Annotated in this window: 795 protein-coding genes, 11 tRNA genes, 9 pseudogenes and 1 riboswitch (2 of these 816 cut by a window edge); of the genes and pseudogenes, 418 read left to right on the top strand and 397 right to left on the bottom strand. The window is 66.0% G+C overall.

Features of this window, described 5'->3' with window-relative positions:
- Nucleotides 1-836, bottom strand: partial view of a transcription-repair coupling factor gene (gene mfd, locus LGR64_RS15555; RefSeq protein WP_034391890.1) — the start only. The gene continues 2,659 nt to the left of window position 1, outside the view; only the first 836 of its 3,495 coding nucleotides appear in the window; its start codon is at nucleotides 834-836; the stop codon falls past the left edge of the window.
- 161 nt (nucleotides 837-997) lie between these two features.
- On the opposite strand from mfd, the gene ispD reads away from it, so the two are divergent.
- Together ispD and ispF are read left to right on the top strand one after the other, a co-directional pair.
- Nucleotides 998-1,828 (top strand): 2-C-methyl-D-erythritol 4-phosphate cytidylyltransferase, encoded by an 831-nt coding sequence (gene ispD, locus LGR64_RS15550; RefSeq protein ID WP_230355999.1) that lies wholly within the window; start codon nucleotides 998-1,000, stop codon nucleotides 1,826-1,828.
- A 16-nt stretch (nucleotides 1,829-1,844) separates the two neighbouring features.
- On the top strand, nucleotides 1,845-2,324 hold the full coding sequence (gene ispF, locus LGR64_RS15545; RefSeq protein WP_013803157.1) for a 2-C-methyl-D-erythritol 2,4-cyclodiphosphate synthase: 480 nt from the start codon (nucleotides 1,845-1,847) through the stop codon (nucleotides 2,322-2,324).
- A gap of 102 nt (nucleotides 2,325-2,426) precedes the next feature.
- On the opposite strand, the gene LGR64_RS15540 is transcribed toward ispF, so the two are convergent.
- Nucleotides 2,427-3,929 carry an ATP-binding protein gene (locus LGR64_RS15540; RefSeq protein ID WP_012204699.1) on the bottom strand — a complete coding sequence of 501 codons (1,503 nt, stop codon included), beginning with the start codon at nucleotides 3,927-3,929 and terminating at the stop codon, nucleotides 2,427-2,429.
- 243 nt (nucleotides 3,930-4,172) lie between these two features.
- The gene (ompR, locus tag LGR64_RS15535; protein WP_017404718.1) at nucleotides 4,173-4,910 is read right to left on the bottom strand and encodes an osmolarity response regulator transcription factor OmpR; all 738 of its coding nucleotides are present in this window, start codon (nucleotides 4,908-4,910) and stop codon (nucleotides 4,173-4,175) included.
- Between the two features lie 305 nt (nucleotides 4,911-5,215).
- Here ompR and LGR64_RS15530 point away from each other — a divergent pair, with 305 nt between their 5' ends.
- A complete protein-coding gene (locus tag LGR64_RS15530; protein WP_043781482.1) occupies nucleotides 5,216-5,962 on the top strand; it encodes an SIMPL domain-containing protein in 747 nt (248 codons plus the stop codon).
- Nucleotides 5,963-6,034: 72 nt separating this feature from the next.
- On the opposite strand, the gene LGR64_RS15525 is transcribed toward LGR64_RS15530, so the two are convergent.
- The gene (locus LGR64_RS15525) at nucleotides 6,035-6,829 is read right to left on the bottom strand and encodes a 3-hydroxybutyrate dehydrogenase (RefSeq protein WP_012204702.1); all 795 of its coding nucleotides are present in this window, start codon (nucleotides 6,827-6,829) and stop codon (nucleotides 6,035-6,037) included.
- Nucleotides 6,830-6,898: 69 nt separating this feature from the next.
- On the opposite strand from LGR64_RS15525, the gene LGR64_RS15520 reads away from it, so the two are divergent.
- The 4 genes from LGR64_RS15520 to LGR64_RS15505 all read left to right on the top strand — a co-directional run bounded on the left by LGR64_RS15520 (nucleotide 6,899) and on the right by LGR64_RS15505 (nucleotide 10,839).
- Nucleotides 6,899-7,906 (top strand): alpha/beta fold hydrolase, encoded by a 1,008-nt coding sequence (locus LGR64_RS15520; RefSeq protein ID WP_230355997.1) that lies wholly within the window; start codon nucleotides 6,899-6,901, stop codon nucleotides 7,904-7,906.
- Nucleotides 7,903-10,152: a RelA/SpoT family protein gene (locus LGR64_RS15515; protein ID WP_141833787.1), complete on the top strand. Its 2,250-nt coding sequence runs from the start codon at nucleotides 7,903-7,905 to the stop codon at nucleotides 10,150-10,152. Before LGR64_RS15520 ends, LGR64_RS15515 begins: the two co-directional genes overlap by 4 nt.
- Before the next feature lie 66 nt (nucleotides 10,153-10,218).
- Nucleotides 10,219-10,295: transfer RNA gene (locus LGR64_RS15510), tRNA-Val, on the top strand.
- A gap of 130 nt (nucleotides 10,296-10,425) precedes the next feature.
- Nucleotides 10,426-10,839 (top strand): DUF1801 domain-containing protein, encoded by a 414-nt coding sequence (locus tag LGR64_RS15505; RefSeq protein ID WP_141833785.1) that lies wholly within the window; start codon nucleotides 10,426-10,428, stop codon nucleotides 10,837-10,839.
- A gap of 10 nt (nucleotides 10,840-10,849) precedes the next feature.
- On the opposite strand, the gene speG is transcribed toward LGR64_RS15505, so the two are convergent.
- Both speG and LGR64_RS15495 read right to left on the bottom strand, forming a co-directional pair.
- A complete protein-coding gene (gene speG, locus LGR64_RS15500) occupies nucleotides 10,850-11,380 on the bottom strand; it encodes a spermidine N1-acetyltransferase (protein WP_012204707.1) in 531 nt (176 codons plus the stop codon).
- Nucleotides 11,381-11,384: 4 nt separating this feature from the next.
- Nucleotides 11,385-12,065 (bottom strand): TetR/AcrR family transcriptional regulator, encoded by a 681-nt coding sequence (locus tag LGR64_RS15495; RefSeq protein WP_013803152.1) that lies wholly within the window; start codon nucleotides 12,063-12,065, stop codon nucleotides 11,385-11,387.
- A 324-nt stretch (nucleotides 12,066-12,389) separates the two neighbouring features.
- On the opposite strand from LGR64_RS15495, the gene LGR64_RS15490 reads away from it, so the two are divergent.
- From LGR64_RS15490 to adhP, 9 genes are all read left to right on the top strand, one after another.
- Nucleotides 12,390-13,757: an NAD(P)-dependent oxidoreductase gene (locus tag LGR64_RS15490; RefSeq protein ID WP_230355995.1), complete on the top strand. Its 1,368-nt coding sequence runs from the start codon at nucleotides 12,390-12,392 to the stop codon at nucleotides 13,755-13,757.
- A 34-nt stretch (nucleotides 13,758-13,791) separates the two neighbouring features.
- Entirely contained in the window at nucleotides 13,792-15,111 is a 1,320-nt protein-coding gene (preA, locus tag LGR64_RS15485; protein ID WP_013803150.1) for an NAD-dependent dihydropyrimidine dehydrogenase subunit PreA, read from the top strand.
- 132 nt (nucleotides 15,112-15,243) lie between these two features.
- A complete protein-coding gene (locus LGR64_RS15480; RefSeq protein WP_013803149.1) occupies nucleotides 15,244-16,737 on the top strand; it encodes an NCS1 family nucleobase:cation symporter-1 in 1,494 nt (497 codons plus the stop codon).
- 30 nt (nucleotides 16,738-16,767) lie between these two features.
- Nucleotides 16,768-18,228 carry a dihydropyrimidinase gene (hydA, locus tag LGR64_RS15475; protein WP_141833781.1) on the top strand — a complete coding sequence of 487 codons (1,461 nt, stop codon included), beginning with the start codon at nucleotides 16,768-16,770 and terminating at the stop codon, nucleotides 18,226-18,228.
- A 24-nt stretch (nucleotides 18,229-18,252) separates the two neighbouring features.
- Nucleotides 18,253-19,518, top strand: coding sequence for a Zn-dependent hydrolase (locus tag LGR64_RS15470; RefSeq protein ID WP_230355993.1), 1,266 nt, complete (start codon nucleotides 18,253-18,255; stop codon nucleotides 19,516-19,518).
- Nucleotides 19,519-19,588: 70 nt separating this feature from the next.
- Nucleotides 19,589-19,665: transfer RNA gene (locus tag LGR64_RS15465), tRNA-Val, on the top strand.
- Between the two features lie 220 nt (nucleotides 19,666-19,885).
- Nucleotides 19,886-20,425 carry a polyhydroxyalkanoate synthesis repressor PhaR gene (gene phaR / locus LGR64_RS15460; protein WP_043819348.1) on the top strand — a complete coding sequence of 180 codons (540 nt, stop codon included), beginning with the start codon at nucleotides 19,886-19,888 and terminating at the stop codon, nucleotides 20,423-20,425.
- A gap of 92 nt (nucleotides 20,426-20,517) precedes the next feature.
- A complete protein-coding gene (gene rimO, locus LGR64_RS15455; RefSeq protein ID WP_016453016.1) occupies nucleotides 20,518-21,906 on the top strand; it encodes a 30S ribosomal protein S12 methylthiotransferase RimO in 1,389 nt (462 codons plus the stop codon).
- Between the two features lie 150 nt (nucleotides 21,907-22,056).
- A complete protein-coding gene (adhP, locus tag LGR64_RS15450) occupies nucleotides 22,057-23,085 on the top strand; it encodes an alcohol dehydrogenase AdhP (protein WP_012204716.1) in 1,029 nt (342 codons plus the stop codon).
- Nucleotides 23,086-23,147: 62 nt separating this feature from the next.
- On the opposite strand, the gene LGR64_RS15445 is transcribed toward adhP, so the two are convergent.
- The 5 genes from LGR64_RS15445 to LGR64_RS15425 form a co-directional block, all read right to left on the bottom strand.
- On the bottom strand, nucleotides 23,148-24,566 hold the full coding sequence (locus LGR64_RS15445) for an MATE family efflux transporter (RefSeq protein ID WP_141833755.1): 1,419 nt from the start codon (nucleotides 24,564-24,566) through the stop codon (nucleotides 23,148-23,150).
- 54 nt (nucleotides 24,567-24,620) lie between these two features.
- Nucleotides 24,621-25,223: a DUF2239 family protein gene (locus LGR64_RS15440; RefSeq protein WP_034391944.1), complete on the bottom strand. Its 603-nt coding sequence runs from the start codon at nucleotides 25,221-25,223 to the stop codon at nucleotides 24,621-24,623.
- A gap of 153 nt (nucleotides 25,224-25,376) precedes the next feature.
- Entirely contained in the window at nucleotides 25,377-25,931 is a 555-nt protein-coding gene (gene efp / locus LGR64_RS15435; protein ID WP_012204719.1) for an elongation factor P, read from the bottom strand.
- Nucleotides 25,932-26,093: 162 nt separating this feature from the next.
- Nucleotides 26,094-27,227 carry an elongation factor P maturation arginine rhamnosyltransferase EarP gene (earP, locus tag LGR64_RS15430; RefSeq protein WP_141833753.1) on the bottom strand — a complete coding sequence of 378 codons (1,134 nt, stop codon included), beginning with the start codon at nucleotides 27,225-27,227 and terminating at the stop codon, nucleotides 26,094-26,096.
- Between the two features lie 5 nt (nucleotides 27,228-27,232).
- Nucleotides 27,233-28,117, bottom strand: coding sequence for a LysR family transcriptional regulator (locus LGR64_RS15425; RefSeq protein WP_012204721.1), 885 nt, complete (start codon nucleotides 28,115-28,117; stop codon nucleotides 27,233-27,235).
- 168 nt (nucleotides 28,118-28,285) lie between these two features.
- On the opposite strand from LGR64_RS15425, the gene LGR64_RS15420 reads away from it, so the two are divergent.
- From LGR64_RS15420 to LGR64_RS15345, 16 genes are all read left to right on the top strand, one after another.
- On the top strand, nucleotides 28,286-29,503 hold the full coding sequence (locus tag LGR64_RS15420; RefSeq protein WP_043823498.1) for a CaiB/BaiF CoA transferase family protein: 1,218 nt from the start codon (nucleotides 28,286-28,288) through the stop codon (nucleotides 29,501-29,503).
- Nucleotides 29,500-30,489: a hydroxymethylglutaryl-CoA lyase gene (locus LGR64_RS15415; protein ID WP_141833750.1), complete on the top strand. Its 990-nt coding sequence runs from the start codon at nucleotides 29,500-29,502 to the stop codon at nucleotides 30,487-30,489. The genes LGR64_RS15420 and LGR64_RS15415 overlap by 4 nt, the downstream gene beginning before the upstream one ends.
- Before the next feature lie 51 nt (nucleotides 30,490-30,540).
- A complete protein-coding gene (locus LGR64_RS15410) occupies nucleotides 30,541-31,527 on the top strand; it encodes a Bug family tripartite tricarboxylate transporter substrate binding protein (protein ID WP_141833748.1) in 987 nt (328 codons plus the stop codon).
- A 58-nt stretch (nucleotides 31,528-31,585) separates the two neighbouring features.
- Complete coding sequence (gene uvrC / locus LGR64_RS15405; protein WP_013803124.1) at nucleotides 31,586-33,538, top strand: excinuclease ABC subunit UvrC; 1,953 nt, start codon at nucleotides 31,586-31,588, stop codon at nucleotides 33,536-33,538.
- A 77-nt stretch (nucleotides 33,539-33,615) separates the two neighbouring features.
- Entirely contained in the window at nucleotides 33,616-34,185 is a 570-nt protein-coding gene (gene pgsA, locus LGR64_RS15400; protein ID WP_026062576.1) for a CDP-diacylglycerol--glycerol-3-phosphate 3-phosphatidyltransferase, read from the top strand.
- A 452-nt stretch (nucleotides 34,186-34,637) separates the two neighbouring features.
- A complete protein-coding gene (locus LGR64_RS15395; protein ID WP_012204727.1) occupies nucleotides 34,638-34,910 on the top strand; it encodes an HU family DNA-binding protein in 273 nt (90 codons plus the stop codon).
- 14 nt (nucleotides 34,911-34,924) lie between these two features.
- Nucleotides 34,925-35,000 (top strand) — tRNA-Val (locus LGR64_RS15390).
- Between the two features lie 60 nt (nucleotides 35,001-35,060).
- On the top strand, nucleotides 35,061-36,956 hold the full coding sequence (locus tag LGR64_RS15385; protein ID WP_141833745.1) for a SurA N-terminal domain-containing protein: 1,896 nt from the start codon (nucleotides 35,061-35,063) through the stop codon (nucleotides 36,954-36,956).
- A gap of 74 nt (nucleotides 36,957-37,030) precedes the next feature.
- A tRNA-His gene (locus tag LGR64_RS15380) sits at nucleotides 37,031-37,106 on the top strand.
- A 255-nt stretch (nucleotides 37,107-37,361) separates the two neighbouring features.
- Nucleotides 37,362-37,437: transfer RNA gene (locus tag LGR64_RS15375), tRNA-His, on the top strand.
- A gap of 450 nt (nucleotides 37,438-37,887) precedes the next feature.
- Nucleotides 37,888-38,400: a GspH/FimT family pseudopilin gene (locus tag LGR64_RS15370; protein ID WP_141833742.1), complete on the top strand. Its 513-nt coding sequence runs from the start codon at nucleotides 37,888-37,890 to the stop codon at nucleotides 38,398-38,400.
- Nucleotides 38,401-38,423: 23 nt separating this feature from the next.
- The gene (gene pilV, locus LGR64_RS15365; RefSeq protein ID WP_230355991.1) at nucleotides 38,424-38,945 is read left to right on the top strand and encodes a type IV pilus modification protein PilV; all 522 of its coding nucleotides are present in this window, start codon (nucleotides 38,424-38,426) and stop codon (nucleotides 38,943-38,945) included.
- A gap of 28 nt (nucleotides 38,946-38,973) precedes the next feature.
- Nucleotides 38,974-39,768: a prepilin-type N-terminal cleavage/methylation domain-containing protein gene (locus LGR64_RS15360; protein WP_047468784.1), complete on the top strand. Its 795-nt coding sequence runs from the start codon at nucleotides 38,974-38,976 to the stop codon at nucleotides 39,766-39,768.
- Nucleotides 39,765-40,358 (top strand): pilus assembly PilX family protein, encoded by a 594-nt coding sequence (locus tag LGR64_RS15355; protein ID WP_034392036.1) that lies wholly within the window; start codon nucleotides 39,765-39,767, stop codon nucleotides 40,356-40,358. The genes LGR64_RS15360 and LGR64_RS15355 overlap by 4 nt, the downstream gene beginning before the upstream one ends.
- A 46-nt stretch (nucleotides 40,359-40,404) precedes the next feature.
- Nucleotides 40,405-44,883, top strand: a complete 4,479-nt coding sequence (locus LGR64_RS15350; RefSeq protein WP_230355989.1) for a pilus assembly protein — start codon at nucleotides 40,405-40,407, stop codon at nucleotides 44,881-44,883.
- A gap of 95 nt (nucleotides 44,884-44,978) precedes the next feature.
- Nucleotides 44,979-45,392 carry a type IV pilin protein gene (locus tag LGR64_RS15345; protein WP_185070527.1) on the top strand — a complete coding sequence of 138 codons (414 nt, stop codon included), beginning with the start codon at nucleotides 44,979-44,981 and terminating at the stop codon, nucleotides 45,390-45,392.
- A 20-nt stretch (nucleotides 45,393-45,412) separates the two neighbouring features.
- Here LGR64_RS15345 and LGR64_RS15340 read toward each other — a convergent pair whose 3' ends face one another.
- The 3 genes from LGR64_RS15340 to ycaC form a co-directional block, all read right to left on the bottom strand.
- Nucleotides 45,413-45,751, bottom strand: a complete 339-nt coding sequence (locus LGR64_RS15340) for a hypothetical protein (RefSeq protein WP_141833733.1) — start codon at nucleotides 45,749-45,751, stop codon at nucleotides 45,413-45,415.
- A 486-nt stretch (nucleotides 45,752-46,237) separates the two neighbouring features.
- The gene (locus tag LGR64_RS15335) at nucleotides 46,238-46,927 is read right to left on the bottom strand and encodes a hydrolase (RefSeq protein ID WP_141833730.1); all 690 of its coding nucleotides are present in this window, start codon (nucleotides 46,925-46,927) and stop codon (nucleotides 46,238-46,240) included.
- A gap of 10 nt (nucleotides 46,928-46,937) precedes the next feature.
- Nucleotides 46,938-47,564: an isochorismate family cysteine hydrolase YcaC gene (gene ycaC / locus LGR64_RS15330; RefSeq protein ID WP_034392043.1), complete on the bottom strand. Its 627-nt coding sequence runs from the start codon at nucleotides 47,562-47,564 to the stop codon at nucleotides 46,938-46,940.
- Nucleotides 47,565-47,696: 132 nt separating this feature from the next.
- On the opposite strand from ycaC, the gene LGR64_RS15325 reads away from it, so the two are divergent.
- Entirely contained in the window at nucleotides 47,697-48,599 is a 903-nt protein-coding gene (locus LGR64_RS15325; protein ID WP_012204737.1) for a LysR family transcriptional regulator, read from the top strand.
- Between the two features lie 416 nt (nucleotides 48,600-49,015).
- On the opposite strand, the gene LGR64_RS15320 is transcribed toward LGR64_RS15325, so the two are convergent.
- The 3 genes from LGR64_RS15320 to LGR64_RS15310 form a co-directional block, all read right to left on the bottom strand.
- Nucleotides 49,016-49,092, bottom strand: a tRNA-Arg gene (locus LGR64_RS15320).
- 85 nt (nucleotides 49,093-49,177) lie between these two features.
- On the bottom strand, nucleotides 49,178-50,935 hold the full coding sequence (locus LGR64_RS15315) for a M14 family metallopeptidase (RefSeq protein ID WP_141833727.1): 1,758 nt from the start codon (nucleotides 50,933-50,935) through the stop codon (nucleotides 49,178-49,180).
- Nucleotides 50,936-51,176: 241 nt separating this feature from the next.
- Complete coding sequence (locus LGR64_RS15310; RefSeq protein WP_141833724.1) at nucleotides 51,177-52,964, bottom strand: DEAD/DEAH box helicase; 1,788 nt, start codon at nucleotides 52,962-52,964, stop codon at nucleotides 51,177-51,179.
- A gap of 267 nt (nucleotides 52,965-53,231) precedes the next feature.
- Here LGR64_RS15310 and ettA point away from each other — a divergent pair, with 267 nt between their 5' ends.
- The 3 genes from ettA to LGR64_RS15295 all read left to right on the top strand — a co-directional run bounded on the left by ettA (nucleotide 53,232) and on the right by LGR64_RS15295 (nucleotide 58,897).
- Nucleotides 53,232-54,893 (top strand): energy-dependent translational throttle protein EttA, encoded by a 1,662-nt coding sequence (gene ettA, locus LGR64_RS15305; protein WP_013803101.1) that lies wholly within the window; start codon nucleotides 53,232-53,234, stop codon nucleotides 54,891-54,893.
- Nucleotides 54,894-54,953: 60 nt separating this feature from the next.
- Nucleotides 54,954-57,584 (top strand): DUF1631 family protein, encoded by a 2,631-nt coding sequence (locus LGR64_RS15300; RefSeq protein ID WP_141833721.1) that lies wholly within the window; start codon nucleotides 54,954-54,956, stop codon nucleotides 57,582-57,584.
- A gap of 167 nt (nucleotides 57,585-57,751) precedes the next feature.
- Nucleotides 57,752-58,897 (top strand): FAD-dependent monooxygenase, encoded by a 1,146-nt coding sequence (locus LGR64_RS15295; RefSeq protein WP_141833718.1) that lies wholly within the window; start codon nucleotides 57,752-57,754, stop codon nucleotides 58,895-58,897.
- Nucleotides 58,898-58,903: 6 nt separating this feature from the next.
- On the opposite strand, the gene LGR64_RS15290 is transcribed toward LGR64_RS15295, so the two are convergent.
- From LGR64_RS15290 to LGR64_RS15245, 10 genes are all read right to left on the bottom strand, one after another.
- On the bottom strand, nucleotides 58,904-59,914 hold the full coding sequence (locus tag LGR64_RS15290; RefSeq protein WP_034392050.1) for a P1 family peptidase: 1,011 nt from the start codon (nucleotides 59,912-59,914) through the stop codon (nucleotides 58,904-58,906).
- Nucleotides 59,915-59,980: 66 nt separating this feature from the next.
- Nucleotides 59,981-60,373 carry a copper-binding protein gene (locus LGR64_RS15285; protein WP_047474281.1) on the bottom strand — a complete coding sequence of 131 codons (393 nt, stop codon included), beginning with the start codon at nucleotides 60,371-60,373 and terminating at the stop codon, nucleotides 59,981-59,983.
- A 15-nt stretch (nucleotides 60,374-60,388) separates the two neighbouring features.
- Entirely contained in the window at nucleotides 60,389-60,898 is a 510-nt protein-coding gene (locus LGR64_RS15280; RefSeq protein WP_141833715.1) for a DUF411 domain-containing protein, read from the bottom strand.
- Nucleotides 60,899-60,932: 34 nt separating this feature from the next.
- The gene (locus tag LGR64_RS15275) at nucleotides 60,933-61,424 is read right to left on the bottom strand and encodes a cupredoxin domain-containing protein (protein WP_230355987.1); all 492 of its coding nucleotides are present in this window, start codon (nucleotides 61,422-61,424) and stop codon (nucleotides 60,933-60,935) included.
- Nucleotides 61,425-61,444: 20 nt separating this feature from the next.
- Nucleotides 61,445-62,827, bottom strand: a complete 1,383-nt coding sequence (locus LGR64_RS15270; protein ID WP_034392056.1) for a multicopper oxidase family protein — start codon at nucleotides 62,825-62,827, stop codon at nucleotides 61,445-61,447.
- A gap of 1 nt (nucleotide 62,828) precedes the next feature.
- Nucleotides 62,829-64,277, bottom strand: a complete 1,449-nt coding sequence (locus LGR64_RS15265) for a TolC family protein (protein ID WP_141833710.1) — start codon at nucleotides 64,275-64,277, stop codon at nucleotides 62,829-62,831.
- Nucleotides 64,274-64,642: a hypothetical protein gene (locus LGR64_RS15260; RefSeq protein WP_141833707.1), complete on the bottom strand. Its 369-nt coding sequence runs from the start codon at nucleotides 64,640-64,642 to the stop codon at nucleotides 64,274-64,276. The genes LGR64_RS15265 and LGR64_RS15260 overlap by 4 nt, the downstream gene beginning before the upstream one ends.
- 121 nt (nucleotides 64,643-64,763) lie before the next feature.
- A complete protein-coding gene (locus LGR64_RS15255) occupies nucleotides 64,764-65,231 on the bottom strand; it encodes a hypothetical protein (RefSeq protein WP_141833704.1) in 468 nt (155 codons plus the stop codon).
- 30 nt (nucleotides 65,232-65,261) lie between these two features.
- On the bottom strand, nucleotides 65,262-65,648 hold the full coding sequence (locus tag LGR64_RS15250; protein WP_230355985.1) for a DUF3703 domain-containing protein: 387 nt from the start codon (nucleotides 65,646-65,648) through the stop codon (nucleotides 65,262-65,264).
- Entirely contained in the window at nucleotides 65,645-67,855 is a 2,211-nt protein-coding gene (locus LGR64_RS15245; RefSeq protein WP_141833701.1) for a heavy metal translocating P-type ATPase, read from the bottom strand. The genes LGR64_RS15250 and LGR64_RS15245 overlap by 4 nt, the downstream gene beginning before the upstream one ends.
- 39 nt (nucleotides 67,856-67,894) lie before the next feature.
- On the opposite strand from LGR64_RS15245, the gene LGR64_RS15240 reads away from it, so the two are divergent.
- From LGR64_RS15240 to LGR64_RS15225, 4 genes are all read left to right on the top strand, one after another.
- Entirely contained in the window at nucleotides 67,895-68,359 is a 465-nt protein-coding gene (locus LGR64_RS15240) for a Cd(II)/Pb(II)-responsive transcriptional regulator (RefSeq protein WP_012204764.1), read from the top strand.
- A gap of 72 nt (nucleotides 68,360-68,431) precedes the next feature.
- Nucleotides 68,432-69,235, top strand: coding sequence for an MlaE family ABC transporter permease (locus LGR64_RS15235; protein WP_012204765.1), 804 nt, complete (start codon nucleotides 68,432-68,434; stop codon nucleotides 69,233-69,235).
- Between the two features lie 65 nt (nucleotides 69,236-69,300).
- Complete coding sequence (locus LGR64_RS15230; protein WP_141833698.1) at nucleotides 69,301-70,293, top strand: MlaD family protein; 993 nt, start codon at nucleotides 69,301-69,303, stop codon at nucleotides 70,291-70,293.
- Nucleotides 70,290-71,024, top strand: coding sequence for a hypothetical protein (locus LGR64_RS15225; RefSeq protein WP_141833695.1), 735 nt, complete (start codon nucleotides 70,290-70,292; stop codon nucleotides 71,022-71,024). Before LGR64_RS15230 ends, LGR64_RS15225 begins: the two co-directional genes overlap by 4 nt.
- A 59-nt stretch (nucleotides 71,025-71,083) precedes the next feature.
- Here the strand turns inward: LGR64_RS15225 and LGR64_RS15220 are convergent, their stop codons facing one another.
- Together LGR64_RS15220 and LGR64_RS15215 are read right to left on the bottom strand one after the other, a co-directional pair.
- Nucleotides 71,084-71,248 carry a hypothetical protein gene (locus LGR64_RS15220; RefSeq protein ID WP_169807218.1) on the bottom strand — a complete coding sequence of 55 codons (165 nt, stop codon included), beginning with the start codon at nucleotides 71,246-71,248 and terminating at the stop codon, nucleotides 71,084-71,086.
- 235 nt (nucleotides 71,249-71,483) lie between these two features.
- Entirely contained in the window at nucleotides 71,484-72,512 is a 1,029-nt protein-coding gene (locus LGR64_RS15215; RefSeq protein ID WP_096915884.1) for a porin, read from the bottom strand.
- 529 nt (nucleotides 72,513-73,041) lie between these two features.
- On the opposite strand from LGR64_RS15215, the gene LGR64_RS15210 reads away from it, so the two are divergent.
- Nucleotides 73,042-73,680, top strand: a complete 639-nt coding sequence (locus LGR64_RS15210; protein ID WP_034392075.1) for a LuxR C-terminal-related transcriptional regulator — start codon at nucleotides 73,042-73,044, stop codon at nucleotides 73,678-73,680.
- Nucleotides 73,681-73,704: 24 nt separating this feature from the next.
- On the opposite strand, the gene LGR64_RS15205 is transcribed toward LGR64_RS15210, so the two are convergent.
- A complete protein-coding gene (locus tag LGR64_RS15205) occupies nucleotides 73,705-76,356 on the bottom strand; it encodes a hybrid sensor histidine kinase/response regulator (protein ID WP_141833692.1) in 2,652 nt (883 codons plus the stop codon).
- A 213-nt stretch (nucleotides 76,357-76,569) separates the two neighbouring features.
- Here LGR64_RS15205 and LGR64_RS15200 point away from each other — a divergent pair, with 213 nt between their 5' ends.
- The gene (locus LGR64_RS15200; RefSeq protein WP_096915886.1) at nucleotides 76,570-77,898 is read left to right on the top strand and encodes a dicarboxylate/amino acid:cation symporter; all 1,329 of its coding nucleotides are present in this window, start codon (nucleotides 76,570-76,572) and stop codon (nucleotides 77,896-77,898) included.
- Nucleotides 77,899-78,195: 297 nt separating this feature from the next.
- On the top strand, nucleotides 78,196-79,170 hold the full coding sequence (locus LGR64_RS15195; RefSeq protein ID WP_034392079.1) for a DUF4434 domain-containing protein: 975 nt from the start codon (nucleotides 78,196-78,198) through the stop codon (nucleotides 79,168-79,170).
- Between the two features lie 17 nt (nucleotides 79,171-79,187).
- Here LGR64_RS15195 and LGR64_RS15190 read toward each other — a convergent pair whose 3' ends face one another.
- From LGR64_RS15190 to LGR64_RS15135, 12 genes are all read right to left on the bottom strand, one after another.
- Nucleotides 79,188-80,333, bottom strand: a complete 1,146-nt coding sequence (locus LGR64_RS15190) for an acyl-CoA dehydrogenase family protein (protein WP_141833689.1) — start codon at nucleotides 80,331-80,333, stop codon at nucleotides 79,188-79,190.
- A gap of 26 nt (nucleotides 80,334-80,359) precedes the next feature.
- Nucleotides 80,360-81,061 (bottom strand): alginate O-acetyltransferase AlgF, encoded by a 702-nt coding sequence (locus tag LGR64_RS15185; RefSeq protein ID WP_230355983.1) that lies wholly within the window; start codon nucleotides 81,059-81,061, stop codon nucleotides 80,360-80,362.
- On the bottom strand, nucleotides 81,058-82,542 hold the full coding sequence (locus tag LGR64_RS15180; RefSeq protein WP_141833684.1) for an AMP-binding protein: 1,485 nt from the start codon (nucleotides 82,540-82,542) through the stop codon (nucleotides 81,058-81,060). The genes LGR64_RS15185 and LGR64_RS15180 overlap by 4 nt, the downstream gene beginning before the upstream one ends.
- Nucleotides 82,543-82,599: 57 nt before the next feature.
- Nucleotides 82,600-82,839: an acyl carrier protein gene (locus tag LGR64_RS15175; protein WP_012204786.1), complete on the bottom strand. Its 240-nt coding sequence runs from the start codon at nucleotides 82,837-82,839 to the stop codon at nucleotides 82,600-82,602.
- A gap of 21 nt (nucleotides 82,840-82,860) precedes the next feature.
- Complete coding sequence (locus tag LGR64_RS15170; RefSeq protein WP_230355981.1) at nucleotides 82,861-84,441, bottom strand: MBOAT family O-acyltransferase; 1,581 nt, start codon at nucleotides 84,439-84,441, stop codon at nucleotides 82,861-82,863.
- Between the two features lie 13 nt (nucleotides 84,442-84,454).
- The gene (locus LGR64_RS15165; protein WP_141833679.1) at nucleotides 84,455-85,588 is read right to left on the bottom strand and encodes an alginate O-acetyltransferase AlgX-related protein; all 1,134 of its coding nucleotides are present in this window, start codon (nucleotides 85,586-85,588) and stop codon (nucleotides 84,455-84,457) included.
- 4 nt (nucleotides 85,589-85,592) lie between these two features.
- Nucleotides 85,593-86,639: an alginate O-acetyltransferase AlgX-related protein gene (locus LGR64_RS15160; RefSeq protein ID WP_141833676.1), complete on the bottom strand. Its 1,047-nt coding sequence runs from the start codon at nucleotides 86,637-86,639 to the stop codon at nucleotides 85,593-85,595.
- A gap of 57 nt (nucleotides 86,640-86,696) precedes the next feature.
- Nucleotides 86,697-89,564: an NfrA family protein gene (locus tag LGR64_RS15155; RefSeq protein ID WP_141833673.1), complete on the bottom strand. Its 2,868-nt coding sequence runs from the start codon at nucleotides 89,562-89,564 to the stop codon at nucleotides 86,697-86,699.
- Nucleotides 89,561-91,282, bottom strand: a complete 1,722-nt coding sequence (locus LGR64_RS15150) for a glycosyl transferase family protein (protein WP_096915893.1) — start codon at nucleotides 91,280-91,282, stop codon at nucleotides 89,561-89,563. Before LGR64_RS15150 ends, LGR64_RS15155 begins: the two co-directional genes overlap by 4 nt.
- A 42-nt stretch (nucleotides 91,283-91,324) precedes the next feature.
- Nucleotides 91,325-93,550, bottom strand: coding sequence for a cellulose biosynthesis cyclic di-GMP-binding regulatory protein BcsB (locus LGR64_RS15145; RefSeq protein ID WP_141833670.1), 2,226 nt, complete (start codon nucleotides 93,548-93,550; stop codon nucleotides 91,325-91,327).
- 78 nt (nucleotides 93,551-93,628) lie between these two features.
- The gene (gene wecB, locus LGR64_RS15140) at nucleotides 93,629-94,831 is read right to left on the bottom strand and encodes a non-hydrolyzing UDP-N-acetylglucosamine 2-epimerase (protein WP_230355979.1); all 1,203 of its coding nucleotides are present in this window, start codon (nucleotides 94,829-94,831) and stop codon (nucleotides 93,629-93,631) included.
- A gap of 621 nt (nucleotides 94,832-95,452) precedes the next feature.
- A tRNA-Ser gene (locus LGR64_RS15135) sits at nucleotides 95,453-95,542 on the bottom strand.
- A 634-nt stretch (nucleotides 95,543-96,176) separates the two neighbouring features.
- On the opposite strand from LGR64_RS15135, the gene LGR64_RS15130 reads away from it, so the two are divergent.
- From LGR64_RS15130 to LGR64_RS15120, 3 genes are all read left to right on the top strand, one after another.
- Nucleotides 96,177-97,232 carry a hypothetical protein gene (locus LGR64_RS15130; protein WP_141833664.1) on the top strand — a complete coding sequence of 352 codons (1,056 nt, stop codon included), beginning with the start codon at nucleotides 96,177-96,179 and terminating at the stop codon, nucleotides 97,230-97,232.
- A gap of 45 nt (nucleotides 97,233-97,277) precedes the next feature.
- Nucleotides 97,278-98,378, top strand: a complete 1,101-nt coding sequence (locus tag LGR64_RS15125) for a peptidoglycan-binding protein (protein ID WP_141833661.1) — start codon at nucleotides 97,278-97,280, stop codon at nucleotides 98,376-98,378.
- A gap of 64 nt (nucleotides 98,379-98,442) precedes the next feature.
- A complete protein-coding gene (locus tag LGR64_RS15120; RefSeq protein ID WP_230355977.1) occupies nucleotides 98,443-100,269 on the top strand; it encodes a tetratricopeptide repeat protein in 1,827 nt (608 codons plus the stop codon).
- Between the two features lie 23 nt (nucleotides 100,270-100,292).
- On the opposite strand, the gene LGR64_RS15115 is transcribed toward LGR64_RS15120, so the two are convergent.
- On the bottom strand, nucleotides 100,293-101,510 hold the full coding sequence (locus LGR64_RS15115) for an MFS transporter (protein WP_230355975.1): 1,218 nt from the start codon (nucleotides 101,508-101,510) through the stop codon (nucleotides 100,293-100,295).
- A 106-nt stretch (nucleotides 101,511-101,616) separates the two neighbouring features.
- Here LGR64_RS15115 and LGR64_RS15110 point away from each other — a divergent pair, with 106 nt between their 5' ends.
- From LGR64_RS15110 to LGR64_RS15095, 4 genes are all read left to right on the top strand, one after another.
- Nucleotides 101,617-102,573 (top strand): LysR family transcriptional regulator, encoded by a 957-nt coding sequence (locus LGR64_RS15110; protein WP_230355973.1) that lies wholly within the window; start codon nucleotides 101,617-101,619, stop codon nucleotides 102,571-102,573.
- A 120-nt stretch (nucleotides 102,574-102,693) separates the two neighbouring features.
- Nucleotides 102,694-103,242: an RNA polymerase sigma factor gene (locus LGR64_RS15105; RefSeq protein WP_013803066.1), complete on the top strand. Its 549-nt coding sequence runs from the start codon at nucleotides 102,694-102,696 to the stop codon at nucleotides 103,240-103,242.
- The gene (locus tag LGR64_RS15100) at nucleotides 103,232-104,182 is read left to right on the top strand and encodes a FecR family protein (protein ID WP_230355971.1); all 951 of its coding nucleotides are present in this window, start codon (nucleotides 103,232-103,234) and stop codon (nucleotides 104,180-104,182) included. Before LGR64_RS15105 ends, LGR64_RS15100 begins: the two co-directional genes overlap by 11 nt.
- A gap of 202 nt (nucleotides 104,183-104,384) precedes the next feature.
- Nucleotides 104,385-106,763: a TonB-dependent siderophore receptor gene (locus tag LGR64_RS15095; protein WP_099734070.1), complete on the top strand. Its 2,379-nt coding sequence runs from the start codon at nucleotides 104,385-104,387 to the stop codon at nucleotides 106,761-106,763.
- A 78-nt stretch (nucleotides 106,764-106,841) separates the two neighbouring features.
- Here the strand turns inward: LGR64_RS15095 and LGR64_RS15090 are convergent, their stop codons facing one another.
- Nucleotides 106,842-107,105 (bottom strand): hypothetical protein, encoded by a 264-nt coding sequence (locus tag LGR64_RS15090; RefSeq protein ID WP_034398349.1) that lies wholly within the window; start codon nucleotides 107,103-107,105, stop codon nucleotides 106,842-106,844.
- Between the two features lie 205 nt (nucleotides 107,106-107,310).
- Here LGR64_RS15090 and LGR64_RS15085 point away from each other — a divergent pair, with 205 nt between their 5' ends.
- Both LGR64_RS15085 and LGR64_RS15080 read left to right on the top strand, forming a co-directional pair.
- Nucleotides 107,311-107,604, top strand: a complete 294-nt coding sequence (locus LGR64_RS15085) for a DUF2789 domain-containing protein (RefSeq protein ID WP_012204803.1) — start codon at nucleotides 107,311-107,313, stop codon at nucleotides 107,602-107,604.
- An 86-nt stretch (nucleotides 107,605-107,690) separates the two neighbouring features.
- Complete coding sequence (locus LGR64_RS15080; RefSeq protein WP_230355969.1) at nucleotides 107,691-109,631, top strand: hybrid sensor histidine kinase/response regulator; 1,941 nt, start codon at nucleotides 107,691-107,693, stop codon at nucleotides 109,629-109,631.
- Nucleotides 109,632-109,676: 45 nt separating this feature from the next.
- Here the strand turns inward: LGR64_RS15080 and LGR64_RS15075 are convergent, their stop codons facing one another.
- The 3 genes from LGR64_RS15075 to LGR64_RS15070 all read right to left on the bottom strand — a co-directional run bounded on the left by LGR64_RS15075 (nucleotide 109,677) and on the right by LGR64_RS15070 (nucleotide 112,628).
- Nucleotides 109,677-110,291, bottom strand: coding sequence for a hypothetical protein (locus tag LGR64_RS15075; protein WP_198819491.1), 615 nt, complete (start codon nucleotides 110,289-110,291; stop codon nucleotides 109,677-109,679).
- Nucleotides 110,292-110,426: 135 nt separating this feature from the next.
- Entirely contained in the window at nucleotides 110,427-110,549 is a 123-nt protein-coding gene (locus LGR64_RS28560) for a hypothetical protein (protein ID WP_013803059.1), read from the bottom strand.
- A 129-nt stretch (nucleotides 110,550-110,678) separates the two neighbouring features.
- Nucleotides 110,679-112,628, bottom strand: a complete 1,950-nt coding sequence (locus LGR64_RS15070; RefSeq protein ID WP_230355967.1) for a sigma-54-dependent Fis family transcriptional regulator — start codon at nucleotides 112,626-112,628, stop codon at nucleotides 110,679-110,681.
- Between the two features lie 320 nt (nucleotides 112,629-112,948).
- Here LGR64_RS15070 and LGR64_RS15065 point away from each other — a divergent pair, with 320 nt between their 5' ends.
- Nucleotides 112,949-114,751, top strand: coding sequence for an NAD(P)/FAD-dependent oxidoreductase (locus LGR64_RS15065; RefSeq protein WP_230355965.1), 1,803 nt, complete (start codon nucleotides 112,949-112,951; stop codon nucleotides 114,749-114,751).
- Between the two features lie 69 nt (nucleotides 114,752-114,820).
- Nucleotides 114,821-115,888 (top strand): 2,3-butanediol dehydrogenase, encoded by a 1,068-nt coding sequence (locus LGR64_RS15060; protein ID WP_013803056.1) that lies wholly within the window; start codon nucleotides 114,821-114,823, stop codon nucleotides 115,886-115,888.
- A gap of 127 nt (nucleotides 115,889-116,015) precedes the next feature.
- On the opposite strand, the gene LGR64_RS15055 is transcribed toward LGR64_RS15060, so the two are convergent.
- Both LGR64_RS15055 and LGR64_RS15050 read right to left on the bottom strand, forming a co-directional pair.
- Nucleotides 116,016-116,105: transfer RNA gene (locus tag LGR64_RS15055), tRNA-Ser, on the bottom strand.
- A 13-nt stretch (nucleotides 116,106-116,118) separates the two neighbouring features.
- Nucleotides 116,119-117,096, bottom strand: coding sequence for a LysR substrate-binding domain-containing protein (locus tag LGR64_RS15050; protein WP_230355962.1), 978 nt, complete (start codon nucleotides 117,094-117,096; stop codon nucleotides 116,119-116,121).
- A 186-nt stretch (nucleotides 117,097-117,282) separates the two neighbouring features.
- Here LGR64_RS15050 and LGR64_RS15045 point away from each other — a divergent pair, with 186 nt between their 5' ends.
- Nucleotides 117,283-117,687 (top strand): tautomerase family protein, encoded by a 405-nt coding sequence (locus tag LGR64_RS15045; protein WP_230355960.1) that lies wholly within the window; start codon nucleotides 117,283-117,285, stop codon nucleotides 117,685-117,687.
- 45 nt (nucleotides 117,688-117,732) lie between these two features.
- Here the strand turns inward: LGR64_RS15045 and LGR64_RS15040 are convergent, their stop codons facing one another.
- On the bottom strand, nucleotides 117,733-118,650 hold the full coding sequence (locus tag LGR64_RS15040; protein WP_013803054.1) for an SPFH domain-containing protein: 918 nt from the start codon (nucleotides 118,648-118,650) through the stop codon (nucleotides 117,733-117,735).
- Nucleotides 118,651-118,750: 100 nt separating this feature from the next.
- On the bottom strand, nucleotides 118,751-119,176 hold the full coding sequence (locus tag LGR64_RS15035; protein WP_013803053.1) for an NfeD family protein: 426 nt from the start codon (nucleotides 119,174-119,176) through the stop codon (nucleotides 118,751-118,753).
- A 149-nt stretch (nucleotides 119,177-119,325) separates the two neighbouring features.
- Here LGR64_RS15035 and LGR64_RS15030 point away from each other — a divergent pair, with 149 nt between their 5' ends.
- Nucleotides 119,326-121,929, top strand: coding sequence for an arginine/lysine/ornithine decarboxylase (locus tag LGR64_RS15030; protein WP_141833631.1), 2,604 nt, complete (start codon nucleotides 119,326-119,328; stop codon nucleotides 121,927-121,929).
- Between the two features lie 96 nt (nucleotides 121,930-122,025).
- Here LGR64_RS15030 and LGR64_RS15025 read toward each other — a convergent pair whose 3' ends face one another.
- The 3 genes from LGR64_RS15025 to LGR64_RS15015 all read right to left on the bottom strand — a co-directional run bounded on the left by LGR64_RS15025 (nucleotide 122,026) and on the right by LGR64_RS15015 (nucleotide 125,467).
- The gene (locus LGR64_RS15025) at nucleotides 122,026-123,081 is read right to left on the bottom strand and encodes a Bug family tripartite tricarboxylate transporter substrate binding protein (protein ID WP_198819359.1); all 1,056 of its coding nucleotides are present in this window, start codon (nucleotides 123,079-123,081) and stop codon (nucleotides 122,026-122,028) included.
- Nucleotides 123,082-123,226: 145 nt separating this feature from the next.
- Complete coding sequence (locus LGR64_RS15020; RefSeq protein ID WP_141833625.1) at nucleotides 123,227-124,474, bottom strand: CaiB/BaiF CoA transferase family protein; 1,248 nt, start codon at nucleotides 124,472-124,474, stop codon at nucleotides 123,227-123,229.
- Nucleotides 124,475-124,513: 39 nt separating this feature from the next.
- A complete protein-coding gene (locus tag LGR64_RS15015; protein ID WP_141834098.1) occupies nucleotides 124,514-125,467 on the bottom strand; it encodes a hydroxymethylglutaryl-CoA lyase in 954 nt (317 codons plus the stop codon).
- A 157-nt stretch (nucleotides 125,468-125,624) separates the two neighbouring features.
- Between LGR64_RS15015 and LGR64_RS15010 the strand changes: the two genes are divergently transcribed.
- Nucleotides 125,625-126,356: an IclR family transcriptional regulator gene (locus LGR64_RS15010; RefSeq protein ID WP_012204816.1), complete on the top strand. Its 732-nt coding sequence runs from the start codon at nucleotides 125,625-125,627 to the stop codon at nucleotides 126,354-126,356.
- 24 nt (nucleotides 126,357-126,380) lie between these two features.
- On the opposite strand, the gene LGR64_RS15005 is transcribed toward LGR64_RS15010, so the two are convergent.
- The 4 genes from LGR64_RS15005 to fabI form a co-directional block, all read right to left on the bottom strand.
- Nucleotides 126,381-127,301, bottom strand: a complete 921-nt coding sequence (locus LGR64_RS15005; protein WP_012204817.1) for a ZIP family metal transporter — start codon at nucleotides 127,299-127,301, stop codon at nucleotides 126,381-126,383.
- A gap of 35 nt (nucleotides 127,302-127,336) precedes the next feature.
- On the bottom strand, nucleotides 127,337-127,972 hold the full coding sequence (locus tag LGR64_RS15000) for a superoxide dismutase (protein ID WP_012204818.1): 636 nt from the start codon (nucleotides 127,970-127,972) through the stop codon (nucleotides 127,337-127,339).
- Nucleotides 127,973-128,034: 62 nt separating this feature from the next.
- Nucleotides 128,035-128,487, bottom strand: a complete 453-nt coding sequence (locus tag LGR64_RS14995) for a hypothetical protein (protein ID WP_225614194.1) — start codon at nucleotides 128,485-128,487, stop codon at nucleotides 128,035-128,037.
- 274 nt (nucleotides 128,488-128,761) lie between these two features.
- Nucleotides 128,762-129,562 (bottom strand): enoyl-ACP reductase FabI, encoded by an 801-nt coding sequence (gene fabI, locus LGR64_RS14990; RefSeq protein ID WP_141833622.1) that lies wholly within the window; start codon nucleotides 129,560-129,562, stop codon nucleotides 128,762-128,764.
- A 112-nt stretch (nucleotides 129,563-129,674) separates the two neighbouring features.
- Here fabI and LGR64_RS14985 point away from each other — a divergent pair, with 112 nt between their 5' ends.
- From LGR64_RS14985 to LGR64_RS14970, 4 genes are all read left to right on the top strand, one after another.
- A complete protein-coding gene (locus tag LGR64_RS14985) occupies nucleotides 129,675-131,504 on the top strand; it encodes an extracellular solute-binding protein (RefSeq protein WP_230355958.1) in 1,830 nt (609 codons plus the stop codon).
- Nucleotides 131,505-131,600: 96 nt separating this feature from the next.
- Nucleotides 131,601-132,629 (top strand): microcin C ABC transporter permease YejB, encoded by a 1,029-nt coding sequence (locus tag LGR64_RS14980; protein WP_013803046.1) that lies wholly within the window; start codon nucleotides 131,601-131,603, stop codon nucleotides 132,627-132,629.
- A gap of 143 nt (nucleotides 132,630-132,772) precedes the next feature.
- Nucleotides 132,773-133,900 (top strand): ABC transporter permease, encoded by a 1,128-nt coding sequence (locus tag LGR64_RS14975; RefSeq protein ID WP_225614193.1) that lies wholly within the window; start codon nucleotides 132,773-132,775, stop codon nucleotides 133,898-133,900.
- On the top strand, nucleotides 133,897-135,585 hold the full coding sequence (locus LGR64_RS14970; protein WP_141833616.1) for an ABC transporter ATP-binding protein: 1,689 nt from the start codon (nucleotides 133,897-133,899) through the stop codon (nucleotides 135,583-135,585). The genes LGR64_RS14975 and LGR64_RS14970 overlap by 4 nt, the downstream gene beginning before the upstream one ends.
- An 18-nt stretch (nucleotides 135,586-135,603) precedes the next feature.
- On the opposite strand, the gene LGR64_RS14965 is transcribed toward LGR64_RS14970, so the two are convergent.
- Nucleotides 135,604-136,230, bottom strand: coding sequence for a lipocalin family protein (locus tag LGR64_RS14965; RefSeq protein WP_034398350.1), 627 nt, complete (start codon nucleotides 136,228-136,230; stop codon nucleotides 135,604-135,606).
- Between the two features lie 244 nt (nucleotides 136,231-136,474).
- On the opposite strand from LGR64_RS14965, the gene LGR64_RS14960 reads away from it, so the two are divergent.
- Entirely contained in the window at nucleotides 136,475-136,636 is a 162-nt protein-coding gene (locus LGR64_RS14960; RefSeq protein ID WP_012204826.1) for a hypothetical protein, read from the top strand.
- Nucleotides 136,637-136,724: 88 nt separating this feature from the next.
- Here LGR64_RS14960 and LGR64_RS14955 read toward each other — a convergent pair whose 3' ends face one another.
- Both LGR64_RS14955 and LGR64_RS14950 read right to left on the bottom strand, forming a co-directional pair.
- Entirely contained in the window at nucleotides 136,725-137,060 is a 336-nt protein-coding gene (locus LGR64_RS14955) for a chaperone modulator CbpM (RefSeq protein ID WP_043823548.1), read from the bottom strand.
- The gene (locus tag LGR64_RS14950) at nucleotides 137,057-138,052 is read right to left on the bottom strand and encodes a DnaJ C-terminal domain-containing protein (protein WP_141833613.1); all 996 of its coding nucleotides are present in this window, start codon (nucleotides 138,050-138,052) and stop codon (nucleotides 137,057-137,059) included. Before LGR64_RS14950 ends, LGR64_RS14955 begins: the two co-directional genes overlap by 4 nt.
- Before the next feature lie 168 nt (nucleotides 138,053-138,220).
- Here LGR64_RS14950 and LGR64_RS14945 point away from each other — a divergent pair, with 168 nt between their 5' ends.
- From LGR64_RS14945 to typA, 9 genes are all read left to right on the top strand, one after another.
- On the top strand, nucleotides 138,221-139,066 hold the full coding sequence (locus LGR64_RS14945; RefSeq protein ID WP_141833609.1) for a c-type cytochrome: 846 nt from the start codon (nucleotides 138,221-138,223) through the stop codon (nucleotides 139,064-139,066).
- A complete protein-coding gene (locus LGR64_RS14940; protein WP_141833605.1) occupies nucleotides 139,063-140,406 on the top strand; it encodes a c-type cytochrome in 1,344 nt (447 codons plus the stop codon). The genes LGR64_RS14945 and LGR64_RS14940 overlap by 4 nt, the downstream gene beginning before the upstream one ends.
- Nucleotides 140,407-140,415: 9 nt before the next feature.
- Nucleotides 140,416-140,817: a thioredoxin family protein gene (locus LGR64_RS14935; protein ID WP_141833602.1), complete on the top strand. Its 402-nt coding sequence runs from the start codon at nucleotides 140,416-140,418 to the stop codon at nucleotides 140,815-140,817.
- Between the two features lie 265 nt (nucleotides 140,818-141,082).
- On the top strand, nucleotides 141,083-141,661 hold the full coding sequence (rimP, locus tag LGR64_RS14930) for a ribosome maturation factor RimP (protein WP_141833599.1): 579 nt from the start codon (nucleotides 141,083-141,085) through the stop codon (nucleotides 141,659-141,661).
- An 87-nt stretch (nucleotides 141,662-141,748) separates the two neighbouring features.
- Nucleotides 141,749-143,236 carry a transcription termination factor NusA gene (gene nusA / locus LGR64_RS14925; protein ID WP_012204833.1) on the top strand — a complete coding sequence of 496 codons (1,488 nt, stop codon included), beginning with the start codon at nucleotides 141,749-141,751 and terminating at the stop codon, nucleotides 143,234-143,236.
- Between the two features lie 23 nt (nucleotides 143,237-143,259).
- Nucleotides 143,260-146,121, top strand: a complete 2,862-nt coding sequence (gene infB, locus LGR64_RS14920; protein ID WP_034392162.1) for a translation initiation factor IF-2 — start codon at nucleotides 143,260-143,262, stop codon at nucleotides 146,119-146,121.
- A gap of 6 nt (nucleotides 146,122-146,127) precedes the next feature.
- Entirely contained in the window at nucleotides 146,128-146,499 is a 372-nt protein-coding gene (rbfA, locus tag LGR64_RS14915) for a 30S ribosome-binding factor RbfA (protein WP_012204835.1), read from the top strand.
- A 4-nt stretch (nucleotides 146,500-146,503) separates the two neighbouring features.
- The gene (truB, locus tag LGR64_RS14910) at nucleotides 146,504-147,469 is read left to right on the top strand and encodes a tRNA pseudouridine(55) synthase TruB (protein ID WP_012204836.1); all 966 of its coding nucleotides are present in this window, start codon (nucleotides 146,504-146,506) and stop codon (nucleotides 147,467-147,469) included.
- 23 nt (nucleotides 147,470-147,492) lie between these two features.
- Complete coding sequence (gene typA, locus LGR64_RS14905) at nucleotides 147,493-149,319, top strand: translational GTPase TypA (protein WP_034398352.1); 1,827 nt, start codon at nucleotides 147,493-147,495, stop codon at nucleotides 149,317-149,319.
- Nucleotides 149,320-149,473: 154 nt separating this feature from the next.
- Here typA and LGR64_RS14900 read toward each other — a convergent pair whose 3' ends face one another.
- Entirely contained in the window at nucleotides 149,474-150,361 is an 888-nt protein-coding gene (locus LGR64_RS14900; protein WP_034392165.1) for a LysR family transcriptional regulator, read from the bottom strand.
- An 83-nt stretch (nucleotides 150,362-150,444) separates the two neighbouring features.
- On the opposite strand from LGR64_RS14900, the gene LGR64_RS14895 reads away from it, so the two are divergent.
- From LGR64_RS14895 to LGR64_RS14880, 4 genes are all read left to right on the top strand, one after another.
- A complete protein-coding gene (locus LGR64_RS14895) occupies nucleotides 150,445-151,641 on the top strand; it encodes a CaiB/BaiF CoA transferase family protein (protein WP_141833596.1) in 1,197 nt (398 codons plus the stop codon).
- Nucleotide 151,642: 1 nt separating this feature from the next.
- Entirely contained in the window at nucleotides 151,643-152,140 is a 498-nt protein-coding gene (locus LGR64_RS14890; RefSeq protein ID WP_034392170.1) for a MaoC family dehydratase, read from the top strand.
- Between the two features lie 42 nt (nucleotides 152,141-152,182).
- Complete coding sequence (locus tag LGR64_RS14885; protein WP_099734055.1) at nucleotides 152,183-153,214, top strand: Bug family tripartite tricarboxylate transporter substrate binding protein; 1,032 nt, start codon at nucleotides 152,183-152,185, stop codon at nucleotides 153,212-153,214.
- A 142-nt stretch (nucleotides 153,215-153,356) separates the two neighbouring features.
- Nucleotides 153,357-154,448 (top strand): enoyl-CoA hydratase/isomerase family protein, encoded by a 1,092-nt coding sequence (locus LGR64_RS14880; protein WP_141833593.1) that lies wholly within the window; start codon nucleotides 153,357-153,359, stop codon nucleotides 154,446-154,448.
- A gap of 73 nt (nucleotides 154,449-154,521) precedes the next feature.
- Here the strand turns inward: LGR64_RS14880 and LGR64_RS14875 are convergent, their stop codons facing one another.
- Complete coding sequence (locus tag LGR64_RS14875; RefSeq protein ID WP_141833590.1) at nucleotides 154,522-155,187, bottom strand: TetR/AcrR family transcriptional regulator; 666 nt, start codon at nucleotides 155,185-155,187, stop codon at nucleotides 154,522-154,524.
- Nucleotides 155,188-155,343: 156 nt separating this feature from the next.
- Between LGR64_RS14875 and LGR64_RS14870 the strand changes: the two genes are divergently transcribed.
- Entirely contained in the window at nucleotides 155,344-156,039 is a 696-nt protein-coding gene (locus tag LGR64_RS14870; protein WP_141833587.1) for a DAPG hydrolase family protein, read from the top strand.
- 15 nt (nucleotides 156,040-156,054) lie between these two features.
- Here the strand turns inward: LGR64_RS14870 and LGR64_RS14865 are convergent, their stop codons facing one another.
- The 4 genes from LGR64_RS14865 to smpB form a co-directional block, all read right to left on the bottom strand.
- A complete protein-coding gene (locus LGR64_RS14865; protein ID WP_065347246.1) occupies nucleotides 156,055-156,894 on the bottom strand; it encodes an anti-sigma factor family protein in 840 nt (279 codons plus the stop codon).
- 10 nt (nucleotides 156,895-156,904) lie between these two features.
- Entirely contained in the window at nucleotides 156,905-157,471 is a 567-nt protein-coding gene (locus LGR64_RS14860; protein ID WP_141833584.1) for an RNA polymerase sigma factor, read from the bottom strand.
- Nucleotides 157,472-157,501: 30 nt separating this feature from the next.
- Nucleotides 157,502-157,918, bottom strand: a complete 417-nt coding sequence (locus tag LGR64_RS14855; RefSeq protein ID WP_141833581.1) for a COG4315 family predicted lipoprotein — start codon at nucleotides 157,916-157,918, stop codon at nucleotides 157,502-157,504.
- Nucleotides 157,919-158,027: 109 nt separating this feature from the next.
- Nucleotides 158,028-158,501 (bottom strand): SsrA-binding protein SmpB, encoded by a 474-nt coding sequence (gene smpB / locus LGR64_RS14850; RefSeq protein ID WP_013803027.1) that lies wholly within the window; start codon nucleotides 158,499-158,501, stop codon nucleotides 158,028-158,030.
- A gap of 168 nt (nucleotides 158,502-158,669) precedes the next feature.
- On the opposite strand from smpB, the gene LGR64_RS14845 reads away from it, so the two are divergent.
- Both LGR64_RS14845 and LGR64_RS14840 read left to right on the top strand, forming a co-directional pair.
- Complete coding sequence (locus tag LGR64_RS14845; RefSeq protein ID WP_034398355.1) at nucleotides 158,670-159,122, top strand: type II toxin-antitoxin system RatA family toxin; 453 nt, start codon at nucleotides 158,670-158,672, stop codon at nucleotides 159,120-159,122.
- On the top strand, nucleotides 159,115-159,459 hold the full coding sequence (locus LGR64_RS14840; protein ID WP_141833578.1) for an RnfH family protein: 345 nt from the start codon (nucleotides 159,115-159,117) through the stop codon (nucleotides 159,457-159,459). The genes LGR64_RS14845 and LGR64_RS14840 overlap by 8 nt, the downstream gene beginning before the upstream one ends.
- 13 nt (nucleotides 159,460-159,472) lie before the next feature.
- Here LGR64_RS14840 and LGR64_RS14835 read toward each other — a convergent pair whose 3' ends face one another.
- Nucleotides 159,473-160,027 carry a DUF4124 domain-containing protein gene (locus LGR64_RS14835; RefSeq protein ID WP_141833575.1) on the bottom strand — a complete coding sequence of 185 codons (555 nt, stop codon included), beginning with the start codon at nucleotides 160,025-160,027 and terminating at the stop codon, nucleotides 159,473-159,475.
- 136 nt (nucleotides 160,028-160,163) lie between these two features.
- Between LGR64_RS14835 and guaB the strand changes: the two genes are divergently transcribed.
- Nucleotides 160,164-161,639 carry an IMP dehydrogenase gene (guaB, locus tag LGR64_RS14830; protein WP_013803023.1) on the top strand — a complete coding sequence of 492 codons (1,476 nt, stop codon included), beginning with the start codon at nucleotides 160,164-160,166 and terminating at the stop codon, nucleotides 161,637-161,639.
- Between the two features lie 104 nt (nucleotides 161,640-161,743).
- Here the strand turns inward: guaB and ilvD are convergent, their stop codons facing one another.
- Entirely contained in the window at nucleotides 161,744-163,438 is a 1,695-nt protein-coding gene (gene ilvD, locus LGR64_RS14825) for a dihydroxy-acid dehydratase (RefSeq protein ID WP_141833572.1), read from the bottom strand.
- A gap of 93 nt (nucleotides 163,439-163,531) precedes the next feature.
- On the opposite strand from ilvD, the gene LGR64_RS14820 reads away from it, so the two are divergent.
- The 4 genes from LGR64_RS14820 (at nucleotide 163,532) to guaA (ending at nucleotide 166,951) form a co-directional block, all read left to right on the top strand.
- Nucleotides 163,532-164,461: a LysR family transcriptional regulator gene (locus LGR64_RS14820; RefSeq protein ID WP_141833569.1), complete on the top strand. Its 930-nt coding sequence runs from the start codon at nucleotides 163,532-163,534 to the stop codon at nucleotides 164,459-164,461.
- 141 nt (nucleotides 164,462-164,602) lie between these two features.
- Nucleotides 164,603-164,872 carry a type II toxin-antitoxin system Phd/YefM family antitoxin gene (locus LGR64_RS14815; RefSeq protein WP_017403813.1) on the top strand — a complete coding sequence of 90 codons (270 nt, stop codon included), beginning with the start codon at nucleotides 164,603-164,605 and terminating at the stop codon, nucleotides 164,870-164,872.
- On the top strand, nucleotides 164,869-165,303 hold the full coding sequence (locus LGR64_RS14810) for a type II toxin-antitoxin system VapC family toxin (RefSeq protein WP_012204856.1): 435 nt from the start codon (nucleotides 164,869-164,871) through the stop codon (nucleotides 165,301-165,303). The genes LGR64_RS14815 and LGR64_RS14810 overlap by 4 nt, the downstream gene beginning before the upstream one ends.
- A 31-nt stretch (nucleotides 165,304-165,334) precedes the next feature.
- Nucleotides 165,335-166,951 (top strand): glutamine-hydrolyzing GMP synthase, encoded by a 1,617-nt coding sequence (gene guaA / locus LGR64_RS14805; protein WP_141833566.1) that lies wholly within the window; start codon nucleotides 165,335-165,337, stop codon nucleotides 166,949-166,951.
- Nucleotides 166,952-167,117: 166 nt separating this feature from the next.
- Here guaA and LGR64_RS14800 read toward each other — a convergent pair whose 3' ends face one another.
- Nucleotides 167,118-167,582: a WapI family immunity protein gene (locus LGR64_RS14800; protein ID WP_442873818.1), complete on the bottom strand. Its 465-nt coding sequence runs from the start codon at nucleotides 167,580-167,582 to the stop codon at nucleotides 167,118-167,120.
- Between the two features lie 236 nt (nucleotides 167,583-167,818).
- On the opposite strand from LGR64_RS14800, the gene LGR64_RS14795 reads away from it, so the two are divergent.
- The gene (locus LGR64_RS14795) at nucleotides 167,819-169,105 is read left to right on the top strand and encodes a M16 family metallopeptidase (protein WP_141834095.1); all 1,287 of its coding nucleotides are present in this window, start codon (nucleotides 167,819-167,821) and stop codon (nucleotides 169,103-169,105) included.
- A 60-nt stretch (nucleotides 169,106-169,165) separates the two neighbouring features.
- On the opposite strand, the gene LGR64_RS14790 is transcribed toward LGR64_RS14795, so the two are convergent.
- Nucleotides 169,166-169,585: a 5-carboxymethyl-2-hydroxymuconate Delta-isomerase gene (locus LGR64_RS14790; protein WP_141833560.1), complete on the bottom strand. Its 420-nt coding sequence runs from the start codon at nucleotides 169,583-169,585 to the stop codon at nucleotides 169,166-169,168.
- Nucleotides 169,586-169,597: 12 nt separating this feature from the next.
- The gene (locus LGR64_RS14785) at nucleotides 169,598-170,578 is read right to left on the bottom strand and encodes a Bug family tripartite tricarboxylate transporter substrate binding protein (RefSeq protein WP_141833557.1); all 981 of its coding nucleotides are present in this window, start codon (nucleotides 170,576-170,578) and stop codon (nucleotides 169,598-169,600) included.
- A gap of 99 nt (nucleotides 170,579-170,677) precedes the next feature.
- Here LGR64_RS14785 and LGR64_RS14780 point away from each other — a divergent pair, with 99 nt between their 5' ends.
- Nucleotides 170,678-171,628, top strand: a complete 951-nt coding sequence (locus tag LGR64_RS14780; protein WP_141833554.1) for a LysR family transcriptional regulator — start codon at nucleotides 170,678-170,680, stop codon at nucleotides 171,626-171,628.
- A 40-nt stretch (nucleotides 171,629-171,668) separates the two neighbouring features.
- Here the strand turns inward: LGR64_RS14780 and LGR64_RS14775 are convergent, their stop codons facing one another.
- The 3 genes from LGR64_RS14775 to LGR64_RS14765 form a co-directional block, all read right to left on the bottom strand.
- A complete protein-coding gene (locus LGR64_RS14775) occupies nucleotides 171,669-171,968 on the bottom strand; it encodes a putative quinol monooxygenase (RefSeq protein WP_141833551.1) in 300 nt (99 codons plus the stop codon).
- Between the two features lie 3 nt (nucleotides 171,969-171,971).
- Entirely contained in the window at nucleotides 171,972-172,991 is a 1,020-nt protein-coding gene (locus tag LGR64_RS14770; protein WP_012204864.1) for a zinc-binding alcohol dehydrogenase family protein, read from the bottom strand.
- A 72-nt stretch (nucleotides 172,992-173,063) separates the two neighbouring features.
- Nucleotides 173,064-174,170, bottom strand: a complete 1,107-nt coding sequence (locus LGR64_RS14765) for an alkene reductase (RefSeq protein WP_230355956.1) — start codon at nucleotides 174,168-174,170, stop codon at nucleotides 173,064-173,066.
- Nucleotides 174,171-174,394: 224 nt separating this feature from the next.
- Between LGR64_RS14765 and LGR64_RS14760 the strand changes: the two genes are divergently transcribed.
- Nucleotides 174,395-174,955 (top strand): dihydrofolate reductase family protein, encoded by a 561-nt coding sequence (locus LGR64_RS14760; protein WP_099751409.1) that lies wholly within the window; start codon nucleotides 174,395-174,397, stop codon nucleotides 174,953-174,955.
- A gap of 29 nt (nucleotides 174,956-174,984) precedes the next feature.
- Here LGR64_RS14760 and LGR64_RS14755 read toward each other — a convergent pair whose 3' ends face one another.
- The 3 genes from LGR64_RS14755 to LGR64_RS14745 form a co-directional block, all read right to left on the bottom strand.
- Nucleotides 174,985-175,935, bottom strand: coding sequence for a LysR family transcriptional regulator (locus tag LGR64_RS14755; RefSeq protein ID WP_034398359.1), 951 nt, complete (start codon nucleotides 175,933-175,935; stop codon nucleotides 174,985-174,987).
- 133 nt (nucleotides 175,936-176,068) lie between these two features.
- The gene (locus tag LGR64_RS14750; RefSeq protein WP_230355954.1) at nucleotides 176,069-177,583 is read right to left on the bottom strand and encodes a 4-hydroxyphenylacetate 3-hydroxylase family protein; all 1,515 of its coding nucleotides are present in this window, start codon (nucleotides 177,581-177,583) and stop codon (nucleotides 176,069-176,071) included.
- Nucleotides 177,583-178,731 (bottom strand): branched-chain amino acid ABC transporter substrate-binding protein, encoded by a 1,149-nt coding sequence (locus LGR64_RS14745; RefSeq protein WP_230355952.1) that lies wholly within the window; start codon nucleotides 178,729-178,731, stop codon nucleotides 177,583-177,585. The genes LGR64_RS14750 and LGR64_RS14745 overlap by 1 nt, the downstream gene beginning before the upstream one ends.
- Before the next feature lie 295 nt (nucleotides 178,732-179,026).
- Here LGR64_RS14745 and LGR64_RS14740 point away from each other — a divergent pair, with 295 nt between their 5' ends.
- The 7 genes from LGR64_RS14740 to LGR64_RS14710 all read left to right on the top strand — a co-directional run bounded on the left by LGR64_RS14740 (nucleotide 179,027) and on the right by LGR64_RS14710 (nucleotide 185,251).
- Entirely contained in the window at nucleotides 179,027-179,944 is a 918-nt protein-coding gene (locus tag LGR64_RS14740; RefSeq protein ID WP_063326506.1) for a branched-chain amino acid ABC transporter permease, read from the top strand.
- On the top strand, nucleotides 179,944-181,125 hold the full coding sequence (locus tag LGR64_RS14735) for a branched-chain amino acid ABC transporter permease (RefSeq protein ID WP_096915939.1): 1,182 nt from the start codon (nucleotides 179,944-179,946) through the stop codon (nucleotides 181,123-181,125). Before LGR64_RS14740 ends, LGR64_RS14735 begins: the two co-directional genes overlap by 1 nt.
- On the top strand, nucleotides 181,115-181,942 hold the full coding sequence (locus LGR64_RS14730) for an ABC transporter ATP-binding protein (RefSeq protein ID WP_141833536.1): 828 nt from the start codon (nucleotides 181,115-181,117) through the stop codon (nucleotides 181,940-181,942). Before LGR64_RS14735 ends, LGR64_RS14730 begins: the two co-directional genes overlap by 11 nt.
- Nucleotides 181,935-182,633 (top strand): ABC transporter ATP-binding protein, encoded by a 699-nt coding sequence (locus LGR64_RS14725; RefSeq protein ID WP_016448200.1) that lies wholly within the window; start codon nucleotides 181,935-181,937, stop codon nucleotides 182,631-182,633. The genes LGR64_RS14730 and LGR64_RS14725 overlap by 8 nt, the downstream gene beginning before the upstream one ends.
- Before the next feature lie 115 nt (nucleotides 182,634-182,748).
- Nucleotides 182,749-184,032 carry a flavin-containing monooxygenase gene (locus LGR64_RS14720; protein ID WP_141833533.1) on the top strand — a complete coding sequence of 428 codons (1,284 nt, stop codon included), beginning with the start codon at nucleotides 182,749-182,751 and terminating at the stop codon, nucleotides 184,030-184,032.
- Between the two features lie 53 nt (nucleotides 184,033-184,085).
- Nucleotides 184,086-184,520 (top strand): RidA family protein, encoded by a 435-nt coding sequence (locus tag LGR64_RS14715; protein WP_013802988.1) that lies wholly within the window; start codon nucleotides 184,086-184,088, stop codon nucleotides 184,518-184,520.
- 53 nt (nucleotides 184,521-184,573) lie between these two features.
- Nucleotides 184,574-185,251, top strand: a complete 678-nt coding sequence (locus tag LGR64_RS14710; RefSeq protein ID WP_141833530.1) for a DUF1028 domain-containing protein — start codon at nucleotides 184,574-184,576, stop codon at nucleotides 185,249-185,251.
- Nucleotides 185,252-185,318: 67 nt separating this feature from the next.
- Here LGR64_RS14710 and LGR64_RS14705 read toward each other — a convergent pair whose 3' ends face one another.
- Complete coding sequence (locus tag LGR64_RS14705; RefSeq protein ID WP_230355950.1) at nucleotides 185,319-188,288, bottom strand: diguanylate cyclase; 2,970 nt, start codon at nucleotides 188,286-188,288, stop codon at nucleotides 185,319-185,321.
- A gap of 318 nt (nucleotides 188,289-188,606) precedes the next feature.
- Entirely contained in the window at nucleotides 188,607-189,578 is a 972-nt protein-coding gene (locus LGR64_RS14700; protein WP_230355948.1) for a LysR family transcriptional regulator, read from the bottom strand.
- 118 nt (nucleotides 189,579-189,696) lie between these two features.
- Here LGR64_RS14700 and LGR64_RS14695 point away from each other — a divergent pair, with 118 nt between their 5' ends.
- Entirely contained in the window at nucleotides 189,697-190,947 is a 1,251-nt protein-coding gene (locus LGR64_RS14695) for a serine hydrolase domain-containing protein (protein WP_230355946.1), read from the top strand.
- Entirely contained in the window at nucleotides 190,944-192,116 is a 1,173-nt protein-coding gene (locus LGR64_RS14690) for an MFS transporter (protein ID WP_230355943.1), read from the top strand. The genes LGR64_RS14695 and LGR64_RS14690 overlap by 4 nt, the downstream gene beginning before the upstream one ends.
- Before the next feature lie 10 nt (nucleotides 192,117-192,126).
- Here LGR64_RS14690 and aspA read toward each other — a convergent pair whose 3' ends face one another.
- The 8 genes from aspA to LGR64_RS14650 form a co-directional block, all read right to left on the bottom strand.
- On the bottom strand, nucleotides 192,127-193,545 hold the full coding sequence (aspA, locus tag LGR64_RS14685) for an aspartate ammonia-lyase (protein WP_043820781.1): 1,419 nt from the start codon (nucleotides 193,543-193,545) through the stop codon (nucleotides 192,127-192,129).
- Between the two features lie 14 nt (nucleotides 193,546-193,559).
- Nucleotides 193,560-194,990 carry an amino acid permease gene (locus LGR64_RS14680; RefSeq protein WP_230355942.1) on the bottom strand — a complete coding sequence of 477 codons (1,431 nt, stop codon included), beginning with the start codon at nucleotides 194,988-194,990 and terminating at the stop codon, nucleotides 193,560-193,562.
- A gap of 120 nt (nucleotides 194,991-195,110) precedes the next feature.
- The gene (locus LGR64_RS14675; RefSeq protein WP_230355940.1) at nucleotides 195,111-196,130 is read right to left on the bottom strand and encodes an amino acid ABC transporter substrate-binding protein; all 1,020 of its coding nucleotides are present in this window, start codon (nucleotides 196,128-196,130) and stop codon (nucleotides 195,111-195,113) included.
- A gap of 21 nt (nucleotides 196,131-196,151) precedes the next feature.
- On the bottom strand, nucleotides 196,152-197,468 hold the full coding sequence (locus LGR64_RS14670; RefSeq protein WP_180317419.1) for a dicarboxylate/amino acid:cation symporter: 1,317 nt from the start codon (nucleotides 197,466-197,468) through the stop codon (nucleotides 196,152-196,154).
- Between the two features lie 104 nt (nucleotides 197,469-197,572).
- On the bottom strand, nucleotides 197,573-198,583 hold the full coding sequence (locus LGR64_RS14665) for a C45 family autoproteolytic acyltransferase/hydolase (protein ID WP_096915947.1): 1,011 nt from the start codon (nucleotides 198,581-198,583) through the stop codon (nucleotides 197,573-197,575).
- A gap of 10 nt (nucleotides 198,584-198,593) precedes the next feature.
- Nucleotides 198,594-200,051 (bottom strand): biotin carboxylase, encoded by a 1,458-nt coding sequence (locus LGR64_RS14660; protein ID WP_013802977.1) that lies wholly within the window; start codon nucleotides 200,049-200,051, stop codon nucleotides 198,594-198,596.
- On the bottom strand, nucleotides 200,048-202,951 hold the full coding sequence (locus LGR64_RS14655; RefSeq protein ID WP_141833508.1) for an aminotransferase class I/II-fold pyridoxal phosphate-dependent enzyme: 2,904 nt from the start codon (nucleotides 202,949-202,951) through the stop codon (nucleotides 200,048-200,050). The genes LGR64_RS14660 and LGR64_RS14655 overlap by 4 nt, the downstream gene beginning before the upstream one ends.
- A gap of 91 nt (nucleotides 202,952-203,042) precedes the next feature.
- Nucleotides 203,043-203,915, bottom strand: a complete 873-nt coding sequence (locus LGR64_RS14650) for a carbon-nitrogen hydrolase family protein (RefSeq protein ID WP_013802975.1) — start codon at nucleotides 203,913-203,915, stop codon at nucleotides 203,043-203,045.
- Nucleotides 203,916-204,147: 232 nt separating this feature from the next.
- Here LGR64_RS14650 and pdxR point away from each other — a divergent pair, with 232 nt between their 5' ends.
- Nucleotides 204,148-205,635 carry a MocR-like pyridoxine biosynthesis transcription factor PdxR gene (pdxR, locus tag LGR64_RS14645; protein WP_353175103.1) on the top strand — a complete coding sequence of 496 codons (1,488 nt, stop codon included), beginning with the start codon at nucleotides 204,148-204,150 and terminating at the stop codon, nucleotides 205,633-205,635.
- Between the two features lie 18 nt (nucleotides 205,636-205,653).
- Here the strand turns inward: pdxR and LGR64_RS14640 are convergent, their stop codons facing one another.
- The 5 genes from LGR64_RS14640 to LGR64_RS14620 form a co-directional block, all read right to left on the bottom strand.
- Complete coding sequence (locus tag LGR64_RS14640; protein ID WP_230355938.1) at nucleotides 205,654-207,912, bottom strand: putative bifunctional diguanylate cyclase/phosphodiesterase; 2,259 nt, start codon at nucleotides 207,910-207,912, stop codon at nucleotides 205,654-205,656.
- A gap of 28 nt (nucleotides 207,913-207,940) precedes the next feature.
- Nucleotides 207,941-208,681, bottom strand: a complete 741-nt coding sequence (locus tag LGR64_RS14635; protein WP_034392248.1) for a GGDEF domain-containing protein — start codon at nucleotides 208,679-208,681, stop codon at nucleotides 207,941-207,943.
- Nucleotides 208,681-209,082, bottom strand: a complete 402-nt coding sequence (locus LGR64_RS14630; protein ID WP_012204882.1) for a DUF1987 domain-containing protein — start codon at nucleotides 209,080-209,082, stop codon at nucleotides 208,681-208,683. Before LGR64_RS14630 ends, LGR64_RS14635 begins: the two co-directional genes overlap by 1 nt.
- 68 nt (nucleotides 209,083-209,150) lie before the next feature.
- Complete coding sequence (locus tag LGR64_RS14625) at nucleotides 209,151-209,723, bottom strand: SiaB family protein kinase (RefSeq protein ID WP_013802972.1); 573 nt, start codon at nucleotides 209,721-209,723, stop codon at nucleotides 209,151-209,153.
- A 9-nt stretch (nucleotides 209,724-209,732) separates the two neighbouring features.
- Nucleotides 209,733-210,965, bottom strand: coding sequence for a SpoIIE family protein phosphatase (locus LGR64_RS14620; protein ID WP_230355936.1), 1,233 nt, complete (start codon nucleotides 210,963-210,965; stop codon nucleotides 209,733-209,735).
- A 186-nt stretch (nucleotides 210,966-211,151) separates the two neighbouring features.
- On the opposite strand from LGR64_RS14620, the gene LGR64_RS14615 reads away from it, so the two are divergent.
- Nucleotides 211,152-212,114 carry a TauD/TfdA dioxygenase family protein gene (locus LGR64_RS14615; RefSeq protein WP_230355934.1) on the top strand — a complete coding sequence of 321 codons (963 nt, stop codon included), beginning with the start codon at nucleotides 211,152-211,154 and terminating at the stop codon, nucleotides 212,112-212,114.
- Between the two features lie 9 nt (nucleotides 212,115-212,123).
- Here the strand turns inward: LGR64_RS14615 and LGR64_RS14610 are convergent, their stop codons facing one another.
- Nucleotides 212,124-212,381, bottom strand: a complete 258-nt coding sequence (locus LGR64_RS14610; RefSeq protein WP_012204886.1) for a DUF2789 domain-containing protein — start codon at nucleotides 212,379-212,381, stop codon at nucleotides 212,124-212,126.
- 222 nt (nucleotides 212,382-212,603) lie between these two features.
- Between LGR64_RS14610 and LGR64_RS14605 the strand changes: the two genes are divergently transcribed.
- From LGR64_RS14605 to LGR64_RS14580, 6 genes are all read left to right on the top strand, one after another.
- A complete protein-coding gene (locus LGR64_RS14605) occupies nucleotides 212,604-213,644 on the top strand; it encodes a ligase-associated DNA damage response exonuclease (protein WP_230355932.1) in 1,041 nt (346 codons plus the stop codon).
- Nucleotides 213,641-215,332, top strand: coding sequence for an ATP-dependent DNA ligase (locus LGR64_RS14600; RefSeq protein ID WP_230355930.1), 1,692 nt, complete (start codon nucleotides 213,641-213,643; stop codon nucleotides 215,330-215,332). The genes LGR64_RS14605 and LGR64_RS14600 overlap by 4 nt, the downstream gene beginning before the upstream one ends.
- A gap of 55 nt (nucleotides 215,333-215,387) precedes the next feature.
- A complete protein-coding gene (locus tag LGR64_RS14595) occupies nucleotides 215,388-218,288 on the top strand; it encodes a ligase-associated DNA damage response DEXH box helicase (protein ID WP_230355927.1) in 2,901 nt (966 codons plus the stop codon).
- Nucleotides 218,289-218,304: 16 nt separating this feature from the next.
- Nucleotides 218,305-219,024, top strand: coding sequence for a ligase-associated DNA damage response endonuclease PdeM (gene pdeM / locus LGR64_RS14590; protein WP_442873816.1), 720 nt, complete (start codon nucleotides 218,305-218,307; stop codon nucleotides 219,022-219,024).
- Between the two features lie 108 nt (nucleotides 219,025-219,132).
- Nucleotides 219,133-219,750: a hypothetical protein gene (locus LGR64_RS14585; RefSeq protein ID WP_063326487.1), complete on the top strand. Its 618-nt coding sequence runs from the start codon at nucleotides 219,133-219,135 to the stop codon at nucleotides 219,748-219,750.
- Between the two features lie 145 nt (nucleotides 219,751-219,895).
- Entirely contained in the window at nucleotides 219,896-220,939 is a 1,044-nt protein-coding gene (locus tag LGR64_RS14580; protein ID WP_012204892.1) for a transporter, read from the top strand.
- A gap of 3 nt (nucleotides 220,940-220,942) precedes the next feature.
- On the opposite strand, the gene LGR64_RS14575 is transcribed toward LGR64_RS14580, so the two are convergent.
- The 4 genes from LGR64_RS14575 to LGR64_RS14560 all read right to left on the bottom strand — a co-directional run bounded on the left by LGR64_RS14575 (nucleotide 220,943) and on the right by LGR64_RS14560 (nucleotide 225,477).
- On the bottom strand, nucleotides 220,943-222,457 hold the full coding sequence (locus LGR64_RS14575) for a tripartite tricarboxylate transporter permease (protein ID WP_126311947.1): 1,515 nt from the start codon (nucleotides 222,455-222,457) through the stop codon (nucleotides 220,943-220,945).
- Between the two features lie 27 nt (nucleotides 222,458-222,484).
- Nucleotides 222,485-223,072, bottom strand: coding sequence for a tripartite tricarboxylate transporter TctB family protein (locus LGR64_RS14570; RefSeq protein ID WP_230355923.1), 588 nt, complete (start codon nucleotides 223,070-223,072; stop codon nucleotides 222,485-222,487).
- An 11-nt stretch (nucleotides 223,073-223,083) separates the two neighbouring features.
- The gene (locus LGR64_RS14565; protein ID WP_230355921.1) at nucleotides 223,084-224,130 is read right to left on the bottom strand and encodes a Bug family tripartite tricarboxylate transporter substrate binding protein; all 1,047 of its coding nucleotides are present in this window, start codon (nucleotides 224,128-224,130) and stop codon (nucleotides 223,084-223,086) included.
- Between the two features lie 105 nt (nucleotides 224,131-224,235).
- Entirely contained in the window at nucleotides 224,236-225,477 is a 1,242-nt protein-coding gene (locus LGR64_RS14560; RefSeq protein ID WP_012204896.1) for a pyridoxal-phosphate-dependent aminotransferase family protein, read from the bottom strand.
- Between the two features lie 158 nt (nucleotides 225,478-225,635).
- Here LGR64_RS14560 and LGR64_RS14555 point away from each other — a divergent pair, with 158 nt between their 5' ends.
- Genes LGR64_RS14555 through LGR64_RS14545 form a run of 3 tightly spaced genes read left to right on the top strand, consistent with a single transcriptional unit; the run spans nucleotide 225,636 to nucleotide 229,877 of the window.
- Nucleotides 225,636-226,325 carry a GntR family transcriptional regulator gene (locus LGR64_RS14555; protein WP_012204897.1) on the top strand — a complete coding sequence of 230 codons (690 nt, stop codon included), beginning with the start codon at nucleotides 225,636-225,638 and terminating at the stop codon, nucleotides 226,323-226,325.
- 8 nt (nucleotides 226,326-226,333) lie between these two features.
- Entirely contained in the window at nucleotides 226,334-229,420 is a 3,087-nt protein-coding gene (locus tag LGR64_RS14550; RefSeq protein ID WP_230355919.1) for an FAD-binding and (Fe-S)-binding domain-containing protein, read from the top strand.
- Between the two features lie 37 nt (nucleotides 229,421-229,457).
- Complete coding sequence (locus LGR64_RS14545; protein ID WP_096915961.1) at nucleotides 229,458-229,877, top strand: heme-binding protein; 420 nt, start codon at nucleotides 229,458-229,460, stop codon at nucleotides 229,875-229,877.
- Nucleotides 229,878-229,889: 12 nt separating this feature from the next.
- Here the strand turns inward: LGR64_RS14545 and LGR64_RS14540 are convergent, their stop codons facing one another.
- Nucleotides 229,890-230,576: a GntR family transcriptional regulator gene (locus LGR64_RS14540; RefSeq protein ID WP_013802958.1), complete on the bottom strand. Its 687-nt coding sequence runs from the start codon at nucleotides 230,574-230,576 to the stop codon at nucleotides 229,890-229,892.
- A 227-nt stretch (nucleotides 230,577-230,803) separates the two neighbouring features.
- On the opposite strand from LGR64_RS14540, the gene LGR64_RS14535 reads away from it, so the two are divergent.
- On the top strand, nucleotides 230,804-231,754 hold the full coding sequence (locus tag LGR64_RS14535) for a transglutaminase-like domain-containing protein (RefSeq protein ID WP_230355917.1): 951 nt from the start codon (nucleotides 230,804-230,806) through the stop codon (nucleotides 231,752-231,754).
- 36 nt (nucleotides 231,755-231,790) lie between these two features.
- On the opposite strand, the gene LGR64_RS14530 is transcribed toward LGR64_RS14535, so the two are convergent.
- From LGR64_RS14530 to msrB (LGR64_RS14500), 7 genes are all read right to left on the bottom strand, one after another.
- Entirely contained in the window at nucleotides 231,791-233,950 is a 2,160-nt protein-coding gene (locus LGR64_RS14530) for a TonB-dependent siderophore receptor (RefSeq protein WP_230355916.1), read from the bottom strand.
- A gap of 320 nt (nucleotides 233,951-234,270) precedes the next feature.
- Nucleotides 234,271-234,957, bottom strand: a complete 687-nt coding sequence (locus LGR64_RS14525) for a B3/B4 domain-containing protein (RefSeq protein ID WP_230355915.1) — start codon at nucleotides 234,955-234,957, stop codon at nucleotides 234,271-234,273.
- Between the two features lie 84 nt (nucleotides 234,958-235,041).
- A complete protein-coding gene (locus LGR64_RS14520) occupies nucleotides 235,042-235,869 on the bottom strand; it encodes an AraC family transcriptional regulator (protein WP_230355913.1) in 828 nt (275 codons plus the stop codon).
- A gap of 12 nt (nucleotides 235,870-235,881) precedes the next feature.
- Nucleotides 235,882-237,249 carry a chromate efflux transporter gene (gene chrA / locus LGR64_RS14515; RefSeq protein WP_230355910.1) on the bottom strand — a complete coding sequence of 456 codons (1,368 nt, stop codon included), beginning with the start codon at nucleotides 237,247-237,249 and terminating at the stop codon, nucleotides 235,882-235,884.
- A gap of 73 nt (nucleotides 237,250-237,322) precedes the next feature.
- Nucleotides 237,323-238,072, bottom strand: a complete 750-nt coding sequence (gene msrA, locus LGR64_RS14510) for a peptide-methionine (S)-S-oxide reductase MsrA (protein WP_230355908.1) — start codon at nucleotides 238,070-238,072, stop codon at nucleotides 237,323-237,325.
- Nucleotides 238,073-238,106: 34 nt separating this feature from the next.
- The gene (locus LGR64_RS14505; RefSeq protein ID WP_230355906.1) at nucleotides 238,107-239,942 is read right to left on the bottom strand and encodes a cytochrome c biogenesis protein DipZ; all 1,836 of its coding nucleotides are present in this window, start codon (nucleotides 239,940-239,942) and stop codon (nucleotides 238,107-238,109) included.
- 16 nt (nucleotides 239,943-239,958) lie between these two features.
- Complete coding sequence (gene msrB, locus LGR64_RS14500) at nucleotides 239,959-240,459, bottom strand: peptide-methionine (R)-S-oxide reductase MsrB (RefSeq protein ID WP_088165142.1); 501 nt, start codon at nucleotides 240,457-240,459, stop codon at nucleotides 239,959-239,961.
- 168 nt (nucleotides 240,460-240,627) lie between these two features.
- On the opposite strand from msrB (LGR64_RS14500), the gene LGR64_RS14495 reads away from it, so the two are divergent.
- From LGR64_RS14495 to LGR64_RS14470, 6 genes are all read left to right on the top strand, one after another.
- A complete protein-coding gene (locus tag LGR64_RS14495) occupies nucleotides 240,628-241,344 on the top strand; it encodes a response regulator transcription factor (RefSeq protein ID WP_012204915.1) in 717 nt (238 codons plus the stop codon).
- Between the two features lies 1 nt (nucleotide 241,345).
- Nucleotides 241,346-242,851, top strand: a complete 1,506-nt coding sequence (locus LGR64_RS14490) for a sensor histidine kinase (RefSeq protein ID WP_230355905.1) — start codon at nucleotides 241,346-241,348, stop codon at nucleotides 242,849-242,851.
- Between the two features lie 88 nt (nucleotides 242,852-242,939).
- On the top strand, nucleotides 242,940-244,658 hold the full coding sequence (locus LGR64_RS14485; protein WP_230355902.1) for an FMN-binding glutamate synthase family protein: 1,719 nt from the start codon (nucleotides 242,940-242,942) through the stop codon (nucleotides 244,656-244,658).
- A gap of 114 nt (nucleotides 244,659-244,772) precedes the next feature.
- The gene (locus LGR64_RS14480; protein ID WP_013802944.1) at nucleotides 244,773-245,051 is read left to right on the top strand and encodes a hypothetical protein; all 279 of its coding nucleotides are present in this window, start codon (nucleotides 244,773-244,775) and stop codon (nucleotides 245,049-245,051) included.
- Nucleotides 245,052-245,068: 17 nt separating this feature from the next.
- The gene (locus LGR64_RS14475; RefSeq protein WP_013802943.1) at nucleotides 245,069-246,742 is read left to right on the top strand and encodes a PepSY-associated TM helix domain-containing protein; all 1,674 of its coding nucleotides are present in this window, start codon (nucleotides 245,069-245,071) and stop codon (nucleotides 246,740-246,742) included.
- Nucleotides 246,735-247,052 (top strand): DUF3325 domain-containing protein, encoded by a 318-nt coding sequence (locus LGR64_RS14470; protein ID WP_230355901.1) that lies wholly within the window; start codon nucleotides 246,735-246,737, stop codon nucleotides 247,050-247,052. Before LGR64_RS14475 ends, LGR64_RS14470 begins: the two co-directional genes overlap by 8 nt.
- Before the next feature lie 34 nt (nucleotides 247,053-247,086).
- Here LGR64_RS14470 and LGR64_RS14465 read toward each other — a convergent pair whose 3' ends face one another.
- A complete protein-coding gene (locus tag LGR64_RS14465; protein WP_230355899.1) occupies nucleotides 247,087-249,444 on the bottom strand; it encodes an Ig-like domain-containing protein in 2,358 nt (785 codons plus the stop codon).
- A gap of 353 nt (nucleotides 249,445-249,797) precedes the next feature.
- On the opposite strand from LGR64_RS14465, the gene LGR64_RS14460 reads away from it, so the two are divergent.
- The 4 genes from LGR64_RS14460 to LGR64_RS14445 are packed head-to-tail and all read left to right on the top strand — an operon-like array spanning nucleotide 249,798 to nucleotide 257,279.
- Nucleotides 249,798-252,110 carry an ATP-binding protein gene (locus LGR64_RS14460; protein ID WP_230355897.1) on the top strand — a complete coding sequence of 771 codons (2,313 nt, stop codon included), beginning with the start codon at nucleotides 249,798-249,800 and terminating at the stop codon, nucleotides 252,108-252,110.
- Between the two features lie 4 nt (nucleotides 252,111-252,114).
- Nucleotides 252,115-253,326 (top strand): EAL domain-containing response regulator, encoded by a 1,212-nt coding sequence (locus LGR64_RS14455; protein WP_230355895.1) that lies wholly within the window; start codon nucleotides 252,115-252,117, stop codon nucleotides 253,324-253,326.
- Between the two features lie 20 nt (nucleotides 253,327-253,346).
- The gene (locus LGR64_RS14450) at nucleotides 253,347-256,607 is read left to right on the top strand and encodes a hybrid sensor histidine kinase/response regulator (protein ID WP_230355892.1); all 3,261 of its coding nucleotides are present in this window, start codon (nucleotides 253,347-253,349) and stop codon (nucleotides 256,605-256,607) included.
- Nucleotides 256,608-256,625: 18 nt separating this feature from the next.
- On the top strand, nucleotides 256,626-257,279 hold the full coding sequence (locus LGR64_RS14445; protein ID WP_034392317.1) for a response regulator transcription factor: 654 nt from the start codon (nucleotides 256,626-256,628) through the stop codon (nucleotides 257,277-257,279).
- A 412-nt stretch (nucleotides 257,280-257,691) separates the two neighbouring features.
- On the opposite strand, the gene LGR64_RS14440 is transcribed toward LGR64_RS14445, so the two are convergent.
- Complete coding sequence (locus LGR64_RS14440) at nucleotides 257,692-257,796, bottom strand: agmatine deiminase family protein (RefSeq protein WP_221632757.1); 105 nt, start codon at nucleotides 257,794-257,796, stop codon at nucleotides 257,692-257,694.
- A 263-nt stretch (nucleotides 257,797-258,059) separates the two neighbouring features.
- Here LGR64_RS14440 and LGR64_RS14435 point away from each other — a divergent pair, with 263 nt between their 5' ends.
- Entirely contained in the window at nucleotides 258,060-260,261 is a 2,202-nt protein-coding gene (locus LGR64_RS14435) for a methyl-accepting chemotaxis protein (RefSeq protein WP_230355890.1), read from the top strand.
- A gap of 366 nt (nucleotides 260,262-260,627) precedes the next feature.
- Complete coding sequence (locus tag LGR64_RS14430; RefSeq protein ID WP_141833450.1) at nucleotides 260,628-261,554, top strand: alpha/beta hydrolase; 927 nt, start codon at nucleotides 260,628-260,630, stop codon at nucleotides 261,552-261,554.
- 117 nt (nucleotides 261,555-261,671) lie between these two features.
- Here the strand turns inward: LGR64_RS14430 and LGR64_RS14425 are convergent, their stop codons facing one another.
- A complete protein-coding gene (locus LGR64_RS14425) occupies nucleotides 261,672-261,995 on the bottom strand; it encodes a winged helix-turn-helix transcriptional regulator (protein WP_141833448.1) in 324 nt (107 codons plus the stop codon).
- A 661-nt stretch (nucleotides 261,996-262,656) separates the two neighbouring features.
- Nucleotides 262,657-262,872: a hypothetical protein gene (locus LGR64_RS14420; RefSeq protein ID WP_141833446.1), complete on the bottom strand. Its 216-nt coding sequence runs from the start codon at nucleotides 262,870-262,872 to the stop codon at nucleotides 262,657-262,659.
- Between the two features lie 323 nt (nucleotides 262,873-263,195).
- Between LGR64_RS14420 and LGR64_RS14415 the strand changes: the two genes are divergently transcribed.
- The 3 genes and pseudogenes from LGR64_RS14415 to LGR64_RS14405 all read left to right on the top strand — a co-directional run bounded on the left by LGR64_RS14415 (nucleotide 263,196) and on the right by LGR64_RS14405 (nucleotide 266,095).
- Nucleotides 263,196-264,167 (top strand): glycosyl hydrolase family 18 protein, encoded by a 972-nt coding sequence (locus tag LGR64_RS14415; RefSeq protein ID WP_230355888.1) that lies wholly within the window; start codon nucleotides 263,196-263,198, stop codon nucleotides 264,165-264,167.
- Between the two features lie 87 nt (nucleotides 264,168-264,254).
- Complete coding sequence (locus LGR64_RS14410) at nucleotides 264,255-265,229, top strand: hypothetical protein (RefSeq protein WP_230355886.1); 975 nt, start codon at nucleotides 264,255-264,257, stop codon at nucleotides 265,227-265,229.
- Between the two features lie 85 nt (nucleotides 265,230-265,314).
- A pseudogene (locus LGR64_RS14405) lies at nucleotides 265,315-266,095 on the top strand (IS5 family transposase).
- Here the strand turns inward: LGR64_RS14405 and LGR64_RS14400 are convergent.
- A complete protein-coding gene (locus LGR64_RS14400) occupies nucleotides 266,092-266,424 on the bottom strand; it encodes a winged helix-turn-helix transcriptional regulator (RefSeq protein ID WP_141833440.1) in 333 nt (110 codons plus the stop codon). The pseudogene LGR64_RS14405 and the gene LGR64_RS14400 sit on opposite strands and share 4 nt — an antisense overlap.
- Nucleotides 266,425-266,574: 150 nt before the next feature.
- Here LGR64_RS14400 and gstA point away from each other — a divergent pair, with 150 nt between their 5' ends.
- Entirely contained in the window at nucleotides 266,575-267,207 is a 633-nt protein-coding gene (gstA, locus tag LGR64_RS14395; RefSeq protein WP_141833438.1) for a glutathione transferase GstA, read from the top strand.
- Between the two features lie 126 nt (nucleotides 267,208-267,333).
- On the opposite strand, the gene LGR64_RS14390 is transcribed toward gstA, so the two are convergent.
- The 4 genes from LGR64_RS14390 to LGR64_RS14375 all read right to left on the bottom strand — a co-directional run bounded on the left by LGR64_RS14390 (nucleotide 267,334) and on the right by LGR64_RS14375 (nucleotide 271,987).
- Nucleotides 267,334-268,344 carry a hypothetical protein gene (locus LGR64_RS14390; RefSeq protein ID WP_230355885.1) on the bottom strand — a complete coding sequence of 337 codons (1,011 nt, stop codon included), beginning with the start codon at nucleotides 268,342-268,344 and terminating at the stop codon, nucleotides 267,334-267,336.
- An 80-nt stretch (nucleotides 268,345-268,424) separates the two neighbouring features.
- A complete protein-coding gene (locus LGR64_RS14385; protein WP_141833434.1) occupies nucleotides 268,425-269,738 on the bottom strand; it encodes a hypothetical protein in 1,314 nt (437 codons plus the stop codon).
- Nucleotides 269,739-270,261: 523 nt separating this feature from the next.
- Nucleotides 270,262-270,753, bottom strand: coding sequence for a response regulator transcription factor (locus LGR64_RS14380; RefSeq protein WP_141833432.1), 492 nt, complete (start codon nucleotides 270,751-270,753; stop codon nucleotides 270,262-270,264).
- A gap of 691 nt (nucleotides 270,754-271,444) precedes the next feature.
- Nucleotides 271,445-271,987: a MarR family winged helix-turn-helix transcriptional regulator gene (locus LGR64_RS14375; protein WP_141833428.1), complete on the bottom strand. Its 543-nt coding sequence runs from the start codon at nucleotides 271,985-271,987 to the stop codon at nucleotides 271,445-271,447.
- Between the two features lie 61 nt (nucleotides 271,988-272,048).
- Between LGR64_RS14375 and LGR64_RS14370 the strand changes: the two genes are divergently transcribed.
- The 4 genes from LGR64_RS14370 (at nucleotide 272,049) to LGR64_RS14355 (ending at nucleotide 274,887) form a co-directional block, all read left to right on the top strand.
- Entirely contained in the window at nucleotides 272,049-272,948 is a 900-nt protein-coding gene (locus LGR64_RS14370; protein WP_230355882.1) for an EamA family transporter, read from the top strand.
- Nucleotides 272,949-272,993: 45 nt separating this feature from the next.
- Nucleotides 272,994-273,629: a nitroreductase family protein gene (locus tag LGR64_RS14365; protein WP_012204946.1), complete on the top strand. Its 636-nt coding sequence runs from the start codon at nucleotides 272,994-272,996 to the stop codon at nucleotides 273,627-273,629.
- Between the two features lie 75 nt (nucleotides 273,630-273,704).
- Nucleotides 273,705-274,316, top strand: a complete 612-nt coding sequence (locus LGR64_RS14360) for a dihydrofolate reductase family protein (RefSeq protein ID WP_141833426.1) — start codon at nucleotides 273,705-273,707, stop codon at nucleotides 274,314-274,316.
- Complete coding sequence (locus LGR64_RS14355; protein ID WP_230355881.1) at nucleotides 274,309-274,887, top strand: TetR/AcrR family transcriptional regulator; 579 nt, start codon at nucleotides 274,309-274,311, stop codon at nucleotides 274,885-274,887. Before LGR64_RS14360 ends, LGR64_RS14355 begins: the two co-directional genes overlap by 8 nt.
- Here the strand turns inward: LGR64_RS14355 and LGR64_RS14350 are convergent.
- Nucleotides 274,884-275,555 carry an ArsR/SmtB family transcription factor gene (locus LGR64_RS14350; RefSeq protein WP_230355879.1) on the bottom strand — a complete coding sequence of 224 codons (672 nt, stop codon included), beginning with the start codon at nucleotides 275,553-275,555 and terminating at the stop codon, nucleotides 274,884-274,886. The genes LGR64_RS14355 and LGR64_RS14350 overlap by 4 nt on opposite strands.
- 114 nt (nucleotides 275,556-275,669) lie before the next feature.
- Between LGR64_RS14350 and LGR64_RS14345 the strand changes: the two genes are divergently transcribed.
- Nucleotides 275,670-276,170: a DUF2938 domain-containing protein gene (locus LGR64_RS14345; protein ID WP_013802911.1), complete on the top strand. Its 501-nt coding sequence runs from the start codon at nucleotides 275,670-275,672 to the stop codon at nucleotides 276,168-276,170.
- 19 nt (nucleotides 276,171-276,189) lie between these two features.
- Here the strand turns inward: LGR64_RS14345 and LGR64_RS14340 are convergent, their stop codons facing one another.
- Nucleotides 276,190-277,077, bottom strand: coding sequence for a LysR family transcriptional regulator (locus LGR64_RS14340; protein ID WP_043825601.1), 888 nt, complete (start codon nucleotides 277,075-277,077; stop codon nucleotides 276,190-276,192).
- 139 nt (nucleotides 277,078-277,216) lie between these two features.
- On the opposite strand from LGR64_RS14340, the gene LGR64_RS14335 reads away from it, so the two are divergent.
- The gene (locus tag LGR64_RS14335; protein ID WP_230355878.1) at nucleotides 277,217-278,770 is read left to right on the top strand and encodes an MFS transporter; all 1,554 of its coding nucleotides are present in this window, start codon (nucleotides 277,217-277,219) and stop codon (nucleotides 278,768-278,770) included.
- On the opposite strand, the gene LGR64_RS14330 is transcribed toward LGR64_RS14335, so the two are convergent.
- Nucleotides 278,763-279,122, bottom strand: a complete 360-nt coding sequence (locus LGR64_RS14330; RefSeq protein WP_088165118.1) for a hypothetical protein — start codon at nucleotides 279,120-279,122, stop codon at nucleotides 278,763-278,765. The two genes, LGR64_RS14335 and LGR64_RS14330, sit on opposite strands and share 8 nt — an antisense overlap.
- Nucleotides 279,123-279,367: 245 nt before the next feature.
- Here LGR64_RS14330 and nikR point away from each other — a divergent pair, with 245 nt between their 5' ends.
- The 3 genes from nikR to LGR64_RS14315 all read left to right on the top strand — a co-directional run bounded on the left by nikR (nucleotide 279,368) and on the right by LGR64_RS14315 (nucleotide 282,698).
- Complete coding sequence (gene nikR, locus LGR64_RS14325) at nucleotides 279,368-279,826, top strand: nickel-responsive transcriptional regulator NikR (RefSeq protein ID WP_034392370.1); 459 nt, start codon at nucleotides 279,368-279,370, stop codon at nucleotides 279,824-279,826.
- Nucleotides 279,827-279,915: 89 nt separating this feature from the next.
- Complete coding sequence (locus LGR64_RS14320; protein ID WP_230355876.1) at nucleotides 279,916-281,979, top strand: TonB-dependent receptor; 2,064 nt, start codon at nucleotides 279,916-279,918, stop codon at nucleotides 281,977-281,979.
- A gap of 11 nt (nucleotides 281,980-281,990) precedes the next feature.
- Nucleotides 281,991-282,698: a DUF4198 domain-containing protein gene (locus LGR64_RS14315; RefSeq protein WP_230355875.1), complete on the top strand. Its 708-nt coding sequence runs from the start codon at nucleotides 281,991-281,993 to the stop codon at nucleotides 282,696-282,698.
- Between the two features lie 33 nt (nucleotides 282,699-282,731).
- Here LGR64_RS14315 and LGR64_RS14310 read toward each other — a convergent pair whose 3' ends face one another.
- Complete coding sequence (locus LGR64_RS14310) at nucleotides 282,732-284,030, bottom strand: D-amino acid dehydrogenase (protein ID WP_230355873.1); 1,299 nt, start codon at nucleotides 284,028-284,030, stop codon at nucleotides 282,732-282,734.
- Nucleotides 284,031-284,144: 114 nt separating this feature from the next.
- On the opposite strand from LGR64_RS14310, the gene LGR64_RS14305 reads away from it, so the two are divergent.
- Together LGR64_RS14305 and LGR64_RS14300 are read left to right on the top strand one after the other, a co-directional pair.
- On the top strand, nucleotides 284,145-284,630 hold the full coding sequence (locus LGR64_RS14305) for a winged helix-turn-helix transcriptional regulator (protein ID WP_012204957.1): 486 nt from the start codon (nucleotides 284,145-284,147) through the stop codon (nucleotides 284,628-284,630).
- A 331-nt stretch (nucleotides 284,631-284,961) separates the two neighbouring features.
- On the top strand, nucleotides 284,962-286,191 hold the full coding sequence (locus LGR64_RS14300; protein WP_230355871.1) for an IPTL-CTERM sorting domain-containing protein: 1,230 nt from the start codon (nucleotides 284,962-284,964) through the stop codon (nucleotides 286,189-286,191).
- Nucleotides 286,192-286,217: 26 nt separating this feature from the next.
- Here LGR64_RS14300 and LGR64_RS14295 read toward each other — a convergent pair whose 3' ends face one another.
- The 8 genes from LGR64_RS14295 to LGR64_RS14260 all read right to left on the bottom strand — a co-directional run bounded on the left by LGR64_RS14295 (nucleotide 286,218) and on the right by LGR64_RS14260 (nucleotide 293,456).
- Nucleotides 286,218-287,078, bottom strand: a complete 861-nt coding sequence (locus LGR64_RS14295; RefSeq protein ID WP_141833409.1) for a phosphodiesterase — start codon at nucleotides 287,076-287,078, stop codon at nucleotides 286,218-286,220.
- Entirely contained in the window at nucleotides 287,065-288,126 is a 1,062-nt protein-coding gene (locus LGR64_RS14290; RefSeq protein WP_230355869.1) for an ABC transporter ATP-binding protein, read from the bottom strand. Before LGR64_RS14290 ends, LGR64_RS14295 begins: the two co-directional genes overlap by 14 nt.
- Complete coding sequence (locus LGR64_RS14285) at nucleotides 288,116-288,883, bottom strand: ABC transporter permease (protein WP_230356195.1); 768 nt, start codon at nucleotides 288,881-288,883, stop codon at nucleotides 288,116-288,118. The genes LGR64_RS14290 and LGR64_RS14285 overlap by 11 nt, the downstream gene beginning before the upstream one ends.
- A gap of 119 nt (nucleotides 288,884-289,002) precedes the next feature.
- Nucleotides 289,003-289,860, bottom strand: a complete 858-nt coding sequence (locus LGR64_RS14280) for an ABC transporter permease (RefSeq protein WP_230355865.1) — start codon at nucleotides 289,858-289,860, stop codon at nucleotides 289,003-289,005.
- Nucleotides 289,857-290,906: an ABC transporter substrate-binding protein gene (locus tag LGR64_RS14275; RefSeq protein ID WP_230355863.1), complete on the bottom strand. Its 1,050-nt coding sequence runs from the start codon at nucleotides 290,904-290,906 to the stop codon at nucleotides 289,857-289,859. The genes LGR64_RS14280 and LGR64_RS14275 overlap by 4 nt, the downstream gene beginning before the upstream one ends.
- A 79-nt stretch (nucleotides 290,907-290,985) precedes the next feature.
- Nucleotides 290,986-291,975, bottom strand: coding sequence for a LacI family DNA-binding transcriptional regulator (locus LGR64_RS14270; RefSeq protein ID WP_141833403.1), 990 nt, complete (start codon nucleotides 291,973-291,975; stop codon nucleotides 290,986-290,988).
- A 127-nt stretch (nucleotides 291,976-292,102) separates the two neighbouring features.
- Entirely contained in the window at nucleotides 292,103-292,891 is a 789-nt protein-coding gene (locus LGR64_RS14265; protein WP_141833402.1) for a nucleotidyltransferase domain-containing protein, read from the bottom strand.
- 25 nt (nucleotides 292,892-292,916) lie between these two features.
- Complete coding sequence (locus LGR64_RS14260) at nucleotides 292,917-293,456, bottom strand: GNAT family N-acetyltransferase (RefSeq protein ID WP_141833400.1); 540 nt, start codon at nucleotides 293,454-293,456, stop codon at nucleotides 292,917-292,919.
- 214 nt (nucleotides 293,457-293,670) lie between these two features.
- On the opposite strand from LGR64_RS14260, the gene LGR64_RS14255 reads away from it, so the two are divergent.
- Nucleotides 293,671-295,059: a GntP family permease gene (locus LGR64_RS14255; RefSeq protein WP_016453662.1), complete on the top strand. Its 1,389-nt coding sequence runs from the start codon at nucleotides 293,671-293,673 to the stop codon at nucleotides 295,057-295,059.
- 500 nt (nucleotides 295,060-295,559) lie between these two features.
- Nucleotides 295,560-295,823, top strand: a complete 264-nt coding sequence (gene infA, locus LGR64_RS14250) for a translation initiation factor IF-1 (protein ID WP_012204971.1) — start codon at nucleotides 295,560-295,562, stop codon at nucleotides 295,821-295,823.
- 161 nt (nucleotides 295,824-295,984) lie between these two features.
- Here the strand turns inward: infA and LGR64_RS14245 are convergent, their stop codons facing one another.
- The 4 genes from LGR64_RS14245 to LGR64_RS14230 all read right to left on the bottom strand — a co-directional run bounded on the left by LGR64_RS14245 (nucleotide 295,985) and on the right by LGR64_RS14230 (nucleotide 298,839).
- Nucleotides 295,985-296,299, bottom strand: a complete 315-nt coding sequence (locus LGR64_RS14245; RefSeq protein WP_141833394.1) for a pentapeptide MXKDX repeat protein — start codon at nucleotides 296,297-296,299, stop codon at nucleotides 295,985-295,987.
- A 105-nt stretch (nucleotides 296,300-296,404) separates the two neighbouring features.
- Nucleotides 296,405-297,196 carry a molybdopterin-dependent oxidoreductase gene (locus LGR64_RS14240; protein WP_141833392.1) on the bottom strand — a complete coding sequence of 264 codons (792 nt, stop codon included), beginning with the start codon at nucleotides 297,194-297,196 and terminating at the stop codon, nucleotides 296,405-296,407.
- Entirely contained in the window at nucleotides 297,193-297,846 is a 654-nt protein-coding gene (locus LGR64_RS14235; RefSeq protein WP_141833390.1) for a cytochrome b/b6 domain-containing protein, read from the bottom strand. The genes LGR64_RS14240 and LGR64_RS14235 overlap by 4 nt, the downstream gene beginning before the upstream one ends.
- A 69-nt stretch (nucleotides 297,847-297,915) precedes the next feature.
- Complete coding sequence (locus tag LGR64_RS14230; protein WP_013802887.1) at nucleotides 297,916-298,839, bottom strand: LysR family transcriptional regulator; 924 nt, start codon at nucleotides 298,837-298,839, stop codon at nucleotides 297,916-297,918.
- Nucleotides 298,840-298,953: 114 nt separating this feature from the next.
- Between LGR64_RS14230 and LGR64_RS14225 the strand changes: the two genes are divergently transcribed.
- The 9 genes from LGR64_RS14225 (at nucleotide 298,954) to LGR64_RS14185 (ending at nucleotide 307,571) form a co-directional block, all read left to right on the top strand.
- The gene (locus tag LGR64_RS14225; RefSeq protein WP_141833300.1) at nucleotides 298,954-299,907 is read left to right on the top strand and encodes a hydroxymethylglutaryl-CoA lyase; all 954 of its coding nucleotides are present in this window, start codon (nucleotides 298,954-298,956) and stop codon (nucleotides 299,905-299,907) included.
- A gap of 29 nt (nucleotides 299,908-299,936) precedes the next feature.
- Entirely contained in the window at nucleotides 299,937-301,082 is a 1,146-nt protein-coding gene (locus LGR64_RS14220) for a CaiB/BaiF CoA transferase family protein (RefSeq protein WP_328511974.1), read from the top strand.
- 77 nt (nucleotides 301,083-301,159) lie between these two features.
- On the top strand, nucleotides 301,160-302,143 hold the full coding sequence (locus tag LGR64_RS14215) for a tripartite tricarboxylate transporter substrate binding protein (RefSeq protein WP_202759848.1): 984 nt from the start codon (nucleotides 301,160-301,162) through the stop codon (nucleotides 302,141-302,143).
- A 4-nt stretch (nucleotides 302,144-302,147) separates the two neighbouring features.
- Nucleotides 302,148-302,672: a gamma carbonic anhydrase family protein gene (locus LGR64_RS14210; RefSeq protein ID WP_198819442.1), complete on the top strand. Its 525-nt coding sequence runs from the start codon at nucleotides 302,148-302,150 to the stop codon at nucleotides 302,670-302,672.
- Nucleotides 302,665-303,723 (top strand): Ldh family oxidoreductase, encoded by a 1,059-nt coding sequence (locus LGR64_RS14205; RefSeq protein WP_230355861.1) that lies wholly within the window; start codon nucleotides 302,665-302,667, stop codon nucleotides 303,721-303,723. Before LGR64_RS14210 ends, LGR64_RS14205 begins: the two co-directional genes overlap by 8 nt.
- 173 nt (nucleotides 303,724-303,896) lie before the next feature.
- A complete protein-coding gene (locus tag LGR64_RS14200) occupies nucleotides 303,897-304,196 on the top strand; it encodes a hypothetical protein (RefSeq protein ID WP_016448111.1) in 300 nt (99 codons plus the stop codon).
- An 82-nt stretch (nucleotides 304,197-304,278) separates the two neighbouring features.
- Nucleotides 304,279-305,202: a dioxygenase family protein gene (locus LGR64_RS14195; RefSeq protein ID WP_230355860.1), complete on the top strand. Its 924-nt coding sequence runs from the start codon at nucleotides 304,279-304,281 to the stop codon at nucleotides 305,200-305,202.
- Between the two features lie 12 nt (nucleotides 305,203-305,214).
- Entirely contained in the window at nucleotides 305,215-306,879 is a 1,665-nt protein-coding gene (locus LGR64_RS14190) for an ATP-binding protein (protein ID WP_230355858.1), read from the top strand.
- A complete protein-coding gene (locus LGR64_RS14185) occupies nucleotides 306,876-307,571 on the top strand; it encodes a response regulator (RefSeq protein WP_230355856.1) in 696 nt (231 codons plus the stop codon). Before LGR64_RS14190 ends, LGR64_RS14185 begins: the two co-directional genes overlap by 4 nt.
- A gap of 27 nt (nucleotides 307,572-307,598) precedes the next feature.
- Here LGR64_RS14185 and LGR64_RS14180 read toward each other — a convergent pair whose 3' ends face one another.
- Together LGR64_RS14180 and LGR64_RS14175 are read right to left on the bottom strand one after the other, a co-directional pair.
- Nucleotides 307,599-308,909, bottom strand: coding sequence for an NtaA/DmoA family FMN-dependent monooxygenase (locus LGR64_RS14180; protein WP_230355854.1), 1,311 nt, complete (start codon nucleotides 308,907-308,909; stop codon nucleotides 307,599-307,601).
- Between the two features lie 19 nt (nucleotides 308,910-308,928).
- Nucleotides 308,929-310,878, bottom strand: coding sequence for a TonB-dependent receptor (locus LGR64_RS14175; protein WP_230355852.1), 1,950 nt, complete (start codon nucleotides 310,876-310,878; stop codon nucleotides 308,929-308,931).
- Between the two features lie 358 nt (nucleotides 310,879-311,236).
- On the opposite strand from LGR64_RS14175, the gene LGR64_RS14170 reads away from it, so the two are divergent.
- On the top strand, nucleotides 311,237-312,028 hold the full coding sequence (locus LGR64_RS14170; RefSeq protein WP_230355850.1) for an IclR family transcriptional regulator: 792 nt from the start codon (nucleotides 311,237-311,239) through the stop codon (nucleotides 312,026-312,028).
- A 30-nt stretch (nucleotides 312,029-312,058) separates the two neighbouring features.
- Here LGR64_RS14170 and LGR64_RS14165 read toward each other — a convergent pair whose 3' ends face one another.
- On the bottom strand, nucleotides 312,059-312,874 hold the full coding sequence (locus tag LGR64_RS14165; RefSeq protein ID WP_074923959.1) for an ABC transporter ATP-binding protein: 816 nt from the start codon (nucleotides 312,872-312,874) through the stop codon (nucleotides 312,059-312,061).
- 119 nt (nucleotides 312,875-312,993) lie between these two features.
- On the opposite strand from LGR64_RS14165, the gene fepB reads away from it, so the two are divergent.
- Genes fepB through LGR64_RS14150 form a run of 3 tightly spaced genes read left to right on the top strand, consistent with a single transcriptional unit; the run spans nucleotide 312,994 to nucleotide 316,121 of the window.
- Nucleotides 312,994-314,004 carry a Fe2+-enterobactin ABC transporter substrate-binding protein gene (gene fepB / locus LGR64_RS14160; protein WP_230355847.1) on the top strand — a complete coding sequence of 337 codons (1,011 nt, stop codon included), beginning with the start codon at nucleotides 312,994-312,996 and terminating at the stop codon, nucleotides 314,002-314,004.
- 3 nt (nucleotides 314,005-314,007) lie between these two features.
- Nucleotides 314,008-315,084, top strand: coding sequence for a FecCD family ABC transporter permease (locus LGR64_RS14155; protein ID WP_230355845.1), 1,077 nt, complete (start codon nucleotides 314,008-314,010; stop codon nucleotides 315,082-315,084).
- Entirely contained in the window at nucleotides 315,081-316,121 is a 1,041-nt protein-coding gene (locus tag LGR64_RS14150; RefSeq protein WP_268868953.1) for a FecCD family ABC transporter permease, read from the top strand. Before LGR64_RS14155 ends, LGR64_RS14150 begins: the two co-directional genes overlap by 4 nt.
- A 46-nt stretch (nucleotides 316,122-316,167) precedes the next feature.
- On the opposite strand, the gene LGR64_RS14145 is transcribed toward LGR64_RS14150, so the two are convergent.
- The 4 genes from LGR64_RS14145 to LGR64_RS14130 all read right to left on the bottom strand — a co-directional run bounded on the left by LGR64_RS14145 (nucleotide 316,168) and on the right by LGR64_RS14130 (nucleotide 318,487).
- The gene (locus LGR64_RS14145) at nucleotides 316,168-316,539 is read right to left on the bottom strand and encodes a hypothetical protein (RefSeq protein ID WP_046240848.1); all 372 of its coding nucleotides are present in this window, start codon (nucleotides 316,537-316,539) and stop codon (nucleotides 316,168-316,170) included.
- A 370-nt stretch (nucleotides 316,540-316,909) separates the two neighbouring features.
- A complete protein-coding gene (locus LGR64_RS14140; protein WP_230355842.1) occupies nucleotides 316,910-317,290 on the bottom strand; it encodes a hypothetical protein in 381 nt (126 codons plus the stop codon).
- Between the two features lie 130 nt (nucleotides 317,291-317,420).
- Nucleotides 317,421-318,002, bottom strand: a complete 582-nt coding sequence (locus LGR64_RS14135) for a hypothetical protein (RefSeq protein WP_155294211.1) — start codon at nucleotides 318,000-318,002, stop codon at nucleotides 317,421-317,423.
- A gap of 137 nt (nucleotides 318,003-318,139) precedes the next feature.
- The gene (locus tag LGR64_RS14130; protein ID WP_230355840.1) at nucleotides 318,140-318,487 is read right to left on the bottom strand and encodes a hypothetical protein; all 348 of its coding nucleotides are present in this window, start codon (nucleotides 318,485-318,487) and stop codon (nucleotides 318,140-318,142) included.
- Between the two features lie 748 nt (nucleotides 318,488-319,235).
- Between LGR64_RS14130 and LGR64_RS14125 the strand changes: the two genes are divergently transcribed.
- Nucleotides 319,236-319,712, top strand: a complete 477-nt coding sequence (locus LGR64_RS14125; protein WP_082848173.1) for a hypothetical protein — start codon at nucleotides 319,236-319,238, stop codon at nucleotides 319,710-319,712.
- Between the two features lie 80 nt (nucleotides 319,713-319,792).
- Here LGR64_RS14125 and LGR64_RS14120 read toward each other — a convergent pair whose 3' ends face one another.
- Together LGR64_RS14120 and LGR64_RS14115 are read right to left on the bottom strand one after the other, a co-directional pair.
- Nucleotides 319,793-320,239 (bottom strand): hypothetical protein, encoded by a 447-nt coding sequence (locus LGR64_RS14120; protein ID WP_442873814.1) that lies wholly within the window; start codon nucleotides 320,237-320,239, stop codon nucleotides 319,793-319,795.
- Between the two features lie 325 nt (nucleotides 320,240-320,564).
- A complete protein-coding gene (locus tag LGR64_RS14115) occupies nucleotides 320,565-321,500 on the bottom strand; it encodes a LysR family transcriptional regulator (RefSeq protein WP_012205000.1) in 936 nt (311 codons plus the stop codon).
- Between the two features lie 132 nt (nucleotides 321,501-321,632).
- Here LGR64_RS14115 and LGR64_RS14110 point away from each other — a divergent pair, with 132 nt between their 5' ends.
- The 3 genes from LGR64_RS14110 to LGR64_RS14100 all read left to right on the top strand — a co-directional run bounded on the left by LGR64_RS14110 (nucleotide 321,633) and on the right by LGR64_RS14100 (nucleotide 324,732).
- Nucleotides 321,633-322,592 carry an alpha/beta fold hydrolase gene (locus LGR64_RS14110; protein WP_230355838.1) on the top strand — a complete coding sequence of 320 codons (960 nt, stop codon included), beginning with the start codon at nucleotides 321,633-321,635 and terminating at the stop codon, nucleotides 322,590-322,592.
- Between the two features lie 57 nt (nucleotides 322,593-322,649).
- Nucleotides 322,650-323,654 (top strand): tripartite tricarboxylate transporter substrate binding protein BugE, encoded by a 1,005-nt coding sequence (locus tag LGR64_RS14105; RefSeq protein ID WP_141833273.1) that lies wholly within the window; start codon nucleotides 322,650-322,652, stop codon nucleotides 323,652-323,654.
- Between the two features lie 163 nt (nucleotides 323,655-323,817).
- Entirely contained in the window at nucleotides 323,818-324,732 is a 915-nt protein-coding gene (locus LGR64_RS14100; protein WP_034392446.1) for a LysR family transcriptional regulator, read from the top strand.
- Nucleotides 324,733-324,752: 20 nt separating this feature from the next.
- Here the strand turns inward: LGR64_RS14100 and LGR64_RS14095 are convergent, their stop codons facing one another.
- From LGR64_RS14095 to LGR64_RS14070, 6 genes are all read right to left on the bottom strand, one after another.
- A complete protein-coding gene (locus LGR64_RS14095; RefSeq protein WP_012205004.1) occupies nucleotides 324,753-325,730 on the bottom strand; it encodes a Bug family tripartite tricarboxylate transporter substrate binding protein in 978 nt (325 codons plus the stop codon).
- A 33-nt stretch (nucleotides 325,731-325,763) separates the two neighbouring features.
- Nucleotides 325,764-327,269 (bottom strand): acyl-CoA synthetase, encoded by a 1,506-nt coding sequence (locus tag LGR64_RS14090; protein WP_230355836.1) that lies wholly within the window; start codon nucleotides 327,267-327,269, stop codon nucleotides 325,764-325,766.
- Nucleotides 327,266-328,171, bottom strand: a complete 906-nt coding sequence (locus tag LGR64_RS14085; RefSeq protein ID WP_141833269.1) for an SDR family oxidoreductase — start codon at nucleotides 328,169-328,171, stop codon at nucleotides 327,266-327,268. Before LGR64_RS14085 ends, LGR64_RS14090 begins: the two co-directional genes overlap by 4 nt.
- Before the next feature lie 229 nt (nucleotides 328,172-328,400).
- Complete coding sequence (locus LGR64_RS14080) at nucleotides 328,401-329,837, bottom strand: cytochrome c (protein WP_230355834.1); 1,437 nt, start codon at nucleotides 329,835-329,837, stop codon at nucleotides 328,401-328,403.
- A 5-nt stretch (nucleotides 329,838-329,842) separates the two neighbouring features.
- Nucleotides 329,843-330,430 (bottom strand): (2Fe-2S)-binding protein, encoded by a 588-nt coding sequence (locus LGR64_RS14075; protein WP_063326416.1) that lies wholly within the window; start codon nucleotides 330,428-330,430, stop codon nucleotides 329,843-329,845.
- Nucleotides 330,427-333,348 carry a xanthine dehydrogenase family protein molybdopterin-binding subunit gene (locus LGR64_RS14070; protein WP_230355832.1) on the bottom strand — a complete coding sequence of 974 codons (2,922 nt, stop codon included), beginning with the start codon at nucleotides 333,346-333,348 and terminating at the stop codon, nucleotides 330,427-330,429. The genes LGR64_RS14075 and LGR64_RS14070 overlap by 4 nt, the downstream gene beginning before the upstream one ends.
- 433 nt (nucleotides 333,349-333,781) lie before the next feature.
- On the opposite strand from LGR64_RS14070, the gene LGR64_RS14065 reads away from it, so the two are divergent.
- From LGR64_RS14065 to LGR64_RS14045, 5 genes are all read left to right on the top strand, one after another.
- Nucleotides 333,782-334,828 (top strand): methionine ABC transporter ATP-binding protein, encoded by a 1,047-nt coding sequence (locus tag LGR64_RS14065; protein WP_012205010.1) that lies wholly within the window; start codon nucleotides 333,782-333,784, stop codon nucleotides 334,826-334,828.
- A gap of 3 nt (nucleotides 334,829-334,831) precedes the next feature.
- Nucleotides 334,832-335,497: a methionine ABC transporter permease gene (locus tag LGR64_RS14060; RefSeq protein ID WP_012205011.1), complete on the top strand. Its 666-nt coding sequence runs from the start codon at nucleotides 334,832-334,834 to the stop codon at nucleotides 335,495-335,497.
- Nucleotides 335,498-335,567: 70 nt separating this feature from the next.
- Nucleotides 335,568-336,377 (top strand): MetQ/NlpA family ABC transporter substrate-binding protein, encoded by an 810-nt coding sequence (locus LGR64_RS14055; RefSeq protein ID WP_012205012.1) that lies wholly within the window; start codon nucleotides 335,568-335,570, stop codon nucleotides 336,375-336,377.
- 4 nt (nucleotides 336,378-336,381) lie between these two features.
- Nucleotides 336,382-336,912 carry a cupin domain-containing protein gene (locus LGR64_RS14050; protein WP_230355830.1) on the top strand — a complete coding sequence of 177 codons (531 nt, stop codon included), beginning with the start codon at nucleotides 336,382-336,384 and terminating at the stop codon, nucleotides 336,910-336,912.
- A complete protein-coding gene (locus tag LGR64_RS14045; RefSeq protein ID WP_016448086.1) occupies nucleotides 336,909-338,009 on the top strand; it encodes a DUF6817 domain-containing protein in 1,101 nt (366 codons plus the stop codon). Before LGR64_RS14050 ends, LGR64_RS14045 begins: the two co-directional genes overlap by 4 nt.
- 59 nt (nucleotides 338,010-338,068) lie before the next feature.
- Here LGR64_RS14045 and LGR64_RS14040 read toward each other — a convergent pair whose 3' ends face one another.
- On the bottom strand, nucleotides 338,069-339,112 hold the full coding sequence (locus LGR64_RS14040) for a bile acid:sodium symporter family protein (RefSeq protein ID WP_230355828.1): 1,044 nt from the start codon (nucleotides 339,110-339,112) through the stop codon (nucleotides 338,069-338,071).
- 118 nt (nucleotides 339,113-339,230) lie between these two features.
- On the opposite strand from LGR64_RS14040, the gene LGR64_RS14035 reads away from it, so the two are divergent.
- Complete coding sequence (locus tag LGR64_RS14035; protein WP_016448084.1) at nucleotides 339,231-340,145, top strand: LysR family transcriptional regulator; 915 nt, start codon at nucleotides 339,231-339,233, stop codon at nucleotides 340,143-340,145.
- On the opposite strand, the gene LGR64_RS14030 is transcribed toward LGR64_RS14035, so the two are convergent.
- The 8 genes from LGR64_RS14030 to LGR64_RS13995 all read right to left on the bottom strand — a co-directional run bounded on the left by LGR64_RS14030 (nucleotide 340,120) and on the right by LGR64_RS13995 (nucleotide 349,369).
- Entirely contained in the window at nucleotides 340,120-341,475 is a 1,356-nt protein-coding gene (locus LGR64_RS14030) for a D-tagatose-bisphosphate aldolase, class II, non-catalytic subunit (RefSeq protein ID WP_230355825.1), read from the bottom strand. The two genes, LGR64_RS14035 and LGR64_RS14030, sit on opposite strands and share 26 nt — an antisense overlap.
- A gap of 4 nt (nucleotides 341,476-341,479) precedes the next feature.
- On the bottom strand, nucleotides 341,480-342,448 hold the full coding sequence (locus LGR64_RS14025; RefSeq protein WP_230355823.1) for a tagatose kinase: 969 nt from the start codon (nucleotides 342,446-342,448) through the stop codon (nucleotides 341,480-341,482).
- A 60-nt stretch (nucleotides 342,449-342,508) separates the two neighbouring features.
- A complete protein-coding gene (locus LGR64_RS14020) occupies nucleotides 342,509-343,537 on the bottom strand; it encodes an ABC transporter permease (RefSeq protein ID WP_230355822.1) in 1,029 nt (342 codons plus the stop codon).
- Nucleotides 343,534-345,036 (bottom strand): sugar ABC transporter ATP-binding protein, encoded by a 1,503-nt coding sequence (locus LGR64_RS14015; protein WP_230355820.1) that lies wholly within the window; start codon nucleotides 345,034-345,036, stop codon nucleotides 343,534-343,536. Before LGR64_RS14015 ends, LGR64_RS14020 begins: the two co-directional genes overlap by 4 nt.
- A gap of 80 nt (nucleotides 345,037-345,116) precedes the next feature.
- The gene (locus LGR64_RS14010; protein ID WP_141833244.1) at nucleotides 345,117-346,043 is read right to left on the bottom strand and encodes a substrate-binding domain-containing protein; all 927 of its coding nucleotides are present in this window, start codon (nucleotides 346,041-346,043) and stop codon (nucleotides 345,117-345,119) included.
- A 34-nt stretch (nucleotides 346,044-346,077) separates the two neighbouring features.
- Nucleotides 346,078-346,887, bottom strand: coding sequence for a DeoR family transcriptional regulator (locus LGR64_RS14005; protein WP_141833242.1), 810 nt, complete (start codon nucleotides 346,885-346,887; stop codon nucleotides 346,078-346,080).
- 110 nt (nucleotides 346,888-346,997) lie between these two features.
- The gene (locus LGR64_RS14000) at nucleotides 346,998-347,729 is read right to left on the bottom strand and encodes a type 1 glutamine amidotransferase (protein ID WP_141833240.1); all 732 of its coding nucleotides are present in this window, start codon (nucleotides 347,727-347,729) and stop codon (nucleotides 346,998-347,000) included.
- A gap of 182 nt (nucleotides 347,730-347,911) precedes the next feature.
- On the bottom strand, nucleotides 347,912-349,369 hold the full coding sequence (locus LGR64_RS13995; RefSeq protein WP_268868952.1) for a hypothetical protein: 1,458 nt from the start codon (nucleotides 349,367-349,369) through the stop codon (nucleotides 347,912-347,914).
- On the opposite strand from LGR64_RS13995, the gene LGR64_RS13990 reads away from it, so the two are divergent.
- Nucleotides 349,298-349,690, top strand: a complete 393-nt coding sequence (locus LGR64_RS13990) for a hypothetical protein (RefSeq protein WP_225970930.1) — start codon at nucleotides 349,298-349,300, stop codon at nucleotides 349,688-349,690. The genes LGR64_RS13995 and LGR64_RS13990 overlap by 72 nt on opposite strands.
- Before the next feature lie 655 nt (nucleotides 349,691-350,345).
- Here the strand turns inward: LGR64_RS13990 and LGR64_RS13985 are convergent.
- The gene (locus LGR64_RS13985) at nucleotides 350,346-351,248 is read right to left on the bottom strand and encodes a DMT family transporter (protein WP_230355817.1); all 903 of its coding nucleotides are present in this window, start codon (nucleotides 351,246-351,248) and stop codon (nucleotides 350,346-350,348) included.
- 14 nt (nucleotides 351,249-351,262) lie between these two features.
- Between LGR64_RS13985 and LGR64_RS13980 the strand changes: the two genes are divergently transcribed.
- Nucleotides 351,263-351,832: a helix-turn-helix domain-containing protein gene (locus LGR64_RS13980; RefSeq protein WP_026062195.1), complete on the top strand. Its 570-nt coding sequence runs from the start codon at nucleotides 351,263-351,265 to the stop codon at nucleotides 351,830-351,832.
- Between the two features lie 45 nt (nucleotides 351,833-351,877).
- Here the strand turns inward: LGR64_RS13980 and LGR64_RS13975 are convergent, their stop codons facing one another.
- The 4 genes from LGR64_RS13975 to cysC form a co-directional block, all read right to left on the bottom strand.
- A complete protein-coding gene (locus tag LGR64_RS13975; protein WP_230355815.1) occupies nucleotides 351,878-352,222 on the bottom strand; it encodes a hypothetical protein in 345 nt (114 codons plus the stop codon).
- Nucleotides 352,223-352,300: 78 nt separating this feature from the next.
- Nucleotides 352,301-353,461: a sulfotransferase family protein gene (locus tag LGR64_RS13970; protein WP_230355812.1), complete on the bottom strand. Its 1,161-nt coding sequence runs from the start codon at nucleotides 353,459-353,461 to the stop codon at nucleotides 352,301-352,303.
- Nucleotides 353,454-354,089 (bottom strand): aspartyl/asparaginyl beta-hydroxylase domain-containing protein, encoded by a 636-nt coding sequence (locus LGR64_RS13965; RefSeq protein ID WP_099733941.1) that lies wholly within the window; start codon nucleotides 354,087-354,089, stop codon nucleotides 353,454-353,456. Before LGR64_RS13965 ends, LGR64_RS13970 begins: the two co-directional genes overlap by 8 nt.
- A complete protein-coding gene (gene cysC, locus LGR64_RS13960; protein ID WP_328511973.1) occupies nucleotides 354,086-354,772 on the bottom strand; it encodes an adenylyl-sulfate kinase in 687 nt (228 codons plus the stop codon). Before cysC ends, LGR64_RS13965 begins: the two co-directional genes overlap by 4 nt.
- Nucleotides 354,773-355,492: 720 nt before the next feature.
- Here cysC and LGR64_RS13955 point away from each other — a divergent pair.
- The 24 genes and pseudogenes from LGR64_RS13955 to LGR64_RS13840 all read left to right on the top strand — a co-directional run bounded on the left by LGR64_RS13955 (nucleotide 355,493) and on the right by LGR64_RS13840 (nucleotide 374,346).
- Entirely contained in the window at nucleotides 355,493-356,314 is an 822-nt protein-coding gene (locus LGR64_RS13955; protein WP_328511972.1) for a beta-ketoacyl synthase chain length factor, read from the top strand.
- Nucleotides 356,307-357,077, top strand: coding sequence for a lysophospholipid acyltransferase family protein (locus LGR64_RS13950; RefSeq protein ID WP_088165511.1), 771 nt, complete (start codon nucleotides 356,307-356,309; stop codon nucleotides 357,075-357,077). Before LGR64_RS13955 ends, LGR64_RS13950 begins: the two co-directional genes overlap by 8 nt.
- Nucleotides 357,070-357,330, top strand: a complete 261-nt coding sequence (locus tag LGR64_RS13945; RefSeq protein WP_128422704.1) for a phosphopantetheine-binding protein — start codon at nucleotides 357,070-357,072, stop codon at nucleotides 357,328-357,330. The genes LGR64_RS13950 and LGR64_RS13945 overlap by 8 nt, the downstream gene beginning before the upstream one ends.
- A 38-nt stretch (nucleotides 357,331-357,368) precedes the next feature.
- Nucleotides 357,369-357,629 carry an acyl carrier protein gene (locus LGR64_RS13940; protein ID WP_230355811.1) on the top strand — a complete coding sequence of 87 codons (261 nt, stop codon included), beginning with the start codon at nucleotides 357,369-357,371 and terminating at the stop codon, nucleotides 357,627-357,629.
- A gap of 14 nt (nucleotides 357,630-357,643) precedes the next feature.
- Nucleotides 357,644-358,195, top strand: coding sequence for a hypothetical protein (locus tag LGR64_RS13935; RefSeq protein WP_088165058.1), 552 nt, complete (start codon nucleotides 357,644-357,646; stop codon nucleotides 358,193-358,195).
- 7 nt (nucleotides 358,196-358,202) lie between these two features.
- Nucleotides 358,203-359,969: an AMP-binding protein gene (locus tag LGR64_RS13930; RefSeq protein ID WP_230355809.1), complete on the top strand. Its 1,767-nt coding sequence runs from the start codon at nucleotides 358,203-358,205 to the stop codon at nucleotides 359,967-359,969.
- A complete protein-coding gene (locus LGR64_RS13925) occupies nucleotides 359,966-360,730 on the top strand; it encodes a glycosyltransferase family 2 protein (RefSeq protein WP_198819474.1) in 765 nt (254 codons plus the stop codon). The genes LGR64_RS13930 and LGR64_RS13925 overlap by 4 nt, the downstream gene beginning before the upstream one ends.
- A complete protein-coding gene (locus tag LGR64_RS13920; RefSeq protein WP_088165055.1) occupies nucleotides 360,727-361,704 on the top strand; it encodes an LpxL/LpxP family acyltransferase in 978 nt (325 codons plus the stop codon). The genes LGR64_RS13925 and LGR64_RS13920 overlap by 4 nt, the downstream gene beginning before the upstream one ends.
- A gap of 23 nt (nucleotides 361,705-361,727) precedes the next feature.
- On the top strand, nucleotides 361,728-362,168 hold the full coding sequence (locus LGR64_RS13915; protein ID WP_017406826.1) for an acyl-CoA thioesterase: 441 nt from the start codon (nucleotides 361,728-361,730) through the stop codon (nucleotides 362,166-362,168).
- Complete coding sequence (locus LGR64_RS13910; protein WP_230355807.1) at nucleotides 362,165-362,869, top strand: outer membrane lipoprotein carrier protein LolA; 705 nt, start codon at nucleotides 362,165-362,167, stop codon at nucleotides 362,867-362,869. The genes LGR64_RS13915 and LGR64_RS13910 overlap by 4 nt, the downstream gene beginning before the upstream one ends.
- A 9-nt stretch (nucleotides 362,870-362,878) precedes the next feature.
- The gene (locus LGR64_RS13905) at nucleotides 362,879-365,254 is read left to right on the top strand and encodes an MMPL family transporter (RefSeq protein ID WP_230355805.1); all 2,376 of its coding nucleotides are present in this window, start codon (nucleotides 362,879-362,881) and stop codon (nucleotides 365,252-365,254) included.
- A 14-nt stretch (nucleotides 365,255-365,268) separates the two neighbouring features.
- A pseudogene (locus LGR64_RS13900) lies at nucleotides 365,269-366,518 on the top strand (NAD(P)/FAD-dependent oxidoreductase).
- Entirely contained in the window at nucleotides 366,515-367,159 is a 645-nt protein-coding gene (locus LGR64_RS13895; RefSeq protein ID WP_230355803.1) for a DUF3261 domain-containing protein, read from the top strand. The pseudogene LGR64_RS13900 and the gene LGR64_RS13895 overlap by 4 nt, the downstream one beginning before the upstream one ends.
- On the top strand, nucleotides 367,156-368,367 hold the full coding sequence (locus LGR64_RS13890) for a beta-ketoacyl-ACP synthase (protein ID WP_230355801.1): 1,212 nt from the start codon (nucleotides 367,156-367,158) through the stop codon (nucleotides 368,365-368,367). Before LGR64_RS13895 ends, LGR64_RS13890 begins: the two co-directional genes overlap by 4 nt.
- Nucleotides 368,368-368,379: 12 nt before the next feature.
- Entirely contained in the window at nucleotides 368,380-368,859 is a 480-nt protein-coding gene (locus tag LGR64_RS13885) for a hotdog family protein (protein WP_230355799.1), read from the top strand.
- Nucleotides 368,856-369,599, top strand: coding sequence for a 3-ketoacyl-ACP reductase FabG2 (locus tag LGR64_RS13880; RefSeq protein WP_097202601.1), 744 nt, complete (start codon nucleotides 368,856-368,858; stop codon nucleotides 369,597-369,599). Before LGR64_RS13885 ends, LGR64_RS13880 begins: the two co-directional genes overlap by 4 nt.
- The gene (locus LGR64_RS13875; protein WP_230355797.1) at nucleotides 369,596-370,855 is read left to right on the top strand and encodes a beta-ketoacyl-ACP synthase; all 1,260 of its coding nucleotides are present in this window, start codon (nucleotides 369,596-369,598) and stop codon (nucleotides 370,853-370,855) included. Before LGR64_RS13880 ends, LGR64_RS13875 begins: the two co-directional genes overlap by 4 nt.
- The gene (locus LGR64_RS13870) at nucleotides 370,852-371,247 is read left to right on the top strand and encodes a hypothetical protein (protein WP_071955351.1); all 396 of its coding nucleotides are present in this window, start codon (nucleotides 370,852-370,854) and stop codon (nucleotides 371,245-371,247) included. Before LGR64_RS13875 ends, LGR64_RS13870 begins: the two co-directional genes overlap by 4 nt.
- A 47-nt stretch (nucleotides 371,248-371,294) precedes the next feature.
- Nucleotides 371,295-371,729 (top strand): hypothetical protein, encoded by a 435-nt coding sequence (locus LGR64_RS13865; RefSeq protein ID WP_026062752.1) that lies wholly within the window; start codon nucleotides 371,295-371,297, stop codon nucleotides 371,727-371,729.
- Nucleotide 371,730: 1 nt separating this feature from the next.
- Nucleotides 371,731-372,483 carry a 4'-phosphopantetheinyl transferase family protein gene (locus LGR64_RS13860; protein WP_230355796.1) on the top strand — a complete coding sequence of 251 codons (753 nt, stop codon included), beginning with the start codon at nucleotides 371,731-371,733 and terminating at the stop codon, nucleotides 372,481-372,483.
- A gap of 85 nt (nucleotides 372,484-372,568) precedes the next feature.
- Nucleotides 372,569-372,871, top strand: coding sequence for a type II toxin-antitoxin system RelE/ParE family toxin (locus LGR64_RS13855; RefSeq protein ID WP_198819482.1), 303 nt, complete (start codon nucleotides 372,569-372,571; stop codon nucleotides 372,869-372,871).
- A gap of 2 nt (nucleotides 372,872-372,873) precedes the next feature.
- Nucleotides 372,874-373,170: an addiction module antidote protein gene (locus LGR64_RS13850; protein ID WP_017406814.1), complete on the top strand. Its 297-nt coding sequence runs from the start codon at nucleotides 372,874-372,876 to the stop codon at nucleotides 373,168-373,170.
- Nucleotides 373,171-373,462: 292 nt separating this feature from the next.
- Complete coding sequence (locus LGR64_RS13845) at nucleotides 373,463-373,804, top strand: hypothetical protein (RefSeq protein ID WP_230355794.1); 342 nt, start codon at nucleotides 373,463-373,465, stop codon at nucleotides 373,802-373,804.
- Between the two features lie 218 nt (nucleotides 373,805-374,022).
- A complete protein-coding gene (locus tag LGR64_RS13840) occupies nucleotides 374,023-374,346 on the top strand; it encodes a bacteriocin (protein WP_141833224.1) in 324 nt (107 codons plus the stop codon).
- Between the two features lie 130 nt (nucleotides 374,347-374,476).
- On the opposite strand, the gene LGR64_RS13835 is transcribed toward LGR64_RS13840, so the two are convergent.
- Both LGR64_RS13835 and LGR64_RS13830 read right to left on the bottom strand, forming a co-directional pair.
- Nucleotides 374,477-374,845 (bottom strand): hypothetical protein, encoded by a 369-nt coding sequence (locus LGR64_RS13835; protein ID WP_088165045.1) that lies wholly within the window; start codon nucleotides 374,843-374,845, stop codon nucleotides 374,477-374,479.
- Between the two features lie 190 nt (nucleotides 374,846-375,035).
- A complete protein-coding gene (locus LGR64_RS13830; RefSeq protein ID WP_141441621.1) occupies nucleotides 375,036-375,275 on the bottom strand; it encodes a hypothetical protein in 240 nt (79 codons plus the stop codon).
- A gap of 141 nt (nucleotides 375,276-375,416) precedes the next feature.
- On the opposite strand from LGR64_RS13830, the pseudogene LGR64_RS13825 reads away from it, so the two are divergent.
- Nucleotides 375,417-375,665: pseudogene (locus LGR64_RS13825) on the top strand (hypothetical protein); the annotation flags it as partial.
- Nucleotides 375,666-375,710: 45 nt separating this feature from the next.
- Here LGR64_RS13825 and LGR64_RS13820 read toward each other — a convergent pair.
- Together LGR64_RS13820 and LGR64_RS13815 are read right to left on the bottom strand one after the other, a co-directional pair.
- Nucleotides 375,711-375,875: a hypothetical protein gene (locus LGR64_RS13820; protein ID WP_157760081.1), complete on the bottom strand. Its 165-nt coding sequence runs from the start codon at nucleotides 375,873-375,875 to the stop codon at nucleotides 375,711-375,713.
- A 56-nt stretch (nucleotides 375,876-375,931) separates the two neighbouring features.
- Complete coding sequence (locus LGR64_RS13815) at nucleotides 375,932-376,915, bottom strand: hypothetical protein (protein WP_141833218.1); 984 nt, start codon at nucleotides 376,913-376,915, stop codon at nucleotides 375,932-375,934.
- 462 nt (nucleotides 376,916-377,377) lie between these two features.
- On the opposite strand from LGR64_RS13815, the gene LGR64_RS28635 reads away from it, so the two are divergent.
- Complete coding sequence (locus tag LGR64_RS28635) at nucleotides 377,378-377,503, top strand: hypothetical protein (RefSeq protein WP_311770687.1); 126 nt, start codon at nucleotides 377,378-377,380, stop codon at nucleotides 377,501-377,503.
- A gap of 92 nt (nucleotides 377,504-377,595) precedes the next feature.
- On the opposite strand, the gene LGR64_RS13805 is transcribed toward LGR64_RS28635, so the two are convergent.
- A complete protein-coding gene (locus LGR64_RS13805) occupies nucleotides 377,596-378,705 on the bottom strand; it encodes an Ig-like domain-containing protein (RefSeq protein WP_230355792.1) in 1,110 nt (369 codons plus the stop codon).
- A gap of 551 nt (nucleotides 378,706-379,256) precedes the next feature.
- On the opposite strand from LGR64_RS13805, the gene LGR64_RS13800 reads away from it, so the two are divergent.
- From LGR64_RS13800 to LGR64_RS13790, 3 genes are all read left to right on the top strand, one after another.
- Nucleotides 379,257-379,955 carry an SOS response-associated peptidase family protein gene (locus LGR64_RS13800; protein ID WP_230355789.1) on the top strand — a complete coding sequence of 233 codons (699 nt, stop codon included), beginning with the start codon at nucleotides 379,257-379,259 and terminating at the stop codon, nucleotides 379,953-379,955.
- A 424-nt stretch (nucleotides 379,956-380,379) separates the two neighbouring features.
- The gene (locus LGR64_RS13795; RefSeq protein ID WP_034398421.1) at nucleotides 380,380-380,652 is read left to right on the top strand and encodes a hypothetical protein; all 273 of its coding nucleotides are present in this window, start codon (nucleotides 380,380-380,382) and stop codon (nucleotides 380,650-380,652) included.
- 510 nt (nucleotides 380,653-381,162) lie between these two features.
- Entirely contained in the window at nucleotides 381,163-382,128 is a 966-nt protein-coding gene (locus LGR64_RS13790) for a tyrosine-type recombinase/integrase (protein WP_230355787.1), read from the top strand.
- Nucleotides 382,129-382,826: 698 nt separating this feature from the next.
- Here LGR64_RS13790 and LGR64_RS13785 read toward each other — a convergent pair.
- Entirely contained in the window at nucleotides 382,827-384,386 is a 1,560-nt protein-coding gene (locus LGR64_RS13785) for a GmrSD restriction endonuclease domain-containing protein (protein WP_230355785.1), read from the bottom strand.
- Between the two features lie 467 nt (nucleotides 384,387-384,853).
- Between LGR64_RS13785 and LGR64_RS13780 the strand changes: the two genes are divergently transcribed.
- Entirely contained in the window at nucleotides 384,854-385,108 is a 255-nt protein-coding gene (locus LGR64_RS13780) for a hypothetical protein (protein WP_230355783.1), read from the top strand.
- 28 nt (nucleotides 385,109-385,136) lie between these two features.
- Here the strand turns inward: LGR64_RS13780 and LGR64_RS13775 are convergent, their stop codons facing one another.
- The 9 genes from LGR64_RS13775 to LGR64_RS13735 all read right to left on the bottom strand — a co-directional run bounded on the left by LGR64_RS13775 (nucleotide 385,137) and on the right by LGR64_RS13735 (nucleotide 391,447).
- Nucleotides 385,137-386,438, bottom strand: a complete 1,302-nt coding sequence (locus LGR64_RS13775; RefSeq protein ID WP_230355781.1) for a type II secretion system protein GspD — start codon at nucleotides 386,436-386,438, stop codon at nucleotides 385,137-385,139.
- Nucleotides 386,435-387,481, bottom strand: coding sequence for a zonular occludens toxin family protein (locus LGR64_RS13770; RefSeq protein ID WP_230355779.1), 1,047 nt, complete (start codon nucleotides 387,479-387,481; stop codon nucleotides 386,435-386,437). The genes LGR64_RS13775 and LGR64_RS13770 overlap by 4 nt, the downstream gene beginning before the upstream one ends.
- A 3-nt stretch (nucleotides 387,482-387,484) precedes the next feature.
- Nucleotides 387,485-387,772: a DUF2523 family protein gene (locus LGR64_RS13765; protein WP_230355777.1), complete on the bottom strand. Its 288-nt coding sequence runs from the start codon at nucleotides 387,770-387,772 to the stop codon at nucleotides 387,485-387,487.
- A gap of 11 nt (nucleotides 387,773-387,783) precedes the next feature.
- The gene (locus LGR64_RS13760) at nucleotides 387,784-389,109 is read right to left on the bottom strand and encodes a hypothetical protein (protein ID WP_230355775.1); all 1,326 of its coding nucleotides are present in this window, start codon (nucleotides 389,107-389,109) and stop codon (nucleotides 387,784-387,786) included.
- Between the two features lie 150 nt (nucleotides 389,110-389,259).
- Nucleotides 389,260-389,496, bottom strand: a complete 237-nt coding sequence (locus LGR64_RS13755) for a hypothetical protein (protein WP_230355773.1) — start codon at nucleotides 389,494-389,496, stop codon at nucleotides 389,260-389,262.
- Nucleotides 389,497-389,551: 55 nt separating this feature from the next.
- Nucleotides 389,552-389,809: a hypothetical protein gene (locus tag LGR64_RS13750; RefSeq protein ID WP_230355772.1), complete on the bottom strand. Its 258-nt coding sequence runs from the start codon at nucleotides 389,807-389,809 to the stop codon at nucleotides 389,552-389,554.
- Nucleotides 389,806-390,024 carry a hypothetical protein gene (locus LGR64_RS13745; protein ID WP_230355770.1) on the bottom strand — a complete coding sequence of 73 codons (219 nt, stop codon included), beginning with the start codon at nucleotides 390,022-390,024 and terminating at the stop codon, nucleotides 389,806-389,808. The genes LGR64_RS13750 and LGR64_RS13745 overlap by 4 nt, the downstream gene beginning before the upstream one ends.
- 1 nt (nucleotide 390,025) lies before the next feature.
- Nucleotides 390,026-390,337, bottom strand: a complete 312-nt coding sequence (locus LGR64_RS13740; protein WP_027015531.1) for a hypothetical protein — start codon at nucleotides 390,335-390,337, stop codon at nucleotides 390,026-390,028.
- A gap of 21 nt (nucleotides 390,338-390,358) precedes the next feature.
- A complete protein-coding gene (locus tag LGR64_RS13735; RefSeq protein WP_230355768.1) occupies nucleotides 390,359-391,447 on the bottom strand; it encodes a replication initiation factor domain-containing protein in 1,089 nt (362 codons plus the stop codon).
- 853 nt (nucleotides 391,448-392,300) lie between these two features.
- Between LGR64_RS13735 and LGR64_RS13730 the strand changes: the two genes are divergently transcribed.
- Nucleotides 392,301-392,804 (top strand): hypothetical protein, encoded by a 504-nt coding sequence (locus LGR64_RS13730; protein WP_230355766.1) that lies wholly within the window; start codon nucleotides 392,301-392,303, stop codon nucleotides 392,802-392,804.
- A 104-nt stretch (nucleotides 392,805-392,908) separates the two neighbouring features.
- Here the strand turns inward: LGR64_RS13730 and LGR64_RS13725 are convergent.
- The 6 genes from LGR64_RS13725 to LGR64_RS13700 form a co-directional block, all read right to left on the bottom strand.
- A tRNA-Thr gene (locus tag LGR64_RS13725) sits at nucleotides 392,909-392,984 on the bottom strand.
- 26 nt (nucleotides 392,985-393,010) lie between these two features.
- Nucleotides 393,011-394,018 (bottom strand): class 1 fructose-bisphosphatase, encoded by a 1,008-nt coding sequence (locus LGR64_RS13720; protein WP_183019219.1) that lies wholly within the window; start codon nucleotides 394,016-394,018, stop codon nucleotides 393,011-393,013.
- A 198-nt stretch (nucleotides 394,019-394,216) separates the two neighbouring features.
- Nucleotides 394,217-396,943 (bottom strand): aminopeptidase N, encoded by a 2,727-nt coding sequence (gene pepN / locus LGR64_RS13715; protein ID WP_230355764.1) that lies wholly within the window; start codon nucleotides 396,941-396,943, stop codon nucleotides 394,217-394,219.
- A 77-nt stretch (nucleotides 396,944-397,020) separates the two neighbouring features.
- Nucleotides 397,021-398,125 (bottom strand): peptide chain release factor 2 gene (gene prfB, locus LGR64_RS13710; protein WP_013802816.1). Its coding sequence is split into 2 segments (ribosomal slippage): nucleotides 397,021-398,043 and nucleotides 398,045-398,125, totalling 1,104 coding nucleotides; the frame shifts between segments, so codons are not numbered across the junction.
- A 315-nt stretch (nucleotides 398,126-398,440) separates the two neighbouring features.
- Complete coding sequence (locus LGR64_RS13705) at nucleotides 398,441-400,291, bottom strand: methyl-accepting chemotaxis protein (protein WP_230355761.1); 1,851 nt, start codon at nucleotides 400,289-400,291, stop codon at nucleotides 398,441-398,443.
- Nucleotides 400,292-400,534: 243 nt separating this feature from the next.
- Nucleotides 400,535-403,135: a sensor domain-containing protein gene (locus LGR64_RS13700; RefSeq protein ID WP_230355759.1), complete on the bottom strand. Its 2,601-nt coding sequence runs from the start codon at nucleotides 403,133-403,135 to the stop codon at nucleotides 400,535-400,537.
- Nucleotides 403,136-403,363: 228 nt separating this feature from the next.
- Between LGR64_RS13700 and LGR64_RS13695 the strand changes: the two genes are divergently transcribed.
- From LGR64_RS13695 to LGR64_RS13630, 14 genes and pseudogenes are all read left to right on the top strand, one after another.
- A complete protein-coding gene (locus LGR64_RS13695; protein WP_230355756.1) occupies nucleotides 403,364-403,906 on the top strand; it encodes a sigma-70 family RNA polymerase sigma factor in 543 nt (180 codons plus the stop codon).
- On the top strand, nucleotides 403,903-404,913 hold the full coding sequence (locus tag LGR64_RS13690; protein ID WP_230355754.1) for a FecR domain-containing protein: 1,011 nt from the start codon (nucleotides 403,903-403,905) through the stop codon (nucleotides 404,911-404,913). Before LGR64_RS13695 ends, LGR64_RS13690 begins: the two co-directional genes overlap by 4 nt.
- A 95-nt stretch (nucleotides 404,914-405,008) precedes the next feature.
- On the top strand, nucleotides 405,009-407,504 hold the full coding sequence (locus tag LGR64_RS13685) for a TonB-dependent siderophore receptor (protein ID WP_230355752.1): 2,496 nt from the start codon (nucleotides 405,009-405,011) through the stop codon (nucleotides 407,502-407,504).
- Nucleotides 407,505-407,623: 119 nt separating this feature from the next.
- The gene (locus LGR64_RS13680) at nucleotides 407,624-408,130 is read left to right on the top strand and encodes a sigma-70 family RNA polymerase sigma factor (RefSeq protein WP_012205109.1); all 507 of its coding nucleotides are present in this window, start codon (nucleotides 407,624-407,626) and stop codon (nucleotides 408,128-408,130) included.
- Nucleotides 408,109-409,122 carry a FecR domain-containing protein gene (locus LGR64_RS13675; protein ID WP_230355751.1) on the top strand — a complete coding sequence of 338 codons (1,014 nt, stop codon included), beginning with the start codon at nucleotides 408,109-408,111 and terminating at the stop codon, nucleotides 409,120-409,122. The genes LGR64_RS13680 and LGR64_RS13675 overlap by 22 nt, the downstream gene beginning before the upstream one ends.
- A gap of 89 nt (nucleotides 409,123-409,211) precedes the next feature.
- Nucleotides 409,212-411,698 carry a TonB-dependent siderophore receptor gene (locus LGR64_RS13670; RefSeq protein WP_199136273.1) on the top strand — a complete coding sequence of 829 codons (2,487 nt, stop codon included), beginning with the start codon at nucleotides 409,212-409,214 and terminating at the stop codon, nucleotides 411,696-411,698.
- Between the two features lie 126 nt (nucleotides 411,699-411,824).
- Complete coding sequence (locus LGR64_RS13665) at nucleotides 411,825-412,307, top strand: sigma-70 family RNA polymerase sigma factor (protein WP_016450750.1); 483 nt, start codon at nucleotides 411,825-411,827, stop codon at nucleotides 412,305-412,307.
- Nucleotides 412,308-412,312: 5 nt separating this feature from the next.
- The gene (locus tag LGR64_RS13660; protein WP_141833192.1) at nucleotides 412,313-413,296 is read left to right on the top strand and encodes a FecR domain-containing protein; all 984 of its coding nucleotides are present in this window, start codon (nucleotides 412,313-412,315) and stop codon (nucleotides 413,294-413,296) included.
- Between the two features lie 123 nt (nucleotides 413,297-413,419).
- The gene (fhuE, locus tag LGR64_RS13655) at nucleotides 413,420-415,954 is read left to right on the top strand and encodes a ferric-rhodotorulic acid/ferric-coprogen receptor FhuE (RefSeq protein WP_230355749.1); all 2,535 of its coding nucleotides are present in this window, start codon (nucleotides 413,420-413,422) and stop codon (nucleotides 415,952-415,954) included.
- 232 nt (nucleotides 415,955-416,186) lie between these two features.
- A complete protein-coding gene (locus LGR64_RS13650; protein WP_268868951.1) occupies nucleotides 416,187-421,259 on the top strand; it encodes a DUF6765 family protein in 5,073 nt (1,690 codons plus the stop codon).
- A pseudogene (locus LGR64_RS13645) lies at nucleotides 421,223-422,161 on the top strand (hypothetical protein); the annotation flags it as partial. The gene LGR64_RS13650 and the pseudogene LGR64_RS13645, both read left to right, overlap by 37 nt.
- A 243-nt stretch (nucleotides 422,162-422,404) precedes the next feature.
- Nucleotides 422,405-422,914 carry a sigma-70 family RNA polymerase sigma factor gene (locus LGR64_RS13640; RefSeq protein WP_047470604.1) on the top strand — a complete coding sequence of 170 codons (510 nt, stop codon included), beginning with the start codon at nucleotides 422,405-422,407 and terminating at the stop codon, nucleotides 422,912-422,914.
- The gene (locus LGR64_RS13635; protein WP_230355744.1) at nucleotides 422,911-423,921 is read left to right on the top strand and encodes a FecR domain-containing protein; all 1,011 of its coding nucleotides are present in this window, start codon (nucleotides 422,911-422,913) and stop codon (nucleotides 423,919-423,921) included. Before LGR64_RS13640 ends, LGR64_RS13635 begins: the two co-directional genes overlap by 4 nt.
- A 163-nt stretch (nucleotides 423,922-424,084) precedes the next feature.
- A complete protein-coding gene (locus LGR64_RS13630; RefSeq protein WP_230355742.1) occupies nucleotides 424,085-426,631 on the top strand; it encodes a TonB-dependent siderophore receptor in 2,547 nt (848 codons plus the stop codon).
- Nucleotides 426,632-426,687: 56 nt separating this feature from the next.
- On the opposite strand, the gene LGR64_RS13625 is transcribed toward LGR64_RS13630, so the two are convergent.
- Together LGR64_RS13625 and LGR64_RS13620 are read right to left on the bottom strand one after the other, a co-directional pair.
- Nucleotides 426,688-426,945 (bottom strand): hypothetical protein, encoded by a 258-nt coding sequence (locus LGR64_RS13625; protein WP_328511971.1) that lies wholly within the window; start codon nucleotides 426,943-426,945, stop codon nucleotides 426,688-426,690.
- A gap of 3 nt (nucleotides 426,946-426,948) precedes the next feature.
- On the bottom strand, nucleotides 426,949-427,320 hold the full coding sequence (locus LGR64_RS13620) for a hypothetical protein (RefSeq protein WP_230355739.1): 372 nt from the start codon (nucleotides 427,318-427,320) through the stop codon (nucleotides 426,949-426,951).
- 714 nt (nucleotides 427,321-428,034) lie between these two features.
- Here LGR64_RS13620 and LGR64_RS13615 point away from each other — a divergent pair.
- The 6 genes from LGR64_RS13615 to LGR64_RS13590 are packed head-to-tail and all read left to right on the top strand — an operon-like array spanning nucleotide 428,035 to nucleotide 435,187.
- On the top strand, nucleotides 428,035-428,370 hold the full coding sequence (locus LGR64_RS13615; protein ID WP_141835828.1) for a DUF3649 domain-containing protein: 336 nt from the start codon (nucleotides 428,035-428,037) through the stop codon (nucleotides 428,368-428,370).
- 1 nt (nucleotide 428,371) lies between these two features.
- The gene (locus LGR64_RS13610) at nucleotides 428,372-430,087 is read left to right on the top strand and encodes a PepSY-associated TM helix domain-containing protein (protein WP_141836192.1); all 1,716 of its coding nucleotides are present in this window, start codon (nucleotides 428,372-428,374) and stop codon (nucleotides 430,085-430,087) included.
- Nucleotides 430,084-430,461: a DUF3325 domain-containing protein gene (locus tag LGR64_RS13605; protein ID WP_141835830.1), complete on the top strand. Its 378-nt coding sequence runs from the start codon at nucleotides 430,084-430,086 to the stop codon at nucleotides 430,459-430,461. Before LGR64_RS13610 ends, LGR64_RS13605 begins: the two co-directional genes overlap by 4 nt.
- 49 nt (nucleotides 430,462-430,510) lie before the next feature.
- On the top strand, nucleotides 430,511-431,734 hold the full coding sequence (locus tag LGR64_RS13600; protein WP_230355737.1) for an efflux RND transporter periplasmic adaptor subunit: 1,224 nt from the start codon (nucleotides 430,511-430,513) through the stop codon (nucleotides 431,732-431,734).
- Complete coding sequence (locus tag LGR64_RS13595; RefSeq protein WP_141836196.1) at nucleotides 431,734-433,728, top strand: ABC transporter permease; 1,995 nt, start codon at nucleotides 431,734-431,736, stop codon at nucleotides 433,726-433,728. The genes LGR64_RS13600 and LGR64_RS13595 overlap by 1 nt, the downstream gene beginning before the upstream one ends.
- Nucleotide 433,729: 1 nt before the next feature.
- On the top strand, nucleotides 433,730-435,187 hold the full coding sequence (locus LGR64_RS13590; protein WP_141835833.1) for an efflux transporter outer membrane subunit: 1,458 nt from the start codon (nucleotides 433,730-433,732) through the stop codon (nucleotides 435,185-435,187).
- A 70-nt stretch (nucleotides 435,188-435,257) separates the two neighbouring features.
- Here LGR64_RS13590 and LGR64_RS13585 read toward each other — a convergent pair whose 3' ends face one another.
- The 4 genes from LGR64_RS13585 to LGR64_RS13570 form a co-directional block, all read right to left on the bottom strand.
- Nucleotides 435,258-436,532: an acyl-CoA dehydrogenase family protein gene (locus LGR64_RS13585; protein ID WP_012205123.1), complete on the bottom strand. Its 1,275-nt coding sequence runs from the start codon at nucleotides 436,530-436,532 to the stop codon at nucleotides 435,258-435,260.
- Nucleotides 436,533-436,610: 78 nt separating this feature from the next.
- Nucleotides 436,611-437,696: a phosphotransferase gene (locus tag LGR64_RS13580; protein ID WP_013802790.1), complete on the bottom strand. Its 1,086-nt coding sequence runs from the start codon at nucleotides 437,694-437,696 to the stop codon at nucleotides 436,611-436,613.
- 151 nt (nucleotides 437,697-437,847) lie between these two features.
- The gene (locus LGR64_RS13575) at nucleotides 437,848-438,567 is read right to left on the bottom strand and encodes a Crp/Fnr family transcriptional regulator (protein ID WP_012205125.1); all 720 of its coding nucleotides are present in this window, start codon (nucleotides 438,565-438,567) and stop codon (nucleotides 437,848-437,850) included.
- A gap of 170 nt (nucleotides 438,568-438,737) precedes the next feature.
- On the bottom strand, nucleotides 438,738-440,276 hold the full coding sequence (locus LGR64_RS13570) for a 3-hydroxyacyl-CoA dehydrogenase (protein WP_141835836.1): 1,539 nt from the start codon (nucleotides 440,274-440,276) through the stop codon (nucleotides 438,738-438,740).
- A 127-nt stretch (nucleotides 440,277-440,403) separates the two neighbouring features.
- Here LGR64_RS13570 and LGR64_RS13565 point away from each other — a divergent pair, with 127 nt between their 5' ends.
- Nucleotides 440,404-443,088: a hypothetical protein gene (locus LGR64_RS13565; RefSeq protein ID WP_230355735.1), complete on the top strand. Its 2,685-nt coding sequence runs from the start codon at nucleotides 440,404-440,406 to the stop codon at nucleotides 443,086-443,088.
- Nucleotides 443,089-443,146: 58 nt separating this feature from the next.
- Here LGR64_RS13565 and thiE read toward each other — a convergent pair whose 3' ends face one another.
- The 4 genes from thiE to LGR64_RS13545 form a co-directional block, all read right to left on the bottom strand.
- Entirely contained in the window at nucleotides 443,147-444,070 is a 924-nt protein-coding gene (gene thiE / locus LGR64_RS13560; protein WP_047219566.1) for a thiamine phosphate synthase, read from the bottom strand.
- Between the two features lie 11 nt (nucleotides 444,071-444,081).
- Complete coding sequence (locus LGR64_RS13555; protein ID WP_013802786.1) at nucleotides 444,082-444,891, bottom strand: thiazole synthase; 810 nt, start codon at nucleotides 444,889-444,891, stop codon at nucleotides 444,082-444,084.
- Between the two features lie 32 nt (nucleotides 444,892-444,923).
- Nucleotides 444,924-445,121 (bottom strand): sulfur carrier protein ThiS, encoded by a 198-nt coding sequence (thiS, locus tag LGR64_RS13550; protein WP_012205130.1) that lies wholly within the window; start codon nucleotides 445,119-445,121, stop codon nucleotides 444,924-444,926.
- Nucleotides 445,122-445,240: 119 nt separating this feature from the next.
- Complete coding sequence (locus tag LGR64_RS13545) at nucleotides 445,241-446,359, bottom strand: FAD-dependent oxidoreductase (RefSeq protein WP_141835841.1); 1,119 nt, start codon at nucleotides 446,357-446,359, stop codon at nucleotides 445,241-445,243.
- Nucleotides 446,360-446,713: 354 nt separating this feature from the next.
- Here LGR64_RS13545 and thiD point away from each other — a divergent pair, with 354 nt between their 5' ends.
- Complete coding sequence (gene thiD, locus LGR64_RS13540; protein WP_034392653.1) at nucleotides 446,714-447,595, top strand: bifunctional hydroxymethylpyrimidine kinase/phosphomethylpyrimidine kinase; 882 nt, start codon at nucleotides 446,714-446,716, stop codon at nucleotides 447,593-447,595.
- A 34-nt stretch (nucleotides 447,596-447,629) separates the two neighbouring features.
- Here the strand turns inward: thiD and LGR64_RS13535 are convergent, their stop codons facing one another.
- The gene (locus LGR64_RS13535; protein ID WP_034392657.1) at nucleotides 447,630-448,106 is read right to left on the bottom strand and encodes an SH3 domain-containing protein; all 477 of its coding nucleotides are present in this window, start codon (nucleotides 448,104-448,106) and stop codon (nucleotides 447,630-447,632) included.
- 201 nt (nucleotides 448,107-448,307) lie between these two features.
- On the opposite strand from LGR64_RS13535, the gene LGR64_RS13530 reads away from it, so the two are divergent.
- Together LGR64_RS13530 and LGR64_RS13525 are read left to right on the top strand one after the other, a co-directional pair.
- Nucleotides 448,308-449,072: an ankyrin repeat domain-containing protein gene (locus LGR64_RS13530; RefSeq protein WP_141835844.1), complete on the top strand. Its 765-nt coding sequence runs from the start codon at nucleotides 448,308-448,310 to the stop codon at nucleotides 449,070-449,072.
- Nucleotides 449,073-449,187: 115 nt separating this feature from the next.
- A complete protein-coding gene (locus tag LGR64_RS13525) occupies nucleotides 449,188-451,389 on the top strand; it encodes a TonB-dependent receptor (protein WP_141835847.1) in 2,202 nt (733 codons plus the stop codon).
- Nucleotides 451,390-451,567: 178 nt separating this feature from the next.
- Here the strand turns inward: LGR64_RS13525 and LGR64_RS13520 are convergent, their stop codons facing one another.
- The 6 genes from LGR64_RS13520 to LGR64_RS13495 all read right to left on the bottom strand — a co-directional run bounded on the left by LGR64_RS13520 (nucleotide 451,568) and on the right by LGR64_RS13495 (nucleotide 456,473).
- The gene (locus LGR64_RS13520) at nucleotides 451,568-452,353 is read right to left on the bottom strand and encodes a foldase protein PrsA (RefSeq protein ID WP_012205136.1); all 786 of its coding nucleotides are present in this window, start codon (nucleotides 452,351-452,353) and stop codon (nucleotides 451,568-451,570) included.
- 81 nt (nucleotides 452,354-452,434) lie between these two features.
- Complete coding sequence (locus LGR64_RS13515) at nucleotides 452,435-452,716, bottom strand: BolA family protein (RefSeq protein ID WP_013802780.1); 282 nt, start codon at nucleotides 452,714-452,716, stop codon at nucleotides 452,435-452,437.
- Nucleotides 452,713-453,312 (bottom strand): septation protein A, encoded by a 600-nt coding sequence (locus tag LGR64_RS13510; RefSeq protein WP_141835850.1) that lies wholly within the window; start codon nucleotides 453,310-453,312, stop codon nucleotides 452,713-452,715. Before LGR64_RS13510 ends, LGR64_RS13515 begins: the two co-directional genes overlap by 4 nt.
- Nucleotides 453,313-453,438: 126 nt before the next feature.
- Nucleotides 453,439-453,852 carry a peptide-methionine (R)-S-oxide reductase MsrB gene (gene msrB / locus LGR64_RS13505; RefSeq protein WP_012205139.1) on the bottom strand — a complete coding sequence of 138 codons (414 nt, stop codon included), beginning with the start codon at nucleotides 453,850-453,852 and terminating at the stop codon, nucleotides 453,439-453,441.
- On the bottom strand, nucleotides 453,849-455,387 hold the full coding sequence (locus tag LGR64_RS13500) for a protein adenylyltransferase SelO (protein ID WP_141835852.1): 1,539 nt from the start codon (nucleotides 455,385-455,387) through the stop codon (nucleotides 453,849-453,851). The genes msrB (LGR64_RS13505) and LGR64_RS13500 overlap by 4 nt, the downstream gene beginning before the upstream one ends.
- A 69-nt stretch (nucleotides 455,388-455,456) precedes the next feature.
- Nucleotides 455,457-456,473, bottom strand: coding sequence for an AraC family transcriptional regulator (locus tag LGR64_RS13495; protein ID WP_141835854.1), 1,017 nt, complete (start codon nucleotides 456,471-456,473; stop codon nucleotides 455,457-455,459).
- Nucleotides 456,474-456,663: 190 nt separating this feature from the next.
- Here LGR64_RS13495 and LGR64_RS13490 point away from each other — a divergent pair, with 190 nt between their 5' ends.
- The 9 genes from LGR64_RS13490 (at nucleotide 456,664) to LGR64_RS13450 (ending at nucleotide 468,987) form a co-directional block, all read left to right on the top strand.
- On the top strand, nucleotides 456,664-458,376 hold the full coding sequence (locus LGR64_RS13490; protein ID WP_013802777.1) for a carboxylesterase/lipase family protein: 1,713 nt from the start codon (nucleotides 456,664-456,666) through the stop codon (nucleotides 458,374-458,376).
- A 66-nt stretch (nucleotides 458,377-458,442) separates the two neighbouring features.
- Nucleotides 458,443-460,278, top strand: a complete 1,836-nt coding sequence (locus tag LGR64_RS13485; RefSeq protein ID WP_099733913.1) for a CocE/NonD family hydrolase — start codon at nucleotides 458,443-458,445, stop codon at nucleotides 460,276-460,278.
- Between the two features lie 112 nt (nucleotides 460,279-460,390).
- Nucleotides 460,391-462,028 (top strand): 3-(methylthio)propionyl-CoA ligase, encoded by a 1,638-nt coding sequence (locus LGR64_RS13480; protein ID WP_043822739.1) that lies wholly within the window; start codon nucleotides 460,391-460,393, stop codon nucleotides 462,026-462,028.
- 169 nt (nucleotides 462,029-462,197) lie between these two features.
- Nucleotides 462,198-463,433 carry a branched-chain amino acid ABC transporter substrate-binding protein gene (locus LGR64_RS13475; RefSeq protein ID WP_013802774.1) on the top strand — a complete coding sequence of 412 codons (1,236 nt, stop codon included), beginning with the start codon at nucleotides 462,198-462,200 and terminating at the stop codon, nucleotides 463,431-463,433.
- Between the two features lie 241 nt (nucleotides 463,434-463,674).
- Nucleotides 463,675-464,910 (top strand): branched-chain amino acid ABC transporter substrate-binding protein, encoded by a 1,236-nt coding sequence (locus LGR64_RS13470; protein ID WP_065346707.1) that lies wholly within the window; start codon nucleotides 463,675-463,677, stop codon nucleotides 464,908-464,910.
- 52 nt (nucleotides 464,911-464,962) lie between these two features.
- Complete coding sequence (locus LGR64_RS13465; RefSeq protein ID WP_013802772.1) at nucleotides 464,963-465,916, top strand: branched-chain amino acid ABC transporter permease; 954 nt, start codon at nucleotides 464,963-464,965, stop codon at nucleotides 465,914-465,916.
- 4 nt (nucleotides 465,917-465,920) lie between these two features.
- Nucleotides 465,921-467,285, top strand: coding sequence for a branched-chain amino acid ABC transporter permease (locus LGR64_RS13460; protein ID WP_013802771.1), 1,365 nt, complete (start codon nucleotides 465,921-465,923; stop codon nucleotides 467,283-467,285).
- Nucleotides 467,286-467,288: 3 nt separating this feature from the next.
- Complete coding sequence (locus LGR64_RS13455) at nucleotides 467,289-468,116, top strand: ABC transporter ATP-binding protein (protein ID WP_051940671.1); 828 nt, start codon at nucleotides 467,289-467,291, stop codon at nucleotides 468,114-468,116.
- Between the two features lie 175 nt (nucleotides 468,117-468,291).
- Nucleotides 468,292-468,987, top strand: coding sequence for an ABC transporter ATP-binding protein (locus LGR64_RS13450; RefSeq protein WP_012205150.1), 696 nt, complete (start codon nucleotides 468,292-468,294; stop codon nucleotides 468,985-468,987).
- Between the two features lie 18 nt (nucleotides 468,988-469,005).
- On the opposite strand, the gene LGR64_RS13445 is transcribed toward LGR64_RS13450, so the two are convergent.
- From LGR64_RS13445 to LGR64_RS13435, 3 genes are read right to left on the bottom strand one after another with little or no spacing between them, the layout of a single operon-like run.
- Nucleotides 469,006-470,472, bottom strand: a complete 1,467-nt coding sequence (locus LGR64_RS13445; RefSeq protein WP_141835862.1) for an efflux transporter outer membrane subunit — start codon at nucleotides 470,470-470,472, stop codon at nucleotides 469,006-469,008.
- Entirely contained in the window at nucleotides 470,462-473,659 is a 3,198-nt protein-coding gene (locus tag LGR64_RS13440; protein ID WP_141835867.1) for an efflux RND transporter permease subunit, read from the bottom strand. The genes LGR64_RS13445 and LGR64_RS13440 overlap by 11 nt, the downstream gene beginning before the upstream one ends.
- A complete protein-coding gene (locus LGR64_RS13435; protein ID WP_141835871.1) occupies nucleotides 473,656-474,882 on the bottom strand; it encodes an efflux RND transporter periplasmic adaptor subunit in 1,227 nt (408 codons plus the stop codon). Before LGR64_RS13435 ends, LGR64_RS13440 begins: the two co-directional genes overlap by 4 nt.
- A gap of 230 nt (nucleotides 474,883-475,112) precedes the next feature.
- Here LGR64_RS13435 and cueR point away from each other — a divergent pair.
- Together cueR and fdx are read left to right on the top strand one after the other, a co-directional pair.
- Nucleotides 475,113-475,496: pseudogene (cueR, locus tag LGR64_RS13430) on the top strand (Cu(I)-responsive transcriptional regulator); the annotation flags it as partial.
- Between the two features lie 133 nt (nucleotides 475,497-475,629).
- Nucleotides 475,630-475,968 (top strand): ISC system 2Fe-2S type ferredoxin, encoded by a 339-nt coding sequence (gene fdx, locus LGR64_RS13425; RefSeq protein WP_034392695.1) that lies wholly within the window; start codon nucleotides 475,630-475,632, stop codon nucleotides 475,966-475,968.
- 82 nt (nucleotides 475,969-476,050) lie between these two features.
- Here fdx and LGR64_RS13420 read toward each other — a convergent pair whose 3' ends face one another.
- Nucleotides 476,051-476,245: a heavy-metal-associated domain-containing protein gene (locus LGR64_RS13420; RefSeq protein WP_034392696.1), complete on the bottom strand. Its 195-nt coding sequence runs from the start codon at nucleotides 476,243-476,245 to the stop codon at nucleotides 476,051-476,053.
- A gap of 312 nt (nucleotides 476,246-476,557) precedes the next feature.
- Here LGR64_RS13420 and LGR64_RS13415 point away from each other — a divergent pair, with 312 nt between their 5' ends.
- The 3 genes from LGR64_RS13415 to LGR64_RS13405 all read left to right on the top strand — a co-directional run bounded on the left by LGR64_RS13415 (nucleotide 476,558) and on the right by LGR64_RS13405 (nucleotide 481,845).
- Nucleotides 476,558-478,657 (top strand): 3-hydroxyacyl-CoA dehydrogenase NAD-binding domain-containing protein, encoded by a 2,100-nt coding sequence (locus tag LGR64_RS13415; RefSeq protein ID WP_230355733.1) that lies wholly within the window; start codon nucleotides 476,558-476,560, stop codon nucleotides 478,655-478,657.
- 59 nt (nucleotides 478,658-478,716) lie between these two features.
- The gene (locus tag LGR64_RS13410) at nucleotides 478,717-479,892 is read left to right on the top strand and encodes an acetyl-CoA C-acyltransferase (RefSeq protein WP_230355730.1); all 1,176 of its coding nucleotides are present in this window, start codon (nucleotides 478,717-478,719) and stop codon (nucleotides 479,890-479,892) included.
- A 108-nt stretch (nucleotides 479,893-480,000) separates the two neighbouring features.
- Nucleotides 480,001-481,845 carry an acyl-CoA dehydrogenase gene (locus tag LGR64_RS13405; RefSeq protein ID WP_230355728.1) on the top strand — a complete coding sequence of 615 codons (1,845 nt, stop codon included), beginning with the start codon at nucleotides 480,001-480,003 and terminating at the stop codon, nucleotides 481,843-481,845.
- A 69-nt stretch (nucleotides 481,846-481,914) separates the two neighbouring features.
- Here LGR64_RS13405 and LGR64_RS13400 read toward each other — a convergent pair whose 3' ends face one another.
- Nucleotides 481,915-482,418: a hypothetical protein gene (locus LGR64_RS13400; RefSeq protein ID WP_230355727.1), complete on the bottom strand. Its 504-nt coding sequence runs from the start codon at nucleotides 482,416-482,418 to the stop codon at nucleotides 481,915-481,917.
- 30 nt (nucleotides 482,419-482,448) lie between these two features.
- Nucleotides 482,449-482,838, bottom strand: a pseudogene (locus tag LGR64_RS13395) (hypothetical protein); the annotation flags it as partial.
- A gap of 290 nt (nucleotides 482,839-483,128) precedes the next feature.
- On the opposite strand from LGR64_RS13395, the gene LGR64_RS13390 reads away from it, so the two are divergent.
- Entirely contained in the window at nucleotides 483,129-483,464 is a 336-nt protein-coding gene (locus LGR64_RS13390) for a hypothetical protein (RefSeq protein ID WP_143343463.1), read from the top strand.
- Here the strand turns inward: LGR64_RS13390 and LGR64_RS13385 are convergent.
- The 6 genes from LGR64_RS13385 to LGR64_RS13360 all read right to left on the bottom strand — a co-directional run bounded on the left by LGR64_RS13385 (nucleotide 483,436) and on the right by LGR64_RS13360 (nucleotide 489,291).
- Complete coding sequence (locus LGR64_RS13385) at nucleotides 483,436-484,365, bottom strand: hypothetical protein (RefSeq protein WP_088165013.1); 930 nt, start codon at nucleotides 484,363-484,365, stop codon at nucleotides 483,436-483,438. The genes LGR64_RS13390 and LGR64_RS13385 overlap by 29 nt on opposite strands.
- A gap of 555 nt (nucleotides 484,366-484,920) precedes the next feature.
- The gene (locus LGR64_RS13380) at nucleotides 484,921-485,385 is read right to left on the bottom strand and encodes a GNAT family N-acetyltransferase (RefSeq protein WP_141835886.1); all 465 of its coding nucleotides are present in this window, start codon (nucleotides 485,383-485,385) and stop codon (nucleotides 484,921-484,923) included.
- A gap of 167 nt (nucleotides 485,386-485,552) precedes the next feature.
- Complete coding sequence (locus LGR64_RS13375; RefSeq protein ID WP_230355722.1) at nucleotides 485,553-485,723, bottom strand: hypothetical protein; 171 nt, start codon at nucleotides 485,721-485,723, stop codon at nucleotides 485,553-485,555.
- A 78-nt stretch (nucleotides 485,724-485,801) separates the two neighbouring features.
- Entirely contained in the window at nucleotides 485,802-486,500 is a 699-nt protein-coding gene (locus LGR64_RS13370) for a hypothetical protein (RefSeq protein ID WP_141835890.1), read from the bottom strand.
- A 57-nt stretch (nucleotides 486,501-486,557) separates the two neighbouring features.
- Nucleotides 486,558-488,633 carry a 2Fe-2S iron-sulfur cluster-binding protein gene (locus LGR64_RS13365; RefSeq protein ID WP_230355720.1) on the bottom strand — a complete coding sequence of 692 codons (2,076 nt, stop codon included), beginning with the start codon at nucleotides 488,631-488,633 and terminating at the stop codon, nucleotides 486,558-486,560.
- 46 nt (nucleotides 488,634-488,679) lie between these two features.
- Entirely contained in the window at nucleotides 488,680-489,291 is a 612-nt protein-coding gene (locus tag LGR64_RS13360; RefSeq protein ID WP_230355718.1) for a glutathione S-transferase family protein, read from the bottom strand.
- Between the two features lie 201 nt (nucleotides 489,292-489,492).
- On the opposite strand from LGR64_RS13360, the gene LGR64_RS13355 reads away from it, so the two are divergent.
- Nucleotides 489,493-490,392, top strand: a complete 900-nt coding sequence (locus tag LGR64_RS13355) for a LysR family transcriptional regulator (RefSeq protein WP_099751217.1) — start codon at nucleotides 489,493-489,495, stop codon at nucleotides 490,390-490,392.
- Between the two features lie 304 nt (nucleotides 490,393-490,696).
- Nucleotides 490,697-491,035 carry a hypothetical protein gene (locus LGR64_RS13350; protein WP_230355716.1) on the top strand — a complete coding sequence of 113 codons (339 nt, stop codon included), beginning with the start codon at nucleotides 490,697-490,699 and terminating at the stop codon, nucleotides 491,033-491,035.
- Nucleotides 491,036-491,050: 15 nt separating this feature from the next.
- On the opposite strand, the gene LGR64_RS13345 is transcribed toward LGR64_RS13350, so the two are convergent.
- Together LGR64_RS13345 and LGR64_RS13340 are read right to left on the bottom strand one after the other, a co-directional pair.
- Complete coding sequence (locus tag LGR64_RS13345; RefSeq protein WP_230355714.1) at nucleotides 491,051-491,800, bottom strand: META domain-containing protein; 750 nt, start codon at nucleotides 491,798-491,800, stop codon at nucleotides 491,051-491,053.
- 90 nt (nucleotides 491,801-491,890) lie between these two features.
- On the bottom strand, nucleotides 491,891-492,232 hold the full coding sequence (locus tag LGR64_RS13340; RefSeq protein ID WP_230355712.1) for a hypothetical protein: 342 nt from the start codon (nucleotides 492,230-492,232) through the stop codon (nucleotides 491,891-491,893).
- A 32-nt stretch (nucleotides 492,233-492,264) separates the two neighbouring features.
- Between LGR64_RS13340 and LGR64_RS13335 the strand changes: the two genes are divergently transcribed.
- Both LGR64_RS13335 and LGR64_RS13330 read left to right on the top strand, forming a co-directional pair.
- The gene (locus tag LGR64_RS13335; protein WP_230355710.1) at nucleotides 492,265-493,599 is read left to right on the top strand and encodes a sigma-70 family RNA polymerase sigma factor; all 1,335 of its coding nucleotides are present in this window, start codon (nucleotides 492,265-492,267) and stop codon (nucleotides 493,597-493,599) included.
- 186 nt (nucleotides 493,600-493,785) lie between these two features.
- A complete protein-coding gene (locus LGR64_RS13330; RefSeq protein ID WP_230355708.1) occupies nucleotides 493,786-496,131 on the top strand; it encodes a TonB-dependent siderophore receptor in 2,346 nt (781 codons plus the stop codon).
- 13 nt (nucleotides 496,132-496,144) lie between these two features.
- Here LGR64_RS13330 and LGR64_RS13325 read toward each other — a convergent pair whose 3' ends face one another.
- Nucleotides 496,145-497,677 (bottom strand): MFS transporter, encoded by a 1,533-nt coding sequence (locus tag LGR64_RS13325; RefSeq protein WP_268868949.1) that lies wholly within the window; start codon nucleotides 497,675-497,677, stop codon nucleotides 496,145-496,147.
- A gap of 108 nt (nucleotides 497,678-497,785) precedes the next feature.
- On the opposite strand from LGR64_RS13325, the gene LGR64_RS13320 reads away from it, so the two are divergent.
- Both LGR64_RS13320 and LGR64_RS13315 read left to right on the top strand, forming a co-directional pair.
- Entirely contained in the window at nucleotides 497,786-498,757 is a 972-nt protein-coding gene (locus tag LGR64_RS13320) for a LysR family transcriptional regulator (protein WP_230355704.1), read from the top strand.
- A 55-nt stretch (nucleotides 498,758-498,812) separates the two neighbouring features.
- On the top strand, nucleotides 498,813-499,316 hold the full coding sequence (locus LGR64_RS13315) for a flavodoxin family protein (RefSeq protein ID WP_230355702.1): 504 nt from the start codon (nucleotides 498,813-498,815) through the stop codon (nucleotides 499,314-499,316).
- Between the two features lie 58 nt (nucleotides 499,317-499,374).
- Here LGR64_RS13315 and LGR64_RS13310 read toward each other — a convergent pair whose 3' ends face one another.
- The 5 genes from LGR64_RS13310 to LGR64_RS13290 all read right to left on the bottom strand — a co-directional run bounded on the left by LGR64_RS13310 (nucleotide 499,375) and on the right by LGR64_RS13290 (nucleotide 503,545).
- Nucleotides 499,375-500,607: a hypothetical protein gene (locus tag LGR64_RS13310; RefSeq protein ID WP_230355700.1), complete on the bottom strand. Its 1,233-nt coding sequence runs from the start codon at nucleotides 500,605-500,607 to the stop codon at nucleotides 499,375-499,377.
- Nucleotides 500,608-500,723: 116 nt separating this feature from the next.
- Complete coding sequence (locus tag LGR64_RS13305; protein WP_230355698.1) at nucleotides 500,724-501,185, bottom strand: hypothetical protein; 462 nt, start codon at nucleotides 501,183-501,185, stop codon at nucleotides 500,724-500,726.
- 3 nt (nucleotides 501,186-501,188) lie between these two features.
- A complete protein-coding gene (locus LGR64_RS13300; protein WP_016446773.1) occupies nucleotides 501,189-501,797 on the bottom strand; it encodes a peptidoglycan recognition protein family protein in 609 nt (202 codons plus the stop codon).
- A 245-nt stretch (nucleotides 501,798-502,042) separates the two neighbouring features.
- Nucleotides 502,043-502,510 (bottom strand): hypothetical protein, encoded by a 468-nt coding sequence (locus tag LGR64_RS13295; RefSeq protein WP_230355697.1) that lies wholly within the window; start codon nucleotides 502,508-502,510, stop codon nucleotides 502,043-502,045.
- A 96-nt stretch (nucleotides 502,511-502,606) separates the two neighbouring features.
- Nucleotides 502,607-503,545 carry a DMT family transporter gene (locus LGR64_RS13290; protein WP_230355694.1) on the bottom strand — a complete coding sequence of 313 codons (939 nt, stop codon included), beginning with the start codon at nucleotides 503,543-503,545 and terminating at the stop codon, nucleotides 502,607-502,609.
- 145 nt (nucleotides 503,546-503,690) lie between these two features.
- On the opposite strand from LGR64_RS13290, the gene LGR64_RS13285 reads away from it, so the two are divergent.
- Complete coding sequence (locus LGR64_RS13285; protein WP_141836202.1) at nucleotides 503,691-504,623, top strand: LysR family transcriptional regulator; 933 nt, start codon at nucleotides 503,691-503,693, stop codon at nucleotides 504,621-504,623.
- Here LGR64_RS13285 and LGR64_RS13280 read toward each other — a convergent pair.
- The 8 genes from LGR64_RS13280 to LGR64_RS13245 all read right to left on the bottom strand — a co-directional run bounded on the left by LGR64_RS13280 (nucleotide 504,620) and on the right by LGR64_RS13245 (nucleotide 513,749).
- Nucleotides 504,620-506,185 (bottom strand): PhnE/PtxC family ABC transporter permease, encoded by a 1,566-nt coding sequence (locus tag LGR64_RS13280; RefSeq protein ID WP_141835926.1) that lies wholly within the window; start codon nucleotides 506,183-506,185, stop codon nucleotides 504,620-504,622. The genes LGR64_RS13285 and LGR64_RS13280 overlap by 4 nt on opposite strands.
- Entirely contained in the window at nucleotides 506,176-507,000 is an 825-nt protein-coding gene (locus LGR64_RS13275) for a phosphonate ABC transporter ATP-binding protein (RefSeq protein ID WP_141835929.1), read from the bottom strand. The genes LGR64_RS13280 and LGR64_RS13275 overlap by 10 nt, the downstream gene beginning before the upstream one ends.
- A 19-nt stretch (nucleotides 507,001-507,019) precedes the next feature.
- Nucleotides 507,020-507,904 carry a putative selenate ABC transporter substrate-binding protein gene (locus LGR64_RS13270; RefSeq protein WP_141835932.1) on the bottom strand — a complete coding sequence of 295 codons (885 nt, stop codon included), beginning with the start codon at nucleotides 507,902-507,904 and terminating at the stop codon, nucleotides 507,020-507,022.
- Between the two features lie 192 nt (nucleotides 507,905-508,096).
- Nucleotides 508,097-509,710 (bottom strand): hypothetical protein, encoded by a 1,614-nt coding sequence (locus LGR64_RS13265; protein WP_185751017.1) that lies wholly within the window; start codon nucleotides 509,708-509,710, stop codon nucleotides 508,097-508,099.
- A 97-nt stretch (nucleotides 509,711-509,807) separates the two neighbouring features.
- On the bottom strand, nucleotides 509,808-510,974 hold the full coding sequence (locus LGR64_RS13260; protein ID WP_141835938.1) for a mandelate racemase/muconate lactonizing enzyme family protein: 1,167 nt from the start codon (nucleotides 510,972-510,974) through the stop codon (nucleotides 509,808-509,810).
- Between the two features lie 36 nt (nucleotides 510,975-511,010).
- Nucleotides 511,011-511,718 carry an SDR family NAD(P)-dependent oxidoreductase gene (locus LGR64_RS13255; RefSeq protein WP_141835941.1) on the bottom strand — a complete coding sequence of 236 codons (708 nt, stop codon included), beginning with the start codon at nucleotides 511,716-511,718 and terminating at the stop codon, nucleotides 511,011-511,013.
- Entirely contained in the window at nucleotides 511,708-512,685 is a 978-nt protein-coding gene (locus tag LGR64_RS13250) for a Bug family tripartite tricarboxylate transporter substrate binding protein (RefSeq protein ID WP_230355692.1), read from the bottom strand. Before LGR64_RS13250 ends, LGR64_RS13255 begins: the two co-directional genes overlap by 11 nt.
- 125 nt (nucleotides 512,686-512,810) lie before the next feature.
- Nucleotides 512,811-513,749, bottom strand: coding sequence for a dihydrodipicolinate synthase family protein (locus LGR64_RS13245; RefSeq protein ID WP_063326346.1), 939 nt, complete (start codon nucleotides 513,747-513,749; stop codon nucleotides 512,811-512,813).
- A 123-nt stretch (nucleotides 513,750-513,872) separates the two neighbouring features.
- Here LGR64_RS13245 and LGR64_RS13240 point away from each other — a divergent pair, with 123 nt between their 5' ends.
- The 5 genes from LGR64_RS13240 (at nucleotide 513,873) to dld (ending at nucleotide 520,861) form a co-directional block, all read left to right on the top strand.
- On the top strand, nucleotides 513,873-514,895 hold the full coding sequence (locus tag LGR64_RS13240; protein ID WP_141835944.1) for a LysR family transcriptional regulator: 1,023 nt from the start codon (nucleotides 513,873-513,875) through the stop codon (nucleotides 514,893-514,895).
- Between the two features lie 428 nt (nucleotides 514,896-515,323).
- Entirely contained in the window at nucleotides 515,324-517,006 is a 1,683-nt protein-coding gene (lldP, locus tag LGR64_RS13235) for an L-lactate permease (protein WP_034392749.1), read from the top strand.
- Between the two features lie 19 nt (nucleotides 517,007-517,025).
- On the top strand, nucleotides 517,026-517,787 hold the full coding sequence (gene lldR, locus LGR64_RS13230; RefSeq protein ID WP_141835950.1) for a transcriptional regulator LldR: 762 nt from the start codon (nucleotides 517,026-517,028) through the stop codon (nucleotides 517,785-517,787).
- Between the two features lie 183 nt (nucleotides 517,788-517,970).
- A complete protein-coding gene (gene lldD, locus LGR64_RS13225; RefSeq protein WP_012205184.1) occupies nucleotides 517,971-519,110 on the top strand; it encodes an FMN-dependent L-lactate dehydrogenase LldD in 1,140 nt (379 codons plus the stop codon).
- Nucleotides 519,107-520,861, top strand: coding sequence for a D-lactate dehydrogenase (gene dld / locus LGR64_RS13220; protein ID WP_230355690.1), 1,755 nt, complete (start codon nucleotides 519,107-519,109; stop codon nucleotides 520,859-520,861). Before lldD ends, dld begins: the two co-directional genes overlap by 4 nt.
- Nucleotides 520,862-521,053: 192 nt before the next feature.
- Here dld and LGR64_RS13210 read toward each other — a convergent pair whose 3' ends face one another.
- From LGR64_RS13210 to LGR64_RS13190, 5 genes are all read right to left on the bottom strand, one after another.
- Nucleotides 521,054-522,607: a S41 family peptidase gene (locus LGR64_RS13210; RefSeq protein WP_230355688.1), complete on the bottom strand. Its 1,554-nt coding sequence runs from the start codon at nucleotides 522,605-522,607 to the stop codon at nucleotides 521,054-521,056.
- A gap of 162 nt (nucleotides 522,608-522,769) precedes the next feature.
- On the bottom strand, nucleotides 522,770-524,278 hold the full coding sequence (locus LGR64_RS13205; RefSeq protein ID WP_034392754.1) for an aldehyde dehydrogenase family protein: 1,509 nt from the start codon (nucleotides 524,276-524,278) through the stop codon (nucleotides 522,770-522,772).
- 42 nt (nucleotides 524,279-524,320) lie between these two features.
- Nucleotides 524,321-525,202: a transporter gene (locus LGR64_RS13200; RefSeq protein WP_230355686.1), complete on the bottom strand. Its 882-nt coding sequence runs from the start codon at nucleotides 525,200-525,202 to the stop codon at nucleotides 524,321-524,323.
- Nucleotides 525,203-525,315: 113 nt separating this feature from the next.
- Nucleotides 525,316-527,439, bottom strand: a complete 2,124-nt coding sequence (locus tag LGR64_RS13195; RefSeq protein ID WP_198820863.1) for a PQQ-dependent dehydrogenase, methanol/ethanol family — start codon at nucleotides 527,437-527,439, stop codon at nucleotides 525,316-525,318.
- A 142-nt stretch (nucleotides 527,440-527,581) separates the two neighbouring features.
- Nucleotides 527,582-529,792, bottom strand: coding sequence for a TonB-dependent receptor domain-containing protein (locus LGR64_RS13190; RefSeq protein ID WP_230355684.1), 2,211 nt, complete (start codon nucleotides 529,790-529,792; stop codon nucleotides 527,582-527,584).
- A gap of 116 nt (nucleotides 529,793-529,908) precedes the next feature.
- Here LGR64_RS13190 and LGR64_RS13185 point away from each other — a divergent pair, with 116 nt between their 5' ends.
- Nucleotides 529,909-531,084 carry a helix-turn-helix domain-containing protein gene (locus LGR64_RS13185; RefSeq protein WP_442873813.1) on the top strand — a complete coding sequence of 392 codons (1,176 nt, stop codon included), beginning with the start codon at nucleotides 529,909-529,911 and terminating at the stop codon, nucleotides 531,082-531,084.
- Nucleotides 531,085-531,094: 10 nt separating this feature from the next.
- Here the strand turns inward: LGR64_RS13185 and LGR64_RS13180 are convergent, their stop codons facing one another.
- Entirely contained in the window at nucleotides 531,095-532,012 is a 918-nt protein-coding gene (locus LGR64_RS13180) for a LysR substrate-binding domain-containing protein (protein WP_230355680.1), read from the bottom strand.
- A 105-nt stretch (nucleotides 532,013-532,117) separates the two neighbouring features.
- Here LGR64_RS13180 and eno point away from each other — a divergent pair, with 105 nt between their 5' ends.
- Complete coding sequence (eno, locus tag LGR64_RS13175; protein ID WP_230355678.1) at nucleotides 532,118-533,443, top strand: phosphopyruvate hydratase; 1,326 nt, start codon at nucleotides 532,118-532,120, stop codon at nucleotides 533,441-533,443.
- Here the strand turns inward: eno and LGR64_RS13170 are convergent.
- Together LGR64_RS13170 and LGR64_RS13165 are read right to left on the bottom strand one after the other, a co-directional pair.
- Nucleotides 533,398-534,357, bottom strand: coding sequence for a class I SAM-dependent methyltransferase (locus tag LGR64_RS13170; protein WP_071955499.1), 960 nt, complete (start codon nucleotides 534,355-534,357; stop codon nucleotides 533,398-533,400). The two genes, eno and LGR64_RS13170, sit on opposite strands and share 46 nt — an antisense overlap.
- Nucleotides 534,358-534,523: 166 nt before the next feature.
- Nucleotides 534,524-534,838: a hypothetical protein gene (locus tag LGR64_RS13165; RefSeq protein WP_013802728.1), complete on the bottom strand. Its 315-nt coding sequence runs from the start codon at nucleotides 534,836-534,838 to the stop codon at nucleotides 534,524-534,526.
- A gap of 164 nt (nucleotides 534,839-535,002) precedes the next feature.
- On the opposite strand from LGR64_RS13165, the gene LGR64_RS13160 reads away from it, so the two are divergent.
- The 5 genes from LGR64_RS13160 to LGR64_RS13140 all read left to right on the top strand — a co-directional run bounded on the left by LGR64_RS13160 (nucleotide 535,003) and on the right by LGR64_RS13140 (nucleotide 539,241).
- Nucleotides 535,003-535,722, top strand: coding sequence for a methylated-DNA--[protein]-cysteine S-methyltransferase (locus LGR64_RS13160; protein ID WP_230355676.1), 720 nt, complete (start codon nucleotides 535,003-535,005; stop codon nucleotides 535,720-535,722).
- A gap of 137 nt (nucleotides 535,723-535,859) precedes the next feature.
- On the top strand, nucleotides 535,860-536,651 hold the full coding sequence (locus LGR64_RS13155) for an SDR family oxidoreductase (RefSeq protein ID WP_230355675.1): 792 nt from the start codon (nucleotides 535,860-535,862) through the stop codon (nucleotides 536,649-536,651).
- 118 nt (nucleotides 536,652-536,769) lie between these two features.
- Complete coding sequence (locus tag LGR64_RS13150; protein ID WP_016446794.1) at nucleotides 536,770-537,192, top strand: PaaI family thioesterase; 423 nt, start codon at nucleotides 536,770-536,772, stop codon at nucleotides 537,190-537,192.
- A gap of 98 nt (nucleotides 537,193-537,290) precedes the next feature.
- A complete protein-coding gene (locus LGR64_RS13145; protein WP_141835981.1) occupies nucleotides 537,291-538,307 on the top strand; it encodes an NADP-dependent oxidoreductase in 1,017 nt (338 codons plus the stop codon).
- Nucleotides 538,308-538,335: 28 nt separating this feature from the next.
- Entirely contained in the window at nucleotides 538,336-539,241 is a 906-nt protein-coding gene (locus tag LGR64_RS13140) for an SDR family oxidoreductase (protein ID WP_141835984.1), read from the top strand.
- Between the two features lie 3 nt (nucleotides 539,242-539,244).
- Here LGR64_RS13140 and LGR64_RS13135 read toward each other — a convergent pair whose 3' ends face one another.
- The gene (locus LGR64_RS13135; RefSeq protein WP_141835986.1) at nucleotides 539,245-539,943 is read right to left on the bottom strand and encodes an Lcl C-terminal domain-containing protein; all 699 of its coding nucleotides are present in this window, start codon (nucleotides 539,941-539,943) and stop codon (nucleotides 539,245-539,247) included.
- A 171-nt stretch (nucleotides 539,944-540,114) separates the two neighbouring features.
- On the opposite strand from LGR64_RS13135, the gene LGR64_RS13130 reads away from it, so the two are divergent.
- From LGR64_RS13130 to LGR64_RS13105, 6 genes are all read left to right on the top strand, one after another.
- Nucleotides 540,115-541,356: a multidrug effflux MFS transporter gene (locus LGR64_RS13130; protein WP_141835989.1), complete on the top strand. Its 1,242-nt coding sequence runs from the start codon at nucleotides 540,115-540,117 to the stop codon at nucleotides 541,354-541,356.
- The gene (locus LGR64_RS13125) at nucleotides 541,353-542,777 is read left to right on the top strand and encodes an MFS transporter (RefSeq protein ID WP_034392786.1); all 1,425 of its coding nucleotides are present in this window, start codon (nucleotides 541,353-541,355) and stop codon (nucleotides 542,775-542,777) included. The genes LGR64_RS13130 and LGR64_RS13125 overlap by 4 nt, the downstream gene beginning before the upstream one ends.
- A 166-nt stretch (nucleotides 542,778-542,943) precedes the next feature.
- The gene (locus LGR64_RS13120; RefSeq protein WP_099735132.1) at nucleotides 542,944-544,305 is read left to right on the top strand and encodes an efflux RND transporter periplasmic adaptor subunit; all 1,362 of its coding nucleotides are present in this window, start codon (nucleotides 542,944-542,946) and stop codon (nucleotides 544,303-544,305) included.
- 18 nt (nucleotides 544,306-544,323) lie between these two features.
- Complete coding sequence (locus tag LGR64_RS13115) at nucleotides 544,324-547,521, top strand: efflux RND transporter permease subunit (RefSeq protein ID WP_230355673.1); 3,198 nt, start codon at nucleotides 544,324-544,326, stop codon at nucleotides 547,519-547,521.
- On the top strand, nucleotides 547,518-548,987 hold the full coding sequence (locus tag LGR64_RS13110; protein ID WP_230355671.1) for an efflux transporter outer membrane subunit: 1,470 nt from the start codon (nucleotides 547,518-547,520) through the stop codon (nucleotides 548,985-548,987). Before LGR64_RS13115 ends, LGR64_RS13110 begins: the two co-directional genes overlap by 4 nt.
- A gap of 50 nt (nucleotides 548,988-549,037) precedes the next feature.
- Nucleotides 549,038-549,367, top strand: coding sequence for an antibiotic biosynthesis monooxygenase family protein (locus LGR64_RS13105; RefSeq protein ID WP_016446802.1), 330 nt, complete (start codon nucleotides 549,038-549,040; stop codon nucleotides 549,365-549,367).
- Here the strand turns inward: LGR64_RS13105 and LGR64_RS13100 are convergent.
- Nucleotides 549,352-550,464: a DUF72 domain-containing protein gene (locus LGR64_RS13100; RefSeq protein WP_230355669.1), complete on the bottom strand. Its 1,113-nt coding sequence runs from the start codon at nucleotides 550,462-550,464 to the stop codon at nucleotides 549,352-549,354. The genes LGR64_RS13105 and LGR64_RS13100 overlap by 16 nt on opposite strands.
- Before the next feature lie 279 nt (nucleotides 550,465-550,743).
- Between LGR64_RS13100 and LGR64_RS13095 the strand changes: the two genes are divergently transcribed.
- From LGR64_RS13095 to LGR64_RS13080, 4 genes are all read left to right on the top strand, one after another.
- On the top strand, nucleotides 550,744-551,871 hold the full coding sequence (locus LGR64_RS13095; protein ID WP_230355667.1) for an RCC1 domain-containing protein: 1,128 nt from the start codon (nucleotides 550,744-550,746) through the stop codon (nucleotides 551,869-551,871).
- A gap of 23 nt (nucleotides 551,872-551,894) precedes the next feature.
- Nucleotides 551,895-553,631, top strand: a complete 1,737-nt coding sequence (locus tag LGR64_RS13090) for a multicopper oxidase family protein (protein ID WP_230355665.1) — start codon at nucleotides 551,895-551,897, stop codon at nucleotides 553,629-553,631.
- A gap of 179 nt (nucleotides 553,632-553,810) precedes the next feature.
- Nucleotides 553,811-556,171: a Tex family protein gene (locus LGR64_RS13085; RefSeq protein ID WP_043820880.1), complete on the top strand. Its 2,361-nt coding sequence runs from the start codon at nucleotides 553,811-553,813 to the stop codon at nucleotides 556,169-556,171.
- A gap of 28 nt (nucleotides 556,172-556,199) precedes the next feature.
- Nucleotides 556,200-557,039, top strand: coding sequence for an HDOD domain-containing protein (locus LGR64_RS13080; protein WP_043820881.1), 840 nt, complete (start codon nucleotides 556,200-556,202; stop codon nucleotides 557,037-557,039).
- Nucleotides 557,040-557,059: 20 nt separating this feature from the next.
- Here the strand turns inward: LGR64_RS13080 and LGR64_RS13075 are convergent, their stop codons facing one another.
- The 4 genes from LGR64_RS13075 to LGR64_RS13060 all read right to left on the bottom strand — a co-directional run bounded on the left by LGR64_RS13075 (nucleotide 557,060) and on the right by LGR64_RS13060 (nucleotide 561,220).
- A complete protein-coding gene (locus tag LGR64_RS13075; protein WP_198820822.1) occupies nucleotides 557,060-558,307 on the bottom strand; it encodes an SEL1-like repeat protein in 1,248 nt (415 codons plus the stop codon).
- Nucleotides 558,308-558,354: 47 nt separating this feature from the next.
- Nucleotides 558,355-559,992 (bottom strand): DUF4384 domain-containing protein, encoded by a 1,638-nt coding sequence (locus tag LGR64_RS13070; protein WP_096916093.1) that lies wholly within the window; start codon nucleotides 559,990-559,992, stop codon nucleotides 558,355-558,357.
- Between the two features lie 242 nt (nucleotides 559,993-560,234).
- On the bottom strand, nucleotides 560,235-560,660 hold the full coding sequence (locus LGR64_RS13065) for a hypothetical protein (RefSeq protein ID WP_096916094.1): 426 nt from the start codon (nucleotides 560,658-560,660) through the stop codon (nucleotides 560,235-560,237).
- 98 nt (nucleotides 560,661-560,758) lie between these two features.
- Entirely contained in the window at nucleotides 560,759-561,220 is a 462-nt protein-coding gene (locus LGR64_RS13060) for a hypothetical protein (RefSeq protein WP_096916095.1), read from the bottom strand.
- Nucleotides 561,221-561,875: 655 nt separating this feature from the next.
- Between LGR64_RS13060 and LGR64_RS13055 the strand changes: the two genes are divergently transcribed.
- From LGR64_RS13055 to LGR64_RS13045, 3 genes are all read left to right on the top strand, one after another.
- Complete coding sequence (locus LGR64_RS13055; RefSeq protein ID WP_012205218.1) at nucleotides 561,876-562,655, top strand: LuxR C-terminal-related transcriptional regulator; 780 nt, start codon at nucleotides 561,876-561,878, stop codon at nucleotides 562,653-562,655.
- Nucleotides 562,656-562,730: 75 nt separating this feature from the next.
- A complete protein-coding gene (locus LGR64_RS13050; RefSeq protein ID WP_230355663.1) occupies nucleotides 562,731-563,642 on the top strand; it encodes a sensor histidine kinase in 912 nt (303 codons plus the stop codon).
- A gap of 145 nt (nucleotides 563,643-563,787) precedes the next feature.
- The gene (locus tag LGR64_RS13045; protein WP_230355661.1) at nucleotides 563,788-566,403 is read left to right on the top strand and encodes an AI-2E family transporter; all 2,616 of its coding nucleotides are present in this window, start codon (nucleotides 563,788-563,790) and stop codon (nucleotides 566,401-566,403) included.
- 7 nt (nucleotides 566,404-566,410) lie between these two features.
- Here the strand turns inward: LGR64_RS13045 and LGR64_RS13040 are convergent, their stop codons facing one another.
- Complete coding sequence (locus LGR64_RS13040; protein WP_012205221.1) at nucleotides 566,411-567,547, bottom strand: iron-containing alcohol dehydrogenase; 1,137 nt, start codon at nucleotides 567,545-567,547, stop codon at nucleotides 566,411-566,413.
- Nucleotides 567,548-567,847: 300 nt separating this feature from the next.
- Here LGR64_RS13040 and LGR64_RS13035 point away from each other — a divergent pair, with 300 nt between their 5' ends.
- Together LGR64_RS13035 and LGR64_RS13030 are read left to right on the top strand one after the other, a co-directional pair.
- On the top strand, nucleotides 567,848-568,852 hold the full coding sequence (locus LGR64_RS13035) for an alpha/beta hydrolase (RefSeq protein WP_141836023.1): 1,005 nt from the start codon (nucleotides 567,848-567,850) through the stop codon (nucleotides 568,850-568,852).
- Nucleotides 568,853-568,913: 61 nt separating this feature from the next.
- Nucleotides 568,914-569,777, top strand: coding sequence for a YbgC/FadM family acyl-CoA thioesterase (locus LGR64_RS13030; protein WP_141836026.1), 864 nt, complete (start codon nucleotides 568,914-568,916; stop codon nucleotides 569,775-569,777).
- 35 nt (nucleotides 569,778-569,812) lie between these two features.
- Here LGR64_RS13030 and ygfZ read toward each other — a convergent pair whose 3' ends face one another.
- Complete coding sequence (ygfZ, locus tag LGR64_RS13025) at nucleotides 569,813-570,760, bottom strand: CAF17-like 4Fe-4S cluster assembly/insertion protein YgfZ (protein WP_141836029.1); 948 nt, start codon at nucleotides 570,758-570,760, stop codon at nucleotides 569,813-569,815.
- Between the two features lie 46 nt (nucleotides 570,761-570,806).
- On the opposite strand from ygfZ, the gene mltG reads away from it, so the two are divergent.
- The 6 genes from mltG to LGR64_RS12995 all read left to right on the top strand — a co-directional run bounded on the left by mltG (nucleotide 570,807) and on the right by LGR64_RS12995 (nucleotide 575,731).
- Nucleotides 570,807-571,820, top strand: coding sequence for an endolytic transglycosylase MltG (gene mltG / locus LGR64_RS13020; protein ID WP_141836032.1), 1,014 nt, complete (start codon nucleotides 570,807-570,809; stop codon nucleotides 571,818-571,820).
- A gap of 57 nt (nucleotides 571,821-571,877) precedes the next feature.
- Nucleotides 571,878-572,564: a dTMP kinase gene (tmk, locus tag LGR64_RS13015; RefSeq protein ID WP_012205226.1), complete on the top strand. Its 687-nt coding sequence runs from the start codon at nucleotides 571,878-571,880 to the stop codon at nucleotides 572,562-572,564.
- A complete protein-coding gene (locus tag LGR64_RS13010; RefSeq protein ID WP_230355659.1) occupies nucleotides 572,561-573,610 on the top strand; it encodes a DNA polymerase III subunit delta' in 1,050 nt (349 codons plus the stop codon). Before tmk ends, LGR64_RS13010 begins: the two co-directional genes overlap by 4 nt.
- A gap of 143 nt (nucleotides 573,611-573,753) precedes the next feature.
- Nucleotides 573,754-574,113, top strand: coding sequence for a PilZ domain-containing protein (locus LGR64_RS13005; protein WP_012205228.1), 360 nt, complete (start codon nucleotides 573,754-573,756; stop codon nucleotides 574,111-574,113).
- A gap of 83 nt (nucleotides 574,114-574,196) precedes the next feature.
- Complete coding sequence (locus tag LGR64_RS13000) at nucleotides 574,197-575,009, top strand: TatD family hydrolase (protein ID WP_034392844.1); 813 nt, start codon at nucleotides 574,197-574,199, stop codon at nucleotides 575,007-575,009.
- Nucleotides 575,000-575,731: an ankyrin repeat domain-containing protein gene (locus LGR64_RS12995; protein ID WP_141836039.1), complete on the top strand. Its 732-nt coding sequence runs from the start codon at nucleotides 575,000-575,002 to the stop codon at nucleotides 575,729-575,731. The genes LGR64_RS13000 and LGR64_RS12995 overlap by 10 nt, the downstream gene beginning before the upstream one ends.
- Nucleotides 575,732-575,776: 45 nt before the next feature.
- Here LGR64_RS12995 and msbA read toward each other — a convergent pair whose 3' ends face one another.
- Nucleotides 575,777-577,594 carry a lipid A export permease/ATP-binding protein MsbA gene (gene msbA / locus LGR64_RS12990; RefSeq protein WP_013802698.1) on the bottom strand — a complete coding sequence of 606 codons (1,818 nt, stop codon included), beginning with the start codon at nucleotides 577,592-577,594 and terminating at the stop codon, nucleotides 575,777-575,779.
- 189 nt (nucleotides 577,595-577,783) lie between these two features.
- Here msbA and tolB point away from each other — a divergent pair, with 189 nt between their 5' ends.
- The 5 genes from tolB (at nucleotide 577,784) to LGR64_RS12965 (ending at nucleotide 581,476) form a co-directional block, all read left to right on the top strand.
- On the top strand, nucleotides 577,784-579,103 hold the full coding sequence (tolB, locus tag LGR64_RS12985) for a Tol-Pal system beta propeller repeat protein TolB (protein ID WP_013802697.1): 1,320 nt from the start codon (nucleotides 577,784-577,786) through the stop codon (nucleotides 579,101-579,103).
- A 77-nt stretch (nucleotides 579,104-579,180) separates the two neighbouring features.
- Nucleotides 579,181-579,723, top strand: a complete 543-nt coding sequence (pal, locus tag LGR64_RS12980; RefSeq protein WP_013802696.1) for a peptidoglycan-associated lipoprotein Pal — start codon at nucleotides 579,181-579,183, stop codon at nucleotides 579,721-579,723.
- Nucleotides 579,723-580,505, top strand: a complete 783-nt coding sequence (gene ybgF / locus LGR64_RS12975) for a tol-pal system protein YbgF (protein ID WP_012205234.1) — start codon at nucleotides 579,723-579,725, stop codon at nucleotides 580,503-580,505. Before pal ends, ybgF begins: the two co-directional genes overlap by 1 nt.
- A complete protein-coding gene (locus LGR64_RS12970) occupies nucleotides 580,505-581,332 on the top strand; it encodes a tRNA threonylcarbamoyladenosine dehydratase (RefSeq protein ID WP_141836045.1) in 828 nt (275 codons plus the stop codon). Before ybgF ends, LGR64_RS12970 begins: the two co-directional genes overlap by 1 nt.
- A gap of 68 nt (nucleotides 581,333-581,400) precedes the next feature.
- A tRNA-Lys gene (locus tag LGR64_RS12965) sits at nucleotides 581,401-581,476 on the top strand.
- A gap of 115 nt (nucleotides 581,477-581,591) precedes the next feature.
- On the opposite strand, the gene LGR64_RS12960 is transcribed toward LGR64_RS12965, so the two are convergent.
- The 4 genes and pseudogenes from LGR64_RS12960 to LGR64_RS12945 form a co-directional block, all read right to left on the bottom strand.
- Complete coding sequence (locus LGR64_RS12960) at nucleotides 581,592-582,083, bottom strand: tyrosine-type recombinase/integrase (protein ID WP_141836047.1); 492 nt, start codon at nucleotides 582,081-582,083, stop codon at nucleotides 581,592-581,594.
- 553 nt (nucleotides 582,084-582,636) lie between these two features.
- A complete protein-coding gene (locus LGR64_RS12955) occupies nucleotides 582,637-582,849 on the bottom strand; it encodes a hypothetical protein (protein WP_141836051.1) in 213 nt (70 codons plus the stop codon).
- Nucleotides 582,850-585,117: 2,268 nt separating this feature from the next.
- Nucleotides 585,118-585,236, bottom strand: a pseudogene (locus LGR64_RS12950) (VIT1/CCC1 transporter family protein); the annotation flags it as partial.
- Nucleotides 585,237-585,355: 119 nt separating this feature from the next.
- Nucleotides 585,356-586,042 carry a PRC-barrel domain-containing protein gene (locus LGR64_RS12945; protein WP_141836054.1) on the bottom strand — a complete coding sequence of 229 codons (687 nt, stop codon included), beginning with the start codon at nucleotides 586,040-586,042 and terminating at the stop codon, nucleotides 585,356-585,358.
- Nucleotides 586,043-586,275: 233 nt separating this feature from the next.
- On the opposite strand from LGR64_RS12945, the gene LGR64_RS12940 reads away from it, so the two are divergent.
- Entirely contained in the window at nucleotides 586,276-586,926 is a 651-nt protein-coding gene (locus LGR64_RS12940) for a BON domain-containing protein (RefSeq protein WP_141836057.1), read from the top strand.
- Nucleotides 586,927-587,014: 88 nt separating this feature from the next.
- On the opposite strand, the gene LGR64_RS12935 is transcribed toward LGR64_RS12940, so the two are convergent.
- The gene (locus LGR64_RS12935) at nucleotides 587,015-587,296 is read right to left on the bottom strand and encodes a hypothetical protein (RefSeq protein WP_230355657.1); all 282 of its coding nucleotides are present in this window, start codon (nucleotides 587,294-587,296) and stop codon (nucleotides 587,015-587,017) included.
- A gap of 77 nt (nucleotides 587,297-587,373) precedes the next feature.
- Here LGR64_RS12935 and LGR64_RS12930 point away from each other — a divergent pair, with 77 nt between their 5' ends.
- On the top strand, nucleotides 587,374-587,670 hold the full coding sequence (locus LGR64_RS12930; protein ID WP_225614168.1) for a hypothetical protein: 297 nt from the start codon (nucleotides 587,374-587,376) through the stop codon (nucleotides 587,668-587,670).
- Nucleotides 587,671-588,050: 380 nt separating this feature from the next.
- Here LGR64_RS12930 and LGR64_RS12925 read toward each other — a convergent pair whose 3' ends face one another.
- The gene (locus LGR64_RS12925; RefSeq protein WP_155737659.1) at nucleotides 588,051-588,203 is read right to left on the bottom strand and encodes a hypothetical protein; all 153 of its coding nucleotides are present in this window, start codon (nucleotides 588,201-588,203) and stop codon (nucleotides 588,051-588,053) included.
- 188 nt (nucleotides 588,204-588,391) lie between these two features.
- Here LGR64_RS12925 and LGR64_RS12920 point away from each other — a divergent pair, with 188 nt between their 5' ends.
- The gene (locus tag LGR64_RS12920) at nucleotides 588,392-588,670 is read left to right on the top strand and encodes a hypothetical protein (RefSeq protein ID WP_141836063.1); all 279 of its coding nucleotides are present in this window, start codon (nucleotides 588,392-588,394) and stop codon (nucleotides 588,668-588,670) included.
- 345 nt (nucleotides 588,671-589,015) lie between these two features.
- Here the strand turns inward: LGR64_RS12920 and LGR64_RS12915 are convergent, their stop codons facing one another.
- From LGR64_RS12915 to LGR64_RS12905, 3 genes are read right to left on the bottom strand one after another with little or no spacing between them, the layout of a single operon-like run.
- On the bottom strand, nucleotides 589,016-589,213 hold the full coding sequence (locus LGR64_RS12915; RefSeq protein ID WP_311770761.1) for a tyrosine-type recombinase/integrase: 198 nt from the start codon (nucleotides 589,211-589,213) through the stop codon (nucleotides 589,016-589,018).
- Nucleotides 589,177-589,494 carry a phospholipase D-like domain-containing protein gene (locus LGR64_RS12910; RefSeq protein ID WP_230355655.1) on the bottom strand — a complete coding sequence of 106 codons (318 nt, stop codon included), beginning with the start codon at nucleotides 589,492-589,494 and terminating at the stop codon, nucleotides 589,177-589,179. The genes LGR64_RS12915 and LGR64_RS12910 overlap by 37 nt, the downstream gene beginning before the upstream one ends.
- A gap of 46 nt (nucleotides 589,495-589,540) precedes the next feature.
- Complete coding sequence (locus LGR64_RS12905) at nucleotides 589,541-589,960, bottom strand: hypothetical protein (protein ID WP_034398464.1); 420 nt, start codon at nucleotides 589,958-589,960, stop codon at nucleotides 589,541-589,543.
- A gap of 311 nt (nucleotides 589,961-590,271) precedes the next feature.
- Here LGR64_RS12905 and LGR64_RS12900 point away from each other — a divergent pair, with 311 nt between their 5' ends.
- Nucleotides 590,272-590,550 carry a hypothetical protein gene (locus tag LGR64_RS12900; protein ID WP_034392940.1) on the top strand — a complete coding sequence of 93 codons (279 nt, stop codon included), beginning with the start codon at nucleotides 590,272-590,274 and terminating at the stop codon, nucleotides 590,548-590,550.
- Between the two features lie 58 nt (nucleotides 590,551-590,608).
- On the opposite strand, the gene LGR64_RS28630 is transcribed toward LGR64_RS12900, so the two are convergent.
- Nucleotides 590,609-592,075, bottom strand: coding sequence for an IPTL-CTERM sorting domain-containing protein (locus tag LGR64_RS28630; RefSeq protein WP_230355653.1), 1,467 nt, complete (start codon nucleotides 592,073-592,075; stop codon nucleotides 590,609-590,611).
- Nucleotides 592,076-592,135: 60 nt separating this feature from the next.
- A pseudogene (locus tag LGR64_RS28670) lies at nucleotides 592,136-592,549 on the bottom strand (hypothetical protein); the annotation flags it as partial.
- Between the two features lie 881 nt (nucleotides 592,550-593,430).
- On the opposite strand from LGR64_RS28670, the gene LGR64_RS12890 reads away from it, so the two are divergent.
- On the top strand, nucleotides 593,431-594,372 hold the full coding sequence (locus tag LGR64_RS12890) for a hypothetical protein (RefSeq protein ID WP_230355651.1): 942 nt from the start codon (nucleotides 593,431-593,433) through the stop codon (nucleotides 594,370-594,372).
- Between the two features lie 74 nt (nucleotides 594,373-594,446).
- Here the strand turns inward: LGR64_RS12890 and LGR64_RS28625 are convergent, their stop codons facing one another.
- The 3 genes from LGR64_RS28625 to LGR64_RS12865 form a co-directional block, all read right to left on the bottom strand.
- Nucleotides 594,447-595,241: an IPTL-CTERM sorting domain-containing protein gene (locus LGR64_RS28625; RefSeq protein WP_328511970.1), complete on the bottom strand. Its 795-nt coding sequence runs from the start codon at nucleotides 595,239-595,241 to the stop codon at nucleotides 594,447-594,449.
- A 675-nt stretch (nucleotides 595,242-595,916) separates the two neighbouring features.
- A complete protein-coding gene (locus LGR64_RS12870; protein ID WP_230355649.1) occupies nucleotides 595,917-597,047 on the bottom strand; it encodes a linear amide C-N hydrolase in 1,131 nt (376 codons plus the stop codon).
- Nucleotides 597,048-597,241: 194 nt separating this feature from the next.
- Nucleotides 597,242-597,445: a hypothetical protein gene (locus LGR64_RS12865; RefSeq protein WP_088164929.1), complete on the bottom strand. Its 204-nt coding sequence runs from the start codon at nucleotides 597,443-597,445 to the stop codon at nucleotides 597,242-597,244.
- Nucleotides 597,446-597,716: 271 nt separating this feature from the next.
- On the opposite strand from LGR64_RS12865, the gene LGR64_RS12860 reads away from it, so the two are divergent.
- Together LGR64_RS12860 and LGR64_RS12855 are read left to right on the top strand one after the other, a co-directional pair.
- Nucleotides 597,717-598,193, top strand: a complete 477-nt coding sequence (locus LGR64_RS12860; RefSeq protein WP_012205305.1) for a GNAT family N-acetyltransferase — start codon at nucleotides 597,717-597,719, stop codon at nucleotides 598,191-598,193.
- A 141-nt stretch (nucleotides 598,194-598,334) separates the two neighbouring features.
- Nucleotides 598,335-599,636 (top strand): UDP-N-acetylglucosamine 1-carboxyvinyltransferase, encoded by a 1,302-nt coding sequence (locus tag LGR64_RS12855; protein ID WP_043820918.1) that lies wholly within the window; start codon nucleotides 598,335-598,337, stop codon nucleotides 599,634-599,636.
- A 24-nt stretch (nucleotides 599,637-599,660) separates the two neighbouring features.
- On the opposite strand, the gene LGR64_RS12850 is transcribed toward LGR64_RS12855, so the two are convergent.
- Entirely contained in the window at nucleotides 599,661-600,053 is a 393-nt protein-coding gene (locus LGR64_RS12850; protein WP_034392958.1) for a hypothetical protein, read from the bottom strand.
- A gap of 181 nt (nucleotides 600,054-600,234) precedes the next feature.
- Between LGR64_RS12850 and LGR64_RS12845 the strand changes: the two genes are divergently transcribed.
- The gene (locus LGR64_RS12845; RefSeq protein WP_013802676.1) at nucleotides 600,235-600,636 is read left to right on the top strand and encodes an Arc family DNA-binding protein; all 402 of its coding nucleotides are present in this window, start codon (nucleotides 600,235-600,237) and stop codon (nucleotides 600,634-600,636) included.
- Between the two features lie 131 nt (nucleotides 600,637-600,767).
- Nucleotides 600,768-600,947, top strand: a complete 180-nt coding sequence (locus tag LGR64_RS12840) for a CsbD family protein (protein WP_012205309.1) — start codon at nucleotides 600,768-600,770, stop codon at nucleotides 600,945-600,947.
- Nucleotides 600,948-601,056: 109 nt separating this feature from the next.
- On the opposite strand, the gene LGR64_RS12835 is transcribed toward LGR64_RS12840, so the two are convergent.
- Nucleotides 601,057-602,232 (bottom strand): GGDEF domain-containing protein, encoded by a 1,176-nt coding sequence (locus LGR64_RS12835; protein ID WP_230355647.1) that lies wholly within the window; start codon nucleotides 602,230-602,232, stop codon nucleotides 601,057-601,059.
- A 62-nt stretch (nucleotides 602,233-602,294) separates the two neighbouring features.
- Here LGR64_RS12835 and LGR64_RS12830 point away from each other — a divergent pair, with 62 nt between their 5' ends.
- Together LGR64_RS12830 and LGR64_RS12825 are read left to right on the top strand one after the other, a co-directional pair.
- A complete protein-coding gene (locus LGR64_RS12830; protein WP_141836078.1) occupies nucleotides 602,295-602,597 on the top strand; it encodes a hypothetical protein in 303 nt (100 codons plus the stop codon).
- Nucleotides 602,587-604,149, top strand: a complete 1,563-nt coding sequence (locus LGR64_RS12825; protein ID WP_065345697.1) for a methyl-accepting chemotaxis protein — start codon at nucleotides 602,587-602,589, stop codon at nucleotides 604,147-604,149. Before LGR64_RS12830 ends, LGR64_RS12825 begins: the two co-directional genes overlap by 11 nt.
- Nucleotides 604,150-604,636: 487 nt before the next feature.
- Here LGR64_RS12825 and LGR64_RS12820 read toward each other — a convergent pair whose 3' ends face one another.
- A complete protein-coding gene (locus LGR64_RS12820; protein ID WP_012205312.1) occupies nucleotides 604,637-604,930 on the bottom strand; it encodes an H-NS histone family protein in 294 nt (97 codons plus the stop codon).
- Between the two features lie 800 nt (nucleotides 604,931-605,730).
- Here LGR64_RS12820 and LGR64_RS12815 point away from each other — a divergent pair.
- Nucleotides 605,731-607,551: a methyl-accepting chemotaxis protein gene (locus LGR64_RS12815; protein ID WP_141836081.1), complete on the top strand. Its 1,821-nt coding sequence runs from the start codon at nucleotides 605,731-605,733 to the stop codon at nucleotides 607,549-607,551.
- Nucleotides 607,552-607,583: 32 nt separating this feature from the next.
- Here LGR64_RS12815 and LGR64_RS12810 read toward each other — a convergent pair whose 3' ends face one another.
- Nucleotides 607,584-609,074, bottom strand: coding sequence for a GGDEF domain-containing protein (locus tag LGR64_RS12810; protein WP_141836083.1), 1,491 nt, complete (start codon nucleotides 609,072-609,074; stop codon nucleotides 607,584-607,586).
- 661 nt (nucleotides 609,075-609,735) lie between these two features.
- On the opposite strand from LGR64_RS12810, the gene LGR64_RS12805 reads away from it, so the two are divergent.
- Nucleotides 609,736-610,215, top strand: coding sequence for an Lrp/AsnC family transcriptional regulator (locus LGR64_RS12805; protein WP_012205315.1), 480 nt, complete (start codon nucleotides 609,736-609,738; stop codon nucleotides 610,213-610,215).
- Nucleotides 610,216-610,371: 156 nt separating this feature from the next.
- On the top strand, nucleotides 610,372-612,822 hold the full coding sequence (locus tag LGR64_RS12800) for a penicillin acylase family protein (RefSeq protein WP_141836086.1): 2,451 nt from the start codon (nucleotides 610,372-610,374) through the stop codon (nucleotides 612,820-612,822).
- A 106-nt stretch (nucleotides 612,823-612,928) separates the two neighbouring features.
- On the opposite strand, the gene selD is transcribed toward LGR64_RS12800, so the two are convergent.
- The gene (gene selD, locus LGR64_RS12795; RefSeq protein WP_141836089.1) at nucleotides 612,929-613,987 is read right to left on the bottom strand and encodes a selenide, water dikinase SelD; all 1,059 of its coding nucleotides are present in this window, start codon (nucleotides 613,985-613,987) and stop codon (nucleotides 612,929-612,931) included.
- A gap of 99 nt (nucleotides 613,988-614,086) precedes the next feature.
- Here selD and LGR64_RS12790 point away from each other — a divergent pair, with 99 nt between their 5' ends.
- The 4 genes from LGR64_RS12790 (at nucleotide 614,087) to LGR64_RS12775 (ending at nucleotide 617,385) form a co-directional block, all read left to right on the top strand.
- Nucleotides 614,087-614,911: a GNAT family N-acetyltransferase gene (locus LGR64_RS12790; protein ID WP_141836092.1), complete on the top strand. Its 825-nt coding sequence runs from the start codon at nucleotides 614,087-614,089 to the stop codon at nucleotides 614,909-614,911.
- 182 nt (nucleotides 614,912-615,093) lie between these two features.
- Nucleotides 615,094-615,651 (top strand): YfiR family protein, encoded by a 558-nt coding sequence (locus LGR64_RS12785; RefSeq protein WP_043820934.1) that lies wholly within the window; start codon nucleotides 615,094-615,096, stop codon nucleotides 615,649-615,651.
- A complete protein-coding gene (locus tag LGR64_RS12780) occupies nucleotides 615,648-616,877 on the top strand; it encodes a sensor domain-containing diguanylate cyclase (RefSeq protein WP_013802667.1) in 1,230 nt (409 codons plus the stop codon). Before LGR64_RS12785 ends, LGR64_RS12780 begins: the two co-directional genes overlap by 4 nt.
- Nucleotide 616,878: 1 nt before the next feature.
- Entirely contained in the window at nucleotides 616,879-617,385 is a 507-nt protein-coding gene (locus LGR64_RS12775; RefSeq protein WP_141836095.1) for an OmpA family protein, read from the top strand.
- Nucleotides 617,386-617,418: 33 nt separating this feature from the next.
- On the opposite strand, the gene LGR64_RS12770 is transcribed toward LGR64_RS12775, so the two are convergent.
- From LGR64_RS12770 to LGR64_RS12735, 8 genes are all read right to left on the bottom strand, one after another.
- Nucleotides 617,419-617,514 (bottom strand) — tRNA-Sec (locus tag LGR64_RS12770).
- Nucleotides 617,515-617,693: 179 nt separating this feature from the next.
- Nucleotides 617,694-619,637: a selenocysteine-specific translation elongation factor gene (selB, locus tag LGR64_RS12765; RefSeq protein WP_230355646.1), complete on the bottom strand. Its 1,944-nt coding sequence runs from the start codon at nucleotides 619,635-619,637 to the stop codon at nucleotides 617,694-617,696.
- A gap of 10 nt (nucleotides 619,638-619,647) precedes the next feature.
- On the bottom strand, nucleotides 619,648-621,114 hold the full coding sequence (gene selA / locus LGR64_RS12760; RefSeq protein ID WP_141836101.1) for an L-seryl-tRNA(Sec) selenium transferase: 1,467 nt from the start codon (nucleotides 621,112-621,114) through the stop codon (nucleotides 619,648-619,650).
- Between the two features lie 14 nt (nucleotides 621,115-621,128).
- Nucleotides 621,129-622,103, bottom strand: a complete 975-nt coding sequence (gene fdhE / locus LGR64_RS12755) for a formate dehydrogenase accessory protein FdhE (protein WP_141836105.1) — start codon at nucleotides 622,101-622,103, stop codon at nucleotides 621,129-621,131.
- 212 nt (nucleotides 622,104-622,315) lie between these two features.
- Nucleotides 622,316-622,942 (bottom strand): formate dehydrogenase subunit gamma, encoded by a 627-nt coding sequence (locus LGR64_RS12750; protein ID WP_012205324.1) that lies wholly within the window; start codon nucleotides 622,940-622,942, stop codon nucleotides 622,316-622,318.
- A complete protein-coding gene (gene fdxH / locus LGR64_RS12745; protein WP_012205325.1) occupies nucleotides 622,939-623,868 on the bottom strand; it encodes a formate dehydrogenase subunit beta in 930 nt (309 codons plus the stop codon). The genes LGR64_RS12750 and fdxH overlap by 4 nt, the downstream gene beginning before the upstream one ends.
- A 10-nt stretch (nucleotides 623,869-623,878) precedes the next feature.
- Nucleotides 623,879-626,944: a formate dehydrogenase-N subunit alpha gene (gene fdnG / locus LGR64_RS12740; protein WP_080518199.1), complete on the bottom strand. Its 3,066-nt coding sequence runs from the start codon at nucleotides 626,942-626,944 to the stop codon at nucleotides 623,879-623,881.
- A 358-nt stretch (nucleotides 626,945-627,302) separates the two neighbouring features.
- A complete protein-coding gene (locus tag LGR64_RS12735) occupies nucleotides 627,303-628,466 on the bottom strand; it encodes an AI-2E family transporter (RefSeq protein ID WP_088164917.1) in 1,164 nt (387 codons plus the stop codon).
- A gap of 231 nt (nucleotides 628,467-628,697) precedes the next feature.
- On the opposite strand from LGR64_RS12735, the gene LGR64_RS12730 reads away from it, so the two are divergent.
- The 5 genes from LGR64_RS12730 to LGR64_RS12710 all read left to right on the top strand — a co-directional run bounded on the left by LGR64_RS12730 (nucleotide 628,698) and on the right by LGR64_RS12710 (nucleotide 636,379).
- Nucleotides 628,698-631,577 (top strand): 2-oxoglutarate dehydrogenase E1 component, encoded by a 2,880-nt coding sequence (locus tag LGR64_RS12730; protein WP_034393004.1) that lies wholly within the window; start codon nucleotides 628,698-628,700, stop codon nucleotides 631,575-631,577.
- A 54-nt stretch (nucleotides 631,578-631,631) separates the two neighbouring features.
- Complete coding sequence (gene odhB, locus LGR64_RS12725; RefSeq protein WP_013802659.1) at nucleotides 631,632-632,897, top strand: 2-oxoglutarate dehydrogenase complex dihydrolipoyllysine-residue succinyltransferase; 1,266 nt, start codon at nucleotides 631,632-631,634, stop codon at nucleotides 632,895-632,897.
- 90 nt (nucleotides 632,898-632,987) lie between these two features.
- On the top strand, nucleotides 632,988-634,415 hold the full coding sequence (gene lpdA, locus LGR64_RS12720; RefSeq protein WP_013802658.1) for a dihydrolipoyl dehydrogenase: 1,428 nt from the start codon (nucleotides 632,988-632,990) through the stop codon (nucleotides 634,413-634,415).
- 97 nt (nucleotides 634,416-634,512) lie between these two features.
- Nucleotides 634,513-635,616 carry a cell division protein ZapE gene (zapE, locus tag LGR64_RS12715; RefSeq protein WP_012205332.1) on the top strand — a complete coding sequence of 368 codons (1,104 nt, stop codon included), beginning with the start codon at nucleotides 634,513-634,515 and terminating at the stop codon, nucleotides 635,614-635,616.
- Between the two features lie 40 nt (nucleotides 635,617-635,656).
- On the top strand, nucleotides 635,657-636,379 hold the full coding sequence (locus LGR64_RS12710; RefSeq protein WP_141836108.1) for a hypothetical protein: 723 nt from the start codon (nucleotides 635,657-635,659) through the stop codon (nucleotides 636,377-636,379).
- 9 nt (nucleotides 636,380-636,388) lie between these two features.
- On the opposite strand, the gene LGR64_RS12705 is transcribed toward LGR64_RS12710, so the two are convergent.
- The gene (locus tag LGR64_RS12705; protein ID WP_012205334.1) at nucleotides 636,389-637,159 is read right to left on the bottom strand and encodes a PP2C family protein-serine/threonine phosphatase; all 771 of its coding nucleotides are present in this window, start codon (nucleotides 637,157-637,159) and stop codon (nucleotides 636,389-636,391) included.
- Nucleotides 637,160-637,295: 136 nt separating this feature from the next.
- Here LGR64_RS12705 and LGR64_RS12700 point away from each other — a divergent pair, with 136 nt between their 5' ends.
- Nucleotides 637,296-639,488 carry an ATP-dependent DNA helicase gene (locus LGR64_RS12700; protein WP_141836111.1) on the top strand — a complete coding sequence of 731 codons (2,193 nt, stop codon included), beginning with the start codon at nucleotides 637,296-637,298 and terminating at the stop codon, nucleotides 639,486-639,488.
- Here the strand turns inward: LGR64_RS12700 and LGR64_RS12695 are convergent.
- On the bottom strand, nucleotides 639,451-640,242 hold the full coding sequence (locus tag LGR64_RS12695; protein ID WP_012205336.1) for an outer membrane protein assembly factor BamD: 792 nt from the start codon (nucleotides 640,240-640,242) through the stop codon (nucleotides 639,451-639,453). The genes LGR64_RS12700 and LGR64_RS12695 overlap by 38 nt on opposite strands.
- Before the next feature lie 212 nt (nucleotides 640,243-640,454).
- On the opposite strand from LGR64_RS12695, the gene dnaE reads away from it, so the two are divergent.
- From dnaE to sbcB, 5 genes are all read left to right on the top strand, one after another.
- A complete protein-coding gene (gene dnaE / locus LGR64_RS12690; RefSeq protein ID WP_230355641.1) occupies nucleotides 640,455-643,988 on the top strand; it encodes a DNA polymerase III subunit alpha in 3,534 nt (1,177 codons plus the stop codon).
- A 133-nt stretch (nucleotides 643,989-644,121) separates the two neighbouring features.
- On the top strand, nucleotides 644,122-644,499 hold the full coding sequence (gene clpS, locus LGR64_RS12685) for an ATP-dependent Clp protease adapter ClpS (protein ID WP_012205338.1): 378 nt from the start codon (nucleotides 644,122-644,124) through the stop codon (nucleotides 644,497-644,499).
- Between the two features lie 63 nt (nucleotides 644,500-644,562).
- The gene (gene clpA / locus LGR64_RS12680) at nucleotides 644,563-646,899 is read left to right on the top strand and encodes an ATP-dependent Clp protease ATP-binding subunit ClpA (RefSeq protein ID WP_012205339.1); all 2,337 of its coding nucleotides are present in this window, start codon (nucleotides 644,563-644,565) and stop codon (nucleotides 646,897-646,899) included.
- An 83-nt stretch (nucleotides 646,900-646,982) separates the two neighbouring features.
- A complete protein-coding gene (gene cls, locus LGR64_RS12675) occupies nucleotides 646,983-648,437 on the top strand; it encodes a cardiolipin synthase (RefSeq protein WP_012205340.1) in 1,455 nt (484 codons plus the stop codon).
- Nucleotides 648,438-648,474: 37 nt separating this feature from the next.
- On the top strand, nucleotides 648,475-649,914 hold the full coding sequence (gene sbcB, locus LGR64_RS12670) for an exodeoxyribonuclease I (protein WP_141836117.1): 1,440 nt from the start codon (nucleotides 648,475-648,477) through the stop codon (nucleotides 649,912-649,914).
- A 75-nt stretch (nucleotides 649,915-649,989) separates the two neighbouring features.
- Here sbcB and LGR64_RS12665 read toward each other — a convergent pair whose 3' ends face one another.
- Genes LGR64_RS12665 through LGR64_RS12655 form a run of 3 tightly spaced genes read right to left on the bottom strand, consistent with a single transcriptional unit; the run spans nucleotide 649,990 to nucleotide 651,949 of the window.
- Nucleotides 649,990-650,379, bottom strand: coding sequence for a HepT-like ribonuclease domain-containing protein (locus LGR64_RS12665; RefSeq protein ID WP_141836120.1), 390 nt, complete (start codon nucleotides 650,377-650,379; stop codon nucleotides 649,990-649,992).
- A complete protein-coding gene (locus LGR64_RS12660) occupies nucleotides 650,376-650,666 on the bottom strand; it encodes a nucleotidyltransferase family protein (protein WP_013802651.1) in 291 nt (96 codons plus the stop codon). Before LGR64_RS12660 ends, LGR64_RS12665 begins: the two co-directional genes overlap by 4 nt.
- A gap of 53 nt (nucleotides 650,667-650,719) precedes the next feature.
- The gene (locus tag LGR64_RS12655; RefSeq protein ID WP_141836123.1) at nucleotides 650,720-651,949 is read right to left on the bottom strand and encodes a nucleoside recognition domain-containing protein; all 1,230 of its coding nucleotides are present in this window, start codon (nucleotides 651,947-651,949) and stop codon (nucleotides 650,720-650,722) included.
- 148 nt (nucleotides 651,950-652,097) lie between these two features.
- Between LGR64_RS12655 and LGR64_RS12650 the strand changes: the two genes are divergently transcribed.
- Entirely contained in the window at nucleotides 652,098-652,493 is a 396-nt protein-coding gene (locus tag LGR64_RS12650; RefSeq protein WP_141836126.1) for a VOC family protein, read from the top strand.
- A 19-nt stretch (nucleotides 652,494-652,512) separates the two neighbouring features.
- Here LGR64_RS12650 and tam read toward each other — a convergent pair whose 3' ends face one another.
- Nucleotides 652,513-653,286 carry a trans-aconitate 2-methyltransferase gene (tam, locus tag LGR64_RS12645; RefSeq protein ID WP_185751020.1) on the bottom strand — a complete coding sequence of 258 codons (774 nt, stop codon included), beginning with the start codon at nucleotides 653,284-653,286 and terminating at the stop codon, nucleotides 652,513-652,515.
- Nucleotides 653,287-653,393: 107 nt separating this feature from the next.
- On the opposite strand from tam, the gene LGR64_RS12640 reads away from it, so the two are divergent.
- On the top strand, nucleotides 653,394-654,302 hold the full coding sequence (locus LGR64_RS12640) for a LysR family transcriptional regulator (protein WP_230355639.1): 909 nt from the start codon (nucleotides 653,394-653,396) through the stop codon (nucleotides 654,300-654,302).
- Nucleotides 654,303-654,311: 9 nt separating this feature from the next.
- On the opposite strand, the gene LGR64_RS12635 is transcribed toward LGR64_RS12640, so the two are convergent.
- Nucleotides 654,312-655,229 carry a LysR family transcriptional regulator gene (locus LGR64_RS12635; protein ID WP_013802646.1) on the bottom strand — a complete coding sequence of 306 codons (918 nt, stop codon included), beginning with the start codon at nucleotides 655,227-655,229 and terminating at the stop codon, nucleotides 654,312-654,314.
- A gap of 75 nt (nucleotides 655,230-655,304) precedes the next feature.
- On the opposite strand from LGR64_RS12635, the gene LGR64_RS12630 reads away from it, so the two are divergent.
- The 5 genes from LGR64_RS12630 to LGR64_RS12610 all read left to right on the top strand — a co-directional run bounded on the left by LGR64_RS12630 (nucleotide 655,305) and on the right by LGR64_RS12610 (nucleotide 660,370).
- The gene (locus LGR64_RS12630; protein ID WP_141836135.1) at nucleotides 655,305-656,174 is read left to right on the top strand and encodes an HpcH/HpaI aldolase/citrate lyase family protein; all 870 of its coding nucleotides are present in this window, start codon (nucleotides 655,305-655,307) and stop codon (nucleotides 656,172-656,174) included.
- Between the two features lie 80 nt (nucleotides 656,175-656,254).
- A complete protein-coding gene (locus LGR64_RS12625; RefSeq protein ID WP_034393042.1) occupies nucleotides 656,255-657,259 on the top strand; it encodes a tripartite tricarboxylate transporter substrate binding protein in 1,005 nt (334 codons plus the stop codon).
- Between the two features lie 58 nt (nucleotides 657,260-657,317).
- Nucleotides 657,318-658,481 (top strand): CoA transferase, encoded by a 1,164-nt coding sequence (locus tag LGR64_RS12620; protein ID WP_141836138.1) that lies wholly within the window; start codon nucleotides 657,318-657,320, stop codon nucleotides 658,479-658,481.
- On the top strand, nucleotides 658,481-659,314 hold the full coding sequence (locus LGR64_RS12615; RefSeq protein ID WP_141836141.1) for an amidohydrolase family protein: 834 nt from the start codon (nucleotides 658,481-658,483) through the stop codon (nucleotides 659,312-659,314). The genes LGR64_RS12620 and LGR64_RS12615 overlap by 1 nt, the downstream gene beginning before the upstream one ends.
- 63 nt (nucleotides 659,315-659,377) lie before the next feature.
- Nucleotides 659,378-660,370 carry a tripartite tricarboxylate transporter substrate binding protein gene (locus LGR64_RS12610; RefSeq protein WP_097202503.1) on the top strand — a complete coding sequence of 331 codons (993 nt, stop codon included), beginning with the start codon at nucleotides 659,378-659,380 and terminating at the stop codon, nucleotides 660,368-660,370.
- Between the two features lie 20 nt (nucleotides 660,371-660,390).
- On the opposite strand, the pseudogene LGR64_RS12605 reads toward LGR64_RS12610, so the two are convergent.
- Nucleotides 660,391-660,530, bottom strand: a pseudogene (locus LGR64_RS12605) (PQQ-dependent sugar dehydrogenase); the annotation flags it as partial.
- A 263-nt stretch (nucleotides 660,531-660,793) separates the two neighbouring features.
- Here LGR64_RS12605 and LGR64_RS12600 point away from each other — a divergent pair.
- The gene (locus LGR64_RS12600; RefSeq protein ID WP_141836144.1) at nucleotides 660,794-661,495 is read left to right on the top strand and encodes a YebC/PmpR family DNA-binding transcriptional regulator; all 702 of its coding nucleotides are present in this window, start codon (nucleotides 660,794-660,796) and stop codon (nucleotides 661,493-661,495) included.
- 72 nt (nucleotides 661,496-661,567) lie between these two features.
- On the opposite strand, the gene upp is transcribed toward LGR64_RS12600, so the two are convergent.
- The 3 genes from upp to LGR64_RS12585 form a co-directional block, all read right to left on the bottom strand.
- Nucleotides 661,568-662,197 (bottom strand): uracil phosphoribosyltransferase, encoded by a 630-nt coding sequence (gene upp / locus LGR64_RS12595; RefSeq protein WP_012205354.1) that lies wholly within the window; start codon nucleotides 662,195-662,197, stop codon nucleotides 661,568-661,570.
- A 56-nt stretch (nucleotides 662,198-662,253) separates the two neighbouring features.
- On the bottom strand, nucleotides 662,254-663,231 hold the full coding sequence (locus tag LGR64_RS12590) for a threo-3-hydroxy-L-aspartate ammonia-lyase (protein WP_034398468.1): 978 nt from the start codon (nucleotides 663,229-663,231) through the stop codon (nucleotides 662,254-662,256).
- Between the two features lie 147 nt (nucleotides 663,232-663,378).
- Nucleotides 663,379-664,905, bottom strand: a complete 1,527-nt coding sequence (locus LGR64_RS12585; protein ID WP_141836148.1) for a helicase HerA-like domain-containing protein — start codon at nucleotides 664,903-664,905, stop codon at nucleotides 663,379-663,381.
- Between the two features lie 78 nt (nucleotides 664,906-664,983).
- Between LGR64_RS12585 and LGR64_RS12580 the strand changes: the two genes are divergently transcribed.
- The 9 genes from LGR64_RS12580 (at nucleotide 664,984) to LGR64_RS12540 (ending at nucleotide 675,181) form a co-directional block, all read left to right on the top strand.
- Entirely contained in the window at nucleotides 664,984-665,703 is a 720-nt protein-coding gene (locus LGR64_RS12580) for a YebC/PmpR family DNA-binding transcriptional regulator (RefSeq protein WP_012205357.1), read from the top strand.
- Nucleotides 665,700-666,983, top strand: coding sequence for a phosphoribosylamine--glycine ligase (gene purD, locus LGR64_RS12575; RefSeq protein ID WP_012205358.1), 1,284 nt, complete (start codon nucleotides 665,700-665,702; stop codon nucleotides 666,981-666,983). The genes LGR64_RS12580 and purD overlap by 4 nt, the downstream gene beginning before the upstream one ends.
- Nucleotides 666,984-666,987: 4 nt before the next feature.
- A complete protein-coding gene (gene hemF / locus LGR64_RS12570) occupies nucleotides 666,988-667,947 on the top strand; it encodes an oxygen-dependent coproporphyrinogen oxidase (RefSeq protein ID WP_141836151.1) in 960 nt (319 codons plus the stop codon).
- A gap of 249 nt (nucleotides 667,948-668,196) precedes the next feature.
- A complete protein-coding gene (rsfS, locus tag LGR64_RS12565) occupies nucleotides 668,197-668,982 on the top strand; it encodes a ribosome silencing factor (protein ID WP_013802637.1) in 786 nt (261 codons plus the stop codon).
- A gap of 21 nt (nucleotides 668,983-669,003) precedes the next feature.
- Nucleotides 669,004-669,471: a 23S rRNA (pseudouridine(1915)-N(3))-methyltransferase RlmH gene (gene rlmH / locus LGR64_RS12560; protein WP_012205361.1), complete on the top strand. Its 468-nt coding sequence runs from the start codon at nucleotides 669,004-669,006 to the stop codon at nucleotides 669,469-669,471.
- Between the two features lie 127 nt (nucleotides 669,472-669,598).
- On the top strand, nucleotides 669,599-670,213 hold the full coding sequence (locus LGR64_RS12555; RefSeq protein WP_034393057.1) for a Maf family protein: 615 nt from the start codon (nucleotides 669,599-669,601) through the stop codon (nucleotides 670,211-670,213).
- Nucleotides 670,214-670,374: 161 nt separating this feature from the next.
- Complete coding sequence (gene rng / locus LGR64_RS12550) at nucleotides 670,375-671,862, top strand: ribonuclease G (protein ID WP_013802635.1); 1,488 nt, start codon at nucleotides 670,375-670,377, stop codon at nucleotides 671,860-671,862.
- A 178-nt stretch (nucleotides 671,863-672,040) separates the two neighbouring features.
- Nucleotides 672,041-673,942: a LodA/GoxA family CTQ-dependent oxidase gene (locus tag LGR64_RS12545; RefSeq protein WP_230355638.1), complete on the top strand. Its 1,902-nt coding sequence runs from the start codon at nucleotides 672,041-672,043 to the stop codon at nucleotides 673,940-673,942.
- Nucleotides 673,943-673,951: 9 nt separating this feature from the next.
- Entirely contained in the window at nucleotides 673,952-675,181 is a 1,230-nt protein-coding gene (locus LGR64_RS12540; protein WP_141836157.1) for an FAD-dependent monooxygenase, read from the top strand.
- On the opposite strand, the gene LGR64_RS12535 is transcribed toward LGR64_RS12540, so the two are convergent.
- Nucleotides 675,117-676,109, bottom strand: a complete 993-nt coding sequence (locus LGR64_RS12535; RefSeq protein WP_141836160.1) for a Bug family tripartite tricarboxylate transporter substrate binding protein — start codon at nucleotides 676,107-676,109, stop codon at nucleotides 675,117-675,119. The genes LGR64_RS12540 and LGR64_RS12535 overlap by 65 nt on opposite strands.
- Between LGR64_RS12535 and LGR64_RS12530 the strand changes: the two genes are divergently transcribed.
- Nucleotides 676,108-676,275: a hypothetical protein gene (locus tag LGR64_RS12530; protein WP_185751021.1), complete on the top strand. Its 168-nt coding sequence runs from the start codon at nucleotides 676,108-676,110 to the stop codon at nucleotides 676,273-676,275. The genes LGR64_RS12535 and LGR64_RS12530 overlap by 2 nt on opposite strands.
- Before the next feature lie 236 nt (nucleotides 676,276-676,511).
- Here the strand turns inward: LGR64_RS12530 and fauA are convergent, their stop codons facing one another.
- From fauA to lptF, 8 genes are all read right to left on the bottom strand, one after another.
- Complete coding sequence (fauA, locus tag LGR64_RS12525) at nucleotides 676,512-678,734, bottom strand: TonB-dependent alcaligin siderophore receptor FauA (protein WP_141836164.1); 2,223 nt, start codon at nucleotides 678,732-678,734, stop codon at nucleotides 676,512-676,514.
- 74 nt (nucleotides 678,735-678,808) lie between these two features.
- Nucleotides 678,809-679,771 (bottom strand): helix-turn-helix transcriptional regulator, encoded by a 963-nt coding sequence (locus tag LGR64_RS12520; RefSeq protein WP_141836167.1) that lies wholly within the window; start codon nucleotides 679,769-679,771, stop codon nucleotides 678,809-678,811.
- Between the two features lie 126 nt (nucleotides 679,772-679,897).
- On the bottom strand, nucleotides 679,898-681,592 hold the full coding sequence (locus tag LGR64_RS12515) for a tannase/feruloyl esterase family alpha/beta hydrolase (RefSeq protein WP_141836170.1): 1,695 nt from the start codon (nucleotides 681,590-681,592) through the stop codon (nucleotides 679,898-679,900).
- 109 nt (nucleotides 681,593-681,701) lie between these two features.
- Entirely contained in the window at nucleotides 681,702-682,868 is a 1,167-nt protein-coding gene (locus LGR64_RS12510) for a pyridoxal phosphate-dependent aminotransferase (protein ID WP_034393073.1), read from the bottom strand.
- 58 nt (nucleotides 682,869-682,926) lie between these two features.
- The gene (locus LGR64_RS12505; protein ID WP_034398475.1) at nucleotides 682,927-683,868 is read right to left on the bottom strand and encodes a CysB family HTH-type transcriptional regulator; all 942 of its coding nucleotides are present in this window, start codon (nucleotides 683,866-683,868) and stop codon (nucleotides 682,927-682,929) included.
- Between the two features lie 64 nt (nucleotides 683,869-683,932).
- The gene (locus tag LGR64_RS12500) at nucleotides 683,933-684,346 is read right to left on the bottom strand and encodes a sirohydrochlorin chelatase (protein WP_088164892.1); all 414 of its coding nucleotides are present in this window, start codon (nucleotides 684,344-684,346) and stop codon (nucleotides 683,933-683,935) included.
- A gap of 10 nt (nucleotides 684,347-684,356) precedes the next feature.
- Entirely contained in the window at nucleotides 684,357-685,466 is a 1,110-nt protein-coding gene (lptG, locus tag LGR64_RS12495) for an LPS export ABC transporter permease LptG (protein WP_141836173.1), read from the bottom strand.
- On the bottom strand, nucleotides 685,466-686,593 hold the full coding sequence (gene lptF / locus LGR64_RS12490; RefSeq protein WP_034393085.1) for an LPS export ABC transporter permease LptF: 1,128 nt from the start codon (nucleotides 686,591-686,593) through the stop codon (nucleotides 685,466-685,468). The genes lptG and lptF overlap by 1 nt, the downstream gene beginning before the upstream one ends.
- 23 nt (nucleotides 686,594-686,616) lie before the next feature.
- On the opposite strand from lptF, the gene LGR64_RS12485 reads away from it, so the two are divergent.
- From LGR64_RS12485 to LGR64_RS12475, 3 genes are read left to right on the top strand one after another with little or no spacing between them, the layout of a single operon-like run.
- On the top strand, nucleotides 686,617-688,194 hold the full coding sequence (locus LGR64_RS12485; protein ID WP_141836176.1) for a leucyl aminopeptidase: 1,578 nt from the start codon (nucleotides 686,617-686,619) through the stop codon (nucleotides 688,192-688,194).
- Between the two features lie 45 nt (nucleotides 688,195-688,239).
- The gene (locus tag LGR64_RS12480) at nucleotides 688,240-688,671 is read left to right on the top strand and encodes a DNA polymerase III subunit chi (RefSeq protein WP_012205376.1); all 432 of its coding nucleotides are present in this window, start codon (nucleotides 688,240-688,242) and stop codon (nucleotides 688,669-688,671) included.
- 3 nt (nucleotides 688,672-688,674) lie between these two features.
- A complete protein-coding gene (locus tag LGR64_RS12475) occupies nucleotides 688,675-689,508 on the top strand; it encodes a hypothetical protein (protein WP_141836180.1) in 834 nt (277 codons plus the stop codon).
- Nucleotides 689,509-689,554: 46 nt separating this feature from the next.
- Here LGR64_RS12475 and LGR64_RS12470 read toward each other — a convergent pair whose 3' ends face one another.
- Nucleotides 689,555-690,571, bottom strand: a complete 1,017-nt coding sequence (locus LGR64_RS12470; protein ID WP_063326267.1) for a D-2-hydroxyacid dehydrogenase family protein — start codon at nucleotides 690,569-690,571, stop codon at nucleotides 689,555-689,557.
- Nucleotides 690,572-690,759: 188 nt separating this feature from the next.
- On the opposite strand from LGR64_RS12470, the gene LGR64_RS12465 reads away from it, so the two are divergent.
- Entirely contained in the window at nucleotides 690,760-692,034 is a 1,275-nt protein-coding gene (locus tag LGR64_RS12465) for a tyrosine-type recombinase/integrase (RefSeq protein ID WP_230355634.1), read from the top strand.
- Here the strand turns inward: LGR64_RS12465 and LGR64_RS12460 are convergent.
- On the bottom strand, nucleotides 692,021-692,266 hold the full coding sequence (locus tag LGR64_RS12460) for a helix-turn-helix transcriptional regulator (protein WP_012205378.1): 246 nt from the start codon (nucleotides 692,264-692,266) through the stop codon (nucleotides 692,021-692,023). The two genes, LGR64_RS12465 and LGR64_RS12460, sit on opposite strands and share 14 nt — an antisense overlap.
- Nucleotides 692,267-692,643: 377 nt before the next feature.
- Between LGR64_RS12460 and LGR64_RS12455 the strand changes: the two genes are divergently transcribed.
- A complete protein-coding gene (locus tag LGR64_RS12455; protein ID WP_230355632.1) occupies nucleotides 692,644-692,904 on the top strand; it encodes a hypothetical protein in 261 nt (86 codons plus the stop codon).
- A gap of 198 nt (nucleotides 692,905-693,102) precedes the next feature.
- Here the strand turns inward: LGR64_RS12455 and LGR64_RS12450 are convergent, their stop codons facing one another.
- The 10 genes from LGR64_RS12450 to LGR64_RS12405 all read right to left on the bottom strand — a co-directional run bounded on the left by LGR64_RS12450 (nucleotide 693,103) and on the right by LGR64_RS12405 (nucleotide 701,490).
- Nucleotides 693,103-694,941 carry a DNA cytosine methyltransferase gene (locus LGR64_RS12450; protein ID WP_230355630.1) on the bottom strand — a complete coding sequence of 613 codons (1,839 nt, stop codon included), beginning with the start codon at nucleotides 694,939-694,941 and terminating at the stop codon, nucleotides 693,103-693,105.
- Between the two features lie 106 nt (nucleotides 694,942-695,047).
- On the bottom strand, nucleotides 695,048-695,656 hold the full coding sequence (locus LGR64_RS12445) for a hypothetical protein (RefSeq protein ID WP_141836184.1): 609 nt from the start codon (nucleotides 695,654-695,656) through the stop codon (nucleotides 695,048-695,050).
- Nucleotides 695,657-696,026: 370 nt separating this feature from the next.
- Nucleotides 696,027-696,323, bottom strand: coding sequence for an H-NS histone family protein (locus LGR64_RS12440; RefSeq protein ID WP_141836187.1), 297 nt, complete (start codon nucleotides 696,321-696,323; stop codon nucleotides 696,027-696,029).
- Between the two features lie 52 nt (nucleotides 696,324-696,375).
- Nucleotides 696,376-697,074 carry a hypothetical protein gene (locus LGR64_RS12435; RefSeq protein WP_198820379.1) on the bottom strand — a complete coding sequence of 233 codons (699 nt, stop codon included), beginning with the start codon at nucleotides 697,072-697,074 and terminating at the stop codon, nucleotides 696,376-696,378.
- 29 nt (nucleotides 697,075-697,103) lie between these two features.
- Nucleotides 697,104-697,736, bottom strand: coding sequence for a 3'-5' exonuclease (locus LGR64_RS12430; protein WP_230355629.1), 633 nt, complete (start codon nucleotides 697,734-697,736; stop codon nucleotides 697,104-697,106).
- An 86-nt stretch (nucleotides 697,737-697,822) separates the two neighbouring features.
- A complete protein-coding gene (locus tag LGR64_RS12425) occupies nucleotides 697,823-699,619 on the bottom strand; it encodes a YqaJ viral recombinase family protein (RefSeq protein WP_230355627.1) in 1,797 nt (598 codons plus the stop codon).
- A gap of 1 nt (nucleotide 699,620) precedes the next feature.
- Nucleotides 699,621-700,610, bottom strand: coding sequence for a recombinase RecT (locus LGR64_RS12420; RefSeq protein WP_230355625.1), 990 nt, complete (start codon nucleotides 700,608-700,610; stop codon nucleotides 699,621-699,623).
- A gap of 115 nt (nucleotides 700,611-700,725) precedes the next feature.
- The gene (locus LGR64_RS12415; protein WP_185750866.1) at nucleotides 700,726-700,890 is read right to left on the bottom strand and encodes a hypothetical protein; all 165 of its coding nucleotides are present in this window, start codon (nucleotides 700,888-700,890) and stop codon (nucleotides 700,726-700,728) included.
- Nucleotides 700,887-701,159 carry a hypothetical protein gene (locus tag LGR64_RS12410; RefSeq protein ID WP_230355622.1) on the bottom strand — a complete coding sequence of 91 codons (273 nt, stop codon included), beginning with the start codon at nucleotides 701,157-701,159 and terminating at the stop codon, nucleotides 700,887-700,889. Before LGR64_RS12410 ends, LGR64_RS12415 begins: the two co-directional genes overlap by 4 nt.
- Nucleotides 701,149-701,490: a hypothetical protein gene (locus LGR64_RS12405; RefSeq protein WP_097201801.1), complete on the bottom strand. Its 342-nt coding sequence runs from the start codon at nucleotides 701,488-701,490 to the stop codon at nucleotides 701,149-701,151. The genes LGR64_RS12410 and LGR64_RS12405 overlap by 11 nt, the downstream gene beginning before the upstream one ends.
- A 111-nt stretch (nucleotides 701,491-701,601) precedes the next feature.
- Here LGR64_RS12405 and LGR64_RS12400 point away from each other — a divergent pair, with 111 nt between their 5' ends.
- Nucleotides 701,602-701,739: a hypothetical protein gene (locus LGR64_RS12400; protein ID WP_180288413.1), complete on the top strand. Its 138-nt coding sequence runs from the start codon at nucleotides 701,602-701,604 to the stop codon at nucleotides 701,737-701,739.
- Nucleotides 701,740-702,254: 515 nt separating this feature from the next.
- Here the strand turns inward: LGR64_RS12400 and LGR64_RS12395 are convergent.
- The 3 genes from LGR64_RS12395 to LGR64_RS12385 all read right to left on the bottom strand — a co-directional run bounded on the left by LGR64_RS12395 (nucleotide 702,255) and on the right by LGR64_RS12385 (nucleotide 703,484).
- On the bottom strand, nucleotides 702,255-702,473 hold the full coding sequence (locus LGR64_RS12395; protein ID WP_230355620.1) for a hypothetical protein: 219 nt from the start codon (nucleotides 702,471-702,473) through the stop codon (nucleotides 702,255-702,257).
- A gap of 319 nt (nucleotides 702,474-702,792) precedes the next feature.
- Nucleotides 702,793-703,059 (bottom strand): hypothetical protein, encoded by a 267-nt coding sequence (locus LGR64_RS12390; protein ID WP_230355618.1) that lies wholly within the window; start codon nucleotides 703,057-703,059, stop codon nucleotides 702,793-702,795.
- Between the two features lie 83 nt (nucleotides 703,060-703,142).
- The gene (locus tag LGR64_RS12385; RefSeq protein ID WP_043821342.1) at nucleotides 703,143-703,484 is read right to left on the bottom strand and encodes a hypothetical protein; all 342 of its coding nucleotides are present in this window, start codon (nucleotides 703,482-703,484) and stop codon (nucleotides 703,143-703,145) included.
- A gap of 93 nt (nucleotides 703,485-703,577) precedes the next feature.
- On the opposite strand from LGR64_RS12385, the gene LGR64_RS12380 reads away from it, so the two are divergent.
- A complete protein-coding gene (locus LGR64_RS12380) occupies nucleotides 703,578-703,880 on the top strand; it encodes a hypothetical protein (protein WP_230355617.1) in 303 nt (100 codons plus the stop codon).
- Between the two features lie 130 nt (nucleotides 703,881-704,010).
- On the opposite strand, the gene LGR64_RS12375 is transcribed toward LGR64_RS12380, so the two are convergent.
- Entirely contained in the window at nucleotides 704,011-704,439 is a 429-nt protein-coding gene (locus tag LGR64_RS12375; protein WP_230355615.1) for a hypothetical protein, read from the bottom strand.
- Between LGR64_RS12375 and LGR64_RS12370 the strand changes: the two genes are divergently transcribed.
- From LGR64_RS12370 to LGR64_RS12325, 10 genes are all read left to right on the top strand, one after another.
- Complete coding sequence (locus tag LGR64_RS12370) at nucleotides 704,438-704,830, top strand: hypothetical protein (RefSeq protein ID WP_230355613.1); 393 nt, start codon at nucleotides 704,438-704,440, stop codon at nucleotides 704,828-704,830. The genes LGR64_RS12375 and LGR64_RS12370 overlap by 2 nt on opposite strands.
- Nucleotides 704,830-705,012, top strand: coding sequence for a hypothetical protein (locus LGR64_RS12365; RefSeq protein WP_043821329.1), 183 nt, complete (start codon nucleotides 704,830-704,832; stop codon nucleotides 705,010-705,012). The genes LGR64_RS12370 and LGR64_RS12365 overlap by 1 nt, the downstream gene beginning before the upstream one ends.
- A gap of 114 nt (nucleotides 705,013-705,126) precedes the next feature.
- Nucleotides 705,127-705,657 carry a hypothetical protein gene (locus tag LGR64_RS12360; RefSeq protein WP_230355611.1) on the top strand — a complete coding sequence of 177 codons (531 nt, stop codon included), beginning with the start codon at nucleotides 705,127-705,129 and terminating at the stop codon, nucleotides 705,655-705,657.
- The gene (locus tag LGR64_RS12355; RefSeq protein ID WP_185750867.1) at nucleotides 705,650-705,802 is read left to right on the top strand and encodes a hypothetical protein; all 153 of its coding nucleotides are present in this window, start codon (nucleotides 705,650-705,652) and stop codon (nucleotides 705,800-705,802) included. Before LGR64_RS12360 ends, LGR64_RS12355 begins: the two co-directional genes overlap by 8 nt.
- Nucleotides 705,799-706,116 carry a hypothetical protein gene (locus LGR64_RS12350; RefSeq protein ID WP_230355609.1) on the top strand — a complete coding sequence of 106 codons (318 nt, stop codon included), beginning with the start codon at nucleotides 705,799-705,801 and terminating at the stop codon, nucleotides 706,114-706,116. The genes LGR64_RS12355 and LGR64_RS12350 overlap by 4 nt, the downstream gene beginning before the upstream one ends.
- On the top strand, nucleotides 706,109-707,014 hold the full coding sequence (locus tag LGR64_RS12345; protein WP_230355607.1) for a hypothetical protein: 906 nt from the start codon (nucleotides 706,109-706,111) through the stop codon (nucleotides 707,012-707,014). Before LGR64_RS12350 ends, LGR64_RS12345 begins: the two co-directional genes overlap by 8 nt.
- Nucleotides 707,011-708,402, top strand: coding sequence for a replicative DNA helicase (locus LGR64_RS12340; protein WP_230355605.1), 1,392 nt, complete (start codon nucleotides 707,011-707,013; stop codon nucleotides 708,400-708,402). The genes LGR64_RS12345 and LGR64_RS12340 overlap by 4 nt, the downstream gene beginning before the upstream one ends.
- An 11-nt stretch (nucleotides 708,403-708,413) precedes the next feature.
- Complete coding sequence (locus LGR64_RS12335) at nucleotides 708,414-708,878, top strand: RusA family crossover junction endodeoxyribonuclease (protein ID WP_043821403.1); 465 nt, start codon at nucleotides 708,414-708,416, stop codon at nucleotides 708,876-708,878.
- Complete coding sequence (locus LGR64_RS12330) at nucleotides 708,875-709,336, top strand: recombination protein NinB (RefSeq protein WP_230355603.1); 462 nt, start codon at nucleotides 708,875-708,877, stop codon at nucleotides 709,334-709,336. Before LGR64_RS12335 ends, LGR64_RS12330 begins: the two co-directional genes overlap by 4 nt.
- A gap of 90 nt (nucleotides 709,337-709,426) precedes the next feature.
- A complete protein-coding gene (locus LGR64_RS12325; protein WP_097201813.1) occupies nucleotides 709,427-709,954 on the top strand; it encodes a hypothetical protein in 528 nt (175 codons plus the stop codon).
- A 52-nt stretch (nucleotides 709,955-710,006) separates the two neighbouring features.
- On the opposite strand, the gene LGR64_RS12320 is transcribed toward LGR64_RS12325, so the two are convergent.
- Nucleotides 710,007-710,789: a TIR domain-containing protein gene (locus LGR64_RS12320; protein WP_230355600.1), complete on the bottom strand. Its 783-nt coding sequence runs from the start codon at nucleotides 710,787-710,789 to the stop codon at nucleotides 710,007-710,009.
- Nucleotides 710,790-710,901: 112 nt separating this feature from the next.
- On the opposite strand from LGR64_RS12320, the gene LGR64_RS12315 reads away from it, so the two are divergent.
- The 9 genes from LGR64_RS12315 (at nucleotide 710,902) to LGR64_RS12275 (ending at nucleotide 719,069) form a co-directional block, all read left to right on the top strand.
- On the top strand, nucleotides 710,902-711,600 hold the full coding sequence (locus tag LGR64_RS12315) for a hypothetical protein (protein ID WP_230355598.1): 699 nt from the start codon (nucleotides 710,902-710,904) through the stop codon (nucleotides 711,598-711,600).
- Nucleotides 711,597-712,901: a PBSX family phage terminase large subunit gene (locus LGR64_RS12310; RefSeq protein WP_216293276.1), complete on the top strand. Its 1,305-nt coding sequence runs from the start codon at nucleotides 711,597-711,599 to the stop codon at nucleotides 712,899-712,901. The genes LGR64_RS12315 and LGR64_RS12310 overlap by 4 nt, the downstream gene beginning before the upstream one ends.
- A gap of 1 nt (nucleotide 712,902) precedes the next feature.
- The gene (locus LGR64_RS12305) at nucleotides 712,903-715,137 is read left to right on the top strand and encodes a portal protein (RefSeq protein WP_230355596.1); all 2,235 of its coding nucleotides are present in this window, start codon (nucleotides 712,903-712,905) and stop codon (nucleotides 715,135-715,137) included.
- 50 nt (nucleotides 715,138-715,187) lie between these two features.
- Entirely contained in the window at nucleotides 715,188-715,409 is a 222-nt protein-coding gene (locus tag LGR64_RS12300) for a hypothetical protein (protein ID WP_230355594.1), read from the top strand.
- A 31-nt stretch (nucleotides 715,410-715,440) separates the two neighbouring features.
- Nucleotides 715,441-716,394, top strand: coding sequence for a hypothetical protein (locus LGR64_RS12295; protein WP_230355593.1), 954 nt, complete (start codon nucleotides 715,441-715,443; stop codon nucleotides 716,392-716,394).
- A gap of 26 nt (nucleotides 716,395-716,420) precedes the next feature.
- The gene (locus tag LGR64_RS12290) at nucleotides 716,421-717,458 is read left to right on the top strand and encodes a N4-gp56 family major capsid protein (protein ID WP_230355591.1); all 1,038 of its coding nucleotides are present in this window, start codon (nucleotides 716,421-716,423) and stop codon (nucleotides 717,456-717,458) included.
- Between the two features lie 61 nt (nucleotides 717,459-717,519).
- Nucleotides 717,520-717,879 (top strand): hypothetical protein, encoded by a 360-nt coding sequence (locus LGR64_RS12285; protein ID WP_230355589.1) that lies wholly within the window; start codon nucleotides 717,520-717,522, stop codon nucleotides 717,877-717,879.
- Nucleotides 717,880-717,942: 63 nt separating this feature from the next.
- On the top strand, nucleotides 717,943-718,398 hold the full coding sequence (locus LGR64_RS12280) for a hypothetical protein (RefSeq protein ID WP_230355587.1): 456 nt from the start codon (nucleotides 717,943-717,945) through the stop codon (nucleotides 718,396-718,398).
- Nucleotides 718,399-718,412: 14 nt separating this feature from the next.
- Nucleotides 718,413-719,069 carry a phage adaptor protein gene (locus tag LGR64_RS12275; protein WP_216293270.1) on the top strand — a complete coding sequence of 219 codons (657 nt, stop codon included), beginning with the start codon at nucleotides 718,413-718,415 and terminating at the stop codon, nucleotides 719,067-719,069.
- On the opposite strand, the gene LGR64_RS12270 is transcribed toward LGR64_RS12275, so the two are convergent.
- Nucleotides 719,066-719,533 (bottom strand): trypco2 family protein, encoded by a 468-nt coding sequence (locus tag LGR64_RS12270; RefSeq protein ID WP_212645482.1) that lies wholly within the window; start codon nucleotides 719,531-719,533, stop codon nucleotides 719,066-719,068. The genes LGR64_RS12275 and LGR64_RS12270 overlap by 4 nt on opposite strands.
- A gap of 121 nt (nucleotides 719,534-719,654) precedes the next feature.
- Here LGR64_RS12270 and LGR64_RS12265 point away from each other — a divergent pair, with 121 nt between their 5' ends.
- On the top strand, nucleotides 719,655-720,038 hold the full coding sequence (locus LGR64_RS12265) for a hypothetical protein (protein ID WP_230355585.1): 384 nt from the start codon (nucleotides 719,655-719,657) through the stop codon (nucleotides 720,036-720,038).
- Here the strand turns inward: LGR64_RS12265 and LGR64_RS12260 are convergent.
- Both LGR64_RS12260 and LGR64_RS12255 read right to left on the bottom strand, forming a co-directional pair.
- A complete protein-coding gene (locus tag LGR64_RS12260; protein ID WP_046988181.1) occupies nucleotides 719,998-720,195 on the bottom strand; it encodes a hypothetical protein in 198 nt (65 codons plus the stop codon). The two genes, LGR64_RS12265 and LGR64_RS12260, sit on opposite strands and share 41 nt — an antisense overlap.
- A 46-nt stretch (nucleotides 720,196-720,241) precedes the next feature.
- A complete protein-coding gene (locus LGR64_RS12255; protein WP_230355583.1) occupies nucleotides 720,242-720,772 on the bottom strand; it encodes a hypothetical protein in 531 nt (176 codons plus the stop codon).
- Between the two features lie 92 nt (nucleotides 720,773-720,864).
- On the opposite strand from LGR64_RS12255, the gene LGR64_RS12250 reads away from it, so the two are divergent.
- Complete coding sequence (locus LGR64_RS12250; RefSeq protein WP_230355581.1) at nucleotides 720,865-722,274, top strand: hypothetical protein; 1,410 nt, start codon at nucleotides 720,865-720,867, stop codon at nucleotides 722,272-722,274.
- A 6-nt stretch (nucleotides 722,275-722,280) separates the two neighbouring features.
- Here the strand turns inward: LGR64_RS12250 and LGR64_RS12245 are convergent, their stop codons facing one another.
- Together LGR64_RS12245 and LGR64_RS12240 are read right to left on the bottom strand one after the other, a co-directional pair.
- Nucleotides 722,281-722,628 carry a hypothetical protein gene (locus LGR64_RS12245; protein WP_230355580.1) on the bottom strand — a complete coding sequence of 116 codons (348 nt, stop codon included), beginning with the start codon at nucleotides 722,626-722,628 and terminating at the stop codon, nucleotides 722,281-722,283.
- Complete coding sequence (locus tag LGR64_RS12240; RefSeq protein ID WP_230355578.1) at nucleotides 722,625-722,819, bottom strand: hypothetical protein; 195 nt, start codon at nucleotides 722,817-722,819, stop codon at nucleotides 722,625-722,627. Before LGR64_RS12240 ends, LGR64_RS12245 begins: the two co-directional genes overlap by 4 nt.
- Before the next feature lie 502 nt (nucleotides 722,820-723,321).
- Here LGR64_RS12240 and LGR64_RS12235 point away from each other — a divergent pair.
- Nucleotides 723,322-725,019 carry an AAA family ATPase gene (locus LGR64_RS12235; RefSeq protein WP_230355576.1) on the top strand — a complete coding sequence of 566 codons (1,698 nt, stop codon included), beginning with the start codon at nucleotides 723,322-723,324 and terminating at the stop codon, nucleotides 725,017-725,019.
- Nucleotides 725,020-725,061: 42 nt separating this feature from the next.
- A complete protein-coding gene (locus tag LGR64_RS12230; protein WP_230355574.1) occupies nucleotides 725,062-725,931 on the top strand; it encodes a DNA adenine methylase in 870 nt (289 codons plus the stop codon).
- Here the strand turns inward: LGR64_RS12230 and LGR64_RS12225 are convergent.
- The gene (locus LGR64_RS12225) at nucleotides 725,911-726,060 is read right to left on the bottom strand and encodes a hypothetical protein (protein ID WP_230355572.1); all 150 of its coding nucleotides are present in this window, start codon (nucleotides 726,058-726,060) and stop codon (nucleotides 725,911-725,913) included. The genes LGR64_RS12230 and LGR64_RS12225 overlap by 21 nt on opposite strands.
- A 102-nt stretch (nucleotides 726,061-726,162) precedes the next feature.
- On the opposite strand from LGR64_RS12225, the gene LGR64_RS12220 reads away from it, so the two are divergent.
- Complete coding sequence (locus LGR64_RS12220; RefSeq protein WP_230355570.1) at nucleotides 726,163-726,924, top strand: hypothetical protein; 762 nt, start codon at nucleotides 726,163-726,165, stop codon at nucleotides 726,922-726,924.
- Nucleotides 726,925-727,001: 77 nt separating this feature from the next.
- On the opposite strand, the gene LGR64_RS12215 is transcribed toward LGR64_RS12220, so the two are convergent.
- Nucleotides 727,002-727,208 (bottom strand): putative hemolysin, encoded by a 207-nt coding sequence (locus LGR64_RS12215; RefSeq protein WP_230355569.1) that lies wholly within the window; start codon nucleotides 727,206-727,208, stop codon nucleotides 727,002-727,004.
- Nucleotides 727,209-727,500: 292 nt separating this feature from the next.
- On the opposite strand from LGR64_RS12215, the gene LGR64_RS12210 reads away from it, so the two are divergent.
- From LGR64_RS12210 to LGR64_RS12200, 3 genes are all read left to right on the top strand, one after another.
- Complete coding sequence (locus tag LGR64_RS12210) at nucleotides 727,501-727,719, top strand: hypothetical protein (protein ID WP_230355567.1); 219 nt, start codon at nucleotides 727,501-727,503, stop codon at nucleotides 727,717-727,719.
- A gap of 42 nt (nucleotides 727,720-727,761) precedes the next feature.
- Nucleotides 727,762-727,962: a hypothetical protein gene (locus tag LGR64_RS12205; protein ID WP_230355565.1), complete on the top strand. Its 201-nt coding sequence runs from the start codon at nucleotides 727,762-727,764 to the stop codon at nucleotides 727,960-727,962.
- A 101-nt stretch (nucleotides 727,963-728,063) separates the two neighbouring features.
- A complete protein-coding gene (locus tag LGR64_RS12200) occupies nucleotides 728,064-734,579 on the top strand; it encodes an LPD38 domain-containing protein (protein WP_230355564.1) in 6,516 nt (2,171 codons plus the stop codon).
- Here the strand turns inward: LGR64_RS12200 and LGR64_RS12195 are convergent.
- From LGR64_RS12195 to LGR64_RS12185, 3 genes are all read right to left on the bottom strand, one after another.
- Nucleotides 734,569-734,757: a hypothetical protein gene (locus LGR64_RS12195; RefSeq protein ID WP_230355562.1), complete on the bottom strand. Its 189-nt coding sequence runs from the start codon at nucleotides 734,755-734,757 to the stop codon at nucleotides 734,569-734,571. The genes LGR64_RS12200 and LGR64_RS12195 overlap by 11 nt on opposite strands.
- Before the next feature lie 110 nt (nucleotides 734,758-734,867).
- A complete protein-coding gene (locus tag LGR64_RS12190; protein WP_230355561.1) occupies nucleotides 734,868-735,623 on the bottom strand; it encodes a discoidin domain-containing protein in 756 nt (251 codons plus the stop codon).
- A 55-nt stretch (nucleotides 735,624-735,678) separates the two neighbouring features.
- Complete coding sequence (locus LGR64_RS12185) at nucleotides 735,679-736,404, bottom strand: discoidin domain-containing protein (RefSeq protein WP_230355559.1); 726 nt, start codon at nucleotides 736,402-736,404, stop codon at nucleotides 735,679-735,681.
- A 260-nt stretch (nucleotides 736,405-736,664) separates the two neighbouring features.
- On the opposite strand from LGR64_RS12185, the gene LGR64_RS12180 reads away from it, so the two are divergent.
- The 13 genes from LGR64_RS12180 to LGR64_RS12120 all read left to right on the top strand — a co-directional run bounded on the left by LGR64_RS12180 (nucleotide 736,665) and on the right by LGR64_RS12120 (nucleotide 748,333).
- Complete coding sequence (locus LGR64_RS12180; protein WP_230355557.1) at nucleotides 736,665-737,816, top strand: hypothetical protein; 1,152 nt, start codon at nucleotides 736,665-736,667, stop codon at nucleotides 737,814-737,816.
- The gene (locus tag LGR64_RS12175) at nucleotides 737,813-738,274 is read left to right on the top strand and encodes a hypothetical protein (protein ID WP_230355554.1); all 462 of its coding nucleotides are present in this window, start codon (nucleotides 737,813-737,815) and stop codon (nucleotides 738,272-738,274) included. Before LGR64_RS12180 ends, LGR64_RS12175 begins: the two co-directional genes overlap by 4 nt.
- A 14-nt stretch (nucleotides 738,275-738,288) precedes the next feature.
- Complete coding sequence (locus tag LGR64_RS12170) at nucleotides 738,289-740,217, top strand: hypothetical protein (RefSeq protein ID WP_230355552.1); 1,929 nt, start codon at nucleotides 738,289-738,291, stop codon at nucleotides 740,215-740,217.
- Nucleotides 740,218-740,225: 8 nt separating this feature from the next.
- The gene (locus tag LGR64_RS12165; protein WP_230355550.1) at nucleotides 740,226-741,890 is read left to right on the top strand and encodes a hypothetical protein; all 1,665 of its coding nucleotides are present in this window, start codon (nucleotides 740,226-740,228) and stop codon (nucleotides 741,888-741,890) included.
- Nucleotides 741,891-741,892: 2 nt separating this feature from the next.
- Nucleotides 741,893-743,791, top strand: coding sequence for a hypothetical protein (locus tag LGR64_RS12160; RefSeq protein WP_230355548.1), 1,899 nt, complete (start codon nucleotides 741,893-741,895; stop codon nucleotides 743,789-743,791).
- Nucleotides 743,792-743,845: 54 nt separating this feature from the next.
- On the top strand, nucleotides 743,846-744,283 hold the full coding sequence (locus tag LGR64_RS12155; protein WP_230355546.1) for a hypothetical protein: 438 nt from the start codon (nucleotides 743,846-743,848) through the stop codon (nucleotides 744,281-744,283).
- Complete coding sequence (locus tag LGR64_RS12150) at nucleotides 744,280-744,654, top strand: hypothetical protein (protein WP_230355543.1); 375 nt, start codon at nucleotides 744,280-744,282, stop codon at nucleotides 744,652-744,654. The genes LGR64_RS12155 and LGR64_RS12150 overlap by 4 nt, the downstream gene beginning before the upstream one ends.
- A 10-nt stretch (nucleotides 744,655-744,664) precedes the next feature.
- Complete coding sequence (locus LGR64_RS12145) at nucleotides 744,665-745,387, top strand: head decoration protein (RefSeq protein ID WP_230355541.1); 723 nt, start codon at nucleotides 744,665-744,667, stop codon at nucleotides 745,385-745,387.
- Between the two features lie 4 nt (nucleotides 745,388-745,391).
- Nucleotides 745,392-746,213 carry a hypothetical protein gene (locus tag LGR64_RS12140; RefSeq protein WP_230355539.1) on the top strand — a complete coding sequence of 274 codons (822 nt, stop codon included), beginning with the start codon at nucleotides 745,392-745,394 and terminating at the stop codon, nucleotides 746,211-746,213.
- Entirely contained in the window at nucleotides 746,210-746,752 is a 543-nt protein-coding gene (locus LGR64_RS12135) for a hypothetical protein (RefSeq protein ID WP_230355537.1), read from the top strand. The genes LGR64_RS12140 and LGR64_RS12135 overlap by 4 nt, the downstream gene beginning before the upstream one ends.
- Before the next feature lie 39 nt (nucleotides 746,753-746,791).
- Entirely contained in the window at nucleotides 746,792-747,103 is a 312-nt protein-coding gene (locus LGR64_RS12130) for a hypothetical protein (RefSeq protein ID WP_230355535.1), read from the top strand.
- Nucleotides 747,100-747,732 carry a lysozyme gene (locus LGR64_RS12125; protein ID WP_230355533.1) on the top strand — a complete coding sequence of 211 codons (633 nt, stop codon included), beginning with the start codon at nucleotides 747,100-747,102 and terminating at the stop codon, nucleotides 747,730-747,732. The genes LGR64_RS12130 and LGR64_RS12125 overlap by 4 nt, the downstream gene beginning before the upstream one ends.
- A gap of 103 nt (nucleotides 747,733-747,835) precedes the next feature.
- Nucleotides 747,836-748,333, top strand: a complete 498-nt coding sequence (locus LGR64_RS12120; RefSeq protein ID WP_230355531.1) for a hypothetical protein — start codon at nucleotides 747,836-747,838, stop codon at nucleotides 748,331-748,333.
- Between the two features lie 15 nt (nucleotides 748,334-748,348).
- Here LGR64_RS12120 and LGR64_RS12115 read toward each other — a convergent pair whose 3' ends face one another.
- The 5 genes from LGR64_RS12115 to LGR64_RS12095 all read right to left on the bottom strand — a co-directional run bounded on the left by LGR64_RS12115 (nucleotide 748,349) and on the right by LGR64_RS12095 (nucleotide 751,949).
- On the bottom strand, nucleotides 748,349-748,798 hold the full coding sequence (locus LGR64_RS12115) for a hypothetical protein (RefSeq protein ID WP_230355529.1): 450 nt from the start codon (nucleotides 748,796-748,798) through the stop codon (nucleotides 748,349-748,351).
- 612 nt (nucleotides 748,799-749,410) lie between these two features.
- Nucleotides 749,411-749,851 carry a hypothetical protein gene (locus LGR64_RS12110; protein WP_216293240.1) on the bottom strand — a complete coding sequence of 147 codons (441 nt, stop codon included), beginning with the start codon at nucleotides 749,849-749,851 and terminating at the stop codon, nucleotides 749,411-749,413.
- Nucleotides 749,852-750,440: 589 nt separating this feature from the next.
- Nucleotides 750,441-750,671 carry a hypothetical protein gene (locus LGR64_RS12105; protein ID WP_141832467.1) on the bottom strand — a complete coding sequence of 77 codons (231 nt, stop codon included), beginning with the start codon at nucleotides 750,669-750,671 and terminating at the stop codon, nucleotides 750,441-750,443.
- A 436-nt stretch (nucleotides 750,672-751,107) separates the two neighbouring features.
- Nucleotides 751,108-751,638, bottom strand: coding sequence for a DUF4124 domain-containing protein (locus tag LGR64_RS12100; protein ID WP_141832559.1), 531 nt, complete (start codon nucleotides 751,636-751,638; stop codon nucleotides 751,108-751,110).
- Between the two features lie 107 nt (nucleotides 751,639-751,745).
- Nucleotides 751,746-751,949 (bottom strand): hypothetical protein, encoded by a 204-nt coding sequence (locus tag LGR64_RS12095; protein WP_141832464.1) that lies wholly within the window; start codon nucleotides 751,947-751,949, stop codon nucleotides 751,746-751,748.
- A gap of 113 nt (nucleotides 751,950-752,062) precedes the next feature.
- Nucleotides 752,063-752,126, top strand: a riboswitch (Fluoride riboswitch).
- 81 nt (nucleotides 752,127-752,207) lie between these two features.
- Between LGR64_RS12095 and crcB the strand changes: the two genes are divergently transcribed.
- Both crcB and LGR64_RS12085 read left to right on the top strand, forming a co-directional pair.
- Nucleotides 752,208-752,594 carry a fluoride efflux transporter CrcB gene (crcB, locus tag LGR64_RS12090; protein WP_013802592.1) on the top strand — a complete coding sequence of 129 codons (387 nt, stop codon included), beginning with the start codon at nucleotides 752,208-752,210 and terminating at the stop codon, nucleotides 752,592-752,594.
- A 177-nt stretch (nucleotides 752,595-752,771) separates the two neighbouring features.
- A complete protein-coding gene (locus tag LGR64_RS12085) occupies nucleotides 752,772-753,329 on the top strand; it encodes an AAA family ATPase (RefSeq protein WP_141832462.1) in 558 nt (185 codons plus the stop codon).
- A 47-nt stretch (nucleotides 753,330-753,376) separates the two neighbouring features.
- Here LGR64_RS12085 and LGR64_RS12080 read toward each other — a convergent pair whose 3' ends face one another.
- The 5 genes from LGR64_RS12080 to lexA form a co-directional block, all read right to left on the bottom strand.
- The gene (locus tag LGR64_RS12080) at nucleotides 753,377-754,348 is read right to left on the bottom strand and encodes a FecR domain-containing protein (protein ID WP_141832460.1); all 972 of its coding nucleotides are present in this window, start codon (nucleotides 754,346-754,348) and stop codon (nucleotides 753,377-753,379) included.
- A gap of 4 nt (nucleotides 754,349-754,352) precedes the next feature.
- Complete coding sequence (locus LGR64_RS12075; protein ID WP_043781909.1) at nucleotides 754,353-754,829, bottom strand: sigma-70 family RNA polymerase sigma factor; 477 nt, start codon at nucleotides 754,827-754,829, stop codon at nucleotides 754,353-754,355.
- Between the two features lie 80 nt (nucleotides 754,830-754,909).
- Nucleotides 754,910-755,056, bottom strand: coding sequence for a hypothetical protein (locus tag LGR64_RS12070; protein WP_185750947.1), 147 nt, complete (start codon nucleotides 755,054-755,056; stop codon nucleotides 754,910-754,912).
- Nucleotides 755,057-755,083: 27 nt separating this feature from the next.
- The gene (locus LGR64_RS12065) at nucleotides 755,084-755,506 is read right to left on the bottom strand and encodes a hypothetical protein (RefSeq protein ID WP_088164885.1); all 423 of its coding nucleotides are present in this window, start codon (nucleotides 755,504-755,506) and stop codon (nucleotides 755,084-755,086) included.
- Nucleotides 755,507-755,668: 162 nt separating this feature from the next.
- On the bottom strand, nucleotides 755,669-756,343 hold the full coding sequence (gene lexA, locus LGR64_RS12060) for a transcriptional repressor LexA (RefSeq protein ID WP_141832458.1): 675 nt from the start codon (nucleotides 756,341-756,343) through the stop codon (nucleotides 755,669-755,671).
- 98 nt (nucleotides 756,344-756,441) lie between these two features.
- Between lexA and LGR64_RS12055 the strand changes: the two genes are divergently transcribed.
- Entirely contained in the window at nucleotides 756,442-757,431 is a 990-nt protein-coding gene (locus LGR64_RS12055; protein ID WP_141832456.1) for an asparaginase, read from the top strand.
- A gap of 92 nt (nucleotides 757,432-757,523) precedes the next feature.
- Here LGR64_RS12055 and adk read toward each other — a convergent pair whose 3' ends face one another.
- The 6 genes from adk to LGR64_RS12025 all read right to left on the bottom strand — a co-directional run bounded on the left by adk (nucleotide 757,524) and on the right by LGR64_RS12025 (nucleotide 761,670).
- Nucleotides 757,524-758,180: an adenylate kinase gene (gene adk / locus LGR64_RS12050; protein ID WP_141832454.1), complete on the bottom strand. Its 657-nt coding sequence runs from the start codon at nucleotides 758,178-758,180 to the stop codon at nucleotides 757,524-757,526.
- A gap of 264 nt (nucleotides 758,181-758,444) precedes the next feature.
- Nucleotides 758,445-759,236: a 3-deoxy-manno-octulosonate cytidylyltransferase gene (gene kdsB / locus LGR64_RS12045; protein ID WP_097202482.1), complete on the bottom strand. Its 792-nt coding sequence runs from the start codon at nucleotides 759,234-759,236 to the stop codon at nucleotides 758,445-758,447.
- 67 nt (nucleotides 759,237-759,303) lie between these two features.
- Nucleotides 759,304-759,486, bottom strand: coding sequence for a Trm112 family protein (locus LGR64_RS12040; protein WP_012205403.1), 183 nt, complete (start codon nucleotides 759,484-759,486; stop codon nucleotides 759,304-759,306).
- A 64-nt stretch (nucleotides 759,487-759,550) separates the two neighbouring features.
- A complete protein-coding gene (gene lpxK / locus LGR64_RS12035; RefSeq protein WP_230355524.1) occupies nucleotides 759,551-760,567 on the bottom strand; it encodes a tetraacyldisaccharide 4'-kinase in 1,017 nt (338 codons plus the stop codon).
- Nucleotides 760,568-760,580: 13 nt separating this feature from the next.
- Nucleotides 760,581-761,006, bottom strand: coding sequence for an ExbD/TolR family protein (locus LGR64_RS12030; RefSeq protein ID WP_012205405.1), 426 nt, complete (start codon nucleotides 761,004-761,006; stop codon nucleotides 760,581-760,583).
- Nucleotides 761,007-761,037: 31 nt separating this feature from the next.
- A complete protein-coding gene (locus LGR64_RS12025) occupies nucleotides 761,038-761,670 on the bottom strand; it encodes a MotA/TolQ/ExbB proton channel family protein (protein ID WP_012205406.1) in 633 nt (210 codons plus the stop codon).
- A 93-nt stretch (nucleotides 761,671-761,763) separates the two neighbouring features.
- Between LGR64_RS12025 and LGR64_RS12020 the strand changes: the two genes are divergently transcribed.
- The 3 genes from LGR64_RS12020 (at nucleotide 761,764) to LGR64_RS12010 (ending at nucleotide 764,303) form a co-directional block, all read left to right on the top strand.
- Nucleotides 761,764-762,069 carry a hypothetical protein gene (locus LGR64_RS12020; protein ID WP_148078961.1) on the top strand — a complete coding sequence of 102 codons (306 nt, stop codon included), beginning with the start codon at nucleotides 761,764-761,766 and terminating at the stop codon, nucleotides 762,067-762,069.
- Nucleotides 762,066-763,403 carry an exodeoxyribonuclease VII large subunit gene (xseA, locus tag LGR64_RS12015; RefSeq protein WP_141832450.1) on the top strand — a complete coding sequence of 446 codons (1,338 nt, stop codon included), beginning with the start codon at nucleotides 762,066-762,068 and terminating at the stop codon, nucleotides 763,401-763,403. Before LGR64_RS12020 ends, xseA begins: the two co-directional genes overlap by 4 nt.
- A gap of 318 nt (nucleotides 763,404-763,721) precedes the next feature.
- Nucleotides 763,722-764,303, top strand: coding sequence for a Fe-Mn family superoxide dismutase (locus LGR64_RS12010; RefSeq protein ID WP_012205408.1), 582 nt, complete (start codon nucleotides 763,722-763,724; stop codon nucleotides 764,301-764,303).
- Between the two features lie 92 nt (nucleotides 764,304-764,395).
- On the opposite strand, the gene LGR64_RS12005 is transcribed toward LGR64_RS12010, so the two are convergent.
- A complete protein-coding gene (locus tag LGR64_RS12005; protein ID WP_230355522.1) occupies nucleotides 764,396-765,946 on the bottom strand; it encodes an MFS transporter in 1,551 nt (516 codons plus the stop codon).
- A 114-nt stretch (nucleotides 765,947-766,060) separates the two neighbouring features.
- Between LGR64_RS12005 and LGR64_RS12000 the strand changes: the two genes are divergently transcribed.
- Nucleotides 766,061-766,942 carry a LysR family transcriptional regulator gene (locus LGR64_RS12000; RefSeq protein WP_141832446.1) on the top strand — a complete coding sequence of 294 codons (882 nt, stop codon included), beginning with the start codon at nucleotides 766,061-766,063 and terminating at the stop codon, nucleotides 766,940-766,942.
- Nucleotides 766,943-766,985: 43 nt separating this feature from the next.
- Here the strand turns inward: LGR64_RS12000 and LGR64_RS11995 are convergent, their stop codons facing one another.
- The gene (locus tag LGR64_RS11995) at nucleotides 766,986-768,206 is read right to left on the bottom strand and encodes an MFS transporter (RefSeq protein ID WP_141832444.1); all 1,221 of its coding nucleotides are present in this window, start codon (nucleotides 768,204-768,206) and stop codon (nucleotides 766,986-766,988) included.
- A 120-nt stretch (nucleotides 768,207-768,326) separates the two neighbouring features.
- On the opposite strand from LGR64_RS11995, the gene LGR64_RS11990 reads away from it, so the two are divergent.
- A complete protein-coding gene (locus tag LGR64_RS11990) occupies nucleotides 768,327-768,923 on the top strand; it encodes a TetR/AcrR family transcriptional regulator (protein ID WP_230355520.1) in 597 nt (198 codons plus the stop codon).
- A gap of 41 nt (nucleotides 768,924-768,964) precedes the next feature.
- On the opposite strand, the gene LGR64_RS11985 is transcribed toward LGR64_RS11990, so the two are convergent.
- From LGR64_RS11985 to LGR64_RS11975, 3 genes are read right to left on the bottom strand one after another with little or no spacing between them, the layout of a single operon-like run.
- Nucleotides 768,965-769,825: an isocitrate lyase/PEP mutase family protein gene (locus LGR64_RS11985; RefSeq protein ID WP_013802578.1), complete on the bottom strand. Its 861-nt coding sequence runs from the start codon at nucleotides 769,823-769,825 to the stop codon at nucleotides 768,965-768,967.
- Nucleotides 769,826-769,869: 44 nt separating this feature from the next.
- A complete protein-coding gene (locus tag LGR64_RS11980; RefSeq protein WP_012205414.1) occupies nucleotides 769,870-770,880 on the bottom strand; it encodes a Bug family tripartite tricarboxylate transporter substrate binding protein in 1,011 nt (336 codons plus the stop codon).
- Nucleotides 770,881-770,924: 44 nt separating this feature from the next.
- Complete coding sequence (locus LGR64_RS11975) at nucleotides 770,925-771,920, bottom strand: tripartite tricarboxylate transporter substrate binding protein (RefSeq protein ID WP_141832442.1); 996 nt, start codon at nucleotides 771,918-771,920, stop codon at nucleotides 770,925-770,927.
- A 176-nt stretch (nucleotides 771,921-772,096) separates the two neighbouring features.
- On the opposite strand from LGR64_RS11975, the gene prpR reads away from it, so the two are divergent.
- The gene (prpR, locus tag LGR64_RS11970) at nucleotides 772,097-774,139 is read left to right on the top strand and encodes a propionate catabolism operon regulatory protein PrpR (protein ID WP_442873812.1); all 2,043 of its coding nucleotides are present in this window, start codon (nucleotides 772,097-772,099) and stop codon (nucleotides 774,137-774,139) included.
- A 21-nt stretch (nucleotides 774,140-774,160) separates the two neighbouring features.
- On the opposite strand, the gene LGR64_RS11965 is transcribed toward prpR, so the two are convergent.
- Nucleotides 774,161-775,015 (bottom strand): hypothetical protein, encoded by an 855-nt coding sequence (locus LGR64_RS11965; protein WP_230355516.1) that lies wholly within the window; start codon nucleotides 775,013-775,015, stop codon nucleotides 774,161-774,163.
- A gap of 166 nt (nucleotides 775,016-775,181) precedes the next feature.
- Nucleotides 775,182-776,114, bottom strand: coding sequence for a LysR family transcriptional regulator (locus LGR64_RS11960; RefSeq protein ID WP_230355514.1), 933 nt, complete (start codon nucleotides 776,112-776,114; stop codon nucleotides 775,182-775,184).
- 67 nt (nucleotides 776,115-776,181) lie between these two features.
- Between LGR64_RS11960 and LGR64_RS11955 the strand changes: the two genes are divergently transcribed.
- On the top strand, nucleotides 776,182-777,114 hold the full coding sequence (locus LGR64_RS11955; RefSeq protein ID WP_230355512.1) for a pyridoxal-phosphate dependent enzyme: 933 nt from the start codon (nucleotides 776,182-776,184) through the stop codon (nucleotides 777,112-777,114).
- Nucleotides 777,115-777,148: 34 nt separating this feature from the next.
- On the opposite strand, the gene prpF is transcribed toward LGR64_RS11955, so the two are convergent.
- Genes prpF through LGR64_RS11940 form a run of 3 tightly spaced genes read right to left on the bottom strand, consistent with a single transcriptional unit; the run spans nucleotide 777,149 to nucleotide 781,891 of the window.
- Entirely contained in the window at nucleotides 777,149-778,345 is a 1,197-nt protein-coding gene (gene prpF / locus LGR64_RS11950) for a 2-methylaconitate cis-trans isomerase PrpF (protein WP_230355510.1), read from the bottom strand.
- Nucleotides 778,345-780,861, bottom strand: coding sequence for an aconitate hydratase AcnA (gene acnA, locus LGR64_RS11945; protein ID WP_230355508.1), 2,517 nt, complete (start codon nucleotides 780,859-780,861; stop codon nucleotides 778,345-778,347). Before acnA ends, prpF begins: the two co-directional genes overlap by 1 nt.
- A gap of 49 nt (nucleotides 780,862-780,910) precedes the next feature.
- Nucleotides 780,911-781,891, bottom strand: coding sequence for a tripartite tricarboxylate transporter substrate binding protein (locus LGR64_RS11940; protein ID WP_230355507.1), 981 nt, complete (start codon nucleotides 781,889-781,891; stop codon nucleotides 780,911-780,913).
- A 540-nt stretch (nucleotides 781,892-782,431) separates the two neighbouring features.
- On the opposite strand from LGR64_RS11940, the gene LGR64_RS11935 reads away from it, so the two are divergent.
- The 5 genes from LGR64_RS11935 to LGR64_RS11915 all read left to right on the top strand — a co-directional run bounded on the left by LGR64_RS11935 (nucleotide 782,432) and on the right by LGR64_RS11915 (nucleotide 793,969).
- Entirely contained in the window at nucleotides 782,432-785,737 is a 3,306-nt protein-coding gene (locus LGR64_RS11935; protein ID WP_230355505.1) for a bifunctional diguanylate cyclase/phosphodiesterase, read from the top strand.
- A 134-nt stretch (nucleotides 785,738-785,871) separates the two neighbouring features.
- A complete protein-coding gene (gene smc, locus LGR64_RS11930) occupies nucleotides 785,872-789,399 on the top strand; it encodes a chromosome segregation protein SMC (RefSeq protein ID WP_230355503.1) in 3,528 nt (1,175 codons plus the stop codon).
- Nucleotides 789,400-789,456: 57 nt separating this feature from the next.
- Nucleotides 789,457-790,803, top strand: coding sequence for a cell division protein ZipA C-terminal FtsZ-binding domain-containing protein (locus LGR64_RS11925; protein ID WP_123693119.1), 1,347 nt, complete (start codon nucleotides 789,457-789,459; stop codon nucleotides 790,801-790,803).
- 47 nt (nucleotides 790,804-790,850) lie between these two features.
- Nucleotides 790,851-792,962: an NAD-dependent DNA ligase LigA gene (ligA, locus tag LGR64_RS11920; protein WP_230355502.1), complete on the top strand. Its 2,112-nt coding sequence runs from the start codon at nucleotides 790,851-790,853 to the stop codon at nucleotides 792,960-792,962.
- Nucleotides 792,962-793,969 (top strand): patatin-like phospholipase family protein, encoded by a 1,008-nt coding sequence (locus LGR64_RS11915; protein ID WP_012205427.1) that lies wholly within the window; start codon nucleotides 792,962-792,964, stop codon nucleotides 793,967-793,969. The genes ligA and LGR64_RS11915 overlap by 1 nt, the downstream gene beginning before the upstream one ends.
- Before the next feature lie 70 nt (nucleotides 793,970-794,039).
- On the opposite strand, the gene LGR64_RS11910 is transcribed toward LGR64_RS11915, so the two are convergent.
- From LGR64_RS11910 to LGR64_RS11900, 3 genes are all read right to left on the bottom strand, one after another.
- Nucleotides 794,040-796,904 carry a chemotaxis protein CheW gene (locus LGR64_RS11910; RefSeq protein ID WP_230355501.1) on the bottom strand — a complete coding sequence of 955 codons (2,865 nt, stop codon included), beginning with the start codon at nucleotides 796,902-796,904 and terminating at the stop codon, nucleotides 794,040-794,042.
- A 252-nt stretch (nucleotides 796,905-797,156) separates the two neighbouring features.
- Complete coding sequence (locus LGR64_RS11905; protein WP_096916160.1) at nucleotides 797,157-797,720, bottom strand: NUDIX hydrolase; 564 nt, start codon at nucleotides 797,718-797,720, stop codon at nucleotides 797,157-797,159.
- Between the two features lie 147 nt (nucleotides 797,721-797,867).
- On the bottom strand, nucleotides 797,868-798,563 hold the full coding sequence (locus LGR64_RS11900) for a fumarylacetoacetate hydrolase family protein (RefSeq protein ID WP_034393172.1): 696 nt from the start codon (nucleotides 798,561-798,563) through the stop codon (nucleotides 797,868-797,870).
- A 133-nt stretch (nucleotides 798,564-798,696) separates the two neighbouring features.
- Between LGR64_RS11900 and maiA the strand changes: the two genes are divergently transcribed.
- The gene (gene maiA, locus LGR64_RS11895) at nucleotides 798,697-799,362 is read left to right on the top strand and encodes a maleylacetoacetate isomerase (protein ID WP_141832418.1); all 666 of its coding nucleotides are present in this window, start codon (nucleotides 798,697-798,699) and stop codon (nucleotides 799,360-799,362) included.
- Nucleotides 799,359-800,204 carry a peptidoglycan editing factor PgeF gene (gene pgeF / locus LGR64_RS11890; protein WP_141832416.1) on the top strand — a complete coding sequence of 282 codons (846 nt, stop codon included), beginning with the start codon at nucleotides 799,359-799,361 and terminating at the stop codon, nucleotides 800,202-800,204. The genes maiA and pgeF overlap by 4 nt, the downstream gene beginning before the upstream one ends.
- On the opposite strand, the gene LGR64_RS11885 is transcribed toward pgeF, so the two are convergent.
- Nucleotides 800,124-800,459 carry a hypothetical protein gene (locus tag LGR64_RS11885; RefSeq protein WP_141832557.1) on the bottom strand — a complete coding sequence of 112 codons (336 nt, stop codon included), beginning with the start codon at nucleotides 800,457-800,459 and terminating at the stop codon, nucleotides 800,124-800,126. The two genes, pgeF and LGR64_RS11885, sit on opposite strands and share 81 nt — an antisense overlap.
- Nucleotides 800,460-800,600: 141 nt before the next feature.
- Here LGR64_RS11885 and LGR64_RS11880 point away from each other — a divergent pair, with 141 nt between their 5' ends.
- The 3 genes from LGR64_RS11880 to phbB all read left to right on the top strand — a co-directional run bounded on the left by LGR64_RS11880 (nucleotide 800,601) and on the right by phbB (nucleotide 804,748).
- Complete coding sequence (locus LGR64_RS11880; RefSeq protein ID WP_141832414.1) at nucleotides 800,601-802,493, top strand: PHA/PHB synthase family protein; 1,893 nt, start codon at nucleotides 800,601-800,603, stop codon at nucleotides 802,491-802,493.
- Between the two features lie 123 nt (nucleotides 802,494-802,616).
- A complete protein-coding gene (locus LGR64_RS11875) occupies nucleotides 802,617-803,798 on the top strand; it encodes an acetyl-CoA C-acetyltransferase (RefSeq protein ID WP_013802555.1) in 1,182 nt (393 codons plus the stop codon).
- A 212-nt stretch (nucleotides 803,799-804,010) separates the two neighbouring features.
- Nucleotides 804,011-804,748: an acetoacetyl-CoA reductase gene (gene phbB / locus LGR64_RS11870; RefSeq protein WP_012205436.1), complete on the top strand. Its 738-nt coding sequence runs from the start codon at nucleotides 804,011-804,013 to the stop codon at nucleotides 804,746-804,748.
- 717 nt (nucleotides 804,749-805,465) lie between these two features.
- On the opposite strand, the gene LGR64_RS11865 is transcribed toward phbB, so the two are convergent.
- From LGR64_RS11865 to dapC, 15 genes are all read right to left on the bottom strand, one after another.
- Nucleotides 805,466-806,440: an isoaspartyl peptidase/L-asparaginase family protein gene (locus LGR64_RS11865; protein ID WP_141832412.1), complete on the bottom strand. Its 975-nt coding sequence runs from the start codon at nucleotides 806,438-806,440 to the stop codon at nucleotides 805,466-805,468.
- Nucleotides 806,437-807,519 carry an amino acid ABC transporter permease gene (locus LGR64_RS11860; protein ID WP_230355500.1) on the bottom strand — a complete coding sequence of 361 codons (1,083 nt, stop codon included), beginning with the start codon at nucleotides 807,517-807,519 and terminating at the stop codon, nucleotides 806,437-806,439. The genes LGR64_RS11865 and LGR64_RS11860 overlap by 4 nt, the downstream gene beginning before the upstream one ends.
- A 17-nt stretch (nucleotides 807,520-807,536) precedes the next feature.
- Complete coding sequence (locus LGR64_RS11855) at nucleotides 807,537-808,586, bottom strand: amino acid ABC transporter permease (protein ID WP_230355499.1); 1,050 nt, start codon at nucleotides 808,584-808,586, stop codon at nucleotides 807,537-807,539.
- Between the two features lie 20 nt (nucleotides 808,587-808,606).
- Nucleotides 808,607-809,644, bottom strand: a complete 1,038-nt coding sequence (locus LGR64_RS11850; protein ID WP_230355498.1) for an amino acid ABC transporter substrate-binding protein — start codon at nucleotides 809,642-809,644, stop codon at nucleotides 808,607-808,609.
- Entirely contained in the window at nucleotides 809,641-810,597 is a 957-nt protein-coding gene (locus LGR64_RS11845; RefSeq protein ID WP_230355497.1) for a MurR/RpiR family transcriptional regulator, read from the bottom strand. The genes LGR64_RS11850 and LGR64_RS11845 overlap by 4 nt, the downstream gene beginning before the upstream one ends.
- Nucleotides 810,598-810,868: 271 nt before the next feature.
- A complete protein-coding gene (locus tag LGR64_RS11840) occupies nucleotides 810,869-812,932 on the bottom strand; it encodes an ABC-F family ATP-binding cassette domain-containing protein (RefSeq protein WP_230355496.1) in 2,064 nt (687 codons plus the stop codon).
- Nucleotides 812,933-813,026: 94 nt separating this feature from the next.
- Nucleotides 813,027-814,046 (bottom strand): tripartite tricarboxylate transporter substrate binding protein, encoded by a 1,020-nt coding sequence (locus LGR64_RS11835; RefSeq protein WP_230355495.1) that lies wholly within the window; start codon nucleotides 814,044-814,046, stop codon nucleotides 813,027-813,029.
- Nucleotides 814,047-814,087: 41 nt separating this feature from the next.
- Nucleotides 814,088-815,311, bottom strand: a complete 1,224-nt coding sequence (locus LGR64_RS11830; RefSeq protein WP_071955718.1) for an acyl-CoA dehydrogenase family protein — start codon at nucleotides 815,309-815,311, stop codon at nucleotides 814,088-814,090.
- 1 nt (nucleotide 815,312) lies between these two features.
- Nucleotides 815,313-816,911: a class I adenylate-forming enzyme family protein gene (locus LGR64_RS11825; protein WP_230355494.1), complete on the bottom strand. Its 1,599-nt coding sequence runs from the start codon at nucleotides 816,909-816,911 to the stop codon at nucleotides 815,313-815,315.
- Between the two features lie 175 nt (nucleotides 816,912-817,086).
- Nucleotides 817,087-818,085, bottom strand: a complete 999-nt coding sequence (locus LGR64_RS11820; protein WP_012205446.1) for a LysR family transcriptional regulator — start codon at nucleotides 818,083-818,085, stop codon at nucleotides 817,087-817,089.
- 1 nt (nucleotide 818,086) lies between these two features.
- Nucleotides 818,087-819,064 (bottom strand): 50S ribosomal protein L3 N(5)-glutamine methyltransferase, encoded by a 978-nt coding sequence (gene prmB / locus LGR64_RS11815; RefSeq protein WP_230355493.1) that lies wholly within the window; start codon nucleotides 819,062-819,064, stop codon nucleotides 818,087-818,089.
- A gap of 20 nt (nucleotides 819,065-819,084) precedes the next feature.
- Nucleotides 819,085-820,245, bottom strand: a complete 1,161-nt coding sequence (gene dapE, locus LGR64_RS11810) for a succinyl-diaminopimelate desuccinylase (RefSeq protein WP_034393204.1) — start codon at nucleotides 820,243-820,245, stop codon at nucleotides 819,085-819,087.
- Nucleotides 820,246-820,331: 86 nt separating this feature from the next.
- Nucleotides 820,332-821,501 carry a PilT/PilU family type 4a pilus ATPase gene (locus LGR64_RS11805; protein ID WP_034393206.1) on the bottom strand — a complete coding sequence of 390 codons (1,170 nt, stop codon included), beginning with the start codon at nucleotides 821,499-821,501 and terminating at the stop codon, nucleotides 820,332-820,334.
- 180 nt (nucleotides 821,502-821,681) lie between these two features.
- Entirely contained in the window at nucleotides 821,682-822,506 is an 825-nt protein-coding gene (gene dapD, locus LGR64_RS11800; RefSeq protein ID WP_012205450.1) for a 2,3,4,5-tetrahydropyridine-2,6-dicarboxylate N-succinyltransferase, read from the bottom strand.
- A gap of 51 nt (nucleotides 822,507-822,557) precedes the next feature.
- On the bottom strand, nucleotides 822,558-823,763 hold the full coding sequence (gene dapC, locus LGR64_RS11795; RefSeq protein ID WP_034393209.1) for a succinyldiaminopimelate transaminase: 1,206 nt from the start codon (nucleotides 823,761-823,763) through the stop codon (nucleotides 822,558-822,560).
- A gap of 188 nt (nucleotides 823,764-823,951) precedes the next feature.
- Here dapC and LGR64_RS11790 point away from each other — a divergent pair, with 188 nt between their 5' ends.
- Complete coding sequence (locus tag LGR64_RS11790) at nucleotides 823,952-825,490, top strand: methyl-accepting chemotaxis protein (RefSeq protein WP_230355492.1); 1,539 nt, start codon at nucleotides 823,952-823,954, stop codon at nucleotides 825,488-825,490.
- 108 nt (nucleotides 825,491-825,598) lie between these two features.
- Here LGR64_RS11790 and rsxB read toward each other — a convergent pair whose 3' ends face one another.
- The 3 genes from rsxB to dusA form a co-directional block, all read right to left on the bottom strand.
- On the bottom strand, nucleotides 825,599-826,315 hold the full coding sequence (gene rsxB, locus LGR64_RS11785) for an electron transport complex subunit RsxB (protein ID WP_199139520.1): 717 nt from the start codon (nucleotides 826,313-826,315) through the stop codon (nucleotides 825,599-825,601).
- Between the two features lie 23 nt (nucleotides 826,316-826,338).
- Nucleotides 826,339-827,712, bottom strand: a complete 1,374-nt coding sequence (locus LGR64_RS11780) for a polyhydroxyalkanoate depolymerase (RefSeq protein ID WP_034393218.1) — start codon at nucleotides 827,710-827,712, stop codon at nucleotides 826,339-826,341.
- A gap of 168 nt (nucleotides 827,713-827,880) precedes the next feature.
- The gene (gene dusA, locus LGR64_RS11775) at nucleotides 827,881-828,891 is read right to left on the bottom strand and encodes a tRNA dihydrouridine(20/20a) synthase DusA (RefSeq protein WP_141832389.1); all 1,011 of its coding nucleotides are present in this window, start codon (nucleotides 828,889-828,891) and stop codon (nucleotides 827,881-827,883) included.
- Between the two features lie 852 nt (nucleotides 828,892-829,743).
- Here dusA and LGR64_RS11770 point away from each other — a divergent pair.
- Nucleotides 829,744-831,042, top strand: a complete 1,299-nt coding sequence (locus LGR64_RS11770) for an HD domain-containing phosphohydrolase (protein WP_230355491.1) — start codon at nucleotides 829,744-829,746, stop codon at nucleotides 831,040-831,042.
- A gap of 137 nt (nucleotides 831,043-831,179) precedes the next feature.
- On the opposite strand, the gene LGR64_RS11765 is transcribed toward LGR64_RS11770, so the two are convergent.
- Nucleotides 831,180-831,410 carry a hypothetical protein gene (locus tag LGR64_RS11765; protein WP_141832385.1) on the bottom strand — a complete coding sequence of 77 codons (231 nt, stop codon included), beginning with the start codon at nucleotides 831,408-831,410 and terminating at the stop codon, nucleotides 831,180-831,182.
- Between the two features lie 632 nt (nucleotides 831,411-832,042).
- Here LGR64_RS11765 and LGR64_RS11760 point away from each other — a divergent pair.
- The 3 genes from LGR64_RS11760 to LGR64_RS28620 all read left to right on the top strand — a co-directional run bounded on the left by LGR64_RS11760 (nucleotide 832,043) and on the right by LGR64_RS28620 (nucleotide 834,898).
- Entirely contained in the window at nucleotides 832,043-832,615 is a 573-nt protein-coding gene (locus LGR64_RS11760) for an IPTL-CTERM sorting domain-containing protein (protein WP_230355490.1), read from the top strand.
- Between the two features lie 774 nt (nucleotides 832,616-833,389).
- Nucleotides 833,390-833,791 carry a hypothetical protein gene (locus tag LGR64_RS11755; protein ID WP_216293195.1) on the top strand — a complete coding sequence of 134 codons (402 nt, stop codon included), beginning with the start codon at nucleotides 833,390-833,392 and terminating at the stop codon, nucleotides 833,789-833,791.
- A gap of 69 nt (nucleotides 833,792-833,860) precedes the next feature.
- On the top strand, nucleotides 833,861-834,898 hold the full coding sequence (locus LGR64_RS28620) for a BclA C-terminal domain-containing protein (protein WP_096916180.1): 1,038 nt from the start codon (nucleotides 833,861-833,863) through the stop codon (nucleotides 834,896-834,898).
- A 596-nt stretch (nucleotides 834,899-835,494) separates the two neighbouring features.
- Here the strand turns inward: LGR64_RS28620 and LGR64_RS11740 are convergent.
- The 8 genes from LGR64_RS11740 to LGR64_RS11705 all read right to left on the bottom strand — a co-directional run bounded on the left by LGR64_RS11740 (nucleotide 835,495) and on the right by LGR64_RS11705 (nucleotide 845,733).
- Nucleotides 835,495-836,523, bottom strand: coding sequence for a hypothetical protein (locus tag LGR64_RS11740; protein WP_141832379.1), 1,029 nt, complete (start codon nucleotides 836,521-836,523; stop codon nucleotides 835,495-835,497).
- Between the two features lie 231 nt (nucleotides 836,524-836,754).
- Entirely contained in the window at nucleotides 836,755-837,444 is a 690-nt protein-coding gene (locus tag LGR64_RS11735) for an ANTAR domain-containing response regulator (protein ID WP_141832377.1), read from the bottom strand.
- Nucleotides 837,445-837,446: 2 nt separating this feature from the next.
- Entirely contained in the window at nucleotides 837,447-838,595 is a 1,149-nt protein-coding gene (locus LGR64_RS11730) for a transporter substrate-binding domain-containing protein (protein WP_013802527.1), read from the bottom strand.
- Between the two features lie 81 nt (nucleotides 838,596-838,676).
- Entirely contained in the window at nucleotides 838,677-840,413 is a 1,737-nt protein-coding gene (locus LGR64_RS11725; protein ID WP_230355489.1) for a nitric oxide reductase activation protein NorD, read from the bottom strand.
- 12 nt (nucleotides 840,414-840,425) lie between these two features.
- The gene (locus tag LGR64_RS11720; protein WP_230355488.1) at nucleotides 840,426-841,283 is read right to left on the bottom strand and encodes a CbbQ/NirQ/NorQ/GpvN family protein; all 858 of its coding nucleotides are present in this window, start codon (nucleotides 841,281-841,283) and stop codon (nucleotides 840,426-840,428) included.
- 72 nt (nucleotides 841,284-841,355) lie between these two features.
- Nucleotides 841,356-842,393, bottom strand: a complete 1,038-nt coding sequence (locus LGR64_RS11715; RefSeq protein ID WP_230355487.1) for an aliphatic amidase — start codon at nucleotides 842,391-842,393, stop codon at nucleotides 841,356-841,358.
- A 307-nt stretch (nucleotides 842,394-842,700) separates the two neighbouring features.
- Nucleotides 842,701-844,110 (bottom strand): GntP family permease, encoded by a 1,410-nt coding sequence (locus LGR64_RS11710; protein WP_099750582.1) that lies wholly within the window; start codon nucleotides 844,108-844,110, stop codon nucleotides 842,701-842,703.
- Between the two features lie 123 nt (nucleotides 844,111-844,233).
- Nucleotides 844,234-845,733, bottom strand: coding sequence for a cytochrome P450 (locus LGR64_RS11705; RefSeq protein ID WP_268869008.1), 1,500 nt, complete (start codon nucleotides 845,731-845,733; stop codon nucleotides 844,234-844,236).
- A 332-nt stretch (nucleotides 845,734-846,065) separates the two neighbouring features.
- Here LGR64_RS11705 and LGR64_RS11700 point away from each other — a divergent pair, with 332 nt between their 5' ends.
- Together LGR64_RS11700 and LGR64_RS11695 are read left to right on the top strand one after the other, a co-directional pair.
- Nucleotides 846,066-846,785, top strand: coding sequence for a helix-turn-helix domain-containing protein (locus LGR64_RS11700; protein ID WP_230355486.1), 720 nt, complete (start codon nucleotides 846,066-846,068; stop codon nucleotides 846,783-846,785).
- Between the two features lie 338 nt (nucleotides 846,786-847,123).
- A complete protein-coding gene (locus LGR64_RS11695) occupies nucleotides 847,124-849,358 on the top strand; it encodes an NADP-dependent isocitrate dehydrogenase (RefSeq protein ID WP_013802520.1) in 2,235 nt (744 codons plus the stop codon).
- Nucleotides 849,359-849,512: 154 nt separating this feature from the next.
- On the opposite strand, the gene LGR64_RS11690 is transcribed toward LGR64_RS11695, so the two are convergent.
- Nucleotides 849,513-849,860, bottom strand: coding sequence for an RNA recognition motif domain-containing protein (locus LGR64_RS11690; protein WP_012205474.1), 348 nt, complete (start codon nucleotides 849,858-849,860; stop codon nucleotides 849,513-849,515).
- A gap of 121 nt (nucleotides 849,861-849,981) precedes the next feature.
- A complete protein-coding gene (locus LGR64_RS11685) occupies nucleotides 849,982-850,191 on the bottom strand; it encodes a hypothetical protein (protein WP_012205475.1) in 210 nt (69 codons plus the stop codon).
- Between the two features lie 353 nt (nucleotides 850,192-850,544).
- Here LGR64_RS11685 and LGR64_RS11680 point away from each other — a divergent pair, with 353 nt between their 5' ends.
- From LGR64_RS11680 to fur, 6 genes are all read left to right on the top strand, one after another.
- A complete protein-coding gene (locus LGR64_RS11680) occupies nucleotides 850,545-850,943 on the top strand; it encodes a Fur family transcriptional regulator (protein ID WP_051940745.1) in 399 nt (132 codons plus the stop codon).
- A 66-nt stretch (nucleotides 850,944-851,009) separates the two neighbouring features.
- Nucleotides 851,010-852,230, top strand: coding sequence for a zinc metallochaperone GTPase ZigA (gene zigA / locus LGR64_RS11675; protein WP_034393333.1), 1,221 nt, complete (start codon nucleotides 851,010-851,012; stop codon nucleotides 852,228-852,230).
- A 46-nt stretch (nucleotides 852,231-852,276) separates the two neighbouring features.
- Complete coding sequence (folE2, locus tag LGR64_RS11670) at nucleotides 852,277-853,167, top strand: GTP cyclohydrolase FolE2 (RefSeq protein ID WP_230355485.1); 891 nt, start codon at nucleotides 852,277-852,279, stop codon at nucleotides 853,165-853,167.
- Nucleotides 853,168-853,211: 44 nt separating this feature from the next.
- Nucleotides 853,212-853,361 carry a type B 50S ribosomal protein L36 gene (gene ykgO, locus LGR64_RS11665; RefSeq protein WP_013802515.1) on the top strand — a complete coding sequence of 50 codons (150 nt, stop codon included), beginning with the start codon at nucleotides 853,212-853,214 and terminating at the stop codon, nucleotides 853,359-853,361.
- Nucleotides 853,358-853,918 (top strand): gamma carbonic anhydrase family protein, encoded by a 561-nt coding sequence (locus LGR64_RS11660; protein WP_013802514.1) that lies wholly within the window; start codon nucleotides 853,358-853,360, stop codon nucleotides 853,916-853,918. The genes ykgO and LGR64_RS11660 overlap by 4 nt, the downstream gene beginning before the upstream one ends.
- Nucleotides 853,919-854,115: 197 nt before the next feature.
- Nucleotides 854,116-854,565 carry a ferric iron uptake transcriptional regulator gene (gene fur / locus LGR64_RS11655; RefSeq protein WP_013802513.1) on the top strand — a complete coding sequence of 150 codons (450 nt, stop codon included), beginning with the start codon at nucleotides 854,116-854,118 and terminating at the stop codon, nucleotides 854,563-854,565.
- On the opposite strand, the gene LGR64_RS11650 is transcribed toward fur, so the two are convergent.
- The 7 genes from LGR64_RS11650 to LGR64_RS11620 all read right to left on the bottom strand — a co-directional run bounded on the left by LGR64_RS11650 (nucleotide 854,552) and on the right by LGR64_RS11620 (nucleotide 860,996).
- A complete protein-coding gene (locus tag LGR64_RS11650; protein ID WP_230355484.1) occupies nucleotides 854,552-855,337 on the bottom strand; it encodes a DNA alkylation repair protein in 786 nt (261 codons plus the stop codon). The genes fur and LGR64_RS11650 overlap by 14 nt on opposite strands.
- Complete coding sequence (locus LGR64_RS11645; RefSeq protein WP_012205483.1) at nucleotides 855,334-855,825, bottom strand: MarR family winged helix-turn-helix transcriptional regulator; 492 nt, start codon at nucleotides 855,823-855,825, stop codon at nucleotides 855,334-855,336. The genes LGR64_RS11650 and LGR64_RS11645 overlap by 4 nt, the downstream gene beginning before the upstream one ends.
- A 23-nt stretch (nucleotides 855,826-855,848) precedes the next feature.
- Nucleotides 855,849-857,381 carry a PepSY domain-containing protein gene (locus LGR64_RS11640; RefSeq protein ID WP_230355483.1) on the bottom strand — a complete coding sequence of 511 codons (1,533 nt, stop codon included), beginning with the start codon at nucleotides 857,379-857,381 and terminating at the stop codon, nucleotides 855,849-855,851.
- Between the two features lie 14 nt (nucleotides 857,382-857,395).
- Nucleotides 857,396-859,603 (bottom strand): TonB-dependent receptor, encoded by a 2,208-nt coding sequence (locus tag LGR64_RS11635; protein WP_141832551.1) that lies wholly within the window; start codon nucleotides 859,601-859,603, stop codon nucleotides 857,396-857,398.
- A 122-nt stretch (nucleotides 859,604-859,725) separates the two neighbouring features.
- On the bottom strand, nucleotides 859,726-860,097 hold the full coding sequence (locus LGR64_RS11630) for a DUF2946 family protein (RefSeq protein ID WP_141832361.1): 372 nt from the start codon (nucleotides 860,095-860,097) through the stop codon (nucleotides 859,726-859,728).
- Between the two features lie 9 nt (nucleotides 860,098-860,106).
- Nucleotides 860,107-860,559, bottom strand: coding sequence for a DUF192 domain-containing protein (locus LGR64_RS11625; protein ID WP_141832549.1), 453 nt, complete (start codon nucleotides 860,557-860,559; stop codon nucleotides 860,107-860,109).
- A 215-nt stretch (nucleotides 860,560-860,774) separates the two neighbouring features.
- Complete coding sequence (locus tag LGR64_RS11620) at nucleotides 860,775-860,996, bottom strand: hypothetical protein (RefSeq protein WP_012205488.1); 222 nt, start codon at nucleotides 860,994-860,996, stop codon at nucleotides 860,775-860,777.
- Between the two features lie 209 nt (nucleotides 860,997-861,205).
- On the opposite strand from LGR64_RS11620, the gene icd reads away from it, so the two are divergent.
- Nucleotides 861,206-862,468, top strand: a complete 1,263-nt coding sequence (gene icd, locus LGR64_RS11615; RefSeq protein WP_012205489.1) for an NADP-dependent isocitrate dehydrogenase — start codon at nucleotides 861,206-861,208, stop codon at nucleotides 862,466-862,468.
- 66 nt (nucleotides 862,469-862,534) lie between these two features.
- Here the strand turns inward: icd and LGR64_RS11610 are convergent, their stop codons facing one another.
- Nucleotides 862,535-863,302 (bottom strand): DsbA family protein, encoded by a 768-nt coding sequence (locus LGR64_RS11610; protein ID WP_141832359.1) that lies wholly within the window; start codon nucleotides 863,300-863,302, stop codon nucleotides 862,535-862,537.
- A 136-nt stretch (nucleotides 863,303-863,438) separates the two neighbouring features.
- Here LGR64_RS11610 and LGR64_RS11605 point away from each other — a divergent pair, with 136 nt between their 5' ends.
- The 3 genes from LGR64_RS11605 to mnmH all read left to right on the top strand — a co-directional run bounded on the left by LGR64_RS11605 (nucleotide 863,439) and on the right by mnmH (nucleotide 866,491).
- The gene (locus tag LGR64_RS11605; RefSeq protein ID WP_141832357.1) at nucleotides 863,439-864,026 is read left to right on the top strand and encodes a retropepsin-like aspartic protease family protein; all 588 of its coding nucleotides are present in this window, start codon (nucleotides 863,439-863,441) and stop codon (nucleotides 864,024-864,026) included.
- A 35-nt stretch (nucleotides 864,027-864,061) separates the two neighbouring features.
- Nucleotides 864,062-865,186: a serine hydrolase domain-containing protein gene (locus tag LGR64_RS11600; RefSeq protein ID WP_230355482.1), complete on the top strand. Its 1,125-nt coding sequence runs from the start codon at nucleotides 864,062-864,064 to the stop codon at nucleotides 865,184-865,186.
- A gap of 240 nt (nucleotides 865,187-865,426) precedes the next feature.
- A complete protein-coding gene (gene mnmH, locus LGR64_RS11595; RefSeq protein ID WP_185750945.1) occupies nucleotides 865,427-866,491 on the top strand; it encodes a tRNA 2-selenouridine(34) synthase MnmH in 1,065 nt (354 codons plus the stop codon).
- A 14-nt stretch (nucleotides 866,492-866,505) separates the two neighbouring features.
- Here the strand turns inward: mnmH and LGR64_RS11590 are convergent, their stop codons facing one another.
- Nucleotides 866,506-867,126, bottom strand: a complete 621-nt coding sequence (locus LGR64_RS11590; RefSeq protein ID WP_185750944.1) for a LysE family translocator — start codon at nucleotides 867,124-867,126, stop codon at nucleotides 866,506-866,508.
- 160 nt (nucleotides 867,127-867,286) lie between these two features.
- On the opposite strand from LGR64_RS11590, the gene LGR64_RS11585 reads away from it, so the two are divergent.
- Both LGR64_RS11585 and LGR64_RS11580 read left to right on the top strand, forming a co-directional pair.
- Nucleotides 867,287-868,795 carry an aminotransferase-like domain-containing protein gene (locus LGR64_RS11585; RefSeq protein ID WP_230355481.1) on the top strand — a complete coding sequence of 503 codons (1,509 nt, stop codon included), beginning with the start codon at nucleotides 867,287-867,289 and terminating at the stop codon, nucleotides 868,793-868,795.
- Nucleotides 868,796-868,907: 112 nt separating this feature from the next.
- Nucleotides 868,908-869,705 (top strand): hypothetical protein, encoded by a 798-nt coding sequence (locus tag LGR64_RS11580; RefSeq protein ID WP_416046443.1) that lies wholly within the window; start codon nucleotides 868,908-868,910, stop codon nucleotides 869,703-869,705.
- Between the two features lie 9 nt (nucleotides 869,706-869,714).
- Here the strand turns inward: LGR64_RS11580 and LGR64_RS11575 are convergent, their stop codons facing one another.
- The 5 genes from LGR64_RS11575 to LGR64_RS11555 all read right to left on the bottom strand — a co-directional run bounded on the left by LGR64_RS11575 (nucleotide 869,715) and on the right by LGR64_RS11555 (nucleotide 874,943).
- Complete coding sequence (locus tag LGR64_RS11575) at nucleotides 869,715-872,240, bottom strand: TonB-dependent siderophore receptor (protein WP_230355480.1); 2,526 nt, start codon at nucleotides 872,238-872,240, stop codon at nucleotides 869,715-869,717.
- A 100-nt stretch (nucleotides 872,241-872,340) separates the two neighbouring features.
- Entirely contained in the window at nucleotides 872,341-873,333 is a 993-nt protein-coding gene (locus tag LGR64_RS11570) for a FecR domain-containing protein (protein ID WP_141832345.1), read from the bottom strand.
- Complete coding sequence (locus LGR64_RS11565) at nucleotides 873,330-873,860, bottom strand: sigma-70 family RNA polymerase sigma factor (RefSeq protein ID WP_088164822.1); 531 nt, start codon at nucleotides 873,858-873,860, stop codon at nucleotides 873,330-873,332. The genes LGR64_RS11570 and LGR64_RS11565 overlap by 4 nt, the downstream gene beginning before the upstream one ends.
- Nucleotides 873,861-874,060: 200 nt before the next feature.
- On the bottom strand, nucleotides 874,061-874,390 hold the full coding sequence (locus tag LGR64_RS11560; protein WP_013802496.1) for a cupin domain-containing protein: 330 nt from the start codon (nucleotides 874,388-874,390) through the stop codon (nucleotides 874,061-874,063).
- Nucleotides 874,391-874,490: 100 nt separating this feature from the next.
- Entirely contained in the window at nucleotides 874,491-874,943 is a 453-nt protein-coding gene (locus LGR64_RS11555; protein ID WP_012205499.1) for an SRPBCC family protein, read from the bottom strand.
- Between the two features lie 229 nt (nucleotides 874,944-875,172).
- On the opposite strand from LGR64_RS11555, the gene LGR64_RS11550 reads away from it, so the two are divergent.
- The 5 genes from LGR64_RS11550 to LGR64_RS11530 all read left to right on the top strand — a co-directional run bounded on the left by LGR64_RS11550 (nucleotide 875,173) and on the right by LGR64_RS11530 (nucleotide 880,209).
- Entirely contained in the window at nucleotides 875,173-876,156 is a 984-nt protein-coding gene (locus LGR64_RS11550; protein ID WP_230355479.1) for a Bug family tripartite tricarboxylate transporter substrate binding protein, read from the top strand.
- Between the two features lie 86 nt (nucleotides 876,157-876,242).
- Nucleotides 876,243-877,487 carry a CaiB/BaiF CoA transferase family protein gene (locus tag LGR64_RS11545; RefSeq protein WP_230356181.1) on the top strand — a complete coding sequence of 415 codons (1,245 nt, stop codon included), beginning with the start codon at nucleotides 876,243-876,245 and terminating at the stop codon, nucleotides 877,485-877,487.
- On the top strand, nucleotides 877,472-877,867 hold the full coding sequence (locus tag LGR64_RS11540; protein ID WP_034393376.1) for a cupin domain-containing protein: 396 nt from the start codon (nucleotides 877,472-877,474) through the stop codon (nucleotides 877,865-877,867). The genes LGR64_RS11545 and LGR64_RS11540 overlap by 16 nt, the downstream gene beginning before the upstream one ends.
- 57 nt (nucleotides 877,868-877,924) lie before the next feature.
- Nucleotides 877,925-879,088, top strand: coding sequence for an acyl-CoA dehydrogenase family protein (locus LGR64_RS11535; RefSeq protein WP_230355478.1), 1,164 nt, complete (start codon nucleotides 877,925-877,927; stop codon nucleotides 879,086-879,088).
- A 167-nt stretch (nucleotides 879,089-879,255) separates the two neighbouring features.
- Nucleotides 879,256-880,209 (top strand): LysR substrate-binding domain-containing protein, encoded by a 954-nt coding sequence (locus tag LGR64_RS11530; protein ID WP_034393379.1) that lies wholly within the window; start codon nucleotides 879,256-879,258, stop codon nucleotides 880,207-880,209.
- Between the two features lie 497 nt (nucleotides 880,210-880,706).
- Here the strand turns inward: LGR64_RS11530 and LGR64_RS11525 are convergent, their stop codons facing one another.
- Both LGR64_RS11525 and LGR64_RS11520 read right to left on the bottom strand, forming a co-directional pair.
- Nucleotides 880,707-881,384 carry a hypothetical protein gene (locus tag LGR64_RS11525; protein ID WP_230355477.1) on the bottom strand — a complete coding sequence of 226 codons (678 nt, stop codon included), beginning with the start codon at nucleotides 881,382-881,384 and terminating at the stop codon, nucleotides 880,707-880,709.
- Between the two features lie 473 nt (nucleotides 881,385-881,857).
- Nucleotides 881,858-884,350 carry a hybrid sensor histidine kinase/response regulator gene (locus LGR64_RS11520; RefSeq protein ID WP_141832338.1) on the bottom strand — a complete coding sequence of 831 codons (2,493 nt, stop codon included), beginning with the start codon at nucleotides 884,348-884,350 and terminating at the stop codon, nucleotides 881,858-881,860.
- Nucleotides 884,351-884,948: 598 nt separating this feature from the next.
- Here LGR64_RS11520 and LGR64_RS11515 point away from each other — a divergent pair.
- The 3 genes from LGR64_RS11515 to LGR64_RS11505 all read left to right on the top strand — a co-directional run bounded on the left by LGR64_RS11515 (nucleotide 884,949) and on the right by LGR64_RS11505 (nucleotide 890,027).
- Nucleotides 884,949-886,049, top strand: a complete 1,101-nt coding sequence (locus LGR64_RS11515; protein WP_043824728.1) for a porin — start codon at nucleotides 884,949-884,951, stop codon at nucleotides 886,047-886,049.
- Between the two features lie 122 nt (nucleotides 886,050-886,171).
- Complete coding sequence (locus tag LGR64_RS11510; protein ID WP_230355475.1) at nucleotides 886,172-887,752, top strand: esterase-like activity of phytase family protein; 1,581 nt, start codon at nucleotides 886,172-886,174, stop codon at nucleotides 887,750-887,752.
- Nucleotides 887,753-888,263: 511 nt separating this feature from the next.
- Nucleotides 888,264-890,027: a DEAD/DEAH box helicase gene (locus LGR64_RS11505; RefSeq protein ID WP_230356179.1), complete on the top strand. Its 1,764-nt coding sequence runs from the start codon at nucleotides 888,264-888,266 to the stop codon at nucleotides 890,025-890,027.
- 116 nt (nucleotides 890,028-890,143) lie between these two features.
- On the opposite strand, the gene LGR64_RS11500 is transcribed toward LGR64_RS11505, so the two are convergent.
- From LGR64_RS11500 to LGR64_RS11485, 4 genes are all read right to left on the bottom strand, one after another.
- Entirely contained in the window at nucleotides 890,144-890,590 is a 447-nt protein-coding gene (locus LGR64_RS11500; RefSeq protein WP_230355474.1) for a sel1 repeat family protein, read from the bottom strand.
- Nucleotides 890,591-891,046: 456 nt separating this feature from the next.
- The gene (locus tag LGR64_RS11495) at nucleotides 891,047-891,349 is read right to left on the bottom strand and encodes a hypothetical protein (protein ID WP_230355473.1); all 303 of its coding nucleotides are present in this window, start codon (nucleotides 891,347-891,349) and stop codon (nucleotides 891,047-891,049) included.
- Between the two features lie 1,028 nt (nucleotides 891,350-892,377).
- On the bottom strand, nucleotides 892,378-893,070 hold the full coding sequence (locus LGR64_RS11490) for a pentapeptide repeat-containing protein (RefSeq protein ID WP_230355472.1): 693 nt from the start codon (nucleotides 893,068-893,070) through the stop codon (nucleotides 892,378-892,380).
- Between the two features lie 45 nt (nucleotides 893,071-893,115).
- A complete protein-coding gene (locus tag LGR64_RS11485; protein WP_268868948.1) occupies nucleotides 893,116-893,802 on the bottom strand; it encodes a M15 family metallopeptidase in 687 nt (228 codons plus the stop codon).
- A 355-nt stretch (nucleotides 893,803-894,157) separates the two neighbouring features.
- Here LGR64_RS11485 and LGR64_RS11480 point away from each other — a divergent pair, with 355 nt between their 5' ends.
- On the top strand, nucleotides 894,158-894,535 hold the full coding sequence (locus tag LGR64_RS11480; protein ID WP_230355470.1) for a hypothetical protein: 378 nt from the start codon (nucleotides 894,158-894,160) through the stop codon (nucleotides 894,533-894,535).
- 110 nt (nucleotides 894,536-894,645) lie between these two features.
- Here LGR64_RS11480 and LGR64_RS11475 read toward each other — a convergent pair whose 3' ends face one another.
- Nucleotides 894,646-894,913, bottom strand: partial view of a PepSY domain-containing protein gene (locus tag LGR64_RS11475; RefSeq protein WP_230355469.1) — the 3' portion only. The gene runs 278 nt beyond the window's last position; the window shows 268 of its 546 coding nt (coding positions 279-546); its start codon lies off the right edge, out of view; the stop codon is at nucleotides 894,646-894,648.

Raw genomic sequence — 894,913 nt, 5'->3', positions numbered from 1 at the left:
CCCAGGTAGTCGAACACGGTGGCCGTTTCGTCGAAGAACAGCGGCAGGTAGTACTCGATGCCGGCCGTGGCAATGCCTTGGCCCATGTCCTTGTAGATGCGGCTGCGCGTGGGATCGCCCTCCAGCAGCTCGCGCCAGCGCTGGCGGAACTTGGCGCGTGCGTCCTCGTCCATGGGGAACTCGCGGCCGGGCAGCAGGCGCACCTCGGGCACGGGGTAGAGGCTGCGCTGGGTGTCGGGATCGAAGGTGCGGATGGAGTCGATCTCGTCGTCGAACAGATCCACGCGGTAGGGCTGCAGCGAGCCCATCGGGAACAGGTCGATCAGGCCGCCGCGCACCGCGTACTCGCCGTGGCTGACCACCTGGGAGACATGCTGGTAGCCGGCCAGCGTCAGCTGGGCCTTGAGTTTGGCCTCGTCCAGCTTCTGGCCGCTCTTGAACTCGAAGGTGTAGCCGGCCAGGAAGGAGGGCGGCGCCAGCCGGTACAGCGCCGTGGTGGCGGGCACCAGCACCACGTCGGCACCATGCTCCTTGTCGCGCTGGTTGATGCGCCACAGCGTGGCCAGGCGCTCGCTGATCAGGTCCTGGTGGGGAGAGAAGCTGTCGTAGGGCAGGGTCTCCCAGTCGGGGAAGAGCGCGCAGCGCAGGCCCGGGGCGAAGAAGGCCATCTCGTCGATCAGCCGCTGGGCATCCGAGGCGTCGGCCGTGACGATGGCCGTCACCCGGCCTGCAGCCTTCTCGCGCTCGCCCAGGCGGGCCAGCAGCAGGGCGTCGGCGCTGCCCACAGGGCGGGGCAGGGTGAAGCGTTTTCCGGGAGTGAGCTTGGGCAGTTCCATGGTGCTTGGACGTGGGCGCCGCAGCGCCTGGGCGAAGTAACGACAAAACCCCTCGGCACGCGCAGAGGGGTATCGAACCATTTTAGCCAGCACGCATGACGGCCATGCAGGCATGCCCGCATGTCCATGGTGGCGCATGGCCGTCACTACAATGCGCCACCATGACAGATCTGCTTGCGGCGGCTGCGCCCGCGTCCCTGGAGCCGGCCCGCCTGTGGGCCTTGATCCCCTGCGCGGGCACGGGCTCGCGCGCCATCGCACCCGATGCGCCTGCGCCTGAACTGCCCAAGCAATACCACCTGGTGGCCGGTGCGCCCATGGTGGCGCACACGCTGGCCGCCTTTGCGGGCACAGCGCGCGTGCACCACACCCTGGTGGTGATCGCGCCTGGCGATGATTTCTGGCGCCAGGGCCTGCCGGGCCCGTCGCCCACGCGCTACTCCACGGCGGCTTGCGGCGGCGCCACGCGGGCCGAATCCGTGACCAACGGCCTGAAGGAGCTGCTGGCGCGCGGTGCGAGTGAGCATGACTGGGTGCTGGTGCACGACGCCGCACGCTGCCTGGTGACGCCCGAACTGATCGATGCCCTGATCGACGCCTGCGAGCACGATGCCGTGGGCGGCCTTCTGGCGCACAAGCTGCCCGACACGCTCAAGACAGCCGTGACCGGGCCCGGCGGCGTGCGCGTGGCGGGCACGGTGGACCGCAGCGACAAATGGCTGGCGCAGACGCCGCAGATGTTTCGCATTGCGCCGCTGCTCGACGCCCTGGAACACGCGGGATCGGCCGTGACCGACGAGGCCAGCGCCATGGAGGCCGTGGGCCAGCGCCCGCGCCTGGTGCCCGGCGGTGCGCAGAACTTCAAGGTCACCTATCCCGACGACTTTGCGCTGGCTGCCGCCGTGCTGTCGCAGCGCGCGCATGGCGCGACGCTGGAACGCTACCGGGGCAAGCGCGACCAGCCGCAGGCGTCGGGCAATCCGTTTTTCTGAACCTGGAATGTTTCACATGAATTTTCGTATTGGCGAGGGCTGGGACGTGCATGCCCTGGTGCCCGGGCGCAAGCTGATCCTGGGCGGCATCGAGGTGCCGCATGAACTGGGGCTGCTGGGCCATTCCGATGCCGACGTGCTGCTGCACGCCATCACCGACGCGCTGCTGGGCGGGGCGGCGCTGGGCGACATCGGCCGGCATTTCCCCGACACCGACCCAGAATTCCGTGGCGCCGATTCGCTGGTGCTGCTGGTGGAGGCGGCGCGCCGCGTGCGCGCCACGGGCCTGGAGATTGGCAACATCGACAGCACCATCATTGCCCAGGCCCCCAAGCTGGCGCCGCACATTCCTGCCATGCGCGAGCGCATCGCCACGGCGCTGGGCCTGGCGCTGGACCAGGTCAACGTCAAGGCCAAGACGGCCGAGAAGCTCGGACCCGTGGGCCAGCAACAGGCCATGGAGGCGCGCGCCGCCGCCTTGCTGTTCCGCGCCTGAACAGCGGGGTGCCATCCCCATGCAAAAGGCCCCGGCGATCGGTCAACGATCGCCGGGGCCTTTGTGTCTGCCGAACGTATCTGCCGAACGCGCGCTGCGGGCTCAGTCTTCTCCGTCCAGGGCGCCGTCCTGCGCACGCGGAGGCAGCTGGCGCTTGATCTGCGGGCGCTGCAGACGCTGCTCGGGCTCGGCACCCTTGGCCACGCCTGAGGCACGCTGCAACTGCACATGGGCGACCAGCCCGCCCGTGGAGGAGTTGGACAGCGCAAACACGCCGCCCATGCGCTGCACCGTCTTGTCCACGATGGACAGGCCCAGGCCCGCGCCCGCTGCGGCCGTGCGCGCGGAGTCGCCACGGAAGAAGGGCTGGGTCAGGCTGGCCAGCTGCTCGGGCGGCACGCCACGGCCATGGTCGCGGATGCGAATCACGACCCAGCTTTCGCGCTCAGATGCGGTCACATCCACGTGCGTGGTTTCGGTCTCGGGCGTCTTGCCGTAGCGGCGAGCGTTCTCGAACAGGTTGGAGATCACGCGCGCCAGTTCCACCTCGTCGGCCAGCACGTAGACGCCTTCGGGCACGGCCATGCTGATCTGCAGCTCGCGGTGGTCCTGCACCGCATAGACGCAGGACGACACCACGGCATGCAGGTTGACCGGGTTGAGGGTCACATGGTCGGGGCGGGCGTAGTCCAGGAATTTGTCGATGGTGGCGTCGAGCTGCACGATGTCGGCCACCATGTGCTCGCGCGCCACGTCGTCCACCACGCTCATCTCGGTCTCCAGCCGCAGGCGGGCCAGCGGCGTGCGCAGGTCGTGGGAGATGCCGGCCAGCATCACCGCGCGGTCCTGCTCCAGCTGGGCGAGTTTCTGCGCCATGCGGTTGAAGCCGATGTTGACCTCGCGGATCTCGCTGGTGACGGCTTCCTCATCGAGCTGGCTGGCGTCAAAGTCGCCATCTCGCACGCGGTTGGCCGCATAGCTCAACTGCTTGAGCGGCCGGTTGATCAGGCGCGCGATAGCTGCCGCCCCCGCCAGGGACAGCAGGCCGGCCGTGATCAGCCAGATCAGCCAGGTGCGTCCGCTGGCCGGCGTGAAGCGCGAGCGGTCCATCAGCAGCCAGGTGCGGTCGCCATTGATGGTGAAGCCCACCCACAGCCCCGGTTCGCCATTGACGCTGCGCGCCACGATGGTGCCGTAGCCCAGGCGGCGCGTGAGCTCCTCGGTCAGGCGCTTGCCCAGCGTGCTCTGGTCCAGCAGCTCGAAGCTGTCGCCAGGCTCGCGCGGCAGAATGCGCACGCCTTCCTGGTCGGCCATGGTCTTGATCAGCGAGACACGGTTGATGGCATCCGAATGCACCAGGGCCGCGCGGCTGAGGTTGACCAGCGAGGCGATCTGCTGGGCGGTGTGCAGCGTGCGCGGCTCGAACTCGAAGGCGCGCAGCGTCTGCAGCCACGCCAGGATGCTGCCCACCAGCAGCAGGGCCAGCAGGCAGAAGGTACGCCAGAAAAGATTGAGTCCCAGCGGAGAGCGCGCAGTCATGCGCCGCTCGTAGTCGAGCGGCGCAGGGCTGGTGGCGTCGTGGGGCGGGACGGTGAAGGAACTCATGGAATGCGGTTCGTCATTCTAGGGGCCGGCTGCGAGATTACGCCTGTGCCGGCCAGCCTGCGTTACCGGTTGTCTCGGTCGACAGGGTGAGGTTTTGGCGCTGCGCATTGTCAACGGCACATAAAACGTTACGGCCCCAACCCAGGGACGCCGAGCAAGAGCCGCCTCGCGGCGAGGGCGTCGTCCCCCTCCCGCGGAGCGAGAGAGGGGGAAGGCGCGCAGCGCCTCAGGGGGTGATGCATTTCAGTTCGCGCCGTCCGGTACGAACACGTAGCCCACACCCCAGACCGTCTGGATATAGCGCGGTGCGGCGGCATCTTCCTCGATCAGCTTGCGCAGGCGCGAGACCTGCACGTCCAGGCTGCGGTCGAAGGGCTCGAACTCGCGGCCGCGCGCCAGCAGGGCCAGCTTCTCGCGCGACAGCGGCTGGCGCGGGTGGCGCACCAGGGCCTTGAGCATGGCGAATTCGCCCGTGGTCAGCGGCAGTTCCTCGCCGTTCTTTTGCAGCACGCGCGTGCCCAGGTCGAAGGTGAAGGGGCCGAAGCTCACCACCTCGTTGTCGCCGGAGGGCGCGCCCGGCGCTTCCTGCGGCGGGCGGCGGCGCAGCACGGCATGGATGCGCGCCAGCAGCTCGCGCGGGTTGAAGGGCTTGCCCAGGTAGTCGTCGGCGCCCACTTCCAGGCCCACGATGCGGTCCACGTCCTCGCCCTTGGCGGTCAGCATGATGATGGGCGTGCGGTCATTGGCCGAGCGCAGGCGGCGGCAGATGGACAGGCCATCCTCGCCGGGCATCATCAGGTCAAGCACGATCAGGTCCACGGTCTCGCGCAGCAGGATGCGGTTCAGCGCCTTGCCATCTTCGGCAATCATGATCTCGAAGCCTTCCTGCGTCAGGTAGCGGCGCAGCAGGTCGCGGATGCGCGCATCGTCATCCACCACCAGGATCTTGTCGGTGCGGTTGGTCGTAGTGGCCATGTTCATCCTCGGTCGGTCATTTGTAACAGCCGCCATTGTTACCAGCTTGCGCTGAAAAGTCTGGTCAAAACCCCGAACTTTTGCCGTGTGTTACAGATGTTGCGTTTAAATTTAGAACGGAAAATGTGTCTTTAGAATATTTAACTATGGGTTCATCGCGTTGATGCATTTATCGTTGCAATAATGTTGTGAATGACGGGGCGAATAGGCCTGAACGGCTCCATACCTGTCACCATCTGGCGGCATGCCGTAGCGAAAGGGCGGCATGCAGTTGTATCCCTGAACTACCTTTCATTTCAAAGGGTGAACGCATGAGCAAGCTTTCCAAACAGCTGTCCCGCCCCTGGGTCAAGTCCGTGGTCGCGGCCACTGCGCTGGCCTGTGCCAGCGGTGCCTGGGCGCAGAACGCCGCCTCGGCGCAGGCACAGCCGGCCAATGTGGTGCAGTTGTCTGCAGAAGGCTCGGTGGATGTGGTGCAGGACCTGCTGACCGCTACCTTGTCGGCCACGCGCGAAGGGCGCGATGCGGCCACGGTCCAGTCCCAACTGCAGAAAGTGGTCGAGGCCGCCATGGCAGTGACCAAGCGCAGCGCCCAGTCGGGCCAGATGGATGTGAGCACCGGCAGCTTCGGCATCTATCCGCGCTATGGCAAGGACAACAAGGTGGAAGGCTGGCAAGGCCGCGCCGAGATTCTTCTGCAGGGCCGCGACTTCGCGCGCATCACGCAGACGGCGGCCCAGGTGCAGGACATGACGCTGTCGCAAGTGGGCTTCGGCCTGTCGCGCGAGGCCCGTGAAAAGGTCGAGGGCGAGGCCCAGGCCAAGGCCATCGAACAGTTCAAGCAGCGCGCCTCCACGCTGTCCAAGAGCTTCGGCTTTGCCAACTACAGCCTGCGCGAGGTCAACGTGAGCAGCAGCGATACCTCGGTGCCCATGCCGCGTCCGCGCATGATGGCCATGTCCGCCAAGGCTGCCGGCGCGGAAATGGATGCCGTGTCCGTGGAAGCGGGCAAGGCGCAGGTGATGGTCCACGTGTCGGGCTCGGTGCAGATGTACTGACCGGGTGACCCGTCCATGAAAAAAGGAGCGCCGTGGCGCTCCTTTTTTGGCAGTGGTTCTGTCTGGCCGCGATTACTGCGCAGCCCAGCCGCCATCCATGTTCCAGGCCACGCCGCGCACGTTGGCGGCAGCGGGCGAGCAGAAGAACACGGCCAGTTCGCCAAGCTCCTCGGGCGTGGTGAACTGCATGGAGGGTTCCTTTTCGCCCAGCAGCAGCTTCTTGGCTTCTTCATTGCTGATGCCGTGCTGCTCGGCCTTGGCGTCCACCTGCTTTTGCACCAGCGGCGTCAGCACCCAGCCGGGGCAGATGGCATTGCAGGTGATGCCGGAGGTGGCATTCTCCAGGGCCGTGACCTTGGTCAGCCCGACAATGCCGTGCTTGGCCGCCACATAGGCGGACTTCTGCGCAGAGCCCACCAGGCCGTGCACCGAAGCCACATTGATGATGCGGCCCCAGCCCTTGCCGCCATCGGCCGCCTGCATCATGGGCAGGACCAGGCGCGAGGTGTGGAAGGCGCTGGACAGGTTGATGGCGATGATGGAATCCCAGCGCTCGGGCGGGAAGTCTTCCACGCGTGCCACGTGCTGGATGCCGGCATTGTTCACGAGGATGTCGATCTGGCCGAAGTTGCGCACGCTGTACTGGACCATGTCCTCGATGTCTGCCACGCGGCTCATGTCGGCACCGTGGTAGGCGACCTGGGCGCCGGCGGCCTGGCCTGCGGCCAGCACTTCGGCACGGGGGCCGTCCACATCGCCGAAACCATTGAGCACGATATTGGCGCCCTGGCGGGCCAGCGCCTTCGCGATCCCGAGGCCGATTCCGCTGGTCGAACCGGTCACGAGGGCGGTCTTGCCTTTCAACATAGAGAGTCTCCGAATGAATGTACGATGCAACACAGCCATTATCGGCGCCGGCTCCGCGAATGCGTTTCCATGAATCATCCTACGCTGAACTACGTATCCTGCCCGGCAGTTGCCGGGCGTGCCTCACCCTGGAGCCGTACTGCCAGCTCGGCTGCTCAAGATAATGCGTCGCACCGCATGGCCTATTGGGAATGGAATCGCACCGGCGATCCGCACCATCCCCATGTCGTGGTCTGCGTGCACGGCCTGTCGCGCCAGGGGCGTGACTTCGACGTGCTGGCCGAGCGGCTCAGCGAACGCGCCCGCGTGATCTGCCCCGACGTGGTCGGGCGTGGCGAAAGCGACTGGCTGCAGGATCCGGCCGCCTACCAGGTGCCTCTTTACGCAGCTGACATGCTGGCCTTGCTGGCCCAGGTGCATGCGCAGGCGCCTGTCGAACAATTGGATTGGGTGGGCACCAGCATGGGCGGGCTGATCGGCATGGCGCTTGCAGGCCAGCCGGGGCTGCCGCTGCCGGCGCCCATCCGCAGGCTGGTGCTCAACGATGTGGGGCCTGTCATCGAGTGGTCTGCCCTGGAGCGCATAGGTCAGTACCTGGGCAAGGGCGTGCATTTTGAAAATCTTGAACAGGCAGCCCATGCGCTGCTCTTGATTTCCGAAGGCTTCGGCCCACATAGCGAAGGGCAATGGTTGCGATTGACGCGACCTATGATGCGGCCGGCCGCCGATGGCGGTCTTGTCTTGCACTATGACCCTCAGATTGCAGTGTCCCTGCAGCAGATGACGCCCGAGATGGCCCAGGCCGGCGAAGCGCTGCTGTGGCAGCTGTATGACCAGATCAAGGCACGCGTCTTGCTAGTTCGTGGTGCGCAGTCCGATCTGCTGACTGCGGCCACGGCGCAGGCCATGGCGCAGCGCGGCCCGAAGGCGCATTGCGTGGAATTTGAAGGGGTGGGGCATGCGCCCACCTTCGTCGCAGCAGGGCAGGTGGCCTTGCTGTGCCGGTTCTTATGGGGAGAAGAGCGCTTGCCAAGCACCATGAATCTTGCCGAGCAGGCCAGGGAGAGTGACGAATGAAGACCGCCAGCAGCGAGGCCGCCGTGCAGGCGCCTTCGCCCGCCGCAGCCGCGCCGGGCCAGGTGCCGGCGGTTCTGCCGCACCTGATCACGGCCACGTCGCAGACCCTGCCCGAACAGGTCAATGCGCTGGCCCGCGCGCGCACCTTTGCCGAGCCGCTGATCGCCACCGAGACCATGGAGTCCGGCGAGAACACGATGGCCCATGCCGATGCGGTGGCCGCCATCCTCAAGACCATCGGTGGCTCCGAAACGATGCAGGCGGCGATTTATCTGGTGCATGCCAGCGTGCACCTGAATCGTCCGCAGGAAGTGATCGCCAAGGCCTTTGGCGAGAATTTCGCCACCCTGGCCGTGGAAACCAACAAGCTCATGCGCGTGCAGCAGCAGGCGCGCGGCGCCGAGCTGGGCGGCCAGTATCTGGACGATGAGGCCACGCAGACCGAGAACGTGCGCAAGATGCTGCTGGGCTTCTCGCGCGATCTGCGTGTCGTGCTGCTGCGGCTGGCCTCGCGCCTGCAGACGCTGCGCTACTACGCGGCCAGCAAGCGCCCGGTCTCTCCCGGTATTGCGCGCGAGGCGCTGACGGTGTTCGCGCCGCTGGCCAACCGGCTGGGCATCTGGCAGATCAAGTGGGAACTGGAAGATCTGTCCCTGCGCTTCCTGGAGCCCGAGACCTACCGTGAAGTGGCCCGCCTGCTCGATGAAAAGCGCGTGGAGCGCGAGGCCTACATGGAGCAGATGCGGGCGCGGCTGGAGGCCGATCTGCGTGCGCACAGCATCAGCGCCACCGTGCAGGGCCGGCCCAAGCACATCTACAGCATCGTCAAGAAGATGCGCGGCAAGTCGCTGAACTTCGACCAGGTCTTCGACATCCGCGCCATGCGTGTCGTCGTGCCCACGATCAAGGACTGCTACGCCACCCTGTCCTGGGTGCATGAGCAGTTCACGCCCATCGAGGCGGAGTTCGACGACTACATCGCCAAGCCCAAGCCCAACGGCTACCAGTCGCTGCACACCGTAGTGCGCGACGAGACGGGCCGTGCCATCGAGATCCAGATCCGCACCCAGGCCATGCACGACCATGCCGAGCACGGCGTGGCCGCCCACTGGGCCTACAAGGAGGCGGGCACCAAGGGATACGCGGGCGTCACCGCCAGCAGCGAGTACGACGCCAAGATCGCCGTGCTGCGCCAGCTGCTGGCCTGGGGCAGCGACCTGGCGGGCGCGCACCATCGCGGCCTGTTCGAGGACCGCATCTACGTGCTCACCCCCGACGCGGCCGTCATCGAGCTGCCGCAGGGCGCAACGCCCGTGGACTTTGCCTACTCCGTGCACACCAGCCTGGGCCACCGCTGCCGTGGCGCGCGGGTGGACGGCGCCATGGTGCCGCTGAACACGCCGCTGCAAAACGGCCAGACCGTGGAAATCACCACGGTCAAGGAAGGCCGCCCCTCGCGCGACTGGCTCAATGCCGACCTGGGCTATCTGACCAGCAACCGTGCCAAGGCCAAGGTGCGCGCCTGGTTCAATGCCCAGGCCACGCACGAGACCGTGGCGCGCGGCCGCGAGGCGGTCGAGAAACTGCTGCAGCGCGAGGGCAAGACGGCCGTCAAGCTGGAGGAGCTGGCCGTTCAGCTCGGCTTCAAATCGGCCGATGCCTTGTTCGAAGTCGTCGGCAAGGATGAATACTCGCTGCGCAACATCGAGACCGTTCTGCGTCCGGCCGAGGCGGAGGAAGAAGTCGAGGAATTCTCCCCGGTGCGCAAGGCGCGCGGCACGGACTCGCCCAAGGGCGGCGTGCTGGTGGTTGGCGTGGACTCGCTGATGACCCAGCTGGCAAAGTGCTGCAAGCCTGCGCCGCCGGACGACATCCGGGGCTTTGTCACGCGCGGCAAGGGCGTGAGCGTGCACCGCTCCGACTGCTCCAACTTCCGCGAGATGGCGGCGCGCAATTCCGAGCGCGTGATCGATGTGGCCTGGGGCCAGCCCAAGGCGGCCACCGTGGCCTCAGCCGTCTACCCGGTCGATGTGTCCGTGGAGGCCGCCGACCGGCAGGGCCTGCTGCGCGATATCTCGGAAGTCTTTGCGCGCGAAAAGACCAATGTCATTGGCGTGCAGACCCAGTCCGTCAAGGGAACGGCCTGGATGACCTTCACCGTGGAGGTGGCCGATTCGGGCCGCTTGAGCAAGGTGCTGGGCATCGTGGCCGCCGTGGCGGGCGTGCGTTCGGCGCGGCGGCGTTGAGCATGTTCAGGCATTTTTGCCTGGACGCTGAAAAGCCGTGCTAGAATCGCTTTCTCGAACAAACACAGGCGCGTAGCTCAGCTGGTTAGAGCACCACCTTGACATGGTGGGGGTCGTTGGTTCGAGTCCAATCGCGCCTACCAATTTTCCATTGCCAGATGGAATGCAAAAAGCCTTCTGATCACTCAGAAGGCTTTTTTGTTTGTGCGTTCTCCCCGTGGTCTTGCCTTGGCCTGTCTTGTGATCGAACATGCATCACTTTGGGAGACATGGATGATCAAGACAGTTTCGCCCGAGGCGGCCGCGTCGGCCAGCGTATTGATCAACCAGCGCATTGCCGAGCTGGGCGGCTGGCGCGGCGAGGTGCTGGCGCATGTGCGCCGGCTCATCGTGCAAACGCTTCCGGACGCGGTGGAAGAGTGGAAATGGTCGGTGCCGGTCTGGTCGTGCAGTGGCATTCTGTGCACGGGCGAGGCCTACCAATCGGCCGTGAAGCTCACCTTTCCCAAAGGCGCATCGCTGGCCGACCCGCAGCACCTGTTCAACGCCAGCCTTGAAGGCAAGGTGCGCCGTGCCATTGATATCCGCGAGGGCGAGGAGATCGATGCGCAAGCGTTCAAGGACTTGGTGCGCGAGGCGGCCGCCCTCAACGAGGCGGCTGCCAGGAAGAGGCCGCCGAAAGGATGAAGGTCCGCGCTCAGGTGCCGATGCCGGCCTGTGCCTGCAGGTAGTCGTTTTGCAGCAGGTACATGCGGATGGCGTTGCGGTACTGGCCGTTGGCGAAGAACTCGTCGATCAGCACGCCTTCCTGCACGAAGCCTATGCGCGCGTAGATGTGGATGGCCTTCTCGTTCTCCTGGTCCACATGGAGAAAGATCTTGTGCAGGTTGAGCGTCTTGAAGCCATAGTCCAGCGCCAGCCGCGTTGCCTGGGCTGCGATGCCCTGGCCTTGCTGCTCGGGGGCGATGATGATCTGGAATTCGGCGCGCCGATGGATCAGGTCGATCTCCACCAGCTCGACGAGACCGGCGCGATCGCCCTGGTGCTCGACGATGAAGCGGCGCTCGGTCTGGTCGTGCACGTGGGCGTCATAGAGCGCGGAAAGCTCGTCGAAGGTCTCGTAAGGCTCCTCGAACCAGTAGCGCATGATGGCGGCGTTGTTGTTGAGCAGATGCACGGAGCGCAGATCTTCGCGCTCCAGGGGTCTCAGGCGGATGCTGTGATTCATGCGCTCATTGTGCGAGAGCCGCGGTATCCGGCTGCAGGCCACGGATTACCAGCCGGTAGATCAGGTCGGCCGCCGTGTCGTAGTCGTCGGCGGTCAGTTCCGGCCGGCCCAGCAGCAGTGCGAACTGGGCCTGCTGGTCGGCATAGGCCTGGGTCACGGACCAGAGGATGAACATCAGGTGGGTAAAATCCACGCGGGCAATCTTGCCCTGCGCCACCCAGCGCTCGAAGGCCTGCACGTCTGCCGCCAGCGCCGGGCCCACCTGGCTCGCTATGGCCTGTCCGAAGCGGGGCGCGCCAGCCATCACCTCGCGCGTGAAGACACGGGAGCCATGGGGCCGCTCGCGCGAGGACTGCAGCTTGGCCCGGATGTAGATGCGCAAGGCCTCCGCAGGGTCGTCGCCGCGCAGCAGGTCGGACATGCCGGCCAGCCACTGCGTCAGCACGTCGCCCAGTACGCGCAGGTACAGCTCCTCCTTGCTGGCGAAGTAGTACAGCAGGTTGTGGCGGCTCAGGCCGGCGTCGTGCGCGATCAGTTCCAGCGATGCGCCTTCGAAGCCGTATTGCGCAAAGTGAAGTTCGGCCGTCTGCAGGATGTTCAGTTCCTTGCGCAGGCGTGCCGCCGTGGGTTTGCGCGTGGCCGATCGCGCCAGGGAAGGGGGCGCATTGTCAGAAAGGGTTGCCATTGCGCAGATGGTAAGTCGGGATAAGTGGCGCCATTTTGGTGCGATTGTCTGGCATCTTTCTTGCTGACGACTTTCTGGGTGATTTTACTGATTGGTAAATTTTTTCACCCGCGTAAATTCCGTTCCACCCCCAGTGCGCCCGACAAGAGGCGTCACTTACACATGCGAGGACCACGATGAAACCTCCGAAGACTGTGTTGTTGGATCCGGGGCCGTTCAGGAGTCCTTCCTGCGGCCCGCCTTGCGTTGTCCGAGATGGCCCGGCGTGCACCTGCATGCCGCGGCCCCTTTCACGCCCTCAATCCTGACTCTGGAGGATGCACCATGGATAGCCCCGCGCAACGCGCCTGCGGCATTGCCGCCGGCCGACTGAACCTGGCCGATTACGCGGCCAATTTCTCCGACGCCCATCCCGCTCTGAACCGTTCCCAGGCCTTGATCGAGGCCGAGCGCTGCTACTACTGCTATGACGCGCCGTGTACCACGGCCTGCCCCACCAGCATCGATGTACCGGCCTTCATCGCCCGCATTGCCCAGGACAACGTCCGTGGCGCGGCGCGCGAGATCCTGACGGCCAATCCGCTGGGCGGCATGTGCTCCCGCGTCTGCCCCACGGAGCAGCTGTGCGAGCAGGCCTGCGTGCGCAATACCCAGGAAGACAAGCCGGTCGAAATTGGTGCATTGCAACGCTATGCGACCGATGCCTTCATGGCCTCCGATGGTGCACCGCTGTTCCAGCGTGCCGCCGCCACGGGCAGGAAGGTGGCCGTGGTCGGGGCAGGGCCTGCCGGCCTGACCTGCGCCCATCAGCTGGCGCTGCAGGGCCACGAGGTGGTGCTGTTCGATGCCCGGCCCAAGCTGGGCGGGCTCAATGAATACGGCCTGGCCAGCTACAAGACCCCCGGTGATTTTGCGCAAAAGGAAATCGACTGGCTGCTGTCCGTGGGCGGGATCACGCCGCGCAACAACCAGCGGCTGGGGCGAGATTTCACGCTGGATTCGCTGCTGGCAGAGCATGACGCCGTGTTCCTCGGCCTGGGTCTGGCGGGCGTCAACGCGCTGGGCGCGGCCGAGCCGCAGGCCGAAGGCTTGCGCAATGCGGTGGACTTCATTGCCGACATCCGCCAGGCGGCCGACAAATCCACGGTGCCGGTGGGCCGGCGCGTAGTGGTGATCGGCGGCGGCATGACGGCGGTGGATGCATCCGTGCAGGCCAGGCTGCTGGGCGCCGACGAGGTCACCATGTTCTATCGCCGGGGCAAGGATGCGCTGTCTGCCTCCTGGGTGGAGCAGGAATGGGCGCAGACCCATGGCGTCAACCTGCGGCTGTGGGCCGCGCCCCAGGAGATCCTGGTGCAGGACGGCAAGGTCTGCGGCGTGCGCATGGCCAGCACCCGCATGGAGGGCGACAGGCTGCAGGTGACGCAGGAGGTGTTCGACGTGCCGGCCGACATGGTGCTCAAGGCCATTGGCCAGACCTATGTGGCCACGCCGGCGGGCGCGGCCATTGCCCTGCGTGACGGCCGCATCGACACCGACGACGAAGGCCGCACCAGCGTGCCGCGCGTTTGGGCCGGCGGCGACTGCCGCGCCGGTGGCCAGGACCTGACCGTGCAGGCGGTGGAGCACGGCAAGGTCGCCGCGCGAGCCATGCACCAGGCGCTGACCAGCGCCGTGGCGGCCGGGGTTTGAGCGGCTGTGCCCGCGCTTTTCAAGGAGCATTGACATGGCAGACATCAGCAGCCGCTTTCTGGGCATTTCCAGCCCCAATCCGTTCTGGCTGGCCTCGGCCCCGCCCACGGACAAGGAGATCAACGTCACCCGCGCATTCGAGGCCGGCTGGGGCGGCGTGGTGTGGAAGACGCTGGGCGAGGACCCGCATGTGGTCAACGTGAACGGGCCGCGCTACTCCACCCTCATGGCGCAGGACCGGCGCGTGATGGGCCTGAACAACATCGAGCTGATCACCGACCGGCCGCTGCGCACCAACCTGGAGGAGATGACCCGCGTGAAAAAGGCCTGGCCTGACCGCGCGCTGATCGCCTCGCTGATGGTGCCCTGCGTGGAGGAAAGCTGGAAGCGCATCCTGCCCATGGTGGAGGACACCGGCGCCGACGGGCTGGAGCTGAACTTCGGCTGCCCGCACGGCATGAGCGAGCGCGGCATGGGCGCGGCCGTGGGCCAGGTGCCCGAGTACATCCAGATGGTCACGCAGTGGTGCAAGCAGTACAGCCGGCTGCCCGTGATCGTGAAGCTCACGCCCAACATCACCGACGTGCGCTTTCCCGCGCGTGCGGCCAAGGCCGGCGGCGCGGATGCGGTGTCCCTGATCAACACCATCAACTCGCTGATGGGCGTGAATCTGGACACCCTGGTCATGCACCCCAGCACCGACGGCCAGGGCTCGCACGGCGGCTACTGCGGCCCGGCCGTCAAGCCCATCGCCCAGAACATGGTGGCCGAGATCGCGCGCGATCCGCAGACTGCGGGCCTGCCCATCTCGGGGATCGGGGGCATCACCACCTGGAAGGACGCGGCCGAATACATTGCGCTGGGATGCGGCAATGTCCAGGTGTGCACGGCGGCCATGGTCTACGGCTTTCGCATCGTGCAGGACATGTGCGACGGGCTGTCCAACTACATGGACGCGCACGGCTTTGCGCGCATCGAGGACTTCCAGGGCCGGGCCGTGCCCACGGTCAGGGACTGGAAGGACCTCAACCTCAACCACATCGACAAGGCCGTCATCAATCAGGACAGCTGCATCCAGTGCGGGCGCTGCCACGTGGCCTGCGAGGACACCTCCCACCAGGCCATCACCTTCAGCAAGGAGGGCGGTGTGCGCCGGTTCGAGGTGGATGACACCGAATGCGTGGGCTGCAACCTGTGCGTGTCCATCTGCCCCGTGCCCGAGTGCATCACCATGCGCAGCCTGCAGCCGGGCGAGGTGGACCCCCGCACCGGCCAGACGGTCACCGGGGAGTATGCGAACTGGACCACGCATCCGAACAACCCCATGCGCCAGGCCGTGACGGCGCAGGGCTAGAGGGGGCATTGCGGCAGGTCGGCGCACGGCCCGCATCCGGGCCGACCTGGCACGAAATGCGCTTGATGGAAAAGGTCAGACCCTGGATCAGCAATGGATTGGTGATTTCTCTCTTCGAGAAGGAGCTTCGCAATGTCGCATGCCCCGCATTCCGGTGAGTCCACAGGCAGCCTGTGGAACCACGACCTCGCACCCACGCTGCCTAGCCAGCGCACCTGGACCTGGTACCACTTCGCCGCCCTGTGGATAGGCATGGTGATGTGCATTCCGGCATACACCTTGGCCGCCAGCATGATCACGAACGGAATGTCGTGGTCGCAGGCGGTGATGACGGTGTTCCTGGGCAATCTCATCGTGCTGATTCCCATGCTGCTCATCGGCCATGCCGGGGCCAGGTACGGCATTCCCTTTGCCGTGCTGGCCCGTGCCTCGTTCGGCACCCATGGCGCCAAGCTGCCGGCCTTGCTGCGGGCCCTGGTGGCCTGTGGCTGGTACGGCATCCAGACCTGGTTCGGCGGCATGATGATCTACACCCTGCTGGGCGTGCTGCTGGGCCATCCGCTGGAAGGCGAGAAGATCGCGGGCCTGGGCATCAATGTGGGGCAGCTGGTGTGCTTTCTGGTGTTCTGGGCGATCCAGTTCTACTTTGTGGTGCATGGCATCGAGTCCATCCGCAAGCTGGAGACCTGGACAGCGCCGCTCAAGATCCTGATCTGCTTCGTGCTGCTGGGATGGGTCTACCAGAAGGCCGGCGGCTTCGGCCCCATCATGGAGCAGCCTTCGCAGTACGCGCCGGGCGGCCCCAAGGCGGGCCAGTTCATGTCGGTGTTCTGGCCGTCGCTGACGGCCATGGTGGGCTTCTGGGCCACGCTGGCCTTGAACATTCCGGACTTCACGCGCTTTGCCAAGTCGCAGAAGGACCAGGTGGTGGGCCAGGCCATCGGCCTGCCGGTGCCCATGGGGCTGCTGGCCATGCTGGCGGTGGTGGTGACCTCGGGCACCGTGGTGATCTACGGCAAGGCCCTGTGGGACCCCGTCGATGTTGCCAGCCGCATGACGGGGGCGGCCGTGCTGATCGCGCTGATCGTGCTGCTGATCGACACCGTGAGCGTGAACCTGGCGGCCAACCTGGTCGGGCCGGCCTATGACTTCTCCGCCCTGGCGCCCAAGAAGATCAGCTACCGCGTGGGTGGCTACATGACGGTGGCCATTGCCATCGTGATGATGCCCTGGAAGATCCTGGAATCGACCGAGGGCTACATCTTCACTTGGCTGATCGGCTACTCGGCCCTGCTGGGGCCGATCGCGGGCATTCTGATGGTGGACTACTTCCTGGTGCGCAAAAAGCAGCTGGTGGTGGAAGACCTGTACAGGGAAGAGGGCGTCTACCGCTACTCCAACGGCTGGAACTGGGTGGCCGTGGCGGCCTTCGCCCTGGGCGTGGCGCCCAACCTGCCCGGCTTCCTGCACGCGGCGTTCCCCGCTGCATTCCCGAACGTGGGTGATTTCTTCAAGCATGCCTATGACTACGCATGGTTCATCGGCCTGTTCATTGCCGGCGTGGTCTACCGCATCGGCATGGCGGGCCAGGTGACCAAGGGCGCACCCGCGCTGAGCAAGGCATAGGCCGGACCAACCAACAGGAGGCATGACGCTATGGGTCAATCACAGGGTTCGGTATGGGTGCGTGGCGGCACGGTGGTGAATGCAGACCGGCAGGAGAAGGCCGATGTGCTGTGTGTGGATGGGGCGATTGCGGCCGTGGGGCCGGATGTGGCGGCCCTGGTGCCGGCCGGGGCGCAGGTGATCGATGCCTCGGGGCAGTTCGTCATGCCCGGCGGCATCGATCCTCACACCCACATGCAACTGCCCTTCATGGGCACGGTCACGGCCGATGACTTCTACACCGGCACGGCGGCGGCGCTGGCCGGTGGCACCACCAGCATCATCGACTTCGTCATTCCCGATCCGCAGGAGCCGCTGCTGGACGCCTACCGCAAATGGCGCGGCTGGGCCGAGAAGGCTGCGGCCGACTACTCCTTCCACGTGGCCGTCACCTGGTGGAGCGACAGCGTCCATGCCGACATGGGTACGCTGGTGCGCGAGGAGGGCATCAACAGCTTCAAGCACTTCATGGCCTACAAGAACGCCATCATGTGCGACGACGAAACCCTGGTGAACAGCTTCAAGCGCGCGCTGGAGCTGGGCGCCATGCCCACGGTGCATGCCGAAAACGGCGAGCTGGTCTACCTGCTGCAGCAGGAAGTGGCCAAGATGGGCATCACCGGGCCCGAAGGCCACCCGCTGGCCCGCCCGCCCATGGTGGAGGCCGAGGCGGCCAACCGCGCCATCGCCATCGCCGGCGTGCTGGGCGTGCCCATCTACGTGGTGCACGTCAGCTGCACCGAGGCGGCGCAGGCCATTGCCGCTGCCCGTGCGCGCGGCCAGCGTGTGTATGGCGAGGTGCTGGCCGGCCATCTGGTGATCGACGAAAGCGTGTACCGCGACCCCGACTTCGCCAAGGCGGCGGCCCACGTGATGAGCCCGCCCTTCCGGGCCAAGGGCCACCAGGAGGCCTTGTGGCAGGGCCTGCAGTCGGGCCAGCTGCACACCACGGCCACCGACCATTGCACCTTCTGCGCCGCGCAGAAAGCCATGGGCCGGGGCAACTTCGCCAAGATCCCCAACGGCACCGGCGGCGTGGAAGAGCGCCTGGCCGTGATCTGGGATGCGGGTGTGAACACCGGCCGGCTGACGCCCAGCGAATTCGTGGCCATCACCTCGGCCAACACCGCCAGGCTGTTCAACATCTATCCGCGCAAGGGCTTGGTCGGCGTGGGGGCCGACGCCGATCTGGTCGTCTGGGACCCTGCCGCCACCCACACCCTGTCGGTCAAGACCCAGCATTCCAAGGGCGACTACAACATCTTCGAGGGGCGCACCGTGCAAGGCATGCCCAGCCACACCATCAGCCAGGGCGTGGTGGCCTATGCGCAGGGCGATCTGCGTGCCGAGATGGGCAAGGGGCGCTATATCAAGCGCCCGGCCTTCGGCCCCAACTTCGACGCGGTGCAGCGCCGCGCCGCCACGCTGCAGCCCACGGCCGTGGCGCGCTGAAGCCCGCATGACAAGGAGACCGCAATGGATGCAGATACCCAAGTGAAGCAGGACATCGCGCAGCTGCGCGTCAACGGAAGCCGGCTGTGGGATTCACTCATGGAGCTGGCGCAGATCGGCGCCACGCCCAAGGGCGGCGTCTGCCGCCTGACGCTGACCGACCTGGACCGCCAGGGCCGTGATCTGGTGACCCGCTGGGCGCGCGAAGCGGGCATGACGGTGACCATCGACAAGATCGGCAACGGCTTCATGCGCCGGCCCGGGCGCGACAACAGCCTGCCGCCCATCATGACGGGCAGCCACATCGATACCCAGCCCACGGGCGGCAAGTTCGACGGCAACTACGGCGTGCTGGCGGGGCTGGAGGTGGTGCGCACGCTCAACGACCACGGCATCGAGACCGAAGCGCCCATCGAGGTGGCCTTCTGGACGAACGAGGAGGGCTCGCGCTTCGTGCCGGTGATGATGGGCTCGGGCGTGTTCGCCAATGCCTTCACGCTGGAGCATGCCTATGCGGCCACCGACTCCGAAGGCAAGACCGTCAAGGGCGAACTCGAGCGCATCGGCTATGTGGGCAGCCAGGAGCCGGGCGACCACCCGATCGGCGCCTACTTCGAATCCCACATCGAACAGGGCCCGGTGCTGGAGGACAACGCCAGGACCATTGGCGTGGTCACCGGCGTGCTGGGCATTCGCTGGTATGACTGCGTGGTCACGGGCATGGAAGCCCATGCCGGCCCCACGCCCATGGCACTGCGCAAGGATGCGCTGCAGGCCGCCGCGCAGCTCATGCAGGAAGTGGTGGCCTGCGCCCACCGCCATCCGCCCCACGGGCGCGGCACGGTGGGCATGGTGCAGGTCCATCCCAACAGCCGCAACGTGATCCCGGGGCAGGTCAAATTCAGCATCGACCTGCGCAACGCCACCGATGCCGACTGCGAAGCCATGGACGCCGACATCCGCGCCGTGGCCGACCGCATCAGCCGGGAAACGGGCCTGCCCATAGCGATCAACCTGGTGTCCAGCTACCCCGCCCAACCCTTCCATGCCGACTGCGTGGATGCGGTGGCGCGCGCCGCCAAGGCCCTGGGCTACTCGCGCATGCCCGTCGTCTCGGGCGCCGGGCATGATGCGGTCTACATGGCGCGGCTGGCACCGGCCGGCATGGTATTCATCCCCTGCAAGGACGGCATCAGCCACAACGAGATCGAGGACGCCACGCCGGCCGACATCACCGCAGGCTGCAATGTGCTGATGCACGCCATGCTGGAACGCGCCAGGGTGCTGTGATCGGAAAAACTGCGCAACTTGCCCGGAAGCCCTGTTTTGCACTGCTATACTTGCGGCTTCAACAAACGACAGGCGCGTAGCTCAGCTGGTTAGAGCACCACCTTGACATGGTGGGGGTCGTTGGTTCGAGTCCAATCGCGCCTACCAAACAAAGCAGTCTCACCAGGGGCTGCAAAAAATCCCGCTTCAAGCGGGATTTTTTTTGCCCTGACGGCGGCGAGGCGGCAAGGCAGCCATTCGCTCTGTCGCATGCGTTGATCACCATCAGGGTTACTGCTGCGCCAGGTGCTGTGTGCGCTGCCTAGAATCTGTTGCAGTGCAATAGATCAATTGCCCGTACAGCACGTACAAGAGGAGAAGCATTGCAATGCAAGAGACGACAACAGCCGCCGCCCCCAGCGCCCAGCGCGTGATCAAGAAATACCCCAACCGCCGTCTCTATGACACCAACACGTCCTCCTACATCACGCTGACGGAAGTCAAGCAGCTGGTAATGAGCAACGAGCCCGTGGTGGTCAAGGACGCCAAGAGCGGCGAAGACCTCACGCGCAGCATCCTGCTGCAGATCATTCTGGAAGAAGAGGCCGGCGGCGCGCCCATGTTCTCCGAGACCGTGCTGGCCAACATCATCCGTTTCTACGGCCATGCCATGCAGGGCTACATGGGCTCCTACCTGGAAAAGAACGTGCAGATGTTCACCGACTTCCAGAACAAGCTGGCCGAGCAGGCCCAGGGCACCTCGCCCGAGGCCTGGAGCCAGTTCATGCGCATGCAGCCGCCCGCCATGCAGAACATGATGAGCAGCTACATGGAGCAGTCGCAGAACATGTTCACCCAGATGCAGGACCAGATGCAAAAGCAGACCGAGCAGATGCTGGGCGCGCTCGGGATCAAGCGCAATAGCTGAGCTTGCAGGGATAAGTTCAGGGGCGGTTTACCAAGTTCTCGCAGAACTGGGACAATATCGCCCCTATGACCCCCACGAGCGACGCAACAACCATGACAACCCCTGCAGGCGCGGCCGCTCCGCGCGTGGGCTTCGTGTCTCTTGGGTGCCCCAAGGCACTCACGGACTCCGAACTCATCCTTACCCAGCTCAGCGCCGAGGGCTACCAGACCTCCAAGACCTTCGAGGGCGCTGACCTGGTGATCGTCAACACCTGCGGCTTCATCGATGACGCCGTGCGCGAGAGCCTGGACACCATTGGCGAGGCGCTGGCCGAGAACGGCAAGGTCATCGTCACGGGCTGCCTGGGTGCCAAGGCGGGCAAGGATGGCGGCAACCTGATCCAGGAAGTGCACCCCAGCGTGCTGGCCGTGACTGGTCCGCACGCCACGCAGGAGGTGATGAATGCCGTCCACACCCATCTGCCCAAGCCGCACGATCCCTTCATCGACTTGGTGCCGGGCGCCTTTGGCGAGGCGGGCATCAAGCTCACGCCCAGGCACTACGCCTACCTGAAGATTTCCGAGGGCTGCAACCACCGCTGCACCTTCTGCATCATTCCCTCCATGCGCGGCGACCTGGTTTCGCGTCCGGTAGGCGATGTGCTCAAGGAGGCGCGTGCGCTGTTCGAGGGCGGCGTCAAGGAGCTGCTGGTGATCAGCCAGGACACCTCGGCCTATGGCGTGGACGTGAAGTACCGCACGGGCTTCTGGGACGGCAAGCCGGTCAAGACGCGCATGCTCGAACTGGTGCAGACGCTGGCCGAGATCGCCGAGCCCTATGGCGCCTGGGTGCGCCTGCACTATGTCTATCCGTACCCTAGCGTGGACGAGATCATTCCGTTCATGGCCACGGGCCGCGTGCTGCCCTATCTGGACGTGCCTTTCCAGCACAGCCATCCCGATGTCTTGAAGCGCATGAAGCGCCCCGCCAACGGCGAGAGGAACCTGGAGCGCCTGCAGCGCTGGCGCGAAATCTGCCCGGATCTGGTGATCCGTTCCACCTTCATCGCGGGATTCCCCGGCGAGACCGAGCAGGAGTTCGAGCACCTGCTGCAGTTCCTGCGCGAGGCGCAGATCGACCGCGCGGGCTGCTTTGCCTACAGCCCGGTCGAAGGCGCTGCCGCCAACGAGATTCCCGGCATGCTGCCCCTGGAAGTGCGCGAGGAGCGCCGCGCGCGCTTCATGGCCGTGGCCGAAGAGGTTTCCACTGCGCGCCTGCAAAAGCGCGTGGGCCAGACCATGCAGGTGCTGGTGGACAAGTCCGTGGGCCTGGGCAAGAAGGGTGGCGTGGGCCGCAGCTATGCCGATGCGCCCGAGATCGATGGTCTGGTGCACCTGCTGCCGCCCGAGAAGGCCAGCAAGACCTACAAGGTGGGCGACTTCGTGAAGGCGCGCATCGTGGGCACGCAGGGCCACGACCTGGTGGGCCAGCCTGTGTAAGGCCTGCATTCGCATCCCTGAAAAGCGGGCAAGGTTTTCCTTGCCCGCTTTTTTTGTCCTTGATGGTCCAAGGCCTGATTTTGATCAAGGCATCCGGGTCGCTTCGCTGATATGCTGTACCTACTTTGACGCAAAGAAAGGATGGCGCGAATGAACAGGACCATGAAGGCCGCCGTGGTGCGGGAGTTTGGCAAGCCGCTCACCATCGAGGAAGTCCCGGTGCCCAGGCCCGATCCCGGCCATGTGCTGGTGAAGATCGAGGCCTGCGGCGTCTGCCATACCGACCTGCATGCGGCGCAGGGCGACTGGCCCGTCAAGCCCAATCCGCCTTTCATCCCAGGCCATGAAGGCGTGGGCTATGTGGCCGCCGTGGGCGCGGGCGTCACCCATGTGAAGGAGGGCGACCGCGTCGGCATTCCCTGGCTGTACACGGCCTGCGGCCATTGCGAGCATTGCCTGGGTGGCTGGGAGACGCTGTGCGAGCAGCAAAAGAACACCGGCTACTCCGTCAACGGCGGCTTTGCGCAGTACGCGCTGGCCGATGCCAACTTCGTGGGCCTGCTGCCCGGCAGCGTGGACCTCATCGAGATCGCACCCGTGCTGTGCGCGGGCGTCACCGTCTACAAGGGCCTGAAGGTCACGGACACCAAGCCCGGCAACTGGGTGGTGATCTCGGGCATCGGCGGCCTGGGTCACATGGCCGTGCAATATGCCAAGGCCATGGGCCTGAACGTGGCGGCGGTGGATGTGGATGACGACAAGCTGGCGCTGGCCAGGCGCCTGGGCGCACAGGTCACGGTCAATGCCATGACCACCGACCCTGCGGCCTACCTGAAGAAGGAGATCGGCGGCGCACACGGCGCCCTGGTGACGGCGGTATCGCCCAAGGCCTTCGAGCAGGCGCTGGGCATGGTGCGGCGCGGCGGCACGGTGTCGCTCAACGGCCTGCCGCCCGGCAGCTTTCCGCTGCCCATCTTCAACATGGTGCTCAGCGGCGTGACCGTGCGCGGCTCCATCGTGGGCACGCGGCTGGACCTGCAGGAGTCGCTGGACTTCGCGGCCATGGGCAAGGTCAAGGCCACCGTGTCCACAGACCGGCTGGAGAACATCAACGACATCTTTGCGCGCATGCATGAAGGCAAGATCGAAGGGCGCGTGGTGCTGGACCTGAACGCCTGACGCCTTGCCCGCCCCAAAAAAACAGGCTTCCCTCGGGAAGCCTGTTTTGCATGGCGCACGCCCTACACCATGCGGCGGATCGGGCGCTTCTTCCAGACCAGCTTGTAGTAGGCGGTCTGAAGGCACAGCGTCAGGGTGTAGGACAGCGGAAGCGCCATCCAGATCCCCATCAGCCCGAAGCTGCGGCTCAGCCACCAGGCCATGGGCAGCTCCAGCACGGCGAGCACCATGATGGTGATGGCCGTGGGAATGACCACATCGCCGCTGGCGCGCATGATGGACGACAGGGCGATGAAACAGCCCAGCAGCAGGCCGCTCCACAGCACGATGTACAGCAGCTCGATGGCCAGCACCAGCACCTGCTCGTCGGTGATGAACATGCCCAGCAGCGGCCGTGCGAACAGGCTGCCGATCAGGGCCAGGGCGGCGCCCAATGCCAGGTTCATGCGGATGGCCGTGGCCGTGATGGCTCCCAGCCGCTCGCTGCGGCCCGCGCCGATGGCCTGGGCTCCGAGGATGGAGGCCGTGATGGCGACCGAGATCACGGGAAACTGCGCAAATGAGTTGATCTGGTTGACTGCGCCATAGGCGGCCGTGGCGCTGGAGCCGAAGCCGTTGACCAGCGACACGACGACCAGCCCGGCCATGGACGAGGCAATCATCTGCACGCCCGTGGGAATGCCCACGCGCAGGATGCTCTTGAGCAGGGTCCTGTCAATGCGCATGGCCTTCCACAGCGCGGCATTGGGCGCCAGCGGGCTGCCGATGCGGCGCAGCCGCCAGCCCAGCCAGGCCAGCGCCAGGGTGAAGCCCAGGATCATGGATACACCTGCGCTGGCCACGCCCAGGCGCGGCAGGCCGGCCCAGCCCGCGATCAGCGCCGGGGTGCAGGCCAGGCCCGTGCCCGTGGAGATCAGCAGGGCCAGCATGGGCGAGACCGTGTCGCCCACGCCGCGCAGCAGCGAGGTGGCCAGCAGAAACACGAACAGCCCCGGCATGCCCAGCAGCACGATGCGCGAGTACAGCGTGGCCTGCTCCATGATGTCGGGCGGCGTGCCCAGCAATCGCATCAGCGGCTCGGTGAACAGCCCGCCGAACAGGGCCACGATGGCGCCAAACAGCAGGCCTATGCACATGGCTGTGCCTGCAATCGCGCGCAGCTTGTCGTGCATGCGCGCGCCGTAGGCCTGGCCGATCAGCACCGAGGAGCCCGCGCCCAGGCCGATCACGAAGGCGATGAAGAGGAACATCACCGGAAAGAAGGCCGCGACGGCGGCCAGCGCCTGCACGCCCAGCATCTGGCCGATGAAGACGCTGTTGATGGTGCCCGACAGCGATTGCAGGATGTTGGCCAGCACCATGGGGCCCAGGAACACCAGAAAGGTGCGCCACAGCGGCTGGCTGCCGGCAATGGGCGGCCCGCCAGGGCTGGATGCGGCAGGCGCGGCGGCCTGGGGCAGGGGTTCGGTTGGTTTCGTCATGTTGTGTCTGGTAATGCGACGAGAAAAGCAGTGAGGTCGGGCCGGTTCAGGTTTTCAGTCCTGGGCTGGTGCCGCAGGTGAGCCCGCCCACACGGGGCCGCCCAGTTGCTGCAGGTAGCTTCGCACATCCTCGGGCCAGGCGGCGGTGTGCTGTGCAAAGGCTTCGGCCTGGCGTGCAAACAGGGCGCGGCTGGCGTCCTCGAAATGGGGCAGGTCGCCCGCCATCTCGCTCATGAAACGGTAGACGGCTTCGGTGGCGGCGCGCACGGCATCCTGTGCGGCGTGCTTGCCGCGCGCCTCGTCCACCAGCCTGCGCAGTGCGCCGGAGGCGCCGCCGGGCTGGCGGTTGAGCCATTCCCAGTGCCGTGGCAGCAAGGTGACTTCGCGTGCCACCACGCCCAGCTTGGGGCGGCCCACGCTGCGGGGCGCGGCGGCTTGACCGGGTACGGGCGATGCGGCCAGCTCGCTGCGCCAGTCCAGGTCCAGCCGCATGCCGCTGTGGTCGTCGAAAACCCACAACGGCGGTGCCGATCCACTGCCCTGCGCCTGTTGTTCATGGCTTTGCAGGAACTGCAGGACGGCAGGCCTGTCCCCCTGGAGCAGACGGCCATGGCCCTGGAAGATGGTGTAGCTGGGTGCGGGCTCGGCGCCCGCCATGCAAGAGTCGGTAGTCATGCGGTGGATATTAGCCGGGTAAAATTTGCAAGTCAATTAAATCCGGGTAAATATCTGCATGGATACCGCGCGCCCAAAGAAAAAGCCCCTGGCAGAGACTGCCAGGGGCTTCGCAGAGGGAACTGCAAGCGTTGTTTAGACGCGCTTGCGGTATTCGCCCGTGCGGGTGTCGATTTCGATCTTGTCGCCCTGGCTCACGAACAGGGGCACGGGCACTTCGAAGCCGGTGGCAATCTTGGCGGGCTTGAGCACCTTGCCCGATGTGTCGCCCTTGACGGCGGGTTCGGTCCAGGTGATTTCGCGTTCCACGGAAGTGGGCAGTTCGCAGGAGATGGCCTTGCCGTCGTAGAACACGACTTCGGCTTCCATGCCGTCTTCCAGGTAGTTGATGGCGTCACCCATGTTGGTGGCTTCCACTTCGTACTGGTTGAAGTCTGCATCCATCCACACGTACATCGGATCGGCGAAGTAGGAGTAGGTGCACTCCTTCTTGTCCAGGATCACGTTGTCGATCTTGTCGTCGGCCTTGAAGACGACTTCGGTGCCCATGTTGCCCAGCAGGGACTTGAGCTTCATGCGGACGGTGGCGGCGCCGCGGCCACCGCGAGCGTATTCGGTCTTCAGGACGATCATCGGGTCCTTGCCGTGCATGATCACGTTGCCGGCGCGGATTTCTTGAGCGATTTTCATAGCTTGCTTGGCTGAGGTTGAGCCGCTCAACAGGGCAGGCAAGCGAAGTCGCTGGGACGGTGCGCCTGCCGCAGTTCCGCGGCGGGTGCAACCCTGGTTGGTCGATGGCGGCCGGCTGGCGGTCGCCCGCAGCGGCGCCTCCAGGGAGGCAAAACGTGCATTCTAGCTTTTTTCGGTCACGAAAGCTTGTAGCTGCTCAATCAATGGGGTCTGTTGCAGCAGCCGCAAGCGTGCCGCCTGCACGCATTCCTGCCATTGCTGCAGCAGCGCAGGCGTGATTGCGGGCAAGGTGCTTGCCGGTGCCATGCCGTTCCAGGCATGGTGGAGGGCGCGCAGGCTGGCTGGTGCCTGCAGCCAGTCAAGAAAGGCGTCGAGCTTGTCGTGATGGGCATCGTCGTGCTGGGGATAGATGTGCCAGACCAGCGGTTGGCCCGCCCACAGCGCGCGTACCAGCGAATCCTCGCCACGCACCAGGTTCAGGTCGCAGGCCCAGAGCATTTCATCGAACTGAGGTTGGGGGCAGGGCTGCAGCGCATGCCGGGTCACCGCGCCTTGTTTCGTGGCGGGCACGCTGGCCATGGCCTGTTGCACGGCGGCGGTTGCGCGCCCCGGGGTCACCAGCAAATGCGTGGCCTGCGGCGCAGGAGGCGCTGCATGCAGTTGGGCCAGCCATTGAGGCAGGGCAGGGGGCTCGTAGCAGAACAGCGAGATGGCGCAATCGCCGGTGCCTATGCCGTGGCGTGTGCGCCAGGCCTGCCGGCCCTCGGAAGCAAAAGCTGCCTGGCGCGCGGCCAGGTCCGGCTCGCGCAGCAGGCCGCCCGTGGCGGCCGTGAAGCCCGGGTAGAAGAACCAGCGCGTCAACCCCGCAGCCGGCCCCGACATCAGCGGCGAGGGCAGGCGGTGGCAGTGCTCCACATAGTCCTCTGCCGACAGGTATTCGAGGTTGATCCACAGCGGTGCCCGGCGCGCGATGGCCGCCAGAAAGGGCGGCGGGATCTCGCAGCCGAAGGCCTCGATGACCACATCACCCATGGACTGCGGGACATCCTGCGCCTGCGTGGGCCAGCCGTGCACGCTGAGCCCGGCCGGGTGCGGCCGGGGAGCCATCCAGGCCAGGGCGCTGGCGTCGTCCATCCACAGCCGCACGCGCTGGCCGCGTGAGGCCAGGTCGGCCGCCGCGCGCCAGCACACGCCGATGTCGCCAAAGTTGTCTATGACCTGGCAGAAGATGTCCCAGGTCCGTGCGGCGGCCTGCTCTGGCAGAGGGGCCGGGGGGATGGGGTTGAAGGCAAGCATGGGAATCAGGGTTCGCACAGGTGTTCGACCAGCAACTGCGCCACGGGCGGCAGTGCCTCTTGCGAGCGCACGCACAGCATCAGCTGGCGCTCGGCCCAGGGCTCGTCCAGCGCAATGCAGCGCAGCGGCAGGGCGCCCAGGTACAGGCGTGCGCTGCCTTCGGGCAGGATGCCGACGCCCAGGCCCGAGGCCACCATCAGGCACAGCGCGTCATAGCCCGTGACCTTCATGCGCAGCCGGGGCTGCAGGCCCAGGTCAGCGGCCGCGCGCGTGATCTGGTGGTTGAGCGCGCTGCCGGCGTGCATGCCCACCAGGTCATGGTCCAGCACCTGGGCCAGCCGCAGCGAGCGCCGCCGTACCAGCGCATGGCCCTGGGGCACGATGACGATGAGGCGATCGCGCCGGTACGGGCGCAGGCGGATCTTCTCTCCATAGCTGCCCTGGTTGAGGATGCCGATGTCGGCCTCGTTGTCGGCCACGGCGCGTGCGATGTCGCTGCTCACGCGCTCCTGCAGGCGCACGTCCACATGCGGATGCTGGTCCAGGAAGCGCTGCAGCTGGGAGGGCAGGAACTGGGTGATGGCCGAGATGTTGGCCATCACACGCACATGGCCGCGCAGGCCACTGCCGTACTCGCGCATCTGCTCGCCGATGCCGTCCAGGTCGTTGAGCACGCCGCGCGCCATGTTCAGCAGTGCATAGGCTGCGGCCGTGGGCACGCTGCCGCGGTTGCTGCGGGTGAACAGCTCCACCTGCAGCTGGCTTTCCAGCTCGGCCAGCCGCCGGCTGGCGGCCGAGGGGGCGATGTGTTCGCGTGCGGCGGCGCGTGCGATGGCGCTTTCCTCCATCACGGCCACGAACAGGCGCAGCGAAATCGGGTCAAGTTTCATGGGGTGGCGATTATCTCCCGGCCCCGCCCGGCTGGGTTCTGCCATGCCGGTTTGCGATGGCAGCGTCGCGCTTGAGCGTTTTGCGGCCGGCGCGGACGGCGGCAAGATCGGCGCCGCGGCAATGCCATCGGAGGCTGGCCGCAGGAGACAAAGAGGAAGCGCTAACCCATGACACAACAGACAAGGCTGGTTCCCACCCCCGGCGCACTCAACGGCGTGCGCGTGGTCGAGATGGGGCAATTGATCGCAGGGCCGTTCTGCGGCAAGACGCTGGGCGAGTTCGGCGCCGACGTGGTCAAGATCGAGGCGCCGGGCGCGGGCGATCCGCTGCGCAACTGGCGCCTGATCAAGAACGGCACCTCGGTCTGGTGGCAGGTGCAGTCGCGCAACAAGCGCTCGGTGGCGCTGGACCTGCGCCAGCAGGAAGGCCAGGACATCGCACGGCGCCTGATCGCCGAGGCCGATGTGCTGGTCGAGAACTTCCGCCCCGGCACGCTGGAAGGCTGGGGCATGTCGCCCGAAGAGCTGCATGCGCTCAACCCTGGCCTGGTCATCCTGCGCATCTCGGGCTACGGCCAGACCGGCCCCTACCGCGACCTGCCGGGCTTTGGCGTGATCGGCGAGGCCATGGGCGGCCTGCGCCACCTGACGGCCGAGCCCGGCCGCGTGCCGGTGCGCGTTGGCGTCTCGATAGGCGACACGCTGGCCGCGCTGCATGGCGTGATCGGCGTGATGATGGCCCTGTACCACCGCAAGGTGAACGGCGGTGCCGGCCAGGTCATCGACGTGGCGCTGCACGAGGCCGTCTTCAACGTCATGGAAAGTCTGCTGCCCGAATACAGCGCCTTCGGTGCCGTGCGCGAGGCGGCGGGCAGCGCGCTGCCGGGCATTGCGCCGTCCAACGCCTATCCCTGCCAAGACGGGTGGGTGCTGGTGGCCGGCAATGGCGACTCGATATTCAAGCGCCTGATGGCCACCATCGGCCGCCAGGACCTGGCCGACGACCCGCAGCTGGCCGACAACGCGGGCCGCGTGGCGCGCATCGCCGAGATCGACGCCGTCATCGGCGGCTGGACGCGCTCGCAGAGCGTGCAGGCCGTGATGGACCAGCTGGCCGCCGCGCGCGTGCCGGCCGGCAAGGTCTACACGGCCAAGGACATTGCCGAGGACCCGCACTACCGCGCCCGCGACATGATCCTCAGCCAGCACACGCGCGATGGCGACGACATCGAGGTGCCGGGCATCGTCCCCAAGCTCTCGCTCACGCCCGGCACGGTGCGCAGCAGTGCGCCCCATGTGGGCGATGACACCGATGCCGTGCTGGCCGAGGCCGGCCTCACGGCCCAACAGATTGCGCTGCTGCGCAGCAAGGGAGTGATCCAATGAATGCCGTCCACCCCACGGATGTCTGGCAGGGCGCGGGCCGCCGCGTTTTCTTCAACGAGGTCGGCACGCGCGACGGGCTGCAGATGGAGCAGGCCTTTGTCCCCACCGAGGACAAGATCGCCCTGGTCAATGCGCTGTCGCAGGCCGGCCTGTCCAAGATCGAGGTCACGGCCTTTGTCTCGCCCACCGCCATTCCCGCGCTGCGCGATGGCGAGATCGTCATGCGTGAGATAGAGCGCCGCCCCGGCACCGTCTACACCGCCCTGGTGCCCAATGCCCGCGGCGCCGAGCGCGCCATCGAGGCGCGCACGGACGAGCTCAACCTCGTCATGTCGGTCAGCGAAACCCACAACCTGTGCAACCTGCGCATGCAGCGCAGCCAGTCGTTCGCGGCGCTGGCCCAGGTCGTGGCCACTGCGCAGCAGGCGGGCGTGCCGGTCAACGTCTCGCTGTCGTGCTGCTTTGGCTGCCCCATGGAGGGCGATGTGCCGCAGCAGGAAGTCTTCGACTGGGTGCAGCGCTTTGCCGACCTGGGCGTGCAGGGCATCACGCTGTGCGACACCACGGGCATGGCCTTCCCGACCCAGGTGCGTGCCATGGTGGCCGCCTTCCGGCAGCGCTGGCCGCAGCTGGGACTGACCCTGCACTTCCACAACACACGCGGCATGGCCCTGGGCAATGTGCTGGCCTCGATCGAGGCGGGCGGCGACCGCTTCGACGCCTCCATCGGCGGCCTGGGCGGCTGCCCCTACGCGCCCGGCGCATCGGGCAATGCCTGCACCGAGGACATCGTCCACGCGCTGCAGCTCATGGGCTACTACACCGGCGTGGACCTGGCGCAGATCGTCGCGGCCGCGCGCAGCCTGCCCGCGCTGATCGGCCATGACACGGCCAGCCAGATCGCCAAGGCCGGTGCCCGGCTGGACCTGCACCAGCCGCCAGCCGACTTTGCAGCCATCCGCGAACGGGCTTTGGCCAAGGGCTGAGGCCGGCGCGCATTCTCATTCACAAGAACCGAGCAAACCAAGGAGACAAAGATGAAGAAGATTCAACGCAGACAGATCGCAGCCGTGGCCATGGCCATCGCAGGACTGGGCCTGGGCGGCACAGCCGCGCTGGCCCAGGGCGGCTACCCCGCCAAGACCATCACCATGATCGTGCCGGCCGCAGCCGGCGGCACCACCGACCTGGCGGCGCGCATGGCGGCCCAGGCGCTGGCGCCCGTCATCGGCCAGTCGGTGGTGGTGGACAACAAGGGCGGCGGCAACGGCTCCATCGCAGCCAGCCTGGTCAAGCGTGCCGAGGCCGATGGCTACACCCTGCTCATGCAGTACTCGGGCTACCACGTCATCTCGCCCCACCTGACCAAGGCCCGCATCTGGGAGCAGGGCGACTTCCAGCCCGTGGCCAATGTGCTGTCGGCGCCGCAGATCATCGTGGTGCGCTCCGAGCTGCCCGTGAAGACGCTGGCCGAACTCGTGGCCTATGCCAAGGCCAACCCCGGCAAGCTGAACTACGCCTCGTCGGGCAATGGCTCGCTGCAGCACGTGACGGGCGCCATGCTGGAGCAGCAGGCCGGCATCAAGATGGTCCACGTCCCCTACAAGGGCACCGGCCCCGCGCTGCAGGACCTGCTGGGCGGCCAGGTGGACCTGACCTTCGGCACGGCGCCGCCCTTCATGCCCCATGTGCAAAGCGGCAAGCTGCGCGTGCTGGCCGTCACCGGCACGCAGCGCCTGCCCAGCCTGCCTGATGCGCCCACCACGGCCGAGGCCGGCTATGCGGGCGTCAACGCCACCTCCTGGTTTGCCGTGTTTGCGCCCGCCGCCACGCCCAAGCCCGTGATCGACAAGCTCACGGCCGACCTCAAGAAGGTGGTGGAGAACCCGGCCTTCAAGCAAAAGGCACAGGAGCAGGGCGCCACGGCGGACTACATGAACCCGCAGCAACTGGGCACCATGGTCAAGACCGAGTGGTCCAACTGGGCCCAGGTGGTCAAGTCCTCGAAGATCGAGGCCGAGTAAGAGCCCGGGGGCCCGCAGGCCCGCTGCGGCGGGCCCGGGCAGCGGCCACAATAGGCGCATGTCCGAATCCCATTCCGATGAACTGCTGGCCCAGGTGGCAGCGCTGCCGGGCCTGCCCGGCGTCTACCGCTATTTCGACGCGGCAGGCGGCCTGCTGTACGTGGGCAAGGCCATCAACCTCAAGCGCCGCGTCTCCAGCTACTTCACCAAGAACCATGGCGGCACGCGCATAGGCCACATGGTGGGCAAGATCGCCCGCATGGAGACCACGGTGGTGCGCTCCGAGGCCGAGGCCCTGCTGCTCGAAAACAACCTGATCAAGACGCAGCACCCCAAGTACAACATCCTGTTTAGGGACGACAAGAGCTATCCCTACCTGAAGATCACCGGCGTGGCCGCGCGCGACGGCCAGGCTGGCGAGCCTGCCCACCAGCGCTTCGCGCGCATGGCCTACTACCGTGGTGCCGTGGACAAGCGCCACCGCTACTTCGGTCCCTATCCCAACGCCTGGGCCGTCAAGGAAAGCATCCAGTTGCTGCAGAAGGTCTTCCGGCTGCGCACCTGCGAGGACACGGTCTTTGCCAACCGCTCGCGCCCCTGCCTGCTCTACCAGATCAAGCGCTGCAGCGGCCCTTGCGTGGATCTGATCTCGCCCGAAGCCTATGCGCTGGATGTGCGCAATGCCGAGGCCATGCTGCGCGGCGAAACCCAGGAACTGCTGCGCCAGCTGGAGGCCCGCATGATGGAGCACGCCGGGCGCATGGAGTACGAGCAGGCCGCCGAGGTGCGCAACCAGATGACGGCACTGTCGCGCGTGTTGCACCAGCAGGTCATAGAAACCGCCGACGACCGCGACGTGGACATCCTCGCCGTGAAGGTGCAGGGCGGCCGCGCCTGCGTCAACCTGGCCATGGTGCGCGGTGGCCGCCATCTGGGCGACCGGCCGTACTTTCCCGCCAATCTGGGCGATGCCGCCTCGGTCTACGCCGGCGAGGAAGAGGCCAATCTTGCCGAATCCGCGCGCCCGGTCGAGGACATCGTGCTGGAGGCCTTCATCGCCCAGCACTACACCGGCGTGGCCGTGCCGCCCGTGCTCATCGTCAGCCACCCGGTGGACAAGAAGCTGCTGGCCCTGCTGAGCGAGCAAGGCGGCGTGCGCATCACCGCCGTGCAGCAGCCGCGCGAGCAGCGGCGTATCTGGCTGGAGATGGCGCAAAAGAACGCCGACATCCAGATGGCCCGCCTGCTGGCCGAAGAAGGCTCGCAGCAGGCGCGCACGCGCGCGCTGGTCGAGGCGCTGGACCTGGCCTGCGAGAACCTGGACGAACTCACCATCGAATGCTTCGACATCTCGCACACGGCGGGCGAGGCCACGCAGGCCTCCTGCGTGGTCTTCCATCACCACAAGATGCAAAGCAGCGAATACCGGCGCTTCAACATCGAGGGCATCACGGGCGGCGACGACTATGCCGCCATGCGTCAGGTGCTGACGCGCCGCTACAGCCGCGTGGCCGAAGCGCAAAGAGAGGCGGGCGGTGCCGAGCTAACGGGCAAGCAGCCGCAACTGCCGGACCTGGTGCTGGTCGACGGCGGCAAGGGCCAGGTCAGCATGGCGCGCGAAGTCTTCGAGCAACTGGGCCTCGATGTCTCGCGCATCGTGGGCGTGGAAAAGGGCGAGGGGCGCAAGGTCGGCCTGGAAGAACTGGTCTTTGCCGACGGGCGCGAGAAGATCTACCTGGGCTACGACTCGGCCGCGCTGATGCTGGTGGCCCAGATCCGCGACGAGGCCCACCGCTTCGCCATCACCGGCATGCGCGCGGCGCGTGCCAAGGTGCGCGTGGGCGGCGGCAAGCTCGAAGAGATTCCGGGCGTCGGCCCCAAGAAGCGAGCGCGCCTGCTGCAGCGCTTTGGCGGCGTGCGCGGCGTGTCCGAAGCCACCGTCGAGGACCTGTGCAGCGTGGACGGCATCTCGGCCGCGCTGGCTGAAGATATCTACCGTGCATTGCATTGAAATGACCGTCCCGCAGGCTGCACCGCGGGCCTTGAAACAGAACCTCAAACACCAAGGTACGTGACACAATGGCGGCCATGTTTCTCACAATCCCCACCTTGATGACCTGTACGCGGATCGTCGCGATTCCGCTGATCGTCGGGGTGTTCTACGCGCCGTTCGATGTGGCGACCCGCAACCTGGTCGCCACGGTCATGTTCATCGTCTTCGCGGCCACCGACTGGCTCGACGGCTACCTGGCGCGCAAGCTCAACCAGACATCGGCCTTCGGCGCCTTCCTCGACCCGGTGGCCGACAAGTTCCTGGTCTGCGCGTCGCTGCTGGTGCTGGTGCACCTGCAGCGCACCGATGTGTTCGTGGCCCTGATCATCATCGGCCGCGAGATCGCCATCTCGGCCCTGCGCGAGTGGATGGCGCACCTGGGCGCGGGCAAGAGCGTGGCCGTCCACATGCTGGGCAAGCTCAAGACCACGGCGCAGATGGTGGCCATTCCCTTCCTGCTGTACGACGGCCGTGTGTTCGGCATGATCGACACCGGCGTCTGGGGCCAGGTGCTGATCTGGGTGGCGGCGGTGCTCACCGTCTGGTCGATGGTGTACTACCTGCAAAAAGCCCTGCCCGAGATCCGCGCGCGGGTCACGCACTGAGGGCCTTTCCGGCCGTTCCCGGGATCCTGCGCCAGACACGTCAAACTGTCTGGCGTTGCTATTTTTTTGGAAGCATTTGAATCAGGCAGGGCAGCCGCTGCGGCGTCGTGGATGCGAAGCGGTGAGGCGCATTGCAGCACTGGCAAGGCCTGCAGCGGACAAGTCCATTGTCAACCCTTGTCAATTCGTGAAGCCGCTAGCCTGCGCCGGGCGCAAAAAACCGGCCGCAAAGCCAAAGCTGGCGCCAAAACCGCATAGAATCGTCCCCTGTCGCTGCGATGCGCAGCGTGCATTGACACCTGGAAGGTCGATGGCTTTAATTCACCGATGTCTGCCCCGAGGCAGGCGTCGAACGGCAAGCCAGATTCCGTATCCGTCGCGCCGGGTTTCTGGTCGAGCCAAGTTGGTGGCCGCAGAGACATCCCATTCACTTATTTCTCCAGAGGCATCTTGTGAATAAAACCGAACTGATTGAGCACATCGCTAACAACGCCGACATCTCCAAGGCTGCGGCTGCTCGTGCACTGGATTCCACGATTGAGGCTGTGAAGAAAACCCTCAAAAAGGGTGGTACAGTGTCGCTCGTTGGTTTTGGCACATTCGCCGTTGGTAAGCGCGCTGCTCGTACGGGCCGCAACCCCCGCACCGGCGAAACCATCAAGATCAAGGCCGCCAAGGTTCCAAAGTTCCGTCCGGGCAAGGCATTGAAAGATGCCCTGAACTGACACCAGTCAAGGTGGGGTGCTTAGCTCAGTTGGTAGAGCGGCGCCCTTACAAGGCGTAGGTCGGCGGTTCGACCCCGTCAGCACCCACCAAGAACAAAAGGCGAACGAAAGTTCGCCTTTTCTATTTCTGCCATTGAAAGACGACAGACCATGTTCGAATCCATCCGCAAGCATTCCAAGTTCGTGATGATCTTGTTGTTCTTGCTGATCATTCCCTCGTTCATCTTCGTGGGTGTGAACCAGAACTACTTCACAGAGTCCAGCGTCATCGTCGCACGTGTCGATGGTCATGAGATCAAGCAGGCCGACTGGGAGAACGCGCACCGCATGGAGAGTGATCGCCTGCGCGCCGAGAACCCCAACATCGACCCCAAGCTGCTGGACTCGCCGCAGGCGCGCTACGCCACGCTGGAGAAGATGGTGCGTGACCAGGTGCTGGCCGCTGCCGTGCAGAAGATGCACCTGGCAGCGTCCGATGCGCAACTGGTGCGCACGCTGCAGGAGATTCCCGCGATTGCCGCGCTCAAGAAGCCTGATGGCTCGATGGATGCCGAGGCCTACCGCGCCCTGGTCGGATCGCAGGGCCTGACGCCCGAAGGCTTCGAGGCCAACCTGCGCCGCGAGCTGTCCATGAACCAGGTGATGGGTGGTGTGACGGGTACGGCCTTTGCGACCGACACCCAGGTCAAGCAGGCCATCGATGCGCTGTACCAGCGCCGCGAAGTGCAGGTGGCCCGCTTTGAAGCCAGCGCCTACGCCAGCAAGGTCCAGCCCACCGAGGCCGACCTCAAGGCCTACTACGATGCCCACACCAGCCAGTTCCAGCAATCGGAGCAGGCCAAGGTGGAATACCTGCTGCTGGACGTTCCCAGCATCGAGGCCGGCATCACGCTGAGCGAAGACGATGTGCGTTCCTACTACAACCAGAACGCCGAGCGCCTGGCCGGCCCCGAAGAGCGCCGTGCCAGCCACATCCTGATCAATGCAAGCAAGGATGCGCCTGCTGCCGAGCAGGAAAAAGCCAAGGCCAAGGCCGAGGAGCTGCTGGCCGAGCTGCGCAAGGACCCCAAGCGCTTCGCCGAACTGGCCAAGGCCAATTCGCAAGACGGTGGCTCCGCTGCATCGGGCGGCGATCTGGGCTACTTTGGCCGCAGTGCCATGGTCAAGCCGTTCGAGGACGCAGCCTTCGGCATGAAAGTGGGCGACATCAGCGACGTGGTGCACAGCGACTTCGGCTACCACATCATCTCGCTGGTGGACATCAAGAAGCCCAAGGCTCCGAGCTTCGAGCAGATGCGTCCCAAGCTGGAAGCCGAACTCAAGCAGCAGCAGGCCCAGCGCAAGTTCGCCGAACTGGCGGAAGGTTTCTCCAATGCCGTCTACGAACAGTCGGACAGCCTGCAGCCCGTGGCCGAGAAGTTCAAGCTCACCGTGCAAAAGGCAGACCATGTGACGCGCCAGCCCGGCCCCAACGTCAAGGGCCCCCTGGCCAATCCCCGCTTCCTGGAAGCGCTGTTCTCCAGCGACTCGCTGAACAACAAGCGCAACACCGATGCGGTGGAGCTGGGTTCCAGCCAACTGGTGGCCGGCCGCGTGGTGGAGTACACACCTGCCCGCACGCTGCCCATGGCCGAGGTCGGCGACAAGCTGCGCACCCTGTACGTGGCGCAAAAGTCCGCCGAACTGGCCAAGGCCGATGGCGAGGCCAAGCTTGCAGCATGGAAGGCCAAGCCTGATGCGGCGCAACTGCCTGCCGCCAAGGTGATCAGCCGTGACCAGCCCGAAGGCCTGTCGCGCGAAGTGGTGGATGCCGCCCTGCGCGCACCGACCGCTCAGCTGCCTGCCTGGACGGGTGTCGACATGGGTGCCCAAGGCTATGCCGTGGTCAAGATCAACCGCATCGTCGAGCGCCCGGCCGATGATGCACAGGCTGCTGCCGCGCAGAAGCAGGACTTCCTGCGAAGCTCTGCGGTCGCAGAAGCTATGGCATACTACGAGCTTCTCAAGAAACAGCTCAAGGTGCAGATCAAGGTCCCGCGCCCCTGATGAGAGAAATTTCTAGCAAAACAGAAATTTCAGAAATCAAGCAGTTTTTTGGAATAGAATAGCGTTCTTCTACGGTGGCTGTAGCTCAGTTGGTAGAGTCCAGGATTGTGATTCCTGTTGTCGTGGGTTCGAGCCCCATCAGCCACCCCAAATAAAAAAATCCCCAAAGCAGAAATGCTCTGGGGATTTTTGCTTTGGGCGGCAGGGGGACTGGTTGTCCCCGAAAGCTCCAGGGACGCCGCGCAAGGCCCCTGCCGGCTGCGGCTGCATGGAGGATGGCGGCATCCTGCACGTTGCCCGCGTCCCCCGATGCGCCTTTGTTCCTGCTGCTCCCGATCCGTCACGCAACGCCTGTTCCAAAGCATTTGCCTGCTGGTTTTTGGCATATAATCGAATGCTTCAACGGTGGCTGTAGCTCAGTTGGTAGAGTCCAGGATTGTGATTCCTGTTGTCGTGGGTTCGAGCCCCATCAGCCACCCCAAACAAGAAAATCCCCAGTGCAGAAATGCACTGGGGATTTTTGCTTTGGGCGAAAACTTTATCTTCCTCGGGTTGGAAGCAGGCGGGATATTCGCATGGCCAATCGCGCTGCGGCTGGATTGCAGCCGCTCATGCTGCCGTGGATTTTCAGGCGCTTGATGCGAGGCCTGCCTGCCTGACTTCGCGATCTGCCGTACCGCCACCGTGGCCATGCCCGTTGCGCGGGCCGTTCCGCCGAGCTTGCGTGCGCGGACGGCGGGCCGGGCTTGCTGGATGGGGTATTGCGCTCTGCGCAGGTTTTTATAAGACAAGTCCTATATTTGTCCCATGACCTGTGTCAATAGGTGTTTTGCATTGCTATTGAATTACGATTGCAAGCATCAATCAAGAGCAATGGCGCAGGGCTTGCAGGCCTGTCGCATGGTCCCCCGCCAACGAGAAGCACGCTTGCATGAAAAATCCCGGTTACACACGCAACGGCTGTCCAGGCGGCAGGTGGCAACGGCCCCGTGGCTTCACCCTCATCGAGATGATGGTTGTGGTGGCGCTGGTCGCGATTCTGGCCGCTCTGGCCGCTCCTTCCTTCATTGCTCAAATAGCCAACCAGCGCGTCAGCTCGGCTGCGCTCGAGTTGCAGTCGTTGCTGCAGCTGGCTCGCTCCGAAGCGGTCTACAAACGGGTGGAAAGCAGCTTCGTGGGCGCGGGGCAGACATGGTCCGCCAAGTCGGGAGGGCAACTGGTGCGCGAGGCCCGGGTGCCTGATGCCGTGACCGTGTCGCCCTCCGGTGATTCTTCCCAGGGCGTCCTGTTCGAAACCACGGGGACCGCCAAGCAGTTCTCCGGCGCCAGCACGCTGTACACGCTGACCGTCACGGCTCGCCATGCCACGCGCATGCACTGCCTGAGAGTGACTCGCGCCGGGCTTGTGCGCCAGCAGCGGCTGCCTGCCGGCGGCAGTTGCTGATGCGCGTGCAACGGGTCTGCAACATGTCCATTCCTTTTTCTTCTCGCAGGCAACGCGGCGCAGGCCTTATCGAGGTACTCGTCGCCGTGCTGCTGGTGGCCGTGGGGCTGCTGGGCGCCGTGCGCATCCATGTGCGTGCCATTGAATACACCGTGGATACCGAGCGGCGCCAGATGGCATCCATGCTGGCTTCCGAACTGCTGGAGACCCTGCGGGGGGATACGGCCACGGTCCTGGACGCGAAGGGCGCGCCCGTGGCGGAACTGGGCGGCTACCAGAAGCTGGAGGGTGCCGCGATGCCCTCGGCCCCGGCGGCCTGCCAGCCTTTGCCGCAGCCGCGGGAGCAGCGCCTGGCCTGCTGGGGCGATCGGGCCCGCAAGCTGGTGCCCGATCTCACCGCGGACCGCATCGACAGCTCCTTCGCCGTGAGCGCCGATGCCGATGGCCTGGTGTCCGTGACGGTGGCCTGGCCGGTCAAGAAAGGCCAATGTCTGGATGGAAGCGACAATGAATTTTGCACATTCACGCTGCGGTCGCGGCTTTGAGCGCGGGCCGGGCGCATGGGCGTGCCGCATGCGCATGCCGTCCCAGGCGGGCCTGTCCCTGGTGGAGATTCTGGTGGCGCTGGCCATCGGCCTGTTCCTCGTGCTGATTGCCACCACCATCTACATGCAGGGGCTGTCGAGCTTCGGTTTTCGCGTGGGGCAGAGCGAGAATCTCGGCAACAGCCGGCTGGCGCTGGCCGTGCTGGACTCCGAGTTTTCCAAGGCAGGCTACAGAAGAGACCCTTCGCAGGCGATGTTCGACGCATTTCCTGCCGATTCCTCGCCCCATCCCAACGGCTGCCAGTTCGCCCAGGGACAGGCGCTCTACGCGGCTGACGCGCAGAGCATCTGCCTTCGCTTCCAGCCCCGGGACGCTGCGGAAACCGATTGTGCGGGCACGCCCGCGAACCTGGGAGCCGCCGGCCCCTATGACGCTCCGGCGCCGGCGACCGGCATGTTCGCGGAGAAATACACCGTTGAAAGTGGTGTGCTGGTCTGCCGGGCAGCGCAGGAGGTTGTGCCGCTTGCCGATGGCGTGCGGGCGGTGCATTTCGAGTTCGGCATCGATCGGCAGACAGCGCCCGGCGCGATACGCCGGGTCGATGCCTTCGCGGCCACGTTGCCCGGGCAGCAGGAAGCCATCCGTTCCCTGCGCCTTGCCCTCTTGCTGGAAAGTTCCGGCAAGGTGACGCAGGGCATGGCCTCCACCGTCTGCGAGCGTTGGGCGCAACTGGGCGGCGCCGCGGCCCGATGCGATGCGAATGCCGGCGCCCTGCTGCAACTGGCCACCGGCACGCTCACCCTGAGGAATCTGATGCCATGACCGCGCTGATCGGAGCCCGGAGCCGCCGCTGCATGTCCTGTGTCCTGCACGGGCGCCAGCGCGGCAATGCCTTGCTGGTGTCCATGATCATGCTGCTGCTGGTGTTGTTGCTGGCGGTGGTCGGCATGCGCGTGGCCACGCTGGAGGCGCGCATCGCCGCCAACATGGTGGATAGCCAGCGGCTGTATGAAACCGCGGATGGCACGCTGCGAGAAGGCGAGCGCAAGCTGCTGGAGCATGCCGTCGCACTCAAGCCCTGCAATGGCGCCGGCACTCCGGTGGCCGAGGGCAGCGGCATTCCCTGCTCGGTGTCCGACGTGCGTACGGACTCCATCGGGCTCGGTACGGATTTTCGGACGACCAAGGCCAAGGCGGCCGGGTTTCAGAAGCCCGATGGGTACTGGTATCCCCGATACATCACGACCGCCTGTCCCAAGTCGGGTAGTGCGACGTCCGCGCTGGATGCACCCGCCACCGGCTGCACGGACTTCTATGAGGTCAATGCCCAGGCCACGGAAAAGTCGCAGGCCCAGGCCTGCGGAGCGGATGCGCTGTGCCTGCGGTCCAGCGTCAACATGTTCATAAAGTAAGCAGGGGGAGGGAGCTTCAATGGCTCGCATTGCAAGTTGGAAAATCATGCATGGCCCGAGGGCGCGCCAGGGCCGGGCACGCGCGTGGCCGGCCCTGGCGCTGTGGACGTGCGCACTGGCACTGACCAGTACGCCGGCGCATGCCCAGGGGCGTGCGGACACCGTGCTGTCCCAGATGCCGCTGTTCGTGAACCAGGCGTTGGCGCCCTTGAACATGCTGGTGATGGGGCGTGACCACAAGCTGTACTACGAGGCCTACAACGATGCCTCCGACCTCAACGGCGACGGTGTGATCGATGTCGGGTACAAGCCGAACCAGATCGACTACTACGGCTACTTCAACAACAACGTCTGCTACAGCTATTCCAAGGGTGTTTTCGTGCCCTCGCAGGCAGCGACCGGAAGCAACAGGAAAAAGTGCTCGAACAACTGGAGCGGCGACTTCCTGAACTATCTGGGCACATCGCGCATGGACGCCATACGCCGCGTGCTCTATGGCGGCATGCGTGCGGAGGACACGGCTTCGCGCACCGTTTTGCAGACCGCCTACATTCCCAGGGATGCGCACAGCTGGGGCAAGGCCTATGACCCTGCGCGGGATGCCAAGGTCTACAGCATTTCGGACTATGCGCCGCTGCGCCCGCCGGCGGTCGGCACGCGCCATCTGTTTGCCGTCACCACGCTGAAGGAGACCACTGACGCCGTCACCCAGTTGCGCGTGCTCAATGACTCCTCGTTCCAGATCTGGGATTGGGTGTCCCAGGAGGGCTTTGCAGGGCAGAGCAACTGTGCAGGCGGCAATTCGTGCGCGCGAGGCAGCAGCAGGATCACCGACTACAACCTGCTTGTGGAGGCCTGCTCCAGCAGCAATGTCCAGTTGCTCGAGGCCAGCTGCAAGGCCTATCCCAACGGCGGCAAGACCATCTACAAGCCCACGGGGCTGCTGCACGACTTCGGAGAGAACGGGAAGATGTACTTCGGCCTGCTCACAGGCTCGTACGAGAAAAACATCGCCGGCGGCGTGCTGCGTCGCAATATCAGCAATTTCGCAGAGGAAGTCGACCCTCAGACGGGCCAGTTCAAGACGGGTGTCAATGGCGTGGTCGCCAACATAGACCGCCAGCGCCTGATCGGCTACACCGGCGGCAAATACGTGGAATGCGGCTGGATCACGTCCGGCCCCATCAGTTCGCTGGACAAGCCTTCGAAGTGCGCCATGTGGGGCAATCCCATCAGCGAGATGATGTTCGAGACCATGCGCTATTTCGGCGGCGCATCCCAGGCCCTCGGCATCTATGACTACGCCGGCGGCTCCTCCAAGGATGCGTCCCTGGGCCTGTCCAAGCCCGCCTGGGAAACGCCCTACAGGGCCAAGGCCGAAGGCGGGGGCGGCTACCAGTACTGCTCCCGTCCCGTCATGACGGTGCTCAGCGACATCAATCCCTCCTACGACGGCAAGCTGCCCGGCAGCCGCTACGCGAGCGTCGGCGCCAGCGCCCTCAATGGCTTCAATGTCTCAGACGAGGTGGCGGCCATCGGCTCGGCCGAGCGCATAGACGGGAAGAACTTCTTCATCGGCCAGTCAACGTCGGCCAATGCCGACCAGGCTCCTTCGGTCAAGACCATTGCAGACCTGTCCTGGGCGCGCGGCCTGTCTCCCGAGGAGCCCAGCAAGGAAGGCACCTACTATGCCGCAGGCGTGGCCCGTTTCGGCGCCAGGAATGCCATCTTCGGCAACAGCCAGGGCAAGAATGCGCTGAGGACCTACTCCGTGGCCATTGCGTCACCGCTGCCGGAAATACGCTTTCCGATCGGCGGCAAGCGCTTTGTGACCATTGCGCCGTTTGCCAAGACCGTCTCCGGCAGTGCCGGTGGCAGCACCGTGAACAATGCGGTCTTCACGCCGACCAACCAGATCGTCGACTACTACGTGGTCAACATTGCCAACACGGGCAAGGCGGACATCGATGCCTCGGTCAATGGCGGGCGGCCCTATGCGGAGTTCCGCATCAACTACGAGGACGTGGAGCAGGGCGCCGACCATGACATGGACGCCATCGCGCGCTACACGATCGCGCTGCAGGCCGATGGCACGGTGAAGATCGACATGGTGTCCGAGTACGCCGCTGGCGGCCTGGGGCAGCACATGGGCTATGTGATCTCGGGTACCACCAAGGACGGCATGTACCTGGAGGTGCGTGACAAGGACACCGCCTCGGCCTACTACGCCTACAACACGCCCCCCAATCGCGATCCGGGCTACTGCCGGGGCAGCATCTCGGCCCAGCAGCGCACGGAATGCTCGAACCTGGGGCTCACGGCCACCCGCAGCTTCACTCCCGGCAATGCGACCGACGCGGGCAGCTTCCTGAAGGGGCCGCTGTGGTATGCCGCCAAGTACGGTGTGCCGGACCGCGACCCCTCCAAGATCACGGGAGATCCGGACAACTATTTTCTGGTGACCAATGCCGGCACGCTCAAGGACCAATTGACCAAGGCGTTCAACGACATCCTGCAGAGCATCAGTTCCGTGACGGCGGTCAGCGTGGACATGCCCACTGCGACACTGGGCGAAGGCGCCGACCTGTACCGGACCACGTTCGAGGTCCAGTACTGGAGCGGCGACGTCATCCGCGAGAAGCTCACCACCAGCGACAGAACGCTGGTCTGGAGCGCGGCGGAACTCCTGTCCGAGCGGTCCGCCGATGACCGCAAGATCTACTATCCCAGCAGGACCGGCAGTGCCGTGTCGCTGAGCCCTTTCACGTACTCCAGTCTCAGCGGGCAGCGTTCCGATGCATCCTGGCTGGCCGTGCTCAACACGGACCCGGCCACGAACTCCGCCGATGGCCAGGCAAAAAAGCGCATCGAGTTCCTGCGTGGCGAGGTGCGCGATGACTTGCGCGTGCGCAAGCCCCTGGCCAGCGGAAAGCTCAATGTGCTGGGCGATATCGTCAATTCCTCGCTGGTGCGGGTCAAGGGCGGCCTGTACCGTGCCTCCGCCGCGGACAAGCTGGAGGGCAGCACCACCTATGCCGCCTTTGCCGCGAAACAGGCTGCCAAGGAGATGCTGTATGTGGGCGCCAACGACGGCATGCTGCATGCCTTCGACGCGGCATCGGGCAAGGAGGAGTTCGCCTTCATTCCATCGGGCGTGAAGAATTCGCTCAATGTCCTGACGTCCCGGTATGGCGCGGGCGGCGCTCCCCACCGCTACTTCGTGGACGGGACGCCCGTGGTCTCCGATGTCTACTTCGGCAACGCCTGGCACAGGGTGCTGGTCGGCAGCCTGGGCGCGGGCGGGCGACAGGTCTTCGCGCTGGACGTCACGGACCCCACCTCCCCCCGGTTGCTGTGGGAGTTCGGGGTTGAACAGGACGAACGCATGGGTTACTCGATGCCCGCGCCTGTCGTGGCGCGGCTCAACGACGCCGGCCGGTCCATGGGCAAGTGGGTGGTGTTCCTCTCCAATGGCTACCAGGCGTCGAACAGCGCCTCCGGCGAGTCCAGCCTGTTTGTGCTGGATGTTTCCAGTGGCGAGGTCATCCGGCGCTTTGACTTCGCGGCAGGCATGACGGCCGCGGAGTTGAGCGCGCTGCCTGCGCCGAAAAACGGCCTGTCGCGCGCCGCCGTGGTGGACAACAACGGCGATGGCAAGGTGGACATGGCTTATGCCGGTGATCTTGCGGGCAATGTATGGCGCGTGGACCTGGCCAGCGGTGCCAGCGGCTCATGGAATGCGCAACTGTTCTTTGTGGCACGCGAGTCCGAACGCAGCGGCGGCAAGCGGCTGTCCATCACCACCGCACCCTACGTGGTGCGGCACTCCAGCGGCAAGGGCGATGTGGTGGCCTTCGGCACGGGCCGCTTCATGACGGATGACGACAAGCTGGACATGCGCCGGCAATCGGTGTTCGGTATCTGGGATCGCTACGGCACACCCGCCACGACTGCGCCGCAGCCGCTGCCTACCGCCGGCAAGGGGCGCGGGGATCTGCAGGCCCAGCAGTTCACCCAGGTGAGCGGCTTTCCGGGCAAGTTCGCCCTGTCGGCCAACCCGGTCACCTGGTACAAGGACGCCACCAGCACCGCCGACTCCAATGTGCACAGCTGGGGCTGGTACGTCGATCTGCCGCGCGACGGAGAAAGACTGGTCTACGACATGAGCCTGTACGGGCGGGGACTGGTGTTCACCTCCATCCGGCCACCGCTGGGCGACCCTTGCTCCGCAGGCCTGGCTAGCACGATCTACGCCATCGATCCCGACACCGGGGGCAAGACCGACTATGTCGCCTTCGATGTGAACGGCGACGGCATCTTCAACGCCTCCGACAACCTGGCAGGCCAGCAGGTCAACGGCTACGAGGTGGGGCCGGGCAAACCCACCATCAGCGGCGCGAAGATCTTCGACTCCAGCGGAAAGCAAAGCGGGGCAGGAGGCGCAGGCAAGAGCGGGGGCGACGATATCAACAGCGGAGTGGACCGGGGGCGACAGAGCTGGCGCCGCCAGCCCGCGAACCCGTGACCGCCATCCCATCCACTACACACCCATCCACTACACACAGGGGCCTGCCGGCCCCGGCCGTCTGGCTGGCCCTGCGGGCCCCCAAGGAGAAATGCGTGCGCAGCAAGCTACATGGATTCACGCTGATCGAGCTGATGATCACGGTGGCGGTGGTCGCCATTCTTTCGGCGATCGCCTACCCCTCCTACCAGGAATACGTGCTGCGATCGCGGCGCGTGGAAGCGCAAAGCCTGCTGGGCGAGGCCGCCGCCCGGCAGGAGCGCTGGCGGGCGCAGAACGGCGGATACACAAGTTCCGTCGCCAACCTCAGGCTGCCCTGGGGAGACAAGTCCGAGAACGGCCACTACACCCTGACGATGGCCACGGCCGCCAATGACGGCGGCTACACGCTCAAGGCCACGCGCACCGGCCGCCAGGCATCGGACAGGCGCTGCGGCGACTACACCCTGAACGCCCTGGGCGTGAAGGGCATCTCGCCCTTGGGAACGGTGGGAGACTGCTGGCGCTGAGCGCCACCGGGGCCGGGGCCTCAGTCCTGTGCCTCATCCACAAATTCCACCATGGCCGCCGACACCTCGAACTGCTGCTGCACAAAGCCCAGCATGCGGTAGTAGGTGCTGTCGGTTCGGCCGTAGGCAAGCGTCCCCAGCCGAATGGCGGCCGCCGCCATGTTCCAGTGTTGGGCGAAGGCCTCGCGCTCCATGGGCCCCGCTGCGCGCAGGCGCCTGATGTGCTCCAGCGCCAGTTCCACGGCCAGCTCCACATCGGCATCGGTGCCGTCGTCGTCGTAGTTGGCGTTGTCGTGTTCGCCTGCCACGCGCACCAGGAATTCCAGGGATCGCTGCATGAAGGCCAGCGCGGTCCGCATGGTGCAGTGGGTCCTGCGATGCCTGCGGCAAGCCTTGGCTTTTCCCGCTTGGCGAGTGGTGAGGGAAGGGGGTGGTCGGGAAGCGGGTGAAGATGCGGTCATGGTTCTTGCTCCGGGCTCATTGAGCACCACACGCTGCCTTACGAAGGGCGACGGGTGGACGAGATGTTCGTAACACGTCCGGAGCCGTGCGGCCATCCTCGCGGGTAGGCCCATCTCGCCCGAAACCATGCAGGCTGGCGCGCACGGGCGCACCAGCCTCTTAAATTTGGGCATGACAAAACCCCGCTTGAAGGTGGGGGCTGCAACCTCTCCAGATAGGTGTTACGACACACCGGGCCTTTCGGCTTGGCGACAAGTGTAATGACTTCTGCCCCTGGCCTGGGAGACGCCGCAAGCCTGCAGTCCGGCTGACAAACTCGCGGGGCGCTGGCGCGCCATCCTGCCCTGGGCAAGCGGCCTCTTACCCGTGCCGTGCTACTGCAGTCAGGTGCGTTGCGAATCCAGCTGCTCACCGTTCCTGGCCACTTCCTGCGCCTTGGAGTAGCTTTCGATCAGCAATTGGTACGGCGGAAAGATGGCGCTGTAGGCCTGCGCCCACTGCAACGCGTCCTCACGGTTCCAGGTCTTTTGCACCTCCGAGCACACCGCCGCCGTGTCCATCGGCACGACACCAGCCTGCACGATGCGCGCCAGCGTGATCTCCTGCGCCATTTTCGAGTAGGTCCCCGAGGCGTCGATCACCGCGAAGACCTGGTAGCCCTCGTGCACTGCGGCGATGCTGGGGAAGGCCATGCAGACGCTGGTGATCGTCCCCGCGATGATGAGCTGCCTGCGCCCAGTGGCCTTGACGGCAGCGACGAACTCCGGGTTGTCCCAGGCGTTGATTTCGCCCTTGCGCGCAACGTACCGGGCATGCGGGGCGTACTGGTGGATCTCGGGGATCAAGGGGCCGTTCGGACCCTGCGGCACCGATGCGGTGGTGATGACCGGGATCTTCGCCAGTGTCGCTACCTTGGCGAGTGTGGTGGCATTGGCACGCACCTCGGTGAAGGGCATGTCCTTGATGGTCTGGAACAGGCCGCTTTGATGGTCGATCAGCAGCATCGCCACATTGTCGGGATCGATGACCGGGCGGGCGCCGTTGAAGTTGGCGATGGTTTGGGGTGTGCTCACGGTCTTCTCCTCAATTGCCCTGGGTGAGCATGGTGTGGCTCGTGATCAGGTTGCGGTAGTCGGGGATGTGGTTGGAAAACAGAGTGCCCAGCCCCTGCACGTCGTTGCGCCAGTCGCGGTGCAGTTCGCAGGCAGCGCCGAACCAGCTCATCAGTTGCACGCCGGCCTGCGACATGCGATTCCACGCCGCATCGCGGGTGATGGGGTTGAAGGTGCCGGAGGCGTCAGTGATCACGAAGACGTCGAAGCCCTCCTCGATGGCCGACAGTGCGGGGAAGGCCACGCACACCTCGGTCACCACGCCGGCGATGATGAGTTGCTTCTTGCCCGTGGCCTTCACGGCCTTGACGAAGTCCTCGTTGTCCCAGGCGTTGATGTTGCCGGGCCGGGCGATGTAGGGCGCCTGGGGAAACTGGCTCTTGAGCTCCGGCACCAGCGGTCCGTTGGGGCCGTTCTCGAAGCTGGTCGTCAGGATGGTGGGCAGCTTGAAATAGCTGGCGATGTCGGCCAGCGCCAGCACGTTGTTCTTGAACTTGTCCGGGTCGATGTCGCGTACAAGGGATAGCAGGCCGGTCTGGTGGTCTACCAGCAGCACGGCGGCGTTGTCCTTGTCCAGGCGGACGTAGGGCTTGGTCATGGTGAATCTCCTTGGGTCGCCGAGACAAAGGTCTTGGCTGACGGATAGAGAATAGGATTTGAACGATGAACGCGGTAGTCGTTAATATTTGCCATCAGAGTCCTATCTGAGGAACGATGAAGGCGGTGTGCAATGAAAGACCTGAACGACCTCTACTACTACGTGCAGGTGGTGGACCACGGCGGCTTTGCGCCCGCGGGCCGCGCGCTGGGGATGCCCAAATCCAAGCTGAGCCGGCGCATCGCGCAGCTGGAGGAGCGTCTCGGCACGCGCCTGATCCAGCGCTCCACGCGGCGATTTGCCGTCACCGAGACCGGCCAGACCTACTATGGCCACTGCAAGGCGATGCTGGTGGAGGCCGACGCCGCCGACGAGGCCATCGCGCTGACCCACGCCGAGCCGCGCGGCATCGTGCGCATGACCTGCCCGGTGGCACTGCTCGATGCGCGCATCGCCGACATGCTGGCGGCCTTCATGGCCGCGTACCCGCGCGTGGAGATCCACCTCGAGGAAACCAACCGCCGCGTGGACGTGGTGGGCGAAGGAATCGACGTTGCCATCCGCGTGCGCCCGCCGCCGCTGGAAGACAGCGACCTGGTGATGCGCATGCTCGCCGAGCGCGGGCAATGCCTGGTGGCCTGCCCGCGGTTGTTGACAGGCGGCATCCCCCAGGTGCCCGCCGACCTGGCAGGCCTGCCGAGCATGGACCTGGGCCTGCCGCAGCACGAGCATGTGTGGCACCTGATCGGCCCGGACGGCACGCAGGCGGCCATCCGCCACCGGCCGCGCCTGGTCACGCGCGGCATGCTGGCGCTGCGCGCGGCGGCCTTGGCGGGGGTGGGCGTGGTGCAACTGCCCTCGATGATGGTGCGCGAGCAGATCGCGCGCGGTGAGCTGGTCCACGTCATCCCGGGCTGGGCGCCACGGCGCGAGATCATCCATGCGGTGTTCGCCTCACGGCGCGGGCTGCTGCCGGCCGTGCGGGCGCTGCTGGATTTTCTGGCAGAGCGGTTTGAGGCGCTGGACGAAGACTGAGCTGCCGGGAAGCCGACTGGCTACCACCCGGAGCTCCATCTTCATCGCTGACAGATGAACGATCCGGCCGGGTACCTGGATGCCTTCCACCTCCGGAAGCTGCTTTTCCAGAGCGACCAGATTGTCAATCAGTCGGGACCGTGCGATCACGCGGCTGTCGTGTTGCATCTGCGCCGAGCGGACGCCAGGAGACAGCTCTTGTGCGCCATCGATCCTGCCCGTAGAGCACGGCAATGTCCCGGTGCTTGCCGTTAGTCAGGCACGTCGAACCCACGCCGGATGGCATCACGTCACGCGTGTATCGCGCCACCGGGGCGCCGTTGGACGACATCGGAAGCTAGATGTACCTGAAGTCCGAGACCAGTGCGGGCCCTTGGACTTCTTTGGACGTATTGGGATTTCTTGGGATGCCAGGATGGCCTGCCCGGAGGGACTCGAACCCCCGACCTATTGCTTAGAAGGCAATTGCTCTATCCGGTTGAGCTACGGGCAGGTATGGCCGCTGACGGGCCAGCGCGGATCATACCCGCAATGGGCGGGCGCTCAGGGCTTGGCGGCGTGCCCTGGCGCCCTGGCCGTCATTCGGCGTCGTCTTCTTCCTCGAAAACCACCGAAGGAGGCGCCATCACGCGCGCCATGTCGGTCATCGTGGGCACCAGGCCGCGTGCAAGGTAGCTGTAGGGCGTGTCGGGCTCCAGCGCTGCAGCGGCAAGATTGGCCATGGGCTGGTTCATCGTCAGGTAGTAGCTGCCCACTGGCGCTTCGACGGCGCCGCGCGTGAGCGCATAGGCGCCGCTGGCGGGCGTGGCCGAGCGGGCTTCGTTATACGAGTCGGCCAGCAGCTGGCCGGGCTCGGCCACCTTGAGCACCTGCAGGCCCAGCAGGCGCAGCCTGTCCACGGCGGGCTGGGCGCTGGCGGACAGCCAGTAGCCGCAGGAGCGCGGGCGCGACAGCGTGGTGCGCGGCTGCAGTGAAGCGTTCCAGTCCACGCGCACCTGCTGGTCGGTGCCCGTATCGGGCTGGATCATGGTGAGGGTGCGCTGCTCGGGGGTCTGCTCGGCCAGTACGGCCAGTTGCTGGTGGCAGGCAAGGGAGGCGGTCTCGCGGGCCACGAAGGCCTGCACCTGGGTGAGGTCCTTGGCGCGCTCGGCGCTGGAATGCAGCATGCGTGTGGACGCGGTGACCAGGGTGTGCACGCGCCGCTGGATGTGGGCGCGGCCCAGGTCCGAGCCACGGCTGCTGACCAGGTAGCCCACCGAGTTCTTGAGCCCGCTGACGTTGCGCAGCGAATCGGGCGCGAGGCTGCCCATGGAGATGGACTTGTCCTGCAGATCCTGGCTGGTGGTGTAGTACCAGTCGCTGCTCAGCCCGGCCTGCGACAGCGCGGTGCGCAGCGGCGCCGTGTACCACTCGCGCGCAGCCTTGGTCACGAATTCATTCTGGTTGGCCGCGGCCGAGTACTGCAGCAGGGCGTCGTAGCGCTGTATGGCCTGGTACTTCTGCAGGAAGATGCTGGCGGCGGGGAATTCCTGCAGGTCCACCACGGCGACGGGGCGGTAGTCGCGCGCCAGCGTGGCCAGGGCCTTGGCCTCCGGCGTGTTCAGGAGCAGGTGGTCATGGGCGATGTCGGTGCCATCGGCTGCATTGCGCGTGCCGGCTTCCACGGCGTCGGGGTTGGCGCGCGGCACGAGGATCACGTTGATCTGCTGCAGCAGCGGCTCCAGCAGGCCGCCGGGAGCGAGCTCGCGGGCGATGATGAGCAAGGCCTCCGTACCCGCAGGTTCGTCGCCGTGCTGGCCGGCCACGAGCATGACCGTGGGGCGGCGGCTGTCATAGAGCGCCGACGGCTGAATGCCGGGTGCGCGCGTGGCCACCAGTGCCTGGATGGGGCTGCCGCGCTGCGAGCTGCCGGGCTGCACGATACCCAGGCGCGTGTCGCGGCCCAGGGATTTGCTGGCCTGGCTGTTCAGCCAGGAAGACAGTTCGCTGGCCGTGGTGAACTGGTTGCGCTGCGGTGCCAGGCCCGGTGTGTCGTAGCGGGTGGCTGGATCGGGAAAGCGCGCAGCCACGGCCGCGTTGTAGGGCAGGGGGACCAGGTTGTTGGCCGGCGCGATGGGCTGCGTGGTCGCCTGGGGCACCACCGGGGTGGCCGGGGCCGGCCGGGTGGGGGCGGGCGCCTGGGGCTTGGAGGTGGTGGGCCATGGCGGCAGCGGGGTGCTGGCGCAGGCGGAAAGCAGGGCTGCGCACGCCAGGGCCGACCACCGCAACCTGTCCTGTGGCAGCTCCGAATCGGGGCGCTGGCTGGAGGGGGTGGCGTGTGGGGTCTGCAGTGTCATGGAGTGGCCTTGAGGAACCAGTCGGGGGAGTCTTTGGAAATCCGGGAAAAGGGCGCGGCCTTCAATCGCCGCAGGCCGCAATGCTATCGGGATGATAGCCATGCAGGCTTGCGGCGCGCTGTCGGCTGAATGCGCAATCTGCGCCATGTGAAAAGGGCTGCAGCCCCGGGGAGATGCAGCCCTTTTTTGTTGGCGGATTCCTCGGCTTGCCGCAGGGCATGCCAAGGAGCCGTGGTGCAGGTCAGCGACCGTAGCCGCCGCGCGAGGGGCCGCCACGGCCACCGCCGCCGAAGCCGCCACCACCGCCGCCGCCGCGGTTGAAGCCGCCACGGCGGCCGCGTTCGGCCATGGTGTCCACGCTGGTGCGCATCGGATCGGGCTGGCCGCCACCTGCGCTGCCACGGGGGCCGCTGCTGCGTGCATGGCCCAGCTGCGTGCCCAGGTGGGCATCAGCGCGCGGGGGTTGGTCATCGAAGCGACGGACACCGCCGCCGCCTTCGCCGTCAGGGCGCGGGCCGCGCCTGGGGGCGTTCTGGGGGGCTGCCTTGGGACGGTGGGCGGCGCCGGAGCCATTGCCCGGACCATCGAAGCGATCGCGGCGCGGCTTGTTGTTGGCGCTTGCACCGGCGTGGTTGCGGCCACGGCCCTGGCCGCCGGCGTTGCCTTCGGATCGGCCTTCGTCCGAGCCGGCCTTGGGAGCCTGACCACGGCCACCTGCGCGGCCGCCACGGTCGGGCTGGGTGGCCTTGGTGGTGCGGATGCGGTCCATCATTTCCTGGCGCGCAGCCTTGGCGGCGGCCTGCATGACGTCACGGCTGGGCGGCTTGCCCGCACCGCCCCAGATGGTCTGGCGGCCCATGGCGATGGGTTCGGCCACTTCGTCCTCTTCAGGGCCGAAGCCTTCGAGCACCTGCACAGGGATTTCCTGCTTGGTGAAGCGCTCGATGTCCATCATGAAGCCTTCTTCGTCCATGCAGACCAGGCTGACGGCGTGGCCTTCGCGACCGGCACGGCCCGTGCGGCCGATGCGGTGCACGTAGTCCTCGGACACGTTGGGGATCTCGTAGTTCACGACGTGCGGCAGCTCGTCGATATCGATGCCGCGTGCAGCGATGTCGGTGGCGACCAGGGCGCGCAGCTCGCCGGTCTTGAAGCCGGCCAGGGCCTGGGTGCGGGCGCTCTGGCTCTTGTTGCCGTGCAGCGCCATGGCGCTGATGTTGTTCTTGGTCAGGAATTCGGCAACGTTGTTGGCGCCGAACTTGGTGCGCGTGAACACCAGAACCTGGCTCCAGTTGTTCTCGTTGATGATGTGCAGCAGCACCTGCTTTTTCTTGCCGCGGCCCACGGGGTGGATCACCTGGGTGATGCGCTGGACCGTGGTGTTGCTGGGCGTGACCTGGATGGACTGCGGGTTGCGCAGCAGGCCGTTGGCCAGGTCGCGGATCTCGTCGCTGAAGGTGGCCGAGAACAGCAGGCTTTGCTTGTCCTTGGGCACCAGGGCCAGCACCTTCTTGACGTCATGGATGAAGCCCATGTCCAGCATGCGGTCGGCTTCGTCGAGCACCAGGACTTCGACGGTGGACAGGTCCATGAAGCCTTGCTGCTGCAGATCCAGCAGGCGGCCCGGCGTGGCGACCAGGATGTCCACGCCCTTCTTGATGCGGTCGATCTGGGGCTTCATGCCCACGCCGCCGAAGATGACGGTGGAGTTGATGTCCAGGTACTTGGCGTAGCTGCGCACCGATTCCTCGACCTGTGCGGCGAGTTCACGCGTGGGCGTCAGCACCAGGGCGCGGATGCCCTTGCCGCCGAACTTGTTGCGCGGCACCTGGCCTTGCGAGAGGCGTTGCAGCATGGGCAGGGTGAAGGCAGCGGTCTTGCCAGTGCCGGTCTGGGCACCTGCCAGCAGGTCGTGGCCGGCGAGTACCGCAGGGATGGCCTGTGCCTGGATGGGAGTCGGGTTCTCGTAACCCTCCTCAAGCACGGCCTTCAGAATGGCGGGAGCCAGATTCAGTTCTTCAAATGTCATGTGATCAAAGATGCGCCCGTCCGGGGCGCTGGGTATCTGCCTGTCGAGGCAACCAGGGCGGTTGCCGGACCAGTCGTAGGCGGATGTAGTTCAATGTCGGGAGCCTGGAAAACAGCGTCCATCGTCCCCAGCTGGAATGCTGATGTCACGGGCAACTGGAACCCATGACGCAGGGTATTGTCGCATGCGCCGATAATCACGGCTGGCGTGCAACCGATTTGTTGCCCGGTTTTTGCAGAAATCAACGATTCAAGTACTCGGACCAGAATGGCTCAATACGTTTTCTCGATGAACCACCTCACCAAGACCGTGCCGCCCAAGCGGCAGATCTTGAAGGACATCTCTCTCAGCTTTTTCCCGGGCGCCAAGATCGGCGTGCTGGGTCTGAACGGCTCGGGCAAGTCCTCGCTGCTCAAGATCATGGCTGGGGTGGACAAGGAATTCGAAGGCGAGGCGCTGCCCATGCAGGGCCTGTCCATCGGCTACCTGCCGCAGGAGCCGCAGCTCAATGCGGAGCACACCGTGCGCCAGGCCGTGGAAGAGGCCATGGCCGAAGTCAACGCGGCCCGCTCGCGCCTCGATGAAATCTACGCCGCCTATGCCGAACCCGACGCCGACTTCGACGCGCTGGCCGCCGAGCAAGGCGAGCTCGAAGCCAAGATCGCCGCTGCCGGCACCGACTCCGAGCACCAGTTGGAGATCGCTGCCGACGCCCTGCGCCTGCCGGCCTGGGATGCCGTGATCGGCAAGCTGTCCGGTGGCGAAAAGCGCCGTGTAGCCCTGTGCAAGCTGCTGCTGTCCAAGCCCGACATGCTGTTGCTTGACGAACCCACCAACCACTTGGACGCCGAGTCCGTGGAATGGCTGGAGCAATTCCTGCACCGCTTCACCGGCACCGTGGTGGCCATCACCCACGATCGCTACTTCCTGGACAACGCTGCCGAGTGGATTCTGGAACTGGACCGTGGCCACGGCATTCCCTACAAGGGCAACTACTCCGAATGGCTGTTCCAGAAGCAAAGCCGCCTGGAGTCCGAGCAAAAGGGCGAGGAAGCCCGCGCCAAGGCCCTGAAGAAGGAACTGGAGTGGGTTCGCCAGAACGCCAAGGGCCGCCAGACCAAGTCCAAGGCCCGTATCGCGCGCTTCGAGGAACTGAGCGATTTCGAATACCAAAAGCGCAACGAAACCCAGGAAATCTTCATTCCTGTGGCCGAGCGCCTGGGCACCCAGGTCATCGAGTTCAACAACGTCACCAAGAGCTTTGGCGACCGCGTGCTCATCGACAACCTGACCATGAACATCCCCGCTGGCGCCATCGTCGGCATCATCGGCCCCAACGGTGCCGGCAAGTCCACGCTGTTCAAGCTGATCGCGGGGCGCGAGCAGGCCGACTCCGGCGAAGTCATCGTGGGCCAGACGGTCAAGATGGCCTATGTGGAGCAGACGCGTGACGCGCTGGCCAACGACAAGACGGTGTGGGAAGACATCTCGGGCGGGCTGGACATCATCAACGTCGGCAAGTTCCAGATGGCCTCGCGCGCCTACGCTGGCCGCTTCAACTTCAACGGCCAGGACCAGCAAAAGAAGGTCGGCAACCTCTCCGGCGGCGAGCGCGGCCGCCTGCACCTGGCCAAGACGCTGATCCAGGGCGGCAACGTGCTGCTGCTGGACGAGCCCTCCAACGACCTGGACGTGGAAACCCTGCGCGCGCTGGAAGATGCGCTGCTGGAGTACGCGGGCACGGTGCTGGTGATCTCCCACGATCGCTGGTTCCTCGACCGTATCGCCACGCACATCCTGGCCGCCGAAGGCGATTCGCAATGGGTGTACTTCGACGGCAACTACCAGGAGTACGAAGCCGACAAGAAGAAGCGCCTGGGCGAAGAGGGCGCCAAGCCCAAGCGCATGCGCTACAAGGCACTGAAGTAAGCATCAAAGGCAAGCCTCAAAGCGCCTCCGGCACGGGCTGGAGCCTGTATTCTTCGGGCCATGAATCCTCCACCCGTTTCTGTTGCCGCGTTGCAAGCCTGCTTGGTGCAGGCCGTGCGTGGCTCGGAGGCGCTGATCCTGCGGCTGCTGCAGCGCACGGCGCATGCCATGGAGCAGGCCGACCAGCCGGGCTCCGGCCTGCCGCGCCGCGCTGAAATTCCCGAGGCGCTGGAGCTGCTGGCCCGCCACCGGGCGCCCATGCTCAAGGGCTATGGGCGGGCGCTGCTGGAATGCTTTGGTCAATCCGGCGGCGCTGCTGCCTGGCCCCCTGTGCCTGGCATGTCCGGTGCGTCAGGTGTGCCCGGCACCACCGATTTCGCCTCCCTCTCCCTCCTGGACGATTCCGTGCTGCAGTCGCAGCTGGCCCACCAGCGCCTGCTGCAGCATGTGGCGCCGCAGGTGGAGATCGCGCTGGCCGAGCTCGACGCCCTGGTCAGCGCCGTCCAGGGCCTGGACCGTGTCCAGCCCGAACGCAATCCGCTGCGGCCCCACAGCTATGTGCAGGCGCTGCAGCGCGTGATCGACGACACCGGGGTGGACCCCGGCTCCGCCGCCTGCTGGCTGGGTTTCATGCGCGAGCACCTGGGTGCGCTGCTGGTGTCCGAGTACGGCCATATCGCCCAATCCCTGCGTGACAAGGGGGTGCAGCCTGCGGCCTATGGCCTGGCGCCGGCACAGGCCCCTTTGCCCGAGGCGGGGCGCCGCCATTCCGACCTGCCGGGGCAAAGCCGCTGGCGGGCGCCTTCCCACTATGGCGATGCCGTGGCCCAGAGCCGCGCTTATGGCTCCTTTGGCCAGCAGGCCCAGGAAGATGAGCTGACGCGGCGCCTGGTGGCGGCCCTGCTGTCCGATCCACGCTGGATGGATTCGCACCGCGAGGCGCCCACTTCGGCGCCTTCTTCCATGTTGGCGCTGGCCCACACATCCTCCTATTCCGTGCCCGGGCAGGTTGCGCCGGCCATGGACGGCGCAAGCCGCCTGCAGACCACCGCCTGGCAGGGCAGCGAGACGGCACCCACCGTGCTGGCGGCGCTGCCCGAAGGCTGGACTTCGCTGAGCTGCATGGCGCTGGAGTCCGTGCAGCACCACTCGGCCCAGCTGGAGCAACTGATGCAGGCGCTGCAGCCGCCCGAGCAGCAGGAGCCCGCACCCGGCGTGCGCGCCGACGACGGCGCCGCGCTGCACACCCTGCAGCGCATGATGCGTTTCATGGCGGCCGACACGCGCCTGCTGCCTTCCGTGCAGCGCACCGTGGGCCGTCTGGAGCCGCTGCTGCAGCAGCTGGTGGTCCAGGACGCGCGCTTTTTTGAAGACCGCAGCCACCCCGCGCGCCAACTGCTTGATGAGCTGACGGCACGCAGCCTGTGGTTCGACAGTGAATCCGCGCCCGGCTACGGTCAATTCCTGCAGGTGGCCGATTCCGCCGCCATGCGGCTGGCGGCCCTGCAGCGTGCCGATGCGTCGGCCTTTGCCACGGTGCTGCAGCAACTGCGCGACGGTTGGGGCGGCAGCGGCATGCAGCCCGTGGGCCCTGGCGAAATGCCGGAAGGCGGCACGGTGACCGGACCTGTCTCGGCTGCGCTCAGGCATGTGGAAAGGCGGGGCGTGGACCCGCGCTGGCCCGAAACCGCCATGCCCAGGGCCGAGCAGATTGCAGCCGCCATCCGGCGCCTGCCCAGCGCCCAGGGCGTGCCCGATGACATTCTGGAATTCGCCACGGGACCCTGGGCCGAAGTGATCGCCAGCGTTCAGGAACCCGTGGACGGCAGCGAGGCCCGGGACCCCGGCGGCTATCTGGCCCTGGTGCCCAGCCTGCTGTGGAGCGTGTCGGCCCATGCGGGCCGCGATACCGACCGCCTGGTGGCGCTGGCCCCCCGGCTGCAGGCCCGGCTGCGCGCCGGCCTGCGCAGCGTGGGGCGTACGGAAGAGGAAATCCAGGCCTTTGCCGCGCGCCTGGCCGGCCTGCACCAGGATGCGCTGGATGCCGGTGTGGTCCGCCAGCCCATAGAGAGCGTGGACATTTATCTGGACTCCGTACCGCCGACCATCTACGGGTCGGACTCGGTGCTGGCGTCCCTGTCTTCCTCCACTGGTGCGGCAACGCTTGGCCAGACAACGCCAGGCTCCCTGGCGGCCCGTTTGCCGCAGTCGTTGTTTGGCGTGGCGGCCTCCCTGCCGGTGCCGCTCGATGTGCGGCAGCCGATGGCGGACGATATCGGCGCGCTGACCGAGCAGGATCTGGAACTGCCCGAGGCGCTGCAGGATGAGCTGCCGGCCACCCCGGCCACCCCGGCTGCACAAGCGCCGCAGGCCTTTGCGGGGCTTACGGGGCTTGCTGGGCTTGCCGCGCAGGCTGCGTTGGCCGGTGGCGAAGCCGCCCCGATGCCTGCCGAGCCCGCGCTGCCCCTGGAACCACCGCCGCCAGTGGCTCCCGTGGTGTCCGAAGACTGGGCGCTGGGCACCTGGGTGGAACTGTCCAACGCCCGGCAGTGCATTCGCACCCAGCTGACCTGGGTTAGTCCGCAGCAGACGCTGTTCCTGTTCACGGCCACCGATGGCAGCACCCAGTCCATGACGCGCCGCATGCGCGACAAGCTGCTGGCACAAGGGCAACTGCGGCGCGTGGACTGAGGCGCCTGCCGGACATGCGCCGGCGCCGATGGGGACGAATCGTGCCCAATTCGGGCCTTGCGGAGGTTGAGGCCTGAGGCCTGTCAAAAAGACAATGTCCTGCATCGGTGCGCTCCGGATCACGGGGCGCATCACCGAATAGACCCCACCAGCAGGAGACAGGAACCATGGCGCGTTTGAGGATAGGCATCGTCGGAGCAGGCATTGGCGGACTGGCGGCAGCCAATGCGCTGCACCAGGCAGGGCATGAAGTATTGGTGTTCGAGCAAAGCCGGCAGTTTCTGCGCGTGGGCGCGGACATCAACCTCACGCCCAATGCCGTGCGCGCCCTCGATGGCCTGGGCGCCGACATTGCCGCCGCCGTGCGCGCCAGCGCCGCCCGGCCCACGCACCGCATCAGCCGCAACTGGGACACGGGCGAGGAAACCTCGCGCCTGACCATGGGTGACGAGGCCGAGCGCAAGTACGGCGCCCCGCAGTTGACCATCCACCGCGCCGATCTGCTGGCCGCGCTGGCCGATGCCTTTCCGCTGGACCAGGTGCAGTTGGGCAAGCGTGCCAGCCAGATCACGCAGACGGGGCAAGGCGTGGACATCGCCTTCACCGATGGCAGCGAAGTGGCCGGGCTGGACGCACTCATTGGCGCGGACGGCATCCACTCCGTGGTGCGCGCGGCCCTGTTCGGTGCCGAGAGCCCGCGCTTCACGGGTGTGGTGGCCTTCCGCGCGGTGGTGCCCACCGAGCGCGTGCGCCATGTGCCCGACATCCAGGCCTTCACCAAATGGTGGGGCGCCACGCCGCAAAGCCAGATCGTGACCTTTCCGCTGAACCAGGGGCGCGACACCTTCATCTTCGCCACCACGGCCCAGGATTCCTGGCACGAGGAATCGTGGACCACGTCCGGCAGCGTCGAGGAGTTGCGCGGCTTCTACGCCGATTTCCATCCCGACGCCCGGGCTCTGCTCGACGCCTGCGATGGCGTGCTCAAGACCGCGCTGTACGAGCGCGATCCCCTGCCGGCCTGGTCGCAGGACCGCATCACGCTGCTGGGCGATGCCTGCCACCCGATGATGCCCTTCATGGCCCAGGGCGCAGGCATGGCCATCGAAGACGCCGTGGTGCTGGCCCGCAACCTGGATGCCGCCCCGGGTCCGCAGCAGGTGCCCGAGGTCCTGGCGCGCTACCAGGCCATGCGCATGCAGCGCACCAGCGAGATCCAGATCGGCTCGCGTGGCAACAACTGGCTGCGCGCCGGTGGCAATGCCGATGGCGTCTACGGCTACGACGCCTGGGCGGTTGCGCTGCAGGTCTGAACCCGGTCAGGGCCGGCAGGCGGCCAGCTCCCTGGCGCAGGGCAGCTCCAGCCCTTCTGCCGTGGTCAGCGACTGCGCTGCCAGCACGGCGCGCACCGTGGCCAGGGCCACGGCCTCGGCGGCCATGGCGGACAGGGTCAGCATGCCCAGCGAGTGCTCGGCCAGGCCCGTGCCCAGGGCGAACAGCGTGTCGCCATCGCTCATGGTGTGCACGGGGCGTATGGCGCGTGCCAGGCCGTCATGGGACACCACGGCCAGGCGCTGGGCCTGGACCTTGGTGATGCGCGCATCGGTGGCAATCACGCCGATGGTGGTGTTGGTGCCTGCCAGCAGCGGCCGGGGCTCTTCGCCGCGCAACAGGGCACGGCAGGTGTCGTGCAGCTGGCGGCCATCGGGGCTGCGCGCGCCGGCCAGCAGCGCGCCGCTGTGGGGGTCGACCACATCGCCCACGGCATTGCAGGCGATCAGGGCGCCCACGGTGACGCCATGCACGGTCAGCGAGGCCGTGCCAATGCCACCCTTCATGGCGCGATCCATGCCGAAGACCTTGCCCACGCAGGCGCCCATGCCGGCGCCCACATTGCCCTCGGCAGGCCGCGCGGCGCTGGCGGCCTGGCAGGCCGCATGGCCGGCATCGGCACCCGGGCGGATGCGGCTGTCGCCCACCGCCAGGTCGAACAGCACGGCGGCCGGCACGATGGGCACGCGGCCCACGCCCACATCCAGCCCTATGCCCTGCTCATCGAGCCAGCGCATGGCGCCGCTGGCCGCGTCCAGCCCCCATGCGCTGCCGCCTGAGAGCATGACGGCATGCACCTGCTGCACCAGGTTGGAAGGATGCAGCAGGTCGGTCTCGCGCGTGCCGGGGGCGGCGCCACGCACATCGCAGCCCCCCACGGCGCCGCCGCGCGCCAGCACGACGGTGCAGCCCGTGGGGCGGCGGGCATCGGTGTGGTGGCCTACCTCGATGCCCTGTACGCGGGTGATGGAGCCGGGGTCTGAGTCGGTGCTTGGCATGCGCTGCTCTGCTCGGTGATGGACAGGCCTTCACCTTAGCCGAAACGGCAGCCCTGCACCCGGTCTTCAGCGCAGCACTTCCAGCTGCGTGACCACGAAGGCGCCCTGGTCCTGCTCGGCGCGAAAGCGCACCTTGTCGCCGGCCTTGAGGGCGGGCTCGGGTGCAGCCACGCGCAGCTGGAAGACCATGGTCATGGGCGGCATGCCCAGGTTCTTGAGTTCGCCGTGGCGCAGCGTGACCTTGCTGGTGCGAGCATCCCAGCGCGTGACCTCGCCTTCGCTGAGGTCCTGGCTGGCGGCGGCAGGTTCGGTTTCGGCAGATTGCGCGCCATGCGCCGCATGGTCGTGGGCCGTGGCCTGGGCACCGGCCCAGGCCGGGATCAGCGCGGCGGCAAGGGCCAGGCGCACGGCAAGGGCGGTACGGGACGTACGGGAAACAAGGAGGGCTGTGTTGTGCATGGTGTGCTCCGGGGTTCAGCGGTAGCTGGTGAAGGTGCGGGTGGAAACGTCGCTGTTCATGAGGTTCTTGGTGATCAGCAGCACCTCGTAGGGGTCCTTGCGGCCGCCGTACTCGGGGCCGTCCATGCCAGGGCTGCCCACGGGCATGCCGGGCACGGCAATGCCCACCGCCTTGGGCTTTTGCTTGAGCAGCTTGTGCACGTCGGCCGCAGGCACATGGCCTTCGAGCGCATAGCCTTCGACCAGGGCCGTGTGGCAGGAGCCCAGGCGCGCCGGAATGCCCAGCTTGGCGCGCACGGCGCTGTTGCCGGTGTCGTGCACGGTGACGGCAAAGCCGTTTTGCTCCATGTGCACCACCCAGTCCTGGCAGCAGCCGCAGTTGGGGTCCTTCCAGACCTCGACCGGGATGCGGGCCGTGGGGGCAGCCGCCCACAGCGAAGGGGCGGCGAATGCCGCGCAGGCCAGTGCCATGCGGCGCAGCGCACTGCGGCGCGGGTGGGCGGATGCCATGCGTTCATGTTTCATGGGGTGCTCCTGAAGGGGGGAAGAAGCGGCGCGCTCATTGCGTCACCGTGATGGTTCCGCGCATGCCGGCCTGGTAGTGGCCGGGGATGAGGCAGGCAAAGTCGAAATTGCCTTCGCGGTTGAAATTCCAGACCAGGTCGCCGGATTTGCCGGGCGAGACATGGGCCATGTAGGGCTCGCCGTGCTCCATGGTGGGGAACTTGAGCATCATCTGCGCGTGCTCGTCCAGCGAGGCTGGCGTGCCCAGCACGATCTCGTGCATGACCTGGCCCTTGTTGGCCACGCGCAGGCGCACCGTCTCGCCGCGCTTGACGCTGATGCGCTCTGGCGTGAAGCGCATGTTGTCGCTCATGTGCAGGGTGATGGTGCGCCGGGCGGCCGAGGCATCGCCGGCAATGCCCCAGGGCTTTTGCTCCTTGATCGCGGCGGCCTTGGGAGCGTCATCGTGGGTTTCGCTGCCATGGGCGAAGACGGCAGCGGGGCCGGCGAGCAGTGCGGTGGCGAGGAGGAGGGCAAAGGTGTTCATGAGGTACTCCTTGGATGGCATCAGTGGTGCTCATGGCCCGCACCGGGCTTGCGCACGCTGGGTGCGCCGGGGGACTGGCCGGGCGTGGTCTGGCGCGGTGCGGAGGCTTCGGCCGCGGGCCCCTTCCACTCATAGGCCACGCTGCCCTTGGGGTGGGTGAACCAGCCCGGGTCGCCGTAGTCGTTGGCGCCCAACTGCTCGCGCACCTTGAGGGTGGTGAACATGCCGCCCATCTCGATGGGGCCGAAGGGGCCCGTGCCGGTCATCATCGGGAAGGTGTTGTCGGGCAGGGGCATTTCCATGGAGGCCATGTCGCCCATGCCGCGCTCGCCCATGACCATGTAGTCGGGCACGATCTTCTGGATCTTGCCGACCAGGCCCCGGTGGTCCACGCCGATCATGGTCGGCGTGTCATGCCCCATGGCGCCCATGGTGTGGTGGCTCTTGTGGCAGTGCAGGGCCCAGTCGCCCAGCTCGTCGGCGATGAACTCCACCTGGCGCATCTGGCCCACGGCCACGTCGGTGGTCACCTCGGGCCAGCGCGCGGACCGGGGCACGGGGCCGCCGTCGGTGCCCGTGACCTCGAATTCGTGGCCATGCACGTGGATGGGATGGTTGGTCATGGTCAGGTTGCCCACGCGCAGGCGCACCCGGTCGCCGCGCCTGGCGACGACGGGGCTGATGGCGGGGAACACCCGGCTGTTGAAGGTCCAGATGTTGAAGTCCGTCATCTCGGCCACGCGCGGCGTCATGGAGCCGGGCTCCACGTCGTAGGCCGACAGCAGGAAGGCGTAGTCGCGCTGGACCTCGGCGATCTGCGGGTGGGCCGCCTTCGGATGCGTGATCCACAGGCCCATCATGCCCATGGCCATCTGCACCATCTCGTCGGCATGCGGGTGGTACATGAAGGTGCCGGGACGGCGCGCCGTGAACTCGTAGACGAAGGTCTTGCCGGGCGGGATGTGCGGCTGGGTCACGCCGCCCACGCCGTCCATGCCGTTGGGCAGGCGCTGGCCGTGCCAGTGCACGGTGGTGTGCTCGGGCAGGCGGTTGGTCACGAAGATGCGGACCTTGTCGCCTTCCACGACCTCGATGGTCGGTCCCGGGCTCTGGCCGTTGTAGCCCCACATGTTGACGAAGAAGCCCGGAGCCACCTCGCGTACCACGGGCTCGGCCACCAGGTGGAATTCCTTGACGCCTGCGTTCATGCGCCAGGGCGTGGTCCAGCCGTTGAGCGTGACCACGGGGCGGTAGGGGCGGCCGTTGGGCGGTGCCAGCGGGGCGGCGGTTTCGGCCGAGGACTGGGTCGCTGCCTCGGGCAGGGCGGCCAGGGCCACGCGGCTGACGGCGGCGCTGGAGACAGCGGCCACGGCCGCGCCGGTGAAGAAGTTGCGGCGGTTCATGTCAGTGGCTCGCTGTGTTCGTGGGAGTGGGTGCGGCGGCGCTGGATGCGGCCTCGACCGTGCCTGGCGAGGTTCCGGCCAGAGCCAGCTGCAGGTCGGTGTCGGCCAGCCAGAAGTCGCGCTGGGCGTCGGTGGCGGTGGCCACGGCCTGGGCGCTGTTGCGGGCCTCGGCCAGCAACTCCCAGACGCTGACGAACATGCCGTTGTAGCGAAGCATGGTTTCGTCCTGGATGAAGCGGCGCAGCGGCAGCACCTCGGTCTGCTGCTGGTGGGCCAGGTCCCAGGCCGTGCGGTAGCGCATCCAGCTGCTGCGCGCCTCGGCCCGCGCCTGGATGGCGCCTTGCTGCAGTTGGGCCGCGCTGCGCTGGACCTCGGCACGTGCGCGGCCGCTGGCGGCGCCACCCCAGTCGAACAGCGGCAGGGGCAGGTCGATCTCCCAGCCGCGTGTCACATCGCTGTGGCCGGTGGCCCGGTCCGTGGCGGTGTTGCGGTTGTAGCCCAGGCCGATGTCGCCGAACATGGCGCCCAGGCGTGCCCAGCCACGGCGCTCGGCCAACTGGTCCAGGTCGCGGCGCAGTGCGCGCAGGTCCAGGCGCTCGCGCAGCGCGGTGGCTTCGGCATCGTCCCCGGCGCGCAACTGCGTGGCGGCCTGCGGGATGGCGGGCAGCTGGTCGGGCAGCTTGAAATCGATGCGCCGTCCCCACAGGCCCATCAGGCGGGCCAGTTGCTCATGCTCGGCCGTGGCGGCAAGGCGCGCACGCGCCAGCTGGGCTGCGGTGTCCTGCTGGATGCTGAGCTCGCGTGCCTGCTGCAGCCGGCTGAAGTTGCCCACGCGGGCCATGCGGCGCGCCAGCTCGGCCCCGGCCTCGGCCGCTTCGTGCATGCGCTCGCTGGACGCCAGTTGCTGGCGTGCGGCCACGGCGCGCAGCCAGGCGCGGCGAGTGTCGGCGGCCAGCCGCAGCACATCCTGCGCGGCGGTCAGGGTGGCCTGTTCCATCTGCATGCCCTGCCAGCGGCTGCGCCAGGGCAGGGTGATCAGGCTGACCAGGCCAAAGCTCAGCTGGCGCTCGATCTCGCGCTCGTCGCTGTTGACCATGCGGCCCAGAGCCAGCGTGGGGTTGGGCAGGGTCAGGGCCTGAACGCGTTCGGCATCCTGCACGCCCAGTTGCGCCAGGCGCGCTTGCAGGCCGGGGTTGTTGAGTAGTGCGATGCGCACGGACTGGTCCATGTCCAGCGGCTGGCGCAGCCACTCGTCGATGCGCTGCTGCGCCGCGTCGCGGGCCTGCAGATCGGTTGGCGGCAGTTCGGCGCCGTCCGGCAGGCGGCTGGCGGTATGGGATTGGACCGCGCCGCGCAGGCCGTCGGGCGAGATGCTGGCGCAGCCGGCCAGGGCCAGCACGGCAGCCATGGCGCCGACCAGCCGGGTGGGGGCGAAGAGGGTGCGCTTCATGGCCGGCCTCCGTGCTGCATGTGAGAGCCGTGCGGGGACGGCGCAGGCGTGGATCGACCGCCCTGGGCGGCTTCCCAGCGCAGGATGTCCATATGGCCGTTGGAAAACTCGGCCACGGCCGCATTGGCCTGGCGCCAGTCGGTCAGCTCGGTTTCCACGGCGCCACTGGCCGGCAGCGCGGCATGGCGCAGCGGCAGGCTGGCCGCAGCCGGATCGATGGCGCCTGTCAGGCCTGCGGAGGAAGAGGCCGGGGGGAGGCTGCCGTCATGGACCTGGGCCCATGCAGCGGGGCTGGAGACGGCAAGGGCTGCCAGCCCGAAATGGATGAGGGGGATGAGGGGGGCGAGAAAATGCGCACGGCGCATGGTGATCTCCTGAATGCGAAACGGACAACGCATCCGCGGCCGAGTGCCCTGCCATGCCCGTAAGCGGGCTGCCCATGGAGGGGCGGCAGGGATGGCGCGGACGCACTTCGGGCGTCAGGCTTCAGGAAATGGGTGGCTTGATGGCCTGCAGCTTGGCCGCGCTGGCAAAGCGCGTGCTGCCTTGGGGGCGCAGTGCGGCGGACGGCGCTGCGCCGTCCGAACCGATCTGGCCAGGAGTGAAAAGGGCCGAATGGCAGATGCCGCACAGGGTGCAGCTGGGACCGTGTTCATGTTCGCCGCAGCTGCCGCCCGCAGGGCCGCCGGCCTGGGAGGAGCAGTCTGCACTGTGCTCGGCGTGTGACGTATGCGAGGGCTGCTCCGTGGCGTGTGCCGGATGCCGTTCATGGCTGTCCGGCGACTGCGCGATCTCCGGCGCATGGTGGTGGAGTGCCGAGTCCGACGCCGATGCGACGGCCGGAGCCGGGACGCCCATCACCGGAGCCGCCCCCATGGCCATGGCGTCGCCCAGCAGGCCACGAAGGACCAGCAGCAGGACCAGGACAATGGACAGGGGGCGACGCATAGGCATGGATGATACCGGACGGTGCTGCGAAGTTCCTCAGGTGCGGGCCCTTCGCCCGGGCGGGCGGCGTGTGGCGCGCAGGGCCTCGGCGATCAGGGCCGATACGGCGGGCGGCATGTCCATGGGCAGGGTGGCAGGCACCGTGGCGCGGCCTGTGTTGCCGCGCGGCAGCCGGTCCATCAGGTGGCCTGCAGGCACCAGGGCCAGGCGCAGCAACTGGCCTGCCACCTCCCCGCCATCGCGCAGCTGCAGCGCATGGCGCAGCATCCAGCAGTGGGATCGCCAGTGCAGGCCCAGCAGTTGCTGGCCCAGCACATGGCTGGCCTCCAGCAGCAGCCAGCGCTGTGCGGGCGCCTGGTCCTGGCTTGAACGGAAGCTGTGCAGCAGGTGGGTGAAGGCGGCGCGGCGCTGGGCGTCGGTCATGCCGCCTCCCTGTCGCTGCCCCAGCGGCGCAGCCGCAGGCCGTTGGCGACCACCAGCAGGCTCACACCCATGTCCGCCAGCACAGCCAGCCACATGCTGGCGTTGCCGGCCAGGGCCAGTGCGAAGAACACCAGCTTGACGCCCAACGACAGGGCAATGTTCTGCCAGAGCACGGCGTGGGCGCTGCGTGACAGCTCCACCACTTCGGGCAGGCGGCGCAGGTCGTCGTTCATCAGCACCACATCGGCGGTTTCCATGGCCATGCCCGTGCTGTGCATGCCGCCCATGGCAAAGCCGATATCGGCCTGGGCCAGCGCCGGTGCGTCGTTGATGCCGTCGCCCGTCATGGCGGTGGGGCCGCGTGTGCGTTGCAGCTCGGCCAGTGCGTCGAGCTTGTCCTGGGGCAGCAGGCCGCCGCGCGCATCCTGGATGCCGGCTTCGGCAGCGATGGAGCGCACGGTGGCCGTGTTGTCGCCGCTGAGGACCACGGGCTGCACGCCCAGCGCCTGCAGGCGCGCCACGGCCTCGCGGGCCTGGGGTCGCAACGGGTCGGCTACGGCGAACAGGGCCCGCACGCCGCTGCTGTCGGCCAGCAGGGTCACGGTGCGGCCCTGGGCTTCGTGCATGGCCAGGCCGGCGCGCAGGGCGGCGCTGTCCCAGCCTTGCTCCTGCACCCAGCGCAGGTTGGCCAGGGTCCAGGGCTGACCATCGATCTCGGCCTGCACGCCACGGCCGGGCAGGGCCAGCAGCTTGCTGACCGAGGCCCGTGCGGCATCGGCGGCCACGCCGGCATCGGCCTGGAGGCCGGAAGCAATGGCGCGCGAGACCGGGTGGTCCGAGCGGCCGGCCAGGGCCAGGGCGCGCGCGGCGGGCAGGGCGGGGCCCGGGGTGGCGTCCTGGGGGGCATCCTCTTCGCTCCAGGACTTCCATTCGACGAGCTTGGGGCTGCCCGTGGTCAGCGTGCCGGTCTTGTCCAGGGCAATGGCGCGCAGCTTGCGGGCCGATTCCAGCGCCTGGCCGCCCTTGATCAGCAGGCCGCGGCGTGCCGCGGCCGTGAGCGCGCTGACCACGGTGACGGGGGTGGACAGCACCAGGGCGCAGGGGCAGGCGATGACCAGCAGGGCCAGGGCCTGGTAGGCCGCGTCATGCCAGCTCCAGTCCATGACCAGCGGTGCCAGCACCGCCAGCGCAATGGCCAGCACCAGCACGATGGGCGTGTAGACGGCGGCAAAGCGATCGACGAAGCGCTGGGTGGGCGCCTTGGAGGCCTGGGCCTGCTCCACGGCGTGGACGATGCGCGCAATCAGGCTGTCATTGGCCGCCGAGGTGACGCGCATCTGCAGCTCGCCATCCTGGTTGATGCTGCCGGCGTAGAGCTCGTCGCCCGGGGCCTTGTCGGCCAGGGCGCTTTCTCCGGTGATGGGCGCCTGGTTGACCGAGCTTTGGCCTCGCAGGACCACGCCGTCCAGCGGCACGCGCGCGCCGGGGGCCACGCGCACGGTGGCGTCCAGCGCCACGTCGGCGGCGGCCACGCGCTGCACGCTGCCATCGGGCTGGAGCACGTCGGCCGTCTCGGGCGCCATCTGCAGCAGGCTGCGGATGGCATTGCGCGCCCGGTCCATGGCCTGGTCCTCGATGCGCTCGGCCGCGGCGTACAGGGCCATGACCATGGCGGCCTCGGGCCACTGGCCGATGGCGAAGGCACCCGTGACGGCAATGGCCATCAGCGCGTGGATGCCCAGCTTCAGGCGCAGCACGTCGCGGATGCCGGCCTTGTAGACGCCCAGGCCCGACAGGGCAATGGCCAGCACGGCCACGGCCATGCCGCCGTATTGCAGGGCCGGCACGCCCCCCTGGGAGCCGCTGAACCAGTGGGCGGCTTCGGCCAGCACGGCTGCAATCAGCGCGGCCGTGATGCGCGGCCAGCCGGGCAGCACGCTGTGGTCGTGGCCGGCATGGGGATCGCTCTCGTCGTGACCGTGGTCATGGTCATGGGCGTGGGCGTGATCGTGGCCATGGTCCTCGCCATGCGCATGCGAGTGGCCTTGGGCCTTCTTGCGGGCCGGCGTGGGCTGGGTGATGGTGAAGGGCGCGCAGCAATCGGTGCCGCAGGCGGAAGACGGCGAAGTCGAGGCGGGCTTGGAAAGGGCAGGGGAGGCTTTCAGGGCCTCGTTGCCCTGAGGGCTTGGCAGGCGATTGGAGTTCATGCGAGCATTGGAAACGGTGAAGTCACTTCAAGGTCAAGCATGTCACAGCATGAATCTGCGCGCTGGCGCATCGGCGAGGCGGCCAAGCGTTCCGGCGTGGCCGCCGCCAACATCCGCTACTACGAGAAGGAAAGGCTGCTCAGTGCAGGCGTGCGCGAGGACAACCAGTACCGGCTGTACAGCGACAGCGATGTGCACCGGCTGCGCTTCATCCGCCTGTGCCGTGCCATGGACATGTCGCTGGACGAGGTCCGCACCCTGCTGGCGCTGGACGGCGCCAGCAAGGCCGACTGCGTGGCTGCCAACGAAACCCTGGATGCCCACTTGGGCCATGTGCGCGAGCGCCTGGCCGAGCTGCGCGCGCTGGAGCATGAGCTGATGCAGCTGCGCAGCCAGTGCGACGGGTCGGCCAGCTACTGCCATCTGATCGAGGCCCTGCATGCCCAGGCTGACGAGCCGCTGGCGCCTGCCCTGGGCAGCTCCGGCGCCAAGCGCCATGTGTAGCGCCGTCCGCAGCTGCCTGTCTTGCGCCGGCGTCCGACGGACCGTCCCGGTACGGCTCGCTATCATCGCCCGATGAGCCTCAGCCACGCAGCCCTGTCCCTTCCCGACCGCATCTGGGCGGCGCTGCGCGACCATGCGCTGGCCTGGTGGCGCAGCGTCTACCTGGGCGCCGTGCTGCTGGTGCTGGCCATGTCCCCTTCCAGCTACCGGCGCGGCGCACGGCGTGCCATGGCGCACCAGATCTATGTGCAGACCGGCCCCATCCTGCTGGGATTCACGGCGCTGGCGGCGCTGTTGTGCGCGGTGATCACGCGCATCGTCATCGTCACGGCGCTGAGCTATGGGCTGTCGCGCTATGCGCTGGAGATGGTGGTGCGCGTGCTGGTGATCGAGCTGATCCCGCTGACGGCCGCGCTGTTCGTGGCCATGCGCTGCACCATTCCCAATGGCACGCTGATTGCGCAACTGCGCGCGCGGGGCCAGCTCCAGGCCTGGCAGGAGCGCGGCTCCGACCCGCTGCGCATGGCCCTGGTGCCGCGCGCGGCCGGTGGCGTGTTTGCCTCGGTCACGCTGGCCGTGCTCAGCTGCGTGGTGGCCCTGGTCACCGTCTACCTGAGCGTCTATGGCTTCACGCTGGCGGGCCTGCCCGGCTATACGCGCATCTTCGGCCAGATCTTCACGCCGGCCGTGACCCTGGTCTTCGTGCTCAAGACCTGGTTCTTCAGCCTCACCGTGGCCATCATGCCCATGGCCTCGGGCCTGTATGCGCCGCTGCGGCGCCACCGGCTGGGCGGCGCGGCGCTGGGCGGCTTTGCGCGCATGTTTGCCGTGCTGCTGGTGATCGAGGTGATCTCGCTCATGGGCAACTATTACTGAGCACGCCCGCTGAACTCCACGAACCCCACATGCACGGCAAGGCCCGTGCCAGAACAAGGAATGCCATGACCGATACGCGGCGCACGCCGCCAGACCCCTGGGACGGCGAGGAAATCGAGGCCCTCAAGCCCGTGGCGCACCTGCGCGCCAAGGCCGCGGGCCTGCTGCTGTTCACGCTGGTGCTGATTCTTGGATCGGCCCTGTACCTGCTGTACTCGCGCGGCGTGTTCGACGCCACGCAGCGCCTGGTGCTCACGGCCGACGACTCCGAGGGCGTGAGCGTGGGCATGGACATGACCTTCTCGGGCTTTCCGATCGGGCGCGTGCGCCGCATCGAGCTGGCCGAGGACGGCAATGTGCGCATCCTCATCGACGTGCCGCGAAAGGACGCGCACTGGCTGCGCGAGTCCAGCGTCTTCACCCTGGTCAAGGGGCTGGTGGGGGGCACCACCATCAAGGCCTACAGCGGCATCCTCAGCGATCCACTGCTGCCCGACGAGGCCGTGCGCCCCGTGCTGCGCGGCGATGCCACGGCCGAGCTGCCGCAGATCATGTCCACGGCCAAGGAAGTGCTGGGCAACATCGCCCAGCTCACCGCGCCGGACTCGGCCCTGGGCGGGTCGCTGACCGAGCTGCGCGGCCTGGCCGGCCGGGCCCAGGGGCCGGGCGGCGTGCTCGGCGTGGTCATGGGCAGCGAGCAGGAGGCGCGCAAGGTCACGGCCCTGCTGGACCGCGCCAATGCCACGCTGGCCCGCATGGAGCGCATGGTGGCGCGGGCCGACAGCCAGGTGTTCGATGCCGGCGGCGTCATGCCCGAGGTGCGTTCCACCGTGGTGCAGCTCAACGGCTTGCTGGCCGACACCCGCCGCACGCTGGGCAAGGTCGACGCCGTGCTGGCCGAGGCCCAGGCCGTGGGCTCCAATGCGCGCGAGGCCACGGCCGACCTGGGCGCCCTGCGCGCCGAGGTGGAGGGCAACCTGCGCCGCCTGGAAGGCGTGCTGGCCGACCTGCAGCGCAAGTGGCCGTTTGCCCATCAACCGGAGTTGAAGCTGCCATGAGTGCTGCCGCCAAGAAACTTTCTGCCGCAACCCTCCTGGCGCGCCATGCCGTCGCCGGCGCCGTGCTGACCCTGGTGCTGGCCGGCTGCAGCAGCCGCCCGCCCGCGCCGGACTGGGCGCTCAATGCCGAATCTGCGTCCCAGCGCGCATCCACCGCCTACCTGGAAGGCCGCCAGCGCGTGCAGGCCATGGAATGGGACAAGGCCCGCACCGAGGTGGCCGCCACGGGCCGCACCGACCTGGCCGCGCGTCTGGAGCTGATGCGCTGCGCGGCCCAGGTGGCCAGTCTGGAATGGGATGACTGTCCCGGCTACCAGGCGCTGGCGCTTGACGCGGCGCCGGCCGAGGCAGCCTATGCGCGCTATTTGCAAGGCAGGCCCCGGCCCGAAGACGTTGCGCTATTGCCAGAATTACAGCGCCCCGTGGCGCAGGCGCTGCTGGGTGCACCTGCCTCCGCGCTGGCTGCCGTGGGCGCCATCAAGGAGCCGCTGCCGCAGCTGGTGGCGGCCGGCGCGGCCTTACGGGCGGGTGCGGCACAGCCGCAGTTGCTGGAGCTGGGTGCCGAAACCGCCTCGGCCCAAGGCTGGCGCCGTGCGGTGATGGCCTGGCTGCTGCTGCAGGCCAGGGCCCATGAGCAGGCGGGCGAGGTGGACAAGGCCCAGGCCGTCAGGCGCAGGCTGTCGCTGCTGGAGAAGACGGCCAGCAGTGGGGGCACATCGGCCGGCAAATGAAAACAGCGCCAGTCCGAAAGGGATGGCGCTGGGCAGGCATTTGCAGGCGTTTGCAGGGCTTACATCGACGACAGCAGGGCGCCCGGGTCTTTTTGCAGCAAGGTGTCTGCGGCCGGGGCGGCGCTGTCCAGCCAGAAGGTGGCAACGCTGGCGGCCAGGGCAAGCACGACCGTGGCGGTGAAGGCGATGAAGGGATGACGTCCGAAGGGGCTGGGTCTGCGCATGGTGGACCTCCTGTCTGGCAGCGCAGGCAGAGCATTGGGCTGGGCCTGGACTCCATTGCACACCGGATTGCGCAGCGCGGCTGTCGGACAATCGCTTTCTCTCTTGACGTTTGTAAAAAACTGCTGAGAGAAAATTTCTATCGATTTTCAAGAGGCCGAAAAAAAAGCGAGGCAGAGCCTCGCTGAAAGTTCGGGACGTAAGTCCCTGGCCCGTGCTGGCAGGCCAGGCGTCGCCTTAGAAACGGTGGCGGATACCCGCGATCAGGCTGGTGCCCGACTTCAGGTCCGTGATGCGGTCGTGCATCAGCACGGTGTACACATCGGTGCGCTTGGACAGGTAGTGGTCGTAGCCCAGGCTGGCCGTGGTGCGCGTGGAGTCCACGGCGCCGATTTCGGCCTTGGTGCGGGCCAGGGCTGCCTTGATGGTGCCGGCGCTGGTCACGGGCACGTCCAGGCCCAGCGAGTAGGTGCTGTTCTTGCGGTCCAGATCCTTGACCTTGGCCTGGCCGTAGGTTGCGTACAGCTTGGCCACTTCGAAGTTGTAGGTGCCGCCCAGCATCCAGTCGGTCTTGGTGGGCATCACGGCCAGGCTCACGGGATTGCTGATCTGGGCGCGCTCGTAGAAGGCCACCAGGCTCAGGGGGCCGCCGAAGTACATGGCGTTCACGCCGATGTTCTTCTTGCCGGAATCGCCGCCCTTTTCACCGAACTGGTAGTGGACGTTGGCCTGCAGGCCGCCGAACTTGGGCGTGGTGTAGACGACCTGGTTGCTCCAGCCGGTGTCGGACGGCGTGGTCAGGTTGGCCGAGCCCCAGGCTGCCGTGCCCACGTTGGCGTGCAGCACCAGCGGGGAGATGGTGAAGGAGTCGCCGAAGGGGTTGGTCAGGATGGTGGGCAGGAAGTTGGGCGACATGCCGCGGCCCAGACGCACCGTGCCGAAGCCGCCGGACAGGCCGACGTTGGCATCGCGCGAGAAGTACGGGTCACCATCGAAACGGCCGGGGCTGCCAGTGTCCACACGCATGAAGGCCGTCAGCTGGAAATCGACCTTCAGGCCGCCGCCCAGGTCTTCCTGGCCCTTCATGCCCCACCAGGAGGTGGTCATGCCGCCCGAACCCACGACACCCTTGCCGCTGGCATCGCCAGCCATGCGCATGGAGCCGGCATAGGCGTCCACCAGGCCAGTCAGCTGGACCGAGCTTTGGGCGTGTGCAGCGCCGGCGCAGGCCAGTGCAGCGGCCAGTGCGATGAAGGAACGTTTCATGTTGAGGAGTCTTTCATTGTTAGAGAGTGGAAACGGGTGGCCAGTGCTGTGACCGGGGCAGACGATGAACCAATCGCCCGGGCTGGGCTACGTGGCAAACCTGGGACAGTGGCGTTTTCGCATCAGGGGCGGGCTGGCGTCGGCACGTCTTTGCGGCCTGTGTGCAAGGCGGTCTTGACTGGCTAAGCCGCGTATTACAACGCATCCGAGCCATCGCGCCAGCCAGGAAGTGGTGTCTTTGACACAGTTATGACGAAACTTAATTTGTGTTTTGCACTCTCGCGGCTTGAACACTGCCGTGCACTGGGATGGGGCCGGGGCACCAGGCCTGTGCAGCAGGTCGTTGCAAGAGGGCTCAAAGGTCAATTCAGGGCTCCTTGTTCGTCGGTTGGGCGGTGGATTTGTGCCTGTTGCCAGGCCTTTGGCTGCAACTGATTGCAAACAGCGTGCCAGCTTGCAACCCGGCCATGGGCCAGGCATGGGCCCCATGAGCCGGGCATGTGCTTCCAGACGTGTCAGACTCGCGCCCATGTCCGAATCCACCCTGCTCGTTGCCGATGACCACCCGCTGTTCCGCGCCGCGGTGATCCATGTGCTGCGCGAGGCCTTGCCGCAGTTCGCCGTGCTGGAGGCCGCAAGCGCCGCCACGCTGGGCGCGGCGCTGCAGCAGCACCCCGAGATCGAGCTGGTGCTGCTGGACCTGGCCATGCCGGGGGCGCGCGGCTTTTCGGCGCTGCTGCATGTGCGCGGCGAGTACCCCGATGTTCCGGTGGTGGTGATTTCTTCCAATGACCACCCGCGTGTGATCCGCCGTGCGCAGCAGTTCGGTGCTGCGGGCTTCATTCCGAAATCGGCGCCGGCCGAGGCCATAGGCACGGCCCTGCAGGAGGTGCTGGACGGCGGCAGCTGGTTCCCGCCCATGGCCGCCGAGCGCTCCGAGGCCGACGCCGCGCTGGCCGCGCGGCTGGCCCAGCTCACGCCCCAGCAGTTCCGCGTGCTGCTGTGCCTGGCCGACGGCCTGCTCAACAAACAGATCGCCCACGAGCTGGGGCTGGCCGAGAACACCGTCAAGGTGCATGTGACGGCCATTCTCAAGAAGCTGGAGTGCTACAGCCGCACGCAGGCGGCCGTGCTGGTCAAGAGCCTGGAGAACGACGGCACGGTCTGAACGCCAGTCCCTGCCGTGCCACGTCTATCGGTGGCGCAGCAGCATCTGGCTCATGAGCGCGCGCAGCGCGGGCGGGCGCACGGGCTTGGCCAGAAAGCCCCAGCCGCGCTCGGCCGCCTGGCGGCGCACCATGCCGTCGCGCTCGGCCGTGACCAGTATCACGGGCGGCGACTGGCCCCAGCGCTGGCACAGCTGCGCGTAAACATCGGGGCCGTGCAACTGGCCCAGGCGCACATCGAGCAGCACCAGCTGCGGCGCTTCGCCGGGCGCGGCCAGCGCCAGCGCCTCGGCCGGGCCACCGGCCAGCGGCACGTTGCAGCCCCAGCGCTGCAGCAGGGCGCGCATGGCGGTGCAGGACTGGGCATCGTCTTCCACGTACCAGGCGCTCATGCCCTGCAGCGGTGCGTCCTGGCCTGCCTCGCCGGAATGCGTGGCCGCGGCGATCTGCGGCACGGCTGCGGGATCGCCCAGCGGCACGCAGACCCAGAACACGCTGCCCCGGCCCAGGTGCGAGCGCAGGCCGATCTCGTGGCCCAGCAGGCGGCCCAGGCGCTCGACGATGGCCAGTCCCAGCCCGGCGCCACGGTCGTCGCCATGGCCTTCGTCCAGGCGGCGGAATTCCTCGAAGATCTCGTGCTGCAGGCTTTCGGGAATGCCCGGTCCCTGGTCGTGCACCTCGATGCGCAATTGCTGGCCCTGGCGCCTGCAGCCGATGACGATGCGGCCCTGGCGCGTGTAGCGTATGGCGTTGGACAGGAAGTTCTGCAGGATGCGGCGCAGCAGGGCCTCGTCGCTGCGCACCACGCAGCGCGTGTCCACCGCGCTCAGGCGCAGGCCCCGGCTTTCGGCCAGGATGCCGAAGTTGTGGCGCATGACCTGCAGCAGCGGGCCCAGCGCGAAGTCACGCACGCGCACCTCCAGCTGGCCCGATTCCATGCGCGAGATGTCCAGCAGGCTGCCCAGGATGGCGTCCTGCGCGGCCAGGGCGCCGTCGATGCTGTCGGCCACATGGCGGCCCGCGTCGTCATGCAGATGGCTGCGCAGCAGGGAGCTGAACATGCGCGCGGCGTTCAGCGGCTGCAGCAGGTCGTGCACGGCGGCGGCCACGAAGCGGGTCTTGTAGCGGTTGGCCTGCTCGGCCTCGCGCTTGGCTTCGGCCAGGTCGCGCGTGCGCTCGGCAATGCGCTGCTCCAGCGCATCGGCCAGCGAGCGCAGTTCGCGCGCGGCGTTCTTGTAGCTGGTGATGTCGGCGTAGCTGGTGACGAAGCCGCCATCGGGCAGCGGGTTGCCGCGGATCTCCAGCACCGTGCCGTCGTCCTTGGTGCTTTCGCGCAGATGCGGGCTGCCGCTGCGCAGATGCTGCAGCCGCCGGTGGATGGCCTCCTCGATGGGGCCGGGCCCCAGCAGGCCGCGCCGGGCGTTGTAGCGGAACAGGTTCTCGATGGGCTGGCCCGTGCGCAGCAGTTCGGAGGGAAACCGGAACAGCTCCACGTAGCGCGAGTTCCAGGCCACCAGGTTGAGGTCGGCATCGATCACCACCACGCCCTGGGGCAGGTGCTCCAGGCTGCGGCTCAGGCCCGTGTCGGCCTGGCGCGCGGCCTGGACGATGCCGTCCTGGGCCGTGCGCAGCTCCTGGGCATGCTGGCGCAACACGGTCTCCAGCTCCAGGCGGCTGCGCAGGCGCAGCGCGGCCAGCCGCCTGCGCTGGCGCACGAACAGCACCAGCAGGCCCAGGGCCAGCCAGCCGCCCGCAGCGGCCGCCGCCGCCCAGCGGCTGGCCACGGTGCTGGCCTGCGTGTCGTGCAGCAGGTGCAACTGCCAGTCGCTGCCGGGCAGGGGCAGGGTCTGCCACAGCGTGGTGCCGGGCAGGGCGGGCTCCTGCATCTGCACCAGGCGGCTGCCTTGCTCCAGGCCCTGTCGCACCCGGTAGCGCATGGGGTGCAACTCCTGGTCGATGTACTGGCGCGTGGCGGCCAGGTCCGCCTCGTCGATGGGGCTCAGGGGGGACAGCAGGCGGTAGCGCCAGTCGGGCTGGCTGGCCAGGAAGACCACGCCGTGCTCGTCCGAGGCCATGACCACGTCGGGCGTCTGCAGCCATTCGCGCTCCAGCTCCAGCAGCGCGATCTTGATCACCACCAGGCCCGCGACGGCGTTCTGTTCGTCCAGGATGGCCTGCGACAGGAAGTAGCCCGGCAGGCCCGTGGTCAGGCCGATGCCGTAGAAACGCCCGCTGCCGCGCGACAGCGCCTGCTGAACATAGGGCCTGAAGCTGTAGTCCACGCCCACGTTGCTGCGCGTCTCGCGCCAGTTGCTGGCGGCCAGGGCCGTGCCGTGGCGGTCGATCAGGGTCAGCGTGGACGACTGGCTGGCGCCGTTGGCCTGCTCCAGCTTGCGGTTGAGGGCATCGACCTCGGCGGCGGACAGCGGATGGGTGAGGGCGGCGCGCAATTGCGCGTCCAGCGCCAGCACCTCGGGCAGGGTGCGGTAGCGGTCTATGCGCTGGCCCAGGGCCTGGGCGTAGAGGCTGAGCTGGCGCTGCACGCTTTCGGCCTCGCCGCGCAGGGCGCGGTGGTAGACCAGCTCACCGGCCAGCAGCATGCAGGCGAGCATGCCGCCGAACAGCAGCAGCAGGGTCCAGAAGGAACGGCGTGAAGGGCGTCGAACGGGTTGGGGCATGGTGGTCTGGACCCGATTGGGCGCCAGCTTGGTGCCTTCCAGGGGCGGGAAGGGGTTGGGGATTACCCTGATTCTGCGTGCATTCTCCCTGGGAGAGCACCTGCGCCTAATACCAATAGGTTATCGGCGCCGGAGCACGCCAGCGGTACAACCTGGACCTCGCCGCACCTTGGTGGTGCGTCCACCCCCACACAGTCCCGCCGGAGCCGCACCATGCATGCCGTCCCCACCCACGCCGCCAGCCCCGAGCGGCTGCCTTTCTACCGCCAGCTGTATTTCCAGGTGGTGGTCGCCATCGTGGCAGGCGTGCTGCTCGGCCACTTCGAGCCCCAGTACGCCGAGCAGTTCAAGCCGCTGGGCGATGCCTTCATCAAGCTGGTGAAGATGATCATCGCGCCGGTGATCTTCCTGACCATCGTCACCGGCATTGCGGGCATGACGCACCTGCGCACCGTGGGCCGCGTGTTCCTCAAGGCCATGGCCTACTTCCTGTTCTTCTCCACGCTGGCCCTGGTGGTCGGCATGGTGGTGGCGCACGTGGTGCAGCCCGGCGCGGGCATGAACATCAACCCGGCCGACCTGGACCAGGCCGCCGTCAAGGGCTATGTGGCCAAGTCGCACGAGCTGACGCTCACCGGCTTTGCCATGGACATCATTCCCAAGACGCTGGTCAGCCCCTTCGTGGGCGACAACATCCTGCAGGTGCTGTTCGTGGCCGTGCTGTTCGGCATCTCGCTGGCCATGGTCGGTGATGCGGGCAAGCCCGTGCTCAACTTCCTGGAGGCGCTGACGGCCCCCGTGTTCAAGCTGGTCGGCATCCTGATGAAGGCTGCGCCGCTGGGAGCCTTTGGCGCCATCGCCTTCACCATCGGCAAGTTCGGCCTGGGTTCGCTGGTGAACCTGGCCTGGCTGGTGGGCTCGTTCTACATCACCTCGCTGCTCTTCGTGGTCGTGGTGCTGGGCTTCGTGGCGCGGCTGTGCGGCTTTTCGGTGCTCAAGCTGGCGCGTTACCTGAAGGCGGAACTGCTGCTGGTGCTGGGCACTTCGTCCTCGGAATCGGCCCTGCCTTCGCTGATGCAGAAGATGGAGCGCGCCGGCTGCGGCAAGTCCGTCGTGGGCCTGGTCGTGCCCACGGGCTACTCCTTCAACCTGGACGGCACCAACATCTACATGACGCTGGCCGCGCTGTTCATCGCCCAGGCCACCAACACCCACCTGACGCTGGGCCATGAGATCGCGCTGCTGCTGGTGGCCATGCTCAGCTCCAAGGGCGCTGCCGGCGTGACCGGCGCTGGCTTCATCACCCTGGCCGCCACGCTGGCCGTTGTGCCCGAAGTGCCTGTGGCCGGCATGGCCCTGATCCTGGGCGTGGACCGCTTCATGAGCGAGTGCCGCTCGCTCACCAACTTCATGGGCAACGCCGTGGCCACCGTGGTGGTCTCGCGCTGGGAAAACGAGCTGGACTACAGCAAGCTCAATGCGGCCCTGGACGGAGAGCCTGAGAAGGCCCTGCCTTCCGAGGCCGCCGTGGCCAAGGCCTGAGAACGCCCTGGCCAGGGCAAGGGCCGGTAAAGGCCCACCCGACGATGCCTCGCGCCGCCCAAGGGTGGCGCGAGGCATTTCTACTCGATCTAATGGCAGCAAGTCCTTGCCTGGTTCGGGCCGGCAGGACATCTGCACGGGCGTTGTCCCCTTGGCTCCAATTCATCGTCGGTTCTGATTCAACCCTCAGCCCGGCCGGGTCAAGTCCGGGTGGGCCGGCTCTTGCGGGGCGGCTGCCGCGCCGCTTGGCTGTATTCTTGGTGCTTCGCTTCACGCAGCCTTGCGGCCGTTCCCACCATGCATTTGTCCAGACGCGAATTCCTCGGCGCCGGCGCGGCCGCCGCCTGTGCCTCGCTGGTCGGTTGCGCGGCCTCGGCGCCCGTGTCGGGCAGTTTCCTGCAGCCGTGGCGTAGCCATCTGGAGATGCCGCGCGACCAATGGCGCCAGCGCCTGGCCGCCACCCAGGCGCTGGGCTGCCGGGAGCTGTTCGTGCAATGGAGCGGCCTGCAAGGCGATTCCGAGGCGGACAGCTGGATGCTGGCCGACGCGCAGATCGCCGACTTGCTGGACATCTGCACCGAACTGGGCATGGGCGTGCACCTGGGCCTGCCTTATGACGAGCGCTGGTGGAAGCAGATCAGCCTTTCCAACGCAGCAGGCCCCGCGCCCTACCTGGCGCATATCGCCGAGCAGGGCGCCAGCCACATGTACACCAGCACCTGGCCGCGCCATGCGGCCTTTCGCGGCTGGTACATCCCCTACGAGCTGGAGCAATACCACTGGGCCGCGCCCGAGCGCATCGAGCTGCTGGTGAGCGCACTGCAGCCACTGGCGCAGGCGGCAGCGGCCACGTCCGGCCAGGTGCCCGGCATCTCCACCTATTTCAGCCAGCTGCAGACGCTGGGCAGCCTGCCCACGCTGTGGAGCATCCTGCTGGACCGGGTGTCCCTGCGCCCCATGGTGCAGGACGGCGTGGGCGTGGCGGGACTGCGCAACTACGAGGCGCTGGCACCGCTGCAGCAGATGCTGCTGGAGCGCAGGGCGCCGTTCGACCTCATCGTGGAACTGTTCGAGCAACTGCCGCCCACGCGGCCCGATGGCTCGGACTTCCAGGCGCGCACGGCCAGCTTCGAGCGCGTGCGCCGCCAGTGGGACGTGGCCCGCGACTACGGCGCCCAGCGCGTCGTCGCCTTCGCCATCGACCCCTGGGTGCTGAACGACACGCCAGAGGCCCGGCAACTGCTGCGCGAGTGGAAGGCCGCCGCCCGCTGAGCGCGGTGGCTGCCGGGTCAGAAGCGCTTGCCGATGATCTCTCGCAGGATCTCGCTGCTTCCGCCGAAGATGCGCAGCGCCCGTGCATCGGCCCAGGCGCGGCCAATGCCGTATTCGGCCATGTAGCCGTAGCCCCCGTGCAGCTGCAGCAGCTCGTCCAGCACCTGGCCCTGCAGCTCGGTGGCGTTGAGCTTGGCCATGGCGGCGGTGACGGAGTCCAGTGAGCCTTCCATGTGCTGGGCCAGGCAGTCGTTCAGGAAGACGCGCAGCATGGTGGTCTTGGCCAGGGCGTCGGCGAACTTGAAGCGGGTGTTCTGGTAGTCAAGCACGCGGCGCCCGAAGACCTTGCGGTTGCGCACGAACTCGGCAGCCTCATCCAGCATGCCTTCGGTGGAGGCCGCCGCACGCAGCGCGATCGCCAGCCGCTCCTGCGCCAGCTCCTGCGTCACATGCTCGAAGGCGGCGTTTTCGCGGCCCAGCAGGTGGTCGGCCGGCAGGTGCAGTTCGTCGAAGAACAGCTCGCAGGTGTCCTGGCTGTGCTGGCCTATCTTGCGCAGGGCGGGACCCTTGCCCAGGCCCTTCATGCCTTCTTCCACCACGAACAGCGACAGGCCGCGCGCGCCCAGGTCGGGCTCGGTGCTGGCCAGAACCACCATCAGGCCGGCGTTGACGCCGTTGGTGATGAAGGTTTTCTGGCCATTGAGCACGTAGCCGTCACCTTCACTGTCGCTCTTGCGGCGGGCGCGCGTGCGTACGGCCTTGAGGTCGCTGCCCGCGCCGGGCTCGGTCAGGGCGATGGCGCCGATCAGCTCGCCAGTGGCCATGCGCGGCAGCCAGCGGTCCTTCTGCACCTGCGTGCCGAAGTTCCAGAGATAGGGCGCCACCATGTCGGAATGGATGGAAAAGCCGATGCCCAGGCAGTTGGCGCGCGCCAGCGCCTCGATGACCACGGCCGCGTGGCCGAAGTCGCCGCCCTGGCCGTAGGGCGGGGGCAGGTCGCAGTTGAGCAGGCCGCTGTCGCCGGCCTTGCGCCACAGGGCGCGCGGCGTGATGCCCTCTGCCTCCCAGTCATTGATGTGGGGCAGGATCTCGGTGGCCACGAATCGGTCCACCTGTTCCTTGAACAGCAGGTGGTCTTCACGCAATACGGAGCGGGTGCGCATGTCTGTGTCGGTCTCCTTGGGCTGGGTCAGGGACGATAGGTGTCGGTGGCGCTGGCCTGGCCGCGGAGCACGGGTGCGGCGGCCGTACCTGTCATGAACAGGCTGTAGTGGTCGCCCGGCTGCAGCTGGGGCAGTGCCAGCGGCGCGCTGGCCGCAGTGGAGCAGGTGGCGGCGAGCTGGGCGCTGACCGGGTTGATGGAGCGGCTGGCCGACTTGGCGGGCGCCACGCCCGTGAACAGCGGCGTGCCCGTCCCGGCGATCTTGAGCCCGCCTTCGGTGCAATCGTCGATCAGGTTGTAGAAGCGCAGCTCGGCCTTGAGCGCGTCCTGGCTGCCTCCGGAGTCGTCGATGGACGTGAAGCGCGTGGCCGCGTTCTTGCCCTGGCGCTGTGGCACCAGGGTGGTGAAGCTGCCCGGCGCCACCTTCATGCTGCCGGCGCTCTTGCCGTCCAGCTGGATGGCAAAGGGCGTGTCGCCCTTGACGATGGCGTAGCTGCTGGCCGGCTTGCTGCCGGACAGCGTCTGCTCGGGGCCGTCGCCTATCTTCACGCGCAGGCTGCCCGCGTCGGGGTGGACCACGCGCACGAAGGACGAGCCTGCGGGCGGGCGCGCCGCATAGAGCTGGGCCAGCGTGCCTTCGGCATGCGCGGCAGGCAGGCAGGAGAGCCCGGCCAGGCCGGCCAGGGCGAGCGCGACGGTACGCATCACGGGGGAAAAAGCGGAGGTCATGCCTGCGGGTCCTTGGTTTCCTTGGCGGGGCGCATGCGTGCATCAAGGTACATGCGCTCCAGTTGCTTGCGGTCGGCCTTGTCAGTCTGCGTCAGCGGGAAGCCGTGGCAGGCCAGCAGTTCCGACGGAATCATGTAGGGCGGCACGCGCTGGGCCAGCAGTTCGCGCCATCCGGCCAGGTCTTCGGGCAGGGGCTGCATGCCGGGCGGGCCGCTGCGGTCCAGGTCCACGAAACCGATCATGCGCACGATGAAGCCATCGGACCGCTTGAGTGCCACCGCCGCGCCTGCGCGCACGCCGGGCAGGGTGGCCAGCACGGCATCGACCTCGGCCAGCTCGATGCGGTAGCCGTGCATCTTGATCTGGTCGTCGCGCCGGCCGTGGAAGGTGACCAGGCCCTCGCCGTCGATCTCGCCCAGGTCGCCCGTGCGGTAGCCGCGCTTGCCGTTGCGCATGAACATGCGTGTGGCGTGCAGGTCGGGGCGGTTGAGGTAGCCGCGCATCACGTGGTCGCCGGCCACGCAGATCTCGCCTTCGTCCAGGAACACATCGGCATAGGGCTTGGCCCGGCCGATGGGAAAGGGCAGCGGCGCGCGCTGGCGCAGCGCGGGGTCGATCTCCACCCAGGTGGTGGAGCAGGTGGCCTCGGTGGGGCCGTAGGAGTTGATGATGCGCGCCTGGGGAAAGCGGCTCCACAGCGCCTCGGCCACGGTGGGCGTGAGCGATTCGGCGCCGAAGACGAAGACGCGCAGGTCGGGCAGGTGCTGCTGGTCGAAGTCGGCATCCAGCAGCTGCTGGCGCACGAAGGAGGGCGTGGATGCCCAGACGTTCACATGGGTGCCCGCCAGGTAGGCGGCAAAGGCCTGGCGGTCGGCAATGGTCTCGCGCGCGCACAGCACGCAGGCGCCGCCCGTGACCAGGGCGCCCATCCAGTTGAACAGCGAAAAGTCGAAGCTGAACAGCATCTGGTCCATGAAGACCGGCGCCTCGCCCAGGGCCAGGCAGTCGCGTATCCAGCCGGCGAACAGGCCCAGGCTCTCCCGCCCGATCTGCACGCCCTTGGGATCGCCCGTGCTGCCCGAGGTGAACATGATGTAGGCCAGCGATTTTTCCTGCAGCGGCTGCGCGGCGATGCCGGTGTCCAGGAAGCTGCGGGCCTGCGCGTCGTAGTGCAGGCCGGCCTGCACCAGCGTGGCGATGCGCGCCATGCGCTCGGGCGGGTTGATCACGTCCACCGGCACGAAGGGCACGCCCAGGCGCAGGCAGCCGAGGATGGCCACGAGGAACGCGGTCTCCTTGTGCCCCGTGATCAGCAGCGGCTCGTCACGCCGCGCGCCGCGCGCCAGCGCCTGCTGCTCCCATTGCGCCACGGCCTGGGCCAGTTGCTGCCAGTCCAGCGTGCCGGCGGCATCGATCACGGCGGGCCGCGCGGTGTCGGCGCCAGGCTCGGTGAAGTCGAAGCGGTCAAAACTGAATCGCATGCGGGCTCCTTGTTGCGCAGGGACAAAGGGACAGTGCGGCGGCGTGCAGGCGCTGCATCAGGCCTTGCGCTGCTCGGCCACGTACTGCGCCAGCGTGTGCACGGATTCCAGGTGCAGGTCGATCTCCGATGGCGGTATCTTGACGCCGAATTCCTTTTCGATGGCCAGTGCCACGTCCACGGCGGACAGCGAGTCCACCAGGCCCGATTCGAGCAGCAGCGTATCGGGCTCGACCGAGGTCAGGATGATGGCGCCGATGATCTGGGCAATCTTGGTTTCGATGTCATTCAGGGACATGGTTTTTCTCCAACAGGTGTTTCAGAACTGGAAATACAGGAAGCGGGTTTCCTTGTGCAGGTTGACCAGGCACAGGAAGAGCAGGACCAGGGTCACGGCCGTCCAGCTCGCGCTGGGGCGCCAGCGCATCCAGGCGCGGGGCGCTTCCTGCACCTTGAACATGGCGGGCGAGAAGCGGCCCAGGATCTGGTGGGCATTGGGCGTGAACCAGGCAATGGCCAGCAGCAGCAGCACCAGGGCCAACTGCATATGGTGGCCTATGGCCAGGCGGATGGCATCGCCCAGTGACAGGCCCTGGACGTGGGATAGCGACTCCAGCGCCTCCACGCCGCGCAGGCCGGCCATGCCCTTGAGCAGCAGCATGGCGTCGCCCACGCCGTGGGCGCGGAAGAAGGTCTGGGCGATGAGCACGGCGATGAAGGTGATGACAACGCACAGCGCCTGCACGCCCCGGCCCGACTTGCGTGCGGCGGCCGGCTTGCGGCTGACCACGAAGATGCGCCAGGCATGGTTGACCGACAGGTAGAAGGCATGCAGCAGGCCGAAGATCACGTACTGCAGGCCCGCACCGTGCCAGATGCCCGCCAACCCCATGGTGAACAGCGTGGGCACGACGATGGTGGCCGCAAAGCCGCCGGGCGTGCGCGCGGCGCTGGAGCCCACGGACAGGCCGCGCTTTTCGCGTGCGCGCGAGATGGCCATGGCCACGGGGTAGTACAGGTAGGCCGTGAGGTAGCGCGTCAGCGTCATGTGCCAGCGCGCCCAGAAGTCGATGATGCTGCCGGCCTTGTAGGGCGAGTTGAAGTTCAGCGGGAAGCGGATGCCGAACATGCGCGCCAGGCCCAGCGCCATGTCCGAATAGCCCGAGAAGTCGAAGTACAGCTGCAGCGCGTAGCTGAGGCTGGCGCCCCAGGCGGCCCAGAACTGCAGCTCGCCGGGCGCGGCGAATCCCGCGTCTGCATAGGGCGCGATCTCGTCGGCCAGCAGCACCTTCTTGGCCAGGCCGATCACGAACAGCGTGCCGCCGATGGACAGGTTGTCCGCGCGGAACCGGTAGTTATCCGGCTGCGCGAACTGCGGCATCATTTCCTTGTGGTGCAGGATGGGCCCCGCGATCAGGTGCGGGAAGAAGGTCACGAACAGCACGTAGCTGAGCAGGCTGCGTTCCTTGACGATGCCCGAGCGGCAGTCCAGCAGATAGCCGATCTGGGTGAAGGTGAAGAACGAGATGCCCAGGGGCAGGATCAGCTCGTGCATGCCGCCCTGCGTCAGCCCCCATTCGCCCAGGAAGTTGAACAGGGTGGCGAAGTACTTGTAGTGGAACAGTGCCGCCAGGTCCGCGCCCACGCCCAGGGCGGTGACCAGCCCCTGCAGCCGCGCGCGGCCCGCAAAGCGCAGGATCAGCAGGCTCACCACGTAGTTGAAGGCGATGGACAGCGCCAGCAGGGCGACGAACTGCGGGTTCCACCAGCCGTAGAAGACAAAGGACGTCAGGCACAGCCAGAACGCGGCCAGCCGCAGGCTGATGGCCCCGGCCAGGTAGTGGCCCGCCAGCGCGATGGGCAGGAACAGCAGCAGGAAAAGATAGGAATTGAACAGCATGTAGCGGGCGGGGTCACGCAGGCGGGGAGGCGGCGTCCATCTCCTTGAGCGCCGCTTTTTCATCGTCCGTCAGGGGCAGGGACAAGGTGTTTTCCGAGAACTCCCAGATCACCAGCCGCAGGCTGGCCGGCCAGGAGGCGCGGCGCTTGAGCGCGGCCACCATGGCGCCGCTGAACTGGCCGCCGTCCATGCTGAGGTTCCAGACTTCCTGGCCCAGCGCGCGGCCGAGCTGCGGCGCGAAATTGCTGCGCAGCCCGTTGGAGCTGCCGGCTAGCAGCACCTGCACGGGCGGCGTCTCGTCCAGCAGGCCGCCGCCGCGCACGGGGGTGATGGCCTGCGGGCGTATTTCGTCGCGCTGCGGGCGCCAGCCTGCCGGTGCGTCGGCCAGGCCGGCCAGGGCCAGCAGGTCACCGGGCAGCGGCTGCAGCGGCCCGGGCGCGGATTCCTCGAAGGCCTGGGCGCCGCGCTGCCCGCCCAGCAGCGGCAGCGCGGCCTGGGCCACGGCCAGGGCGGCGGTGCGCGCGCCCTCGGCATTCATGTGCACGTCTGTGCGAAAGAAAACGGGTTGCGCCTGCTCCTGTGTCTGCAGGGCAGGGCGCAGATCGGCGAAGGCAATGCCGTCGGCCTGCAGGCGCTGCTGCCACAGGTCCAGGCGCTGGAGCATCACGGGAGCCACGGGCAGGCCGCACAGATGGGCGGCCTCGATGCGCGACTTGTCGGGCACGGCCACCACCAGGGTGGCAATGCCTTTGTCCCGCAACTGCCGCGTCCAGTGGCGCAGCAGGCGCTGGCGCGCCTCGAAGGGCGCGGCGCCCGTGCCGGGCTGGGGCCGCAGGCCGTCGCGGTAGAACATCCATTGCGGGCAGCCCAGGGCCACCTGCGCTCCCGTGTCGCCCAGCAGGCGGTAGCGCAGCGCAGCCTGGCCGGTTTCCAGCGAGGACTGCGCAGGCAGGCGCAGGCCCTTGTTCAGCGCCGCGCCCGCGCGGCCATCCAGCCAGGCGGCCAGTTGCAGCTCGCCGGCCTTCGGTCCCCCGCTGGCCAGCGTCCAGCCGCCCCAGGCCAGGCCCGACAGCAGCAGGGCGCCCCAGATCCAGGCGTTGCGCCGGTGTCCTTTGTCGGTTTGCAGTTCTTGCGCGGTGGGGTCCACGGTGTCAGCCCTTGAGCGCGGCCCGCAGCCGCTCCAGCCAGGTGGCGTTGGGCATGAGCGAGGCGTTGTCCCACTGGCCGGCCGCGTTGGGGCCGTAGCTGTAGGTGGGCTCGAACATCTGCCACACCAGCACCTGGGGCTTGTGGGACTTGAAGGCCGGCGACTCCAGGTACTCCAGCAGCATGGTCCACTGGCCCACGTTGCCGGGCTTCCAGTTCAGCGAGACCGGGCGGTCCAGCAGGTTGGAGAGCTTTTGCGGAAAGCCGAAGTAGGGCTGGACCATGCTGTGGCCCGTCACGTGGACGGGCGCGGGCTCATCGTCGAGCAGGCCCTTGGCCGGAGCCTGGCGGCGCACGGTATAGACCTCGCGGCCGATCTGCTTGCGCTCCTCGGCGGTCAGAAACAGCTCGGCCAGGTCGCCATAGCGGCGCTCGGTGACGGTGTCGCCCAGGGCCAGGCCGCTGCCGGCGCTGCCTGCCAGCTGGGGCACCTCGCCTTGGACCATGCGGGCGGTGGCCTCGGCCGTGGCGTCGGCTGCCGCCTGGGTCCAGTGCTGGTCGGTGCGGTAGAACACATCCTTGCCGCTGTCGCGCACGGTGCGCAGCACGGCCTCGTCGTCAAAGCTGGGAATGCCGGCGGCCTGCAGCGCCTGCAGCACCTGCTTGTAGCGGCCCTGGACATCGGCGCTCATGGCCTTGCCGTCGGGCATCTTGTCGGCATAGAAGCGCACCTTGTCGGGCAGCAGCAGCACCTGCAGCTTCACGCCGCGCGCGGCCAGCAGGTTGCGCGCCTCGGTGATCAGCCGCGTGGATTCGGTGATGCCGGCGCGGTCCACCTGGGTCAGGCTGCCCCAGCCCGGAAACAGCCAGCCATCCTTGCCCCTGAGGACGATGGAGGAGCTGTCCTGTGCCTGTGCCTGTGCCTGTGCCGTACCCTGCGCTGCCAGCGCGCCCAGCACCAGTGCGCAGCCGGCCAGCCCGCGTGCGGCGCGCGCCATGCCCGAGCGCAGTCCGTGCAGGGCGGGGCGGGGTGCTTGCTTGGTCGAATCCATGGGAGCTTTCTCCTTTTCTCTTGTCTGTGTGGTGGTGGCGGCGGCGGGGCAGGGCTTTCAATAGGACAGCGTCAGCGTCATGAAGAGGCCCTTGGCCCGGTCGGCCTGGCCGCCGCCGATGTTGAAGCGGTATTGCATGGACCAGTCCACATAGGACTGGGCCGTGCTGTAGTGGCTTTCGCGGAACCATTGGCGCAGGCTGACGCCCACGCCGGCGCTGGCCGACCAACTGCTGCCATTGCCTTGCAGGGCCAGGGTCTGTCCCTGCTGGGCGGCCAATTGGGCTGCGGTGGGCGTGGCGCCAGGGGCGGCCTGCAGGGAACGCACTTGCACGCGGTTCCTCTGTTTGATCCAGTCGGCCGCGACCACGCCGAACGGGAAGATCACCAGGCCCTGGTTGATGCCGTCGGCGCGGAAGCTGCGGCCGATGCGGGCCTCGGTGGAGAAGAACCATTGCTCGCGCTTGTAGCGGCCCGAGCCGTCGCCCACCAGGGCCCCATTGGTCTGGTCTGTCAGCGTGAAGCGCGAGGCCATGCTCTGGTTGGCATAGCCGGCCTGGCTGTAGCCTTCCATGGTGAACCAGCTGGAGCGGTCCGTGCGCCGGCCCGTGCCCTCGTAGAAGCCATGGGTGACATAGGCCAGCCAGCCGCCCTGGCCCGCGCCCGCGCTGTACTTGGCCGATATCGGGTTGCCCAGCGCAGGGCCCGTGGGGTTGAGCGGATCGCGCCCGCTCATCAGGCAGCGCAGCTGGGGCGATTCAGGCGTGATGAAGCCCGAGCGCGTGGCGGAGCCGATGTTGAACTGGCGCTCTATGCCAAAGGTCAGCGCGTACTTGGTGGACGGCGTGAAGCGCATGCCCAGCGAGCCCGTGGTGGTGGGCAGGCCAGAGATGCCGCGGTTGTCGCCCGCCTGCACATTGATGGGCAGGCCCGTGCAGGGGTCGATGGCGCTTTGGCCCAGCGTGGTGCCGCCGCCGTCATGCAAGGTGCTGCCCAGCCGCCCGTAGACATCGAAGATGCGCGTCGATGAGTTCAGGAAGTTGGACGGGCGCCAGTAGGCCTCGGCCGTGCCGAAGACCGCATCGCCGGCCTGCGTGAGGATGCCGTCCGAGAACGCACGCCCCGCAGGCCGCGCACCCCGGTAGCCCATGGAGACGATGGCACCCCACTCGCGTGCGTAGCCGGAGACGGCGCTGCGTGCGTTTTCGCGCTGGCCGGGCGTGAGCTTGGCGGTGCCGGCGTCGTCCAGGTCGATGGCTTCCTTGAAGGTGCGCACGGCGCCCCGGTTGTCGCCGGTGCCGGCCAGCGCATAGCCTTCGTCCAGCATGGCGCCCGCTGGCGCCTCGCCCGTGGCGCGCGCCGCGCGAAAGTCCTGCAGCGCCTTGGCCGGCTCTTCCTGGCGCGAGTACAGGTAGCCGCGCTGCATCAGCAGCTGGGGGTCGTTGGGGGTGAGGGACAGGGACTTGTCCAGCCGCAGCAGGGCCTGGCCCTGCTGGTCGCGGTCGCCTGCGGCCAGCGTGGTGGTCAGCAGCTTTTGCAACTGCTCGTTGTCGGGGTCCTGCTCCACGGCCGTTTGCGCATGTTCGATGGCGGCCTTGTAGTCCTGGCGCGCGTAGGCCGCATAGGCCTGAGCGCTGGGGCCGCCCGTGCCCTGGGCATCGGAAGGCTGCAGCTCGCAGACCGTGCCATAGGGCGTGTCGCGGCAGTCCTGCAGGGGCGGCGGATAGTCGGCCATGGCCAGGGTCTGCGAAGCGCCGCGCGTATCGGCCACCATGGGCGTGTCGCGGCCGGGGCGCAGGTCATCGGCTTGCTTGAGGCGGCGGGCCACGGATTCATCCTGTGCCGGCATGGGCGCCAGCAGCGCGCGGGCGCGTGCCGCGTCGCCAGCGGCCAGGGCCGCGTCGGCCGCGATCAGGCGCAGGTTGGCCGATTGCTTTTCGTCCAGCCAGTCCTGCTTGAGCACGGCATCGAAGTCCTCGTTGGCTTGCGTGGTCTTGCCCTGGCGCTGGCGTATGTAGCCGCGCATGCCCAGCGCGGCCGTGTCCTCGTTGTCCTGCGCCAGGGCCTCGTCTGCGGCCTTTTCCGCGTCGGGCAACTGCTCGGCCAGCAGCAGCGAGGTGATCAGCAGCAAGCGGTGCGATGCCGTTCCCGGCGCCAGCGCCACTGCTTCGCGCGCAAAGGGCACGGCCTGCGCCGGGTTGTTGGCGATCAGCGCCTGGTAGGCCTTTTGCGCGGGCAGCACGGCCTGGCTGCGGCGCAGGGTCTGGCGCTTGGCCACCAGGTCGCTTTTGTTGGGGGGCTCCAGGGCCAGGGCGGCATCTGCGGCCTCGATGGCGGCGCCCAACTGGTCCTGGGCCTCCAGCGCGCCTATCCACAGCAGCGCCCACTGGCCCTGGCTGGGGTCCAGGCGAAAGGCCTGCTCGGCTTTGCGCGCGCTGTCTGCGTAGTTCCTGGCGTTGTAGTCGGCGTAGGCCTCGGTGGCGATGGGAAAGGCCTTGTTGTAGGCCTCGGAGGCCGTGGCCGCGCCGCCACCTGCGGCGGCCCCGCCTGCCGCAGCCATGCGCACATTCGTCTCGGCCTGCTGCAGCGTGGCCTCGTCCAGCCCGGCGGCGCGGGCCGAGGCGATGGCCTTGAGCGCTTCCTCGTTCTTGCCCTGCTTTTGCAGCGAGTAGATCAGCAGCATGCGCAGGCGCAGCAGGTCGGGGCGCAGCTGTACGGCCGATGCGGCGGCGCTGGCGGCCCGTGCAAAGCGGCCGGCCTGATAGTGGGCATAGGCCTGGTTGGCAAGCTGCCATGCGCGGCCCCTGAGCGGCGCCTCGGCCTTGACGGCTGCTGCGGCCTGCGGCCAGGCCGGCGGCGCGTTCCAGCCGGCGCCCAGCAGCGCGGCCAGCGTGAGAGGGCGAACGAGGGGAGCGAGATGCTTCATATGCCGGCCCTTGGAGTGCTTGGAATGCCTTGTGCGGGAATGTCGGGATGCACCGTGGGGTCGGTGGGCTCCCCCTGCTGGAAGCTGATGGCCTCGCGCAGCGTGGCCTCGTCCAGCCAGCCCTGCTCCATGAGGATGGCGCCCAGCGGACGGCGTTCGCGCTGCTGTATCTCCAGCGCGGTGGCCAGCCGGGTTTCGTCGATGGCCTGCCATGACAGCAGCAGCTCGCCCAGGCGCTGGCGCTGGTGGCTCAACTGGTCGGGGGACGGGAAGTCGTGCATGGTCTTGTCCCAGGCCAGCCGCTTGCCCGTGACCAGGTGGACGATGAACAGCTTCCAGGCGCGCGCCGCTGCCATGGCATTGATGAAGTTGCCGATCACCATGCGCGGGATGGACAGCATGGCGTGCTCCCAGCCGTACAGGCGCGAGACGAACCAGGCGCGCTGCACCACGCGCAGCAGCAGGGCGATGACGTTGACGCTCATCAGCGTCACCAGCCAGCCATTGGGAGCGAACAGGGACGGGTAGTACACCGTCCACCAGCCCATGTGATCGGCCAGCAGGAACAGCAGGAAGTTCAGCAGCAGCAGATAGGCCAGGATGGCCACGAAGGAGGTCACCAGCCCCTTGCGGTCGCGGAACAGCAGGTACTTGGTGGACAGCGGCCCGGCCCAGCCGACCTGGCTCCAGCCCTGCAGGCCGATGCCCAGTGTCCAGCGCGCCTTTTGCCGGTAGGCGGTCTTGAAGGTGTTGGGAAAGAACTCGCGTATGCCCAGCGGCATGGTCAGCGTGGACACCTTTTCCTTGCCCAGGCCGAACAGCGGCTTGCGCCGTATCACGTAGTCCACGGGGAACTTGCCGAAGATCTGCTTCATGCCCCGGCGTGCCAGCCGCGCGCCGATGTCGTAGTCCTCGGTCAGCGTGTCGGTGTTGAAAGGCTGGTTGTGGGTCTCGGCCGCCAGCTCCTCCATCGCCTTGCGCGAAAAGCAGGTGCCCACGCCGGCCGAGGGCACCATGTGCGACATGCTCTCGCGCACCACCAGGTCCTTGGTGTGCCATTCGGCGAATTCGTCCATGTAGGTGCCGGCCACCAGCTCGTACCACTCGCGCTCCAGGGAGGTCACGGGCAGCTGGATGAAGTCCATGCGCGGCAGCAGGTAGTTGTAGTACTTGAGCTCCAGCGGGTGCAGCACGTCTTCGCTGTCGTGCAGGATCAGGCCGGCAAAGGGCTCGGGCTGCAGCGTGTTCTGCTGAAAGATGGCCTGCACGATCCAGTTGAGGCAGTCGGCCTTGCAGGTGGGGCCGTCGTGGGGCACCTCCACGCGGACCAGCTGGCGGTAGCGCCGGCGCATGCGCTCGACCTCGTTCTTGGTGCGCTCGTCGTTGCGGTAGGTGCCCACGAAGATCATGTAGTTCTTGTAGTCCAGCGTACCCACCATGCTCTCCAGCATGGGCGCGATCACGTCGTACTCCAGCCAGGCCGGCACCATGATGGCCAGCGGCTTTTCCTCGACCTCCTGCAACTGCTGTGCCTTGAGCGGCTGATAGCGGCGCTTGATGGTCAACGCGCGCCAGGCCTCGCGCACCCAGTACCAGGCGTCGATGAACAGGTCGTCAATGCTGGACAGCAGGATGACGACGGCCACCACGGCGCTGACGATCTCCAGCGCATGGTAGTAGTCGGCCACCAGGTAGGGCCAGTAGAGGGAAGAGATCATGGCGATCGCCTCATGCCGTCGTCATCGTTGCCCGGGCCGGGCTCAGTGCTTGGACTGCTTGCTGCGCGCCACCGCCCAGGCCAGCACCACCAGCAGCAGCACCACGAACAGCGCGATGGCGATGCCCGGAACGCTCCAGGACAGGAAGTTGCGCCATTCGTGGAAGGCGCTTTCGTGCGGGCCCGACGGAATGCCGGTTTCGGGATTGCTGCTGTCCACCCAGGCCAGCGGGCCGTCGCCACCGATCACGGCGATGTTGCCGCGATTGAGCAGGAAGGGCTCGCCCAGGCCGCCCGTCCACTCGCCGATGGCATGCCACAGCACGCCCTGCTGGCCGCCTGCCGTGACCACTTCGGCCGAGGACAGTTGCTTGAGTCCCTTGATGTCCAGCCAGTCCGCCGACTTGCCGCGGATGCGCAGCTGCTGCCGGTCCGTCACCGTCACCAGGGGCTTGGCGCCGTCCACCGGCACTTCCATGGCGACAAAGGGCATGGAGGGCTTGGCCGTTGCATCGGCCTGGGCCACGACCAGCTCGGCCTGCGAAGCCGACAGGCCGCTGGCGGCCGCCAGGTTGGCCATGCGCTCCAGCGCGGCAGGCGCCGCCGACAGATAGCTGGCGGGCACCAGGAACTGCGACTTGGCGCCCAGCAGCGGCAGCAGGCCGATGAAGCTGCCGTTGGCCTCGGCCTTGCCGGGCGTCACGTAGCTGATGGCCGGCAGCACGCTGGCGGGGTAGGGCTGGGGAATCTCGTTGCAGTCGGCCGAGTAGGGCTGGCGCTGCACGGACACCCGCAAGGTGTTGTTGATGCCCAGCGCATAGCCGGGCACACGGGCGCGCAGGCGTTCGGGCTGGCCGTTGGCCTCCAGCTGGCGGGCCGACAGCAGCATGCCGTTCCAGAACAGCGTGGCCACGGGGCGCGTGGCCGAGGCGCCGGGGGCGGCGGCCACGTACAGCGTGATCTCGCCCGGCATCTGGCCCTGCGAGGCCACGGCGCTCAGCGGGAAATTCATCGTCCAGTCGCCGCGCGACAGCACGTCGAAGCTGTCGGGACTGCCGCCCAGGCTGGACAGGCGTATGCCCTTGGCCTCGTCCCATTGCGGGGGCTGGGCCGCGGCCACGGTCACGTTGTCGCTGACCAGCAGGCGCTGCAGGGCGGCCTCTTGCAGGCCGGCCACGCGCGCACCCGCGTCGGCGGCCACGGCCAGCACCATCTGGCGGCCCATGGGCAGGGCGCGCAACTGCTGCGAGGCCAGCGCCTCGTTGGCCAGCGGCGCGCGCCGGGCGCGCCATTGCTGCAGGGCCTGGCCCGCATCGGGGTCGGCCGCCAACTGGGCCTGCAGGGCCGCGAAGGCGGCGGTCAGGCGCTGCTGCAGTGCCTTGTCGGCCACCACGATGTCTCCGCTGACCTGGGCGGCCCCCAGCATGAGCAGCGCGCCCAGTTCGGCGTCACTGGCCAGCTTGTGCTGGGGCTCGGCGCCGCGCAGTGCGGCAAAGGCGGGCACGCCGGCCAGGGCGGCGGGAACCTCCAGGCCGCGCAGGTCCAGCGTCTCCCCCACGGCGGGCAATGCGTTCACCGTCATGCGCCTGTTGTTGCGCTGCAGGCTGGCGCCAATGCGCCAGGCACTGTCGAACGAGGCCTGCTCCAACTGCCTGCCTGCCACCAGCACGGTGGTGCGCACGGGCAGGGTGTTCCAGACATCTTCGATGCTGCGCACATCGCGCGGGTCCACGCGGTAGCTCAGCCGTGTCTGCGGCGAGATGGTCAGGGAGTTGGCCAGGGAATGGTTGTCATCGCATCGCACCTGGCCGTTGCGGCTGCGCCAGTTCACGCCCAGCCGCACGAAATCGCTGGCGCGGGCCTGCTGGGCGACGGGCAGCGTGCGCTGCAGCATGCCGTCACCATCGGGCACGGTCTGCGACACGGCGGGCGTGCCGTTGAGCGAGATCACCACGGTCGAGACGCCGGGCTCGCCCTTGAGGTAGCGGCTGTCGAAGGCAATGCTGGCATCGCCCAGCGGCAGGCCGCGCGGCACGGGCAGGTAGAAGTCCTGGGTGGCCGTGCCGGCCAGCACCACGGGATCGACGATGCCCAGCTCCTTGAGCGTGACGCTGCGCTGCAGCCCGTCGCTGGCGCCCAGCTGGCGTATGGCGTCACCCAGCGCCGAGGCCGAGGCCGTCTGCGCGAACAGGGCGCCCAGGCCCAGCAGCGAACCCAGCGCCCAGCGGGCACCGGTGCGGGAAAGCGATTGGCGGATGGTCGGTTGCATGGGGGCCTCTTTTCTCACTTCGGTGCTCGATTCGTAATGCGCTTCGTGGACGTGGTGCGCGGGTGGTGCGTGCGTGGTTCAGGCCGGCGCCATGCCCTTGGTCACGGCGGCCGTGATGCCCGGGACGGCCGCGCCGCCTGTGTGTCCGGCGGCAAACTCGTCGAAGGGCTGTCCCAGCAGGGCGCGCACGATGCGCTGCGAGGCCTGGCCATCGCCATAGGGATTGATGCGGCGCGCAAACGAGGCGTGGTGCCCCTCGTCGGCCAGCAGCCGGTTGACCTCGGCCACGATGCGCGCGCGCTGCGTGCCCACCAGCAGCACGGTGCCGGCCGATACGGCCTCGGGCCGCTCGGTCACCTCGCGCATCACCAGCACGGGCTTGCCCAGGTAGGGCGCCTCTTCCTGCACGCCGCCGGAGTCGGTCAGGATGATGTGGGCGCGCTGCATGAACCAGACGAAGTCCACATAGTCCAGCGGATCGATGAGGCGGATGTTGTCCATGCCGCCCAGCGTGCGCATGACCACTTCGCGCACGGCGGGGTTGAAGTGCACGGGGTAGACGATGAGCAGGTCCGGATGGCGCTGCGCCAGCTCGGCCAGCGCAGCGCAGATGTTCTGGAAGCCTTCGCCGAAATTCTCGCGCCGGTGTCCCGTGACCAGCAGCAGAGGGCGCTGCGCATCCACCCAGGGATAGCGCTGGGCAATGGCACGGGCCAGCTCGGGCTGGGCATCGAGCCGGTCGCACAGCGTGGCCAGCGCATCGATGACGGTGTTGCCCGTCACGGCGATGCGGCCCTGCAGGTTCTCGCCCAGAAGGTTGGCGCGCGACGTGGGCGTGGGCGCAAACATCCACTGGCTGACCACATCGACCACGCGGCGGTTCATCTCTTCGGGAAAGGGCTGGGTCAGATCGCCGGTGCGCAGGCCGGCTTCCACGTGGCCCACCGGAATGCGGCGGTGAAACGCCGCCAGCGCGCAGGCCGTGGCCGTGCTGGTGTCGCCGTGCACCAGCACGTAGTCCGGTTTTTCCTGCTCCAGCACGCCATCGGCACCTGCCACCACGCGGGAGAACAGGCCGTTGAGCGTCTGGTTGGGTTGCATGACGGCGAGATCGTGCTGCGCCTGCAGGCCGAACAGATCCATCACCTGGTCCAGCATCTGCCGGTGCTGGCCGGTGACGCACACCACGCTCTCGATGCCCCGCGTCTGCGACAGGGCCGTGACCAGTGGCGCCATCTTGATGGCCTCGGGACGGGTCCCGAAAAACGAAAGAATCTTCATGCCAACCCCTTTTGCGTTTTCCTGTGCTCTTCGCTTGTGCGTTCTTGTGCTGCGCTGTACCCGGCAGGGGCAGGACCCGTCTCAGCCCGAAGACGGGCCGGGCAGGCCGCAAAGCGGTGTGGAATATACGGCGGGTTTTTGGAATTTTCGATCGATTGCTCCGATTCGATTGAAAACTATCGTCAATTGAGAGAAATTGACGGAAGTTAAGAGGACTTGAGGGAGCTTGATGACCTTGCTTTCCATTGGGGAACCTCCGTCGAATCTCAAGCGCCGCAATCCATGCGCGCCATGGGGCTGGATGCACGTTCGCGCCAGGGGTGCTGTTGCACAAAGCTGCGCGCCTGGGGGCTTTGTTGCAGCTAGTACATCACCGAAACAAGGATGTGCTTGTCAGACGCTTGCCTATTGCTGCCAGCTGCTGCCTATTGCAAGCCCTGGGGCGCGTCTGCGCAAGGCTTGGAGGGGGTGTCCGTGCTGTCGCTTTCCCTGATGTGCGGCCGGTGCGCTTGGCCGGGGCAGGGGCGGGCGCGGCGGGCGCAAACCTGGGCATGAACCTTGCCACAAGCCGGCCCGGAAACGAAAACGGGCCCCGTGTAGGGGCCCGTTTTGCTGGGTGTATGGCGGAGAGGGCGGGATTCGAACCCGCGGTGGGGATTAGCCCACACACGCTTTCCAGGCGTGCGACTTAAACCGCTCATCCACCTCTCCGAAGCCAGCGATTGTAGCAGTGATTTCGGGTGGTCACGGTAAGAAGCTGGAACCGGCAGCGATGCGGGTGTGCCCCGGTGCACCTTGCAGGTACAACCGGCAAGGCAGCCCCGGTCGTTCAGCCGCAAGCCATTTGGGATGGTGAATGGTTGCAGTATCGTGAAATCCAGCGAACTTGTGATGCGGGTTCATCCAGGGAATCCTCGGTGCGCACTATTTGCAGTGGGCAACCCATGGCGTATCCGCATTGATTCAGGTTTTCCTCATCCCTTGCATTCGATGGAGGCAGATGTTGGGCGCTGTCATGTATACAAGAAGGTATTTTCTTTGCTTTGTGAAATTGTGGTGAATTTCATGTAAGTTATTGATATTGTTGATTTTTGTGCAAATGAAATTTATCTGGCTTAAAAGGTTCCAGAATGCATCCTGGATGAATTGCAAATGTTGAATGCAATTCTCAAGCGCCGGATGCATCTTGCAACAGACGCCGCATGCCAGCTTGTAGACAATGCCTGCGGCGCCGGGCCTTGAAATGCCTGTTTCAAGCCCATTGCGGCAGATTCCTCCTGTATTGCGGCGTATCGACAGCCCAGGCCAATCATAGAAACCCGCTATCACCATGGCTCACCATTCAATGCGCTCCGATTTTTACTGTGGCGGGGCGCTGCCATGGCGGGCACTGGCCTTGAGCCTTGTGGCGGTGCTGGGCGCTGGGGCGGCGCTCGCTGCCGGGCCGCAGCGGCAGGTGCTGGAAAGCCTGCCGTCCGGCACGGCCAAGGGGGCGCCTGCCTATGAGTTGTCGCTGCCTGCCTGCACGGCGGCGCCTTGTCCCTTTGAGCTGAGGCTGGTGCGCGCCGGTGTGCAGCAGGGCCAGCCAGTGGCGCTGTCCTGGCCTGCGTCCAGGGGGCCGGCGCAATTGGCGCAGCCCGATCCGCTGTACGGCGTGGGTGATCCGCTGTCTGCGACAACAGGGCTCCAGCAGCTTGAGCGCGTGTGGACGACTGGCGAGGAAGAAGAGACCGTCACCGCTGCCGTGCGCAGCTTGCGCCTGCCCGGCGTGCAGGGCGGCTCGCGTGCACTGCTGGTCACGCAGATGGGGGGCTTTGAGCATCCCAAGCGCCGCCATGCGCTGTATGTCGCCACCGCCCAGGGCCCGCACCTGGCCTGGCAGTACGACGAGCCCCAGGGCAACTACCAAAGCTGGGTGCTGGCGCCCACGGGCCGGATTCCGGTGCTGCTGGTGCGCTATGCATCACCGCAGGACGATGCGCCCGACCAGATCGAGACCCGCAGCCTGCGCTGGAACAAGGGCCGGCAGGCGTTTGCCGAGCAGGCCTCGGCACCACCGGCCGCCGTGCAGGCCGTGGTGGCGGCGCGCTATGCCAGCGTGGCGGCAGCGCGTGCCGCGCGCGCGCAGCAGGCCGAATGCCTGGGCGCCTATTCCGTCGTGCGCACACGCCCCGCAGGCGCCGCGCCCCATCACGCCCTGGTGCAGGTGGCGGCGGACATGGCGCAGGCGCATGCCGAATCGCTGCGGCTGCGTGCCTGCTCGGCCAGCCTGCAGCCGCGCACCGTGCCATTGGTGCACCTGCTGCCGGATGCCGGCCTGAATCCCGGCAAAAAAACCGGCAACAAACCCGACCGCAAACCCGACCGCAAACCCGACCGCAAACCCGAGCCCGCCCGCTGAGCCGGTGCTGCGGGCCATATCGACAACCACAAAGAGGGGAGAAACATGCCTGACATCAATGACAGCGTAGGCGAGGGCGGCAGCAACCAGGTGCATGACGTGGCCCTGCTGCAGGCCATGCTGCGCGTGGTCAAGGACGCCAAGAACGCGCCGTATCTGGGCGTGGACTACGACGGCAGCTACGGCGCGCAGACGCGCGCCGCGCTGGAGCGTTTCCAGAACGACCACAAGCTGGCCGCCGCCAAGGCCGCGCCGGGCCAGCCGCAGGCCGGGGGTGCCAAGGAGGCGCTGGGCCTGGCGGCAGCCGGGGGTGCCACGGTGGCCAAGCTCAGCGGCATGCTGCCTGCCTCGCACCAGGGCATGCGCGCCGCGCAGAACTCCAAGACGGTGTACCTGGAGGCCAAGGCCCAGGACGTGGCCACCAGCAAGGCCGCCATTGCCAACGATGCGGAGTACGAGCCCACCTTCCGCGCCAAGCTGGCCAGCCTGGTGCAGCAGATGTATGACACGCACAAGATCGCGCTGTGGATCACGCCCACGGGGCGCCGGCGCACCTTTGCCCAGCAGGCCGCCGAGACCCAGACCAAGGCCGGCCCGGGCGAGAGCAACCACAACTTCGGCCGCGCGGCCGACATCGGCTTCAAGCGCTTCCAGTGGGTCAAGGGCGACGGCAGCATCGTCACCGATGCCGACTGGCTCAACCAGCTGGAGGCCGTCAAGTCCGCCGATGCATCGCGCTGGTGGGACGAGCGCGACAGCCTGGCGGCCAAGCAGGGCCTGCTGCCGCTGAAGTTCGAGCGCGTTCACCTGCAGGCATTCGCCCAGCAGGGGGTGAGCAACCAGCGCTCGCTGGCCAAGCTGCTCAACGCCGTGTCGCAGAACAACATGGGCTGGAAATCCGCCTACCAGGCCGACCTGCAGTCCCAGGGCAAGCATTGGGTGAATGTGGGGTCCGCCAAGTCCATCTGGGCTGGAACAGCCTCCGTGACCAAGGCCGATCTTGCCAAGGCCCGCACGGCGGCCACCGGCAAGCAGGTCAAGGAAGCGCAGATCACCCAGAACGAGGTGGACGCCATGCGCCGCATGCTCAAGGCCGATTTCGAGCAGGCCGACCTGAACTGGTCCAAGTGGGCGCCCGTGCCCTGAGCCTGGCCGGACGCCTGCCGTGCAGGCAGGCGTCACTCCCATCGCATCTTCCGGAGAGAGCATCTTGAGAATCGACCCTTCGACGGGCGAGGCCGCCCTGCGCGCGCCACTGTCCCTTTCGCTGCCCCTGCCTGTATCCCTGTCCGCGTCCCTTTCGGCGTCCCTTCCCGCCATGGACGCTGACGCAGCGCCGTGCGGGCCGCCTGCCATCCGCGCCCCGCAGGACGTTCTTTCGGGCGTGCGCGTTGCCTCGCAGCTGCTGCAGGACTTCCGCCCCATCACCGAAAGCATCGAGTGGGAGCTGGGTCACCTGCACTGGGCGCAGGCCGGCCTGCTGACCTTTGCCGAGAACGAAGTGCCCTACGTGGTCAACAACAGCGGCCGCCTCTCGGAGGATGCGGCGGCCCTGCTGTTCCACCACTGCGCGGACACCGCGCCGCAAGGCGCTATTGCCGTGCTGGAATTGGGTGCCGGCTGCGGCCTGTTTGCGCGCATGTTCCTGCAGGCCTTCCGGCACCTGTGCCAGCAGGAAGGGCGTGATTTCGACCAGCGGCTGGTCTACTACGTCACCGATGGCTCTACCCGCACGGTCGCGCAATGGCAGGAGCGCGCGCTGTTTGCCGAGTTCGGCGGCCAGGTCGTGGCCGGCTGCTGCGACGCCATGCGGCCCGAGGCCGTGCAGCTGCCGGACGGCAGCACGGTGCCCCTGCCGCCGCTGCACGCCGTGTTCTGCAACTACGTGCTGGACGTGCTGCCTGCCACCGTCGTGCGGCGGCAAGGCGACGGGCCGGTGCAGGAATTGCGCATACGCACCCGCCTCACCGATGACGCCCAGCTCGTGCGCCAGTACACCGCGCTGTCGCCGGGCGAGATCCGTGCCCTGGTGGACCATGCGGATGCGGCCCAGCGTGCGCGCCTGCTGCCCCTGGTGGGCCTGTTCGAGCAGGAGGTGGGCTTCTTCGACTGCGACCAGGCAGCGCTGTCGCCCTGGGTGGATGCCGCCTTGTCCGTCAGCGAGGCGGCACCGCGCCTGCTGGTCAACCACGGCGCCTTTGGCGCGCTGCAGACGCTGCAGCAGCGGCTGGCGCCCAAGGGGCTGGTGCTCATCAACGACTACGGCGCCTGCACGCCCGAGGCGGCGGCCCAAGCGGGCGCCTCCCAGCGCTTTGGCCGCACCAGCGCCATCGGCCTGAACTTTCCGCTGCTGGCGCAATTGTTCGGGCGCGAGGGCTGGCAGGTGCTGGCGCCTTCGGGCGATGCGCAAAGGGCCATCCATGCGCGGCTGCTGATCGGCGAGGGATGCGAGCGCACGGCGGCAGCCTTTCTCAACCGCTTCAGCGCCGATGCGCAGCAGTTCTTCGAGGCCCCGGCCCAGGAGGCCCGCACGCACCTGGAGTCGGGCCGCCAGGACGCCGCCCTGGAAAGCTACCGCCAGGCCATCACCCGCAGCCCGCGCGACTGGCGGCTGCTGGGCGAGGTGGCCGAATTCGTGGGCCTGCAGCTGCGGGACTTTGCCGCCGGCATCGAGCTGGCGCGCAGCGCGCTGGACCTCAATCCCTGGCTCAGTACCTGGCTGTGGAATGTGCTGGGCGACTGCCTGTTCTGCCAGGAGCAGTTCGCGGCCGCGCATGACGCCTACCTGCAGGCCGAAGGCATAGACCCGCGCGATGCGCGCACCCAGCTCAACCTGGCCTACACCTGGCAACAGCGCGGCGACCCGGCACGCGCGCTGGCCTGCATCGCCCAGGGCCTGGCGGGGGATGCGCATGGAGTGCACACGCAGCGCCTGATGGAAAAGCAGCAGCAGATCCTGGCGCAGATCGCTGCCCTGCGCGCGTCGGAGCAGCAGCGGCTGGCCCAGCGCGCGGCACGGCTGCAGGGCGGGGCATAAGCCTGCCGGCAGCCTGCAGAAGTTCAGCGGTTGCGGCCCTCCAGCCGCACGGCCAATGCCGCCGCCGATGCCGCGCAGGCCAGGGCCACCACGCCGCTCCAGCCCCACTGCGCCAGGGCCAGTGCGCCCAGCGCCGAGCCCGAGGCCATGCCGATGAACACGCCCGTGAACAGCAGCGCATTGAGCCGGCTGCGTGCAGCGGGGTCCAGTCCATACACCAGGGTCTGGTGCGCCACCAGCGTCGCCTGGATGCCGAAGTCGAAACCGATGGCGCTGGCCACCAGCAGCGGCAGCTGTGCGCCGGCTGGCAGCCAGGGCGACAGTGCCAGCACGGCAAACGACGCCAGGGCCAGGCCCGCACCCAGGCAGGTCACGCGCTGCGGGCCGCTGCGGTCGGCCAGCCGGCCTGCCAGCGGCGCGGCCAGCGCACCGGCGGCGCCCGCCAGGCCCAGGGCGCCGGCTGCGGCGCTGCCCATGTGGAACTGCTGGTGCAGCATCACGGCCAGTGTGGACCAGAAGGCACTGAAGGCCACCGACAGCAGGCCCTGGGCCAGGGCCGCACGGCGCAGCGCGGGCTGGCCGCGCCACAGCTGCACCATGGAGCCCAGCAGCGCGCCATAGCCCAGTTGCGTGGTGGGCCTGAAACTGGGCAGCCCGCGCCACAGGGCCACCCCCAGCAGTGCCATGGCAGCTGCGGCCAGCAGGTAGACGCTGCGCCAGCCGCCATGCTCGGCCAGCAGCCCGCTGACCACGCGCGACAGCAAAATGCCCAGCAGCAGCCCCGTCATCACCGTGCCCACCACCTTGCCACGCTGGTGCTCGGGCGCCAGCGTGGCGGCGGCCGGCACCACATCCTGCGCCAGGGTGGCGGCCAGGCCCACGGCCAGGCTGGCGGCCAGCAGCGGCGCCAGGCCCGGGGCCAGCCCGCTGGCCAGCAGGGCCAGCATCAGCGCGGCGGTCTTGGCCAGGATGATGCGCCGGCGGTCCATGCGGTCGCCCAGCGGGGCCAGCAGCAAAATGCCCAGCGCATAGCCCAGCTGGGTCAGCGTGGGCACAAAGCCCACGGCGCGCTCGCCCGCGCCCAGGTCGGGGCCGAGTACGCCCAGCATGGGCTGGCTGTAGTAGAGCGAGGCCACGCCCACGCCCGCCGTGGTCGCCATCAGGAGCACCAGCGACCGGGGCACGCCGGACGCCTTTTCGCTGGTGGCCGCTTGGTTATGCGTAGATTGAATGCAAGACATGTTGATCCGCCGATACGGCGTGTTTGAGAAACGATGGCCGTAGTGTGGTGCGATGCAGCAACCCACGGTAGTGGCTGCATCCGCAGAATCGATATACGCTTGGCGTATGACCATCGCCGACCTCTCCCTGCCTTCGGGCGCAGACCGCATCGAACTGCTGCAGACCTTTGTGCGCATCGTCGAAAGCGGCAGCCTCTCGGCCGCCGCGCAGCAGATGTCCACCACCCAGCCCACGGTCAGCCGGCGTCTGCAGACGCTGGAGCGCGCGCTGGGCCTGCGCCTGCTGCGGCGCTCCACCCACGCCATGGCGCTGACCGACGACGGAGAGCGCTGCCTGGCCCATGCGCGCGAACTGCTCGATACATGGCGGGCGCTGGAGTCCGACCTGCGCGGCGCCCAGGACACGCCGCGCGGCCTGCTGCGCGTGGTCGCGCCCCACGCCTTTGGCCAGGACCAGCTCATGGCGCCGCTGCTGCAGTTCCTGGGCCGCCATCCGGCCGTCAAGGTCGAGTGGCTGCTGCATGACCGCCAGCCGGACTTCATTGCCGAGGGCATCGACTGCGCCGTGCAGGTGGGCGCCGTGGTCGATCCATCGGTGATCGCGCTGCGCGTGGCCGAGGTGCCGCGCATTGCCGTGGCCGCGCCTGCCTTGCTGGGGCTGGGCAGCGTGCCCCAGCACCCGCGCGAGTTGCAGGGGCTGCCCTGGATTGCGCTGCGCACTTTCTACCAGCGCGAGCTGGAACTGCACCGCGTGGGCGATGAGCGGGTGTGCAAATCCTGGCGTCTGCAGTTCGAGCCCAGGCTCAGCACCGACAGCCTTTATGCGCTGCGCAACGCCGCCCTGGGCGGGCTGGGTGCGGCCCTGGCCTCGGCCTGGATCGTGCGCGACGATCTGGAGGCGGGCCGCCTGGTGCACCTGGCCCCGGACTGGCAGGCCGCGCCGCTGCCCGTGCACCTGGTGTATCCGCCGGCGCGCCACCAGCCGGCGCGGCTGCGTGCCTTCATCGCGGCCATGCGGGAGGTCATGCCGGGACTCACGGGAATGCGCGCGCCGCTGCCCTGAGCCCTTCGCCCGCCGCTGTTGCGGCGGCGCGTCACCGCCCGGTTTGCCAACGGTAAGCATGGCAACTGCATAGGATAATAAGAATCATTTGCGATCTTCTTCGCGATTGGCTTTTCCTCCATGCCGTCCCCCTCCACGCTACAACCGCCCGCCGAGCCCCTGCTGGCCCAGCTGGTGCAGCACTATGACGAACTGGTCGGTTTCCTGCGCCACCGCTTCGGCGATGAATGCCAGCCCCGCGAAATCGTCAACGAGCTGTGCCTGCGGTTGATGGAGCGGCCCGTTCCCCAGGGCATTGCCAACCCGCTGGCCTTTCTGCGGCATCTGGCGCGCGACCTGGCCATAGACCGCCACCGGGCCCAGGCGCGCCGGCCCGAAACGCCCTTCGATGGCGCTGAGCTGGAAGAGCGCCTTGCCCCCGCCGCAGCCATGCCGCTGTCCCCGCCCGAGCTGGCCGTGGCCGCCGCCCAGCGCCAGCGCGCGCTGCTGGTGGCGATAGAGCAGCTGCCCCAGGCCAGCCGCGAGGCCTTCATCCTCACCAAGCTCTACGGCATGCCGCAGGAAGAGGCCGCGCAGCGCATGGGCATCTCGCGCGGCATGGTGGCCCGCCATCTGGCGCGTGCACTGCGCGATGTGCAGCCCGTGCTCACGGCCGACCATGCCGCCTGAGATCACGCGCAGCACAGGCGGCACGCGCAGCGCGCGCCAGGGTGCTTCTGCGCAGTCTTCGGGGCGCAGCGCCCATCTGCCCGTCGATGACGCCCTGGCCCCCTTTGCCGACATGCTGCGTCGGCACCTGCCCACGCCCGAGGAAATCGAGCAGGCCGCCGCCCAGCGCCAGAAACTGCGCCAGCGCAGGGCGCTGCGCGCAGGCACGGCTGCGGCCCTGGCGGCGCTGCTCTGGGCCGACCCCGCGCTGCAGCGCCAGACCCTGGCGACGGCCGTGGGCCAGCGCCAGAGCTGGCAACTGGCCGATGGCAGCGAAGTGCGGCTGAACACCGGCTCGCGCGTGCAAGTGGCGCAGCACCTGCGCTCGCGCCGCCTGGTGCTGGACCAGGGGGAGGCGTCCTTCGAGGTATCCCATGCCTTCTGGCACGGCTGGGTGCCCTGGCTGCAGCGGCCCTTCACCGTGCAGGCCGGCGGCGTGGTGGTGCAGGACATCGGCACCGTGTTCGGCGTGCACCGCCATGAGGATGGTGCCGACATCACCGTGCTGCAGGGCAGGGTGCGCGTTCATTCCATGGACGGTGGCGGCGCACCCGTGGAGCTGTCCACCGGCCAGCAACTGCGCACGCGCGCCGGCCGGCCGCTGCCGCAGCTCGTGCCGGCAGAGGCGGGCGACGGCGCCGCTGTCCTGGCCGCCCTGGCCTGGCGGGAGGGCCGCCTGGTGCTGGACGGCACGCCGCTGTCCGAGGCCGTGGCGCAGATGCAGCGCTACCGCAGCGCCCCCATCGTGCTGGCCGACCGGCATGCGGCGCAGCTGCGCATCTCGGGGCAGTTCGACCTGGACCGCATCGACCAGCTGCTGGACTTGCTGCCTCGCCTTGCCCCCGTGCAGGTGCGGCATGAGGACGGCGGCCGCGTGCTGATCTCCACGCGCCACAGGTAGGCGCAGGTAGGTCGCCCGGCAGTTGTCCCTGCAGCCGCTGGCCTGATCCAGAAATTTTCCGCGGCCATGTGTACAAACCTGCGCGCTGCAGCGGCTTACAGGCAGACCGGCATCGCGCCCGGGGCCGAACAGGCCCTGGAGGGGCCTGCCGCCACCGCCGTACCCCGTATTCCGTATCCAACGCCTCAGGAGAGATGTCGCCATGAACCCTTCCCCTACCGTCACCGGCCTGCCGCGCCTTCGCATCGCGGCCCTGGCCGCCGCACTGTGCATTGCCGGCCTGGCCCATGCCCAGCCCCTGGCCGTGGACCTGCCTGCCCAGCCGCTGGCCCAGTCGCTGAACGCGCTGGCGCGCCAAAGCGGCGCCCAGATCATCTTCCTCACCGATGTGGCCCAGGGCCTGCAGGCGCCCGCGCTGCGCGGCACGCTGGAAGTGCGCGAGGCCCTGCAGCGCCTGCTGGCCGGCAGCGGCCTGCAGGTGCGTGCGCAGGATGAGCGCACCTTCACCGTCGAGCGCAGCGGCGGCCCGGCTGCCAGCTCCGGCGCGGCGGGCGCCGTCATGGCAGAAGTGCGCGTGTTGGCCTCGCGCGCGGAGGACACGGCCTACTACGCCCCCTCGGCCGCCAGCGGCACCAAGACCGAGGCGCCGCTGCGCGACGTGCCCCAGACCATCAATGTGATCCCCCAGCAGGTCATGCGCGACCAGGCCGCCACCTCGCTGCAGGACACGCTGCGCAACGTGGCCGGCATCGGCCTGTCGCACGGCGACGGCCAGCGCGACCAGGTCAGCATCCGCGGCTTCACCAGCATCGGCGACCAGTTCGTGGATGGCTTCCGCGACGACGCGCTGTATTTTCGTGACCTCTCCAACATCGAGCGCGTGGAAGTCGTCAAGGGCCCGGCCGCCGTGCTCTATGGCCGGGGCTCCTCGGGCGGCCTGGTCAACCGCGTGACCAAGAAGCCGGGCGTCAATGTCTCCGACGTGGCCGTCAGCGTGGGAAGCTGGGCCGACAAGCGTGCCGAGTTCGACGTGGGCCGCGCGCCAGAGGGCAGCGACTGGTCCTGGCGCGTCACCGGCGCCGCCGAAGACGCCAACAGCTACCGCAGCCAGCAGTTCCTCAAGCGCGAGACCATCGCCCCCTCCGTCATGTGGAAGCCGGACGGCAATACCTCGCTGACGCTGCAGGCCGAGCTGCTGCGCGACAAGCGCGTCACCGACTTCGGCATTCCCGCCTATCGCGGCCGCCCCGTGGATGTGGCGCCCGGCACCTACTACGGCTCGGCCAATGCGCGTGATGCGGACACCTCCGAATCCACCGTGGGCTCCTTCACCGCCACCTTCAACCACCGCTTCTCGGACACGCTGCGCGTGCGCAACGCGCTGCGCTACTACCACTACGAGCTGGACCGCCAGAACACCTTGCCGGCCGGCACCACCAACGAGGCGGCCGGCACCGTGGCGCTGACCCGCTCGGGCGTGGACCGCAACGAGCACGGCATCTTCAACCAGACCGAGCTGATCCAGAACTTGCGCACCGGCAGCGTGCAGCATGAAGTGCTCTACGGCCTGGAGCTGGGCCAGCAGAACAAGGATGCGCTGTCCTACAGCGGCGGCACCCTGGCCAACGTGAACCTCTGGAACCCCGTGCTGCCCGTGGCCCCGCTCAACGGCGGCGGCACCCTGAGCGGCAGCACGCTCAACCGCTACCTCACGCGGGCCCTGTACCTGCAGGACCAGGTCACGCTGTCGCCGCAGTGGAAGCTGCTGGTGGGCCTGCGCTATGACCGCTTCGGCCAGGAAACCGACAACCGCCTGGCCGGCCAGAGCGACTTCAGCCGCACGGACTCCACCTGGAGCCCGCGCGCCGGCCTGGTGTGGCAGCCCGATGCCGTGCAGTCCTATTACCTGTCGGTCAGCCGCTCCTACCAGCCTTCGGCCGAGATGTTTGCGCTGTCGGCCACCAATGCCGCCATCAAGCCGGAAAGCACCACCAACTATGAAGTGGGCGGCAAATGGGACCTGATGGACGGCAAGGCCATGGCGACGGCATCGCTGTTCCAGCTGGAACGCACCGACATCAAGACCACCAACCCGGCCCAGCCCACCCAGCTGATCCCCATCGGCACGCAGCGCACGCGCGGCCTGGAGCTGTCGCTGTCCGGCGAACTGCGCCCCGGCACCCAGGCTACCTTCAGCTACGCCTACCTGGATGCCGTGGTCACCGAATCCACCACCGTGGACGCTGGCCAGCCCGTGCAGGGCAAGCGCGCCACCATCACGCCCAGGAACTCCCTGTCTGTCTGGCTCACCCAGCGCCTGGGCGATGCCTGGACCGTGGGCGGCGGCCTCAACTACGTGGGCGACCGCTTTGCCAACCCCGGCAACACCGTCACGCTGCCCGCCTACACGGTGGTGGATGCCATGGCCCAGTACCGCATCGGCCGTGCCACCACGGTGCAACTGAACCTGCGCAACCTGTTCGACCGCCGCTACATCGTCTCGGCCCACGGCACCAGCCCCAACCTGAACCTGCCCGGTGCGCCGCGCAATGTGATGGTGACGCTGCGGCACAGCTTCTGAGGCCGCGCCGGCAGCGCCGGCCTCTCCAAAAGACAAAGGCCCACGCAAGTGGGCCTTTGTCCATCCGGGCCGTGCCGTTTACTCGGTCGCCTTCTTCAGCGATTCCTTGGCGTTGTCTGCCGACTGCTTGGAGCGCTTCTTGTGGTAGTCCGACTTGACGTTGTTCACGGCCTTGCCGACCGGCCCGCTGTCCTTGGCCTTGGCGTCGGCCTGCTTTTCCTTCACCTTGTGGTCTGCGGCGTCGGCGGCCTCGGAGGCGGCCTTGCCCACCTGGGCGTGGGCGGTCGACAGGCCTGCGGCGAAGGCAAGGGAAATGGCGGTGGCAAGCAGCAGTTTTTTCATGGAATAGGTGTCCTGTGATGAGGTGGCTGCATGGTGCGCCAGTGCGCTGGTGCTGCCTTGTAGGAGCAGGGCTGTGCTGTGCGCGGGCACTGCGGCCCAAGCGCAGAAGGGCTTCCGACGGTAGCTTGCTTCGGTGTCCGACATGGGGCTGCCGGCCAAGCTTCTAGCCTTGGACCACCCCCCGCCACACCCAGAAGGACACACCATGATCACAGCCGAACCCACCATGACCAACCTCTTCGATCAGCTGGGACTGGACTCCAGCCCGGAGGGCATCCGTCAGTTCATTCTTTCGCACCGCCTGGAGAAAAACACGCTGCTGGTGGACGCGCCGTTCTGGACCGACGCGCAACGCGCCCTGTTCTCGCAGCAGTGGCATGCCGATGCAACATGGGCGCTGGTGGTGGACCAGCTCAGCGAGGCCTTGCATTCCGAGCCCGACCTGGACGCCGTGCCTGCCCCAGCGGCTTCCGAGCATGAGCAGGAAGCGCGTCCCTGATCCTGTGATGCAACCGCTTGCGATGAATCCGTGCTGCTTACAATTTTCGCGGCGCATTCAACCCATTTGCCTACGGAGTCGCTCACATGCTGACCTCGAATGGTCTGGCGTCGGCCTCTCCAGGCTCCGACGCTCTCTTGCCCCTTGACCCGGGCCACGCCGTTCTGGATGCGTTTCCCGACGCCGTCTTTGTCGTTGGACTCGACGGCCGTCTGGCCCACTGCAACCGCCAGGCCCGCAGCCTGCTGGACCACTCCGGAGATGCGCTGGAGGGCAGCGTTTTCGAAGAGCGTTTCGTGGCCCAGGCTGCGCGTTCAGGCTGGGCAAGCCGCCAATGGGAGCCTGCCCAGGCCGCACAGCCCCGTCAGGCCAGCTGCTGGCCGCTGCTGACCTGTTCAGGGCGCGAGCGGCCCGTGGCTTCGAGCACATCGCGCATACGGCTGCTGGACGGCAGCCCGGCGTTGCTGCTGTGCGTGCGCGAGGCCGATGCGCACTCGCCTGCAGCGCCGCCGGCCGCGCCCCCGCCCCTGTCCAGCCCGCTTTCCAGCGCCGAGCGCAGCTTTGCCTTGCTGGTGCAAAGCGTGACCGACTATGCGATCTACATGCTCGACCCCGAAGGCCGCATCGTGAGCTGGAACCTGGGCGCCAAGCGCATCAAGGGCTATGAGGAGGAGGAGGTCCTCAACACCCATTTCTCGCGCTTTTACACGCCGGAAGACCAGCAGGCGGGGCTGCCGCAGGCGGGGCTGCGCACGGCGGTCAGCACGGGCCGCATGGAGGCCGAAGGCCTGCGCGTGCGCAAGGATGGCTCGCGCTTTTGGGCCTCGGTGGTCATCGATGCCATCTACGATGACGGCCGGCTGATCGGCTTTGCCAAGGTCACCCGCGATGTGACCGAGCGCAAGGCCGCCGAATCCCAGCTGCGCCAGGCCTTGAAGATGGAGGCCATCGGCCGCTTCACGGGCGGCGTGGCCCATGACTTCAACAACCTGCTGATGGCCGTGCTCAGTAGCCTGGAGCTGCTGCGCAAGCGCATGCCGCCCGACGAGCGGCTGCGCGCGCTGGTGGAGACCGCCACGCGAGGCGCCCAGCGTGGCGCCTCGCTGACCCAGCGCATGATGGCCTTTGCGCGGCAGCAGGAATTGAAGACGCAGGCGGTGGACGTGGCGGTGCTGCTGTCGGGCCTGCAAGGCCTGCTGCAGCAGGCGGCTGGCCCGCATATCTTTCTCAAGATGGCCCTGGCTGCCAACCTGCCGCGCATTCTCACCGACCCCAGCCAGTTCGAGAGCAGCATGCTCAACCTCGTTGCCAACTCGCGCGACGCCATGCCGGGCGGCGGCGTCATCAAGATCTCGGCGGCCGTGGAAACGACGCTGCCGCGCCAGCTTGCAGGCCTTGCCGCAGGCTCGTATGTCTGCGTGCGCGTGGAGGACACCGGCGAGGGCATGGACGAGCAGACGCTGTCCCGCGTGGTCGAGCCCTTCTTCACCACCAAGGGCGTGGGCAAGGGCACCGGCCTGGGCCTGGCCATGGTGGACGGGCTGGTGGCCCAATCCGGTGGCAAGCTCGTGCTGCACAGCACACCGGGCAACGGCACCACGGTGGAGATGTGGATGCCCATCTCCAAGGACGAGAGCACGGCCTGCCACCTGGGCGCCCAGCGCACGCAGGACGTGGGACCCATGGACGTGCTGCTGGTGGACGACGACCCGCTGGTGCTGGCCAACGCCTCGGCCCTGCTGGAGGACCTGGGCCACCGTGTCACGGCCCTCAGCGCCGGGCAGGAGGCCATCGACCTGCTGGCGCGCCAGGCACGCTTTGACGTGGTCATCTCCGACTACGCCATGCCGGGCATGAACGGTGTCGAGCTGGCCGAACATATTGCGCAGCGGTATCCGGGCTTGAATTTCATCCTGGCCAGCGGCTTTGCAGACATCCCGGCGCTGCCGCCTGGAATGACGCGGCTGGCCAAGCCGTATTCGCAGGAGGATCTGAGCCAGTTGCTGCATCAGTTGGTGAGGGCGTGAGCACCCATGGAGATGGCCTGCGAAGCGTTTTCGCAAGCCATCACATCAAGATGGCAGGGTGGAAACAATGGCGCGATTGGCCTGCAGGTGGGCTTCAATCGACGCCAATTGCGCGTCGTAATCACTGATGACTTGCTGCGCGGAGGTACTCCGCGGCATCCTTGTTTTTAGAAAAACAAGAACGGGTATGACGATCAAGGAAAGCATCCACGCCAACGTGAGCGCAGTGTTGATGGCAGTCATCTTGATCTGGTTTATCGCCGTAGGACCCGCAAGAAGCAGGACGAGGAAGCTGATGCCGGTCAGCTTCAACCTTCGGCCGCGTGCGTGTGCACGCTTCTTTTGATGGGCTTCCAACGCTTGTGCACGCAGCGCAAGAATCTGCTGCTTTTCTTGCGTCAGCCTTGGAATGGCCAGTTCTGCCGCTGTGCGATCCGTGCCCCGTTGGATGGCGTGAAGGGAGTGTTCCACCTTTTTCAGTGAAATGATTCCGCCTTGACGTTCAAGAATTTGGGCGCTTCCGCAATGCGCGCAGATGAAGCGTTCCGTATCACTTCCAATCTCCAGTGGAGCGGAGCAATTGGCACAAGACAAGCTGTATATCGGCAAGCCACTCTCCCGTTTTTCTGGGGCAATCCAAAGCCAAAGCTGCCCATACATGCCAAGTCACCCGGCCGTATTCATTGCTTCGCCCATGGGCAGCGAGCCGGGCAGTGTAGCGCTGAATGCGGCGGGTTGGACGAGGCTGCATGCGCAGCCAGACCTATTCCAGTTGTGGCGGCCGTGGGGGAGGGCTCAGACACCTGCCTTCTCGAACAGCCGGCGCAATACCTGCATGGGCAGGAACCTGACCTTTCGCCGTTTCAGTTCCCGCCGGAACAGGCGCTCGCGTTCAATGAAGTTGATCTTGGGTTTCATCTTTTTTTGGGGCTGCAATGGACGAAACGCGCCAATCTACTGGTGAACGCCGCAGCTCCTGTAACACCGTGTCAGCGATGCTTCGGGATTGCCGGTTGCCGGTTGCCGGTTGCCCGTTGCCGCTTGGCCCTATGGCCCGCGCCATTGGGCATGCCGCACGCCAAGCTGCAGCTGCTGGATGCGGCGGTGGATGGTGGAGCGGCTGACGCCGAGCTGGCGCGCCGCCTCGGAGACGTTGCCCTGGCATTGGGCAAGCAGTTGCTCCAGTGCCTGTGCGGCGGGCTCGCTGGTGTTGCTGGCCAGGGCGGCGGTGCAGGGCGGGGTGCAGTGCAGCGCGTCGGGCAGGTGGTCGGGCTCGATGCTGCCGTCGCCATCGTTCCCGCACAGGGCTGCGGCGTAGCGCAGCGCGTTGTGCAGCTCGCGCAGGTTGCCGGGCCAGGCGTGCGCGGTGAGCAGCGCGCGGGCCGCGTCGCCCAGGTGCAGATGGCTGCCCAGCGTGGCCAGCATCTGGTCGGCAATCGCCTGCAGGTCGCTGCGCTGGCGCAGCGCGGGCAGTTGCAGCTCGGCGGCATTGAGGCGGTAAAGCAGGTCTTCGCGGAAGCTGCCGCGCCGCACCAATTCGGCCAGCGGCCGGTGTGAGGCCGAGATGACGCGAACGGACACCGCCCGTGGCGCGCGGGCGCCCAGCGGGGTGATTTCGGATTCGGACAGGACACGCAGCAGCTTGGCTTGCAGGGCCAGTGGCATATCGCCGATCTCGTCGAGGAACAGCGTGCCTTCGTGCGCCGCGGCGATCAGGCCCTCGCGGCCTTTGCTGGCGCCACCGGTCCAGGTGCCGGGCAGGTAGCCGAACAGCTCGCTTTCCAGCAGCGCCTCGGGAATGGCCGCGCAGTTGATGGCGACGAAGGCGCCGCTGCGGCCGCTGCTGGCATGCAGCGCGCGGGCCAGGTATTCCTTGCCTGCGCCGGTCTCCCCCTGCACCAGGATGGGCAGCGTTTGCGGCGCGAGCCGTGCGGCCTTGCGCAGCAGCGTCTGCAGCTTGGCATCGCCCGTGTCCAGCGCCTGCAGCGCTGCCGGCAGCGGGGGCTGCGCCGGCGTTGCCTGCGCGCGCAGGCGGCGTGTCGGGCGCTGTGGCTCCATGGCATGGGCGAAGAGGATGCTGCCGTCGCGGGCGCGGATGATGCGCTCCTGCGCCGGGCGATGGCGGCGCAGCTCGGGCAGGTGGCGCAGGTCCACGTCGAAGAAGCGCTCCAGCGGCTGGCCGATGAGCTTGTGGCGCTGGCGCCAGTCCAGCTGCGCGGCGGCCACCAGCAGGCGGGCGCCCGCGTGGGTCATGGCGCGGATGCGGCCCCGTGCGTCCACGCTGATGGAGGCGTCGGGATCGACGTCGAGGAAATCGGGCGACTGCGCCAGGCGCACCACCCAGTCCTGGCCGGACTGGGCCATCAGGTTGGCCTGCTCCACGCGCCGCGCGGCGGCCACGACGAGGTTGAGCGCCAGGTTCTGGCTGGCCCGCTCGGCGGGCGAGCGCAGCAGCGACAGGTCCAGCACCGCAGCGAGTTCGCCGTGCATGTCGTAGATGGGCGCGGCCGTGCAGGACAGGCCGGTGTGGGTGAAGTCGAAATGGTCGCTCTGGTGCACGGTCAGCGCCTCGCCCGTTTCCAGGCAGGCGCCCACGGCCGAGGTGCCCGAGTGGTCCTCGCGCCATTGCGCGCCCAGGTACAGGCCTGCGCGGCGCAGGTCGCCAGCGTCGGCCTCATGCCCGAGGAAGTCCACGGCCACGCCGTGCCGGTCTGCCAGCAGCAGCACGTAGTCCAGGCCCTTGAGCTGCTGGTACAGCCGCTCCAGCGCATGGCGGGCGATGTGGATCAGCGGCTCGGACTCCTCGCGGTGCGCGCGCAGCTGGCCGTCGGTCACGATGTGGGCTTCGCTGGTATGCGCCGGGTCAAGCCGGTGGGAGTCGATGCACCGGCGCCAGCTGCGCAGCACGGCGCGGTCGCGCTCTTGGCCGCGGTTGGAGTAGCCGAGGCCAAAGGCTTCGATTTCCTGGATGTGCGAGGCGTAGGACTGCAGGGGCATGGCGTGGAGTCGATGCGGGCTTTGAACGTGCCGCAGACGATTCTGTGCCCCGCACCTGGCTACGCCAATGGAGATTTACCCACTGCTCCTGCTGCGCTGCAGCACGCCTGGTGCGACAGGTGTCGCAGGGCTGCCCCACCTGTCGCGGGCGGCAACTCCGGGCAGCGGGGTGCAATGCGCAGGGTTTGTACCGGAGGCGCGCAGGCAACCCCTTGATTTGCCTGGCGCATCCTGCCGCCGGGCCTGCCTGGCATGGTGATTGCGTAAGAGCGCCTGCCCGAAGAAAAACCAGCGGGCATGACCGCATCAAGGAGACAACCATGACCGATACGACGCCCAACGCCCGCGCCAAGGCGCTGCTTGACCAACTCAACCATGCCCTGGGAGACCGCGACTTCGCGGCCGCCAGCCGCCTGTTCGCCGATGAATGCTATTGGCGCGACCTGGTGCTGCTGACCTGGAACATCAAGACCATGGAAGGGCGCAGCCAGATCGCCGACATGCTGGCTGCGCAGCTGGACGCCGCGGCGCCCGTGCGCTTTTCGCTGGACGAGCGCGAGGCGGTGGAGGAGGCCGATGGTGTGGTGTCCGCCTGGATCGTGATCGATACGCGCCATACGCGCGGCGGCGGCCATGTCCGCATCAGGGACGGGCTCATCTGGACGCTGCTGACGGCCGCCCAGGAGCTCAAGGGCCATGAGGAACCCATGGGCACGCGCCGCCCGATGGGGGCCGAGCACGGCATCCGGCGTGGCCGCCAGACCTGGCTGGAACGCCGCCAGCAGGAGGCCCAGGAGCTGGGCCGTGACAAGCAGCCTTTCGTGCTCGTCATTGGCGGCGGCCAGGGCGGCATTGCGCTGGGAGCGCGGCTGCGCCAGCTGGAGGTATCGCACATCGTCATCGACCGCCAGGCGCGCCCCGGCGACCAGTGGCGCAACCGCTATAAATCGCTGTGCCTGCACGACCCGGTCTGGTACGACCACCTGCCGTACATGCCGTTCCCGGACAACTGGCCCGTGTTCGCGCCCAAGGACAAGATCGGCGACTGGCTGGAGATGTACACCAAGGTGATGGAGGTCAACTACTGGCCGTCCACCGATTGCCTGAACGCCCGCTTCGACGAGGACAGGCAGGAATGGGAAGTCACCGTGGAGCGCAACGGCGAGACGCAGGTGCTGCGCCCCAGGCATGTGGTGTTCGCCACCGGCATGTCGGGCAAGGCGAATGTGCCCAAGATCAAGGGCCAGGACGTCTTCAAGGGCGAGCAGCAGCACTCGTCCCAGCACCATGGACCGGACGCCTACGCCGGCAAGAAGGTGGTGGTGATCGGCGCCAACAATTCAGCGCACGACATCTGCGCGGCCCTGTGGGAGCACGGCGCCGATGTGACCATGGTGCAGCGCTCGTCCACGCACATCGTGCGCTCCGATTCGCTGATGGACATCGGCCTGGGCGACCTGTATTCGGAGCGCGCCGTGGCCAGCGGCGTGACGACCAGGAAGGCGGACCTGATCTTCGCCTCGCTGCCCTACCGCATCATGGCCGACTTCCAGGTGCCGGTGTACGACCGCATCCGCGAGCGCGACGCGGACTTCTACCGCCAGCTGGAGGCGACCGGCTTCATGCTGGACTTCGGGGATGACGACTCGGGCCTTTTCATGAAGTACCTGCGCCGCGCCTCGGGCTACTACATCGACGTGGGGGCCTGCGATCTGGTGATCGACGGCAGCATCAAGCTGCAGGCGGGCAAGCAGATCAGCCACCTGTCGGAAAACGCGGTGGTACTGGCCGATGGCACCGAGCTGCCGGCGGACCTGGTGGTCTACGCGACCGGCTATGGTTCCATGAACGGCTGGGTGGCCGACCTGATCAGCCAGGAGGTGGCAGACAAGGTGGGCAAGGTCTGGGGCCTGGGCTCGGACACCACCAAGGACCCGGGACCGTGGGAGGGTGAGCAGCGCAACATGTGGAAGCCCACGCAGCAAGAGGCGCTGTGGTTCCACGGCGGCAACCTGCACCAGTCGCGCCACTACTCGCTGTACCTGGCGCTGCAGCTCAAGGCGCGGCAGGAAGGCCTGCCAGTGCGTGTCTATGACCTGCAGCAAGTTCATCACCTGCGGTAAGGCCGAATAATCGCCATGGGGCGGCTGTGCCGCCCGCCAACCCAGCCTTGCAAAACAGAAAGTTCAATCATGAAAGCAGCACGTTTCTACGACCGGGGCGACATCCGCATCGAAGACATCCCCGAACCCGTGGTGGAGCCCGGCACCGTGGGCATCGAGGTGGCCTGGTGCGGCATCTGCGGCACGGATTTGCATGAGTTCATGGAAGGGCCGATCTTCATTCCGCCCTGCGGCCATCCGCACCCCATCTCGGGCGAGTCCGCACCCATCACCATGGGGCACGAGTTCTCCGGAGTGGTGTACGCCGTGGGCGCGGGCGTCGACGATATCAAGGTCGGTCAGCACGTCGTGGTGGAGCCCTACATCGTGGCCGACGACGTGCCCACGGGGCCGGGCGACCACTACCACCTGTCCAAGGACATGAATTTCATCGGCCTGGGCGGGCGCGGCGGCGGGCTGTCCGAGCGGATTGCGGTCAAGCGCCGCTGGGTGCACCCGATCTCCAATGCCATTCCACTGGACCAGGCCGCGCTGATCGAGCCGCTGTCCGTGGGCCACCATGCCTATACCCGCAGCGGAGCGAAGGCGGGTGATGTGGCGCTGGTCGGCGGCGCAGGCCCCATCGGCCTGCTGCTGTCCGCCATCCTGAAGGCCAAGGGCCTGACGGTGGTCATCACCGAACTGAGCGCCAAGCGCAAGCAGAAGGCGCGTGAATCGGGCGTGGCCGATCACATCCTGGACCCCTCCGAAGTGGACGTGGTGGCCGAGGTGATGAAGCTCACCGGTGGCAAGGGCGTGGATGTGTCGTTCGAGTGCTCCAGCGTGAACAAGGTGCTGGACACGCTGGTGGCCGTGACGAAGGCCACGGGCGTGGTGGTGATCGTGTCCATCTGGAGCCATCCGGCCACCATCAACGTGCACAGCGTGGTCATGAAGGAGCTGGACGTGCGCGGCACCATTGCCTACTGCAACGACCACCAGGAAACCATCAAGCTGGTCGAGGAGGGCAAGATCAACCTCGAGCCCTTCATCACCCAGCGCATCCAGCTCGATGACCTGGTGGCGCAGGGCTTTGACACGCTGATTCACAACAACGAATCGGCGGTGAAGATCATCGTGCAGCCACGGCTCAGGTAGGCCGGGCGGCAGGCCTGAATCGAACCCGCTGCGATCAGGAGCGGGTTCGCCCGATTCCTGTCGTGCGGTCACACGCTGCACAAAGAAAAAAGCCCTTGATTGAATCAATCAAGGGCTTAGATCATTTTGGCGGAGAGGGCGGGATTCGAACCCGCGGTGGGGATTAACCCACACACGCTTTCCAGGCGTGCGACTTAAACCGCTCATCCACCTCTCCGAAGACCGCGATTCTAGCATCGATTTTTGGGGGCTGCGGCGAAGTTGCCTGCCTGCGTGATCGGCATGCCTTGGACGGCTGGCACTTGCGGCATGGCCCGCACCTGCGCCTGCAGCCACTTGCACAGGGTGTCGAGCCGAGCAGGCGCGGCGGTGCTGCGGCGCAGTGCCAGGTAGCGGTAGCCGGAGGCCGTGAAGCCGAAGGGTGCCAGCAGGCGGCCGGCCTGCACGTCGTCCATCACCAGGTGCCAGGGAGCAACGGCTGCACCCAGGCCGCGCAGCGCCGCTTCCAGCGTGAAGTAGTAGTGCTCGTAGACGGGGCCTGCCGCTGCGGGTGGGGCCATGTCCATGGAGGCGGCCCACATGTCCCAGGCATCGCGCCGGCCGCGCGTGTGCAGCAAGGGGAGGCTGGCCAGGTCCTGGGGCCGCGTGACAGGCCCGGCCATTGCGGGGGACATCACGGGGCCCAGGTATTCGTCGAAAAGCGGCAGGGCCATCTCGTCGTCTGCAATGGGCTGGCTGCTGTTGCCGCTGCTGTCGCGGTCGGTGGGGATGGCCGTGATGAGCAGGTCGCAGCCTTCGCGTGCAGCGTCGGTGCCGGCGTCCGTGGTGCGCAGGCGCACCTCGATGCCGGGATGGTGCGCGTGGAAGTCGAACAGCCGGGGGATCAGCCATTTGACGGTGAAGGTGCTGAAGCAGGCCACGTCCAGCGGGCCTTCGTGGGCGTCGCCCAGGCTGCGCACCGCCTCCTGGATCTGCTGGAAGGCCTGGGTGAGCGCGGGCTGCAGGGTGCGCGCCGCTGCGGTGAGCGTGGGGCGGGCCTTGGTGCCCGCGAACAGCGCCAGGCCCAGGTGCTGCTCCAGCTGCCGTACCTGGCGGCTGACGGCGCCAGGCGAGACGCACAGCTCGTCTGCCGCCGCCGTCATGCGGCCCAGGCGTGCGGCGGCTTCAAAGGCTCGCAGTGCGGCCAGTGGGGGCAGGCGGCGGGTCATGGGTCGGGTCATGAGTCGTGTCACGGGGCGGGTGGAGGCTATGTGAGTTCCAGGTACATAGAACCGGCCGAATCATCGCTTTTCAGGCAATGGGCCGGTGGATAGATTTGCCGCTTCGGCCGGCAATTCCTGCGTGGATTCTGGCCGGACTCTCCCTCTCCATTCGATCCCAAAGCACATAGCACCATGCCCTTCGTCCACACCTATCTGCCCCAGTCCACCTCCACTTCCCAGCGCGATGCCGTCGTGCAGGGCATCCACCAGGCGCTGGTGCAAGGCATTGGCATGCCCGAGGACGAGCTGTTCAACATGGTGCACCCGTACGCTCCCGGGCAGTTCGCGTTCAGCCGCAGTTTCAACGGGGTGGTGCGTTCGGATGCGGTGGTGGTGGTCGAGATCACCATGCGGCGCGGACGCAGCGATGCGATGAAGAAGGCCTTGTATGCGGCCATTGCGCGCAACCTGCACGAGGGGGCCGGGGTTGCGCCGGCCGATGTGTTCATCTTCATGCATGAGAACGACTACTCGGACTGGTCCGTGGGCCATGGGCGCTTCGCCATGGCACTGGTGCAGCAGACCGGCGCGCAATGAAAAACGGGCCGCGATGGCCCGTTCTTCGTGGGGTTCCGGCGGATCTCAGCTGGTGCGCTGCCCGGTCTGGATCATCTTCATGGCCGAGGTGATCAGGCTCGATACCTCGGTCATGTTGCTGGGAACGATCAAGGTGGTGGTGGCGTCCGATGCCACCTGGCTGTAGGCCTCGACGGCCTTTTCGGCCACCTTGAGCTGCACGGCCTGTTCGCCGCCGGGCTGGCGGATGGCGGTGGCCACGCGTTCGATGGCCTGGGCCGTGGCGTCAGCCACGGCCTTGATGGATTCGGCCTCGCCCTGGGCCTTGTTGATGACGGCCTGCTTCTCGCCTTCGGAGCGTGCGATGAAGGCTTCGCGCTCGCCGGTGGCGATGTTGATCTGTTCCTGGCGGCGGCCTTCGGAGGCAGCGATCAGGGCGCGCTTTTCGCGTTCGGCCGTGATCTGGGCCTGCATGGAGCGCAGGATTTCGGCGGGCGGCGTCAGGTCCTTGATTTCATAGCGCAGCACCTTCACGCCCCAGTTGAGCGCGGCCTCGTCGATGGCCGAGACGATCTGGGCGTTGATCATGTCGCGCTCCTCGAAGGTCTTGTCCAGTTCGAGCTTGCCGATCACGCTGCGCAGCGAGGTCTGGGCCAGCTGGGTGACGGCCATGATGTAGTTGGACGAGCCGTAGCTGGCGCGCATGGGATCGGTGACCTGGAAGTAGAGGATGCCGTCCACCTGCAGCTGGGTGTTGTCGCGCGTGATGCAGACCTGGCTGGGCACATCCAGCGGGATTTCCTTGAGGCTGTGCTTGTAGGCCACGCGGTCCACGAAGGGCACGAGGAAGTTCAGGCCCGGCGTGAGCGTGCCGGCGTACTTGCCAAGGCGTTCCTTGACCCAGGCGTGCTGCTGGGGCACGACCTTGACGGAGCGTGCGATGAAGATGGCCGCGATGACGGCGATGACGATGGCGATTTCCATGGTGTCTCCAAGCCCGGAGGGCATTCAGTGAAACAAGAGGGTGAGGCGAAGGGGCGCGAGGACTGCATCCCCAGGTGTGCGCAAGAGGTGCAGCGGTGGCTCAGAGCTTGTCCACGAGCAGCCGGTTGCCGACGACCTCGGCCACGCGGTGCATGCCGGCCGAGGGCAGGTTGCCCGGGCGGCCGATCACGGTCCATTGGGCGCCACGGTAGCGGACCTGGGCCGTGCCGTCGGAATTCCATTGCTCGACCATGACGGACTCGCCTATGTCGAGGTTGACATCGCGGTTGCTCGATGCCGGCTGGCGGCTGGGCTGGCGGCGGCGCACCAGATAGCAGGCCAGCACGAAGGCGCTGCCCAGCGCGGCGGCGATGATGATCTGTGCAATGGGCGCCAGGCCCGCATGCGCGCACAGCGCGCCGATGATGGCGCCCAGCGCCAGCATCAGCAGATAGAAGCTGCCGGTCAGCAGCTCGGCGATGACCAAGGCGCCGGCGACTAGCCACCAGATGGTGGAATATTCCATGCGTGAGACTCCCTTTGTGACAGTTGCTTGTGTTTAGTGCAGCACATTCTGGGTGAAAATCCGCACGCTTCAAAGGCGCAATAAGGATATTCCTTACACTTCGCGCCTGTTTCGTTTTTTGGCCCGCTCAGGTTACGGAGGCTGCCCCCATGAAGTTTCGCTTTCCCATCGTCATCATCGACGAGGACTACCGCTCCGAGAACACCTCGGGCCTGGGCATCCGCGCCCTGGCCCAGGCCATCGAGGAAGAAGGTTTCGAGGTGCTGGGCGTGACCAGCTACGGCGACCTGTCGCAATTCGCGCAGCAGCAAAGCCGGGCCAGTGCCTTCATTCTGTCCATCGATGACGAGGAGTTCTCGCTGGGCGATGGCGGAACCGATCCCGTGATCCACAGCCTGCGCAGCTTCATCGGCGAAGTGCGCCGCAAGAACGCCGATGTGCCGATCTACATCTACGGCGAGACCAAGACCAGCCGCCACCTGCCCAACGACATCCTGCGCGAGCTGCATGGTTTCATCCACATGTTCGAGGATACGCCGGAGTTCGTGGCCAAGCACATCATCCGCGAAGCCAAGAGCTACCTGGAAGGCGTGCAGCCACCGTTCTTCAAGGCGCTGCTGGACTATGCGGAAGACGGCTCCTACAGCTGGCACTGCCCCGGTCACTCGGGCGGCGTGGCCTTCCTGAAAAGCCCCGTGGGCCAGATGTACCACCAGTTCTACGGCGAGAACATGCTGCGCGCCGACGTGTGCAACGCGGTGGAGGAGCTGGGCCAGCTGCTGGACCACAACGGCGCCATCGGCGAGAGCGAGCGCAATGCCGCCCGCATCTTCAATGCCGACCATTGCTACTTCGTGACCAACGGCACGTCCACGTCGAACAAGATCGTGTGGCACCACGCCGTGGCGCCCGGCGACGTGGTGGTGGTGGACCGCAACTGCCACAAGTCCATCCTGCACTCCATCATCATGACGGGTGCGATTCCGGTGTTCCTCAAGCCCACGCGCAACCACTTCGGCATCATCGGCCCGATCCCGCAAAGCGAGTTCTCGGTGGAGTCCATCCAGGCCAAGATCGCGGCCAATCCGCTGCTCAAGGGCGTGGATGCCAAGACGGTCAAGCCGCGCGTGCTGACGCTGACGCAGTCCACCTACGACGGCGTGCTCTACAACACCGAGACCATCAAGAGCATGCTGGACGGCTATGTGGCCAACCTGCACTTCGATGAGGCCTGGCTGCCGCACGCGGCCTTCCACCCGTTCTATGGCAGCTACCACGCCATGGGCAAGAAGCGCGCGCGCCCCAAGCACTCGGTGGTATATGCCACGCAGTCCATCCACAAGCTGCTGGCCGGCATCAGCCAGGCCTCGCATGTGCTGGTGCAGGACAGCCAGACCGAAAAGCTGGACCACCACCTGTTCAACGAGGCGTACCTGATGCACACCTCGACCAGCCCGCAGTACAGCATCATCGCCAGCTGCGACGTGGCCGCCGCGATGATGGAGCCGCCCGGCGGCACGGCCCTGGTGGAGGAGTCCATTCTGGAAGCGCTGGACTTCCGCCGCGCCATGCGCAAGGTGGAGGACGAGTTCGGCGGCGACGACTGGTGGTTCGAAGTCTGGGGTCCCGAGAAGCTGGCCGATGAAGGCGTGGGCTCGGCCCAGGACTGGATCATCCGCGGCCATGACGCGGCGCCCAAGCGCTCCAAGGCCAAGAACGGCAAGGAGTTCGACAACTGGCACGGCTTCGGCGAGCTGGCCGACGGCTTCAACATGCTGGACCCGATCAAGTCCACCATCGTGACGCCGGGCCTGGACCTGGACGGCGATTTCTCGGACACGGGCATCCCTGCCTCCATCGTGACCAAGTACCTGGCCGAGCACGGCGTGGTGGTGGAGAAGACAGGCCTGTACTCGTTCTTCATCATGTTCACCATCGGCATCACCAAGGGCCGCTGGAACACCATGCTGACGGCGCTGCAGCAGTTCAAGGACGACTACGACCGCAACCAGCCGCTGGCGCGCATCCTGCCCGAGTTCTGCCAGCAGCACCGCCGCTACGAGCGCATGGGCCTGCGCGACCTGTGCCAGCACGTGCACCAGCTGTACGCCAAGTACGACATCGCCCGCCTGACGACCGAGATGTACCTGTCGGACCTGCAGCCCGCCATGAAGCCCACCGATGCCTACGCCCACATCGCGCAGCGCAAGACCGAGCGCGTGGAGATCGACCACCTGGAAGGCCGCATCACCGTGGGCCTGGTCACGCCGTACCCGCCCGGCATTCCGCTGCTGATTCCCGGCGAAGTGTTCAACCGCAAGATCGTGGATTACCTGCTGTTTGCGCGCGAGTTCGCCAAGGAGTGCCCGGGCTTCGAGACCGACATCCACGGCCTGGTGGAACTGCAAAGCGAAGATGGCGAAGTGCGCTACTACGCCGACTGCGTGGCCGGGACCGCGCCGGCGCGCAAGACGCCGGCAGGTGGCAAGCCTGCTGCGAAGAAGGCCGTGAAGACTGCAGCCAAGCCTGCGGCCAAGGCAGTCGCCAAGACAGTTGCCAAGGCAGCCGCGAAACGGGCAGCCAAGCCGGCCGCCAAGGTTGCCAAGGTTGCCGCGGTCAAGGCGCCTGCCAAGCGCCCCGCAGCGCGCAAGGCGCAGCCGGCCACACCTGAAGTCGGCACCGCAGCCAAGCCTGCGCGCGGCCGCAAGATGGTGCAGGTGGGGGACGATGGTCCCTTCGGCCGCACGATCTGATCGCCGGGCCGGCTGACGGCCCATAAAAAAGGCGCGGGTCCCGAAAGGGGCTCCGCGCCTTTTTCATTGCGCCGCTGCGGCGTTGTTATTCCGTGGTCACTCCAGGCGTATCTTTGCGTCGCGGATCAGCGCGGCCCAGTCCGTCTGTTCCTTGAGCAGGTATTGGGCCGCGTCCTGGATGCTGCCGCCCAGGGCCGTGCTGCCCTCGGCCTGCAGTTGCTGCTGCACGGCGGGCTGCTGCAGGGCCGCGTTCACGGCGGTGTTCATCTTCTGCACGATGGCAGCCGGCGTGCCCTTGGGCGCGACGATGAGCTTCCAGTCCACGGCCTCGAAGCCTGCATAGCCCGACTCGGCCACGGTGGGTACCTCGGGCAGGATGGGCAGGCGCTTGGCCGAGGTCACGGCCAGGGCGCGCAGCTTGCCGCCCTTGAGCAGCGGATAGACGGCCTGGGGCGTGCCGAACATGTAGTGCGTCTGCTTGCCCAGCAGGTCGGTCACGGCCGGCGCTGCGCCCTTGTAGGGCACGTTCAGCACCTGGATGCCGGCCTTGAAGGCCAGCATCTCGCCGGCCAGGTGGCCTACCGTGCCCGTCGATGCCAGTCCCTGGCGGATGCCGCCCGGGTCGGCCTTGGCGGCCTTGACCAGGTCCTGCACCGACTTCCATGGCGAGTCCTGCGGCACGACCAGCACCGTGGGCTGGGCAGCGACCAGGGCCACGGGGACCAGGTCGGTGCGCGGGTTGAAGGGCATGCTGGGCAGCAGGGCGGGGTTGATGGCGAGGTTGGCGGTCTGGCCCATGCCGAAGGTATAGCCATCCGGCGCGGACTTGGCCACTGCATCCAGGCCGATGTTGCCGCCCGCGCCGGGCTTGTTGTCCACGACCACGGTCCATTTGTTCAGCGTGCCCACGCGCTCGCTGATCTGGCGCGCGACCGCGTCCGTGCCGCCGCCCGGTGTGTAGGGAACGACCATGCGCACGGCGCGTGAGGGCCAGTGGTCAGGCTGGGCCTGGGCCGCCAGCGGGAGCAGGGCGGCAGCCAATGCGGGCAGGGCGCACAGCAGCAACTGGCGGCGCGGGGTGGAACAAGGGCGGGCCTGGGTCTGTGCCTGTGTCCGGTTTTGGGCGGCCGGGTTGCGGTGGATGGCGGGCATGGTGTCGTCTCCGGGAATTTTTGGGAAAAGGCCTCCCCGCCGGGCGCGCGGCAAGCGTCGTCCGGTGTGGGGTGGATGGGGTGCAAGGTTGCAGGGGCGCCGCGCGCCGGGTGGACGGCGGCGCCTTCAGTGGCTCAGCCTGGCTTCAGTGGGAAGCCTTGGCGTGGCTGTCGGTGGCGTCGCCCCGGGCCAGGGCCAGGGCCTGCTCGCCGCTGTAGCCCAGGGCGGTGAGGATCTCCAGGCTGTGCTCGCCCAGGCGCGGCGGCGACAGGCGCACGTCCAGGCGCTTGCCGTCCAGCGTGAAGGGCAGCAGCACGGTCTTGGTCTCGCGGCCATCGGGCAGGGTGATGGGGGCCAGCGCGCCCGTGGCGTTCAGGTGCGGGTCTTCCAGCAGGTCCTGCGGGCGTGCGATGGGCGCGAAGGGCAGGCCGTTCTTCTCGAAGATCTCCGCAATGTGGGCGGCGCTGTGCGGGGCCATCTTCTCGCGCAGCAGCGGCATCAGCCAGCTGCGCGCCAGCACGCGGTCGTTGTTGCTGCCAAGGCGCGGATCGTCGCGCAGCTCGCCAAGGCCGAAGGCGTCGCAGAACAGGCGCCAGGCGCCATCGCTGACCACGGCCAGGAAGATCTGCTCGCCGTCCCGGACTTCGAACACGTCGTAGATGGCCCAGGCCGAGATGCGTGCCGGCATGGGCGCGGCCGGCTTGCCGGTGACGGCGAACTGCATCATGTGCTGGGCGACCAGGAAGATGTTGTTCTCGAACAGCGCGCTTTGCACTTCCTGGCCGCGCCCGGTCTTCTCGCGCTGGGCCAGGGCGGCCATCGCGCCCATGGCGCCGAACATGCCGCCCATGATGTCGTTGACGCTGGCGCCTGCGCGCAGCGGGTCGCCGGGGCGGCCTGTCATGTAGGCCAGGCCGCCCATCATCTGCACCACTTCGTCCAGCGCCGTGCGGTGCTCGTAGGGGCCGGGCAGAAAGCCCTTGTGGCTCACGTAGATGAGGCGCTCGAAGCGGTCCTTGAGGCTGTCGTAGTCCAGGCCCAGCTTGCGCATGGTGCCGGGCTTGAAGTTCTCGCAGACCACGTCGGCCGTGGCGATCAGGCGTAGCGCGGCCTGCTTGCCTTCCTCGGTCTGCAGGTCCAGCGTCAGGCTTTTCTTGTTGCGGTTGAACAGCGGGAAAAAGCCCGAGCCCGAGCCCAGCAGCTTGCGCGTGGCATCGCCGTCGCGGCCGTGGCCCACGGGCTCGATCTTGATGACTTCGGCGCCCAGGTCGGCCAGCATCATGCCGCAGGACGGGCCCATGACCATGTGGGTGAACTCGACCACGCGGATGCCTGCGTAGGGCAGTGGCGTGGCCTGGCCTGCGGCCGTGTCGGGGGAGTTGGGTTGGCTCATGGAAAAACGGTGAATGAATATGTGGGTTGTCGCTGCGGCTCAGGCCGGTGCGTAGATGCGGGGCACAAAGCCCTTGGGCAGTCCGGCCAGCGGCGTCATGCCGTGCAGCTCCTCGCCGGGCAGGCCTGCGGCCAGCGGCTGGCGGGCGGCGATCAGGCGTTCGATGTCCACGCCGGTGCGGATGCCCATGGCCTCGAACATGAAGACCAGGTCTTCGGTGACCACGTTGCCCGAGGCGCCGGGTGCATAGGGGCAGCCGCCCAGGCCGGCCAGCGAGGCGTCAAAGGTGCGCACGCCTGCCTCGTAGGCGGCCAGGCAGTTGGCCAGGCCCAGGCCGCGCGTATTGTGCATGTGGGCCGCGCCTGCATGTTCGCCCAGCTCGGCGCGCAGCCGTGTGAACAGGCGCCGCACCTGGGCCGGGTTGGCCATGCCCGTGGTGTCGGACAGGCCCGATTCATCGGCGCCCGCCGCCACGCAGGCCAGGGCCAGCGCAATCACTTCGTCCTCCGGCACCAGCCCCTGCAGGGTGCAGCCGAATGCCGTGGAGATGCCCGCCTCGATCAGGGCCTGCGGCGCGATCTCGTCGCGCAGCGCGGCAATCGCCCGCACCTCGTCCACCATCTGCATGGGCGTCTTGCGCACATTGGCCATGGAGTGCGCGGGGCTGGCTGAGACGGGCAGCGTGACCTTGTGGGCGCCGGCGCGCAGCGCGGCCTCGGCGCCGCGCAGATTGGGGGCCAGGGCCATCACGGTGACGCCGGGCAGGGTGATGGCCTGGGCGACCACCTCGGCCGCGTCGGCCATCTGCGGCAGCAGCTTGGGCGAGACGAAGGATCCGACCTCGATCTCCTGCAGGCCTGCATGGGCCAGCGCGGCGATCCAGGCCAGCTTGTGCGCCGTGGACATGGTGGAGGCCACGGACTGCAGGCCATCGCGCGGGCCGACTTCGCTGATGAGTACGTCAAAACGGTGGGAGGACATGGGCAATTGCATCCGGTGGTGGGTGTCGATGGTGGCGGATTCACCTGTTGACATCGGGGTTCTGTGTGGTTCTAATAGATAGAACTATATTCTCTCTATTGAAATATTCCCTGCTGCACGCGCCATCGTCAAGACTGCGTGCCTGGGGTTTTCCCTTGGGTGCCTTTTTATGCCTCGCAAATCAGTGACGGAATCGGTGGCCGACGAGAACGCCGCGCCGGGCGGCGTGGCGGCCGTGGACAGGGCCTTGAGCCTGCTGGCAGCGTTTCGCGACGGCGACGACGGGCTGACGCTGGCCCAGTTGTCGGAGCGCACGCGCCTGTACAAGAGCACCGTGCTGCGGCTGCTGGCCTCGCTGGAGCATGGCGGCTGGGTGCTGCGCATGGATGACGGCCGCTACGCCGTGGGCCCGGCCGTGGCGCGGCTGAACACCGTCTATGCCCGGCATTTCTCGCTGGACAGCGTGGTCATGCCCGTGCTGCGCACCCTGGTGCAGGCCACGGGCGAAAGTGCGGCCTACCACGTGCGCCAGGGCCAGGACCGGCTGTGCCTGTACCGCGTGGATTCGCCCCATCCCGTGCGCGACCATGCACGCACGGGCGATCTGCTGCCTCTGGGCCAGGGCGCAGGCGGGCGCGTGCTGTCGGCTTTCGATGCCGAGCTGTACGCCGCATCGCGCGGCGGCAGCCGAACGCAGCTGGCCCGTGTGCGCGCCGATGGCTACTGCGCCATGGTGGGGGACAGGCACCGCGAGATCGCCGGGATTTCTGCCCCCGTGTTCAAGCGCGATGGGGAATTGGCAGCGGCGCTGACACTGACCATGCCAGCCCACCGCTATGAAGAGCGGCACGCCCGCCATGTGCTGGCGGCGGCGCGGGAACTGGGGCTTTTGCTGCCCTGAGCCAGGCGTGCGCGGTGCGCGGACTCAGCCCAGGGCCGTGTCCAGCACCATCATCAGCACGAAGCCCAGCATGAGGCCGCCCGTGGCAAAGGCTTCATGGCCCTTGCGGTGCGACTCGGGAATGATTTCGTGGCTGATCACGAACAGCATGGCGCCCGCTGCAAAGCCCAGTCCCCAGGGCAGCATGGCTGCCGAGCCGCTCACGATGGCTGCCCCCAGCACGGCGCCCACGGGCTCCACCAGGCCGGAGGCCATGCCCAGCAACACGGCAAAGCTGCGCTTGTAGCCTGCGGCCAGCAGGGCCACGGCCACCACCAGGCCTTCGGGCACATCCTGTATGGCAATGCCCGTGGCCAGCGCATTGGCGCGCAATCCGTCGTTGCCCGCATAGCCCACGCCGATGGCCAGGCCTTCGGGCAGGTTGTGCAAGGTGATGGCGAAGACGAACAGCCAGGTGCGCTGCAGCTTGCGCGCGCCTTGCGGGTCCAGGCCTTCGCGGCCCTTGATGAAGTGCTCATGGGGCAGGAGCCTGTCCATGAGCATGAGGGCGGCACCGCCCATCAGGATGGCCGAACCTATGACCCCGCCAGCCGCCCAGCTGCCGCCACCGAACAGTTCCTGGGTGCGCACGGCCTCCAGCCCCGGCAGGATCAGCGAGAAGGCGCAGGCGGCCAGCATGACCCCGGCGCCAAAGCCGAACAGGGTGTCCTGCGTGCGTTCGGACAGGCGCTGGGACAGCATCACGGGCACGGTGCCCAGTGCGGTCGCCAGCGCGGCGGCCGAGCCTCCGGCCAGGGCCTGGAAGACCACCGGATGGTTCTGGGCGTAGGCCCAGAACTGGCTGGTGAGCGCCCAGGCGCCGGCCATCATGATGGCCAGGCCTATCCACAGGCGGATGTTGGACCGTACGCTGGTCTTGGAGCGGAAGCGTTGTGGCAGATCCATGCTGGTCGAGGTCAAAGGTTGGCGTTGCGGACCGTTCAGCCGCGTGCGGCGGCGTAGCGGCGGGCCACTTCGGCCCAGTTGACTACGTTGTAGAACGCCGCGATGTATTCAGGGCGGCGGTTCTGGTACTTGAGGTAGTAGGCGTGTTCCCACACGTCCAGGCCCAGGATGGGAGTGGCGCCGGAGCCGATGCCGGCCATCAGCGGGCTGTCCTGGTTGCCGCTGCTTTCCACGGCCAGCTTGCCGTCCTTGCCCACCACCAGCCAGGCCCAGCCGCTGCCAAAGCGCGTGAGCGCGGCCTGGGTGAAGGCGGCCTTGAAGGCATCGAAGCCGCCCAGTTCACGGTCAATGGCCTGTGCCAGTTCGCCCGAGGGAGCACCGCCGCCGCCCTGGTCCACCGGGGCCATCACGGTCCAGAACAGGCTGTGGTTGGCGTGCCCGCCGCCGTTGTTGCGCACGGCGCCGCGAACGCCTTCGGGCAGCAGGGACAGGTCGGCGATCAGCTGCTCCACGGGCTGGCTGCCGTGCGGCGTGTCCTTGAGCGCGGCATTCAGGTTGTTCACGTAGGCCTGATGGTGCTTGGTGTAGTGGATCTCCATGGTCTGCGCATCGATATGGGGCTCCAGCGCGTCGTAGGCGTAGTTCAGGGGAGGCAGGGTGTAGTTGCTCATGTGGTTTCTTTCAGGGACTACGGGGAAAAAATCGGTGCGTTGCGATGTCTGTGCGGCTGCAATCAATGCGCCAGCCGGGGCGGCAGGGCCGTGGCTGTGCAGTCGAAGACGCGGGCCGAGGCCTGAAGCGCCGCATCGATGCGGGGCTGGCTGCCGTGCTGGCGCTGCCACTGCAGCAGGGCTGAATGGGTTTCGCGCATATGGCGCCAGGCGGCGCTGCACACGGCGGCCGCATGGTGGCGCGCATCACCCAGGGCCAGCAGGCCCTGGTGCGCCTCGCACAGGTATTCGATGGCCAGTGCGGGCTGCTGGCGCAATGCCAGCAACTCGGCAAGGTTGTGGTGGGAGACCACCCAGGCGGCCATGCAGTGATCGGCGTGTTCCGCCAGCAGCGGGCCGGCGATGAGGCGCTGCGCCACATGCAGGGCCTTCATCTGCATGGCAAGCGCGCTTTCGATCTGGCCTGCATGGAAATGCCCATGGGCGCGGCGCGCCAGCTGTTCCCATTGATTCAAGGATGCTTCGGAGGGTGCCGGGACGGGAGAGGGCAGACTGAGGTCAGAGGTTGCTTGCATATCTGCTGGCTCCGAGGTTTTCAGAGGTTCTTTGATATTGATCTGAGAATTGTATTATTCATGAGAATCATTCTCATTCAAAACAAAAATGACCGTATGCAATCCGATGTGTATTTCCTTTCGCGCATCGGCAGGATGCGGATGCCTGGATTCCAGGCAAAAAAAGCCCCGCAGGCGGCAATGCCTGCGGGGCGGGTCCGAGTCTGGCGGTGACTTAGACCTGGTCGGCCGACAGGCCTGCGGTCTGGCTGAAGCCGCCGTCCACGTAGGTGATCTCGGCCGTCACGCCCGAGGCGAGGTCCGACAGCAGGAAGGCGGCCACATTGCCCACGTCCTCGATGGTCACGTTGCGGCGCAGCGGCGATGCATCGGCCACGCGGCCCAGCAGCTTGCCGAAGTCCTTGATGCCCGAGGCGGCCAGTGTCTTGATGGGACCGGCCGAGATGCCGTTGGCGCGGATGGCGCGGCCGTCTGCCGTGCGGCCCACGGCCTCGGCCAGGTAGCGCACCGAGGCTTCCAGCGATGCCTTGGCCAGGCCCATGGTGTTGTAGTTGGGGATGGAACGCAGGGCGCCCAGGTACGACAGCGTCAGCAGCGAGGACTTGTCGTTGAGGTAGGGCAGGGCCGCCTTGGCCATCGCGGGGAAGCTGTAGGCGCTGATGTCGTGCGCGATCTTGAAGCCTTCGCGCGACAGGCCGTCCAGGAAGTTGCCGGCGATGGCCTCGCGCGGCGCAAAGCCGATGCTGTGCACGAAGCCGTCGAATTGGCCCCAGGTCGCGCCAAGGTCCGCGAACAGTTTGTCGATCTGGGCATCGTCTGCCACGTCGCAGTCAAAGATCAGCTTGGAGTCGAATTCGGCGGCGAACTCGGTGATGCGGTCCTTGAAGCGCTCGCCCACATAGCTGAAGGCCAGCTCCGCGCCCTGTGCATGGCAGGCCTTGGCGATGCCGTAGGCGATGGAGCGGTTGGACAGAACGCCCGTGATCAGCAGTTTTTTACCGGCGAGAAAGCCCATTGTTGTTCTCCAGAGAAAGTGAGTGGAAGTGCGCACCAGCTGGCGGCGACGGCCGGGGCCCGCGTCAGCGTTTGCCAGCGGAAGGGCTGGCTGCGTGGTGCAGAATTGTCGCATGCGCCATTGGATGATTTCTTCGCTGCTGCTGGCCTCGGCGTGTGTGCCGGCCTGGGGCTCGCATGCCTATGCCCTGTGGGGCGAGCCCCGCTACGCCGAGGGCTTCAGCCATTTCGACTATGTCAACGCCAAGGCCCCCAAGGGCGGCGAGCTGCGCCTGGTGAGCAATCTGCGCATCTCCACCTTTGACAAATACAACCCGTTCACCATCAAGGGGTCGTCGCCCGCCTATCTGGCGGAGCTGATGTTCGACACCTTGCTGTGGCCCTCGCTGGACGAGACCGCCACCGGCTACGGATTGCTGGCCGAGGATGTGCAGGCCGCGGCCGACGGCCTGTCCGCCACATTCCGGTTGCGGCCCCAGGCACGCTTTCACAACGGAAAGCCCGTGCTGGCCGCCGATGTCAAGTTCAGCTATGACACGCTGGTGGGCCCGCATGCACTGCCCGGCTACAGAACGCTGTTCTTCGATGTGGCGGGCGTCGATGTGCTGGACGAACGCACCGTGCGCTTTCGCTTCAAGCAGCCGAACCGGGAATTGCCGCTGACCGTGGGGGCCATTCCAGTGTTCAGCCGCGACTGGGGCGTGGAAAACGGCAAGGCCAAGCCCTTCGACCAGGTGGTAACGGACACGCCCATCGGCAGCGGGCCCTACAAGATAGGTCCCGTGCGATTCGGCAAGGACATCACCTATGTGCGTGACCCGGACTACTGGGGCCGCGATCTGCCTGTGCGTGTGGGCACGGCTAATTTCGATCGCATCTCCGTCAAGATCTACCGCGACAACACGGCGAGGCTGGAGGCGCTGAAGGCCGGGGAGTTCGACCTCATGCGCTTTTACAGCGCCGGTGACTGGGCGCGGCGCCTGTACGGCAAGCGCTTCGACCGGGGCGAGCTGGTCAAGGGCGAGTTCAGCAACAAGCTGCCATCGGGATTCCAGAGCTATGTGCTCAACGTGCGCCGGCCTGTGCTGCAGGACGTTCGGGTGCGCCGCGCCCTGGGCCTGGCCATGGACTACGAGTGGATGAACCGGCAGATGTTCTACGGTTCCTACCAGCGCGTGCGCGGGCTGTTCGGCAACACGGCCTGCGAGACCCATGGCGAGCCCTCGCCAGAGGAGCTGGCGCTGATGGAGCCCTTGCGCAAGAGCATCCCGCCGGAGGCCTTCGGCCCCATGGCCGAGCCGCCGCGCACCGATGGCGACAGCTCGTTGCGCGGAAATCTGCGCCAGGCGCGGCAACTGCTGGCCGATGCCGGCTGGACCATTCAGGATGGCGTGCTGCGCAACGCGCGGGGCCAGGCCATGGAGCTGGAGTACCTGGACAGCAGCGACTCGGGCATACGCCAGGTCTCGCCCTGGATACGCAATCTGGAAAAGCTGGGCATCCGGCTGCGCTTTCGCTCGGCGGACTATGCGCTGTACCAGCAGCGCGTGGAGAAGTTCGACTACGACATCATCTCCATCGCCTACCAGGGCACGAACAATCCGGGTCAGGAATTCGCCGACCTGTTCGGCAGCCAGGCGGCGGCAACCGAGGGTTCCGGCAATTTCCCCGGCGTGAAGAACCCGGCGGTCGACGCCATGATCCGCCGCATGACCGAGGCCAAGACAGAGGCCCAACTGTTGCCTGCCTGCCACGCACTCGAACGCATCATCACGCACGGCCACTATCTGATTCCGCAGTGGAGCGCGGGCACGCACCGCATGGTCTACGACTCCTGGCGCCTGGTGCGGCCGGCCGTGGTTCCGGCCTATGCGAAGGGCGAGAGCTGGGCCATGGACACCTGGTGGGCCCGCATGCCGGTGCTGACCGCGCCGCCTCCATGAGCCGGCGTTGCGGCTGTGTCGTTGCGATCCGTTGCATGATGAGGGCGTCCCCCGGCCGGGGCCCCTCCCCGCAATGGACATAATGCAAGACTTCTTATGTGGGCCTACATATTCAAACGCTTGCTGCTGATGGTGCCGACCCTGCTGGGCGTACTGCTGCTGACCTTCGTGGTCGTGCAGTTCGTGCCCGGTGGCCCGGTCGAGCAGTATCTGGCTGAGGCCAAGGCCAGCGTGGGCCGTGGCGGCGAAGGCGGTGGCCTGGCCTACCGTGGCAACCAGGGGGTGGACCCCCAGCGCATTGAGCAGATCAAGGCCCTCTACGGCTTTGACAAGCCGGCCCATGAGCGCTTCTTCCAGATGCTCGGGCAGTTCGCGCGGTTCGACCTGGGGCGCAGTTTCTTTCAGAACAAGGATGTCTGGCAGCTGATCAAGGAGAAGCTGCCGGTCTCGGCCAGCCTGGGACTGTGGACCTTTTTCATCAGCTACCTCGTTGCCGTGCCGCTGGGCATTGCCAAGGCCGTGCGGGCCGGCTCGCGGTTCGACTTCGCCACCACGCTGCTGATCCTGGTCGGCTATGCGATTCCGGGTTTCGTGCTGGGCGTGGCACTGTTGGTGATCTTTGGCGGCCAGTTGCAGTGGTTTCCGCTGCGCGGGCTGACTTCCTCCAACTGGGACGAGTTGTCCTGGGGCGCGCGCATTGTGGACTATCTCTGGCATATCGCGCTGCCGGTGACGGCCATGGTGGCGGGCAGCTTCGCCATCACGGCCATGCTGACCAAGAATGCCTTCCTGGAGGAGATTCGCAAGCAGTACGTGCTGACTGCGCGTGCCAAGGGCCTGTCCGAGCGGCAGGTGCTCTACCGCCATGTGCTGCGCAATGCGCTGATCCCCATCGTCACCGGATTTCCGGCAGCCTTCATCGGGGCCTTCTTCACGGGCTCGCTGCTGATAGAGACACTGTTCTCGCTGGACGGCCTGGGCCTGCTCAGCTATGACAGCGTGATTCGGCGCGACTATCCCGTGGTGCTGGGCACGCTGTATCTGTTCACGCTGATCGGCTTGGTGACCAAGCTGGTCAGTGACCTTTGTTATGTGTGGGTGGATCCGCGTGTACGGTTTGATTGAGCGCCCCCTGAACGGCTGCGCCGCTTCCCCCTCTCGCTTTGCTGGGGGAGCGTTCGGGCCATTGGCGGCTGGCGCGGGCCCTTGCCTGGTGTCCCTGACTTTGGGCGGTCGCGCCACTGTGATGCAGCAACATGGAAACTGAGATGCACTCCCTTGCCGCTCCAGGCGCAGGGCTGCCCGGGGCAGCGCCTGTACCGCTGGCTGTGGTGGCAGTGTCGCCGGCGCGGCGGGCCTGGATGCGGTTCAGGCGCAATCGGCTGGGGTATTGGAGTCTGGTGGCGTTTTGCGTGATGGTGGTATTGAGCCTGGGCGCCGAGCTGATCAGCAACGACCGGCCCCTGGTGGTGCGCTACGAGGGCCAGACCTACTGGCCGCTGTGGAACGATTATTCCGAGAAGACTTTCGGCGGCGACTTCGAGACGGCCACCGACTACCTGGACCCCTTCATCCGCGACCGCCTGCGCCAGGGCGACAACTGGGCGCTGTATACGCTCAATCCCTATGGGCCACAGGCGCTGAACTACTTTGCGACCTCGCCCAATCCGGCGCCGCCCTCGCGCGACAACCTGCTGGGTACCGATGACCGGGGGCGCGATCTGCTGGCCCAGCTGATCTACGGGTTTCGCGTCAGCGTGCTGTTTGCGCTGGCGCTGACGGCGTCGGGCGTGGTGCTGGGCGTGGTGACGGGGGCCGTCCAGGGTTTTTTCGGCGGCAGGACCGATCTGGCATTCCAGCGCTTCATCGAGATCTGGGGCTCCATGCCCGAGCTGTATCTGCTGATCATCTTCAGCGCGGTGCTGGCGCCCAGCGTCTCACTGCTGCTGGTGCTGCTGTCGCTGTTCGGCTGGATGGGCCTGTCGGACTACGTGCGTGCCGAGTTCCTGCGCAACCGCCAGCTGGACTATGTGAAGTCGGCTCGGGCGCTGGGCGTGGGCAATGGCGCGCTGATCTGGCGCCATCTGCTGCCCAACAGCATGACGCCCGTGGTGACCTTTTTGCCGTTTCGCATGAGTGCGGCCATCCTGGCCCTGACCTCGCTGGACTTCCTGGGGCTGGGCGTGCCGCCTGACACCCCCAGCCTGGGTGAGCTGCTGAACCAGGGCAAGAACAGCATCGATGCCTGGTGGATCTCGCTGTCCACCTTTGCCGTGCTGGTGGTGACGCTGCTGCTGCTGACCTTCATGGGCGATGCGCTGCGCGATGCGCTGGACCCGCGCAAGGCCGCTGCCAGCGATGCCGCCCCCGGTGTCGATGCAAAGGACGCCGCATGAACGCAGAGCAGCCGGCAATGGAGCTACCTTCGCCCCCGGGCCGTGGCCGGACATTGCTGTCCGTGCGCAACCTGCGCGTGCGCTTCGGCAGCAAGGATGTGGTGCACGGCGTGAGCTTCGACCTGGCGGCAGGCGAGAAGCTGGCGCTGGTGGGCGAGTCCGGCTCGGGCAAGACCATCACCGCGCTGTCGCTGCTGCGGCTGGCTGGAGACGCTCAGCTGGGCGGCCAGGCCCTGTTCGACGGCCGCGACCTGCTGCGCCTGCCCGAGCGCGAGATGCGCGCCGTGCGCGGCGGCGACGTGGCCATGATTTTCCAGGAGCCCATGACGGCGCTCAACCCGCTGATGACCGTGGGCGAGCAGGTGGGCGAGGTGCTTCGCCTCAAGCAGGGGCTGACGCGAGCGCAATCCCTGGTCCAGGCCACCGAATTGCTGGCGACCACCGGCATTGCCGAGCCTGTGCGCCGCGCCCGCGCCTTTCCCCACCAGCTCAGTGGCGGGCAGCGCCAGCGCGCCATGATCGCCATGGCGCTGGCCAGCAGCCCGCGCCTGCTCCTGGCCGACGAGCCGACGACGGCACTCGATGTCACGCTGCGCGGCCAGATCCTGCAGTTGCTCGATGACCTGCAGCGCCAGACCGGCATGGCCGTGCTGATGATCACGCACGACCTGCACCTGGTGCGGCGCTTTGCCGACCGCGTGGCGGTGATGGAGCGCGGGCAACTGGTGGAGCAGGGCGGGGTGTCGGCGGTCATGGCGGCTCCGCGCCATGCCTATACGCGCAAGCTGCTGGCCAGCGTGCCGCGCCGCGACCTGATCGAGGTGGAGGCAGGCGCCGAGGCCACGGCTGGCGAGCCGCTGGTGCAGGCACAGGGCCTCAAGGTCAGCTATCCGGTGCCGCTGGCAGGCGTGCGCGGATGGTTCGGCCAGGGGCGCTTCGTCGCCGTGCAGTCCGCAGACCTGGCGCTGTTGCCCGGGCGCACCGTGGGTGTGGTCGGTGAATCGGGATCTGGCAAATCCACGCTGGCCCAGGCCGTGCTGGGGCTGCTGCCCCATGAAGGCCGGCTGCGCATTGCAGGCCATGCCTGGCAACAGCCAGCCACGCGCAACTCGCCCGCCAACCGTGCGCTGCGGCGCAAGGTGCAGGTGGTGTTCCAGGACCCGTATTCATCGCTGTCGCCCCGGCTGACGCTGGAGCAGATCGTTGGCGAGGGCCTGCGCGTGCATGCGCCGTCGCTGACGGCGCCGCAGCAACGCGACCGCATCGTGGAGATGCTGTCGGCCGTGGGCCTGACGCAGGAACAGTTTCCCGGCCTGCTTGACCGCTATCCCCACGAATTCTCGGGAGGCCAGCGCCAGCGCATCGCCATTGCACGCGCCCTGGTGCTGGAGCCCGAGGTGCTGGTGCTCGACGAGCCCACCAGCGCGCTGGATGTGACCATTCAGCAGCAGGTGTTGGGCCTGCTGCAGCGGCTGCAGCGCGAGCGGGGCCTGGCCTATCTGCTGATCACGCATGACGTGGACGTGATCCGCGCCATGGCCCATGACGTGTTGGTCATGAAGGATGGCGCCATCGTCGAATGCGGCCCCGTCGCCCAGGTGCTGGGCGCGCCGCGCCAGGCGTACACGCAGCGGCTGGTGGAGGCCGCCGGCTTCTCGGGCGACGGCATGCCCGAGGGGTTCTGAGGCAGTTGCCGGACCGCGCTACCAGCTGCCCGTGGGATTGACTCCGTCCTGCAGGATCCACTGGACCTTGTCCACGGGCACGCCCAGCAGCCGGGCCTGCGCCAGCAGGCGTGCCGCCACGCCGTCGGCCAGTTCGGGCGTGCGCGAAAGAATCCAGAAATAGCGCAGGTCCGATCCCACCACCATGGCCCAGCGGTACTCGGCATCAAGAGCCACCACGTTGTAGCCGCCGTAGAACGGGCCGAAGAAAGAGACCTTGAGCGCCGCAACGTCCGGGCCGTGCACCGTGCGGGCCTTGCCCTCGGAGGATTTCCAGCGCCGGTGGCGGGCGTCGTAGCCCCGGTTCAGCACATGCACCGTGCCGTCGGGAAGCTGTGTGTACTCGGCCTGGGTGCGCTCCAGGCCTTTTTCGAAACTGTGGTCGATGCGGGCCACTTCATACCAGCGGCCCATGTAGCGCTGGATGTCCCAGCCGCGCACCGGCTCCACGGTAGGGGGGATGGGTGGGTTGCGCAGGCCCTTCCACAGCAACGCTGCTGCGGCGGCGCCTACGGCAAGCCCTGCCAGGCCGGCCGTGGGCAGCACCCAGGCGGGGCGGGAAGTGGATGGGGTGGTTGACTCTGTATTGGGGTGGCGGGGTGACATGGTGCGGAACTCCGTGTTCAGGCAGACGTGCATGCCAGGGTCTTGCGCGCTTGGCAGCGTGCTCCTACTTTAGGACAGAAAACCGGGCCGCAGTGTAGGCCGGCGCTGCCTGCGCCGGTGCTGTGCGGGCCGCGCAACGCTGGAACTTTCCCTATGCCAGAGCAGGCCATGTGTTTTTTTGTGCGCGGTCATGCAGGTCTATGGCCTAATTGCGCGTTCTCATTTTTTTGAAGAAGGAAATGCCATGGGCAACAAGATCGTTACCGAAGCCGACCGCAAGTTCACTCCCCAGCCCCCCCTGCCCAACGGCGTCACCCTGCCGACGCCCGGCCGTGGCCAGCGCGTGAGCCGCGCCCGTGGCGCCCACACCCATACCAAGAAGAACCCCGGCAAGCGTCACCGCTGAGCACGGCGGGCCGCATGCATGCCTGCTGCGGCCACGTTCTGAAAGCAAAAGCCCTCTTACGAGGGCTTTTGCTTTTGAGGCGGCGTTCTCAATGCTGCAGTGCCTGAAGCTTGCGGCGCAGCATCTGCACTTCCTCGATCAGGTCCGCCGTCAGCGCGGCCAGTTGAGGGTCGGCATCGAAGCTGTGCTCCAGATGGGCTATGCGGCGCGCGCGCACCAGGGTCTGGCTGCTGAAGCGCCACTGTGCCTGCGGCGCGGCCGCTTCGCCGGACGGCTCGTTTTCGCAGTACAGCACGCCGGTCTGCACACGCTCCACCACCCAGGCGGTGTTGCGCTGGCAGTGGCGGGCCAGATCCTGCAGGTCCAGAGCGCCTTCGCCCAGCAGTTCTGCAGGCTCGTAGAAGGGGTACAGCGGCGTGCTCATCGCGTGGCTCCTTGGCCCGCTGCGTGCTGGCGGGCATCGAACGAGGGAAAGGCCTGGGCCAGTGCTGCATAGGCCTGGCGCTGGGCGTCGGTCTTGGGCTCGGGCAGGGCGATGCCCAGCACCAGGTACAGGTCGCCCGGCGTGGCGGCGGGCAAGCCCTTGCCCTTGATGCGCAGCTTGCGGCCAGCGCGGCTGCCTGCGGGCACGCTGACCTCGAATTCACCGGCAATGGTGGCCACGCGGACCGGGCCGCCCAGTGCGGCTTCCCAGGGGGCCAGGGACACGGGCTGGTAGACATCCTTGCCTTCGGCCCACCAGCGCGGGTCGTGGCGCAGGTGCACTTCCAGCAGCAGATCGCCTGCCGGGCCGTTGCCCAGGCCCGGGCCGCCCTGTCCGGCCAGGCGGATCATCTGGCCTTCGCGCACGCCCTTGGGAATGCTGACCTGCAATTCCTTGTCGCGCGCCACGGGGTGTCCGTCCTCATCCAGCACCGTGGTGCGCAGGTGCAGGCTGCGCTGCGCGCCCTGGTAGCTGTCCAGCAGGTCCAGCTCGATGCTGGCGTGCTGGTCCTGCCCGCGCATGTCGGGTGGGGCGCGATGCTGGCCGCCTCCGCCCGCATGGCGGGCACGCGCGCCCTGGCCGAACATCTGTGAGAAGAACTCGCTGAAGTCCGCGTCGCCCTCCGGCATGGCGCCGTCGCTGCTGCGAAAGTGAAAGTCCTGCCCTTCCCAGCCAGGAGGTGGCTGGAAGCCGCCGGCGCCGGGCCCGCTGCGGCGCGGCGCATCGGCCAGGGCGTCATAGGCTGCGCGCTTTTCGGGATCCGACAGCACGGCATTGGCTTCGTTGACTTCGGCCATGCGCTCGGAGGCGTCCGCCTCCTTGCTGACATCGGGGTGGTACTTGCGCGCCAGCTTGCGGTAGGCCTTCTTGATGTCATCGGCACTGGCCTGCCTGTCCACGGCCAGGATGCGGTAGTAGTCCTTGTAATCCATGAATTTCCGTCCTCCGGCCCTTGCGGGCGATGTTCTGGACAAACCCGAAGGCAGCATAGCCCGGTCATGGCAGGGTCTCAACCGATGGGCCTTTTCCTGCTTGACTGGCATCTTGTGACGGGTTCATTACATTCGCGCGTCGGCAGGACGGAACAGGAGGCGTCGGACATGGCACATGGCAGTCGGTGGCGGGCTGGGCGGGGGCGCACAGGCTCCAGGGGATGGAGGGCCCTGCTGGGCGCATGGCTGGTGGCCGGCGCGTGTGGAACCTGCGGGGTGATGGCGCAGACCGCGCAGACCATGCAGCCAGCACCGGGCGTGCCCATGGCAGACCTGCCGCCTGCCGTGGTCAGCGCCCCGCTGCCCGATGTGGGCTCCATGGCCTCCAGGGTGCTGGCCTGCACGGCCTGCCATGGACCCGAGGGCCGGGCCACCCCCAGCGGCTACTTTCCGCGCATTGCGGGCAAGCCCGCAGGCTATCTGTACCGCCAACTCAAGAACTTCCAGCAAGGGCACCGCAGCTATCCCGCCATGAACCGGCTGATCGAATTCATGTCGGACGACTATCTGCGCCAGATCGCCACGCATTTCGCAAGCCTGGAGCTCCCCTATGCCCCGCCTGTACCGGTACAACTGCCGCCCGCTGAACTCGCCCGTGGCGAGCAACTGGTCTTGCGGGGCGACGCGCGGCGCGGCCTGCCCGCCTGCGCTGCATGCCATGGTGAGCGGCTCATGGGTGCGGGTGACGATATTCCGGGCCTGCTGGGCCTGTCGCGCGACTATCTGAACAGCCAGATCGGTGCCTGGCGCTCCGGCCAGCGCAAGGCGGCAGCGCCCGACTGCATGGACCAGGTGGCCAAGGCGCTGACGGCGCAGGAGGTCGTAGCCGTCACGGCCTGGCTGTCATCGCGCCCCGCACTGGCGGCGCCGGGCGGACATGAAGCCCTGGCCCTGCCCATGCCGCTGCGCTGCGGCGCTGTAGCCGCCATTGCTGGCCAGGAGGGTAAGCCATGAACACCCTGGCAGAAAACGCGGCAAGCGGGAACACACACGGGCGACGGCGGCTGGCCAGGGTGGCAGGGCTGGCGTTGCTGATCATCGCCTTGCTGGGCGCGCTCCTGGTCTGGCTCAACCTGCGCGGTGAGCAGGGCGTGCACGCCTACGGCCATGGCGGCTGGTCAGGCGCGCGCGAAACGCCAACTGCCTTGATAGAGCGCGGTGCCTACCTGGCCCGCGTGGGCAACTGCGCAGGCTGCCATACGGCGGCTGGCGGCGCCGAGTATGCGGGCGGGCGGGGCCTGCCCACCTCGTTCGGCACGCTGTACTCCAGTAATCTCACGCCTGACAAGGAAAGTGGCCTGGGGCTGTGGACGGCCCATGACTTCTGGCGTGCAATGCATAACGGGCGGTCACGGGAAGGGCGCCTGCTGTATCCGGCCTTTCCATATGACAGCTACACCCATGTGACGCGCGCCGACTCGGACGCATTGTTCGCCTATCTGCAAAGCCTGCCCGCCGTGCGCGCGCAGGTGCCCCGGCATGCGCTGGACTTTCCCTATGGCTGGCAGGGCTCGCTGGCTGTCTGGCGCGCGCTGTTCTTCACCCCGCAGGATTGGCAGGACCGGCCGCAGAAGGCGGCTGCCTGGAATCGCGGTGCCTATCTTGCCCAGGGCCTGGGGCACTGCGCGGCGTGCCATGCACCGCGCAACGGCATGGGTGCCTCGTCCCAGGCCATGTCCGGTGGCTTTGTGGCAGGGCAGGCCTGGTACGCGCCGTCGCTGCTTGATCCGGGAGAAGCCGGCGTGCGCGCGGGCCAGGAGTCCGCCTGGGTGCAGTTGCTGCAGACAGGTTCGGGTCCTTCGGGATCGGCGCTGGGCCCCATGGCCGAAGTCGTGGCGCGCAGCACCCAGCACTGGCAGCCGCAGGATCTGCAGGCCCTCGCTTCCTACCTGCAGGAGCAGGGCGCGGCAGCAGGCCCGCCCAGGAGCAGGCCTGCTGCCGCGCCCGTGCCATCCGGGCAAATGGCCCTGGGGCGGGCCATCTACGAGCGGCAATGCGCGGTATGCCACGGTGCCGAGGGCCAGGGAACGCCGGGCGCGTTTCCCGCGCTTGCGGGCAATGCCTCCGTGACCCTGGCCGAGCCGCGCAACCTGTTGCTGGTGTTGCTGGAGGGGGGCTACCCACCCTCCACCCGGCAGCAGCCGCAGCCGCACGGCATGCCGCCTTTCGGTCATGTGCTGTCCGACGCACAGGTGGCCGCCGTGGCCAGCTATGTGCGCAACGCCTGGGGCAACAAGGCGGCGGAAATCGGTAACATGGAGGTTTATCGCGCCCGGGAAGGGCGTGGTTTCTGAGAGGCTTTCATGGATTCAATGGCCGGCAAGCTGCCGGACGACAGCGACGCCACCCGCCCCTGGTGGGTGGTTTGCCTGTGCGCGCAATGGTGTGGCGTTTGCAACCAATACCGAAGCACGTTTTCGGAACTGGCAAGCCAATTCCCGCAGATGCGCTTTGTCTGGCTTGATGTGGAGGACCGCGAGGACGTGGCCGGAGACCTGGACATCGAAACCTTCCCCTCGCTGCTGGTGGCCGATGGCGAGCGCGCACGTTTTCTGGGGCCGGTGCTGCCCCAGGCGGGGGTTGTGGCGCGCATGCTGCAGTCACTGGCCCAGGACCCGGGCGCGGCCCCTGCCGACCCTGCCGAGGCGCAGGCCCTCTTGCGGCGGCTCCAGTCGGCGCAGGCGCTGGAGCGCGTTGGCGTCTGAGCCTAGGGCAAGGGTGTGCGGGCGGGCCTGAGGTCCCTCGTCCTGTCCCGCTTTTGTGCGGGGCGGGCTTGGCCTGAAGGTCGTTTGCGGATACAATGGCATATTCACGACCAAACGGGCGGGTACCAACCGCCCTTTTTTTTGGGCGATCTTCGGGCGACCTTCGGGATTGCCATGGGGCTCGGCGCTGTTGGGACATGGCTGCTGCCAATGTTTCAGGGGCGTTCCGGGTCTTTTGTGTTTGCAGGACTGAATTTAAATACACGTGGCACTACAGCAAATCGTTGAACAAACCGTGACAGGTCTGGGCTATGACCTGGTGGAAATAGAACGCTCGGCGGGCGGGCTGTTGCGCGTCACAATTGATTTGCCTTGGCAGCCCCCGGTGGAGGGTGAGCCGGTGGTGCCGGAGCAGTTCGTGACAGTCGAGGACTGCGAGAAGATCACGCGCCAGCTGCAGTTCGCGCTTGAGGTTGATGGCGCAGATTACACGCGCCTTGAGGTCTCCTCCCCTGGTATCGACCGCCCCCTGCGGCACGAGCAGGACTTCACCCGCTTTGTCGGTGAAGTCATCGACCTGACCCTCAAGGAGCCCATCGGCGCCGCCGCTGAAGGGCAGGTCAGCGCCAATCGCAAGAAATTCCGCGGCACGCTGGAGCGTGCCGAAGATGGTGGCTGGCAGATCGTCTGGAGCGACGAGCCACCCGTCAAGCCTGGCCAGAAGGTCAGCAAAAAGCGTGCTCCCGCGCCCCTGCAGGCGCTGGGCTTCACTCTGGAGGAGCTGCGCGAGGCGCGTCTGGCTCCCATCGTGGATTTCAAGGGGCGTTCTGCCAAGCCGGTCTGATCGGAGCAGGCAGGGTACGTCGAATCATTGGGGCAGGAAGGGCACTGCCATCCCCTTCCTGTGTGATTGAAATAGGAGAGTCGTCGCATGAATCGCGAATTGTTGATGTTGGTAGAAGCCATTTCGCGCGAAAAGAACGTGGAGCGCGATCTGGTGTTCGGTGCAGTGGAATCGGCCCTGGCCCAGGCCACCAAGAAGCTGTACCAAGGTGAGGTGGACATCCGCGTGGCCATCGATCGCGATAGCGGTAACTACGACACCTTCCGCCGCTGGCTGGTGGTGCCCGATGATGCGGGCCTGCAAAACCCCGATGCCGAAGAAATGCTGATGGACGCACAGGACCGCGTCCCCGGTATCTCCGAAGGCGAGTACATCGAGGAAGAGATCGAGTCGGTGCCCATCGGCCGCATCGGCGCCATGGCGGCCAAGCAGGTCATCCTGCAGAAGATCCGTGACGCCGAGCGCGAAATGCTGCTCAACGAGTTCCTGTCGCGCGGCGACCGGATCTTCACGGGCACCGTCAAGCGCATGGACAAGGGCGACATCATCGTCGAGGCCGGCCGTGTCGAAGGACGCCTGCGCCGCAACGAGATGATCCCCAAGGAAAACCTGCGCAACGGCGACCGCGTGCGGGCCATGATCATGGAAGTGGACGCCACGCTGCGCGGCGCGCCCATCATCCTGTCGCGCTCGGCGCCCGAGTTCATGGTCGAGTTGTTCCGCAACGAAGTGCCCGAGATCGAGCAGGGCCTGCTGGAGATCAAGAGCTGCGCTCGCGATTCCGGCAGCCGCGCCAAGATCGCCGTGCTCAGCCATGACAAGCGTGTCGATCCCATCGGCACCTGCGTCGGCGTGCGAGGCACCCGTGTCAACGCCGTCACCAATGAACTGGCTGGCGAGCGCGTGGACATCGTGCTGTGGTCCGAAGACCCTGCACAGTTCGTGATCGGCGCGCTGGCTCCGGCCAATGTGTCGTCCATCGTTGTGGACGAGGAAAAGCATGCCATGGACGTGGTGGTTGACGAGGAAAACCTCGCCATCGCCATCGGCCGTGGCGGTCAGAATGTTCGCCTGGCTTCCGAGCTCACCGGCTGGAAGATCAACATCATGGACGCGGCTGAGTCTGCGCAAAAGCAGGCGGACGAGTCCGCTGTTGCGCGCCAGCTGTTCATGGAAAAGCTCGATGTGGACGAGGAAATCGCCAACATCCTCATCGAGGAAGGTTTCGAGACCCTGGAAGAAGTGGCCTATGTGCCGCTGCAGGAAATGCTCGAAATCGAGGCGTTCGACGAAGAGACGGTGAACGAGTTGCGCACCCGGGCGAAAGATGCACTGCTGACGCAGGAAATCGCGCACGAGGAAAACGTGGGCAAAGTGTCGCAGGATCTGCTGACGCTCGAGGGAATGACTCCGGAGATCGTGGACAAGCTGGCCGAGGCCGATGTGCACACCCGAGACGATCTGGCCGATCTGGCCATCGACGAGTTGACCGAGCTGACCGGGCAGACCGAGGAAGAAGCGAAGGCTTTGATCATGAAGGCGCGTGAACACTGGTTCACCGAAGGGCAAGAGTAAGGTCAGGGAGGTTCAGAGCATATATGTCCAGTAATACGGTTGCCGAGTTTGCAAGAGAGCTCAACAAGACCCCTGACACGTTGCTGCAGCAGCTCAAGGCTGCAGGCGTCGCCAAGGACAACGCATCGGATGCGTTGACCGACGGCGACAAGCAGCAACTGCTCAGCCATCTGCAGGCCAGCCACGGAAGTGGCGCCAAGAAGATCACGCTGACCAAACGGTCCACAAGCGAGATCAAGCAGGCCGATTCGTCGGGCCGCGCCCGCACCATCCAGGTGGAAGTGCGCAAGAAGCGCACCTTCGTCAAGCGTGACGAGGTCGCCGAGGGCGCCTCCGATCCCGCTGTCGTTGCCGCTGCCCAGGAGCAGCGCGCGGCATCGGAGCGCGAGTCCCAGGATCTGGTGCGCCGCGAAGGGGAAGCACGTCGCCAGGCCGAAATGATCGGCCGCGAGGAGGAAGAATTGGCACAGCAACGCCGTGAGCGCGAAGAGCGCGAACTAGTTCAACAACGCGAACGAGAAGCCGAAGAGCGCGCAAGCGCCTATGCGGCTGCAGAAGCCGCAAAGATCCTCGAGGCCAACCGCGCGAAGCAGGAAGCTTCGCGTGAGCAGGCTGCAGGCCAGGCCGCGCGCGCCGAAGCCCAGGTTGCGGCTCGCGTCAAGGCCGAGGAAGAATCCAAGGCCCGCGCGGCCGAGGAGGCCGAACGCGCCAAGGATCTGGAAGACCGCCGCCGCAAGGCGCTGGCCGAGGCTGAAGCCATTCGCGCCATGATGGCTGCGCCCAAGAAGGTGCTCGTGGCCAAGAAGCCTGAAGAGCCCAAGCCCGTGGCCAAGCCTGCAGCGCCCGCTGCCGGCGATGCCAAGAAGACCACGCTGCACAAGCCCGCTGGCACGACTACCGGTGGAGCCGGTGCGCGTGCGGGTGCGCCTGCCGGTGCCGGCAAGGAAGTCAAGTCCGCCAAGCTCTCCTCGAGCTGGGCTGGCGATGGCAAGAAGAAGGAAATCAAGACCCGTGGCGACAGCTCCGGTGGCGTGGGTGGCCGTTCCAACTGGCGCGGCGGCCCGCGTGGCGGCCGTCGTGGGAATGACCGTCATGACGGTCAGCACCAGAGCGCGGCAGCGGAATTCCGCGCCATCGAAGTGCACGTGCCCGAGACCATCACCGTGGCCGAACTGGCGCACAAGATGTCGGTCAAGGCGTCCGAGCTGATCAAGGTGCTGATGAAGATGGGCCAGATGGTCACCATCAACCAGCCTCTGGACCAGGACACGGCCATGATCGTGGTCGAGGAAATGGGCCACACGGCCAAGGTCGCCGCGCTGGACGATCCCGAAGCCTTCACGGCCGAGGAAGTGTCCCAGCAGGAAGCTGCCCAGGAGTCGCGTGCTCCCGTGGTCACCGTCATGGGCCACGTGGACCACGGCAAGACCTCGCTGCTGGACTACATCCGCCGCACCAAGGTGGCGTCGGGCGAAGCCGGTGGCATTACCCAGCACATCGGTGCCTACCATGTGACGACGCCCCGCGGCATCGTCACCTTCCTGGATACCCCGGGCCACGAGGCCTTCACGGCCATGCGTGCCCGTGGTGCCCAGGCCACCGACATCGTCATCCTGGTGTGCGCGGCCGACGACGGCGTGATGCCCCAGACCAAGGAAGCCATCAAGCACGCGAAGGCGGCTGGTGTGCCCATCGTGGTTGCCATCACCAAGGCCGACAAGCCCGATGCCAACCTCGACCGCGTCAAGCAAGGCCTGGTGGCCGAGCAGGTGGTGCCAGAAGAGTACGGCGGCGAGTCCCCGTTCATCGCCGTGTCCTCCAAGACCGGCCAGGGCATCGACGAGCTGCTGGAGCAGGTTCTGCTGCAGGCCGAAGTGCTGGAGCTGACCGCTCCCGTGGAAGCCGCTGCCAAGGGCCTGGTCATCGAAGCCCAGCTGGACAAGGGCCGCGGCCCTGTGGCCACGGTGCTGGTGCAGTCCGGTACGCTGAAGGTGGGCGATGTGGTGCTGGCAGGCCAGACCTACGGCCGCGTGCGCGCCATGCTGGACGAAGACGGCAAGCAGACCAAGTCTGCCGGCCCCTCCATCCCGGTGGAAATCCAGGGTCTGTCCGACGTGCCCCAGGCCGGCGACGACTTCATGGTGCTGCAGGACGAGCGTCGTGCCCGCGAAATCGCGACCTACCGCGCCGGCAAGTTCCGCCACACCAAGCTGGCCCGCCAGCAGGCTGCCAAGCTCGAGAACATGTTTGCCGAAATGGGTGCAGGCGAGGTCCAGACCCTGCCCATCATCATCAAGGCCGACATGCAGGGCTCGCAGGAAGCGCTGGGCACATCGCTGCTCAAGCTCTCGACCGACGAGATCCGCGTTCAGCTGGTCTACTCGGGCGTGGGCGGCATCAGCGAGTCCGACGTGAACCTGGCGCTGGCCTCCAAGGCCATCATCATCGGCTTCAACGTCCGGGCCGATGCCCAGGCGCGCAAGACGGCCGAGAGCAACGATGTGGACCTGCGCTACTACAACATCATCTACGACGCAGTCGAAGAGGTGAAGGCGGCCATGTCCGGCATGCTGGCTCCCGAGCGCAAGGAAGAGATCATCGGCATGGCCGAGATCCGCACCGTGTTCGTGGCTTCGAAGATCGGCACTGTGGCCGGCTCGTACATCACGCAAGGCCAGGTCACGCGCAATGCGCATTTCCGCCTGCTGCGCGAGAACGTGGTCATCTACACGGGCGAGATCGAATCGCTCAAGCGCCTGAAGGACGACGTCAAGGAAGTCAAGGAAGGCTTCGAGTGCGGTATCAAGCTCAAGAACTACAACGACATTCGCGAAGGCGACGTGCTCGAAGTGTTCGAGATCAAGGAAATCGCGCGCTCGCTGTAATTCGCCATGGCAACACGCAAGTCCGCTGCGCCGAATCGCAGCTTCAAAGTCTCTGACCAGATCCAGCGTGATCTGGCAGAGCTGATCGCGCGCGAGTTGAAGGACCCGCGCGTGGGCATGGTCACGCTGCAAAGCGTGGAGGTGACTCCGGACTATGCCCACGCCAAGGTCTACTTCAGCCTGCTCGTGGGCGATCCACAGGCGACGCAGGAAGCGTTGAACCAGGCCGCAGGCTTCCTGCGCAATGGCCTGTTCAAGCGCCTGCATATCCACACAGTGCCCACGCTGCACTTCATCTACGACCGCACCTCCGAGCGTGCGGCCGACATGAACGCCTTGATCGCCAAGGCCGTTTCTTCGCGCGGAAAGGAAGAGTAGCCCCATGAACGCGCCACGCACAAGGGTGCAGCGGCGCCCTGTGCATGGGGTGTTGCTACTCGACAAACCGCTGGAGCTGTCCAGCAACGACGCCTTGCAAAAGGTCAAGTGGTTGCTGCGCGCCGAAAAGGCCGGACACACCGGCACGCTGGACCCGTTGGCCACCGGCGTGCTGCCGCTGTGCTTCGGTGCGGCGACCAAGTTCAGCCAGTTGCAGCTTGAAGCTGCCAAGACCTACGAGGCGATTGCGCGCCTGGGCCAGACCACGACCACGGCCGATGCCGAGGGCGAGGTGCTGCGCGAGCGCGCCGTTGACCTCGCCGCCCTCACGGCCGAGCGATTGGCCGCCGTGCAGGCGCAGTTCACGGGTGCGATCCGCCAGGTGCCACCCATGTACAGCGCCCTCAAGAAGGACGGCAAGGCTCTCTATGAATATGCGCGTGCCGGCATCGAAGTCGAGCGCCCGGCGCGCGAAGTGACAATCCACGCACTGGAGCTTTCGCTGACGCAAGACAGCGAAGGCCTGCCTGCGATCCGGATGCTGGTGACCTGCAGCAAGGGCACCTACATCCGCACGCTGGCCGAGGACGTGGGCGAGGCCCTGGGCTGCGGCGCGCACCTGCGCGCGCTGCGCCGTATCGACACCGGGGGGCTGGGTGTCGAGCGCTGTATCTCGCTGGAGGCGCTGGCCGCCATGGGCGAGGGCGAGCGTCTGCAGCAGTTGCAGCCTGTCGACGCCTTGCTGGCCAGCCACACGGCTGTCACGCTGGGCGAGCAAGATGCGGCCCGTTTTCTCACGGGCCTGCCCCGCAAGGGCGCTTGGGCCGATGCCGAGGCGGTGGCTGTGTATGGCGAGAACCCACAGGCTCTGCTGGGAGTGGGGCGCGTGGTGCGTGGGGAACTGATCCCCGGGCGCCTGCTCAGTTCACTGGAAATTCAACAGATTTTGGAAGACACGCCGCGCCCATGACGCAGCGGCAATGGGAAAACACTATGAGCAAACAAATCCGCAATATCGCGATCATCGCCCACGTGGACCACGGCAAAACCACCATGGTGGACCAGCTGCTGCGCCAATCCGGAACCTTCGCCGAGCACGAGAAAGTCGTGGACACGGTGATGGACAACAACGCCATCGAACGCGAGCGTGGCATCACCATCCTGGCCAAGAACTGCGCCGTGAGCTGGAACGAGACGCACATCAACATCCTCGACACACCCGGCCACGCGGACTTCGGCGGTGAAGTGGAGCGTGCCCTGTCCATGGTGGACGGCGTGGTGCTGCTGATTGACGCGCAGGAAGGCCCCATGCCCCAGACGCGCTTCGTGACCAAGAAGGCACTGGCCCTGGGCCTGAAGCCCATCCTCGTGGTCAACAAGGTGGACAAGCCCGGTGCGCGTCCCGACTACGTGGTCAACGCCGCCTTCGACCTGTTCGACAAGCTGGGTGCCACCGACGAGCAGCTGGACTTCCCCGTGGTGTACGCCTCGGGCATCAACGGCTGGACCTCGCTGGAAGAAGGCGCTCCTGGCGAACAGTGGGGCCCCGACATGTCGGCCCTGTTCGACACCATCCTGAAGCACGTTCCCGCCGTCAAGGGCGATCCTGCCGCTCCGCTGCAAATGCAGATCTCGGCGCTGGACTACTCCACCTTCGTGGGCCGTATCGGCGTGGGCCGCATCACCTCCGGCACGCTCAAGCCTTCGACCGACGTGCTGGTCATGGAAGGTCCTGACGGCAAGAGCTACAAGGGCCGCATCAACCAGGTTCTGAAGTTCCAGGGCATTGACCGCGTGCAGGTGACCGAAGCCGGTCCCAGCGACATCGTGCTGGTCAACGGCATTGCCGACCTGGGCATGGGCGTCACGCTGACCGACCCGCTGAACCCCCAGCCGCTGCCGATGCTCAAGATCGACGAGCCCACGCTGACCATGAACTTCTGCGTCAACACCTCGCCGCTGGCAGGTCGTGAAGGCAAGTTCGTGACCAGCCGCCAGATCTGGGACCGCCTGCAAAAGGAACTGCGTTCCAACGTGGCCCTGCGCGTCAAGGAAACCGACGAAGACGGCATCTTCGAAGTGTCGGGCCGCGGCGAACTGCACCTGACCATCCTGCTGGAAGAAATGCGCCGTGAAGGCTACGAGCTGGCCGTGTCCAAGCCCCGCGTGGTCTACCGCGACGTGGACGGCGTGCGCCACGAGCCTATCGAGCTGGTGACGGCCGACATCGAAGAAGGCCACCAGGGTGGCGTGATGCAGGCCCTGGGCGAGCGCAAGGGCGAGCTGGTCAACATGGAACCCGATGGCCGCGGCCGCGTGCGCCTGGAGTACCGCATTCCTGCGCGCGGCCTGATCGGCTTCACCAACGAATTCCTGAACCTGACCCGTGGTTCCGGCCTGATCTCCAACATCTTCGACAGCTACGAGCCGCACAAGGGCGAAATCGGCGGCCGCAAGAACGGTGTGCTGATCTCCATGGACGAAGGCGAAATCTTCACCTACGCCCTGGGCAAGCTGGACGACCGTGGCCGCATGTTCGTCAAGGCCAACGATCCCGTGTACGAAGGCATGATCATCGGCATCCACAGCCGTGACAACGACTTGGTGGTCAACGCCACGCGTACCAAGCAGCTGACCAACTTCCGCGTGTCCGGCAAGGAAGATGCCATCAAGATCACGCCCCCGATCGACCTGTCGCTGGAATACGCGGTGGAATTCATCGAGGACGACGAGCTGGTGGAAATCACCCCCAAGAGCATCCGCGTTCGCAAGCGCCACCTGTCCGAGAACGAGCGCAAGCGCGCTTCGCGCGGCGCATAAGCGCTGTTGCGCCAAGGGCGCACGCAAGCCGCATGGCTTCACCGCCCTGACTGTCAAAGGCCGCATCTGCGGCCTTTGTCTTTTGTGGCGCGCCTTTCAGGCGTGCGTGCGCAACGGCAAAGTAACTGCTGCTGCTATTGCTTGCTACTGCTTGCTATTGCAGCTGCAGCAGCAACTCGCGCAGGCGCTGCCCGGCCGCTGCGCTTTGCTGCGGATTGAGCGCCAGGGCCAGGCCGATGGAGGGCAGGTTCTCGGTATCTGCCAGTGCGCGGAACACCACCCCCGGCGTGCTGCCCTTGGCCACCACAGCTGGCACCAGCGCCACGCCCAGGCCCGCACCCACCAGGCTGACCAGGGTCTGCGCCTGCACGGCATGCTGCTTGACCTGGGGCATGAAGCCTGCGTTCTGGCAGGCCAGCACCACCAGCGCATGCAGGCCTGGCACCTCGCTGGGGCGGTAGTTGATGAAGGGCTGGTCCGCCAGATCCCGCAGCCGCAAGGCGGGCCGCTGCAGCAGCGGGTTGCCTTCGGGCAGCACGGCCACCAGCTCGTCCTTTTCCACGGGCGTGATGGACAGGTCGGTGGCCTGCGTCACCGGGTAGCGCAGCAGGCCGGCATCGAAATCGCCGCTGGCCACCTGCGCGCAGATCTCGCGCGTGGTCGATTCGGTCAGCACCAGGTCGATCAGCGGATATTCGCTGCGAAAGGCCTGCACCAGCCGCGGTATCAGCGAGAACGTGGCCGAGCCTATGAAGCCTATGTGCAGGCGCCCGCGCTCGCCGCCGGCCGTGGCGCGCGAGACCTCCTGCATCTGGCGCGCATGGTGCAGGGCCAGTTCGGCACTTTCCAGGGCCGCCTGGCCTGCCTCGGTCAGCGCCGTGCCCCGGCGGTCGCGCTGGAACAGCTGCACGCCCAGGCTGTCTTCCAGCCGACGTATGGATTGGGACAGCGGCGGCTGCGACATGTGAAGCTGCTCGGCCGCCTGCCGGTAGTTGAGCGTGCGGGCCAGGGTGACGAAGTGACGCAGTTGGCGCAGGTCCATTGATATCTACCGTGTATCAGAGATGCTGAATTAAGTCTTAGACGCAGCTTTGAAGATATCAAATACTGGCTCCCTGAAGCAACATGGAGACCACAGTGCAGGCTGCGTTGACAGGGATTCGGGTGCTGGATCTGTCCAGCGTGGTGTTCGGGCCGCTGGCCAGCCAGGTGCTGGCCGACTACGGCGCCGAAGTCATCAAGATCGAGCCGCCGGCCGGCGACTCCACGCGCCATACCGGCCCGGCCGTGGAGCCCGGCATGGCAGCCATGTTCATGGGCACCAACCGCAGCAAGAAGAGCGTGGTGCTGGACCTCAAGCAGGACGAGGCGCGCCAGGCTCTGCATGCGCTGCTGGCCACGGCCGATGTGTTCATGCACAGCATGCGCCCGCAAAAGCTGGCTCCGCTGGGCCTGGACCCCGCAACGCTGCGCGAGCGCTATCCGCGCCTGGTCTATGCAGGCCTGCATGGCTTTGGCGAAGACGGCCCCTATGCAGGCATGCCCGCCTATGACGATGTCATCCAGGGCATGAGCGGCCTGGCCGACCTGATGGAGCGCCAGACGGGCGAGGCGCGCTACCTGCCCACCATCGCGGCCGACAAGACCTGCGCCCTGGTGGCCGCGCATGCCGTGCTGGCGGCGCTGTTCCAGCGCGAGCGCAGCGGCCATGGCTGCTTTGTGGAAGTGCCCATGTACGAGACCATGGTGGGCTTCAACCTGGTCGAGCATTTCTACGGCATGCACTTCAGCCCGGCGCTCAGCGGCGCAGGCTACCCGCGCGTGATGGCGCCCTGGCGCAAGCCCTACAGAACGCTGGACGGCCACGTCTGCATGATGCCGTACACCGATGCGCACTGGCAGCGCTTCTTCGCCGCCGTGGGCCAGCCGCAGCTGGCCCTGGACGCGCGCTTTGCCAGCCAGGCCAGCCGCACGGCCCACATTGCCCAGCTGCTGGAGACCGCAGGCGAGCATGTGGCGCTGCACGGCACCCAGCACTGGCTCGATACCTGCCAGCGCCTGGAGATTCCCGCCGCCCCCGTGGCGCGCATGGACGATCTGCCCGCCGATCCACACCTGCAGGCCACGGAGTTCTTCGTGCCGCTGCAGGACCCCGCCATGGGCACCGTGCACCTGCCGCGTTCATCCGTGCGCATGGATGGCCGGCAGGCCCCCATGGGCATGCCGCCGCGCCTGGGCGAGCACACGGCGGCGCTGCTGGCCCAGGCGGGCTGGAGCGCCGAGCGCATCGCCGGCCTGCAGATCACGCAACAGGAGACATGAGATGACAGTGAACACCCCGCAGCCCCACCCTGGCGCCGCCTGGAACGCCGTGCCCCGCATGGGCCAGGGCTTTTTCTGGCAGGACCTGCAGATCGGCCAGCAGCTGCGCACCTTCCGCCGCACCGTGACCGAATCGGACCTGGTCGCCTTCATCAATGCCACGGGCATGCTGGAGGCCATCTTCATCGAGGAGGGCTACGACGGCGGCGCCATTGCCGGCCGCCCCGTGCCGGGCGCCATGACCTATGCGCTGATCGAAGGCTTCATCCTGCAAAGCATGATCCAGGGCACGGGCCTGGCCATGCTGGAGCTGCACCAGAAGATCCTCGGCCCCGTGCTGGTGGGCGACACCATCGAGGCCCTGGTCGAAGTCACTGCCATCAAGCCCACCTCCAAGGGCAACCGCGCCGTCGTCACCTCGCGCATCGAGGTCTTCAACCAGGGCCACCAGAAGGTCATGGAATACACGGCCGTGCGCCTGCTGGCCGGGCGCAGCTAGGCGGCCACAAGCATTCCCATAACGACATCAGGAGACAAAAGCATGGACAAGCAGATCGACAAGGCGGCCCGCAATAGAAGGCGCCGCATGGCGCTGGTCACCCTGGCGGCCCCCATTGCGGCGGCTGCGGCGGTGGCAGTGGGTGCGGCACTGCCCGGCGCCGCGTTGGCGCAGCAGCCCTGGCCCAGCAAGCCCATCACGATGGTCGTGCCCTTCCCGCCGGGCGGGCCCACCGACCTGGTGGCGCGCGTGCTGGCCCAGCAGGTCGGCCAGCAACTGGGCCAGACCGTGATCGTGGACAACCGGCCCGGAGCCAATGGCAACATCGGCAATGCCCTGGTGGCCAAGGCCGCGCCCGATGGCTATACCGTGCTCTACAACACCTCGTCCATTGCGCTGAGCCCGTCGCTGTACAAGAAGATGAGCTACGACGTGGGCAAGGACCTGATGCCTGTGGCGCTGACGGCCGTGGTGCCGCTGGGCCTGGTGGTCAACCCCAAGCTGCCGGTGAAGAACGTGCAGGAATTCGTGCGCCATGCCAGGGACAAGACCGGCCAGCTGTCCTATGGCTCGGCCGGCAACGGCAACGTCACCCACCTGGCGGCCTTCCAGGTCGTGCAGCACTACCAGATCGAGGCCAGCCACGTGCCCTACAAGGGCAGCGCGCCGGCCGATGTGGATCTGGTGGCCGGGCAGATCGACTTCATGACCGACACCATCAATTCCGTCGCACCCTTCATCAAGGAGGGGCGGCTCAAGCTGCTGGCCGTCAGTTCCTCCAAACGCCTGCCCAACTTCCCCGATGCACCCACGCTGGCCGAAAGCGGCATGTCCGGCTTCGAGGCCGGTGCCTGGCAGGGCGTGATGGTGCCGGCCAAAACGCCGGCCGCCATCATCCAGCGGCTCAACCAGGAGCTGATGCGCGCGCTCAAGGACCCGGGCGTGGTCGAGAAGCTGCAGCTGCAGGGCGCCGAAGGCCTGGGCTCCACGCCCGAGGAATACGGCGCCTACATCCGCAGCGAGATCAAGCGCTGGGCCGGCGTGGTCAAGAGCACGGGCGTCTCTCTGGACTGAGTGCGGGGCGTTGCGGCGCCTGTCGCGCAGTTGCGCAAATTGGCACCTGTTTGTCAGGGGTGGGCGCGGTTTTTCAGCTATGGTTGCGGCTCATTGCCCCGGGCTGCCGGGGCAGGGCATGCATAGCAACAAGGAGCAAGATATGACGGGAGCTGCCGGCGAAGTCCTCAGCGAAGTGCGGGGCCGCATGGGCATGATCACCTTGAACCGGGCCAAGGCGCTGAATGCGCTGTCGCTGGGCATGGTGCGCGATCTGCTGGCCACCCTGCTGGCCTGGCAAAAGGATGAGCAGGTGCTGGCCGTGGCCATCCGAGGCATGGGCAAGGAAGGGGTCTTCGGCGCCTTCTGCGCGGGCGGGGACATCCGCTTCCTGCATGGCGCGGGCAGCACGGGCAATCCGCAGCTGGAGGACTTCTTTACCGAGGAGTACGCGCTCAACCACCTGATCCATACCTTTGGCAAGCCCTACATCGCCTTCATGGACGGCATCGTCATGGGCGGCGGCATGGGCATCAGCCAGGGCGGCACGCTGCGCATCGTCACCGAACGCACCAAGATGGCCATGCCCGAGACGGCCATCGGCCTGTTCCCCGATGTGGGTGGCGGCTACTTCCTCTCGCGCTGCCCGGGTCACGCGGGTGAGTGGCTGGCGCTGACGGGCGATGTGATCGGCGCGGCCGATGCGCTGGACTTCGGCCTGGCCGATGGCTACCTGCCCTCGGACCAGCAGCCTGCGCTGTGGGACGCGCTGGCCGCCGGCAGCTTTGCCGATGCAGCGGCCGTCGAGGCCCTGGTGAAGTCGAAGTTCACGGCCCCGGCCAAGCCAGCGGCCCAGCCCCGCGCCGAGATTGACCGCGTGTTTGCCCTGCCTACGGTGGCTGCCATGGTGCAGGCGCTGGAAGCTGCAGATGGCGAGTGGGCCCGGCACACGGCAGCCACGCTGCGCAAGCGCTCGCCCCTGATGCTGCACGTGGTGCTGGAGCAGATCCGCCGCGCGCGCGGCATGACGCTGGCCCAGGACCTGCGCATGGAGCGCGACATGGTGCGCCACTGCTTCTACCTGCGCCCCGGCCAGAGCGAGACCATCGAAGGCATACGCGCACTGGCCGTGGACAAGGACCACCACCCGCGCTGGAACCCCGCGCGCATCGAAGACGTGCAGGACGCGCAATGGCGCGCCTTCTTCGACAGCCCTTGGCCTGCGCATTCGCATCCGCTGGCGGCGCTGGACTGATCGCGCGGCGGTTGCTCAAACCTCCAAGGGTTCAAAAGGCCATCCGGCGCCATGCCGGGTGGCCTTTTTTCATTCAACGATCCGCAGGCTCCATACGGCAGGAATGACCTGCCAGCAGCCGTACCGCGTCGTCAATGCGCGGGCCCGGATCCCATTCGGGCACGGGCGGCGTCAGGCCCAGGGCCATCTGCCGCAGCGGCTCGGCAATGGCCATGGACAGCAGCAGGTCGCAGACGACTTCGGGCTGTTCGGCCCGCAGCAACCCCTTCGCGCACTGGCGCCGCAGCCAGTCCACCAGCATGCCGCGGCCGCGCTCTATGCCGTTGCGCTGGTATACCTCCAGCAACTCGGGCTTGGCGGGGAAATCGGTGGTGAGCAGGCGGAACATGCCCACCGCCTCGGCCGACAGCACGCGCGCGGCAATCACGCGCAGGATCTCGGCCAGCGCTGGCGCCACCTCTGAGGCCGACTGCGCATCGGCCGACAGGGCAGGGCGGAAACCGTCGGTCCAGCCGCGCACCACCAAGGCCACCAGATCCTCGCGGTTGGCGGCAAAGCGGTAGAGCGTCTTCTTGGCCAGCCCTGCGCGCCTGGCCACGGCTTCCATGGTGGTGGCGGCATAGCCTTCGTTGAGCAAGAGCCAGGTGGCGGCGGCCAGGGCGGCATCGTTGGCCTCGTGCTCGGGCCGGGCCGGCCGCCCGCGCGGCCTGGGGGCCGCAGGAGTGATTTCGGATTCCATTGGATTTCTTGTCGTTCCGTTCGGTGTTGTGCAGGGTCGTGACTGGTTGTGCAGCATTTTGTTACCCGGCGGGGATTATCCGATTGTTTGGAAACGTTGTTCGTTTCTTTAATATAAGATGGCTTTTCCTCATCAACCCAGGAACGGAAAACAACCATGAACTCCCATGCCTTCGAGCCCGACATTTCCCGCATCGACGAGCTGCTGCACATCACGCCGCTGAGGCTGGAGACGGGAATCCAGCGCCTGCCCAGCGGCTGCCTGGTGGTGGCCTGCCGCACCGACCTGCATGGCTGCAGCGGCCGCATGCTGGACTGGTGGTTCAAGTTCTTCGAGACCACGCAGCACATCAAGTGGTGGCATCCGCACGACCACATCGCGCATCGCGGCTGGGATGCGCAATGGAAGAAGGGCGAGAGCTACATCGGCGCGTCCATCGAGGCCGTGGAGTCCCTGGCCGACATTCCGCCCGTGGCGGCCAGGCTCAAGTTCCACGACCCGCGCGAGCTGTTCGACCCTGCGCAGCTGGAGCTGGCCTTTGCCGAAAAACGCGCATCGGCCGCCGTGTATGCGCGCATCGGTTTTGGTGAGCATGTGCAGCTGGACGCCAGCGGGGACCCCATGGACGGGCAGATGGTGCACCTGGCGCGTGACACGCCTTTTGGCTGCGTGCTGCGCAGCCGCTTTTTGCTGGGCCAGTCCTGCGCCGACCCGGCGAACGAGCTGCCTGACGCGCTGGGCCTGGGCCTGCTGCGCCACTGCTACACGGAGTTCACCTATCTGTCGCGCTTCCTGCCCTCGCTGTACTACGGCGAGCATGGCAACGGCGAGGCGGCGCCGCTGCCCTGGTAGCCGTGGCCCCAGGCTTCAAAGCTGCTGGTGCACGGCCGTGGCCAGCTGCAGCAGCCGGTTGCGCGGCAGGGCGCCGCTGAGCGCATAGCCAAAGCCCTGGTCCACCCAGTAGAAGCTGGGCACGGGGCCATCGCTGCTGAAGTGAAAGGCGGTCTCGCCGTGCGTGGCCGGGTCCTGCAGCGCGCCCAGGTAGAGGGTGATGCGCTCGCCCGCCGCGTCCTGGTACATGAACTGGGCGCGTGCGCCGCTGTCGCCGGGCAGCAATCGGCCGCCCACCAGCTCATAGCCCAGGTCCGTGAGTGCCGGCAGCTTCAGCGGCCGGCCCAGGCGCTTGGACAGCCACTGCAGCAGATGGGCCTGCTGTGCGGCCTCCACCTCGACTGGGTGGCGTTGCTCGGGCTGGTAGACCGCATGGGCAACGGCCGCCTGGTGGGCGAAGCGGGCCGGGGTGGCGGCGGCCAGCGTGGCCGCCGTGGATGGCGCGGCGGCGGGCACCGCCTGCTGCCCATGCACCAGCCAGCCCAGGCCGAAGGCCAGCATCCAGCCCGCGGCCATGCCACCCCAGCGCCACCACTGCTGCTGGCGCTGGTGCAGGCCCTGCAACTGTTCGGCGGCGGCGCGCATTTCGTCGGGCATGCCGGGTTCATCCCGGGCGGCATGCAGGGCGCGCAGCAACTGGCGCTGGCGTTGCCATTGCTCCACGCGCGCGGCACTGTCTTCGTCCAGCTGGTCGCGCAGTGCCTGCGCCTGCTGCGCGGGCAGGCGGCCATCGACCAGGGCGTGCAACTGCTCGTCGGAAATGGGCGGGGGCAAGGGCGAGGAAGATGAAAGAGGGGTGGGGGCGGATGCGGTCATGGCGGCCTCGTCATTTGAGCCGGCGCAGCGCGGGGGCTGCGGCTTGGGGTGTTGCGGCCTTGGCAGTCGGTGCTGACTGTGCAGGCGCTGCAGAGGTGGCCGAGGTGGTCGATGGGGCCTCCATCAATTCGCGCAGCCGGGACCGTGCGCGCGACAGCCGCGACATCACGGTGCCCAGGGGCAGCTGCAGCACGCGCGCCGTGTCGGCGTAGCTCATGTCCTCCACGCTGACCAGCAGCAGCACGGCCCGCTGCTCGGCGGGCAGGCGCTGCAGGCAGCGCTCCAGGTCCAGGGCCGCATCGCTGCTGTCCTCGGGTGCGGCCAGGGTCTCGGACAGGCTGTCTATGTCCAGCCACTGCCCGCGCGCGGCAGAGCGCCGCTGGTTCAGGTAGAGGTTGTGCATCAGCGTGAACAGCCAGGCGCGCAGATCGCCGTCGGGGCGCCACAGCAGCCATTTGCGGCAGGCACGCTCCAGCGTGTCCTGCACCAGGTCGTCGGCGGCCCAGGCATCGCCTGCCAGCAGCCGCGCATAGCGGCGCAGGCCGGGCAGGTGCTCCAGGATCTGGCTGCGGTCCATGGGCAGGTCCGAAGGCGGATGCGGCCGGAATCAGGGGCGTGCGGTATGCCAGACGCCCATGACGCCGTCGCCCGTGGTGTCACCGGCCTTGCCGTCCTTCACCCAGTAGTACAGCGGCTTGCCCTTGTAGGCGATCTGGCTGCTGCCATCGTCGCGCTGGACCACGCTGTAGTTGCCGCCGGACGGCGCCTGCTTGCCCATCAGCGGCGGCCAGTTGGTCGCGCAGGGGCCGTTGCAGACGGACTTGCCGCTGCCAGCCGTGTCCTTGTCGAAGGTGTAGAGCGTCATGCCGTTGGCGCCGACCAGGATGCCGTTTTGCACGCTGACCGCGCTGGGCGGGGTCTGGCCAGAGGCGTTGGCCGCAGGCGCGGAATAGCAGCCTGCCAGGGTCAATGTCAGGGCTGCCGTGAAGGCACAGGTACCAAGTTTCATGCCGAGCTTCTTCATCGCTGTCTCCGGTGCTTGCCGGCGCGCGAAATTGCGGCCGGACACTGCAATGAACACTGGGCCGTGCCGGTTTATTCCGCAGCAGTGCAAAAAAAGCTGCGGATGCCCGTCAACGGTTGAAGCTCTTCATGGCGCGCTCGACCTCGCGCTTGCCTTCGCGGTCCTTGATCACGTCGCGCTTGTCGTGCTCGGCCTTGCCCTTGGCAAGGGCGATGTCGCACTTGACGAAGCCGTTCTTCCAGTGAAGGTTGATGGGCACCAGCGTGAAGCCCTTTTGCTCGACCTTGCCGATCAGGCGCAGGATGTCGTCCTTCTTGAGCAACAGCTTCTTGATGCGCGCCGCGTCGGGGTTGACGTGGGTGGAGGCGGTCTTGAGCGGGTTGATCTGGCAGCCGAGCAGGAACAGCTCGCCGTCCTTGACGATGACGTAGCCGTCGGTCAACTGCACCTTGCCGCTGCGCAGCGCCTTCACTTCCCAGCCGTGCAGCACGATGCCGGCCTCGAAGCGTTCCTCGAAGAAGTAGTTGAACGCGGCTTTTTTGTTGTCGGCGATGCGCGACTGTGTTTCAGGTTTCTTGGCCATGGAGTAATAGATGCGGCGAAAACCTGGAGATGAAAGCTCTCCATACAATACTGGATTGCCGTCTCGCCTCCGTGCGGGATTTTAGTTTCGCCTTGCCGTCATTGTGACAGCCGTATGCGCCATGACCGCGCAGCCGGTGTTTTGCATGCCGTGCAGCTCGCCCCATTCATGAAAAAAGTCAACAAGTCCGTCCTGATCTGGTACAGCCCCCAAGAAATGTTTGCCCTGGTGACGGACGTGGCCCACTATGCCGACTTCCTCCCCTGGTGCGACCAGGCCAGGGTGCTGGAGCAGGACGAGCAGGGCATGACGGCCGAGGTGGGCATTGCATTCGGCGGCATGCGCAAATCCTTTGTCACGCGCAACACGCACAGCGTGCTCGACGATGGCGGGCGCCAGGTCAGCATCCGCCTGATCAAGGGGCCGTTCTCGCGGCTGGAGGGCAACTGGATGTTCCGCCCCGTGGGCGACGGCTCGCAGCGCGCCTGCCGCGTGGAGCTGCAGCTGGACTATGGCTTTGACAACATGGCGCTGGCCGCCGTGGTCGGCCCGGTGTTCGACCGCATCGCGGGCTCCATGGTCGATGCCTTCGTCAAGCGCGCCGAGCAGGTCTATGGCTGAACCCCGGCTGTTTCTGTGCATCACGCTGGCATGCAGCCAGCGCGCCGGTGAAGTCGTTGAGCTGACCCTGCAATTGCCGGCCGGTGCCTCGATTGCCGACGCAGTCGAGGCCGCTGGTGGCTGGCAGGCGCTGGGCTTTGCACAGGAGGGGCCCGCTGGCCTTTGGGGCCGCAGCGCACCATTGACGCAAGGCTTGCGCGATGGCGATCGCGTGGAGCTGTACCGGCCCTTGACCGTGGACCCCAAGGTGGCGCGCCGAGAGCGCTTTGCGCGCCAGGGAGCCCGCGCCACGGGCCTGTTCCAGCGCCAAAGGCCCGGGGCCAAGGCCGGTTACTGAAGGAGGGAGGCGCTCAGCGCACCGGGCCGCAGTCCGAGGCGATGGTGGCGTCGGCGCGCTTGAGTTCGCTGTTGCGCGTGGCTTCGTCCATGAAGCCGCGTTCGCCCTGGGCATTGGTGTGTGCCAGCAGGCCGCCCGATGACAGTGCCGTCTTGGCCTGTTTCGCCCGCGCACAGTTTTCCTGGCGATCCTTGGCAACGCGGTCCTTTTCTGCCTTGGCCTTGGCGGCCTCCTGGGCCTCGGCCTTGCGCTTTTGCTCTTCCAGGGCCTTGTCGGTGCCTGCGGGCTTGGCGTCCTTGGCGGCGGCAGGCGCCGCCTGTGCCGTTGCATCTGCAGCGGGCTGCGTGGCCGCATCTGTAGCCGCCGGTGCAGTGGATGGCGCCGCCGCTGCTGGAGCGGGCGCGCTGCCGCCAGGCTGGCGCAGGATGTTCTTGGCCGGAATGTCAGGGGGTGGCGCGCGGTCGCTGAAGACCTTGCGGCCTGTGGCGTCGACCCATTGCCACTGGGCGGCTGCGGGCAGCGAACAGGCGGCAAGCGTGACTAGCAAAACAAGCTTGATGGCATGCATGGTGATTGGGGTGATCGGGCCGGTTGCAGGTAGCAATAGCAGGAAATGATGGCGGGCAGCGATAGCGGGGAACAATGGCCTACAGCATACATTGTGATCCGGCGCACGGGTACAATCCTTCTTTTGGAGCTCTCACATGCGCCTTCTCGGTAAAGCCCTGACCTTCGACGACGTCCTCCTGGTCCCCGCTTTCTCCCAGGTCCTGCCCAAGGACACCTCGCTCAAGACGCGCTTTTCGCGCAACATCTCCCTGAACATCCCCCTTGTGTCCGCCGCCATGGACACCGTGACCGAAGCGCGTCTGGCCATTGCCATCGCGCAAGAGGGCGGTATCGGCGTCATCCACAAGAACATGACGGCAGAGCAACAGGCTGCCGAAGTGTCCAAGGTCAAGCGCCACGAATCCGGCGTGGTGCACGACCCCGTGGTCATCACCCCCGAGCACACCGTGCTGCAGGTGCTGCAGCTGTCCGAGAACCTCGGCATCTCCGGCTTTCCCGTGTGCGACGGCGGCAAGGTGGTCGGCATCGTCACCAGCCGCGACCTGCGCTTCGAGACCCGCTACGACGTCAAGGTCAGCCAGATCATGACGCCGCGCGAGCGCCTGATCACCGTCAACGAGAAGGACGGCACCACGCCCGTGGAAGCCAAGGCCCTGCTCAACAAGCACAAGCTCGAGCGCATCCTGGTCGTGAACGACGCCTTTGAACTCAAGGGCCTGATCACCGTCAAGGACATCACCAAGCAGACCACCTTCCCCAACGCAGCGCGTGACAGCGCAGGCCGCCTGCGCGTGGCCGCCGCCGTGGGCGTGGGCGAGGGCACCGAGCAGCGCGTGGAACTGCTGGTCAAGGCCGGCGTCGATGCGCTGGTGGTGGACACGGCCCACGGCCACAGCAAGGGCGTGATCGACCGCGTGCGCTGGGTCAAGCAGAACTACCCGCAGGTCGATGTCATCGGCGGCAACATCGCCACCGGCGCCGCTGCGCTGGCACTGGCCGAGGCAGGCGCCGACGCCGTCAAGGTCGGCATCGGCCCCGGCTCCATCTGCACCACGCGCATCGTCGCCGGTGTGGGCGTGCCCCAGATCATGGCCATCGACAGCGTGGCCCAGGCCCTGCAGGGCACGGGCGTGCCGCTGATCGCCGACGGCGGCATCCGCTTCTCGGGCGACATCGCCAAGGCCCTGGCCGCTGGCGCCTCGACCATCATGATGGGCGGCATGTTCGCTGGCACCGAAGAGGCGCCGGGCGAAGTCATCCTGTACCAGGGCCGTTCGTACAAGAGTTATCGCGGCATGGGCTCCATCGGCGCCATGCAGCAGGGCTCGGCCGACCGCTACTTCCAGGAATCGAGCACCGGCAACCCCAATGCCGACAAGCTCGTGCCCGAAGGCATCGAAGGCCGCGTGCCCTACAAGGGCTCCATGGTCTCCATCGTCTACCAGATGGCCGGCGGCGTGCGCGCTGCCATGGGCTACTGCGGCTGCGCCACCATCGAAGAGATGAACAACACGGCCGAGTTCGTGGAGATCACCGCTGCAGGCATCCGTGAATCGCACGTGCATGACGTGCAGATCACCAAGGAAGCGCCCAACTACCGCGCCGACTGATCCAGATCCAGCGCCTTGGCGCGAGATGGAAAAGAGGTCCGGGCAGCCGCTGCCCGGGCCTCTTTTTTTCGTGCGCTCAGATGACGAAGCTCAGATGGCGATGCTCAGATGGCGAAGTTGTCCAGCACCGCGCCCGAGCTGGCGCTCGATGCGTTGAACGCGAACTTGGCCTGCACGCCCCGCGTGTAGCGGGGCGCGGGAGCCTTCCATGCCGCGCGGCGCTGGGCGAGCACGTCTTCGGGCACGTTCAGCTGCAGCTGCAATGCGTGCGCGTCGATGGTGATCGAGTCGCCCTCATGCACCAGCGCGATGGTGCCGCCCACGGCCGCTTCCGGCGCCACGTGGCCGACCACCATGCCCCAGGTGCCGCCGGAGAAGCGGCCATCGGTGATCAGGCCCACGCTCTCGCCCAGGCCGGCGCCGATCAGGGCGCCCGTGGGTGCCAGCATTTCCGGCATGCCGGGGCCGCCCTTGGGGCCCAGGTAGCGCAGCACCATCACGTCGCCGGCCTGTATCTTGCCGTCGAGGATGGCCGCCAGTGCCGATTGCTCATCGTCGAACACGCGTGCCGGGCCGGTGATGACCGGGTTCTTCAGGCCCGTGATCTTGGCTACCGCACCTTCCGGGCTCAGGTTGCCCTTGAGGATGGCCAGATGGCCCTGCGGATAGAGCGCCTCCGAGAGGGGGCGGATGACCTGGGGGTTGGTCGGTTCGTCAGGCACGCCAGCCAGGGTCTCGGCGATGGTCTGGCCCGAGATGGTGATGCAGTCGCCGTGCAGCAGGCCCGCATTCAGCAGGATCTTCATGACCTGCGGGATGCCGCCCGCCTGGTGCAGGTCCACCGCCAGGTATCTGCCGCTGGGCTTGAGATCGCACAGCACCGGCACCCGCTGGCGGATGCGCTCGAAGTCGTCGATGGACCAGGGCACGCCGGCCGCATGGGCGATCGCGAGAAAGTGCAGCACGGCATTGGTGGAGCCCCCGGTCGCCATGATCACCGAGACCGCGTTCTCGATGGACTTGCGGGTCACGATGTCGCGCGGCTTGAGGTCCATCTTGATGGCCTCGATCAGCACCCTGGCGGATTCCTTGGCCGAGTTCTCCTTTTCATCATGGGGATTGGCCATGGTGGAGGAGTAGGGCAGGCTCATGCCCAGCGCCTCGAACGCGCTCGACATGGTGTTGGCGGTGTACATGCCGCCGCATGAGCCCGTGCCGGGGATGGCGTGCTGCTCGATGTCCTTGAGCTCCTGGTCGCTGATCTTTCCCGCGGCGTTTTCGCCAACGGCCTCGAACACGCTGACGATGTTCAGGTCCCGGCCTTTCCACCTGCCGGGCAGGATGGTGCCTCCGTAGACATAGATGGCCGGCACATTGGCGCGCAGCATGCCCATCATGCCGCCGGGCATGTTCTTGTCGCAGCCGCCGACCACCAGCACGCCATCCATCCACTGGCCGCCCACGCAGGTCTCTATGCAGTCGGCGATCACCTCGCGGCTGACCAGCGAGTACTTCATGCCTTCCGTGCCCATGGACATGCCGTCCGAGATGGTCGGCGTGCCGAACACCTGCGCGTTGCCGCCGGCCTCCTCGATGCCTGCGATGGCCGCGTCCGCCAGCCTTTGCAGGCCGGAGTTGCACGGCGTGATCGTGCTGTGGCCGTTAGCCACGCCGACCATGGGCTTCTTGAAATCCTCTTCCTTGTAGCCCATGCCGTAGAACATGGAGCGGTTGGCAGCGCGCGCCTTGCCTTCGGTGATGTGGGAGCTTCGGCGGTTGATCTGGTTCGGCGGGGTCATGGCATGTCTCTCGTTGTGGGGGTTGGATGAGTATGGGCCGACTGATTCATCTGATCCAATCCTATTCGTCGGCATGATTGATATGCTGCACATATGAATGAGCCCCCCATTGATCTGCGCGTCTGGCGGCAATTCCTGGCCGTGGCGGACGAGCTGCACTTCGGCCGCGCCGCGTCGCGCCTGCACATGACGCAGCCGCCGCTCACCCAGGCCATCGCCCAGCTGGAGCGCAGCCTGGACGTGGCGCTGTTCGAGCGCTCGAGCCGCCATGTCGCGCTGACGCCCGCCGGCGAGGCGCTTGTGCCGCAGGTGCGTGAGCTTCTGGCGCAGGCGGCAGCGCTGCCCGGGATTGCGCGGGCTGCGGCAGCGGGGGAAGTGGGGCGCGTGCGGCTGGCCTTTGTCTCCACCATCGGCTTCACCCGGCTGCCGCTGTGGGTGCGGGACTTCGTTGCAGGCACGCCCGGTGTGGCGCTGGAGCTGGTCGAGGCCACCAGCGATGTGCAGATGGAAGCCTTCGAGCGCGGGCAGATCGATGCCGGGCTGATGCTGCATGCCCCCGGGCATGCGCCGGCCGGCCTGGAGCGCCTGGCCGTGGGACGGGAAGCCATGGTGCTGGCCCTGCCTCAGCAGCATGCGCTTGCCGGCGCGGACCGGCTGATGCTCGACGAAGTGCTGGAGCAGCCGCTGGTGATCTTTCCGCGCCGCATCATGCCCTCGCTCCATGACGCGGTGACGGATCTGTACCGACAGCACGGACATGTGCCGCGCATCGCGCAGCAGGCGATACAGATGCAGACCATCGTGAACCTGGTCTGGGGCGGCATCGGCCTGGCCTGGGTGCCCGCCAGCGTGATGCAGTTCTGCAGGCCCGGCGTGGTCTACCGCGAGGCGGTTTTCGCCAGCGCCCGTGCGGGCAGCAAGCCCGTTGCCCTGCCGGTCTGCGAGACCAGTCTGGCCTGGCCTGCCGGGGCCATGTCGCCCGCGCTGGCGCGGTTTGTCGACTTCGTGCGCGAACAGCGCTGAGTGGCGTTCACCGACAGCCCCCCCGAGGCAAGGCCCGCGAATATCCGCAAGGTTCTGGTCTGAATTTTTGGAAATTCTGGCCAGAATGATAGAATTCGGTCCAGTCCGGACAACAGGCCTGTTTTTGTTTTCAGCCCCGCCATGCAATCTGTCGGCATCTACGAAGCCAAGACCCGTTTCTCCGCCCTGATCGAACTTGTCGAGCAGGGCGAGGAAGTGCGCATCACCCGCCACGGCAAGGAAGTGGTGCGCATGCTGCCGGTGCGCCGCCGCCCCGTGATCACCGACGAGCAGATCGCCCGCGAGCTGGAGCAGATGCAGGCGCTGCAGGCCACGGTGCGGCCGGCCCAGTCGGCACAGGCGCCGGACTCCACCACCCGACTGCGCCACGCAGGCCGGAGCCAGGCATGACCTCCTTCGTGCTCGATGCCTCCGTCACCGCCGCCTGGCTGCTGCCCGATGCCGCCAGCGTGCACACCCAGCGCCTGTACACCCGAATCCGCCGTCACGAAGTGGACCCGCAGGCGCCCAACCTCTGGCAGTGGGAGTGCGGCAACCTGATCGCCTCGGGCGTGCACGGCGGCCGCATTCCGCACAGCTCGGTCGAAGGCCTGTGGGGCGTGCTCGAGGCCATCCGCCACCGCGTGGAGCTGCACGAGCTGGCGCCCGCCCAGCACAAGGCCGTGCTCGACGTGGCGCTGGACACCCGCCTGCCGGTCTATGACGCGGCCTACCTGTGGCTGGCGCAGTCGCTGCGCCTGCCGCTGGCCACCTTTGACGCAGCCCAGGCCGCCGCCGCCCGCAAGCGCGGGCTGGCGCTGCTGGCCCCTGAAGATTTCTGACCCCCTCCCATCACCTTTGCCTGAGATGACCATGCAACACGACAAGATCCTCATTCTTGACTTCGGCTCCCAAGTCACCCAGCTGATCGCCCGCCGCGTGCGCGAAGCCCATGTCTACTGCGAAGTCCACCCCTGCGACGTCAGCAGCGACTGGGTGCGCGAATTCGCCGCCGACGGCCGCCTCAAGGGCGTGATCCTGTCGGGCAGCCACGCCAGCGTCTACGAAGTGGACGACCGCGCCCCCGACGCCGTGTTCGAGCTGGGCATTCCCGTGCTGGGCATCTGCTACGGCATGCAGACCATGGCTACCCAGCTGGGCGGCAAGGTCGAAGGCTCGCACACCCGCGAATTCGGCTACGCCGAAGTGCGCGCCCATGGCCACACCGAACTGCTCAAGGGCATCGAGGACTTCGCCACGGCCGATGGCCACGGCATGCTCAAGGTCTGGATGAGCCACGGCGACAAGGTCACCGAGCTGCCCCCGGGCTTCAAGGTCATGGCCTCCACGCCATCCTGCCCCATCGCCGGCATGGCCGACGAGGCGCGCCGCTTCTACGCCGTCCAGTTCCACCCCGAAGTCACGCACACCGTGCAGGGCGCGGCCCTGCTCAACCGCTTCGTGCGCGAGATCTGCGTGGCGAATGCCGACTGGATCATGGGCGACTACATCGAGGAAGCCGTCGCCAAGATCCGCGAGCAGGTGGGCGACGAGGAAGTCATCCTCGGCCTGTCGGGCGGCGTGGACTCCTCCGTGGCCGCGGCCCTGATCCACCGCGCCATCGGCGACCAGCTGACCTGCGTCTTCGTGGACCACGGCCTGCTGCGCCTGAACGAAGGCGACATGGTCATGGAAATGTTCGAGGGCAAGCTGCACGCCAAGGTCATCCGCGTGGACGCCAGCGATCTGTTCCTGGGCAAGCTGGCCGGCGTCAGCGAACCCGAGGCCAAGCGCAAGATCATCGGCGGCCTGTTCGTGGACGTCTTCAAGGCCGAAGCCGCCAAGCTGAAAGCCGGTGATGGCGGCCACAAGGGAGCCACCTTCCTGGCCCAGGGCACCATCTACCCCGACGTCATCGAGTCGGGCGGCGCCAAGAGCAAGAAGGCCGTCACCATCAAGAGCCACCACAACGTCGGCGGCCTGCCCGAGCAGCTCGGCCTGAAGCTGCTTGAGCCCCTGCGCGACCTGTTCAAGGACGAAGTGCGCGAACTCGGCGTGGCTCTGGGCCTGCCGCGTGAAATGGTCTACCGCCACCCCTTCCCCGGCCCGGGCCTGGGCGTTCGCATCCTGGGTGAAGTCAAGAAGGAATACGCCGACCTGCTGCGCCGCGCCGACGCCATCTTCATCGAGGAGCTGCGCAACTGGACCGACGAAGCCACCGGCAAGAACTGGTACGACCTCACCAGCCAGGCCTTCACCGTCTTCCTGCCCGTCAAGAGCGTGGGCGTCATGGGCGACGGCCGCACCTACGACTACGTCGTGGCCCTGCGCGCCGTGCAGACCAGCGACTTCATGACCGCCGACTGGGCCGAGCTGCCTTACGGCCTGCTCAAGAAGGTGTCTGGCCGGATCATCAATGAAGTGCGCGGCATCAACCGCGTGACCTACGACGTTTCGACGAAGCCGCCGGCGACGATTGAGTGGGAGTGATTGGGCAATAGGAAACTGCTGGAACTGTCTGGCAGTGTTTCCACCTCAAGCCCGCATCAATGCGGGCTTTTTTGTTTCTGACTTTGGCAAGGCTGGAATTATCTGGGCCCAAATGCATGAAATTTTTGAGCTTGTGCTGAGCTCTGGGTAATTGTGCTATCGGCTCTTAATGGCCGCGGAATTCCAGCAATTCATCCAGGTCACGAATCCATTCGGGAAGAAAGCTCTGATCCAATCCGAACGAGCCTTTGAGCTCGGGGCCGTCCGGGGAGTCCTTCATGGTGTATTGCGCGAACAGGTGGCCCCATGCGTTCGCCACCCCGATGACAAGCAGAAATTGAGGCTCGATCCCCGAGAGTTGGACAGGTTCAATATCAAAATTGCCCGCTATCAATGATTGATAGGCCTGTGAAAGGTCTTGCTGGAATTTTTTGATTTCTGCTGGCATTGTCAACCATTGAACACTGCCCGAAAAATTACCGTCCGTTATTTTTACATTGAGGGTCAACCAGTCCCTATAAGGGACGCCATCTTCCTCGATGGAACGAGAAGTCGGCACGATATCGAATTTGAAATTATCGAAATCAATGGTCAGCATGTTTGTTTGTATGGAAATGAGAAATGCTCCCATCGTGCCTCGCGACAGAGATCCAGCTAGTTTGAGGGGTAACGCGCAGGGTCCCAGACCTTGTCCGCCTTGCTGTCTGCTGGTGGCGCATGGGCTGCGGCCGAGCTCCCCGCAGCTTTGATCACAGGCACATGAAAGAGGGCTGAAGAGGGCTGCCCTGCGCATCCGCTGGAGCGCGACGACAATAGCCCATGATTCAAGAAAAGCCCCTGGCGGCAACCGAACTGGAGCGGCCTGCCATGGCCTTGCGTACTCTCGCGAACGGAGTGCGGCTGTTGGCGCTGCCCATGCCGCACCTGCAGAGCGTCAGCGTGGGTGTGTTCCTGCGCGTGGGCTCCCGCGACGAGACCTCCACCAGCAACGGCATCAGCCATGTGCTTGAGCACATGGCGTTCAAGGGCACGCACACGCGTTCCGTGCAGGAGATCAATCTGGATGCGGAGCGGCTGGGCGCGGAGGTCAACGCCTTCACCGGCAAGGACATCACCGGCTATTTCATGACCGGCCTGGGCTGGCATGCGCAGGCCTTGCTGGGAATGATTGCGGACATCGTGCTGAACAGCGTGTTTCCCGAGCATGAGTTGCAAAGGGAGCTGCAGGTGATCCGGCAGGAGGCCATCGAGTACGAAGAGGACCCGGAGGACAGCGCCGGCGATCTGCTGGACCGCGCCATCTGGGGCGACGACCCGATGGGCATGCCTGTGATCGGCACGGTGGCCAATATCGAAGGCTTCACGCGGCAGGATCTGGTGCGCCATGTGCAGTCCCATTACGTGGGAGAAAAGACCGTCGTCGTCGCGGCCGGAAACTTCGATGTGCCGGCCTGGCTGGAGCAGGCGGCGCAGCTGTTCGCCGGCATGCCTGCGTCGGCCGATCCGGCTGAGGCGTTGCCCCCTCAGCCCGCAAAGTATGTGGGGCAGGCCCTGGCGCAACGCTTCACGCAGGTGTCCCAGGTGTTCGTGAACCTGGCCTATCCGCTGGTGTTCGAGCAGTTGCAGGGCGAGCACCCGCAGCGTGCGCGTCTCGTGGCCTCGCTGGCGGCCCATCTGCTGGGCGAGGGGATGTCGTCGCCCCTGGTCGATACCGTGCGTGAACGGCTCGGACTGGCTTATACGGCCTATGCGGCGATGGAAGGCGGTGACGTCTGGGCCAACTTCATCGTGCATGCCGTCACGACGCCGGACAAGCTCGAAGCGCTGGTGGCCGCGACAGGCAGCCTGCTGCGCGCCCAGGCGGCCGGCATCGACCCGGTGCATCTGGAACGGGCCAAGAACCAGCTGGCGGTCTCGCGGGTGCGTGCGGGCGAGCGGACCTACGCCACCATGGAGCGGGCTGTCGAGGACCTCTTTGCCCATGGCAGCGTGACATCCGTGGCCGAAACGCTGGCGATGATCGATGGCATCGGGGCCGAGGAAGTGCGCAAGGTCTTCGAGCGCATGCTGGCCCACCCTCCGGCGGTGGCCATTACCGGCAAGGGCGCCAGTGCCCGGACTGTGCGGCAACTGGCCGCAGGCCTGGCGGGCTGAGCCGGCAGCGCGCGATCAGCGGCCAGCGGCCAACCGCAACACTTGGCGCTTTTCCCGTTGTCATGGAATTGGGGGAGCGGGCGGCGGCGCGTTCCATTGCCGCTTGAGGTAGTGCGACTTCGGGTGCTCCTGCAGGAACACGCAGCACTGCACCCACGCTGCTGGCTCCGGGTGCGCGTCGATCGGGCCGATCGGGCCTGTCGCACCGATCGCGCGCGAGAGATGCTCGAGCACGACCTCGGCCATGGCCGAGCACATCTGCGGCGGGCGCGGGTTGGTCAGCGTCAGGGTGGCGATCAGTTGCTGCGCGTGGGGATCCCCGCCGCACAGTCCGACGGCGATGGGTGCCACGCGCGACTTCAGGTCCGCGAGCCGTGCCCATCCGCGCTCGGCCAGCGCAAGGTGCATGGCGTGCAGGACCGGCTCCCACTGGATCGACGGGAGCAAGGATGGCGATACCTCGATGGCGATGTGCGGCATGGGGCGGCGCCTTCAGTCGAGCTTGATGCCGACTTCGCGGATCAGCGTCTGCCAGCGTGCCCGCTCGCTGTCCAGCAGGCGTGCGAATGCCTGGGGCGAGTTGTCGATGGGCACCGAGCCGAGTTCGGCCAGCCTGTCCTGCGTGGCCTTGGCCGCCAGCGCCGCGCCCATGTGCTTGATCAGCCAGGCCTTGCGGTCGGCCGGGGTCGCGGCGGGCGCGAGGAAGCCGTACCAGCCGCTGATCTCGGCGTCCACGCCCGATTCCTTGAGCGTGGGCACGCCGGGCAGCGCGGGAATGCGCCTGGCGGACGTCACCGCCAGCGCCTTCAGGCGCCCGCTTTGCACATGCTGCAGGATGGCCGGCGTGGCTTCGAACACCATCTGCACCGTGCCGCCCAGCACGTCGTTGAGTGCAGGCGCGGAGCCGCGGTAGGGAATGTGCAGGATCGAGGTGCCGGTCTGGCGCTTGACGAGCTCTCCCGCCAGGTGCTGCGGCGTGCCGTTGCCGGCGGATGCGTAGGAGAACTTGCCCGGGTTCTTGCGCAGCCATTCGAGCGCCTCCTTGGCCGTGGCCGCCGAGAAGGAGGGATGCACGGCCCAGATCAAGGGCACCGAGGCGGCCAATGCCAGCGGTGTGAAGTCCTTGGCTGGATCGAAGTTGAGCCTGGAGTACAGCGCCGGGTTCGCGGCCATGGGGCCGAGTGCGCCCAGCAGCAGCGTGTAGCCGTCGGCCTCGGCGCGGGCTGCCGCCTCCGTGCCGATGTTGCCGCCCGCACCGCTGCGGTTGTCCACGATCACCGTGCTGCCGCTGTCCGTCTGCAAGGCGTTCGCCATCAGGCGGGAGACGGCATCGGTGGTCGCACCTGCCGGATAGGGGCAGATGATGCGGATGGGCTTGGAAGGGAATGCCTGCGCGCGCGCCGAGGGGCTTGCGCCCAAGGCTGAAATGGCCGTCGCCGTGCTGGCGTACTGAAGGAAGTTGCGTCGTTTCATCGGTGCTCTCGTGACCAGAGTTGTCTCGTGGCCGTAGTGTCGGCAGGCCCTTGTTTCTTCGCAATTCGCATTTTCTGGCCGCGCCTATCGGATAATCCGATGGCCATGTCCGCACGCAGCCGCGACCCCCTCGATCTTGTCTCATTGCGCCAGTTGCGCTACTTCGTGTCGGCGATGCGGGCGCACAGCTTCAGTGCGGCATCGCGCGATGCCTCGATCTCGCAGGCGGCGCTGTCGGAGCAGATCGCCTTGCTGGAATCGACCCTGGACGTGCATCTGTTCGACCGTGCGAGCGGGCGCGCCGTTGCCACGGCCTCCGGACATGAGCTCGACCGCCGGGTGTCGGCCTGCCTCAGTGAGCTGCAGGCGGCGCTGCGCGACGTGCAGGCGCGTGCGAGCACCGTGGCGGGCCTGGTGCGCATCGGCCTGGTGCAGTCTTACGCGGGATGCTGGGTGCTGCCCGTCGTGCGCAGGGCCCAGGCGCAGTGGCCGCAGCTGGCGATCGCACTGCGCAGACGCACCGCACAGGCCTTGGTGGAGGGCGTGTTGCGTGGCGATTTCGATCTCGCCGTCAGCTTCGACCCGGAGCCGCATGCCGATCTGGAGATCCTGGCCTGCTTCGACGAGCCGGTGGTGGCCGTGGGATTGAAGCCCCGCCGGCGGCGACGCCTGCTGGAGCTCAGCGAGGTCGCGAACCACCCCCTGGCCTTGCTGCCAAGCGAATACGCAATGCGGCGCCAGCTCGACAACGCCTTTGCGGCGCAGGGGCTGAAGCCGGGCGTGCATCTGGAGTCCGATACGCTGGAGGACCTGGTGCATGCCGCCCGTGAAAACGGCATGGTTGCGCTGCTCAACGGTGCTGCGGCAATGAGCCTGGACGTGCAGGACGCAGTCCCCTTGGCCGAAAGAAATCTGGGCCGGCAAGCCTGCCTGGTGCGCTCACGCAGCCGTCACCACGGCTTTGCCGCCCAGTACGTATGGGACGAGCTGTCGGCGGCAACCCCCACGCTGCCGCCAGCGTGGGGGCGGCGCTCTGCAGCCGCGCGCTAGTCGTCGGCCGGATCCGTGCCGCCCGGATCCGTACCGCCCGTCAGGGCACTTCCTTCAGGCCCACCAGCTGCAGGGGGCTTGCCAGCAGTTCGTCGAAGCGTTTCTCGAACGCCTTGAAGTACGGCATGCGGAAGTGCGCATCCAGCGCTGCCTGGTCCCTGAATGACTCCCGCATGTAGAAGGTGCCGGGTTTGTCCGCCAGCTCGAACAGCGTGTAGTCCAGGCATCCGGCCTCTTGCCGGGTGAATGGCACCAGCGCGCGCAGGGCGTCGCGCAGCTGGTCGTGCTGGCCGGCCTTCGCTTCAAGGATGGCCAGGTTGAAAATGGTCTCTGTCTTCATGGCTCAGCCCCAGTTCTCCAGCACCACCTTGCCGCGCGCCTTGCCCGACTCGATCAGGGCATGGGCGCGCTTGAGGTTGTCTGCGTTGATGCTGCCGAAGCGCTCGGCCAGCGTGGTGCGGATCAGGCCGGCATCGACCAGTGCGGCAACCTCGTTGAGCAGGCGGTGCTGGCCGATCATGTCGTCGGTGCCGAACAGGGCGCGGGTGAACATCAATTCCCAGTGCACCGACACCGACTTGCGCTTGAGCTTGGTGATGTCCAGCGACGCGGGATCGTCGATCAGGCCGAATTTTCCCTGGGGCGCGATCGCCTCGACGATCTGTGCGAAGTGCAGGTCGGTCTGCGTGAGGCTCACGATGTGGTCCACCGTGGGAAAGCCGATGCGCTTGAGTTCGTCGGCAATCGGCTGGCTGTGATCGATCACGTGGTGGGCGCCGAGCTCCTTGACCCAGGCCTGCGTCTCGGGCCGCGATGCGGTGCCGATGACGGTAAGGCTGGTCAGCCGCGTGGCCAGCTGCGTGAGGATGGAGCCCACACCGCCGGAGGCGCCGATGATGAGCAGCGTCTTGTGGCTAGGGTGCTTGCCCGGCGCGATGCCCAGGCGGTCGAACAGCATCTCCCACGCGGTGATGGCGGTCAGGGGCAGGGCCGCAGCCTGTGCAAAGTCCAGCGACTTGGGCGCGTGGCCCACGATGCGCTCGTCCACCAGGTGCAGTTCGCTGTTCGTGCCAGGGCGCGCAATGGAGCCGGCGTACCAGACGCGGTCGCCCGGCTTGAACAGCGTGACTTCGGGGCCCACGGCCTTGACGATGCCGCTGGCATCCCAGCCCAGCACCTTGTGCGTTTGCCCCTCGGCGGGCGCGCCGCTGGCGCGCACCTTGGTGTCCACCGGATTGACGGACACGGCCCTGACTTCGACCAGCAGGTCGCGGCCGGTGGCCACGGGATCGGGCAGGGTGATGTCGATCAGCGATTCGGGTTGGCTGATGGCCTGGGGTTTCTGGTATCCAACGGCTTTCATGGTCGTGCTTTCAAAGGTTGAGGAAGAGGGGAGAGCAAGGAGGGAGAGCAAGGAGGGCGAGCAAGGAGGGCTTCAGGCAGTGGCGAGGGCTGCGTAGTCCGAGTAGCCGCGCTCGTCGCCGCCAAACAGGGCCTTCGGATCGAATGCGGCCAGCGGCGCCTGGGCGGCGTAGCGCGCCGGCAGGTCCGGGTTGGCAATGAAGGGGCGGCCGAAGGCGACGAGGTCTGCCAGGCCCTCGTGCAGGATGGCTTGGGCGCGCTCCGCGTCGTACTTGCCCGCAACGATCACCTTGCCCTGGTAGGCGCGGCGCAGCGCGTGGCGGAAGTCCTGCGGAATCTCGGGCGCATCGTCCCAATCGGCTTCGGACAGGTGGATGTAGGCCAGGCCGATCTCGTCGAGCCTGCTGGCCAGATGCAGGATGGTCTCAATGATCTGCGGGCAGTTCATGTTGCGCTGCGTGATGAAGGGCGCCAGGCGGATGCCGGTGCGCTCGGCCCCGACCTCGCCCGCCACGGCGGCCGTGACCTCTTCGGCGAAGCGCGTGCGCTGGGCGATGCCGCCGCCGTAGGCGTCGGTGCGGTGGTTGGAGGTGGTGCGCAGGAACTGATCGATCAGGTAGCCGTTGCCGCCGTGGATTTCCACGCCATCGAAACCGGCACGCATCGCATTGGCCGCGCCCCTGCGGAAGTCACCGATCACGTCCTGGATGTCCTGTGCGCTCAGTGCGCGCGGTACGGGGCAGTCGACCATGCGGCCGACACCGTCGTCGCCGACCACCCAGACCTGGGCTTCGGGCGACAGCGCCGAAGGCGCGACCGGCAGGCCATCGGCGTGAAAGCTGGCATGCGACATGCGGCCAACGTGCCACAGCTGCAGCACCATGCGCCCGCCGGCGGCGTGCACCGCGTCCGTGACGCGGCGCCAACCGTCCACCTGCGCCTCTGAATAGATGCCGGGCGTGAAGCTGTAGCCTTGGCCCTGGCGGGAGATCTGGGTGGCTTCCGAGACGATCAGGCCGGCGCTGGCGCGTTGTGCGTAGTAGGTGGCCATCAATGCATTGGGCACGTCGCCTGGCTGGCTGGTGCGGCTGCGCGTCATGGGGGCCATCACCATGCGGTTGGGCAGGCTGAGCGGGCCGAGCTGCAGGGGGCGAAACAGGGGCGTGGAGGCGGTGGTCATGCGGTTTCTTGGCGGAGCTGTAGAGGTGTTGGGGCAGTGGCGGAAACCCGGTTCGCAAGTCGTCTGGGCATGGAGCGATGTTGACCTGGGTGTTTCAATTGAAAAAGACCCGCAAGACTGAAGGCGGCTTCAAAAGAAATTTGACGATGAGGTCCAGGCGCGGCCCGCACAACCCCCGGGCGGATGGCCTTGCCCTGCCTGCCTGCCTGGCTACCATCTCCCCCATGAAGACCCAATACTTCGCCGCCACCTCACTCGACGGATTCCTGGCCACCGAGGACGATTCCCTGGACTGGCTGTTCCCGTTGGGCGACATGCAGGCCACGGGCTACCCGGAGTTCATTGCCGGCGTGGGCGCGCTGGCCATGGGTTCCGCCACCTACGAATGGATGCTGCGCCACGCGGAAACGGTGGCGCAGGAGACCGGGGCGGCGTGGCCCTATACGCAGCCCGCCTGGGTGTTTTCCAGCCGCACGCTGCCTGGTATCCCGGGTGCCGATATCCGGTTTGTCAGCGGTGATGTGCGTGCCGTGCATGCGCAGATGCAGGCGGCGGCCGGTGGGCGAAATCTCTGGATCATGGGGGGCGGAGACTTGGCAGGCCAGTTTTATGACGCGGACCTTCTGGACGAGATGATCCTGAGCGTGGGCTCGGCCACGCTGGGCCGCGGCAAGCCGCTGTTTCCGCGCCGGGTGCTGCATCCGGTGCTGCGCCTGCTGTCGGTTCGGCAGATTGGCGAGGGCATGGCGGTGCTGCATTACGAGGTGCGCAAGAGCACGGCCTGACAGGCTCCCTGATTCGGTCTGCGCGCCGCTCAGTTCGCCTCCCCGCGCCCAGGCGCCGTCATCCCCGGAATGTATTCATTGGAGATGAAGCTGCGGCAGCGGTGCATGAAGGCTTCCACCACGTGGCGTGGCTTTTGTTCGCGGGCCCAGGCCAGGCCCAGTTTCATGGGGCGGTGGTTGCCGTTCAGGTGCAGGTTGACGATCTTCTTGCCGTCCAGCGCGTGGGAGTTGCGCGGGCGCACGTTGACCAGGGAGTAGCCCACGTCGTTGGCGACCAGGGAGCGCACCACGTCGGGGCTGGCGCTGCGGGCCGCGATCAGGGGCGAGACGCCGGCTTCGCGGAACAGCGACATGAAGTATTCACGGCTCAGGGGCAGGTCCAGCAGGACCATGGGCAGCTGGGCCAGCGCCTCCAGCGTGGTGGAGCGGTGGTTGGCCAGCGGATTGAGTTCGCTGACGATGACCATGGGCGGCAGCTGGGCCAGGGGCTCGAAGCAGATGTCCGATTCGGCCACCAGCAGGTCGTAGGTGATGGCGACATCGATCTGCGCGGTGCGCAGCTTGTGGATCAGGCCTTCCTGGTGGTCCTCGATCTGGGTGACCGTGGCCTTGGGGTGGGCGCGCGCGAATCCCTGGCACAGCTCGGGGGCGACCATGGCCGCCAGCGTGGTGAAGCAGCCCACGCGCACGGGGCCGCGCACCTGGCTTTGCGCGCTGCTGGCCACGTCGTACAAGGCCATGGCCTGGTCGAGCAGGCCGCGGATTTCCCGCAGGACTTCGGCGCCTGCGGGCGTGACGGACAGGCCTTGCGCATGGTGGCGCACGAACAGCGGCACCTGCAGCTCCGCCTCCACCTGGGTGATGGCCGATGAGATGGACGAGGGCGAGACGTGGATGCGGTTGGCGGCCTCGGCAATGCTGCCGAACTCGCCCGCTGCCACGCAGTATTCCAATTGTCTGAAGGTCAGTCGTGTCAGCACGGTGTGCAAGAGGTGGAGAGGGGGAGGGCGGCCAGGGTGACCTGCCGCGTAGTTGACCAAGCGGCGGACCGCGCTGCAATAGGCCCTTCCCGCAAGGCGCCTGCATTGTGCGGCGGTCGGGCCCCGGCAGCCTTCAGTCGCTGGCGTTGTGATTGCGAAACCATTGCGCCACCGCACCGTCGCCCTGGGCCGGCGCCTGCGTGGCCTTCACGCGGTCCTTCAGGCCGGCGGACTTGCCGACGAAGTCCAGCGGCGCATCCCAGTTGAAGTGCCGGTACACGGCCGCCGTCTGGGCGTAGGGCGGGCATTGCGCAAACAGCTGGAAGCTGAGCCGGTGGCCGGCGTGGTCCGAGTCGAGCAGGTCGCGCGCATAGGCCAGCAGCTTGCGGCGGTCGTCGGCCTGCCATTGCGGGCCGAGGGTGTAGAACTTGCGCAGCCAGGGGCCGGTTTCCTCGTTCTCGAAGCTGGCGTGGTCCGGCGTCAGGCAGACCTGGCCGCCGCACAGCTCGCGCACGGTGTTCATCATGTGGTGCAGCTGGCTGGTGGCCAGCGACCTTCCTGTGAACAGCAGCGACTGGTTGGGCATCATCAGGCCGGCCGGGCTGCGCTCGGCCAGCGCGATGGCGGCCGTGAGGTGGGCGTTGATGCCTTCGCGGTAGCAGGCCAGGCCGGCCAGCCTGTCCTGCACAGCCTGCAGCTTCTCCACGCCGGTCTGGCGCGCGTTGTGCAGGGCCGTGCCTATCAGCATGTCGGCCAGCTTCAGGCTGCGCTGCAGGAAGGTGAAGGCCGAGTAGCGGTGCAGTGTCTCGCGCAGGAAATGGGCGGCCCGGGTGTGGCGGTAGAACAGCACGTTCTCCCAGGGAACCAGCACGTCGTCGAAGACCACGATGGCATCCACTTCGTCGAAGCGATGGCTCAACGGATGGTCCTGGGCCGATGCGCGGGCGGCAAGACCCGGGCGGCAGATGAAGCGCAGGCCGGGCGCGCCCAGGTCGCAGATGAAGCCTATGGCGTATTCGGACTGCGCCGCGTCGCCCCAGTGCGCCAGCCCCGGCTTGGTGAAGGCCTGGTTGGCATAGGCGGCGGCGGTCTCGTACTTGGCGCCGCGCACGATGACGCCTGCATCGGTCTCCTTGACCACGTGCAGCAGCACGTCGGGGTCCTGGTCCTGCGGCAGGCGCGAGCGGTCGCCCTTGGGGTCGGTGTTGGCCGATACGTGGAACAGGTCGCCACGCACCACGCGGCGGATGTGGGTGCGGATGTTGGCGCAAAAGCGCGGGTCCAGCTCGTTGAGCACGTCCTGGCCATCGAACAGCGACCACATCTCGCCCACGCTCTCGTCGCCCACGCGCATGACCACGCCGCCCATGTCCTCCAGCAGCAGGTCGGTGGCGCGGCGCTTGTCCCACCAGTCCTGGCGCGTCAGCGGCAGCTTGTGGGCGATGGGGTGGCGCTCGCCGTCGCCTTCGTCGTAGGTGAGCGCGTCGCGCAGCGCGGCCTCGTGCTGCAGGTCGTAGATGCGTGCGCGGATGTCCACCAGCGGCTTGAACATGGGGTGGGTGGTCACATCGTTGACGCGCTCGCCGTTCATCCAGACCCGCCGGCCATCGCGGATGGAGTCGCGGTACTGGCTGCCTGTCCTGATCATCAGCGGCTGGCCCACTTGCCGTCTTTGACCTCGTGCAGCTGCAGCTCCACGGGCACCTGCGTCTGGCCGTTGGCATCAAAGGTCACGGTACCGGTCACGCCGTCGTAGCGTATGGCGCGGATGGCCTTGGCCACGGCCTGCCGGTCCTTGGTGCCTGCCGTCTTGAGCGATTGCAGGAGGATGCCGGTGGCGTCGTAGGCGTACTTGGTGTACGGGCTCTCGGAGTCGGCATAGCCCTTGGCGGCATAGGCGCGGCTCATGGCGTCCAGCCGGGGGTTGGTCTGCGATTTGGGCGTGCCGACGATGGTGCCGTCCGCGGCCGGGCCGGCGATCTGGATGAGCTGCGGATCGAAGATGCCGCTGATGCCCAGCATGGGCTGCTTCATGCCCAGCTCGGCCATCTGCTTGCGCACGATGCCGGCCTCGGTGATCACGCCGCCGAAGTAGACCGCGTCGGGGTTCAGGCTCTTGATCTTGGTGAGGATGGAGCGGAAATCCGTGGTGCCCACGGGGTAGCTTTCCTCGGCCACCACGCTGCCTTTTTCTGCCTTGTAGAAGCTGCCGAACGAGGCCAGGTTGGCGCGCCCGTAGTCGCTGGTGTCGGCAATGATGGCGATCTTTCTTGCGCCCAGGCCCGTGGCGGCCCAGGCGGCCAGGGGCTTGTTCTCGTTGACCAGGGTGGGCGTCACGCGCGTGGTGTTGGCGAAGTTCTGGTCGGTGATCTTGGGGCCGATGGCGCCCCAGACGATGAAGGGCATCTGCACGCGGTTGAACACCGGCAGCGTGGCCAGGGCCACGGGGCTGTTCCAGTGGCCTATGGCGCCCACCACGTCGCGGTCGTTGACCAGCTTGAGCGCGGCGGACACGCCGGTCTGCGGGTCGGAGGCATCGTCCAGCACCACGCCCTCCACCTTGAACGGCACGCCGGCCGTGGCATTCCACTGGTCGATGGCCAGCAGGAAGCCGTTCTTCGCCCCCAGGCCCTGCTGTGCGTTGCCGCCGCTGACGGGGCCGATGAAGCCCAGCTTCACGGTGGACTGGGACCAGGCCGCGCCGCAGGCCAGCGTGGCGGCGGCCAGCGCCAGGGCGGATGCGGCAAGGCGCCGGCGCGATGGCAGGAGGGCGGTGGATGTCGTAGGGGCTTGCATGGTCGGTCGGTCCTGTTCAGGTGAAGACGAGGGGCAGCCATGGCGGCCCGGGGAGGCCGTGGGGGCCGGGCGGCGGGGCGCCACGGTGCATGGCGGGCTGGCCGGCGCTGTCTGGCAACGCCGCCGGATCAATGTATCGCCGCACCTGCCCGGGACTGGATCGCGTTTTCCGAAGCAGCGCCTCGGCAAAAGCGACGCAGGTTTTGCGCGGTTTCTTGCTTCAATGGCTGCGTGACATGGAGACAAGCGAAGCCCCGCCAAACCGGCCGAACCCGACACAAGAGGAACCCTATCGATGCATGACGCGCTGTTCCAGCAACTCATCAACTGGCTGACCCTGGGCTGCATCTACAGCCTGCTTGCCCTGGGTTTCAGCCTGTTGTTTGGCGTGCTGCAGGTGATTCACTTTTCCCATGGCGACGTGGCCATGGTCGCCCCCTTCATCGCCCTGGCGGCCGTGCAGGCCCTGGCTGCCGCGCTGGGCGGCTCGGCCCCCTGGCTGGTGCTGGGTCTGGCCTGCCTGGTGGCCATTGCGGCGGTGGGAGGGCTGGGCGTTGCCCTGGACCGGCTGGTGATCAGCCGCTTTCGCAATGCGCCGGCCATGATGCCGCTGGTGGCCACGGTGGCTCTGGGCATCGTGATCCGCGAGCTGATCCGCCACCTGTACCCCCAGGGCAGCAATCCGCACGCGTTCCCGGCGATTGCGCAGGGGGCCGTTCCCACCCCGTTCGGGCCGCTGCCCCTGATCAGCGTGGTCTCGGTGCTGGTGGCGGTGGCGCTGGTGGGCGTGCTGCTGTACGTGCTGCACCACACGCCCATGGGCATGCGCATACGCGCCGTGTCGCAGGACCGCGAAACCGCGCGGCTGTTCTCCATTGCGCCGGGGCCGGTGTTTCGCAACACCTTCTTCATTGCCTCGGCCACCGGCGCGGTGGGCGGCATTTTCCTGGCCAGCTATGCGGGCGTGGTGCGCTTTGACTTCGGCGTGCAGGCGGGGCTGATCGGCTTTTCCGCCGCAGTGGTCGGCGGCCTGGGCCGGCTGGGAGGCGCCATTGTCGGCAGCCTGCTGATTGCGGCCATCGAGACCATCGTGCAGGGCTATGTGCCCAACGGCACCTCGTACCGGCTGGTGTTCGTGTTCGCCCTGGTGATCCTGGTGCTGATCTTTCGCCCCGCCGGCCTGTTCGGCGTTCAGAAAATGGAGAAGGTGTGATGCAGACAACGACGATACAGGCGCCGCCGCGGGCGGCGCCACGGAGTGCGGGCTCTGCCGCCATCGTGCTGGGCGTGGCCCTGGCGGGCGCCGTGCTGCTGCGCCAGTTCCTGCTGGCCGAAAGCTGGATCACGGTGCTGGCGCTGCTGGCCTGCTTTGCCGTGGCCCTGGTCGCGGTGCAGAAACGCCCGGTGGTGGAGGACCGCATCGTGGCCGCCTTCGGCCAGTGCAGGCCGCTGGCCGTGGGCACGGGCGTGGTGCTGGCCCTGGTGTTTCCGTGGGTGCTGGGCGGTGACAGCTACGCCATGCACCTGATGATCATCGCCTGCCTGTACGCGGTGCTGGCGCTGGCGCTGAACTTCCAGCTGGGCAGCGCCAACATACCGAACTTCGCCACCGGCGCGTCCTACGGCATCGGCGCCTATGCATCGGCCCTGCTGGCCATCCACTTCGGCGTGAGCTTCTGGATCTGCCTGCTGGTGGCCGCCGCCGTGGCCACGGTCTTCGGTTTTTTGCTGGGCCTGCCGTCCATGCGCACCCGCGACAGCTACCAGGCGCTGGTGACGATCGCCTTCGGCATCGTCGTGCACCAGCTGCTGATGAACCTGGAGTGGACGGGCGGCGCCAACGGCCTGGTGGGCATTCCTTCGCCCACATTGTTCGGCCATTCGTTCAACGACCCCATCACGCTGTGGGGCCACAGCCTGCCGGGCCAGGCCAACTTCTACTACGTGGCCGTCGCCCTGCTGGGGCTGGCCATCGTCTCGGCGCAGCGCCTGCACAGCTCGCGCGTGGGACTGGCCTGGAATGCCCTGCGCGACGACGAGATCGCCGCACGTGCCTGCGGCATCAACGTCACCTGGTTCAAGGTCAAGGCCTTTGCGGTGGACGCCTTCCTGGCGGGCTTCGCGGGCACGGTGTATGCGTTCTATGTGAGCTTCATCTCGCCGGACAACTTCACCTTCCTGGTGTCGGTGACCATCATGACGCTGGTGATCGCCGGCGGCATGGACAACACGCTGGGCGTGATCGTCGGCGCCTTCCTGCTGACCATGCTGCCGGAGAAGCTGCGGGCGTTTTCCGACTACCGCATCCTGTTCTACGGCCTGGTGGTGATCGCCTTCCTCATCATCCGCCCGCGCGGCATCTTCCCCCAACGGGTGCGCAACCATGAGCATTGATTCCCATCCCACCCACCATGCCGCGCCCGCAGGCCCGCGGGTTTTGGAGGGGCGTGGCCTGACCATGCGCTTCGGCGGCCTGACGGCGGTGCAGGACGTGGACATCCACCTGGCGGCGGGCGAGGTGCTGGGCATCATCGGGCCCAACGGCGCGGGCAAGTCCACGTTGCTGAACCTGCTGACCGGCATCTACCAGCCCACCGAGGGCGAGGTGCTGCTGCAAGGCCGCTCGCTCAAGGGCATGGCCGCGCACGACATCGCGGGCGCCGGCATTGCGCGCACCTTCCAGACCAGCCGGCTGTTCGGCTCGCTGAGCGTGCTGGACAACGTGATCATCGGCATGCACGCGCGCACCCGCTGCGGCGTGCTCACCGCGCTGCTGCGCCCGGCTGTCTCGCGCGCCGAGATGAAGCGCTGCGCCGAGCGCGCCTGCGCGCTGCTGCAAAGCGTGTCCAGCGACCTGCACCAGCGCCGCAACGTGCTGGCCAGCAGCCTGCCGCAGGCCGACCGCCGCCGCCTGGAGATCGCGCGCGCCCTGGCCGCCGAGCCCCGCATCGTGCTGCTGGACGAGCCCTCCAGCGGCATGGACGACCGCGACACCGATGCGCTGATCGCCGACATCCAGCGCCTGCGCGAAGGCAATCCGGCGCTGGGCTTCATCATCATCGAGCATGACATGCGGCTCATCGCCACCTTGCCGCATCGCGTGATGGTGCTGGACTACGGACGCAAGATCGGCGACGACAGCTTCGAGGCGGTGCGCCGGCTGCCGCGCGTGCAGGAAGCCTATCTGGGCAGAAAGGCCAGCCATGCTTGAACTGGACTCCATCAGCACGCGCTATGGCGTGGTGAACATGCTCAACCAGGTCTCGCTGCAGGTGCCCGAGCACAGCATCGTCTGCCTGCTGGGCCCCAATGGCGCGGGCAAGACCACCACCTTCAAGGCGATTGCGGGCCTGCTGCCCGTGCACCACGGCGCCATCCGCGTCATGGGCCAGCCGCTGGCGCGCATGCGCACCGAGGACCTGGCCGGGCTGGGCGTGGGCTTCGTGCCCGAAGGCCGGCGCCTGTTTGCCGAGCTGACCGTGCAGGAGAACCTGAAGATCGGCCACGACGCGCTGCGCCCGCAGCAGGGCTTTGCCCAGGCGCTGGAGCGCGTGGTGGCCCTGTTCCCCCGGGTGGGCGAGCGCCTGTCGCAGGCGGCCGGAACCCTGTCCGGCGGCGAGCAGGCCATGGTGGCGCTGGGCCGCGTGCTCATGGGCGAGCCGCGCCTGGTGGTGATGGACGAGCCCACGCTGGGGCTATCGCCCAAGCTCATCGAGGAGTACTTCGAGACAGTGCAGCGCATCCACAGCCAAGGCATTACCGTGCTGCTCATCGAGCAGAACGCCGAGGCGGCGCTGTCCATCGCCCACACCGGCTATCTGCTGCTCAAGGGCCAGCTGGTGGCCTCGGGCACGGCCAGCGAACTGCTGGCCAACGACGTGGTGAAGCACCTGTACCTGTAGCGCCGCACGGGCGGCCTTCACCTCCTTCCCTTTTTTGTTGCGGACCACACCAAGGCAATCGGCACCGCGCCGATGCGGGACGGCCTGCGCCTTTTTTTCCTGAGAGACCCACACCATGACAGCTGACATCCAAACCATCAACACGCTCGTGGTCGGTGCCGGGCAGGCCGGCATTGCGGCCAGCGAACACCTGAGCCAGCTTGGCGTAGAGCACCTGGTGCTGGAGCGCCAGCGCGTCGCCCAGGCCTGGCGCACGGGGCGCTGGGACTCGCTGGTGGCCAACGGGCCGGCCTGGCATGACCGCTTTCCAGGCCTGGAGTTCAAGGGCGACCGCGACGGCTTTCCCGGCAAGGACGAGGTGGCCGACTACTTCGAGGACTATGTCCGCCAGATCAAGGCGCCTGTGCGCACCGGCGTGGAGGTCAGGCGGGTCACGCGCAACCAGGGCCGGCCGGGCTTCACGGTGGAAACGTCCGAGGGCGTGATCGAGGCCCGCAACGTGATCGCGGCCACGGGGCCGTTCCAGGTGCCGGTGATCCCGCCGATAGCGCCGGCTGCGCCCGCTGCGCCCGCCGATGGCAGCCTGCTGCAGATCCATTCCGCGCACTACCACCGCCCCGCGCAGTTGCCCGAAGGCGCCGTGCTGGTGGTGGGCGCAGGCTCCTCGGGCGTTCAGATCGCCGATGAACTGCAGCGCGCGGGCCGCAAGGTGTTCCTGTCGGTGGGCGCCCATGACCGGCCGCCGCGCGCCTATCGCGGCCGTGATTTCTGCTGGTGGCTGGGCGTGCTGGGCGAATGGGATGCGGCCATTGCCAAGCCCGGCCGCGAGCATGTGACCATTGCCGTCAGCGGCGCGCGCGGCGGCCACACCGTGGACTTTCGCGCGCTGGGCCACCAGGGCATCACCCTGGTGGGGCTGACCGAGTCCTTCGCCGATGGCCGGGTGCGCTTCAGGGACGACCTGGCCGAGAACATCGCCAACGGCGACGCCAACTACCTGGCCATGCTCGATGCGGCCGACGACTACATCCGCCGCAACGGCCTGGACCTGCCCGAGGAGCCCGAGGCGCGCAGGCGCCTGCTCGATCCGGAGTGCGTGACCCATCCGCTGCGCGAACTCGACCTGGCTGCCGCAGGCATCACCTCCATCATCTGGGCCACGGGCTACAGGGTGGACTTCAGCTGGCTGCAGGTGGACAGCTTCGAGCCCGGCGGCAAGCCGCGCCACCACCGCGGCGTGGGCCATGAGCCGGGCATCTACTTCCTGGGCCTGCCCTGGCTGTCGCGCCGTGGCTCGTCCTTCATCTGGGGCGTGTGGCATGACGCCAAGTTCGTGGCCGACCACATCGCCAAGCAGCGCCGCTACAGCGACTACGACGCCGCTGCCCGCAGCAGGTAGCAGGTAGCGCGCTCTGAGACACCTTCCCATCCACCCCCTGCAGGAGCCAGACCATGCCCACCCATACCCGCATCCGCATGTTCAACACCAAGGACACCTATCCCAACCAGTCGCTGGACAACGACCTGTGCCAGGCCGTGCGCGCCGGCAACACCGTCTATGTGCGCGGCCAGATCGGCACCGATTTCGAGGGCAATCTGGTCGGCCTGGGCGATCCGCAAAAGCAGGCCGAGCAGGCGATGAAGAACGTCAAGCAGCTGCTGGAGGAAGCGGGCAGCGACCTGTCGCACATCGTCAAGACCACCACCTACATCATCGACCCGCGATACCGCGAGCCCGTCTACCAGGAAGTGGGCAAGTGGCTCAAGGGCGTGTTTCCCATCTCCACGGGGCTGTGCATCTCGGCCCTGGGGCAGCCGCAGTGGCTGATGGAGATTGACGTGATCGCGGTCATCCCCGATGACTGGCAGCCGCCGGCCAGCGCCTGAACGTAGACCACAGCAATCACCTGGTACAGCCGCATAGGCAGGAGGCAGAAACCATGACTTTTTCGATTGTGGGGCGCTGCGAGCGCACCGGGCAGCTGGGCGTGGCCATCAGCTCGTCCAGCATTGCGGTGGGCGCGCGCTGCCCCTGGGTGCGCGCGGGCGTGGGCGTGGTGTCCACGCAGAACATCACGCTGCCCGCACTGGGCCCGCGCGTGCTGGACCTGCTGGAGCAGGGCGCCGACCCCCAGGCCGCGCTGCGCCAAGCGCTGGACGGCGGCAGCTGGCCCCAGTACCGCCAGGTCACCGTGGTGGACGCGCAGGGCCGCACCGGCGTCTTCAGCGGCAGCCAGGCCCTGGGCATCTTCACCAGCGCCGTGGGGCGGCAGTGCGTGGCGGCCGGCAACCTGCTGGCCAGCGAACGCACCATCGAGGCCATGGTGCCGGCCTTCGAGCGCAGCGCCGACCTGCCGCTGGCCGAGCGCCTGCTGGCCGCCATGCAGGCCGCCATGGCCGCGGGCGGCGAGGCCGGGCCCGTGCATTCGGCCGCGCTCAAGGTGGCGGGCGAGCACAGCTGGCCCATGGCGGACCTGCGCGTGGACTGGTCTGAGCACGATCCCATCGGCGCGCTGCAAAGCCTCTGGGCCGCCTACGCGCCGCAGATGCAGGACTACCAGACGCGCGCCATCGATCCCACGGCCGCGCCCAGCTACGGAGTGCCCGGCGATGAGTGAGGCGGCCGGGTAGCTGACACATCGCCTTGCCCGGGCGCACGGGCGTGTTGCGGCACTGGCATGGCGCTCACTTGGCGTCCGAAATCACGGGGGTATCGGGCGTCCAGCACGTGGTGCGATTGCGGCCATTGCGCTTGGAGAAGTACATGGCGGCGTCGGCCCGCTCCAGGCAGCGCTCGACCGATGCCTCGCCCTCGTCCATGAGGCATACGCCCAGGCTCACGGTGAAGCGGATCGGGCTGTCCTGGCCCTGTACGGACACGGCCAGCGCCGCCACGGCCTCACGCAGGTTCTCCGCGCGCCGCAGTGCGGTGGGGGCGTCCACGTCCGTCAGCAAGACGGCGAATTCCTCGCCGCCCAGGCGGCCCAGCATGTCGCCCTGGCGCAGCTCCTTGGACACCGCGATCACCAGATGCCTGAGCACCTCGTCGCCCACGCCATGGCCGAAGCTATCGTTGACGCGCTTGAAATGGTCGATATCCAGCATGATCAGTGCCGACGAATGGCTCAGTCCCAGGCGCAGGTGCTCCAGCTCCGACTCCATGCGCGTGATGAAGGCCCGCCGGTTGCTGGCACCCGTGAGCGCATCGGTCAATGCCAGGGCTTCAAGCTGCGTTTCGCGCCTCTTGTAGTCCGTCACGTCGTGGAATACCCAGCAGTAGCCAAGCAGCCGCTCCTGCCTGCGAAGCGGCAGCAGCTCCGTTTCTATATGGCGGCCGTTGGACAAGGCAAAGATCGTTCGTTGCGACAGGGCGCCTGCTCCCGGTTGCGGTGCAGGCTGCAAGGCACTTGCCATGGCCGGGGGCAAATAGGACAGCAATGTCTGCAGGCTTTTCCCCACAAGGTCCGCGGCGGACAGCGGCAGCTCGAACAGGTCCACCAGCATTGCGTTGCTTGCCCTGATGCACTGCCCCGCATCGTCGGTCACCAGGATGCCCGCCGGAAATTTCTCGATGATGGCCTCCAGCCGCTGCTGTACCTCGTGCAAGGCGCTCTCTGCCTGATGGCGGGCATCTACGTCGAACAGTGTCCAGATTACGTTGCCCTGGGGATCTTCGGGGTCCAGCAGTGCGCCCTGCATGTCGAACCAGCGCATGTGTCCGCCCTTGACCTTCAATGCCCACTCGGTACGCACCGTGCCCTTCAGGCTCAGGCGCTCGTACAGCGATGCGAAGCTGCGGAAGCTGTCGCTGGACGGATGCAGTTGCTGGAATGAGCACTGCGGCTCCAGTGCGCCCGCCGCAAGGCCAAAGCACTCGGCTGCCTGGGCATTGGCGTAGACGATGCTGCGGCGATGGCTGGCGACAAGCACCAGGGCGCTTCCGCGCTCCAGCAGGGCGCCCACCATGTGGGTCTGCTCCACCCGTTCCTGGATATCGGTGTGCATTCCCAGCATGCGCAGTGCCTTGTTGTCGGCATCGCGCAGGGTGACTTCCCCGCGCGATTCGATCCATCGCCAGGAGCCATCGGCCTGCCTTATGCGCATCTCGACACGGAATGGGTCGCCGTGTTCGAGGTGGCGCCTGAGCCGTTCCTGGACGCGAGGCTGGTCCAGTGGGTGCAGCAGATGCATGAAGCCGGCCACGGTGAACGAACCGAGTGCCTGATCCGGCATGCCCAGCATCTGGTAGCAGCGGGCATCCCACAGCACCTGGTCCTGTTCGCGGTCCCACTGCCAAAGTCCGTCACGCACGGCGCCGATGGTCAGCCGCAGACGCTCCTCGCTCTCGTGAAGCGCCTTGCGCAGGCTTTCGTCCTGGGTGACATCGAGGATGTAGCCATGCCAGAGCACGGTTGCGTCTTCGGTGCGTTGCGGGCGTGCATGGCCCTGCAGCCAGCGCACGGAGCCATCGGCGGACTGCACGCGGTACTTGCAGGCCCAGTCCCCCTGGCTGCGCATCGCTTCGTCGATGGACTGCCGGAGCGCGGAGATATCTTCCGGATGAACCCGCTGTGCCAGGTCCTGCAAGGCAGTGCCTGCCGTATCCGCATCGATGCAGTGCATTGCATAAAAGCCGGGGTTGGCAAACGACAGAGCGTAGTGACCGGCAGGGTCCCAGCTGTACTGGAACAGGCCGCCCGGGACTTCCTCGGACAGGAGATGAAAGCGCTCTTCGGACTGGACCCGCTGGTCTTCCTCCCGCCAGCGCTGGAACGCCAGCCAGGCCGTCAGCATCCCGCCCAGAAAAATCAGCAGCGTGCCTATGCCGTTGCGCCACAGGCTCTGCCGTATGGTCTCGTTGAGCGGGCCGAACACGGCCTCGTGGTCCAGCCCCGTGCTCACCAGGATCGGAAAGCCGCTCACGCGGCTCCAGGCATACATGCGCTGTATGCCGTCGGTGCTCGCCAGCGCCTCGTAGGTGCCATGCGTGACGTCGGGGGCAAACAGCGCCACCCGCTTCGCGGGCAGCTGGCGCCCGAGTACCCGATCCTGGTTCTGCGAGCGTGCAAGATAGGTGCCGTCCTCGCGCAGCAGCAAGATCACGTCGCGCGGGCTGTCGAAGATGGCCTGCAGCTGCCGCGACAGGTACTGCGGCGACAGCGACACCACCAGCACGCCCGCAAACGCGCCTCGGTGGTGCAGGGCGCGGCTCAGCTGGATACCCCATTGCCCGGAAACCCGTCCCTGCACCGGACGGCCAATGAAGGTTCCCTGCGTCAGGCCCTTCAGATGCGCCTGGAAATGTTCGCGGTCGAAAATGGACACGCCCTGCGCAGGCGGCTCCGAGGCTGCCAGGCTCGAATACACCACCTGGCCGTTCGCATCGGCCACGGCCACCTGGACGATGGTGCCGGGCGGATAGGCCTCCTGGACGCTGGCGACGGCCCGCCCGAACGCCTCGGAGTCACCCGACTCGTAGTCCTGGGCCAGGTCCCGCAGGGAATAGTTCAGGCCCGACAGCATGGTCCCGGCCTGCGCGGAAACCGCCTGGGACATCTGCGAGACGCGCAGCCATGCCTGATCCCGTGTGTAGCGCTGCATGTACTGGTGGCTGGCCAGCAACGCGGCCCAGTACAGCCCCGCTGCGAGCACCATCAAGCAGACGCCTGCAATGACGGCCAACGATGTTCTTGCGTGCGAGCGCGAGGAAAGGGCGGGACGATGGATAGCGGTGGAACGAGAAGACATGCAACGCAGCGAGACAAGAAAAAAGATCTGCAACGCCAGCTGTCAACCGCAATGGCCCACCGATATAGCGCCCCTGCACGCCACAGCGCTCGAGACGCAGGTCCTGCCTGCCGGTGGGCCAGAGCAACCGATATGACTCTGTGAATACGTCGCTCTATAAGCATGCTAACTCAGATAAGGGCCCGCGCGATAGCCAGCAAGTCAGGGCAGCAGCCGGCGGGCAGCCTATCTGCGCGTCTCGGATGTCTGGGGTGTCTTGGGTGTCTTGGGCGCGCCGGTCCTGGCAGCGTCCTGGGCCTGCCCGGGTTGCGCCTGCGGAAACACCCGCGCGCACAGGAAGTCCACCAGCGCCCGCAGCTTGGGCGAGGGGTGCTTGCTGGCGGGCCACAGCACATGGAAGACATTGGTGTGCTCCATGCAGTCCGCCAGCACGGGTTGCAGCCGGCCGTCGGCCAGCGGCTCGCGGATGGAGAAGTCCGGCAGGTAGGCGATGCCCAGGCCCTGCAGTGCAAAGCACAGCCGGGTTTCGATGTTGTTGCAGATCATGGAGGTGGGCAGTTGCAGCTCGGGCGCGCCCGCTGCGCGCCGCAGCACCCAGGGCTCCAGCTTGCCGCTGTGGGGGTAGCGGTAGTGCAGGCAGCTGTGCTCCAGCAGATCCTCGGGCACCCGGGGCGTGCCGCGCTGCGCCAGGTAGCCGGGCGAGGCCACCAGCAGGTAGCCGAAGTCGCCCAGCCGGCGCGCGGACAGGCGTGAGTCGGCGGGCGCGCCCGTGCGCACCACGGCGTCGAAGCCGTCCTCGATCACATCGACCAGCTGGTCGGTGAAGTCCAGGTCCAGTTCGATCTCGGGATAGGCGCGCATGAACTCGCCCAGCACCGGCAGCACCAGCGAACTGACCAGGGGCAGGCTGACCCGCAGCCGGCCGCGCGGCGCGGTGCTGGCCTGCGACAGCTCCAGCTGCGCGGCCTCGATCTCGGCCAGGATGCGCCGGCTGCGCTCCAGGAACAGCGCGCCCTCGGCCGTGAGCGTGATGCTGCGCGTGCTGCGGTGGAACAGGCGCACGCCCAGCCGGTCCTCCAGCCGCGCCACGCTCTTGCCGATGGCCGATGCCGAGACTCCCAGCAGCCGGCCGGCCGCCACGAAACTGCGGGTCTCGGCGACCTGCACGAACACCACGAAACCGTTCAGGCTGTCCAAACACCGCTCCTTCATTGCGGACATCCAGTTCCGCACAAACCGGAAATCTACCCCACTTTTTCTTTAATCGCGGGCTTTCTATCGTCGGAACCCTGTTCATTTGATCCCGGGAATTCCCATGACGATTGCCCTTTCTGCAGCGCCTTCAGCACCTGCGGCGCCCGCTGCGCTGCCTGCAGCCCCGTTGAACTCGCCCCTGTCCGACCGCGTCCAGGCCGTGGTCCGGCAGGCGATTGAGGCGCAGCGCCTGGTCGGCGCCGTGGTGCTGGTGGCGCGTGGCGGCGCGCTGGTCCACCGCCAGGCCGCGGGCTGGGCCGACCGCGAGCGCGGGCTGCCCATGGCCGTGGATGCGGTGTTTCGCCTGGCCTCGGCGAGCAAGCCCATTGTTTCGGCGGCGGCTCTGGTGCTGGTGGCGCGGGGACTGCTGGCGCTGGACGAGGGGGTGGAGCGCTGGCTGCCCCGGTTCCGCCCCCGGCTGGCCGATGGCCGGCCCGCCCGCATCACCGTGCGGCAGCTTCTCAGCCACACGGCGGGGCTGGGCTACCGCTTCTTCGAGGCCGATGCACAAGGCCCCTATGCGCGCGCTGGCGTATCGGACGGCATGGACCGTCAGGCCATCGACCTGGCAGAGAACCTGGAGCGCATCGCCGGCGTGCCGCTGCTGTACGCGCCGGGCACGGCCTGGGGCTACTCGCTGGCCACCGATGTGCTGGGCGCCCTCATTGAACAGGTGCACGGCAGGCCGCTGGACCAGGCCGTGCGCGAGCTGGTGACCGGGCCGCTGGGCATGACCGATACCGGCTTTGCCGTCACCGATGCGCTGGCCGCGCAGCGCGTGGCCACGGCCTATGTCAGCGATGTGCCGCAGCCCCATCCGCTGGCCGAGGGCGAGACCGTGTCGCCCTTCGAGGGGAGCATCGGCATTGCCTTCAGCCCTTCGCGCATCTTTGACACGCAGGCCTTTGCCTCCGGCGGCGCCGGCATGGCGGGGACTGCAGGCGATTTCCTGCGGCTGCTGGAAGCCCTGCGCCAGGGCGGCAACACCCTGCTGCCCGACGCCCTGATCGCCGAGATGGCGCGGGACCAGACCGGCGGGCTGGCCCTGCCCAATGCGCCGGGCTTCGGCTTTGGCCTGGGCTTTTCCGTGCTGCGCGATGCGTCGCAGGCGGCATCGCCGGAGTCGGTGGGCACCTGGCGCTGGGGCGGGGCCTACGGGCATTCCTGGTTCGTGGACCGGGCGCAGGAGCTCAGTGTCGTGGCCTTCACCAACACCTTGTACGAGGGCATGTCGGGGCGCTTCGTCAACGATTTGCGCGACGCGGTCTACGGGGTTTGTGAGGTCCACGGGGCTTCGGGAGAGCCGCAATGACCGGAACACGCCAGGACCGCCTGCCCGTTGCCTCCCTGCTGGCGTTGGCCATGGCAGCCTTCATCACCATATTGACCGAGGCGCTGCCGGCTGGCCTGCTGCCGCAGATGGCCCAGGGCCTGGCCGTGACCGAGGCCTGGGTGGGCCAGACCGTCACCCTCTACGCCATAGGTTCCCTGGTGGCCGCCATACCGCTGACGGCCGCCACGCAGGGCATGCGCCGCCGCCCCCTGCTGCTGGCGGCGATCGCGGGCTTTGTCGTCGCCAACACGGTCACGGCCTTGTCCACGCACTTTGCGCTGACCCTGGTGGCGCGCTTTCTGGCGGGGGTCTCGGCCGGGCTGCTTTGGGCGCTGCTGGCCGGCTACGCGGCACGCATGGTGCCCGGCCATCTCAAGGGCCGCGCCATCGCCATTGCCATGGTGGGCACGCCGCTGGCGCTGTCGCTGGGTGTGCCGGCCGGCACCGTGCTGGGCCAGTGGGTGGGCTGGCGGCTGTGCTTCGGCCTCATGAGCGTGCTGGCGCTGGCGCTCATGGTCTGGGTGCGCGCCCGCCTGCCCGACTTTGCGGGGCAAGCGGCAGGCAGCCACCTGCCGCTGCGGCGCGTGTTCACCCTGGCGGGCGTGCGCCCCGTGCTGTTCGTGGTGCTGGCCTTCGTGCTGGCGCACAACATTCTCTACACCTACATCGCGCCCTTCCTGGCGGTGGCGGGCATGGCCGCGCGCACGGACCTGGTGCTGCTGGTGTTCGGCGCCACCTCCGTGCTGGGCATCTGGATCACCGGCGTGCTGATCGACCGCCACCTGCGTGCGCTCACGCTGGCCAGCATTGCGCTGTTCGCCTTGTCCACGCTGATGCTGGGCGTGGCCGCAGATGCGCCGGCCCTGGTGTATGCGGCGGTGGCCGTCTGGGGCCTGGCCTTTGGCGGTGCCGCCACGCTGCTGCAGACCGCCATTGCCCACACGGCGGGCGAGGCCGCCGACGTGGCGCAGTCCATGCTGGTCACGGCCTGGAACATGGCGATTGCCGGCGGCGGCATCGTGGGCGGCCTGCTGCTGGCGCGCATGGGCGTGGGCGCCTTCACGCCCGTGCTGCTGGCGCTGCTGGGCGCATCGCTGGCCGTGGTGTGGGCGGCCAGGCGGCATGGGTTTCCTGCGGTGTGCAGGTAGGGCAGACCGGTCATCCGAGTTTCAGTGCCGAGGGCCGCGTGAGGATCTCGGGCCGCAGGATGGTGTCCAGCTGCGTTTTGCTCAGCAGGCCCCGGGCCAGCACGATGTCGTAGACGCTGCCGCCGCTGGCATGGGCTTGCTGGGCCACGGAAGTGGCGTTGGCGTAGCCGATGTAGGGGTTGAGCGCGGTCACGATGCCGATGGAGTTCTCCACCGCCGCGCGCAGGTGTTCGCGGTTGGCGGTGATGCCCTGCACGCAGCGCTCGGCCAGCGTCAGGCAGCCGTTGCGCAGGTGGCTCACGCTTTTGAAGATGCTGTGGGCGATGATGGGCTCGAAGGCATTGAGCTGCAGCTGCCCGGCCTCGGCCGCGAAGCTGACGGTGATGTCGTTGCCTATGACCTCGAAGGCGATCTGGTTCACCACCTCGGGGATCACGGGGTTGACCTTGCCCGGCATGATGCTCGATCCCGCCTGCATGGCCGGCAGGTTGATCTCGCCCAGGCCTGCACGCGGGCCGCTGGACAGCAGCCGCAGGTCGTTGCAGGTCTTGGACAGCTTGACGGCCACGCGCTTGAGCACGCCCGACAGTTGGACGAAAGAGCCGCAGTCCTGGGTGGCCTCGATCAGGTTGGGCGCGGTCTGCAGCGCAATGCCGGTGATCTCCTGCAGGTGCTTGAGCACCAGGGGCGCGTAGTCGGGATGGGCGGTGATGCCCGTGCCTATGGCGGTGGCGCCCATGTTGATCTCGCAGATCAGCAGCACGGCCTCGCGCAGCCGCGCCTGGTCCTCTTCGATCATCACGGCATAGGTGCTGAATTCCTGGCCCAGCGTCATGGGCACGGCATCCTGCAGCTGGGTGCGGCCCATTTTCAGCACATCCCGGAACTCCTCGGCCTTTTGCGCGAAGGCCAGGCGCAGCGTGTCCATGGCGTCGATCAGCCCGTGGATGCCGAACCAGGTGGCGATCTTGAGCGCGGTGGGGTAGACGTCGTTGGTGCTCTGGCCGATGTTCACCTGCTCGTTGGGATGCAGGTACCGGTACTCGCCCTTGTGGTGGCCCAGCAGCTCCAGCGCGCGGTTGGCGATGACCTCGTTGGCGTTCATGTTGGTCGAGGTGCCTGCACCGCCCTGGATCACGTCCACCACGAACTGCTCGTGCAGCCGCCCGCTCTGCAGCTCCTGGCAGGCGCTCACGATGGCATCGCAGCGCCGCTGGTCCAGCAGGCCCAGCTCATGGTTGGTCAGGGCCGCCGCCTGCTTGATGCTGGCCAGGGCGCGGATCAGTTCGGGGTAGATGGAGATGGGCGTGCCGGTGATGCCGAAGTTCTCCCGGGCGCGCAGGGTGTGCACGCCGTAGTAGGCGTCGGCGGGAACCTCGCGGTCCCCGAGCAGGTCGTGTTCGATGCGGACGGATGGATCGGTGCTCATGCTTGTGTCTCCATTTATTCGGACTTGACGATCAACGGACCCAGGCCTTCCTGAACGGCCTGCTCCTGTTCCACGCGGCCGGGTTTCGGGCGGCCCCAGTGGAGCTTTTGCGCCAGCATGCCCAGGGCGACCAATGCACCGCCCAGCACGCTGGTGTAGAGCACTTCCTTGCGGTAGGTGCCCTCGGCCACCATGACCACCATGGAGGCGACGATGAAGAAGATGGTGGCGTAGGTCAGCGCCGGGAAGCACCACATCTTCAGGCGGATGGGCGTGCCGCTGGCTTCGAGCTTGCGGCGCATGTGCAACTGCGACACGGCGATGCACAGGTACACCAGCAGCGCGATGGAGCCGGTCGCGGCCATGAGCACATCGAACACGTCCATCTGGCCGGTGGCGGTAAGGGCGACCGTCAGCAGGGCCAGGGCGCTGGAGGCGATGACGGCCATGTAGGGCGCGCTGGTGCTGCGGCCCAGGGTCGTGAACATTCGGGGGGCGTCGCCGCGGCGCGCCAGCGAGAAAAGCATGCGGCTGGAGGTGTAGAGCGCCGAGTTGAAGCAACTGCACACGGAAGTCAGCACCACGAAGTTGACGATCTGGCCGGCGAAGGGAATGCCCAGGTGCTTGAGCGCGACGGCATAGGTGCCTTCGGTGGAGAGGATCAGGCCCGGGGTGTCGTACGGAATCAGGCAGACCACGATGAAGATGGAGCCCACGTAGAACAGCGAAATGCGCCAGACCACGGACCGGGTGGTCCGCACGATTTCCTTGCCCGGGTCCTGGGATTCGGCCGCCGCCACGGTGACGATCTCGGCCCCGATGAAGGCGAACATAGCGCCCAGCAGCGCCACCACCACGGCGCCGGGCCCGTTGGGCATGAATCCCTTGCTGGTCAGGTGCGCCATGCCTGCGACATCGCCCGCAGGCCAGAGCCTGGCGATGGCCAGCGCTCCGATGGCGATGAACAGCACAATGGCCACGACCTTGATCAGAGCGAACCAGAACTCGAACTCGCCATAGTTGTGCACCGGCAGGAAGTTGACGGCCATCAGGCCGAAGACCACCACCAGCATGTAGCCCCAGATGGGAACGGCCGGCATCCAGGCGTTGAGGATGGCCCCGGCCACATAGGCCTCCCAGCCCATCAGCAGTGTCCAGAAGCACCAGTACAGCCAGCCGATCGTGAAGCCGGCCCAGCGCCCGATGGCGCGGTCTGCGTAGGTGGAGAACGAGCCGCTGTCAGGCTGCGCCACGGCCATCTCGCCCAGCATGCGCATGACCAGCACCACCAGGATGCCCCCGCCCATGTACGCCAGGATGGCTGCGGGGCCGGCACTGGCAATCACCTTGCCGGAGCCGACGAACAGCGCACCGCCGATCACCCCCGCAATGGATAGCATGGTGAGGTGCCGCGGCTTCAGCCCACCTTCGAGTTGCTGACTCATTTCATGTCTCCTTGTGTTTGCTGTTGCAAAGTGGGCGCGACCCGCGTGCTGCATGCCGTGCGCAGAGCGAGGCCAGGCGAGGCGCCATCCGGCGGGCAATGGGTGCAGGCAGCAACCGCCTCAACGGGGCTGGGCGGCCATGGTCTCGATGAGGGTCTGCAACTGGGCGCTCATTGGCAGGTCCAGGCTGGTGCCCGAGGGCAGGCGGCGCAGGAACCAGCGCCTGTACTGGCGCTCGATCTCGCCGTCCTCGGCCAGCGCCTGGAAGCTGCTCCTCACCACCTGGGCCAGCTGGGGGTCGTCCTTGCGGAACATGATGGCGTAGGGGTCGTAGGAGAGGTAATCGCCCACCACCTGGAGCCTGGCGCCCTGGCTCGCGCCCGTGCCGCCGTTGCCCTCCGCCTTGCCGGCGTTCTCCGCGATCAGGCCGTACAGCAGCACGTCGTCGGTGGCGAAGGCGTCGGACTGGCCGCCGGCCACCTGGGCAAAGCCCTGGGAGTGGTCGGGCACCACCTGCAGCTGCATGCCCAGGTGAAATTTCCTGTCCAGGTCGCGCATGGCTTTTTCATTGGTGGTGCCGGCCGTCACCGCCACCTTCTTGCTGGCCAGGTCGCGCAAGGAGCGGATCTGCGTGTCCTGCCGGACCATGACCTTGGTGCCGGCCACGAACATGATGGGCGAGAAGGCCACGCGCTTTTGGCGCTCCAGGTTGTTGGTGGTGGAGCCGCACTCCAGGTCCACCTGGCCGCTGGCCACCGCGTCCACGCGGTTGTCGGCCGTGACGGGCACCCAGCGGATGGCCAGGCTCCTGTTGACCGCATCCTCGATGCTGGTCACCAGCGCCTTGCACAGCTCGATGGAGTAGCCGATGGGCTCGTTGCGCGCGTTCAGGTAGGAAAACGGCACCGAGGCCTGGCGGTAGCCCAGCGCAATGGAGCCGCTGGCGCGCACCTTGGCCAGCGTGCCGCTGAGCGTGGCGGGCGCGCGGCTGGCGGCGGTGCGCTCTGGCGTGTCGGCTTCCTGCGCGCCGGCCGTGGCGGCCAGCAGCGCAAGGGCCGCCACGCCCGCTGCCGCTGCCACCCGCGCCGGCCCCCGCAGCGCCCATGGCTGCCCGGGCCGTGATCTGGGTTCGGGTTTCATGGCGTTTCCTTGTGCGGGTTGTCAGGAATGGGCCGGGGAGGCGGGATGGGCCAGCGTGGCCTTGACCTCCGAATCCAGCCGTGCGGCGTTGGCGGCGGCTTCGGTCTCGGGCAGCAGGTCGCCCTCCCACTTGGCGACGACGGCGGTGGCGATGGAGTTGCCCACGGCGTTGGTGGCCGATCGGCCCATGTCCAGGAAGGTGTCCACGCCCAGGATGAGCAGCAGGCCGGCCTCGGGGATGTTGAACTGGTTGAGCGTGGCGGCGATCACCACCAGCGAGGCGCGCGGCACGCCGGCCATGCCCTTGGAGGTCAGCATCAGGATCAGCAGCATGGTGATCTGCGTGCCCAGCGACAGGTGGATGTCGTAGGCCTGGGCGATGAACAGCACGGCGAAGGTGCAGTACATCATGGAGCCGTCGAGGTTGAACGAGTAGCCCATGGGCATCACGAAGCTGGAGATCTTGCGCTTGACGCCGAAGCGGTCCAGCGCGTCCAGGATCTTGGGGTAGGCGGCCTCGGAGCTGGCGGTGGCGAACGAGAGCATGAAGGCTTCCTTGATCAGCACCAGCAGCCTGAAGATGCGCGGGCCCAGGAACAGGAAACCGGCGATCACCAGCACTCCCCACAGCAAAAACAGGCCCAGGTAGAAGTCCCCCATGAAGACGGCGAACTTCAGCAGGATCTCCAGGCCGTTGACCGACACGGTGGCGGCCATGGCCGCCAGCACGGCCAGCGGCGCGAGCTTCATCACATAGCCGGTGATCTTGAGCATGACGTGGGACAGCTCGTCGATGGCGGCCACCAGCGTCCTGCCCTTTTCACCGAGCGCGGCCAGGGCCACGCCGAAGAACATGGAGAACACGACGATCTGCAGGATCTCGTTGTTGGCCATGGCCTCGGCAAAGGACTTGGGCACCAGGTGGCTGACGAAGTCCTTGAGCGTGAACTTGGCGGTGGCGAGGTTGGCCGAAGCGCCGATGTCCGGCAGCGGCAGCCCCAGGTTGTGGCCCGGCTGCAGCACGTTGGCCAGGACCAGGCCCATGACCAGCGACACCAGCGAGGCGGTGACGAACCAGCCCATGGCCTTGAGGAACACCCGGCCCACCGAGGCCGCATCGCCCATGTGCGCGATGCCCACCACCAGCGTGGAGAACACCAGCGGGCCGATCAGCATCTTGATCAGCCGCAGGAACACGTCCGACATGATGGAGATGTAGCCCGCGATCTGCGCGGCCGCCTTCTTGTCGGGGAAGTTGATGAACACCATGTAGCCGATCACGATGCCCAGCACCATGGCAACCAGAATCCAGATGGCGGGTGGAAGTCTTCTTGTCATTTCCATGTCTCCTTTGGTAGTCGTCGTGTATGTGTGGCAAGAGGCAAGAGGCAAGAGGCTGGACCTGCGCCGGCGCATGCAGGGGCCTGGCGCGCGGGGTCCGCTCACGGCGGGCGCTGGCCCGGGTAGGCGATTTCGCGCTGGCCTTCCTCGAAGGCGTGCAGGCTCTGGAGCCAGGTCTGGCCCGGCCACGACAGCTCGATGCGGCCTGCTCCTGGCGCATAGGCGGCCGTGTACAGCGTTCCGTATCCGCGCCGCCAGGCGGGCTGGTACAGGGGCTCGCGCAGCAGCGCGGCCTGGGCGTCACGGGCCGGCGTGCCGGCGTCGATCTGCTGCTGCAGGGCGGCCAGCCGCTCGCAGGCGCTGGTGGCGCGTGCATGCTCGGGCCACTCCACCGTGTGCTGGAAGTTGGTCACGGCCCGGCGCCGGGTCACTTCCACGGGGCGGTCGGGATTCAGGAACACCGTGGCCCATTCGCCCCGGGCATCGAGCAGCGTGACGCTGTAGCACATGTGCACGGGCACGCGCTGCAGGATGGCAACGGCGGATGCGGTGTCGCGAGCGATCTCCAGCACATAGCGCAGCACCAGCGGAATGCCGAAGCCGTCGCCATGGGCCGTGCGGCCGCCGAAGGACAGCGAGGCGGCCAGGCCCGACTCGTTCATGCCGTCCAGCGCGCCCCACAGGCAGTCGCCCATGGCGGCCACGCGCTGCCCGCTCCAGCGCGTGGCCAGCCAGTGGCCCTCCAGCAGCGCGGGCGCGAAGTCGTAGTTGCGCAGCAGCATGGGTTCCTGCTGGCCCACCGCATCGAGCCAGACGGCCTGGGAGCAGCCGGTGATGTAGGGCGGCGGGCACCACAGCGACAGGAAGCGCGCCTCGATGTCACCGCCGCCGGCCAGCTCCACCAGCCGCTCCCAGGTGGGCACCAGTTCCGGCATGTGCTGGCGCAGGGCGCGGCGGCACTCCAGGAAGCCGGCGCGCGCCACCGCGCCCTGGCGCAGGAACCAGGCCCGGTAGTAGGGCCAGGCCTGCTCGCACAGGGCCTGCCATTTCCGGCCGGGCTGGTCTTCGGCGATGGCCTGGAAGCGGATGCGGGAAGGCATGGACAAGGGCATGGGAGTGCCTTCAGAGGATCTTGAACGAGCCCGGCGCCGGTGCTGCGCCAGGCTGGGTGGCCAGGATGGGCTTGCCCGCGTAGTAGTTCTTGATGCCGCGTATCCAGTCGCGCGCCCGGATGTTGAGCTTGAAGTTGTCGTCCATCGAGCGGCCGCGCGTGATCAGGATGCCCAGGTCGGCGCCTTCGTAGCGGTAGTCGCCGGGGCCGGTGATGCGCAGGAAGAAGGCCTCGCGCTCGGTGTCTATGGCCTTGCGGTTGTAGTCGAAGCGCTGGTAGGCGACGCTGCCGTCCTCGCCCATGCGGTAGATGCCGGTGGCCGGAGCATGCGTGACCTGGTCGATGCGGTCCTCGTTGAACTTGAGCACCACCTGAGACCAGGAATCGATGAAATGTGGCTGCGCCCAGCGCTCGTTGATCTCCTTGACGTTCAGGTCGAACGGCACGCCCGAGAATTCGAGCAGGTGGAACAGGAACAGCGGCGCATCGGCGTAGGCGAAGGCGGCATGGTTGGTCATGGGGCTGGCGCCGCAGATGCGCGGGTTCAGCTCGCCCAGGTAGACCTCGCCGGTGTCGGTGTCGATCAGGAAGTCCAGGTCGAAGTAGCCGCGGTAGCCCTCGGCCAGCAACTGGTTGCCGAAGCGCTCGGCCATGTCGCGCGCCCTGGCGCGCACCTCCTCGGAGAAGGCGCCCGGGAACACTTCGTTGCCGCACCAGCCGCCCTTGTAGGGCGTGAGTTCGCGCGCGCCCACCACCTCGGTCAGCAGCGGCCCGACCAGGGTGCCCGACTGGGTGGCGCAGGCCTCCAGCGTGGCGCCGCGGCAGTTGATGCGCTTCATGATCTTGACCTCGGGGTCGTTGACGATCTCGTCCTTGTGCTTGTCGAAGTCCTCGCGCGAGGCGATGAAGAAGGTGGTGTGGCCCGAGTCGCCGAAGGCCGACTGCACCACCAGGTCCTTGCCCAGGCCGTGGCGTTCGGCGATCTGCATCAGGTGCTCGTAGCTGTCCACCTTCTCCAGCGCGTTGGGCACCGAGTAGACGCCGGCCTTGTTGCCTATGCGCACGGTCTCCATCTTGTTGTCGCAGCGCTGGCGCAGCGCGGCTGGCGGAAACCAGACCTCCATGCCCAGCTCCCGAGCCAGGGCCTCGGTCTTCTCGTCGAACATCAGGAAGGTGGCGACCGGCTTGCCGCCGCGCCGCTCGATCAGGTCCACCACGTCCTTGTGCTGCAGCAGGTAGTTGTTGATGTCCTCGATGGACTCGAAGGGCTCGTGCGGCAGCTCCTGCGGCACGAAGGCGTTGGGGTGGCGGCCGTCGAAGCAGTCGATGTAGTTGATGTAGCGGAAGCGGTTGACCCAGCGGTCCATGCCCAGCAGGTTGAAGTTGGTGGCGCTGATGAAGTAGATGGGCCGCTCGTTGCGGTGGAACATCAGCAGCAGGTCGGCAACGCTTTTGACTTTGTTGTTCACTTCTTGCTCCTCGTCGTGGTCTTCTTCGGGGTGGGGGAAAGCGTGATCAGTTCAGGTTCGGGCTCGGGTCGGACCAGGCCCAGGCCTTCGTCGCCCGCCTGCGGCTGCGCCGCGCGGCCCGACAGTGCCAGCGCGGCGCGCGCGGCCGTGGCCTGGGCGGCGCGGTCCAGCGCGGCCCGGCTGAAGATGCGAAAGCCCAGCTCAGGCCGGAAGCCGTGGATCTCGCGCACATCTAGCGCGGCCATGAACTGCAGGATCTCGGCGCTGATCACCTGCCCGGGCACGAGGATGGGAAAGCCCGGCGGGTAGGGGATCACGAAGAGCGCGGACACCAGCTCGCGCCCCTCGGCAATGGCGCGCGCGGCCTCTGCCATGTCGATGTATTCGCAGTTGGTGTCGTCGTACGAGAGGAAGAAGGCGCTGCGGATGTCGCCGTCGCGCGTGCCTGCGCGGCCTTCGACGCTGCGGCCCCGGAAGGCGAAGTGAAAGCTGGAGAAATTGGGCAGCGGCGGCTGCTCCAGCGTGAGCGAGCGCACGCGCCTTTCATGGATGCGCCGCTCGATGGCGCTCAGGTCGGCCACGCGGGCGTCCACGTCGCGGGCAATCTTGATCAGCACCTCGATCAGGTAGGCGATGGCCGAGCGCGTGCTGCCGATGTTGGTCATGAACAGCACGGTGTTGCGCGAGGTCTTGTTGATCTGGATGCCGTACCTGTCCATCAACTCCTTGTTCTTGAAGGTGTCGCCGTCCATGCCCGTGGTGCCGATGACCAGGGTGGCGCGGCTGGGGTCGAGCACGAACTCGTCGCTGCGCCATGCCACCTCCAGGTTGTCCCAGCCCGTCTCGTCGTTGTAGTAGTTGTCCACGCCCGACTCGCGGTAGGCCAGCGGCACCAGGTCGCCGATGCGCAGGAAGCGGAAGTAGCGCCTGAGCAGGGGGTGGTGCAGCACCTGCTCGCGCAGGCTCATGGCCAGCTCCAGCTGGCGCTGGATCAGCTCGTAGCCCTCCAGTTCCACCTGGCGGCGGCCCACGTCCAGCGAGGCGAGGATCTGGTAGTTGGGCGAGGTCGAGGTGTGCGTCATGTACGCCTCGTGGAAGGACTCCTCGGCCTTGTCCTTGAAGTCCTGGTCCCAGATATGGATCATCGAGCCCTGGCGCAGCGCCGTCAGCGTCTTGTGCGTGGAATGCGTGGCGTAGACCCGGATGCGGGCCTTGGCGGGGTCGGGGATCAGCCGGGTCTCCAGCAACTGCTGGTCGTCCTCCCAGTCGATGCTGGCGGCGAACTCGGCGTGGCGCCTGGCGTAGGCCGGGTCCTTGAAGGTCTCGCACAGCCTGGCGGCGCTGGCCATGGCCGTGCGCGGGCGGTAGATGGGATGGCAGCGCGCGAAGGCGAACCAGGCCTCGTCCCAGAGGAAGACCAGGTCGGGCTTGATGGCCAGGCATTCCGTCATCACGCGCTCCACGTCGTAGACGATGCCGTCGAAGGTGCAGTTGGTCAGCAGCACCATGCGCACGCGCTCCAGCGTGCCCGCGCGCCGAAAGCCCAGCAGGGTCTCCTTGATGTGGCGCAGCGGCACGGCGCCGTACATGGAGTACTGGTCCAGCGGATAGGAGTCCAGGTAGGCCACCTGGGCGCCGGCCAGCACCAGGCCGTAGTGGTGGGACTTGTGGCAGTTGCGGTCCACCAGCACGATGTCGTCGGGCCGCACCAGGGCCTGGACCACGATCTTGTTGCAGGTGGAGGTGCCGTTGGTGGCGAAGTAGGTGCGCCTGGCACCGAAGGCGCGGGCCGCGTACTCCTGGGCCAGCTTGAGCGGGCCCACGGGGTCCAGCAGCGAGTCCAGCCCGCCCGAGGTGGCCGAGGTCTCGGCCATGAACAGGTTCATGCCGTAGAACTGGGCCAGGTCCCCGATCCAGTTGCTGTTCATGATGGACTTGCCGCGCGCCAGCGGCAGCGCGTGGAACACGCCCGTGGGCTGCTTGGCGTAGTCGCGCAGCGCGTGGAAGAAGGGCGTCCTGTGGCGCTCGCCCACGCCTTTCATGATGGCGCTGTACAGCTCGATGTGGTCTTCCTCGCCGAAGAAGATGCGCTTGAAGACCTCGCCCACGCGCGCGGCGATCTCCTCGACGCTGACATCGGTGACCAGGTACAGGTCCAGCTCGGGGCGCAGCTGCGCGATCTGGCGGCCCAGCAGCGGGCCGCGCTCGAACTCGGGCATGGCCTCGCTGTTGTCGTCCATGCCTTCCAGGAAGCGGCGCAGCATGCCGTTCCTGTTGACCGAGCGGAATGGAAAGCCATGGCGTATCACCACGGCCTGCAGGTTGAAGTTGACCAGGGTGGCGATCAGCGCGTCCTCGAAGCTGGGCACCACCACGATGTCGAACACGAAATCATCGTCGGCGCTGCGCTTGCGCTGCACGCGGCGGCGCAGCGCGTCTTCCTCGCTGGCCGACATCTCGTCGACGATCAGCACCTCGAAGTAAGGCCGCGTCAGCTGTGCCTGGCGCTCGCTGTCGGTCTCTATCTGCGAGGGCAGTTCGTTGTCGTTGTCCAGCGTGTTGGCGTCATGGCGGTAGGTGCGAGCAGCCAGCACGCGGTGGATGCGCCGCGCCGCCTGGTGGGCGCGTGCCAGCTCCTCGCGCTCTATCCACTGGCACAGCTCACCGAAGACCCGGCCCCCGGGAAAGGCCCAGTAGCTTTCGACCGGAGCCAGCGCGTCGATGATGTTCTGCACATGGGCCAGGCGGCTGGCACGCTCGGGGTGCTCGGGCGCCAGGATGGCCAGCCGGCTGAGATCGTCCACCAGGCTGATCCAGCCATCGGCACGCATTTCCCAGACGCTGCGGTGGCGGCTGAGGGAGGCACGGGCGCGCGTTTCGCTCGGGGGGCGGGATGTCATCGTTGTCTCCTGGTTTTTTGCCGCATCGCCCGGTGGCTTGCGGCTTTGTGGTGCTCGTGATGTCGATCGCTGGGAAAAGGGGCGTGTCAGGTCATTGGGGCTTGTCCAGTGCTCCCAGGCTGTGCAGGTAGGGGAAGTCGGTGCCGTCCTTGCGGTAGACGGTGAAATCGCAGTCGCGGTCGCGGAAGCTCTTGAGCGGCTGGCCCAGGTTGCTGCGCAGGCCGTGTTCGCGCTCGTGCCGCAGCCGGGCGAAGTCGACCTCGATGGGCATGATCTGGGCGCCGCTGTCGGCCTGGTGGAGCACGTAGCCCGAGGGGTCCACGATGATGGAGCGGCCCACGCCGCCGTCGCCCACGCCGTTCACATCGAAGAAATAGACCTGGTTGGTGACGGCCGAGGCGCGTGCGATGCACAGCTCCACGTCGCGGTCGATGGTGTCCGTCATGGTGGGGTGCAGGATCACCTCGGCGCCCATGGCCACCAGCGTGCGCGTGGTTTCCGGAAACCACATGTCGTAGCAGATGGACACGCCGAAACGGCCCGCGCCAGGCACGTCGAACACGCAAAAGCCGGTGCCGCCGGCCACATCGCGCTCATAAGGCCTGAAGGGGAAGAGCTTGCGAAAACGCGTGACGACCTCGCCCTGCGGGTTGATGACGGGCGTGGTGTTGTAGACCACCGTGCCATCGGGGCCGGCCACGCTCTCGAACAGCGAGCCGGGAATCAGCCACAGGCCGGTTTCCCGGGCCAGCCCGCACAGCCGGTCCTCGGTGGGGCCGGGCAGCGGCTCGGCCCTGTCGTGCTTGGGGCCCAGCGCCGCCAGCTCGGAGAACAGCACCATGCGGACCCAGGGAAAACGCGAGCGGATGTGGCGCAGGTAGCCGGCCATGCGCTCCAGGTTGCTGTCGAAGGCGCAAACCTCCATCTGGACGCCGGCAATGCCGAAGGTGGTGGCCGTACTCATGGCTGCACCTCCTGGCAGGCGGCTTGCCGGGCCGGCGGGGTGCCGCAACGAAAAGCTTTCAACTTCAAGGACATAGGCTGACTGAGGGGCGAATGGAACCGGGCGGAAGGCACAGGTCTTTGAAGTGTCTGGAGGCGGGTCATTGAAAAAATATTCGGCTTTCACGCCTTCGATAGCTATACATGGGGGCGAGTCTATGTTCACATTGATCCCAACAAAAGAACCAAATACCGTGAACAAAAGAGAACCAATTTCCCGCGTTGGAAGTGCCACGCTGCCGGACTTTGTCAATCGGCATTTCCAACGTAGCGATGCCGAGTACAACCACCGCCAGCTCTACCGCATCGTCAAGGAAGGCATCCTGCGCAAGGCCCTGCCGGCGGGCTCGCGGCTGCCCACCAGCCGCGAGCTGGCGCAGACGCTGGGCATTGCGCGCAACACCATCGTCCAGGTCTATGAGCAACTGGCGCTTGAGGGCCTGGTGCAGGCCGGCGTGGGGCGGGGCACCTATGTGGCCGAGGTGGCGCCGGCCTTCGTGAGCCAGCCGCCGTTGCCGCGCCGCCGGGGCACGCCGCTGTCGCGGCGCGGCAGCGCCATCGTGGGCGGGGCGCGGGCCAGCCACCTGCAGTGGGGCGCCTTCGCGCCGGGCGTGCCCGAGCTGCGGCAGTTTCCGGCCGCGCTATGGAGCCGCCTGCACGCCCAGGCCTGGCGCGATCACAACCCGCTGCAGCTGAGCTATGCCACGGGCGCAGGCCATCCCGCGCTGCGCGAAGCCATTGCCGAGCACTTGCAGGGCACGCGCGGCGTGGCCTGCAGCGCGGACCAGATCCTGGTGACCAGCGGCGCCCAGCAGGCGCTGCACCTGATTTCCCAGCTGCTGGCCGATCCCGGCGACACCGTCTGGCTGGAGGACCCCGGCTACTGGGGCGCACGCAGTGTGTTCCGCATGGCCGGCCTGCAACTGCAGCCCATCGCGCTGGACGGCGAGGGCCTGGCGCCCACGCCGCAGCAACTGAAGACACCGCCGCGGCTGATGTTCATCTCGCCCTCGCACCAGTACCCCAGCGGCGTGCTCATGGGCCATGGCCGAAGGCGCCAGCTGCTGGACTACGCGGTGGCCCAGCGGGTCTGGATCGTCGAGGACGACTACGACAGCGAGTTCCGCTTCACCTCGCGCCCGCTTCCTGCGCTGCAGGGCCTGGACGAGCATGGCCGCGTGATCTACCTGGGCACCTTCTCCAAGACCATGTTCCCCTCGCTGCGTCTGGCCTACCTCGTGCTGCCCAGCGACCTGGCCGACAGCTTTGCGCGCGCGCTGAGCGAGCTGTTCCGGGAGGGGCAGATCATGCAGCAGATCGTGCTGGCGCAGTTCATGCGGCAGGGCCACTACGTCAACCACATCCGCCGCATGCGCCAAGTCTACGGCGAGCGCCGGCGCGTGCTCATCGACGAGATAGGCCAGCGCCTGGGCACGGCGGTGACCGTGCAGGGCGGAGACGCGGGGCTGCACCTGGTGCTGGGCCTGCCGCCCGGCTCGGACGATGACGCCATTGCGCGGCAGGCACGCAAGCTGGGCGTTCTCACGCGGCCGCTGTCCCTGTACTCGCTCAGGCCCGATCCGGCCCGGGGCCTGGTGCTGGGCTACGGTGCTGTGACGGAGCAGGAGATCCGCCACAGCTTCGGCCTGCTGGCCGAGGTGATCGCGCCCCATCTGCCGTGAATGGGCGACAGGGCGTCTTCACTCCGGCGCGCCATTCACTCCGGTGCGCCGGTGCAGCCAGCCCAGCAACTGCGCCTTGTCCATGGGCCGGGCAACGTGATAGCCCTGTCCCTCCTGGCAGCCCATGGCGCGCAGGGCCTGCCAGGCGCTGGCGTCCTCTATGCCTTCGGCCAGGACCTGCAGGCCGAGCTTGCGGCCCAGCTGGGCGATCATTTCGGCGATGCGCGCTTCCTGTGATTCGCCAAGCTGGCGCACGAAGCTGCGGTCGATCTTGATGCGGTCCAGCGGCAGGCGCTCCAGGTAGCTCAGCGAGGAGTAGCCGGTGCCGAAGTCGTCGATGGCAATGGTCACGCCCAGGGAGCGCAGGGCGCTGAGCGTGGCCTGCAGCAGCTGGGTGGGCAGGACCGCGACGGATTCGGTGATCTCCAGTTCCAGCTGCGCGCCCTGCAGGCCGTGCTCTGCCAGGGCGTTGCTCACGGTCTGCAGAAAGCCCGGGTCCTGCAGCTGCACGGTGGAGACATTGACGGCCATGCGCCTGGGGGCGCGGCCGGCGTCCAGCAGTTCGCGCATGGTGCGGCAGGCCGTGGCCAGCACCCATTGGCCCAGCGGCACGATGAGGCCCGAATGTTCGGCCACCGGAATGAAGCGGTCGGGCGGCACGAAGCTGCCGTCCTGCCGGCGCCAGCGCAGCAGGGCCTCCAGGCCGACCAGGGCATGGGTTTCCAGGTCCACCTGGGGCTGGTAGACCAGGAAAAGCTGGGCGCCGTCGATGGCGGCGCGCAGGTCGGACAGCAGCAGGGCGCGGTCGCGCGCCTCCATGCCCATCTGCTCGGAGTACTCCAGCAACTGGCCGCGGTGATCGCGCTTGGCGCGCTTGAGGGCGATGGTGGCGTCCTTGACCAGGTCGGTGCCGGCCTGGCGCTCATGGGGCAGGTACACGTAGCCGCAGGTCAGCGAGACCTTGTGCGGCACGCCGTCCACGGCCAGCGGCTGGCGGGCGCAGTCCAGCAACTGGGCCAGGGCCACCTCGTCGGTGGGGCCCAGGATGCCGAAGGTGTCCGATCCCACGCGCGCCAGCAGCACGCCTGCGGGCAGGGCGCTGGCCAGGCGGCGGGCCATGGCTTCGAGCAGGCGGTCGCCGAAGCGGTGGCCCATCACGTCGTTGGTGGCGCTGAAGTCGTCGATGTCCACCAGGGCCAGCACATGGTCACGCGTGCCGCGCCACACGCATTCGTCCACTTTTTCCACGAAGTGGGCGCGGTTGGGCAGGCAGACCAGGGGGTCGAAGTAGGCGGACTGGTGCAGGCGCTCCAGCAGGCCGCGGTTGTGCAGCAGCGTGCGCAGGTTGGCGCAGAAGACTTCGAGCAGCTGGCGGTCCAGTGCGCTGTGCGAGGCCGGCGCGTCGATGAAGACGGCCATGTCCTGCTCGTCGCCCCGGCCGATGTACAGGGCCACGCCGCGCTGCACGCCGTAGATGTTGCGACGGGTCTGCAGCGCCTGGCGCAGCAGGCGCAGCCCGCGCGAGGCCAGCACGGTGGCGATGGGCTGGTCGATGAGCCGGGCGAATGGCCCCGTGGCCGCGAGCACGCGGTAGGGCTCGGCCGGGTGCGTGCCCTCCGAGCAGACCAGGCCTTCGCTGGCCACGCCCAGCAAGGTGGCCAGCTGGGTGATCACGCCCCGCGCGAAGGCGTGCAGATTGGTTTCCTCCAGCAGCGAGGCGCTGGAGCGCACCATCAGCTCCAGGCTGCGGCGGTTGGCCTCGATGGCGCACAGCTGCTCGTAGGAGCGCACGGCGGTCACCACGATGGCCAGCAGCCGGTCGGGCGTGAGTTCGGTCTTGGTGCGGCAGTCGTTGATGTCGTAGCGCAGCAGGGTTTCCAGATCGGGCGCCTGGCCCGGGCGGCCGGTGCGCAGCACGATGCGGCTGTTGCGCAGGCCGGCCGTGTAGCGGATGAAATCCACCAGGTCCAGCCCGGCGCCCGTGCCATCGGTCACGGCGTCGAGCACCACCACGGCCAGGTCCTGCTCGCTGCGCAGCAGGTTGCGCGCCTGCGTGCCGGAGCGGGCGTAGAGGAACACCAGCGGCCGGCCGAACAGGCTGTGGCCTTCCAGCGCCAGGCGGAAGGCGGCGTGTACGTCGGGGTCGCTGTCCACGATCAGCACCCGCCATTCAGGCCCGGGCACGGGCGATGGCGGGGGCGGCTGCAGAGCCGGCTGCAGGAGGGCGGAAGCAGGGGCGGGCGCCCTGGGCGCCCGTGCGCGCATCACGAAACTCATGCCTCAGCCCTGTCTGTGTCCGCGCCGCTCAGGCCGTGGCATGGTCTGCCGCGCGCACGACCTGGTTGCGCCCGCTGCGCTTGGCGGCGTACAGCGCCTCGTCGGCCAGGCTGTAGGCGTCGTCGAAGCGGCCGCCGCTCGGGCGCCAGCTCACGCCGAAGCTGGCCGTGATGCAGCTGGCGTCGGGCAGGCCAAAGGGATGGGCCTCGATGGCGGCGCGCACCTGCTCGGCCACGCACACGGCGCCATCGCTGTCGTGCTGGGGCAGCAGCACGGTGAATTCCTCGCCGCCCACGCGGCCGATGTGGGCCGTGGCCGGCACGGCGGCCTTGAGGCAGCGCACCACGCCCAGGATCACGCTGTCGCCCACGGGGTGGCCGAAGCTGTCGTTCACGCGCTTGAAGTGGTCTATGTCCAGCACGATCAGGGCCAGCCCCTGCTGGGTGAAGTGGCGGTTCACGCGCTCGATGATGGCCGCCCGGTTGAGCACGCCGGTCAGCGGGTCGTGCGTGGCGCGGTATTCCAGCTCGCCGGCCAGGTCCTGCAGGCGCTGGTTGAGCTGGGTCATCTCCAGCTCGGCCCGGTCGCTGCGGCGCACCAGCCGGCGCGTTTCGCGCAGCAGGCGCTCATAGGCGGTCAGCAGCACGCCCAGGGCCTGGTGGCAGGCCTGGGCGCCGGCTTCTTCGCCCCGGTCGTGGGCGGCGCGGGCCGCCAAAAGGGCCTGGTGCTCGGCATCGAAGAGGTCCGCGGGAGCGGCCACGGTGTCCATCACGCCGCCTTCACGGGGTGGCCGGTGAAGGCGATGGCGGGAAAGTCGTCGCGCAGCTCCTCGCCAAACTCGCAGATGGTGTCGTCTTCCTCGTCGTGGTACCAGTGCAGGGCCACGGGCCGGCCGGCCTCGGCGGCGCCGCTCAGTGCCTCGATCAGGTTGAACAGCATCTTGGTGCTGGAGCTGTTGAAGTAGGCCAGCGCGATGTGTACCTCGATGCGCGCCTGCTGCTGCGCCGGCTGCGGCTGGGCCAGGTAGTCCTTGAGGCGGGCCAGGATGCCGCCGTAGAAGGCGGCGGCGTTCTCGGGATAGGACTCGCCACGCAGGTGCAGCGTGTGCGTGTCGAACTGGAAGTCCACTTCCGGGGAACTGGGAGTCGGTGCGATGTAGAGGTTGTCCATGCGTGATCTCGGTGCGTTGTCCGTGCCTGCGGGCCGGGCCTGTCCAGGCCTGGTGCCGGAGCGACGGCTCAGAGCGTGGCTTTCAGGTAGAAGACGGGCCGGCCGTCCACGGTCTGGGCGGGATCGAAGTCGAACTGCAGCGGCTCGCGCGCATCGCGTGCCAGGGTCAGGAAACCCATGCCCGCGCCCTTGCTGCCTTCGGGCGCGTCATCGCGCAGCGACTGGCGGCAGGCCTTCTTGATCTCGTCCAGCGTCATGCTGCGCAGGGCGTCGAGCTTGGCGCGCAGCGCCTCGCCCATGCCAGGCTCGATGGGGTTGGCGCACAGCAGCACGAAGCTGCCGTCGTCCTCGCGGCGGATGCAGACCGCGCCGTGGCGCAGCTCGCCATCGTCCTGGTGGGGCGGGGTCAGGGCATCGGCCGAGTAATGGATGATGTTCTGCGCCATCTCGACAAAGGACGAGAACAGCTTGCGCCGCGTGGGGCCCGGCACGCCGGCCACTTCCAGCTGCAGCCGCACGGCCTCGGCCATGGCCGCGACGATGTTCTGCGAGAAGTAGCCCACGTAGTAGAAGATCACCTGGTGCTGGCGCGCCAGGTGGAAGAAGCTGCCGTACTTGTCGGCGATCTGTGCGGAGGGCATGGGAGACATTCAGGTTCTGAAGCAGAAAAAGGTCAGGTCGTCGCGGCGGTGGTGTTCGCCCTGCCAGGTCTGCAGGGCGGCCAGCAGGGCGCGGTTGATCTCGGCGGGCGTGCGGCCGGCCTGCTCCAGCAGCAGCTCGCGCAGGCGCTTCTTGCCGAAGGTGATGCCGCGCGGGCCGCCGACCTGGTCGATCAGGCCGTCGGTGGTGATGAAGACCAGGGTGGCGGCGGGCAGCTCCAGGTCGATGTTGTTCCAGGCGAAGTCGAACTCGCTGTCCACATAGCCCACGCCCTTGCGCTGGCCATCGAGCACCTCCACCGCCTCGGCGCCGGGGCGCAGCACGAACAGCGCAAGGCGCGCGCCTGCAAAGCGCAGGCGCCGGTGCGCGGGCTCGAACCAGAAGCAGGCCGCGTCCAGCCCGTCGTCGGAGCCGGGCGTGCCATCCTTGCCATCGAGCTGGCCCAGCATCTGCTTGACGCTGCGGTTCACATGGCCCAGCAGCGCGGCCGGGTCGCGCGGGCCGTGCTCCTTGATGGCCTGGCTCAGGCTGCTGGTGGCGATCAGCGTCATGAAGGCGCCGGGCACGCCGTGGCCCGTGCAATCGGCCACGGTGGCAAACCAGCCATCACCGTCCTGGCTGAACTGGTAGAAGTCGCCGCCGACCACATCGCGCGGCTCCCAGACCAGGTCGGCCCCGGGGCAGGCGCGGGCCAGGGAGTCGCGCGAGCTGCGCAGCAGCGACTGCTGGATCACGCTGGCGTACTCGATGCTGTGCATGATCTGGCGGTTGCGCGCCACCTGCATGTCCGCCACCGCGCGCATCAGCTGCAGACCGTTGCCCACGCCCGCGAACAGGCCGTCGCGCGTGATGATGAAGCCATCGGTCAGCGCCTTTTCGCCGTACTCCACGGTCTTCACGGTCAGTGTGTCTATGTCGGTGGAGGCATCGACCACCAGCGGCTCCTTGTCCATGAAGGCGATGCAGCTCTTCTTGCCGTACAGCTCCATGCGAAACGGCTTGCTGAACTGGGACAGGAAGATGCTGCGGTTGATCAGGCCGATGGGGCGGTTGCCCTCCACCACGGGCAGGCTGATCAGGTCCCGGTGGCGCGTGAAGACCTCGAGCACCTTCTCGTTGGTCTCGTCGGCGGTCATGCAGGGAACGGGGGTACACAGGTCCGCAGCGCTGGGTGGGCGGAAACGTGGCCTGGAATCGCTCAGGTAGGCGCGGGACTCATCCATGGAAGGCACATCGCAAAATTGTTAAGGAATGTTACGTTTTCCTTGTTGCAGTTTTGTGACGCGCACGGCCCTGGTTGGCATGCACTTCTCTTGCGCATAACCATGCGCCAAAAGCTTCGTTGTGGCGTGGCAGGGCGGTTCCTAGCATGGGGGCTTCCACCCATGCAAGCACTGAGGAGAGACGCCGTGAACGCTGTCATCGAAGCCAGCCACCTGAGCACCGTGGCCCAAGACCTGGAGCAGGACCCGCAACAGCCGCTGCAGATCCAGCCGCTGTCCGGCCGCATAGGCGCCGTGGTCCACGGCGCCAGGCTGTCGGGCGAGCTGGCGGCCGAACAGTTCACGCAGATCCATGCGGCCCTGCTGCGCCACCGCGTGCTGTTCTTCCGGGGCCAGCACCATCTGACGGATGCATCGCACCAGGCCTTCGGGCGGCTGTTCGGCGAGATCGAATCGCACCCCACCGTGCCTGCCCCGGACGGCACGGCCTTTCTGGAGCTCAATTCCCAGCATGGCGGCCGCGCCGATTCCTGGCATACCGACGTCACCTTCAAGGCGGCCTTTCCCAAGGTCTGCGTGCTGCGCGCCGTCACGCTGCCCGGCCATGGCGGCGACACCGTCTGGGCCAATACCGTGGCCGCCTATGAGGGCCTGCCCGAGCCGCTCAGGCAACTGGCCGAGCAGCTGTGGGCCGTGCATGGCAACGACTACGACTACGCCGAGAACTTCCGCCAGAACGCGGCCAGCCAGACCGAGACCGCAGGCCGCGCCAGCTACCGCAAGGTCTTCACTCGCAAGACCATCGAGTCGGAGCAGCCGCTGGTGCATGTGCACCCCGAGACCGGAGAGAAGGCGCTGCTGCTGGGCCACTTCGCCAAGCGCATCAAGGGTCTGCGCGCCAATGAATCGACGGCGCTGCTGCAGCTGTTCAACGAACGCATCATCCGGCTGGAGAACACCGTGCGCTGGCAGTGGGCGCAGGGCGACGTTGCCATCTGGGACAACCGCGCCACGCAGCACTACGCCGTCAACGACTACGGCGATGCCCACCGCGTGGTGCGCCGCGTCACCGTGACCGGCACCGTGGCCACCAGCGTGGACGGCCGCCACAGCGTGGACATCACGGTGCCCGAGCCGCTGGCGGCCTGACTGCCCGTGCTATCGGGCAGCGCGCTGCCTGACCGCGTCTTCGTGCAGCGACTCGCTGAGCTGGTCCACGACGATGGACCACGACGCATCGGCCTTGAGCTGCTCGGCCAGGAACTGGCGCTGCGCATCGCTCCAGTAGGGCGCATCCACCACATCCACATCGGCGGCCAGCTGGTGCGCGCGGATGAAATCGGCAATGGCCTGGTCACTGGCATCCAGGCCCAGTTGCAGGAAGAGATTGGACATGCGTACGACGGAGTTGTTCATGAAGGCGTGTGGATGTGTGTGGGATGAGAGGGCGCTATCTTCCCCGATTTGACCGGCCCTGCGGACCGGTTGTGTCGCGGTTGTCCCGCGGTTGCAGCCCGGTTGCGGTCGTTTGTTGCACGGGTAGGTGCAGGCTGACAGCCTGCCGCGCTCCGGGCCAGCGTGCGCGCGGCGACCGCCCCACTAGCATGGGGCCATGAGCATTCCCGCCCCTGATCCCGCATGGCCGCCGACCTGATCGTGGCCCGCCCCGAAGGCCTGTACTGCGCGGCCGGCGACTTCTACATCGACCCCTGGCGGCCCGTGGACCGGGCCGTGATCACGCATGGCCACTCCGACCACGCGCGCGCCGGCCATGCCCATTACCTGGCCCATGACGACAGCGAGGGCGTGCTGCGCGCCCGGCTGGGGGCGGACATCACGCTGCAGACCCTGCCGTATGGCGAAGCCATCGATCACCACGGCGTGCGCATCTCCCTGCACCCGGCCGGCCATGTGCTCGGATCGGCCCAGGTGCGGCTGGAGCATGGCGGCCAGGTCTGGGTGGCCTCGGGCGACTACAAGACCGAGGCCGATGGCACCTGCACCCCCTTCGAGCCCGTGCGCTGCGACACCTTCATCACCGAATCCACCTTCGGCCTGCCCATCTACCGCTGGCCCCGCCAGCCCGAGCTCATGGCCGACATCAACGCCTGGTGGCAGGCCAATGCCGCCCAGGGCCGGCCCTCGGTGCTGCTGTGCTATGCCTTCGGCAAGGCCCAGCGCATCCTGCACGGGGTGGACAGCCGCATCGGCCCCATCGTCGTGCACGGCGCGGTGGAGCCGCTCAATGCCGTATACCGCGCAGCGGGCGTGGACCTGCCGCCCACGCTGCGCGTGACCGACCCCGGCGTGGATGCACAACTGCTCAAGACCGCCCTGGTGCTGGCGCCGCCTTCGGCGCAGGGCACGCCGTGGATGCGCCGGTTTCCCGGCCATGCCGATGCCTTTGCCAGCGGCTGGATGCAGCTGCGCGGCACGCGCCGCCGCCGTGGCGTGGACCGGGGCTTTGTCATGTCCGACCACGCCGACTGGCCCGGCCTGCAGTACGCCATAGGCGCCACGGGCGCCGAGCGTGTCTTCGTCACGCACGGCAGCGTGGCGGTGCTGGTGCGCTGGCTGTGCGAGCAGGGGCTGGATGCGCAAGCCTTCCAGACCGAATACGGCGATGAGGACGAGGCTGCCGCCGCCCAGGCTGCACCGGATGAGGCGCCCGCGCCATGAAGGATTTCGCCGCCCTCTACCGCGCGCTGGACGCCAGCACCGCCAGCCGCGACAAGCAGGCCGCGCTGCAGGCCTATCTGCGCGCCGCCGCGCCTGCCGATGCGGCCTGGGCCGTCTATTTCCTGGCCGGCGGCAAGCCGCGCCAGCTGGTGCCCACCAAGGTCTTGAAGGAGCTGGCGCGCGAGGCTGCCGGCCTGCCCGAATGGCTGTTCGACGAAAGCTACGAGGCCGTGGGCGACCTGGCCGAAACCATTGCGCTGCTGCTGCCGCCACCCGGTGACGCGCACGACCTGGGCCTGGCCGCCTGGGTCACGGACCACCTGCTGCCGCTGCGCGGCATGGCGCCCGAGGCGCTGGCGGACACGCTGCGCATGCAATGGGCGCGGCTGGCGGCCGATGAGCGGCTGGTCTACTTCAAGCTGATCACCGGCGCCTTCCGGGTCGGCGTGTCGCGGCTGCAGGTCACGCAGGCGCTGGCGGCCGTCAGCGGCGTGGATGCCAAGCGCATCGCCCAGCGGCTCATGGGCTACACCCACATCGGCGCGCGGCCCGGGGCGGCCGACTACCTGCGGCTGGTGGCGGGAGAGGAAGAGGGCGATGACGCGCATTCGGGCGAAGCACGCGGCCACCCCTATCCCTTCTTCCTGGCCCATCCGCTGCAGTTGCCGCTGGAGCAGTTCGACGCCGTGCTCGGCCCGCCGTCCCAATGGGTGGTGGAGTGGAAATGGGACGGCATACGCGCCCAGATCGTGCGGCGCGGCAGCGGTGACGCGCTGGGCACCTGGATCTGGTCGCGCGGCGAGGAACTGGTGAGCGAGCGCTTCCCCGAGCTGCAGGCCATGGGCGATGCCTTGCCTGCGGGCACCGTGATCGACGGCGAGATCGTCGTCTGGGCCGCGCAGCAGGGTGAGGCGCCCGCCCATGTGCGCCCCTTTGCCCACCTGCAAAAGCGCATAGGCCGCAAGACCCTGGGCCCCAAGCTGCTGCGCGAGCTGCCCGTGGTGCTGCTGGCCTATGACCTGCTGGAGGAGGGCGGCCAGGACCTGCGCGCGCTGCCCCAGCATGAACGGCGCGCGCGGCTGGAGCGGTTGGTTGCCCTGGTGGCGCACCCGGCGCTGCTGCCCAGCCCCGTGCTGGCAGGCGATAGCTGGCAGGCCCTGGCCGAACTTCGCGAGCAGGCCCGCTCCCTGGGTGTGGAGGGCATGATGCTCAAGGCCCGCGATGCCGCCTACGGCGTGGGCCGCACCAAGGACAGCGGCGTGTGGTGGAAGTGGAAGATCGATCCGCTGAGCGTGGATGCCGTGCTCATCTATGCACAGCGTGGCCATGGCCGTCGCGCCAGCCTCTACAGCGATTACACCTTTGCCGTCTGGAACGCTCCGCCTGGCACCGAGGGCCGCGCCCTCGTGCCCTTCGCCAAGGCCTATTCGGGCCTGACCGATGCAGAAATGGCGCGCGTGGACGCCGTCATCCGCAAGACCACGGTGGAGAGCTTCGGCCCCGTGCGCAGCGTGCGGCCCACCCTGGTGTTCGAGCTGGGCTTCGAGGGCATTGCGCGCAGCGCACGCCACAAGAGCGGCATTGCCGTGCGCTTTCCGCGCATGCTGCGCTGGCGCGAGGACAAGCCTGTGCAGGAGGCCGACTCCATCGACACGCTGGCCGCCCTGCTGCCGCATTCCGACCCTTGATCAACCCTTGACCGACCCGCGACCCACCCGCGACCCACCCTTGACGCACCGCGCCATGGCCACCCGTTCCGCCCACCCCCTCGCCACCGCCTGGCTTGCCGCACGGGGCTGGAAGCCCTTTGCCTTCCAGCGCGCCGTGTGGAAGGCGCTGGCCCAGGGCCACAGCGGCCTGCTGCACGCCACCACGGGCGCAGGCAAGACCTATGCGGTCTGGCTGGGCGCGCTGCAGGCCTTTGCGCAGGCCTCCAACGCGCCTGCACAGGCCCCTCTCCAGGTCCCTGCCCAGGCCCCACCCAGCAGGAGAAAACCCGCCGCCGCACCCCTGACCGTGCTCTGGATCACGCCCATGCGCGCCCTGGCGGCCGACACGCTCAAGGCGCTGCAGACGCCCTTGCAGGCGCTGGCCCAGGGCCATCCCGCGCTGGCGCGCTGGACCGTGGGCGCACGCACGGGCGATACGGGAAGCGCCGAGCGCAGCGCGCAGTCGCGCCAGCTGCCCACCGTGCTGGTCACCACGCCCGAGAGCCTGTCCCTGCTGCTGGCGCGGGCCGATGCGCGCGAGCTGCTGGGCTCCGTGCGCCTGGTGGTGGCCGATGAATGGCATGAGCTGCTGGGCAACAAGCGCGGCGTGCAACTGCAGCTGGCCCTGGCGCGGCTGCGCGGCTGGAGCCCGCAACTGAGCGTCTGGGGCATGTCGGCCACGCTGGGCAATCTGGACGAAGCCATGCAGACCCTCCTGGGCCTGGACGACCATGGCCAGCCGCGGCCCGGCGTATTGGTCCAGGGCCAGGTGGACAAGCGCCTGGTGGTGGACACCTTGCTGCCCGACCGGCCCGAGCGCTTTTCCTGGGCCGGCCACCTGGGCCTGGCCATGCTGCCGGCCGTGGTGCGCGAGCTGGAGGCCACGGCAGGCTCCACTTTGGTCTTTGTGAATGTGCGCTCGCAGGCGGAGCTCTGGTACAAGGCGCTGCTGGAGGCCCGGCCCGACTGGGCCGGGCTGCTGGCCATACACCATGGCTCTCTGGACCGGGGTGTGCGCGAATGGGTGGAGGCCGGGCTCAAGGCCGGCACGCTCAAGGCCGTGGTCTGCACCAGCAGCCTGGACCTGGGCGTGGACTTCCTGCCCGTGGAGCGCGTGCTGCAGATCGGCTCGGCCAAGGGCATTGCGCGGCTGCTGCAGCGCGCGGGCCGCTCGGGCCATGCGCCGGGCCGGCCCTCGCGCATCACCCTGGTGCCCACGCACAGCCTGGAGCTGGTGGAGGCCGCCGCCGCCCGCGCCGCCGTGCGCGCGCAGCAGGTGGAAATGCGCGCCAGCCCCCGCCAGCCCGTGGACGTGCTGGTGCAGCACCTGGCCACCGTGGCCCTGGGCGGCGGCTTCGTGCCCGATGAGCTGTATGCCGAAGTGCGCCGCACCGTCGCCTACGCCGGGCTGGCGCCTGCGGTCTGGCAGTGGTGCCTGGACTTCGTGCACCGGGGTGGCCCCTCGCTGGCCGCCTATCCCGACTACCAGCGCGTGCGGCCCGACGCGGAGGGCATCTGGCGCATGCCCGACGCGCGGCTGGCGCGCAGGCACCGCGCCAACATCGGCACCATCGTCAGCGACGCCAGCATGAGCGTGCAGATCCTGCACGGCGCGCGGCTGGGCAGCATGGAAGAGAGCTTTCTGTCGCGCCTGTCGCCCGGCGATGCCTTTGTCTTCGCGGGGCAGGTGCTGGAGCTGGTGCGCATCGAGGACATGACCGCCTACGTGCGCCGCGCCGCCAGAACGCGGCCCACCGTGCCGCGCTGGGCGGGCGCGCGCATGCCGCTGTCCACCGTGCTGGCCGACTTCGTGGTGCAGCAATTGGCGCTGGCGGCAGCGGGCGACTACCACTCGCCCGAGCTGCGCTGCGTGCGCCCCCTGCTGGAGGTGCAGCAGCGCTGGTCGGCCCTGCCCACGCCCGGCACGCTGCTGGCCGAAACCCTGCGCACGCGCGAAGGCTGGCATCTCTTCCTCTACCCCTTTGCGGGCCGCCATGCCCATACGGGGCTGGCCAGCCTGCTGGCCTGGCGTGCCGCGCAGGGCGAGACGGGCACCTTCTCCATCGCCGTCAACGACTACGGGCTGGAACTGCTGAGCGCCACCGAGCGTGACTGGGCCGCCATGCTGCCCGAACTGCTGCGCGCCGAGCCTGCCCAGGCCGTGGCAGTGCCCGGGCGCGTGTCCGCCAGCCAGGCGGTCGCCACGCGCAACACCGCCAATGCGGACCGTCACTGGGACCAGGCCGCCGAGGATGCCCACCTGGCGGGCGATGACGCGCGCCACGCCCTGCTGCACGAAGTGCTGGCCAGCCTCAACGCCACCGAGATGGCGCGGCGGCGCTTCCGCGAGATCGCCCGCGTCTCGGGCCTGATCTTCCAGAGCCACCCGGGCGAGCGCCGCAGCGCGCGCCAGCTGCAGGCCTCGGCCCAGCTGTTCTTCGAGGTGTTTCGCAAATACGACGACATGAACCTGCTGCTGCGCCAGGCCGATGAGGAAGTGCTGAGCCAGGAACTGGACGTGGCCCAGCTGCTGGCCGCGCTGCGCCGCATGCAGGCCCAGCAGCTGGTGGTGAGCGCGCTGCGCCGGCCCAGCCCGTTTGCCTTTCCGCTGATGGTGGAGCGCTTTCGCGAAAAGCTCACCAACGAGCACCTGGCCGACCGCATCGCGCGCATGCTGGCCCAGCTGCACGAGGCGGCAGACGCCGGCGGTGCAGCCAGCGAGCCGCGCACGCAGGACCTGGTCCCGCCCGATCCGCCGCTGCGTCCACGGAAAAAGCCCAAGGCAGACCAGCCCCCCGCCGTGGACGAGGATACGGCCGCCGTGCGCCGCACGCTGGATTTCTCGCTGCAGGCCACCGATGGCCCCGAGGCCGATGCCGCCAGCCGCCGCCCGCGCCGCGTGCGCAAGCCCTCGCGGCCCTTGCCGCTGCTGTAGAACCATTGCACCGCTGATGAAAGGCCACGCACCGTTGCCAAGTCCTTTTTCCCCCGACGCCCTGGCCGGCAGCCTGGGCATCCTCCTGGCGGGCGAGCCCGTCCACCTGCTGGCCCAGCACGCCCTGTGGTGGCCCGCCCAGGGCACGCTGTTCATTGCCGACCTGCACCTTGGCAAGGCCGCCACCTTCCGCGCGCGCGGTATTCCCGTGCCGGCCGGCACCACCCAGGGCAACCTGGACAGGCTGTCGGCGCTGCTGCAGGGCCTGCCGGTGCGCCGGCTGGTCGTTCTGGGCGACTTCCTGCATGCCGCGCAGGCCCGCACGCCGTCCGTGCTGGCCGCCCTGGCCGACTGGCGACGCCGCCACGCGGCGCTGGAGGTGGTCCTGGTGCGTGGCAACCACGACAGCCATGCGGGCGACCCGCCGTCCGCGCTGGGCATCGGCGTGGTGGACGAACCCTGGCGCCTGGGGCCATTCGCGGGCTGCCATTACCCGCAGGAGGCTCCTGCCTGCCATGTGCTGGCCGGCCATGTCCACCCCGCCGTCGTGCTGCGCGGCCCGGGGCGAGATGCGCTGCGCCTGCCGTGCTTTGCCGTCCATGCCGGCTTCACCCTGCTGCCGGCCTTCGGTCTGTTCACGGGCATGGCCAGCCTGCCGGCCGGTCCTGGCCACCAGTGCTTTGCCGTGGGCGGCGGGCGGGTCTGGGCCGTTCCCGGTGGAGGGGGCGGGATGTAATCAGGCGTAATTTTCTGAAGGATCGTTGTTCCCTACAGTGCGCTTGCGCCCGCACGGCGGGGCAGCAGAAAGCGCCGCAGCGCTTTTTTGATCCATCAGGAGAGATGCATGGGCGTTCAACTCAACTTCGTCAATCAATCGAACGACGCAAACAACTCGCAGATCGTCATCTTCCAGAAGAACGTGGCCAGCGATTTCGAGGAACTGGCCGTGGCCTGGCGGGTCATCAAGTACTGCGGCCAGGGCGACAACCACCCGTTCACCTTCCCGCTGGGCCTGCAGGTCGGTGCCAGCGACAGCTATGGCAACCACACGCCCCAGCTGGAGGCGCAGTTCGGCCAGCAGTTCCAGCTGTCCCTGAGCAGCAGCGGCGATCGCCTGGCGCCCGCAGGCTATGGCGCAAGCTCCAACGAAGTGCAGGTGCTCAACTCGCTGCCCCGGGGCGCCATCAATGCCAGTTGCTACAAGGACGGCCGGCTGCTGGCCGTCAAGACCGCGATTGCCCCCCAGCAAAAGGCCGTCTTCGAATTCAAGCCCACCATCTGGATCGGGGTGGTCTCGCAGATCGAACAGGGCCAGGTCATGAACTCGGCCATCCTGAGCGACATCAACACCGAGATCTCCCTGCTGGGCATCTCGCGCGCCGACATCGTGATGCGAGGCGGCGGTGCGGGCGCCGGGTCCACGCCGTTCTCGTTCACGCTGGAGAACGTCGTGATGTGCTGAGGCCTGCCCCGCACCCCCGACTGGGGGTCAGGCACATCGGATGACGACTCCGTGACAGTTGTCACACCTTTGTCATGGAGGCGGCCAAGAATCCCGCACTTGTCCGGCCCGCGCAGGCCACTCCCCGCAGGTGCCCCACCCATCCATGACTGACGCAGCCTCCCCCCTGGCCCAGGCCAATGAAGACGCAGGCCTGATCTGCGGCTGGCGGTTTTTCTGCGACACGCAGCGGCGTGTGGAGGCCATGACGGCGCAGTCGGCCGCGCAGTGGCTGGGCGCAGAGCGTCCGCTCACCGAGCCGGGCCGGCGCGACTTCCTGTGGCTGCACTTCAACCTGGCCAATACCCAGTCCCTGCGCTGGCTGCAGCGCCACGCCGCGCTGCCCGAAGTCTTCTACACCACGCTGCGCGAGGGCCTGGCCTCCACGCGCATCGAGCGCTCCGATGACTCCCTGGTCGCCGTGCTCAACGATGTGAATTTCGAGTTCAACTTCGAGTCGGCCGACATCGCCACGCTGTGGATCTGCCTGGACGAGCGCCTGGTCGTCACCGCGCGCACCCAGCCGCTGCGCTCGGTCGATGCGCTGCGTGCCGGCGTGCGCCAGGGCGACAGCCCCGCCAGCACCGCCGAGCTGCTGGAACACCTGATGCGCACCCAGGCCGACGTGCTGGTCAAGGTGGTGCGCGAGACCACGGCGCGCGTGGACGACATCGAAGACGCCATCATCGCGCAGCGCTACCACCATCCGCGCGCCCACCTGGGCCGGCTGCGCCGGCTGCTGGTGCGCCTGCAGCGCCTGCTGGCGCCCGAGCCGGCCGCGCTGTTCCGCCTGCTGCAGCAGCCCCCCGCCTGGATGGGCGAGGACGACCGCCGCGGCCTGGCCGCCGCCAGCGAGGAGTTCTCGCTCATGCTGCGCGACATGCAGACCCTGCAGGACCGCATCAAGCTGCTGCAGGAAGAAGTGGCCGCTGCCGTGAACGAGGACAACAGCAACAGCCTCTTCGTGCTGACCGTGGTCACCGTGCTGGCCCTGCCCATCAACATCCTGGCCGGCCTGTTCGGCATGAACGTGGGCGGCATACCCCTGGCAGAGCACGAGCACGGCTTCTGGATCGTGGTGTCCATCGTGATCGCCTTCACCGTCATCGCCGCTTGGCTGGCGTTTCGCAAGAAGCGGTACAGGGATTAGGGCTCAGGCCGCCACAGCCCTTGCCTTCGCCCCGAACGCCATCGCCCGCAGCCTGCCCAGCAGCGGCCAGACCAGCATCAGCAGGGCCAGCGTGGTGATGGTGCCCGACAGGCCGTTGTGCCAGAAGATGCCCAGCTCGCCCTGGCTGGAGAGCATGCTCTGGCGGAAGGCGTCTTCCATGCGGTCGCCCAGCACGATGGCCAGCACCATGGGCGCCAGCGGATAGTCCAGCTTCTTGAAGACATAGCCGACCACGCCGAAGACCAGCATGAGCCAGATGTCCGTGGCGTTGCCGTGCACGGTGAAGGCGCCGATGGCGCAGACCATGAGGATCATGGGCGCGACGATGGAAAACGGCACGCGCAGGATGGCGGCGAACAGCGGCACGGTGGCCATGACGATGACCAGCCCGGCGATGTTGCCCAGGTACATGCTGGCGATCAGGCCCCAGACGAAGTCCTTTTGCTCGGTGAACAGCAGCGGGCCGGGCTGCAGGCCCCAGATCATCAGCCCGCCCAGCAGCACGGCCGCCGTGGCCGAGCCCGGAATGCCCAGGGCCAGCATGGGCAGCAGGGCGGAGGTGCCGGCCGCGTGGGCGGCGGTCTCGGGGGCGAGGACGCCTTCGGGGTTGCCCTTGCCGAAGCTGTCGGGGTCGCGCGAGAACTTCTTGGCCAGCCCGTAGCCCATGAAGCTGGCCGCCACGGCGCCGCCCGGCGTCACGCCCATCCAGCAGCCCACCAGGGCCGAGCGCAGCATGGTCAGCCAGTAGCGCGGCAGCTGGGCCCAGGTCCTGAACACCACCTTGAGGTCGATGGAGGCCTTCTTGCCCTTGAAGGCCAGGCCTTCCTCGATGGTCATCAGGATCTCGCTGATGCCGAACAGGCCGATCACCACCACCAGGAAGTCAAAGCCGCGCAGCAGCTCCGTGGAGCCGAAGGTCATGCGCAGGTCGCCCGAGATGGTGTCCATGCCCACGGCTGCCAGCAGCAGGCCCACGGCCATGGCGGCCACGATCTTGGCCTTGGGCTCCTTGCCCATGCCGATGAAGGAGCAGAACGTCAGGAAGAAGACCGCAAAGAACTCCGGCGGCCCGAACTGCAGCGCGAACGAGGCCACGACCGGCGCCAGGAAGGTGATCAGCATCACGCCCGAGATGGCGCCGATGAACGAGCCCGTGAAGGCCGTGGTCAGCGCCGCCCCCGCGTGGCCCTGCTGGGCCATGGGATAGCCGTCGAAGGTGGTGGCCACCGACCAGGCCTCGCCCGGGATGTTGAACAGTACCGAGGTGATGGCGCCGCCGAACAGCGCCCCCCAGTAGATGCACGACAGCAGGATGATGGCCGAGGTGGGCGACATGCCGAAGGTCAGCGGCAGCAGGATGGCTACGCCGTTGGGGCCGCCCAGGCCCGGCAGCACGCCGACCACGATGCCCAGCAGGATGCCCGTGAGCATCAGCCCCGTGTTCTGCCAGGTGGTGACGGCCGCGAAGCCGTGCGCGAGGTATTGGAGTTCGTCCATGGTGTTGCTCCGTGGCGGCGACAGGGGTCAATAGCCGAGCCAGGCTTCAAGCGGACCCTTGGGCAGGGGCACCTTGAACTGGATCTCGAAGACGTAGAACAGCAGCACGCTGGTGAAGCCCGACAGCGCCACGGCCTTCCACCAGGAATAGCGGCCCGCAAACACCATGAAGCCCGTGATGAACAGCACCGAGGCCGCGTAGATGCCCAGCGGCGCGATCACGGCGATGTAGGCCGTCAGCGGCAGCAGCACCTGGGCCACGCGCCTGAGCTGCAGCCAGCTGGCGAACTGCTCCTGGCTGCGGCTGCGCAGCGCCTGCACGAAGACGGCGATGGCGCAGATGCCCAGCACGGCGCCCACGCGCAGCGGGAAGTAGCCGGCCTGCGGGCCGGTGTCGCTCCAGCCCGCGCCAATGCGCTGGTTGTCCCAGACCACGAGCACGGCCAGCGCCAGCAGCACGGCGGCCACGCCGTACTCCACATGGCGGCGGGACAGGCCCGGGGCCTGGGCTTCGGTGGCGGGGATGGATTCGGTGGCCGCGCTGGCGGGCTGGGCCGGGGCTGCTGCTGCCGCTGCATTGGAGGAGGGCGGGGCAAGGTGGATGGCGGTGTCCATGGCACGGCTCCTCACTTGGCGGCGGCGGCCACGCTGGCCGACAGGAAGCCGGCCTTCTTCATGATGTCGAGGTGGCGCGTCTCGTCCTTGGCCAGGAAGTCCACGAAGGCCTGCCCCGTCATGTACTCGGGCTTGAGCGCGTTTTTCTCCAGGTACTCCTTCCACTCGGGCGTGGCCACCACCTTGTGCATCACGCCCGCATAGAACTGCGCCTGCTCGGGCGTGGTGCCGGGCGGCAGGAAGAAGCCGCGCAGCATGGTGTATTGCACGTCCAGGCCCTGCTCCCTGCAGGTGGGGATGTCCGACAGCGCCTGGCTGCCCGTGACCTTGGCCGTGTACTCGATGCGCTGCGTGTCGAACACGCACAGCGCCCGCACCTGGCCCGCGCGCCACTGCGCCATGGACTCGCTGGGGTTGTTGACGTTGGAGTCGATGTGCTTGCCCACCAGCTGCGTGCTGGCCTCGCCGCCGCCCTTGTAGGGGATGTAGGTGAACTTCACGCCGGCGGCCTGTTCCATGTTGGCCGTGATGATCTGGTCCTCGCGCTTGGAACTGGTGCCGCCCATCTTGAACTTGCCGCCGGCCTGCCGCGCGGCGGCCAGGTAGTCGGCGGGCGTCTGGTAGCCGGTCTCGGCATTGACCCAGAGCACGAACTGGTCCTGGGCAATCATGGCCACGGGATTCAGGTCGCGCCACTGGAAGGGCAGGGCCGTGGCCATGGGCAGGGTGAAGATGGCCGTGGAGGCCACCAGCAGCTTGTGCGGGTCGCGCGCCGAGGCCTTGACATCCAGGATGCCCTCGGCGCCGGAGGCACCCGCCTTGTTGAGGATGACCACGGGCTGCTCGATCAGCTTGTGTTTGGTGACGATGGCCTGGATCACGCGCGCCATCTGGTCCGAGGCGCCACCGGCCGAGAACGGCACGACGAGTTCGACGGACTTGGCGGGCTTCCACTGCGCCCAGGCGGCAGGGGCTGAGAGGGCGGTGGCGGCGGTGACGGCGGTGGCGGCGAGGGTGGCGACGGCAGCTGCCGCCAGGCGGTTGCGGGGCGATGTCATGTCTCTTGTCTCCTGTTATTTCCTGGTATTGGTGCAATCCACGATCAAGGGGGCGAGCCATGTGCTCCGGCTCTGCCAAGGGTTTTCGGCGCGGGGCCGATGGGTTCAGGCGGCCTTGCGCAGCGCCCCGGCTGCGGCGTGGGCAGCGAAGTAGTCCATGGACGCCTGCACGCCGCTGCCGGCCAGCCGGATGCCGGACAGCTTCAGCCCCATCTCCACGCCCGCCACCATGGCCAGCAGCGTGAGGTCGTTGCTGTCGCCCAGGTGGCCCATGCGGAACATGCGGCCCTTGAGCTTGCCCAGGCCCGCGCCCAGCGACAGGTCGAAGCGCGTGTGGATCAGGCGGCGCAGGGCGTCGGCATCCACGCCTTCGGGCGTGATCACGCCGGTGAGCACGGGCGAGTAGACCTGCGGATCGGCGCACTGGATGGGCAGGCCCCAGGCCTGGACGGCGGCGCGCACGCCGGCCGCCCAGCGCTGGTGGCGCGCAAACACCGTATCCAGCCCTTCGGCCAGCAGCATGTCCAGCGATTCGGACAGGGCGTACAGCAGGTTGGTGTTGGGCGTGTAGGGCCAGTAGCCGGTCTGGTTCATCTCCACGATCTCGTCCCAGGCCCAGAACGACTTGGGCAGCTTGGCGCTTTTGGCGGCCTCCAGCGCGCGTGGCGACAGCGCGTTGAAGCTGATGCCGGGCGGCAGCATCAGGCCCTTTTGCGAGCCGCTGATGGTCACGTCCACGCCCCATTCGTCATGGCGGTAGTCGGCACTGGCCAGGCCCGAGATGGTGTCCACCAGCAGCAGGGCCGGGTGGCCCGCCGCGTCGATGGCCCGGCGCACGGCGGCGATGTCGGAGGTCACGCCCGTGGAGGTCTCGTTGTGCACCACGCACACGGCGCGGATCCGGCGCTCCGTGTCCTTGCGCAGCCGCGCCTCGATCAGGCCGGCCTGCACGCCATGGCGCCAGCCCGGCGCCTGGGGCAGGTGCTCATCGGAGCCGCCGTAGGACAGGAACTCGGTGGACAGGCCCAGGCGCGTGGCCATCTTCTGCCACAGCGAGGCGAAGTGGCCGGTCTCGAACATCAGCACATGGTCGCCAGGGCTGAGCGTGTTGATCAGGGCCGCCTCCCAGGCGCCCGTGCCGGAGGCCGGATAGATCACCACCGGATGCCGGGTCTTGAAGACCTGCTGGATGCCGGCCAGCACCTTGAGGCCGAGCTGGCCGAACTCCGGCCCCCGGTGGTCGATGGTGGGCAGGCTCATGGCCCGCAGGATGCGGTCGGGAACCGGGCTGGGGCCCGGGATCTGGAGGAAGTGGCGGCCCGTGGGATGGTTGTCGAGCGTGAGCATGGTGCGTCCCTTTCAAGGAAATGCCAGGTCGGTCTGCGGGGGAGGGTGTTTGCGAATTTTTGCATTCAAAATTCATAAATGCCTTGGTGATAACCATGAATGCCTTGAGAAATGCTTGCGTAAAAATGAATGCAAAATTCATTCGACCAGGAGAATCCATGGCGGAGATCATCGAGATTTCGCGGCTTGCCCTGCATGACCAGGTGGCGGCGCGGCTGCGCACCTGGCTGGTGGAGGGGCGCATACCGCCCGGCGCCAAGCTCAACGAGCGCGCGCTGTGCGAGCAGCTGCGCGTTTCGCGCACGCCGCTGCGCGAGGCCATCAAGCTGCTGGCCTCCGAAGGGCTGGTGGACTTGGTGCCCAACCGCGGCGCCGTGGCCGTGCGCCTGGGCGAGGCCGATGTGCTGCAGACCTTCGAGGTGCTGGCGGGGCTGGAGGGCATGTCGGGCGAGCTGGCCGCGCAGCGCATCAGCGAGCAGCAACTGGCCGAGGTGCGGGCCCTGCACTTCGAGATGCTGGCCAGCCATGCGCGCCAGGACCTGTCCGGCTACTACCGGCTCAATGCGCTGATCCACTCGGCCATCAACCGCGCCGCCGCCAACCCCGTGCTGGCCGAGACCTATGGCCGCATCAACGCCCGCGTGCAGTCGCTGCGCTTTCGCACCAATCAGGACGCGGCCAAGTGGAAGCGCGCCGTCCAGGAGCACGAACGCATGCTGGAGGCGCTGCAGGCGCGCGACGCCGCCGCGCTGCGCCAGGTGCTGGTCGCCCACCTGGAGCACAAGCGCGACACCGTCATCGCCCTGCTCAAGGCAGGCCAGATCTACCCACGAACCATGAACGAATGAGAGCCGCCATGCTGATGGAATCCACGCACCGCCTTGCCGCTTCCCCCGACGACACCGTGCCCGCCCCCGGCACCGTGCTGCCACCCGACGAGGTCAGCCAGATGCTGGCGCGCCGCCTGCGCTCGGACACGCGCGGCCAGGTCCTGTTCGACGCCGCCTCGCGCGGGCGCTATGCCACCGATGCCTCCATCTACCAGATCATGCCGGTGGGCGTCTTCGTGCCCACCTGCGAAGAAGACATCGCCACGGCCCTGCAGATCGCCCGCGAACTGAAGGTGCCCGTGCTGCCGCGCGGCGGCGGCACCAGCCAGTGCGGGCAGACCACGGGCGCGGCCCTGGTGATCGACAACAGCAAGCATTTGCGCAACATCCTCTCGGTGGACCCTGATGCAGGCACGGCCGAGGTCGAGCCCGGCCTGGTGCTGGACCACCTCAACGCCCGGCTCAAGAAGCTCGGCCTGTGGTATCCGGTGGACGTATCGACCAGCGCCCAGGCCACGCTGGGCGGCATGGCGGGCAACAACTCCTGCGGATCGCGCTCCATTGCCTACGGCAACATGGTGCACAACGTGCGCGGCGCCCGCGCCTGGATGGCCGATGGCGAGCTGCTGGACTTCGGCCCCGTCGTCCAGGCCACGGGCCGCGCGGCGCGCATTGCGCAGTTCGTGCACGGGCTGGCGCAACAGCACCGCGAGGACATTCATGCCCACTGGCCCAAGGTCATGCGCCGCGTGGCCGGCTACAACCTCGACATCTTCGACAACCAGAGCGAGCGGCCCTACACGGCCGACGGCAGCGTCAACCTGGCCCATCTGCTGATAGGCGCCGAGGGCACGCTGGCCTACACGCGCTCGCTCACCCTGCAGCTCAGCGCGCTGCCGCGCGCCAAGGTGCTGGGCGTGGTCAACTTCCCCACCTTCCACGCGGCCATGGACTCGGCCCAGCACATCGTGAAGCTGGGCCCCACGGCCGTGGAGCTGGTGGACCGCACCATGATCGAGCTGGGCCTGGCCAACCCGGCCTTCAAGCCCACCATAGAGACCGCCCTCATCGGCCGCCCGGCCGCCATCTTGCTGGTGGAATTCGCCGGCGACGACCGCGCCGCGCTGCTGGCGCGGCTGCGCCAGCTGGTGGAGCTGATGGGCGAGCTGGGCCTGCCCGGCAGCGTGGTGGAAATGCCCGAGGAAGCGGCCCAGAAAAACCTCTGGGAAGTGCGCAAGGCGGGGCTGAACATCATGATGAGCCTCAAGGGCGACGGCAAGCCCGTGAGCTTCATCGAGGACTGCGCCGTGCCGCTGCAGCACCTGGCCGAGTACACCGACGCGCTCACCGAAGTGTTCGCGCGCCATGGCAGCCGGGGCACCTGGTACGCCCATGCCTCCGTGGGCACGCTGCATGTGCGGCCCATCCTGGACATGCGCACCGACGGCGCGGCGCGCATGCGCGCCATTGCCGAGGAAGCGGCCGAACTGGTGCGCAAGTACAAGGGCGCCTTCAGCGGCGAGCACGGCGACGGGCTGTGCCGCGGCGAGTGGATTGCCTGGCAGTTCGGGCCCGCCATCACCGAGGCCCTGCGCGCCATCAAGCAGCACTTCGACCCGGACAGCCTCTTCAACCCCGGCAAGATCATCGATACGCCCAGGATGGACGATGGCCGGCTGTTCCGCTTCGCGCCCGCCGATGCGCCCCGGCCCTACCGGCGCATTCCCATCACGCCCGTGCTCGACTGGTCGGCCTGGAACGTGCAGGCCGACCCGGTCACCGAGGTCACCACGGCGCCCGGCACGGGCGGCGACGTCACGGGCGGCTTTGCCAAGGCCGTGGAGATGTGCAACAACAACGGCCACTGCCGCAAGTTCGACGCCGGCACCATGTGCCCCAGCTACCGCGTCACGCGCGACGAGCAGCACCTGACGCGCGGCCGCGCCAACACCCTGCGCCTGGCCATCTCGGGCCAGCTGGGGCCGGACGCCTTCACCAGCGAGGCCATGCACGACACCATGGACCTGTGCGTGGGCTGCAAGGGCTGCAGGCGCGACTGCCCCACGGGCGTGGACATGGCCCGCATGAAGGTGGAATTCCTGGCCCACTACAAGGCCCGCCATGGCCACACGCTCAAGGACCGGCTGGTCGCCCATCTGCCGCGCTACGCGGCCACGGCCAGCCGCATGCCCTGGCTGCTGAACCTGCGCAACCGCCTGCCCGTGCTGCGCCAACTGGGCGAAAAACTGCTGGGCCTGTCCGCCAGGCGCTCGCTGCCGGCCTGGCGCAGCGACACCTTCTGGCGCGCGCCCGAAGCACATACCTTTCTTGACCGCGACCAGGCCCTGGCCCGCGCGGCGGCCGGCGAGCGCGTGGCCGTGCTCTTCGTGGACACCTTCAACGGCACCTTCGAGAGCGAAAACGCCCTGGCCGCCGCGCGCGTGCTGCAGGCGGCCGGATATGCGCTGCACACCGCCAGCAAGTCCGCCAAAGAGGGCGGCGGCCACCACTGCTGCGGCCGCACCTACCTGGCCACCGGCATGGTCGAGCAGGCCAAGGCCAGCGCCGGTGCGCTGATCAACGCCCTGGCGCCCCTGGCCCGCGCCGGCATCCCCATCGTCGGCCTGGAGCCCTCCTGCCTGCTGACCCTGCGCGACGAAGCCCTGGTCATGGGCCTGGGCGAGCCTGCGCAGGCCGTTGCCGCCCAGGCCCTGCTGTTCGAGGAATTCATTGCCCGTGAAGTCAAGGCCGGCCGCTTCGCGCTGCCGCTGCGCGCCGCCGAGGCGCCCATCCTCGTGCACGGCCATTGCCACCAGAAGGCCTTTGGCGCCGTCAGCCCCATCCTCGACGTGCTGCGGCTGATTCCCGGCGCCCAGCCCGAGCTCATCGAAAGCTCCTGCTGCGGCATGGCCGGCAGCTTCGGCTACGAGGCCAGCCACCACCAGGTGTCCATGGACATGGCCGAGGCGGCCCTGCTGCCGGCCATACGCCAGCGCCCCGAAGCCATCGTCGTGGCCGACGGCACCAGCTGCCGCCACCAGATCGCCGACGGCGCGGCGCGCGAAGCCGTGCATGTGGCGCGGCTGCTGGAAAGCCTGCTGGACGCCCGCTGACCGCCATCCTCCATCCTTCAAAGGACAAGGCACTCCCATGAAGCACAAGCCCTGCCTGGACCTCCAGGACATCAAGGCCATCGCCCAGGCCGCCGAGGCGCATGCCGCGGCGCGCGGCTGGGCCGTCAGCATCGCCATCGCCGATGACGGCGGCCACCTGCTGTGGCTGCAGCGCCTGGACGGTGCGGCACCGGCCTCGGCCCACATCGCGCCGGCCAAGGCCCACGCCGCAGCACTGGGCCGCAAGGAAAGCCGGCTCTATGAGGAAATGATCAATGGTGGCCGTACCTCCTACCTGAGCGTGCCCGCGCTGCAGGGCCTGCTGGAAGGCGGCGTGCCCATCACCAGGGAGGGCCACTGCCTGGGCGCCGTGGGCGTCAGCGGGGTGAAGCCGGCCGAGGATGCGGAGGTGGCGCGGGCCGGCGTTGCGGCGCTGGGGGCCGCGCCGCAGCGGTAGCGGCCCTGGGCTTCAGCGCGACTTGCGCGGCTGCAGGGCCTCGGCACGCAGCATGGCCAGCACGGCATCGCGCTTGTGGTGCAGGTGGGTGACCAGCAGCTCGCGCAGGGCCGTGGCGTCGCGTGCGCCCAGGGCCTCGATCATGGCCTCGTGCTCCTTGACGGCCTGCTTCCACTTGGCCGTGTCCAGGTTGGTGCGAAAGCGCAGCGACTGCACGCGGTTGTTGATGCGCTGGAAGGTTTCCGTCAGCACGGGGTTCTTGGCGGCGCTGTTCAGCGCCGCGTGGATGGCGGCGTTGAGCCGGTAGTAGGCAGACACGTCGGCGCGCGCTACGCTGGCCATCATCTCGTAGTGCAGGGCGCGGATTTCGGCGAATTCCTGGTCGGTGATGCGCTGCGCGGCCAGTTCGCCCGACAGGCCCTCGATGCCGGCCAGCACCTCGAACGCGTGCATGACATCGGCCTCGCTCAGCTTGACGGCGATGGCGCCGCGGTTGGGCAGCAGGTCGGCCAGGCCTTCGGCGGCCAGCAGCTTGATGGCCTCGCGCAGCGGCGTGCGCGAGACGCCGAGCTGCTCGCACAGCTCGCGCTCGTTGAGCTTGGCGCCCGGGGCGATGCGCCCCTCGATGAGCATGGACCGCAAACGGTCCGCCACCTGCTCGTGCAGCGCCGCCCGCGATATCTCGATGATCTCCGCCATCTAGCGGTCTCCTTGGCTGTTCCTGGCTGGTGGATGCCCCCGCCACAGGCATTGCGCCATGCGGGGCGGCGCCGATGTTAGCCGAGTTTGCATCCCCGGCGCGCCTCCTGCCCGGCGCACGCGCTGTCCCTGCCAAGCACTACAGGCTTTTCAGCAGGGGCCTACGGCCTGCGGGCGTGGCTGCCCGCACCATGGTGCCGATCAGACACACCAACCAGGGACAACCAATGGCCAACGCAGCGATCAGGCTGCAGATCCAGGTGGATCTTGCTTATGACATCCGCGATCCGGCCGGGGCCGATTTCGTGTTCAACATCCATGCAGCCCACACCTCGCACCAGACGGTGGAGAACGAGCGTTTGGTGCTCAGCCAGCCCGTGGAGCCCGACATTGCCACCGAGCCCGCCACCTCCACCCGCTTCATGCGCCTGCATGCCAACCCAGGCCCCCTGCACCTGAGCTACACGGCCACCGTCTGCATCGCGCACCACCGCGAGGATCCGGCGGCGCTGGGCGAGGTTCCGGTGCGCTGCATCCCGCTGGAGGTCCTGCCGTACATCTACCCCAGCCGCTACTGCCAGTCCGACCGGCTGATGCAGCTGGCCTTCCGCAATTTCGGCCAACTGGCGCCCGGCTATTCGCGCGTGCTGGCCATACAGCAGTGGGTGCAGGAGCTGGTGACCTTTGCTTCGGCCACCAGCAACTCGTCCACCTCGGCCGTCGATACCCTGGTGGAGCAGGTGGGCGTGTGCCGCGATTTCACGCACCTGATGATCGCCCTGTGCCGTGCGCTGAACATTCCTGCCCGCATCGCCACCGGCACGGACTACGGCGCCGATCCTGCACTGGGCCCGCCCGATTTCCATGCCTACGTGGAAGCCTACCTGGGCGACAGGTGGTATCTGTTCGACGCATCGGGCACGGCCATTCCCATGGGCTTCATGCGCTTTGGCACGGGCCGGGATGCAGCCGACGTGGCCTTTGCCACCATCTTCGGCAACGTGGTGGCCGAGGCGCCCGTCCTGCACACGCAGGCGCTGGAAGACGCAAACAGCCAGCTGCCACGGCGGTGCAGCGAGGCGCTATCGACCACGCCACCTTCGCCCGCAGTGCTGTCGGGCTGCGCATCGTTTGGCAGCACGGCGGACCGAAGGAGCTTCAGGCAGCTGCCTGCCTGAGCTGCCTGCGCTGTGAAAGGCGCGCGGCGGCGGTCCTCAGAAGCGGTGCGTTCCCGTCACCGCAAAGGTGCGCCGCTGGCCGTAGAAGCAGTCGCCGCGTGCCAGGCACTGCGTGATCTGCACCTTGTCGGTCAGGTTGACCACGTTGAAGGCCAGGCGCCAGGGACCGGCGTCATAGGACACCATGGCGTCCAGCAGGGTGGCCGAAGGCGTGTCCACCAAGCTGGTGCCCGTCCACTGCGAACCCGTGTAGCGCACGCCCGCGCCCAGGCTCCAGCCGCCGCGCCCTTCGCTGGCAAAGCGGTGCGTCAGCCAGGCCGATGCCGTGTGGCGCGGCACGCTGGTCACGCGCTGGCCCTGGTCGCCGCCATTGCTGCGGGAGATGACGGCGTCGGTGTACGCATAGGCCAGGGTGGCGTCCCAGTGGCGCGCCAGGCTGGCGGTGAGCTCGGCCTCGAAGCCGTTGACCTTGACCTCGCCGATCTGCAGGCTGTTGAGCGGGTTGGCCGGGTCGGTGGTCTTGCGGTTCTTCTCGCGCAGCGTGTAGACGGCGGCAAAGGCCGACAGGCCCTGGCCCGGTGGCTGCCACTTCACGCCGGCTTCCCATTGCTCGCCACGCTGGGCCTTGTAGGGCGTGCCGTAGACATCCACGCCGCCCAGCGGCTGGAAGGACTCGGAGTAGCCCAGGTAGGGCGCCCAACCACCGTCCATCTGGTAGGTGGCGCCTGCGCGCTTGGTCCAGGCCTTCTCGTCCACGGCGGAGGCGGGCCGGCCTTCGGTATCGGTCTGGGCGCTGTCGTGGCGCAGGCCCAGGGTGGCGGTCCAGCGGCCCCACTTGATCTGGTCCTGGGCGTAGAAGCCCAATTGCTTTTGCGACACGCCCGGCTGGCGCACCAACTGCGAGGCCGTGGGCGGCGTGAAATTGCCGTAGACGGGGTTGTAGACGTCAAACGGCGCGGTCAGGCCGCGCCAGGTGGACTGGCTGGTGCTGTTGCGCTGTGCGTCCATGCCGGCCAGCACGGTGTGCTCGGCCGTGCCCCAGCGCAGCCGGCCTTCGAGCTGCGTGTCGATCACCAGCATGCGCCCGCCGTTGACCTGCCAGGAGGCATCGCGGTAGACGCTGCGGTTGTCGGGGTTGAAGACCGGGCGCGCAGGGCGGCCCTGGCCGGGGATGGCGGTGAAGCTGGTGTAGATGGAGCGGTAGTCCACGTCGCTGATGGTGCGCCGCAGGTTCTGGCGCACGGTCCAGTCCGCGTTCAGGCGGTGGCTGAACAGGTAGCCCCAGGATTTGTTCTCTGTGTCGAACGAGTCCCAGCCGGGCTCGCCGATGAAGGTGCTGGTGGGAATCTGGCCGTAGGGGCTGGGCAGGCGCGTGCCCTGCCAGGGGAAGAAGCCGATCAGCGAGCCGCTCTTGTCCTTCTGGTAGAGCGCCTGCAGCGTCAGCGAGGTATCGGCGCTGGGCCGCCAGGTCAGGCTGGGCGCGATGACCAGGCGGTCGTCGTTCACATGGTCCACCTGGGTGCCGCTTTCCCGGCCCACGGCCACCAGCCGATACAGCCACTGGCCGTCTTCGGTGACGGCGCCGGTCAGGTCGGTGGCGATCTGCTTGCGTCCGTAGCTGCCCATCTGCACCTGCACCTCGCGCAGCGCCTCGGCCTGCGGGCGCTTGCTGGTCAGGTTGAGCACGCCGCCCACGCTGCCCTGGCCGTAGAGCACGGAAGAGGGTCCGCGCAGGAATTCCACGCGTTCCAGCGTGTAGGGGTCGGCTCGGCTGGTGTTGTAGGTGCCGTAGGTGCGCAGCAGACCGTCCTGGTACTGGCTCACGTTGCCGCCGCGTGCCGAGAAGCTGTCCACCCGGCTGTCGAAATAGTTGGACACCACGCCGGCGCTGTAGGCGGTGGTCTGGCGCAGCGTCTGCACGCCCTGGGCCTCGAACTGGTCGCGCGTGACCACGCTGATGGCCTGGGGCGTCTCTATCAGCGGCGTGTCGGTCTTGGTGGCCGAGATGGCGCGCTTGGCGGTGAAGCCCACCACGGCTCCGGTGGGATTTTCCTTCTCGGTGCCTGCGTTCACGGTGACCGGGGCGAGCGTGGCCTCGGGAACATTTTCAGGCTGGGCCTGCGCGTGGGCTGCGCCGCACAGGGCAAGCAGGGCGGCATGCGCAACTGCCGTGCGCGAGAGTCTTTGGATAAGCATGGTCAATGGTCGAGAGCTGGGAAACCTGTGCCGTGGGGCGTGCTCTGGGTGCGTCGGCGCTGCTGCCGGCCTGGGGCCAGCGGCGCAGCCTGTCATGGCGGGTGCGGATTCTAGAATGACAATAGGAATGATTTCTTTTTCTTTTCATTTGTATGTAGCATGCAACGCATTGTTATCATTTTGATAGCGTAGAAGTTTGTTTTGAAGGGACCTGCGGGTCGATGTGCAGGGCGGTGCGATACGCGTACGGTCTTGCTTGCGGGAAGTCCGCGCAGCGTGTTAGCCCCTTTCACGCCGGGGCGCCAACGGCCCCGGTCGCCTCAGGCCAGGGCGGCCTGCGAGGGGTCGCTTCGGTGTGAAACGGCCTCGGGCCACAGCCGCCCGGCCGCCGACTGCAATGCTTCCACCAGCTGCCGCGTATCCGCCTTGCCCGTGGCGTGCAGCGCTTCGGTCACGATCAGCGCGTTGACTGTGGATTCGCGCACTGCCGAGTGGCCGCTTTGGCGGTTGCACCAGCGCCGGGCGTGGGCGCGGCCAGCGGTGTCGGCGAAGATGATTTCGCCGGGCTCGGGATATTCGATCTCGCCCGAGAAGGTCTCGTAGACCTCGCTGCCGGTTGCGGGGCGCACCTGCAGGCAGCCGCTGATGCGGTCCAGGTCGAAGACGGCCACGGGAATGGCAAAGGCCACCGAGGCCGCATTGCACAGGTCCACCAGCGGATGCAGGCCCGGCAGATCTCCTTCCTTGCGCAAGCGGCGCAGCAGGGCCTCGGCGGCGCAGCGGTATTGCGTGGGCTTGAGGCCCATCCTGGCAAAGCCGCGCCGCCAGGCCTGAATGGATGGCATCTCGCTTTCCGGGGTGCAGGCCAGGTTCTGCCTGGCCTGTGCCATGAAGGGGGCGATCACGGCGTGTGCGGGCACGTCGGGTGACAGGCCGCGCAGCAGCAAGGTCTGCGAGGCCAGTTCAGGAAAGTCGCGGGGGATGGAGGGTGAGTAGGAGAACTGCAAGATCAGGCCTTGTGAGTGGAGAGGGGATGTGATCTCCATCCTCGCCAAGCCGGTTTGCGTGGTCTTGAAGGAAATTGCAGCGCGTCACGCAGCGCAGGCCTTGGCTGCCCTGGCGTAGAAGCCGGGCGCCATGCCGAAGCTGCGCACGAACAGGCGCGTCATATGGCTCTGGTCGGCAAAGCCGCTGTGCGCGGCGGCCTCGGCCAGCGGCATGCCGCCGGCGATGAACCTGCGCGCCTGGTGCAGGCGCCGCTGCAGCAGATAGGCATGGGGCGTCATTCCCGTGGCGCGCGCAAAGGCACGCAGGAACTGGTAGCGGCTCAGGCCCGCCTCGTGGGCCAGGGCGCCCAGGGTCAGCGGTGCACCGGGATCGTCGTCCATCCGGGCGCGGGCCAGTGTGATGGGGGCCGGTGCGCGGGGCGCCGGGGCAGGGGGCTGCAGCATGCCGCCCAGCAGCTGCAGCAGGGCTTCGTCCAGGTCCAGGGCGTCCGTTGCCTCGCCGCTGCCGGTCATCCTGCGGTACAGAGCCTGAAAACACGCGGCCAGGCGCGGGTCGCGCACGGCGGGCTGGCGGAACTCGAAGCCGGTCGCTGGCCCTGCGCCATCCATGTCCGCCATGAGCCCGGCCACGACCGATGGTTCCAGGTAAAGCATGCGCCAGGCGCGACCGCCATCGCCCAGGGGCATGCCGTCATGCAACTCGCCGGGGTTGACCATGATGAGGTCGCCGGCCCCGGCCTCGTACAGACCTCGCCCGCTGGCGGATTTCTGCGCGCCACGCTCGATCAGGCCGATCCCGTACTGCTCGTGGGCGTGCCGCCCAAAGTGCCTCGCCGTGTCTGCGGCCACGGCCTCCACGCCTGCGGTGCGGCAGCGCAGCCAGCTGAAATGCCCATCCGTGGTCGAAACCATGCCGCAGCCTTTCTACCCACCCTGGCGCGCCAGCGTGATCGCCAGGCCGGCCAGCCCCGCGCCGACCACCACGGGGATCACGCCCACCTTCCAGCGCAGCAGCGCGGCCGCCGCAGCCAGGCCCAGCAGTGCGGACGGCCAGTCGAAGGGACCCGCCCAGCCCTGGGGCCACAGCACATGCCAGGCAAAGAACACGGCCAGGTTGGCGATGACGCCCACCACGGCGGCCGTGATGCCCGTCAGCGGCGCGGTGAAGCCCAGCCTGCCATGGGTGGACTCGATGAAGGGGCCGCCCAGCAGGATGAAGGCAAAGGACGGCAAAAAGGTGAAGAAGGTCACGACCAGGGCGGCGGCGGCGCCGGCCGGCAGCAGCGCATCGGGGCCGAACACCTGCGTGCTCCAGCCGCCCAGGAAGCCCACGAAGGACACCACCATGATCAGCGGCCCCGGCGTGGTCTCGCCCAGGGCCAGCCCGTCCATCATCTGCGTGGCCGTGAGCCAGTGGTAGTGGTCCACCGCGCCCTGGTAGAGGTAGGGCAGCACGGCGTAGGCGCCGCCAAAGGTCAGCAGCGCCGCCTTGGTGAAGAACCAGCCCATCTGGGTGAGCGCGCCCTGCCAGCCGAAGGCGGCGGCCAGCAGGCCCAGCGACAGCGCCCACAGCCCCAGGCTGGCCGCCAGCACCTGGCTGAAAAAGCGCCAGCTGAACCGTGCATGGGCCGGTGTGGGCGTGTCATCGTCGATGACGGCCGGGCCGTGGCTGCCGCCGCGCGGGCCGTGCCCGCCCGCAGGGGAGAAGTGGCGCGGCGCCAGCCTGCCCCCCAGGTAGCCCAGTGCGCCGGCCGCCAGCACGATCAGCGGAAACGGCAGCTTCAGCGCGAAGATGGCCACGAAGGCCGCCGCGGCAATACCCCACAGCCAGCCGTTGCGCAAGGTGCGCGAGCCCACGCGCCAGGCCGCATGCACCACCAGCGCCGTCACGGCCGGCTTGATGCCATAGAAGATGCCGGCAATGGCCGGCACATGGCCGAAGGCCACATAGATCCAGGACAGGGCGATGAGCAGCAGCAGCGAAGGCAGCACGAACAGCCCGCCGGCCACGATGCCGCCCCAGGTGCGGTGCAGCAGCCAGCCGATGTAGGTGGCCAGCTGCTGCGCCTCGGGGCCGGGCAGCAGCATGCAGTAGTTGAGCGCATGCAGGAAGCGCCCCTCCGAGATCCAGCGCCGCCGCTCCACCAGGTCCTCATGCATGATGGCGATCTGCCCGGCCGGCCCGCCAAAGCTGATGCAGCCCAGCTTCAGCCAGTAGCGCAGGGCTTCGGCGCGGGTGGGCGGGAGGGGTGCAGCGGGTGCAGCGGGTGCATCAAGCGAACTGGGAGGCATGCCGCAAATGTCTCATACGGCAGCCGCCGCTGACGCCTGCAGGCACCCGCACCGCACCCGCGCTGCGCAGACGCTACATCTGCCGGGCGGCCTGCTTGACCAGCACCGGCTCGGCGCGGTAGCTGCCCGGGAACAGCTGCTTGAGCTGCTCCACCTTGGGCAGGTCGTTGATGACGATGTAGGGATGGCGCGGGTTCTCGGTCATGAAGTCCTGGTGGTAGTTCTCGGCCGGGAAGAAGCTGGGCTTGTCCTCCAGCCGGGTCACGATGGGCTTGCCGAAGACCTTGGCCGCGTCCAGCTGGGCCACGTAGGCCTGGGCGGTCTTGAACTGGGCGGCGTCGGTGGCGAATATGGCCGAGCGGTACTGCGTGCCCGTGTCCGGCCCCTGGCGGTTGAGCTGGGTCGGGTCATGGGCCACGGAAAAGTAGATCTGCAGCAGCTGCCCGTAGCTGACCTGGGCCGGGTCATAGGTGACCTCGACCGACTCCGCATGCCCGGTGCGTCCGCTGCTCACCGCCGAATACGAGGCCTGGGCCGCCGTGCCGCCGCTGTAGCCCGAGACGGCGCGCTGCACGCCCTTGACATGCTGGAACACGCCTTGCACGCCCCAGAAGCAGCCGCCCGCAAAGATGGCTTTCTGCGGCCCCTGGCCCGTGGCGGGCGCATCCTGCGCGGGTGGTGGAATGCGCACGGCCTGCTCGGCCGCCTGCAGGTTGCTGCCCTGCCACAGCAGGGCGCCGCCCAGCAGCACGGCGCTGCCGGTCAGCAGTTGGAGAAGGCCGCGGCGGCGGGGTGCGGTGGCGAGGGTGGAATCGTTGGTCATGGTGTCTCTCCGGTGAAAGTGAAGTGGCCAGGGATCAGCCAAAGGTGAAGGCATAGGCGGAGATGCCGGGATCCAGGAATTCGATGCTGAAGGTGCGCTCGGCTGCGCCGCCGTCCTGGCGCACCAGTTGGTACAGGCGCTGCTCGGTCACGCTGCCGCTGCCGTCGGCGGCCACGTCCATACCGCGCGAGGCGCCGGGCGCCTTGCCGTCGATCAGCACCTTGAAGCGCACGGGCTTGCCATCGCTGCCGGGGCCCAGCACTAGGTGCAGGTCGCGTGCCTGGAAGCGGTAGGTGATGCGGCCGGTGGCGCCGTCCAGCGTGGCGCTTTCCGGGCCCACCGTCCATTGGCCGCTCAGGCCCCAGGCGTTGAGCGGCAGACGCTCGGGCGTGGCATAGACGGTGGCCTGGTTGTGCACGGCGGCAGGCGTGGCGGCAAATTGCTCGGCGCGCTCATAGCCCAGATAGGTCTCGTGCGAGCGCACGGCTGCCATGTCGGCTGCCTGCTGCACGCCCTTGGCCTGCACGTCGATCAGGCCCTGGTCCACCTGCTTCGATCCGGCTTCCTGCAGCAGTTGCTGGATCACGCGCTCGGACTCGGCATAGCCGCCTTCGCCAAAGTGGTGGTGCCGGATGCGGCCCTGGGCATCGATGAAGTAATGCGCCGGCCAGTACTGGTTGTTGAAGGCGCGCCAGATCTTGTAGCCGTTGTCCACGGCCACGGGGTAGCCGATGCCCAGGTCCTTGATGGCCTTTTCCACGTTGGACAGCTTGCGCTCGAAGGCGAACTCCGGCGCATGCACGCCCACCACCACCAGGCCCTGGTCGCGGTACTTCTCGGCCCAGGCCTTCACATAGGGCAGGGTGCGCAGGCAGTTGATACAGGAATAGGTCCAGAAATCCACCAGCACCACCTTGCCGCGCAGTTGTTCGGCCGTCAGCGGGGTGGAGTTGAGCCAGTCGGTGGCACCGTCCAGCGCAGGGGCCAGCCCTTCGTCCGGCAGGGCGGCGCGGGACGGGCCACCGGCCATGCGCATGGCGCCGCCTGCGGCCATCATGGCCGGGCCAGCACCGGAGCCCTCACCCCTGTCCACGGCGGCCACCATGGCGGGACCGGCCTGCATGGCCATGGCGCCACCCTCGGGCCTGCCGCTCAGGCGGTCCACCAGCCTTTGCTCCAGGCCGCCGGTGGAGGCCGTGGACACTTGCGCCAGCACGCCCGTGTCCAGCCCCAGCGCAATCGCGCCCACACCGGCCAGCATGGCTGCGCCCAGCCCGCGCCGCACCCATTCGCCCGCGCCCAGCATGCGCTTGAGCGCCGCAAACACCTTGCCGCCCAGCAGCAGGGCCGCCGCCATGGAGGTGGCCGCACCGGCCGCATAGGCCAGCAGCAGCAGGCTGGAGGTGGTGTTGGCGCCCTGCAGTGCGGCGCCCGTGAGGATCAGGCCCAGGATGGGGCCCGCGCAGGGCGCCCACAGCAGGCCCGTGGCCACGCCCAGCAGCAGCGAGGCGCCGGGGCGGGCGCCGCCGTCCGTGCCCTGGGCACGCTCGGAAAGGCGCGAGCCCGCCGCCACCAGCGGCCGCGTCAGCCGCTCGGACAGGCCGGGCCACAGCAGGGTCAGCGCAAACACGGCGACCAGGCCCAGGGCCAGCCAGCGGCCGTACTCATTGGCGGCCACCACCCAGCCGCCGCCCACGGCGGCCAGCGAGGCCACCAGGGCGAAGGTCAGCGCCATGCCCGCCAGCAGCGGCAGGCCGCTTTTGGCGAAGGGCTGGTCGGCGCGTGCAAAGACGAAGGGCAGCACCGGCAGGATGCAGGGGCTGACGATGGTCAGCACCCCGCCCAGATAGGCCAGGACGATCAGCAGCATGGCGTGGCTCCCGGGTTCAGGCAGGCTGGGGCGTGAACGTCAGCGACAGGCCGTTCATGCAGTAGCGCAGGCCCGTGGGCTTGGGGCCGTCGTCGAAGACATGGCCCAGGTGGCCGCCGCAGCGGCGGCAATGCACCTCGGTGCGCAGCATGCCGTAGGCGCGGTCCTGGCGCGTGGCCACGGCCTTGTCCAGCGGCTGCCAGAAGCTGGGCCAGCCGGTGCCGCTGTCGAACTTGGTCTTGGACGAGAACAGCGGCAGCGCGCAGCCTGCGCAGGCAAAGGTGCCGGCGCGGTGCTCCTTGTTCAGGGGGCTGGTGCCGGCGCGCTCCGTGCCTTCCTTGCGCAGGATCTGGTACTGCTCGGGCGTGAGCCGGGCACGCCACTCGGCGTCGCTGTAGCTCACCTCGAAGATTTCGCTGGAGGCGGCGGCCGGTGCGCGGCGCGGGAACAGGCTGGCCGCCAGCACGGCGGTGGTGCCGGCGCCTGCAGTCCACAGAAGATGGCGTCTGGTGGTCATGGTGTGCTCCTGAAGGTTCTTTGCGTCTGAAAACGATGCGATGCCAGTCAGGTTAGGGCGGCGGCCTCCCGAAGTCTTCACGCAGAGTTCAAAGATTCGTGATAACTCCCGGCCCCGGTATTGCGCACAATGGCAGCCACTCCCGCCACTTCCAGGAAACCGCATCCGATGACCGCCACGCGCCGCGTACTTCTCGTCGAGGACGACGCCCATATCGCCGACCTGCTCACGCTGCACCTGCGCGACGAAGGCCTGGAAGTCATGCACTGCGCGCGTGGCGACGACGGCCTGCGCCAACTGGAGCGCGGCGGCTGGGACGCGCTGGTGCTGGACATCATGCTCCCCGGCGTGGACGGCCTGGAGATCTGCCGCCGCGCCCGCGCCATGGCGCGCTACACGCCCATCATCATCATCAGCGCGCGCTCCAGCGAGGTGCAGCGCATCCTGGGCCTGGAGATCGGCGCCGACGACTACCTGGCCAAGCCGTTTTCCGTGCTGGAACTGGTGGCGCGCGTCAAGGCGCTGCTGCGCCGCGTGGAGGCGCTGGCCCAGAATGCCCGGCTGGAGTCCGGCAGCCTGACCATCGCCGGCCTGGCCATGGACCCCGTGGCGCGCGATGCCCGGCTTCATGGTGCCCGGCTGGACCTGACCCCGCGCGAGTTCGATCTGCTGTACTTCTTTGCGCGCCAGCCCGGCAAGGTGTTCTCGCGCATGGACCTGCTCAACGCCGTCTGGGGCTACCAGCACGAAGGCTACGAGCACACCGTCAACACCCACATCAACCGCCTGCGCGCCAAGATCGAGGCCGACCCGGCCCAGCCCGCGCGCATCCTCACCGTCTGGGGGCGCGGCTACAAGTTCGCCGAGGCGGGGGAGGGCGCCTGACATGAAGCTGCGCCTGACACTGACCCAGCGCCTGTCCCTGGTCTTTGCCGTGCTGCTGCTGGTGTGCAGCGGCACCTCGGCCTGGATGCAGTTGCGCGCCAGCCGCATGCACGAGCTGGAAGTGGTGCAGGGCCTGTCGCGCGACGTGGCCGAAAGCATTGCGCGCGACGCCCAGCTGACCGACGCCAACGGCCTCATGCCCGGCGCCGTGCGCAGCTTCTTCAACCAGCTCATGCTGGTCAACCCCAGCGTGGAGGTCTACCTGCTGGACGCCGACGGCCGCATTGCCGGCCATGCCGCCCCCGACGGCCGCGTGCGCCGCGAGCGCGTGGACTTGGCGCCCGTGCACCGGCTGCTGGAAGGCGGCACGCTGCCCATCCTGGGCGACGACCCGCGCAGCATCGAAGGCCGCAAGGTCTTCAGCGCGGCGCCGCTGCGCGTCAACGGCAAGGACGTGGGCTTCATCTACGTGGTGCTGCAGGGCGAGGCGCATGACCAGCTGGTGGCGCAGGGCTCGGCCAACTCGGTGCTCAGCACGGCGCTGTGGTCCATCGGCATGGTGGCGCTGCTGTGCCTGGTGGCGGGCCTGGTGGCCTTTGCGCTGATCACGCGGCCGCTGCGCCGTCTCACCGAAGAGGTGGCCGGCTTCGACATCCATGGCGCGCCCCCGGACCTGCCGGCCCCCCAGCCCGGCGCCGCACAGGACAGCCGTGACGAGATCGCCGTGCTGGACTCGGCCTACCGCCGCATGGTGGCGCGCATCGGCGAGCAGTGGCGGGCGCTCACGCGCCAGGACCAGGAGCGGCGCGAACTCATCGCCAACGTCTCGCACGACCTGCGCACGCCGCTGTCGTCCCTGCACGGCTACCTGGAAACGCTGCTGCTCAAGGACGCCGTGCTCGACGCCACCGAGCGCCGCCGCTACCTGGGCATTGCCCTGGCCCAGAGCCAGAAGGTGGGCGAGCTGGCGCAAAGCCTGTTCGAGCTGGCGCGCCTGGAATACGGCTTTGTCCAGCCCGAGCCGGAGCCGTTTTCCATGCCCGACCTGGTGCAGGACGTGTTCCAGAAATTCGAGCTGCGTGCCGAGGCGCGCCAGGTGGCGCTGCGGGCCGACTTCCCGCCCCGCCTGCCCGTCGTCCAGGCCGACCTGGGCATGATCGAGCGCGTGCTGGGCAACCTGCTGGACAACGCGCTGCGCCACACGCCCGGCGGCGGCAGCATCCAGGTGGCGCTGGCGGCAGCGGGCAACGCGGTCGAAGTCACCGTGGCCGACACCGGCCCCGGCATCTCGGCCGATCTGCGCGAAGGCCTGTTCGAGCGCCCCTTCACCGTGGGCGGCGCCCGCCGCGGCGGCGGCCTGGGCCTGCGCATCGTCCACCGCATGCTGGAGCTGCACGGCTGCCGCATCGAACTGGTGGACCAGCCGGGGCAGGGGGCGAGCTTCCGGTTCGTGCTGCCGGCGGCCGCGCAGGCAACGGGCGCCGGCGCCCGGCCGCGCCAGGGCTGACGCGGATCGTGGGTTACCCTTGTGCACAGCGCGCCCTCGACGGCGCGGCATGCACAAGATCGTCAACACGCCCCCAAGGACCCACGCCATGTCAACGTCTGCCTCCCCGGTTCATCGCCTGCCCGCATGGGTGCCGCTGCGCTACACCACGTTCTGCCTGAGCCTGGTCGGCAGCGCGGGGCTGCTGGTGGCGGCGCTGGTGTGGGGAGGGATGTGGTGGTGGCTGGGCTTTGGCGTGTGCGCCGCGCTGGCGCTGCTGGGCGTGCGCGATATGACCCAGGTGCGCCATTCGGTGCTGCGCAACTACCCCATCATCGGCCACCTGCGGTTTCTGCTGGAGTTCATCCGGCCCGAGATGCGCCAGTACTTCATCGAGTCCGACCATGAGGCGCTGCCGTTCTCGCGCGCCCAGCGCTCCCTGGTCTACCAGCGCGCCAAGGGCGACCCGGACAGCCGCCCATTGGGCACGCAGCTCAATGTCACGGCCCAGGGCTATGAATGGGTGAACCATTCCATGCAGCCCACCAGGCTGGCCTCGCATGACTTCCGCATCACCATCGGCTGCGCCGATGAAGGCACCTCGCCCTGCACCCAGCCCTACAGCGCCAGCATCTTCAACATCTCGGCCATGAGCTTCGGCGCGCTGTCGGCCAATGCCATCCTGGCGCTGAACAAGGGCGCGAAGATGGGCGGCTTTGCGCACGACACGGGCGAGGGATCCATCAGCCAGCACCACCGCGTGCACGGCGGCGACCTGATCTGGGAAGTGGCCTCGGGCTACTTCGGCTGCCGCAACGACGATGGCAGCTTCAACGAAGAAAAATTCATCGCCAACGCCACCGACCCGCAGGTCAAGCTCATCGAGATCAAGCTCAGCCAGGGCGCCAAGCCCGGCCACGGCGGCATGCTGCTGGGCGCCAAGGTCACCCCAGAGATCGCCGCCGCGCGCGGCGTGCCAGTGGGCGTGGACTGCATCAGCCCGTCCAGCCACAGCGCCTTCAAGACACCGGTGGAGATGATGCATTTCATCGCCCGGCTGCGCGAGAAGTCGGGCGGCAAGCCCACGGGCTTCAAGTTCTGCGTGGGCCATCCCTGGGAGTGGTTCGCCATCGTCAAGGCCATGCAGGAGACGGACATCACGCCGGACTTCATCGTGGTCGATGGCGCCGAGGGCGGCACGGGCGCGGCGCCCGTGGAGTTCACCGACCACGTGGGCGTGCCGCTGCAGGAAGGGCTGCTGCTGGTGCACAACACGCTGATCGGCGTGGGCCTGCGCCACCGCATCAAGATCGGCGCGGCCGGCAAGGTGATCACGGCCTTCGACATCGCGCGCATGATGGCGCTGGGCGCCGACTGGTGCAACGCCGGGCGCGGCTTCATGATGGCCCTGGGCTGCATCCAGGCGCAGAACTGCCACACCGGCCACTGCCCCACGGGCGTGGCCACGCAGGACGCGGCGCGCCAGAAGGCCCTGGTCGTGCCCGACAAGGCCACGCGCGTGGCCAACTTCCATGACAAGACCCTGCATGCGCTGCAGGAGCTGGTGCAGGCGGCGGGCCTGGAGCACCCCTGCGACATCACGGCCCACCACATCGTGCGGCGCATCTCCGACACCGAGGTGCGCCAGCTCGCCAACCTGGTCCTGCGCGTGGAGCCCGGCGCGCTGCTGGGGCCGCTGGACAAGCAGCACAACGTGTTCAAGCTCTACTGGCCGGGCGCCAGCGCCCACACCTTCCAGTTCGCGCCGCCCACGCTCAAGCCTTCTGCGCCGCAGGCCAAGGCGCAGGCTGCAGGCCAGGCTGCCTAGAGACGCCACGCAGAGAAGACAGGCGCCACAGACCACAGCCGATTACAGGTTTTAACAACCCTCGGGGATAATGCGCCCCGAGAACTTGGTGCACAACTGTATTTTTCTGTGTAAATGAAAACTATTTTGGTTCGCATTGCGGCTGCCGTCTTCGGCGGCTATGCCTTCACCTGGGGCTTCATCGCCCTGGGCGTGGTGCTGATGTTTGCCGCCGGAATGGAGTTCCACGATGCCGAGCATCTGGGCTACATCCTCGGCTTCCTGGTGTTTCTGACGGTGTTCCTCTGGGCCTTTGCCGCCCAGAGCCTCCCGCGCGTCTGGGCCGTGCTGGCCGGTGGCGGCATTGTCATGACCGGCTGCGCATCGCTGCTCCAGCAGATGCTGCTGCCCTGATCCGGAGATCGCTTCCCATGTTCCAGAATTTCCGCCTTTCCATGGCCTGGCTGCACACCTGGTTCGGGCTGGTGCTCGGCTTCGTGCTCATGGCCGCCTTCTTCTTTGGCGCGCTGTCGGTGTTCGACCGCGAGATCGACCGCTGGGCCATTCCGGCCTCGCGCTTCGAGCCCACGCCCATGCCCTCGTACGACCAGATCCTCAAGCCGGTCTTCGAGTCCATGCAGCCCAACGCCCAGGCGCGCGAGGCCATGCGCGGCGAGGTCAACGGCCCGCTGCCCGAGCGCTTCGACACGCCCCAGCGCTGGGGTGCCTACACCACCCACCGCGACCCGGTGCTGGGCCTGTTCGCTGGCTACGAGGTGGCCAACGCCAAGAAGCCCGAGACCCTGATCTGGGCCATGCGCACCATCGACCCGCGCAATGGCGAGTCCCTGCCGGACGACCACCTCAAGATCGGCAGCCAGTTCTTCTACCCGCTGCACTACAGCCTGACGCTCAACTGGATGGGCCTTGGCTACTGGATCGTGGGCTTTGCCGCACTCATCATGCTGGTGGCCCTGGTCAGCGGCGTGGTCATGCACCGCAAGATCTTCCGCGAGCTGTTCACCTTCCGTCCGAAGAAGGCCACCCAGCGCAGCGTGCTGGACCTGCACAACATGACGGGCGTGGTGGCGCTGCCCTTCCACTTCTTCTTCGCCTTCACGGGGCTGGTGATCTTTGCGGGCATCTACTTCCCCATCACCCACACCCAGCTGGAGCCCCTGCACGAGCTGCACGAAAAAATGGAGGCCGAGGAAACCGGCCTGCCGCACGACCGCGCCGGAGTGGCCGCGCCCGTGGCCTCGGTGGACGCCATGGTGGCCGAGGCGCAGCGCCGCTGGGCCGCCAAGGGCATGGCCGGCGACGTGGGCTTCCTGTCCGTCACCCATGTGGGCGATGCCAATGGCTACGTCAGCGTCTACCGCGCCGGCACCGACCGCATCGCGCTCACGGGCGAGGGCATCCACTTCAAGGCCAGCACCGGCGCGCTGCTGCGCGAAGATCCGCCGCGCACTGCCGTGGACAGCCTCAACACCTTCCTCACCGGCCTGCACCTGCAGCACTTCCGCCACTGGCTGCTGCGCTGGCTGTACGTGCTCGGTGGCCTGGCCGGCTGCGCCTGCATTGCCACCGGCTTTGTCTTCTTCGTGGAAAAGCGCAAGAAGCAGCACGCCAAGCAGGGCGTGCAGGGCGCGCGCGTGGTCGATGCCCTGGCCGTCACCACCGTCACCGGCATGCTGGTGGCCGCCCTGGGCATGCTGATTTCCAACCGTCTGCTGCCCGAGGCCATGCCCCAGGGCTGGCCGGGCCGGGGCGACATGGAGCGCTATTTCTTCTGGGCCGCCTGGCTGCTGGCCATGGCGCATGCCTTTGTGCGCAGTGCCCCCGTGGCCCGGGGCCTGCCCAACCCCGCATGGCGCGAGCAGTGCTGGGCCGTGGCCGCCATGGCCGTCACGGCCGTGCTGCTGAACTGGCTGACCACGGGCGACCACCTGTTCAAGACCCTGGGCGCGGGCTACTGGCCCGTGGCCGGCGTGGACCTGTTCATGCTGGCCAGTGCCGTGCTGGCCGTGGTGGTGGCGCGCAAGCTCAAGACGCGCGCCGTGCCCGCCATGCCCTCGCGCGCCGCGGAGGTGGCCCATGTCTGAGGGACTGATGGACGCACTGCTGCTGGCCGCCGCCTTTGCCGCCTCGCTGGCAGGCATGGGCTGGTTTGCGCTGGCCAAGGACGTGCACTGGGAGCAGGTGCACGGCGACACGCCCCAGCCCGATGGCAAGGTCAGGCTGCTGCGCTGGCTGGGAGCCCTGGGCCTGGCCGCCTCGCTGGGACTGTGCCTGGCGGTGGACCATGCCTCCATGGCATCCCTGGTCTGGATCATGACGCTGGCCGCTGCCGCCCTGGCCATTGCATTCACCCTGACCTGGCGGCCGAGCTGGCTGCGCTGGCTGCCGGCCTGACGTTTGCGCGGGGACCTCTGCGCCCGCCGCAGGCTCAGGCCTGCCTTTTCCTCATCCTGCGGCTGGCCAGATAGGCCATGCCGCACAGCAGCGCCAGCATGCCGCCCTTGCCCAGGCCGGGAACGGCCTGGACATTTCCGGGGCCGGGACCGGGTCCTGGGTCCGTGCCCGGACCGGGGTCGGGATCGGTGCCCGGGCCCGGGTCGGGAGGATCGGCAGCGATCACCTCGATGGACACGGATGCCGGTGCGGCAGCGCTCTGGTGCCCGTCGGATACCGTGAAGGCGAAGGTATCGGGCCCGGAGTAGCCGGCCGCCGGCGTGTAGACCAGCGTGCCCGTCTGGGGATCGAAGCCGCTGATGCCGCCATGGGCGGGGCCGGCGGTGATCTCGAAGCGCAACGGGTCCGACTCGAAGTCCGTGCCAGCGAGGGTGATGGACAGCGCCGTATCCTGCGGCGTCGTGACGGCTTGCGGCAGCGCCACGGGGGCGGCGTTGGCCGCCATCGCGTTGGAAAAGCGCGAGGTGTCACCGGTGGAAATCCGGGTGGCGGTCGCCGTGACAGCGGCCTGGTCACCCGGAGGCATGGCGCCCTTGAACGCCAAAGGCGCATGGCCGGAGGCATCGGTGGTCACGGTCTGCGAGCCCAGCAGAACCTTGCCGGCGGCGCGCTCCACCAGCCCGTCGGGCAGCCTGGGCGTCGAGAAATACTCGATGCGCATGCTCTCGTTGGCGACGCTGTCCAGCGTGCCGGACAGGCCGTCGGGCGTCACCGTGAGCAGCACCGGATCGGCAGGATCTCCGTTGGCCAGGCTGGTTCGTGCGATGCCTCCCTCGGTATTGCCGTAGATGGCATTGCCGAGCATGGAGACGCCCTTGACTTCGTCCCCCCGCAGTCCCACGCCGAACAGCCTGTTGTGCGCAATCACGTTGGCATGTGCCGCGTCGTCACCGCCGACCAGGGTGTCATGGGCCTTCTGGAAAAAGGAAACGCCTTCCCCATTGGGCAGGGCGGTTCCCTGGGGACTGACGCCCACGTAGTTGCCCTGCACGAGGTTGTTCTTGCCGGCGCCCTGGAACTGTATGCCGGACGCCTTGCTGCCACCGACGATGTTTCCGCGCACGGTCACCTCGTCCGAATCCTTGATGACGATGCCCCATTGATTGGGCAGCATGGTGCTGGCATCCAGGCTGGTTCCCACGATATTCCCGGCAATCAGGGTATTTGAGTTGCGTGCGGCGTAGTTTCCATTCAATTCAATGGCCGTTTCCTTGTTTCCGGCAACCAGGTTGCCGTCTTCAGGGCCTGTGCCAATGCGATGTCCGCCTTCCGGCGAAAAGAATACGGCAATGCCTGGCCCATTGTTGGCAATCATGGCCGTGCCGGCTGCATTGGTCCCGACACGGTTGCGGGTCACCAGCGTGTGCGAGCCGGAAATGGAAATCCCGGATGAACCACCGGTTTCCCTGACATTGCCGGAGACGAGGTTGCTGTCGATCAGCGTGCCGGTAAAGTCGGACGCCACGCTGATGCCGTTTCCCTGGTTTCCCAGCGCCACGTTGCCGGTGATATCGGTGCCTATGTAATTTCCCTGAATGATGTTTTCTGTACCGACGCCCGGCCAGGAAAGCCATATTCCGGAATTTTCCGCCGCGGAAATGACATTTCGCCCGCCAATATCCAGATTCCCGATGCGGTTGCGGTTGCCGGAGTTGACAAGGATGTTGCTGCGATTGCCCATGGCAACCGTTCCCGATGCGTCAACGCCTATATGGCAGCCCAGCACGGTGTTGCCGTCGCCTGTCACCGCCAGGGCCGTGTTGAAGCCGCCTATCGCCAGACCGCGCACCGTGATGGCGCCTGCCAGCTCGAGCCCTGTACCGAACTCGGAGCTGCCTGCCTGCAGCGTGATCAGGGGGCGGCGTGGCAAGTGGTCCTCATAGCCGGGTTGCGTGCTGGCGTCCACCGTCAGCGATGTGGCCGGTGCAATGGGCTGCATGAGGCTGCCATTCCAGTTGCTTTGGGTGACGATGGTCTGCTCTCCCCCCGCACCGATGCTGAACTCGATGCGGTTGTCGCCCCCTTTGTTGCGGTTGGCGTTGGCGTAGGTGATGGCGTCGCGCAGGGAGCAGGGTCCCAGGCCGGTGCTGGCGCACGGGCCGCTTGCGTCGGCGGCGCTGTCCACCACGACGGTCCATGCATGGGCCGTGGCGACACAGCCTTGCAAGAGCAACGCCAGGGCGAGCAGGCGCAGCGGCCTGCTTGCCGGCCTGGTAGTGAATCGTCGCCTGTATATCCTCATTGCCATTTTTACTTCCCCTGAAATGGGCTGCCGAAACGCATTCTGGATATTGCGCAATACAGGACGTGAAATAGCGCTGGCATTCTGCATGCGCGACGTCTGTGTGCAATATCACAGGGGTGGTCAGAAACGGAGCAGCCTTTGTCGATGAATCAATCCGGCAATGATCTCCAGGGCATCGGAATATTGGTTTAAGAATTTTCTTAAAGTGACAGGAATAATGGCATCTTCAAAGAGAGTTGACGATTTTCCGATGGCGGATCGATGCTTGAAATCGCTCTTTGGCGAGGCGGCGTGCAAGAGGTTTCAGTATTAAGAAAATTCTTAGACCAAATTCTCCTTTTGATTCCTAAGATTTGGCAATGCGCCAGTTTCAAGCTCTCTTGTTTTCTTCCAGATCGATACAACACAGGCTGTGCCTGCCCCTGGCACGGCGTGATTTGATGGCATTTGCACTGGCGATCATGGCCATGCTGGCCTGTGCCGGTCACGGCGGCAGGGACGACACCGCCCCGGCGACGCCATCGCGCAGCCTGGGCCATGTGCCCGTGCGAGACATTCAGTTGTTTTTCATGGACCGATGTTTCCTGCTGCTGGACGCTGCGGTGGGGGCCACGCACGCAGCCATCCACACGCAAGCCGGTTATGCCTGGCCGTGGCGCGCCAGCGCAGCGCAGGGCCAGCCCGGGCCGCTCCATTCACTGATGCAGGCAGGCCGGGCGCTTCCCGAATCCCTGTTGCTGCGCAAATCCGCGAACAACGCCGGATGGCTTGCAGACCGCTGGGAGCCCGCGCGGCAGCTGGTCAGGGCCCATGTCTGGCTGCTGCTGGGGTCCGTGTCGCTGGGACTTGCCTTCATGGCTGCACTTGCATGGTGCGTGCGCCGGCTGCGCCGCGGCGTGCCGGCTTCGGCCTGGAGCCGGGCAGGCACCTGCGCCGCCGGTGATGCGCTCTGCCGAAAGCTGCTGGACACGGCCCCCGTGGGCCTGGCGCTGGTGCGGTGCAGCGATCGCAGCCTGCTGCTGTCCAACGGACTGGCCCGGCAGTGGGTGTGCAGTGATGCTTCCTGGTTCGAGCAGGCCGTGGCCGGGGGCACGCAGCAGGGCCCGCGTGAGCTGGCGCTGGGGGACGGGCGATGGGTGGAGGTCCGCACCACGCCCACGACCCACGGGGGCGAACCGGTGGTTTTCTGCCTGGTCAGCGATGTGACGGCGCTCAGGCAGGCGCAGGCAGCGCTGGTCGATGCCAAGCAGCGCGCCGAATCGGCGAGCCAGGCCAAGACGCAGTTTCTGGCGACCATGAGCCACGAAATACGCACACCGCTCTTTGGCATCCTGGGAACGCTGGAGCTGCTGGCGCTGTCCAGGGCTCCTTCCGAACAGACCCGCTACCTGGGGGCCATGCAGCAGGCGTCGGCCTCCTTGCTGCGCATCGTCAACGACAGCCTGGACCTGTCGGCCATCGAGGCTGGCCGGCTGCAACTGGAGGCCCATGCGTTCTCGGCCACCGAACTGCTCGACAGCGTGGCCGCGGGCCTGCTGTCGCGTGCCGAGCAAAAGGGGCTGCAGCTGTATGCCGTCTCCGATGTGAAAACGCCGCCCCTGCTGGTGGGCGATGCCTTGCGGCTGCGGCAGATCCTGGACAACCTGGTGGGCAATGCCATCAAGTTCACGTTCTCCGGCCACGTGGCCATCCGCCTGCAGGTCATGGGCGACAGCGAGGAAGGTACCGACCTGCGGTTCCAGGTGCAGGACACCGGCATCGGCATCGAGCCGGAGCAGCAGCCCTTCCTGTTCGACCCGTACTTCCGTGCCCATGCGGCCACGCAGCAGCAGGTCCAGGGCGCGGGCCTGGGACTGTCCATCTGCCTGCGCCTCAGCCAGGAGATGGGCGGGCGGCTGACGGCCGCCAGCCAGCCGGGACTGGGGACCTGCGTGTCATTCGAGCTGCGCCTGCCGCGCGAGAGCGCGGCAGGCTATGAGGCAGTGCCCAGCCTGTTGCCGCACACCGTCTACGTGGATGGCGCCATTCCGGAAGTCGTGCACAACCTGTGCGCCTGGCTGCGGCATTGGGGCGCCATGGCCCAGCCGTACCGGGAGCAGGTGCAGGGCCCCAATGAACAGGCGGTGCTGGTGCAAGCCTGGCCACGGTCGGTGCGCCGCCCGCAATGGACGGGCAAATGCGTTCTGGCGCTGGCGCCGGGCGAGGTCCCCCGCGAAACCCTGCAGGCCCGTGTGTGGGAAACCAGCATGCCTGGCGTGCTGGCCGTGGGCCAGGCGCTGGGCATGGCCCAGCAGGGCATTGCGCCGGGCGCGCGCCCTGACCTGTACGCCGCCGTTCCCCAGGTCCACGAGCCGATGGGGCTGAGTGTGCTCATCGTCGAGGACAACCCCATCAACAGAATCATCCTGCGAGAGCAACTGCAGGTGCTGGGCTGCGAGGTCCAGCAGGCCAGCAATGGACAGGACGCGCTGTCCATGCCCGGCCTGCTCGAATTCGACGCCGTTCTCACCGACCTGCACATGCCGCTGCTGGACGGCCTGGCCCTGGCGCGTGCGCTCAGAAAGCGTGGCTACGGCCGCCCGATCGTCGGGCTGACGGCCAATGCGCAGCCGCAGACGCAAACGCAGGCGCAAGGGCAGGCGCAAGGGCAGGGCGACGGACTGCCGGCCGGCTTCGACAGCCTGCTGTGCAAGCCATTCACGTTGGCGGTGCTGCGCACCACCCTGAACCACATCAAGCAATGCAGGACCTGATCCCATGCTGTCGACATTCAAAGTACTCATTCTTGACGACCACGCCCTGTGCTGCGAGCACACGCGCAGCCTGCTCATGGAGGCGGGAATCGTGGACACGCACATTGCCTGCAACGCACGAGATGCCCTACAAATGCTGCGCGATGGCGGATTCCACCTCGTCATCACCGACCTGAAAATGCCCGACATGGACGGCCTGCAGTTCATCAATGAATTGAGCCAGCGCGGCCTGCATCCCATGCTCGTCATATCCAGCTCCTGCTCGCGTCGGTTGATGAACAGTGTCAGTCTCATGGCCAAGGAGTCCGGCTTTTCCGTCGTCGGGATGTTTCAAAAGCCGTTCGGTGCGGACCATGTCCAGGTCCTGGCCAGCCAACTCAGGTCCTTGCGTGCCTACGAGAGGAAAAGCGCTCCAGGCATCAAGGAACGGCCGATTTTCGCCAAGGCACACCTGATCCAGGCGCTGGAGGAGAAAACCATACAGGCCTGGTTCCAGCCCAAGAAATCCCTGCTTACGGGGCACACCGTCGGTGTGGAAGCGCTGGCACGCTGGAACGATCGGCAGTTCGGCTTCATGATGCCGGGCTCGTTCATGTCCGCCATCCGGTTCCATGGCCTGGACCATGCCTTGCTGGTGCGGATGATGGAAGACGCCATGGCAGCGCACCTGGCCTGGCGCAGTGCCGGACATGTCGTGCCTGTGTCCGTCAACCTGCCGATACCGCTGCTGGACGATATCGGCCTGCCGGATGAGTTGCACGGCATGGCGGCCCGGTGCGGCATCGCTGCGGAGAACATCACGTTCGAGCTGCTGGAGGACCAGGCCGTCGGCATACCCGCCAACTACTACATGTGCGCGAGCCGCTTGCGGCTCAAAGGCTTTGGCCTGGCCCAGGATGACTACGGGCGGGGTTACAGCTCGATGTACAGCCTCATCTCCACGCCCTTCACCGAATTGAAGATCGACCGGGCCTTCGTGGCCGGCGCCGCAGGTGACGAGGTGCGCACTGCGGCCCTGACGTCGTCGGTGCAGCTGGGGCGGCAACTGGGCCTGACGGTGACGGCGGAAGGGGTGGAGACCACCCAGGACCTGGAGTTGCTGCGCAGCATCGGTTGCGATTGCGTGCAGGGATATCTGCTGTCCGCCGCGGTGCCCGCCAGCGAATTTGCCCTTATGCTGGCATCCGAACCCCGACACCAAGGCAACCCCACCTGACCCAAGCACGCAAGGCGTCCATGCCCGACTCCCCGTTCAGCAAGATCACACGCACCACACGCTGGCAGAACCGGGTACTGTTTGGAGTGCTTCCCCTTGCGATCTTCCTCATCGCCGTGCTGCTGTGGGGCTCTGAGAGGATCTTCGAGCAGGAGCAGGGCCGCCTGGCCTTGAACTTCTCCGCCATCGTCGGCTCGCTCGACGAGCAGGAAATCTTCCTTCGGCGGCTCAAGGGCCGCAACGAGTCCTGGAAAGCGCTGCCGGACCAGAGGATAGCCACCATCGTCGACGTGCCCGCTCCTGCGCAGGCGGACTACCGCATGTTCCGTGGCCGCGAGGCCATCGGCGGCATTCCCTTTTCACTGCAATGCTCTGCGCGCGCGGCCTGCGATACGCTCCCGGACCGGCTTTTCTCGCTGGGCAGCTCCCTGGCCGCGGGCTATTCCTCCTTCTGGGCAGGCTCCTACTTCCCTGCAGCCGCTGCCTTCTTCACCAAGGAGGACGGGGCGATCAGCATCGGCGTGCCGGCCATCGACGTGCCCATCGGCAACGAGAGCGTCACGCAGGAAATGTTCGACAGCACGATTGCCGCCGTCAAGGCGCATCTGCGGGCCAGGGCCGCCGATGCCCGGCCTGGCGCCGGCTCCACGGCGCCGGCGCAGGAGATCGTCTGGTTCCGGTCGCCCCAGTTCCCGGAAAAGATGATCGGCATGGTCGCAGCCGGCTTTTCAAGCCATATCGATGCCGGCGACGAAGCCGCCGCAAGCCCGATCTACGCCGCCATCCTTTTCAGCCGCCAGCGCATCAGCGCCATAGAAAGATCCATCCATACGCTGCCCAGGCATCTTTTCTGGCTGGAGCACCGGGATTTCGGCGTGCTCATGGGCACCGGCCCGGTGCCGCAGGTGGACGAGGCGGGGATGCAGTACACGCGCAACGGCCTGATCCTCAAGACCGAGGATGCCTCCGGCCGGTGGACCGGCTACTACCAGGTGGACTACGCCACCTTTTTCCAGGGCCGGCTGTTCGCGCCCTCTGCCGGCCTGGTGCTGGCCCTGCTGCTGAGCCTGCTGGCCGGTATTGCCTATACCCGCTGGTTCAACCGCAAGGTGATTGCGCCTGCCCAGGAAGCGCAGCGGGTCATCGTCGAGAGCAATCAATTCAACAGGACGCTGATCGAAACCGCCCCCGTGGCTGTCTGCCTTGTCGCCTACGGCAGTGGAAAGATCATCTTCAGCAACTCGCTGGTGCAGGAGTGGCTGCACTCGGCCGATGGCTACCTGCGCCCCGGCTCGCCGGAAAACAGGGCAGCGCTGGATGAAATTGTCCACGCCAGGGCCGCAGGAACCATGGAGCAGCTGGTCACCGCGCAGGGCCGAACGCTTTACGTGGCCTACGCGCCCACCCGCTACCTGGGCCAGGATGTGACGCTGTGCGTGTTTGCCGACGTCAGTGCGCGCGCAGAAATCGAGAGCAATCTGGAGCGGGCAAGAATCGCGGCGGACGAGGCCAACGAGGCAAAGTCCACCTTTCTGGCGACCATGAGCCACGAGATCCGCACGCCGCTGTATGGCGCGCTGGGCACGCTGGAACTGCTGGGCCTGACCGAGCTCACGCAGTTGCAGCGCAAGTATGTGGACCGTATCGAAGCCTCCTCGTCCATCTTGCTGCAGATCATCAGCGACATCCTGGACACCAGCAAGATCGAGGCAGGCCAGTTGCAACTGGAAAAGGCCCCGTTCAATCCCCGGGAGCTGGTGCAAAACTGCACCAGCTCCTATGCCGCCATGGCGCAGCAAAACGGCCTGCTGCTGTTTTCCTGCGTGGACGCGCAGGTGCCCGAGTTTGTGCTGGGCGACGCGGTGCGCATCCGCCAGATCCTGGGCAATCTCATCAGCAATGCCATCAAGTTCACGGAGGCCGGCCATGTGATCGTCCGCCTGCGCAGCGTGCCGGGCACGGCCTCCCAGGTCCGGCTGGTGTTCGAGGTCTGCGACACGGGCGTGGGCATAGAAAAATCCCTGCATGGCGAGCTTTTCACGCCCTTTTATCTCGTCAAGAACAGCAGCCGCACCGCCCGTGGAGCGGGCCTGGGTCTGTCCATCTGCTGGAGCCTGGCCCGGATGATGTCCAGCTCCATCGAGGTCTGGAGCGAGCCCGGCCTGGGCAGCCGGTTCTGGTTCGAGCTGGGGCTGGAGACCGTCGCGCAGGAGGAGGAGGAGGCGCCCGAGCTCAAGGGTGCCCGGATCGCGGTGCGCACTCCCCACCCCGAGCTGACGGACAACATCTGTGCCTGGCTGCGGCGCTGGGGCGGCCAGGCCCGCGCGGCGGCAGCCGCCCCGGTGGCGGCCCATGACGATGAGCTGCTGCTGGACGCCCTGTTGCCGGCGGACAGCCCCGCGCCCGGATGGACGGGGCCGCACCTGAACCTTTCCTCGCCGGACAACCGGGGCATTGACGGGCACAACGTTCTGAGCATCGGTTTGGGCATTGCGCAGGTGCTTGGCGGTGCGCAGCGCTCGGCCGGCTTCGGCTCCGATCTGCCCCTGTTCGACCTGCGCGTGCTGGTCGCCGAGGACAATCCCGTCAACCAGGTGACGCTGCGCGGCCAGCTCGAGAGCCTGGGCTGCGAGGTCACGGTCGCCGACGACGGGGAGGAGGCGCTGGCGCTGTGGGACATCAGCCCGCACGATCTGGTGCTGACGGACGTAAACATGCCCTACCTCAACGGCTACGAACTGGCGGAGCGGCTGCGTGCGGAGGGCGTTGCCTGCCCCATCGTCGGCGTGACCGCCAATGCCATGCTGGACGAGGAAAACCGCTGCCTGAATGCCGGCATGAATGCCTGGCTGGTCAAGCCCATCCAGTTGCGCACGCTGGTCCGCACCCTGGAGAAGTTCGCGCCGAAAAAGCGGCTCCGTCCGGCGCCTGCCCAGGCCGGTACCCCGGTGGGGGACACCCCGCAGCCTGCGGCCCTGTCGGAGCCCAACGTGCTGCAGACGCACCGGCAGGTCTTCGTGCAGTGTATGAACGACGACATCGCAATGCTGGCCCGTGGCCTGGATGAGCGCCGGCCCGACCTGGCCGCGCAGGCGCTGCATCGCATGCGCGGCGCCTTGCTGCTGGCCAGGATGCAGGAGCTTGCCGCGCGCACCCAGTCGCTGGAGGACCAGCTCCCGAACGGCACCCGGGAGCCCGGCCTGCAGGCCGCGCTGTCAGTCCTGCTGGACGACCTCTTGGCCGACCTTCGCGTCATGATGGCGCAATTGCCCCAGCCCTAACCCTTTGCTTGCGATCCCATGAAACTGAAACTGCGCATTGCTGTCGTGGACGACCACGCCGTGGTCCTGCTTGGCGTCAAGGACTTCCTGGAGCAGGACCCCAATCTCCAGGTCGTGGCCACATTCAGCACGCCATCGTCCTTGATGCAATACGCCAGATCGAACCCGCTGGACGTGGTTCTGACCGACTACTCCATGCCGGGCGACGATGTCTATGGCGATGGCCTGCGCTACGTGGACTATCTGATACGCCACTTCCCGGACATCAAGGTGCTGGTGCTGACGACCGTCTCCAACCCCATGATCATCTCGGCCCTGTATGACGCCGGCGTCGCCGGTGTGCTGCTCAAGGAAGAGCCGCTCACCCAGATCATGGCGGCGCTGCAGTGTGTCCGCCTCAATGCCCGCTACTATTCGCCCTCATTCCAGGCCGACACGCCCAGGCAGGAGCGGTCCGTTTTCCTGGCCGAGCGCGCCAACAGCCTCTCGCCGCGCGAGTTCGAAGTCCTCAGGCATTTCGCCAATGGTGAGTCCATCACCGAAATCGCCGCACGGCTGCGGCGCAGCGTCAAGACCGTCAGCCTCCAGAAGAACTCCGCCATGCGCAAGCTGAACGTGGACAGCAACCAGGACCTGGCGGCCTTCTGCGCCGAGCACCATCTTTTCGACTGACCGGCCTGCGGGCTGCACAAGCTGGTCACCCTTCCAGCGCCTGGCCTTGCGCCGGGCCGCCGTCCTCGATGTCCCCCTCACCCAGGGGATAGTACGGTTCGGACGACATCAGGCGAAACCCCAGAAGTGCCCCGCGCCGGCTTGTCTTCATCGCCAGGGGCGCCTGGCAATGCACGCAGCCATAGTTCACGAAATTGGCGTCCTGCTCCAGTGAATAAAAGCGGAACCTCAGTCCGGGGTGGGGCGTTGACAGGCTTGTATTGCTCAGCAATTCGTAGCATGGGTCGCACAGTTTCTGGGACGTTCTCTTTGGCTGCATTTCTGGAAAAAACGGATCGATATACCGCTCTCCAGTCTTGCCCGGCCTTGCGCAGCCAAGGTTAAGACGATTCTTATTGCCGTACTGAGCGCATCAACGCGGCTGCTGCTGCGTGGTGCAGTGGATGCCACCACCCTCCAACGCCAGCTCGGTCTCCAGGTAGCGCACGTTGGCGGCTTCGGTGACAAAGCCCGCCACCTCGGCATCGTTGTCATGCGCCTGTTTGTGCCCCAGCCGTTCTGGCGGGCGTTGGCCGAAGCCTGGGGCGATGGGCCGGACGCTGTCGTTGCAACACTTGGTTACTTCCTTGACCCATCTCAAATCCCGTATGCGGCAGCGTCGATACGCTTCGGCCCATGAATCACCAGGGCTTGACTTTGGTCAGCATGGCTTGGCACGCAGGCATTCCCCGCCTGTGCGCGCACAACAGCGGCGCACAACGCCGCACAGGAGATGCATCAATGCACATCGGTCAACGTTTCTGGCGCCGCCAAGGATTGGGCGCAAAGCTGTCACTCACCAATTTTGTCTGGGTCGCCGCCATCCTGGCGCTGCTGGTGCTGGGCATTGCCTGGGATGTGAGCAAGTCCCTGCAGAAAAAAATGCACAACGAGATGCAGCAGGGCGTCCAGATGCTGCACAACTTCGTCGAGTCCACCGACAAGGAGCTGCGCCAGCGCACCCAGTTCCTGGCCGACAGCCTGGCGCGCAGCCTGCAGGGATCGCTCAGCCTGGACACCAGTGGCGGCGAACCCGTGCTGAGCCTGGACGGCCAGCCGCTCAACGGCAACGATGCGCACCTGCAGGCCTTCACGCGCAGCACCGGCGCCGTGGCCACCGTGTTTGCGGCCCAGGGGCAGGGCGACTTCGTGCGCATTGCCACCACGCTCAAAAACGAGAAAGGCGACCAGAGCGCGGCCGTGCTGGGCAGCCGGCTGGACCGCGCCCATCCCGCCTATGCCGCCATCCAGGCCGGCCAAAGCTACATGGGCCTGGCCCACCTGTTCGGCCGCCAGTACATGACGCAATACCGCCCGCTCAAGGACGCCTCCGGCGCCACCGTGGGCATCGCCTTCGTGGGCCAGGACTTCTCGCAACTGCTGGAGCACTTCAAGGACTCCATCCGCGCGCTCAAGGTGGGCCAGACCGGCTACTACTACGTGCTCAATGCCGAAGACGGCCCCCAGCGCGGCCAACTGGTCGTGCATCCCGCCCTGGAAGGCCAGAACATGAGCGATTCCAAGGACGGCGATGGCCGCTTCTTCATCCGCGACATGCTGGACCGCAAGCAGGGCAGCATGGCCTATCCCTGGACCAATCCGGGCGAAACCCAGGCCCGGGACAAGCTGGTCGTCTTCAGCCAATACGCACCCTGGAACTGGGTCATTGCCACCAGCGCCTACGCGGACGAAGCCGTGTCCGAGACCCGCAGCCTGATCCTGCAGTTCGCCCTCATGGGCCTGGGCGCCGTGCTGCTGCTGTCGGCGGCATGGTTCTGGCTCATCCGCCGCATGATCGTGCGCCCCTTGAAGCAGGCCAGCCACATGGCCTACGCCATTGCCGATGGCGACCTGACCGTGCGCATCGCCAGCGACCGCCAGGATGAAATCGGCCACCTGCTGGAAGCCATGAACACCACCAGCACGGGCCTGACGCGCGTGGTCGGCAGCGTGAACGAACAGGCCCACAGCGTGGCCCTGGCCAGCGCGGAAATCGCCCAGGGCAACCAGGACCTGGCCGCCCGCACCGAAAGCGAAGCCAGCGCGCTGGAGCAGACCACCGCCGCCATGGAAGAGCTGGGCTCCACCGTGGCCCACAACGCAGACCACGCGCAATCGGCCGACCGCATCACGCGCGAGGCCCAGCGCGTCGTCACCGAAGGCGGGCAGGCCGTGCGCAAGGTCGTGCAGACCATGCAGGGCATAGACGCCAGCAGCAAGAAGATCGCCGACATCATCGGCGTCATTGACGGCATTGCCTTCCAGACCAACATCCTCGCCCTCAACGCCGCCGTGGAAGCGGCCCGAGCGGGCGAGCATGGCCGGGGCTTTGCCGTGGTGGCCGAGGAAGTGCGCGCCCTGGCAGGCCGCAGCGCCGAGGCCGCCAAGGAAATCAAGCAGCTCATCAGCCACAGCGTCGCCGAAATCCACACCGGCAACCAGGAGGCCGCGTTTGCCGGGGAAACCATGGAGCAGGCCATGGAGGAAATCCGCAAGGTCACCCAGCTCATCTCGGACATCAGCCACGCCAGCGCCGAGCAAAACAGCGGCGTCGCCCAGGTGGCCGAGGCCATCACCCACATCGACCAGACCACGCAGAAAAACGCGGCCCTGGTCGAGGAAATGGCCGGCGCCGCCGCAGGCCTGCGCCACCAGTCCGATCAATTGGTGCGCGTGGTCTCGGTCTTCAGGCTGCCGGGTGGCAATGGTGCGCCGCTGCAGGCCCCCGCACGCGCAGCCAATAGCGCGCCCAGTCCCGATGACAGTGCCAGCGGGAACGCCAGGCCGGCCGGTGTTGCATCGCCCCGTGCACCGTCCATGGCGCCCGGAGCCGCCCTGTCTGCCACGGCCAAGCCGGCAACCCCCGCAGCTTCGGCAAGAACGCCCACCGCCAAGTCCGTTGCCATGGCCTCCACGGCCGATGACGACTGGGACAGCTTCTGAGCGCCGCGCCCGCTGGGGAAGCCCAGGCCCGGAGCCGGGCAGGGCGCCCGGGGCGGCGCAGCGATTGCCAGCATGGTCTCCATGCCCTCCAGCGGCGCAAAGCCCGGGCAGGGCAATTCAAACGGATAGATTGACGCCAAAAGTAACCTGTCCTGCTGGAACGCGATCAATATCTGCCGATATTCCCGACATCGGCTGAACCCGATATATCAGGACAACACACACACGAACAGCACTATCGCGGCCAATGCCTGTACGAGCACGCTAGCATGTCGAGTTCGGTAAGTACTGCTGCGCAAGCACGCCAGTCATCATCGACCGAGTCATCCCCGTGCGCAAGGCGGCGCTCATCGACGAAGAACCCACATGCATCGACGTTTTCGGCATGCCGTATTGATCTCTCTATTGACCAGCCTCGGCGCCTTTGTCGCTCCTGTGCGCGCACAGGCTCCATCGACGCCAAAAGTGCAGTCTGGTGGCGGACACCCCTATGAGATCGCCGACAGCGAAGTATGGGACGTGCCCGATCCCATTTCCCAACGCGGCTACCAGGTCTTCGTTGCATTGCCACCGTCCTACGCCACCCAGCCACAGCGACGCTACCCCGTGCTGTATGTGACGGACGCCGACTACGCTTTCCCCATCATTCGGCAGCTGGCGCGCCGCCTGAATGTGGAAGGCCCACAGATCGAGGAATTCATTCTCGTGGGCTTGTCCTATGGAAAGGGCGAGGACGGCGGTGTCAGCCGCCAGCGTGATTACACGCCGACACCCAACGGCCCAAGCACTGCATCACCGAATTCGATACATGGTCAGGCGCGTGCCTATCAAAAATATCTGCGCGATCAGGTAAAGCCCTTCATCACCGATCGGTATCGCGCAGACTCTGCCAGAGCAATCTTTCTGGGCCACTCCTACGGCGCGCTGCTTGGAATACAGGTGCTTTTCACCGACCCTGGCATGTTCAGCAGCTATATCCTCGGCAGTCCCTCTCTCTGGTACGACAAGCGGCATGCCTTGAAGCTCGAGGCGAGTTACGCCAAACAGAATCAGGACCTGAGGGCGAACGTATACCTGTATGTCGGTGCCTATGAGGCCTTGCGAAAAGGTGATCGACGCTACAACCAGACGGTGGACATGGTTGCCGACAATCGCGCATTGGAAGCGGCTCTGCTGAGCAGGAAGTACCCGAGCTTGAAACTAAAGTCAGCGATCTTGAACGATGAGGACCATCTCACCGTCGCACCACGTGGCTTCACGCAGGGGTTGAAGTACCTGTTGCCAGTGCGCTGAGCCCACATATGGCGCTGACCCATTTCAGCAAGGCTTTGCTGGCCACGGGCGCCGGCTGCGCGCAATCGGGTGGCCGCTTCGGGTCGAACTGACACAACCAGTCTGTACCAGTCCTCTTCAACCCGGCGCTTTTCCCTTCACCCACAACCCAAACTCCTTCATCACTTCCACCACGGGCTTGAGCCGCTCTCCATCGGGCGTCAGCTCGTACTCCACCTTGACCGGCGCCGTGGGGTAGACCGTGCGCTTGACCAGGCCCGCTTCCTCCAGCGCGCGAAGGTCCAGGGTGAGGGAGCGTTGGGAGATGCCGGGCATGTCGCGGCGCAGGTCGTTGAAGCGCCGGGGGCCGTCGATGAGGTAGGAGGCGATGAGCAGCCTCCAGCGGCCGCCCAGCAGGCGCATGGCTTCTTCCACGGAGCAGCCGGAGATGTTGGATTTCATAGCACATCCATCATAGGCAGGCGGCAGGTATTTTTTTAACCCATGGGCAGTTTTAGATGTACGGTCCCAGGAAGCCCGTAGCGAGATTCTTCGCCTGCGCGCCAGATACGGAGAGTGGGAGAGGCGCATGACATGAGCAGGTTCTGCTGGGTCAACACACCGTCTCAGTAGACAAAAAAAACCGGATGGCCTACACAGACTTGGCTGGACTGTGGCCTTCAGCTTTTTGGACTCATTCATCCTCATCAAAAATGTGGTCCTTGTGGATCTTTGAGGCTCAGCTGTGGTGGCGCTGCCTGAGACACCGGTCCGCGTATTGCCGCTTGGGCACATTGCCATCTCTTATTTCGTTTCTCCGTACTCCCGAAGTTTTCAACTTCTTGCTATATGTGAAACAGAGGCATGCTCAAAGGATTTAGTGCACGCAATCGCTTGCTTCTGCGCCGAGGCCACGTCGAGCGCATAGTCCTGCTTGGTCAACACGCCAGCCCTTGATCCATTGTGCAGTTTTACGTGTTGACGGGCGTGGGATGTGCAAGGTATGGTGTGGCGTCAGTCTGCTTTATTGCAATCTTCACCGAGAAATCCAATGGGGCCCAAGCCTTCGCAGCCGCAAGTGAGGAGTTGTTTTTTTGCGGCAGGACGGATAGATCATCATGGTTCAAGGAACGGGATCAAGCACATGGTTTATCGATAATGAAAAATCAGTAGGTTGACCAAGATACCCCAGGGATACCTTTTTTGCCTTTGGCTTGAGCAAGAGCCTCCTGACCAGCATTTGCTCGCTGGAGGGGAGTGCATCACCCTGCATGACCCGAATTGCTACAAGGACGGCATTGATGAAGCTGCGATTGACGGCGGTGTTGCTTCCTTCCAAGTTTCGCATCTTCTATCGTGATACTGGAAAAGCCATCTGATCATAATAAAATCACATGTGATTGGAAAATTTAATCCAAATGACTGGAAAGGGGTATTAACTTATTAATCACGCCAAAACTAATAACCTGCGCCATCTACCTGAGAGACGTAAACTGCGAGGAATATGTAGCAGCCGTCTCATTTGAGCTGCAATGCTCCGAGGTCTATTCCGAATTGTCCAAATTTACCCTATCCCATGAGTTCAAATTTGCTATCACTTCGGAGTATACCATCCATCCAGTAGCACATTCAGCCACCTTTCTAACTTGAAGGAAACTAGATATGAAAAAGAAAACATTGAGCAAGCCGCTCAAGACAATTTATGTTTTTTCATCCTCCACTGAGAACCAGGTGCCCGATGAAAGTAATGTTGTCCTAGTCAACATGGCTGTATTTGAGAAAGATGGTGCCGTTTTTCTGCATGAGCCGTCAGCTCAACTGAAAAATATAATTAATGGTTGGCAGAAAGATGGCAAATGTGTGCTCGTGTCTCTCGGTGGTGAAGCGGAACCAATTCAGGATTGGCACCATTTTTATGGCAAAGAATTCTCTGAGGCATTTGAGAAATTTACTAAAAATTTGTCAACGCTTCAAAACGAGTATGGGTTCGACGGATTCGATCTTGATGTGGAGGGTCAGAGCGTCTTGACCATGGACGATGCAAAGAAATTTGCGGAATTTGGAACGCGGCTTCGCAACAAATTTCCTGATGCCATCATCGCATTAACGGTTCCTGCCGATAATGCACTGACCTCCGGGGCATATTGGGCGGACTTTATTGGGGGGATGAGTGCTCCACATAACCTAGGATGGAATGTCATGACGGTCATTGCACATGATCAAGCTGAGTTTGATCGAATCTACGACTTTGTGCAAATCATGGCTTATGACTCGCCCTCCGATAAGCGTGGCGATCATACACAGGGTTCCGCAGTGTGGCTTGCTCATGTTTATAGGGATTTTGCGCAACCATGTACCTACAAATTTAACAAGGGAATCCCACAATCGGGTGCAGATGATTACAACAATTACCCAGGCATTTCAACGTCCAAGCTGGTCTTAGGCGTCACCGCTGACACTGCCAATCAAGGGTATGCGACGCCAAGTGAGATTGGCCAGGTGCAGACTGAGCTCGAAACCTTGACTAAGCCAGAGTCTCTGAAACTTGGTGGAGGCATGATCTGGCGGGCGGACAGCGATAAACGGAATCAGGACCATGCGGTTTCCACTGCACTGTACGCTTTACTGAAGTAGTGCCGTACTAATCCAGGTATTGGTATAAAGGACGATCCCAGACATAAGCCCGGGGGTCAATGTTTAATACACACAGTCGGGGGTATGATGAGCATCACCAAGCTAAAGGATGGTTTAAAAATCACATTCGCCGATGCACTAGCCAAGGCGGGTACAACGCTGACCTTCAATGCGGCGGGCGTCGGGCTTTGCGAGTGCAATGCGACTACGCCGGAGCACTACTTCCCGGGCACTGATGTGAACATTGCTGGCGACACAATCAACTGCGCAACGTATGTTAAAGATGACGAAACGAAGCAATGGCTATTCAACGGCGCAATCTATTTGAAGGAAAACGGCGATGATGCTGGCTTGCTTGAGCTCGACCATATCGAAATTGGTGAGAAAGATGCTGCCGACGCGCCGGATCTAGTTGTTACGCAGCAAAAAGGCTCGAACCATTTTATTTTTGCCCTTCGCAGTTCCAGCCGAGTGAATGAGTCGGAGGTGCCAAAAACTCCGCCCGAGGAATCGCCTTCCGCCAAAGGAAAAACCTATCAGGTTGGAGATAGATTTGGCGGTTACTTTCGCTTCATTTATCAAGACCGGACTAGCCAACACGACTTCGGTCCGGGCGATGAATTAATCGTTCGCCACGTCGAGACAGGGCAATCGCTGGTCTTAAACATAGATCAGCGGGAGAGCGGTTCATTTCGTATCGTTCAGACCGACATCAACGGGTTTGCCCATTTTCTATTTGATATGAAGCGAAGGAATGGTCAAACAGCGTTCGCGGGTAAACTGAACATCCTCGTTGCTCCTCCCCCGTACAAGCAGAATGCGTTTTACGTGGACTCGGTCGAACTTATCTCGTTCAACGAGCAGAGCAAAACAGACCTCAAGCACGATATCACGGTGCAAACAGACTTCGACCAAAGAGGACCGGTCGAAGTCTATGGAACCCTGATACGCATCGAAAAAGACGTGCTTGGAGAGAAGCCTTGGTATACCGCCCAGAGCGGTGGAAAGTGGTCATTGGTGACAGGAAAAAGAATCCTGTTGCCCGAGCAGATCAAGGTCTAAGAGTGGCTAACATCACTTTCCCAGAGTGCCCGTCAAAGCGGTTGTGCTCGTTGCCCTCATGGCATGACGTCCCGTAAGCAAAGAACTGTGGCGACAGCTACAACCCCTCGTCCCAGCCGTCGTGCCTTCTGCCAAAGGCAGTGCGCGCAAGCTCGCACTCAGCGATAACGCCGCCCTCAACGGCATCTTGTTCGTGCTGCAAACAGGCATTCCATGGAAAGACCTTCCCCAATCTCTTGGGTACGGCAGCGGCATGACTTGCTGGCGGCGCCTGCACGACTGGAATGCCGCTGGTGTCTGTGAGCAGTTGCACCAGGCCATGCTGACTCGCTTGCGTGAACATGACCAGATCGCTTGGAGCCGAGCCAGCATTGATGGCTCCTCGATACCAAGCCCCTGGGAGCCAGGGAACAGGCCCAAACCCCACGGACAGAGGCAGGCCCGGCTCCAAACGACACATCGTCGTAGACGCCAGGGGCATTCCTCTGGTGATCTTGGTCAGCGGTGCGAACAGGCATGACTCCAAGATGTTCGAGAAGTGCGTGGACGCGATTCCTGCGATTGCACGCTTGCCAGGGCGTCCCCGTAAAAGACCAGCCTAGCTGCACGCCGACAAAGGCGACGACTTCAAGCGTTGCCGAGCCCACCTGAGGCCGCGGGGCATCATTGGTCGGATTGCAAGACGAGGCATTGAGAGCAGTGAGCGGCTGGGCATGCACCGGTGGGTGGTGGAGAGGACGCACAGCTGGTTTGCAGGCTTTGGCAAACTGCGAACCCGCTTTGAAGGACGACTGGATATCCACGAAGCGCTGTTGAAAATGGCAGCGGAGATCATCTGTGCGCGCTTCGTGGATCGGTGGTGTTAGCAAGTCCAAACCAGCGCCTTCCCCTTCACCCACAACCCAAACTCCTTCATCACCCCCACCACCGGCTTGAGCCGCTCCCCATCCTGGGTCAGCTCGTACTCCACCTTGATCGGCGCAGTAGGGTAGACCGTGCGCTTGACCAGGCCCGCTTCCTCCAGCGCGCGAAGGTCCAGGGTGAGGGAGCGTTGGGAGATGCCGGGCATGTCGCGGCGCAGGTCGTTGAAGCGCCGGGGGCCGTCGATGAGGTAGGAGGCGATGAGCAGCCTCCAGCGGCCGCCCAGCAGGCGCATGGCTTCTTCCACGGAGCAGCCGGAGATGTTGGATTTCATAGCACATTCATCATAGGCAGGCGGCAGGTATATTTTTTTAACCTATGGGCAGTTTTATTGCCTTCTTCCAGATTTATCCCTGGTGCATGACATTGGCCAGGGGCTGTGCCTGAACGCGCAGGCCCCTTGTTCCATCACCAGAGAAATTCCATGAAGCTGTATTACCTGCCGGGCGCCTGTTCGCTGGCGCCGCACATTGTCCTGAACGAGCTGGGGCTTGATTTCCAACTGGTCCGGGTGGACCACAAGACCCACCAGACGGAAGACGGCAGGGACTTCCGTGCGCTCAGCCCGTTCGGCTATGTCCCCTTGCTGGAGTTGGACGACGGCAGCCTGCTGCGGGAAGGGCCCGCCGTCCTGCAGTACCTGGCGGACCTGCGGCCTGCAGCGCTTCTGGCGCCGGCCCAGGGCAGCCTGGAGCGCTATCGGCTGCTGGAGTGGCTGGCCTTTCTGAACTCGGAAATCCACAAGGGCTTCATCCCGCTGCTGTATGCGGTGGCGGCGGGAAAGTACGGCGTGGAGACGGCCAGGCCCAAGCTGGAGCAGCGGTATGCCTGGGTGAACGCGCAACTGGCCGGCAAGCGCTACCTGATGGGCTATGGCTTCACCGTGGCCGATGCGTATCTGTACGCGCTCACGCAGTGGGGCCAGGCGCCGTGGCTGGAGTCGGTCTACAAGACGAGCATTCGCTTCGATGGCCTGGAGCATCTTGCAGGCTGGTATGCGCGGATGCGTGAGCGGCCTGCCGTGCGCCAGTCGCTGCAGGCGGAAGGTCTGCGATAGGGCAGAGGGCCGCCACGCATTCGGCCACCACGCACTTTGCTGCGTCATGGCAAGCAGCCCGCGCCTTACGGCCTTGAGGGTGCCCAACGCCAATCGTCGGACGTGACCGGACGTGGACGTGACGAATCACGCCAAGGTTTCGAGGCTCACGGCCACGATGACGGGGGCAGGCTCCGTGTTCACGAGGCGCAAGGCCTGGTTTGGCTGCCCGTCTCCGCGTGCGCGCTGAACCGTCACACCCATGGCCTGCACGGTGTCAGCCTCGTCCAGCGTCTGGCGCAGCGAGGCGGGTATCGGCGCTGCGGCAGTGAAGTCGAAGCGGGGTTTCAACGCGACGTAGAAAGTTGACACACGGCACGCCATCAGGCCGCCAGGCCCGAAGAACACGCCCGCATCCGGCACCAGGCCGCGACCCAGCGCCACCATTGAGGCGTCGTACCAGCTGCCGGGGTAGATCGGCACTTGGTCCCAGCATTCAGCGGTGATCGTCACCGTCTCCAGCGAAGCGGCGGGTAGCGCAAGGACGCGGCCGGAAGCGTCCAGGGCCTGCAGGGAAGCCGGAGCCTGCGGCCCTGCGCCAGATGTGTCGTTGAGATTCAAGCGCAAGGTGCCGGGGTTTGCGATCGTGCCGACAGCCACTGCTGCGCTCCACTCCGACGAACTCTTGGGCAGTGTCCAGATCGGTTTCCACTGGAGGAAGCCGGTCTCGTACACCTTGGTCCATCCCACCGGAGTGGGCGAGTATGCAGGTTCGCCTGGAGGCGTTGCCATCTTCTGCATGGCGCCTGCAAGCATCGACTGATAGGGGAATTTGCAGGCTTCGAGTACCTGCAGAAAGGTCTTGTATCCCTGCGAAAAGCTGCGCCCCGACGCTTGGTACAGCGCGCCATTGGCAGCGGACTGGGGCACCGTATCTGCAAAGAGAAACTGCGCATCGGCCATGGTGCCAGTCACTGGATCCGGCCAGTTCCACGCGGTCACTGGCATCAGCATCTGCCCCCGCACCAGCGGCGCCGAAATGGATGCCGAGCGCTTGAACACCATGCCGGTTTTCGGCCCGCTCGATACGCTTGGGGCCCTTGGGGGCGGAGGCACCAGATCAGCCAGGCCGCCGAGGAACTGATGGATCACGTTCATGAACGCTGTCTCCGGTTGACGGGGGTGGGCGGGGTGGGCGGGACCCGCCACGGCGTCCCGCCCACCCGCTGGTCTTCAGGTCAATGGATGCCCGGGAAGTCGACGATCACGCCGATGATTTGCGGGTTCACCGAGGTGCTGCTTCCCTTGAAGGTATTGGCCTGTGCGGTGCTCTTGGTGTACTCGGACTGGTGACCGCCCGTGCCACCGAAGGTGAAGGGCCCGATGCGCACACCCGCGCTGCCCTCGAAGGCCTGCTTGTTTTGCTGATAGGTGTTGGCGCTCATCGTGATCTCGAACGAAGGCTTGTAGACGACCAGCAGCTCGGACACCCTTGCCGCGACGATGCCGTTCGGGCCGAACAGGGAGCTCGATCCCGGGCCGCCGTTTGCCACCCACGGGGCGACGATGGTGTAGCCCTGGCCGCCCGGCCCCTGCTGGGCCTTGGCCAGTTCGCTCATGAAGCCGCCCGGGTACCAGTCGCCCGGATTCACCTTCACGCGCGTGGAGGACTCGCAGCTGATCTTCACTGCCGAGCTCGAGTCCTGGTTGAACAGGTCGGACTTGCTCCAGCCGCCCGATGCGTTGACGCTCCAGAAGAAGTTGCCAACGCTGGTCGAGCCCTTGGCAAACGAGGACTTGAAGTCGCTGCTCGATTGCGAAGATTTCATCGCGATCGAGAACGCGCCTGCGCTGCCATTGCTGAGCGCTGCGCGCCAGTCCGCGCCCGTCGTGTCGATGTGGAAGTCCGGCTGCCAGCGCAGGATGCCCGAGCCATCCGGCACCTTGGTCCAGCCTGCCGGTGCGTTGTTTGAGGCAGGGTCGCCCGACGGAATCTGCATCATGTCGATGGCGCGCTGCAGATCGCTGGGCATGCTGGCCCGCTCCAGCTCCATCTTCATCTTGACCGCCTGGTTGTAGGCGTTGGTGGCCGCCTGGATGGTCGTAATGTAGGCAGCAGCCTCCGGCGCGTTGTTGATCCACGTGCTGATGTCAGGGTAGCGGGCTGCGAATATGAGGCCGCCGTTCTGCTTTGAACTCAGGTAGAACTGGTTCATGTCGCTGTTGGCCTTGGCCATCGCATTGCTTTTCTGGACGCACAGGTTGGCCAGCTCCGTCTGATTGGCCTGCTGCTCGGGGCTGACCTTGAATGTCACGTGACCGAAGATCTGACGAACGGCGTCGAAGAGCGTTGCATCGAGGCTGCCGTACTGGCCGATCGCGGACCACTGCGGCATGCCGCTGACGACCTGATAGGCGGCCGGGTCCCATTGCCCGGTCGGAGCCGTGCCCCAGCTGAAGTCCTTGGGGGTGCCAAGCAACTGGAAATTCGGGGTGCCGAGATTATCGACAAGGGCGTTGTACAACTGGCTGAACATGGCTTGATCTGACATGGCTTGCAATTCCTGAAATTGAATGGATGGGGAGCGACATGAGGTTTGAAGTCATGAACGCTTTTCTTTGCCAATGAGAATGATTGCCCGGTATTGGGCCTAAGGCATGGGGTACTTGGGAGAAATCGCAGGGGGTGACCGCGAAGAGTGGTTCATGGCGGGATACTCCTTTGAGTTGCGTGCAGGAATCCGACACGTGGGCGCCGGGAAGATGCCTCGACGGATGCGGACCGTAGAGACGAAGAAACTAAAAGGCGAAGAGGCTAAAAGGCGAAGAGATATGAGTTTCAGCAGTCGTTCAAGGCTCGCGCGGATATTCCATCTCAACCGCGCAAACCTGAAATGCAATGGTGTCTGCTGAAGCCGCCATAAGGAGATTGCTCACCCTCCGGTTGATCCAAAGTCGCGAAAGTCAATGTCCGCGATTCGTTGGACTCATCATGCCCAATTGCACCAGGAGGGTGGAATACTTCCAATGTCGTATTCCGTGGGTACGGACAGGCGATGCACGCCGGCCTGGATATCAGGTGTCGCCGCCATTGCGAGTTGCCGTTGGCGCGAATGTCTGCAACTGGGCGGTGCTTGTCAGGCCCAGTTTGCGCAGAATGTTTTCGCGATGCTTGCGCACGGTCAAGTCGCTGAGGTAAAGCGAACGTGCGATCTCCTTGCTGGTCTGGCCCGCCAGCACGTGCACCATCACCTCCTGCTCGCGGGGAGACAGAGGGAGCGGTGAGCGGGCCGCGCTCAACCAGCCGTGCCGCCTGGCATGCGTGACGAGTTCTACGGCATTGCGCAGGCCCAACCGCGTACACATATTGCTGCGGTGCTTGCGTACCGTGTGTTCGCTGATGCCCAGCGTGTGCGCAATGTCCTTGCAGCCGAGGCCCTTGGCCATCGCTTCGAGTACATCGATTTCGCGCGCGGTGAGCGCAGACGCGATGACTTCATCTGCTATTGGATGCGCAGTATCGAGATGGCATTCGCTATTTGCCAAAGCTATTTCCGATCTATCCATGGTATGTCTCCCATTTGTTATGTGCCGATGCCATAGGGCCATTCCACGCCGAAGCCTCGGCGAGACTGCTTTGCACAGTGCCGTTTGAAATATTGAATAACTCGCTAAACCGCCTGTTTACCGCCTGAGTAAACTGACGTCATGCCATTCGTGTGAAAATTGTGCGGTAAAGGATCAGCCGGAAAAAGCCCGAACATTGAACGATTGAAAATCGCGCGCATTCAGCCTGTGGCAGCCTTTTGTATCCAAGGCGGGAGATTAGTAAGCCATTATCAAGATGGTGTGGTGCGTTGAGGGAGTATCAAAGTCGTTTGAGAATCTGTTATCGCCATTTCACCGTTGGAATGGACATCTTAGTGGAAATCTTTGGTGAAATCATTACATCTGGCTACAAAAATTCGACACCAAGGTTTTTGCAGCAGATTGTGGGAAAGCCAATGGTCTTCTGTGGGTCGCGCTTGCGTGATCAGGATTTTCTGGCATTGCCCATCCGAGTCCAGGATGCGGGCTGTTGCGCAGGTCTTGAGACATGCGCGTAAGCAATTCCTGCCATGGCGTATCGAGAAGCGGCTGGGTGCCTGCGACGTGCTTCAAGGGAAGCACCTCTTTTGCCAAAAGCGTTCCCGGGTCATGACGAAGGGCGTGAGCACCACGACCGTCGCCAGTCCCAATGACCTGGATATACGCCAGTTCAGGGGGCAGGGCGGGTGCCATCGTCAGGCCCGCCCTCCAGCACGCGCAGCAGCTGGGACAGCCGCTGGTCCAGCGCGGCCAGTTCGGCAACGGGCATGGGCGCCAGCATGGCGCGCTCGTTGTCCAGGTGCGCTTCCACCGCGCGGTCTATCAGCTCCAGCCCCTGGTCGGTGAGCTGCACCAGCATGCTGCGCGCGTCCTGCGGGTTGGGCAGGCGCTGCACCAGGCCGCGCGTCTCCAGGCTTTTCATGCGGTGGGTCATGGTGCCCGAGGTGACCATGAGCGTGGAAAACAGGGCCGTGGGCGTGAGGCAGAAGGGCGCGCCCGAGCGGCGCAGCGTGGCCAGCACGTCGAATTCCCACATGGTCATGCCGAAGCGGGCAAAGCACTCTTCCAGCCGCTGCTCCAGCAGGGCGGCGCAGCGCTTGATGCGGCCTATGGGGCCCATGGGGCTGGCGTCCAGGTCGGGGCGTTCGCGCGCCCATTGTTCGAGGATGGTGTCTACCCGGTCGGGCAGGCGGGGGAGGGTGGGTTTCGGCATTTGTCTTGATTTTAAGATAATTCGTGCATAATGGATTTGTCTTGAATTGAAGATAAATGCCATGTCCTCCTCGCCATCCTCTTCTTCCGCACCCTCGGCCAGCCCCGCCCTGTCCTGGCGCGACATCCTGCTGACCGCGCTGGCGCCCGCCATCTGGGGCTCCACCTACATCGTCACTTCCGAACTGCTGCCGCCAGACCGTCCGTTCACGGCTGCGCTGATCCGCGTGCTGCCGGCCGGGCTGCTGCTGGTGCTGTTCACGCGGCGGCTGCCCGTGGGCTCGGGCTGGTGGCGGCTGCTGGTGCTGGGCGCGCTGAACATCGGCGTGTTCCAGGCGCTGTTGTTTGTGGCGGCCTACCGGCTGCCGGGCGGGCTGGCGGCCGTGCTGGGTGCCGTGCAGCCGCTGCTGGTGATGGCGCTGGCCTGGGGCCTGGACGGGCGGGTCCCCGCGCGGCTGACGCTGTGGGCCGCCGTGGCCGGCATTGCGGGCATGGCAGTGCTGCTGCTGTCGCCGCAGACGGTGTTCGAGCCCGTGGGCATGGCGGCGGCGCTGGCCGGCGCGGTGTGCATGGCGGCCGGCACGTGGCTGACGCGGCGCTGGCGCGTGGATCTGCCGGTGCTGGCGCTGACGGGCTGGCAGCTGCTGTTTGGCGGGCTGATGCTGCTGCCGCTGGCCTGGTGGGTGGATGCGCCGCTGCCCGCGCTGTCGCTCACCCAGCTGGGCGCCTATGCCTACCTGTGTCTTGCCGGCGCGCTGCTGGCCTATGTGCTGTGGTTTCGCGGCATCGGGCGCCTGCCTTCGGTGGCCGTGTCGTCATTGGGCTTGTTGAGCCCGCTCACCGCCGTGGTCCTGGGCTGGGCGCTGCTGTCGCAGTCCATGACGGGCATGTCCTTCCTGGGCCTGCTGGTGGTGCTGGCCAGCGTGCTGGCGGTGCAGTGGTCTGCTTCGCGCGGCGCCTGAGTTTTTGCACTGAGTTCTTTCTCTTTTTCCCACCGAGCGTTTCACATGACTTCTTCCGAACTTTCCTCCATGCCCATCGGGCAAGCCATTGCTTCGCGCATTTCCGCAGACCGTTTCGAGCCGGGCTGCGCGCTGGCCGATGAGACGCTGGCCGCGCTGGTGGCCCAGGCCTCGCTGTCCCCGTCGGCCTACAACCTGCAGAACTGGCGCTTCATTGCCGTGCGCACACCCGAGGCCAAGGCGCGCCTGAAGGCCGCCGCCTATGGGCAGCAGAAGGTGGAGGACGCCTCTGCCGTCTTCATCGTCTGCGGCACGCTGGCCGCGCATGCGCGGCTGGCGGAGTTCTTGCAGCCCAGCGTGGACGGCGGGCTGATGAGCCAGCGCACGGCCGATGGCTGGGTAGCCCAGGCCCAGGCAGCGCACGCGGACAACCTGCAGCTGCAGCGCGACGAGGCCGTGCGCTCGGCCTCGCTGGCGGCCATGACGCTGATGTTGTCCGCCCAGGGCCTGGGGCTGGCCAGCTGCCCTATGGTGGGATTCGATGCGGAACTGCTGGCAGCGGGCTTTGGCCTGCAGGCCCACGAACTGCCGGTGATGCTGGTCGCCGTGGGCCACGCGGCAGGCACGCCACGCCCCCAGAAGGCGCGCAGGCCGCTGGCCGACATCCTGGCCTATGCCTGAGCACGGGCATCGGTAGCCAGGGTGCCGCAGATTAATTATCATACGGTGTATGTTTAATTGGATGGAGAGACTGCCATGGCACCCGACAGCACACCCGCAAAAGCGCACGGCAAAGCGTTCGGCAAGGTCTTCATCGCCACTTCGGTGGATGGCTTCATTGCCCGGCCCGATGGTTCGCTGGACTGGCTGCCGGCCGGGGGCGATGGTGGCGAGGACTACGGCTACGCGGCCTTCATGAAGACGGTGGATGGCATCGTCATGGGCCGCTCCACCTATGAAAGCGTGCTGGGCTTCGACGGCTGGCCCTTTGAAAAACCCGTGGTGGTGATGAGCCGCACGCTGGGTGCGGGCGATGTGCCTGCCCACCTGCGCGGCAAGTTGCGCATCACGTCAGCCCAGCCTGCCCAACTGGTGGCCGAGCTGCGGGCCGAGGGCTGGAGCAGCGCCTATATCGACGGCGGCGCCGTGATCCGCGCCTTCCTGGCGGCGGGTGAGGTGGGCGAGATGACCATCACCCGCGTGCCCGTGCTGATCGGCGCGGGGCGGCCGCTGTTTGGCGATATTGGCTGCGATCTGCGGTTGACGTGCCTGGCCTCCCAGGCCTATCCCAGCGGCATGGTCAGCACGCGCTACCGCGTGGAGGCGGGCGGCCGGGTCATGGTGCGCAACGGGGGCGGCGATGAGTGAGCAGGCTGTACCGTCTGCACAGGCTGCACGGCGCGGGCGCCCCTCGGCCGGGCGTTCGCTCAGCCGTGATCAGGTGCTGGATGCCGGGCTGGCCTTGCTGGAGGCCGTGGGCGCGCAGGGCTTTGGCCTGCGGCCGCTGGCGCGGCAGCTGGGCATTACGCCCATGTCGGTGATCCACCATGTGGGCGACCAGCAGGAATTGATGCGCAGCCTGGTGGAGCGCGTGCATGGCCAGCCGCTGGCCGAACCGCAGCCCGGGCTTGCGCCGGCGCAGCGTGTGCAGGCGCTGCTGGCGGGCTACATGGAGCGCGTGCGCCGCCATCCGGCGCTGACGGTGTGCATTCTGGGCGACCCGGCCCTGTTCACCGATTCGCTGGCAGCCTTCACGCAGCGGCTGCGCGGCGAGGTGCAGCAGTGCGAGCCCGGCGAAAACGAGGGCGATGCCGCCGTGCTGCTGGACTTGCTGATCGATTACACCCACGGCCATGCGCTGGCGCTGGCCTTGTCGGGCGAAGGCGCGCAGGCCTTGCATGGCCGGTTCGAGCAAGGGCTGGCGCGGCTGCTGCGCTAGGCACCGGCCTCCACGCGCAGGCCGGCCTGTTGCCAGCCGGTGAAGCCTGCCTCGAAGCGCCGCGCCTCCCGGCCGCTGGCGCGCAGCGCCGTGACGGCATTGGCCGAGAGCACGCAGTACTGGCCACCGCAATAGGCCACGATGTCCTTGTCGGGCGGCAGCGCGTCCAGCTCGCCTTCCAGCGCTTCCAGGGGAATGTTGACGGCCCCGGGCAGGTGGCCCTGGGCGAATTCCGCTGGCGGGCGCACGTCCAGCACGATGGTGTCGTCCATCTGCATGCGCTGCAGCAGCTCGTCCAGCGCAACGGCTTGCAGGCGGTCACGCTGGCGCAGGCTGTCGGAGACCACGGCGCGGATCTCGGCGTGGCGGAATTGCAGATAGTCGTGCAGCGCATCGATGATGCCGGTGATGGGTCCGTCGCCCAGCCGGTAAAGCACATGCTTGCCCTCGCGCCGTGTGAGCACCATGCCCGCGCGCTTGAGGTGCTGCAGGTGCTGGGAGGTGTTGGCCACGGACAGCCCGCACAGCTCGGCCAGGCGCTCCACGGGCTGCTCGCCTTCGGCCGCATGGCTCAGCAAGGTGAGGCGGTGGGCATGGCCCAGGGTGCGCGCCAGGTCGGCCAGGTCGGGGAAGGCCTCGATCGGTACAGGGCTGCTTGACGAATTCATGGGGGATAGCCTAGCATCACGCAAACATTCAATCAATTAATTGAATGTATTGTTCATTGTGCATGTGGTGGCATCCAAGGAGGCCGCTGCAAACCTGCAAGAGAGTGAAGAGACATGCTGGATGTGCCGGAATTCCTGCTGCGCGCCGTGCTGACGGGCGCAGGCGCGACCTTGGTGATGGATGTGTGGGCGCTGCTGCTGCAGCGTCTGTGGGGCGTGCCTTCGCTGGACTACGCCATGGTGGGCCGCTGGCTGGGCCATCTGCCGCGCGGCCGGCTGGTGCATGCCGGTATCGGCCGGTCCGCGCCGGTGGCGGGTGAGAAGGCCCTGGGCTGGGTGGCGCACTATGCGATCGGCGTGGCCTTTGCGGCGGCTCTGCTGGCCCTGGCGGGTGAGGGCTGGGCCCGGGCGCCCACGCTGTGGCCGGCCCTGGCCTGGGGCGTGTTCACCGTGGCCGCACCGTTCCTTGCGCTGCAGCCGTGCATGGGGGCGGGGCTGTTTGCCCGCAAGACACCCAAGCCTGCCGTGGCGCGGCTGCGCAGCCTGATGGCGCACACGGTGTTCGGCCTGGGCCTGTTCATCGCGGCCTGGGCCGTCTCGCAACTGCGGGGCTGAGCGGATGCGCTGACCCGGTTCAGGCAAACAGCCTGTGCGCCATGAATTCGAGAAAGGCCCTGACCTTGGGCGAGAGGTCGCGGCCCGGGGGCCAGACCATCCAGACCGTGCCCTGGGCATTGGCGGTGAACGGGTCGAGCACGGTCTGCAGCAGGCCCTGCTCCAGCTGGCGGGCCACGGTGAAGTCCGGCAGGCAGGCAATGCCCTGGCCGCGCAGCGCCAGGAAGATGCGCATCTCCACGCTGTTGCAGACCACGCTGGAGGGCAGCGCGGGTGGGGCGGTGTCGTCGTCATTTCCCAAGGGCCAGCGCTCCAGCCGGCCGGTGGCCGGATAGCGGTAGTGCAGGCATTGGTGGCGGGCCAGGTCGGCAGGTTGCACCGGCCTGCCATGGCGCTGGAAATAGGCGGGCGAGCCCACCAGCACGCGCCGGAAGCCGCCCAGCCGCCGGTGCTTGAGGCCCGAGTCCTGCAGCGGCGCGGCGCGTATGGCCACGTCAAAGCCGTCGCCGATCACATCGACCAGATGGTCCGAGAAATTCAGGTCCAGTTCGACTTCGGGGTACTCCAGCAGGAAGTCCGAGAGCGCCTGCTCGAACAAGCCGCAGTGGCGTGGCAGGCTGACCTTGAGCCGGCCCTGGGGCCGCTCGCCCGCATGGCGCAGTTCCTGCTGGGCGGCCTCGACCTCGCAGAGGATGCGCCGGCAGCGCTCCAGAAAGCGTTCGCCCTCGGCCGTCAGTGCCAGTGTGCGCGTGCTGCGGTTGAACAGGCGCACGCCCAGGCGCTCCTCCAGCCGCGCCACGGCCTTGCCCACGGCCGAGGGCGACAGCCCCAGCTCGCGCGCCACGGCAGAGAAGCCCAGCCGCTCGGCCACGCGCACAAAGAGGCCGATGCTGCCCAGGCTGTCTATTTCCATGTGCTGTGTGAAGAGGCGTGTGAAGAAGATGATTTGAGACTCAGATGTCTCAAGTGTTCGGAAATGAAGATGGATTGTCTCAGATGAAGGCGGGCCTACGCTGGCGGTCGTTTCTTGAAATGGCGCACAAACCATGTCTTCCCTCTCTCGCGGCAGCCCCCTCAAATGGCTGCAACTGCTGGCCGTCTGCCTGACGGGGCTGCTGATTCCCCTGAGCTTCACGGGCCCGGCCGTGGCCCTGCCTTTCATCCATGCCGAGCTGGGCGGCACGCCCTCCCAGCTGGGCTGGATCATGAATGCCTACATCCTGAGCTACGGCAGCGCCATGATGTTGGCCGGCAGCCTGACAGACATCCATGGCCGGCGCCGCCTGTGGCTGCTGGGGCTGGCCTGGTTCGGCCTGCTGAGCTTTGGCGTGGGCCTGGCAACCGATCTGCGCTGGGCCGATGGGCTGCGCCTGCTGCAGGGGCTGGGCGGGGCGGTGGCCTTTGCGGCGGCCATGTCCTCGCTGGCGCCGCTGTTCGAGGGCGCGGCGCGCATGCGGGCCTTCAGCCTGCTGGGCACGACCTTTGGCCTGGGCCTGGCCTTCGGCCCCTGGGTGTCGGGCCTGATGGTGGACAGCCTGGGCTGGCGCTGGGTGTTCCATGGGACAGGGCTGGTGGCGCTGCTGGGCCTGCCCATGGTGATGGCCAGCGCGCGGCGCGATGAAGCCGTGTCTGCCGACCGGCCCGACTGGCTGGGCGCAGCCCTGTTCACCCTGGCCCTGGGCGGCTTCACCTACGGCGTGCTGATGGTGCCCGAGCGCGGCTGGCTCCATGCCGAGGTGCTGGGGCCGCTGGCGCTGTCCGCCGTGCTGTTCGTGGTCTTCGTGGCGGTGCAGCGGCGCGTGGCCCGTCCGTTGCTGGATTTGTCGCTGTTTTCGCAGCCGCGCTTTCTGGGCGTGCAGTTGCTGGCGGCGTCACCGGCGTTTCTGTTCATCTCTCTGGTGGTCATGCTGCCCGGGCGCTTCATCGGCGTGGAGGGCCTCAGCCCGCTGGCGGCGGGCCGCATGATGGGCTGGCTGGCGGCGCCCTTGCTGGTGGTGCCGCTGCTGGCGGCCCTGCTGGTGGGCCTGCTGTCGCGCTGGATCAGCCCGGGCCGGCTGTCGGCGGCCGGTCTGCTGCTGGCCGCGGCAGGCCTGTGGTGGCTGGCCGGTGCCTTCGGGCAGGGCGCCGGTCCGGCGTTGGCGCTGCCCTTGCTGCTGATAGGCACCGGCATTGGCCTGCCCTGGGGCCTGATGGACGGGCTGGCCGTGAGCACCGTGGCGCCAGACCGCGTGGGCATGGCCACGGGCATCTTCAACACCGTGCGCATCTCGGCGGACGGCGTGGCGCTGGCCGTGGCGGGCGCCGTGCTGGCGGTGCTGGTGGAGGGGAAGCTTGGCGGGCTGTCGCCCGATGCGGGCCTGCGGCGCGAGATGGCCGGGCAGCTTGCCCAGGCCGATCTGGCGCGTGCCGCCCAGGCGCTGCCGGGGCAGGACGGATTGCTGGCGCAGGTGTACGGCGCGGCCTTCCACGATCTGTTGCTGCTGCTGGCGGGGCTGGCGGTGGTCACGGCGCTGGCCGTGCTGTGGCTGCTGGAGCGCAAGGGCCGGGCCGTGTCTTCCCCGGAGCAACTGGCCCCGCAAGCCGGGCGCAGGCTCAGCTAGCAGGCTGCAACTGCACGCCCAGGCGCGAGAACAGGATCTGCCGGCCATCGCCCTGCAGGCGCTGTATCACCATGCCACCATCGCGGTGCAGGTAGATGCGCAGGGCGCTGCCGTTGCCGGGATCGTGGTCCAGGTAGCAGGGGTCCTTGTCCAGATCCTTCCAGCCGTGGAGTTCGACCAGCCTGCGTCCGGCGAGGCGGCGCAGCTCGGTCTCGGGGGCCGCGAAATAGCTGTGGGTCTGAAGCCACAGCGTGCGCAGCTGCTCGAAGGACTGTTCGCGCGAGGAACAGGCGGGCGCAGCCTCCAGCAGGGACAGCAGCATGTCCAGAAGCTGATCGAATGAATACTGCATGCCGCGCCCCTTTCAGCGATCGACGGTGCGCACTGCGCAACCTCGATCAGGGTAACCGGATATTGCGCGAATGTGAACAAAGCATGACCGTGGTGGTTTGTCGCTATTGCCAGCCTGCGCCGACAGTGATTGGCGCGGGTGTTGCATGCAGGGCACCGGCCTGGATGGCCGGACAATGGCCGGCACATCCTGCGTGATGCCGACCTTTTTTGTTCCCGCCACCTGTTTCCCCACTTCTGCTGCCCATGGAACGCTTCACCATCTCCATCGACGACGACCTGGCCCGTGATTTCGACGCATGGATCGCCGCGCGCGGCTACGACAACCGCTCCGAGGCCATCCGCGACGTGCTGCGCGCCCACCTGGCCCAGGTGCGCGAGCGCGAGGACGCCGACGGCCTGTGCGTGGCCAACCTGTCCTATGTCTACAACCACCACGAGCGCGATCTGTCCGAGCGCCTGGCCAGCCTGCAGCACGACCACCATGAGCTGCACATGGCCACCACCCATGTGCACCTGGACCACGAGCAATGCATTGAAACCGTCATGCTGCGCGGCCCGGCCAGCGCCGTGCGGCGCTTTGCCGACACCATCACGGCCGAGCGCGGCGTGCACCACGGCCAGCTCAACGTGGTGATGGTGCGCAGGGCAGAGCCTGGCGGGCACGATCACGCGCACCACCATCCGCATTCGCACGACGATTGAGGCAGTCCGGGGCCGGGCGCCTTGCGCAGCCCCTGTCATGCAGGTCGGTATGAAGTTTGCTTTTTTCTTCATACAACTCCTGGAAACGCATGACACATTCCCTGAATTCCCCTTGCCGGCGCCTTGCCGTGCACCAGATTGCAGCAGCTGGCCTGCTGGGCCTGGGTTGCATTCCCCATGTCGGTGCACAGCAGGCGGGCGACGCCACGGCCAGCCTGCAGCCTGTCGAGGTCAAGGGCCAGACCGCGCGCGGCGCCTCGGCCGCCTACACCACCAGCGTGATCGAGGCCGAGGACATCGCCAACGCCCATGTCAGCCATCCGCAGGAGCTGCTGCGCCAGGTGCCGGGCATGAATGTGCAGAACTACCAGCTGTCCGGCGTGGGTGACACCATCGTCATGCGCGGCTTCGGCGGTGGCGGCCATGGCGGCGACGTGGGCGTGGTGCTGGACGGCATTCCACTGAACGAGGCCATGTCGCATGCTGACGGCTATGTGGACCTGGGCGTGATCGTGCCGCTGGAGATGGAGCGCATCAGCATCTACAAGGGTCCCGTGTCCGCGCTGTACGGCAACTTCAACCGTGCAGGGCTGATGGCGATAGAGACGCGCAAGCAGGGCGACTACACCCCCTACCGCGAGGCTGATGTCAGCCTGTCCTCCCACGGCACGCTGGACGCGCAGGGCGCCCTGGGGCTGAAGCTGGGGGAGGGCGAATTCCTGAACCTGGCGGCCCAGCACTACCGCACCGATGGATTTCGCGCGCAGTCGCAGTTCCAGCGCAGCACGGCGGCCCTGCGCTGGAGCAAGCGGCTCACGCCGCAGCTGGAGGTGGCGCTGTCGGCAAGGCTGCACCATGGTGAGGGCGATTCGCCGTCGTACCTGACAGCGGGGCAGTTCGCGCGCGATCCGCAAGGCATGGACCCGCGCGCCATGAACGATGGCACGCGCAAGAACTTCGCCACGCTGCGGGCCGATGTGCAGTACGCGCTTTCGCCCCGGCTGACCTGGCTGGGCCATGCCTACACCACGCAGCAGAGCTTCACGCGCTGGTTCAGCCGGCCCATCGACGCACTGCAGTGGCGCCAGCGCGAGGAAAGCTATGACCGCGCCGTCTACGGCGCCGGCACCAGCCTCAATGGCCGCCATGTCACGGCGCTGACCCTGCTCAACTGGGTGGCCGGGCTGGAGGCCGTGCGCGAATCCACCGACTACCAGTTCTACGACGGCCTGCAATGGCGCGAGCGCACGGGCGCAGCCATTGACGACCGCAATTCCAGGCTCAACACCCTCTCGGCCTTTGCCGAGGTGGATGCGCCCGTTCACCGCCTGCTGCAGCTGTCCGCCGGCCTGCGCTGGGACCGCTTCACGGGCGGCTGCCGTCCCAACGGCCCCGAAACGGGCAGCGACCCCTGCGGCCCGCTGGCGCGCACGGCGCATGCCAGCCCCAAGCTGGGCCTGCGCTCGCAGGTGGCGCCGGGTGTGCTGCTGCGCGCCAGCTGGTCCGAAGGATTTGCGCTGGCCAGCGATTTCGCCAAGTACGCGCTGGGCGCCGCGCAGCTCGATCCCAACATCTTCCGCCAGACTGAAGTGGGCGCGCAGATCAAGCCCATGCCGGGCCTGGTGCTGGATGTGGCGGCCTATCGGCTGCAGTCCTCGGGCGAGATCCGCAACGTGGCGCCCGGCGTGTACGAGAACTTCGGCGCCACGCGCCGCACGGGCGTGGAGGCCAGCGCGCTGTGGGCGGTGCGCAAGAACCTGGACCTGCAACTGGCCTGGGGCAGCGCCCATTCGCGCGTGACCGAGAACGGCAACCCGGCCCTGGTCGGCAACCAGGTGGCCGGCGTGCCCCGGCAGACTGCCACCGTGGGCCTGGCCTGGCGCCCGCTGGCGCAGTGGGAGGGCACGCTCACCTGGCGCCGCGTGGGCCGCTATGCCGTCACGGCCGACAACAGCGTGTTCTACGGCGGATACGCCACCTGGGACCTGGGCCTGAGCTGGCGCCTGCCTTCGGCGCGCAGCCGCATCTATGCCGTGGTCTCCAACCTGGGGGACAAGGCCTATGCCACGTCGGCCTCGGTCATCCGCGGCGTGCCGCTGTTCGCGCCCGGCGCGCCGCGCACGCTCAAGGTTGGCGTGCAGACACAGTTTTGAGGAAGCAAGAAATGAAATCCCACCCCTATTTCACATCCGCCGCATTCGCGGCCTTGCTGGCCTGCGCACCGCTGGCCCAGGCCCACAACGTCTGGCTGGAGCCCGATGCCGACGGCGCCTACACCGTTCAATTCGGCGGCCATGAGGGCAAGCTGGAGAACTTTGCGGCCGGCAAGCTCAAGAGCGTTGAGGCCTATGACGCGCGCGGCCGCCGCATCGACGTGGCCGTGCAGCCCGTGCCCGGCGGTGCCCGCGCCACGCCGGCCCGCAAGGCCGCGCTGCTGGCCGCGCATTTCGACAACGGATTTTTCAGCCGCGTGGGCGAGGGGCCGATGGTCGAAAAGCCCATGACCGAGAACCCTGGCGCCACCAGCGGCGTGCATGCGCTCAAGTTCCACAAGACCATCCTCGAATGGGGCCCGGTCACCCGCGAGAAGCTGGGCCAGACCCTGGAGATCGTCGCCCGGACCCGTCGCTCGCCCCACGCGGGCGAGCCCCAGCAATTCCAGGTGCTGCTGAACGGCCAGCCTCGGGCCGGCGTGCGCGTGTCGCTGGGAGAAAGCGGCCCGCCACTGGCAACCGATGCCGACGGCCTGGTGACCGTCACACCGCGTGCCGGCATGAACCAGTTGCTGGCCATCGTGCGCCTGCCCGTGGCAGGCGACGCGCGCACCACCAGCCTCAGCTACGAATACCTGCTGGGGTTCTCAGCGCATTGAAGTGGGGGCGGTGCCCGGCCGCGCTCAGTACGCTCAGGCGGACACGGGGGTGGAGCTGCCCCCCAGGTGCCGGGCCGGCCGGTGCGTGTAGCGGTCCAGGGCCAGGCCGTCGGTGCTGATTTCCGGGCTGCGGCCGGTGATCAGGTCGGCGATCAGGCGGCCCGAGCCGCAGGCCATGGTCCAGCCCAGCGTGCCGTGGCCGGTGTTCAGGAACAGGTTGGAGTAGCGCGTGGCGCCGATGATGGGCGTGCCGTCCGGCGTCATGGGCCGCAGCCCGGTCCAGAAGCTGGCGCGCGCCACATCGCCGCCCGGGAAGAGGTCGTTGACCACCAGTTCCAGCGTGGCGCGGCGGCGCGGGTCCAGGCGCAGGTCGAACCCGCCCAGCTCGGCCATGCCCCCCACGCGGATGCGGTCGTCAAAGCGGGTGACGGCAATCTTGTAGGTCTCGTCCAGCACCGTGGACTGCGGCGCCAGCGCCGGGTTGCCCAGCGGCACGGTGAGCGAATAGCCCTTGACGGGGTAGACGGGCAGGTCCAGCCCCAGCGGCTCCAGCGCCTGGCGCGAGTAGCTGCCGAAGGCCATCACATAGCGGTCGGCGGTCAGCAGCTCGCCATTCACGCGCACGCCGGCAATGCGGCCGCCTTCGACCACCAGGCCATCCACGTTCTGGTTGAAGCGCAACTCCACGCCCAGGCCGCTGGCGATGCGGGCCAGCTCGTTGGTGAAGCGGTGGCAGTCGCCGGTCTCGTCCTTGGGCAGGCGCAGGCCGCCCGTCAGCCGGTCGCGCGCCTGGGCCAGGGCGGGCTCCACCTGGGCCAACTGGTCGCGGTCCAGCAGCTCGAAGGGCACGGCGCATTCGCGCAGCACGGCCACGTCGCGCCCCACGGCGTCCAGCTGGGCCTGGGTGCGGAACAGTTGCAAGGTGCCGCCGGTGCGCTGCTCGTAGGCGATGCCGGTATCGGCGCGCAACTGCTGCAGGCAGCTGCGGCTGTACTCGGCCACGCGCATCATGCGTTCCTTGTTGACGGCGTAGCGCTGGGCCGAGCAGTTGCGCAGCATCTGCGTCATCCAGCGCAGCTGGAACAGGCTGCCGTCCAGGCGCACGGCCAGCGGCGCGTGTTCCTGCAGCATCCACTTCAGGGCCTTGAGCGGAATGCCGGGCGCCGCCCAGGGCGTGGAGTAGCCGGGCGAGACCTGGCCCGCGTTGGCAAAGCTGGTTTCGGACGCGGGCGCATCCTGCCGGTCCAGCACCGTGACCTCGGCACCGGCCCGCGCCAGGTAGTACGCACTGGTCACGCCGATGACACCGCCGCCAAGAACAAGGACTTTCATACGATTCACCGCCAGGTCAACAAGATGAAATCAAAGTCTATTGACGATGAGGCAGTTGAAACCACTGAAATATTGCTACTCTCCAGTGATTGATAAGCCCCGGGAATCGCCGCCATGGCCGCCAAAAGTGAAAACCGCGTGCTTGACCGCACCGATCGCAAGATCCTCGACATCCTGCAGCGGGACGGCCGCATCTCCATGACCGAACTGGCCGAGCAGGTCAGCCTCTCGGCCACGCCCTGCTCGGAGCGCGTGCGCCGCCTGGAGCGCGATGGCGTGATCACGGGCTACCACGCCCACCTCTCGCCCGAGGCGCTGGGCAAGACGCTGCTGGTGTTCGTGGAGATCAAGCTCTCGTCCAAGTCGGGCGAGGTCTTCGACAAGGTGCGCCAGGAACTGCTGCACGTGCCCGACGTGCTGGAGTGCTTCCTGGTCTCGGGCAGCTTCGACTACCTGGTCAAGGCCCGCCTGGGCGGCATGCGCGAGTACCGCCGCCTGCTGGGCGACATCCTCAAGAAACTGCCCGTGCCGGCCGAGTCGCACAGCTATGTGGTGATGGAAGAGGTCAAGGAGACGCTGGCGCTGCCTGTGGATCGGTGAGGGAGCCGTCCTCGGCGTTCCAGGTTCGGATCTACCGCCATTCATTACTGCTATTTACTGTTTGAAACGTTTGTCACAATAGCTTTGATTCAAATTGGGTATTGTGCATTCCAATCAAAAAAGATAGTGGGGGTAGATGGGGTGTTATGCAGTTCCGTATTCATCGGCGCTCTCCGTTGAAAAGTAGACAGGACGACAGCTTGGAGTTCAATTCCAATGGCAGGATTGCAAATATTTGTCATTGAATAGTGGCTGTAGGGGATTGGTGATTTTTAAAGTTCAATACCAGTGATATCTTGATAGTGCAAATCTATCAATCACTGGGAGTTCTATGAATAATCACGCCCTCATGGCTGCCTTGATGGCCGGCGCAGCACTCTCGGCCTGCCCCCCCGCCAGCGCGCAAGTGACGCGTTACTACGGGGAGATGAGAACCTCCTACTCGGATTTCCAGGATCGCACGGCTTGTCCCTTGGGGGCTCACGGCTCATGCCAGGATTTTCCGAGGACCGCCCGCCTGGCCGGCTGGTTTGAAACGGCCGCACCCTTGCAGCCCAATCTGGACGAAAGCGAAATAAGGGCGCTGGTGACTTCCTATAGTTTCTCGGACGGATTGAACGCCTACAGCAGTTCCGATCCGGATGTGCGCGCATTCATTTTCAGGGTTTCCACGGACAGTGGGTCCAATATCGTGAGAAACAGAATCCACCTTCAACGCTGGCTGACGGGAAACAATCCGCACCGCTCCATCAATCAAATTGGCCCGGGTGGATCTCCCAATGATGTGGATATGCTCAGCCGGCTTGAAATGGCCACAGAACAGGTGGGTGCCATGAACAACGCGATGTGCGCTTCGTTGTTCTCGGAAACATCCCAGCAGGTCAGTTATTCGGGGGAAAGCGACACCTGTTTGGGGACCTACGAGATACCCGGCAACGGCGTGTCCGTTGCGTGGACCGGGGCGCCCGTGCAAAACCAGAACGTCATGTCCTGGCACAGGGAGGCCGTGCATCCTGCCCTGTCGTTGACCCACAGCATCTCGCCCGCAGGCCAGGTGCAGGCGGGGCAGGAGGTGCGCTACACCATCACCGTCAGGAATACGGGGACCGTGCCCGCCACCCAGGCGCAGATTGCCGACAGCCTGCCTGCCGGCCTGGAGCGCGCCACCTGGATCTGTACGCCCGGCGCCAGCACGCCATGTCCCGTGGCGTCAGGCTCTGGATCGCTGGCAGTCACGGTGCCCGTGTTCGCGGCAGGAGACTCGCTGGTTTTCACCGTGATGGCCAGCGTGTCCAACCCGGCGCCCGCAATCATTACCAATGTGGCCACCGTGAATGCCGGGGACCCGGCGGTGCAGTGCATGCAAGCAGGGCAGGTCGTGGGAACGGTGCCGTGCATGGCTTCTGCGTCCATCAATACGGTGGCGGCTCCCCCCGGCGGTGGCCAGGTGACCCCCGTGCCGACGCTGCAGCACACAGCCCTTGTGGTCCTGAGCCTGCTGGCTGCAGCCATCGGATGGATGGGGCTGGGGCGGCGGCAGCGGGTCGGCGCGGGCCGCTGACGCGGCCAGGGCGCGCCGGCCCGGGCTCAGTCGATCAACCGCCCGTCCGCACCCCAGAACGGGTGCGGCCCGTCGAATTGCCCGCTGGCCACGGCATGGCTGACCAGTCGGCCGCCGTGCGGCAGGGCGTGCAGCATGAAGCCGGGCGGCTCCAGCGTCCAGGCCGATGCGGCGTCGGGCGCCAGGTCCAGGCAGACCTGGTGGGCGGGCGCGGGCGAGGTCATGGCCACCGTGCCGCCGAAGGCGACCTGGATGCTGCGGTGCAGGTGGCCGCAGATGACGCGCTGCACGTTGGGGTGGCGGCGCACCAGGTCTTCCAGCGCCTGGGCACCCTGCAGCAGGCCGATCTTGTCCATGTGGCCTATCAGGGTCTCGAAGGGCGGGTGGTGCATGGCGATCACCACGGGGCGGCCTTCGCTGGCGGTGAGTTGCAGCTCCAGCCATTGCAGGCGTTCCTCGCACAGCGCGCCCTCGCTGTGGCCGGGCACCACGGTGTCCAGCGCGATCAGCCGCAGATCGCCGAGGTCCACCGCGTACTGGATGAAGCCTTCGCTGCGCAGCCAGGTGTACTCGGGAAAGGCGGTGCGCAGCGCGTCGCGGTCATCGTGGTTGCCGGGCAGCAGGTAGGTGGGAAGCGTGCCCAGCGGCGCCAGCAGGCTGCGCAGGTGGGCGTATTCGGCGGGCCGGCCGAAGTCGGTCAGGTCGCCCGTGATCACGACGGCGTGCGGCTGCTGCGGCAGAGCCAGCACGCTTCGCACCGTGCGCTCCAGGTATTGGGCGGTATCGATGCGGCGGTAGGTCAGGCGACCGGGTTCGCGGATATGCAGGTCGGTGAGCTGGGCCAGGAAGGTGGTCATGGAGGGGCGCAGGGTTTCAGGCGTGGGCATGGTTGGGCATCCATTGGTGGGGGGCGATGCGCAAGGCCACGCGGTCGCCCGATTGCGCGGCGTGGTCGCGGGCCACGTCGGCCATCAGCGGCGTGTGGCCCGCCAGTTCCAGCGTGAGCTGCAGGCGGTCGCCCAGAAAGACGCGGCGCGCCACTGATGCGGGCACGGCGCCCGGCGTGCCGGCGGCGCAGACCTCGATGTCTTCAGGGCGCAGCAGCAGCCGGGCCGCGCCCGTGCATTCGGCCGGGCAGGCCAGCTCCATGCCGGCCAGCGCCAGCCGGTTGCTGCGCGCATCGTCTTCGCTGCGTTCGACCTGGTTCACGCGCCCCAGGAAGGTGGCGACAAATGGATGGGCCGGTCGGCGGTACAGGCTCTCACCATCGCCCACCTGCAGGATGCGGCCTGCCTGCATGACGGCCATGCGGTCGGCAATGGCCATGGCCTCCTGCTGGTCGTGCGTGACATGGACGGCGGTGATGCGCAGCTGGCGCAGCAGCTGGGCCAGCTCGTCGCGCAGGGTTTCCTTGAGCTTGGCGTCCAGCGCGGTCAGCGGCTCGTCCAGCAGCAGCACACGCGGGCGCGGGGCCACGGCGCGGGCCAGGGCCACGCGCTGGCGCTGGCCGCCGGACAGCTCGGCCGGGCGCTTGTGCTCCAGGCCGTTCAGGCGCACCAGGTCCACCAGTTCGCCCACCACGCGGCGCTGCTCCTGCTCGGACACACCGCGTATGCGCAAGCCGTAGGCTATGTTGGCCTGCACGCTCATCTGCGGGAACAGCGCGTAGTGCTGGAACACCATGCCCACCTGGCGCTTTTCTATGGGCACACGGGTGACGTCGGTGTCGCCGAAGGCGATGCTGCTGCCCGCATCCGGCGTCTCCAGCCCCGCGATGATGCGCAGCAGCGTGGTCTTGCCGCAGCCCGAGGGACCCAGCAGGGCCAGCACTTCGCCAGGCTCCACGCGCAGGTCGGTGGCCTGCAGGCCGCGCGTTCCGTCGGCATAGGTCTTGGCGCATTGCCGGATGTCGATGGCGACGCTGTTACTTTCCATAGTGCTTCTCGATGAAATGCCCCAGCGCCTGCAGCAGCCACATCACGGGCAGGATGACGATGAGGAAGATGAGGGTGTAGGCCGAGCCCACCTCGATGCGCATGGACGCATAGCTGTCGGCCAGGCCCACGGGCAGGGTGCGCGTCAGCGGCGTGTGCAGCATCCAGGTCAGGTTGAACTCGCCCATGGACAGGGTGAACACCATCAGGCAGGCGGCCACGATGGCGGGCAGCACGGCAGGCACCAGCACGCCCAGGAAGCGCTGCGTGAACGAGGCGCCCAGGCTGCGCGCAGCCTCCTCCAGCGCCACCAGCTCCTGGCGGCGCAGTGCCGAGCCCACCATGCGCACCATGAAGGGCAGGGTGAACACCACATGGCCCACCAGGATGAAGGCAAAGCTCTGGCGGAAGGCGGCCACGCTGCCATAGGCCAGCAGCAGGCCCAGGGCGCTGGCCAGGCCCGGAATGGCCACGGGCAGGGTCAGCAGCTCCTCGAAATGCCGGGCCCAGGGCGAGCGGCTGCGCGCCAGCGCATAGGCGCAGGGCACGCCCAGCACCAAGGTCATGGCCACGCAGGCGCAGGCCAGCAGCAGCGACATCAGCACGGTATTGCCGTAGCCGGCCCAGACCTCGGCCAGCCAGCGCGTGGTCAATCCGCTTGCCAGGCCCTGGCCGTAGTTCTGCACCAGCCCGGCCAGCACCGACAGCAGCATGGGCGCCAGCATGAACACGGTGACGGTGGCCGTCACCAGCCACATCAGCGGCGGCATTTTTGGCCGCCGGGCCGCCCCAAGGCAAAAAGCGGCCCCTTCGGGGGGCAGCGGACCTTGCGCTGCAAGGGCAGCGTGGGGGCTATTTTTTTGTGTGGTCCGCATGTTCAGATTCCCGAGGCGGCCGGACCCGCCCAGCGCCGCGACAGCCACAGCACCAGCCAGGTGATCAGCCCCAGGCTGATCGACAGGCTGGCGGCCAGGGCGAAGTTGGCGTAGTTGGTGAACTCGTTGTAGATGGTGATGGGCAGCACCTCGAACTTGCTCGACAGCGTGAAGGCCGTGCCGAAGGCGCCGACCGAGGTGGCGAACACGATGGCGCCGCAGGCCAGCGTGGTGGGCAGCAGCTGCGGCCACCACACATCGCGCGCCACGCGCCAGCCATTGCCGCCCAGCGAGCGCGCGGCCTCTTCCAGGTGCGGGTCCAGCGCCTCGGCCGCTGCCGTGTAGGAGGCGATGGCGCGCGGCAGCGAGAAATACAGGTAGCCCAGGAACAGGCCCAGCAGCCCGTAGGCGAAGGTGATCCGCTCGCCGCCCAGGGCCACCGATAGGTCGGCCAGCGCGCCCTGGCGCCCGCCCAGCAGGATGATGAAAAAGCCGATGATCACGCCCGGAAACGACAGCGGCAGCGTCAGCAGCGACAGCAGCAGGCCGCGCCCCGTGAAGCGGTGGCGCGCCAGCGCAATGCCCATCACCGCGCCGATCAGCAGCGTGGCCAGGGTCACGGCCAGCGACAGGGCCAGCGTCTGCAGCAGGCTTTGCAGGTACAGCGCGTCGGTCAGCGTGGCGAAGTAGGTGCGCCAGCCTTCACTCGCCGGCAACGCCAGCAGCAGGCCGGCCGGCAGCAGCCAGAACGCGGCAAAGAAGGCCACGGCCGGCGCGCTGCAGGCCAGCAGCAGCGCGCGGGCGCGCCAGTCGCCTGGCGCTTGGGAGGGAATGCCCACGATGCAGTCCGCCTGGCTCAACGCACTTCACGCAGGTAGCGCGTGGAGAAGCCCTTTTGCACATCGGCCATCTTCTGGTAGTCCACCGAGGTGGCGCGTGCGTACTCGCTGGCGGGCAGGAAATGGCCGGCCACCTCCTTGGGCAGCGCCACGTCGCGCACGGGGCGCAGGTAGGCGTTGGCCCAGATGGACTGGCCCTTGTCGGACAGCACATAGTCCAGCACCTTCTTGCCGTTGTCCGTGTGCGGCGCCTTGTTCACCAGGCTCATCACATAGGGCATGACCACGGTGCCTTCCTTGGGGATCACGAAGTCCACGTCGGCCTTGTCCTTGTAGCGGGCGCGGTAGGCGTTGAAGTCGTAGTCCAGCAGGATGCCGATCTCGCCCGACAGCAGGCGCGCATACGAGGTCTGCTTGGGCACGATGGGCTCGTTCTTCTGCAGCTTTTTGAAGTAGTCGATGGCCGGCTGGAAGTTGTCCAGCGTGCCGCCCATGGCCTGGTTCACGGCCACGGCGCCCACATAGCCCACGAAGGCCGAGGCCGGGTCCAGGTAGCCCACCAGGCCCTTGTATTCGGGCTTGAGCAGGTCTGCCCAGGACTGCGGCACGGGCTTGCCGCCCAGCGCCGCCTTGTTGACCATGAAGCCCAGCGTGCCCGAGTGGATGGTCACCCACTCGCCCTTGGGGTCCTTGAGGCCTGCGGGAACCTGATCCCAGTTGGCGGGCTTGTAGGCGGCAACCACGCCGTCTTTTTGCGCCTGGATGGCGAAGGTCACGCCCAGGTAGGTCACATCGGCCACGGGGCTGGCCTTCTCGGCCACCAGCTGGGCCAGCGACTGGCCGGAGTTCTTGTTGTCGGGCGGCACGGTGATGCCGGTATCGGCCTTGATGGCCTTGATCTGCGTGCCCCAGTCGGCCCATTCGGGCGGGCAGTTGTAGCAGATGGCGCTCTGGGCCAGGGCCGTTCCGCAGACGGCGGTGGTGGCGGCCAGCAGGGCAAGGCGCTTGAAGGAGGGCTTGAAGGAGAGCTTGAAGGAGAGCTTGAAGGGGAGGGCAGGCAGTTTCATGGTGCGTACTCGAAGAGGTTGGGGAGCGTGGGGAAGGGAAGGGCGCGGCCTTGGCTTGCGCGGGCCGCTGTTGTTGGTTTCAGAGCCGGCAGGACTCTCCGCTGCGCCAGCCATGCGGCAGGCACAGGCTGTCTTGCGCGGCCAGGGTTTTCTTGCCCGCCAGCGCATCGCACAGCAGGCGCACGCAGGCCGAGCCGATGTCGTGGTTGGGTTGGGAAATCGAGGCCAGCGAAGGCGTGAGATCGCCGGCCATGGCAATCCCGTCAAAGCCGACCACGCTGAGGTCCGCAGGCACGCGGAACCCGGCCAGCGATGCCGCGCGGATGGTGCGTATCGCCAGCAGATCGTTGCTGCAGACAATGGCCGTGGGCGGCGCCTGCTCGGCCAGGTGCTGCTGCAGCATCTGCACGGCGGTGGCGGCAAAGGGCACCTCCCAGACGGGCAGCGGCGACAGGCCTGCGGCCTGCATGCCCAGCGCATAGCCACGGCAGCGCTGCTGGGCGCGGTCGGACGCGCGCAACTGGCCCGTGACCATGCCGATGCGGCTGTGGCCTGCCGCAGCCAGGCGCAGCACCAGCTCCCTGACGGCGCCCGTGTTGTCCACGCCCACGCAGGCATGCTCATGGGTGTGGTGATAGGCCAGCACATAGGGCTTGCCGGCCTGGCGCACACGCGCCAGCGCCGCCGAATCGCCAGGGTTGGAGACCACCAGCACCAGCGCATCCACCCCGCTGGCCAGCAGCCGCGTGGTGGCCGCGTCTTCACCGGCGTGGTCGTATTCGGTGGTGCAGGGCGAAATCGCGTAGCCGCGCAGCGCCGCCTGTGAGGCAATGCCCTGCAGGCACTCGGCAAACACCGGATTGGTGAGCGTGGGCAGCACCACGCCAAGCACCTTGCTGCTGCGCGTGCGCAGCGTGCGGGCGCTGGCGTTGGCCACATAGCCCACTTCCTGCGCCACGCGCAGCACCGTGCTGCGCGTTTGCGCATTGACCACCTCCGGCGAATTGAAAACCCGCGAAACAGTGGCGACGGACAGCCCCGCGCGGCGTGCAACCTCGGTGATGCTCATGGATGTAAACGATTTCTTGAAAACGTTTACATTGCACCCGCTGCGCGTGACGGTGCGGTGACGGAGGAGTGAAGGTTTTGTTGCGTATCAGGCGCTTGGCGGCTTGGGCCCTGGCGTTGCCCGGTACCTAGACTGCCGTAGATGCAGCTCGCTGGCGCCGAATCCAGCTGATGAAGGCCGAAAGCTCTGCGTTGAAACGAGCTCTGGGTGCCTCGGGCGTCCTTGACTGCGCCAGAAAGAAAGCCATGGACTGCGCCATTTCCGGATGGAGCTGCGCAAAGCAATCGGCGAACTCCTCCAGCGTGCGCGGCCAGAAGCCGCCTGAGCAGGGGCGCAGCACATTGGTGGCCCGGATCAGCTTGCGTGCGGCTTCGCGTTGCAGGCGCAGGGCCTCCATGTCGTCCCTGGTTCCGGAAATGCGCTGCAGGTAGTCGTTCAGCACCTGCACGTAGTCGCCATTGACGGCCTGTGCAATCGCCCTGGACGGCTCGAACGCCTCAAACTGCTGCGCCAGGTCCGCGCCGTGGATGCAGCGGCACTCATGCTTGAGCCAGTAGCCCCAGCTGTAGAGATGGGCCGGGTCCAGCACCTCTTGCCGAGTGCCCAGGTCGAAATCGATCTTCGCGACTTCTTTGTGACGTAGTTGCAGGTCCTGGCGCCGCTGCTCCAGCCGGGCGCTCTCCTGCCTGGACAGGGGGCGGGCCAGCACGATCGTCAGGTCCAAGTCCGAGAAGCCCGCCCTTGCGCAGCCGCGCGCCACGCTGCCATACAGGTAGAGGCTGTCCAGCGCCTCGCCAAGGTCGCTGGCGATGGCTGCGCGCGCATCGTCCACCAGGCGCTGGAACTCGGGCTGGACAGGATCGTTGGGGATGAGGTCCAGAGTGCGGGTCGCGTGAGGATCGCTGCAGGAGTGCATGGGGATGCCTGGGCTTATCGCCCGCTCATTCGTCTGCCGCAAGCCGCGCATAGAGCGCATAGTCCCTGGGCATTCCGCGAACCAGCCTGAACGAACGCAGCAGCCCCTCATGCCGATACCCGCAGGCCTGCACGACCTTGGCCGAGGCCTGGTTCGACTCCAGCACCGCAGCCTGGATGCGGATGAAGCCGTATTCCTGAAAGGCCCATCGGGTCACTGTCGCGCACAAGGCCTTGGCTATGCCGCGTCCCCAGTACTCCGGGGCGAGGTCGTAGGCGATTTCGGCGGTGCGGTTCACGTCGGAGATGGTGTGGAAGCCGATGCTGCCCACCATCCGGCCACTGCGGGCATCGACGACGGCCAGGCGGCGCTGGGAGTCGGCGGACGGGGACTCGAACGCATCGAACAGCGGCAGCAGGTCGTCGCCTGAGGCGAGGTTCCAACTGGTGTGCTCGGTGACGGCGGGCAGCCTCAGGTAGGCGTACCAGGCGCCGATGTCCGAGCGTTCGATCTGGCGAAGGGAGATTCCGGGCAGCTCCGGTACGGGGGGATGGTGTATGCGCATGGGTTCCGGGATGGCAGCGCCGGCTTGCCCGGCAGGCACGATTGTGGACCGGCGCCAGCGCGAACTCTGTGAACAAGCCTGAAACCTACAACCCGCCGACAGGCCCAGGCATACGATTTGTAGCGATTGGAAACCGCCCACCGCTTGCGGCATGCCGCATGCCGCAAGCGCGCAGGCGGGGTCCAACGCCAAGAATCACAACTCCAAGCCTCCTATGTCTTCATTCGATACCCAACTGCTGCTCATCGCGCTGGCCAGCGTGCTGGTCCTCGTCGCGCTGATCGTCTCGCGCATCCGTCTTCATCCCTTGCTGGCGCTGCTGGTGGTTTCCATTGGCGTGGGCTTTGCCACCGGCATGGCGCCGGGCGAGATCGTCAAGAACCTCACCAATGGGGCCGGCAAGACGCTGGGCGCGGTGGGCGTGGTCATTGCCCTGGGCGCCATGCTGGGCAAGATCCTGGCGGACTCCGGCACCACGGAGCGGCTGGCCAGTGCCATCCTGCAGCGCACGTCCGAGCGCATGATTCCCTGGGCCATGACCCTGGTGGCCTTCGTGATCGGCATTCCCATGTTCTTCGAGGTGGGGCTGGTGGTCATGCTGCCGCTGATCTTCAGCGTGGCGCGCAAGCTGGAAAGCAATGAGCGCTTCAAGGGATCGGCCTATGTCTATGTGGGCGTGCCCGTGATCGCCGCGCTGGCCGCCATGCACGGCATGGTGCCGCCGCACCCCGGCCCGCTCACCGCCATTGCCACGCTGCACACCACTGTCGGCCCGACCATGCTGTACGGCTTTCTGGCTGTGATTCCCGCCATGGTGCTGGGTGGCCCGCTGTATGGTGCCTTCATCACGCCGCGCATGAGCACGCGCCCCGATGCAGCCCTGCTGGAGCAGTTCACATCAGGCAAGAAGGAAGGCGGGGAGGGCAGTGCGCCCAGCATCGGCATGGGCGTGTTGTGCGCCTTGCTGCCCGCGCTGCTGATGCTGGTGCATGCGCTGGCCGAGGTGCTTCTGCCCAAGGATTCGGGCCTGCTGCATGCGGCGGCCTTCCTGGGCAATCCGCTGGTGGCCATGCTGCTGGGCGTGGTGTTTGCCTCCATCACCCTGGGCTATCTCCGCGGCGCCGATGCAGAGAAGCTGCGCGACGCGCTGGGCCAGAGCCTCAAGCCCATCGCCGGCATCATGCTCATCATTGCGGGCGGCGGCGCCTTCCAGCAGATCCTGACCAGCGCCAAGGTGGGCGATGCCATCGTCCACATGACCCAGCAGTTCGCCCTGCCTCCGCTGGTGCTGGGCTGGATGATCGCCATGCTGCTGTCGGTGTCCACCGGCTCTGCCACCGTGGGCATCGTCGGCGCGGCGGGCCTGCTGGCGCCGCTGGCGGCCTCCGATCCTTCGCTGAACGTGCCGCTGCTGGCGCTGGCCATCGGCTGCGGCTCGCTGTTCTTCAACTACGCCAACCACGCGGGCTTCTGGATGGTGAAGGAGTCGTTCGGCATGAGCATGGGCGAGGCCACCAAGACCATTACCGTGGTCCAGTCCATCGTGTCCTTTGTGGGCCTGCTGATGGTGCTGCTGTTCAACCTGCTGCCCAAGCTGGGATAGGTGAAAGGCATGAGGCGGGCCGCCGGCGGCCGCTTCGATGCCGCGGCAACCACCAAGGCAGTGCACTTCTTCCGGTTCGACTGCGAATTGCCCCAGTCGCGACAGGGAAAATGCCGCCCCGTACAGGTGCGGTACCCGGCGCCGCTTCAACGCGCGGCCGGCAATTCACCTATACTGATGGAGGTGCTGTCCTTGTTGTTCGCCTCCTCAGTGCCCGTCTGACACCTTCGCGGTCTCCGGGCTGCCGTTAGCCGCCCACTGTCACAAAGTCTGTGACGAGGTCCGCAACTGTCACTCTCAACGGCGAGCACCACGCGAATCCAACCCACCTCCCGGGTCCGCACTCTCCCTGCCACCTGCAGGGTCCTCTTTTTCCCTTTTTCGATGCTCCGCTGCCTGCGTGCAGCGGTCATCCTGCGCTGGCCCAAGGCCGCAGCATGGTGCTGCACCAGCAACTTGCGGCGACGCAACCCTTTCAACATGTACTCACAGGAGTCCCATTGGCTAAAGAAGAACTGATCGAAATGCAAGGCCGGGTAGACGAAGTGCTGCCTGATTCCCGCTTCCGCGTAACGCTGGAAAACGGCCACCAGCTCATCGCCTATACCGGCGGAAAAATGCGCAAGCACCGCATCCGCGTGCTGGCCGGCGACAAGGTGACGCTTGAAATGTCGCCCTATGACCTGAACAAGGGTCGCCTCACGTTCCGCCACATCGAGCAACGCTCCGGCGCACCGGGCCCGCGTCCTCCGCAGCGCCGCTGAAGCCCGCCGGCCCGCTTCTGTTGCAGAGCGGGCATTCGGGGCGCAGGCAGGACCGGGCTCTGTGCCTGGTTGCCTGATCGGCAGCCCCAGTCAGCTTCCCAAGCAGCCCCGACGGCCCGACCGCCTGGAGGGCACCAGACGGATCAGGCGAGTCCGTCTGCTTATTTGGACATGGCGTCCTTGCCCATGGAATCCTTCTTCATTCCATCCTTGGACATGCCGTCCTTGTGCATGCCATCCTTGTGCATGCCGTCCTTGGACATCGAGTCCTTCTTCATCCCGTCCTTGGACATGGAGTCCTTCTTCATTCCATCCTTGGACATGGAGTCCTTCTTCATTCCATCCTTGGACATCGAATCCTTGGACATGGCTCCGTTGGACATGCCGTCCTTCGCCATCTCATCCGCAGCGAATGCCGTGGTGGCGCCGGCCAGGGCGAGGCAGGCGGCGAGCACGGTGGTGGTGAGCTTGGTCATTTGAGTCTTCCTTTGGATTAGCGGTTTGCGGGATTGCAAATCGGCCGGCTTTGGATGGGCACGGCCTCGCACCTTCGTTGGCGGCCCAGCGGCTTGGAAGGCCGCTCAACTGCCTCCGAACCAGTTGTAGCCCTGGTCTTCCCAGTAGCCGCCGGAGTAGGTGTTGGTGACGAACATGGCCTGGATGTGCTTCGGGTTCTTGTAGCCCAGCTTGGTGGGCATGCGCAGCTTCATCGGAAAGCCATATTTGGGCGGCAGGGGCTGCCCGTCGTAAGTCAATGCCATCAGCGTCTGCGGATGCAGGGCCGTGGCCATGTCGATGCTGGTGAAGTAGTCGTCAACGCACTTGAAGCCGACGTACTTGGCGCTGGTGTCGGCGCCTATGTGGCGCAGGAAATCGGCAAAGCGCACGCCGCCCCAGCGGCCTATGGCGCTCCAGCCTTCCACGCAGATATGGCGCGTGATCTGTTCTTCCTGCGGCATGGCGCGCAGCTCGGCCAGGGTCCAGGCATGGCGGTCGGCGACCATGCCGGTCACCTCCAGGCGCCAGCTGGCCTCGTCCACCTCGCGCACCTCGTCCTCTCCGTAATAGGCATTGAAGGGGAAGGGGCGCGTGATCTCAGCTGCGGAATAGGTGGGCGCCAGCCGCGAGGGGCTGAACAGCAGGCCCTGCATGCGGTCGTTGAAGCGCGATACCTGGCTGAGCGCGGCCTCGACGTGGCTGTCATCGCTGATGCTGCAGCCCGTGAGCAGGGACAGGCCGCCCAGCGTGAGCGAGCGCTGCAAGAAGGTGCGGCGTGCGGGCTGGTCCAGCTTGCGGGCGATCAGCGAGCGTGCCTCGCGCACCACGGCCTCGCCATCGACGCCGGGCAGGGAAGGGGCTTTGAAGATTTTCATGGTGTCTTGGGCGCACGGCCGTGGATCATGGTCAGGAAGGTCCGGGGCACCAGGGCGACCATTGCCAGGTGCACGACCATGAAGGCCACCAGAGCGGACATGCCGAAGAAGTGCACGCGCCGTGCGGATTCATAGCCGCCCAGCAACTCGCGCAGCAGCGGGAACTGCACCGACTTCCAGAGCACCAGGCCCGACAGCACGATCACCACCAGGTCCAGCACCACGAACAGGTAGGCCAGCTTTTGCACATGGTTGTAGCGGGCCGGGTCGGCGTGCGAGAGCCGGCCCTTGAGGGCGGCCACCAGGTCCTGGCGCACGCCCTGCACGCTGACGGGAAAGAACTTGCGCAGCCACCGGCCGCTGGCGATGTTGAGCAGCAGGTACAGCAATCCGTTGAACACCAGCAGCCACATGGCCGCGAAATGCCATTGCAGCGCTCCGCCCAGCCAGCCGCCCAGCGTGATCGAGCCCGGAAAGCTGAAATCAAAGAACGGCGCTGCGTTGTAGATGCGCCAGCCGCTGGTCACCAGGATGACCACGGCCAGCGCATTGAGCCAATGCGTGAGGCGCAGCCACAGCGGGTGGATGCGCTGGCCATCCTTGGGCTGTGCCGGTTGGGGGGTGATGAGGGCGGTGTTCATGGATCCCATTGTTGGAGGGACCCTGTAGCGGATGTATCACGCAAACTTCAATTAATCGTGATAACTCCCAAGGCCGGCTCAGCCCGCCTGGGCGCACCCGGCCAGATAGTCCACCAGCGTGCGCGCCGCAGGCGATAGCCGGCTGCCGTCCCTGAAGCAGATGGCGAACTGCCGCCGCGCCCAGGCATCGGTGAGCGGCACCATGTGCACACCCTGCGCGCCCTGCACACCCTGACCGGGGCCCGCCATGCCCAGGATCTCCCTGGGCATGATGGCCACGCCCAGGCCGGCGCGCACGCAGCGGATCGTGGCGTCGAAGGAGCTGACCACGGCGCGGTAATTGATGGGCCGGCCGATGATGGCCGCCGCCCGCGCCAGCATGGTGTAGACGGCCGTGGAGGCGGGCAGGCCCACATGCTCGCAATCCAGCGTTTCGCTGAAGCTGCAGCTGTCGCGCAAGGCCAGCGGGTGGCCGGCCGGCACGGCCACGGCCAGGGTGTCGCAGCGGTAGGGCAGGGTCTGCAGGCCCTCCAGATCGGCCGCGTTCCAGCACACGCCCACCAGGGCCAGGCCTTCGCGGATGGATCGGATGATTTCGCTGCTGGTCAGCTCCTCGATATCCACGCGGATCTGCGCGTGCTCGGGCTTTTGCAGAAAGGCCGCGATGTCATCGGGCAGCGACTCGGCAATCGACGAGACCGAGGCCAGTATCCGCACCTGTCCCTTCACGCCATGCTGGTAGGCCGCCATGTCGCGGGCCGCGCGGTCGGCGCTGGCCAGCATGGCGCGTGCATGCTCCAGCAGCATCAGCCCGGCTGCCGTGGGCACCACGCCCCGGCGGTGGCGCTCCAGCAGCGGGGCCTGCACCTGCTCTTCCAGCAGCGCCATGCGCTTGCTGATGGCCGATGAGCCGATGTGCTGCTGCTCGCCCGCGCGGGCGATATTGCCCAGGTCGCATGCCGCGACAAAGAGCCGCAGGGTGGTCAGGTCCAGATCTTTCATGGTGGTTATGGATTTCCATTTGGGAAACTCTGAGGCGAAAAATTATCGCTTCTGCACGCTGATGGGAATGTCTAAAGTGCCATTCAAGACAAACCACTCCACGCGAACCTTCCCATGCCAGAACCCATCCGTGCCCTGCAGTCCGCCGTCATCCGCGAGGTCGGCCTGCGCGATGGCCTGCAAAGCATCCAGACCGTGCTGTCCACCGAGCGCAAGAAGGAATGGATACGCGATGCCTACGCTGCCGGCCAGCGCGAGATCGAAGTCGGCTCCTTCGTCCCTGCGCGCCTGCTGCCCCAACTGGCCGACACGGCCGAGCTGGTGGCCTATGCCCGAACGCTGCCGGGCCTGTTCGTCTCCGTGCTGGTGCCCAACATGCGTGGTGCCGAAAGCGCCCTTGCCAGCGGGGCCGACCTGATGCTGGTGCCGCTGTCGGCCAGCCATGCCCACAGCCTGGCCAACCTGCGCAAGACGCCCGATGAGGTCGTGGCCGAGGTGGCCCGCATGCGTGCCGCACGCGATGCGGCGGGTTCGACGATGCTGATCGAGGGCGGCATTGGCACGGCCTTCGGCTGCACGCTGCAGGGCCGGGTGGAACCGGCCGAGGTGCTGCGCTGCATGCAGGCGCTGCTGGACGCGGGGGCCGACCGCGTCAGCATGGCCGACACCGTGGGCCATGGCGGGCCGGGCCAGGTGCAATCGCTGTTCGAGCAGGCGCGGCGCATTGCGGGCGAACGCTTTTGGTGCGGCCACTTCCACGACACGCGCGGCCTGGCGCTGGCCAATGTGCATGCCGCACTGCAAACCGGCGTCGCGCGCTTTGACGCCACGCTGGCCGGCATCGGTGGCTGCCCCCATGCGCCCGGCGCCAGCGGCAATGCCTCCACCGAAGACCTGGCCTTCATGCTGGACACCATGGACATCGACACGGGCCTGGACATCGAGGCCCTGCTGCGCCTGCGCGCCAAGGTGGCCGCCTGGCTGGACGGCGAAAGCCTGCACGGCGCGCTGTGGCGCGCGGGCTTGCCGCGCAGCGTCAAAGCCGACGCAGCCCCTGCCGCTGCATGAACCCCTTACCTTCCCACGAGCACACCTGTATGGCCACCGAACCCCTGCTGCCGCTGTCCGGCATCCGCGTCATCGAATTCACCCACATGGTCATGGGCCCCACCTGCGGCATGATCCTGGCCGACCTGGGTGCCGAAGTCATCAAGGTCGAGCCACCGGGCGGCGACAAAACGCGCACGCTGCCCGGCCTGGGCATCGGCTTTTTCCGCAGCTTCAACCGCAACAAGAAAAGCGTGGTGCTGGACATCACCACCGAAGCGGGCCGCGCCACCGCTGCCGAACTGGCCGCTGGCAGCGACGTGGTGCTGGAGAACTTCCGCCCCGGCCTCATGCAGTCCCTGGGCCTGGACCACGCCACGCTGTCGCAGCGCTCGCCCGGCCTCATCTACGTCAGCCACAAGGGCTTTTTGCCCGGCCCCTACGAAAAGCGCCTGGCGCTGGACGAGGTGGTGCAGATGATGGGCGGCCTGTCGTACATGACCGGCCCCGTGGGCCGGCCGCTGCGCGCGGGCACCAGCGTCAACGACATCATGGGCGGCATGTTCGGCGCCATCGGCGTGCTCGCCGCCCTGCGCGAGCGTGAGCGCACCGGGCGCGGCCAGGAGGTGCAAAGCGCGCTGTTCGAGAACTGCGTCTTCCTGTCCTCCCAGCACATGCAGCAGTACCTGATGACGGGAGAAGCACCGCCGCCCATGCCCTCGCGCGTATCGGCCTGGAGCGTCTACGACGTGTTCACCCTGGCCGGTGGCGAGCAGCTGTTCATCGGTGCCGTCAGCGACAAGCAGTTCGCCACCCTGTGCCGCGTGCTGGACCGCGCCGACCTGCTGCAGCGCCCCGAATACGCCGACAACGCCGCCCGTGTGGCCGTGCGCCCTCAACTGCTGGCCGAGCTGGGCGCCATCCTGGCCAGCCATGAATCGGCCCGGCTCGCGCCGCAGCTGGAGGCCGCAGGCATTCCCTACGCGCCCATCACGCGGCCCGAGCAACTGGTGGACGACCCGCACCTGCGCCAAAGCGGCGGCCTGGCTTCCATGCAGACCGAAGACGGCGGCCAGACCGACGTGGTGCTGCTGCCCCTGCTCATGAACGGCCACCGTCCCGGCGTGCGCATGCCGCTGGCCGGAATTGGCGAGCACACCGAAGAAATACTCGGAGCCCTTGCATCACGGACCTGACAGCCAACCCCGGGCGCCGAAGGCCGCAGAAAAACCACCCCGGCGCGCATGAGACAACACAAAAAGGAGACAACCCCATGCACTCGTCCCATCCCTTCCGCCGCCGCACCCTGCTGGCCCTGGCCGGCGCATCGCTGGGGGCCGCTGCCCTGGGCGTGCGCGCCCAAAATGGCACGCCGCTGCGCGTCATCCTGCCCGTGGGGGCAGGCTCGGGCGCCGACACCATCGTGCGCTCGGCCCAGACCGCGCTGGTGCGCTCGCTGGGCGGCCAGCCCGTGGTCATAGAGAACCTGCCGGGTGCGGGCGGCATCACGGGAACGCAGATGCTGGTCAAGGCGCCGGCCGATGGCAACACCATCGCCTTCATCTCCAACAACCACGCCGTCAACCCCAGCGTGTTCAAGAAGCTGCCCTACGACAGCCTGGCCGACATCACGCCGCTGTCCATCGTCGGCGGCTCGCCCTTCGTACTGGTCGTGCACCCCAAGGTGGCGGCGCGCAATGCGCGCGAACTGCAGGCGCTCATGAAGGCGCGGCCCGGCGACCTCAACTACGCCTCGTCCGGCAACGGCACCATCTTCCACCTCGCGGCCGAAGTCTTTCTGGACGCGGCCGGCACCACGGCACGCCACATTCCCTACAAGGGCGTGGGCCAGATGGTGGTGGACCTGCTCAGCGGGCAGGTGGACTTCGGCGTGATCGCCGTGGGCACGGCGCAGGCGCACCTCAAATCCGGCGCGCTGCGTGCCATCGGCATCATGGGCCGTGAGCGCGTGGCATCGTTGCCCGATGTACCCACCGTGGCAGAGCAGGGCTTTCCCGGCGTGGACATCGCCGGCTGGGTGGCCGCCATAGGCCCCAAGGGCATGCCGCCCGCCCAGGTGCGCCGCCTGCACGACGGCATCGCCACCGCCTTTGCCGACCCCGAGGTCAAGGCCGGCTTTGCACGGCGCGACGAATACACCGTGCTCAACAGCCCCGAGGCAGCAGCCCAGTTCCTGCGCTCCGAACAGGAGCGCTTTGCGCGCCTGGTCAAGAAGGCCAATGTCACGCTGGAGTAAGCGCATGGCCCTCTATCGTTATCGGAACAAGGCACCGCTGCTGCCCGCATCCGCCTATGTGGCGGCCGAGGCCACGCTCATCGGCGACGTCACACTGGGCGAGGGCGCCAGCCTCTGGCCCGGCGCCGTGGCGCGCGGCGACAACGAACCCGTGCGCATAGGCGAGGGCAGCAACGTGCAGGAAGGCGCCGTGCTGCATGCCGATCCCGGCTTCGCGCTCACCCTGGCTGCCCATGTCACCGTGGGCCACCAGGCCATGCTGCATGGCTGCAGCGTGGGGGAGGGCTCGCTCATCGGCATACAGGCCGTGGTGCTCAACGGTGCCGTCATCGGCGCGCACAGCCTGGTGGGTGCCGGCGCCATCGTCACCGAAGGCAAGCAGTTCCCTCCGCGCTCGCTGATTCTTGGCGCCCCCGCCAAGCTGGTGCGTACGCTCAGTGACGAAGAAGTCGCGGGCCTGCTGCAAAGCGCCGCCAGCTACGTGGAGCGTGCAATGTCCTTTCGCCAGGAGCTGCAGCGCATTGACTGATTCCCTGAACCCGCTGACCGACGCCGTGCGCATGCCCGCCGCAGCGCTGCAAGCCTGGGCTGCTGGCGTGCTCCAGGCCTTTGATGTGAGCGCATGCCACGCGCAGGCCACCGCCCAGGCACTGGTGCGCACCAGCCTGCGCGGCGTGGACACGCATGGCGTGGCAAGACTGCCGCCCTATGTGCAGCGCATCCGCGAAGGCACCATCCATACCCGGGCCAAGCCCAGCCTGCAGGAGCGCAACGGCCTGCTGCGCTGCCATGGCGACCATGCCCTGGGCCAGCCCGTGCTGGAGCTGGCGCTGCAAGCCTGCCTGGACAGGGCCGCAAGCCAGGCCGTGGTGGCCTGCCACATCGAGGCCTGCGGCCACCTCGGCGCCCTGGGCGTGCTGCTGCTGCCCGCCGTGGAACAGGGCTGCATGGCCCTGCTGTGCCAGCGCACGCCGTCCATCATGGCCATGCCCGGTGCCACGCGGCCTGCGTTGGGCAACAACCCCATCGCCTTCGCCGCGCCCGTGGCCGGACGGCCGCCACTGGTCTTCGACATGGCCCTGAGTGCGGTCGCACGCGGCGCCGTCATGGCTGCCGTCCGCGACGGCCATGCGCAAATCCCGCCGCATTGGGCGCTGGACGAACACGGCCATCCCACCACCGATCCCCACGCCGCACTGCAGGGCGCCATGCAGCCCATGGCCGGACACAAGGGCCTGGGCCTGGCCATGGTGGTCGAGTGCCTGGCGGGCGCGCTGGGCGACGGCCATTTCCGGCCCGCTGTACCCGGATCGGCGGAAGGTTCCACCGCCAACGCCTGCGCCTTTCTGCTGGTCATCAACCCAGCCCTGGCCGCACCGTCACCCCAGGGATTTGACAACTACATGGCCAACTGGATCACCGGCCTGCTCGCGGCCCAGGGCACCCAAGGCCGCTATCCCGGACTGCGCCAGCATGAATGCGAGCTCCAGCGCCGCGCCGAAGGCATCCCTCTGTCGTCTGCGCTGATCAATGAGTTGCAGGCGCTGGCGCGGCTCAGCGGGGTGGCGCTGGCGTTGTGAGCGACTGATTTTTTGGAGAGCGCGGTTTTCAACTGGGCCAGGCTGAGCTGCTGGCCTTCCAGGCCGTAGGTGCGATCTTTGCCGCCTGCCGCATGCATTTCGATCACGGTCACTTCTCCCAATTTCCCCCCAGATTGGTCGCAAGAATTCCTTGGCAACTCCAGGAAAAGACCATGATTGATTTCTCGCAAACCAACGCTTCACGCATTCGCCCGGCCCTGGTGCTGGCTGTGGCGGCCTTCGCGGCGGCCTGCAGCCATGCGCAGGGCCACGGGGGGCACGGCAATCCGCCGTCGCCGCCGCCCGAGGCCTATACGGCCTGCCAGGGCAAGGCCGAGGGTGACAGCGTGACCCTGACCATGCCCGATGGCAAGACGCTGGCCGGCACCTGCCGCAGCCTGAACGGGCAGCTGGTGGCCATGCCGGCCGGCGGGCCCGGCGCAGGTGGGCCGCCGCCCCATCCGCAGCAGTGATCGCGTGGCCCGGCGGGCCACGCCGCCGGGCTGTCTGCAACCCCATGGGCCTGCGCACAGGCCCTCATGAAAAGCCATCCCCATGAACCACTCTCACGATGCCCATGATCTTGCCCACGACCTGGGCCTTCAGCACGATCTGCAAGTCATGGCGCGCCGCCTGTCCGAGCGCCGCCGCCTGTTGGGCCTGATGGCTGCCGGTGGCGCTGCCGCGCTCTTGTCCGCCTGCGGTGGCGGTGGAGGTGATTCCGGTGATTCGACAGGGACCGGCACGGGAACCGGGACAGGAACGGGCACCGACACGGGAACGGGCACAGGCACAGGTTCGGGAACCACGACCACCACCTGCATGGTCGATCCCACGGAAACCGAAGGCCCTTACCCCGCCGACGGCTCCAACGGCTCGCGCGGCAGCCTGGTCAACGTGCTGTCGCAAAGCGGCGTGGTGCGCAGCGACCTGCGCAGCAGCTTTGGCGGCATGAGCGGCACGGCTGCGGGCCTGCCGCTGACGCTCAAGATCACCCTGGTCAACGTCAGCACCAACTGCAGCCCGCTGGAAGGCTATGCCATCTACCTGTGGCACTGCACCCGCGAGGGCGAGTATTCGCTGTACTCCACCGACCTGCTCAACCAGAACTTCCTGCGCGGCGTGCAGGCGACGGACAGCAATGGCGAATGCACCTTTGTGACCATCTTCCCGGGCTGCTATGACGGGCGTTGGCCGCACATGCACTTCGAGGTGTTCCGCAGCCTCAACACGGCCGGCAGCTACACCAACAAGCTGCTGACCTCGCAGATGGCCATGCCCAAGGACGTGGCCAGCGCCGTCTATGCCGGTGTCAGCGGCTACAGCGCCAGCGTCTCCAACCTGTCGCGGGTCAGCGTGACATCGGACAATGTCTTCGGCGACAACACCAGCGAGCAGATCGCCTGGCAGACGCCCACCTTCACCGGAGACACCACCAATGGCCACACCGCCACGATATCCATCGGCATTGCCGTCTGACGCAGGGACTGAATGAGCCTTCGCCTCCCGCGCCTGAAGCTGCAGCACAAGGCCTTCTTCGCCCTGGCCGTGCTGCTGGTAGCCCTGCTGCTGGTGTTTCTCGGCTTCTCCCGCCTGGGCCTGCAACGGGGCCTGGGTCCGTACATGGCCGAGGTGGAGCTGACCGGCATGGACGGGCTGGCCGAGCGGCTGGTCCAGCACCATGAGCAAAACGGCGGCTGGGATGCGGCTCGCGCCAACCCCGGTTTCTGGCGCGACATGGTGCGCCCGGGCGCAGGCATGGGCCGGGGCTTTCCTGCGGGCGAGCCCGGGCCACGGCCCCCCATGCCCATGCCGGAGCCGAGGCCTGGTTTTGAGGGAAGCCACGGTCCGGGGCCTGGCCCGGAGTTTCCGCCGCCACCTGGGCCGGAAGGCGGAGAGCCTGCCGATCGATCAGATCGCTCAGATCGCTCAGATCGCTCAGATCGCTCAGATCGCTCAGATCGCTCCGACCGTACAGACCGCCCCGGCCCGCCGCCGGACCGCCCGTTCGGCGGCCCGTGGGCGCGCGTGGGCCTGCTGGATGCCCAGGGCCAGCTCATCTCCGGCATGGCGCCGCAGCCCGGTGCGGCGCACCGCGTTCTGCGCGCCGCCAACGGGCAGGCCATTGGCGAGATCGTGCTGTCCCCCGTGCAGACAGGGCAGGGCATGCAGCGCGACCTGGACCGCGCCTTCCTCGCGCAGCAGATGGGCTTTGTGGCCTGGACCGGGCTGGCCGGCCTGCTGCTGGCGCTGCTGCTGTCGGCCTGGCTCACGCGGCGATGGCTGGAGCCGCTGACCGCCTTTGTCGACGGCCTGCGCGGCATTGCGGCCGGGCGGCTGGACACGCGTGTGGCCATCAAGGGCGATGCGGAGCTGGCCCGCCTTGCGGAAACCTTCAACGACATGGCCGTGCAACTGGCCACCATGGAGGCCTCGCGCCAGCGCTGGCTGGCCGACGTGGCGCATGAGCTGCGCACACCGCTGTCCACCATGCGCGCCGAGGTCGAGGCCGTGCAGGACGGCGTGCTGCCGCTGGACGACCGCATGGCGCTGCGCCTGCACCGGCAGATCATGCGGCTGATACGGCTGGTCAGCGACCTGCGCGTGAGCCTGGACGACCCGCAGGCCCTGCACGGCTCGGGCCATGTGCCCGTGCATGTGCTGACCCTGCTGGGCGAGGCGCTGGACGGCGCGCGGCCCGGCTTCGAGCAGGTGGGCATTGGCCTGGACCGCTCCACCGTGGACCAGCTGGCCGCGCGCATTCCGCCGCCGCTGGTGCAGGGCGACCCGCACCGGCTGCACCAAGTGTTTGCCAACCTGCTGGAAAACAGCCTGCGCTACACGGCTGCGGGCGGGCGGCTGCAGGTGTCTGCCGAAATCGTCCAGATGCAGGACCGCAGCATGCTGCAGCTGCGCTGGGACGACACGGCTCCCGGCGTGGCCAGCCAGCACCTGCCGCGCCTGTTCGACCGCCTCTATCGCGTGGACGCCTCCCGCGTGCGCGACGGCGACGGCCTGGGCGGCTCCGGCCTGGGGCTGGCCATCTGCCGCACCATCGTCCAGGCCCATGGCGGCAGCATCGAGGCGGCTGCCTCGCCGCTGGGCGGCCTGCGCATCACGCTGTGGCTGCCCTTGCTGGAAAATCCCGCGCCATGAAGCCTGCCCGCATCCTCCTGGTCGAAGACGAAACCGACATGGCCGCCATCGTCATCGACTACCTGCGCCATGCAGGCTACGAAGTCGAGCACATCCGCCACGGTCGCGAGGCGCTGGACCGCATGCTGCGCTCCCCGCCCGACCTCACCGTGCTGGACATCATGCTGTCGGGGCTGGACGGCCTGGACATCCTGCGCCAGTTCCGCCCCCACAGCGCCAGCCCCGTCATCCTGCTCACCGCGCGTGTCGAGGAAATGGACCGCCTGCTGGGCCTGGAGCTGGGTGCGGACGACTACATCTGCAAACCCTTCGCCCCGCGCGAAGTCGTGGCCCGCGTCAAGGCCGTGCTGCGCCGCAGTGCCGGCCCCGGCCCCGCGCAGCAACGCCTGACGCTGCTGCCCGAGCAGGGCCGCGCCATGCTCAACGGCAGCGTGCTGCCGCTGACCAAGCGGGAGCTGACCTTGCTGCAGGCCCTGATGCGCCAGCCCGGCCGCCTGTACTCGCGCGCGCAGCTGCTGGAGCTGGCCTGCGCCGACACGCTGGACGTGAACGAACGCGCCATCGACAGCCACATCAAGAACCTGCGCAAGAAACTCAAGGCGGCGGACGACCGCCATGAGTGGATTCGCTCCGTCTATGGCGTGGGCTTTGCGTTCGAGCCCGATGGCGGGTCCGACACGCGGGCGCAGTGAAGGCCCGGCGCGGGCAGGGCGCAGCCCCTACCTCGACTCGTCGAGGTGCTCCATGAACGTGGTGCCCGTGTAGCGGGAGCGGAACAGGCCGGCCTCCACCAGGCGCGGCACCAGCTGCTCCAGAACGCAATGCAGGGACTCGACGGAGCCGCCGGGCGCGGCCAGAAAGCCGTCGATGGCGCCGGCAGCGCTCCACTGGGTGATCTGCGCCACGGCATCGTCCACCGTGCCGACCACCTGCCAGTGCGCGGCGGAGAGGATTTCCGGCCGCAGCAGCAGCTCGTCGATGCGCAATGACTCGCGTTCCATCAGGCGCCTGAGCAGGCCCGCATGCGTGCGGCTGGACGGGGTTGCCACGGGCTGCGGAAGGTCGGCTGCGGTGATCGGCCGGTCTGCGGGCCAGTCCGTCAGGTCCAGGCCGACCATGGCCTTGATCGATGCCAGCTTGCGGCCCCTGTCCACCCGGCCGTGCGTCTGCTGGAACATCTCCCGGGCCTGCTCGCGGGTGTCGGCCAGGTACAGGCTCAGGCCGGGCAGCAGGCGCACATCCCGCGCCTGGCGGCCATGGCGCTGTGCGCGCTGAGACAGGTCCCGGCGCAGCTCCAGCGCTGCGTCCAGGTCCGGCGTGGGGGCGAAAACAATGTCTGCCACCGATGCGGCAAAGTCGCGCCCGGTGCTGGATGCTCCCGCCTGCACCAGCGGAATGCGCGGGCCACCGAACTCCGGCAGGTTCAGCGGGCCGCGCACCTTCAGGTGCGGTCCCTCGTGGTCTATGGGGTGGACCAGCGAGGCGTCGGCGTAGCGGCCGCTGTCCCGGTCGATCTTCAAGGCCTCGTTGGGGAAGCTGGCCCACAGCCGGCGCACCACGTCGGTGAACTCTGCGGCCCGCGCATAGCGTTCATCGGCATCGGGCATGGCCTGCAGCCCGAAGTTCTCGTGGCCCTGCAGGGCCGTGACAATGTTCCACCCGGCGCGGCCGTTGCTGATCCAGTGCAGCGACTGCAGCTGGCGCGCCACCGCATAGGGCGGGAAAAACGTGGTCGATACCGTGGACACCAGGCCGATGCGCGAGGTCTCGCGCGCCAGCGCGGCCATCAGCACCGTGGGGTCCAGGCTGGCGAAGCCCGCGCCCGTCTCCAGCGCCTCCATGGGCAGAAAGCTCACGTCCGGGCGGAAGACGAAGTCCAGGTGCGCGGCCTCGGCGCGCCGGGCCAGGTCCAGGGCGAAGTCGCTGGAGTACAGCCCTTCGATATTGCTGCCGGGCCGCCGCCAGGCGTCGCCGCTCAGCCAGGTGGGGGCCAGCGAAAGGCCGATGTGCAGGGGTTTGCGGGTTGTCATGTCTGCTGTCATTCCCATCTCAGAACGTTCCCCGCACGCCCACGCCGATCATGCGCGGCGCGGTCATGCTGGCCTCGATGCCGCCGATGCCGCGGTTTTGCTGCAGATACGTCGGTGCGCGCCTGTCGAACACGTTCTTGATATAGCCGTACAACTGCACGCGCGTGCTGTAGGCATAGGTCATGCGCAGGTCGGCGATGGTGTTGGAGCCGACCGCATAGGCGCGCGTGTTGGCGGTATCGGAGTAGTAGCCGTCCAGATGGCGCACCTGGCCGGAGACATTGAACCGGGGGCTGGCGTCCCAGCTCACGCCCAGGCTCAGGTTGTAGCCGGGCGAGCGGGCGAAGCGGTTGTGCTCGTAGCCGGGGTTGCTGCCCATCTCCTCGATGCGGGTGCGCAGCACGCCCACGCCTGCCTTGATCCGCAGGTTGTCCAGCGCGCGGTAGTCGGCACCCAGCTCGAAGCCGTAGGCATGGGCCTTCTCCGCGTTGATGGTGTAGGACTGGGCCACGCCCGGGGAGATGACCACGGGGATGTTGTACTGCGCATCCCGCATGTCCATGTAGAACAGGTTGGTGTTGAGCATCAGCCGGTCATCGAGCAGGCTGGCGCGGCTGAACAGCTCGTAGTTCCAGATCGACTCCTTCTTGAAATACGCCCATTGCCGGCTGGTGAGGTTCAGCGACACACCGCCCGGGTTGTAGCCCCGGCTGACCAGCGCGCCCACGGTCCAGCGCGGTGTGGCGGCATAGGCCAGTGACAGCTTGGGCAGCAGCGCCGAGAAGGTTTTCGTGTAGTCGAGGGCGGTGGGTGCCAGCACCGAAGTGCCGGTGCGCACCACCTCATCCTGTTGGTAGCGCAGGCCGCTGGTCAGGGTCCAGCGGTCGGCCAGGCGCCAGTTCAGCTCGCCGAAGACGCCCAGGTTCTTCTTCGTGTCGTCGAAGGCGGACAGGCCGCGCAGCAGCAGGCTTTCGTCCGTGCCGGTGCGGGCGTAGTAGACGCCGCCGAAGCCGCTCAGGCGGTCCTTGTCGCTGCCCACCAGGGCGCGGAACTCATTGGAGACATTGTTCTGGCGGATATCGGCATCGCCCTCGCCGGGAATGCCCGTGTAGCGCTGCACGGACGAGCGCGAATACTGGGACTGGTTGACCAGCCGCACGCCGTTGCCCAGCTCGTAGCTGAGGTCGAGGATGCCGGTGTCGGTCTTCTGCTTCCAGCTGGGCATGGTCGTCGTCCAGTGCTCCAGCGCGGTGAACGGAGCGGACGCCGCCTCCTGGCTGGGGCGGTTGCTGTCGTTGTGGGAATAGGTGAACTTGGCCTCCAGGCCCGGAACGCTGCTGGGCAGCCACAGGAACTTCATGCGTGCGTTCAGCGCGCGGAAATCCTGATCGGCCTGGCCCCGCTGGAACTGCGGATTGGTGTAGTCGATGAAGGTATCGCGCCCCGAGTAGTCCACGGCCAGCCGCGCGGCCAGCTCCTCGCCCACGGGGCCGGAGACGGCGATGGACGCACGCCGCGAGTGGTAGTCGCCCGCCTCCAGCTGGTAGGCCCCTTCGCGTTTGAAGCTGGGGTCCTTGGTGTTCACGACGATGGCGCCCGCAATGGCATTGGCGCCCTGCGAGGTGGTCTGCGGGCCGCGGAACACCTCGATGCTCTCCACGTCCCAGACCGAGGTCGCGCCGAAGAACATCTCGTTGTAGTTGAGGTAGTGCCCATCCAGGTTGATGGTGGCGCGCGGCACCGTGCCGCCCCAGAAGACGTTCTGGCCGTTGTTGGGCCCCTGCGTGTCCTGCCCGCGGATGATGGGCGCACCCACCGTGTCGGTGTAGACCACGTTGGGCACGTCGTGCAGCACCTCGTGGACCGAGGCGTTGCCGGATTCCTGTCGGGCCAGGTCCTTGCCGGCCTTGACCGACACGGAGGAGGCCGTGTCCTTGAGTTCGCGCCTGACCTTTTCTCCGCTAACCACGACCGCTTCAAGCGCGTTGGATTCCCCCCCGGAACCCGACGCGCCCTGAGCGAAGGCGCCGGCCGGCGCCATCAGGGTAGAGAGTGCGATGGCGCCCGCCCGGGACGGGAGCCTGCGATGGAAACACAGCTTCACAGCATCTTCCTTTGATGAGAATGATTCGTATTTTTCAAAGGTCGCCATCATGCATTGAAATTCCACAGTAGGGAATGCATTCCCACATGCGGAAGAAAAAAACAGCGGCGAAATGGTGTGTGCGCACCTGTGCAGAGCCTTCGGCAGAGCCGGTATCATCGACACCGGCGGCGCCTGCGCCCCCACCTGCGATGCGCCTGGTACAGGCAAGAAAGCCCAGCCCTTGAAAACAACAACACCTCAGACGACAGCCGGCGAGAAGCGCTCCGGCACCATCCAGTCCGTCTCCATCGCCACCCGGTTTCTCATGGTCCTGGCCAATGCCGAAAGCGAGCTGGCGCTGGGCGAGGTGGCCCGGCGAACGGGAACGGGGGGCTCCACGGCCCACCGCTACCTGCAAAGCCTCGTCAAGGAAGGCTTGGCCAAGCAGGACCCGGCCAGCGGCCTGTATGACCTGGGCAGCGCGGCGCTGAGCATCGGCATTGGCGCGCTCAAGCGTGTGGATGCGGTGGAGATTGCGGCGCAGCGCATGAAGGCGCTGACGCACAGCCATGCGCTCAGCGGCGGCGTGGCCATCTGGACCGACCGGGGGCCCACCCTGGTGCGCTGGTACCGCAGCGCCTACTTCTCGATCAACCCGCTGGCGCTGGGCGACATCCTGCCCATAGACAACACCGCCTGCGGCCTGGTGTTCCAGGCCTTCCTGCCCAAGGCCACCATCGACGCCGCACGGCGCCAGCAGCCCGCCCATTTCCGTGGCAAGCCGCCGGCCAAGGCCGTACTCGACGAAGTGCGCGAGCGCTGCTGGTCCGAGATGACCAGCCACCTGCTGTCCAACGTCACGGGCCAGGCGGCGCCGGTGTTCGATGCGCAGCATGAAATCGTCTGCGCGGTCACCACCGTCTCGGACCTGGGCCAGCTCAAGTCGCCGCAAAACCGGGTCGCGCTGTTCCGCGAGGCCAGCCTGATCAACCAGTCCACGGGCGGGCGGGCCTTCGGCGCAGATTCGCCTTGAAAGCCGCGCCGGGAAAAATGCCCGGGCGCCTCAGTTCCCTGCGGCGCGCTCCACGGCATTCACGGCCCTGCGCCCCCTGGGCACCACCAGGGGCGTCCCCGACACGGGGTCCGCAATGATCACGGCCGGCAGGCCGAACACCTCCTGCACCAACTGCTCCGTGAAGATCGCCCCGGGCGCGCCCTGCGCGGCAATGCGCCCGTCGCGCATGGCGATCAGGTGCGAGGCATAGCGGCAGGCCTGGTTGAGGTCGTGCAGCACCGCAACCACCGTGCGGCCGGCGTCGTTGAGATCCGCCAGCAGCTCCATCAGCTCGATCTGGTGGGCGATGTCCAGGAACGTCGTGGGCTCGTCCAGCAGCAGGATCGGCGTCTGCTGCGCCAGCACCATCGCAATCCACACCCGCTGGCGCTGGCCGCCTGACAACTCGTCCAGCAGGCGGTCGGACAGTGCTGCCACATCGGTGGCCTGCATGGCCTCGGCCACGGCCTGCTCATCCGCGTCCGTCCACTGCCTCAGGAAGGATTGATGGGGGTAGCGCCCCCGCGCCACCAGGTCCGCCACCGTGATGCCCTCGGGCGCCACCGCGCTTTGCGGCAGCAGGCCCAGGCGCCGCGCCACCTCCTTGGCGGGAAATTGCGAGATGTGCCGGCCATCCAGGATGACCTGCCCGGCCACCGGCACCAGCAGCCGCGACAGCGCGCGCAGCAGGGTGGACTTGCCGCAGGCATTCGGCCCCACGATGACGGTAAAGGAGCCATCGGGAATGGCAAGGGACAGGCCCTGCGAAATCGTGCGCTCGCCGTAGCGCAGCGTCACCGCATCAGCACTCAGGCGCTGCGTCATGGCCGGTCATTTCCCACAATCGATAGGTCCTTCGGTGTTTGCAATGTGGAATGAATTCTACAATACGGAATATGCTGAAGACGCCGCCCTGGCGCCCGGCCCCGTCGCTTCGGATCGAGATGAACAGACTCAAACTTGCCGCCCTGGGCGCGGCCGCCGCACTGGCCGTGCTGGCCTGTTTCGCATGGTTTCCACGCGCCGCCGTTCCCGTGGCGGGCGCCGCACCGCATACATCGGATACATCGGATACATCGCATGCGTCGGATGCATCGGGTACGCCGGCTGCAGCACACGCAGACCATGCACCGCTGCCCCGGCGCATCGTCTCCACCTCGCCCAGCGTGACCGGCATCCTGCTGGCCATCGATGCGCCGGTCGTCGCGACCGCCGCGACCACGCCCAGCCGCATGACCGACGACAAGGGCTTTTTCTCGCAATGGGCCGCCGTTGCCGACAAGCGCGGCGTGCAGGTGCTCTACCGCAACCTGCAATTCGACATCGAGGCCGCCATCGGCGCCAGCCCCGACCTGCTGGTGGCCTCCGCCACCGGGGCCGACAGCGTGGCCCAGCACCGCACCGAACTGCAGGCGCAGGGCGTGCCCATGGTCGTGGTCGACTACTCCAGCCAGTCCTGGCAGGACATCGCCACCGAGCTGGGCCGCATCACGGGCCATGCGAAGCAGGCCGCCGCAGCCATTGCCCGCTTCGATGCCCATGTGGCGCAGACCGCCGCCTCCATCACGCCACCGGCCCAGCCCGTCAGCATCGTCGCCTACAACCTGGCCGGCAGCTACTCCATAGGCCGCGCCGCCAGCCCCCATGCGCGGCTGCTGGCCGCACTGGGCTTCAAGGTGGAGGGCCTGCCGCCCGCGCTGGCCGCGCAGGTCACGCGCGCCTCGGACTTCGAATTCATCTCCCGCGAGAATCTCTCGGCCGCCATCACCGGCGACTCCGTCTTCCTGCTCGGCACCTCGCAGGGCGATGTGCAGGCCTTCCTGGACGATCCGCTGCTGGCCAACCTGCCCGCCGTTGCCGGGCGGCGCGTCTATCCGCTGGGCCCGACCTCGTTTCGCATCGACTACTACTCGGGGCAGCAGATGGTTGACGCCGTGGCAAGCCATTTCCGCTGAGCCATGCGTGCACGGCTCCAAGGCGCGGTGGCGCGGCCTGCCCAGCGCTCCTGTTTGCGCTCCTCCTCGCGGTCCTCCCTGCACTGCAGGCGTTGGCTGGGCCTTGCAGGCGGGCTGCTGGCGCTGGCCATCATCGCCGTGCTCGGCATCACCGTCGGCTCGCGCGACATTGCGCTGGCCGACATCCTCGGCGCGCTGCGGGCTCCGGACCTGCGTGATGACCAGCACCTGATCGTCAGCCTGCTGCGCATGCCCCGCACCGTGGTGGCCATCCTGGCCGGCATGGCGCTGGGCGTGGCCGGCGCGCTCATGCAGGCCGTCACCCGCAATCCCCTGGCGGAGCCGGGCCTGCTGGGCGTCAACGCGGGTGCGGCGCTGGCCGTGCTCATCGGCATGACGGCCTTCGGCCTGACGTCCGTGCTCCAGTACGTCTGGTTCGCCTTTGCCGGCGCGGGGCTGGCGGGCGCCGCCGTCTTCGCGTTCGGCCAGTCCCGGGGCGCGGGCGCGCACCCGGTGCGCCTGGTCCTGGCCGGAGCCGGCCTGTCGGTCATGCTCACCTCCAGCGCCGGCATCATCCTGCTCAACGCACCCCCGGAAGTCTTTGACGGCTTCCGCCACTGGGCGGCCGGCTCCCTGGAGGGCAGCGGCTATGCCAGCGCTGCCGTGCTGGCGGCCGCCGTGGCGGCGGGGCTGGCGGCGGCCTGGGCCATCGTCGGCCAGCTCAACGCCATGGCGCTGGGGCATGACGTGGGCCTGGCGCTGGGCGTCAATGTGCGCGCCACCGCGCAACTGGCCTGCCTGGCGGTCATGCTGCTGGCCGGGGCCGCCACGGCGGCCGTGGGGCCCATCGCCTTCGTCGGCCTGGTGGCGCCGCATCTTGCACGCCTCTCGTGCGGGCCGGACTACCGCTGGATATTGCCGCTGTCCGCGCTCTACGCGGCGGTGCTGCTGCTGGGTGCCGACGTGCTGGGCCGCGTCGTCGCGGCACCTGCCGAAGTGGCTGCGGGCATCGTCGCCTGCCTGATCGGCGGGCCGTTCTTTGTCTGGGTGGCGTGCAGATACCGGTTGAGCAGGCTATGAAGACCTCCGTGAACACATCCGTTGTGCGCTGGGGAGCCTGTTCGTTTCTCTGGCGGCCCAGGCCGCTGGCCGTGGGCATGGCGCTGGTCGTGCTGGCCCTGGTGCTGGGGGTGCTGCTGTTGGGCACGGGAACCCTGTCCCTCAGCCCCGCCGAAGTGCTCGACAGCCTGCTGGGCACGGCCTCCAACCCCGCAGCAGAGCGCATCGTGCAGCGGGTGCGGCTGCCGCGTGTCCTCACGGCCGTCTTCGTGGGCGCGTCGCTTGGCATGGCGGGTGCCATCTTCCAGTCCATCTCCCGCAACGCGCTGGGCTCGCCGGACGTGATCGGCTTCACCACGGGCGCGGCCAGCGGGGCGATTGCGCTCATCGTGCTGGGTGACGCCGGGCCGCTGTGGACATCGCTGGCCGCCGTGCTGTCGGGCATGGCCACGGCGGCGGTCGTGCTTGCGCTGTCCGGGGGCCGGCGTGCGGCCGGCGGCTACCGGCTGGTGCTGGTGGGCATAGGCGTGGGGGCCACTCTCTCGGGCCTGAACACCATCTTGCTGGTCATGGGGGACCTGGACCGGGCCGTCGCCGCGCAGCGCTGGCTGGCCGGCTCGCTCAGCGCGCGGACCTGGGCGCATGTCGTACCCGCCGCGCTGGGCTTCATCGCCATCGTGCCCGTCGTGCTGTGGTGCGCCCGCCGCATCAACCTGCTGGAGCTGGGCGACGATGCCGCCACCCAGCTCGGCGTCAACGTGCCGCGCACGCGGCTCACCATGGTGATGGCTGCCGTGGCCCTGACCGCCATCGCCACGGCAGCGGCGGGGCCCATCGCCTTCATCGCGCTGGCCGCGCCCCAGGTGGCCAGGCGCCTGGGCCTGTCGCCCGACGTGCCCCTGTTCACGGCGGCAGCCATGGGCGCCGTTCTGCTGCTGGCGGCCGACATGCTCAGCCAGTGGGCGCCCGTGCGCCTGCATCTGCCCATCGGGCTGGTAACGGGGCTGCTGGGCGGGGTGTATCTGCTGTGGCTGCTGTTTCGCACGCGCAAGGGATAGACGGCAGTGCAGGGTGCAACGGGGCGCAGCCCCATGGCCTCCGGGACTACCTGACGCCCCGCGCCGCCCCAGGCCCCACCACGGTGTACACATGCCCGGCCTCTTCGGCAGCCACCTTGGCCGCCTCGCTGCGGCGCACCTCCGCCTGGTCCTCGTACTCGCAGTTCATCACCCGGGCTTCGCTGCCGGCGTATTCCGCCAGCGATTCAGCGCTGTTGCGAATGGTCACCAGCGCCTGCGCCACCACGTCCAGCCGCTGATGGCCCTCGGGGATCTCCAGCCAGGCCAGCGCCAGCTGGGCCAGGGCGGAAACCTCGGCACAGCCTTGCTGCACGAAGCGGTCCATTTCGTGCAGCGCTGTTGCGAGCTTCTGGGCGTGGGTGTTTTCGGGGGGAGGGGATGGGGGGATGTGCTTCATGGGTTCGACTCTCCACGAAGCATTCGATTGGCGTCTGACATTGCATCTCCTTCAGAAAGGGATGATGCTTGCCGGTTTTTCGGGACGCAGATACTACGAGTTGCGTAGCTGATTGACAGGGTGTTCAAGAAGATGGGGACTGTCGAGTGGGTCTGAGGGGGCGGCCAGCTTGTCGCAAGCGCACAGATCAATCGCTATGCGTTGGGCAAGCCCAAGCCGTACCTGCTGTACCGTGCGCAAGCTGGCCGAAGTCCTCAAGGTGCCGACGGCGTTTTTCTGCTCGGATACGGAGGATGGAGTTCGCAGTCGCTGCTCAGCTATGGGCAGGCGAGTGAGGATGTGCGGGAGAACGTACGAAGATGTTGGGGAATTAGGGCGGCTCTGCCCTGCCATCCCTAGGGCCGGCGAAGACAGTCAGCTCCTGCTTGGTTCTTGTGCGCTGACACAGCAATTCCTCGATAAACAGGACGCCGACATCGATACCGTATGGCTGGCTCAATCCGGTTACGACCTGCCCCTCAGCGACTAATACCTCGTCAAGGTCGAAGATGCCAACAGGCTCCACTTTCGTTCGATCACCGGGCCCATCGTTATTTGCGTCGCTCAAGCCGGGGAGCATGCCTATGGCGCGATCGTAGGCTGCCTCGGCATCGCTGGCAGCGAACAGATGCGACGCGATGAAATGGCGTTTCTCTCTGCGGTTGACGTCGTAAGGTGGCTGCGTGCTGAGCGAAGCGTTCTCCTCCTTCATGAGGAAATGGGCAATGTATAAGGACATCAATAAGGTACTTTCAACTGCAGTGTCGTGGTGAATCCCCCATCTGGCCGTCAGAAGCCGGATGCGGACGGCTCAGTCGACGGACATCCTCTGGATGAAGTGGTCAAACATTGTGATCGATCACTTCTATTTCCTCGCATATTACGAAGTGATTTCCAATTTCCAGGACAACCGCGCTTGTTTCGACGATATGCGTTTCGATCAGTTGTGTTTTCAAATCGGATCCAATGCGATCTCGAACGCTGGTGAGGACAGAGATAGGACCGCGCAAGAGCAAGCCATAGCCTCCAGTAAGCAGTGTATGAAAGGATGCCGGTGAATCCGGCATCATTCTGGATGCTGCCAGCCAGCCTTTGTAGTGGTGATGAAGAATTTCCCAAATATGGGCATAAATTTGGTAAGGATCCTGGGGGCACGAGGAGAAGTAAAGGCTGCCTTGTCTTCCGGAGCGGTTCAGGAGCAAGGGGTGCTCCCGGTATACGGATATTGCATTTGCACTGCAAATGCACACATCGGTGTCCAGCCATTGCTTGCACACCATCGTGAATTCTCTGCGTATTCGTGAGTTTTTCCAGTCATCGCATTCGATCGAAATCAAGAGTTCATTTTTCTCTGAACGACTTATGGATGTAATCAGGCCGTTGCTGTCATCATGGAAAATTTCTGCCAGTGCCTCAATATTCATGTCTTCTGGAATGTCATGGGTGGATGTTCGGCGCCCAAGGACATGAGAGCCACCGTATGTCTGCCGTTTTATTAATTCGTGATTTTTACTGATTTTTCGCAGATGCGTCTGATCGGCCGAAAGCAGTTCTCGACATCTTATTGCTCAAGTGTCAACATTTGCTTTAGCCATTGATCCGCCGTCATGTCCTCAACTCCGATCACATGATGTATATACATCATCGCCTTTTGCAGGCCGTATCGTCCGTCCAGCCTGTATAGAAGGTAGTTGGCTGTGATCACTGCGCCGGTGGACCAGAGCCGCCGAAAACTCTCCAGATCCTTGTCAACGATTTCGCCATAATTGGCCAGATCACCGCACTCCGCTTCGATGGATCGACCAAGAATCTTCTCGATCGTGGTTCTTGTATCTGCATTTATCTTGAATGCCATTGTTATCTCCATGCGGCCGTATTGATTGTGCTTGATCTCAGGAGCTTGTGCCACGGACTGGTATTGTCTGTCGTCGCACGCCGGTTGTCATCTGCATCAAGCCCGCCTAGACCAATCTATTGAATGACGCAGCTATTCCGATTCGTTCGCACTCTGCTTCGGCCTGTTGGACTTCAAAATCCAGAAAATATCCTAAGTCCCAACAGAGTTTCCCGGCTCGGTGCTGCTCATCAAGTCTGGCAGGCACAAAATGCTCTGCAAATGAAAGAGCTTTCTTTAACTGGATCAATGCCTTAAGGCCCGTTATTCCTGTGGAAACCGATGCCGTTCCAACGAACAGGTCATGGCCTTTCACGTCCGAAAGATCGGGGATGTGATTGCAATGCACTGCACATCCATTCCCGCAGTTTTTGCAGTGCCATATTTCCATTGCAGATTTCTCCGCGGGGCGATGAAAATCAGTGCTTGTGCAGATGGGGCATTCCATGTTGGAGGCGGGTGGCTGGTGCTTCCAGTAGATTCAAACCTGGCTTCAGGGTCGCTGTCGGCTGATTGTGCCGCATGATGAGGAGCCTGGCATCCTGATTCAGGCGTGCTGCCATGCATCCTCAGCGTTTGCGGTGGCGGTGAGTAGGCATGGGCAGGTCGCCTCGCGATGGCGTGCATGTCTTCGGGCGGAGTTCCCGCATGGGTCACGCGACAGGGATGGTGAGCCTACGGAGGGTGAAGGAGGTTGACGGGACCTGTGCGAGGTAAGGACAATCGATCGTCATGGACACTGAAAATGAAATCTTGACACCACATGAACGTTATTGAAGCTGTAATGCACATGTCGCTTTACGCGAAGGCTCCCCATCCTGTTCTGGTGGTTGACGGGGTGCCGCTTGAGTTATGGTTGAAAGAGGCAGATTGCTCGGCTGTCTTTGGAGAAGATACTGTGGGTGGCCTTGTCCCGGCCCAAGGGTGGCTTATTGATGAGTGCGATTTGCAAAATGCCTGGTATCTTTTGAATCCAAAAAATGAAAATTCGTCGACGATAGTGCCAATCATGATATGTCCAGATGATATGGATATGAATTGCACTGTTGCGGTGGTGGAGCAGCTGGTTGATGAAGAAGCGGTGAGTTGGGCGAGAATCGGACGTGCTATCGATGTGAGAAATGGTATTGTTGTTTCGGTTGAATGGGTAGCGGGAAATAAAAGAGCAGTATTTGACAAGACGGCTTTTTCTGCGGCGGTTGATGAGTTGAGGCGTCTGACAGAGGAGGTCTGGAGCTAGCCCCTGGCCACAGTCGCAAAGCTGGAATTGAGTGCCTCGCGGAAACCCAGTGATTCCTGGTCGGTCGAGGTTGCCAATCCTCACCCAAACAACCCCCCCTCATCCAACAACTCAAACGCCACCTCAGGCGTCCTCTCCATCCCCCGCCGAATCGCCGCAGGAATTGCCTGCCGTGTCTTGCTGCACAGCCCGCGCATGGGCAAGACCTCGATCTGTATGCCGCGCACGGTGCGCACTTCGCTGGCGCCGGGCTCGATGCGCACGCGGATGCCGAGCTGCTCATACATGCGCTGCTCCACATGGCGCAGGTCCTGCAGGCTGGTGATCTGTTCGAGCCGCAGCAGCAGGCGTTTTTCCTCTTCCTTGGTGAGGCGCAGGATGCGCTGGTCGGCCATGGAGTCGGCGAGCAGGGCGTCGTGCTCGCAGATGCAGGCGCCCGGAGGGCAGGGGACTCGGATCGGAATCTGAACGGGAAAGCTCATCGATGCCCAAGGAAGATCCGCCCCGGCCGGGACGGTGCAGGCCATGCTAGTTCAAGGCTGCGGCGGGGCCAAGGGGAAAGTCCTGGGCGCGTCCGCTGCCTGCGCCTGCTGCCTCTTCCCCCTCCCGTATGCAGCCGCCACGACGCAGGTTGCCCCGCAGCGAAGCGAAGGGGTCGCGGACATCCGGGTCGCCTTCTTTGATCTGACCTTTCTTGGCGAATCAAGAAAGGGCAGTCGGCTGCCGGGCCGAGACCCGGCCTCTAAAAGAAACCGCCCAGCAGGGGCAAGAAGAGCGCGCGGCGCTCAAATTTGCAGGCGTCCAAGAACGCAAAGCCGCAGCAGCATAGTCACATGGACTGGCCCGCCCGCCTCACGACTTCTGACTCCTCCCATAAAGATTCTCCAACCCCGCCCACACCCTGCGCGTGAGCGGCTTGCTTTGGGCCGCAGGCCGGCGGTACAGCCGCACGTTGATGGGCACGTCCTTGTCGGGCCCGGCCGCGCGGGCCAGGCGGCCCTCGGTCAGGTCGGCTTTGACCAGGGTGAGCGGCAGCCAGGCCAGGCCCAGGCCCTGGTGGACCATGGCGTGCAGGGAATCGGCGAGGTCGGCCTCGTAGACGGTGCGCAGGCGCGTGGTGTCGCACAGCTCGTGCAGGTGGCTGCGCAGGATCTTGCCCAGGGACATGCTTTGCGCGTAGTCCAGGTAGGGCACCAGCGGGCCGCCGCCGTGGGCGGGCAGGGCGTACTTGGGCAATTGCGGGACCAGGGGGATGCTGACGGGGATCAGCGTGTCCTGGCCCACGGGCAGCCAGGCCAGGTGGTGGCCCTGCAGGCTGCCTTCGATGGCGGGCTGGGCGTGGCACATGAGCAGGTCCACCTTGCCCTGCAGCAGCATTTCCACGCCGTAGTCCAGGCTGGTGGTGACCACTTTCCAGCACAGCTGGGGCATGGCCTGGTTGAGGGCGGTGATGATGCCCGGCAGGACGGTGTGCGACAGCGTGCGGCCCGCCGCGATGGTGATGGTTTCATCGCGCGTGCGGTGCGGGCGCTGCAGCAGGCCGTGGGTCTGCTCCAGGATGCCCAGCACTTCATGGGCCGAGGCCAGCAGCGTCTTGCCGGCGGCCGTGAGCGTGGTGGACTGGTGGCCGCGCTCGACCAGGGGCGTGCCCGCCCATTCCTCCAGCGCGCGGATGCGGCGGCCGAAGGCCGGGTGGGTGATGTGGCGGCGCTCGGCGGCCTTGTAGAGGCTGCCGGTGTCGGCCAGGGCCTGCAGGTCCTGCAGCAGTTTGAGGTTGAGTTCGTGCATGGGTAGGGTGGGTGCAGGGCTGTGCTGATCCGGCACAGCCCCGCTGCAATCGGCACAGCACCAAGGCGGGGCATGCCTAGCATGGCGGCATGCGAGAGAAGCCCTGTTATGCCTGAAGTTTGCCTCAGGAAGATGCAAAGCCATTTCATTGGCGGTGCGCAGCGCACGGTGCGGGATCTGCCGATCCAGCACAGGGAGGTGGTGCGCAACGGCGGCGAGCGGCCGCTGGACATGAATGGCAGCTATGCCGTAGGCCAGATGTACGCCATGGAGTACCGGCTGGCGCGTCCGCGCAGCCCCCTGCCGGTGCTGCTGTGGCATGGCGGTGGCATGACCGGGGCGCAGTGGGAGTCCACGCCCGATGGGCGCCAGGGCTGGCTGTGGCGGCTGCTGGAGGCCGGCCATGACGTGGTGGTCTGCGATGCCGTGGAGCGCGGCCGCGCGGGCTGGGCGATGTTCCCCGAGATCTATGCCGAGGCGCCCGTGTTCCGCAGTGCCGAGGAGGCATGGACGCTGTTTCGCATAGGCCATGGCGCGCCTTCGGGCGACGGTGTGGGCGAGCCCTTCGTCGGCCAGCGGTTTCCGCATGAGAATTTTGGTGTCCTGGTGCGGCAGATGGTGCCGCGCTGGCTGGGGCATGAGGCCATGGCCATGGCGGCCTATGACGCGCTGCTGGAGCAATTCGGCCCCTGTGTGGTGATGGGCCACAGCCAGGGCGGTGGCTTTGCCGCGCATGCGGCCAGCCGCAAGCCGCACCTGGTGCGCGCCGTGGTGGGCGTGGAGCCTACGGGCATGCCGGTGGTGCAAGAAGGGCAGCAGGGTCAGCAGGGGGCGGATGCCTTCACGCCTGCCTCGGCCATCCCCCATCTGGCGGTGTGGGGCGACCATTTCGCGCACAGCCCGCAGTGGCAGAAGTACCGCGCGCAGACCGATGTGTATTGGCAGCTGCTGCGCCGCCTGGGCGGCCGTGCCGAGGTGCTGGACCTGCCGGCCGCAGGCATCACCGGCAATTCGCATTTCTGCATGCTGGACACCAATGGCGACGAGGTGCTGGGCCGGGTGCTGGCCTGGCTGGAGCGCCTGGGCCGATGACTTGCCAGTGACTGGCCGGTGCTGGTCCCGAAGAATTTCAACGAGGAGAAAAATCTCATGCAACGCCGCAATTTCATGATCCGCAGCCTGTCTGCAACCACGGCGGCCCTGGCCCTGGGCGCCCTGGCGCCCGCGCAGTCGGCCCTGGCGGCCGATGCCGGCTGGCCCACGGCCGAGCCCATCCGCCTGATCGTGCCGTTTCCGCCCGGCGGCACGGCCGATGTGGTGAACCGCCTGTTCGCGCAGCAACTGGGCAAGGTGCTGGGCGCCTCGGTGATCGTGGAGAACAAGGCCGGTGCCGGTGGCTCGCTGGGCACGCGCTTCGTGGCCGATGCCAAGCCGGACGGCTATACGCTGCTGGGCGCCACGTCCAGCACGCACGGCACGAATCCGGCCGTCTACACCAAGCTGCCGTATGACGCGGTGAAGGATTTCACGCCCATCACCCAGGTGATCACGGTGCCGGGCGTGCTCAGCGTGCATCCCTCGGTCAAGGCGGCCAATCTGAAGGAGCTGGTTGCGCTGGCCAAGGCGCAGCCGGGCCATCTGTCGTATGCGTCCTCGGGCGCGGGCGGTCTGGGTCATCTGGCCATGGAGCTGTTCAAGGCCAAGGCGGGCGTGCAGATCATGCATGTGCCCTACCGTGGCGCGGGCCCGGCCTTCACCGATCTGATCGGCGGCCAGGTGTCCATGCTGTGGGAGCCGCTGCCGGCCTCGCTGCCGCACATCAAGTCCGGCAAGATCCGCCCGCTGGCCGTGGCCACGGCCCAGCGCAGCAGCGAGCTGCCCGATGTGCCGACCTTTGCCGAGTCCGGCGTGCCCGGCTACGCCGTGCAGGCCTGGAACGGCCTGCTGGCGCCCAAGGGCCTGCCCAAGGACATCCGCGACAAGCTGCACAAGGCCAGCGTGCAGGCCCTGGCCGACCCACAACTGCGCCAGCGCCTGGCGGAGTTGGGCGGCACGGTGGTGGCCAATACGCCGGAGCAGTTCGGTGCGGTGATCCTCAAGGATGTGACGACCTGGAAGCAGGTGGCCTCTTCGTCGCAGATCAGCCTGGACTGATGCGGCGGGCACCGGGGAAAGCCCTGTGTCCCGGCGCCCACGGGTGGCGGGGCCAGGCGTCGTGACGGTGCCATAGTCCGGGGGGGGCGGTCCGGGCGCGTTGCCTGTGGCCGCGCACAAGGCCGCGAACAAGGCGGACCGCCTGACCTGCCGCTCTCAAGCCATGGACATCAACCTCATCCGCAATTTCGTAGAGATCGTGGACGCGCGCAGCCTCAGCGCTGCGGCGCGCAAGCGCGACATCACGCGCTCCAAGGTGAGCAAGGAGCTCAAGGCGCTGGAGACGGCGCTGGGCGTGACCCTGCTGCACCGCACGACGCGCAGCTTTTTGCTGACGGCGGCGGGCGAGGTGCTGTACGAGCATGGGCGCAGCATCATCCAGGAGGTGGAGGCCGCGCAGGGCGCCATAGACGCGCTGCAGCATGTGGTGACCGGCTCGGTGCGGCTGAGCATTCCCACGGGCCTGGGCGAGCTGTACCTGGCCGACATGCTGCTGGCCTTCCAGAAGCGGCACCCGCAGGTGCGCATCCGCGTGCTGTTCTCCAACCGGGTGAGCGATCCCATGAGCGCCCAGGTGGATGTGGCCGTGCGCGTGGCGCGCGACGTGCAGGAGCACCTGGTGGCCCGCGACCTGGGGCCGGTGGGCTTTGGCCTGTATGCCAGCAGCGCCTATGCCAAGGCGCGGCCGTTCCACGACCCCGCCGAGATTCCCCACGGCGTGTTGCTGACGCCACCCGGCGATGGCAAGACCTATGCCGTCTCGGTGAAAAAGGGGCAGCAGGAGATTGCGCTCAAGTGCGAGCCCTGCATCACCAGCGAGCATTTCCCCTTCCTCAAGCAGTCCATGCTCCGGGGCAGCGGCGTGGCCACCTTGCCGAACTACATGGTGATGGACGAGCTGCGATCGGGCGCCGTGCAGCGCGTGTGCCCGGACTGGACGGTGTCCGGCCTGGGCGACCGGCTGTACATCATCACGGCCGAGGACCGCCGGCCCTCGCATGCCGTCAAGGTGATGACCGAGTTCCTCAGGGCCAGCCTGCTGCGCTTCGTGGAGCAGGCCGGGGAGCCCGGCCCTTAGCGCCTCGGCTCACCAGTTCTTCAGTTCTCCAGCGCAATCGCGTTGTCCGCGATCACCTTGCGCCACATCTGGCCGTCAGCGGCCAGGAAGTCGTCGAGCTGGGCCTGGGTCTGGGGCTTTCTGGCGGCGAGGGTCTGGTTGCCCAGGGCGCTGGCGAACTCGGGGTTGAGCATGACCTTGTTGACGGCGGCCTGCAGGGTGTTGCGCGCGTCGGCCGGCGTGCCTGCGGGCACGGCAATGCCGAACCAAGTGGAGGCCCTGAAGCCGGGCACGCCCGATTCGGCAATGGTGGGCGTCTGCGGCAGGAACTGCGAGCGCTCCGGCCCGGTGGTGGCAATGGCCACCAGCTTGCCGGCCTTGATGTGGGGCAGGGAGGTGCCGGCCACGTCCACCATGAGCTGGGTGTCGTTGGCCATGAGGGCGGTGAGGGCCGGCGCGCTGCCGTTGAAGGGAATGTGGGTGGCGGCCACGTCCAGGCGGGACTTGATCAGCTCGGTGGTCAGCTGCAGCGGGTTGCCCAGGCCGACCGAGCTGTAGTTGAGCTTGCCCGCGTGGGCCTTGGAGTAGGCCTTGAGATCGGCGACGTTTTTGATGCCGGTCTGGCTGTTGGTGACCAGCACCAGCGGGGCCTCGGCCAGGATGTTGGTGAGCTTCAGCTCCCGGTCGGGGTTGTAGCTGAGCTTCTTGTAGAGCAGGGGGTTGAGCACCATGCTGGCATTGCTGGCCAGCAGCAGGGTGTAGCCGTCGGCCGGTGAGCGCGCCACGGCCGAGGCGGCAATCATGGTGTTGGCGCCCGGCCGGTTCTCCACGACCACGGACTGCTTGAGCTCCGTGGACAGGTGCGTGGCCAGGGTGCGGGCCAGCACATCGACCGAGCCGCCCGGCGCATACGGGGCGATGAGCTTGATGGGCTTGCTGGGGTAGTCGGACTGGGCGAACCCGGGGGCTGCGGCTGCGGTGGCCGCAGCGGCAAGCAGCAATGCGATGGCCTTGTTCATGCGTTGTCTCCTTCTCTTTCGGTGTTGGCGGGTTCAGATCTTGCGCTGCGTCGCGCCCCAGTGGGCGTCGCGCAGCTTTCTTTTGGCGATCTTTCCGTTGTCGTCGCGGGGCAGGCGCTGGAAGACGAAGCTGCGCGGCAGCTTGTAGGCCGCCAGCCGGCCGCGCAGCCATTCTTTCAGTTCCGCCTCGGGCAGTGTGCCTGACTGGCCGGGTTCGACCAGGGCGAGCAGCCGTTCGCCGTACTCGGCATCGGGCACGCCGATGACGGCGCAGTCTGCTATGCCGGGGTGCTTGAGCAGCTCGTTCTCTATCTCGGCCGGGTAGATGTTCACGCCGCCGGAGATCACCATGTCCGAGTCGCGGTCGCAGACGTAGAGAAAGCCTTCCTCGTCCAGGTAGCCCATGTCGCCCAGGGTGATCAGGCCGCCCTGGTCCATCTTGCGGCGGGCCTCTTCGTTGCCCTTGTAGGTGAAGTCGGCATAGGCGGGCTGGCGCACGTAGATCAGGCCCACCTCGCCCGTGGGCAGGGCCTGGCCCTGCCTGTCGAGGATGCGGACCTCGGCGTCCTGCAGCGGAAGGCCCGCGCTGCCGGGGTGGGTGAGGGCGTCGGCCGAGCCGATGAAGGTGACCAGGCCCGACTCGCTGGAGGCATAGGTCTCGTTGATGATGGGCCCCATCCACTCGATCATGGCCTTCTTGACCTCGGGCGCGCAGGGCGAGCCGGTGGAGGCGATGAAGCGCAGCGAGGAGATGTCGTAGCGCTCGCGCACTTCGCGCGGCAGCCGGAGCAGGCGCACGTACATGATGGGCACCATGTAGGCGGTGTCGATGCGGTGCTCCTGCACCAGCTGCAGGAAGCGCTCGGGGTCGAAGCGCGGCTCCAGCACCACCAGCTCGCTGAGCATGAGCGCGTTCTGGAAGTACAGGCTGGGCGCGCTGTGGTAGATGGGCGCGGTCAGCAGGGTGCGCGCGCCGGGCTGCAGGCCGTAGGCGGTGGCGATCAGCGCCTGGTTCACGGCCAGGCGCCGGGGCAGTTCTTCCACGGGAAACGCCTTGCGCAGCACGCCCTTGGGGCGGCCCGTGGTGCCCGATGTATAGGCCATGTGGCCGCGCGGCGCGACCAGCGGGCCGTCGTAAGGAGCCTGGGCGGCCAGCCAGGTTTCGTAGTCCTGCTCCGGCTCGCGTGCGTGGGCGACGCGCCGGGGCAGGTCCGCATAGAGTTCGCCCTTGAGGCCGTCGAGCAGGTCCTGGCTGGTGATGAGGGCGCGGGCGCCGCTGTCGGCCAGGATGTAGTCGATCTCCGTGGCCGTGAAATGCCAGTTGACGGGGCAGTAGTAGATGCCCGCAATGCGGCAGGCATGGACCACGTCGGCGTATTCGATGCCGTTGCGCAGGAAGACGGCCAGCACGTCGCCTTCGGCCAGGCCCAGGCTGCGCAGGCCCTGGGCCAGCTGGCGGCCGCGCTGCTGCTGGGCGGCGCCGGTCAGCGTGCGCTGTTCGAAGACCAGGGTGGAATGGGGCGTGGCGGCGGTGCTCATGTGGGCGTGGCCTCCTGCTCCCCATCGTTGACGTTGGGCTGGTTGGCGGCCTTGGCCATCTGCCGGGCGCGCGCCCAGTCGGCATCGTCCCAGGCCTGGTATTCGGTGAAGTAGGCGCCGTTGGCCAGGGCGTCGCCGCCGTCCAGCGTGATGGTCTGGCCGTTGAGCCAGGTGTTGCCCGGGGCCAGGATGAAGGCGGCCATGTTGCCGATGTCCTCGCCCGTGCCCAGGCGGCGCGTGGGGTTGTCCAGGCGGCGGCGGTCGGCCGAGTCCTCGTTGCCGTCGATCCTGGGGCGCAGGCGCTGGCTGGCGCCCTGGGTGGGAATCACGCCCGGCGCAATCGCGTTGAACCGTATGCGCTTGGGGCCCCATTCCACGGCCAGCGATTTGGTCATGGCGTCCAGCCCGGCCTTGGACATGGCCGAGGGCACGACAAAGGGCGAACCCGTGTCCACCCAGGTGACGACGATGGACAGCACCGAGCCCGGCAGCCCTTCGGCGATCCAGCGGCGGCCCACGGCCTGGGTGACGTAGAAGGTGCCCCGGAAGACGATGTCCGAGATGGCATGGAAGCCGTTGATGCTCAGGTCCTCGGTGCGGCTGACGAAGTTGCCGGCCGCGTTGTTGACCAGGCCGGTCAGCGGGCCGTGTTCGGCCCAGATGCGGTCGATGACGGTGTGCACGGCCTCGGGCTGGCGGATGTCCAGCTCATGCGCGAAGGCCTGCGCCCCCGTGTCGTTATGCAGCATCTCGCAGGCCTGCTGCACCACAGAGCGCCGCCGGCCGCACAGGTGCAGCTCGGCGCCCAGTTCCGCCAGCTTGGCCGCCATGGCCAGGCCCAGCCCCGTGCCGCCCCCGGTGATCAGGACGCGCTGGCCCTGGAATAGATTGGCTTCGAACATGCTTGTCTCCTTTTGCTTTCACTCTAGGGAGACAGGGGCGGCTGGCAAAGGAGGGTGGTGGAACGCGGTTGGTTCCGTGGTGGAAACAATGGGCGGGGTTTCGGGCTGTGATCACAGCCAGTTCACGAAGCAGTCCTGTCCTTCGGCAGGACTGCAACCCCGCAACCGCCGCAAGCTGCAAGACGCAGGCGGGGCATACGGGGCGGGGTCTGCAGAACCGCCCGGGGGTTCAGGGCGCAGCCCTGTGTCCCGCCTTGCCCGCTGCGCTGCGCAGGTCGGCCACCTGGGCGGCCGTCACGTCGGCGGGCTGGCCGCCCAGGGTGGAGCGGGTGTAGTTGGCCAGGGCGGCGACTTCTCCATCGGTCAGCTCCTGCATGAAGCCGGGCATGCCGGGCAGGGGCGTGGGGCCCTGCTGGGTGGCCGGGTGCTTGGGCAGGCCGACGAGGATGGCCAGCACCAGGTTGCGGGCGTCGGCCTGGCGCACGGTGCTGTTGCCCTTGAGCGGGGGCATGGTGAGGCTGCGGCCCAGGCCCTCGCTGCCGTGGCAGCTGGCGCACAGCGCCATGTAGTGGCCCCGGCCCGCGTCCAGCGTGCCCGCGCCGTTGCCGGTGCCGGAATCTGGGGGCGCGGCGGCCGGCAGGGGCTGGGGCGCGGGCGGGTTGTCGCCCAGCAGGAAGGTGGACAGCGCCGTCATGTCCTCGGCCGTGAGGTACCGGGTGCTCTTGGCGATGACCTCGTGCATTTCATCGAAGGCGCTGCCGTGGGCCGAGAAGCCCGTCTGCAGGAACTGGGCCATGCCCTCGCGCGTCCAGCCGCGTGCGGCCAGGGCTTCGGCGGTGATGCCGGGGGCCGTGAACAGCGACAGCGTGCCGCCCTGCAGCCAGCGGTCCTTCTGCATCTGGCCGAACATGCCGCGCGGCGTGTGGCATTCGGCGCAGTGGCCCATGACATTGCCCAGGTACTGCCCGCGCAGCCAGGCTGGGCTCTGGCCCTGCGAGCCCACGGGCAGGGGCGCGCTGGACAGGAACAGCGTCTTCCAGCCGAACATGAGCACGCGCAGGTTGAAGGGGAAGGGCAAGGCGGGCTTGGTGTTGGGCTGGGCCACGGGCCGGATGTTCATCAGGTAGCCGTAGATCAGGTCCGAGTCTTCGCGGCTCATCAGGTGGTAGGAGGCATAGGGCATGGCCGGGTAGAGCTGGCGCCCGCCCGGCGCCGTGCCGCGCGTGACGGCGGCGTGGAATTCCTCGGCCGTCCAGCGGCCTATGCCGTGGTCGGGGTCGGGGGTGATGTTGGTGCCGTAGAGGGTGCCGAAGGGCGTGGGCAGGGGCTTGCCGCCCGCAAAGGGCTGGCCTTCCCGGGCGCCACCTATGCCACCCACCCCGTCATGGCAGGCCATGCAGTCGGCGGCGCGCGCCAGGTACAGGCCCTGGGCCAGCTGCTGGGGGCTGCGGTGCACGGCCTGCGGCTCGCGCTGGGGCACATGGGGCCGGTTGCCCCAGACAGCGGCAATGGCAAACAGCACGGCCAGCAGCAGGAGGACGAGCAGCAGCCCGCGCCAGCGGCGCCTGGGCCTGCGCGGTGGCGGGGGGCGGGCACCGCTGTAGTCGGCAGGTGGCGCGGCGGTGGCGGCGGTGGGAGTGGCTGCGCTGGGGTCGGCGGCGGACATGGCGCTCATCCTTTCAAGGTCAGCCCGGGCGTGTTCAGGACCAGGTCCTTCACGGCCGCGTAGTAGCGCACATAGCCGGTGCAGCGGCACAGGTGGGGCTGCAGCGCCTCGCCCACGACCTGTTCCACATCGGCCGCGCGGATGGGTGCCTTGGCCAGGCGCTCGACCAGCACCGTGGCCGCGATGACGAAGCCCGGCGTGCAGTAGCCGCACTGGAAGCTGAAATGCTCCAGGTACTTTTGCTGCACGGGGCTGATGGCGATGACCTTGCGCGGCTGGCCCGAGGCGCCGGGCGGGGGCGGGGGCGCGGTGTCCGCGCCGGCCGGGTCGGCAATGCCTTCGATGGTGCGGACCTTGCGGCCCTGGAAGTAGTGGGCGCCGGTGATGCAGGTGCGCATCTCGCGGCTGCCCTCGGGCCCGTCCACGATGACGGTGCAGGCCCGGCATTCGCCGATGCCGCAGCCCAGGCGCGAGCCGGTGAGGTTCAGGTATTCGTGCAGGAAGTCGATCATGGGCATGCCTTCGGGCACGTCCATGGGGCCGACGGTCTGGCCGTTGACGGTCAGCGACAAGGGGCGCGGGACAAGGCTCATGGTGCGAGTGCCTCCCTGATCTTTTGCGGGGTCACGGGCAGGTCGTGGAAGCGCTTGCCTATGGCGTGGTGCAGTCCGTTGACGATGGCGGCGACGATGGGAATCATCACCACCTCGGCAATGCCCTTGGGCGGATCGGTGTCCGACAGAGGTGCCAGCAGCTCGGCCGTCTGCTTCCAGACCGCCACCTCGCTGCCGCGCGGCAGGTGGTAGCGGTGGAAGTTCCAGTTGCCGTCGCCGGGGCCGCCCTCGTACAGCGGCATGGTTTCGTACAGCGCATGGCCTATGCCCATGGCGATGCCGCCTTCGAGCTGGCCATGTACCAGCTCGGGCACGATGGGCCGCCCGCACTCCATGATGGAGTGGTGGGCCAGCAGCTCGACCGCGCCCGTGCCCGTGTCCACCGCTAGCTCGACCAGGGCCGCATTGGCGCTGTAGTAGGTGACGCCCGCGTTGTTGCGCTGCATGGGCGGATAGAACAGGTTGCGCCGCGCAATCATGCGGTAGCCGGCGGCGCTGCGCCGCGCGGTGACAGAGGCCTCAACGGGCGTGGCCGCCTGCGGCGTGTCTGTGGTTTCAGGGGCAGGCGTGACGGCGCCAGCATCGGGCGCGCTGCCCAGGCGCACGGCCAGCGCGTCCAGCGGCCGGCGCGCGCTGGTGCCCAGGATGTCGAAGTCCGCCTCGGCCCATTGCCAGCGGTTGAAGGTATGGCCCACGGCGCCCGTGACCAGCTGCATGGCATGGGCCTTCTGGGCCAGGGCTTGCAGGGACAGCGGCTGCATGCCGTTGGCCGTGAGCATGCCGTTGACCCAGCGCGCGTCCTCGCGGCGCACCACGTAGGGCGCCTTCTGGCCGCCGCCCGTGCCCTGGCTCCAGATGGCGACGGCGGCCGGCCACAGGCCGTGCTCGAAGACCACGCGCGCCGTCTCGCTGGTGGCGTGGCTGTAGTAGTAGGCCGAGTTGCTGGCGCTGGCCGGCGAGGCGTAGACCGGCGTCCACAGCGGCCGGGTGGCGAAGCGGTCCTGGTCGGCCTGGGGCATGGTGTAGTTGTCGCCCTCGGCCTTGAGCGGCAGCTCCGGCCAGTCCAGGCAGGCGGTCTGCAGCTCGTCGGCGGGCTTGCCGAACCACTGCACGCACAGCTGGGCCTGCGAGGTGCCCATGCCCGTGCCGATCTCGGTGCCCGAGTGGTGCAGCAGCACGCGGCCCTGGGGCGATATCTCGATGCGGGCGAAGGCCGCCTCGCCGCCCGTGCCGAAGTCCTTTTGCACGCAGGCAAAGCCCACGCCGTAGCGCTGGCCCGGGTGGCTGGCCTCGTAGGCGGTCTTGCGCTTGGCGCGCTCGGTCCACAGCGGATGGCGGCGGGCGCGCTCCAGCACCTCGTCGGCGCGCAGGGCACCGGCGGCAATGGCGCCCTGGGTGTTCTTGGCGCCCGAGGTCAGCACGTTGCGCAGGCGCAGCTCGATGGGGTCGATCTGCAGCAGTTCGGCGATTTCGTCCACCATCATTTCGGTGGCCGCCATGCTCTGCAGCGTGCCGTAGCCGCGTGCCGAGCCCGCGTCCAGCGCGCGGCTGGCCAGGGCCACGGCGGTGATGTCGTTCTTGGGAAAGTAGTAGATGGACTGCGCCGCCGTGCCGCCGACCATGGCGACCGAGGGCGAGAAGTTGGCCCGGCCGCCGCCATTGGCCGTCATGTTGGCCACCAGGCTCTGGAAGAGGCCGGTCTTCCTGTCGATGGCCATGGTGTAGTCGATCTCGAAGGCATGGCGCTTGAGCGAGGACTGGAACTGCTCGAACCGGTCATTGGCCAGGCGCACGGGCTTGCCGTCCGCATACAGCGCGCAGACCAGGCCGTAGTAGGGCATGGGCGCGTGGTCCTTGGAGCCGTAGCCCACCGTGTAGCACGGGTGCACGAAAAGGTTCTTGAGCGGGAACCTGCTGGCCTGCACCATCTGCGCAGCCCATTCGGCCACCTCGTGCGGCGACTGCGTGGCCAGCACCATGTGCAGGCTTTGCGTGGCCGCGTCATACCAGCAGTTGGCGTTGTCGGGCTCCAGCGCGGCCGTGTCCACCGATTGCGTGGCGTAGTGGCGCTGCAGCACCAGCCAGTCGGCGGGCGGCGTGGCCAGCTCCTGGGCGATCTGCTCGGCCGCGCGCAGGCCGCGTGCCGTGACCGCGTCGGCCTTGGAGATCTGCGGCCAGACCAGCGGCTTGCGTTCGGCAGGGAACAGGGGGGCATCGCGCAGGCTGGAGAACACGTCGTCGTCAAAGGCCGTGGCGCCGCCCTGGCGCACATAGCGGAACACGCCCCAGGGCGGACGGTCCAGCGCGCCCGTGATGCGGCCGTAGCGGATGACGCCGGCCGTGGCCTGCAGCCTTTCCTTGGCAAAGCGAAAGCGCGCGAAGTCGTGGTAGATGAGGATGGCCACGGCCTGGCCAAGGTAGGCGGGGGTCTTGCCTGCGGGCAGCAGCATGTCCTCGCCATAGAACTCGGGAAAGGCCAGGCCGTCGCGCGCCAGGTCCTCTGCCGTGACCACGCGGTCGGGCGCCAGCTCGCCGTCCAGGGAAGACAGGTCCATGCCGTCGAACAGCCGGTCGGCCAGCGTGGTGCGCACGATGAAGGCATGGGATTGCTGCTGGGGCCAGTGCGGCATGTCGCGGGCGCGGATGTCGCGGGCGAAGACCTTGGCGCCCATGACCTTGGAGCGGCCATCGAGCCGCATGCGCGGCAGCTGGGTGGCCGGCTCGCGGGCCACGCTGCCCAGGACGCGGTCTTCAAAGAGGGCTGCATAGGCCTGGCTGGCCAGCGGCGCCACCCAGACGCTTACGCCTGCGATGCTGGCGGCCTGCAGAAAGCCGCGCCGCGACAAGGGAGCCGTGCCGGCCTGGCTGCCGGCGCCGGAGTGTTGTTCTGGGCGCATGGCGCTCTTCTCCTGTGGGGTTGAGCCCACTGTAGGAGGGCGCATGCCGCGCGGCCTGTCAGCAAAGGCTGCTTCTGGCGTCAGCGCGGCGGCAGCGGCGGGTGCGTGCCATCGTCAAAAGCAGGAGCGGGCCAGGGCCGCCAGGCCGCGACGGCAGCGTGCCGGCCGCACTGTCAATCAGACGCCGGCGCAAGAAGGGCCTTGCCGCAGTGCTCCGTGGCGCCGCGCATAGCCCGGCAGGGCCAGGGAGTGTCCACATTCAGGCATAGTTGAGGGTTGTGCAGAAAGTAGTGAAGTCCTGGGCATAACCGGAGCTTCTTATTACTTAATTTTTTTATAGTTTGCGTTTTTATACGCGCAACCTATATTTGCTCCCACTTCCCAACAATGCGCAGCGGCGTCCCCAGGCCGTCCTGCGCCGCGGCGTTTTTTCATGATCGAGATTCGGGATCTTTCCCTGACCTACAAGGGCCCCACCGGGCCCGTCCATGCCTTGCGGGGCATCAACCTGCAGATCGAGTCGGGCGAGGTGTTCGGCATCATCGGCCGCAGCGGCGCGGGCAAAAGCTCGCTGGTGCGCTGCCTGAACCTGCTCAACCGCCCGACCTCGGGCCAGGTGCTGGTGGGCGGCCGTGACCTGATGCAGCTCAGCGATGCCGAGCTGCGCACGGCGCGCCGCGACATCGGCATGGTGTTCCAGCATTTCAACCTGCTGTCCTCGCGCACGGTGTTCGACAACGCCGCGCTGCCGCTGGAGATGGCGGGCATGTCGGCCGACGACATCAAGAAGCGCGTGGACCCGCTGCTGGACCTGGTGGGCCTGAGCGCGCTGCGCGACCGCTATCCGGCGCAGATCTCGGGCGGGCAAAAGCAGCGCGTGGGCATTGCGCGCGCGCTGGCCAGCCACCCCAAGGTGCTGCTGTCGGACGAAGCCACATCGGCCCTGGACCCCGAGACCACGCGCTCCATCCTGGACCTGCTGCGCAAGGTCAACCGCGAGCTGGGCCTGACCGTGGTGCTGATCACGCACCAGATGCAGGTGATCAAGCAGATCGCCGACCGCGTGGCCGTGATCGACGGCGGCGAGATTGCCGAGCTGGGCCCCGTGATCGACGTGTTCACGCGCCCGCAGCAGGCCATCACGCGCAGCCTGATCGACGAGATCGTTCCCCAGCAACTGCCCGAGTCGGTGGCCGTGCGCGTGAACGCGCTGGCCGCCCAGCTGGCGCCCGGCCAGCAAGGCCGGCTGCTGCGCCTGTCGTATGCGGGCGAGAGCGCCTACCAGCCCATCCTGTCGCACCTGATCCGCGAGCTGGGGCTGGACCTGTCCATCCTGCATGGCCAGATCGACGAGATCCAGGAGCAGACCTTCGGCTCGCTGGCCGTCTTCGCCAGCGGCGACGCGGCAAAGATCGATGCCGCCGTGGACCATCTGCGCGCCACCGGCGTGCAGGTGCAGATCGTTTCCACCAGGGATTGAGCGATGTTTGAGAATTTTTCGGAAATGATGCTGGAGCTGTTCGTCAGCTCGCTGTGGGAGACCATCATCATGGTCGGCGTCTCGGGCCTGGTGGGTGGCCTGATCGGCATTCCCCTGGGTGTGTTCCTGCGCCTGACCGACCACGGCGGCGTGCTGCAGAACGGCCCGGCCAACAAGATCGTGGGCTGGATCGTCAATGCGCTGCGCTCCACCCCCTTCATCATCCTTTTGGTCGCCATCATCCCGCTGACGCGTCTGATCACGGGCTCGTCCATCGGCACCTGGGCGGCCGTGGTGCCGCTGACCATTGCGGCTGCGCCCTTTGTGGCGCGCCTGGTGGAGACCGCGCTGCGCGAGGTGGACAACGGCCTGGTGGAAGCGGCCCAGTCCATGGGCGCCACCACGGGCCAGATCGTCTGGAAGATCCTGCTGCCCGAGGCGCTGCCCGGCATCGTGGCAGGCCTGACCATCAGCTTCGTGAGCCTGACCGGCTACTCGGCCATGGCCGGCGCCATTGGCGGCGGCGGCCTGGGCGACCTGGGCATCCGCTACGGCTACCAGCGCTTTTTGCCCGACGTGATGCTGGCCGTGGTCATCATCCTTATCTTCTTCGTGCAGGCCATCCAGAGCCTGGGCGACTGGGCGGTGCGCAGGCTCAGCCACCGCTGATCCACACACCCCGGCGGCCGGTGCGGCCGGGGCGGCAAGCTGCCGCGAGATTTTCCGAAAGAGGGATTCCATGAAAAAACGCGCCTTGCTCCAGTCGCTGGCCCTGGCTGCCGTCCTGCCCCTGGCGGGAATGGCGGCGCTGCCGGCCCATGCGGCCGACGGCTCGGTCACCATCGGCGTGACCTCGGGCCCGCATGCCCAGATCGCCGAGGTGGCCAGGAAGGTGGCCGAGAAGAACGGCCTGAAGGTGAAGCTGGTCGAGTTCGGCGACTTCATCCAGCCCAATGCGGCGCTGTCCCAGGGCGAGCTGGATGCCAACATCTACCAGCACCAGCCCTTCATGGACGCCCAGAACAAGGACCGTGGCTACAAGCTCGTGCCCGTGGCCCGTGCGGTCAACCAGCAGATGGGCGTGTACTCCAAGAAGATCAAAAGCCTGGCCGACCTCAAGAGCGGTGCGCGCGTGGGCATCCCCAACGACCCCACCAATGGCTCGCGCGCACTGATGGTGCTGGCCGCGCAGAAGCTGATCGAACTGAAGACCGGCGCGGGCGCCCGTGCCTCGGTGCTGGACATCACGGCCAATCCGAAGAAGCTGCGCTTCGTGGAGCTGGAGGCCGCCCAGCTGGCGCGCTCGCTGGATGACCTGGACGCCGCCGCCGTCAACAGCAGCTACGCCGTGGCCGCAGGCCTGTCGCCGCAAAAGGATTCTCTGGCGCTGGAAGCCACGGACACGCCCTATGTCACCGTGTTGATCGCCACGCGCGCCGGCCATGAGAAGGACGCCGGCCTGCAGGCCTTCGTCAAGGCCTACCAATCGCCCGAGGTGCGCCAGTTCATCGACACGCAGTTCAAGGGCGCCTACACGGCGGCCTGGTAAGACCATGGGCAGCCTCGCATCCCACCGGGTTTCCGACGCGGACTTCGTGGCCGCCATTGGCGTGCAATGGCAGCACCGCCCGCTGGCGCCCGAGCCCGGCCTGGCCGCGCTGCTGGCGCAGGCCCAGCTGGACGACGGCGGCAAGGCCACCGTGGTCCAGGCCGTGGGCATGCTGGTGGTCGACGAATGCGTGGCCCATGGCTACCACAGCATGGATCTGGTCGTGCTGCACCCGGGCACGCCGGGCCTGGACGAGGCGCTGGAGCGCTTCGACAAGCCCCACACCCATGCCGATGACGAGGTGCGCTACATCCTCGAAGGCGAAGGCCTGTTCGGCTTCTTCGATGCCGGCGGCCAAGAGCGCGTGCTGCGCGTGCAGCCCGGCGACTACCTGCGCATACCGGCCGGCGTGGAGCACCGCTTCACGCTGACCGCCACGCGGCGCATCAAGGCGCTGCGCCTGTTCGCCGACACGGCGGGCTGGGTGGCGCAATATACCCAGCGGCCCGCCGCTGCCATGGAGGTGCCCGCATGAGCCTGCCTGTCCCGACACTGTTCCAGACACTTGACGAGGCGCTGTTCACGCGGGCCCAGGACCTGCTGGACGAGGAATGGCTGGCCAAGGATGCCGACCTCGCTCCTGTGCTGCCCGTGGTGCTGGCGCGCGGCGTGGGCCAGGACTGGCACAAGGCCGGCACCTTCCGCCACCACCTGGCGGGCGTGGCGCGTTCGCTGGCGCTGTGGCGCCAGCCGCGCGACGTGCGCCTGCTGGGCCTGCTGCACAGCGTCTACGGCAACGCCTTCGTGGACCTGGTCAAGTTCGATGCGGGCAGCGAGCGCGGCCGCCTGCGCGAGCTGGTGGGCGAGGGCGCCGAGCACCTGGTCTACCTGTTTTGCACCATGAGCCGCACGCAGTTCATGCAGAAGATCCTGGCCGGCGACCTGGCCGAAGACGGCTCCATGGCGCTGGAATCCGCCGGCCGCAGCCAGCGCCTGAGCGCCTATGAGGTGGCGGCCTTCACCATCGTGAGCATGGCCGATGCCATGGAGCAGTGGTTCAGCTGGCAGGAAGACATCTATTCGCAGTTTCCGCAGGTGCAGAACCAGCGGCAGCAGGGCGTGCACTGGGCGGCCTCGCTGTGGCCCGGTCCCATGCGGCCTGCCAGCCGCATGCTCAGCCAGATCAGCGACCTGGGCCGCGCGCTGCAGCACCCGGCGCTGCGCGCCCAGCTGCCGCTGCCGCCGGTGTTTGACCATTGCAGCCGGCAGCTGTCGCCCGGCGACGAGGCCGCTGCCGTGTCGCTGTACTGGTCGGTGATCCAGCTGGACCAGCCGCTGGTGGACCTGGACGCCGCCACGGCCGTGCTGGAAAGCGCCGTGCGCCTGAACCCCTGGGTGGGCGAGCCGCAGATGGTGCTGGCCCAGCTCTACCTATCTGCCGGCCGCGCCGACGACGCCGCGCGCGCAGCCGCCAGCGCGCTGCAGTGCTTCAGCGGCTGGGGCAATGCCTGGGACAAGCGCGTGCAGTGGGACGCCTGGATCGCCTGGACGCGCATCCTGCTGCAGTCGGCGCAGCAGGGAAGCTGGCCTGAGCGCTTGGACAAGCTCAACAACCTGGCCCTGAAGGGCTGAGATGCAAAAAAGCCTGGCGCGAGAGCCAGGCTTTTTTGTGATGGGTGCGCGCCCGTGCCTTATTTGGCCGGCGCCGTTTCGGCCTTGGCGGCCGGCGCAGCGCTGGCGGGCGCGGCGCCATCCTCGATCGCCTCGGGGTGCATGGGCCGGCGTGCATAGCGCTGGGCCAGCACGGCGCAGACCATGAGCTGCAGCTGGTGGAAGATCATCAGCGGCAGCACGATGGCGCCCACGGCGCTGGACTCGAACAGCACCTTGGCCATGGGCACGCCGCTGACCAGGCTCTTCTTGGAGCCGCAGAACACCAGGGTGATCTCGTCCTCCTTGGAAAAGCCCAGGCGGCGCGCCGTCCATGACGTGATGACCAGCACCAGGGCCAGCAGGATGGACGACAGCAGCAGCAGGCCCAGCAGCGCGGGCAGGGGGGTCTGCTGCCACAGGCCGCTGATGACGGCGGCGCTGAAGGCCGTGTACACCACCAGCAGGATGGAGCCCTGGTCCACGAACTTCACGCGCTTGGCATGGCGCGAGATGAAGCTGCCGATCACGGGCCGCAGCAGATGGCCCAGCACAAAGGGCAGCAGCAGCTGCAGCGCGATCTTGCCGATGGCCTGCAGCGCGTCGCCCCCTTCGGCGCTCTTGTGCAGCAGCATGCTGACCAGGATGGGCGTGATCACGATGCCCATCAGCGTGGAGGCCGATGCGCTGCACACGGCGGCGGGCATGTTGCCGCGCGCCATGGCCGTGAAGGCGATGGCCGACTGCACCGTGGCCGGCAGCGTGCACAGAAAGAGCACTCCCATGTACATCTCGGGCGTGACCAGCGGCTCCAGCACGGGGCGCAGCGCCCAGCCCAGCAGGGGAAAGAGCACGAAGGTGGCCGCGAAGATGGTCAGGTGCAGGCGCCAGTGGCCTATGCCGGCAAAGATGGCCTCGCGCGAGAGCTTGGCGCCGTGCAGGAAGAACAGCAGGCTGACCATGAGCGTGGTCGCCACCTCCAGCCATTGCGAGACGGTGCCCGAAGCGGGCAGGAAGCTGGCCAGTGCCACGGTGGACAGCAGCATCAGCGTGAAATTGTCAGGGGCGAAGCGGGGGCGTGCCATGGGAAAACTCTCTCCAACTAACTATCGGTTCGTGCAGCCAGGCTGCAAGGCCCCGATTGGACGCCACGGCCATTGAAAAGAGAAATGGATTTATCTGATGGTTTTATAATTTTTCCGTATGAATATCAGCCTGCGCCAGCTGCGCGCCTTCCTGGCCGTGGCGGAAAGCCGCAACTTCAGCCGTGCCGGCGAGCTGATGGCGCTGACCCAGCCCGCCGTCAGCCGCAATGTCACCGAGCTGGAGCAGGCCCTGGGCGTGCAGCTTTTGCACCGCACCACGCGCGAGGTGGAACTGACCGACGCCGGCCGACTGCTGCAGGGCCATGCCACGCGCGTGCTGGACGCGCTGGATGAATGCCTGCTCGAAGTCAGCGGCCTGGCCACCCAGCGCCTGGGCAAGGTGCGCGTGGCCAGCAGCCCCACGCTGTCGGCCCACCTGATGCCGCGCTGCATTGCGCGCTGCCGCGAGCAGGCGCCGGGCATCGAGCTGCTGCTGCTGGACCGCATCCAGAGCGATGTGCTGCAAAGCGTGCGCAGCGGCGAGGTGGACTTCGGCGTGGTCATCGACCCGCAGGGCCGCGATGACCTGTACTGCGAAACCATACTCAGTGAACCGTTCTGCCTGGTCTGCCCGGCCACGCACCGGCTGGCCCGCAAGCGCCAGGTGGCCTGGAGCGACCTGGCCGGCCAGCCGCTGGTACTGTTGGACCACGCCTCGGGCAGCCGCCGCCTGATCGACGCCGCGCTGCAGGCCCACGACGCCGAGGCCGCCGTGGTGCAGGAAGTCGGCCACACCACCACCATCTTCTGCATGCTCCAGGCGGGCCTGGGCCTGAGCGTGGTGCCGGAACTGGCCGTGCCGCAGGCATGGCGAATTCCCGCGAGTGGCGCCGCCCCCGACGCCCTTGCCAGCCGCCCCCTGCTGCCGCGCGTGCAGCGCGACATCATGCTGGTGCGCCGCCGCCAACGCGAACTGTCGCCCGTGGCGCAAAGCGTGTGGGATTTGATCAGGGGGGAGGCGGGGCAGCTGTGAGGCTCGCGTTGCAGGCTGCCGCATACGGCCGTATCGCCTCGCGCACGCGGTCCAGCACCAGTGCGTGGGGCGAGGGGGCCAGCCGCCCGGCGCGCACGGCCTGGTATTGGGCTGGGAGGAACTGGCTGAGCATGTTCTCGGGCAGGGTGCAGGCGGACAGGTTGTCCAGCAGCCGCGCCACGGCGGCGTTCACCGTGGGGTCGGCCCAGTAGTAGCGGATGCGGTCGCTGTAGCTGTAGATGCGCAGCAGCCTTTGGGCGCCGGGATCGGGCTGCTCGCCGCGGTAGTAGCGCTCCCAGTTGGCGGGGCGGCCCAGCATGGCCGACTCCAGCACGGCGGGCAGGTGGGAGCGCTGGGGTGCATCCACGAGCTGCTCCTCGATGGCGGCCAGCGCGAACAGCGCCTCGCGCAGCGCAAAAGTGGCGCCGGGCCCGACCTTGAGGATGGCAAAGCCGTCCTGCACCAGCTGGCGCAGGGCCTCGGGCCGCTGGTAGTCGGTGGAGTGGGCCTCGAAGACCAGTTGCGGATGCTGGCGCAGCAACTGCCGGAGGTCGGCTGCCCCGGCTGGCGCGTAGTCCACCACGCGCGTGTGATCGAACTCCACGCCGGGCTGGACCACCATGGCAATGATGCGCGGCCAGACAGCGTCCAGCCCCTGCTGCGCGAAGACGTCGCGGTGCACCTGCAGCGTGCGCTGGGCGTCGGCGCGCGCGGTGACTTCCACATGCTCCAGCGCATGCGCGGCGCCACCGGGCACGGGGACTTCGGTGCCGATCACGTACGCCGGGCCGGGCGCGGGGCAGGTGCTGGCCTGCTCGGCCGCCTGGCAGAGCAGGGCGGCGCGGCGGGCCACGGTGGCGTCGTCCAGTGCCTGGGGGTCGCCCGCGCAGGCCATGCTGGCGTCCAGGTGCAGCTTCACGAAGCCGGCCGCCGCATAGGCGTGTACCAGGTCCTGCGCCAGGTCCATGGCCTCGGCGGCAGGCAGGTGTGTCCACGCCGTGGGGCCCAGGTGGTCGCCGCCCAGCAGCACGCGGTCTGGCGGCAGGGCGCAGCGGTCGGCAATGGCCAGCACGAAACGGCGAAAGTCGGCGGGCTGCATGCCGGTGTAGCCGCCGAACTGGTTGACCTGGTTGGCGGTGGCCTCCACGAGTAGCGGCGTGCCGTCGTCCAGCGCCTGGTGCATGGCCGCCTCGATGACCAGGGGATGGGCCGAGCAGATGGAGTAGATGCCGAGTGCGCTGCCTGTTGCGCGAGCATCGCCTGCGGCTGCTGGCGTTTGCCCGGAGCGTGACTGCGCCAGGCGGGTGAAGTGGGTGAGGTGGGCGGGCATGGTTTCAGCCCTCCATCACCGCATGCCGCAGGTGCTGCGGCTGTTGTGCCAGCAGCGCGTCGAGCCCGGCAAAGCCGGATGTGCCCTCCATCGGCCCCTTGCTGGAGACGGCCAGCGCGCCGGCCGCATTGGCGTAGCGCAGCGATTGCAGCGCGGTCTTGCCCAGGCGCCGGCAGGCGATGAAGGTGGCGCCAAAGCAGTCGCCCGCGCCCGTGGGGTCGGCCACGTCCACGGCAAGGGCGTCGAGGTCGATGCGCTCGTCGGCACTGAAGTAGCTGCAGCCGTCGGCGCCGCGCTTGACCACGATTTCGCGCACGCCGCGCGCGAAGATCTCGGCGATGGCGCCGGCCTCGTCGGCCGAGCGGGCCAGCTGGGTGACCTCGTGGCCGCTGGGCAGGAAGATGTCGGTGAACTCCAGGATGTAGGCCAGGGCTTCGCGCATTTCGGGGATGCGCAGCATCTCCTTGCGCACGTTCGGGTCGAAGGACACGGTGCCGCCCTGGGCCTTGACGATCTCGATGGCCTTCTTCATGGCATCGATGATGCGAAACGAGAAAAGCGACGAGCCCATGACATGGAAGTGCGCGCAGTCCTTGAGCACGGCCTGGTTGACCTGCTCGGGCTGCAGCTGTGCCGAGGCGCTGTTGGTGATGTTGAAGATGAAGTCGCGCTCGCCGCTGTCGCGGTAGGTGACGAACGCGCTGCCCGTGACGGCACCCTTGCACACGGCGATGGCGCTGGTGTCCACCCCGTCGCGGCGCAGGCGGTCGATGTTGAGCCAGCCAAAATCATCATCGCCCACGCAGCCGATGATGGCGGCCGGATGCCCCAGCCGGGCCACCTGGTCGATGAAGATGGCGGGCGCCCCGCTGGCATAGGGTCCGGTCAGCGGCCCCGGCGAGCGAAAGCTCTGGCCTTTTCGCTCGGCCATGATTTCGACGAGGATCTCGCCCATGGTCATGATGGATTGCATGCTCTCCCTCCCTTTGGAATCAAACCCCGTGCGCCGTTCGCTGCACCGCCGGCCCATGCGTCAGCGCCTGCGCCTGCTGTGCACATCGATGCACACGGCCACCAGAATCACGCTGCCCTTGACGATGAGCTGATAGAAGTAGGGCACGCTCATCAGGTTCATGCCGTTGTTGATGACGCCGATCATCAGCGCCCCTATCAAGGTTCCCGCAACGCTGCCGTGGCCTCCGGCCAGGCGCGTGCCGCCCAGCACGGCGGCGGCAATGGCGTCCAGCTCCCAGCCCATGGCCGCGTTGGGCTGGGCCGAGTACAGGCGCGAGGTGAGCAGCAGGCCGCCCACGGCCGCCATCAGCCCCGACAGCATGAAGATGGCGATCTTGAGGCGCCCCACCCGTATGCCCGCATAGGTGGCCGCCTCGGCATTGCCGCCTGCCAGATAGGTCTTGCGGCCAAAGACGGTACGGGCCAGCACGAAGTGGTTGGCGGCCAGCAGTGCGGCCAGGATCCAGATGGGCACGGGCATGCCCAGCCATTCGCCGTTGCCGATCCACAGAAAGGCCTCGTTGTCCACCGGCGCCGGCATGCCGCCCGAGACGATATAGGCCAGACCCCGGAAGATGCCCATGGTCGCCACCGTCACGATGAAGGACGGCAGATGCAGCAGCGCCGACAGCGAGCCGTTGAGCGCGCCCAGCAGCAGGCCGCACAGCAGCACGGCGGGCAGCACCAGGGCGGGCGCCAGGCCCTGGCCCAGCATCAGGCCGGCCACGCTGCCGGCCAGGGCGACCACCAATCCCACCGAGAGGTCGATCTCGCCCAGGAGAAGCACATAGGTCATGCCGAAGGCCACGATGGCGATGATGGACACCTGCAGCAGCACGTTGCGCAGGTTGCCGCCCGTCAGAAAGGCCGGCGACAGCAGGGAGAACAGCAGCACCAGGGCGGCCAGGCCCATGAGGGTGCCGGCGTGGCGCCGCAGCGATCGCCAGCCAGCGTCTCGCCATGTTTCCTGGCTGTCCGGGATGCTTTCGGCGGCGTCGGCGGCGTTGGAGGAGCCAGACGCGGTGATGCTCAGTTCGGAAGGGGTCATGGCAGTCCTGCTCCGGTGGCATGCGCCATCACGGTCTCCTGGCGCAGATGGAGGGTGTCCAGGCTCTGGACGAGGCGCTTGTTGCGCATGACCAGCAGCCGGTCGCTCATGGCCAGTGCCTCGGGCAGTTCCGACGACACCAGGATGACGGCCGTGCCGGCCGCTGCCAGCTCGCGGATCAGGGCATAGATCTCGAACTTCGCGCCCACGTCGATGCCGCGCGTGGGCTCGTCCAGCACCAGCAGCCGGGGGCGCATGGCCAGCCACTTGGCGAACACGATCTTTTGCTGGTTGCCGCCCGACAGCTGGCGCACGGGCTGGTGCAGGCCGGCAACGCGTATCTTCAGCCGCTGCACGCAGGTGCGGGCCAGCGATTGCTCGGCCGCCTCGTCGGTCAGCAGTGCGCCGCCGCGCCCGCTGTGCACCTGCACCATGCAGATGTTGTGCTGCACGGACTGGTCCAGCACCAGGCCTTGCTCCTTGCGGTTCTCGGTCACGAAGGCCATGCCCTGGCCAATGGCGTCGGCCGGCGAGCGCAGGCGCAGCGGCCGGCCGTGCATGAGGATGCTGCCCGTGCAGCGGTGCATGCCGAACAGCGCATCCATGACATCGGACCGGCCCGAGCCGACCAGCCCGAAAAACCCCACGATCTCGCCCGCATGGACCTCGAAGTCAATGCCTTCGAAGCGCCCGGCCAGGCCCAGGCCGCGCACCTGGAGCAGGGCGCGCGTGCTGCGGTCAGGGGCGGGGCCGCGCGGCGGATAGATGTCCTGCATCTGGCGCCCCACCATGAGCGCGATCAGCGCCCCGATGTCGGTTTCGTCCCGCGCCAGGGTGCAGATGGAGCTGCCATCGCGCATGACGGTGATCTCGTCGGAGATGCGCATGATCTCGTCCATGCGGTGCGAGACGTAGATGATGGCGCGCCCCTCGGCCTTGAGGCGGGCGATGAGGGTGAAGAGAATGTGCGCCTCGCTGTCGCTGAGCGAGGAGGTGGGCTCATCCATGATGACGATGCGCGAGGGCTGGCACAGCGCCTTGGCGATCTCCACCAGCTGGCGCTGGGCCAGCGACAGTTCGGCCACCTGCGCGTTGGGGTCCAGGTCCATGCCCAGTCGGGCCAGCAGCGCGGCGGCGTCGCGGCGCAGTGCGCGGCGGTCCACGCAGCCGGCCCGCTGCGGGAGCCGCGCGGCGAAGAGGTTGTCTGCCACGCTGAGGTTGGGCGCCAGGCTCAGCTCCTGGTGCACGATGGCGATGCCGTGGCGCTGCGCATCGGCGGGGCTGGCCAGCTCGGTGCCGGTGCCCTCGATCAGTAGTTGGCCGCCATCGGGCCGGTGCACGCCGGCCAGGATTTTGAGCAGGGTGGATTTGCCGGCCCCGTTCTCGCCCAGCAGCGTGTGCACCGTGCCTGCGCGCAGGCGGAAGGAAACGCTTTTGAGCGCCTGCACGGCGCCGAAGGATTTGGCCAGCGCCCGGGCTTGCAGCAGTGGGGGCGGCATTGTGGCGCCATCCTGGGGATGGCCGGGGCAGGGCTTCGCAGATGGGCCTGGCATGGCTTGCTCCGCAGGTCCGTATCTGGCTATTTGGTGGCAGCCGTGTACACGCCGGGCAGCACGGGGTGGAATTTTTCCACCGGCTTGCCCTGCAGCAGCTGCGCGGCAATGGCCACGGCTTGCAGTCCCAACTGGTCGGGGTACTGGCGGATCACGCCCACGAAGGCCGGCTCCCGGTCCACGGCCGCGCGCGCCTCGGCCATGCCGTCAAAGCCGACGATCTTGACCTGCTCCAGCTTTCTTGCGCCCTTGACGCTGGCCAGTGCAGCCAGGGCCGCATCGTCGCCAAACCCGAAGATGCCCGCGAGATCGGGGTGGGCCTGCAGCATGTTCTGCGAAGCGGCCAGGGCCTCGGCCCGCGTGATGCCCGGCTGCACGGAGACGATCTTCATGCCGGGGAAGGTGGCGATGGCGGCCTTGAAACCCTCCACGCGATCGACCACGGACTGTATGGACGGGTAGTGCAGCACGCCGATCTGGCCCTTGCCGCCGGTGGCCCGACCCATGAGCTGGCCGGCCAGCACGCCGCCGGCGCGGTTGTCGGTGGCCACGTGCGATGCGACCTCGACCCCGCTGGCGGCAATGTCCACGGTGATCACGGGAATGCGGGCGGCGGCAGCCTTGAGCACGGCGGCCTTCACGCCGCGTGAATCCACGGGCGACAGGATGATGGCATCCACCTTCTTGCTGACGAAGTCCTCCACATCGGAGATCTGCTTGCCCAGGTCCTGGTTGGCAATGCTCAGGTCCAGCTTCAGCCCCTGCCGCGCGGCTTCCTGCTGCATGGCCTGGGCCAGCTCCAGGTAGAACGGGTGCTGCTGCGTGAGCAGGGACACGCCGATGGTGCGGGCAGGGCTGGGGCCGGGGCCCGGCTGTGCAAGCGCCGGGCTGGCCGGCAGGCCGAATGTGAATGCGCCGGCCAGCATGCGCCGGAGAAACGTGTTGCGGTCCATGGCTGTCTCCCTCCCTCTGTCGTTGTGGAAAAGCTCAGGTTCTGGCGAATTCGATGCGGCCCTCGGCCTTGCGGGTGGCCTGCAGCCGGTGGTGCGCCAGCAGATCGAAGGCGCCCGGCTCCATGTCCTGGTGCGCGCACAGGCCGTCGATCTGGGCGATGTCGCAGACCGGGTGCCCGCCCGTGGTGCTGTCCAGATCCAGGGCCAGCGCCACGGCCTTGGTGCTGTGCTCCACGGCTGCCGAATACAGGCGAGCTGCGCCCGGGTCGCGGCACAGCAGGCGGTTGCGGTCGTCGATGCCGCAGATCTCGAATAGGCAGATGTCCAGCGGCCGGGCCCGCAGACCCGCTTCCGCCCCGGGGCCGATGAGGCCGGGCTCGTCGCCGGCCAGCGTGCCGCCCGTGACGTGCATGGCGCAATCGAGAAACTGCCGCGCCGTCGCCACCATGGCCAGGTCGTGCAGCGTCAGCGCAATGCCCTGGCGGCTGGCCAGCAACGGCAGCACGCGGTGGGTGATGCGGCCGCTGCCCAGGAAGACCGAGGCGTCGTCCTCGATCCAGCCCAGCGCGCCCTGGGCCACCTGGGCCTGCGCCGGGCCTTGCGCGGCGGCAGGGGCGCCGGGTATCTCGGCGGCCGTCTTGAGCAGGGCGGGGTTGTAGCGCGCCTTGCCGAAGGCGCGCACCACATAGCCTTGCTGCTCAAGGTAGTGCAGGTCGTTGCGGATGGTGACGGTGGAGACGCCGAAGAGCACGCTCAGCGCCTCCACCCGCACCTCGTCGGTCTTGCGCGCCAGCTCCACGATCTGCAGCCTGCGCTTGAGTGAACTGTTGCCTTGGTCCTGCATGGATTCTTTCGATTCGAAAGTTTTTTATTTCGTATCGAAAGTTTCTCTGCGTGCAAACGCCACGTCAAGCGCTCCCCGGGTATTCACCGGGGCGTCCGCTTCGGGGAGGGCTATCGGCTGGCCACGCCCAGACTCACGACCACCGGCCGCTGCAACTGTGCCGTCCAGGCCCGGTAGGTCCGGTGGGCCAGGGCGTTCAGCACGGGAATGCGCAGGTCCAGGTGGCGCAGGATCTCGCTCTCGGTCTGCGCCGCGGGGCCGCGTGCGCGCAGCAGCTCGTCATGGCCTTCGGTGCACCAGGCAGCCACGCTGGCGGCGGTCACTTCCATGTGGCCCTGGAAGGCCCAGTGCCGGCCGTGGCGAAAGCCCTTGTTCAGGCAGTGGCTGCCGTACATGGTGCGCACGGCGCCGCGCGGGATCTCGAAGGTGTCATAGTGCCAATGGAAGATCGTCGCCTCGCGCGGCAGGTCCATGACCTGCTGGGCGGCGGCCGTCACCCAGATGCGGCTCCAGCCAATGTTGGGGCAGGGGTTGCGCCAGACCCTGGCGCCCATGGCACGCGCCAGCATCTGCGCGCCGAAGCAATGGCCGAGCACGGGGATGTCGCTGCGCAGCGCATCGGCCAGCAGGGCCTCTTCATCCTCGATCCACGGCAGGCCCTCGTTCACGCTGTGGTTGCTGCCCAGCACCACGATGCCGCTGTAGTCGGCGGCGTGCACAGGGGCTGTGCCATCGAGGGCGGGCTGCAACAGTCGGTAGGGAATGCACTGCTGCTCCAGGTGTTCACGCAGAACGCCGGGGCCCTGGGCGGATTCGTGCTGGAGGATGGCGACAGGTCTCATGGCGGCGCGGCTTCATCGGGAAGCCATTTGTTGTGAGGCCTTGACTCTAGGGACGGCTGCCTCAAGGGCGGATTGTGTTTGCGCACAACGCCATCAAGGCCGCATCAAGGCGCCCCATGCCTTGCGCAGGTCCAACGCAAAAAGGCGCCACGGCCGTGGCGCCTTTGATGGTGGCAACTACGTCAATCGTGGTGCCGCCCGGAGCGCTGCGGACCCGGCTGCCTGCCACGGCGGCGCAGTCCCAGCGCCGCCGCGCCCAGCAGGAGCAGGGAGGCCCAGGCCCCGCCCACGGGGATGGCTGCGACGGAGTCGCTGCCTGGGACATCGTCCGCGCCAGGCGTGGTCTTGGTGGTGGTCGCAGTGCTTGAGTCGACATCGCCCGTCGCCTGCGTCTGGGTGACCGTGATGGTCACCGATCCCTTGGGCAGGCCGCTCACGTCTGTGGCAGGAGTGGTCCAGTGGCCATTGCCATCGCAGGGCACGGTCACCACCACGGCCTTGGGTGCCGTGCCGATGGTCACCGTCACGCTGCCACCGCCGGCCGTGCAGGTGCCAGAGAGGATGTAGGCGCCCTGGTTGCCCGCGTCTATCGTGGGAGGATTCACCACCGTGACCGAGGGCGTGGTGGGCGGCGTGGTATCGACCTTGGTGACCGTGGCATCGGCCGTGCCCGAATTGCCGGCGGCATTGGTCTGAGCCACATGGATGCCCACCGTGCCCGCAGGCAGTGCGCTCACGTCGGTGGCGGGGGTGGTCCAATGGCCATTGCTGTCACAGGGCGCAGTGGCCACCACCGCGTTGGGCGCCGTGCCTATGGTCACCGTAACGCTGCCTGCGCCGACTGTGCAGGTGCCAGAGAGGATGTAGGCGCCCTGGTTGCCAGCATTGATCTGGGGCGCGGTGCCCACTGTGACCACAGGCAGCGTGGTGTCTGCCTTGGTGACGGAGACATTGGCGGTCCCTGTATTGCCAGCCGCATCGGTCTGGCTGGCCTGGATGGGCACCGTGCCCGCAGGCAGCCCGCCCAGGTCGGTGGCGGCAGTGGTCCATTGGCTGTTGCTGCCGCACGCTGCGATGGCTTCCACGGAGTTGGGCGCCGTGCCGATGCGCACCCTGACATCGCCATCGCCGGCCGTGCAGGTGCCCGAGACGGTGTAGCCGTGCTCATTTCCGGCATTGATCGCGGCTGCGTTCACCACCGCGACCACGGGCGCCGTCGTGTCCGTGGCTGCGGCCGTGGTCTTGGTGGTGATGACACTTCGCGTGCCGGTGTTGCCGGCCGCATCGGTCTGGGTGGCCGTGATGTCCACCGGACCCAGAGGCAGGCTGGCCACATTGGCAGCCGGTGCCGTCCAGGCTCCGGCTGCATTGCAGGCTGTCGTCATGGTCACGAACTTCGGGGCCGTGCCGATGGTCACCTTCACATTGCCATCGCCCGCGGTGCAACTGCCTGCGACGATGTAGGCCTCCTGGTTGTCTGCATTGATCACCGGGGACGTGGTGATGTCTACCGCAGGTGGCGTGGTATCCCCTTGCGCTGCGGTGCAGTCGGCAAGCGAGGCTTGCGAATGGCCCAAGACGAGGTTGACGTCGGCGAGGGTGGGTATTTTCGCGCCAATGCGCAGGGCATTGACTTCCATTCCCCCATCCACGGGAGTTTGCTCATTGAAAACGATTTCCAGGATTCCGGTATTCAGTCCGGTATTGGGGGATGGATTCAGTGGAATTGGGACAGGGATACCGAGCACGGAGATGCTCAGGTTCTCGATGGTCGCGGCCCCGGTGGGCTGGACGGTGCCATTGACGCAGGTTGCCTGCACTTGGGACTGCAGCACATCAGCCTTGATGGCTACGACGCTAGCGATGGACAGGTTGATGTCACTGATGCCTGCGGTTGTTTCGACGCGGTTTTGCGCCAGCGAGCTCCCGGTGCTTGCCGAGAGCACACCCGCCTTCAATGAAATCAAGCTGTCGGTGGCGCCCCCGATGTCTGCAGCAAGCATTTTCCCGGAGACATTGAACGCCGGCGGCGCACTCTGCAGTCCGGTATCTACCAGCGGGATATCCAGCCCGAGGTCTACCAATGAAACGCCGGCCTTCACTTCCAGCGCATAGCCGCGACCTTCCCCTGCCGAGGCGGCCCATGCGGTGCCACCTGTCCCAAAAACGATTGTGCAGCTGACTGCCATTGCTGCCGTAAAGCCGGCCAATTTCCGTCGATTTCCCGCGCCACGCTTTTGCATGCCATCGCCCTTTCATGAGTTCCTGAATTGAATGACCATCAAGCCGATGAATGGCTTGCCTGTTTTCAAAAGCGGAATCTAAAGGGTTGATTGCGTTTTGTAATGATCTTTTTGATGAAAATCGGATTTTCAGAGTCGTCCTAGGATTATTGAGGAAATGGGATTTATCCTAGGAATAGCTTATTTGATCTCGGATGTTTCTGATTGATTATGAAAATACCGCTTTTCAAGAGCTTCTGAGAAGTGTCCTGGCCGGGCTTTCAAGGCGCCTGGCATGCCCCCGCGATTTGTCCTGCGCAGCAATTCGCCTGTGGCCTTGCCGCAGGGTTGGACAGGTGCGGCCCAGCACGCAGGGGGCCGCAGCCGGGGCGCGTTACGGCTTGGGTGTTTGCCTGCCCAGGCGCAGCTCGCTGACCAGCACCCCGCCCACGATCAGCGCGGCCCCCAGAATTGCCAGCCCCGGCAGCCGGTCGCCGGCCATGCGTCCCACGATGCCGGCCCAGACCGGCTCGCTGGCATAGATCACGGTCGCACGCGTGGGCGACAGGGACTTCTGGGCCCAGTTCATGGTCAGCTGGATCAGGATGCTGGCGCAGGCCATGGCCACCGCGGCGGACAGCCAGACCCATGAGAAATCGGGCACGGATTCGCCCGCCATCGGCATGGCCAGCAGCGCCATGACGCCGGCCGCCAGCAACTGCACCGTGGTCACGCGCCGCGCATCGACCTTGCCCGCGAAATGCCCGATCAGCAGCACCTCGGCCGCAATCGCCAGCGTGCTCAGCATGGTTGCCATCTCGCCCACGTTCAACTCCATGCCGCCGGACTCCGGTCCCGCCACCAGCATGAGTCCCGTGAAGGCCAGGCCGATGCCTATCCAGCTCATCAATCGCGGCGGCTTGCCCATCACCAGCCATTGCACAAGAGGCACCAGCGGCACATACAGCGCCGTCAGAAACGCCGACTTGCTGCTGCTGATGGTCTGCAGCCCGAAAGTCTGCAGGCCATAGCCCAGGAAGATGCTGGCGCCGATGGCGATGCCAGCCACCAGTTCGGTGCGCGTGAGCCCGGCCATGGCCTTGCGGAACACCAGCAGCCCGATCAAACCCGCCGTGACAAAGCGCAGGCCCACAAAGAACAGCGGCCCGCTGTACTGCATGGCCAGATGGACCACGAGAAAGGTGCCGCCCCAGACCATGGTGACGGCGATCAGGGCCAGCTCCTGCCGGCTGAGCAGCGGCGTGCGCGAACTGTGAGAAGATGACGTGTGCAACATATTGCGCAGATCATATGAGAAATATATTGCACAGCGCTGGCGAGCGCTCCGATGTCCTGGCTTTCGTCAGCGAAAACCTGCGCCGCCTTCGCCAGCGTGCAGGACTGAGCCAGGCGGCCCTGGCCGAGGCCGCAGGCCTGAGCCGGCGCATGGTCGTGCAGCTGGAAGGCGGCGACACCAACATCAGCCTGTCCAGCCTGGATCGGCTGGCCGACGCGCTGGGCGCCAGCTTCATAGAAATCGTCAGCGACCCGGCCGCGCAGCGCCTGCGCATGGACGCCATGGCCTGGCGCGGCACCCGGCCCGAAAGCCAGGCCATGCTGCTGGGCAGCGTGCCCGCCACGCGCGAGGCCCAGCTGTGGTCCTGGTCCCTTGGGCCCGGCGAACGCTACCAGGCCGAACCCGACCCGGAAGGCTGGCATGAAATGATCGTCGTGGTCGAAGGCCGCCTGCTGGTGGACCTGAGCGAAGGCCCCATGACCATCGAGGCCGGCGACTACGCCATCTACGGCAGCGCCCAGGACTACGCCTATGTGAACCTGCACGAAGGCGTGACGCGGTTCATCCGGAATGTGATTTCCTGAGGGCGCTGCAGCGGCCTGTGCCGTGCTCTGGGCAAGGCACTGTCGTCAGTGAAATGCGGTGGCCTGCGGTGCCGCTTCAGACTGAAGCGGTGCATACACAGCGCGGACCACCAAAGGATCTGTGCTGCGCAAATCAAAGGAACGGGTAAAGCCACAGATCGACTCGCCGTTGCGGGCAGCGGCAAGCGCCTGCAGTCTGTTTTTCTCGCGGTTTTTCGACCATGCTCCGCAACTGACCAAGGCAGTGACTGTGAGAGCTGTGGCAGCCGGATGCGCCACGGAAATGGTGCCTAGGGCGCACGCCAAGATTGCAATGAAGCTCCAGAAAGCCACGCGCTGCCAAATGTGGGGCACAGGGCGGGCGGGTGAGCACACCGAGGAGGTGTACATGAGGCGAGACAGACTTTTCCGGGGCTGGTACACCGTGGGCGCTGTCCATGTGCTGCTGGCGCTGATCTTTGGCGCGGCCTATTCGTTCACGGGTTGTGCGCGCCGCAGCAGCTGTGCGTGCAGCGGGCCCAGGCGCGCTTCGATGTCCTGGCGTTCGCTTTCGCCAAAGACGGCCGCCTTGTCCCGCCCGTCAGGCTCGAAGCGCTGGTCCAGCGCCTTGGCATGCTGGCGAAGGCGTGCGGCGATGCGCTGGCGCGCCGCCTCGCCTGCGTGCAGGTCGAAGCGCCGGGCTATATGCTCCATGGCTTCGGCATCCAGCTGGCGGTAGTGCAGCACAGGAACGCCCTGGCTTTCGTGCAGATCCCGCATCCGCTCCATCATTGCCTGCAGCACGCGCACGCGGTGGTCGAGCATGGAGACAACGGGCTGGCTGCCACTGCCGGAACAGAAAACCGGACCAGCGCCAGCTAGCGACGGGTCGCCCGACATGTGCCGGCCGGCCTGTTTGTGGTGTGAGGCCAGGATCTCCACAGGATCGCGGACCAGCATCAGGCTGGGCACCTCGGGGTAGAGATCGTGCAGCAGCTCCCACTGGAAAATGTCCCAGGCATTCCACTTGACCACCAGGTTGCGGCGCCCCGGTACGGCCACGGTGATGGCCGACACCAGGCCGGCAGTGCCATCGCGCTTTTGCGCCCGGTCCAGTGAGCTGTCCAGCAGCAGCTCGGTGAACACAGGTGGCTCCGACAGGACCAGCGTGCCGTCCAGTTCGGAAAGGCAGCCCGAGACCAGGGTGGAGCCGCAGCGCGAGAGGTGGAAGATGAAGCCGGCAGGCGGATGGCCCCCGGGCCTGGGAAGGGATTCCGCGCACAGGCCGGCGAGCGGCGTGCGCGGCCGGATGAACTGGTTCAGCAGCCTGCGCTGCAGGCAGCGGCTGATGTACTCGTCATGAAACGGCTCGGTAGCAGGGCCGTCCGGCATGCACCAAAGGATGCTGCGCGTGCGTGCCTCATACCTGTGTGGCAGCCAGCCACCGGCCAGCAGTGCGGCAGTTGGCACGGCAGCCGCCTGGTTCAACTGCTGCAGCGCCTGCATGAGGCGACCATCGTTCCAGGCGGGAAGACACCACAGCAGGCGCAGTTGCACCAGTAGCGACTCCATGCTCCTGGCCTGCTGGAACAGGGTGTGCTGCCGGGGGCTTGCGATCAGTTCGGCAAAGGCCGCCTGCAGCTCATGCATGGGCGTGTCCCTTGCCGATGCTGTCTGCCAGCCAGGCGTTGGCAAGGCAGTCGATGACCAGGTGGGTGCGGTCCCGGGTGCCCCGGTTCACCACTTCATGCGTGGCATCGGCATTGAAATACCAGAGCTCCCCTGCGGCCATGGGGATCGTGCGGCCTTCCACGATGAACTGCACATCGGGATGTGTGTGCACGGGTACATGCAGCCGGGCCTGGCCATGCGCCAGGCCCAGCCCACGGTCGCGATGCGGCTTGATGGAGGAGCCGGCCTTCAGCTGCATCAGGCGCACAGAGCGCAGCGGGCACTGCAGTTGCTCCAGCACCTGGCGTATGGCGGGGCAGTGCTGCAGCAGGGGCAGGTCCTCCCAATCCTCCTCGGGTTCCTCGATGGAGAAGCTCTGGAGAATGGGGTGGGCCGCCACATGCTGGCGCTGGCAGCGCAGCGGCATCACACGCCATACGCCTTCGTAGCCGCCGTGGTTCACGTGGTCGCACCATGGCGAGGACAGCAGCGCATCCACCTCGTCGCGCAGCGCCTGCAGCGCAACCCTGGCATCAAGCCGCGCAAACAGGGGCGTGCCGGCACAGGCGTCTTCATGCGCGCAGGGCAGGGCGGGCCTGGCATTCATTGCAGCGCCTTGGCCAGTGGCAGGGGACAGGTCATCAGCGGAGCCATGCCCTGGGTGGGCGTGCCCGGCGCAGTCGGCTGCCCGTGCAGCAGCAACGCCTGCAGGCGCGAAACACATGCGGCCACGCTGAGCTGGTCCGTGCGCAGGGTCAGCTCCGCTGCCACAGGGGGTTCATAGGGCGAGTCGATTCCGGTGAACTGACGCAGTTCGCCGCGGCGCGCTTTTCTGTACAGGCCCTTGGGGTCCCGCCGCTCGGCAACGGACAGGGGAACATCCACGAACACCTCCAGGAAGTCACCCTTGTCGAACAAGGCCCTGGCAGTGTCGCGCTCGCTACGGAAAGGGGAAATGAAGGCCGCGATCACGATCGTGCCCGCATCCACGAAAAGCCGGGCAACCTCCGAGACCCTGCGTATGTTCTCCGCCCGGTCTTCTTCGGAAAAGCCCAGATCGCGGTTCAGCCGGCTGCGGATGTTGTCTCCGTCCAGCACATAGGTACGCCGGCCGGCCGCGTGCAGATGCGCCTGCAGCGCATTGGCGATGGTCGATTTGCCGGACCCCGAAAGTCCGGTCAGCCATATCGCAACCGCTTTATGACCATGGAGTATCTCCCGGTCTTGCCTTGAAACGGAAGACAGTTGGTCATGTATGTCGGGCGGCGGATTCTGGCCGGAAAACAGCATGGATTCAATACGGGAAGGAAAGGCCTGGAGTGGATGCTGAGCGCATCAGGTAGGCGGGAATATCGATGGATTGTAAGAAGTTTTCAAGAAGAAATTGCTGAGGCGGTTTTTCGTTGTGTGACCGGATTCAAGCGCTTTCATTGGTCATTTATTTTCTTCTTCAGAGGGGAATGACGCAAAAGAGAGGTGCTTTTGGTAATCATCAGTAAATGCTTATATTTCTCATGATTCTTGATAATTCATTTGCAATAGTCGTTGATTATGTCGATTGAGCATGCTGCTGTCGGTTTTTGGTGAGTGATTGATTTATTGTTATCAATAGCATTGTGCGTATCAAGAATGTAAGGCAGAAAAATCTGCGTCTGATACGAATGGTTGGAAAACCTGTTCAATGCATATGCGCGACATATTGCTGAAACCAGGTACTGACTGCAGATTCCAGATGTCCGGCGCCCGGCGCTGTCCCGCATGCCTGAAGGAGGGGAGGGGGGGGGCTGCTCGGGGCTGACTTTGAAAGTGAGAGGCTGCGCGGTTCCGGCGCAGAGGGAAGGCGCCGCCTCCAGGCGAAGCACCGATCAGCCGTTGGTGGATATCATGGCGACGTCACTGTTGTCAATATGCATCAAGTAACAAATTTAAATAACAGATACAAGAATTTTTTTACCCTCGATAGCTACAATGCATCGTTTTTTTAAAGCCAGCGGCCAGTAGCTACTGGGCGTGACATTCAAACATAGGCATCGGGGGGAGATTTTCGTGCGCCGCGTTTTTGCGATTCGGGCGTGGTCTGCGCTTGCGCCCGGACTGCAGGAACCTGTCCAGTGGCGGCAGTGGGCAAGGCAGCCCATCTTGCCACAGGGCGAGGTCCGCCCGGATCTTGCCCATATCCCCCCAATCGCCCGCAGGCGCCTCGGCCCATTGGCCAGATGTGCCGTTGTTCCCGCCGATACCGTTGCGGCGCAGGCTGCATTGGCTGACCTGCCCGTGGTCTGGGCCTCGCGCTATGGCGATGCTGAAAAGTCGCTTGCCCTGCTGCAGGCGCAGGCGCTGGGAGAGGCGGTGTCTCCCACGGCATTCGGCTTGGCGGTGCATAACGGCATTGGTGCCCAGCATTCCATTTTGCGAGGCATGCGTGCCAATGCACTGTGCGTGGCATCCACCGATTGCGCGCCGGAGGCGGGCATGGTGGAAGCATTGGGTCTGCTGCACGAAGGCGCGCCGCAAGTCATGCTGGTCTGTTACGACGCGCCACTGCCTGCTCCGTATGACGGCTTCCATACAGAGCCCCAGGTGGTATTCGCCTGGGCGGTCTTGCTGCAATGGGCAGCACCCGGAGAGTCCGGGTTCCTGTTGAGCAGGCAGCCCGGGATGGACGCCGCGCAGCCGGAGCCGGCCCGCGCGCCGCATTTGCAGCATTTACCGCACGGGTTGCAGGTGTTGCAGTTTCTGTTGCACGACGGGCAGGCATCCCTGGCAGGCCCGCAGCGCCCGGCACAGCGCCGTGGTGCAGGCGGATGGCGATGGGAGCGCGCTCATGGCTGAGTGGCTCAATCGCCAGTGGCGCCTGGCGGCCACCGGCCTGTGCTTTGCCGTGTTCGGCCTGGGTGGGCTGGTGGTGCGCTGCGTTGTCTATCCGGCCTTGCTGCTGGCCATCCGCCAGCCGCAGTCGCGCCAGCTGGCGGCCCAGTCGGTGATCCATCACAGCCTGCGCTGGTTCGTGGCCCTGATGACGGGCGTCGGCGTGCTGTCCTATGAAGTGCGCGGCCGTGAACGTCTGCAGCGGCGCGGCCTGCTGATTCTTGCCAACCACCCGTCGCTGATCGACGTGGTGTTCCTGATCTCCTTCGTTCGCCATGCCGATTGCATCGTCAAGGCGGCGCTGGCGGGCAACCCTTTCACGCGCGGCCCCATCCGGGCGGCCGGCTTCATTGCCAACAGCCGTGGCGAGGGCCTGCTACAGGACTGCCTGCGCTCGCTGGCATCAGGCAACAACCTGATCATCTTTCCCGAAGGCACGCGCACACCGCTGCATGGGCAGGTCCGGCTGCAGCGCGGCGCAGCCCATGTGGCGGTGAAGGGCTGCGTCGATATCACGCCGGTGCATATCCACTGCAGCGTGCCCATGCTGACCAAGGGCGCGCCGTGGTGGCAGGTGCCGCCGCGCAAGCCCCACTTTTTCATCGAAGTCCGTGACGACATCGGTATCGAGGCCTTTTGCCAAGGGGCGGCCAGCGACTCCGTGGCGGCCCGACATGTCACGGACCACCTGTCCACACAACTATTCAAGGAACCGTCCCGTGCCTGAGCTTGAACAAGAAATCAAAGAACTCATCATCGAGTCCCTGGCGCTGGAGGACATCACGCCACAGCAGATCGATGCGGGCGAGCCCCTGTTTGTCGAGGGCCTGGGGCTGGACTCCATCGATGCGCTGGAGCTGGGCCTGGCGCTGCAAAAGCGTTTCGGCGTGAGCCTGTCCGGGGACTCGGAACAGACGCGCCAGCATTTCCGCAGCGTTCAGGCGCTTGCTGCCTTCGTGGCGGCCCAGCGCACGCACTGAGTGCGGCCCTACGCGCAGACCGCAGCAAAGACATTTTCATGAACAAAGAAACCATCTACGAACGCATCGTCGAAATCCTGACGGAAACCTTCGATATCGAGGCGGAGCGCATCACGCCCGAAGCCCGGCTCCATGACGACCTGGACATCGACAGCATTGATGCCGTGGATCTGATCGTCCAACTGAAGCCTCTGGTCGGCAGGCGGCTCAATGCCGAGGCCTTCAAGTCGGTGCGCACCATCCAGGACGTGGTGGATGCGCTGCATCAGCTGATGCAAGAAGACAGCGCCGTCTCCTGAGGAACACGCCTGCCATGCGCAAAACCGCGACAGGCCTTGTGCTGCTGGCCACGGTGCTCTATCCGCTGGCCGTCTATGCCGCGCTGGGACGTGTGGCTGCGCACTGGATTGCTGCCGCATTGGTGGTGCTGGCGCTGGCGCGTGCCTGCAGCAGCCGCGAAGGATTTTGGTGGGTGGTCGCTGCGGGGGCGGCGGCGCTGTCTGCCGTCTCGTGGTGGCAGGGCGATGGCCTGGCGCTCAAGTTCTATCCGGTGCTGGTCAATGCCGTGCTGCTGGCCGGCTTTGGCTGGAGCCTGTGGTTTCCGCCGTCGGTGGTGGAGCGCCTGGCCCGGCTGCGGCAGCCTGATCTGCCTGCGCCAGCCGTGCGCTACACCGCCCGGGTGACGGCCGTGTGGTGCGTCTTCTTTGTCTGCAATGGCGCGGTGGCGGCCTGTACGGCCCTGTATGGCAGCGACGAGGCCTGGGCCTTGTACAACGGTTTGATCGCCTATGGGGCCATGGGGCTGCTGATGGCGGTGGAGTGGCTGGTGCGCCAGCGTGTGCGCAGGCGCCATGGACATGTGTGAGGCAAGGATGACGGCCACAAAGAGCGAACAAGGTCTGGCACTGGCATGGGTGGCATTGGCGCAGGTGGCACTGCCGCAGTCCAGGGACGCAAGGCATGTGGTTGCAAGGCCGCAGGATGCGGCGTTCACGCATGCGCAATGGGTCGATGCTGTTCGGGCGTGGTGCGCGGCCTTCCAGCGTGTGCAGGGGACGGAAGTGGCCTTGTACTGCGGCAATCCGCTGACCTTTGCCGCTGCGCTATGGGGCGCCTGGCACGCGGGCAAGACGCCGGTGCTGGCCAGTGACCTGCATGCGCACACGCTGTCGGCGCTGCTGCCCCAGGTGGCGGCCTGCGCGGGCGAGTTGCCCCAGGCCCTGGTGCCTGATGCCGCTGGCGCGGACGGCGTGGTACTGCAGCCCCTGGACATGCACAAGGCGCGCGTCGTGCTGTTCACTTCCGGCTCCACGGGGGTGCCCGAGCGCATTGAAAAGCGGCTGTCGCAGCTGGATGCCGAAGTGCAGGCCCTGCAGGCCGTGTTCGGTGTCGGCATGGCGCGGGGGCCGCACGTGCAGGTGCTCTCCACCGTGGCGCACCATCACATCTACGGCCTGCTGTTTCGCATTCTGTGGCCGCTGGCGGCTGGCCGCGCCATGGGCACGCATCTGGCGCACTATCCCGAGGATCTGGTGCAGCCACTGCAGCAGGCGCCGCGCAGCCTGCTGGTATCGAGCCCCGCCATGCTCGGCCGCTTGCCGACGCACCTGGACTGGTCGCAGGCGATGGAGCGGCTGGGCGGCGTGTTTTCCTCCGGCGGCCCACTGGCCGAGAGCGCCGCGCAGCACACGCTGCAACTGCTGGGCCATTCGCCCACCGAAGTCTTCGGCAGCTCTGAAACGGGCGGTATCGCCTGGCGCCGCCGCGCAGAACACGGCGAATCCTGGCAGGCCCTGCCTGGCGTGGAGCTGCGCCTGTCGGACAGCGGGCTTCTTGCCGTGCGCTCGCGCCATCTGCCTGATGCGCAGCTTTGGTGGGAGACGGCCGACCGTGCCTTGCCCGGCACCGACGGCCTGGGCTTCGTGCTGCAGGGGCGTGCAGACCGCATTGTGAAGATTGCCGAAAAAAGGGTGTCTCTGACCGCCATGGAGCGTGTTCTGGAAACCCATGGTGGAGTCCGGCAGGCCAGGGCCGTGGTGCTGGAGCAGCCGCCCGGCGCCAGCGGCATCGCTGGCGGCGCGCCGCAGCGCGTGGGCATGGTGGTGGAGCTGTGCGAAGCGGGCTGGCAGGCGTTGCAGCAGCAGGGCCGCCGCGGCATGGGTCAGGCGCTGCGCTCGCTGCTGCAACCCTGCGTGGACCGCGTGGCCTTGCCACGCCACTGGCGTTATGTGGAGCGCATGCCCATGAATGCGCAGGGAAAGACTACGCATCACAGCCTGCTGACCTTGTTCAATCCCGTGATTCCCTTGCCGGCATGGCAGGAGCGCAGCGCGCAGCGCGCTACGGCGCAACTGCTGGTGCAGCCCCGGCTGCGCGTGCTGGAAGGGCATTTTCCCGAGGCATCCCTGGTGCCCGGCGTGGCGCAACTTCATTGGGTGGTGAGCCTGGCGACCCAGGCCTTCGGTCTGGAGCACGGATTTGCCGACGCGCAACTGCTCAAATTCCAGCAGCCCATCCTGCCCGGCGATACGGTGCAGATGCAGCTGCAGTGGCAGCCCGAGAAAGGCAGCCTGCAGTTCGAATTGAGTTCCGCGCGGGGCGTGCATGCCAGTGGCCGCCTGCTGGAGCGCAGGCCATGAGGGCGCCGGACTTTCGTCCCACGGCCCTGATCCCCGTCTACAACCACCCCGACACGGTGGGCGTGATGGTCCGGGGCTGCCTGCACGCCGGCCTGCCGTGCCTGCTGGTGGACGACGGCTCGGAGCCGCGCTGCGCCGCCGTGCTGGATGCGCTGGCAGCGCAGCACGCAGGGCAGGTCCAGGTGCTGCGCCTGGCAAGCAACCAGGGCAAGGGTGCCGCCGTGATGGCCGGCCTGCGCGCCGCGCTGGCCCAGGGCTGCACGCATGCGCTGCAGATCGATGCCGATGGCCAGCACGCCGTCAGTGACATTCCCGCCTTCCTGGCGCTGGCTCGTGCCCACCCGGGGAGCATGGTCTGCGGGGCACCCGCCTATGACGCCAGCGTGCCCAAGGCGCGTCTTTATGGCCGGTACCTCACCCATGTGTGGGTGTGGATCAACACCTTGTCGTTGGACATTCGCGATTCCATGTGCGGCTACCGCGTGTATCCGCTGAAGACCACGGTGGCGGTGCTGGACCGCGCCCGCATGGGCCGGCGCATGGAATTCGACACCGAAGTGCTGGTGCACCTGCACTGGCGCGGCGTGGCCTTCGTGACCTTGCCCACGCCCGTGACCTATCCCGCCGATGGGCTGTCGCACTTCAGGGTCTGGAGCGACAACCTTCGGATCTCCGGCATGCACGCGCGCCTGTTCGGCGGCATGCTGCTGCGCAGCCCGCAACTGTTGGCGCGCCGACTGCGAACGCGGGGGGCGTCATGAGCGGGCCTTCCACACGCAGCCCGCACCACTGGGCGCAGATCGGTGAAAGCACCTGCGTGGGCGGCATGTGGCTGCTCTACCAGCTTCACCGCTGGCTGGGCCGCTGGCCCTTTTTGCTGTGCCTGTATCCAGTCGTCGGCTACTACTGGCTCACGCGCCCGGTGGCGCGGCGCGCTTCCCTGCAGTACCTGCAGCGCCTGCAACAGGCACATGGCCTGTGGCCGCGCGGGCCGGGCTGGGTGCACGGCCTGCGGCACTTTGGTGTCTTTGCCCAGGTGATCCTGGACAAGCTGCTTGCCGTAACGAACAGCTACCGCACCGAGCACGTGCGTTTGGAGGGGCAACAGCCCTTGCTGGACCTGATGGCCCGCGGGCAGGGTGCCGTGCTGGTGACCGCGCACATGGGCTGCGTCGAGCTGTGCCAGACCCTGGCCCGGCAATGCCCTGGCCTGCAACTGACCATCCTGGTGCATACCCGGCATGCCGAGCGCTTCAACCGCCTGCTGCGCCGCATGGCGCCGGACAGCGGGGTGCAGTTGCTGCAGGTCTTGGACTTCAACATGGCCACCGCCATGGCACTGGCCGACCGCGTGGCGCGCGGGGAGTTCATCGCCATTGCCGGTGACCGCGTTCCGGTGCATGAGAGCAAGACCACGCAGGCCCTGTTTCTGGGCCATGAGGCCGCCTTCCCCTGCGGGCCCTACATCCTGTCTGGCCTGCTCAAGTGCCCGCTGTATTTCATGGGCTGCGTGCATGAGGGGCGGGGCTATGTCGTCGAGTTCGTGCCGCTTGCCGCCCAGGTTGAACTGCCGCGTGCGCGGCGCGCGCAGGCGCTGGCCGGCTATGCCCGGCTTTACGCCCAGCAGCTTGAACGCCTGCTGTGCAAGGCGCCTTATGACTGGTTCAACTTCTTCCCGTTCTGGGAGCAGGGCATGCCTGCACCTGCACCCACGCATCCTCTCAACCATGGGTAATTTGCCCTTCACGCGGAGCCTTCATGGCCACTGACCAGGAAATCGCCTCGCGCGAGCGGCTGAGCTACGAGATCGAAGTCACGCCGGCGTTCTACGACATCGACGTGATGGAAATCGTCTACCACGGCCACTACGTGCGCTATCTCGAACTGGCTCGCAGCGCCTTGCTGGCCCACTTCGACTACGACTATCCCCGCATGCGCGACTCCGGCTACGGCTGGCCCGTAGTGGACATGCGTCTCAAATACGTGCGCCCTGCGCTGTTCGGACAAAAGCTCCGGATCAAGGCCACCATCACCGAGTGGGAAAACCGCCTGCGCATCGACTACCTGATCAGCGATGCCGCCACGGGCGAGAAAGTGAACACGGCCCACACCACCCAGGTGGCCGTGGACATGCGCACGCGCGAGATGTGCTTTGTCTGCCCTCCCGTGCTGTGGGAACGGCTGGGGGTGCAGCCATGACTGCCCGAGGGACGCGCCTGGCTGCATGGGGCATGGCCTGCGCCCTGGCCTGCACCTTGTCTCTTCCGGCTGCCTTGCAGGCCGCGCCTACTGCCGGTGTCTCCGGCGTTGGCGACGGTTCCCAGACCGCCCAGGCCTCCCAAGTGTCACAGCAGGCTCTGTTGGCCCAGGTGCGTGAGCGCGTGCAGAGCGCGCCTGTGGTGCGTGGTCAGTTCACGCAGCTCAAGACCGTGCAGGGCTTCAGGCAGCCGCTCAAATCCTCGGGCGACTTCGTCGTGGCACGTGGCAAGGGCATCGCCTGGCAGGTGCGCCAGCCCTTTGCCTCGACGCTGATCGTCAGGCCCGACAGCCTGCTGTCGCGCGGCGCCGATGGCAGCACGGCCGTGCAGATGCGCGCGCAGGACGAGCCCGTGCTGCGCACCATCAATGCCATGCTGTTTGCCGTGGTGTCGGCGGACCTGGCGCAGCTCACCCACTACTTCGAGGTCAGCGGCCAGGTGCAGGGTGCAGGCTGGAGGCTCCACCTGGTGCCGCGCGACCCCGTGCTGGCCCAGTGGCTGCAGGCGGTGGACCTGAGCGGCCAGCAGTTTGTGCAGTCCGTGCAATTGCAGGAGGCGCGCGGCGACCGCAGCCAGATCCAGATGGCGAACCCCGTTGCCGAGCAGGCGCTGCGTGCGCAGGATGCCGCACTGTTTGACTGAGCCCGCGCCATGAGCACTTGTCCATCCCCCGCGCACGACACCGGCAGCCAGGACCGTCCCGGCCTTCTGTGGCGTGCAGCCGCATTGGCCTGGCTGCTGGCCGTTCTGGTGGTGGCCGTGCACCAATGGCATTTCTGGCATGGCCAGCGCATGGACACCGATGTGCTGGCACTGCTGCCGGTCAATGAACAGGCGCCCGAGGTGACGCGCGCCACGCAGCAGCTGGCCGACCAGTTGTCGCGCCAGGTCACCGTGCTGCTGGGTACGCCCGACTGGGCCGGCAGCCGACAGGCCGCACAGCAGTTGCGGCAAAGCCTTTCACGTCAGGCGGCCGTGCCGCTGCGCGAGCAGGCGCTGGCGCAGCAGGTTTCCATGCAGGCGGCCCTGGATTTCTACCAGCCCTGGCGCCAGTCCCTGCTCACGCCGCAGCAGCGCGACCGGCTGCAGCACACGCCGGGCGAGGTCCTGGTGCAGCAGGTCCTGCGGGACCTGTACCAGCCCGGTCTGCAGGCGCGGTTGACCGACTGGATTCGTGATCCCCTAGGCCTGTGGACTCCCTGGTGGACGGCGCGCGCTGCGCAAAGCCATGCGCGTCCGCGCGACGGCGAGCTGTGGGTTGCCGGGCAGGGACAGCAGTGGGTGCTGCTGCAGTACGCGCTGTCGGGTTCGGCGTTTCGCCTGTCGGGCGAACCCGTGCTGCAGGACGCGCTGCAGCAGGCCCTGGCCGATGTGCGCCGGCAGTGGCCCGATGCGCAACTGCTGATGGCCGGCGTACCGCTGCATGCCGAGGCAGCGGCCACGCAGGCGCATGGCGAGATCAACACCATCGGCTGGGGCTCCCTTGCCGCTGTCCTGCTGCTGGCGTGGCTGGCATTTCGCGCCGTGCGCCCGATGGCCCTGGTGGGCCTGTCCCTGCTGATCGGCACGGCGGTGGCGCTGAGCGTGACGGCGGCCCTTTTCGGCCAGGTGCATTTGCTGACCCTGGTGTTCGGCGCCAGCCTGGTGGGTGTGGCCGAGGACTATGGCATTCACTACTTTGCTGCCCGGCAGGGCGCCCCAAGGCGCACGCCGCATGCGCTGATGCGTTCCCTGCTGCCGGCACTGTGGCTGGCGCTGGGCACCAGCGTGATTGCCTACCTGGCATTGGGCGTCGCGGCTTTCCCGGGACTGCGGCAGATGGCCGTTTTCTCCGTGGTGGGACTGGCCGCCGCCATGTTGACCGTGGTCTGCTGGTTTCCCTGGCTGGACCGGGGCCACATGCCCGCCAGCCCCGCTGCACGGCGCATAGGCCTGAGCCTGATGGCCTGGCCGCGCTGGCGCGCAGCGCTGCCGGGTTCGGTGGTGCTGTGCGCCGCCATGGCGGCCTGGCTGGCGTGGGGCGGGCGCCTGAACATCCAGGACGATGTGCGCCAGCTGCAAAACGGCGCGCCTGCCCTGGTTGCCCAGCAGCGCCAGGTGGGTGACATGCTGGGCCTGCCCAGTCCGGCCCAGTTCTACCTGCTCGACGGGGCCAGCGACCAGGAGCTGCTGCAGCGCGAGGAGCTGCTCAAGCAGCGGCTTGATGTGCTGGTGCAGCATGGTCAGCTTGCCGGTTACACGGCTGTGTCCGACTGGGTGCCTTCCGCCCGTCGCCAGAGCGAGGATCTGGCCCTGGTGCGCCGTGTCGAGGACCAGGTGCTGCAAGGGATCAATGCCCAATTGGGTGAGTCTTTCAGTGCGCCTGCCGCCGCACCGGTGCAGCCCCTGACCGTGCAGGCCTGGCTGGAGCAGTCCATCTCCGCGGCGGCCGGCCCCCTGTGGCTGGGCGAGCGCGATGGCCGTTGGCGCAGCATGCTCATGCTGCGCGGCGTGGCCGGTCAGGCCGCACTGCCGGGGCTGGCGCAGGCAGCGCAGGGGCTGGAGGGCGTGGTCTGGGTGGACAAGCCAGCCGAGATCTCCGGCCTGCTGCAGCGCTACCGCCTGTCGATGACGCAACTGCTGGTGCTGGGCCACGGCCTGGTGCTGGCCGCTCTGTGGCTGCGCTTTGGCCGCAAGGCCTGGCGAGCCTGGCTGCCCACCGTGCTGGCCAGCCTGGCGGTGGCGGTGGTTCTGTCCGTCTGGGGCCAGCCCTGGCAGCTTTTCAACGTGCTGGCGCTGATGCTGTTGCTGGGCGTGGGCATCGACTACGGCATCTTCCTGCAGGAGCACGAGGACGATCCCCACGCCTGGCTGGCCGTGGTGATCGGCGCGGCCAGCACCTGGCTGTCGTTCGGCCTGCTGGGCCTGTCCCATACGCCGGCCTTGCGGGCCTTTGGCGTCACGCTGATGCTGGGCCTGCCGCTGGTGCTGGTGCTGGCGCCGCTGTTTCGCGCGCCGCCGCAGGCGCCTGCCGGCACCCCTCTCTGAAAAAGGCACCGTACATGCAACGTACCGAACAGACTGAAATCCTGATCATTGGCGCCGGTCCCTCCGGCGCCGTGGCGGCGGGCCTGCTGCGCCGACAGGGGCGCCAGGTGCTCATCCTGGAGAAGGAAGAGTTCCCGCGCTTTCCATTGGCGAGAGCCTGCTGCCGCAAAGCATGGCCTACATCGAGCAGGCCGGCATGCTGCAGGACGTGGTGGAGGCGGGCTTCCAGCACAAGAACGGCGCGGCCTTCGCCCGGGGCGATCTGCGCACGGCCTTCGACTTCCGTGACAAGTTCTCCTGCGGATGGGGTACGACGTACCAGGTGCAGCGCGCCCATTTCGACAAGGTGCTTGCCGATGCCGCCCAGAAGGCGGGCGCCGAGATCCGCTATCGCCATACGGTGACCGGCGTGGACGTGGCAGGCGCCCAGCCGCAGGTCACGGCCCGCACGCCGCAAGGCGAGGAATATGTGGTGCAGGCCCGCCATCTGCTGGATGCCAGCGGCTTTGCGCGCATCTTGCCGCGCATGCTGGGGCTGGAGCGGCCCTCCGGTTTTCCCGTGCGCGCGGCCCTGTTCACGCATGTCGAGGATCGCATCGCGGCACAGGACATGGACCGCGACAAGATCCTGATTTCCGTACATCCCGAGCACCGGCATGTGTGGTTCTGGACCATTCCATTTTCCAATGGCCGCTGCTCGCAGGGCGTTGTCGCCACGCCCGAATTCCTGGAGCGCTATGCGGGCTCCGAGGTCGAGCGCCTGCGCGCCATCATTGCCGAGACGCCCAGCCTCGCGCATGTGCTGCGAAATGCCCGGTGGGACACGCCGGGTCGTTCGCTCACGGGCTACTCGGCCAATGTGACGGCGCTGTGGGGCCCGGGCTATGCCTTGCTGGGCAATGCGGGCGAGTTTCTGGACCCGGTGTTCTCCAGCGGCGTGACCATTGCCCTGAAGTCGGCCAGTCTGGCCGCCGACTGCATCGCCCGCAGCTGGCAGGGCGAGGCGGTGGACTGGCAACAGGACTATGCCCAGCCGCTGCAGGCAGGTGTCGATACCTTTCGTGCGTTCGTGCAGGGCTGGTACGACGGCAGCTTCCAGGATGTGATCTTCCACCCGTCGCATGCGCCGGACATCCGCCGCATGATCTCGTCCATACTCGCCGGCTACGCTTGGGATGGACGCAACCCCTATGTGGCCGAGCCAGAGCGCCGCTTGAACGTGCTAAGCCAGCTTTGCCAGCCTGCGCAGGGGGTGATGGCATGAGGCGGCTGCGTCTTTTCCCGGCCTTTGCGCGCCGGCGTGCGCCAGCTTTGTTTGCGGCGTGCGCTGCCATCATCACGGCCAGCACGCTGGCAGGCTGCTCCACCGAACCTGCGGCGCGTGCACCGCAGGGCGATGCCACGCCGCCGCGGCTGGCATTGCCGCCGGCTGCGCTGGGCTGCGAGCTGGCGCTGCAGCAGCATCTGGTGGTACAGGCGCCTGGCCAACCCGCGCAGGAACTGGACGCGCTGCTGGAGGTCGATGCGCAGACGGTGCGCCTGGCGCTGGTCCACCTGGGGCAGCGCGTGGGCGTAATCGTCTGGGATGGGCAGCAACTGCAGGCCGAGCCGTCACGCTGGTGGCCGGCGCAACTGGCGCCGGCGCAGGTGCTCGGAGACATGCAACTGGCGCTGTGGCCGGTGGACGCCATTGCGCGGGACTTGCCCGCGTCCTGGATGCTGCAAGAGGTCGGAACACCCAGCGGATCGGCCAGACGCCTGTCTCACCAAGGGCAGACGCGCGTCGAGATCCGGCCTGCCGGCAGCGACGGGTTCGAGATCGTGTATGCCGCAGGCGCCTGGCAACTGCGCGTTGCCTCGCCCGGCGGCATGCGTCCCTGTGCCAATGCAGGGGAGGGCGCATGACCTTGATCACCCCGACGGCACAGGCCGTGTTTGTGCAAACCCTTTCAGCCACCAGCGCCCTGGGCGCCGATGCGGCCAGCCTGCGCGCCGCATTGTTCGCCACCCAGGCCCCCGACAGCCTGCAGTGCAGCGACCGCTACAGCCCGGGCCGGCGCCTGCCGATGGGCTGCCTGCCGCCCCACGTGGTGCTTCCCACGCTGGACTGGGCACCGCCGCCGCAGCGATCGCGCAACAACGCCCTGGCATGGCACACCGCCCAGGGTGTGCGCGGCCCGGTGGAGCAGGCCCTGTCGCGCTGGGGCCCGGCGCGTGTGGGCGTGGTGGTGGGCACCAGCACGGCCGGCGTGCAGGAGGGCGAAGCCGCCGCCGCCCATTGGCAGGCACAGGGCCGGTTCCCGCAGGACTTTGACTACGCCTTGCAGGAAATGGGTAATGTGTCGGAGTTTCTGGCCCAGCACTTGGGCATCCAGGGGCCGGCGCACACCCTCTCCACCGCCTGCTCCTCCGGGGCCAAGGCGTTGGCATCGGCCGCGCGCTGGCTGCAGGCCGGCCTGGTCGATGCCGTGCTGGCCGGCGGGGTGGATGCGCTGTGCGCCTTCACCGTGGCCGGTTTCAGCGCGCTGCAGGCCGTGTCGGACAAGCGCTGCAACCCGCTGTCTGCCCGGCGCAGCGGCATCAACCTGGGCGAGGGTGCGGCGTTCTTCCTGCTGACGCGTGAACCGGGTCCCGTGCGCCTGGCCGGTTGGGGCGAGACCCAGGATGCCCACCACATGTCGGCCCCCGACCCATCCGGCCAGGGCGCCATCCAGGCCATGGAGCAGGCGCTGCGGCGTGCGGCCATGCGGCCCGGTGACGTGGACTACATCAACCTGCACGGCACGGCCACGGTGCACAACGACGCCATGGAAAGCCTGGCCATACACAGCGTGTTTGGCGAAGCAACGCCCGTGAGCTCCACCAAGCCGCTGACCGGCCACACCCTGGCGGCGGCCGGGGCGCTGGAAGCGGCCATGGCCTGGCACCTGCTGCACGACAACCCGCAGGGCCGGCTTCCTGCGCACTGGTGGGATGGCGAGCAGGCGCCCGAACTGCCCGCCCTGGCCGTGGTCCGCCCGGGTATGGCGCTGGGGCGTGCGCCCCGGGCCGTGCTCAGCAATTCCTTTGCCTTTGGCGGCAGCAACTGCGCCCTGCTGCTGGCCGCTGCCTGAGGAGCCATCGAGATGAACGCATTTCTACCGATTGAAAACTACGTGCCCCATCGCGGCGTGATGCTGCTGCTGGACTGCCTGCTCGATGCATCCGCCGACAGCGCCCATGCGCAGGTCACCGTGCCGCGTGATGGCCTGTTTCTGCAGGACGCCGGCATGCCTGCCTGGGTGGGGCTGGAGTACATGGCCCAGACCGTGGCCGCCTGGGCTGGCTGGCAGGCGGTGCAGGCCGGGCGACCCGTCAAGCTGGGTTTTTTGCTTGGCACGCGCAAGTACCAGGCGGCCCGTGCACATTTTTCCCCGGGCAGCGTGCTGCGCGTGAGCGTGCTCTGCGAACTGGTGGGTACCAATGGCCTGGGCATGTTCGATTGCCGCATCCAGCCCCAGGGCGAGGACAGCGTGCTCGCCCAGGCCCGCATATCCGTTTACGAACCAGACAATGGCAGCGCATTCATACAGGCGCTGGAGCAAGAAGGAGTTGGACAAGCATGAGTGCAATCGCCCAACCAGCCACGGTGCTGGTGACAGGGTCGAGCCGGGGCATAGGCCGGGCCATCGCCCTGCGCCTGGCGCGCGATGGTTTCGACATCGTGGTCCATTGCCGCAGCGGCCGCGAGCAGGCCCTGCAGACTGTGGCCGACATTGCCGCGCTGGGCCGCCAGGCCCGCGTGCTGCAGTTCGATGTGGCAGACCGCTCTGCCTGCGCTCAGGCGCTTGAGGCCGACATGGAACAGCACGGCGCCTACTACGGCGTGGTCTGCAATGCCGGCATCGCCCGGGACAATGCCTTCCCTGCCATGACGGGCGAGGAGTGGGATGCCGTGGTGCATACCAACCTGGATGCGTTCTACAACGTGCTGCACCCGGTGGTCATGCCCATGGTGCGCCGCCGCAAGCCGGGACGCATCGTGACGCTTGCCTCGGTCTCCGCCCTGATGGGCAACCGGGGGCAGACCAACTACAGCGCGGCCAAGGCCGGGGTGATCGCTGCGACCAAGTCCCTGGCCGTGGAGCTGGCCAAGCGCGAGATCACGGTCAATTGCGTGGCGCCCGGCCTGATCGACACGGAAATGGTCAGCGAGGAAGTGCTCGAACATGCCTTGGCGCTGATTCCCATGCGCCGCATGGGCACGGTGGACGAGGTGGCTGGTGCGGTCGCCTTCCTCATGGGCGGCGAGGCCTCGTACATCACGCGCCAGGTCATCTCCGTCAATGGAGGGATGGTGGGATGAGCGCAGCAAGCAAACGGCGTGTGGTCGTCACGGGCGTGGGCGCCTTGAGTCCCCTGGGCCACGACTGGTCTGCGGTGCGGGAGCGACTGCGCACCGGGCGAACGGCCATCCGGGTGATGGAGGAATGGGCTGCCTATGAGGGCCTGAGCACCCGGCTGGGCAGCACCGTGCCATCCTTCGATCTGCCGGCGCACTACAACCGCAAGACCATGCGCAGCATGGGCCGCGTTGCCCTGATGGCCACGCGCGCCAGCGAGCTGGCGCTGGCCGATGCCGGCCTGCTGGGCAATGCCTTCGTCAAAAGCGGGCACATGGGCGTGTCCTATGGGTCTTCTGCGGGGACGCCCTCGGCCATCGGCGACTTCGGCCGCATGATGGCCGACAAGAGCACCGAGGGCATCAACGCCAACACCTACATCAAGATGATGTCGCACACGGCGGCGGTGAACATCGGCGTGTTCTTCGGAACCACGGGCCGCGTCATCACGACGTCCAGCGCCTGCACCTCGGGCAGCCAGGGCCTGGGCTATGCCTTCGAGGCCATTCAGAGCGGCAAGCAGCTTGCCATGTTGGCCGGCGGGGCCGAGGAGCTGGATGCCACGCAGGCGGCGGTGTTCGACACCCTGTTTGCGACCAGCGTCAAGAACGACAGCCCCGAGTGCACGCCACGTCCATTCGACGCCCGGCGCGACGGCCTGGTGCTGGGCGAAGGAGCCTGTACCTTCGTGCTCGAAGAGCTGGAGCATGCACTGGCCCGGGGCGCATGCATCCGGGCCGAGTTGATCGGCTTCGCCAGCAACTCCGATGGCACCCATGTGACGCAGCCCAACGCCGCCACCATGGCCCAGGCCATGCGCATGGCGCTCGAAGACGCGGGGATCGAGCCCTCGGAGGTCGGCTACGTCAACGCCCACGGCACGGCCACAGACCAGGGGGACATTGCCGAATCGCAGGCCACCCGCGAAGTGCTCGGCAGCCAGGTGCCCATCAGCAGCCTCAAGGGTTACATGGGCCACACGCTGGGCGCCTGCGGCGCGCTGGAAGCCTGGATGAGCATCGAGATGATGCGTGAAGGCTGGTTTGCAGCCAACGCCAATCTGCAGCAACCCGATCCGCGCTGCGCCGATCTGGACTACGTCATGGGCGAGCCGCGTGCCTTGCACACCGATATCGTCATGAGCAACAACTTTGCCTTTGGCGGCATCAACACCTCATTGATTTTTCGACGTTGGAAGCAACAGGAGCCAGTGAAATGAAACAGACGAGAACCGCCGCCATTGTCCTGGTCCTTGCCCTGGCCGCAGGCAGCGCGGTGGCGCGAAGCACGGACATCTATGAACCCCCGGCGGTCATGTGGACCGCCTCGCCCGAGACCACGACGCAGCAGTTGCACGATCGCATCGTGGTGGCGGCAAAGTCGCTGGGCTGGATGGTGGTCGGCGACGAGCCGGGCCGCCTCGAGCTGCACTACGACAAGCAAGGCAAGCACCAGGTCAACATCGCGGTCCACTACAACACAGATACCTACCGGATCAGCTATCTGCACAGCGTGAATCTGAATTACTCGGAAGGCGATGGCAAGCGGGAGATCCATCCCAACTACAACCGCTGGGTCCGGAATCTGATGAAGAAAATCAGTACCCCGTAATCCATCGCTGTCCCTGTTCCAGGCTTTTTTACAGAGAGGGAGTTTCCATGAGAAAGATGATCTTGGCAGCCATGGCGCTGGTGGCCGCAACGGCGGTACATGCCCGCAACGAAGCAGTGATGCTGCCGCTGGCCGACGTGGTGAAGCTCGGCCTGGAGCAGGGCAAGCTCGACGGCAGCGTGAGCTTTCACCTGTCCGGTGCCAGCACGCCTGCCATCTCCGAAAAGCTGGGCGATGACGTGTCCAACAAGAAAACCAACGGCGTGGGCAAGGACGATGCCACGGCCTGCAACTGGGCAGCGCTGTCTGCCCTGATGGCCTTTGAGGCCAAGGCCAAGCAAAAGGGCGCCAACGCCGTGGTGGACCTGCACAGCTTCAACAAGAAGCAATCCACCCGGGATCCAGTCAATTTCGAATGCCGTGCAGGCAATGTGATGGCCGGCGTCACCTTCAAGGGCACCTATGCCCGCGTAGGCCGGTGATTTGAGCGCGCCGGCCGCCTGCGCCTTGCTGGTGGGTGCGCAGGCGCCCTTGTGGGCAAATGCGCAGTCGCTGGCTGCGGGCTGGCTGACGGACTCGGAGCGGGAGCGCCATGCCGGCATGCGCGAGGCGCGCCAGCGCGAATTCATCGCCTGCCGCTATGCCATGCGCCTGCTGCTGGCCGGCGGGCACGATGCCGCATCGACCTGGCGGCTGGCAGCGCCCCGCAATGCTGCACCCCACGTGGAGCAAGGTGGGGAGGGTGGCATTTTTGGAGTGCAGTCCCGTTTGAGCCTCTCGCACAGCGCCGGCTGGCTGGCCTGCGCCGCCGCACAAGGCCCGGTGGGCGTGGACATTGAGCGGCGGGCAGAGCGCCGCCAGCGCGACGTGCATGGCATGGCCGAGATGGTGTGCTCCCCGCCCGAACGCGCATGGCTTCAGGCGCAGGACGGAGCCCGCCTGCAGCACAGCCTGGTGCAGCTGTGGAGCCTGAAGGAGGCCTATTTCAAGAGCCTGGGCCAGGGCCTGGACTTTGTCCGGATGCGGCAGCTTGCGTGGGCACCGGCCTCCGCTGCGCTCGACACGGCCCGGCAGCCCCTGGCCCACGGCCGCCTGTGGCAAGGCCGGGATTGCGATGCACAGGCCGTGTGCCTGGCGCTTTGCATGCCTGGGCCCCTGCCCGAGGTGGCTATATCAGGAAGCGAAGAAGTGCAGTGGCAGCCCGCTGCGGATTGGCAACTTGTCGTGCTGGCCTGATGGCACAAGACACATGCCCAGCTGCAGAAATTCTGACCACCGGGGTGGTTTGGCCGTTAGCTTCTTGTGTTAACGAACGATTACAATGAGTCAGTTTGTCGTCAAGCGCACCGTTGAGTTTGATGCATGGCTGTTTGGCCTTCGGGACACGGTGACGCGTATCCGCCTGGCCAAGCGTCTGGACAAAGTACAGCGCGGCCTGTTTGGCGATAGCAAGCCGGTGGGTGACGGGGTGCATGAGCTGCGCGAGGACTTCGGTCCTGGCTGGCGCATGTACTACGTGCAGCGCGGCGATGTGCTGGTAGTTATGTTGGGTGGTGGCGACAAGGCAACCCAGCAGGTGGACATTGCGGCTGCAATTGCCCTGTCCAAGACCCTGGAGAACTGACCATGACCAAGATTGCTGACCTTCCCACCTTTGACATGGCCGAGCACCTGAAAACCGATGAGGACGTGGCTGCCTATCTGTCCTTGGTGCTGGAAGAAGATGACCCCTCCGAACTGGCCCATGCCCTTGGCGTGATCGCACGCACGCGCGGCATGAGCGAGATAGCCAGTGCCAGCGGTCTGACCCGGGAGGCTTTGTACAAGGCACTGCGGCCGGGCAGCCAGCCTCGGTTTGACACCATCCGTCGCGTCTGTGGCGCTCTTGGCGTGCGTCTGGTAGCTCAGCCTATCCGCACCTGATCATTGTTGCCGGAATGCACTCAGAGTGCCCAACGAAAAAGCCCCAGACTCTTGCGAATCTGGGGCTTCTTGTTTGGTGCCGGAGAAAGGAACCGAATAGCTGTGTTTGTATGTGTGCATGTCGAATAAAGTCATGCAAATCAAAAAATTATGATTTTTCCAAAGAGTGGCATGTGCAGCGGAAATACATGTTTGCACAACGTTTGCCCCCAATTTCCCCCACTTCTCCCCCATGGTAAAGCCCAAGAAACTGCCTCCGGTACCTACCGAATACAGATCGACGTGAAGGGGGGTGACCTACGGCCGCCTGGTGGACACGCACGCCGGCTTCATGCCCTGGGTGCTGGCGCAGGGCATCAAGAATGCCCGCGCCAAGCTGACCGACGTGCTGCTGTGGTGGTGCGACCGCAAGTGCCCAGGCTGTGGCGGCGTCAAGCTGGGCAAGATGGCGATCTGCGAGACCTGCAAGGGCTTTGGCACCCGTGAAGTGCCGCACGAAGCCGAGGGCATGCTGATCTCCGAGCACATTGGCGAGCATGTGGACCGCGCCCGCTGCAGCACCATCGCCGCGCTGAAGCTGATGAAGGGCCTGAAGGTGGTTGCAGCCCAGGCGGTGAGTCTGGCAAGACATTGAAGCGATGGGGTAACACGCCCCTAAAGATCACTAGCCCGCTGGCAATGCCCGCGGGCTTTGTTTTTCCGGGTACAGAGCGAATGGATGTTGCGAAGGCGGGAGAGCGCCTTCCCTTACGCCGCGCCGGCTGTCTGGACCACAGGTGCGAGTGAGCAGCAGGGAGTACAACGAAGGTGAGGCGAGGTGCTTCTATCTTCCTCATCTCTGAGGAGAGCGCCATGACTTCATCGATTTCGCTTAAGTACCTGCTGGGACGGCCCGTTGACCCGGATCTTGCTGAGCAGGCCGTTCAGGGGCATGGTGTGCCTTCGCAAGATCCTGATCCCTCGGCGCAGATTCGGATGACCAAAGAGGAGTCAGCCCGGGAATCAAAGTCAACCATGGTGGCCGGCTTCATGATGGTTGGCGCAGTGGTGGGGGCGGGAGTCGGCGCCGTAGCTGCTGGCCCTGCAGGCATTTTTGTTGGCGGCGCCCTTGGAGGCTTGATAGGCGCTGGAGCCGGAGAGGCAGCGGGTATGGCGACAGTAGCGCGTGAGGCCTGAAGGCGTCCTACCTGCCATAAATTCTTCTTGATACGCTTCGTATCCCTCCCCTGCTGGATCCGTCCAGCAGTTACCTACCCTGGCTTGCCTTGGTAGGTTTTTTTGCAGTGACCCCGCTGACACTGCGGGGTCAGTTGCGGTCAAGCTGCGCGAGGTAGTGGCAGATATCAACCCGCGCGTCATACACCGCAGACAACCAATTTCCCGCTATCGGATGAGAGCCGGAGGTTGGCTTCAGGTGCAGAGCTGCCTCATTAACTGCAGGGGAAAAAAATGCAGCAACTGCGCAAGCTGGGTCCTTCCCGGCGCGACGCGTGGCAGCGGCATCGGCCTTGAGATCTCTTTTGAGCGCGATGTATTGGTCCCTGATCTGCTCGACCCGTGCGGTGACCGTTTTGTTGTCGCCGATTGCGCGCAACAGTAGCGTGCAACGCTCCTCGTAGCTGCGTAGCCGCAGCCGGATGGCGTTTGTATCGGCGTGGTCGAATGGCTCGGTCATCGGACCAGTCTATAGAGAACATTAAGTGACTCATCCCAGACCGGGGGAGTACACATGTTCGCACAGTGGTTGCGCCACCTTCGGGTGGCTTTTTTTGTTTCCGCCGCCACCAGAAGCATCTATGCAAAGCATGGATGGCATGGGGGATGCGAGGCTTGCGAGTGTGCAACGGCACTCGCCGCCGAATCGCTCAGCTCTCTGCTACGTCGATGAGCAGGGAAAGGTAGTTGTCAAGAGCGCGTTCGGTTGTCGCGAGCTCCAACTCTGGGCCACCGGTAGAAGTTCCGATGCGGATGGCGTCTCGGTCAATCAGAAGCGCCTCATGAGCGTGGGCCGCTTGCTCAGGTGTGATGGTCTCAATCAGCCGCACCACGACAGTGGCCAGCGCGCTCAGTTCACCGGCGAGCACATCCATACGTTCATTGTTCAAAAATTTATCCCAGTATGTTTAAAGATGCATCTTAACTGGCGGCCATAGGCAGGCGGCATCCTTATGTCCAAGCTCCAGACATTGAAGAGTACGCTGCCCGTGCTGGACACCCGCCGCGTGCAGACGATGCAGGCCGGCAGCTACATCACCGCCCACCGTGCGGCTGCCAATGCTCGCGTCGCTGCCGGACAGTGCGCGCCAGACACCAGCGCCCTCGATCTGCTTGCCGAGTTGCAGCGCCGCGCTGACGAGCGAGCGGGAGAGCTGGCTCGCATTGCTTACGAGGCCCGAGGCAGGGGCTGGGCTTGCGAGGGTTCCTACGATGCCAGCCATGCCTTGATTCAGGCCGAGCGGCTGATGCGGGATGCGTGGCCCGGGGTGGTGCGCTGATGGCAGACGCGACCGGCGGCCGCGCGATGACGCTTCGGCGCAGGCTCACTCCAGGGAGTGCTTGCGCTGCAGGTGCTCAAGCAGCTCCGCAGTGCACTTTTGAGCGGCGCTCAGGTCCCTTGCCTTGAGCCCTGAGTCATCCGGCTTTTTCGCAGCTTCGATCTGCGCGCCTTCGGCCGCGGCCATCTCGAAAAATAGCTGTCCGATCACCTCGGATCGATGTCAGCTTGGGTAGACGATTTCCAGAATTCCGCTGACGTTTTCCTTCACTTGCGCACGCCCGCATCCAGTTCTGTGTCCTGGGAAAGGCGCACACTGACGCCCTGGTATGCACCAAAATCGAAGTCATAGACCTTGCAATCGGCATCAAACAGATTGGTGTGCGAAATGATCAGGCCGGACTTGCTTGTAATCCTCAACCCGACGCCGATCTGGAAAATATCGCTCGTATCGCATACGAAAAGCGCCTGCGACAGGATGTCCCAGTTGGCGGAGGCCACCGATGAGAAGTCGCGGATCGGAAAACCTCTTGCCATGGCATCCGGCCCCTTGTCCACAAGATCGTCATCCTTGTTGAAAACCGCGGAGTCCGTCTTGGTCAACCGATAGACATGCCTCACGAATTTTCCATCGCTGAGATTGTTGATGGAAATATCCTTGATGGTCTTGGAAAAGCTGCTGGTGATGCTGACGCCGCCGCTGAGCGACGGCCCCGAAGGATCCACGCCCGGATTGATGTTGTACGCAATGGAGCTGCTGACGGTGCCGTCCTCGAGCGTAGACCCCGGGGTGTCCTTGCATATGTCGAACCGAACGCCCTTGCCCGGCTTGCCTTGGAGCGCCTTTTCGTACTCGCTGCGCGAAATGCCTTCGACATCGATTTCCACCTGGACCTCGCGCAGGAACAGCCCCTTCACCCTGGTGTCCTCGTGCAGCGAAAGGGTGCTCACATACTTATCGGTGAACATCTTGCCATTCTTCGATGCGGCAGCGTGGCTGCCATCCATGTTCACGAGGACGAAGCACTTGTTCAGCGCCGTGCTGCGATAGACATCGATGCTGGCATTGATTCTGCAATTGGGCACGTAGCCGGCATCTCGCTTGGCCTGGTCCAGCAGCGTGACTTGAAGCCATTTCCCTTCGTATTTCCTTGCAGGCCATGTGTTGTACAGCGTCTCTCCATTGGAGTCATCCGCGTACATATTAATGACCTGCGTGGCGCAAGGAGTGGCTTGTGGCAGTTGAGACATAGTGCCCTTTTGAAATGGTAGGTAAGGAGCGGGAGATTCCCAGGCCGACCGCAGACATGCCGGAAAGTCATTCCTTCCGGCGCATTCGCGTGGGCGGCCAGTAAATATTAGGCGCAGGGATTGCATGGCTATTGACTCTGGGTCTGGCAGAAATTGACTGTCCGTTCGCGAATAGGGACGGGACAGGCGCGCCTGCCGCGTTGGCAGGCCTCTACAGCGAGTGAATCGACCCCGAGACGGGTGAACTGGCGCCGACTACACGCTGTCGGCGACGACTGCGAGAGCCTGCAGGCCTTGGACGCGGACTGGCTGAAGGGGAGGACCAAGCCACGATGCGCGTCGTTCTGCTGCTTGGCGTGCTGGCGCTGGCTGGCTGCGGTTCCGTGCCTGGGGGTCGAGGTCCAGGCCGTCAAGGCGCCAGTGCCTGTGGAGTGCCGCGAGCCGATCCCGGGCCGGCCCGCCATGCCGACCGAGGCCCTGGCCGACGATGCCAATCCCTTGGAGCTGCTGCGCGCCGCCCTGGCCGAGATCGACCGCCGCGAGGAGTACGAGGTGCGGCTGCTGGCCGCGCTTACCGCCTCCGTGTGAACCCTGATGACGCGTGTAGTCCCAACGCAGAAGTCAGTACAGTAGAGGAACTGACAACTTTAGAGAATCTTATCGGCAGCGGCCCTCTTGATTTATTTGGCTTTGCGTCGGAGTAACAATGAAAAAAAGGCGATTATCGAAGACAAAGCGACTAATCCAAGTTCACCAATAGTTGGTACTGCAGTGATTGTCGGTTTAGGAGGAGCTATGTTTGTAAGGGTAACATTGCCAGTCGCTGTTCCACCTCGGCTATCAGAAATCTCATACTGAAATGAGATAGGATCTGTAGTATTGCCAGAGGGGGAAAAAGTGATTTCTCCTACTGCCGAGACTCCGATGCTTCCGCCTGTTATCAAAATGTTTGATGGAGTACCGCGAGTAATTGGATTTCCATTAATGCTGGTGATTTGCAAAGTATCCGAATCTGCGTCAGTATCGTTCGCCAAAATATTTAGTATGGTGGGCGAGTTAGGTATAGAGTATTTGTCCGGATTGGCGATCGGCAGATTGTTCTGGATTTTTGGATTGGTGTAAGTCTGGAAGTTGTAGAAGCCGACAACTTCACCCGTTGAATCAAGGCCCACCCAGCGAATCTCTTTTATGAAGAGACCAGCCGCAATATCAGAAGGAGACAAAGTCACTCCGAATTTCTGAGGTGGGGAATCAAAAACGTTTGTGGCATCAGAAACTATTGCGCTAGTGCCATCGCTTGCAAAAATTTGAAGATTAGATCTCTCAAACAAATCGTTCCAGTCGACAAAATCGAAGCTGAAAGCGGCAATTGCTGAGTTGGCTAGTTTGAAGGAGATGCCGTTGTCTATATTAACTGCAGCATATATTCCGGGAACTGCTGGTGCTCCGGAGTTCCAAAATAGACATTCTTTCGAGAAGTCTCCTGCTCCTGATCCCGAATTTAAGGCTTGACAATATTTTGAAGGAGACCAAGCAGTGCTTGTATTGGGGCCGTAAGCTTCTACAGTGAAGCCATTCCAAATATCCGGATTTCCTGCGCTTCCTATGGGCTTCAGGTTTACAGAGGAGCTGAAATCCTCATGGGTAGCGAATGTCCCTGAACCAATGGCAGACAGGAAACCGTCTTGGTCGTCGATGAAGGTTGAAAATGTCGCCGCCTGGCTGCTCGTGACCCAAGAAAAAATCACCAGAAAGGCCAATTCTTTTAGTGTCGGTATTCCAAAACGCATGTTGATCGTCCATAGAGGGTATTTATGAAGAAGGGGAGCGTGATGGAAATCATTCTTATTATCAATAAGGGTTTTTGTGAAAGTTTGTCAAGAGGATTTTGGTGCACTTAGCCTTTGCCCACTACTAGCTAGCGGTATGTAAGAGGCCGAGAGCAGGTTCAAACAATCCAGCAACGATTAACGAAAAAGCGTCTCGGTAAATGATTTTTAAGGGTTAATACCTACATCTAAATTCCCTGTAGTTGTTGTGAGAAATGGATGCAACATGGATTTTTGTGTTAATTGCAGGTCAGTTTTGGGGTGACAGCTCTTGCAGTGCCGAAGTTGGATCTGCAACGCAGGATGACTTTATAAAAAAATGTTAATTTTTGGCATGAGATGTTACTTTTCGATAGCTGTAGGGCATGATGAGAATTGCCTATCGATAACGCAAAATTGAGCATTTTGCTTAAGCAAAACAGGATGGGTTTGTTTCCAAGCGAATGCTTGTTTCGTAAGCTTGCGAATTCCGCTCTGTGAAGTCCTGTATAGCTATTCAAGAGGCTCTCGGCATGGGTAATAGATATAGCTCTCCCGATATTTCTGATATTGACGAACTCTATCCGCTGCAAGGACCTGCCCCTAAAAAGGGGTGGGGTGTATATATAGTTCCATTGGCATGCGGTCCATATATTAAAGCATGTGAATGCTTAGAAGTTGGGCAATGGGGGTTGATTCCAACGACGTCGCTAAGCAGGCGTCCTTTAAATTTGGATGGTTCCCCTATGTCAACGGAAAAAGCGTTCAGAGAAACGTTGAGCAATGATTACATCTTTGGCCCGTCTTGGCATGCGGGTCGAAGGTGTCTTATTCCAGTGAGCAGCTGGATCGAGAATTACTCTGGGTTATCTGGACGTAGTATTAACTGGATGTTCCGACGTTCCGATGGAAAGCCTGCAATGTTGGCGGGGCTGTATAGTGAATGGATAGATCCGGGGAGCGGAGAAAAGGTGCCGAACTATACGGTGATTACACAAGATGCCAGCGCGCACCCAATTCTCTCTCTCATGCATAGGCCTGGCAGAGAAAAGAGGTGTGTGATAGTTCTGGAGCGCCAAGACTGGGATGCTTGGCTGCATTGCACTCCGTCCCAAGCAGATTCATTGATTAAGTTGCCCATGACGGGTGCGTTGAAGAGCGGGGCAGAAAACCCAGACGAAGAAGCTCTGTTGCCTCTTGAGCAGTTGCGCGCATTAAAGGCAGGTGGTTAATTTGGTGCTTGCTATCCAATCGCGTGGTAATTAATCAAGTTTTTTCTCGTGCAGAAATCAGCTATAAATTAGGCTTGGTAATATTGTTGAAAATGGTGAGAGCATGGAATTAAATATTTATGAGATTCTGCTATTCATTGCAATACAATTAATTTGCTTCTCATTTTTCATGATTATATTCTGGACATACTGTATTGTTATGAAGAAAAAAATAACAGAATCTTTTAATATCTTAGCTTTTTCCTTTGGAGTTGCGATTTCTGTCGTTGCTGCAAAATTTATCACACCGTAGCGGATTTCTATTGAAATTGCCGTACCGCATCTCGTCAAGATTTGCTGCGCATATTTTTTGTTAAAAGACTGAGTGGGAAGATAAAGATCACTCCGCGTCCGGTATCAGGAGCTTATGCAAGGCCGTCAAGCCATGATCTACACGCTGCACATAGATATGCAGGTTTCCGGTTGCTATACGGACCGGATCTTGCATGGAAATGTCGAGCTCTTCGAGTTCCAGGCGGCAACTCTCTCCGGTGCAATCCGAGATGGTTGCTCCGTTGGCAACTTGCTGCGACTAGAGGGATTCCACATCTGGTACGGCCATGTCTCCATCGGCACCACGTCGCTCTATGCCATGCGCCACGACGCCGAGACGCTGGCGCAGCGGCTAGTGAGCCTGCATTCGCAGTTCGGCGGGTAGGGGGGCGCAGCCCGAACTGTCTTGGTCGGATCTGAAATCCGAGCAAGTTGAAGGCACTTGGTGTGCTGGTGAGGGTACGGAGAGGCCTGAGGAAGAAGCGCCGCTGCGGGCGAGCCAGCTGCAAGCGCCATCGGCTGAACAGGGGGCTTGAGCTGCCGAGGCTCAGGTATGCTTTGGCAGCTGCAAAACAAAAAGGGAAATTGAGTTTCCCCAATTTCCCCCCAGAATCCTTGCGGAACCCGCATGGATGCTATGTTTTTGGTGCCGGAGAAAGGAATCGAACCCTCGACCTTCTCATTACGAATGCAAAATCAACTTCAATAAAATCAATGATTTAAAATTCATTATGTGATTGATGCCACAATAATGCCACACCTTTCTTGAAAGTTGAGGTATGGCAACAATTCGTAAGCGTGTCCCTACCAATGGGAAGCACAGATCCGACGCCGGGGCTATCCGGCACAAAGCAAAACCTTCAACACCAAAGCCGAGGCGGAAGCCTGGGCCAACATGATCGAATCGGAAATGTCGCGCGGGGTGTGGCTGAGCCGCAGCGAGGCCGAATCCACCTCGCTGCACGAAGCACTCGAGCGCTACCTGGCTGAAATTGTCCCTGCAAAGAAAAGCGCCACCCGCGAGGCATCCACGATCAGGATGCTGATTGCATTGCCGCTGGCCTTGCGTCCCCTGGCCTCGATTCGAGGTGTGGACATTGCGGCGCTGCGTGATGAATGGCTCCAGCACTATGCCCCGGCCTCCGTCGTTCGCCATATGGCCGTGCTGTCGCATGTGTTCAGCGTGACACGCAAGGAGTGGGGCATGGAAAGCTTGGCCAATCCGGTATCGGCCGTGCGCAAGCCCAGCGTCAGCAATGCTCGGACACGTCGCATTACGACCTTGGCAGGAGAGGTGAATAAGACAAACGCACAGCGTTCAACACCCAGCGAGGAACTGGACTGCGTGATCGCAGCTAGCAACTCAGCCCTGCTACCGACGATCATTGTCCTGGCGGTAGAGACGGCCATGCGGCGTAGTGAAATCGTAAGCTTGTGTTGGGAGTATGTGGATTTGGTGCGGCGTGTTGCGCACCTGCCTGCAACCAAGAACGGCAGCCCCAGAGACGTTCCTCTGTCGTCCAAGGCAGTCGAGGTACTTCGCATACTGCAAGAACGCAGTGAAGCTATGAAAGGGCGAGTTTGCAATCTTCGCGCAGATGCAGTTACGAGAGCATTTGACAGAGCTGTGAAACGTGCCCGAATTCAATATGTAAAAGGCTGCAAGGAGCAGGAAACAACACCGGATGAGCGATTTCTAGTCGATCTACATTTTCACGACCTTCGACATGAGGCAACCTCTAGATTGGCGGAAATATTCCCAATGCATGAATTAACAAGAATAACTGGACACAAAGATCCAAGAATGTTAATGCGCTACTACCATCCGAAAGCGGAGAATCTGGCAAAAAGGCTTGCTTAGCATTTGACGCTGCTGATTTATAAATTAAAAATAAAAAATGACGAAAGAAAGAAACAGCGGTAAGAAATGAAGAAAGAAAGAAAGTAAGTAAGTAAGAAACGCTCTATGTCAGGATAGTTGTCGCCTCAGCTTTCCTTAGCAAAGCGGGCGGCACCTTAGAGTGCACCAATTTGATTTTTCGCAGCGTGTTATGCATTTGCCAGCAACGAAGAGCTGCAGCTACAGGGAGGTGCTGCTATCACCAATGCGGTCAATTCTCTTCGTAACCTGCGAGAATACCGTGATGCCGAGAGAGGCATGGTTTTTTTCTATTCGGACTGAAGCGGTCACAAGAGCATTTGATAGCAGTGAGATGGGCGCATATTTTGTATATGGTCAATTGCCAGGATCAAGGCATATAGGAGGAAGAGTACCTTCTAGTTTATTGAGTTTTCATGATCTTCGACATGAGGCGAAAAATCGATTGGTATGGATATTTTTCATGCATTAGCTAACGAAGGGTAACTACAGCCGCGGATACTAGTGCTTTATTATCATCTTAAGTCGGAAGATTTAGCGAAGCGACTAGTATAAAATTGGCATAATATTTATATAAATTCAAATTAAAATAACCATGTCGAAGTTAAATTAAATATTGCATTTTTGAAAGAATGTTAATTTCTAGTCTATTCTTTAATCGATGTTAATTATGGTTTTATTTAATTTTTCATCCCTGTGTTGCAGTATGGATGTGTCATCTGCCCGTTGGCAACTGAACCTCTCCCTCCATCTTTAACACGTTCGATGTGATCGTATGAGACAGATTTTCCAGGAATAATGTAACCCTCGCAAATGGGGCATTTAAGCGCGCTTGTTAATGCGGTTTCAATGAAGATTGCTGATTTTGTATCGTCATTGAATGAGACGGGATGTTGACTTGAGCCGGTAACTTCGAGGATTTTTCCGGTTAGTCCCAGGGTGCGTAGAACATCGTCGAACTTCATTTCGAATATGCCTTCTCCTTTATCTATCATCATCTTAAAAAGCATCGCCATTCGCTTAATTCGACTGGATTTGCTCATGTTCTGTAAGGCTAAACCTATTATTGATTTATTTTTCAACAAATAGTCTTCTATGTGTTTCCTTGAGTTTGTAAATTTCTTGAAGAAAAGCTGATCATTGTCTGCCAATTTCTCACTTATTAAGTGGCATACGCCAAGGAAAAGAAATCTGTTGTATTTTCCTTTTTCGTTATAGAAATATATAGCGGGATGTAGTCCTAAGCTACCAGGAGAGTTGCCGGTGATGCGTGCCAAAACCGTGGCTGAGCGCTGCAAAATCTTGATGGTTGCTTGCCCATCTTGATCATCGGGGAAATCCTTTATCGAGATTGGGTTTTTGGGATTTCCACTAGTTATCAAGAGAAATTCAATTAAAAGAGCGAGGGCATCTACTGGAGACACTGCCCCTCCAATCGGAACGTCCAGCGTCCTTATTGGGCTAGATGCTTCTGGCTTAAAGAGTAGCTCATTGAAACTCTCGGCCATTGCAACAATTTTTTCCTGTATTTCTGGTGTAAATGAGGACCAATATTTGTGGCCAGTTCCAGCCCGTAAAATTGCTCTTGCAGCGATTGAAATAGGTTTTTTTCGGTTCTTTATGAGCAACTCTTCTGTTTCATCAAGAGGGGTGCCTTGTGAATTAATTTTAAAGAAAGAGGTTTCTGCTGCATCTGCATTGCCTTGGATCCATTGAAGGTTTAGCGCTCTAGTTACCATTCTCGAAGCCCTAGTCACGCCCTTTGGATCAATGGCTCTGTCCTGACCAACCAGGCCTTTTAGGTATGAGAATTTACCTACCTTCTCTTCTACAAGCTGACGAGTGCGCCGGGCAATAGTCTTTTGGTCATTTGAAATCCCGGTTTTAAAGAAGGATGCAGATATGGCGTTGTCACCATAATCATCTTCCATCCATGCTCTCAAGGCGCTTAATCGATGGCCGCCATCAATCACAAATACATATTTTGGGGATTTCCAAAGAATTAGAGAAGGAATGACTTCATTGTCCAGAAAACTCGCAATGAATGTGGCTATTTGATCAGGACTCCATTGATTTGTTTCTCTTTGAAAATCTGGTTTCCGAAGTAGGCGAAGAATTGAGCTGTCGGTATTAAGATTGCTAATGGGGAAGTCTCTGAAAAGATCTAGGTCAAATGTTTCTTCAGTTATTGCAAAATCTTCTCTAGGAATCATTGCATCTAAAATAACTCTTTTAACCATTTGTTGATCCTTATTTTATGAATGTGTGAAACGCAGGTAATGAAATGTCATACTTGTCAAGTTGTGCCAGTATCGCAGATTGCGGGCGAAATTTCACTCGTTGGGTGGAACAATGAGTCAAAAACGACGGGCAGCCAGCTAGCGTCGCAGCAAGCGCTGGTCACCTCCGCTCAATCGCTGTCGGTGGTGCCTGCGGAACTTGCGCAGCACAGATGATTGGAGGCACGGGATGTCGCTCTGTTGTCGGTTGCCACGTGTCTGCCTCCTATCCTTTGCGGATGTTGACACTTGAAGTACTAGACTTTAGCCTCTCAACGGCTAGCACTGCTAGCACGTCTGCCTTCGATTCCTCATGCTCCTTAGTATGCAGGAGGATCGGCAGGAACGATAAGCAATTACAGCTGCAGAACGTCTTACTCTCCGCTGTCACCCTATAACGGTCAGAAAAGTCACTTTGGAGCTCGAGGATGAAAAATAAAACTACCAAGGCCTTTCAGAGCATGATGCTGAGTGGTCGCATGAATAAAATTATGAGCGAGGCCGTCGCGGAAGGGGTTGCAGAGACAGCGAAGGCGCACGCTAGCAAGTTTGTTTTTCCCACTTACTTCACTCCAGCGAACCCCCCACGTGTTATCCAAACTGAGGCCGAACTAGGGACGGAATTTGCAATTCCCGAGCATGTCTTAAAGGCTGCAGAAGGTAAGAAGATAGACTCCAAGTGAGCTTGACTGAGCGGCTGGTCATCAAGCCTCATGAGTCAGATAGCTGCTCAGCCAAGCTTTTCCCTTCCGCGTCGGTGTGGCCTTGCAACTTTATGACTTGGAGCACCAAGAGGATCTCTGCTCCCGATTCTTCGTGTCCGCGGGTGTGTAGAAAGCTAGGCAGAAAGGCCAGGCCATCGTGGGTGCTGGAGGTCTTGTTTTCGGCCAGGCCGCCCAACACGATCACATCGCCATCTTGCAGACCAACGGTCGTCTTGAGCTCACGCTTGGTCAGGGTCGGGCTGTTGTTCACCCCGGTGGTCGTTTTGATGAAATCAGATAGCTGTTGGTTGATAGCCAGATCAATCACCGCATCCCGTACCGTTGGCCGAATGTCGAAGATCACGCCTGAGCTGCGGTATTCGACCGACTGCACAGCTTGGCCGGCCCCTTGAGGGAACGACAGCGCGCCCAACACGGGCACTTCTTGGCCGACTGAGAACACACCGCGCGCGCCGGACTGGATACGCAGCGAAGGCGAAGAAATCACCTTAAAGCGGCTATCTGTTTCCAGCATGGAGTACACGGCGTCAAGCGCAGTGTTCTTGAGTTGGATGAAGTTGCCCAGGTTGCTCGCAGCTGAACCAAGCCCAAGGTTGAGCTTGCCGCCAAGGAGGTTCGCCAGTAGCCCAAAAGCCGACCCAGTTTTATCGGTGCGATTGACTTCGTAGACTACGCCTCGCACCAGTACCTCGCCCGTGGCCACATCGACTTGGGGCAGCAGCTCTTGCAGCTTCTCTATCTCTGGCTGTAGACCAGAAAACAATAGTACGTCAGCGTCCTGATCAATCATCGCCGCAGCGGAGCCGGTGGGCACGTGTCCGTCAGGCATCGACTGGTTTGAGGCTCGAATGCTGCGATTCACCGAGAACGAGCCTTTGAACAGCGGTGCCAGCACACGGGCCAGATAAGCTACATCCCGATACTGTGGTCGATACACGTGTATGCGGGTCTCGGGTGGCGCTGTTTCTTCAACCTTGCGCTTGCGTACAAAGTCCACGCCACCTTTGCGCTCCACCACATAGCCCAGGCTTTCCAGAAAGCTATCAAGAAAGGCTTGCAGGTCACCTTGACCATGCTTGTAGCGAAAGGACACCATACGCGTATCGCCCAGGACCTCCGGGTCGAGCACATAGGGTGTGCTCAGTGCCTCACCATAGAGGAGCTGCAGCACCTGGGCAACGTTGGCGGATTGCAGGTCAAAGCTGGCTGAGAGGTTGGCCGCGTGAGCCGTCATCATCATGGCAGACGTCAGGCCCGCGATTGCGACATATGAACGCATGCGTTTCATGGCTTGCCTCCTGTCGTAGGCTGTGGACCACTCCAGATGGTGGTGCGTTGACCATCGACCTCTCCAACCATTGCGGCTCCGGCTTGCACGAAGGCTGATGGGTGTTCCAGTCGCATGCGACCTTCTTGGTTTTCGACGACGACGAACTGTTTGCCCTGGGCCTGGAACGTGCCCACCAAGCGCCATGTGTTGGAGATGCTATTGCGTGCCACTGCCACGCCAGTTGGGGCGTTTGGAGCAGGGATGGAGGCGGTTGATGGGCTCTTGATATTCGCATCGCTGGCCTTGGCACGAGAGCCATTGAAGAAGCTCAGGATGGTGTACAAGCCCCCGCTGAACATCACCACCACGCCCACCGCAATGAGCCACAGCTTAGGGCTGCGCAGCACGTTCTGGCGGCTGTCCACTTGCAGCTCTTTGCCAGTACCGCCCGTGTAGCTGCTGTATAGCGGGAAGATCTCCGGGTCATAGCGCTTGTTCTCGACCGAGACGCGCCCCTTGATTGTGAGCTTGTAGCCTTCCCACATCTCGACGCGGTAGGTTTTTTGCCAACCCAGGGTCTTGATCTTGGTAGTGCGAAAGGTGACCTCGACCACTACGCGCAATGTGCGGTGCAAGTCGGTAATGTCCTGTACCATCAGCACGAGGTCACAAGAAACCTTGGTGTCGGGGTGCACGAAATGCCGATGCTCACGGAAGAACACCTTGTGCTCGGGCAACAGCTTGCAATCCGTACCCCAAAAGCGCCAAGCCTCGTCAATGCAAATGATGTCGCCGGGCTTGCAGAAGGTTTCCACGTCTTGGCCGTGCGGCAAGAAGCTGACTTTAGGCACATCATCATTGGTGCAATGCACCACTTCACCAAGCCGATCCATGGTGATGCCGAACTTGTCATGACAGTAGGCCCTGATGGCATCGCTGTCTATTCCATCCACGTTGGTGACCACGCGGCGGCCCGCCTTGACAGCGGGCACGATCACCGAAGAAACGCATTCATAGGATTTGCCCGAGCCCATCAGGCCTGTGTAGGTGTTGATGGGCATGGCTTATCCGATCACCGGCATGCGGCGAATGATGAAGCGCGTGGCGTAGGCCGACACCAGGGCAGAGATGCCCATGGGGAGCTGGAACGCATCGAGAAAGAACCATGTGCCCGCCGTGATGCCTGACAGCGTGCCAGTGATGGAGCTGGCATTGGGCAGCAAGACGCCGATAAAGCCAACGAATTCGCTGGTGATGAAGTACAGCGCGAAGAACAACGCAAACTTAACCAGCAGCGAGCGGAATACCCAAGCCAGGACGGAGTTGAAGGCAGAGAGAAGAATGCCAAACATTGTTCACCTCCTCATGCCGACAATACGATGAACAAAGCCAGCGCAGCCCATGCGAACGCCATTGCCATTTGCAATACGGCTTTGTTGTCATCAATCAGCTTGCAGTGCGCGTCTAGCACATGCGAGCCATACAGCTCGATGGTTGGTCTGGGGCAGACGCCCGCTTTGCCGCTTGCTTGGAATGTCCGAAGGTCAGGCGCTAGTTGAAGAATAGGATTTGCGATTTGCCGTGCAGTTGGGATGGGCTCCAGCGTTGGGGCACCGATGCCAGGATCGGGTCCAAGATTCGCTTGTGGATTGCCCTCCGCTGGATTGGTTGTCCCAGTGTTGGGAGGAGATACTGGAGTTGGCGTCGGGGAGGTTGGGTTGTGCGGTAGTCCCCATGGATAGGGGTTTGCCGGAGTCGCAGGATTGGGGCGCACGAAATCTTCAATGGTAGGCCAGTAAGGTGGATTGGCCTGCGCCCAGGGTGCCGCTTCCGTGCCAGTAATTGGATTTGATTGTGGGTATGGCAGGCCGTCGTAGCCAGGCTGCGAGGCAGCTTGCCGCCATGCCTCGTTCGCAATGGCTGCAATAATTGCTGGGTTGAGCTGCTTATGAAGGTCACTTTCAGGAATGCCTTCAATTGCTTCACCAGGTGTCAAGCCTGTGCGTCCTTGATCCGCAGGGAACACTAATGGCAAGCATACGTTCCCCGTGTAGAAATGCCCGCCGGGACAGACGAGGGAGCCAATCTGCTTGTTGACCCAAATAATCAAGCCAGATGCCGTTTTAAGTTTGTAGAGACTGGCGTTCTCATAGGTGCCAGATGCAGGCGCTTCACCCAATTTGGAAGCCGCATGACGAGCCATCGCTTCTGGAGAAGAGGAGCAACCGCCCCCACCTTGATTGGTACACCAGACGTCTCCCTCGATAATAGTTCCTGGTACAGAAGAAGGGGATAGACCAGCGCCTGATTCATCAATTGTGGTATCGCCAAAAATCCAGTTCACAAGTGCGTCAATGCCCAGATTCACTGCATAGGTGATAACTGCACCGATCCCCACTGCCAACGCTACGCTTGCCCAGGCTGGGGCAGTGACAGTTCCCACTGTTACTGCTGCAGCGGAGGTGCCAGCAACTGCTGACAAGTGCGGAGAAATACGAGCAAGCGTATTTCCAAACCGCGGGTCATTTGCAGCAAAGCCTCGGGCGCGCATGGACTCCTGCAAGACACCAGAGACTGCGCGGTTGACGCGTTCGGGTTGCGGTTTTGGAAGCGCTTGGGGCCACGCAGAGATCGGGATGATCAGCAGGAGGCAGAGCTTTATGATCAGCCAGGATTTGAAGAATTTCATTCCAGCCCCTTGATGAGAGCCCAAGCGCAGACGATGCCCCAGGCAAAAACGAACAGATACCAAAGCGATGTCATCGAAAACTCCATGCGCTGAAAGCAAACGAGCGGGGTGATCAGGCCCGCCCGGTTCACTCAATGCGTGATTGGCCGGTTAGCCGCCACGAATCCAGCGCAGGGCCATCTTGGCTGCCGTCATGGTCGCGTAGATGGCTGCCAGAACGCCGGCCACGGCCAGCACAGCAGTTACCACATCCGATGCCTTGAAGGCACCCGTGATAGGCGTCAGGTCGATACCTGCGCCCTCGGCTGCAGCGGTACCGCTGGCCAGCACCAGGGCGGTCGTCACCGCCGCTGCAACGGCGGTCTTGGTGTTGAATTGCTTCTTCATATGAAGTCCTTTCTAGGGTTGGTTTGAGCGGGAACCGCCCGCTCGGCGGTGGGCGTCATCCGTGACGGATGAGCCGCAAAACTTCGCCAACTCCCCGGCCGACGAGGAAGAACAGCACGACGACACCGAAGCCGATGCCGAACGCCTGAGCTACATCAGCAGGGTTAAGTTGAGGAACGGCACTGCCGAGCTGTTGAAGCGCTTGCAGGTCGGTCGCCACCTCTTTGCGATAGGCATCCGGGCACTGACTAGGCGCGGTGCCTGCCGCGATTCCGTGCGGCGTTTCGCAATAGAGGAGATAGACCTGGCTCACTGCACAAACTCTTCGCAGCTCAGCGGTTGATAAAGCTGGATCAGCGAGGCACGGCCATCGAAGTGATCGACAGCGGCATGCACAGCTGCTTCGCGGGATTCAAAGGGCACCGCATTCACCAGCAGGCTCTGGGTCACGACACCGCCCTCGCCATCCGGCGCAAGAAAGGCACCGTCATCAATTGACTGGACGTACCAGCAAGGGCGGCAGTCCATGTCAGGCTCCCTTGGCTGGCTTGGTCATTTCCAGCGGGCGCAGGCTGACGATCTGGGTCTTTTGTGTCTTGCCGTTGGTGACAATTTCAAGTTCGGCTTCGCAGTCGATGGGAAACGGCAGGTGCTTGTACTTGTGGTATTCGTCGCTGGTGCCGAAGTTGTATTCGGCAGTGGCAAAGCCTTTGCCCATGCCTTTGCTGTCGTCCAGCGCGGTCTGCACGTAGATCTTGGTGCTGTCGTAGGACTGGCCGCTTTCCAACTGTCCCTTGCTGCCCTTGATGCCTTGCACGGTGATGCGGGAGGTGAATTTCATGGTGTTTCCTTGAATCCGGCGTTAAGCAGTCGCCAGCCCGGCCGGTTCGGGAGGCGTTGAAGAAAAGCGATGCAGGGATTTGCGGATGCCTGCGCACATGGCCTCGGGCGAGAGGCCGTGCAGGGATCGGGGCAGGGGGCGGTAGGCCTGGTCTTCTGCAATGTCCATTAGCCAATCAAAGCCAGCGGCCAAGGAGAGGTGCACCAGCGAGGGCGCGACCGTACGCTCGAACCAGCGGACCGTGCGTTCCACGCTGGCCTCAGCTACCTTCTGCAAAGTAGGAATGTGCAAAGGCTCGACGTTTTCCAGAATTCGAGCGGTGAAGCCGTAGGCACCCGCAAAGAATCTCTCCGGACGAATCAACATCTCCAGTTCGAGAATGCGGTTCTGCGACCGGAACTCGACTTCTGCACGCCACCAAGGATCGTCTAGCAGCTTGAACTGGTGGCCTTTGTCGTAGCCGCGAAACATTTTTCCGCTGTCGCGCTTCCCGACATAGAAGGTTGAAGCAAAGCCCTTTTTGCTACCTGCGTCATCGAACGATGGTTTGCGTCCGCGGTAAGAGAATTCGTTGTTCTCGTAGGCCTCGTAGGCGGCATCGAAACCGTATTCACCGTTGAAGAAGTCGCGGGCTAAGTCGATCCGAGTCACCTTGCCTTGCAAGGGTAGGAAGAAGTCATACAGGCGCCGCTCCCAGCCCTCTTGCCCAAAGGTGCAGCCCTCGCCCTTCACTGTGAAGCAGAAGGTGCCGCGCTGGCTGACACCACCACCGCTGACACTGGCCACTTCCTTACCGTGCTCGTTGATGATGGTGTACGAGTGCTCGTAGTAGTCCCTGCCTGGCCGTGCTTCGCCAGGCATAAAGCCCAGCAACTTGGCGAAATGCACAGCCAAGTCCTGAACGATCTCGCTATCAAGTTGTAAGCCATCAACGATCAGCTCGCCCTTGCTTGGGATCTGCGCTGCGAAAAGGGCTTCGCGTTGAACCGTGCAGCGAAAATAATCAACGAACACCCCTGCGTTAGCTTCCACTGCGCGCTGGGCACACATGAGCTTGACCTTCTTCCCTTCCAGTACCAAGCGCTCGTCAGTCGTGTAGCCCTTCGTCATTTGTTCATCCCCGTGTTACTCGAGGGGGATACGCGGCGGGAAGCGCCCCGGTGGCCGTCCTCGCGGAGCTGCGGGCGGGCACCGGGACGCTTCTCCTGCATCGCGGCCGCCGCTGCTGGATGGGGCTGCATACCGGCGCGCAGACGTGCCAGTGCAACCATGGAGCGGGTGCGCAAGACAGGCCAAAAATCAAGCTGCACTTCCGCTTTGTCGGGCCGCCGACCCGCTTTGCGGGGAAAAAGCTTTGGCATTCGCGGTTCTCCGCTCAGTGATGCACTTCAGGCGGCTGCATAGCGCCACTGGCGCGCTGCCTCGCTCTAGTAACTTGGACCACCTTCGATGGTCGACCTCGGCGCTTAGCCACTGGAGCGCTGTCGATGTGCTTGATGCTCACGCCTTCTATCTGCGTGTTGCCGTTAGCGATGAACTGCGCAAGCCAAGCATCAACGTCCTGTTGCCGCCACAGCAGGCGCTTCGTTCCTGGCAGGCGGCATATCGGGGGTAGGGAGGCCGGCTTGCGAGACGCATCGCTTCGTATGCTCGACGGCGACTTGTGAAGAACGACGGCGAGTTGTTCAACGGAAAGTAGGCGTTCCATAGCCACTAAGCCCGATCTATGTTGAAATTAGGGATGAAAAAACATAATTTGTGGAAACTTTATCCATAAATCTAACCCAAGGCAACCCCTATGACGAAAACTGTCAGAGACAACGCTGTAACAGAACGTTTGCGGACGTGGGTCGATGAGAACTACGACGGCTGGGGGCGCTTCACGCGCCTAGAGCAGGACAGCCAGATAAGAGCCCAGAGGTGGAGGGATCTTTGTTCGGGTCGGCAGTACGCAGCCGCTGACATGCTTGCGTTTGTGCAAACGGTTAGCACGCAAGATGCGATGTGGGTGAACACAGGGATTCAGCCTCCGCGGGATGAAGGCTATCCATTTCTGGCCGAGCCGCCGAGCAACGAAGAAAAAGCTACGTTGGCGGGCCGATTCAACTGGGTGGTCAAGGAGTGGACGTCACCAAGAGGCGCGTCACTTTTTCAGTACCTTGAGACGCGCTATCACGGGCAAGTCAGTGCTGAAGACTGGGCTAGCGTGGTCCTTGGCAAGACTCCCCCAACCGCTGAGATGCTCGAGCTGGTCTGCAAGGAGCGACGTCACTTTACCGAGTGGATCATCACAGGGCAGGTTCACGCCAATGAAAGGCAAGTCGATCCGAGCGACCAGCATTCAATTGAGACTTGGAAAAAAACTGTTGATCAGCTCATGGCCTGCTGGAACATGGAGGCTCTTCCTGAGGAAGAGCTCCTCCAGAGAAGCCACAGTGACTCGTCAGGGGCGAGAAGCAAGGGATAGCGTGTGCCACAAATTTGCCACATTCAGTGTGGCAAACACTGCATCCAAATGCAAAACAACGCCCTAGTCTGCAAAGGCTAGGGCGTTGTTTTTGTTCGAGAATTTGGTGCCGGAGAAAGGAATCGAACCCTCGACCTTCTCATTACGAATGAGCTGCTCTACCAACTGAGCTACACCGGCGACAGACAAAAATTATAACGGCAAATTCATGCCTCGGAATGGTACTGCGTCACTTTTTCGACTTCGTTCTTCGAGCCGAGGATGACGCTCACACGTTCGTGCAGCTGCGTGGGCTGGATGTCGAGGATGCGCTGCTTGCCGTTGGTGGCGGCGCCGCCGGCCTGCTCTACAAGCCAGGACATGGGGTTGGCTTCGTACATCAGGCGCAGCTTGCCGGGCTTGTTGGGCTCGCGGCGGTCCCAGGGGTACATGAAGATGCCGCCGCGGGTCATGATGCGGTGCACGTCGGCCACCATGGAGGCGATCCAGCGCATGTTGAAGTCCTTGCCGCGCGGGCCTTCCACGCCGGCCAGGCATTCGTCCACGTAGCGCTTGACGGGGGTGTCCCAGTGGCGCATGTTGGACATGTTGATGGCGAATTCCTTGGTGTCTTCGGGGATGCGGATGTTTTCCTGCACCAGCACGAAAGAGCCTTGCTCGCGGTCCAGCGTGAACATGGATACGCCGTCGCCCACGGTCAGCACGAGGGTGGTCTGCGGGCCGTAGATGCAGTAGCCGGCCGCGACCTGCTGGGTGCCGGGCTGCATGAAGTCCTGCTCGGTCACGCCGGGGTGGCCTTCGGGCTTCTTGAGCACGCTGAAGATGGTGCCGATGGAGACGTTGACGTCGATGTTGGACGAGCCGTCCAGCGGATCGAACATCAGCAGGTATTCGCCGTGCGGGTAGCGGTTGGGCACCAGGTAGATGCCTTCCATTTCCTCGGAGGCCATGGCTGCCAGGTGGCCGCCCCATTCGTTGGCCTCGATCAGCACCTCGTTGGCGATGATGTCCAGCTTCTTCTGGACTTCGCCCTGCACGTTTTCGCTGCCGGCCGTGCCCAGCACGTCGCCGATGGCACCCTTGTTGACGGATTGGCTGATGCGCTTGCAGGCACGGGCCACGACTTCCAGCAGCAGGCGCAGCTGGCCGGGGATGAGGCCGTCCACGCGTTGCTGCTCGACCAGGTAGCGGGTCAGGCTGACGTTTTTCTTCATGGGTTCAACTCCTAAAAATCCGGGAGCAGATGCGGTGTGGAGTATGCATCTGCTGATGAACAGCATTTCAGTGATTCCTGGCTCGCAGCATGAAACCGGCGTTGCTCAGGCCAGGGACACCGAGGAAGAGCCGCCTCGCACCGAGGGTGTCGTCCCCCTGTAAGGGGGAAGGCGCGAAGCGACTCAGGGGGTGGCTCGTCAATCCGCCAGGGCGCGGGTGACTACCTCACGCACGTCGTTGCTGAGTTCAGCGCGGGCCGCCACGCGGGCGACAGCCTCGCGTGCGGCCGTGCGGTAGGGCTCGGCCAGCTTGCTCCAGCGGTCCAGGGCGCGCGCCAGGCGGGCGGCGACCTGGGGGTTGATGGCGTCCAGCTCGATGACGCGCTCGCTCCAGAACACATAGCCCGCCGCGTCGGCGCGGTGGAAGGCGCCTGGGTTGGCGCTGCAGTAGCTGAAGATCAGGCTGCGCGCGCGGTTGGGGTTCTTGATCTGGAAGTCTGGGTGCTTCATCAGCTGCTTGACGGCCGGCAGCACGTTGCCGCCACGGTCGCAGGCGCCGCCCTGCAGCGCGAACCACTTGTCCAGCACCAATGCATCGTGCTGGAACAGCTTGTGGAAGCGCGCCAGGGCCTGGGCGGCCAGCGGGTGGCCGCTTTGCACCAGTGCCGTCAGGGCGCTCATGCGGTCGGTCATGTTGCCGGCGTCCTTGAAGCGCTGCAGCGCCTTGCCGGGCCAGACGCTGTCGCCCGAGGCGCGTGCGGCCAGGCACAGCATGGACAGGGCCAGGCCTGCCAGCGCACGGCGGCCGGAGCTGACGGGGTCGGGGCGGTAGGCGCCGGTGTCGCTGTGCTCTTGCCAGGCTTGCTGCCAGTCGGCCTGCAGCTCGGTCGCCAGTTGCTGGCGCATGGCTTCACGCACGGCGTGCACGCGCTGCGGATCGACCACGGCCAGTTGCTCGGCGATGTAGCTTTCGCCGGGCAGGGTCAGCATCAGCTCCTTGAAGGCCGCATCCAGCTGCGGATGGCGCAGCACGCCGCGCATGGCCTCGACGAAAGAGGCCGGCAGCAGGGCGGCCGTGATCTGGCCGCTGGCGTCTGCCGTGATGGAGGTGTCGCCAATGGCCTGCAGCGCGATGCGCAGGCCCAGGCGCTGGCCAGCTTCCCAGCGGTTGAAGGCGTCGCTGTCATGGGCCAGCAGGGTCAGCAAGGCGGCATCGCTGTCGCTGTGCTGCAGCACCACGGGGGCGCTGAAGCCGCGCAGCAGCGAGGGCACGGGCTCCTGGTCCACGTCGGTGAAGACGAAGCTGTGGCTGGGCTCGGACAGCACCAGCAGGCGGCTGTCGCCCGCTGCCGCCTGATCCTCGCCCTGCAGGCGCAGGGTCAGCGCGCGGCCGTCCTGGCCCAGCAGGCCCATCTGCACGGGGATGACGAAGGGCAGCTTCTCGGCCTGGCCCGGCGTGGGCGCGCAGCTTTGGCTCAGCGTCAGCGTGTAGGTGCGTGCGGCGGCGTCGTAGCTGCCTTCGGCGTGCAGCTGGGGCGTGCCCGCCTGGCTGTACCAGCGCTTGAACTGGTCCAGACGCTGGGCCAGCTCGCTGCCAGGGTTGGCGTCGGCCATGGCCTGGGCGAAGTCGTCGCAGGTGACGGCGTGGCCGTCATGGCGCTCGAAGTACAGCTTCATGCCCTTGGCAAAGCCTTCGCGGCCCACCAGGTTGTGCTGCATGCGCACGACCTCGGCACCCTTTTCGTAGATGGTGACGGTGTAGAAGTTGTTGATCTCGATGTAGCTGTCGGGCCGCACCGGGTGGGCCATGGGGCCCGCATCTTCGGGGAACTGGGCGGTGCGCAGCACGCGCACGTCCTCGATGCGCTTGACGGCGCGCGCCGAGGGGCTGCCCGCCATGTCCATGCTGAATTCCTGGTCGCGGAAGACGGTCAGGCCTTCCTTGAGCGACAGCTGGAACCAGTCGCGGCAGGTGACGCGGTTGCCGGTCCAGTTGTGGAAGTACTCGTGGCCGACGACGGACTCGATGTTGGCGTAGTCGGTGTCGGTGGCCGTGGACTGGCTGGCCAGAACGTACTTGGTATTGAAGACGTTCAGGCCCTTGTTCTCCATGGCGCCCATGTTGAAGTCGCTGGTGGCGACGATCATGAAGCGGTCCAGGTCCAGCGACAGGCCGAAGCGGGCCTCGTCCCAGGCCACGCTGGCCATGAGGGAGTTCATGGCGTGCTCGGTCTTCTCCAGGTCGCCGGGGCGCACGAAGACCTGCAGCAGGTGGTCGCGGCCTGCGCGGCTCTTGATCTTTTGCTCGCGCGCAACCAGATTGCCGGCCACCAAGGCGAACAGGTAGCTGGGCTTTCTGTGCGGATCGGCCCACTTGGCGAAGTGGCGGCCGTCTTCCAGCGCGCCTTGCTCGACCAGGTTGCCGTTGGACAGCAGCACCGGGTACGCGGTCTTGTCGGCGCGCAGCGTCACGGTATACATGGCCATCACATCGGGACGGTCCAGGAAATAGGTGATGCGGCGGAAACCCTCGGCCTCGCACTGGGTGAAGAACGTGCCCTGGCTCACATACAGGCCCATGAGCTTGGTGTTCTTGGCGGGCGCGCAGGTGGTGAAGATTTCCAGATTGACGGGGTCGCCGCCCTCGGGCAGGTTCTCCAGCACGAGCTGGTCGCCGTCCATCTTGAACGAGGTGCCGCCGCCGTTGACCAGCACGCGCGCAAGGTTCAGTTCATCGCCGTCCAGGCGCAGCGGCTGCGCCGGCACCTCGGTGTTGCGGCGCACGCGCATCTTGTTGAGCACGCGGGTCTTGGCCGGATCGAGATCGAAGGTCAGGTCCACGGTGTCGATCCACCAGGCAGGAGCCTGGTAGTCGGCGCGGTGGATGGCGGTGGCAGGGGCCTGCCCGTCACGCAGTTGCAGCATACAGATTCCTTCCTATGCCAATATCAGGGGACAGAGTTCAAGCCCCTGTGCGGCCGGTGCCGCCCAGGGGCTTGAAATCAGAGGCCTTGCTTGAGCGAGGCTTCGATGAAAGCGTCGAGGTCGCCGTCCAGCACCTTCTGGGTGGCCGAGATTTCGACGTTGGTGCGCAAATCCTTGATGCGGCTGTTGTCCAGCACGTACGAGCGGATCTGGTGGCCCCAGCCCACATCGGTCTTGGTGTCCTCCAGCTTTTGCTGCTCCACCATGCGCTTTTGCATCTCGTGCTCATAGAGCTTGGAGCGCAGGCGCTGCCAGGCCACGTCGCGGTTGCTGTGCTGGCTGCGGCCGTCCTGGCATTGCACGACGATGCCGGTGGGCATGTGCGTCAGGCGCACGGCCGAGTCGGTCTTGTTGATGTGCTGGCCGCCCGCGCCCGATGCGCGGTAGGTGTCGGTGCGCACGTCCGAGGGGTTGATCTCGATCTGGATCGAGTCGTCGATCTCGGGGTAGACGAACAGCGAGGCAAAGCTGGTGTGGCGGCCGCCCGAACTGTCGAAGGGCGACTTGCGCACCAGGCGGTGCACGCCGGTTTCGGTGCGCAGCAGGCCGTAGGCGTACTCGCCTTCGATGTGGATGGTCGCGCTCTTGATGCCGGCGATGTCGCCCGGCGTCTCTTCCTCGACCGTGGCCTTGAAGCCCTTGCGCTCGGCATACTTCAGGTACTGGCGCAGCAGCATGCCGGCCCAGTCGCAGGCTTCGGTGCCACCGGCGCCGGCCTGGATGTCCACGAAGCAGTTCAGCGGATCGGCTTCCTTGCCGAACATGCGGCGGAACTCCAGCTCCTCGATCAACGGCTGCAGCTTGGCGGTCTCGCCCTCGATGGTGAGCAGGCCGGTCTCATCGCCTTCTTCCTTGCTCATCTCGAACAGCTCGGCGTTGTCGGCCAGCTCGGTGGTCAGCTTTTGCAGCGTCAGCACGACGCCGTCGAGCAGCTTCTTTTCCTTGCCCAGTTCCTGGGCCTTCTTGGGGTCGTTCCAGACGCTGGGATCTTCCAGCGAGGCATTTACCGTGCGCAGTCGTTCGTACTTTGCATCGTAGTCAAAGATACCTCCGTAGATCTGCCGCACGCTGCGACAGATCTTCGAGGGTATTGCCGATGAGGTTGATGCGTTCTGCTTCCATGATGTGTTCCGTTCTTCTGATGAATGTGTTCTTGGCCGAATCGCCGATTTTCTCATGCTGGGGCATCGTGCCGGGGCAAGCGCCCGCCGCGCGGGCCTGGAGGCGCGCTGCCGTGTGACGATGGCTTTCAAAACAAGGGCTTGCAGCGGCCGATCATGGCAGATTTGAAGGGCTTGGCCATGGCAATGCGCAGGTTGCAGCGTGGACCTTGGCGTGATCTGGCTGCAGACCTCCCGGAAAAAAGGCCCGGCCAGCTGGAACTGGTCGGGCCTTGGCAGGCATGTCCGCCCCCGGCGGGGCGGGCGAAAACCTGGTTCAGAAGGTTTCCCAATCGTCGTCGGAAGCCGTGCTGGCCGCCTTGGCCTTGGCTTTGGCCGATGCCGTCACGGCGGGCCGGGCCGGCTGTGATGGCTGGGCCGGGCGCGCGGCGCCTGCCGGGGCAGGGGGTGCACCGGTCGCACCGGCCGCAGAAGGCAGGGCGGCCGAAGCACGTGCGGGCACCGCGCGTTTGGGAGCGGAAGGCGCCAGATGCGGACGGGGCGCCGTCGGCGCGTGGCGGGGCGCTGCCACGGCAGCGGCGTGGTTGACGCCACGGCTGTTGCCCAGCATGCCGGTGGACGGCGAGAGCTTGAACACGCTGACCACTTCAGCCAGCGCCTTGGCCTGGGCCTGCAGCGCGCCGGTGGCCGCCGCCGATTCCTCCACCAGTGCGGCGTTCTGCTGGGTCATCTGGTCCATCTGCGTGACGGCCTGGTTGACCTGCTCGATACCGGCCGTCTGCTCATGGCTGGCGGCCGAGATCTCGCCCATGATGTCGGTCACGCGGCGCACGCTGGCCACGATCTCTTCCATGGTCTTGCCGGCCGAGTCGACCTGGGCGCTGCCTTCCTCGACCTTGCCCACCGAGTCGTCGATGAGCTGCTTGATCTCCTTGGCGGCGGCGGCCGAGCGCTGGGCCAGGGTGCGCACTTCCGAGGCGACGACGGCAAAGCCGCGTCCCTGGTCGCCGGCGCGGGCCGCTTCCACGGCCGCATTCAGCGCCAGGATATTGGTCTGGAAGGCGATGGAGTCGATGACGCCGATGATGTCCACGATCTTGCGCGAGGCATCGTTGATGGCAGACATGGTCTGCACCACCTGAGCCACGGCCGAGCCGCCGCGCACGGCGACCTGGGAGGCGGCGGCGGCCAGCTGGTTGGCCTGCTGGGCGTTGGCACCGTTTTGCTTGACGGTGGAGGTCAGCTCCTCCATGGAGGCGGCGGTCTGCTCCAGCGAGCTGGCCTGTTCCTCGGTGCGGGCCGACAGGTCCTGGTTGCCCGAGGCGATCTGGCCGCTGGCCGTGGCGATGGAGTCCGTGCCCTGGCGCACCTGGCCGACGATGCGCTGCAGGCTCTCGTTCATGTGCTGCAGGGCCTGCAGCAGCTGGCCGGTCTCGTCCTTGCCATGCACCTCGATGCGGCTGCCCAGGTCGCCGGCAGCCACGGCCTGTGCCAGGCTCACGGCCTGCTGCAGGGGGCGTGCCACGCTGCGGGCGATCAGCAGCGCCATGCCCAGGCCGAAGAGGACGGCCCCCGCCAGCAGTGCGATCACCCACCAGCGCGCGGCGGTGAAGATGTCGTCGCCTGCCTGGTTGGCATCCTCGATGCCCTGGGCGTTGATCTTGAGCAGTTCGTCCAGCTTGGCGTTGATGGCACGGCTGGTCTTGACCGAATCGCCGCGCAGCACCTCGGACGCCTCGTCGGTGCGCAGGGCGTGGGACAGGTCCACGATCTTTGCCGTGTGCTGCGCGTACTGGCCCAGGTCGTCCTTGATGCCGGCCATCAGCTCGCGCTCACGCGCGGTGTTGGCATAGCGCTCGAAGGCCTGCTGGTTCTTGAGCAGCTCGGACCACAGCGTCGGCATGCTCTTGTCGTAGATGGCCATTTCATCCATCGAGATGGCCAGCACATGCTGCATGGTCTGCGAGCGGTAGCGCTGCAGCTGGTAGCGCATCTCCATGATCACGCGCTCGGCGGGCATCCAGTGGTGCGCCAGATCGGTGGCCGTGCGGTTGACACGGTCCAGCTGGACCACGGAGAACAGGCCCAGGCCGGCGGTCAGCAGCAGCAGGGCGATGAAAGAGGCCAGCAGCTTGTGGGCCAGCTTCAGATTGCGGAAAAACATCATGGTGGGGAGTGCCGTACGGCGAGAAGCGAAAGCGGGTGAGCGGCGGTGGCTGCGAATCGAGGGGATGCGGTGGCGATCGGGGGCGATCAGCGGGACCGACACTCGGCCCCGCCATGCCGCAGTTATCGGTCACTTGCCGGCGAGGCTTAGGGAAAAATAGGTCCAGTCCGAATATTTATTGCGGATTGTTACTTTTTCCGGCCAAGGTCTCCGCGCACATGGCCTGGCCCGCTCACATGCCGTTCACACGTCCGATCCCACGTCCGTCGCCAGCCCGGCTTGCAGGCTCGATGCCTGCAGCCACCGCTCCAGATCCGCTGCCGGCAGCGGGCGCGAGAACAGATAGCCCTGCGCGACCGGATAGCCCTGTTCGCGCAGGATGGTGTTCTGCGCCGCCGTCTCCACTCCCTCGGCCACCACGGTCAGGTGCAGGCTGCGGCCTATGCCCAGGATGGCGTTGCTCAGGGCCTGGGCGGCTTCGTCGTTTTCCAGGTCGGCCACGAAGCTGCGGTCCAGCTTGAGCTCGCTGACGGGCAGGCGGCGCAGGTAGCTGAGGCTGGAGTAGCCCGTGCCGAAGTCGTCCATGGACAGGCGCACGCCCTGGGAATGCACGGCCTGCAGCGTGCGCATGGTGCCCGGGTTGGTGTCCAGCAGCAGGCTTTCGGTGATCTCCAGCGTGAGGTCCTGCGGCTTGAGCGCGTTGTGCTCCAGCGTGTCGGCAATCATGCGCGGCAGGTCCAGGTTGTGAAAGCTGGTGGGCGAGAGGTTGACCGACATGGCCGGCACGTCAATGCCCCGGCTGCGCCACTCGCCCAGCTGGCGGCAGGCCTCGCGCAGTGCCCAGGTGCCCAGCTCGCCGATCAGGCCGCATTCCTCGGCCAGCGGAATGAAGCGTGCGGGCGAGATCTCGCCGAATTCCGCATGGCTCCAGCGCGCCAGGGCCTCCACGCCGTAGAGGCGCCCGTCCTTCAGGTCGAGCTGGGGCTGGTAGTGCAGTCGCAGGCCGCCGCTGCGCAGTGCGTCGCGCAGCGCCGTCTCCAGCACCAGCCGCTCCTGCGCCAGGCGGTTCATCTCGGGGCTGAAGAAGCTGTAGAGCCCGCGCCCGCCCGATTTGGCCTGGTACATGGCCATGTCGGCGCGGTGCAGCAGGGTCTCCATGTCGCGCCCGTCGGCGGGAAACACGGCAATGCCGCAACTGGCCGTGCTGGCCAGGGACACGTCGTCGATCATGCAGGGCTCGCCAAGTGCCGACTGCAGCCGCTCGATCACCTCGGCCGCCTGCGCACCGCCGCAGTGTGGCAGCACGATGACGAATTCATCGCCCGACAGGCGCCCGGCAATGTCGCCCGTGCGCAGCTCCGCCTGGATGCGCTGGGCCACGCTGCACAGCAGCCTGTCGCCGGCCGGGTGGCCCAGCGAGTCGTTGACCTGCTTGAAGCGGTCCAGGTCGATGAAGACCACGGCCAGCTCATGGCCCTCGTGCGAAGCCACGGACAGCGCCTGCTCGGCCTGGGCCAGCAGCAGGCTGCGGTTGGGCAGGGTGGTCAGCCCGTCGTAGAAGGCCAGCTGCCGGATGCGGCGGCGCGCCTGCTCGCGCTCCAGCGCCAGCGCGCACAGGTCGGTGCAGGCCTCCACCAGCCGCTGGTGGAAGGGATCGGGGCCGGGCCGGTCGAAATGGCGGTAGTAGAAGGCAAAGGTGCCGGCCACGCCGCCCTGCAGCCCGCAGATGGGCGTGGACCAGCAGGCTGTATACCCCAGCGGCAGGATGAGCTGCTTGAATTCAGCCCACAGCGGGTCGGTGGCGATGTCACGCACCAGCACGGGCCGGTTGTGGAATGCGGCCGTGCCGCAGGAGCCGATATTGGGGCCGATGGGCACGCCGTCCAGCGCCGCTGAATAGGAGGCCGGCAGGCTGGGCGCGGCCAGCGGGCGCAGGCGGTTCTGGTCATCGACTTCCAGCACCGAGACCGCAATGTCGGGCGCAATGCGCTCGACCTCGCGGCACACCAGGTCCAGCACTTCGGTCAGCGGCTGGTCGCGCGCCATGGCCTCCAGGGCGCGCCGCTGCAGCACCTCGTGCATCTTGGCCTCGGTGATGTCGGTGATCACGGTCACCGTGGTGTGGAGGCGGCCATCGGGGCCCATGACGGGATTGGCCTGGGCGCTGACCCAATACCGCTCGCCGTCCTTGCCGACGAGGATCTCCTCGCGGTACACCGGCTTGCCTGCGTCCAGTTCGGCGCGGTAGGCGGCCGTGAATTCGGGCGAGGCATGCGGCACCAGCAGGGCGATGGGCGCACGGCCCACGACCTCTTCGCTGCTCCAGCCGAACATGCGGGTGAAGCCTGCGTTGACATAGGAGATGGTCCAGTTGCCATCGGCGATCACCACGGCCGCGTCGGTGGCATCGGCCACCAGGGACAGGCGCCGCAAGTGCTCCTGCCGGCTGCGGTCGGCCTGCACCCGGGCCGTGATGTCGGTGGCAATGCACAGCACATGGCTGAGCGCGCCCTGGGTATCCAGCACGGGGGCATAGGTGGCCTCCAGCCAGCAGGTGCTGCCGTCGCGGCGCCGGTGTTCGCCCACGCGCGAAATCGTCTCGCCCCCGCCCCAGCGCTGGCGCCACCGGCCGTAGGCGTCGGGATCGGCATGTGCCTGGGTGCACAGGTCACTGTGCAGCAGGCCCTCGGCGCCCGAGGTGGAGTAGCCAAGAATGGCTTCGTAATTGGCGTTGGCGCGCATCAGCCGGCCTTCGGGCGTGAACTCCGCCAGCGCCATGGCCTTGTCCAGCGTGCTCCACAGCGCCTGCTGCCCTGCCGTGCCTGCTACCCGCGTTTCGAACATGGTTCGCTCTCCTGATGGATGCTGAGCTGATGATTGATTGTTTCTAAATGATACCGATCCGGCGCAGCAGCTGGATGTCAGCCACACCTGATCGCACTTGCTTCCACTGTTCGCCCTTGGATGGTCCGCCTGATGACACTCTTAGGCAAGTGCTGCCGCTGGTTACAATGATTTGAGAATGATTCTTGTTTGATGGTGCATCCCGCCTTCAAACCATCGGGTCCTACCATGCCATCCGCCCCAGTCTCCAGCGCCACCTCCAACGCGGTCTCCAGCCCCTTGCACCGCGAAATCTCCGCCCTCTATGCCGGCCACCATGGCTGGCTGCAGGGCTGGCTGCGCCGCCGACTTGGCAATGCCTGCGACGCGGCCGACCTGGCGCAGGACACCTTCATCCGCCTGCTCACCGCGCCTGCGGGCGACTTGCCCGCCCTGCGCGAGCCACGCGCCTACCTGGCCACGGTGGCGCGGCGCCTGCTGATCAACCACCTGCGCCGCCAGTCGCTGGAGCAGGCCTGGCTGCTGGCCCTGGCCGCGCTGCCAGCGCCGCAGGCGCCGTCGCCCGAGCAGCAATTGCTCATCCTGCAGGCGCTGCAGGAGGTCGATGCCATGCTCGACGGCCTGCCGCCCAAGGTGCGCGCGGTCTTCATCCTGTCCCAGGTCGAGGGGCTGACCTATGCGGCCATTGCCGAGCAACTGGGCATGGGCCTGCGTTCGGTCAAGCGCTACATGGCCCAGGCCATGGCCGAGTGCATCCTGCTGTCGGCATGAACGCCGTGGACTCCCAGGCCGCAGCGCCGCTGTCGCGCGAAATCGCCTTGCAGGCCGCCGAATGGTTTGTGCTGCTGCACTCGGGCGAGGCCAGCGAGGCCGACCACCGCGCCTTCGAGGCCTGGCGCACCCGTGCCGATGTCCACGAACAGGCCTGGCTGCGCGCCCTGGCCGTGAGCCAGCGTGCGGGCAGCCTGCCGCCCGCACTGGGCGCGCCGGCTCTGGGCCGCAAGCAGCGCCGCCTGGGTGCCATGGGCCGCCGCGACACCGTGCGCGCGCTGGCCCTGCTGATCACGGCCGCCCCCGTAGGCTGGCTGGCCTGGCGCGCCACGCCCTGGATGCAGTGGACCTCCACCCATGCGACGGCCACGGGCGAGCGCCGCGAATGGACGCTGGCCGATGGCAGCCGCATCGTGCTCGATACGGGCAGTGCCGTCGATGTGTTGTTTGACGAGGCGCTGCGCCGTGTCCACCTGAGTGAGGGCGCCGTCTTCATAGAGACCGCGCCCGACCCGCAGTCCCGGCATCGGCCCTTTGTGGTCACCACCGGGCAGGGCAGGGTGCGCGCCCTGGGTACGCGCTTCGTGGTGCGCAGTGCAGGGGAGCGCAGCGAGGTGGCCGTGCTGCAGGGCGCCGTGCAGGTCACCACCCGTGGCGGCGCCGCGCAGCAGCTGCAGGCAGGCCAGCAACTGTGGTTTGACGCCATGGGCATAGGCCGTGCCGAGCCTGCGGACGCCGGCGCCGCCCAATGGGCGCGCGGCCTGCTGGCCGCAGACAACATGCGGTTGGCCGATTTTGTGGCCGAGCTGTCGCGCTACCGCCCCGGCTGGCTGCACTGCGATCCGTCTGTGGCGGATTTGCGCGTCACCGGCGCCTTTCAGCTGGGCGATGCCGATACCGGCACGGACGCCGTGCTCGCCAACCTCGTGCACCTGCTGCCCGTGCAGATCCACTACCGCACACGCTACTGGGTGACGGTGGCGGCGCGCGGTACACCACCGGCTTGAAATTTCTTCCGGAATCTGGCCCCTTTCTGCGGCAGGCCGTGTCCTGTTCGATGGCAACCGATTTCATCGAACGACTTCCGAAGGAAAAACAGACCATGGCTCTCCGGCCCGGCATGCGCAGCGTGGCGCGCACTCCCTCCCCCTTGCTCTTTCCGCTGTCCCAGACAGGCCTTGCCGTGCTCATGGCAGCGGGCCTGGCGGCAGGCGCCGCCTTGCCGCGCGCTGCGCTGGCCCAGGCCGGTGCGGCGGCTGCCAGCGCGGTGCAGCGTCCGTTCCAGGTGCCGGCAGGCCCGCTGGCCGCCGCGCTCACGGCGTTTGCCGCTGACGCAGGCGTGAGCATCAGCGCGCCGCCCGCCCTGGTGCAGGGCCGGCGAACCCAGGGCGTGCAGGGCCGCCTCACGGTGCGCGAGGCGCTGGACCGGCTGCTGGCCGGCACCGACCTGCAGGCGCAGGCGGCGGGGGAGGGCGGTTTTGTGCTGCGTGCGGTGCCCGAGGCCACCCAGGCATCGACCGTGCTGGGTGAGGTCAGGGTGACCGCCGCGGCCCCGGCAGAAAGCCCCTGGGGCAGTACCAGCGGGTATGTGGCGCGCCGGGCCAGCACGGCCACCAAGACCGATGCGTCGATTCTGGAGGTGGCGCAATCGGTGTCCGTCATCACGCGCGACCGCATGGACGACCAGGGCGTGCGCACGCTCAACGACGCCGTGCAGTACACGGCCGGCGTGCGCACCAACACGGGTGGGGCAAATCCTGCGGACGACAGTCTGTCGGTGCGCGGCTTCAGCCAGTTTTCGGGCAATTTCTACCTGGACGGGCTGCGCCTCATGCCGCTGGGCACGCTGGGCTTTTTCGGCATGGAGCCTTACGGGGCCGAGCGCATGGAGGTCCTCAAGGGGCCGGCCTCGGTGCTGTATGGGCAGAACTCGCCGGGCGGCATCGTGAACTTCGTGTCCAAACGGCCTTCGGCCGATGTGGTGCGCGGCATGGAGTTGTCCGTAGGCAGCCATGCTCGCCGGCAGGCGGCCTTCGACCTCGGAGGCCCGGTGGGTGACGATGGCACGGTGAGCTACCGCCTGGTGGGGCTGGCCAGGGCGGCCGACCAGCAGATCGACTTCATGCGTGATGACCGCGTCTACCTGGCGCCCAGCCTGACCTGGGCGCCGGACGCTCGCACCAGCGTCACGCTGCGCGGCTTCTACCAGAAGAACCACGCCATGATGTCCACCAACGTGCAGTGGGATGCGCTCAACGGGCGCAACCCCAATGGCCGGCTGCCCCTGAACCGCTTCCTGGGAGAACCGGGCTTCGACCGCGAAGAGACCGAGGTCGCATCGCTGGGCTACGACGCACGCCATCAATTCGACAGCGGCTGGACGCTGCGGCAGAACTTCCGCTACCTGCACGCACGCAACCACGAGCAGTACATGTTCCGCTACGGGCCGCTGATCGACGGCTCCATCACCAACCGGGAGATCGATTCGCGCGATGGCAAGGGCGGCGTCTACACCGTGGACACCAGCCTGTCGGGCCAATTCGCGGCGGCCGGCCTGCAGCATGAATTCATCGTGGGGCTGGACTACAACCGCAGCCGCTCCAGTTTCGACTCCTATATTGCCGACGGGCCGCAGCTGGACATCTACCGTCCCGTCTATGGCAGCTTCATCGACACCTCGCTGCTGCAGCCCGATGCGCTGCGCGATGAGCGCGCCCAGCAGGTAGGCCTCTACGTGCAGGACCGCATCCGCAAGGACCGCTGGGTGCTGGCCCTGGGCGGACGCCACGACTGGAGCCGCCTGGAGCAGTCCAGCCGCCTGGCCGACCCCGTGTCCACCACCGTGCGCAAGCCCAAATCCTTCACGGGCCGCGTGGGCCTGACCTATCTTGCAGACAACGGCGTGGCGCCCTATGTCAGCTACAGCGAGTCGTTTGTCCCTTTGATGGGCGCTGACCGCAACGACCGGCCCTTTGATCCGGAAACCGGCAAACAGGTCGAGGTCGGCGTCAAGTACTCGCCCGACGAGCGCAGCAGCTTCACGTTGGCCGCCTTCGAGCTGCGCCGGCAGAACGTGCTCACCACCGACCCCGATAACGTCCGCTATTCCATACAGCAAGGCGAAGTGCGTTCTCGCGGCATCGAGTTCGAGGCGGCAGTCCAGCCCACGCGCGGGCTCAAGCTCCTGGCGGCGCTGACCTACAACCCCGTCAAGGTGACCCGGGCCCAGCCAGACCAGTGGGGCGGCAACGTGCAGGGCAAGTCGCCTTACGAAGTGCCCCGCAAGATGGCGTCGGCCTGGGTGGACTATGCCTTTGGGGGCGACCTGCTGGGGCTGGGGGCGGGCGTGGGGGCGCGCTACATCGGCTGGAGCTGGGGCGATGCGGACAACAGCTTCCGCGTACCGTCGTTCACCCTGGTGGATGCCTCGCTGCGCTATGACCTGGGAAAGATGCGCAGTGACTGGCGCGGGGCCAGCGTGAGCCTGACGGTGAAGAACCTGTTCGACAAGTACCACACGGCGTCGTGCTTTTCCGCCAATGCCTGCAACTACGGCGAAGCGCGCAACATGGTGTTTCGGTTCGGGTACATCTGGTAGGCCTTGCGCCATCAGGCCGGTCGAAAGCGCCCTCGCACGCTCCCTGGCATGGATACAATCGAATAAGAATGATTCTTGTTTGATTGCGGGCCCCGCCCCCAAGGGAATCGGGACCTGCCATGCCATCCGCCTCCACCCCCCAGCACCGAGAAGCCGCCTCCCTGTACACCGCCCACCATGGCTGGCTGCAGGGCTGGCTGCGCCGCAGGCTGGGCAACGGGGCGGATGCGGCGGACCTGGCGCAGGACACCTTCGTGCGCATCCTGGGCGTGCGCGACCTGGCCGGTGTGCAGGAGCCGCGTGCCTACCTGACCACGGTGGCCAAGGGCGTGCTCGTCAACTGGTACAAGCGCCAGGCGCTGGAGCGCGCCTACCTCGAAGCCCTGGCCGCCTTGCCCGAGCCCGTGGCGCCGTCGCCCGAGCAGCGCGCCCTGGTGCTGGAGACCCTGCACGAGATAGACGCCATGCTGGACGCGCTGCCGCCCATCGTGCGGCGCACGTTTTTGCTGTCCCAGCTGGACGGCATGAAGTACGAGGACATCGCGCAGCAGCTGGAGGTCTCGCTCACCAGCGTCAAGCGCTACATGGCCCAGGCGTTTCGCCAATGCCTGGTGGCAATGGCGTGATGGAGCCGCCCCTGCAAGCGCGCGTGCTCGACGAGGCCGCCGAATGGCTGATGCGCCTGCACGACAGCGGCGCCACCGATGCCGACCGCGCCGCCTGCGAACGCTGGCGCCAGGCCGACCCACAGCATGCCCTGGCCTGGGAGCGCGCCGAGCGGCTGCTGGGCAAGTTGGGCGGCCTGCCTGCAGCGCTGGCCATGCCGGCGCTGGACCGGCCCCGAAGCCACCGCGCCCAGCGCCGCGCCACCGTGGCCCGGCTGGCCGCGCTGCTGGCCGTGGCGCCTGCAGGCTGGCTGGCCTGGCAAGCCTGGTATGCGGCGGACCAGCGCGGCTGGGGCGCCGACCTGCGCACCGCCACCGGCGAGCGCCGCACCGAGCATCTGGCCGATGGCAGCCGCCTCCTGCTGGACACGGCCAGCGCGGTGGACATCCGGTTTGATGGCGCACTGCGCCTGCTCACCCTGCGCCAGGGCGCGATTTCCATAGAAACGGCGGCCGATACCGCCACACCGCGCCGCCCCTTTGTCGTGGACACCGCCCATGGCCGGCTGCGCGCGCTGGGCACCCGCTTCACCGTGCGGCAGGAGGGCGACCGGGCGGACGGCGGCCCCGTGCGCCTGGCCGTGACCGAGGGCGCCGTGGAAGTCACGCTGCGCGGCGCCGTCAGCCCGGCGCTGGTCGTTCAAGCCGGTCAGCAAACGGTATTGCGAGCGGGGGAGGTGACCGCGCCCCAGCCCCTGCAGCCCGAGGCCACGGCCTGGACCCACGGCATGCTGATGGCCGACGCCATGCCGCTGGCCGCGTTCTGCGCCGAACTGTCGCGCTACCGGCCCGGCCTGCTGCAGTGCGCGCCCGAGGTGCGCGCCTTGCGCGTGTCCGGCTCCTTCCCGCTGGGCGATACGGACCGGACGCTGACCATGCTGGCATCCACCTATCCCGTCGACGTGCAGACACGCATGCGCGGCTACTGGATCACCGTGGTCGCCAGGAACTAAAAAAATCAAGGCAGGCTGGTACTTTTTCGGATCTCGGCTGGCAACGGGGAAAGAGCTTCTTTCTTCACCGCCTCCAAGGACCGATTTCCATGCCTGCCGTACCCATGCCGCATCCCGTCTTCCATCCCCTGGCGCATGCCGCCCGCCTGGCCCTGCTGGGCATGGCATTGGCCGCAGGCGCCGTGCAGGCGGCCGAACCGGCCCCCGCTTCCGTACCTGCTCCCGCTCCCGCAGCCCAGGCCTACCAGATCGCGCCCGGGCCGCTGGGCCGCACGCTGGCCGGCGTGGCCACGGCGGCGGGTATTTCGCTGTCCTTCGATCCAGCGCTGACCGAAGGGCTCACCAGCCCGGCCCTGTCCGGCCACTACGCGCCGCAGCAGGCGCTGCAGCGCCTGCTGGCCGGCAGCGGGCTGGACATGGTGGCGCGCAGCGATGGCAGCTACACGCTGCGCAGGCAGGCCGCACCGGCCGGCGCTGCTGCCGGTTCCACCACGGTCCTGAACGAAGTGCAGGTGACGGCCCGCGCCGAGCGCAGCGCCACCAGCGAAGGCACGGGCAGCTACGTGGCCCGCGCGGTCACGGTGGGCAAGGGCGAGCAGGCGATCAAGGACATCCCCCAGTCCATCAGCGTGATCACGCGCCAGCGCATGGACGACCAGAACCTCAACACCGTGGACGACGTGCTGGCCAGCACCACGGGCATCACCATGTACGACAGCCCCATGGGCGGGCGCTATGTCTACTCGCGCGGCTTTCGCGTGGACACCTACCAGTTCGATGGCGTGAACCGCGCCTTCTACTACCCGCAGGCCGACAACTTCACCAGCAACGCCGCCACGCTGGACCGCGTGGAAGTGGTGCGCGGTGCCACGGGGCTGCTGCAGGGGGCGGGCTCCCCCAGCGCGGCCATCAACATGGTGCGCAAGCGCCCCCTGGCAGAGCGCCAGCTGGAGGTATCGGCCAGTGTGGGCTCCTGGAACAACCTGCGTAGCGAGATTGATGCCACGGGCCCGCTCAACGAGGCCGGCACGCTGCGCGGGCGCGTGGTCGCCAGCCTCAACAGCCGCGACTATTTCTACGACGTGGCCAGCAGCCGCACCGGCGTGCTCTACGGCGTGCTGGAGTACGACCTCAGCTCCCAGACCCGGCTGACCGTGGGCGCCACCCACGAGCGGCTGCGCTCCACGCCGTTCTTCCAGGGCCTGCCGCGCTATGCCGACGGCGCAGACCTGCGGCTGCCGCGCTCCACCTTCCTGGGCGCGGACTGGAACCGCTGGGACAGCGAGCAGACATCGCTGTTTGCCGAGCTGCAGCACCGCTTCAACGCGGACTGGACCGTCAAGGCCACGGCGGGCTACACCCGGGAAAAGCACGACATGAAGTACGCCTTTGCCCTGGGGGCGATCAATCCCGCCACGCTGGCGGGCAACGAGATGTATGCCGGCCTGTTCGATGTCACCACCGACAACAAGACCCTGGACGTGGCGGTGGACGGCAAATTCGACGCCTTCGGCCGCCGGCATTCGCTGAGCTTTGGTGCCAACACGGGCCGCATGGTCAACGACAGCGACTATTCGCTGATCCGCATGGGCCTGCCCAACAACGTGTTCGACCCGAGCGCCGCCATCCGCGAGCCGTCCCGCGCGGAATTCCTGGCCAACCGCTATCGCGGCGATGAAAGCCGCACCCGCATGACCCAGTCCGGCGCCTACGGCGTGGCGCGGCTGGGCCTCACCGATGCGCTGACCCTGATCGGCGGCGCCCGCGTCACCCGCTTCACGGGCAGCAGCAACTACCGCAACACGGGCGAGGCCTACAACGACCCGTACAAGGAAAGCGGCGTCATCACGCCCTATGGCGGCCTGGTCTATGCGCTCAATGACCAGTGGTCGGCCTATGCCAGCTACTCCGACATATTCCAGGCCCAGAACGCCGTGACGGCGGCCGGCGACCTGCTGGCACCCATCAAGGGGCGCAATCTGGAAGTGGGCATGAAGGGCGAATTGCTGGACGGCAGGGTGAATGCGGCCGTGGCCCTGTTCCGCATCGACCAGAAGAACCGCGCCGAAGAGGACCTGGTCAATCCCTGCTCGGCCAGCACCTACTGCTATGTCTCCGTGGGCAAGGTCCGCAGCCAGGGGCTGGATGCCGAGATCAGCGGCGAGGTGGCGCGCGGCTGGCAACTGTTTGCCGGCTATACCTTCAGCCATTTCAAGTACCTGGACAACACCTCCAATGCCGGCGTGGAGTTCGCCAGCACCTACACGCCCAAGCACATGCTGCGGGTCTGGAGCGACTACCGCCTGCCGGGCGAATGGAGCGCCTGGAACGTGGGCGGCGGCGTCAACTTCCAGACCGCCAGCTCGCGCGCGGTGGGCGCCATCACCGACGTGCAGCCAGCCTATGCCGTGTGGTCTGCCCGCCTGGGCTACCGGATCGACCGCAACTGGTCCGTGGCACTGAGCGTGGCCAACCTGTTCGACAAGACCTACTACCAGACCATCGGCGCGCCGGCCTGGGGCAATGTCTACGGCGCACCGCGCAGCGCGACGCTCACCCTGCGCGGCAAGTTCTGAAACACGGCCAGGAGGAACGGTCTGCAGCAGCAGGCGGCAGAGCAGGGCCGCAAGAGGGTCGTAGTTGCCTATAATTGAGAATTATTCTCAATCTCGGGTCGCCGCGTGTCCAGCCCATCGCCTTCCTTGTCCGCCCATGTCGAATCCCTGTACCTGGCCCACCACGGCTGGCTGCAGGGCTGGCTGCGCAAGAAGGTGGGCAATGCCTTCGACGCGGCCGATCTGGCGCAGAGCACCTTCCTCAAGGTGCTGGGCGCCAAGGGTCTGGACCAGCTCCAGGAGCCGCGCGCCTACCTGACCACCATTGCGCGCAACCTGCTGATCAACCAGGTGCGGCGCCGCGCCATCGAGCAGGCCTATCTCGATGCCCTGGCCGCCATGCCCGAGCCCGTGGCGCCGCCGCCCGAGGTCCGGCTCATGGTGCTGGAGACCCTGGTGGAGATAGACCGCCGCCTGGGCCGTTTGCCCGCGCTGGCCAAGCAGGCCTTCCTGCTGGCCCAGCTCGAAGGGCTCGGCCATGGCGAGATCGCTGCCGAGCTGGGTATCTCCATCTCCACGGTCAAGCGCCACCTGGCCAAGGCGGCCATGCGCTGCTTCTTCCCGGAGTAGGCGGCATGCAGGCGTTCCCTTCCGCTTCTTCCCCCATTTCTGCCGAAGTGGCTCGCCAGGCCGTGCAATGGTGGCTGCAACTGAACTCCGGCAAGGCCCAGGCCCGGCAGCACGATGGCCTGCAGCGCTGGCGTGCGGCCAGCCCCGAGCATGAGGCCGCCTGGCAGCGCATCGAATCCATGGGCAGCCAGATGGCCGGCATTCCCATGCCGCTGGCGCGGGCCGCATTGGCCGCACCCGGCTCGGCCGGCAGGCGCCGTGCGGTGCAGGCGCTGGCCGTGCTGCTGGTCTCGGGCGCGGGCTCCGCTGCCGTCGTGCGCTCGCAGGCCTGGCGCGGCTGGACGGCCGACCAGGTGGCTGCCGTGGGCGAGCAGCGCCGGCTGCCGCTGCCCGACGGCGGCAGCGTGGTGCTCAACACCGGCAGCGCCCTCAACCTGCGCTACGGCGCGGCCGAGCGCGTGCTGGAGCTGGTGCGTGGCGAAATCCTCGTGCAGACCGCGCCGGACAGCCTGCACCGTCCCTTCATCGTGCAGACCGCCATGGGCGCTGTTCAGGCCCTGGGCACGCGCTTCACGGTGCGCGAGCGCGAGTCCGGCGTTGAAGTGGGCGTGCTGCAAGGCGCCGTGCAACTGCGGCCCGCGCATGCCCCGCATGCCGCGCAGCGCATCGATGCGGGAGAGCAGGGCACGTTCACGGCCCAGCAGGCCGTGCACTCCGGCGCGCTGGACACGGCGGCCAGCGCCTGGGCCGAAGGCATGCTGGTGGCCTCGCGCATGCGGCTGGAGGATTTCCTGGCCGAACTGGGCCGCTACCGGCGCGGGCGCCTGGGCTGCGACCCGGCCGTGGCCGGCCTGCACGTCTCCGGCGCCTATCCGCTGGCCGACACCGACCGCGTGCTGGCCGCGCTGACTTCCTCGCTGCCCGTGGAAATCCACTCCTTCTCGCGCTACTGGGTGATGGTGCGGCCTGCGGTGCCGCACAAGGCATGAAGGCCTTCGCACTTTCCTGAAAAAAATTTGAGCTGATTTGCCGGCGATGGCTGTCAACAGAGACAGGAGCGCACCGCAGCGTGCGCCAACGCTTCTCTACAACCATTGCAACAAGGCCTTTCCATGCGCCCTCAGACCATGCGCCAGAACTCCATGCGGCAGACTGCCGCCCCCACCGTCCGTCCATCCCAGGCAGCCCCGGCGTTGCGGCCCGTGGCGCTGGCGCTGCAGGTGCTGTGCGCGGGCACGCTGGCGGGGCTGGCTGCCGCAGGCGCCCTGGCTCCGGCACAGGCCTGGGCGCAGCCCGCTGCCGGTGCTTCGCAGCAACGCCAGTACGACATTGCAGCCGGCCCGCTCGAAAGCGTGCTCAACCAGCTCGGGCGCGAGGCCGGCGTGCTGGTCACCTTCGGCTCGGCCGTCACCGAAGGCTTGCGCAGCGGCGGCGTGAGCGGGCGCTTCACCGTGGAGCAGGCGCTGGACCGCGCCTTGCTGGGCACGCCGCTGGCGGCCGTGCGCTCGGCCGGTGGCGGCTACACCCTGCGCGAGATGCCTGTGGTGCCGGCCGCCTCCGGCGCGGCGGGTGCTGCGGGTGCGGCAGGCACGGGGTCCTCCCAGACACTCAGGACCGTGCTGGTCACGGCCTCGGCCCAGGCCAGCCCCACCACCGAAGGCTCGGGCTCCTACACCACGCCGGCCACGGCGGCCGCCACGGGCCTGAGCCTGTCGCTGCGCGACACGCCGCAGTCCGTCAGCGTGCTCACGCGCCAGCAGATCGAGGACCAGGGCCTGCTCTCGCTCAACGACGCCATGCGCAGCGTCACCGGCATCCATGTCGTCAGCTCGGACAGCGACCGCTCGGACTTCTACTCGCGCGGCTTCTACGTGGACAACCTGCAGTACGACGGCGTGCCCACCTCCATCGGCCTGTCGTTCTACGGTGACTCGGGCACCGATACCACCATCTATGACCGCGTCGAAGTGGTGCGCGGCGCCACGGGTCTGCTCACGGGCGCGGGCAATCCGTCGGCCTCCATCAACATGGTGCGCAAGCACGCCAACAGCAAGGTGTTCACGGGCTCGGCCTCGGCCAGCGTGGGCTCGTGGAACCACCATCGCGGCACGGTGGACCTGTCCATGCCGCTGACGCAGGACGGCCGCATCCGCGCACGCGTCGCCGGCATGGCCGAAGAGCGCGACTCCCATGTGGATCTCTACCACGCGCGCAAGCAGGTCTTCTACGGCGTGATCGATGCCGACCTCACGCCCGACACCACGCTCAGCGTGGGCGCCGACTACCAGTCCAACCGGCCCACCGGCTCGACCTGGGGCGGCCTGCCGCTGGTCTTCACGAACGGCATGCCAGCCGACTGGAGCACCTCCAAGACCACGGCCGCGAACTGGACGCGCTGGAACAGCACCAACAAAAACATCTTCGCCAACCTGCAGCACCGCTTTGGCAACGACTGGAAGCTCAAGGCCAACTTCGTGCACCGCGACAGCGCCTACGACGCCAAGCTGCTGTACCTCATGCGCCAGCCCGACATCACCACCGGCCTGGGCATGGCCGCCCTGCCCAACTACTCCGAATACAGCTTCCAGCAAAACAGCGCCGACCTGCAGGTGACGGGCGGCTGGGAACTGGGCGGGCGCCGCCATGAGGCCGTGGTGGGCCTGAGCAGCAGCCGTGCCCGCGAGCACAAGGCCGGCCATGCGCGCACCAGCCCCCTGCAGGACGTGGGCAACTACTACCAATGGGACGGCTCCTATGCCGAGCCCACCTGGGGGCCGCTGACCACCAGCAGCCTGGACCACACGCGCCAGGATGCGCTGTACGGCGCGCTGCGCCTGTCGCTGGCCGATCCGGTCAAGCTCATCGTGGGCGGGCGCCAGAGCAGCTGGAAGGTGCGCAGCCTCAGCGAGGTGCGCGACCACAACGTCTTCATCCCCTACGCAGGCCTGGTGCTGGACCTGAGCGAAGGCTTCTCCGCCTATGCCAGCTACACCGACATCTTCCAGCCCCAGAACTACCGCGACCGTGGCGGCAGCTACCTGGACCCCGTGGCGGGCAAGAGTTTCGAGATCGGCATCAAGGGCGAGCACCTGGACGGCAGGCTCAACAGCTCCCTGTCCGTCTTCCGCATCCAGCAGGACAACGTGGCCCAGCTGGACGAAGGCCAGGTCGTACCCGGCACCACCGACTTCGCCTACTACGGCGCCAAGGGCGTGACCAGCAAGGGCTTCGAGGCCCAGGTCTCGGGAGAGCTGGCCACGGGCTGGAACCTGTCGGCCGGCATTGCCCACACCGTCGCGCGTGACGCCCAGGGCCTGTCCATCAACGCCTGGGCGCCCAAGACCCAGGCCCAGCTGTTCACTTCCTACCGCCTGCCCGGTGGATGGAATCAGCTCACCGTGGGCGGCGGCCTGCAATGGCAAAGCCGCACCCGCGCCAGCGTCTTCGTGGCGGGCAATGACCTGGTCTTCGAGCAGAAATCCTTCGCCACCGCCAGCCTCATGGCGCGCTATGCCTTCAGCCCCAGGCTCTCGCTGCAGCTGAACCTGAACAACCTCTTCAACAAGAAGTACTACGTCAACATCGACGGCCAGGGCCAGTTCGGCACGCCGCGCCAGGCCATGGCGGTGCTGAACTACAAGTTCTGAGTGGTTGCGTTGGGGCGGGGCGCATTACGTTGCGCCACAACCCCACGCCGGCCCCTTTTCCGACCCATTCCTCCCTTTGGGCCTCAGAAACAGACTATTCCTAGAGACAAGCACGCCGCAGCTGCCTAGATTGACCGGCAACCCGGACACAGGCTTGCCTCCACCAGCTCCCCGCCAGACGCATGGCCGCCTCCTGCCCGAGATTCCTAGAAATCCCGAGGGAGAAACTCACATGCACCCACGGCACACGCTGCTGTGCAGCGCCTTGCTATGCCTCGCCGCACTGCTGGCCCAGGCCACGCCCACCCTGGCGACTGCCGCCCCCAACCTGGGCGGCGGCTCCAGCAAATGCGACCCCACCGTGCAAAGCTGCGCCCCCAGCACGGGCGGCGGCATCGACCTCGGCGGTGGCGGCTCGGGCGGCGGCACCTGCACCCCCACGCCCGGCGGCAGCCCCTGCGGCGGCGCCGGCCCCGCCACCCAGGGCAACTCCAGCAGCACCCACCAGGGCGCCGGCAACCCTATCCACCTCATCAACGGCAACAAATACCAGCGCGAAGTGGACATGCCCGCCTTGCCCGGCCTGCTCGGCCTGGAAGTCGTGCGCCACTACAACAGCAGCTACAGCCGGGCCTACGTGCCGCCAGGCCTGCTCGGCCGCGGCTGGCTGCTCAGCTACGAGGCCCGCCTGTACGACCACCCCACCAACCTGCAGATCGTGCAGGCCGACGGCACCCGCATCATCTTCAGCAAGCTGCGCGAGCACCCCAGCCTGTGCGCCAGCGAGCAGCCGGGCAACGGCATCGTGCGCATCGAAGGCCCGGATACAAAGGGCACCAAGGAAACCAAGCCCGGCCAGGAACGGCACTACACCTGGCAATGGATGGACGGGCGCGAATTGCGCTTCAACCACCGGGGGCGCCTGACCCGCATCAGCCTGCCCTCGGGCGAACAGGTCCGACTGGACTACAACGCCAAGGGCAACCGCCTGCTCAAGGTCACCGACCCGCAGGGCCGCAGCCTGCGCCTGCACTACGCCCAATCTTTGGGCGAGGGCAGCTTCACCGGCGTGCAGGCCATCGACACTCCGCTGGGCCGCATCGACTACCGCCACGGCAGCGCACCGTTGCCCGGCAGCACCCAGCCCCAGGCCAAGCTGAACGCCAGCCTCGTGCAGGTCAGCCTCCCGTCGGCCGATGGCCAAGCCCCGGTCCAGCGCCACTACCACTATGAGGACCCGCGCCACCCCACCTTGCTCACCGGCATCAGCGTCCAGGGCCAGGGCAGCGACGGCAAGCCCATGGACGAGCGCATCGCCAGCTACGCCTACGGCGACAACGGCCGCGCCACCTTGAGCGTGCGCGGCCCGCCGGACAGCCAGCAGGAAAAAGTCACCCTGGACCTCAGCCAGCCCTGGAAGAACACCCTCACCAACAGCATCGGGCAAACAACCACCTACCACTACGACACCATAGGCGGGCAATGGCGATTGCTTGAAGTGCGCGGCCCGGGCTGCGCCAGTTGTGGCCCCGGTGACATGCGCTACCGGTACGACGCGCAAGGGCGCCTGACCGAAGCCACGCGGCTCGATCCCGCAGGCCGCCCGCTGGAAGGCACGCGCACGGACCTGGACCCCTTCGGCCGCCCGCTGGCCGTGTACCGCATTCCCTACACACAAGGCCAAGCCCGGGCCCCGCAGCTGCGGGTGCGCTACGGCTACGGCAAGGAACCCTGGAAGCAATACGCGCCCGAACTCATCGCCCGGCCCAGCGTCGTGCCCGGGCGCGAACACCAGATCCACATCCGCTACAACAGCAGCCGCCAGCCGCTGCAGATCACGGAGACGGGCTTCAGCCCATTGGATGCCCAGGGCCAGCCCGCAGGCAATGCGGACGGCGCCACGCCCATCGAACGCAGCACGCGCTACCGCTACACCGAGATCAACGGCCGCAGCGTGCTGGTGGACATCGACGGGCCGCTGCCCACCTCGCTGGCAGGCTATGACGACGGAAGCCCGGCGCAGAACGACCTCACGCGGCTGCGCTGGGACCGCAGCGGCAGCCACGTCACGCGCGTGCTGCAGCCCGATGGCACCGCCGTTGCGCTGGAGCATGACAAGGCCGGGCGCATCACGACCCGCACCGAAGACGACGGCGTGCGGCGCCTTCAGCGCCAGATACGCTACAGCCCCCTGTCCGCCAACGCCCTGCAGGCCGAAGAAATCACTACCAGCGGCTGGCTGCTGGACGCCGACGGCCAGCCCCGCGACAGCAGCCGGCTGAGCCTGAATCCATACCGCATCCGCCACGACGCCCTGGGCCGCCCCAGCCAGGCCATCGACACGGCTGGCCTCAGCACCACCTGGAACTACCAGGGCAGCACCCAGGCTAGGCTCGATGGCCTGGGCAACCGGGGCCAGATCGAACGCGACAGCGAAGGCCGCATCACGCGGCTGGGCCTGTACCGCGAAGGCCAGGACCTCCCCGAACGTGCGGCCTACTATGGCTGGAATGCGCAAGGGCGCCTGAGCCACCGCCTGCTGCCCGATGGGCGCCTGGACAGCTACACCTACGGCGACGCGGGCGAATTGCTCCAGCACACCGATGGCGACGACACCCGCACGCGCTGGTTGAACAACGGCAGTCTCCATGCCAGCCTGTCGCAAACGCCCGATGGGGCGGTGCGGCTGGCTCTGCAAGGCTCCTCCGATGTGCCGACAGCACCCCAGGACATCGGACACCAAACCACTGCTTCCCAGGGAGCCCAACCCGCCGAACGCCGCCAGGCCCTGCACGACGACTTCGGCCGCACCGTCTGGCTTCAGCTTGCCGATCATGGCCGCCAAAGCGCGCGCTACAACGAAGCCGATCAATTGCTGGTGCACACCCGCGCCGACGGCAGCAGCACCCACTACCAGTACGCCCCCAGCGGGCGTCTGCTGGCCAAGCGCTACGAAGCGGCGCCCGGCGCAGATCGTCGCTCTTCCTCGCAAACCCGGCTGCACTACCAGGGCCGGCTGCTGCAGACCATCGACAGCAACTGGCAGCGCGAGTCCATCGAATACGACGCCCTGGGCCGCCCCGTGACACGCACCATTGCGCTGGCCACGCCCGACGGCCAGGCCGAGCATACCTACCGCACTGCCACGCGCTATGGCCCGGACGGCCGGGTCCACAGCCGCACCCTGGCCGATGGCCGCGTGCTCGTCACCCGGCGCGGCCCCGCCAGCGAAAGCGCCAGCGTGCAAGGGCTGCAACTGCAAAGCGCCTGGGTGGCCGGCCTGCTGCAGGCCAGTGACAACTGGCTGGGCGCCGGCGCCACAGGCTTGCTCGAACGCCTGCTGCCCGCGCAGACGGTGGTCGGCGACATCCAAACAGACGCCTTCAACGGCCTGCAGCACTACACGGCAGGCAATGGCCTGGCCACCTCGCGCCAATACGACATTGCCGGGCGCCTCACGCAGCAGACCACCGGGCAAGGCACATCACAAGGCACATCACAAGGCACATCACAAGGCACATCACAAGGCACATCGCAAGGCAGCGCACCCATCCTCAGCCAGCGTTACCGCTACGGCGCGGGCCCGCGCATCCGCGCCATCGAGCAGGAGGGGCCACCAGCCGGCCTGCAAAAGACCGACTACCGCTACCAGGGCTTCGGCAGGCTGGTGCAGGACAACGCACCGTCAGCACCAGCGCCCGTGCAGCGCGACAGCCAGGGCCGCACCGTCCAGGACGCATTGCACCGCTACACCTACACCGAAGCAGGACAGCTCCACAGCATCAGCGACCACCAGGACCGGCCCATCGCCAGCTACCGCTACAACAGCCTGGGCCAGCGCGTGGGCAAGACCGTGCATCAGGGCGACAGGCAAATGCACAGCCACTACTTGTGGCAGGACAACCGGCTCGTCGCGGAAATGGATGGCGAAGGCCGCATCACCAGCCAGTACCTGTACCTGAGCGAGGGGACTCGCACCCTGCCCATCGCCAAGCTGGAATCCGCGCACAACCGGGACAACGCCAGCGGCAAGGCGCGCATGCTGCACATCCACAACGACCACCGGGGCAGTCCGCAGGCCATGACGGACGCAGGCCAGCGCGTGGTCTGGCGTGCCCGCCAGACGCCCTGGGGAGCGCCGGCCATGCATCAGGCCGGCCACACAAGCCTGCCCCGGCAGCAGGCCGTGCTCAACCTGCGCCTGCCGGGCCAGTACTTCGACGAGGAAAGCGGCCTGCACGACAACTGGCACCGCAGCTACGACCCGGCCAGCGGCCGCTACCTGCAGCCGGACCCGCTGGGCTACCCGGACGGGCCCGATACCTACCTGTATGCCGGCGGCGACCCGCTCAACCGCATCGACCCCACGGGGCTGTACCAGGAGGACATGCACTACTACATGGTCTTCTTCCTGGCCCTGGCCGCCGGCCTGGACTACGAACCTGCGCGCATCACGGCGCTGGCTTCGCAGTACGTGGATGACAACCCCATCACCAAGCCGCTGGACGATGCCAACACCCTCACCACGGTGGGCTCGATCTTCAAGAACCACCGGCAACTGCTGTGGTACCACTTCACGCTGTCCGACGACAAGGGCACCACGCTGCCCCAGTACGCCAACGACAACGTCAACAGCGTGGTGGGCAATCTGAGCCCGCAACTGAACAACCTGCTCAACGCCAGCCGGCTGGGCAACCCGGCCCAGCCCTGTGCCGAATACCAGTTCCTGGGCGAATTCCTGCACTCTTACCTGGACACCTTCAGCCACCGGGACAAGGACAACCGGCCGTTCGATGCCATCAGCGTGAAGCTGGGCATAGGGCATGGGCTTGCGGGGTCCGAGCCGGATTACACCTATGACGAGGACATGCCAATACTGGGGAATATGCCTGACCCAGAGGTGCCTTATTGGGACAAGCGGGAGTATCGATCGCTGCAAGGGGAGAAGGCGGTTTATGAGTTTTTGACGCGGTATGGGGCTAAGCCGGCGGTCAGTTTTAAAGAGATAGAGAAAGTGCTGGAGAGATTCAATGCAATTCGCGAAAGTGGTGGCAACTCACCAGCTAAAATTGGCATGCTTCAAGAGACGATTAATAAATATATCCAAGATGGAAAAATAAAACCTGAAAAAGACAAAAGCGTTTCTACTGATGCCAAGATAAATTTCTCTGAAAAGGACCTAGATCAATATAACGAAGAAACCGCCAAGAAGAACAGGGAGAAATATCTTGGCGGACTCGCTGGTCAAGAGAAAAATTATCCTGGAGTATGTTTGCCAAGAAGTCCTATATGCAAGTCCGTTTAACCATGGTCTCTTTTTTATTGGTACTGCAACCTCATGCATATGCAGTAGACACTTTGGACACTCACGAATCAGGTGATGGAATGAAAATCCAAAATGCAAAAAATATCAGAGAAACACCCTTGCCTTCAGGCTGCAAAGCAGTGAGATACACAGGTGGATATATATCAATCAAGGAGGCATTTGAAGGCTCGGGTCGCCATTGCGTAGTGCATAATTTTACTCAAAGAAAAGTTAGAGATTTAATAGATTGGAGTATTCGAGGATCTCCCACCGATGAAATTGGCAGAGGAAGTGTTTTAACCTTTTACAAAAACACAAATGCCGACTTGGATTTGCAAGGCCATGAAATTTCAGGAGCACCTTTTGAGAATACTCGTGGAGTTGGTCTCCTTGGGAAAAATCTAGCATTCCTACGTGTGCATCATGGAAAAATAGAAACCCCTGGACCAAGGGGTTTGGGTGTGGATATGGCACCCAATATTTCTGCGTGGAAAAGAATAAAAGAATTGACTGAGGATTTTCCAGTCACGCAAACAACCGACTGGAATATCAAAATCAAGGAGTTCAACGAAATCCCCTGGAACTACACCCCACCCACCTTCTACACAGCAGAAAACCTCCAAATCAAATCCGGCGGCCGCGCCATCATCATGGCGGGCTCCGACAACGTGGTGCGCAACAACACCATCGAGGTCGATGGCCGCACCGCCGTCTACCTGTACGGCCCGCGCTCGCTGGTGGAGGGCAATACCTTCATCGTGCACATGGACCTGCGAGACAAGGCCCCGTTGCCCGCCATCCTCAAGCTGCGCGATGCCGATGGTTCCATCATCCGCAACAACCGCTTCATCGTGAAGCGCAGCGGGCTGTTCAGGAAGAAGGAAGAGGAACCCCAGGCCGGCATCAACCTGCTGGAGTCCAAAGGCGTAGTGATCGAGGGCAATGTGTTCGAGCAGGTCGCATTGCCGGTGCGCAAGGATGCGGCCAGTACCACGGCTGAGAGCGGCAACACCTCGCAGGGCGGCAGGTGATGGGGGCTGGGTCGGCATCACCGTGGCAACGCAGCGCAGTCCAACCGTTAGAATGCAAATGAGAATTGATCTCATATTTCGGGCCAGCCGCCCACGCATTCCTCCTCCCGCGCCATGCCAGCCGCCGAAACCTCCCTTCACCGCGAAGTCGCCACGCTCTACACCGACCACCACGGCTGGCTGCAGGGCTGGCTGCGCAAGAAGCTGGGCGATGTGCACCAGGCGGCCGATCTGGCGCACGACACCTTCGTGCGCCTGCTGGCGCGCGACGAGCCTGTGCAGGCGCGTGAGCCGCGCGCCTTTCTGACCACGGTGGCGCAGCGCGTGCTGGCCAACCACTACCGGCGCCAGCAACTGGAGCGCGCGTATCTGGAGGCGCTGGCCCAGGCGCCGCAGTCCTTTGCCATCTCGCCCGAGGAGCGCGCGCTGCTGCTGGAGGCGCTGGACGAGATCGACCGCATGCTCGACGGCCTGCCTGCCCCCGTGCGGCGGGCCTTTCTGATGGCCCAGCTGGACGGCATGAAGCAGGCCGACATTGCGCGCGAGCTGGGCCTGTCGCTGACCACCGTCAAGCGCTACCTGGTGCAGGCGGGCATGCACTGCTATTTCGCGGTGGATGCATGACGGCGCCGGGAGCCGGCCTGCCGCCCGAGGTGGCGCGCAGCGCCATTGAGTGGTGGCTGAAGCACCAGGATGGCCAGCTGTCCGATGAGTTGGCCCGCGAATGGCAAGCCTGGCAGGCCTGGCGCGCGGCCGATCCGCTGCACGAGCAGGCCTGGCAGCGCATCACTGCAGTCAACCAGCGGCTGGCTGGGCTGGTGGCGCCGCCGCAATCACCGATAGCCCGGGCTGCGCTGGCTCCGCGTGGTTCCGCTCGCCGGCGCGTGATCCGGTCCCTGGCCGTTGCGGCCTTTGGTGCCGGCATTGCCTGGCAGCTGGAGCAGCGCCTGCACTGGCAGGGCTGGGTGGCCGATGCACGCACGGCGCGGGGCGAGCGTCGGCAGATGGCGTTGCCGGACGGCACGCAGATCGTGCTCAACGGCGCCAGCGCGCTGGACATCGAATACAGCCGGCGGCACCGCCGCCTGCGCCTGCTGCAGGGCGAGGTGCTGGTCACCACGGCCAAGGACACAGAGCAGCCCGCCCGGCCCTTTGCCGTGCAGACCACTGCGGGCGAGGCGCTGGCCCTGGGGACGCGGTTTTCCGTGCGTGCGCTCGCGGATGGTGATTTCCAGGTGGGTGTGTTCGAGGGTGCCGTGCGCCTGACCCCCCGGCTGGCCGGCCACAGTGTGCTGGTGCTCAGGGCGGGCGAGCAGGCCACGCTGCGGGCCGATGGCGTCTCGCCAGCCACCGCCGTGCACGAGGACAGCACCGCCTGGACCGAGGGCATGCTGGTGGCGCGCGGCATGCCGCTGGCCCGGATGCTGGAGGCGCTGCAGCCGTACAGCGATGCGGCCCTGGCCTGCGAGCCCGAAGTGGCCAACCTGCGCATCTCAGGCACCTATCCGCTGGCCGATGTGCCGCGCGTGCTGGCCGTGATCGGTGCGCTGCCGGGACTGGAGCTGCGCTCCATGACGCGCTGGTGGGGCCGGCGCGAGGTGATTGTGGGCAAGAAGGTGTCAGGGGCTTGAGGGGGGTCTGCGCAGTTTTTTGAAGAAATCTGCGCCCGGGGTGGTCTGTTTCGAGAACTCGCGGGACATGGAGAAAGAGGGGGGCTTGCCATGCCGGGCCCGCCCATCGATTCGTCCATCCATCCGTTTGTCTTTTCCTTCCAGGCCCAATCCTTCGCACACCATGGCATATCCCTCAGCGCCCCGGCGCTTTCCCTGCGCCTTGCGCCCCTCCGTCGTCCCGTCCCGTGGCCTGTTGCTGGCATTGGCCTGCGCGGGGCTGGGCAGCAACCTGTGGGCGCAAGCGCCTTCGCCGTCCGTCAACACCACGGCCGCCACAGCACCCACACGCAGCTACCAGATTCCGGCGGGCACGCTGGAGGACGCGCTCAACCGATTCGGGCGCGACTCGGGTTTGCTGCTGTCCTTCACCCAGGACCAGGTCCAGGGCCTGCGCAGCCCGGGGCTGCAGGGCAGCCACACCGCGCAGGCCGGCCTGGCCGCGCTGCTGCAGGGCACGGGGCTGGAGGCGGCGGTGCAGCCGCAAGGCGGCTATGTGCTGCGCCAGCGCGCCGTGCCCGATGCCCGGGCGCCAGACGTTGCCCCGCGCGCGGTGTCGCTGGCCGAGGTGCGCGTGGCCGCGCGCCGCGCCGGTGACGGCACGACCGAAGGCACGGGCTCCTACACCAGCCGCGTGACCAGCATTGCCTCCAAGACGGACCAGTCGTTCCGCGAGATTGCGCAGTCGGTATCGGTGGTCACACGCGAACAGCTCGACGACCAGCGCGTGACCGATGTGACCGAGGCCCTCAAGCTCACGCCCGGCGTGGTCGTGGCCAATACCGTGGGCGACTTCTATTCGCGGGGCTTTCAGATCACCAGCATGCAGATCGACGGCGGCGCGCCGCTGGCTTTGGGCGCCTACACCTATTCGCCGCAGCAGGACATGGCCTTCTACGACCGCGTCGAAGTCATGCGCGGCGCCTCGGGCCTGCTGGGCGGCGTGGGCGATCCGGGCGGCATCATCAACCTGGTGCGCAAGAAGCCGCTGGCCCAGCGGCAGTTCAAGGCCGCGCTGTCGGCCGGCTCCTGGAGCCGGCGCGGCGTGGAGCTCGATGCCAGCGCGCCGCTGGCCGACGACGGCCGCGTGCGCGGCCGCGCCGTGCTGTCCTACCACAAGGGCGACTCCTACATGGACCTGCGCAGCAGCGAAAAGCCCTCGCTCTACGGCGTGCTGGAGGCGGACCTCACGCCCGACACCCTGCTGACCGTGGGCGGCAGCTACGGAAAGACCCATGAGAACGGCGACTATGCCGGCCTGCCGCGCTTTGCCGACGGCAGCAGCCTGGGCCTGCCGCGCCACACCAACTTCACCCAGCCCTGGGCCTATTACGACTACGAGACCAAGGAGCTGTTCGCCCAGCTCGAGCACAAGTTCGACAACCGCTGGAAGGCCAAGCTCAACGTCTCGCGCGTGGAGACCGAGCTGGACCGCTTCTGGGTCTACATGGGCGGCGCCATCAACCCGCAGACCCTGGCGGGTGCGGTCTGGCGCGGCGGCCACATCCAGTCCGGCAATACGCAGGAGGTGGTGGACCTGAGCCTGGGCGGTCCCTTCCAGCTCATGGGCCGCACGCATGAATTGCTGCTGGGCGCGGACTGGCAGCGCGTGGAAAGCTTCTGGCAAAGCGCCAATTTCACTGGCAGCGGCACCGTGGCCAGCAATCCGTTTGCTCCCAGCATCTGGACGCCGCCCACGGAAACCTACTTCAACACCCGCTACGGCCCCTGGGGCCAAAAGCAGATGGGCGGCTATGGCGTGCTGCGCCTGCATCCCACGGACAGGCTGCACCTCATCCTGGGTGCGCGCGCCAGCCGCTACGACTTCCAGCAGTCGATCTGGAACCTGGATGCGCAGGGAAACCGCACGCCCTGGTCGAACACGCCGTTCAAGGAACCCACCAAGATCACGCCCTATGGCGGGGTGATCTATGACCTGAACAGCCAGTGGTCGGCCTATGCCAGCTATTCGTCCATCTTCAAGCCGCAGGCGCTGAGCATGGCCGGCCCGGCGCCGGGCACCTCGCTGCCGCCGGTCAAGGGCGCCAGCTACGAGGCCGGCCTCAAGGGCGAGCTGATGGACGGGCGGCTGAACGCCACCTTCAGCGTCTTCAATGTGGAGCGCACGGGCACGGCCGTGGTGGACCCGCGCTACGAGACCAGCAACAGCCGCTGGGGCGGCAACTGCTGCTACCTGGCACAGGGCAAGGTCACCAGCCGGGGCTTCGACATGGAGCTGGGCGGCGAGCTGCAGCCCGGCTGGCAGCTGGCAGCGGGCTACACCTTCAACAACACCCGCGACCGCAGCACCGAAAAGACCTACAGCAGCATCACGCCGCGCCACCTGTTCAAGCTGTCCACGGCCTATACGCTGCCGGGCGAGCTGTCGCGCTGGAAAGTGGGCGGCAGCGCCCAGATCCAGAGCACGCACTACGTCAGCGGCACGGCGCTGTCGGCGGCGGGCACGTCCGTGCCCTTTGACTTCACGCAGGGCGGCTACGCGCTTTGGAATGCCATGGTGCAGTACCGCATCGACCCGCGCTGGACGGTCACGCTGAACATCAACAACCTGCTCGACAAGACCTACTACCAGACCTTGGGCACAACGTTCAGCAACAACCTGTATGGCGCACCGCGCCACGCCATGCTCACGCTGCGCGGCAGCTTCTGAGGACGGCGGCGCAGGCGTTCGGGCCGCCGTTGTGCAGCCAGCGGCCTTGCGGCGGATCACACCACGCGCCGGGCCTCCACCTTCACATGGCCGGCCAGCAGGTCGGCGCTGTCGCGGATGGCGCGCAGCGCATGGGCCAGGGCCTGCTGGCTGTGGTGCTCCTGCGGTGCATGCACTGCCGCCAGGGCCAGTTGCGCCAGGGCCGAGATCTCGGTGCAGTTTTCCTGCACGCTGCTGTGGATCTCGGTGATGGCGCTGGTCAACTGGTGCAGGCTGGGTGGCTGTGTCTTGGGGGTGTCTTTGTCCATGGCCATGCCTCAGCCCTGCGGGCGCACCGGCTCATGGGTTCGGCAGTCGAGCAGTTGCGCCATGGCTTTGGCGGCTGCCTCGGCCGCTTCGGCGCGGCGCATCTCGGCCGTGTCTTCGAATCCGCAGCCCATGGCCTGGGCCTCGGTGCCGGCGTAGTCGGCCAGTGTCTCGGCGCTGTCGCGGATGCTTTGCAGGGCGCGGGCCACCACGTCCATGTGGCGATGGCCCTTGGGCGTCTCCAACCATGCCAGGGCGAGTTGGGCGATGGAGGAGATCTCTGCACAGCCTTGCTGCACGAGATGGTCCACCTGGGTGAGGGCATTGGACAGCTGCCGGGTGCTGTGGCTGTCCGTGGCGGATTTGGGCTGGGCGGGGTTCATGCCTGGGCCCTCCGTGTGGAAAGGGCGGCGCCAAAAGAGGGCGCGCAGGCGAGTGCCAGAGAAACGGCAGTCATGTTTCCGTGCTCCTTACTGAGACTGAAACCACCCACTTCGCGTTTTGAAGCACGAAACAGGTGGACGGGATGTTCAAAACACACAGCAAGATGTGCGGACGCCCTTACGGGTAGCCCCATCCCGCCCGAAACCGCAGGGGCGTGGACGAGCGTCCACAGCCCGGAATCCAGACGTGACAAGGCCTCGCTTTCGGGGAGGCAGCACCGCTTACTAAATGGGTGTTTTGAAGCACCGGCCCCGGAACAGGGGGCTGGTGCGGATGATAGCGCGTGCGGCGTGCGCAAAGTCGCTTGGCGGCCCGTTGCATCTTGCGATCTCGCCCTTTCAGGGATGGCCCAGGGACCGCTGAAAGAGCCCGGCATGCATTGCGTTTATTGAGAATGATTCTTCTTTGCGCGGTTATGATCCAGCCCCATGGATTTGTCCGCCTCCCTCACCGCACTCCGGGTGCAGGGTGAGCGCCAGCCCCATGCCGGCCTGCGGGCGGGCGCAGCAACACCGGGCGTAGGCCGGCAACCACCCAGGCCGCTGTCCATTGCGGCTGGCCTTTTTTTCAATCTCGTTTGTCATGTATCAGGAGGGCCGTCACGGCCATTGCTTTCGGCATTTGCATTGCCGCTTTTCTGAACAACCCGCTACATGTCCCTTTCCCATTCCAGCCATTCCGGCCAATCCGGTCATTCCGCCAAACCCACCCATCCGGGCCTGCTTGTGGTTTCCCGCCTGCTGGCCGCCGTCTTCGGCGGCTATGCGCTGGCCAGCGCGCTGGCGGCCTTCCTGGCCGCTGCCCTGCCCGGCGCGCGTGTCGATGCCGTGATCGCCGGCATGCAGTGGAGCTTTGCGCTGCACGCGCTGGCGGTGATCTGGGCGTTCTCGCCGGTTTCGGTGGGCCGGGTCTGGCTGGGGTTGCTGGTGCCTGCGGCCCTGATGGGCGGCGCCGCGCTGCTGCTGGCGCGCAATGGCGGGGGCGTTTGAGATGGCCAAGGCGCAGATCAGCAAGGTCCCCGGCAGCGGCGCTGCCACGGGCGGCTTCCGCCAGGCCCAGGCCTGGCTGCATACCTGGTGCGGGCTGTGGTTTTCGTGGCTGCTGTTCGCGGTGTTCCTCACGGGTTCGCTGGCCGTGTTCCAGGAAGCCATCACGCACTGGATGACGCCCGAGCACCATGCCGAGGAGGCGGCCGAGGCGGCAGCGCGCGCCGCCGCGCCGGCCGGGCAGGGTGCGGACCTGGGCCAGCGCCTGGCCTGGGGCGCGGCCTACATGCAAAAGCACCACCAGGGCGCGCAGATGTGGGAGATCTGGCCGTCCGACGACAAGGGCGGCGGCGACCTGCGTGTCTATTGGTTCGACGCCAACCGCCAGTACGCCGATGCCGAGCTGGACACCGCCACGGGCGAGGAAATGACGGCCGGCCACGGCCACGGGGCCGCGCGCGCCACCATGGGCGGCAACCATTTCGTGGACTTCCACTATGAACTGCATGCAGGGCAGGTGGGGCTGTGGGTGATCGGCATTGCCGCCATGGCCATGTTGGTGGCCCTGGTCAGCGGCGTGATCACGCACAAGCGCATCTTCAAGGACTTCTTCACCTTTCGCGCACGCAAGGGCCAGCGCAGCTGGCTGGACGCGCACAACGCCGTGGCGGTGCTGACGCTGCCCTTCCAGTTCATGATTGCCTATACCGGCATCGCCATCTCCAGCCTGAGCTTCATGCCCGTTGGCGTCTGGACGGTCTATGGCACGGACCAGGCCGCCCGCACGGCCTTCATCGCCGACATGAACGAGGCCGGACCGCCCGCGCTGTCCGGCAAGCCCCTGGCGGTGCCCGATCTGGAGCCCTTTGTGCGGCGCGGCCAGGAGCTGATGGGCCAGGCGGTGCGCGCGGTGGTCGTCAACCATCCCGGCGATGCGTCGGCACGCATCGGCGTCTACGGCTGGAACAGCGATGACCGTGCGCATCAGCGCCTGAGCCCCAATTCGGGCATGGCCATGTTCTCGGCCGCCACGGGCGAGGTGCTGCAGGTACGCCTGCCCGGCGGCGCCGACGGCGGCACCCCCTCGCTGGCCCAGGCGGTCATGGGCGGGCTGCACATGGTCAAGTTCGGCGGGCTGGCCATGAAGTGGCTGTACTTCCTGTGCGGCCTGGCGGGCGCGGCCATGATGGCCACGGGCGCCATTCTCTTCATGGTCAAGCGCCGCAGCCGCCACCAGGGCGAGTTCGGCAGCGCCACGGCGCGCGTGTACCGGCTGATCGAGGGCCTGAACGTGGCGGCCATCGCCGGGCTGGGCCTGGGCTGCATCGGCTACCTGTGGGCCAACCGCCTGGTGCCCGTGGGCCTGGCGCACCGCGATGACTGGGAGCTGGCCGTGTTCTTCGGCCTGTGGGGCCTGGCGCTGATCCATGCGCTGGCCTGCGCGCCAGCCAAGGCCTGGCGCCAGCAGATGGGCCTGCTGGCCATGCTGTGCCTGCTGCTGCCGCTGCTCAACTGGATCACCGTGGGCGAGCCGTTGTCGGCCCACATGCTGGAGGGCGACTGGGAAAGCGCGGGCGTGGAGCTGTTTGCGCTGGCCACGGGGCTGGCGGCTGCCTGGGCCTGGCGCTGGCTGGCGCGGCGCGGCGACGGTGCCGCCGCCAAGGCAAAGGCTGGCAAGGCGCAGGCCGCCGTGACCGGCCTTTCGGAGGTGCAGGCATGAGCACGTTGCACGCATCCCTGGCCGCACTGGCCCTGGCCTTTGCAGGCATGGCGGCCCTGGCCTTTGCCATGGACCGCCACTACGAACAATTGACCGGCGCGCGCGAGCTGCCGGCCCGCCGTGGCCCGCAGTTGCGCAGCCTGGGCACGGCGCTGCTGGCGCTGGCCCTTGTGCCCGTTCTCTCGGGCTGGGGCGGCACGGTGGGCACGGTGGCCTGGCTGGGCTTTGTGTCCGCCGGCGCGCTGATGGCCGTGGCCCTGATCAGCGCCCATGCGCGCTGGGCGGCGCGGCTGGCCTGGTTGGCTGGCGTGCTTGCCGTGGCGGATTTGGCGTGGATTGTTTTCAGTTTCGGTACTACGGGGTTTTTCAGATGAGTTTCCTGCTTTCGTTCCAGTTCGGGGTGTGTGTGGTCGGGAGGCAAGCATGACGCGCACGCAGCAACGCTGGAAAGCCATCGCCGTGGCGGTGGTCCTGTTGGCGGCGGCCGGGGGCGCGGCCGCCTGGTGGTCCAGCCGGCCTGCCGTGGCCTACCAGACCGAGACCGTGGCGCGCACCGATATCGAGTCCACCGTCACGGCCATCGGCACGCTGCAGCCACGCCGCTATGTGGACGTGGGCGCCCAGGTGTCGGGCCAGGTCACCCGGCTGCGCGTGGAGCCCGGCGCCCAGGTGGAAAAGGGCGCGCTGCTGGTGGAGATCGACCCCAGCGTGCAGCGCGCCACGGTGGATGCGGGGCGTGCCTCGCTGGCCGGCCTGCGCGCCCAGCTGGCCGAGCAGCAGGCGCTGCGCAAGCTGGCCGAGCAGCAGCTCACGCGCCAGCGCCAGCTGGCCCGCGACGGGGCCACGCGCGAGGAAGACCTGCAGACCGCAGAAGCCAACCTGGCCGCCGCTGGTGCCCGCATGGAGCATCTGAAGGCCCAGATCGACCAGACCCAGGCCACGCTCAAGGCCGACGAGGCGCGCCTGGGCTATACGCGCATCTACGCGCCCATGGCGGGCACCGTGGTCTCGGTGGAGGCGCGCGAGGGCCAGACGCTGAACGCCACCTACCAGACGCCCAACATCCTGCGCATTGCCGACCTGTCGGCCATGACGGTGTGGACCGAAGTGTCCGAGGCCGACGTGCGCCGCGTGCGCGACGACATGCCGGTGTACTTCACCACGCTGGGCGGCGCCGACCAGGCCAGGCCCCGGCGCTGGTCCAGCAAGGTGCGCCAGGTGCTGCCTTCGCCCTCTACCAGCCAGGCGCCGGCCGGCGGCAATGCGGGCCAGGCGCCTGCGCCCGCCACCAAGGCCGTGGCCTATACCGTGCTGTTCGATGTGGACAACGAGGATGCTGAGCTGATGCCCCAGATGACGGCCCAGGTGGTCTTCGTCACCGGGCAGGCCGCGCAGGCGCTGACCGTGCCGCTGATGGCCGTGGCCGACAAGGCGGGAACGACTGACAAGGCGGAAAAGGCCGAGAAGGCCGGCAGCACGCAGACCGTGCGCGTGCTGGACGCCAAGGGCCAGCCCGAGCAGCGCACCGTGCGCCTGGGCGTGCGCAGCCGCCACCAGGCCGAGGTGCTGGAGGGCCTGCAGGAAGGCGAGCGCGTCATCGTCGGCGAGACGCCTCTGGACCGTGGCCCGCGGTGGCTGCAATGGTGATGGCGCAGGGCATGCAGGCCGGCGCGCCGCTGACCGCACCGCTGATAGAGCTGCGCGGCATCACCAAGCACTACGGCGGCGGCGACAGCGGCCAGCCCGCCGTCACCGTGCTGCACGGCATCGACCTGGAGATACGCGCGGGCGAGTTCGTGGCCGTGGTGGGCAGCTCGGGCTCGGGTAAGTCCACGCTGATGAACATACTGGGCTGCCTGGACCGGCCCAGCGAGGGCAGCTACCACTTCCAGGGCCAGGACGTGGCCACGCTGGACTCGGATGCGTTGGCCTGGCTGCGGCGCGAGGCCTTCGGCTTCGTCTTCCAGGGCTACCACCTGATAGCCAGCGAAAGCGCCAGCGAGAACGTGGAAATGCCCGCCATCTACGCAGGCCTGCCCAAGGAGGAGCGCGTGCGGCGCGCCCGTGCGCTGCTGGAGCGCCTGGGCCTGGGCTCGCGCCTGGGCAACCGGCCCAACCAGCTGTCGGGCGGCCAGCAGCAGCGTGTGTCGATTGCGCGTGCGCTGATGAACGGCGGCCAGATCATCCTGGCCGACGAACCCACGGGTGCGCTGGACTCGCACAGCGGCGCCGAAGTCATGGCCCTGCTGCGCGAGCTGGCCGACGCGGGCCACACCATCATCCTCATCACCCACGACCGCACTGTGGCCGCCCAGGCGCGCCGCGTGATCGAGATCAGCGACGGCCGCATCACCAGCGACAGCCAGCGCGACGATGCCGCAAATGGGGTGAATGCGGGCGCCGCTGCCCTGCCGCTCACGCCGCAGCGCAGCAGCGCCGGCGCGCCCTGGCTGGCCGAACTCTTCGAGGCCGCACGCAGCGCCTGGCGCGGCATGCGCATGAACCGCGTGCGCACCAGCCTGACCTTGCTGGGCATCGTCATCGGCGTGGCCTCGGTGATTGTGATGCTGGCCATTGGCGAGGGCGCGCGGCGCAAGGTGGTCGAGCAGATGGGGACCATGGGCACGGCCATCCTCTACATGGGCAGCAAGCCGCCGGCCACGGGCGGGCCGGCCGGGCAGATGACCGAGGAAGACCTGGCCGCCGTGCGCGAACTGCCCGAGATACGGCGCGTCATGCCCGTCATCGGCGACCCCATCACCGTGCGCTACGGCAAGGCCGACAAGCAGATCTACGTGTTCGCGGCCAGCGAGGAGATGCCCCTGGTGCACCACTGGAAGGTGGCCCAGGGCCGCTACTACACCGAGGCCGAGGACCGCGACCTGGCGCCCCTGGTGGTCCTGGGCCACAAGGCGCACCAGCACTTCTTCCCCGACACGCCCAACCCGCTGGGCCGCCAGCTGATCATCGGCACGTCGGCCTTCGAGGTCATCGGCGTGATGAGCGAGCGCGGCGCGGACTCGGGCGCGCAGAACTATGACGACATGGTCTTCATTCCCTACCGCTCGGGCCGGGCGCGCGTCTACCAGTCGCAGACCCAGCCCGACTATGTGGTGATCGAGGCCATGTCCTCCGATGTGGTGCACGAGGCGGAGGAGGCCATGCGCAAGCTGCTGCTGGCGCGCCACGGCGGGCGCGAGGACTTCGGCATCGGCAACGCGGCCGCGCGCATCCAGGCCGAGGCGGCCACGCGCCAGAGCATGGCGGTGATGCTGGGCCTGATTGCCGCCGTCTCCCTGGTGGTGGGCGGCATCGGCGTGATGAACGTGATGCTGATGACGGTGCGCGAGCGCACGCGCGAGATCGGCATCCGCATGGCCACGGGCGCGCGCCAGCGCGACATCCTGCGCCAGTTCCTGACCGAGGCCAGCCTGGTCACCTTCGTGGGTGGCACGGTGGGCCTGCTGGCCGGGCTGGCCGTGGGCGTGGTGCTCATCGTGGCGGGCGTGCCCGTGGTGTTTTCGGTGCGCGCCATGCTGGGCGCCTTTGCCTGCGCCGTGGTGACGGGCCTGGTGTTCGGCTACATGCCTGCCAAGACGGCGGCGCGGCTGGACCCGGTGCGCGCGCTGGCGGGAGAGTGAGATGAAAGACATGAACGACAAGACGCTGGGAAATGCGCGCCTGGGCTGCATCGCCCTGGCCCTGGCTGCGCTGGGCGGTTGCGCCGCGCAGCAGACGATGCCGGACCGGGAGGCGCCTGCGCTGGCCGCTTCCTGGAAGCAGCAGGGCGAAGTCCTCCCTGCCTCTGTTTCACCGCAGTGGTGGCAGGCCTTTGGCAGTGCGGAGCTGGGCGGCATGGTGCAGGCTGCCCAGGACCAGAGCCTGGACATGGCTGCCGCCATGGCCCGCGTGCGCCAGGCCGAGGCGGCCACGCGCCAGGCAGGCGCGGCGCTGCTGCCGTCGCTCAATGGCGAGCTGCGCGCCCAGCGCATGAACCATGCACAGGTGTCGGGCGGGCAGGCCAGCGTCTACGGCGCCGCGCTGACGGCCTCGTATGAGGTGGACTTCTGGGGCCGCAACCGCGCCACGCGCGATGCGGCGGCGGCGGCCTGGCAGGCCAGCCGGTTCGACCAGGACACGGTGCGCCTCACGGTCACCGCCCAGGTGGCCCATGGCTGGCTGCAGGCCGTGGCGCTGCGCGAACGCCAGGCCATTGCGGCGCGCAATGTGGCCAATGCCGAGCGGCTGCTGGGCCTGGTGGAGTCCCGCGCGCGCGCAGGCGCCGCCACCCAGCTGGAGTTGGCCCAGCAACGCGGCCTGGTGGCCAGCCAGCGCCAGGCCCTGGCCACGCTGCGCCGCCAGGGCGAGGATGCCGATGCCACGCTGGCCGTGCTGCTGGGCCAGGCCCGCCGCCCCGCGCTGGCCACGGATTCGCTGCAGGCCCTGCAACTGCCCGAGATCGGCGCAGGCCTGCCCACGCAGCTGCTGCAGCGCCGGCCCGACATTGCCAATGCGGAAGCGCAGCTGGCCGCCGCCAGCGCCAACCTGCAGGCTGCGCGTGCTGCACTGTGGCCCCGGCTGACCCTCACGGGCAGCGCGGGCACCAGCGCGGGCCGCGCCAGCGACTGGCTGCGCGAGCCGGTCTATTCGCTGCTGGCCGGACTGGCCGGCCCCATCTTCGACGGCGGCCGTCTGGCGGCCGAACGCGATGGCGCCCAGGCCCGGCGCGAGGAGCTGCTGGCCGGCTATTACAAGTCCATCGTCGCCGCCTATGGCGATGTGGACCTGGCGCTCAACGCCGTCCACGGCCTCAAGGCCCAGGCCGAGGCACAGGCCGAGGTGCTGGCCCAGGCCCGCCAGGCCGTGTCGCTGGCCGAGCTGCGCTACAAGGCCGGGGCGGAAAGCCTGCTGTCCCTGCTGCAGGCCCAGACCACGCTGTACGCGGCGCAGGACGATGCCGTGCTGCAGCGCCTGCTGCAGCTGCAGGCGCGCGTGGCGCTGTACCGGGCGCTGGGCGGGGGATGGGAGCCGCCTGCCATGGGCATTGAAATGCCGGAAAGACAGGCACAAAAAAGCCAGGAGGCATTGCCACCTGGCTGAGAGGGGAGGGGCAGGGCCGCCACCCGGTCCTGCCGGGTGTGCGGCCTGAGGCCTCAGGCTTGAAGCCTGCTCAGCTGCCGCGCGTGATGGGCACGCCGGCATCCTTGCCGTAGGCGCCGTACTTGCCCAGCTCCCACTTGGCGATGGCGTTGCGGTGCACCTCGTCCGGGCCGTCGGCAAAGCGCAGCGTGCGCGCGTGGGCGTAGGCGCTGGCCAGCGGGAAGTCGTCGCTCATGCCGCCGCCGCCGTGCACCTGCATGGCCCAGTCGATGACCTGGCAGGCCATGCTGGGGGCCACGACCTTGATCATGGCGATCTCGCTGCGCGCCACCTTGTTGCCGGCAATGTCCATCAGCCAGGCAGCCTTGAGCGTGAGCAGGCGTGCCATGTCGATGCGGCAGCGTGCCTCGGCGATGCGCTCCTGCGTCACGGTCTGCTGGGCCACGCTCTTGCCGAAGGCGATGCGCGAGCTGGCGCGCTTGCACATCAGCTCCAGCGCGCGCTCGGCCAGGCCGATCAGGCGCATGCAGTGGTGGATGCGGCCGGGGCCAAGGCGGCCCTGGGCGATCTCGAAGCCACGGCCCTCGCCCAGCAGGATGTTGCCCACGGGCACGCGCACGTTCTCGAAGTACATCTCCATGTGGCCGTGCGGCGCATCGTCATAGCCCATGACGTTGAGCGGACGCACGATGCGGATGCCGGGGGCGTCGCCGGGCACGATGATCATGCTTTGCTGCGAGTGCTTGGGCGCATCGGGGTCGGTCTTGCCCATGGTGATGAAGACCTGGCAGCGCGGATCGCCGGCGCCCGAGATCCACCACTTGTGGCCGTTGATCACGTACTCGTCGCCCTGGCGCTCGATGCGGGTGCAGATGTTGGTGGCGTCGGAGGAGGCCACTTCGGGCTCGGTCATGGCGAAGGCCGAGCGGATCTTGCCTTCCAGCAGCGGCTTGAGCCAGCGCTCCTTGAGTTCGGTGCTGCCGTAGCGCGCAATGGTCTCCATGTTGCCGGTGTCGGGCGCAGAGCAGTTGAACACCTCGCTGGACCATGGCACGCGGCCCATGATTTCGGCCAGCGGCGCGTATTCCTGGTTGGTCAGGCCGCCGCCCTTGTAGCCAGCGGCCTCGGCGCTGTCCACGGGCAGGAACAGGTTCCACAGGCCTTGCTCCCGGGCCTTGACCTTGAGCTTCTCGATGGTCTGCAGCGGCGTCCAGCGCTTGCCTGCGGCCGTGTTGGCTTCCATCTCGGCGGCATAGTCCTTTTCGCCGGGATAGATGTGCTCGTCCATGAACTTCAGCAGGCGTTCCTGCAGGTCCTTGGTCTTGGGCGAATATTCAAAGTCCATGGATGCGCTCCTTCTCTTGGCTTGTCGCTTGTGGTGGAAACGGGGTGATCGGTGAGTGATGGGGGCGGTCTGGATGGCTCAGCTGCGCTGGGCAAAGGACCAGGCCAGCTCGGCCATGGGCCGGGCGGTGTCGCCCGAGGCCTTGGCCTGGGCGCTGGAGGCCGTGCCGGCTTCCACGCGCTTGGCAATGCCTTGCAGGATGGCCGCGATGCGGAACATGTTGTAGGCCATGTAGAAGTTCCAGTCGGCGCGCAGCGTGTCCACGTCCTTGAGGCCCGTGCGTTCGCAGTAGCGGCGGATGTATTCCTCTTCGCCCGGAATGCCCAGGGCCGCCAGGTCCTTGCCTGCGATGCCCCGGCCCAGCGTGGCGGGGATGTGCCAGCTCATGCAGTGGTAGCTGAAGTCGGCCAGCGGGTGGCCCAGGGTGGACAGCTCCCAGTCCAGCACGGCGATGACGCGCGGCTCGGTGGGGTGGAACATCAGGTTGTCCAGGCGGAAGTCGCCGTGCACGATGGACACGCGCGAGGCATCCAGCGCGCTGGCCGGCATGTGGGCGGGCAGCCACTGCATGAGCTGGTCCATCTCGGGGATGGGCTGGGTGACCGAGGCCACGTACTGCTTGCTCCAGCGGCCGATCTGGCGCTCGAAGTAGTTGCCGCTCTTGCCGTAGTCGGCCAGGCCCTGGGCCGCGAAGTCCACGGTGTGCAGGGCCGAGATCACGCGGTTCATCTCGTCGTAGATGGCGGCGCGCTGGGCCGGTTCCATGCCGGGCAGGGACTGGTCCCAGAGCACGCGGCCTTCCATGCACTCCATGATGTAGAAGGCGCGGCCGATGATGGACTCGTCCTCGCACAGCGCATACATGTGGGGCACGGGCACGTCGGTGCCGGCCAGGCCCTTCATCACGCGGAACTCGCGCTCGATGGCATGGGCCGAGGGCAGCAGCTTGGCCACGGGGCCGGGCTTGGAGCGCATCACGTAGCTGCGGCCCGGGGTGATCAGCTTGTAGGTGGGATTGGACTGGCCGCCCTTGAACATCTCCACCTGCAGAGGGCCGGCAAAGCCCTGCACATGGCCCTGCATCCAGGCGGTGAGCGCGGGCACGTCGAACGCGTGCTGGTCGGAGACGGGGCGCGTGCCTACGAAATGGTCGAAAGTGCTCATGGGGCAGTCAGTCCTGTGATCGGTTCGGAAACCGGTTCTAGAAAGGGGAGCAGCCGCGCGGCACGGGCGCGGCAAGGCACCGGCCGGCGCGAACGTCCGGTCGGTGAAGGAAAGGGTTGTGTGTACGCGGCACGGTGGGGGCCGCGCAGGTTCAGGCGTCGGGCGCGGCGATGCGCAGCAGCGTGTCGCGGTCGCAGACCACCAGGCCGCCCGGCTCGATGCGGATGGCGTTCTCGCGCTCCATGGCCTTGAGTTCCTGGTTCACGCGCTGGCGCGAGGCGCCCAGCAACTGGGCCAGTTCCTCCTGCGCCAGGTGCAGGCCGATGCGGATCTCGCTGCCATCCGACAGGCTGGTCACGCCGTAGCTGCGCACCAGGTGCAGCAGCTGCTTGGCCAGGCGCGCGCGCAGCGGCAGGGTGTTGAGGTCCTCGACCAGGCCGTAGAGCTGGCGGATGCGCCGTGCATGCAGGCGCAGCATGGCTTCCGAGAACTCCACATGCATGGACAGGATTTTCTTGAAGTCGGTCTTGGACACGCACAGCAGCGTGGTCTCGCCGTGCGCATAGGCATCGTGCGTGCGCTTGTCCCCGTCCAGGATGGCCACGTCGCCGAACCAGATGCCCGGCTCCACGTAGTCCAGCGTGATCTGCTTGCCCGTGATCGAGGTCGAGCTCACGCGCACCGCACCCCGGGCGCAGGCGATCCATTCCTCGGGCGGTTCTCCGCGTGCGCAGATGAGCGTGCCATCTTTGAACCGTTTGACGTAAGCGCATCGAAGAATGTCGTGCCGAAGCGATGGAGAAAGTGATGAAAACCAGCGACCGGAATTGATCGCTTCACGTTCTTCGATGGTAAGAATCGGGTCGTCCATGGCCTGTCTTTTGCGTGACTGATGACGGTCACATTGTCGCGTGTGGGACCGCCGCGGCGCAGCATGCCGCCGGCGGGCCTGTCACTTCGGTGTCTGGGCCTGCCGAAAACGGGGCAGGGCGGCGAAAAAAAGGCGACCCGTCGTGCGTCGGGTCGCCGGCTTTGCAGGGCTTATGGCTCCTCGTGCGTGAGGCTCAGCCCCAGTGCGCCACGGCGGCGCAGCCAGGGGCTGGGGCGGTAGCGCGGGTCGCCGTAGACGGTCTGCAGGTTGAACAGGACCTCCAGCATGTTGGTGGGGCCCCAGCGGTCGCCCATGGCCAGCGGGCCCATGGGATAGCCCAGGCCCAGGGTCACGGCCTTTTCCAGGTCGGCCGGGCTGCCGATGCCCTGCTGGCAGATGTCGCTGGCGATGTTGACGATGGAGCCCACCACGCGCTGCGTGACGAAGCCGCCGCTGTCGCGGATCACGCTCACGGCCTTGCCGTCGCTGGCAAAAAGCACATGGGCCGCATCGCGCATGTCGGTGCGTGTGGCCGGCGTGGTGGCCAGCACGCGGCGGCGCGTGTCGGCGTCGGCGATCAGCATGTCGATGCCCATGGTGCGCGTGCAGTCCAGCCGCTCCACGGCAGCCACCGTGGTCACGTCCAGGCCCAGCGGCGCCACCAGGATCAAGGCCTGCTCGGTCGGTGCCTGCGCGGTTTCAATGCGTGCGCCCAGGCTCTTGAGCAACTGGTAGATCTCGTTGCGCCGGGCCGCGCGTGCAGACACCCAGACCGGTGGCAGCGTCTGCACCTGCGGCACGGCAGGCTCGGCAGGCTGCTCGGCGCGGCCTTCGGCATAGCGGTAAAAGCCCTGGCCGGTCTTGCGGCCCAGCAGGCCGGCCGCCACGCGCTGGGCGGCAATGGGGCTGGGGCGGTAGCGCGGCTCCTGGTAGTACTGGTTGTAGATGTATTCCATCACCGTGTGCGTGACATCCAGGCCGGTGAGATCCATCAGCTCGAACGGGCCAAGCCTGAATCCCACCTGTTCGCGCAGGATGCGGTCGATGGTGGCGAAGTCGGCAATGCCTTCCTGCACGATGCGCAGCGCCTCGGTCACATAGCCGCGGCCCAGGTGGTTGACCAGAAAGCCCGGCGTGTCCTGCGCCCGCACCGGCGTATGGCCGAAGCTGCGCGCGAACTGTGCCAGCGTGGCGCAGGTGGCCTCGTCCGTGGCCAGGCCGCGCACGATCTCCACCACCTTCATCAGCGGGGCCGGGTTGAAGAAGTGAAAGCCGGCAAAGCGCTGCGGGTGCTTGAGCGCCGTGGCCAGCGTGGTGATGGACAGGGCCGAGGTATTGCTGGCGATGAGGGTCCCGGGCGCAACGATGGCCTCCAGCTCGCGCAGCAGCGCCTGCTTGGCATCCATGCGCTCGACGATGGCCTCTATCACCAGGTCGCAGTTCTTGAAGGCATCAAGACCGTCCACTACCGTCAGCCGGGCCTTGCAATCTGCGGCCTGCTCACTTGTTATTTTTTGTTTCTTCTCAAGCATGTCCCACAGCGCAAACAGCTGTTGCTGCGCTTGTACGGCAGCGCCGGGACGGGCATCCTGCAGCAGCACCCTGGCGCCTGCCTGGGCGGCCAACTGGGCAATGCCTTGCCCCATGATGCCTTCGCCTATCAATCCGACGTTTCTGATAGGAGAAATGTTGTTTTGGATCATATACATAGAGGAGGTGTCCTACAGGTGTCTATGCAAAAATGCAAGCGTTCAAAGAAAGGCTGATGTGAGAATTTGTAGCACCATTCTCGGCGTCGCCCTGTCCTCCATGGCCTGGAACGCGTCCGCATTGTCGTTGGGCAGTCCTCGGGGCAACGTGGTGCTGGGCGCTGCGTTCGACCTGGTGGTGGGCTTGCAGCCCGATAGCGGAAACGACGCCGGCAGCTCCTGTGTGCGCGCCGAGCTGTTGGCCGGTGACAGGCCCATCGAATCCTCGCGCGTCAGTGTCAGCCCGACCTCGTCGGGCAAGGCCGTGCGGGTGCAGGCCCGCTATACGGTGGACGAGCCCATCGTGACGCTCAAGCTGTGGGCGGGCTGCGAAGGTGGCGGCATCAGCCGCAGCTATACGCTGCTGGCGCAGCTGCCAGATTCGGTGGACGCCTCAGGCAACCAGCCCATCAATGTGCGTGAACTGGCAGCAGCGCAGCCTGCGCTGCCGACCGTGGGCGCCGCTGCAGCAGCCGGTGCTGGCGCTGGCGCTGGTGCAGCCGGTGTTGCTGGCACCGCTTCTGAATCTTCTTCGACACCCTCCCGCGCGGCCGCTGCCCGCAGTGCCCGGTCGGATGCCCGGCCTGCCACGGCGTCCGCTCCCAAGGAGGCGCAGCCCCAGCCCAAACCAAAGCCCAAGCCGAAACCCAAGGCCGCGGCCGAAAAGTCCAAGCCTCCCGTGGGTGTGACCGCCCAGGCCCAGGCTGGGCAGTTGCAGGCGGGCCTGCGCATCGAACCGCGCCTGCGCATGGAGCCGGTGGAGGAATGGCTGGGCACGGGCGGCACGCCGGGCGCCGCTGGAGCAGCCGGAACACCCGGAACACCTGGAACACCCGAAGGCGGCGTCGCATCTGCAGCTCCCATGTTCGATGCGGGCAGCGAGCAGCTGGCCGAGGCCAACAAGCGCGTGCAGGCGCTGGAGGCCGAGATGGCGGCCTTCAAGAAGCGCGACGGCGTGGACCGTGGGCAACTGGCCCAGCTGAGGGCCGAGTTGGACGCAATGCGCCAGGAGTCCGGCGGCTCGTCCTGGCTGTTCAATGCGCTGTTGCTGGCCCTGATTGCCGCCGTGGCCGTGATCGGCTGGATGGCCTGGCGCATGCGCTCGGGTGCTTCGCTTTTCTCACGCGAGCAGAACGCCTGGCGGGAATCGGTGGAGCGTTCGTCGCAGGACCCCGTGCCGTCGACCCCGCCCCATGTGCGCGATGACGAGATCCACACCCTGCCGCATTCCCTGGATCCCCATCGGCCCACGCGGCCCATGGCCCCCAGCCTGCGTGAGCACCGGCCTGCGGCACCGCAGCAGGACGACCGCCGGGGACCGGATACCCTGGCTTCGCCCTATGTGCAGCGCGGCGCCCAGATGCGCCCCGGCGTGACCTATGAGCTGCATGAGGATGTGGACCCTGGCGACTTCGGCCCGGCCACCATTCCCGTGCCTGTGTCCGTGCATGCCGAGCTGGAAACCGAGCCTGCGCCGCAGGCCCCGCCACCTGCGCGCACGTCTGCGCCCGAGGCCATCAAGGCCAGGCGCATGGTGCAGCCCGGCGAACTGTTCGACGTGCAGCAACAGGCGGAATTCTTCATCTCGGTGGGCGAGCACCAGCAGGCCATCGAGCTGCTGCGCTCGCATATCGACACGCATGAGGATTCCTCGCCGCTGGCCTATCTGGAGCTGCTGCACCTGTACTACACGCTGAGCCGCCGCGACGATTTCGACCAGCTGCGCGCCCGCTTTGCCAGGCATTTCAACGCCCGTGTGCCGGCCATGCCGGGCTTCACCGACAAGGGCAGCAGCCTGCTGCAGGGCTATCCCGAGCAACTGGCACGCATCGAGGCCCTGTGGCCCGTGGACGAAGTCGAAACTTGCCTGGCGCACTACCTGTTCAAGCAGGACGGTGCACCCGACCCCGATGCGCCGGCCCCCTTCGACCTGGCGGCCTTCGACGACCTGCTGCTGCTGCTGTCCATTGCGCGCACCTCACCTGCCGGAACACGCGGCGAACCCGGCCCGCGCGAGCGCACCACGCCGCGCATGGTGGCGGGCACGGCCGCAGCCGGCGCAGCCACGGCCGGCGCGGCTGCCTTCACAGCGGCTGCAGAAACCACGCCGGCGCAGGCTCCTGCATCCGCGGCCACGGGCGTGGACTGGATGGCAGAGCTGCAGCCGCCGATAGAACCTGCACAGCCGCAGCCGGCCTCCTTGACGCCGCTGGAGCCGGGCCTGGAGTTCACCCCCATGGACACGCTGCCCCTGTCCACGGGTGCAGTCGGTGGCGGCGACAAGCCTGCGAGCAGCGCACCGGACTCGTTGTCCGCACCGCTGCACTTCGAGCTGCAGCCCCTGAACTTCGATCTGGATCAGGCCGGCCAACTGCCCGCAGGCCAGGTGCGCTCCGTGCCCCTGGGCGAAGCGCCTTCCTTCATCCACGATGAGTCGGCACCGCTGCTGGACATAGACCTCACGGACCTGGGCGAGAACGAGCTGCCGCATGTCGATGTGCCCTCGCGCTTTCCGCCCGTGACGCTGTCGATGCCCGGCTCGGGTGCCGTGGGTTTCAGCAGCCACAATCTCAAGGCGCCGCTGGACATGGACCTGGCGCTGGACAAGTGGGAGCTGGAGCCGCCCGACACCGTGCGTGAGCACCGTGGCCTGGACGAGCCGCTGAGCCGCTCGGTGGACATGCTGCTGTCGCGCGAGACCGACCCGGCCTTTCGTAGCTCACCACAGGCTCCGTCGCCGCAGGCAGACGACAAGGATCCGCCCAAGGGTTGAGGCAGTGCAAAAAAAGGGAGCATCTGCTCCCTTTTTTGTTGGAGTGCCCAGCAAGAACTCAGTCGGCAGCGTGCATGCTTGCGAGCAACTGCTGCGCCGCCGCTTCAGGATCCTCGGCATTGACCAGCGCCCGCACCACGGCCACCGAGCCCACGCCCGTGGCGCGCACGGCTGGGAACTGGTCGGCCGAGATGCCGCCGATGGCCACCAGCGGATAGCGCTGCATCAGGCGCACATAGGCGCCCAGGCGCGCCAGGCCCTGCGGAGCCGTGGCCATTTTCTTGAGCGTGGTGGGGAAGACGGCGCCCAGCGCGATGTAGCTGGGCTGCACCGCATGGGCGCGCACCATTTCGGCATAGCCATGCGTGCTCACGCCCAGGCGCAGGCCCGAGGCGTGGATGGCCTGCAGGTCGGCGCCGGCCAGCGCATCCAGGTCTTCCTGGCCCACATGCACGCCATAGGCGCCGGCATCGATGGCCTCGCGCCAGTGGTCGTTGATGAAGAGCAGGGCGCCCGTGCCTTCCACGGCGGCCACGGCGGCGCGCACTTCGCGGGCGATGGCGTCGCGGTCCTCGGACTTGAAGCGCAATTGCACGGTGGGCACACCGGCGCGGGCCATGCGGCCCACCCATTGCGCATCGGGCAGCACGCCGTACAGGCCCAGGGACCTTGGACAGTCCGGGAAGGCCAGTGCGGGATCGGCCCCCTCCAGGCCGAAGTCGCGCGGATCGTCGGGCCATAGCGTGGCCTCGAAGCGGCCCCTGCGCAGCGTCTGCGCCTGCCAGGCGCAGGCCAGCGTCTCGGCGTCGATGGCGATGAAGCCCAGCGCGCTGCAGGCCTGCAGCGCCGCAAGATAGGCCGGCTCCTGGCGCTGTGCCTGCGGCACGGGCTGCGAGGGCAGGGCGGAGCCTTCAGGGGCGAATGTGGCGCCGTGCAGGCGCACGATGGCATCTGCCCAGGACTGGATGGAGTCGTTGCTCATGGCCGGTCTCCTCAGCCGTGGTGCCAGAACGGCGTGCCCAGCACGGGCGTGCTGGGCTGGGCGGCAGATTGCTCGGCCATGGCGCCGGCGCGGTGGGCGGCGTGGCCGGCATTCACGGCATCGGCAAAGGCGCCGGCCATGGCCACCGGGTCTTCGGACAGGGCCACGGCCGTGTTCAGCAGCACGGCGTCATAGCCCCACTCCATGACCTGGCAGGCATGCGAGGGCCGACCCAGGCCCGCATCCACGATCAGCGGCACCTTCAGGCGTTCGCGCAGCGTCTGCATGGCATAGGGGTTGACGGGGCCGCGGCCCGTGCCGATGGGCGCCGCCCAGGGCATGACGGCCTGGCAGCCCACATCCACCAGGCGCTGGCACAGCACCAGGTCCTCGGTGGTGTAGGGCAGGACCTGGAAGCCATCCTTGATAAGGATGGAGGCGGCCTCGACCAGGTTCAGCGTGTCGGGCTGCAGGGTGTAGTCGTCGCCGATCAGCTCCAGCTTGATCCAGGGGGTCTCGAAGACTTCGCGCGCCATCTGGGCCGTGGTCACGGCTTCCTGCACGGTCATGCAGCCGGCGGTGTTGGGCAGCACGGGCACGTTGAGCTTTCTGAGCAGTTCCCAGAAGCTGGCGCCGGTCTCGGCGGCATTGCTGCCCTGGCGGCGCAGCGAGGCCGTGACCATGGCCGGGCGGGCGCGCTGCACGGCAGCTTCGAGCACGGCGGGCGAGGGGTAGCGGGAGGTGCCCAGCAGCAGGCGGCTGTCAAAGCGCTGGCCGTACAGGACCAGGCTGTCGTCGGAGGAAGGGGCGGAAGTCGTCATGGCGTGAGGCAATGGGAGAGTCGGATGGGGCATCAGCCGCCGGTCACCGGCGAGATCACTTCGAGGCGGTCGCCATCGTTCAGCGCCTGCTCGGCATAGCGGGCCTTGGGTACGAAGACGGTGTTGATGGCCACGGCAAAGGGCGGGCGCGGCGCAAGCTGGGCCAGCGCGTCGGCCACGGTGGCTCCGTCGCTCAGTTCGGTCGCTTGCTGGTTGATGGTGATGTTCATGGCGGCTGGGGGGAAACGAAAGGCGGGTATGGGGGCTTGTTCGATCTTAGGCAGGGCCGGGCCTGGCGACCCTGCATGCATGTCCGGTCTGTTGTGCGTGAAAGTGCCGTGCGTGCCGTTCAGGCGGCTGCCTTGTGCTGCGATGGCGCATGCTCGACGGCGACATCGAAGCGGCGGGCCAGTTCGGAATCACCGCTGTCGAGCAGCTCCAGCACCACGTCCAGCATGGCCGGCGCGATCATGAAGCCATGGCGGTACAGGCCGTTGACCTCCATCACGCGCGGCGCGCTCCAGCGCACGGCCGGCAGATTGTCGGGCAGGGTGGGGCGGCACTGGGTGGCGATCTCGACGATGCGGCCCTCGGCAAAACCCGGATGCACGGTGTAGGCGGCACTCAGCAGCTCCAGCGTGGAGCGCACGCTGGCCGGCGACATGTCGTCGGACTCGATCTCGGTGGCGCCGATGACGAAGAGGTGGTCCTCCTTGGGCGCAATGTAGATCGGGTAGCGCGGATGGATCAGGCGCGTGGGCCGCTGCAGCGTGACCTCGGGCGCGTGGATGCGCACCACCTCGCCGCGCACGCCGCGCAGCGCGGGCCACTGGCCGCGTGCGCCCAGGCCCCTGCAGTCCAGCACCCAGTCGGGCTGGCCCGGCGTGCCGGGTTGGAAGTCGGCCAGCTCGCGCGGCTGGTTCCAGTGCTGCTCCACGCCCAGGCGGGTCAGCGTGGCGTGAAGTGAGGCCAGCAGCTGGCGGTTGTCCAATTGGCCCTCGCCCTGCAGGTACATGGCCTGGGCAAAGCGCCGCTCAAGCGCGGGCTCGCAGTCGTGCAGGGCCTGGTCGGCCAGCGGCTGCAGCGCGGGAAGGCTGGGGTTGATGCGGCGGTTTTTCTCCAGCAGGCCGAAGAAGCGCTGGGCATCGCCCGCGTCCTGGCGGTGCCAGAGGATAAGGGTGCCGTTTTGCTGGAAGAACACGGGCACATCGAGCTGGGCCAGCAGTTCGGGCCAGCGCGTCAGGCCGTGCTGGCCCATGCGCACCACGCCGGGCTCGGTGATGGCCGATTCGGCCAGGGGTGCGAGCATGGCGGCCGCCACGCGGGCTGCGGCGCCATCGCCTTCGGGGCCGTGGGCGTCGTATACGGCAATGCCGTGGCCGCGACGGGCCAGCGCCAATGCCAGCAGCCGGCCCATGAGGCCGCCGCCCAGAATGGCGATGCGGGAAGAAGCTTGTAGAACGGACATGTGCATCTGGTGGTCAAGTGCGCCCATGCCCGTGGGACTGCCGGCCGGCTGTCCGCGCACAGGGCATGTGCTGGACAAAACGCGGCGTACCACCCCGATTGATTGAAACTCCCCACGCCAGCATGACCTGGATCGGGTGCAGGGGCGCTGCGCGGCAAGGTGCCTGTGGTGCAGGCTTGTGCGGCAGGGGGCTGGTCGCCCCGGGGCCCCAGGGTGTTTCTCAGTCACGCATCGGTGAGGCGGGTCAGGCCCTGTTTCACCGACGGGACACCCCTGTTTCGTCCGTCAGCAGGCATTACAGCACATCCCGCAGCTGCCGGTATTGACCATGCGCATGGGTGATAATTTTCGCCCATGACTGCCGACCACTCCCCTTCGACCGCCGCATCCCCCGAACCGGCTCCCGCCGCGCGCAAGCGCTATGCCCGCGTGCTCATCATCGCGGGCTCCGACAGCGGCGGCGGCGCCGGCATACAGGCCGACCTCAAGACCTGCAGCGCCCTGGGCTGCTACGGCATGACGGCCATCACGGCCATCACCGTGCAGAACACGCTGGGCGTCAGCGGCATCCACGGCATTCCCGTGGACATACTGCGCGGGCAGATCGACGCCGTGGTCGAGGACATCGGCGCCGACGCCGTCAAGATCGGCATGCTGGCCACGCCCGAGGTGGTACAGGTGGTGGCCGATGCCATCCGCCGCCACCAGCTGCGCAACGTGGTGCTGGACCCCGTGATGGTGGCCACCAGCGGCGACCGGCTGATCGCCCCGGAAACCGCCTCCGTGCTGGTGCGCGAGCTGTTCCCCCTGGCCACCGTTGTCACGCCTAATCTGGACGAGGCCGCACTGCTGCTGGGCCACTCCATTGATGGCATAGACGCACTGGACGGCGCAGTGCAGGAACTCCTGGCGCTGGGCGCGCCGGCCGCCTTGCTCAAGGGCGGGCACTTGTCGGGCGATCTGGTGGTGGACCTGCTGGGCCATGGCAACGGCCAGCGGCTGCGCCTGCAGTCGCAGCGCATTGCCACGCACAACGGCCATGGCACGGGCTGCACGCTGTCTTCGGCGATTGCCTCGCACCTGGCGCTGGGCCTGCCGCTGGAGGCGGCCGTGGCCCAGGCGCGCGAGTACATCCTGGGCGCGATTGCGGCCGGCGCCGATGTGTTCACGGGCGCTGGCCATGGCCCGCTGAACCACGGCTATGCGCCGCGCGCGCAGGTCGTGGTCAACGGCTGAACGTCCAGCCAGACGTCCAGGTAATCAGCCCAGGTCACCAGCCCCAGGTCAGGCTGCGCGCCACCCAGCCCTTTTGGCCGTTGTCGCGCTGGACCTGGGCCCAGGAGCCCTGTTTCCTGAGCGTGCGCACCACTTCCATTTCAGCCAGCTTGCCCACCACGCGATGGTTCTGGCCCGGGCCGGCGCGCAGGTTGGCGGTGCGCCCGGTCACCACCATGTGCGGGGTCTTGCCGGTCAGCGGCGCATGCACCCAGCCCAGCGTGCTCTCGTTGTCCCTGACGCGCAGCCACTGGCCCTTGCGCTGCACCACCTGCAGCGGATAGCCCTTGCCCAGTTCCCACAGCGTGGCCGAGCGCGTGGTGGGCTGCTGCCGCACATTGACGCTGGCGCCCTTGACGCTGACGAACTCGCGCGCATGGGCGACGGCAGGGGCCAGGGTGGTGGTGAGGACGGCGAGGGCGGTGGCGGCTGCGGCCAGCCAGCGGGCGGCACGGCGTTGATTGCAAGGCACGGGAACGGGTCTCCTTTCGTTCGAGGTCGGCTGGCGCGCGGAGACTTTCCAGCGCGGGCCGAGCCCAGGGAAAGCGCGTGGGATCAGGCGATGCCGCTATAGTTCCTGAATGAAACTGACGGGCGGCACCCCGGGTTCGCGTGCAATCGCCCGGGCTTGCCGTACGCTTGCCGCACCACAGTGTTTTCCAGGAGGGCTTGTATGCACCATGCTGTTTCCCGATCCGGCGCGCAGGGCCGGCACGCGGCGATTCTGACGGCCTGCCTTGCGGCGGGACTGGCGGATGTCCAGGCGCAGGATGCCCAGGCCGTTGCCGCAGCCGCCGAGGGCCGCGACGCGGCCAAGGCGCAGGAGGGTGTGGTGAACCGCCCCGAATTCGGCCCCGCGCTGCTGGCGGCCGCCCAGGCCGGCGAAGCGCTGCAGGTGCGCGACTGGCTCAAGCGCGGCGCGCCGGTGGATGTGCGTGATCCGCAGGGCAACACGCCGCTGCTGCTGGCCGTGCGCGGCAACCATGTCGAGGTCGCGCGCTCCTTGCTGGTCCACGGGGCCAATCCCAATCTCAAGAACGACCTGCAGGACAGCGCCTATCTGCTGGCCGGTGCCCTGGGCCGGCTGGAAATCCTGCGCATGACACTGTCGTATGGAGCCGACCTGCAAAGCGTCAACCGCTACGGCGGCACGGCGCTGATCCCCGCCTGCGAGCGCGGCCACGTCGATACCGTGCAGGCCTTGCTGGCTGCCGGTGTGCGGGCCGACCATGTGAACCGGCTGGGCTGGACCTGCCTGCTCGAAGCCGTTTTGCTGGGCGATGGTGGCCCGCGCTACCAGGACATCGTGCGCCAGCTGATCACGGCGAAGGCGGACCTCAGCCTGCCCGACAAGGACGGCGTCACGGCCCTGGCCCACGCCCGCCAGCGCAGCCAGCATGAGGTGGAGCGGCTGCTGCAGGAGGCGGGAGCGCGCTGATCGACGCAAGCGAAAACGACCGAAATCGAGGTCTGAACACCAGAATCAGACGGATCTGATTGCTTGGGAAAGGTTTTGTTGCAAATGATTTCCATTTTCAACAAAGGCCCTTGCCATGCGCACTTCAGATTGCCGTTCCCGACCTTTCGTCTCCGGCCCCCAGTCATGCCTTTATTCGGTCTTCGCTGCGGCGCTGGTCACACCCGCATACGCGCAGGAGGTGCCCCCTGAGGATCGCCAGGTCCAGCTGGCGCCGGTCACCGTTTCTGGACCGCGCACCACCGGCTCGCGCACCGAGGCATCCGACTCGGTCAAGTACGCCAAGCCGCTGCTGGACGTGCCCCAGACCATTACGGTGGTACCGGGGCAGGTGCTCCAGGAGCAGAACGCCCTGAGCCTGCAGCAGGCGCTGTCCAATGTGTCGGGCATCACCTTCAATGCGGGCGAGGGCGGTGCGGGCTCGGGCGACAGCATCAACATCCGCGGCTTCAGCGCCAACGCCAACCTGCAGATCGACGGGCTGCGCGACAGTGGGCAGAACAACCGCAGCGACCTCTTCAACACGGAGTCTGTCGAAGTCATCAAGGGCCCGAACTCGGTCTTTGGCGGTGCGGGCACCTCGGGCGGCAGCATCAACATGATCAGCAAGCAGCCCAAGGCCCATGACTTCACCGAGGCCGACGCAGGCCTGGGCACGGCCAGCTACCGGCGCCTCACGCTCGACACCAACCGGGTGCTGGCTGGCGGCAAGGCCGCCATGCGCCTGAACCTCATGGGCCATGACAGCGACGTGGCCGGGCGCGACACCATCTTCAAGCGGCGCTGGGGTGTGGCGCCCTCGCTGGCTCTGGGATTGAATTCGCCCACGCGCGTGACTCTCAGCTTCTTCCACCAGAACGATGACAATCTTCCCGACTTCGGCGTGCCGGCCTTTCGCGGCAAGATGCTCGATGGCGTCTCGCGCAATGCCTATTTCGGCTGGCGCAACCTTGACCGGGAAAAGATCAGCCAGGATGCCCTGACCGCGAAGATCGAGCATGACTTCGCCTCCGGCGCCAAGCTGCAGAACCTCTCGCGCTACTCGCGGCTGAGCCGCGATACCGTGATCTCTGCCTCGCATGTCGATCTCCGGGGCATGCAGCCTGGCTACTACCGGCCCGCAGGGCCCCAGGCCTATGGCCGCGATGCGGCCACCACCCTGTGGATCAACCAGACCAACCTGACCCAGCGCTTCGACACAGGCGTGCTGGGGCATACGCTGATCACGGGCTTCGAGATCGCGCGCGAGACCTATGACCGCACCACCTCTTCCTACAACATCAACCGGCAGTTCCCGGCCGGCGGCTATCCGCTGGCCCGTCCGCCCGGATACTGGACGGGAACGACGGACTTGCAAAACAGCGGAAGAAACGAAACCAGCCTGGACACCCGCGCGCTGTATGCCACCGACTCCATTGCGCTGGGTCCGCGCTGGGATCTGAACCTGGGCCTGCGCTATGACTGGATCGACGGGCGCTCCAACGCCACAACGGCCGCTGGCGTGCGCACCTCGGTGGACAGCTCCGACGGCCGGCTCAGCGGCCGCACGGCCCTGAGCTTCAAGCCCGCCGACAACGGCCGCATCTACCTGGCCTACGGCACGGCCTTCAACCCTTCCGCCGAATTCCTGGTCTCCAATGGTTCCGGCCTGGATGCGGCCACGGCCTCGCTGGCACCCGAGAAGAACACCAGCCTGGAACTGGGAACCAAGTGGGATGTGCTGGACCGCCAGCTGGCGCTGACCGGCGCCCTGTTCCAGGTGGACAAGACCAATGCCCGAGAGCAGATGGCCGATGGCAGCTATCTGCTGGCCGGAGAGCAGCGCGTGCGCGGGCTGGAGCTCGGTGCCGCAGGCAAGGTGACGCCGCAATGGGATGTCTTCGCCAACTACACCTTCATGGCCAGCAAGACCCTCAAGTCATTGAACGAGCCTGCGCGTGTGGGTCAGGCGCTGGGCAATACGCCGCGCCATTCGCTGAACCTGTGGACCACCTATGCATTGCCCCAAGGCTGGACGGTGGGCTATGGGGTGCGCTTCGTGGGCACGCGCAATGTCACCTCGGCAGGCGATGGGAAACTCTCTGCCTATTGGGTGCACAGCGCCATGGTCGGCTATGAACTCAACCGGCAATGGAAGCTCAGGCTCAATCTCGAAAACATCGGCAACAAGGCCTATGTGGCCGGCGTGCGCCAGCGCCTGGGCGAGCAGTCGCGTTCCTCGGCCGTTGAATACGGCGAAGGCCGCACGGCCCGGTTGACGGCGCTCTATCAGTTCTGAAGTGCCGGATTGCCTGGGGCCCGACGCTCAGCGCGTCGGCCGCAGGTAACAATGCGTGCAAGCTGCCCCCAGAGGGCAGCTTTTGTTTTTGATAGGGGCGTCGGACAAAAAAAGAGCCCGCACAAGGCGGGCTGGTGATGGTCAGGCCGGCGGCAAAAACCGCCGACTCGTACGCATCTTACTGGATCTTGGCCTTTTCGCGCAGCGATTCCTGGAATTGCGCCAGCTTTTGCTGTTGCAGCTGCTGCACGATCTGGGGCTTGACTTCCTCGAACTTGGGCAGTTCAGCCTGACGTGCGTCGTCCAGGCGGATGATGTGGTAGCCGAACTGGGTCTTGACCGGCTCCTGGGTCATGCCACCCTTTTCGAGCTTGATCAGGGCTTCGGAGAACTCGGGCACGTAGTTGCCGGGGTTGGCCCAGTCGAGGTCACCGCCACGGGCGCCGGATCCGGGGTCCTTGGACTCCTTCTTGGCGATGTCTTCAAACTTCTTGCCGGCCTTGATCTCGGCAATGATGGCCTTGGCGCGGTCTTCCGACTCGACCAGGATGTGGCTGGCCTTGTATTCCTTGCCGCTGTTGGCAGCGACGGCCTTGTCGTACTCGGCCTTGGCTTCGGCGTCGGTCACGGGGTTCTTCTTCTGGAAGTCCTCGAACAGCGCGCGGATCAGGATGGTCTGGCGGGCCAGTTCCATCTGCTGCTTGTAGGCTTCGCTGTTGGCCAGGCTGCGCTTGTTGGCTTCCTGCATGAAGATCTCGCGGGCGATGACTTCTTCCTTGATCTGCCCTTCCAGCTCGGGCGTCACGGGGCGGCCGCTTTGCTCGATCTGTTGCTTGAGCGCTTCGGCGCGTGCCTTGGGCACAGCCTTGCCGTTGACGACGGCGATGTTCTGGGCCGAGGCGGACAGGGCCGCGGTGCTCAGCACGGCGGCAGTCACCAGGCTGGTCAGAAGCTGTTTTTTCATGCGAATTCCAGATATGAAGGAAAAATTGATTCTATAGCGCGGATACGCAACAGGCTCCGAATCGTCGGAGCCTGTAAAAGTTCAAAGAACCTCGATGGCGATGGCGTGTGCGCCCTGGTCAATGAATTCTTGCAGCGCATCATACACAAGGCGATGGCGTGCCACGCGTGGCTTGCCTTGAAACAAAGGTGACGCAATGCGCACGCGGAAATGCGTGCCGAAGCCGGTGCCGTTGGCGCCCACATGGCCGGCGTGCTGGTGGCTCTCGTCGATCACTTCCAGGTGATCGGGGGCGAGGCGCTCGCGCAGCACGGCCTGCATGGCTTCGGCGGTGATGGGCAGCGGATGGGCGGGCGCGCTCATGGATGCTTGTCCTGCTGCACGCCAGACGGGGGCAGGGCGTCGGGCGTGGCGGCTGCTGCCTCGCCCTTGTCTTCCTGCATGAAGCGGCTCATGTAGATGGCCTGGCCGATCACGAAGACCAGCATCAGCCCCATGCCGCCGAACAGCTTGAAGTTGACCCAGGTGTCGGTGTCGAAGCGGTAGGCGATGACCAGGTTGAGCGCGCCCATGACCGCGAAGAACGCCGCCCAGCTCCAGTTCAGCGTGCGCCATGCGTTGTCGGGCAGTTGCAGCTGCGCGCCCATGACCGAGCGCAGCAGGTTCTTGCGGAACACCAGCTGGCCTATCAACAGGGCGCTGCCCATGAGCCAGTACAGCACGGTGGGCTTCCACTTGATGAAGGTGTCGTTGTGGGCCAGCAAGGTGGCGCCGCCGAACAGCACGATCACGCCCAGGCTCACCCATTGCATGGGCTCGACCTTGCCGTGGCGCACGCGCAGATAGGCGATCTGGGCAATGGTGGCGACGATGGCCACGGCCGTTGCCGTGTAGATGCCCCAGACCTTGAAGGCGACGAAGAACAGGATGATGGGGAAAAAGTCGATCAGTAACTTCATTGGAAGGTTTCGATGGGCTTGGAGTCAGGCATGGGGCCTGAGCTTGGCAGGCGCATTGTGGCGCAGCCGGCGCGGCCCGGCATCGGTGCAGGGCCGCGTGGCCTGGGGTTTTTGCGGGCCTGGAGCCTAGGCCTTGGGCGGCTCGAATTCCAGCGATGCGGAATTCATGCAGTAGCGCAGCCCTGTGTCGGACGGGCCATCGGGGAATACATGCCCCAGGTGGGCGCCGCACTGGCTGCAGACGGTTTCGGTGCGCACCATGCCGTGGCTGCGGTCCACGATTTCGGTGATGGCGCCGGGGATGGCGCGGTCGAAGCTGGGCCAGCCGCAGCCGGCGTCGAACTTGGTGTCGGAGTCGAACAGCTTGCTGCCGCAGCAGATGCAGTGGTAGCTGCCATCGGCCCAGAACTGTTCATAGCGGCCGGTGAACGGGCGCTCGGTGGCTGCATGGCGTGTCACCTGGAAGGCGGCAGGTTCGGCGCCCTTGGCCTGCAGCTCGGCCTGCCATTCCTGCTCGGTCTTGTGGATGGGAAAGCTCATGATGAACAGCTGATCTCGATGGAGGAAGCCCAGTCGGGCGGGAAGCCTGCCCATTCGGCATGCTCGGCGTGGGGGTCGAACGGAGTCTGCAGCACGGCCAGCAATTGGCGCACGGGAGCGAAGTCACCGGCCTTTGCGGCGCGGATGGCCATCTCGCCCAGGTGGTTGCGCAGCACGAAGCGCGGATTCGATTCTTGCATCAAAGCGGCGGCCGCCGCGGCATCCGTGCCTGCCAGGTGCCGTGCGTACAGGGCCGCCCAGCGGTCGAAGGCCTCGCGGTCCAGCACCAGGTCGCGCACGGGCTCGAGGTCGAGGTCCGTGCCGGCACCGGCACTGGCAGCCACCGCATCGGTCAGGCGGCTGAAGAAGATGGTGTAGTCCACCGCGTTGTTGGCCATGAGCTGCAGCAGCGGGTTCACCAGGGCGGCAAAGCGCCCCTCGGCGGGCGGCGTGCCTGGCGCATCTTCGGGCAGGCCCAGCTTGCGCAGCATGAGGGTGCCATAGGCCTGCGGAAACACCTGTTTGTATGACTCCAGCGCCGCAATGGTCAGTTCCTCTTCGCCGATCAGCGGCAGCAGGGCCTGGCCCAGGCAGTACAGGTTCCAGTAGGCCACCTGGGGCTGGCGGTTGAAGGCGTAGCGGCCCTGGGTGTCGCTGTGGTTGCAGATGTGGCCGGGGTTGAAGGCATCGAGGAACTGGAAGGGCCCGTAGTCGATGGTCAGTCCCAGGATGCTCATGTTGTCGGTGTTCATCACGCCATGGCAAAAGCCCACGGCCTGCCAGTGCGCCAGCAGCCGCGCCGTGCGCTCGCTCACTGCCTGCAGGAAGTTGGCGTAGGCGTTGCCGGCCAGGGCCTCGGCCGTGCGGCATTCGGGGTAATAGCGGTCGATCACGTAGTCGGCCAGCTGGCGCAAAGGCGCTATCTGGTCGCGCGCCGCAAAGTGCTCGAAATGGCCGAAGCGTATGAAGCTGGGCGCCACGCGCGCCACCACGGCGGCGGTCTCGATCTCTTCGCGGCGAATGGGGGCGGGCGATCCGGTGAGGCTCAGCGCGCGCGTGGTGGGAATGCCCAGGGCGTGCATGGCTTCGCTGCACAGGAACTCGCGGATGGACGAGCGCAGCACGGCGCGCCCGTCGCCCATGCGCGAGTAGGGCGTGCGGCCCGCTCCCTTGAGCTGAATCTCGTGGCCCGAGGCGGTCTCGCCCAGCAAGATGGCACGGCCGTCGCCAAGCTGGCCGGCCCAGACGCCGAACTGGTGGCCGCTGTAGACGCTGGCCAGCGGATGGCTGCCGGGCAGCACGGCATTGCCGGTGAGCGCCTGCAGGGCCTCATCGGAGGCCAGCCATTGTGGGTCCAGGCCCAGCAGCTCGGCGGTGCCGGTGCTGGTGGCAATCCAGTGCGGCTCGGGCAGCGGCGTGGGGCGCAGATGGGTAAAGAAGTCCGGGCCCAGGGCGGCAAAGCCGTCTTGCCAGGAGATGGGAGGGCGTGGGGAGGTCGCCGGAGCCTGGCCTTCGGCGGCAGCATGCAGGTTCATGCGGGAATTGTCCCCCAGCGCCTATGCCCCGTGGGGCGCAAGGTTCATGCGCGCATTCACCCCATTCATTCACGCACGCAGTTGCTGCCGGTACTGGCCCGGCGGCATGCCGAACCAGCGGCGGCAGGCGCGAAAGAGGTTGCTCTGGTCCACAAAGCCCAGCAGGTCGGCCACCTCGGCCAGGCTGCGGCGCGGCTCGCCCAGGTACTGCAGGGCCAGCTCGCGCCGGGTTTCGTCCAGCAGTTGCTGGTAGCTGGTGTCTTCGGCCTGCAGGCGGCGCTGCAAGGTGCGGTCGGTCAGGCTCAGCAGGCTGGCCACGTCTTCGCGGCGCGGCTCGCCCTGGGGCAGCAGGCGCGCAATCTCGTGGCGCACGCGCGCGCCCACGCCGGCCTGGCCCAGGTGGTCGAGTTCGGTTTCGACCAGCTTTTCGTGCAGTGCCAGCAGTTCGGGGTTGTGTGTGGGAATGGGGGCGAGCAGGTCGGCCTCGGACAGCAGGAAGCGGTTCGCGTCCTCGCCGAAGCGCGGCAGCAGGCCGAAGGCTGCGCGGTAGGCGGCCTCGTGCGAGGGGGCGGGCGCCTCGGCCATGAATTCCACGGCCAGCGGCCGGACATCGCGCCGCGTCAGCCAGTTGCACAGCACCAGCAGCGTGAGCACGGCGAACTCCACGCGCTGGCGCGGCACGGGCCTTGTGGCGCCGATGTGATGTATGGACAACCAGTAGCCGCGCGCATCGCGCTCCAGCGTGAAGGACGTTGCGTCCGAGATCACGGCCATGTGGCGTTCCAGGTCGCGGAAGCCGGCCAGCAGGTGCGGGCCCGAAGCCAGCGAGTAGCCGACCAGATCGATGTTGCCGTGGCGCGCGGCCAGTTGCCGGTCCAGCCCCAGCGTGGGATTGGCGGACTGGGCCACGGCCAGCTCCCAGAGCCGGCTCACGCGGTCCACATCGGTACGGGTCTGCGAATGCTGCAGTGCGGCAAGGTCGATATCGGCTGCGGCGCACAGGCTTTGCGGGGCCAGCCCTTCGGTGGCCATCATGTCCAGGATGCCACGCACCCAGGCGGCGGAGCTGCTGCGCTGCGTTGTCATGACCGGGTTTTCCTGGGCCATTCGGGGCGCTGTTTGCGTTCTGAAGTCACTGTTTTGGCGTGGTTGCGATAGCGGCGTTTTGCCGCGCTGTTCCTAGAATTTTTGCAGCGCGGCGAACGACTGCGCAGTGTGACCCATGGGCCCGGCGCGGCCCATACGGGAAACCCCAAAAACCATTCAGGAGACAAGCATGCGCACAGGACAGCGGTGGATGGCTGGCGGCATACGCCTGGCCGTGGCTTCAATGGCTTTGTGGCTCGCGGCCTGCGGCGGCTCGGGCGGCGGAGGTCCCGAACTGCGCGAGACGGCCTACGGCCCCTTGCGCGGTGTGGACGATGGCGCCGCCACGGGCACCTATTACTGGAAGGGCGTGCCCTTTGCCCAGGCGCCCGTGGGCGCGCTGCGCTGGCAGCCGCCGGCCGAGCCCAAGGCCTGGGAGGGCGTGCGCGAGGCGCGCCAGTTCGGCAATGCCTGCCTGCAGATCGGGCGCATGTACGGCCCGGGAGCCAACAACCGCTTCGACGACACCATTGCCTCCACCCTGGGCCAGCCCGTGGGCAGCGAGGACTGCCTGACGCTCAACATCTGGCGCCCGGCCAGCGGTGCCGAGAAGCTGCCGGTGCTGGTGTTCATCCACGGCGGCAGCGCCATCTCGGGCTATACGGCCGATCCGCTGTATGACGGCGCGGCCCTGGCACGCGCCGCCAATGCCGTGGTGGTGACGGCCAACTACCGGCTGGACATCCTGGGCTACATGCACATGCCGCAGATGCAGGCCGGCGCGCCGGCCACGGGCAACTTCGCGCTACTGGACAACCTGCAGGCGCTGCGCTTTGTGCAGCGCAATATCGCGGGCTTTGGCGGCGATCCGGGCAATGTCACGCTCATGGGCCAGTCGGCGGGTGCCACCAATGTGCTGGCGCTGCTGGCGGCCGAGTCGGCGCGCGGCCTGTTCCACAGGCTGGTGCCCATCAGCGGCGGGCTGTCGCTTCCATCCAACCTGCCGGCCGGCGTGCTGGCCACGCTCAAGCCGGCTTCGGCCTACGCCACCCAGTCCGCGCTGCTGCTGGCCCATCTGATGGTGGCCGATGGGCTGGCTGCCGATGTGGCGGCTGCGGCCACGGTGGCTGCCGGCTGGACACCGGCGCAGATTGCGGCCTACCTGCGCGGCAAGGATGCGCGCGTGCTGCTGCAGACCCTGGTGGCCAAGGGCCTGACGGGCGCGGGACCGATTCCCGACGGCCTGCTGCTGCCCACCGATCCCATGGCCGCGCTGGCTGCGGGCCAATACAACCGCATGCCCGTGATGGCCGGCTACACGGCCGAGGAGGGCAAGCTGTTCGCGCCCCTGCTGGCTGCGCTGGGCGGCAAGCCGGGCTTCAGGATCGATGATGCGGCGCGCTTTCGCATGATGCAGTCCTTCGATGCGCAGTCGCCCAACGCGCCGGGCCTGGCCGACATCATCGATGCCGCCTACCTGCCCGTCGATACGCCGGTCACCGGCTACAACGCCCGCATGGCGCAATTGACCCATCTGTTCGCCGATCCCAGCCGCGACCAGTTGCTCAATACGCTGCGCACCCGGCAGGCCGAGGTCTGGAGCTACCGCTTCGACTGGGCGCGCCAGCCCGCGCCCTGGAACACGGTCTACGGCGCGGCCCATGCCTTCGATCTGCCGTTTCTCTTCGGCAACTTCGGGCCGTCCGTGTTCTCCCGCGTGACCAACAGCACGGCCAATGCCCCGGGCCGGCTGGCGCTGTCGAACGCCATGATGGCCAGCCTCAAGGCCTTCATGCAGACGGGCAATCCGCAGAACGCGGCCCTGGGCCAGACATGGAAGCCCTGGCCGTCCAGCCTGATCTTCGACGCCGAGCCGGGCGCGACCAGCATCCGGCTGCAGTGAGAGAGCAGGGGCTTGCTGCGGCAAGCCCCAAGAGATAGCCAACAACAACGAAGGAGACAAGTACCCATGACAGTCAAGACCGTTTTCACACATGCCTGGCGCTGGCCGCTGGCGGGAGCCATTGCGGCCGCCGCCGTGGGCCTGGCCGCCTGCGGAGGGGGATCGTCGGGCATGCCCGCGCCCATGGGGCCGGGACAGCAATCGGGCTACATCACCCTGCCGGACGGCAGCAAGATGCGCTACTCGCTGCTGCTGCCCGAGGGGCAGGGCCCGTTCCCGCTGCTGGTCGAGTACGACGGCTATATCTCGGGCTCGTACCCCAACATCAGCAGTCCCTGGACCAAGGAAGGCTATGCGGTCATGGGGCTGAACGTGCCGGGCACGGGCTGCTCCACGGGGGATGACAAGGTGTTTGACGCCAGCGTAGGTGCGGCTGGGGCCTTTGCCATCGAGTGGGCCGGGCGGCAGGCCTGGTCCAATGGCCGCATCGGCATGATCGGCTACTCGTACTCGGGCTACAACCAGCTGTGGGTGGCTGCGCACCGGCCCAAGGGGCTGCTGGCGATCACGCCCAGCAAGAATGTGGGCGATCCCTACCGGGACGTGGGCTATCCGGGCGGCATTGCCAACATTGGCTTTCCGGCGCAGTGGTGGAACGGCTTCCCGCGCATCTGGCGCACCGCCGCCGACCTGGCGGTGAAGAACGGTGGCGACACGGAATGCGCCAAGACCGTGGCCGACAACATCGAGAAGATCAAGCGGCCCGAGCTGGACCTGATCAAGTGGCTGGACAACCCCTATGCCGATGGCCTGTACCTGGAGCGCAGCGCCATGCTGCAAAGCGGCAAGATCAATATCCCCACGCTGGGCACGCAGTCCTGGCAGGACGAGCAGATCGGCCCGCGCTCGGGCTACTACGAGGACACCATTGCGCCCGACAGGATGTGGCTGGTCAGCTCCAACGGCGACCACCACACGAACATCACCTCGGACCATATCGACCAGACCTTGAAGCGCTTCCTGGCGCGCTTCGTCAAGGGCGAGGACAACGGCTTCGACAAGGAGCCGCGCGTGCGCCTGCTGCAGGAGATGCAGACCACGGACGCCAAGGCCCTCAATGGCGGCGCCAAGCTCATGCCCACGGGCGAGGCACGGTTTGACCGGCTGCCTGTCCAGGTCAAGCCCCTGCGCCTGTGGATGCAGCCGGGCCAGGCGCTGGGCGACAGCGCCCCCGCCTCAGGCACGGCTTCGTCCAGCTACCGCTATCCGGCCCTGAGCCCGCAGGTGAACAACCCGGCGGCCGAAGGCTGGCCCGCCGTGCCCGCGTCGGAAAAGGATGGCCAACTGGTCTTCACCACGGCGGCCCTGCCGCAGGACCTGAGCTTCTATGGCGAGGGCTCGGCCGACCTGTGGCTCAGCGCCACGGCCGCCAATACCGACATCCAGGTCACCGTGTCCGAGGTGCGGCCGGACGGGCAGGAAATGTTCGTGCAGCGCGGCTGGCTGCGTGCCTCCAAGCGTGCGCTCGATGAGAGCCGATCCACGGCGCTGCGTCCCTGGGGGGCCTACACACGGGACAAGGATGTGCCACTGGTTGCCGGCCAGCCCCAGTTGATGCGGGTGGAGATCCAGAAATTCGCGCATGTGTTCCGCGCCGGTTCAAGCATTCGCGTGACAGTGGATTCGCCATCGCAGACCGGATACTGGATCTTCGGCAACGACAAGACGCCGTCCACGAACACGCTGTGGCATGACGCGGCGCATGCGTCGAGCATCGTCCTAGGGTATATCCCATACGAGCATGCGAAGACGCTGCCGAGTTGCGACAAGACAATGCGTCAACCATGCCGGAAAAACGATGCGCCTGTCCCTGCCGGGATCGGACCCAGGGCGCCGGCCTGAGCCCACCCTCCATGCGGGCAGCGGCATCGCGCACCAGGGCCTTGGCCTTGCGCGAATCCGCAGTCCGCAGTTCACGACGTTCACGAAGTTCAATCACCTTAGGAGCCTATAGATGCTGGGTCTGATGCAAAGCCAACCACTGTTGATCTCGTCGCTGATCGACTTCGCCGACCGCCACCATGGCGATGCGGAGATCGTCTCGCGCAGGGTGGAGGGCGATATCCATCGCTATACGTACCGCGACCTGGCACGGCGTTCGCGCCAGCTGGCGAACACGCTGGACGGCCTGGGCCTGCAGCCCGGCGACCGCGTGGCCTCGCTGGCCTGGAACGGCTACCGCCACATGGAGATGTACTTCGGCGTCAGCGGCTCGGGCCGCGTGCTGCACACGGTCAACCCGCGCCTGCACCCCGACCAGGTGGCGTGGATCATCAACCACGCGGAAGACCGCGTCATGTGCTTTGACCTGACCTTCCTGCCCATCATCCAGGCCGTGCATGCCAAGTGCCCCACGGTGCGCCAGTGGGTGGCGCTGTGCGATGCGGACCGCCTGCCCGCCGACAGCGGCATTCCGGGCCTGGTCAGCTACGAGGACTGGATTGGCGGCCAGCCCGACCAGTACCAGTGGCCCGAATTCGACGAGAACACGGCCTCCAGCATGTGCTACACCAGCGGCACCACGGGCAACCCGAAGGCCGTGCTGTACAGCCACCGCTCCACCACGCTGCACGCCTACGCGGCCGCGCTGCCCGATGTGATGTGCATATCGGCGCGCGACTCGGTGCTGCCCGTCGTGCCCATGTTCCACGTCAACGCCTGGGGCATTCCCTACTCGGCCGCGCTCACGGGCTGCAAGCTGGTGTTCCCCGGCCCGGCGCTGGACGGCAAGTCGCTGTACGAGCTGATCGAGGCCGAAGGCGTCACCTACGCGGCCGGCGTGCCCACGGTCTGGCAGATGCTGCTGGGCCACATCAGGCCGGGCGGCCTGCGGTTTTCCACGCTCAAGCGCACGGTGATCGGCGGCTCCGCCTGCCCGCCGGCCATGATCACGGCCTTCCAGGACGAGTTCGGCGTGGAGGTGCTGCATGCCTGGGGCATGACTGAGATGAGCCCGCTGGGCACGCTGTGCACGCTCAAGAACAAGCAGCTGCAGCTGCCCAAGGACGAGCAGATGAAGATCCTGCAAAAGCAGGGCCGTGCCATCTACGGCGTGGACATGCGCATCGTCGACAGCGACGGCACCGACCAGCCCTGGGACGGCAAGAGCTACGGCGACCTGCTGGTGCGCGGCCCCTGGATCGTGGACAGCTACTTCAAGGGCGAGAGCCCGCTGGTCAAGGACGCGCAGGGCCGCGGCTGGTTCCCCACGGGCGACGTGGCCACCATCGACCCGGACGGCTTCATGCAGATCACCGACCGCAGCAAGGACGTGATCAAGTCCGGCGGCGAGTGGATCAGCTCCATCGACATCGAGAACATCGCCATGGCCCATCCGGCCGTGGCCATGGCCGCCTGCATCGGCATGCCGCATCCCAAGTGGGACGAGCGCCCCATCGTCGCCGTGGCGAAGAAGCCCGGCGCCGAGGTCACGCGCGAGGAACTGCTCAAGTTCTACGAGGGCAAGACCGCCAAGTGGCAGATCCCCGACGACGTGGTCTTCGTCGATGCCATTCCGCTGGGCGCCACCGGAAAAATGCTCAAGACCCGGCTGCGCGAGCAGCTGGCCGGCTACCGGCTGCCGGGGCTTTGAGCCGTTGCGGGCGGCCACCGGGCCAGGGCATGCGGGGGCATGTCCTGGCCGGGGCGGCCGGTCCGAGTCTCGTCGGCGATAGCCGCTAGGGGCAATCACCGATCAGGGCAGGGCACAGGGGCCATTACCCTGGGCCTCGCCCAGAAACCACCACAAGAGGAGACGCTTCATGAAGTTTGCGATCAAGGCATTGACGGCATCCCTGGCCCTGGCTTGCGCCACGGGCGCCATGGCCCAGAAGGGCGAGACGGTGAAGGTTGCGTGGATCGACCCGCTGTCCGGCCTCATGGCCGCGCTGGGGTCCAACCAGCTCAAGAGCCTGCAGTACATCGCCGAGGAGCTCAACAAGGGCACGGCCTCGGGCGTGAAGTTCGAAATCATCGGCATCGACAACAAGCTCAGCCCCCAGGAAACCACGGCAGCCCTGCGCTCGGCCATGGACCAGGGCGTGCGCTACGTCTTCCAGGGTAACGGCTCGGGCCCGGCCCTGGCCATCATGGATGCGCTGGAAAAGCACAACGCGCGCAACAAGGGCAAGGAAGTCGTCTACCTCAACTACGCGGCCGTGGACCCGGACCTGACCAACAGCAAGTGCAGCTACTGGCACTTCCGCCTGGATGCCGACACCTCCATGAAGATGGAAGCGCTGACGACCTACATGAAGGACGTGCCCGAGGTCAAGAAGGTCTACCTGATCAACCAGAACTACTCGCACGGCCAGCAGGTCTCCAAATACGCCAAGGAGATGCTCAAGCGCAAGCGCCCCGATGTGGAGATCGTGGGCGACGACTTCTCGCCGCTGGCCCAGGTGCGCGACTTCGCTCCCTACATCGCCAAGATCAAGCAGTCGGGTGCCGACTCGGTGATCACGGGCAACTGGGGCTCGGACCTGGCGCTGCTGATCAAGGCCGCCAGCGATGCAGGCCTGAACAACGTCAAGTTCTACACCTACTACGCCATCGCCACCGGCGCGCCCACGGCCATGGGTGCGGCCGCCGCCGACAAGGTCTACATGGTGGGCTACGGCCACATGAACCTGCCCGGCCCGCTGGACCGCATCACCAAGGGCTACAAGGCCAAATTCAACGACGACATGTACACGGGCTCGCTGTACTCGGGCCTGACCATGCTGGACCAGGCCTTCCTGCGCGCCAAGACCACGGACCCGGCCAAGGTGGCGGCCACCATGGAAGGCATGAAGTTCAACAGCCTCAACGGCGAAGTGGAGATGCGCAAGAGCGACCACCAGCTGCAGCAGGGCCTGTTCATCGCGCGCTGGGAAAAGGCCGGCGGCAAGTACCCGATGGACTCGGAGAACACCGGCTACACCTTCGTCCCCGTGAAGTACTACGAGCCCTATGTGGCCAGCACGCCGACATCCTGTGAGATGAAGCGACCCTCATGACGGCATAACTGGCCATTGAACTTCGCAAAGGGGCGCGAGGCGCCCCTTTTTTTGCCCGAAATCAGGCAAAACACGGTTTTCTGGCCTGATCGATGGCGATCTGTCGCCAATGTGCCCAGGGCCGCAGCCAAGTCGCATGCGCGATAGTTTCTAAGGCATTCCCCAGAGGGAAATTGTCATTCAGGCGTTAGTCTGGCGCCAATACAGATATCCGAATCAACCGGAAAAAGGAGACAGAAAAATGAAGTGGATCGTGCATTCGGTGGCCGCCTCGGCCATGCTGGCCTGTGCATCGGGCGCCTGGGCGCAAAAGGGCGAGACCGTGAAGATCGGCTGGATCGATCCGCTGTCGGGTCTGATGGCCGCCGTGGGCACGAACCAGCTCAAGACCTTCCAGCTGATGGCCGAGGAGTTCAACAGGAAAAATGCCTCGGGCGTGAAGTTCGAGATCATCCCGCTGGACAACAAGCTCAGCCCGCAGGAGACCACGGCCGTGCTGCGTTCGGCCATGGACCAGGGCGCACGCTACGTGGTGCAGGGCAACGGCTCGGGCCCAGCCCTGGCCATCATGGATGCGCTGGAAAAGCACAACGCACGCAACAAGGGCAAGGAAGTCGTCTACCTCAACTATGCGGCGGTGGACCCGGACCTGACCAACAGCAAGTGCAGCTACTGGCACTTCCGCCTGGATGCGGACACCTCCATGAAGATGGAAGCGCTGACGACCTATATGAAGGACGTGCCCGAGGTCAAGAAGGTCTACCTGATCAACCAGAACTACTCGCACGGCCAGCAGGTCTCCAAGTACGCCAAGGAAATGCTCAAGGCCAAGCGGCCCGACGTGCAGGTGGTGGGCGACGACTTCGCGCCCCTGGCCCAGGTGCGCGACTTCGCTCCCTACATCGCCAAGATCAAGCAATCGGGCGCCGACACGGTGATCACGGGCAACTGGGGCTCTGACCTGTCGCTGCTGCTCAAGGCGGCCAACGACGCGGGCCTGAACAACGTCAAGTTCTATACCTACTACGCCTTCGGCTCGGGCTCGCCCACGGCCATGGGCGCGGCCTCCGACGGCAAGGTCTACACCGTGGGCTATGGCCACTACAACATGGGCGGCCCCATCCAGCCGCTGATGGCCGAGTTCAAGAAGAAGATGAACGACGACCTCACGCAAAGCTCGATCTACCACGTGTTCGCGCTGCTGGACGCGGCCTTCGTCAAGACCGGCGGCACCGACCCCGTGAAGGTGGCGGCCGCGCTGGAGGGCATGAAGCTCAAGAGCTTCAATGGCGAAGTGGAGATGCGCAAGAGCGACCACCAGCTGCAGCAGGGCCTGTACATCACGCGCTGGGAAAAGGCCGGCGGCAAGAACCCGTATGACGCCGAGAACACGGGCTACACCTTCGCCCCGGTGAAGTACTACGAGCCCTACGTGGCCAGCACGCCCACCTCCTGCCAGATGAAGCGCCCGTCCTGAGAGCGGCCCGCACCGCTCCCTGTCCCCAACGCACCGAGACCAAGGCCTTTCGATGACGCTTGAGTTCTTCACCATATCGCTGCTCAACGGCGTGAGCTATGGACTGCTGCTGTTCATGCTCAGCTCGGGGCTGACGCTGATCTTCAGCATGATGGGCGTGCTCAACTTCGCCCACACCAGCTTCTACATGCTGGGCGCGTACTTCGGCTACACGCTCAGCGGCATCATCGGCTTCTGGGGCGCGCTGTTCGTCGCGCCCCTGCTGGTGGGCGCGCTGGGCGCCATGTTCGAGCGCTACAGCCTGCGCCGCGTGCACAAGTACGGCCATGTGCCCGAACTGCTCGTGACCTTCGGCCTGTCCTATCTCATCCTCGAGGTGGTGCAGCTGGTCTGGGGCCGGGGCACCGTGCCCTACGGCCTGCCGCCCGCGCTGCAGGGCCCGCTGTTCACGCTGTACGGCACGCAGTTCCCGCGCTCGCGCTCCTTCGTGATGCTGCTGGCGCTGCTGATGCTGGTGGCCGTCTGGCTGCTGCTGACGCGCACGCGCATCGGCCTGGTCATCCAGGCTGCGCTCAAGAACCCCGAGATGGTGGAGGCCCTGGGCCACAACGTGCCGCGCGTGTTCATGATGGTGTTCGGCGGCGGCTGCGCGCTGGCGGGGCTGGCCGGCGTCATCGGCGGCAACACCTATGTGACCGAGCCGGCCATGGCCATGTCGGTCGGCTCCATCATCTTCGTGGTGGTGGTGGTCGGCGGCATGGGCTCGCTGGCGGGGGCCTTCGTGGCCTCGCTGCTGATCGGCGTCGTGCAGACCTTTGCCGTGGCCATCGACTGGTCGCTGGCCAGCCTGCTGACCTCGCTGGGCAGCCCGGTCGGCGAGCAGACCTTTGGCTGGCCGCTGCTCAAGCTCACCATCTCCCAGGTCGCGCCCATCCTGCCCTACCTGTTCCTGGTGCTGATCCTCATCTTCCGGCCCAAGGGCCTCCTGGGCACGCGGGGAGATTGACACCATGTCCTCGATCACCAAAACGACCATGACATCCACTGCCGCAAAAGGCGTTCCGGGCGCTTCAGGGGCTGCGGGCGCAGGGCGCCACTACAGCTTCCAGCCGCTCAACATCGGCCGCATCCTGATCTGGGGCGCCTTCGCCCTGGCGCTGATCGTCGCGCCGCTGGTGTTCACCAGCAGCCTGGCGCTGACCATGCTCAGCCAGATCGGCTATCTCATCATCATCTGCCTGTCCTACAACATCCTGCTGGGGCAGGGCGGCATGCTGAGCTTCGGCCATGCGGTCTACACGGGGCTGGGCTCGTTCATCGCCATCCATGCGATGAACCGGGCCAGCTCCGGCGACTGGGGCATTCCGCTGGTGCTGATTCCCATCATCGGCGGCCTGGGCGGCATGTTCTTCGCGGCCCTGCTGGGCTATGTGACCACCAAGAAGTCGGGCACCACCTTCGCCATGATCACCATGGGCATCGGCGAGCTGGTGGCGTCCATGGCGCTGATGTTCCCCGAGTTCTTCGGGGGCGAGGGCGGCATCACCACCGACCGCGTCTATGGCAAGCCCTTCTTCGGGCTGACCTTCGGCTCGGGCATGGAGGTGTACTACCTGATCGCCGCCTACTGCTTCATCTGCACGGCCGCCATGTTCGCCTTCACGGGCACGCCGCTGGGGCGCATGCTCAACGCCGTGCGCGACAACCCCGAGCGCGTGGAGTTCGTGGGCTACAACACGCAGCGCGTGCGCTACTTCTCCTTCATCATCGCGGGCTTCTTCGCAGGCGTGGGCGGGGGGCTTGCAGCCATCAACTTCGAGATCATCACGGCCATGGACAGCGTGAGCGTGATGCGCTCGGGCTCGTACCTGCTGTTCACCTTCCTGGGCGGCGCCACCTTCTTCTTCGGGCCCATCATCGGCGCCGTGCTGCTGGTGCTGGCCTCGGTGCTGCTGTCGGAGCTGACCAAGGCCTGGCTGCTGTACCTGGGCCTGGTGTTCCTGCTGATGGTGATGTACGCACCGGGCGGCGTTGCCAGCCTGATCATGATGAACCTGCGCGTGGCGCGCTTCGGCAAGTGGCGCCGGCTGGCCCAGCCCTACCTGGCCATCGCGGCCAGCGCCCTGGTCATGATCGTGGGCGGCGCGGCCATCGTCGAGATGATCTACCACCTGCAGCTCAATGCGGCCCTGGGTCCCCAGGTCTCGTTCATGGGCGTGCAGCTCGATACCAGCTCGGCATCGACCTGGACCGTGGCCGTTGCCATCTTCGTGGTGGGCCTGGGCCTGCTGGAAGTGGCCAGGCGCTGGTGCCTGCGCCGCTGGGAGCGCATCCAGGAAGAAATCGAAGAAGCCATCAAGCGCGGGGAGGGTTGAACCATGTCCAGCATTGCAATCGAACGTCCGGGCACCGCGGCCGCCGCCGTGGCTGGCGAGGCCACCTATGCGCTGGAGCTGCGCGACCTGTACAAGCGCTTCGGCAAGGCCGAGATCATCCGTGGCGCCCAGCTGGCCGTGAAGCCGGGCGAGCGCGTGGCCATCATCGGCCCCAACGGCGCGGGCAAGAGCACGCTGTTCAACCTGATCAGTGGCCGCTTCGAGCCCACCAGCGGCCAGGTGCTGCTCAACGGCCAGCGCATCGACGGCAAGAAGCCCTATGAAATCAACCGCATGGGGCTGTCGCGCAGCTTTCAGATCACCAACATCTTTCCCAAGCTCAGCGTGTTCGAGAACCTGCGCTGCAGCGTGCTGTGGAGCCTGGGCTACCGCTACAGCTGCTGGCGCTTCCTGTCGAAGCTGCGCGACGCCAATGCCCGCGCCGATGAGCTGATGGAGATGATCGGCCTGCACAGAAAGCGCGACACGCTGGCGGTGAACCTGACCTATGCCGAGCAGCGTGCGCTGGAGATCGGCATCACCATCGGCGGCGGCGCCGGCGTCATCCTGCTGGACGAACCCACGGCCGGCATGAGCAACAGCGAAACGGCCCACTTCATCCAGCTGATCAAGAAGGTCACCGAAGGCAAGACCCTGCTGACCGTGGAGCACGACATGGGCGTGGTCTTCGGCCTGGCCGACAAGATCGCCGTCGTGGTCTACGGCGAAGTCATCGCCTACGACACGCCAGAGGCCGTGCGTGCCAATCCGCGCGTGCAGGAGGCCTATCTGGGCTCGTCTGTGGCGGATCAACAAGCTGGCGCACATTGAATGGAAGCACCCCCTGAGTCGCTGCGCGCCTTCCCCCTCTCTACTTGCTTCGCAAGGGAGGGGGACGACACCCTCGCGGCGGGGCGGCCCTTGCTCGGTGTCCCTGGCTTGGGGCACGGCAGTTTCATGCGCTACGGGTAGCGCTCAAAGCGATAGAGAACAGACAGGATCTGAGATGCTGAACATCAACAACCTGCATGCCTATTACGGCAAAAGCCATGTGCTGCATGGCGTGGATTTCTCGGTGCAGCCCGGCGAGATCGTCGCGCTGCTGGGGCGCAACGGCTCGGGTCGCTCCACCACGGCCAAGGCCATCATGGGCCTGGTGCACTGGGAGGGCTCGCTGGACTGGAAGGGCCAGAGCCTGACCGGCCGCAAGGCCTACGAGATCGCCCACCTGGGCGTGGGCTACGTGCCCGAGAGCCGCGATGTGTTTCCCAACCTCACCGTGCACCAGAACCTGCTGCTGGGACAGAAGGGCAAGGGCCGGGACAGCCGCTGGGGCTTCGACGACATGTACGCCATGTTCCCGCGCCTGAAGGAGCGCCAGCACACCGAGGCCGGCGTGATGTCGGGCGGCGAGCAGCAGATGCTGACCCTGTGCCGCACGCTGATGGGCGACCCCGACCTGATCATCATCGACGAGCCCACCGAGGGCCTGGCTCCCAAGATCGTCGAGCTGGTGGGCGAGTACCTGCAAAAGATCAAGCAGCGCGGCGTGTCCGTGCTGCTGATCGAGCAAAAGCTCACCATTGCCATGAGCATCTCGGACCGGGCCCTGGTCATGGGCCATGGGCGCATCGTCTTCGACGGCACGCCCGACGGGCTGCGCGCCGATCAGAAGGTGCGCAAGGAGTGGCTGGAGGTCTGATACCTGACTGTTCTCTGCTCAGGGTGCACTGGCCAGGGCGCTCGTTGCCTGCGTACGCTCCGTCCAGCCGCCGCCCAATGACTTGTACAGATCGATCAGGTTGCCCAGGCGCGCCAGCCGCGTCAGCACCAGCGCCTGCTGCGATCCGTAGCGCGTGCGCTGCGCATCCAGCAGGCTGAGGTTGTCGTCCAGGCCTTCGGCAAAGCGCTGGGCGGCCAGTTCCTCGGCCTGTTCGCTGGCGTCCAGCAGCAGTTGCTGCGCTTGCATCTGCTCGTCCAGCGTGCGTTTGCCGGCCAGACCATCGGCCACTTCGGCGAAGGCGGTCTGGATGGCCTTCTCGTAGCTGGCGACCTCGGCGCGCTGGCGCACCCGAGCGACGTCTAGCTGGGCCCGCAGCGAGCCGCCCTGGAAGATGGGCAGGCCAATGCGCGGCATGAAGCTCCAGGTGCCCGAGCCTGCGTCGAACAGGCCGCCCAGGCTGGCGCTGGCCGTGCCGGCCACGCCCGTCAGCCCGATGGTGGGGAAGAACGCTGCCTGCGCGGCGCCGATGCTGGCGTTGGCTGCGCGCAGCCGGTGCTCGGCGGCGCGCAGGTCGGGGCGGCGCATCAGCAGGTCCGAGGGCAGGCCTGCGGGCAGATTGGCGGGCACCAGGTCGTCTGGCAGCGTGCGGGCCCTGTCGAGCTGGTGTGACAGCTCGGGTGTCAGCGGCTGGCCCAGCAGCAGCACCAGGGCGTTGCGGTCCCGTGCCGCCTGGCGCGTGTACAGCGCCCGGTTGGCCTGCGCCGTGCGCAGGGCGATCTCGGCGCGCCGCAGGTCGATGCGGTTGGCGCTGCCAGCCTCCACCAACTGGGCCGTCAGTGCGAAGGAGCACTGCTGGGCCTCCAGCGTCTGCTGCGTCAGGCCCAGCAGTTCCTGGTCTGCGCGCAGCGCCAGATAGGCGTTGGCCACTTCGGCGACCAGGCTCAGTTGCCCGGCCGTGCGGGTTTCGTCCAGGGCCAGGTAGGCGGCCAGCGCCTGTTCGCCGAGGCTGCGTATGCGGCCCCACAGGTCCAGCTCCCACGAGACGACGCCCGCGACCTGGAAATTGCGACGGATGCCGGCTGTGCCGCTGGGGTTGAGGTCGGCTGGCAGGCGCTGTGCCGAACCGTCGGCGCCCAAGCCGATGCGCGGCAGCAGGTCGGCGCGCTGTATGCGGTACTGGGCCCGCGCCATCTCCACGTTCAGCGCGGCCTTGCGCAGGTCGCGGTTGTTGGCCAGGGACAGGGCCACCAGTTCCTGCAGCAGCGGGTCGCGCAGGAAGTCTCGCCAGCCGATGTCGGCCACGGCCTGCGGGGCCGCATCGGCATCGCCATAGGCGGGACCGCTGGGGTAGATGGTGTCGATGGGCGCTGGCGGGCGCTCATATCTGGGGGCCAGCGAGCAGCCGGCCAGCAGGCTGGCCAGGGCCAGCAGCGACAGTTTTTTCAGGGGACGTTCAGTCCGCATGGCGTACTCCGATCTGCTGCGCGGGTGAGGTGGATGGCGTGGCCGCAGGGCGCTGGCGGCGCGTGGTCCAGCGCCTCACCAGCACGTAGAACACAGGCGTGAGCACCAGGCCGAACAGCGTCACGCCCAGCATGCCGGCGAACACGGCCACGCCCATGGCATGGCGCATCTCGGCACCGGCGCCGCTGGCCAGCACCAGGGGCACGACTCCCGCAATGAAGGCCAGCGAGGTCATCAGGATCGGGCGCAGGCGCAGGCGCGCCGCTTCGAGCACGGCGGCGAGCGGGTCGGCCCCTTCGTCTTCCTTGGCGCGTGCGAACTCCACGATGAGGATGGCGTTCTTGGCGGCCAGCCCCACAAGCACCACAAAGCCGATCTGCGTGAAGATGTTGTTGTCGCCGCCGGTCAGCCACACCCCGGCGATCGCCGACAGCAGCGCCATGGGGGCGATCAGCAGCACGGCGAAGGGCAGCGACCAGCTGTTGTACTGGGCCGCGAGGATCAGGAAGGCCAGCAGCACGGCCAGCGGGAAGATGTACAGCGCCGAGTTGCCGGCCTGCTTTTCCTGGTAGACCAAGTCCGTCCATTCGAAGGTCATGCCTTCGGGCAGGGTTTCGCGCGCAATCCGCTCCATGGCGTCGGTGGCCTGGCCCGAGGAGTAGCCGGGCGCCGGCCCGCCGCTGATGTCGGCCGAGGGAAAGCCGTTGTAGTGGATCACCCGGTCCGGGCCCGAGCTGCGGGTGATGCGCACGAAGGCGCTCAACGGGATCATGTCCCCGGCCGCGTTGCGCAGCTTGAGCCGGCCGATGTCCTCGGCCTGCATGCGAAACGGCGCGTCGGCCTGTGCCATGACGCGGTAGGTGCGGCCGAAGCGGTTGAAGTCGTTGACGTACAGCGAGCCCAGGTTGATCTGCAGCGTCTCGAACACGTCGGTCAGCGAGATGCCCAGCGACTTGGCCTTGGTCCGGTCGACGTCCACCTGCAGCTGCGGCGCGTTGGTCTGGACGCTGGCCAGCATGCTGGCCAGCTCGGGCGTCTGCATGGCCTTGGCCATGAGGGCGCCCTGGGCCTGCACCAGCGCCTCCAGGCCCAGGCCCGCGCGGTCTTCGATCTGCATCTTGAAACCGCCCATGCTGCCCAGGCCCGGCACGGGCGGCGGCGGAAACATGCCCAGGAAACCGTCGGGGATCTGGCTGAACCGGCCCATCAGTTTCCCCGCGATGGCATTGGCGGACAGCGATGGGTCCTTGCGCTCGGCAAAGGGCTTGAGCATGGCGAACATGACGGCCGAGTTGGGCACGTTCACGAAGCCGTTGATGGACAGGCCCGGGAAGGCCACCACGCTCTCCACCCCGGGCTCGGCCAGCGCGATCTCGGACATCTGCTTGACCACGGCCTCGGTGCGGTCCAGCGAGGCCCCGGTGGGCAACTGGGCGATGCCGACCAGGAAGTACTTGTCCTGGGCCGGAACGAAGCCACCGGGCACCTGCTGGAAGCCCAGCCAGGCCAGGGCCACGAAGCCGCCATACAGCAGCAGCACGATGGCGCTGCCGCGCACTGCGCGGCGTACCGTGCCCACGTAGGCATTGGAGGCGCCGTCGAAGAAGCGGTTGAACAGGCGGAAGAACCCGCCGAACACGGCGTCCATGGCGCGCGTGAGCCGGTCGGGCCTTGCCCCGCCGTGGTGGGGCTTGAGCAGGATGGCCGACAGCGCGGGCGATAGTGTCAGCGAGTTGATGGCCGACAGGATGGTCGATATGGCGATGGTCAGCGCGAACTGGCGGTAGAACTCGCCCTGCAGGCCCGACAGAAAGGCCGATGGGATGAAGACCGCCGCCAGCACCGAGGTGATGGCCAGGATGGGGCCGGTGACCTCGTCCATGGCCTTGCGCGCCGCGTCGCGCGGCGATTCGCCCAGGGCGATGTGGCGTTCCACGTTCTCGACCACCACGATGGCATCGTCCACCACGATGCCGATGGACAGCACCAGCCCGAACAGCGACAGCGTGTTCAGCGAAAAGCCGAAGATCTGCATCAGCGCGAAGGTGCCCACCAGTGACACCGGTACGGCCACCAGCGGGATGATGGAGGCGCGCCAGGTCTGCAGGAACAGCACCACCACGATGACCACCAGCACGATGGCCTCCAGCAGCGTGACGGCCACCGATTGCAGCGAGGCGCGCACGAAGACCGTGGGGTCGTAGGCGATGCGGTACTCGATGTCCTGCGGGAAGCCCTTTTGCAGCTCTTGCATCCTGGCGCGCACGGCATTGGAGACGTCGATGGCATTGGCGCCGGGGCTCTGGATGATCTGCATGGCCAGTGCCGGCTCGCCATCGAGCAGGCTGCGCAGGGTGTAGGCGTCGGCGCCCAGCGAGATGCGGGCTACGTCGCGCAGGCGCGTGACCTGGCCGTCGGCGCCGGATTGGACGATGATGTCGCCGAACTGTTCCTCGCTGGCAAGGCGGCCCATGGTATTGACCGTCACCTGGAAGGCCGACGAGGTGTCGGGCTGCTGGCCCACCGAGCCGGCCGCGACCTGCACGTTCTGCTCACGGATGGCGGCGACCACATCGCTGGCACTGAGCCCGCGCGTGGCCACCTTGGCCGGATCCAGCCACACGCGCATGGAGTATTCGCCCGCGCCCCAGACCTGCACATCGCCGATGCCGGGCAGGCGCGCCAGTTCGTCGCGCACCTGGCGCAGGGCGAAGTTGGACAGGTACAGCGGGTCGTAGCGCTTGCCGGGCGAGACCAGGTGCACCACCATCAGCACGTCGGGCGAGGTCTTTTGCGTGACCACGCCGATGCGCTGCACCTCCTGCGGCAGGCGGGGCAGGGCGCGCGAGACCCGGTTTTGCACCTGGATCTGCGCCATGTCCGGGTCGGTGCCCTGCTTGAAGGCGATGCTGATCGCCATCCGGCCGTCGGTGGTCATCTGGGAGCTCATGTAGAGCATGTTCTCCACGCCGTTGATGACCTGCTCCAGCGGCGCGGCCACGGTGTCGGCGATGACCTCGGGATTGGCGCCAGGGTAGCTGGCCGTGACCTGCACCGTGGGCGGCGTGACGGCCGGATACTCGCTCAGCGGCAATTGCCAGAAAGCGATGGCGCCGGCCAGCAGCATCAGCAGCGACAGCACGATGGCGAAGATCGGCCGCGCGATGAAAAAGCGGGGAAAGTTCATTGGCGTGCCTCCACCCGGTCATTGGCGGCGCCAGCCGCTGCGGGTGAGGCGGCAGCGGAGGCTGTCTGCTGCATGGGGGTCGGGCGGGGCGTGACCTGCATGCCGGGACGCACCAGCCCCTTGAGGATGATTTTCTCGCCGCTTTTCAGTCCCTCGTCGATCACGCGCAGGCCATCCACCAGCGGCCCCAGCCGCACCGGGCGGTACTGGGCCTGGTTGTCCTCTGCCACGACCAGCACATAGTTCTTGCCCTGGTCGGTGCCCACGGCCTGGTCATCGATCAGGATGGCCTCGCGCGCAGCACTCGTGGCCAGCCTGGCCCGTGCGAACAGGCCCGGGGCCAGTACACCCTTGGGGTTGGGCACCACGGCGCGTGCGCGGATGGTGCCGGTGGCGCGGTCCATCCTGTTGCCCACGAAGTCGAGCACGCCTTCATGGGGGAAGCCCTGGTCCGTGACCAGCCCCAGCGCCACGCGCGGCGCCGCCTTGCCGACCCGCGCCTCGGGCCGGGCCTGGCGCACGGCCGTGAGATAGGTGGCTTCGTCGATGTCGAAATAGGCGTGCATGGGATCGACCGAGACGATGGTGGTCAGCAGCGTGGCCGCGCCCGCCGAACCTCCCGAGCTGCCGCCGACCAGGTTGCCCTCGGTCACCAGCACCCGGTCCACGCGGCCCGAGATAGGCGCCGTGATGCGCGCGTAGGACAGGTCCAGCCGCGCCGCTGCCACGGCGGCCTGGGCCGCCTGCACCTGCGCCTGGCGGGCGTTGTGCGCGGAGACGGCATCGTCATGGGTCTTGCGCGAGACGGCGCCCGTGGGCGCCAGCCGTTCGGCGCGCTCGACATCGGCCTGGGCCTGGCTGGCCAGCACCTGGGCCTGGCGCAACTGTGCGGCCGCATTGTCCAGCGCAACATGGAAGGGGCGCGGGTCGATCTGGAACAGCAACTGGCCCTTGCGCACCAGACTGCCCTCGGGAACGCTCACGGCCTCGACCGCACCGCCCACGCGCGAGCGCAGCTCCACCGTCTTGGGCGCGGCGAGAAAGCCCGTGAACTCGGCCGATGGCGTGACCGTGCGCGTAATGACTTCGGCCACCGGCACCTGCGGCCCGGCGGGTGCGGCCGCCTTTGGCTGGTCGCCCGAGGCCTCGCGGGTGGCGAGGGCTATGCCCAGTACCCCCGCCATGGCGCCGGCAAGCGCGGCGATTCTGATTTTTTCACGCATGGAAGTGCCCCTTTCTCGGCTGCAGGGCCCCGGACCATCCGGCGCGTCGCTGCATCGACATGCGCAAAGGCTGGGGCTTACAACGGCGGCAAGGTCAAGCTTTGCCAAAAGAACTCCGGGCCGCGAGGGCACTTGACCTTGACGTTGTGTGAAGGATCAAGCTGTGCACGCCGCGAGGCTGGTCCTGCGGGGCGGGCCATGCCACGGCACTTTGAAACAGGAGATAGACCATGAACATCGGAGAAGCCTCCAAGGCATCTCGTATCTCGGCCAAGATGATTCGCTATTACGAGCAGATCGGGCTGATACCCCCGGCGAATCGCTGCGAAGCGGGCTACCGCGTCTATGGCGGTCCCGACATCCTGCGGCTGCACTTCATCCGCGGCGCGCGCGACTTCGGCTTTTCGGCGTACGAGATAAAGGACCTGCTGGACCTGTGGACCGATCCATCGCGGCGCAGCGCGGACGTCAAGCGCGTGGCCGAGCAGCACATCGCGGCGTTGGAGCAGCGCATCGATGACATGCGGCAGGTGGCCTCGTCCCTGAAGGCGCTGACCAGATCCTGCGCAGGCGATCAGTCGCCGGCCTGTCCTATTCTGCAGGGACTGCAGCAGCCCGATAGCGGCAAGAGGGACCCCTCGCGGCGCACAGGCGCCGTACCGCGCAAGAACCACCCGCATGCGTGCGGCAAGACGAACGAAGTTGCGGGCCGCTGCGCCTGTCCGCACTGAAGGGAGGGCCGCCACCATGCCACAACTGACCGTGATCGCGCACGCCGAACTGGCCCCGGAGGGGGCGGTGTTGCAGGTGCCTGCGGGCACGTCGATCTGCGAAGCCCTGCTGGACCACGGCATTGCCATCGAGCACGCCTGCGAGCAGGTCGGCGCCTGCACGACCTGCCACTGCATCGTGCGCCAGGGATTCGGCTCCTTGAACGACGTCGAGGAGCAGGAGGAAGACATGCTGGACCGGGCCTGGGGGCTGCAGGCGCAATCGCGCCTGAGCTGCCAGGCCATCGTGGGGCGGGAGGATCTGACCGTGGAGCTTCCCCGCTACACGATCAATCACGCCAAGGAGGGCCGGTGACCCTCCGAGGAGGCTGGCGCGGGGCTCGCGTCCGTGGGAGGGCCGCAATCCATCGGCCTTGCCGACGGATTGCGGCGGCGTGTCATCCCTTGCCTGGCGGGTAGCCCGCCTGGCGCAGTGCGGTGGCGATCTGCTCCTCGGTGGCGCTGGTCTGCACCTCCACCCCACGGGTCAGCGGGTCCGTGGCCACCCTGGCATCCGGATCGACGGTCTTGATGGCCTTGGTCACGGAACGGGCGCAGCCGCCACAGGTCATGTCTTCAAGAAAAAACTGCATGAAAAACTCCTTGGGGGTTGAAGGTCCATGCAGTCTGGGCATTGCTACGGTGGGAAGGTCAAGTCCCTCAAGCTGGATTTCCCTGTCGGTACAAACACTGGAGCCTTGGCGCTTGCATGACTTTGCGAGACCGCCTCCCCGTAAGCTGGCGCGGGCGCGGACCCCGGCGAGACCTGCTGGACGCTGCAGCGCAGCAAAACTTGTCCCGACCGGGACAGCTTGCACCGCCAACGGCATGGCGCTGCCGGTCAAGCCTTCCTAGAATGGAAAAAGCACGTCCGTACTATTTGCTTAAACCTCAGGAGACATTGCATGACGGCTGAATACAAGGTCGACGGCTCGGTTGCCGTGATCACGCTCAACAATCCCCCCGTCAACGGCCTGGGCCTTTCCACGCGCCGCGGCATCGTCGAGGGGCTGGACAAGGCTTACGCCGACCCGGCCATCAAGGCCATCGTCATCACGGGTGCCGGCAAGGCCTTCTCGGGCGGTGCCGATATCAACGAGTTCGGCAAGGAAGAGGCGTATCGCGAGCCGCACCTGGTCTCGCTGATCAACTCGCTGGACCAGGGCAGCAAACCCGTGGTGGCCGCCATCCACACCGTCTGCATGGGCGGTGGGCTGGAGCTGGCGCTGGGCTGCAACTACCGCGTGGCCGCTCCCGGCACCCTGGTGGCCCTGCCTGAAGTCAAGCTGGGCCTGCTGCCCGGTGCAGGCGGCACGCAGCGCCTGCCGCGCGTGCTGGGCGTGGAGACCGCGCTGAACATGATTGTCAGCGGCGAACCCGTCAAGAGCGAGCTGCTGGCCTCCATCCCCGGCCAGAAGCTGTTCGACAAGATGGCCGCTTCGCCCGAGTCCCTGCTGGACGAGGCCAAGGCGTTTGCGCTGGAAGTGGCCGACAAGCGTCCGCTGCCGCGCGTGCGCGACCTGCCCTGCAAGCATCCCCAGGGCGACGCCTACTTCCAGTTCGCGCGCAACATGGTCAAGGGCATGGCCAAGAACTACCCGGCCCCGGCCCGCTGCGTGGACACGGTGGAGAACGCCGCGCGCAAGAAGTTCGACGAGGGCATGGCCCTGGAGCGCGATGCCTTCATGCAACTGATGTGGTCGCCCGAGTCGCGCGCGCTGCGCCACCTGTTCATGGCCGAGCGCGCGGCCTCCAAGATCGCCGACGTGCCCTCGGACACGGCTGTGCGCGACATCAAGACCGTGGGCGTCATCGGTGCCGGCACCATGGGCGGCGGCATCTCCATGAACTTCCTGAACGCGGGCATTCCCGTGACCATTCTGGAGACCAAGCAGGAAGCGCTGGACCGTGGCGTGGCCACCATCCGCAAGAACTACGAAGCCCAGGTCAAGAAGGGCAAGCTCACCCAGGAAAAGTACGACCAGCGCATGGCGCTGCTGAGCACCACGCTGTCATATGACGCGCTCAAGAGCGCCGACCTCATCATCGAGGCGGTGTTCGAGGAGCTGGGCGTCAAGGAAACCGTGTTCAAGCAACTGGACGAGGTTGCCAAGCCCGGCGCCATCCTGGCCTCCAACACCTCCACGCTGGACGTGGACAAGATCGCCGCCTTCACCAAGCGCCCGCAGGACGTGGTGGGCATGCACTTCTTCAGCCCCGCCAACGTGATGAAGCTGCTGGAAGTGGTCCGCGGCAAGCACACCGCCAAGGACGTGCTGGCCACCGTGATGAAGCTGGCCAAGAAGATCAAGAAGACCGCCGTGGTCTCGGGCGTGTGCGATGGCTTCATCGGCAACCGCATGATCGAGCAGTACTCGCGCCAGGCCGGCTTCCTCCTGGACGAAGGCGCCACGCCTGCCCAGGTGGACAAGGCCATCGAGAAGTTCGGCTTCGCCATGGGCCCGTTCCGCATGGGCGATCTGGCCGGCAACGACATCGGCTGGGCCATCCGCAAGCGCCGCGCCGTCGAGCGCGCCGACATGAAGTACAGCCGCACGGCAGACAAGCTGTGCGAGCTGGGCCGCTTCGGCCAGAAGACCGGCGCGGGCTGGTACGACTACCAGGCGGGCAAGCGCGACGCCATCCCGTCCGAGCTGGTCAACCAGATGATCGAGTCCCACCGCAAGGAGCTGGGCATCACCCCGCGCAAGATCTCCGATGAGGAAATCGTCCAGCGCCTGGTCTTCGCCCTGGTCAACGAAGGCGCCCACATCCTGGAAGACGGCATCGCCGGCAAGTCGGGCGATATCGACATGGTCTACCTGACCGGCTATGGCTTCCCCATCTGGCGCGGCGGCCCCATGCACTACGCGGGTGAGGTCGGGCTGTTCAACGTGGTCCAGGCCATGAACCGCTTCGCCAAGAACCCTAACGACGACGCCGATTTCTGGCAGCCGGCCCCGCTGCTGGCGAAGCTGGCGGCCGAAGGCAAGCAATTCAGCTGACACGTGCGGCGCACGAACTTTTTGCGAACCACCGCAAACCCGCCATACAAGGAATATCCATGACATCCGCCGTGATCGTTTCCACCGCCCGCACGCCCCTGGCCAAAAGCTGGAAGGGCTCCTTCAACATGACCCATGGCGCCACGCTGGGCGGCCATGCCGTGCAGCACGCCGTGCAGCGCGCAGGCGTCGACCCTGCCGCCGTCGATGACGTGATCATGGGCTGCGCCAACCCCGAAGGCGCCACCGGCATGAACATTGCGCGCCAGATCGCGCTCAAGGCCGGCCTGCCCATCACCGCATCGGGCATGACCATCAACCGCTTCTGCTCCTCGGGCCTGCAGACCATTGCCACCGCATCGCAACGCATCATCGCGGGCGAGGGCGATGTCTATGTGGCCGGCGGCGTGGAGTCCATCTCCTGCGTGCAGCAGGAAATGAACCTGCACATGATCCAGGACCTGGCCCTGGCCAAGCAAAAGCCCGAGATCTACTGGAGCATGCTGCAGACCGCCGAACAGGTCGCCAAGCGCTACGGCATCGGCCGTGACGCCATGGACGAATACGGCGCCGCCAGCCAGCAAAAGGCCTGCGCGGCCCAGGAGGCCGGCCTGCTGGACGCCGAGATCGCGCCCATTACCGTGACCATGGGCGTGGCCGACAAGGTGCGCGGCCTGATCACCAAGGAAGTAACCTGCAGTAAGGACGAGGGCGTGCGCGAAGGCACGACCAAGGAAGGCATCTCGGGCATCCGCCCCGCGCTGCCTGGCGGCGTGATCTCGGCCGGCAATGCCAGCCAGTTCTCCGACGGCGCAGGTGCCTGCGTGGTGGTCAGCGAGGACTATGCATCGCGCAACAACCTCAAGCCTCTTGGCCGCTTCCTGGGCTTTGCCGTGGCTGGCTGCGAGCCCGACGAAATGGGCATCGGCCCCGTCTTCGCCGTGCCCAAGGTGCTCAAGAAGCTGGGCCTGACGGTGCAGGACATCGACCTGTGGGAGCTCAATGAAGCCTTTGCCGTGCAGGTGCTGTACTGCCGCGACAAGCTGGGCATCCCCAACGATCGCCTCAATGTCAACGGCGGCGCCATTGCCCTGGGCCATCCCTATGGCGTGTCGGGCCAGCGCCTGACGGGCCACGCCCTGATCGAAGGCAAGCGCCGCGGTGCCAAGCGTGTCTGCGTGACCATGTGCATCGGCGGCGGCATGGGTGCCGCCGGCGTGTTCGAAGTGCTGTAAGTGCAGGTGGCGGCTGCGGCCGCCACCGCCTGTTCCCGTTACTCCTGTTGGCCGCACGCGCTCCCTCTGGCGGCGCCTGCGGCTTCTTTTTTGATTCCGGACATCACCATGCGCCTGCGTTCCACCATCGATTTCCTGCTCTATGAATGGCTGCGCGCCGATGCGCTGGGCGAGCGCGAGCGCTTTGCCGACCATTCGCGCGACACCTTCGATGCCGTGCTCGACACCTGCGAGCGCATCGCCCGCGAGAAATACGCCCCCTTCAACCGCACCGTGGACACGCATGAGCCGCAGTTCGACGGCGAGAAAGTCATCCTGCCCCAGTGCACCCACGATGCGCGCCAGGCCTATGCCGACTCGGGCATGCTCAGCGCCGCCCAGGACTACGACATCGGCGGCATGCAGCTGCCCTACACCGTGGAGGCGGCCGCCAACAGCTTCTTCGCGGCGGCCTCCATCAGCATCGGCTCCAACATGCTGACCTCGGGCAATGCCAATGCCATCATGGCCCACGGCACGGACATGCAAAAACAGGTCTTCGCCACCAATGAATTCAATGGCCGCTGGGCCGGCACCATGTGCCTGTCCGAGCCCCAGGCCGGCTCCTCGCTGAGCGACATTGCCACCCGTGCCGAGCCCGACGGCGCCGACTTCGAGAGCGATGCGCTGGGTCCGCGCTACCGCCTCAAGGGCAACAAGATGTGGATCAGCGCGGGCGACCATGAGCTGACCGAGAACATCGTCCATCTGGTGCTGGCCAAGATCCCCGGGCCCGATGGCAAGCCCTTGCCCGGCGTGCGGGGCATCTCGCTTTTCATCGTGCCCAAGAAGCTCGTGGACATCGAAGGCCAACTCACCGGCGAGCGCAACGACGTCGCCCTTGCCGGCCTCAACCACAAGCTGGGCTGGCGCGGCACCACCAACACGCTGCTGAACTTCGGGGAAGGCCGCTTTCCCGTGCGCGGCGGCGCCGGGGCCGTGGGCTACCTCGTCGGCAAGCCCGGCGAGGGCCTCAAATGCATGTTCCACATGATGAACGAGGCCCGCATCTCCATCGGCATGGCCGCCACCATGCTGGGCCTGGCCGGCTACCACGCCAGCCTGGACTACGCGCAGAGCCGCCCGCAGGGCCGGCCGATCAAGGGGGCGCCGGGTGCAGCCGGCAAGGATGCCACGCGCCCCCAGTCGCGCATCATCGAGCACGCCGACGTCAAGCGCATGCTGCTGGCGCAGAAGTCCTATTGCGAAGGCGCGCTGGCGCTGAACCTGTTCTGCGCGCGCCTGGTCGATGAGCAGCACACCGGCACGCCCGAATCCGTGGCCGAGGCAAGGCTGCTGCTGGAAGTGCTGACCCCCATCTCCAAGAGCTGGCCCAGCGAGTTCTGCCTGGAGGCCAACTCCCTGGCCATCCAGATCCACGGCGGCTACGGCTACACGCGCGACTTCCCCGTGGAGCAATACTGGCGCGACAACCGCCTCAACATGATCCACGAAGGCACGCACGGCATCCAGGCCATGGACCTGCTGGGCCGCAAGGTGCTCATGGAGGGCGGCAAGGGCCTGCAACTGCTGGCCACGCGCATCAATGACACCATCCAGCGCGCCATGGCCCGGCCCGAACTGGCCGGTTACGCCAATGAACTGGCCAAGGCCCTGCAGGAAGTCGGCGCCACCACCAAGGCCGCATGGGCCACCGACGACCCGCAACAGGCCCTGGCCAATGCCGTGCCGTATATGCAGGCCTTCGGCCACACGGTACTGGCCTGGACCTGGCTGGACGTGTCCCTGGCCGTGCTGGACAAAGACCCGGGCCTGACCGCTCCCGCCAACGCTGGCCGCATGGCCGCCATGCGCTACTTCTTCCGATACGAACTGCCCCGGATAGGCGCATGGCTCAAGGTCGTGCGTGAGCGCGACATGACCTGCGCGGAGATGAGTGAAGAGGCGTTCTGAGGGAGTTGGCAGCACGGCTGCCGGAGGATGCAAAAAGCGCGGACCATGTGGTCTGCGCTTTTTTTTATTTCAGGGATTTTCAAGGTTGCCGGAGAGCCTGGCCTGCTCTTTGACCCATTCCCTGGTTTTTCCGCGAACGCACCATTCTGGGTTTTTGACCCAGTCTGTGAAATAAATGGTTGGGTGATCCCTTAGGACGCTGCAATTGGTATATCCAAGCTTTGGCATTGCATAGTACTGCAATGGAATTAATATAATAAATGAAATGGCTATGCTTGCAAAATTAATGGAAAGCATAATTATCAAAATGCGCTCCATAATTTTTAGCACTCTTTCTTTGCAAGGAATTGCATTCGCGATCATCGTTAATAAGAGTATCGCTGGTGTTGGAAGTGAAGAGATTAATAGTGGTGTAATTGGGACTATTTTTACAATTGCTTCATTGTTATGAAGGTCACTAATATTTGGAAACGTATCATTAATGCAAATGAGAACATTTGCAATGAATATGAGGATTAGGAATGGAATTCCCCATATGGAGTTTCTTCTGTTTGTGATTGTGCGATTTTTCATCTTCTTTAATTGTTTTTATTTTTTTCTGAATTTGACTCGCCAATATTTATCGGCTTGATTGAGCGCAAAGCCGGTGATGAGTACGGCTACAGCCATGGCAAAGAGCGGCATCACTGCCACGGTCGTCATTCCAGCGGTTATGGTGGCCGCCACTATCCCAGCAAGTGTTCCCGGTCCTGCTTTCACGGCCTCTACCCCAATCCCGGCCACAAGATCATGAATGGTCTTCTCGTCATTGAAGATGAAGTCCCGTGTCTCTATGCCGGTGCCCACCACCAGGCTCAGAAGAAACCCGCCCTTGGCCACATTCTGCAGACCGCGAATGCCCAGGTCCATCTGGACCATACGTGGATTGGCGGCAAGAAATCGCGTGCCTTGCAGCAGCTGGCGGCGAAGTCCCGCGTGGCTCGTGATAGCGAGGAGGCATTCTGCGCAAGCAGGCAAAGCACCTGTCTGACAAGAGACATATCAAAAGCGAAGGCCAAGCGGTCCCCACTTTTCTATTTCATGGATTTATTTCTGAATTGCCGGTCAGAAGGGCTTGATCCTTGACCCATTCTCTGGATTTTCCGCGAACGCACCATTCGGGGTTTTTGACCCAGTCTGTGAAATATATGGTGGGATGCCCTTCCAGGATATTGCAGCGTGTATAGCCAAGTTTGGGCATTGCATAGTATTGCAAAGGAGTTATGAGTGCAAGGCAAGAAGCCATGATCATTAATCCTGCCAGCATGGTTGCGTTAAAGGTGCGTTCGGTTACCTTTAAAATTGATGTTTTGCATGGTATTGCCTTAGATAATGAGGAAATTAGACCGACTGCCAATATTACGGGAAAATATGCTACGACTGGTGCGCCGGGTGTTATTCTTATTGATGCTGATAGTTCAATGAGATCTTTGATATCATTAAATATTGCATGCTTAATGTACCAAATGCAAAGAATAAAAATGAAAACATTTAATGGAATGCCCCATATCAAGGTTTTCCTTATTTTTTTTGCGTCCAACATTTTCTTAATTAGTTTTTACGATTTGTGCGGCACATAAATTCATTTTTGAAAATTTCTGTGGAACAGTTGTTAAATTTATACTCTATCTGCTGATAAGGTTTCTGATTATCAAAATTGAGTTTGTCGATATTTATCCGATATATGCCTTGAGGTATGCTACTGGTGGAAATGCGCAGCATATTGATCACACGTTGTTTGATTTTCAAATCATCGTCTATTTGATTCAAGATGATTCCTGTGACAAGTACGGCCACTGCCACAGCAGCCAAAGGAAGAATTGCAAGGGACGTTGCCGTTGCAAGCTTTATTCCCAAGCCAAGGCCCACCATCGTCGCCAATCCCGCCTTGACCGCCTCCACTCCAATTCCCCCCACCAGATCATGCATGGTCTTCTCATCATTGAAGATGAAGTCCAGTGTCTCTATCCCGGTGCCCACCACCAGGCTCAGAAGAAACCCGCCCTTGGCCACATTCTGCAGACCGCGAATGCCCAGGCCCATCTGGACCATGCGTGGATTGGCGGCAAGGAATCGCGTGCCTTGCAGCAACTGGCGGCGAAGTCCCGCGTAGCCCGTGATGATGATATAGGTGCCTGTGGCGGTTGTCTTGATATAGGAGCGGGCACCGGCCAAGCCCAATGCAATCAGCGTTTTGGTGATCAGGTACGCGTCGCTGACCATCAGAGAGGCGGGGGCGACCCAGGGTTTGCCTGCATTCGGGCTGGCGGTCTGTGTCCAGTATTGCCCAAGCGCACTATGTGCCAGGATGGCATGCAGCGTGGCCGCCAGGCGAGGATTGTTACGCGCCTTGTCGCTCAGTATGTCTGCGTATTCCTGTGGCGTGAGCACAATGGCATCGATCTGTTTTTGCTCCATTTGGCGAGCAAGCATGTCGGCATAGCCGATCTGATAGAAGGTGGCGGCAATGGAGGCTGGCATGGTGTATGGAGACGCTGGATCAGGAGCGGAATCGAGAATTCCAGCCAATGCGCCTTGATCAATAAAGGCAATTTGACGGGAATGATTGGTTGCAAGCAGGCGAATAATCCGCTGTCAGTGTCCAAGCGGGTTTCTGATGTTTGCTGTGTGAAGAGTCCTCATTTGATTTCATGGCCTGCACGAGGTCAATCAAAGAAGTCGCCCACAGATCATTTTCAGAATTGTCCTTAGGACAATTCCTAAAATCAGGTTTGAAATGCCAGGTGAATAGAGATGCTGCCAATGAGCGTTTGGTCCCAGGCAGCGCCATTCGCCATGGGCGGTATTCACGGGGCACAAGCGCAGGCCGCCCGGCTCGGCCACGGGCATTTGCGGGTGAAGGATGCGGGGAGAGGTGGTCCGTACCGCCGCTGCGCTTGCGGGCAGGCTGTTGGACCGGGGTATGGGCTACGGTCTCACCGTGCTGAATGCTTGCAAACGAGGACTCAGGGACCTGGTGTCAGCGCATCGGAAGCCGTGCAGGCGCTGAAGGCCGCCTGCCGGAGGGTGCATGCCTCAAAGATCCAGTCCGAGATAACGCGTGCCCGGCACGGGATTGAAGCTCACCGGTTCCGCATCCACAAAACCCAGGTTTTCATACAGCCGCTGCGCAGCCTGGAACTCGGGCAGCACGTCCAGGCAGATGCGGGTGTAGCCTGCGTGGCGCGCGGTGTCCAGGATGCCTTCCACCAGGCGGCGTCCCAGGTTCTCGCCGCGTACCGTGGGGCGCACGTAGACGCGCTTCATTTCGCCTGTCTGCGCATCCACCTGGCGCAGGGCGGCGCAGCCCACGGGCTGGCCGTCTTTCCAGGCCAGCAGCACGCAGCCCTCGGGTGCGGCGTACTTGCCGGGCAGGGCGGCGAACTCGGTCTCGAAGTCCTGGAAGTCCAGGCTCACGGTGGGACTGGCCACGTACTCCCGGAAGATGCGGACCACGGCGTCGAGGTCTTCGGGAAAGTGGGCGGGGCGTATATCGGTCATGGGTGGCAAGGGGTCAAGCCCTGTTCAAGGGCGCTGCTCAGTGGGAATGAAAGCGCACAAGGATAGGGCAAGACGCCCGGGCCGCCGCCGATCCGCTACAGCATGGGCACCACGCCCAAGCACAGGGCATCGTCGTGCGCCAGGCGGGCAACGGGATAGCCCGCAACTCACTCCTTCGGGGGCGCCTGTTCAGTGCGTTCGCACCTGCCTGTTTGCCTGGAGATCTGTGCTCCAGCTTTCAGGCATTTGTCTTTCTCCACATGGTTCAGGATCAGCGGCGCCAGCCACGCTGCCAGCAAGGCAAGCGCCAAGGGCAGCACGCCAAGCACCCACAGCATCTACTTCGCCTCACGCCGGAAATGCCCGGAGATTCCTGCGTTGGGCGATGCGGGATCTTTCATGGCGATGGCACCGCCTCAACTGCACAAGCGCAGATTGGTGCGCGCAGCCTTGAGCATGGGCAGCACCACATCGGCATCGGTGGGTGGATAGGCCTCGCGCAGTTCCTGATCCGTCTTGCCGGCTTCCTCGGCCAGCGGGGCCAGGGTCTGGCGGCAGGCGGCTGCGTCGCCCGAGCGAAGCTGCGCCAGCGCCAGGTCGTTGCGCAGCCAGCCTTTGGCGACGCCGGTCAGCACCTCATCGCAGTCCTGCAGCACCGGCGCCAGCGTGGTCAGCGCCAGGCGGTAGTCCTTGGCGTCGTACGCGCGCTTGAAGTTTCTGCGCGATGCGGCAATGGCCTTGTCCGTGCAGCCGGGTGTGGGCCGAAGGTAATCGCCACCGAACCAGGCCCGCATGCCGCAGAAGTCCCGGCATGCCTCGGCGGTGGCCGTTTCGACCCCGACGCGCTGGCCTGCAGGCGTGAAGTCCACGGCGCAGGCCGAATTCGCCATCCTGGCCCGGCCGTTGGTGATGGTGCCCTCCAATTCGCAGGTATGACCATTGGCGCCCACGGTCTGGATGTGGAACTTGCCGCCAGCCTGCACCACCAGATCGCCGCCCCCGCCTTTGCGGACATAGGTGCCTGGCGCTGGTGTGGTTTGCTGTGCACTGGCTACGCCGATGTGGCAGGCGAGGATTGCGGCAAGCAGGGCCGGCAGGTGAGTGGCAGGCTTCATGGGGCGAGGGTGAGAGCGGCGATGGCGTCGAGTGTATCTACGCCAGGCGGCCATCCCTCACAACGCCAGATGCAAAGCCTCCCCCGTCCCCTGCGCAGGCACGGCGCAGCAGATCAGTGCCTCGCCCGCTGGCACGGCGAAGGAGGGTGGCGAGGCATAGGCCACCCCGCCCTGCAGCACGCGCGCGCGGCAGTCGCCGCAGCTGCCGCCCCGGCAGCCGAAGGCGGGCTCCAGCCCCCGGGCCTCGGCCACTTCGAGCAGGCTGCCGTCGCCGGGCTTCCAGCGCGCTTCCTTGGCCGAGTCGGCAAAGATGATGCGGACAGGCTGTGTGGCGGGTGCCGGCAGTTCGGCGGCGGGGGCTGCACCGACCATGGAGCGCTTCAGGGCCGAGGGACCGAAGGCTTCTGCGTGGATGCGCTCGTCGGGCACATTGCGTTCGCGCAGGCCGTCATAGGTGGCCTGCATGAAGGCGTCCGGGCCGCAGAGGTAGAAGTCGTAGTCGTCCCAGGGCAGGGTGGCTTTCAACAGGGCCATGTCGATGTGGCCCTCATGGTCGTAGTCGCGGCCGGCCTTTGCCGTGCCGGGCTGGCTGAGCGTGCGCACCCAGTGCACCTCGGCATTGCCGGCCTTCACCAGTTCGGCAATCTCCGTGTCAAAGGCCCGTTCGCTGCGCGTGCGAGCCGCCTGGAACAGCCAGGTGGGCCGCAGGCTGCGGGTGCGCCGGCCTTCATGGACGATGTGGCGCAGCATGGCCAGCAAGGGCGTGATGCCTATGCCCGCGGCCAGCAGCACGGCGGGGCGGCGCAGGGCCGCATCGGCGGTGAAGCTGCCAGCGGGCGGGCGGGCCTCGACCAGATCGCCGGGCTTCAGGCCATGCAGATGGCTGGATGCGGGGCCTTGCCTCTTGACGCTGATGCGCAAGCGCCCGTCCGAAGGCGCCAGCGACAGCGTATAGGTGCGCTGCAGATGGCTGCCGTCCGCCAGCGTGAGGCGCAGCGGCAGGTGCTGGCCGGCCAGGGGAGCCACAGCGGCCATGCCATCGGCCGGCTCCAGGTAGAGCGAGCGGATGGTGGAACTCTCATCCACGGCCTGCGCCACCCGGAACGGCCGCCACTGTCGCCCCAGCCGGGCGGCGGCCAGGCGCTGGCTGGCATCGGCCCAGCTTCCGGTCATCTGCAGGTGGGGCGACCAGCCGTCGGCCGCCATGCTCCAGCGCAGCGGCAGGGCGTCGGGCCGGCGCACGATGCGGCGGGGCTTGAAGGTCCACAGGCGCTCGGCGCCCTCGAAGGCCGCGATTTCCGGGGAGTCGAGGATGACGCTGGCCTCGCCCGTCATCTGCAGCATCTCCCCGGTTTCGGAGTCGATGAACAGCAGGCCCGCCTTGGGATTGACCAGGAAATTGCCCAGGGTCATGAAGAACAGGTTGCCTGAGAAGTCTGGAATGGTCAGCGTTCCATCGGCGTCGATCCGCACAAAGCCTGGCTTGCCGCCACGGTGGGAGACATCGACCTGGCGCGAGCCGTCCCCGCCCTCAACGTAGGACGCCACGTAGAACGTATCCGCCTGCGCAATCAGCTCCCGCGCGCGCGGGTCCAGCGATGCCAGTTCGACCGCCGGCACCTGCGTGGGCTCGTCCGCAGGCCGGACAAACCGGACGCTGCGGTTCTGGATATAGCGCGGGCAGTTGCCGAAGCTCTGGACCACGCCGATGTCGAAGGCGCCCGCCCCATCAACGCCTGTCTTGCGCCGCACGGTGCCGTTGAGCCGGTTGCGCCGGCGCGTCATGGGGTCCATGCCCAGCAGGCCCACGGCATGGCCATCGGCCAGGCCCGGCTCGGCCGGATCGGCCGCATCGCGGCCCGCCCCGACATGCAAGGTCAGCGGGTCGGGAGAGCGCAGGAAGCCCGGCTCGCCGGCCCGTACCGTGGCCCAGGCGTCGCCTTGCGCATCCACGCTGCCCAGCACCACGAAATGCAGCAGCGGATAGAACTCTCGGTGCTGGTCCAGCAGGAAGGGGCGCAGGAACTTGCGGCCCGGCATGTCCATGCGGCCCACGACGCCAACGCTTTGCTGGATCGCCAGTTCGCCCGCATGCCAGGGCGAGGCGGGGTTTTGCAGGGGTTGCGGGTGCATGGTGCGCTCCTTTGCCGGGGTTTCAGGGGAGGTGTGGCTCAGGCACTCAGGCCCGCAGGCCGGCCGGTGTCTGGGCGAATGCCACGAAGCCCGGCAGCGCCTCGATGCGGCCCAGCCAGGCGCGCACTTCGCGGTAGGGTTGCAGGTCCACATTGCCCTCGGGCGCGCTGGCGATGTAGCTGTACAGGGCCACGTCGGCAATCGTTGGCGTGGCGCCGGTGAGGAAGGGGCGGCCGGTCAATTGCGCCTCGATCTTGCCGAGGATGGCGTGGGCGCGGGCTATCACTTCCTCGGCCTGGAAGGGAGCCTTGAACACCGTGACCAGCCGGGCCGCCGCGGGGCCGAAGGCAATGGGGCCGGCGGCGATGCTCAGCCATTTCTGGATCTCGGCCTCGGCCTGTGCGCCCAGGGGCATCCAGTCCTGGCGGTCCAGCTTGCGCGCCAGGTAGACCAGGATGGCGTTGGAGTCGGCAATCACCGTGCCGTTGTCGTCCAGCACCGGCACCTGGCCCAGCGGGTTCAGCGCCAGGAATTCGGGCTTCTTCTGCGCGCCGCTGGCCAGGTCCACGTGGACCAGCTCATGCTCCACGCCCAGCAGGCCGAGGAAGAGGCGGGCGCGGTGGGCGTGGCCGGACAGGGGAAAGTGGTAGAGCTTCATTGCGGTTCCTTGGGGTTGGTGAAGGCGCCGGTTGTCGGCGCCACGGGACGTATCCTCCTTCTCCGCCCGCATCTTTAGAATCCCTGGCGGCGGCAAGTCACTCTTGCGGGAACGCGAACAAAGCGCCGGCGCAAACCTGGGCAGGCCTGCGCGGGCCGCCCGCAGCCGGGCAGACATACGACACAGACAAGGCAGGCACAGATGGATCGCTTCCAGTCCATGACGGCATTTCTCGCGGTGGTGGACACGGGCGGCTTCGCCTCGGCCGCACGCCGGCTCAAGGTCTCGCCCTCGGTGGTGACGCGGGCCGTCTCCGACCTGGAGGAGCGCCTGGGCGTGCGCCTGCTCACGCGCACCACGCGCTTCGTGCGCGTGACCGAGGCCGGCACCGCCTACGCCGACAGCTGCCGCCGCATCCTGGCCGAGCTGGAAGAGGCCGACGAGCATGCCGCCAGCGCCCATGCCGCACCGCGCGGCCGGCTCACGCTCACGGCGCCGGTCAACTTCGGGCGCATGCACGTGCTGCCCGTGGTGCACGACTACCTGGGCCGGTTTCCCGAGGTGGACGTCAACTGCTGGTTTGTGGACCGCGTGGTCAGCCTGGTGGACGAGGGCGTGGACGTGGCCGTGCGCATCGGCGATCTGCCCGATTCCTCGCTGCAGGCCATCCGCGTGGGCAGCGTGCGGCAGGTGCTATGCGCCTCGCCCGCATACCTGGCCAGCCACGGCGTGCCCCAGCGGCCCGAGGAGCTAGCGCAGCACACCACCATCACCGCATCCGGCCTCACCTCCACACCCGAATGGCGGTTTCTCGAAGGCGACAAGGCCCTGGCCGTGCGCCTGCAGCCGCGCCTCATGTCCATGACCAACGAGGCTGCGGCAGATTGCGCCCTGGCCGGGCAAGGCATCACGCGCCTGCCGCTCTACCAGATCGCCAAGCCAGTGCAGGACGGCGCACTGCGCCTGGTGCTGGAGCCCTTCGAGCGGCCGCCGCTGCCGATTCATGTGGTGCACAGGGAAGGACGCCATGCCGCGCATCGCGTGCGGGCGTTCATCGACATGGCGGTGGATGCGCTGAGGGTGGCGGCGTTGAGGTGGTAGGGGGCGCAGGCTGCTGTTCGCAGAGGAAGAAAGCACCTATCATTCCAGCCGGCCCCCTGTCACGGGGCTGGTGCTTGAAAACACCAACAATAAGCGGCTGAGCCTCCCCGATAGCGAGGCCTTGTCACGTCTGAACACCTGGAAAGTGGGCGCCGCGCCTGCTTGTCCATTCGGTTTTGGGCGGGATGGGGCCGTCCGTAAGGCTGCCCGCACGTCTTATTGCGTGTTTTCAACATCCCGCCCACCTGTCTTGTGCTTGAAAACGCGTGCAGGTGGTAATCGTCTCAATAAGGAGCACGAAACCATGAAACATCTGCAGCAACCGCCCCCCGTGGATGACATGCGCAATCAGCGTCTGTCCCATGCCCTGAATCAAGTGGACCGGCTCGTGCAGCAAAGCTGCTCGGAGATCCAGGCCCTGGCCGAACTTTCCCTGGCTTGGCTAGAAATCCCCGAAGGCCACCAACGCCTGGAAGCCATCGCCCGCGCCTTGCAAACCATGCGCAATAGCGCCGAATCGCTGGCGAACTATTCGCACACTGAAGCGGAATCGCTGGATTGCGGCTTTGTCGATCAGGCCGAGGTCAGGCGCAGGGAGGCTGCGCAGGTGGCTCGGGAAATGACTTTGGGATTGGGCGCGTAGGCGGGCATGGCGTTTCTATTGGGAGAATCGGGTTGTTTCTCCTTGAAATAGATAGGCAAATGCCATTTCGTCGGAAGGCGGATTCTTCAAATTGAAGCGAGTGACATTCAGAACACCGTGCCAGCCCGCTGGATGTGAATACCCATCAATCGCCGTCAATCCGACGGTCTGCCATTTTCCATGGTTGTGGAATTCGCCTTTCCCGTTGCGAACATGCCAGTTGACCTCTCTAACGCGCAGGCACTCGCTGCCCTTGGCTGTGCTGTCCTTGCACGGCACATGTTGTGCTTCGACTTCCAGAAGAATCGCCTGGCCATCGCTTCCGTACTTGGTTCTTGGCGTGGGCTCGCCCTGCAATTCCCAGCGGCTGCCATCGGCAAAGCGCAGTTGCAGATGGGGCGTTGCGTTGGCGATTGCCCTTGTCAATGTGTAGTGGAATTTCCTTGACAGCAAGTCACTTGCCCATTTTTGCAGCTCCATCAATGGCTCGGGACACCCGGCCATCGTGTAGATGCCGGGCTTGATCTGGAGGCTTCCATCGGCATCCATCTCATATTTCCAGTTCATGGAATTGCATATCTGTGTGCCGAAATTTCCATCTTTAAAAAACCAGAGCTTTATTGAGGGGCTGTCTGGTGTTTTCCAATTCTTTTTCTCTTTGCCTACGGCATCGAAAGCCTGCTGCAGGTTCCACTCGTAGGCAGATAAATACTCCGCGTCCTTGTTTTGATGCGGTAGCGCACTTTGGCTGGCAATGTGTTCCATACCGTGGCTTGCAGTGGACAAAAGTGTGGCTGCCAGGAATTGAAGAAAAGCTTTCAATTGAAGCCCTCAAGGTGGTGACCAGAGAACCCGCTATCGCAGGGAAGATGCCTCGACCCAGACCGTATGCCCTGGGTGGTGTTCCTCAATGGTGGACACGGCATCGTCGATCAAAACGCGGTCCTCCAGCGAGTAGGTAAAGCGGCTGAGGTTGGACCATTGTCGGGCGGCGGAGTCGGCCTCGGACATCGCGTCGCTGCCGCACCAGATGGCGTCGTTTTCGGTGGCGGCGCGAAGTGCCTGTGCCAAGCCGGTAGATGTGATCGCCAGGAAGATCATGGGCATGTGGTCCGGATGTTGATGGGTGGACAGTTTGCCTTCGATGGCCCGGCGGCCGGGCCTGCCTGGATCAAACAAAACTAGAATGATAGTCATTCTCGTTGTCGATTTCTCACCTCCCCCCGGCCATGCCCACCCCTTCCGCTTCCTGGACCGCTGCGCGCTGGCACCAGCTTTTCTGTGCCTGCCAGCAGCAACTGGTGTCCTATCTGGCCGGCAAGACCGGCAGCCGTGATGAGGCGCAGGAACTGGCCCAGGAAACCTGGCTGCGCCTGGCCGATGCGCCGCCGCAGCTGCCCGATGGCAGCTCGCCCACGCTCGAAGCCGCGCGGGCCTACCTGTTTGCCACGGCCAAGCATCTGGCGATAGACAGGCTGCGCCAGCGCGGTGCGCAGCAGCGCTGCATGGACGACTGGGCGCAATTGCAGCCCGAAGCCGAAGGCGATGTGGCCGACCGCGCCATGTACCGGCAGGCACTGGCCGTGGTGGAGCGCACGATTGCAGACCTGCCCGAGCGCATGCAGGCCGCCTTGCTGGCCCACCGCCTGCATGGCGAGCGGCAGGCCGACATCGCCGAGCGTCTGCAGGTCTCCCTGAACACCGTGGAGCGCGACCTGATGCAGGCCGATGCCTGCCTGGAAGCCGCCTTGCTGCGCTGGCGCGGCGGGGTGGAGGCGGGCTTGCAGGCCTCTTCCAGAAAGCGGCGGCGGCGTGCCCTTGGCGCGCTGCTGGGCGCGGCCGGCATGGCCTGCGCGGCCTGGCCCGCCTGGCAGATGTGGAGCCGTCGCGTGCTGTGGCAAGGTGAACTGGCCAGCGCCACGGGCGTGCAGCGCAGCCTGGAACTGCCCGATGGCAGCGTGCTGCATGTGGACGCCGCCAGCCGCGTGGCGCTGACCTACCGTGCCGACCTGCGACAGGCACAACTGCTGGAAGGGGCCGCCTTCTTTGCCGTGGCGCGCGATGCGGCACGGCCCTTTGTGGTGGAGGCCGGCCCCCTGCGCGTGACCGTGCTGGGCACGCGCTTTGGTGTGGAACTGGAGCCCGATGCGGTGCGCGTGCAGGTGGAGTCGGGCCAGGTGCGGGTGGAGCATGCGGCCACCGGACGCGGCCAGTTGCTGCAGGACAGCCAGTCGCTGCGCATTCCCCTGGACGGCGGGGCAGGAGATACCGACGGCGCTGCCTGGCAACCGCAGCTCCAGCAACGGCCCGCGGCCTGGCGCGAGGGCGAACTGGTCTTCGAGCAGGAACCGCTGGGCCGCGTCGTGCACCGGCTGGGCCGCTACACGCGGCGCCGCCTGGTGGTGGAGGAGGGCGCGGCGCAACTGGCCATCAGCGGCCATGTGCGCATTGCCCAGACCGAGCGATGGTTGCGCGGGCTGCCGCAGTTCGCGCCGGTGCAGGTCAGCGTGCTGGACGACGGCGGCCTGCGGATTGCGCGGCGCGGCGGGCGCGCGGAGCCGTGAAGTTTTTTTCAGGGTTTTTGGGAGTGACTCGTATTTGCATATGAAAGGCCGGGCGCCCTGCCTGTGCCGGCGATTCGCAATGAGCCTGTCCTCCAGAAAGTCCTTATGTCCGCTCCCAAGTCCTCCCGATTCCGATTCCGCCTCCGTCTCCGCCGCACAGCGGTTTTTCATGCATGTGCAGGCCTGGTGCTGGGCCTGCAACTGCAGTTGGCCGCCGCGCAATCGGTGTCCTTCGACGTGCCGGCCCAGCCGCTGGCCCAGGCGCTGAGCCAGTTTGCGCGCCAGGCGGGGCTGCAGCTCACCTACTCCTCCGAACTGGTGCAGGGCCGGCAGGCCCCGGCGCTCAACGGCAGCCACGATGTGCGCCAGGGCCTGGCGGCATTGCTGCAGGGCAGCGGCCTGCAGGGGCGCATCGAGGGCGGCACGCTGACCCTGCTGCTTGCTGCGGCCCATGCGCCCGGCAACCTGCCGGAGAACGCCCACCGCCTGTCCGAGATCACCGTCACGGCCGGCGACCAGTATGTGAGCCTGCTGCCCGCGCCCTACGCCGGCGGGCAGGTGGCCAAGGGCGTGCGCCTGGGCGTGCTGGGCAATACCGGCAACATGCAGGCGCCGTTCAGCACCACCAGCTACACGTCCGAGGCCGTGCGCAACCAGCAGGCCGGCACCATTGCCGAGGCGGTGAACCGCGACCCTTCCGTGCGCTACACCGTGCTGCCGGGCGGCAACGTGGACAACCTCTATATCCGGGGCTTTCCGATCTGGGAGGGCAACTCGGGCGAGATCGCCTTTGACGGCATCTACGGCATTGCCCCCAACTACCGCGTGCGCACCGAGTACGTGGACCGCATCGAGGTGGTCAAGGGGCCCGGCGCGCTGCTGTTCGGCATGTCGCCCAACGGCTCGGTGGGCGGCGTGATCAACATCGCTCCCAAGCGCGCCAATGAAGATGTGGCGCGGCTGACCACGGGCTGGACTTCGGACAGCCTCTGGCGTGCCCATGCCGACGTGGGCCGGCGCTTTGGCGACGAGGCCCAGTACGGCATCCGCGTCAACGCCAGCAAGTACGGCGGCGATACGTCCATGGACCATCAAAGCACCGACGGCCATGTGCTGGCCGTGGCGCTGGACTACGAGGTGGAGCGCTTCCGTGCCACGCTGGACCTGCTCTCGCAGGACGAGCGCATCGACGGCGTGGGCCGGCCCATCATGCCCACGGGGCTCACCTCCATGCCTGCTGCGCCGGATGGCCGGCGCAACGTGACCCAGCCCTGGGAATGGTCCAAGAACCGCGAGCGCGCCGTGCTGCTGCGCACCGAACTGGACCTCACGCAGCAGCTCACGCTGTTCGCCAACATCGGCCAGTCGCGCGCCGATGTGGACCGCATCTACGACTCGGCCCCGCGCCTGACCAGTGCCGCTGGTGCCACCAGCATCACGCCCACCTACGCGGTGTTCGACGTGGACCGCAGCACCATCGACGCAGGCCTGCGCTCGCGCTTTGCGCTGGCCGGTGTCAAGCATTCGGTCACGCTGCAGCTGGCCAGCTACCGCGAGGATTTTCACCGCGCGCTGCAGGCGGGCTCCACCGTGGCGTCCAACATCTATGCGCCCATTGCCCATGCGCCGCAGAGCATTGCGCGGCCTTCGGCCATTCCGCGCATCCATGACAACCGCAACACCAGCCTGGCCCTGGTGGACACGCTCTCGCTGCTGCAGGACCGGCTGCAACTGTCGCTGGGCCTGCGCCACCAGGCCATCAAGTCCACCAACTACAACGTGCTCACGGGCGGCGCCGCCAATGTCTACGACGAGAGCGTGACCACGCCGGCCGTGGGTGTGGTCTGGCGCCAGGCGCCGAACTGGAGCCTCTACGCCAACTACATCGAAGGCCTGAGCAAGGGCGACATCGCGCCGCCCGCGGCCAGCAACTACGGCGAGGTGCTGCGCCCCTACAAGAGCCGCCAGTACGAAGTGGGCAGCAAGTACGACTTCGGCAGCTTCATGGCCACCGCCGCCCTGTTCAGCATTGAAAAACCCAGCGGCGGCCTGGACCAGGGCGTCTACAAGACCAATGGCGAGCAGCGCAACCTGGGCATGGAGCTGTATGCCTACGGCGAGGCCGCGCGCGGCCTGCGCCTGCTGGGTGGCGTGACCTGGCTCAAGCCCGAGATCACGCGCTCGGCCACGCCTGCGCTGGTGGGCAACCGGCCCATCGGCACCTCGCGCCTGCTGGCCAACCTGGGCGTGGAATGGGATGTGCCCGCCCTTGAGGGCCTGACCCTGGTCGGCGACCTGGCCTACACCGGCGCCCAGTTCGTGGACCAGGCCAACCGCCTGCGCATCCCGGGTTGGACACGCACCGACCTGGGCCTGCGCTACGCCACGCGCATCGCAGGCCGCAAGACCACGCTGCGCGCCACGGTGCAGAACGTGGCCGACCGCAAGGCCTGGGCCGGCGTCACGTCCTGGGGCGCCGTCTCGCCGATGATTCCGCGCACCTTCGTGGTGTCGGCTTCGGTGGATTTCTGAGGCACCGGGCGGCCTAGGCGCCTTCCGCACCTCGGCGAATGGCGGCGCTCTGCGCCGCAGGGGCTCCCTGGCTGTCACGGGCTGCGGCTTTGCGCGCCGGCAGCCATCGGCAGGCAGCCAACGCCGCCAGAACCGCCAGCGCCGCGCAGCCGAAGATGGCCTGCAGCCCGTGGCCCAGCGCGGCGGTGACGGCATCGGCGTGTGCGGCCAGGGGGCTGACCGCAGCCAGCTCCTGTTTCATCAAATGGCTGAGCAGGGCTGCCAGCAAGGCCACGCCGGCGGCGCCGCCCAGGCTGCGCAGCATGACGGGTGCCGCCGTAGCAATGCCCAGGTGCCGGGCCGGCGATACACGCTGCGCCACCACGGTGATGATGGGAAACATCAGCCCCAGTCCCAGGCCCAGCGGCAGCAGTCCTGCGGAAAGGGCCAGCGGCGCCTGCGGCACCCAGTGCAAGGCCGCGGTGATCAGCCCAAACGACAGCAGCATCAGCACGCAGGCCACCCGGGCGAGCGACGCGGCTGGCGTCTGGGCGCGCAGGCGCCGGCCGCTGCCAATGGCCCCTGCCGTGATGCCGGCCATTAGTGGCGCCAAGTGCCAGGCGGAACCGGTAGGCGACAGGTGCAGGCCGATCTGCAGATACTGCGGAAGGAAAACAACGGCCGCATACAGCGCAACGCCCGTGGACAGGGCCAGGAAACTGACTGCCGCGTAGGCCGGGTGGGCAAACAGCGACAGCGGCAGCAGCGGATGGGTGGCGCGGCGCTGGCGCACGAAGAATGCCAGGGCGAACTTGGCGCCCAGGGCCAGCAGCACCCACAGCGACAGCTGCTCTGGCAGATTCAGGTGGCTGTGCTGGGTGGCCAGCAGCAGGCTGACAAGGGCTGCGGCCAGCAACACGGCACCCAGCCAGTCGATGCGCTGGCGGGGCCGGGGCTCGGCGGCGGCCTCCGGCGCAGCCGCCCTGGCGGGCAGCGCCCATGCCAGCACCCCCCAGGCCAGCCCTGCGAGCGGCACATTCAGCCAGAACGCCCAGTGCCAGGACAGATGCTCCACCAGCGCCCCGCCCAGCAGCGGGCCGACCATGGTCGATACGCCATAGGCGGCGCCCAGCAGGCCCTGGTAGCGGGCCCGTTGCTCAGGCGCAAACAGGTCGGCAAGGGTCAGCATCGTCAGCGTCATGAGTCCGCCGCCGCCCGCGCCCTGCAGGGCACGCGCCAACACCAATTGCTGCAGATCATGGCTGGCACCACAGGCCAGGGAGCCGGCCAGGAACAGGCCGATGGCCAGCAGCAGCATGGGCTTTCTGCCCAGCACATCGGCCAGCCGCCCGTACAGCGCAATCACCACGGTGGCCGCCAGCAGATAGGCCGAGAACACCCAGGCCAGCGGCCAATGGCCCGGCAGTTCGCGGGCCATCACGGGCAGGGCGGTCGAAAGAATGGTCTGGTCCAGGGCCGCGAGGACGAGCGTCAGCACGAGCATGGCGAAGCAAAGCCGGGGCAGGTTCCGCCGACCGGGCGGGGAAGTCAGCGAGGTTGTGGGCATGGGCGTCATGGGCGTGCAGCGGCGAGGGCTTGGGTTGAGGCAACGGCCGCCAGTGTCGGGAGCGGTGTGGGTTTTGTACAGTGCAATGTATTGAACGTATGATTTCGCATGGCGAACACATACGACCTCAATCTGCTGATTGCACTGGATGCCTTGCTCAGCACCGGCAGCGTGACGCAGGCGGCCGGGCGCATGCACCTGAGCACTCCCGCCATGAGCCATACGCTGGCACGCATCAGGGAGGCGTTTGGCGATCCCATCCTGGTGCGTGCGGGCCGCAGCCTGGTGCCCACGCCGCGCGCCCTGGCCCTGGCGGAGCCGGTGCGCGCGCTGCTGGCCCAGGCGCGGGCGCTGCAGGACCCTGTCGATGCTGGAGGACTGGCGGGCCTGCGCCGCCGCTTCGTGGTGAGGGCGCCCGAAGGCATTGCCGTCGTCTTCGGTGCCAGCCTCTCGCGTGCGCTGGAAGCGGAAATGCCGCTGGCCAGCCTGCAGTTCCTGCCCGAAACCCATGCCGACCCGGGGGCCCTGCGCGAAGGCCGCATCGACCTGGATGTGGGCAGCTTTCGCAGCATGGACCCGGAAACCGAGAGCCTGGTGATATCGGAGCAGACCTTGGTGGGCGTCGTGCGCGTCGGCCATCCCCTGTTGAAGTCCGCCAGAAAGTCGCAACGGCTGAGCGCCGCGCAGTTCGCCGCCGCGCGCCACGTCGGCATCACCCAGCGCCCGGGCGAAAGCTCGCCCGTGGACGCTGCCCTGGAGGCGCTGGGCCTGCAGCGGCAACTGGCGCTGCTGGTGCCCAGTTCGTTCTCGGCCCTGATTGCGGCTTCCCGCACCGACCTGGTGGCCTGCGTGCCGACACGCACGGCGCATGGCATGGCTGCATCGCTGGGGCTGGTGGTGTTTGCCTTGCCCATCGACGTGCAGGTGCAGCCCATGCGCATGGCCTGGCATCCGCGCCATCAGGCGGATCCCGCGCATCAATGGTTGCGCGATTGCATTCAACGGCAGCTCGATGATCCGCAATGGATCAGGCCTTCCGTGGCGTCGCTGACGGATGGGGCCGGCAGAGGGGTTACCTGAGCCGCGCCGTGGCGGGAGCGGCCCGGTTCTCCCACCATCGGTCTATGCTCGCGGCATGAACGCAAGCAAGACCCTGCTGATCGTCTACCACTCCATGACCGGCGGCACCCGCCAGATGGCCGAGGCCGCGCGCGACGGCGCAGCGGCCGAAGGCCAGGGCGTGCAGGTGCGCCTGCTGCATGCCTCCGAGGCCGGCACCGACGATGTGCTGTCCGCCGACGGCTACCTCTTCGCCACCCCGGAAAACCTGGCCGCCATCAGCGGACAGCTCAAGGACTTCTTCGACCGCAGCTACTACGCGGCGCTGGATCACCTCAATGGCCGGCCCTATGCCAGCCTCATCTGCGCGGGCAGCGACGGCCAGAACGCCGCCCGCCAGATCGCCCGCATCGCCACCGGCTGGCGCCTCAAGCCCGTGGCCGAGCCCCTGATCATCTGCACCCACGCCCAGACCACCGAAGCCATCCTGGCACCCAAGCGGATTGCCGCAGCTGAGCTGGAGCAGTGCCGGGCGTTGGGGGAGGCGATGGGGGCCGGGCTGGCGCTGGGGGTTTTCTGAGGGTTGCCAGCATCTTGGGTGCCCTACATTTCTTGGTGGCTCGGTCGCCCGGTGTGGTTCAGCCGAACAGGCGCGACCAGAATCCGCCTTTTCCACCCACCTGCTGCCGGGCTCCCTGCATGTGGGCGCGTATGCCGAGCAATTGGGCATCGCCCGGATCGTGGCGCAGGGCGATCTCGACCAGTTCAGGCTGAAGGTGCGAGGCCTTGAGCTGGCCCAGGGCCCTGAGGGCGGTGACCTTGTGCGCATGAACGAAGCTCATGCTGCGAACTTCCCATTGCGCTTGCTGTTGCTGCGGCGAAAGCTGCGCATAGCGGCGCTCGGCTTCGGCCACGATGTCGAGGACGTCCTGGTGGTGGCTGGTCTCGTTGAGATAGGCGCATGCGGTCTGCGCGCAGTCCAGATACAGGCCGGTATCAAGCGCGTAGTCCTCCATCAGCAGCAGTGACAGGTCGGTGGCTTGCTTGCGGTCCCCCAGTTGCCGATAGGCATGGCGCAGGTTTTCCAGCAGGGCCTGGAAACAGGTCTGCTGCAGCCCGGCTTCGAGGACGGCTGCCGCCTGCTCGTACTGCTCCTGCGCGTTGTACAGCACGCCCAGGTTGTTGCAGCACATGGCATAGGTGTGGATGTCCAGCGCGGCGGGCGCGGCCTCCTGGCCGTTTGCCGGCGTGCCGGCGCTGGCGAAGCGCTCCAGACAGCGTTCGTAGAGTGTGGTCTGCAGGCGCTCGATTTCCTGCAGGGCCGCTGCATCCGTGTCGGGGCGCTTCCACTTGCCCACGGTCACGCCGGCCGTGTAGTAGTCGGGTGCCGCCGGGCTATCAGCCAACTCGGGATAGGAAAAGATGCTGCGCCAGGGCACGGCATGCTCCATCTCGAAGATGCGGGCTTGCAAGTCCACCTGGGGCTGCAAGGCATGAGACTTGTGGTAGGCGGCCAGCGCGGGCTCGGGTTCGTCCAGCCAATAGTGGGCACTGCCCAAATAGCGGTGTCCATAGGCATTGCCTGGTGACAATGCCAGTGCGCGCTGCGCCCATTCGCCGACTTGGCGTAATGCCGCACTGCGGTCCTCGGTGAATTGGTCACTGGAATCGAGATACACCAGGCACAGCATCAGCCATGACCATTCGCTACCCTGCCCTGATTCGGCAGTGACCTGAATGCTGGTCAAGAGGCTGGCAATAGCTTCGTTGTCCAGATGGCTGAAAACCGTGGTGCCGGACCATAGCGCATGCATGCGCGCGTGGTCGCCCTGGCTGAAGGCATGCATTCCTTGGGAAATCAGTCGGTCCATGGTCTGTTGGGAATATTGTGGGAGGCGCCATCGTATCCGCTGTGCTTGACAGGAGGATGGGGCACCACTCAATCGGAGTGACAAGACGCCCGTGTAGACAATGCCTGAACAACAGGTCAAAGCCCCGTCAACTGCGGCAATGCCTTCTCGCAGGCCTTGCGGCACAGGTAGCGCAGGTCCTGTTCACCATCTTCACTGCGCAGGTAGCCGGCGCCGGCGGCGTTGATATTCCATTCATAGACCTTGCCCGAGCGCAGCAGCCGTCCGCTGAAGCTGCAGGGCAGGATGATGGATTCCTCGTGGAAGCTGCCAGCCGAGACTTGCTTTGCCTTCGCGAAATAGCGGGCCACGTCGGCGGCGTCCAGGCTGACTTTCTCGCAGCCCATGGTCTCGCCCGAGCCTACGGAACGGGTGACCGGACCGATGACGGAAATGGGTGCCGCCTTGGCCGCGTGTTTGGGCGTGGATGTGGAAGTAGATGAGGCCTGCAACGGCGCATGCAGACTCAGCATCACGGCAGCCCAGGCGGCAATGCGCAGGCTGCGAGAGGGATTGTTGGAAAGCGTGCTGGATGGCATGGCTCAGGCTCCCGTGAAGATGTAGCGCAGCAATTGGGCGCCTTCGGTCGCCTCCTTGCGGGCAATGGCGCCGTGGGAGTAGACATCAGACAGCAGTTTGAGCTTGTAGTGGTCCACCAATTGCTGGGTCAGCCATTTGGTCTGGAACAGCTGCGATTGGGTGGGCGCCTCGTAATCCTTGGTCGATGGCAGAAAACGGCCCACCACCTCGATGCCCACGGAGTCGCTGTTGGCCGGATAACGCAACGGATAGGCCTTTGTGTTCTCGTGCGATGACACATTCTTGGCCCGCTTGCTGAAGCTCAGGCCCTTTTGGTGCAGCAGGGCATTGATGTTCTTGAGTTCCGTGGGATCGCAGGTGCTCTCGTTGACGCAGCGCGGCTGCAGGATGCCCACATGCCAGCAGATGCGCTCAAGGCTGGCCGTCTGGTAGATCTTGCCGTCCTTCTCGATCAGAAAGTGCGCCCCCGTCTTTTGGCCGCTCTTGTAGGCATTGAGCACGCTGGCGGCCGTGGACGAGTCAGTGCGGTGTAGCACGATGGAGGTGACGGACAGCAAGGCGCCGTGCTCTATGGACGGATAGGTCTTGACTTCGACGCTTTTGTCTACCATCAATCCTTTTTCGATAGTGGCCAATTATTTCTCCCTCTGTATTCCGGCTGAGTGAATGCGAATGGCTGAAAGCCGGGAGAGCATACGTGGCAGAGGGATATGAATGATTCAAAATGTACAATTCATGCCTGATTGGAAATATCTTGAAACAATTAAGGGGATTTATGAAGTCTTGATGAATGGTGAGCGCATGTGTTCATGGCTTTGCATCGGCCATGAAGTCCCTCACGGCCTTGTACACCAGTCTAATGGGTTTTTATTTCGATGATCATTCCGAAGATAAGCGCAATCCCCAACCCAAAAAGAGTGCCAAGAGAATTCAGGAAAATATATTCAAGATCCGTAGAAAACGGACCATTCATGGAAAAAATCAGAGAAATTCCTAGATATGGAATGGAGCCTGCGATGGCTCCATAAATCGAAAGATTCAATAGTGTCAAACGGTTGTGTTTATTCAGCATGAATATGCCAGGCATACCCAGAATGACGAAGCCTGTATAGCTGCAGGCCCAAATCGGGAAGATCAGCAAGCCGATCCAGCTGTCCCCGCTGATTCTTGCTGCGGCAAGAATTGCCAATATCACTGCGGGGAAAAATGGCGTAGCCAAGCATGCGACAAGCATTCTGGGCGTAATGCAGATAAATGATTGAGTTTGAAACTCATGGGCGTCTGGCCTGACGGAATTGATCCGTTGCGGAATCATTTTTTCCATGATGTAACGGTGGATTCACAGTGGGAAATGGCTGAAAGGAGTGGCCATCGTATTTGCCCTCTGTGAAGTCAGTGAGAAGTGGCTTGGACCGGTAATTCACGACTGGCCCGTGAGCCGGTGCCCCAGCACCGCCACCACAATGCAGCCCATCCCGACCCACTGCGCCGCCGACGGCACGGCGCCAAACCAGACCAGGTCCACCAGCAAGGCCATGGCGGGGTAGACGAAGGACAGTGCCGCAATGGCCGGCGCCGGCAGCCGCTGGAATGCGGCATACATCACCGTGTACATGAAGGCCGTATGGACCAGTCCCAGGGTCAGCACCATGGAGGCGGCCCGCGCTGACAGCAATTGAGGGCTGGCTGCGGCGATATGGGTGAGCAGCGGCAGGGCCCACAGGCTCAGCACCAGTCCGCCCGCCAGCATCTGCAGCATGGCGATCTGGGCCGAGGGCATGTGGCCCAGGCGGCGCGTGGCCACCGTGGTGCCTGCGTAGAGTGCGGCGGCCAGCAGGGCCAGGGCCACGCCTATCCAGGCGCCTGTACCAGCATGCGATGCATCCATGCCGTCCAGCCCGACCAGGCCGCTGCTCAGCGCCACTCCCAGCAGGGCCAGCACCAGCCAGGGCAGCTTGCGGCGTTCGACGGGCTCGCCCTGCAGCGCCGACAGAGCCAGCAGCATGAAGGGCTGCACGTGGTAGACCACGGTGGCCACGGCGATGGAGCTGTAGTGGTAGGCGCTGAAGAGGGCGACCCAGTTCAATACCAGGGCGATGCCGCCCCCGGCCAGCCACAGCCATTCACGGCCTTGAGGGGCGACCCATTCGCGCCGCCATGCCAGCCACAGGCCCAGGCCCAGTGCGCCCAGCACGCAGCGGGCGAATACGACCAGCAGCGGCGGCAGCGCGCTTTCCACGACGAGCAGGCCGATGGTGCCCGACAGCGCCATGGCCAGCAGCATGCGCCAGGTGCCGCCCTGGCTGGTTCGGGGCCGTGTGGGTGAGGTTGCAGAGGTGAGGCTGGGGCTGTGGGACATGGTGTGGATTCCTGGGCGCGCTTCGGTATGGAGCGCATGGCCGTATCTTGCGGACCCTGCAATCAATCAACAATCCACCAGTCACTCAAATTAATATTGCCTGCCATGCAACAAAGACCGGAGTAGCGCCTTGCCCGATACCGCCATGCCCCTGGATGAAATGCTGGTCTTCGCCCGCGTTGTGGAGCACCAGAGCTTTGCGGGCGCGGCCCGGCAATTGGGGCTGACGACTTCGGCCGTGAGCCGCAGCGTGGGGCGGCTGGAGGCGCACTTCGGGCTGCGGCTGCTGCAGCGCACCACGCGCTCGCTGTCGCTGACCGAGGCGGGAGCCGAGATCCACCAGGCCTGCCTGCGGCTGGTGGCGGATGCCCAGGCCGTGCAGGCGCTGGCCGGCCAGCTGCGCCAGCAGCCGCGCGGGCTGCTGAAGATCAGCGCGCCGGCCGTGCTGGGCGATCTCTGGCTGTCACCACTGCTGCCGGGCTTTTGCGCGCGCTGGCCCGAGGTGCAGGTGCAGGTGGACATGACGGACCGCATGGTGGACCTGGTGGCCGAGGGGCTGGACCTGGGCCTGCGCATCAGCGTGCCGGGCCAGATCGCGCCGGGGCTGGTGGCGCGGCCGCTCAAGACCATCCGCTATGTGCTGGTGGCCACGCCCGGCTATCTGGCGCGGCATGCGCAGATCATGGAGCCCGGGCAACTGCTGGCGCATCCCTTCATCAGCCTGGGCTACGGGCAGTTCCAGAACGAGGTGGAATTGCGCCCGCTCCACCCTGCGGCCGCGCCCGCCATGCGGCTGCTGGTGAATACGCCCATCACCATTGCCAGCAGCCTGGGCATCATCCACGCGCTGCAGCAGGGGCCGGGCATAGGCGTGGTGGCCGACTTTGCCGCGCAGGCGGCGCTGCAGGCCGGGCAGCTGGCGCCCGTGCTGCCGGGCTGGGCGCTGTGTGGCAAGTACGCGCCGCGCGTGGTGCATGCGGTCTATGCGCCCACGCGCCATGTGCCGCTGAAGCTGCGGGCGCTGATCGACTACCTGGTCGAGGTGGAGAGTGAGGGCGCCGCGGCCTCCACCACCTAACCCATGCGCCTTCGCAGCGCCGCGCTGGCCCAGTCCACAGCCACGGACAGCGCCAGCATGGCGATGATGACGGTGCTGGCCTGGGCGTAGTGGAACAGCGACAGCTCGAAGTACAGCAGCTGCCCCAGCCCGCCCGCGCCCACGAAGCCCAGGATGGCGGCCATGCGGATGTTCATCTCCCAGCGGTACAACGTATAGGCCAGCAACTGCGGCGCGGCGCCGGGCAGCGTCGCGTAGAGGAAGGCCATGGCGCGGCCGCTGCCGGACAGGCGCAGCGCTTGGGTGGGGGCGGTGGGCTGGTTCTGCAGGGCCTCGGCATACAGGCGCCCCAGCACGCCCGCCGTGTGCAGCGCCAGCGCCAGCGCGCCTGCGAACGGGCCCAGGCCCACGGCCAGGGCGGTGATGGTGGCCCAGACCAGCTCGGGCACGGAACGCAGCACGTTGAGCACCAGGCTCCAGGGAGCGCGCCAGCGCGGCAACGCCAGCAGCAGGCCCAGCACGGCCGCCAGCAAGGTGCCGACTACGGAGATGGCCAGCGTCTCCCACACGCCCACGGCCACCTTGCGCAGCCATTCGGCGCTGGTGTCGGGCGGGAAGAAGCTGATGACGAATTCCAGCATGGACCGGCCCGCCGCGCCGGTGAACAGCGAGGGCAGGTCCATCTCCAGCATGGCAAAGCTGGAGGCCACGCCCAGCGCCAGGGCGGCGCAGGCGAGGGCGCTGCGCCAGCCCCAGGTGCTGGCACGCGCGGCGGGTGGCGTGTCCAGCGCGCGGCGCAGGCCGCGCGAGAGCAGGTCGGCGCCCCAGACCAGCAGCATGAAGGTCAGCAAGATGGTGGAGGCCTCGCCGCCGTTGAGCATCTTCATGGCCTGGTCCATGAGCTGGCCCAGGCCGCCCGCGCCCACAAAGCCCATGACCACCGAGGCGCGTATGGCGCACTCCCAGCGGTAGACGGTGTACGAGGTCAGCTCGCGCGCGGCCTGGGGCAGCAGGCCGTAGAGCATGGCCAGCGGCCGGCGCGCGCCCGCCTGCGCCAGGGCACGTGCGGGAGCGGGGTCGGCCGATTCCAGGATTTCCGCATAGACCTTGGCCAGCATGCCGCCATAGGTCAGGCCCAGGGCCAGCACGCCAGCGGCCGGCCCCAGGCCGAAGACGCGCACGAAGACCAGGGCCCAGACCAGCTCGGGCACGCCGCGCAGGATGGTGAGCAGGCCGCGCGTGACGGGGTTGAGCGCCCGCCGCTCGCGCGCGGCGCCCGTGACCAGGTAGGCCAGCGGCACGGCCAGCACAAAGGCCAGGGCCATGCCGGCCGTGGCAATGGCCAGGGTCTCCAGCGTGGCGCGGCCCAGGTAGCCGAGGAAGTCGCGCCCGGTCTCGGGCGGAAGAAACGTGGCCAGAAAGCGGCCGATGACCTGCAGGTTGCCGGGATCGAACAGCGCGCCCAGGCTGAATCCCGCGCCCTGGAACAGCGGCCACAGAACGACGGCGGCCAGCATCAGGGCGCCGAGGCGGCGGGGCGCGGCGGGATCACGCAGCGCGTGCAGATCGGAACTCAACGGCATGCGGATGCGGACAGCGGTGCGGCAAAGGCGGCGGGCGCGGGTGTCCACGCAGGGCGGGAGGGATCATCGCCAGGAAGCTCGGACCCATACAGCGCACGCAGGTGTTCCTGCGTGACTTCAGCCGCCGGCAGGTCGAAGGCGATGGCGCCATCGCGGATGCCCACGATGCGCGCAAAGCAGGCCAGCGCCAGGTCCACGGCATGCAGGCTGGCGACCAGGGTGGCACCGCGCGCGGCCGCTTCGTGCACCAGCAGTTGCACGGTGGACAGGGCCAGGGCTGGGTCCAGCGCGGCCACGGGCTCGTCGGCCAGGATGAGCTCGGCCTGCTGGTAGAGCACGCGGGCAATGCCCACGCGCTGCAGCTGCCCGCCAGAGAGCTGGTCGCAGCGCGCGAACAGCTTGTCTGCCAGCTGCACGCGGGCCAGGGCCTCGCATGCGCCAGCGGTGTCCTGTGGGTACAGCAGCGAAGCCAGCGCCTTCCAGGCCGGCCACCGGCCCAGCCGCCCGGCCAGCACGGCCGTGACCACGCGCTGGCGCGGCGGTATGGGCGGCGCCTGGTGCACCGTGCCGATGCGCGCGCGCAGCAGCCGGGGAGCACCTGCGCTGGACGCAGGCACCTCGTCGCCCAGCACGCTGCGCCGGCCCTGGCTGGGCGCCAGCGCCGTGCCGATGACGGACAGCAGCGTGGTCTTGCCCGCGCCCGAGGGGCCGATCAGCGCAATGGCCTCGCCCTGGCGTGCGGCCAGCGTCACGCCGCGCAGCGCAATGCCGCCGCCGGCGTGGGTCAGGCCCACGCCTTCCAGTTCAAAGCTCATGGATTGCGCCTGCTGCGGCCTACTTGAGCAGGCCGGCCGACCTGGCGGCAGCCTCGATGCCTTCGTAGTTCGAGGCCTGGGTGGGCACGAAGCGCGCGGCGCGCTGCAGCTCCAGGATGGCCTTGTGCTCGGGCTTGGCCGGGTCCAGCGCCAGGAAGGCGTCGGTCAGCTTCTTGACCAGGGCCGGGTCCAGGTCGCCGCGCACGGTCCAGTTGTAGTCGAAGTAGGGCGGTGTAGTGGCGAACACGCGCACCTTGCTGGTATCGACCTTTTTGCTCTCCACCAGCTTGTCCCAGACCGATGCGTTGAGCACGCCGGCCTCGGCCTTGCCTGCGGCCACGAAGGCCACGGTGGCGTCATGCGCGCCGGAGAAGGCCACGGTCTTGAAGTCCTTCTCGGGGTTGATGCCGTCCTGCTGCAGGAAAAAGCGCGGCATCAGGCTGCCCGAGGTGGACGAGGGCGCGCCAAAGGCAAAGCTCTTGCCCTTGAGGTCGGCCAGGGTCTTGATGGCGGGGTTGGCCGTGATGAACTTGGAGGTGAACTTGGCGTCTTCCTCGCGCTGCACGATGGGGATGGCCGTGCCGTTGGTGCGGATCTTGGCCTGCACGAAGGTGAAGCCGCCCAGCCATGCCAAGTCCAGCTTGCGCGTGGCCAGCGACTCGACCACGGCGGCGTAGTCGGTCACGGGCGTGAACACCACCTTCATGCCGGTCTGGGCCGAGAGGTACTTGCCCAGCGGCTCGAACTTGCGCTGCAGCTCGGTGGGAGCTTCATCCGGGATGGCCGAGACGCGCAGCACGGCGGGTTCGGCGGCCAGCGCAGGCAGGCTGGACAAGGTAGAGGCGGCCAGCACGCAGGCAGCCGCCTGGCGCAGCGCCGAGCGGCGCGCAGGAATGTGGTTCATGGATGGGCTCCGTTCAATCAGCCACCGCCGTCCGGATACACGGCGGTTTAATAAGGCGCCCGGGATGACCGGGCACCGAAGGTACAAGGGCGGTACACCGACCGCTGAGGCTGCATTGTAGGGAGCGGGCTTTTCCGTTGGGGAGCGTCAGATATGGGACCGCAGCAAGCTTCAGCGGCTCCGCAGTTCCGTCTACTGTAGGCGCAGAGTGAACTGGACTTCTCCTGGATACCCCATGCAGGACGTTTGCGACCGGCTGGTGACAGGGTGGCCTGGAATGCCAACGGCGTCCCTGTCGAAATGCTCCGGCACATAGAGTTTTTTATCGAGATTGAGCCGCTTGATCGAAGCAAGACGCTCCAGCGAAAACAGGTTGGCGCTCGTGGCAAGTCTGATATCGGTCCAGAGCCGCTGCAGGGCAGGCTCTGCCAAGGTGTTGTTGCCGGTGGCGCGCGCCGTCAGAAATCCCTCGGGAAACGCTCGTTCGTAGTGTCCAACCCGGCTGTTTGATCGAGCGGGAAGACGGGCAAGAAAGGGTTCTGCCAGTGCTAGAGGGTCAATCCAGGTCGCCTGGGACCCCGCAGCGAAGGCTGTCATTCCTATGTTGCATTTTGCGTAGACGGCGGGGGGCTGTTTGCGCAGCTTGTCGCCTTCGACAAACCATGGATGAAGCTTCCAAGAGTGATGCTCCAAGACGCGGCGCATACCAAGCTCCTGGTAGTAGAACCCTCGCTCATTGGCAATTCCAGAGGGCATAACGAACCGTTGCTGATAGCTGATCGGCGAGAGGACGGTGGCATGCAGGGCGCCCGTGGACGCCACCAGCAACAGGGCCCATGTGACGGTGTAGAGAGAAGACAGCCCCACTGTGCCGAGCACAAGAATCGAGAAAACCAATGGTCCTGCCAAGAAGCGTCCGGCCATGTAGTCGCCGCCCACATAAACGAGATAGCCAAACCAGAGCGCAATGCCTGCTGCGATGGGGCGCAGGGCGGCACGCGTGAGGCCAAAGCCCAGCCCAGCCAGAATGGTGACCAAGGTAGGTAGGTCGTATTCATACGCATGGACTACAAGATTCCAGGCCTGCTGTGCTGACTGGGCGGCCGTCAGACCATTCAATACCTTGGCGATGGCGGTGTTGGGTACTGGTGAACCGAAATAGAAGAGGGAGAACAACGTCCACAAAACGGCCGGTAACAGGCCAGGCAAAAACTGCCTTACCAGAACAGCAGGCTTGTCGCGGCTGGCGGCCAGGCTGGCGACAAGCGCAGGCGCCACAAGAACGACGGCATCGGGACGGTTCAGAAAAAGCAGTGCCGACAGCGCGCTCAGGCGCAGCACGCGGTGCGGATGTTCGGTTTTCCAGGCGATGAAGAAAAGAACCAGCAGAACATGTGTCAGCGGATTTTCCAGCCCTGAGGACGAGTAGTCGACAAATGCCTGGCACCACAGCAAGGTCGAAAGCGCGAGCAGGCTGCGCAGATGGGGACCGCCCATGGCCTTGAGGCACAAGAGACAGAAGACCAGCAGGAGCGCGGCACTCAGCCCGATCGAAGACCAATATGGATCACTGCTGAGCCATACCAGGGGGCTCAGGAGAAACATCCACAAGGGATGGGTGAAGACCTGAACTCTTTCATCGATGTTCCACCTCAGGCCATGGCCGGCAATCCAGTTGTCGATGACGCGAAACGTGATGAAGGCGTCTTCGGCAACCCATGCCGTCTGATAGAACGCCAGGAAGAAGGCGAGGAGCAACAGCGTGGCAGCCATCCAGCGCGTTCGGAGACTCAGTGCGGGTGTCATGCCAGTACGTTAGCAGAGGGGGCTGGTTACGGGCTGGCCCCGTGGAGTGGTCCAGGGGAGAAAGCAACAGCCTTCTCCCGCTTTTTTCAACAGCTGATCAAACCGCCAGCGCGCGCATCTCGGCGATCAGGTCGGCCTTGCCCTCGAAGCCTATGCCCGGCAGCGGCGGCAGGGTGACGTGGCCGTTGTCCACCTTTACGCCGTCGGGGAAGCCGCCATAGGGTTGGAACAGGTCGGGGTAGCTTTCGTTGCCGCCCAGGCCCAGGCCGGCGGCAATGGCCAGCGACATCTGGTGGCCGCCGTGCGGAATGCAGCGGCTGGGCGACCAGCCATGGGCCTTGAGCATGTCCAGCGTGCTCAGGTACTCGACCAGGCCGTAGCTGAGCGCGCAGTCGAACTGCAGCCAGTCGCGGTCCGGGCGCATGCCGCCGTGGCGGATCAGGTTGCGCGCGTCCTGCATGGAAAACAGGTTCTCGCCCGTGGCCATGGGGCCCTGGTAGACCTCGCCCAGGCGGGCCTGCAGTTCGTAGTCCAGCGGGTCGCCGGCTTCCTCGTACCAGAACAGCGGGTACTGGCCAAGGGCGCGGCCATAGTCGAGCGCGGTGGCCAGGTCGAAGCGGCCGTTGGCATCAACGGCCAGCTGCTGGCCCGGGCCCAGAATTTTGAGCACGGACTCGATGCGCTCGCAGTCCTCTGCCAGCGAGGCGCCGCCGATCTTCATCTTCACCACCGAGTAGCCGCGCTCCAGGTAGCTTTCCATCTCGCGGCGCAGGCCGTCCAGGCCCTTGCCGGGGTAGTAGTAGCCGCCAGCGGCATAGACGAAGACGCGCGGGTTGGGCGTGCCGCTGCCGTAGCGCTCGGCCAGCAGCTGGTACAGGGGCTTGCCCGCTATTTTTGCCGTGGCGTCCCAGACGGCCATGTCGATGGTGCCCACGGCCACCGATCGCTCGCCGTGGCCGCCGGGTTTTTCATTGATCATCATGCGCGCCCAGATCCTGTGCGGGTCCAGGTTGTCGCCGCTGTCGTCCAGCAGGCTGCCAGGCTCTGCTTCCAGCACGCGCGGGATGAAGCGCTCGCGCATCAGCGCGCCCTGGCCGTAGCGGCCGTTGGAGTTGAAGCCGTAGCCGATGACGGGGCGGCCGTCGCGGATCACGTCCGTGACCACGGCCACCAGGCTGAGCGTCATCTTCGAGAAATCGATGTAGGCGTTGCGGATGTCCGATTTGATGGGACGGGTGGATTCGAGGATGTTGACGATTTTCATGGTGCTTGCGGATGAAGGATGGGTGTCAGGGTGGGCTCAGCGCGGCAGCGACGAGCCGCCGCAGATGGCGATGTCCTGCCCCGTGATGGCGGCGGCTTGCGGCGACAGCAGGTAGCCGACCAGGGCGGCGATCTCGGCCGGCTCTATCAGCCGGCCCAGCGGCGGCAGGCGCGGCGCGCTGCCGGCACGGGCGGGGTCGCCCAGCATGGCGGAGGCCGTGGCAGCCGGGGAGACCACGTTCACCGTCACGCCCTGGCCAGCGACTTCGGCGGCCCAGCTGCGTGCCAGCGCAATCAGCGCGGCCTTGGTGGCCGCGTACTGCCCGCGCCCGGGCATGCCCTGGGCCACGCGGCTGCCGATGAAGACCACGCGCCCGCCGCCGCGCGCGGCCATGCCGGGCACGATGGCGTCGGCCAGCCGCGTGGCGGCATCCACATGCAGGCGCCACATGAGCTCGCCGCCCGCGTGGTCCAGCAGGCCCAGCGGCCCCACGCGCAGCACGCCTGCGGCATGGACCAGGGCATCGGGGGCGGGCCGGTCCTGGTTGGCCTGGGCCGCCTGCGCAACGGCAAGGCCGTCGCACAGGTCCACGCGCAGCGGGTGGAAGGCTTCATGCGCCAGGCTGGCCGGCGCCAGGTCCAGGCCGGTCACGCGCCAGCCTGCATCCAGCAGCGACTGGGCAATGGCGCGGCCTATGCCGCTGCTGCTGCCGGTGACCACGGCGTGGCGCAGTTCATTCGACACGGATGTTCCCCTCGGTCACGATCTTCTGGGCGCGCTCCATGTCGCTGGCCTGGAACCTGGCGAAGTCCTCCACGCTGCCCGGCGACAGCAGCAGGCCCTGCTCGCGCAGCTTGTCCTTGAGATCGCCCGCCAGCGCCTTGTTGACCTCGGTGTTGAGCCTTTTGATGATGTCGGCCGGCACCTTGGCCGGCGCCCACAGGCCGTACCAGCTGTAGAACTCGTAGCCGGCAATGGTCTCGCCCACCGTGGGCACATCGGGCAGGCTGGGTGCGCGCTGGGCCGAGGTGACCGCCACCACGCGCAGCATGCCGCCCTTGTGGTACTGCAGGGAGCCCAGGATGGGGTCGATGAAGCCGTCGATCTGGCCGCCGATCAGGTCCTGGAAGGCGGGGGCCGTGCCCTTGTAGGGGACGATGAGGTAGTCCAGCTGGCCCGCGCGCTTGAGCAGTTCGGTGGACAGGTGGCCTGCCGAGCCGATGGAGCCCACGGCAAAGGTCATCTTGCCCGGATGGGACTTGGCATAGGCCATCAGCGACTTGATGTCGGTGATGGGCAGGTTCTTGTTGATGGCCACCGACAGCGGCGCCTTGGCCACCAGGGCCACGGGTGAGAAGTCCCGGTTGACCTGGTAGGGCACGGTCTTCATGGTCATGGGCGCCGTGGTGAAGGTGGAGGCGTTGAACAGCAGCGTGTAGCCGTCCGCCGGGGCCTTGGCCACGATGTCGCCGCCGATCACGCCGTTGCCGCCGGGCCGGTTGTCGATGATGAATTGCTGGCCCGTCTGCTCGCCCAGCTTCTGCGCCAGTTGCCGGCCCACGGCGTCCAGCGTGCCGCCGGGCGGGAAGGGAATGACCACGCGCACGGGCTTGGCAGGCCAGGCCTGGGCACCGGCCGGGCCGGCCAGTGCCAGCAGGGCGGCGCCTGCGGCAGCACCCAGGGCCGCGCGGAGGAAATGATGGCGTTGCATGGTGTCTTGTCTCCTGTCGTGCTTTTGTTGTTGTCCGAAGGGGCCGCGCAGCTCGGGCCGGGCCAGGCTGGTTGCGCGGCAAGAGCCTGTGTGTCTGTATGTGGCCCGTGGCCTGTGGCCTGCGTTCAGCGCTTGAGCAGCCCGGCCTGCGCCACGGCAGCGCGCAGGGCTTGCAGTTCCTGGGCGTTGGGCGCCTCGGTGGGCGGGCGCACGGTGGCGTCGTCGATCACGCCGGCCAGGTACATGCCGCCCTTCATGCGGGCGTGGGCCTCGCCCGTGGGCTCGCCGCCGCCGTAGACGGCGTCCTTGAGCGGCGTGATCACGGCCTGCACCGCTATGGCTTTCTTCAGGTCGCCGGCCTTGACGGCATTCCACAGGTCGATGATGAGCTGGGGGATGAAGGTGGCGAAGCCGACCAGGGCGCCGTCCACGCCCTGGACCATGGAGGCCAGCAGGTACTCGTCATGGCAGGTCAGGATGGCCTTGGCGGGATTGGCCTCGCGGATGGCCTGGATGTCGCGGGCGTACTTGTTCATGTCGCGCTGGCCCACCTTGAAGGCCTGCACGTAGGGCAGGCGCGCCAGCTCGGCCAGCAGCTGCGAGGAGTAGGAGGCACGCGTCCAGGCCGGGTAGACGTGGCAGACCAGGTCCAGGTCCGGCGCGGCGCGGTGGATGGCCTCGAAGTACTGCAGCGCATGGCCGGGCGTGAAGCCGAAGCGCAGCCAGTGGTGGGGCGGCATCACATCCAGCGCCACCGCGCCTGCGGCCTGGGCGGCACGCGCATGCTCGGCCGCATCGGCCAGGCCTTCGCAGACGATGGAGGAGATCACGGGCAGCCGGCCCCGCAGCTCGTCGGCCACGATGCGCGTGACCTCGGCGCGTTCGGCCGGCGTCAGTGCGAACACCTCGCCCGTATGGCCGTTGGTCATCACGGCGACCACGCCCTCATGGCCTGCCAGCCACGATGCCAGCTTGCGCAGCGCGGGCTCGTCGATGCGGTGGTCGGGTGTGAAGGGGCAGGAAATGGCGGGAATGATGCCGCGATAATTCGAGATGGAAGGCATGAGGCTTGTCTCCGTTTTGGGATGGGTGTGAACGACGGATGGATCATTTCCCGCCGCGCCCGCACGGTCCAATACTCGAATCGCATACATCTATCCATCCGAGAACCACAACGACTGGAGACCATGGGACCTGGCAATCGCCCCCTTGACATGGAGTGGCTGGAAGACTTTCTGGCCCTGGCCGAAAGCGGCAACTTCTCGCGCGCGGCAGAGGCCCGCTCCATCGCCCAGCCCGCCTTCAGCCGGCACATCCGCGCGCTGGAGGAATGGGTGGGTGCCGAGCTGTTCGACCGCAGCGCGCATCCGGCCGCGCTCACCGCCGCAGGCCAGCGCTTCCAGCCCTTGCTGGAGGATGTGCTGGCCAAGCTGGAGGCGGCGCGCATCAAGGCCCGCGCCGCGCACGACCAGGCCGCCGCCAGCCTGCGCTTTGCGGCCACCCACGTGCTGTCACTGACCTTTTTCCCGCGATGGCTGGGCACGCTGGAGTCGCAGTTGCGGCTGGGGCCGATACAGACCATCTCGGACAGCTTTCACGCCTGCGAGGACCAGGCGCTGCAGCGGCGCGTGCAGTTCGTGCTGTGCCACGGCCATGCCGAGGTGCCGGGCCGGCTGGACGAGGCCGGCTACCCCATGCTGCAGCTGTCCGAAGACATGCTGCTGCCCGTGTCCGCGCCTTGGCCGGACGCGCCGGGCCGCGCGCTGCATGCCATAGACGCCGGGTCCGCAACGGGCGGCGGCCAGCCCCTGCCGCTGGCCGTGCTGGCCTACAGCGAGGCCTCGGGCCTGGGGCGCATCATGCGTTCGCGCCTGCGCGGGCTGTTTGGCGCAGGCGGCGCCGGCACGGCGGGCGAGGGCGATGGCCGGCCCCAGCTGCCCCAGGGCGCGCAGACCGTGTTCACCGCCCACCATGCGGCCCTGCTCAAGGCCATGGCGCTGGAGGGGCGCGGCGTGGCCTGGCTGCCGCGCAGCCTCATCGTGGACGAGCTGCGCAGCGGCGCGCTGGTGCTGGCGGGCGGCCATGCCTGGTCCGTGCCCGTGGAGATCCGCCTGTACCGCCAGCGCGCCGACATGGCCGATGCCGCTGAGGCGCTGTGGACCGTGGCCTGCAGCCAGCCGCGCATGAGCGCCGAGCCCGCGCGGTGCTGATCGTCCGCGCCCGCGCTCGCCTCACCGCTGCTTTTCTTCAGATTCCCATCCGCTTTGCGCACCACCTGGGCCTGCCCTGGCGGTGCGCCTTGCTGCGCGCTGCACCAAAACAAATCCGTAAATTGGTCTGATCAATAAACATCGTGGTGCATTATCTGCACTATTTTAGGTGTTTACCCTGTTCATCTACCCACTTGAAAGCTCTGAGAATCGCACCACTTCGCGCAATGGTCTGAATTTTGGTTTAATTGGTTGGACCAATTTGCCAATGGCCCACAAGGCACCAGCGCGGGGAACACTCCCGGTCACCGTTGCAGCCAGCCAGCAGACATCCAGTGCGGATCGCACCGCATGCCAACGCTGCGACGAGAGGGAGTGGCCGACAAGGGGCGCTTACCGCGCCCTCCCCATCATCTAGAGACACGGTCATGCAAACCATCTGGCAGCAGAACTACGATCCCGCCGGGAACATCTGGATCTCGGCGCTGATCGCGCTGATTCCCATCATCTTTTTCTTCCTGGCGCTGACCAGGTTCCGTCTCAAGGGCTACCAGGCCGGCACCGTCACCGTGGCGCTGGCGCTGGGCGTGGCGCTGCTGTTCTACAAGATGCCCGTGAGCGCGGCGCTGGCCTCGGCCGTGTACGGCTTCTTCTACGGCCTGTGGCCCATTGCCTGGATCATCGTGGCGGCCGTGTTCCTCTACAAGATTTCGGTCAAGACGGGGCAGTTCGACGTGATCCGCTCGTCCATCCTGTCGGTCACGCCCGACCAGCGGCTGCAGCTCATCCTGGTGGGCTTTTGCTTCGGCGCCTTCCTGGAGGGCGCGGCCGGCTTCGGCGCGCCCGTGGCCATCACGGCCGCGCTGCTGGTGGGACTGGGCTTCAAGCCGCTTTATGCGGCGGGCCTGTGCCTGATCGCCAACACGGCGCCCGTGGCCTTTGGCGCCATGGGCATTCCCATCATCGTGGCGGGGCAGGTCTCGGGCGTGGATGCATTCGCCATCGGCCAGATGGCCGGCCGCCAGCTGCCCTTCATGACCGTGCTCGTGCTGTTCTGGCTGATGGCCATCATGGACGGCTGGCGCGGCGTCAAGGAAACCTGGCCTGCCGTGCTGGTGGGCGGCGGCTCCTTCGCCGTGGTGCAGTTCCTCACGGCCAACTACATCGGCCCCGAGCTGCCGGACATCACCTCGGCCATCGTCTCGCTGGTGGCGCTGACGCTGTTCCTCAAGGTCTGGCAGCCCAAGCGCATCTTCCGTTTCGACACGGAAGGCGAGGGCGGCAAGGCTGCGGCAGTTGCAGCACCGGCCATCACCTCCGGCGCACCGCTGACAGCAGGCGCCGTCATCAAGGCCTGGTCGCCCTTCATCATCCTCACGGCCATGGTGACGATCTGGAGCATCAAGCCCTTCAAGGCGCTGTTCGCCGCAGGCGGCCCGCTGGCCTCCACCGTCATCAACATCCCCGTGCCCTTCCTGCACAACCTGGTGGAGAAGACGCCGCCCGTCGTGGCCGCCGCTGCGCCCTACGGCGCGGTCTACACCTTCAACTGGCTGCTGGCCACCGGCACGGCCATCCTGATCGCGGCGCTGATCACCATCACCTTCACGCGTCTGTCTCCCGCCAAGGCCGTGGCCACGCTGGGCGAGACCTTCAGGGAACTGGCCGTGCCGATCTACTCCATCGGCATGGTGCTGGCCTTCGCCTTCGTGGCCAACTACTCGGGCCTGTCGGCCACGCTGGCCCTGGCGCTGGCGCATACGGGCCAGGCGTTCACGTTCTTCTCGCCCTTCCTGGGCTGGATCGGCGTGTTCCTCACGGGCTCGGACACCTCGGCCAACGCGCTGTTCGCCGCGCTGCAGGCCACCACGGCGCAGCAGCTGGGCCTGCCCCAGGTGCTCACGGTGGCGGCCAACACCACGGGCGGCGTGACGGGCAAGATGATCTCGCCCCAGTCCATCGCCATTGCCTGCGCGGCCGTGGGCCTGGCAGGCCGCGAGTCGGACCTGTTCCGCTTCACGGTCAAGCACAGCCTGATGTTCGCTGTGATCATCGGGGTGATCACCACGCTGCAAGCCTATGTGTTTACGTGGATGATTCCTGGTCACTGAAAACACCAGAGAGTTCCCCATGCGCGTTGCCGATCAAGTTGTCGAGAAATTGCTTGCCCTGGTGCAGGCCAGCGGAGTGCAGCCCGGACAGCGGCTGCCCGCAGAGCGGCAACTGGCGGCCGAGCTGGGTGTCTCGCGCACCTCGGTGCGCGAGGCCATACAGAAACTCACCAGCCAGGGCGTGCTGCTGGCGCGGCGCGGCGATGGCACTTACCTGCAGGAGCCGGAGCCGGCTGCCGAGCCTGCGGACTGGCTCAAGGACGCCATGCGGCCGCTGGCCGGCCTGATGGAGTCCGACTCCCACTACCGCTATGACGTGCTGGAAACCCGCCATGCGCTGGAGACCAGCACGGCCTGGCTGGCAGCCCAGCGTGCCACGGAGCGCGACAAGGACCATATCCAGCGCTGCTTCGAGGTGATGATCCAGCACCAGCAAAGCGGCCACGCCGAGCTGGCGGCGCGCGCCGATGCGCAGTTCCACCTGGCCATTGCCGAGGCCTCGCACAACCTGGTGCTGGTGCAGGTCATGCACAGCCTGTTCACCGTGGTGCTGTCCACGGTGGAACGCAACCGCCACGACATGTTCCGCCTGAGCGCACCCCAGACCCTGCAGGAGCTGACCGTGCAGCACCAGAGCCTGATGCAGGCCATCCTGGACGGCGACCCGCAGCGCGCCCGCGAATGCATCGGCGAGCACCTGGAGCATGTGCGCACCACCATCCAGCGCCTGGACGAGGACCGCGCGCGGCGCGAGCGCTCCATGCGGCTGCCTCTGAAATGAAGCTCCCCCTGAGTCGCTGCGCGCCTTCCCCCTCTCTGCTCGCTTCGCGAGGGAGGGGGACGACACCCTCGGTGCGGGGCGGCCCTTCCTCGGTGTCCCTGGATTGGGGTGCGCCAGTCTCATGCGAGATCGCCCCAGGCCAGCGTCCTGTTGACCTATTTTGAAAGACATGAGACCACCATCATGATCATCTCCTCCACCTCCGACTACCGTGCGGCGGCGCAAAAGCGCCTGCCGCCTTTCCTGTTCCACTACATCGACGGCGGCGCCTATGCCGAGCAGACGCTGCGCCGCAATGTGGAAGACCTGGCCGCCGTGGCGCTGCGCCAGCGCGTGCTCAAGGACATGAGCCGGCTGGACACCAGCATCGAGCTGTTCGGCGAGAAGCTGTCCATCCCCGTGGCGCTGTCGCCCGTGGGCCTGACGGGCATGTACCGCCGCCGCGGCGAAGTGCAGGCCGCGCGCGCGGCCGACGCCCATGGCATTCCGTTCACCATGTCCACGGTCTCGGTCTGCCCCATCGAAGAGGTGGCGCCCAAGATCAAGCGCCCCATGTGGTTCCAGCTCTATGTGCTCAAGGACCGGGGCTTCATGCAGAACGCGCTGGAGCGTGCCCAGGCGGCCGGATGCTCCACCCTGGTCTTCACCGTGGACATGCCCGTGCCCGGCGCGCGCTACCGCGATGCGCATTCGGGCATGAGCGGCCCGAATGCCGCCATGCGCCGCTACTGGCAGTCGGTTACGCATCCGGCATGGTCCATGGACGTGGGCCTGCTGGGCCGTCCGCATGACCTGGGCAACATCTCGGCCTACCGGGGCAGCCCCACGGGCCTGGCCGACTACATCGGCTGGCTGGGCGCCAATTTCGATCCCTCCATTTCCTGGAAGGACCTCGAATGGATACGCGCCTTCTGGAAGGGGCCCATGGTCATCAAGGGCATCCTGGACCCCGAGGACGCCAAGGACGCCGTGCGCTTTGGCGCCGACGGCATCATCGTCTCCAACCATGGCGGCCGCCAGCTCGACGGCGTGCTGTCCTCGGCCCGCGCGCTGCCGGCCATTGCCGATGCGGTCAAGGGCCAGATCAAGATCCTGGCCGACTCCGGCATCCGCAACGGCCTGGACGTGGTGCGCGCCATCGCCCTGGGCGCCGACTGCGCCATGATCGGCCGCGCCTTCATCTACGCCCTGGCCACCTCCGGCGAGGCGGGCGTCAAGCACCTGCTGGAACTATTGGAGAAGGAAATGCGCGTGGCCATGACGCTGACCAGCGTGAGCAAGGTATCCGACATCACCGGCGACCTGCTGGTGCGCCAGCCATGAGCGCGCTGCAGACTCCGGTCGTCTCCCGCGAGGCCCTGCTGCTGCAGTTGCGCGAAGCCGTGGGCGCCGCCCATGTGCTCACCGACGACCAGGCCACGCGCCGCTTCCGCAAGGGCCACCGCACGGGCGAGGGCCCGGTGCTGGCCGTGGTGCGGCCCGCGACGCTGCTGGAGCAGTGGAAGGTGGTGCAGGCCGCCGTGGCGGCCGGGCGCATCGTCATCATGCAGGCCGCCAACACGGGCCTGACGGGCGGCTCCACGCCCGACGGCGCGGACTACGACCGCGAGATCGTGCTCATCAACACCTTGCGCATCACCGGCGTGCAGGTCATTGGCGGCGGCGCCCAGGTGGTCTGCCTGCCCGGCGCCACGCTGGACCGGCTGGAGCAGGCGCTGGCGCCGCTGGGGCGCGAGCCGCATTCGGTGATCGGCTCGTCGTGCATCGGCGCCTCGGTGCTGGGCGGCATCTGCAACAACTCGGGCGGCGCCCTGGTGCGGCGCGGCCCGGCTTACACCGAGCTGGCGCTGTACGCGCGTGTCTGCGACGACGGCTCGCTGGAACTCGTCAACCACCTGGGCATCGCCCTGGGCCGCACGCCCGAGGAAATCCTCACCCGGCTGCAAAACGGCGACTACACCGAGTCCGACATCGCCCACGATGCGCAGCGCGCCGCCTCCGACCCGCGCTATGCCGAGGCCGTGCGCGCCGTGGACGAGGACACGCCCGCGCGCTTCAACGCCGATCCCTCACGCCTGTTCGAGGCCTCGGGCTCGGCCGGCAAGCTGTGCCTGTTCGCCGTGCGGCTGGACACCTTCCCCAAGGAGCCCAGCACCGTCTTCTACATAGGCAGCAATGCGCCCGACGACCTCACGGCCGTGCGCCGCGAGCTGCTGACCGCGCTGCCGCGCCTGCCGATCGCGGGCGAGTACATCCACCGCACGGCCTACGACATCGGCGAGAAATACGGCAAGGACACCTTCCTGCTGATCGACCGCTTCGGCACGGCCAGGGTGCCGGCCGCCTTCGCCCTCAAGAGCCGCGTGGACGGCTTCTTCGAGCGCTTCGGCCTGCGCGGCGTCACCGACCGCGTGATCCAGGCGCTGACCAACCTGCTGCCCAGCCACCTGCCCGCGCGCATGCGCCAGTGGCGTGACCGCTACGAGCACCACCTGCTGGTGCGCGTGTCCAACGACACGGCCGAGGCCACGCGTGAATTCCTCACGCGGCACTTCAGCGGCAGCACCACGGGCGGCTGGTTCGAGTGCGATGCCGACGAGGGGCGCAAGGCCTTCCTGCACCGCTTCGCCATCGCGGGCGCGGCCATCCGCTACCGCGAGGTGCACCGCGCCCAGGTGGAGGACATCGTCGCCCTCGATGTCGCCCTGCGCCGCAACGACCGCGAATGGGTGGAGCAACTGCCCGCCCAGGTCGAGCGCGACATGGTCCACAAGCTCTACTACGGCCACTTCTTCTGCCATGTCTTCCACCAGGACTACATCGTCAAGAAGGGCGTGGACCCGCTGGCCATGGAGCACCGCATGTGGGAACTGCTGGACGCGCGCCGCGCCGAGTACCCGGCCGAGCACAACGTGGGCCACCTCTACGTGGCCAAGCCCGCGCTGGCGGGCTTCTACCGCGAACTGGACCCGACCAACACCTTCAACCCCGGCATAGGCCACACCTCGCGCAAGCTGGGTTGGGAGGAATGCTGCGACCGGCCGGGGGGGTGGCCCAAGGGGTATTCGGAGTAGGGGGAAGCTGTGCGGGAGGGTACGCCAGGGCCAACTGGCGCATCACGATCCGCAGCTCTGCCGGGTCGCCATCGGCCAGGATGGCGTTGATGGTCTCGACGGCCAGGGCCGGATCGCTGCGGTACAGCTCGGCCATGGCGTCGTCATGGGACCTGCTTCGCATCATCCGATCTCCTCAAAGCCTGCCTCTGTTCAATCCAGCTGGATGTTTCCTGCCGTGGGCAGGATGCTGTCCAGCACCCAGGCCTGCACGGCGGCAGTGTCGGCAAGGTCGCCGTCGAAGACGAACTGCGGCAGGTAGGGCTTGCCCTCCTTGTCCTGGCGCCCGTGGTTCTTCCAGACCTTGAGGGGGACGCGGAACGTCACTGTGGGCGAAAGTGCCTTGTCGGCCACGTCGGTGTACTGCGTGTCCGTTCCGGTCATGCTGCCCACGTGCACGATGCCCGGAATCTGCAGCGCCGCACTCACGAAATCCAGGCAGGCGCTCTGGCATTGGGCATCCGTGACCAGCACCAGCTTGCCCTTGAAGGGGTTTGCGCGTGCGGCGGCGGTGTCTTGCTGCAACTCCTTGTGCGTTTCATCGACCTGCGGCTGCTCGACAAAATCTTCCCCGCGCAATGCGGCATCGCCCATCAGCGAGGCCATCTGCTGTGTGAACTGGTAGACCAGGCTGCCGGCGCCTTCCGTGCGCAGGAGCTGTGTCCTGCGCTCTTCGAACGCCTCCAGGGCCATGGCGGAGACACGCCAGTAAGCCCTGGCTTGGGAGTGCTGCGTGGCGCCTGCCGTGATGGCATCTGTCAGCAGGGCCATCAGGATGCGGTAGCCGAGCAGGGAGTTGCCCCCGCCATTGCCGCGCACATCGAGCACCACGGCCTGCGCATCTCCTGCCTGCCGGATGCCCTCCAGCATTTTCTCGAAGGCGGCCATGGCCTTCTCGGACGATGGCATGAAGTTGGACGCTTGGATCCACTGCACTCCCGGTCGCACTTCCTTGATGCCCTGGCGCGGTGCCCGGGGCCGCGCCAGGGCACGGGCGTCCTTGTCGTCCAGCGGCTGCCATGCCAGGTTGAAACTCCGGATTTCGCCAGCGGCGGAGCGGGTCGTGCATTGACGCACCCTGAGCGGCTCCCACAGCGGGGCGCTGGGCGATTCGCGGGTCAGGTGCCATGCCAGATCGGACTTCGTTCCCTCCAGGTGCACGAGCCGGTCCACGAAGGGCGCCACTTTGTCGGTGAGCAGATCGTCGATGGGGCTGCCGTCGCACGACAGTACCTGCTCCCCCACCTGCGGCGTATCGATCGGCCATTGCGCCGCGCGGCCCGAGACGCGGTAGCGGCCTGCCTGGCGCTGCACGGCCCAGCCCGCCCAGGTCGTGCGCACAGGCGTGGCGGCATGATGGTTGCGCCATACGGCCAGATGGCCGTCCCGGTATCCGGTGGTGTAGAAGCGCAGCGCGGCAAAGGCCTGCTGCTCCGTGGCTGCGCGCCCAGCCAGCGCTATGGCCTGGTCGTATCCCTCGCTGAACCACTGGTGGAAAGCACTTGCGCCAGGGTCGAGGACGGCGGGATGCGCCTCCCGGATCATCTGGTGCACTCGCTGGATGTCGGCCACGGCGGTGTGGCTCCAGCGCGCTGCCTCCTGGCGGGCCTGTGCGGGCGTGGGCCTGTCGGCCTTGCCCCCGTCCTGCGCCTGGCAGGACCAGGCGATGAAGAGCCATGACAGCCCTGCGATCCATCGACGATCCATGGTCTCCCTCTCTTTCTGTGCCGCACTGCAGGCGGCATGGCGTGGAAAGCGGGGAAGTGTGCAGGGGTGCGCAGTGAAAAGATATCGGAATGATCTGAATCCGTGCTTTCCAACAAGCACCCGTTGCCGGCCTGCACCAAAGCTGCAGGCCGGCAGCAGCCCTCACAGATTGATGAACACCGACTTGGTCTCCAGGTAGGCATCCAGCGCGGTGCGGCCCATGTCGCGGCCCATGCCGGACTGCTTGTAGCCGCCGAAGGGCATGCCCGGGTCCAGGGTGCTGTGGCAGTTGACCCAGACCGTGCCGGACTGGATCTTGGGGATCAGCCGGTGGACCTTGGACAGGTTGTTGGACCAGATGCTGGCGCCCAGGCCGTAGGGCGTGTCGTTGGCCCAGGCGGCGACCTCGTCCAGGTCGTCATAGGGCATGGCCACGAGCACGGGGCCGAAGATTTCCTCGCGGGCGACGCGGTGGTCGTGCTGCACGCCGGTCATCACCGTGGGCTGCACGAAGTAGCCGCGCTGGCCTGCGCGGGCGCCGCCCGTCACCACCTCGGCGCCCTGGCTGCGGCCTATGTCGATGTAGCTGCAGACGCGCTCCATCTGCTCCTGCGAGACCAGCGGGCCCATCTGCGCGCTGGGGTCCAGGCCATGGCCCAGGGTGAGCTGGGCGGCTTGGTCGGCCACGTCGGCCACCACGCGGTCGAACATGCTCTTGTGCACGTACAGGCGCGAGCCCGCGCAGCAGACCTGGCCATGGTTGAAGAAGATGGCATTGGCCGCACCCGCCGCAGCCGTGGCGGGATCGCAGTCGTCCAGCACGATGACGGGGGACTTGCCGCCCAGCTCCAGCGTGATGCGCGTCATGTTGTCCATGCAGGCATGGCCGATGAGCTTGCCCACCTCGGTCGAGCCCGTGAAGCTGACCTTGTTGACCAGCGGGTGCGAGACCAGGGGCGCGCCGGTGCCGGGGCCGTCGCCCGTGACCACGTTGAACACGCCGGGCGGAAAGCCCGCTTCCTGGATCAGCTCGGCCAGCATCAGCGCGGTCAGCGGCGTCTGCTCGGCGGGCTTGAGCACCAGGGTGCAGCCGGCGGCCAGCGCGGGCGCCAGCTTCCAGGTGGCCATGAGCAGGGGGAAGTTCCAGGGCACGACGGCGGCGACCACGCCCACGGGCTCGCGCCGGGTGTAGGTGAACATCTGGGCCTCGGGCGCAAAGGGCACGGAGTGCTCGTGCGTCATGCCCTCGATCTTGGTGGCCCAGCCGGCCATGTAGCGGATGGAGTCGATGGCCATGGCGATGTCCACGGCGCGCGCAATGGCGGCGGACTTGCCGTTGTCCAGCGATTCGACCTCGGCCAGGGCCTGGGCATGGGTCTCCATGAGGTCGGCCAGGCGCAGCATCAGGCGCTCGCGCTCCACGGGGCGCATGCGGCCCCAGGGGCCCAGGTGCAGCGCGCGGTGGGCGGCGCGCACGGCCAGGTCCACGTCGGCCGGACCGGCACTGGCGACTTCGGCGATCACGGCCTCGGTGGCCGGGTTGACGGTGGACAGGCGCTGGCCGGTCTGGGCCGCCACCCATTGGCCGTCGATGAAGAGGTCATGCGTGCCCCTGTTGAGGAAGGCGCTGGCGCGCTCGGTGATCTGGTGCTGGATGTCGCTGAGGTTCATGGTGTGCTCCTTGGTGGTGGACAGGGGACAGGGGGTGTGGATTCAGAAAACCTGCAGCAGGCGCAGGTTGATGCGGGCGTTCTCCTTGAAGCCCTGGCGCACATGCAGATCGCGGCCCACGGTGGCCAGCAACTGCGTCTTGGGCGCGACAAACACCGCGCCGCCGAAAGAGACCTTGGTGGTGGACTGGCGGTCGCCTTGCGCCACGCCGTTGACCTGGGTCTCGCCGCCCGTCAGGTGCGACAGGCCCAGGCGCAGGTCCGAGGTGTCCGACAGGTGGTAGCGCAGCAGGCCCTGGAACTGGAACTGCGCCTTTTGCTTAAGCGTGGCGCTGTGGGCGCCGAAGTCGTCGTTCTTGCCGAAGACGGTGACATCGGCCGCTAGGTCCATGGTCACGCTCTTGCCCAGCGGCTTGATCCAGCCGGCCTGCAGGGCGGCCTTCCAGCGGTTCTCGCCCAGGCTCAGCGGGTCGTTGCGGTTGTACTGGCCCGTGGGCAGCCAGACAAAGGGGGTGATGCCGAAGTGCTCCTTGTCGCCGGGCTTGGTCAGCCACAGGGTGGCGGCCAGCATCAGGTCGCCCACGCCGGTATTGCTGCCCATGGCCGCGATATCGCGCGAGGCCGACAGGCGCCCGAAGGGCAGCAGGAACTGCGGGTCGATCACATAGTCGCCCAGCTTCATGAAGTGCACGCCGCGCGCTATGCCGATGTCCGAGGTCAGCTTTGGCCGTATGGGCGCCTGGTCGCCATTGGCATAGAGGCTGTCGCGCGTGGCGTGCTGGTAATAGACCATGCCCAGCGTGGTGCCCGGAGGCAGGGCGGTGTAGTCGCCCGCGTCGATATCGACGGCGTGGGCATTGAAGGTGGCGCATGCGGCCATGGCTGCCAGGGCCAGGGATGCGCGGGTGAAGTGCTTGGATGGCATGGCGAAGAGTCCGGTCCGGTGTTTTCAGGCAAAGCCCTGCCCAGGCCTGCTGCAGGACAGCAGGGCCGGGGAGGGGAATGGGAGGTTGGGGGAGGGGGGGCGGCTCGCGCTGGCTACTTGGGCCGCACCGCGTCGGCCGTGCCCTGGATGAAGGCCTTGATCTTTTCCACGTCTTCCATGCTCAGCTTGCCCGTGAAGTCGGGCATGCCGCGCGACATGGCCGGGCCCTTGAAGATGAACTTGTCCAGGTGCTCGATGTAGGCCGGGTCCAGGTAGCCGAGGTTGGGCAGGTTGCCGCCCCGGTCCACGCCGGGCACGCCGTGGCAGAAGGCGCAGTTGCTGACGTACAGGGCCGTGCCTTCGGCCACCAGGCTCTTGTCGTAGGGCACGCCCTGCAGCAGCTTGCCCTGCTGGTAGGCGACGAAGGCAGGCGCCTCGGCCTTGCCATCCAGCGCGAAGGTGTAGACCGTGCCCGGGCCCTTGCGCTCGGTGTGGCGCGCGGCCAGGCCGTAGACGCCGCCCCAGCCCACGGCGATGGAGACGTACTGCCGACCATCGACCTCATAGGTGATGGGTGCGGCCACCACGCCCGTGCCCGTGGGCTTTTCCCAGAGCTTCTTGCCGTTGCGCGCGTCATAGGCCACGAAGCGGCCGTCGGCCGTGCCCTGGAACACCAGGTTGCCCGCCGTGGCCAGCGTGCCGCCGTTCCAGGGCGAGGCATGCTCCACGCGCCAGCGCTCCTTTTGCGCCACCGGGTCCCAGGCGATCAGGCGGCCGAAGGGCGTGCTCTTGGGCGGCTCCATGTTGACCAGCGTGGCCGTGTTCCAGCCGATATTGCTGTGCGGCTCGGGCAGGGAGCCGCCGTTGAACTTCCAGTTCTTGTTGTCCTGCAGGGTCAGCGGCACATGCTGGGCCGGCAGGTAGGCCAGTCCCGTGTCGGGGCTGTAGGACATGGAATGCCAGTTGTGCGCGCCGAAGGGGCTGGGGATCACGTCGCGCGCGCGGTCGCCGCTGCGCGCTATCGGCGTCTCGATGGGCCGGCCCTTGGCGTCGTAGCCGCTGGCCCAGTTCACGTCGACGAAGTTCTTGGCCGAGATGAACTGGCCGTTGGTGCGGTCGATCACGAAGAAGAAGCCGTTCTTGGGCGCATGCAGGATGACCTTGCGCGGCTTGCCGCCGATCTTGATGTCGGCCAGCACCATGGGCTGGGTGGAGGTGAAGTCCCAGCTGTCGCCCGGCGTTTCCTGGTAATGCCAGACGTACTCGCCCGTATCGGGGTTCAGCGCCACGATGCTGGCCAGGTACAGGTTGTCGCCACCGGCCGGGCTGCGCTTGGCTTGCGCCCAGGGCGAGCCGTTGCCCGTGCCGATGTACATGAGGTTGAGCTCGGGGTCATAGGCCATGGTGTCCCAGGCCGTGCCGCCGCCGCCGGCCTCCCACCACTTGCCGGCCGGATCCCAGGTCTTGGCGGCGCGGGCCATGGCCTCGTTCTCGAACGGCTTGGACGGATCGCCTGGCACGGTGAACCAGCGCCACTGCTGCGCGCCGGTCTCGGCGTCATAGGCCGTGACATAGCCGCGCACGCCGTACTCGGCGCCGCCGTTGCCGATCAGCACCTTGCCCTTGATGACGCGCGGCGCGCCCGTGATGGTGTACGAGTAGGCGCGGTCGATGATGGTGTCCTGCTCCCAGACCTTCTGGCCCGTGGCCGCGTCCAGCGCCACCAGGCGGCCATCGAAGGCGCCCACATACACCTTGCCCTTGTAGACCGCCACGCCCCGGTTGACCACGTCGCAGCAGCCCTTGAAGCCGTTGGCGCGGTCCACGCCGGGGTCGTAGCTCCACAGGCGCTTGCCGGTGCGCACGTCCACCGCATGCACCACGCTCCAGCTGGCCGTGACGTACATGATTCCATCGACCACCACGGGCGTGGACTCCACGCCGCGCGTGGATTCCAGGTCATACGACCAGACCAGGCCCAGCCGCTTCACATTGGCCGTGTCCAGCTGTCTGAGTTTGGAAAAGCGCGTCTCGCTGTAGTCCATGCCGTAGCTGGGCCAGTCCTTGGAACTGCGCGCGTTGTCGCGGATGCTCTGCGAGTCGATGCGCGAGGTGACGGCGCGTATGTGCTCGGGCGAGCCTTTGCTTGGCAGGCCTGCCTGCGCCAGCGCGGCGCCCGGCAGGGCCAGCGCCAGGCCGGCGGCCAGCAGCGTGGAGGAAAGCACGTGGGTCTTCATGTTGTCTCGTCTCCTGTGTGGTTTGTTTTTGCGTGCATGGCGCTGGGGGCAAGGGCACCATGTGGGAGACGATAGAAAAAGCGGCTTCGTGTCACAACATTCGGACTTTCCCGGGGGCGGATGTGTACCGCCGTGGAACAGCTCAGAACGACCGGCTGACCGTCACCCCGGCCGACAGCCCGCGTCCCGCACCCGGCTCAAAGAACCGCTGGTTACCCTCGTTGACGATGACCGACCCCGCATAGCGCCTGTCGAACAGGTTGTCCAGCCGCACAAAGGTCTGGGCGCTCCACTGCTGCCATTGCCGTGACCAGCGCAGGCTGGAGCCCCAGACGGTGTAGCCGGCCGCGCGGTCGGTGTTGCGGTCGTTCACGGCCACGGGGCCGCTGTGCAGCATGTCCACGGTCCAGGTCCATTGCGGCGACAGCTGCCAGGCCAGCTCGCTCCACAGGCGGCGCGGCGCGGTGCCGGCCAGGCGCGCGCCGGCATCCACCGGGGCGGTGGGCGTGGTGCAGGGCGTGGCCTCGCAGGTCAGGAAGCTGTCGCGGTAGCGGGCCTGCAGCAGGGTCAGGGCGGTGCTGGCCGTGAGCGGCCCCCATTGGGCATTGCCCGAGAATTCCAGCCCCCGGCGCAGCGTGCGGCCTGCGTTCTGGTAGGTGGCGCGCCCGCCCGTGTTGGACAGCACGGTGAGTTCGCGCTGGGTATGGGTCTCGAACAGCGTGAGGTTCCAGCCCGCGTTGCCGTGGCGCCCGCGCAGGCCGACCTCGACGGTGTTGTGGGCGCTGGCGGCCAGGCCGGTGTTCAGGCCGCTGTTCATGCCATTTTGGCCGCCGGGCCGGTAGGCCACTTCGTTGAGCGTGGGCGTTTCCATGCCCCGGCCCACCGATGCGTGCGCCACCAGGTCCGGCAGCAGGTTCACGCGCAGGCCCAGCGAGGGCAGCCAACCGCGCCAGGCCATGCTGCCGCTGTCGTCGCCATTGCCGGCTGCGATGTAGTGGTCCTCGGAGCGGTAGCGCACGCGCGCCTGGCGCAGGCCGGCGCTCAGGGCCAGGCTCTGCGTGCTCCACTCGGCCTGCAGGTAGGGGTCGGCGGAGCGCGCCTGGTTGCGTTCGTCGCGGCGCAGCCGGCCCTGCACGCCGAGCTGGCTGCCGATGAAGTTCTCGTAGCCGCGCCGGGTTTCGCCCTGCCAGTCGTAGGCCAGGCCTGCCGACCAGTCCAGCCGGCCGCCGGCCACATCCTCGTGGGTGCTGCGCCAGCGCAGGTTCATGCCCGCGTAGTCGCGGTCCAGGTCGATCACGCCGCCCGAATGCGAGGGCGGTGCCTGCGTGGCCACGGGAATGGACTGGTACTGCAGCACGGAACGCGTACCCGCATAGGCCATGAGTTCCAGGCGCTGGCCCGCGCCGAACTGGTGCTGCCAGGCGGCGCCCAGTTGGCGCTGGCGCACGCTTTTGCGCGTATTGAAACGCAGCGCGCTGGCCGTGGTCTGGCCGGGGGCGGCCTCGAACTCGGCGCGTGTCAGGCCCAGCGGGTCCTGGGCGCTGGCGCGCTGCTCCTGGTACTGCAGCAGCCACTGGTCGTCGCCCTGCTTGCGTGACAGCTTCATGTGGGCCGTGCTGCGGTCGGCGGCCGACTGGGGGCGCATGCCGTCGGTGGCGAAACGCTCGATGTGGATGGCATAGCGCCAGGGGGCGGAGCCGCCATCCGCCTGGTCCGGCTTTCCGCCCCCGATCGTGCCGCGCAGCTGGGTGGACAGGCGCCACAGCCCGTCCGGCCCCACGGCCATGCCGCTGCGCCACAGGCCGGGTTCCTCGCCATCTTCGGTGTACAGCAGCAGCGCACCGCCTGCGCTGTTGCCGTAGAGCACGGCGGCCGGGCCGCGCACCACGTCCAGGCGTGCGGCGTTGCCCAGCGTGAAATTGGCGGCCTGGCCCTGGCCGTCGGGCGCGCCTGCCGGAATGCCGTCCACGTACAGGCGCAGCCCGCGCACGCCAAAGGTGGAGCGCGCACCGAAGCCGCGCACCGAGATCTGCAGGTCCTGGGCGAAGTTCTGGCGGTTCAGCACCACCAGGCCCGGCACGCGCGCCAGGCTCTCGGACAGGTTGATCTGCATCTGCCCGTCTCGCAGCACGGCGCCTTCGACGCTGTCGATTGCGGCGGTGGCGCGCCACAGGTCGGGGCCGGCGCCGGGCTGGCTGGCCGTGATGACCACGGGGGCGAGCAGGGCCTCGCTGGAGTCCTGCGCTGCGTCCGCCGCGCGGGCGGGCAGGGCGTGCAGCGTGCAGGCCAGTGCGGCGCCCAGGGCGGGCAGGGCGGGCCGGGTGTGTCTTGTGCTGTGGGGGGAGCGTGTCATTGCGGGCGGGCCTGTGGCGATGCCCGAGGTTACCGAGCCCGGCAATCCGTTCCAACACGGGTGATTTCCCTAGTGCTGTCCTGTGCCGTGGCGGAACAACAATCGCGGCAGTTTTGATGTCCGTCATGCAACAGCCGCCTCCCGCCCCACTGCCCTCCAACCCCTTCTATGCCACGCGCCAGGACCGGGTGGCGCTGGCGCGCGAGCGCTATTTCGAGCGCGGCGAGCGCCCCTCGGGCCTGGTGTCCGAGCCCGTGCTGCAGTCCTGGACGCGCTGCCTGGGCGCCAGCCGCAGCCCCGACGAGAAGATCAGCTTCGACCCGGTCAGCAAGATCCGCACGGCCACCTTGCTGACCCACAACCGCGCGCTGATCGAGGCGGCGCGCGACCCCATCGCCGAACTCGAGACCGTGATCGCGGGCAGCCAGGCGCGCGCCATGCTCACCTGCAGCGAGGGCGTGGTGCTGATCGCCTCGCGCCCCACGCCGGGCGACGGCCCGCTGCTGCTGACGGCCGCGCGCGTGGGTGTGAACATCGCCGAGGATGCCGTGGGCACGGGCGCACCCGGCGTGGCCGTGCGCACGGGCGAGGTCTGCCATGTGCGTGGCGGCGAGCATTTCTTTCGCTGCCTGGCCTCGCTGCACTGCGCGGCCGCGCCCGTGCGCGACGCCAGCGGGCGCACCGTGGCCATGCTGGACCTGAGCAGCGAGGCGGGCCCCTTTCGCTTTGATGCGGGCGCCATGGCCCACATGTATGCCACCTGCATCGAGAACCGGCTGCTGGTGGGCGCCGCCCGCATGCACCTGCTGCTGCGCTTCCAGTCCAGCCGCAGCATGTTCGGCACGCCGCTGGAAGGGCTGGCCGCCGTGGATGGCGAGGGCACGGTGCGCTGGTTCAACGGCGTGGGTGCCCAGTTGTTCGACTGCCCGCGCAGGCCCGCCGAAGGGCTTGCGGCCGAAGAGGTCTTCGGCCTGGGCCTGAACCAGTTGCTGGAGCTGGCCCACCACGGCCAGGCGCGCCCGCAGATGCTGCCCACGGGGCTGACGCTGTGGATGGAGGCGAGGCTGGATGAGGCATCTTCCCAGGTCGAGGAGGTGCCGCCGGCCATCGAGGCCCTGCCACCGCCCGCCGACGCGCCGTCCGAGGCACCGTCTTCCCTGGGCGAGGCCAGCCGCGAGCTGATCGAGCAGGCCCTGGCCCGCTGCCAGGGCAATATCTCGCAGGCCGCCCGCATGCTGGGCGTCTCGCGCGGGCTGCTGTACCGGCGCCTGCGCGAATGGGGCAGGGCTTAGGCCGTCTGGCCTATGCCGGCATGGCGGCCAGCGCGCCGCGCATCCATTCGATGAAGACTCCCGCCTGGGCCGGCAGCGCACGCCCTGCAGCGGGCACGGCGCGCAGGCCGCCCTCGAAGGGTACGAAGCCATGGGGCGCCACCAGCAGCCCCTCCTTGAGCTCGCGTGCGATCAGCCGCTGCTCCACCAGGGCGACGCCAAGGCCTGACAACGCTGCTTCTATGCACAGGTGTGTGTGCGGGAACGCCAGCGTCTCGCCCAGGGCCACGGGCTGGCCCGTAAGGGCTTCCCACTGGTTCCAGGCGCTGGCCGTGTACTCATGTGCAATGCGCGCGCGGTTGGCGGGCCGGCGCCGGGCATAGGCCGGCGTGCAGACGGCGCCGAAATGCACGGGCGCCAGTTCGATGGCGCGGCGGCGGTCGGCCTCGGCGTAGGTGGACAGGTCCCAGGCAATGATCAGGTCGGCGCCCTCGTGGCGCATCTCGCGCGCCGAGGTCATGGACAGGCGGATGCGGATATGCGGGTGGCTGCGGTAGAACACCGCCAGCTGCGGCACCAGCCAGCGCATGGCAAAGGTGGCGCTGCAGGCCACATGCAGCCCCGGCGCCTGAGCGTCGCGCGCCAGCTGGACATAGGCGGCCTCCAGCTGGTCGAAGGCCGTGCGCACCGAGGCATGGAAGGCGGCGCCGGCCTCGGTCAGGCGCAGGCCGGTGCCTTCTTTCTCGAACAGCGCCGCGCCCGCGTGCTCCTGCAGCAGGCGCAGGTGGCGGCTGATGGCACCGTGGCTGCGGCACAGTTCCTCGGCCGCGCGGGTCACCGAGCCGGTGCGGGCAATGGCCTCGAAGGCGCGCAGGGCGGCCAGCGGTGGCAGTTGTCTCATGGCAATCAATTCGTCAGAAAAGCTGACGCATGGGCAGAAAAACTGCATTGTCCCGCATTGCCGTGATTTCTAGCATGGAGGCCCGTTCATTGGAGTTGTGCAGGCTTGCCAGCTCCTTTGCACAGTTCAATTTCTTGACGAAAAGGAGTTTCCATGCAGATCACCGATATCGCGGCCCATGAGGCGCTGGACAGCCGGGGCCATCCCACCGTGGAGGTCGAGGTCGAGCTGGAGGACGGCGCGCGCGGCCTGGCCCTGGTGCCCTCGGGCGCCTCCACGGGGCGGCATGAGGCGCTGGAGCGGCGCGACGGCGATGCCTCGCGCCATCTGGGCAAGGGCGTGCTGGGGGCGGTGCAGGCCGTCAACACCGAGCTGCGCGATCTGCTGCGCGGCATGCGGGCCGACGCCCAGGGCCGCATCGACACGGCCATGATGGCGCTGGACGGCACGCCCGGCAAAAGCCGGCTGGGCGCCAACGCGCTGCTGGGCGTGTCGCTGGCCGTGGCCCGCGCGGCGGCGGCCAGCCAGCGCATGCCGCTGTGGCGGCACATGGGCGGTGCCCAGGCGCGCGTGCTGCCCGTGCCCATGATCAATGTCATCAACGGCGGCGCCCATGCCGACAATCCGCTGGACTTCCAGGAGTTCATGCTGCTGCCGGTGGGGGCGGACAGCTTCGGTGAAGCGCTGCGCATGGGCGCCGAGGTCTTTCACACGCTGCGCCATGCGCTCAAGGCCGCAGGCCACAGCGTCAACGTGGGCGACGAGGGCGGATTTGCGCCCGCCCTGCGCAGCGCGCCCGAGGCGCTGGACCACCTGATGGCCGCCATCGAGCGCGCCGGCCTGCGCCCCGGCAGGGACATCGCCCTGGCGCTGGACCCTGCGGCCAGCGAGTTCCATGGCGAGGACGGCTACCGCTACGCGGGCGAGGGCCTGGTGCGCAGCCGCCAGCAGCAGGTGGACTACCTGGCGCAGCTGGTGGAGCACTACCCCATCGTCTCCATCGAGGACGGCATGGCCGAGGACGATATCGAGGGCTGGCAGGCCCTGGGCCGGCGCCTGGGCGGACGCTGCCAGCTGGTGGGTGACGATGTGTTCTGCACGAACCCCGGCCTGTTCGAGGGCGGCATTGCCCGGGGCGTGGGCAACGCCATCCTGGTCAAGATCAACCAGATCGGCACGCTGACCGAAACCTGGGACGTGCTGCGCCTGGCGCATGGCGCGGGCTACGGCGTGGTGATGTCGCACCGCTCGGGCGAGACCGAGGACACAAGCATTGCCGACCTGGCCGTGGCGGCCCAGTGCGCCATGATCAAGACCGGCTCGCTGTCGCGCGCCGACCGCACGGCCAAATACAACCGGTTGCTGCGCATCGAGCGCGAACTGGGCCCGGCCGCCGTCTATGCGGGGCGCCGTGCGCTCAAGGGCCGGGCGGGTCAGGAAGCCGTGTCGGCCGCTGCGGGTGTTGCGGGCGCTCTGTAGACCAGCACCTTGAGGCTGCGCTCGGCGTCAATGTCGGCGAAGGTGGCCGGGTTGGCCAGGCGCTCGACGAACTCCAGCTCGGGCGCCACTTCCTGCATCTGCGATGTCAGGAACTGCGTACCCATCTCCGGCGCGTTCAGGCACAGCAGCACATGGCCGCCGGGGCGCAGCAGGTCGGGCAGGCGGCGCATCAGGCGGGCATAGTCCTTGGTGGCGACGAAGCTGCCCTTCTGGTAGCTGGGCGGGTCCACCACGATCAGGTGGTAGGGCCCGCCGCGCGTGATCTTGCCCCAGCTGCTGAAGATGTCGTGGGCCAGGAAGCTGGCGCCCGACAGATCGTTGAGCCGGTGGTTCTGCTGGCCCGTGGCCAGCGCGCCCTGGGCCATGTCCATGTTCATCACGTGGCGCGCCCCGGCCTGCAGGGCCACCACCGAAAAGGCGCAGGTATAGGCGAACAGGTTGAGCACCTTGATGCCGTGGCGGTGCTCGGGATGGTTGGCCACATGCGCGTGCACCCAGCGCCGGCCTTCGGCCATGTCCAGGAACAGGCCGTGGTTCTGGCCGCGCAGCACCTGCACGCGGTAGCGCGTGCCGGCCTCGGTGACGATGTGGGGGTCGGGCACCTCACCGGCCATGAGCCGTGTCTCGGCGGGCGCGGCGGGCTGGCGCAGCTGGTAGACCCAGTTCAGGGGCTGGTCCGGTGCCAGTTCGCTCCAGCGCAGTGACAGCGCTGTGCCGATGGCGGCCAGGGCGTCATCGTCCAGCGGCTGGAAGCTGGTGAGCACCAGCACGGGCGGGAAGGCGTCGAGCACCAGATGCTCGCAGCCCGGGTACAGGCCGCCACGGCCGTGGAAGATGCGTTGGGCGTCGGAGGGCAGGGCCATCCGGGCGATGGCGTCGAGCAGGGCTTGCATGGGAAAGGCTGGATCTGGCAGGGGCGCCGGGTGTGCCGGGTGGAACCGTATGGGACCGTATGGTTCCAGGCAGGGGGCGACGAAAAGGTCTGCCAGTGTATGCAGTTTGGGGCCCAGCCCAGGCAAACCCGGGCTCAGGCCCCATTCAGCGGTGCTGCGGGCAGGCTCAATGCCGCCAGCCGCGCCGCACCTCGAAGAAACTGCATTCGCCGTCGCCCAGGCCCTGCATGCCGGCCTCGGTGGCGGCGCGCGCAGCCTTCATCCAGCGGGCGAAGGCGAGCTTGGCGTCGTCGCTGATTTCTTCAGGGGGCGTGTCTTCCAGGCCCTCTACCAGGTACAGGGTTTCACTGACCTGCTCGGCGCTGCCGAGCTGGCGTTCGAGCACGCGGGCATAGCGTGCCTCGGCCTTGTTGCGTTCCTGCTCGGGCAGGTTGGGGTAGTCACACAAGGTGACGGTGAAGGCGGCTTCTTGCATGTCCATGGTTCACGAGATGAGGATGATGACTGGCGAAATATACAGTATTAACTGGCTGCACATCCAGTATTTTCCCGGTGTTTTTTTACAGTGTTATCCCGGTGGGGTCGCTGCCGGGCAGCGGCTGCAGCCATGCGGCCACAATCGCCTGCAAGGAGAAAACCATCGCCATGACGAACGAATCGACCACGGGCAGCCCGGCCTGGGACCCCGAAGCCACGGGCCATGCGCTGTTTGCCACGCGCATGGGGCCCTGCGGCGTGGCCTGGGGCGCCTGCGGCCTGGTGGCCTTTCAGTTGCCCGAGGTGGACGGCCCGGCCGCCACGCGCACGCGCATGCTGCGCGGCGTGCAATTGCGCAGACCGGGCAGCTACGCCGCAGCGGCGCGGGCCGAGGACCTGCCGGCCAGCGTGGCACAGGCCATCGCCGGCGTGCAGGTGCTCATGGCGGGCCATGGCGAATGGACTGTGGAGCCTTCCGCGCCCAGCGTGCGGCAGTTGCGTGACGGCCCGGTGCTGCCCGATCTGCGATCACGGCGCATGCTGCCCGCAGGCGAGGCACTGCCGGATCTGGCCGGGCTGGCCCTGGACTGGCACGGCGTGTCGGACTTTCACCGCCGCGTCTATGACCTGACGCGCGCCATTGCACCCGGCCATACGCGCACCTATGGCGAGATTGCACGCGAGTTGGGCGAGGTGGGCCTGTCGCGCGCCGTGGGACAGGCGCTGGGCCTCAACCCTTTTGCGCCCGTGATTCCCTGCCACCGCGTGCTGGCTGCCGGCGCCCAGCCGGGCGGTTTCTCGGGCGGCGGCGGCGCGCTGACCAAGCTGCGCATGCTGGAGATCGAGGGTGCGGCCTGGGGCGGCACGCGCTCGTTGTTCGGGGATTGACGGGCCGGACACGCATGTGACATGCGGCACAGCAGGGCGGCTTGCACAATCGCCGCTGCAGGCTGTTCCGCTTGGGGATGGCCGCCCTCCATTCCAACCATGACCGGAACACAAGACCCGGCGCAGGAGACAGACGAATGACTCGCAATGTGCAGCAACTTTTCGACCTCACCGGCAAGACGGCCCTGGTGACCGGCGGCTCGCGCGGCCTGGGCCTGCAGATGGGCCATGCGCTGGGCGAGGCGGGCGCCAGGATCATGCTGAGTTCGCGCAAGGCCGCCGACCTGGAGGAAGCCGCCGCCGAGCTGCAGGCCGCAGGCATCGACGCCCGCTGGATCGCCGCCGACTGCGCCAACGAGGCCGACATCGAGCGCCTGGCCGCCGAGACCCTGGAGCGCCTGGGCCAGGTGGACATCCTCATCAACAACGCAGGCGCCAGCTGGGGCGCGCCAGCCGAGGAACACCCGGTGGCCGCCTGGGACAAGGTGATGAATCTCAACGTGCGCGGCTACTTCCTGCTGAGCCAGCAGATCGCGCGGCGCAGCATGATCCCGCGCAAGACCGGGCGCATCATCAACCTGGCCTCCATCGCAGGCCTGGGCGGCAACCCGCTGGGCATGAAGACCATTGCCTACAACACCTCCAAGGGCGCGGTCATCAACTTCACGCGCGCGCTGGCCGGCGAGTGGGGCGTGCACGGCATCAACGTCAACGCCATCTGCCCGGGCTTCTTCAAGACCAAGATGGCCAGCGTGCTGATCGAGACCCTGGGCGAGGATGAAATGAAATCCCACGCCCCGCTGCGCCGCCTGGGCGACGACGAGGACCTCAAGGGCCTGACCCTGCTGTACGCCAGCGACGCGGGCAAGCACATCACGGGCCAGTGGGTGGCCGTGGACGGCGGCGTCAGCGCCCTGGTGGGCGGTTGAGCCGCAGCGGCGCTGCTGCCGAGGTGACAGTTTTTCCCGCAGATCGTGCCGCCGCGCGCCATGGTGCCTTCGGGCGCCCTTATGCTCGCCTGCATTGCGATCTGAACTGGAGAATTTCGTGCTGGATTTTGGCCACCCCATCCCCTTCGTCGACCACCTGGGTTTCACCCTGCACCGCATGGAGGACGGGGAGTCCGAACTGCGCTTCGAGGCGCGTCCCGAGCACCTGAACACCTTTGATGTGACCCACGGCGGCGCCACCATGACCCTGCTGGACGTGACCATGGCCGTGGCCGCACGCAGCCTGCAGCGCGACATGGGCTGCGTGACCATCGAGATGAAGACCAGCTTCATGCAGCCGGCGCGCGGCCCGCTGGTGGCCAAGGGCGTGGTGCTGCACCGCACGCGTTCCATGGCCTATACCGAGGCGCGCGTGTTCGATGCCTCGGGCCGGCTGTGCAGCCATGCCACCGGAACGTTCAAGTACATGCCGCGCGTGGCCAAGCCGGCCGCCGCCGAGACAACCCTCGCCACGGACTGATCCGCACGGCGAATTTGCCAGATACCCAATGCCACACGCCAGCCCCGGCAGCACCGGGAACTGGTTCCATTGTTTGTGATGCCACCGGAGGTTTTCCCATGCCCGTGAACCAGCAGATCCTGCTCGACAACCGCCCCGAGGGCGAAGCCGTGGAAAGCAATTTCCGCCTCGCCAAGACCGAGACCCCCGCGCTGGCCGAAGGCCAGGTGCTGGTGCGCCACCACTACCTGAGCCTGGACCCCTACATGCGCGGCCGCATGAATGACAGCAAGAGCTACGCCCAGCCGCAGCCGCTGGGCGAGGTCATGATCGGCGGCACCGTGGGCGAGGTGGTGGAAAGCCGCCATCCCAAGTTTGCCGTTGGCGACAAGGTCGTGGGCATGGGCGGCTGGCAGGAATACAGCGTGGTCGATGGCGATGCGCCCGGCATGCTGCGCAAGGTGGACACCACCCATGTGCCGCTGTCGCACTACCTGGGCGCCGTGGGCATGCCCGGCGTGACGGCCTGGTACGGCCTGGTGAAGATCATCGCCCCCAAGGCCGGCGAGACCGTGGTGGTCAGCGCCGCCACGGGCGCCGTGGGCAGCGCCTTCGCGGCCCTGGCCAAGGCGCGCGGCTGCCGCGTGGTGGGCATTGCGGGCGGCCCCGAGAAGTGCCGCTACGCCACCGAGGAGCTGGGCTTCGACGCCTGCATCGACTACCGCGAGCACCCCGACTCCAAGACCATGGCCAAGGCGCTCAAGGACGCCTGCCCGCAGGGCATCGACGGCTACTTCGAGAACGTGGGCGGCTACATCCTCGACGCCGTGCTGCTGCGCACCAACGCCTTTGCGCGCATCGCGCTGTGCGGAATGATCGCCGGCTACGACGGCACGCCGCTGCCCATGACCAATCCCGCGCTCATCCTTATCAACCGCATCCGCATCGAAGGCTTCATCGTCAGCGAGCACATGGAAGTCTGGCCCGAGGCGCTGCAGGAACTGGGCCGCCTGGTGGGCACCGGCAAGCTGCGCCCGCGCGAGAGCATTGCCGAAGGCATTGCCTCCGCACCCTCGGCCTTCCTGGGCTTGCTCAAGGGCAAGAACTTCGGAAAGCAGTTGGTGAAACTGATCTGACCCCACAACAACACCAGGAGACAAGGGAATGATCAAGAACTTCAAGGGCAAGACGGCGGTGCTGACGGGCGCGGGCTCGGGCTTCGGCCTGGAGTGCGCGCGCATCGGCGCGAAGCTGGGCATGAACCTGGTGCTGGTCGATGTGCAGCAGGAGGCGCTGGACAGGGCCGCCGCCGAGTTCGAAGGGAAGGGCGTGCGCGTGTTGGCACGCCGCGTGGATGTGTCCGACGCAGCCCAGATGCAGGCCCTGGCCGATGAGGTGCGCCAGCAGTTCGGCGCGCCGCACTTCGTGTTCAACAACGCAGGCGTGGGCGCGGGCGGGCTGGTCTGGGAGAACACGCTGGAAGATTGGCAGTGGGTGCTGGGCGTCAACCTCTGGGGCGTGATCCACGGCGTGCGGCTGTTCACGCCCATGATGCTGGAGGCGGCCAAGGCCGATCCGTCCTTCGAGGGCCACATCGTCAACACGGCCAGCATGGCCGGCCTGCTGGCGCCGCCCAACATGGGCATCTACAACGTCAGCAAGCACGCCGTGGTGAGCCTGACCGAGACGCTGTACCAGGACCTGGCCCTGGTCTCCGACCAGATCAGCGCAAGCGTGCTGTGCCCCTTCTTCGTGCCCACGGGCATCAGCCACAGCGAGCGCAACCGGCCCAGCCATCTGGCCGCCCAGCCGCTGACGGCCAGCCAGAAGATCGGCCAGGCCATGAGCGAGAAGGCCGTGGGCTCGGGCAAGGTCACGGCCCCTGATGTGGCGCAGAAGGTTTTCGACGCCATTGCGGCCAACCAGTTCTACATCTACAGCCATCCGCAGGCCCTGGGCTCGGTCCAGACCCGCATGGAGGATGTGGTGCAGGGGCGCAATCCCACCGACCCGTTCGCGCACAAGCCCGAACTGGGCGCCAGCTTGAAGGCCTCGCTGCGCGCGGCCTGAGCGTCAGTCCTCCTCGTCCGGGTCCGGCCTGTGGGGGGCTGGCCTGGCGGGAGCCTCGGCCTTTTCATCGGGCGGCGCGGAGGGCAGGGGCCGCACCAGCCGCACCATGAGCTGGTTGCCGCGCCCCATGTCGGGCCGCGTCTCCAGGCTGTCGAGGTCAATCGCCCAAGCCTGCTGGGCCGACAGCTGCGTACCGGCACTGCCCGAGATGTTGCTGTAGTTGTAGGGATTGACGGGCCGCGCGTTCACCGCTGCCGTGCCCGTCCAGTGCCAGCCGCGTGGTGCGCCCGGGAACAGCTCGGGCGACAGGCCTTGCGGCCGTATATCGCGCGAGATCAGCCGGCGCATCTCGTTGACGCGCGGCAGTCGCCAGCGCACGCCGTCCTGCTTGGCCCGTTCGGCGGCCAGGGCCTGCGCCTGCTTGTGCGTGAATAGCTCAGGCAGGCCCGTGCAGGTCTTGCCATTCCACTGCATGCCTTCCACGCAGCGCGGCCACAGCAGGCGGGCGCGCCGGTCGATCACGTCGCGGCCGTCTTCGGATACTTCCAGCATGGCAGTGGCGCTGGCCTTGGCGTCACCGCGGGCCTGCGGGGGCGCCGCATGGGCCGGGCCCTGCATGCACGCGCCCAGCAGCAGGGCGGCGAGCAGGGGCCTTGGCAATGCGGTGAGGGTCGGCAGGAAGAGGGGCGTGGATGAGTGCATGGGGTGTCTATGCTGCTGTGGTGGCAATCTCGTATCCGAGCGTAACAGGGTTGCAGCCCCGCAAACTTGTGCCACGGCAAGCCGCCAGCGCCGCGCACGCCGGCCTGCCTGACCAGGAAATGTGAGCACCGCCCTGCAGCCCTCAGCGCTTGCCGCCACAATGGCGCGTCTATGTCTTCTCCCTCTTCTTCTCCCGCTTCCCCTGATTCCCACACGCTGCGCCTGGTGCTGATCCTGGGCCTGCTCTCGGCCATCGGTCCGTTTGCCATCGACATGTACCTGCCCGCGCTGCCCCAGATCGGCAGCAGCCTGGGTGCCCAGGTGGGCGCGGTGCAGGCCAGCCTGACGGCCTTCTTCCTCTCGCTGGGCGTGGGCCAGCTGCTGTACGGGCCGGTCTCGGACATGGTGGGGCGCAAGCCGCCGCTGTACTTCGGCCTGACCGTGTTCGCGCTGGCCAGCGTGGGCTGCGCCATGGCCACCAGCATCGAGACGCTGGTGGTGCTGCGCTTCATCCAGGGCCTGGGCGCGGCCGCCGGCATGGCCGTGCCGCGCGCCGTGGTGCGCGACCTGCACACCGGCCACGCGGCGGCCCGCATGATGTCGCTGCTGATGCTGGTGTTCAGCGTCTCTCCCATCCTGGCGCCGCTGGCCGGCAGCGGCGTGATCGCTGTCAGCAGCTGGCGCGGCGTGTTCTGGGCCGTGGCCGTGGCGGCCGTGATCGGCCTGGTGGCCGTGTTCATGGGCCTGAAGGAAACGCGCGGGGCCGCCGCGCGGCTGGACAGCAGCGTGGCCGGCGCACTGCGCGCCTACGGCGTGCTGCTGCGCGACTGGCATTACCTGGGCCTGGTCTTCATCGGCGGCTGCGCCATGGCGGGCTTTTTCGTCTACCTGGCTGGCTCCCCCTTTGTGCTGATCAATTACTACGGACTGAGCTCCACCCAGTACAGCCTGGCCTTCGGGTTGAACGCCATCGCCTTCATCGGCGCGGCGCAGTTCACGGGCTGGCTGGGCCAGCGCTTCGGGCTGGTGCGCGTGGTCAAGGTGGCGGCCACCGGCTCGGGCCTGGTGATGCTGTCGCTGCTGTCGTACTACCTGCTGGGCGGTGAGCGGCTGGCCGTGCTGATCGGCCTGTACTTCGTGGCCAGCGCGCTGATGGGGCTGGTGATTCCGACGACCTCGGTGCTGGCGCTGGAGGAGCACGGCGCCATTGCCGGCACGGCCTCGGCGCTGCTGGGTACGCTGCAGATGCTGTCGGGCGCCGCGGCCATGCAGATCGTGGGCCTGTTCTCCACGGGCAAGCCCCTGCCCATGGTGGTGGGCATGGCCACGGGCGCGCTGATCGGTGTGGCCCTGGCCTGGATCACGCTGGGCGGTGCGCGTGCCCATCGCGTGGGCGCAAAGGACCATTCATGAGCCTGGCACCCGCGGCAGAGGCTGCGCCTGTCCACGATGGACTTCCGTCAGGCCCCCGCGGCCAGGCGATGCTGGTCATCATCCTGGGGCTGACGCTGTCGGTGCTGGACAGCACCCTGGTCAATCTGGCACTGCCGGCCATGGCGCGCGAGCTGCAGGCCAGTTCGGCCCATACGCTGTGGGTGGTCAATTCCTACCAGCTGGCCAGCCTGGTGCTGCTGCTGCCGCTGGCGGCCCTGGGCGAACGCCTGGGCTACCGCCGCGTGTATCTGGTGGGCATGCTGGTGTTTTCCGTGGCCTCGCTGGCGGCCATGCTGGCCACGTCGCTGCCCACGCTGGTGGCGGCGCGGGCGCTGCAGGGCCTGGGTGCTGCGGGCGTGATGAGCGTCAACGCCGCCCTGGTGCGGCTGATCTATCCGCGTGCCCTGCTGGGGCGGGGCATGGCCGTGAATTCGCTGGTGGTGGCCACGGCATCCATGGCCGGGCCCTCGGTGGCGGCGGCGATTCTGTCGGTGGCCAGCTGGCCCTGGCTGTTTGCGGCCAATCTGCCGCTGGGCCTGTTTACGCTGTGGCTGGGGCGCCGCGCGCTGCCTGCCAATGCCGTGGCCGGCCATGCAGGGGCAAGGCTGTCGCCGCTGGATGTGCTGCTCAACATCCTCATGTTCAGCCTGATCTTCCTGGGCGGCGAGCAGCTGGGCGTGCGCGCCGGCGGTGCCGATTCTTCCCTGCCTTCGGGCTGGTGGCTGCTGGGCGCGGGCCTGCTGGTGGGCGCCTGGTATGTGCGCCGCCAGTGGCGCCTGCCCGCGCCGCTGCTGCCGGTGGACCTGCTGCGCATTCCGGTGTTTGCGCTGTCCATGTGCGGATCGGTCAGTGCCTTTTGCGCGCAGATGCTGGCCTACCTGGCGCTGCCGTTCCTGCTGCTGGAGTCGCACGGCATGTCGCCCATCGAGGCCGGGCTGCTGATCACGGCCTGGCCGCTGGCCACGGTGCTGACGGCGCCCATCGCGGGCCGGCTCATCGGCCGCTATGCGGACGGGCTGCTGGGCGGCATCGGCATGGCCATGTTCGCCTGCGGGCTGTGGGCGCTGGCGGCCATGCCCGATGCGCCTTCGACCGTGGACATGGTCTGGCGCATGCTGCTGGCGGGCAGCGGCTTTGCGCTGTACCAGTCGCCCAACAACCACACCATCGTGACCACGGCGCCTCTGGCGCGCAGCGGCGCGGCCGGCGGCATGCTGAGTTCGGCGCGGCTCACGGGGCAGACCCTGGGCGCCGTGGTGCTGGCCACCATCTTCACCTTCGCAGGCGGGCATGGTGGCCATGCCGAAATCGTGGCCCTGGCCGTGGCGGGCTGCTTTGCGGCCATGGCGGGCGTGTTCAGCCTGCTGCGCGTGCGCACGGCACCCGTGCCTAAGCACTGAACAGGCCCCTAAATGGCATTGAACTTGCATGTGTCGGCGCGCTCCGACACATGCATCATCCTGGATGGACTTGCCAGGAGATTTCGGTGGCATGCCATCCGCTTTACAAACAAGAAATATGGGCACTGCACAATCGTGCGATGCCCCCAACGACTTCGCTGCTCCCATGATTTCTGACGTGCCCTTTTCGCCGAGCCCGCGCCTTGCGGCGCCTTCCGATTCCCAGCCCGGCGCAGGGCACGTACAAGCTTCCGCCTCGCCGGCCGGCGGCCGGCGCATCGGCACCGCCGTGCTGTGCGCACTGGCGCTGGCCGCAAGCCTTGCGGCCTGCTCCAAGAAGGATGCCGCACCTGCCGCCACGGCCAAGGCCGCGACCGAGGTGGGCGTGGTCACGCTGCAAAAGCAGAGCCAGCAGCTGGACGCCACGCTGCCGGGCCGCACGCGCGCCTCGCTGACCGCCGAGGTGCGGCCCCAGGTATCGGGCATCGTGCAAAAGCGTTTGTTCACCGAGGGCGCCCTGGTGCGCCAGGGCCAGCAGCTCTACCAGATCGACGCGGCCTCGCTGCGCGCCACCGAGGCCAGCGCCCAGGCGGCCGTGGCCAAGTCCGAGGCCAGCGCCCGCACGCTGGAGGCCACGGCGCGGCGCAATGCCGAGCTGGTCAAGATCGATGCCATCAGCCAGCAGGCCTTCGAGGAAAGCCAGGCCGCTGCTGCCCAGTCGCGCTCTGACGTGGCCGTGGCCAAGGCCAATCTGGAGACCGCGCGCATCAACCTCAAGTACAGCCGCATCGAGGCGCCCATCAGCGGGCGCATCAGCCTGTCCACCGTGACGCCGGGCGCGCTGGTGACGGCCAACCAGACCGAGGCGCTGACCTCCATCGTTCAGCTGGACCCCATGTATGTGGACTTCACTCAGTCCACCAGCGAGCTGCTGCAGCTCAAGCGCGACTGGGATGCCGGGCGCTTCCAGAAGGTGGAGGGCGACAAGGTGGCCGTGCGCATCCGCCTGGACGATGGCACGGACTACAGCCACCAGGGCAAGCTGCAGTTTGCCGGCGTGATCGTCAATGCCACCACGGGCAGCGTGACGCTGCGCGCCGTGGTGCCCAACCCGCAGGGCGTTCTCATGCCGGGCATGTATGTGCAGGCGCTGCTGCCCACGGGCCTGGCGCCCGAGGCGCTGCTGGTGCCCCAGCAGTCGGTGACGCGCGACCTGACCGGCAAGGCCAGCGTGCTGGTGGCCAAGGCCGACGACGTGATCGAGCGCCGGCCCGTGAACATCGACCGCGCCGTGGGCAATATGTGGCTGTTGCAGGACGGCCTGTCGGCCGGCGAACGCGTGGTGGTCGATGGCTTCCAGCGCATCAAGCCCGGCGACAAGGTGCGCGCCGTGGAGGTGGACCTGCGTGCCAAGGCCCAGGCCCGCAAGGGCAAGCCGGCCGACGGGCCGGCAGCACCTGGCGCGGCGGACAAGGCGCCTGCTCCAGCACCGGCACCGGCAGCGGCTCCTGCTCCGGCCGCCGGCTAAGCCGCAGGAACCCGTCACATGGCTCAGTTCTTCATCAACCGGCCCATCTTCGCGTGGGTCATCGCCATCGTCATCATGCTGGGCGGCGCGCTGTCCATCTTCACGCTGCCGCTGGAGCAATACCCCGACATCGCGCCGCCGCGCGTGACCATCGGTGCGCAGTACACGGGCGCCTCGGCCGAGACGGTCGAGAACTCGGTGACCCAGATCATCGAGCAGCAGCTCAAGGGCATCGACAACATGCTCTACATGAGCTCCACGTCCGACGCCTCGGGCCGTGCTCGCACCACGCTGACCTTTGCGCCGGGCACCAACATCGACGTGGCCCAGGTGCAGGTGCAAAACAAGCTGCAGTCCGCCGTGAACCGCCTGCCCGATGCGGTCAAGAGCCGGGGTGTGTTCGTGAACAAGGGCGGCCAGGACTTCCTGGTCACCTACAGCTTCTTCTCCAAGGACCCGGCCATGACCGCGGTCGACATCGGCGACTACCTGACCAGCAACCTGGTCGATGTGATCGGCCGCCTCGACGGCGTGGGCGATGTCAACGTCTTCGGTACCAACTATGCGATGCGCATCTGGATGGACCCGGCCAAGATGGAGAAGTACGCGCTGATGCCGTCGGACCTGGTCAGTGCGCTGAACTCGCAGAACGCCCAGGTCTCGGCCGGCCAGCTGGGCGCGCTGCCCGCCGTGGCGGACCAGCAACTGAACGCCACCATCACGGCGCGCACCAAGCTCAAGACGGTGGAGCAGTTCGAGGACATCGTCCTGAAGTCGTCCGTGGACGGCTCGGTGGTGCTCATGAAGGACGTGGCCCGTGTGGAGCTGGGCGCCGACAACCTGACCATCAAGGCCAAGCTCAACGGCCTGCCGGGCGCGGGCATGGGCATCGTGCTGGCCGATGGCGCCAACGCCATGAACGTGGCCGACACCATCGCCGCCAAGCTGGCCGAGCTCAAGCCGTTCTTCCCCAACGAGATCGACTACTTCGTCAGCTCGGACTCCACGCCCTTCGTGCGCGCCTCCATCAAGGAAGTGGTCAGCGCGCTGGGCGAGGCCATGATCCTCGTGGTCATCGTGATGTTCATCTTCCTGCAGAACTTCCGCGCCACGATGATCCCCGCCATCGCCGTGCCCGTGGTGCTGCTGGGCACCTTCGGCGTGCTGTCGCTGGCCGGGTACTCGATCAATACGCTGACCATGTTCGCCATGGTGCTGGCCATCGGCCTGCTGGTGGACGATGCCATCGTCGTGGTGGAGAACGTCGAGCGCGTGATGCACGAGACGGGCATGTCGCCCAAGCAGGCCACGCGCCAGTCCATGCGCGAGATCACGCCGGCCCTGGTGGGCATCGGCGTGACGCTGTCGGCCGTGTTCGTGCCCATGGCCTTCTTCGGCGGCTCCACGGGCGTGATCTACCGGCAGTTCTCCATCACCATCGTCGCGGCCATGGCGCTGTCGGTGTTCGTGGCGCTGACGCTCACGCCTGCGCTGTGCGCCACGCTGCTCAAGCCGCCCGCAGCGGGCGGGGCCGGGCATGACCGCCCCATCCGCAGCGGCATCCTGGGGGTGAACGACCGATTCTTCCGCTGGTTCAACCACCATTTCGACGCCACGGCTGCGCGCTACCAGGGCACGGTGGCCTACTCGCTGCGCCGCGCCAAGCGCATGATGCTGATCTTCCTGGCTGTCTGCGGCGTGGTCTGGCTGCTGATGGCGCGCCTGCCCACTTCCTTCCTGCCGGACGAGGACCAGGGCTTCGTCTTCGTGAACATCAACCTGCCTTCGGGCGCGGCCGATACGCGGCTGCAGGGCGTGCTCGACGAGGTGCGCGACTACTTTGCCAAGCAGCCCGACGTGGTGAGCTTCTACCAGGTCTCGGGCCTGAACGGCGACCAGGCCTCGGCACGCGCCTTCGTGCGCCTGAAGACCTGGGAGGAGCGGCCGCTGCCCGGCCAGTCGGCCTCCGAGATCGCGCACCGCGCGACCAGGGACCTGTCCTCCATCCGCGATGCGCGCGTGCTGGTCATGCTGCCGCCGGCCGTGCGCGGCCTGGGCTCCAGCTCGGGCTTCAACTTCATGATCAAGGACATGAACGGCCTGGGCCACCAGGCGCTGCTGGAGGCCAAGGAGAAATTCCTGACCGAGGCCCGCAAGCGCCCCGAGCTGACCAATCTGCGCATGACCAACCTGGAAGACGCCAGCGAGCTGCGCCTGGACATCGACGACCGCAAGGCCGCCGCACTGGGCCTGTCGTACACCGACATCAACAGCGTGCTGTCCAGCGCCATGGGCGGCACCTATGTCAACGACTTCCTGAACAACGAGCGCGTCAAGCGCGTCTACATCCAGGGCGATGCGCCGCACCGCATGCTGCCCCAGGACATCGCCAAATGGACGGTGCGCAACGCCAAGGGCGAGATGGTGCCGTTCAGTTCGTTCTCCAGCAGCTACTGGGCCTACGGTTCGCCCCAGCTCATGCGCTACAACGGCAACCCGGCCTATGAAATGGAAGGCCGCGCCGCGCCGGGCGTCAGCTCGGGCACGGCCATGCAGATCGTGGAGGACATCCTGCGCACCCTGCCGGCCGGCATAGGCTACGAGTGGACCGGCGCCTCGCTGCAGGAGCGCCAGTCCGGCGCCCAGGCGCCGCTGCTGTACGCCATCTCCATCCTCTTCGTGTTCCTGTGCCTGGCGGCGCTGTACGAGAGCTGGACCGTGCCGCTGTCGGTGATGCTGGCCGTGCCGCTGGGCGTGGTGGGCGCGCTGGCCGCCACCTACACGCGCGGGCTGACCAACGACGTGTACTTCCAGGTGGGCCTGCTGACCACGGTGGGCCTGGCGTCCAAGAACGCCATCCTGATCGTTGAATTTGCCGTGCAGCTGCAGGAGCAGGGCAAGAGCATCTTCGACGCCGTGGTCTCGGCCGTGCGCCTGCGCCTGCGTCCCATCTTGATGACCTCGCTGGCCTTCGGCTTCGGCGTCATTCCGCTGGCCATCGGCACGGGTGCCGGCGCGGGTGGGCGCAATGCCATCGGCACGGCCGTGCTCGGCGGCATGCTGGCGTCCACGGTGCTGGGCATCTTCCTGGTGCCCGTGTTCTTCCTGCTGATCCGCAGCTGGTTCAAGAGCCACTCGCGCACCGAGGACGACGCGGCCCAGCCGACTGCCGGATCACCTGATTCACCGCATACCGCAAAGGAGAGCGCAGCATGAGGCGCCCAACGAATGTCTCCGCACTGGCCGCAGCGGCGGCGCTGGCGGCGCTGCTGACCGGCTGCAACCTCGCGCCGCAGCACCGCACGCCCGACATGCCCGTGCCCGACACTGTCGGCAGCACGGCCGCAACGCCGGCCCAGGCCGACGAGGCCAGCCTGCAGGCTGCCGCCGCGCTGGGCTGGGTGCAGTCCCAGCAGCTGCGCGAGGTCATTGCGCTGGCCCTGGCCAACAACCGCGACCTGCGCGTGGCCGTGGAAAGCATTGAACGCGCGCGTGCCCAGTACGGCATCACGCGCGCCGACCTGCTGCCCAGCGTCAACGCCCAGGCCCAGGCCAGCCGTGCGCGCACGGCCGCCGGCATGACCAGCGCCACCCAGGCGGCCTCGGTCAGCACCCAGTACACGGCCCAGCTGGGCTTTGCCAGCTATGAGATCGACCTGTGGGGCCGCGTGCGCAACCTCAGCGAGGCGGCGCTGCAGCAGTTCCTGCAAAGCGAGCAGAACCGGCGCAATGTGCAGATCGGCCTGGTGGCCGATGTGGCCAACGCCTGGCTCACGCTGGCGGCCGACCAGGCCCGCCTGCAGCTGGCGCGCGACACCCTGGCCAGCCGCGAGAAGGCCTACGAGCTGACGCGGCGCATGCACGAGATTGGCTCCACATCGGGCCTGGTGCTGGCCCAGAACCAGACCACGGTGGACACGGCGCGCGGCGACGTGGCCAGCTTCACCTCCCAGGTGGAGCGTGACCGCAACGCCCTGCAGTTGCTGGTGGGCGGCCCGCTGCCCGATGCCCTGCTGCCCGGCGCCGCCACACTGCGCGCCGATGCCCGGCCCGCGGCCGCGCTGCAGCCCGTGCCGGCGCCTTTGCCCTCCAGCGTGCTGCTGGTGCGCCCCGACATCCAGGCCGCCGAGAACAACCTGCGCGCCATGGAAGCCAACATCGGCGCCGCACGCGCTGCCATGTTCCCCACCATCAGCCTCACGGCCAGCGTGGGCTCGGGCAGCCGCGAACTCGATGGTCTCTTTGGCGGCAGCAGCAGCACCTGGAGCTTCATCCCCCTGGTGCGCCTGCCCATCTTCGACGGTGGCCGCAACCGTGCGGGCGTGCAGGTGGCCGAGGCCAACCAGCGCATCGCCATCGCCCAGTACGAGAAGGCCGTGCAGACGGCCTTCCGCGAAACCGCCGACGTGCTGGCCGACCGCGCGCAGTGGGACGAGCGCCTGGCCGCCCAGACCAGCATGGTCGCCGCCACGCAAAAGGCCTTCGACCTGTCGGAGGCCCGCTTCAAGGCCGGCGTGGACAACTACCTGACCGTGCTGGATGCGCAGCGCAGCCTCTACACGGCCCAGCAGACCCTGATCGGACTGCGCCTGTCCGAGCAGCTCAACCGCGTCACGCTGTGGAAGGTGCTGGGCGGCGAGCAGGTGCAGGCATCGTCCGCCTCGGCACCGGCGAATTCCTGAGCGCGGGCGGTGTATTGCGCGGTCCCGCAGAACATGCCGCCCCGACCACGATGAGCCCCTTTGCCAACACCCCCGAGCCGCCTTACTACGCCGTCATCTTCTCGTCGCGCAGGACGCCGGACGACGATGATGGCTACGGCCTCATGGCCCAGCGCATGGTGGACCTGGCCGCGCAGCAGCAAGGCTTCCTGGGCGCGGAAAGCACGCGCGGCGAGGACGGTTTCGGCATCACCGTGTCGTACTGGTCCACGGCCGAATCCATCGCGCGCTGGAAGCAGGATGCCGAACATCTGGTCGCCCAGCAACTGGGCAAGGACGCCTGGTACGAGCACTATGAATTGCGCGTGGCCCGCGTGGAGCGCGCCTACGGCAAGCGCTGAATCCGGGTCGCCTGCGCTTGCACCACGGCCTCGGCCAGCAGCGCAATGGAGCGCGGCGCGCAGCCTTCGGCATCGTTGCTCACCGTCACAAAGGCGGGCAGCCCGCGGCTGGTGATGCCATCGATGGTCTTGGCGAGGATGGCGCGCGTGTGCACATCGGGCGTGCGGATCTCGTCAAAGGGATCGTGCTTGGTTTGGGCATCGGGGTAGCCGTAGGCCCCGAACTCGCGGTTCAGGTTCCAGCGGCAGACCAGGGGGCTGGGCCACAGCCGCCGCAGAAAAACCAATTGCTCTTCGATGGGCGGCATCTTGCCGTGCAGCCCCAGGCAGAAGGTGGCGCCCGCAGCGCGCAGCGTGTCCGCCAGCTCGGGCGTCAAAAGCTCCGGGTCGCGCACCTCCACCGCCACGATGATCTGTGCGCCCAGCGGATGGGCGGCCAGCGCCGCTCGCACCGCGTCCAGCATGGCCTGCAGCCGCGCCAGCAGTTCGGTGGGGCGGCTCAGCAGGCCCCAGGTCATGGGACTGAGCTGGAACACCAGCACGCCCAGCTGCTCGCCCAGCCCTTCGAGCGTGGGCTCGACGAAGCTGGTCACGGCCAGATCGGGTTGAAGGAACACGGGGTTCAGCGACATGCCCTTGCCATCCTCGTCGCGGACCTGCGCATCGGTGACCACCGAAGGGCACTTGACCACGAAGCGGAAATCGGCCGGCACCTGGCCCGCGAAGGCCAGGTACTGGCTGGCCGTCAACGGCCTCCAGAAGCTGCGGTCCACGCAGACCGTTCGCATCAGCGGATGCCGGCCATAGGCCTCCAGTCCCTTCTTGGCGAGCACGCTTTTGTCATAGGCGCCATCCCAGATCAAACCTTCCCAGCCCGGGTAGGACCAGGTGGAGACCCCCATGCGCAAGCCCTGCGGAAGCTGGTCCGCCAGCGCCTGCCACTGCAGGGCCTGGGGCGCCAGCTGCACGGCGCCGACGGCCTTGCGGGATGCCGGCTTGCGGCCGCCAGGCGCCGCGCTGGCGGCAGGCGGGACCGGGGCTAAAGAGGGTGGGGAAGGCGGCGGTGAGGGCGGCGCGCCAAACAGATCGTCTTGCATGGGCTGGAGCATGGATTGTCCATGATGCCGCTGCGCCAGCGCAGCCCGCGTAGGCACTCAGGCCACGCAGGCCCCGGCCGCACTGGCGATGTGCCTGCAGGCCTGGGGCGGGATCGATTGACGGAGCCTAAGGCGCTCTTGAGGAATCACAGTTTTCAGTGATTGCCACCCACCCGCTTCCTTTGAACAATCCGCACTGACACCTCACGGGCAGCTGTACCGCCGTGTCGGGGTGCCCCAAGACACGCGAAACACGCAAAACACGCAAAGGAGAGGGTGATGCTGACCATAGAACAGGTAGTGGCGGGCCCGCAGCGGTCCGTGCTCATCACATCGGAGGGCGTATTCGCCTGGGGCAATCTGGAGGTGTTGCGCACCCTGCCCGAAGGCGTGGATGCTGCCGAGGTCTGTGCGCCCGATGCCACGCGCATCGGCCACCGCAGCTTTTCCCAGCCCGTGCCCCAGCGCCTGAGCCCCCGTGGCACGCGTTGGGAGGGGCTGGTGGACGCGGGCCATTCGCTGCTGGCCTGGGCGGATGGCCATGCCTATGCCGTTGCGCCCCAGGTCCGCGATGCCGCGGGCGCCGTGCCCAGGCCTTTGGCCTTGGGCCGGCAGGATGCCGGGGTGCGGCGCATCTGGGCGGGTGAGCAGCAGGCCTATGTGCAGGACCGCGAAGGCGCACTCTGGGGATGGTCGGATGCCATGCCCGGTGCGCAGCGCGTGCAGGGCCTGCCCTCCGTGCGCAGCGTGTCCGTGGGCATGGGCCATGTGCTGGCGCTGGATGCCAGGGGTCAGGTCTGGTCCTGGGGCGCCAATGCTGCGGGCCAACTGGGGCAGGGCGATCTGGTGCAGCGCAGCCGTGCGCAGCGCGTGGTGCTGCCGCAGGGCGCTGCGGCCGTGGTGGCGGTGGCGGCGGGGGCCACGCACAGCCTGGCGCTCGATGAGAAGGGGCGGCTGTGGGGCTGGGGCTCCAACCACCAGGGCCAGCTGGACCAGGGGCTGCAGGCGGCCTACAGTCCCGGCCCCGTGCGCATTGCCGTGCCTGAGCGCCTCAGCAGTCTGGCGGCGGGCCTGCATTTTTCGGCGGCGACCACGCAGGGCGGGCAGGTGCTGGCCTGGGGCTGGAATGGCCTGGGCCAGTTGGGCCAGGGCGATGCGGCACCCCGCGCGGGCTTTCGCACCGTGCCCGGCCTGGAGGCGGTGCAGCAGATCAGCGTGGGCGGCACGCATGTGCTGGCCCTGGAGCGCGGCGGTCGCTGCTGGGCCTGGGGCGACAACCGCCATGGCGCCTGCCAGGGCGAGGACGGGGCCCAGGCCCAGTCCCGCCCCCATGCGCTGGCCTTGCACGCCCTCAATGACCTGACCGAAACCAACGCATTCGCCGGCACGGCAAAGGAGGCCCTGTGAAGCACCTGCAACAGGAACAGTCAATGCCAGCCCCGGGCCTGAACCGCAGGGCGCTGCTGCAATGGGGCGCCTTGCTGACGGCGGGCGCCGTGCTGCCCGGCTGCGGCGGTGGAGGCGGTCCGCGCGACGATCTGCCCGAGCCGCAGGCGCTGCGCTCCGTCAACGGCGTGCTGGAGCTGCACCTGAACGTGGGCTATGCGTCCATGGACATGGACCTGCCGGACAGCGACATTGCGCGCTGGGCCCGCTATCCGGCCGATCGGCAGCCCGGGCGGCGTCTGGAGCTGCGCAGCTTCAATGGGCGATACACGGCGCCCACGCTGTGGCTGCGCCCCGGCGACACGCTGAAGATGTGGGTGCACAACCAGCTGCCGGCCTCGCCCCAGGGCTCGGACTGGGCGCTGCTCAACCACCAGAACAGCACCAACATGCATTTCCACGGCCTGCACGTGGACCCGCGCGAGATACGGCCCGGCGTGTTTGGCGACTACGTGGTGGACGGGCCGGATGCCGGCATCGCGCCCGGCGCCACGCGCTACCACGAGATCCATCTGCCCGACGACCACAGTTGCGGCATCTACTGGTACCACCCGCATCTGCACGGCGCCACCAATGCCCAGGTCTCCAGCGGCATGTTCGGCGCCATCATCGTGGCCGATGCGCAGGACCCGTTCCGTGCCAGCGTGAACATGCGCGAGCGCGTGCTGTTCGCCCACAAGCTCACCGTCAACGCCAAGGGCCGCACCGATACGCTGGAAGACTCGTTGCAGAATCCGGCCGGCGCCTTTTTGCTCAATGGCGCCTACCAGCCCACCATCGTGATGCGGCCCGGCGAGGTGCAGCATTGGCACATCGTCAATCCTTCATCGTTCTACCCGCTGCATCCTGTGCTCGACGGGCATGTGATGAATGTCTATGGCCGCGACGGCAACCATTACGGGGGCATCTACCGGCCGCTGAGCCGGCAGACGGCCGAGCAGCCGCTGGACATGCGCGACTGGCCCGGCAACTACATCTACCCGGGCGGGCGCCTGTCCATGGTGGTGCAGGCATCGATGGCGCCGGGCGAGTATTTCCTGCGCGCGGCCGCGTGCCCGTCCTTTCACCGGCCAAGCGGCAACGAGCCCTTCGAGGAGGTGCTGGCCCGGGTGGTGGTGCAGGGCGAGCCCGTGCAGGCCCGCGTGCCCGACCCGGCCCTGCTGCGCCGGCCCGGCGACTACACGCCCATCACCGATGCCGAACTGGCCAGCCATGGTGGCGTGCAGCGCGTCCTGCGCCTAGCCGTGCTGGCCGACGACGAGGACAAGGGCGTGCGCGACCCGGCCCTGGCGCCCATGCCGGCCGGCGAGAGCTGGGTGCTGAAGGTGGGCGGCAACCGATCGGTGTTTGCGGTGGGCACCGAGGCCATGCCGCTGGGCATGTCGCCCATCCATTCCAGCCTCACGCCTGTGCAGACCGTGCCCTTCAATGCGGTGGAGGAGTGGACGGTCTACAACTACAACGGCTACCCGCATCCCTTTCACATCCACGTCAACGATTGCTATGTGGTCAGGGTCAACGGCGCGCCGGTGACGCCGTTCTGGGCCGACACCCTGCCCGTGCCGCCGGGCACGGGCAGCAGCGGGGCGGCGGGGGTCACCAAGGGCAGCATCACCTTTCGCATGCGGTTCGCGGATTTCCACGGCAAGTTCGTCTGGCATTGCCATGCGCTGGACCATGAGGACCTGGGAATGATGCAGATCGTGGATGTGCGGCCCTGAACGCCGGGCTTGTCCGATCGGCCATTTCCGCGCCCTTCCAGCTTCATGCTGCAAGCCCTTGAATTCATTGGCCTGCAAGAAATGCTTGCATTTGCGGGCGGGCCGTGAGCGGCCCGGCCCGAATCGCGTGTGGCACACTTGGCCGCTTTCCGGATTCCACGCCACGGGGCGCCTCTCGAATGCAAAAAATCATTGGCCAAATCGCCGCAGAACTGAATGTCAAGCCGCAGCAAGTGGGTGCTGCGGTCGAATTGCTTGATGGCGGAGCCACGGTTCCGTTCGTCGCCCGCTACCGCAAGGAAGTGACCGGCGGCCTGGACGACGCGCAATTGCGCCAGCTCGACGAACGCCTGGGCTATCTGCGCGAGCTGGAAGACCGCCGGGGCACGGTGCTCAAGGCCATCGACGAGCAGGGCAAGCTGACCGATGCGCTGCGCCTGGCCATTGCCAATGCGCCGACCAAGCAGGAGCTGGAGGACATCTACCTGCCCTTCAAGCAAAAGCGCCGCACCAAGGGCCAGATTGCCAAGGAGTTCGGCATCGAGCCGCTGGCCGACAAGCTGTTTGCCGACCCCACGCTGGACCCGCACAAGGAGGCCGAGGCCTTCTGCAAGCCCGCCACCACCCTGGACGACGGCAAGCCGGGCCCCGATTTCTCCACCACCTTCGCCGTGCTCGATGGCGTGCGCGACATCCTGTCCGAGCGCTGGGCCGAAGACCCGGCGCTGGTGCAGAAGCTGCGCGAATGGCTGTGGGAAGACGGCCTGCTGCGCTCCAAGAAGATCGAGGCCAAGAACGAGAACGACCCCGAGGTCGCCAAGTTCCGCGACTATTTCGAGTACGACGAACCGATTGGCCGCGTGCCCTCGCACCGCGCCCTGGCCGTGTTCCGCGGCCGCGCGCTGGAGATCCTCGAAGCCAAGCTGGTTCTTCCCGTGGAGCCCGAGCCCGGCCAGCCCAGCCTGGCCGAAGGAAAGATCGCCCTGCACCTGGGCTGGAGCCACGCCAAGCGCGCCAGCGACGACCTGATCCGCAAGTGCGTGGCCTGGACCTGGCGCGTCAAGCTGAGCCTGTCCACCGAGCGCGACCTGTTCTCGCGCCTGCGCGAAGACGCCGAGAAGGTGGCCATCAAGGTCTTTGGCGACAACCTGCGCGACCTGCTGCTGGCCGCGCCTGCGGGCCAGCGCGCCGTCATCGGCCTGGACCCGGGCATCCGCACGGGTGTCAAGGTGGCCGTGGTGGACAGCACGGGCAAGCTGGTGGACACCACCACCATCTACCCGCATGAGCCGCGCCGCGACTGGGACGGCTCCCTGGCCGTGCTGGCCCGCCTGGTCGAAAAGCACCAGATCAACCTGATTGCCATCGGCAACGGCACGGCCAGCCGCGAGACGGACAAGCTGGCGGCCGACCTGATCAAGATCGCCAGCAAGGCCGACCGCCAGATCGAGAAGGTCGTGGTCAGCGAGGCTGGCGCTTCCGTGTATTCCGCCAGCGAGTTCGCCTCGCAGGAAATGCCCGATGTGGACGTGAGCCTGCGCGGCGCCGCCAGCATTGCGCGCCGCCTGCAGGATCCGCTGGCCGAACTGGTCAAGATCGACCCCAAGAGCATCGGCGTGGGCCAGTACCAGCACGACGTGAACCAAAGCGAGCTGGCGCGCCAGCTCGACGCCGTGGTCGAGGACTGCGTCAACTCCGTGGGCGTGGACCTGAACACGGCCTCGGCGCCGCTGCTGTCGCGCGTCTCGGGCCTGTCGGGCAGCGTGGCCAAGTCGGTGGTGCGCTGGCGCGATGCCAACGGCTCCTTCAAGAGCCGCAAGCAGCTGATGGACGTGGCCGGCCTGGGCGCCAAGACCTTCGAGCAGTCCGCAGGCTTTCTGCGTATCCGCGGCGGCGACAACCCGCTGGACATGACGGGCGTGCACCCGGAAACCTATCCCGTGGTCGAACGCATCATTGCCACCACGGGCAAGAGCGTGGACCAGCTCATGGGCCGCTCCGAGGTGCTCAAGGGCCTGAAGGCCGAGCAGTTCGTGAACGAGCAGTTCGGCGCCATCACCATCAAGGACATCCTGGGCGAGCTGGAAAAGCCCGGCCGCGATCCGCGCCCGGACTTCGTCGTCGCCCGCTTCAATGACGGCGTGGAAGACATCAAGGACCTCAAGGAAGGCATGACGCTGGAGGGTACGGTCAGCAACGTGGCCCAGTTCGGCGCCTTCGTGGACCTGGGCGTGCACCAGGACGGCCTCGTCCACGTCAGCCAGATGAGCCACAAGTTCATCGAGGACGCGCGCGAGGTCGTCAAGACCGGCCAGATCGTCAAGGTCAAGGTGCTGGAGGTCGATGTGGCGCGCAAGCGCATCAGCCTGACCATGAAGCTGGATGCGGCGCCCGCGCGCCGCGACGGCCCCCGTGACAACCGCTTCGAGAGCGCAGGCCGGGGCAGCCAGGGCCATCAGGGCGGCCAGCGCCGCGCGCCCGAGCCGGCGCAGCAGTCGGCCATGGCCTCGGCCTTCGCCAAGCTGCAGACCCGCAAGTAAGGCCGGGCAGGGCAAGGCAGGAAACGCGATGGCTGCGCACGCACTGGATCTGCAGACGCTGTTGACCCAGACGCTGGCCCTGCCGGCGCAGCCGCGCATTGTCGCGCTGCTGCTGCGCGAGCTGGTGCCCGAGCAGCCCAGCCTGCGCCGGCTGAGCCAGCTGTTCGCGGCCGATCCCGCGCTGGCTGCCGGGCTGCTGGCGCAGGCCAACGGCCCGGTCTTCGGCATGGCGGGCCGTGTCACCGGCATTCCCGAGGCGCTGGCCCTGCTGGCGCCCGCGCAGTTGCGCCAGATCGTGCGGGGCATGCCGCTGGGCGTGGGCACGCATGCCGTGCCGGGCGTGGCCATGCCTGCCTTCTGGCGCTACAGCGTGGATGCCGCACGCGTGGCCCGCGCGCTGGCCGGCACGGTGCAGGCCAGCCCCACGGCGGCCTATGCGGCAGGCCTGCTGCACGGGCTGGGCGAGCTGGCCATGCACATGATCGATCCCGGCCGCGCGGCCACCATCTCCGAGCTGGTCGGTCCGCTGGACCCGCGCCGTGCCGAACTGGAGATGCGGCTGTGCGGCTACGCATACAGCCATGTCAGCGCAGGCCTGGCCCGGCGCTGGAATCTTCCGCCGCTGCTGGCCGACGCGCTGCAGCACCTGCACGCGCCGCTGGCCCAGCCCGGCTTCGATCCCCTGGCCTGCGTGCTGCACATCGCCGCCTGGCGCGCCCGATCGCGCGAGGCGCAATGGGGCGAGCGCGCGCTGGCCGTGAGCTTTCCCGGCGAAGTGGGGGTGGCCCTGGGCCTGGACATCGACATGGTGCTGCGCCAGGACCCGGTGGACTGGATGGCCGACACGGGCCTGGATGTGCTGCTTTAGGGCAGGACCCAGGGCCAGCGTCAGTTCCGGTGCCAGGGCGCCGGCACCATGTCGAAAAGCGGCGTGGGGTCGCGCCGGTAGGGCGCGGGGCTGATGGGCGCCATGGGCTGCATGGTCATGGGGTCGATGCGTGCCAGCTGCTGCATCCAGCCAATGTCCACACCGCCGCCCTGTGCGGGGCGCGAATAGATCAACTCCAGCATGCGCCGCGATGCCACATGGCCGTGGGACGCCGCCTGCTGGTACAGGCGCAGGGCCTCGGTGTAGTTGGCCGGCACGCCTTCGCCACGGTGATAGCGCTGGGCCTGCTCCCACTGCTGCTGGGCCGTGACGGGCTGGCGCACCTGGATGTCCTGCTCGCTGGGCGAGCCCCGCAACTCCGGCGTGCGCTGCAGCCGTTGCGGCCCCTGCGCCGCGGGCGGGGCAGACGTGCCCTGGGCCGACACCAGCTGGCCCGCGGGCCGCATGCGGTCGCCCAGCATCTGTGCATTGGTCGCCGCGCTGGATGAGCGTGGCGCCGCCGCGCGGAACTGGCGCAGGGCGGCCTCGGGCTCGTCCTGCGCGAGCAGGGCCAGGCCCCATTCCAGCTGGGCGCCGGGGCTGCCCGAACGTGCCGCGCGCTGCAGCAGTTCCTGGTCGGGCGTGCCTGCCACGGTCAAGGCCTCGCCCACGGGCTCGGCCGTGGACAGCGGCGCCAGGCGCCGTGCCAGCAGCCATTCCAGGTATTGCGCACGGGCCGGGTCGGTCTTGGCCAACTGGGCGATCCAGGGCCTGGCGGCCGGTGGGTCGGGGGGCTGGCCGCAGCCGTCCATGGCGCACCAGGCCAGTCCCGCGCTGGCCAGCGGATGGCCGGCGCGCTGTGCACGCTCGAACCAGGTCCTGGCCTGTGGCCCGTCCTGGGCCATGGCAATGCCATGCAGTGCCAGCAGGCCCATGACCCATTGCGCCTCGCGCTGCGTGGCCGGGCTCACGCCCTTGCCTTCGGCGCGGCTGCGCAGTTGGGACAGGGCCCGTTGCTGGGCGGTGTCGGAGGTGGATGAGATATTGCTGGTGCCGGGCTGTGCGCTGAACAGGCCAGTGGTTGCCACCCGGATGGGGGCCACCGGCGTGAAGCGTGCGGCAGCCTGCACATGCGCCGGCATGGCGGGCGTCACGCCGGGCGGCAGGACCAGCAGGCCCGCCAGCACGAGCCTGACGGACAACCGCAGCGCAGTTGCGAGCCGCTGCGCGCGGGCGGCGCGCAGCGGTTCGTGGGCGTGGGACGGCATGGCGTGTGCCTCCAGTGGGTTCGTGGACGGGGCGGTTGTCAGGCGCATCAGCGCTTGGCCTGGGCCGGAACCACTTGCCAGAAGCGGGCCATGCCTGTGTACTGGTCGGCGCCCAGTCCGCTAGCCATAGCCTGGTTGACATCCTCCAGTGTGCGCATGCCCGGGATGGCGATGAAGGCCTTGTTCTGCAGCAGTTGGGGCAGCTTGTCGCTCATGTTCTGCTCGGTGGCAAAGCAGGCCACGCCTTCCTTGCCTGCCGGGCCGGCATTGATCACATAGCCGGGGTTGGGGCTCATCCAGTCGGGCAGGCGCACGGACTGGGCGGCCGTGATCCAGCCCGAGCGGTTCACATCGTTGGGCAAGAGCCTTACCACCTCGCCGTCGGCGCCCGCCATGAAGCACGACAGATAAGAGGCGCGCGACACGGTGGCGGACAGGAACAGCTGCTCACCCGTCTCGAAGGAGGTGCGCGTGGGCGTGATGTTCTCCAGCCACAGGTCCAGCTTGCGGTCGGGCGCGGGGGCGCCGTAGCGGTAGTCGCCCGTGGCCACGGCCACGTTCTCGGCGGCGGTGGTGACCGGTGCCGCGCTCTTGGTGTTCCAGCCGATGCGCGTCATGTGTCCATCGGCGCTGACTGCCACGAAGTCTCGCAGTGCGCGCTCGTAGGTGCTGAAGTCCACCACACCGTTGACCACCATGCCGCTGTCGGCCTGGAAGCGCCCTATGGCCTCGCGCCACTGCGGGTTGCCTGCGGTGAAGGCCGGTGCGTCGGGAGGCAGATAGCCCTTGCTGATCAGCGACTGGCGCACCAGCTCCTGGTGGATGCCGGCCCCGCCCTCCTCATACCAGTCGCGCAGTTGGCGCTGGAAGTCGGGATGGGTCTGGTCCAGCGTCAGGCACTGCCAGTAGGGCAGGCGTGACCATTTGCCCAGCAGCTCGATCATGCCCAGCTCGACCAGGGTGCGCACAGCCGGGCCCGAGCCCTGGGCATAGTCGCGGCCCACGCTGAACTGCACGCCGTAGGAGCCGATGCGGCCGGCCAGATCCAGCCCCTGGCTGCCGTTGCCGATGACGACTTCGTTGGCCGAATCCAGGCCCGGAATGATGGTGCGCGTGCGGAAGTCGCCCAGGTGCAACTCCATGCCCAGCACGGCACCGCTGCGGTTGCTGCTGTAGCCGGTTTCCAGGCGCGAGGCGCTGGTGCCTATGTCCACGTTGTTGCGCAGCACGTTCTGGTCCATGAAGGACACGGCGCCCGACACATACAGGGCAGGGCGCTGCAGCTGGATCTGGTTGTTGTTGAGCAAGATGGTGGTGAGGTTCTGCACCGTGTCCTGGCGGGCGATGTCCACCTCATAGTCCACGTAGCGGAAGGCACTGCTGACGCGCGACATCTGGGACAGGGCGGTGACCACCATCTCCTTGGCGGCCACGGCCACGCGGCCCGTGTAGTCGGGCAACTGCTTGCTGGTGATCAGCACCGTGGGCATGTGGCTGTTGCGGAACATCCTGTCCATGCACATCAGCGAGTCGGAAAAGCTCGATATCGAGCGCACCGGCCGCACCACGGGGCGGTCGGCCGCATAGACCTTGTCCAGGTACTTGGCGTCCTTGCGCGCATCCAGCGGCGCGCAGCCCGACAGCAGCACGATGGAGGCTGAAACGGCGCTGGCGACAACCCGCATGCAGCCCTGTCTGCCAGACCATCGCTGGCGCCAAGCCCCTCGGTAGTCCGCGTGGCCGCTGTCTGCCGGCCGGGGCGCGGCATCGTGGCGGGGAAGTCCTGGCGATGGGAGGCTGTTGCGCATGATGGACCTCTGCTGGAAAACGGCGAGCCAGGGCACAGGCGCGTACAGGCGCCGGCGCCGGAAATATGGGACGAGAGTGGCGGGGCGGCCCAGAGCCTGATGGCTGGCCGCCGGCCGCGCTATCGGCAGACGTTGACCAGATCACCCTTGAGAACCACGATCTGGTCCTTGGTGGTCTGTGGCCCGTAGCGATTGAATGCGCTTGCGTTGGTATTGCTGGCAATGTCCTGCGTGCAGGTGCGCTTCATGCCGGCACTGCTCATCGTTGTGGTGGTCACCACGTCGGCATCGGTGGCGACGCCCGGAGCATTGTTCATCGACATGGCTTCATAGCGCGCTATCTTGGCCTTGATGTTGATGGGTATGTCGGTCACGGTTTCCAGCCCCGTCGATGTCGTGGGCTTGGCCGTCGGCAGCCTCAGATAGTCCACGGGCTTGTTCAGTACCACCGGGTCTTCGCCCGGAGCGGCTGCGTGGATGGAGGGCGCTCCGAGGGCGAGCCAGGCCAACAGGGCAGCCGAGCAGAGAATGGCGGCGTTATGCATGGTGGGCTCTCCTGGTGCGGAGGGCTGGGTCGGTGCCGGGAAGGCTATGCCGGTTGGCCGGGGGCCGTCCGGCAATTGCCTTCACCCGGCAGCCAGGCTCAGCGATTGTTGTAGCAGGTCACGCAGCCGTTGTTGCTGGAGATGTTCTGCACTGCGGTGGAGCCGTTGCCAGCATAGTTGACGATGCCAGAGTTCTTGGCCGCCACGACCTGAATCGACAGGTCCTTCACGTCGACTTCGCCGTAGTTGGAGGCGAGGTTGTTGACGGCTACGGCGCCCCAGCCATTGGCGACGTTCATGATGCCGGTTCCCGAGGCTGCCACGATCTGCAGAGAGCTGCCGCCGTGGTCGATGGTCACATTGCCCGCATTGCTGGCCAGATTCTGGGAGGCCTTGCCGCCACCCGTTGCCATGTTCAGCACCCCGCTTCTGTTCAGCACCGTGACCTGGACGCTGGGTCCGTCGATTTCGATCTTGGAGCTGCTGCTGTAGCGGTTGTCTTGATCTGCCATGGCGGCGGTTGCGATCAGGCACAGGGAAAGAATTGCAAGCGATTTCATGATGGCTCCTTGGAAGGATCGGACTATCAGGAAGAGGTGTGTAAGCACCCGTTTTTCAGACACTTTGCGGAGGTTTCCGGCCTTGTCTCCCTGGACCCCTGCTCGTTGTCTGGACTCCAATGTGCTCGGGGAGATCCGTCCATTCCATCTCTTGTCCGGGGTAGCCATGAGCGCTGATCCACTTGCCGGGTACTTACCCACCCAAGCCGTTTGCAGGCAGGCTGCATCGCGTTAAAACGGCAGCCGTGCGCGATGAATGGATCTGGGTAGTTTCAAGGTGTAACGACAGAAAATTTACGGTTGCAGCTTTGCTTGGGGTCGCCGTTTCGGCGGGTGCGGGGGATTTTGGGCAACCTGGTGTATCGAAGTGCACGCACCTGAGGTCGGCGGCGGCAGCAAAGGCAGGATCGGCCTTTGTCACAGGGCGGGATTGAAGGCGCGGTGCGTGGTGTCTGGATCCGCAAGATCTGCCGGGCCGGCGCTCAGGAAACTCCGTAGTCGATTCCTCTCACAAAAGTGTTAATTTGTAATCTACGCAATCTTTCACAAACTTCGTCAAAGATTGTGGATATCGGTTGCGATTTCTCTTAATGTGGAAAGGCAAGTCTGTGATCGGTTGCGTCATATACATGGCGTGACATTTGAGGAGAGCAGCATGAATCCATCCGACGTTCCCGCCGATGCCCGTCCCCTGATCGCCGAGTCCCCTCGCGCCCAGGGCATGCTGGGCACAGGTCTGAGCTCTGCCATGTGGCCCGACTACCTGGCGGGCCAGCCCGACAAACCCGTGCGGGTGCTGCTGGTGGACGACGATGCCCATATCCGCATGGTCATTGCGCAGGAAATCATGAACGACCCGCGCACCCTGGTCGTGGCCCAGGCCGGCAGCGTGCGCGACGGGCGCAAGGCCATCCGCCAGCATGAATTCGACGTGATGCTGGTGGACCTGAACCTGGGTGACGGCGAGGGCTTCGAGCTGCTGGACATGATGAAGACCGTGCGGCCCACGGCCGAGGCCGTCATCATCTCCGTGATGGAAAACGACGAACAGGTGCTGCGCGCCTTCGAGCTGGGCGCCACGGGCTACCTCGTCAAGAACTCCTGGTTCGGCAACTATCCGCAGGCCGTGCTGCAGGTGGCCAATGGCGGCGCATCCGTCACCCCCAGCCTGGCGCGCAGGTTGCTGCAGCGCTTCGACAAGACCCAGGGGGCCGAGCCCAAGCGCCGCACGCCCGACGAGGCAGACCGCCTGTCCACGCGCGAGCGCGAGGTGCTGCGCATGGTCGCCAGCGGCTACACCAGCGCCGAGATCGGCTCGCGCCTGATGATCAGCGCCATGACGGTCAACACGCACATCAAGAACATCTACCGCAAGCTGCAGGTGCGCACACGCGCCCAGGCGGTGCGCTTTGCATCGCTGCGCGGCCTGTTCTGATCCTGGGGCGGCGTCCTGCCCGCAGCGGCCTGCCGCCGCCCGGGCCATGGCGGCCGCGCCTGGCACGGCTTGGCCATGAAAGATCCCCTTCGCACGCTGGCCATCTGCCTGGCCCTGGGCCTGCTGCAGATGCTGGGCCTGTGCGCCTGGCTCTGGCAGGCGGGCGCCCAGGCCCCGCCGTGGCTGAGCCTGGCCAGCCTGGCCCTGCTGGTATCCACGGCGCTGCTGTGCGCCCTGGGCGCCTGGCGACTGCACAGGCTGCTGCTGTGGCGGCGCCGGCGCAGTCCCCGGCCCTCGCGCGAAGTGCAGGCCGAGCGCCGGCGCATTGCCGCCGACCTGCACGACGGCGTGGGCGGGCTGCTGGTGCATGCCATGGCCTTGCTGGACCCGCGCGAGACCCGCCAGCGCCAGGCGCAGGAACTGCTGGAGCAGGCCTTGCTGGACCTGCGGCTCATGGTGGATGCCATGGACGCCATGGAAGACGCCTTGCCAGTGCGGCTGGCGCGCCTGCGCCACCGGCTGCAGCCCGTGCTGGACCGGCGCGGCATGCGCATCTGCTGGAGCGTGGCCGATCCGCATGCCGCCGCCGGGCTGCGCGGGGTGCCGGACCTGCCAGTCTTGCAAGACCTGCCAGACCTGCCGCGTGGCCAGCCGTCCCAGCAGTTGCTGGCCATCGCCCAGGAGGCCGTGAGCAATGCGCTGCAGCATGCGCGCGCCACCACGCTGTGGCTGGTGCTGGAGCCGGTGGATCGTGCAGATGCTGCAAGCCCTGGCCGCGATGCCCGGCGTGCGTTGCACTGGGAACTGCGCGTGGAAGATGACGGCTGCGGCCTGCCTTCCGACCCTGGCCCTGCGCAGGGTGCCATCCCGCCTGGCCTGCAGGGCATGGGCCTGGCAGGCATGCATCGCCGCGCCCATGCCATCGGGGCTGTGCTGGACATCCTGCCGCGGGCCGGTGGAGGTACCGTGGTGCGTGTGCGCTGGTGATCGGGCCGATGCGCCGGCGGCAACGGCGTTCCGGCAATTGCGGTGCCCGCTGACAGGGCAGGCCCGCGGCGCGCTGTGCAATCCCCCGATATGCGGATGTGAGGCAGTATCCATACCTGCATCCAAGCCCTGACATCCCGTTTCCATGAACCCACATTCCGACCCTGCGCCGTCGCCTTCACGGCAGGCCCTTCCTGCAGCCGCCGAAGGCGCCAATGCTGCCAATGCAGCCGCGAATTCCGCCACCCATGCTGATTTCGCGCGCAGCGTGCGTTCGGCCCTGCCGGGCCTGGCACAGCTGGCCGACATGGTGCCTGCGCTGCGCCTGCTCACCGGGCTGCTGGTGGCCAGCATCGTCATCGCCGGCCTGTATTTCGGCCAGGGCCTGCTGATTCCGCTGGCGCTGGCGCTGTTGTTCGGTTTTTTGCTGGATCCGGCCGTCTCCCGGCTCAAGCGCTGGGGCATGCCGCGCATGGCGGCCACGCTGCTGGTGGTGGTCATGGCGCTGGCGACACTGGCGGGAATGGGTACCTATCTGGGCAGCCAGGTGCAGCAGCTCAGCGCCGATCTGCCCACCTACCAGAACACCATCCGCGACAAGCTGCGCAGCCTGCGCAGGAACGCCAACATGCCCAGCGCCTGGGACGGCGCGCTGCGCACCTATGACACCGTGGAGCGCGAGATATCTCGCGGCGCCACCACGCCCCGCGTGCAGAAGGTGGAGATCCAGTCGCCCGAGCAAAAGCCCACGGCGCGCATGCTGCAGTGGCTGGGCCGCGTGGCCGAGCCCGTGACCATGGCCGGCATCGTGCTGCTGTTCGTGATCCTCATCCTGCTGGACCGCGATGACCTGCGCGACCGGTTGCTGCGCCTGATGGGCGGCAACCTGCACGTGGCCACCGACGCGCTGGACGAGGCCTCGCAGCGCATAGGCAAGTACCTGCGCATGCAGTTCGTGGTCAACATCACCTACGGACTGCCCATGGCGGCGGGGCTGTGGTTCATTGGCGTGCCGGGCGCCATTCTCTGGGGCGTGCTGGCGGCCATCATGCGTTTCGTGCCCTATGTGGGGGCCATGATCTCGGCCGCCTTCCCGCTGGCGCTGGCCTTTGCCGTGGACCCGGGCTGGCAGATGCTGCTGATGACGCTGGGCCTGATCATGGCGCTGGAGCTGATCAGCAACAACCTCATCGAGCCCTGGCTGTATGGCAGCAGCACGGGCCTGTCCACGCTGTCCATCATCGTGTCGGCCACCTTCTGGACAGCGCTGTGGGGGCCGATTGGGCTGATCCTGTCCACCCCGCTCACGGTCTGCCTGCTGGTGCTGGGGCGCTACATCCCGGCGCTGCAATTCATGGAAGTGCTGCTGGGCAGCTCGCCCGTGCTGGGGCCGGCCCAGCGCCTGTACCAGCGCCTGCTGGCCGACGACGTGGAAGACGCGGTCACGCTGGCGCATGAACTGGTGGACGCAAGGCTGCCGGCGCGCGCCTCGGCGGACGAACGCTCGGCAGCGGTGGCCGGTTTCTATGACGAGGTGGCCATCCCCGCACTGCGCCTGGCCACGCAGCAGCACCTGGAATCGGCCACGGCCGAACACCGGCTGCGCCTGTCCAGCGGCATGGATGCCCTGATCGAAGAACTGCGCGAAAGCCATCCGCCGCCCGCTGCGGCCCTGGCCACGCGCGCCCTGCGCATCCATTGCGTGGGCGCGCGCTGGGAGGTCGATGCCCTGGCCGCCGCCATGGTGGCGCACAGCGAGGCGCTGCGCGGCCACGTGGTCAGCTGCTCGGACTGGGCCCTGGCCGCCGACCCGCAATGGCGCCAGCTGGGACCGGGGCAGGGCGGCCTGCCGCAAGGCCACGCAGGAGCGCAAGCCCTGGCCGAGGCGCAATTGCTGGTGCTGTCCGTCTTCAGCACCCAGCCCCAGACCGTGGTGCGCCAACTGATGCGCCGCGTGCGCCGCCATTGGCCGCACCTGCGCGTGGTGCTGGCGCTGTGGAATGCGCCGGCCGTGGTGTCCGACCCCGAGTTCGCGCGCCGCTGCGGCGCCGCCGCCTGCGTGTCCGGCCTGCGCGAGCTGCAGTTGTGGGTGGACGCCTTGCGCCTGCCTGACGCGGCAGGCCAGGGCCTCGCCGCGCCCATTCCCGATGACGATGAGCAGCGCGTGCGCCAGCTGCACGACAGCGGCGTGCTCGGGCCCGGCCTGCCGTCGCTGTACCACGAGGCAGCCCAGCAGGCCGCCAATGCCTTCGATGTGAAATGGGCCCAGGTCTCATGGGTTGATGCCGACCGCGTGCACACGCCCGGCAGCCTGCTGGTGGCGGACCAGGGCGACCCGGCTTCCGCCGGCATGCCGCGTGCGCAGTCCATCTGCTCCTACGTGGTCCATGGCGGTGACGCCCTGGTGGTGCATGACGCCGCGCGCGACCCCCGATTTGCCGGCAACCCCGCGTTGCAGGCGATGCGGCTGCGCTTTTACGCGGGCGTGCCGCTCAAGAACCGCCACGGCACGGTGCTGGGCAGCTTTTGCATCATGGACGACGCGCCGCGCGAGGTCTCGGCGGCAGATCTGGAGCTGCTGGGCGTCATGGCCGAGCAGTTGATGCAGAACGTGGAGGTGCGCCGGATGATGGAAGCTGGCGCTGCACCGGCTCCGGTGCAGACTTCGGCACAAACTCCGGCGCAAGTGGCATCCCAAACGACACCCCAGCCACCATCGTCGTCACCATCGACAACACCCCAACCGAGTGCTGGCGGCTGAGTCCCGCTTACAGCGAGGTGGCCAGCATCTGCTCGTAGTCGTCGGCGCTGGCCAGGCGCGGGTTCGTGCCGTGGCAATGGTCCTTGAGCGCGCCGCCGATCACGGCCGCGAACTGCGCGCGCTCCACACCCATGGCCGCCAGGCCCGTGGGCAGGCCCAGGCGGGCGTTCATGTCGCGTATGGCTTCGGGAATGTCGCTGCCCGAGTCCAGGCCCATGGCGTGTGCCATGCGCTGCAGGCGCTGTTCGGCGCGCACGCTCTCGGCCTCGGCATTGAAGCGCACCACGGCGGGCAGGAACATGGCGTTCAGCGTGCCATGGTGCAGGCGCGGGTTCACGCCGCCCAGGCTGTGGCTGAGGCTGTGCACGCAGCCCAGACCCTTCTGGAAGGCCATGGCGCCCTGCATGCTGGCGCTCATCAGCTGGCGGCGCGCCTCGGCGTCCTGGCCGTTGCGCGTGGCGCGCTCGATGTGGGCCCAGCCGCGCGTGAGGCCATCAAGCGCAATGCCGTCGGCAGGCGGGTTGAAGGCCGCCGCCATGAAGGTCTCCATGCAATGGGCGATGGCGTCCATGCCCGTGGCGGCCGTCAGCATGGCGGGCAGGCCGTAGGTCAGTTCCGGGTCGCAGATGGCGGCACGGGGCACCAGGTGCCAGCTGTGAAAGCCCAGCTTGCGGTGGTCGTCCACGATGATGATGGCGCCGCGCGCCACCTCGCTGCCCGTGCCGCTGGTGGTGGGCACGGCGATCAGCGGGGCCACGCGCTCGCTGATGCGCGGCGAGCCTCCCTCGATGGTGGCGTAGTGCGACAGCGGCCCTTCGTGCGTGGCTGCAATCGCCACGCCCTTGGCGCAGTCGATGGCGCTGCCGCCGCCCACGGCGATCAGGCCGTCACAGCGCTGCTCCTGGTAGATCGCAGCGGCCGCGCGCACGGCGGCCTCGGTGGGGTTGGAGGGCGTCTGGTCGAACACTGCATGCGGCATGCCGCCCAGCGCATCCAGCGCCTTTTGCAGCACGCCAGCGGCCTTGACGCCCTGGTCGGTGACGATCAGCGGCCGCGTGATGCCCACGCGCTCGCACTCCTGGCGCAACAGGCGCACGGCGCCGAAGTCAAACTGGATCTGGGTGACGTAGTTGATGAAGGCCATGGTCGGTGACTCGTTGCGGGCCGTTGCGGCCCATGGTGGGGATCAGGGGGAGTGCGCCGAATCTAGACCGCGCGTGCTGCACTGCAAACAAAGCAAACCCTGAGAGGGCGCTGCGGCGGTCACGGGGGCGACAGCGCGGGCATGCGCTGCCATCGCATGGCTGCCAGGGCCTTGTGCTCGCGGCACAATGCCTGCTGCGCCGTGCCTGCCGTGCCTGGTCGGCCGCACCTCGCCGGCCGCACCTCGCCGGCCGCACCGAATTGCCTTGCCCGATAGTCGCTACCGAACCTGTCCCTGAACGTGCTCCTGAACGTGCCCCAGACTGAATCCTCCTCCCACGCCACGCCGCTGCCGGCGTCCCTGACCCACCAGATGCGCGATGTGCTGCGCCGCATGGAGCGCGCCGCGCGCACGCCCCTGCACCAGCTGGGCGCCGAGGGCGCACGTGCCGCCTACGAGGCGGGGGCCGGCGTGCTAGAAATTCCCAAGCCGGTTCTGCCGCGTGTCGAGGATCTGCAGATTCCCGCACGCGATGGCGCCTTGCTGCCCGCTCGGCTCTATGCGCCCGTTGAGCGCAGCCAGGCGCCGGCCACGGGCCTGCCCGTGCTGCTGTACCTGCACGGCGGCGGCTTCACCGTAGGCAGCGTGGCCACGCACGACGTGCTGTGCCGCCAGCTGGCCCATCTGTCGGGCGCCATGGTGGTCTCGCTGGACTATCGGCGCGCGCCAGAGCACAAGTTTCCCACCGCCCACAACGACGCCTGGGACGCGCTGCAGTGGCTGGCCGCGCAGGCGGGCTCGCTGGGAGCCGACCCTGCGCGCCTGGCCGTGGGCGGCGACAGCGCGGGCGGCACGCTGGCCGCGGCCTGCGCCATCCATGCGCGCGACACCGGCCTCAAGCTGGCCCTGCAACTGCTGATCTACCCGGGCACGACGGCGAACCAGGACACCGACTCGCACCGCCGCTTCGCCCACGGGCTGGTGATCGACGAGCCGGCCATCACCTGGTTCTTCGCCCAGTACCTCAACAGCCCCGCCGACCGCGAGGACTGGCGCTTTGCCCCGCTGCTGGCCCCCGATGTGGACGGCGTGGCCCCGGCCTGGATAGGCCTGGCCGAATGCGACCCGCTGGTGGATGAGGGCGTGGAATACGCCGACAAGCTGCGCATGTCCGGCGTGCCCGTGGACCTGGAGATCTACCGGGGCGTGACCCATGAATTCGTCAAGATGGGCCGTGCCATTGCCGAAGCGCGCCGTGCACATGCCGACATGGCGCGCGCCTTGAGCGACGCCTTCGCGGCCTGAAGGCCAAGACGCACCAAAAACACACCAAGACACCCCAAGACAACAGGAGAGAAACACCCCCATGCAACGCCAAGATTTCCGCACGCTGCAACGCATCGAAGTGCGCTGGTCCGAAGTGGACGCCCAGAAGATCGTCTTCAACGCCCACTACCTGATGTACGCCGACGTGGCCGTCACCGACTACTGGCGCCAGCTGGGCCTGCCCTATGAATCGTCCTTCGCGGCCCTGGGCGGCGAGCTGTTCGTCAAGAAGGCCACCACCACCTATCACGCATCGGCCACGCTGGGCGACGTGCTGCATGTGGGCATACGCTGTGCCAGGCAGGGCAATACCTCGCTGTTGTTCGAGGCCGGCGTCTTCCGGGGCATGGAACTGCTCAATACCGTGGAACTGGTCTATGTGTTCGCCGATGCCACCACGCGCCAGCCGCTGCCCGTGCCGCAGCAGCTGCGCGACGTGCTCACGGCCTATGAGGCCGGCCAGAGCGTGGTGCGCGTGGCATCGGGCAGCTGGAACGACCTGGGCCGCGACGCCGAGCGCCTGCGCCTGGCCGTGTTCGTGCACGAGCAGGGCGTGCCGCGCGAGATCGAGATCGACGAGTTCGACCCCGTGGCCCGCCACGCCGTGGTCTACAACGGCCTGGGCCAGCCGATCGCCACCGGCCGCCTGGTCAGCGACAGCCCCGGCGCGGGCAGGATCGGCCGCATGGCCGTGGACCGCAGCGTGCGCGGCGGCCGCTGGGGCCGCATCGTGCTGGACAGCCTGGTCGAAGCCTCGCGCCAGCGCGGCGACCGCGAAGTCGTGCTGCATGCGCAGCGCCATGCCGAGTCGTTCTACCTGCGCGCGGGCTTCACGCCGGAAGGCGAGCCCTATGAAGAGGCCGGCATCCCCCACATCACCATGAGGAAAGTGCTCACCGCCTGAGCTGCAGGCAGCTCAGGCGGTGCAAGGTTCAAATCTCAAATGTCCTCGCGCAACGCGTAGGGCAGGGGCTTGAGCTGCAGCGCCACGGCCTGTGCGGCATCGGCGCGCTGGCCTTCGCCCAGGGCGGCATGAGCCAGCAGGGGCTGGTCGGCCGAGCTGGTCTGCATGGAGACGATGGCGTCCCAGCCCCCGCCGGGCGCAGGGGCGGCCTGGACCACGGTGCCGGTGGCCTGCTCCAGGTCCTCGGGCGTGAAGACCTCCATGCCGGTGGCCAGCGGCTGCTGTGCATGGGCCAGGTAGGCGCGGCGCTTGAGCGTGCCCCGGAACTGGCTGCGGGCCACCACCTCCTGGCCTGGGTAGCAGCCCTTCTTGAAATTCACGCCTTCCACCGATTCGTAGTTGAGCATCTGCGGCACAAAGGCATCCACCACAGGCGCCGACAGCGTGGCAATGCCGCTGGCGACTTCGCTCCAGAGCCAGTCGGCCTCGCTGAGTGCAGGGCCTTCGGGCAGTGGCGCGCCCACGGGCGCCACGCGCAGGGCGCGCGGCTGGCCGGCGGCCGGGTACAGGGCGATCAGGCTGGCGTCGCCGTCATCGGTCTTGGTCCAGGGCACGGCTGCCGGGCCCAGGGCCTGCGCGGCGGCATCGCCAGCCAGCCCGTGCAGCGTGAATTCGGCCGTGGCGTCGCTGAGCTTGCACTTGGCGCGCAGCACGAACATGGACAGGCGCTTGAGCGTGGGCGCCAGCAGGCTGCGGTCGCACAGCAGCAGGATCTCGTCCTTGCTGCGCTTGAAGCCGATGAAGCTGGCCAGCATGCGGCCCTTGGCCGTGCAGAACGCCGACAGACGCGCATGCTGCAGATCCAGCAGCGCGAAGTCGTTGGTCAGCTGTCCATGCAGGAACTGGGCGGCGTCTTCGCCGAGGGCGCGTATCACGCCGAGATGGGGAACGGAAGCAATGCCGTTCAGTAAAGGCTGGGTCATGGCTGAATTATGATCAGCCGCTCTATTGCTTGCTTGGACCGAGGTTGTGCGCTTTATCTTTCGCGCTTTGATGATGTTGCTGGTGCTGGCCGCCGTGCTGGCCGGTGCCGGCTGGTGGTGGCTGAACCAGCCGCTGCCGCTGGCCCAGCCCACGCTGGAGCTGGAGGTCGAGCCCGGCACCACGCCGCGTGGCGTGGCCCGCGAAGTGGTCAAGGCCGGCGTGCAGACCGATGCGCGGCTGCTGTACGCCTGGTTCCGCGTCTCGGGGCGGGACCGGCAGATCAAGGCCGGCAACTATGAGCTGACCACGGGCCTGACTCCCTATGTGCTGCTGCAAAAACTCGCGCGCGGCGAGGAATCGCTCAAGGCGTTGACCCTGGTGGAAGGCTGGAACTGGCGCCAGGTGCGCGCCGCCCTGGCCCGCGAGGAATTCCTGCGCCAGGAAAGCGCAGGCATGGACGACGCTGCCCTCATGCAGGCCCTGGGCCGCACGGGCGTAGCACCCGAGGGCCGCTTTTTCCCCGATACCTATACCTATGCCAAGGGCAGCTCCGACCTGGCCGTGCTGCGCCGCGCCCTGCATGCCATGGACCGGCGCCTGGCCGATGTCTGGGCGCTGCGCTCGGCCGACACGCCGCTCAAGACGCCCGACGAAGCGCTGATCCTGGCCAGCATCGTCGAGAAGGAAACCGGCCGCGCGGCCGACCGCGTACAGATTGCCGGTGTCTTCAGCAACCGCCTGCGCATCGGCATGCTGCTGCAGACCGATCCCACCGTGATCTACGGCCTGGGCGAGAAATTTGACGGCAACCTGCGCCGCCGCGACCTGCAGACCGATACTCCCTGGAACACCTACACCCGCGCGGGCCTGCCGCCCACGCCCATCGCCATGCCCGGCAAGGCCGCCCTCATGGCCGCCGTGCAGCCCGGACAGACCAAGGCGCTGTACTTTGTGGCGCGTGGCGACGGCACCAGCCATTTCAGTGCCTCGCTGGACGAGCACAACCGCGCCGTGAACCGCTACCAGCGCGGCCAGCAAAGCCCTGGGCAAAAGCCCTGAGATATTCCCCCAGGGCTGCTGCGCTTTGCGCAGCGCTTGCGTATCCTCTCTTCCCATATGACCACTGCAACTCCCGCCGGCCTGTTCATCAGCTTCGAAGGCATCGATGGCGCCGGCAAGTCCTCGCACATCGCGTCGCTGGCCCAGGCTTTCCGTGACCAGGGCCGCACGGTGACGCTCACCCGCGAGCCCGGCGGCACGCCGCTGGCCGAAAAGCTGCGCGCGCTGATGCTGCACGACGCCATGGACCCGCTGACCGAGGCCCTGATCGCCTTTGCCGCGCGACGCGACCACCTGGTGCAGGTGATCGAGCCCGCGCTGGCACGCGGCGAAGTCGTGCTCTGCGACCGCTTCACCGATGCCACCTTTGCCTACCAGGGTGCGGGCCGGGGCTTTGACCTGCAGCCGCTGGCCACGCTGGAGCGCATGGTGCAGACGGGCACCGCCCCCCAGCCCGATCTGCTGCGCGAGCCCCACCTGACGCTCTGGTTCGACCTGCCCGCCGAGGTGGCCGCCGAGCGCCTGGCCTCGGCCCGTGTCCCGGACCGCTTCGAGTCCGAGCCCGGCAGCTTTTTCGCACGCGTGGCCCAGGGCTATGCGGCGCGCGCTGCCGCCGCGCCCCAGCGCTTTGCGCGCATCGACTCCAACGCCAGCCGGCATGCGGTCTGGCAGCAGATCACCCAGGTCATGGTGCGCCGGGGCTGGCTGGCCATCATGGTCGGCGGACAGGCAGGTGCGGCATGAGCGAGGCGCTGCCACAACCGGCCGAGACCGACACCGCCTGGATCGCCGGGCAACGCACGCGCCTGCTGGCCCAGCGCGGCCACGCCTGGCTGCTGCAGGGACCTTCCGGCCTGGGCCAGTACGCGCTGTCTCTGTCGCTGGTGCGCGCCTGGCTGTGCGAATCGCCGTCGCCCCAGGGGGCCTGCGGTCACTGCGGCAGCTGCCACGCCATCGACGTGCGCGCCCATGCCGATCTGTGCGTGCTCATGCCCGAGGTGCAGATGATGGCGCTGGGCTGGCCGCTGCCCGAGAAGGCCCAGGCCGATATCGACGACAAGAAGCGCAAGCCCAGCAAGGAAATCCGTGTCGAGGCCATGCGCGACGCCGTGGAGTTCTGCCAGCGCACCAGCGCGCGCGGGCGCGGCAAGGCCGTGCTGGTCTACCCGGCCGAGCAGATGAACGTCATCACGGCCAATGCGCTGCTCAAGACGCTGGAGGAGCCGCCGGGCGATGCCCGCTTCGTGCTGGCCAGCGAGGCGGCCCACCAGCTGCTGCCCACCATCCGCAGCCGTTGCCTGACCCACACCATGGCCTGGCCCGATCAGCAAGAGGCCCTGGCCTGGCTGCAGGAGCAGGGCGTGGCCCCGGAAGCTGCCGCAGTGGCGCTGCGCGCCGCAGGCGGGCGGCCCGGCGACGCGCTGGCATTGGCGCACAGCGGTGGCGGCAAGGACATGGCCGCTTGGTCCCAGTTGCCGCGCGCGCTGGCCAAGGGCGATGTGGCGGCCCTGGCCGCCTATGCTCCGCCCCATGCCGTGGAGGCCTTGCAGAAGATCTGCCACGACCTGATGGCCCTGGCCGCAGGCGCCGCGCCGCGCTACTTCACGCCGGCCGACCTGCCTTCGCGGCCGCTGGACATGGGCCTGCTGGCCGAATGGTCACGCGCCCTGGCCCAGGCTGCGCGCACGGCGGACCACCCCTTCAACGCCGGACTCATGACCGAGGCCCTGGCCGCCGAGGCCCGGCGCGTGCTCATGTCCGGCCAGCCTGCCCGCCAGCGCCGGGGATGAGGCGCGGGGAGGGGGCGTGGCGGCAGTGCAGCAGCGCAGCTGGGTGCTTTTCGCCACATGAAAGCCCGTCCTGTTAACCTACTGCCCTGGGCCCGGTGCCGATCGCGCCGGCCGCTCACCGAACCAATGTCTGCAAACCATCCATGAGCACCGCACCCACCACACCCCGTCCCAGCGTGATGCAACTGGCGATCAAGGAAAAGGCCGCGCTGTACGCCGCCTACATTCCCATGTTCGCCGAAGGGGGCGTTTTCGTGCCCACGCAGCGTGAGTACCGTCTTGGCGATGATGTCTACGTGCTGCTGACCCTGCCCGACGAGCCGCAGCGCTATCCCGTGGCCGGCCGCGTGGCGTGGATCACGCCCGCGCGCGCCTCGGGCAACCGCACGCAGGGCATAGGCATACAGTTCCCCAAGGACGAGAAGTCCGCCGAGCTCAAGGCCAAGATCGAGAACATCCTGGGCTCGGCCCTGGCCTCGGACAAGGCCACGCAGACGGTCTGAGTCCTGCACCTGCCTCTGCCCGCATGCCGACACGGAGGAAATGCTCTCCGGTCGGCATGCCTGTTTCTGAACCACGAGATTCCATGTTTACCGATTCCCACTGCCATCTGAATTTCCCCGAGCTGCAAAGCCGCCTGCCCGAGATCCGCGAGGCCATGGCGGCCGCGCGCGTCACGCGTGCGCTGTGCATCTGCACCACGATGGAGGAATTCGGCGATGTGCACCAGCTGGCGCTGGACCACGACAATTTCTGGGCCACGGTGGGCGTGCACCCCGATACGGAACACATGACCGAGCCCAGCGTGGCCGACCTAGTCGAGCGCGCCGCCCTGGCGCGCGTGGTGGCCATCGGCGAAACGGGCCTGGACTACTACGGCATGGAAGACCGCAAGGGCGGGCGCACCATTGCCGACCTGGAGTGGCAGCGTGAGCGCTTTCGCGTGCACATCCGCGCTGCGCGCCAGACACAAAAGCCCCTGGTCATCCATACGCGCAGCGCCTCTGATGACACGCTGGCCATCCTGCGCGAAGAAGGCGAGGACGGCTCGGCAGGCCAGGCTGGCGGCGTGTTCCACTGCTTCACCGAAACCATGGAGGTCGCGCGTGCGGCGCTGGACCTGGGCTACTACATCTCCATGTCAGGCATCGTTACCTTCAAGAACGCCCAGCACCTGCGCGACGTGGCCGCCTTCGTGCCGGCCGACCGCCTGCTGATCGAGACCGACAGCCCCTACCTGGCGCCCGTTCCCTATCGCGGCAAGACCAACAATCCGTCCTACGTGCCTTACGTGGCACAGCAGATTGCGCAGGTGCGCGGCATGGCCGTGGAGGACGTGGCGGCCCTGACCAGTGCCAATTTCGACCAGCTGTTCAAGGGGGTTGTCGCATGCGACTGAATGCTGCGGCCAGTGGCCGCGTGGGCGTGGACCGGCGCCACTGGCTGGCCCGGGCCGGCCAGGCCGCGGTAGCCCTGGCCGCAGCCAGCGGCGGGCTGGCGCATGCCAGCCAGTACGACGACTACGTGCGCGCCATCATCAGCGACAACGAGCGCGCCATGGTCAACCTGATCTTTCGCGGCTTCGACCCCAACACCCGCGACACGCGCGGCCGCCCGGGCCTGGTGGCTGCCTTGCACCAAGGCTCGCTGGGCGTGTTCGACGTGCTGCTCAAATCCCCGGGCATCAAGGTCAACGAGGCCTCCCAGCAGGGCGAAACGCCGCTGATGATGGCCTGCATCAAGGGCCACCTTGACCTGGCAAAGGAACTCATACGCCGGGGCGCCGATGTCAACCGCCCCGGCTGGACGCCGCTGCACTACGCCACCTCGGCCGACCTGCCCAAGACGCTGGACATCGTCAAGCTGCTGCTGGACAACAGCGCCTACATCGACGCCGACTCGCCCAACGGCACCACCCCGCTGATGCTGGCCGCCCAATACAGCAGCGAAGCCGTGGTGGACCTGCTGATCAAGGAGGGCGCCGACGTCGTCCTGCGCAACCAGCGTGGCTTCACCGCAGCCGACTTTGCCCGGCAGGTGGACCGCCAGTACATGGTGGACAAACTCACCAAGGCCATCAAGGCCGAGCGCAAGACCCAGCCTTCGCGCGGAAGCTGGTAGCAGCAAGCCAGGTGGGTGGCACTGCCGGTGCCGCTGCTGTCCAGCTCAGGTTGTGTGATTCCTGCTCAATCGGGCGTACAGGCCGTCCCGCGCCAGCAGCTCGGCATGCGTTCCCTGCTCGGCAATGCGGCCGCGCTCCATCACCACCACACGGTCGGCATGCTCGATGGTCGAGAGCCGGTGGGCGATGACCAGGGTCGTGCGACCCTGCATCAGCCGCGTCAGCGCCTCCTGCACCAGGCGCTCGGATTCGTTGTCCAGGGCCGAGGTGGCCTCGTCCAGGATCAGGATGGGCGCATCCTTGTACAGCGCCCGTGCAATCGCCAGCCGCTGGCGCTGGCCCCCCGACAGCTGGCTGGCGTTGTGGCCCACCACCGTCTGCAGTCCGTTGGACAGGCCGCGCACATGGGAGCCCAGATTGGCGGCATCCAGCGCAGCCCACAGCTGGGCCTCGTCTTCCACCCCGCCCAGCGCCACGTTGGCGGCAATGGTGTCGTTGAACATCACGACGTCCTGGCTGACCATGGCGAACTGCTGGCGCAGCGCGGCCAGATCCCATTCGGGCAGGGGCGTGCCGTCCAGCAGCAACTGGCCGCCCGTGGGCTGCAAAAAGCGTGGCAGCAGGTTCACCAGCGTGGTCTTGCCCGCGCCGGAGGGGCCGACCAGGGCCACCACCTCGCCCGGGCGCACGCGCAAGTCCACATGGCTCAGTGCGGGTGCCTTGTCCTCGCCAAACTGCACGGACACGTCGCGCAACTCGATCTCGCCACGCGCCTTGCCGGGCACCTGCGTGCCGCCGGTCTCGTCGCCCGAGCCCTCCAGCAGATGCAGGCCCCGCTCCAGCGCCGCCACGCCACGCGTGATGGGGTTGGCCACATCGGCCAGGCGTCGGATAGGGGCAATCAGCATCAGCATGGCCGTGATGAAGGCCGCAAAGCTGCCCACCGTCACATCCTGCACATTGGCCGCAGCGGCGCCCGTGCCCCGGCTTTGCCACAGCGCAATGCAGATCACGGCCGACAGGGCGGCGGCGGCCAGCAACTGGGTCAGCGGCGTCATGGCCGCCGAGGCGATGGTGGCCTTGATGGCCAGCTTGCGCAGCTGCCCGCTCAGGCCGCCAAAGCGCTTTTGCTGGCCCTGTTGCGCGCCATGCAGACGTACCATGCGGTGGGCCAGAACGTTCTCTTCCACCACATAGGCCAGGGAATCGGTGGCCTCCTGGCTGATCTTGGTGATGCGGTACAGGCGGCGCGACAGCGTCTTCATGATCCAGGCCACGCCCGGCACCACGGCCGCCACCACCAGCGTCAGCTGCCAGTTCAGATACAGCAGGTAGCCCAGCAGCGCCACCAGCGTGAAACCGTCGCGCGAGATGCCCAGCATGGCCTGCACCAGAAGCGTGGAGCCGGTCTGTACCTCATAGACCACGGTGTTGGACAGCGATGAGGCCGACTGGCGCGAGAACAGCGCCATATCGGCCGCCAGCAGCCGCTCGAACAGGCGCTTGCGCAGCGCCAGCATGCCCTCGTTGGCAATGCGCGCCAGCGCGTACTGGCCCACGAACTGCGACAGGCCCCGCACCAGGAACACGCCGATGATGGCCAGCGGCACCGACCACAGCGGCAGCGTGCCGTCGGTGAAGCCGCTGTCCAGCAGCGGCTGCAGCAGGGCAGGGATCAATGGCTCGGTGACCGCGCCCACCAGCGTGGCAGCCACGGCAAGCGTCCAGGCCAGGCGCTGGCCACCAAAGTAGGGTGACAGGCGCTTGAGGCGCTGCGACAGGGTCAGGGTGCTGGCGAGATCAAGGGCCGCCGGTGCGGCGGACGGCGCAGGGGCCGGCGGCGGTGAGGATGGTGCTTGCATGAAGCGCGGATTTTACGGCGGGCTTGCCTGGGGCTGCCTCATGGGGAACTGATGCGGCTGCCGGGGATCGAGAAAGCCTGGGCCGACAGACCCTACAGTGCACGTTCTTACATCGTGACGCATCCAGTGTGTGTAACATTCGCACCTGTGCAAGTACCGGGGTCTTCCCGTAGATATTGATGAATGCCAATGACTATTGACCGACTCCTTTCTCCCTCCTCCCTGGCGGCCGTGCCGCGCACTTCGCGCCGAACCCTGCTGGCCGCTCTCGCCTCAACCCCCGCAATTCCCGCGCTGGCCCAGTTCCGCGTCGAAGTGACGGGCGTGGGCCTGACCCAGTTGCCCATCGCCATTGCAGCATTCAAGGGAGAAGGGCAGGCGCCCCAGAAGATCTCGGCCATCATCCAGGCTGACCTGGAGCGCAGCGGTCAGTTCCGCGCCGTGGACACGGCCGGCGTGCAACTGGACGAAACCTCGCGCCCCGACGTTGCCATGTGGCGCCAAAAGAGCGCTGACTCGCTGGCCGTAGGCAGCATCACGCGCCTGGCCGATGGCCGCTACGACGTGCGCTTTCGCCTTTGGGACGTGGTCAAGGGCCAGGACCTGGGCGGCCAGGGCTTTGCCGTCACCACGGGCGACCTGCGCCTGGTGGCCCACCGCATCTCCGACTACATCTACGAAAAACTCACGGGCGAGAAGGGCGTGTTCTCCACGCGCATTGCCTACGTGACCAAGGCGGGCAGCAACTACCGCCTGTGGGTGGCCGATGCCGATGGCGAGAACGCCCAGTCGGCCCTGTCCAGCCCGGAGCCCATCATCTCGCCCGCCTGGTCGCCCACCGGCACCCAACTGGCCTACGTGTCCTTCGAGTCGCGCAAGCCCGTGGTCTATGTGCACGATGTGGCCAGTGGCCGCCGCCGCCTGGTTGCCAACTTCCGGGGTTCCAACAGCGCACCGGCCTGGTCGCCTGACGGCAACTCCCTGGCCGTCACGCTCAGCCGCGACGGCGGCTCGCAGCTGTACCTGATCAGTGCCCAGGGCGGCGAGCCGCGGCGACTGATGCAAAGCAGCGGCATCGACACCGAGCCGAACTTCTCCAGCGATGGCCGCTCCATCTACTTCGTCAGCGACCGTGGCGGTGCTCCGCAGATCTACAAGGTGCCGGCCTCCGGCGGCAGTGCGGAACGCGTCACCTTCACCGGCAACTACAACATCTCGCCCAGCGTCAGCCCCGATGGAAAGTGGCTTGCCTACGTCTCGCGCGTGGGCGGCGGCTTCAAGCTCCACGTCATGGACCTGGGCACCGGCACAGTGAATGCCATCACCGACACCACGGCCGACGAAAGCCCCAGCTTCGCCCCGAACAGCCGCCTGATCGTCTACGCCACCCTGCAGCAGGGCCGCGAATCCCTGATGACCACCACGCTCGACGGCAAGATCAAGGCGCGGCTGGCAGGGCAGGGCGGTGACATCCGCGAGCCCGACTGGGGTCCGTTCCAGCGCCAGTGATATCCGGCTTCCTCGATTTCTTTTCAGTCAATCAGTCAACTCAGCACGAAGTCCACCCGGACATACGGAGATTTTTCATGATCACCATCAAACGACTTTCCCTGGCACTTGCAGTCACCGCACTCATGGCAGGTTGCAGCTCGGGCGTCAAGCTTGACGAAACCCCGGTCACCGACGCGGGCGCCACCAGCACGGGCCAGGGCAGCGGTGCCGGCACCGGCAGCACCTCGCAAAGCGGCATCTCGGGCGTGGACCTGACCGGCTCGGCCGCCGATAAGGCAGGTCCCCAGGGCGTCAGCCGCGTCGTCTACTTCGACTTCGACAGCTACGTCGTCAAGGCCGACGCCCAGCCTCAGATCGAAGCCCATGCACGCTTCCTGAAGGCATCTTCCGCTCGCAAGGTCCAGATCGAAGGCCACACCGACGAGCGCGGCGGCCGCGAATACAACCTGGCCCTGGGCCAAAAGCGCGCCGAAGCTGTGCGCCGCTCGCTGGGCCTGCTGGGCGTCAGCGACGCGCAAATGGAAGCCGTGAGCTATGGCAAGGAAAAGCCTGCCTCCGAAGGCCATTCCGAAGACGCCTACGCGCAAAACCGCCGCGCTGAACTGTCCTACCGTTGATGAACATGCAGCGCTCCCCGATCCTGCATCGCACCGCGCTGCGCACGCTGCTGGCGGCCGGCCTGATGGCCGGCTACGCCGCCAGCGGCCATGCCGCACTGTTCGGCGATGACGAGGCGCGCCGCGCCATCCTGGAAATGCGCCAGCGCGTCGACAGCATGCAGCAGTCGCAGCAGCGCATGACCGAGGAAAGCTCGCAAACGCGCCGTGGCCTGCTCGAACTGCAGTCGCAGATCGAGCAGCTCAAGTCCGAGCAAGCCAAGCTGCGCGGCCAGAACGAGCAGCTGCTGCGCGATGTGGCCGAGCTGCAGCGCGGCCAGCGCGACATCGCCAAGGGCGTGGACGAGCGCCTGCGCCAGTTCGAGCCCGTCACGGTGACGGTGGACGGCCAGGAATTCGCGGCCGACCCGGCAGAGAAGCGCGACTTTGAAGCCGCGCTGGCACAGTTCCGCGCAGGCAGCTTTGCCGAAGCCGGCACGGCGTTCTCGTCTTTCCTGAACCAGTGGCCCAAGAGCGGCTATGTGCCCTCGGCACGCTTTTGGTTGGGCAACGCGCAGTACGCCAATCGCAACTACAAGGACGCGATCACCAACTTCCGCGCGCTGCTGGCGGCAGCCCCCATGCACGGCCGGGCGCCGGAGGCGGCACTGTCCATCGCCAACTGCCAGATCGAGATGAAGGACACCAAGGGCGCGCGAAAGACGCTGGAAGACCTGATCAAGGCCTATCCCAACGCCGAAGCCACGGCTGCGGCCAAGAACCGTCTCGCCAGCCTCAAGTGATGAACGACACGGGCTCTTCATCCCTCCCGGAAGAAGACAAGACAGCGCCTGAAGCAGGCGCTGTTTTTTCTGATGCCGACCTGCAGCGCCGCTTCGGCGGCCTGGAGCGCCTGTATGGCTTGCCGGGCGCCGCGCGCATCCGCGCCGCGCACGTCGTCGTGGTGGGCATCGGCGGCGTGGGCTCCTGGACCGCCGAGGCGCTGGCGCGCAGCGGTGTGGGTGAACTCACCCTGATCGACATGGACCATGTTGCCGAGTCCAACATCAACCGCCAGATCCATGCACTCACCACCACCGTGGGCCAGGCCAAGATCGAAGCCATGCGCGAGCGCATCGCCCAGATCAACCCCGCCTGCCGCGTGCACTGCATCGACGACTTCGTTGATCCGGACAACTGGCTGCGCCTGCTGCCCCCGGGCGCCGACGCCGTCATCGACGCCTGCGACCAGGTCAAGGCCAAGACCGCCATGGCCGCTCATGCGCGCGCCACGCGGCAATGCTTCATCTCGGTGGGTGCAGCGGGCGGCAAGCGCCTGGCTCACAAGGTCGATATCGACGACCTCAGCGCCACCACGCACGACCCGCTGCTGGCCCAACTGCGCTACCGCCTGCGCCGCGAGCACGGTGCACCCAAGGAAGGCAAGCGCATCGGCATCGCCTGCGTCTTCAGCCGCGAGGCTGTCGCCCCGCCCGATGCCTCTTGCGCCATCGAAGGCGACGGCACGCTCAACTGCCACGGCTACGGCTCGGTAGTGGCCGTCACCGCCACCTTCGGCCAGTGCGCCGCAGGCTGGGTCATCGATCAACTGAGCCGCATCAAGAATTGAAGCGTAAATTTTGGTGCTAGAATCTATGTCTTCGCTAAGCAGCATCTGATGCATGCAAAGCGTGGTTTGGGTCTTTAGCTCAGTCGGTAGAGCAGCGGACTTTTAATCCGTTGGTCGCGAGTTCGAATCTCGCAGGACCCACCAAAGAACACAAGGCCCCGTAGCGATACGGGGCCTTTTTTCTTTGCTATCGAAGAAGTAGCAAAACGGAACAGAGATTTGCGGCCCGTGTTCCGCAATTCTGGGCGTGTTCCGCAATTCACCGCACGGGCTTCACCTTCTTGCCCAACTTGTGGCGGATGTACTGCGCTGTCATGCCCTCCGTTGTATGCCCCAGCAGCGCCTGGGCATGGCGTATCCCGCCGTCGTCATCCACAGTGGTGGCGGCCGTGGAGCGCAGGTCCCGAAACTGGAATTGCGCCTTGGGAATGCCGGCGGCATCCCGAGCGGCGTCGAAGCGGTCGCGGAGCATGTTCTTTGTCAGCGGCTGACCCGCCTCGTTCACAAGCAGCTGCGCGGTGTCCGCTTTGACCTGGACTTTGTACGCCTGGATCTCGGCCAGCAGCTCCTGAAGTGCGCCTGTTACCTCGATGCGCAGCTTGGCTGTCTTGCCCTGGCGGACGTGGAGCATGCCGCCGGCAATGTGGTCGGTGCTCATGCGAAGCACGTCGGCCGGGCGCTGGCCAGTGAGGAGCGCCAAGTGGACAGCGAACCGCAGGGATACTGCGGCCTTCTCCAGCAGCCGAGCCATCAGGTCGTCGCCGACTACGACATCCCGCCCATCCTCCCGGAAGCCTCGCACGCCTGCGCAGGGGTTGGAGGCCTTCGTGAGGCCCTGTTCCCGGGCAAAGTTCCATATGCGAGAACAGGGACTTCTCCCGATTGGCGCGCACCTGGCCGATGGAATCCGGAATCGGCTGAGCCGGTAGTCCAATTTGCCTGAGGGCGCAATGCGGGGGGAGTGACTTGGCTCATGCTGGTCCAGAACACAGAAAGCCAGCTCTGTGGCTGGCTTTTTGAAGAAGGAGAGATCAGGACAGCGCACTTCACGCGCTGTGCTCACGCACGGAAAAAAAGCCACTGTTGAGTGGCTTTAATTTGGTTGACGAAGGTTTGCCTAGCTAAGCATCTCGATTTATTTGCTTTTCTTCTTCATAGATCCTTCGTTCCTCTCTGGATAAAGGGTCATTCTTTCTTTTGCTATCAAGTGCTTCTATCTGAACACCTGGAGAAAAGATACTCTTGACGGAATCCCAAAAGACTTCCCATGGGGTGCGAGGTTGTGAAAGCATATTAAACTCCAATTATCTTCCGTTGAGGTAGGGAGGAGGTGTGTCCCGCAGTTCAGCAGAATCCAAATTTATAGTAAATTCTGTGTCCCAATCGCTGATTTTTTTCTTGCGTGGTGGGTCAGGCGTGCGGAAATAGTCATCGTTAGATACAGCATGACTATCAACATCTGGAAGAGAATATTTATTTTGGCGGCTAAATGGACCTTTTGTGTCTTTGAATTTCATGTGGACCTCCGGTCCTGTGTGTTGACCGAAAATGACCAACTTTTTTCACACTACTCTGATTTCCAGCGGAAAACCGTTTGGGTAACAACAATTACCTATATGGAGAAGCGGATCAGGGCAGCGAAGCCCGTCGCGAGAGGGCGCGTCTCGCGCCCTGCATCCATGCCCTCAGGAAATGTCAGGAACTGCTCGCGGTCTTTGCAAACGATCCATCTCGGGGGCTGTTATGAAGGAAAAAGACCCCTGGCAGTCTCGCATCCCGGGGCTTGGGGAGCCGCCTAGACTTGGCGCGCACCCCCTTGCGTGGTGTATGGGCCGGTCGTTGCTTAACTGTTGGCCGTTCTTATAAGACGCTGCTTCCGGACCTTGCGCTATCTCCAGGCCGCAGGCTGGCTTGGCTGCGCGAGAAGGTACCAAGACAGCGTGCTGCACGTGCTGTGCTCATGCTTCTCGATATGTGTACGCGGATGTAATACAGCTTCCAAAGGAACAAAAATAGGCGCCCAATGAAACTGCTCATTGGCAATTTCGTTTCCTCCAGAGGCGTTCCTTAATTTGAAATTCGGGAGAAAATGTTATGGATCAAAGAATAAGTGAGACCGAGCTAGGGGCATTGCACGTTTGGCATGCAAGCATGGTGCTGCTGGCACGCCGTGGCGAGATGCTTGGAATTTCTGTATATGAAGCGCCTGCGATCGCAAGTCTAGCCGCACGCTGTGAGTCCCCATATCACATGCTAGTGATAGAGGTAGACGATCCTTGGGATGTGTCCACCAAAAATCGCATTCGCGCGAGCCTTAGCAGGTTTACGGCATAGGCTCGTCTGCGTTTAAAACACTCAGACTCTCGCCGTTTTGTCGTATAAATGACATGTTGCCAAAAAAATCCCTTTTCTGGTGCATGCAATAACCACAATGCTTGTGATAGATGTGAAATGGCTAATGGGCCTAGATGTTGAATTGCATTTGTCTTACAGCGCTCACCAGTACAGAAGCTCATGCTGTGTTAATGACCACACCTGGTAAAAAATCCCCTGGCCAAGTGCCCACATCCTCTTCTCGTAACAGGTTTTCTACGCGCAGGACACTCTACATCGGCATCGCTGTGGTACTTGTTGCTCTTCTGGTTACGCTTGTTCCCTGGTAGATGATCACGGCTGCTTTTGCGAGCTGTACGTAACAGCCTTGCGGGGAAGTGCGATCCCAAAAAGGCCTCTATGAAGAGGTTTAGGGGAGAGATTATAAAAACAGAGTGGTTCAGATGGATGAAGAAGAGCCCGCATTCAGCGGGCTTTTCTACGATTATCATTATATCGGTCTGTGATATTTATCCTCGCGTCCCTCTATATGTGCATTGTGCCTATTGATGTGTTCATGCTGAGAAGATGCTTGGCTGTACGACGGGGTGTTGAGATTGTTTTGAAGCTCTTCTTCGTATATTAATATATCTTCTTTAGACAAGGGGTAATCTTGCTCAGTGGTTTCCATGGGATCTAGGTGAGCTTTGGGAGAAAATACGGTTTTTATAGAATCCCAGAATTTTTCAAAAGGGGTACGAGGGAGTAAGAACATATTGGCCTCCAGTGTGCAAGCCATTTAGAGCGGGCGGGCATATCTGTCGTTCGCGCAATATGGCAGATTTAAGAGCGACCAGAGATGCTGTATTCCACCAGCTGCGCATTATTTTGTGCGGTGGATCAGGAGTGTGGGAGTAATCATCTCTTGATACGGAATGGCTATCAACATCAGGTAGAGAAAAACTTTCGATGTGGATGATTGAATCAGATTTTTTTCTTAATTTCATGTGAACCTCCGGTTTGGATCGTTGGTCAAAGATGACTGACTTTTCACACTACTCTGATTTGCGCGGTAAAACCGTTTGCGTAACAATAATTACCTATATGTAGTAGCGTTTCATGGCGTCGAAGGACATTAGAAGAGGGCGCAAGGCACTCCCTGTGCTTCCGGTTATCAGGAAATCATCAGGAAACTCTCACGGTGTTTACCTGTTCGCGTTTGTCCGGGACATCTGCGGTCTGTAGCGTTTGTCGGAACTTTCGAAGGTCCGAGATCTTCTTGTCCAGAGCCTTCGCTGCGCCCTGAGCCCTGGCCAGCGGCACATCTGCCAACACTCCATCAGCATCCTCTCCGCGCTGAACCCGGGCTTTGAACTCGCTCTCGCTGATGTGGATCCGCTTAAGGTTCTCGTGGTGGGCGTTGCTCTGGCCGTTGGCGCCGCGCGTGTTCCCGTAGAGGCGACCTGCCAGAACACGACAAGGCTCGCCGTCGAGATGATGCCGTCGTTGGTGCCCAGCACTGCAGCGCGCAGCCAACCTACCTGAGCGGTTCATGGCGCTCAGGATGCGTTCGATAGTGGAATGACTTCATAGGCATCTTTTCGTCAACGCGAGGAGCGCCAGGCAGTATGCGGCAGCGTGTTGTCGTGTGGGATGTAGTGATTATTTTCATGGCTTCTCTAGTGTGGAATAAATTTCCATTAAGCTTTATCAGCCTTCGGATAATGCCATGGATTTTTTTATTCGATCGATCGCCGCAACTACGCCCGCCTCAAAATCTCTCCAGTTTTTTACGCCAGAGTGACGCATTTCATTCATCTTCTCATCTGCGGATTTAATCTCGGTATGCATTCTATTAATGTGCATCTGAATATTTACTTTGGCATCGGAGCTTGCCAAGTCATATTTCTTCTCAAGTTCTGATACCGCTGCCTTCCCTTTGGATATCTCCTTTCCGGCATTTGCTAAGAACTGCTCGCGAACCATCGCCTCGTTGGTATAGGTGAATGCTGGCATGTCCTTTACACTTTGTTTTGTAGCCCCCATGATAATCAGTTTTCCTGATATTTCATTAATTTCACGGATTGGAATGGCCACATCATGTTGTCCTATTCCGACAAACCCTCCGGCACTCACGATGGCATAAGTCACATTCTTGTCAGGTGAAATAATAAGATCATCTACTCTGCCAACTTTTTCCCCAGTGTCGTTAAATATAAACTTCCCTATCAATGATTTCTTTGCGCTCCATCCCACGGCGGCGCTGGTGGTTTGGGAGGTCTTAACATCCATTGTGGTAGTTGATCCTGCAATTTGTGCCCTTGCTGTTGCAGCAGAAGCTAGGACAGCGGCTAATGCCAGAACGGCAAGAAAATGGTGTGAATGTTGATTTTTCATGATGAGGTTCTCCAAAACGTACCACATCGGGTGTTGGATGTTTGGTGTACGTTTTATCGCTTTTATACTTATCAAGTAGCGCTGTCTGTACGCGAACGTACAGTGGCTTTTTTTTGACCATGAAACCATTGATGCAGAAATTTCTCTGGAAATATTTCAAGTGTGTGCTGGCGCACAGACATGATTTTAGGTTAGACATATTATTCTGATTGTTGAAGCATCTAGGAATTACCATGAAAACTGACACACAATTACAGCAAGATGTAATGGCGGAGTTGAAGTGGGAGCCTTCTGTGCACGCATCCCAGATTGGTGTAGAGGTCAAGGATGGAGTTGTCACTTTGGCTGGAGAGGTCAGTAGCTATTTGGAAAAATGGGGAGCTGAAAGGGCCGTGCAACGTGTGGTAGGTGTTAGAGCCTTGGCGATCGACATGACTGTCAAGTTGTCGCAAATGGGAAAGAGGACTGATACCGATATCGCAGCATCCGCGCGAAACGTGCTTAGCTGGACGAATTCGGTTCCTATCGACACCGTTCAGGTCCTTGTAGAAGATGGTTGGATTACCTTGTCTGGGGAAGTGGTTTGGAACTATCAGCGTAGCGATGCTGCCGACAGAGTGCGCCTCTTGCCGGGAGTGCGCGGTGTGAGCAACCAAATTTCCATCAAACCCAGGGCTTCAGCCATCGTCGTAAAGTCAGAAATCGAGGATGCCATCAAGCGTCGTGCGACTTCTGATACGAAAACGATTGTTGTTGATGTCACGGGTGGCGATGTGACGTTAACAGGGACCGTCCGTAGTTGGACGGAGCGTGATCTCATAGTTCATTCTGCCTGGGGAAGCCCGGGTGTCCGCCAAGTATTTGACAGGATGACCATCATCTGACAATTTTGGCGAAGGCCGTAGGCTTGAATCGTTATCGCCAATTCATAGCCATTGTTGTCGTGCCTACCTGAAGTGGATGTCTGATGAATCACAAAGGATCTGGGCCATGACCGAAACCTGTCAAAAGTATGCAGAAATAGGGTGAAAGAGGCATGATTTCGAAAACACCAGAGGCGTGGATGATTGAGAATGTGTTTTCTTTTTTATCTATTTCAGCGGAACGGATTTCTAATCTGTTGATCGCAAGTTCAAATCTCGAAGGACTCACCAACAAAAACGCGGAAGCCGCGCTATTGTAAAAGTAGCGCGGCTTCGTTTTGTCCCCAATTGAGGAATAGAGGTCTGGGCTGCTGCCGGTTTCATCTTCCACCTTAACAAGAGGTCATCAAAACCGGCAGCAGCTCACAACGTCAACCACATGTTCAGCACTTTTTGGGAGTAGAAAACATGAAAAATTCCATCCAAGCTCCCTGTCCTCTGTGCAGCCTGACCAGTACAGCCTACTTGGAAAACTATGCCAAGTGGACGCATTTTGTGTGTCCCTGTTGTCGTGAGTTCAAAGTGAACAAGCTGGTCATTAACATGTTGCGTGCTGAATCTGTTGATGTTCGTGAGCGGCTGTCACAGGAGGCTCGGGCGTTGACGGGGAGCAACTATCTTCATATCGCTGCAGCTGAGGGCAAGTCATTGCAACCCAAGGGGCTGACTCCTTGGCGCGCAGAGGTGCGGCAGCGGCCGGTTTAATGTTCAGCCGTCCGGTCCATGCCCAGGGTTTGCCCAGAGCGCGATACGGGTGAACACTGGAGCCATGCTTCATCTACCCACTCGGCCCTGCAGGTCAGACCTCCTAGAAGATCCTTCACGTCGTTTCTAGCTTTCTCCGCGTATCCTTCGCCGATATGGCCCAGCTTTATTAATGTCTCCAGCATAGATAAGGCCCCTGCATTCCATGCTTCCGAAACGGTTAGGGTTGTGCGTATCTCATCTGGTAGAGCTTTTGCCCAGTCATCGAATTTCATATACGTGCCTTGTCTCCGGTGTTCATGCGGTGACTTTCAATGCGGCTTGCCTGCTCGCTGAAGAAAAAAGGGCCTGTTGGCCCTTTGGATTTTTATCCAGCAGATTTATTGCTGAGCCTGTTCTTGCTCAGACCGCTTTTTTTGCTGCTCGGGCGCGTGCGATCCCTCTTTCAGAGGTCGGCTTTGCTCCTGCTGCGAGGGTTGCGGCTTGTTGCCTTGTTGCTGGTTGTTGCCAGGGGTATTTTGGAAAACGGCCATGAAGAGCTCCTTGGTTATCAAAAGCCAAGATCGGCTCCTGAGGTCTAACGATGTTCCTTTTCCTAATTTTCTGCTGTAGTCAAATAGGCCAATGATTATTTAATGTGTAAGCAGCGTGCCGAAAGGCTTTTATTTTTTAGGGTAAAACTGGACCTGAATAGGTTTCTGGTTTTACATAATATGTAGAAATGACGTTCGATCAGATCGCAATTGCCCTGCTGGGGTCCCTGGCAGCTTGGCTCTCCCAAGCCCGGGGAGAGAGCTGGCGCAAATGGGCGCCGGTGTTCGGAATGCTGGGGCAGCCGTTCTGGTTTTATGCCAGCTGGCAGGCCGAGCAGTGGGGCATCTTCGCCGTGTCGATCATCTATGCTGGCGCGTGGGTCCGGGGGCTGTGGGTCTACTGGATCTCGCCGCGGCGTGAGCATGGCACGGAGCCCATTCAACTGGTCCCCCGCCGCAAGCCATGATCTATGCCGTGCTGGGTTAGACCAAAGTGGAGATTTCTGACACCGGCGATGCGCTGATAGTGGAGGGTTCAGGCAGGCGGTGTGCTATGACCAAAACCTGCCAGAAATAGGCTGAAATAGGGTGAAATAGGGTGAAAAGGCATGATTTCGAAAACACCAGATGAGTGGCTATCGTTGCAAGTGGTTGATACGAACGGTATTTTCTTTTATGCCTATTTCGATAGATCGGACTTTTAATCCGTTGGTCGCGAGTGCGAATCTCGCAGGACCCACCAAAGAACACAAGGCCCCGTAGCAATACGGGGCCTTTTTTCTTTGCTATCGAAGAAGTAGCAAGAGTGGCGTTCAGGCCGCTTTTTTCTTGGCCGTTGTGCGGGGTTTTTTGCCAACCAACGCAACAGCACTTTTCAGCGTCTTCGTAGCCAGATGGCTGTACCGCTTCGTGCTCACGGCAGACTTGTGCACCAGCACGCCGCCCATGGTGTACAGATCCACGCCGGCGTTGATCATCTCGCTGGCTGTGCTGTGCCGCAGGTCATGCAGCCGGGCATGGCTGTAGCCGGCCGCTCGCGCGCCAGCCTTGAACGCTTTGCGCGCACGTCCACGCCGCGCTGATGAGCAGCCACAAGTGCCTGTGCAATGTCAGGAGCCTGGAAGGCGTAGGCCAGCACCTGAACGCTTGTCTTGGCGCTGGCGATTGTGTCCAGCACCAACTTGCGGGCGGAACCTTCGGGTGAGAACCCTACCTGCACGCTCGACTGGGCAAAGGAGGCGATCGGCAGAGCGAGCAGAGCCGCCAGTGCAATGCGAGGAAGGTTTTTCATACGCAGATAGTGCTGCGCCCGCGCTGTCTGCGGGCGCGGCGCCACTTCAATTCACGACTGAAATTTTGAGCGTGTACGCGGACGACTTGCCCTGCCGGGCGGCCGCACGATTGAGGAAGACTCGCACACGGTAGTCACCGCTGGCGGGCAAGGCGCCGGTCCAAGTGGGCCCGTCTGCCATTTCGCCGCGGAACAGCGCTTCATCGCTGCCAGGTGGGAGCACGTTGAAGTAGGTCGAGGTGGATTTTGTCTCCATCTGCACGGTCATCGTCTGCCCGGCGCCCGCGCGGACCACGTAGTCGCGCGTCTCCACCTTGTTGCCTTGGAGCTTGCCCTGGACGGTGGCGCTCGACGTGCCTTTCTTGAAGTTCACCGCAGTAGAGGGAACATCCGCCTGAGCCATCGCTGGCACTTGCACGACCGTGAGGCAGGCGACAAATGCAGCTGTGCAAATTCTGGAAAGCATGCAGGTCCTTTCTAGGGGGCGCATATCGCCCCGTTCGCATACAGGCTACCAGACGATCGGGCGCATTGTGCGACAGCCTACGACGAGCCGCCTCGCAGAGATGACGGTGCCGTCCCAAGCCTGCCACGTTCGGCAGGATGAGCAAGGAACAGAAGCAAGCCCCCCAGTGGGAGCGCATTGAGCTGGACTACAGGGCTGGCCCCCCACAACGCGCCCGTAGGACTCTCGCCACCGGAATCTTGCTCAGGGACCGACAGCCTGCAGCCCGCTGGCGGGGCACCATGCAAGCTCTGAAGAAACAGGAGCAATGAATGGCGATTTCAGAAAAGATCCAGGACCTGCGCAAGTGGGATGACTCTCGCAAGGGATTCACGGGAGAGCACTGGCTGGTGCTCGGTGCTGGCCTATTGGCTCTGCGCCACGCCCGGCGGACGGAAAGTGGTATGGGCCGTGTCGTGAGTGGTGCGCTGGGCACGGCACTGATAGCGCGGGCGGTAACGGGCCGCGATGGCGTGCTGGGAACGGCAGAGCGCTTGGCTGCAAAGCCCACGCTGGCCGAGCGCCTGCAGATCGCCGCGCGCCGACTGTAGACACGCAGACGAAGAAAAGGCCCGCAGTTGCGGGCCTTGTTTTTAGGTCAGGGCTGCATCAACGCTGGCGGCGCATGCGACGCAGGCCGAACATCGCCAGCAGGGCAGACATCAGAATGACACCCCACTCGCTGAGCGTAGGAATGGCTGCAGCGCCGCCGGCTGGAGCTGCTGCCAGCACGGGCACGAGTGGGTCTGCGATTACGCCCACGGCAGGGTTGGTATCACCCGGGCCGTTGTCGGTGATGGTGTAGGCCACCTTGGTGCGCGCACCGTTCACGATCACGTTCAGCGCGGTCGCAGGGTCGAACCATCCGCCGGCTCCATCGGGCTTGCGGAACTGCACGCCTTCGGGGAGAGCACTGGGATAGGTGAGAGTCATCGTCACAGATCCGGTGCAGTTTTCGGCGCTGAAAGCGAATTGACCGCTGGGCGCTTGGAGGTTCGGAGGGGTGGAGGTCACAGGTCCGAAGCCGCCGCCAGGTTGCAGCGTGCAGGTGGTGCCGCCGCCGGACATCGTGGCAGACGGTATGCCTGTCATGCCAGGCACACTGCCGGGCGCGCTCAACAGTTGCAGCTTGCGCGGCGTGGCTTGTGTGCTTGCAGAGGCTGCACCGGTTGTCCCGTTGGATGCCATGACCGTGAAGTTGTAGGTGAAGCCATTGCTCAGGCCAGCCACGACGATGGGGGGTGTCGTTCCTTGCTGAGTGATCACACCAGGCGCACCGGGCACGGCCACGGGGGTCGCGGTCACGGTATAGCCTGTGATGGGGGTGCCGCCGTCAGATGCAGGTGCAGTAAAGGTCACCGTAGCCTGCCCGTCGGCTGCAGTGACGTTGCCAATGGTGGGGGCTCCGGGTGCCGCTGCATTCACCATGAAGGTTTGAGACACCTGTGATGCAGGCAGATAGCTTACGTTACCACTTTGGTTCGCATCGACGGTGCAAGAGCCTGTGTTCACAAAAGTCAGCATGCCGCCCGACGTGACCGTGCACACGGCAGTTGTGGTTGCACTGAAGGCCACGGGCAGGCTGGAACTGGCCGTCGCGGTCAGTGTTGGCGTTGTGCCGAAAGTTTGGTCGCCGGGGTTTGTGAACGTGATGCTCTGGGTTTGCTGTCCATTCACCAGTACGCCGGTCGTGGCGGCTACGTTTGCCAAATTCAGTACAACGTTGGTGCCTCCGCTCGTCATCGTGCTCCCATTGAGATTGATGGCTGTCCCTAACGTCACTCCATTTGCATCAAAGTCACCTGGCTGCACGGTGTATATGAAAGTCAGGGTGGAGGTGTTGCTGCCACCGACGAAGTTCGCTTGCCGGACAGTTGAACCAATCGTCAAAGGAATTGACGGTGGGCCGCCAGCTGTGACGGCGACGGGAGCGCTGTAGGTCACATTGAACTGCAGGTTTTGTCCAGCACTATAGGTTCCGTTGGGAGGAACGCTTACTGATTGCACTGAGGGGGCAGCGGCCGCAAGCATGTAGCTCAGCGCGGTTTGGCAGGCGTTGGCGTCTGTGATGGTCACCCAATATTGACCGGGAGCTAGTCCTGTCGCGGTTGCCGCTGTGCCCCCGGAGGGGATCCAGACGTAGGTGTAGCCAGGAGTCCCCCCGCTCGCGACAACTGCTGCGCTACCATTGTTGCCTCCAGTGGGATTGATCTGCGACTTTGTGCCTGATAGGGCTGCTACAGGTTGTCCAACTGTGACAGACGCAGTTCCCTGTAAGTTGTTCGAGTCAGTAACTTCGACGGTGTAAGTGCCAGCCATGAGCCCTGAGGCGGTAGCGTTTGTGCCTCCAGTGGGTGCCCATGAGTAGGAGAAGGGCGCAACACCGTTCTGGATGCTGTGGGCCGTGGCTGTGCCATTGTTTCCTCCGTAACACGAGACATTGGTATGTGATGTGGATACGTTGAGCAACTGTGCGCTGGCGGAGCCAGCAAAGGCCACAAGAGCCACGGCGCTGCCCAGTGCCCATGTGCGGAAATTCCCGGATGACATGTTGGTTCCTTTTTAGCGAACGGCTCGCTCCCTGCAGCGCTCTATACCGAACCAATGTTCGATGGCCGAATTCGTTGCAAATTGTAGAAATTTGTGTATTTTGTGTATATCACTGAAACTTGGTAGTTATTTGGAGTGGGCGGTCTGGTGCTGTGGCGGTCGCCCCAAGCCTGCCAGCTTCGGGCGGATGAGCAAGCAACAGAAACAGGCGCCGCAGGGGGAGCGCATCGAGCTGGACGCGCGCTGTCTCTGACGGCCTGCGCGAGCAATCTGCAGATGCCGCCCGCAGACTTGCCAGCGCGCCCCCCGCATCCGTCCTTGAATACGCCACTGCCGTCAATGCCGTATATGAAGACTGCCGCGCAGCGTATGGGGACATGGCAGCAAAGGCTGCAGGACACGCAGCCGATGTCCAATCATTAGGTGCTGCATGGCCTGGAATATCCAAGGATTTAAATCGCGTTTAATTTCTTGGTTAGATGCTTGATTATAGGAAATCAACTAATAAATTTTTAGGTCAGAGTGTGATTTATGGTTTATCCCAAGCTCGTCAATTCCTGAAAGTGTCGCAGGATTAAATGATTCATATTTTCAGATTGGAATTAGACTGCTTGCGGCTAGGGAGGTGATTTTTTTCTGCAGCTCCTCTAAGAGTGGTTAACACCACTTCACCAGAGGGCCCATCAGAGCGGTTATGCTCCCTGCCCTCATTACGAGAAGGTCCACGTGAGCGTTGACCTTCTCGCTGGCGGTGCTGTGTCGCAGGTCGTGGAGAAGCAGATCAATGAGGCCAGCGCATCCGCTCGTTCACGCGTGTTTTGGGCAGATTTTCCTTAGCAAGCAAATAAATTAACTAAATTAAATTTGTTGAAGCGTTTGATGTGAATTATCTTGATGAACCGGTTGCAGGCTATAGTCAGGCGGCTTCGCTTAATTTTCATGTCAATGGAGACGTTATGAATCGATGGGTCCGCAGTGTTGTGATTTCTGCCTTTGCCTCTTGCCTGTCTGCTTACACAATGGCGGCCTTGCCTGATTCCGGTATTTGGGCAGTGGATGGTGAGCTGAATGGCAAGCCTGGGCGTGGGATTCAGATAGACAGGCAAGGCGGGCTGAACGTGATCGTTACTTACTTCGGATACAGAACGGATGGCTCTGCACTTTTCCTGCAGGCTGCGGGTCAGCTGAAGGATGAAAAAACCTTCGAAGGTGAACTGACGGAATACCGTGGCGGCCGCGTTCTGGGAGGGCCCGCACAGGATGGAGAGCCCGTGCGAGTCGTAGGACCTGTCCGCATTGTTTTTGATACAGAGACTTCTGCTACGGTCACTTTGCCCGGGGAGGCGCCACAGCCAATGAAGCGGTTCGGCTTTGAGGACAATTTGGCCCGCATGCATGGCAAGAGCTTCAGCTACTCATCGGGTGAGGAACTGGTGATGAGTGGTTCGAGGGGTGGGCAGCTTCATATCTACGCTAAGGGAGATGTGTTCCGCATGGAGGAGGAGTTTGCAGCCGGAGGGACTTGCTTTTACGAGGGACCTCTGAGGTATTCGGGAGGTGGCATCTACTCTGAGGGGCTTTTGAGCTGCAAAGGCGCTCCGTCTCGATCCGGCTTGAACATGTACAGGATTGAGAGGCTGCACGTGGACGAATACGGCGTCCTGACGGGACGGATCCATTGGAGCGGGGTGGATGCAGCCGGCCAACTCGTCCAACCGGCCAGAACGGTACTGGGCTTTTGCCATAGCAGTGCAGCCGTAATGCTGACGCCCATGCCGTGCTTGGGCGGCGGAAAAAACTACTACCAGGCTGAAAGGCATTGAAGGAATCACAGCGCACGCGCGCTGTGATCATTCCTTTCTGGGCGGGTCCTCAAAAATCCGTCCCGCTCCTGTGCTCAGTGCTGGCGCCGCGTCCTGGCTACGCCGACCAAGGCCAGCAGTCCCGACAGCAGCAACAAGCTCCATTCGCCAAGCGTGGGGATGGCCTGGGCTGACGCGATTGGGGGCGCGAAGGTGATCAGAACGGACCCGTCCGCACCATTCGAATCTCCGACGCCACCCATACCCGCTCCGCTGGTGGCTGCTACGAATGTGATTCCGGTGCCGTAGCTGCTGCCACCACCGCCAGCGCCGCCTATGTCGTCAGTGTTCCCGCCGCCGCCACCACCGCCGCCGCCGTAGCCGCCACCACCACCACCGGCGTTGTAGCCGCCGGCTCCTCCGCCGCCTGCGCCGCCACCGCCCAAACCGGGGCCCATGCTGCCGGCGCTGGCGCCACTGGCTCCTGGTCCTGCAGGGCCCACCCCGCTGCCGCTGCCGCCTCCGTCTTTGCCTGTGGCCGTGCTGCCGTCCCTGCTGCTGGTGCTGCCGCCAGCGCCTCCCGTGCCATCGGTGCCAATGCCACCGGCCCCGCCCGTGCCTGCCACCGTGCCGCCTGCGCCACCGGGGTGTGCCGCGTTGCCCATCGTTCCGTTGCTGCCGTTGCCACCTCCGACGCCCACTCCCGCATTGCCACCGGAAACTCCAGCGGTGTCGTTGCGGCCGGCGCCGCCTCCGCCGCCCGCCACGGCCAGAACGGTGAGGGCGGATGTGTCGATGATGCTGCTGCTTCCACCGCCCCCTGCGCCGACAGGCCCTCCTGTGGCGCCTCCGCCACCGACGCTGATCAGGAGGTTGTTGGCAGGAGTCACCGCCAAGCTGCCTGTGCCAACGGCGGCGTTTCCTCCTGTCACCATGGATGAGCTGAGAACGCCCCCGCCGCCACCGCCGATGAGGGTGACGGTCATGGTCGTGATGCCTGCAGGTACGGTGCAAACCTGGGGTCCGCCAGCGGCGGTGTACACCGTTCCACTGACGCAGGGCGCTGCCCAGACCGCAGGGGCCAGGCACGCAGCGCAAGCTGCCAGAAGACGCGCATTCAATATGCCCTTGCGCAGTTCAGGCCAAGGCGTGATCCATCTTTGTTGACTCGGTGTTGTTGCTCGCATTTTTCCTCATCCCTTGGTGAATATATTTTGCGAGCGCGATGCTATGTGATGGTCTGAATATTGTCTATTGATGAATTACTTGATTTCGGCTTATAGGGTCACGTTGATGTTGTTTTGATATTGATATAAATAAATCAATAGAAAATTAAAATGTATTGAGCTTGAGATTATTGAGTTTTATTTGTTTGGATTTATTTTTCCAGCTTTATTTCAGTAAGCCGTCATGGTATTAATCAGCGGAAATTCGCTCTGCTATTTCTGGTTTTCAATGGAAAAAGGCTCGAATTAATGCGAGGCCTTTTCTCATGCAAAGCACAACGCGAAATCAACATTGAGACAGCAGTGCGCGAGCCCATGTCCTGTGCCTGAGGTTGATTCTCACAATCCAAGAAACTCAAACGGTGCCGATTCCTGAAAATTCCGCGTGGCATCGCCCGAGAATGTGTGGTCCTGATCCGGTCCCAGGTCGAGCTTGAGCACCTTGCCTGTTTGCTTGCTGAAGTCCAGTGCCTTGAGGTCCACCCAGAAGGTATTCGGTGTCAGGGCCGACTCGAAGAAATAGAGCTTGCGCTGGTGGTCGAACACGGTCCGCCAGCGGGTGGAGGAGATATTGGGCTCCTCCGGCGTATTCAGGCCGTAGGGGACCGAGGCGTTGCGGATCACGCTGAAGACGCTGGCAAGCGCCTTGTTGGGGTCCGGGCTTTTGGGGATCGCGTTGACGTAGAACGATGCGCGGGCAAAGCGGTCAGCGGCCCGGTTGGTGCCGGGCAGCATGGTGGTGCCGCCCACTTGCTTCCAATAGGCGTTCAGGGCCAGTTGCTGATCAAAGGTCGGCGAGTTGGTCATGACCTGGTATTCACGGCCGTGGTGTATCACCTGCCGGCCGTTGATGTATTCGACGATCGCGCTGTCGCCGCTGGCGTCGGACATCGAGAGGTGCAGCGTTGTCAGGCGGTTCTCTCCGGGCACGTTGTCCGAGACGATGGTGAAGGGCTCTTTCTCCAAAGCCGCGACGGCTTCCTTCACGGTGGCGAAGTTGTCCAGCACATACTGCGCCCAAGCCGCAATGGTCAGGCCGGGTTTGCTGCCTGCGCCGAAAGCGGGGTATTGGGATTCCACGAGCCATAGCAGGTTGGCATTCAGGCCGGCCTCATTGACTCCATCGGTGGTAGAAACGTCATAGCCCGAGGTGACAACGCTGCCGTACCTGGAAGTCCAGCGCAGGGAATTGGGGCCGGCCTTGCCGCTGCGCTCCATGCCGCGCGGCAGTACCCAGAGATTGCTGACGATGTCGCTTTTCCAATCCATGGAGCGTGCCGTCACGACCTGGCCATTCGCACCCAAATAGACAAGGCGAGTACAGGCCCAGGCGCTGGAAAGGGCTGCAAGCCCGGCAAATCCCACCAGCAATGCGCCCACAACGGGACGAATCTGCAATGCGCTTTTCTTCACGGGCAATTCCTTTGTAAGCAAATGGACTGGCGCAGTGTAGGCGGCAGGCATTTGCATCCAGAGTCGGATAAAGCCGCATTGGAGACGGCCAAGGCGATGGCCGATGGTTTTATGGGCGTGGTGCAGGCAACGGCACGCGCGCTGGCAGCACGGTCAGATGGCGTGGCTGAGCATGGGGCTGGCCAGCATTGCGACGGCAAAGGAAATGGCGCAAATGGCAGACCACAGAAAGACGAGGAAGAGGTGTCGCATCAGAAAGTTCTCGGCAGTTCGGTGGCGAATGCGGCCCGCAAGGCGCGCAAGCCCCGCGCGTACAGGCGCCACAGGGGCGAGCGCGACTCCATGCGCAGCAGCAAAGGCTGGCTGCCGCGAAGGGGAAAGGCTTCCAGCAGGCTGCGGTGGTAGCGGGCATCCGGGTCCGGGTTGAAGCTTTCTGTCGGAACGACTCGACTCATCTTGTATCTCCGTCACATGATTTGGAGAGGTTTCTCGGTACGTGCTCTCCTATGGGCTCTATTTCAATTGGTTGCGCGGTGTTTCTGTGCGGGCCAAGGCTGAGGTCGCATGTAGGCCGCGCCTGTACGCCGTGTATGTGTTTTGCGGACGCGCTGTGCGCTGCGTCCTCAGGCCTCGCAGGGGTGCGAGGAGTGGCCTGCAAGCCTCTCTGCGGCGGCTTGCCGTGCCTAGAATTCCTGGTCCCCATTTCATTTGTTTGCCAGGAGTTCCATGTCGTCCCTTGTTCCTCCGCTTCAGATCCGGCCCGTCACACAGGCGGATCACCACCAATGGCTTCCTCTCTGGCAGGGCTACAACGCCTTTTATGGGCGCGCTGGCGAGACGGCGCTGCCCGAAGGCATCACACAGGCCACCTGGGAGCGCTTCCTCAATCCGCTGGAGCCGGTGTTTGCGCTCGTGGCGGAGAGCGAGGGTGAGCTGGTCGGCCTGGCGCACTACCTGTTTCATCGCAGCACCACGCGGCTGGAGCCGGTGTGCTATCTGCAGGATCTGTTTGCCGATGCGCGGCGGCGCAAGCAGGGCATTGGCAAGTCGCTCATCCGTGCGGTCTATGCGCAGGCTGCGCAGGCGGGAGCGCGCCGCGTGTACTGGCAGACGCAGTCCTCCAACGAAGCGGGTCGCGCGCTGTATGACCAGGTGGCCGAGCACCGGGGCTTCATCGTCTACGGGCACGAAGTGCAGGGCTGAGGCTGACGCTTTGTTGTCGGGTAGGCGGCCTGGATACGAAACCTGTTGAAACAGCGGGCGTGTGCTGCCGCTGCAAGGCCTGCGGGCAGCCCGGCAACCCTAGAATCACGCGTTGTCCTATCGCTGCTAGCGCTGCACCCCATGTCCAATCTCATCGTCCACGGCGGCACGCCTTTGCGCGGCCGCGTCGTTCCCTCCGCCAACAAGAATGCCGTGCTGCCGATTCTGTGCGCCACGCTGCTGACCGATCAGCCGCTGCGGCTGCATGGCGTGCCGGACATCACGGATGTGCGCAAGATCCTCGACATCTTCCGCACGCTGGGCAGCGAGGTGCAGCTGGACGAGACCACGCGCACGCTGCAGCTGCACCACCGCGACACGCGCTTTGACGCGTCCTCGCACCGCCTGCCCGAGGAAATGCGCTCTTCCATCATGCTGGTGCCGCCGCTGCTGGCGCGCTTTGGCGTGGCGCGGCTGGAGGACAACGTCAAGGGCTGCACGCTGGGCGTGCGCGAGATTGATCCGCACGTGGACATCTTTCGCTCCTTTGGCGGAGAGGTGGAACGCGCCAGCGGCTCCCTGCTGATCCACAGTGCCGCACCGCTCAAGGCCGTGCGCCACTGGCTGGACTACGCCTCAGTCACGGCCACGGAGAACTTCGTGCTGTGCGCCGTGGCTGCGCAGGGCGAGTCCATGCTGACCAATGCGGCCTGCGAGCCGCATGTGCAGGAGTTCTGCCGCTTCATGGTGATGATGGGTGCCGATATTGACGGCATCGGCACCTCGCGGCTGACGGTGCGCGGCGGTGCGCCGCTGGGCGGCGGCGATTTCACCTTCGAGGAAGACTTCCACGAGATCACCACCTTTCTCGCGCTGGGCGCGATCACGGGCGGCGATGTGGAGGTGCGCAACAGCACGCCAGACAACTTTCCGCTGATCGACCGCACCTTCGCCAAGTTTGGCGTGCAGGTGGAGCACAAGAACGGCTGGTCGCGCGCGCTGCGCTCGGGGCCGCTGAAGGTGCAGACGCCTTTCACCAGCAATGTGCTTACCAAGGTGGAAGCCGCTCCCTGGCCGTACTTTCCGGTGGATCTGCTGCCCATCTTCATTGCGCTGGGTGTGCATGCGCAGGGCAATGCGCTGTTCTGGAACAAGATCTACGACGGCGCGCTGGGCTGGACGGGCGAGCTGTCCAAGTTCGGTGCCCATGTGTTTTCTTCGGACCCGCACCGCGTGGTCACCTTTGGCGGCAATCCGCTGACGCCGGCCGTGGTGGAGAGCCCCTACATCATCCGCGTGGCGATTGCGCTGTTCATGGTCGCCAGCAGCATCGAGGGTCGATCGGAGATCCGCAACGCCACGCCGATTCGCCGTGCGCATCCGCACTTTGTCGAGAACCTGCGCAGCCTGGGCGCGCGGGTGGAGTGGACCAACGAGGAGTGAGGTCAGGCGGCGATGCGCAGGCCGCTATGCCTGCGGCGCCGCATCCGAGAATCTCTTGGCCGCCCTGAGCAGGTAGCTCACGGCATAGAGGATGGGGTCGTCCATCTCGTCGTCGTTCACGCGGTCAATGATTTCCAGCAGGCCTTGAAGGTCGGCCGACATCTGCGGCAGCACGCTGCTGGCCAGCGCCTCGACCGGCTGCTCTGCAGCGGCACGGTCTGCCTTGAGGTGGTAGCTGCGCAGCAGGTCATGGACACCGACCACCATGGCGCGGTTGGATCTTTCCACATGCATTTCCAGCACGCTCAGCGCCGCGCTGATGTGGCATAGCGCATCGGTCGCCAGGCTCTCCGGATCGGGCGCTCTGGCGAGGGCCTGCGCAAGGCGCGCGGAGGCGGGCATGTCTGTGTCCGGCATGGTTCTGTTCTTGCGCAATAGGTCTGGGGTTCAGTGCTCTTACGCACGGGCATCGGCGTGTGCATGGCATGGGGGCTGGTTTGGCCGGTCCTCGGTCGGGCCGATTCAAATGTTATGCCAACTTGGAATCATGTCAACTAGGCATGAATCTGAATTTGCATCTGGCAGGTACCATCGCCCAATGCAACGAAAACCCTTTCCCAGCGAAACCCAGGAGCGCTTCATCGTCCGTTTCCCGGATGGAATGCGCGATCGCATCTCGGAAGTGGCAAAGGCAGGCCACCGTTCCATGAATGCCGAAATCGTTGCCCGCATACGGCGCAGCTTCGAATTGGATGAAGCCGGCGACACGGCCCAGGCTGGCCCGGACCTGGATGTGGCGGAGTTGAAAAAGGAAATCGCGCGCCTGTGCCGCTTGCTGCAAGAACACAAGGACGCCGCTGCAGGCCTGTTCGAGGCGCACAAGGAGGCCGTGGTGACCGAAGCCCTCAAGCGCCTGCGCTCCGAAGCGGGTGAGGCCGCGTCTTTGCCCAAGGCCACGGGGGATGGCGTGCAGGCCCGTCGCACCAGCAAGAAGACCTGAGGCTGTAGGTCTCAGACCACGCGTATCGTTGCAGCGCGCTGGCGCGCGCCCCGGTTTGCCACGCGTATCGTTGCGTTGGGTGTTAAACAACCTATCCCTTTTTGAAGGCTCTTGCAGCAAAGGACGCAACTATGAACACGGATCAGATCAAGGGCACGCTCAAGGATGCCGCAGGCAAGGTGCAGCAAAAGGCTGGCGAGTTGATCGACAGCCCCGAGCAACAGGCCAAGGGCATTGCCAAGCAGGTCGAAGGCACGGCCCAGAAGAAGCTGGGTGATGTGAAGGAAGTCTTGAAGGACGCGAAAAAATAAGGCATTCACCCTGCCTTTGCGAACAAGCCCGCCACACCCTGGCGGGCTTTTTCTTTTCCACGGATTTTGATGAATGGGCGTGCGAAGAAGGCGCTCCGCGCTTCCTGTTTCAGACGGCCTGCGGCACCCTGCGGCCAGGGTCCGTGGCCACATGCACGCGGTCGCGGCCCGCCTGCTTGGCGGCATACAGCAGGCCGTCGGCGCGCGTCAGCGCATCGGTCAAGGCGGTGTTGGCGGCCACGGGTGCGATGCCGAAGCTGATGGTCACCCGCTGGCCGGCCGCCAGCACATAGCCGTCCGCGCTGAGCTGGGCGCGTATGCGCTGGGCCACGCGCTCGGCCTCCTGGGGCGTGGTGCGCATCAGCAGCAGCACGAATTCCTCGCCGCCAAAGCGTGACACCAGATCGTCGTTGCGCACGTGTTGCTGCAGGGTCTGGGCCACGGCCTGCAATACACGGTCTCCGCAGTCATGTCCCCAGCTGTCATTGATGCGCTTGAAGTGGTCTATGTCGCCTATCAGCACGGAGATCGGGGCCATGTGCGGATCGGCCAGGCGCAGCTCGGCAGCCTCCTGAAAGGCGCGGCGGTTGAGCAGGTTGGTCAGCGAGTCGTGGTTGCGCTCCTCGCGCAGCGCGGTGAAGACATCGCGCACCGTGCATGCCAGCAGCATGAGGGTGAACAGCAGCGCAAACGACAGCGTGCTGACCAGGGTTACCAGCCAGTAGGTGGAGCGTGCAATCTCGTTGAGATCGGTGCTGCCAAGGGCCAGCACCAGCAGCGGCCGGGCAGCGGTGTAGCCGGCAAACACCACGTACGACCAGTAGAGCATTCTCTCCAGCCAGTCCTGCGGCGGCCGGCGCCGCAGCATGGCGGGCGCCGGCAGCATCTGCAGCAGACCCAGGCCGGTGTTGAGCCAGTGCACGCGCACCCACAGATCGACCTGGACCCGGCTGTAGTAGTACAGCGCAGCCAGGACGACGGTGCCTATGAGCAGCCCCAGCAAGGGATGGGCCGAGACGCCATAGCGCCCCGCCATGCAGCGCGCGAAGCACCAGGTGCCGAACAGATACATGGCGCCCGTGAACACGGCCCAGTGGTGCAGTTCTTCCCGGGGTGCAAGGCTTTGCCAGGCCAGCGCCAGAGAAACCAGGGCGTATCCGCCCGCAATCCACAGCAGGTAGCGCTGGCGCCGCTGCACCAGCCAGCACACGGCCAGCGTGCAACTGAGCAGCAGAATGCTCAGCGGCGCAATCAATACATAGAGGCGATCGGTATCGAGTGACACATCCACAGCGTGTTATGCACTTGCAGGTGCGGGTGGCGACAGCTTCGCGATTGCGGCATTGAATGGTGCTGCATTCCGAAGCGCCGGTCCATTTTGCATCCGTTGCCACGGCGCTTGCGGCCGCATGGGCGCATGGGCGCATGTTCTGCGTTGTGCACGGCTGGCGATATCGGGCCTACCCGTGCAGCGGCCTCAAGTCCCGGGCATTTGTGACGAAAGAGCAGGTCATCTTTTCCGGATTGGTGGCCTATGCCGATATGGCAAGGCGTTGCGCCGGAAAACGGTCGCCGCTGATGTGCGCGGCCTGTTGTTTCACCTTTCCTGTATTCGGTTTTTCCGACGAGAGTGCTACGAATGAAATTTGATCAATGGAGCGTGTCCGCCAAGCTTTGGGGCACGCTGGGCGGCTTGCTGGCGATGATGCTTGCGGTATCGCTTTGGGCACAGTTTGCGGCGGCTCGCGCCATGGACCACGGCATGCAGACGCTGTCCGAGTACGAGAGTCGCATCAGCTTGGCCATTCAATGGAAGGGCGCAACGGAGACCACGGGCGAGCGGGTTCTGGCCAGCAATGCCTCCACCGATGAGGAACTGACCCGCCTGCTCGACGGCCGGGTCAAGGAAGGCTCGGCACTGATCACCAAGCTGCAGGCCGAGATCGTCAAGGGCGCCAGTGATGCCGATAAGGCGGCGCTGGAGCGCATTGCCGCCATCCGCACCGAGGTGCTGGCACTGAACAAGCGAGCGCGCGAGATCAAGTTGACCGGCGATGCAGCGGCATTCCGTGAGTTCGTCCAGCAGCAGTACCTGGGTGCCATTGGCCGCTACGTGGACTCGCTGGAAGTCTTCGTGCAGCTGCAGCGCAGCCAGCGCGATGCAGCCCGCGAGCAGGCCCAGGCCGCCCGGCAGCAGGCCAGCGTGCTGGCCTGGATCGTCCAGGGCGTGGTCCTTCTGGCGGGCCTGGCGCTGGCCTTGGTGTTGACGCGGGCCATCACCCGCCCGCTGGAACGTGCCGTGCAGCTGACGGACGCCATCGCCCAGGGCGACCTCACGGTGTCGGCCGATGACAGTCGCAAGGACGAGTTCGGCCACCTGCTGCGCTCGGTCTCGGGCATGGCGGCGCGGCTGCGCGGCCTGGTGACGGAGGTGCGTGACAGCGTGCATTCCATCTCCACCGCATCCACCGAGATTGCCGCGGGCAACCACAACCTGTCTTCGCGCACCGAGCAGACGGCGTCCAATCTGGAGGAAACGGCCGCCAGCATGGAGCAACTGACCGCCACTGTGGGTCAGGCGGCCGACACCGCGCGCCAGGCCAATCATCTGGCCGGCAGCGCCGCCCAGGCCGCCGAGCGCGGCGGCGCCGTGGTGGGCCATGTGGTGGCCAGCATGGATCGCATCGGCGACAGCGCACGCCGCATCTCCGACATCATCGGTGTCATCGACTCCATTGCCTTCCAGACCAACATCCTGGCGCTGAACGCTGCCGTGGAAGCGGCCCGCGCAGGCGAGCAGGGCCGCGGCTTTGCCGTGGTGGCCGGTGAAGTGCGGGCCCTGGCCCATCGCAGCGCCGAGGCCGCCAAGGAGATCAAGGTGCTGATCAGCACCTCGGTCGATGCCGCGCAGGAAGGCTCGGCCCAGGTGGCCCAGGCCGGACAGGTCATGGACGATATCGTGGGCAGCGTGCGCAAAGTCTCGGACATGATCGGCGAGATCACGGCATCTTCCACCGAGCAGCGCGACGGCATTGGCCAGGTCAACCAGGCAGTCAGCCAGCTGGACCAGATGACGCAGCAAAATGCGGCTCTCGTTGAGGAGTCCGCAGCGGCGGCCGCCGCCCTCAGCGACCAGGCGCAGCGCCTGTCGGGCATGGTGGCCGTGTTCAAGGTGGGCCATGCCGTGCCAGCCTTGCGTTGACCAGCACCAAGGCGCAATAACACATGCAGAAAAAAGGACCGCCCGAGGGCGGTCCTTGAAGAGAAAAGCCGGTGCCCTTGCGGGCCTGCCAGGGTAAGTCAGTGAGAGGGGAGGGAGGAGATAGTCTCCCTGGCCCGGCTGGAAAATGGTTCGTGGTGGCTGCGGATCGCTCCAGTGGCCGCCTGGACCTTGCCGCTGCGTGGTTGCATCCACATGGCTTGCGCTTGCTGCAAAGACGTGGCCAACATGATTTTGGAGAGCAGGGTTGTAGGACAGTTCCCTGTGTGATACCTGCTGTTTCCCTTGTTGTGATTGCTTGGGTACCGAAACATGCCGGCACCCATCGGGTTCACGCATCTGCACTACATTGAAGAATTTGTAACTTCTGAGCAATAGGGTTAACCCGTTGCTTCTGGCAGCAAAAAGCCCGCACTTGGCGGGCTCTGTCGCAGCTTGGTGGCCGCCAGGGGGCGGGTTGCGCCGGACCTCATATGGCGAAGGGAGTGCGGTCCTTGCCTTCGATCCAGCGGGGCTGCTTGCCACGGCCGGTCCAGGTCGCGCCCGTGGCCGGGTCGCGGTACTTGGGGACGCCGACCACGCGGAAACCGCCACCAGCCTTGGCTTTGGACGAAGGGAAGACGTCGGCCTCGGTCAATCCGTATTGGTCGATGATGGTGCGCACCTGAGCAATGGCTCCGGACTTCTCGGTCTTGAGCACTTCGGCGATCTGGGCTTCGAGATGGGCTTTCTGCTGCAGCAGTGTCTTGTAGTCGGTAGTCATGTATATCAATGGATGTTGATCTGCCAATATAAAGGAATCTTAGGAGACTTTTGGCAAAGTGAGCCTACACTGCCGCGCAACACCCGGACGACGACAGGCGTATTGCCTCGAACCTGTCTGAGAACAGATTCCCATCTTGCCCGAGTCTAGGCGAGTCGGACGCTGATTTTTGTAGCGTATGGAAACCGGGCCATCGCGTCTGCCACAGCGGCGCAAGTGCTGGGGAACAGGGCTGTGTAGCAGGCGCCGGCCACTTTGATGATGCATCGCTTCATGTTTCTCATTCCCTTGAATGACAGATGTGCCTTCTTATCGGCATTTTTGTATCAAGGTGAAACACTTTCTTGCCCGGCTCCCTGCCGGCCCCGATGGGAAGCCACTCTCGATCAATGGCAGTCCATGCAAGGAAAGAAAAGGCCGCGTGGTGCACCCCAAAAATATGAGGGAGGGAAAAACACAGGGTGCGCGGCGCAAACGGCAGGGTCCTGGAATCAAGGCGCTGGCGTTTGCGACAGAAAAATCCCGCAGCCAGGGCGGTAAGTTTCTGTGTTACAAATTGACACTATAGCACGCATCCTTCAAGCTTGTGACTGGTTCTTGCAAAAGGCTGACGACTGCAGCTCGGGCGGCGCTGCCAGCAATGCAGTGCCTGCACGAAGGGGCTAGCCAGCGGGCTTCTTCGCACGCAAGAAGCAGGCAATTACAAGGGCAAGTACGCACTCTTCGAGCTCTGGCGGCCGATGCGTCTCGGATAGGCTCGGTGGGCATTCACAGCCCTCGTTTTGCCTTCACTACGCATCATGTTTCAAACACTTCGTGCCCGCCTGATCCTCATCTGCGTAGCAATCACCGTGGCCGCGCTGTTCGCGCTGTCCATGGCCACCTTCTGGACGGCGCGCAGCAGCACGCTGTCCGATATCGACGAAAACATCGGCCAGCTCACGCGGGCCCATGCATCCACACTGACCGACTGGGTTCAGGACAAGCAGCGCATCACCGGCTCATTGAAAAAAGCGGTTGACCAGCCGGACCCCGTTCCCTTCCTGCTGGCCGGCCAGCAGGCTGGCGGCTTCGATGACGCCTATTTCGTCCATGCCGACAAACGCGCCGTGTTCACCCATCCCATGCCGGAGAACTACGACGGAACCCAGCGCGACTGGTTCAAGCAGGCTGTGCGCGAAGGCCGGCCAGGCGTGACGCCGGCCTATGTCGATGCCAGCACCGGCGAGCTGACCATCAGCTTTGTCGATCCGGTCGGCAGCTCGGGCGCCATCACGGCCGTTGTCGGCACTGATGTGCGGTTGGCCGCCATGTCCAGAAAAGTGGCCGCCATCCGTCCCCAGGAAAAAAGCTTTGCCTTTCTGATTGATGGCGAAGGCCGCCTGCTGGCCTACGCCAAGCCCGAGCTGGCGCTCAAGCCCGCTTCCGCGATTGCCCCTGAACTCGATGCCGCGCTGATCAAGCGCCTGGCCGAGCAGGGCGGCCGCGCCGATCTGGTGCTCGATGGCGAGCCGCAGATGCTCTACGCCGCCAAGGTCGAGGGCACGCCCTGGACGCTGGCCGTGGTGATCGACCGCGCACAGGCCACGCATTCGGTGCGGGCGCTGCTGCAGGTGGCCGCCCTCATCACCGTGCTGTCCGTGCTGGGCGCGGCGGTGCTGCTGACCGTGGCGCTGCGCCGCATGCTCAACCGCCTGGCCGTGGCACGCGATGCGCTGCAGGACATCGCCTCGGGCGAAGGCGATCTGACCCGCCGCCTCACCTCTGCCGGCCGCGATGAGCTGGCGCAGATCGGCCAGTCCTTCAACCAGTTCGTGGACAAGATCGCCACGGTGCTGCTGCGCATTCGCGAGTCGTCGGAATCGGTGCGCATGGCTTCGGCAGAGATTGCGGGTGGCAACCAGGACCTGTCGTCACGCACCGAGCAGCAGGCCAGCTCGCTGGAGCAGACGGCAGCCGCCATGGAGCAGATCACGGCAACCGTGCAGCAGAACGCGGCCAATGCCCGCCAGGCCAGCGAGCTGGCCACCAGCGCCTCGCAGATCGCCACCCAGGGCGGAGAAGCCGTGGGCCAGGTGGTGCAGACCATGGGCGGCATCGAGGCTTCGGCACGCAAGATCGAAAGCATCATCGGCGTGATCGACTCCATTGCCTTCCAGACCAACATCCTCGCGCTGAACGCAGCGGTGGAAGCGGCGCGCGCCGGCGAGCAGGGTCGGGGCTTTGCCGTGGTCGCCAGCGAGGTGCGCACGCTGGCGCAACGCAGCGCCACGGCGGCCAGGGAGATCAAGGCGCTGATCGATGATTCCGTGGGCCAGATCGACACGGGCAGCCGCCTGGTGCGCAATGCGGGCACCACCATCGACCAGGCCGTGGACGGCGTGCGCAAGCTCAGCACGCTGGTGGCCGAGATCAGCAACGCCAGCCAGGAGCAAAGCCGTGGCATTGCCGAGGTGGGCAGCGCCATCGGCCAGATGGACCAGGTCACGCAGCAGAACGCTGCCCTGGTGGAAGAGGTCACGGCCGCAGCGCAGTCGCTGCAGCAGCAGGCGGTGCAGCTGGCGCAGGCCGTGGCGGGCTTCAAGCTCGACGAAGGAAACGGCACCCGCCGCCTGCGCTGAGCGCTGGCAAAACGCCGAGGCGGTGCCTGGTGTCAGGCCGCTTTGGCGCCCCCGGAATGCTCGCAGGCAAAGGCCGGTGAGTCGGCCTCGCCCGGCCGCTCGCCGGCCACGAAGTAGCGGTCGCGGCCGCTGGCCTTGGCCTGGTACAGCGCGGTATCGGCCATGCGCAGCAAGGCACTCAAACCCAGCGGTGGGTAGGCCATGTTCGTGCAGCCTATGCCAATGCTCAGCGTGGGGCAGATGGCTGCGCCATCGTTCATGTCGATGCGAATTTCGCGCGTGGCCTCGCACAGCCGCTGGGCCACGGCTCTGGCCGTGACGCAGTCGGCACCGGGCAGCAGCACCGCAAACTCCTCGCCGCCCAGGCGGCCTATGAGTTCATGCGGGCGCAGCGCCTGCGACAGGCGGGCCGAGACTTCCTGCAGTACCCGGTCGCCGGCGGCATGGCCATGGCGGTCGTTGATGTGCTTGAAGTGGTCCAGGTCGAGCATCAGCATGGCGCCTGACTGGCGCTCGCGCTGCAGGCGCTCCAGCGTGCGCTGTGCGCGCTCCAGAAAGCTGGTGCGTGCCAGCAGTCCGGTCAGCGCATCGTGGTTCACTGCATGGCGCAGCTTGCTGAGCATGTCCTTGAAAGCCATGAGCGTACAGGCTACGGCCAGCGGTCCGATCGACAGCATGGCCAGACCCAGGCGGAAGGAGAACGTGGTCTCCAGCTCGGTGTTGGGCGAGCTGAACAACACATGGGAAAACGTGGCCAGCTTGATGGCACAGCTGACCAGGTTGAGCAGGGCGACCACGAACAGCCGATAGCGCATGGCGCACAGCAGCATGGCCGGCATGGTGAGCGACAGCGCGCCTGGTCCGCCCAGGTAGATGGCAATGGATTCGGAAATCGCCAGGGCAAGCAGCGGCAGCAAGGCCTGCGCCGTTTGTTTGAATGGCTGGCTGCGCCAGGACAGCGGCTCCAGCTTTGCCGGAAGGCTCAGCAGCACAGGCAGCAACAGGGTCATGTGCATCAACTCGCTGCTGAACCACATGGCCATCATGGGCTGCCAGGGCCAATGCATGAGATGGTGCATGCCCGCCGAGCCCAGCACGGCTCCGACCACGCTCACCAGCAGGCTGCACATCACCAGATGCAGCACCGAGGAAGGGGAGCGCATCTGCTGAACCCGCTGCGGCAGGCGCCGCATCATCACCCAGCCGCAGGCCACGGCGGCCAGGTCGGCAAAGGTCAGCCACAGGGTCTGGTCCAGCGGACTGCCAGAAAGCCATTCGGCCAGCGCCATGGCAACGGCGGCAGCCGTCCAGCCGTGTTTATGGCTGTAGGCAGGGCTGCGAAGCATCCAGCCCAGGAGCAGGGCGTTGGACAGCCACAGGGACGACAGATGCTCCGGAGAGCGCAGGCCCAGCGCCACGGCCGAGCACAGGAACAGCACCCCGCCCAGCACAAAGCTGTCCCGCCAGGGCGTTGCAACTTGTGGAAGGCTCCACGGATCTCCGGATGCGGCGCGATGTGACATATGTCTCCCCTGTGGAGACCGAATGGAGGCACCGGACTCTGCGCGCGTTCGTCGGGCATGGCGGCCATGCCTTTGTCATGGTGGTGAACGAGCGGCCCGGCGGGCAGCGGGAACAGGAAATCCTCCTCGGGGCAAATCAAACAAGACGCGCGGGGTAACTTGAGTACACAAAATTTACGCCTGCGGGGCCAATCTAGCGGAAATGCATGTATTTGCAAGTACTGATCCATCTTGCATACAGCAGCTATGAAAGCGTTTCGCAGGCGCCGCTAAGCCCGATCAGCACTGCCGCAAGTGGCAGCGGTGCGCCTGGAGCAGCTTTTGTGAAGGAAAGATGGGATGCATGCTAAGGATTCATGCGGTTCCGTAGTCAGGTCCCTGCGTGGTCCCTGCTTCGTGTCGCGCCAGGAATTTGTAATTAGTTACTTTTGTTTCTAATGAATATCCCAAGAGCTGGTGGTGCCAGTTGGGGCGGCTGCCGTTCGGCGAGGGTTGGAGAGGCATTCCAGCCACCGCGGTGCCAGGAAAAGTGCAGCTCCTATCGATAGAACGACGATGCGCAACGCATAAAATCGCCGGATTGGGGGAGATCTCTGCCGAAGTGTTGAACCACATCCGGGCAGCCTCCATGGGTGCTTGCCGTTGAAATCCAGGGAACCGCATGGAATACCGTCTTGATGAAACCGACCGCCAGCTGCTGCGTCTGCTGCAGACCAATGCGCGGGCTTCCACCGCTCATCTGGCTCGGCAGATGAATCTGGCGCGCACCACGGTGGTGGCGCGCATTGCCAGGCTGGAGCAAGAGGGCGTGATCGCCGGCTACGGCGTGCGCCTGGGCGCACGCGTGGAGCAGTCTGCCGTGCGGGCGTATTGCGGCATCCGCGTGCAGCCCAAGACTGCGACGTTGGTCATGCAGGCGCTCAACCGCTTCACCGAGGTCGAGGAGGTCTCTGCCGTCAGCGGCCAGTACGACTACATGGTGTTCGTGCGCTGCGAGAGCAATGAAAAGCTCGATGCGCTGCTGGACCGCATCGGCCTGATCGACGGCATTCAGCAGACCTACACCTCGGTGGTGCTCAGCCGCAAGATCGACCGGCGCACGACGGCGGCCCTGAGCCAGCCGGGCGAATCCGCTGCTTGACGGGCGCGCTGCAGCCCTTGCAACCCCTGTCGGGTCTCTGACATCTGCTAGTGAAACTGCCGGGTAGGCAGTCCCTTGCGGCCCTCCTATGCTGTTGTGGGCCCCCGTACCAACAGGGGCCTTTCTTTGTGTACGCATAACACCAGGAGACAAAGCATGTACCCAGCGGTTCGCAGTGGATGGAAGCCCCTGTCATTGATTTGCCTGGCCGCCTTGGCGGCCTGCGGCGGATCGGGCGACGGCTCCAGCAGCAAGTACAGCGCGGAGATCCGCCGCACGGAAATGGGCATTCCGCACATCAAGGCCAAGGACTGGACGGGCCTGGGCTATGGCGCCGGCTATGCCCAGGCGCAGGACAACCTGTGCACCATGGCCGACTCCTTCCTGACGTACCGCGGGGAGCGCTCGCGCTACCTTGGCGGCGATGCCCAGGCCGTCTACGACAGCACCATCGACCGGCCGCGCAATCTCGACTCGGACTTCTTCTTCCGCCATGTCGTCTCCGATGACGCCGTGGCCGCCATGATCCAGGCCCAGCCGGACAAGCTCAAGCAACTGGTCGATGGCTTCGTGGCCGGCTACAACCGCGTGGTGCGCGAGACCCCGGCCGGGGCCAAGACCAATGCGGCCTGCGCGGGCCAGCCTTGGGTGCAGGCCATCACCGCGCAGGACATCTGGCGGCGCATGTACACGGCCAATCTGGCCGGCGGCTACAGCAACTTCGTGGCCCAGATCGCCAATGCCGTGCCGCCTGCAGCGGCTGCGGCAGCAACGGCCTCGGCCAGGCTGGCGAAGGCCCTGCCGGCCGCGACGCAGCTGGCCGCGCTCAAGCCGGGGCAGGTGGTGGCGCCATCATTGCAGGTGGGCGGCACCACGGGCATCGGCAGCAACATGTACGGCTTTGGCCAGCAGGCCACGGGCGGCGGCAGCAGCGTGCTGTTCGGCAATCCGCACTGGTACTGGAAGGGGCCGGACCGCTTCTATCAATCGCAGCTCACGATTCCCGGCGAGATCGATGTCAGTGGCGCAAGCTTTCTGGGCATCCCGATGGTGCTGATCGGCTTCAACAACGACGTGGCCTGGAGCCACACCGTATCCACGGCGCGGCGCTTCGGCCTGTTCATGTACCAGCTGGCGCCCAATGACCCGACCCGCTATGTGCGTGACGGCAAGACCGAGGCCATGCAGGCCAGCAAGATCACCGTGAGCGTGCGCAATGCCTCCGGCGGGCAGGACCAGGTCACGCGCACGCTGTACAAGACCGTGCACGGCCCGGTGGTCAACCTGGGCGCCATGGACCCGGCGCTGGGCTGGACCACGCAGAGCGTGTTCGCCATCCGCGACATCAACGCCTACAACTACCGCACCTTCCGCAACTGGCTGCGCTGGAACCAGGCCAGGTCGCTGGACGAGTTCATCCGCATCCAGAAGGAGGAGTCGGCCATTCCCTGGGTCAACACCGTGGCCGCAGGGCGCGGCAACGCACAGGTCTGGTATGCCGACATCGGCGCCGTGCCCAACGTGCCGCCCGCGCAACTGCAGGCCTGTGCCACGCCCGCCTCGGCCGCCATCAACGCGGCGCTGCCCCAGGTGCCGGTGCTGGCCGGTGGCAGCAGCCAGTGCGACTGGAGTTCGGATGCGGATTCGGTGCAGGCGGGTGCCATCGGCCCCGCGCGTATGCCCAATTTGCTGCGCAGCGACTACGTGGGCAACATGAATGACAGCTACTGGCTGTCCAATGCCTCGGCGCCGCTGACCGGCTATCCGGCCATCTTCGGATCCACTTCGTCGGCCCAGAGCCTGCGCACGCGCATGGGCCACACCATGGCGCTGCAGCGGCTGGCGGGCACGGACGGCTATCCGGGCAAGCTGGCCACCAGCGACATCGTTCGCCAGATGGTGCTGGACAGCCGTGTCTACAGCGCGCGCTTCAAGGACGAGGCATTGGCCCAGGTCTGTCCAGGCCCTGTGTCCACGGCTGGTGAAACGGTGGACGTGTCGGCTGCCTGCACGGCGCTGCAGGCCTGGGACGGCACGGGCACGGCGGCATCCAGGGGTTCCCATGTCTGGGACGAGTTCTGGAAGCGCGTGGCCAGCCAGATCAAATCGGCCGACCTGTATGCCGTGCCCTTCGATGCGGCCGACCCCGTCAACACGCCGCGTGGCATCAAGCCCACGGCCAAGGCGGCGCTGCAAAAGGCATTTGCAGAAGGCGTGAAGGCCGTGCAGGCCAGCGGCTTTGCCATGGATGCGGCGCGCGGCACCGTGCTGTTCTCGCAGCGCGGCGGCGAGAAGATCGCGCTGTATGGCGGCTGCGGCGAGGTGGGTTACTTCACCATCACCTGCTCGGAAAACAAGATAGAGCAGGGCGGCTACAGCATGGACGGGCAGCCGCACGGCAACAGCTACATGCAGGTGGTGAGCTTCCCGTCGGCCGGTGTGGAGGCCCATACCTTCCTGACCTTCTCGCTGTCGGACGACCCGGCCTCGGCCCACTACGTGGACTACACCAAGGCCTACGGCGCGCGCCAATGGCTCAAGCTGCCGTTCACCGACAGCGCCATCCAGGCCAGCCCGGCCTACAAGACGCAGACCGTGAGCGAGTGAAGCCACCTGAAACCCGGTGACGGGCCGCCGGTTCGCTGGCGGCTCGCCGGGAGTGCAATAAGCAACGGGGGCCGAGGCCCCCGTTGCTTTTGGAATGCGCTGGCCGTCAGTCCACGATGACGCGCGGCTCGCCCGCCTCCATGCGGCCGACGATGGCGGCACTGCCAAAGCCCTGCTCGGCAAACAGTGCAAGCACCTGATCGGCAACATCCGGCGCGCAGGACACGAGCAGGCCGCCCGAGGTCTGCGGATCGGTCAGCAGCGCGCGCTGCGCATCGGTGATGCCGGCGCCCAGCGCAACCTGCGCGCCATACGAGGCCCAGTTGCGGCCCGAGGCGCCCGTGATGACGCCCTGCTCGGCAAAGCCCTGCACCGTGGGCAGCACGGGCAGGCTGCGGCTGTCGATGCGTGCCGTCAGGCCCGCGCCGCGTGCCAGTTCCAGGCCATGGCCCAGCAGGCCGAAGCCCGTCACATCGGTCAGCGCGTGCACGCCGTCCATCTTGCCCAGCGCCGTGCCGGGGCGGTTGAGCAGGGTGGTTGCTTCCACCATGGCGCGGTAGCCGGTCTCGTCCAGCAGGTTCTTCTTGAGTGCGGCCGACAGAATGCCCACGCCCAGCGGCTTGCCCAGGATCAGCACGTCGCCGGCCCGGGCGTCGGCATTGCGCTTCATCTGGCGGGGGTTGACGATGCCTATGCCGACCAGGCCGTAGATGGGCTCGACCGAGTCGATGGAGTGGCCCCCGGCCAGCGGAATGCCGGCATCGCGGCAGACCGATTCGCCACCTTCCAGGATCTTGGCAATGGTGTCGTGCGGCAGCACATTGATGGGCATGCCCACGATGGCCAGGGCCATCAGGGGCTGGCCGCCCATGGCGTAGATGTCGGACAGCGCATTCGTCGCGGCGATGCGGCCGAAGTCATACGGGTCGTCCACGATGGGCATGAAGAAGTCCGTGGTCGCCACGATGGCCTGCTCGTCGTTGATGCGGTAGACGGCGGCGTCGTCGGCGGTCTCCGTGCCCACCAGCAGGTCCGGGAAGAAGTGCTTGGGCAGCGCGCTCTTGCCGATCAGCTCCGCCAGCAGGCCCGGTGCGATCTTGCAGCCGCAGCCGCCGCCATGGGACAGCGAGGTGAGTCGGGGGGCTTGGGAGGTGTCTGTGGTCATGGAGCAATCCGGCGATCGGCGGCGATCGCAGTAGTGGGAAAGAGTGCCTGCCGCCAGCGCGGCGGCGCGCCATATTATGGGCGGGCACGGCGGGCGGCCATGGTACAAGCGGGCATGTCCAAGTCTTTCACTCATGACCGCGCATCCGTGGAATGCGATCCCGAGACGGTGGTGGGCGTGGAGCAGCGCGGCTTCAACGCCTGGCCGGCCCAGCGCACCGTGCTCTGCGGCCACTGGCTGCTGCGCGCTGCGCAGGGCCATACCAAGCGCGCCAACTCGGCCAATGCCCAGCAGCCCGGCGCCCGCCTTGGCGCCTTGCTGCCGCAGATCGAGGCCTTCTACGAGCGCCAGGGCCTGCCTGCCATCTTTCGTCTCTCGCCTCTGGCAAGTCCCGAGGCGGATGCACAGCTGGCGCAGGCAGGCTACCTGCTGGCCGACCCTTCCCTGGTGATGCGTGCCGCATTGACGGACATGGCGCCGCCAGCGAACGACCAGGGTTGGACCCTTGCCATTCAAGCTCGGCCTGGCACGGCCTGGCTGCAGGGCTTTGCCGAGGCCGGCGCCGTGCCGGAGCAGCACAGGCAGGCGCACCACCATATGCTGCAGTCCATTGCCTGGCCCGCCGCATTTGCTTCGCTGCAAGTGGGCGGTGGAGCGGGCGGCGAGGTGGCCGGGTTTGGCCTGGCCGTCGTGGAGCGCGGCTGCGTGGGCCTGTATGACATCGTCATCACGCCTGCGCTGCGCGGCCAGGGACTGGGCCGGGCGCTGGTGCATGGCCTGATGCACTGGGGGCAGACGCAGGGAGCGCAATGGGCCGAACTGCAGGTGCGTGCGCCCAACATGGTGGCGCGCGGGCTGTATGAAAGCCTGGGCTTTCAGGCACTCTACGGCTATCACTACCGGCTGCCTGCCTCTGCGCTTTGATGTGTTGCCGCATTGGCCCATCACGGGCGCCCCGGCGTGACAGTCCCGGCGGCCCGATGGGGTCGATATGTGAAAAAATGCTTCAGTGCGCCAGCGTGGCGCAATGCATGGATATTCCGTTCAAGGAGCCTTGGTTGGCAGCTCGCACACATCGCATACATCAAACACACCGCAGGTGGGGCATGGATTGCAGGATCAAAGGCCTGTCTGCCGGGGCCTGGCTGGTCGTGGGCCTGCTGGCCCTGCAGGCCGGGCTGGTGGGGCAGGCACATGCGGAGCCGGCGGCCGATGAGCATGAGCTGGGGGTGACCCGCACCGTCGTAGGCATCCTGGGCTACACGCGCTGGCCCACGGAAAGCCCCGTGCTGCGGCTGTGCGTGGTGGGCTCCACCGAATATGCCGACGACCTGCTCAATGGCGCCCCGCAGACCGTGGGCAGCCAGCGGCTGGAAGTGCGGCGCGTGGTGCCCGTCGACGCGCGCGCCCTGGTCGAATGCGAGGGCATTTATGCCGGCCAGCTCGATGAGGCGGCCTGGCGCAAGCTCATGGAGCAGCTGGCCGGGCGGCCGCTGCTGACCATCAGCGAGCGGGGCGAGCTGTGCCGCATCGGCGCCATGTTCTGCCTGCGCCGCCGTGGCGAGGGCGCGGGCTTCGAGGTCAGCCTCGACTCCGTGGCCCGTAGCGGCCTGCGTGTCAATCCCAAGGTGCTGCAACTGGCGCGCCACAGGACCTTGCCATGAAGTTGTCCCTGTCCGGCAATGCCTCCCTGCGCAACGTGATCCGCCGCGCGCACCTGCGCATGGCGGCGGTGGCCATCGCGCTGGCGGGGGCGCTGCTGCTCATCGTCGGCGTGGCCACCCTGCGCCTGTACCTGTCCAACAACCTGCATCTGGTGGCCCGTTCGCTGGCCTATACGGTCGAGGCATCGCTGGTCTTCGGTGACCGTGACGAGGCCGCCCGCGTGCTGGACCAGCTGCTGCGTGGCGAAGGCGTGGCCCACGCCGAGGTCTTCGATGCCGAGGGCCGCCCGTTCGTGCGGTGGTCGGGCCATGGTGGCTCGGCGCTGTCCAGCATCGGGGAGCTGCTGGCCGTGGGCATTGGCCTGCCGCGCGCCGAGGCCGATGTGCGCCAGGACGGCAGGCTGGTAGGCAGTGTGCAGCTGGCCAGCGATGGCGTGGGCCTGGTCCGCTTCCTGGGCGCAGGTTTCATCGTGCTGGTGCTGTGCGTGGGTGTCAGCGGCTATGTGGGCCTGCGCCAGTCGCGCCGCATGCTGCGCGACATTGCCGAGCCGCTGCAGCAGCTGGCGCGCGTGGCCCGGGCCGTGCGCCATGACCGATCCATGGACCAGCGCGTGCCGCTGGCGCGCATTGCCGAGCTGCGCGAGTTGGGCGACAACTTCAACGCACTGCTGGCCGAGCTGCAGACGCGCCATGAGCGGCTGCAGCAGCAAAATTCGGCCCTGGAGCGGCAGGCTTCTCGCGACAGCCTCACTGGGCTGGCCAACCGGCTGCATTTCGAGCAGCGACTGCAGCAGGCGTTGGACAGCGCGGCGGAGAGCGGGCAGAAGCTGGCCGTGCTGTTTCTGGACAACGACCGCTTCAAGCAGGTCAACGATGCCTACGGCCATGCCGTGGGCGATGTGCTGCTCAAGGCGGTGGGTGCCCGGCTGCGCTCGCAGGTGCGCGAGACCGATCTGGTCGCCCGCCTGGGTGGCGACGAATTCGCCATCCTGCTCTATCCCATCGGCGGCGGTGGCGATGCGCAGATGGTGCAGGACAAGATAGAGGCCGCCATGCGCGAGCCCCTGGTCGTTGGCGACGGCGTGGTGCTGCAGCCTTCGGTCAGCGCGGGCGTCGCCCTTTTTCCCAAGCATGGCCAGAGCATGGAGACGCTGATGCGCCATGCAGACCAGGCCATGTACCAGGCCAAGGCCATGCGCCAGGCCGAACGAATCACAGGAGGATGACATGTTGAAACGACGGAGCTGGATCCGGATGTGCGGCGCAGGTACGGCCGCAGTGCTGGCCCTTGCGCTGGTCGGTTGCCAGACGGTGCCGCAGGCGCCGGCCAAGGCGCCGGGGCTGACCGAAGAACAGCAGCAGTTGCTGCGCAGCCAAGGTTTTGCGCAGGCAGACCAGGGCTGGGAGCTGCAGATGTCGGGCAAGCTGCTGTTCGGCTTTGATTCGGCCGAAGTCGGCGCCCAGGCGCGCACCAAGGTGCTGGAGCTGGGCCGTGCCCTCAAGGGCGTGGGCATCGAGCGGCTGCGCGTGGAAGGCCATACGGACGATCGCGGCAGCGATGCCTACAACATGCGCCTGTCGCTGCGCCGCGCAGAGGCCGTGGCCGATGTGCTGGCCGAAGCTGGCCTGGCGCGCCAGGATATCGAGGTCAAGGGCCTGGGCCGCGCCATGCCCGTGGTGCCCAGCGATGCAGCGGAGAACCGCCGCGTGGCCATCGTCGTGCCCTTGCAATAGCCGGAACCTGGCTGGAATCAGAGTCGGGGGGATTGGCGGAAAGCAGCAGGAGTCGAACCTACCCAGGAGCGGCTGACGCCCCTGACCGGGTTTGAAGCCCGGGCGCACCACCGGGTGCGTATGCTTTCCTTCTGGCTTGAAGCTCCCCCTGAGCGGCTTACGCCGCTTCCCCCTCTCTACCCGCTTCGCGGGGGAGGGGGACGACACCCTTGCGGCGGGGCGGCCCTTGCTCGGTGTCCCTCGCCTTGGGCCGCGCCGGTTGCTGATGCCGTGGTGAAGCAAAGCTCGCTATTGTAGCGGCGCCGTTTTTAGCCTTGGCTGGAATTGGCGGCCTCTTTGCCGGAAGTCCACTGCACATCGGGGCGCAGCAGGTGGGCGTCGCGCAGGCGGCGGGTGTAGCCGATGCGGTCGAAGAATTCGAGGATCTGGATGGCGCGTTTGCGGCCCAGGCCGGTGGCGTCGCGGAAGGCGTGGGCCTGGATTTCGGCGTTGGGGGTGGAGGAGGCCAGCTCGCGGACCAGGGCCGCGAGTTCGTCCATGCGGGCTGCCGTGTAGAACAGGTCCTTGGTGACTTGGAACAATTGGCCCTGGCGTGCGAGCTTGCGCAGCAGCTGGCGCACGGTTTCCTCGCCGGTGGCGCTGTCACGGGCCAGGTCGCGCACCCAGGGCGGGTCGTAGCGGCCGGCCTCGATGGCGGGCAGCAGTTTCTGGGCGATCTGCTTTTCACTGTCCGACAGCTGCACGCTGTGGCCGGGCAGGTGCAGCCAGGCGCCGCTGGCGGCCAGGCTGCCGTCCTGCAGCAGGGCTTGCAGCAGGCCTTTCCACAGCGCGTCATGCCCTGCATGCACCAGGCCCGACAGTGCCATGCGGCGCAGGCGTGCGGCGTTCACGCCGGGCTCGTCGGGGCTTTTGTCGTGGAAGCGCGCCATGCTGTCCAGCACCTGGTTGCGCAGCTGCTGCAAGCGTGCCTCGCCCAGCAGCAGCGTATCGCCCTCGGCAAGGGGGAGGCGGTGCAGGCGGGCATCCGTGGCCACCGATGCGCGGCCCGTCAGGCGCATGAGCTGCGACATGGCAATGCCGTGCGCCGCGCCTTGCACCAGCGCGCTGGCATCCCCGGTGGCAATCAGCGATTCCAGCGCCTGCAGATAGGCCGTGCGCTCGGGGCTGCGGCGCTTGCGTGCGGGTGCAAAGGGGTCGATGACGCTGCCGCCGGCAATGGTGCGGCTGGCCTGGGCATTGCGCACGATGAGCCGGTCGCCGGGTTGGGCATGTACGGGCATGTCCAGCACCAGTTGGACGATGGCCTGTTCGCCCGGGCCCAGCGGCTGGTCCTGCAGCAGGGCCACGTGGGCCGTGCAGCGCGCCGTACCGATGTGCACATGCACAGGCGTCCATTGGGCCAGTGATGGCGCATCGGCCAGCAGTTGCAGGCGCACGTCGATCCGGTCGCTGGCCTGCAGCAGCCGGGCGTCGGCGATCCAGTCGCCGCGCGTGATGGCTTCCTTGGCAATGCCCGACAGGTTGAGCGCGCAGCGCTGGCCGGCCAGGCCCTGTTCGCTGGCCTGGTTCTGGGCATGCAGGCTGCGCACGCGCACCTCGGTGCCCGAGGCCGAGTGCACCAGCGTGTCGCCCACTTTCACCTGGCCGCCGAACACGGTGCCCGTGACCACGGTGCCCTGGCCAGGCAGCGTGAAGCTGCGGTCCACGGCCAGGCGGAACAGTCCGTCGCTGGCCCGCGCGGGAATGGACTGGGCGCGCGCCATGAGGTGCTCGCGCAACTGCGCCACGCCTGCGTCGTCAGGCAGGGCTGCCGCGGTAGGGAAGACCGGCGCGCCGGCCAGCGGCGTGGGCGCCAGCAGGGACTCGATCTCGGCGCGCACCTGCTGCAGCCGCTCGGGCGTGGCGCGGTCGGCCTTGGTCAGTGCCACGGTGGCTTCGCGCACGCCCAGCAGCTGCAGGATGTCCAGGTGCTCGCGCGTCTGCGGCATGACGCCGTCGTCGGCGGCCACCACCAGCAGGGCATGGTCTATGCCCACGGCGCCTGCGGCCATGGTGTGCACGAATTTCTCGTGGCCGGGCACGTCGATGATGCCCAGCACCTCGCCATTGGGCAGCGGCGTGTAGGCATAGCCCAGCTCGATGGAGATGCCGCGCGCCTTCTCTTCCTTGAGGCGGTCGGTGTCCACGCCCGTGAGCGCGCGCACCAGGGTGGTCTTGCCGTGGTCGATGTGGCCGGCGGTGCCGATGATCATGCGTTCGTCCTCAGGCGATGTGCAGCAGCGGCAGCTGTTCGGTGAAGGCAGGCTCGTCGGCCGCTTCCAGGCAGCGCAGGTCCAGCCACAGCGCGTCGTCATGCAGCCGGCCGATGACGGGGCGGGGCAGGCTGCGCAGGCCGGCCTCCAGCCGGGTGAGCTGGCGGCCGGCCTGGCGACCGTCGGCCGGATGCAGGCGCAGGCCCCAGCTGGGCAGGTTTTCCACGGGCAGGGCGCCGCTGCCGATCTGGCTGTTCATCTCGGCGGTTTCCACCACGTAGCGGCTGCCCAGCGCCTGCTGCACCAGCGGCTGCAGCGCCTGCGCGCGGGCCTGCATGTCGGCCTGGGGCCGCGTGAACAGGCGCAGCGTGGTCAGGCGCTCGGCCAGCTTTTCGGGGTGCAGGTACAGGCGCAGCGTGGGCTCCAGCGCGGCCAGGGTGAGTTTGCTCACGCGCAGTGCGCGCTTGAGCGGGTGTTTCTTGATGCGGGCGATCAGGTCCTTGCGGCCCACGATCAGGCCGGCCTGCGGTCCGCCCAGCAGCTTGTCGCCGCTGAAGGTGACGATGTCGGCGCCCGACTCGATGGTCTCGCGCACCGTGACCTCGTAGGGCAGGCCCCATTCGCGCAGATCGACCAGGGTGCCGCTGCCCAGGTCCACCACCATCTGCAGGCCGTGCGCATGGGCAATGGATGCCACCTCCGCGTCGCTCACGGCCTTGGTGAAGCCGGTGATGGCGTAGTTGCTGCAATGCACCTTCATGAGCAGGCCGGTGTGTTCGCCGACAGCGCCTTCGTAGTCGCGCGCATGGGTGCGGTTGGTGGTGCCCACCTCGACCAGAGTGGCGCCTGCGCGCGTCATCACGTCGGGAATACGGAAGGCGCCGCCGATCTCCACCAGCTCGCCGCGCGAGACGATGACTTCGCGCCCGGTCGCCAGCGTGGCCAGGGTCAGCAGCACGGCGGCGGCGTTGTTGTTGACGACGGTGCAGGCCTCGGCGCCCGTGAGTTCGCAGACGAGGGATTCGATCAGGTCGTCGCGGTCGCCACGGCCGCCGTCCTCCAGGTCGTACTCCAGGTTGGCCGGCGCCGTCATGGCTGCCACCACGGCGTCCACCGCCTCCTGCGGCAGCAGGGCGCGGCCCAGGTTGGTGTGCAGCACCGTGCCCGTGAGGTTGAAGACCGTGCGCAGCCGGGGCGCAAAGCGCCTCGCCAGGCGCAGGCCGGCCGCCTGCACCACCTCGGTGATGCCTGGCGCGCCTGCATCGGGCTCGCCGGACCGCAGCCGCTCCTGCGCATCGGCCCGCATCTGCGCCAGGGATTCGCGCACGGCCTGGGTGCAGGCATCGAGGCCGTGGCGCTCGCGCAGCGCGAGCATGTCGGCGCTCAGCAGCACCTTGTCCACGGCAGGCAGGCGCAGCGCGGACGGGGCAGGGGAGGCGGCAGAGGATGCGGCAGAGGGGGCGGCGGTATCGGTCATGGCGTGCGAAAGGGTCAGGCAGCAGGCGTGGCGGGGTCGATCAGCGCGTCGCCGGCCTCGTCCTGCTCCTCGGCAAAGGCCACGTAGAGCAGGGGATTGGCGCTGGCGCGCTGAAAGCGCGTCTCCTCGCCCATCAGCAGGTCCAGCATCAGCGAGGCCAGGTCGTCGGCCAGTGGCTCGGCCATCGGGTCCTTTTCCTGGTTGACAACCTTGCGGTAGCTGCCGCATTCCTCGCAGGTCTCGGCCAGCACGGTATCGCCTGCGCCATCGATGCCCTGGTACTCGACGCCCTTGGTCGACTCGCAGTGGGAGCACTTGACGCGCACCATGTGCCACTCCGTGCAGCAGGTGCCGCAGTGCAGGTAGCGGTGGCCCGCCGCCTTGCCGCCGATGCGCAGCACGCTGGCCACGGGCTCGCTGGCGCAGACGGGGCAGATCGAGGCGGGATCGGTATAGGGCACGTCGCGTGCGCTCAGGCCGCTGGCGCGCGTGGCAAACACCACCTGCAGCGCAGCCATCACAAAAGGCGCCATGCCCACGTGGCGGGCCGCCACTTCCTTTTGCAGCAGCCGCTGCGCGATCTCGTCACGCCCGGCCGTGTCCAGCGCGCGCAGCTCCTGCAGCAGCGGCTGCAGCGGCGCAGGCAGGCCATCGGCGCCCGACAGGGTATCGAGCATGCGGTCCAGCACACCGTGCCAAGCGGCATCGATATGGTCGGCGGCAGGCAGCAGCGGCATCGAATGCTCCTGCGCCCGCGCGATCAGCGCCGCATCGGGCTCGGCCAGCGTCAACTGCCCGGCCGCCTTGGCCTGCGCGTCCACGATCTGCGCCACAAACCGCAGGTAATCGGCAATCGGATTGCCCTCGGCCAGCTGCCGCAGCCGCGCCGCCCGCTCGACGAACAGCCCCGGCAACTGCGGCAGCAGCACGCGCGGAAAACTGGTGTGGTCCAGCGACTCGATATCGCCGGGTTGAAGAATGCGTTGCATTGGAATGTTCCAAAAAGACAATCGCCCAGCGTCCAGGGACGCCGGGCGGCTGGTGGCTTCAGGCGAAAGGCTAACACGGGGTTGCGCATTGTCCTTGGCCTATGAAACCGGCGTGCCCCAGAGCAGGGGCACCGAGGAAGGGCCGCCCCGCACCGAGGGTGCCGTCCCCCCCGCGAAGCGAGAGGGGGAAGCGGCGCAGCCGCTCAGGGGGCTCAGTCGTTGTCCCCGGTCATCTTGCGATACCACCCCCGGTGGTGCTGCTTGGCCCAGGCCCGCGTCACCGTGCCGTACAGCATGGCGCGGATGGTGCCCCGGGTCCAGATGGCCGCGTACACGTGCATGATGATCAGGCCGATCATCCACACGCCCGCAATGGCATGCACCACCGAGGCGGCGCGCACCACGTTGACGGGCAGCGTCCACCAGGCGCGCCACATGAGCGCGCCGGTCACGGTGATCGCCAGCATGCCGATGACCAGGCCCCAGAACAGCAGCTTCTGGCCGCCGTTGTACTTGCCCTGCTCGGGCATGTCGTGGTCGTCGCCGTCGATCATCTTGTTGACGTTCTTGAGCCACTCGATGTCGCGCGGCTCAACCACGTTCAGGCGCCAGAAGCGCAGCGCCATGATGATGAAGAACAGCGCCATCACCACCCCGATGTAGGGGTGCAGGATGCGCGTCCACGGCCCGCCGCCGAACAGCTGCGTGAGCGGGAAGAAGGCCGGGTGGAAGAACGCCAGGCCCGACAGCGCCAGCAGGATGAAGCAGATGCCGACCACCCAGTGGTTGGCACGCTCCGATGCGTTGTAGCGCACCAGGTCACGTGGATTGCGTTTCATCGGCGGGCCTCCTTTTCAGCGGCTTCCTGGTCCTTGCGGTCCATTTCGTCTTCCAGTTCCTTGGACACGTCGTTCGGGCCCTTGGTGATGTAGTGGAACAGGCTGCCGACGGCAGCTGCGCCCAGCGCGGCCATGGCCAGCGGCTTGGCAACGCCCTTCCACAGGGACACCATGGGGCTGATCTTCGGGTCGTCGGGCAGGCCCTTGTACAGCGAAGGCTTGTCCGCGTGATGCAGCACGTACATCACGTGGGTGCCGCCCACGCCTTGCGGGTCATACAGGCCCGCCTCGGCATAGCCGCGCCGCTTGAGGTCGCCGATGCGGTGCTCGGCCTGGTCCTTCATCGCCTCCTTGGTGCCAAACATGATGGCGCCCGTGGGGCAGGTCTTGACACAGGCAGGCTCGCGGCCGACGGCCACGCGGTCCGAGCACAGCGTGCACTTGTAGGCCTTGTGGTCCTTCTTGGAGATGCGCGGGATGTTGAACGGGCAGCCCGTGACGCAGTAGCCGCAGCCCACGCACTGGTCCTGCTGGAAGTCCACGATGCCGTTGCTGTACTGCACGATGGCGCCCGGCGAGGGGCAGGCCTTCAGGCAGCCCGGGTCCTCGCAGTGCATGCAGCCGTCCTTGCGGATCAGCCACTCCAGGTTGCCGGTCGCTTCGTTCTCGTACTCGGTAAAGCGCATGACGGTCCACGACTGATCGGTCAGATCGGTCGGGTTGTCATAGACGCCGGCTGCGCAGGTTCCGATTTCGTCGCGCAGGTCGTTCCACTCCATGCAGGCGGTCTGGCAGGCCTTGCACCCGATGCACTTGGAGACATCGATGAGCTTGGCCACCTCGCCGCTGTGCGTTTCGCGCGCACTGGGAGCAGGCGTCGTCGTGGCCGAGCGACGCTTGATATCGAGAGACATGGTTGATGACATCAGCTGCTCCTTAAACCTTTTCCACCTTCACGAGGAAGGTCTTGGATTCCGGGGTAAGGCTGTTGCCATCGCCCACCGATGCCGTCAGGTTGTTGGCCATGTAGCCCTTGCGGCCCGTCGACGAGAAGCCCCAGTGAATGGGCACGCCCACGTGGTGGATGGTCTTGCCATCGATCTTCATGGGCTTGATGCGCTTGGTCACCACGGCGGCTGCCTTGACGAAGCCGCGCTTGGAGCTGACCTTCACATGCTGGCCGGTCTCGATGCCCAGCTCCTTGGCCAGCGCCTCGCCGATTTCCACGAACTGCTCGGGCTGAACGATGTTGTTCAGCTGAACGTGCTTGGTCCAATAGTGGAAGTGCTCGGTCAGGCGGTACGTCGTGCCCACGTGCGGGAACTCGCTGGGCGAGCCCGCCGAATCCTTGACGGAGTCGAAGATCCGCGTGGCCGGGTTGATGACCGCCAGCTTGTTGTCGGGATACATGGGGTTGTATCCCAGCGGGTTGTCAAAGGCCTCGTAGTGGGTGGGGAACGGTCCCTCGTTCATGCCCTTGCGGGCGAAGAAGCGCGCCACGCCCTCGGGGTTCATGATGAACGGATCGGTGGTCTCCGGCGGCATGGTCGGCCCCATGTCGGGCACGTCGGCACCGCCCCAGGCCTTGCCGTTCCAGCGGATCAGCGTGCGCTTGGGATCGAACGGCTGGCCGTTGCGGTCGCAGGAGGCGCGGTTGTAGAGCACGCGGCGGTTGGCCGGCCAGGCCCAGGCCCAGTTCAGCGTGTTGCCTATGCCCGTGGGGTCGCTGTTGTCGCGCCGGGCCATCTGGTTGCCGGACGAGGTCCAGCAGCCTGCCCAGATCCAGCAGCCGCCCATCGTCGTGCCGTCGTCGCGCATCTCGCCGAAGCCGGCCAGCTGCTCGCCGGCCTTGCGGATGAGCTTGGTCGGGTCCTTGGGGTCGAACAGGTCCACCAGGGCGCGGCCGTTGTACTCCTTGGCGATCTCTTCCGAGGTCGGATGATCGGCATGGGCGTAGGGCCACCACAGCTTGGTGATCGGCTCGGGGAACTTGCCGCCGTCCTTCTCATAGGCCTGCTTCAGGCGCAGGTGCAGGGCCGACATGATGGCGATGTCGGTCTTGGCCTCGCCCGGAGGCTCGGCCGCCTTCCAGTGCCACTGCAGCACGCGCGAGGAGCTGACGACGGCGCCGTCTTCCTCGGCAAAGCAGGTCGTGGGCAGGCGGAACACCTCGGTCTGGATCGATGCCGGATCCACGTCGTTGAACTCGCCGTGGTTCTGCCAGAACTCCGATGTCTCGGTGACCAGCGGGTCCATGATCACCAGGAACTTCAGCTTCTTGAGGCCTTCGCGCACATTGTTGCTGTTCGCAAGGGCCGCCAGCGGGTTGAAGCCCTGGGCGATGTAGCCGTTGATCTTGCCCTGCGCCATCAGGTCGAACACCTGCAGCATGTCGTACTGCCTGTCCAGCTTGGGCAGGTAGTTGAAGGCCCAGTTGTTCTCGGCCGTGGCCGCCGGTCCCCACCAGGCCTTCATCAGGCTCACGTGGAACTTGGGCGTGTTCGACCAGTAGTTCATCTGGCCCGGGCGCATGGCCTTGGGCGTGCGCGCGTCGATGTACTTCTGGTAGTCCTGCTCGCCTTCGTTGGGCAGCGTCAGGTAGCCGGGCAGCGAGGCCGACAGGATGCCCAGGTCCGTCAGGCCCTGGATGTTGGAGTGCCCGCGCAGCGCGTTCATGCCGCCGCCGGCCACGCCGATATTGCCCAGCAGCAGCTGGACCATGGCGCCCGTGCGCAGGATCTGCGCGCCCGTGGTGTGCTGTGTCCAGCCCAGTGCGTACAGGATGGTCGCGACGCGACCCGGCACGGCGGTCGATGCCAGCTTCTCGCACACGTGCAGGAATTTTTCCTTGGGCGTGCCGCAGGCGCTCTCCACCTTCTCGGGCGTGTAGCTGGCGTAGTGGCGCTTGAGCCATTGGTACACGCAGCGCGGATGCTGCAGGCTGGCGTCCACCTTCACGTAGCCGTCGGCGTCGAGCTCATAGTCCCAGCTGGACTTGTCGTATTTGCGTGTCTGCGGGTCGTAGCCCGAGAAGATGCCTTCGTCGAACGCAAACTCCTCCTTCACGATGTACGAGAAGTCGGTGTAGTTCCTCACGTACTCGTGATGGATCTTGTCGTTCGTCAGCAGATAGTTGATCACGCCACCCAGGAACACGATGTCCGAGCCCGACCGGATGGGGGCGTAGAAATCGGCCACGGAGGCGGAACGGTTGAAGCGCGGATCGACCACCATGAAGTGCGCACCGTTGTGCTCCTTCGCTTCGGTCACCCACTTGAAACCGCAGGGATGTGCTTCAGCGGCATTGCCGCCCATGATCAGGATAACGTCCGCGTTCTTGATGTCGACCCAATGGTTCGTCATCGCTCCACGGCCAAACGTCGGGGCAAGACCTGCCACCGTCGGGCCGTGTCAGACACGTGCTTGGTTATCTAGTGCGAGCAGGCCCCAGGAACGGGCAACCTTGTGTGTGACGTAACCGGCTTCGTTGCTGGATGCCGAGGCGGCCAGCATGCCGGTGGTCAGCCAGCGGTTCACCGTCTGGCCCTTGTCGTTTTGCTCGACGAAGTTCGCGTCGCGATCGTCCTTGAGCAGCTTGGTGATGCGCGTCAGCGCCTCGTCCCAGGACATGCGCTTCCACTCGTTGGAGCCGGGGGCGCGGTACTCGGGGTACTTCAGGCGGTGCGGGCTATGGACGAAGTCCAGCAGCGAGGCGCCCTTGGGGCACAGCGTGCCGCGGTTGACGGGATGGTCCGGATCGCCCTCGACGTGGATCACCGACAGCTTGGCGTTCTTGGCGCCGTCGCTCAGCGAATACATCAGGATGCCGCAGCCTACCGAGCAGTAGGTACAGGTCTGGCGGGTGACCGTGGTGGCGGCCAGCTTGAACTGGCGCACTTCAGCCAGGGCGGCAGTGGGCGAGAAGCCCATCAACGCCAGGCTGGATCCGGCCAGAGTCGAACCAGTCACTTTCATGAACTGGCGTCTGGAGAATTGGACCATGTGGGGTACCTTCTAATAGAAATTGACGCTTGTAAGCAAATTCTACGAGTGCACCCCGGAATCAATCCGGGAAATAACCCTTAATCCTGAGTCGCCCTGTGCGGCATTCGCGCGCAAGCTCCACGCCAGGCCTTGCTGCGCGGGGCTTGCCGGGGCGCCACCCGGCGGGATCATCAGTTGAAATGATTATCTGAATTCAGGGCTTCGGACATTTTGTTTTATATCAATCCGCCATTCATTGAATGGATGAATGAGGTCGATGAATCCAGGCTATTGCGCGAATGCGATCCATTTGCACCCATTGAATGCCTGAAAATGGATTTCCGGCCCCCGTCCAGAGGGAGGGGCCGGAGCAGGCTCAGCGTGCCGGCGGGCGCGGATCGTGCGGTGCTTGCTTGAGGTCCATATCATCCGATGTCTGATATTCAGCATGCGCCAAACCTGCCTGGGCAAGTTGGCGGCGCTTTTCCTCATCCTGCACTTGCATGCGCGAGAACATGTCCCAGATCGCCATGAACAGGGCCGCAATCACGGGGCCTATCACAAAACCCGTCAGTCCGAAGAGGGCCATGCCGCCCAGCGTCGAGATCAGCACGATGTAGTCGGGCATCTTCGTGTCCTTGCCCACCAGCAAGGGGCGCAGCACGTTGTCCACCAAGCCGATCACCAGCACGCCGTAGGCGATCAGGATCAGGCCCTTGCCCATGGCACCGGTGGCCAGGAAGTAGATGGCCACCGGTGCCCAGATCAGGCCGGCGCCCACGGCGGGCAGCAGCGACAGGAAGGCCATCACCACGCCCCACAGCACGGGCCCCTGGATGCCCAGGATCCAGAAGATCAGCCCGCCCAGCGCGCCCTGGGCGGCCGCCACGGCCAGGTTCCCCTTGACGGTGGCGCGGATCACGGTGGTGAACTTGCTCGACAGCTCGGCCTTGTGGTCGGACTGCAGCGGAATGGCCATGCGGATGCGCTGTGTCAGGTCACGGCCGTCGCGCAGCAGGAAAAACAGCAGGTACAGCATCACGCAAAAGCCCACCAGAAACCCGAAGGTGTTCTGGCCTATGCCCAGCGCCTTGGTGGCCGCCAGCTTGGAGGCCTGCATGGCGATGCTGGACAGCTTGTCCTGCAGCTCGGCCAGCGAGCCCAGGTGCAACCTCTCCAGCCAGGGTGTGACCCAGGAGGGCAGGGCGTCCATGATCTGTTGCACATAGGTGCCCGCGTCCAGGTTGCCGCTGTTGACGCGCTCATAGATCAACGAGGCCTCGCGCACCAGCGAGGCGCCGATCAGCGCCAGCGGCAGGATGGCCACGACCAGGCACAGCAGCAGGGTGGACAGGGCGGCGAGATTGGTGCGCCGGGGCATGCGCGCCAGCAGGCGCCGGTGCAGCGGCGAGAACAGGATGGCCAGGGCGACGCCCCAGAAGATGGCCCCCATGAATTCCCAGAGCACGGCACCGAAGCCGATGGTCGCCGCGATCAGCAGCAGCATGAAAGTGCGTTTGTGTAAGGGCAGCAGGTTCATCTGTCGGTCCGTTCGGAAGATGCGCCAATGTACGCGACTGCGGGAACTCCCGGAGGGTCCAGGTAATCGCTTGGTAACTGCCCTGCTGCGATGTTTGAACGGTGGCACAATGGCGGTCGCAACCAGGCCCTTCCCCAGCCACAGTCGCATCCGCCAATCGGTACAGCCGTGTCGCGGAAGGTTCTACAAACCAGCTAATGCCTCCTTCAGGGAGGCGGAGGTCAGCGCAATATGAGCGATCAGACGTCGGTCTACCAAGCCTATCAAGGCAATACTTACCTCTTCGGCGGCAATGCCCCCTACGTCGAAGAAATGTACGAGAACTACCTGGCCAACCCCGGTAGCGTGCCGGATTCTTGGCGCGAGTACTTTGATGCACTGCAACATGTGCCCGCAGTCGACGGCACGGACTCCAAGGACGTTCCGCACCAGCCTGTCATCAACGCTTTTGCCGAGCGCGCCAAGCAAGGCGGCACCAAGGTGGTCGTGGCCTCCGGCGCCGACTCCGAGCTGGGCCGCAAGCGCACCGCCGTCCAGCAGCTGATCGCCGCCTACCGCAACGTCGGCGCACGCTGGGCCGATCTCGATCCCCTCAAGCGCACCGAGCGCCCCGAAATTCCCGAGCTGGAGCCGTCGTTCTACGGCTTCACCGATGCTGACCAGGAAACGGTGTTCAACACGAGCAACACCTTCTTCGGCAAGGAGAGCATGTCGCTGCGCGAGCTGATGAACGCGCTGCGCGAGACCTACTGCGGCACCCTGGGCACCGAGTACATGTATGCCACCGACCAGACGCAAAAGCGCTGGTGGCAGCAAAAGCTGGAAACCAGCCGTACCAAGCCCAGCTTTGACGCCAACCAGAAAAAGCGCATCCTCGACCGCCTGACGGCTGCCGAAGGCCTGGAACGCTACCTGCACACCAAGTACGTCGGCCAAAAGCGCTTCTCGCTGGAAGGTGGCGAAAGCTTCATCGTCGCCATGGACGAGCTGATCAACGCTGCCGGCCAGAAGGGCGTGCAGGAAGTCGTGATCGGCATGGCCCACCGCGGCCGCCTGAACGTGCTGGTCAACACCCTGGGCAAGATGCCCAAGGACCTGTTCGCCGAGTTCGATCACACTGCCCCCGAAGACCTGCCCTCGGGCGACGTGAAGTACCACCAGGGCTTCAGCTCCGATGTGTCCACCGCTGGCGGCCCTGTCCACCTGTCGCTGGCCTTCAATCCCTCGCACCTGGAAATCGTCAACCCCGTGGTCGAAGGCTCGGTGCGCTCGCGCATGGACCGCCGCGACGACCCGCACGGCAAGCAAGTGCTGCCCGTGCTGGTGCACGGCGATGCCGCCTTTGCCGGCCAGGGCGTGAACCAGGAAACCCTGGCGCTGGCCCAGACCCGTGGCTACACCACGGGCGGCACGGTGCACATCATCATCAACAACCAGATCGGCTTCACCACCTCCGATCCGCGCGATACCCGCTCCACGCTGTACTGCACCGACATCGTCAAGATGATCGAGTCGCCCGTGCTGCACGTGAACGGCGATGATCCGGAAGCCGTGGCACTGGCCGTGCAGCTGGCGCTGGAATTCCGCATGGAATTCTCCAAGGACGTGGTCGTGGACATCGTCTGCTTCCGCAAGCTGGGCCACAACGAGCAGGACACGCCTGCCCTGACCCAGCCGCTGATGTACAAGAAGATCGGCGCCCACCCCGGCACCCGCAAGCTGTACGCCGACAAGCTGGCCACGCAAGGCCTGGGCGAATCGCTGGGCGACGACATGGCCAAGGCCTACCGTGCCGCCATGGACGAAGGCCGCCACACCGTGGACCCGGTGCTGACGAACTTCAAGAGCAAGTACGCCGTGGACTGGAGCCCGTTCCTGGGCAAGACCTGGACCGACGCTGGCGACACCGCCATCCCGCTGACCGAATGGAAGCGCCTGGCCGAACGCATCACAACGATCCCCGAGACCGTGACCCCGCACGCGCTGGTCAAGAAGGTCTATGACGACCGCGCAGCCATGGGCCGCGGCGATGTCAACGTGGACTGGGGCATGGGCGAGCACATGGCCTTCGCATCGCTGGTCGCATCGGGCTACCCCGTGCGCCTGTCGGGCGAGGACTGCGGCCGTGGCACCTTCACCCACCGCCACTCGGTCATCCATGACCAAAAGCGTGAAAAGTGGAGCGAAGGCACCTACATCCCGCTGCAGAACGTTGCCGACAGCCAGGCTCCGTTCACCGTCATCGACTCCATCCTGTCCGAAGAGGCCGTGCTGGGCTTCGAGTACGGCTACGCGTCGAACGATCCCAACACCCTGGTGATCTGGGAAGCCCAGTTCGGCGACTTCGCCAACGGCGCCCAGGTGGTGATCGACCAGTTCATCGCCTCCGGTGAAGTCAAGTGGGGCCGCATCAACGGCCTGACGCTGATGCTGCCGCACGGCTATGAAGGCCAGGGCCCCGAGCACAGCTCGGCACGCCTGGAGCGCTTCATGCAGCTGGCCGCCGACGCCAACATGCAGATCGTGCAGCCCACCACGGCCAGCCAGATCTTCCACGTGCTGCGTCGCCAGATGGTGCGCCCGCTGCGCAAGCCGCTGGTCATCATGACGCCCAAGTCGCTGCTGCGTAACAAGGATGCGACCTCGCCGCTGTCCGAATTCACCAGCGGTGGTTTCCAGACCGTGATCCCCGAGCAGGACGAAGCCGTCGTGAAGAACGCGGCCAAGGTCAAGCGCGTGATCGCATGCTCGGGCAAGGTCTACTACGACCTGGTCAAGAAGCGCGCCGAGAAGGAAAGCAAGGACGTCGCCATCATCCGCGTCGAACAGCTGTACCCCTTCCCGCACAAGGCTTTCGCCGCTGAACTCAAGAAGTTCGGCAACGCCACCGAGATCGTCTGGTGCCAGGACGAGCCGCAGAACCAGGGCGCCTGGTTCTTCGTGCAGCACTACATCCACGAGAACATGCTCGATGGCCAGAAGCTGGGCTACTCCGGCCGCGCTGCCTCGGCATCGCCCGCCGTGGGTTACGCACACCTGCACCAGGAGCAGCAAAAGGCCCTGGTGGAAGGCGCGTTCTCCAAGCTCAAGGGTTTTGTCCTGAACAAGTAAGGCAGCCCCCACCCGCTACGTATCAGTACAGAACACTTTTGGAAAGAATCACAAATGGCTATCGTTGAAGTCAAAGTTCCCCAGCTGTCCGAGTCCATCGCTGAGGCCACCATGCTGACCTGGAAGAAGAAGGCCGGCGAAGCGGTTGCAATCGATGAGATCCTCATCGAAATCGAAACCGACAAGGTCGTGCTCGAAGTGCCCGCACCCGCCGCTGGCGTGCTGGCCGAGATCGTGCAAGGTGACGGCGCCACCGTGGTGGCCGAGCAGCTGATCGCCAAGATCGACACCGAAGGCGTGGCCGGCGTGGCCGCTGCCGCTCCTGCCGCAGCCGCCGCTCCCGCTGCCGCAGCGCCTGCTGCTGCTCCCGCCGCTGCTGCTGCCACTGGCGGCAGCAAGGGCGATGTCGCCATGCCCGCCGCTGCCAAGCTGCTGGCCGAGAACAACCTGTCGGCCGCCAACGTGGCTGGCTCCGGCAAGGATGGTCGCGTGACCAAGGGCGACGCCCTGGCCGCCGTCAAGGGCGGCGTGCAGTCCACGGCTGCCGTCATCCCCACCGGCGTGCCCACCAAGGCGCTGCCCCAGGTGTCGGCTCCCGCTGCCAAGGAAGACCTCAGCGGCCGTCCCGAGCAGCGCGTGCCCATGAGCCGCCTGCGTGCCCGCGTGGCCGAGCGCCTGCTGCAGTCGCAGTCCACCAACGCCATCCTGACCACGTTCAACGAAGTGAACATGGCCCCGGTGATGGATCTGCGCAAGAAGTTCCAGGACGCCTTCACCAAGGAACACGGCACCAAGCTGGGCTTCATGTCCTTCTTCGTCAAGGCGGCAGTGCACGCCCTGAAGAAGTACCCCGTGCTCAATGCTTCCGTGGACGGCAACGACATCGTCTACCACGGCTACTTCGACATCGGTATCGCCGTGGGTTCGCCCCGTGGCCTGGTGGTGCCCATCCTGCGCAATGCAGACCAGATGAGCTTCGCCGACATCGAAAAGAAGATTGCCGAATTCGGCAAGAAGGCGGCGGACGGCAAGCTGGGCATTGAAGACATGACCGGCGGCACCTTCTCCATCTCCAACGGCGGCACCTTCGGCTCGATGATGTCCACCCCCATCATCAACCCGCCCCAGTCGGCCATCCTGGGCGTGCACGCCACCAAGGACCGTGCCATGGTCGAGAATGGCCAGGTCGTGGTCCGCCCGATGAACTATCTGGCCATGTCCTATGACCACCGCATCATCGACGGCCGCGAAGCCGTGCTGGGCCTGGTGGCCATGAAGGACGCGCTGGAAGATCCTTCGCGCCTGCTGTTCGACCTGTAATTCCACAGGGTTCGACACGACGAAAACCCACCCTTGGCCGCGTGCCCTGCGGTGGGTTTTTTCATGCATCACAGACAAGAGATTCCTGAAATGAGCAAGCAATTCGACGTCATCGTCATCGGCGCGGGCCCTGGCGGCTACATCGCCGCCATCCGTGCCGCACAACTGGGCTTCAACGTGGCCTGTATCGACGAGTGGAAGAACGCCGCGGGCGGCGCCGCTCCGGGCGGCACCTGCACCAACGTGGGCTGCATTCCCTCCAAGGCCCTGCTGCAGTCGTCCGAGCACTTCGAGCACGCCAATCTGCACTTTGCCGACCATGGCATCTCCACCGGCAAGGTCGAGATGGACGTGGCCAAGATGATCGCCCGCAAGGATGCGGTCGTGAAGCAGAACAACGACGGCATCCTGTACCTGTTCAAGAAGAACAAGGTCACCTTCTTCCATGGCCGTGGCTCGTTCGTCAAGGCGGTCGAGGGCGGCTACGAGATCAAGGTTGCCGGCAAGGAAGAGGAAGTGCTGACGGGCAAGCAGATCGTGGTCGCCACGGGCTCCAGCGCCCGCGCGCTGCCCGGCGTGCCTTTCGATGAAGAGAACATCCTGTCCAACGACGGCGCCCTGCGCCTGGGCAAGGCCCCGAAGAAGCTGGCCCTGATCGGCGCTGGCGTGATCGGCCTGGAAATGGGCTCGGTCTGGCGCCGCCTGGGCACGGAAGTGGTCGTGCTCGAAGGCATGGACAAGTTCCTGTCCGCCGTGGACGAGCAGATCGCCAAGGAAGCCAAGAAGGCGTTCGACAAGCAGGGCCTGAAGATCGAGCTGGGCGTGAAGATCGGCGAAATCAAGAGCGGCAAGAAGGGCGTGTCCATCGCCTACACCAACGCCAAGGGTGAAGCCCAGGCGCTGGAGGCCGACAAGCTGATCATCTCCATCGGCCGCACCGCCAACACGGCCGGCCTCAATGCCGAGGCCGTGGGCCTGGCTCTGGACGAGCGCGGCTGCGTCGTGGTCGATGACGACTGCAAGACCAGCCTGCCCGGCGTCTGGGCCGTGGGCGACGTGGTGCGCGGCCCGATGCTGGCGCACAAGGCCGAGGAAGAGGCCGTGGCCGTGGCCGAGCGCATTGCCGGCCAGCATGGCCATGTGAACTTCGGCACCATTCCCTGGGTGATCTACACCAGCCCCGAAATCGCATGGGTGGGCCGCACCGAGCAGCAACTGAAGGAGCAGGGCGTCAAGTACAAGGCTGGCACCTTCCCCTTCCTGGCCAACGGCCGCGCGCGCGCCCTGGGCGATACCACGGGCATGGTCAAGTTCCTGGCCGATGCCGAGACCGACGAAATCCTGGGCGTGCACATGGTCGGCCCCATGGTCTCGGAACTGATCTCCGAAGCCGTGGTCGCCATGGAGTTCAAGGCATCGAGCGAAGACATCGCCCGCATCTGCCACGCCCACCCCTCGCTGTCCGAGGCCACCAAGGAAGCGGCACTGGCCGTTGACAAGCGCACTCTGAATTTCTGAGTGCCAGGCTAGCCATCTAGCCCAAGCCAAAGACCTGAAAGCGCTTGCCCTGCAAGCGTTTTCAGCTTCTGAATACATAGCGAATGGTTGATGCTGCATGAGCGTTTCAGTGCGAGAGGCCTACGAGGCCGAACTGGTAGCCAAGGGCTTTCACAGTGATCCTGCGCAGTTGCGCGCCGTCGAGGCGCTGCAGCGCTGTGCCGACGACTGGGCGGTCTACCGCCAGCGCCGCTCCAACGCCTTCAAGAAGCTCATCAACCATCCCGAGATTCCCCGCGGCGTCTACATGTACGGCGGGGTGGGGCGCGGCAAGAGCTTTCTCATGGACTGCTTCTTCAACGCCGTGCCGCTCAGACGCAAGGTGCGCCTGCATTTCCACGAATTCATGCGCGAGGTCCACCGCGAGCTCGCCGTGCTGCAGGGAACGCAGAACCCGCTGGACGTGCTGGGTGCCCGCATCTCCAAGAAGTACAAGCTGATCTGCTTCGACGAATTCCACGTGGCCGACATCACGGACGCGATGATCCTGCACCGGCTGCTGGTCTCGCTGTTCGCCAACGGCGTGGGCTTTGTCACCACCTCCAACTTCAAGCCCGACGAGCTGTATCCGGGCGGCCTGCACCGCGACCGCATCCTGCCGGCCATCGACCTGCTCAACGAGCGCATGGAAGTCGTCAACGTGGACAACGGCACGGACTACCGCCGCCGCACGCTGGAAAACGCCCGGCTCTATCACACGCCCCTGGGTGCAGAGGCCGATGCGGCCATGACCGAAACCTTCGACAAGCTGGCCGAAGTCAAGGACGAAGACCCGGTGCTGCACATCGAGGCGCGCGAGATCCGTGCGCGCCGCCGCGCCGGTGGCGTGGTCTGGTTCGACTTCCGCGAGCTGTGCGGCGGCCCGCGGTCGCAGAACGACTACCTGGAGATCGCAAGCCAGTTCCACACCGTGCTGCTGTCCGACGTGCCCTATATGCCGGTCAACATGGCATCGCCCGCGCGGCGCTTCACCTGGCTGGTGGACGTGTTGTACGACCGCAGGGTCAAGCTGGTCATCTCGGCCGCCGTGCCGCCCGAGCAGCTTTACACTGAGGGCCCGCTGGCCCATGAGTTCCCCCGTACCGTATCGCGCCTGAACGAGATGCAGTCCAAGGAATTCCTGGCGCTGGAGCGCCGTGTGGTGGACACCAGCCTGACCTGAGGCCGGTCCCGGCCGCTGGCGTCGTTTGCCGGACCTGTACATGTTGAAACTGCCTACCTCTGCTTTCGCCCTTGTGAAGAAACTGCCCGCTCCCCTGGGCGCTGCGCTGGCCTGCCTTGTGCTGGCCGGCCCGGCCATGGCTGCGGATGCTGGCGCCGATGCCGATGTGCGGCAGGAACGCGCCCAGGCTGCAAAGCAGGTCCAGGTCGAGCGCAAGGCCGCACGCGCCGAGATCGCGGCCCAGCGTGCCGTCATCGACAGGCGGCGCACGGCCCTGGAGTCCGAGTGCTACCAGCGCTTTGCCGTGGAAGACTGCCTCAGGCAGGCGCGCGAGGAGGCTCGTGAGCAGGACAAGCCGCTGCGCGAACGCGAGCTGCAGATCAACGACGAGGAGCGCAAGGAGCGCGCCGCCCAGCGCCTTGAGGATATCGAGGCCAAGAAGGCGCAGAAGGCCGCCTCGTCCATGCAAGCCAAGGAGCGGCCACCGGCCGCCCAGCGCGACACCCAGGCCATCAGGGCCCAGCGTGCCCAGGACGCACAGCAGCGCGCAGCCCAGCAGGCCAGCCACCAGCGTGATCGCCAGGCGCAGATCGAGCAGCGCCAGTCTGCGCAGGAGCAGGAGCGGCGAGCTGCCGCCCGCGCCCAGTTCGAGGCCAAGCAAAAAGAGGCTGCCGAGCGCAAGGCCCGCGCCGCCGATGCCGCCCGTGATCGCGGCCCGCAGGCAGCGCCACTGCCTGCGCCTCCCGCGCCTGCGGCGCCCTGAGTTTGGTGGTCACGCCGTCACCGGCTCCAGTGCCTCGAGCTTGAGCACCACCAGCGACAGGTTGTCACCACCGCCCTGGGCGCGCACGCGTGCCTTGTCGATCAGGAATTCCGTGGCCTCGCGCGGCGTGAGCGCGTTGAGCACGGTGCCCAGTTCCTCCGCCGTGTAGTAGTGCCAGACGCCGTCGCTGCAGGCCATGAGCGTGGTGCCCGGATGCACGTGCTCGATCACGTGGTGGCTCATGGGCGGCTCGGCCTCGGTGCCCAGGCAGCCCAGCAGGATGTTGGACTTGGGGTGCACATGGGCCTCGAACTCGGTGAGTTCTCCCCTGTCCACCAGGGACTGGACGTAGGAGTGGTCCTTGGTGCGGTGGACCATGGTCGCGCCCTGGTAGTGGTAGATGCGCGAATCGCCCGAATGCACCCAGTGGCAGCGGCCCTGGGGCAGCAGCACGAAGGCGGCAATGGTACTGTGCGGCTCCTGCTCGGCCGAGATGGCCGTCAGCCGGATCACCATGTGCGACTCGTGGACGATGCTCTCCAGCAGCGCCGTGCAGTCCTCCTTGCCCGGCTCGAAGCGCTCGAACAGCTGGCGCGCCGTGAGCATGACCTGGTCGGAGGCCTTGCGCCCGCCACTACGCCCGCCCATGCCGTCGGCCAGCACGCCCAGCAGGCAGCCGTGTACATAGGGGTGGGCCATGAGCATCACCTGGTCTTGCTGGTATTGCCTGTCACCGCGATGGATGCCTGTGGCGGCTTGGAGTCGGTACGCTGGCTGCATGGTCTCTGGTTTGGTGGGCTCTTGGGGCGGTGGATGGGCACACCAATGTCATGGCGCATATTATCGGAGCACCGTCCCCGGCGCTGGCCCGCCGCACCCCGGCGGCGCTCTCTTTTTCAACAAACGGACCCGCCCTTTGCATTCCCTGACCGCCGCCGTGCAGGCGGCCTTCGCGCCGCAAGGCCTGCTGTCGCGCGCCGAGGCGCTATTCCTGCCGCGTGAGGGGCAGACCCGCATGGCCCTGGCCGTGGCCCAGGCCATCGAGCAGCGCCAGACCCTGGTGGTCGAGGCCGGCACGGGCGTGGGCAAGACCTATGCCTACCTGGTGCCGGCCCTGCTCAGCGGCCAGCGCGTGCTAGTGTCCACGGCCACGCGCGCGCTGCAGGATCAGCTGTATGCCCGCGATCTGCCGCGCCTCGTTGCCGCGCTGGGCATGCCGCTGCGCATGGCGCGCCTCAAGGGCCGCAGCGCCTACCTGTGCATGGAGCGGCTGGAGCGTGTGCGCCAGGGCCGCACGGCGCCGCAGGACCCGCAGGTGCTGCGCAGCGTGGCCCTGGTCGAGCGATGGGCACGCACCACGCGCACGGGCGACCTGGGCGAGTTGCCCGCGCTGGACGAGCGCTCGCCCGCGCTGCCCCTGGTCACTTCCACACGCGACAACTGCCTGGGTTCCGACTGCCCGCATTGGCAGGACTGCCATGTCAACGTGGCCCGCCGCGCTGCGCTGGAGGCCGACGTGGTGGTCATCAACCACCACCTGATGTTTGCCGACCTGGATGTGCGCGAGTCGGGCGTGGCCCAGTTGCTGCCCAGCGTGGGCGTGGTCGTGGTGGACGAGGCCCACCAGCTCAACGACACCGGCGTGCAGTTCGCGGGCCAGAGCCTGTCGGGCCAGCAACTGACGGGCTATGCCCGCGATGTGCTGCGCGCCGGCCAGGAACTGGCGCGCGGCATGGCCGACTGGATGCAGCTTTCGGCACGTGTGGAGCAGGCCTTGCGCGAGCTGCGACTGGCGGCAGGCAAGCCCCCGTTGGGCGGGCGCCTGCCCTGGCAGGGTGTGACGCCGCAGGGGCTGGACGCGCAGCGCTGGCGCGCCGCCCTGGTGACGCTGGGGCGCAGCCTGCGGGCACTGCTGGAGCCGCTGGTGCAACTGCAGGTCAGCGACCCCGAACTGCGCAGGCTGTTCGAGCGCGGCAACGAGCTGCTGCGGCGCCTGGCCACCTTTGCCGCAGCCGCCGTGCAGGACACGGTGCGCTGGCTGGAGCTGGGCAGCCACCAGATGCGCATGCTGGAGTCTCCGCTGACCATTGCGCACATCATGCGCACACGGCTGCTGGGGTTGACGCAGGAGCAGGAGCAGGAGGGATTGGAAGACCAGGAGCGAGAGGATGCACAGCCCGAGCCACAAGAACAGGAAGAAGGCGCGCCCGCGCCCGTTCACGAAGCTGCAGGCCTGCCCCGGCAGCCCTCGGGCACCGCGTGGATCTTCACCTCGGCCACGCTGGGTGACGACGAGCGCCTGAGCTGGTTCACCGAGCCCTGCGGCCTGCGCGAGGCCCAGGTGCTGCGCGTGGACAGTCCCTTTGACTATGCGCGGCAGGCAGCGCTTTACGTGCCCCGGCCCTTTGCCCAGGCCGGCAGTGCCACGCACAGCATCGAGGTGGCGCGCCTGGCGCTGGATGCCGCTCAGCGCCTGGGCGGGCGCACGCTGGTGCTGACGACCACGCTGCGGGCGCTGCACGCCATAGGCGATGCGCTGCAGCAGTCGCTGGAGCTGTTTGGTGAACTCGATGTGCTGGTCCAGGGGCAGGCGCCCAAGCTGGCCTTGATCGAGCGCTTTATCGCGGCCGGAGAAGGCAGGAAAGGCACGCAAGGCGGGGACGGTACGGGGGCGAGCCTGGGGCGGGGCTGCATTCTGGTGGCCTCGGCCACTTTCTGGGAGGGGGTGGACCTGCCGGGCGATGCGCTGCAGCTGGTGGTCATCGACAAGCTGCCGTTTCCGCCGCCCGACGATCCGCTGGTCGAGGCGCGTTCGCGCAGTCTGGAATCCGTGGGGCGTCAGGCCTTTGCCGACTACATGCTGCCCGAGGCCGCCATGGCGCTCAAGCAGGGCGCTGGCCGCCTGATCCGGCGCGAGACGGATCGCGGCGTGCTCGTGGTCTGTGATTCCCGGTTGGCCACCATGGGTTATGGGCGGCGGCTGCGTGCCGCGCTCCCGCCCATGCGGACTCTGGTGGACGAGGCGGCCTTTGTTCAGGCCCTGCAGGCGCTGGCGCAGCCTGCGCCGCAGATCACCACAGCTTCCACCACGACTTCTGCTTTGCCGTGAGGTCCTGGTCGGACTCCTGGCCGTAGGAGGCGGTCAGCACGCGTTGCGCGTCGTCGCGCAACTGCGTCATGCCCAGGGCGTCGTATGAATTCACCAGGATCTGCATGGCCTCGCGCACGGCGGGCACGCCCTGGTAGTCCTTGACGGCCGTCTGCGCGCGCGCGATGGCGGCCACGTAGGCGCCGCGTCCGTAGTAGTAGCGGGCCACATGCACTTCGTACTGCGCCAGAGAGTTGACGATGTACTGCATGCGCAGCCGCGAATCCTCGGCGTAGCGCGACTCGGGAAAGCGCGTCACCAGTTCGCGGAAGGACTCGAACGAGTCCTTGGCGGCCTTCTGGTCACGCTCGGACAGATCCTGGCGCGACAGCCAGGAGAACATGCCCAGGTTGTCATTGAAGTTGACCAGGCCCTTCAGGTAGAGGGCGTAGTCGGTGGCGGGGCTGGCCGGGTGCAGCTTCAGGAAGCGGTCCAGCGTGGCGGTGGCCTGGATCTTGTCGCCGCTCTTGTACTGGGCATAGGCCTTGTCGAGCTGGGCCTGCTGGGCCAGGGGCGTGCCGGCGGCACGGCCTTCGAGCTTCTCGAACAGCGGAACGGCCTTGTCGAACGCGCCGGAGGCGGCTTCGTCGCGGGCCTCGGTATAGATGCGGTCCGGGGTCCACTTGGCAGTAGGGTCTTGCTGCGTACTGGAGCAGGCTGTCAGAACGCCTGCGACCAGCATGGCGGGAACGATGGACAGGGGAATACGCTGCATGGTGGACGTTTCTCGGGCAATCGAAGGGCAGTGAGAGGGTTGGCGGGCAGGGACGCGGGCCGCGCTGAGGGGCCGCACAAAGCCTGATTTTCCCGCAACCGGGCCGAAGCATTGTAACGGCCTGCGATGCCCGCCCCGCAGGCGGGGGCGGCGGCAAAGGCATGGCCGTGAACGGGTCCCGGCCTTGCGGAGCTTTCTACAATGGCGCCCATATGTTTGTCCATTTGCGCCTGCACACCGAATTCTCCGTCGTGGACGGAACCAACCGCATCAATGCCATCGTCAAGGCTGCCGCCGAGGATGGGCAGGTCGCACTGGCCGTCACAGACTTCAACAACCTGTTTGGCGGCGTCAAGTTCTACCGCGAAGGGCGGGCCAAGGGCGTCAAGCCCGTGCTGGGCGCGGAAATCCAGATCGAAGGCGAGAACGGCGCCGCCGTCTCGCGCATCATCGTGCTGGTGCAAAGCCCGCTGGGCTACCACAACCTGTCCGAACTGCTGGCCCGTGGCTGGACCCGCAACGTGGTCAAGGGCCAGGCCGTGCACACCTGGGCCTGGCTGCAGGAGCTGGGCGAGGGGCTGATCGTGCTGGCCGGTGCCCAGGCCGGCCCCGTGGGCCAGGCGCTGATGCGCGGCGACGAGGCCGGCGCAGCCGCCGTGGCCCAGCGGCTGGCAGGCATGTTCCCGCACCGTTTCTTCATCGAACTGCAGCGCGCCGGCCGCCAGGACGATGAGGCCCATGTGCTGGCCGCCGTGCAACTGGCCGAGCGGCTGAACCTGCCCGTGGTGGCCACGCACCCCATCCAGTTCTTCGGCCCCGACGACTACGAAGCGCACGAGGCGCGCGTGTGCATCGCCGAGGGCGAGATCCTGGCCAACCCGAAGCGCGTGCGCCGCTTCACGCGCGACCAGCATTTCAAGACCGCCGCGCAGATGCAGGCGCTGTTCGCCGACATTCCCAGCGCCATTGCCAACACCGTGGAAATCGCGCGCCGCTGCAGCCTGACCCTGGTGCTGGGCAAGCCGCAGCTGCCCAATTTCCCCGTGCCTGACGGCATGACCATGGACGAGTTCTTCCGCAGCGAATCCTTCAACGGCCTGGAAGACCGCCTGACCCACCTGTATCCCGATCCCGCCAAGCGCGAGGCGCAGCGCCCGCGCTACGTGGAACGGCTGGAGTTCGAGATCGGCACCATCCTCAAGATGGGCTTTCCGGGCTACTTCCTCATCGTGGGCGACTTCATCAAGTGGGCCAAGCTCAACGGCTGCCCCGTGGGCCCGGGCCGCGGATCGGGCGCGGGCTCGCTGGTGGCCTACGTGCTCAAGATCACGGACCTGGACCCGCTGGAGTACAACCTGCTGTTCGAGCGCTTCCTGAACCCCGAGCGCGTGTCCATGCCCGACTTTGACGTGGACTTCTGCCAGGCCAACCGCGACCGCGTCATCGACTACGTGAAGCAGCTCTACGGCCGCGACGCCGTCAGCCAGATCGCCACCTTCGGCACCATGGCCGCGCGCGCGGCCATCCGCGACGTGGGCCGCGTGCTGGACATGAGCTACACCTTCTGCGACGGCATCTCCAAGCTCATTCCCAACAAGCCGGGCCTGCACGTCACGCTCAAATACCCGCCCAATCCGAAGAAGGAGGGCGACAAGTACACCTACGCCATCGAGGCCGAGCCCATGCTGGCCGAGCGCATCGAAAAAGAAGAAGACGTCAAGACCCTGATCGAAATGGCCCAGAAGCTCGAAGGCATGACTCGCAACATCGGCATGCACGCGGGCGGCGTGGTGATCGCTCCGGGCAAGCTCGCCGACTTCTGCCCGCTGTACCAGCAGCCGGGCAGCGACTCGGCCGTGGCCATGTACGACAAGGACGATGTGGAGGCCGTGGGCCTGGTGAAGTTCGACTTTCTGGGCTTGGCCACGCTGACCATCCTGGAGATCGCGCGCGAGTTCATCATCAAGCGCCACAAGGGCCAGGAGAACTTCGCCTTCGAGAACATCCCACTGGACGATGCGCGCACCTACCACCTGTTCTCCGAGGGCAAGACCGAAGCCGTGTTCCAGTTTGAATCGCGCGGCATGCAGGGCATGCTGCGCGACGCCAAGCCCAGCCGCCTGGAAGACCTGATCGCACTGAACGCGCTGTACCGTCCGGGCCCCATGGACCTGATCCCCAGCTTCGTCGCGCGCAAGCACGGCAAGGAAGTGGTGGAGTACCCGCACCCGCTGGTCGAGCAGGTGCTGGCCGAGACCTACGGCATCATGGTCTACCAGGAGCAGGTGATGCAGACCGCCCAGGTGCTGGGCGGCTACTCGCTGGGCGGCGCCGACCTCTTGCGCCGGGCCATGGGCAAGAAGAAGGTCGAGGAAATGGTCATGCACCGCGGGATCTTCCGCGAGGGCGCGGCCAAGCAGGGCATCAGCGAGGAAAAGGCCGATGAGGTCTTCGACCTGATGGAGAAGTTCGCGGGCTACGGCTTCAACAAGTCGCACGCCGCCGCCTACTCGCTGCTGGCCTACCACACGGCCTGGCTCAAGGTGCACTACACGGCCGAGTTCTACTGCGGGAACATGACCGTGGAAATGGACAACACCGACAAGCTCAAGGTGTTGTACGAAGACGCGCTCAAGATGGGCATCAGCTTCGAGCCGCCGGACGTCAACCGCGGCATGTACCGTTTCGAGCCCGTCACCGACAAGGTCATCCGCTATGGCCTGGGCGCCATCAAGGGCACGGGCCAGCAGGCCATCGAGGCCATCGTTGCGGCGCGTGAAGGCCGCGGCGTGGGGCCGCGCGGTGCCGACAAGGGTCCTTTCAAGAGCCTGGCCGACTTCTGCGTGCGCGTGGACCGCACGCGCCTGAACAAGCGCACGCTGGAAGCCCTGATCAAGGGCGGCGCCTTCGACGCCATCGAGCTCAACCGGGCGTCGCTGGTGGCCTCCATCGACCATGCCTTCGAGTTCGGCAACAAGACGCTGGCCAACGCCAATCAGGGCGGCCTGTTCGACATGATGGGCGATGACGCCGTGGGCTCCAGCACCCAGGAGCCGCCTCTGGTCGAGGCACTGCCCTGGGGCGTGAAGGAGCGGCTGACCCAGGAAAAGACGGCGGTGGGCTTCTACCTCTCGGGCCACCTGTTTGACGAGGTCGAGAAAGAGGTGCGCCGCTTCGTGCGCACGCCCCTGGCCGAGCTGCGCGACAGCCGTGAGCCCCAGACGCTGGCCGGCATCATCAGCGACTTCCGCGCCATCAACGGCCAGCGCGGGCGGCTGGGCCTGTTCAAGATCGACGATGGCTCGGGCGTGATCGAGGCCTCGGTGGACGAGAACACGCTCAACATCTACCGCGAACTGCTCAAGGACGATGAATTCGTCGTCATCACCGGGCGCCTGCAGCTCGACCATTTCAGCGGCGGCCTGCGCATGAAGGCCCAGCAGCTGTGGAATCTGGCGGACGCGCGCTGCCGCTTTGCGCGCTACCTGCAGGTCAGCGTGGGCGAGAAGATGCCTGATGTGCTTGGCCTGCTGCGCCAGTTCCCCGCCGTGGTGGAGCAGGGCGAGCACGGCGAGCTGCAGCGCGGCATGAAAGTGCGCCTGGGGCTGGTCTGCGAGGACGAGCGCGGCTCGGCCAGCTGCGAGCTGGCGTTGGGCGATACCAGCCGCTTCTATCCCAGCGATGCGGCCCTGGCGGCCTGGTACGCCCAGGCCGGCAGTGCCCAGGTCAAGGTGGTCTACGAATAAACCGCAAGGTGGCGCAGCGCCCGATGGCGGCAAGCAGGCACTGCTTTGGTGCGTGCTTGCCGGCCCGGGCGGGCACCGCGCTTGAATTCTTCAGGCATGCCTCGCATATCCCTTCCGGAAAACAGTGGCTCCGATGGCTAGAATGATTTTCATGGCAACCCAACCCCCTTCGATCCCTCCTGCCATCCCTACAGTGCGGCCCGTGTCCGACGATGACGGCGCCGTGGTGCTGGAGCGGCGACGCCAGCGCGTCCAGCCGCCGCAGATGTACCAGGTCGTGATGCTCAACGATGACTTCACGCCCATGGAATTCGTCATCATCGTCCTGCAGGAACTCTTCGGTAAGGACCGCGAAACGGCCACCCAGATCATGCTCAAGATCCATCTGGATGGCCGCGGCGTCTGCGGCGTGTACTCGCGCGACGTGGCGGCCACCAAGGTCGAACAGGTGCTGCAGGCCGCCCAGAAGGCAGGCCATCCGTTGCAGGCAATGTTCGAGCCTGTTGAATAAACCCGGGCCGCCCTGATTTATGGTTGCAGTCAATAATCCCCAGCAAGCGAAAAGGAGTCATCAATGATCGCCCAGGAACTGGAAGTCAGCTTGCACATGGCCTTTGTCGAAGCGCGCCAGCAGCGCCACGAGTTCATCACCGTGGAACACCTGCTGCTGGCCCTGCTGGACAACCCCAGTGCAGCGGAAGTGCTGCGCGCCTGCTCAGCCAACATCGATGACCTGCGCTCGGCCCTGTCCAACTTCATCAAGGACAACACGCCCCAGGTGGCGGGCTCCGATGAGGTGGACACACAGCCCACGCTGGGTTTCCAGCGTGTGATTCAGCGCGCCATCATGCATGTGCAATCCACCGGCAACGGCAAGAAGGAAGTCACGGGCGCCAACGTGCTCGTGGCCATCTTCGGTGAGAAGGATTCGCACGCCGTCTACTACCTGCACCAGCAGGGCGTGACGCGTCTGGACGTGGTCAATTTCATTGCCCACGGCATCAAGAAGGGCGAACCGCCCGAGCCCGCCAAGGCCGAAAACCCTGCGGAGTCCGAAGAGGGTGCCGGCGGCGAGCGCAACGAAAAGGCTTCGCCCCTGGAGCAGTTCACGCTGAACCTCAACCAGGCGGCCAAGGACGGCAAGATCGATCCGCTGATCGGGCGCGACTACGAGGTCGAGCGCACCATCCAGATCCTGTGCCGCCGCCGCAAGAACAACCCGCTGCTGGTCGGCGAGGCCGGCGTGGGCAAGACGGCGATCGCAGAAGGCCTGGCCTGGCGCATCACCGAGGGCAAGGTGCCCGAGGTGCTGACCGAAGCCGTGGTCTATTCGCTGGACATGGGCGCGCTGCTGGCGGGCACCAAGTACCGTGGTGATTTCGAGCAGCGCCTCAAGGGCGTGCTCAAGTCGCTCAAGGACCGGCCCAACGCCATCCTGTTCATCGACGAAATCCACACGCTGATCGGCGCGGGCGCCGCTTCGGGCGGCACGCTGGACGCGTCCAATCTGCTCAAGCCGGCGCTGTCCAGCGGCCAGCTCAAGTGCATCGGCGCGACCACCTTCACCGAGTACCGCGGTATCTTCGAAAAGGATGCGGCGCTGTCGCGGCGTTTCCAGAAGGTCGACGTGGTCGAGCCCACCGTGGCCGAGACCGTGGACATCCTCAAGGGCCTGAAGTCGCGCTTCGAGGAGCACCACAGCGTGCAATACGCCGCTGCCGCCCTGCAGGCTGCGGCCGAGCTGTCGGCCAAGTACATCAATGACCGCCACCTGCCCGACAAGGCCATCGACGTGATCGATGAGGCCGGTGCCGCGCAGCGCATCATCCCGGTGGAGCAGCGCAAGCAGACCATCGACAAGGCCGAGATCGAGGCCATCGTGGCCAAGATCGCGCGCATTCCGCCTGCCAACGTGTCCAACGACGACCGCAGCAAGCTGCAGACGCTGGAGCGCGACCTCAAGAGCGTGGTCTTCGGCCAGGACAAGGCGCTGGAGGCGCTGGCCTCCTCGGTCAAGATGGCGCGCTCGGGCCTGGGCAAGCCGGACAAGCCGATCGGCTCCTTCCTGTTCTCGGGCCCCACGGGCGTGGGCAAGACGGAAGCGGCCAAGCAGCTGGCCTACATCCTGGGCGTGGACCTGATCCGCTTCGACATGTCGGAGTACATGGAGCGCCATGCCGTCAGCCGCCTGATCGGCGCGCCTCCGGGCTATGTGGGCTTTGACCAGGGCGGTCTGCTGACCGAGGCCGTGACCAAGAAGCCGCATTCGGTGCTGCTGCTCGACGAAATCGAGAAGGCGCATCCGGACATCTTCAACGTGCTGCTGCAGGTCATGGACCACGGCACGCTGACGGACAACAACGGGCGCAAGGCCGACTTCCGCAACGTGATCCTCATCATGACCACGAACGCGGGCGCCGAGACCATCAACAAGGCCTCGATCGGCTTCACCAACCCGCGCCAGGCCGGCGACGAAATGGGCGACATCAAGCGCCTGTTCACGCCGGAGTTCCGCAACCGTCTGGACGCCATCGTCAGCTTCAAGCCGCTGGACGAGCAGGTCATCCTGCGCGTGGTCGACAAGTTCCTGCTGCAACTGGAGCAGCAACTGGCCGAAAAGCGCGTGGAGGTCACCTTCACCGATGCGCTGCGCAAGCACCTGGCCAAGAAGGGCTTCGATCCGCTCATGGGCGCCCGCCCCATGCAGCGCCTGATCCAGGACACCATCCGGCGTTCGCTGGCCGACGAGCTGCTGTTCGGGCAACTGGTCGATGGTGGCCGCCTGGAAGTGGACTGGGTGGCCGACGCCGACGATGCCGACAAGGGCGAAGTCAAGCTCGACATCACGCCCCAGCCCAAGCAGGACCCGGCTTCCGAGCCGGCCGAGCCCAAAGAGGCCACTGCCGATTGATGTGCATCTTCTGATGCCCACCGCACAAGCCGACAGCCCACCGGGCTGCCGGCTTTTTCTTTGATCCGCCCGAAGGAGTCTTTGTGGAGTGGCTTCGTCAGTACCTGACCCATGAGAATGCGCTGCTGCTGCTGTCGGTGACCTGGTCGGTCTATGTGGTGATCGTCGCGGTGTGGATCCTTCTGCAGCGCAGCGCGCCCGTGGCCACGCTGAGCTGGCTTCTGTCCATGGCGGCGATTCCCGTGGGCGGGCTGGCCATTTACTATTTCTTCGGCCCGCAGCGGCTCAAGCGCCAGCGCATCAAGCGGCTGCGTGCGCGCAAGACATCGCGTGTGCGAACAGGCGTGCAGCGCCTGCGCGAGCGCATGCCGGGCAGCTCGGAGCGCCTGCACCAGGTCGCGCGGCTGGTGGCGGCCACCAGCGACTTTCCCGTCAGCACGGCCGCCGACCTGCGGCTGCTGGTGGGCGGCGCTGCCACCTTCGACGCCATCATCGAGGCGGTGAACGCGGCGCGCCACCACATCCACCTGGAGTACTACATCTTCGAGCCGGACCAGACCGGCACGGCCCTGCGCGACCTGCTGATACAGCGGGCCCGCGCAGGCATACAGGTGCGCCTGCTGGTGGATGCCCTGGGTTCCAAGAAGCTGGGACGGCGATTTCTGCAGCCGCTGGAGGATGCGGGTGCCGAGGTCGCACTGTTCCATGGCACCAAGATCGGCCGGCGGCTGCGCCCGGTCATCAACTTCCGTACCCACCGCAAGATCCTGGTGTGCGACGGCAAGGTGGGCTTCACGGGCGGCGTCAACGTGACCGACGAAGAGAACGCGCGTGTCATGCCCGATGCCTACCACGACGTGCACCTGCGCCTGGAGGGCGCCATCGTCAACTGGCTGCAGACCGTGTTCCTCGAAGACTGGGCCTATGCGCTGGAAAAGGACCCCAAGAACGAGCCCGCCGACATCGACCTGCTGCTGCCGGATGCGCCCGAGGGCCCGCTTCCCGTGCAGATCATCACCTCGGGCCCCGACAACGGCCTGCAGGCCATCTACCGCGCCCATCTTGCGGCCATCAACGCGGCCGAGGAACGTGTCTGGCTGACCACGCCGTATTTCGTGCCGACGGAGGCCGCGCTGGCAGCGCTCACCAATGCCTCGCTGCGCGGTGTCGATGTGCAGCTGCTGGTGCCACGCCGTTCGGACTCGGCCCTGGTCACGGCGGCTGCGCGCTCCTACTACGACGAGCTGATCCGCTGCGGCGTGCGCGTCTACGAGTACAAGGCACGCATGCTGCACTCCAAGACCCTGGTGGTGGACGACAACATCGCCATCATCGGCACGGCCAACTTCGACTACCGCAGCTTCTTCCTGAACTACGAGGTCTGCGCCATCGCCTACGGGCCTGCGCTCAACGGCGATCTGGCCAAGCAGTTCGAGGCCGATCTGGAGCAGGCCCAGCGCGTGCACTTCAAGCGCGACCTGGGCTTTGCGCTGCGCCTGTTTGACTCGGGCGCGCGGCTGTGTTCGCCCCTGTTGTGAGGGCCGGTGGCTCGTTTTTCGCAGGCATACTCGCCCGATGGCCCATACCTTCTTCTGGCACGACTACGAGACCTTCGGCGCCCAGCCGCGCTATGACCGGCCCGCGCAATTCGCGGGCATCCGCACGGATGCGGAACTCAATGAAATCGGCGAACCCGTCATGTGGTACTGCCAGCCGGCTGGCGACTACCTGCCCGATCCGCAGTCCTGCCTGATCACCGGCATCACCCCCCAGCAATGCCTGGAGCAGGGCATGCCCGAGGCCCAGTTCGCCGCCCGCATCGAGGCAGAACTGGCCCAGGCAGGCACCGTGGGCGTGGGCTACAACACCATCCGTTTTGACGACGAGATCACGCGCTTCATGTTCTGGCGCAACCTCATCGATCCCTATGCGCGCGAATGGCAAAACGGCTGCGGGCGCTGGGACCTGCTCGACGTGGTGCGCATGGTCTATGCGCTGCGCCCCGAAGGCATTGTCTGGCCGAAAAAGGAGGATGGATCTCCAAGCTTCAAGCTCGAGGACCTGGCCCGTGCCAACGGCCTGCTGCACGAAAAGGCGCACGACGCGCTGTCCGACGTGCGCGCCACCATCGGGCTGGCGCGGCTGATCCGCAAGGTCCAGCCCAGATTGTTCGACTTCGCCTTCTCGCTGCACAAGAAGGATCGCGTGCTGCAGGAAATGGGCCTGCCGGCCGAGCCGGCGCATGCCAGGCCTTTCCTGCACGTCAGCGGCATGATCCGGCCCGAGCGCGGCTGCATCGCCGTCATGTGGCCGCTGGCCACGCACCCCACCAACAAGAACGAGATCATCTGCTGGGATCTGGCGCAGGACCCGTCCGAGCTGGCCTCCATCGACGTGGACACGCTGCGCCTGCGCCTGTTCTCGCGCGCGGCCGACCTGCCCGAGGGCGTGCAGCGCCTGCCCATCAAGAGCATCCACGTCAACAAGTCGCCCATGGTGGTCGGCAGCCTCAAGACGCTGAGCCCGGCCATGGCCGCGCAATGGGGCATCGATGTGGAGCAGTGCATGGGCCATGCGGCCATTGCACGTGACCTGCCCGACATGAGCGCGCTGTGGCGTGCCGTTCACCAGCGCCCTGCGCAGGAAGGGCTGGATGCCGACCAGGACCTGTACGGCGGCTTTGTGGGCAACGAGGACCGGCGCCGCCTGAACCACCTGCGCAGCCTGTCTGCGCAGGAGCTGGCGCTGGACCGCACGGGCTTCGACGATGCCCGCCTGACCGAACTGCTGTTCCGCTACCGCGCCCGCAACTTCCCCGCCAGCCTGAACCCGGCCGAGCGCCAGCGCTGGCTGCAGCACTGCGCTGCCTGCCTGATCGAAGGCAAGGGCGGCGCACGCACGGCCGAGCAGATGTTTGCCATGGTGGACCAGCTATCGGAAACTGCCGACGAGCGCGGCGAGGAGATCCTGGGGGCGCTGTATGACTATGCGGAAGCCATCATGCCGGAGGTCTGAGGCTGGGGCGTCAGGAGGCCGGTTCCATCACGAACACGGAGGTGGGGCTGAGCATCGGCAGCTTGCTGTTGTCAGTCACGGTTCCATGCCAGAGTCGTTGCGGTCTTCGTCGTCGGCAGCAAGACGCACGGCAGGCAACTGCCTGAGTAGCGCCGGCAGCCACTCCTGCACTGTCTCCCACACCACATCAAGGTTGATGTCGAAATAGCCGTGAGCCATGCGATTGCGCATATTGCGCATGCTGCGCCACGGCACCTCGGGGTGCGCCTGGGTGAACTTGGCGTAGCCGTCCATTACCTTCGTGGCTGCCTCGCCGATGATGATGAAGCTCATGATGACGGCTTGCTGGGAGCGCTTGTCGGCGAAGAAGTCCTCCTTGGTCAACCCTTCCACGAAGCTGCGCGCATCGATCGCAGCCTGCTGGATGTGGTCCAGGTAGTCAGGCAGGCGGTAGTTCTCGCTCATACCGGTTTTGCCTCTGCAAGCACCTTGGCCCGGAACTTCGACGGCAGGTCACCGGGCGTCAGCAAATCGACGTCAACGCCGAGCAGCAATTTCAGCTCGTCTTCCAGATCACCCAAGTCCAACAAGGTGGCACCGGGCAGGGCGTCGACCAGCAGGTCGAGGTCGCTCCCGTCCCGGTCGGTGCCGTGCAGTACCGAACCGAAGACTCGCGGGTTTGCCGTGCGAAAGCGGCTGACCGCTTCGCGCACCGCGCTTCGCTTCATGTCAAGCACAACGGACGGGCGCATAGGCATCCTTTCTTGTCGAATCTCGCTGAGATGATATGCAATACGCTGTGCTGTCATCCAAAGAACTTGTAGCAGACGACGATGGCCGCCGCCACGCCGGCCAGTTCGGCGATGAGGGCGCAGGGCACGGCATGACGGGCGCGCTGTATGCCTACGGCGCCGAAGTAGACGGCCAGAACGTAGAAAGTGGTTTCGGTGCTGCCCTGGATGGTGGCGGCCACCAGGGCGGCGAAGCTGTCCACGCCCTGGGTCTGCATGGTCTCGATCAGCATGGCGCGCGCCGCGCTGCCCGAGAAGGGTTTGACCAGGGCCGTGGGCAGGGCGTCCACGAAGCGCGCGTCCATGCCCAGGGCATCGACCACCCAGCGTATGCCCGACAGCGCATACTCCAGCGCACCCGATGCGCGGAACACGCCCACGGCGCAGAGCATGGCCACCAGATAGGGCAGCAGGCCCTTGGCCACGTCAAAGCCTTCCTTGGCGCCTTCGATGAAGCTGTCGTAGACCGCGACCTTGCGCCAGGCGCCCAGGGTGACGAACAGCACGATCAGGGCAAACAGCGTCAGGTTTCCCAGCAGCGATGACAGCTGGGCCAGTGCAGCCGCCGACAGCGTGGCCAGAAAGGCCATGAAGCCCGCCAGCGCCAGGCCCAGCGGCAGCAGATAGCCCAGCACCACGGGGCTCCACAGCGGCAGCCTCTGCACGGCGGCCACGGCCAGCAGGCCGACCAGGGTCGAGGCCGAGGTGGCCAGCAAGATCGGCAGAAAGACCAGGGTGGGATCGGGCGCGCCTTGCTGCATGCGGTACATGAAGATGGTCACGGGCAGCAGGGTCAGCGACGAGGCGTTGAGCACCAGGAACAGGATCTGCGCATTGGTGGCGGTGTCGGGCCGAGGATTGAGCTCCTGCAGCGAGCGCATGGCCTTCAGGCCCATGGGCGTGGCCGCGTTGTCCAGTCCCAGCCCGTTGGCCGCGAAGTTCAGCGTGATCAGGCCCAGGGCCGGATGGCCGCGCGGCACCTCGGGCATGAGCCTGGCGAACAACGGGCCCAGCACGCGCGCCAGCCACTCCACCACGCCGGCCTTCTCTGCGATGCGCAGAAAGCCCAGCCACAGCGTCAGCGTGCCGAACAGCAGCACCATGACCTCGACCGACAGCCTGGCCATGGCAAACAGCGCCTGCACCATGGCCGAGAAAATCCCGGCCTGGCCGCCGACCAGCCATTGCGCCAGCGCAGCCACGGCCGCCACCAGAAAAAAGCCCAGCCACAAGGCATTCAGCATGGATTCCCGTCCCTCACGAGGCAATTGCAAGCCGCCATTGTGGGGCCAGCCGCAGGGCTTACGGGCCAGGGCGGCAGGGCATTGACAGGGCTCCGTTATCCTCGCGGCCCCGCGGTCCGAGGACCGCACCATTGCTGCAAAGGATTCCATGCCCCAGGTGATAGGACAGGTGAGCGTCGCTGTGCGCGACTATGACGAGGCGCTGCGCTTTTATGTGGGCGCGCTGGGCTTCGTGCTGATCGAGGACACCGCCCTGTCCGAGGGCAAGCGCTGGGTCACCGTGGCCCCGGTTGGCGGCGGTGTGCGCCTGCTGCTGGCCCGCGCCACGAATGAGGAACAGGCCGCGCGCGTGGGCAACCAGACGGGCGGGCGCGTGTTCCTGTTCCTGCAGACCGACGACTGCCTGCGTGACTTCGAGGCCTACCGCTCGCGCGGCGTGCGCTTTGTACAGGACCCCCAGCGCAAGCCCCACGGCACCGTGGCCGTGTTCGAAGACCTCTACGGCAATCTGTGGGATCTTATCGAGCCGCATCCTGCGCGCTGAGGGCTGAAGGCGCACCGCTTCAGCGGCTGGCCACGATGAACAGCCTGGGGAAGGGCAGCAGCACCGTGCCATCGTCCAGCGCGGGGTAGGCCTGGGAGATGGCCTGCAGATACGCTGCGTAGAAGCCGGCCTTTTGTTCCTCATCCAGCGGCGCGACGAAGGGACGCAGCGCCGAACCCTTGAACCACTCAACCACTGCAGCATGGCCGCCCGCCAGCGGGTGGAAGTAGGTGGTGCGCCAGACATCGACGTTGCTGCAGTGCGGGCGAAGCAGGGCGTAGTAGAAGTCCGCGCTGTGACGTGCGGGGTGGCGCACATCGCCAATCGTGGCGGCCCATGGGCCGCTGGCGGCCACTTCGCGCGCCAGCCGGTGGGCCGGTTCTTCCAGGTTGTCCGGCGTCTGCACGGCCAGGCTGCCACCGGGTGCCAGGTGGCTGACAAGGCGCGGGTAAAGCTGCTGGTGGTCGGGCAGCCACTGCAGCGAGGCATTGGCCAGGATCACTTCCTGCGGCTGGTCGGGCTGCCAGGTGGCGATGTCGGCCAGGGAGAAGGCCGTGCCCGGCAGCCGCTTGCGTGCGGCGTCCAGCATGTCCTCGGAATTGTCCAGTCCCGTCACGGTGGCCTCGGGGAAGCGCTGGGCCAGGACCTCGGTGGAGTTGCCGGGGCCGCAGCCCAGGTCCACGGCCAGCCGCACGGCGCGGCCAGGCAGATCGGGAATGGCGGCCACCAGGTCGCGCACGGGGCGAGTGCGCTCCTGCTCGAACGTTGTGTACTGCTTTGCGGACCAGGTCATCGTGTTGCCTTTCAGGTAGGTGTGTTTGTGGGGCGCGAGCGTAAATCCGTCCATCCATGATTGCAAATGCCACAATTGAAGTTTTCCCATACCTTGAAAGTATTGACGTGCCCGAGCTTCGCCAACTGCGCGCCTTTGTCGCCATCGCCGAGGAAGGTCACATCACGCGTGCGGCCGAGCGGCTGAGCATGCAGCAGCCGCCGCTGACGCGATTGCTGCAGGGCCTGGAACACGAATTGGGCGTGGAGCTGGTGCAGCGCCTGCCGCGCGGCGTGCGGCCCACGGCGGCGGGGCTGGCGCTGCTGGAAGAGTCCAAGGCGCTGCTGGAGCGCTGTGACGTGCTGGCCGAGGTGGTGCGCCGCGCCGCCCGGGGCGAGACGGGCCGGCTGGCCGTGGGCTTCACCAGTTCGGCCGCGCTGCATCCCTTTGTCCCCGGCGTGCTGCGCATGTTCCGCCAGCAGGTGCCCGGCGTGGCCGTGGCACTGGAGGAGGCGGGCACGGGTGAACTCATGGATGCATTGCTGCACGAGCGGCTGGACGCGGCCTTTGTGCGCTCGCCGCTGCATGGCAGCCAGGGGGTGCAGGCCGTGCCGATTCTGGAGGAGCCCATGCTGCTGGCCCTGCCTGCAGGGCATGCGCTGGCACGCCCATTGCGCCGGCCCGTGCCTTTGCCGCAGCTCGCCTCGGAGGATTTCGTGCTGTACCGGCGCAGGGTAGGGCAGGGCCTGTACGACGCCATTCTCAAGGCCTGCCTGGAGGCGGGTTTCAGCCCGCGCGTGGTGCAGGAGGCGCCGCGCATGACGGCCACGCTGAGCCTGGTCTCGGCAGGGCTGGGGCTGTCCATCGTGCCGGCCTCCATGCAGCGCCTGCGCAGCGACGGCATTGTCTACCGTGCGCTGTCCCAGTGCCCCGGGTTGGCCGCTCCCCTGCATCTGGCCACGCGCGTGGGCGATGCGTCGGCCGTGCTGCGCAGGTTCCAGGACCTGGTTGCCACGGCGGCCGTGGCGGAGTCCTGACGGCGCGGGCTACGGTGTCCTGGTTGCTGCGCGTGCGGCAGCGCGCGGGCCGCCGCGCTGCTTGACCACGGTGCGTGCGCAGTCCACCAGCCTGTGGATCAGCGGCAGCCGTGCCGACGAGCGCAGCCACATCACGCCAAAGCGCCGCGACTGCGATTCCTCGGGCAGGGCCAGGCGCACCACGCCCTGGCCATCGGGCAGGTTCAGTGCCGTGTCTGGCACCAGCGAAACGCCCAGGCCGCGCTCCACCATCATGGCAATGGCCACCAGCGAGCTCAGTTCAAAGCGTTCCTGCGGCGCAATCTGCGCGGCGCGCAGGTAGCGCTCCACCATTTGCCCACCGCCCAGGCTGCGGTCATAGCGGATCAGCGGCTGGGTGCGCAGCAGCGTGTGCGGGTCCAGGTGCGCCAGCTGGTGCGGCACCAGCAGCACCAGCGGCTCCTCGCGCAGCAGTGTCCAGTCGAAGGTCTTGGCCAGGGCGAATGAGGGGTGCAGGCAGACAGCCGCATCCAGCTCGCCCTGCTGCACGGCCTGGTACAGCTCGCGCGTGGTGGCCGAGCGCAGGAAGACCTTGGTCTGCGGGCACTTCTTCACAAAGCCCGCCAGGATGTCGGGCAGCAGGCTGTGCAGAGCCGTGTTGATGGTGCCTATCACCAGCTCGCCGTCGGCGCCCTCATGGTTGACATGGGTCTTGGCGTTGGCCAGCTCGCGCAGCAGCAGCGGGGCCGATTGCGACAGCCGGTGGCCGGCTGGGGTGGGCAGCACGGTGCGGCCTGCGCGGGCCAGCAGGGGGGCGTCGAACTCGCGCTCCAGGATGCGGATCTGCTGGGCCACGGCGGCGGCCGTGATGTTCAGGCGCCGCGCGGCCTCGGCCATGGAGCCCGTCTCGACCACGAGCAGGAAGCTGTGCAGGTAGCTGGTTTCCATAAACAAAGAATTTGTGTGGTTTGAACAAATATTACCTGTGTTTCTCTTGGCTTTCTGCCGCCCACAATGCGGTGCATGAGAAGCAAACTGTTTGTTCCCGCATCGCGTCCCGAGCTGTTCGCCAAGGCCCTGGCCGGCGACGCCGACGCACTGTCCTTCGACCTGGAGGACGCGGTGGCCGAGGCCCGCAAGGACGAGGCGCGCGGCCTGCTGCGCAGCTTCCTGCTCAGCCCTGAAAGCCGGGGCCATGGCAAGACGCTGATCGTGCGCGTCAACGCCATGGATACGCCGCATTTCGGCGCCGACATCGCCGAGATGGTGCGCGACGGCGTGCACCTCATCAACCTGCCCAAGCCCGAGACCGTGCAGCAGGTGCGCGAGGCCGCACAGCGCATTGCCGAGGCGGCAGATGCCAACGGCGTGGCCCAGGCGCCTGGCCTGCTGCTCAACATAGAAACACCCCGCGCCCTGCGCTGCGCTGCCGAACTGGCCAGCGCCCATGCCAGCGTGGCCGGCCTCCAGATGGGGCTGGGCGATCTGTTCGAGCCCTTTGGCGTGAACCGGCGTGAGCCCGCCGCCATTGCCCAGGCGCTGTTTGCCGTGCGCATGGCCGCCGCCGAGGCCGGCGTCTACGCCTACGACGGCGCCTTTGCCGACATCCGCGACAGCGAAGGCTTCAGCGCCGAGGCCCGCCTGTCGCGCGGCCTGGGCTTTCTGGGCAAGACCTGCATACACCCCAGCCAGATCGCCCTGGCCAATGCGGTCTACCAGCCCACCGAGCAGGAAATCGGGCACGCCCTGAAGGTGGTGGAGGCGGCCCGCCAGGCAGATGCCAACGCCCTGGGCGCCTATGTGGTGGACGGAAAGATGGTGGACAAGCCCTTTGTGCTGCGTGCCCAAGCCATCGTGGCTGCGGCGCATGCACAGGGGCTGCTGGCGGCCTGAACGGGCGCCGGCAATCCGGTGCCCCGGCATCCCGCATGCCGGGCATCCCCATGACAAGAAACAGTACAGGAGACAAAGACATGAGCATTTCCCATTGCCGCGCGCGGCGCAGGCTGGTGGCGCTGGCCGCCACCACAACGGTGGCCACGCTGGCCGGGCTGGCTTCGCCGGGATTGATGGCGCAGGGCGCCTTCCCGTCCAAGGCCATCACCATGGTGGTTCCCTATCCGCCGGGTGGCTCCAACGACGTGTTCGCACGCCAGGTGGCCAAGGAAATGGGCGATCTGCTCAAGCAGACCGTGATCGTGGACAACCGGCCCGGCGCCAGCGGCAATACCGGCACGGCCTCGGTGGCCAAGGCGACGGCGGACGGCTACACGCTGGTGGCGGTCTCGTCCAGCATGACCACGAATGCTGCGGTACAGGCCAAGATGCCCTTCGACCCCGTCAAGGACCTGGCGCCCGTGGCCATGTTTGCCAAGGGCCCGCTGGTGGTGGCCGTGAACAACGAATTCCCGGCCAGGACGCCGCAGGATCTGGTGCGCGCCATCAAGGCCAGCCCGGGCCAGTTCAACTACGCCACCTCGGGCACCGGCAGCATCAACCACTTCGCGACCGAGATGATGCGCTCCATGGTGCCGGGCATGGACATCATGCATGTGCCCTACAAGGGCCAGGGTCCGGCCGTGACCGACGTGATCGGCAACCAGGTGCAGATGCTGGTCTCCAGCGGCCCGTCCATTCTGCCCATGGTGCGCAACGGCAAGCTGCGCGCCATCGGCATCACCAGTCTCAAGCCCAGCCCCATTGCGCCGGACCTGACGCCCATGGCAACGGCCATCCCGGGCTACGAATTCGATCTGTGGTGGGGGCTGCTGGCGCCTGCGGGCACGCCCGCCGACATCGTGGACCGCCTCAACCAGGCCGTGAACCAGGTGCTGGCCAAGCCGACCATCCAGGCCAGCTTCCTGCGCGAAGGCGCCATTGCCAACCCCGTGACGCCGCAGCAGTTCGCACAAGTGATCCGCAGCGACGTGGCGCGCTGGAAGCAGCTCGCCAAGGACCGCAATATCCAGGCCGATTGAACCCGGCCTTTGGCGGGAGGTGCCCCAGGCCTTCCCGCTTCCCTATCAGGAGAAACGAATGAGTTTTGTGCCCGGTGAACGCCAGGGACCGAAAGGCCCGCTCAGCGGTGTGCGCGTGCTGGATCTGAGCGCCTATATCGCGGGGCCTTATGGCTGCTCGCTGCTGGCGGACCAGGGCGCCGAGGTCATCAAGGTCGAGCCGCCCGTGGGCGACAACCTGCGCAAGTACCCCTCCACGCTGGAAGCTGAAAGCCGCGCCTTCCTGGGCGTGAACCGCAGCAAGTGGGGCATGGTGCTGGACCTGAAGGATGAGGCCGACCACGCCGTGCTGCTGCGCCTGGTGCGCGAGGCCGATGTGCTGGTCCACAACTTCCGGCCCGGCGTGCCCGAGCGGCTGGGCATCGGTTTTGCGCAACTGGCCGCCATCAACCCACGCCTCATCTACTGCAGCGTCACCGGCTATGGCAGCCGCGGACCGCTCAAGGCCAAGGCGGGCTACGACCAGGTGCTGCAGACCATGACCGGCATGTGCGCCATGCAGGGCAAGGCAGGCGGGCCGCCCGAGATTCTCTATGGCTCCGTGGTGGACTACTACGCCTCGGCCCTGGTGGCGGGCGGCGTGTCGTCGGCGCTGTACGAGCGCGAGAAAAGCGGGCTGGGCCAGCATGTGGGCGTGTCCCTGCTGCGCGCGGCGCTGACCATGCAATCCGCACGCATGGTCTGGGCCGAGGGCGAGCCGCGCGAGGTGGGGCGCGACATGCGCTCCGGCGGCATCACGGGCATCCACCCGACGCGCGAAGGTTATCTCTACATTTCGGCCAACACCGCGCATTTCTGGGCGGCGCTGTGCCGCAAGCTGGATCTGCCCGAGGTGGCCAGCGACGAGCGCTACGACTCCGTGCGCAAGCGCGCCCAGCACCGCGACGTGCTGGTGCCCCTGCTGCGCCAGGCGTTGGCGGGGCGCAGCGCACTGGAATGGGAAGCCTTGTTTGGCGAGGAAGTACCCTGCGCGGCGGCTCGCACGGTGGAAGACATGTTCGACGACCCGCAGGTGCAGGCCGAGGGCATGGTCACCCGCTTCGAGCACCCGACCCTGGGCAGCTACCGGGGCTTTGCCGGCGCCGTCGAATTCGACCGCACGCCCGGCCCGCCGGCCTTTGCCGCGCCCACGCTGGGCCAGCATACCGAGGCGCTGAAGGCCGCCGCGCAAGAGAGCCTCTGATGCACGCGCTGCCTGCAGGCGCCTGCGACGCCCATCTGCACGTCTTCGATCCGCGATTTGGTACGCGTTTTGATACGCGTTTTGGCGCCCATGCCACGGCTGCCGACTATGCGCAGCTGCGCGGCGCCATGGGGCTGGAGCGCGCCGTCATCGTCCAGCCGCGTGCGCATGGCACGGACAACCGGGTCACGCTGCACGCCATCCAGTCGCTGGGCGCTGCAAGCACGCGCGGCATTGCCGTGGTGCACCCCGAGATCACCGACGCACAGTTGCAGGCGCTGCATGACGGCGGCATCCGCGGCATCCGCTTTTCGCTGCACACCGAGCACGATGCAGCCGTGCGGCTGGACATGCTGGAGCCGTTGGCCGAGCGCATTGCCGCGCTGGGCTGGCATGTTCAACTGCACTGGCTGGCCAGCCAGATCGAGGCCCATGCGGCGCTGCTGCAGCGGCTGCCATGCACCCTGTTGTTCGACCACATGGCGCGGCTCGCTGACAGTGCTGACGGCGCTGGCGTACACCAGCCCGCCTTCGGCGTGGTCCGCGGGCTGGTGCAGCAGGGCAGGGCCTGGGTCAAGCTCTCGGGCCCGTATCTGAACAGCCGTGCGGGCCTGGCCGCAGGCTATGCCGACTGCGACGCGCTGGCGCAGGCCTGGGTGGCCGAGGCCCCGCAGCGCCTGGTCTGGGGCAGCGACTGGCCCCATGTCACCGAAGCTGCCCATCCGCCGCAGACCCCCATGCTGCTGGCGCTGTTGTCACGCTGGATTCCCGATGCGGCGCTGCGCGCCCGCGTGCTGGTGGACAACGCCGCCGAGCTGTACGGATTCGATTGAGGGCGCGGGGCACGCAAGCCTCGCAGCCCAGGTTTTCACCATTGAGCAACAGGAGACAGAAACGTGAAGAAGATCAAGACACTGCAGCCCGCCATGACGGTGCTGGCCTTGGGTATTGGGGCGGGGCTGGGCCTGTTCCAGGGCACGCTGCATGCGGCCGACTATCCGGCCGCACAGGCCATCACGGTCGTCGTGCCGTTCTCGGCCGGTGGCGGTGCGGACAATGCGGCGCGCATCATCGCCAAGGCGCTGGGCGAGGTCTCGGGCCAGACCGTGGTGGTGGACAACAAGGCTGGCGCCAGCGGCGCCATCGGTGCCGCCCTCGTGGCGCGCGCCAAGGCCGATGGCTATACGGTGCTGTATGACGCATCGTCCTTCGCCATCAACCCGGCCCTGCGCAAGCTGCCCTATGACCCGGCCAAGGATTTCATTGCCGTGTCCCAGGCCATCAGCGTGCCCAACATTCTCGTGGCGGCGCCGTCCTCGCCCTACAACAGCCTGGCCGACTTCATGAATGCCGCGCGGCAAAAGCCCGGCAGGCTCACCTATGCCTCCTACGGTCCGGGCAGCCTGGCCCAGATGGCGACGGAACTGCTCAAGGCAGACGCCAAGTTCGATGCCGTCCACGTTCCCTACAAGGGCGGGGCGCCCGCCATCGTCGATGTCATGGGCGGCCAGGTCGATGTGTACTTTGCCAACGCGGCCTCCAGCATCAACTACGTCAAGGGCGGCAAGCTCAAGGCGCTGGCCGTGTCCTCGGCCAAGCGCATGCCGGACCTGCCCGACGTGCCCACGGTGGCGGAAAGCGGCATCAAGGGCTTCGAGGTGACGGAGTGGAACGGCTTCTTCCTGCCTGCGGGCACGGCGCCCGACACCGTGCAGAAGCTGCAGGACCTGGTGCAAAAGGCCCTGGCTTTGCCGGCCACGCGCGCCAGCCTTGAAAAGCTGGGCCTGACGCCCGTGGGCAGTTCCTCCGCCGCCTTCACGGGCTTCGTGGCGGCCGAGCGCAAGCGCTGGGATGCCGTGGTCAAGGCCAACGGCATCACCGTGCAGTGAGCCGCCGCGCGTGACGGGGCTCAGGGCGTGGCGGTGACGCGCAGCAACTGCCCGTCCTGGGCGTCCGTCAGCAGGTAAAGCCAGCCGTCCGGTCCCTGGCGGACATCACGGACGCGCTGGCCCAGGCGCGGCAGCACCTCTCGCTGGCGGTCACCTTGCCTGTCCACAGGGGGCAGGCCAGCCGGTGCCGGCGCGAGGCGCCCGTCACCGTGCACGATGCGCAGTCGGCCGGCTTTGATCTGGCAAACATCATGCACGACGCGGCCAGAGCCAGCGGCGCCCTGTCAACCACTGCGCAAAAAGCCCGCGCAGCCACTTGCGCGGGTGTATAAACAGCGCTCTTTCGGCGCCGGGCCGGGTCCCTGCGTGGGGCGGTCGGCGGCGCCTCCTACCCACCAGAGAATCCGCAAGGGAAAAGCAGCCATGGGCGCGCAATGGAAAGCAAAGGGCAAGGCGCTGGTCGCCGATGCCAAGGGAAAGCTGTTTGGCAAGCTGGCCAAGGAAATCATCGTCGCGGCGCGCGCCGGCGCCGATCCGGCAGGCAACTCGCGCCTGCGCATGGCCGTGGAAGCCGCCCGCAAGGCCTCCATGCCCAAGGACACGCTCGAGCGTGCGATCAAGAAGGGCTCGGGCGTGGGTGCCGATGCCGTCAACTACGAACGCGTGGTCTATGAAGGCTACGGCCCCAACCGCGTGCCCGTGATGATCGAGTGCCTGACCGACAACGTGAACCGCACGGCGCCCAACATGCGCGTGTGCTTCCGCAAGGGCCAGATGACGGCCGTGGCCTGGGACTTCGACCATGTGGGCATGATCGAGGGCGAGCCCGAAGGCGGTGCCGATGCCGAGCTGGCCGCCATCGAGGCCGGCGCACAGGACTTCGAGCCCGGCGAGGAAGAGGGCACGACGCTGTTCATCACCGACCCGACGGACCTGGATACCGTGAGCAAGGCGCTGCCGGCCCAGGGCTTCAAGGTGCTGTCGGCCAAGCTGGGCTACAAGGCCAAGACGCCGATCAGCATGGCCAGCCTGTCGGCCGAGCAGCAGGAGGAAGTGCAGGACTTCCTGGCCGGCATCGAGAACGATGATGACGTGCAGCACGTCTACGCGGGGCTGGTGGATTGATCCCGCTGCCCCCCGCTCCCCAGCAAAAAAGCCGCACGATGTGCGGCTTTTTTGTGGGTGCGTGCACCAAGCCTACTTGGTGCCGAAGATGCGGTCGCCCGCGTCGCCCAGGCCCGGCAGGATGTAGCCGTGCGCGTCCAGCTGGCGGTCCACGGCGGCAGTGTAGATGTCCACGTCGGGATGGGCCTTTTGCATGGTGGCCACGCCTTCGGGCGCTGCCAGCAGGCACATGAACTTGATGGACTTCGGGTTCAGTTGCTTGAGGCGCGCCACGGCGGCTGCGGCCGAGTTGCCCGTGGCCAGCATGGGATCGACGACCAGCACGTCGCGCTCTTCCATCTCGGAAGGCATCTTGAAGTAGTACTCGACGGGCTGCAGCGTCTCGGGGTCGCGGTACAGGCCGATGTGGCCGATGCGCGCACCGGGCACGACGTTGAGCATGCCGTCGAGGAAACCGTTGCCGGCGCGCAGGATGGACACCAGCACCAGCTTCTTGCCGTCGATGACCTTGCCGGTCATGGTCTCCAGCGGGGTTTCGATCTCGATGTCCTGCAGCGGCATGTCGCGCGTGATCTCATAGGCCATCAGCGTGGACAGCTCGCCCAGCATGCGGCGAAAGCTGTTGGTGCTGGCTTCCTTGCGGCGCATCAGCGTGAGCTTGTGTTGGACCAGCGGGTGGTCGATCAGGTGCAGAGTACTCATGGTTTTCTTCTGGAAAAAAGGGGCGCCGGCATTTGCGGCCGGCGCCAGGGGGCGGTTCAGTCGTGCAGAAAGCGTGCGTAGCGCGCCAGGTCCACATTGCCGCCGCTGATCAGAATGCCCACGCGCGCGCCCGACAGCGCAACCCCGCCATGCAGGGCGCCCGCCAGCGAGAGCGCTCCCGTGGGTTCGACCACGATTTTCTTGCGTTCCGCGTAAAAGCGCATGGCCTGCACCAGATGCTCGTCCGCCACGGCCAGGATATCTTCCACATGCTCGCGGATGATGGCGAATGTGATATCGCCGATGGACTGGGTCTGGGCGCCGTCGGCAATGGTGTGGGGCGTGGGGATCTGCACGATCTGGCCTGCGCGCAGCGACTGGCGGGCATCGTCGCCGGCCTGGGGCTCGACGCCGTAGACCTTGCAGCGCGGGGCGAGCTGTCCGGCTGCCAGCAGGCTGCCCGACAGCAGGCCGCCGCCGCCCAGGCAGACGAACAGGTAGTCCAGGTCGGGCACCTCTTCGAACAGTTCCTTGGCTGCCGTGCCCTGGCCGGCGATCACGTCGCGGTGGTTGAACGGCGGGATCAGCGTCATGCCGCGCTCGTCGGCCAGGCGGCGGGAGATGGCCTCGCGGTCTTCGGTGAAGCGGTCATAGGTCACCACCTGGGCGCCGTAGGAGCGTGTGGCTGCCATCTTGGAGGCGGGGGCATCCTCGGGCATGACGATGAGCGCGGGCATGTCCAGCATCTGCGCGGCCAGTGCCACGGCCTGGGCATGGTTGCCCGAAGAGAATGCCAGTGCGCCGCGCTTGCGCTGCTCGGGCGTGAACTGCGACAGCGCGTTGTAGGCGCCGCGTATCTTGAAGGCGCCCGTGCGCTGCAGGTTCTCGCACTTGAAGAACAGCTGGGCGCCCAGCAGCTCGTCGGCGGTGCGGCTGCGCAGTATCGGTGTGCGGTGGGCCACGCCTTCCAGCCGGCGAGCGGCGGCGGCGACATCGTCATAGGTGGGCAGCGAGGGAGGGCTGTTCGTCGTCATGGCGTGCGGTTCCGCAAAGTGGATGGAGGCGCTTTCGATCATAGCCGCATGCGCGGGCTTTCAGAGCCCTGAAATGCGCCAGCCGTTGCATGGCAACGGCTGGGTGCTATGGTGTTTGATGCGGCGCAGGGCCGGTGCGCCAGTGCTTCAGCGCTTCTTGTTGCCCAGGATGCCGCCGAGCACGCCGCGCAGGATCTCCTTGCCCAGCGAGTTGCCCATGGTGCGCATGGTGGACTTGGCCATGGTCTGCACCAGGCCGTCGTGCTTGCCGCCGCGCGGGCCCGTGGTGCCGAACAGCAGGTCCTTGAGCCCGTCCATCATGGCGCCCCCTTCGCTCGCCGCAGGCGTGGCACCGGCCGGGCCCGTGCCTGTTGGCGCTGCGCCGTCGCCGGCCGCTGCAGTGCGGCCGCGCAGCACCTCGTAGGCCGACTCGCGGTCCACCGCCTTTTCATAGACGCCGGCCACCAGCGACTGTGCCAGCAGGGTCTTGCGCTGCTCCTCGTTGATGGGGCCGATCTGGCTGCCGGGCGGGATCACGTAGGCACGCTCGGTGATGCCGGGGCGTCCCTTGTCGTCGAGGAAGCTCACCAGGGCCTCGCCCACGGCCAGCTCGGTGATGGCGGCCTCGATATCCAGGCCGGGCTTGGGCCGCATGGTGGTGGCCGTGGCCTTGACGGCCTTCTGGTCGCGCGGCGTGAAGGCGCGCAGCGCATGCTGCACGCGGTTGCCCAGTTGGGCCAGCACGCTGTCGGGCACGTCCATCGGGTTTTGCGTGACGAAATACACGCCCACGCCCTTGGAGCGCACCAGGCGCACCACCAGCTCGATGCGTTCGAGCAGCACCTTGGGCGCGTCGTTGAACAGCAGGTGGGCCTCGTCGAAGAAGAAGACCAGCTTGGGCTTGTCGGGGTCGCCGATCTCGGGCAGGCGCTCGAACAGCTCGGACAGCATCCACAGCAGGAAGGTGGAGTACAGGCGCGGCGAATTCATCAGCTTCTCGGCGGCCAGGATGTTGACCACGCCCTTGCCGCCGGCATCGGTCTGCATCAGGTCGTTGATGTCGAGCATGGGCTCGCCAAAGAACTTGTCACCGCCCTGCGACTCGATGGCCACCAGCCCGCGCTGTATGGCGCCCACGCTGGCCGCGCTGATGTTGCCGTACTCGGTGGTGAACTGCTTGGCGTTGTCGCCCACATGCTGGAGCATGGACCGCAGGTCCTTGAGGTCCAGCAGCAGCAGTCCGTTGTCGTCGGCAATCTTGAAGACCAGGTTGAGCACGCCCATCTGCGTGTCGTTCAGGGCCAGCATGCGGCCGATCAGCAGCGGCCCCATGTCCGAGACCGTGGCGCGCACCGGGTGGCCCAGCTCGCCGAACACGTCCCACAGCGTGGTGGGGCAGGCCAGGGGCTGGGGAATCTCGATGCCGCGCTCCTGCAGGGAGGCCGCCATCTTGGCGCCTGTGCTGCCTGCCTGGCTGATGCCGGACAGGTCTCCCTTGATGTCGGCCATGAACACCGGCACGCCGATCTCGGAGAATCCCTCGGCCATTTTCTGCAGCGTCACGGTCTTGCCGGTGCCGGTGGCGCCCGTGATCAGGCCATGTCGATTGGCCAGTGCGGGCAGCAGCAGGCATTCTGTGGCAGAGTGGCGGGCGATCAGAAGTGGAGCGGCCATTTCGGGTTTCCTCGGGGGAGCATGCGGTCAAAAGTAAAATCCCAGCCGCAAGGTTAAATCAATATCAAAGGACAGCCTGTGGCAGGACACAGTAAATGGGCCAATATCCAGCACCGCAAAGGCCGCCAGGACGAAAAGCGCGGCAAGGTCTGGACTCGCATCATCCGTGAAATCATGGTGGCGGCACGCACGGGAGGGGGCGATCTCAGCGCCAACCCGCGCCTGCGCCTGGCGGTGGAAAAGGCCAAGGCGGCCAACATGCCGGCCGACAACATCAAGCGCAACATCGACAAGGCCACGGGCAACCTCGAAGGCGTGACCTACGAGGAAATCCGCTACGAAGGCTATGGCATTGGCGGCGCGGCCATCATCGTGGACACCATGACCGACAATCGCGTGCGCACTGTGGCGGATGTGCGTCACGCCTTCAGCAAGTACGGTGGCAACATGGGCACGGAAGGTTCCGTGTCCTTCCAGTTCAAGCATGTCGGACAACTGATCTTCGCTCCCGGAAGCGACGAGGACCAGATCATGGAAGTGGCTCTGGAGGCCGGCGCCGAGGACGTGATCACCGATGACGAGGGAGCCATCGAGGTGCTGACCGCACCCGCAGAGTTCGAAACCGTGCGCGACGCGCTGCAGGCCAAGGGCCTGACGCCGGAGGTGGCTGAAGTCACCATGCGCCCGGAAAACACCATCGCCCTGCAAGGCGATGACGCAGCCCGCATGCAAAAGCTGCTGGACATGATCGAAGACCTGGATGACGTACAGGACGTCTACCACAACGCTGAACTATGAAAATTCTTGTGATTGGTGGCGGAGGCCGCGAGCACGCCCTGGCGTGGAAACTGGCTGAATCGCCGAAATCGACCAAGGTCTATGTGGCCCCCGGCAACGGTGGCACGGGCTTGGCCGGCGGCAAGGTGGAAAACCTCAACATCACCGACCCGCAGGCGCTGCGCGAGTGGGCACAGGCCGAGAAGGTCGCGCTGACCGTGGTCGGCCCCGAGGCTCCGCTGGCTGCCGGCGTGGTCGATGAGTTCCGCGCCCACGGCCTGCGCATCTTCGGCCCCTCCAAGGCGGCCGCCCAGCTGGAAAGCTCCAAGGCCTTCTCCAAGGACTTCATGGCGCGCCACGGCATCCCCACGGCGCTCTATGAAACCTTCACCGACCCGGTGGCGGCCCATGCCTACGTGGACCGCCTGGGTGCGCCCATCGTGGTCAAGGCCGACGGCCTGGCCGCAGGCAAGGGCGTGGTCGTTGCGACAACGCTGCAGGAAGCCCACGACGCCGTGGACTTCATGCTCGTGGACAACAAGTACGGCGTGGCCCACAACGACGGCGGTGCCCGCGTGGTGATCGAGGAATTCCTCGCTGGCGAGGAAGCCAGCTTCATCGTGCTGTGCGACGGCAAGAACGTCCTGGCCCTGGCAACCAGCCAGGACCACAAGCGCCTGAAGGACGGCGACCAGGGCCCGAACACGGGCGGCATGGGCGCCTACTCGCCCGCGCCCGTGGTCACGGCCGACGTGCATGCCCGCGCCATGCGCGAGATCATCCTGCCGACCATCCGCGGCATGGAAAAGGACGGCATTCCCTACACCGGCTTCCTCTATGCGGGCCTGATGATCGACGCGTCCGGCCATCCCAAGACGCTGGAGTTCAACTGCCGCATGGGCGACCCCGAGACCCAGCCCATCATGATGCGCCTCAAGAGCGATCTGGTGGACGTCATGCTGGCGGCCACCGATGCCAAGCTCGACCAGGTCGAGCTGCAATGGGACCGCCGCACGGCGCTGGGCGTGGTCATGGCTGCGGCCGGCTATCCCGAGGACCCGCGCAAGGGCGATGCCATCAGCGGGCTGCCGCAGGACGCCGCCGATGCCATGGTCTTCCATGCCGGCACCCAGCTCAAGGACGGCGTGCCCGTCACCAGCGGTGGCCGCGTGCTGTGTGTCACCGTGCTGGCCGACAGCGTCAAGCAGGCCCAGCAAAAGGTCTATGACGTGGCGCGCGGCATCCATTTCGATGGTGCCCAGTACCGCCGCGACATCGGCTTCCGTGCTGTGAAGAACTGAGTCCATGGCAGAGCAATCGACCGGGCAGGCGCTGCCCGTGGCGCAGGTGCGCGAGTACCTGACGGGCCTGCAGGCCCGCATCACGCAGGCGCTGGAGCAGGTGGAAGGCGAGGGCGGAGCACGCTTTCTATCCGACGCCTGGAGCAAGGGCCCCGGCGAGCGCCTGCAGGGCGATGGCATCACCCGCATCATGGAGGGCGGCTGCGTGTTCGAGCGCGCGGGCTGCGGCTTCTCGCATGTGCGCGGGCCGCAGCTGCCGCCCTCGGCCACGCAGCACCGGCCTGAACTGGCGGGTGCGCCGTTCGAGGCCATGGGCGTGTCCCTGGTCTTCCATCCGCGCAATCCTTTTGTGCCTACGGTACACATGAATGTGCGAATGATTGCGGCTGGCTCAGGTGCGGCAGGGCATCCGGGCAACGAGCCCACCTGCTGGTTCGGCGGCGGCATGGACCTGACACCGGTCTACGGCTTCGAGGAAGATGCACAGCACTTTCACCGCGTCTGCCGCGATGCGCTGGCGCCTTTTGGCGACACGCTCTACCCGCGCTTCAAGACCTGGTGCGACGAGTACTTCTGCCTGAAGCACCGCAACGAGCAGCGCGGCATCGGCGGCATCTTCTTCGACGACTTCTCTGAGCTGGGCCAGACGCGCAGCTTCGACATGCTGCGTTCGGTGGGCGATGCCTTTCTGGAGTCCTACCTGCCCATCGTCGAGCGCCGCCAGGCCATGGACTACGGGCAGCAGCAGGTCGATTTCCAGCGCTACCGCCGCGGCCGCTACGTGGAGTTCAACCTGGTCTGGGACCGGGGCACGCACTTCGGCCTGCAGTCCGGCGGGCGCACGGAATCCATCTTGCTGTCCATGCCCCCGCATGCGAGCTGGAGCTACCAGCGCGAGGACGCGCCCGGCACGCCCGAGCGGGCGCTGCTGGAGCAATTCCTGGTGCGCCGCGACTGGCTTTGAGTTCCATTGCCGCCATCTCCGGCCGCGTGGCGAAATCCGCGCGTGCAAGGGAATAGGCGGCAAAACTATAATTTCAATAGCTTGAGGCGCAGCGTTGGCTGCGTTCTCCACTTTCTTCGGCGCGAAATCTTCCGGCGATCTGTGGGCGAACTCCATGCATTTTGGAGCGCCGCTACAGCCAAGCCCTCTACGGGCCGCACGGCGCTCGCGCTATATTGATCCCATTTCTATTCCACTGATCACCGCCTGATGACCACTTCCACCAAATCGGATTCCGCAGCCAAGCGCGACGTGACCAAGCTGCAACGCGCCATTGTTGACGGCCTCGAAAACGTCAAGGCCCAAGACATCCAGGTCTTCAATACCGAGAAGCTCTCGCCGCTGTTCGAGCGCGTGATCGTGGCTGCGGGCACCTCCAACCGCCAGACCAAGGCGCTGGCCTCCAGCGTGCGCGACGCCGTCAAGCAGGCCGGTTTTCCCGTGCCGCGCCAGGAAGGCGAAGAAAACGGCGAGTGGATCATCGTGGACTGCGGCCAGGCCGTGGTCCATGTCATGCAGCCAGCCATCCGCCAGTACTACCGCCTGGAAGAGATCTGGGGCGAGACGCCTGTGCGCCTGAAGCTGGGTGCTCCCAAGCCCACGCGCTCGGCCGCCACCGACAAGGCCGAGGAAAAGGCCAAGAAGGCCGCTTCCAAGAAGGCTGCTGCAACGGCCGCCAAGCCTGCTGCCAAGAAGGCCGCTTCTGCCGCTGCACCTGCTGCAGGCAAGAAGCCCGCTGCCAAGAAGGCAGCTCCTGCCAAGGCCGCTGCGCCCCGTTCCGCAGCCGCCAAGCCGGCCGCATCCCGTACGGCTGCTGCAAAGTCGGCCGCTCCCAAGTCTGCCGCCGTGAAGTCTGCCGCCGCCAAGGCGCCGGCCCGCAAGACGGCAGCGCCCAAGGCCATCAAGACCGTGGTGGTCAACCGCGCTCCCGCCAAGCCCAAGGCAGGTGCCGCTGCCAAGCCGGCCGCCAAGCGCGCTCCCCGCGCGAAGGCCTGAACGGTTCGGGACTGACGCTGCATGAAGCTGTTGATCGTGGCCGTGGGCCAGCATGTGCCCGACTGGGCGCAGACGGCCTACGACGACTATGCCAAGCGCTTTCCCCCGGAGCTCAAGGTTGAACTCAAGGCCGTCAAGACCGAGCCGCGTGGCTCCAAGACGGTCGAGACCCTGTACGCGGCCGAGCGCAAGCGCATCGAGGCCGCCATTCCGCGCGGCACGCGCATCGTCGTGCTCGATGAGCGCGGCACCAATCTGACGACCAAGGCGCTGGCCCAGCGCCTGCAGGGCTGGCAGCTGGAGGGCGACGACGTGGCCCTGATCATCGGCGGCCCGGACGGACTGGACCCCGCCTTCAGGCAGGCTGCGCACGAGCGCATCCGCCTGTCGGACCTGACCCTGCCGCATGCCATGGTGCGGGTGCTGCTCATCGAGCAGCTGTACCGTGCCTGGTCGGTCAACGCCGGCCATCCCTACCACCGGGAATAGGGCCTGTCCCGGCTCCCAGGCTCTGCCAGCGGCCCTGTCACGCGGATCCGAGGATCTCGTGATACTATGATTTTGATAGCCTTCAGCGCTTTGCAACAAAGGGCTGAAGGCATTTCTCATTCTTATCATGCCGCCATTCATCTACCTTGCCTCCCAGAGCCCCCGCCGCCGCCAGCTGCTGGAGCAGCTGGGTGTGGCCCATGAGCTTTTGCTGCCCAACGCTGAGGGCGACATTGCCGAAGATGCCGAGGCCATAGAGGCCGAACTGGCCGATGAGGCAGCGCGCGACTATGTGCAGCGCGTCACCGCGCTCAAGCTCGATGCAGCCGTGGCCCGCCATGCGCGCCGCGCCCTGGCTGTGGCGCCCGTGCTGTGCTCGGACACCACGGTGGCGCTGGATGGCCGCATTCTTGGCAAGCCTGCCGATGCCGACGATGCCCGCCGCATGCTGACCGCGCTTGCGGGCCGCGAGCACGAGGTGCTGACCGCCGTCGCCATACAGCACGGCGCGCGGCGCCTGGCTGCGCTGTCGGTGTCCCAGGTCTGCTTCTCGGCCATGAGCGCGCAGCAGATCGACGCGTATGTGGCCTCGGGCGAGCCCATGGGCAAGGCCGGCGCCTATGGCATACAGGGCCGCGCGGCGGCCCATGTGCAGTGGCTGCACGGCAGCTACTCGGGCATCATGGGCCTGCCGCTGTTCGAGACGGCGGCGCTGCTGCGCGAGCTGGGCTGGGCACTGTAGGCCGGCTCCCCGACCTTGGCCCGCAGGGGCGTGCAGGCATGCGCAGACCGCCGATGGCAGCGGATGGCGCGGCAAGATAGTGGCAAGCGGCCACCGGCGCAATGATTGCCGGGCCGCCATGGCCGAGAAATACAAACGACAAAGCACACCACAGGCACAGCATGCAGCAAGACATTCTGATCAATTGGTCGCCACAGGAAACGCGCGTGGCCATCATCGAGAACGGCGCCGTCCAGGAGCTGCACATGGAGCGCCCGCTGGAGCGCGGCCTGGTTGGCAACGTCTATCTGGGCAAGGTCTCGCGTGTGCTGCCGGGCATGCAGTCGGCCTTCATCGACATCGGCCTGGAGCGCGCGGCCTTCCTGCATGTGGCCGATGTGTGGCAGCGGCAGGAAGGGGGCGAGGCCCCCATGTTCGCGCGCAAGGACATGCCTGTCGTGCCCATCGAAAAGCAGGTTTTCGAAGGCCAGACCATCATGGTGCAGGTCATCAAGGACCCGATCGGCACCAAGGGTGCGCGCCTGTCCACGCAGATCAGCATTGCGGGGCGATTGCTGGTGCTGCTGCCCCAGGATGACCATATTGGCATCTCGCAGAAAATCCCGCAGGGCGAGCGCGACGCGCTGCGCGCCCGCCTGCAGGGCCTGGTGGGCACCAAGGAAACCGGCGGGGGCGGCGGCTTCATCCTGCGCACCAATGGCGAGGATTCCAGCGACGCCGAGCTGGCCGACGACATCCGCTACCTGCGCAAGACCTGGAGCCGCATCAAGGACGCCTCGGTGCGCCTGCCGCCCATGTCGCTGCTGCACCAGGACCTGAACCTGCTGCAGCGCGTGCTGCGCGATCTGGTGGGCGAGGGCACGCAGAGCATCCGCATCGACTCCAAGGAGCAGTTCGCCCTGCTCATGACCTTCGGCCAGGAATACATGCCGGCGGCCGTGCCCAAGCTGCAGCACTACCGCGGCGAGCGGCCCATCTTCGACCTCTTCGCCATCGACGAGGAAATCGCCCGTGCGCTGGGCCGCCGCGTGGATCTCAAGTCCGGCGGCTACCTGATCGTGGACCAGACCGAGGCGCTGACCACGGTGGACGTCAATACCGGCGGCTACGTGGGGGCGCGCAACTTCGACGACACCATCTTCAAGACCAACCTGGAAGCGGCCCAGCAGATCGCGCGCCAGCTGCGCCTGCGCAACCTGGGCGGCATCATCATCGTGGACTTCATCGACATGGTGCGCGACGACCACCAGGCCGAGGTGCTGTCCGAATTCAAGCGCCAGCTCGGGCGCGACCGCGTCAAGACCATGGCGGGCGGTTTCTCGCAGTTGGGCCTGGTGGAGATGACGCGCAAGCGCACGCGCGAATCGCTGGCCCACATGCTGTGCGAATCCTGCCCGGTCTGCCAGGGCAAGGGCCATGTGAAGACCGTGCGCAGCGTCTGCTACGAGGTGCTGCGCGAAATCCTGCGCGAGGCGCGCCAGTTCAACCCGCGCGAGTTCCGCATCGTGGCCTCGCCCAAGGTGGTGGAGATGTTCCTGGACGAGGAAAGCCAGCACCTGGCCGGCCTGTCCGACTTCATCAAGAAGCCCATCTCGCTGCAGGCCGAGACGGCCATGGCACAGGAGCAATACGACATCGTGCTGCTGTGAACGGTATTTATCCTGCTAATTCATTATCAATAGCAGTTCATCTATTGGTGAATGAATGGGTTCAATTGAACTCATTCTTGCGTTGCTATGGATTGTTGATTCCCGATAATTAACTTTGTCTCGGCTTTTTTGATACTGTTTGTTGCAATCAGTGCCTCAGCAACTGAAAGGGCGACGAATGGGAATCGACTCCACCATTGTGCGTGCAGCCATACACCCGGGGATTGGTGTGGCGCGTATTGGCAATAGTCCGGATGAGTACTATGTCGGCCCCGAGCTGATGCATGTGCCGCCCATGGCGCCGGGCAGCCTGCGTGATGCGCAGGGCGCGCTCAAGCGGCAGGCGGCGCGCTTTCGCATATACGGCTACAACGCCGCAGGCGAGGTGGTGCGTGAACTCACGGCCGACCAGGACCAGATCGAATGGGAAGTCGAACTGGCTAATACCAAGGCCGCCTGGTATCAATTCCAATTGGCGCTGGACGTGCCTGAAGCCGCAGCGGCCGATCCCACGATTTTGCGCAATGCCACGGTGAAGGACCGGAAAAGCCTGGCCATTCGACCGGGAGCCCGCCGCATTGCCAAAGGCTCGGCCCCGGTGGCATTCGACAGCGGCAGTTTCTGCGGCAAGCCGGTTTATCTGGGCGAATTGCGCATTGAAAAGACGGGCCAGCTTCTCGTGCTGGGAGGCCGTGGCGTCTCTGCCTCCGTGGATGGCTCCAAGGCCACCACGTTTGCGAACAACGAGGGCTGGCATGACGATGTGGCCGACGGCCCCGTGCGCGCCAAGGTCGTCGTGGCCGGCGTTTCCGTGCCGGTGGATGCGGCATGGGTCACGGTTGCGCCGCCCAACTACGGCCCGCAGATGAAGTCGGTGCGCACCATGAAGGATCTGATGGAGGATGTGTACATCCACTCGGGCATGGCCGCCTTCCCGCTGCACGTCTCCTTCAGCCGGCACATCCTGCCCATACTCCAGCGCCAGAGCAGCCTGCAGTGGGCGAACAAGGGCTTTGCATCCCAGTTCGGCTGGGGCGGGGCGGCCAGTGCGGATGACGAGGCGTGGATCGCCAGGCTCAACAGCCCGGGCACGACTTGGGCCGAGCTGCGCCAGCAGGTGGCCAATGCCTTCCGCCGTTTTGACCGTGATGGCGCATCTCCCCAGCCCTGGCCCTGGCTGTATGGCGACGCCATGGCCGTGCCGCCCGCCGACACACCGCGCCAGCATGCGGCGCTGACGGCCACGCAGCTGAGGATGCTGGACCTGTGGGCTGGTGGCCATTTCCTGTCCGACTGGAAGCCCGGCCAGCAGTACCCTGCCCAGCTCGCCGACGTGCCGCTGCAGGAGCAGCCGGCCATGCTCGACCATGCCGCCATGGACGACTGCCTGGCCGACGCCTTCCATCCGGGCTGCGAGATCACCTGGCCCATGCGGCACGCCAGCATGTACCGGGCGCCGTTCCGCATCCGCGAGGCGGCAGTGAACCCGCCCGAGCTGCAGCTCTACGGCTCCCGGCTCACGCCTGCGGTGGCCCTGTCCGAGAGCGGGCCGCTGTATGCGCAGGTGGCCGGCGACCTCACGCGCTGGATGGCGGTCCCCTGGCAGACCGACACCGCCAGCTGCCGCAGCGGCTATTACGCCGGCTATGGCCCACGCTACGCCCCCTACCTGCCCACGTTCTGGCCGGCCCGCGTGCCCAACCAGGTGCTGACGCAGGAGGCCTATGAAAGGGTCATCGACACCGAACTGCCGCGCGAGCAGCGTGTCGCTGCCTTCAACCGCCGCGAGTCGTGGTTCCGCACACTGGGTGAGGAAGGCTATGAGAGCGAGATCAACCGCATGATCAGCCACTTCGGTGACATGGGCGTCATCGAGAGTCGGCCCGGCGTGCGGGGCGACAAGGACTTCCCGCCGGTGATGCAGGTGGAAAACCGCATCGCCCCGGCGCCGTCGCACATGCTCAAGACTGCGGTGCAACCGGACGGGCAGGAGGCGCCTCCTCGCATCGAGCCCTTCGATGCAGACAACGAGCAGCAGTTGCGCGCCATGACGCAGCGCGGCCCGGTGCTGCCGCGCTGAGTGCCGGCCATGCCGTCGCACGCCATGGCCGCCGCGCCGCTGCCGGATGAACTGGATGTGCTCGTCGTGGGCGCAGGGCCGGCGGGCGCGGCCGTTGCCGCGCAACTGGCAGGGCACTGCCGCGTGGCGCTGGTAGGACGCGCCGTGCAGGCTGGGCGGGCCATTGGCGAAACCCTGCCCGCTGCGGCCCGGGTGATTCTGTCCGACCTGGGCGTGTGGGATGCGTTCGCGGCACAGGGCCACCGTCCCGCCTGGTCGCGGCGGTCATTGTGGGGAAGCTCCGAGGTCATCTTTCAGGACGCGCTGTTCGACCCGCATGGCGCGGGCTGGCACCTGGACCGAAAGCGCTTCGACGCCATGCTGCTGGAGGCTGCGCGCAGCCGTGGCGTGCCCTGCCTGGTGCCCGCCACGCTGCGCAGCCTGCAGCGCCAGCCGCCAGGCGCACCCATGCGCTGGCGCTGCCTGATCGATAGGGCGCAGGGCGACCCGGCGCACTGCCCGTTGGAGCTGTCCTGCCGCATCGTGGTCGATGCCACGGGCCGCGCGGCCCGCGTGGCCCGGCAGGTTGGCGCCCAGGCCCACCGTGGTGGCCGCCTGGTCTGCTTTCACGCCTGGGTGGAGCCGCCATCGCATGAGCATGCAGGCACCACCATGATCGAGTCGGATGCCGAAGGCTGGTGGTACAGCGCCGACCTGCCCGATGGCAGTTGCGTGATTGCCTGGCAGACCGATATCGACCTGCCTGAAGCCCGGCGCCTGCGCAGCACGGCCGATCTGTTGGAAATGGCGCATCACACGGCCCTGGTGAGCGCGCGCAGCAGGGGCAGCCGGCCGCTGGAGCCAATGCGCGTGGCCGCCGCCCACGAACAATGGCTTGATGCAGCCAGCGGGCCGGACTGGCTGGCCGTTGGCGATGCAGGCCTGTCCTTCGATCCCCTGGCATCGCAGGGCCTGCTCAACAGCCTGGTCACGGGCAGCGAGGCCGCCACGGCCGTGCGCCGCAGCCTGGCGGGCGATGCCGATGCGCTGCAGTCCTGGAGTGCGTGGATCGGCACGATACGCGCTGCGTACCGTACCCATCACCAGCACTACTACGCGCTGGAGCAGCGCTGGGCGGCCGAGCCGTTCTGGACCCGCCGCCAGCAGGCTCCGGAGGCAGGGATCGGAGCCGACGTTACTGCCGCTCCAGCTTCGCCGTCTGCACGATCGCATTCCAGCGCTGGTACTCGGCCCGCGTGAATTCGCGGAAGGCCTTGGAGTCCAGCAGGCGCACTTCGCCGCCCAGTGCCGTCACCTTGGACTTGAAGTCGGCATGGCCCGCCACCTTGAGCGTGGCCTCTTCCAGGCGCTTGACGATGGCGGCCGGCGTGCCCTTGGGCGCTAGCACGCCGTTCCAGGTGCCGGTCACGAAGGTGGGGTAGCCGCTTTCCTTCATGGTCGGCACATCGGGCAGGGTGGGCAGGCGCTGCTCGGAGGTCACGGCCAGGGCCTTGAGCTTGCCCGACTGCACGAAGGGCAGGGCGGGCGTCACGTTCTCGAAGATGAAATCGATCTGGCCGCCCAGCAGGTCGGTCAGGGCCGGCGCGCTGCCCTTGTAGGGCACATGCACCATGTCCAACTGGGTGGCGCTCTTGAACAGCTCGCCCGACAGGTGGATCGTGGAGCCGCTGCCCGGCGAGCCATAGCTCATGCCGGTCTTTTGCGCGGCGGCGCGTGCCACCAGGTCCTTCACCGTCCTGGCGGGCGTGCGCGTCTCGTTGACGACCAGCACATTGGGAATGGTGGTCACCAGGGCCACGTACTCGAAATCGCCCAGGCTCTTCTCGCTCAGGTTCTTGTACAGGCTCTGGTTGATGGCCTGGGTGCCGGCCGTGCCGAACAGCAGCGTGTAGCCATCATTGGCCGCCGAAGCCACGCGGCTGGCGCCGATGGAGCCGTTGGCGCCGGAGATGTTTTCCACGATCACGGGCTGTCCCAGCGACTCGGACAGGCCCTGCGCCACCATGCGCGCCAGCACATCGGTATTGCCGCCAGGGGCGAAGGGCACGACCAGCTTGACGGGCCGGGCCGGGTAGGCATCCGCCCAGGCCTGGGGCAGGGGCAGCAGCGTGGCGCCGAGCAGAGCGGCAGCGCGCAGGAATTGCTTGCGTGAAAGAGTACGGGGCATGGGGGATGTCTCCTTGTCGGTGTTTTTGGTGGCGCAGCGGCTGGGGCTGGCGGCGGATTTTTCAGGCGGGCCAATGCTGGGCGGTGGCTGTCTTGACGTCAATCAATGTTTTGGCAGGACGTCATGCGGCGGGCGAATGACCTGTTCGGCCTTGCTCGGCAAATGAGAATGGATTGAACCGGCGTGCGCCCGTCATGGCTCCTGCAACCACGGCGCAAGCCTCCTGGACCCGCCCATGAACAAGGTCCGCCCCCTCTCCTGCATCCGCCCCCGACGCTGCCAACTGCCCGCACCCATGCGGCTTTGCGGCTCCTGCCTGCATCTGCACGGTGCGCCCCATGGCGTGGGCCGGCGCCCGCCGAGGCACCGGGGTGAGGTGGGCATTGCCGATGCCGATACAGCTCAGAAATCCGCCTTCAGGCTCACCGTCAGATTGCGCGGCTCGCCCCACCAGCCCTGGTTGTAGAAGCCGATCTGACTGTAGTACTGGCGGTCCAGCACGTTGTTGAGCTGCACGCTGGCCGACCAGGTGGGGTCGATGCGGTAGTGGGCCGAGAGGTTGACCACCAGGTAGCTGCCCTGGCCGACCTGCACGCTCTGGCGCAGCGGGTTGGTCACGTTCTGCCAGATGCGGCTTTGCCAGCGCAGGTTGCCGCCCAGGCTCAGGCCCTGCAGCGCACCCTCGAAGCTGCGCATGGCCGTGAGCTTGACCAGGCTGCGCGGGTGCGTGGTGTTGAAGGCGGCGCCGCTGGCGCTGCGTGCCGTGTAGTGCGTGTAGCTGGCGCCCATGCGCCAGCCCCGGGCCGGCTCGCCGCTGAGTTCCAGATCGATGCCGCGCACCTGGGCGCCCTTGACTCCCCGGTAGGCCTTCTGGTCCGTGGTGCCGTCGATGAATTCGCCCGTGTCCTGCGCCAGGTTGTCCTGGCGGGTCTGGAACAGCGCGGCAGAACCCTGCAGCCGGTCCTGCAGCCAGGAGCCCTTGAGGCCCAGCTCGAAGGCCTGGCCGGTGACGGGGTCCAGGATGCTGCCTTGCTTGTCGCGGTAGTTCTGGGGCGTGAAGATTTCCGTGTAGCTCAGGTAGGCCGTGTGCCGGGCATCGATGTCCCACAGCAGGCCGGCGTAGGGCGTGATTTCGTTGCTGTAGCGGTAGTCGCGCAGGCTGCCGAAGTAGTTCTGGCGCGTGGACCAGCGGCTCAGGCGGGCGCCGGCCACGGCCGTCCAGCCATCGGCCAGCGAGAAGCGCCCCACGGCATAGCCGCCGCTTTGGCGCATGCGGCTGTCGTCGCCGCCGTTGGAGACGTCGGACCAGCCCGGCTCGGCCAGGCTGCCGTTGCGCCAGTCGAGGAAGTTGTCCGTGGCAGGCGGCGTGCCCAGCGGTGCGTAGCGGCGGATGTCGATGTCGTCGCGCACATGGTTCCAGCCCACGGCAATCTCGTGCTGGCGCCCGAACAGCGCGACCGGGCCGCTGGCCGTGAGGTGCAGGCTGTCGCGCGAGCGGTCGCCCCGGTATTTGATGAAGGAGTTGGCCATGCCCAGGCCGGTGCTGGCGTCCGGCGCGCCGCCCCGGTAGACGTAGCGCATGTCGTAGTTGCCGTCGTTGCGGCTGTAGGCGGCGCGCAGCAGCCAGCGGTTGTCCAGGCGGTGGGTCAGGTCCAGCGTGGCCGTGGTGTTCTCGGTGCCGAAATGCGACCAGCGCGTGTTGTTGGACACCGAGCGGTCGAAGTCCGTGCGGCTGCCGTCCGCATAGAACAGCGGAAAGCCGGCGCCCATGCCGGGGCTGGTGTTCTTCTGGTATTCGAGGCTGGTCATGAGCCGGGTGGCGGGCGTCAGGGCCGCGCTGACCACGGCGTACAGGCCCTGCCTGCGCTGGCCAAAGTGGCTGACGTAGCTGTCGCTGTCCGATTGCACGGCCACGACGCGGCCATGCACGCGGCCTTCGCGGTCCAGCGGCAGGGACAGATCGGCCTCGGCGCGGCGCAGGTTCCAGCGGCCCAGCGTCAGCGAGGCATGGCCGCCCGCCGTCTCGCGCGGCTGTTTGCGCACGAAGTTCACCGTGGCTGACGGATCGCCCGAGCCATTGAGCAGGCCCGTGGCGCCGCGCACGATTTCCACGCGGTCGTAGAAGGCCGTGTCCATGTCGGTGGCGCCGAAGTTCCACAGGCTGTTGATGGGCGAGGCCAGGCCGTCGAACTGGAAGTTGCTGACGCCAAAGCCGCGCGAGGAAAACTGGTAGCGGTTGCTGTCGCTGCGGCTGACCGACAGGCCGGGGGCGGAGGCCTCCAGCGTCTGCGAGACCGTGAGCTGGCCGGCATCGTCCATGAGCTGGCGCGTAATCACGCTGACCGACTGCGGTGTCTCGCGCGCCGACAGTTGCAGGCCCGTGGCCGTGCCTGTGGCGCCGCTGGTGTAGCGCGCCGTGCCTTCGGTGGTGCCCGCATCGGCGGCGGCGCGCACGGTGACGGTGCCCAGTTCGGTGTCGCCTTTCCTGGCAGGGGGCCTGTCCTCGTCGGCGGCCCAGACTGCTGGCGCAGGGGCTGCACACAGGGCGCAGATCAGCAGGGACAGCGGGGTCCGCGCGACTTGGAGGTGTCGCGGGGTGGGGTCTTGAATACGAATGCTCATCATTTCCATGGTCCTGGGCGTGAGCCAGGATTGTGGGAAATGTGCGCCGCCGCCGCCTGTTCCAGGCGACGCCAGTCCTATGGTTTGCGACGCAGGCTGCCTTGGCTGGGCGCGTGGCCGAAGCGCTGGCGAAAGGCCGTGGCGAAATTGCTGGCGTGCTGAAAGCCCACGCAGTCGGCCGCTTCCTGCACGCTCCAGCCCTGTGCCAGCCGCTCGCGCGCCAATTGCATGCGGCGCTCGCGCAGCCAGCTGAACACGGTCTGGCCGTAGGCAGCCTGGAATTTTTCGCGCAGCGTGGTCGGGCTCATGCAGGCCAGGCGTGCCAGGTCGTCCAGGCTGTGCGCCTGGCCCGGCGCTGAATCCATGCACTCGCGCACGCGCTCCAGGCCGCGCCTGTCCCGGGGATGGATGCGCGGCGAGGGCACAGGCCGCGGCTGCGCATGTGCCTGCAGCGCGCAGGCCAGCACCTGCAGCGCAATGCCTTCGCGGTGCAGCCGGGCCAGGCTGCCGCTCCAGACGCCATCGAGCAGCTGGCGCAGCGACACCGCCAGGTGCTCGGGCAGCGACCAGGCATGCAGCGGCGGGCCGGACTGCCGCAGGGCATGGTGCAGCAGCTCGGCCAGTTCGGCATCGGCGCAGGCCTCGGGCGCCTCGATGGACAGGTTGAAGCCGCGCACCCTCTGGCCTGCCGCATGGGTGGCCTTGAGCACCTCGGTGTCGCCGCAGGAGAATGCCGCTGCGGCATGGCGCGTCACGCTCAGGGCCTTGCGGGCGTCGGGCAGCTGCAGCTCGGCCTGGCCGTCCAGCAGGACCACGGCGGTGAAGCGCCGCGGATGCTCGGACGTGGATTCATAGCCATGGTTGATGCGGATGTCGGAGCTGACCAGCTGCAGGCCCGAAGGCAGTTGGTGCTCCTGCACCTGGCCTTCGAAGATGCAATCGTTTTCGGAGACGGTGGAGAGAAAGCGCACGCTGAAACCGTGGCGCTGGCGCATGGCGTCGAGCTGCGCCGTGGTGTAGCGCTGGGAAGGGGCGGGCATGGGCGGAGGCGGAAAGGCGGTGGCGGGAAGCGCTCGCTGCAGTGAACGCTTCTCATTATCGCTGCAGGCTTGCTACGGCCCTGCGGCGGCCACGGCCCGTGGCGTCCAGCCCGCAGATGCGCAGGCTCAGGGCAGGGCGCAGACAAAGCTGGCCGCATCCTCCACATTGCCCGTGCCGGCGGCTGCGCCCTCAAACCTGTACCTGGCAATCTTCGGATACGGGCACAGCGGGCGCGTGCGCTGCGGAAAGTCCGCGCTGGACGGCAGGGCCCTGGCGGCGATGGTGTCCGGGGCGATGCCTTTCTCCACCCAGTCGACCATGGCCTGTATGGAGTCGAAGCTGTCCGTGGCCGGGCCGCCCGAGCAATGGTTCATGCCCGGTACGAGGAAGGTGCGCGCAAAGTCCTGCGTGGCCTGCATGCCGCCGTTGTTGGCGGCCAGGCGCTCGTAGTAGTCCAGCGTGTCCAGCGCCGAGAAGATGGGGTCGGACATGCCGTGGATGAAGAGCATCTTGCCGCCGTGCTGCCGGAAGGCCGTGAGCCGGTCATCCCGGTAGGTGTCATAGATGGCCGAGTAGGCCTGCATGCGCGCCGGGTCGGTGTCGAAATTGAAGGCCAGCGGGTTGAAGCCCAGGTCTGGCGGGGTGAGGAATTCGTTGACCAGCGCATCCACGATCAGCGTGATGTAGCGCGAATCCGGCGTGGCGGTGGTGGAGCTGCCCAGTGTCCAGGTGCGCCAGCCCGGCGCTGCCAGGCCCGGATCCCACGGCTGGCCCGCATACAGGGCCTGGCCTGCCGAGTTGCGCGGCCCGGCAAACACGTTTCTGAGCGCGTTCACCTGTCCGCTGCTCAGGCAGCTGCCGGTCTTGGCGCTGCCGCACTGCAGCACGCCGGGGTCGAAATGGCAGGCCTTGACGTGGTTCACCATGCCATCGGCCACGCCGTCGGCCGCATCGCAGGAGGCGGTCACGGCCTTGGCCACCAGGTTCAGGTCCTCGTTGCTGAAGGCCCGGGAGAGGATGCGCCGGCCGCTGCTGTCGGCCGGCGCGATGGCGTCGAACTCGATGGTGTTCCACATCGCGGCCACCGTGGCGCCGCTCGATACCCGCATGGCAGGGGCACCGGCCGTGATGGCGTCGAAGTAGTCGGGAAAGCGCTGCGAGAACACCATGCCCTGGCGTCCTCCGCCCGAGCAGCCTGAAAAATAGGAGTGCTCAGGCTTGCGCCCGTAGCGCGTGGAGATCAGCGATTTGGCCGCCACGGCGGTCTTGTCGTAGGCGTTGTAGGCGTGGTCCAGCCGGGCCTGAGGGTCGGCACCGAAGCTGGCCGTGGTGCCGGTGTGGCCCGCGTCGGTGGAGACCACCGCAAAGCCCTGGCCCAACGGTGAAGGCGTTGCGCCAGAGATGCTGGAGCTCAGCGAGGTGTCGCGCAGGATGCCGTCGTTGCCACCGCCGCCGATGAAGAGAAACCGGCCGTTCCATTGGTCCGGCAGGCTGAGCTGGAACCCGATGGCGTAGTTCTTTCCGTCCACGCCCACGCGCGGGTTGATGGCGCCGGTGACTACGCAGTGCCCGGGCAGCAGCGCGCCGGTGCTGGCGCCGCCCGGCCTGCGGGTGTCGGGCGGCACATAGCTGGTGGACAGCCGGGTTGCCGCAAGGCCTGCCCTGTCAGGCAGGTCGGCGCAGGCGGCCGCCGGCGTTTCCGCATCGGCCAAAGTGGGGCTGCTGCCACCGCCGCAGCCCGCCATGAGAAGGGATGCGGCAAAGGCGGCCGTGGATGGAAAAACGCGCCGCAAGGCGCGTGGGGCGTGGTCGGTTCGCATGGCTTGTGTCTCCTGTCGCCCGAGCGTAAGACCAGGGACGGAGGGGCCATGTCATCTCAGAGGATGACGGGACAACCCGGCGTGGGTGCGCGCTGCCCCGCGCCCGGTTTCAGAGTTTGCGCAGCCGCTCCAACGCCGCGCGCAGCGTGCTGTCTTGCTTGGCAAAGCAAAAGCGCACCACGCGCTGGTCGAAGCCGTCGCCATAGAAGGCCGATAGCGGGATGGCCGCCACGCCATGCTCCCGGACCAGCCACTGGCAGAACGCGGCTTCGTCCAGGTCCGACACGGCCGAGATGTCGGCGCAGACGAAGTAGGTCCCCGCCGTGGGCAGCAGGCGCAGGCGCGAGCCTTCCAGGCCCTGGCAGAACAGGTCGCGCTTGGCCTGGTAGAAGGCGGGCAGCTGCAGGTAGGGCGCAGGGTCGGCCATGTAGCTGGCCAGGCCCGCCTGCATGGGCGTGTTGACGGTGAAGACGTTGAACTGGTGGACCTTGCGGAACTCGGCCGTGAGCGCGGCCGGCGCGGCGACGGTGCCCACCTTCCAGCCCGTGACATGGTAGGTCTTGCCGAAGCTGGAGACGATGAAGGCGCGCGCCGCCAGGCCGGCAAAGCGCGCGGCGCTCTGGTGCTGGCGGCCGTCGTAGACCATGTGCTCGTAGACCTCGTCGCTGATCAGCAGCACGTCGGTGGGCGCCAGCAGCTCCTGCAGCTGCAGCATCTCGGCATCGCTCCAGATGGTGGCGCTGGGGTTGTGCGGGCTGTTGATGATCAAAAGCCGTGTGCGTGGCGTGATGGCGGCGGCAATTTTGGCGAAGTCGGGCTTGAAGCTGCCCGGCGTCAGCGGCACGCGCACGGGCACGCCGCCGGCCAGCTCGATGTTGGGTACGTAGCTGTCGTAGCAGGGGTCGAGCACGATGACCTCATCGCCCGCATGCACGGTGGCCAGGATGGCGGTGAGGATGGCCTGCGTGGCGCCGGCCGTGACCGTGATCTCGGTGCCCGCGTCGTAGCGGCGGCCGTACAGCGCCTCCATCTTGTCGGCCATGGCCTGGCGCAGCTGCGGCAGGCCGGGCATGGGCGGGTACTGGTTGTGGCCGGCCTGCATGGCGGCCGTGACGGCATCGACCAGCCTGGGGTCGCAGCCGAAGTCGGGGAAGCCCTGGCCCAGGTTCACCGCCTGGTGTTCGGCGGCCAGCGCCGACATGGTGGTGAAGATGGTCGTGCCCACATGGGGCAGGCGGCTGGGGAAGGCGGGCGTGCGGGGCGTGGCAGAGGTCATGGCGGAGGCAGCGGAAAACGGGAACGGGCCCGCGCTGCGGGCCCGGTGGGGCGGAGGATCAGAGTTCGTAGTCGTGCACGTGGCCGCTCATGGCGCGCATGATCAGGTCGCGCGTCAGGCGGTCGCTGAGCAGTTCGGCGAAGCGGTAGACGAAGTTGCGCAGATAGGCGCCGCGCTTGATGGCCACGCGCGCCACGCTCTGGCCGAACAGATGGCCCATGGGGCGCACCACGAGGTCGTTGACCGGATCGTCGCGCATGGCCATCTCGGCCACGATGCCGATGCCCAGGCCCAGGCGCACATAGGTCTTGATCACGTCGGAGTCAATGGCCTCCAGCACGATGCGCGGACGCAGCCGACGCGTGGCGAAGGCCTGGTCGATCTTGCCGCGCCCGGTGAACGAGGGGTGGTAGGTGATCAGCGACTCATGGGCGATGTCGTCCAGCGTGATGCGCTCCTTCTGCGCCAGCGGATGGCCCGTGGGCATGACCAGCACGTGCTGCCATTCGTAGCAGGGCAGGGTGACGAGATCGGGGTAGTCGGCCAGGGACTCGGTGGCCATGCCGATGTCGGCGATTTCGTCGATGACCATGCGCGCCACTTCGGCCGGCGTGGCCTGGTGCAGGCTGATGGTGACCTTGGGATACAGGTCGCGCAGCCGTGCCACGGCGGGCGGCAGCACGTAGCGGGCCTGGGTGTGGGTGGTGGCAATCGACAGCGTGCCGCTGTCCTGGGCGCTGTACTGCTCGCCGATGCGCTTGAGGTTGCCGATCTCGCGCATGATGAGTTCGATGCTCTTGAGCACCTCCAGGCCGGGTTCGGTGATGCGCTTGAGGCGCTTGCCGTGGCGCGCGAAGATGTCGATGCCCAGCTCCTCCTCCAGCTCGATGATGGCCTTGGAGACGCCGGGCTGCGAGGTGTGCAGGGCCTTGGCCGCCTCGGTGAGGTTGAGGTTGCGGCGCGCCGCTTCTTGGACGAATCGGAATTGGTGCAGGTTCATGGCGGTGACAGCTGGGTGCAGCGCGCCATTATGCTGCATTTATATAAAGAAGCGATTCGTTATTTCAGCTTCCTGACCTGCCGGAAGGCTCCATGGCCGCCAACGCCAGCTCTGCCAACAGGGCCGTGACACGTGGATGCTCGCCCACGGCCGGCTCCAGTTCCACGGTCACCTGTGGGTGGGTGTCGCGGATCTCCTGCACCAGCTTGGGGATGTCCTCGCGCGCATGCTTGCCCGTGCCCAGGAACAGGGGCAGCACGGTGATGTGCGTCGCGCCCGCCTCGATCAGCCCGCGCGCGGCGGTGGGCAGGTCGGGCGCACAGGCTTCCAGGTAGGCGCATGCAGCCAGGCCGTGGGGCCGCGTTTGCCGGACGGCGCCGAGCACGGCCTCGATGGGCTGGCGCCACAGGGCGTCGCGGGAGCCGTGGGCCAGCAGGATCAGGCCGGCAATGCCGGCCGCTGTTGTGTCGTTTTGCATGGCAACGGATCTAGCGGCGCAGCACCAGCCAGGTGAACGCGGTCAAGGAAAGAAGGCTGTAGAGCAGGCCCGGCGCTGCAGCGGTCAGCCAGGGCGACCAGGTCTGCAGCGTGCCGATGTAGCCGAACACGTTGTTCAACAGGAAGAAGCTGATGCCGGCCATGACGCCGCCGAACACATAGGCCGCGATGCCGCCCGAGCGGAAATGCAGATAGGCAAAGGGCAGGGCCAGCACCACCATCACCAGGCAGCTCATGGGGTAGAAGACCTTGCGCCAGAACTCGATCTCGTACTTCTGCGCGGCCTGGCCGTTGGCCTCCAGGTGGCGCACGTACTGAAACAGCGAAATGGTGGACATGCGGTCGGGCTTGAGCAGCGCGGCCGTGACCATTTCGGCGCTGATGCCGGTCTTCCAGACCAGGCTGTCCTCCTTCTCGCGCAGCAGCACCATGCCTCCGTCGGCCTTGGCCTTCAGGTGGCTGGCCTCAACGCCCTGGAGCTTCCAGGATTCGCCATCCTCGCTGACCTGCGCCGCCTGCGCATGGATCTGGGCCGAGATGCGGCCCTGGCCGTCAAAGTCGAAGATGCGCACGTTGGAGAAATCACCGGGCCCGCGGATGGCGCGCACGTTGATGGCGATGGAGTGATCGCCCTGGCGTTCCTTGAGCCAGGCACCCGTGGCGCCGCGCGACAGCTGGGCCAGGTGGATGGCGCGGATGTTCTGGCCCGCGTTCTCGGCCGCCGGCGCCAGGTAGTCGCCCGTGCCGAAGGTGGCCAGCACAAAACCCAGGCCCAGCACCATCAGCGTGCGCAGCGCCAGCCAGGGGCCCATGCCGCTGGTGCGCATGATGGTGAATTCCGAGCTCTGGGCAAAGCGCGCCATCACGTAGATGGTGCCGATCAGCACGGTGATGGGCATCAGCTCGTACAGGTGGCTGGGGATGCGCAGCACCACGAAGAGCAGGGCGTGCGTGATCTGGTAGCCGTTGTCGCCTCCGCGCCCGACCCAGCGCAGCTCATCGACCAGATCGAAGAAGAAGAACAGCGCCAGGAAGGCCAGCGTCACATAGCTGACGGCCGCGATGATGTCGCGGTACAGCAGGTTTCTCAGAACTCTCATCAGGGCACCGCCTTTGCGTCGTCCAGGGCAGCCGGCTTGCAGGGCCTGCGCCACAGGTCGCGCGGCGACCAGCGCTTGTGCCGTACCAGCAGCACCAGCAGTGCCAGCAGCAATGTTCCACCGTGCAGCAGGGCCGTCATGGCGGGCATGCTCAGCTTGCCCGAGGCCACCCAGTTCTCGCCCAGCGTCATCAGGTTGTAGTACACGATGAAGGCGAACAGCGCGAGCATGAGGCTGCCGCTGCCACCAGCGCGCGGGTTCACGCTGGCCACGGCCAGGCCCAGGATCACGAAGTTCAGCGCCGCCAGCGGCAGGCCTATGCGCCAGCCCAGCTCGGCGCGGTAGATGGGTTCGGTGCGCGGCAGCAGCTCATGCGTGTAGGTGCTGCGAGCGGCCATTTCCTCGGCAGCGGCCAGATTGTTGCCGCCGCCGAGCTGCGTGCCGTATTCCTTGAACTCGCTGATCTTCACCGAGCCGTCGCTGGTCTGCGTTTCCATGCGCTGGCCGTCGGTCAGCACGGCCATGCGTTCGCCCTTGACCACTTCCAGCCGCGCCCCGCGCGCCGAGGTCACGGACTCGCGCCCGCGCTCATTGGCCACGATGAACACATTGTTGGCTGCGGTGGCGCTGGGTACGTCCTTGTCGATGAAGAACACGCGCGAGCCGCCCGCAGACTCCTGGAACTCGCCGGGGGCGATGCGGTCAATGTCGCTGCGCTGCTCGAACTGGGTCTTGATCTGCTCGATCTGCTGATTGGCCCAGGGCAGGATGCCCAGGCCCAGCACGGCGATCACGGCAAGCACCGGCCAGGCAAAGCGCAGCAGCGGGCGCAGCAGGCTGGCCAGTCCCTGGCCTGCGGCGAACCAGATCACCATCTCGCTGTCGCGGTACATGCGCGACAGCGAGCCGACCACGGCCACGAAAAGCCCCAGGCCCAAAATCGTGGGCAACTGGCCAAGCACCGTATAGCCCATGACCAGCAGAACGTCGGAAGGGCTGACATTGCCCTTGTAAGCCTGGCCCAGCGTGCGGATCAGCATCATGGTCATGACGACCGTGATCAGCACCACGACCGTGGCACCGAAGCTGCGGGCCAGCTCTTTGCGTATGGATGAATCGAATAACATTGGCTGAAAGGAAAACGCCGATTATGAACTTTGAACTGAAGCCGTTGACGACTGCCGCAGCAGTACGTGAAAAGTGTGACCTGTTGTTGGTGCTGGTGACCGAAGCCACGGTCACGGGCAGCGACGCGCTGTCCACCCTGGTCGCACACGCGGTCAAGGCCGGAGATTTCGAAACGGCAGCCGGCAAACAGCTGGCACTGTACGGCCTGCCTGCCGTTGCTGCACGCCGAGTCGTGCTGCTGGGCGCGGGCAACGGCTCGGCACGGGAAGTGCGCCAGGCCGTGGCCGGCGCAGGTGCCGCGCTCAAGGCGACCGGTGTTGGCAAGGCCTTGCTGTGCTTTGGCTTTGAGGCGGCAGGTCCTGCCGTTGCTGCCGCCGTTCTGGCGGCGGCCGATGCCTGCTACAGCTATACCCACACCAAGCCGCAGGCCAAGCCCGTGGCGCTCAAGAAGCTGGTGATTGCCGCAGCCGTCAAGGCGGGCGACAAGAATGGCGTTGCCGACGCTTTCAAGACCGCCGTGGCCCAGGCCGAAGGCATGACCCTGGCACGCGAATGGGCCAATCGCCCCGCCAACCACGCCACGCCCACCTTGCTGGCTGACGCGGCCCGCGCCCTGGCCAAGCTGCCCGGCATCAGCTGCAAGATCCACGGCCCCGCCGAAGTCGCCAAACTCGGCATGGGCGCTTTCATGGCCGTGGCCCAGGGATCGGAGCAGCCGCTGCGCTTCATCGAACTGCACTACAACGGCGGAACCAAGGGCGCCGCGCCCGTGGTGCTGGTCGGCAAGGGCATCACTTTCGATACCGGCGGCATCTCCCTCAAGCCTGCCGCTGAAATGGACGAGATGAAGTTCGACATGGGCGGTGCCGCCAGCGTGCTGGGCGTGTTCCATGCGCTGGCCCGGCTGCAGCCGGCCGTCAATGTCGTCGGCCTCATTCCGGCGTCCGAGAACATGCCCGGCGGCGCTGCCGTCAAGCCGGGCGACGTGGTCACCAGCATGAGCGGCCAGACCATAGAAATCCTCAACACCGATGCCGAAGGCCGCCTCGTGCTCTGCGATGCGCTGACCTACGCTGCCCGCTTCAAGCCCCGCGCCATGGTGGACATTGCCACGCTGACCGGCGCCTGCGTCATCGCCCTGGGCGGGCTGCGCAGCGGCATGTTCTCGCCCAGCGACGAACTGGCCCGCGCGCTGGAGCAGGCCGGCGATGCGGCACTGGACCCCTGCTGGCGCATGCCGCTGGACGAGGAGTACGGCGAAGGCCTCAAGAGCAATTTCGCCGACATGGGCAATGTGGCTGGCCGCGCGGGTGGCGCAGTCACGGCAGCCAAGTTCCTGCAGCGCTTTGTGGGCGACATTCCCTGGGCGCACCTGGACATCGCCGGCACGGCCTGGAAGAGCGGCGCCGCCAAGGGCGGTACAGGCCGCCCCGTGGGCCTGCTGCTGCACTATCTGCTGGCCGGCATCGATGCTGGCAAGGCGCAGGCCAAGGCTGCTGCATCCCATAAAGCTGCTGCACCCAAGAAGCCGGTGCCATCCAAGGCAGGATCTGCCAGCCGCCGCAAGGCGGCAGTTGCCGCTCAGCCGGAGCAGGCATGAGCGCATCGTCCCCGTCAGCCCGGGCCTGTTTGAAGGGAGCATCGCTTGACTGAAGTGGCGTTCCATTTCAACGCGCCCGACAAGCTGGCCTATGTCTGCCGTCTGGCGCGCAAGGCGCTCAGGCACCGCACGCAACTGGTGGTGCTGGGGTCGCCGCCGCTGCTCAAGGCCTTGTCGCCCAGGCTATGGAGTGTCTCGCCCACCGACTTCCTGGCCCATGCGGGCGAAGGCGATGGGGCAGACATCATGGCCTTCTCGCCCATTGTTCTGCTGGAGCGGCTGGACGGCGCGCCCCACCACGATATGCTGGTCAACCTGGGCGGCGAAGTGCCCGAAGGATTCGAGCGCTTTGCGCGTGTCGTCGAAGTGGTTTCCGCCACCGACGAGGAAGACCGCCACCTGGCCCGGCAGCGCTGGAAGCACTATGCGGCCCAGGGTATTTCCATCAAGCGCCATGACCTGGTCCTCAAGGAGTAAGCCATGAGCGCTCCTCCCTCCAAAACCCCACCGCGCTTTGTTCCCACGCTCACCGATGTCGTTGCGGTGGATGCGGTGCAGGCACCGGTTCAGGCGGTCGAACCCCCGGCACCCCTGGCACCCCCCGTGTCCGAACTGCCGCTGACTGACGAAGCGACGCCCTGGGCCAGCGAAGGCATGCTGGCGCCTCGGCGTGGCGTGGTCGCCCTGCCTGCGTCCCTGCCGCCGCTGCCGCAGGACCTGGAACCGCAGCGGCCCATGGTCACCGAGCAAGCTGCACCCGAGGAAATCCCGACACCTGCAATGCAGCCCGTGCTCTCGGACTATCAGCCGCCCAGCGCCCCGTCCGTGGAAATGCAATTGGCCCAGGAAGGCCGTCTGGCCGAAATGGCTGATGTGGCTGGTGCGGCAGATGTTGCAGGTGCGGCAGATGTGGCTGCAGCGGGCGACGCGGCACCGGCCGGGGAAGTGGTCCCTGCCGACCTGGTGGCCCCGGTGGTGCAGGCTGTCGTGGCAGAGGCGGCTGCCGCGCCGACGCCGGCTTCCCCCGCCATGCCGGCAGCCCCCACCATGGAGTCCATCTGGGACAGTCATGCGCAGCAGGTCACCGAGGAATATCTGGTCCATCGCCTCATGCAGCGTGTGGACCTGGTGCTGGACCAGCGCCTGCGCGACGCCATTGCCACCGTGGTTCAGCAGCAGACTCGGTCCATCGTCGTGCGTCTGCGCGAGGAGGTGGAATCCGTCGTGCGCCAAGCCGTCTATGAGGCGGTGGCCGATGAACTGGCCTTTCGCGCCACGGCCGCACGTGGCGACTCCGGCCAGGGCGGCCGTTGAGTGCAGGGCAAGGGCGGGTGGCGCAAGCCCCCGCCTGATCCGGTCGTCAGCCTGCGCGGGCCGGGCCTGAGAACACCTCGGGATTGAGGATGTTGCTGGGCTGCCCCGCAACGAAGTTCACCACATTGTCGAAGGCAGCGCGAAAGTACAGCTCGTAGCTGTCCTGCTCCACGTAGCCGATGTGCGGCGTGCAGATGCAGTTCTCCAGCCGCAGCAGCGCATGGCCCTGGAGGATGGGCTCGCTCTCGAACACGTCCACGGCCGCCAGGCCCGGCCGGCCTCGGTTGAGCGCACCCAGCAGGGCATCGGCCTCCACCAGCTCCGCGCGCGAGGTGTTCACGAACAGGGCGGTCGGCTTCATGCGTGCCAGATCCTGCGCCGTGACGATGCCGCGTGTGGCCTCATGCAGGCGCAGATGCATGGACAGCACGTCGGATTCGGTGAAGAAAGCCTCGCGCGAGTCCGCAGCCGCAAAGCCATCGGCCTGCGCCTTCTGGCGCGAGCTTTCGCTGCCCCAGACCAGAACCTGCATGCCGAAGGCATGGCCGTAGTGCGCGACCAGCCGTCCAATGCGGCCGTAGCCCCAGATGCCCAGCGTGCGCCCGTGCAACACGCTGCCCAGTCCGAAATTCGCAGGCATGGACGCAGCCTTGAAGCCCGATTGCTGCCATGCGCCGTGCTTGAGGTTGGCGATGTACTGCGGCAGCCGCCGCGTGGCCGCCATGATCAGCGACCAGGTCAGCTCTGCCGGCGCAATGGGCGAGCCCACGCCCTCGGCAATCGCAACGCCCTGGTCGGTACAGGCCTGCACATCGATATGGGCGCCGGCCTTGCCGGTCTGCGCGATCAGCTTCAGGCGCGGAAGCTTTTCCAGCAGCTGCCGGCTGATCTGCGTGCGCTCGCGGGTCAGCACGATGATGTCCGCATCGCGCAACCGCACCGACAGCTGGCCAACGCCCTTGACGGTATTGGTGAAGACCTTGGCGTTGAAGGGCTCCAGCAGACGAGCACAGTCCAGCTTGCGCACGGCGTCCTGGTAGTCGTCAAGAATGATGATGTTCATTGCCTGTGAATCTGTCATAAGCCTTTGATTTATCTCCGGTTTGCCGCGTAAGATGTTGTCGGCAAATGATTTATTCCATTCCTGCGCTTACCTTTGCGCTTCATCTGCACTTGCCTGGACTCGTCTACACTTCACCGCTCGGTATAGATTTTGTGTAGGTTTTTCCGGCACTCAAGGTGTAGCTTCAGATGTTCTTTGACGCACGTTCAGCCAAGACCCTAAAGCAGGGCGAACACATTGTCGTACAAGGTTGCCCAGGCTTGAGGCTCGAAGCGACGGCCAGTACGAAATCTTGGACCTATCGTTACAGAAGCTTGGCGGATTCAGCAAAGCTCAAGCAGGTCAAGCTCGGCCAATGGCCAGCCATGTCGCCAGCCCAGGCTGCAGCCGAATGGCAGGCAGCACGGGACCTGCGTGAGCAGGGAAGAGATCCAGCGGATGAGCGAAAGCTGGCGCGCAAGGCTTTGGCGCAACCGGTTGCACAGGTTTACACATTGGCCAAGCTGGTGGACGACTATGCCGCCCGGTATCTCATGGTCAACCGGGAGGCCAAGGGCGCCCGCAACATCGAGCAGCGTCTGCGCAATGCGATCTCGGGACGGGAGTCGACATCCGTGGCCGAGGTGGGGCGCTCTTTTGTCTACGACGTCATTGAAGGTCTGGCCGACCGCCCCGTCTTGGCCAAGTCCGTGAAGACGGAGATGGCAGCTGCATGGCGCGTGGGGCTGGAGTCAGGGCGAATTCCGGACGGCATGCCCAACTGGTGGGCGGAACGCACGTCCCACAAACTGCGCAGCAAAGGCGCAGTGCGCGATGGAAAACACAAAGGCACCAGCAAACGCGTGCTGAGCGGCGCGGAGATCAAGACGCTGATCGGCAGCGAGCTGTCGATGTTCAGCCAGCAGGTTCAGGATTTCCTGACGCTGCAGCTGTGGACATGCACGCGAGGCGGGGAGATCTGCCAGATGCAGAAGAAGCAGTTGTTGGAGGAGGGGGGTGTGCTTTGGTGGACCGTGCCCAAGGAGGCAATGAAGATTCGGCACGTTGAGGTCGCACATGACCTGCGTGTGCCTTTGTTCGGTCGTGCCGAGCAGATCGTGCGTCGTCTGCTGGCGAATGAGGGGCCATGGCTGTTCCCGAGCATCGGGCGCGATGGTGTGCTGAAAGGGCAGACCCAGGCCTACATGCAGACCAAGGTGCACTATCTGCAGCCTTACAGCAAGACGAAGCCCGAGCACAAGCGGGCGCGGCTGACCGTGACGCATTGGTCACCGCATGATCTTCGGCGGACGGGGCGCACCATTCTTGCGTCGATGGGCTGTCCGCATGAGGTTGGGGAGGCGATCCTTGGCCACGTCCTCCCTGGCGTGGCGGGCGATTACAACCTGTACCGGTACGACGCCGAGCGCGGCCATTGGCTGGCGGCGCTCGATGCGAAGTTGGAGGAGTTCATCGGGGCTTAGGGGCACCGGTGTTCTCGGGTGGCAGCAGCTCAGACGCTGGCCGCCGGGCGGACCAGTCATCGAGCTCCGCGCGCAGCCAGCCAACGCGCCTGGCAGACAGCTGGCGTGGCTGGGGGATCTGGCGCTCACGCACCAGTTGTTCGAAGGAACTGACGCTCAGCGCCACGTAGGCTGCGGCATGCTCGCGGCCGAGCACGGCAGGTGCAAAGTTCAGAGTGATGCTCTTGGACATGTTCGTCCTCAATGAAAAAGGCCCGCGGGTGCGGGCCAAGTGGGTGGTTCGTCGTTGTCGGGGAGCGGCGCGCGCTTGTCGCGCCAATCCTTGTGCTTCTTGCTGGCCATGGTCATGCCTACTTGGCCCTGATACCTGCATCCGCTTCGTAAAGCGTCTCGGCTACTTCGAGCAGGCGCACAGTGTCAGGTGGGCTGCGTTTCGTTGGCGATGAGTTGCTCATTAGGTCGCCTTCCGCACAGACAGGGCGCTCGGGTGCGAAGTAAGGTGCCCAGGCCGCACACCATTTGCATAGTGTTTTTGTCCCAGACGCATGCTCGGCATGCTTTTCGCGGTCTCTTGTAGGTAGCAAGTGGGTGACGGTCCAGAGGATTTTTATGACTCGAATGCCTGCGCCACCACCAGCACTGTTCTCCAGACTTGTGGGCAACGACTCGGAGGTGTGGATAGTTCGTGGCCTTTCCTATGCCGAGGATGATCCAAGGTTCTACGCTGTATCCCTCATCGCCGAATCCGAGAAAGACTCGCTGTTTTCTTTTGAACTGGTTTTCGATGAGTACGCCGCTTTTTGCCGGGACCACGGGATAGTCTCCCCCGAGGCTGGGCCTATTGCGATGAACGCCGGGGGGCTTGCTTAGGCTCAGGCGACGCAGCTCCTTCGCGACATCGTCCTCCTGGCTCCTGGCCAGCATCATGAGCGCTGTGACGATGATGGTTCTGGTCATTTCGGTCCTGACGTGGTCGGCGCGCTGCAGCAGCTGCTGGCACGCGGCCTGGGGTGGGGTCGGGGTCATGGGGAAACAGAGCGGGCCGCACTGGGCGGCCCGGGTTGGGGATCAGGCCGCGCGGCGCAGTGCACCAGCCGGGGCCTCGGAGTAGTTGGTGGCCACGATGAGCTGCATTGGCTTCGGACTCACGGAATTGCCGACCATGCGGACCTGGGCTGTTTTGGTCAGCGCCTTTCCGGCCGCCGTGCGGTCAATTACATAGTTTTCAGGGAAGTCCTGAGCGTTGTAGAGCTCGCGCGGCACCAGCATGCGCAGCGTGATGTCTACGATCACCCAGGGCTCGCCCTTGAGCCACACGGTCACGAGCGCCAGGCGGTCGCGCGTGGTGATGGTGGTCATCGGGTCACGCAGGTCCGCCCACTGGCCGCCGCTGGCGTGGTAGCGCATCAGGAAGGCTGCGCAGCGCAGGGCGCCGGCCTCCTGCTCGGGCGACAGGTGGTACTGGATCAGTGCGTGGTGCTCGGCCCCGGCTGTGACCGTGGACACCGGCTCGCGCATATCGCGGCCCACGCTGTTCCTGCGCAGCGTGCACAGGTGCGCGGCGATCAGCTGCTGCTGGCTGCCGCTGGTGGTCACGGTCGATACAGGTTCGCGCAGGTCGCGGGCCGGCGTGCTGTTGAACCCGCCGTTGGCCTGGACCATGAACGCGGATGCCAGGCTCTGGCCGCCGCCGCTGGCCGTCACGGTGCCCAGAGGACCTTTGATGTCGTTGGCGCCGTGGCTCCAGCGCTTGCCGCCGTCCTTGCCTTCACCGTGTCCGGCCTGCACCAGATAGGCCGAACTGACGGCGTGCTTGATGCCGCCGGCCACGGCCGTGCCCAGGGGTTGGGACAGATCCAGCACGCGCGGTGCCTGGCCCTTGGCTTCGCCGTATCCCATCTGGATCAGGGTGGGCGACACCAGGGCGCGGCAGCCGCCTTTCTCCGTGGCGATGGTGCTCATGGGCCGGTCGAGCAGCTCGATCTTCCCGCCGTGGGCCATGTTCACGATGAACGGCTGGGGGCTGTTCAGCACGAACTTGTCCAAGCCGTGGGCGATCCGCCGCATGGTGGCTGGCGCCAGTTCCTTCTTGCGGCCGAAGATGCTTTGCCCGGGGATGCTCCAGTCGATGCATTCGGCCGCCTGGCGGTAGGCCTTCTGGCCCGGCTTCGGGTTCTTCCAGTGCGTCTGCTGGGGCCATACGATGGGCAGGCCGTCGCGGCGGGCGATCAGATACAGACGTGTGCGGGTGCTGCGCGAGCCCAGCGTTGCATTGCAGATCACCCGCCATTCCACCTTGTAGCCCAGGTCGCGCAGCGCCTGGATGAAGTGGCGCCAGTTGCGGCCCTTGTGCTTGGGGTCCGGCACCAGGAACTGATTGCCGCGCGGCACCACCTCGCCGGGTTCGGCTACGCGGAAGGTGGCTTTTCCCGTGGCGGGGTCCGTGATGCGATCCAGCGTGATCACGCGGCCCGTGGCGGGATCGCGCTTCGCAATCAGCGGAGACCACTGCATCATCTGCTCGACGTTCTCCAGCGTGATGACATCGGGCTGGGTCTTGCCGGCCCACCGGATGACGATCCACGCGAGCGACCGGATTTCCCCGTTGCGGGGCTGGCCGCCCAGGGCTTGGCTGTGATGCGTGCAGTCGGGCGACGCGTGGAGGAGGCCCACCACCTCGCCGCGTGTCACGGCCAGTGGATCCACTTCGCGGATGTCGGAACGGTAGTGCCTGGTCTGCGGGTGGTTGACCTCGTGCATGCCGATGGCATCGGCGTCGTGGTTGATGGCGACATCGACGGGCCGGCCGATGGCCTGCTCGATGCCTGTCGATGCGCCACCGCCGCCGGCAAACAGGTCGATCACCAGCTTTGCCGCAAGGGGCAGAACAAATTGAGGGGTGAGCATGTGGTTCCTCGGAAAAGGAAAAGCCCGAGCGGCTTGCACCGGTCGGGCTTCGGGGAATTAGAAAAGCCCGCGATGCGCGGGCTTTGAAATACGACTACTGGCTAGTTCAACCTACATAGCGGATCCAGCGGACACCGGCCATGCCAGGGAGCCCACATCCAGCCTCGCTGCTTACAACCATCCAGCCTGGCGGAACGGGTGAAAAAGCGCACATCTTCATGTTGAGATAGCTCGGATTCGCGTATTGGATTGTGTATTGACCAAGTCCTGGCAGGCCGCAGCCTTGGCTGACACTTGTCACCACCCAATTGGGAGGAACCTGCGCAGTTGGAACATTGCACATCGTCATGGAAATGTAGCTTGTTCGAACGGGAACGAGTCGAAGGCGTCCATATCCGGCAAGACCGCAGCCGACCTGCACAGAGCCGACGACCCATCCAGCAGGAACGGGTGTTACGGCACACATGAACATCTCATTGAAGTTGGTGTTGAGCTGTTCTATTTGGTAGCGGCCAGTCCCAGTTCCGCAGCCAGGGTAGATGTTTGTCACGATCCAGCCAGCAGGGATGGGATCATTGGCACAAATGTCCATGGATGCCTGAGCACTTACCTGGAATGAGCCACCTTCTTGCTCAACATCATGGAAATCACTGGCATACGCTTGACTGATCGAGAACGCAGCGATTATGGAAAAAGCTATCTTCTTCAAGTTCACCTGAAATTCCTCCAATGGTCTGTATCCAACAAATATTGCGTAATCAATATTTTTATGGAGAAAGAATATTATGAATTGTTATTTAATCGGTCAAGTCGAATAATTGTTAGCTCAATAACCGAATTGGCTGGTGAAAGAAATTCTGATGGGGATCAAATGTTGTCGGCCTGAATAACGGGAGCGCCTGTACTCGATGTGTTCATGCCCCAGGACCAGCCGGGATATGTGAGAAACGGCGTACGGTGCTGGACCGTGATCCAGCTGCGGGGGCTTGAAAGAAGAAGCCCCTGGCTCTCGAGCAACCAGGGGCTTGAGGCGCCGCCTAGACTTGGCGCGCACCTCCTTACTTGGTGTATCGGCAGACCCTTGCCTAACTTTTGGCTGTTTCGATCAGGAATTGCTCGCGGTCCTTGCCGTTGATCCAGTTTGGGGGCTTGCCCCGGCCTGTCCAAGTCGCGCCGGTGGCGGGGTCGCGGTACTTCGGGGCGCCCACGCTGCTCTTGGCCTTCTTGCCCTGGGCCGGGAAGACATCGGCAGCGGTCAAGGCGTGCTCCTGGATCAGCGCGCGGGCCGCGGCGATGCCCTCGGCTTTGCGCTCTGCCTGAGCCGCTGCGATCTGGGCGTCGAGTTCGGCCTTGCGGGCCAGCAGGTCGGTGTAGGAGGTCATGGATTTCCTTTCGTGGCGCCGCGCTGGCGCCGTGGGTGGTTCAGGGGATGGTTCAGGCTGGTTCGCCGGTCACAGCCGCCGCGAAGGCGTCTTCGGGCGTCTGGTTCACAGGGTGGTTCGGGTCGGTGGGCAGCTCTTCCTCGCCTTCCTCGCGCAGCTCCTGCTGGTCCTCGTTTTCAGGCTGGCTGGCGGGCGTGTCGGGCTTGCCAGCGCGGTAGCCCTTCTTGGCTTGCTGCAGCTCGGCCGGGGCCAGCAGCTTGATGTAGATCTCGCCCTCGGCTGCCAGGCCGGACAGCTCGCCGAAGACATCGTTGTCCTGCAGCTCGTCGCCGTTGTACTGGATGGTGCCCTTGATGGTGACGCTGCCGCCTTCGCTCAGCTCGTAGTGCAGGCCGGTCAGCACGGCGTCCATGAAGTCCACGTGCGCGTCTTCGATGCCCCAGTCCCAGATGAAGCGGTAGCCGCGCCACTTCTGGCCCTTGCCGTAGTGGTAGAGCAGGGGCAGCTGTGGGTGCCGCAGGTTCGGCAGCGGGATCAGCACGCCGGGTAGCGCCTCCTGGCCGGCCGTGGCCGCCTTGTTGCAGTAGTGGTGCTCGCGCAGCCCAGGCTCCAGCAGGTCCAGCAGGGTGTTCTCGCCCGTGAGCGTGAACGAGATGTCGATTGCGCGCACCTTCTCTTCGCCGTGCAGCTCGCGCCGCGGGTTGGCGTTGGTGATGGTGACGGCCGTGGATTCAGCCAATTCGAAGGCCATGGTTTTCCTTTGTGGTGGTGGAAACAGGGTCAGGCTGCCTTCGCTGTCTTCAGGTCTTGGACAGCGAAATAGACAGCGATGCAGGCAGCGACGTCAGCACCAGCTGTGTGTGCGCCCTCGAAGTCGTGGCCGAAGAGGTGGTGGTAGGCCTCGGCCAGCTTCGGCGTCTTGAACTTGCCTATGCCGGCGGCGCGCATCTTCTCGGTGGGCGGCAGCTTGCAGATCGGGGTGGTCAGCAGCGCTGTGCATGCGCTGGGGCCCGCCTTCCAGATGTCGGATTGGGGCAGGGCAGCGGCGGGCTCGCGCGCATCGATGTGGCGCTTGATGGCGATGCGCAGGATGCGGGCGTCGAAGCTCTCGTTGTGGGCCACGCGCATGCGACCGCCCCACATCGACAGCAGCATGCTCACGGCCACATCCTCGGGCACGCCCAGGTCCAGCGCCTTCTCGGTGGTGATCCCGTGGATCTTGGCCACGTCGTCAGGGATGGTCCAGCCGTCCGGCTTGACGATGACATCGATGCTGGAAAGCACCGTGCGGGTGTCGAGGTCCACCAGGCTGGCGGCCAGCTGCACCAGGTGGGGCTGGTCGGGGTGTTCGCTGGGCTCCTTGAAGAGCGGCAGGCCGGTGGTTTCCGTGTCGAAGAAGAGGGCGGGGTTCATGTTCAGGCTTTCTCGGCCAGGCGGCTGATGTGGAAAAGACAATGCCCGCGCGAAGCGGGCACTGGGGTGGTGGGCAGGGCCCGGGATCAGGCAGGCGCGGTGAGCGCGTGGGCGAACTTCTCGAAGCCCAGGGCCAGCTTCAGGGCCATGCGCTTGGCGTCGGAGACCAGCACCAGGACGGCGCCGCGCTCCTTTCGGTAGGGCAGGCCCAGCAGCTCCAGCGTGGCGGCCGAGACCTTGACGGCCAGGCCTTCCTGTTCCAGCTGCGCATTGAGCTGGCCCAGGGTGATCGTGGCGCTGCTGTCCTCTGCTGCAGGAGCTGCGGCTGCGCTGCTTGCCTGGGCCGTGCTGATGGCCTGCTGCGTGTCCAGCGCTGCCACGCCGCTGTCGTGCACGTGGGAGGCCGTGGCGCTCAGGTCGTCCAGCAACGGCTGGGACAGCGCGCCAGCCTCGCGGCCTTCGGCGATGCCGGCCTGTGCCTGGGCGTTGGCCTGGGCCAGCTTCTCGCGGGCCTCGGCGTCTGCGCGCTGCTGCTCCTCCTGGCGGATCCGCTCGCGCTCGGCCTCCAGGCGCTTGGCTTCGGCCTGCCGGTGCTGCCCGATGCGCAGCGCGGCCAGGGCCTGGAAGTCCTCGGGCGCTTTGCCGCCCACGGCCGCGAAGTCCGCGAACAGCGCGATCCAGTCGCCGTCTTCCTGGCGCAGGTGCTGGCGGTTCGCTTCCAGCCGGCCGGCCAGCGTGTTGGCGTCGGCCTTGGCGTTGGTCAGCACCACCGCGATGGCGTCGCGCATGTTGTCCAGCGATTTCTTGCCCCGGATGGCTTCGGCGAAGCCGCCGGCAATGCGCGGAATCCAGGAGGCGCCCAGGCGCTGCTGGTTCAGGGCCGCGATGTGCTGGTCCAGGTTGGCCTGGGCGCTGGTCACGATCTCAGCCTTGCGAACCTCTTTCTCGGCCTTCACCAGCTTCTCGCGTGCCAGGCGGGTGTTGCGTGCCAGGCTTCGCAGATCGGCAACAGTACGGCGGAAGAGTTCCACATCCTCGACCTGCGCCAAGGCGCTGGCCTCGCCGGCGTCCAGCATGTCCTCGGCCTTCTTAAGCGCCTTGCACTCTGCCTCGGCGTCTGCGAACTCTTGGTCCGTGGCTGGCTTGGGCACCATCTTTTCGATGAAGCTGCGCAGCGCATCGCCAAAGGCGGGCAGGTTGTTCACCACCTGCAGGCTGCCATGCATCTGGACGGCCAGGGCCGGCAGGCTTTCCACGGGCTCGGCCACCACGGGCGCGGCGCTGGTGTCGGTGGGCACATAGGCGGCCACCTCCAGGGCCAGCTGCTCCCAGCCGGCGAGGATCTGGGCGCGCAGCTCAGGGTTGGGTGTGTACCAGCAGTGCAGCTGCTCCAGCAGGGTGCCGTCGGGCGCCCACTTCGTGGCCATGAACAGGATGCGATCGCAACCGGCCACAGCTGCCTGCTGCTCCATCTGCACCTGGTACTGCAGCGGCAGGTCGGCGCCCGTGCAGTCTTCGACCATGGCCGCGCGCAGGCGGTCGTTCAGGCTCTTGTGTTCGAACGCGGTGTCGTTCATGAACGTGAGGCCGTCGAAGCTGGCCGAGAGCTTGCCCTCGGTGCCCACGCACGGTGAAAGCTCTTCGCCGATGATCTCTTCGGCCAGCGGCCGGGCCAGGGCCTCGAAGCGGTGGCCGTCGGCGAAGCGGCGCTCGGTGGCGGCGTCTGCCTCTGGCGAGATGCCCGTGGCCAGCTCGCGCACCAGCTCGCTGCGCGTCTTGTAGCTGCTGCAGCCCATCATGGCCGGCGCGTCGCTGGCATTCCAGTGCTGGGCCCGGTGCTGGTGCCAAGCGGGTGAGCCCTGCGTGAGGTTCACGATCTGCATGTCATCCCTCCAGTTCGGCCACGCGGGCCTCGAAGATCTCGGTGAGGCGCTGGCGTTCGGCCAGGTCTTCCACGGCGTCCAGCAGGGAACCGTGCTTGTAGAGCGCGTCCAGGTCAGAGGCATCCTTCAGGTTCTGCTCCAACTTGGTCGCGTCCACCACCATCACGCCGTCAGCGTCAGCGACCGTGGCGGCAACCTCTGCTGCAGCACCAGCAGGCGCTGCGCTGGCGGCCTGGCGCTTGGCCACTTCGTCGCGCAGTTGCTTCTCCTGCTCGGGCGTGACCTTGCCCTTGCTGCCCAGCCAGGCCAATGCGTCATCGATGGTCTTGCCCTGGGCGATCCCGTCAAGGATCGATGGCAGACGCGCAGCCCAGCGGTCGGCGGGCCATGCGGGCTGCACGACTTCCGCCTCGCCCATGTGGCGCTCGCCGGGCGGCGGCGCAGCGTTGGCCATGTCCTGCAGCTCCTCGGCCACCGGCATGCCGCGCAGCACGTCGGGGAACACGTCGCGCAGTGCGAAGGCCCGGGCCCGCATCTGGCGCATGCGCTTGGGGTACTGCGACCACGGGCCCTGCTTGCCGGCCAAGCCCGCCTTGATGGCGTCATCCATGCTGAAGCTGCGGACCTGCTCGACGCCGCCCTTGCGCTTCACGCGGCAGTAGGCCGTCTTGCCGTCGTCGTCCTCGTTGACGTACTCGCAGACCGGGCTGGCCAGCACCAGGGCGATGACGGCATCGCCCCAGAGAGCAGGTCGGCCGTTGATCACAGCCAGGTTCTGCAGCGACTGCAGCGGCTTCAGCCCCAGCTCCGCGCCCCATTGCATGGCGATCAAGCAGTTGCCTGGCTTGCCCTTGAAATCCTTGGGCACCATGTCGCTCTCGGCGAGGTAGTTGGAGAAGGTGAGGGCCTGCTCGAAGTTCTGCGGGCTCAGGTCGAATTGGGAGGCGGCGCGCAGCTGGCCGCCGCTGGCCTGGGTGACAAGGCTGTTCATGAATACCTCTGTGGTGGAAATGAAAACGGCGCTCAGAAGGCGCCGGAAGTGAGGGCGGCCAGGCCGGCGCACATGGCGCTCAGTCCCAGCCAGAGGAACAGGTGGAGGAGGGCGTTCATGCTTCAGCGTTCTCCTGCGGCAGCATCTCGTTCACGCGCTTCAGCCAGAACTGGCCGCCGGCTGGCAGGCAGCGGTCCAGCTTTTGGCAGGCTTCGCGCACCATTTGGGCCAGCTCGTCGCGCTGCTCCTGCAACTGTTGGTAGGTCAGGGTTTGGCTCATGGCCGCTCCTTCAAACATTGAACTTGGGTGTCGCTGAGCCACTGCGCATGCATACCCGGGCAGAGCCAGGCTCCAGCGGCAGCGCGCTTCAGGTCGGCGGGGCTGGCACTGTCCTGTGCTGCGTCCGCAGCGCTGCAGCCGGACATGGTCAGCACAAGGGCAATCAGCCCCAGGACAAGGCCCAGAAGCAGCGAAGCCCGCTTGATGGCGGGCTTTTTGCGGCGAGGCAATTGCTGGAGCTGGATGGGAGGGCGGGTATCAGGCAGCATTGATGCCCTCCGGATAGCGGTTGGCGATGTGGGCCATGACGGCGGTGCGCAGCTGCAGGGCCGGCTGGCTGACCATCAGCGCGCCGAGTGCCGTGATGCTGTCGTGATCACCGTCGGCGATGGCCTCGGCCAGCATTTCGTCGAAGGACATGGGCAGGCCGAAAGGACCGGGCATGCGCTCGTGGAACCAGTCCGTGGGCGTCATGAACGCCGCCGCGCGCTGCAGCTTCTGCATGGCGCGGGCCCTGTCTTCATCGGCCGCAGCGGCGCGGCGGTCCATCTCGTTCTCCCAGCGCTCCGCATCCGCGCAGGGGTTGGCGGTCATCAGCATGACGGTTCTCCAAAAGAAAACAGCCCTCTACGGGCTGCGGAACAATGGTTTACAGAGGCCTGTCGGTGCTCGACATAGACTGCCGGCCACAACTCTATGAAAGGCGCCCACATGAAAATCGCTTTCGCCATGGCCGTTGCGGCCTTTGTTCTCGGCGGCTGTGCTGTGTATGACGATGGCTACCGTGATGGGTACAAAAGCCATCCCCACGGCTGCCCGCCTGGCCAAGCCAAGAAGGGCAACTGCTGAAACCAAGAACCCGCCTCGGCGGGTTTTTGTTTTTGCGGTGCGTGGGAGCATCCCGGGCCGCAAAAGAAAAGGCCCGCGAACGTTGAAGCTGCGGGCCTTGGTGCAAAGTGCCGATGCCTGAAAGGCGTGCCTGGGAATTAGAGAGGGAGGGAGGAGGAACCCAGGCTCGGCGTGAAACTGATTGCGTCCACGATACCCTGCACTCGGCCGAGCAAATGTGAACGGAAAGTAAAAGATGCAGGGCTTCCACCTGCTGCGGCTTGCTAAGCCTCTGCGACCCCGTGGCCAGGGTATGGATGATGGCATGCCGTGTAAGCCCCGGCTTTCCTCTATCGACGGTGGCTAGACTTTCACTGCTTGCAGGCGGGCGACTGCCTGTCACGATTTGCCATCAAGGGTGCTGGCTGGCCCCTGCAGATACCACCTGCAGCGCACTTTCGGGGCGGGCCACTCCAAGGCGCGTGCCCACCAGCCAGCACTCCTGATGGCCCCGGCGCGAAGCCGGGGGTTGGTGTTCATTCAGATGTGAGCCGGCCGCTCTGGGTTCGCTTGTGCGTCACTGGGAGCGTTTCGCCGCTCTCGGACCGGCCCGCCCACTTCCTACTGCAGTCGTTTCGGAAGCCCCGGACGCCAGGCCAGCGCTGCTCGAATTCCTTGACCGGCATCGGAAACAGCTGGTCCAGCTCTTCAAGCGCCCCGTTGAAATCGCTGAAGTAGCGCCCCGTGAAGTCCATGTCGCTCTCCTTATTCAAACCTCAGCACCCTCTCGGAAGACGCTGAGGTTTGGACCCTTGCGGGCCCAATCGCGACGCACCCACGCCGCTGGTTTTTCTTGCTCTTGGGTTCCACCCTCACCGGAGGATTGGCTTGCATCCGGGCGCCCCGGGACTGAGTCCCTGGCGACTTGCAGCTTTGGCCTGCTTGGGAGCAGGTGGCTGGGTCGTTGGGATGAAATGTATCAAAAGATATTGATTGAAGCAATATCAAAAGATACTTTGTTGGAGCAAAAAAAAGCTGCGAGGCATCAATGGATGCTCAAGCAGCGTTTGCTCTCTACCTGTTTTTCCCGGAAGGAAAGGCGTTGTTTGCCTCGTGCAACATGCTATGGGCAAGCATCAAAACCCCTTGAAAGCGGCACTGCTCGGGCCCGAGTGCGCTTGCACACAGCTCCACGAGATCGGCCGCAGCTTCGATGCGCCCTCTTGCAAAAGCTTCCTGCTCTTGGAGGGTGGAGATGCTCAGAAGCCCGCCTCCGAAATGATGGAACACTTTTGTTTGGTCGCCGTTGAGTGGTGGTGGTGCGGTTTGAGCGGTGATCACACGGGCCTCATGTGTACTGTTGTTATGTACAGTATTCCCGTGAGTGTCCGATTTGTCAATTTGAAAAAATTAGTAGCGCGAGACTATTGTGGGCTACGCAGTTGTGGGATATCCAGCATTCCTCTTAGCAAGTTTTCGATACGTCGCACCTCCGCAGGCTCCAGCTTCGCGATGGCTGCGACCACCTCTCTGGATAGGGCCCGCTCCTGATACTTGGTGTCACTAAACCAACCGGTCGCGCCTGGAAGCTCCTCGCACATAGCAATGGTCTTCTCCGTAATCGGTCGAAGGCCGTTGACCATGTGATTGATATAGCCGCCGTCCTTGTATCCCAGAGCTCGCCCAAGGGCAGCACGTCCGCCCATGTGGGTGGCAAGGGCGTCCAGCCTCTCACGCCGAAAGTTGTTGAGTGCGTCGGTGTTCATCCGGTGAAGCTTATTGCGTCAGTATCGAACGCTATTGTTTTATGAGCATATCAAAAGATACTTGAAAAGTATCAAAAGATATAGAATCGCCGCATGACCACATTCAAGCCATGCGACGAACTACGGCGGTACCTGGAAGCCCAGGGAGCACTTTCGATCACGGAACTGAGATCGCGGGTCGGCGCGAAGCAGGATACCCAGATCCGACATTGGCGCGACGGGGTGCGAAGGCCCAAGCCAAAAACTGCCGTGGCAATCGAGCAGGTGACCTTGGGGCAGGTGCCTCGTCATGTTTGGTATCCGGACGAGTGGAAGGACATCTGGCCCGAGTACGAGCCGACGCCCCCCAAGTCGCTGCAAGCCGCCGAGACCCAAGGGGAGCCCGGCCATGCCTAAGCCGTACCGCCTGGGCGGGGCCCAGCCGACAAGCAAAAGGTTTTCGGGGAAGCGTTGGGACCGAGGGTCGGCCTTCTTTGTAACCCTGCAGCGCAGCAGGACGCACGTCTGGGAAGGTTGCCGGCGCCCGTCAGCTTCCGTCTTGGGAGGGGTGTTGTGCCTGCCCCGCACGCCGGGCTTCTTCTGCAGTGTCCACGCGCTGAATGCCTTCCAGCAGGGCGTAGTAGGCGTCTTCGAACGTCTTGGCAACGATGCCCCGCGTGAAGTCGCTGTACTCCAACTCGATCTTCGAGAGCATTGCTCCGGCAAGAGTTGCTGTGGGCGCGATCAGTTCTTGTTTCATGTCCGCCCCTCTCGGGAATGGTTGTGTAGGAACTCCCATTCTGCGCCGGGAGGCGGCGGGCACCCCTTCGCTGCCGGCCCGCCGCAGCACCAGCAGCGCCTGCACCGCGCCCGCGAACAGCGCCGCATGGAGGCCTGGCACCAGGCCAGCCTGAACCTGCACGCTGCCATGCAGACCCTGAAGTCGCGTCAGGCCTTGATCCAGGGGCTGAGCCATGCTTAGCCGCACGATCACCCTGCGGCCTGGCGAGTCCTTCGTTACGGCCGATGGCGTCAAGGTCGAAGCGCGCATCGAGGAGCAGGAGCGCCGCGAACAGGCCTCGCTGGACGCGATCCCGCAGGCTCACGCTGCGGCGCTCCAGGCGTTCGACAACGTCAAAGAACAGATTCGGGCGCAACAGGCACTGGTGTCTGCACAACAGTCCATGACGGGCCTGTCTCTCGCTGGCCCAAGCGCGCCGCGCGCCATCTCCATCACCGATTTGGACGACCGCATCGTTATCACGGTGGGCGCCGCTGAACTGCGGCTGACCCATGAAGAGGCCACGCGCCTGTTCGCAATTGGACGCGGCGCCAACGACAAACCCCAACAGAAAGGAGGCGCCTGATGCGTGCATTCCTATGGACCGCAGCCGTCCTCATTGCCGTTGGCGTGCTGTGCCGGGCCTTTTGGCTGACCGTGCGCAGCTTCCCACCCCAGACCACTGGCAACTACGTGCTGAGCTTGATCGGTGACGTCGCGTTGCTCTGCTGGGTCTCCTACCTGCTGGCGGGCGACAGCTGTGCCTGAGCACCCGCGCCGCCGCGCCAGCCCATACATCCACGAATCCAGCTCCCTGCGGCTGACGTCCCATTCGTCGTCCAGGGCCTCGTCCTCCACGACCACCACAGCCAGGACAAAGACATGAACTACGACCACCTGCCACCTCAACTCGCCCGGGGCCGCAACCCAGACCTGGAATACACGAACCTGCGCATGAACCTGCCGGTGTTCACGTACAAGATGCTCGACTCGTCGGTACAGATCCGCGTGCGGATGGGCGAACTGCGCTGCAGCGTGAACCAAGTGATCAACGAGATCCTGGACCCTTGGGCGGATGCCCGGTGGCGCCATTCCCAAATGGACATGCGCCTGGCCCCCGAGAACCCGTTCGAGATCGTTTCCTTCCGCCCGCGTGCTGGCCAACTGCGCGAGGACGAGCTGACCGAGGTCCGCGCGTCTGTGCGCAAGTTCACCCTGGACGTGATCCAGGCGCACATCGATGTCCTGTACAGCGGCGATAGCGATGCAAGCCGGGGCGATGTGATCCGCCAGATCCTGACCAGCTGGGCTTTGAAGCGTTGGCATGAGTCCAGTATCACGATCGAGCGTGTGCCTGTGAATCCTTTCGCTGTGGCATCGGCTCCCAGGGGCGAGGAGGGCGGCAATGTCTGAAGTCGTCAGCCTCGACCGCATCAAGGCCCTGGCGCACGCAGCGCGCGCCGCTGGCCAGCCCATCGAACAGGCATGCCCATGGCCGGCCACCACGCCCGCTGGCCAGGCGTTCGCCCGCGCCTACGAGGGCCAGGAGCCAGCATGAATCTCTCCATCCGTTTTGTCGAGGCCTGCAAGGTGCGCATCGACGGCCGGCCAGCGCCGGAGCCCGTCCTGATGGTGCACTTCGCCGAGATCCCCGAAGCCATGCCGCTGGAGCAGCAGGCCCTTGAGATGCGCATTCAGGCCCAGGGTCTACTGCTGCACGCCGACATGCTGGACTTCCAGCGCACCGGCAAGGTTCTGCACCGCCCGTGCGCCGATCGGGCAAAGCGCGCCATGTACGGCCTGATCGCGCTGCGCACACCTGAGCGCCAGACCGAAATGGAGCGCGTGCTGGGAGGTGCTCCCAATGCGTGACTACGCCAAAGCCGTCCCCAAGATGTGGCACGGCAAGACCTTCAAGGCCCTGCGCAAGCAGCCGGAGGGGCTTGTGGTGGCCTTTTACCTGATGACCTCGCCCAGCTCCAACATGCTGGGCCTGTATGCCCAGCCCGTGCTGTACATGGCCTACGAAACCGGCCTTGGTGAAGAAGGGGCTCGCAAGGGCCTTCAGCAGTGCATCGAAGCGGGTTACTGCTCCTATGACGATGAGTCGGAATTCGTGTGGGTGCACGAGATGGCCAGCTACCAGATTGCCTCTGAACTGAAGGGGTCTGACCTGCGCTGCAAGGGCATCCAGAAGGACTACGACGCCTTGCCGGACAACCCGTTTCTGGGCGAGTTCTTCGACCGCTATGCCGAAGCATTTCACTTGCATGGACGAAGGGGAGAAGAAGGGGCTATGCAACCCCCTTGCAAGACCCTACGAAGCCAAGAACAGGAACAAGAACAGGAGCAGGAAAAGAAAGAGCCTTACGGCTCTGTCGGCAGCGCCGACGACCAGCCCGGCGAAAACGCACCTGGCAAGCCTGGACTGCCGAACTGCCCGGTTCAGGACCTGGTTGACCTGTACCACGAAGTCCTGCCCGAACTGCCGAAGGTTCGCCTGCTCAACGAGGGCCGCCGCAAGGCCGTGGGCAAGCTCTGGCGCTTCGCCCTGACGAGCAAGAAATCCGACGGCACGCCGCGTGCAGAGACCGCCGAGCAGGCCACGGCCTGGATCCGCGACTACTTCGGCCGTGCCCGCGACAACGACTTCCTGATGGGCCGCGGCTACCGCAGCGGAGAGCACGCCAGCTGGCAGTGCGATCTCGACTTCCTGCTCAGCGAAAAGGGCATGAAGCACGTCATCGAAAAAACAAGGACCGCAGCATGAACGCCCGCTCCATGCCCCCTCTGGACGAAGTTTTCGACGGCGCCGCAGCGATGCCGCTGGCCAGCTTCGAGGCTGAGCACGCTGTGCTGGGGTCCCTGCTGATGGACAGCCGGCTCTACGACGTGGTCGGCGACCTGCTGCAAGCCAAGGACTTCGCGGACGAGACACACGGAGCGGTCTACGGCGCCATCGCCGCGCTGGCCGTGGCCGCAAAGGCCGTGGACCCGATCACGGTGCACGAGCAGCTGGGCGGCCAGGTCGATCTGGGCTACCTCACGGCCCTCTTCAACGCTGGGACTGTCAACGGCTCGTCGGCCCGGCGCTACGCCGAGATCGTCCGGGAGCGTGCGCTGAGCCGCCAACTGCTGGGCGTAGTGGACAAGGCCCGGGAGCTGGCGCGCGACCACGCACTGCCCATCGGTGACCGCATCGAGCAGGTTTCGGCGCAGCTGGCCGGCCTGGTGTCCGATGGTCCCGGCGACGAATGGGTCGATGCCTCCGCAGGCATGGACGAGTTCCTACAGGAGCTGGACCGGCGCGCCAGCGGCATCGAGGAGCCATTCATGCCCACAGGCCTGGCCGACCTGGACAACCAGCTCGACGGGGGCCTGCGGCCCGGGGAACTGGTCATCATCGCCGGCCGACCTGGCATGGGCAAAACAGCGCTGGCCCTGGGCATCGGCAGCCACGGCTCCAAGCTCAAGCAGACCTGCGCCATGTTCTCGCTGGAGATGCCGCGCATCCAGCTGTACGAGCGCCAGATCGCCTCAGAGGCAGAGGTCTCGTACAGCAAGATCCGCCTGCCCAAGCGCCTGACCGACGAAGAGGGCGCCGCCGTGGTGGCAGCAGCCGAGCGCGTGAAGGCCCGCCCGTTCTACGTGACGGACAAGACCGGCCACAACATCAACACCGTGCGCACGAAGGCCCGCGCGCTCAAGCGCCGGCACGGCCTGCGTCTGCTGATCATCGACTACCTGGGCCTGCTGGAAGGCGCGAACCCGAAGGACAACCGCACCACCCAGCTCGGCGAGATCACGCGCAACCTCAAGAAGCTGGCGAAGGAGCTGGACATCACGATCCTGCTGCTGGCCCAGCTCAACCGTGAGGTGGAGAAGCGCGTGGACGGCATGCCGATCCTGTCCGACCTGCGCGACTGCGGCGAGATCGAGCAGGACGCCGACATCGTGCTGTTCGCGCATCGACCCATCCAGCACAAGCCCAGCCTGGGCGACGCCTGGCGCTACTACGGCGTCATCCGCGTGGCCAAGCAGCGCGGCGGCGCCACCGGCGACATCGACGTCAAGTACACGGGCCCGCTGCTGACCTTCTCCAACTGGTACGGCGCCCGGCCGAGCACCACCCCTGGCCGTTCGGCCGACTTCGAGTGAAAGAGACGACCATGATCACCTTTACCGTTCCCGGCCAACCCGTCGGCAAGGGCCGCCCCCGCATCGGCAAGGTGGGCCAGCACGCCCGCATGTTCACGCCCGCCAAGACGGTGAACTACGAGGGCTTGGTGGCCCACGCCGCCAGCATCGCCATGGCCGGCCGCGCGCTGCTGGAAGGCGCCATGGACGTTCACCTGCTCATCAACTGCCAGGTGCCGGCCAGCTGGTCCCGTAAGAAGCAGCAGCAGGCCCTGGCCGGCGCCATCCGACCAACGACCAAGCCGGACATCGACAACATCGAGAAGGCCGTCTACGACGCCATCAACGGCGTGGTCTGGAAGGACGACGTGCAGGTGGTGGATGTCGTGAAGACGAAGCGCTACGCGGCCGCGCCCGGTGTGATCGTGACGATCAAGCCCGTGGGCGAGCAGGAACCCTCGGTAGAGCAGGGCGACCTGCTGGGAGCGCTGGCATGAGCGAGCACCTGACCGTCCTGCTCAAGACGCCCGAGCAGGGGCATATCGCCGTCAACGGCGCGTGGCGGCAGGTCAAAGGCTGGCTGCGCGAGGGAAAGCGCCTGGTGCTGGAGATCCGGCCTGAGTGCCGGGAGGAGCGCCACAGCCGCCACTTCCACGGCCAGATCAACCAGATCAGCCAGCAGTTGGGCGGGGACTTGGCCAACGTGGAGGATGCCAAGCGCATCCTGATAAGCGCCTTCCGCGTGGACACGCTGGACGATGTTCAGTTCCGCGACGAGTGGGTGCGCCTGGGCGAGATGCGGATGGGCCGTGGCCTGCGCGGGGAGGTCGTGATGCTGGGCGTGCCCACGAAGAAGTTCTCGAACAAGCTGGCCAAGGGCTTCGTCGAATGGCTCTATGCCTTTGGCACCGAGGCCGGCGTGGTGTTCAAACCGTGGGAGGACGAGATGCGATGAATTGCTGGCCCTGAAAAAAAGAAAGCCCGCACGTGGCGGGCCTCCCCGGACTGTTGTCCTGAGCAAGCAATAGTCTACCGGGAGAAGCCATTGACCACCAGCACCACCACGCCGCAAATCGACGACCGCACCAGCGCCGACATCATCTGGGCCACTATCCAGGACCTGCACACCCAGGGCCAGGTCTGCTCGCGCTCGGAACTGCAGGCAATCACAGGCCTGAAGATGACCATCATCGACGACCACGTGTCGCGCCTGATCGATGACGGCCGCCTGCGCCGCATTCGGGATGGTGTCTTCGCGCCAATGATGGGCCGGCCCGAGCCCGAGGCTGTGTCGATGACGGAATTGCCTGAGGGGCTGGTGATCATTGAGGCTGGTGACCAGCAATTGCGCGTCAATGAAGCCACGGCTCGGCGCATTGCCCGCATGTTCCAGGGCTACGCAATGCAGTTCTCCAACATGCAGACCCAGCACGACATGGGCGCCATCCTGACCGAATTCACGGTGCGCAATAGGCACCAGGCCGACGAGATCCTGGAGCTGCGCAAGGTGGTGCAGCAGTTGCAGAAGAGGGTGCAGGATGGGGATGCCGGGCAGATGTCGCTGATCGGTTGAATTACTGACGCGGTCAGTCTCCGCAAACCCTGCTTCCTCTTTGAGGATTTGGCTATTCTTTTTTCTTTCTTGTGTGAACGCTGCCTATGGAACGGTCTGGGGGAAACATTGCTCTTTTCATGTCCTCTAGAGTCATGATCTTTTGTTGTGCTATTTCCTGTTCTAGCAACTCCTGAGGAGTAGTTGCCATATAACCTAGCAAACCACCACTGGATAATCCTAAATTTGGTGAAGAAGGGGTGTGTTGAATCTTGGTTTCTAGCTGTGTAATTCTGTTGATTAGTATCCCGAGGTTGCCTGCAATATCTTTAAGAATATCTGATTCCTTGGGCGGCTCTGGAGGGTCTTGGTTGGGTGTTACTGCGATGATTTCGGCTATCCGCTTTTCTAGATCAGGCCAGAATACTTCGAAAGTCTTTCGAAGAGTAACACCGTCAACTGGAGAAGCGAGTTGTTGATTTATGCTGTTAATGAGTTTTTCAACACTTTGTTTGTCAACGGGAGTATGGTTGAATTGAGATAATGGGCCAGTGACCTCGCTAACCGGCAAATCTATCAAAAGCGTACAGACCCGACTGGTTTCCAATCCTTTTGCCAGCGCGCCTGCTTCGAAAAGTATCCAGGCACTATTCAGATTCTCACGGGTTAGGCAGATAATTCCTACCGTACTATCCTGAAGCTGCTTGCCTATGTCTTTTTGCCACAGCGAGCCGCGCTCGATATCTGTTGTCGAGATCCAGGGCGTTGTAGTTTGCAACACGCATTTCAGCCAAGGCTTTAGCGCTTCCGCTACAAGGCAACTACGTGTGCCTGACCAACTGAGAAAAACGTTCATGAATAGATCTCCTCTGCGACGTAAGGAAGTGTGTCTCGATGATTGTAGAAGTATGTGAAAGCTCCCCTGCCTAGGGTTCGCCTAAAAGACACGCGCCCGGGAGACTCCGGGCATGCCATCTTCTCCGCATCCCGATCAAGCCCCCAGCGCAGGGGGCGCAGCCCCCGGCCCCCGCTCCCCTGACTGGGAGCGCATAGAGCTGGACTACCGGGCCGGCATCAAGACTCTTCGCCAGATCGCCGACGAGAACGGCATCACCCACGGCGCCATCAACAAGCGCGCCAAGCGTGATGGATGGGAGCGTGACCTGTCCCAGAAGATCCAGGCCAAGGCTGATGCGCTGGTATCCAGGGCGGCGGTATCCAGCCAGGTATCCGCGGATACCAAAGTCCGGGAACGGGCTGTCATCGATGGCAACGCCCAGGCTGTGGCCGACGTTCGGCTGGGCCACCGCAAGGACGCGCGCCGTGTTCGCCAGCTCACCAACAGGCTGATGGACGAGCTGGAGCAGCAGACTGACCCGGCCACCCTGGCCAAGCTGCAGGAGCTGGCCGCTGCCGTGGTGACGCCTGGAGAGAAGCCGGGGCGCGACCGCTACGGCGAGCTGCTGGAGGCCGTCATCAGCCTGCCTGAGCGCTCCAAGACCTTGAAGGTGCTGGCCGAGAGCCTGCGCGTCGTGGTGGACATGGAGCGCACCGCCTTCGGAATGGACAAGGTCGATCCCGTGGGCGCAGGGCCAGGGGAGGGCGGCGTGGCCCGCATCGCTGTGGAGTTCGTGCGGCCTGCTGTGCGGGAGGACGACGACGCATGAACGCGCCTGCCGAGCTCCCATTCACCAAGCTGCAGCTGGCCGAGAAGCTGCAGGCCCTGTTCTCGCCCCGGCGCTACAAGGTCATGCACGGTGGCCGTGGCGGCGGCAAGTCCTGGGCTGTGGCCGCCGTCCTCCTGGCCATGGCCGCCGACCGGCCGCTGCGCGTGCTGTGCGCCCGCGAGATCCAGCGGTCCATGAAGGACTCGGTGCATCGCCTGCTGAAGGACACCATCTCGCGCCTGGGCCTGGAAGCCTTTTTCGAGGTGCTGGACTCCGAGATCCGGGGCATCAACGGCTCGCTGTTCCTGTTCTCGGGCCTGCAGTCCCACACGGTGGACACCATCAAGTCCTTCGAGGGCGTGGACATCGTCTGGGTGGAAGAGGCCCACGGCGTCAGCAAGAAGTCCTGGGACGTGCTGATCCCGACCATCCGCAAGGAAGGCTCAGAGATCTGGCTGACCCTGAACCCGGACATGGAGACGGACGAGACCTACCAGCGGTTCATCGCCACGCCCAGCCCGGACACTTGGGTCTGCCAGATCAACTGGCGCGACAACCCCTGGTTTCCCGTGGTGCTGGAGGACGAGCGCCAGAAGGCCAAGCGCTCCATGCTCAAGGACGACTACGAGCACATCTGGGAGGGCAAGGCCCGCAAGGTGGCCGCCGGCGCAATCTATCGCCACGAGGTGGAGCACCTGTATGCCGACGGCCGGGCCTGCCGCGTCCCCTACGACCCGCGCCTGCCCGTGCACACGGTCTGGGACCTGGGCTGGAACGACGCCATGACCATCTCCATGGTGCAGGTCGGCCCGCAGGACGTGCGCGTCATCGACTACCTGGAAGACAGCCACCACACCTACGACTGGTACGTGGCCCAACTGGAGAAGCGCCCGTATCGCTGGGGCATCGACTACCTGCCTCACGACGGCAAGACCAAGAACCCGCAGACCGGCAAGAACGCCGAGATGCTGCTGCGCGAGCTGGGGCGCCGGCAGGTCGTGTGCCTGGCCGCGCTGGACGTGGAAGAGGGCATCAAGGCCGCTCGCATGCTGTTCCCGCGCTGCTACTTCGACGCGGCGAAGACGGCGCGCCTGCTGGAGTGCCTGAAGCGGTACCAGCGCCACGTCAGCACCAAGACCGGCGAGGCCATGGGACCGCTGCACGACCAGTACAGCCACGGCGCCGACAACTTCCGCTACATCGCTCAATCGGCCGAGCACATGCTGCGCTCACAGCAGCAGCGGCCCGTCGCTCCTCGGGGCGGCGGCTGGCAGCCACTGGACAACGAGATAGGGTACTGACATGCAAGCCACCACCAACCAGGGGGGCCTGCTGGCCCAGCAGCACGATGACGGCGGCGAGCCTCAGCGCGACCTGCGCGCCAAGTTCGTCCTGACGCTCCTTTCCAAGCGCCGCGAGGCCATTGCCGGCCGCGCCGGCTCGGGCATCGAGGAGGAGTGGACCGAGGACGAGGAGCACTACCAGGGCATCGACGACGCCAACCGGTCATTCCAGAACGCCAACCAGCTGTACCGCAGCAGGAAGATGGCCATCGTGGGCGGCCAGCCCAAGCAGCAGGGACCGGCCCGGTCGGTGGTTTTCCTCAACATCACGCGCCCCTATACCGATGCGGCCAGCGCCCGCGTGGCTGACATGTTGCTGCCCACGGATGACCGGGCCTGGGAGATCAAGGCCACGCCTTTGCCGACGCTCAGCCCAGCATTGCGCCAGCGGCTGATGGACGCCATGGGCGGGATCTACAAGCAGAAGACCGTGGAGGAATTCGTCCAGGAGCAGATCCACAATGCGGCCGAAGCCGCCAAGGGCATGCAGCGCGCGATCGAGGATTCGCTGGTCGAGAGCAATTGGCATGGAGAGATGCGACAGCTGATCGAGGACTCAGCGCGCATCGGCTCCGGTGTCTTCAAGGGACCCTATCCAGTGATGCGCACCAGCCGGATGGCCATCAAGGATCCGGTGACGCAGACCACGGAGTTCGTCAAATTCGACGAGATCAAGCCCGGCTCCAAGCGCATTGACGCCTGGAACTTCTTCCCGGACCCAGCCTGCGGAGAAAACCTCCACAACGGCGGATACACCTGGGAGCGCGAGCACATCGGCCCGCGCCAGATCAAGGAGATGCTGGCCGATCCCAGCTACGAAACCGCCGAATTGCTGGCGGTGCTGCGCGAAGGACCGTCCCGAACCCGTGAGGGCACGGAGGCCGTGTACCGGCCGGGCGAGAACGAGTTCGAGATGTGGATCTTCTACGGTCACTGCGCCCGTGAGCACCTGGCGCGCCTGGGCGTGGAGATGGAGGAGGGCGACGAGGACCGCGTGCCCACCATGGCGGTGATGATCAACGACCGCCTGGTGAAGGTCGTGCTCAGTCCCCAGGAAGATGGCGAGTTCCCCTATGACGTGCTGGCCTGGCAGCGCCGCCCGGGCATGCCCTGGGGCGTCGGCATCAGCCGGCAGGTCCGTACGGCGCAGCGCATGCTCAATGGTGCAGCCCGCGCCATGATGGACAACAACGGCCTGTCCGCAGCGCCTCAGGTGGTGATCGGGAACGGTGTGACGCCGGAAGATGGTGTCTGGAGTCTGCGGCCCGGGAAGATCTGGCGTGCCGAAGCAAATGCGGATGTGTCCGATGTGCGCGGAGCATTCAACGCCTTCACAGTGCCCAGCGCCCAGGTCACGCTGATGAACACCATTCAGTTCGCGCTGAAGGTGGCCGAGGACACCACGGGCATGCCGGCCATGCTGCAGGGCATCCGCGGCGATGCACCCAACACCCTGGGCGGCATGCAGATGCAGAACAACAACGCCACCAGCGTGCTGCGGCGCCTGGCCAAGCGGTTCGACGACTACATGACCCGGCCCCACATCCAGCGGTACTTCGACTGGATGATGACCTACTCGGACGACGAGTCCATCAAGGGCGACTTCCAGATCGACGTCCGCGCCTCCTCTGCGCTGGTCGAGCGCGACGCCCAACAGCAGTTCCTGATGACGCTGCTGCAGGTCTCTGCCAATCCCATCTACGAGCTGGACCCGGCCAAACTGGCGGCCGAGCTGTGCAAGGGCCAGCGCCTGGACCCGGCCAACTTCCAACTCACGGATCAACAGAAGGCGCAGCGTGCCCAGCAGGGCCAGGACCCGACGCTGCAGGCCAAGGCCAAGCTGCTGGAGGCCCAGGCAGGCAAGACCGATGCAGAGGCGGGCAGGGCGCGTGCACAGACCGTGGGCGTGAACGTGGACACCTTGTACAGCGGCACCCAGGCTGCGCAGGTCCTCGCCCTGAACCCCGGCGCGGCGCCAGTCGCCGACGGGCTGCTGCGCTCGGGCGGCTATGTCGACCAGGACGCTGCGCCCATCGTGCCGCAGCCGTCGGGCTGGATCACACCCCAGCAGCAGCCTGACCCTGGCGCCGTGCCCAACAACACCGATCCGCTGACGCCACTGCGCCCTGACAGCCCGCTGCTGGGCGTGCGCCAGGGCATCGAGACGCCGGCCGCTGACGGCGCGCGGGGCTGACCCCCGGCCAGGGTTCGTCATAGGCGTGGCTTCCCGGAACACTGGATGCCATGACAAACCCGGGCCTGGACTTCACCTCACCGACATGGCGCGCCATCGAGCGCCATGCCAACGCGCAGATCGACACCCTGCGCAAGAAGAACGACAGCCCAACCATGGACGCGCTGCGCACCGCTGAACTGCGTGGGCGCATCGCGGCCTGGAAAGAACTGCTGGCACTGGACAAACCAGACCCGGCACATACCGCTGACATCGGTGGCCCCGGCTACTGACCTCAGCACGACACACAGGAGTGCATGACGCATGGACGAGCAACAACAGCAGGAACAGCAGGCTCAACAGCAGGCCGAGGCCCGTGCTCAAGAGGAGGCCGATTTCCATCGCGCCTTCGCTGAGACGTCCGGCACCGAGCCGCCCGCATCCACTGCAGCGCCCGTAGGTGCTGCGGCCGAGCAGGGCGGCAAGGAAGCTGTGACGCAAGAAGCCAGCGAGCAACAGCAGGAGGAGGCCACGGCCGCCGCCGGCACTGAGGGGCAGCCCGCCCAGCAGCAGCCGGCCACGACCGAGGATGACGATCCTGTCGAGTTCGCCGGCCTCAAGCGCAGTGAGCTGCGCCGCCTGCTGGACAACGCCGCCGAGGTGGATGCGATCAAACGCCAGTTGGACAAAGCACACGGGAGCATCGGCGATCTGCTGCGCAAGTCGCAGCAACCCGCTCCTGCGGCCCCAGCAGCCCCGGCGCCCGCAGCGGCGCCCGAGTTGCCGCCCGAACTGAAGCAGTTGGAGCAGGACTACCCCGACGTCGTGCAGTTGGTGCGCCACATGGTTGCAGGCCAGCAACCCCGCCAGGAAGCCCCACCAGCCGAAGCGCAGCAACCCGTGGCCACGGGCGATGCGCCGCAGGAACAGGCCGGGCCCGATCCCATGGCGTTGGAGATGGCTGTGCTGGACCGCATGCACACGGGCTGGCGCGAAAAGATCAGTTCGCAGGAATTCAACCTGTGGCTGAACGCCCAAGGGGAGCAGGTGCAGCAGGAATTCGCCGAAGCGGCCACGGCCGACGGCATGGGCTCCTTGCTGGGCAAGTACGAGGCATGGACCACCGCCCGCGCCACCGCCGCCGACAAGGCCGCGAAGGGGCAGGCACGGCTCAAGGCTGCCGTCACGCCCAGCGGCAACGCACCGCGCCCCCAGGCCGCGCCCACTGAAGAGGAAGAATTTTTGGCCGCCTTCCAGGCCACCATGGGCCAGCGCTGAGATAGCCAGGCCCGAAGGAGAACATCATGGCTCAATACGAAAGCGGCAACCCGGCGCCGCGGATCGGCAAGATCAAGGGCGACATCCTCGCCCACGCTGTGGCGAGCGAAGTGCTGGGCATCACTGGCCAGCAGCGCGCGCTCCCCAAGAACCAGGGCAAGACCATCGTGCACCGCCGCTACCTCCCCTGGGGTGCAGCGAACACGGACTGGAACACCCGCAATCGGCCGCAGGCCAATCCTGTGGCCCACGAGCTGACCGAGGGCGTGACGCCCGGCGCCGACACGCTGGTGCCGCAGGACATCCAGGTCACGCTCAAGCAGTACGGCTGCCTCTACCAGCTCACCGACCAGACGGCGGACACCTACGAGGACGACGTGCCGGCCGAGATGAAGAAGCAGTGCGGCGAGCGCATTGCTCTGGTCCGCGAGATGATCCGCTACGGCGTGCTCAAGGCCTGTACCAACGTGTTCTATGCCGGCGGCGGTGCCAGCCGTGCAGCCGTGAACGCGAAGATCAGCCTGAACCTGCTGCGCAAGATCAGCCGTAACCTGCAGGCCAACCACGCCAAGCGCATCACGGGCATCCTGTCGCCCTCGGCGATGATCGCCACCAAGCCCGTGGAAGCCAGCTACTTGGTCTTCGTGCACACGGACGGCGAGGCTGACGCCCGTGACCTGCCGGGCTTCACGCACGTCAGCGCCTACGGCAGCCGCAAGCCGGTGCACACCCAGGAAATTGGCTCCTGCGAGAACTTCCGCTTCATCACCAGCGCGGAACTGGCGCCCTATGCCGGCGCAGGCGCAGCCATCGGCAGCACCGGCCTGACGGGCGCGACCAACGTGGACGTCTACCCGTTCATCATGGTCGGCGAGGATGCCTGGGGCCAGCTGGCTCTGCGCGGTTCCGACTCCATCGACCCGACCTACATCCCGCCCGGGGTGAAGGACAAGAGCGATCCGCTGGGCCAGCGCGGCTACGTGGGCGCCAAGTTCTACATGGCCTGCACCATGCTCAACGAGGGCTGGATGGCGGTGGCCGAAGCCGGGGTGACCGCGCTGTAAGGCCGGGGAGGGCTTCGGTCCTCCCTCCACTCTGAACCTCAACTCCCACGGAGAACCCATCATGGCCGACAACACTGCGGGCCAGACCCGCACCAAGACCGACAAGCAGGACTCCCAGAGTTCCGCTCAGGGCAAGGTGGTCTACGACGCCACCGCCATCGTCGTGGGGGACACCACCCGCGTCGAGATCGGCTTCAAGCCCAGCCAAGTCCGCTGGATCAACGTCACCGACCGCGTGCAGATCGAGTGGTTCGAGGGCATGGCCGCTGGCTCGTGCCTCAAGACCGGTGCCGACGGCGTCCGCACCCTGGATGCCGCCAACGGCATCACGGTCGATGAACGCGGCTTCCGCGTGTCGCAGAACGCCACCCTGGCGGCCGTCCTGGCTTCCAAGACCTGCGTCTACGAAGCGCGCAGCTGAAGCCCACCCGTGGTCCTGGGGCGCTCGCCCTGGGCCACCTCACATCCCCGCAAGGACATCAACATGGCCACCACCCCCCGCAAGAACGAAACGGACGCCACCAACGAATACCTGGGCGCCACGCCTCCCATGGAGTTCGGCATCGTGCCGGACTTCTCGCCCGAGATCATCGACAGCCCGGTGACGCTCAAGGATGCCGAGCTGGAAGCCTTCATGAACGAGCCCGTGATGGTCACGGTGCTGTCCGGAGGCCGCGACAACGAAGCCCAGTTCGTGCAGGTCTCGGTGAACGGCGTCATCCAGATGTTCCGCCGCAACTTCCCCATCGTGGTCAAGCGCAAGTTCGTCGAGCGCTTGGCCCGTGCCAAGGAAACCGGCTACGACCAAGAACTGGACGACCGCCTGGGCGAGCGCATGAACGTTGTGCAGCCCATCAACAGCCTGCGCTACCCGTTCCAGGTGAACCGCGACGACAACCGGCTGGGCCAGGCCTGGCTGCGCTCCATCCTCGCCTCCTGACCTGAAGGCCCGCCATGAACCTCCAGGAGATGATCCAGCTGTATCGGGCACAGGCCGACGATGCCGAGCCCGATCCGCTGTGCCGGGACCCGATCCTGACGATCTACGCCAACGAGGCCCAGGAGGAGGCGTGCCGCCGCGCCCAGCTGCTGCGTGACTCCACCTCTCCCATGTGCAAGGTGGAGTTCGCTGCGGGCGACGAGTCCGTGGCGCTGGCCCCGCAGGTGGTGCGCGTGCTGCGCGCCTTCGTGGCTCGCCAGCCGCTCGAAGTGCTCAACGTGGAAGAGATGGACTGCATCATGCCGGGCTGGCAGTTCCAGGAGCGCCAGGACGTGCCGCAGCGCTTGATCACCGGCATGACCACGGGCCGGCTGCACCTTTGGCCTACGCCTGCGGCAGCCGGCGAGATCCGGCTGACCGTGCAGCGGCTGCCTCTCAAGCCGCTGCGCTGCGATATCGACAAGCCCGAGATCCGCCCGGAGCTGCACAAGGCCCTGGTCGAATGGATGCTCTACCGGGCCTACAGCACCCAGGACACCGAGCTCTACAACGATGCCAAGGCCGCCGTCTGCATGCGCCGCTTCGAGGAAGAGTTCGGGCGCAAGGCCAGCGGGCGCAATGAAGAGTGGGTGCGGTCGCGCGAGGTGGCTGTCCCGGGGCCGCTGGCTTAACGCAACCCGCCGATTTTTGGGGGTGACGTCATGATCACCGGCGCAGGTGTGAAGTCTTTCTTCGCGTCGAGGCCCCCAAGGCAAGTGACCTTCGTGGCAGCCCCATCCTTTGCACTGACCGTAGAGTCCTGGGTGCACGGGTTGGTCAATTCAAGCGTTATGGTGTTTTCCAGAGTGCCTGATGTCGTTCGTGTGTAAGAGAGCTTGACGGGAGCTTTCTCAACACCAGCAGTCAAATTCGAGCCTTGAGTCGCGGTAATCTTCAGCACGACTGTAGCTGTTTTGATAGCGAGGTTGGCGGGGCGATTGGGGCTACTTGTTTGAACATCGTAGATGTCTTTGCGCAGAGCTTCCAATACCTCTCCAAGATCTGCAGTGGGCTCTGGAACCCGTTGCATCGTGTGGCAGCCTGTGAGCACCAAGACGCTCATTGCTATGGCTGTTGCTTGCAGTACTTTGCTCATTTGAGTGACCCTCTCCGTTTAGGAGATTGCATGCTATGTCGAATTCATGATTCCCCCTCCAGGGTTTTGCCCATTGAGAAATTGAGAGGACAGTGGCGCAAATAGAGTGGAAAGGCAATCAATGCGTAAAGCAACTTTGGTATACGGTTCTGCCCCAAGCGTTGGATCGCGTGTGCGAAAAGGGGAAAGCGACGAGAGCCTCGACATCGAGATTGCGCATCAGGTGTTCGGCCTGTCCCGCGAAACCATCGACGCCTGGCCCTGGGGTGCGCCGTTCTTCTCCAGCGACTGGACAGCGGCTGCCGACGTGGTGGGCCGCATGCTGACAGGCCCTGATCGCCAAGCCTTCGAGCATGAGCTGGAGCTGGCCGCCCGGCATTGGGGTTGGGGCTCCACGCCGGATCACGCCGGCACGGCCACCTTGCTTCTGGTGCTGACGCCGGACGAGATCTGTCGGGCCGCGCTCAAGGCTCTCCAGCAATCTGGCCGCGCAGAACCGACTTGAGCACTTGGTACGGGTCACCCTTCATGCCGTAGAAGAGGTAGGCCCGGTTCTGCTGCACCCAGGTGTAGAAGGCCAAGACATCCACTGCAGTGCGCTGGTCAGCGGGGCGCTGTCGCCACAGCTGCTGCAGTTCGGCTTCGCGGTCGGCTTTTTTCATATTTGAGCAGCTGAGGAGTGGTGTTGCCAATTTTGGAGTCGGGAGATCAGGCTTCGAGTTGAAGAAATGGTGCAAACACTTTGTCTAGCTCCTCTGCGTGTCTCACAAAATCTCTAAATCGCTCATTCTTCAATTCCGCAAGATCTGATTTTTCAAATCTTGATGGTGCATCGGCTACTTCGTCAGCGGCAAGCTGAAATTGCAGCATGGCTCGACCAAGCTTGGTGTGAAGATAGTCTGCAACCTCATCATTGAAGATCCATTTCGCCCCCTTGATACCGTCAAGAAATCTTATTTCGACCTCAGTGCTGAAGTGGTGCATTTTCCTTGTCGTTTTGATCGCCTCTACAGCAACCTGGTACATAGCCCACCTGCGATCGAACAAGTCGAGCTTTAGCTTTTTTCTTGCTGTCGATGCTGCTGCGGCTGCCGTCTCGGCCTGCTGTCGAGCAATACCCTCCTGAATCCTGCCGAACTTATGTGCAACCCACGCACCGACGCCAGCTGCGATTGATGCAGCGATTACTGGCGCCCACGGTTGCAGGGCTTGAAGATCTGCGGAGTTGATAAATGCCATGCGGTCCTCGGTCTGATTGCTGATGCCCCCACTGGGGTTCGACGCGCCGAGAGCATATCCGCACACTGCCATGAAGCAACCAAGGAACGCTCATGGCCACCACCATCCTCGAAGCACTGCGGCGCCAGAACGGTGAAGAACCGTATGCGCCTGCATCCTCCAACGTGACGCACGGCGCTGCCTTCGGCGTCTACCGCCGGCCTGAGACCGCAGGTACCCGGCCGGGCATGATGCAGCCCTATGCGGCCACAGGCCCGCGCTCCTTCGAGCCGGCCAAGAGCCTGGATGCCGGCGGCATGCGCATGGACGCCACGACTGATCCGCGCTCATTGACCTTCGGAGGCGCCACGCCCCAGCCGGCCAATTCCTATGCAGGCGTGGGCTACCGCCCCCCGGCACCACCTTCTGCTGCGCCTACGACAGCGCCACCAGCTGCGCCCGGAAGCCTGGCGGCGGCTGCTCGGGCGCAGGCCCCGTCTGCCGACTTCTCTGCGGTGAACGACTTCTCCCAAGCGCCGAGTGCCACACCCACGCCTGCTGCTCCACCAGCACCTGCTGCAGCATCTGCCACCACCTCCAACGTCTCCCGCATCGGCAACAGCTACGCCGGCACCGACGTGGCCGGGGACATCTCGATCAACGGCTCCGCGCCGCGTGGCTCGGTCACGACGCTTCCTGCCGGCGCCGCGCCCTCTGGCTTCGGTGGTCCCCTGGTCCAGGCCGCAGGCATCAGGCCCTGGGGCAGCGACCGGCCCGGCTTCAGCATCATGGACAACCCAATGGTGGCGCGCGCCCTGGGTGGCGGCCCCAGTGCGCAGAACATGGGCGCGGCCGACAACCTGGCCGCGCAGGGCAACATCGAATCCATGGCCCGCCTGCGTGCCTCGGGCCAGATCGCATCGCCCGGCCCTGGCCCCTCCATGAGCCTGTCTGGTGGCACGCTCGGGATCCGCCGTGCCCCGAGCATCGTGGCGTCCGAGCTGGGCGCTCAGCGTGGATTCGACCGTGCCGTGGGCCGCGACCCTGCATCCCTGCAGCGCGCCACCTCCATCTACCAGGCGCTGCTCCAGCAGCAGGGGCAGAACCAGCGCGCCGGCATGCAGGCCGGGCTGGACCAGCAGCGGATCAACATGGATCGTGAAACGCAGGGCTTCACGAACCGCCGCCAGAGCATCGTGGAAGCGTTGCGCAGCCAGGTTGCGCAGGAGCCCAATGCAGTCAACCGTGTGCCGCTGGTGCAGCGCCTGCGCGAACTGGAAGGCACCGCGCTGCCAGACCGCTGGAATCTCAAGGTCACGCCCACCACCAAGAACGTGGACGGCTCGACCACCATGGGCAGCGTCGTCCGCTACAACGAAACGACGGGGCAGGTGGAGCAGGTTCCTGTGGCGCAGGGTGGTGGCGATCCGCTCTCGAGCCCTGCAACCAGGCCCGTTGGAACGGTCTCAAGCGTGGGTGGGAAGACGGCAGTGTGGGATGGACAGAAATGGGTGCCGCAATAGGAGCGTCTACTTCTTCGGGGGCGAGAGCACGCCGCGCTCCCAATCGGGACCGTCATACAGCCGCCGGCACGCCATCCCAATCAGCTCCGCTGCCCTGGTGTTGCGCGTGTCTCCGGCCTTCTTCGCTGTGCACTCTGGCCCGGACTTAAACCCCAGCATGCCCCGGCCATCTCCCTGGGGCACTGCCTGAATCCCGCCCGGGTGCTCAGCGCTGCAGACCTGGAACACCGCCTGGGCTGCGACATCGTTCTGCGTGCCCGGGAGCTTGTCCAGCAGGCACGTGGCCATGTTCGCGGCCAGGGCGGGGGCGGCGGCAGCCAAGCAAAGGACCAGGAGCGTGGAGCGCGCTTTCACCGGCACGTCTCTTCGATGACCTGCTGCACTTTTCGGATGCTCTCGCGGATCTCTCTGAGACGCTTATCCTGCTCTTGCTTCTGGGCCTCCAGAGCAGCAAGCTGATGGATGTTTCTGGCCTCTTCAGCGCGCAGCATTCGAACCTCGCGCCAATACTGTTCAACGCATTCCGCCGTAGCCCCACTGCTCATGGTTGCTCCTCCCGAAAGTGAATGTAGCAGGAGGCGAATTGGCTCAATGACCAGCTTCCCTAAGCATTTCCTCTAATACCTCGATCCGTCCTTCTATACGGCGCAGATCCAGTTCGAGGTCGGGGTCCTTGGCTTCGGATGCCTGCAGCTGCGCCTCTGCAAAGGCCTTCTTCGCTCGCAGAGGGTCTAGCGATGTCTCCCATCGCTCTGATGTCAGTGCGCTTATACGCTGTGGACTACCACCGTTGCAGGGCGCGCAGGGAGATAGTCAGGCAAGGTTGTGGGTGGTGAACAATAAAAAATCAAGGTGAGTTGAACTCTGGATGCCTACTAACACGGTTAGGAAATTTTTGCTAGATCTAATGTTCAATTGGTTCGGGTTTTGCGAATTGTACATATTGGTTACAATTGAGCGAATCGTACTGTGCAAATTTCCTTTTGCCTGAAGTAGATATTTGATAATTTATTCCCACCCATATTGATTATGACAAAGACAAATAAGGTGACTAAGCTTGTTTCCATGGATATTATTAAATTCCGTGGATTAAATAATATCAATATTGACTTGGCGAATCAGGTTACTTTAATATGCGGGAAGAATGGAACTTCAAAATCTTCTCTTCTTGGAATTGCTGCGCAGATTTTTAGTTTTGAAAAAGATTATCAATCTGGCGATGATTTGGGGTTTGAAACAATAACCGGATTTCCATTCAAATCTTTGCCATCAGAGCATTTTAGGTTCTCTGATAAATTTGATGGACCTAACTCTATGGCGGTTAATTTCAAAATATTCGATGCATACAGTGAGGAAGAGTATGAGTCGTCGCTTGAGTTAACGACTAGGAGTACTGCTACGGGTGCAAAAAAAGCTCGACCAGTTGTGCGCGGAAATACTTCATCTCAAAACACAGAGAATACCAGTCGTAATTATACGCATCCAGTGATATTTTTGAGTTTGAAAAGATTGATGCCAATTACAATGCGTAGAGCTTACACTCCAGGCAATTATGATTATCTTCAAGATAATATGGCTAAGTTTATTGCCTTGAACAATGAATTGCTAAACAAGAATTCTACGGTTGCTACAGGAACTATTGGTACGATTAAATCTGCGGTGGCTTTCGGCGAGAATTACGATCAAGACTCGGTTTCAGTAGGTGAAGACAATGCTGGGCAAATATCACTTGCATTGATGTCATTTAGAAAACTGCGGGATGAATATCCAGGTTACCGTGGCGGTTTGCTTTTAATCGATGAGGCCGATGCGGGACTGTTTCCCGCGGCGCAGATAAAACTAATAGATATGCTGCATAGGGAATGTAATGATCTGGGTATACAGGTTATTCTTACTTCACATTCTCCTTCGATGATCGAACATGTCCATAATTTGGGGCAAAAGTATCAGAGAAATTTCAAGACAATATATTTGACGGATACATATGGTGCGATATCTTCACGCCCCGATATGACGTGGCAGCAGATTGATGCTGACATACATACCAAAACAATTGCTTTGAGAAATGATGTCTCATTGCCTCAAGTAAATGTTTATTTTGAAGATCAGGAGGCGGTAGATTTTTTTGACATCCTCATGATGAGGCATCCAGCAAAAAAGATTCTTAAGACAATAAATGTCAGCTTGGGATGTGATAACTATATCCAGCTAATAAAGGCGAAAATCCCAGAGTTCGCTGTGAATAGCTTGATCGTCCTTGATGCTGATGCGAAAGAAAAATCATCTGCATATAGCACAATAATTGCATTGCCTGGAGATCTTCCGCCAGATCAGCTGATATTTGAATTTCTTTATAATATTGATGCTTCGTTTGGTATTTGGAAGAATGAAATTCAGTACACACGTAAAAATTTTACAAGCAGTGCATCTGCCATTATCTCGACCTTAGGAATTTCGACCAATCAAATAAAATTAAAAGATCACTTAAAATCTTATGGAAAGCCGAGCTCTGAGAAAAAAATCACATTGCGAAAGGTATTTAAAGACTTCTACAAGTCTAAGGATTTTCAGGCTTTCCTGAAATTAAAACATAAAGATGTTCATCCTTGGAAAGTTTGGGCTTCTTTCCACCAGCAGGATGTAGAAGATTTTAGGAATGCTGTGAGTCAAAAGGTTGCTCAAATTCTCAAGAAGTCCTATGGTATAGGTGGAGAGAGGACAGATTTTCTGAATATAAAAAATTAGTTGCTTTTTTCGTTAAATCACATTTGTGATATAATAGCTTCTATGTTTTCAAACAAACTGTATACGCCATTTAGATATCCAGGAGGTAAGGGCCAATTTGCGCCTCTTGTTGCGCAGATACTGCACGCCAGTGGGTTGGATGGCGGTCATTATTTGGAACCATATGCAGGTGGAGCTGGGGTTGCCTTAGTTCTATTGTTTGATGGCTTAGTTGAGCAAGTGCACATCAATGACGCCGATCCTGCCGTTGCGATATTTTGGCGGATTGCAGTGAGCCAGCCTCAGAATTTGCTTGAAATGGTGGCAAATGAGGTTGTAAATATTGAAGCATGGCACCATTGGCGCGCGGTTATGCGTGGGGAAGTGCTGGCGAATGATGTTGAAAAAGCATTTGCCACGCTCTTTATGAATCGCACGAATCGTTCCGGTATCCTGAAGGCTGGGGTGATTGGTGGGAAGTCGCAAAATGGGCCGTATAAACTCGATGCTCGATTCATGCGGGATGAGTTATGTGGCCGCCTAGAGCGTATTGCAAGATATTCTTCATTTATTAATGTTTATGAAGAAGATGCGCATGCATTGCTTAGCCGTTGTGTCACTTTTCTTCCAGAGAAGACGCTTATATATTTGGACCCTCCATATTATGTAAAAGGTGAGGGTTTATATAGAAATTTCTATAAGCATGAAGATCATCTGAAGATTGCAAATTTGCTTGCTAATAGGTGCTTTCAGATACCTTGGATGGTTTCTTATGATAATGCAAAGGAAATTCGAGAAATGTATTCCTACGCAAAGTCTTTTACATATGGCTTGAATTATTCCGCTCAGCGACGTTACACGGGTTCAGAAGTAATGTTCTTTAGTGAACGAGTTGCTGCACCACAACAGTTGCTAAACCAGGATGCGGCTTGAATCGGCCTGCCCCGGCATCAGCAGCTTCAGCACCACCAGTACTATCGCCAGCAGCACGATCGCCAGGGCGGTCAGGCCCACGGTCACGGCCGGGTTGTCATCCTCGGGCTTCCCGTCTCTGCTTTCCATTGCTCATCCAGCTCACGGCAATTGGGCCAACTATTTTTTACTTTTCGAGTGGATGCGGCTTTCGTTGGAATAATATATCGCCTCCACAACCAAGGAGGAGTTATGAGACTTATCACGAAGATTTCGGCATGCCTGCTGGCTGTTGTGTCTATTGCGGCGAGCGCCAGTGTGGCTGCACAACCAGTCAGGGAGCTGCCGAGTAAGATCGTTTTCTCGCGAACGATTAATGGCGGACAGACCGTAGACCGCACTTTGGAAACGTATTCCTGGGGCACCCAGACTCTGCCTGCGCATCGCATTTCGTGGCCAAACTCCGACTTCCTGCACTATACGATAGCTACAGCAAGACCTGAGCAGACGCATCTGACTCAAAGCATCGGATTTCGGTTTAGAAGCAATGGACTGTTCGCCTCAAATCCAGGGGCACATTTCATTGTTTCTGGGCGTGCGGAGGGGTCTGGTTGGGGTGCTCGTGGACGAGGTTTCATTGTCGGCGGCGTCTTCGCCACTGCAAACCCTTGCCCGACAGGAGCGCGGAGCCAGCCCGAGACATGGTGGACAAACCAGTCAGCAACTACTTCCGCAAATTATGTGTGGAACGGCGCACTCTGCGGATCTGCCTTGTTGGACAACGTTTGGTATGACGCGTACCTACATCTGAACAACAACAGCGGCTTCTACTATGAAATTAGGCAAGCTGGTGTATTGGTTGGTGGCGGAACCTACATCGTAGACAATGTAAATCCAGAGAACGCATTTATCAATAAGACTCCTACCGGGTTTATTTTTGGACTGACTCAGGCGACTAATCTCTCTACTCCGTGGAGCCTGGAGTTTGATGCGATAAACGTGGTTTGGTTTTAATTGACTGACTGAATATTTTAAATTGGTAATGAAGCCCGCGGTTTTCATCGCGGGCTTCGTCGCTTCTGGACCTGAACCTACTTCGCCGGATGATCCTTCCGGTACAGCGTCAACTCTTCCATCTCCGTGCCGTTGGGCAGCACGCAGATGCCTTCAACGCCCTGGGGCGTCTTCTCCATCCGTACCTGGCCGCCGATCTCGCCGCAGTAGACCGGGGCGGGATTGGCCATGCCCACGGAGGGAGCGAGCTTCTGCTGAGCGCCTGCGCTGAGCACCAGGGACACCAGCGCGATTCCAGAGAATTCGAGTGCTTTGGTCGTGGGGTAGCTATATGTGCCCTCTGAATGCTACTGGGGCGTTGGTTGCCGACATGTGCGATCGCCAGCGCTCCAGAGGGGGTTCGGACAACCCCTAACTCGGCGCTTGGTTTTGGGGCGTGCCTGTGCGGTACAACAGGCTCAGAGTTTCTTTTGCTCAGTATTTCTTCAGGGTGCCGCCATGCCAGACTCCATCCAAGCCCCGTGCCCCCTATGCAACCTCCAGTGCACTGCCTACCTCGAAGACTATGGAAAGTGGATGCACTTTTCCTGCCGCTGTTGTCGCGAGCTGAAGGTGAACAAGATGGTGATCAGCAAGCTCCGCGCTGAATCCAATGACGTGCGCGAGCAGCTGTCGCAGCAGGCTCGGGCGTTGGGAGAGGGCGAATACCTCCACATCGCCGCAACGGATCAGGGCTCGTTGCAGCCCAGAGGGCAGTCTGCCTGGACGGCTGAGGTGCGGACGCGGCCGGTTTGAGGCTATCGTCCCAGCACGTGCTTTCCGTGCCACCATCGCGCCATGATTCCAGCACCTCTCCTTCAGTTCACCGACGTTCGCACACGTGCCTTCAACGGGCAGACCCTCATCGGAATCAAGCACACAGCCAAGACCAAGTCCGGACTCGCTGTCACAACCACCTGGGTCGATATGCCCCCTGAAGATGTCGAGCGGCTGATCAAGAAGCTGCAGGACACGCTGGCCGAGCTGACGCCCGAGTAGCAGAGGCGCATCGCCCACATCCACAAGCCCCGCACTCCGGGGCTTTTTCACGCCCCCGCCCAGGGTTCGCGCCCCCGCCCCTGCGTGGGAACACTGGTGGCATGGCAAATACAGACTGGGAACGCGGCACCTTTGCCGCACCGAATGCGGGTGGCGCGCCCGACTGGGAGAAGGGTGCCTTCTCCACACCTGAACCCGCCAAATCCAGCACCCTCTCCGACCTCGGCAAGTCCGTAAAGGCCGGCTTCCAGCGGCTACCGGGCATGGTCACGGGCCTGGCTGACCTGCCCATTGCCCTGGCCACTGGCGCGCGCCCCGTCACGGCGGCAGCCGATGCGCTGGGCGAGGCCACGGGCTTCCAGCCGGGCAAGTGGGCCGACGAGACGAAGTTCTCCCCGGCTTACGAGGCCGGGCGCCAGAACGTGGACGAGGCCTGGAAGGACGGTTCGGCCGGCGACATCGCGCTGGCCTACCTGAAGAACCCTGCGTACACGGCGAACCAGGTGGCCGAGTCGCTGCCTTCGATGGTCGCGGGCGGCGTCCTCGGGCGTGCGGCCATGGGCGCTGGCGCAGTGGCTGCCAAGGCCGGCAATGCTGCGACAGGTGCAGCGGCACGCGCCGCCACACCCGGCGTGCTGGCGCGCACCGTGGGCGAGAAGTGGGCCGCGCCGGTTGCAGCAGGTATTGGCGAGGGAGTGGTCACGGCCGGCCAGCAGATGGAGCAGGCCACGGGCGAGGATCAGCAGCGCAATGCTGTTGCTGCCCTGGGGGCTGGCGCGCTGACGGGCGCCATCGGCGTGGGCGCCGGCCGGGTGGCCAACCGCCTGGGCCTGGAGACCGCCGAGACAGCCATGGCCAAGATCGGCACGGGTGCGACCACGGAGGTGCCGCTCTCTGCCCAGCGGCGCATCCTGGGCGGCATGGTCTCCGAGGCGGTGCTGCAGGAACTACCTCAGTCCGCCCAGGAGCAGATGTGGCAGAACTATGCCGAGGGCAAGCCGCTCATGGAGGGCGTGGCCAGGGCCAGCACGGAAGGCGCGATTGCCGGGGGTGTGATGGGCGCTGGCGCCAACGTGAGCGGCGGGGCGAACCGTCGCGCGCGCCAGGCAGACCAGCAGGGGCGCCAGCGTGCGGAGGATGCTGCAGCCAGTGCCAACCAGCTGGCCGAAGCGGCGAGCATCCAGAACCTGGCCGGACAGCCGGTCAACCCCGTGGACCTGGGCGCGCCCGCCAACTTCGAAGACCTGGTGACTTCCAGGCCACAGGCAGAGCCCGATCCCTACACAGCGTGGGACCAGCAGGTGCAGGCTGGCGCACGTGCGCTGCAGCCGGGTGCTGAAGCTCTCGCCGAGGCTGCTGGGCCGGCAGTGGACCCCTTCACGGACTGGGACGAGCAGAACGCTGCGGTGCGCGACTTCCTTGCCCGTCCTCAGGAGCGCGCCCAGCAGCGCCCCGACTACCTGGCCGAAGTCCAGGCCGCCGTGCGCAGCGGAACGCAGTTCTCCACCCAGCAGACGGTGGACACAGTGCGTGACGCCATGGAAGACGCCTGGCTGGCCCAGAACGTGGGTGCCGATCCTGCTGGTGCGCCAGCCCGTGGTACCGGGCTGCAGGCGGCTGATGCCATGGGCGTGCAGCTGCAGGGCCAGTTCCAGCAGGCCAGCGAGGACGCCGGCATTGCCGCCGTGGACGCCCGCGTGCGCACCGGTCGCATCCTGTCCGGGCTGCAGAACCTGCTGGATGGGGGGGCCGAGAACAGTGCTCAGGTGCTGGGCGGCCTGAACGATGGCCTGGCCCGCATCAACGAGCAGCCGCTGGACACCGCTGAGACGCAGCGCGTGCGCCGCATGGTGGACGCCTACATGGGCTTCCGGGGTGTGGGTGAGCCTGCGCCGCTGCCGGCCGACCGCGCGCCAGCTGTGGACCCCTTCGCAGACAACGCCGCCATGGAGCAGCTGATTCCCCAGCGCCCGCTGCAGCGCCCGTCCGAGCGCATGGGCATCAACCCTGCTGACGGCCCGCTCTCGCGCGGCGCTGCCATGGCGGTGGATGCTGGCTTTGACGCCACCCAGCAGGCCGCCCTGCAGGCCCAGGAGATTGCAAATGCCCAAGGTGTCCAGGCACAGGCTGCCGCCGTGGCCGCCCCAGCAGCCATTCCCCCAACCGGACCCGGCGCCCTGGAAGCCGCTGGGCCTGGCCCCCTGACCCAAACCACAGGAGCCACCTTTGCCCCGCAAGCCGATCAAGCCCAGCAAGCTGGCGCGCAACCTCCGCAAGCAACTGGAGCGACAGGCGCGCCGGCTGCTGGTGCTGCTGCAGCGCAGGAAGGTCTGACGAATGCCAGCACCACGACTTTCAACGATGGCGCGCAAGGCGGCCCGGCGCCAGGCTCGCAAGGACAAGCGCAGGCAGCAGCAGCCCGCCCGGCCAACTGGCGATCCAGCGCGCTACCTGCCGGCCGCGTGGCCCGGAGTCTGGGAATAGATCCCAAGGGCAAGAGGCTGGCGCTGATCCTGGCCGAGGTGGATGCAGCTGACGCGGCGCGCGCTGGCCAGCAGCAGGCCGCTGGAGTCTTGAACGAAGAATCCCCCGCAGCTCAATGGGTGGACGCATCTGCCCGGGCCGCTGGCCCTGACCTGACTTCCATCCGCTCTGCGGGGGATGCCGCCAGTGTAGAGCAGGCGGCCACCGCGCAGTTCAGCCGCAGCATGCCCGAGGAACTGGCCCGGACGCTCCGCCGCCTGCGCCCGCCGCCGGCTGCCGCCACGAATTCCTCTGTGCGCCAAGCCGTGAACCAACTGGTGGGCGGCATGGGCGTGCTGCCCAACAGTCTGGGCCGCATCGTGGTCACCACCTCCGATGACATCCGTGCCAACTGGGAGCCGCTGATCGGTCCGGTGGCCATGGGAGCCGAGGGCGGCGGCAAGGCCCAGGGCTTCTACGACCCCAACACCAAGACCGTGTTCGTCATCTCTGACCACATCGTGGCCGGCGACGAGCTGGGCGTGGTGGCGCACGAGCTGATGCACAAGCACGGGCCTGCGGTGCTGGGCGAGGAGGGCTGGAACCAGCTGCATGGTGCCATCGGCGGCTGGGCTACCGCGCCCGAGGGCAGTCTGGAGCGGCAGGTCTACAACGAGGCAGCGGCCCGCGTGCGTGATTCCCAGCCGGCTACAGGTGACACGCAGGCCTACTCTTCGCAGGAACTGTTCCCCTATGCCGTGCAGGTCGCTCTGGAGATGGGTGTGCGGCCCAGCCCCCTCGCCAAGCCTGGCAGCGTGGCCCGCTGGCTGGACCAGGTCCGCAAGGCTCTGCGTCAAGTGTGGGTCAAGATCGCCGGCAGCCGCGCCGACTTCAACAGCCAGGACCTGGTGAACCTGGCGTTCGGAATAGCGCAGCGGGAGAACCCAGCGCTGGCTGGCGAACTGGATGGGGCCATTGCACCTGCCACGAACCGAGACAGTGCCCGCGCCGCACCGTCGGAAATCCAAAGCGATGAACGAGGTGCTGGCGTCGTTGCCACGGATGAGCAGCGGGCGCGCATTCTTCAGGGTGAGCCGATTCTGACCCTCACTGGTGAGGAAGCTCCTCAAACCGGCATGCTGGCGGTACGCCACTGGGCGACGCAGCTTTTCCGGGAGCAGGGCGGCAAGGCTGTGAACCCCGAGATCGGCGAGGTGACGCTGGATGGCCGCTCGGTGCGCGATTCCATGGCGCATGGAAAGCCCAACCCGTTCAAATACACGGCGTTCGCTGCAGTGAAGGACGTGCTGGAGAAGGGCGCTGTCGTGCTGTCCACCCAGCATGGCCGCGACGGCCAGAGCTTCTACGTCAGCGCGCCAGTGCGCATCAAGGGGGTGGACGATGTGGTCACCGTGCTGGTGCGCCGTGATCCGAATGATCAGCGCATGTACCTGCACAGCGTGGCCACAAAAGAAAATCTCCTGAATCGTCGAGTTTCCGGGACTGACACCGCGGGCGGTGTGGAGCGATCCGGCTCATCCAATTCAGGAGACGGTTCAATGTTAGCGCAGCAGCAGCCTGCTGGCAAGTTGTCGTCCGAGGCGGTAGCCAATGAAATCAACAGGTTGCTGAAAAAACCGCTGCAGTTCAGCCGGGCCGCACCGGCCGCACCCACGGCCAACGACTACACCCCGGAGCAGGCCCGCGCCGCAGAACATGCCTTCGGCGTCCAGGTAAAGCAGACCTGGGCAGAGCGGGCGCAGGCCATGCGCCACAACATCGGCACCAAGCTGCGCCAGGGCCTGGTCGACCAGTTCGCACCCCTCAAGGAGATCAGCGAGAAGGCCTACATCCTGGCGCGCCTGTCCAAGGGCAGCGACGGTGCGGTGGAAGCGGCGCTGCTCTACGGCAAGCCCTACCTACGCGACGGCGTGGCCGACGTGGACATCAAGGACGGCGGCTTCGCCAACGTGCTGGCCAGCCTCAAGGGTGAGCACGACCGCTTCTTCCAGTGGGTGGCTGCCCAGCGTGCCCAGCGCCTGAAGGCCGAGGGCAAGGAGAACCTGCTGACCGACCGCGACATCACGGCCCTGCGCTCGCTGGATGCCGGCCGCATGGCTGACGGCACGGCCCGCATGCCGCTCTACGCCGCGGCGCTGCGGGAGCTCAACGCCTTCAACGAGGCCAGCCTGAAGGTGGCGCGCGACTCTGGCCTGATCGACCAGGCCGCCTACGACCTCATGAAGGACCAGCCCTATGTGCCGTTCTACCGCCTCATGGAAGAGGACGGCGGCATGCGCGGCCCGCGCTTCAGCTCCGGGCTGGTGAACCAGCAGGCCTGGAAGAAGCTCAAGGGTGGGACACAGCAGCTCAACGCCGACCTGCTGCAGAACACGCTCATGAACTGGAGCCACCTGTATGCGGCGGCCGCGCGCAACAGGGCTTCCCTGGAGACCATGGACGCGGCCGAGAAGATGGGTGCTGCCGAGCGCGTGCCTGCCGACACCAAGGGCTCGGTGAAGGTCATGCGCAACGGCGTGGCCGAGCACTGGGCCATCGAGGATCCGCTGCTGGTCGATGCCATCTCGGCCATGAGCTACACGCCCGGCGGCATCGTCAAGGCCATGGCGCCGTTCAAGCGCCTGCTGACCTTCGGCGTGACGGTGAACCCCACCTTCAAGATCCGCAACCTGATCCGCGACAGCCTCTCGGCCATCGCCCAGAGCGACCTGAGCTACAACCCGCTGGAGAACGTTGCCAAGGGCTGGAAGGCCACGGCCAAGGACAGCCAGACCTACGCCTCCATGCTGGCCAGCGGCGGCATCATCAAGTTCGGCACGCAGGAGAACACCAACCAGCTGCGCGGGCAGATCGAGCGCCTGGGCGGCACCATGCTGGACAAGCAGGGCTTCGACAAGCTCAAGGACCAGATGCGCTCTCTGTGGGAGGTGTACGAGGAATTCGGTGACCGCACGGAGAACGTGAACCGCACGGCGCTGTACGAGCGCCTGCGCGCCAAGGGCCTGAGCCATGCCGAGGCCAGTTTCCAGGCCCGGGACCTGATGGACTTCAGCATGTCCGGCAAATGGGAGACGGTGCGTTTCCTGGCCCAGACCGTGCCCTTCCTGAACGCCCGCCTGCAGGGCCTGTACAAGCTGGGCCGTGCTGCCGGCGAGGACCCGCGCCGCTTCGCCGTCATGGCCGGCGCTGTGTCCATGGCCAGCCTGGGCCTGCTGGCCGCCAACGCCGATGACGACGACTGGAAGAAGCGCGAGGACTTCGATCGCGACAACTTCTGGTGGTTCAAGATCGGCGACAAGGCCTTCCGCATCCCCAAGCCCTTCGAGGTGGGTGCCATCGGCACGGTTGCCGAGCGCACGGCCGAGCTGATGATGAGCGAGGAGATGACGGGCAAGCGCTTCGGACAGCGCATCAGCGACATGGTGTTCAACACCTTCGCCATGGACCCGACGCCCCAGGCCATCAAGCCCTTCCTGGACGTCTACGCCAACAAGGACAGCTTCAGCGGCCGGGCCATCGAGGGCATGGCCGACGAGCGCCTGCGCCCGCAGGACCGCTACAACGAGCGCACCTCGGAAGTGGCGCGCCTGCTGGGCTCCTGGGGCCTGCCCGACCCGGTGCGCCTGGCCAAGGGCGAGTATTCGGGCCTGAGCCCCAAGCAGGTGGACTTCCTGCTGCGCGGGTACTTCGGCTGGCTGGCCACGGTGAGCACCACGGCCACGGACACCATTGCGCGCCCGATGCTCGACCGGGGCGAGCGCCCATCCATGCGTCTGCGCGATACCTTCCTGGCCGGCAACTTCGTCGAGGAACTGCCCACGGGCTCCAGCCGCTACGTCACCACCATGTACGAGCAGGCCAAGGGCGTGGAGCAGGCCTGGGCCAGCCATCAGGCCGCCATCAAGTCGGGCGACATCGAGCTGGCGCGCAGCATCCAGGAAGAGGAGGGGCCGAAGCTGCGCAACCGTATGGCCATCAACGCCGCCAAGCAGCAGATGGCCGAGCTGGGCCAACGCGCCAAGAAGATCGAGGGGGACCGGCTCATGACCGGCGAGATCAAGCGCGAGCGCCTCACCCAGATCGAGCAGCAGCGCAACGCCATCGCGCAGCGCGTGGCCAAGCTCACAGACTGATGGCGCCGCGCCGGATGAACTGCCAGATGAAGCCCACGGCGCCGAGCCCGATGATGATCAGCCAGTAGGTCTCGATCATCGAGCGGCGCTCGGCGGGCGTGGTCAGCTTGAAGAAGAGGATGGCTGCGATCACGAGTAGCCAGAAGATGATGCCGGGCATGGCGATATCGTGAGACAAAGCGATTGCAGGATCAATCCTTTGGCAATGGCAGGCTTTGATCAACCTGACGTTCTAAACCCTTTTGGGCACAGAGAATCTTCCCCCCAAAGGTTATCTCGCAGAGGAGATTAATTTTTTCGCATTAGGAAGAGGGAATCGTTTTGGTACTCACCACAGCGCCCTTGTCGCGGCAATGTTCCCGAATATGGGGCATTGGAGTTCGCAAGCCAACTCCAACCGTTCATTTGGTAAGTTGAGCAGACATAGACTTCAGCGCCCTTTGGAAGGTTGCGTGTATCCCGTAGGAAGTAGCTTGCACCGAAGGTATAGTCTGGGCAGCGTCCCAGTCTTGCAGTTCGGTAAACAGCTACCCCTGCAGGATAATTTGTGTGGCAGCTTTCAATGAGGTCCCCGCCGTCATAGACTTGGAATTCTCTCCAAGCTACCCAGGACGGGCTGCTGGTTGTTTGAAGAATAATTGTACGGACTGGGATTTCTTTGAGATTTTTATATTCAATCCATTGATTGTCTTGGGTGTATCCCGACACTTCGCCGAAATCAAACCATTGGCCTGCATCGTTCCTTCCCCAAACGTGATGGACGGTGTTGCCAGGAGGATTTTGCGAAGGAAGCATTCTCAGAATAGAGAACATTCTCTCGGAGCCGAGATCAATATCGATCCACTGAGTGGGGCCAGCGCCGGCATTCCAGATCGTATTTGGATTACCATCCGCCGCTTTGGTCATGTCGGCAACGTTGCCAGATGCGTTTGTGATCGTGATGGGTAGCAGCACGCCACCGTTTTGTGCGGATGCTCCTGCCGAGAACATTGCAGCAGCGGCTCCGACTGATGCTGCGACCATTTTGAATGAGTGAACTTGCAATTATTTCTCCTTCGATGGATTTGGTGTTGGTATTTTATTTTCGGCTTAGCTAAATTTATTTCTTCTCCATGAGTGTTATTTCATCGAATTGGTAGGACGTGCATCGCCCGCCAGAAGGGCCATAATTGACAATCTTCCAATTATCCAGTCCAAATGTGCTGCATGTGAGTATCTTGGTTCCTTGTCGTTGATTTCTGACATCGCGAAATCTGTAGAGTGTTTTATCTGTTGTTGGGCATCCACTATGTGTAGTTGTGGCGTATATGGCCCATCCAGCCCCATATTGATTTGCAAAACACCCTTCTGCTAAATCTCCTCCGTCAAAAACCTGAAATTCTCTCCATGCGACAGCAGAGGGTGACTGAGCGGTTTGTAGAACTATTGTTCTAATGGGAATTTCTTTGAGATTATGAAATTCAATCCAGCGATTGTCAGCCGTAGATTCAGAGGAAAAGCCAAGCTCAAACCACTGTCCTGCAGTATTGCGTCCATAGACTCTGTGAGATGTCATTCCTGCTGGGGATTGTGCAGGGAGCATTCGGAGTATTGAAAAAACACGCTCTGAGCCTAAGTCTATATCTATCCATTGGGGTGCTGCCCCCCCGGAGTTCCATATAGTATTTGGGTTCCCATCTGCAGCCAAGCCCATGTCAGCGACGTTGCCAGATGCGTTGGTGATGGTGATAGGCAGGAGAACGCCGCCACTTTGTGCTGATACACCACTTGCGAAAATTGCTGCGGCTGCACCAATCGCTGCTGCCGCAATCTTGAATGATTTCATTTGCAACTACTCCTCCAGTGTGTGAAGCCATGCATGCTAATAGATTTTCGTCCGTGAGATTTAAGAAATGCGCTATTGCAAATGGGAATGTGTGATGGGATTTTTCGTTATTGAGCAAACTATTACTTTGCTAACTATTTGGGGAATGGCAATGTAATTGGCCACACACTTTCACGTAGCGTGTGCCCCGGCTAGGGTTCGACTCATTCAGAGTCGCTCGGCAAAGTCGTGGCATGCCAGCAATCCGCTCCTTCCGAGGCTTGAACAACGTCACCGATCCCATCCGGCTCGGGCTGTCGTGGTTCACCCGTGCCGACAACGTGGACATCACGGAATCGGGGGGGGTCAAGGTCCGCGTCGGCCGCTCGCTCGCGATGGCTTGCACGCCTACGGGCATCTACTCCACACGCGATTTCAGCCGCCTGTATGTGATCGACAGCGGCGAGCTGTGCCAAGTCCTGGACGACATGACCGTGCGCCCCCTGGCGCAGGGCCTGGGCCGCCAAGCGTACTGGGCTGAAATCAACGACCAGGTGCTGTACGTGGCCGGCGACGCAACTGGGATCATCACTGCCGAGGGTGAGGTGCTGCCCTGGCGCCTGCCCGTGCCGGCCGAGCCGCGCGTGTTGGCGGGGGAGGGCGGCCAACTGCCGGCGGGCCAGTACCGCGTCTGCGCCACCTTCATCCTGCCGGACGGCCGTGAGACGCCTGCCAGCACGGCGGCTGAGGTCGTGGTGGAGCAGGGCGCTGCGCTGCAGATCAGCGGCATTGAGCAGCTGCCCGGCTGCGTGACGCGTGTCTATGTGGCGCCGGCGGACAGCACCGCATTTCAGCTTGCCTTTGGCGATGCCGGCCCGGCCGCGCTCTGGGCTCAGCCGCCCGAGGCCCTGGGCCAGGAGCTGCTGACCGATGGGCTGGATCCGCTGCCCGAGGGCGTGGACGTGATCGCCGAGTGGCGCGGCCGCATCTATGCCGCCCAGTACTTGCCCGAGGACGACAAGACCGCAGTCTGGCGCAGCGAACCCCTGGCGCCGCACCTGTGGAATCTCTCCGAAGGCTTTTTCATGGTGCCCGGCCGCGTGCACGCCCTGGCGCCCAACGATGCGGGCCTGGTGGTGGCCACCGACCGCGCCATGCATGCCTACACGCCCGAGGGCCTGGTCCTGCTGGCCAGCTACGGCACGGTGCCGGGCCTGCCTTGGGCGCTGGATGACAAGCGCACCTTGATCTGGTCTCAGCGCGGCCTGTGCCAGTTCCCTGAATTCACCAACCTGACCGCCTCGCACGTGAGCGTCGCGCCCGGCCTGCAGGCTGGCGCGGCCGTGCTCGAGATCGACGGTCAGACCCGTTTCCTTGCCTGCCTGAACGCGGGCGGCATTCCCTTCAACCAACGACGCGAGGTATCGCCATGACCACCAAACTCTCTACCGGCCTGCGCAATGCAATGGCTGGCACCATCGGATTCTCGGGAGCCCTCAATGGAGGCGTGATCGAGGTTTACAGCGGCCCACAGCCTATCTCGGCCGATGCGGCTGTTTCTGGCGTACTGCTGGGGCGTGCGACGCTCAATGGTGATCCCTGGGTTGTGGGATCTCCGACGAACGGCCTGGTGCTGGACACCCCGGTCAACGGTGGTGTGCTCAAGCCGGCTGCGGCCGTCTGGAAGCTCATCGGCCTGGCGGCAGGCACCATCGGCTGGTTCCGTCTCCGCGGCAATGGTGCTGATGATGGCTCCCTGTCGGTCTTGCTGCCGCGCCTGGACGGCGCCGCTGCTGTGGGTTCTGGTGAGGCGAAATTCTCCTCGCTGACCGTGGCGGTGGGCCAGCCGATCACCATTGACGTGTTCTCTCTCATGCTGCCTGCGCAATAGTCAGCGGCCAGGCCATGGGAACAAATCGCGAGCACCTGCTGCTGGGCGGCGCCGAAGAGGCCAAGCTGCTGCCCTGGGCGAGAGGCCGCGTGCGCGCTCTGCGGGCAGCAGGCTTTCGCCACATCACCCAGCGCTACGAGATCCTGGGCCTGCTGGTGCGTGTGACCATTGCCGAGGACGACGCCTGGATCGAGATCAAGGGCGGTAGCTGGGAGTACCTGACTTGGCCCACGAGCCTGGAGCACGGCATGGGCGTGGACAAGAACGAGGAGGGCGAGGAGATCTCACCGCTGTGCGCGCTGACGCTCAACGCCTCCGACAAGGGCCTGCGCCGCAAGGAGAACGTGGATCTGCTGGCTGGGCCGCACGACTGGATCAGCGACGACCACAAGGACGTGCTGACCTACGACCACGGCAACGGCTTCCGGTACGCGATTTCGGGTGCCCAGAATGCGACCAGCGGCGCCAAGGCGGAGATCTGCCGCAACGGCGCGCGGATCAAGGTGGCTCACGAGGTCAGCGGCTGCGCCATCTTCAAGGCCTCGCTGCCGCAGGGCGGCACGGCAAAGAGCATGGTGCATGCCTCCTATGAAGAGGGGGGTGGTGAGACATACGGTGACCAGCAGGTGGTGCTGTATCGCGTGGATCCCAAGGACCGGGACGATGCCGGCGTGTCGCACTCGGAAGAGTTCGCGCGCTGGGCCGTGCCCGCGGGCCCTGAGCTGACCATCACGCAGCCGATCTTCTTCGACGGCAAGGGACAGCGCTGCATCACGATGCTGGAGACCGTGACCCGGGAGCCAGTGGGCGGCGGCGTGGCCATCCGGTTGGGTGCTCCGCGCTATGCACTGCGCGGCATGCTCAGCCGCAACAGCGATGGCAGCCTGGGCGCTGAGTTCGAGCTGTCCCTGTTGGCGACCACCCCCGACCAGCCGCTGGAGCGCGTGAATGTGCAGCGGCACAACCCCTCAGATCAGAATTACTTCCGAGGGAGCACTGCAACCGATTTCAGCGAGAGCGAGAACTATCGCATCGACGAATTCACGACGTTTTCCAGCTTGAATGGCGGCGCGTCTGGCTACTCCCGAACAACGATGACGGAGCGTCAAGTGGAGATTCTCGGGCTGGATTTGGCGCCCGATGGGACGGAGTTGCTCGTAGAGCGCGTCCGATCTTCGGAGTCCATCAGCTACATAGGGGAAGTGGAACGGACTCAGTTCCAATACACGCACTACATCAACGACAAGGTGTCCCCTATCGTTGAGCATTTCACTGGGAGCGCCTCGTACAGCAATGCCTACAGCACCGGCGCAACAAGCCGCGTAACGCAGTCCATCACAGTGAATGGGAATGTGCTGCTTTCACTCGACCTGTCTGCGGATTCCACAGATTTGACCGAGACCCGGCAATGGTCCCATTCGTACAGCGAAGCGTTTCCCGTGCCTGATCCTCCACCAGTCACGGTCACGACGACGAGGACCGAGACCACCCGCCGCAGGACGCTCAGCATCCGTGACATTGATGCGCGGTGGGAGTCATTGGCTACCGTGGTGGGCGAGTACGACCAGCCGTTCAACGGAACGGAACTTCGACCGTATTCCGTCCGCCTGCATGCCCAGTGCCAGGGGCAGGAGTTCGATCGCGTGATCTTCGCCGGCCAGGTACTGCTGCCGCCCCTGGGCATGAGTCTGGACCAGATGCTCTATCGCAGCATCGCCGTGCGACGGTCCAAGGAGTTCGTGATCTGCTTCTCGCCGGCGGGCGCCGCGCACCAGCATCCGCCCATGTCGGCCCTCTATGACCGCCTGGCCGAGACGGGCACGCCGGACCGCAATCCGCTGCTGGCCATCTGGCGCAAGGACAAGACCATCACGCCGGGCCCCGACAAATTCACGCTGGGCGAGGAGGCCGGGTTTCGACTCGATCCCGTCCACCTTCTTTGAGCACCGCCATGGCCGAACTTGCCGGATACGCGTACTTCAGCCGCGCCGAGAGCTACTACCAGCCTCCGGGCAGTCCAGAGACCTGGCAGGCCCAGGTGCATGTCTACGAGGTCCTGGACAACGGATCGACGGTCTACCTGGGCGTGGCCCTGTACAAGGCCTCGGACCAGGATTCGCTGGGCCTGCGCTTTGGCTACCCGCCCGAGCCGGACATCAACAACCCGGCCTTTGAGGGGTACTACGACCTCGATCCACCGGCGCTGCGGCACATCAAGCTGCCGCCCGAGCGCGTGCGCGCCTATCGCTACAAGGGCAACGCCTCTGGCGCGACTCTGACAGCCAGCCCTGCGGAGTACGACCTAGGCACCATCACGGTGGACCCGGGCACCGAGTACATGGTGTGGGCGCACTGGGATGCGCCGGACGAATGGGGCTCGTTCCCATCGCCGGCCCGTGTGGCCTTCGTGCTGCCGCAGGCGCCCGGGCTCTGGCAAGACATGGTGCTCAGCGAGGACTGGCACCGTGTCGCGTTCGGCTCCGACTTCGCCGAGGAGATCCTGAACAAGATCGAACTGGTGTGCCCTTCGCCCGTGCTGGAGATGGTGGCCACGGTTGAGGGCTTGGCGCAGATCCAGTTGACTGCGCCGGCTGCCCGGGTGGAACTGCTGGGCGGGGCGCGCATCGAGCTCGTGGCGCCGGCCGCGCGCGTGGCGCTGACGGGATCGGACGCCTCCAACCGCATTGAGCTGGTGGCGCCTGCCGCCGTGGCAGCGCTGATGGGCGGCGCCCAGGTGCAGCTTGTCGCGCCGTCTCCCGTCATGAGCCTGCAGGCCACGGTCAGCGAGATCGCACGCATTGAGCTGGTGTGCCCGATGCCGCAGGTCCTGCTCGAAGCGACGGTGGAGGGCCTGGCGCAGATTGCGCTCGTGGCGCCTGCCGCGCGTGCCGAATTCGTGGGTGGCGCGCGCATCGAGCTCGTGGCACCGGCTGCCGTGGTGAGCCTGGAGGCTTCTACCGAGGGGTTGGCGCAGATCCATCTGGTGTGCCCGATGCCCGTGGTGCAGCTGGAGGCCTATGGCGAGGCCACGGCCAGCTTTGACCTGGTAGCGCCCGCGGCGATTGCCGGTGGCTGGGCTGAGATCGTGCTGGTGGCGCCGGCCGCGCGCGCCTTGCTGGTGGCCACGGCCGAGGTGCCGGTAGTGCACGAGGGGTATGCCATCAATCTGCGCACGCAGCTGGAGGCCGGGGGCAACGAGGTCACGCGCTACACGGCATTCCCGTTCACGCGCATCGTGCGCTGGCGCGGCCGCTACGTGGCCATGGCCGCCGATGGCCTGTACTTCCTGGGCGGCGCCACGGATGCCGGCCAGCCCATCGCCTGGCACCTGCACACCGGCACAACGGACTTCGGCTCGGCCCAGCGCAAGGCCTGGGTCAGCTGCTACGTCGGTGGCCGCATGCCGCCCTGCAGCCGCTTCGTGCTCGCCGTGGGCGAGAAGTGCCAGGAGCGCTATCCCTACGACACCCCGCGAGGCTCCAGCGCCCAGAACTACCGGCAAAAGTTCGGCAAGGGACTGGACGCGCGCTATTACGCACTGGAGCTTTCCGGCCGCGGCGCGCTGACCATTGACGACCTCGAGGCTGAGGTCGTGAACAAGACACGGAGGATCTGACCATGGCATCGGTAGAAGAAATCATTGACGACCAGCGCGGCTTTGCGGCCCAGGTGCTTTCGGACTCGCAGCAGGCGCTGCGCGACGTGAGCAACATGATCACGGGCATCGGCTACCTGCAGCCCGACCCGCAGCTGGAGCCCATCGACCAGCCGCTGGAGCCGCCGGTGTTGCAGCCCGTGCCCGAGTTTGCCGGCGTGGACTTCCAGCTGCCCCAGGCTCCAGGCGCTGCGCCGCAGTTCCAGGACATCGGCCCCATCGACATCAGCGGGCTGCCGGTCGCCACGGCGGTGGTGCCCACCATCACGATGCCTTCGTCGCCGGCCCCGCTGGCGGACTTCTCCATCTCCGCGCCCTCGATCAACACCAGTTACGAGTTCCCCGACCCGCCCGACCAGCTCATCAATCCCCTGGTCGCCGAGCCGCAGATCCAGGACCGGGCAGCGCCCGACAAGCCCACCATCGTGCTGCCGGTGTTCGATTCTGCTGCGCCCGTGTTCGATGCCGAAGCGCCCACGGATTTGGCAGCGCAGCTGGAGACCACCCAGCGCGGAGCCAGCGCCGCGATGATGTCGGTGCTGGACGGCCAGCTCGACGCCATGCTGGCCAGGTACTGCCCGCGCTACCACTCCAGCATGGAGACGATGGAGTTGCGCCTGTCCCAGCTAATGGCCGGCGGCTCCGGGTTCAGTGGCGATGTCGAGCGCGCGGTAATCGAGCGGGCCAAGGATCGCCATCTGGGCGAGTACCGGCGTGTGCGCGATGCGGCCTGGACCGACGCTGCAGACCGGGGCTACACCCTGCCGCCGGGCGCACTGTTGTCGGTGGCTGCAAAGGCGCGCCAGGCGGCCGCCGACAACCTGGCCCGGGCCAACATCGAATTGGTGGTGAAGCAGGCCGAGATGGAACAGGCCAACCTGCAGTTCGCCATCAGCACCTCGATGAACCTGCGCCAGTCCGTGCTCGCGGCCATGCTCAGCTATCACGGCAACTTGGTGCAGATCAACGGACAGGCGCTGGAGCACGCCAAGGCCGTCGTGGGCATGGCCGTGGAGGCCTACAACATCGCGGTCAAGGCCTTCGGCGCCAAGCTCGACGCCTGGCGTGCGCAGGTTGCGCTGTACGAAGTGCGGCTCAAGGGCGCGATGGCGGCCATCGACCTGTACAAGGCCGAGGTCGATGCGCTGCAGGCCTTGACCCAGGTGGACATGGCCAAGGTCAACGTCTACCGCGCCCGCATGGAGTCGCTGCAGTCCCTGGCGAACGTCTATCGTGCGCGCATCGATGCCATCGTCAGCCGCGCTGGGCTGGAGAAGCTCAAGCTGGAACTGTTCCAGGCCCAGGTGCAGACCCGCGCCACCGAGGTCCAGTCCAAGGCCACAGAATGGACCGGCTACCGCGCTGCGCTGGAAGGCCAGGAGCTGCAGGTGCGCGTGTACGACGCCCAGGTTCGGGCAGACGGCCAGGCCATTCAGACCTACCGCGCCGGCATCGACGCCAAGGTCGAGGTTGTGCGGGCCGCCGCGATCACCAATGACTCCCGGGCGCGCGTGCACGAGATGGCGCTGCGCGAGTACGGGCAGATCGTGGCCGCACGTGGCGAGCTGGCGCGCACGCAGCTCGAAGGCGACCGCCAGAAGCTCATGGCCTACCAGGCCCAGACCGCTGCGGCCGTCAGCTACGCGCAGATGGCAGCCACCTTCTACCGCTCCAAGGCGGATGTGAACGTGAGCTACGCCGATGCGCGCATGCGCGCCCAGACCGTGCAGCAGTCGAGCATGCAGAGCATGCAGGCCGCCATCACGCAACTTGCCGCCGCCAACGCCAACACGCACAGCCAGGTCGCGGGCCAGGCCATGGCCGGACTGAACTCCGTGGCGATCAAGAGCAGCGACGGCTGACCGCCCCCCGGCTAGGGTTCGCCTCCAGCGACCCTCCCGGGAACACTGCGGGGCATGACAACCCCGGCATGCCTCGACTACACCATCTACCAGGGCGCGACCTTCCGCGCACCCTTGGAGCGCGTGACCGTTCCGTATCCGGTGCGAGAGGAATGCGGCCAGCTGGTGAAGGCCTGCAGCGGCGAGCCAGTGCCCGATACCGACAAGGTGCCCGAGGACTACACCGGCTGCACGGCCCGCATGCAGCTGCGGCGCGAGATCGATGACCCGGAGGTGCTGCTGGAACTGAGCACGGCAAATGGCGGGATCGAGTTGGACGGCCCCTGGCTGCGCCTGCTGATGACGGCAGAGCAGACCGCCGCCTTTGTGTACGGGCCCATTGCGCCCGGCTGGACCTCTTGCATTGGCCAGATCGAAATCACGCGCCCCAGCGGTGACGTGGAGCGGCAGTACGAGCTGCACTTCGCCCTGTACCCGGAGAGCACCCGGTGACCACCGTCGTCTCTTCCGAACCCTCGGCCGCCGTCATCGAGCGGCAGACCTCTGTCGTGGTGACGCGCGAGGGCGGCAAGACCCATGTGGTTCAGCAGCCGGCGCCGCCCGCTGTCGTCGTGACGCGGGGCATCCCTGGCCCCCAGGGCCCCCAAGGCCCGCCCGGTGGCGGCGCTGGCGCGACCTACACCCACATCCAGAGCGTCCCGGCAGCCGTCTGGACCGTTGCCCACAACCTGGGGCGCTACCCCTCCATCACCGTCGTGGACAACCTCGGCGGCCAGCTCTACCCCGATGTCCGCTACGCGGACGCCGACATCGTCCAGATCACCCACAGCGTGCCGCTGACCGGCCGCGCCTATTGCAACTGAGGGCCCAGCCATGAAGATCACGAACAACCTCGACGCCTCGGGCAACCGGGTCATCAACCTGGCCGACGCGGTCAACCCGCAGGACGCTGTCACGAAGGCCCAGCTCGACGCGGCAGTGCAGGGCTACAAATGGAAGGAGCCGGCGCGTGCCGCCACCACGGCCAACATCACGCTGTCCGGCGCTCAGACCATTGACGGCGTGTCAATCGTGGCCGGCGACCGGGTGCTGGTGAAGAACCAGACCACGGGCTCTGCCAACGGCGTGTACTTGGCCGCCTCCGGCGCATGGACACGGGCCACGGACTTCGACGCCGCGAGCGAAGTACTGGGCGCCGCGGTCTTTGTCTCCGAGGGCACGACACAAGGCAACCAAGTCTGGCTGATGACCACGGACGCGCCGATCACCATCGGCACCACAGCCTTGGTGTTTGCTCAGGTCGGCGGCGGGGCCAGCTATACGGCGGGCAACGGCATCACGATCAGCGCCGGTGTCATCGCTGTTGATACCGGTGTGGTGGCGCGCAAGGCCTCGGCCACCGTGGGCGACGGCACGGCCACGACCATCACCGTGACTCACAGCCTCAACACCCAGGACGTGGTGGTCAGCGTGCGGGAGACCGCGACGAATGCCGGCGTGCTGTGCGACTGGGTCGCCAACGGGGTGAACACAGTGCAGCTGACTTTCGCTGTGGCGCCGACCACGGGCCAGTACCGGGCAACCATTACGGGCTGACCTTATGAAGCACGTCGGCCGACGCACAGAGGCCAAGGACATCGTTTCTCGGGAGCAACTGGTGTTCCGCGAGTTGCTCACCGCCGCGCGTACCTACTACGTCCGCACTGATGGCAACGATAGCAATACCGGGCTCAGCAATACAGCGGGCGGAGCGTTTGCCACGATCCAAAAGGCTATAGATACAGCGGCTGCCCTTGATGGGTCCATTTATCAAATTACCATCTCTATCGCTTCCGGAACTTATGCGGGCATCGTCCTCAAGAAATATGTTGGCAGTGTGCCAATTGCAATAACAGGTGATACGACCACGCCTGCAAATGTGACGATTACGACAACAGCGCCAGATTGCATATTAGGTGAGGATGTTGGCGCCTGGAAGTTGGGTGGCCTGAAGCTTCAGAACACCACTGGCGGTACAGGGCTGCACTTGCGGGGAGCCACTGTTGTTGCATTCAGCGGCACGATGGAGTTCGGCGCGTGCTCGTCCAGGCACATGTTCCTGATCGCCGGAGCAAGACTTTCCATTGAAGCGCCCTGGCGAATAACTGGCAGTTCGCCGTATCACATCTCGGCTTCTGTTTATTCATTCTTCCTAGTAACGAATCAGCCGTGCACCCTTGTAGGGTCACTTGAATTTTCTGCCTCTTTTTTGGAATGCCTCGGGTCAGAGATGCGCGTGTTTGGCGTCACATTCACCGGGTCTGCCACGGGCGCACGGTATTACGTTGCATTTAACGGGCTCATCCGCGTTTACGGGGCGGGCGCAAATTACCTGCCTGGGGATGCTGCAGGGTCAACAGACGGGACAGGCATCTACCTATGATTTACCAGCTCTCGCAAGACGCCGGGCACGTCTACCTCTGGACTGACGGTGTTCGCGCCACGATTCCTCTGGTCTCGGCGCCAGAGTTCCCTCCCAGCCCTGACGCGGCGGCCTACCGCGCTTGGCTCGCAGCCGGCGGCGTGCCGCTACCTGCCGAACTGCGGCCGGCAGCCCAGATCGCGGCGGGCCTGCGTTTGGCCCTGGCCGCTGAGTACCGGCGCCGCATCCAGGTGATCGCCGCAGGCTACCCGCTGAGCGAGCGGGAATCCTGGCCGGTACAGACGGAAGAGGCGAGGGCGTTGGAGGCCGACCCCGCAGCCGCAACGCCCTGGATCGATGCCGCAGCGCTGGCGCGCGGGCTGGACCGCCTGGTGCTGGCCGAGCGCATCCGGGCCAAGGATGACGCATACCGCCAAGTGCACGGCCTGCTGACGGGCACGCGCCAGCGCATCGAGGACCAGATCGACGCTGTGGCCGACGACGCCCTGGCGCTGTCGCAGATCGACGTCGCGGTCGGCTGGCCTGCGGCCCCCGTGTAGGGTTCGCCAGCGCGGCCCGGCCCCGGAATCATCGGGGCCATGAAGAAACACCTCGTATCCCTGCTCGCGCTGATGGGCATCCACCAGCACCTGAGCGCCGAGCAGCGGCAGGACCTGGCCAATGCCGCAGTCCATGCCACGCCAGGCGCTGCTGCCACTGGGGTGTTCAAGGTCTGGGGGCTGCCGCTCAGTGAATGGTTGGTGGTTGCCTCGCTGGCGTTCATCGTGCTGCAGGCCGGCTACCTGATCTGGAAGTGGCGCCAGGACTATCAGCGCGCCCAGCAGCGGCAGCGCCTCGCGCGCCTGGCTGTGCTGAAGCCTGAGCCTGAAACGGATTGGGGAGCGCCATGAGCAAAGTCCCTGCATTCCTGTCCAGCCGGCTCGCGGCCCTGGCCATCCTCGCCGGCCTGGGCGGCACGGGCGCATACGTGGCCCAGCAGACCAGCGACGAGGCCCTGCGCGACCAGTACGTGCAGACCGTGGCGGCAGATTCGAGCACCAGCAACGCGGTCAAGGTGGCCATGGTGTTGGGCCAGTTCTACGAATCCTCGGGCAAGCACATCGGTACGCCCTATATCGACAAGCTGGGGCGCGGGCAGCCTCTCACGGTCTGCAACGGCATCACCGGCGTGGGCGTGGTGGCCGGGCGCTGGTACAGCCCATCCGACTGCTACTACCTGGAGCGCGGGCGCTACCTGGCTGCCGAGCAGGATGCCCGTCGCCTGTTCACGCGCTGGGCCAGCTACGCCCCTTTCGTGCAGGGCCAGTTCATCGACTTCATCCACAACAAGGGTGCGGCCAACCTGAGCACCAGCACGCTGCTGCGCAAGGCCAATGCCGGCGACCTGGCCGGTGCCTGCCGCGAGAACCCGCGCTGGAACCGGGGAACTGTGGCCGGCCTGTCTACCGTGCTGCCCGGCCTGCAGCTGCGCGGCGATGCCAACGCCGAGATCTGTCTGGAATGGAGGGCTGCCTCATGAACACACTCGTTGACTCGCTCATAGACACGCTGCTCTTTTTCGCTCTTCCAGGTGTTGTTGGCGTTGGGCTGGGATTGGCGATTTGCTGGGCCTCAGGGTTGCTATGAGCCCGGCCCTCTTCACTCACCTCGCGGCAGCAGTCCTGGCCTCCGTGCTGGCGTGGCAGTTCCAGGGTGCGCGCCTGGGCGCCGAGTTGGCCGAGGCCAAGCTGGAAGCCACCACCCAGCAGCTGGCCACCAGCACGGCCCAGCGCGCGGCCGACGCCCGCGTGCGCAGCGCTGAGCAGGCCATGAACACGAAATACCAAGGAGCTCTCAATGCCGCCCGTGACCGCGAGGCGCTGCTGCGCCGTGATCTTGACCAGCTCCGCACTGTCTCTGACGGCCTGCGCGAGCAATCCGCAGATGCCGCCCGCCGACTTGCCAGCGCTCCCCCCGCTGCCGTCCTTGAGTACGCCACTGCCCTCGGAGTCGTATTTGAAGACTGCCGCGCAGCGTATGGGGGCATGGCAGCAAAGGCTGCAGGGCACGCAGCTGATGTCCAGACCCTTGGCGCCGCCTGGCCGCTGATGCCACCCTCAGACGCTGCACGAATGGACTAAGGCGTTGCTGTAAATTCAATCGACATACCAGCTCATCGGATAGCTTCTCGTTGTTCGCGAAAGTATTGCGCCATTGCTCTTTTGTATATCTGCCTGAGCGTACTGACCAAGTGTATTGGCAGCAAAGTTCGCAGATCGAGGAGGGCTTAGCACGGCTCCAAATTGTGCTCCTGCGGTATTGTCTATAAGCAGATCCACGTTCCCCAGGCAGACAATAGACTGTGTACTATCGTATTTCACAGAGACTTGCGCACATGGTGCATGCCAATGTTGCGCTCCTGCATCAAAAACCACTACCTTTATAGAGGCGCCATTAATGGCTGCAGTTCTAAGAGCTTGCAGGGAGCCAGCTGTTGTCGCGCCATTTGCATCATTGGAGTAGATTAGATTCCAAGCGTAAGAATTGCTTGCCAGAAAAGCAATGGCGGATATGCAGAGAGATCTTTTGATAAGCATTTTTTTCATGTGTGAAGGAAATGGAGTTGTAGACGGTGCTTTTGGCTTGGGCAGGGATTCGCTTGCACGCGGCCGGTGATTTATTGAACGTACCACCGCATGGCGTAGCGCGTTTGCGATGTGGAGATCAGGGCGCCTGTGCCAAGATTGATGTTGTTCTGGGTGAATTGGCCAGCGGTATTTGCCTTGAACTGCATGGACTGAGGAGGGCCTATCACCACACCAAATTGGGCGCCGGTCTCTCCATAGGTCCTAAGATCCATACTGCCAATGCAGACGACTTCCTGCGTAGCTCCCATGTGTATGGACACTGGAGCGCATGGGAGCTGGAAGTCTTGGTCCCCAGGCAGCACCGCCACCACCTTCACAGATGCGCCATTCGAGGCGGCGTTCCGAAGCCCTTGCAAAGAACCCGCTGTCGCTGCACCGTTCGTATCATGTGCGTATGCCAACGTCCATGCATGCGATGCGCCAGCACTGAGAGTAATGGCCATAGCGGCAATAGTTTTCTTGGGAATCATGGTTCTCGATGTGTAAAGTGAATTTTATTGTTGGCGTACTGCGGTATTTTTGAATATATCTTCGAGGTTCATAATTCTTCGAAGGATAAGATTTTCTTAATTAATCAACAAACCACTGCATTGAAATATTGCTTACGGTTCTGTTGACTATCGCGCCATTACTGTGATTGATATTGGTCTCAACAAACTGACCAGTTGTATTAACTGCGTAGTTTGTTGAGCTTGGAGGCAACCCGACAACTCCAAAATTAGAGCCTACTCGCACATCCATGCCAAGACTGGTATTGCTTAGGCAAACAACTGCTTGAGACGCATCGGCCTTTACGCCGTGCTGAGTGCAATAGAGAGTCCATGTCTGTACATTCGGAAATGTGAGTTGAACCTTCAAGCTGGAGCCATTATTTAGAGCAGTTCGCAGCGTCTGCAGCGACCCTGCCGTAGGCGTGCCGCTGGCATCGTGCGAGTAAACCAAATTCCAAGCATGCGATGTGCCGGCCGCGAGGGTCAGAGCTGCAAGCGCGAGTGTTTTCTTGATGACCATGATTGTTTCTATGTGTAAAGGAGGCCGCATTGTAGGCAGACAATGGTGCTCGATCAGTCCGCGGGGCACTGCTCCATATCCCAGTCCAGCGAATCGGTCGCCGTGTCGTGCGGCCCGTCAGCCGTCTTGAGTCCGCGCTCATCGGCCCAGAGCGCGCCGGTCCAGCGCCGTGCATCGGGGAACGGCAGGCGGCCATAGTGCACGAACGACGTATACCGGCCCGGCGCCGGGGACGTGCAGCCTCGGGTGGGGCTGCCAGCCATAGAGCTCAGCCAGCTCGCTGCTCCAACTGCACCGCACCAGTGCTGGCGCTAATGCACCGGCCATGAAAGGAAAGCAAGGGGGCGTGATGCTGGAACCCGGCTACTGGAATACCTGGCTACATGGCACAGCCGTCTAGGATGACACGCTTATCAAGCCGCCGCCGCTGGGAGCACTGCGGAGCGGGGCCGAGAAGCCTGAGGAAGAGGACCTGCTGCCTGCCGAGCAACTGTTCGCTCTAAGAGTTGAGGAATAAGCAGAATCAGAACCCGCTCCCCGCTGAATGCGGTGTAGGTTCTTGTGTAGCTTTTGGAGAATGTTCTGATAATCAGAGGGAGAAGGCTTCTTCAAGAATGATGATGTTCATTGCCTGTGAATCTGTCATAAGCCTTTGATTTATCTCCGGTTTGCCGCGTAAGATGTTGTCGGCAAACACTTTAATCTGTCGTTGCGCTCTGTCTTCGGCATCGTCGGCACTTGCCTGAACTGGGCTGCTTGAAGGTTCTATGAGACTCGCGCAGCCAAGGCCCTGAAGCCCGGCGAACACATTGTCGTTCAAGCTTGCGCCTACCTGAGGCTGGAGGCTTCGGTCAGTACCAAATCTTGGACCTGTCGTTACAGAAGCCTCGCAGATGCTAAGGCTCAAACCGGCGAAGTGCGGCCGTTGGCCCACCATGTCAGCCGCACAGGCTGCTTCCGAATGGCAAGCTGCATCTTGCTCCGCTCGCCCCGTGGCTTATCCAACGAACGCAGGCAGGCCAAGGTCGGCTCCGCGCAACCGTATCAGTGGCTTACACACTGGAACGTCTTGGCGACGACGATGTCGAGAAGGCTTTGTGGATGGCCGCCTGTTGGCAAATTCGGTGAAGACCGGGTTGGCGGCGGTCTGAAGAGGCTGCGTGGCATTAGGAGAATGCCTGAACATGTTCCCCTCTGGTGAGTGGCGCGAGGGAGTCATGATTTCTCTCGATATCTGGCAGTTCCGTGCCGGATTCTCATTGAGAAACTGGTTGCTGAATGGAGTGGGGTACTCGCGGTGTCCCAATTACCTTCGGCGGCTCCTGCATCAGGGGCGTATTTGAGCCGCATGCAGCATTGACACCCGTGATCGCGGCATTGGTCCGCATCCGTTTTTCGTCTTGGGAAATGGCGCGAATGCTGGAGACGAATTCCAGCTCCTTGCGCGCCTGCTTGCACTGAAGGGACGCGCCGAGCTGCTCGGGCGCAGGAGCAGTTGTCTGGCGGGCTTGCTGCTCTATGACACGCTGCTGGCTCTCGATCTGGCGCTGCTGCATTTCGTTCATCTGGCGCTGATACTTTTGTTCATTCGCCTGTGCTGCATCAGCCCGTTCACGGGAGATCTCATCGTCCGATTTTTTGCGCTGTATCAGGGCGCCAGTGTCAGTGCTGCTGCAAGGACTGTCTGAGAAAGTCGACTTTCCAGAAGCATCCTTGCATTGAAAGACCTGGGCTGCGACAGGCAATGCGAAAAGTGCTGTAAAGATTGCTGTGGTCAAGAGTCGCATATGCATATCGATGAATTGATGGGCCTGATCGGATCCGGATTACAGACGAAGAATAGTCCTTTGACCCGCATGCCCGGCAACTTTCGTCTTGGCTCGAATGGCCCGCTTCACTCGGCGTCCCGCAGGGCAGCGCGGCGGGCTGCTTCAGCGGTCTCCTGAGCCTCCTTCTCGGCGTGCCTGAAACGTTCTTGTGCTGTGGTCGATGTGCCGTCATGGCCGCCTGCGGCGCGCTCACCGATGTGAATGTTGGAAAGCCTTGCTGTGCCGTACAGCAAGGCCGCTGCAATGATCAGGAGCACGATGAATTTCATTGTTGCATTGTGCCGCTGGTCATTTGGAGGGTACGGCCAACGTCTGCAACGCAATCTCACACCTCTGCCGCTTGCCAGGTCCAGAGTAAAATCGCCCCCGCAGCCAGCACTCGCTGCACGATGGGAATGGAGCTTCCCGAAACCGCCCTGCGAAGGGCTGATGGCTCCTGCCTTGGTGGGATGGGTCCTGCCGGTGGCGGGGCCATGTCTTGATCTTGCCCGGCACGCCCGTCCCGGTTATTCGATGAAAGGACGGTCATGGGGTTCTACGGTTTCATTCTGGTGTTCGTTGGAGGCGGCCTGGGGTCTGCGCTCCGGCATGGCACGAACTTGCTCGCACTGCGGCTGGTGGGCGGTGCGTATCCACTGGGTACGTTGGCGATCAATGTGCTGGGTGCCTTCGTGATGGGGGTGGTGGTGGAGTGGTTTGCGCTCAAGACATCGCTGCCGCAGAGTGCGCGGCTGTTCATCACCACGGGCATTCTGGGTGGCTTCACCACGTTTTCGACGTACGCGCTGGAGGTCGGCATGCTGTATGAGCGTGGCGACTGGCTGGCCTCCGTGCTGTATGCGCTGGGCTCGCTGGTGCTGGGCGTGGCTGCGCTGTTTGCGGGGTTGGGGCTGGTGCGCATGGTGGCCCATTGAGACACCGTGATTGCGCTATGCTGTGCGCCATGGCCCGCCTGAACGCAACGCAGATTATTCGCACCATCCATCGGATGGTGGGTTAGCCAGCGGCCTTCAGCGCCATGCAACCCGCCCAGAGGAGGCGGGTTTTTTCATTCCGTCTCCGGGTTTTCTCAAGCCTTTCAGGAGATGGATATGCAGGTTTCCGAACAGTCCCGGCCCCGTTGCGCAGAATATGCCGATGCCCCTGCCGCCAACGCGCGGCTTGCCACGCTGCACATGGTCTGCGGCAAGATCGGCTCGGGCAAGTCAACGCTGGCGCGGCAATTGGCGGCCGGGCCCGGAACGGTGTTGGTCAGCGAGGATTCCTGGCTGGCCGGCCTGTACCCCGGCGAGATGCAGTCGGTGGCCGATTACGTGCGTTGCAGCACGCGGCTCAAGGGGTTGATGGGGGCGCATATACAGGCGCTGCTGGACGCTGGCGTGTCGGTGGTGCTGGATTTTCCGGCCAATACCCTTGAGGGGCGGGGCTGGGCGCGCAGCGTGTTCGAGAAAGTGGGCGCCTCGCACCGCCTGCATTTTCTGGATGTGCCTGACGAGGTCTGCAAGCAGCGCTTGCGTGTGCGCAATGCGGCGGGCGAGCATCCGTTTCAGGCCAGCGATGAGCAATTCGACCTGATCACGAGCTACTTTGTCGCGCCCTCCGACGAGGAGGGCTTCGACGTGGTGCATCACCCGTATGCGCCGGTCTGAAGTGCCGGCCTGGACAAGAGACTTCGCCACGGCCTCATCCCATCATCTCAGCTTGATCGCGCTTGCACCTCCACCCAATAGCGGGTACGGGTGCGCAGTTGCAGAGGAAAGCGGCTGACGAGCGCGGCCAGGGCGCGATCCGTGTCATCCACGGGAAAGGCGCCCGAGACAAGCATCCCGGCGACCTCGGCCGAGCAGCCCAGGTAGCCGGGCCGGTAGCGGGCAAGGGCGTCAATCAGCTGGCCCAACGGCATGTCCAGCGCGACCAGGCCGCCTTCATGCCAGCTGGCTGCAAAGGGGTCTGCGGACGTGGGCGGCTGGGTAGCGCTGGACGAGAAGGCGGCCTGCTGTCCGGCCTGCAATTGCGCGGAGGGCGCCTCGCTGTCCAGAGGCTGCAGGCGCACGGCCTTTTCCTGCACGGTGACATGGCACAGGCCATCGTCCGCAAGATGGACCGTGAAGCGCGTGCCCAGGGCCAGTACGTGGCCTTGCGGGGTCTGCACGCTGAAGGGGCGGCCCAGCGCGTCGGGCTCGGTGGCGACGAGGATGCGGCCCCGGTGCAGGCGCAGCAGGCGCTGGCGGTCGTCAAAAACGGTGTCCAAGGCGGTTGCCGTATCCAGGGCCACCAGGGAGCCGTCGGGTAGCGTCAGATCCCGGCGCTCGCCCGTGGCTGTGCGCTGCCCGGCCTGCCAGCTTCCCAGTGGTGCGCCTTTCCAGGCCATCCAGGCCGTGGCGCCGCTGCCCAGGCCCAGAGCCACGCCGCGCACCACGGAGCGGCGGGTGGGCGAGGCGCGACGGCCCAGCGCCTGGCGCGCCAGGGGTGCGGGCAGATGCGACAGTTGCGCGGTGACGGATTGCACGCGCAGCCAGGCGCGCTGGTGGGCGGGATCGGCCTCATGCCATTTCTGCCAGTCCTGTTGCAGGCCCGCTGTGGCAGAGGCGCCGCGCAGTTTCACGTGCCAGGCGGCGGCCTCATGCAAGGCGCGGCGGTCGTTGCCTTCCAGATGTCTCTCGCCCATGTGGCTATGCCAGGACCAGGCAGCAATGCTCCATCGCCCGGGTCAGGTAGTTGCTGACGGTGCGCAGCGATACACCCAGGCGCTGGGCGATCTCTGGGTAGCTCAGTTCCTCGAACTGGGCCAGCACGAAGGCTTCGCGAACCTTGGGAGGAAGGCCTTGGAGCATGCGGTCCACATCCAGCAGGGTTTGCTGGACGATGGCCTGCTCTTCGGGCGAAGGCGCCAGTGATTGTGGCAACTGGGCCAGATAGTCCAGATAGGACTGCTCCAGCGTGCGGCGGCGAAACAGGTCGGCGACCAGGCCCCGGGCGATGGTGGCCAGGTAGCGCCTGGGTTCGCGGATGTCCTGCTGCGGCAGGGGCGAGCGCAGCAGGCGCACAAAGGTGTCCTGGGCCAGGTCGGCGGCATCGTCACGGTTGCCCAGGCGTTTGCGCAGCAGGCTTTCCAGCCAGGGATGGTGGTTCTGGTAGAGGCTGTGCACGGAGAAGGTTGGGGCGGAGGAGGCGGGCGCAGTGGCAATCGCTGCTGCAAAAGATAATAAGAATGCTTATCAATTATCTTTCAGGCCTGCGCCCCTCCCGCAAAGAGGGCGTCCACTTGTTGCATGTGCGCTACAGGGCAGTGGTGGCCGCCAGCCTGCACCAGCTTTGCGCAGGCCGATTCCTCGTGCGGCACGCTGTCCGCGCCGCCCAGGTTTGTGTCGTGCAAGGTGTGTCGCACACCTTGCATCGGGCCTCAGTTGGCTGCCGGTCCGCCATGCGCCTCCATGCGCTCCAGCGCAGCGCAGACATCGGCCATGCGCCCGGAGATGAACAGGCATTCCGGCTGCTCCTGCGGCGACCGCTGGATGATGCGCAGGCCTGAAGGCTGCTCAGGTGCGGATTGCAGGGCGGGCTGCGTCGGCAGCAAGGGCAGGATCAGCTGGGCATCTCCATGGTCTGCAGCGCGTGCGGCCTTGCCGCGGCGCTGCTGGCTGCGCCGGCGTGCCTTGCTGAAAGAGATCACGTTGGCGGACTCGGGTGCTGCAGCAGGTAATGGCTGGCACGCAGGGGCTTGTGCAAGTGGCATGGCCGACTCCATGGCGGTCGCAGTCAGGCGGATGCCATGTGCCAGGCGCAGGAAGGAAAAAGAAGATAGTGTTGGCAGAGCGAATCCCATGTGACGACTCCTGTTGGCGTGTTTCAAAGAGGCATGGACACAGGCAGGATTGCGGTTTGCGGGCAAAGCTCCGCCCAGGGCGAAGCTCCAAGGCTTCGCGCCTACCACCTGGGCGGTGCGTGAAATGGGGTGAGGCGGCCTGAGAAGGGCCGCCAGTCCGGCTTACATGGACATGCTGTTGCGGATCAGCCCCACGGCCAGGCCTTCAATGGCAAAGACCTCTTCGGGGGCGACGCGAATCACCGGGTAATCGGGGTTTTCCGGCAGAAGTTCCACGCCCTGCGTGGTGCGGCGCAGGCGCTTGACGGTGACTTCATCACCCAGGCGCGCCACGACGATCTGGCCGTTGCGGGCTTCGTGTGCGGACTGCACGGCCAGCAGGTCGCCGTCCATGATGCCCGCGTCGCGCATGGACATGCCACGCACGCGCAGCAGATAGTCGGGGCGCGTCTGGAACAGGCTGGGCTCGACGGAATAGGTTTGGTCGATATGTTCCTGGGCGAGAATGGGCGAGCCCGCCGCAACGCGGCCCACCAGGGGCAGCATCAGCGGTGCCAGGGCCGACAGCGGCAGTCCGAAACTGGTGCCGCGCGCGGCATTGATGTTGCGCACGGTGTCGGTACGCAGGCGAATGCCGCGCGAGGTGCCGCTGACCAGTTCGATCACACCTTTGCGGGCCAGGGCCTGCAGGTGTTCCTCGGCAGCGTTGGCGGACTTGAAGCCCAGCGTGTTGGCGATTTCCGCGCGGGTGGGAGGCGCGCCCGTGCGGGAGATGGCGGCCTGGATCAGGTCCAGGATCTGTTGCTGGCGGGCGGTGAGCTTGGGATGGTCGAGCATGGCGTGCGTCCGGTCCTTGAGGGCAGATGGCAGGCTGGGAGGCCATCTGATGATTTATACAGTATCTGTATTTTTAACCAGTTTTCTAAGAGGTGCAAGTGGGGCAGTCAAAGTTGGTGATTCTGGGCACGGGCGGGACCATCGCCGGCCGGGCGGATTCGCAGTCGCAGGGCGTGGGGTACAAGGCCGGGCAGATCACGGTGCAATCGCTGCTGGAGGCCGTGCCGGACCTGGAGCAGCAGGCGCTGGGACCCGTGCAGACGCAGCAGATCGCGCAGGTGGACAGCAAGGATATGGACTGGCCCGTGTGGCGCGCGTTGCTGCGCGCCTGCACGCAGGCATTGGAGGATGCGGACACACGCGCCGTGGTGATCACGCATGGAACGGACACGCTGGAAGAGACGGCCTGGCTGCTGCACAGCCTGCTGCCGGCCACCAAACCCATTGTGTTGACCTGCGCCATGCGCCCGGCCACTTCCCTGTTGGCAGACGGACCGCAGAATCTGCGCGATGCCGTGACCGTGGCTGCCAGCGGCGGGCGCAGCGGCGTATGGGTGGTGGCAGGCGGCGAGGTGCATGCGGCAGCCCAGGTGCAGAAGGTCCATCCTTACCGGCTGCAGGCAATGCGTTCTGTGGAAGGCGGGCCGCAGGCGTTGTTGGAGGAGGGGCGTGTGCGCTGGCTGGTGCCCGATGCGCCGTCCTCCCCCTCCGCACCGTCCACGCGGGCCATGGTGCCTGCGACCATGTCATCTGATCTGCTGGCGCTGGATGAGCTGCCCTGGGTCGAGGTGGTGTTCAGCGGCGCCTTGGCGCGTGCCAGCGGTGTGGATGCGCTGGTGGCGGCAGGCGTGCGTGGCATCGTCGTGGCTGGCACGGGCAACGCGACGGTTCACGAAGGCATGGAAGCGGCCTTGCAGCGTGCCCGCGACAAGGGCGTCTGGATCTGGCGGGGCACGCGCTGTGCCGAAGGCCTGCCCGTGGCCTCCGGCCTTGGGACCAACCCGGCAGAGGCTGATCTGGCGCAGCTGCCCGTGGCAAAGGCCCGGATTGCGATGATGCTGGCGCTGGCAGCGCAGCCGCGCGATTGAGCCGGGCGGCACCGCCGGCATTTATTCAGATGCTGGCGGTCAACAAAAAAGCACCCGGCGGGTGCTTTTTTCGTTGTGGCACATGGCCTGCATCACTCAGCCAGTGCAGCCAGTGCGCGTTGGGTGATGTCCTCGACCGAGCCCAGGCCGCTGATGGCGCGGTACTTGGGTGCCGCTGCGGCTTCCTTTTTGGCCCATGCGCGGTAGTAGTCCACCAGGGGGCGGGTCTGGCTGCTGTAGACGTCCAGGCGCTTCTTGACGGTTTCTTCCTTGTCGTCTTCGCGCTGCACCAGCGGCTCGCCGGTCACGTCGTCCTGGCCTTCGACCTTGGGCGGATTGAACTTGACGTGGTAGGTGCGGCCCGAGGCGGGGTGGGAACGGCGGCCGCTCATGCGCTCGATGATGGCGTCGAAGGGCACGTCGATCTCCAGCACGTAGTCCAGCTTCACGCCAGCGGCCTTCATGGCGTCTGCCTGGGGAATGGTGCGGGGAAATCCATCAAACAGGAAGCCGTTGGCGCAATCGGCCTGGGCGATGCGTTCCTTGACCAGATTGATGATCAGGTCGTCACTGACCAGTTGGCCGGCGTCCATCACGGCCTTGGCCTGCTGGCCCAGGGGCGTTCCGGCCTTGACGGCGGCACGCAGCATGTCACCGGTGGAAATCTGGGGGATGCCGTACTTCTGGCAGATGAAAGCGGCTTGCGTGCCTTTGCCGGCGCCGGGTGCGCCCAACAAAATCAGTTTCATGGAAGTCCTTGAGGAGAGTAGAAATTCTTGTCTGCCGGATCGGCCCACCGGGGCGGACAGTCCATGCGTCATATTTTTGTCGCGGGCAAGGATAGCACGCACAGGGCTAACACTGGCTTACACGCAGAGGGCAAAACTGTCGCCTGTGCAATCTCCAAAAACTGCGTTTTGCTGTCCGACAAAACCGCATGTGCAGTTGTGTTGTGAATGGCGATGCCGGGCATCGCCATTGGCGCATCTGTATTGGCGTATGCGGGATCGGATTCAGGCGGACAACCGGGCGCGTACCCGTTCCAGGTCTTCGGGGGTGTCCACACCGGGGCCTGGTGCATGGGGCGTCAGGTGGACGGCGATGCGGTGGCCGTGCCACAGCGCGCGCAACTGTTCCAGCGCCTCCAGCACCTCGGTAGGGGCGGGAGAAAGCTGCGGGAAGCTGCGCAGGAAACCGGCACGGTAGCTGTAGATGCCAATGTGGCGCAGGGGCGCGAAGCCGGGGTGGCCCGGCGCTGCCGCTGCAGATGCCGTCTCCCACCATGCCTGGCCTGCATGCTCACGCGCAAAGGGGATGGGTGCGCGGCTGAAATAGTGGGCCATGCCCTGGGCATCGCAGACGACCTTGACCACGTTTGGGTTGGTGAAGTCGGCCAGGCTGTCGATGGCATGCGCCGCCGTGCCCATGCTGGCCGAGGGCTGCTGCGGCAGCAGGGCGGCCACGGCATCGATGAGGTCGGGAGCGATCAACGGTTCGTCGCCCTGGACGTTGACGACGATGTCGTCGCCATCCAGGCCCAGCAGTTCGCAGGCCTCGGCCAGGCGGTCGCTGCCGCTGGCGTGGTCGCTGCGGGTGAGCACGGCTGCAACGCCGTGCGCGGCGCAGGCGGCGACGATGCTTTCGTCATCGGCCGCGACCACGCAGCGCGTGGCGCCGCTGAGGCCAGCACGCTGTGCCACGCGCACGACCATGGGAAGGCCTGCAATGTCTGCGAGGGGCTTGCCTGGCAGGCGGCTGGAGGCAAGGCGGGCAGGAATCAGAACCGTGAAGGGCGCGGTGGGCATGGTGCGTTGCGGAGAAGGTCGAAAGTGCGGGCGCGGGCGTTGTCGGAAATCGGGCCTTGCGGCGCGATCAGTCCTCGAGCTCGTCGTCGTCCAGCGTGCGGGCTTCGGCCTCCAGCAGCACCGGAATGCCGTCGCGCACGGGGTAGGCCAGGCGCGCGCTGCGCGAGACCAGTTCCTGGTGCTCGCGGTCAAAGCGCAGCGGGCCCTTGGTGACGGGGCAGACCAGCAGTTCGAGAAGTTTGGCGTCCATGGCGGATCCTGTGTTTTGGAGGGAGAGGGCGAGCCGTGGCGGCCAGCCAAGACGGTGATGATAGTCAGGCGCGTGGCCTGCGCAGCGCCTGCAGCCGCTGATCCAGCAGCGCCCAGAAATCTGGCGGCAGCTGCAATTGCAGCGCAACGGACCAGGCCTGGGGATGGGTGCGCCACAGCTTGACGGCATCCTTTTCGGTGCAGACCAGCGGGTCTTCATTGCGTCCCAGGCGCTGGAAGCTCTCAAAATTATAGTGATCCGGCAGCGCCGGGGCGTGCTCCAGCGCCAGACCCTGTTCAGTGGCCAGCATGGAGAAAAAGGCCTCGGGCCGGGCCACGGCGGCCACGGCCTCCACGGGCCGTCCGCGCAGGGCCGCCAGGGGAATGCGCTCACCGTGCGCATTGACGCCTTCAGCGGCAAGTTGGCGATGCATGGCAAAGGCGGGCGCATCCGTTGGCGGGCAGGCGCCCGCGTGCAGCACGGCGGTGACGGGGCGCGGCCAGGGTTCGCGCAGCGGGCCGGCCGGCAGAAGCCAGCCATTGCCGATGCCGTCGTCGTTGAAGACGCACAGCTCGATGTCGCGGGCCAGGGCCAGGTGCTGCAGGCCGTCGTCGCTGATGACCACATCTACCTGGGGATGGCGGGCGCGAAGGGCCTGGACGGCCTCGATGCGCTTGCGGGCCACGAAGACCGGCACGCCGCTGGCGCGCGCCAGCAGCGCGGGCTCGTCACCCACGTCGGCGGGGGCGCTGTCGGGATGGGCTTCGCGGCAGTCGTCCGTGCTGCGGCCATAGCCGCGCGAGACGATGCCGGGGCTCCAGCCGCCATCCCGCAGATGGCGGGCCAGGGCGAGCGTGACGGGGGTCTTTCCAGCGCCGCCCGCAATCACATTGCCGACGACGATGACCGGAATGCCGGCCTGGCTTGCACGCCTGAAACCCAGTGCATAGGGCAGCCGATGCAGGCCCAGCAGGGCACGGTACAGCAGGGACAGGGGAAAGAGGGCGCAGGCCAGCGGGCCGCGGTGGCGCCAGGCCGCGCGAAGCCCCCGGGCTGCGGGGGCGGGGCCATTCCCGGGCATGGAGGCCTTGCCCTCAGCGCCCGGCGCTGGCCGAGGTCTGCGTGGCAAAGGTGATCTGGGACAGTCCGGCGCGGCGCGAGGCCTCCATCACCGACACCACGGACTGGTGCGGCGCGGTGGCGTCGGCGCTGATGATGACCACGCTGTCCTTGCCGGCAACGGCCGCTGCGGCCAGTGCCTGGGTCAGGCCGGTGACGCTGCGGTCTTCCACGGCGGTCTTGTTGATGGCGTAGCGGCCGTCGGCGGCGATGGCGACGATGATTTCGCGGGGCCGGTCGCGCTGCTGCTCGACATCGGCCACGGGAAGGGTCAGCTGCAGCTCGGTGAACTTGCTGTAGGTGGTGGACAGCATCAGAAAGATCAGCACCACCAGCAGCACATCGATGAACGGGATCAGGTTGATCTCGGGCTCGTCACGGCGGCGGGGACGGAAGTTCATGGAAGGTCTCTCGCGTGCGGGTTCTGCGGATTCACTTGCCGCCGACGCGCACCAGGTGGCGCACGAACTGCTCGGAAGCCAGCTCCATGCCCAGCAGGTAGCCATCGACGCGGGCGCGGAAGTAGCGCCAGAAGATCAGCGCCGGAATGGCGACGATCAGGCCGAAGGCCGTGTTGTACAGGGCGATGGAGATGCCTGCCGCCAGCTGCGCCGGGTTGCCGCCGCCGGTGGCCGATGCGCCGCCTTGCGAGCCGAAGATCTCGATCATGCCGATCACCGTGCCCAGCAGGCCCAGCAAAGGCGCGGCAGAAGCGATGGTGGCCAGCGCGCTCAGGTGCTTTTCCAGGGTGTGGGCAGCAGCGCGGCCGGCGCCTTCCATGGAGGCGCGAAGCTCTTCTTCGCTGCTGTCCGGATGGGCTTGCAGGGCGCGCAGTCCGCTTGCCAGGACTTCGCCCAGCGTGGAGTTCTGGGACAGCTGCTGCACGACTTCCTGGCTGGGCAGGCCGCGCGAGGACACGGAAATCGCCTCGCCCAGCAGGGCGGGCGGCGCCACGCGGGCCGTTTTCAGCGCCACGAAACGTTCAAAGACCAGGGCCAGAGCCAGGATGGAGCAGGCAATCAGTGGCCAGATCGGCCAGCCTGCGGCTTGTATGATCGACAGCAAGTTGTTTTCCCCCCGCGTTTAACTGCAGCCGACGATTATGGCCCAGCCATATGGCCGGTCCAGGCGTCTCGTGTCCGCGATCGCCTGAAAACTGTGACCCGGCGCAGCATCCAGGCAACGGGCGGCTCCCCATATTCGGGATTTTGGATGGTCGCTATAGCACAGATTTCTGTGGATAACTTTGTTATCAAGCGGGTTGCGCAAACGCCGCTGCGGCGGCGAATGGACACTGTGACAAATGTGAATTCTTTGTTGCAGCAAAAAAATCTTTATGAATCAATTGCTTGCGAGGTATTTTTGAGAGTGCTTCTGCAAATTGCCGCCAAAGTGCCTGCTCGGGTCTGCATCCGCCTGCCTGTGGAGAATGTTGCACTGCATGCAGACCGGGAGGCCGCATGAGTGGTGCATTCGGCGCAGTGAACCCAGCAGCGGCGCCGCTGGTCTGGGAAGTCGGCGCGCTGTGCCGCGCCGTGAGCGACGCCTTGCAGGCGCGCTTCAATCCGGTGGCGGTGCGCGGGGAGATCAGCGGCTTTTCCCGCGCGGCCAGCGGGCATTGCTACTTCAGCATCAAGGACGCGGGCGGGCAGATCCGCTGCGCCATGTTCCGGCGTGCGGCCCAGCTCATGGATTTTTCGCCGCGCGACGGCGAACTGGTCGAGTTGCGGGGCCGGCTGGGCGTCTACGAGCAGCGTGGCGACCTGCAACTGGTCGTCGAGAGCATGCAGCGTGCGGGCCAGGGCGCCCTGTTCGAGCAGTTCCTTCGGCTGAAAGCGCAACTGGAGGCCGAAGGCCTTTTCGACGCGGCCCGAAAGCGCAGCCTGCCGCCGCTGCCGCGCGGCATTGGCGTGGTGACTTCGCCCGGGGCTGCTGCGCTGCACGACGTGATCACGGCGCTGCGCCGCCGCGTGCCCCATATCCCCGTGGTGCTGGTGCCTGCCCTGGTGCAGGGCGCGCAGGCGCCGGCTTCCCTGATCGATGCGCTGCAAAGGCTTTATGGCCTGGCGCAGGAAGGCGCGGGCTCGGTTGATGGCTCGGTGGCCGGCGCGCCGCCCATCGACACCATCTTGCTGGTGCGCGGAGGCGGCTCCATCGAAGACCTCTGGGCCTTCAATGACGAGCGCCTGGCCCGCACCATCGTGCAAAGCCCGGTGCCCCTGATCTGCGGCGTGGGGCACGAGACCGATTTCACCATTGCCGACTTCTGCGCCGACCTGCGCGCGCCCACGCCCACGGCGGCGGCCGAACTGGTGAGCCAGCCGCGCGAGGTCTGGATGGGTGCGCTGCAGCTCATGCAGGGCCGCCTGGAGGATTCCGTGCAGCGGCTGCTGGACCGCCAGCAGCAGCGCCTTGACCTGGCAGCGCAGCGCCTGGGCCGGCCCAGCGAGCAACTGGCCCGCAGCCGGCTGCAGCTCAGCCGCCAGGCCCAGCGACTGCGCCATGCCATGCAGTTGCGGTTGCAGCGCATGGACCATGCGGGGCAGGGCCTGCAGGCGCAGTTGCCTGCCGGCATGCGTCGCGGCCTGGACCGGCGCGCGGATCACCTGGCGCGCATGGAGCTTCGCCTGCAGCTGCTGGATCCGCGCCTGGTGCTGCAGCGCGGCTATGCCCTGCTGACCGATGCCGAGGGTCATCCCGTGACCGAGGCGCGCGGCGCGCCACCGGGCACGGCCTTGCAGGCACAGCTGGCCGACGGCAGCCTGGACCTGGTGGTGACGCAGCCGCGCCTGCTCTGAACTGCGGCCCGCTGTGTGCAGCGTTCGGCGTGCAGGGAGTGGCGGGCGGCAGGCGATATCCGTGTAGGCCGATTGGCCGGATCAAGGTCAATTCACATCCACCCCCGCAGCAGCGGGCCAAGATGGGCCATTTGGCGCGCGCTTTCGCCGCAGGGTCACGAAGTTGTTCCTACAATGCCCGTTCGGGTGCGTGAGGGCCAGGGCTCGCAGCAATGCGCGCAGTGCAGGCCCCGCGCGACGGTCACGGCAGGCGCTGCAGGCGCTCTGCGCAACAGGTGCTGGCCCGTCCTAAAAGATTTCAACCACGAAGGAAACACCATGGAACATACCTTGCCCCCTCTGCCCTATGCGATTGACGCGCTGGCACCCCACTACAGCCAGGAAACGCTGGAGTACCACCATGGCAAGCACCACAACGCCTATGTGGTGAACCTGAACAATCTGCAAAAGGGCACCGAATTCGAAAACATGACCCTGGAAGAGATCGTCAAGAAGTCTTCCGGCGGCATCTACAACAACGCAGCCCAGATCTGGAACCACACCTTCTTCTGGAACTGCATGGCCCCCAACGGTGGCGGCGAGCCCACCGGCGCACTGGCTGACGCCATCAACAAGAAGTGGGGCAGCTACGCCGCCTTCAAGGAAGCCTTCGTGAAGTCGGCCGTGGGCAACTTCGGCTCTGGCTGGACCTGGCTGGTCAAGAAGGCCGACGGTTCGGTGGACATCGTCAACACCGGCGCTGCCGGCACGCCCCTGACCACGGAAGACAAGGCCCTGCTGACCGTGGACGTCTGGGAACACGCCTACTACATCGACTACCGCAACCTGCGTCCCAAGTTCGTCGAGACCTTCCTCGGCCAGCTGGTGAACTGGAAGTTTGCCGAGCAGAACTTCGCCTGATCGAAGCGCAGGTACGCCGTGTGCACGCCATGTGCACGCAACGCAAAAAGCCCCGGACGGGGCTTTTTGCTTTTTGAGAGGAAGGCGACGGCTCAGCGGCGCTGACCGCGCAGCCACCAGCCCGTCCACAGTGCCGTGCAGACCAGCAGCAGCGTGGCGCCGGCGATCACGGCGCTGAAACCCTGGCCGAAGGCCGTGCGTGCCAGCTCGGTCAACTGGTGCGCGGCCTGGGGCATCAGCTGATCGGCAGCCAGCAGGGCTTCGTCCAGGCTGTCGCGCACGGAATCGGGCAGGGCCAGGCCCAGGCCCAGGCCCTCCGGCAGGTGCAGTGAGCCTGCATAGACGGCCGACAGCAGGCTGCCCATCAGCGTCACGCCCAGTGCGCCGCCCAGCTCGTATGACACCTCCTCGACCGAGGCCGCCATGCCGGCACGGTCTGCGGGAGCGCTTTGCATGATGGTGCTCGACGCCGTGGTCATGGCCGCGCCTATGCCCAGGCCCAGCACGGCCAGCGCCGCCGCCTGCGGCCACCAGCCCATGTCGTGGACCAGCAGATAGCCGCCCATGCCCAGGCCCGACAGCAACAGCGCTGCCGGCAGCATGCGCGCGCCACCCAGGCGTGGCAGCCAGTGGCCTGCCACGGGGCCGGCCACAAAGGCGGCCAGCGGCAGCGGAAGCACGGCCAGGCCGGCCTGCAGTGGCGACAGTCCCTGCACCAGTTGCAGGCGCTGGCTGAACACGAGCTCCATGCCGATCAGCGCGGCCGCTGCCACCAGGGCCGAGGCCACGGCCGTGGCAAACGCCGGGTTGCGGAATAGCGCGAAGTCCAGCAGCGGGTCGCTGCTGCGGCGCTGGCGCCGCACGAACAGCGCGAGAAAGCCCAGGCCCAGCACCAGGGCCACGGCGGCCAGGGCCCAGTCGGGCGATTGCTTGCCGGCTTCCTTGATGGCGTAGGTGCTGCCCACCAGGCCTGCCATGACCTGCAATGAGCCGATGAAGTCCCAGGGCCGCTGCGAGGTGGCCGTGCCTGCGGGGATCAGCCAGCCGGCCAGGGGCAGGGCGAGCAGCACGATGGGCACATTGATCAGGAACACCGAGCCCCACCAGAAGTATTCGAGCAGCAGCCCGCCCACCACCGGCCCGAAGGCCGCACCGCCCGAGGCCACCGAGGCCCAGATGCCGATGGCCAGCGCGCGCTCGCGCTCATCGGCAAAGCTCAGGCGGATCAGGGACAGCGTGGCCGGCATCATCATGGCCGCGCCCACTCCCAGCAGCGCGCGCGCCGCAATCAGCAGGGCGGGCGAGGGCGCAAAGGCCGCGCACAGCGATGCCACGCCGAACACGCACAGCCCGGCCATGAACAGCCGCTTGTGGCCGAGCCTGTCGCCCAGCGTGCCCATGCCCAGCAGCAGGCCGGAGACCACCAGCGCGTAGATGTTGACGATCCATAGCTTGGCCGAGGCCGTGGCCGCCAGGTCATGCGTCAGGCGCGGAAGCGCCGTGTAGAGCACCGTCATGTCGATGACGATGAGCAGCAGCGCTACCGAGACAATGGCCAGCACCAGCCAGCGGCGCGGATCGGCCGCCAGGGGTTTTGGAAGATGCCCCGAAACGGGGTTCTGGGTTTGCGTTGTGAACGCCATAAAGCACCTGTTTGCCCCGGGCCTTGTGGGCCAGGGCTTCCTTCTTGATGAAAACCACAGTTTCCATCAATGAAATGATTCATCAAAGTTTGATTCCATCCATAAAATTGATGGATGGAATGGACACTCGACAGGCTGAAGCATTTTGTGGCGGTGGCCGAAGCCGGCACCATGACCGAGGCCGCCCGCCGCCTGGGACGTACGCAGTCGGCCGTAAGCACGGCTATCGGCCTGCTGGAAGCCGACCTGGGGCTGGAGCTGTTCGACCGCGTGGGGCGCCGCGTGCAGCTGACGGCGGCAGGGGAGGTGATGCTGCTGGAGGCCCGGTCCCTGCTGCACCAGGCCCAGGCCATGGACCACCGCGCCCGCGCACTGGCCGCAGGCGGGCAGGCACGCCTGGCCGTTGCGCTGGACGAGGCATTGCCCTATGTGCCGCTGGCCCAGCTGTTCAAGGAACTGGCGGCGCGCTTTCCGGCCATGGAGCTGACCGTGCTGAACGGCACGGCCTCCGAAGTGGCCGAGCATGTGGCGGCGCAGCGTGCCCAGGTCGCCTTCCAGTTCGACCGAGCGCCTGCGCCGGCCACCTGTGCCCAGCGCCATATCGGCAGCGTGCCGCAGACCATTTGCGTGGCCAAGGGCCATGTGCTCGATGGCACGGCGGCCCTCACGCGCAGGCAACTGGCCGCGCACCGCCAGTTGCTGATGCACATCGAGGGCGTGGAGGACACCGTGCTCAGTCCCGCCGTCTGGCGCTCCAACAGCTTCTATGTGATTGCCGACATGGTGGCCGATGGCCTGGGCTGGGCCATCCTGCCGGTCAACATTGCCGAGTTCGGCGATCTGCGCCCGCACCTGCGGCAACGCGCCTGCGAGGGGCTGGCGCTGCCGCCGCTGACCGTGCGCATGCTCTGGCTGGAAGGGCTGGCGCCCGGGGCCGAAGCGCTGTGGATGCGCCAGCGCCTGGCCGAGCTGCTGGCCTTGATGGCCACGGCCTGAGCGGCCTGAGCAGTCTGGGCTGGCGCGGGCGTTGGGGCCGTGTTCAGGTGCAGGCAGCGGCTGCGTCTTCGGCAGGCGGGCTCTCTTTCGCTCGTGCCTGGCGTGCGGCCAGCACGCCCAGGGCCCACATGGCGACACCGGCCAGCAGCGCCACCACGAAGGAAATGCGCGCGCCCCACAGGTCGGTGGCCCAGCCTGCGGCGGCCGCGCCCAGGGCCACGCCCATGGCAATGCCGGTCAGCAGCCAGGTCATGCCTTCGGTCAGGCGCTGGTGCGGCACCTGCTGCTCCACCAGGCCCATGGCCACGGTGATGGTCGGCCCGAAGGTAATGCCGGCCAGCAACACGGCCAGGGTCAGCGTGAACACATTGGTGGCCAGCAGCAGGGGCACGGCGGTGATGCACACCGAGGCGCCCACCCAGGCAATCTGGCGGTGCAGCGGCGCCTGCAGGCGCAGCGTGCCGAACACCAGTCCCATCACGCAGGACCCCAGCGCATAGAACGACAGCACGATGCTGGCTGCCGCCGGCTGGCCCTGCTGCGTGGCAAAGGCCACGCTGGCCACGTCGATGGTGCCCACGATGATGCCCTGGGCCAGCATGAACAGCGCCAGCGTGCGCACCACGGGATGGCGGGCCAGCGACTGCTGGCGCGTGCGCTGCTGCGATGTGTCCACGGGCGGCTCGGTGCGGCGCTGGGCCACGAACAGCGCCACGCCCACCAGCAGCAGCAAGGAGGCGGCCAGCGGCCCGGCCTCGGGGAACAGCACCATGCTCAGGCCTACCGACAGCGGCGGGCCGACGATGAAGCAGACATCGTCCAGCACGGCCTCCAGCGCATAGGCCGTCTGCAGCTGGGGCGTGCCACGCAGCAGCACGGTCCAGCGTGCGCGCACCATGGCCGGCATGCTGGGCAGGGCACCCACCAGTGCTGCCAGCACCAGCAGCAGCCAATCCGGCCCCTGCCAATGCGCGCAGGCCAGCAGCGCAAACATGGCGGCAGCACTCACGGCCGCTGCCCAGGGCAGGACCTTGCGCTGGCCATGGCGGTCCACCAGGGCCGAGATGCGGGGCGCCAGCACCGCAATGGACAGCGCAAAGCAGGCTGCGACCGCGCCAGCCAGCGTGTAGGCGCCGCGCTGCTGGGACAGCATGGTGATCAGGCCGATACCCGTCATCGACAGGGGCAGGCGGGCCAGGAGACCGGCCAGCACAAAAGCGGCCGTGCCGGGCTGGGTGAACAGCTGGCGGTAGGCGTGGAACATGGAAACCTCGGAAAAGACAGGCCGCTGCAATCACATACGCGGCGTATGTCAGCGATTCTACGGGCTGCCCATGACGCGCCGTATCATTGGCATACGTTTTGTATGTGAATGGAGTGCGCCATGCGCAAAAGCCGGGCCAGCATGATCGAGGAGACACGCGCCAAGCTCATCGAGGCTGCGCGCGAGGCCTTTGGCAGCCAGGGCTATTCCCAGGCCTCCATGGACGAATTGACGGCCAATGCCGGGCTGACGCGCGGCGCGCTGTACCACCATTTCGGTGGCAAGCCGGGCCTGCTGGCCGCCGTGGTGGCGCAAATGGATGCCGAGATGGACGCACGCCTGGAGCAGGTGCTGGCCGACCATGCCGACCCCTGGGAGGGGTTCCTGGCCTACTGCCGCGCCTACCTGGCCATGGCGCAGGAGGGCGAGATACGCCGCATCGTGCTGCAGGATGCGCGCGCCGTGCTCACGGGCACGGACCAGGGCGAGCAGCACCGCGCCTGCATCGCCTTCGTGGCCGGCTACCTGGAGCAGCTCATGGAGCGCGGCGTGATCGTGCGTGCCAATCCTCTGGCCATGTCGCTCCTGCTCAATGGCTGCTTGGTGGAGTCGGCATTCTGGATTGCCGAGGAAGGGGCGCCCCCCGAGCGCCTGCAGCAGGCGCTGCAGGCGCTGGAGTTGACGCTCAAGGGGTGGAAGGCGCCTGCGAGGGGCTGAGCGGCTGAGTGGCGCTGTGCCAGCCCGCCCTCGCTCGTGCTTCACTCGTACTTCTTTTCCAGCGCGTCCCAGAACGGCTTGTTGACCAGGCGCTGGCGCTCGGCAAAGGGGGCGACCACAGCGGGGTTCTCGTCCACCCTGCGCTCGTTGCGCAGTTGGCCCAGCGCCTTTTGCATGCCGGCCACGGCGCCTTGCAGCGCCGCGTTGGCATACAGCACCAGGCCATAGCCCAGGTCTGCCAGCTCGCCCGCGTCGGTGATGGGCGTCTTGCCTCCGATCACCATGTTCATCAGCTGCGGCGTGGACAGGCGCTGGGGCAGGGCGCGGATCTCATCGGCCTGGGTCACGGCCTCCACGAACAGGATGTCGGCTCCCGCCTCGGCAAAGCGCTGGGCGCGCTCCACGGCGGCCTCGAAGCCCTGGGTGGCGCAGGCATCGGTGCGCGCCATGATCAGCGTGCCCTGGTCGCGGCGCGCGTCCACGGCGGCCTTGATCTTGCCCAGCATTTCCTCGGTGGAAATCACTTCCTTGCCATTGAAATGGCCGCAGCGCTTGGGGCTGATCTGGTCCTCGATCTGGATGCAGTCGGCGCCCGCGCGCTCCAGCGTGCGCACCGCATGGTAGGTGTTGAGCGCGTTGCCGAAGCCCGTGTCGGCATCCACGATCAGCGGCAGATCCACCGCGTCGCGGATGCGGGCCGTGTGGTCGGCGATGTCGGTCAGGCCCATGAAGGCCTGGTCGGGCAGGCCAAACCACATGTTGGTCACGCCGGCACCGGTCACATAGATGGCCTCGAAGCCGAGATCGGCCACGACGCGCGCGGACAGCGCGTTGAATGCGCCGGGCACGAGCACGCCGCGGCGCGCTTCGGCCAGGGCCTTGAGTTGTTGCTTGGTGTTCATGGATGGTTCTGTCGAATGGGAAAAAGCGATGCGCGGGCTGGCGCTCAGTCCAGCGTGATGTTGGCGTTCTTGATCACCGGGCCCCACTTGGCGCGCTCGGCCTCGATGAACTTGCCGTAGGCCTGGGGCGTGCCGCCCATGACCATGCCGCCCGTGTTCTCGATCATGGCGCGCACCTCGGCGTCCTTGAGTGCCTCGTTGACGGCCTTGTTCAGGCGCTCGATCACGGCCGGCGGCGTGCTGGCCGGCGCGATCATGCCCAGCCAGTTGTACGACTCGAAGCCCTTGATGCCCGCCTCATCCAGCGTGGGCACGCTGGGCAGCACCTTCAGTCGCTGCTTGCTGGACACGGCCAGCGCCTTGACCTTGTCGCCCTGGATGGCGGGCAGGGCCGCATAGCCCATCTCGAACATGAAGGCCAGGTGGCCGCCCATCAGGTCGGTGGCTGCCAGCGCGCCGCCCTTGTAGGGCACATGGACCATGTCCGTGCGCGTCTGGAAGGCCAGCAGCTCGCCCGACAGGTGGTGGGCGCCGCCCACGCCCGACGATCCATAGGTCAGCGTGCCCGGCTTGGCCTTGGCTGCAGCCACCAGCTCGGCCACGGTCTTGAACGGCTGGTTGGGCGCCGTGGTCAGGATCAGCGGCGCCTCTTCGATCAGGATGATGGGCTGCAGGTCGCGTGCGGCGTTGTAGGGCAGCTTTTTCATCAGCATGGGATTGGTCACCAGCGGGCCTGGCGAGCCGAAGCCGAAGGTATGGCCGTCCGTGGCCTTGGCGATGGCATCCGTGCCCGTCACGCCGCCCGCGCCGCCGCGGTTGTCGATCACGATGGGCTGGCCCAGGCTCTGGCCTATCTTGTCGGCGATCTTGCGGGCCCGTGTATCGGCAAAGCCGCCGGCCGCATAGGGCACGATGAGCTTGATGGGGCGCGAGGGCCAGGCATCTGCGCCCTGGGCCACGGCGGTGGCGGGGGCGGCGAGCAGGGCGGCAGCGGCGGCGGTGGCGCTCAGGGCCAGCCCCAAGCTCAGGCGGAGGGTGTTGCGGCGGGTATTCATGGTGTCTTGTCTCGGTTGGGATCGATGGTGATGGCGCAAGCGGCTCACTTTTCCTGCATCTTCGCGGCCTTGACGATCTCGCCCAGGCGCTTGCGCTCGGCATCGGTGAATTTCACGAACTCGGCGCGCGTGCCGCCGATGGGCTCGATGCCCAGGCCCTTGAGCTTTTCCACGGTGGCGGGCTCCTTCATGGCCTGGTCCACGGCGGCGGCCAGCTTGTCCAGGATGACAGGCGGCGTTCCCTTGGGCGCGTGGATGCCGGCCCAGTGCGCGATCTGCAGCTCGGCAAAGCCCTGCTCCACGGCGGTGGACAGTTGCGGATAGGCGGAGATGCGCTGGGTCCAGGTCGTGGCCAGGGCCTTGAACTTGCCCTCATTGAGGATGTGGGGCAGGGCGATGATGCTGGCCTCCGACGTGCCCTCCACCTGGCCGCCCAGCACGGCCGTCGTGCTTTCCGATCCGCTCTTGTAGGGCACGGGCTGCAGCTGTGCGCCGTACTTCACGTTCAGCATCTCGGCCACGAAATGCGGCGTGCTGCCCGTGCCGGCCGTGGCGAAATTGAAGCCCTGGCCCTTCTTGGAGGCCTCGACGAAGTCGCGCAGGTTCTGGTAGGGCGCGTTCTTGGGGACCACGATCACGGACGGCGCCAGTCCGATCATGGCCACCGGCACCAGCGCATCGTCCTTGAACGGCATGGTCTTCTTGATCATGCTGTTGGAGATCACGCCGGCCGCGCTCACCAGCAGGGTGTAGCCGTCGGGCTGGGCCTTGGCCACGATGTCGGCGCCCACGGTGCCGCCTGCGCCGGGCCGGTTGTCGATGACCACGGGCTGGCCCAGGATTTTGGACGCACCTTCGGCGGCCGAGCGGGCCATCAGGTCGTTGGCGCCGCCTGCAGAGAACGGCACCACCAGGCGGATGGGGCGGGTGGGCCAGGCATCGGCGGCAGACGCGGCAAACGACACGCTGGCCAGCGGCAGCACGGTGGCAAGCAGGGCGGCCAGGGCAGTGCGGCGGGGCAGGCGGGATGGCTGGTGCATGGGGAGTCTCCTGGAAATACTTGAAATGATTGAAACGCCGGCTTTGTTTGCAAGCTGCATGCCATGGCAATAAAGGGTAAACCCTTGTTTTCGCAAGCCATTGATCTGAATGCATTTTTCAGTTCACAAGAGGATGGGGCGGAACCTGCTGCTGGATTCATGCGGTGCGATGTTGCATGAATGAAATAATCGGTTGCATGAATGAATCAGTCGTGGCCCCTGTCCCTGGAACCCCGTCCGGCCCCCGTGCGGCATGGCCCCGTGTCGTCACCATAGGCCGCCATCGCATCGGCCGCGTGCTGGAGCGCATGTCCCTGGCGGTGGGCGACCAGGTGCGTGTGGAGCATGTCAGCGCGGCCTTTGACGACGCCGTGCAGGCCGTGCGCGCGCTGCAGGCGGTCGAGCCCATAGACGCTCTGGTGGCCGCCGGCGCCAGTGGTGCCTGGGTGCGCGAGCATGTCGACATTCCCGTGGTCATGATCGAGGTGCGCGGCTTCGATCTGCTGCAGGCGCTGGCCAGCGCGCGGGAATTGGCGCAGGCGGGTGGCACGCCGCGCATCGGGCTGGTGTCGTTCGACCATCCCTCGCCGCACCTGGCCCAGTTCGATGCGCTGTTCGGCGCCGGCATTGCCCAGTTCAGCTACCACGGGCCCGAGGATGCCCAGGCCTGCGTGCGTGCGCTGCAGGCCGCAGGCGTGGGTGCCGTGGTCGCGCCTGGGCTGGTTGCCGATCTGGCCGAGCAAGCCGGCATTCCCAGCGTGCTGCTGTACTCCGACGGCGCCGTGCTGCAGGCCCTGCGCGACGCGGTGCTGCTGGCCCGCCACCGCCATGCCGAGCGCGCCCGCCACCAGCGGCTGGAAACCGTGCTTGGCCAGTTGCAGGACGGCGTGGTCGCCGTGGATACGCAAGGCTGCATCCAGGCACTGAACCCCACCATGGCAGCCCTGCTGGGAGCGCCCGCCAGGGCGCTGCATGGCCGGCTGCTGGACGAGGTGGCGCCCGCGCTGGCGCTGGCACAGGCGCTGCAGTCGCAGTCCCTGGAGCCCGAAGGCAGTGAAGACGTGGTCCAGCTGGCCATGCGCACCCTGGTGGTACGGCGCGCACCCATCGTGGAAAACGGCCAGCTCACGGGCGCCTTGCTGGTCTGCCGCGACCCCGCCACCATCCAGCGCGCCGACCGCCACCTGCGCGCGAACCGCAGCCTGCGCGGCGCGGGCGTGCGCTGGCGCATCGAAGACTACGCGGGCGACAGCGAACCCGCCCAGCGCGTGCGCCGCCTGGCGCGCCAGTTCGCGGCCAGCGATGCCACCGTGCTCATCCAGGGCGACAGCGGCACGGGCAAGGAGTTGCTGGCCCAGGGCATGCACCGCGCCAGCCGGCGCGCGGCCCAGCCCTTTCTGGCCGTCAACTGCGCGGCCCTGGGGGAAAGCCTGCTGGAGAGCGAACTCTTCGGCTACGACGAAGGCGCTTTCACCGGCGCGCGGCGCGGCGGCAAGACCGGGCTGATCGAGGCGGCCCATACGGGCACCTTGTTCCTGGACGAGATCGGGGACATGCCGCTGGCCCTGCAATCCCGCCTGCTGCGCGTGCTGCAGGAGCGCGAAGTGCTGCGCGTGGGCTCCACCACGTCCGTGCCTGTGGACCTGCGCGTCATCGCCGCCACGCATGCCGATCTGGCGGCCCTGGTCGAGCGCGGTGAATTCAGGCGCGACCTGTTCTACCGCCTGGCCGTGCTGCGCCTGGCCATGCCCGGACTGCACGAACGCGGACAGGGCGATGTCCAGGCCCTGGCCCGCACCATGCTTGCGCGGCGTTTGCGCACGCAGTCGCTGCAGGCCGAGGCCTCTTCACTGGAGCCCTTGCTGGAAGCCTTACTGGATTTGGCCGCCGCTCACCGCTGGCCCGGCAATGCGAGAGAGCTGGACAACTGGGTGGAGCGCCTGCTGGCCTGCCGCCACGACCTGCGTGACAGCGCGGGCCGCGTGGACATGGGCCGGTTGCGGGAGCTGTTTCCTGAATGCAGCGGGGCTGGGCAGGGTACCGTTCAGGCCCTGCCAGCACAGCAGCGGCAACTGCAACTGCGCGAGGCCCGTCGCGATGCCGAGCGCCAGCGCATGCGCGAGGTGCTGGAGCAGGTGCAGGGCGACCAGCGCCGCGCCTGCGAGATCCTGGGCATCAGCCGAGCCACGCTGTGGCGCAGGTTGCGCGACAGCCGTTGATCGCGCGCTTGCGTCCTGCGGCTATTCCCGCTGCAGGGCAGGGTCCACCTGCATGGCCTCGGGATCACAACGGGGCGTGCCCAGCATCGTGGGTTGATCATTTTGGCAAATGCCGCTGATGAACTGTCTGTGGCTGTAGGTTCCGGGCTTGTCGGCAGGGCCCATATAGATGCGGGCACTGAGTGTGCCGAATTCATCCACTTTCAGGTGCCTGGCCTCATAAATGAAGTGACTGATGTTTGTGCCCCAGTCGCATTCGGCCATTCCCTTTGAGTGGAAGCCATCGCCCGCGTACTTCAAATCGCCCACGTATTCACAGCTACCTGAGCCGCCTGTTTTTTGGGACATGGTGAGCGTATTGCCATCGGCCTTGATGGTGATCGTGCCCGGTGTGATATTGGAGAACTCATAGGCGACGGTGTGGACGAATGTGAAGTTGAGTCGGCGCTTCAGATCCTCGAACTGGAAGCGCTGAAGGCGCTGCGGAGCCTCGCCGGGCAGGGTGATCGTCGCCGTGGTGGAGGAATCGAAGATGATCCTGACCGGGCCAGCCTCCTGTGCAAGCTCTCCATCGCGGGCCTGGCCACCCAGTGCGCGGCCATTGCGATATTCCGTGAGCACGCCGTCAAACTGCTTGCCGTCCTTGAGCGTGCCTGCGGCCTGCAGGAACAGGGATGATCCATCGGCACGGTAGCCGAAATAGGTCAGGATCAGCGTGGAGCTACCCTGCCTGTCGATCTGAATGCCGCGCCCGGGCTTGCCATTGAGTTCCGCGCCAATGCTCCACATGCCCGAATCCGGAAGAATGGCCAGCGCGGGCGTGGAAATGAAGGCGGCAAGGGCCGCGGCCATGAGGCCATTCAGTCGCTTTGACATGCTTGCTCCGTTGGTTTTGGGGATGTTGAATCGAATGGATGCCGGACTTTAACCGCGATCCACTGCGGAATGCTGAATCGCCCGGGATGACGGAGTCATTTGGTTTTCTGCTCGAATGAAATGGTCGTCGTGATTGCCATTGGCTATTGAAAATCACATGGAAGAATCATGAAACCTGCAGCCCACCAGCCCCACCCAGCCGCTCGGCCAGGAAATCCATCAGCACGCGCAGCTTGAGCGGAAGGTGGCGCGTGGGCGGGTGAAGAATCCACAGCTGGCCGCTGTAGTTGGGCAGGAAGTTCCAGTCCGGCAGCACCTGCACGATGCGCCCGTCCGCCAGGGCCTCGCGTGCTGTGAAGCGGGGCAGGCTGGCGATGCCGATGTGCTGCAGCACGGCGTCCAGCCGCACACCGGTGTTGTTGGCGGCATAGCGCCCGCGCACGGCCACGGTGACGGTCTTGCCATGGCCGCGCAGCTTCCAGTGCGCGTCGCCGGGCTCCTCCCCCAGGTAGATGCAGCTGTGGGCCTTGAGCTCCAGCGGATGCACGGGCGTGCCGTGCCGGGCCAGGTACTGGGGCGAGGCGCACAGCAGATGGTCGATGTCCATCAGGTGGCGGCCCATGAGGCCGGGCGGTGGGTGGTTGGTGATGCGTATGGCCAGGTCCACCGGGTCGTCGATCAGGTCCATGTAGCGGTCTTCCAGCCGCATCTGCACATCGACCTCCGGATACAGGGCCAGGAAGTCGGGCATGTGGGGATGGACCACGGTACGGCCCACGGCCTTGGGCACGCTGATGCGCACCAAGCCGCGCGGCTGCGCGTCCTGCAGCAGGGACGCGGCCATGACGGCCTGGGCGGCGCCCACCATGTCCAGGCAGCGCGCATGCACCTCACGGCCGGCCTCGCTCAGGCGCAGCTTGCGCGTGGTGCGTTCCAGCAGGCGCAGGCCCAGCGCCCTTTCCAGCCGCGCCACGCCCCGGCTGGTGGCCGATGGCGTGCTGCCCAGCTGACGCGCGGCCTCGGAGAAGCTGCCCGTGTCCACCACCTTGACGAAGATGGCCATTTCTCCGAACAGGGGCAGGGCTTGATTTGTGCTCATGGCGCAAAGAATATTTGAAAAGCCAAGGGATTATCGCGGCTGAACGCCAGTCCTACACTGCCACCCCATGCCTTTGCACACCTTCACTCCCCTTATCCCGTCCCATGCCCTGAGCCACGCCGGTGGTCCTGAAATCTGGCTCAAGCTGGATGCGCTGCAACCCTGCGGATCATTCAAGCTGCGCGGCATAGGCCATGCCTGCGAGACCCTGGCGCGCCAGGGCAAGAAGCGCTTTGTGGCTTCGTCGGGCGGCAATGCCGGCATTGCCGTGGCCTATGCCGGGCGGCAACTGTCCATACCCGTCACCGTGGTCGTGCCGCAAACCACGACCGAGCATGCGCGGGCACTGATCCGTGCCCAGGGCGCCGAGCTGATCGTGCATGGCGCCGTCTGGGACGAGGCCAATGCCCTGGCCCAGTCCCTGTTGGGTGCCGAGGATGCCTTTGTCCATCCGTTTGACGACCCGCTGCTGTGGGCAGGGCATTCCACCCTGATCGATGAGCTGGCTGCTGCCGACTTCAAGCCCGACGCCGTGGTGCTGGCCGTGGGCGGCGGCGGCCTGCTGGCCGGCGTGGTGCAGGGCCTGGAGCGCCATGGCTGGACCGATGTGCCCGTGATTGCTGCGGAGACGGCCGGCGCGGACTCCCTGGCGCAGTCGCTGGCCCAGGGCCGCCGCGTGCTGCTGGACCGCATCACCAGCGTTGCCACCTCGCTGGGCGCGCGCCAGGTCTGCCAGCGGGCCTTCGATCTGGCGCAGGTGCACCCCGTGCGCAGCGCCGTGGTGACGGATGCGCAGGCGCTGGATGCCTGCCTGCGCTTCATTGATGACCATCGCCTGCATGTGGAGCCCGCCTGCGGTGCCGCGCTGGCCCTGGCCTACGCAGGCGCACCTGCGCTGCAAGGCTTCAAGCGCGTGCTGGTGGTGGCCTGCGGCGGCACGACGAACACGCTGGAGCAACTGCGGACGTGGCACGCGGCGGCGCTGACCGGCCAGGCGTGAGCACGGCCCAGGCCTGAAGCCGGACCCTGCGCATTCACGCGGCGTTCAACACCTCGCCAGGCACCCTGATCCAGCCTTCCATCAGGATGCGCGCGCTGCGGCTCATCAAGGCCTTGGTCACCTGCCACTGGCCATTCACCAACCGGGCCTCGGCGCCCACGCGCAGCGTGCCGGAGGGATGGCCGAAGCGAACGGCGCCGCGTTCGCCGCCGCCCGCCGCCAGATTCACCAGCGTGCCTGGCACCGCTGCCGCCGTGCCTATGGCCACCGCCGCCGTGCCCATCATGGCGTGGTGCAGCTTGCCCATGGACAGGGCGCGCACCAGCAGGTCCACATCGCCTGCCTCGATGCGTTTGCCGCTGGAGGCCGTGTAGGGCGCTGGCGGTGCCACAAAGGCGATTTTTGGCGTGTGCTGGCGCCTGGCGGCTTCGGACAGTTCCTGGATCAGGCCCATCTGCAGGGCGCCGTGGGCGCGTATGGCCTCGAAGCGCGCCAGCGCCTCGGCATCGCCGTTGATGGCGTCCTGCAGTTCGCAGCCCGTGTAGCCCAGGTCCTTTGCGTTCAGGAAGATGGTCGGAATGCCCGCATTGATCAGCGTGGCTGCAAAGCTGCCCACGCCAGGCACATCCAGGCGATCCACGAGATGGCCCGTGGGGAACATGGCGCCCCCATCCTCTCCCTCATCGGCAGGGTCCAGGAACTCCAACGCCACCTCGGCCGCAGGAAAGGTCACGCCATCGAGCTCGAAGTCGCCCGTCTCCTGCACCTGGCCGTCCGTGATGGGCACATGGGCCACGATGGTCTTGCCGATATTGGCCTGCCAGATGCGGAGGGTGGCCGTGCCGTTGCGTGGAATGCGCGCAGGGGCTATCAATCCCATGTGGATGGCGCAGGGCCCCACGGCGGCCGAGAGATTGCCGCAGTTGCCGCTCCAGTCCACGAAGGGCCGGTCGATGGAGACCTGGCCGAACAGGTAGTCCACGTCATGGCCTTCGCGCGTGCTGGCCGAGAGGATCACGGCCTTGCTGGTGCTCGACGATGCATTGCCCATGCCGTCGATCTGCTTGCCGTAAGGGTCGGGGCTGCCCAGGGCGCGCAGCAGGATGGCGTCGCGCACGGCGCCCGGCTGTTGCGCAGCCTCCGGAAGGTCTTGCAGGCGGAAGAACACGCCCTTGCTGGTGCCTCCGCGCAGGTAGGTGGCGGGAATGCGGATCTGGGGTGTGGTGTTCATCAAGCGTCCTGTGTCTGTGCAAGAAAGTCCTGGGCAAACCGCTGCAGCACGCCGCCGGCCTCGTAGACCGATACCTCTTCGGCTGTGTCCAGCCGGCAGATCACCGGCACGCGCAGCGTCTGGCCGTTGCGGCGTTCAATCACCAGCGTGAGTTGGGTGCCCGGCGTGCGCTCGCCTTCCACGCCATAGATCTCCGTGCCGTCCAGGGCCAGGGTCCTGCGGTCGGTGCCCGGCAGGAACTGCAGCGGCAGCACGCCCATGCCGATGAGGTTGGTGCGGTGGATGCGCTCGAAGCCTTCGGCCACCACGGCTTCGACTCCGGCCAGCCGCACTCCCTTGGCCGCCCAGTCGCGTGAGCTGCCCTGGCCGTAGTCGGCGCCCGCGATGATGATCAGCGGCTGGCGGCGGTTCAGGTAGGTTTCCATGGCCTCCCACATGCGCACCACGCGCCCTTCGGGCTCGATGCGCGCCAGCGAGCCCTTGTGCTGCACGCCGTCGATGACGGCCATTTCATTGACCAGCTGCGGGTTGGCGAAGGTGGCGCGCATGGCCGTCAGGTGGTCGGTGGTGATGTTGTCGGGCAGCAGCGCCAGCGGCCGCATGTTGCGCAGCGTGCGCGGGAAGGCCGCCAGCGCGCCCACGCCTTCGGTATCCCAGTACGGCGGGCGGCGGATGTAGGTGGACTGGGGGCGCCAGTCGTACTGGGGCGAGGCTTTGTCGCCATCGTCCTTGCGGATGGCGAACATGGGTTCGTAGACGGCGCGGAATTGCTCCGGACGCACGGCGCGCTCGACGATGGCGTCGATCTCCTCGTCGGAGGGCCATAGGTCCCTCAGGCGGATTTCGCGGCCGTCCACCACAGCCAGCACGTCCTGCTCAATGTCGAAGCGCACCGTGCCCGCCAGCGCATAGGCCACGACCAGCGGCGGCGAGGCCAGGAAGGCCTGTTTGGCCTGGGGATGGATGCGCCCGTCGAAGTTGCGGTTGCCCGAGAGCACGGCCGTGGCGTAGAGGTCGCGCTCGACGATTTCCTGCTGGATGGTGGGGTCCAGTGCGCCGCTCATGCCGTTGCAGGTGGTGCAGGCAAAGGCGACGATGCCAAAGCCCAGTTGCTCCAGCTCGGTGAGCAGCCCGGCCTCCTTCAGGTACAGCTCCACGGCCTTGGAGCCTGGCGCCAGCGAGGTCTTGACCCAGGGCTTGCGCGTGAGACCCAGGCGATTCGCGTTGCGCGCCAGCAAGGCGGCGGCGATGACGTTGCGCGGGTTGCTGGTGTTGGTGCAGCTGGTGATGGCGGCAATGATGACGGCCCCATCGGGCATCAGGCCCCGGCTCTCCTGGGCGCGGGCGGCCTGCAGTTTTGCCGCATCGGCAATGCCGCGCTCGGCCAGGGCCGAGGTAGGCAGGCGCCGGTGCGGATTCGAGGGACCGGCCATGTTGCGCACCACGGTGGACAGGTCGAACTGCAGCACGCGCTCGTACTGGGCATCGGCCAGGCTGTCGCTCCAGAAACCTGCGGTGCGCGCATAGGCCTCGACCAGGCGCACCTGGGCCTCGTCACGGCCGGTCAGGCGCAGGTAGGCCAGCGTCTGGTCGTCAATGGAGAACATGGCCGCCGTGGCGCCGTATTCGGGGCACATGTTGGAGATGGTGGCGCGGTCGCCAATGCTCAGGCTGTCGGCGCCCTCGCCAAAGAATTCCACATAGGCGCCGACGACTTTTTGCTGGCGCAGGAATTCGGTCAGGGCCAGCACGATGTCGGTGGCGGTGATGCCGCCCTGTCGCCGGCCCGTGAGGCGCACGCCCACGATCTCGGGCAGGCGCATCCAGCAGGCGCGGCCCAGCATGACGTTCTCGGCCTCAAGGCCGCCCACGCCCACGGCGATCACGCCCAGCGCGTCCACATGGGGCGTGTGCGAGTCGGTGCCGACACAGGTGTCCGGGAAGGCCAGGCCATCCTGCACGGTCACCACGGGGGACATTTTTTCCAGATTGATCTGGTGCATGATCCCGTTCCCTGCGGGGATCACATCCACGTTGGCGAAGGCTTTTTTTGTCCACTCGATGAAGTGGAAGCGGTCCTCGTTGCGGCGGTCCTCGATGGCGCGGTTCTTCGCAAAGGCATCGGGATCGAAGCCGCCGCACTCCACGGCCAGCGAGTGGTCCACGATGAGCTGCACGGGCACGACGGGGTTGACCTGGGCCGGGTCGCCGCCCTGGGCCGCAATGGCATCGCGCAGGCCGGCCAGGTCCACCAGGGCGGTCTGGCCCAGGATGTCGTGGCAGACCACGCGCACGGGGTACCAGGGAAAGTCGATGTCGCGGCGGCGCTCGATCAGCTGCAGCAGGTAGCTGTCCAGCTGCGCGGGATCGGCGCGGCGCACGAGGTTCTCGGCGTGGACGCGGGCGGTGTAGGGCAGGCGTGCCCAGGCACCGGGCGAGAGGGCATCGACGGCGGCGCGGGCGTCGATGTAGTGCAGCGTGGTGCCGGGCAGGGGTTTCTTGTAGCGGGAGGTCATGGGGGCGGATGGATTCTCGGGCCTGCGTGAGCCGATTGCTGTGCGCCGATTACTGTGCGCGGATTTCGTTGTCTTTCACCACCTTGGCGTAGCGGGGAATCTCGGACTGGATCAGGGCGCCAAACTGGGCCGGTGTGCCGCCTGCCGGGGACACGCCCGTGGGCTCCAGCTGGGCCAGCAGTTCCGGCGCCTTGAGGCCGGTGTCCAACGCCGCATTGATGCGCGACAGCACGGCGGGCGGCAGGCCCTTGGGCGCGAGCAGGCCGTGCCAGGCCACCACGTCATAGTCCGGCAGGCCGCTTTCGGCCACCGACGGAATCTCGGGATAGGCGGGCAGGCGCTGGGCCGTGGTCACGGCCAGGGCGTGCAGCTTGCCGCTCTTGACGTGCTGCATCAGCGCCTCGGTGCCTGCCACCAGCATGTCCACGTTGCCTGACAGCAGATCGGTCACGGCCGGGCCCGTGCCGCGATAGGGCACATGCGTGGCCTTGACCTTGGCCATGCCGAACAGGTACTCGGTGACGATGTGAAGATGGCTGCCATTGCCGGCCGAGGCAAAGGTCAGCTTGCCCGGGTTCTCACGCGCATAGGTCAGCAGTTCCTGCAGGTTTCTGGCGGGCACGCGGGGGCTCACGCAGACCACGTAGGCGCCTTTGGACAGCTGGATCACGGGCGTCATGTCGGCCACGGGGTCGAAGCGCAGCTTGTACAGCGAAGGGTTGACCGTATAGCTGCCCGCCACCAGCAGCAGCGTGTAGCCGTCGGCCGCCGAGCGCAGCGCGTACTCGGTGCCCAGCGTGCCACCGGCGCCCGGCCGGTTCTCCACCACCACGGGCTGGCCCAGCCTGTCGTTGAGCACGTTGGAGGCCACGCGCGCAATGAAGTCCGAACCGCCGCCGGGTGCGAAGGGGCAGACGATCTTCAGCGACTTGCTGGGAAACGCCTCCTGGGCCAGGCCCTGGTGCGGCAGCGCAAGGCCGGCCAGCGGGGCGGGCAGGGCGGCGCAAAAGCGGCGGCGGTTGATGCTCATGGGTTGGTGTCTCCTGCAGAGTTATGGTTGGCAGTGCACCAGGCTTGTTGCAAGCAGCATGCCATCCGACTCAAGGGGAAACCCGTGCAAGCATCGCAGCCTGCTGCCAGAGGCTGAAGGGCTGCAGCGCCACCTGCTGCCGTACCATCCGTTTCATTGTTGTTTCAAAACTGCCGCCTCTGATTTCATGGATGAGGGCTTGTGCAATGCCTCGCCCTCCACCCCTGGTGCCCGGCAAGGCCCGGCAGGCCCGGCGAGCCCGGGCACATGGGGCCGGGTACAAGCACCTTGCTGCCTGCACTCTAGGGTTTGCCCGTGGAGGTCTTCAGCAAGAGCGCATTCCGACGATAGAGCAAAGGCGTTTGTAGGATTTGTCTTACATATGATTTGCCTGCCGGGTGCCGAAATCCATTTATCCTCGCTCTCTGCTCCACATGGCCTGCCCGGCCTTTTCGGGTGGCTGGCCATGGGGCTGGCAACGAGTGGTTCCGTGCTCCTGGACCGATTCCCCGTGACTGCCTATTCAGCCTTAGCCGCTCCATGTCAGCTTTTGCCCAGCGCACGCTTGTAGCCATCCGGACCGCCTGGCCAGCCGCCACCGTCATGGCGGTGGGCATGTGCCTGAGCGCCGCGCTCGCCCTGCAGCAGCAGCGGGCGCTGGAGCGCATCGACCTGCAACGCCATACGCAACAGGCCCAGTCTGCCCGCCAGGCGCTGGAGATGCGCCTGGATGCCTATGCCGTCATGGTCCAGCATGTGGCCAACCAGCTGGCCGCCTCTCCCGAGATGGGGCAGCAGGCCTTCGCGCGCATTGCGCAGGCGCTGCGCATACAGATACAGCCCGGCATGCAGGCGCTGACCTTTACGCGGGCCGCAACGGAGCGCGGTCAGGCCAGCCAGGATCCGTCGGCCTCGTTCAGGCCCGATCCCCACTATTTCTTCATCGACTATCTCTGGCCGGTGGAAGGCAATGAATCCATCGCCGGCCTGGACATGCACGACCGCCCCAGTCTCATGGCCAGCATGCTGCGCAGCCGGGACAGCGCGGCCGCCGTGGTCTCGGCGCCGTTTGCAATGAAGCAGCCCGGCGAGCATGCCACCGCCGTGCTGGTGCGCGCGCCCGTCTTTGCGCTGGCGGACCACCAGTCCCCGGATGGCACGGCCGCGCATCCGCTGTTCCTGGGAACGGCCGACGTCAGCATTCGTGTGCACGACCTGGTGCAGGACCTGCATGAGCGCGGCTTCCTGGGCCGGCTAGCGCTGGCCATGCATGACGCAGGCCCGGTCTCGCCCCTGCCGCCGGCCGGCGTATCGCCGCTGCCGCTGTATCTGGGTGCTGCCTGGCCCGAGCGCGGGCAGGATGCGGTAGGCCTGGGCGATACCGGCCAGGTGGTGCTGGAGCAGACACTGCAGGCCCAGGACCGGCTGTGGCGGCTGAACTTCATTCCCGTGAGCACGGCCCTGTCCTGGACCGAGCGTGCCCAGCCCCTGGTGTTGTTTGCGCTGGGCATGCTGGTGTCAGTCCTGCTGGCCTCGCTGGCGGCAGCCTGGTGGCGGCGCCATCCGTCCAGCTGGGCGCAACTGCGTGCCTCTTCCCGCAGCATGCGCGAGAGCGATGCCCGCTTTCAGGCACTGTTCGAGCAGGCCGCCGTGGGCGTGGTGCAGATCGACGCGGCCAACGGCAATGTCCTGCATGTGAACCGCAGGTATTGCGACATCACCGGCCACGAGGCACAGCAGCTGTGCCAGCGCCCCCTGCTTGCCCTGGTGGCCGCCGAAACGGTGGAGGGCGACAGGCTGCTGCTGCAGGAACTGGCTGCGGGCCAGCGCCGCGCCCTGCAGATCGAGCGGCAGCTGCGGCGCAGCGACGGCAGCCTGGTCTGGGTGGAACTGCACATCTCCGCGCTGGGCCACGGCCCATCGCTGCGGCTGATGGCCCTGGTGCAGGACATCAGCGCGCGCCGGCACTTGCAGCAAATGCAGCGCGACGGATCGCGCCACCTGCGCATGGTCATCCAGCGCCTGCCCCTGGGCCTGGCCATGCTGCAGGAGGATGGCCGCTTCGCCTACTGGAACGAGGAATTCATGCGCCTAGCAGGCCATGGCGCCACGGCCGGCATGGATGGCGACGGCTGGTGGCGCAACATGTGCCCGGATGAAGCCCGCCGCCAGCGCATGCAGCGCCGCTTCGAAGCTGCGCAGGCGCGGGCGCGCGTTGCCCAAAGCCCCCATGGCAGCGAGTCCGACAGCTGCGGCACCCTCAACTCCGAGGAGTACCAGCTCATAGGCAGCGACGGCTGTGCGCGCTCCGTATCCATCGGCGGCATGCTGCTGGACGAAGGCTGCCTGCTGATCCTGCAGGACCAGAGCCAGCGCAAGACCGCCGAAGAAGAAATTCGCCGCCTGGCCTTCTACGATGCGCTCACCGGCCTGCCCAACCGCCGCCTGCTGGTGGACCGGCTGCAGCAGGCGCTGGCCTCCAGCCGCCGTCGCGGGCGCTGTGGCGCCGTCATGCTGCTGGACGTGGACAACTTCAAGGCCTTCAACGACAGCCTTGGGCTGGAACTGGGCGACGTGCTGCTGCGCATGATTGCCGAGCGACTGGCCCAGTCCCTGGGCCGCGAGGCCACGCTGGCCCGCCACAGCGGTGATGACTTCGTCGTGCTGCTGGAGGACCTGGGCAAGGACTCCATGCACGCCGCCTCCAAGCTCGAAGGCGAGGTCCAGCGCATGCGTTCGCTGCTGCTGCAACCGCTGCAACTGAGTGGCCAGTCCTGCCACATCACGCTGAGCATAGGCGCCAGCCTGTTCGGCGAGCAGGAACTCAGTGCCGACGAGGTCCTGCGCCGTGCCGAGATGGCCATGTACCAGGCCAAGGGCATGGGGCGCAACACGCTGCAGTTCTTCGATCCGCAACTGCAGGCCGTGCTCAGATCGCGCACCGCCATGGAGCAGGAAATGCGCGAGGGCCTGGTGCGCTCGCAATTCGTCCTGTACTACCAGCCGCAGGTGGCGAACGGGCGCATCGTCGGCGCCGAGGGCCTGCTGCGCTGGAACCACCCGCGCGAAGGGCTGGTGCCGCCGTCGCTCTTCGTCTCGCTGGCCGAGGAAACGGGCCTGATCCAGCAACTGGGCGAATGGGTGCTGGGCGAGGCCTGCCGGCAACTGGCGCAATGGGCGGCGGAGCCGGACATGGCCTGCCTGATGCTGGCCGTCAACGTCAGCCCGCGCCAGTTCCACCAGGCGCGCTTCGTGGAGCAGGTGCTGCAGGCGCTCAAGGAGCACGGTGCCAATCCGCGCCTGCTCAAGCTGGAGCTGACCGAAAGCCTGCTGCTGGCCGACGTGGACGACACGGCGGCCAAGATGGCCACGCTTAAGGCACACGGCGTGGGGTTCTCGCTGGACGACTTCGGCACCGGCTACTCCTCGCTGGCCTATCTCAAGCGCCTGCCGCTGGACCAGCTCAAGATCGACCGCAGCTTCGTGCGCGACGTGCTCAGCGACCCCAACGACGCGGCCATTGCGCGCACCATCGTCGCCCTGGGCACCAGCCTGGGCCTGCAGGTCATCGCCGAGGGTGTGGAGACCGAGGCGCAGCGCCAATTCCTCGAAGACCAGCACTGCCACGCCTGGCAGGGCTACCTGCTCAGCCCGCCCGTGCCCGTGCGCAGCTTCGAGGCACTGGTGCGCCAGGCCATCGTGTCGCGCCCTCCGGCCCTGAGTCCGGCGAACCTGCCGCAGGAGGCGCAGGAGGCGCAGGAGGCGCAGGAGGCGCAGGACCGGCCCCAGGTGGTGGAGTGCACGGATGGCAGCGGGGTGCCGGACGCCCCCTCAAACCATTCTTGACATTCGACACGGCCCCGCGCGGGCCGCTTTCCATTCTTGAGCAGGGGTGGCGCGCGGTATCATTCCGAGCTTCCCTGTTGTTCCCCCCACGTCCTCATTCGTCCGTTCGCCGCGGACCGCCATCTGCCTGCATCGTGCGCCTGAATTCCATCAAGCTGTCCGGCTTCAAGTCCTTCGCCGAGCCCACCAACTTCATGCTGCCGGGGCAACTGGTGGGCGTGGTGGGCCCCAACGGCTGCGGCAAGTCCAACATCATGGATGCGGTGCGCTGGGTGCTGGGCGAGAGCAAGGCCAGCGAGCTGCGCGGCGAGTCCATGCAGGACGTGATCTTCAACGGCACCACGCACCGCAAGCCGGCCAGCCGCTCCAGCGTGGAGTTGGTGTTCGACAACAGTGACCACCGCGCGGGCGGCCAGTGGGGCCAGTTCGGCGAGATCGCCGTCAAGCGCGTGCTCACGCGCGAGGGCAACAGCAGCTACTTCATCAACAACCAGGCCGTGCGCCGCCGCGATGTGCAGGACGTGTTCCTGGGCACGGGCCTGGGCCCGCGCGCCTACGCCATCATCGGGCAGGGCACGATCAGCCGCATCATCGAGTCGCGCCCCGAGGAACTGCGCCTGTTCCTGGAAGAGGCCGCAGGCGTGTCCAAGTACAAGGAGCGCCGGCGCGAGACCGAGAACCGGCTCTCGGCCACCACCGAGAACCTCACGCGCGTGGAAGACATCCTGCGCGAGCTCAACAACAACCTCGACCGGCTGGAAAAGCAGGCCGAGGTGGCGGCCCAGTACAACGCGCTGCAGTCCCAGGTCACGCTCAAGCAGCAGCAGCTGTGGTTCCTCAAGCGCGCCGAGGCCGAGGCCGAGCAGGACCGCGTGCGCGTGGAGGGCCTGCAGGCCGTCAACGAGCTCGAAGAGCGCATGGCCGACATCCGCAACAACGAAAGCGGACTCGAAACCCTGCGCCAGGCCCACTACGACGCCAGCGACCAGGTCAACCAGGCCCAGGCCAAGCTCTACGAATCCACGGCCGAAGTCGGCAAGCTGGAGGCCGAGATCCGCTACGTGCTCGAAGGCCGCCAGCGCGTGCAGCAGCGGCTGCAGCAGCTGTCCGAGCAGGTGCTGCTGTGGAACAGCCGCCGCGAGGAAGCCGAAGCCGAGATCGAGAACCTCGAAGGCGCCGGCATGGACGCCGAGGAACAGGCCGAGATGCTGGCCGCCCAGGTCGAGGAGCAGAGCATGCGCCTGCCCGACCTGGAGGACGCCCTGCGCAATGCCCAGAAGGCCGACACCGACCAGCGCGCCAGCGTGGTCCAGGTGCAGCAGCAGATCCAGGTGCTGGCCGCCGAGCAGCGCAGCCTGGACGAGCAGCGCCGCCAGTTCGAGACCCGCTTCGAGCGCCTGCGCGCCGACCGCAACGCGCTGGAGACGCCCGACGAGGCCCGCCTGAACAATCTGCAGTCCCAGCTGGAAGAGGCGCGCGAACTGGCCGAAATGGCCGATGCCGTGCTCAACGAGCTGCAGGACTCCGTGCCCCAGCTCGACGAGGACCGCCGCACGCGCCAGCAGGCCGTCAATGCCGAGGCCGCGCGCCACGCGGACCTGTCGGCGCGGCTGGAAGCGCTCAAGGCCCTGCAGGAAAAGGTCAAGACAGACGGCAAGCTCCAGCCCTGGCTGGCCAAGCACGGCCTGGACGGCATGCAGGGCCTGTGGAGCCGCATTGCCATCGAGCCCGGCTGGGAAAACGCGCTGGAGGCCGCGCTGCGCGAGCGCCTGGGCGCGCTGGAAGTGGGCCGGCTCGACATGGTGCGTGGCTTTCTGGGCTCAGGCGGGCACGATGCGCCGCCCGCGCGCCTGGCCTTCTTCAGCCCGCCGCAGGGCGCACCCGCGCCGGCCGCCGGCCGCTGGCAGCACCTGTCGGACCTGCTGCGCGTGAACGATGCCGGCCTGCGCGCCGTGCTCGGCGACTGGCTGCAGGACTGCTACACGGCGCCCACGCTGGAAGAGGCGCTGTCGCGCCGCAGCGAACTGCGGCCCGGTGAAACGGTCTACGTGCCCACGGGCCATGCCGTCAGCAGCCACAGCGTGAGCTTTTATGCGCAGGACTCGGAGCAATCCGGCCTGCTGGCACGCGCCCAGGAAATCGAGCACCTTGAAAAGGAAGTGCGTGCCCAGGCGCTGATCTCCGATGAATCGCGCACGGCCCTGGTGCGTGCCGAAAGCGCCTATGCCGAGGCCTCGCAGCGCCTGGTCAGCGCCCGGCGCGAGGCCAGCGAATCGCAAAGCCGTGCCCACGAGCTGCAGGTCGAAACCCTGCGCCTGTCGCAGCTGGCCGAGCAGGCCCGCGCGCGCAATGCCCAGATCAGCGCCGACCTGGCCGAGGTCGAGGCCCAGCTGTCCGACATCGAGGAGCGCCGCGTGGCGGCCGAGGCCCGCTTCGAGGAACTGGACATGCAACTGGCCGACAGCCAGGAGCGCCATGCCCAGCTCGGCGACAAGGTGCTGGAGTCCGAGCGGCGCCTGAACGAATCGCGCGAGCAGCTGCGCACGCTGGAACGCCAGGCCCAGGAGGCCACGTTCTCACGCCGCAGCCTGGAGGCGCGCCGGGGCGAACTGAGCCGCACCATAGAGACCGCCAGCCAGCAGGCCCGTTCGCTGGCCGACGAGCAGCAGCGCGCGCAGGACGAACTCACGCGCCTGACCGATGCCGCCGCCCAGGGCGGCCTGCAGGATGCGCTGGATTTGAAGATGCAGCGCGAGCAGGCCGTGGCCTCGCGCCGCAGCGAATATGACGACCTGACCAACAAGCTGCGCGCCAGCGACGAACGCCGCCAGCAATTGGAGAAGGCGCTGGACCCGCTGCGCCAGCGCATCACCGAATTCCAGCTCAAGGAGCAGGCCGCGCGCCTGGGCCTGGAGCAGTACTCCACCTTGCTGGAAGAGGCGGGCGCCGACCTGGCCGCCGTCTCCCAGTCCATTGCCGAGGCCAATGTGCGCATGCACGGTCTGCAGGGCGAGATCGACCGACTGCACCGCGAGATCGCGGCCCTGGGCGCGGTCAACCTGGCGGCGCTGGACGAGCTGAAGCTGGCGCGCGAGCGCAAGACCTTCCTCGACGCGCAGACCGAGGACCTGACCCAGGCCATGAACACGCTGGAAGATGCCATCCGCAAGATCGACGCCGAGACGCGCGAGCTGCTGTCGGGCACCTTCGAGACCGTGAACGGGCATTTCGGGCGTATGTTCCCCGAGCTGTTCGGCGGCGGGCAGGCCAAGCTGGTCATCACGGGCGATGAAATCCTGGACTCGGGCGTGCAGGTGATCGCGCAGCCGCCCGGCAAGAAGAACCAGACGATTCACCTGCTGTCCGGTGGCGAGAAGGCGCTGACGGCGATTGCCCTGGTCTTCGCCATCTTCCAGCTCAACCCGGCCCCGTTCTGTCTGCTGGACGAGGTGGATGCGCCGCTGGACGACGCCAACACCGAGCGCTATGCCAAGCTGGTGGCCAGCATGAGCAAGAGCACGCAGTTCCTGTTCATCAGCCACAACAAGATCGCCATGGAAATGGCCCAGCAGCTCATCGGCGTGACCATGCAGGAGCAGGGCGTGTCCCGCATCGTGGCCGTGGACATGGAGTCCGCGCTGTCCATGGCTGAGCTATCCTGAGCATGTCCGCAACCTTTCAAACCCCTTTGCTGGAACGACGTTTCATTCCTTCATTCCATGAGTAACCTGCAAATCAGTCTGGCCGTCCTGGGCTTTGTGGTGCTGGCCCTGATCCTTGCCTACAACAGCTGGTCCGCGCGCCGCAATGCACCCAAGCGCGCCGACCCCGTCGATGAAGCGCAGCGCGATCCCTCGCGCCATGAGCCCGGCATGGACACCGTGGGCCACGGCCCGGACCTGACGCACAGCCTGCGCGAGCCCGTGCTGGGCGACTTCGGCACCGCCGCGCCGGGCCAGAGCCCTGCCTCCGCAGACCGCTTTGCCGAAACCGACGCCGAGCTGGCCCATCTGGTCCAGCTCGAAGAGCAGCAGCGCCAGGCTGCGGCCCAGGCTGCGCTGGCTGCCAAGGCCGCCCAGGCAGTGCAGTCCGCGCAGGCCGCCCATGCCCTGCAGGCGGGCGAAGACGCCAGCGCATCGGCACCCGCATCTGAATCTGTGTCCGTGCCTGCGGCGTCCCCGTCGGCACCGCAGTCCATCGAGCCTTCCCTCAATGACGCGGCCCTGACCAGCGCGGCCGCCAGCCGCCCGGGTCTGGATGCGCTGATCGACGCCATTGCCCCCGTGCAGGTGGGCCAGGCCGTGCCTGGCGAACTGGCGCTGCAGGCCCAGCCCGCCACGCGGCGCGCGGGCAACAAGCCCTTTGCGATCGAGGGCATGAACCAGTCCACCCACCAGTGGGAGCCGCTGCAGCCCGGCCAGCGCTACCTGGGTTTTCAGGCCGGCGTGCAGCTGGCCAACCGCACGGGTGCGCTCAACGAGATCGAGTTCTCCGAGTTCGTTGCCAAGGTGCAGCGCTTTGCCGACGCGCTGGGCGCCACGCCCGACGTGCCCGACATGCTGCAGGAAGTGGCGCGTGCGCGCGAGCTCGACCAGTTCGCCAGCGAGCACGACGCCCAGCTCACCTTCATGCTGCGCGCACGCCAGGCCTCCTGGAGCGCGGGCTACGTGCAGCAGAACGCATCGCGCCAGGGCTTTCTGCCGGGCTCCATGCCCGGGCGCATGGCCCTGCCTTCGCCCACGCCCGGCATGCCGCCGGTGCTGGTGCTCAACTACGACCCGCAGGCGGCCATGGCCGACGACCTGGACACCTCGGTGGTGCGCGAGTTCCTGCTGAGCCTGGACGTGCCCCAGGTGCCGCGCGGCGAGCAGGCCTTCGTGCAATTGCGCCAGGTGGCCGAGCGCCTGTGCCAGACCATGGACGGCGTGCTCTGCGACCAGAACGGCTACCTGCTGCCGGCCATGGCGCTGGACCCCATCCAGCACGACCTGGAACATCTCTATGACAAGCTCGACAGCCGCGAGCTGTCGGCGGGCTCCATGCTGGCGCGGCGACTGTTCAGCTGACGCGGCGCGGTGCCCCTGGTGCACAACAGGCTCCTGGCCTCAACCCCATGAATGACAATCTGGATCTTTTCTCCGGCGCAGCCCCTGCGGCGCCGGAGTCCGGGGCCGCCCCCGACAAGGTGCTGGCCAAGGTGCAGGCGCTGCGCGCCCAGCTCAACCAATGGGCGCATGAGTACTACGTGCTGGACACGCCCACCGTGCCCGACGGCGAGTACGACCGCGTCTTCCAGCAACTGCAGGCGCTGGAAGGTGCCTACCCCGAACTGGTCACCCCGGACTCGCCCACGCAGCGCGTGATCGGCGCCGTGCTCGATGGCCTGATGCCCGTGCGCCATGCCGTGCCCATGCTCAGCATCCGCACCGAGACCGACAACGAGGCCACGGGGGCCGAGGCCTTCGACGCACGCATCCGCAAGGAGCTGGAACTGGCCGAAGGCGCGCCGCCCGTGGAGTACGTGGCCGAGCCCAAGTTCGACGGCCTGGCCATGAACCTGCGCTACGAGAACGGCCGCCTGGTGCAGGCCACCACGCGCGGCGACGGCGAGGTGGGCGAGGACGTGACCCACAACATCCGCACCATCCGCAAGATTCCGCTGTCACTGCCCGAAGGCAAGGGCGTGCCGCCCGTGGTCGAGGTGCGCGGCGAGGTCTACATGGGCCGCGCCGACTTCGTCAAGCTCAACGAGCGCCAGCAGGCCGCCGGCGGCAAGAGCTTTGCCAATCCGCGCAATGCGGCGGCAGGCTCGGTGCGCCAGCTGGACTCGGGCATTGCGGCGCAGCGCCCGCTGTCCTTCTTCGCCTATGGCCTGGGCGAGATCACGCCGGCTGCCCAGGGCGGCCCCGACTTCGTCACCCACTACGCCATGCTGCAGACGCTGCGCGACTGGGGCTTTCCGGTGGCGCCCCAGGTCTGCATCGCCAAGGGCGCGGCAGAGCTGGTGGCCTTCCACCAGCGCATGGGCGCCGAGCGCGCCACGCTGCCCTACGAGATCGACGGCGTGGTCTACAAGGTCAACAGCCTGGCCCAGCAGCGCCAGCTGGGCTTTGTCTCGCGCGAGCCGCGCTGGGCAGTGGCCCACAAGTACCCGGCCGAGGAAATGCCCACGCGCATGGAAGGCATCGACATACAGGTCGGCCGCACGGGCAAGCTCACGCCCGTGGCGCGCCTGGCCCCCGTGGCGGTGGGCGGCGTCATCGTCACCAATGCCACGCTGCACAACCTGTTCGAGATCCGCAAGAAGCGCGTGCGCACGGGCGACACCGTGGTCGTGCGCCGCGCCGGTGACGTGATCCCCGAGGTCGTGGGCCGCGTGCCCGGCGACCGGCCAGCCTATGTGCCCAACTTCCGCATGCCCGCTGCATGCCCCATCTGCGGCAGCGCCGTGGCGCGGCCCAAGGGCGAGGCCAACCACCGCTGCACGGGCGGCCTGTTCTGCCCGGCGCAGCGCAAGGAGGCCATCCTGCACTTTGCCGCGCGGCGCGCCATGGACATCGAGGGCCTGGGCGACAAGCTCGTGGACCAGTTGGTGGACGGCCACGTGGTGCGCACGCTGCCCGACCTCTACCGCCTGGGCCTGGTGGCCCTTGCATCGCTGGACCGCATGGCCGAGAAGTCGGCCCAGAACGTGCTGGACGCGCTGGAAAAATCCAAGAAGACCACGCTGGCGCGGTTCCTCTTCGGCCTGGGCATCCGCCAGGTCGGCGAGTCCACGGCCAAGGACCTGGCCCGCCACTTCGGCCAGCTGGACGCCATCATGGACGCCAGCGTCGAGCAACTGCTACAGGTGCGCGACGTGGGGCCCATCGTGGCCGAGAGCATCCACACCTTCTTCGCCCAGCCCCACAACCGCGAGGTGGTCGAGCAACTGCGTGCCTGCGGCGTGCACTGGGAAGAGGGCGCGGCGCGCGAGCAGACCGCCCAGCCGCTGGCCGGCATGACCGTGGTGCTCACGGGCACGCTGCCCACGCTGGGCCGCGACCAGGCCAAGGAGATGCTGGAGGCTGCGGGCGCCAAGGTCTCCGGCTCGGTCAGCAAGAAGACCAGCTATGTGGTGGCCGGTGCCGAGGCCGGCAGCAAGCTGGCCAAGGCCGAGGAACTGGGCGTGACCGTGCTGGACGAGGCCGGCATGCTGGCGCTGCTGGCAGGCAGGGACCACTGATGGCGCTGAGTCCGCGCAAACCCGTGGTCGGCCTGGCGCTGGGCAGCGGTTCGGCGCGCGGCTGGGCGCATTTCGGCGTGCTGCGCGCACTGGAGGATGCGGGCCTGAGGCCCGACATCATCTGCGGCTCGTCCATCGGCGCCCTGGTCGGTGCCTCCTATGCGGCTGGCGAGATGCAGCGCTTCGAGGAATGGGTGCTGGGCCTGGGCATGCGCAAGGTGTTCGGTTTCATGGACTTCAACATCACGGGCGGCATGCTCAAGGGCGAGAAGCTGATCGCGTTCTGGCGCGAGCACTTCGTGGACTCGGCCATCGAGGACCTGAAGATTCCCTTCGGCGCCGTGGCCACCGACCTGCATTCGGGCGCGGAGGTCTGGCTGCGCAAGGGCTCCATCGCCGATGCCGTGCGTGCCTCCATCGCGCTGCCCGGCCTGTTCACGCCCGTGCAGCGCGAGGGGCGGCTGCTGGTCGATGGCGGCATCGTCAACCCCGTGCCCGCCTCGCTGGCGCGCGCCATGGGCGCGGACATCGTGATCGCGGTCGATCTCAATGCCGACATCATGCGGCGCCACATGCGGCCGCTGGTTCCCTCCGCCGCCATGGCTGCCGCGCCGCCGCTGGAGGAAGCCCCGCCCGCCGTGGAGCAGGGCGTGGCGCCCGAGGACCTGGCCGGCCAGGCCAGCGCCGTGGCCGGCACGGCCTGGGTGCGCAGGCTGCAGCGCGGCGTGATGGGGTGGATGCCCGGACACCACCGCGACGAGGCAGGCCGCGAGACCGAGCCCCCGCCCCGTCCGCCCTCGCTGCTGGACGTGGTGATGACCAGCGTCAACATCATGCAGATGCGCATCACGCGCAGCCGCATGGCGGGCGACCCGCCCGAGCTGGTGATCGCGCCGCGCCTGTCCCACCTGGGCCTGCTGGACTTCCACCGCGCCCGCGAGGCCATCGACGAAGGCTACGAGGCAGCGCAGGCCGCGTTGCCGGGCCTGCGCCACTGGGGCCTTTGAGGCGCTAAAAGCGCGGCACACCCGACAGGCCCGGCGCGCCCGACATGCCCATAGGCCCGACCGGCCCGGGCTACGCCGCCTCTCTTTCCACGCTGACCGCATTGCGGTCGGCATTGGCCGCGGCAACGCGCGAAGGCTGCAGCCTTCGCATCAGCGCGGCGGGGTCCAGGCACTGGATCAGCGGCAGGCCCGAATCGGCATGCACCAGCTTGCGCACCAGGGCCGTCGCGGTGTCTGCCGCGTTCAGCATGGGCGAATCCACCAGCGCGCTGGCTGGCAGCCGGTGCACGCCCTGCAGCGCGCTGACCAGCAGGCCCACGCGCAGGCCGCCATGCTGGACCACGATGACCTGTGACTGCTCGGTGACCACGCCGGGCTGGCCCTGCAGCAGCGCGGCCAGGTCGAACACCCAGACATAGCCGCTGACGCTGCCCTGGCTGCGCCGTGCCAGCGCGCCCACGCAAAACGGCAGGCGTCCTGCCGCCACGGGCGAGATGGCGCTGGCGGGCAGGGCCTCGCAGACATCGCCCGCGCGCAGGGCCAGCAGGCTGGCGCCCACGTAGAAGCTGGCCAGTTCCACGGGCGCATCGCCGCTGCCATGCACGGCGCGCCCGTGCCCGTGCCCGTGCCCGTGCGTAGCGGGCCGGGCGCCATCCAGCCGGGTGGCCGACGCCAGGCGCAGCGCGCGGTTGCGCGCATCGGCATGCACGGGGCCCAGCCGCTGCAGGCTCAGGCTGACGAGGCCGGCCAGTGTGTCGTCCGTTGCGCTTTCTTTTGTATCGCGTGCCGCGCCCTGGTCCAGCCGGAATTCGCGGTAGCCGCGCCCAGCGGCCATGCCGACGATGCAGTAGTGGCCTTCGATCTCCTCGATGCTGCTGCGCACCTCGCCATCGGCCAGCGATGCCAGGCCGGCCACGCCTGCGATGTAACTGCCCAGCGGGCGCCCGCCATGGCTGGCAGCGACGATGCGCCCGTCACGCGCCACGTAGAAGGCTTCCATCGGCAGGCGCGGCAGGCCGCTGTCTTCGGGATCGGTGGCTGCGGCCTGCTCTGCCGTTGCCGCCTGCTCTGGCGCTGCGGCCTGCAGCATGGCCTGCAGCTCCCGCCGCGTGTGGAACAGCAGGGCGATGCCGCCGATGACGGGGCCTTGATCGCCGCCGTGTGCATGTCCGTGCGCCTGTTCACTCCCAGGCGATGGGGCGCGCAGCGCGGCATGGTAGACATGGACGGGCAGGCCTCCATCGTCCATCTCCTGCACGTGGTAGGCCTGGGCATCGCGCAGCAGCACAGTGGCCTGCAGGGCCGATGCCTGCACGCGCGTGCCGGGAGCCAGGGGCAGGCCGGCCTCGTCCTCATGGCTGCAGGCCAGCACCAGGCCCTGGGCGTCGTACAGCGCAATGCGCGCATAGACGGTGTACAGCGCATTGAGCTGCTCCAGCAGCCGCTGCGCGCTGTCGTGGGCCTGTACCGACAGGGCCAGGCAGCCGCTGTTGTCCTCCAGCACCTTTTGCAGGCCGGGCGTCAGGGCCCACCAGCGGCAGTCGTTGGCACGTTCATAGAGATTGCGCTCCAGCAGGTCCATCAGCAGCCGGTTCAGCGTGCTGTGCTCCTGCAGCCGGGTGGACAGCGCGGTCTCGTGCAGGCCGTGAATGGCGCGTGTGAACACGGCATGGGTCAGGTCGCCGGTCTCGCCCATCTGCTCCAGCACCGCCTGCAGCGGGTCCGGGTGGGCCGTGCCCTGCACGGGGGACTCCGGCGCCTGGCTGGCAGCCAGCACCTGGCCGTTCCAGACCACGCGGCGTATGTCGTCGGCCGCGCGGGCCATGGCGTGCAGCGGCGGGCAAAAGCCGCGCGCCTGGGCCATCAGCCCCTCGGCAATGGCCGGCTCCAGCGCCTGCAGGACCTGCGGTCTTTGCTGCGTGGCGAAGGCCAGGTCCAGAGGTGCCATCACCTGGGTCTGCCAGCCCTGCGGCCCCGCGTAGCCCTGGTAGGGCAGGGCGCGCGCCGTGCGCACCAGGTAGGTGCGGCCTGCATGGATCAGCGGCTGCACAGCATCACCATGGTGCATGGGCACGTGGCTGCCGGGGGCTATCCAGTGGGCGTCGCTGCTGGCGATGACCAGTCCGCCCTCGTCCAGCAGCAGTCCCACCTGGGCACGCGGCCCGCCCGAGGCAAAGATGGCCTGCATCTCGGCGGCGAAGTCGAAGCTCAGGCACAGCACGCCGAGCACCGCCATGGTGCGTGGGTGCAGCAGGCGCTGCGCGTAGATCAGGCGGTCAGCGTCCGGCAGCACGCAGCTGGCGCCGAAATGGCTGACATGGCCGGCCTGCTGCAGGGACTGCTGGAACCAGGCCTCGGCACAGGGCGGTGGCGGCTTGCGGCCTGCCTGCGCCTGGGCACGTGCGCAGACCTGGCCCTGCGTGTCCAGCAGCAGGATGTCGTCATACACCGTGTACTTGGCTCGGTAGCTCTGGAGGTGGGCCTGCAAGTGCGCCTGCAGCGGTGCCTGCCATGCGCGCAGACCGCCGGCCGCCATGTCGGGCAGGCCGCAGTCATCGCCATCGCCATCGTCAAGCCGGGCCATGGCCTCGCACAGCACGGTATCGGCGGCGAGAAAGCCGACATCGGCCGTGCGCTCGTACAGGCTTCGCACCAGCAGGTCGATGGCATGGGCGGACTGCATGCCCAGCTGGGCCATGGCCTCCTGCGCGGACTGCGCCAGCTGCGACTGCAGCAGGCCTTGCTCCAGCTGCTCCAGTCCCTGGCGCGTGTCGGTGAGCATGGACACCAGGGCCTGCCCCTGCTGCGAGGCCTGCATGCGGGCCGAGGCTTCGATGAGCCGCCACATGAGCCGTATTTCGCGCAGGTCGGCGGCGTTGCGGTTGAGTTCCCGCAGGTGGGGAAGAATCAGGTCGGTTGGCAGGGATGTGGCCATGGAGCGCTCCGCAGTCAGGTTCAGGCTGGGTGAAACCCGCTTTCCCCGATCAGGGAAAAGCCTGATGCAACGAGCAAGAAGGAGGCCAGTTTGTGACTAAATGTGTCTGCAAGGTGACACAGGGATGACGGCCCCCCATCCACAGCCCCACCCGCAGCCCCATCGGCGCCACGCCGGGGCATGGCCTGGCGTCACCGGGGTGCGTCCGGCACTGCCGTGCAGCACGGTGGTGCCGGACGGCGGTGCATGCGCCTACAGGCTCAGGTCGATGGAGTGCACGCGGTGCGCGTCAAGCAGGCCGGTCGCACGGTCCTCGAAGTAGCGCTCCAGCGTCACGCGCACGGTGCGAAAGGCCAGTTCCTCCCAGGGAATCTCGGCCTCGGCAAAGAGGCGGGCCTCCATGGTCTCCGGGCCTGGATAGAACTGCTCGCTGCGCAGGCGGGCGCGGTAGAACAGGTGGACCTGGCTGACCTTGGGCACGTCAACGATGGAAAACAGCGGCCCCATCTCGATGTCGGCACCGGCTTCCTCATCGGTCTCGCGCTGGGCGCCGCGCGCCGTGGTCTCGGCCAGTTCCATGAAGCCGGCAGGCAGGGTCCACAGGCCCCGGCGCGGCTCGATGTTGCGCTTGCACAGCAGCACGCGGCCGTCGTCGGTGACGGGGATGGTGCCGACCACGTTCAGTGGATTCTCGTAGTGGATGGTGTGGCAGTGCGGGCACACGGCGCGTTCGCGCGTGTCGCCATCGTCGGGAATGCGGTAGACCACGGCCGTGCCGCAGGCTCGGCAGAACTTGATGGGGCTGCGAAAAATCATGCCGACACCATGGAAGTGAAAGCGCCGCCAGACGGAAGGCAGGAAGGCTTTCCGTGCAGCGGACTGTGGGTTCAGAAAAACGAAGGCCGGCAGGCCGGGGAGCGCGCTCCCCGCTGCCTTGCCGGCCTGTCGCAAGGCACAGGGATCTCAGGCGATCTTGACGCTCAAGGGGCTCAGGCCATCGATGCGGCCTTCCAGCAGGTCACCGCGCACCACGGCGGCCACGCCTTCGGGCGTGCCTGTCATGATCAGGTCGCCGGGCTGCAGTTCCCAGGCGGCCGACAGGTGCTCGATGGTCTCGGCAATGTTCCAGATCAGCTTGCCGATGTCGCTGCGCTGGCGGTCGGCGCCATTGACCTGCAGCGAGATCGTGGCCTTGGCGATGTCGCCGGCCTCGGCTGCCGGGGTGATGGGGCCGATGGGCGCGGCATGTTCGAAGGCCTTGCCGATGCACCAGGGGCGGCCCTGTTTCTTCATGTCGTTCTGCAGGTCGCGGCGCGTCATGTCCAGGCCCACGGCGTAGCCCCAGATGTAGTCCAGCGCGTCGGCGGCCAGGATGTTCTTGCCCGCCTTGCCGATGGCCACGACGAGCTCGATCTCGTGGTGCAGGTTGGAGGTCAGCGTGGGGTAGGGCATGGTGCCCGTGGTGCCGGCCTCGACGGGCACGATGGCGTCGGCAGGCTTGAGGAAGAAGAAGGGCGGCTCGCGGCCGGTGAAGCCCATCTCCTTGGCGTGCTCTTCGTAGTTGCGGCCCACGCAGTAGATGCGGTGCACGGGGAAACGCTCGGGGCGGCCCAGGACGGGTACGCTGGCCACGGCGGGCGGGTTGAAAACGTAGCTCATGTCAGTGTTCCTCTGGCGCCTTGTCTCGTGGGCGCCGTCGCAAGTGTGCCATGCCTGTGGCCCCGCAGCGGGGCAACGCGATGGCCGGATGAGCCGGAACAGACCCCGGGCCGCACGGTATGCTTTGCGGTCTATGAAGCTCCACACCTACTTCCGCTCGTCGGCCTCCTACCGCGTGCGCATTGCGCTGCAGATCAAGGGCCTGGACTATGAATCCGTACCCGTGCACCTGCTGCGCGGCGACCACAAGGCGCCGGCCTATGCCCAGCATGTCGGCGATGCGCTGGTGCCGGCGCTGGAAACCGAGGACGGCCACTGGCTGACCCAGTCCATGGCCATCATCGAATATCTCGATGAGACCCATGCCGAAATACCGCTGCTGCCGCGCGACGCCCTGGGCCGCGCCCATGTGCGCGCGCTGGCCCAGATGGTGGCCTGCGAGATCCATCCGCTCAACAACCTGCGCGTGCTCAAGTACCTGGTGCGCAACCTGGGTGTCTCCGACGAGGCCAAGAGCGGCTGGTACGTGCATTGGGTGCGCTCCGGCCTGGAAGCCTTCGAACGCCAGCTGGACCTGCTGGCCGCCGAGCGCGAGGCCGCAGGCCTGGCGCCTTCGCTGTTTTGCTGGGGCGACACGCCCACGCTGGCCGACTGCTGCCTGGTGCCGCAGATCTTCAACGGCCGCCGCTTCAACGTGAGCCTGGACGGCCTGCCACGCCTGGCGGCCATCGTCGATCGCTGCGAGGCGCTGCCGGCCTTCCAGAAGGCCCATCCCTCGGCCTGCCCCGACGCGGAATGAGCACGGCCCTGCCTGACTCCCTCCCCGGTACCATCCCCGCATCCTGGCTGGTGCCCGAGTGGCCCGCGCCGCCCGGCGTGCACGCGCTGTGCACCTCGCGCGAAGGCGGCGTCAGCACGGCGCCCTGGGGCAGCCTGAACCTGGGCGACCATGTGGGCGATGACCCGCAGGCCGTCCGCACCAACCGCCAGCGGCTGCAGGAGATCGTGCGTGCCCATACGCCCGGCGCCTGCGCGGTGTTCCTGCAGCAGGTGCATGGCGTGGATGTGGTGGCCCTGGATGCAGGCAGCGCGCAGGGCCAGGCCTTCGATGCCTGCGTGACCAGCGCCTCGGGCGTGGTCTGCACCATCATGGTGGCCGACTGCCTGCCCGTGCTGCTGGCCCATCGCAGCGGTGCCGTGGTGGGCGCGGCCCATGCGGGCTGGCGCGGGCTGGCGGGCGGGGTGCTGGAGACGCTGTTCGAGCGCTTTGCAGGCCAGATCCAGACACCGCCCGGGCAGGTGGCGCAGCAGACCCTGGCCTGGCTCGGACCCTGCATCGGTCCGCGCTCCTTCGAAGTGGGAGCCGAGGTGCGCGCGGCCTTCATCGCGCATGACGCGGCGGCCGGGCCGCATTTCACCGCCGTGCCGCAAGAGGGCGGGGGCGCACCCAAGTACCTGGCCAACCTGGCAGGGCTTGCGCGCCAGCGTCTGGCGGCGCTGGGCATCACCGCCATCTACGGCAATGACGGCGGCGACGCATGGTGCACGGTGCTCAACGGCTCACGGTTCTTTTCGCACCGGCGCGACGCTGCCCGCCTGGGCAGCAGCGGGCGGTTCGCCGCCTGCATCTGGAAGGACTGAGCGCGCCTGCGTGCCGGGGCCGCTCTGCGAGGCCTGCTGCTGCGCCAGCCAGGCCTCGCGCTCGACCAATTCGCGTGCATGGCGTTTTCGCTTGCGCGCGGGCGTGCCCATGATGTAGATCACGATGGACAAAGGCAGCAGTCCATAGAGTGCGAACGTGATCACGGCGCCGAGTATGCTGCCCGTGGGGCTGGCGGCCTCGGCCACTGCCATCATCAGAGTGACATACAGCCAGGCGATAACAACGAGATACATGGTCGAACCAAAAAAACGAGCGGGGCACGGGTTTTCGTGGAGGTCTGTGCCGGGCAAGGCGGGGCTCGCCTGGGTCACAATCAAAACGGATGCCCCGCAAGCCCCAGGCTATTGCATGGCATCCACGAACAAGGATGCAGCATGAATTTTGACCCACTCGCTGGCCTGTCAGGCCAATCCGTCCAGCAATTCTGGAACGAGCAATGGAGCCGCACGCTGCAGACACTGCAGCAGCTGGGGCAACCAGGCCTTCCGGGAACCCAGGGCATGCCAGGCATGCCGGACATGGCCCAGGCCTGGAAAGCGGCCGTCCCCGAACCCGGCGCCCTGCCCGAGAACGCGCTGTCGCTGGACCCCGAAAAGCTGCTGGAGCTGCAGCGCCAGTACCTGGATGGTGCCAAGGCCATGGCCGAACAGGGCGGCGCCCAGGCGCTGCTGGCCAAGGACAAGCGCTTCAACACCGAATCGTGGGCCGGCAATCCTCTGACGGCGGCCACGGCTGCGACCTATCTGCTCAACAGCCGCATGCTCATGGGCCTGGCCGATGCAGTGCAGGCCGATGACAAGACGCGCAACCGCGTGCGCTTCGCCATCGAGCAATGGCTGGCGGCTATGGCGCCCAGCAACTTCCTGGCACTCAATGCCGAGGCCCAGAAGAAAGCCATCGAAACCCAGGGCGAGAGCCTGGCCCAGGGCGTGGCCAACCTGCTGGCCGACATGCGCCAGGGCCATGTGTCCATGACCGACGAAAGCCTGTTCACCGTGGGCAAGAACGTCGCCACCACCGAAGGCGCCGTGGTGTTCGAGAACGAGCTGTTCCAGCTCATCGAATACAAGCCGCTGACGGACAAGGTGCACGAGCGGCCCTTCCTCATGGTGCCGCCCTGCATCAACAAGTTCTACATCCTGGACCTGCAGCCCGACAACTCGCTGATCCGCTACGCCGTCAGCCAGGGCCATCGCACCTTCGTGATGAGCTGGCGCAACCCCGACGAAAGCCTGGCGCGCAAGACCTGGGACAACTACATCGAGGACGGCGTGCTCACCGGCATCCGCGTGGCGCGCGAGATCGCAGGAGCCGAGCAGATCAATGTGCTGGGCTTTTGCGTGGGCGGCACCATGCTGTCCACCGCGCTGGCGGTGCTGCAGGCGCGCCATGACCGCGAGCATGGCGCAGCTGCTGCTCCGGCGGCCAAGGCGCCTGCGGCCAAACGCGCGGCTGGCAGCCGCAGCGCCGCCCGCACATCCACAGCCCGCGCCACGGCGCCGGCCGGCGTGCCGTTTCCCGTGGCCAGCGTCACGCTGCTGACCACCTTCATCGACTTCAGCGACACCGGCATCCTCGATGTCTTCATCGACGAATCCGTGGTGCGCTTTCGCGAGATGCAGATGGGCGAGGGCGGCCTCATGAAGGGCCAGGACCTGGCGTCCACCTTCAGCTTTCTGCGGCCCAACGACCTGGTCTGGAACTACGTGGTGGGCAACTACCTCAAGGGCGAGACGCCCCCGCCGTTCGACCTGCTGTACTGGAACAGCGACTCCACCAACCTGCCCGGCCCCTACTACGCCTGGTACCTGCGCAACCTCTACCTGGAAAACAAGCTGGCCCAGCCCGGCGCGCTGACCGTCTGCGGCGAGCGCATCGACATGCACCAGCTGCGCCTGCCGGCCTATATCTATGGCTCGCGCGAGGACCACATCGTGCCCGTGGGCGGCTCCTATGCGTCCACCCAGGTGCTGGGCGGCGACAAGCGTTTTGTGATGGGCGCATCGGGCCACATCGCGGGCGTGATCAATCCGCCAGCCAAGAAAAAGCGCAGCTACTGGCTGCGCGAGGACGGCCAACTGCCGCCCACCCTCAAGGAGTGGCAGGCCGGCGCCGACGAGTACCCGGGCAGCTGGTGGGCCGACTGGAGCCCCTGGCTGGCCGAGCACGGCGGCAAGCTGGTCGCAGCGCCAAAGCAGTATGGCAAAGGCAGGGAATACACGGCCATCGAGCCGGCCCCGGGCCGCTACGTACTGGTCAAGGCCTGAGGCACAATCGTTTCGATGCTGCAGCGCAATAACGCTGCGGCTTGAATGCAGGGTGCCGCTGCCGCGACTGCGGCAATGTGCGCCCAGGCATCCCTTCAAGAGTCCAAAGAAAGGTCCGTCATCATGGAAGACATCGTCATCGTTTCCGCTGTCCGTACTGCCGTTGGCAAGTTTGGCGGCACCCTTGCCAAGATCCCCGCCACCGAACTGGGCTCCATCGTGATCCGCGAGGCACTGAACCGCGCCAAGGTCGGCACCGACCAGGTCGGTGAAGTCATCATGGGCCAGGTGCTGGCCGCTGGCGCAGGCCAGAACCCCGCACGCCAGGCCATGATGAAGGCCGGCGTTGCCAAGGAAACCCCGGCCCTCACCATCAACGCCGTTTGCGGCTCGGGCCTGAAGGCCGTGATGCTGGCGGCCCAGGCCGTGGCCACGGGTGACAGCGAGATCGTCGTGGCCGGCGGCCAGGAGAACATGAGCCTGTCGCCCCACGTGCTGCCGGGCTCGCGCGACGGCCAGCGCATGGGCGACTGGAAGATGGCCGACACCATGATCGTGGACGGCCTGTGGGACGTCTACAACCAGTACCACATGGGCATCACGGCCGAGAACGTGGCCAAGGAAAAGAGCGTCAGCCGCGAGCAGCAGGATGCCCTGGCCCTGGCCAGCCAGCAAAAGGCCACGGCCGCACAGGACGCAGGCAAGTTCGTGGACGAAATCGTTCCCGTCAGCATTCCCCAGCGCAAGGGCGATCCCGTGGTGTTCGCGGCCGATGAGTACATCAACCGCAAGACCAATGCCGATGCCCTGGCAGGCCTGCGCCCGGCCTTCGACAAGGCCGGCTCGGTGACGGCCGGCAACGCCTCCGGCCTGAACGATGGCGCGGCCGCCGTGGTGGTGATGAGTGCCTCCAAGGCCAAGGCCCTGGGCCTGACGCCGCTGGCGCGCATCGTCTCCTACGCCACCAGCGGCCTGGACCCTGCCACCATGGGCCTGGGCCCGGTGTTCGCCTCGCGCAAGGCGCTGGAGCGTGCAGGCTGGACCGCGCAGGACGTGGACCTGTTCGAGCTGAACGAAGCCTTCGCGGCCCAGGCCTGTGCGGTGAACCAGGAGTTGGGCATCGACCCCGCCAAGGTCAACGTCAACGGCGGCGCCATTGCCATCGGCCACCCCATCGGCGCATCGGGCGCCCGCATCCTGGTGACCCTGCTGCACGAGATGCAGCGCAGCGGCGCCAAGAAGGGCCTGGCCGGCCTGTGCATCGGCGGCGGCATGGGCGTGGCCATGGCGGTGGAGCGCGTCTGAGAGGCTCCGGGAAAACGTTAGCAAGCTTTCAGGGTAGATCCTAGGCCTGCCTAGGGCCTGCCCGAAGAGAGGCGCAGCGCACGCGCTGCATACTAGCCATACGGGGGCGCCGGACCCAGAGGTTCAGGCACCCTTGGTGATAACCGGAGTCAATGCCCCGGTTGTCGTGGATAGATTGATCTGAAGCAACCATTGATTGACAGGAGAGAAGAATGGCTCAAAAAGTAGCGTATGTCACAGGGGGAATGGGAGGCATCGGAACGGCTATCTGCCAGCGTCTGCATAAGGAAGGCTTCAAGGTCATTGCAGGTTGCGGTCCGTCGCGCGACTTCCAGAAGTGGCTGGACGAGCAAAAGGCGCTGGGATACAACTTCCATGCATCGGTCGGCAATGTGGGCGACTGGGCTTCCACCGTCGAGGCCTTCAGCAAGACCAAGGCCGAGCACGGCAGCATCGATGTGCTGGTCAACAATGCCGGCATCACGCGTGACCGCATGTTCATCAAGATGACGCCGGAAGACTGGCAGGCCGTCATCGAGACCAACCTCAACTCCATGTTCAACGTGACCAAGCAGGTCGTGGGCGACATGGTGGAAAAGGGCTGGGGCCGCATCATCAACATCAGCTCGGTCAATGGCGCCAAGGGCCAGGCCGGGCAGACCAATTACTCGGCCGCCAAGGCGGGCATGCACGGCTTCACCATGGCGCTGGCGCAGGAGATGGCCACCAAAGGCGTGACCGTGAACACCGTGAGCCCCGGCTACATCGGCACCGACATGGTCAAGGCCATCCGTCCCGACGTGCTGGAGAAGATCGTGGGCACCATCCCCGTCAAGCGCCTGGGCGAGCCCAGCGAGATCGCATCGATCATCGCCTGGCTGGCCTCGGAGGAAGGCGGCTATTCCACCGGCGCCGATTTTTCGGTCAACGGTGGCCTGCACATGCATTGAACCTGCAAGGGTTCGCGCTGCAAAGGAGCCTCCGGGCTCCTTTTTTGTTGGGCAGCCCCGCTGCAAATGTCCCAGAAATGACAAAACCCGCTGAAGCGGGTTCTGTGGAAGAGGGGGTCTGCACGGAAGGCCGTCAGACCGGTGGTGTCAGAGACTGGGGCACCGTGTGCGCCAGCCAGCGCCTCAGCGCTTGCGATCGCGTTCGTCTTCGGGCCAGATGGACATGATGGCAGTCGTTTGCATGGAAACTTTCTCCTGTATTGCTCTCTTAACGCGGGCCAGATTCAGCTGGTTGACAGGTTTTTAAAAAATTTTCGAAGGAAGTCGAAACTTTTTTGTGACCCGGTTTTCAGGCGTTGCCGGGTGCGCGCTTGCGGTCACGGTCATCCCATGGCCAGACAGCTTGGGCCAGCGCAGCGGCTGCAAAGCGGGTCTGCAGGGCGGTGTGGGAAAAGATGTCGGTCATGTGCAATCACTCCTTTGTTGCGTGTTCAACGCGGGCAAGTGGCTGCAGGTTGACTCAGGGATTGCCCCAGGACGCAAGCAATTGCAAGCCCGGAGGTGGTAATCTGTCAGTTTGAAGACAGATTTCTGGCGCTATGAGAAAAAATCCGTTTCCTGACAGAGGCTTACGGGAATGACGGGCCAAGGTGGATGCTGTTACGCCTCGTTGCCCGCAATGCGTGGGCACAGGTCAACCCGGGGCGAAAACGTCCATCAGGCAAAAATCAGGGTCACGGCAGGCGCGTCGTCCACGATGTAGCCGCGGTACATGCCGGCGCTATTGAAGGGGCAGTGCACGCGTCCCTGGCTGTCCACGGCCACCACGCCGCCCTGGCCACCGATGTGTGTCAGCGTGCCCCGTACTGCGGCGTCGGCTGCGAGTTCCAGGCTTTGCCCCAGGTAGCGCATGCGCGCATGGATGTCGTGCGCGATGGCTGCGCGCAGGAAATGCTCGCCGGTTCCGGTGGCCGCCACGGCGCAGGTGGTGCTGTCGGCGTAGAAACCTGCGCCCACCACGGGCGTGTCGCCCACGCGCCCGGGGCGCTTGTTGGTCAGCCCGCCGGTGGATGCCGCGGCGGCCAGGTTGCCATGCACATCGCGCGCCACGGCGCCGACCGTGCCCATCTTGCTGTTCTCGTTCAGCGGAGCAGGGTGCGCCGCCAGTCCGCTGGCGTCGTGGTCCAGCAGCGCGGTCTGGCCGGATTGCGCCTGCACCCGGCGCAGCTGTGCCAGGCGCTCGGCAGAGTCGAAGTAGCGTGCATCCATCCGCGCCAGCCCGCGTTCATCGGCAAACCGTTGCGCCCCTTCGCCGACCAGGAGCACGCACTGGCCGTCGTCAAGAACATGCCGTGCCAGCGCAATCGGATTGCGCACCTGGCTGACGGAAGCGACTGCGCCGGCCCGCAGGTTGCTGCCGTCCATCAGGCCGGCGTCCATCTCGTGGCGCGCGTCGCGCGTGTAGACGGAGCCGCGCCCGGCATTGAACAGCGGGCAGTCTTCCAGGGACTGGCACGCGGCCTGGACGGCGTCCAGCGCGCTGGCGCCGCGCCGCAGCAGGGCGGCGCCCGCCTCCAGCGCATGGGCCAGCGCGGCGTGGTAGGGGGCCTCGTCGGCCTGGCCCTGGATGACGGTGCCTGCGCCGCCGTGCACGGCAATGGAAAATTTTCGGGAGTTCTGGGACATGTTCATTGGAGTGCGTAGCGCGATTCCAGGAAGCGCCCATAGCGGGCAATGCCCAGGCCGATGAGCAGGTAGACGGCACAGACCACCATGTACATCTCCACGAAGTACGCAATCCAGTGGGGGTCGCTCATGGCCATCTTCAGGGAGCCAGTGATGTCGTAGATGTTCACGATCGCCACCAGGGAGGTGTCCTTCACCGCGCCGATGAAGTTGCTCACCGTGGGCGCGATGGTCACGCGCAGTGCCTGCGGCAGGACCACGTAGCGCAGCACCTGCACCCTGGTGAAGCCCATGGCCTGGGCCGCCATGACCTGGCCCTGGGGCACGGCCTGCAGCCCGCCGCGAAACACCTCGGCCAGATAGGCGGCGCTGAAGGCCGCCAGGCAGACGGCGATGCGGACCATGGGGTCCACCCGCCATTGCGCGGGCACCAGCATGGGCAGCACGAAGGCCCCGAAGAACAGCAGCGTGATCAGGGGCACGCCGCGCACGGCCTCGATGAAGCCCGTGCACAGGATGCGGATCAAGGGCAAGCTGGAGCACCGGCCCAGCGCCAGCAGAATGCCCAGCGGAACGCCGGCCAGGCAGGCGATCACGGCAAGGAACAGGGTCAGCGGCAGGCCGCCCCACAGATCGCTGGGCACGGGTGCCAGGCCGGCCACACCGCCCGCCATCAGCACGCCAAAGCCGGTCAACCCGGCCAGCAGCATTGCCATGCCGGCGCGGCCGAAGAAGCGCGGCAGTGCCGCCACCCCCACGCTGCCCAGCAGCAGCAGGCTGGCGGCGACGGGGCGCCACTGTTCGGCCATGGGGTAGCGCCCCAGGAACACCAGACGGTACTTGTCGCGCACCACGCCCCAGCAGGCGCCGGCCGCAGCGCGGCATGTGTCGGGGTTGGCTGCGGTTTCGGCGTCGAGCAGGCCCCAGGCCAGCAGCTTCCAGCCCGCCCACAGCGCGGCCAGCAGCAGCGTGGCGGTGATGAGCCCGGAGAGCGCATCCGGAAACAGGCTGGCGCGCAGGCGCTGCGCCAGCGGAACCCGGGGCGGGGCCACCGGCAGGGCCGGTGCGCGGAGTACGGCACTCATGGGCAGGTCTTTCCCGGCTAGCGTGTGATGAAGGCACTGCGCTGGTTGAAGGCATTCAATGCCAGCGAGGTCAGCAGGTTGATGGCCAGGTAGACCACCGCGATGATGGTCACGCACTCGATGGCCTGGCCGGTCTGGCTCATGGCGGTGTTGGCGACCATCACCACGTCGGGGTAGCCGATGGCCACGGCCAGCGAGGAGTTCTTGATGGTGCTGAGCGCCAGGTTGGTATAGGGCGGAATGATCACCCGCAGGGCCTGCGGCAGCACGACCAGGCGCAACTGCTGGCCGCGGCGCATGCCCAGGGCCGAGGCAGCATTCCATTGCCCGCGCGGCACGGCCTGCAGACCGGCGCGCACGATCTCTGCGCAATAGGCGGCGGCATACAGGCCCAGGGCTCCCACCAGGGCCAGGAATTCAGGCGTCAGCGCCAGTCCCCCGTCGATGCCGAACATGCCCGGTTGCGGCGAGCTCCAGTGCCAGCCCGCCGCGCTGTCGTACACCGGGCCGGGCAGGGCCAGCCCCGCCTTGCTCAGAAAGCCCAGGGGGCCGATGGCCAGAGGGCGGTCCACGTCGGGCAGCAGCGAAGTCAGCGCGAAATACCACAGCAGCACCTGCACCAGCAACGGGATGTTGCGCGCCACATCGACATAGAGGCGCACGGCGCCGCGCAGCAGCGGATGCCTTGCCACGGCGGCCACGCCCAGCAGCAGGCCCAGCACGGTGGCCAGCACGAGCGCGGGCACGGCGGCGCGAACCGTGTTGGCCACGCCGGCCGCGACCGCACGCAGGTAGCTGTCGCCGGGCTCGTAGGGTAGCAGCCCTTCGGAGATGGAAAAGCCGGCCGTCTGCTCCAGAAAGCCGAAGCCCCCGGCAATGCCGCGCGCGGCCATGTTGCGGCTGGCGTTGTGCGCCAGCCAGCCCAGCAGCAATATCAGCAGCCAGCCGATGGCGAGCTGCAAGGCCAGCCGGCTCCAGCGTGGCCGGGTGGGGGCCGGCGGCTGTCGTGCCCCGGCGTCGATGGCATTCACGGCTTTCGCAGCATCCACAGCGTTCGCGGCATTCATGGCAGGGTGCCCTCGGCGCGTCAGTTCATCGGCGGCGACATCATCAGGCCGCCCTTGGTGAACAGCGCGTTCTTGCCGCGCGGCACGTTCAATCCGGACTTGGCGCCCAGGTTGCGCTCATAGCTCTCGCCATAGTTGCCCACGGCCTTGACGATGCGCAGCGCCCATTCCTTGTCCAGCCCCAGCTGCTTGCCCAGGTCGTCGCTCTGGCCCAGGAAACGCTTGACCTGGATGCTGTCGGAGCGTGTCTTGAGCTCGTCGGCATTGGCCTGGGTGATGCCCAGTTCCTCGGCCTCGATCATGGCGTTGAGTGTCCAGCGCACGACGGCGAACCATTCGTCGTCACCGCGGCGCACGGCCGGGCCGGCCGGCTCCTTGGAGATGACTTCGGGCAGGATCACGTAGTCGTCGGGGTTGGCCAGTTCCTTGCCGCGCAGCACGGCCAGGGCGCCGAGGTCGCCTGTATAGGCCTGGCAGCGTCCGCTGCTGAAGGCCTGCAGGGCGGCTTCGGGGTTGTCGAACACCACCGCCTTGTAGTTGAGCTTGTGGGCGCGAAAGTACTCCGACAGGGTCTTTTCCGTGGTGGATCCGCTGATCACGCAGATGGTGGCGCCAGAGAGCTGCTTGACGCTGTTCAGGCCGGGCTTCTTCCTGGCCATGAAGCCCTGGCCGTCGTGGAAATTGACGCCCGCCCACATCAGGCCCAGGCCGTTGTCGCGCGTGAAGGTCCAGGTGGTGTTGCGTGCCAGCAGATCGATCTCGCCGGACTGCAGCGCCGTGATGCGTGTCTGGCCGCTGGTGGGAATGAACTTGACCTTGCTGGCGTCGCCCAGGGTGGCGGCAGCCACGGCACGGCACAGATCCACGTCCAGCCCGGACCAGATGCCGCTGCCGTCGGCGAGCGCAAAGCCTGCGCGCCCCGTGTGCACGCCGCAGGCCACGGCGCCGCGCTGCTTGATGCCGTCCAGCGTCTTGCCAGCGTGGGCGGGCGCGGCAGCGAGTGTAAAGAGGGCGGCCATCGATGCAAGCGCAAGGCGCAGACGGGCAGGGGTGTTCATGGTGAATCCTTTCCAGCGGGATGAGGGGCCTGGGGTTGCGGCTTGCCTGCCGCCGGCGAAGCGGTATCGGCGTCCGGAGTCAGGTAGGGAAGCACCGACTCGGACAGTTCGACCAGACTGCGCACGGCCTGGGGTGTGGCGCGGATGACCTGGGTGGCCAGTGCCTCGACCATGGCCATGGCCGCCATTGGCGATGAAGGCAGCAGGGGATGCGAGGCGGGCGCCAGCAGCGTGTAGTCGGCCTCGCGGGCCAGCGGACTCGTGGACTCGTCGGTGATGGCGATGGTCAGGGCGCCCCGCTGGCGTGCGTGCGCCGTCAGCGCGACGGCTTCGCGCGAGTAGCGCGGCAGGGAAATGGCGATCAGCACGTCCTGCTCCGTCAGCCCTGTCATGCGGCGTACCGCCTGTTCCGATCCGCCTGCGGAGGTCACTTCCACCACCTGCTGCAGATAGGGTTGCAGCACGTCGGCGCCAAAGGCCGCCACATGGTGGGAGCTGCCAAACCCCATGAAGAGCACACGGCGTGCGCGGCAGATGCGCTGGGCCAGTTGGTCGAGCAGGCCGGGGTCGCAGGCCTGCGCAGCCGCCTGCAGGTTGCGCTGCGTGTGCCCGAAAGCCTGCTCGCCCATGGTGCCCACGGCGCCCGCGGTGCCTGCCGTGGCGGCTTCGGGCCCATGCGCCGCGCGCAGCTTGTTCACGGGCTCCAGGGCCTGCTGCAGCTGGCGGCCCAGGTGCAGGCGCAAATCGGCGAAGCCTTCGTAGCCGGCGTGCTTGGCGAAGCGATTGACTGCGGCCAGGGAGCCGCCGCAGGCATTGGCCACTTCTTCGGCGCTCAGCGTGACGGCCAGCACCGGATGCGCGGCCATCCAGCGGCCGACCCGGGCGACGGCGGGCGAGCCATCGACGCTGGCGCGCAGCAGTTCCTGTACGGCGGGGTGGGGGTGGAGTTCCATGAATGAATGAAAGTGAATGGTCTCTTTCAATCATTATTTTTTAAGAATGAAATCTTTCATTCAGGAGAAACCCTGAACCGAACGATTCATGCGTTCCGCTGGCTGCGGGGAAGTGCGGGGCGTTGGGGGGAGGGCAGGGCCTCAGGGGTGCACTTCGGCGCAGCCGAAGTGGAACGCCGTCTTCACGCGGGACGACGCTTGTGGCAGGCGGTCATGGGTGCGAGCAAGGGCCTCGCACCCATGACCGCCTGATTTTCGAGAACGACTGGAATCAGTCGGAGATCGCGGCCGACATCTGCTCGATCTGCTCGCTCAGTTCCAGCCAGCGCTCTTCCAGGCTGTCGATCTCGTCGTTGCAGGCCTTGAGGCTGCGGCCCGTCTCGGCCATCTCGGCGGGCGAGATGGGCTGGCTCAGCAGGCCTTCGAGCCGCGTGCGTTCGGCCTGCAGCTGGGGCAGGCGCTTGTCCAGCTGTTCCAGTTCCTTCTTGAACGGCCGGGTCTTCTCGGCCATCTGCTGGCGGGCCAGGGCGGCCAGGCGCCGTTGCTCGCGCTGGTCTCCGGCACTGGCGGCCGGGGGCGTGGGTGGGGCAGCGGGAGCCGGGGCCAGCGCAGCAGCCGCGGGGGCCTGCACTGCAGGTGCTGCAGGTGCGGCGGGCTCCACCTGCGCTGCCGCCTTGCTGGTGGCCGCAGCCGCCTGTTCGGCCTTGCGGGCCTCTTCGCGCAGGCGGCGGGATTCTTCCAGCAGGTAGCGCTGGTAGTCGTCCAGGTCGCCGTCGAAGGGGCCGACCACGCCGCGGCCGACCAGCCAGAAGTCCTCGCAGACCGAGCGCAGCAGCGCACGGTCGTGGCTGACCAGCATGACGGTGCCGTCGAAGTCGTTGATGGCCATGGCCAGGGCCTCGCGGGTGGCCAGGTCCAGGTGGTTGGTGGGCTCGTCCAGCAGCAGCAGGTTGGGGCGCTGCCAGACGATCATGGCCAGCACCAGGCGGGCCTTTTCGCCGCCGCTCATGCTGCCCACGGCCTGCTTGACCATGTCGCCGCTGAAGTTGAACGTGCCCAGGTAGCTGCGCAGGTCCTGTTCGCGGGCCTGCGGGCCGGTGGCGCCGGTGTCCCGTGCCAGGCGGATCATGTGCTCCATGGGGTTCTCGCCGGGGCGCAGCACATCCAGTTCCTGCTGGGCGAAGTAGCCGATGTTCAGGCCCTTGCCTTCGGTCACGGTGCCGGCCAGGGCCTTCATCTCGCGCGCAATGGTCTTGACCAGGGTGGACTTGCCCTGGCCGTTGGCGCCCAGGATGCCGATGCGCTGGCCCGCCAGCACCGAACGGTTGACGCCGCGCAGGATGGTGGTCGCCTGGCCTTCGTCGTCCAGGTAGCCGAATGCGGCGTCCGTGATCGCCAGCATGGGGTTGGGCAGGTTGGCTGGCGGCTTGAACTCGAAGGTGAAATCGGCGCTGGCCAGCATGGGTGCGACTTTTTCCATGCGCTCGATCTGCTTGACGCGGCTTTGCGCCTGCTTGGCTTTGGAGGCCTTGGCCTTGAAGCGGTCGATGAACTTCTGCAGGTGGGCGATCTTGTCCTGCTGGCGCTCGAACGAGGCCTGCTGCAGCAGGATCTGCTGGGCGCGCAGTTCCTCGAACTTGCTGTAGTTGCCGCCATAGCGCGTGACCTGCGCGTTTTCGATGTGCAGCGTGGTGTTGGTGATGGCGTCCAGGAATTCGCGGTCATGGCTGATCACGACCAGGGTGCCGGGGTAGCGCTTGAGCCAGGCTTCCAGCCAGACCAGGGCGTCCAGGTCCAAGTGGTTGGTGGGTTCGTCCAGCAGCAGCAGGTCGGAGGGGCACATCAGCGCGCGCGCCAGCTGCAGGCGCATGCGCCAGCCGCCGGAGAAGCTGTTGACGGGGTGCTCCAGCTCGGAGACCTTGAAGCCCAGGCCCAGGATCAGGGCCTGGGCACGCGGCACGGCATCGTGGGCGCCGGCGTCGGCCAGGTCCACGTGGGCGTGGGCAATGGCCATGCCGTCCTCGCTGGCCTCGGCGGCCGCGAGCTGGGCGTTGAGCTCGCTCAGGCGGGTGTCGCCGTCCAGCACGAACTGGGTGGCCGTCTCCGAGGTCTCGGGCATATTCTGCGCGACCTGGCCCAGGCGCCATTGCGAAGGGATGGAGAACTCTCCACCGTCCTCGGCCAGGCTGCCGTTGAGCAGGGCGAACAGGCTGGACTTGCCGGCGCCATTGCGTCCGACAAGGCCGACTTTTTCACCGGGGTTGATGGAGACGGAGGTGCTGTCCAGCAGCACGCGGGTGCCGCGGCGCAGGGTAATGTTGCGAAGGCTGATCATGAATGGGCAGGATTATCCCAGCGATTGCGCCAGGGCAGGATTGCCGCCCGCCATGCCCGTGCCCGGTCACGGTGCAAAGCCCTGGTACCAGGCCCTAGATCGGCTGTATGCCCACGCGCTGCATCATGGACTGGGTGAACTGGATCTCGCGCTCGAAGCCCTTGGCATAGGCGTCGGCGCTCGTGATGGCGACCTTGCCGCCTTCCTGCTCCAGCAAGGCGATGACCTTGGGCTGCCTGAGCACCTCCTCCAGCGCCGTTCGCAGCCGCTGGACGACGGCCTCGGGGGTGGCCGCCGGCACGGACACGCCGCCCCAGGATGTGAGGTTGACATCGGGCACGCCCAGCTCGGCCAGGGTCTGCACCTGGGGCAGCTTGGCGTTGCGCTGCGGCCCGGCAATGGCCAGCGGCACCAGCTTGCCCGCCAGCACCTGGGGATAGGCGACGGAAAACAGCGGCGCGCCGAAGGCCACCTGCTGGCCCAGCACGGCATTGACCAGCTCCGACGCGCCCTTGTAGGGCACATGGTTGACCTGCAGGCCCATGCTGGAGGCCAGCATCTCCACGCCCAGGTGCGATGGCGTGCCCACGCCGCCCGAGGCATAGTCCAGCGCCCCTGGCCTGGCCCTCGCCCGCGCTGCCAGGTCGTCCAGCGTGCGCATGCCCGAGTCGGCATGCACGACGACCAGGATGTCCGAGCGCGACATGCCCAGCACATGGCGGAAGTCCTTGAACACGTCATATCCCGGGCTTTTGTACATGCGCATGGCGGCGGCCATGGGCGAGCCCGAATACAGCAGGGTGTAGCCGTCCGCCGGGGCCTTGGCCACCTGGCGTGCGCCGATGTTGCCGCCCGCGCCTGCGCGGTTGTCTATCACCACGGGCTGGCCCAGCTGGGCCGACAGTGCCTCGGCCACGATGCGCGCGGCCGTGTCGGGGCTGGTGCCGGCCAGGTAGGGCACCACCCATTTGATGGGGCGCGTGGGCCAGGCGCTGTCGTGTGTGGTGGCTGTGGCGGCTGTGGTGGCCCAGGGCAGGCCTGCGGCAAGCGATGCGGCGCCCGCAGCGCGCAGGAATCGGCGTCGGTCCGGCCTTTGGGATGGATTGTCTTGCATGGCGTTGTCTCCTTGTCTTTTCGCTTCTATGCCGGCCAGCCTCAGGCGCCGGCCCGCTCCAGCAGTTCCTTGGCGATGGTGTTGCGCTGTATCTCGCTGGTGCCCGTGAGCACGCGGTACATGCGCAGCATGCGGAACAGGAATTCCACGCGCCGGCCCTGGACGATGCCTTCGCCGCCATGGATCTGTACGGCGCGATCGGCAATGCGGAACGCCGTCTCCGAGCAGAACAGCTTGCTCATCGAGGCCTGGGCGCGCGCATCGATGCCGGCGTCGATGGCGCGGGCCGTCTGCACCATCAGTGCGCGCGCCGCCATCCATTCGGTGGCCATGTCGGCCAGCATGTGCTGTATCGACTGGAATTGGGCAATGCTGCGGCCGAATTGCTGGCGCCCCAGCGCATAGTCGCGCGCATCGCGCAGCGCCACCTGGGCCAGCCCCAGCATGGCCGGGCAGTGCAGCAGGCGGTTGACGGTGATGCGGCCCAGCGCCAGGGCCAGGCCCCGGCCCGGCTCGCCGATCAATTGGGCAGCGGGCACGCGGCAGCCGTCGAGCACGATGTCGCCCGTGCTGGACTGCCCGGCCATGGTCTTGTAGCCGCTGACCACCTGCACGCCCGGTGCATGCAGGTCCACGAAGAAGGCGCTGATCTCGCGCTGCGGGCTGCCCTCGGGCGCGGTCGAGGCCATGAGCACGGCCAAGTCGGCAAACGGCGAGCCCGAGATGAAACGTTTGCGGCCGTGGAGCACGTAGTGGTCGCCTTCCAGCACGGCGCGCGTCTCCAGCGCGCCCGCGTCCGAGCCGGCCGCCGCCTCGGTCAGCGCAAAGCAGATGGATTTCTCGGCGCGCGCCACGGGCAGGATGAACTGCTCCATCTGCAGCGGCGTGGCCTTGCGGATCAGCGCGCCTATGCGCGGCGGGCCGCTGAGTTCGCCCAGTACATGGGGCGCGAAGGGCGAGCCCGTGGCGTAGATGGCCTCCTTGACCAGCACCTGGTCGAGCACGGACAGGCCGGCGCCGCCCATGGCCTCGGGCAGGGTCATGCCGTAGAAGCCGCGCGCATGCGACAGCTTCCAGACCTGGCGCAGCAGCTCGGTGGAGGCGCTGTTTTCATGGTCCACGCCATGCGCGCGGGCGAGGTCGGCCAATTCGCCGTGGATGAAGGCGTTGAGCGCGTCGATCAGGCCGGCTGCGCGCTCCGAGCCTTCAAAGGGCATTTCCAGCAGGGCAGCGTTGGCGGCGGGGAGTGTGTCTTTGGCGTTCATTTCAGTTCACCTTGCGGGCGTGGTTGGCCCAGTAGGGCGCCTGCACGGCGCGGCGCATGACCTTGCCGTTGGGGTTCTTGGGCAGCTGCTGCACGAATTCGATGTGGCGCGGGCGCTTGAAGCCGCCCAGGCGCTCGGCGCAGAAGCTGTCCAGCGCGGCGCTGTCGCCGGCCAGGCCGGGCTTGAGCACGATGTGGGCGGCCACGGCCTCGCCCCATTTGTCGTCGGGGATGGCGAACACGCAGGCATCGGCCACCGAGGCATGTTCGTAGAGCACGGACTCCACCTCGGACGGATAGACGTTGAAGCCGCCGCTGATGACCATGTCTTTCTTGCGGTCCACGATGTAGACAAAGCCCTGCTCGTCCATGCGGGCCAGATCGCCCGTGTGGTAGCGGCCGTTCTTGAGCACCTCGGCTGTCAGCTCGGGCGCGCGCCAGTAGCCTGCAAAGACATCGGCGCCGCTGACCACGATTTCGCCGATCTCGCCCTCGGGCACCGGGCGGCCCTCGTCGTCCAGCACCTCGACCAGGGATTCCAGGAAGGGCCGTCCGCAGGAAGCCAGCCGCTCGGGGCGCGATGCGCGCGCCTGCAGGTGGTCCTGCACCGTCAGGCCGCAGACACCGGAGGTGGTCTCGCCCGCGCCGTAGCCCTGGGACAGGATGGGGCCGAACACGTCCATGGCCTGCAGGATGCGCGCGGGCGCCATGGGCGCTGCGCCGTAGCCCAGGCGCAGCAGGTCGGGCAGGGGGCGGTAGCGGCCGCCGATCTCGGCCAGCAGCATGTTGATCATGGTGGGCACCATGAAGGTATGGGTCACGCGCCGCGCCTGCATCTCGGCCATGAAGGCGCCCGGCTCGAAGCCCGAGAACAGGTGGATGGTGGCGCCCGTGCACAGCGCCGGCACCATCTGCATTCCCGAGGCGTGCGTGACCGGCCCCACCAGGCCCAGTACATGGCCGGCCTGCATGCCCTCGCCGCGCATCAGGAATTTGCGCAGCTGGGCCAGGCGGTTGCCGAAGGTCTGCATGGCGGCCTTGAGCACGCCCGATGAGCCTGAGGTGTAGTGCAGCACGGCCACCTCGTGCTCCTGCACGGCCACGGGCTGGAAGCGGTCGCTGGCGCGGGCGAGCAGGGACTCGTAGCTTTCGCCGGCGGGGCCGTCCAGCAGCAGCAGGCGCACGTCGGCAGACTGCAGGTGCGGCTTGAAGGCCTCGGCGCGCGCCGCGGTGGTCACGATGACGGCGGCATCGCTGTTGGCCGCGATATCGCCCACTTCGCGCGGCGAAAGGCGTGCGTTGAAGGGCGCCTTGATGAGCCCGGCCTTGTAGCAGGCGATCTCGATCTCCACGATTTCCACGCAGTTGGGCAGGTAGATGCCCACGCGGTCGCCACGGGCCAGGCCCTGGGCAAGCAGGGCGTTCGCCAGGCGATTGGAGCGCTGTTCCAGCTCGGCATAGCTGATGCTGCGCGCGGCGCTGGTCACGGCCGGCTGCGCGCCATGGGCCTTGCAACTGCGCGCGACCAGTTCGCCGACATTGGGGATAGGAAGGGACTGGGAATGGGGGTGGCCTGCGGTGGGCCGGGATGTCTCGTGCATGGCATTCCTTGGCTGAAGCCGCGCGTTTTGCGCGGCGTGCCATGCACTGTTCCAGAAGAGGCCTGGAGCGGGGAAATACCGTTTAGTGATTCAGGCGCATCAGAAAAATTGATGTCCAGATCAACCCTTGCGGTATTTGCTGATGGCCCGTGCCCAGACCCCTGCGGTCATGCCGTCATGCCTGCTGCCAGCGTGCCTGCCAGATGCCGGCCGTGATCAGTTGCCGGGCCTGTGCCATCAGCGCCTGCTGAACCACCTGCAGCGCCGGGTCGCTGCTGCGGTTGGCCTGCACGGCCAGGAAGTAGCGGCGCAGCAGTTCGGGCGCCGTGACCTGGGCCACGATCCAGCCGTGCTGGATGGCCGTGGGCGCAGCCTTGGCTTCCTCGCGCAGCCAGGCGGGCGCATCGCTCAGCGAGCAGGCGGGCGTGAAGGTGAAGCCTGCGCCGCAGTGGTAGAGCGAGCGGATGACGCGGGCGGAATCGTGTTCGTGGACGATGTTCAGCCGCAGGTCCCGTGCGTCGGCCGCAGCCTCCACGGTCTGGCGGATGGAAAAGCGCCGCGACTGCAGCACCAGCGGCAGCTGGCAGGCGTGGGCAAAGTCCATGTGCGGCAGGCCGCCGTCCGGCGCGGGGCGCAGCAGCGGGGCCACGCTGCCATCTACATCCTGGCCGCAGACGTAGATGGATTCCTCGGCCATGGGCTGCACCTGCATGTCGTGCAGGCTGGCCGTGTCCACAAGAATGGCCAGGTCTGCGCGCCGGTCCAGCATGGCCTTTTGCACCATGAGGCTGAGGTCGTCGAGCACAAAGATGCGTATGCGCGGGTGGCTGTTGCGCAGGCTGGCGATCACGGGGCCGGCCAGCAGGCTGGTCAGCAAAAAGGGCAGGGCGATGGTGACCGAGCCTTCGGGGCCCTGCGGCAGGCGCTGTATGCGCTCGCGCATGGCATCGGCGTCGGACAGCAGCCGGCGTGCGTCCTCGTACAGCTGGGCGCCGGCCGGCGTGGGGGTCACGCCGGCGTGGCTGCGCTCCAGCAACTGGGCGCCCAGCTCGCCTTCCAGCTTTTTGATCTGCGCCGTGAGCGCGGGCTGGGCCACGTACAGCGAGTGCGCGGCGCGCGAGAGGCTGCCCGCCTCCAGCACCGCGATGAAGTAGCGCAGCGCCCGCAGGTCCATCTCAGCCCAGGGGGCGGTAGGTGGGGCGCAGGGCCTCGATGTCGCCTTCGGTCCAGGCGCGCAGCGCCTCCTGGGTGATCAGCAGCACCTGCTCGTCGCCCGAGCTGGTGTCCAGCCAGAACACGGGCAGGTCGGGGAAGGCGGCTTCGAAGAAGTCCTTTTCATTGCCGATTTCCAGCACGACCACGCCTTCCTTGGCCAGACGCGACGGCAGGTCCAGCAGCAGGCGGCGGATGAAGTCCATGCCGTCGGCGCCGCCGGCCAGCGCCAGCTCGGGCTCGGCCTGGTACTCGGCGGGCAGGCGCGACATGCTGTCGGCGTTCACATAGGGCGGGTTGCACAGCACCAGGTCCCAGGGGCCGGGCAGGGCGGCCAGGCCGTCGCTCTCCAGCAATTGCACGCGCTCGGCGAGCTCATGGCGGTCCACGTTGATGCGCGCCACGGCCAGCGCGTCGGCCGAGATGTCGGCGCCCGTGACCTCGACCTCGGGCCAGGCCATGGCCGCCAGGCAGGCCAGGCTGCCGTTGCCGGTGCACAGGTCCAGCACGCGGCGCGTGCGGTCGGACAACCAGCCGTCGATGCTGCCGTCGGCCAGCAGCTCGGCAATGAAGCTGCGCGGCACGATGGCGCGCTCGTCCACGTAGAAGGGCACGCCCTGCAGCCAGGCCTCGCGCGTGAGGTAGGCGGCGGGCTTGCGCGTTCGGATGCGCTCGGCGAACAGCGCAGCCACTTCGGCCTGCTGCTCGGCGCTCACCTGCTGGCTGGCCAGGGACTCGGGCGCGCCCGGCGCCAGTTCGCTGTCCAGTGGCAGGCCCAGCTTCCACAGCGTGAGCCAGGCCGCTTCGTCTTCGGCCGTGGCCGTGCCGTGCCCAAAGGCCACGCCGGCCGCCGTGAGCGCTGCGGCGCCCGAGGCTACGAGGTCGGCGATGGTACTGCCCGAGATGGCGGGAATATTGGCAGGGGTGGGGGCGGATGTCATCGTCGGCTCCTTTGTCGCGTTCAGACGGCCTGCTGGCGCTGCAGCTCCTGGAGCGTGCGGCGGTAAATGTTCTTGATGGGCTCGATGTCGGCCACCACGATGTGCTCGTCGATCTTGTGGATGCTGGCGTTGGGCGGGCCCACCTCCACGACCTGGCTGCAGATCTGGGCGATGAAGCGGCCGTCGCTGGTGCCGCCCGTGGTGGACAGCTCGGTCTCCAGGCCGGTCTCGGCGCGGATGGCCGCCTGCACGGCGTTCACCAGCGTGCCCGGCGTGGTCAGGAAGGGCTGGCCGCCAATGGTCCAGGCCAGCTCGTACTCCAGCCCGTGGCGGTCCAGCACGGCGTGCACGCGCTGCTGCAGCGATTCGGCCGTGGACTCGGTGCAGAAGCGGAAGTTGAAGTCGATGGTCACATGGCCGGGAATGACGTTGGATGCGCCCGTGCCGCCATGCATGTTGCTGATCTGCCAGCTGGTGGGCGGGAAGAAGGCATTGCCCTCGTCCCAGCGCGTGGCGGCCAGTTCGGCCAGGGCCGGCAGGGCCTGGTGGATGGGGTTGCGCGCCAGCTGCGGGTAGGCGATGTGGCCCTGGATGCCCTTGACCGTGAGGCGCCCGCTCATGGTGCCCCGGCGGCCGTTCTTGATCATGTCGCCCGTGCGCTCCACCGAAGTGGGCTCGCCGACGATGCACCAGTCCAGGCGCTCGCCGCGCTCGCGCAGCAGCTCGACCACGACCTTGGTGCCGTCCACCGAAGGGCCTTCCTCGTCGCTGGTCAGCAGCAGGGCAATGTCGAAGGAGGGAGCCGGTGTCTCGGCCAGGAATTCCTCCAGCGCCACGACGAAGGCGGCGATGGAGGTCTTCATGTCGCTGGCGCCGCGGCCGTACAGCTTGCCGTCGCGGTGCGTGGGCACGAAGGGCGGGCTGCTCCACTGCTCCAGCGGGCCGGTGGGCACCACGTCGGTATGGCCGGCAAAGACCAGCACGGGCCGGTCGGCGCCTGTCCCGGAGCGCCGGGCCCAGAGGTTGCGCACGCGAAAGCTGTCGGGGCCGCTGTCGATGCGCTCGCAGGCAAAGCCCATGGGCTGCAGGGCATCGGCCAGGAGTTCAAGGCAGCCGGCGTCTTCGGGAGTGACGGAGGGCAGGCTGATCAGCTGCTCGGTCAGTTGCAGGGTGCGGGACATGGTGGGTGGAATCAAAAAACAAAAAAGTCGGAGGGCCGGCTGCCGCCAGCGTGCTCCGACATTGTGAACGCTGCGGGGCTGGCCGATCAGTTCGGCTTGACTTCCAGCATGATTTCCGTGAACGAGGGCATGTCGTCCTCGCCGGGCGTGGCCAGTTCGGCGAACTGGCTGGACTGCGCTGCATGGCTGGCCTTGACCACGTCGTTTTCCAGGCGCCACATCAGGTTGGTGGGCGAATCGGCGAAGGCCAGGGCTTCGGCGCGGTCGATGCGGCCGGAGCGGACCAGCTGCGCCAGCGCCTCTTCAAAGGTCTGCGAGCCTTCGGCCATGGATTTTTCCATGGCCTCCTTGACGCCCGAGAAGTTGCCGCGCTCGATGAGGTCGGCGATCAGCTTGGTGTTGAGCATGACCTCGACGGCCGGCATGCGGCCGCCGTCCACGGTGCGCACCAGGCGCTGGGAGATCACGCCCTTGAGCGCAGCCGACAGCTCGCCCAGCATGGTGGGGCGGATTTCCTCGGGGAAGAAGGACAGGATGCGGTTGAGCGCGTGGTAGCTGTTGTTGGCGTGCAGCGTGGCCAGGCACAGGTGGCCCGACTGCGCAAAGCCCATGGCCGAGGACATGGTCTCGCGGTCGCGGATTTCGCCGATCAGGATCACGTCGGGGGCCTGGCGCAGCGCATTCTTGAGCGCGATCTGCAGCGATGCCGTGTCCGAGCCCACTTCGCGCTGGTTGACGATGGAGCGCTTGTTGCGGAACTGGTATTCGATGGGGTCCTCGATGGTGAGGATGTGGCCCGTGAGCTTTTCGTTGCGCGCATCGATCATCGAGGCCAGCGTCGTGCTCTTGCCCGAGCCCGTGGAGCCCACGACCAGCAGCAGGCCGCGCTTTTGCATGATCAGCTCGCCCAGCACGGGCGGCAGGTTCAGCGTGTCCATGGCCGGAATGTGCTGGGCGATGAAGCGGATCACCACGGCGCAGCTGCCGCGCTGGTGCATGGCGCTGACGCGAAAACGCCCCACGCCGCGCAGCGGCACGCCCATGTTGAGCTCGCCCGTTTCGTCCAGCTCCTGCAGGCGCTCGGCCGGCACGATCTCGGCCAGCAGGCTGCGCGGCGCGTCGGGCGGCAGCAGCTGGTTGTTGATGGGCACGCATTCGCCGTTGATCTTGATCAGCGCCGGCGCGTTGACCGCCAGGTAGACGTCGGACGCCTGCTTCTCGCCCATCAGGCGCAAAATCCTCTCCATCGTGCCCATGTTTTCCCCCAAATTCGTGTACTGCCGCTGTTCTTGGATCGTCTGCACGCTCTTGTGACGTGAAACGGGCGTCCGCTGCCTGGTGGCCGGGGACGCCCTCGAGAGTATGCCTTGCTCCATCCCCTGAACAGGGGATGTTTTGGCGCCGCAACCACGCCTTTGGCGCGGTGCGGATGCGGATCAATCGCGCAGCAGGTCGTTCAGGCTCGTGGTGGAGCGTGTCTTGGCATCGACCTTCTTGACGATGATGGCGGCGTACATGCTGTAGCGGCCGTTGTCCTTGGGCAGGTTGCCCGACACCACCACCGAGCCGGCAGGCACGCGGCCATAGCTGGTCTCGCCGGTCGCACGGTCATAGATGGGGGTGGACTGGCCGATGTACACACCCATGGAGATCACCGAGTTCTCTTCCACGATCACGCCTTCGACGATTTCGGAACGCGCGCCGATGAAGCAGTTGTCCTCGATGATGGTCGGGTTGGCCTGCAGCGGCTCCAGCACGCCGCCCAGGCCCACGCCGCCGGACAGGTGCACGTTCTTGCCGACCTGGGCGCAGGAGCCCACGGTGGCCCAGGTGTCAACCATGGTGCCTTCGTCCACATAGGCGCCGATGTTCACGTAGGAAGGCATCAGGATCGCGCCCTTGGCAACGAAGCTGCCGCGGCGGGCCACGGCCGGAGGCACCACGCGCACGCCGGTGGCGGCGATCTCGGCCTCGGTCATGCCGGCGAACTTGGTGGGGACCTTGTCGAAGAAGTTCAGGTCGCCGGACTGCATCAGCACGTTGTCCTTGAGACGGAAGGACAGCAGCACGGCCTTCTTGATCCACTGGTGCACGGTCCACTGGCCCACGCCTTCGCGCGTGGCCACGCGCAGCTGGCCGTTGTTCAGGGCTTCGATCACGTGGTCCACGGCCTCGGTCACTTCCTTGGGGGCGGCAGCGGGGGAGAGGCTGGCACGGTTGTCCCAGGCGGTGTCGATGATGGATTGCAGCTGTTGCGTCATATGGCTTTGGTGATCAAAGGGTTTGTGAGGAAAGGGGAGCGCAGGGCTGTCTCAGCGCTGGCGCGATTCTATGAACTGTGCAATGCGCTGGGCGGCTTCCAGGCATTCTGCGGTCTCGGCCACCAGGGCCATGCGCACGCGCCCGGCGCCGGGGTTGCGGCCATTGGCCTCGCGCGCCAGGTAGCTGCCGGGCAGCACGGTCACGCCGGTGGCGGCATACAGCTCGCGTGCAAAGTCGGCGTCGTCCAGGCCCAGCGATTCGGGAATGCCGGCCCACAGGTAGAAGCTTGCGTCGGGCAGGCGCACATCCATCACGCGCGCCAGCACGGGCGTGACCTGGTTGAACTTCTCGCGGTACAGGCGGCGGTTTTCCTCGACATGGGCCTCGTCGGCCCAGGCCGCGATGCTGGCCGTCTGCACCACGGGGCTCATGGCGCCGCCGTGGTAGGTGCGGTACAGCAAAAAGGCCTTGATCAGGGCCGCATCGCCCGCCACGAAACCGCTGCGCAGGCCGGGCACATTGCTGCGCTTGGACAGGCTGGTGAACATCAGCAGGTTTTTGTAATCCGTGCGGCCCAGGCGCTGTGCGGCTTCCAGGCCGCCCAGGGGGGCGGTGCCGTCGAAATAGATCTCGCTGTAGCACTCGTCGCTGGCAATCACGAAGCCGTAGCGGTCGGACAGGGCAAACAGCTTTTCCCACTCGGCCAGCGGCATCACCGCGCCCGTGGGGTTGCCGGGCGAGCACACGAAGATCAGCTGGGTCTTTTCCCACACGTCGGCGGGCACGCTGTCCCAGTCCACCGCGAAGTTGCGTGCGGCGTCGCTGGGCGCGTAGTACGGCTGGGCGCCGGCCAGCAGGGTGGCGCCTTCGTAGATCTGATAGAACGGGTTGGGGCAGATCACGCGCGCGCCGTCCTGGCTGGCATCCACCACCACCTGGGTGAAGGCAAACAGTGCCTCGCGCGAGCCGTTGACGGGCAGCACCTGGGTGGCGGCGTCCAGGGCAATGCCATAGCGCTGGCGTGCCCACTGGGCGCAGGCCTCGCGCAGCGCGGGCTCGCCGGCGGTGGCCGGGTATTTGGCCAGGCCGCCGAGGTCGGCGCTCAGCGCCTGTTCAATGAACGCCGGCGTGGCATGGCGGGGCTCTCCGATGCCAAGGCTGATGGGGCGCACGCCCGCAGGTGGCTGGACCCCGGCGAACAGTTTGCGAAGACGCTCAAACGGGTAGGGCTGGAGTCGGGAGAGCAGGGGATTCATGGGCTCGCATTATGGATTGATGCGCTTTCGGCATGCCGTTGTCACAGGGGACTGCGGGTCTGCACGCTGGCTTTTTTGCATTCTGTTACCTATTCTGGCATGGTCTCGACTGGGGCCATGCCATCTCGTGTGGCGGGGCCTCGTGAACGGTGAATTCCAGATACCAATGACTAGAGAGGCAATCAGCTATGCAGGCAGGCGCTGGCATGGAAAAAGTGGCAAACAGGCATCGTAAGCATACATCCGGCCCCGGGGCCGGCTTCCTTGTATGCGCCGTGTGGGCATTGGCCGGGCCGCCACTGGCGCTGGTGGCCGGCTCGGCGGGCATGGGGCCCTGGGTTTGGGGAGCCTTGCTGCTGTGGGCCGGACTGCTGCTGGGCGGCATGCACAGGCTCTGGTCGCGGGTGATCGGCGAGCGCGAATTGCTGCAGCAGGCCATGCAGGGCATCGCCCAGGGCGACCTGAGCCAGCGCGTGACCGTGGAGGCTGCCGCCTCGCAGGAGGGCATTGGCGCTGTCCAGACGCCCAAGGCGCTGCTGGGAGGCATGGTCACCTCGCTGTCGGGCATGGTGGCCGATGTGCGCAGCAACGCGGCCCTGGTGGCGCAGGCCGGGCAGCAATTGGTGAACGAGCACCAGGCGCTGTCCGATCGCACCGAACTGCAGGCCACCAACCTGGCCCAGACCGTGGTCAGCGTGGAGCAGTTGAGCAGCGCCGTGCAGCACAACGCCGATGTGGTGGGCGTGGTCCACCACCAGGCCAGCGCCGTGCGCGGCGCCGCCGATGAAGGCGTGGTGGCCATGGGCCGCGCCGTGGAGTCGGTGGAGACCATTGAGAACAGCGCCGGGCGCATGCGGGAGATCATCGGCGTGATCGACGGCATTGCTTTCCAGACCAATATCCTCGCGCTCAATGCCGCCGTGGAGGCCGCACGGGCTGGCGAGCAGGGCCGGGGCTTTGCCGTGGTGGCCAGCGAGGTGCGTTCCCTGGCCGGCCGCTCGGCAGAGGCGGCGCGCGAGATTCGCCACCTGATTGGCGATGCCTTGACCCAGGTGGAGCACAGCACCGAGTTGATCCGCACGGCCGGGCGTGGCATGGAGCGCGTGACCGAAGGCATCCGCCAGGTGGCCGAGCACATGGGCGAGCTCTCGCAATCGACCGGCAACCAGAGCACGGGCCTGGCCGAGATCAGCCGCGCCGTGCACCAGATCGACGAGATCACCCAGCACAACGCGCAGATGGTGGGCCACGCGCTGGACCAGGCACGCGCGCTGCAGCAGCGCGCGCAGATGCTGTCAGGGGCGGTGTCGCGCTTTCGGCTGCAGCAGGGCACGGCGGAGGAAGCCGTGGCCCTGGTCGAGTCGGCCCTGGGCCTGGCGCGGCGCGGCGTGGCCACCGAGGCACTGCTGGCCGCCGTGAACGACCCCGGCCAGCCCTTCCATGACCGCGATATGTACGTTTTCGCCCTGGCCGCTGACGGCAGCTACCGCGCCTTCGGCGGCAACCCTGCGCGTGTGGGCGTGCGTGTGCAGGAGCTGCCAGGCGTGCGGGGTGAACAACTGCTGGCCGACATCATTGCCCAGGCCGAGCGCGGCCCAGGCTGGGTGGAGTACGACTTCAGAAACCCTGCCACGCAACAGGTACAGACCAAGATGTCCTTCGTCTGCAAGCATGGCGGGCTGTACTGGGGTTGCGGGGTCTACAAGAGCCTGGCGCTGGCTGCGTAGGCCTGCCACGGCCTGCGTGGGTGCCTATGGCGATCTATGACCATCTATGGGCATCCATAGGCTTGTACTGGCGGGCGTAGGCGGGTCTCGCTGCCCGCCCACATCCACTCAATGCCCTTTGGGCGTTGAGGCGCCACCCGCACGCTGGGCACGTGCGCGGGCAAGGATGGCTGCGATGGTGGCTTGCTTGCTGTCGGTCGCCAGCGGGGGCGCCGGGCAGGGCGTGGAAGGGCTGGCGTCGTCGGCCATTTCCTGCTCCCCCAATGCAAGAGGCGTCTGCGCCCGGGCGGCACCCAGGCGTTCGCGCTCCTGTTCACGCTCTCGGCGCAGCACATAGCGCTGTCGCGCATGCTCGGCCTGCTGGGGGCTCCAGGCAGACCAGCCTGTGGCCGGGCCGCTGGCATTGTGCAGTTCGATGCAATCGACCGGACACACGGGAATGCACAGCTCGCAGCCCGTGCAGTGGGCGGCGATCACCGTATGCATGAACTTGTTGGCGCCCAGGATGGCATCCGTGGGGCAGGCCTTGATGCACAGGGTGCAACCGATGCACCATGCCTCGTCGATCACGGCCACGGTGCGCGGGGCTTCCGTGCCGTGCTCGGCGCTCAGTGGGACAGCGGGCCGGCCCGTCAGTGCAGCCAGCCTCTCCACTCCCGCAGCGCCCCCGGGGGGGCACTGGTTGATGCCGGCCTCGCCCGAGGCCACGGCCTGGGCATAGCTGGCGCAGTCGGGGTAGCCGCAACGCGTGCACTGCGTCTGCGGCAGCGCCGCGTCTATGCGTGCTGCCAGATCGTCGCGGGCAAGGATTGCGAAGGCGGACATGGCGTGCCGGGCTTGCTCGGTGCTCAGCCTGCCTGCACCTTGGCACCGCGCTTGCGCGGCTGCTCGGTGGCCGAGGGCGCGTCATCGCTCAGGCTGCTGGTGTGACCTGCCGCGCTGGCGGCAGTGGCGCTTTCGGGCTGGTGGGCACTGATGAACTCGCGCACCTGCGGGTAGACGATCTCTCTCCAGCGCCTGCCGCTGAAAATCCCGTAGTGGCCGGCGCCCGGCACTTCAAGGTGCTTGCGCTGATCGGCCGCGATGCCCGTGCACAGATCGTGCGCTGCGCGCGTTTGGCCCGAGCCGGAGATGTCGTCGAGCTCGCCTTCGACGGTCAGCAGGGCGCTGCCCTTGATGTCCTGCGGGCGCACCAGCTCGGCCTGGCCTTCGGGCGAACGCACTTCCCAGGTGCCATGGACCAGCTTGTAGTCCTGGAACACCGTGGCGATGGTCTCGAGGTAGTAGTCGGCATCCATGTCGAGCACGGCGTTGTACTCGTCATAGAACTTGCGGTGATGCTCGGCGCTGGCGTCGTCACCCTTGATCAGGTCCTTGAAGTAGTCGTAGTGGCTATTGGCGTGGCGGTCCGGATTCATGGCCACGAAGCCCGAGTACTGCAGGAAGCCCGGGTACACGCGGCGGCCTACGCCCGGATAGCCTTCGGGCACGCGGTAGATCACGTTGTTCTCGAACCACTCGAAGCTGCGGTTCTGCGCCAGGTTGTTCACCGAGGTCGGCGAGCGGCGTGCGTCGATGGGGCCGCCCATCATGGTCATGGACAGCGGGGGCGTCTCGCCACGGCTGGCCATCAGCGACACGGCAGCCAGCACCGGCACCGTGGGCTGGCACACGCTGACCACGTGGCACTGGCCGTATTTGCCCTGCAGGTAGCGGATGAACTCCTGCACATAGTTCACGTAGTCGTCGAGGTGGAACTCGCCATCGGCCAGGGGCACCAGGCGGGCGTTCTTCCAGTCGGTGATGTAGACCTTGTGGCCTCCCAGCATGCTTTGCACCGTATCGCGCAGCAGCGTGGCGTAGTGGCCCGACAGCGGCGCCACGATCAGCACCACGGGCTGGCTCAGCATGGTCTGCAGCGTATCGGTGTCGTCGGAGAAGCGCTTGAAGCGGCGCAGCTCGCAAAACGGCTTGTCCACTTCGACGCGCTCGCGGATGGTCACGTCAACGCCGCCCACATCCACACTGTGCAGGTTGAATTCGGGCTTCTCGTAATCCTTGCCAAGGCGGTAGAACAGATCGAACCCGGCGGCCATGCGCTGGGACATCGGACCTTGGCTCAGCAACGAGTGGGGGTTGCTGTAGAGCTTGGCTGCAGCTTGCGCGAAATCGGCAAAGGGCTCGACCATGGCGCGCTGGATTTCGTAGAGCTGATAGAGCATGGATACAAGGGGTTGTTTGGATATGTTGCAGTGCAATATATCAGCAGCAAGCTAAGAAAATTGGTAGTAAAACCCCTTTGATGCTGTCGCGTAAGTGATAGTTTTTACCGATAGGCCTGGGCGAGCGGCCGCCTCAGCCCTGGCCATCCTGCAATGCAGTCCCCCGCGCTAGGCGGCAAGCGCCGCCTCGGCCGGTTTGGTGCGCGCAAGCCGCATCACCTCTGAAGGCGGCAATTGCTTGAGCTGGTGATTGCTCCACACCTGGCGCCAGCGGCGCGCCCCCGCCAGCCCGTTGCGCAACCCCAACATGTGCCGCGCGATGGAGTACCAGTGCGTGCCATGCGTGCGCGCCTCGCGCTCCATATACGCCACCATCTGCTCCTCGATGGACTCGCGTGTGTGCTCCATGCTCGCATCGCCGTAGTAAAGCGCATCCCACGAGGCCAGCCACCAGGGGTTGTGATAGGCCTCGCGGCCCACCATCACGCCATCGACCTGCTGCAGCAGTCCCTGCACCGTGGCATCGGCCTTGATGCCGCCGTTGATGGCAATGGTCAGTTCCGGAAAATCCTGCTTGAGCCGGGCCACGATCTCGTAGCGCAGCGGCGGGATCTCGCGGTTTTCCTTGGGAGACAGGCCCTTGAGCCAGGCATTACGCGCGTGAACGATGAACACGCGGCAGCCCGCATCCGCCACCGTGCCCACGAAATCGCGCACGAACTCGTAGCTCTCATCCTTGTCGATGCCAATGCGGTGCTTCACCGTGACGGGCACATCCACTACATCGACCATCGCTTTCACGCAATCGGCCACCAACGGCGCCTCGTTCATCAGGCAGGCGCCAAACGCGCCGCGTTGCACACGCTCGCTGGGGCAGCCGCAATTGAGGTTGATCTCGTCATACCCCCACTGCGCCCCCAGCCGCGCGGCCTGCGCCAGATCGGAAGGCTCGCTGCCGCCGAGCTGCAGCGCCACCGGATGCTCCTCGGCCTCGAAACGCAGATGCCGCGGCACATCACCGTGCAGCAAGGCGCCCGTCGTCACCATCTCTGTGTAGAGCAAGGTGTGGCGGCTCAGCAGCCGGTGCAGGTAGCGGCAATGTTTGTCGGTCCAGTCCATCATGGGCGCAACCGACATGCGCCACATGTTGGCTGGTGCTTGATTTTCTACGTTTGTCATTGATCTGATTGGGTTTTTTGCTCTGGCGGCTGCTCTTGGTTTTACGCCGTTGAACCCCGCTTTTCCTATTGTTCCAGCTCTGGGTGCTACAGATTGGGCTTGTGGCATGCAATAGGAGCCATCACTGCACGCAAGTCGAAAGGTTCTGACCAGCGAATGGTTGCACCGGCGGGGGTACGAGCTGCAGCAGGGGCGTGCTTCAGGCCGGGCTCTGCACAAGAAGGTCTCAGTGGGGGAGCTGCCGCGGAATTATGTCAGCGCGGCTGAAAACGTGACTGAGTGGGGTCGTAGCAAAAGGTGGACTTCGCGTCGGCCGGCCTCCGGCCTGGCCCGGCTTCAAGCGGCCAGGCCCATGAGTGGCGCGACGAAGGCCAATGGAAGAGCACCGTGGCGGCTGCTCGGGTAGCCAGCAGGAAGGTGTTGATGCAGACCGGCACTGTCAAGGCAGCCAGCAGTCTGCCTATCCCGGCCACCAAGGCGAGTAGCGAGGCGGCTGCAGGTGCGGTTACAGGGCAGCACCTGATCGGCCGCGAGACCGGCGCGGATCTTCGAATACGTGAACCTGAGTTGCAGGCCTTGCATGCCTGGCACGCAAGCATAGTGGTGCTTGCAAAAGCCGGAGGCATTCCAGCATCAAACTCCAGCATGCACATTACTCACATATCGCGTCCAACTTGCTTCTGGATAGTTTGAGTTTTGGAAAAAAGAAGTGCGTTAGATAAATTTGATCTTCAGTCATTGCGGATTGTTGAAAAAATTCTATTTTTCCGGATGCATTTTGTGGCAAGTTCTACATGTGCTTTGAGCATTGCATCATGTATTTAACCAGTTGAGGCAAATTGAATGAATGACATGAGGAAACAAGACTCATTCTCGCCCCAGTCGCGCTTGCAAGCATTGCTGGCGGACCCTGGGATGGAGGATTTTTCAGGGTTAAGCCTATTGCTTGATCAAGCCGGGTATGAACTGAGTTGGGTGGCGAGCGAATCTGATGTGCAGAATTTGCTCGAAAGGAGGCATGTTGATTTGCTTATATGCAACACGCGGCTGCTTGACGTGGACGGCGGAAGGTGGTTGGAAGAATTGATTGTCCAGTCGTGCAATATTTCCGTGATTATTTTGGATGAAGGCGGGAGAGGGAACGCTAGGAGAGGTATTGGGCGTTTATTGGGATTGTGCCGTCATATTATCAGCCCATGGGATAGCGATCAATTTTTGGCGACTATTGAACAGTTGAATGAGCAAAGGATTTCACGCCAGGAAAATATTCGCCTCGAACAGAGAAATCGGACGCTGGTGAAAGAGTTGAGTGAACTCAGTTCGAAGCTGGAGAATGCTGCGCACGAGCATGACGACGAGCTTCTGGAAGCACATAGAAAGCTCAAGAGGAGTTTCGTGGCGACAATCCGGATGTTCTCGAATCTTCTGGAGTGGCGAGGAGGGGCGCTTGCCGGCCATTCTCGACGCGTGGCCGACCTGACTCGGCGAACGGCAAATATCATGCAGCTTGACGAAGGTGAGCAGCAAAATGCCTTTGTCGCTGCGTTGATTCATGATATTGCACATATAACGCTGCCCGACGGGTTGTTGAATAAATCAGTGACCAGCTTAAGCCATGAAGAGCTGGAGAAATATCGAACCCACTCCAGCTTGGGAGAACAACTGCTCCTGTCAATAGATGACGCACATGGGGTTGCCACTTTGGTCAGAGGCCATCATGAGCGTTTCGATGGCGCAGGTTACCCGGATGGGCTGAAAGGGGAAAATATTCCAGTAGGTGCGCGAATAATCGCAGTCGCAGATTGTTATGATGACCTGACAATAGGACATTTGAACGGTAAATCTCTCACTCCGGCAGAGGCAAGAACCATAATATCCCATGGCAGGGGTACGCAATTCGACCCTGAGGTAGTCGATGCATTCTTGCAGATTCTGCTGCAGGCAACGCCCGCTGTTGATCCTGCACCATTTTATATTCGCTGTTCAGATCTCAAGCCTGGAATGGTCTTGGCCCAGGATTTTATGTCTGGAGAGGGTTTGGTTTTACTCACTGCAGGTCGGGTTTTGACTGAGGAGTTGATTCACAGAATACAACTACGTGTTCATCTTGGACGCAAGTTGCCGGTTCGTGCCATGACGGTGGCCGCATGATGCGGGTTTTTCTCATAAAACGTCTTTATTGAGTCCTATGAATTCCTGGGCTAAAGGGGAATATCGAAGATTGGTCTGGATGCCCCGATGTGGAAACTGTTCTTGTTGCGAAATGTTGACGCAAATAAGTCCATTTATCAGGGTTTCTTTGCCTTGAAGAACTTCAGCAGAATTTCGCCATTCAACGTGACTGCTTGATTTTTCAATATATCTGCTATATGTGATGGAGGCGCTTCTGTTGAATAGAGCTTGTTGTCGCTCACTCGATATAAGATCCTGGTGGCGCCCATGATGAATTCGTCTCCTTCGATATGGCCTACATACCTGCCATTTTTTGTGTAGGCTTTCCACCATCCGCCTTCAATCATCATATGTCTCTTTCAGTTGGGTGTTTTATCATTGGGGCTCATTGTGTTTTTGAGCGCAACCAGATTCTATGTTGATGATTATTCTTTTGTGCAGGCGAGACAAAAATTGACAGAGTTTGGAAACCATTCATTTATTTGATAATGAGTTTTCAAAATCAGCCCATGGCGTGAGTTGTGGTGCCATCGATATCCAGGAAGAGGGCGACGACGATACGGACACCTCTTGTACCACCAAGGGCAAAGCCGGACACCAGCATGCCTGCTGGGCCCGCGGCCACCGCCGCTGCGACGGTACGCCTCCTGAACCAAGAAGTGCAAAACGTGTTTGTAAAAACAGAAGTGATAGTTTGCATGCTAAATGCAACCGACTTCTTGATAAGTTTCTTTAATGAAGTGTGTTTTGTTTCAGTTGACAATGTTTGATACTTTTTTGAGTCGAATCCACGTCAGGTGGGTCTCGGCCTTACCGGAGCCTACCCCTGATGAATTTTTCAATTTCCCGCTGGCTGAGCGCAGCAGGTGTTGCACTTTTACTGTGCTCCAACGCCGCAGCTCAGTGGTCCTACCCTCCCGGCAGTTCCTTGGTCGTTCCCCCTGGCGGTTCTGTTGACCTGTCCTGCTCCTCGTTGGACATGCAAGGGACCCTGGATCTCGGGGGGGCGCTGACTGTGGATTCTTCAGCAACCTTTGGAAGCACGGCAGCCATCACCAGCAGCGGCGGAACGCTGTCCGTGGGCGGTGACCTGCACATCAATGGGTCGCTGAATGCAGGGAACAACACGATAGAGCTGCGCGATGGGTGCGACCCAGGCAACACGAGCCAGCTGAGCGGAACACTCGCGGTGCAGAACCTGACCATCAAGAGCACGAGTGGGCGCACTTTCGTTCTTCCCGTCGGGGCCAACATTACCGTGCTCGGCACTCTGACCATTGAGGGCGTGCCTGGCCAGCCGGTGGTACTGCAGGCGGCCAGCGGCACGGCCGTCATCAACCTTGGCCCTGGAGCGACGGTAGTGCGTGGCAATGCCACCGTGCCAGCGAATGTGCAGATCGGCGCGCCGGTTTCCACAGCCGCCATTCCGACCTTGAGCGAGTACGGGCTGATGCTTCTTTCCCTGCTGATGTCCATCGCTGTTTGGGTGCAGCGCAAGCGGTCGTCGGCTCCACGGCGCGATGCACGCGCAATCTGCAAGACATCTTTTTGAACCTTTGCGATTTCCTGAATCATGCGAAAAAAACCAACTGCTGCGTCTCCCTGGCTGATCCTCACTCTCTCCTCCGTTGCAGCGCTGCATGCGGCGGGCGCCTTGGCGGCTGACATCACTCTCACGCCTCCTGCCGGTGGCGGGTTTGTGATCAAGAACCAGGCTGGGCAGGAACGCCTGCGCGTCCAGGACACCGGCCAGGTTCTGATCCCTGCGCTGCCGTCAACATCGGCCTCCGGCACCCATGTGACTTGCCATGACGGCGCTGGGCAGCTCATGCCCTGCGCGGCAGGCGTGGGCGCAGGAGCGACGGGGGCCACTGGTCCTGCGGGAGCTGCAGGAGCTGTCGGTCCTACCGGGCCTACCGGCGCAGGTACGCCTGGAGCGACCGGCGTGGCAGGTCCCATGGGTCCTACGGGGGTTACAGGGGCAGTCGGCCCTGCCGGCCCCACTGGCGCCGGCATACCAGGAGCCACCGGTGCGACAGGCCCCACAGGTGCGGCGGGTGCAACCGGAGCGACCGGCCCCACCGGATCCACCGGGGCGCAGGGCCTTCAAGGAATCCAAGGCGTGCAGGGCGCTCCGGGTTCGACTGGAGGCGTTGGGCCGGTTGGCCCCACGGGGTCCCAAGGGGCACAGGGCGCTCAAGGCAATCAAGGCAATCAAGGTATTCAGGGAATTCCCGGCCCCACTGGCGCCACCGGCGCGACGGGTCCTGCTGGCAGCGGCGGGGTGCAGTTGGTGGACGGTGCCAACAACGTTCTTGGAAAGGTCTTGAGCGCAACTCGCAGCAGCATCACGATCGTGACCAGTACAGGACATTTGCTTGTGATGTCGTGGGACGGCACAGTCCCCAACGGCCAAATCTACTACCAAGGCAGTGGCGGCAATCTCTGCTCAGGTACAGCCTTCCTCAATTCGGGGAACTCCACACCCGCATCTATCTATGCGAAGACGCTGGTGTGGTCCGGTTCGCTGGCATCGTTCATGGTTCCGGCTTCTGCACCGCAGTCCAATGGAACCGTGCTGTCTGCGGCCATGAGCGGCATCACTGGCATCGACAATCCGGCCTGCGGAACCTCCAGCAGCACCCAGCATGCCTGGCAGTTGCAGACCATCACCCCCGCACTTGTGGGGCTGCCGGCGACGATCACGTCCCCGCTGGTCTTCCAGTAGTACGCAGCTGTATGAGCAGCTTGCTGAAAGCTGCTCGTGGCTCTACTCCCGTCCCGTTGATGGGCTTGAATGAGCCCGCGGTTCTATGTGAAGGATATGGCGGCAAAACCAAGCCGGCGTTGGCCGGCGCTCCGCAACGCCGATGACACAACATTCACGACCATGAAAACCATGAAATTTACGCTGCGCTCTGTTTCCTTCGCCGTAGCCATTGTTTTGAGTGGTGCTTCGATGGCGGCTCCTGGCGGCGCCGACATCACCATCACACCGCCGGCCAATGGTGGATTCGTCATCAAGAACAATGCAGGCAATGCAGAGCGGTTCCGGGTGATGGAAACAGGCGATGTATATCTGCCCAACCTGTCCAATACAACGGAGGCTGGCAGCGTGGCCTGCTATGACGACGCGACGGGGCGACTGGGCAAGTGCGCAGCAGGCGCGATTGTGGGGAACCCGGGTCCGACGGGAGCAACCGGAGCGACCGGTGCAACAGGACCGGCAGGCGCGACCGGCGCGACCGGCGCCACCGGCCAGGCAGGCCCGGCGGGACCCACAGGTCCGACTGGCGTTCAAGGCCCAGCGGGCCAGACAGGCGCTCAAGGCCCCATTGGTGCCACGGGCCTTCAAGGTCCGACGGGGGCGCAGGGTGATATTGGCTTGTCTGGTCCCACAGGCCCCACCGGACCAGCAGGGGCTGGAGGAACTACTGCCACCTCAATGGCTGCTCACAATACAAGCGGTGCCGTAATAGCTGTGGTTCTCGGTGGGACCGATATTCCATTGCCTCAGTCGCAGAATCTCTCTGGATTCATGGTTAATGGTTTAAATACGATGTTTACTGTCCCTTCGAGTGGCAGGTATAGGGTTAAATATTCTATTAAAACTAATGCCAATATGCTTGTTTCAGCAAGGGTTTTGTTGAATGGTACGCCAGTTGCGGCGCTTACAGAGAATACAACGATCAGCGTTTCAAGGTTCGATGGTGAATCAATTTTGGCTTTGGCTGCCGGCGATACACTGAGGGTTCAATTCTTTGATATGCTTGGGGTGGTGACTTTGCAGTCAGGTAGCGGTGCTGCTCTAATCGCGGAAAAATTAAGCGATTAGCATATTTGGATTTTCATAAAGCGAGATGTATATCTCGCTTTATTTTTTGTTGTGTGGATTTGTGGCCTAAGGAATAGTATTTTTGATAAAAAAATGCCATAGAGAGGAAATGGCCTACGGGTATCTGAGGAAAGATGAGGTGGTGAAATAGATGTGTCCCGGGTTCGGGTCTATACATTTCTACCGAGGGCTTGCAGAAGAGCTTTCCAACGCTGAGTGCAAGACTACCAACCAGACCATCCACTTTGACCAAAATCTGTCCAAAGTAGGTAGAAGTCGAGGGCAAATGCATGATTTCGAAAATACTAGAGGCGTGGCTATCGCTGCAGTTTGTTGATTGTAAAATATTTCTCTCTTATGCATATTTCGGTGGATCGGACTTTTAATCTGTTGGACGCGATCCCATGGGTAGGGGATATTCGAAAGTGATTCGATGTGTCCTTCTGCTCAAAGGCTTCTGAGCTAGGCAGAGGTCTACCCCGATAGGTGAGCATATGAAGACAGCCCGAAGCACAGTTAGGAGCGTAACTTAGCGATGGGTGCAGCAGCCGTGGCCTGTCCGGGGCTGGCCGGATTGGGTCATGGTGCAAAGCCGCTCAACAGGTGTGCGGCGCGGTTATCAAGTAAGCAAGGATGGCAGTGCACACACAAGCCAAGGCCACCATCAGTCCCAGCCACATGCCTTTGCGAGCGAGCATTGCCTCGTCCTTTGCGCGGGCGGCCTCATTACGGTAGAAGGCGGCTTCTTTTTGCGCTTCCAGCGCGCGATTTCGTTCTGCCCGCAGTGCAGCTTCCGAAGCTATCGCGCTGCGCCTGGCGTACTCGGCTCTTTTGTCTTCGCGCTCTTCCTGTTCCCTTCGCCGCCCCTCCAGCATGTGGCTGAACGGCGTCGATCCTGTTATTTGTTGGCGGGGTGGGGGGTCTCCCCCGCTGGGTCGTACTTTGAGCAGTATGGGTTGAATTGGAGGAATTTTTTTGGTGGGGTTGTCTGGTGTTTTTTGAGTTTTTATCTCGTTATCTGGTGTATTTTTGGAGATGGGACTTTCTGAGGTCTTGATATTGATCTTAGGGTTTGATGTGGTTGGTGTAGATTTGCTGATTTTCGCGTTGAACTCGATGAGGGGAATCCCTGGTGAAACATGGGTTTCCCGGGTCTTATTGTTTGCATGGCTGGCGGGCTTTGAGTTTTTTGATGCGATATAGGAATGGTTTGATATTTGGTCAGGAGTTTTTACTCCATGCGGGTAGGAATGGAGAAACGAAGCATATTCAAAACCACCTGAAGCCTGCTGCTGGAATAGATTAATATCTTTCGGCGGTGATGGCGATTGCGATGAGCCTTTTGAGCTTGATGTTGCCGATTGGAGGTCAGGTTCCGGAAGGCTCTGTGGCGATTGGGTAGTTTCATTCCCGAGAATTTCTTCAGGCGACAAGGCAGAGATGCTTGCATTCAAGGCTGCTCTCATCCTGTCCAGGGCTTTGTGATCACGTCCTGCGATGGATCCACTCAGGCTTGCGGCCTGTAGCGCGATCTCAGCAGGAGGAGTGGGGCTCTGCACGAGGTGATTTTTGGGCATGTTGCTTTCCGATTCTCTGTCTTCTTGCAACTTTTTCGGATCTGTCATTGCTCTCTCACGGTCTCAGATGTGATCAGGCTATTGTGTCATCCCGGCCGCTTGGGCCTATGCCTTTGCAAGGCAATGAAGCACTTGCCGGTCATCCTTGTCCTTGGCGCAGTCAACGGGCCTGCGGCGCCCTTGACGGCATCAATACTCGGTGTTTCTGAACCGTCAGCCGAAGCATTGACGATGTGCCAATAGCGCCTCACTCGTCCGCGTTGTTTCTGCCCGGCCCCTTCACCGGCCCACGCCCTTGCCCAGCGACAGTATTTCGCTCGCATGCACGATGGCCTGGGCAATCTCCTCCACCGAGCTTCGCCGGCTCATGGCCTGGGCGCGGATCATTTCGTAGGCCTGGTCTTCGTTGATCTGGTGGGTTTGCATGAGGATGGCCTTGGCTTCGGCCACGCGGCGCTGGCCCAGCAGCTTGGCCTGGAGCTTGGCGATGCGCTGCTGCTGCTGGCGTGATTCCTTGTGGTTTCTGCGCGCCAGCACCAATGTGGACAGCAGGCCGAAAGAGCGGATGGGCGAGGGCAGGATGGCTTGCACCTGCAGCTCCAGCACGGCGGAGACGATGGTGGGGTTCTCGTAGTTGACCACGGCGATGGCGGTGGGCGGGCTCTCTCCCTCGCCCTGGGTCCAGGCGTAGTTCAACTGCAGGTGATCGGGGCGCACTGCCAGGAAGACCACGTCCGTGCCCTCGGGCAGGCTGGGCTGGGGCGGCCAGATGGCCTGGACCTGGCAGCCTATGCGCTGCAGCTGCTGGGCCAGCAGGCGGCCGTCCGCGTCGTCGGGGTGGACGACGGCAATGCGCAGCTGGCGCAGTTCCTTCAGTTGGGGCGAGGTGGCGCGCAGCAGCGGCTTTCTTTCCAGCAGTGGCCGGCCTGTGGCAGCGCTGCCGGTGTCCTTGTTCGGGGCGGCATCCACGCTCAGTTCTCCAGGGCACCGAGGCTGGCGGTCCAGTCGCCCAGGGAGTGGGTGACCAGGTAGGGGTCGGGCGAGACGGCCCGGGTGGCCTGGCGCACGATGGTGAAGCCGCCCTGTGCATTGGCGCGGCCCACGCGCGGGTGCAGCCAGGTGTGGTGGTTGTCGGGGTCCAGCCGGATGCGGCCCTGGGGCGCGTCGAATTCGCTGCCCAGCAGATGGGGCAGCAGCTCGCCTATGCGGTCACTGCCGGCCTGGCGGAAGGCGTTGGCGAACAGGTGCATCTGAAAGTAGGCGGCCTCCCAGCACAGGTTGGGCCGGCAGTCGTCGCCCAGGCGCTGGCGCAGCCGGGCCAGGCAGCGCGCATTGGCCGGCGAATCGATGGACTGGAAGTAGGGCGCGGCCGTGAAGTGGCCGGCCGCCACGTCGGCGCCCATCTGGGCGATCTCGGCCTCTGAGGTGGTGAGGCTGGCAATCGGCATGGTCTGCGGGTTGAAGCCCGCATCGGCATAGGCGCGGTAGAGGCTGGCCGTGGAATCGCCGACCACGGTGGAGAAGATGAAGTCCGGCTGCCTGGCGCGGATGTCCTGCATGATGGCCGCGTAGTCGCGCTCGGTGGCGTCCAGCGGCAGGTAGTGTTCACCGAGCTTGTCGCTGCCGGGGTGCTGCATGACCAGCTCGCCCATGATGCGGTTGGACTCATAAGGGTAGATGTAGTCCGAGCCGATGAGGTAGACCCGCGCGCCGAAGCTGCTGGTCATGTAGTCGGCCAGTTGCACGCTGTTCTGGTTGGGCGCGGCGCCCGTGTAGATGACATTGCCCGAGAACTCGAAGCCTTCGTAGAGCGTGGGATAGAACAGCAGCTTGTTCCATTTCTCGACGATGGGGATGACGGCCTTGCGGCTGCTGGACATGTAGCAGCCGAAGATGACGTTGATGCCGTCGCGCACGATGAGTTGCTCGGCCAGGGCCGCATAGCGGGCCGGCGTGGAGGCCGGGTCGTAGCGCACCGCGACCAGTTCGCGCCCCAGCAGGCCGCCCGCCTCGTTGATTTCGTCGATGGCCAGCTGCGCGCCCTGCAGCTGGGACTGGCCGATGGTCGATGTGGTGCCGGTGGCCGAGTAAAGAATGCCGACTCTGACGGGGTCGTTCATGGGTTCCTTCTGTGCCAGGTGCTGGCGTGCGTTCTTTGCAGGCTTCAGGTTAATCGAGATTGGCGTGGCCGGTGGCCGTGGTCAGCGGCCGGCTGCGAGCCTTGCGCCCATCTGGGACAGCCGCCTTGGCAGATGACGCGCGTCGTCGGCAATGCCGTAGTTGCGCCCGCCAAAGATATGGCGCACATAGCCGTCTGCCTGGCTGTCCACAGCCAGGCAACTGATGCGTATGCCTGCGGCGCGGGCCTGCTGCACGGCGTGGCGCGCGTCTTCGATCAGGTAGCGATCGTCATGCACGTCGATGTCGGCGGGTGCTCCGTCGGTGATCACCAGCAGATGGCGCTGGCCAGCAGGCTCGGCTGCCAGCAGGCTGCTGGCGTGGCGCAGGGCGGCGCCCAGGCGGGTGGAATGGCGGCCCTGCAGTGCCTGCAACCGGGCGGCCGCTGCTGCGGCAAAGGGTTGGCCGAAGTCCAGCAGGCGCAGGTATCGGACTTCGGCGCGCGTGTTGGACGAGAAGGCGTGGATGGCCAGGCGGTCCACGCCGGTCCTGTGGCCTGCGCGCGATTCGGCCAGCATGAGGGCAGCCTGTTTCTCCAGCTCCAGCAGGCTGGCGCCGTGGGGGCCGGGCGTGTTGACCGATTCGGAAGCGTCCATCAGCACCAGCAGGCTGGTGGGGCGCGGGCCTTTGCCGGCCCGCATGAAAAGGCGGGGCTCAGGGCGCAGGTTCAGGCGGCGGTCCACCTGGACCTCGATGGCGGCATTGAAGTCCAGGTCGTCGCCTTCCCACTGGCGGCGCAGGCGCTGGCGCCGGTCCAGCTGGCGTGCGGGCGGCAGCGGCAGGGGCGGCAGTGTCTGTCTGCCGGCCTGGGTACCTTTCCCGGCCAAAGCATCGGCCTGCCATGCGGGCAGGGTGTCGATGACGGTGCACCAGTCCTTCTTCAGGCGCTCCGACCTGCGGTCCCATTCGGGATAGCTGTGGCGCGACAGTTCCAGGCCTGGGTCCAGGTCCAGCGACTGGCCTTCCTGGGCATCGGACTGCTGTCCTGCGCCGGCCGATGGAGGTGGAGCCGCGCGCGCAGCGGACTGCTGCAGCGCGAGTGTGTCTTCCTCGCCCTGAGGCGACTCCGGATGCTGCCAGAGATAGCTGTTGTCATCACGGTAGATGCTGGGCACGGCATGGTGCTGCGGGTCCATGCGCACGCGCATCTGTCCCAGGTCGTTGGCCAGGATGGAGGCAATGGCCCGGAATGCGGCGTAGTCCTCCAGGCCATGGCGCGTGGCGGTGTTCTCGAACAGGTCACGGGCCTTGTGGATCCAGTGGTTGCCGTCCATGCGCTCTGGCCACAGCAGCATGCGGTCCAGCCGGGCCATGAAGGCGGCAAAGCCCAGGTCGGATGGGTCGGGCTCGGGTGCGATGCAGGCCTCGAACCAACGGCGCACGCCGGGGTGCTGCAGGCACAGCAGCCGCTCCACGCGCGCATCTTCCAGTGCGCCCACCACGGCCTGGCCCATGGGCTTGAGGGCACGGCTGTCCTGGCGGGCGGGCGAAAAGCGCAGATGGGCTGCGGCATGGGCCATCGTTGCTGCGTGCAGGTGTGCCTGCATGGGCAAGTTGGCGGGAATCAGCAGCCGGGCAGGCTGGCTGATCAGCACGGCGCGCGGCGGCAGGGCGTGGGCCTGGCCTGGCGCCGGGGCACTGGCCGGCATCCTGGCCAGCGCCTGCACGGCGACAGGCTGGCGTGCCAGGCCGCTGGCCAGCAGGCCCAGCGTGTGCAGCAGACGGGACTCTTCGGGCAAGGCAACGGAGATGATGGCCATGGCGCGCGGCCCTCAGGCGCCGAACTCTGCTTCGACCAGCTGGCGCAGCGCGGCGGCGGTGTCGGGGTCGTCGGTCAGGGCGCTGGTGATGGTCATGTCGCAGCTGTCATGCACCGGCATGCCGTCGCGCATCAGCAGGCCCGCGTAGATCAGCATGCGGGTGGAGGCGCCTTCGTCCAGGCCCCGGTGGCGCAGTTCGCGCGTGCTGCGCGCCAGGCTGACCAGGCTGCGAGCGGTGGCCGGGGCAATGCCGGTCTCGTGGGCCACGATGTCCGCCTCGATCTCGGGCGCCGGGTAGTCGAAGTCCAGCGCCGCGAAGCGTTGGCGCGTCGATGGCTTCATGTCCTTGGCGCTGCTCTGGTAGCCGGGGTTGTAGGAGACCACCAGTTGGAAGTCAGGGTGCGCGTGGACCACCTCGCCCTTCTTGTCCAGCGGCAGGGTGCGGCGCGCGTCGGTCAGCGGGTGGATGACGACGGTGGTGTCCTGGCGGGCCTCCACCACTTCGTCCAGATAGCAGATGCCGCCGTGGCGCACGGCCAGGGTCAGCGGGCCGTCGTGCCAGGCAGTGCCGTCGGCATCCAGCAGGTAGCGGCCCACCAGGTCGGAGGCCGTCATGTCCTCGTTGCAGGCCAGCGTGACCAGGGGGCGCTTGAGCGCCCACGCCATGTACTCCACAAAGCGCGTCTTGCCGCAGCCCGTGGGGCCCTTGAGGATGAGCGGCATGCGGTGCTGGTAGGCCTGGCGGTACAGCTGGACCTCGCGGCCCGAGGGGCGGTAGAAGGGTTCTTCCTCGATGCGGTAGGCCGCCAGCGGGTCGGCGGCCTGGCTGGCAGGAGCGTGCAGCGGGCCTGTGGTTGTTGTCGTGCTCATCTTCACTCTTCACCTTTGCGTGTTCATGGGCGGGCCTGCCCCCAGGCCTGAGGGCTCGGAGGCAGGACGCTGTCAGCGGTGCCTGGGCGCCTCGTGCGGAATGCCTTCGATGGGGCATTCGGGCGTGCCCACGGTGGTGCGTGTGAAGGACTCCACCATCTCGCGCGTGCCCTCGGGATCGTTGACCCACTGGCTGTAGAAGTTGTAGGGGCAGGCGGCCACGCCCTTGTCCCCGTCGCCCGAGTTGATGGTGCCGGTGTAGCCCCGGTGCACCAGCTTGAACAGATGGTTCTGAGACTGGCCGTTCTTGCGCGCATCGCGGATCAGGTGCTTGGACAGTTCGGCGTACTGGATGCCCATTTCCTCCTCGCCGGTCTCGCCCAGGGTGCGGCCGTCGAAGCCGATGATGGCCGAGTGCCCGAAGTACGAGTACACGCCGTCGAAGCCCGCCGCATTGGCCACGGCCACGTAGCAGTTGTTCATGAAGGCCATGGCCTTGGAGACCATGATCTGCTGCTCCTTGGCCGGGTACATGTAGCCCTGGCAGCGCACGACGAGCTCGGCGCCGCGCATGGCGCAGTCGCGCCAGATCTCGGGGTAGTTGCCGTCGTCGCAGATGATGAGGCTGATCTTCAGGCCCTTGGGGCCTTCGCTCACATAGGTGCAGTCGCCCGGGTACCAGCCCTCGATGGGCACCCAGGGCATGATCTTGCGGTACTTCTGCACGATCTCGCCCTGGTTGTTCATGAGGATGAGGGTGTTGTACGGCGCCTTGTTGGGGTGCTCCTCATGGCGCTCGCCCGTCAGAGAGAACACGCCCCAGACGTTGGCCCTGCGGCAGGCGTCGGCGAAGATTTCGGTCTCTTCGCCCGGGATGGCGCTGGCCGTGTCGTACATCTCCTTGGCGTCGTACATGATGCCGTGCGTGGAGTACTCGGGAAAGACCACCAGGTCCATGCCCGGCAGGCCGCGCTTCATGCCCACCAGCATGTCGGCGATCTTGCGGCAGTTGTCCAGCACCTCGGCCTTGGTGTGCAGGCGTGGCATCTTGTAGTTGACCACCGCCACGCCGACGCAATCGTTGCTGCTGGAAATATCTCCGTGTCTCATGCTGCTGCTCCTGAAGGGGTTGAGGGGGCGGCGCGCGGCATCGCAGCCCCCTCGATTCCCGGCCCACAAAAAAAGGCCCGAACCGCTCCGGGTCAGGGAGCGGTTCGGGCCTTGTTGCCCGACATCTGCGCTGGCAGCTTTGGCAGCGGATGTCGTCTTGTCGGTAATGCGGGAATGAATCGGGGCGATGCCTTATCGCCGTGCATGCATTATTGCCATGCACTCGCGCCGCGCATATACGTCATATGCCGGTTGTGGCGGGCGCGATGCCGTGGTATTTCCCGCGCGCGCTCTGCGCCCTGGTCCCTCAGAAGGACCCGAACATGGTGCCGAGCGTGATCACCAGCACCAGGGCCAGCAGTGGCGCGCCAATGGTCATGATGGCGATGTTGCCGTATGACTGGCGGTGCGTGAGGCCGCAGATGGACAGCAGCGTGATGATGGCGCCGCTGTGCGGCAGGGTGTCGAAGCAGCCGGCCGCCATCACGGCCACGCGGTGCAGCAGCTCGGGGCTGATGCCCAGCTGGGCGGCCATGGCCAGGTAGTCCTTGCCCAGCGTGGACAGGGCAATCGACAGGCCGCCTGACGACGACCCCGTGATGCCGGCCAGCACGTTCATGGCCACGGCCTCGGAGATCAGCGGGTTGTGAGGCGCCACATTGAGCACGGCCTCGCGGATGATGGCAAAGCCCGCCAGCCCCGCGATGACCGCGCCGTAGCCCACTTCCGAGGCCGTGTTGAAGATGGGCAGCATGGAGCCCAGCACGCCCTTGTTCACCGACTCCTTGAGATTACGCCAGCGGCCCAGGCCCAGCAGCACCAGTGCGGCGCAGGCCACGGCCAGGGCCATGATCAGCGCCCACAGGCCCGTCTGCTTGGCCGGGTCCACGGCAGGAAAGCGTTCCTTCAGAAAGCCGAAATCCATCTGCGGGAACACACCGTAGGTCAGCAGCGCATTGACTGCGATCACCAGTACCAGCGGCAGCAGGGCCAGCAGCAGCGGCAGGTCCCGGCGGCTGTGCAGGGCGGGATCGCTTTCTTCATGCAGCCCCTGCTCGACGGCGTCGTCATGGTCGCCGTAGCCTTCGCCGGCCAAGCGTGCCTTGGCCGCGCGCGACTGCAGCCACCACAGGCCCAGGGCCAGCATGGTCATGCCGCCGATGATGCCCAGGCCCGGCGCCGCGAACACATTGGTGCCGTAGTAGGGAATGGGAATGGCGTTCTGGATGGACGGCGTGCCCGGCAGCGCCGTCATGGTGAAGGTGAACGAGCCCAGCGCGATGGTGGGCGGTATCAGCCGCTTGGGCACATGGGCCGCGCGGAACAGAGACTTGGCAATCGGATAGATGGCAAAGGCCACCACGAACAGCGACACGCCGCCATAGGTGAGCACGGCGCAGGCCAGCACCACCGTGAGGATGGCGTGCTTCTCGCCCAGCACGCGCATGATCCAGTGCGATATTGCGGTGGCCGCGCCCGAGTCCGCCATCAACTGGCCGAACAGCGCGCCCAGCAGGAACACCGGGAAGAACTGCAGCATGTAGTTGCCCAGGGCGCCCATGAAGGTGCTGGTGTACAGCGGCAGCATGTGGCCCAGGTCGCCGGACAGCAGCACGGCCACGGCGGCCATCAGGGGGGCCAGCAGCAGCACGGAGATGCCTCGGTAGGCCAGGAACATCAGTCCCGCCAGTGAAATCACGATTGCCAGGGTACTCAAATCGTCTCCAGTCCAGTGGTTCTAGTCAAAAAGACAGAATAAATGCGGATGGGTGACAATTTGGCGTAATTGGCGTGCTTTGTAGATGATTTGGCGCAATATATCGCCACGTTATCCCCATGTTTACCCGGCCTGTGCGCCGCTGCGCGACTGCAGCCTCAGTGTCAAGGGCGTGGATGGCCGCAGCGTGACCTGCAGCACAGGGCGAGGGGCGCCGGCACCTTCGGGCACGCTCAGCCGCAGGCGCTGCAGCACCATGGCCGCCACCACCGTCATCTCCGTGCTGGCCAGGTGCTGGCCCAGGCATACGCGCGGGCCGGTGCCAAAGGGCATCCAGCTGCCGCGCGGCGCGGCAGGGGCTCCGTCCTTGTCGGCATCGGCGAAACGCTGCGGCTGAAAGGCATCGGGTTGAGGGAACCAGCGCGCATCGCGTTGCATGAGGCCGGGCGCAATCATGAACAGGGTTCGCGCGGGCAGGCGCCACGGACCCAGCTGCACAGGCCGTGTGCAACGCCGGCTGATGAGCACGGGCGCGGCCGGATACAGGCGCATGGCTTCCTGGAGGCTCCAGCCCAACTGGCGCAGCGCGGGCAGGTCCTGCGCCGTGGGCGTGCGGCCCTGCAGCTGTTCCTGGATCTCGTCGGCCACCTGCTGCTGCGCCTCGGGATGGGTGGCCATGCACCAGGACCACCAGGTCAGGCTGCTGGCCACGGTTTCGTGACCTGCCAGAAAGGCGGTCATGCACTCATCGCGCACGGCCTGCAGTGTCCAGGCCTGGGCGTCGCCCCGGTGCAGGCGCAGCAGGCGGCTGAGCAGATCCTCGGGCCAGTCTGCATCGGCCTGCGCCAGCCGGAGCCGGACCTGCCGGTCGATGAAGCTGCGCAGCCAGGCAAGCGCCCGGCGCTTGCGGCGCTTCCATGGCATGGCATCGGGCCAGCGCAGGGGCCAGTAGAACTCGCTGTTGGCGGCATGGCTGACTTCGCGGATGGCCTGCTCCGCGGAGCGCGCATCCTCGCCGATGGCGCCGGAGAACATCAGCCGCATGATCACATCCATGGCCAGTGCGGTCAGCGCCTGTTCCATGGGAAAGTCCTCGGACTGCTGCGGCCAGGCCTGGAGCGCGGCCTGCGCGGCTGCGGCCAGGGCCGGTATCTGGGCCTGCACGGCCTTGGGGGAGAAGGCCGGCAACAGGGCCTGCCGCTTGCTGCGCCAGGGCTGGCCTTCGCTGACCAGCACGCTGTGGCCGTGCAGCTGGGCAAAGACCGAGATGCCGTGCTCCCAGCGCACCAGCGCATCGTGCTGGCCCACCAGCAGCTCGCGCACCAGTTCGGGATCCGTGACGACGACCTGGTGCTCTGGCCAGATGCGCAGATGGATGGCATCGCCGTGCTCGCTGCGCCATTGCGCCAGCGTACCCAGCAGGTCGCGCGACATGCGGCGCAGCAGGCCCCAGCCCATGAGCCCCCGTGCCGGGCCGGGTGGCCAGGCCGTGGAGGCCGTCTGCTCGGATTGCTCGGGTTGCGCCGGTTGCGCGGATTGCGGCGCTTGCGTGGCAAAGGGGCAGGAGGCCGCATTCGACGGCGCCGGTGTGCAGGTATCTTGCGTGGGATTCGGGCGGTTCATGTTCCCATGCTCGCTGGTCACGCCGCCCGTGGTCTTGAACGAAAGCGTCACCGGATCGGCGGGCGGCAAGGCCTACACTGCGCCTCCATGGATGCCGTAGTGATGCCCGAAGCCGAGCCCGAAACCGAAGTCTGTGTGCCCAGCGCCTTTGCTGCCTGTCCCCCTCTGGATGCCAGGGGCGCGCGCTGGGCAGGCCAGGGGCGGCAGCCGCACTCCATGCTGTATCCCGCGCCAGCTGGGCTGCATGGTGCGGTGGTGGCCGTCTCTGCCGCGATACGCGGGGCGTGGTCCTGGACGATGCGCAGCGGCTGTCGCATTTTCCCGCCACCCCCATGGTCTGCCTGTCCTGGTACCAGGACATGGCCGCAGGCCTGGTGGGCGTGCAGGGCTGCGAGCCCTTTGAGGCATCCGTCATGCTTTCGGGCAGCCAGACAGCGCCCACGGCCAGCTGGGCCAGCGGGCCTGGCCGTGGCGGCATGGTCTGCCTGCACCTGGATGCCGCGCTGCAGCTTTTCGGCCCCGGCGTGCTGCAGGCGCAGGATGGCTTTGTCGCGGCATCCGGGGTGCTGGGGCCGTCCTGGTCCGCGCTGTGCCAGGCCCTGCTGCATGCGCAGGACGATGCCGGCACCCTGGACGCGTTGCAGCGCCACCTGGCGCCGCGCTGGCGCGAGGTCCGGGGGAGCGCCCTGCAGGTGCTGCCCTCATTGCGCGAGCATGGGCGCCACTGGGTGGCCTGGCTGGGGATGCAGGCGCTGCAATGGCAAAGAACGCTGGGCGCGCGCCAGGTGGAGCGGCGCATCAAGCAGTTCAGCGGCCGCTCCCTGCGGCAGTGGCAGGGCATGGTGCGCACGGAAAGCCTGTTCCATGCGGCGCGGCGCCACCATGAACAGGGACAGGCGCTGGACTGGGCCGCGCTGGCGCTGGACGAGGGCTTCTCCGACCAGGCCCATATGTGCCGCGCCGTGCGCCAGATCACGGGGTTTTCGCCGGGGGAGTTTGCGCGGCGCTTCGAGCACGATGAATCGTTCTGGATGTATCGGCTCTGGGTTTGACCCGGGGGTGTGCTCCGCTTGCGTGTCCGTCACGCTACAGCATTTTTTGCATGGTAGAAAACGCGGGGGCTGCAAGCCGTTTCCCTGTGAAAACAGGTCCCGAATGCCGCTGTAAAACCCTAAGTCTTCTACAAGACTTAAAAAATGTGGCGGGTTCCGCTTAGAATTTTGTATTGTGGGATCGCATTGCAGAAAACGCCGGGGCAGCATGCTGGCGCGACGGGGCATTGCGTGACGGTCCTACTGCCTCAGGCTGCGCCGGCCCCGTTTCCCCTAGCGGATGCCCGGTTCGACGGCCTGCGGCGCGACCCCTACCTTTTCACTACCTGAGACAAGAGATGAGCACGCAGCAACCCACCATCATCTACACCCTGACCGATGAGGCTCCGCGCCTTGCCACCAGTGCCTTCCTGCCTGTGGTGCGCGCCTTTGCCGCACCCGTCGGCGTGAATGTCGAGACCGCCGACATCTCCGTGGCCCACCGCATCCTGGGTGAGTTCTCCGAATTCCTGGCCGAAGACCAGCGCGTGGCCCACACCTTGTCCGAGCTCGGCAAGAAGACGCTGGAGCCCGATGTCAACATCATCAAGCTGCCCAACATCAGCGCCTCGGTGGCCCAGCTGACGGCTGCCATCAAGGAGCTGCAGGGCAAGGGCTACGCACTGCCCGACTACCCCGAGAATCCGACCAACGACCAGGAAAAGGACATCAAGGCACGCTACGGCAAGTGCCTGGGCTCGGCCGTGAACCCCGTGCTGCGCGAGGGCAACTCCGACCGCCGCGCTCCTGCCGCCGTCAAGAACTACGCCAAGAAGCACCCCCACTCCATGGGCGAGTGGAAGCAGTGGTCGCAAACCCATGTCTCGCACATGGAGCACGGCGACTTCTACCACGGCGAAAAGTCGATCACGCTGGACGCCGCACGCGACGTCAAGATGGAGCTGACCACCAAGAGCGGCAAGACCGTGGTGCTCAAGTCCAAGGTGGCCCTGAAGGCCGGCGAGATCATCGACTCCATGTTCATGAGCAAGAAGGCGCTGTGCGACTTCTATGAAAAGGAACTGGACGACTGCCGCGACGCCGGCATCCTGTTCTCGCTGCACGTCAAGGCCACGATGATGAAGGTCTCGCACCCCATCGTGTTCGGCCACTGCGTGAGGATCTACTACAAGGAAGCCTTCGAGAAGCACGGCAAGCTGTTCGACGAGCTGGGCGTGAACGTCAACAACGGCATGTCCACGCTGTACGAGAAGATCGAGACGCTGCCCGCCTCGCTGCGCGAAGAGATCATCCGTGACCTGCACGCCTGCCAGGAACACCGTCCCGCGCTGGCCATGGTGGACTCGGCCAAGGGCATCACCAACTTCCACTCGCCCAACGACGTGATCGTTGACGCGTCCATGCCCGCCATGATCCGCCAGGGCGGCAAGATGTGGGGCGCCGACGGCAAGCCCTACGACTGCAAGGCCGTGATGCCTGAGTCCACCTTTGCCCGCATCTACCAGGAGATGATCAACTTCTGCAAGTGGCACGGCAACTTCGACCCCAAGACCATGGGCACCGTGCCCAACGTGGGCCTGATGGCGCAAAAGGCCGAAGAGTACGGCTCGCACGACAAGACCTTCGAGATCGAGGAAGACGGCGTTGCCAACATCGTCGATCTGGCCACCGGCGAAGTGCTGATGAGCCAGAACGTGGAGCAGGGCGACATCTGGCGCATGTGCCAGGTCAAGGACGCTCCCATCCGCGACTGGGTCAAGCTGGCCGTCACGCGTGCCCGCAACTCCGGCATGCCTGCCGTGTTCTGGCTGGACCCCTATCGTCCGCACGAGGCCGAGCTGATCAAGAAGGTCAACACTTACCTGAAGGACTACGACACCACGGGCCTGGAAATCCACATCCTGTCTCAGGTCCGCGCCATGCGCTACACGCTGGAGCGCGTGGCCCGCGGCCTGGACACCATCTCGGTGACCGGCAACATCCTGCGCGACTACCTGACCGACCTGTTCCCCATCATGGAACTGGGTACCTCGGCCAAGATGCTGTCCATCGTGCCCCTGATGGCCGGCGGCGGCATGTACGAAACGGGTGCTGGCGGCTCGGCTCCCAAGCACGTGCAGCAGCTGGTGGAAGAAAACCACCTGCGCTGGGATTCGCTGGGCGAGTTCCTGGCACTGGCCGTGTCGCTGGAAGACCTGGGCATCAAGAACGACAACGCCCGCGCCAAGCTGCTGGCCAAGACCCTGGATGAAGCCACGGGCAAGCTGCTGGACGAAGACAAGTCGCCTTCGCGCCGCACCGGCGAGCTGGACAACCGTGGCAGCCAGTTCTACATCGCCCTGTACTGGGCACAGGCCCTGGCGGCGCAGACGGAAGATGCCGAACTGGCCTCCAAGTTCGCTTCGCTGGCCAAGCAACTGGCTGACAACGAGTCCAAGATCATCGAAGAGCTGCGCGCCGTGCAGGGCAAGGCCGTGGACATCGGTGGCTACTACATGCCCGACGTGGCCAAGATGGATGCCGTGATGCGCCCCAGCGCCACGTTCAACGCAGCCATCGACGCGCTGCTGTAAGCCACTGTGCCGGGGCCTGGCCCCGGCAGGCTTCAGCCATGACCGGCCGACCCGCAAGGGCGGCCGGTTTTTTCATGCCTGCAACGGCAGGAAAGAAAACCGCAGGCGAAAAAAAACCGGCCCAGAGAGCCGGTTTTTGGAAGCTGCGCCGTGATCAGTAGCGACCGCCGCCGTGGCCGCCATTGCCATAGCCGACGTCCGAACGCTTGCCGGCGTAACCCTGCGGGCTGTAGCCACCGGAGCTGCGGCCTTCTTCACGGGGACGGGCCAGGTTCACGACGATCGAGCGTCCGTCCACGGACATGCCGTGCAGGCCGGTGATGGCGGCCTGGGCGACTTCGGCAGAAGCCATTTCCACAAAGCCGAAGCCCTTGGAGCGGCCGGTTTCGCGGTCCATCATGACCTTGGCGGAGGCCACGTTGCCGAACTCGGCAAAGTTGCTTTCCAGGCTGGAGTCGGTCACGGAGTAGGGCAGATTGCCCACGTAGATTTTGGTGGTCATAGGAAAACCTCTTCGATTGGATGTGCGCAAAAGGGCGCACCGTTGGCATGCATGCGGCGGACTGTGCAATCCGCGGCGGTGAATGGATGGGAGGGCGACAGGCAGCCGGGCAGGCAGGCCGTCAGCACGCAGGCGGGTGCTGCATGCAGGTCTGAAGCCAGCCCTGAGTGACGGCAAACAGCCGTGCTGCTTCGCGGGAGGCGAACGCCTTGTCGAAACGGAATACGCGGCAGTAGCTGCCGTTGCCTTGGGAGCGATGGACCGCGAAGGAGGCGCGGAAGCGGCCGCAGTCGGTCGGGTGTGTCGAGGGCGAGACGACGTACTTGCCCATGGGAATGCCGGTGTTTGAAATGTGGTTCAGTCAGGTTCGCAGGCTTGAACAGGCCTGCGTGAGCATCTGGGAACTCGGTTGGCTGCAGCTCTACAGACCAACTGTGCGACAAAGGTCGCAAGAGACATCCTGCGGGGAGCGGCGGACAGCCGTTGTGCAGGGAAGGGAAGTGGGCGGCTTAAGCGCTTGGCCTCAACAACGGAGCTGACTATAACCTGTTGCGTATTTAGGCGCAACTTAATATTCTTTTTAATTGTAAAACAGTGCGTGGCCGCCGATTTTGTTATGTTATAACGTAACTGTTTTGATGCAGGGCAAGGTCGCTGCCCGCCCTTTTTGACCAGGAAACCACCATGTCCCACTCCCTGACCACCAAGCAACAACGCGTGCTCGACACGCTGCGCCAGGCCGGCGCGCCGCTGACGGCCTACGCGCTGCTCGACCAGTTGCGGGACCACGGTTTGACGGCCCCTACCCAGGTCTACCGCGCGCTGGACAAGCTGGCCGAGCAGGGCGTGGTCCATCGCCTGGAGTCGCTGAATGCCTATGTCTGCTGCTCGCATCCGGACGAGGGCAGCCATGATTTCTCGGCCTTTGCGATCTGCGACAGCTGCGGGCAGGTCGATGAATTCGTGGACGACGCGCTCAACCGCTGCTTGGGCAGCTGGGCGCATGGCAATGCCTTTGCGCTGGCCCATTCGAACATCGAGCTGCATGGCAAGTGCTCCGCCTGCACCGCGCTCCCTGCCTGAGACCCCTCCCTGCGCATGCGGCCGCAGTGCCCGCCGCGCGATCCCTGTCCCTGTTCGAGAGATTCCATGATGCATACCGTAGCGCCGGTTCAGCCGCCGCATGCCCGATTGCCTGTGACCGTGCTGTCGGGTTTTCTGGGCGCGGGCAAGACCACTTTGCTCAACCACATCCTGCACAACCGCGAAGGGCGGCGCGTGGCTGTCATCGTCAATGACATGTCCGAGGTCAACATCGACGCGGCCCTGGTGCGCGATGGCGGGGCCGACCTGTCGCGCACCGACGAAAAGCTGGTGGAGATGAGCAATGGCTGCATCTGCTGCACGCTGCGCGAGGACCTGCTGCTGGAGGTGGCGCGGCTGGCGGGCGAGGGCCGCTTCGACCAGTTGGTCATCGAGTCCACGGGCATCTCCGAGCCGCTGCCGGTGGCCGAGACCTTCACCTTCGCGGGCGAGGACGGACGCAGCCTGGGCGATGTGGCGCGGCTGGACACCATGGTGACCGTGGTCGATGCCTTCAACTTCCTGCACGACTATGGCTCGCGCGACAGCCTGCGCTCGCGCGGTGAATCGCTGGGCGAGGAGGACCGCCGCACCGTGGTCGATCTGCTGATCGAGCAGGTGGAGTTCTGCGATGTGATCGTGCTCAACAAGATCGACCTGGTCACCGAGGAGGACTGCACGCGGCTGATGGCCATCCTGCGCGGGCTCAACCCGCGTGCCAGGCTGGAGATCGCCTCCTTCGGCCAACTGCCGCTGGATCGCGTGCTCGATACCGGGCTGTTCGATTTCGAGGAGGCCTCCAGGGCGCCGGGCTGGCTGCAGCAATTGCGTGGCACGCACCAGCCCGAGACCGAGGCCTATGGCGTTGCCAGCTTTGTCTACCGCGCTCGCCGCCCCTTTCATCCCCGGCGCTTCTTTGGCCTGGTGCAAAGCGAATGGCCTGGAGTGGTGCGCTCCAAGGGATTTTTCTGGCTGGCCAGCCATCCGGCGCTGGCCGGTTCCTGGTCGCAGGCCGGCGCCGTGGCCCGCCATGGGCCGGCCGGGCACTGGTGGGCCGCCGTGGAGGCCGAGCGCTGGCCGCGCGACCCCGAAAGCGTGGAGCGCATCCTGGACAAATGGGTCGATGGCGTGGGCGACGCGCGCCAGGAACTGGTGCTGATCGGCATGGGCATGGACGAGGACGCGCTGCGCGCCCGCCTGGACGAGTGCCTGCTGACCGATGCAGAAATGGCCCTGGGCCCACAGGCCTGGGCGCAATGGGACAACCCGTTTCCCGACTGGAATTGAACGAATACTGCGCCGGCCTGGGTCGGCGTGGCCACTGGAGTCCCGAATGCCTGCACCTCTTCCCGATGTTTCCCTGACCGATCCCGCGCCCAGCCTCAGCCCGCTGCAATGGGTGGGCATGCAGGGCATAGACCTGCCCGTGACCGTGGCCGAGCCCGGCTACTGGCGCGAGCTGCATGCGCGTGCCGATGTGCAGGTCGATCTTCCTGCGGCCCATGTCAAGGGCATACACATGTCCCGGCTGTACCGGCAACTGGACAGCCTGGCCGAGGAATCCGCGCTGTCTGCCGTGGCGCTGCGCCATGCGCTGCAGGCCATGATCGACAGCCACCTCGACTGCCAAAGCCGCAGCGCCCGGCTGCGCCTGTCGCTGGACCTGCTGACCCAGCGGCCCGCCCTGGTCACCCACGATCTGTCGGGCTGGAAGTCCTATCCCGTGCGCCTGGACGCCACGCTGGCGCAGGGCGTGTTCCAGCTGCGGCTGCAGGTGGGCGTGGGCTATTCCTCGACCTGCCCCTGCTCGGCGGCACTGTCGCGCCAGTTGCTGGAGCAGGGCTTTTTGCAGGCCTTTGCGGGCGAGCCACTGGTGGAGCCCGACCAGGTGGCCTCCTGGTTGCGCCGGCATGGCACGCTGGCCACGGCACACAGCCAGCGCAGCGAGGCGCAGGTCAGCGTGGACCTGGCCTGTGATGCGCCCGACCTCGGCATCCTGCCCCTGATCGCCCGTGTGGAGCAGGCGCTGGGCACGCCCGTGCAGACGGCCGTCAAGCGCGCCGACGAGCAGGCCTTTGCCGCGCTCAACGGCCGCAACCTGATGTTTGTCGAGGATGCGGCGCGCCGCATACAGGCCGCGCTGGAAGGCAGCTACGCCCAGCCGCGCGTGCATGTGCGCCACATGGAGAGCCTGCATCCGCACGACGCCGTGGCCTGGGCATGACCGGCGAGCCGGCACCCGTTTCTCTACAACCCAAGGAGTTTTCCATGCAAGTTCTCTCGTCCCTCAAGGAAGCCAAGCTGCGCCATCGAGACTGCCAGGTGGTGCGCCGTCGTGGCCGCATCTACGTCATCTGCAAGAGCAACCCGCGCTTCAAGGCCCGCCAGGGCGGCGCAAAGAACAGGCGCAAGGGATGATCCGCAAGAACCCGCGCGGCGACCTGCCGCGCATCCATGCCAGCGCCTTCGTGGACCCCACGGCCATCCTGTGCGGACTGGTGGTCGTGGAAGAGAACGTCTTCATCGGCCCCTATGCGGTGATCCGTGCCGACGAGATGGATGCGGACGGCCACATCGACCCCATCGTGATCGGTGCGCACTCCAACATCCAGGACGGGGTGGTGATCCACTCCAAGTCGGGCGCGCGCGTCAGCGTGGGGCAGCACACCTCGATCGCCCATCGCGCCATCGTCCACGGGCCCTGCACCGTGGGCAATGGCGTGTTCATCGGCTTCAACAGCGTGCTGTTCAACTGCGTGGTCGATGACGGCTGCGTGGTGCGCTACAACGCCGTGGTCGATGGATGCCACCTGCCGCCGGGCTTTTATGTGCCGTCCACTGCGCGCATAGGCCCGGAGACCGATCTGTCCACGCTGGCCCAGGTGCCCGCCGACGCCAGCGATTTCTCCGAGGACGTGGTCCGCACCAACAACGAATTGGTGCGCGGCTACAAGGCCATCCACAATGAGTTCTAGAACAAAGCACCCCCTGAGCGGCTACGCCGCTTCCCCCTCTCTCGCTGCGCGGGAGGGGGACGACACCCTCGGGGCGGGGCGGCGCGGCCGGCATAGGCCCTTCCTCGGTGTCCCTGAGCTGGGGTGCGCCAGTCTCGTGGACCGTGGACGGTTGGTAGTGCGCAGTGGCGTGAATCACTGAGACAAGAAAGGGCTGCATGTCCGATTCCGCTGACCTCAAGAACCTGGGGCTGAAGGCCACGCTGGCGCGACTGTGGGTACTGGACATCTTTCGCCACGGGGACCAGCGGCATCTGGCGGCGGAGGAGGTCTACCGCCAGCTGCATGACCAGGGCCGGGGCACCAGCCTGGCCACGGTCTACCGCGTGCTGGCGCAGCTGGAGCAGGCCGGCATGCTGCGCCAGCAGCGCTTTGCGGCGGGCAAGGCGGTCTATGAACTCGACGACGGCGAGCACCATGACCACCTGATCTGCACGCGCTGCGGCCTGGTGCAGGAGTTCCACGATGCGGTGATCGAGCAGCGTCAGAAGCTGCTGGCGCGCTCGCATGGCTTTGCCATCGTGGAGCACTCCCACATCCTCTACGGGCGCTGCATCAAGCCCGACTGCGAACGGCTGGCGGGCCGGCAGGAGGCTAGCTCTCCTTGAGGCTGCGCTGCGCACGCTCGCAGATGCGGTGCGTGGCGGGCACGGGCGATTCCTGGAGCCATTGCGCGCACAGGGCGCGCACCCAGTCGGGCCGGCTCTTGGCCGCGTCGTTGAGCCAGTTGGCCACCGAGTCCTGCACATAGGGCGAGGCATCGGCGCGCAGCCGCTGCAAAAGGGGCAGGGCGATCTCCGGCTGCTGCTTGAGCGCCGCGATATGGCTGCACCAGACGCCGCGCGGCCGCAGGGCCTCACTGGCGAAACGGCGCAGGCGGTCGGAGGGCCGCCTTGTCCACCGAGACAACTCGGCCACAGCCTGCGGCAGATCGCTGGCCAGATGCGGGCGCACGCCCATCCACGACCATTCGCGCACGCCGAAATGCGAGTCATCGGCCAGCGGCTGCACCAGCTCCAGGCGCTGGCTCAGGGTCAGGCCCGGCTGCGCACCGGCCATGAAGCAGGCCCAGCCGCGCACCGTGTCAGAGCGGTGCGTGAGGCAGCGCTGCCAGCCGGCCTGGCCCAGCGCCTGCCACAGCAGGCCGCCAATGCACTCCATGCGCTTGAGGATGCCCAGCTGGCCCAGCGCCTGCGCCGTGTCCTCCAGCTGCGGCCACGCGTCGGGAAAGACGGCCTGCAGCAGCCGAGCTTGGTCTACGGCCAGGCTTTCGGTCAGCGTGGCGGTCTCGATCTCGCCAAGGGACAGGGCCTGCAGCAGTTCGGGAGTGATATCGACTTTGCGGTTGGCGCCCTTGCGCCGGGGGGCGGGCGCCGTCATGCGCTGGCCTCCACGCCTGCGGCGGCCTTGGCCAGCAGCTTTCCCAACTGGCCGCGTTCGGCGGGCGACAGGTTGGAAAACAGGCCGGCGATCCATTGGCTGTGCCGGGCAAACAGCTTGCGCGCCAGCTGGCGGCCCTTGGCGGTGAGCTGCACGCGCAGCGCTCGGCGGTCGGCCGGGTCGGGCAGGCGCTCGGCCAGGGCCTCGCGTTCCAGGCCGTCCAGCAGGCCGGTCACGGTGGCGCGGGTGATGCCGGCCTGCTCGGCCAGGTGGTTGGGCGCCAGCCCTTCACTGGCGGATTCCAGCAGGAACAGCAGCACGAAGCGCCCTTCGGACAGGCCATGGGGCGCCAGCAGCGCGGCGCAGTCACGGTCGATGCGCGCAGCCAGCGACAGGGTCTGGAAGCACAGCCGCATGCTGTCCACGTCGTCCAGCTTGCGGCGCTCGGCCTCGGCCAGCAGGGCCTGGTATTTCTGTTCGAGTTGCATGTGGCAAGCATACAGTATGGTGGCTAACCATGTGGCTGCGCCTCCAGGCAAGCAGTGGCCTGTGCGCGATGGCTGCGCTTGCGGCGCAGCCTGCGCACGCCTATGAGCACGCCCGTGGCGCTCATCAGCAGGCCGCCCAGGCTGAAGGCCAGCAGCAGCCCATCCCACAGCGGCCGGCGCTGCAGCAGCGGCAGCCAGTCCCAGCTGTGCAGCATGGCGAACAGCCAGCGCTTGAGGCGCTGCGTGCCGTCCAGCCGGCCCAGCACCTGGCCCGTGTGCGGGTCGATGTGCACCCAGCTGGCCGCGGCATCGCCAAAGACCACGCGCAGCACGGGCAGGGGCTTGTCATGGCCGCCCATCATGGTGTGCTCGGCGCGCTCGTACCAGTACAGGTCGTGCGCGGTCAGCCATTCGCTGCGCAGCACGGGTGCGTCGATCAGCACGGCCGCGCGGTCCAGCAGGGCCTCGCGCGAATGGGCTGCGGGCGCTGCGCTGGCGCTGTCCAGCACCAGGGGCGTGCCGGCTGCGGGCTGGGCCAGCACCTCGGTGCGGCCTGCGGTGCGCAGCCAGCGCAGTTCGCGCACGGGTCCGCCCGCTGCGGCAATCAGCGACTGCGGCGTGGCGTCGCCCCCTGTCAGGCGCAGCGGGCCCTGCTGCCACCGGGCCATGTGCAGTGGCGGCGTGCCTGTGTCGAACAGACGCCAGGGGTTCATGGACATCAGGCCGCTGAAGATCCAGGCCAGCGTGGTCAGCGCGAACAGCAGGCCCGCCACATGGTGCCAGCGCATGGCGCGGCCCGGGTAGGGCGTGCGCCGGCCGCTGCGGTAGGGCTGCCTGAACCGCCAGCGCATCACCCCGACCACGGTGCCGGTGATGGCCACGGCAATGCCGAACAGCGACAGCACGTTGACGATGTCGGCCCAGGCGCCGTCAAAGGCATTGCCCCGGAACATGTACAGCCAGTGCAGCCAGGCGCCCAGGTAGTTCCAGCCGCGCTCGGTGCGCGTGGCATCGCGCACCACCTCGGCCGTGCGGCCGGAGATGTAGAGCAGCGTGCCCTGGGCATCGTCCATCTGCACGCGGTGCAGGGGGCGGTGGATGTCCAGCGCGCGCGAGTGGCTGAAGGCATCCTCATCCACCGTGCCCAGGTAGTGCAGGCCCGTGCCGTCCTCCGCGAAGGCGCGGGCACTGGCCAGGGCCTGCGCCTCACTGGTGGCGGGCAGCACCTGGCCGCTGGCCGCATCAATGGCCACGGGCTGGCGCCGCCCCTCGGGCGTGGCCAGGTAGCTGGCACGGCCGGCGCTGCCGGCATGCAGGCGCAGATCCTTGAGCGGGCCGTCGATGCCGGCCGCATGCAGCGCCTCGGCGGGCGCGAGCAGGGCGGCGTTGCCATTGAGCGGGGGCAGGTGGCGCAGCCGTTCGGCTTCGGTGAGCTTGGGGTAGCCCACGTACATCATCACCATGCCCGAGACAAACCACAGCGCAAAGAACAGGCACACGGCAATGCCCAGCCAGCGGTGCAGCAGGAACAGCCAGCGTTTGAGGTGAAGGCGCATGGCGCGGCCCTCTCTCAGAACGCCACGCGCAGCGTGATATCGGCCGTGCGCGGCGCCCCCAGGTAGGCCATGGTGCTGGTCAGGCTGGCGGCGTAGACGCGGTCCGTGGCATTGCGCAGCCGTGCAACCACGGTCATGCGCGGGTCGATGCGGTAGCTCAGGCCCAGGTCCAGCAGCGTGTAGGCAGGCCAGGACAGGGTGTTGGCCGCATCGGCATAGATGCCTCCCACGCGGCGCAGCCCGGCGTTGACCTCCAGGGCCGGCGTGATGCGGTAGCTGGTCCAGAGGTTGAGCACGCTGGCGGGCGTATTCGTGGGCCGCTTGCCCGCCAGGGACACGCCGCCTTGCTGGTAGTTGTCATAGCGCGCGTCCACATGGCTCCAGTTGCCCTGGACCGACCAGCGCGGCGTGGGCGCCAGGCCCATGGACAGCTCCACCCCGCGCGAGGACTGCTGGCCCACCAGCACAGTGCGCGTGCTGTCCTGCGGGTCCTGGGTGGAGATGTTGCGGCGCGTGATGTGATAGACCGCTAGCGCCGCCGTTCCCTTGCCCTGCCAGAACGACAGCTTGCTGCCCGCCTCCACCTGGCGGCCCGTGGTCAGCCCGGTGTTGTTGATGGCGTCGGCAAACGAGGCGCCCATCAGCATGCCCGACGGCGGATCGGCCGCCGTGGAGAACTGGGCGTAGAGATTGGCCTCGGGCGTGGCATCCCAGACCAGGCCCACGCGCCCGGTCGTCGGGCTGTAGCTGCGGCTGTAGCTGGCGGGCAGCGCGGGCGTTACATCGCGCCGGTTGGTCAGGTCCACATCGATGCGTTCATGGCGTAGCGCCGTCAGCAGATGCAGGGCAGGAGTGAGGGCCGTGCGGTTTTCCAGGTACAGGGCGGTCGTGGTGACCTTGTTGTCGCGGTCGGGCCTGAATCTGGGCGCCATGCCTGGGATGTCGTAGAAGTTTTCTGTCGTGAAATCGTAGGGATTGACCGTGCTCACCGTGCCAGACAGGCTGTTCGGAAAGCGTGTCTGCCGGTTCACGCTCACATCCAGCCCAAAGGCCCATTCGCTGCGCCGGCCGGCCAACTCGCCCAGGTAGCTGCCTTCGATGCGGTCGCCCACCATGCGCTGGTCATGGCGCTGCAGCAGCGCGGCCGAGCGCACCACCGCGCTGTTGTCGGGCGTGAAGCGGTAGGTCTCCACGTTGCGGTAGTCGCGCAGCGCGTCATAGGCGTAGAAGGTGTTGCTCAGCTTGAGCCGGTCGCTGGCCCGCCATTCGGTGATGGAGCGCAGCCACTGCACGCGCTGGGCATACAGGCCGTCGGCGCTGTTGTAGTTCTTGCCGAGGGTGGCCTCGTCAATGCGCGCCTGGCCGCGCAGCGGGTTGAGCAGCGGCGTGCCCCAGTACGGGCGGTCCACCCGTTCATGCTGGGCTTCGTAGGCCAGGGTGTGCGTCAGGCCGCCACCCAGGTCGGACAGCAGCGAGGCCGCCAGCTGCGTGGAGCGCGACTGCGTGCCGCCCACCCAGCTGCCGGCATCGCGGTGGTTGAGGTCCAGGCGCAGGTAATGGGTGGTGCCCTGGCTGTCGGTGGCATCGCCCAGGCGGCGGTTCAGCCCGACGGAGGCTTCTTTCAGCCCGTAGCTGCCCAGGCGTAGCTGGCCTTCGGTGAAGCTGTCGCGCTGGGCCAGCTTGGTGATGTAGTTCAGCGTGCCGCCCACGCCGCCCGCACCATACAGAAAGCCGGACGCCCCGCCCACGGCTTCGACCCGGTCGTAGATCCAGCTGTCCACGGGCCGGGCCGCAATGGAGTACTGCAGGTTGATGCCGTTGAACAGCTGGCTGACCGACCCCGTGCCGAAGCCCCGGTAGCTGATGCCGATGTTGCCGGGCGGGCTGTAGGCCGTGACGCCCGGAATGGAGCGCAGGATCTCCTGCGTGTCCTGGGCGCCACGCGCCTCGATGGCGGCGCGGTCCACGATGTGCACCGAGGCCGGTGTTTCGCGCGCTGTCAGGCCCAGGCGGCTGGCCGTGCCCACGGTCTTGTTGAGCGGCAGCAGACCGTTGGCGTCGGCCGTGGCCTGGTCGGAGACTTCGACGGCGGGCAGTGCCGCCTCGGCCAGGGTCTGCGCGTGCGCGGCAGGTGCCCATGCGGTGCCCAGCGCGCAGCACAGCGCCGTGGCCAGTGGATGGAGACGAAAGGCGTGCGTGGACGCGCGCACCGGCGCCGCCATCGCGGGGAAAGGGGAAGAATTCACGAACTGACTCCGGGTCTTGCACCGCGCATGCGGCGCAGTCCTGGGCCACAGGCGCGGCACAGGCGGGCCGGGCGCGCATCAGCAGGCCCGGCAGCGATTCAAGAGAACACGGCAGTCAGCGAGGGAGGGCCGCGCGCCGGCAGCGGCGCGCGTGTGACGGAGGCAATGTGCGCCGCCACCAGCGGCAGCAGCGCGTGGGCCAGCGGTTGCTGGTGGGGCACGGCCATCTGCGGCAGGGCCGGCGGCGGTGCGCCAGCGGGCAGGCACATGGGGCAGTCGAGCTGGTGGTGGCCCATGCCCGGGGCTGCGCTGTCGCCCAGCGCCACCAGCTTGACGTCGCCGCTGGCCGTGCAGACCAGCTCGAATCCCTGGGGATGGACCAGGGGTGAGGCCACGGCAACGCCCAGCGTCACGGCAAACCAGGCCAATATCAGCCGGGTGAGCCAGAACGAGGAGCGAAGCGCTTGCATGGGGCGTGATTATGGCTTGGGGGCTGGCGTCGGTGTGAACAGACTGCCGCCCAGCTTGACGCCAGCCTTCAGGCCGCGCTTGGCGAACCAGCCCTGGTTCATCTCCAGCACATAGCGCACGGGCTTGGCCGAGCAGTGCGAGTCCTCGGTCATGGGCTTCATGTCGGCCAGGTTCACGATGGTGCCGTCATCGGCCACGAAGGCGGCGGTCAGCGGCAGCAGAGTGTTGCGCATCCAGAAGCACTGCACGGCGGGCACCTCGAAGACGAAGATCATGCCCTCCTGCGCGGGCATCTCCTGGCGGAACATCAGGCCGATGGCGCGCTCGCGGTCCGATGCGGCCACCTGGGCATCGATGCGATGGATTCCGGCCGTCAACTCCACGCGGCGCAGATTCATCTGGGGGTTGCCCTGGGGCTGTGCGCCTGCCGATACGGCGGCGCCAGCCAGGCAGGCGGCCATGAGCAACCGCTGCAGCGTGCGGCGGGAAAGGGATGTGTGGAGGGGTGTCGAAGGCTTCGTCATCTTGCACATTCTGTCGCAGGGGGCGCGTGGCCGGACGCAAAAATCGGCCTGGCCGGGCCATCATGGCCGGGCGGGCGGCAAAAAGCCCGCAGTGCATTGCTGACTTGCGGGCTTTTTTCGAGGGGATGCCGGCTGGCATCCCGCGGCATGGATCAGGCCACGGCCTTGTGTGCCTTCTTCGTGGAACGCTTGGCGTGCTTCTTGCCGGAGTGCTTGCCGCTCTTGGCGACCTTGGCCTTCTTGGCTGTGTGAGCGGGTGCAGCTGCGGAAGCGGCCGTGGGAGCCGACATCGGCGCTTCGGGTGCTGCGGCGGCCTGTGCGAAGGCGCCTGCGGCAAACGAACCGGCGATCAGGACAGCGAGGAGTTTTTTCATATATGCCATTTCCTAGAAAAGCGGTAGAAGCCAAGTTGAATCAGACAACGGTGCGAAATTCTTGATGCACCGCACATGCTCAACGCGTTTACTGTATCGCCGTTGACAGGAGGGCGGCCCGATTGTCGTTAGAATTTTCTGCACCAAATTCGTGCCCGATCCGGGCATTCACTCTTGCCTCGTGCACCAGCCAACGGAGACCCGTCCCCATGAACCGCTTCCAGCACATCCAGGTGCCGGCCGAGGGCCAGAAGATCACTGTCAACGCCGACATGTCGTTGAACGTGCCAGACCAGCCCATCATTCCTTTCATTGAAGGCGACGGCACCGGCGTGGACATCACGCCCGTGATGATCAAGGTGGTGGATGCCGCCGTGGCCAGGGCCTATGGCGGTAAGCGCAAGATCCAGTGGATGGAGGTTTTCGCAGGCGAGAAATCCACGCGCATCTACGGCCCCGATGTCTGGCTGCCCGAGGAAACCATGCAGGCCCTGCGCGAGTACGTGGTCTCCATCAAGGGCCCGCTGACCACGCCCGTGGGCGGCGGCATCCGCTCGCTGAACGTGGCGCTGCGCCAGGAGCTGGACCTCTACGTCTGCCTGCGCCCCGTGCAGTATTTCAAGGGCGTGCCTTCGCCGCTGAAGGAGCCCGAGAAGACCAACATGGTCATCTTCCGCGAGAACTCCGAGGACATCTACGCGGGCATCGAGTACGAGGCGCGCAGCGACAACGCCAAGAAGCTCATCGACTTCCTGGTCAAGGAGATGGGCGTCAAGAAGATCCGCTTCCCCGAGACCTCGGGCATCGGCGTCAAGCCCGTGTCCATCGAGGGCACGGAGCGGCTGGTGCGCAAGGCCATCCAGTACGCCATCGACAACGACAAGCCCAGCGTGACCCTGGTCCACAAGGGCAACATCATGAAGTTCACCGAAGGGGGCTTCCGCGACTGGGGCTACGCGCTGGCCGCGCGCGAGTTCGGCGCCCAGCCCATCGACGGCGGACCCTGGCTCAAGTTCAAGAACCCTCGCACGGGCCGCGACATCGTCATCAAGGACTCCATTGCCGACGCCTTCCTGCAGCAGATCCTGCTGCGCCCGGCCGAGTACTCGGTGGTGGCCACGCTCAACCTCAACGGCGACTACATCTCGGACGCGCTGGCGGCCCAGGTCGGCGGCATCGGCATTGCGCCCGGCGCCAACATGTCCGACTCCGTGGCCTGCTTCGAGGCCACGCACGGCACGGCCCCCAAGTACGCGGGCAAGGACTATGTGAACCCGGGCTCCGAAATCCTCTCGGCCGAGATGATGCTGCGCCACATGGGCTGGCGCGAAGCGGCCGACCTGGTCATCAGCGCGCTGGAAAAGGCCATCCAGAGCAAGCAGGTGACCTACGACTTCGCCCGCCTGATGGACGGCGCCACCCAGGTGTCGTGCTCCGGCTTTGGCGAGGTGATGATCTCCAAGATGGATTGACGGGCGCCCGCGCTCCATGAAAAAACCGCGCCAGGGCGCGGTTTTTCTTTGACGGGCGTTGACGGGTCAGTTCTTGGGCAGCGCACAGCCATCGGGCCCGCAATCCTCGCCTTGGGGCGCTGTCTGCTCGCCGGCGGTGATGGTCGCAACCTGCTGCACCCACTCGCCCAGCTGCTTTGCCCAGCCCTGTGCATCGCCCAGCCAGGGTCCGATGTCGATGCGCTGTATGGCGCGCTGGCCCGGCTGCTCTGCCTCGGGGTGGTCGAACTCCAGCGCGAAGGTCGGGAAACCCTGGCCTTGTGCCAGGTCCAGCCATTCGCGCGACTGGGCGATATGGGCTTGGGTTGCGGCGCCCGAAAGGCGCTGGAAGGCGTCGGTGAAGGCCGCCACGTCCAGGCCCAGGTCCCGGGCCAGTTCCAGCAGCACGGCCGGATCGCTGATGCGGCGGCCTTCGACATAGTGGGCCTGCTGCTGGCGCGCCAGCATGTCCAGGCCCCGGCCCGCCAGTTCCTCGGCGGCCAGCAGCGCCGTGGTGGGCGGTTCGGAGTCCAGCACGGCGCCCAGGTCGTTGAGCAGGCCGTCGAAGTAGGCCGTGCCGAAGGGCTGGCCCGTCATCTCGGCAATGCGCTGGTCGTGCGGCATCACGTGGCCGCGCCAGTCGGCCGTGATGGTGCGGGTATGGGCGCCCGTGAGCATGCCGCCGCCATGCCATTGCAGGGTGACGCCGGGCACGTTGCGTGCGGCCTTGACCAGGGGCGCGGCGGCATAGCACCAGCCGCACAGCGGGTCGAAGATGTAGTGGAGGACAAAGGGCGGCTGCGCGGTCGTGGTCATGGCAGGAGCGGGCTGTGATGAAGGCGCCCACTGTAGCGGCTATTGGCTTGCCCGTGACGGGGCAGGGCCGCAGGCAGAATGGGCGACTGCCGCCGTGCAGCCACCGTGCTGCCATCGCCGATCCCGTCTGCTTGCCATGCGCCTCAAATCCACGCCGCCTCCGTCCGATCCGTCCGATCCGTCCGCTGCCTCCGCCCCGGCCGCCGAGCCCAGCGTCCAGTCCGTCGCCCGGCGCGGCATGCTGGGTTTTCTGCTGTTCTGGCTGCTGGTCATGGGCGTGCTGTACTGGGCCATGCAGATGTACCTGAAGCCGGCCGGCGTCAAGGTCCAGGCCGATGGCACGGTGGCCATTGCGCGTGACCGCGATGGGCATTTCCGCGTGGAAGGGGCCGTCAACGGGCAGCCCGTGTTGTTCCTGGTGGACACGGGCGCCAGCATGGTCGGCGTGACCGAGCCGCTGGCCGAGCGCGCAGGCCTGGACGGCGGTGAGTCCGTGCGCTTTCGCACCGCCAATGGCGAGCGCGACGGCCGCATGGTGGTGGCCGAGCAGGTGCGCGTGGCCTCCCTGGTGGTCAGCGGCCTGCGCGTGGGCACGGGCTATACCGGCAGCACGGACAGGGATGCGCTGCTGGGCCAGAACTTCCTGCGCCAGTTCGATGTGGAAATACGCGGTGACCGCATGCTGATCCATCCGCGCGGCAGCGGGTCTTCGCCCAAGCAGTAAGTACGCAAGTAACTAACAAAGTAAGGGAGAGGGACATGACAAACAACGGTTTTCGCACCGACAGGCGCAGGTGGCTGCAGACGGGCGCAGCCCTGGCGGCGCTGGGCTGCACGGCCTGTGCCAGCGTGGGGCAGGGCGGTGCCTCTTCCACCGGCACCGGCCTGGCCGAGGACCTGGGCGAACGCCTGGACCAGGGCGTGCAGAGTGGAGAACTGGCGAACCTGCACGCCGTCGTCGTGATGCGCCACGGCCGGCTGGCGCTGGAGCGCTATTTCGAGGGCGAGGACGAGCGCTGGGGCGAGCCGCTGGGCAAGGTGGCCTTCAACGCCGACTCCCTGCACGATGTGCGCTCGGTCAGCAAGAGCGTCGTCGGCCTGCTGTACGGCATGGCCCTGGCCGAGGGCAAGGTGCCCGCGCTGGACACGCCCCTGGTACAGGCGTTTCCCGCCTACGGCGATCTGGCGGCCGATGAGGGCCGGCGCGCCATCCTGGTCTCCCATGCCCTGGGCATGACCATGGGCCTGCAATGGGACGAGGACCTTCCGTACTCCGACCCGCGCAACAGCGAAATCGCCATGGAGCGCAGCAGCGACCGCTACCGCTACGTGCTGGAGCAGCCCATCGTCGCCCCGCCCGGCGAACGCTGGTGCTACAGCGGCGGGGCGACGGCCCTGCTGGGCCATCTGATCGCGCAGGGCAGCGGCATGCCCCTGCTGGACTATGCGCGGCACAAGCTGTTTGCTCCGCTGGGCATCGACAAGGCCGAGTGGACGCCTGGCACCAACGGCGAGGCGGCCGCCGCCTCCGGCCTGCGCCTGCGGGCGCGGGACCTGGCCCGCATTGGCCAGCTGGTGCTGCAGCAGGGCGAGTGGCCGGGTGGAAGGCAGGGACGGGCGCTGGTGCCCCGGCATTGGAATGTGCAATCCATTCAGCCGCGCGTGGACGCCTGGCCCGGCCTGCGCTACGGCCACCACTGGTACGTGGGGCAGACCCGCGCGGGCCTGGCGTACTACATGGCCATCGGCCTGGGCGGCCAGCGGCTGGTGGTCGTGCCCCAGCATTCGCTGGTGTATGCCGTCTTCATGGGCAACTACGACAGCCCCCAGCAGGTGCAGCGCGTGGCCGCCGTGCAGGGCCTGATCGCCGCTGCCTTGCGTTGACTGCCTGGCGTTGACAGCCTTGCCCTGACAGCCGAGCGCGGGCACGTCGGGCGTGCGAGAATCCTCGCTTCCAAGGTCGGCCGCATGCCCGGCTCGCGCAAGCAGGGCGCGAAGCGGGGCGGGCCGGTGCGTGTCGAGGCTCGATCCACTTTCCTGGTTCCGGTGCCGGCCCATGAGCCCCTGAGGCCATGGCGCCGGTTGTTTCTGCCTCCCGCATGATCGCCAGATCACCGTTTGCCCGTGTCCCACCGCCAGCCCATCCGCATCGCCGACCGCCACCAGTTCGACACCCTGATCGACGCCCGCTCGCCTGCCGAATTCGCGCAGGACCACATTCCCGGTGCCATCAACTGCCCCGTGCTCGACAACGAGGAGCGCGCCCGGATCGGCACCATCTACAAGCAGGTCAGCCCCTTCGAGGCCAAGCGCCTGGGCGCGGCCATGGTCTCGGCCAATCTGGCGCGCCATCTGCAGGAAACCTTTGCCGACAAGCCCGCCAACTGGAAGCCGCTGGTCTACTGCTGGCGCGGCGGCCTGCGCAGCGGCTCCATGGTCACCTGGCTGCGCCTGGTCGGCTGGGATGCCCAGCAACTGGCCAACGGCTACAAGTCCTATCGCGGCCATGTAATCGAGCTGATCGACCGCCTGGTGCCCCAGCTGCGCCTGCAGGTGCTGTGCGGCGCCACCGGCAGCGCCAAGACCCGGGTGCTGCATGCCCTGGCCGAGGCCGGCGAGCAGGTGCTGGACCTTGAGGGCTATGCCAGCCACAAGGGCTCCTTGCTGGGCAACCTGCCCGGCGTGGAGCAGCCCAGCCAGAAATACTTCGAGACGCTGCTGGCCCAGCAGCTGGAGAGTTTCGATCCGTCGCGCACCGTGTACGTGGAAGGCGAGAGCGCCAAGATCGGCCGCGTGTCCCTGCCGCTGGTGCTGGTCGAGCACATGCGCCAGTCGCCCGTGATTGCGCTCGATGCCACGCCCGAGGCACGCCTGGCCTACCTGCTGCGCGACTACGCCTACCTGGGCGACGATCCGCAGACGCTGGCCGACAAGCTGGGCTGGCTCAAGGAACTGCAGGGCAAGGAGACCATCTCGCGCTGGCAGGCCTGGGCGCATGAGCGCAGCCTCTCGCCGCTTTTCTCCGAGCTCATGGCCCAGCACTACGACCCGCACTACGAGCGCTCGCAGGAGCGGCATTTCACGCAGTGGCGCACGCGCCGCAGGGTGCAGGCCGACGACCTCAGCGAGGCCGGCATCGCCGCGCTGGCGCAGCAGATACTGGCGCTGGATGGGACATCGGCCGCATGAAGCAGCCGGGTGGATCAGGCGTGTGAATCTGCCAGCACCGGGTACAGCGACAGCAGCAGCAGGGCCGCCATGCCCCAGTTGAAGCGGCGCAGTGCCTGCGGCGAGCGCAGCGCGCGCCCCACGGCGCTGCCGAACAGCGTCCAGACGCTGACGCTGGGATAGTTCACGATGCCCAGCACCAGGGCGGCCAGCACCAGATTGACGAAGAAATCCTCGCGCGGCGTGTAGGTGGCAATCACGCCGATGGCCATGATCCAGGCCTTGGGATTGACCCACTGGAAGGCCGCCGCCTGCCAGAACCCGAACGGCCGGGCGCCCGCGTTGCCGCCGTCGATGCCGCCGCTGCCCGCAATCTTCCAGGCCAGCCAGACCAGGTAGGCCGCGCCCAGGTACTTGAGCGCGGTGTAGATCACCGGCAGCCGCTCGAACACTGCGCCCAGGCCCGCGCCCACCAGCAGCACCATGACCACCACGCCCAGGGTGATGCCCAGCATGTGGGGCACCGTGCGGCGGTAGCCGAAGCTGGCGCCCGAGGCCGTCAGCATCACATTGTTGGGGCCGGGCGTGACGGAGCTGACGAAGGCGAACATGGCCAGCGGCAGCAGGAACGAAGTGTGAGCGGTATCGAAGGACATGGTGGTAACAGACAAGGCTGGCAGGGCTGGCAATCCGGCGCCCTGTCTGCGCATGCCGCAGGCCGCGGCGCCGTCAGGCCATGCTAATCGCAGTTGGTGGCAGTTGCCGGTACAGTAGCAGTACACTTTGCCAGAACAATTTACCAACTGGCCTGCCATCATGACCCTGACACTTGATCCGGCCGCCACGCCGAATACACCGCAGACACCGCGCGCATCCTCCGATACGGCTTTCCAGGCCGCTGCGCCCTGGCGCCCGCTGCGGTCTTCCGACCTCTCGCTGGTGGACCAGCTGGTGGACCACTACGGCGGCCTGATCCGCCACCACGGCCTGCGCGCGGGCTCGCGCCTGCCTTCCGTGCGTGCGCTGGCGCAAGAGGCGGCCGTGAGCCGCGACACCGTGGTGCAGGCCTATGACCGGCTGGCCGCCCAGGGCCTGGTGCATTCGCGGCGCGGCTCAGGCGTCTTCGTCAGCGCCCGGCGTGCGGCCCAGGCCGTGCCGCGCGCCAGCCAAGGCCTGCCCACGCTGGAGCAGGGCGCCGCCTTCGATACCGCCTTTCTGTTGCGCAGCATGTTCCGCGAAGGCACGGAGCATTCGGGCGGCGCGGGCATGCTGCCGCCGGAATGGCTGGACCAGGAAATGCTGGCCTCGGCCCTGCGCGCCGTCGGCCGCAGTACGGGCACCAGCCTGCTGACCTATGGCGTGCCCCAGGGCTACCTGCCGCTGCGCCAGCAGATCGCCTCGGTGCTGCAGGCCCAGGACGTGCCTGCCCACCCCGAGGCCCACCTGATGACCGTGGCCGGCGTCACCCAGGGCCTGGACCTGATCGTGCGCAGCCTGGTGCGGCCCGGCGATACGGTGCTGGTGGAAGACCCTGGCTGGTTCCTCATCTTCGGCCGGCTCAACGCCCTGGGCGTGAACGTGGTCGGCGTGCCCCGCCTGCCCGGCGGCCCCGACGTGGAGGCGTTGGAGCGGCTGGCCCGCCAGCACCAGCCCCGGCTTTTCATCCTGAACACGGCCGTGCACAACCCCACGGGCCAGACCCTGTCGGCGGGCGTGGCCCACGAGGTGCTGCGCATTGCCGAGCGCCACGACTTCTACCTGGCCGAGGACGACACCTACTCCGACTTCCTGCCCGGCGTGCCCGTGCGCCTGGCCGCCATGGACCGGCTGCAGCGCGTGCTCCTGGTGGGCGGCTACTCCAAGACCCTGGCCGGCAGCCTGCGCGTGGGCTATGTGGCGGCGCACACCGACCTGATACGGCGGCTGACCGACCTCAAGCTGCTGGGCGGGCTGACCACGGCACTGCCGGGCGAGCAGGTGGTGCACCGCGTGCTGGCCGATGGCCAGTACCGCAAGCATGTGGACCGCCTGCGCGAGCGCGTGGACCGCGCGCGCAACCGCTGCCTGCGCATGCTCGAAGCCCTGGACTGCCGCGCCCCGCACGAACCGCAGGCCGGCATGTTCGCCTGGGTGGATTGCGGTGTGGATTCGGAGGTGCTGGCACGCAATGCCGCGCCGCAGGGCCTGCTGCTGGCGCCGGGCCTGCTGTTTTCGCCCAGGCAGGCCGCGGGCAGCATGCTGCGCATTCCCGTGCCCATGGTGGAGCAGCCCCAGACCTGGAAGATCCTTGGCCACCTGCTGGCGCAGCACCGGGGCGGTGGATGACTGGATGGTGCAGCAACACTGCCTGACGGGAGGTTGACGCTGCCGGCGCCAGGGCATGTAAGACATGGCATCGGGCCTCGGCGCCCCGGTAGCGCGCTGCTATCGTTCCGGGATGACTATTGAGCTTGTCTTGCCAGGGGAGGCCGGCCGCAGAGCCGGGGTGAACGACAGCCAGCCCCGACCGGGAGGCGGCGCGGCGCGCCGCCTGGCGCCGGTGCTGGCGCTGCTGCTGACAGCGGGCTGTGCCGACACGCCCGCGCCGCGCGGCAAGGTGGAGGGTGCCTCGTTCGAGCCCAGCGAAATCGTGCAGTCCGACAGCAACCGCATGGCCACGCTGGCCATGAAGGAGAACCTGGACAGCCTGATGCGCATCATGGACAAGCTCTACCTGCGCAACCCGGCCGAATGGAAGAAAACCGCCGAAAGCCGCGAGGCCGCATCCGCCTACGTGCGCATCGCCATCAACGAGCGCCAGCCCTGGGCCGACCTGCACGGTGCCCAGGACGTGGCCGCGCTCTCGCTGGCGCTGCAGCCCGACTTCAAGGGCGACCGCGTGGCCGCCTTCGTCCATGCGCTGGCCGACACCATCATCACCGCCCACGGCGGGCGCACCAGCTTCACCCTGGTCCATGGGCTGGACCCGCAGCTGATCTACAACGCTGCACGCAACGTGGAAGTGGCCAACTGGATTCTCAACTCACGGCGCAACGCAGCGGGCGGGCCGCTGCTGCTGTCCAACCACCTGGGCGACGACGCGCGCAACCTGAGCTTCGAGCGCGAGATGGGCAAGATCATCGGCCGGCTGGACCTGATCGCCAACTACACCACCGAGCGCTACAGGCGCTCCTTCATCGGCTACGGGCAGGGGCTGGTGGCGGGGCCCTTCATGCAGTTCCTGCCCGTGCGTTGAGGCGCGGCCTCAGAGCCTGTAGCTGAGCGTCACGGCCACCGAGCGCGGTGCCCCGTAGCGCGCCAGGCCCCCCGACCATGAATAGCCAAGATCCTGGTAGTAGCGGCGGTCCAGCAGGTTGTCCACGCTCAGCTGCACATGGGCATTGGCATTGACCTGGTAGCCCACGCCCAGGCCCAGCAGGGCGTAGCTGCGCTGGGTGGTCTCGAAGCCGGTTTCGCGGCGGAACATCTTGCTTTGCGCATGCAGCGATCCGTACAGGCTCCAGCGCCCGTACTCGCCGGGCAGGCGATAGCTGGTGTAGAGCTTGAGCAGGTGCTGGGGCTCGTCGGTGCTCACGCGCTGGCCGATGTTGGTGGCAATCCGGTCCTTGGTGTAGCGCGCCCGCACATAGGTGTAGCCGGCCGAAACCTGCCAGCCGGGCTGCAGCAGTCCGGACAGCTGCAACTCCAGGCCATCGCTTTGGATCTCGCCCGCCGCGCGAAAGCAACTGATGGCGCCGCTGGTGGGGCAATTGGCATCGTCACGCACGGCACGGTTGCGCTGCGTGATGCGGAACACCGAGGCGCTGGCATGGAGTCGCCCGTCAAAGTACTCGCCCTTGGCGCCCAGCTCGTAGTTGGTGCCTGTCATCGGGTCCAGGGTGTTGCCCCGCACGTCCATCGAGCTTTGGGGCTGGTAGCTCTGTGTCAGGCTGGCATAGACCGAATGCCTGTCATCCACGTCATAGACCAGGCCCGCATAGGGAACGAACCTGGCGCTCTCGTCCAGGCTGCGCTTCCAGTTGGGCGTGCCGGTGTACCAGCCCGTCGTGTCCTGCTCGTACCAGCCCAGACGCCCGCCCAGAATCAGGTGCAGCGGATCGGCCAGGCTGAAGTTGCCGCTGGCGTAGATGGCTTTTTCGCGCGTCTTGCGGCCCCACAGGTCGCCATTGGCAGGCACTGAGCCGGTCCAGGGCGCGGAGTAGGGATTCCAGTTCGCAATGTCGACGATGCGCGAGGCCGACGACCCCCAGGTCTCGGCCGCACGGGAGCTGTCATTGCGGTAGCTGGCACCCACGGCGATCTCGTGCGTGCGCCCGAACCACTCGACCGGGCCCCGGGCTCGCAGGTCGGCCACGGTCTGGCGTGTGCCGTAGCGCCAGCCCGTCTCGGACTGCTCCAGCTGTGTGGTCGATCCCGCGACGCGGCTGTTGGTGGTGTTTCGGATGTCGGAATCGGCCTCGACATGGTTGATGCCCAGCTTGACCGTCCAGCCGTTGCGCAGGCGCTGCTCCAGATCAACGAACACGCCATCGTTGTCGCGGTTCTGGAAAGACTCCGCGTTGTTGAGGAAGGTGGAGCGCGGCAGGTCCATATGGCCGCCATCGGGCAGGGTGGGCAGGCCCGTGAACACGCCCTTGGTGCGCGTGCGCTGGCGGTAGGCGCCCAGGCCCAGCGTGGTGTCGGGCGTAAGGTCCGCTTCCACGATGCCGTACAGGCTGGCATTGCGGGTGTTGGTGACATCGACAAAGCTGTCGCTGTCACGCCAGCCGCCCACCACGCGAGCGCGCACGCTGCCGCTGGCATTGAGCGCACGGCTTGCGTCCAGCGAGGCCTGGCGGTTGTTCCAGCTGCCCAGGCCCAGCGTGGCATTGAGCAGCGGCTGGGCCGTAGGGCGCTTGCGCACCAGGTTGACCGAGCCCGAAGGCGCGCCCACGCCATCCATCAGGCCCGTGGCGCCGCGCACCACCTCCACGCGGTCATACATCAGCAGGTCGGCCGAGACATTGCGCGAATTGAAGCCCGTCACGTCCAGCGGCAGGCCGTCCACATTCACATGCTCCAGCGCAAAGCCGCGCGCGTAGAAGGTGGACTCCGAATCGGTCACGGCCGGATTCTTGGCGTACAGCCCGGGCGTGACCTTGGCAATGTCCTGCAGGGTGCTCAGGTGGAAGTCATCCATTTGCTGGCGCGTCACCACGCTCACGGACTGCGGCGTCTGGCGCTGCGACAGGTTCAGCCCCGTGGCGCTGGCCATGCTGGGCGTGGTGTATGAGCCCGTGCCTTCCGTGGCGCTGCTGCGCTCCGCATCGGCCGTCACATTGACGGTCTGCAGCGTGCTGGCGGAAGACGGTGGGGTGGGACCTGCCGCAGCAGGCAAGGGCGCGGCAGCCTTCAGTGAAAAGCCTCCGCCAGGCTGCTGCACGGCTGCCACGCCGCTGCCCGCCAGCAGTTGCTGCAACCCGGCCGACACGCCGTGGCTGCCGGTCAGCCCGCCCGTGCGCAGGCCCGCCACCAGTGCCGGGTCATAGGAGAGGCTGACGCCCGCTGCGCGGGAGAAGCGATCCAGTGCCGCATCGAGCGGACCTGCTGCAATGCTGAAATCGCGCGTGAGCGCTCCGGCCTGGCCTGTGGCCGTCTGCGCCCATGCTGCGCCTGCAGGCACCAGGGCCGACATCGCCATGCCGATGACGGCCGCTTGCACAAGGGTGACAAGCGGCCGGGGGCGCCACTGCGGTTGGCTACCGGGCCTGGGCGGGTGATGACGGGACATGCTGGGTTCTCCTGGATGGAATACGGGAAAGGATTAAGGACTCATTCCCAGGCCGTACGAAAATCCGGATCCCCTCACTTTTTCTGAAAAAAAGTGGAAATCACTGGCCGGATGCCGGCCCCACATGAACCCACCAGCGCGTGCGCCGGCTGATGCTCACGGGCTGCGTCTGCGCGATGAGCTGCAGCACCTGCTCGGTCTGGCGCACATGGAAGGTGCCCGACAGGCGCAGGCCTGCCACGCGCTCGTCGCAACTGATGTGCCCATGGCGGTAGCGCCCCAGTTCCGCCAGAAGGTCACCCAGGCGGATGGCCCGGCCTGCCATCACGCCATCTGCCCAGTCGTCCGCACCAAAGTCCGGGGGAGGTGCCGGGGTACTGGCATCGGCCGACAGCCACCACGGCGAGCCGGGCATCGCGGTTTGCCGTGCGGCGCTGTCTGCGGCCTTTGCAGGCGTCAGCCGTACGGCGCCTTCCTGCACGCTGACAAGGGCCCGATGCTTGTGCAGCCTGACCACAAAGCGCGTGCCCAGGGCCTGCAGATCGCCAAACGGCGTGCGCACCCTGAAGGGCCGGTGGCCGGGTGCAGTCTCGTCGGCGCCCGTGGTCACCAGGATTTCCCCACGGCTGAGCACCACCAGGCGCTGCTGCGGGTCCAGCTCCGTGCGAATGGCCGTGTCCGTGTTGAGCACGATGGTGCTGCCATCGTCCAGCCTGACGGTGCGCTGCTCGCCCACCGAGGTGCTGGCGCTGGCCAGCAGGCGCTGCCAAGGCATGTGGCTGTAGGCCATCCAGCCCGTTGCCGTGGCGATTCCGGACAAGGACAGCAGCTTGAGGGCGCGGCGGCGCGAGACGCTGCGGGACTGGCGCAGGCGCTGCGCTGCATCCAGCGTGTCCAGTGCCAGGCGTTGCGGCATGCGGCCAAAGTCGGTCCTCAGTGATTGCACCCGATCCCAGGCCAGGGCGTGGGCGGGCTGCGCATGCAGCCATTGCTCGAAGGCCTGCCGTGTGGCGGGGCTGGGCGTGTTGAAGTCCAGCCGTACGGACCACTGGATGGCTTCGTCGATCAGGCCGGGCGAAAGATCGCTGCTCATGCCCCGAAGCGCAGTGCGTAGCAATGGCGCAGGGCCGTGGCGATGTAGCGCTCGGCCGTGGCCAGGGACACGCCCAGTCGTTCGGCGATCTGCGGGCAGGTGAGTCCTTCCAGCTGCGCCCACAGAAAGGCGCTGCGCACGCGGGGCTTCAAGGCATCCAGCATGCGGTCTATGGCGACCAGGGTTTCCAGGAAGATCAGCCGGCTTTCCGGCGAGGGGGCCTGCGCCTCGGGCATGAGGGCCAGGGTTTCCAGCCAGGCACGTTCCAGCTCGCGGCGGCGCCAGTGGTCCACCAGCAGGCCATGGGCAATGGTGCTCAGGTAGGCGCGGGGCTGGCGCAGGCCGGTTGCGTCAGGGCCGGGTTGGCGGGTGAGCAGGCGCATGAACACGTCCTGCGCCATGTCGGCCGCGTCGAAGGAGTCGCCCAACCGGCGCCGCAACCAGCCCTGCAGCCAGTTCTGGTGGCTGTGGTACAGGCTTTCCACGCTGGTTGTCGCCTTGGCGGACTGGGAAATCTGCGCGTCCATGGAGCGTCCATTCAACGAATGCAATCACGGGGCTCGTCATGCATTGCGAAGGGCTGGCGGCGGCTGCGTCCATGGCGTGAGCTAACGAGAAAGGCGTGATTATAGATTTGGTAATGAGAATGAATCGCAAATGAGGCGTAGGCGAAACCATTCGCACGCGGGCAGGCCGCGCGCGAGGCTGCATGATCCGCGTCAGCCGTTCAGCTGCACAGAACGATGGTGACCAGAGCGGAGGTGTCTTCGATGGCGCGTACCGCATGCGCCATGTTGGCCGGCAGGTGCATCAGCTGGCCGGCCTGCAGGGACTGGCGGCTTTCGCCGAGCATCACCTCCAGCTCGCCTTCCAGGCAGTGCAGGCTGACGCTGCCCGGCACCTTGTGGGGCGGCAGCGACTGGCTGGCGCGCAGCACCACGCGGATGACTTCCATGTCCTGGGACTTGAACAGGGCGCAGGTCCGGGCGCCCGCCAGCCGCGCACCAAACGGCAGGACATCGATGGCTTGAGCGGTCAGTGCAAAGGGGGTGGCCATGGCGGACCTCCGGGCGTTGGCGGGCAATACTGCCATTGTCCTCCGAAGCACGGGAATTCATCAACCGCAGCTGTGTGACAGCAGGGGCTTGTGCAGGGTCTCAGCCCGGCACGCTGGCCTCCACCAGCAGGGTCAGCAACTGCAGCGATTCCTGCCAGCCCAGGTGGCAGGCCTCGGCGGGAATGACGGCGGGCACGCCTTCCTGGGTCACATCCATTTCAGTGCCGCAGAACACCTCGCGCAGCGTGATGGTGGTGATCATCTCGCCAGGCAGTTGCGGGTCGTCGAAGCGGTCGGTATGGCGTACCAGCCGGCCGGGCTCCAGGTCCAGGAACTCCCCGCCGAAGCCGCTTCGCCCGCCCGTGGACAGATTGACGAAGGCCATGCGGTAGCGCCCGCCGACCCGGGCGTCGAACTCGGGCACCTCGCAGATGTAGCCGTGGGGCGGCAGCCATTTGGCCAGGGCAGCGGCCGTGGTGAAGGCCTGGTACACGCGCTGCGGCGGCGCCTTGAGGACGCGGTGCAGCCGGATGGTGTGGACGGTGTGTGACATGCGGAACTCCTTGGCGTGGTGCAGGGCTGCCAGCCTCGCACCGATGCAGTCCGTGTGCAAGAGGCGGGATCTGGAGGCTGAAGAGGGTTTCAATGATTCATAAATCGAATCCTTGCTTGGTTTTAAAGAATTGGACTTGAATCATTGACGCCCGCACCATGGCGGCGAGCGCTGGACACACAGCGCCGCCTTCCATAGGAAAACAGGATAGGAAACAGGAGACAAGCAAATGAAGCATTCCCCATTGCGCAGGGCCCTGGCCCTTGGCGCTATCAGCACCATTGCGGCCGTGGCCGCGCCCTCCGTGTCGGCGCAGGGTGGTTACCCCTCCAATCCCATCACCCTGGTCGTGCCCTTCGCGGCCGGCAGCGGCACGGACGCCGTGGCGCGCCTGGTGGCTACCCGGCTGGGCGAGCGGCTCAGGCAGCCCGTGATCGTGGACAACAAGGCCGGCGCCAATGCCCAGATTGCCGCCAACCATGTGGCCAAGGCCAAGCCGGACGGCTACACGCTGTTCATGACCACAAACACCTCGCACTCGGCCAACCCCTGGCTGGTCAAGGGCCTGAAGTACGACCCCGTCAAGGATTTCACGCCCGTGGCGCGCGTGGGCGAGCTGCCGTTCGCGCTGCTGGTCCATCCCTCCGTTCCTGCCAAGACCGTGCAGGAACTCATCGACTACGCCAAGGCCAATCCCGACCGCCTGTCCTACGGCACGCCCAACAGCACCTCGCTGGTGGCCTCGGAAACCTTCAAGTACGTCACGCACACCCAGATCACCTCCGTGCCCTACAAGTCCAGCCCGCAGGCGCTGACCGACCTCATGGGCAACCAGATCCAGGTCTACGTGGCCGACCTGGGCTCGGCCTGGGGCACGATCAAGACCGACCGCGTGCGAACCCTGGCCGTGACGGCGGCCAAGGGTTCCACCCTGCTGCCCAATGTGCCGGCCATCGGCAAGACGCTGCCGGGCTTCGACATCACGTCGTGGAACGGCATCTTCGGCCCGGCCGGCATGCCCGCCGAGATCACCGAGCGGCTGAACACCGAGCTGCAGGCCATCCTCAAGGACAAGGCCGTGCAGGAGCAACTGGCCCAGGTCGGCTTCGAGGTCTGGCCCACGGCCACGCCTGCGGAGTTCGCCACCTATGTGAAGGACCAGATGGCCCGCTGGGGGCAACTGGTCAAGCAGGCCGGCATCGAGGCGCAGTGAGGGAGACCGGCATGCAAGAAGCGCAGCAGGGACAGCAGGAGCAGCAGGGACAGCAAGGCCCTCTTGCCGGGGTGAAGGTGCTGGACATGACCTCGGTGGTCATGGGCCCCTTTGCCACCCAGATCCTTGCGGGCCTGGGGGCCGAGGTGATCAAGGTCGAATCGCCCGAGGGCGACAACATGCGCCACGTCGGCCCCATGCGCAACCCCGCCATGGGCCACATCTTCCTGCAGGCCAACCAGGGCAAGCGCTCCGTGGTGCTGGACCTCAAGCAGGGCGCCGCGCGCGAGGCCCTGCTGCGCCTGGCCGAAGGCTGCGACGTGCTGGTCAGCAACGTGCGGCCCCAGGCCATGGCGCGACTGGGCCTGGCCTACGAGGACGTGGCGGCGCGCAACCCGCGCATCATCCACGTGAGCTGCTGCGGCTTCGACCAGCGCGGCCCCCATGCGGCCCGGCCCGCCTATGACGACCTCATCCAGGGCGCCACCGGCGTGCCCTGGCTGGCGCAGCAATACGGCGGCGGCGAGCCGGCCTATGCCCCCATGACCCTGGGCGACCGCGTCACCGGCCTGCACGCGGTCTACGCCGTCACGGCCGCTCTCTATGCGCGCGAGAAGACCGGCAAGGGCCAGGCTGTGGTCGTGCCCATGTTCGAGGCCATGACCCAGTTCATCCTGGGCGACCACATGGCGGGCCTGTCGTTCGAGCCGCAACTGGGCGGCCCCGGCTATGCGCGCCTGCTCACGGCCCACCGCAGGCCCTATCGCACCAGCGACGGCCACCTGTGCGTTCTCATCTACAACGACAAGCACTGGCACAGCTTCTTCAACGCCATAGGCCAGCCCGAGCGCATGGCCGAGCCCATCTTCGCCACCCACAGCCAGCGCGCGCTGCACATCGATGCCGTCTATGCCGAAGTCTCGCGGCTGATGGCAGGGCGCACCACCGCCGAATGGCGCACGCTGCTGGACGCGGCCGACGTGCCCAACATGCCCATGGCCTCGCCCGAGGACCTGATTGCCGACCCCCAGCACCAGGCCACCGGCTTCGTGCACGAGATAGACCACCCCAGCGAAGGCCGGTTGCGCACCACGGCCAGCCCCACGCGCTGGAGCGCCACGCCGCCCGCAGAACGCGCCGCCCCCGCGCCGCGCCTGGGCGAACACACCCTGCAGGTGCTGCGCGACGCGGGCCTGACCGAGGCCGAACTGGCCGCCCTGCAGGCCAGCCGCGCCTGCAGCCAGGCTGCCGCGCTGCAAGACGCCCCACCACAAACACAAGCGCAAGCACAAGCACAAACAGAAGGAAACCGCCCATGCCCCGCTACCTGATCCGCGAACAAGACGTGCCCGGCTACAGCCCCGCCAACCACCACGGCACCGTCAACCGGCGCCTGGTCAGCGCCGCCAACGTGGGCGCGCGCCACATGGAACTGGTGCTGGGCACGCTGGAGCAGGGCGGCGGCGCGCTGCCCCATGCCCACCCCGGCATGGAGCAGGCCTGCTACCTGCTGGCCGGCACGGCAGAGGTGGAAATCGACACCCCGGACGGCAAGGAACGCTTTGCCATGCAGCCCGGCGACACCTGCTTCTTCCCCGAGGACTGCATGCACATCTTCCGCGTGACCAGCGCCGAGCCCGTGCGCCTGCTGGTCTTCTACAGCCCGCCTTACGCAGAGAACCCCGAGCGCGTGCGCCGGCCGGCAGCCTGAGCACCGTCACCCCACAGACACGACAAGCGAACAGCAACAAGCAACGGAGAACTCACCATGGACTTTCTGTGGAACGAAGAACAGGAACAGATACGCGACGCCGTCGAGCGCGCCTGCGCACCCTTCGATGCCGACTACTGGCTGCACAAGGACCATGAAGGCGGCTTCCCGCATGACTTCCACAAGGCCCTGGCCGACGCGGGCTGGCTGGGCATTGCCATGCCCGAAGAGTTTGGCGGCGCCGGCCTGGGCATCAGCGAAGCGGCGCTGATGATGCACACCATCTCGGCCACGGGCGCGGGCCTGTCGGGCGCCTCGGCCGTGCACATGAACATCTTCGGCCTGCACCCCGTCGTCGTCTTCGGCACGGGCGAGCAAAAACGCCGCTGGCTGCCCCCGCTGATCGCGGGCACGGACAAGGCCTGCTTCGGCGTCACCGAGCCCAATGCGGGCCTCAACACCCTCAAGCTGCAGACCCGCGCCGTGCGCGATGGCGACGTCTACGTGGTCCATGGCCAGAAAGTCTTCATCTCCACCGCCCAGGTCGCCAACAAGATCCTGCTGCTGGTACGCACCAAGCCCGTGGAAGAGTGCAAGGGCACGGAAGGCCTGAGCCTGTTCTACACCGACCTGGACCGCGAACGCATCGAAGTGCGCGAGATCGACAAGCTGGGCCGCAAATGCGTGGACACCAACCAGCTGTTCATCGACGGCCTGCGCATCCCCGCCGAGGACCGCATCGGCGAAGAGGGCAAGGGCTTCTCGTACATCCTGCACGGCCTCAACCCTGAGCGCATCCTCATCGCCGCCGAGGCCGTGGGCCTGGGCCGCGCCGCCCTGGCGCGTGCCACCCAGTACGCCAAGGAGCGCGTGGTCTTCGACCGCCCCATCGGCCAGAACCAGGGCATACAGCACCCGCTCGCCCAGGCCTGGATGGGGCTTGAGGCGGCCCACCTCATGGTGCAAAAGGCCGCCTTCCTCTACGACAGGGGGCTGCCCTGCGGCGCCGAGGCCAACGCCGCCAAGTACCTGGCGGCCGAAGCCTGCGCCAAGGCCTGCGAAACCGCCATCTTCACGCACGGCGGCATGGGCTACGCCAAGGAATACCACGTGGAGCGCTACATGCGCGAATCCTGGATCCCGCGCCTGGCGCCCGTCAGCCCCCAATTGATCATGTGCTTCATCGCCGAAAAGGTATTGGGCTTGCCTAAATCGTATTGACCCCCTGAGTCGCTTCGCGCCTTCCCCCTTCTCGCTGCGCGGAGGGGGACGACACCCTCGGTGCGGGGCGGCCCTTCCTCGGTGTCTCAAAGTTGAGGTGCGCGGGTTTTGTGGCTGCGAACCATCTGAAGTCCCATGATTTATCAATCTGTATTTCAGAGGTAGCCATGGTGCAAGATGCCATCTCGCTTGCTCCCCATCCGCCGCCTCTCATGAAGACCCACCTGCTGCGCTATTTCGTCGCCCTGGCCGAGGAACGCCACTTCGGCCGCGCGGCCCAGCGCCTGTGCATCACCCAGCCGCCGCTGAGCATGGCGCTCAAGACCCTGGAGCAGGACCTGGGCGCCAGCCTCATGGACCGCGACGCCAAGAACGTGCGCCTCACCCCCGCAGGCGAGGCCTTCCTGGTCGAGGCACGCAAGGTGCTCGCCCAACTGCAGCACGCGGCCGACGTGGTGCGCGGCGTGGCCGAAGGCATGCAGGGCCGACTGGACGTAGGCATCACCGGCTCCATGGTCTACCGCCAGGTGCCGGATTTCTGCCGCGCCTTCCGCGCAGAGCGCCCCCTGGTCGAAGTCTGCCTGCATGAAATGTCCACGCGCGAGCAACTGCAGGCCATTGCCAGCGGCCAGATCGACTGCGGCTTTCTCAACATAGGCACCCCGCCAGACGGCCTGCAGACCCTGTCGATTGGCGAGGAACCCTTTGTCTGCTGCCTGCCCGCCACGCATGCGCTGGCGCAGCAGCCCGCCATCGACCTGCGCGAACTGGCCCGCGACACCTTCGTCATGTTCGCCCGCGAAGTGGCTCCAGCCAACTACGACAACGTCATCGCCTGCCTGCAGCAGGCCGGCATCCACCCCCATACCCGCCACGCGGCGCGCCAGTGGCTCACCGTCATGGCCCTGGTCTCGGCAGAGCAGGGCGTGGCCCTGGTGCCCAGCTGCATGCAGCGCGTGGGAATGAACGGCGTGGTGTTCGTGCCGCTGCGCGGTCCGCAGCAGGCCATGACGCCCGCTGTCATGGCCTGGCGGGCGGACCAGCCTGCGGCGGTGCTGCAGGCGTTTATTGAGAGGGTGAGGGCGATGGCATCCACCGCCGTCAAGGGTGGTAGGGGTTGAGGGCTGTCACCTCTACAGACCCTTCGCAGTAGTGCATGGCGAAAACCACCAGCTCCTTACCATTCGATTGGGTGATGGCCTCCACGTACCAAAAAGGCACTTTTTCTCCCGGAGAAAACGTCACCTTGGTGATATCGAATGCGTACTGAGGAAACTTCTATTTCAGTTTTTTCAGTACATTCGTCCGAACCAGATTAAGGTCATGGTTTTCGCAAGCGGTTGCGTTTTTTGCGTCGCCGCATGCGGTGACCAGCAAGACTGCGCCAGCCAACATACTGCGCAAAAAACTGGATCTTGACATGGTTTTTTCATATCAGCGGCCTGTGAAGTAATTGGCCAAAGCCGTTGATGGCCGGATACTGGCTGGAGTTATGCGCGGATGTGCGGCGTTGTGCGGGCACCATCATCAAAGACGGGTTGCCATGGTACTTTCTTCTGTTTTAGGCTGAAGAAGGCACCATGGCTTCCTGGTGTCATACACTTGGTTTATTGTTGCTTCAATAGATTTCCATTATCCCATTTTCACTGGCCGAGTATTTGCTTTCCGAAACTGCTCGAGCAGAAACGGCCTTTCCCCCTGTGCCGGCCAAATGGGGGTACATGTAGCACAGAACTGCGACTTGCAAATTTGCTACTGGAATGCTACCAGCCATGGTGAAACCATTGTTATAGCAATTTGGAATTCCTCGAACTCCAACGGCGAGTGAAAGATCGCCACCTCTCGCGACAGAAAAGTCAACTCCTGCACTTGCAGATACTCTTGTATATGAACCAGCACGTGGGTAAGGGTCGTAGCTTAGAGATAGAACAGGTCTGTAGTCCCATTGGCCACCGGGCATGTAATAGTAGTTGGAATGTTGCTTAAATGACATTTCCTTTTGAAGGGAAGACGGTTCACAATGAAGGGGTATATTCCTTTCATCGCTACCAATTACCATTTTTCCAGGAGATTCTGGATTTTTGTCTCCGTACATTTCACACAACCTCTTGTTGAATTCAATTGCTTCATCATTTTGATTGGTGGTTTCGTAGAGATACGATCCATTTGATAGCTTGACTAGATTTATGGTCACAGTACCATTCATTCCAGCCATGCTGCCAGAAATACTTCTGGCGACCATTGGCATGCCGTTCTTTTCAATTTCCTCATTCCCTATCAAAAAATCTTGAGCCATTGCAGATATTGAACCGAGAACAAGTATGGATCCGGTGAGAATTTTACTTAGCATAGTTCCCTCTGTGCTGAAATGTTAATAGCCTTTGCTGCCACATGGCAGTGAGTGGCGCTATTAGTCTAAGTTCTTTCGAATTTTCAGATCAAGTGCAGACTGCTGTCGTTTTCTGTTTGTTCTTAAAAATAAGATACTTCCTAGGAATTGACGTGAATTGACGATCAAAGGTCTAAACACACGCATTCGGATGGCCTGATGAGCAAGGCTTGCGCTGATTCGCAAGCTTGATGAATCCGTAAGTTCCTAGTGCCGTACATCCGAGTGCTCTTGCCGCTTTGGCAGTGCCCCTCTGTCGTCGGCGATCGAGTCTGCCCACATAGCCACTACGAGGGCCGAGGGAGATGCGATATGGCCGGGTTTGAGCTGCGAGACAGGCGCCCGGAATCTGCGGGTCACCACGGCGCCAGCCGCGCAACTCAGTCCGATGGCACAGCGTCGGTACTGCCCAGAATCTCCGCCACCTTGAGCGCCAGCGCATCCAATGTGAACGGCTTGGTCAGAAGCTGCGTACCGGGGTGCAGGTTTTCCTGGCTGAGCGGAGATGCCTCGGTGAATCCGGTGATGAAGAGCACCGGCAGGTCGGAACGGGCCAGGCGAGCCTCGTCGGCAAGCTGCTTGCCGTTCATTCCGCCGCGAAGCCTCATGTCCGTGATCAGCATGTCCACCCGGGTTCCGGCGCGCAGTACCTGCAGCGCGGCGGCTGCATCGGCCACGGCAAGCACCGTGTAGCCCAGATCGACAAGCGCCTCGTCGATGAGATGGCGGATCGGGGCTTCGTCATCCACCACCAGCAAGGTCCTTTGGGCAGGAACCACCACCTGCCTTGCCGCATCGACCGCGCGTTCTGCAACGGGCGTGGCGTCGCACCTGGGCAGATACAGGCAGACCGTGGTGCCCTGGCCCGGCTGGGAGAAGATTCTGACCGCTCCTCCCGATTGCCGCGCGAAGCCGTAGATCATCGACAGCCCCAACCCTGTTCCATGGCCCACCGGCTTGGTGGTGTAGAACGGCTCGAAGGCGCGCGCAATGGTCTGCTCCGACATGCCGGTACCCGTGTCGGTGACGCACAGCGACACATAGCCGCCCGGCGGAAGGTCCCACTCCCGGGCTGCCGCCTCTTCAAGCTCGATATTGGCTGTCCTGATGGTCAGCCGGCCGCCTTCGGGCATGGCATCGCGGGCGTTGATGCACAGGTTCAGGATGGCGTTCTCAAGCTGCGTTCCATCGATTTGCACATGCCACAGATGGGCTGCCGGCACGATGTCTATGTCCACGCTGGCGCCCACCGTCCTTCGCAGCAGGTCCTCCCAATCGGCCAGGAGCGCGGCCATATCGGTGGGCTTGGAGTCCAGGATCTGCCGGCGCGAGAACGCAAGCAGCCGCTGCGTGAGCGTGGCGGCGCGCCGCACCGCCCCCTGCGCTCCATGGATGAAGCGCGTGAGGTTGTCCACCTGGCCGCGCGCCAACATCCGCTGCAGCAGCTCCAGATTGCCCATGACGGCCGCCAGCAGGTTGTTGAAGTCGTGCGCAAGGCCGCCCGTCAACTGGCCCACCGCCTCCATCTTCTGCGACTGGCGCAGTTGCTCCTGCGCCTTGGCCAGCGCTTCGGCCTTGGCCATTTCGGAGGTGATGTCGCGGCCCACCGCGTTGATGCGGCCTGCCGCCGAACGCGTGGACCAGGAGATCCAGCGGTAGCTCCCGTCCCGATGGCGATACCGGTTGTCAAACCTGGCATGCGCCATGCCTGTGGCCAGCTCCTGCGTGTCCTGGATGGTGCGCGCCAGATCCTCCGGATGGATGAGATGAAAAAGCGTCGTGCCCAGCAGCTCGTCTTCACGCCAGCCCAATACCTCGGTCCAGGCCGGGTTGACCGCAGTGATGATGCCCTCGAACGTGCAGCGCATCATGATGTCGGATGACAGCTGCCACAGCGCGTTGCGGTCGGCCGTGCGCTCTGCCACCTGTTCCTCCAGCGTGGCATTCAAGCGCTCCAGCGCGGCCTGGGCCTGCTTGCGCTCGGTGATGTCGGAGGCCGCTCCCAGCCAGCCGGTGATGGCGCCTGCGGCATCGAACAGCGGCACGGCGCGCGAGAACGCCCAGCCCACGCTGCCATCGACCCGGTTCACCCGGTGCTCGATCACGTAGTCGGTCTTCGTGCGGATGGCCCGCGCGATCTCCGCGCGCACAAGGTCGCGGTCCTCCGGGGGGATGTAATCTTCCAGCCAGTTCGTGTTGGACGCCTGCGTGTCGGGGATGAACCCGCCGCCTGCCAGCTGGTGCAGCTCGCTCCAGTCCGCACTGATGGAGTAGCGCACTTCCGACGAGGACCGCACCAGCGCATCCAGCCGCTCCTCGCTCTGGCGCAACAGGTCCAGCGCCCGCCGTTCCGCATCGATGTCCAGAATGGCGATGGCCGTGGCCACGACTTCCTTGTCTGCATTGCGCAGCGGCACCCCGAACACGCGCGTCCATACTTCGAGCCCCTGGGGCGTGTCATAGACGCAGTCAACACCCGGCACCACCAGCTCCCCGCGGAACGCGCGGGCAGCCACAAACTGGTCGCGGGGGACGGGCTTGCCATCCTTGTCCCAACTGCGCCAGCGCCCCCGGTCTTCCTCGGCCGACAGCAGCGAAGGGATGGGGGTCTCCGGCAGGAAATGGCGGTAGGCCGGGTTGGACATCAGCACCTTGCCGCCCTTGCTCACCAGGCACAGGCCTATCGGCAGATGCTCAATGAAATCCGAAAACAGCGTCTTTTGGTCTGCCACCTGCGCATCGAAGGGGTCCTTATCGCTGGTGCCCGCGCCCTGCACGGCGCTGGCATGGCCCGCCGTGGCAATCGCCAGCTGCGCCCGCAGCCGGGCGTTTTCAGCCCGAAGCAGGGCAATCTCGTCAGACGCTTGGATCATGGGGGAATGGGGCGGGGCGTTGGGTGGAGGAGAGGGGGCAACTCGCCGCTGGCGGGGACGGCGATGCTGCCTGGGGATCATAGCTGTGACTGCTGGTGCGACCGATGTTGAGGCTGTAGTCCTCGGTGCGGCAATTCTTGTGAGCTTTCGGCCTCCCAGGGACTATTGGGTTGAATTGGCCGTGCAATGGGCTGAATTTGGGTCCCCAATGACCGATGAATCGGTCGACGAACGCTCGAAATGTGCCATTGAAAATATGGAAGTCGAAAATCTTATTGAGAAAATGGCAAAAGGATGCATATTTCCGCCAATTTCTCGAATATGAATCAAACAAATCGGCAATGAATTATCTGCCCCGTCGTGCAGGCCATGGCTGAAGGGTGGCGGCGATGGGGCTTCCCTGCAGGAAACGTGCCGCAGGCACCGCCGCTGCTGTGACTTTCATGTCACACAGCACAGCTGTCACGAAGAATACTTATGTGTTGCCTAGAGTTCCCGCAGCGGTGGCAGGAGGCTACCGTCATTCTCATTAATAAGTTCAGTTCGTATCTCGCCAATGAAAAATCAAAAAACGTGCTCGCGCATTCTGGGACTCGCGATGGGCACATTCTTCGCCTCTTCTTCCAGCTTGGCCTTGGCACAATCTTCCGTCACCATTTTTGGTGTGGTGGACGTCGGCGTCACCATTGCCAAGTCCGGCAGCAACAGGCTCAATGCACTGAACTCCAGCCAAGGCAAGACCAGCTTGCTTGGATTGCGCGGCACGGAGGACCTGGGCGGCGGCAACAGAGCTCAGCTCTGGCTTGAAGGCGGCCTCAACCCCGATGTCGGCACTGGCGGCAGCAGCGGCTCCCTTGGCTTCGAGCGCCGCTCCACGATCGGGCTGAGCAACAATTCCTGGGGTGAAATCCGGCTGGGTCGCGACTACACCCCCAGCTACAACATCTTCACCGCTTTCGCGGGCCCTGACACCACCACCGGTGTGCAGGCCAATCTGTTCCAGACGATCCGCCAGACTGCCTACAACGCCGCCAGCCAAAGCGGCGTGGTCGACCGCACGCGCATCAGCAACGCCGTGGGCTACTTCCTGCCGAGCGACCTGGGCGGTGTCTATGGCCAGTTCTCGGTTTCCTTTGGCGACGAGAACGCCTCTGGCTCTGGCGCAAGCAAGGCCCGCAGGTACATAGGCGGCAACCTGGGCTATCGCTCGGGCCCGCTGAACGTGGGTATCGGCTACGGCAGGATCGACGGCACCGCAGCCGTGGCTTCGCCCAGCGCCATCGCCGCAACCAGCGATCTCGAAGACCTGGTACTGGGCGCCTCGTACAACTTCGGCAGTTTCCTGCTCAATGGCGGATACAACAGCCTGAAGTGGGAGCCCGTCAACGGCGCAACCTCCGGGAAGGTGGACGGTTTCTACCTGGGCGCAACCATCCCCATGGGGCAAGGCAGCTTGCGCGTCAAGTACGCCAGCGCCAAGTTCAGCGGCAACGCCTCTGCCCTCACGCGCAGCGGCGGCAAGGCCGACAAGTATTCGATCGGATATGTCTACGACTTCTCCAAGCGCACCTCTCTGTACGCAGGGCTGGCGCGTGTCAACAACAAGAACGGCGCCAGCGTCGGCCTGATCGGCGGCCCTGCGGGTGTGGCCAACGCCGGCTCGACCGGTGTGGATCTGGGCATCAGCCACTCGTTCTGAGCGGCACAGCGCCTTTTCCAGAAACGAAGCCTTCAAGGCTGGGCAGGCCCTTGCCACGCAGGGCCTGCCGATCTGCCGATCTGCCTATCAGGCTTGCCTCTTCTTCTCAAGATCTACTCGCCATGCGCCCCCCCACTTCTTCTTCCAGCCTGATGGCAGTGATCGCCGCCGCGGCTGCCTTGCTGAGCGCCTGCGCCGACACCCGCCCGCTCCAAGTCGCCGGCTCCGAGACGGTGATGCAGACCACCGGCGTCGGCAGCATTCGCGCCATCGTCACGCGCCAGGACGTCCAGTTCGACGACAGGTTCTATTTCCCCTACGAAGGCCAACACCCCGCCACCAAGGCCGATTTCCCCAAGGGCTTTCTGCCAGCCTACGGTTCGGGGCTGGCCTTGAAGGGCAGGCGTGCCGACGGCACGCTGGAGTTCTACGCCATCACCGATCGCGGCCCGAACGCGACCACCGGCCCGGTCACGCAGATCACCGACGGCTCCAATCCCGCGGGCTTTGCCAGTTCCACGGTGTTTCCCTCGCCCAACTTCACTCCGTCCATCGGCGTGATCGCCCTCGGAAAAGACGGAGCCAGGCTCGTCTCCACCCTGCCGCTCAGATTCAGCGCCACACAGAATGCCAACGGCCGCGTGCAGCCACGGGGCATCACAGGCAACACGGGCGAGCAAGTCCTGGACGACTCCTTCACCTATCCCGGCAAGGCCAAGGGCTACAGCGAATTCGGCCTGGACACAGAATCCGTGGTGGTGGATGCCGCACGCAATGTGCTGTGGGTGTCCGACGAATACGGACCCTTCATCGTGAAGATCGACCCGGCGACCGGCATCATCCAGAAGAGATACGGGCCCGGCACTGGCGCGGCCGATCTGCCGGCCATTCTCGCCAAGCGCCGCGCCAACCGTGGCATGGAGGGGCTGAGCATTGATGCTGCCAGCGGCAAGCTGCACGGTTTCCTGCAAAGCCCTCTGGACGACGGCAAGGCCGACTACACCACCGCTGCCGTTGCCGACGCCACTGGCAAGCTGGAGAACGTGCGCGACTACGCCCGCTTTGTGCGCTGGGTGGAGTTTGACCCGACCACCGAGAAAACCCGCCTGTTTGCCTTGCCCGTGGACAGCAGCTGGTACAGCCAGGGCAAGACCGGCAATGCCAAGCTGGGTGATGTGGTTTCACTGGGCAAGGGGAAGTTCGTCGCCATCGAGCAAGGCACGGGCAAGGACAAAAAAGTCTTCAACGACCTGGTTTTGATCGAGTTTCCGGCCAACGCCACCGACATCACCGCGCTGGGCTCCGAGCTGGAAAAGAGCAGCCTGACTGGCAAGCCGGTCAATGGCTCGGACTATTCCAAGGTCGTGACGCTCAAGAAGACCCGGCTCTTCAACCTGAACGCCACCGGCTGGGTGGCCGAGAAGGCCGAAGGCCTGGCACTGGTCGATGACTACACGTTGGCGCTGACCAACGACACCGACTTCGGTGTTTCGCTGGCCGTGCTGGACGCCAGCGGCAAGGACATCGAAGGCTCGGACGTCACCAAATGCATGGTGGACGCTGAAGGCAAGATTGTGAACGACGGCCAATGCGCCAAGGGTGCGGCGAGCCTGCGCTTTACCACCAATGACGTCAACGATCGCACGCAGCGACTGTGGACCTTTGGGTTCAGCAAGAAGCTGAGCGAATACGGCGCTCCCTGAACGACTGCGACTGCATGGCATAGGCAAGACAACGGGGCCACGGCGATCCAGGGCGGTTCGTCCAGCGCGAAGGCGCTGCGACGGGCCGCAACGCTGATGTCGCCTCCTCTGGCATCTGCACGGAGCGGCGCCGCCGTTGCGGCGCAAGTGTGGGCTTGCCGCAATGACTGGTCCTTTCGACCTTCGGCAGTGTTCCGGCATTGCCCAAAGCGGTAGTCGTTGAGTGCGTAGATGACAGGCATACGTCCGAGCCAAGCACTTTCACAATCAAATCCCCATCTGCTTGGCCATTTCAGAAGCGCCTTCAAATTCCATACTGGTTTCCCCGTGAATCGAGGAAATTCAACAGTGAGCAGTGAGCTGTTCAGAATCCCTCCCGGATTTTCGGTGGCTTGGGATTGGCCAGTCATCGAATTCCTGAAGAGACAGCGCGTGCGGTATCCTCAGCCGCTCTGTGGAGGAGAAGAAAGTGGCGGTACTGATTCCTGCGATGGGGGCGTGCGTTGGGCGCATGACGCCTGGCGAGCGACGGCTGGCCGAGCGTTTGGAGCAAAAGCTCGAAGACGATTACATGCTCTGGTATGACGTGCCCATCGGTCCCAAGCAGACGCATCCTGACTTTGTCGTCATTCATCCACGCAGGGGCGTTCTGATTCTTGAGACCAAGGACTGGCGGCTCGAGACGGTTCAAGAGGCGACCAAACAGGCCTGGACGCTCATCGTGGATGGAAGGCCCAAGGTCGTCATCAATCCGGCAGCTCAGGCGCGACACTGCGCCATTCAAGTGGTCAATGCACTGGAGCGGGATCAGCAACTCATTCACGGCGAAGGCCCTCATCAGGGAAAGCTGGCATTTCCCTGGGGCAGCGGCGTGGTGTTCACCAACATCACGCGCAAGCAGTTTGAAGAATCTGCACTGGACCAGACGATTGATGCGCATCTGGTCATCTGCAAGGACGAGATGCTGGAATCCGTTGATGCGGAGGCTTTTCAGCAGCGCCTGTGGAACATGTTCCCCCACGCTTTCGGCAAAGCCATGTCGGTGCCGCAGCTCGAGCGCACGCGGTGGATCATGTTCCCGCAGGTGCGTGTTCCGGTGCAAGGCAGCCTTCTGCCGGAAGACGCGGACGAGTTGCCGGACATCATGCGCGTCATGGACTTGCAGCAAGAGCAACTCGCGCGCAGCCTGGGCGATGGGCATCGCGTGATCCACGGAGTTGCCGGCTCAGGCAAGACCATGATTCTTGGCTATCGTGCGGAACACCTGGCCAAGACCGCTTCGACCAAGCCCATCCTCGTGCTCTGCTACAACGAGCCCTTGGCAGTGAAGCTCAATGCCTGGTTTGCGGCCAAGGGCCTGGCCGACCGGGTGCATGCCCGCAACTTCCACAAGTGGTGTCGCCAGCAGTTGGTGGCCTATGGTCAGACGCTACCCGCTCAGGGCCCAGGCATGTTTGATCAGATGGTGGAGTTTGTAATTCGCGGCGTGGACCGGCAACAGATTCCGTCCGGGCAGTACCAGGCCGTGATGGTCGACGAGGGGCACGACTTTCAGCCTGAATGGCTCAAGCTCGTCACCCAGATGGTGGACCCTGAGACCAACAGCCTGTTGATCCTGTACGACAGCGCCCAGAACATCTATGGCAAGAGCAAGGCGCGTGGGTTCAGCTTCAAAAGCGTGGGAATCCAGGCCTCTGGGCGCACGACCATTCTCAAGATCAACTACCGCAACACCAGGCAGATTCTGCAAATTGCCAACCGCGTCGCCGCCGAGTTCCTGCAACCCAATGCCCAGGATGAGGACGGTGTTCCGCTGGTGCAACCCATCAGCTGCGGCCGCGAAGGGCAGGAGCCGCTGATCGTGCGCCTGCCGAGCGTGCGGGACGAACCCGCCAAGATCGCCGAGCTGCTGGCTGCGGCGCATCAGGAAGGCCACGCCTGGGGTGACATGGCCATCCTGTGCCGCGATCACGACTCCATGAACCAGTGCGCCCTGGCACTTGGCCGCCGAAAACTGCCGCATCGCGTGCGACATCGGTCAGGTGACTTCGATCCACTGGCCGACACCATCAAAGTGATGACAATGCACGCCAGCAAGGGATTGGAGTTCCCGGTCGTGGCCGTTGCAGGAGTGGGGCAGATGCCGCGTGAAGGAGAAGATGCGGCGGACGAGGCCAAACTGTTCTATGTGGCTGCGACGCGGGCGACACAAAAACTGGTATTGACTGTGGCGGGAGAAGGGGCGTTTGCGAAGGCGCTGGTGGATGCGGGGTGAGGACGGGCACAAGTCCGTCGTGAGGTGGTCAGTGCTCCAGGCGTGGTCCCAGTAGCGTTGTGCCCGCAGCGCATTCTTGAGGATGGCGCTGCGATCCGAAAAGGATGTTGTGCCTATCACCCTTCCCACTCGGATGTGCACGCCATCTTGCCACTCGGCGCATTGCGCAGGCGGTTCAGGAAATCCAGTTGGCTTTTGGCCGTTTGATTCCCTGTTGCAACGGCTTGCCGCAGCCAGTGCACTGCTTCACAGCGATCCGCTTTCACCGCGGTGCCATACAGGGTTGGGCCTGCCAGAAGAATCCATGCCAGTGTTTCCTGGGCTTGTGGCTCGCCATCCCGGGCCGCCTGGCGCAGCAACGCGAGCATGGAGGCGTAGTCACCCGCAGTCTGCGCCTCCAGGGCCAGTTGAAACCGCTGCTCGGACGTGGTGGCCATGTCAAACGGCAGCGGTGCCGCCTGCGCCAGCGCGCCCGACAGGGCCGCTGCGATGAACAAGCCATGCCGTGCATGCCGGGCCAGCGTGGCAATTGGGGTGGCAATTGGGCGGAATTCGAATCGCATTTTTGTCTCCACTTGAACTGAGTGGCCCCATCGTCTTCGCAATCCCGATCCCTGAAAATTCGGAATTTTCAAAGGCGCCCTCAGGGCCACCCATAGGCTGATTCGAATCGGCGGTGCAGGCCCCTCGTGGAAGGCTTCAGCCCATGAACCCCAGACCGATGGGATACGCCGAGCCGCCGAAGTTGCCGATGTGCGGCAGCTGTGCGTTTGCACGGAGCAGCGTTGCCGAGGGGTATCTGTCGCCTGGCGTTCGCATGGCAAGGCTCCTGAACGCTGCACCCCGGCTCAGACGCACTAGGGATGCCAAGGCCAGGCAATCTTCTGATTGTCAGTGTGTGTATGGTGAAGTCATTCGTACACGTTACCTAAGGCTCAGGTGTTGCACTTCATATTTGAGACCGCCGTAAATCAACTGTGCAAAGACAATGACGAGAATCTTCTTTATTTTGGTGGGGATCATGATTTCTGGCTCCACGTCTGCTGGTGAGAAAAATTCGCCACCAATCCAAGATTTGCAAGAAATAAAGAGATCTGCAGATGAATTTTTGATGAAAGAAAAAAGGCAGAAGAGAACACAGTTAACTGCTGTTCGAATAAATCCAAAAATAATAGTCGAACAATGCGCTGTTCCACTTTAATCAGGTTGGGCGTCTTCAGACCGTGGAGTTTTAGAAAAAAGAGTTCAAGTTGTCTGCAAATCGACATTGCACGAAAAAAAGGGTTGGCGTGTTCTGGTGCCAATTGCAGCGTCAGCCACACACAAGAATTAGAGTGAAATTCTATGCGTCAGGAATGCTTGGCCACCGCGCAAACGAAGGGCCATTCCAAGAGACGCTGATGCCGCCCAGCAGCGCTGTCGTTTTAGAGCAGTGCCACTGGATAAGCTTTAGGTTGCTGCAACGACTGGTACGCACCACCATGCTCGTCGGTGGTTCAATGTCGGGACTTCACGCGGCTTTGGAGGCGTTTTCTGGGAAGCTGAGGTGGATGGAGCGAGTGATATAGGGCGTAGGAGGCGCATGATCACCGGTCTGTGCTTATTGCTCGCTGCTGGCAAGATCCCCATTTTAGATGTTCGAATTTGTTATTGAATCCGCATCCAAGTGCGATTTTGGTCATCTAGTTGCTATGGCCTTGAAATAAAGATTCTATCAATTCTTTGATTGGGAGAGTCGTCTAGACTTTCTTCTTCTGCATAGAAATAAATAAGATTGGCAATTTCCTCATCAACTGGGAAATGTATTTCTTCCACGCTGTCATATTCGATTTAAAAATGTTTTGACACAAAGCGTAGATCATCTCCCACTCTGATATCTTTGTTAAGAGACCCTTTGTAGCCTTTGCCGACTACGATGAGGTCAATAAGGCCGTTTTCATCGAAGTGAACTTTAACTGCACATTTCCCAAAATATAGCGAGCGGCGCTTTAAAGATATTTCTCTTTCATGCACTCCATATCTGGCGAACCTAGTTGAAAATCATCGACAAGCAACCACCCCTCTACAGTATCAACAGCCTGACCGAGCTGAATTATGGATCTATTCCAACGGCTGGCTTTGGCTATTACTTCATCGAACTGATTTGAACTCTGGTTGAGAAAAAATCCCGCAGCAGAGACTCCTGGAACAATGTCTGCAAAAAAGGTCTGGCATTAGTATGTGATTTACTTTTATATCAATGGTTTAAAATGATCTAAAGCTTGTGTGAGTCGTTATGTATTAAGGCGGGCTAAAATTGCCGATGCACGAAGCGGGGTTTTTCGATAGATCGTCACATAAAAACATAGAACTATTGAACACCGGGGTACGTCGCTAGCTCAACACCAGGCAAGCATTTTACATGCTCATCCAATAGACACCTCACAAACCGTGTGTAGCCTAATTTTGTCTTTTTAAAATCGATGCCTCGCAAATCACAATCAAAAAAGACTGTGCCTTGCAAATTTGCCTCTTCAAAGTAGACGTTTTTGAATACGGTGTTGAAAATCTCCGCGTTGGCGAAATTCGATTTATTTAAATTTGAATTAATTATTTCGCTGTCAGATATATTTGCCTTTACCAGTTCGGTGTTGATGAAATTGCATTCAATGAAAACGCAATTTTTTATCCAAGAACCACCAATATCGTAGCTCTCAAAATTACACCCTTGAAACATCACATCAAATGTCATGAACTCCATTACATTAAACTCAGGGAATTTAACATTGGAGACATTTGCATGTTTCAATTTCATTGAAACTATTTCAATCAGGCTGTTGTCGTTAATTTTATTAAAAAAATCAGCTATGCCGTCCTCAAGACAATGGCCTGGTTTTGGTTCAATGAATGGGGAGCTATTCTTTTGCATTGATTTTGCTTCTATAGCACTATTTTGATTAGAGCGTATTATGAATTTTCGTTTGCTGTGTTCAGCAGCTGGCGTGGAGTTCCGCGATGCCTCGCAGGCCTTACATAACAGGGGCACCTTGGCGATTGCTGCCAAATGACCTGAGCAGTCCTTCGTGCCCCCACCAGCAGTTTCAAACAGCTACTGCTCATCTGGTGAAACAATATTCAGAATGTGTTGTTCATAGATTTCAGAAATTCGCTCCAGGACAAGCGCCTTTCCTAAAATTTCCGCATCTATAACGGCATCCCGTAATAATTCTGGAGAGACCTGCTTCAGGGCCTTTGTTGACAACGGTGCGTAGCTAAGATGCCAAGGCTCAGGATACATCCCACCTTTAAAAAATTTGTAGGGTCGAAAAAATCCGTACTTGGCAATGTTCTCATCGAGCCAAAGATGCAGTGGGTGAAATACTCCACCTTTCACGGTCTCTTCTGGAAGTAGCTTAGGTTCATAGCCTACAGGCATCGCGGCGCCATCAACTACATCGATTTCTGTGCCCCACTGATGGCGGCTTCCTCCAGGTAGAGCAGACCAGTTGAGAATGCAGTCAATGATCTGAGCGTCATCTAAATTTGCCTTGTCGCGAGGAACACCATTGATGTCATACAGAGGTTTTTTCCCGGAAAATTTCCCGTTCCAAATTCTCAGTTGAGTCCGAAAATCTCTAAACGAACTAAAAGGTAGTAGATCTATTCCTGCTTTTTTTGCGTCGTTGCGCATTGCAAGAAATGCATGTCCGGCATCTAGTTGGGCCGCGAATCGGGGTTCATCAAACTGGGTGACATGAGTGCGTGATCTGCCAGTAAGCTCTAGGTCATTTAGCATATGTCTTTCAATTTATTTTGGAGTCATTTGGTCTTGTTTTGCCGTTAGCAGTGTATTTTGTGCGGCCGCTTCTGGCCGGCAGCAGTCCTTCACTAGGTACCACTTTCACGCTTTTCCACTCGCTTGTCCACTTCACCCACCGCATCCCCCGGCGCAACCCCCAACATCTTGCACTGCTTGAAGGCAGACCGAAGGCTTGGCCTCGTATCAGCTTCTGTCTTCCCTGCCTCTTTACAAAATTCCAACTACAGGTGGCAGACAGAGACTTGGTAAAGCCGGAAGCTTCGCTGTCCGGTTCTCTCGCTTCCACTGCGTGCAGTGGCTCTGGGACCGGGACCCTCTCGACAGGACTCCAATGCCCCAGCCAACCCCCGCCACCACATCCCCACCCAAACTCGAAGACCTCGCCATAGACGCCGTCCTGCACATGGGCGCTGCGCTGGATGTGCTGGACCTGCACGCTCGCCACAAGGTCACGGCCATCAATTGCGTGTGCCGGGATCTGCTGCGCATCTACTACGTGAAGGCCGATCAGGCGCAGTCGCTGGAGCCGGAAGATAGGGAACTGGTGGGCTTGCTGCACGACACGGCGGTGAATCTGGGCTATGCCATTGAGGTGGTGGAGCATCTCAATGGCGATGAGGCCGACGACCCCATTCTTTATGCCGTGAGCTATCTGCTCAGGGCTGCGAAGCGGTTTGCGGATGAGGGGGTGTCGGTAGCGTTGGCCTGAGGAGTGCTGCAGGCGCGGATGGCCTGCGGATATGGCGGGAGCGAGGCAAAAAATGGGCGAAAAAAAAGCGCGCCTCATGCTGAAGCGCACTGCCGGGTTGGGGCGGTGGATCAGTCCTTCTTGGCCCGGATGACTTCGCCGCCCACGGCGTCGATCTTGACTTCCATGAGCGTGCCGTTGGCCTGCAGCACTTCGACCTGGTAGCTGGTCTGGCCCCAGTGGGAGTCCAGTTCCGCGCTGACGGGCGTGCCCGGGGTGTGGCGGGTGGCGGCCTGGATGGCCTGCTCAATGGTGGACTTGGCCTTTTCCAGGCGCTGGCGGTCCTTGCGCTTGGCGGCGCCGTCGTTCTTGTGCTGGGCGGCCTGGCCGGTGATGGCG

It is taken from the genome of Delftia sp. Lp-1 (genome assembly GCF_020523835.1).
GTDB lineage: Bacteria > Pseudomonadota > Gammaproteobacteria > Burkholderiales > Burkholderiaceae_C > Comamonas > Comamonas acidovorans.
Note: the sequence above shows the minus strand (reverse complement) of the source record. Positions and strands in the feature narration are given on the sequence as shown.

What these genes read in the sequence shown, in the direction of transcription:
- ispD (WP_230355999.1), top strand. Translation starts at nt 998, where the DNA reads ATGACAGATCTGCTTGCGGCGGCTGCGCCCGCGTCCCTGGAGCCGGCC.
- ispF (WP_013803157.1), top strand. Translation starts at nt 1,845, where the DNA reads ATGAATTTTCGTATTGGCGAGGGCTGGGACGTGCATGCCCTGGTGCCC.
- LGR64_RS15540 (WP_012204699.1), bottom strand. Translation starts at nt 3,929, where the DNA reads ATGAGTTCCTTCACCGTCCCGCCCCACGACGCCACCAGCCCTGCGCCG.
- ompR (WP_017404718.1), bottom strand. Translation starts at nt 4,910, where the DNA reads ATGAACATGGCCACTACGACCAACCGCACCGACAAGATCCTGGTGGTG.
- LGR64_RS15530 (WP_043781482.1), top strand. Translation starts at nt 5,216, where the DNA reads ATGAGCAAGCTTTCCAAACAGCTGTCCCGCCCCTGGGTCAAGTCCGTG.
- LGR64_RS15525 (WP_012204702.1), bottom strand. Translation starts at nt 6,829, where the DNA reads ATGTTGAAAGGCAAGACCGCCCTCGTGACCGGTTCGACCAGCGGAATC.
- LGR64_RS15520 (WP_230355997.1), top strand. Translation starts at nt 6,899, where the DNA reads ATGAATCATCCTACGCTGAACTACGTATCCTGCCCGGCAGTTGCCGGG.
- LGR64_RS15515 (WP_141833787.1), top strand. Translation starts at nt 7,903, where the DNA reads ATGAAGACCGCCAGCAGCGAGGCCGCCGTGCAGGCGCCTTCGCCCGCC.
- LGR64_RS15505 (WP_141833785.1), top strand. Translation starts at nt 10,426, where the DNA reads ATGATCAAGACAGTTTCGCCCGAGGCGGCCGCGTCGGCCAGCGTATTG.
- speG (WP_012204707.1), bottom strand. Translation starts at nt 11,380, where the DNA reads ATGAATCACAGCATCCGCCTGAGACCCCTGGAGCGCGAAGATCTGCGC.
- LGR64_RS15495 (WP_013803152.1), bottom strand. Translation starts at nt 12,065, where the DNA reads ATGGCAACCCTTTCTGACAATGCGCCCCCTTCCCTGGCGCGATCGGCC.
- LGR64_RS15490 (WP_230355995.1), top strand. Translation starts at nt 12,390, where the DNA reads ATGGATAGCCCCGCGCAACGCGCCTGCGGCATTGCCGCCGGCCGACTG.
- preA (WP_013803150.1), top strand. Translation starts at nt 13,792, where the DNA reads ATGGCAGACATCAGCAGCCGCTTTCTGGGCATTTCCAGCCCCAATCCG.
- LGR64_RS15480 (WP_013803149.1), top strand. Translation starts at nt 15,244, where the DNA reads ATGTCGCATGCCCCGCATTCCGGTGAGTCCACAGGCAGCCTGTGGAAC.
- hydA (WP_141833781.1), top strand. Translation starts at nt 16,768, where the DNA reads ATGGGTCAATCACAGGGTTCGGTATGGGTGCGTGGCGGCACGGTGGTG.
- LGR64_RS15470 (WP_230355993.1), top strand. Translation starts at nt 18,253, where the DNA reads ATGGATGCAGATACCCAAGTGAAGCAGGACATCGCGCAGCTGCGCGTC.
- phaR (WP_043819348.1), top strand. Translation starts at nt 19,886, where the DNA reads ATGCAAGAGACGACAACAGCCGCCGCCCCCAGCGCCCAGCGCGTGATC.
- rimO (WP_016453016.1), top strand. Translation starts at nt 20,518, where the DNA reads ATGACAACCCCTGCAGGCGCGGCCGCTCCGCGCGTGGGCTTCGTGTCT.
- adhP (WP_012204716.1), top strand. Translation starts at nt 22,057, where the DNA reads ATGAACAGGACCATGAAGGCCGCCGTGGTGCGGGAGTTTGGCAAGCCG.
- LGR64_RS15445 (WP_141833755.1), bottom strand. Translation starts at nt 24,566, where the DNA reads ATGACGAAACCAACCGAACCCCTGCCCCAGGCCGCCGCGCCTGCCGCA.
- LGR64_RS15440 (WP_034391944.1), bottom strand. Translation starts at nt 25,223, where the DNA reads ATGGCGGGCGCCGAGCCCGCACCCAGCTACACCATCTTCCAGGGCCAT.
- efp (WP_012204719.1), bottom strand. Translation starts at nt 25,931, where the DNA reads ATGAAAATCGCTCAAGAAATCCGCGCCGGCAACGTGATCATGCACGGC.
- earP (WP_141833753.1), bottom strand. Translation starts at nt 27,227, where the DNA reads ATGCTTGCCTTCAACCCCATCCCCCCGGCCCCTCTGCCAGAGCAGGCC.
- LGR64_RS15425 (WP_012204721.1), bottom strand. Translation starts at nt 28,117, where the DNA reads ATGAAACTTGACCCGATTTCGCTGCGCCTGTTCGTGGCCGTGATGGAG.
- LGR64_RS15420 (WP_043823498.1), top strand. Translation starts at nt 28,286, where the DNA reads ATGACACAACAGACAAGGCTGGTTCCCACCCCCGGCGCACTCAACGGC.
- LGR64_RS15415 (WP_141833750.1), top strand. Translation starts at nt 29,500, where the DNA reads ATGAATGCCGTCCACCCCACGGATGTCTGGCAGGGCGCGGGCCGCCGC.
- LGR64_RS15410 (WP_141833748.1), top strand. Translation starts at nt 30,541, where the DNA reads ATGAAGAAGATTCAACGCAGACAGATCGCAGCCGTGGCCATGGCCATC.
- uvrC (WP_013803124.1), top strand. Translation starts at nt 31,586, where the DNA reads ATGTCCGAATCCCATTCCGATGAACTGCTGGCCCAGGTGGCAGCGCTG.
- pgsA (WP_026062576.1), top strand. Translation starts at nt 33,616, where the DNA reads ATGTTTCTCACAATCCCCACCTTGATGACCTGTACGCGGATCGTCGCG.
- LGR64_RS15385 (WP_141833745.1), top strand. Translation starts at nt 35,061, where the DNA reads ATGTTCGAATCCATCCGCAAGCATTCCAAGTTCGTGATGATCTTGTTG.
- LGR64_RS15370 (WP_141833742.1), top strand. Translation starts at nt 37,888, where the DNA reads ATGAAAAATCCCGGTTACACACGCAACGGCTGTCCAGGCGGCAGGTGG.
- pilV (WP_230355991.1), top strand. Translation starts at nt 38,424, where the DNA reads ATGTCCATTCCTTTTTCTTCTCGCAGGCAACGCGGCGCAGGCCTTATC.
- LGR64_RS15360 (WP_047468784.1), top strand. Translation starts at nt 38,974, where the DNA reads ATGCGCATGCCGTCCCAGGCGGGCCTGTCCCTGGTGGAGATTCTGGTG.
- LGR64_RS15355 (WP_034392036.1), top strand. Translation starts at nt 39,765, where the DNA reads ATGACCGCGCTGATCGGAGCCCGGAGCCGCCGCTGCATGTCCTGTGTC.
- LGR64_RS15350 (WP_230355989.1), top strand. Translation starts at nt 40,405, where the DNA reads ATGCATGGCCCGAGGGCGCGCCAGGGCCGGGCACGCGCGTGGCCGGCC.
- LGR64_RS15340 (WP_141833733.1), bottom strand. Translation starts at nt 45,751, where the DNA reads ATGCGGACCGCGCTGGCCTTCATGCAGCGATCCCTGGAATTCCTGGTG.
- ycaC (WP_034392043.1), bottom strand. Translation starts at nt 47,564, where the DNA reads ATGACCAAGCCCTACGTCCGCCTGGACAAGGACAACGCCGCCGTGCTG.
- LGR64_RS15325 (WP_012204737.1), top strand. Translation starts at nt 47,697, where the DNA reads ATGAAAGACCTGAACGACCTCTACTACTACGTGCAGGTGGTGGACCAC.
- LGR64_RS15315 (WP_141833727.1), bottom strand. Translation starts at nt 50,935, where the DNA reads ATGACACTGCAGACCCCACACGCCACCCCCTCCAGCCAGCGCCCCGAT.
- LGR64_RS15310 (WP_141833724.1), bottom strand. Translation starts at nt 52,964, where the DNA reads ATGACATTTGAAGAACTGAATCTGGCTCCCGCCATTCTGAAGGCCGTG.
- ettA (WP_013803101.1), top strand. Translation starts at nt 53,232, where the DNA reads ATGGCTCAATACGTTTTCTCGATGAACCACCTCACCAAGACCGTGCCG.
- LGR64_RS15300 (WP_141833721.1), top strand. Translation starts at nt 54,954, where the DNA reads ATGAATCCTCCACCCGTTTCTGTTGCCGCGTTGCAAGCCTGCTTGGTG.
- LGR64_RS15295 (WP_141833718.1), top strand. Translation starts at nt 57,752, where the DNA reads ATGGCGCGTTTGAGGATAGGCATCGTCGGAGCAGGCATTGGCGGACTG.
- LGR64_RS15290 (WP_034392050.1), bottom strand. Translation starts at nt 59,914, where the DNA reads ATGCCAAGCACCGACTCAGACCCCGGCTCCATCACCCGCGTACAGGGC.
- LGR64_RS15285 (WP_047474281.1), bottom strand. Translation starts at nt 60,373, where the DNA reads ATGCACAACACAGCCCTCCTTGTTTCCCGTACGTCCCGTACCGCCCTT.
- LGR64_RS15280 (WP_141833715.1), bottom strand. Translation starts at nt 60,898, where the DNA reads ATGAAACATGAACGCATGGCATCCGCCCACCCGCGCCGCAGTGCGCTG.
- LGR64_RS15275 (WP_230355987.1), bottom strand. Translation starts at nt 61,424, where the DNA reads ATGAACACCTTTGCCCTCCTCCTCGCCACCGCACTGCTCGCCGGCCCC.
- LGR64_RS15270 (WP_034392056.1), bottom strand. Translation starts at nt 62,827, where the DNA reads ATGAACCGCCGCAACTTCTTCACCGGCGCGGCCGTGGCCGCTGTCTCC.
- LGR64_RS15265 (WP_141833710.1), bottom strand. Translation starts at nt 64,277, where the DNA reads ATGAAGCGCACCCTCTTCGCCCCCACCCGGCTGGTCGGCGCCATGGCT.
- LGR64_RS15260 (WP_141833707.1), bottom strand. Translation starts at nt 64,642, where the DNA reads ATGCGCCGTGCGCATTTTCTCGCCCCCCTCATCCCCCTCATCCATTTC.
- LGR64_RS15255 (WP_141833704.1), bottom strand. Translation starts at nt 65,231, where the DNA reads ATGCCTATGCGTCGCCCCCTGTCCATTGTCCTGGTCCTGCTGCTGGTC.
- LGR64_RS15250 (WP_230355985.1), bottom strand. Translation starts at nt 65,648, where the DNA reads ATGACCGACGCCCAGCGCCGCGCCGCCTTCACCCACCTGCTGCACAGC.
- LGR64_RS15245 (WP_141833701.1), bottom strand. Translation starts at nt 67,855, where the DNA reads ATGAACTCCAATCGCCTGCCAAGCCCTCAGGGCAACGAGGCCCTGAAA.
- LGR64_RS15240 (WP_012204764.1), top strand. Translation starts at nt 67,895, where the DNA reads ATGTCACAGCATGAATCTGCGCGCTGGCGCATCGGCGAGGCGGCCAAG.
- LGR64_RS15235 (WP_012204765.1), top strand. Translation starts at nt 68,432, where the DNA reads ATGAGCCTCAGCCACGCAGCCCTGTCCCTTCCCGACCGCATCTGGGCG.
- LGR64_RS15230 (WP_141833698.1), top strand. Translation starts at nt 69,301, where the DNA reads ATGACCGATACGCGGCGCACGCCGCCAGACCCCTGGGACGGCGAGGAA.
- LGR64_RS15225 (WP_141833695.1), top strand. Translation starts at nt 70,290, where the DNA reads ATGAGTGCTGCCGCCAAGAAACTTTCTGCCGCAACCCTCCTGGCGCGC.
- LGR64_RS15220 (WP_169807218.1), bottom strand. Translation starts at nt 71,248, where the DNA reads ATGCGCAGACCCAGCCCCTTCGGACGTCATCCCTTCATCGCCTTCACC.
- LGR64_RS15215 (WP_096915884.1), bottom strand. Translation starts at nt 72,512, where the DNA reads ATGAAACGTTCCTTCATCGCACTGGCCGCTGCACTGGCCTGCGCCGGC.
- LGR64_RS15210 (WP_034392075.1), top strand. Translation starts at nt 73,042, where the DNA reads ATGTCCGAATCCACCCTGCTCGTTGCCGATGACCACCCGCTGTTCCGC.
- LGR64_RS15205 (WP_141833692.1), bottom strand. Translation starts at nt 76,356, where the DNA reads ATGCCCCAACCCGTTCGACGCCCTTCACGCCGTTCCTTCTGGACCCTG.
- LGR64_RS15200 (WP_096915886.1), top strand. Translation starts at nt 76,570, where the DNA reads ATGCATGCCGTCCCCACCCACGCCGCCAGCCCCGAGCGGCTGCCTTTC.
- LGR64_RS15195 (WP_034392079.1), top strand. Translation starts at nt 78,196, where the DNA reads ATGCATTTGTCCAGACGCGAATTCCTCGGCGCCGGCGCGGCCGCCGCC.
- LGR64_RS15190 (WP_141833689.1), bottom strand. Translation starts at nt 80,333, where the DNA reads ATGCGCACCCGCTCCGTATTGCGTGAAGACCACCTGCTGTTCAAGGAA.
- LGR64_RS15185 (WP_230355983.1), bottom strand. Translation starts at nt 81,061, where the DNA reads ATGACCTCCGCTTTTTCCCCCGTGATGCGTACCGTCGCGCTCGCCCTG.
- LGR64_RS15180 (WP_141833684.1), bottom strand. Translation starts at nt 82,542, where the DNA reads ATGCGATTCAGTTTTGACCGCTTCGACTTCACCGAGCCTGGCGCCGAC.
- LGR64_RS15175 (WP_012204786.1), bottom strand. Translation starts at nt 82,839, where the DNA reads ATGTCCCTGAATGACATCGAAACCAAGATTGCCCAGATCATCGGCGCC.
- LGR64_RS15170 (WP_230355981.1), bottom strand. Translation starts at nt 84,441, where the DNA reads ATGCTGTTCAATTCCTATCTTTTCCTGCTGCTGTTCCTGCCCATCGCG.
- LGR64_RS15160 (WP_141833676.1), bottom strand. Translation starts at nt 86,639, where the DNA reads ATGGATTCGACCAAGCAAGCACCCCGCCCCGCCCTGCACGGACTGCGC.
- LGR64_RS15155 (WP_141833673.1), bottom strand. Translation starts at nt 89,564, where the DNA reads ATGAAGCATCTCGCTCCCCTCGTTCGCCCTCTCACGCTGGCCGCGCTG.
- LGR64_RS15150 (WP_096915893.1), bottom strand. Translation starts at nt 91,282, where the DNA reads ATGATCTCTTCCCTCTACTGGCCCTACCTGGTGGCCGACTACTACCAT.
- LGR64_RS15145 (WP_141833670.1), bottom strand. Translation starts at nt 93,550, where the DNA reads ATGCAACCGACCATCCGCCAATCGCTTTCCCGCACCGGTGCCCGCTGG.
- wecB (WP_230355979.1), bottom strand. Translation starts at nt 94,831, where the DNA reads ATGAAGATTCTTTCGTTTTTCGGGACCCGTCCCGAGGCCATCAAGATG.
- LGR64_RS15130 (WP_141833664.1), top strand. Translation starts at nt 96,177, where the DNA reads ATGCGCTCCGATTTTTACTGTGGCGGGGCGCTGCCATGGCGGGCACTG.
- LGR64_RS15125 (WP_141833661.1), top strand. Translation starts at nt 97,278, where the DNA reads ATGCCTGACATCAATGACAGCGTAGGCGAGGGCGGCAGCAACCAGGTG.
- LGR64_RS15115 (WP_230355975.1), bottom strand. Translation starts at nt 101,510, where the DNA reads ATGTCTTGCATTCAATCTACGCATAACCAAGCGGCCACCAGCGAAAAG.
- LGR64_RS15110 (WP_230355973.1), top strand. Translation starts at nt 101,617, where the DNA reads ATGACCATCGCCGACCTCTCCCTGCCTTCGGGCGCAGACCGCATCGAA.
- LGR64_RS15105 (WP_013803066.1), top strand. Translation starts at nt 102,694, where the DNA reads ATGCCGTCCCCCTCCACGCTACAACCGCCCGCCGAGCCCCTGCTGGCC.
- LGR64_RS15100 (WP_230355971.1), top strand. Translation starts at nt 103,232, where the DNA reads ATGCCGCCTGAGATCACGCGCAGCACAGGCGGCACGCGCAGCGCGCGC.
- LGR64_RS15095 (WP_099734070.1), top strand. Translation starts at nt 104,385, where the DNA reads ATGAACCCTTCCCCTACCGTCACCGGCCTGCCGCGCCTTCGCATCGCG.
- LGR64_RS15090 (WP_034398349.1), bottom strand. Translation starts at nt 107,105, where the DNA reads ATGAAAAAACTGCTGCTTGCCACCGCCATTTCCCTTGCCTTCGCCGCA.
- LGR64_RS15085 (WP_012204803.1), top strand. Translation starts at nt 107,311, where the DNA reads ATGATCACAGCCGAACCCACCATGACCAACCTCTTCGATCAGCTGGGA.
- LGR64_RS15080 (WP_230355969.1), top strand. Translation starts at nt 107,691, where the DNA reads ATGCTGACCTCGAATGGTCTGGCGTCGGCCTCTCCAGGCTCCGACGCT.
- LGR64_RS15075 (WP_198819491.1), bottom strand. Translation starts at nt 110,291, where the DNA reads ATGTATGGGCAGCTTTGGCTTTGGATTGCCCCAGAAAAACGGGAGAGT.
- LGR64_RS28560 (WP_013803059.1), bottom strand. Translation starts at nt 110,549, where the DNA reads ATGAAACCCAAGATCAACTTCATTGAACGCGAGCGCCTGTTCCGGCGG.
- LGR64_RS15070 (WP_230355967.1), bottom strand. Translation starts at nt 112,628, where the DNA reads ATGCCCCTGCAGTCCTACGCCTCGCACATCCAGGAAATCGAAGCCTTT.
- LGR64_RS15065 (WP_230355965.1), top strand. Translation starts at nt 112,949, where the DNA reads ATGACCGATACGACGCCCAACGCCCGCGCCAAGGCGCTGCTTGACCAA.
- LGR64_RS15060 (WP_013803056.1), top strand. Translation starts at nt 114,821, where the DNA reads ATGAAAGCAGCACGTTTCTACGACCGGGGCGACATCCGCATCGAAGAC.
- LGR64_RS15050 (WP_230355962.1), bottom strand. Translation starts at nt 117,096, where the DNA reads ATGACCCGCCGCCTGCCCCCACTGGCCGCACTGCGAGCCTTTGAAGCC.
- LGR64_RS15045 (WP_230355960.1), top strand. Translation starts at nt 117,283, where the DNA reads ATGCCCTTCGTCCACACCTATCTGCCCCAGTCCACCTCCACTTCCCAG.
- LGR64_RS15040 (WP_013803054.1), bottom strand. Translation starts at nt 118,650, where the DNA reads ATGGAAATCGCCATCGTCATCGCCGTCATCGCGGCCATCTTCATCGCA.
- LGR64_RS15035 (WP_013803053.1), bottom strand. Translation starts at nt 119,176, where the DNA reads ATGGAATATTCCACCATCTGGTGGCTAGTCGCCGGCGCCTTGGTCATC.
- LGR64_RS15030 (WP_141833631.1), top strand. Translation starts at nt 119,326, where the DNA reads ATGAAGTTTCGCTTTCCCATCGTCATCATCGACGAGGACTACCGCTCC.
- LGR64_RS15025 (WP_198819359.1), bottom strand. Translation starts at nt 123,081, where the DNA reads ATGCCCGCCATCCACCGCAACCCGGCCGCCCAAAACCGGACACAGGCA.
- LGR64_RS15020 (WP_141833625.1), bottom strand. Translation starts at nt 124,474, where the DNA reads ATGAGCCAACCCAACTCCCCCGACACGGCCGCAGGCCAGGCCACGCCA.
- LGR64_RS15015 (WP_141834098.1), bottom strand. Translation starts at nt 125,467, where the DNA reads ATGCAATTGCCCATGTCCTCCCACCGTTTTGACGTACTCATCAGCGAA.
- LGR64_RS15010 (WP_012204816.1), top strand. Translation starts at nt 125,625, where the DNA reads ATGCCTCGCAAATCAGTGACGGAATCGGTGGCCGACGAGAACGCCGCG.
- LGR64_RS15005 (WP_012204817.1), bottom strand. Translation starts at nt 127,301, where the DNA reads ATGGATCTGCCACAACGCTTCCGCTCCAAGACCAGCGTACGGTCCAAC.
- LGR64_RS15000 (WP_012204818.1), bottom strand. Translation starts at nt 127,972, where the DNA reads ATGAGCAACTACACCCTGCCTCCCCTGAACTACGCCTACGACGCGCTG.
- fabI (WP_141833622.1), bottom strand. Translation starts at nt 129,562, where the DNA reads ATGGGCTTTCTCGCCGGTAAAAAACTGCTGATCACGGGCGTTCTGTCC.
- LGR64_RS14985 (WP_230355958.1), top strand. Translation starts at nt 129,675, where the DNA reads ATGCGCCATTGGATGATTTCTTCGCTGCTGCTGGCCTCGGCGTGTGTG.
- LGR64_RS14980 (WP_013803046.1), top strand. Translation starts at nt 131,601, where the DNA reads ATGTGGGCCTACATATTCAAACGCTTGCTGCTGATGGTGCCGACCCTG.
- LGR64_RS14975 (WP_225614193.1), top strand. Translation starts at nt 132,773, where the DNA reads ATGCACTCCCTTGCCGCTCCAGGCGCAGGGCTGCCCGGGGCAGCGCCT.
- LGR64_RS14970 (WP_141833616.1), top strand. Translation starts at nt 133,897, where the DNA reads ATGAACGCAGAGCAGCCGGCAATGGAGCTACCTTCGCCCCCGGGCCGT.
- LGR64_RS14965 (WP_034398350.1), bottom strand. Translation starts at nt 136,230, where the DNA reads ATGTCACCCCGCCACCCCAATACAGAGTCAACCACCCCATCCACTTCC.
- LGR64_RS14960 (WP_012204826.1), top strand. Translation starts at nt 136,475, where the DNA reads ATGGGCAACAAGATCGTTACCGAAGCCGACCGCAAGTTCACTCCCCAG.
- LGR64_RS14955 (WP_043823548.1), bottom strand. Translation starts at nt 137,060, where the DNA reads ATGAGCACGCCGCTGTACCCCTTCTACGAGCCTGCAGAACTGCTGGGC.
- LGR64_RS14950 (WP_141833613.1), bottom strand. Translation starts at nt 138,052, where the DNA reads ATGGATTACAAGGACTACTACCGCATCCTGGCCGTGGACAGGCAGGCC.
- LGR64_RS14945 (WP_141833609.1), top strand. Translation starts at nt 138,221, where the DNA reads ATGGCACATGGCAGTCGGTGGCGGGCTGGGCGGGGGCGCACAGGCTCC.
- LGR64_RS14940 (WP_141833605.1), top strand. Translation starts at nt 139,063, where the DNA reads ATGAACACCCTGGCAGAAAACGCGGCAAGCGGGAACACACACGGGCGA.
- LGR64_RS14935 (WP_141833602.1), top strand. Translation starts at nt 140,416, where the DNA reads ATGGATTCAATGGCCGGCAAGCTGCCGGACGACAGCGACGCCACCCGC.
- nusA (WP_012204833.1), top strand. Translation starts at nt 141,749, where the DNA reads ATGAATCGCGAATTGTTGATGTTGGTAGAAGCCATTTCGCGCGAAAAG.
- infB (WP_034392162.1), top strand. Translation starts at nt 143,260, where the DNA reads ATGTCCAGTAATACGGTTGCCGAGTTTGCAAGAGAGCTCAACAAGACC.
- rbfA (WP_012204835.1), top strand. Translation starts at nt 146,128, where the DNA reads ATGGCAACACGCAAGTCCGCTGCGCCGAATCGCAGCTTCAAAGTCTCT.
- truB (WP_012204836.1), top strand. Translation starts at nt 146,504, where the DNA reads ATGAACGCGCCACGCACAAGGGTGCAGCGGCGCCCTGTGCATGGGGTG.
- typA (WP_034398352.1), top strand. Translation starts at nt 147,493, where the DNA reads ATGAGCAAACAAATCCGCAATATCGCGATCATCGCCCACGTGGACCAC.
- LGR64_RS14900 (WP_034392165.1), bottom strand. Translation starts at nt 150,361, where the DNA reads ATGGACCTGCGCCAACTGCGTCACTTCGTCACCCTGGCCCGCACGCTC.
- LGR64_RS14895 (WP_141833596.1), top strand. Translation starts at nt 150,445, where the DNA reads ATGGAGACCACAGTGCAGGCTGCGTTGACAGGGATTCGGGTGCTGGAT.
- LGR64_RS14890 (WP_034392170.1), top strand. Translation starts at nt 151,643, where the DNA reads ATGACAGTGAACACCCCGCAGCCCCACCCTGGCGCCGCCTGGAACGCC.
- LGR64_RS14885 (WP_099734055.1), top strand. Translation starts at nt 152,183, where the DNA reads ATGGACAAGCAGATCGACAAGGCGGCCCGCAATAGAAGGCGCCGCATG.
- LGR64_RS14880 (WP_141833593.1), top strand. Translation starts at nt 153,357, where the DNA reads ATGACGGGAGCTGCCGGCGAAGTCCTCAGCGAAGTGCGGGGCCGCATG.
- LGR64_RS14875 (WP_141833590.1), bottom strand. Translation starts at nt 155,187, where the DNA reads ATGGAATCCGAAATCACTCCTGCGGCCCCCAGGCCGCGCGGGCGGCCG.
- LGR64_RS14870 (WP_141833587.1), top strand. Translation starts at nt 155,344, where the DNA reads ATGAACTCCCATGCCTTCGAGCCCGACATTTCCCGCATCGACGAGCTG.
- LGR64_RS14865 (WP_065347246.1), bottom strand. Translation starts at nt 156,894, where the DNA reads ATGACCGCATCCGCCCCCACCCCTCTTTCATCTTCCTCGCCCTTGCCC.
- LGR64_RS14860 (WP_141833584.1), bottom strand. Translation starts at nt 157,471, where the DNA reads ATGGACCGCAGCCAGATCCTGGAGCACCTGCCCGGCCTGCGCCGCTAT.
- LGR64_RS14855 (WP_141833581.1), bottom strand. Translation starts at nt 157,918, where the DNA reads ATGAAGAAGCTCGGCATGAAACTTGGTACCTGTGCCTTCACGGCAGCC.
- smpB (WP_013803027.1), bottom strand. Translation starts at nt 158,501, where the DNA reads ATGGCCAAGAAACCTGAAACACAGTCGCGCATCGCCGACAACAAAAAA.
- LGR64_RS14845 (WP_034398355.1), top strand. Translation starts at nt 158,670, where the DNA reads ATGAAAAAAGTCAACAAGTCCGTCCTGATCTGGTACAGCCCCCAAGAA.
- LGR64_RS14840 (WP_141833578.1), top strand. Translation starts at nt 159,115, where the DNA reads ATGGCTGAACCCCGGCTGTTTCTGTGCATCACGCTGGCATGCAGCCAG.
- LGR64_RS14835 (WP_141833575.1), bottom strand. Translation starts at nt 160,027, where the DNA reads ATGCATGCCATCAAGCTTGTTTTGCTAGTCACGCTTGCCGCCTGTTCG.
- guaB (WP_013803023.1), top strand. Translation starts at nt 160,164, where the DNA reads ATGCGCCTTCTCGGTAAAGCCCTGACCTTCGACGACGTCCTCCTGGTC.
- ilvD (WP_141833572.1), bottom strand. Translation starts at nt 163,438, where the DNA reads ATGACCCCGCCGAACCAGATCAACCGCCGAAGCTCCCACATCACCGAA.
- LGR64_RS14820 (WP_141833569.1), top strand. Translation starts at nt 163,532, where the DNA reads ATGAATGAGCCCCCCATTGATCTGCGCGTCTGGCGGCAATTCCTGGCC.
- LGR64_RS14815 (WP_017403813.1), top strand. Translation starts at nt 164,603, where the DNA reads ATGCAATCTGTCGGCATCTACGAAGCCAAGACCCGTTTCTCCGCCCTG.
- LGR64_RS14810 (WP_012204856.1), top strand. Translation starts at nt 164,869, where the DNA reads ATGACCTCCTTCGTGCTCGATGCCTCCGTCACCGCCGCCTGGCTGCTG.
- guaA (WP_141833566.1), top strand. Translation starts at nt 165,335, where the DNA reads ATGCAACACGACAAGATCCTCATTCTTGACTTCGGCTCCCAAGTCACC.
- LGR64_RS14800 (WP_442873818.1), bottom strand. Translation starts at nt 167,582, where the DNA reads ATGGGAGCATTTCTCATTTCCATACAAACAAACATGCTGACCATTGAT.
- LGR64_RS14795 (WP_141834095.1), top strand. Translation starts at nt 167,819, where the DNA reads ATGGCCTTGCGTACTCTCGCGAACGGAGTGCGGCTGTTGGCGCTGCCC.
- LGR64_RS14790 (WP_141833560.1), bottom strand. Translation starts at nt 169,585, where the DNA reads ATGCCGCACATCGCCATCGAGGTATCGCCATCCTTGCTCCCGTCGATC.
- LGR64_RS14785 (WP_141833557.1), bottom strand. Translation starts at nt 170,578, where the DNA reads ATGAAACGACGCAACTTCCTTCAGTACGCCAGCACGGCGACGGCCATT.
- LGR64_RS14780 (WP_141833554.1), top strand. Translation starts at nt 170,678, where the DNA reads ATGGCCATGTCCGCACGCAGCCGCGACCCCCTCGATCTTGTCTCATTG.
- LGR64_RS14775 (WP_141833551.1), bottom strand. Translation starts at nt 171,968, where the DNA reads ATGAAGACAGAGACCATTTTCAACCTGGCCATCCTTGAAGCGAAGGCC.
- LGR64_RS14770 (WP_012204864.1), bottom strand. Translation starts at nt 172,991, where the DNA reads ATGAAAGCCGTTGGATACCAGAAACCCCAGGCCATCAGCCAACCCGAA.
- LGR64_RS14765 (WP_230355956.1), bottom strand. Translation starts at nt 174,170, where the DNA reads ATGACCACCGCCTCCACGCCCCTGTTTCGCCCCCTGCAGCTCGGCCCG.
- LGR64_RS14760 (WP_099751409.1), top strand. Translation starts at nt 174,395, where the DNA reads ATGAAGACCCAATACTTCGCCGCCACCTCACTCGACGGATTCCTGGCC.
- LGR64_RS14750 (WP_230355954.1), bottom strand. Translation starts at nt 177,583, where the DNA reads ATGATCAGGACAGGCAGCCAGTACCGCGACTCCATCCGCGATGGCCGG.
- LGR64_RS14745 (WP_230355952.1), bottom strand. Translation starts at nt 178,731, where the DNA reads ATGCAAGCCCCTACGACATCCACCGCCCTCCTGCCATCGCGCCGGCGC.
- LGR64_RS14740 (WP_063326506.1), top strand. Translation starts at nt 179,027, where the DNA reads ATGCATGACGCGCTGTTCCAGCAACTCATCAACTGGCTGACCCTGGGC.
- LGR64_RS14735 (WP_096915939.1), top strand. Translation starts at nt 179,944, where the DNA reads ATGCAGACAACGACGATACAGGCGCCGCCGCGGGCGGCGCCACGGAGT.
- LGR64_RS14730 (WP_141833536.1), top strand. Translation starts at nt 181,115, where the DNA reads ATGAGCATTGATTCCCATCCCACCCACCATGCCGCGCCCGCAGGCCCG.
- LGR64_RS14725 (WP_016448200.1), top strand. Translation starts at nt 181,935, where the DNA reads ATGCTTGAACTGGACTCCATCAGCACGCGCTATGGCGTGGTGAACATG.
- LGR64_RS14720 (WP_141833533.1), top strand. Translation starts at nt 182,749, where the DNA reads ATGACAGCTGACATCCAAACCATCAACACGCTCGTGGTCGGTGCCGGG.
- LGR64_RS14715 (WP_013802988.1), top strand. Translation starts at nt 184,086, where the DNA reads ATGCCCACCCATACCCGCATCCGCATGTTCAACACCAAGGACACCTAT.
- LGR64_RS14710 (WP_141833530.1), top strand. Translation starts at nt 184,574, where the DNA reads ATGACTTTTTCGATTGTGGGGCGCTGCGAGCGCACCGGGCAGCTGGGC.
- LGR64_RS14705 (WP_230355950.1), bottom strand. Translation starts at nt 188,288, where the DNA reads ATGGTGCTCGCAGCGGGGCTGTACTGGGCCGCGTTGCTGGCCAGCCAC.
- LGR64_RS14695 (WP_230355946.1), top strand. Translation starts at nt 189,697, where the DNA reads ATGACGATTGCCCTTTCTGCAGCGCCTTCAGCACCTGCGGCGCCCGCT.
- LGR64_RS14690 (WP_230355943.1), top strand. Translation starts at nt 190,944, where the DNA reads ATGACCGGAACACGCCAGGACCGCCTGCCCGTTGCCTCCCTGCTGGCG.
- aspA (WP_043820781.1), bottom strand. Translation starts at nt 193,545, where the DNA reads ATGAGCACCGATCCATCCGTCCGCATCGAACACGACCTGCTCGGGGAC.
- LGR64_RS14680 (WP_230355942.1), bottom strand. Translation starts at nt 194,990, where the DNA reads ATGAGTCAGCAACTCGAAGGTGGGCTGAAGCCGCGGCACCTCACCATG.
- LGR64_RS14675 (WP_230355940.1), bottom strand. Translation starts at nt 196,130, where the DNA reads ATGAAACCCGAACCCAGATCACGGCCCGGGCAGCCATGGGCGCTGCGG.
- LGR64_RS14670 (WP_180317419.1), bottom strand. Translation starts at nt 197,468, where the DNA reads ATGACAAGAAGACTTCCACCCGCCATCTGGATTCTGGTTGCCATGGTG.
- LGR64_RS14665 (WP_096915947.1), bottom strand. Translation starts at nt 198,583, where the DNA reads ATGCCCTTGTCCATGCCTTCCCGCATCCGCTTCCAGGCCATCGCCGAA.
- LGR64_RS14655 (WP_141833508.1), bottom strand. Translation starts at nt 202,951, where the DNA reads ATGACATCCCGCCCCCCGAGCGAAACGCGCGCCCGTGCCTCCCTCAGC.
- LGR64_RS14650 (WP_013802975.1), bottom strand. Translation starts at nt 203,915, where the DNA reads ATGAGTACGGCCACCACCTTCGGCATTGCCGGCGTCCAGATGGAGGTT.
- LGR64_RS14640 (WP_230355938.1), bottom strand. Translation starts at nt 207,912, where the DNA reads ATGAGTTTCGTGATGCGCGCACGGGCGCCCAGGGCGCCCGCCCCTGCT.
- LGR64_RS14635 (WP_034392248.1), bottom strand. Translation starts at nt 208,681, where the DNA reads ATGGACACCGTGGCCGCTCCCGCGGACCTCTTCGATGCCGAGCACCAG.
- LGR64_RS14630 (WP_012204882.1), bottom strand. Translation starts at nt 209,082, where the DNA reads ATGGACAACCTCTACATCGCACCGACTCCCAGTTCCCCGGAAGTGGAC.
- LGR64_RS14625 (WP_013802972.1), bottom strand. Translation starts at nt 209,723, where the DNA reads ATGCCCTCCGCACAGATCGCCGACAAGTACGGCAGCTTCTTCCACCTG.
- LGR64_RS14620 (WP_230355936.1), bottom strand. Translation starts at nt 210,965, where the DNA reads ATGGATGAGTCCCGCGCCTACCTGAGCGATTCCAGGCCACGTTTCCGC.
- LGR64_RS14610 (WP_012204886.1), bottom strand. Translation starts at nt 212,381, where the DNA reads ATGAACAACTCCGTCGTACGCATGTCCAATCTCTTCCTGCAACTGGGC.
- LGR64_RS14605 (WP_230355932.1), top strand. Translation starts at nt 212,604, where the DNA reads ATGGCCGCCGACCTGATCGTGGCCCGCCCCGAAGGCCTGTACTGCGCG.
- LGR64_RS14600 (WP_230355930.1), top strand. Translation starts at nt 213,641, where the DNA reads ATGAAGGATTTCGCCGCCCTCTACCGCGCGCTGGACGCCAGCACCGCC.
- LGR64_RS14595 (WP_230355927.1), top strand. Translation starts at nt 215,388, where the DNA reads ATGGCCACCCGTTCCGCCCACCCCCTCGCCACCGCCTGGCTTGCCGCA.
- pdeM (WP_442873816.1), top strand. Translation starts at nt 218,305, where the DNA reads ATGAAAGGCCACGCACCGTTGCCAAGTCCTTTTTCCCCCGACGCCCTG.
- LGR64_RS14585 (WP_063326487.1), top strand. Translation starts at nt 219,133, where the DNA reads ATGGGCGTTCAACTCAACTTCGTCAATCAATCGAACGACGCAAACAAC.
- LGR64_RS14580 (WP_012204892.1), top strand. Translation starts at nt 219,896, where the DNA reads ATGACTGACGCAGCCTCCCCCCTGGCCCAGGCCAATGAAGACGCAGGC.
- LGR64_RS14575 (WP_126311947.1), bottom strand. Translation starts at nt 222,457, where the DNA reads ATGGACGAACTCCAATACCTCGCGCACGGCTTCGCGGCCGTCACCACC.
- LGR64_RS14570 (WP_230355923.1), bottom strand. Translation starts at nt 223,072, where the DNA reads ATGGACACCGCCATCCACCTTGCCCCGCCCTCCTCCAATGCAGCGGCA.
- LGR64_RS14565 (WP_230355921.1), bottom strand. Translation starts at nt 224,130, where the DNA reads ATGACATCGCCCCGCAACCGCCTGGCGGCAGCTGCCGTCGCCACCCTC.
- LGR64_RS14560 (WP_012204896.1), bottom strand. Translation starts at nt 225,477, where the DNA reads ATGCTCACGCTCGACAACCATCCCACGGGCCGCCACTTCCTCCAGATC.
- LGR64_RS14555 (WP_012204897.1), top strand. Translation starts at nt 225,636, where the DNA reads ATGGCGGAGATCATCGAGATTTCGCGGCTTGCCCTGCATGACCAGGTG.
- LGR64_RS14550 (WP_230355919.1), top strand. Translation starts at nt 226,334, where the DNA reads ATGCTGATGGAATCCACGCACCGCCTTGCCGCTTCCCCCGACGACACC.
- LGR64_RS14545 (WP_096915961.1), top strand. Translation starts at nt 229,458, where the DNA reads ATGAAGCACAAGCCCTGCCTGGACCTCCAGGACATCAAGGCCATCGCC.
- LGR64_RS14540 (WP_013802958.1), bottom strand. Translation starts at nt 230,576, where the DNA reads ATGGCGGAGATCATCGAGATATCGCGGGCGGCGCTGCACGAGCAGGTG.
- LGR64_RS14535 (WP_230355917.1), top strand. Translation starts at nt 230,804, where the DNA reads ATGGCCAACGCAGCGATCAGGCTGCAGATCCAGGTGGATCTTGCTTAT.
- LGR64_RS14530 (WP_230355916.1), bottom strand. Translation starts at nt 233,950, where the DNA reads ATGCTTATCCAAAGACTCTCGCGCACGGCAGTTGCGCATGCCGCCCTG.
- LGR64_RS14520 (WP_230355913.1), bottom strand. Translation starts at nt 235,869, where the DNA reads ATGGTTTCGACCACGGATGGGCATTTCAGCTGGCTGCGCTGCCGCACC.
- chrA (WP_230355910.1), bottom strand. Translation starts at nt 237,249, where the DNA reads ATGCCTCCCAGTTCGCTTGATGCACCCGCTGCACCCGCTGCACCCCTC.
- msrA (WP_230355908.1), bottom strand. Translation starts at nt 238,072, where the DNA reads ATGACCAACGATTCCACCCTCGCCACCGCACCCCGCCGCCGCGGCCTT.
- LGR64_RS14505 (WP_230355906.1), bottom strand. Translation starts at nt 239,942, where the DNA reads ATGCTGCTGATCGTCCTGGCCTATCTGGGCGGGGTGCTGACCATCGTC.
- msrB (WP_088165142.1), bottom strand. Translation starts at nt 240,459, where the DNA reads ATGACCACCAGACGCCATCTTCTGTGGACTGCAGGCGCCGGCACCACC.
- LGR64_RS14495 (WP_012204915.1), top strand. Translation starts at nt 240,628, where the DNA reads ATGACCGCCACGCGCCGCGTACTTCTCGTCGAGGACGACGCCCATATC.
- LGR64_RS14490 (WP_230355905.1), top strand. Translation starts at nt 241,346, where the DNA reads ATGAAGCTGCGCCTGACACTGACCCAGCGCCTGTCCCTGGTCTTTGCC.
- LGR64_RS14485 (WP_230355902.1), top strand. Translation starts at nt 242,940, where the DNA reads ATGTCAACGTCTGCCTCCCCGGTTCATCGCCTGCCCGCATGGGTGCCG.
- LGR64_RS14480 (WP_013802944.1), top strand. Translation starts at nt 244,773, where the DNA reads ATGAAAACTATTTTGGTTCGCATTGCGGCTGCCGTCTTCGGCGGCTAT.
- LGR64_RS14475 (WP_013802943.1), top strand. Translation starts at nt 245,069, where the DNA reads ATGTTCCAGAATTTCCGCCTTTCCATGGCCTGGCTGCACACCTGGTTC.
- LGR64_RS14470 (WP_230355901.1), top strand. Translation starts at nt 246,735, where the DNA reads ATGTCTGAGGGACTGATGGACGCACTGCTGCTGGCCGCCGCCTTTGCC.
- LGR64_RS14465 (WP_230355899.1), bottom strand. Translation starts at nt 249,444, where the DNA reads ATGCAGAATGCCAGCGCTATTTCACGTCCTGTATTGCGCAATATCCAG.
- LGR64_RS14460 (WP_230355897.1), top strand. Translation starts at nt 249,798, where the DNA reads ATGGCATTTGCACTGGCGATCATGGCCATGCTGGCCTGTGCCGGTCAC.
- LGR64_RS14455 (WP_230355895.1), top strand. Translation starts at nt 252,115, where the DNA reads ATGCTGTCGACATTCAAAGTACTCATTCTTGACGACCACGCCCTGTGC.
- LGR64_RS14450 (WP_230355892.1), top strand. Translation starts at nt 253,347, where the DNA reads ATGCCCGACTCCCCGTTCAGCAAGATCACACGCACCACACGCTGGCAG.
- LGR64_RS14445 (WP_034392317.1), top strand. Translation starts at nt 256,626, where the DNA reads ATGAAACTGAAACTGCGCATTGCTGTCGTGGACGACCACGCCGTGGTC.
- LGR64_RS14435 (WP_230355890.1), top strand. Translation starts at nt 258,060, where the DNA reads ATGCACATCGGTCAACGTTTCTGGCGCCGCCAAGGATTGGGCGCAAAG.
- LGR64_RS14430 (WP_141833450.1), top strand. Translation starts at nt 260,628, where the DNA reads ATGCATCGACGTTTTCGGCATGCCGTATTGATCTCTCTATTGACCAGC.
- LGR64_RS14425 (WP_141833448.1), bottom strand. Translation starts at nt 261,995, where the DNA reads ATGAAATCCAACATCTCCGGCTGCTCCGTGGAAGAAGCCATGCGCCTG.
- LGR64_RS14415 (WP_230355888.1), top strand. Translation starts at nt 263,196, where the DNA reads ATGAAAAAGAAAACATTGAGCAAGCCGCTCAAGACAATTTATGTTTTT.
- LGR64_RS14410 (WP_230355886.1), top strand. Translation starts at nt 264,255, where the DNA reads ATGAGCATCACCAAGCTAAAGGATGGTTTAAAAATCACATTCGCCGAT.
- LGR64_RS14400 (WP_141833440.1), bottom strand. Translation starts at nt 266,424, where the DNA reads ATGAAATCCAACATCTCCGGCTGCTCCGTGGAAGAAGCCATGCGCCTG.
- gstA (WP_141833438.1), top strand. Translation starts at nt 266,575, where the DNA reads ATGAAGCTGTATTACCTGCCGGGCGCCTGTTCGCTGGCGCCGCACATT.
- LGR64_RS14390 (WP_230355885.1), bottom strand. Translation starts at nt 268,344, where the DNA reads ATGAACGTGATCCATCAGTTCCTCGGCGGCCTGGCTGATCTGGTGCCT.
- LGR64_RS14385 (WP_141833434.1), bottom strand. Translation starts at nt 269,738, where the DNA reads ATGTCAGATCAAGCCATGTTCAGCCAGTTGTACAACGCCCTTGTCGAT.
- LGR64_RS14380 (WP_141833432.1), bottom strand. Translation starts at nt 270,753, where the DNA reads ATGGATAGATCGGAAATAGCTTTGGCAAATAGCGAATGCCATCTCGAT.
- LGR64_RS14375 (WP_141833428.1), bottom strand. Translation starts at nt 271,987, where the DNA reads ATGCCGAAACCCACCCTCCCCCGCCTGCCCGACCGGGTAGACACCATC.
- LGR64_RS14370 (WP_230355882.1), top strand. Translation starts at nt 272,049, where the DNA reads ATGTCCTCCTCGCCATCCTCTTCTTCCGCACCCTCGGCCAGCCCCGCC.
- LGR64_RS14365 (WP_012204946.1), top strand. Translation starts at nt 272,994, where the DNA reads ATGACTTCTTCCGAACTTTCCTCCATGCCCATCGGGCAAGCCATTGCT.
- LGR64_RS14360 (WP_141833426.1), top strand. Translation starts at nt 273,705, where the DNA reads ATGGCACCCGACAGCACACCCGCAAAAGCGCACGGCAAAGCGTTCGGC.
- LGR64_RS14355 (WP_230355881.1), top strand. Translation starts at nt 274,309, where the DNA reads ATGAGTGAGCAGGCTGTACCGTCTGCACAGGCTGCACGGCGCGGGCGC.
- LGR64_RS14350 (WP_230355879.1), bottom strand. Translation starts at nt 275,555, where the DNA reads ATGAATTCGTCAAGCAGCCCTGTACCGATCGAGGCCTTCCCCGACCTG.
- LGR64_RS14345 (WP_013802911.1), top strand. Translation starts at nt 275,670, where the DNA reads ATGCTGGATGTGCCGGAATTCCTGCTGCGCGCCGTGCTGACGGGCGCA.
- LGR64_RS14335 (WP_230355878.1), top strand. Translation starts at nt 277,217, where the DNA reads ATGTCTTCCCTCTCTCGCGGCAGCCCCCTCAAATGGCTGCAACTGCTG.
- LGR64_RS14330 (WP_088165118.1), bottom strand. Translation starts at nt 279,122, where the DNA reads ATGCAGTATTCATTCGATCAGCTTCTGGACATGCTGCTGTCCCTGCTG.
- nikR (WP_034392370.1), top strand. Translation starts at nt 279,368, where the DNA reads ATGGAACGCTTCACCATCTCCATCGACGACGACCTGGCCCGTGATTTC.
- LGR64_RS14320 (WP_230355876.1), top strand. Translation starts at nt 279,916, where the DNA reads ATGACACATTCCCTGAATTCCCCTTGCCGGCGCCTTGCCGTGCACCAG.
- LGR64_RS14315 (WP_230355875.1), top strand. Translation starts at nt 281,991, where the DNA reads ATGAAATCCCACCCCTATTTCACATCCGCCGCATTCGCGGCCTTGCTG.
- LGR64_RS14310 (WP_230355873.1), bottom strand. Translation starts at nt 284,030, where the DNA reads ATGAAAGTCCTTGTTCTTGGCGGCGGTGTCATCGGCGTGACCAGTGCG.
- LGR64_RS14305 (WP_012204957.1), top strand. Translation starts at nt 284,145, where the DNA reads ATGGCCGCCAAAAGTGAAAACCGCGTGCTTGACCGCACCGATCGCAAG.
- LGR64_RS14300 (WP_230355871.1), top strand. Translation starts at nt 284,962, where the DNA reads ATGAATAATCACGCCCTCATGGCTGCCTTGATGGCCGGCGCAGCACTC.
- LGR64_RS14295 (WP_141833409.1), bottom strand. Translation starts at nt 287,078, where the DNA reads ATGCCCACGCCTGAAACCCTGCGCCCCTCCATGACCACCTTCCTGGCC.
- LGR64_RS14290 (WP_230355869.1), bottom strand. Translation starts at nt 288,126, where the DNA reads ATGGAAAGTAACAGCGTCGCCATCGACATCCGGCAATGCGCCAAGACC.
- LGR64_RS14285 (WP_230356195.1), bottom strand. Translation starts at nt 288,883, where the DNA reads ATGTGGCTGGTGACGGCCACCGTCACCGTGTTCATGCTGGCGCCCATG.
- LGR64_RS14275 (WP_230355863.1), bottom strand. Translation starts at nt 290,906, where the DNA reads ATGAAACTGCCTGCCCTCCCCTTCAAGCTCTCCTTCAAGCTCTCCTTC.
- LGR64_RS14270 (WP_141833403.1), bottom strand. Translation starts at nt 291,975, where the DNA reads ATGAGCATCACCGAGGTTGCACGCCGCGCGGGGCTGTCCGTCGCCACT.
- LGR64_RS14265 (WP_141833402.1), bottom strand. Translation starts at nt 292,891, where the DNA reads ATGCACTCCTGCAGCGATCCTCACGCGACCCGCACTCTGGACCTCATC.
- LGR64_RS14260 (WP_141833400.1), bottom strand. Translation starts at nt 293,456, where the DNA reads ATGCGCATACACCATCCCCCCGTACCGGAGCTGCCCGGAATCTCCCTT.
- LGR64_RS14255 (WP_016453662.1), top strand. Translation starts at nt 293,671, where the DNA reads ATGTCTTCATTCGATACCCAACTGCTGCTCATCGCGCTGGCCAGCGTG.
- LGR64_RS14245 (WP_141833394.1), bottom strand. Translation starts at nt 296,299, where the DNA reads ATGACCAAGCTCACCACCACCGTGCTCGCCGCCTGCCTCGCCCTGGCC.
- LGR64_RS14240 (WP_141833392.1), bottom strand. Translation starts at nt 297,196, where the DNA reads ATGAAAATCTTCAAAGCCCCTTCCCTGCCCGGCGTCGATGGCGAGGCC.
- LGR64_RS14235 (WP_141833390.1), bottom strand. Translation starts at nt 297,846, where the DNA reads ATGGGATCCATGAACACCGCCCTCATCACCCCCCAACCGGCACAGCCC.
- LGR64_RS14230 (WP_013802887.1), bottom strand. Translation starts at nt 298,839, where the DNA reads ATGAAAGATCTGGACCTGACCACCCTGCGGCTCTTTGTCGCGGCATGC.
- LGR64_RS14225 (WP_141833300.1), top strand. Translation starts at nt 298,954, where the DNA reads ATGCCAGAACCCATCCGTGCCCTGCAGTCCGCCGTCATCCGCGAGGTC.
- LGR64_RS14220 (WP_328511974.1), top strand. Translation starts at nt 299,937, where the DNA reads ATGGCCACCGAACCCCTGCTGCCGCTGTCCGGCATCCGCGTCATCGAA.
- LGR64_RS14215 (WP_202759848.1), top strand. Translation starts at nt 301,160, where the DNA reads ATGCACTCGTCCCATCCCTTCCGCCGCCGCACCCTGCTGGCCCTGGCC.
- LGR64_RS14210 (WP_198819442.1), top strand. Translation starts at nt 302,148, where the DNA reads ATGGCCCTCTATCGTTATCGGAACAAGGCACCGCTGCTGCCCGCATCC.
- LGR64_RS14200 (WP_016448111.1), top strand. Translation starts at nt 303,897, where the DNA reads ATGATTGATTTCTCGCAAACCAACGCTTCACGCATTCGCCCGGCCCTG.
- LGR64_RS14195 (WP_230355860.1), top strand. Translation starts at nt 304,279, where the DNA reads ATGAACCACTCTCACGATGCCCATGATCTTGCCCACGACCTGGGCCTT.
- LGR64_RS14190 (WP_230355858.1), top strand. Translation starts at nt 305,215, where the DNA reads ATGAGCCTTCGCCTCCCGCGCCTGAAGCTGCAGCACAAGGCCTTCTTC.
- LGR64_RS14185 (WP_230355856.1), top strand. Translation starts at nt 306,876, where the DNA reads ATGAAGCCTGCCCGCATCCTCCTGGTCGAAGACGAAACCGACATGGCC.
- LGR64_RS14180 (WP_230355854.1), bottom strand. Translation starts at nt 308,909, where the DNA reads ATGACAACCCGCAAACCCCTGCACATCGGCCTTTCGCTGGCCCCCACC.
- LGR64_RS14165 (WP_074923959.1), bottom strand. Translation starts at nt 312,874, where the DNA reads ATGACGCAGCGCCTGAGTGCTGATGCGGTGACGCTGCGCTACGGCGAG.
- fepB (WP_230355847.1), top strand. Translation starts at nt 312,994, where the DNA reads ATGAACAGACTCAAACTTGCCGCCCTGGGCGCGGCCGCCGCACTGGCC.
- LGR64_RS14155 (WP_230355845.1), top strand. Translation starts at nt 314,008, where the DNA reads ATGCGTGCACGGCTCCAAGGCGCGGTGGCGCGGCCTGCCCAGCGCTCC.
- LGR64_RS14150 (WP_268868953.1), top strand. Translation starts at nt 315,081, where the DNA reads ATGAAGACCTCCGTGAACACATCCGTTGTGCGCTGGGGAGCCTGTTCG.
- LGR64_RS14145 (WP_046240848.1), bottom strand. Translation starts at nt 316,539, where the DNA reads ATGAAGCACATCCCCCCATCCCCTCCCCCCGAAAACACCCACGCCCAG.
- LGR64_RS14140 (WP_230355842.1), bottom strand. Translation starts at nt 317,290, where the DNA reads ATGAAGGAGGAGAACGCTTCGCTCAGCACGCAGCCACCTTACGACGTC.
- LGR64_RS14135 (WP_155294211.1), bottom strand. Translation starts at nt 318,002, where the DNA reads ATGAATATTGAGGCACTGGCAGAAATTTTCCATGATGACAGCAACGGC.
- LGR64_RS14125 (WP_082848173.1), top strand. Translation starts at nt 319,236, where the DNA reads ATGAACGTTATTGAAGCTGTAATGCACATGTCGCTTTACGCGAAGGCT.
- LGR64_RS14120 (WP_442873814.1), bottom strand. Translation starts at nt 320,239, where the DNA reads ATGGCCTGCACCGTCCCGGCCGGGGCGGATCTTCCTTGGGCATCGATG.
- LGR64_RS14115 (WP_012205000.1), bottom strand. Translation starts at nt 321,500, where the DNA reads ATGCACGAACTCAACCTCAAACTGCTGCAGGACCTGCAGGCCCTGGCC.
- LGR64_RS14110 (WP_230355838.1), top strand. Translation starts at nt 321,633, where the DNA reads ATGCAAAGCCATTTCATTGGCGGTGCGCAGCGCACGGTGCGGGATCTG.
- LGR64_RS14105 (WP_141833273.1), top strand. Translation starts at nt 322,650, where the DNA reads ATGCAACGCCGCAATTTCATGATCCGCAGCCTGTCTGCAACCACGGCG.
- LGR64_RS14100 (WP_034392446.1), top strand. Translation starts at nt 323,818, where the DNA reads ATGGACATCAACCTCATCCGCAATTTCGTAGAGATCGTGGACGCGCGC.
- LGR64_RS14095 (WP_012205004.1), bottom strand. Translation starts at nt 325,730, where the DNA reads ATGAACAAGGCCATCGCATTGCTGCTTGCCGCTGCGGCCACCGCAGCC.
- LGR64_RS14090 (WP_230355836.1), bottom strand. Translation starts at nt 327,269, where the DNA reads ATGAGCACCGCCGCCACGCCCCATTCCACCCTGGTCTTCGAACAGCGC.
- LGR64_RS14085 (WP_141833269.1), bottom strand. Translation starts at nt 328,171, where the DNA reads ATGTTCGAAGCCAATCTATTCCAGGGCCAGCGCGTCCTGATCACCGGG.
- LGR64_RS14080 (WP_230355834.1), bottom strand. Translation starts at nt 329,837, where the DNA reads ATGTCCGCCGCCGACCCCAGCGCAGCCACTCCCACCGCCGCCACCGCC.
- LGR64_RS14075 (WP_063326416.1), bottom strand. Translation starts at nt 330,430, where the DNA reads ATGAGCCTTGTCCCGCGCCCCTTGTCGCTGACCGTCAACGGCCAGACC.
- LGR64_RS14070 (WP_230355832.1), bottom strand. Translation starts at nt 333,348, where the DNA reads ATGCGCCCAGAACAACACTCCGGCGCCGGCAGCCAGGCCGGCACGGCT.
- LGR64_RS14065 (WP_012205010.1), top strand. Translation starts at nt 333,782, where the DNA reads ATGATCGAGATTCGGGATCTTTCCCTGACCTACAAGGGCCCCACCGGG.
- LGR64_RS14060 (WP_012205011.1), top strand. Translation starts at nt 334,832, where the DNA reads ATGTTTGAGAATTTTTCGGAAATGATGCTGGAGCTGTTCGTCAGCTCG.
- LGR64_RS14055 (WP_012205012.1), top strand. Translation starts at nt 335,568, where the DNA reads ATGAAAAAACGCGCCTTGCTCCAGTCGCTGGCCCTGGCTGCCGTCCTG.
- LGR64_RS14050 (WP_230355830.1), top strand. Translation starts at nt 336,382, where the DNA reads ATGGGCAGCCTCGCATCCCACCGGGTTTCCGACGCGGACTTCGTGGCC.
- LGR64_RS14045 (WP_016448086.1), top strand. Translation starts at nt 336,909, where the DNA reads ATGAGCCTGCCTGTCCCGACACTGTTCCAGACACTTGACGAGGCGCTG.
- LGR64_RS14040 (WP_230355828.1), bottom strand. Translation starts at nt 339,112, where the DNA reads ATGGCACGCCCCCGCTTCGCCCCTGACAATTTCACGCTGATGCTGCTG.
- LGR64_RS14035 (WP_016448084.1), top strand. Translation starts at nt 339,231, where the DNA reads ATGAATATCAGCCTGCGCCAGCTGCGCGCCTTCCTGGCCGTGGCGGAA.
- LGR64_RS14030 (WP_230355825.1), bottom strand. Translation starts at nt 341,475, where the DNA reads ATGCCCGCCCACCTCACCCACTTCACCCGCCTGGCGCAGTCACGCTCC.
- LGR64_RS14025 (WP_230355823.1), bottom strand. Translation starts at nt 342,448, where the DNA reads ATGCAATCCATCATGACCATGGGCGAGATCCTCGTCGAAATCATGGCC.
- LGR64_RS14020 (WP_230355822.1), bottom strand. Translation starts at nt 343,537, where the DNA reads ATGACCCCTTCCGAACTGAGCATCACCGCGTCTGGCTCCTCCAACGCC.
- LGR64_RS14015 (WP_230355820.1), bottom strand. Translation starts at nt 345,036, where the DNA reads ATGCCGCCCCCACTGCTGCAAGCCCGGGCGCTGGCCAAATCCTTCGGC.
- LGR64_RS14010 (WP_141833244.1), bottom strand. Translation starts at nt 346,043, where the DNA reads ATGGACCGCAACACGTTTCTCCGGCGCATGCTGGCCGGCGCATTCACA.
- LGR64_RS14005 (WP_141833242.1), bottom strand. Translation starts at nt 346,887, where the DNA reads ATGCAGGACCAAGGCAACAGTTCACTCAAGCGCAGGCTGCAGATCGTG.
- LGR64_RS14000 (WP_141833240.1), bottom strand. Translation starts at nt 347,729, where the DNA reads ATGAGACCTGTCGCCATCCTCCAGCACGAATCCGCCCAGGGCCCCGGC.
- LGR64_RS13990 (WP_225970930.1), top strand. Translation starts at nt 349,298, where the DNA reads ATGGCCCAAGACGAGGTTGACGTCGGCGAGGGTGGGTATTTTCGCGCC.
- LGR64_RS13995 (WP_268868952.1), bottom strand. Translation starts at nt 349,369, where the DNA reads ATGGAAGTCAATGCCCTGCGCATTGGCGCGAAAATACCCACCCTCGCC.
- LGR64_RS13985 (WP_230355817.1), bottom strand. Translation starts at nt 351,248, where the DNA reads ATGTTGCACACGTCATCTTCTCACAGTTCGCGCACGCCGCTGCTCAGC.
- LGR64_RS13980 (WP_026062195.1), top strand. Translation starts at nt 351,263, where the DNA reads ATGAGAAATATATTGCACAGCGCTGGCGAGCGCTCCGATGTCCTGGCT.
- LGR64_RS13975 (WP_230355815.1), bottom strand. Translation starts at nt 352,222, where the DNA reads ATGTACACCTCCTCGGTGTGCTCACCCGCCCGCCCTGTGCCCCACATT.
- LGR64_RS13970 (WP_230355812.1), bottom strand. Translation starts at nt 353,461, where the DNA reads ATGCATGAGCTGCAGGCGGCCTTTGCCGAACTGATCGCAAGCCCCCGG.
- LGR64_RS13965 (WP_099733941.1), bottom strand. Translation starts at nt 354,089, where the DNA reads ATGAATGCCAGGCCCGCCCTGCCCTGCGCGCATGAAGACGCCTGTGCC.
- cysC (WP_328511973.1), bottom strand. Translation starts at nt 354,772, where the DNA reads ATGCTGTTTTCCGGCCAGAATCCGCCGCCCGACATACATGACCAACTG.
- LGR64_RS13950 (WP_088165511.1), top strand. Translation starts at nt 356,307, where the DNA reads ATGGCTGAGTGGCTCAATCGCCAGTGGCGCCTGGCGGCCACCGGCCTG.
- LGR64_RS13940 (WP_230355811.1), top strand. Translation starts at nt 357,369, where the DNA reads ATGAACAAAGAAACCATCTACGAACGCATCGTCGAAATCCTGACGGAA.
- LGR64_RS13935 (WP_088165058.1), top strand. Translation starts at nt 357,644, where the DNA reads ATGCGCAAAACCGCGACAGGCCTTGTGCTGCTGGCCACGGTGCTCTAT.
- LGR64_RS13930 (WP_230355809.1), top strand. Translation starts at nt 358,203, where the DNA reads ATGACGGCCACAAAGAGCGAACAAGGTCTGGCACTGGCATGGGTGGCA.
- LGR64_RS13925 (WP_198819474.1), top strand. Translation starts at nt 359,966, where the DNA reads ATGAGGGCGCCGGACTTTCGTCCCACGGCCCTGATCCCCGTCTACAAC.
- LGR64_RS13920 (WP_088165055.1), top strand. Translation starts at nt 360,727, where the DNA reads ATGAGCGGGCCTTCCACACGCAGCCCGCACCACTGGGCGCAGATCGGT.
- LGR64_RS13915 (WP_017406826.1), top strand. Translation starts at nt 361,728, where the DNA reads ATGGCCACTGACCAGGAAATCGCCTCGCGCGAGCGGCTGAGCTACGAG.
- LGR64_RS13910 (WP_230355807.1), top strand. Translation starts at nt 362,165, where the DNA reads ATGACTGCCCGAGGGACGCGCCTGGCTGCATGGGGCATGGCCTGCGCC.
- LGR64_RS13905 (WP_230355805.1), top strand. Translation starts at nt 362,879, where the DNA reads ATGAGCACTTGTCCATCCCCCGCGCACGACACCGGCAGCCAGGACCGT.
- LGR64_RS13895 (WP_230355803.1), top strand. Translation starts at nt 366,515, where the DNA reads ATGAGGCGGCTGCGTCTTTTCCCGGCCTTTGCGCGCCGGCGTGCGCCA.
- LGR64_RS13890 (WP_230355801.1), top strand. Translation starts at nt 367,156, where the DNA reads ATGACCTTGATCACCCCGACGGCACAGGCCGTGTTTGTGCAAACCCTT.
- LGR64_RS13885 (WP_230355799.1), top strand. Translation starts at nt 368,380, where the DNA reads ATGAACGCATTTCTACCGATTGAAAACTACGTGCCCCATCGCGGCGTG.
- LGR64_RS13880 (WP_097202601.1), top strand. Translation starts at nt 368,856, where the DNA reads ATGAGTGCAATCGCCCAACCAGCCACGGTGCTGGTGACAGGGTCGAGC.
- LGR64_RS13875 (WP_230355797.1), top strand. Translation starts at nt 369,596, where the DNA reads ATGAGCGCAGCAAGCAAACGGCGTGTGGTCGTCACGGGCGTGGGCGCC.
- LGR64_RS13870 (WP_071955351.1), top strand. Translation starts at nt 370,852, where the DNA reads ATGAAACAGACGAGAACCGCCGCCATTGTCCTGGTCCTTGCCCTGGCC.
- LGR64_RS13865 (WP_026062752.1), top strand. Translation starts at nt 371,295, where the DNA reads ATGAGAAAGATGATCTTGGCAGCCATGGCGCTGGTGGCCGCAACGGCG.
- LGR64_RS13855 (WP_198819482.1), top strand. Translation starts at nt 372,569, where the DNA reads ATGAGTCAGTTTGTCGTCAAGCGCACCGTTGAGTTTGATGCATGGCTG.
- LGR64_RS13850 (WP_017406814.1), top strand. Translation starts at nt 372,874, where the DNA reads ATGACCAAGATTGCTGACCTTCCCACCTTTGACATGGCCGAGCACCTG.
- LGR64_RS13840 (WP_141833224.1), top strand. Translation starts at nt 374,023, where the DNA reads ATGACTTCATCGATTTCGCTTAAGTACCTGCTGGGACGGCCCGTTGAC.
- LGR64_RS13835 (WP_088165045.1), bottom strand. Translation starts at nt 374,845, where the DNA reads ATGACCGAGCCATTCGACCACGCCGATACAAACGCCATCCGGCTGCGG.
- LGR64_RS13815 (WP_141833218.1), bottom strand. Translation starts at nt 376,915, where the DNA reads ATGTCTCAACTGCCACAAGCCACTCCTTGCGCCACGCAGGTCATTAAT.
- LGR64_RS28635 (WP_311770687.1), top strand. Translation starts at nt 377,378, where the DNA reads ATGCCGACCGAGGCCCTGGCCGACGATGCCAATCCCTTGGAGCTGCTG.
- LGR64_RS13805 (WP_230355792.1), bottom strand. Translation starts at nt 378,705, where the DNA reads ATGCGTTTTGGAATACCGACACTAAAAGAATTGGCCTTTCTGGTGATT.
- LGR64_RS13800 (WP_230355789.1), top strand. Translation starts at nt 379,257, where the DNA reads ATGGGTAATAGATATAGCTCTCCCGATATTTCTGATATTGACGAACTC.
- LGR64_RS13795 (WP_034398421.1), top strand. Translation starts at nt 380,380, where the DNA reads ATGATCTACACGCTGCACATAGATATGCAGGTTTCCGGTTGCTATACG.
- LGR64_RS13790 (WP_230355787.1), top strand. Translation starts at nt 381,163, where the DNA reads ATGATCGAATCGGAAATGTCGCGCGGGGTGTGGCTGAGCCGCAGCGAG.
- LGR64_RS13785 (WP_230355785.1), bottom strand. Translation starts at nt 384,386, where the DNA reads ATGGTTAAAAGAGTTATTTTAGATGCAATGATTCCTAGAGAAGATTTT.
- LGR64_RS13780 (WP_230355783.1), top strand. Translation starts at nt 384,854, where the DNA reads ATGAAAAATAAAACTACCAAGGCCTTTCAGAGCATGATGCTGAGTGGT.
- LGR64_RS13775 (WP_230355781.1), bottom strand. Translation starts at nt 386,438, where the DNA reads ATGAAACGCATGCGTTCATATGTCGCAATCGCGGGCCTGACGTCTGCC.
- LGR64_RS13770 (WP_230355779.1), bottom strand. Translation starts at nt 387,481, where the DNA reads ATGCCCATCAACACCTACACAGGCCTGATGGGCTCGGGCAAATCCTAT.
- LGR64_RS13765 (WP_230355777.1), bottom strand. Translation starts at nt 387,772, where the DNA reads ATGTTTGGCATTCTTCTCTCTGCCTTCAACTCCGTCCTGGCTTGGGTA.
- LGR64_RS13760 (WP_230355775.1), bottom strand. Translation starts at nt 389,109, where the DNA reads ATGAAATTCTTCAAATCCTGGCTGATCATAAAGCTCTGCCTCCTGCTG.
- LGR64_RS13755 (WP_230355773.1), bottom strand. Translation starts at nt 389,496, where the DNA reads ATGAAGAAGCAATTCAACACCAAGACCGCCGTTGCAGCGGCGGTGACG.
- LGR64_RS13745 (WP_230355770.1), bottom strand. Translation starts at nt 390,024, where the DNA reads ATGGACTGCCGCCCTTGCTGGTACGTCCAGTCAATTGATGACGGTGCC.
- LGR64_RS13740 (WP_027015531.1), bottom strand. Translation starts at nt 390,337, where the DNA reads ATGAAATTCACCTCCCGCATCACCGTGCAAGGCATCAAGGGCAGCAAG.
- LGR64_RS13735 (WP_230355768.1), bottom strand. Translation starts at nt 391,447, where the DNA reads ATGACGAAGGGCTACACGACTGACGAGCGCTTGGTACTGGAAGGGAAG.
- LGR64_RS13730 (WP_230355766.1), top strand. Translation starts at nt 392,301, where the DNA reads ATGCTTGCGTTTGTGCAAACGGTTAGCACGCAAGATGCGATGTGGGTG.
- LGR64_RS13720 (WP_183019219.1), bottom strand. Translation starts at nt 394,018, where the DNA reads ATGAAGAAAAACGTCAGCCTGACCCGCTACCTGGTCGAGCAGCAACGC.
- pepN (WP_230355764.1), bottom strand. Translation starts at nt 396,943, where the DNA reads ATGCTGCAACTGCGTGACGGGCAGGCCCCTGCCACCGCCATCCACCGC.
- LGR64_RS13705 (WP_230355761.1), bottom strand. Translation starts at nt 400,291, where the DNA reads ATGATGTTTTTCCGCAATCTGAAGCTGGCCCACAAGCTGCTGGCCTCT.
- LGR64_RS13700 (WP_230355759.1), bottom strand. Translation starts at nt 403,135, where the DNA reads ATGTTCGAAACGCGGGTAGCAGGCACGGCAGGGCAGCAGGCGCTGTGG.
- LGR64_RS13695 (WP_230355756.1), top strand. Translation starts at nt 403,364, where the DNA reads ATGCCATCCGCCCCAGTCTCCAGCGCCACCTCCAACGCGGTCTCCAGC.
- LGR64_RS13690 (WP_230355754.1), top strand. Translation starts at nt 403,903, where the DNA reads ATGAACGCCGTGGACTCCCAGGCCGCAGCGCCGCTGTCGCGCGAAATC.
- LGR64_RS13685 (WP_230355752.1), top strand. Translation starts at nt 405,009, where the DNA reads ATGGCTCTCCGGCCCGGCATGCGCAGCGTGGCGCGCACTCCCTCCCCC.
- LGR64_RS13680 (WP_012205109.1), top strand. Translation starts at nt 407,624, where the DNA reads ATGCCATCCGCCTCCACCCCCCAGCACCGAGAAGCCGCCTCCCTGTAC.
- LGR64_RS13675 (WP_230355751.1), top strand. Translation starts at nt 408,109, where the DNA reads ATGCCTGGTGGCAATGGCGTGATGGAGCCGCCCCTGCAAGCGCGCGTG.
- LGR64_RS13670 (WP_199136273.1), top strand. Translation starts at nt 409,212, where the DNA reads ATGCCTGCCGTACCCATGCCGCATCCCGTCTTCCATCCCCTGGCGCAT.
- LGR64_RS13660 (WP_141833192.1), top strand. Translation starts at nt 412,313, where the DNA reads ATGCAGGCGTTCCCTTCCGCTTCTTCCCCCATTTCTGCCGAAGTGGCT.
- fhuE (WP_230355749.1), top strand. Translation starts at nt 413,420, where the DNA reads ATGCGCCCTCAGACCATGCGCCAGAACTCCATGCGGCAGACTGCCGCC.
- LGR64_RS13650 (WP_268868951.1), top strand. Translation starts at nt 416,187, where the DNA reads ATGCACCCACGGCACACGCTGCTGTGCAGCGCCTTGCTATGCCTCGCC.
- LGR64_RS13640 (WP_047470604.1), top strand. Translation starts at nt 422,405, where the DNA reads ATGCCAGCCGCCGAAACCTCCCTTCACCGCGAAGTCGCCACGCTCTAC.
- LGR64_RS13635 (WP_230355744.1), top strand. Translation starts at nt 422,911, where the DNA reads ATGACGGCGCCGGGAGCCGGCCTGCCGCCCGAGGTGGCGCGCAGCGCC.
- LGR64_RS13630 (WP_230355742.1), top strand. Translation starts at nt 424,085, where the DNA reads ATGGCATATCCCTCAGCGCCCCGGCGCTTTCCCTGCGCCTTGCGCCCC.
- LGR64_RS13625 (WP_328511971.1), bottom strand. Translation starts at nt 426,945, where the DNA reads ATGGCCATGGACAAAGACACCCCCAAGACACAGCCACCCAGCCTGCAC.
- LGR64_RS13620 (WP_230355739.1), bottom strand. Translation starts at nt 427,320, where the DNA reads ATGAACCCCGCCCAGCCCAAATCCGCCACGGACAGCCACAGCACCCGG.
- LGR64_RS13615 (WP_141835828.1), top strand. Translation starts at nt 428,035, where the DNA reads ATGTCCCTTTCCCATTCCAGCCATTCCGGCCAATCCGGTCATTCCGCC.
- LGR64_RS13610 (WP_141836192.1), top strand. Translation starts at nt 428,372, where the DNA reads ATGGCCAAGGCGCAGATCAGCAAGGTCCCCGGCAGCGGCGCTGCCACG.
- LGR64_RS13605 (WP_141835830.1), top strand. Translation starts at nt 430,084, where the DNA reads ATGAGCACGTTGCACGCATCCCTGGCCGCACTGGCCCTGGCCTTTGCA.
- LGR64_RS13600 (WP_230355737.1), top strand. Translation starts at nt 430,511, where the DNA reads ATGACGCGCACGCAGCAACGCTGGAAAGCCATCGCCGTGGCGGTGGTC.
- LGR64_RS13595 (WP_141836196.1), top strand. Translation starts at nt 431,734, where the DNA reads ATGGCGCAGGGCATGCAGGCCGGCGCGCCGCTGACCGCACCGCTGATA.
- LGR64_RS13590 (WP_141835833.1), top strand. Translation starts at nt 433,730, where the DNA reads ATGAAAGACATGAACGACAAGACGCTGGGAAATGCGCGCCTGGGCTGC.
- LGR64_RS13585 (WP_012205123.1), bottom strand. Translation starts at nt 436,532, where the DNA reads ATGGACTTTGAATATTCGCCCAAGACCAAGGACCTGCAGGAACGCCTG.
- LGR64_RS13580 (WP_013802790.1), bottom strand. Translation starts at nt 437,696, where the DNA reads ATGAGCACTTTCGACCATTTCGTAGGCACGCGCCCCGTCTCCGACCAG.
- LGR64_RS13575 (WP_012205125.1), bottom strand. Translation starts at nt 438,567, where the DNA reads ATGGACGACCCGATTCTTACCATCGAAGAACGTGAAGCGATCAATTCC.
- LGR64_RS13570 (WP_141835836.1), bottom strand. Translation starts at nt 440,276, where the DNA reads ATGTATATGATCCAAAACAACATTTCTCCTATCAGAAACGTCGGATTG.
- thiE (WP_047219566.1), bottom strand. Translation starts at nt 444,070, where the DNA reads ATGAGCAACGACTCCATCCAGTCCTGGGCAGATGCCATCGTGCGCCTG.
- LGR64_RS13555 (WP_013802786.1), bottom strand. Translation starts at nt 444,891, where the DNA reads ATGACGACTTCCGCCCCTTCCTCCGACGACAGCCTGGTCCTGTACGGC.
- thiS (WP_012205130.1), bottom strand. Translation starts at nt 445,121, where the DNA reads ATGAACATCACCATCAACCAGCAAGCGACCGAACTGAGCGACGGAGCC.
- LGR64_RS13545 (WP_141835841.1), bottom strand. Translation starts at nt 446,359, where the DNA reads ATGTCCGTTCTACAAGCTTCTTCCCGCATCGCCATTCTGGGCGGCGGC.
- thiD (WP_034392653.1), top strand. Translation starts at nt 446,714, where the DNA reads ATGACTGCCGACCACTCCCCTTCGACCGCCGCATCCCCCGAACCGGCT.
- LGR64_RS13530 (WP_141835844.1), top strand. Translation starts at nt 448,308, where the DNA reads ATGCACCATGCTGTTTCCCGATCCGGCGCGCAGGGCCGGCACGCGGCG.
- LGR64_RS13525 (WP_141835847.1), top strand. Translation starts at nt 449,188, where the DNA reads ATGCGCACTTCAGATTGCCGTTCCCGACCTTTCGTCTCCGGCCCCCAG.
- LGR64_RS13520 (WP_012205136.1), bottom strand. Translation starts at nt 452,353, where the DNA reads ATGAAAAAACAGCTTCTGACCAGCCTGGTGACTGCCGCCGTGCTGAGC.
- LGR64_RS13515 (WP_013802780.1), bottom strand. Translation starts at nt 452,716, where the DNA reads ATGAGCGCGCCCGCCCATCCGCTGCCCATCACCGCCGAAGCCATGCAG.
- LGR64_RS13510 (WP_141835850.1), bottom strand. Translation starts at nt 453,312, where the DNA reads ATGAAGTTACTGATCGACTTTTTCCCCATCATCCTGTTCTTCGTCGCC.
- msrB (WP_012205139.1), bottom strand. Translation starts at nt 453,852, where the DNA reads ATGAGCTTTCCCATCCACAAGACCGAGCAGGAATGGCAGGCCGAGCTG.
- LGR64_RS13500 (WP_141835852.1), bottom strand. Translation starts at nt 455,387, where the DNA reads ATGAACCTGCATGCTGCCGCCGAAGGCCAGGCTCCGGCGACCTCCCCA.
- LGR64_RS13495 (WP_141835854.1), bottom strand. Translation starts at nt 456,473, where the DNA reads ATGACAACGCAGCGCAGCAGCTCCGCCGCCTGGGTGCGTGGCATCCTG.
- LGR64_RS13490 (WP_013802777.1), top strand. Translation starts at nt 456,664, where the DNA reads ATGCGCACAGGACAGCGGTGGATGGCTGGCGGCATACGCCTGGCCGTG.
- LGR64_RS13485 (WP_099733913.1), top strand. Translation starts at nt 458,443, where the DNA reads ATGACAGTCAAGACCGTTTTCACACATGCCTGGCGCTGGCCGCTGGCG.
- LGR64_RS13480 (WP_043822739.1), top strand. Translation starts at nt 460,391, where the DNA reads ATGCTGGGTCTGATGCAAAGCCAACCACTGTTGATCTCGTCGCTGATC.
- LGR64_RS13475 (WP_013802774.1), top strand. Translation starts at nt 462,198, where the DNA reads ATGAAGTTTGCGATCAAGGCATTGACGGCATCCCTGGCCCTGGCTTGC.
- LGR64_RS13470 (WP_065346707.1), top strand. Translation starts at nt 463,675, where the DNA reads ATGAAGTGGATCGTGCATTCGGTGGCCGCCTCGGCCATGCTGGCCTGT.
- LGR64_RS13465 (WP_013802772.1), top strand. Translation starts at nt 464,963, where the DNA reads ATGACGCTTGAGTTCTTCACCATATCGCTGCTCAACGGCGTGAGCTAT.
- LGR64_RS13460 (WP_013802771.1), top strand. Translation starts at nt 465,921, where the DNA reads ATGTCCTCGATCACCAAAACGACCATGACATCCACTGCCGCAAAAGGC.
- LGR64_RS13455 (WP_051940671.1), top strand. Translation starts at nt 467,289, where the DNA reads ATGTCCAGCATTGCAATCGAACGTCCGGGCACCGCGGCCGCCGCCGTG.
- LGR64_RS13450 (WP_012205150.1), top strand. Translation starts at nt 468,292, where the DNA reads ATGCTGAACATCAACAACCTGCATGCCTATTACGGCAAAAGCCATGTG.
- LGR64_RS13445 (WP_141835862.1), bottom strand. Translation starts at nt 470,472, where the DNA reads ATGCGGACTGAACGTCCCCTGAAAAAACTGTCGCTGCTGGCCCTGGCC.
- LGR64_RS13440 (WP_141835867.1), bottom strand. Translation starts at nt 473,659, where the DNA reads ATGAACTTTCCCCGCTTTTTCATCGCGCGGCCGATCTTCGCCATCGTG.
- LGR64_RS13435 (WP_141835871.1), bottom strand. Translation starts at nt 474,882, where the DNA reads ATGCGTGAAAAAATCAGAATCGCCGCGCTTGCCGGCGCCATGGCGGGG.
- fdx (WP_034392695.1), top strand. Translation starts at nt 475,630, where the DNA reads ATGCCACAACTGACCGTGATCGCGCACGCCGAACTGGCCCCGGAGGGG.
- LGR64_RS13420 (WP_034392696.1), bottom strand. Translation starts at nt 476,245, where the DNA reads ATGCAGTTTTTTCTTGAAGACATGACCTGTGGCGGCTGCGCCCGTTCC.
- LGR64_RS13415 (WP_230355733.1), top strand. Translation starts at nt 476,558, where the DNA reads ATGACGGCTGAATACAAGGTCGACGGCTCGGTTGCCGTGATCACGCTC.
- LGR64_RS13410 (WP_230355730.1), top strand. Translation starts at nt 478,717, where the DNA reads ATGACATCCGCCGTGATCGTTTCCACCGCCCGCACGCCCCTGGCCAAA.
- LGR64_RS13405 (WP_230355728.1), top strand. Translation starts at nt 480,001, where the DNA reads ATGCGCCTGCGTTCCACCATCGATTTCCTGCTCTATGAATGGCTGCGC.
- LGR64_RS13400 (WP_230355727.1), bottom strand. Translation starts at nt 482,418, where the DNA reads ATGAAAAATCGCACAATCACAAACAGAAGAAACTCCATATGGGGAATT.
- LGR64_RS13390 (WP_143343463.1), top strand. Translation starts at nt 483,129, where the DNA reads ATGATCATTAATCCTGCCAGCATGGTTGCGTTAAAGGTGCGTTCGGTT.
- LGR64_RS13385 (WP_088165013.1), bottom strand. Translation starts at nt 484,365, where the DNA reads ATGCCAGCCTCCATTGCCGCCACCTTCTATCAGATCGGCTATGCCGAC.
- LGR64_RS13380 (WP_141835886.1), bottom strand. Translation starts at nt 485,385, where the DNA reads ATGACCGATATACGCCCCGCCCACTTTCCCGAAGACCTCGACGCCGTG.
- LGR64_RS13375 (WP_230355722.1), bottom strand. Translation starts at nt 485,723, where the DNA reads ATGCTGTGGGTGCTTGGCGTGCTGCCCTTGGCGCTTGCCTTGCTGGCA.
- LGR64_RS13370 (WP_141835890.1), bottom strand. Translation starts at nt 486,500, where the DNA reads ATGAAGCCTGCCACTCACCTGCCGGCCCTGCTTGCCGCAATCCTCGCC.
- LGR64_RS13365 (WP_230355720.1), bottom strand. Translation starts at nt 488,633, where the DNA reads ATGCACCCGCAACCCCTGCAAAACCCCGCCTCGCCCTGGCATGCGGGC.
- LGR64_RS13360 (WP_230355718.1), bottom strand. Translation starts at nt 489,291, where the DNA reads ATGAAGCTCTACCACTTTCCCCTGTCCGGCCACGCCCACCGCGCCCGC.
- LGR64_RS13355 (WP_099751217.1), top strand. Translation starts at nt 489,493, where the DNA reads ATGGATCGCTTCCAGTCCATGACGGCATTTCTCGCGGTGGTGGACACG.
- LGR64_RS13350 (WP_230355716.1), top strand. Translation starts at nt 490,697, where the DNA reads ATGAAACATCTGCAGCAACCGCCCCCCGTGGATGACATGCGCAATCAG.
- LGR64_RS13345 (WP_230355714.1), bottom strand. Translation starts at nt 491,800, where the DNA reads ATGGAACACATTGCCAGCCAAAGTGCGCTACCGCATCAAAACAAGGAC.
- LGR64_RS13340 (WP_230355712.1), bottom strand. Translation starts at nt 492,232, where the DNA reads ATGACTATCATTCTAGTTTTGTTTGATCCAGGCAGGCCCGGCCGCCGG.
- LGR64_RS13335 (WP_230355710.1), top strand. Translation starts at nt 492,265, where the DNA reads ATGCCCACCCCTTCCGCTTCCTGGACCGCTGCGCGCTGGCACCAGCTT.
- LGR64_RS13325 (WP_268868949.1), bottom strand. Translation starts at nt 497,677, where the DNA reads ATGCCCACAACCTCGCTGACTTCCCCGCCCGGTCGGCGGAACCTGCCC.
- LGR64_RS13320 (WP_230355704.1), top strand. Translation starts at nt 497,786, where the DNA reads ATGGCGAACACATACGACCTCAATCTGCTGATTGCACTGGATGCCTTG.
- LGR64_RS13315 (WP_230355702.1), top strand. Translation starts at nt 498,813, where the DNA reads ATGAACGCAAGCAAGACCCTGCTGATCGTCTACCACTCCATGACCGGC.
- LGR64_RS13310 (WP_230355700.1), bottom strand. Translation starts at nt 500,607, where the DNA reads ATGGACCGACTGATTTCCCAAGGAATGCATGCCTTCAGCCAGGGCGAC.
- LGR64_RS13305 (WP_230355698.1), bottom strand. Translation starts at nt 501,185, where the DNA reads ATGCCATCCAGCACGCTTTCCAACAATCCCTCTCGCAGCCTGCGCATT.
- LGR64_RS13300 (WP_016446773.1), bottom strand. Translation starts at nt 501,797, where the DNA reads ATGGTAGACAAAAGCGTCGAAGTCAAGACCTATCCGTCCATAGAGCAC.
- LGR64_RS13295 (WP_230355697.1), bottom strand. Translation starts at nt 502,510, where the DNA reads ATGGAAAAAATGATTCCGCAACGGATCAATTCCGTCAGGCCAGACGCC.
- LGR64_RS13290 (WP_230355694.1), bottom strand. Translation starts at nt 503,545, where the DNA reads ATGTCCCACAGCCCCAGCCTCACCTCTGCAACCTCACCCACACGGCCC.
- LGR64_RS13285 (WP_141836202.1), top strand. Translation starts at nt 503,691, where the DNA reads ATGCCCCTGGATGAAATGCTGGTCTTCGCCCGCGTTGTGGAGCACCAG.
- LGR64_RS13280 (WP_141835926.1), bottom strand. Translation starts at nt 506,185, where the DNA reads ATGCCGTTGAGTTCCGATCTGCACGCGCTGCGTGATCCCGCCGCGCCC.
- LGR64_RS13275 (WP_141835929.1), bottom strand. Translation starts at nt 507,000, where the DNA reads ATGAGCTTTGAACTGGAAGGCGTGGGCCTGACCCACGCCGGCGGCGGC.
- LGR64_RS13270 (WP_141835932.1), bottom strand. Translation starts at nt 507,904, where the DNA reads ATGAACCACATTCCTGCGCGCCGCTCGGCGCTGCGCCAGGCGGCTGCC.
- LGR64_RS13265 (WP_185751017.1), bottom strand. Translation starts at nt 509,710, where the DNA reads ATGACACCCGCACTGAGTCTCCGAACGCGCTGGATGGCTGCCACGCTG.
- LGR64_RS13260 (WP_141835938.1), bottom strand. Translation starts at nt 510,974, where the DNA reads ATGAAAATCGTCAACATCCTCGAATCCACCCGTCCCATCAAATCGGAC.
- LGR64_RS13250 (WP_230355692.1), bottom strand. Translation starts at nt 512,685, where the DNA reads ATGCAACGCCATCATTTCCTCCGCGCGGCCCTGGGTGCTGCCGCAGGC.
- LGR64_RS13245 (WP_063326346.1), bottom strand. Translation starts at nt 513,749, where the DNA reads ATGCCTTCCATCTCGAATTATCGCGGCATCATTCCCGCCATTTCCTGC.
- LGR64_RS13240 (WP_141835944.1), top strand. Translation starts at nt 513,873, where the DNA reads ATGGGACCTGGCAATCGCCCCCTTGACATGGAGTGGCTGGAAGACTTT.
- lldP (WP_034392749.1), top strand. Translation starts at nt 515,324, where the DNA reads ATGCAAACCATCTGGCAGCAGAACTACGATCCCGCCGGGAACATCTGG.
- lldR (WP_141835950.1), top strand. Translation starts at nt 517,026, where the DNA reads ATGCGCGTTGCCGATCAAGTTGTCGAGAAATTGCTTGCCCTGGTGCAG.
- lldD (WP_012205184.1), top strand. Translation starts at nt 517,971, where the DNA reads ATGATCATCTCCTCCACCTCCGACTACCGTGCGGCGGCGCAAAAGCGC.
- dld (WP_230355690.1), top strand. Translation starts at nt 519,107, where the DNA reads ATGAGCGCGCTGCAGACTCCGGTCGTCTCCCGCGAGGCCCTGCTGCTG.
- LGR64_RS13210 (WP_230355688.1), bottom strand. Translation starts at nt 522,607, where the DNA reads ATGGATCGTCGATGGATCGCAGGGCTGTCATGGCTCTTCATCGCCTGG.
- LGR64_RS13205 (WP_034392754.1), bottom strand. Translation starts at nt 524,278, where the DNA reads ATGAACCTCAGCGACATCCAGCACCAGATCACCGAGCGCGCCAGCGCC.
- LGR64_RS13200 (WP_230355686.1), bottom strand. Translation starts at nt 525,202, where the DNA reads ATGCCATCCAAGCACTTCACCCGCGCATCCCTGGCCCTGGCAGCCATG.
- LGR64_RS13195 (WP_198820863.1), bottom strand. Translation starts at nt 527,439, where the DNA reads ATGAAGACCCACGTGCTTTCCTCCACGCTGCTGGCCGCCGGCCTGGCG.
- LGR64_RS13190 (WP_230355684.1), bottom strand. Translation starts at nt 529,792, where the DNA reads ATGACACGCTCCCCCCACAGCACAAGACACACCCGGCCCGCCCTGCCC.
- LGR64_RS13185 (WP_442873813.1), top strand. Translation starts at nt 529,909, where the DNA reads ATGTCCGTCATGCAACAGCCGCCTCCCGCCCCACTGCCCTCCAACCCC.
- LGR64_RS13180 (WP_230355680.1), bottom strand. Translation starts at nt 532,012, where the DNA reads ATGCAGTTTTTCTGCCCATGCGTCAGCTTTTCTGACGAATTGATTGCC.
- eno (WP_230355678.1), top strand. Translation starts at nt 532,118, where the DNA reads ATGCAGATCACCGATATCGCGGCCCATGAGGCGCTGGACAGCCGGGGC.
- LGR64_RS13170 (WP_071955499.1), bottom strand. Translation starts at nt 534,357, where the DNA reads ATGCAAGCCCTGCTCGACGCCATCGCCCGGATGGCCCTGCCCTCCGAC.
- LGR64_RS13165 (WP_013802728.1), bottom strand. Translation starts at nt 534,838, where the DNA reads ATGGACATGCAAGAAGCCGCCTTCACCGTCACCTTGTGTGACTACCCC.
- LGR64_RS13160 (WP_230355676.1), top strand. Translation starts at nt 535,003, where the DNA reads ATGACGAACGAATCGACCACGGGCAGCCCGGCCTGGGACCCCGAAGCC.
- LGR64_RS13155 (WP_230355675.1), top strand. Translation starts at nt 535,860, where the DNA reads ATGACTCGCAATGTGCAGCAACTTTTCGACCTCACCGGCAAGACGGCC.
- LGR64_RS13145 (WP_141835981.1), top strand. Translation starts at nt 537,291, where the DNA reads ATGCCCGTGAACCAGCAGATCCTGCTCGACAACCGCCCCGAGGGCGAA.
- LGR64_RS13140 (WP_141835984.1), top strand. Translation starts at nt 538,336, where the DNA reads ATGATCAAGAACTTCAAGGGCAAGACGGCGGTGCTGACGGGCGCGGGC.
- LGR64_RS13135 (WP_141835986.1), bottom strand. Translation starts at nt 539,943, where the DNA reads ATGCACTCATCCACGCCCCTCTTCCTGCCGACCCTCACCGCATTGCCA.
- LGR64_RS13130 (WP_141835989.1), top strand. Translation starts at nt 540,115, where the DNA reads ATGTCTTCTCCCTCTTCTTCTCCCGCTTCCCCTGATTCCCACACGCTG.
- LGR64_RS13125 (WP_034392786.1), top strand. Translation starts at nt 541,353, where the DNA reads ATGAGCCTGGCACCCGCGGCAGAGGCTGCGCCTGTCCACGATGGACTT.
- LGR64_RS13120 (WP_099735132.1), top strand. Translation starts at nt 542,944, where the DNA reads ATGATTTCTGACGTGCCCTTTTCGCCGAGCCCGCGCCTTGCGGCGCCT.
- LGR64_RS13115 (WP_230355673.1), top strand. Translation starts at nt 544,324, where the DNA reads ATGGCTCAGTTCTTCATCAACCGGCCCATCTTCGCGTGGGTCATCGCC.
- LGR64_RS13110 (WP_230355671.1), top strand. Translation starts at nt 547,518, where the DNA reads ATGAGGCGCCCAACGAATGTCTCCGCACTGGCCGCAGCGGCGGCGCTG.
- LGR64_RS13105 (WP_016446802.1), top strand. Translation starts at nt 549,038, where the DNA reads ATGAGCCCCTTTGCCAACACCCCCGAGCCGCCTTACTACGCCGTCATC.
- LGR64_RS13100 (WP_230355669.1), bottom strand. Translation starts at nt 550,464, where the DNA reads ATGCAAGACGATCTGTTTGGCGCGCCGCCCTCACCGCCGCCTTCCCCA.
- LGR64_RS13095 (WP_230355667.1), top strand. Translation starts at nt 550,744, where the DNA reads ATGCTGACCATAGAACAGGTAGTGGCGGGCCCGCAGCGGTCCGTGCTC.
- LGR64_RS13090 (WP_230355665.1), top strand. Translation starts at nt 551,895, where the DNA reads ATGCCAGCCCCGGGCCTGAACCGCAGGGCGCTGCTGCAATGGGGCGCC.
- LGR64_RS13085 (WP_043820880.1), top strand. Translation starts at nt 553,811, where the DNA reads ATGCAAAAAATCATTGGCCAAATCGCCGCAGAACTGAATGTCAAGCCG.
- LGR64_RS13080 (WP_043820881.1), top strand. Translation starts at nt 556,200, where the DNA reads ATGGCTGCGCACGCACTGGATCTGCAGACGCTGTTGACCCAGACGCTG.
- LGR64_RS13075 (WP_198820822.1), bottom strand. Translation starts at nt 558,307, where the DNA reads ATGCCGTCCCACGCCCACGAACCGCTGCGCGCCGCCCGCGCGCAGCGG.
- LGR64_RS13070 (WP_096916093.1), bottom strand. Translation starts at nt 559,992, where the DNA reads ATGCGGGTTGTCGCCAGCGCCGTTTCAGCCTCCATCGTGCTGCTGTCG.
- LGR64_RS13065 (WP_096916094.1), bottom strand. Translation starts at nt 560,660, where the DNA reads ATGCATAACGCCGCCATTCTCTGCTCGGCTGCCCTGTTGGCCTGGCTC.
- LGR64_RS13060 (WP_096916095.1), bottom strand. Translation starts at nt 561,220, where the DNA reads ATGAAATCGCTTGCAATTCTTTCCCTGTGCCTGATCGCAACCGCCGCC.
- LGR64_RS13055 (WP_012205218.1), top strand. Translation starts at nt 561,876, where the DNA reads ATGAATCCATCCGACGTTCCCGCCGATGCCCGTCCCCTGATCGCCGAG.
- LGR64_RS13050 (WP_230355663.1), top strand. Translation starts at nt 562,731, where the DNA reads ATGAAAGATCCCCTTCGCACGCTGGCCATCTGCCTGGCCCTGGGCCTG.
- LGR64_RS13045 (WP_230355661.1), top strand. Translation starts at nt 563,788, where the DNA reads ATGAACCCACATTCCGACCCTGCGCCGTCGCCTTCACGGCAGGCCCTT.
- LGR64_RS13040 (WP_012205221.1), bottom strand. Translation starts at nt 567,547, where the DNA reads ATGGCCTTCATCAACTACGTCACCCAGATCCAGTTTGACTTCGGCGCC.
- LGR64_RS13030 (WP_141836026.1), top strand. Translation starts at nt 568,914, where the DNA reads ATGCAACGCCAAGATTTCCGCACGCTGCAACGCATCGAAGTGCGCTGG.
- ygfZ (WP_141836029.1), bottom strand. Translation starts at nt 570,760, where the DNA reads ATGACCCAGCCTTTACTGAACGGCATTGCTTCCGTTCCCCATCTCGGC.
- tmk (WP_012205226.1), top strand. Translation starts at nt 571,878, where the DNA reads ATGACCACTGCAACTCCCGCCGGCCTGTTCATCAGCTTCGAAGGCATC.
- LGR64_RS13010 (WP_230355659.1), top strand. Translation starts at nt 572,561, where the DNA reads ATGAGCGAGGCGCTGCCACAACCGGCCGAGACCGACACCGCCTGGATC.
- LGR64_RS13005 (WP_012205228.1), top strand. Translation starts at nt 573,754, where the DNA reads ATGAGCACCGCACCCACCACACCCCGTCCCAGCGTGATGCAACTGGCG.
- LGR64_RS13000 (WP_034392844.1), top strand. Translation starts at nt 574,197, where the DNA reads ATGTTTACCGATTCCCACTGCCATCTGAATTTCCCCGAGCTGCAAAGC.
- LGR64_RS12995 (WP_141836039.1), top strand. Translation starts at nt 575,000, where the DNA reads ATGCGACTGAATGCTGCGGCCAGTGGCCGCGTGGGCGTGGACCGGCGC.
- msbA (WP_013802698.1), bottom strand. Translation starts at nt 577,594, where the DNA reads ATGCAAGCACCATCCTCACCGCCGCCGGCCCCTGCGCCGTCCGCCGCA.
- tolB (WP_013802697.1), top strand. Translation starts at nt 577,784, where the DNA reads ATGACTATTGACCGACTCCTTTCTCCCTCCTCCCTGGCGGCCGTGCCG.
- pal (WP_013802696.1), top strand. Translation starts at nt 579,181, where the DNA reads ATGATCACCATCAAACGACTTTCCCTGGCACTTGCAGTCACCGCACTC.
- ybgF (WP_012205234.1), top strand. Translation starts at nt 579,723, where the DNA reads ATGAACATGCAGCGCTCCCCGATCCTGCATCGCACCGCGCTGCGCACG.
- LGR64_RS12970 (WP_141836045.1), top strand. Translation starts at nt 580,505, where the DNA reads ATGAACGACACGGGCTCTTCATCCCTCCCGGAAGAAGACAAGACAGCG.
- LGR64_RS12960 (WP_141836047.1), bottom strand. Translation starts at nt 582,083, where the DNA reads ATGGCTCGGCTGCTGGAGAAGGCCGCAGTATCCCTGCGGTTCGCTGTC.
- LGR64_RS12955 (WP_141836051.1), bottom strand. Translation starts at nt 582,849, where the DNA reads ATGAAATTCAAAGACACAAAAGGTCCATTTAGCCGCCAAAATAAATAT.
- LGR64_RS12945 (WP_141836054.1), bottom strand. Translation starts at nt 586,042, where the DNA reads ATGAAAAATCAACATTCACACCATTTTCTTGCCGTTCTGGCATTAGCC.
- LGR64_RS12940 (WP_141836057.1), top strand. Translation starts at nt 586,276, where the DNA reads ATGAAAACTGACACACAATTACAGCAAGATGTAATGGCGGAGTTGAAG.
- LGR64_RS12930 (WP_225614168.1), top strand. Translation starts at nt 587,374, where the DNA reads ATGAAAAATTCCATCCAAGCTCCCTGTCCTCTGTGCAGCCTGACCAGT.
- LGR64_RS12925 (WP_155737659.1), bottom strand. Translation starts at nt 588,203, where the DNA reads ATGGCCGTTTTCCAAAATACCCCTGGCAACAACCAGCAACAAGGCAAC.
- LGR64_RS12920 (WP_141836063.1), top strand. Translation starts at nt 588,392, where the DNA reads ATGACGTTCGATCAGATCGCAATTGCCCTGCTGGGGTCCCTGGCAGCT.
- LGR64_RS12910 (WP_230355655.1), bottom strand. Translation starts at nt 589,494, where the DNA reads ATGAAAAACCTTCCTCGCATTGCACTGGCGGCTCTGCTCGCTCTGCCG.
- LGR64_RS12905 (WP_034398464.1), bottom strand. Translation starts at nt 589,960, where the DNA reads ATGCTTTCCAGAATTTGCACAGCTGCATTTGTCGCCTGCCTCACGGTC.
- LGR64_RS12900 (WP_034392940.1), top strand. Translation starts at nt 590,272, where the DNA reads ATGGCGATTTCAGAAAAGATCCAGGACCTGCGCAAGTGGGATGACTCT.
- LGR64_RS12870 (WP_230355649.1), bottom strand. Translation starts at nt 597,047, where the DNA reads ATGCAAATGCCTGCCGCCTACACTGCGCCAGTCCATTTGCTTACAAAG.
- LGR64_RS12865 (WP_088164929.1), bottom strand. Translation starts at nt 597,445, where the DNA reads ATGAGTCGAGTCGTTCCGACAGAAAGCTTCAACCCGGACCCGGATGCC.
- LGR64_RS12860 (WP_012205305.1), top strand. Translation starts at nt 597,717, where the DNA reads ATGTCGTCCCTTGTTCCTCCGCTTCAGATCCGGCCCGTCACACAGGCG.
- LGR64_RS12855 (WP_043820918.1), top strand. Translation starts at nt 598,335, where the DNA reads ATGTCCAATCTCATCGTCCACGGCGGCACGCCTTTGCGCGGCCGCGTC.
- LGR64_RS12850 (WP_034392958.1), bottom strand. Translation starts at nt 600,053, where the DNA reads ATGCCGGACACAGACATGCCCGCCTCCGCGCGCCTTGCGCAGGCCCTC.
- LGR64_RS12845 (WP_013802676.1), top strand. Translation starts at nt 600,235, where the DNA reads ATGCAACGAAAACCCTTTCCCAGCGAAACCCAGGAGCGCTTCATCGTC.
- LGR64_RS12840 (WP_012205309.1), top strand. Translation starts at nt 600,768, where the DNA reads ATGAACACGGATCAGATCAAGGGCACGCTCAAGGATGCCGCAGGCAAG.
- LGR64_RS12830 (WP_141836078.1), top strand. Translation starts at nt 602,295, where the DNA reads ATGGTGCTGCATTCCGAAGCGCCGGTCCATTTTGCATCCGTTGCCACG.
- LGR64_RS12825 (WP_065345697.1), top strand. Translation starts at nt 602,587, where the DNA reads ATGAAATTTGATCAATGGAGCGTGTCCGCCAAGCTTTGGGGCACGCTG.
- LGR64_RS12820 (WP_012205312.1), bottom strand. Translation starts at nt 604,930, where the DNA reads ATGACTACCGACTACAAGACACTGCTGCAGCAGAAAGCCCATCTCGAA.
- LGR64_RS12815 (WP_141836081.1), top strand. Translation starts at nt 605,731, where the DNA reads ATGTTTCAAACACTTCGTGCCCGCCTGATCCTCATCTGCGTAGCAATC.
- LGR64_RS12810 (WP_141836083.1), bottom strand. Translation starts at nt 609,074, where the DNA reads ATGTCACATCGCGCCGCATCCGGAGATCCGTGGAGCCTTCCACAAGTT.
- LGR64_RS12805 (WP_012205315.1), top strand. Translation starts at nt 609,736, where the DNA reads ATGGAATACCGTCTTGATGAAACCGACCGCCAGCTGCTGCGTCTGCTG.
- LGR64_RS12800 (WP_141836086.1), top strand. Translation starts at nt 610,372, where the DNA reads ATGTACCCAGCGGTTCGCAGTGGATGGAAGCCCCTGTCATTGATTTGC.
- selD (WP_141836089.1), bottom strand. Translation starts at nt 613,987, where the DNA reads ATGACCACAGACACCTCCCAAGCCCCCCGACTCACCTCGCTGTCCCAT.
- LGR64_RS12790 (WP_141836092.1), top strand. Translation starts at nt 614,087, where the DNA reads ATGGTACAAGCGGGCATGTCCAAGTCTTTCACTCATGACCGCGCATCC.
- LGR64_RS12785 (WP_043820934.1), top strand. Translation starts at nt 615,094, where the DNA reads ATGGATTGCAGGATCAAAGGCCTGTCTGCCGGGGCCTGGCTGGTCGTG.
- LGR64_RS12780 (WP_013802667.1), top strand. Translation starts at nt 615,648, where the DNA reads ATGAAGTTGTCCCTGTCCGGCAATGCCTCCCTGCGCAACGTGATCCGC.
- LGR64_RS12775 (WP_141836095.1), top strand. Translation starts at nt 616,879, where the DNA reads ATGTTGAAACGACGGAGCTGGATCCGGATGTGCGGCGCAGGTACGGCC.
- selB (WP_230355646.1), bottom strand. Translation starts at nt 619,637, where the DNA reads ATGATCATCGGCACCGCCGGCCACATCGACCACGGCAAGACCACCCTG.
- selA (WP_141836101.1), bottom strand. Translation starts at nt 621,114, where the DNA reads ATGACCGATACCGCCGCCCCCTCTGCCGCATCCTCTGCCGCCTCCCCT.
- fdhE (WP_141836105.1), bottom strand. Translation starts at nt 622,103, where the DNA reads ATGCAACGCATTCTTCAACCCGGCGATATCGAGTCGCTGGACCACACC.
- LGR64_RS12750 (WP_012205324.1), bottom strand. Translation starts at nt 622,942, where the DNA reads ATGAAACGCAATCCACGTGACCTGGTGCGCTACAACGCATCGGAGCGT.
- fdxH (WP_012205325.1), bottom strand. Translation starts at nt 623,868, where the DNA reads ATGTCATCAACCATGTCTCTCGATATCAAGCGTCGCTCGGCCACGACG.
- LGR64_RS12735 (WP_088164917.1), bottom strand. Translation starts at nt 628,466, where the DNA reads ATGAACCTGCTGCCCTTACACAAACGCACTTTCATGCTGCTGCTGATC.
- LGR64_RS12730 (WP_034393004.1), top strand. Translation starts at nt 628,698, where the DNA reads ATGAGCGATCAGACGTCGGTCTACCAAGCCTATCAAGGCAATACTTAC.
- odhB (WP_013802659.1), top strand. Translation starts at nt 631,632, where the DNA reads ATGGCTATCGTTGAAGTCAAAGTTCCCCAGCTGTCCGAGTCCATCGCT.
- lpdA (WP_013802658.1), top strand. Translation starts at nt 632,988, where the DNA reads ATGAGCAAGCAATTCGACGTCATCGTCATCGGCGCGGGCCCTGGCGGC.
- zapE (WP_012205332.1), top strand. Translation starts at nt 634,513, where the DNA reads ATGAGCGTTTCAGTGCGAGAGGCCTACGAGGCCGAACTGGTAGCCAAG.
- LGR64_RS12710 (WP_141836108.1), top strand. Translation starts at nt 635,657, where the DNA reads ATGTTGAAACTGCCTACCTCTGCTTTCGCCCTTGTGAAGAAACTGCCC.
- LGR64_RS12705 (WP_012205334.1), bottom strand. Translation starts at nt 637,159, where the DNA reads ATGCAGCCAGCGTACCGACTCCAAGCCGCCACAGGCATCCATCGCGGT.
- LGR64_RS12695 (WP_012205336.1), bottom strand. Translation starts at nt 640,242, where the DNA reads ATGCAGCGTATTCCCCTGTCCATCGTTCCCGCCATGCTGGTCGCAGGC.
- dnaE (WP_230355641.1), top strand. Translation starts at nt 640,455, where the DNA reads ATGTTTGTCCATTTGCGCCTGCACACCGAATTCTCCGTCGTGGACGGA.
- clpS (WP_012205338.1), top strand. Translation starts at nt 644,122, where the DNA reads ATGGCTAGAATGATTTTCATGGCAACCCAACCCCCTTCGATCCCTCCT.
- clpA (WP_012205339.1), top strand. Translation starts at nt 644,563, where the DNA reads ATGATCGCCCAGGAACTGGAAGTCAGCTTGCACATGGCCTTTGTCGAA.
- sbcB (WP_141836117.1), top strand. Translation starts at nt 648,475, where the DNA reads ATGGCCCATACCTTCTTCTGGCACGACTACGAGACCTTCGGCGCCCAG.
- LGR64_RS12665 (WP_141836120.1), bottom strand. Translation starts at nt 650,379, where the DNA reads ATGAGCGAGAACTACCGCCTGCCTGACTACCTGGACCACATCCAGCAG.
- LGR64_RS12660 (WP_013802651.1), bottom strand. Translation starts at nt 650,666, where the DNA reads ATGCGCCCGTCCGTTGTGCTTGACATGAAGCGAAGCGCGGTGCGCGAA.
- LGR64_RS12655 (WP_141836123.1), bottom strand. Translation starts at nt 651,949, where the DNA reads ATGCTGAATGCCTTGTGGCTGGGCTTTTTTCTGGTGGCGGCCGTGGCT.
- LGR64_RS12650 (WP_141836126.1), top strand. Translation starts at nt 652,098, where the DNA reads ATGCCCCAGGTGATAGGACAGGTGAGCGTCGCTGTGCGCGACTATGAC.
- tam (WP_185751020.1), bottom strand. Translation starts at nt 653,286, where the DNA reads ATGACCTGGTCCGCAAAGCAGTACACAACGTTCGAGCAGGAGCGCACT.
- LGR64_RS12635 (WP_013802646.1), bottom strand. Translation starts at nt 655,229, where the DNA reads ATGGAAACCAGCTACCTGCACAGCTTCCTGCTCGTGGTCGAGACGGGC.
- LGR64_RS12630 (WP_141836135.1), top strand. Translation starts at nt 655,305, where the DNA reads ATGAGAAGCAAACTGTTTGTTCCCGCATCGCGTCCCGAGCTGTTCGCC.
- LGR64_RS12625 (WP_034393042.1), top strand. Translation starts at nt 656,255, where the DNA reads ATGAGCATTTCCCATTGCCGCGCGCGGCGCAGGCTGGTGGCGCTGGCC.
- LGR64_RS12620 (WP_141836138.1), top strand. Translation starts at nt 657,318, where the DNA reads ATGAGTTTTGTGCCCGGTGAACGCCAGGGACCGAAAGGCCCGCTCAGC.
- LGR64_RS12615 (WP_141836141.1), top strand. Translation starts at nt 658,481, where the DNA reads ATGCACGCGCTGCCTGCAGGCGCCTGCGACGCCCATCTGCACGTCTTC.
- LGR64_RS12600 (WP_141836144.1), top strand. Translation starts at nt 660,794, where the DNA reads ATGGGCGCGCAATGGAAAGCAAAGGGCAAGGCGCTGGTCGCCGATGCC.
- upp (WP_012205354.1), bottom strand. Translation starts at nt 662,197, where the DNA reads ATGAGTACTCTGCACCTGATCGACCACCCGCTGGTCCAACACAAGCTC.
- LGR64_RS12590 (WP_034398468.1), bottom strand. Translation starts at nt 663,231, where the DNA reads ATGACGACGAACAGCCCTCCCTCGCTGCCCACCTATGACGATGTCGCC.
- LGR64_RS12585 (WP_141836148.1), bottom strand. Translation starts at nt 664,905, where the DNA reads ATGGCCGCTCCACTTCTGATCGCCCGCCACTCTGCCACAGAATGCCTG.
- purD (WP_012205358.1), top strand. Translation starts at nt 665,700, where the DNA reads ATGAAAATTCTTGTGATTGGTGGCGGAGGCCGCGAGCACGCCCTGGCG.
- hemF (WP_141836151.1), top strand. Translation starts at nt 666,988, where the DNA reads ATGGCAGAGCAATCGACCGGGCAGGCGCTGCCCGTGGCGCAGGTGCGC.
- rsfS (WP_013802637.1), top strand. Translation starts at nt 668,197, where the DNA reads ATGACCACTTCCACCAAATCGGATTCCGCAGCCAAGCGCGACGTGACC.
- rlmH (WP_012205361.1), top strand. Translation starts at nt 669,004, where the DNA reads ATGAAGCTGTTGATCGTGGCCGTGGGCCAGCATGTGCCCGACTGGGCG.
- LGR64_RS12555 (WP_034393057.1), top strand. Translation starts at nt 669,599, where the DNA reads ATGCCGCCATTCATCTACCTTGCCTCCCAGAGCCCCCGCCGCCGCCAG.
- rng (WP_013802635.1), top strand. Translation starts at nt 670,375, where the DNA reads ATGCAGCAAGACATTCTGATCAATTGGTCGCCACAGGAAACGCGCGTG.
- LGR64_RS12545 (WP_230355638.1), top strand. Translation starts at nt 672,041, where the DNA reads ATGGGAATCGACTCCACCATTGTGCGTGCAGCCATACACCCGGGGATT.
- LGR64_RS12540 (WP_141836157.1), top strand. Translation starts at nt 673,952, where the DNA reads ATGCCGTCGCACGCCATGGCCGCCGCGCCGCTGCCGGATGAACTGGAT.
- LGR64_RS12530 (WP_185751021.1), top strand. Translation starts at nt 676,108, where the DNA reads ATGGGGGATGTCTCCTTGTCGGTGTTTTTGGTGGCGCAGCGGCTGGGG.
- LGR64_RS12535 (WP_141836160.1), bottom strand. Translation starts at nt 676,109, where the DNA reads ATGCCCCGTACTCTTTCACGCAAGCAATTCCTGCGCGCTGCCGCTCTG.
- fauA (WP_141836164.1), bottom strand. Translation starts at nt 678,734, where the DNA reads ATGATGAGCATTCGTATTCAAGACCCCACCCCGCGACACCTCCAAGTC.
- LGR64_RS12520 (WP_141836167.1), bottom strand. Translation starts at nt 679,771, where the DNA reads ATGCCCGCCCCTTCCCAGCGCTACACCACGGCGCAGCTCGACGCCATG.
- LGR64_RS12515 (WP_141836170.1), bottom strand. Translation starts at nt 681,592, where the DNA reads ATGCGAACCGACCACGCCCCACGCGCCTTGCGGCGCGTTTTTCCATCC.
- LGR64_RS12510 (WP_034393073.1), bottom strand. Translation starts at nt 682,868, where the DNA reads ATGACCTCTGCCACGCCCCGCACGCCCGCCTTCCCCAGCCGCCTGCCC.
- LGR64_RS12505 (WP_034398475.1), bottom strand. Translation starts at nt 683,868, where the DNA reads ATGAACCTGCACCAATTCCGATTCGTCCAAGAAGCGGCGCGCCGCAAC.
- LGR64_RS12500 (WP_088164892.1), bottom strand. Translation starts at nt 684,346, where the DNA reads ATGCAAAACGACACAACAGCGGCCGGCATTGCCGGCCTGATCCTGCTG.
- lptG (WP_141836173.1), bottom strand. Translation starts at nt 685,466, where the DNA reads ATGAGAGTTCTGAGAAACCTGCTGTACCGCGACATCATCGCGGCCGTC.
- lptF (WP_034393085.1), bottom strand. Translation starts at nt 686,593, where the DNA reads ATGTTATTCGATTCATCCATACGCAAAGAGCTGGCCCGCAGCTTCGGT.
- LGR64_RS12485 (WP_141836176.1), top strand. Translation starts at nt 686,617, where the DNA reads ATGAACTTTGAACTGAAGCCGTTGACGACTGCCGCAGCAGTACGTGAA.
- LGR64_RS12475 (WP_141836180.1), top strand. Translation starts at nt 688,675, where the DNA reads ATGAGCGCTCCTCCCTCCAAAACCCCACCGCGCTTTGTTCCCACGCTC.
- LGR64_RS12470 (WP_063326267.1), bottom strand. Translation starts at nt 690,571, where the DNA reads ATGAACATCATCATTCTTGACGACTACCAGGACGCCGTGCGCAAGCTG.
- LGR64_RS12465 (WP_230355634.1), top strand. Translation starts at nt 690,760, where the DNA reads ATGTTCTTTGACGCACGTTCAGCCAAGACCCTAAAGCAGGGCGAACAC.
- LGR64_RS12460 (WP_012205378.1), bottom strand. Translation starts at nt 692,266, where the DNA reads ATGTCCAAGAGCATCACTCTGAACTTTGCACCTGCCGTGCTCGGCCGC.
- LGR64_RS12455 (WP_230355632.1), top strand. Translation starts at nt 692,644, where the DNA reads ATGACTCGAATGCCTGCGCCACCACCAGCACTGTTCTCCAGACTTGTG.
- LGR64_RS12450 (WP_230355630.1), bottom strand. Translation starts at nt 694,941, where the DNA reads ATGCTCACCCCTCAATTTGTTCTGCCCCTTGCGGCAAAGCTGGTGATC.
- LGR64_RS12440 (WP_141836187.1), bottom strand. Translation starts at nt 696,323, where the DNA reads ATGACCTCCTACACCGACCTGCTGGCCCGCAAGGCCGAACTCGACGCC.
- LGR64_RS12435 (WP_198820379.1), bottom strand. Translation starts at nt 697,074, where the DNA reads ATGGCCTTCGAATTGGCTGAATCCACGGCCGTCACCATCACCAACGCC.
- LGR64_RS12430 (WP_230355629.1), bottom strand. Translation starts at nt 697,736, where the DNA reads ATGAACCCCGCCCTCTTCTTCGACACGGAAACCACCGGCCTGCCGCTC.
- LGR64_RS12425 (WP_230355627.1), bottom strand. Translation starts at nt 699,619, where the DNA reads ATGCAGATCGTGAACCTCACGCAGGGCTCACCCGCTTGGCACCAGCAC.
- LGR64_RS12420 (WP_230355625.1), bottom strand. Translation starts at nt 700,610, where the DNA reads ATGAACAGCCTTGTCACCCAGGCCAGCGGCGGCCAGCTGCGCGCCGCC.
- LGR64_RS12415 (WP_185750866.1), bottom strand. Translation starts at nt 700,890, where the DNA reads ATGAGCCAAACCCTGACCTACCAACAGTTGCAGGAGCAGCGCGACGAG.
- LGR64_RS12410 (WP_230355622.1), bottom strand. Translation starts at nt 701,159, where the DNA reads ATGCTGCCTGATACCCGCCCTCCCATCCAGCTCCAGCAATTGCCTCGC.
- LGR64_RS12405 (WP_097201801.1), bottom strand. Translation starts at nt 701,490, where the DNA reads ATGCTGATGACCGCCAACCCCTGCGCGGATGCGGAGCGCTGGGAGAAC.
- LGR64_RS12400 (WP_180288413.1), top strand. Translation starts at nt 701,602, where the DNA reads ATGAAAATCGCTTTCGCCATGGCCGTTGCGGCCTTTGTTCTCGGCGGC.
- LGR64_RS12395 (WP_230355620.1), bottom strand. Translation starts at nt 702,473, where the DNA reads ATGGACTTCACGGGGCGCTACTTCAGCGATTTCAACGGGGCGCTTGAA.
- LGR64_RS12385 (WP_043821342.1), bottom strand. Translation starts at nt 703,484, where the DNA reads ATGAACACCGACGCACTCAACAACTTTCGGCGTGAGAGGCTGGACGCC.
- LGR64_RS12380 (WP_230355617.1), top strand. Translation starts at nt 703,578, where the DNA reads ATGACCACATTCAAGCCATGCGACGAACTACGGCGGTACCTGGAAGCC.
- LGR64_RS12370 (WP_230355613.1), top strand. Translation starts at nt 704,438, where the DNA reads ATGCTTAGCCGCACGATCACCCTGCGGCCTGGCGAGTCCTTCGTTACG.
- LGR64_RS12375 (WP_230355615.1), bottom strand. Translation starts at nt 704,439, where the DNA reads ATGGCTCAGCCCCTGGATCAAGGCCTGACGCGACTTCAGGGTCTGCAT.
- LGR64_RS12365 (WP_043821329.1), top strand. Translation starts at nt 704,830, where the DNA reads ATGCGTGCATTCCTATGGACCGCAGCCGTCCTCATTGCCGTTGGCGTG.
- LGR64_RS12360 (WP_230355611.1), top strand. Translation starts at nt 705,127, where the DNA reads ATGAACTACGACCACCTGCCACCTCAACTCGCCCGGGGCCGCAACCCA.
- LGR64_RS12355 (WP_185750867.1), top strand. Translation starts at nt 705,650, where the DNA reads ATGTCTGAAGTCGTCAGCCTCGACCGCATCAAGGCCCTGGCGCACGCA.
- LGR64_RS12350 (WP_230355609.1), top strand. Translation starts at nt 705,799, where the DNA reads ATGAATCTCTCCATCCGTTTTGTCGAGGCCTGCAAGGTGCGCATCGAC.
- LGR64_RS12345 (WP_230355607.1), top strand. Translation starts at nt 706,109, where the DNA reads ATGCGTGACTACGCCAAAGCCGTCCCCAAGATGTGGCACGGCAAGACC.
- LGR64_RS12340 (WP_230355605.1), top strand. Translation starts at nt 707,011, where the DNA reads ATGAACGCCCGCTCCATGCCCCCTCTGGACGAAGTTTTCGACGGCGCC.
- LGR64_RS12335 (WP_043821403.1), top strand. Translation starts at nt 708,414, where the DNA reads ATGATCACCTTTACCGTTCCCGGCCAACCCGTCGGCAAGGGCCGCCCC.
- LGR64_RS12330 (WP_230355603.1), top strand. Translation starts at nt 708,875, where the DNA reads ATGAGCGAGCACCTGACCGTCCTGCTCAAGACGCCCGAGCAGGGGCAT.
- LGR64_RS12320 (WP_230355600.1), bottom strand. Translation starts at nt 710,789, where the DNA reads ATGAACGTTTTTCTCAGTTGGTCAGGCACACGTAGTTGCCTTGTAGCG.
- LGR64_RS12315 (WP_230355598.1), top strand. Translation starts at nt 710,902, where the DNA reads ATGCCATCTTCTCCGCATCCCGATCAAGCCCCCAGCGCAGGGGGCGCA.
- LGR64_RS12310 (WP_216293276.1), top strand. Translation starts at nt 711,597, where the DNA reads ATGAACGCGCCTGCCGAGCTCCCATTCACCAAGCTGCAGCTGGCCGAG.
- LGR64_RS12305 (WP_230355596.1), top strand. Translation starts at nt 712,903, where the DNA reads ATGCAAGCCACCACCAACCAGGGGGGCCTGCTGGCCCAGCAGCACGAT.
- LGR64_RS12300 (WP_230355594.1), top strand. Translation starts at nt 715,188, where the DNA reads ATGACAAACCCGGGCCTGGACTTCACCTCACCGACATGGCGCGCCATC.
- LGR64_RS12295 (WP_230355593.1), top strand. Translation starts at nt 715,441, where the DNA reads ATGGACGAGCAACAACAGCAGGAACAGCAGGCTCAACAGCAGGCCGAG.
- LGR64_RS12290 (WP_230355591.1), top strand. Translation starts at nt 716,421, where the DNA reads ATGGCTCAATACGAAAGCGGCAACCCGGCGCCGCGGATCGGCAAGATC.
- LGR64_RS12285 (WP_230355589.1), top strand. Translation starts at nt 717,520, where the DNA reads ATGGCCGACAACACTGCGGGCCAGACCCGCACCAAGACCGACAAGCAG.
- LGR64_RS12280 (WP_230355587.1), top strand. Translation starts at nt 717,943, where the DNA reads ATGGCCACCACCCCCCGCAAGAACGAAACGGACGCCACCAACGAATAC.
- LGR64_RS12275 (WP_216293270.1), top strand. Translation starts at nt 718,413, where the DNA reads ATGAACCTCCAGGAGATGATCCAGCTGTATCGGGCACAGGCCGACGAT.
- LGR64_RS12270 (WP_212645482.1), bottom strand. Translation starts at nt 719,533, where the DNA reads ATGAGCAAAGTACTGCAAGCAACAGCCATAGCAATGAGCGTCTTGGTG.
- LGR64_RS12265 (WP_230355585.1), top strand. Translation starts at nt 719,655, where the DNA reads ATGCGTAAAGCAACTTTGGTATACGGTTCTGCCCCAAGCGTTGGATCG.
- LGR64_RS12260 (WP_046988181.1), bottom strand. Translation starts at nt 720,195, where the DNA reads ATGAAAAAAGCCGACCGCGAAGCCGAACTGCAGCAGCTGTGGCGACAG.
- LGR64_RS12255 (WP_230355583.1), bottom strand. Translation starts at nt 720,772, where the DNA reads ATGGCATTTATCAACTCCGCAGATCTTCAAGCCCTGCAACCGTGGGCG.
- LGR64_RS12250 (WP_230355581.1), top strand. Translation starts at nt 720,865, where the DNA reads ATGGCCACCACCATCCTCGAAGCACTGCGGCGCCAGAACGGTGAAGAA.
- LGR64_RS12240 (WP_230355578.1), bottom strand. Translation starts at nt 722,819, where the DNA reads ATGAGCAGTGGGGCTACGGCGGAATGCGTTGAACAGTATTGGCGCGAG.
- LGR64_RS12230 (WP_230355574.1), top strand. Translation starts at nt 725,062, where the DNA reads ATGTTTTCAAACAAACTGTATACGCCATTTAGATATCCAGGAGGTAAG.
- LGR64_RS12225 (WP_230355572.1), bottom strand. Translation starts at nt 726,060, where the DNA reads ATGGAAAGCAGAGACGGGAAGCCCGAGGATGACAACCCGGCCGTGACC.
- LGR64_RS12220 (WP_230355570.1), top strand. Translation starts at nt 726,163, where the DNA reads ATGAGACTTATCACGAAGATTTCGGCATGCCTGCTGGCTGTTGTGTCT.
- LGR64_RS12210 (WP_230355567.1), top strand. Translation starts at nt 727,501, where the DNA reads ATGCACTTTTCCTGCCGCTGTTGTCGCGAGCTGAAGGTGAACAAGATG.
- LGR64_RS12205 (WP_230355565.1), top strand. Translation starts at nt 727,762, where the DNA reads ATGATTCCAGCACCTCTCCTTCAGTTCACCGACGTTCGCACACGTGCC.
- LGR64_RS12200 (WP_230355564.1), top strand. Translation starts at nt 728,064, where the DNA reads ATGGCAAATACAGACTGGGAACGCGGCACCTTTGCCGCACCGAATGCG.
- LGR64_RS12185 (WP_230355559.1), bottom strand. Translation starts at nt 736,404, where the DNA reads ATGAAATCATTCAAGATTGCGGCAGCAGCGATTGGTGCAGCCGCAGCA.
- LGR64_RS12175 (WP_230355554.1), top strand. Translation starts at nt 737,813, where the DNA reads ATGACCACCAAACTCTCTACCGGCCTGCGCAATGCAATGGCTGGCACC.
- LGR64_RS12170 (WP_230355552.1), top strand. Translation starts at nt 738,289, where the DNA reads ATGGGAACAAATCGCGAGCACCTGCTGCTGGGCGGCGCCGAAGAGGCC.
- LGR64_RS12165 (WP_230355550.1), top strand. Translation starts at nt 740,226, where the DNA reads ATGGCCGAACTTGCCGGATACGCGTACTTCAGCCGCGCCGAGAGCTAC.
- LGR64_RS12160 (WP_230355548.1), top strand. Translation starts at nt 741,893, where the DNA reads ATGGCATCGGTAGAAGAAATCATTGACGACCAGCGCGGCTTTGCGGCC.
- LGR64_RS12155 (WP_230355546.1), top strand. Translation starts at nt 743,846, where the DNA reads ATGACAACCCCGGCATGCCTCGACTACACCATCTACCAGGGCGCGACC.
- LGR64_RS12145 (WP_230355541.1), top strand. Translation starts at nt 744,665, where the DNA reads ATGAAGATCACGAACAACCTCGACGCCTCGGGCAACCGGGTCATCAAC.
- LGR64_RS12140 (WP_230355539.1), top strand. Translation starts at nt 745,392, where the DNA reads ATGAAGCACGTCGGCCGACGCACAGAGGCCAAGGACATCGTTTCTCGG.
- LGR64_RS12135 (WP_230355537.1), top strand. Translation starts at nt 746,210, where the DNA reads ATGATTTACCAGCTCTCGCAAGACGCCGGGCACGTCTACCTCTGGACT.
- LGR64_RS12130 (WP_230355535.1), top strand. Translation starts at nt 746,792, where the DNA reads ATGAAGAAACACCTCGTATCCCTGCTCGCGCTGATGGGCATCCACCAG.
- LGR64_RS12125 (WP_230355533.1), top strand. Translation starts at nt 747,100, where the DNA reads ATGAGCAAAGTCCCTGCATTCCTGTCCAGCCGGCTCGCGGCCCTGGCC.
- LGR64_RS12120 (WP_230355531.1), top strand. Translation starts at nt 747,836, where the DNA reads ATGAGCCCGGCCCTCTTCACTCACCTCGCGGCAGCAGTCCTGGCCTCC.
- LGR64_RS12115 (WP_230355529.1), bottom strand. Translation starts at nt 748,798, where the DNA reads ATGAAAAAAATGCTTATCAAAAGATCTCTCTGCATATCCGCCATTGCT.
- LGR64_RS12110 (WP_216293240.1), bottom strand. Translation starts at nt 749,851, where the DNA reads ATGGTCATCAAGAAAACACTCGCGCTTGCAGCTCTGACCCTCGCGGCC.
- LGR64_RS12100 (WP_141832559.1), bottom strand. Translation starts at nt 751,638, where the DNA reads ATGCGACTCTTGACCACAGCAATCTTTACAGCACTTTTCGCATTGCCT.
- LGR64_RS12095 (WP_141832464.1), bottom strand. Translation starts at nt 751,949, where the DNA reads ATGAAATTCATCGTGCTCCTGATCATTGCAGCGGCCTTGCTGTACGGC.
- crcB (WP_013802592.1), top strand. Translation starts at nt 752,208, where the DNA reads ATGGGGTTCTACGGTTTCATTCTGGTGTTCGTTGGAGGCGGCCTGGGG.
- LGR64_RS12085 (WP_141832462.1), top strand. Translation starts at nt 752,772, where the DNA reads ATGCAGGTTTCCGAACAGTCCCGGCCCCGTTGCGCAGAATATGCCGAT.
- LGR64_RS12080 (WP_141832460.1), bottom strand. Translation starts at nt 754,348, where the DNA reads ATGGGCGAGAGACATCTGGAAGGCAACGACCGCCGCGCCTTGCATGAG.
- LGR64_RS12065 (WP_088164885.1), bottom strand. Translation starts at nt 755,506, where the DNA reads ATGGGATTCGCTCTGCCAACACTATCTTCTTTTTCCTTCCTGCGCCTG.
- lexA (WP_141832458.1), bottom strand. Translation starts at nt 756,343, where the DNA reads ATGCTCGACCATCCCAAGCTCACCGCCCGCCAGCAACAGATCCTGGAC.
- adk (WP_141832454.1), bottom strand. Translation starts at nt 758,180, where the DNA reads ATGAAACTGATTTTGTTGGGCGCACCCGGCGCCGGCAAAGGCACGCAA.
- kdsB (WP_097202482.1), bottom strand. Translation starts at nt 759,236, where the DNA reads ATGCCCACCGCGCCCTTCACGGTTCTGATTCCTGCCCGCCTTGCCTCC.
- LGR64_RS12040 (WP_012205403.1), bottom strand. Translation starts at nt 759,486, where the DNA reads ATGGACGCCAAACTTCTCGAACTGCTGGTCTGCCCCGTCACCAAGGGC.
- lpxK (WP_230355524.1), bottom strand. Translation starts at nt 760,567, where the DNA reads ATGCCCGGGAATGGCCCCGCCCCCGCAGCCCGGGGGCTTCGCGCGGCC.
- LGR64_RS12030 (WP_012205405.1), bottom strand. Translation starts at nt 761,006, where the DNA reads ATGAACTTCCGTCCCCGCCGCCGTGACGAGCCCGAGATCAACCTGATC.
- xseA (WP_141832450.1), top strand. Translation starts at nt 762,066, where the DNA reads ATGAGTGGTGCATTCGGCGCAGTGAACCCAGCAGCGGCGCCGCTGGTC.
- LGR64_RS12010 (WP_012205408.1), top strand. Translation starts at nt 763,722, where the DNA reads ATGGAACATACCTTGCCCCCTCTGCCCTATGCGATTGACGCGCTGGCA.
- LGR64_RS12005 (WP_230355522.1), bottom strand. Translation starts at nt 765,946, where the DNA reads ATGGCGTTCACAACGCAAACCCAGAACCCCGTTTCGGGGCATCTTCCA.
- LGR64_RS12000 (WP_141832446.1), top strand. Translation starts at nt 766,061, where the DNA reads ATGGAATGGACACTCGACAGGCTGAAGCATTTTGTGGCGGTGGCCGAA.
- LGR64_RS11995 (WP_141832444.1), bottom strand. Translation starts at nt 768,206, where the DNA reads ATGTTCCACGCCTACCGCCAGCTGTTCACCCAGCCCGGCACGGCCGCT.
- LGR64_RS11990 (WP_230355520.1), top strand. Translation starts at nt 768,327, where the DNA reads ATGCGCAAAAGCCGGGCCAGCATGATCGAGGAGACACGCGCCAAGCTC.
- LGR64_RS11985 (WP_013802578.1), bottom strand. Translation starts at nt 769,825, where the DNA reads ATGAACACCAAGCAACAACTCAAGGCCCTGGCCGAAGCGCGCCGCGGC.
- LGR64_RS11980 (WP_012205414.1), bottom strand. Translation starts at nt 770,880, where the DNA reads ATGAATACCCGCCGCAACACCCTCCGCCTGAGCTTGGGGCTGGCCCTG.
- LGR64_RS11975 (WP_141832442.1), bottom strand. Translation starts at nt 771,920, where the DNA reads ATGCACCAGCCATCCCGCCTGCCCCGCCGCACTGCCCTGGCCGCCCTG.
- prpR (WP_442873812.1), top strand. Translation starts at nt 772,097, where the DNA reads ATGAATGAAATAATCGGTTGCATGAATGAATCAGTCGTGGCCCCTGTC.
- LGR64_RS11965 (WP_230355516.1), bottom strand. Translation starts at nt 775,015, where the DNA reads ATGTCAAAGCGACTGAATGGCCTCATGGCCGCGGCCCTTGCCGCCTTC.
- LGR64_RS11960 (WP_230355514.1), bottom strand. Translation starts at nt 776,114, where the DNA reads ATGAGCACAAATCAAGCCCTGCCCCTGTTCGGAGAAATGGCCATCTTC.
- LGR64_RS11955 (WP_230355512.1), top strand. Translation starts at nt 776,182, where the DNA reads ATGCCTTTGCACACCTTCACTCCCCTTATCCCGTCCCATGCCCTGAGC.
- prpF (WP_230355510.1), bottom strand. Translation starts at nt 778,345, where the DNA reads ATGAACACCACACCCCAGATCCGCATTCCCGCCACCTACCTGCGCGGA.
- acnA (WP_230355508.1), bottom strand. Translation starts at nt 780,861, where the DNA reads ATGACCTCCCGCTACAAGAAACCCCTGCCCGGCACCACGCTGCACTAC.
- LGR64_RS11940 (WP_230355507.1), bottom strand. Translation starts at nt 781,891, where the DNA reads ATGAGCATCAACCGCCGCCGCTTTTGCGCCGCCCTGCCCGCCCCGCTG.
- LGR64_RS11935 (WP_230355505.1), top strand. Translation starts at nt 782,432, where the DNA reads ATGTCAGCTTTTGCCCAGCGCACGCTTGTAGCCATCCGGACCGCCTGG.
- LGR64_RS11925 (WP_123693119.1), top strand. Translation starts at nt 789,457, where the DNA reads ATGAGTAACCTGCAAATCAGTCTGGCCGTCCTGGGCTTTGTGGTGCTG.
- ligA (WP_230355502.1), top strand. Translation starts at nt 790,851, where the DNA reads ATGAATGACAATCTGGATCTTTTCTCCGGCGCAGCCCCTGCGGCGCCG.
- LGR64_RS11915 (WP_012205427.1), top strand. Translation starts at nt 792,962, where the DNA reads ATGGCGCTGAGTCCGCGCAAACCCGTGGTCGGCCTGGCGCTGGGCAGC.
- LGR64_RS11910 (WP_230355501.1), bottom strand. Translation starts at nt 796,904, where the DNA reads ATGGCCACATCCCTGCCAACCGACCTGATTCTTCCCCACCTGCGGGAA.
- LGR64_RS11905 (WP_096916160.1), bottom strand. Translation starts at nt 797,720, where the DNA reads ATGATTTTTCGCAGCCCCATCAAGTTCTGCCGAGCCTGCGGCACGGCC.
- LGR64_RS11900 (WP_034393172.1), bottom strand. Translation starts at nt 798,563, where the DNA reads ATGAGCTACGTTTTCAACCCGCCCGCCGTGGCCAGCGTACCCGTCCTG.
- maiA (WP_141832418.1), top strand. Translation starts at nt 798,697, where the DNA reads ATGAAGCTCCACACCTACTTCCGCTCGTCGGCCTCCTACCGCGTGCGC.
- pgeF (WP_141832416.1), top strand. Translation starts at nt 799,359, where the DNA reads ATGAGCACGGCCCTGCCTGACTCCCTCCCCGGTACCATCCCCGCATCC.
- LGR64_RS11885 (WP_141832557.1), bottom strand. Translation starts at nt 800,459, where the DNA reads ATGTATCTCGTTGTTATCGCCTGGCTGTATGTCACTCTGATGATGGCA.
- LGR64_RS11880 (WP_141832414.1), top strand. Translation starts at nt 800,601, where the DNA reads ATGAATTTTGACCCACTCGCTGGCCTGTCAGGCCAATCCGTCCAGCAA.
- LGR64_RS11875 (WP_013802555.1), top strand. Translation starts at nt 802,617, where the DNA reads ATGGAAGACATCGTCATCGTTTCCGCTGTCCGTACTGCCGTTGGCAAG.
- phbB (WP_012205436.1), top strand. Translation starts at nt 804,011, where the DNA reads ATGGCTCAAAAAGTAGCGTATGTCACAGGGGGAATGGGAGGCATCGGA.
- LGR64_RS11865 (WP_141832412.1), bottom strand. Translation starts at nt 806,440, where the DNA reads ATGAACATGTCCCAGAACTCCCGAAAATTTTCCATTGCCGTGCACGGC.
- LGR64_RS11860 (WP_230355500.1), bottom strand. Translation starts at nt 807,519, where the DNA reads ATGAGTGCCGTACTCCGCGCACCGGCCCTGCCGGTGGCCCCGCCCCGG.
- LGR64_RS11855 (WP_230355499.1), bottom strand. Translation starts at nt 808,586, where the DNA reads ATGAATGCCGCGAACGCTGTGGATGCTGCGAAAGCCGTGAATGCCATC.
- LGR64_RS11850 (WP_230355498.1), bottom strand. Translation starts at nt 809,644, where the DNA reads ATGAACACCCCTGCCCGTCTGCGCCTTGCGCTTGCATCGATGGCCGCC.
- LGR64_RS11845 (WP_230355497.1), bottom strand. Translation starts at nt 810,597, where the DNA reads ATGGAACTCCACCCCCACCCCGCCGTACAGGAACTGCTGCGCGCCAGC.
- LGR64_RS11840 (WP_230355496.1), bottom strand. Translation starts at nt 812,932, where the DNA reads ATGATCAGCCTTCGCAACATTACCCTGCGCCGCGGCACCCGCGTGCTG.
- LGR64_RS11835 (WP_230355495.1), bottom strand. Translation starts at nt 814,046, where the DNA reads ATGCAAGACAATCCATCCCAAAGGCCGGACCGACGCCGATTCCTGCGC.
- LGR64_RS11830 (WP_071955718.1), bottom strand. Translation starts at nt 815,311, where the DNA reads ATGAACGCCAAAGACACACTCCCCGCCGCCAACGCTGCCCTGCTGGAA.
- LGR64_RS11825 (WP_230355494.1), bottom strand. Translation starts at nt 816,911, where the DNA reads ATGCACGAGACATCCCGGCCCACCGCAGGCCACCCCCATTCCCAGTCC.
- LGR64_RS11820 (WP_012205446.1), bottom strand. Translation starts at nt 818,085, where the DNA reads ATGGACCTGCGGGCGCTGCGCTACTTCATCGCGGTGCTGGAGGCGGGC.
- prmB (WP_230355493.1), bottom strand. Translation starts at nt 819,064, where the DNA reads ATGACATCCGCCCCCACCCCTGCCAATATTCCCGCCATCTCGGGCAGT.
- dapE (WP_034393204.1), bottom strand. Translation starts at nt 820,245, where the DNA reads ATGTCCCGCACCCTGCAACTGACCGAGCAGCTGATCAGCCTGCCCTCC.
- LGR64_RS11805 (WP_034393206.1), bottom strand. Translation starts at nt 821,501, where the DNA reads ATGGGCACGATGGAGAGGATTTTGCGCCTGATGGGCGAGAAGCAGGCG.
- dapD (WP_012205450.1), bottom strand. Translation starts at nt 822,506, where the DNA reads ATGACGCAACAGCTGCAATCCATCATCGACACCGCCTGGGACAACCGT.
- dapC (WP_034393209.1), bottom strand. Translation starts at nt 823,763, where the DNA reads ATGAATCCCCTGCTCTCCCGACTCCAGCCCTACCCGTTTGAGCGTCTT.
- LGR64_RS11790 (WP_230355492.1), top strand. Translation starts at nt 823,952, where the DNA reads ATGCAGGCAGGCGCTGGCATGGAAAAAGTGGCAAACAGGCATCGTAAG.
- rsxB (WP_199139520.1), bottom strand. Translation starts at nt 826,315, where the DNA reads ATGTCCGCCTTCGCAATCCTTGCCCGCGACGATCTGGCAGCACGCATA.
- LGR64_RS11780 (WP_034393218.1), bottom strand. Translation starts at nt 827,712, where the DNA reads ATGCTCTATCAGCTCTACGAAATCCAGCGCGCCATGGTCGAGCCCTTT.
- dusA (WP_141832389.1), bottom strand. Translation starts at nt 828,891, where the DNA reads ATGACAAACGTAGAAAATCAAGCACCAGCCAACATGTGGCGCATGTCG.
- LGR64_RS11770 (WP_230355491.1), top strand. Translation starts at nt 829,744, where the DNA reads ATGAGGAAACAAGACTCATTCTCGCCCCAGTCGCGCTTGCAAGCATTG.
- LGR64_RS11765 (WP_141832385.1), bottom strand. Translation starts at nt 831,410, where the DNA reads ATGATTGAAGGCGGATGGTGGAAAGCCTACACAAAAAATGGCAGGTAT.
- LGR64_RS11760 (WP_230355490.1), top strand. Translation starts at nt 832,043, where the DNA reads ATGCAAGGGACCCTGGATCTCGGGGGGGCGCTGACTGTGGATTCTTCA.
- LGR64_RS28620 (WP_096916180.1), top strand. Translation starts at nt 833,861, where the DNA reads ATGAGCCCGCGGTTCTATGTGAAGGATATGGCGGCAAAACCAAGCCGG.
- LGR64_RS11740 (WP_141832379.1), bottom strand. Translation starts at nt 836,523, where the DNA reads ATGACAGATCCGAAAAAGTTGCAAGAAGACAGAGAATCGGAAAGCAAC.
- LGR64_RS11730 (WP_013802527.1), bottom strand. Translation starts at nt 838,595, where the DNA reads ATGAACGACCCCGTCAGAGTCGGCATTCTTTACTCGGCCACCGGCACC.
- LGR64_RS11725 (WP_230355489.1), bottom strand. Translation starts at nt 840,413, where the DNA reads ATGGCCATCATCTCCGTTGCCTTGCCCGAAGAGTCCCGTCTGCTGCAC.
- LGR64_RS11720 (WP_230355488.1), bottom strand. Translation starts at nt 841,283, where the DNA reads ATGAGCACGACAACAACCACAGGCCCGCTGCACGCTCCTGCCAGCCAG.
- LGR64_RS11715 (WP_230355487.1), bottom strand. Translation starts at nt 842,393, where the DNA reads ATGAGACACGGAGATATTTCCAGCAGCAACGATTGCGTCGGCGTGGCG.
- LGR64_RS11705 (WP_268869008.1), bottom strand. Translation starts at nt 845,733, where the DNA reads ATGAACCGCCCGAATCCCACGCAAGATACCTGCACACCGGCGCCGTCG.
- LGR64_RS11700 (WP_230355486.1), top strand. Translation starts at nt 846,066, where the DNA reads ATGGTCTGCCTGTCCTGGTACCAGGACATGGCCGCAGGCCTGGTGGGC.
- LGR64_RS11695 (WP_013802520.1), top strand. Translation starts at nt 847,124, where the DNA reads ATGAGCACGCAGCAACCCACCATCATCTACACCCTGACCGATGAGGCT.
- LGR64_RS11690 (WP_012205474.1), bottom strand. Translation starts at nt 849,860, where the DNA reads ATGACCACCAAAATCTACGTGGGCAATCTGCCCTACTCCGTGACCGAC.
- LGR64_RS11685 (WP_012205475.1), bottom strand. Translation starts at nt 850,191, where the DNA reads ATGGGCAAGTACGTCGTCTCGCCCTCGACACACCCGACCGACTGCGGC.
- LGR64_RS11680 (WP_051940745.1), top strand. Translation starts at nt 850,545, where the DNA reads ATGTCCCACTCCCTGACCACCAAGCAACAACGCGTGCTCGACACGCTG.
- zigA (WP_034393333.1), top strand. Translation starts at nt 851,010, where the DNA reads ATGATGCATACCGTAGCGCCGGTTCAGCCGCCGCATGCCCGATTGCCT.
- folE2 (WP_230355485.1), top strand. Translation starts at nt 852,277, where the DNA reads ATGCCTGCACCTCTTCCCGATGTTTCCCTGACCGATCCCGCGCCCAGC.
- ykgO (WP_013802515.1), top strand. Translation starts at nt 853,212, where the DNA reads ATGCAAGTTCTCTCGTCCCTCAAGGAAGCCAAGCTGCGCCATCGAGAC.
- LGR64_RS11660 (WP_013802514.1), top strand. Translation starts at nt 853,358, where the DNA reads ATGATCCGCAAGAACCCGCGCGGCGACCTGCCGCGCATCCATGCCAGC.
- fur (WP_013802513.1), top strand. Translation starts at nt 854,116, where the DNA reads ATGTCCGATTCCGCTGACCTCAAGAACCTGGGGCTGAAGGCCACGCTG.
- LGR64_RS11650 (WP_230355484.1), bottom strand. Translation starts at nt 855,337, where the DNA reads ATGACGGCGCCCGCCCCCCGGCGCAAGGGCGCCAACCGCAAAGTCGAT.
- LGR64_RS11645 (WP_012205483.1), bottom strand. Translation starts at nt 855,825, where the DNA reads ATGCAACTCGAACAGAAATACCAGGCCCTGCTGGCCGAGGCCGAGCGC.
- LGR64_RS11640 (WP_230355483.1), bottom strand. Translation starts at nt 857,381, where the DNA reads ATGCGCCTTCACCTCAAACGCTGGCTGTTCCTGCTGCACCGCTGGCTG.
- LGR64_RS11635 (WP_141832551.1), bottom strand. Translation starts at nt 859,603, where the DNA reads ATGGCGGCGCCGGTGCGCGCGTCCACGCACGCCTTTCGTCTCCATCCA.
- LGR64_RS11630 (WP_141832361.1), bottom strand. Translation starts at nt 860,097, where the DNA reads ATGCAAGCGCTTCGCTCCTCGTTCTGGCTCACCCGGCTGATATTGGCC.
- LGR64_RS11625 (WP_141832549.1), bottom strand. Translation starts at nt 860,559, where the DNA reads ATGGCCGCCTGCCTGGCTGGCGCCGCCGTATCGGCAGGCGCACAGCCC.
- LGR64_RS11620 (WP_012205488.1), bottom strand. Translation starts at nt 860,996, where the DNA reads ATGAAAAAACTCCTCGCTGTCCTGATCGCCGGTTCGTTTGCCGCAGGC.
- icd (WP_012205489.1), top strand. Translation starts at nt 861,206, where the DNA reads ATGAACCGCTTCCAGCACATCCAGGTGCCGGCCGAGGGCCAGAAGATC.
- LGR64_RS11610 (WP_141832359.1), bottom strand. Translation starts at nt 863,302, where the DNA reads ATGACCACGACCGCGCAGCCGCCCTTTGTCCTCCACTACATCTTCGAC.
- LGR64_RS11605 (WP_141832357.1), top strand. Translation starts at nt 863,439, where the DNA reads ATGCGCCTCAAATCCACGCCGCCTCCGTCCGATCCGTCCGATCCGTCC.
- LGR64_RS11600 (WP_230355482.1), top strand. Translation starts at nt 864,062, where the DNA reads ATGACAAACAACGGTTTTCGCACCGACAGGCGCAGGTGGCTGCAGACG.
- LGR64_RS11590 (WP_185750944.1), bottom strand. Translation starts at nt 867,126, where the DNA reads ATGTCCTTCGATACCGCTCACACTTCGTTCCTGCTGCCGCTGGCCATG.
- LGR64_RS11585 (WP_230355481.1), top strand. Translation starts at nt 867,287, where the DNA reads ATGACCCTGACACTTGATCCGGCCGCCACGCCGAATACACCGCAGACA.
- LGR64_RS11580 (WP_416046443.1), top strand. Translation starts at nt 868,908, where the DNA reads ATGACTATTGAGCTTGTCTTGCCAGGGGAGGCCGGCCGCAGAGCCGGG.
- LGR64_RS11575 (WP_230355480.1), bottom strand. Translation starts at nt 872,240, where the DNA reads ATGTCCCGTCATCACCCGCCCAGGCCCGGTAGCCAACCGCAGTGGCGC.
- LGR64_RS11570 (WP_141832345.1), bottom strand. Translation starts at nt 873,333, where the DNA reads ATGAGCAGCGATCTTTCGCCCGGCCTGATCGACGAAGCCATCCAGTGG.
- LGR64_RS11565 (WP_088164822.1), bottom strand. Translation starts at nt 873,860, where the DNA reads ATGGACGCGCAGATTTCCCAGTCCGCCAAGGCGACAACCAGCGTGGAA.
- LGR64_RS11560 (WP_013802496.1), bottom strand. Translation starts at nt 874,390, where the DNA reads ATGGCCACCCCCTTTGCACTGACCGCTCAAGCCATCGATGTCCTGCCG.
- LGR64_RS11555 (WP_012205499.1), bottom strand. Translation starts at nt 874,943, where the DNA reads ATGTCACACACCGTCCACACCATCCGGCTGCACCGCGTCCTCAAGGCG.
- LGR64_RS11550 (WP_230355479.1), top strand. Translation starts at nt 875,173, where the DNA reads ATGAAGCATTCCCCATTGCGCAGGGCCCTGGCCCTTGGCGCTATCAGC.
- LGR64_RS11545 (WP_230356181.1), top strand. Translation starts at nt 876,243, where the DNA reads ATGACCTCGGTGGTCATGGGCCCCTTTGCCACCCAGATCCTTGCGGGC.
- LGR64_RS11540 (WP_034393376.1), top strand. Translation starts at nt 877,472, where the DNA reads ATGCCCCGCTACCTGATCCGCGAACAAGACGTGCCCGGCTACAGCCCC.
- LGR64_RS11535 (WP_230355478.1), top strand. Translation starts at nt 877,925, where the DNA reads ATGGACTTTCTGTGGAACGAAGAACAGGAACAGATACGCGACGCCGTC.
- LGR64_RS11530 (WP_034393379.1), top strand. Translation starts at nt 879,256, where the DNA reads ATGGTGCAAGATGCCATCTCGCTTGCTCCCCATCCGCCGCCTCTCATG.
- LGR64_RS11525 (WP_230355477.1), bottom strand. Translation starts at nt 881,384, where the DNA reads ATGGCTCAAGATTTTTTGATAGGGAATGAGGAAATTGAAAAGAACGGC.
- LGR64_RS11520 (WP_141832338.1), bottom strand. Translation starts at nt 884,350, where the DNA reads ATGATCCAAGCGTCTGACGAGATTGCCCTGCTTCGGGCTGAAAACGCC.
- LGR64_RS11515 (WP_043824728.1), top strand. Translation starts at nt 884,949, where the DNA reads ATGGGCACATTCTTCGCCTCTTCTTCCAGCTTGGCCTTGGCACAATCT.
- LGR64_RS11510 (WP_230355475.1), top strand. Translation starts at nt 886,172, where the DNA reads ATGCGCCCCCCCACTTCTTCTTCCAGCCTGATGGCAGTGATCGCCGCC.
- LGR64_RS11505 (WP_230356179.1), top strand. Translation starts at nt 888,264, where the DNA reads ATGACGCCTGGCGAGCGACGGCTGGCCGAGCGTTTGGAGCAAAAGCTC.
- LGR64_RS11500 (WP_230355474.1), bottom strand. Translation starts at nt 890,590, where the DNA reads ATGCGATTCGAATTCCGCCCAATTGCCACCCCAATTGCCACGCTGGCC.
- LGR64_RS11485 (WP_268868948.1), bottom strand. Translation starts at nt 893,802, where the DNA reads ATGCTAAATGACCTAGAGCTTACTGGCAGATCACGCACTCATGTCACC.
- LGR64_RS11480 (WP_230355470.1), top strand. Translation starts at nt 894,158, where the DNA reads ATGCCCCAGCCAACCCCCGCCACCACATCCCCACCCAAACTCGAAGAC.